This window comes from Rhodococcus sp. JG-3, assembly GCF_000482405.1.
GTDB lineage: Bacteria > Actinomycetota > Actinomycetes > Mycobacteriales > Mycobacteriaceae > Rhodococcoides > Rhodococcoides fascians.
The window spans coordinates 3,279,540-4,100,153 of sequence record NZ_KI519398.1 but is presented as its reverse complement, the minus strand read 5'-3'; the positions used below and the strand labels follow the sequence as shown (position 1 = coordinate 4,100,153).

The window sequence follows — 820,614 nt, the reverse complement described above, 5'->3', positions numbered from 1 at the left end:
GTGAAACATCTCAGTACCCACAGGAAGAGAAAACAATAGTGATTCCGTGAGTAGTGGCGAGCGAAAGCGGATGAGGCCAAACTTTGTGCGTGTGATACCCGGCAGGGGTTGCGTATGGAGGGTTGTGGGGTTTGCATTGTCGATTCTGCCGGATCGGCCGACAGTGAGAAATTGTGGTGTTAGTCGAAGTGGTCTGGAACGGCCTGTCGTAGAGGGTGAGAGTCCCGTAGACGAAAACATTGCAACTGTCGTTGTGGATACCCAAGTAGCAGCGGGCCCGTGAAATCTGCTGTGAATCTGTCGGGACCACCCGATAAGCCTGAATACTCCCTGGTGACCGATAGCGGACTAGTACCGTGAGGGAAAGGTGAAAAGTACCCCGGGAGGGGAGTGAAATAGTACCTGAAACCGTGCGCTTACAATCCGTCAAAGCCGTCGAACAGTTTACTGTTGGTGGTGATGGCGTGCCTTTTGAAGAATGAGCCTGCGAGTTAGTGGCATGTCGCGAGGTTAACCCGTGTGGGGTAGCCGTAGCGAAAGCGAGTCCGAATAGGGCGTATCCACCTTGTGTGGTGTAGTGGCGTGTTCTAGACCCGAAGCGGAGTGATCTACCCATGGCCAGGTTGAAGCGACGGTAAGACGTCGTGGAGGACCGAACCCACTTAGGTTGAAAACTGAGGGGATGAGTTGTGGGTAGGGGTGAAAGGCCAATCAAACTCCGTGATAGCTGGTTCTCCCCGAAATGCATTTAGGTGCAGCGTCACGTGTTTCTCACCGGAGGTAGAGCTACTGGATGGTCTAGGGGGCCTACAAGCTTACCGAAATCAGCCAAACTCCGAATGCCGGTGAGTGAGAGCGTGGCAGTGAGACTGCGGGCGATAAGGTTCGTAGTCGAGAGGGAAACAGCCCAGATCGCCAGCTAAGGTCCCTAAGCGTGTACTAAGTGGAAAAGGATGTGGGGTCGCGAAGACAACCAGGAGGTTGGCTTAGAAGCAGCCACCCTTGAAAGAGTGCGTAATAGCTCACTGGTCAAGTGATCCTGCGCCGACAATGTAGCGGGGCTCAAGTACACCACCGAAGCTGCGGCACTCACACAATAGCCCGCTTCATGTTTGCGGGTGTTTGTGCAGGTGTGTGGGTGGGTAGGGGAGCGTCGTGCAGCCATGGAAGCATCGGAGTGATCCAGGTGTGGAGGCTGCGCGAGTGAGAATGCAGGCATGAGTAGCGAAAGACGAGTGAGAAACTCGTCCGCCGAATGACCAAGGGTTCCTGGGCCAGGTTAATCCGCCCAGGGTGAGTCGGGACCTAAGACGAGGCCGACAGGCGTAGCCGATGGACAACGGGTTGATATTCCCGTACCCGTGTAACCGCGCCCATGGTGAATCAGTGACACTAACCACCCTGAATCCATATGACCGATCTCTTTCGAGAGTGAGGCGTGTGGTGGATGCGTGGGACCTGATCTGGTAGTAGCCAAGCGATGGGGTGACGCAGGAAGGTAGCTGGGCCAGTCAGTGGTTGTACTGGTGTAAGCCTGTAGGGCGAACGGTAGGCAAATCCGCCGTTCATCAAGCCTGAGAGGTGATGCGTAGCCGATTGAGGCGAATTCAGTGATCCTATGCTGCCGAGAAAAGCCTCTAGTGAGTTGTTACACGGCCCGTACCCCAAACCGACACAGGTGGTCAGGTAGAGAATACTAAGGCGATCGAGATAACTATGGTTAAGGAACTCGGCAAAATGCCCCCGTAACTTCGGGAGAAGGGGGGCCCCTGCCGGTGATCACTCTTGCAGTGTGAGCTGGTGTGGGCCGCAGAGACCAGTGAGAAGCGACTGTTTACTAAAAACACAGGTCCGTGCGAAGTCGTAAGACGATGTATACGGACTGACGCCTGCCCGGTGCTGGAAGGTTAAGAGGACCGGTTAGCCAGTAATGGCGAAGCTGAGAATTTAAGCCCCAGTAAACGGCGGTGGTAACTATAACCATCCTAAGGTAGCGAAATTCCTTGTCGGGTAAGTTCCGACCTGCACGAATGGCGTAACGACTTCTCAGCTGTCTCAACCATAGACTCGGCGAAATTGCATTACGAGTAAAGATGCTCGTTACGCGCGGCAGGACGAAAAGACCCCGGGACCTTCACTACAGCTTGGTATTGGTGTTCGGTTCGGTTTGTGTAGGATAGGTGGGAGACTGTGAAGCGGTGACGCCAGTTACTGTGGAGTCGTTGTTGAAATACCACTCTGATCGTATTGGATACCTCAACCTCGGACCATGATCTGGTTCAGGGACAGTGCCTGGTGGGTAGTTTAACTGGGGCGGTTGCCTCCTAAAATGTAACGGAGGCGCCCAAAGGTTCCCTCAGCCTGGTTGGCAATCAGGTGTTGAGTGCAAGTGCACAAGGGAGCTTGACTGTGAGACTGACAAGTCGAGCAGGGACGAAAGTCGGGACTAGTGATCCGGCACCGGCAAGTGGAAGCGGTGTCGCTCAACGGATAAAAGGTACCCCGGGGATAACAGGCTGATCTTCCCCAAGAGTCCATATCGACGGGATGGTTTGGCACCTCGATGTCGGCTCGTCGCATCCTGGGGCTGGAGTAGGTCCCAAGGGTTGGGCTGTTCGCCCATTAAAGCGGCACGCGAGCTGGGTTTAGAACGTCGTGAGACAGTTCGGTCTCTATCCGCCGCGCGCGTAAGAAACTTGAGGAAGGCTGTCCCTAGTACGAGAGGACCGGGACGGACGAACCTCTGGTGTGCCAGTTGTTCCACCAGGAGCACCGCTGGTTGGCTACGTTCGGAAGGGATAACCGCTGAAAGCATCTAAGCGGGAAGCCTGTTCCAAGATGAGGTTTCTCACCCCCTCGAGGGGGTAAGGCCCCCGGCAGACCACCGGGTTGATAGGCCAGAACTGGAAGTACAGCAATGTATGCAGGTGACTGGTACTAATAGGCCGAGGACTTACCACAAAGAAGCTACGCGTCCACTGTGCAATATCTGAAACAACACACGAGTAGTTGTTCAGTAACACAACCGAATACAGGTCCAAGAACGAAACACAACCCCCGACAGCATGTGGGGGAGATGTGTTCTCCGACTGAGACCGCTCGTGACACTGTTTCGCAGAGTTACGGCGGCCATAGCGGAGGGGAAACGCCCGGTCCCATTCCGAACCCGGAAGCTAAGCCCTCCAGCGCCGATGGTACTGCACTCGACAGGGTGTGGGAGAGTAGGACACCGCCGAACACAACATCCCAAAATGCCCCTGACCACCCGTGGTCAGGGGCATTTTGCATTCGAAACCAACACCAACGCAACAGTATTCGCCGCTTTCGTCGAACTGAACGCGCAGGCATCCACACGTGCACCCCAGTCCCATCACTCGCCATACGGACCCCCTTCCCCTCGCCCCCGGGGCGCGAACGCGCGCGCACTCGCCGGACGCGAGCAGAACAGTGACACCAGACTGCGCGCACCCGACAAACGCGTGCGCGTTTGTCGGGCCGTCGAACCGAACCCAACCCCAACAAACCAACTATTGCCCATCGAAGCTTGGCGATCGATCGTGGGCAAACTCCGATTCTGCAGACGCGCTCGCATTCGCGAGGCGCGCGCAGAATCGTCAGCGATGTCGTGAGCGTTCGACAAACGCGCGCGCATTCTCGAGGGGGACCGGGCACAGGACGGCCGAGTCGTCAGTGATGAAAACGGCAGGGGCACAGTGCACTACACGTACTGAGCCCAGTGATCGGGTGGATCAGACGTGAACGGATTCGGCCTCGTCTGCGGAAACCTTCACGTCCTTGGGGTTCGCCAGAACTGTCTCTGCGGATCGTCCGCGAAGGGTTACTCGATCACCGAATTCCCAGCGGTCCGCTTCGTTCTCGGCAGCACCGTCTACCGCTGTCTTGGAAGCGAGTATCGCACCGGGAGCGCTCTTGGCCAGTTCCGATAATCGCGCAGCCTCGTTGACCGGATCTCCGATGACGGTGTACTCGAATCGCGATTTTGCTCCGACATTGCCGGCAACGGCTCGGCCGGCAGCAACGCCGACGGCTGCGCTGCACTCGGGTACTTCGACCAGCAATCGGCGGGCAATGGCACGTGCGGCCGAGAGTGCCGATCCGCAGTGATCCGGAATGTCGTTCGGTGCTCCGAAGATGGCGAGCGCCGCGTCGCCCTCGAATTTGTTGATGAAGCCGCCGTGTTCGTCCACCTCGTCGACGACTACCGCGAAGAAGCGGTTGAGTAGATCCACCACCTCGGTGGGCGGTCGTGACGCGGCCAATTCGGTGGAGCCCACCAGGTCGATGAAGAACACTGCGATATCGCGCTCCTGGCCCCCGAGTTCACTCTCGGACTGCAGGGCCTTTTCGGCTACCTCGTGTCCGACGTGTCGTCCGAACAGGTCGCGGATCTTCTCTCGATCGCGCACACCGTCGGCCATGCGGTTGAAACCGCTCTGCAGTTCGCCGAGCTCGGTGCCGTCGTACACCGCGAGTCGGACATCCATGTTGCCCTTCTCGACTTCGGCCATGCCCGCCCGCACGTTGTTGATGGGGGAGGTGGTCGCGAAACCGCCCAGGACGGTCAGGGCGAATCCGAAGACGATGGTGATGCCGCCGAGCGCGAGGATGGACACAGCGAGCTGGTTTGCACTGGTCTCGGGTCGAAGGAAGCGGAACACCGCGATCATCATCAGTCCGGAGACCGGAACGCCGGTTCCCAGCAACCACGACAGGATGGAACGCCCCATGACACCGGCGATCCGGATGCGCCGTGGGTCGCCCGCTTGCAGGGCACGAGCCGCGATGGGCCGCAGAGCGAACTCGCTGAGCAGGTAGCTGAAGGCACATACGACTGTGCCGCCCGCGGCGATGGTGAACGCCACCTTCGGGATTGCCTGGGGGTCGATGATGCCGTCGATCGTGGTGAGCAGAATCAGTCCACCGGTCCACAGCGCAATCTGCATGCGCGTCAGGCGCCAGGGCATTGCCAGCGTCGCAACCTGCTCGGATCGGGTGGGTTCGCGATCCTCGATGCCCCACCGCAGACTGCTCAGCGCACGTGTGGTGCCCCAGACGACACCGACCAGGAATGCGAGAAAGACGTACACCGGGACGACGATGAAGTTCACCCACCAGTAGCGGTCCATGTCCAGAACGTCCGGGCCTGGAACGACGACACTGATGAGGACACCGACGATCACCGCACCGATCAGGTTGGACAGGACCAGGAACACCGTCAGCAACAGCTGGATTCGGATCCGGCGTCGGCGCGGCGATTCGGTGGTGTCTCCGAGGAGCCGGGAACCCAGCGGAGCGGCAGATCGTCTGAATTGGGGCATGGTGGTCACAGAGTAACGGCCGTGCTGCCTTATGGTGGTCGAGTGCGTTTAGTTATTGCTCGTTGCCAAGTGGACTACATCGGCCGCCTCACCGCACATCTCCCTTCCGCTCGACGCCTGCTGCTCGTCAAGTCCGACGGATCGGTCAGTGTGCACGCGGACGACAGGGCGTACAAGCCCCTCAACTGGATGTCTCCGCCCTGTTGGATGGTCGAGACCACCGAGGACGAGACCATCAAATGGGTCGTCACCAACAAGGCGGGCGAAGAACTTCGCATCACGATCGACGACGTCGAACTCGATTCCAGTCATGAATTGGGTATCGATCCAGGGTTGGTCAAAGACGGTGTCGAGGCTCATCTGCAGGAGTTGCTCGCAGAACACGTCAACACCCTCGGTGAGGGGTACACCCTGGTGCGGCGTGAATACATGACGGCAATCGGACCGGTGGATCTGTTGTGCCGCAACGCAGATGGTGGCACTGTCGCCGTCGAGATCAAGCGTCGCGGTGAAATCGACGGTGTGGAGCAGTTGACTCGGTACCTCGAACTGCTCAATCGTGACCCGTTGCTGGCACCGGTCAGCGGTGTGTTCGCCGCCCAGGTCATCAAGCCGCAGGCGAAGACTCTGGCCACCGATCGCGGTATACGTTGTCTGACACTCGACTACGACGTTCTCCGCGGCACCGACAGCACCGAGTTCCGGCTCTTCTGACGTCTGTCTGCCGAAGCGGCGCGATTCTCTACACTGGATGCGTGCCTCGTCGCAATCAGCCCCGCAAAGCGAGTCGGAGTGGTCCGAGCAGTCTCGGCCCGGCTACCGATTCCGTCCTGGGCGGCAATCGCGTCGAGGTGGGTCCTGACGGGGACACGTACACGACGCGGATGATTCCCGGTGCCAAGGCCGTCAAGACGTACCGTTGCCCAGGCTGCGATCACGAGGTGCGGCCAGGGGTCGCCCACATCGTGGCGTGGCCGTCGGACGACTTCGGGGGAGCCGACAACCGCAGACATTGGCACACGGGGTGTTGGAGCGGCAGAAACACGCGAGGCCTCACCCGTAGATGGTCCTAGCGGGGGAGGCCGAGCGTGTGCTGCGAAGTCAGGACGCCGAGTCGGCGGATTCCTTCTCTTCGTCGTTGTCCTTCTCGGCCTTCGCCGCAGCCTTCTCTTCTTCTTTCTTGAGGATGGCCGTCGGGTCGGGGTTGTCCAACAACTCGCTTTCGCGGTTGACCGAGGCCAGCATGGCCGGTACCGAATCGAGCTGGCCCCGGATACCCAGTAGCTGAGCGAGGACGCGACTTCGCAGCACGCGCAGCTCCTCGGCCAATTCCTTCGAGTGCGCGATGCGCCGCTCGGCTTGCTCGCTGGCGGACTGCAGCCGGCGTGCGGCCTCGGTCGTCGCCTCTTCGATACGGCGAGCAGCATCGGCCTTGCTCGACGCTTCCAGTTCTTCGAGCGCGGTGAGCACCTTGGTGCGGCGCTCGGCCATCGTGATCTCGAAGTCTTCCTGAACCTCGGCGCGCTTGGCCTCGGACTCCGCAGCCAGCTTGTCGCGCTCTGCCTGTGCGGCCTCGACGACGCGCGCAGCCTCGGTGCGTGCCTGCGCCATGGTCTGCTCGTGCTCGGTTTCGAGTGCCGTGCGGCGCTCCTCGAGTTCTGCGACCAACGATTCGTGACGGCTTCGCAGGCGAGTGCTCTCCTGCTGCGCAACCGAGATCATCTCCTCGGACTCCGCGTGCGCCTTCGCGCGAACCTCGGAAGCCTCGTCGGACGCCAGTCGCAACATGCGGGAGATGCGATCGCTCATGCCTTCCGCGGTGGTCGGCGGCACCGAGAGACGGTCGATGTCCTTGCGCAGTTCGTCGATCTCGTCGCGAGCGTCGTCGAGTTGCTTGGCCAGATCACGCGCCTGTGCCGCGGCGGCATCACGGTCGGCCGTCGTCAGCCGTAATTCGGCGTCGAATCGCTCGAAGTAGTTGGTGACTTCGTCGCGATCGAACCCCTTCCGAACGATGGAAAAGGGAAGTTGCACCGTGGAAGTGCGTTCATGATCGATGGCCATGGCCGTCAATTTACCGGTGAGTCAAGTGGAGAGCCATACGGCGTAATCACCGAGTTCGGTCAGTGCGCGTTGTGGTTCGGTTCGACCAGTTCGATCAGTACTCCGCCTGCGTCCTTGGGGTGGACGAAGTTGATACGCGAATCGGCAGTACCGCGGCGGGGAGCGTCGTAGAGCAACCGAACGCCGCGGGCGCGCAACTCGGAGGAGATCTCCTCGATGTCGGTGACCCGATACGCCAACTGTTGGAGTCCGGGGCCGTTTCGGTCGATGAACTTCGCGATGGTCGAGGATTCGTCGATGGGCGCGAGCAACTGCAGTGCTGCCGACTTTTCGCCTGCCCCGGGGAACGAGAGCATCGCCTCGCGCACGCCTTGTTCTTCGTTGACTTCCTCGTGCACCGCAACCATGCCCAGGTGGTCGGTGTACCAGGCGATTGCGGCATCGAGGTCGGGTACCGCGACACCGACGTGGTCGATAGCCGTCACCAGGTCGGAGCGGAGTGGGGCGCCCGTGTAAGACTGCGTGCTGGAGGTCATGGACAAGACGTTAGCGTCAGCTGCGTCACGGTGTTCCGCCAGGCTGGTATCGGTAGGGAGCCTGGCGAGCGTTGATCTCCACAAGGCCGTCTTCACACTTTCGGAGGAAATCGTGACCACAACAGTCATCGTCGCCGGTGCTCGTACGCCCGTCGGGCGCTTCTCGGGTGCGCTCAAGGACTTCTCGGGTTCCGACCTCGGCGGAATTGCCATCAAGGGCGCACTCGAGAAGGCCGGCGTCGCTCCGGATCAGGTCGACTACGTCATCATGGGCCAGGTCCTCACTGCGGGTGCCGGGCAGATCCCGGCCCGACAGGCCGCCGTCGCTGCAGGTATCCCGATGACCGTTCCGGCTCTGACCATCAACAAGGTGTGTCTCTCCGGCGTCGACGCCATCGCGCTCGCTGACCAGCTCATTCGCGCGGGGGAGTTCGAGATCGTCGTCGCCGGCGGCCAGGAATCGATGACCCAGGCACCGCACATGCTGGAGAAGTCGCGGGCGGGATTCAAGTACGGCGATGTCACCATGCGCGACCACCTCGCATACGACGGTCTGTACGACATCTTCACCGACCAGGCCATGGGCGCGCTCACCGAGCAGCGCAATCAGAGCTCCGAAGCCATCAGCCGTGAGGAGCAGGACACCTTCGCGGCCGGATCGCATCAGAAGGCTGCCGCGGCGTGGAAGAACGGGGTCTTCGACGACGAGGTAGTGCCCGTGTCGATTCCGCAGCGCAAGGGTGAGCCCATCCAGTTCACTGCCGACGAAGGAATCCGGGCCGACACCACGGTCGATTCCCTCGGCAAGCTTCGCCCCGCGTTCGACAAGGCGGGCACAGTCACTGCCGGATCCGCGTCGCAGATTTCCGACGGTGCCGCCGCCGTCGTCGTGATGAGCAAGGACAAGGCCGAGTCGCTCGGATTGACCTGGCTCGCCGAGATCGGCGCGCACGGTGTGGTGGCCGGCCCCGACTCCACCCTGCAGTCGCAGCCCGCTCGCGCCATCGCCAAGGCCTGCGCGAAGGAAGGCATCGACCCGAAGGACCTCGACGTCGTCGAGATCAACGAGGCGTTCGCAGCGGTCGGAATCGCGTCGACGCGTGAGCTCGGCATCGACCCGGAGATCGTCAACGTCAACGGCGGGGCGATTTCGATCGGTCATCCCCTCGGAATGTCGGGCGCTCGCATCGCACTGCACCTGGCTCTCGAGCTGCAGCGACGCGGTGGCGGAGTGGGCGCCGCAGCATTGTGCGGCGGCGGCGGACAGGGCGACGCGCTCATCGTTCGAGTCCCGAAGAGCTGAGTCGGTAGTGGCTCTGGTCCGATGAGACCAGAGCCACTACGTTCTGTCGTAGCAAACCGGGCACAATAGCGGGCATGACGAATTTCTTCGACCTGAGCAGCACGGCCAAACGCTTCCGTTTCATTGCCGTGCTCGAAGCGTTCACCTGGCTCGGACTACTGGTCGGCATGGCGTTCAAGTACCTGCCGGCCGACGGCAACGAGATCGGCGTGAAGATCTTCGGGCCCATCCACGGTGCGGTGTTCATCGTGTACCTTGCCGTTGCCGTTCTGACGGCCGTCAAGCTGAAGTGGGACGTCAAGGCCACGCTGCTGGCGCTGGTCGCGGCATTTCCGCCCTTCGGAACCGTGGTCTTCGAGATCTGGGCCGTGCGTACCGGACGCCTTGCCGAGCTGAGCAATGGCCGACCCGCAGCCGACGCGAAGGTTCTGTCCTGACCGCCCGCCAGTGGATGACGCATCGCGTTAGTGACAAACTGTAGGGCGTGACTCGACCCGGTTCCCGTCCTCCTGTCCGCCCGTCGGCCGCCGTCCCCGCATCCATTGCCGGTGCCGTCGACCTGTCCGTTCTCAAGGACCGTCCGGCACCTGCTCCCGCTGCCGAAGCCAGTGGCGATGCGGGAGGGTTGGCTCCGATCGTCGACGTGACCACGGCCAATTTCGAAGCCGAGGTTCTGCAGCGATCGATGCAGGTACCGGTCATCGTCGACCTGGGATCGGCTCGGTCGCCGCAGTCCCAGGCGTTGACGCGTCAGCTCGGGAAACTTGCCGTCGAGGCCGGCGGCACGTGGATACATGCCCGCGTCGATGTCGACTCCAATCCGCAGATCGCGCAGGCATTCGGCGTGCAGGCCATTCCCACGGTGGTTGCCGTCGCGGGTGGGCAGCCGCTCGCCGATTTCCAGGGCACGCAATCCGACGAGCAGTTGCGTCAGTGGCTGCAGGCCGTCGAGCAGGCAACCGCCGGAAAGCTGTCCGGTCCACCCGGGTCGGCTCCCGCCGCCGAGCCGGAACCCGAGGTCGAGGATCCGCGCATCGTCGCTGCGGAAGAGGCGATCGACGAGGGTGACTTCGACAAGGCAGCGGCGGCGTATCAGGCAATCATCGACGCCGAGCCGAAGAACACCGACGCCGTCGCCGCGTTGCGTCAGGTCAAGTTCCTGGCTCGGGTGCAGAACGTTGCACCCGATGCCGTCGAGGTGGCCGACGCCGATCCCAATAATGTCCAGGCCCGCATCGATGCGGCCGACGCGGAAATGGCGGGGCAGCAGCCGGAACAGGCTTTCGCACGGCTCATCGACGGAATCAAGATCAGTGCGGGCGACGACCGCACGGCCCTGCGTACCCGCCTACTGGAGCTGTTCGAGTTGTTCGACGCCGCCGATCCTCTGGTGGTCTCGGCGCGTCGCAAACTCGCGTCCGCTCTGTACTGAATCCCTCAGCTGTAACGCGAATCGCACAGGGGTTTGCCGCCGAGAACTCCCGAGCGGAACGCGTCGACTCGGGAGAAGCCGGACGGCAGCGTCGTTCCGTTGACGTCGCTGGCGGCCAATCCGTCGCTGAGTAGACCGGAGACGGCTTCGTCGAGATCGCCGGGAGAGAGCCGGATTTCGAGAGCGGCCTCGTTGGATTCGGCGCTCAACGCTGCGGTGATGACCCCGGACAGGCATGCGGATCGAAGTGCGGTCTGAGGGTCGTCGAGCGTCTGGCCCGCTTCCTTCTGTACTGCGAGGGTGTAGCGAGACGCGAACAATACGTACGCGCTGTAGTCACCGGATACGTTGAGTGGCAGGATGTCTCCGCGCTGAGGTGTCTCGGGTTGCCCTATTTCGGCCAGGTCCTCCACATCGACACCGATGGTGTTGGTCGACGGGCAGTACGACACCGGAGTGGTGGCCTCGGCGTCGGTGCACCCGGTGTCCGATCCTGAGTAGTCCACGGTCGGGGGATCGGCGACGGGAAGCGCCGTCTCGAACGATCGCGTGAATGCGCCCAGGGAGTCCTCGGTGACCGGTAGCTCGCCGGAGTCGTCGGCGCTGTCGAACTTCTGCGGCAACGACGCTCGGCGTGAATCGATTTCGGCCTCGTCGATGCGTGTGCAGGCAGCTGCACCGTCGGTGAACCCGATCTGCACGGCAGTCACTCGTTCGAATGCGGACCCGTGTACCGATTCGGGATCGTTGGGGTCCACGTCGCGCACCGCGACGGTCGCAGCAAGAACACCGTTGAGCCCATCCGAGGTGTTGATGGTGAAGTGCTGCGAATCGCCTTCTGCGACATGGCGGATGAATGCGCCGGCGAAACAGTCGGCTTGCTGCTCGGCCACGATGGTCGGGGTGTCGTCGCCGACGAGTCCCGACTGATGCTGGATCGCGTGGCCGTATTCGTGCGCGATCACCATGACCACCGACATCGGCCCGAACGCGTCGACCAACGCCGGAAGCAGAATGGTGCGGTCCCACCCGATCGAGTCGTCGCGGGTGCAGTACGCGGCATTGGGAACTCCACCGGTTCTGTCTCCACAGAACCGGATGCCGGATCCCTCGTCCTCCGACGCATCCCACGAGGTCAATGTCGAGACCGGCGTGAACGAGCCCTTGAACAGGGCCGGATACTGCTCGGCCCAGAACTGCTGGATGTCGTCGATCGCGTTGGTTGCCAAGATGTCCGAGTCGGTGCCTTCGGCGTTCTCGACGGCGATGGTCGAATCCGGTACTCCCGGACGCGGTCCGCTCGGTCCGCTGGTGACCGGAAGGCCGGCGACCGTGAACGGATTCTCGTAGATCGACACTGCATTACCGCCGACGGTGGCGGCGCACGATGTCAACAGTAGTAACCCTGCAGTGGCGGCCGCAGCCAGAAGTCGTGGTCTGCGGCCGCCGGTCATCTACTGCTCCAATTTGATCCAGATCGCCCCGTTGGCGGGAAGTGCAACCTGGCCTGATGCCGGTCGACCGTGCCACGAGTGCGATGTTGCCGTCACTTCACCCAGGTTGCCCATTCCGGAGCCGCCGTACTCCGTTGCATCGGTGTTGAGGATCTCGATCCAACGGCCTGGTTCCGGTAGTCCCACACGATAGCTGCCGTGCTCGGAACCGGAGAAGTTGAAAATACACGCGACAACCGAACCGTCGGAGCCGTACCTCAGAAAGCTGAGCACGTTGTTCTCGGTGTCGTTGGCGTCGATCCACGAGTAGCCACTGGGCGAGGTGTCCAGCGTCCACAGTGCCGGATGCGATCGGTACGTCGAGTTCAGATCTGCGACAAGCGATTTCACACCTCGGTGCAACGGCTCCTCGTCGATCTGGTACCAGTCCAGGCCTCGCTCCTCGGACCATTCGCGAGTCTGACCGAACTCCTGGCCCATGAACAGCAACTGCTTGCCCGGATGTGCCCACATGTAGGCGAGCATTCCGCGCAGCCCTGCGGCCTTGGCGTAGTCGTCCCCGGGCATGCGGGTCCACAGCGTGCCCTTGCCGTGCACCACCTCGTCGTGGCTGATGGGCAGCAGGTAGTTCTCGCTCCACGCGTAGACGAGCGAGAACGTGATCTCGTGGTGGTGGTAGCTGCGGTGGATGGGATCGCGCCCGACGAAGCCGAGGGTGTCGTGCATCCACCCCATGTTCCACTTCATGTTGAACCCGAGCCCGCCGACGTTCGTTGGGCGAGTGACGCCCGGCCAGGCGGTCGACTCCTCGGCGACGGTGACGACTCCGCGGTGCTTCTTGTGCACCGTGGCGTTCATCTCCTGCAGGAAGGACACCGCTTCGAGGTTTTCTCGGCCACCGTAGATGTTGGGCGACCAGCCACCCTCGGGACGCGAGTAGTCCAGGTACAGCATCGAGGCGACGGCGTCGACGCGCAGTCCGTCGATGTGGAATTCGTCGATCCAGTAGAGCGCGTTCGCGACCAGGAAGTTGCGAACCTCGCGTCGGCCGAAGTCGAAAACCAGTGTGCCCCAGTCGAGTTGCTCGCCTCGCTGCGGGTCTCCGTGCTCGTACAGCGGCCCACCGTCGAACCGGGCGAGGGCCCATTCGTCCTTGGGGAAGTGGGCGGGTACCCAGTCGACGATGACGCCGATGCCGGCGCTGTGCAGGTGGTCGACGAAGAAGCGGAAGTCGTCCGGAGTGCCGAACCTGGACGTCGGTGCGTAGTAGGACGTCACCTGGTAACCCCAGGATCCGCCGAACGGGTGCTCGGCGACCGGAAGCAACTCCACGTGAGTGAAGCCGGTCTCGATGATGTACTCGGCCAGTTGCTCGGCCAGCTCCCGGTAACCCAGGCCCGGTCGCCACGACGCCAGATGGATCTCGTAGACGCTCATCGGAGCCTGGGTGGGTTCGATGCCGGCTCGGGTGTCGAGCCACTTCTCGTCGTTCCAGGTGTACGTCGACGCGGTCACGACCGACGCGGTGGACGGCGGAACCTCGGTGGCGAAGGCCATCGGGTCGGCCTTGTCCTTCACCGAACCGTCGGAGCCGTGGACGCGGAACTTGTACAGGGCACCGGGTTCGATGTTCGGGACGAACAGCTCCCAGACTCCGGTGGAGCCGAGGACGCGCATCGGCCAACTACGGCCGGTCCACCCGTCGAAGTCGCCCACCAGCGTGACGCCCTGGGCGGCAGGGGCCCACACCGCGAACGAGGTGCCGGTGACGGGGCCGTCGGGAGTGGCGTACGACTGCTGGTGCGCTCCGAGGATGTCCCACAGACGCTCGTGGCGACCTTCGCCGAACAGATGCAGGTCGAGTTCACCGAGGGTCGGTAGGAACCGGTACCCGTCGGCAGATTCGGACACGTGCCCACCTGGCCAGGTGACCACGAGCCGGTAATCGATCAGGTCCTCGACCGGCACCAGCGCAGAGAAGAGGCCGTGGGCGACGTGGGTCAACTCGTGGTCGACGCCTCCGACGCGCGCGATCACTTTCTCTGCGTCGGGCTTCAGCGCACGAATTGCTGTTCCGCCCGGCACGGGGTGCGCGCCGAGCACGGAATGCGGGTTGTAGTGCCGACCAGCGGCGAGGAGATCGAGGTCGTTGTCGGACGGGGCTGCGACGGTGTCTTCGGGCGTCGTCGGATTCTTGGTCACGTTGAATCCACTCACTTTCGGTTGCCGCGGTAGGCCAGTTCGATTCGTGCCGGATAGGGAATGTGGGGGAGCGTGAATATGTGCGCCACCGAGGTCCAGGGCTCGAGTCGGACGAAGTTGGTGTGGCCCCAGTCGTAATGGATGCCGCTCACCTCGTCCTTGATCGTCAGGGTGTCCTGCCAGTCGTGGCCGAGCGCGGGCATGTCCAGATGGACGGTGCCCTCCTCGGCTCCGAACGGGTTGAGGTTGATGACCACCAACACCGAGTCGCCGGTCTGCGGATCGAACTTGGAGTATCCGATCAGCGCTTCGTTATCGATCGTGTGGAAATGGATGTTGCGCAGTTGCTGCAGGGCCGGATGCGCACGGCGGATGGAATTGAGGGTGGTGATCCACGGCTCCAGCGATTCGCCGCGGGCGAGCGCACCCTCGAAGTCGCGCGGTCGCAACTGGTACTTCTCGGAGTCCAGATACTCCTCGCTGCCCTCGCGCACGGCCTGATGTTCGTACAGCTCGTATCCGGAGTACACGCCCCACGTCGGAGCCAGGGTGGCGGCCAGAGCTGCTCGCAGAGCGAACATTCCGGGTCCACCGTGCTGCAGGCTCTCGTGCAGGATGTCCGGGGTGTTGACGAACAGGTTCGGCCGCGCGTCGTCGGCGCGTCGGGCATGCTCCTCGGCGAACTCGGTCAGCTCCCACTTCGCGGTACGCCACGTGAAGTACGTGTACGACTGCGTGAACCCACGTTGCGCGAGACCGTACATGCGTACCGGCCGGGTGAACGCCTCGGCCAGGAACAGCACGTCCGGATCGGTCTTCTTGACCTCGGCGATGAGCCACTCCCAGAAGTCCGGTGGCTTGGTGTGTGGATTGTCGACTCGGAAAATCTTGACGCCCAACGAGATCCAGTATCGGACCACGCGTAGCACTTCCTCGTAGATGCCACGACGGTCGTTGTCGAAATTGATCGGGTAGATGTCCTGGTACTTTTTCGGCGGATTCTCGGCGTACGCGATGGTGCCGTCCGGCAACACGGTGAACCACTCCGAATGTGTTGCGGCCCATGGATGATCCGGAGCGGCCTGCAGGGCCAGATCGAGCGCCACTTCGAGGCCGTGCTCTCGCGAGGCGTCGACGAACGCACGGAAGTCGTCCTCGGTTCCCAGCTCGGGATGGATCGCGTCGTGCCCGCCGTCCTTGGATCCGATCGCCCACGGCGAACCGACGTCCTCGGGGCCCGGAGTCAACGTGTTGTTCGGGCCCTTGCGGTTGATCGTGCCGATCGGGTGGATCGGAGGCAGGTAGACGATGTCGAAGCCCATGCGCGCGATGCGCGGTAACTGCTCGATGGATGTCGCGAACGTGCCGTGCCGCGGTGATCCGTCCTCGTTCCACCCTCCCGTGGAGCGCGGGAAGAACTCGTACCAGGCACCGTTGAGGGCCAGGTTTCGGTCGACCCACACGTTCACGGCCCGCGATCTGGTCACCAGCTCGCGCAGCGGGTGCTGGAACAGCAGCTCGGTGACCGACGATGCGAACGCCGAGGACACCCGCGCGGGCAGCGGGCGGTCGGTGTCGCGCAGGCCGGCGGCGACGTCGGCGAGCAGCTGCCTGCTCTCCGCAGGAACGCCGGTGGCAGCGCGGAGGAACAGGCGCGCCCCGATTTCGAGGTCGTTGGCGAGTTCGTGGGCGCTCTGGCCCACTCCGAGCTTCGCCTCGACGGCGTGGCGCCAGGTGCTGATCGGATCGCTCCACGCCTCGATACGGCAGATCCAGTAGCCGGGCCGGGAAGGGACGAACACCGCGTCGAACGTGTCCGGCTCGTGGCCGGGCGTCATCGGGATGCGTTCGAGCTTGCCTCCCGGTCCACGCACCGACAGCGTCGCGGCCACTGCGTCGTGACCCTCGCGCCAGACGTCGGCGGAAACTGGAAACGTCTCGCCCACCACCGCTTTCGCGGGGTATTTCCCGGTCGTCGTATCTGGAAGGACATTGTCGATACCAAGTCGACCTGTCACTTCACACTCCATTCTTCGTTAGAGGTATGGCTGCGCGGGCGCAACCTCTGATCGAACCGATATTTGGTGTGCTTCTACTCGTCAACCGTAGTGCAGCAGCGCAGATGGCGCGTGCGCCGACGCATACTGACCGCGACGGGCGCACGAGGAAATTTTCGCCGAGCGCCCCATCGACACAGGTATCCGTGGGTAGGGTTCGGCTCTGTGAAAGCCTTGCGTCGATTCACCGTCCGAGCCCACCTTCCCGCCCGTCTGAATGCCCTCGCCGAGCTGTCGACAAACCTCAGGTGGTCGTGGCATTCGGCCACGCAGGATCTTTTCGAGCACATCGATCCGCTGCTGTGGACCGAACTCGAACGCGATCCGGTGGCTGTGCTCGGTGCCGTCGCACCCGGACGGCTCGAAGAACTCGCCGAAGACGCATCGTTCCTGGCCGAACTGGACGCCGCCGAGGCGGATCTACACGACTACCTCGCCCGACCCCTCTGGTACCAGAACGAGCTCGCCGAGGGGCGAGCTCTGCCGTCGGGCATCGGTTATTTCTCGATGGAGTTCGGGGTCACCGAGGTACTGCCGAACTACTCGGGTGGGCTCGGCATTCTGGCCGGTGACCACCTCAAGGCGGCGTCGGATCTCGGGCTACCGCTGATCGGCGTCGGACTGCTCTACCGCTCGGGGTACTTCCGGCAATCGCTGACGGCCGACGGGTGGCAGGCCGAGCGTTACCCGTCCCTGGACCCGCACGGTCTGCCGCTACGACTGCTCACCGACGACAACGACTCACCGGTGTTGATACACGTGTCGATGCCGGGGTCGCGCGTGCTGCGGGCCCGCGTGTGGATCGCTCAGGTGGGACGCGTTCCGCTGCTGCTGCTCGATTCCGACATCGCCGACAACGATCCCGAGCTCAGAGGAGTCACCGACCGCCTGTACGGCGGCGATCAGGACCACCGCATCAAGCAGGAGATCCTCGCCGGTATCGGCGGAGTACGCGCGATCAGGGCCTACACGCGCGCGCACGGTCTGCCCGATCCCGAGGTGTTCCACATGAACGAGGGCCACGCCGGCTTCCTCGGGGTCGAACGCATCCGTGAACTCGTCACCGGTAGCGGGTTGGACTTCGATTCGGCGTTGGCCGCCGTCCGGGCGGGCACAGTGTTCACCACCCACACCCCGGTGCCTGCCGGCATCGACAGGTTCCCCGCCGATCTGGTGCGGCACTATTTCGTCGGTAGCGACGGTGCACCGGACTCGGCCCTGTTGCCGGGACTGCCGATGAGCCGAATTCTGGCGCTGGGCGGCGAGAGTGATCCGTCGGTGTTCAACATGGCGCACATGGGTCTTCGCTTGGGTCAGCGCGCCAACGGAGTATCGAAGCTGCACGGGATCGTCAGCCGCGAGATGTTCAACGGCCTGTGGCAAGGATTCGACGCGTCGGAGGTGCCGATCGGATCGGTGACCAACGGTGTCCACGCGCCGACGTGGGCGGCGCGGGAATGGGCCGAGGGGGAGGCCGAGGCCGACGGGCCGTTGTCCTCGGAGCAGGTGTGGTCCACTCGAAACGCGTTGCGCGCGCAGTTGGTGGACGAGGTGCGCCGAAGGGTGCGCCGTTCGGCTCTCGAGCGAGGGTCGACCGAGGCCGAAATAAGCTGGACTGCAAATGTTTTCGACCCCGACGTGTTGACCGTCGGCTTTGCTCGACGCGTACCGACGTACAAGCGTCTGACGCTCATGCTGCGCGAACCCGAGCGATTGCGGGCGATGTTGCTCGATCCCGTCCGCCCGGTTCAGCTGGTGGTAGCCGGAAAATCGCATCCGGCCGACGACGGTGGGAAGGCGCTCATTCAGCAGATCGTCAAGTTCGCCGACGAGGCCGATGTACGACACCGCATCGTGTTCCTGCCCGACTACGACATGTCCATGGCGCGCTTTCTGTACTGGGGTTGCGATGTGTGGCTGAACAATCCGCTGCGGCCTCTCGAGGCCTGCGGTACGTCCGGAATGAAGTCGGCGCTCAACGGCGGCCTCAACCTGTCGATTCGCGACGGATGGTGGGACGAGATGTACGACGGCGAAAACGGGTGGGCGATCCCGACGGCCGACGGCATCACCGACGACAATCGTCGCGACGATCTGGAAGCCGCTGCCCTCTACGAGTTGCTCGAGCAGGCGGTGCTGCCGAAATTCTACGATCGCGGGGAGGACGGTGTGCCGGCTCGCTGGATCGAGATGGTCCGACACACACTGGAACAGCTGGGACCGAAAGTGTTGGCATCGCGCATGGTTCAGGACTACACGCTCGGCTACTACGCGCCCGCTGCGCACTCCGCCCGGGCGGTGTCGGCCGACGGCTACCACGGCGCCAAGGATGTCGCGTCGTATCGCGGCCGCGTCGAGCAGGCGTGGCGCAACGTGAAGGTCACCCGAGTCGACAGCGAGGGGTTGCCGGACACCCCCGTCATCGGTGCCGAACTGTCGCTGCGCGCCATCGTCGACCTCGGCGGTATGGAACCGGGTGCCGTCGTGGTGCAGGCCGTGGTGGGACGCGTCGACGAGGGCGAGGACCTCAGCGACATTCGCACCACCGAGATGTCGCACGTGGGCAGTGAGGGCGGCGAGCACGTGTACGCGGGCGAGACGCGGCTACCGCACAGTGGAGCGGTGGGCTACACGGTGCGGGTATTGCCGCGGCACCACGGGCTTGCCTCCGATGCCGAGCTCGGTCTGGTGTCGACGCCGTAGGGAGCAGCTACTTTCCGGCCAGGCGGGTGAGGGCCTTGCGGACCACCTCCGGGTCGGAGGTCTCCCAGAACGGCGGTAAGGACGCGCGCAGATAGCCGCCGTACCGGGCGGTCGCCAGGCGCGAATCCAGCACGGCGACAACACCTTTGTCGTCGACGCTACGGAGCAGTCGACCGACGCCCTGCGCCAGCAGCAGGGCCGCGTGGTTGGCGGCGACGGCGAGAAAGCCGTTGCCGCCACGTGATTCGACGGCCTGCTGCCGAGCCACCAGTAGTGGATCGTCGGGCCGTGGGAACGGAATTCGATCCAGGATCACCAGGCTCAGCGACGGACCGGGCACGTCGACGCCCTGCCACAGCGACAGCGTCCCGAACAGTGAGGTGGGCTCGTCGTCGGCGAACTTCTGCACCAGTGCGCCGGTGGAATCGTCACCCTGGCAGAGGATCGGGGTGTCGAGTCGCTCGCGCATCTCCTCCGCCGCGGCCTTGGCGGCGCGCATCGACGAGAACAGCCCGAGCGTCCGACCACCGGCAGCCTCGACGAGCGATTCGATCTCGTCGAGCGAGGACTTGGACAGGCCGTCGCGTCCGGGCGGAGACAGATGTTTGGCGATGTACATGATGCCGGCGCGAGCGTGATCGAACGGCGAGCCGACGTCCAACGAATTCCAGCGAATGGATCCGTTGTCCGAGGGTGGTTCCACTCCCGACGCCATGGCGGTGTCACTGCGAGACGGCTTCTCTGCCGGCAGGCCCCAATTGACGGCCAGGCCGTCGAAGGATCCGCCGACGGTGAGCGTCGCCGAGGTCAGCACCACGGTGGATTCGGCGAACAACCGTGCCCGCAGCAGCCCGCCCACCGAGAGCGGAGCAATGCGAACGGTGCGTTTGACGTTTCCTCGGAAATCGTCGACGGCGTGCCAGACGACGTCCTTGCGCTTGGCCGGGTCGGGCTCGTCGAAGGCAGTGAGCACTCGTACGGCGCTGTCGTGCACCTCGTCGACTGCCACGAGTGCTGCGCTGCGGGCCGCGGCGGCCTCGGGATCACTGCCCGCCATGCCCTGTTTGTTCGGGCCGATCGCGGTGCGCACGGCCCAGGCGGCGTCGCGGACGGACGCCAGGGCCGGTCCGACGCCGTCGGGAAGGGACTGCCATCGACCGGGCGGTAGTTCGTCCAGAATCGCGGCCCAGTTCTCGGCAGCTCCTTCGAGCTGATCGACGGTCTCTTCCTCGATGAGCTTGGCGCTACGGCGTGCGGCCGCGGTGACGGTGGCGGCCGAAAGCTCCTCTGTGGCAACGCCGGTCACTCGGTCGACCAATTCGTGGGCCTCGTCGACGACCACGACGTCGTGCTCGGGCAGGATCTGAATTCCGGTGATCGCGTCGATGGCGAGCAGCGCGTGGTTGGTCACGACCACGTCGACCTGTGCGGCCTCGGTGCGGGCGCGCTCGGCGAAGCAGTCCTCGCCGACGGGGCACCGCGATTTCCCGAGGCACTCGCGAGCGGTGACGCTGACCTGACGCCACGCCTGGTCGCTCACGCCGGGCACCACGTCGTCGCGATCGCCCGTTTCGGTCTCCGAGGACCACTTGGTCAGCCGGACCACCTCGCGGCCCATCCGCGAGACGGCGAACGGGTCGAACAACTCCGCGTCCGGTGCCTCCTGCGCGGCACCGGTGTGAATCTTGTTCATACACAAGTAATTGTTGCGGCCCTTGAGGATCGCGAACTTCGGACGCCGACCCACAGCTTCGGTGAGTGCGTCGGACAGACGTGGAAGGTCGCGGTCGACCAACTGTCGCTGCAGCGCGATCGTGGCCGTCGAGACGATGACTGTCTTTCCCGATTCGACCGCATGCCTGATGCTGGGCACGAGATACGCGAGGGACTTGCCGGTGCCCGTGCCCGCCTGCACCGCGAGATGCTCGCCGGTGTCGATCGAATGCGCCACGGCAGAGGCCATCGTCAGCTGATTGCTGCGTTCCTTGCCACCGAGCGAGTGCACCGCAACCTGCAGGAGAGCGGGAACGGTGGGCAACTCGGTCTTCGACGGCACCGAAGCAGACTACTGCCGATCGCCCACCGGGTTCGGCACCGACACCGCCCCTAGCCCAGGGCGAACCGGGTCGGTATCGCCGGTTCGCCCTGGGACAGGGCGAGCCCCTCCCACGGCAGGCTGACCAGGCGTCGCGCGAGGAGGTCCCGGCCCTCGGCGAGAGTCGGTAGATCGGCGACGCGCCGGCCGCCACGCATCAGCGGCGTGGTCAACGTCTCCACCGTCAGACCGTCTTCGACCGTCGGGGCGGCGTCGAACGGGTGCACTATTTCCTCGACAGCCGTACCGGTCCCACGCGCGGTCCGCAGCGCTGCCTTGGTACCCCCGCGCGATTCCTTGTGACTGCTGCGCTTGGCGACGGGTATGCCGTCCACGGTGACCAGCTTGTAGACCATTCCTGCCGTCGGCGCGCCCGAACCGGTGACCAGCGACGTGCCGACGCCGTACGAATCGACGGGTTCGGCGCGCAGCGCGGCGATCGCGTACTCGTCGAGGTCTCCGGAGACGACGATCCGCGTGTTCGGCGCACCGAGAGCGTTCAATTGGGCGCGGACCTGACGGGCGAGGACACCGAGGTCGCCGGAGTCGATGCGGACACCACCGAGCTCCGGACCGGCCACCTCGATCGCGTTGGCCACGCCCTGCTTGATGTCGTAGGTATCGACCAGCAGTGTCGTTCCCACCCCGAGCGCTCGGACCTGAGCGGCAAAAGCGGCCTTCTCGTCGGGGCCGTCGGCGGTGGTGTGCAGCAGCGTGAACGAGTGGGCCGACGTGCCTGCTCCGGGGACGCCGTGGCGTCGGACTGCTTCGAGGTTGGAGGTCGCGGTGAAGCCGGCCAAGTAGGCCGCGCGCGATGCCGCGACCGCCGCCTCCTCGTGGGTGCGCCGCGATCCCATTTCGATGATCGGCCTGGCCTCGGCGGAGGCGACCATGCGCGCTGCCGCAGAGGCGATTGCGCTGTCGTGATTGAGAATCGACAGCACCACGGTTTCCAGGACCACGCACTCGGCGAACGTGCCGCGGACCGTCAGGACGGGGGAGCCGGGAAAGTACAGCTCGCCCTCGCGGTAACCGTCGATGTCGCCGGTGAAGCGGTAGTTGCGCAGCCACTCGATGGTGTCGGCGTCGAGAAACTTCGACACGACACGCAGCTCGTCCGGGCCGAATCGGAAGCGATCGACGGCGTCGAGAATGCGCTCGGTGCCGGCCACGACGCCGTATCGGCGGCCGCCGGGAAGCCTGCGGGCGAAGACCTCGAAACTGCACGGTCTGTCTGCATAGCCGCTGGCCAGGGCTGCGGACAGCATCGTGTACTCGTACTGGTCGGTCAGCAGTGCAGTGCTGGCTCCGTCGCTGGAAAGCGTGTGATCGGTGGTCGCGTCATTGCTCACCTCGATCACACTACGAGCGCAGGGGCGAACGTGTGGGGTCGGCCCGACACGCCGTACCCTGTTGCCATGCCTTGGTTGACGGTGGATGGATCGCTTCTGCCCGTGGACGGCTTCTCGGCACTCGAAGTCGCGGCGGCGTCGCCGCAGGCGGTGCCGGCCGAAACCGAGGCCGTTGCTGCCGACGAAGCGCACGACACTCCGTGGGTCACCATCGTGTGGGACGACCCGGTCAACTTGATGCACTACGTCACCTACGTGTTCCAGAAGCTCTTCGGCTACAGCAAGGCCAAGGCCACCGAGTTGATGATGCAGGTGCATTCCGAGGGCAAGGCGGTCGTGTCGAGCGGCGAGCGCGATGCGATGGAGAACGACGTCAAAAGGCTGCACGCGGCGGGCCTGTGGGCCACCATGCAGCAGGACAAGTAGTCAGCAGTTCGCCACCTCTACGTCAGAGAAGGACATCACCGACAGTGCGCACGTGGACGAGACGAAATTCGTTGTCCGGGGTCAAGATCAAGTCCGAGATCGACGCTCGTGAGGCGGCGGTGCTCAAGTCCCTGGTCGCATCCGTTCTCGGCCTGCTACGCGATCGTTCCGCCGCGGCACCCACCGACGAGCTCGCTGCGCTGACCGGGCTGCGTACCGGCCACAACAGCCCGCCGGACGATGCAGCGCTGGCTCGGCTGCTGCCGGACTTCCACCGCGCCGATCCCGAACACGACGATCAGGATCCGGCCGATCTGAACGGTGCCCTCCGCGGGTTGCACGAGCCCGAGATCATCGACGAGAAGTTGGCTGCCGGGGCAGTGATCCTCGCGACCCTGCCCGATTCCGGCGGAAAGATCGTGCTCACCCAGGAACAGGCCGACGCGTGGTTGACGGGTCTCAACGACGTGAGGCTGGCGCTCGGGACCACACTGGGCATCAGTGCGGACACTCCTGACGTACTCGACGAGGGCGATCCTCGTGCTCCCCATCTGGATGTGTACCACTGGTTGACCTGGATGCAGGATTCCCTCGTCCAGGTCCTCGTTCCCTAGGGTGCCGACGTGACCACAGCCTTCTCGAAACCCGGCCCCCGGGACTGCTTGACCGATGTGGCAGGTCTGTTGGTCGGCCATCATCACGAACTCGACGACGACGCCGCGATGGGGTCCGGTTCGGCCACCGGCTGCACTGTGGTGCGCGTTCTCGGTGGGGCGACGGCGGCCGTCGACGTGCGAGGCGGCGGACCGGGAACGCGCGAGACCGATCTGCTCGATCCGAGCCATTCCGTTCAGCAGGTCGACGCCATCCTGTTGACCGCGGGCAGTGCGTACGGGCTTGCGGCCGCCGACGGCGTCATGCGGTGGCTCGAAGAGCACGAACAAGGCATCCCGATGGGCAGTCCGGCTCACGTCGTGCCGATCGTGCCGGCTGCGGTGATCTTCGACCTTCCGGTCGGCGACTGGGCCGCGCGCCCGACCGCGGAGTTCGGCTACCGTGCTGCGGCCACGGCGGCGACCGAGTTCGCGACGGGATCGGTCGGGGCAGGAGTCGGTGCTCGCGCCGGCGTGCTCAAAGGTGGGGTGGGCACCGCGAGCACGGTGATCGAGGGCGGTCCGGCCGACGGAGTGACGGTCTCGGCGCTGATGGTCGTCAACCCTGTGGGCGCGGTGTTCGATCCGCGCACCGGGTTGTTGTGGGGCACCGGCACACTGGGGCCTGCGGAATTCGGCATGCGCAATCCCGACGTCGACGAGGTGCGGGCCGCGGCGGCGCTCGAACCCAAGGCCACTGCTCTGAACACCACGATCGGCGTGGTTGCGACGGATGCGCCGCTGTCGTCGGCGTCGTGCAAGCGGATAGCCGTCGCGGGTCACGACGGACTCGCTCGGGCCATCAGACCTGCGCACTCGCCACTCGACGGTGACACCGTCTTCGCCGTGTCCACGGGTACCAGGGCCGTCACCGCCGAGTCCTCTGTGCCCGCAGCATTCTCCCCGGAACTACCGGTACTGGCCGCGGTCACCGAAGCCGCGGCGATCGTCGTCGAGCGAGCCATCGTCCGGGCCCTGCTCGACGCCACCTCGGTGGCCGGCATCCCCACTTACCGCCAGATCTTCCCCTCCGCATTCACGGCATCGCGTCTCTGACCGGCAGGTAGCCGCTACCGGTACCGTGGAGAGACCGAGGTTGGAGGCGATCATGAGTGAGACCGGCAAGCTTCCCGGTGAGCGAGAGCGGCCCGCGTGGATGCAGGCAGCCGTCTTCGTCGGAGGATTCGTGGCGCTGCTGTGGATCATCGAGATCATCGACGTCGCGAGCGGATCACGGCTCGAGCAGAACGGTATCGAGCCTCGTTCCGCCGACGGCTTGTGGGGCATCCTGTTCGCGCCCGTGCTGCACGACGACTGGCAGCATCTGATCGCCAACACGGTTCCCCTGATCGTGCTCGGATTCCTGGTGTTGCTCTCGGGCATCGCGCGTGGTCTGGCTGCCACCGGGATCGTCTGGGTGATCGGCGGCGTCGGTACCTGGCTCACGGCCGGCACCTACAGCAACACGATCGGCGCGTCGATTCTGATCTTCGGCTTCATCACGTACCTGCTCGTTCGTGGATTCTTCACCCGCCACCTCGGCCAGCTCGCGATCGGGGTCGTGGTGTTCGTGCTGTACGGCAGCGCGCTGTGGGGCGTGCTGCCGAGCGATCCGAACATCTCCTGGCAGGGCCATCTGTTCGGCGCAGTGGGTGGGGTCGTCGCAGCTCGGCTGCTGTCCGCCGACGCTCGGGCCGACAGAGCGCGCGCCAGAGCACTCGATCGTCCCACTCCGTAGGCGGTAGGTAACCGCGAGCACAGCTGTGTTCGGGCGTGAAATTCGCCGACTCGCGCGGTCAATACTGCCCGAACGTTTCGAGTGACGCGCTCGGCGTGGCAGCATGGCTTACATGCGAATTACCGTCCTGGGATGTTCGGGCAGTGTGTCCGGACCCGATTCACCCGCGTCGGGTTACCTCCTGGAAGAAGAGGAGACCGCGCCGGTCGTTCTCGATTTCGGGCCCGGCGTCCTCGGGGCGTTGCAGCGTTATGTCGATCCGGGTGACGTGAGCGTTCTGCTTTCGCATCTGCACGCCGATCACTGCCTCGATGTTCCCGGTCTGCTCGTGTGGCGTCGCTACCATCCGAACCCGCCGGAAGGGCGCGCGATCGTCTACGGACCGAAGGACACTGCGTTTCGGCTCGGAGTGGCGTCGGCCGAGTGCGGCGGTCAGATCGACGACATGTCCGACACCATCGATCTACGCCGCTGGGTGGACGGCCGGACCATCGAATTCGGACAGCTGTCGATTCTGACCCGGCAGGTGTTCCATCCCCCGGAGTCGTACGGCATGCGGGTCACCACCGGCGGCGGAAAGACATTCGCGTACAGCGGCGACACCGGTATGTGCCAGGCGGTGCAGGATCTGGCTCAGGGTGCCGATGTCTTTCTCTGCGAGGCGTCGTGGACCGACAGCCCGGATCGGCCCGAGGGCGTCCACCTGTCCGGTATCGAGGCCGGTCGCATCGCTCGGGAAGCCGGAGTGGGGGAGCTGCTGCTCACCCACATTCCGCCCTGGACGTCTCGCGAGGATGTCATAGCCGAGGCCAAGGCAGAGTTCAGCGGACCGGTGCATGCCGTCGAGCCAGGGGACGCCTTCACCGTATGACGACGCGCTAGGCTTCGAGTCGTGTCCAGACGAGAAGACGGCAGAGCGGACGACGAGCTCCGCACCATCAAGATCACCCGCGGATTCACCACTCACCCGGCAGGGTCGGTGCTGGTCGAATTCGGCAACACCAGGGTGATGTGCACGGCCAGCGTCGAGGAGGGCGTACCGCGCTGGCGGAAGGGATCCGGTCTCGGCTGGCTCACCGCCGAGTACGCAATGCTTCCCGCAGCCACCCACACGCGTAACGGACGCGAGTCCGTCAAGGGCAAGGTCGGCGGCCGCACTCAGGAGATCTCCCGACTGGTCGGACGCTCACTGCGCGCGTGCATCGATCTGGCAGCGATCGGCGAGAACACGATCGCCCTCGACTGCGACGTCTTGCAGGCCGACGGCGGCACCCGTACTGCTGCCGTGACCGGAGCGTTCGTGGCTCTCAGTGACGCCGTCACCTACCTACGAGCAGCCGGACGCCTGGCCGACCCGCAGCCGATCTCGTGCATGATCGCCGCGGTCAGTGTCGGCGTCGTCGACGGCCGGGTGCGTCTCGACCTTCCGTACGAAGAGGATTCGCGAGCCGAGGTCGACATGAACGTCGTCGCGACCGATACCGGCACTCTGGTCGAGATTCAGGGAACCGGCGAGGGCGCGACCTTCCCGCGCACCACCCTCGACAAGCTCCTCGACTCGGCGTTCGTCGGCATCGACAAGCTGTTCGAGGTGCAGAGGGAGGCGCTGGCGTTGCCGTACCCGGGGGATCTGCCCGAGCCTGCCACCGCAGAAACGAAGAAGAAGTTCGGTGCCTGACACCAAGCTACTGGTAGCCAGTCGTAACGCCAAGAAGCTGCGAGAACTGCGACGGGTACTCGACGCCGCCGGCCTCGTGGGTATCGAGTTGGTCGGTCTCGACGAGGTGCCGCCGTTTCCCGAGGCACCCGAAACCGGAGCGACGTTCGAGGACAACGCGGCGGCCAAAGCGCGCGACGGTGCGGCGGCAACCGGATTGCCCTGCGTCGCCGATGATTCCGGGATCGAAATCGACGCACTGAACGGAATGCCCGGGGTGCTCTCCGCGCGCTGGTCCGGAACTCACGGGCAGGACGAGGCCAACACGGCGCTCGTGCTGGCGCAGCTGAGCGACACCCCCGACGAACGGCGCGGGGCGGCTTTCGTATCGGCGTGTGCGTTGGTGGTCCCGGGCGGAGCCGAGACCGTCGTTCGAGGTGAGTGGCGCGGCGTTGTAGCGCGAGAGCCGTTGGGGGAGAACGGATTCGGATACGATCCGATCTTCGTGCCGGAGGGAGGCGGTCGCAGTGCCGCGCAGTTGGCTCCGGACGAGAAGGACGCGGCCTCTCATCGCGGCCGCGCGCTGCGCAAGCTGGTTCCTGCTCTCGAAGCGTTGACGGGGCGATAGTCGTGGCGGCGCGGGCAGTGTTGACGAGAACCACGGTCGTGCTCGCTGCCGCTGCCCTGTGTTCGGTGGGCATCCCCGCTTCGGCAGCGCCGGTCGCGGGATCGTTCGCCGAGGCCTTGGTCTACTCGGTGGCTCATCCAGGTGCGACGCCGGCGGGCGCGAACGATTACTCGTGCGTTCCCAGCGCTCGACATCCCGAACCGGTCATCTTGGTGCACGGTTTTTTGGAGAACTCCTACGCGAACTGGTCGTCGCTGTCACCGGCCCTGGTCGACGCCGGATACTGCGTGTTCGCACTCGACTACGGCAACACCGGGCCGGTGCCTGCGTTGGGAGCGCTGGGAACGATTCCCGAGAGTGCCGCGGAGCTGTCCACGTTCGTCGATTCCGTCCTCGAGTCGACTGGCTCATCGAGGGTGTCGATCGTGGGTCACTCGAAGGGCGGGACGGTGCCGCGCTACTACGCCCGCTTCCTCGGCGGTGATCGCACCGTCTCGCGCATAGTGGCGCTGTCTCCGCCGAACTATCCGACCGCCGGTCCGCCGGTGCAGGACGACGTGCTCGAGCGGTTGAACGAGGGCAGCGACACAGTCGCGGGGATCGATTACACGACGATCGTGACTCGATACGACCAGGTTGTCGTTCCGTACACGGCGTCGCTCCTTACCGGAGCGGGAAATACGAACGTGGTGCTGCAGGACGTGTGCCCCGGCGATGTCGTCGAGCACACAGGAACCTCGTACGATCCGCTGGCGCAGCGGCTGGTGGAGAACGCGCTGGATCCGGAGAACGCACAGCCGATCACCTGCTGACGTCAGACGCCGAAGTCGGCCTTGACCTGCTTGGTGCGCTTGTGTTCGACGTAGAACGACAGGAACGGAACAGTTCCGGCGAGCAGCGTGCCGATGGTCCGACCGGCCGGCCACCGCACCTTGATGGCAAGGTCGATCGTCAGGATCAGGTATACGAGGTAGACCCAACCGTGCACTACCGCAATCCAGTTGGGCACATTCTCGACCTTGAAAATGTACTTCGCGACCATTTCGGTCACGAGGACGAGCAACCAGATACCGGTGACGTAGGCGAGCACGCGATAGCGCAGCAGCGCCGACGCGATCTTCCGAGTCTTGTTGGTGGACGCCTTGGTCTTGTCCGGTGCCGAACTCACGTGGTGCTCCTGTCGGTCCCGCGGGATTCGTTCAGCTCCGCGAGGTAGCTGTTGTACTCGAGAAGTTGCCTGGCCTCGGGGTCGTCCAGATCGCCGACGTCCGGGTCTGCCACGCGGCGCTGGGGGAGCAGATCGAGAGGGACCTCGGTCGGTCCGTCGGGCTGCCCGGCTTCGGGCTCGTCCTGGTCCTCGTCTTCGAGGCGGACGAACTTGCGGTAGGCGTAGACGACGAACGCCGCGAACAAGGGCCACTGGAACGCGTAGCCGAGGTTCTGGCCGTTGCCGCCGACCGCCTCGAAGCGTTCCCACTGCCACCAGCCGAGACCGAGACACACCGCCGCGGATACGATCACCAGCGCAATGAGCGCGGGTCGACGCTTCGGGCGGGATGAGGTCACCACTCGACGGTACCGGAGCGACTACTACCGAAGGTAGTCACATCGGGTGGTCGGCCGGTGATTCTCACCATGGACGAGCCGGGTGCGACTCACGACCGACGACGGTTCGCCCGTGCTTCGGCAAGTTGCTCGGCACCTGGGCCGGTGATGTCGGCGAGAGCGCTGCTGCGCCCCGTCAGCACCAACGCCAGGGTGCCCGCCGATCCTTCGACGACGGGGCCCTCGCCCCGACTCCAGTCCAGATCGGTTGCGCGCCACTGCAATCGAAGATCGGGTCCTTTGAACGGTGCCGCACCGCTTTCCGGCACCAGGAAGTCGAGCATCGTAACCATGCGGTGCTCGGGAACGTGGTGCTCGATTCCCAGCGGCCTGCACACATCGAGCCCGTGCACGATGACGTCGGACAACGGGGCCAGCGGACCGTGGCCCGGCGGGGTGAACTTCTTGTCTGCGTGAGCTGTCAGGAGCGCGGGTAATTCGTCGCCGTGCTTGCGCTTCATTCGCTGGGTGATCATCTGATTGGCCCGGTCGAAGTTCCCTCGAGTGCGCACCATGGCGAGTCCGAACTGCCAGAGCGGGACGATCAGGGGCACCACGAGATGGGCGGCGACGTCGCGGACCGTCCAGGCGTCGCACAGCGATGGGGTGTCCCACTGTTCGGGTGTCAGGGTGTCGAAAGTGCGTGCGAGAGAGCGTCGTTCGTCGGAAGTTTCGGCGAAGATCGCGTCGTCGTCGAGATCGCTGGACATACGAGCCACCTTCACACGTTGAAACCGGTAGATCTGGGAGTCTCGAGAAAAGCCGGGTCGAACGACCGTTGTGCGCGAGGGGGGACTTGAACCCCCACGTCCTGAGACACTGGAACCTAAATCCAGCGCGTCTGCCAATTCCGCCACTCGCGCGTGCCGGTGAAGTCTACAGCCGATGCTGCTGTGCGTGCGACGCGGTTCTTCGAGCCACGTCGACGTCCGATTAGGCTCGCCGGGTGGTGAAGAAGGAGAACTCGTTCGATCCGGCGCGCATCCTCGAACTGCTGTGGCGGGTCGACGCGAAACCGAGCCGAACCGGCCTGAGCGTCGACGCGATCGTCGACGCGGCCATCGAGATGGCCGATGCGAACGGGTTGGAGTCGGTGTCGATGCGCAATGTGGCCGAGCATCTCGGGGTCGGTGCGATGTCGCTGTACACCCACGTGCCGGGGCGTCAAGAGTTGACGGACCTGATGATCGATCGGTCTCTGGCAGATCTGTACGCACACGTCGACGAGCCGGCATCGGTTCCCGGTGGGTGGCGGTCCGCGTTGCGATTCGTTGCCGAGCGCAATTGGGAACTCTATCAACGACATTCGTGGCTGCTCGACGCCGTCGGTGCGCGTCCGGTGCTCGGTCCGCACACCAACGACAAGTACGAGGCAGAGCTGCGCACCCTCGTCGGTACCGGGCTCGGTGACGTCGAGATCGATTCGGTGTTGACACTGGTTCTCACTCACGTCTCGGGGACCGCGAGGGCCTCGGCCGCGGTCGATCGGGTGAAGAAGCAGTCGGGGATGTCCGACGCTCAGTGGTGGGCGGCTACTGCACCCGTCATCGAGCGGGTGATGACGCGGGAGCGTTTTCCGGTGTCGTCCCGCATCGGGACGGCCGCGGCGACGTCGTACGACGCCGCCAGCGACCCCGTGCATGCCTACCGTTTCGGTGTGGAGTGCATCCTCGATGGCGTCGAGGTGATGATCTCGCAGAGGTCATGATCTCGCAGAGTCAGCTCGCCGATCGGAGCGCAGCCTCGGAGTGACGCTGCGGCGGTCTGCGCAGCTTGTGCTGGAAACGCCAGAGCGCGTGCTCGAGCGAGGCGAGATCGACGTGGAGTGCGTCCGCTGCGGCGTCGAGAATCACGGGGGAGCGTTCCTCGGCGATGTCGGCGGCCAGGTCTCGATGGAGTGGTTCGAGAGCGTCGGCAACGAACGCGGTCAGATGTGCGGTCGCCTTGTCGGTGCGCACGCCCAGATGCATGAGCATGCACTCCCAGGTCGTCTCGCCGAGGCCAGGGATCGCGCGGAACGCATCGAAATGTTCCTTCGTGTGCTGCTCGAAATCGGTCGAACAGCTCAACCCCGACGCGATCAGCGTCTGCGCTGCCACAGCGGCTGCCGCCGCCTTGGTTCGGCTGTTTCCTGGAACGAGCTGACGGTTGGACAGGATCTGCACGAGCTGATCCGGATCCGAAGTCAGTTCTGCAAGGGTTGTCAAGTCGTCGAGTCGGTTATCGCCGCGGTGTGACCGCCACCGTCCGATGACCGCTCGCACCCCACTGGTCGGTCCTCCGTAAGGAGCGCGCGCGGAGAAGATCGCGTCGAGTAGCGCCGCCTCGGATTCGCCGCGCCACCCCGGTGTCCAGTGCGGCGAATTCGATTGCGAGGCAATTAATTCGATGTGCGACAGCATTGCTTCGAGCTCGCCCGTCGTGCAAGTGTCCGTAACCGATGAATACATGAATTCCCCCCGGAGTTCGTCGACCGCCCTATCGGATGCGGTTCGTAGGAGAAAGCTAGACGACCCCACCGACAGGTCACCGGACGCTCACGGAGTGCTCGAGATCACATCACAAAAAGATAACGAAAAATGCGAGGGTTCCCTCATGTTTCGCCGTCGCCGCCGAGTCTCCCGCCAGGGTGGATGCGGGTTACTCGCGAGTTGGGTAAACAAAAAGTAAAGGCGCTTGCGCGGACGTACTCGCTGGTAGCACTCGGACGTCCGAGCAAACCTGAGGATTTCCTCATGATTTTGTGTCAACCTGGAGCAGCGCGAAGGAGACCTGTCGACGAAGACAGGCTCACGCTTTGCCCTGTTGCCCACGACGCACCACGGCAGTCATCACAGCGAACGCCTCGACCCCCGAGACGTCCACGAGAGGAATCTTCAGCCTTGACGATCAACGAGAGCACACCATCACACGGACGCGGCTCGCGAAGCACAGGCAACGCAGGCAAAGCCCCTAGAAGCAGTGGCGGCTCTCGGACTCTGGCAGATCGATTCGCCGCGGGCGAGCCGTACGCCCTGGCGTTCGGTGGTCAGGGTGCGCCCTGGCTGAGTTCGCTCGAAGAGCTCGCGCGCGATTCCGCACTCGAGCCCGAACTGACCGATCTCGTCAACGAGGCCGCAGCAGTGCTCGCGCCCGTGTCCGACGAGCTGCTGGTCGTCCGCTCGGTCGGCTTCGACCCGATCGGTTGGATGCTCGAGCAGGACCTCGCCGACGACGACACCGCCGGCTCCTACGGGCCCTCCGAAGCGGCACTGACCTCGGCTGCGGTGTCTCTGCCGGGCGTCTTCCTCACTCAGGTCGCCGCGTTGCGCGCGCTGAAGCTGCAGGGCCTCGACCCCGCCCAGACCCCGCCGGTCAAGGTGGTCGGACACTCGCAGGGCCTCATCGCCGCCGAGTCCGTCGCCGCGGACGGCGCACAGGACGCCAACTTCCTGGCCATCGCGCAGTTGGTCGGCGCTGCTGCCGGACTCGTCGGACGTCGCCGCGGCATCATCGGTGCCGGTGACCGTGCTCCGATGGTCTCGGTCGGCAACGTCGAGCCCGAACGTCTGCAGGCAATAGTCGACGAGCTCGCGCTACCGGGAGCACCCGAGCGCTCCGCCGCTCTGGCCATCCGCAACGGTCGTCGCCGCGTCGTGCTGTCCGGCCCGCCGGCTCAGTTGGCTCGCGTGCAGGAGAAGTGCGAGCAGATCGCGGCTCGGGAAGAACGTGAGCGCGATGCCAAGAAGCGCGGCGGCGCGGTGTTCGCACCCGTCTTCGAGCAGCTCCCGGTCGAGATCGGCTTCCATCACCCCGCATTGAACGACGCCGTGGAGCTCGTCGACGCCTGGGCGCAGCGTTGCGGTCTCGACGCCGCCCTGGCCCGCGAACTGGCGCAGAAGATCCTCGTCGATTCCGTGGACTGGGTCGACGCCATCGACGGTGTCGTCGAGGCCGGCGCGGACTGGATCCTCGACCTCGGACCCGGTGACCTCCTCACCCGCATGACCACCCCGGCGCTGCGTGGACAGGGCGTCGGCATCATCGCGGCATCCTCACGCGGCGGCCACCGCAATCTGCTCACTCCAGGAGCCGCACCCGAGGTGCAGCCGGCATGGTCGGCATTCGCACCCAAGCCCGTGACGCTGCCCGACGGCCGTGTCGTCGTCGAGACGTCCTTCACCAAGATGACCGGACGTTCGCCTATCCTGCTCGCCGGCATGACGCCGACGACCGTCGACGCGAAGATCGTCGCGGCCGCAGCCAACGCAGGCCACTGGGCCGAGCTCGCCGGTGGCGGCCAGGTCACCGAAGACATCTTCACCGACCGCGTCGCCGAGCTCTCCACGTTGCTCGAGCCCGGCCGCGCCATCCAGTTCAACTCGCTCTTCCTCGACCCGTACCTGTGGAAGCTGCAGCTCGGCGGTCGCCGCATCGTGCAGCGGGCCCGTGCAGCGGGTGCGGCCATCGACGGCGTCGTCGTCACGGCAGGCATCCCCGAACTGGACGAGGCAGTGGCTCTCATCGAGGAGCTCTCCGAGGCCGGCATCAGCTACGTCTCGTTCAAGCCGGGAACCGTCGCGCAGATTCGTGCCGTGATCCGCATCGCCAACGAGGTTCCGACCTACCAGGTCAACGTCCATATCGAAGGTGGCCGCGCAGGCGGACACCACTCGTGGGAAGACCTCGATGACCTGCTGCTGACCACCTACGCCGAGCTCCGCTCGCGTCCCAACCTGGTGATCTGCGTCGGCGGCGGTATCGGAACACCCGAGCGGGCCGCGGACTACCTGACCGGAACCTGGTCTGCCGTGCACGGATACCCGAAGATGCCTCTCGACGGCATCCTCGTCGGTACCGCTGCGATGGCCACTCTGGAAGCCACGACCGCTCCCGAGGTCAAGCAGCTTCTCGTCGACACTCCGGGAACCCCCGACTGGGTCGGTGCCGGAACCGCCAACGGCGGAATGGCGTCGGGCCGCAGCCAGCTCGGTGCCGACATCCACGAGATCGACAACGCGGCATCACGTTGCGGTCGGCTGCTCGACGAGGTCGCCGGCAACGCCGACGCCGTTGCCGAGCGCCGCGACGAGATCATCGCCGCACTCGACGGCACCGCCAAGCCGTTCTTCGGCGACGTCGCCGAGATGACCTACCAGCAGTGGCTGAGCCGCTACCTGGATCTGGCCATCGGAACGGACTCGCGCAGCGAATTCGATTGCGGCGGTGAGTTCACCGATGCCGTGACCGAGGCCCGTGAATCGGTGTGGCTCGACGTCACCTGGCGCACCCGCTTCCTCGAAATGCTGCAGCGCGCCGAGGCACGTCTGCACCCGGTCGATCGTGGCCCCATCCCCACCCTGTTCGCCGACGCCGAGGTACTCGAGCGTCCGCGCGCAGCACTGAAGTCACTGCTCGCTCAGTTCCCCGACGCCGGTGACGTGGTGCTGCACCCTGCCGACATCACCTTCTTCACCTCGCTGTGCCGCATGCCCGGCAAGCCCGTCAACTTCGTTCCCGTCGTCGACGGTGACGTGCGCCGCTGGTGGCGCAGTGACTCGCTGTGGCAGGCACACGACGCTCGCTACTCGGCCGATCAGGTCTGCATCATCCCCGGAACCGTTGCCGTCGCCGGTATCACTCGCGTCGACGAGCCGGTGGGCGAACTGCTGAACCGCTTCGAGAAGGCCACCGCGGACCAGCTTCTCGCCGAGGGTGTCGAGCCGGCGGCCATCGCCAGCCGACGCCACGCCGAGATCGCACCGGGACTGCTGGGCATCGTGCTGGCAGCTCCCGACGTCACCTGGGCCTCGCGCATGACGCAGAACCCCGTTGCACGCCTGGGAGATCCGGCCGACTGGACCGTCGACTCCGATACGGTCGCCTCGCACCCACAGACCGGCTCCACGTTGACCGTGCTCGACACCGAGCACGTCGAACTGCTGGTCCCGCTCGCCCCGGGCAAGGAAGTACGCATCCGTCTGACGGTGCCCGCCTCCACCATCGACGGCGGCGCTCCGGTCGTCACCGCAGAAGATGCACAGCAGGCCATGTCGGCACTGCTCGGAGTTGCGGCAGGACAGGACCTTCCGACGGTCAAGAACGGTGTCGCGCGGCTGAACATCGCGTGGATCCCCGATCTGATCGCCGACCACGCCGGCGTCACCGGATCCGGACTGCCCGACACACTGACCGTCAGCGGCAAGGCCGTTCCCGACGTTCTCGTCGGTGCCTGCTGGCCCGCCGTCTTCGCCGTCCTCGGTGCGACCCGTAACGCCGAGGGCATCGACGTCATCGAAGGCATGCTCGACCTGGTGCACCTCGATCACAGCGTCAACCTCGTCGGTGAATTGCCGACCGACACTTCGATTCTCGTGGTCAAGGCCGCAGCAGGAGAGGTGCTCGACACCGACCTCGGTCGCGTCGTCGAGGTCACCGTCGAGATCGGTGCCATGCTCGGTGAGGGGCTCGACGCCCCGGCCGTCGCAACTCTGGTGGAGCGCTTCGCCATTCGTGGACGCACCGGCAAGGGCGAGTTGGTGGATCCGGCTCGCGCCGGCGGTTCGCTGAGCGCCGATGCCAAGGACACCCCGCGTCGTCGCCGTCGCCAGGCCACCATCGTGGCCCCGCGCAACATGGCCGCATTCGCGCAGGTCTCGGGCGACCACAACCCGATTCACACCTCTGATGCCGCGGCGTTGCTCGCCGGCCTCGGTAGCCCGATCGTGCACGGCATGTGGCTCTCGGCGGCGGCGCAGCAAACCGTCACCGCAGTCGACCACGAGGACACCAAGACTCCTCCGCGTCGTCTCACTGCCTGGACTGCTCGTTTCCTCGGGATGGTCCGCCCCGGAGCGGAAATAGACGTTCGCGTCGACCGCACCGGATTCGACCAGGGTGCCGAACTGGTCGAGGTGTCCTGCCGAGTCGGCGGTGAACTGGTCATGGTCGCCACCGCACGCACCGCCGCGCCGAAGACCGTCTACGCGTTCCCCGGCCAGGGCATCCAGCGCCCGGGTATGGGACTGGACGCACGCGCTCGCTCCAAGGCCGCGCGTGAGATCTGGGAGCGTGCCGACAAGCACACGCGCAGCGCGCTCGGCTTCTCGATTCTCGCTGTCGTGCGCGACAATCCGACGTCACTCAAGGCCCGCGGGGTCACGCACAAGCATCCCGACGGTGTGCTGCACCTGACGCAGTTCACCCAGGTTGCGATGGCCGTTCTCGGTGTCGCACAGGTTGCCGAACTGCGCGAATCCGGAGCATTCGTGGAGAATTCGATTCTCGCCGGCCACTCGGTGGGTGAGTACAACGCTCTGGCCGCTGTTGCCGGTGTGCTCCCGCTCGAGGCCGTTCTCGAGGTCGTCTTCCAGCGTGGCTCGGCCATGCACGCACTCGTTCCCCGTGACGAGAACGGCCGCAGTGACTACCGCATGGCTGCCATCCGCCCGTCCCAGATCGGCCTGGCCGACGAGGACGTGCAAGGCTTCGTCGCCGGTGTCGCAGAAGAGTCCGGTGAGTTCCTCGAAATCGTCAACCTCAACTTGCGTGGCTCGCAGTACGCCATTGCAGGCACCGTTGCCGGCCTCGGTGAACTCGAGAAGAAGATCGCCATCCGCCGGGCAGAGTTCGGCGGCAAGGCCGCCTACATCATGGTTCCGGGCATCGACGTGCCGTTCCACTCGACGGTGCTGCGCGGGGGAGTCGACGACTTCCGTAGCCGCCTCGAGACCCTGCTGCCCGAGCAGCTCGATCCCGCGATCCTGGTCGGTCGCTACATTCCGAACCTGGTGCCCAAGCCGTTCTCGCTCGACCGGGCCTTCGTTCAGGAGATCGCCGACCTCGTACCGTCCGAGCCGCTGAACACCGTTCTCGCAGAGTTCGATTCGTGGGCCGCACGGCCGAGCGATCTGTGCCGCGTGATTCTGACCGAATTGCTCGCATGGCAGTTCGCCAGCCCGGTCCGGTGGATCGAGACTCAGGATCTGCTCTTCGCAGACGAGTCCGACGGCGGTATGGGCGTCGAGCGTTTCGTCGAGATCGGGCTCGGTGCAACACCGACCGTGGCCAACCTCGCGTCGCAGACTCTCAAGCTGCCCGGCCGCTTCGGCCACCCGGTCGAGGTGCTGAACCTCGAGCGCGAAGCCGCGATCGTCTACGGCACCGATACCGACCCGGCTCCGGCCGACGAGGACGAGGCGACTCCCGCTCCCGAGGCCGCTGCTCCTGCAGCCGCTGCTCCTGCAGCCGCGGCTGCTCCGGCTGCAGCACCCGCTCCGGCAGCGGCTCCGTCGGGCGGACCGCGCCCCGACGACATCGCGTTCGTCGCCGCCGACGCGACGAAAATCCTCATCGGACTGTGGACCAAACTGCAGCTCGATCAGATCGGGCCCGCCGACACCATCGAGGCGCTGTGCGACGGCGTCTCCTCGCGTCGTAACCAGCTGCTCGTCGACCTCGGTTCCGAGCTCTCGCTCGGTGCCATCGACGGCGCAGCCGATGCCGACATGGGCGCGCTCTCGGGCACGGTCAACAAGCTGGCTCGTACCTACAAGCCGTTCGGCCCGGTGCTCAGCGACTCGATCAACGACCATCTCCGCAAGGTCTTCGGCCCCTCGGGACGACGCCCGGCGTCCATCGCCGACCGCGTCAAGAAGACCTGGGAACTGGGCGACGGCTGGGCGCACCACGTCACCGCCGAGGTCGCTCTCGGTACCCGTGACGGTGCCTCGGTTCGTGGTGGCGCACTCGGTGGCCTGGCCGACGGCGCTCTCGCCGACGGCACTGCTGTCGACAACGTCATCGACGCCGCGGTTGCTTCGGTTGCCGCTCGACGCGGAATCGCAGTGTCCATGCCGCAGGCAGGCGGTGGAGCCGGCGGAACCGTCGACGCCGCTGCGCTCGGTGAGTTCACCGAGCACATCACCGGTCGCGACGGCGTTCTCGCCTCCGCAGCCCGGTTGGTGCTCGAACAGCTCGGCCTGGCGGACGCACCCAACGCGCTGCTGGCCGAGAACCCCGATGCTGCTCTGGTGGAGCTGGTTTCGGCCGAGCTCGGATCGGACTGGCCTCGTCTCGTCGCTCCCGCGTTCGACGCCAAGCGCGCCGTGCTGATCGACGACCGGTGGGCCACCGCCCGTGAGGATCTGGCTCGGTTGTGGCTCGGTACCGCAGGTGATGTCGCTGTCGAGTCCTTCGCCGGCGCAGGCAATGCCGTTGCAGCACAGGCTCAGTGGTGGAAGGCCAAGGCCGACTACGAGAACAAGGCCGTGCTCGCCGAGACCTTCGGACGCATCGCAGACATCGCGGTCGCATCCGAGGACAAGGGACAGTGGGCCGACGACGTCGCAGTCGTCACCGGCGGCAGCAAAGGATCCATCGCCGCGGCAGTGACCGCTCAGTTGTTGGCCGGGGGCGCGACGGTCTTCGTCACCACCTCGCGGCTCGATGACGAGCGCCTGGGCTTCTACCGCTCGCTCTACCGCGACAACGCTCGCAACGGAGCGTCGCTCTGGGTGGTTCCGGCCAACATCGCGTCGTACACCGACGTCGATGCCCTCATCGAGTGGATCGGCAGCGACTACATCGACACTGCCGGTGGCGCAAAGACATTGGTCAAGGCAGCTGCCACTCCGACGATGCTGTTCCCGTTCGCAGCACCTCGGGTCATGGGCGAGATGTCCGACGCCGGAGCTCGCGCCGAGATGGAAATGCGCGTGCTGCTCTGGTCGGTCGAGCGTCTGATCACCGGACTGTCGAAGGTCGGCTACGACAACGACATCGACACTCATCTGCACGTGGTGCTCCCCGGATCGCCGAACCGCGGAATGTTCGGTGGCGACGGTGCCTACGGTGAGTCGAAGGCTGCACTCGATGCAGTCGTCGCGAAGTGGGGCTCGGAGAAGAACTGGGCCGAGCGGGTGTCCATCGCGCACGCTCACATCGGGTGGGTTCGCGGAACCGGCTTGATGGGCGGCAACGATCCCATCGTCGAGGCCGTGGAAGCCGAAGGTGTCCGTACCTGGTCGACCGAGGAGATGGCAACCGAGCTGCTGCGGCTGTGCACCCTCGACGCACGTCGTCGGGCCGCGCAGGAGCCTATCGTCGCCGATCTGACGGGTGGCTTGGCCAACACCAAGCTCAACCTCGTCGAGCTTGCTCGCGACGCGGCCGCTGCTGCGGCCGAGAAGACCGAAGAGGCCGTGGACAGTTCGGTCATCGCCGCGTTGCCCGCACCTCCGCGGCTCGCTCCGACGACCGCCCCGGCGTGGCCGACCCTCGATGTCGATCCGAAGGACCTGATCGTCATCGTCGGTGCAGGTGAGCTCGGACCTTATGGTTCGGCGCGCACTCGCTTCGAGATGGAGGTCGACGAGCAGCTCTCTGCCGCAGGCGTTCTCGAACTCGCGTGGAACACCGGCCTGATCGCCTGGGAGAACGATCCCAAGCCGGGCTGGTACGACATCGAGTCCGGTGACCTCGTTCCCGAGGAGGACATCGCCGACAAGTACCACGACATCGTGGTCGAGAAGTGCGGTATCCGCACGTACGGCGACGACGGCGCAATGGTCGGTAACACCGCTCCGCTGATGACCTCGATCTTCCTCGACAACGACCTCACGTTCGTCGTCGGAACCGAGATCGACGCACGGTCGTTCGCGGCTGCGGATCCCGAGCACACGCTGATCACACCGGTTCCCGAATCGAGCGACTGGCAGGTCACTCGCAAGGCGGGCACCGAGATTCGCGTTCCGCGCAAGATGAAGCTCACCCGTACCGTGGGTGGTCAGATTCCGACCGGATTCGATCCCACCAAGTGGGGCATCTCGCCCGACATGGCGAGTTCGGTAGATCGTGTTGCCCTGTGGAACATCGTCACCACGGTCGACGCCTTCATCTCCTCGGGCTTCAACCCGTCGGAACTGATGCGCTGGGTGCACCCGACGCTGGTCGCCAACACTCAGGGCACCGGCATGGGCGGCATGGAGTCCATGCGCTCGCTGTACATCGACACCCTGCTCGGCGATGCCCGTGCGAACGACATCCTGCAGGAGGCTCTGCCGAACGTCGTTGCTGCACACGTGGTTCAGTCGTACATCGGTAGCTACGGCGCGATGGTTCACCCCGTCGCCGCCTGCGCCACCGCGGCCGTCTCGGTCGAGGAGGGCGTCGACAAGATCAAGCTGGGCAAGGCGCAGCTCGTGGTCGCCGGCGGATTCGACGACCTGAGCACCGAAGGCATCATCGGCTTCGGCGACATGTCGGCCACGGCGGACTCGGCAGCGATGTCCGCCAAGGGAATCAGCGATCGACGCTTCTCCCGGGCAAACGACCGCAGGCGCGGAGGATTCGTCGAATCGCACGGCGGCGGAACGATTCTGCTCGCTCGCGGCGATCTGGCACTCGAGATGGGCCTGCCCGTCCTCGGAGTGGTGGCCTACGCACAGTCGTACGGCGACGGAGTGCACACGTCGATCCCGGCTCCGGGACTCGGCGCACTCAGCGCCGGTCGCGGCGGCAGAGATTCGGCACTGGCGCTCTCGCTCAACGCACTCGGCGTCAGCGCAGACGACGTGGCCGTGATCTCCAAGCACGACACGTCCACCGCAGCCAACGACCCGAACGAGGCCGAGTTGCACACGCGCCTCGCCAAGGCCATCGGCCGCTCGGACGGCGCTCCGCTGTTCGTCGTCTCGCAGAAGTCCCTCACCGGGCACTCGAAGGGCGGAGCGGCTGCCTGGCAGCTCATCGGCCTGTGCCAGGTGCTGGCCAACGGCGTCATCCCGCCGAACCGCAGCCTCGACTGCGTCGACGACAAGATGACCGGTTTCGAGCACTTGGTGTGGGCTCGCGAGCCGCTGCGCTTCGGTGACTCGGTTCCGCTGAAGGCGGGTCTGCTCACCTCGCTCGGCTTCGGGCACGTGTCCGGACTCATCGCGTTGGTGCACCCGCAAGCATTCCTCGAGGCCGTTCCGGCCGAGCGGCGTGCGGAGTACATCGCGAAGGCGAACGAACGTCGTATCGCCGGTCAGCGCAGGCTGATCTCCGCGATGGTGGGTGGCGACTCCCTCTACGAGCGGCCCGACGATCGACGACTGGGACATGACGGGACGCCGGCCAAGGCGTCACGCGAACTGGAGGCCAACGTGTTGCTCAACGAGTCCGCTCGCCTCGGCGAGGACGACGTCTACGCCTCCGGTCTGCCGGGTGTCATCTGATGGCAATCTTGGGAGTGGGTTTCGACCTGGTGACGGTGTCCGACTTCGCCGAGCAGATGGAGAAGGTCGGCACGACGATGATTCGCGACAGCTTCACCGCGGGTGAACGTCGGCACGCGGCGACCAAGAGCTCCGACCCGACGCGGCACTACGCAGCACGGTGGGCAGCCAAGGAAGCAGTTCTGAAAGCTTGGGCGACATCACGTTTCGCACGGCCGCCGCAGATCGGCGACAATCCGTACCCGTTGATCGAGGTCGTCAACGATGCGTGGGGCCGACCGTCCATCAAGCTGCACGGCATGGCGCAGGAGTTTCTGCCGACGGTCAAGATTCACCTGTCGCTGACGCACGACGGCGATATCGCCGCCGCGGTGGCGATCCTGGAGGAGTAACTCCGCGCTGAACGACGACGAAGGCCCGTCCGATCCACGAGATCGGGCGGGCCTTTCGTATGGGTGAAGCGGGCGGGTCAGGCTTCGTCGGTGTTGACCGACCCGCCGGAGCGCCTGCTCTCTTTCTCTGCGACGAGCAGATACGCCATCATGATTCGCTTGAGTTCGGCCACGGCATCTTCGTGGCTCTGGCCGTCCTGCACCGAGAAGTTCAGCATCGAGTAGACGATGTGTACCAACACCTGGGCCATCAGATTGCGACGGTGCCGCGGCGTGCGCGGCGTCAACGGTCCGAGCATGCGTGAGACCTGATCGGCGAACTCGCGCTCATGAATGACCCCGGTGGCTCGGGTGGACGGAGTCGACTGCATCGCGAGCCATACTTCGCGGCGCGACGGGTCCGTCATCCACATGCCGGCCATGTGGTCGACGAAATTGTTCAGGAACCGCACCCAGTCCAGGGACGGGACCTCGCCGTCGAACTCTGCCAATTCCTGTTGGACTCCCACGAGGTCCTGACGATTGAGTTCGCAGACGATGACGTACTTGTTGGCGAAGAACTGGTAAAGCGTGCCGATCGGCAGCTCTGCCCGTGACGCGACTTCTTCACACGTGAACGACTCGAAGCCCACGTCGCTGAGCAGTTCACGCGACGCCTGGAGCAACGCGTCGAATTTGCGTTGGCTGCGTTCCTGCGTGGGACGACGCCTCGGCATCAGCTCCTGAGTCTGCGCCGTCGACTCGAGCGCGGCGTCGAGACGGCGCGAGGACTGGGCACGAGCAGAGGATTCCACCCGGTCAGGCTATCCGTCGCGGGTGCACGGTATCCACTTCTGTCGTGCGGGTCGCATCGCCCACTCCGGATTCGGTCGTTCTTGTGGGGGACCGCTGTGTGCGACGACAGCTGTCGGGCCGTCTTGCTGTGACAATCCCCAAGTTCAATATGGGCCAGCCAAACGGGCAACCGGTATGGTTATAGGTATTGAATCAATTTCCGTGCAGGGTGGCCGTCGTTCGTGTCCGTAGGACGACGTTCATGGTCGGGAGCCTCACCCCGAGCACAGGGAGACTGCAGTGGCAACAATCGGTACAGCGATCGAATCCGGCTCGATGCAGACGGTCCTGCTCGAGCCGACCTCGGGGGAGGTGCTCGCGCACTCCACCACCTCGCTCGACCCCGACGTGACCGCCGTTCTACCGCGCGCGATCTCGGATATGCGTGCCGAGGCAGCAACGCTGAACGTGTCGGTCGACGCCGTCGCCGTCGTGCATCGGTCCGAGTCCGAGCGCGCCGAACTCGCCACGGCAGTGACCGACGAGTCGACGGTGTTCGTCTCTGCATCCCAGTCGTTCTTGTCCTGGTTGGCCCGTGCGAAGGACCTCGCCGACGCGAGCACGGTGCTGCTCTATTACATGGGCGAACACGGCGTATCCATCTCTCTCGCCGACGCAGCCGATGCCACACTCACGCCCGCCAAGAATGCTGCCCTGGACTCGATGTCCCCCGAACGAATCGGCAGCACGATTCCGCTGGCCTGGGAAGTGGTCGACGAATCCGGCAAGAAACCACAGGCGGTCGCGCTGTTCGGAGACAGATCGAGCAACCGGGACTTGATCGACATTCTCTCCCTCGGTCTCGGTGTGCCCGTCGTGCGAGTGGGTGCCGCTGATCGGGTCGCCGCCTGCGGGGCGGCCTGGCTCGCATCGGTTTCGGTCGAGGATCAGGCCGCTCTCGTGGAAACGGAGAGGGCCGACGACGCGGAAGAAGCCGCAGTGCCGGAGACGGTCCCTTCGGTGGTGCCGGCGTCCCCGGTGGCAGCAACGGGCAGGTCGAGTTCAGCGACCGGCGGCCGCAAACTGATCTTCGCTGCGGTGCTGCTCGCCGGGGTGGCCTCGGCCGGTGTCGCCGTTGCAGCCACGCTGCCGAGTAATGGGGATGCGACCGCCGGGCAGAGCGTCGACCGAAGCAATGACGGTGCCGATTTGGCCGGCGCAACGCGATACGTCGATCCGACGACTATTGCGCCTGCGCTGCCGGTCGACGCCCTGCCCAAGACGCTCCCGCCCACGGTGGAATCGGCCCTCGCGCCGACGACCACACCGCCGACTGCGACGACGCAGCAGTGGACTCCACAGCAAGGGACTCCTCAGCCGTGGACTCCGCCGTCCTGGGTACCGCCGGGCGCTGCGCCTGCAGGTACCCCGAAGCCCGCTGCGGCGACTGTGGATCCGCCGCAATTGACTGTGCCCACCGTCGTTCCCGAGCCGGGCAAATCCCAGGAGCAACTCGAGCAGGAAGCCTGGGATCGGCACTGGCAGCACACAGGTGAGTGGATCGCGCAGGAATTGGCCGGAGGCTGACGTGTCGCTTCGGTAGGTGCGAGCAAATGACAGACTGGCGAGAGCCCGTCTGTCATTTCTCGTCTGGAGGAACCATGCCGACCGATGTACGCCCCGCCGACATTCGATCCGCGATCGCGGAGTCGATGCCTCGCGCGAAATCGGAGCTGGCAGAACTGGTCCGGTTCCGATCTGTGCACGATCCTCGGCAGTTCCCGGTGGAGGAATGCGTCGGTGCAGCGCAGTGGGTGCAGCGGGCGTTCGTCGACGCCGGAATCCCCGACGTGCAGTTGATCGAGACCAACGACGGCTCACTGGCTGTCGTCGGTTCCCGGCCGGCACCGGCGGGGGCGCCGACCGTTCTGTTGTATTCGCACTACGACGTCCAGCCTCCCGGCGACAGAAGCTATTGGGACAGTGAGCCTTTCGAGCTGACCGAGCGTGACGGTCGGTGGTACGGCCGAGGTGCGGCCGACTGCAAGGGCAACGTCTTGATGCATCTGCTGGCGCTGCGCGCGGTGGGGGAGTCGCTCGACGTCGGCGTGCGCATCGTCTGCGAGGGTTCTGAAGAGATGGGCACGGGCGGGCTCGAAGCACTCGTCGACGAGCGGCCCGAGTTGTTCGCTGCCGATGTCGTGGTGATCGGGGACACCGGCAACACTGCAGTGGGTCTGCCGACGGTCACCACTACCCTGCGTGGGATAGCCAATGTCGTCGTACACGTGGAAACGCTTGCCGGAGAGGTGCATTCCGGAATGTACGGGGGACCGGCACCCGATGCGCTCGGCGCGCTGATCCAGGTGCTGGCAACTCTGCGTAACGAGCACGGTGACACCACGGTCGACGGTCTCGATGGCGCGCAGACCTGGGATGGGGTGCCGTACGACGCCGAGCAGTTCAGATCCGATGCCGGGGTGCTCGACGGAGTCGCACTGGCGGGTTCGGGCACCGTGGCCGACGCGGTATGGGCGCGCCCGGCGCTGACCGTTCTCGGAATCGACTGCCCACCCGTCGTGGGCTCGGCCGCTGCCATCTCCCCTCGAGCCACGGCACGGCTCAATTTGCGAGTTCCGCCAGGGATGGATCCCCTGCAGGCGCAGGACGCGTTGGTGGCGCATCTGGAGGCACGTACGCCGTGGAATGCGCGCGTCACCGTCGAGCGAGAAGCGATCGGTTCGCCGTTCCGGGCCAGAACGGACGGCCCGGGCTACGCGGCGTTGTCAGGTGCCTTGGAAGAGGCATTCGGACGTCCCATGGGGACGGCTGGGCAGGGCGGGTCCATTCCATTGTGCAACGCGTTGGCGGAGGCGTTGCCGGACGCCGAGATCGTGCTCATGGGCGTCGAAGAACCCCGATGCCGGATCCACGCCCCGAACGAGAGCGTGGACCCGACGGAAATCGAGAAGATGGCCGTCGCCGAGGCGCTGTTCCTGCAGCGGCTGGCCGGTTCAGACAGCTAGGTCGCGGCGGAGCTTGGCGACGTGGCCGGTGGCACGAACGTTGTATTGAGCCACCTCGATCTTGCCTTCCTCGTCGACCAGGAACGTCGAACGAATGACGCCCTCGTAGACCTTGCCGTAGTTCTTCTTCTCCCCGAACGCACCCCAGGCCTGCAACGTCGTCTTCTCCTCGTCGGAGAGCAGCGGGAATGTCAGCTCCTCCTTGTCGCGGAACTTGGCGAGCTTGGCCGGCTTGTCGGGGGAGATGCCGATGACCTCGAGGCCTTCGCCGTTGAGCTCGGCGAGACTGTCGCGGAAGTCGCAGGCCTGCTTGGTGCAGCCCGGGGTGCTCGCGGCGGGGTAGAAGTACACGATCACCTTCTTGCCGGCGTAGTCGGCGAGGGAGACGTCCTTGCCGTCGGCATCGGGCAGGGTGAACGCCGGAGCGGTGTCGCCCGGCTCGAGCTTGCTGTATTCGGTCACCGCACGAGAGTATCGAAATACCGCCGTGCTCTAGGCTCGAGTACGACCAAGACTATTTGCAGACAAGTTGGAGGACACGTGGCCAAGGACACCGACCGAATCGAGCGCGAGATCGAGGCCGCTCGCAATCAGCTGGCCAGCACGCTGGACGAGCTGAGCGTCCGTGCCAGCCCCAAGAACATCGTCGCCAACACCAAGCAGACGGTGGTGGCCAAGCTCAACGAGCCGGCCGTTAAGTTCACTCTGCTCGGAGTCGGCGCAGTGGTAGCAGTTCTCGTGGTTCGCAGGATCTTCAACTGACGCAACAGGTGCCTTGACCAGCCGATTTCACATCTGGCCGCATCTGCTGTTAATGTTTCTCCCGCACCGCAGAGAACACGCGGTGCGGATCGGCGCCATTAGCTCAGTTGGTTAGAGCAGCTGACTCTTAATCAGCGGGTCCGGGGTTCGAATCCCTGATGGCGCACAACGAGTGCCCCTGAACAGCATATTCGCTGGTCAGGGGCACTTTTTGTTGTCTGGGTATGTGTAGGCGACCGCAGTGTCGCAGAAATGAACAACTCTGTGACCTGCGGACTCACAAGCGGCGTAGCGCCTTTCGCAGACTTGACTCTTAATCGCAAATATTGGGAGTCGAGTTCGCGGCTTTTACCGCTGTGACCTGTGCAGACGGACACTGTGAACGTATCTCCGCGCTGTCATCGGACGGCTGCGGACCCATAACTCATCACTTACTCATCTTTTTGGCCGAAAAGAGATGGGTGCCGTTGAGTTCTTCGGGCAGTTCAGCGTGCCGTTCAGGGATCATGCTCTCGCTGGTGCCTGGGGTTGAGTTCGTGCCCGAAGCATTCGACGTGATCGACCTGGCGGCATGGATCAGGGGGAGAGTGAGTCTGGCGGTGACGAGGAGAAGCGCGGGTTCGGCGCGCCCAGAGGGCGCAGACCGTGACGGGCAATGGCTGTTCAAACCCCGCAGGATCAAGCCGCTCGTAGTCTCGGAAGAGAGACGTCGGCGAAGAGATACACCGAATAAATGATTCGCGGTGAGGACTGGGCCGAGAAGATCTGCTCGGCCGGGTAACGCTTAGACAGCTGCTTCATCCTTCACAAAGAACGAAGCGGCATCAAACGCGGGACGGTTCAGTCTTGGTGGACGGCGGATGCCTGGGGGATACCGAATCCACCTTTACCCGACTTTTGCCTGTGGGTGTTTCGGCGGACGGGTTTGTGCATACTGTGGGAGTCGGTTGGCGGCCATGTACAGGTCCTGTGACCTGGCCGGATGGGCTGTTGCGCTGGTTTTCTTTCGGCACGAACTGGCGCTACGACGGAACAAACCTGTCCGACGGTTAGTGCATGCTTAGCGCATGAATACGAGCGGACGAGCACGCACTACCCGCATCTATACTTCGAACGCGGCGGCGACTTCGAGGCTCGTTGCGAGAGCGCAACAGATGTTCGACGATGTGCCGGAGGGGATGACGTTCAACCGGTACCTCCAGGGCCGTCGTGAGGTTATCGCTGCGAAGGCCGAGGCCATGCAGCGCATCATGGCGCCGTTCGACGCATTCGATGTACTCGACCTTCTGCGGCAGCATGAGCTGCCCTTCCAGCTGGGTGGCCACCACGAGAGCGAATCAGAAGGATGGGCGTCGCTCATTGAAATCGTCGCAGCAGTTTTGCTTGCTCGCGGTCGACGTGAACCCGAGGACGGTGGTGAAACGCCCGGCAGCCCGAATCATGCCGTGGTCGAGTTGCAGCAACTAGCTAAAGACATGCTCGAGTTGGCGGTGTTCGGCATGTTGGCGGATGCCGAGGCCGACGAGTCGTCACCGCTGATCAAGCTGGCAACGGAGTACCGAGCTCATGAGCTTTCGGTCAGGAACAAGCGACACACGCACCTGGCTGATCGCTTCGACGAGGCATTGCTGGGAGAGCGGACCATCGAACCGCTGATTGCGAGCGCACTCGGATTTACCTATCAGCAATTCAAGACTGTGCGCGACGCGATCCGCGAGATCTACTCGGAGAGGGTGATGCTCGCACTCGATGAGTTGGGCGACGTGGCGTCGTCGCGGCACGAGCGCGGTGAGGACTCTGACGTTTCGGAGACGGATATTCAGCGTGGTCGTGATGCTGCAGCCTCGGTATTCTTCTTTCCCGGTCAGAGGGCGTCTCAGTCGCCGGCGGACATCGCGGCACGATCGGGTGTCCAAGTGGAGGTCGTCGAAGTTATCGTCGATACCTTCAGCATCGCGTTCGCTGAGCGCCGGGATTGTGCCGACGCGGTGTTAGAGCTGTTGGACGGCAGGAACCCGTTACGCGAGGCCGCCTTGATTTCAGACGGAGCAGGACGCTACCTCGGGCTGGGCGCGACATTAGGCAGTGATGCACTCATCGGTGTCGCCGAACGCGCACTGAAAGCCACAGGCAATTGGAATCGCTACGACAAACATCGAGCACGAGTGAGTGAGAGTCTTGCCGCCGAATACTTGTCGAAGTTACTCGATGTTGCGGCCACCTACGCTGGGCTCAAATACTTTCGCCCGAAGGAGGGCGTAGAAGGGTCAAGTTTACACTCAGCGGCAACCGACATCACTGCAATCGCAGACGAGACTGAGGCGGATGCGCTGTTTTTAGTGGGAGACGTCGCGATCTGCGTGGAAGTGAAGGGCCGCGCCGTATCGGAACCAGCACGACGCGGACAGGTCCGACACCTCGCTACCGACCTCAAGCGGACGATTGGAGACGCAACGAAGCAAGCGCTGCGCCTGCAGCAGCTCATCGAAGTGAACGCAGGCCTGTGGTTAGGGGACCGAACGTGGCTCGATCTCGGAGCCATACGTGAGATACGTTCCGTATGTGTGTTTTTGGATGATATCGGTCCACTCTCGATCGCCTTGGATGAACTTGTCCGGTCAGGCATCGTGAAGGACGAGACCTTTCCTTGGTTGGTCTCGTTGCACGACTTGGCCGTAATCTCGGAGGTGCTCGACCGTCCGGCGGAGTTCCTTTTGTACCTGCGTCGACGGACGGAATCGGCCGTGTCGCTTCTTTACAGAGCTGTCGACGAGCTGGATCTATTTATGCTGTTTCTTCAGGGCAATTTGTATGTGGAACCTGACCCAGATGCAGTGTTCGCCCGATATCCTGCATCCGGAACGCCCACGCGCGCTGCAAGACGTAACTTTACTCGTAACGCGGTAGCGACTCGTGTTCATACGCAAACTGATCCGCTGGATGCATGGATCTATTACCAACATGGCGAGAGCGATGTTGCCGTTCCTAAGCCTTCACTTTCGGGACACGAGCAGATTGAGAAGATAGTCGACTTCCTTCACGACGGGCACAAGCCTGGTTGGTTGCGCATCGGTGCAGACTTGACAAATCTCTCTACATCCTCACAGAAATGGCTCAGCCGGGGAGTGAAGGAAGTCCGCAACAATACGAACCGAGATAAGCAGCGGCATTCCGCCGTGCACGGCTTCGCCGGTGTTTGGGGCTACCCGCTAATCTTCGTCGCGTCGGTACCGAAAGACGGCGACGTGAAGTCCGAGTTTGAACGATTGGAGGTCTACTTGACCGCGAAAAAGCACCAGCAAGGCTCGGACCGCGCGTTAGGGATCCTGCTATTGAAGGGGGAGATTGTTGCAACAGTCTACGACAACTCGCCATGGGTTGACGATCCAGAGCTCGACGACGTAGGTCGTCAAATCGGGCTGAGGTCTGTTGGCGCTTCTGAGCCGTTGATTCGCACGCGCAACAGGAGAAAGCGGTCGAATAAGCGGAAGCGCCGGTGAGGGGCCTACAAGCGCGATTTAGGCTCCATCCGGCCTTAGGTTGGAACGGTCCAAATGGTGCAAAACCCATCGCTGAGCTTCCAGTGACGATTGAGGTGCGAGGCATGTCGACACATGATTGTGCGCAGGCGTATGACTGGAAGTGATAGAGGTGCTATGTCGTTGGCGGCCCGGTACTTGTCTGCCTACGGTCAATCGCAGAACGGTGCAAGTGGTCCAAGTCGGATGGGGTAGTCAGCCGACTACCCCATCCTCAAGACCTGAGAGCGAGCAGTAATGCTGCTCGCCGCACCTCACCCCGGCATGGGCGCCGGGCTCAGGAGTTGCGTGCATACTATGCTGGTTTGCGTACCCGATTGTCAAGGATGCTGCATGACCTCTCTGCTGTGCTGGGCCGGAGTCGATTCTCGCGGAGTGGCCTCGATCTATATCGCTTCGGACAGTCGTATCAGCTGGGGAGATACAGGGCAGGTATTTGACCAGGGCCACAAAGCTTTTGCCTGTAATCAGGCTCCATTTATTTTCGGGTATTGGGGTGACGTCCTGTTCCCAGCTCTAGTGCTGCCGGTCATCCAGGAGAAGGTTGATCGAGGATTTTTAGCCGCCAGGCCAGGGTCGCGCGCCCATGATTCGATCGTGCATGCGATTCGAACCCTTTGGGACGGTTACCCGGAACATCAGAAACGCGATTTCGGCATTCTTATCGGTAGTAGGTCGGGGTCCGGAATGACGGCGCGATTCCTTCTTACGAAATTAAATTACCTGGGTTCATCAAAAGTTTGGAGCCGACTGAGTGTTCCCATGCCTCTTGCCTCTGCGGTGCTTCGTTACGAGGGCAGTGGCTCCGACGCGGTTCGAAAGCAGCATCAGTTTTGGGATCTCTCGTCTGCGAAAGGGACAAGTCGCGCAGTCTTCAGTGGATTTTGCGATTCTTTGAACGCTGCCGAAGACTCGAAAAGTGGCGGTCCGCCACAGTTGGTCGGAATCCATCGAAAGGGGAATGCTCAGTCCTTCGGACTGATTTATAATAATCGCAGATTCCTCGGTGGGGCACGGGTGTTCAAGAATGAAAATTCGAGCAGTGTCTCTTGGTTTAATGGTCTATTTGAGCGAGTTCAGCCGGGTGGGACATCGAGAATTCGCGGTGCTCAACGGCACGGGAGAGGCTAAAATTTCGGGTTGGTTAGACATGAATAAGGACCTTGCTATGTTGGCACCATGACGATTGGATAACTTGCCTCGTAAAGAGCTCGTAAAAGTTTCAGCTCCTCAAAGATAGCAGCGTAAATCGTCACACGGGTCATTCGACGTTGATCTACTTGACAAGTGCACCAAGCACATCGATAACTCTCCAACACTTGGATACAAGCGCGCCAGTGACGAGATGATGCATGACTGGCTTGCGAAGAAGGGGCTCATCTCAGACCGCGGTTGAGAATTCTGCATTCATGAAGGTGTTCGCAGGAAAAGAAACAACCTGCTCGCACCGAAGCTTCGCGCCACCGAGCGCGGGCGGACCCGTAACCGTGGCGTGGCCCACCGAAACTCACATGTGCAAAGCGATTAGAGCGACTACGCGGGCAGGTCCTAGTGTGCCTGGATTCCGGCTTCACCCGCTTCTGGGGTTAAGCATGCGCGGTGCGCGCATTCAACGCCCGCACGGGTGAGACGGAAACTCCGCTCAATGCCAGACTCATAGCTGCCGTCGAGACCCTGCTGTTCTGGGACCGTGAGATCGGGGGCGGTGCTCAGCTAGGTAGATGCCGCGACCAATTGCATGTACCACCTCGCGACCTGACCGCCGCCGCCCTGAGTGAGGACTTCGTCGCAACCTATTGTCTGGCCCGCTACAGCGGGCCAGATAGTTTCCGGCCCGGCAGGCGTTCGCTCCCTTGTTCCCACTCTTGCACCTCACACGGTCACCCTGTCAGGTAGTGGCTAGATCGATCGAGAGGGGACACCATCTTCGAGAACACCATCGCTGCTGCACAGTCCATGGAGGCGGTGCGCGCGGCGAACCGTGAGGCGGTCGCGTCCGGTCCCAGATGCGGAGCACGCGGCGGCGCGGCAGGCGCTGATCGAGGGGTTCCACGGTCGCGCCCTGCGCGAGGACGAAGTGGCGTACTTGTAACGGTTCGCTCGATGGGAAGCCCCTGGCCGTCTGGCTGGGCGGTTCCCGCGTTGTAGGTGCGTGAGGCGCTGTACGGCAGAGGCTGTTGCGACGGCCCTGAGTTAGTCGATTTGTGGAGGTTTCGTGTGTGTCCCGCCGAGCCATCGTTGATGGAAGGCGTTGTTGTCCGGATGTGGTCTGAGGGTGTAGATGGTCATGTCGTCTTGGGTGGATTGGTCCGCGATTTGTGCGCGGCTGAAGATAATTTGGACGCTACCTAGGTCGAGAGTCTGGGTTCCGACTGCAAGTTTAAGGTCGATCTGGGCTTCGATCTGGCTGTTATCGAAGAGCTGAGGTGCGTTTGTGGGGAGACCGACAACCCATCGGTTCCAGGTTCCGGTGATGGTCTCCCCGTCAAGTAGTGCTGCGACCCGTTCTGCTTCGCGGATGCCTAGGTCGATCAGTTTGCTGTGGGGAGGAATTTTCAGAGTGGTTGTGGTGTGTTGTTGTATACGGCTGAGTGCTCGGGAGTAGCGCAGATAGGCTTTGTTTATTGAGATGGTATCCGGGTCTCGTTCATAGTTTGGTATGCGTTGTAAGACAGCTTGTTTAGGTCCTCGGATTGATTCAATTCGAAGTGTGTTTGGGTAATGGAAAGCGTCGACAAAGGCGAGTGGTTGTTCGATTTCGTCGGCGATGTGGCTCGTGACATCGCCGCGGTGGAATCGAATGTCAAAGCGGTCGGGATCTTTTGTGGAGACCATTGTTTCGAGGTGGAGTAGTCCGGAACGGTCAGTTCCGTAATTCCACTGTCCTGTGTTGTCATGATTGTGCAGGGGTGGGTGAAGCGTCGCCTCGATGGAGGCTAGTGGGCTGTCGTCGGGGGCCAGAATGGTGAGGCGGCGGTCGAAGGGTTCGCCGGTGTCGTAACCGTGTAGGCGGATCTGACTGGGGGTGTCGGATATGCCGAGGCCTCCAGGCATGTCGATCTGGGTGTTCGTTGCGGTAATGGGGATGGTGGGCACTCGTCCGTATCGGTGGAAGTCGGCGAGCTGTTGTCCTTCCGGGCTGTTGGGGTCGATGTCAACTGTGATTTTGATGGTGATAGGACGTTCGTTCAGGGATTCGGTACAGCGTGCGTAGACGTCGAAGGTGATGTAGTTGTCGTCGATCTCTCGGGTGGTGCGTGCAATGAGGGTGGTTGAGACGAAGATGCCGTGCTGCTCGGGTGGTTCTCCGGTTACGGAGAAGTCATAGGTGAAGTGTGGATCTGTTGCGTTGAGGCGATTTCGGAGCTGCCCGAGACCATTGATCGCGTCGGCTGGTTCAATTTCGGTGAATTGTTGGACGCTGACCGCGGTGTTCCCACCGGGTAGGATCCTGATTCCCGAGATAGCAACAAATTGTGCAAGTTGTTCGGTAAGACGTGTTTTGCCGTCTTCGAAATAGTAGTCGACGACATCGGGGTACTCGGCTGCCCAGCCGTCTATGTGGGTGAGTCCGCGCCAGGCGCAGGGGAACGATCGAGTGGTCTCGAGTTCGGTCAACCATGCGAGGTTTTCGGGGGTGGGGTCGAGGGGCATAGTAAGGTACCAGTTGTCGATGGTCCAATGTCGCTCATCTGCGTACTGAGCTACCCGGGCATGAGAGCTTGCGGCTTGCGTCTTCTGGTTTGTGGTGAGGTTCTTTGCGAACCGTTTGACTTGATAGATGTCGTAATGGTTGTCGCCCTTGGGGACGCAGACGTCGATTCCGTTGTCTCCGCGAGATGGCCGAACGCGATAGGCATCCGGGTTGATTCGGCACAGGAACATCGATACTGCTTCTTCGATATCGTCGGGACTGACTCTGTCCCAGGAGATGCGAGTCACTGATCTCTTCTTTCGTGTCGCGGTGCAGGGCATGGTGTGAACCTGCCGTGCGACGGCAGTGGGCCGGGGTGATTTGTCAGCGGAAGATCTCGGCTTGATAGTCGAGAAGTACCTGGTTGGGGATGTTGGCCCCGAATTGGCGGAGAATGCTCTGGGCGAGGTCCACACCGGTGCTTCTGGGGTCAGTAAGTAGCTTTGTGGTGGTGATCGTGTGCGAGGCTGGCACCTCGTTTGACGTGATGATCAGGTTGCTCGGTATTTCGCGTTTGCGGTCACCGGAAATGAGTTGGCGTCCGGAAACGTTCCTGAGCGCAATCTCGAAGGTCAAGCTGTCGCATTCAAGTGTGGTGGCCCATCGGGCACCGAATTCGGCGATCTCGACCATGTAAAGGAGAACGTCCCAGACCGCGACTGCGCCGGTTGCTTGCGGGTGTGTGGCGGCCAATATCGGATTGTCGGGATTGAGGTCAGTGGCTAGGGCTCGGCGGTGGAGGAATTGGGCGCTGGTGAACAGACGCCAGGCTTCTTCGTGTTCGACGATCTGCGCGGTGATGTCTTGAGCAATCCATGCGCTGTGGCGGTCGATCGGGTCGCGTTGGTCGACCATTGGGACCGGCCATCCACGCAGTCGCACGACATGGTCGATGAGGGTGGAGTCTAGGCGTTCAGGACTGAGTCTCTTGTTGTCGTAGTTTCCTGGTCGAAGGGCGATGTCGGTATAACCCGAAGACCCGAAGAACCCGCCGTTGGCGTCGGTGGTCGATCCACGGTGGGGGGTGTGTGGCGGCCAGGCCTGGGATCGTTCGTTTTCGTATGCAGCTTGGTCGGTGTCTTGCTTTAGCGGGGTGGGGCTCAGGGCGAGTCCCGCGGCGCCGGCGCGGCGGACGAACTCTCGCACACCTTTGTTGATGGCGATCTCCAGAAGATCCCGCATGTCCGAGGACGAGGGGACAGTGACAGACTCCGGCTTTCCCCGTGGTCGAACGTACGTGAAGCCGTTCTGCAGCACTTCGGGGAAGGTCTTTCTGCAAACGTGTGGAACGCGGTCGAATTCGGAGACGTCGAGGACAACGACGATGACGCCGTTTGAGAGCGTGTACTGATCCCTTTGGAATGTAACGGGTGGGTCGCTGTACTTCGCCAGTGCAGCGCTGACGTTGTCGTAATTGGACCAGTCTGCAGCTTGTGTGGGTTCGAGCCCGGGCATCATGTCGCGCATGCGGTTGTCGTCTATACCGAGGCAGACGACACCGCCGTCGGTGAGATTGCCCATTGCCATCGCTGCGCGAGCGATCTTCGCGACGTAGGACTTGTCGTTGAAGTCCCCGGGCCCTTTGACCTCGAACGCGCGAGTCTCGTGATTCAAGGCGAGCTGCTGCTCGACATCCCTCTGTTCGATCATTGTTGGGACAATAGGGATAAACAGCGCGAGGTGTGGCAGAACCGAGATATGGGGGCGGTGTCGGCAGGAGGCTACGTAACCGAACCGTTAGCTGGAACCCGTGCATAGAGGACGCGGGCATACGATCGTTTGAGTCGATCTGGCCGACGTGGTCCTCGGCTGGCTGGCCATTCGGAATTCTTGACCTGAGGAGACGAGATGTCCCCTCCTTTCTGTGTGGTTGGTTCTCCCACGGCGAAAGAACCGGTCGCGATCGGCGTCCTCCTATGACACGTGCAAGAGTGGAAACTGTGGAACGTCGAGTACTCGCAATAGCGAGGCGGGACTGGCCTTTGCCCAATTTGAAATGTTTGCGAATAGCCTGTGACTAGGTCATCACTCTCGATCGTGGTGGAGTCGAATGTCCAGGGCGGTCCATTTAGACGGTGTCGGTGCTTACGGGACCCAGGTGGACCGTGAGTAGGTCGCCGGTGGTCATCTTTTACTCATCACTTTGGGGCGCATCCGCATGGATCCACCCGTACATCGGTGGTCACTCGATTCGCCGAACACCCAGTTTAGCGGGCCGATAATGGACGTGAGTGCATCCACGTGAATTCTCATCTCTCGTACAGCGGGTCCTGGGTTCGAATCTCTGATGGCGCACAGCGAAATGCCCGTTCACCAGACGCTGGTGAACGGGCATTTCTGTTCGGTAGCCCGCGTCGTCAACCCACTCGACCATCTCCTCCGCTGAGTGCTCGGTTCCAGTCGAGCGGCAGGGAGAAACCGTCAGGAACTCGGCCGGCCACCACACCCCATTGAGTCGCTCTGCCCTCGACATCTCGCAACAGCCGGCTCTGCTCGGCTGAGCCTTCCGCTATTCGAGGGAGTCGCCGACCTGAAACTGTCCGCTGCGCAACAGCTCTTGCGTCAGATCGATTCCAGTGTGGTTGACGATCATTGCTATGTAGACCTCCAGTGTGTGAAACAGGCCGTCGGGCATCGGACCCTCGCCGTCGGGGTCATCGCCAGCTTCACGCATGCGATCTCGCCAGGGGCTGTCAGGTTCATCGAAACCCGGCCCGTCCTTCAGGAGCGCATCGAACATTGCCGTTCGGGCACCGTCGACCCACTGGGCGAAATTACTGTGGCCGACCTGAGTGGCGAACGTGAGGGCCTCGCCACCGATCGACAGCGGTGCCATCAGCTCATCGGCCAACCCTGCCACCGACGGTGCGACCGCCAGAACCCAATCACCCACCTGTGCAACGCCGACGACCTCGACGTCGGCGTTGACACCTTCCAGGCCGATCACGGAGCCGGCCCTCGACGTGGTCAGCGCATCGAGTACCGCTTCTGCATCGTCGTGACGGACGGTGAAAGACACACCGTCCGGTGCCCACGGGTAATGGTCGGGGATCCACGTGAACTCTTCCCAGGTTGCAGACATGGCCCAATCCTCACACGGTCGACCCAGCGATTTGCGCCTTCGTAGACGGTCCTTTCAACGTGACTAAACAGATTTCCTGCAAAGCTGTGCCCATGGCGTTCACCATCAGGCTCACGACTTCGATCGCGGCCAACCCCGCTGACGTGTTCGATCTGGAGTCGGATGCAATCGTTCACGCCGAGTCTCAGGGAGCGTACGGAGAGAGTGTGCGAGTCGATTCGAAGCGGAGTGCTCTTCGTTTGGGCGATGAAATCCATATTCGCTCCAGGCATCTCGGTGTGTGGTTCACCTTGACCAGCCGCATCACCGAGTACGAGCCCGCGAGATATTTCGTGGACGAGCAGGTCACCGGACCCTTTGCCTCGATGCGCCACGAGCATTTCTTTCTCGCACGCCGGGGTCAGACGCAGATGGTCGACATCATGTCGGTCGAATTCCGTGGCGGACGACTCGGCGCTGCGATCCTGGATATTCCAGGCAAGCTGTATCTCCGGCGCGTCCTGTGCGTTCGGAACGCATACATCAAGAAGCGCGCCGAAGCGAAGCGTTGAGCGACGGCCGGTAGGGATCTGCAAAATTGCACGGACACAACGGTTCTCGACCCTGTTTCTCGCCCCGTTCGGCTGCATTCGGTTCGAAAGATGCTGATCGGTATTTTTTGATGCAGACTGGCAACTCGGACATAGTTCACGCGAACCAGGAGGATTGCCATGCGATCGACCAGTCGGATTCTGATCGGAGCGCTACTTTGTGCGCCAGCACTAGCGGCGTTTCCAGCGACGGCATCAGCGGCGCAATCGACAGACGTGACGTATGCGTTCGAGGTCGACGGATCGACGGTGACCAACACGATCACCAACAACTCCGGTAGCGACCTGGCCTGCGGCACATCGTTGGCTCCGGCACCGGGCGGAGTGCTGCCTCCGGTGTGGGAGGTCGTCGGTAACGGCCAGTCGCTGTACTCGACCGACGACGGGGGCCAGATCGGAATCAGCACCCAACACGTCACCGATATCCCGGCCGGCACCTATGTCGCGCTCGCATCGTGCGTAACCGAAGGCGTCGATCCGACGACAGCGTGGGTCTCCGATTACCCCGGGCTGCCCGACGTCCTCGCGACTTTGCCGTGGAACTCGTTTACCGTGCAGCAGGCTTCTCCGATCGTGACGATCGAAGACTGAGCGCCTGCACTGGATTCGAGCCTCGGGAGCCGCAACCACCGAGGTGTCGCTGCCCCGTTCTTGTGGACGGTCAGCGGCCCTTGGATCGGAGGAAGTCCGCCACCGTGGTGACGGCGGCGGGGTTGCGTGGTCCTTCGACGAGCGCTGCGTAGGGGAGGGCAATGATGTTGTTCTCACGTACGGCGGTGGTGCCGGACATCAGTGGCTGTGCGCGGAGTTGCGCGATCTTGGCGTCCACCGAATTCGACGGTCCGGCACCGTAATCGACGATGACGATGAACTCGGGGTCGCGTTGGGCTGCGGCTTCCCAAGACGCGGTGGTCCAGGAATCGTCGAGGTCGTCGAAGATGTTGCTGCCACCGGCTTCTCGGATGATCTGCGACGGAGCTGCGGTGCGGCCGGAGGTGAAGGGCTCGGGATCGGCGCTGTCGAACAGGAACACCCGCGCCGGGTCTCGGCCGTCCTCAGCCCCGGCGTTCGCGGCACCGATCTGGTTCTCGTAGTCGGTGACGAGTCGGTCGGCCCGGTCACGAACTCCGAAGAGGTCGCCGAGGTTTCGTAGGTCGGTGTAGAGCGCGTCGAGGGGCTCCATGACTCCGCGTGCAGTACTGCCGGGTTGTCGGCATGCTTCGGTGAGTTGGTAGGGAACTGCGCCTATGCTGCGAATCCAATCGGGAGTCACACCGGTCGACTCCTTGTAGCCATAATTCCAGCCGGCGAAAACGAAGTCCGGGTTCGCCGACTGAATCACCTCACGGGTGAAGGCGTCGGCCAGTTCCGGTGCCGCGTCGAAGTCGCTCTTCCACGGCGAGGAGTCGATGTCTCGCTCCTTGCCCGGGTAGCTGGTGTATCCGACGAGGCGGTCGGCGAGGCCGAGGGCGAACATCATCTCGGTGATGCCGGTGTCGTTGGTCAGTACCCGCTGTGGGGTACCGGTCACGGTCAGCGGCTCGCCGCAGTTGGTGACCGTCACCTGATCGCCACCCTGCTCGGTGGCTGTGTCGACCTGGGCTCCGCACGAACTGACCAGTGCTGCAACAGCGGTCGCGGCAATGGCGATCGTGCGAGGCCGGCGAAAGAGGTGGGTCATCGAGTGTCCTTGTCGTCGAAGAGAACCTGGGGAACTCCCAGGCGTGGGTGGGTGACGATGTGTCCGCCGATCCCGAACCAGGTCGAGAGCACCTTCTCGGTCACGACTTCATCGGGTGAACCCGCACAGACGATGCGGCCGGCGTGAAGTACGACCAAGCGGTCGCAGAATTGGGCGGCGATGTTCAGATCGTGAAGCGCGGCGATCACGGTGATCTGCAGGCTCGCAGCGGCGCTCAGCACTGCGTATTGGTGTCGTATATCGAGGTGATTGGTGGGTTCGTCGAGCACGAGCACGTTCGGTTGCTGGGCGAAAGCCCGTGCGATCAGAACACGTTGGCGTTCGCCTCCGGACAATGACAGGAACGATCGGTCCAACAGATGTTCCACGTCGGCGACGGTCGAGGCACGAGCGCACGCGTCGTCGTCGCGGGTGCGGTTGCGTCCGAACGTGGAGTTGTGTGGAAGACGTCCGGTGGCGACGACCTCGCGTGCGGAGAAGTCGAAGTGCATCGAGGAGTCCTGGGTGAGTGCTGCAACCTGACGTGCGTTCTCTCGCATGGTGATTGCGGTGATGTCGCGGCCATCTACCTCGATGCGTCCGGTCGAGGGCTCGGTTGCTCGATACAGACACCGCAGCAGTGTCGACTTGCCGCTCCCGTTCGCGCCGACGATGCCGACGATGCTGCCGGCGTCCAGGCTCATGGTGATGTCGTCGATGATGCGGGTGCCGCCGATATCGACTGCGACGTCGTCGTAGTCGACGCGCATCAACGGTCGCCGATCATCGCGCCGCGGCGACGCATCAGCAGTACGAACGCCGGAACTCCGACTGCCGCGGTGATCGCCCCCAGGGGGAGCTCTTGCGGCGGTAGAACCGTTCGGGACACCAGATCCGCGGTGACGAGGAAAGCCGCACCCAGGACCGGGGTGATCACGACAAGCCTGCTGTGGTCGGCCCCGACCAGTAACCGTGCTAAGTGAGGGACGACCAGACCGACGAAGCCCACTGCGCCACAGATGGATACGTAGCACCCTGTCATCGCCGCGGATGTCACGAAGAGAGTCAGCCGTAGCCGTGCTGCGTTCAAGCCCAGTGCCGCGCTGACTTCGTCTCCCATCGACAGCGCGTTCAGTCTGCGGGCCGTCAGAGCTGTCGCGGCTACTCCGGCCACGGTGACTGTGGCGGCCAGCGGGACGCTGGCCCAGGTAGCACCGGCGAGGCTGCCGAGCAACCAGAACATCACGCTGCGAGCGCCGTCGCCCTGAGGTGCCAGGAAGATCAGCACGGTCGTCATTGCAGAGAACCCGTAACCCAACGCGGTACCTGTCAGGACCAGGCGCAGTGGCACCAGCCCTACCGGGGAGCGTGCCATCAGATACACCAGGGCGGTTGCGGCGAATGCGCCGAGGAACGCTGCACTCGAGAGGGCGTAGATGCCGAGGGCGCCGAACGTGCCGAACAGGACCACCGACGTCGCGCCTACCGATGCACCCGACGAGATTCCGAGAACGTAGGGGTCTGCGAGCGCGTTGCGCACCATCGCCTGCACCACCAGTCCGACCACTGCGAGACCTGCTCCGATGAGCGTCGCCAGCAACACCCGCGGCAGCCGAGAATCGACGACGATGCGGTAGTCGGGAACGTCACCGACGGCGATCGTGCCGCCGGACAGCTGGGCCCACAGATAGCCCATCGCGTCGGTTGCCGGGATGTGCGCGGCCCCGAACATCAGTGCCGACAGGGCTGACACTGCCCAGATCGCGGCGGCGAGCACAGTGAGGGGCAGGACCGATCTGGACTGCATGCGCAACTTTCTCCGCTGATCCCTGACCTGGCGACCTGCGAAAAGCACGGTATCCGAGGCGAATCCGCGCAGCGCGAACGACGACCTCGTCGACCGTGTCCCTCGGGATCGACAGGCGACCACGCCGGCGGCGCAGCCGCGGTGGCAGGTCTTCGGACTCGCGGACACGCCATCCGACGACGTTCTCGGACGACTCCTATTGGCGGTCGCTTCCCGGGACGAATCCCAGTGCTCGATGACCGCGGTCGTTTCCACTCACCGCTGCGGGGCAGTTCCGGATTCTCACCGGATTCCCTCTTACGATCCGATGACCAGCACGGCCATCGAAAACCAACGCCCACGCACGATAACAGCTCATGCGTGACGCGTTGTGTCGGTCGGCTTCGGTGCAAGTCAGCGGATGTACTTCGCGGCGGATGAGGCGAAGCGTTGGGGAGAGTAGTAGTTTTCTGCCCACCGTCCACTGGAATAATTGAACCTTCATCGACGCTGATGGGTTCGTCCATCCCGAATCGAGAGGTACCCAATGCACCTGGGCGTAGACAGCTTCGTCTCTTCCGTGACCGATCCGACCGACGGCCGCGTCATCGCGCCGGAGGAGAGGATGGGGCACCTACTCGAGGAGATCGCCCTCGCGGATCAGGTCGGTCTTTACTCGTTCGGCATCGGTGAGCACCATCGCAGCGAGTACTACGACTCCGCTCCGTCGATCATTCTGGCTGCAGCAGCCGCGCGCACCGAGAACATCCGGCTCGGCAGCGCGGTCAAGGTACTCAGTGCCGACGATCCGGTGCGAGTGTTCCAGGAGTTCGCCACTCTCGACCTGATCTCGAAGGGCCGGATCGATTTGGTGGTCGGCCGAGGCTCGTTCACCGAGTCTTTCCCACTGTTCGGACTCGACTTGGCCGATTACGACTCCTTGTTCGCCGAGAAGCTGGATCTCCTGCTGCAGATTCGCGACAACGAGGAGATCACGTGGTCCGGCCGGCACCGGCCGGCGCTGAACCGTCAGGGGATCTATCCTCGTCCGCTGCAGGATCCGCTACCCATCTGGGTCGGTGTCGGTGGAACCCCCGAATCGTTCGCTCGTGCAGGGCTTCTGGGCCTACCCCTCATGATCGCCATCATCGGTGGAGAACCGCGCCAGTTCGCGCCGCTCGTTGACCTGTATCGACGCGCGGGCGCGCAAGCGGGTCACCCGCCGGAGAAGCTGAAAGTCGGATTGCACGTGTTCGGATTCGTCGCCGACACCACCGAGGCGGCAGCCGACACCATCTACCCGGGCTGGAACGAGATGTTCACCAAGATCTCTCGCGAGCGCGGCTTCGCTCGACCGAGCCGACAGCAGTTCGACGCCACGTCGGGACCCAACGGCGCGTTCTTCATGGGAGACCCGAAAACCGTCGCCGACAAGATCGTTCGAGTGAGCGAACAACTCGGCGGTGTGGATCGACTGTCGCTGCAGATGACCAATCCGCGCCTCGCCCACGGTGATCTGTTGCGCGGCATCGAGCTACTCGGTACCGAGGTCGCTCCGCTGGTAGCCGACGCGTAAGCGGCAGCGAGCGAGAATCAGTTCGCGGCCCATTCCATTTCGTCCACACCGGCGACCGGGGTGTACAGCGAACGTATCTCGCTCGCGTACATCGTGCGCTTGATTTCGCCGAGGACGGGACCGCGGGTTCCGATCAAATCCGTTGCCCGCGAGAGTGCGTCGTCACGCAGCCGATCCTCGGTGGACACTGCGTCCACCAAGCCGAGGGCGGCTGCGTCCACTCCGCCGTAGCGTCGGCCCGTGGTCAGTGCTTCGTGGAACGTGTGCGGGGCGAGCTTGGCTCGGACCATGTCGACTGTTCCCGGGCTGTAGGTGGCACCGATGTTGACGCCAGGAAAGCACAGGAAGCCGCGATCGGAGCGCATCACGCGGTAGTCGTGTGCCATGACGAAAAATGCGGCACCCCCGTAGGTGTGCCCCTGCATGGCCGCCACCGTCTGCATCGGGAGGGTCAAGAACCGCACCAGCAGTTCCTGCACCGTTCCGATGAACCGGTTGATCTGGTCCAGGTTCTCGGCACCCCAGGACAAGTCGACTCCGGTGGAGAAGTACTTGCCGGTGGCCGTCGTGACCAGTGCAGTCGGGCCACTACTGGCTTCTACCTCGTCGAGCAGAGCGTTGACCTCGGCCACCCAATCCGGCCCCATCCGGTTCTCGGTGTCCTCCACGTCGCGAGTGCCGAGATTCAATACGAACACGTCCGCGACACGATCCAGGTATGGCATGTCCCGAAGGTACCCAGCTTTCGTTGTTCTACCCCACAGCACCAGAAGGCACGTGCGTTTGCCGCCAGGTACACCGGGTAGTTGTATCAGTACAAACGATCGAACGGAGGATCAGCATGCCCACCAACGATGACCAGCCCCAGCTCAAGGATCAGGATCTGTACGAGAAGCTCCGTGACGAAGGAAACTCGAAGGAGAAGTCGGCGCGTATCTCGAATGCCGCGGCCAACGAGGGCAGGAAGAACGTCGGCAAGAAGGGCGGCGAGTCCGGATCGTACGAGGACTGGACCGTCGACGAACTGACCGATCGAGCCAAAGAGATCGGCCTAGAGGGCTACTCCAAGCTGAACAAGAAGGAGCTGATCGAGGCGCTACGCAATCACTGACGTCATTCCGGCCGCAGAGACGAGTAGTACTCCTGCTGTGCGGGGTAGTAGTCGTCGAAGCTCGGGAGCGGTGCGGCGTCCCTGGATGCGATCAGCATGTCCAGGTAGTACTCCCAGCCCGGACCTATGTCGCCGATGCCGTCCGTGCTGTCGAGGCCGTGGGTCAACACGACGAGTGTGTCGCGGCCCTTCTCGGTGAGCCTGACCTCGAGCGGCCAGCCGCCCTCGTCCGACATACGGACGGCCAGTCGTTGGAGCGGCTCGCAGGCGTCGATCGCCATGTCGGCGACGGGTTCGCCGTCCTCGAAGATCATGGTGACGCGGATGCTGTCGTCCGTCACCCGTTCCCAGGGCCCGAACCACAACGCGGTCCGAGAGGATTCGGTGAGGCTGGCCCACACATCCTCTCGTGACGCGGCGACGGTTCGGCTCAGCTCGAGGGCGTAGCCGGTCTCGGTCTCGCGCAGCGTGCCCGTGGGTATCGGTGCCATCGGGTCATTATGCGTCGTGCGACGATCCACCGTCGAGCACAATCGTCCTGTCAATCGGTGAAATCGATCCGCACAGATATCGGGTCGGTCTGGAGGGCGCGAAAACCTGCGCCGATGAGCCGCCCGAACAGTGGGTTCGCGGAAAAGGAACGCGCTCGCGCACTGACGTTGTCCTGGGGCACGAACGTAGCTGTGCCCGCTCGCCAGCGATCGCCGACGCGAATCCTGATACGCGGCTCGTCGCCGATGTTGGCTCCCCAACCGGACCTGGTTCCGTGCTGGGAGATCACCCACGCTCCCGCCCGGTCGAACGATGCAGAGACCGGTACCTGTCGGTGCAGACCGGATCGACGGCCCACGGTCTCGATGTCGGTGACCAGCGATGTTCTGACTCCGACGGATGCCAGCCCGTTCACGAGCGGGTTGGCGACGTGCTTTCCGATCCACCGCTCCCGGCGGAACTTCGCAGCTGCCGCGGACGCTGTCGTGGTGCCCCCGGCGCGTCGACTACGAAACGCGTCCCAGCCGTTGCGCTGCACCATTGCTATCGCTGTTCGCCAGGCGGGGCGTCCCGAATCGGGTTGCCCTCCACCGCCGATGAGCTGCAGTTGGTCGGTGTGCCACTGCAAGTCCAGAGCGCCGTTGATCTGTTTGAAAGCAGCAGCTTTCGACGGAACTCGCAGGGCGACGAGCGGAATCTCGACCCGATCCAGTGAGCCGTCGACCAGTGAACGGGCTACTGCCGGGGCGAGAGCAGTCGGGCGACCGAGACCGACGACGTCGCACTCTCCCGATCGTACGGCCGCACTCATCACCGAGCGGGTGCGGAAACCACCGGTCACTGCAAGTGGAACGCTCCCGGCTGCGTCGCGCACCGAGTGGGCGTATTCCAGGAAGTAGGCTTCGCGATCGCGAGTGCTGGAGGTGCCCATCATCGCGGGTGATTCGTAACTGCCGCCACTGATTTCGATCAGATCGATCGCTTCCTCGACGAGATGCTCGACGGTGATGCGAGATTCCTCTTCGCTGAATCCGCCGCGCTGGAAGTCTGCGGAGTTCAGTTTGATTCCCACTGCAAAGCCGGGGGACACGGCCGCTCTGATGGCGCGCACGACGTGAAGAACGAATCGCATCCTGCCGTCGAGGTCTCCGCCCCACGCGTCCTCGCGTCGGTTCGACAGTGGTGAGAGAAACTGGGACACCAGGTATCCGTGGGCACCGTGGAGCTGCACTCCATCGAAGCCGGCCGCCTCCGCTACCGACGCGGCCAGGGCGAACCTGTCGATGATGTCTCGAATCTCGTTCTCGCTCAACGCACGCGGTGTCGGTAGCCCGGGTACGCCGGACGCGATGGCAGACGGGGCGACGGGCGTGGCACGGGTGACGATCGGATTGGCCTGCCTGCCAGGGTGATTGAGTTGTACCCAGATGGGGACGCCACCGTCGGAGGTCGATTTCGCCCAGCGCGCCAGCGCATCGTGGTCGCGGTCGTCTTCGATGACGACGTTGCCGGGTTCGCCCAGGTGAGATCGGTCGACCATCACGTTGCCGGTCACCACCAATCCGTAGCCACCCGCGCCCCAACGGCGGTACAGCGTTTCGAGCCGGGTATCGGGTGCGTGCTCGGCAGTCCCAAGGCCCTCGCTCAAAGCCGCTTTCATCACGCGGTTCGGAAGGGTCTGCCCGCAGGGAAGTGGGAGCGGGGTGCTCAGTTCGACGACGTCGGTCTCGGTGGGCATGGCGTGACTCCGGTTCAGCGATAGCGTGACGGGATATGATTGCCGTCATAGTCACACGCGACTGTAGATGTAACTCGGTGTCACGTCAATGATCGTGTTCGGAAAGGTGATGGATGGCGAATCGAAGCAGTGCTCGTGAGGACATGCTGCGCAGTGCGGCGCAGTTGTTTCGGCAGCGCGGAGTCGAAGCGACTTCGTTGGCCGACGTCATCGAGCACGCAGGTGCGCCGAGAGGCTCGATCTATCACCACTTTCCACGGGGCAAGCCTCAACTGGTCGAGGAGGCCACGCGAACGGCCGGCGCGGTGATGGGGGCCATGATCTCCGAGGGGTTGGCCCAGGTCGGGCCGGCGGCGACGGTGCGCGCGATCATCGAGGGCTTTCGCAGTGAACTGGCGAGCACCGATTTCGTGTCCGGTTGCCCCATTGCTCCTGCCGCACTCGAGGGGGCGAATTCCCCCGGTGCCGTCACCGCGGCCGGGGAGTCGTTCTCGTCGTGGGAAGACACGATCGCCGCATCGCTCTGGCAGCACGGGTTGACGAGAGAGCGGGCCCAGGCGCTCGCGACGTTCTCCATATCGGCGATCGAGGGTGCGCTGATCGTGGCGAAAGCGCAGCGATCGACCACCGCGCTGGATCGGACCGAGGGGGAGTTGTTGGCTCTGCTCGACGCGGTCCTGGACGCAGCGGGCGGGCAGAGTTACCGATAGCGACTATTGCTATAACGCCGAGTTACAGTTACTTTCCCTTCAGGAACTATGTCATCCGTCATAGCCGGAGGGGATCTCATGCCGTCACTCACCACTTCTCGACACCGCGTAGAGGGTACGAAGCTTCGCGGCCGATATCTGGCTCTACTCGTGATCTGCGCAGCGGAGCTGCTCGTCGTACTGGACAACACCGTCGTCAACGTCGCCCTGCCGTCGATGGGGCTACAGCTACGCGCCGACATCAGCGGCTTGCAGTGGGTGGTCGACGCCTACACGCTGACGTTCGCGGGATTGCTTCTCGCTTTCGGCCACCTCGGAGACCGATACGGGCGCAAGAAGGTGATGATCATCGGCCTGGCGGGCATTGCGCTGATGTCGGTGGGCGGCGCGGTCGCCGCCGACCTCGGGCAGGTCGTCGCCGCCCGCGCCGCGATGGGAGTCTGTGCGGCGGCGGTCTTTCCGGCCACGTTGGCTCTCATCATCAATATCTTCACCGACGCCAAAGAGCGAGCGCTGGCCATCGCAGCGTGGACGGCGATGGCAGGTTTCGCCATCGCCATCGGTCCGACAGCGGGCGGCTTTCTGCTGGAGCACTTCTCGTGGCATTCGGTGTTCTGGATCAATGTTCCGGTTGCCCTGCTCGTTCTGGTGGCCGCACTGGCCTGCGTTCCGGAGTCGAGGGCCGAACATGTGGGCAAGTACGACCCTGTCGGAATCGTGCTGTCCTTGACGGGCATCACGGTCGTGGTGTGGGCGATCATCGAAGCGCCGCACAACGGTTGGTTGTCACCGGCGAGCATCGGAGGCTACATCGCCGGATGCGTCGCGCTTGCTGCGTTCGTGTGGTGGGAGTTGCGAACACCGTCTCCGGTACTGGACCTGAATCTGTTCCGAATCAGACGATTCTCGCTGCCCGCCTTGGCCATTGCTGTGGGGTACTTCAGTATGTTCGGCTTCCTGTTCATGATCACCCAGTATTTTCAGGGTGTCATGGAGTTGACGCCGTTGCAGTTCGGCGTTCATTCACTGCCGTTCGCGGTATCCATCGCGGTCGGGGCACCACTGGCTACACTGATCGCGCAGCGAATAGGAACGACAGCCGTCATCGTCTTCGGACTCGTCGTGATGAGCATCGGCATGTTCATTGCGGGCCAGGTCGAGGTCGAAACGCCGTACCTGGGACCGGTCGTCGTCTCGATGATCTTGATGGGCCTCGGGTTGGCGATCGTGCAAGGCCCGGCCACCGAATCCATCATGTCGTCGGTGACGCTCGACGAAGCAGGTGCAGGCTCGGCGGTGAACGACACCACCCGTGAGGTGGGTGGAACTCTCGGCGTCGCGGTGCTGGGCTCGATCGTCGCGTCGATCTACACCACGAAAGTGGGCCCCCGAGTCGACGCCATTCCCGACGCAATCATGGAGCCCTACCAGAAGGCCTTTGCCCGGGAGACCGTCGTCAGCGTCATCGAAATTGTCAAAGCACCGACCAACCCGATCTTCGCGACACAGAAGGCGGAGCTCGTGTATGCGATGAAGGCCGCGTCACTGGAGGGATTTCAGCTCGCGTCGTTCGTCACCGTCGGGGCCGCCATGGCCTGCGCGATCGCTGTGGCGCTCTTCCTGCCATGGCGGCGACCCGAAGGAGACGGGGTTCTGTTGGCGTGGCGGGCGTCGAAGTCCGAAGACACCGAGATCAGTTGAACGGGGTGCCCCCGGTGACCGCAATGGTCTCGCCTGTGATGTAGCTGGACTCGTTCGAGGCCAGGAAGACGTAGGCCGGAGCCAACTCGGCGGGCTGGCCCGGGCGGCCCAACGGAACCGTTTCGCCGAACTCGCCGTACTTCTCGGCAGGCATGGTCGCGGGAATCAAGGGTGTCCAAATAGGTCCGGGCGCAACGGCGTTGACTCGAATGCCACGGCCGGCGAGGTCGCCGGCCAGGCCCTTGGTGAATGCGACGATGCCTGCCTTGGTGGTGGCGTAGTCCATCAACTCCGGCGACGGATTCGATGCCTGAATCGAGGTGGTGTTGATAATGGTGGAGCCCGCACCCATGACGGCGGCGGCGTGCTTCGAAATCCAGAACAAGGCATACAAGTTGGTCTTGAGCACACGGTCGAACTGGTCGGTGGTGATATCGGCGATGCCGCCCATCTGGGCCATCTGGAACGCGGCGTTGTTGACGACGATGTCGAGGCCTCCGAGAACCTCCACGGCAGTGTCGACCAACTTGGTGCACTGCGTTTCGTCGGTGAGGTCGCAGGCGATCGCTCGGCCCGACCGTCCAGCGGCTTCGATCAGGTCGACGGTCGCTTGGGCATCGGGGCCCTCGGATTCGAGATGAGCAATGACGACATCGGCACCTTCTCGCGCGAATGCCAGCGCCACCGCTCGTCCGATCCCGGAATCACCACCGGTGATCAACGCTTTTCGGCCGTGCAACCGATCCGAACCCCGGTACGACTTCTCGCCGTGATCCGGTGCGGTGACCATGTCGCGAGTCAATCCCGGATGCTCGAGCTCGGGCTGGTCGTCCCGATCGGGCATGGAGAAAGCAGTGGTGGGGTCGCTCTTGGTGAACTGGTCGGACATTGTCGATCCTTGCCTCGTGTGAAAAGGACCCATTGCGGCAAAACCAAAGCCGCCCCAGTTCTCGAGACGATTCACGGTCGTTACCGACTGGAGTCGCTGTCCACACGAGGTTTGCCGGTTGTACCGGCACGCAAACCTTGCGAATCAGCGCGCGGAGGGATCTTCCCCGATGAAGCTCGCACCCACCGCATCGAGCACCCGGCGCGCCGGCCGGGTAGGAGCGAAGACCTCGACGCGTCCGTCGGAACGTTCGACAGCATCGACGATCACGCTCGCGGCACCCGAGTACATGAAGTCCACCGCCGACAAGTCCAGCAGCACAACTGCATTGCCCCGTAGGGCACCGTCGAGGGCGTTCACCAAATCTGCTCGTGCACTCATGTCCAGCTCGCCGACGGCGCGAACAACGGTCAGATCGGGGGAGTAGGACTCGATACCGATCGAGTGGCGCCGGGCGGGGGCGGTGGAGCGAACATCGGTGAAATCGGAAACAGTCACGGTGCGAACCTCTCAGTTCGGGTGGCCTATCGAACCGGCGTGCTCGGTCTGGAACCCGAGGGCTGCAGGTTCCGGTGCACGCTGTCCCGTAATCCTGACAGCGCAACATCACCGAACCGAGCCTGCAACATCACGGATTCGTCGCTACTTGGTAACGGCAAGGTAACGCAGTTCGATGCCCGGCATCAGGGCAGTGTGTGACCCGCTGCGCGGAACAGGCCGTACCATTCCGCCCTGGTCAGGCGGATGTCCGACCCCGTAGCGGCCTCCTCTATCCGATCCGGCGTGGTGGTCCCCAGGACCACCTGAATGTCGGCCGGGTGGCGTGTTATCCACGCGACCGCTATCGCAGCCGGTGTCGTGTCGTATCGGGTGGCAATGTCGTCGAGCGCATCGTTGAGGGCCAGGTAGTTCGCGCGATCTCCGACGAACACACCCGACGAGGTCCCGCTCTGGAGTGGCGACCACGCTTGCACGGTGATGCCCCGTGCCCTCGCGTAGTCGAGCAACCCGTTGTCACGATCCACCGACTGGTCCAGCGCGCCGATGTTGGCGGTCAGGCCCGCAGCGATCAGCGGTGAATGGACGACGCTCAACTGCACTTGGTCGAACAGAAGTGGTTGTGTGACTGCTGTTTCGAGCAATTCGATCTGACCGGGAGTGTGATTGGAGACGCCGAAACCGAGCACTTTGCCCGACGTGTGCAGTGTGTCGAATGCCGCCGCGACCTCGTCGGGCTCGACCAGGCTGTCCGGTCGATGCAGCAGCAGGGTGTCGAGATGATCGACGCCGAGAGCCGAGAGCGAACCCTCGACGGTCGACACGATGTGGTCTTCCGAGAAGTCGAAATAGCCGTCGCGAATGCCGACCTTGCTCTGAATGCTGACGCGCTCACGCTGCGACGGAGTGAGTGTCACCGCTTGTCCGAAGCGCTCCTCGCACCCGTGGGGTCTGCCGCCGTAGATGTCGGCGTGATCGAAGACGGTCACTCCCACGTCCAGGGCGGTGTCGACCAACCTGCGAATCCTGTCGTCGTCCAGGTCGAGGATGCGCATGAACCCGAGGACGATGCTCGACACGGTTGTGCCGGTCTGGGGGTGCGTAAAGGTGCGCAAGGTGAGTCTCCCTCTGTGCGGACGTGGTCGCAGTCGAGTGTGTCAAACCGCGGACCCGGTACGCTCGGGCCTCTATTGCGCAAACCGTTGACAATATTGCGCAACTTCTGTCATCGTTGTGCTCGGCATCACAAAGAACTCAGGAGGTGAACCGTGGCACCCACGCTCACGCAGGTCGCACAACGAGCAGGTGTGTCGCTGTCGACGGCATCGCGCGCCTTCAGCAACCCGGATCGAATCGGGGCGGACACGTTGGCTCGGATCATCGCCGTCGCCGACCAGATCGGCTATGTCGCGGCCTCGGGGCGCTCCTCCGACACCCGCGTCTCGGCGACGACGGTCGCAGTCGTGGTACCCGACATCGGCCACACCGTCTTCGCCAGCTTCGTCAAGTCCGCGCAAGCACAGGGCTGGCATCGCAGACAGACCATCGTCCTCACCGACACCGACGGAAGCGCAGACCGTGAGCGTGAAGTGATCGGTGACCTGCAGGGCCGAGTCGACGCTCTGATCGTCTGTGCTCCACGACTACCGGCCGAGGACATCGTGCAGCTGGCGGGCGACACACCGCTGGTGCTGGTCAACCGATCCTCCAGCGAATGCGATTGTGTCGTGGCCGATTCCGAGGACGGTATCCGGCAGGCCGTCGATTACCTGGCAGCTCTCGGTCACACGCATCTCGCGTACGTCCAGGGATCACCGCAATCGTGGTCCAACGAGCGACGCGTCGACGCCGTCGAACAGTTCTGTGCGGCACGAGGAATCGTGCTCGATGTACTGGGGTGGCAGCAGGAAACCTTGGCCGGCGGCCATGCTGCGGCTGCCAGCGTCGTTGCCACGGGTGCGACCGCCGTCATGACCCACAACGACCCCATGGCCATCGGCGTCATGAACGGGGTCCGGTCGATGGGCCTGGCGGTACCGGAAGACCTCAGCGTCATCGGCATCGACGATTCGCCCCTGGCCGAACTCGCGCATCCCGCTCTGACGAGTATCAACGTTCCTATGGGCCGTGCAGGTCTGGTGTCCTCCGATCTGGTGTTCCAGCGGGCAGCCGAACCGGAGTCGTCGCCCAGAACCATCCATCTCCCTACCCAACTCGTGGTCCGCGGCTCATCGGGGCCCGCTCGGATTCGCACTCTCGCACCAGGAAAGGACGACTCGAAATGAAGGTCGTCATTGCAGATTCCAACCTCCTACCGCACCGTGGCCGCTTCGAGAGCCGAGTCGCTTCCGATATCGAGCTGTCGTGGCACGAGAAGTTCGACGTCGATGCACTCGTCGCGGACATCGCCGATGCGACCGTGTATGTCGGCGGAAAGTTCCCGGCCGTTCTGGCGGAGGCGGCACCCGATCTGCAGCTGGTGCACGTTGCGGGGGCAGGCACGGACGGCGTTTCCTTCGACGACCTGAGCGCTCGGACATTGGTGGCCAACACTTTTCACCACGAACGCTCGATTGCCGAATACGTCGTAGCCACCGCCGTCGTGCTCCGGCGCGGGTTTCTCGGCCAGGACCGCCTCATGCGGGAGGATCGGTGGGCGTCACCGGTGTACGACCGCACGCTTCGGCAGTCGACTTCGCTGGGTTCGGCAACGGTGGGATTCGTGGGCTTCGGTCATATCGGTGCGCAGTCGTGGCAGTTGCTGCGGGCCTTCGGTTGCCGGGGCATCGCGGTCACAGGAAGCGGATCGGTGAACGCTGCCGAGAACGGATTGGCCTGGGCCGCATCGACCGATCGTCTGTCCGACCTGACGACCGAAGCAGATGTCGTCGTGGTGTCCGCACCACTGAACGAGCGCACCACCGGCATGATCGGCGACACCGAACTCGCAGCTCTCGGACCGGACGGCGTGCTGATCAACGTCGGGCGCGGCCCCCTAGTGCAGCAGGATGCACTGTTCGACGCCCTGTCCGCCGGATCGCTCGGCAGCGCCGCCATCGACGTCTGGTACGACTACCCGTCGGCCGACGGCATCGGTTCCCCCTCTCGTCATCCGTTCCACACACTGCCCAACATCCTGATGACACCCCATTCGTCCGGCATCACACGCGAAACCTTCGAGGGTCGGGTCGACGACATCACCGCCAACATCGGTCGACTCGCCGCGCGCGAACCGTTGACCGATGTCGTTGCCGGAGAGAACTTCACGGAGAAAGCAGAGCACTCGTGACCGACAAGATCGTTGCTGCGGACGTCATCGTCTGCAGCCCTACTCGTAATTACGTCACGCTGAAAGTGACCACCGCAGACGGCGTCGTCGGCTACGGCGACGCGACCTTGAACGGCAGGGAACTCGCGGTGGCGTCGTACCTGCGAGATCATGTCGCGCCGCTTCTCATCGGCCGAGATCCCGCACGCATCGAGGACACCTGGCAGTACCTCTACCGCGGTGTCTACTGGCGCCGTGGGCCGGTGACGATGGCCGCGATCGGTGCCGTCGACCTCGCCTTGTGGGACATCAAGGGCAAATCCCTCGGGCAACCCGTCTACCAGCTGCTCGGTGGAGCCGTCCGCGACCGCATTCTTTCGTACACCCACGCCACCGGCTGGGACACGTCGGAATTGATCGATTCCGTCGATCGACGTCGAGCACAGGGTTTTCGCGCCGTGCGGGCCCAATCGGGTGTTCCCGGCCTGGAGTCCGTGTACGGAGTGCACCGAGGCGCGCAGGGATACGAACCCGCAGGCCGTGGTGCCGTTCCCGTCGAGGAGGTCTGGGATACCGATGCCTACCTCAATCACGTTCCCGGGGTGCTCGCAGAGGTGCGCGAACACGTGGGATCCGAGCTCAAGTTGCTGCACGACGCGCACCACCGACTGACACCGCAACAGGCTGCGCGACTGGGCAAGTCGCTCGAGGACGTCGATCTGTACTGGCTCGAGGACGTCACCACCGCCGAGGATCAGAGCGCCCTGCGGCTGGTGCGTCACCACACCACGACCCCGCTCGCGATCGGTGAAGTGTTCAACACCATCTGGGACTGCCAGCAATTGATCTCCGAGAAGCTGATCGATTTCATTCGGGTGGCCATCGCCCATGCCGGCGGTATCAGTCATGTCCGAAAGATCTTCTCGCTGGCCGAGGTACACCAGGTTCGTTGCGGACCGCACGGGCCCTCCGACGTCTCGCCGATCACCCTCGCCGCGAGCGTGCACCTCGGAATGGCCACCCCGAATTTCGGCATTCAGGAGTTCATGGGCTACGACCCACTGGTCGACGAGGTGTTCCCGCACGCATGGTCGTTCGCGGACGGCTACCTGACCCCCGGTGACGCCCCCGGCCTGGGCGTCGACATGGACGAGTCGTTGGCCGCGCGGTACCCGTACGAGCCCGCGTATCTCCCGGTCGCTCGCCGCCTCGACGGCTCGATGACGGACTGGTGACGAGATGAGCGAATCCAGACTGACTCGTTCGGCACTCGCTCGCTCGGGCGTCGTCCCGGCACGACCGGACGGCACCGGGATCGTCCATCTGGGGCTGGGCAACTTCCATCGCGCGCATCAGGCCGTGTACACCGCTGCGGCACTGGCGCAGGACGGCGGTTCGTGGGGGATTCTGGGCGTAGCGAACAGATCTCGCACGATTGTCGACGCCATGCTCGCTCAGGAACTGCTCTACGGCGTCGTCGAGATCTCGCCGTCGGGATCGAAGGTGAGCGTCCCCGGAGCACACACGGGAGCCATGGTCGCCGCCGACGACCCCGCCGCCGTCGTACGGGCCATTGCGGACGAGGACGTCCGAATCGTGACGATCACCGTCACCGAGTTGGGCTACACGCTGTCGTCCCGGACGGGCTCTCTCGACCTCGAATCGACTGCAGTGCAACAGGACTTGCAGCGGCCGGAAACGCCGACGACCACAGTGGGGCAGCTCGCGAGGGCTCTGGCGATGCGGGCGCGAACGCACGGGGCTCCGATCACCGTGGCCAGCTGTGACAACCTGCTGGGGAACGGTGATCGCACCGCTGCACTCGTGCGTCAGTTCTTGGACCGTTGCGGTGCGGACGATGTGCTCGAGTGGCTGGCCGCGGCAGTGACGTTCCCCAACTCCATGGTCGATCGCATCGTTCCGTCCAGCAGTGCGTTGTACGACGCCGAGTCCACCGCCGAGCTGGGCGCTGTGGACACCATTGCGGTGCCGGCGGAGCCGTTCACGATGTGGGTGATGGAGGACGAGTTCGCCGCAGGACGTCCCCGCTGGGAAGCCGGTGGTGCCGTGTTCACCGAGGATGTCGAACCGTACGAACTGATGAAGGTTCGACTGCTGAACGGAACCCACTCTCTCATTGCCTATCTCGGCGCACTCGACGGTCGCGCGATAATTCCGGACTCGATCGGTCGCCCGTTCGTGGAGGCCGCAGCTCGAGCGGTGTTGGTCGACGAATACCTCCCGACCGTGCCCGTTCCGGACGGGGTGGATATCGACGACTACATCGCCCAGCTGTTCGTGCGGTGGTCCAACTCCGCTCTGGGGCACAAGACCGCGCAGGTCGGTTCGGACGGCTCGGCGAAGCTCGCGCAGAGGATCCCGGACCCAGCGCTCCACCACCTACGAAACGGTGTTGTACCGCAACACCTTTCCCTGACCATCGCCGCCTATCTCTGCTGCGTGTGCCCGCCCGACGGTTTCGACCCGGGCCCGCATGCACATGCGATGGCCGACCCTGCACGTGCGCGTTTGGCAGGACTTGCCGCTTCGGCAGCGTCCAGTGAGGATTTCGTCCGCTCGGTTCTCGAACGCGGCGACATACTCCCCATCGAGTTGGCGCAGTTTCCTGAATTCATCACACGCACAGCGGAATTCATGGATACTGTTGTTCGTCACGGTCCGATGGCCGCAGCCGTCGAAGCGGCGAGTTCTTCGCTCCGCCCCGTCGTCACGGCATCTCCGACCGCACTCGACTGACCCATTCTCCTTCCTTCGTTCGGCCGAAGCCGAAACTCACCCGAGGACAACCATGGACACGACCACAGAACCGGCAGATTCTCCCAGAATAGCTCCGGCCCAACATGATCCGTCCGCCGTACGACGCGCAGCGTGGGCCGGTCTCATCGGAACCACACTCGAACAGTACGACTTCGTCATCTACGGCACAGCGTCCGCGCTGATCTTCAACAAGTTGTTCTTTCCCAACATCTCCCCGGCGGCCGGCATCATCGCCAGCTTCAGCGCGTACGCCGTCGGATTTCTCGCCCGGCCACTGGGTGGACTGTTCTTCTCACGCTACGGTGACCGGCTCGGGCGCAAGTGGGTTCTGGTCGCCACGCTGATGCTGATGGGCGGCGCGACCATGGCGATCGGTCTGCTGCCGACGTTCGAGCAGGTGGGACTTTTGGCACCGGTGTTGCTGGTCCTGTGCCGGTTCTTCCAGGGCTTCGGCGCTGGTGCCGAACAATCAGGTGGCGCAACGCTTCTGACGGAAACGGCCGCGATCGGAAAGCGTGGCAGATTGGCCGCTCTTGTCATGACCGGCGCGGCGCTCGGCACCGCTCTCGGAGCCATCGCCTGGATCCTCGCCCAGTTGCTCCCCGACGATCAGCTCATGTCCTGGGGCTGGCGGATGGTGTTTCTGAGCAGCATCCTGGTCACCGTGGCCGCGTTCATCATCAGGCGCAAGCTCAACGAGTCACCGGTGTTCCAGGAACTGAAGGCAGCACAGGAGCGGCCCAAGGCACCGGTGAAGGAAGTGTTCACCAACGGCAAGCGACCGCTGTTCATCGTCATGTTCATGACCGTCGGCATCAGCGCTCAGTCCTACACGTACCAGGTGTTCATGGCCTCCTACATGAAGAACGACATCGGCGTCGATCCCACGTTCATACCCAAGGTTCTGCTCATCGGCGCAATCTGCGGCGGCATCGCGGCCTGGGGCTTCGGATGGCTATCGGACAAGGTGGGTCGTAAGCCTGTGTACATCGGTATCGTCAGCCTGCTCGTTGTTCTTCCGGTTCCCACGTTCATGGCTCTCAGCACCGGTTCGCACGTACTGATCACCCTGGTGATGATCATCGGATTCATCCTGGCGTGCCAGGGGGCCGTCGGTGTCACGATGAGCTACTTTCCGGAGATCTTCGGGGCTCGATACCGGTACGCCGGAGTCACTCTCGGTCGCGAGTTCGCGTCCGTCTTCGGCGGCGGAATCGCTCCGTTGCTGTGTGCGGCACTGATCACCGCGTTCTCCGGATCCTGGGTGCCGGTCGCGGTCTACATGATGATCATGGCCGTCTCGGTGCTCGTCGCCGCAACCTTCGCACCGGAAACTCGGGATCGCGATCTGACCGATCCGGCCAACGCAACCGATCCGGTGCTCGACCGGGTCTGACCTGCCCACCTCGAACGGAACGGACGACACGATGACCACCGAACCGAATCCGGTGCCCGACAGAACGGTCGCCCTGATCGCGTACGGCACCGATGACATCCGCGTCGAAACAGTGGCGGTGGCCGACCCCTCGCCGGACGAGGCCATCGTCGCAATTGCCTACGGCGGAATCTGCGGATCCGATCTGCACTACTGGAAGCACGGGGCGGCAGGGCAATCGGTACTGAAGGCGCCGATGCGATTGGGACACGAGGCGTCGGGCACCGTGGTTCGGCGCGCAGCAGACGGCAGTGGCCCCGGTGAAGGCACCCCGGTCACCGTCCATCCGGCGACTCCCGCCGCCACCGGAGCGAAGTATCCGGTCGATCGTCCGAACCTGTCTCCCGGATGCCGCTACATGGGAAGCGCCGCGCAGGTACCGCACGACGACGGACTGTTCATCGGTCATGTTGCCGTCCCGACCCGAATGCTCAGAGTGTTGCCCGACGGTCTGGATCTGAGAATTGCTGCGTTGGCCGAGCCGGCGAGCGTCGCGTGGCATGCCGTCGAGCGCGCCGGGACGGTGTCCGGCAAGACGGTTCTCGTCGTCGGGACAGGTCCGATCGGTGCCCTCATCGTGGCGGTCGCTCGTCGAGCCGGTGCAGCGCGGATCGTCGCGGTCGACCTCGAGGACTACGCCCTGGAAGTGACGCGTCGACTCGGAGCGCATCGAACAGTCGACGCCCGAGACGGGGCGGAAGTCGCGGCGGTCGAGGCCGATGTGACGTTCGAGTGCTCGGGCAACCATCATGGTCTGGCGTCTGCAATTAACGGCACGGCTCGCGGCGGTCGTGTCGTCATGGTCGGGTTACCTGCGGCGGGGCCTCAGCCGGTGCCGCTGTCATTGGCGATCACCCGGGAGATCGACCTGATCGGCTCGTTCCGGTTCAACACCGAGATGGACGACGTGATCCAAGCTCTGGCCGACGGTTCACTCGATGTGGCACCGGTCGTCACTGCGGAGTATCCGGTGAGGGACGCCCTCGACGCGTTCGCACTCGCAGCCGATGCATCCCGGTCGAGCAAAGTCCTGTTGACGTTCTGACGGGCTACTACTCGAATTCGGTTCGTATCGACTGTGTCGTGAGCTGGAGCATCAGCACGAAGCCGGTCAGCGTCACCACGATCGGGGCCCACAGCACCACCGCCACGAAGGTGTCCACATCCCGTTCCAGCACTATGTACACCGCGACGATCGACGTTCCCAACAAGCACAGGGCGATGTGCGCAGCGAGTCGCCATTTGTCGAAGAAGAACCCGGCCAACATTCCCATCGGGATGAGGAAGGTGCATTTGCCGAGGGTGACTTCGGGCGCGAAATTCGCGGTGATGGTGGCTCCGAAGATCGACAGATCGGCGATGACGACGAAGGCGAAGGCTTGCCCGAGCGTCGGCCACGGTCCGAACCACCAGAACGCGCCCATGACGTACGCGGCGATCATGCACGTCCATTGCACGATCGCGGGGATAGGGGTGGTCGCGCCGTACCCGAACGCCAGCTCGAGGGTGACCACGACGGCCATGGCCAGGGCGGCGGCGGACACGATCCGCTTGACGAGGGTCGTGACAGCGAGCGACGTCATCACGCCCATGCCCCATTGGTAGTGCTCGTTGGACCTCGTCAGTGCGCGAGTCACAGTGCCCCCTCGTTCCAATCGGGAGTCGATTGAAACACAGTCGCACGGCTCGACGTTCGGCTTTCACCGAGTTCCGGCCGACGGCGCGGCACGATCAGCTGGTCAATTGGTGTAACAGCTCCGGCAGTGTCTCGCTGATGTCGTGCCGGCTGGCCACCCGATAGCGGGCGGCCTCACCGAGCAGCCGCCGTCGATCGGCGTCGTCGACCACCGCCGAGACGGCGGCAGCGAGAGCATCGGAGTTGCCGGGCTCGACCAGAATTCCAGCACCGTCGGCGAGGAATTCGTGCGTGCCACCGTGATCGGTTCCGATCACCGGCAATCCGTGCGACATCGCTTCCAAGACCGACAACGGACCTGCCTCGGGAGAAGTGCTGGCCGACACGACGACATCCCACCTGCGAAGAGCGGACTCGGCATCGGTGTGCCCGAGGAACTCGACACGTCCGGCAAGATCCGGTTCCGCGGCGCGCGCGCGGAGTTCGTCGACGTATTCGCGATCACCGGGGAAGCTTCCCCCGGCCAATTCGAGTCGGACGTCGGGGAGCATGGCGACGGCGTCGAGCAGCACACGGTGCCCTTTCCACGGCGTCAACAACGCCAGCATCCCGACCACCGGCGGAGAGTGCAGCGCACCGCCGAACCGCGGGACCGGCCACGGCACGCCGTTGTGTGACACCACCACGGGGAGGCCGGCCTTACGCAGAGGTTCTGCGGTGGCCTCGGACACCGATACCGCAACGCGAACGGCCGGCCGGGCGAACCGGACCACCACGCGCTGCTTCAGGGAGGTCATCGTGTCGTGGACGAGCCACGACGCCCCGCGAGCGGGCCGCGCAAACCGCGCCACCGGAAGCGCGAACAGCGAGTTGACGACCGTGGCGGTGCCCGGTGCGCGGGCGATCGTGCGCACGGCGCGCGCCGCCCCGACCCATCGTGCGACCATCCTGATCGCCGCGATACCGCGCTCGGCACCTCGTTGCCCACCCAGTCCGAGCTCGTCGATGCGGATGTGCCGCGTCGTGTCGGGTAGACGGTCTGCCAATGGGCCTGCGGGGCAGGCGATCACGGTGGCATGGCCGCGGCGCGTGGCCTCGTCGATCAAATCCAGCAGCACCTTCTCGGCACCGGACACCTGGCCGGTGTGCGCGAGGAAGAGAACTGTCGATTCGTCGGTCATGTATCGGCCCGTCTGTGCGGCGAAGGTGGTTCTGGCGGATCAGTACGCATCGCGGAGCAGTGCCACTGGGTCTTCACACATTCTGCGTAGCGCTGCATCCATGACGGCCACATCGACCATCTTGCTGCAGAACGAGGCCGTATAGGTTCGGCCACCGGCGATTTCGGCGATGAGCATCGTGCAGCCGTCCGGACCGTCCGGTTCGAGCGACGCGGCCATCTGCGGGGGCCTGCCGTCGTCGGCCCAGTCGAGGTGGTCGAACACCCGCACTTTCCCGAGGTCGCTCACGGCCAACCGCAAGGTCTCGGGTACCTCGACGACCGAATTCTTGTCCTGCGACGGTGCAGACGGCCGAATGCGTGACGCCACATCGCGGAGATGCGACATGCCCAGTACCGCGATGGGCCAGCCGGATTCGATCACCTCGCGCATCGATGCGGTGATTCGGACGGGCGTCGTGTCGGCAGGAAGATGCAGGGGGATACCGACGGCAAAATTCCCGTGCGCGCCCTGCTGGGCCGGATCGAGATAGCGGCGGCTGTTGAACAACACCATGATGTGATCGTCGACGTCGACGGATTCTGCTCGTAGCGCCGCGCTCCACAGGGCAATCGAGATCGACGCAGCGGTCGCTCCGGGCAGGTTCTCCGCAGTCCAGTTCTTCAGCTCGTCCACGTCGGCTTTGCTCATGTACCCGGCCCGGCTGACCTTTCCGGCTTCCCAGTTCTCGATCCGACGACGGGGACCGGACCCGCCGTCCGCTGCGCGCCGGTGTCGAGCACGCAGGGACCAGAAGTCCGCCAGCGTCTTCGGATGCCGAGAGTAGTGCCGCCACAGAGCTTTCCAGGTCGTGCTCGGTGGCAAGCCTGCGGCGAGGCCGGGAACCAGTGATCCGTCGGCATCGTCGCAGAATGCCGCCAACATCAGGACGCCGATCTGGCCGTCCCCGATTCCGTGCGAATAGTCGATGGCGAGGTGATCGTCGAACACGACCACCTCGAGTGGACCGCGAGCACCTTGTCGCGACCGAATGTCGGTGAGCATCTGCCCCAGGTCTTCGGTGCCGCCACTGCTCGTGGTGACATTGTCGCCGGCGATGTTGCTGCGGTAGCGCCACCGTCGAGCATCGGAGCGTGGTTCCAGCGCGATGTGCGGCTCCGCGTCGACGTGTTCGGCGGCGGTGAGCGTTCGACGCGTCCGCTCGATGTCGAGACCGCGGACGGGCCCGACCGCGGTGACTATCCGGGTGTCGGCAAAGACGCGATCCAGTGCAGTCGAGCGATAACTACGCTCAGCGGACGGCATCGACGACCTCCTGCATTCGACTGCGGAAGTTGGCCCGTGAGAAGCCTTCCGCCCATCTACGAATGGCGGCGCGATCATAGTCGGCCGGGTCGAACGAGCGCATGGCCTCGGCGAACCCGGCGATGACGGCCTCGTCGGAGCCCGGCCGTACATGCAAGCCGGTCTCACCGGGAATCACCGAGTCCACGGCCCCGCCGTCTCCCAGTGCGATGACCGGTGTTCCGGTGGCCATGGACTCGACCGGGACTATGCCGAAATCCTCCACTCCGGGCATCAGCAGGGCGCGCGTCGTGCGGTGCAGTTCGAGAAGCTTCTCGTGCGAAACCCGCCCTAAGAAGGTCGTTTTGGGTCCGGCCAGTTCCCGGCAGGCGTTCATTGCACGGCCGTCTCCCGCCACCACGAGGGGAACGTCGGCCTCGGCGGCGGCGCGAACCGCGATGTCAGGACGCTTGTAGGGGACCAGGCGGCCGGCAAGCAGGAAGAAGTTCTCACGCTCGATCGACGGATCCGGCGTGAAACCCTCGGTGTCGACCGGAGGATGGACCACCACGGCGTCGTCTCGGCCCCACCAGTCATCGATGCGCCGAGCGACCGCTGTCGAATTGGCCACCACGGTCGTCAGTTTCGGTGCGGCGGCGATCTCGCATCGACGGGCAACGGCCGACAGTGCCGTCAGTATCGCAGCTCCGGCTCTGCCGCCGCCTTCACCTGCGCGAAGTTCGGGGTCCCAGGCCCATCGTGCGGGACTGTGCACGTAGGCGATCACGGGGGAGTCGGTGGCGAACACGGCCTGAGTCGCGAAGGCATGGTGGCTCACCACGACGGCGTCGTAACCGCGCAGTGGCATCCGCCGAAAGGCCAACGGCATCATCGGAAGAACGGGTGCGTACGACCGTTGGCCCAATGCGTTGTACACCCGATTGAGGGCGGACGTGTGCGGCTCGCGGCTGATTCCCGAGGGAACCCCGGACGGCCGGGAGATGGGCGCGAACACTTCGGCCGCGGGCCAATGCAACGCCAATTGTTCGATGACGTGCTCGGATCCGGCGATCTCGGTGAATCTTTCGTGTACGACGGCAATTCTGTCAGCTGGCATGGCGTTGACCTTCCGGCGCGATCGTCTGCGCGGTCTGTTCTGCTCGTCGGGTCGAATTCTTGTTCTGCAGTACCAGGTGTACGGGAATGTCGAAGTCGTCGAGCCGTCGCAGCGCCGCAGTTGCTGCCTTCTTGTCCCGTCCACGCTTCGACACCAGCACAACGACGGTCTCGACGTCACCGACGTCGGTGTACTGCCACCACTGCTCCGACAGGCCGACTTCGGCGGTGGCTCGATGGTGGCCGGTGGTCGGTCCGTCGCCGTGCGTCGACTCGAAGACTGCACCTTCGCCGACCAGGACGAGAATCACGCTGTCGCCCTTCGGGGCTGCGTGTCGCGCACTTCTCGATGCCGGTCGGTCGCCACGCTCGAGGGCAGCGATTCGGGAAGCCACGACGGGCGGTACCGTGTCGCCGGTTGCCGGGTCGAAGTGTGCACCGTATTTTCGGGACACCCGACGAGCCCAGGAGCGAGAGGGCTTGCGGCCGAGTCTTCCTCGAAGCAACACGATCAGTTCGGCCGCGACGATGAGTGCAGCCAGAGCTGCGACGAGTGCCTCCGAGACCGGTTTCGGTGAGACCGGAGTTGTGCTCTGCTCTGGTTTCGACAACACGACCAGTCGATCTCCGCTGGCAGCTGCTTCGAGTTCGCTCTGCTGGGTGCGTAGTTGGGCCAGTTCGGACAGTGCCGCAGGTCGACTCGGATCGTCGGCAGGCAGGGCGTCCACCCGAGCCTGTTGCGCGTCGACGGTGGACTGTCCCTCGGCCGTTCGTTCCTGCGAGTCGCGGATCGCGTTGGCCGAGGACGTACTTGCCATCGTCGACACCATCGCCTCGGCCAGTTCCGCGGCGAGTTCGGGAGATCGGGTCGTCACGGTCACTGTCAGCAGCGCGGGTGAGGTGCCAGGAGACAGTTCGACGCTCGAGGCCAGTTGCGATGCGTCCATATCGGCGTCGACCTGTTCCAGGACCTGATCGAGAACGCCGCGGTCGGTGGCCAATTCGATGAACGGTGCGCGCATCTGCTCGATGAACGCGTCACCGGGAACGAGCGTTTGGGCAGGTTCGATCTCCGCGACGATCGACGCGGCGTACTGCTTGTCGGTGAGTTCGCTCCTGAGGTAGAACATGCCTGCGCCGACCAACACTGCAATGATCACGGCGGGCAGCAATGCCCGGCCTAGCTCACGCATGTGTCCTGCGAGGTCGATCGGTGGGGGCACGTCGCCCCGGTGTACGGCATCGTGGACGGACATCAACCGCGTACCCTTCCGTCTTCGATGCGAGCGGATGGACCGCTTCGGTGGTTCGTGGAGCCGACAGACTCGATGATAGCTGGGTGTGGACACAGTCCGCGTAGCCGTGCCGACTGCGAATGAAACTGCATCTCAACAACATTGGAATAGCGGGGGTGGTGGTCGGAAAAGATTGCGAAACCGAACTTCGACTCCGGATGCTGCCGCCGGAATCGGGAGATTCGTCTGTTGTGTGTCCGCTTCTCACTGCACGTGCGCACGGTGTCGTCCTTTCTCGGCTGATCCCGGCATCGGTGACTCGACGAGTCCGATGGCAACGAACGCTGCGAGCGAGGTCGCGACCAGTAATGCCGCGCCGACGGACACGAGCAGCCACAGGCCGGGGTAGTGCTGTACCAGGAACCAGCCGCCGACGGTGGCGGCCGCGGTGATCACGACGACAACTGAAAGGGACTGCACCGGAAGTAGTCTGGAGATGGGCATGCTTCGCGCTATCACGATCCAAAGCAGGACGAGGGTGGTTCCGATCGTCGCGACCGTGGAGATGGCAGCTCCGTCGTACGACATCCGTGGGATCAGCACGACGTTCAATCCGATGTTCAGGGCCAGGCCGACCAACGCAACCACGGGGTAGTGACGCTGCATCCCGGCCGAGGCCAGGAGAAAGATGCCCAGCATCACCAACGACATCAGTGCCGCGCCGATGACGAGCAGCCGGGCCGCGTGTGCTCCGTCCACAAATCTGTCGCCGTACAGGAGGCCGATCAACGGCTCGGCCGACGGTACGAATGCCGCCACGGCCATCGCACCGAAGACTGCGAACAGCAGTGCGGCCGAGCGGGTGCGCGCTCGAAATGCAGTGGTGTCGTGAGGCCACGACGCCACGAGCAGGGTGCTGATCGGTGCCACTGCCGCCAATACGAAGGTGTCGATCATGTCGGAGAATTTGTAGCCGATCGAGTACAGACCGACGGCCTCGAACGTGTCGAGGAGGCTGAGCATCAGCATGTCGATCTTGAGCATGGCAATGGTGAGGGCGAAGCCTATGGCGAGGGGCACGGCCTCCCTCAGGTACGGACCCCAGCGGCGCACCTCGATGCGCCTCGACGGTCGCAACCCCATGGAACGGTTGCCTATGCCGAACCCCTTGGTGATCAGTTTGAACACTTCGTTGACCACAGCCGGCAGTACGAAGATCAGCAGGGTGGGAGCGAGCACGGCCGCCAACACGGTCAAGGCCAACTGGATTGCCTGACCGGCACTTTCGGCCACCGCCACCAGGATCAGCCGGTGACGACTCTGGAAGAGGACGCTCAAGGCGTGGCCCGGTGTGGCGAACACGACCACCAGTCCACCCAGCACCGTCGCGAGGACCACCTCGCTCGGATACTGCAGCAGGAGAACGTATGCCACGGCGAGTACGTAACCCACGAGTCCGAGGGCAGTACGCAGGGCCAGAAACGACGACGCGGTTCGACCGATTTCCTCGGGATCGTCGTCCATCAATTTCGCCAGCACGACGCGTCCGACTCCCAGGTCGGTGACGACGGACATCAGGCCCAGCAGTGCGAAGACGAAACTGAACTGACCCCAGTCGTCCGCTCCGAGGGACCTCGCGACGACGACACTGCCGACCCAGCCCAGTGCCGCGATGATCACTCTGCTGATCAGAACGGCGATTGTCGCCTTGGCTGCGGCCTTCGGATCCGCTGCGATCGCGCGGTAGTCCGGGGGCTGCTCGGTGCCGTCGAGCGCGAGCTCGTCCGACATCAGACCACGCCCGCGGCTCGATACGCGTCGGCAGTGAGCTCAGCCGTTCGACGCCAACTGATCTCGCGAGAGGCGTCGGCTGCCGCGCCGACGAGGGCTGCGCGTGCATCCGCGTCGAAAGCGATGGGTTTCATCGCGTCTACCCAGTCGTCCACGTTCTCCGATGCGACGAGCACGGCACCGTCGCCGACGACGTCGGGGAGGGCACCGACTGCACTGGCGACGACCGCGCCGCCCGAGGCCATGGCCTCGACCGGTGGGAGCCCGTAGCCCTCGTACCGAGAGGCGTACGCGGTGACGGTCGCAGCTGCATAGAGGGCAGGCAGGTCCTCGACATCGACGTACCCGAGCCCGCGGGAATTGCGTGGAGCGTGGGGACCGGTCGAGCCGGCTCCGGCCAGCAGGCACGGGATACCCAGACTCTCCGCTGCGTCGGCCACCAGCTGAACGTTCTTGCGAGGCTCCACCGTTCCGACCTGCATGACGAAACGGTCCGGAAGGTCGTACTTGGACCGAACAGCGTCCACTCGGCTGTCGGTGGGGACTTCTGCCCACGCTGCGGGTGCCAGGCCGACGACGGTGGCGTCGCGGCCGCTGACGGCCTTGATCCGGTCGGCGGTGAATTGCGAGACAGCGATGAGCAGATCGGCACGGCGCAGAGCTCGCCGCACCAGTCTCTGTTCACCGAGCGCGCGAAATTTACTGGAGGCCGACGGCATGTCGATGACCGAAAGATCGTGCACCGTGGCGACTGTGAAGGCCTTGGTGACAAACGGAAGGTCGACGTCCAGGCCGTGTACGACATCGCACCGGCCGACGGGGAGTGCGCCGAGCACCGCCCGAGCCGCACCGCTGGTGACAGGCCGTTCCATCGCCCGAACCGAGGGCGGGAGCTCGCCGACGGCGTCGCGCTGCACCACCGCGGCGAGATCCGCGTCGGGTAGACGATCCGGTAGCTCGTTCAGGAGCTCGCGAATGTAGGTCTGTACTCCACTTCCGCCCGGCCTGAGGGCGAGCGCCCCGAAGACGATTCGTGTTGCGCTGCTGCGCATCCCACCACTCCTAACAAGAGCCAGAAATAAACATCGATCGGAAAGATCTCGAAATATGTGGACACGAGGCTGGCGAACATGGCGGCCACGATCGAAGCTCCGACGCCGAGGGCCAGCGCACCGTCGTTGCCCGGTAGTGCCCGGGACAGGCGTGTGCACCACAGCAACGACGTCACCAACAGCGCCACCACCGCCCAGAGGCCGATCGGCCCGAGCTCGAGCAGGGCCTTCACGTAGTAGTTGTCGGGTTGGTAATTCGTCGAGAGCCCCGATCGCGTGAACGCGGCACCCTCGGCGGTGGAAATGCGGTCTGCTGCAGACCCACTCGATCCCAGACCCGTGCCGAACGGATGAATCAGGATGCTGGCGATGATGTTGGCCCAACCGTCACCGCGTTGACCCAGACTACTGGACGAGAAGAAGACCGACGTGATCTTGGGTACGAAGGGGACCGTGACGGCGACGGCCAGTGCTGCCAGAGCAAACGGCGCGGCAAGGTATCGAAAACGCACGGCGATCAAGTAGATGACCCCGACCGCGAGTCCGAGAATCGCTCCACGCACGATCGAACTGGACATCGCGACCACCATCATCGGAGACGCGCACAGAAACAACAGGTTTCGCCGACGGCGCGGATCGGCCAAAGCGACCGCACCACCGACGAGCAGCGCCAACATCACGTACAGCCCGAATGGGAACGGCAGGTTGAACGTGCTGAACGTGCGCAGTAGCCCGCCCGATGTTCGGACCTGCGTGCCGTATTCGTAACCCAGCGATACCAGTGCGGCGGGCCCGGCCACCAGTTGAGCGATGCCAACGACAGACGTGAACACACCCATGCCCATCAGAACCGAGACGAGGTGGTCACGGTCCCTGGCGTCGAACGGCGCGAGCCACATGACCACAACCAGCAGAACGTAGAAGAAGGTGACCTTGATACCGAACAGACCGACTATTCCGAACGTGGCGAATGCAGACAGGCTGCCGAACACGACGAACACCGCAGCGGCCGGCCACCACGGCACGAACACCCGAGCAGGCGAGCCGGGAACTTGTCGTGGTCGGCGTAGCCACGCACACAGAACGGTGAAGACGACAAGGCCTTCCTTCCAGCCCGACACGACCCCGGGAAGGGGAACGAGAACCAGCAGTCCGTGCAGTGGAACCAATCCCGCCAACAGCAACACTCCACGTTGTGGGCGGCGGTAGATCGCCGATGCCACCGCGCAGCCGAGCGCGAGGACCAGCGCTGCGCCGAAAGCAAGCGCAACGTACGTGATCACGGGGTCACCCGAACGTGGCGGTGTTCGGCGTAGACCACGATCAGTCCTCGGCGCGTTTCAGAACGGCGAGCACGGTGAGAAACAGGATCTTGACATCGAGCCAGATGGACCAGTTCTCGATGTAGTAGTTGTCCCACTCCGCGCGGTCGGCAATGGACGTCTGGCCCCGAAGGCCGTGCACCTGAGCCCATCCCGTCACACCGGCCTTGACCCGGTGCCGTTCACCGTACCGACGGATCTGCATCTCGAACAGGTCCACGTACTCGGGCCGCTCCGGCCGGGGGCCGACCAAGCTCATGTCGCCACGAAGGACATTGAGCAGCTGTGGCAGCTCGTCCAACGAGGTCTGTCGCATGATTTTGCCGATACGCGTTCTCCGGTCGACACCCTCGACGCCACCTGGTGCGTCCCCGGCCTTCCGCTCGAACGCCGCGTCGGATGCCCGTGGAGGCCGCATGGACCGAAACTTCAGGCAGTCGAACGGCAGCCCATCGCGGCCGATTCGTTCCTGCGCGAAAAAGATCGGGCCGGGGGAGCTCAGGCGCACGAGCAGCATCAGCGTCAGGAAGACGGGGGAGAGCAGCAGGAGTCCGATTGCCGTCAGAACTCGATCGAGTACACCCTTCAGGGCGAACTGCCAACCCTTGGGGTTCACGTGCGGCAGCACCATCAGCGGCAGGCCGCCGATGTGCTCGACACGAGTGTTGACGCCGACGGCGTCGTACAGCCTGGGTACCACCCACACTCGCATTCCGAGCCGGTGCGCAGTCCTGATCGCGCCGACCAACACTTGGTCTTCGGTCGGAGCGAATGCCACTATCAGCTCCTCCGCACCGGTCCTGCGCGCAACTGCCTCCAAATCGCTGGGCAGTCCCAGGTGCGGCAGATCGGGCAGCTCGCCTCCCGATGAGACGTCGGCGACGGGGATTTCTCCTACGTAACCGACCGGAACAAGACCGTACTCAGGAAATTGTCTTGTGCGAGAGACGAGTTGATGCGCGATCGGGTCGTTGCCGAGCACGATGGTCGGTGCTGCCGATCCGAATTTGGTGCGAATCACGCGCTGGACGACGATGCGTACGAGCCGGACGATCGCAATCGTGAATGCGCTGAGCAGCCACAGTCGCAACACGACCGCGCTGGGCCGGTACTCGGTGTCGGCCAGGAACATCACGACCATCAACGCGAGCGCAGCGAATGCAACAGCCGTTTCGGCAGGCCCGATCTCGTCGAGAAAGTTGCGACGAAGGCTGCGCCTGTACATCGACTTGCCCGCCATGATTCCGATGAGCAGCGGGAGGAAGAGCCATGGCAGCCAGCCGGTGTCGACGAGACTGCCCGAATACCACAGCAGCGCTCCGGTAACTGCGACCGCGGCACCGAACACGTCGACCGCAACATTGACGGCGGTGTTCAGCGGATCGACCCGTAGTCGGTCCGCGAGTGTGCGACGGGCTACGACGACGTCGGGCTCGGCAGCCCGCGGGCGAGTGTGGGGTGATTCCAGTGTTTCGGGCACGGCTTCTTCCGGTGGTTAGTTTCGAATGAGGTCGGTCCTGAATATCCCAATTAATGTATACCGCCACGAAAGTGGACACCCGGTCGACTTCACGAAAAAAACTCGAAGTCGGTTGTAGGTCGAAAATGCTAATACTTGTCGGGGAAAGCGCCCCTTATTCGAAAACTCGCTCGCGAATAATCCAGGCCAAGTCCTGCAGTATCTGAACGTGGCCGGTGGTCCACTGCCGCGGCTGTCGATCCCACACGCACAGGGTTCCGACGGAATGGCCGTCATCGTCGGTGAGCGGAACTCCGAGGTAGGAAACAAACAGGTTGCTCTGGACCGACGGATGATCCTTGAGGGCGTCGTTGAGTCTCGCGTCTTCCACCACCAGCGGCTGGCCTAGATCGATCGCATAACGGCAGATGGACGCTTCGAGAGGAACCTCTTGCGCGCCACCGAGTTCCGACGGCAGTCCGAGTGCACTCTTGAAGTACTGACGCTTGTCGTCGAGAAGCGAGAATGCGGCAGACGGAGCGCTCAATGCATCGGCGACCATCGCGACGATCCGGTCGTAGCCGGAGTCGGATCCGGTGTCCATCAACCCTGTCCGAGTCACTGCTGCCAGCCTCTCGGGGTCGTCGATCGGCGTACCGAATGCCCGCGTCACCTCGGCCGGTTCGACGCCCTTCTCCGAAGCGGCCTGCAAAGCCCGGAGCAGAGCACCGACCTCGGAATCCTGATCGTCGGACAGTTCACGAACGAGTCGATCGACCACGGCCCGCCGAATGAATTCATCGGTCCCGAGGCCGGATTTCTCCGCCTGCCGGGCGAGTAACTCGTTGAGACGCTCGTCGAAACCGGGAAATCCTGTTGTCATTGGGCATATGGTAGTACAGGCAATGTCGTCCTACCGATGACTGCGGGGTCGAATTCTGCGTCAATCCGAATCGTTGCCGTAATTGCCACAAAGCGTATGACAATCCGTTTCGGCGAAGATCGCCTACCGGTGTTGCTATCGTCCCGCAGATGAAAGCAAATGCTCCTCTGCGGGTGATGGCCGTTCTTGCGGCTCTGGTGTTGCCGTTCGCTGCGACGCCGGCAGTGGGTGCATCTCCCGTCGTGCGGGCTCAGGCCGGTCCGGTGAACTGTGGCGGGCAGTCCGACGCCATCCGGATCGGAGTCTCGCCGGGCGCGTCGATAGGTAGCCTCTCCCCAGCAGATCTGGATCGCGAACTGACGCTTGCCAAAGCCGCGGGAGCCTTCGCGGTTCGTCTCGACATCGATTGGTCCGCAATCGAATCGACACGGGGCGCTTTCGATTGGAGTCGAACGGACCGAGTGATCGATGCCGTCGTGGCCCACGGGATGTGCCCGCACGGGATCATCGCCTACACCCCCAGATGGGCGCGAGTAGCTGCCGCGGTCAACGATTCTCACTCCCGTCCTGCAAACCCGTCCACTTACGCGGCTTTCGCCAAGACGGTGGTTCAGCGGTACCAGAACCGCATCAAGATCTGGGAAGTATGGAACGAGCCGAACATCGTGACGTTCTTCAAGCCCGTTCCCGACGTCACGGCGTACTCGGCGCTGCTTCGAGCGGCCTACACGGCGATCAAACAGGTGCAGCCCGGTTCGACCGTGCTCGTCGGTGGGATGGCACCGTCCGAGGACACGAACGGCAACATCGCGGGCACGTCGTTCCTGTCGAAGATGTACGCGCAAGGATCCAACAAGTACTTCGACGCCTTCAACGTGCATCCCTACACGTGGCCGTACCTACCCAACGACCCCAGCACAGCGTCATGGAACACCGCCATGAAGATGTGGTCGATGCGAGACACCATGGTTGCCGGCGGTGACAGTGGCAAACAGATCTGGATCACCGAATTCGGCGCACCGACCGGGACCAACCCCAACAGCGTCAGCGAGCAGGTGCAATCGGACAGCATCGGGATCGTTCTCGACGCCGTCCTCGGCAACGATTGGCTCGGACCGGCTTACGTCTACAGTCTCCGAGACGCCGGGTCCGACACCGCCGACACCGAACAGAACTTCGGCTTGGTTCGTAGAGACTGGACCCCCAAGATCGCCTACGGTCGCGTCGATGCCTACGCCGCGGAGCATTCGGCACCGTAGATCGACCGATTCCGCTGCCGGTGTTCGTGGGTTATGGTTCGCCCATGAATTCGCAGCCGGGGGGCGCGGTCCCTGATCGTAAGGACATTACGTTCGACTCGAACGGCGTCGACTGTGCGGCGTGGCTGTACCTGCCCGACAGCACCGAGCCGGCCCCGGTGGTCGTCATGGCGCACGGTCTCGGCGGAACCCGGGGAATGCGACTCGACGCCTACGCAGAACGATTTCGCGCCGAGGGCTACGCGTGCCTGGTGTTCGACTATCGGTACTTCGGAGACAGTGGCGGGCGACCGCGACAATTGCTCGATATCGAGTCCCAGTTGCAGGACTGGGCCGCAGCGATCGCGTGCGCCCGGGGTCGGCAGGACGTGGACGGTTCGCGAATCGTGTTGTGGGGCTCGTCGTTCGGCGGTGGCCACGTCATCGTCGCGGCAGCACGGGATCAGCGTGTCGCCGCGGTTGTCGCGCAGTGTCCGTTCACCGACGGCATCGCCTCCGGGCTCGCTTCGAACACATGGACCTCGGTCAAACTGTCCGTGCGGGCCGTGCGCGATCTGCTGGGATCGGTGATCGGGCGGCCGCCGGTGATGGTGGCGACCGCCGGACGACCGGGGACTACCGCATTGATGACGTCACCCGACAGTTACGACGGGTACCTCGCGCTCGCTCCGGACTCCGACGAGTCGTTCCACAATCGGGTTGCCGCCCGCTTCGCGCTGCAGATCGTGCGCCATCGGCCCGGACGTCGAGCGAAGGACGTCCGCTGCCCGATACTCTTCGTCGTCTGCAACACGGATTCTGTGGCGCCGGCGAAGGCCACCCTGCGATACGCCCGGACAGCCCCGCTCGGGGAGATCGAAACCTATGACGCAGGCCATTTCGACATCTATCTCGGTAATGACTTCGAGCAGGTGGTCGCGGACCAAATCGCCTTCCTCCTGCGCACTGTCCCGCCGCTGGTGGCTGCGGATCAGTAGACGTCGCGCACGTACCGCTTCTCCGCAGCGAGAGCCTTGACGTACGCCTCGGCACTGCTCGGGGCCAGTTTCCCGTGCTGTGCGACCACGCCTTTCAGGGCCGCATCCACGTCTTTGGCCATTCTCGACGCGTCGCCGCAGACATAGAAGTGGGCACCTCGGTGAATCCAGTTCCAGAGCTCGCTGCCGTGTTCGCGCATACGATCCTGCACGTAGACCTTGTCCTTCTGATCCCGGGAAAAGGCGACGTCGAGACGGTCGAGCGACCCGTCGCTCAGCATCGCGGTGAGTTCGTCGCGGTAGTAGAAGTCGGTGTCCGCGTGCTGTTCGCCGAAGAAGAGCCAGTTCGGGCCGGTGTGCCCGAGCGCGCGCCGCTCGTGCAGGAACGCCCGGAACGGTGCAACGCCGGTGCCGGGGCCGACCATGATCATCGGCGTGGCGGGATCCTCGGGCGGTTTGAAATGGGTCGATTTCTGAACGAATATCCCGATGTCATGGTTGGCGGCATGGTCGGCCAGATACGTCGAGCACACCCCGCGTCGAGCGACGCCGTGCACGTTGTATCGCACAGCCGAGACGGTCACCTGCACCTCCTCGGGATTCTCCTTCGGGCTCGAAGAGATGGAATACAGACGCGGCTGCAACGGCTTGAGAACGCCGAGCCAATCGTCCACCGACGCGCGAACCGGATGTGCGGCAAGTACATCGATCGATTGCCGTCCCCACATCCAGTCGGCGAGCGTGTGTCTGTTGTCCGGATGCAACATGGCCTCGAGGTCGTCGTTCGCGGTACGCCGGTGCACGAACTTCAACAGATCCGGTGTGGCACGGGCGATCTCGAGGTGCCGACCCAACGCCGTACGGAGCGGCATTTCACCGTGCTCGGCCAAGTCGACGACGGCGTCACCGTCGAGTCCGGTGGCACCGAGCCACTCCTGCACGTACTGGTCACTGTTGCGAGGCCAGACCCCGAGTGCGTCACCCACCTCGTATTCGAGGGTGCCCGCAGGAAGGTGGAATCCGAGTTGACGGACGTCCTTGAGCGATCCGCGTGCGGTGAGCACTCGATTCCGAACGAGAGTGGTCACGAGGGGCGACTTCTTGCTGTAGCGCGGTCCTACGTCAGCGGCCGCAGGCCGACGTGCGGGTGCCCCAGGCTCGGCCGGCGCGGTGGCGGGATCGGACGTTGGCGAGTCACCTGCCAGCAGCGCGCTCACCGAGTCGAGCCACTCGGCGGCCTCGTTCTCGTAGTCGGGCTCGAGGTCGACCCTGCCGAGTAGTCGCCGCGCACCGAGTTGCTCGAGGCGTTCGTCGATCTTGCGGCCGTGCCCGCAGAAGTCTGCGTAACTCGAGTCGCCGAACGCCAGCACGGCGTAACGGATTCCGTCCAGTGCGGGTACCGAATCGGTTGTCAGGCTCTCCCAGAAGGTTGCGCCGTTGTCGGGTGCTTCGCCGTCCCCGGTGGTACTGCTGACGATCAACACGTCGGCCTCGGCCGGTAGTCGGTCTGCGGTGAACGAGTCCATGGAGTGTTCGGTGACGGCAGACCCAGCAGCTCGCAGATGAGAAACACTGGACTGGGCGAACTCCTCGGCAGTTCCCGTCTGCGAGGCCCACAGCAGGAGCAGTGGTCTGCCCGCTGCCGACGAGGTGTCCGCGGCGGGTGCATCGGTGCCCGGCGAGGGAGTGCGCGAGAACAGGCCTGCGAGAACACCGTCGAGCCACGCGTGCGTCTCGGGAGTCAGCGGGGTCCGTTCGGGCAGCGTGGGGGTTCCCGGCGCAGAACGGGCGGCGTCGGTCCGAAGTCCCTCCAGCAGGCCTGCCATGTAACTTTGTTCGATGACGGTGAACGGTTCTGCGGGTCGGCTCGGGCGGCCGACCAACACGGCGAGAGCGTCGACCGGATCGTGCACGTCCTCGGACGTATCGGGCGAATCCGATTGAGCAGCAGATACTTTCGTCAGCGACACGGCGCAGGCCTTGAATTCGGGTTGCTGCGAGTAGGGATCGACGGCGTCATTGGTCACCGCGTTGATCGCCAGGGATTCGCCGAACTCGTCGCTCCAGTGGAACGGCGCGAAGCAGCCTCCGGGTAACACTCGGTCGGTAACGACAACGGGCAGTGCTGCACGGCCTCGACGCGACGACAGTTCGACGGTATCGCCGTCGGACAGATCGAGCCGGCCCGCATCGGTCGGGTGTATTTCCACGAACGGGCCGGGGTTCAGTTTGTTCAGCTTCGCGACTTTGCCGGTCTTGGTCATGGTGTGCCAGTGATGGGGGAGTCGCCCCGTGTTGAGCAGGAACGGATAGTCGTCGTCCGGCATTTCGGCCGGTGCCATGGCGGGTCGGGCGAGAAACTGCGCTCGACCGCTTGCGGTGGGGAACGACAGGGCAGGAATCGAGCCGTCCTCCGACACCCGCAGGGTTTGGCTGACTCCGTCGTTGAGGTACCGGATGGGGTGTCTGGTGGTAGTCGACTCGGGCGGGCACGGCCACTGAATCGAACCCTCGCGGAGCCCGTCGTAGGTGACGCCGCGAATGTCGTAACCGGTGGCGGGGTTCGAGAATCGCTTGATCTCCTCGAAGATCTCTTCGGCACTGGAGTACGTGAACGACTCGGAGTAGCCGAGGGCGCAGGCCATGTCGGCGATGATCTTCCAGTCGGGGAGTGCTCCGCCGGGTGCTTCGACAGCCGGCTGGAACAGCGTGAGGTTCCGCTCGGAGTTGACCATGACACCATGGGCCTCGGTCCACAGCGCAGCGGGCAGCATGACATCGGCGTATCGGTTGGTCTCGGTGTCGGCGAAGGCGTCTTGAGTGATCACCAGTTCGGCACGTTCGAGACCGTCGATCACGGTTGTTCGATTGGCGACGGACGCAACAGGATTGGTGCAGATTATCCAGCAAGCTTTGATGTCGCCCGCAGCCAACTTCGAGAACATCTCGATGGTTCCACCACCGACGTCGGTGCGCAGTGTTCCGGGCGGGATTTTCCAGGCCTGCTCGACGAAGGCGCGGTCGGTGTCGTTGGTGACCGCCCGTTGGCCCGGCAGTCCGGGGCCCATGTATCCCATTTCCCGGCCACCCATCGCGTTCGGCTGACCGGTCAACGAGAAGGGGCCGCTTCCGGTCCGGCAGATAGCACCCGTTGCCAGGTGGAGATTGCACAGTGCGTTGGTGTTCCAGGTGCCGTGGGTGGACTGATTGAGTCCCATCGTCCAACAGCTCATCCAGTTCTCTGCAGTCCCGATCATCTCCGCTGCGGCACGCAGATCTTCCTCGGCGAGACCGGTTGCAGCGCAGACCTTCTCAGGGGTGTAGTCGCGAAGAAACTCCGGCATCGCGTCCCAGCCGTCGGTGAACTGGGCGATGAAGTCAGGGTCTGTGTTTCCGCTGTCGACGATCAGAGCCAGCAGGCCGTTGAGCAGCGCCAGATCGGATCCCGGTTCGAGCATGAGGTGCAGGTGCGCCTTGTCGGCGGTGGCGGTGCGCCGCGGATCGACCACGATCAGTTTCGCACCGGCCTTGACCCGGTCCATCATTCGCAGAAACAGGATGGGGTGGCAGTCGGCCATGTTGGAGCCGATGACGAGGAACACGTCGGCGTTGTCGAAGTCTTCGTACGACCCCGGCGGACCGTCGGCTCCGAGTGACTGCTTGTAGCCGGTCCCCGCGCTGGCCATGCACAATCGTGAGTTGGATTCGATCTGATTGGTACCGATGAACCCTTTGGCCAGTTTGTTCGACAGGTACTGAGCCTCGATCGACATCTGCCCCGATACGTACAGCGCAACGGAATCGGGTCCGTGTTCGTCGAGGATCGTGCGGAGCCTGCGGGCAGTATCGGTGATGGCCACCGAGGTGTCCGTACTCTCCGGCCGGTCACCGCGCCGGTGGCGAATCCGAGCCTTGTCGAGGCGGCCCGGCGCGGCAAGCATGTCTGCGGTGGTGCTTCCCTTGGTGCACAGTCGGCCGAAGTTCGCCGGGTGGGTCTTGTCGCCGACCGACTTGGTGACCGTGGGCCCGATCGGCAGCGTCGACTGGGAGCTCGACTGGGACTTCGCCGCCGACGGCCCACCGACCTCGAGCACCATGCCGCATCCCACGCCGCAGTATGCGCAGAGCGTCTTCACCGTGGTGACCATGGCTTCCACAGTGCCCGGTGCAGTGTGCGCGGCCATTACACATCGGTTAGCCGGATATGACGTTGTCCTCACCGGGCGGCGAACTAGGCGGTGATGTGCGTTCGCGGCACCGCTCTGTGTGGCAGGGAGGTAACACCAACTTTCTGCAGGGCGATTGGTACTCGAACGTTATTCGTCGAACGGGCTGTCGAGTGGAATGTGTGGATTCTGCGCTGGCAGAATCGTCCGGGTCGGGCTCGAAGTGGGAAGTGGTGTGTTCATGAGGGTGTCTCGAGGATTCGTTCTCGCCGCGGTGGGAGTTGTCGCTTCGGTGGCGGTGCTGTCCGGGTGCAGCTCGCAGACGGACATCTCCGAACCCTCCGTTCCGATCGATTCCAATCCGATGACCGAACTGATGAAACCGAAGCTGACCGCGAGCGTGCTCGACGGAGCAGTCGGATTCTCACCGGCGGACCCGGTGACCGTCTCGGTTGCCGACGGCAAGTTGTCCTCGGTCACGATGCTCAACCCCGACGGCGAGCCGGTATCGGGAGCCATTGCTCCGGACGGGCTGTCGTGGACCAACACGGAACCCCTCGGCTACAACCGCGAGTATCGAGTGCAGGCCGATGCGTACGGACTCGGAGGATCGTCGAGCACGGTGTCGAGCTTCACCACCAGCCAGCCGGGCAATTTCACCAAGCCCTACGTTCTGCCGAACCCGGGCGACGTGGTGGGTATCGGGCAGCCCGTCGCGGTCCAGTTCGACGAGGCGATCACCGACAAGCTTGCTGCCCAGAATGCGATCACGGTCACCACGACGCCGGCCGTGGAAGGTGCGTTCTACTGGGTGAACAACAAAGAGGTTCGCTGGCGACCGCAGAACTACTGGGCACCGGGCACCAAGGTCGACGTGGCCGTCAACGTGTACGGGCGTGATCTCGGTGACGACATCTACGGCCAGGAGAATGCGACGACGTCGTTCACGATCGGCGACGCGGTCATTGCCACTGCGGACGACAACACCAAGCAGGTGACGTTCAACGTCAACGGCCAGGACGTCATCACGATGCCGACGTCGATGGGCAAGGACTCCACCCCGACGGACAACGGCGTCTACATCATCGGTGATCGATTCGAGCATCTCGTCATGGATTCGTCGACCTACGGTGTGCCGGTCAACTCGTCCACCGGGTACCGCACTCCGGTCGACTGGGCGACGCGTATGTCGTACAGCGGCATCTTCTTCCATTCCGCACCGTGGTCGGTGGGGCAGCAGGGCTACTCCAACGCCTCGCACGGGTGTCTGAACCTCAGTCCGACCAACGCCAAGTGGGTCTACGACAACACCAAGCGCGGTGACATCGTCGTGGTCAAGAACACCGTCGGTGGAACGTTGTCGGGCACCGATGGTCTCGGCGACTGGAACATTCCCTGGGACGAGTGGAAAGCGGGCAACGCCACCACGGTCTGATCGGTATCGATCGGGTGGATCAGCTTCGATCGCGGGTCTGGTAGAGCGAAGGATCGATCCCGAGTGTCTTCAGGTACGCGACCGGTTCGATGCTCGAGCCGTTGTTGCGGACCTCGAAGTGCAGATGCGGTCCCGTCGAATTGCCGGTGCTGCCGACCGCCCCGAGGACATCTCCCGGTGCCACCTCGTCACCGACGGACACAGCGAGGCTGGACTGATGGCCGTAGTAGGTCTCGGTGTTTCCGCTCTTGACCCGAACGAGCTTGCCGTAGCCGTCGCCCGCGTCTCCGGCCTGAACGACGGTTCCGCCGGTCACCGCATGGATCGGGGTTCCGCTGTCGGCAGCCAGGTCCACACCCTGGTGGTACTGCGCGCCGTTGCCGGTCGGGTTGTTGCGTCCGCCGTAACCCGAAGTGATGCGATATTTGCCTGCGTCGATCGGGAGCACGGCACCGCCGAGCCCCACCGTGGGCGGCGCACTCGGAAGTTCGATCTCGGGTACATCCGCGGGAGTTGCGGTATCCGGCACCGACAGCACGTCGCCGTCGAGAACGATCGCCGCGACCTGGTTGATGAGCACACCGGTGGCGTCGAGCACCGCGGCGAGTATTGCGGCCCGCTGCTGCGCATCGGGCTGGGGGATCGGGATCTGAGGTAATTCGATCGTGGGTTGAGCGGTGGCCACCGCTGGGCTGAGCAAGCCGGTTGTGCCGATGCACAGTGCTGCCGACAAGATCGAACCCGCTATGACTCTGTGCATTCTGCGACCCACGAAAAAGCCTCCTCGTCTCTGCCCGCCGTGCACCCGTCGGATGGGTGCGAGCTGGGCGTCGAGCATGTTCGGTGACGCTTCGGGGCACGCTGAACTCACGTAGCAGAAAACACATGAATCACGTTGGTACTTTTCTTCCCCAAAAGTGCCATTGGTAACCGTACGTCACAGAAACCCCATAAGAAACTCGAAAGGTGAATTACAACAACGTAATTCGAGGTCAGGGTGGGTACGCACCGTCCGCTCGAACACCCTGGCGAAGGGTGGAGTGAATGCACGAAAAAGGCCGGCCTCGCGAGGAGACCGGCCTTCTTCGTGTGGGGTGAGCGACGGGACTCGAACCCGCGACATCCAGGATCACAACCTGGTGCTCTACCAGCTGAACTACGCCCACCATTGCACGCGTCCGCAGAACCTTTTCGGGCTCTGCATCAGCAGCGTCGACAATACTAGCGGGTTGAATCCGAGGTTGCTAATCCGCCCCCGATTGCGTGTCGAGTTCGGCAACAACTGCTGCGATGTCGCTGGTAGAGGGCCCCGGCGGAGCCACGAAGGCCGTCCGGCGGTAGTACTGCAACTCTTTGATCGACTCCTTGATGTCCGCGAGGGCGCGGTGCGCAAGGCCCTTGGCCGGCTGCCCGTAGTAGATCCGTGGGTACCACCGTCGAGAAAGTTCCTTGATCGAGCTGACGTCGATCATTCGGTAGTGGAGGTAGGTGTCGAGCGCGGTCATGTCGCGAGAGATGAATCCACGATCGGTCCCGATCGAGTTTCCCGCGAGTGGAACCGTTCCGGCCACCGGGACGTGCTCCTTGATGTACGCGAGCACGCGCTGCTCGGCTTCCTCCAGGCTCACCGTCGACGCGCGCACCTCGTCGGTCAAGCCCGACTTGGCATGCATGTCGGTGACGACGGCCGGCATGTTCGCCAACGCATCGTCGTCGGCGTGGATGACGATGTCGACACCCTCCCCGAGGATGTTGAGCTCACTGTCGGTCACCAACGCCGCGATTTCGATCAGCTTGTCCTTGCTCAGGTCCAAGCCGGTCATTTCACAGTCGATCCACACGAGTTTGTCCTGCACTCGCTCCACAGTAGTGCGCGCACCACAGCCACTAGGGTTTGCGGTGGCGATCGACCCCGTTCACTTCAGCGCACGTTCACGAAAGGATGCGGACATGACAGGCGACCCGACGCAGCCGGCACCCACGCTCAGCCCTGCCGAGAAGGCGAAGGCGGCCAAAGCGGCGGCCGTGGAAGCCGCACGGGTGGCTGCCGAAGCTCTGGCTGCGGCCGACGCCGCCGAGGCCGAGGCGCGTGCCGCAGAGCAAGGGTCGGCAACGGCGGTGCACGGTAAAGCAAGCGAGATCGCCGCCGGATACACATCGGCAGGTGCGGCATTGGAACTGGGAACCGTCGTTCTGGACGGTGTCACCGACCCCGCTGCCCGCATTCGTATTCCGTTGGCGACGTTGAATAGGCACGGTCTCGTAGCCGGGGCCACCGGAACCGGTAAGACCAAGACCCTGCAGGGTATTGCCGAACAACTCTCTGCGGCAGGGGTTCCCGTCGTCATGGCCGATGTCAAAGGAGATCTCTCGGGCTTGTCCGCGCCGGGCGAAGACACCGGCAAGATCCGCAGCCGCGCTGCGGACACCGGCCTGACGGACTGGGCTCCAGCCGGACACCCGGTGGAATTTCTCTCGCTCGGCACCGAGGGAATCGGGGTGCCGGTGCGGGCCACGATCACCGCGTTCGGGCCGATTTTGCTCAGCAAAGTGTTGGGGCTGAACAACACTCAAGAGTCGACCCTGGGGCTGATCTTCCACTGGGCCGATTCCCAGGGACTTGCCTTGCTCGATCTCAAGGACCTGCGGTCGGTGATCATGCATCTGACGAGTGACGAAGGCAAAGCCGACCTGAAAGGCATCGGCGGTGTCTCGTCGGCGACCGCCGGAGTCATCCTGCGTGCCTTGGCCAATCTCGAGGCCGACGGCGGCGACACCTTCTTCGGCGAACCGGAACTCGAGACCGAGGACCTGCTCCGCGTCGGACCCGACGGACGAGGCGTCATCACCCTGTTCGAGCTCGGTGCTCAGGCGTCCCGCCCGGTGATGTTCTCCACCTTCCTGATGTGGGTACTGGCCGACCTGTTCCAGACGTTGCCCGAGGTGGGTGACGTCGACAAACCCAAGCTCGTGTTCATCTTCGACGAGGCGCATCTGCTCTTCGCCGACGCGTCGAAAGCCTTTCTGCAGCAGGTGGAACAGACCGTCAAGCTCATTCGCTCGAAGGGCGTCGGCGTCTTCTTCTGCACGCAGCTGCCCACCGACGTCCCCAACGACGTTCTCTCCCAACTGGGTGCGCGAATCCAGCATGCTCTGCGCGCCTTCACTCCCGACGACCAGAAAGCACTGAACAAGACGGTGCGCACGTACCCCAAGACCGACGCCTACGACCTCGAGAAGGCACTGACGTCGTTGGGGACCGGAGAAGCGATCGTGACGGTGCTCTCGGAGAAAGGCGCGCCGACACCGGTGGCATGGACGAAGATTCGCCCGCCCCGCTCCCTGATGGACACCATCGGCAACGACGCCATCGCGGCTGCCGCGTCGTCGAGCACCCTGTCCGCCAAGTACCGCGAGACGATCGATCGCGAGTCCGCCTACGAGCGGATGAACGCACGCGTCACGGACGTGGCTGTGCCGGCCGAGAAGTTCGATATCCCACCGCTGCCCGCCGATCTGCCGGATCTGCCTCCGAGCGAGCCGGACGGGCCGTCGGCCGCGGAGCGCATCATGAGCAACCCGGCGGTCAAGAGCTTCCTTCGATCGGCTGCCTCGGCCGCCGGGCGGGAAATCTCGCGCAGCATCTTCGGAACCGGTCGGCGTCGGCGGCGCTGAGCTTGCTCGGTCGGGAGTGGAGCCCGCGGAACGACCGGGATTCGGGTACTAGCTGCCGAGCTTCTTGTAGAAGCTGCCGATGATCGGCGCGGAGATGCTGCGCGGGCTGTACTGCCCGGCTACCGACATGCCCTTGCTGAGCAGTCCGGGAACGACGCGCATCTTGTTCTTCGCCAGGCCGTCCAGTGACAGCTTCGCGGTGTAGGCGCTGTCGATCCACAGGAAGTCGGGAACCATCTTGTCGACGATCGACGCATCGGCCGGGTCGGGTGTCTCGGTGCGGACCGGGCCTGGAGCGAGCAGGGTGACGTTGACGCCGGTGCCCGCGAGCTCACCGCGCAGTGACTCCGAGAACGTGTTGACGAAGGCCTTCGTCGCGGCGTAGGTCGCGTTGTTGGGGATGGCCATGTTGCCCGCCGCAGAACCGGTGATGAGGATGCCGCCTGCTCCGCGGCCGATCATGCCGGGCATGACCGCCAACGTGAGGTCGTGTACGGCAACGGCATTGAGCTCCACCTGATCGCGCTCGTACGCGGGATCGAGCCCGGCCACCGGTCCGAACGTCGCGATGCCTGCGTTGTTGCACAGGATCGAGATCTCACGCTCGGAGAGCTCGGTGACCAGCTCCTGGCGCTGCTCGCGGTTGGACAGATCCGACGCCCGCACCTCGACGGTGACGCCGTGCTCGGCGGTGAGCTTCGAGGCCAGCGCCTCGAGCAGTTCGCCGCGTCGGGCCACGACGATCAACGAGTGACCACGGGTGGCGAGTTCGGTGGCCAGGGCTTCACCGATACCGGAGGAGGCTCCGGTGACGACGGCGCGGGCATCGGGGCTGGGCTTGGGCAGGCTCACGGTGAGACAGGCTAGCGGACAGATCAGATCGTGGCCGCGAGCCGGGTGCCCTGCTCTATCGCCCGTTTCGCGTCCAACTCTGCCGCCACGTCCGCACCGCCGATAATGTGTGTGGTGGTGCCCGCGGCCTTCAGCTCGTCGACCAGATCGCGGACCGACTCCTGGCCCGCGCAGATCACGATGGTGTCGACCTCGAGCAAGCGTGGGCGTTCGTGCTTCTCGCCGAACGAGATGTGCAGGCCCGCACCGTCGATCTTCTCGTAGTTCACCCCCGAAAGCTGATGCACGCCTTTGGCTTTCAATGCTGCGCGGTGGACCCACCCGGTGGTCTTCGCGAGACCGGCCCCGATACGTCCCGGCTTGCGTTGCAGGAGGTAGACCTCCCGAGGAGATGCGGCAGGCACCGGGGTGGTCAACGCGCCCGGCGCGGCCTCGGGCTCGGTGACTCCCCACTCCTGCTTCCATTCCTTCAGATCCAGCGTGGGGGAGGCGTCGGTGGTGAGGAACTCGGAGATGTCGATGCCGATACCGCCGGCACCGATGACCGCGACCCGGTCGCCGACGGCCCTACCGTCGCGTACCAGTTCCGCGTACGAGAGCACGGACGGGTGATCGATACCTGGGATCTGCGGCATTCGGGGAGTGACACCGGTGGCCAGGACCACCTCGTCGAATTCGCCCGCGGTGAGTTCTGCGGCGGTGACCCGAGTATCGAGGTGTACCGCAACATCCGCGTCGCGCAGAGCGGTGGAGAAGTAGCGAATGGTCTCGGCGAACTCTTCCTTGCCGGGAATCAGACGGGCGATACCGAATTGGCCGCCGATCTCGCTCCTGGCCTCGAACAGGCTGACGGCGTGTCCGCGTTGCGCAAGAGTGAGCGCCGCAGACAGTCCGGCGGGCCCGGCCCCGACGACCGCCACCTTCTTGGTCTTCTTCGTCGGCAACAACTGCAGGTCGATCTCGCGACCGGCGCGAGGGTTGACCAGGCACGAGACCTTCTTGTGTACGAAGGCATGGTCGAGGCAGGCCTGATTGCAGGCGATGCAGGTGTTGATTCGATCCGCGGAATCGGAAGCAGCCTTCTCGACCCAGAACGGATCGGCGAGCATCGGCCTGGCCATCGCAATCAGCTGCGCGTCGCCGCGGGCGAGGATGTTCTCGGCGATCTCGGGCATGTTGATGCGGTTGGACGCGGCGACGGGGATGCTCACGTATTTTTCGAGCTTGCCGGTGATGTCGGCGAATGCTGCTCGCGGAACCGAGGTGACGATGGTCGGCACCCGCGATTCGTGCCAGCCGATGTCGGTGTTGATGATGTTCGCGCCTGCGGCCTCGACGTCCTCGGCGAGGGCAACGATGTCGTTCCAGCTCTGGCCCTCCTCGACGAGGTCGGCCATCGACAGCCGGAACACGATGAGGAAGTCGGATCCGACGGCGGCACGGATCTGCCGCACGATCTCGATTGCCATTCGGCGACGGTTCTCCGCGGAACCGCCCCATTCGTCGCGTCGCTTGTTGGTGCGCTCGGAGAGGAACTGGTTGATGAAGTAGCCTTCGCCGCCCATGATTTCGACGCCGTCGTAGCCGGCGCTCTGTGCGAGTCGGGCGCACCGCACGAAGTTTCTGATCTGCCAGCGAACGCCCCTCGAGGTCAATCGCCTGGGCCGAAAAGGATTGATGGGAGCTTTGATCGACGATGCCGACACACTCAGCGGCTGGTAGGAATAGCGTCCGGCATGGAGGATCTGGAGCGCGATCTTGCCGCCTTCGCGGTGCACGGCAGTGGTGATCCTGCGGTGCCGACGGGCCTCGATGCGGTTGGTCAGCTTGGCCCCGAACGGCAACAGCCACCCGGTGCGATTGGGGGCGTAACCCCCGGTGATGATGAGTGCGACTCCGCCGCGGGCACGCTCGGCGAAGTAGGCCGCCAGGCGGCCGGTGTCGCGGGCGCGATCTTCGAGGCCGGTGTGAATCGATCCCATGATCACGCGGTTCTTCAGCGTGGTTGCGCCGACGTCCAACGGCGACAACAGAATCGGGTACGGGCCAGTGGTCTGCTCGGTCTTCACAGTTTCTCCAATACCTCGGTGCACCATTCGGTGAATCCTTCTTCGACACGAATCCCGCCGCGGAGCACCAGGTATTGATGCAGCGCGGTACCGGTCAGGGCAGCGGGGGCCGGAAAGTCCTGCTTCTCGATCAGTCGATACACGTCGAGACGGGTGGCATGTACGTCGCGGTGGCGGGCGACTTCGACTTTCAACGCTTCGATGTCACCGTTGGCCGCTCCGCGAATCTTCACGGCGAGTTCTTCGCGAAGCTGCGAAGGATCGGTCGGTGCGGCGATCCACCGATCGAGCTCGGCTCGGCCCGCAGCGCTGACCGAATAGACCTTCTTGTCGGGTCGGCCGTCCTGCGCGACTGCCTCACCGGTGATCCAGCCCGCTCCATCCATCCGCGTCAGAGTGCGGTAGATCTGCTGGTGAGTTGCACTCCAGAAGAAGCCGATGGACTTGTCGAACCGTCGGGCGAGCTCGTACCCCGAGCCGCTCAGCTCGGTGAGGGAGACCAGAATCGCGTGTTCCAAAGCCACACCCGAGAGTATGTATGCAACGTGGTGACTATGCAACTAGGTGCACCCAAACATGGGCCCGTCGCGGGCTAGTGTTGGCAACCATGGGAACCCAGCCGGAGGCCGCTGTCGTCGGAGTCGCCACAACGCGTAAGCAGGTCACCGCCTGGGGGTTCTGGGACTGGGGATCGGCCGCGTTCAATGCCGTCATTCTCACGTTCGTGTTCTCGGTGTATCTCACCGATGCCGTAGGTGACGACCTACCCGGATCCATCTCGGCGACCACGTGGTTCAGCTGGTCCATCGCGCTGTCGAGCGTCGTCATCGCACTGCTGGCACCGGTGTGCGGGCAGTACTTCGACGCCCGAGGCAAGAGAAAATGGCTGCTGGGGCTATTGACCGCATTGACGGTCGTGGCCATGGCCGGCTTGTTCTTCGTACAGGACGACTACCACTATCTTTGGCTCGGGCTGCTGCTGCTCGGTCTCGGATCCATCATGTTCGAGCTGGCCAGTATTCCGTACAACTCGATGCTGCGGCAGGTCTCCACCCCGGCCAATATCGGACGCGTGTCCGGATTCGGTTGGGCGATGGGCTATTTCGGTGGAATCGTCCTACTGCTTCTGTGCTACCTCGGTTTCATCGTCGGGGACGGCGACACTCGGGGCCTGCTGGGGCTGAGCACCGACGGAGGGCTCAACATCAGGCTCGTCGCCGTGCTGGCGGCCGTCTGGTTCGCGGTCTCGGCCATCCCGGTGATGTTCGCAGTTCCCGAAGTACCCAGGGCCATCGCCGATCCCGAGGCGGCACAGGCCGGCTTCGCGGAGTCCTATCGCGTTCTCTTTCGCGATGTGCGCGAGTTGTGGAGCGCAGACCGGCGTGCCGTCTACTACCTGATCGCCAGCGCACTGTTCCGAGACGGGCTGGCGGGCGTGTTCACTTTCGGAGCCGTTCTCGCCGTCAGCGTCTACGGCATCGGCGCGGCGGACGTACTTCTGTTCGGCGTCGCCGCCAATGTCATCGCGGGCCTCGGTGCCATCGTCGCCGGGCGGTTCGACGACAGAATCGGACCCAAGAAGGTCATCGTCTTCTCGCTCACTTCCATGATCGCGGCCGGAACTATTCTGCTGTTCGTGTCGGGACCGACGATGTTCTGGATCTTCGGGCTGATCCTGTGCCTGTTCGTGGGGCCCGCGCAATCGTCTGCGCGTACCTTCCTGGCCCGACTGGCACCGCCCGGGCGCGAGGGTCAGTTCTTCGGACTGTTCGCGACGACGGGTCGGGCCGCGTCGTTCCTCGCGCCCTCGCTGTTCGGGCTGTTCGTGTGGATGTTCGACGCCGACCGCGCGGGTATCGCCGGGCTGATCATCGTTCTCGCCGCCGGGCTGCTGGCACTGCTCAAAGTTCGCGCCCCGGAACAGGTTTAGGCCGACCCGATACGATCCAAGATCTCGGCTGCGAGTCTGTCGGGGGCTTCCTCGGGGATCCAATGGGAGATGCCGTCGAGTTCGACGAATCGGTACGGCGCATCGACGAACTCGCCGCAGCGCTCCGCGCCGGCTCGACCGATGGCGGTGTCGCCGTTGCTCCACACGTAGGTGGTCGGCACCGTCACCGCAGGTAGGTTCGCGAACTCCCTCGTCATCGCGGCATACCAACTCGACGCAGCCGTCAGTGCTCCCGGCACCGTCAGATGGCGAACGTATTCGTCGTCGAGGCTCTCGGCTCCGAACATCGCGCGGAGCCGTTGCGCGTCGTTCTCGGTCAGTACTCGTTCGGCCTTCTCGGGTTCGCGAAGCAAACCGAAGTACTGCGACCGCTGTTGCTGGTCCGGGTCCTCGCGAATGGCCCAGTTGAACGCCGCGGAATGCGGAACGGATGCGGCAGTGAGGCTTCGGACGCGGTCGGGATACTCGGCAGCGACATGCCAGGCAACCACAGCGCCCCAGTCGTGCCCCACCAGGTGCGCCGAGTTCAGGTCGGAGGCGTCGAGCAGACCGAGGACATCCTCGGTGAGACGCTCGATGCGGTAGTGCTCGACGCCGATCGGGCGGGCACCGGGGGAGTAGCCCCGCTGGTTGGGGGCCAGGACGCGGCAGCCCGCGGCCGTCAATTCGGGGGTCACCCGCGACCACGACGCGTTGGTCTGTGGAAAGCCGTGCAGCGCAACGACGGGTGCGCCGTCGACGGGACCTGCCTGCGCCAGCTCGAACGTGTACTCGCCGATGTGTACCTCGGTGGTCATGATGCTCCTTCGCGGCTCGCGCTCGTGCCCGACGGTCAAGCCCGTCGCGGTTCCCATTTGCTCATCCCCAGCATGATCATCCGGATCTGCTTCTCGGTGCGTTCGATGAGGTCTTTCTCGTTCTGACTACCCGGTCGGTCGATTTCCAACAGACCGACCACCGCCGTCAGCATCGTCGAGACCAGGAGGTCGGCCGTCATCTCGAGATCGGAGACGTCCCATCGTTCGAGACCGGGCATGCGAGAGAGGTCGATGGTCAGCTCGCTGACGAACAGCCGGAGCTCGGTGGCGAACGCGCGACGTACCTCGGTGACTCCGCCGTAGCGCTCGCGACTGAGGAAGCGGAACTGATCCTCGTGGCTGCGGACCTGACGAACCAGGATGCCGAAGGATTCGGTGGCCGTCTTGGTACTCGGGTTGCGTCTGGCGTCGCGCAGCATCTGGCGCAGCATGCGCATGCTGTCCTCGACCAACGCGACCCCGAGGTCTTCCATGGACGCGAAGTGTCGATAGAACGCGGTGGGGACGATGCCGGCGGACCGCGCGACCTCACGCAGGCTCACGCTCGCGAACGACCGTTCGCGAAGCAGATCGAGTGTGCCGTCGATCAAGGCCTGCCGCGTGCGCTCCTTGCGCTCCGCGCGGGTACCCGGTTCTGTCACGGCGTCCAGTTTATGGGCGGGCACTCTGTGATCTCCCCTCCGGTTGCTTCCGCGGTCCCCGTGAACTTCACATGAGGTCTGTAATGGCGGTCACATAAACGTTGACAGGTACCGGTGTCGCTCTGTCACACTCATGTTAGTGCACAATCGTTCACTGAATGGGTCGTAGGGTTCGATCCGGTTAGGGAGGATGGAATGACGCTTCAAGAACGTCCGACGCGACCCACGGGTTCGCGCAAGTTCTCGCTTCTTTCCCTGTTCGAGGCCATGGCCACGCCCCACGCGCTCGATCGGTACCTGGAGCTGGTCGACCCCATGACGACCGTTCGTGATCTGCGCGGTGAAGTGACCGAGATACACCGGTCCACCGAAGATTCGCTCACGCTCACCATCCGCCCCACCCGACAGTGGAAGGGCTTTCAGGCCGGCCAGTTCGTTCAGGTCGGGGTGGTCATCGACGGCGTACGTCAGACTCGCTGCTACTCGCCGGCCTGTTCGCAGTACCGCAAGGACGGCCGAATCGAGCTGACGATCAAGGCGCACCCCGAGGGGCTGGTCTCGCAGTATCTGCACAAGAACGCGCACGTCGGCCTCGTCGTCAGCCTGTCGCAGGCGGACGGCACGTTCAAGCTTCCCCAGCCACGCCCGGCGCGCACGCTGCTGATCAGCGGCGGCAGCGGCATCACGCCCGTGCTGTCCATGCTCAGGTCGCTGCTGGACGAGGGGTACAGCAGCGACCTGACCTTCCTGCACTACGCGTACACCGAGAACGACGTCGCGTACAAGCAGGAGCTCGAGAAGATCGCCGCCGAGCACGACAATGTGAACCTCGTCTTCGCATACACCGAGCAGACGACCGGCGGGGACCTGCACGGGTTCTTCGGCAAAGAGCATCTCGACGCCGTGGCGCCGTGGTTCGCAGACGCGGACACCTTCCTGTGCGGTCCACCCGGGCTGATGAAGGGCGTGACGACGTTCTTCGACGACGCAGGGCTCGGCGACCGACTGCACCTCGAGGAATTCACACCGTCCTTCGCCACCGTGAGCGACGACGTCACGGGAACCACCACGTTCTCCGGAAGTGACGTCGCCGCCGAGAACGACGGTGCAACGTTGCTCGAACAAGCCGAGGGAGCCGGTCTGTCGCCGGCCAACGGGTGCCGAATGGGCATCTGCTTCACCTGCACCTCGGTGAAGAAGTCCGGCTGCACCAAGAACATCAAGACCGGTGAGACCGACACCGAATCCGACAAGAAGATCCAGCTCTGTGTGTCCGTTGCCGTCGGCGACGTCGACATCGACATCTAGTCCCGGAGCTCCCGCCCACCACCCGATCGAATTGGAGATCAGCAGATGCTCGGAACGATTCTCTCGATCCTGCCCACCGCCGTCATTCCCTTCCGACGCAACGAAACGCTGCCCGACGAGCCGACCGTACTGACGTACGAACAGGTCGAAGAGCTCGGCCGCGAACTCGACGACCTGCGGGCCCGCACCGTCGCCAAACTGGGCGACGAGGACCGCGAATACATCTACAAGATCATCAAGGCGCAGCGCGGGCTCGAGATCACCGGACGCGCACTGATGTACCTGCCTTTCGTCCCGCCGGCATGGCTCGCCGGTGTCGGCGCACTCGGCGTCGCGAAGATCCTCGACAACATGGAGATCGGCCACAACGTCATGCACGGCCAGTACGACTGGATGCGTGAGCCGGGTCTGAACTCCGAGGTGTTCGAGTGGGACACCGTCTGCCCGGCAGACCAGTGGAAGCACTCGCACAACTACATGCACCACACGTTCACCAACATCGTCGGCATGGACCGCGACATCGGGTACGGAATCCTGCGCATGGATCAGGACCAGAAGTGGAACCCGTACTACCTGGGCAACCCCGTCTACGCATTCCTGCTCATGACGTTCTTCGAGTGGGGCGTCATGCTGCACGACCTCGAGACCGAGAACATCGTCGCCGGCAAGAGGAAGTGGCACGACGTCAAGCCGTTGCTGCAGGGAATGTGGCGCAAGGCGGGCAAGCAGGCTCTCAAGGATTACGTCATCTTCCCCGCTCTGACCGGGCCGTTCTTCGCCTCGACCGTGGTCGGCAACGTTGCTGCGAATTTGATCCGCAACGTGTGGACGTACTCGATAATCTTCTGCGGCCACTTCCCGACGGGGGTGCAGACCTTCAGTCAGGAAGAGACCGCCGACGAGAGCCGGGGCGAATGGTACGTCCGTCAGATGCTCGGATCGGCCAACATCGAGGGTTCGCCGCTGTTCCACATCATGTCCGGCAACCTCTCGCACCAGATCGAGCACCACCTCTTCCCGGATCTTCCCGCGCACCGCTACCCGCAGATCGCACCCGAGGTCAAGGCTCTGTGCGAGAAGTACGACCTGCCGTACAACACCGGCGGCTTCTTCCACCAGATCGGCACCGTGTGGGGCAAGATCTTCAAGCTCGCTCTGCCCAACTCGCTCACCGGATCGGCTGCCCCGGCCAGTGTTATCGTCGAGCGTAAGAAGACCGACGCAGCGTGACGACTTCGAAGGGGGCGGTCCTGGTGGTGGGAAGGTTCGAGCGCAACAAGGACACCGTGCAGGATTTCACCGAGTCTGCGGCGACACACGTCGGCAGAATCGTGGTGATCATCGCCGGAGCGGTCCGTGACGTCACTCGCGAGATCGGTGATCTGATCACCGATGGAATCGAAATGCGTGAGGCCGCGAAGAAGGCCGAGCGTGATGCGCCGCTGGGCACCGTGATCAACGGGGAGTTCGAGACCCGCGACCGGCACTGACTCACCGCACGATCGACGAAGCCGCCCGAGCATTGCTCGGGCGGCTTTCTCGTGTCGGGCGTGGATGGCTAGCGGCGGCGCAGTCTCCACAGTGACGTGGTCTCGCGCGACCGAGCTTCGTGCAGAACATCGGAGGCGTCGGTCGCTCGAGAATGCGATGGCACGGTGTCCATCCGGTCGACGACGGTCAGGCCGGCCTTGTCGATCGACGCGAGAAGGTCTGTGCGCGTGACCAATCCGAGCAACTCGGCGAGGTCGGACAACACCAACCAGGCCTCGCCGTCGGGCGTCAGATGCCCGCCGAGGCGGCTGAGGAACGATTTGAGCATGCGAGAACCGGGATCGTAGACGGCATGCTCGATCCCCGACGTCGGCTTGGTGGGGATCCACGGCGGGTTGCAGACGATCAATCCCGCGCGGCCGCTCGGGAAGATGTCGGTCTGCACCACCTCGACCCGATCGCTGTACCCGAGTGCGTCGAGATTGGCGCGGGCGCACGCGACCGATCGGGGGTCCTTGTCGGTCGCCACCACCGCAGGTACGCCCCGGCGCGCGAGTACCGCAGCCAGCACACCCGAGCCCGTCCCGATGTCGAAAGCCCGGTCCGTGGCAGGTAGCGGTGCGTCGGCGACGAGCTGGATGTACTCACCGCGGACAGGCGAGAACACTCCGTAGTGGGGATGAACGGACGCGTCCAGCGCCGGCACGAACACTCCCTTGCGGCGCCACTCGTGTGCGCCGATGATCCCGAGCAGTTCCCGTAGTGACAGGACGCAGGCCGAGGCATCGGGACCCAGTGCTTCCGCTACGGCCGATCGCACCTCCGGCGCTCGGCCGAGATCGAGCCGTAGATCCGAATCGAGTTGCACCAGAAGCATTCCCAATACCCGTGCGCGCCGCGCCTGGTACTGACGATGCAGGTGGAACCGCTCGGCGGGCGACGCGTTCTCGGGCTGTGTGGCCGGTGGTACCCGCCGCGTCATGGCCGACAGGAGCTGGCGAGCGTTGTTGTAATCGCCACGCCACAGCAGAGACTCGCCGATCGTCGCCAGCTTGTAGGCCACGTCCGCCGTCGTCGCGTCGTCGACGATCCGCACCACCCGTGGTGGCGGCGCACCGTTCTCCGACTGCCATCGCGCGGACCGTTCGATGCCGTCCTCGACCCACGTGACGCTCATGCTGCAGTGTGCGGGTACTCCGCACTGCGATGTTGGAAGGCAAGGATATTGGGGTTGACGATGACACCCTCCCTGATTTCGATGGAACGCTCGATGGTGACGTCCTCGCTCCACGCTGCGGGCCCGTCGAGAACCACGCGAAGGTAAGGCAGCAACGATTCGCTGATCTCCCACGTCGCCGAATTCCACAGATAGGACGGGCTGTGGTCGACGGCGTAGTAGTGCACGTTGTCACCGACGGTGAACATCGGGTCGGCGAACGACGTGGGCCGAGCCCATTCGAATCCCATTCCCTCGTCACACGAGACGTCCACGACCAGGGTGCCCGGAGTCAATGTGGGCAGGTCCTCGTTCGTCAGGAACGTCAGTGGTGAGTTCGTATCCTGCAGTACGCAATTGACGATCACATCGTGGTCGGACAGAAACTGCGAGAGTGGGATTCGACCGTCGGGAGTCAGAGCTCGGCTCTGGCGGGGATCGGCGTCGTCGAGATCGAAATTGACGATGTTGGCCGAGTGGATCGGCGAACCCACCGCCGTGACCCCACGCTGAGTGAGGACATCGACGTCGTGAATCCCGTGTGCACTGAGCGCGGTGACCGCGCCGCGAGCCGTGGCTCCGAAACCGATGACAGCGGCCCGCAACCTGCGGCCGTAGTCCCCGGTGGAACCGATCAGCTGCAATGCGTGCAGCACCGAGCAGTACCCGGCCAATTCGTTGTTCTTGTGGAACACATGAAGATTGAACCAGCCGTCCTGCGTCCAGTGGTTCATGGCCTCGAAGGCGATCAGCGTGAGTTTGCGATCGACAGCGATCTGGGTGAGCCTTTCGTCCTGCACACAGTGCGGCCAACCCCAGAGCGTCTGGCCGGGTCGAAGAGACTCGAGATCTTCGGCCTGAGGCTTCGGCAGCAGAATCACGTCGCATAGAGCAATGAGCTCGGCGCGGGTGCCGATACCCGCGACCTGCGTGGCCAGGTGCTCGTCGGAGATTCCGAACGGTTCGCCGTAGCCGGATTCGAGGAACATTCGGCTTCGAATGTCGGCGTCGATGCGATCGAAATGAAGAGGATGAATCGGTAGTCGACGCTCATCGGGCTTGCGCGAACGTGAGAGGACTCCGAGAGTGAGCTGATGCACGTGTAACCCTTCGTTACGCGAAGTCAACCACAGTAACGCGAGTCGGCCAGCGTTCGCGCTGGTCAGAGGGTGCCCCCGGCAGGATTCGAACCTGCGACCAAGGGATTAGAAGGCCCTTGCTCTATCCCCTGAGCTACGGAGGCTGGCACGCGCGGACAGGCCCGCTCGAGCACGGTTGACGAGTGTACCTTTCCGCCTACGGCGATCACACCGGCATGGGTTGAGGGAGCAGTGCAGGGGGAAGCCTGTGATGTCGTAGACGTTCCGGCCGGCACCCGAAGGAGGTTCGATGCACGACATTCTGGACGAGCTGCTGCACGCCTGGCAGACCGGCGACGCGGCCGCGGTGGCAACGGTCGTGCAGACATTCGACTCCGCGCCGCGTCCTGTGGGTGCGTCGATGATGGTCGGCCAGGACGGTGCGGTCGCCGGTTCGGTGTCCGGCGGCTGCGTCGAGGGTGCCGTGTACGAGTCGGCGCAGGACGTGATGCAGTCCGGTACCCCGATACTCACTCGATACGGGGTGTCGGACGACGACGCATTCGCAGTCGGGCTCACGTGTGGGGGAACGCTGGATGTGTTCGTGCAGGCGGTGTCGAAGCACACCTTTCCCGAGTTCGGTGACGTCGTGGCGAACGTGCGCCGCAACGTCCCGGTTGCAGTGGCCACCGTGATCGCTCATGCCGACGCAACACGGGTCGGTCGGAGAGCAGTTCTGACGGAGTCGGGTATTCGCGGTTCCCTCGGCAGCTCGCGGGCGGACGCCGCCATTGCCGACGACGCGAAAGGGCTACTTGCAGCGGGACGTTCGACTGTTCTGACGTACGGAACCGACGGCCAGCGCCGCGGTCGGGGAATGCAGGTGTTCGTGTCCAGTCATGCGCCGTCGCCGAGAATGCTCGTGTTCGGTGCCATCGACTTCGCTGCGGCGGTTGCGCAGCAGGGTGCCTTTCTGGGCTACCGCGTCACCGTCTGCGACGCCCGATCCGTGTTTGCGACCCCGCAGCGCTTTCCCGCTGCCGAGCAGGTGGTGGTCGCGTGGCCGCACGACTACCTGAACCAACAGTGGGCGGCGGGGGAGTTGGACGAGAGGACCATGGTCTGTGTGTTGACTCACGACCCGAAGTTCGATGTGCCACTGCTCGAAGTGGCGTTGCGGATTCCGGCCCTGGCGTTCGTCGGAGCGATGGGCTCGCGGCGAACCCATGACGACCGCATCGCCCGGTTACGGGCGGCAGGAGTGACCGAGACCGAACTCGCGCGATTGTCGAGCCCGATCGGACTCGACCTGGGTGCACGCACGCCGCAGGAGACCGCGGTGTCCATTGCGGCGGAGATCATCGCCCAGAGATGGGGCGGGAGCGGCACGCCTCTCCGGCAGCAGCACGGACGCATCCACCACGACTCGCTGGACGCCGAGGACGGGGCAAAGTACGACGCTGTGTAGGACTCGCGTTTCGAGTACTGCCGAACACCTCTTACTCTGGTGGAATGGCCACACCGGATCTCGACAAGACCGACCCGTCGCACGCCGGGGACTCCACCGGCGATGTGCGGTCGGACGAGGGTGCGGGCAGTGCAGATCCCCGCTCGACAACCACGTCGGTGTTCGTCACTGCCGGCGTCATCGCCGGTGTCGTCGCTGCCCTGATCGTCATGCTGTCCGCGTCGGACGCGTTGGTCCTGCTCGGTATCCCTGATCCCGGCCCGGCCACCACCTACGGACTGCCCGCCCTGCGTGCGATCGGTGAGATCGCAGCGGTCATCGCTGTCGGCTCGTTCCTGCTGGCGGCGTTCCTGGTTCCGCCGCAGAAGAACGGCGTGCTCGACGTGGACGGCTACCGGGCGGTTCGCACCGGCTCGGTCGCATCCATCGTCTGGGCCGTATGTGCGCTTCTCCTCGTGCCGTTGACGCTGTCCGACACCTCCGGCCAGCCGTTCGCCGAGGCCGTGAAGCCGGCGAATCTGTGGATCGCGCTGGATCAGGTGGAGATCGCCAGTGCATGGCGTTGGACGGCCATCATGGCCGTCGTCGTCGCCATTGCATCGAGGACGGTACTGCGGTGGTCCTGGACGCCTGCGCTGCTCGGATTCTCGCTGGCCACCCTGCTGCCCATTGCGCTCAGTGGTCATTCCTCGGCGGGCGGATCGCACGACATCGCGACCAACTCGCTGATCCTGCACCTCGGTGCCGCGTCGTTGTGGGCGGGCGGGCTGTTCGCACTGCTTGCACATGTCCGCAGACGCGGAGCGCACACCGACGTCGCTGCTCGGCGGTTCTCCACGATCGCCGGCGTCTGCTTCGTCGTCATGGGCATCAGCGGAGTCATCAACGCCCTGGTTCGGGTGTCCCTCGCCGACCTGTTCACCACGACGTACGGCCTGCTGATCGTGGGCAAGATTCTCGCGTTGATCGTGCTCGGCGGATTCGGCTGGATGCAGCGGCGCCGCGCTCTGCCCGCACTGATCGCCGATCCCACCGCCCGTGGACCGCTGCTCCGGTTCGCCGGGGCCGAGGTGCTCGTTCTCGCCGCGACCGTCGGTCTGGCCGTCGGCCTCGGGCGAACACCACCGCCCGCCGAGATCGACCCGAACCTGACGCCGACCGAGGCCGCGCTCGGATACGACCTCAGCGGACCGCCGACGTTCGCCCGTATGGCTTTCGACTGGCGCTTCGACCTGATCTTCGGCACCGCCGCGATCGTCCTGGCCGTGGTGTATCTGATCGGGGTCCGTCGGCTGCGACTGCGCGGCGACGCGTGGCCCGTCGGTCGCACCGTCGCCTGGGTCCTGGGCTGCCTCACACTGCTGATCAGTACGTCTTCGGGCATCGGACGGTATTCCACGGCAGTGTTCAGCGTGCACATGACCGGACACATGATGCTGTCGATGCTCGCGCCGGTTCTGCTCGCGCTCGGCGGTGCACTGACGTTGGCGTTGCGTGTCCTGCCCGCAGCAGGCAAGGACGGCGTCCCGGGGATGCGCGAGTGGTTGCTGATGGGCCTGCACAGTCGACTGTCGCAGTTCGTCACCCACCCGCTCGTCGCGGCGCTGATCTTCGTGGGCGGCTTCTACGTGCTCTACCTCGGCGGAATCTTCGGGGCCGTACTGGACAGTCACGGAGCTCATCTGTTGATGAACCTGCACTTCGTGCTCAGCGGATACCTGTTCTACTGGACGGTCATCGGCGTCGATCCGTCTCCGCGCAAGATTGCTCCGGTCACCAAACTCGCCGTGGTGTTCGGCTCACTGCCGTTCCATGCGTTCTTCGGTGTGGCGCTGATGAGCATGAACACCGTCATGGGTGCCTGGTTCTACCGCACGCTCGGCCTCGACTGGAACTCCGACCTGCTGGGGGACCAGAAGCTCGGTGGCGGCATCGCGTGGGCAACCGGCGAGGTGCCTCTCGTGCTGGTCATGCTCGCACTGCTGATTCAGTGGTCCCGCAGCGACGATCGCGACGCCAGGCGCGGTGACAGAGCCGCCGAGCGTGACCACGACGCCGACTTGGCCGCGCACAACGCGATGTTCGCCGAGCTGGCCCGTCGTGATCGGGACGGCAGGCAGTAGCTTCTCGTCAGTCGCTGTCGGCGATCTTGTGCAGAAGCCGGTCGAGTTCGGTGCGTTCGGCCGGCTCGAGGCCGTCGAACATGTCCGCGGACACCTGACGTCGTGCCTCGTCGACGCGGTCGAGCAGGGCGCGGCCGGCGTCGGTCAGCTCGACCAGGACAGCGCGTCGATCACTCGGGTCCGGCGCTCGCGTCACCAGTTCTGCCGCTTCGAGCGAGTCGACGATGTCGGTGGCCGATCGCGCGACGATGCGGAGGTGCTCGGCCAGATCACGCAATCGGACCGATTCTCGTTCGCGCGCCAAGACGTGCATGGCCCTGCTCTGCGACGGGTTGAGTCCGAACGGTTCCAGCGCAGTCATGTGGCTTCGCCGAATTCTTCGGGCAACGGCCATGAACGAATCGCTCAGGTTGGGCGAGTGTCCGGTGTCCATACGACGGATCATAGCGAGGCTTGCTCACAACCTCATAGTGAGGTAACCTCTGCATATTACTTCAGCTACCACGGAGGTCTACTTGGAAAGCCGTCCCGAACGCGTACCACTCGCTTCCGATCCAGCGCCCGTCCGACGAGTCCTGGCTCTGTTCACGCCCTACCGGCGCAAGATCGCTGTCGTCAGCGCGATCATCGTGGCCAGCGCCATCATTGCGCTCGCCTCTCCTCTACTTCTTCGCGAACTCCTCGATCATGCAATTCCCGACCGCGACGTCACGCTCGTCAGCCTCATCGCGGTCGGCATGATCGCTGTTGCAGTCGCCACCAACACCCTCGGCGTGGTGCAGACCTGGATGTCCAACGGCGTCGGTCAGCAACTCATGCACGATCTGCGCGTGCAGGTCTATTCGCACCTGCAGAGACAGTCCCTCGGATTCTTCGCGCGAACGCGCACCGGTGAGGTGCAATCGCGTATCGCGAACGACATCGGCGGCATGCAATCCGTCGTCACCAACACCGCGACGTCCATCGCGCAGAACGCCACGACGGTCGCAGCGACCGTGGTCGCGCTCTTCCTGCTCGATTGGAAGCTCGCCACGTTCTCCCTGATCATCCTGCCGATCTTCGTGCGAGTCGCTCGCCGTATCGGCGACGAGCGTCGCAAGATCTCGACCAAGCGGCAGAAATTGCTCAGCGATCTGTCCGTCCAGATCGAGGAATCACTGTCCGTCAGTGGAATTCTTCTGGGCAAGACCACCGGTTCCGCCCAGGCGTTGACCGACAAATTCGCCGACCGATCGCACGAGGTGGCCGGTGTCGAACTGGCCGCGATGATGGCGGGCAAGTGGCGGATGGCGACTATTCAGATCAGCTTCGCCGTGATGCCCGCTCTGGTGTACTGGTTCGCCGGCATCACCATCGGTCAGGGGAGTGCGTTGACGATCGGCACCCTGGTCGCGTTCACCGCATTGCAGACCCAATTGTTCCGGCCCACCATGCAATTGCTCAACACCGGCGTCGAAGTACAGGCATCCTTGGCGTTGTTCGGCAGAGTCTTCGAGTATCTCGACCTGCCCATCGATGTCGCCGAACCCGAGCACCCGGTCACACTCTTGCGAGAGAGCGTGCGCGGCGATGTAGCTTTCCGCGGCGTCGACTTCACCTATGCCGCCGCAACTGTCCCGACGCTGTGCAACATCGATCTCGACGTACCGGCCGGGAGCACGCTCGCGCTCGTCGGCGCAACCGGATCGGGCAAGACCACGCTGGGATACCTCGTTGCCCGCCTGCATGATCCGACAGCCGGCTCGGTGACCATCGACGGTGTCGACTTGCGGCACCTGGCGTCGGAGAACATTGCCGACCTGGTGGGCGTCGTCTCTCAGGAGACCTACCTGTTCCACGCCACCATCAGGGAGAACCTGCGGTTCGCCAAACCTGACGCCACCGACGACGAGATCGTGGCTGCCGCTCGGACGGCCCAGATTCACGACTTCATCGACGGCCTCGACGACGGTTACGACACGATGGTCGGTGAGCGCGGCTACCGATTCTCCGGCGGTGAGAAGCAGCGCATCGCAATCGCCCGAACTGTCCTGCGCAACCCGCCGATTCTGGTGCTCGACGAGGCGACGAGCGCCCTGGACAATCGCACCGAACGCGCAGTGCAGACAGCGCTCGACGGTTTGATGCACGGGCGTACCACCATTCTGATCGCCCATCGCCTGTCCACCGTGCGAGCAGCAGACGCCATCGCGGTACTCGATCACGGCATCGTGCGCGAGGTCGGAAGCCACGAGGCTCTGCTCGCCGAAGACGGTATGTACGCCCAATTGGTCCGTGCCGCAGACGATGTCGTGGACAGCGTTGCTGCATGAGCGGGGTTGCTGCATGAGCAGGGTTGTTGCATGAGCTGGGCTGCCGCGTGAGCGAGCTTCGAACGATCGCCGGCCGGGTTGTGTGCGAGACCGAGGTCAAGAGATCGCGGTTCGTCACCGTGGTGGACAGGGCGAGCGCCGAGGCCGACGCTCGCGCGGTCATCGCAGCGGCGCGGAAAGCGGATCCGACTGCCGGACATCACTGTTCGGCATTCATCGTCGAATCCTCGGCTGCAGGCATCGTTGTCGTCCACGAAGACTTGACCCACCGCATCGAGCGATCCAACGACGACGGCGAACCCAGCGGCACGGCAGGAACGCCCATGCTCGAGGTGTTGCGCGGTCATGGGCTGACCAACGTGGTCGCGGTGGTCGGCAGATATTTCGGCGGCACCAAGCTCGGTACCGGCGGATTGGCCCGTGCGTACGGCGGTGCGGTCACCGAGGCACTTGCCCAGGCTCGGTTTCTCACCCGAGAGCGACGCGACGTGCTGACCCTCGAACTCGACCACGCCGAGGTGGGACGCGTCGAATCGGAGCTACGCGGACACGGGGCGTCGGTGCTCGATACCGCCTACGACGCTCGAGCCGTGCTCACCGTCGCCGTCGCAGACGCCGATTCGACTGCAGCGCTGGTGGCGTCGCTCACCGCCGGACGGGTGGTGCCGGCTCTCGGTGGGCACGTCTACGTAGAGACCGCCGAGTAGCACACCGGTCCGACACGAGTGGCGTCATGACCAGCCGACCCTGGACGTTCATCCACAGGCTCAGCGGTTGTCCACATTTCGCGAACACGTCCGTCACGGGCGGCTCCGGCGTAGCAGTGTCGATCTCGATCGCAATCACGCGACATCTATCGAGAGGAAGACACCATGTACGAAGCTCAGTGCGCTGTTGTGGGCACCGTCATCACCAATCCCGTCAAGCGCTCCACGCCCACCGGCGACGAGGTCCTCAGCTTCCGGATGGCGAGCAACGCCCGCCGGCAGGACCGCAACACCGGTGAATGGACCGACGGCGGCACCCTCTATCTCACGGTCACGTGCTGGCGTCGACTCGTGCGCGGCGTCGGCGCATCGTTGATGAAGGGCGATCCGATCATCGCCTACGGACAGCTGCGCACCAACGAATACACCAATCGCGACGGCGTCGAACGATCCGACCTCGAGATGCGGGCCAGCGCCGTCGGGCCGGACCTCGCGCGCTGCAACGTGGCAATCCAGCGGACCAGGACGGTCGCGCCCGAAGTACCTGCAGACGAGGCACTCACCGACGACGATCGGGGTGCCGCCGAACCACCGGAGGACGAGCCGGATCACGATCGAATCGGTGACGACGTCCGCGAGGCGGTACCCGCCTGACGGCCCGCCGACGTCCGTCGTCCCCGGTGGATGCAACCCGCGCACGACCGCGGACGACGGATGTGGGCTCGGCGCGGACTCGGTCGATGGTGTTCCGACGCGGCCGCACCGATAAGCTGGGCGGCATGGCTGAATTCATTTACACCATGAAGAAGGTGCGCAAGGCGCACGGCGACAAAGTCATCCTCGACGACGTGACGATGAGCTTCTACCCGGGAGCGAAGATCGGCGTCGTCGGCCCGAACGGCGCCGGTAAGTCGAGCATCCTCAAGATCATGGCGGGAATCGATCAGCCCGGAAACGGTGAGGCGTTCCTCGCTCCCGGTGCCTCGGTCGGCATTCTCATGCAGGAGCCGATTCTCGACGACACCAAGACCGTTCGCGAGAACGTCGAGGACGGCCTCGGCGAGACGATGGTCCAGCTCAAGCGCTACAACGAGATCGCCGAGCTGATGGCAACCGACTACTCCGACGAGCTCATGGAAGAGATGGGCGAGTTGCAGGAAAAGCTCGACCACGCCGACGCCTGGGAGATCGACTCGCAGCTCGAACAGGCGATGGACGCGCTGCGCTGCCCGCCGCCCGAGTCCCCGGTCACCAACCTCTCCGGTGGTGAGAAGCGTCGCGTCGCCCTGTGCAAGCTGCTGCTCAGCAAGCCCGACCTGTTGCTGCTCGACGAGCCGACCAACCACCTCGACGCCGAGAGTGTGCTGTGGCTCGAGCAGCACTTGGCCGCCTACGCCGGTGCCATTCTCGCCGTGACTCACGACCGGTACTTCCTCGACCACGTCGCGCAGTGGATCGCCGAGGTCGACCGCGGACATCTGTACCCGTACGAGGGCAACTACTCGACGTACCTGGAGAAGAAGGCCGAGCGCCTCGAGGTCTCGGGCAAGAAGGACCAGAAGCTGCAGAAGCGGCTCAAGGACGAACTCGCCTGGGTTCGCTCCGGCGCCAAGGCTCGCCAGGCCAAGAGCAAGTCTCGTCTGGCTCGCTACGACGAGATGGTGGCCGAGGCCGAGAAGACCAGGAAGCTCGACTTCGACGAGATCCAGATCCCCAACCCGCCGCGTCTGGGCGACGTCGTGGTCGAGGTCAAGAGCCTGGACAAGGGCTTCGACGGCCGCGTGCTGATCAAGGATCTGTCGTTCACGTTGCCGCGCAACGGAATCGTCGGCGTCATCGGACCCAACGGTGTCGGTAAGACGACACTGTTCAAGACCATCGTCGGACTCGAGGAGCCGGACGGCGGCGAGGTGAAGATCGGGCAGACCGTCAAGCTCAGCTACGTCGACCAGAACCGCTCGGGCATCGACTCGAAGAAGACGGTCTGGGAAACGGTCTCCGACGGCCTGGACTTCATCACCGTGGGCAACTCGGAATTCCCGTCGCGCGCGTACATCAGCTCGTTCGGATTCAAGGGCCACGATCAGCAGAAGCCCGCCGGAGTTCTCTCCGGCGGTGAGCGCAACCGTCTGAACCTGGCGATGACGCTCAAGCAGGGCGGTAACCTGATCCTGCTCGACGAGCCGACCAACGACCTCGACGTCGAGACACTCGGATCGCTCGAGAACGCGCTCGAGGAATTCCCCGGTTGCGCTGTGGTCATCTCGCACGACCGGTGGTTCCTGGACCGCACCTGCACCCACATCCTGGCGTGGGAAGGCGGCTTCGGAGACAACGAGGCTGCCTGGTACTGGTACGAGGGCAACTTCGAGGGCTACGAGGCCAACAAGGTCGAGCGGCTCGGCCCCGACGCGGCGCGTCCCCACCGCGTCACGCACCGGAAGCTGACCCGAGACTGACATGTCGGCACAGACCTTCACCTGCACACTTCAGGTGCGGTGGGGTGATTCCGACCGCCTCGGGCACGTCAACAACACCCGGTTCGTCGAGTACCTCCAGGAAGGTCGCGTTCAGTTTCTGAACGCGGTCCTGGGGGGCTCGAAAGGTCGCGGCGCGGTGGTGGTTCGTACGTTGACCACCAACTTCCTGCACCCGATCCTGGACGACTCCGGCCCGCTGGTGATCGAGCTGTGGATCACTCGTATCGGAACCACCTCGTACGGCGTCCGGCACGTCGTCACCGATCGAAACGGAACGGTGTGTGCAGACGCGGAGGCACTGATGGTGGCCTTCGACCTCGACACCTCCTCGTCCAGGCCGCTGCGCGAACACGAACGAACTGCACTGAGCGAGTATCTCCACAGCGATTCGTCGTGACTGCCGGATCGGCCTGACGCGCTGGTTCCCGAGATCTCTGCGGTTGCGGGGTCACCCGCACTAGGGTCGAGGGGTCATCGACGACCGGCGATCGGCGGGCGTCGGGAAATCCTCACGAGGGAGTACTCGAAAACAATGTCACGCTCGCTTGACCTGACCGACGACGACTGGGCCGACGGGCTCGACGACAGGCTTGTGGCCGAGTTGGCGACATTGCGTACGGAGTATTTCGAGCACACCGACGCCACTGCGGTCGCAGTGTCCGCGCATACCCCCGACATCACCACTTTTCGGCGGCACGTTCGGCTCGCCGCAGAGCGGCTGCCGGGGACGGCGAATGTGGCGGTCCACCGACCGAACGAGTCTGCAGCACAGCAGGTAGCGGGAAGCTACCTACAAATCGTCACCGACGACATGCCGTTGCTGGTCGAATCGATCATGTCGCTGCTCTCGCGTCTCGGCATCGAATACACCGACGTGGTTCATCCCATCCTCACCGTCGATCGGAACGCAGAAGGAGTGCTCGTCGGGCTGAGCTCGGCCGGCATCGCCGAATCCTGGATACACGTGCAGCTGCACCCGTCCACCTCCGACGATGCCGTCGCGCAGTTGGAAGAGGAGACGAGTCGAGTACTCGCCGATGTGCGTCAGGTCGTCGGCGACACCGACGAGATGCGTCGCGTGCAGGCTGCCGTGGCCGATCGGTTGGACGGTGTCGCCGCGACGTCCGGCGACACCGACTCCGAACCAGCCGTCGCACACCGGGATGCGGCTGCCTTGCTGCGTTGGCTGGGCGACGGCCATTACACCTTGCTGGGTTACCGCAGATACACGATCGACGGTAGCGACGGTGACCGAACCGCAACGGGTGTGGAATCGAGCAGCCTGGGTGTGCTGCGCGATGCCGGTCAACATGGAGACGGACCCGAACCGGTCGGTGAGCGCGACCTGGTTGCTCTGACGCAGGGTCCGAACCCCGCCACGGTTCATCGTGCTGTCTACCCCTATTTCGTCAGTGTGATCGACGCCGACGACTCCGCCGAGCATCGATTCGTCGGTGTCTTCACCGTCACCGCGCTGCACGAGAACGTCCTCGACATTCCGGTGATCGAGCGTCGAGTGCGGTCGGTGATCGCCAAGGCCGGCCATGATCTCGGGTCCTTCTCCGGCCAGGCCATGCTCGAGGTGCTGCAGTCGATGCCGCGGTCGGAACTGTTCGCGACCTCTGCTTCGTGGCTGTTCGAAACGGCGAGTGCTGTTCTGGCGCTGGGTCGCCGGCGCAAGGTCAAGCTGTTCGTGCGACCCGATGCGAGTGGGTCCTTCGTCAGTGCTCTGGTGTACCTGCCGCGAGATCGCTACACCACTCGCGTCCGACTCGCGATCCAGGACCGACTGCTCCGAGAGCTCGGTGGCACCTCGCTCGACTACACCGCACGCGTCACCGAATCGGATCTCGCGCTGCTGCACGTGACGGTGCGCCGCGCACCGGGCACCGTCTCTCCCCACCTGTCCGCCGACGACATCACCCGGATCGAAGCGGCGCTGACCGAGACCACCCGGACGTGGGAGGACTCGTTGGGTGACGCCGTGTCCCTCGACCGAGCCGTCGACCCGGCGCGCATTCAGCGCTACACCGAGGCTTTTCCCGAGGCGTACAAGCAGGACTTCAGTCCGGCCAGGGCCGTCACGGACATTGCCCGCCTCGAAGCACTCGGCGACGAAGCGATCGACATGCAGCTCTACCGAAACGAGCGTTCGGCCGTGGGGAGTTGGCGCTTCTCGCTGTACATCGGCGGTGCGGGCGTATCACTGTCCCAGGTGTTGCCCATTCTGCAGAGTCTCGGTGTGGAGGTCGACGACGAGCGGCCGTACCCGGTGGTGCGTCCGGACGGAATGTCTTGCTGGATCTACGATTTCGGTCTCTCTGCCTCGCGTGAGATGTTGCGCTCGGCCATCGACGGGGACCTCGACGCCGAGCTGTCCGAGGCAGGCACGGCCGATCGCGAGAGCCGGGTCCAGCACCGATTCACCGACGCATTCGCGGCGGTGTGGAGCGGCGCGGCAGAAGCGGATCGTTTCAACGAACTGGTGATGCGTGCAGGTCTGCACTGGCGGCAGGCCGTGGTGTTGCGTGCCTACGCGAAGTACCTGCGGCAGGCGGGTTTTCCCTACAGTCAGTTCAACATCGAGGGCGTCCTCCTGGCGCATCCGCGCACCGCTCGGCTGCTCGTCGGACTGTTCGAGGCGCAGTTCGACCCCGAGACCAGTGCCGAAGCGGACGCGCAGGCCATCGGAACTCAGCTCGGCGAGCTGATCGACGAGGTCGTCAGTCTCGATGCCGACCGCATTCTGCGCAGCATGTTCGAGCTCATTCGGGCGACGTTGCGCACCAACCACTTCGTGGTGGGATCCGACGGTGCACATCGCCCGTACCTCTCGCTCAAGTTCGACCCGCAATCCATCGCGGAGCTACCCAAACCGAAGCCCACGTTCGAGATCTTCGTGTACTCCCCGCGCGTCGAGGGGGTGCATCTGAGGTTCGGTGCGGTGGCCCGAGGCGGGTTGCGCTGGTCCGATCGACGGGAGGACTTCCGGACGGAGATTCTCGGGCTCGCCAAGGCTCAGATGGTCAAGAACGCAGTCATCGTGCCCGTCGGGGCCAAGGGAGGATTCGTCGTCAAGCGTCCTCCGGTGACCACCGGTGAAGCCGACCGAGATCGACAGGCGTACGCCGAGGAAGGCAAAGCCTGCTACCGACTGTTCATCGCCGGGTTGCTCGACATCACCGACAATCTCGACCGCGCCACCGGGTCGGTATCGGTACCTACCGGGGTGGTGCGCCGCGACGGAGACGACACCTACCTCGTCGTCGCGGCGGACAAGGGCACCGCGACCTTCTCCGACATGGCCAACGGCATCGCTGCCGAGTACGGATTCTGGCTCGGTGACGCGTTCGCGTCCGGTGGATCCGCCGGATACGACCACAAAGCCATGGGAATCACCGCCAAGGGTGCGTGGGAGAGCGTCAAGCGGCACTTCCGTGAGCTCGGGATCGACACTCAGAGCCAGGATTTCACGGTCGTCGGCGTCGGCGACATGAGCGGAGACGTATTCGGTAACGGCATGCTGCTGAGCCGACACATTCGCTTGCTCGCGGCGTTCGACCACCGGCACATCTTTCTCGACCCCGATCCCGATCGGGAGTCGTCGTTCGCCGAGCGGGAGCGCTTGTTCGCCCTGCCGCGGTCGTCGTGGGCGGACTACGACACCTCGCTCATCAGTGCCGGCGGAGGGGTGTGGGAGCGGACCCGCAAATCCGTACCCATCAGCGCCGCAGCACGTTCGGCCCTCGGGTTGGACGAATCGGTTGCTGCACTGTCACCACCCGAGTTGGTGAACGCGATCCTGAAGGCCCCCGCCGATCTGTTGTGGAACGGCGGAATCGGCACCTACATCAAGGCATCCAGTGAGAGCAACGCCGAAGTCGGCGACAAGGCCAACGATGCAGTGCGGGTCGACGGCGTGGATGTGCGGGCGGCCGTGGTGGGGGAGGGCGGAAACCTCGGTGCCACCGCACTGGGCAGGATCGAGTACGCCGCAGCCGGCGGCAAGATCAACACCGACGCCGTCGACAACTCGGCGGGCGTCGACTGCTCCGATCACGAAGTCAACATCAAGATCCTGCTCGAGACTGCCATCACCAACGGAAACCTGGCGCGCGAAGACCGCGATGAGCTGCTTGCGTCCATGACCGACGAGGTCGGGCGATTGGTGTTGTGGGACAACATCATGCAAAACGAGTTGCTCGGTACGTCCAGATTCGACGCACCACATCTGGTGACAGTGCACAGCCGGGTGATCGAGGATCTGGAGACGCGTCGAGGGCTCGACCGGGAGCTCGAGGCTCTGCCCACCGAGGCCGATCTCCGTCGTCGCAAGCAAGACGGGCGTGGACTGACGTCGCCGGAACTCGCGACGTTGATGGCGCACGTGAAATTGGCACTGGAAGCGGATTTGCTCGACAGCGAGCTTCCCGACAGCGACGTCTTCGCCCCCCGGCTACCCAAGTATTTCCCCGAGCCACTGCGGGATCCGTATGCAGATGCCATCAAGGCGCATCCGCTACGGCGTCAACTGGTGGCGACGACGCTCGCCAACGAGGCCATCGACTGTGGCGGAATCACCTACCCGTATCGGTTGACCGAGGACTCCGGTGCCGCAGGCACCGACGCCATCCGCGCATTCGCCGCGGCCACCGAAATCTTCGGCCTCGACGAGGTGTGGGATTCGATTCGCGCGGCAGACGTACCCACCGCAGTGTCGGCCGAGCTGCTGCTCGAATCGCGTCGCATGCTCGATCGAGTATCCCGGTGGCTGTTGGCCAATCGGCCGCAGCCGCTGGCGGTCGGGGCCGAGATCAGTCGCTATGCCGGGCAGGTTCGCGCTCTGCAGCCGCGGGTCGCGTCGTGGATCTCCGGTCACCAGGCGGTCGATTTGGACCGGCGTTCGGGGGCCGCGATGGAACGAGGTGCTCCGGGCGAGCTGGCACGTCGGATCTACGGCTTGCTCGACGTGTATTGCCTGCTCGACATCATCGATATCGCCGACATCGTCGACCGGGACGGGGCGGAGGTGGCCGAGCTCTACTTCGCGCTCGACGCGCACATCGGCATCGACTGGTTGCTCACCGCGGTCTCGAAGCTTGCCCGCGGCGATCGATGGCATTCGTTGGCGCGCTTGGCTCTTCGTGACGATCTGTACGCCTCCCTTCGCGGAATCACCAAGGCCGTGTTGGCCGCGGGCGAACCCGACGAGTCGGTCACGGAGAAGATCGCCGAATGGGAATCGACCAATTCGTCGCGGTTGGCCCGCTCGCGTGCAGCGCTCACCGAGATCGCCGAGACGGGGACGCTGGACCTGGCGACACTCTCGGTTGCCGCCCGGCAGGTGAGAAACATGGTTCCCTGACAGCATGGAACTTTCGTTCGATCGAGAAGAGGTAGTGACCGCGTGAGTGTGCCCGACGACCATCTGTCCGACAAACGACCCGCCACCGAGCGGGTGGGCTTTCACGCCGCTGTGGATGTGCGGTGGTCGGATATGGATGTGTATCAACACATCAACCACGCGCGAATGGTGACGTTGCTCGAAGAGGCGCGGATCCCGTGGCTGCTGGTGGACGGCAGGCCGACTGCGAATCTGCGTCACGGTGCCGTCATTGCCGATCTGCACGTGAAGTATCGCGGGCAGCTGCGACACGAGGACGGACCCCTCGACGTCTTCATGTGGATCGATGCGGTCCGCGCGGTGGACTTCGTCGTGGGGTACGAGGTGCGGGCACGCGGGGCGTCGCTGGATACGCCGGCAGCGGTGGTGGCGTCGACGCAGATCGCGGCGTTCGACATCGATGCGCAGCGACTGCGTCGGCTCACTCCCGCCGAGCGCGAGTTCCTGGTGAGTTGGCAGCGTGTATGAGCGCGTTCTGACCGTTCCCGATGCGGTCGAGCGGGAGAACCTCCAGACGTTCTGCAGCAGGGCATTGCGCTTGGACGAGGCTGCTGTCGTTCGGTTGCGCACTCGGGCCGGCGGGGGCGTGTCGTGTTGGGCGGCAACCGGGTTCGATGCGCTCGCCGCGCGCGTGATTGCGGGAACCATCGTGCCCGACGACACCAGTGCGGGTGCCGATGTGTTGGTGTCCGCTCTGCAGAACGCGGACGACGGCGTGATCGACCCGGGTTTCTCGATGGACTCCGCGTGGCGTGGCACCCTTCCTCCCGACAGCGGATTCGAGCATCTCGACGACGTCCCCGCGCGGGTGCTCATCGGACTCGCACAGCGCGGTGCCGCACTGGCGAAGGAACACGGCAGCAGTCACGGGCCGCCGAGCTCGTTGCTCGAACAGCAGGTGTTGCACGTGACCGGTGACGGCGACGACGTCTCGGTCACCATGCGCACCGTATTCGCCTTGACCGCAATGGGTTTCGTGCCGCACGACGGTAACGATCCGTTGACGATCGACGTCGACCCGGAGAGGATCGCCGCCGCAGAGGTGGTACGAGTACGCGCCACCAAGGTGTGGTTGCGCCTCGATGCCAGGTTCGGGTCGGTGTTCGTTCGCCGCCCGGGCCAACAGTTGTCGCTCACCGTCGAACGCTGAGCGTGGCCGGTCGGCCGGTTCGGACGAGCCGGCCGGCCGGCTCAGACGAGCCAGGCGGCCGCGTTCGCGGGAAGCATCCCGTCGACCAGCGGAGTGCTGGTCAGCAACACTTCGCCGGGTGGGAGTGGGATCGACTCGTCGGAGGCGTTGAGGGCGCAGATCAAGCCCCCGCGGCGCCGGAAGGCCAGGCACCCGGGAGGGGCACCGTACCAATCGATTCCGCCGCCGGTGAACTCCGGCCGCAGGGTGCGCAATTCGAACGCCGTGCGGTACAGGCTGAGCATCGAATCGACCTCTTCGAGCTGCGCCTCGGCGGTCAGCCCCTTCCACTCCGGCGGCATCGGCAACCAGGTGCGATCGGTGGTGGAGAACCCGAACGGAGGGGCATCACCCTCCCACGGCATGGGGACTCGGCAGCCGTCGCGTCCGCGCTCGGTGTGCCCGGACCGCTCCCACACCGGGTCCTGCAGGGCGCTGTCGGGCAGCTGCACGTTCGGTAGCCCGAGCTCGGCACCGTTGTAGACGAAAATTGTTCCAGGAAGGGCCAATTCGACGAGAATCATGGCCCGGGCCCGGTGGTAGCCCAGGTCTCCGTCGCCGTATCTGGTGACCTCGCGTTCGACGTCGTGGTTCGACAGTGTCCACGTCGGGGTGCCGCCGACCAGTTCGACGGCCGCGAGCGAGTTGGAGATCGCATCGCGGATGGTCTCGGCGTCGAAATCGACACTGGCCAAGCGGAAGTTGAAGCCCAGGTGCAGCTCGTCGGGGCGGATGTATTCGGAGAACCGGACGTTGTCCTGGACCCAGATCTCGCCGACCGTCACCGCGTGGGGGTATTCGTTCATGACGGCTCTGATGCGGCGGTGCAGTTCGTGGACTCGGGGGTTGTTGAACCGGGGATCGTCGTCGTCGTTCTTCATCAGTGCGTTGAACTCGAGGCTCATGTCGGCCAGCTCGGCAGGTTTTGCCATGCCGTGGGCGACGTCGAGTCGAAATCCGTCGACGCCTCGGTCCAGCCAGAACCGAAGTGTGCGCGCGAAGTCGTCGAAGACCTCGGGGTTGTCCCAGTTCAGATCCGGTTGTTCGGGCGCGAAGATGTGCAGGTACCACTGACCGGGGGAGCCGTCCTTCTCGTCGACTCGCGTCCAGGCGGGACCCCCGAAGATGCTCGGCCAGTTGTTCGGCGGCCGCGAACCGTCGTCGCCGAGCCCGTCTCGAAAGATGTAGCGCGCTCGCTCGGCGCTGCCACGAGGGGCGTTCAGAGCCGCCTGGAACCACCGGTGTTCGTTACTGGTGTGATTGGGCACCAGATCCATCGTGACCTTGATGTCGCGGGCGTGAGCGTCGTCGAGCAACGCGTCGAAGATCTCGAGACTGCCGAACATGGGGTCGATGTCGCGGGGGTCGGAAACGTCGTAGCCGTGATCGGCCATGGGCGACCGCGTGATCGGTCCGATCCAGATGGCGTCGATACCGAGCAATTCGAGGTAGCCGAGTTTGTCTCTGATGCCGTCGAGATCACCGATTCCGTCACCGTCCGCATCTGCGAACGACCGGGGATAGATCTGGTAGAAGACGGCGTCCTGCCACCACGACAACTCGGTGCTTTCGATCGGATCGGTCACAACTGGCAATAGTGCCAAACGAATGGGCTGCGAACGATTCGAGGGCGCTGGGGTGCACCCGGCACCCTGCACTGGCGGTCGATCGGAAGGTAAAGAATTGTGCTCATTCACATGACCGACACGTATCCCCACGTTTGGAAAGTGTTGTATGTTCTGCAACGTAAAACGTGCAGCGGCCGGTGCCGCGCCCGACGGTGAGGACGCGACGACACCATGAGAACCTCGACCATAGAAGCCGTGCGGCTGGAAGATGTTTCGCTCTCCGACAGTCCCATCGAACCCACGTGGATCCTCGAAGGAAACCCGCGGGCTCGCGTCGCGGAGTGGTCCAGGAGTACCGACGGCACCACGACCACCAATGTGTGGGATTGCACGGCCGGACGCTTTCGGTGGTACTTCGCGGTCGACGAGATCGTCCACATCATGGACGGGTCGGTCGTGGTGTCCAGCGAAGATCACGCGCCCCGGACTCTGGTCCCCGGCGACGCGGCGTTGTTCCGCGCCGGCACCTGGTCGGAATGGCGCGTCGACAACTACGTGCGTAAGCACGCCATCTTGCGGCAGCACCTGCCCGCGCCGCTGAGCTTCGTGCTCGGGGTAGCCGGCTCGCTCCGCCGACGGCTCGGCCGCCTCAGAGGTGGCGCAGCGGGCCCTCGGCGAGGCGCATCGCTGTAGTTCGTGACGCTGTAGTTCGTGACGCTGTAGTACGTGACGCTGTAGTACGTGACGCTGTAGTACGTGACGCCGTAGCTCTCAGATTGCCGAGTTCATCATCGAATTGGCGGCCATCTCCATGTAGTCGACGAGTTGCGTTCGGTGCGCAGAATCCAGGACGGCCGGGTCGATCGAGGCGATCGCGATGTGCATGCATCGAAGCCAGGCGTCACGTTCGAGCGGCCCGATCCGAAACGGGTTGTGACGCATCCGCAATCGTGGATGACCACGTTCGTCGGAGTACGTACGAGGCCCGCCCCAGTACTGCTCGAGGAACATTCGCATCCGCCGTTCGGCCGGTGCCAGGTCCTCCTCTGGATACAGGGGCCGCACGATCTCGTCCTTGGCCACTTCCTCGTAGAACTTCGCCGTGAGCAACCGGAACGTCTCCGCACCGCCGACCGCGTCGTAGAACGTCTGCTGCGGTTCGGTCATCACACTCTCTCTGTTCGTTCCTCGTCGGCGTCGGTCACGCTCATTGTCCCTCAGCTGCTGCTCTCGACTGCAACCCCACCCGGACGGCCCAGCGCATACGGGGCTTTGATACCGGCATCGTCGAACGACTGCAGGATGTCGCGGTGGAGGCGACGCTGCACCGCCCATTGGCGGCCGGGTCGGGTCTTGATCGTGATCCGGATGGTCACGGTATCGGCGCTGACGGCATTGACGCCGAGCATCTCCGGGGGTTCGAGGATGTCACTGTCGAAGTCGCCGGAGTCCACGACCTCGTTGGTGGTTCTCTCGGCCACCGCGCAGGCCTCGTCGATGTTGGCCGTGTGGGAGACGGGGAGGTCGAGGACAGCTACCGCGAACCCTTGGCTCATGTTGCCCACCCGCAGAACTTCACCGTTTCGGCAGTACCACACGGTGCCGTTGACATCTCTGATCGTGGTGACGCGCAATCCCACGCTTTCGACCGTGCCGATCGCCTCACCGAGATCGACGACGTCGCCGACCCCGTACTGATCCTCGAGAAGCATGAAGATTCCGGACAGGAAGTCGCGGACGAGGTTCTGCGCACCGAAACCGAGGGCGACACCGACGATCCCCGCCGACGCGATGAACGGGGCGACGTTCACACCCACGACATCGAGCACCGACAGCACGAACCAGGTCAGGATCATGACCGACACCGCAGATCGGAGTACCGAACCGATCGTGTTGGCCCGCTGTCTGCGCCGTTCGTTGAGTATCTCGCCCTTCACCGTTCCCGAGGACCGGTCGCGTAACGGCCGGAGAAGTGCAGGTGATCGGCCGGCGTCGTGTCGAGTGAAGCGGTCGATCATTCGGTGCAACACGAGCCTGAGCACGATCGCCAGAACCAGATAGCCGAGGATCTGCAACGGACGGTCGACCAGCCAGTCGCGTCCGGTGTCGGTCAGTTCGAATGCTCGGGTGTCGAGCTCTCGCAGCAGCGAAGGTTCGGGTAACGGCGATACGGACAGAAGGGTTGATACAGCCACCCGAAAAGTCTACGGAGACACAGAAATCTTGCCAGTCGCGCAGCGCATAGCGGTATCGATCCTCGAACTCGCCGATCGGAAACCGGAATGTTCACCGATCGGCAACAGAAAATGCGCAGAAAAAGGCTGTGCGCGGGCGGTGTATTCGTGTTCCACTGTGAACCGTGTTCCACGCAAGCCATGCGCGGGCGCCGACACTCCCTGGAGTAATGCATGAAGAACTCTCAACACCGCCACCGACAACTCCCGCCCACTGAGGGCCGCACCACGCACGACCAGCGTGAGACGGCCTCGGGGGCTTCTCCGCTGCGCGTGGTGCCGACGGCCCACAACGCCACGGGCGACGACGCCGTCCCGGCGTGGGTCAAGCGCCGTGTGCTGCTCCTCAACGCAACTTTCGAACCACTGACCGCGCTTCCGATGCGCCGGGCGGTGGTTCTTCTCGTTTGCGGCAAGGCCGACGTGATCCACGACGATCCGGAGGGGCCGTTCATCCGGTCGGCCGATTACTCCGTCCAGGTGCCGTCGGTGATTCGATTGCGGACGTTCGTCCGAGTTCCCTATCGAGCGCGGGTGCCGATGACGCGCGCGGCACTGATGCATCGCGACAGATTCCGCTGCGCCTATTGCGGCAGCAAGGCCGAGACCGTCGATCACGTCGTGCCTCGCAGCCGCGGCGGCGGCCACTCGTGGGAGAACTGCGTGGCGTGCTGCGCCTCCTGCAATCACCGCAAGGCGGACAAGCTGCTCAGTGAGATCGGGTGGACGTTGCGAGCCCAGCTCGTGCCGCCGAAGGGCCCGCACTGGCGTCTGCTGGCGACCACCAAGGAGTTGGACCCGAGCTGGTTGGCGTACCTCGGCGAAGGTGCTGCCTGACTGTCGGCCGTTGGCTCTTTTCGGTCACAACACCGGCCCCGACGTGGTCCGACGGGCAATTGTCGACTAACGTCACACCCCGTGAGCATTTTGGAGACCACGCTGATATTCGGGGTGATTCCGGTTGCGGTGATCGGAATCGTCGGCGCGCTGTCCTACTTGACCGACAAGCAGCCGGGGATGGACGTCGCTCCGTACCGGCTGACGGACGAGTGGACGCGCGAGCCATTGCTGTGGAGCGCTACGGACGAGGTGACTCCGTTCGGAGGCCACGGATCGCACGACGCGGACACAGCCGATTCGATCGGAGGTGCTGCAAGTGGCAAGTGGTGAGCTGGTACGTGGCGGTCACGTCCGAGAAGAGGACCTGCCGTTCGGGGCTGCGCTGACGGCGAGTGGTCGCGTATCGGTGGCACACGAGTTCGGCACGCCGAGCCCGGAGCACCTGCCTTTCGCGACGCAGGATCTGGTCGCGCTCGACGACGCACTGAGCGAGGCGACCCGGAAGACGAAGATTCGGTTCAACATCTACGTCGGTGACCTGGGAGTCGATCCGGCTGCGGGAGCGGATTCGGTCTTTCCCGGCACCCCCGATGCGATTCGTTCGGTTCTGATCGCTGTCGACCCCAACCGGCACGCGCTCGAGATCCGCACCGGAAAGCGGGTCTCGAACCGTGCTACCGATCGGGTTGCTCAGCTCGGCGTCACCGCTGCGCTCGGCCCGTTCCGCGACGGCAACCTCATCGACGGTCTCGTGACCTCGGTCCGCGTGATGGCGGCATCCATCCTCGCGCCGTAGCTCGTCGCGCTCCATCCCCGTAGTTCTCGGCCGGCGGTCCCGGCGACGACGAGGGCCGGTTGCATCTCACCTTCGCGGGTGAGTCGCAACCGGCCCTCGTCGTGTGTGTACCTGTGATCAGCCGGCGTCGTATGCCCGGGCCGCGAGTGCCCGAACGACTCCGGCGCGGCCTTCGATCACCAGTCGGCGCAGAGCGGGTGGAAGGTCGCCATCGAGGAACCTGTCTGCTGCGGCCAACGACTGCTCGCTGATCGACCACGAGGGGTAGAGGCCCACCACGACGGTCTGTGCGACTTCACTCGATCGACGAGCCCACACGCCGTCGATCGCCTCGAAGTAGCGGTCGACGTACGGCTCGAGCAGTTCGCCTTGGCCGGGGCCCGCGAAACCACCGATGATCGACCGCGCCGTGATGTTCGGAACCGCGTCGTCGTCGACGACGGTCGTCCATGCCCGCTCCTTCACCTCGGCACTGGGACGCGCAGCTCGTGCAGCGGCAGCCGACCGCGCTCCGGCGGCGGTGTTGTCCTTCTCGGCTTCGGCATCGATGACCGGCGAGTCGAGCCCGTCGGCATCGATGGCTCCAGCCGCTGCAAGAGCGGTGACGATGCGCCACCGCAGATCCGTATCGATGTCGAGTCCGGCCAAGGACTGCCCCTGGGCGTCACCGTCCAGGAGAGCGCGCAATACCTCGACATTGCGCTCGCTGAGTTCGGTACCGGTCAGAGCATTGACGAACGCCAACTGATGATCCGAGCCCGACTCGGCACCGCGGGCCAGCTCGAGCACTGCGTCGGCGAACTCCGGGACTCCGTGTTCTGCCGCCCACGCCGGATCGGCGTAGCTGGTGACAGCCGTCTGCGCCTGGAGCAGAAGACGTTGCACCACACCCACTTCGGTCTCGCTACCGATTCCGCGCTGGACCAGAGCCACGAAGTCGCGTGCCTTCATCTCGGCGGACCGAGTCATTTCCCATGCGGCCGACCAGGCGAGAGTGCGGGGGAGCGACTCGGCGATGTCGCCGATCCGATCGACGAGAACACCGAGCGAATCCGGATCGAGCCGCACTGCGCAATACGTCAGGTCGTCGTCGTTGACCAGCACGAGCTTGCCGCGCGATACACCTACGAGCGCTTCGACATTCGTCGATTCGGCAGCATCGAGGTCCAGCTCGACGCGGTCGGTACGCACCAACTTGCCGTCGACGTCGTCGTAGATGCCGATTGCGATGCGGTGTACGCGATGCTCGCCCGCGCCCGGTGCTGCGCCGGTCTGCGACACTGCGAACCGGGTGAACCTGCCCTCCGAGTCGACGTCGAAATCGGGGCTCAGAGTATTCAGGCCGGTGGTCCGCAGCCACTGCGCACCCCAATCGGAGAGATCGCGACCCGATGACTTCTCCAGTGCCGCAAGCAGATCCGAGAACGTTGCGTTGGCGAAGGCGTGATCGACGAAGTAGGCCCGCAACCCGGCCAGGAAGTCTTCCTTACCGACGTACGCAACCAGCTGCTTGAGCACGCTGGCACCCTTGGCGTACGTGATGCCGTCGAAGTTGACCTCCACGGCGGCCAGATCGGGGATGTCCGCGGCGATGGGGTGCGTCGAGGGCAGCTGGTCCTGTCGGTATGCCCAGGCCTTCTCGACGTTGGCGAACGTCGTCCACGCGTTGGTGTACTCGGTCGCCTCGGACTGGCACAACACGGAGGCGAACGTCGCGAACGACTCGTTGAGCCACAGGTCGTCCCACCACGTCATCGTCACCAGATCGCCGAACCACATGTGCGCCATCTCGTGCAGCACGGTCTCGGCGCGTCGCTCGTAGGAGTACCGCGTCACCTTGGACCGGAAGACGTAATCCTCGAGGAACGTGACGGCCCCGGCGTTCTCCATGGCTCCGGCGTTGAATTCGGGCACGAACAGCTGGTCGTACTTGCCGAACGCATACGGGGTGCCGAAGTTCTCGTGGTAGAAACCGAAACCCTGCTTCGTCTCGGTGAACAGTCGCTCGGCATCCATGTGTTCGGCAAGCGATGCGCGGCAGTAGATTCCGAGAGGGATGGTGCCGTGATCGTCGGTGTACGAATCGGTCCACTCGGCGTAGGGACCGGCGATCAGAGCAACCAGGTATGTGCTCATCAGCGGAGTCGTATCGAACACGTGCTCACCTGCGGCCGGCTCGGCGCCGTGCGCTGCGTTGGAGATGACGGTCCAGCTCTCGGGAGCGGTGACCTTCAGATCGAACGTGGCCTTGAGATCGGGTTGATCGAAGCACGCGAACATGCGCTTGGCGTCCGCAGTCTCGAACTGCGAGTACAGGTACACCGAACCGTCCGACGGATCGACGAAACGGTGCAGGCCTTCGCCGGTGTGCGAGTAGACGCAGTCGGCATCGACCACGAGCTCGTTGTGTTCGGCGAGATCGACCAGAGCCAGCCCCGTCGACTCGTCGTAGTTCGTCGTGTCGAGCGCTGTGCCGTTGAGCGTCGCCGACCGGATGGTGCCTGCGACGATGTCCACGAAAGTCGACGCTCCGGCGGTCGCGGCGAACGTGATGGTGGTGAGCGAGCGGAACGTCTTCTCGCCGGGATTGCCCTCGCCGTCGGTGAGATCGAGAACGATCGCGTACTTCGTTTCCCCGATGATCGCCGAGCGCTCGGAGGCTTGGTCACGCGTCAGGTTGGGAGCAACCACTTCAGTCGACACCTCTTCGTGTAGTTATGGGTAGTGCCGTCCATCCCATCACGTCCGCCGTGTCGCGCGCTGGCTGACGGGTCGCGTGGAATGTCCGCGCGGTGGCCGGGTGTTACGACATGAAGAGACAGCGACATCGACTTTCGAGGAGCAGACAGTGGCCGGTTCAGGACAGAAAGACACCGCTGATTTTTGGTTCGACCCGCTGTGCCCATGGTGCTGGATCACCTCACGTTGGATTCTCGAGGTCCAGCAGGTGCGCGACATAGACGTCAATTTCCACGTCATGAGCTTGGCCGTCCTCAACGAGGGCCGCGACCTGCCCGAGGAGTACGCCGCGATGATGAAGAAGGCGTGGGGTCCGGTGCGGGTGGCGATCGCCGCGGCGAAGAGCAACGGCGACCAGATCCTCGCGCCGCTGTACGCGGCCATGGGCACGCGAATCCACAACGAGGGCAACAAGGATTTCGACGTCGTCATCCGAGAGTCCTTGGCCGAACTCGACTTGCCCGCCGATCTCGCCTCGGCAGCCGAGAGCACCGATTACGACGAGGACCTGCGCACCAGCCACCACGCAGGAATGGACAAGGTCGGCCCCGATGTGGGCACTCCCACCATTCACGTCAACGGCGTGGCGTTCTTCGGCCCTGTGCTCTCGCGGATTCCACGCGGTGAAGAGGCAGGAAAGTTGTGGGACGCGTCGGTGATCTTCGCGGCGTACCCGCACTTCTACGAGCTCAAGCGCACCCGCAACGAGGACCCGCAGTTCGACTGATCGCGAGACCCTCGTGCGTGGAAACTCGTAGCAGGAGCCGAACTTTCACGCACGAGGGGCCAGTCCACGCACGAGGGGCTAGTTCGCGCACGGGGTCAGGCGACGATTCGATCCGAGCCGCTGTCGGTGCCGAACGTCAGATGCTCGCCGAAATGGAAGCGCCTGGCCGACCACGCCGCTGCGGCGGCATCGAGGACGTCGTCGACGAGCGGCCCGTTCGGCAGGTCGTCCAGATCGAGATCCCCGGTCCATCGGGTCAGTGCCGCCAACCGTTGCCCGACGCCTCGGCCGGTCTTCTTCGATGCGTAGACCGTGGTCGGTGACATCGCCCTGAACGAGCATTCGGGATGCACTTCGACGTACCGTTCCGGATCGAAGTCCGAATCTCGCCACGCCCGGACCTCGGGCAGGATGTGCCACGTTTGTTTACTGATCGCCTTGCCGGTCCTCGACCGCGAGATCGAGCACGCCTGTTCGTACGACACCGCGCCCAGAACATCCGCGACCGGAGTGTGGAAGATCGAACTGCGCGCCGTCCCCAGGAACTTCTTCGCCTCCAGTTCGCTGACGCGATAACCGTCCACAGGTAGCGACAGCGGCATGTCGACGCCCACTCGCGCGCAGTCTCGGGTGTGCTCCAACACGTCGGAGACGGAGGAGCAGGCCGTCCACGTCACTCTCGTGCCGTCGAACACTGCGACCACCCACGCACCCTTCGCGCCGTCGACACCGGCGAATTTCTCGGCTCGTGACATCACCTGTCAGACTCTAGGCATGCGCGTATACCTGGGTGCCGACCACGCCGGCCTCGAGTTCAAGAATCAGATCATCGACCACCTGACGGCAACCGGGCACGAGCCCGTCGACTGCGGTGCCTTCGACTACGACCCTGTCGACGACTACCCGGCCTTCTGCATCGACGCAGCACGTCGCGTCGTCGCCGATCCGGGCAGTCGCGGCCTTGTGCTCGGCGGATCCGGAAACGGCGAGCAGATCGCCGCAAACAAGGTGCCGGGCGCACGCTGTGCCCTCGCGTGGAGCGTCGAGACGGCGAAGTTGGCTCGCGAACACAACGATGCGCAGCTCATCGGCATCGGCGGCCGCATGCACACGTTGCCCGAAGCACTGGCCATCGTCGACGCGTTCCTCGGCACCCCGTTCTCGGGCGAGGAGCGCCACCAGCGTCGCATCGACATCCTGTCCGAGTACGAGCGCAGCGGCGAAGCACCCGAGGTTCCGGGAAAGTCCGAGTAAGTGCCCGAAGGGCATACCCTGCACCGACTCGCTCGGTTGCATCAACGTCGGTTCGGCGGGGCACCGGTGGAGGCGAGCAGTCCCCAGGGACGGTTCGTTTCCGGTGCCGCGCTGATCGACGGACTCGTGCTCGAGAAGGCAGAGGCGTGGGGCAAGCATCTGCTGCACCGCTACGAATCCGACCTGATCGTGCACATTCACCTCGGCCTGTACGGAAAGTTCACCGATCACGCTGTGCCACTGGACGATCCGGTGGGTGCGGTGCGTCTGCGCATCGTGGGGGAGAAGTACGGTGCCGACCTGCGCGGCCCGACGGCCTGCGAGATCTACACCGAGCAGCAGGTCGACGCCCTCCTGGCGCGTCTGGGGCCGGACCCGCTCCGCAAGGACGCCGACCCGGATGCGGCCTGGGCACGAATATCCAAGTCACGCACGGCCATCGGCACGTTGCTGATGGATCAGAAGGTGCTCGCCGGCGTCGGCAACGTCTACCGCGCCGAGATCCTCTTCCGGCACGAGATCAACCCGATGCGGCCCGGAAAGGACCTCGACCGAGCCGAGTGGGACGCCATCTGGCTGGATCTCGTGGACCTCATGGCCATCGGTGTCCGACGCGGTCGCATCATCACCATCCGGCCCGAGGACGATCACGGCGACACCTACGGTGCCCGCCGACCGCGTTCGTACGTCTACCGCAGGGAAGGCCTTCCGTGCCGCGTGTGCGGAGCCGAGATCCTGCACTCGACGATGCAGGCGCGAAACCTGTTCTGGTGCCCCGTCTGTCAGGCGACGTAAGGCGGGCGAGCTAGAACCCGCCGAAATCCCCTCCGCCTCCGCCGCCGTCGAAGAAGCCACCGCCGTCTCCGCTGTCGAAGAAGCCGCCGCCGTCACCGCCGTCGTTACCTGCTCCGGCGTCGCCACCGTCGTAATTGTCACCAGCACCCCCGTCGGAACCGTCCGCACCCAGGTCGCCACCCGCTGCGGTCTCGTCCGGAACCCCGGCCATGCCGGAGAACATCGCCGAGAACAGGAACATCGAGCCCATTCCCCATGCGCCGGCGACCAAGGCCGGACGCCACCACGGCTCGGAGTACCAGCCTGCGGGGACGGGTCGGCCCGCCACCCGTCCGCCGGGGTAGTAGTTCGGGGTCCGGTCCGACGGGTCCGGTGAGGCCGCGATCTCTCGTCCCTCGAAGTCGACCTTGCGTTCCTCGGTGACACGGCCTGCCTGCTGTTGGCCGTCGATGCCCTGCACCTCGGGGCCCGGGTCCATGCCCATCGCCAGGCGCGCTGCGCGAATGTAATAGAGCCCTTCCAACGCGGTCTGCTTGGCCAGCCTCGCCTGTTCGACGGTTGTCGCCTGGTCGATCTGCGAGCCTGCTGCGATATTGCGCTCGGATGCGTCGGCCAGGGCCTGCTTGGATGCGGTGTCGGAGCCGACGAGGTTGTAGACCTGGCCGCCGAGCCGCTCGATCGACTGGCGGGCGTCGGCCTTCGCATCGGCCAGTGCGGTGGCCGCGGCTGCGGCGGAGTTCTTCTTGCTGCGCAGCACCAGCAGTGCCACTACGGCCACGATGATGACGATCAGGACGATTTCCACTTCTGAGCCTTCCATCGGCGATACATGTCCAGTTCGTCCGATTCACTCGAACACTGTCGACGATACGCGGACACGAAAAAGCCCCGCACTCGTGAAGTGCGGGGCTTTCGATGGAGCCGATGACGAGAATCGAACTCGCGTAGCCTGTTTGGAAGACAGGGGCTCTACCATTGAGCTACATCGGCGTGCAAACAACAGTCGTGGGATCGCCAGTTCCGTCGCCTGCGTTTCAAGACTGTACCCAAAGCGGTTGCCGGATTCCAAACCGGCCCGTCGAGCCCGGTCTCACGGAACGTCATGGGTGGGGCGCCCATGAGGGGCTACTATCGGTTGCTGTTCAATGGTGTCCGTACGACGGGGTGTGGCGCAGCTTGGTAGCGCATCCGCTTTGGGAGCGGAGGGTCGCAGGTTCAATTCCTGTCACCCCGACAAATGAGAGCCGCGGGCACGGCTCACCGTGCTCGTGGCGAGCGGAAGACAGCAAGCCAGAACTGCCAGCAAGCAAGAATCACCACAAAGGAGCATGTCCCGTGAAGAGCACCGTCGAGCAGCTGAGCCCGACGCGAGTCCGTATCAACGTTGAGGTGCCCTTCGAGGAGCTCAAGCCTGATTTCGACCGCGCGTACAAGGCTTTGGCTCAGCAGATCCGCCTCCCCGGATTCCGTCCCGGCAAGGCTCCGGCCAAGTTGCTCGAGGCGCGAGTCGGCCGTGGTGCAGTACTCGAGCAGGTCGTCAACGACGCTCTTCCCTCTCGCTACTCCGAGGCCGTGACCAACGAGAAGGTCAAGGTCATCGGCCAGCCCGAGATCGAGATCACCAAGATCGAAGACGGCACCGAGCTCACGTTCACCGCCGAGGTCGACGTGCGTCCCGAGATCGAGCTGCCGGATTACTCGACCATCGGCGTCGTCGTCGATCCGCTCGAGATCAAGGACGAAGCCGTCGACGAGCAGCTGCAGTCGCTCCGTCAGCGTTTCGGAACCCTCACCGGTGTCGATCGCCCGGTTCAGTCCGGCGACTTCGTGTCCATCGATCTCTCGGCCACGGTCGACGGCGAGCACGTCGAAGAGGCCACCGCCAGCGGACTGTCCCACGAGGTCGGCTCCGGTCAGCTCATCGAGGGCCTCGACGACGCGATCATCGGCGTCTCGGCCGGCGAGTCGAAGGAGTTCACCTCCACGCTCGTTGCCGGTGAGTATGCGGGCAAGGAAGCCGTCGTCACGGTCAAGGTCGTCTCCGTCAAGGAGCGCGAGCTGCCCGAGGCCGACGACGAGTTCGCCCAGCTGGCCAGTGAGTTCGACACGTTCGATGAGCTACTCGCCGACCTGAAGACGCGCGTCGAGCGAGTCGCGAAGGTCGAGCAGGCCGGTCAGATCCGCGACAAGGTGCTCGAGACGCTGCTCGAGACCCTCGAGATTCCGGCTCCCGAGGCCGTCGTCAAGGCCGAGGTCGATTCCCAGGTGCACGAGGCCATCCACGGCCTCGATCACAACGAGGAAGCGCTCGCCGAGTTGCTCGAGTCGCAGGGTTCGAGCCGCGAGGAGTTCGACAAGGACGTCAAGGAGGGTGCCGAGAAGTCGGTGCGCACCCAGCTCCTCCTCGACGCCATCGCCGAGGCCGAGAACACTCAGGTCGGCCAGGACGAGCTGACCGAGCGGATCATCTTCCAGGCCCAGCGCTACGGCATGCCGCCCGAGCAGTTCATCCAGCAGGTCCAGCAGGCCAACCAGCTCGGTGCCGTGTTCGCCGACGTCAAGCGCGGCAAGGCGCTTGCCTCGGTCGTTGAGCGCGTCACCGTGACCGACACCAACGGAGCCAGCGTCGACACCGCCGAGCTGTTCGGCAGCCCTGCCGATGCTCCCGACGAGGTCGAAGCCGCTGATTCTTCCGAGGGCGAACAAGAGAAGTAACGCTCACAGCGAACGACGGCGGTTCCGGGACTCCGGAGCCGCCGTCTTTCGTTAGTGTCTGTGTCAGGAACCAACGATTTGTTATGGAAAAGGCAGGTACCGTGACTGTTCAGAATCCGGCGGCTTCGCACGAGCAGAGTCCCGTCATGACTTCGGCCGCAGCAGGGCTGAATCTCAGCGACTCCGTGTACGAGCGTCTGCTTCAAAACCGCATCATTTTCCTCGGTACCCAGGTCGACGACGACATCGCCAACAAGTTGTGCGCGCAGATCCTGCTCCTGTCGGCCGAGGATCCCACCCGCGACATCTCGCTGTACATCAACTCGCCCGGTGGCTCGGTCACCGCAGGTATGGCGATCTTCGACACCATGGAATTCGCCGAGTGCGATATCGCCACCTACGGGATGGGCCTGGCTGCCTCGATGGGCCAGTTCCTGCTCTCGGCCGGTGCGAAGGGCAAGCGGTACGCCCTTCCGCACGCGCGCATCATGATGCATCAGCCTTCGGCCGGTATCGGCGGCAGCGCTTCGGACATCGCGATCATGGCCGAGCAGTTCGCGCACACCAAGCGTGAGATGGCCGAGCTCATCGCTCAGCACACCGGCCAGACCGTCGAGCAGATCACCGAGGATTCCGACCGTGACCGGTGGTTCACGGCACAGGCGGCCAAGGAATACGGGTTCGTGGATCACGTCGTCAGCCGCGCGCGGCAGGCCGGCGGAGTCGGCGAGTAATTCGGCCGCTACCGGCGACCCTCGATCACTCACATCTTGGAGAAACGATGACAAACCTGTTCGATCCCAACCAGTTGCCGTCCTCGCGGTACATCCTTCCGTCCTTCGTCGAGCACTCGAGCTACGGCGTCAAGGAGTCGAACCCGTACAACAAGCTGTTCGAGGAGCGCATCATCTTCCTCGGCGTTCAGGTCGACGATGCGTCTGCCAACGACGTCATGGCACAGCTGCTGGTGCTCGAGGGCCTCGACCCCGACCGTGACATCACGATGTACATCAACTCGCCCGGTGGCTCGTTCACCTCGTTGATGGCCATCTACGACACGATGCAGTACGTCCGCGCCGACGTGGCGACAGTGTGCCTAGGCCAGGCGGCTTCGGCTGCCGCGGTACTGCTCGCAGCCGGTACCCCCGGCAAGCGCGCGGCTCTGCCGAACGCACGAGTACTGATTCACCAGCCCTCGAGCGGCGGAATCCAGGGCCAGGTCTCGGACCTCGAGATCCAGGCCGCCGAGATCGAACGTATGCGTCGACTCATGGAGACCACCCTCGGCCGCCACACCGGCAAGGATCCCGACGTGATCCGCAAGGACACCGATCGCGACAAGATCCTCACCGCCGAGCAGGCCAAGGACTACGGCATCATCGACACCGTGTTCGAGTACCGCAAGCTGTCGGCTCAGAAGTAGCACGCAAGTACCACCGGTCGGATCGCCTCGCGGTCCGGCAGACGATCGGACGCCGGGCACGAGTGGACAACTCGGCCCGGCTGTCTCGATTCACGCCCCGAATGCCGTGATTGGTGAAAACGGGCGGCGAATCACCGGAAACAACCCGCCCATGTTCGGCGAACACGGGTAGCGTCGCATCCAAGAACTCGGTCGGAGCATCTCGAACTCGGCATGCCATCGATCGAGAAGTAGCCCGTCCTTCCGCGTATGCGGTCGGCCGGGTCGTACGCGGACAAGGAAGTAGGAACCTCCGAATGGCACGCATCGGTGACGGTGGCGATCTGCTGAAGTGCTCGTTCTGCGGCAAGAGCCAAAAGCAGGTCAAGAAGCTCATTGCAGGACCAGGGGTGTACATCTGCGACGAGTGCATCGACCTGTGCAACGAGATCATCGAGGAGGAGTTGGCCGAATCGAGCGAAGTCAAGCTCGACGACCTGCCCAAGCCTTCCGAGATCAAGGACTTTCTCGAGAACTACGTGATCGGCCAGGACGCTGCGAAGCGCACGTTGGCCGTCGCTGTCTACAACCACTACAAGCGCATTCAGGCCGGCGACAAGGCGCGCGATGTGCGCGGCGAATCCGTCGAGCTGGCCAAATCGAACATCTTGATGCTCGGTCCCACCGGGTGCGGCAAGACGTATCTGGCCCAGACCCTCGCCAAGATGCTCAACGTGCCGTTCGCGATCGCCGACGCCACCGCACTGACCGAAGCCGGGTACGTGGGTGAGGATGTCGAGAACATCCTGCTCAAGCTCATCCAGGCCGCGGACTACGACGTCAAGCGGGCCGAGACCGGCATCATCTATATCGACGAGGTCGACAAGATCGCTCGCAAGAGCGAGAACCCGTCGATCACTCGCGATGTCTCGGGTGAAGGCGTACAGCAGGCACTGCTGAAGATCCTGGAAGGTACCCAGGCCAGCGTCCCGCCGCAGGGCGGACGTAAGCATCCGCACCAGGAGTTCATCCAGATCGACACCACCAACGTGCTCTTCATCGTCGCCGGTGCTTTCGCCGGTCTGGAGAAGATCGTGTCCGATCGCGTCGGCAAGCGCGGTCTCGGCTTCGGAGCCGAGGTGCGTTCCAAGGCCGAGATCGACACGCAGGATCACTTCGCCGAGGTGATGCCCGAGGATCTGATCAAGTTCGGTTTGATCCCCGAGTTCATCGGTCGTCTCCCGATGATCGCGTCGGTGACCAACCTGGACAAGGAATCACTGGTCACCATCCTGTCCGAACCGAAGAACGCGTTGGTCAAGCAGTACCGTCGACTCTTCGACATGGACGGCGTCGAGCTCGAGTTCACGTCCGAGGCACTCGAGGCAATTGCCGATCAGGCGATCCTGCGTGGCACCGGTGCTCGTGGGTTGCGCGCGATCATGGAAGAAGTGCTGCTTCCGGTGATGTACGACATCCCGAGCCGGGACGACGTGGAGAAGGTCGTGGTCACGGCAGAGACGGTCAACGACAACGTCCTGCCGACCATCGTTCCGCGCAAGCCCGAACGCCCGGAGCGTCGCGACAAGTCGGCCTGACCAGCTCCGGCACGACACCGAAACGAGCCCCGATCATCGAACGCGATGATCGGGGCTCGTTCTGTGTTGTGGAGGTTCTCGATCGAGGGTGTCAGCCGAGGACCGAGATGTGCGGGTGCAGGTCCGGGTCGACCGCGGCACACCGCTGCGCCACCAACGGGTCGTGGCCCGGCACGACATGCTCGGGGCTGTCGGCGAGTTCCTTGATCCGGTCGAACGCGCCGAACATGTCCGGCAGGCAGTGCAGAATCGCGAAGGGACTGTCGGATTCGATGTTCTCGTAGAAGTGACTCGCATCCGACGCCAGCACCAGGGTCCCGCGCTCGGTGTGCACGCTGACTACCTGCATGCCCGCGGTATGTCCGCCCACCGCATGCACCGAGAGTCCCGGTGCCAGTTCGCGGTCGCCGTCGACGATGTCGAGACGCGGACTTCCCGTGACGTGGTCGATGTCGGACCGCGAGTGCAACCAGCGTTCCTGCCCGACGCGGGTCGCCCACGGACCGTTCCAGTAGTCGAGCTCTTTCTGCTGGACGACGTAGCGGGCCGACGGCAGATCTGCGACGACTCCGGTGTGGTCGTAGTGCAGATGGGTCAGCACACATACGTCGATGTCACCGGGGGAGATTCCCAGCTCTCCGATGAGGTCCACGGGGGAGCCGACGTAGTCCAGTCCCTTCATCCGTGACGCCGTCGCCGGTGCGAGACCGGCGTCGACGAGGACGGTCTCGGTGTCCGACAGCGCGAGCCACACGTAGTACGCGGTGGGGTGCGGCTCGTGGCCGCGCTCGTCCGCATAGTGGAAGTGCGTGCTGCGCAGGGATGTTCGGCTCGCATAGCGCACGGCGTACACACGCCATTCACCGCTACGGTCCGGTCGCAGTCCGTCGATCATCGCGGGTCAGTTCGACGTCGTACGAGCGACCGACTCGCGCCGAGTCGTTCGAGTGGATCGCCCGAGCTCGTCGGTGGGCGTGCGATAGGTCTCCTTGGACGTGGACACGATCGCAACGTTGACGGCGCAGAACACGGCGGTGACGATGGCGACCGGCAACCACGCACCGATCTCGGCCCCGGCGATGGCACCGGCAATGGTGGGCGCGAATCCTGCTATGGCGAAACCGATCTGGGTACCCAGCGCAGTTCCGGTCAGACGGACCCGAGCCGGGAACATCTCGCCGTAGAACGAGGGCCACACACCGCCCGTCGCGCTGTGGACGAAACCGAACATGACGATGCCGAAGACGAAGATGAGCGCGTAGTTTCCGACCGAGATGGACCAGAGGTATCCGAACATGAGGATTGCGCAACCGATCGATCCGAACAGGAACACCGGCTTGCGACCGACACGATCGGACAGCGACCCGAAGAACGGGAGTGCAAACAGCGCGACGACGTTGGCGAGTACGCCGACCCACAGCATCGGAGTTCGTTCCAGGCCGACTGTGTTGACTGCGTACGACAGCGCATAGACGGTGAATATCGTACTGACCGAGGCGATCACGGCGGCAAACATGACTCGAAGAACGGCGGGCCAGTGCTCGGACAGCAGTTCGGTCAGCGGGAGACGCTGCGGCTCGGCGGACGCCACCTCTTCCTCGAAGACTGGGGTCTCGTCGAGCGAGCGCCGGATCAGGAATGCGGCGACAACGACGAATGCGCTGAGGAAGAACGGGATTCGCCAGCCCCAGCTGAGCAACTGGTCCTCGGGGAGCATGGCGACCGGGAGAAAGACTGCGGTGGCAAGGATCTGACCGCCCTGGGTGCCGCTGAGGGTGAAGCTGGTGAAGAATGCCCGTCGGTGGTCGGGTGCGTGCTCGAGGGTCATGGAGTTGGCACCCGCCTGCTCACCGCCCGCAGAGAAGCCCTGGGCCAGGCGCAGCAGGACCAGGATTATCGGGGCCGCGAGGCCGATGGATTCGTACGAGGGAAGGACGCCGACTCCGAGGGTGGCGACTCCCATCAGCAGGACGGTGGCAACCATGACCTTCTTGCGGCCGTAACGGTCACCGATGTGACCGAGCACCAATGCGCCCAGTGGGCGGGCCAGGTATCCGACCCCGAAAGTCGCCAGGGCCAACAACGTTCCGGTGGCGGGGTTGGAACCGGGAAAGAACACGCGGCCGAAGACCAGCGCAGCGGCGGTGCCGTAGATGAAGAAGTCGTAGTACTCGAGGGCGCTGCCCACCCAGGCCGCGGTTGCGGCTTTACGCGGGTTGGCTCCGGGGCGCAGGGGCGGGTGACCGGACGTGAGGGGATCCATCGGTGTCGTCTCTTTTCGTGTGACGGGAAGCCGGGCGCACAGTTCGACATCCACGACCCGATCGGCCGCTAATGTACGAAATAGTTAACTCCGGGCGCTCTTAGATATTGAACGTGATCCATGCCACGTGTCAACCCCCGATGCGATGCGGGTCGCTCGATCTCGGTGTCAGGCGTCGGTGGAGGTGAGGAACGCGATGATCATGTCGCCGAGCATGGCCCGCAGTCGTGTGCGGTGCGCCGGGTCGGTGAGGTCGCGCCCGAACAGTGCCTCGAACGTGTATCGGTTGGACAGCCGGAACACGCAGAAGCTGCTGATCGCCATATGGATGTCCAACGCGTCGACATCGGTTCGAAAGAGCCCGTCGGCCTGCCCGCGCGCAAGAATGTCGGCCAACAGCTCGGCGGCCGGATTGCCGAGATTGCTCAGCGCCTCGGAAGTGCCGATATGTTCGCCGCGCAGAATGTTCTCGGTCGATACCAGCCGGATGAAGTCCGGGTTCTGCTCGTGATGGTCGAACGTGACCGATGCGATGGCGCGGATCGCCTCGACCGGACCGAGTCCTTCGACGTCCACGGCTCGTTCGCGCTCGCGGATGCGGAGGTAGGACCGCTCCAGAACGGCCTTGTACAGGCCTTCCTTGTCGGTGAAGTAGTAGTACAGCATCCGCTTGGTCGTGTGTGTTCGTTCGGCGATCTCGTCGATGCGTGCGCCCGCGAAGCCCTTGTCCGCAAACTCCTCCGTGGCTACCTCGAGGATGTTGTGTCGGGTCAGATCGCTGTTGCGCCGACGTTTGACGGCCGGTCCGCTGTCGTCGGAGGTGTCGGTTGTACGCGGAGCCATGGGTCGACTCTATCGCCGCGAATTGCGGAGAAAGGGTGTGTGCGTGCCGTCACCGTAGTACCGTCGAGCTAACTCACCAATTAGTACATTAAAGCTCGAGGAGATCGACATGCCGGAATCCCTGCTCTGCGGGCTGATCGGGACGGGTATCGGCAAATCGCTCACGCCCGCGATGCACGAGCGAGAGGGTGCCGAGCACGGTCTGACCTACCTCTATCGGATCATCGATCTCGATCGGCGCGGGCTGACCGTGGACGACCTACCGCGGCTGGTGGCCACGGCAGCCGACCTCGGATTTCGCGGCCTCAACATCACCCACCCGTGCAAGCAACGGGTTCTTCACTGCCTCGACGATCTCTCGGAGGATGCCGCGCGTCTGGGTGCCGTCAACACCGTTGTGTTCTCCGACGGGCGCGCGATCGGTCACAACACCGACTGGTCCGGGTTCGACCGAAATTTCGGACGTGGCTTACCGGGAGCCGATCTGAGTGATGTGGTGCAACTCGGAGCCGGGGGAGCAGGTGCGGCCGTGGCATACGCGATGGCACGCCGGGGAGCCGCCAAGCTGACACTCGTCGATGCCGATCGTTCTCGGGCGCAGCAACTCCGAGACTCGCTGGCCTCGATGTTCCCCGAGTCCGAGATCTTCTCGACCGGACTCGATCGGCTCGGCGACGTGCTGAGCGCAGCGTCGGGGCTGGTGCACGCAACGCCGGTCGGAATGCTCGAGCACCCGGGATCTGCTGTGCCGCAGGAATTTCTGCGTCCGCAGATGTGGGTTTCGGAAGTCGTGTACAGGCCGGCCGAGACCGAATTGCTCATGCAGGCAGCGCGAGCGGGGTGCCGAACCCTGAGTGGCACCGGCATGGCCGTGTTCCAGGCAGCGGACGCCTTCGAGATATTCACCGGCCGAATTGCGAACGCAGATCGGATGATCGCGCACATGGGCACCCTCATCGACAGCGAAGATCGCGTCGCTGCCGCCGGGGCCTCCGCATGACGGCCATTGCCACGTCGGTGGCCACTGTCTCGCTCAGTGGGTCTCTCGACGAGAAGATGCGCGCCATCGCCGAAGCCGGGTTCGACGGCTTCGAGGTGTTCGAGCCGGATCTGATCAGCTCACCGGACCTGCCTGCAGACATTGCGAAGAAGGCTGCAGACCTGGGTCTGACCGTCGATCTCTACCAACCCTTCCGTGACGCCGACTCCGACGACCCGGACCAGTTCGCGCGCAACCTCGTTCGCGCCGAACGCAAATTCGACGTGATGGAACAGCTGGGATGCGACCTGCTGCTGGTCTGCTCGTCACCGTTGGCCGGTGCAGTGCGCGAGGACGACAAGTTGATCGAACAGATGGCAACTCTCGCCGAGCGTGCACATCGCCGCGGACTGCGGCTGGCCTACGAAGCGCTCGCCTGGGGTAGCCACGTCGACACCTACCGTCATGCCTGGGACATCGTCCGGCAGGTCGACCATCCAGCGCTCGGGACCTGTCTCGACAGCTTTCACATCCTCTCCCGCGGCGACGACCCATCCGGCATCCGCGAGATAACCGGCGAGAAGATCTTCTTCCTGCAGCTGGCCGACGCCCCGCACCTGGTGATGGACGTCCTGCAGTGGAGTCGCCATCACCGATGCTTCCCCGGTCAGGGGAACTTCGATCTGGCAACCTTCGGAGCCGACGTCGTGGCCTCGGGCTACACGGGCCCGTGGTCGCTCGAGATCTTCAACGACGTCTTCCGGCATTCGGACACCGGCCGAACGGCGTCGGACGCACACCGTTCGCTGCTCCACCTGCAGGAGCAGGTCCGCGGCGTCGACACCGTCGTGCCGAATCCCGATCTGTTCTCCCCGCCTCCGCCCGGCCCGATCGAGAACATCGTGTCCCTACGTATCGCCGCGGGCCCTGCCAAGGCCGCCCAGTTGGGTACCACCTTGCGTCACCTCGGCTTCGACCTCACCGCCGCGCACAGCGAACACGGACTGTCGCTGTTCACCCAGGGCCCACTCGCCGTCGCGGTCGACACGACCGTCGACACCCTGTGGACGGCACCGGGCGTCCCCGCCCACCTGCCCGCACTGGCCCAGATCGGGGTCCGCAGCGAGCGGCCCGATCTGTGGTTGACCAGAGCCCGCGCTCTGGGGGTCCCCGCCGCGACGGTCACCATGCCGGGCGTGGCCGACGCGACCGACGCGGTGGTGCGGCTCGCCGTCACCGGTGCAACCTCGCTCGACCTACGCACCCGAGACAGCGCCGGTGCCTGGCAGTCCGCATTCGACCTCGCTCCCAGAGTGCCTGTGCCGCAGGACAAGCCCCTGGTCTCGCACGTGGACCACATCGCCCTCGCGGTCCCGGCGGAAAGCTGGGACGGCGTGATGCTCTTGCTCCGCTCGGTGTTCGGCATGGTGCCCCGGGACGGTCAGGACGTCGTGGACGCGATCGGACTGGTGCGAAGCCAGGCCCTCACCCTGACGACCACGAACGGCACCATTCGCCTGTCGCTCAACATGGTTCCCGGTCGCCCGTCCGATGCCGACCCCCTGCCCGCCGCCCGCCGCGGAGGCGTCGGACATGTGGCGTTCGGATGCGAGGACATCTACGCCGCGGCCGAGGCAATGACCGAACGCGGTCTCACGCCGTTGCGCATCTCGCCCAATTACTATCGCGACCTGAACGCACGGTTCGGCCTCGGTCCGGACACCCTCGACGCGATGCAGCGGCTCGGCATCCTGTACGACGCCGACTCCGCAGGCGGCGAGTTCTTCCACTTCTTCACCGGCACCGTGGGCGACGACCTCTTCTTCGAGGTGGTGCAGCGGGTAGGCGGGTACGAAGGCTACGGGGAGACCAACTCGGCTGTGCGCCTGGCTGCGCAACTACAGCAGTGAGTAGCGATCAGGACAGTCGCTCGAACACCGCGGCCAAGCCCTGTCCGCCGCCGATGCACATCGTCTCGAGTCCGTAGCGGACTTCTCGGCGGTCCATTTCACGGAGCAGGGTGGCAAGGATTCGGGCACCGGTGGCCCCGACCGGGTGGCCGAGCGAGATGCCGGAACCGTGAGGATTCAACCGCGGGTCGTCCGACTCGATACCCCAGGACCGAGTCACGGCCAGCGCCTGGGCGGCGAAGGCCTCGTTGAGTTCGATGACGCCCATGTCGTCGAGAGTGAGCCCGAGGCGTCCGAGCGCTTTCTCGCTTGCGGGCACCGGGCCGATTCCCATGGTGCGCGGAGCGACTCCGGCAACGCCCCAGCTCGCGAGTCGCGCCAGTGGTCGGAGTCCCAGCGCCGCAGCCTTTTCGGGGGTGGTGACGATGGCGATCGCGGCACCGTCGTTCTGCCCGCTGGCATTGCCCGCGGTGACCGTCGATTCGGGATCGATCGATGCACGGATTGCCTTCAGCTTCGCCAACGACTCCACGGTGGTGTCGGCCCGTGGATGCTCGTCGGTCGAGACCAGAACAGGTTCCGACTTACGCTGGGGGACAGCCACACCCACGATCTCCTCGGCGAACACGCCGCTGTTCTGCGCGGCGACCGCCCGCCGATGCGACTGCACGGCCAGCGCGTCCTGATCGGCGCGGCTGATGGAGAACTCCTGGCGAAGATTCTCGGCGGTCTCGATCATGCCGCCGGGCACCGGAAAGTTCTTGCCACCCGCCGTCACTCGGGCCCGCGCAAGTCGGTCGGAGAGGGCGACCGCCTCGGCCTTGACGCCCCACCGCATGCCGGTGGCGTAGAACTCGGTCTGGCTCATACTTTCGACGCCGCCTGCCAGAACCAGGTCGTTGCCGCCGGACTGCACCTGCATGCACGCCTGCAGTACTGCTTGTAGGCCGGAGCCGCAGCGTCGGTCGATCTGCATGCCGGGCACGTCGATGCCGAGATCGGCGTCGAGGGCGGCGATTCGACCGATGGCCGGTGCATCACCGTTCGGTGACGCCTGACCCAGGATCACGTCGTCGATGTCCGCTCCGGAGATGCCCGTTCGCGCAACGAGTTCGGTGATGACCGTGGCCGCGAGGGCCTGGGCGGAAATGTCGCGGAACTGGCCACCGAAACGGCCGACGGGGGTACGCAGGGGCTCGCAGATCACGGCTTCAGGCATGGGTGTTTCCTCGCTTGTCGTTGGCTCCGGTACTCACCCGGAGCAGATCGGTCTCGATGGCGCGGGTGGCGTCGAGCAAGGCCGGGAGTAGTTCGGCGCGCACGGCGTCCGCAGAATGACGTGCAGCTTGGGTCGAGACGTTGGCTGCGGCGACAACCACGCCGGCGCTGTCGCGGATGGGTGCGGCGATCGAACGCAGGCCCTCTTCGAGTTCTTGGTCCACCAGGCAGAAGCCGTCGACCCGCACTCGTTCGAGTTCCCGCGCGAGCGAGGCCGCGGTGGTGATCGTCTTGCCCGTCAACGGCGTCAACCGCACTCGCTCCAGGTACGCATCCAGCTCGTCCTCGGGAAGACCGGCCAACAGCACCCGGCCCATCGAGGTCGCGAACGCCGGAAATCTGGTGCCGATGTTGATGCCGACGGTCATGATGCGGCTCACCGGAACCCGGGCGACGTACACCACATCGTCACCGTCGAGTATCGACACCGAGGACGATTCACGCACTCGTTCGGCGAGCGCCTCGAGATGGGGACCCGAGACCTCGGGGAGCGAAAGACTCGACAAGTAGCTGTACCCCAATTCGAGTACTCGCGGGGTGAGCCAGAACATCGAGCCGTCGGTACGCACGTATCCGAGTTCGACGAGTGTGAGCAGAAACCGCCGGGCGGTCGCGCGAGTCAGGTCGGTCGCTCGGGCCACGTCGGCCAGCGTTCGACGCGGATGCTCGCCGTCGAAGGCTCTGATCACTGCCAAGCCGCGTCCGAGAGACTGGACGTAATCCGAGGACGGCGGTGTGTCCGCGGCACTCACGAGGTTTCGCTCTCGGTGATGGCGGCCTGAGCCAATGCGAAAGCGTTGTTGCTGTTCGGTACTCCCGCGTAGACGGCGGTGTGCAAGAACACCTCGGCGAGTTCGTCGGGTGCGATACCGGCACGCAACGCCGCTCGGATGTGCATGTCGAGTTCGTGGTGGTTACCCAGGGCCGTCAGAACGGCCAGAGTCAGCAGTCGGCGGGTGTGGTGGTCGAGTCCGGGACGAGCCCAGACGTCGCCCCACGCAGTTCGGGTGATGAAATCCTGGAACGGGGACGTGAATTCGGTTCTCGATGCGATGCTGCGGTCGACGTGGGCGTCACCGAGCACACTGCGCCGTACGGCCATTCCGGTGTCGTGCGCCGCGGACCGTCCGGCGGAGTACGCATTCGCTCCGACGTGAGCGGCAATGGCCGCCGTGACGCGGCCGGCCTGTTCGACATTGGCCAGATGTGCGGCCGGGTCGAGTGTCACGAACGTCGATCCTGCAATGCCATCGGCGATGATGCGCAGATCGTCCGGAGTGGTCGACGGATCCTGTCGGCCCGCGATCACGAGGGTGGGAGCGGCGATCCTGGCGAGGTCCGCGCGAGAATCCCACTCGGACAATGCCTCGCAGCATGCCGCGTACCCCTCGTCGGAGGTCTCGGCGATCATGCGTCGACACCGTGCGACGAGATCGGTGTCGCGGGCGGCGAGTTCGGGCGTGAACCACCGTGCGAGTACGGCGTCTGCGAGTGCTGCTGTCCCCGAGGCGCGGACGGTCGCGGCTCGGTCGATCCACTGAGCGGGTTCACCGAACTTGGCGGACGTGCACAGCAGAGTCAGAGTGCGCACCCGCTCGGGGCGATGAATCGCAATCCATTGAGCGACGGCACCGCCGAGGGAGAGTCCGACGACGTGGACGCGTTCCAGAGCGAGTGAATCCAGCAGTGCAAGAACGTCATCGGCGAGATCGGCCACGGAATAGGGGCCGGGGGGTACCGGTGATCGACCGTGTCCCCGTAGATCGACCGTCAACACGTGGACAGAAGCCGAGAGTGCGCCCACCTGCGGGTCCCACATCGATCGGTCCGAGCCGAGCGAGCCGATCAGCACGACGGTATCCGCATCGGGGTGCGGCCCCTCGGTGCGGTGGTGAGCCAGAGTGACTGTCATCAGATGTCCTTCGAATCCGTGGGGCGTTCGGTGTCCGGTGCACATGCAGCGAGGATGTCGTCGACCAAGTCGGGTGCGTGACCCACATAGCCTGCTGGATCCAACATCTCGCGCACCGCCGCCGGCGTCAGGAAGGCGGTGATGGCGGGATCCGTGTCCAGTGGCGCACCTGCTGCGCATCGGTCGGTGACGATGTCGCGGGCGCGCTCGGTGTGCGGTGCCAGCGCCGCCGTGACCCGTTCGGCGAGAAGTGCACCACCCGTCGCTTCGAGGTTGCGCGCCATGGCATCTGGATGCACATGCAGACCGGTCAGGCTCATCGCTATACGATGCGCACCGCCGCCGGTGAGGCGTAGCAGATCGGTGACGGTCTCCCATTCGGCGTGCCACGGTCCAGCGGCGCGCTGCTGCTCGTGGTCCATGTTCGCCAGCACTGTCGCAACGGCTCCCGGCACCCGGCGGGCCGCAGCCCGCGCGGTGACGGCGGCGATCGGGTTGCGCTTGTGTGGCATTGCCGACGAACCTCCCGGCGCGTTCTCGGACACCTCGGCCAGTTCGGTGGCGGACATCGACACGATGTCCCCGGCGATCTTCGCAATGGAGCCCGCGGCAATACCCAACGCGCACGCCAGATCTGCGACGGTGACGCGGTCGGTGTGCCAAGGCGCAGTCTGTGGTGCCAGATCCAGGGCGTCCGCGAGCGCGGCGGCAATGGCCGGACCGTGCGGATGTACGGCGGCCATCGTTCCGGCGGCACCACCGTATTGCACACAGCACGACCGCCGAACCGCCGCGAGACGGTGACTCGAACGATGCAGCGCCCCAGCCCAATTGGCGGCCACCAGCCCGAAAGTAGTGGGTAACGCCTGCTGGCCGAGGGTGCGCGCGACCATAGGAGTGGTTCGGTGCGCCAGCGCCAGGCCTCGCGCCGCGGTGTGTGCATCACCGAGCGACGCCTCGACGACCGTGAGTGCGTCACGTGCGACGAGCATGGACGCGGTGTCCATGATGTCCTGGCTGGTCGCCCCGGGGTGCACTGCAGCAGCAGGAACTCCGCGCTCGGACACCGCGTTTCGCAGCACTTTCACCAGTGGTATCACCGGATTCCCACCGGCCGCTGCAGCCGCTCCGAGTGCTGTGATGTCCAGAGATTCACCCAGCTCTGCCGCGACCGCGGTGATGATGTCCGCATGCTTCGCGTCGACCACGCCGACAGAGGCAGCGGCCCGGGAGAGGGCTGCCTCGACGTCGAACATCGCCCGAACCCAGCCTCGGTCGCCGACGATCGGTGCGATGATCTCGCTGCCGAATGTCGGATCGAACAGTGCCCCTCTATCGGAAGCCATGGTCCTCTTTCACCGCGTCGTCGATCAGTTCGGGAGCGTGCATCACAGCGCGAAGAACGGGGTCTCGTCTCCGTCCGGATCGGTGTTCTGTAACACGATATCGAGGTGGTAGCCGCCGTCCACTGTGGTGGCGACGAGTCGGGCTCGCTTGTCGGCGGGCAAGGCGGACAGCACCGGATCGATTTCGTTGGCCTCGGCCTCGTCCGGGAAGTACATCCGCGTGACGACCCGCTCGAGCATTCCGCGGGCGAAGATTCCGACGTCGATGTGGGGTGCTTCGACGAGGTCGTTCTCGGCGGGCAACGGCCCTGGTTTGATGGTCGTGATCGTCATCGTTCCCCGTGCATCGGCAAATGCTCGACCGAAGCCGCGGAAACCTGCGACACGTGGTGCCACGGCACCCCGTGGATCGTCCGGATGGTCGAAGCGTCCGTCGGAGTCGGCCTGCCAGGTCTCGATCATGGCGTCGGACACCGGTTGACGAGCCCCGTCCACGAGGGTGAACGTCAGGGTGATCGCGTCGGCGGTGCCGGGAGGTACCACGTCCTGTCCGTCCGGCCACAGCAGACCGATGTGGACGTAGGGCCCGACCGTCTGAGAGGGCGTCTGACCGAACGGTGCGGTGGTGAAATCGGCACCGGTCACCACCGGGTACCGGGGAGCGAACTCGGGGTCAGTCATCGTGGTCGTCCTCCTCGAACGGGGTGGCGTTGCGTCCGCGCAGAACGATGTCGAACCTGAACCCGAGAGCCCAGTTCGGTTGTGTTGCTTCGTAATCGAAGGTGCTGATCATGCGAGCACGCGCGTCTTCGGGGGCTGCGTTGTAGATGGGATCCTGGAAGAACATGGGGTCGTCGGGGAAGTACATCTGCGTCACCAACCGCTGGGTGAATGCGTGACCGAACAGGGAGAAGTGAATGTGGGCAGGCCGCCATGCGTTGTGGTGGTTGCCCCAGGGGTACGCGCCCGGTTTGATCGTGGTGAACCGGTATCGGCCGTCGGCATCGGTGAGTACTCGGCCCACGCCGTCGAAATGTGGGTCGAGAGGTGCAGGCCAGCGATCACCCGAGTGTCGGTAACGCCCGCCCGCGTTGGCCTGCCATACCTCGACGAGGGTGTTCGGGATCGCTCTGCCGTCGCTGTCGAGCACTCGTCCGTGCACGATGATGCGTTGACCCTGAGCTTCACCACCTCGCGCGAGCGTCAGGTCGGCGTCGGAGTCGGTGACCCGTCCCTCGCCCAGAACCGGACCGGTGATCTCGGTCAATCGTTGGGGGAGAAGAGTCAGCGGCTGCGCCGGATGCCGCAGGGCAGTGGTCCGGTACTCGGCGAAGTCGCGTGGTGCATGGACACCCGTCTGGTCCCGGTACTCGGGCGGGAGATGAAGCATCGACAGCTCCTGACGATCGTGGTGATCAAGCGCACTCGCCACCGTATACATGTGTTCGCATGGTGGCAACCTGTTCACATAACGCACATTGTCGGGTACCGTCGCTGCCATGTTGGACAAAGTCGTGGCCAGTGCCACAGAAGCGGTAGCGGACATCCCCGACGGGTCGTCGATCGCCGTGGGCGGGTTCGGGTTGGTGGGAGTGCCGGAGATCCTGATCGCCGCGGTGCTCGAGCAGGGAGCTGCCGACCTCGAAACCATCAGCAACAACTGCGGGACCGACGGCTTCGGTCTGGGAGTGCTGCTGGCGCAGCACCGCATTCGGCGCACGATCAGCTCGTACGTGGGATCCAACAAGGAATTCGCACGGCAGTACCTCGGCGGCGAACTGGAGGTGGAGCTGACCCCGCAGGGCACCCTCGCCGAGCGGCTGCGAGCCGGTGGTGCCGGTATTCCGGCGTTCTTCACCCCTGCGGGTGTCGGGACGCAGGTGGCCGACGGCGGATTGCCGCTGCGCTACGACGGCAGCGGCGGCATCGCCGTGGCGAGTCCGCCGAAGGAGACCCGGGAATTCGACGGGGTCACCTATGTGATGGAGCGCGGCATCGTCGCGGACTACGCCTTGGTCCACGCCTGGAAGGGCGACAGGCACGGAAACCTGGTGTTCCATGCCAGCGCACGGAACTTCAATCCACCCGCCGCCGCGTCGGGTCGGATCACCGTGGCGCAGGTCGAGCACCTGGTCGAGCCGGGGGAGATCGGTCCGGACGAGGTGCACACCCCGGGCATCCATGTGCAGCGGGTCGTGCATGTCGGCCCGGTAGAGGTCGGCATCGAGCAGAGGACGGTACGAGCATGAGCGAGAAGATGTCCCGCGAACAGATGGCCGCCCGGGTGGCGCAGGAGCTCGGCGACGGGCAGTACGTCAACCTCGGAATCGGCATGCCGACCCTGGTGCCCAACTACATTCCGACCGACGTCTCGGTGATTCTGCATTCCGAGAACGGCGTGCTCGGCGTCGGCCCCTATCCCACCGAGGACGAACTCGATCCCGAGATCATCAACGCGGGCAAGGAAACCATCACGGTGCTTCCCGGCTCGTCCTACTTCGACTCGTCGCAGTCGTTCGGAATGATCCGCGGCGGCCAGGTCGACGTCGCCGTGCTGGGTGCGATGCAGGTCAGCGCCACCGGCGACCTCGCGAACTGGATGATCCCCGGGCACATGGTCAAGGGGATGGGTGGTGCCATGGATCTGGTGCACGGTGCCCGTCGCGTGATCGTCATGATGGAGCACGTCTCCCGGAAGGGTGAACCGAAGATTCTGCAGTCCTGCACTCTGCCGCTGACCGGGAAGGGCTGCGTGCACAGGATCATCTCGGACATGGCGGTTCTGGACGTCACCGACGACGGACTGCGCCTCGTCGAGACCGCGCCGGGAATCTCGGTGGACGACGTCAGGAACGCCACCGCAGCCGAGCTACTCGTCGATGTTGCTAGCGAGTGGAGCCTGCGGACCGACTCAGGAGATACCGTCTGACACAAGAACGCGGTCGGCGCGGGAGTAGATGTTCATCGACCGGCCGCGGAGAAAGCCGATCACCGTCAGTCCCGATTCGGTCGCGAGATCGACCGCGAGAGACGACGGTGCAGACACCGCAGCAAGTACGGGGATCCCGGCCATCACGGCTTTCTGTGCCAGCTCGAACGAGGCGCGGCCACTGACCATCAATATCGTGCCGCGCAGCGGAACTCGATCGTGCTCGGTGGCCCAGCCGACGACCTTGTCCACCGCGTTGTGGCGTCCGACGTCCTCGCGGAGGACGAGCATGTCGCCGTTCGCAGTGAACAGTGCCGCAGCGTGCAAGCCGCCCGTGGTGTCGAAGACCTTCTGCGCTGCGCGCAGGGTGTCCGGTAGCCCGGCGAGGGTATCGGACGTCACCACGACGTCGTCGTCAGCAGGAGAATGCTTGGTGCGCAACCGGATTGCGTCGAGTGATCCCTTGCCGCAGACCCCGCACGACGAGGTCGTGTAGAAATTGCGTTCCACCCCGGTCTCGGGGGCTGCCACGCCCGGTGCCAGTGTGACGTCCAGGACGTTGTAGGTATTCGCGCCCTCGTCGTCGACGCCGTCGCAGTACCGCGCCGCAGCGATATCGGCACGCGATGCAATGACGCCCTCGGTCAGCAGGAAACCGTGGGCCAGTTCGACGTCGTGGCCCGGCGTACGCATCGTGACGGCAAGGGCTCTGCCGTCGACGCGCAGTTCCATCGGTTCCTCCACCACCAAGGTGTCGGGACGGTCGACTCGGTGTTCGCCGCGTATTCGGACGACGGGTCTGCGAGCGGTGATCCGGCCCATCAGTGCCGACTCGATACGCGGCGACGTCGAAAGCTCATACCTCGATTGTGGACCCTCGTGTCATCGGTCCGACGACTCGGTTGCCATTGCCTGCACGAGCGACACCAATCGCGGGTGTTCGGCGAGGTCGTCGACCAGCACTGCCGAGCCGTCGGAGTCGGCGAGCGGGACCTTCCAGTTGCCGTACTGGGTCTCGTCCGTACCCGGTTGGTTCTGAATGCGATGTTCACCGACCGCGTCGACGAGAGCGACGCCGATCAGCAGTGACGGGCTGCGCTGGACCAACCGGTGCAACGCCTCGACGGTCTCGTGGTTGTCGGCATCGGCAGCGAGTAAACCACGGGTACGGGCCAGGTCCAGGACCGCCTCTCGCGCACGGGAATCCACTTCCTTTTCCGCATCGATGTCTCGCTCGAGCAGGCCGAGTCGGGACCGCAGTTCGATGTGCTCGCCCTCGAGGTATCCGGCGGTGGGAGGCAGGTCGTGCGTCGTCACCGACGTCAGGCACAGAGTCCGGTAGTCCTCGGGCGGGATGGGTCCGGAATCATCGGCCTCGAACCACAGGATGGAGGTACCGAAGATTCCGCGCTCGGTGAGGTATTCCTGCACCATCGGCTCGAACACCCCGAGGTCCTCGCCGACCACTACCGCACCCGCGCGCTCGGCTTCGAGGGCGAGGATGCCGATCAGCGCCTCGTGGTCGTATTCGACATACGTTCCGCCGCCGGCGTTCTCGGCCTCCTGCGGAATCCACCACAACCGGAACAGGCCCAGGATGTGGTCGACGCGGATGCCCCCGGCGTGACGCAGAATCGTGCGCAGCATGTCTCGGTACGGGACGTAGGCCATCTCGCGCAGTCGATCCGGATCCCAGGGCGGTTGATTCCAGTTCTGGCCCTGTTGGTTGAAGTTGTCCGGCGGCGCGCCCACGGTGACTCCGGACACCAGTACGTCGCCGAGCGTCCACGCATCGGCGCCGCCGCGGGCGACTCCCACCGCGAGGTCGTGCATGACGCCGATCTCCATCCCGGCGTCGAGCGCGGCTCGCTGGGCAGCGGCCAGCTGCTCGTCACAGATCCACTGCAGCCACATGTGAAAGTCGATGCGCCCGGCCAGCTTTGCGCGTTGTTCGAGGACGAAATCGGTGCGTGGGTGCGCTGCGCGATCGGTCCATGCGGGATCGTTCGGGCCGAACTTCTCCGCCAGCGCGCTCCACACCGCAAAATCCCGGAGCCCGGTGCCCTCGCGTTCGACGAACGCCCGGAACGCGGACTCGCGGGCCGGACTGCGCTCGACCTTGTGGACGCGTTCGAGGGCGCGGAGCTTGGCCTTGAACGTCGCGTCCCGGTTCAGCTTCTTGGTGCGAACGTTCGCCTTGTCGAATCGAGCCGCGGCATCCTGGATCTTGCCGAACTGCTTGGGCGAGAGCAGCGCCGTCTCCCGAATGTTCTCGACACGGATGTACAGCGGATTGAAGAAGCGTCGCGTGGTCGGTAGATACGGAGAGGCCTCCACGGGCGTCGTCGGCCGGTCGGCGTGCAGCGGATTGACCAGCAGATAGTCGAATCCATGCACGCGGCCGGCGATGTCGACCATGTCCTCGAGGTCGGCGAGATCACCGATGCCCCACGAACGCGTCGAGCGCACCGAATACAGCTGTGCCAGCAGACCGGTACGTTGCCTGTCGGCAAGTTCGGCATTGGGCGACAACGACTTCGGTGTGACCACGACGACCGTGTCCGAGGTTCGGACGGTGTTGTCCTCACCGATCGTCGTCGCAGTGAGGCTGTGCCATCCCAGCGGGGCATCGCCGGGCACCACGAACGTGGCACGTCCGATCAGCCGTCCGTCCACCTCGCGCGGATCGACCCAGACGTCGGCCTGCGGTACCTCGATGGCGTCGCCGTCCTCGGACACCATCGACACTTCCACCGGATTGCCGTGTGGCACATGCACCCACACCGTCGCGTCGGTGCCCTGGGTCGTGACGACCACGGGCGGAAGCAGGCGACGCCACGGTGCGTTCTCGATGTCCTCCAGTGCCCGATCGACATCCTCGGTGGTTTCGGTCGCGTAACCGCGTGCAGCCAATACCTGCCGCAGGGTCGCGTCGCTCACGTCGTGCTCGGTGTCGTCCCAGCCTCGGTACGACGTCGACGTACCGAGCCGCTGGGCGAGAGTCCGTAGGGCCTGCGAGTAATCCTCATCCGAATGTGCCACGGTGTCGATCGTGCCAGTTCGACGGGCGCACGTCACCCGCACCGGTCGGCCGTTCACCGCAGGTTCGTTCCGCGGTGCGTTCGGGGGCGACACTCGCGTACTGCGAGGGTTGAAAGCTTCCCCGCTGGGTAGTCTTGCTCGGCACACGAGAAACGAACTGCTTGGCGACGATGGGAAGTGCGGATGGCTGGGGTCAGCAAGATCGAAGAACTGGAGCGAGATTCCGGTGCACCGGTCGAGCTGAGGGTGCGCGCCGAAGCCGACCAATTGCCGGTGGTGCGGGCCGTCGCGGAGACTCTCGTGGTGCTCAGTGACTTCACTCTCGACGACATCGCCGACGTGAAACTCGTCGTAGACGAGGTGTGCTCCCAGCTCATCAAAGGTTCGGTCGCCGACGCGGAACTCTCGTGCAGGTTCTCCGTCAACGATGCCGGGATCCGAATCGTCGTGACGTCCACGCTGACTCCGACGTCGGTCCCGAAGCAGGACAGCTTCGGTTGGCACGTATTGCAAACTCTCGCAGACTCCATCGAACTCCGCGCCGACGACGCGATCGACGACGTTGCCGGCCGCACCGTCGCGATCGACGTGGTCAAGCGGAGGAGCAAGGTCTAGTGCCGGTGCCGCAGGAACGAAGCACACGGCGAGAGTCCGACGATTACAGCGACGTGGTCGCACTGATCCAGCAGATGCAGGCGCTGGACGAGAATTCACCGCAGCGTTCCGTGCTGCGTGACCGCATCATCACGCGCTGCCTTCCTCTCGCCGAACACATCGCGCGCCGATTCGGTGGGCGCGGTGAAGCGCACGAGGACCTCTTGCAGGTGTCCAGGCTGGGTCTGGTCAATGCAGTCGACCGGTTCGACATCGAGCGTGGGTCGGATTTCGTCTCGTTCGCCGTCCCCACCATCATGGGCGAAGCACGTCGCTACTTCCGCGACGCCGGCTGGTCGGTACGGGTACCGCGACGCATGAAAGAGCTGAACTCGATGATCTCGCAGGCGGTGGGATCGTTGTCGCAGAAGCTCGGTCGCGCCCCGACCGCGAGCGAAATCGCCGCCGAACTCGGGATCGACGTCAAGGAAGCATCGCAGGCACTGCTTGCCCGCAGCGCGTATCAGACCGTGTCGGTCGATTCGGTGGTGAGCGAGGATCGCCTCCCGCTGATGGACACGCTCGGTGCCGACGACCCGGAACTCGAGAAGATGGAAAGCTACCTCGCTGTGCGGCCCGCACTGGAGAAGCTGCCCGAGCGCGAGCGTCGCATCGTGGTGCTCCGGTTCTTCGGGTCGATGACGCAGACGCAGATCGCCGAGAAGGTCGGAATTTCGCAGATGCACGTATCGCGAATTCTGGCGCGCACGCTCGCTCAGTTGCGTGAGGATCTCGGCGAGGACTGAACCGGGCACAGCCGACGCGGAACGATCTGTTGCCACTACTGTCGTTCGCATGAGTGTCTACGACAACATCGACGAGTACATCGCGGCCCGACGTGTCACGGGGTTGGCGGTGGATCGCAGTGGTTCTCGTGCGGTCGTTGTCGTTGCTGCTCTGAGTGATTCGCGCACCGAGTACCGAACGTCGCTGTGGGAGATCGACGTGGACGGGCGTTCCCCGGCGCGGCGAATCACCCACGGCGAGCTGGGCGAGAGCGCGCCGGTGTTCACCGCGTCCGGGGATCTGATGTTCTCGCGCCGCTCCAGCGAGGAGGATCCGGCACAATTGTGGATACTGCCCGCCGCCGGCGGGGAGGCCCACGTGGTCGAGACCCGGTCGGCGGGAATCGGTGACGTGCGAGCGGCACGGTCCGTCGATCGGTTCGCCGGCTTCTCGCCGGTGTTCGGCTCGTCCACGACAGACGTGGACGACGACGGCCTGCGTACCGAGCGCAAGACGAACAAGGTGGATGCAATCCTGCACACCGGTGTGCCGGTGCGTTTCTGGGATCACGATCTCGGTCCCGCAACCCCGCATCTGTTCGCAGGCGAGACGGAAACCGACCTCGAGTCGGCACCACTGCGTGATCTGACGCGTGACGCGGCAGGCGCTCTGCAGGAAGCGGCCTTCGACATCAGCGCCGACGGCACTTTCGTCGTCTCCACGTGGTCGGTGCCCGGCCCGCTGGCAACCGTCCGCACGATACTGGTGCGCATCGACACCGGTACCGGAGAACGGACCACGATCGTCGACGACGCGGATGCCGATCTGGGTGCACCGGCCATCTCGCCCGACGGCCGTGCCGTCGCGTTCGTCCGTGAATCGATCTCGACTCCCGAACAAGCGCCACGAATGACGTTGCAGCAGTACGAGTTCGGTACGGACTCCGTCACCGATCTCGCTCCGGGCTGGGATCGATGGCCGATCGGTCCGGTCTGGCTGCCGGACGGGTCCGGCGTGTTGGTCACCGCGGACGACGACGGCCGGTCGCCGATCTTCGTGATCGAGGCGGGTGCGGAGCCGCGTCGTCTGACGCATACCGACGACGCGTACACCCACATCCATGTGTCGTCGGACGGAAAGCGCGTAGTCGCTGTGGCCGCCTCGTATCTGGCCGCCCCGCACCCGGTCTCGATCGACCTGTCCGACGGCACGGTGGTCGACCTCGACGCCGGAATCGACAACGGCCCGCTGCCCGGCACGTTGACCGAGATCGAGACCGTCGTCGAGGACGGCAGTCGAGTCCGAGGATGGCTGGCGCTGCCGCACGGTGTGTCGGACGATTCGCCCGCGCCGCTGCTGCTGTGGGTGCACGGCGGCCCACTGGGTTCGTGGAACACGTGGTCCTGGCGGTGGAACCCATGGCTGATGGTGGCGCGAGGGTACGCGGTGCTGCTCCCGGATCCGGCGTTGTCCACCGGCTACGGCCAGAACTTCGTGCAGCGTGGTTGGGGCGCGTGGGGCAGTGCCCCGTTCACCGATCTGATGGCGTTGACCGATGTGGCGGTTGCCCGAACCGATATCGACGACACGCGCACCGCCGCAATGGGTGGCTCGTTCGGCGGGTACATGGCCAACTGGATCGCCGGGCACACCGACCGATTCGACGCCATCGTCACCCACGCCAGTCTGTGGGCACTCGATCAGTTCGGACCGACGACCGACGCACCGTGGTACTGGGCGCGGGAGATGTCCCCCGAGATGGCGGTGGAGAACTCTCCGCACCTGTTCGTCGCGGACATCTCGACGCCGATGCTGGTCATCCACGGTGACAAGGACTATCGCGTGCCGATCGGCGAGGGCCTACGATTGTGGTACGAACTGCTCAGCGAATCGGGACTGCCCGCCGACGACGACGGTCAGACCGAGCACCGATTCCTGTACTTCCCCGGCGAGAACCACTGGATTCTGACGCCTCAACACGCCAAGGTCTGGTACGAGGTGGTACTGGCATTTCTGGCAGGGCATGTCCTGGGCGAGAGCGCGTCGATGCCGCGAATACTGGGCCACTAGAATCGACCGGTGACCAGTTCAGCGCCAGAGACCCCAGACAACCCAGCCGACCGTTTGCCCAAGAGCTGGGACCCCAGCGAGGTAGAGGCCGAGCTGTACCGGGGTTGGGTGGATGCCGGTTATTTCGAGGCCGATGCCACCAGCGACAAGCCGCCGTACTCCATCGTGCTGCCGCCGCCCAACGTCACGGGCAGCCTGCACATGGGCCACGCCCTCGACCACACGTTGATGGACGCGCTGAGTCGGCGCAAGCGCATGCTCGGGTACGAGGTGCTGTGGCTCCCGGGAATGGACCACGCGGGCATCGCCACGCAGTCGGTGGTGGAGAAGCAGCTCGCCGCCGACGGAAAGACCAAGGAAGAGTTCGGTCGCGAACTGTTCATCGACAAGGTGTGGGACTGGAAGCGCGAGTCGGGCGGCACGATCGGCGGCCAGATGCGTCGTATCGGCGACGGTGTCGACTGGAGCCGTGAGCGATTCACCATGGACGACGGCCTGTCCGAGGCCGTGCAGACCATGTTCAAGCGCATGTTCGACGACGGTCTGATCTACCGCGCCGAGCGGCTGGTCAACTGGTCGCCGGTGTTGCAGACGGCCATCTCCGACATCGAGGTGAAGTTCGAGGACGTCGAGGGTGAACTCGTCTCGCTTCGATACGGGTCGCTGGACGACTCCGAACCGCACGTCATCGTGGCCACCACTCGAGTGGAGACGATGCTCGGCGACACTGCTGTGGCGGTGCACCCCGACGACGAGCGCTACCGGGCTCTGGTGGGCACCACCCTCGAGCACCCGTTCACCGGACGAAGAATACCGATCATCGCCGACGACTACGTCGATCCCGAATTCGGTACCGGCGCAGTGAAAATCACTCCGGCGCACGACCCCAACGACTTCGAGATGGGCGTTCGGCACTCACTGCCGATGCCGTCGATCATGGACAAGGCCGGCCGCATCGCCGATACCGGAACACAGTTCGACGGTATGGACCGATTCGAGGCGCGTGTCAAGGTCCGTGAGGCCCTGGCCGAGCAAGGCCGAGTGGTCGCCGAGAAGCGCCCGTACCTGCACAGCGTCGGACACTCCGAGCGCAGCGGTGAGCCGATCGAGCCGCGTCTGTCGCTGCAGTGGTGGGTCAAGGTCGACACCCTGGCCAAGGCGGCCGGTGACGCAGTTCGCAACGGCGACACCGTCATTCATCCCAAGAGTCAAGAGCCGCGCTGGTTCGCCTGGGTCGACAACATGCACGATTGGTGCATCTCGCGTCAGCTGTGGTGGGGCCACCGAATTCCGATCTGGTACGGCCCCGACGGCGAGACGGTGTGCCTGGGACCGGGGGAGACCCCACCCGAGGGGTGGGAGCAGGACCCCGACGTCCTCGACACCTGGTTCTCTTCCGGCCTGTGGCCCTTCTCGACGATGGGCTGGCCGGAGGCCACCCCCGAACTGGAGAAGTTCTATCCGACCGGCGTACTCGTCACCGGCTACGACATTCTGTTCTTCTGGGTCGCCCGGATGATGATGTTCGGCACCTACGTCGGAGCCGACGACGCCATCACCGCAGGAAAGCAGGGCCCACAGGTTCCGTTCCGAGATGTCTTCCTGCACGGACTGATTCGCGATCAGTTCGGTAAGAAGATGTCCAAGTCTCGGGGCAACGGCATCGATCCGCTCGACTGGGTCGACCGCTTCGGCGCGGATGCACTGCGGTTCACGCTGGCCCGCGGTGCCAACCCGGGTGCCGACATGTCCGTCGGCGAGGATCATGCGCAATCCTCGCGCAACTTCGCCAACAAACTGTTCAACGCCACCAAGTTCGCCCTGATGAACGGCGCAGCGCCGGCCGAGCTGCCGTCGCGCGCCACACTCACCGACGCCGACCGTTGGATCCTCGACCGACTCGATCAGGTTCGAGCAGAGGTGGATTCGGCGTTCGATCGCTACGAGTTCAGCAAGGCGTGCGAGGCGCTCTACCACTTCACGTGGGACGAGGTCTGCGACTGGTACCTCGAAATTGCGAAGGTGCAGTTCGCCGACGAGAGCATCGCCGAATCCACCCGTGGAGTCCTGGGCAACGTTCTCGACGCGGTGCTGCGCCTGCTGCACCCGGTCGTCCCGTTCGTGACCGAGACCCTGTGGAAGGTGCTGACCGGGGGAGAGTCCCTGGTGGTCGCCACGTGGCCGACCCCTGCCGCCGATCCGGTCGATCCTGTTGCCGCGCAACGCATCGAGGACATGCAGCGGCTCATCACCGAAATTCGTCGGTTCCGCAGCGATCAGGGGCTCAAGCCCTCGCAGAAGGTCGCCGCTCGCATCGTCGGAGTGGGTGACGCCGACCTGGAGGGCCAGATCTCGGCAGTGACCTCGCTGGCCCGGTTGACCGAGCCGGGTGCGGACTTCGCGGCGACGGCATCGGTGGAGGTGCGTACGAGCAAGGCCACCGTCGTCGTCGAGCTCGACACCTCGGGCACGGTCGATCTGGTCGCCGAACGCGCGCGACTGGTGAAGGATCTCGCCGCTGCGGAGAAGGAGTTGGCCCAGACGACCGGCAAACTGGGCAACGAGGCATTTCTGGCCAAAGCCCCGGATGCGGTGGTGGACAAGATCAGAACTCGTCAGACGATCGCTCGCGAAGAGATCGCGCGCATCGGCGCGCGCCTCGAATCGATGGGAAGCTAAGTGACCGAGCCGGACGACGCCCTGCCGTCACCACCACCGACCCCGGTCGACCTGGCCGAGCTCGCACTCGTCGAGGCCGAGCTCGACAAGCGTTGGCCCGAAACGAAGATCGAGCCGTCCACCGCCCGAATCTCGGCGCTGATGGACCTGCTCGGTTCTCCGCAGAAGGCGTATCCGTCGATCCACGTGGCCGGAACCAACGGCAAGACGTCCGTCACCCGCATGATCGATGCGTTGCTGACCGCTTTCCATCGGCGTACCGGCCGCACCACCAGCCCGCATCTGCAGATGGCTACCGAGCGGATCAGTATCGACGGCCGTCCGGTGTCCCCGCGCACCTACGTGGACACCTACAACGAGATCGCACCGTTCGTCGAGATGATCGATGCACAGTCCGAGGCCGCCGGTGGACCGCGGATGAGCAAGTTCGAGGTCGTCACCGCCATGGCATTCGCGGCCTTCGCCGAGGCACCCGTCGAGGTCGCCGTCATCGAAACCGGGCTGGGCGGCCGCTGGGATGCCACCAACGTGGTCGACGGTGAGATCGCCGTCATCACCCCGATCGGTCTCGACCACGTCGAATTCCTCGGGGACGATCTGTCCACGATCGCGGGGGAGAAGGCCGGCATCATCAAGAAGGCACCGGAACTACTCGTGCCACGGGACACGGTGGCCATCCTCGCCAAGCAGGAACCCGAGGTGTCCGAGGTCCTGCTTAGTGCGGCGGTGCAGGCAGACGCTGCCGTGGCACGGGCCGGATCGGAGTTCACCGTTCTCGGTCGGCAGATAGCCGTGGGCGGACAACAGCTGGAGTTGCAGGGGCTGGGCGGTGTCTACACCGACATCTTCCTGCCGTTGCACGGAGAGCACCAGGCGCACAACGCCTCTCTCGCTCTCGCAGCAGTCGAGGCATTCTTCGGGGCGGGCCCGGACCGTCAACTCGACCAGGACACCGTGCGCGAAGCCTTTGCGACCGTGGTCAATCCCGGTCGTCTCGAGCGAGTACGCAACGCGCCCACGGTGTTTCTCGATGCCGCGCACAACCCGCACGGGGCCGCTGCACTGGCGGCCGCCCTGACCGACGAATTCGACTTCCGCAAACTCGTCGGAGTCGTCAGTGTCATGGCGGACAAGGATGTCGGCGCGATCCTCGAAGCATTGGAACCGGTGTTCGACGACATCGTCGTCACCCACAACGGGTCCGGTCGAGCGATGGATGTCGACGCGTTGGCCGACATAGCCGTGGCCAAGTTCGGCGACGAGCGGGTCGTGGTGGCGTCGACGCTGCCCGATGCGCTCGAGACGGCGATCGGGTTGGCCGAAGAAGTGGCCGAGCCCGGCGAAGCCGTGTCCGGTGCCGGGGTCGTCGTCACCGGCTCGGTGGTGACCGTGGGCGCAGCGCGCACGTTGTTCGGAAAGGATCCCGCGTGAGCGAAGCAGAGTTTCGACCACCGACAACCGACCCGTGGAAGGGGTTTCGCGGTGTGTCGGCGGGCACACTCGTACTGGAAGCGATCGTGACTCTGCTCGCTCTTCCGGTCGTGGCGACTCTCGGCGGCGGCGCAACGTGGTTCTCGACCACCTATATCGTGGCGCTCGCCGTGGTGATGATTCTGGCCGCGGGAAAACAGGGCGAACCCTGGGCGATGAAGCTCAACCTCGCGTTGCAGTTCTTCGTGATGGCCGGGGCCGTGTTCCATCTGTCCATCGGTGCCGTGGGTCTGATCTTCCTTGCCGTGTGGCTGTATCTGCTCTATCTGCGCCGGGACATCACCGAACGCATTCGACGCGGCATGCTGCCCGGGCAACGCGACTGACACCGGACCGGTCGGTTGGGGCCATGCGCCTCGCGACCGGGTGCCGGTGTCCATTACTGTCGTCGACGTGACCGATCGCACCCTAGTACTGATCAAGCCAGACGGAGTTGCCCGGCGTTACGTAGGAGAGATCCTCGGCCGCGTGGAGAAGAAGGGTCTGAGCATCGTCGCCCTCGAGCTCAAGACCGTCTCTCGCGACGTGGCCTCGGCTCACTACGCGGAGCACGAGAGCAAGCCGTTCTTCCCCGACCTTCTCGAGTTCATCACCTCCGGGCCCGTGGTGGCCGCGGTTCTCGAAGGCCCCCGTGCCATCGAAGCCTTCCGTCAGATCGCCGGCGGCACGGATCCGGTTGCCAAAGCAGTTCCCGGCACCATCCGAGGTGACCTGGCCCTCGATGGTCAGCAGAACCTGGTACACGGATCCGATTCGGTGGAATCCGCAGAGCGCGAGATCGCCCTGTGGTTCCCCGACCTGACCGCCTCCTAGAAGCCCGTCGCAGAGCACTTCCGCAGTCACGCCGCACCCGCTCGAAGTCCGATCGGTGCGGCGTGGCTCGTATGGATCATCGCGTGTGGGATACTCGACGGAGATCGACCCCACAGCACTTGTACGTTCACACGCTCCACCTCTGTTCAGCTCCACCGAAGTTCGCTAGAGAAAAAGTGCTCGTGGGATCGATCGGATGACTGTCGTCGACCCGCTGCCCGTCATCGCAGAGTCGCGAACGAGAGACAGGCTCGTTCGCGTTCATGCTTGATGATCAGGCGCTCGGATCGCCGAGACACCACCATCCAGCCAGGCACTGCACACGCCGTCGTCGGCCACCGAGATTCACGAGGTGGCTCAAACGATTTGTGGAGAGCGAGACCGAACAGCTGACGTCCAACCCGACGTGAGTACACAAGGATTGCCCTCGCGTGGCCGCGTCACACCCGATTTCGGATGAACGCGCCCGGGGGCCCGAGGAGACTACGTGGCCGATCAAAGCCCGCCCGAAGATGTACAGAGCACGAACGCAGGAAATCCGGAGGACACCGACGCGGTGTCGTCCGCGAAATCCGACGCGGTTTCCGTGCAACCCGACACCATCGAATTGCCGACCAGGCTGCGTGTGCATGCACTGGCGAAGATTCTGGGTGTGACCAGCAAGCAGTTGCTCGTCACTCTCGGTGAGCTCGGCATCGAAGCCCGCAGCGCGCAGTCGAGTCTGAGCCGAGACGTTGCCGAGTCGGTGCGCGATTCGGTGAACGGGCCGACCGCACCCGTCCTCGATGCCTCCGCAGCGGAGTCGCCGGCACCGGATGCGTCGACAGACCAGCAGCCCGAGCCCGCATCGGTAGAGGTGCCGGCCGAGACGGCTCCCTCGATAGAGGTCCCCGCTGCCGAGGCAACGCTGTTCACCAGCGCGCCCACGGCCGAGCCCGAGGCCGCCCAACCCACGGCCACGACCTTCGCGACGCCGGTGTTCCTGCAGCCGGCAGCGGCAGAGCCAGCAGCAGAATCGGCGGATGCGCCGTCCGAGGCCCCCGCACGGCGTCGACGTAGTCGCAAGGCCGCACCCAAGGACGAGGCACCGTCCGACAACAACGCTGCGTCCGACAACAAGGCCACGGAAAAGCCCGCAACCGGCGAGTCGCCCGTCGCCGAGAACGTCTCGACGGTCGCCTCCGACACCGCCGCGCAGGCCACCGCTGTGTCCGGTGCTCCCGTGTCCGAGTCCGGTGCATCGGATGCGTCGTCCGACGAGTCCGGGGCTTCCTCGGCAGCGGACGGCTCGGGAGACGACGACGACCAGTCTCAGCCCCGTCGCCGTCGGCGCGGTCGCCGCGGTCGTGGGCGTGGACGCGGAGAGCAGTCGTCCGACGACAACTCGACCGACGAGAACTCGACCGACGAGGATTCGGACGACACCGACTCCGAGACGGACAGCAGCACGTCCACCTCTTCGGCAGACGGCGAGTCCACCGGAGCGGACGCAACCGACGATTCCGATGCCGACGAGACCTCCGGCGACGACCAGCCCTCGAGTTCGGGACGGCGTTCACGTCGATCGCGGTCACGCGGCCGCGGGTCCGATCGGCAGAACTCCACGACCGACGCCACCGCCGACGGGTCGGACAACCAGGGCGAGGACAGTGACGACGAGTCCGAGTCCGGCGCTCAGGACAACTTCGGCGACTCCGACAACGGTGATTCCGACAACGGTGATTCGGACGGAGACGGCTCGAGCCGTCGTCGTCGGCGTCGCCGCCGTCGTAAGACCGGAGCCGAGGCCGCTGCGGAAGCAGCTGCCTCGTCCGAGGACGACCCGCCCAACACCGTCGTGCACGAACGCGAGCCGCGCAACAAGAGCCGCGCACCGCGCGACGAGGTGCAGGGCATCTCCGGTTCGACTCGGCTCGAGGCCAAGCGGCAGCGTCGCCGTGACGGCCGCGATGCCGGGCGACGTCGTCCGCCGATCCTCACCGAGTCCGAGTTCCTGGCGCGCCGCGAATCCGTGGACCGCGTCATGGTCGTGCGCGAGAAGGCGACACCGGATCACCCGCTGACCACACAGGTTGCCGTGCTCGAAGACGGCGTGTTGGTCGAGCATTTCGTCACCAGCAGTGCCACCGCGTCGATGGTCGGCAACGTCTACCTGGGCCGCGTTCAGAACGTGCTGCCCAGCATGGAAGCAGCGTTCATCGACATCGGTCGTGGTCGTAACGGTGTGCTGTACGCAGGCGAGGTCAACTGGGACGCCGCCGGTCTCGGCGGAAGCGCGCGCAAGATCGAGCAGGCCCTCAAGCCGGGCGATCAGGTTCTGGTGCAGGTCAGCAAGGACCCGGTGGGCCACAAGGGCGCCCGCTTGACGACTCAGCTGTCGTTGGCCGGACGCTTCCTCGTCTACGTTCCCGGTGGCAGTTCCACCGGAATCAGCCGCAAGCTGCCCGACACCGAGCGCAAGCGACTCAAGGAAATTCTGCGCGACATCGTTCCCCCCGAGGCCGGCGTCATCATCAGGACCGCGGCCGAGGGCGTCAGCGAGGAAGAACTCGCGCGCGACGTGACGCGGCTGCAGGCCCAGTGGGCCAGCATCGAAGAGCGGTCCGCGAACGCCGAAACAGGCAAGGGCGTGCAGCCGCAGACGCTGTACGAAGAGCCCGACATGTTGGTGAAGGTCATTCGCGACCTCTTCAACGAGGACTTCTCGAAGCTCGTCATCGAGGGCGACAAGGCGTGGACGACCACGTCGAACTACGTGGAAACCGTGGCTCCGGACATGATGGAGCGCCTGCAGCGATACGAGGCCAACGGCAGCTCCGTGGACGTGTTCGCAGCTCACCGCATCGACGAACAGCTGGCCAAGGCCCTCGATCGCAAGGTGTGGTTGCCCTCGGGCGGCACGCTGGTGATCGATCGCACCGAGGCGATGACGGTCGTCGACGTCAACACCGGAAAGTTCACCGGCTCCGGCGGCAACCTGGAAGAGACCGTCACCCGCAACAACATCGAGGCGGCCGAGGAAGTCGTTCGGCAGATGCGTCTGCGCGACATCGGCGGCATGATCGTCGTCGACTTCATCGACATGGTGCTGGAATCGAACCGCGATCTGGTGCTACGCCGCCTGACCGAGGCGTTGGGCCGTGATCGGACCCGTCATCAGGTGTCGGAGGTGACCTCGCTCGGTCTGGTGCAGATGACGCGCAAGAAGCTCGGCACGGGGTTGGTCGAGGCCTTCTCCACCACGTGCGAGCACTGCCAGGGTCGCGGAATCATCGTGCATCCGTTCCCGATCGACGCCAAGCCGGACTCCGACGGTGGACGCCCGAGCTCGTCACGTTCGGACTCGAACGGTTCGGGCAACGGCAGCAGGCGTCGACGCGGCAAGGACGCCAAGTCCGATGGAAACGATCGGTCCGACAACACCGAGCGGTCGACGCCGAACGGACAGTCGGGCACGACGGACGGGACCGACCACCCGGTGGTCGACCCGTCGATCAAGCGGGCACACCCCGTGGCTCTGGCGATGGCAGCGCATCACGACGACGTGGTGGCCGATGTCAGCCCCGCGGAGGTCTCGCAGGCATCGTCCGGCTCCGCCGGTGAACAGGACGAGTCGGTCACCGTGGTCTCGGCCGAGGACGTCGCTGTCGCCGCAGCGGCGAACGAGGACGCGGACGCCGCGCAGGCAACCGTGGACAGCGCGCAGGCTCACGAGCCGGCGCCGGCTGCAGAATCCGTCGGCGACGGCGGTTCCGCGGATACCGGGGCGACGCAGTCCTCCGACGACACCCCCGCTCAGCCGGAGCCGGTGGTGGCCACCCCACGACGGGGTCGACGGGTGGCGCGGAAGGCCGCCGCGCCGACCAGTGCTGCGCCGGATGCCGGTGTGCTGATGGTGGTTTCGGCCACGGCAGACGCCGACGATATTGCCGACGCAGGTTCGGTCGGCGGTGACACGGTGGCCGATTCAGCACCGCTGACAGCGGCGGCGGAGCAGCCTGTCGAGCAGGTGGACGTGCCGACCGCACGTCCGCGCAGGAGACGGGCAGCGGCACGTCCGGCAGGCCCGCCGGTGGACATCGATGTGTAGGGGTCGAGGCGGTTTGACCCTGGCCGTCTCTCTGCCGTAACCTTGATAAGTCGCTCCCGGTGACACTGTCTTGTTGTGCCTAGCGGTCCTGCAAGTGGAAACAGTTCTCGAGTGGTTCGGATGCAGTTCGGTCCGAATCGGCCGAATGGGAGCAAGCAAACACGTTTTACCAGACCAGTCGCGGTGCCATGCGCAACGCGAGCAAGTTCGAAAAAGCAAGGGGTAGCCCTCCGATGGCAACGTACGCGATCGTCAAGACCGGCGGAAAGCAGTACAAGGTCGCTGTTGGTGACCTCGTCAAGGTCGAGAAGATCGAGGGAGCGCCCGGCACTGCTGTCTCGCTTGCTCCGGTCCTCGTCGTAGACGGATCCGACCTGACCACAGATGCAGACAAGCTGGCAAAGATCTCGGTCGCCAGTGAGATCGTCGAGCACACCAAGGGCCCGAAGATCCGCATCCACAAGTTCAAGAACAAGACCGGATACCACAAGCGTCAGGGACACAGGCAGAAGCTGACTGTCCTCAAGGTCACCGGCATCAAGTAACCAGGTCTTACCGGACCCGAGTTCTTTTCAGCTGATTCACCCCGAGGAGGGTATGCAACATGGCACATAAGAAGGGTGCATCAAGCTCCCGTAACGGTCGCGACTCGAACGCACAGCGCCTCGGCGTCAAGCGTTTCGGCGGCCAGACCGTCGGCGCAGGCGAGATCCTGGTCCGCCAGCGCGGCACGCACTTCCACCCCGGCGTCAACGTCGGCCGTGGCGGCGACGACACCTTGTTCGCACTCGCTCCCGGCGCAGTCGAATTCGGTGCCAAGCGCGGACGCAAGACCGTGAACATCGTTCCGGTCACTGTAGAGGCCTAGTCCTTCTGCAGCTCGCGCTCACGATGACCGGCACGGCAGGCAACTGCCCGGGTCGGACGTCCACCGCGCACGTTCACAGCTCCCGATAGGGGCGGACCAGGGTCACGAGACCGGTCCGCCCCTATCGCTTTTTTCACCCCGTTTTTCTTCCAGAAAGGATCGAAGACAGCTATGTCACGATTCATCGACCGCGTGGTGCTGCACGTCAGCGCCGGCAAAGGTGGCAACGGCTGCTCTTCGGTTCACCGCGAGAAGTTCAAGCCTCTCGGCGGCCCGGACGGCGGCAACGGCGGTCAGGGTGGCGGAGTCATCTTCGTCGTCGACAGCAACGTCCACACATTGCTCGACTTCCACTTCTCCAGCCATGCGAAGGCCGGCAACGGAACTCAGGGCATGGGCGGAAACCGAGAAGGGGCCAACGGAGAGGACCTGATTCTCAAGGTCCCCGACGGCACCGTCGTGCTCGACAAGAAGGGCAACGTCCTCGCCGACATGATCGGTGAGGGAACGCGTTTCGACGCCGCTCCCGGCGGGCGCGGCGGGCTCGGCAACGCAGCACTGGCGTCCAAGGCTCGTCGAGCGCCCGGTTTCGCTCTGCTCGGCGAAGAGGGCATCGAACGCGAACTCGTCCTCGAACTCAAGTCCGTCGCCGACGTCGGCCTCGTCGGATTCCCGTCGGCCGGTAAGTCCTCGTTGGTTTCGGTTTTTTCCGCAGCGAAGCCGAAGATCGCCGACTACCCGTTCACCACACTGGTGCCCAACCTCGGTGTCGTCTCCAGTGGAGACACCACGTTCACCGTCGCCGACGTCCCCGGACTGATCCCCGGCGCGAGTCAGGGCCGCGGTCTCGGACTGGACTTTCTGCGTCACCTCGAGCGATGCGCTGTGCTCGCACACGTAGTCGATTGCGCGACACTGGATCCGGGCCGTGACCCGATCTCCGACGTCGACGCTCTCGAAGCGGAGCTGGCGGCCTACAAGCCGGCCCTGTCCGGTGATGCCAGCCTCGGTGATCTCGCCGACCGGCCCCGCATCGTCGTACTGAACAAGGCAGACATTCCCGAGGGTGCCGAGCTCGCCGAAATGGTCACCGCGGAATTCGAGTCTCGCGGCTGGCCGGTGTTCACCATCTCCGCAGTGACGCGCGCCGGTCTCAAGCCTCTGACGTTCGCGTTGGCGAAGCTCGTCGAGGATTACCGCACAGCGCACCCGGCACCGGAGCCGCGGCGTCAGGTGCTGCGTCCCGTCGCACGAAACGACGACAGCTTCAAGGTCGTCAAGGATCCGGACATCCCGGACGGCTTCATCGTGCGCGGTACCCGTCCGGAACGGTGGGTGCGCCAGACGCAGTTCACCAATGACGAGGCTGTCGGCTACCTCGCGGACCGCCTCGCGCGGCTCGGCGTCGAGGATGCACTGATCAAGGCGGGCGCTCAGCCGGGCGCGTCGGTCACCATCGGCGACGTGTCCTTCGATTGGGAACCGCAGACCCCGGCCGGTGTCGAGATCACGATGACCGGTCGCGGCACCGATGCTCGACTCGATCAGGTCGAGCGCATCGGTGCCTCCGAGCGCAAGCACGCCCGTCAGGTTCGCCGCGGGCTCGATACCGAACAGGAGTAGACGAGGTGTCGGTGCGTGAATCCGATTCGCCCGCAGAGGCTCTCACCGATACCCGTCGTACGATCGCCGACGCCAAGCGCATCGTGGTCAAGATCGGATCCTCGGCGCTCACCAGCCTCGATGCCGGTCTCGATCTGGCTCGACTGGACCTGTTGGCCGACGCCATCGAGTCGCGGATGCGTAGCGGCACCGACGTGGTCGTCGTCTCGTCGGGCGCGATCGGTGCAGGCATGGCACCACTCGGCCTCACCAGACGCCCGCGTGACCTCGCAACGAAGCAGGCTGCGGCGAGCGTAGGTCAGCTTGCTCTGGTCCACGCCTGGAGTTCGTCGTTCCACCGGTACGGCCGCACGGTCGGGCAGGTGTTGCTGACCGCCGAGGACATCGCGCGGCGAACCAATCACCGTAATGCGCAGCGCACCTTGGATCGGCTACGGTCGCTCGGCGCAGTAGCGATCGTCAACGAGAACGACACCGTGGCCACCGCCGAGATTCGGTTCGGTGACAACGATCGGTTGGCGGCACTCGTGGCACACCTCGTCGGTGCCGACGCGCTGTTCCTGCTCTCGGATGTGGACGGGCTGTACGACGGTGACCCGCGTAAGGGCTCGGCCACGTTGATCCCCGAGGTGACCAGCCCGGAGGATCTGGACGGCGTCGTCGCCGGGTCCGGGGGAGCGCTCGGTACCGGCGGTATGGCCTCCAAACTCTCTGCTGCGCGCCTGGCGGCCGACGCCGGGGTTCCGGTGCTGCTGGCCGCGGCATCCGATGCTGCTCACGCTCTGACGACATCCGCAGTGGGCACCGCCTTCGCGGCGCGCCCGACGCGGTTGTCGGCACGAAAGTTCTGGGTGCGGCATGCGGCCGACGCGGCAGGTGAGCTACACCTCGATGCCGGTGCCGTGCGAGCAGTCGTCGAGCGGCGCAGGTCGTTGTTGTCTGCGGGGATCACGGCCGTGTCCGGTTCTTTTCACGGCGGAGACGTCGTCTCTCTCGTCGATACCGACGGTGTACTGGTGGCCCGTGGGGTCGTCGCCTACGACTCCGGGGAGTTGTCCGGAATGCTCGGGCGGTCCACGGGGGAGTTGGCCGCGGAGCTACAGCGTCCGGTGGTTCACGCGGACGATCTCGTCCGCGCCTGATCGGACGCGTCGGCCAGCGCTGTCGCTGTTTCCGAACAGCCGGTATGCAGTGTGAGAGAGGCGAATTCGTCGCCACGGGTAGAACCCCGATTGACGATGACAACGGGCGTGCCGGTCTTGAACGCGTGTCTGACGAATCGCAGGCCCGACATCACGGTCAGCGAGGACCCCAGCACCAGCAGCGCGTCGCTGCGATCGACGAGGTCGAAGGCCTCGGCGACGCGCGGTTTGGGGACACTCTCGCCGAAATAGACGATGTCGGGTTTGAGTATGCCGGAACAGGATTCGCAATCGACCATCCGAAAATGCGCGGTGGACGAGATGATCGCGTCGGCGTCGGGTGCGATCTCGACGCCCTCGGCCGGAGCAACGGATTCGACGAAGCCGGGGTTGGCTCGATCCAAGCGTCTGGCCAACTCGAACCTCGACACCAACCGCTCGCAGTTCAGGCAGCGCACGCGGGCGTAGACACCGTGGAGATCGATGACGTTGCGGCTGCCGGCCTTGGTGTGCAGCATATCGACGTTCTGGGTGATGATGCCGGTGACGACTCCTGCGCGTTCGAGACGGGTCAGGGCTCGGTGGCCGTCGTTGGGCACTGCCGCGTCCATGTGTCGCCAACCCACGTGATTACGCGCCCAGTAGTGCCTTCTGAACTCGGCATCACCGATGAACTGCTGAAAAGTCATCGGATTGCGCGGTGGTGACTTCGGACCCCGATAGTCCGGAATTCCGGAGTCGGTCGACATGCCGGCACCGGTGAGCACTGCAACAGTTCTTCCGTCCAGCATCGAGAGCAATTGCCGATACGTTTCCGCGGGCGCGGTCGGAGCATTCACCTCGTCCAGGATAGCGAAGAGTCGTGTCACGCATCGACCGACAACGACGACACCGGGCCCGCACCGACGATGCGTCGGTGCGGGCCCGGTGTTGTGACGAAATGCGTTACGCAGGTACCTCGACGAGGGGGTACACGCCGTTTTCGTCGTGCGTCTCGTTGCCGACGACCGGCGGGTTGAACACACACAGCATGCGCATTGTCGTGCGCGGCTCCACGGTGTGACGCTCGTGCCCGTTGAGCAGGTACATCGACCCCGGTCCGAGCTCGTACGTCTGTCCGGTCTCGCGATCGGTCAGCGTTCCTTCACCCTCGATGAGCCACACCGCTTCGACGTGGTTCGCGTAGTGGAAGTTGTTCACCGTTCCGGGCTGGATGGTGGTCTCGTGGAACGAGAAGCCGACCTTGTCACCGCCCAGAATGATTCTCTTGCTGCGCCAGTTGCCGTCCTCGCTCGAGATGTCGCGGTCGGTTCCGGTGATTTCTTCGGTGGTGCGAACGATCATGCGATGTCTCCTTCGATGTCGGTGTGTGCTGGACGCTGCTAGGACAGAACTTTCGCCACTGCACTTTCGATGATGTCCAGGCCGCGGTCGAGCTCGTCGATCGTCGTGGTCAACGGGGGAAGAAGCTTGACGACCTCGTCCTTGGGGCCCGCGGTCTCGACGAGCAGACGCTCGTCGTAGCACAGCTGAGACACCTTGCCGGCCAACTCCGCGTCGTCGAACACCAGAGCCTGGACCATGCCGCGACCGCGAGTCGAGATGCCGTCGAACTTGGCGCACAACTTCATGAACCGATCCTGGATGTGCTCGCCCTTGGCGAGGGTTTCCTTCTCGAACTTGTCGTCGGACCAGTAGTGGTCGATGGCTGCCTTTGCCGTGACGAACGACGGGTTGAAGCCGCGGAAGGTGCCGTTGTGCTCACCCGGTGCCCAGACGTCCAGCTCGGGCTTGAACAGTGTCAGCGCCAGCGGCATGCCGTAGCCGCCGATGGACTTTGACAGGGTGACGATGTCCGGGGTGATGCCGGCTTCCTCGAACGAGAAGAACTGGCCGGTGCGGCCGCAGCCCATCTGCACGTCGTCGACGATCAGCAGAATTTCGCGTCGCGAGCACAGTTCGGCCAACGCGCGCAACCACTCCGGTCGTGCGACGTTGATTCCGCCCTCGCCCTGAATGGTCTCTACGATCACCGCGGCCGGTCGGTTGAATCCACTGCCCGAGTCGTCGAGAACGCGCTCGAACCACTGGAAGTCCTCGGTGACGCCGCCGAAGTAGTTGTCGTACGGCATCGGAGTGGTGTGCACCAATGGAATTCCGGCGCCAGCTCGCTTCATCGAGTTGCCGGTGACCGACAACGCGCCGAGTGTCATGCCGTGGAATGCGTTGGTGAAGTTGATGATCGCCTCGCGCCCGGTGACCTTGCGAGCGAGCTTGAGCGCTGCCTCGACGGTGTTGGTGCCCGTCGGACCGGGGAACTGAACCTTGTAGTCCAAGCCGCGGGGGTCGAGGATGTTCTTCTTGAACGACTCGAGGAACTCACGCTTGGCGACGGTGGACATGTCGAGTCCGTGCGTGATGCCATCGCTGGTGATGTAGTCCACCAACGCGCTCTTGATCATGTCGTTGTTGTGGCCGTAGTTGAGTGCGCCTGCGCCACCGAAGAAATCGAGGTAGTCGTTGCCGTTCTCGTCGGTGATGACCGAGTTCTTCGCTGTGGTGAACACGGCGGGCCACTGGCGACTGTAGCTACGCACGCCGGACTCGACGGTCTCGAATACGTCGGGCTTCTCTGTTGTCACTGTGTTCTTTTCGGTCATGTTCTGCTTGTTCCTTTCGTAATTCCGCGATGCGTCCGGGCCTACGGTGTAGAGCTCTTCTGCTTCGTGGCTATCAGGGAAATCGTTGGGCGCGAACAAATCCGACTTGACGATGTCGGTACCTCGCTTGCGTGCGAGGCTGGTGAAGGTTGCGATGGACGCTTCGTTGTCCGGGCTGATCGTGGTTTCGAGGTGCGTGATGCCCTGTGGCTCGAGGCGGTCGAGCAGCTCCATGAGCATGCGACCGGCAAGTCCCTTGCCGCGCTGGTCCGCATCCACGGCGACCTGCCACACGAACAGCGTTCGAGGGGCGTCCTGGCGGATGTATCCGGTGACGAAACCGACTGCGCGGCCGTCGATGTCGGATACGACGGTGGTGGCCGCGAAATCTCGGCACCACAACACGTACGAGTAGCTGGAGTTCAGATCCAGAACTCGTGAATCTCTTGCGATCTCCCAGAGCCGGACTCCGTCGGAGATCTGTGGCTTACGAAACTTCACTGCGTCCGGCGCAGTGAGCGGGGTACCTCTCAGCAATGCAGGCTTCATAGGAAATACGACCGTAACAAGGAGGCGGGAGCATATCGAGTGCGTCGGAGAATCGACGCCCGAATCGGACATGCTTTGCCTGGTTAACCGCCGATTGTGATGGTGCTCACATATTTCGGGATCGGCTGGCGGTACCCATCTGGCGCGTTTTCAAACTCGCATTCCGAGAAGGCCCTGGTTCGGCGATGCCAATGCGCCCTATTTGGGCGTTGCCAATGCGAAGGGGAGGATCGCATCCGCTCCCGCAGCCTGCAGTGCAGCGGTCGCACACGTGAACGTCCAACCGGTGTCGGTGAGCAGATCGACGAGCAGAATCGGCCCGTCTACGGACGATACGTCCGGAACGTCCCACGAGTCCACCAGGCCGGCAACTCGGAAGGCCGAATTCGCGGCCGATACCGGAGGATGTCCCGGTCTGACCTGCATCACTCCCAGGTTCTCCAGCTTCCCGACGGTTGCCAGGCGCTCGGCTACCGAGCGCACCAGCAGCGGGTGGGTGGGGGAGTCGAGGGCCAGCACGGCGGTCGGACGGTCGGCCCAGTCCCAGTTGGCCAGCACCGAGATGCAGGCCTTCTCCAGCGCGTCGGTGACGGGAGCGTCGGGTGCATCCAGCAGGGCTCGCAAGCGTCCACCCCACCCGAGGTCGGTGAGGCGGCCGAGAACGCGACCCGGTCGGTGCGGGGTGCCGATCTTGCCCGAGAGCGATACACCGAGCTTTTTCATCCCACTGGGCCACTGCTTTCTGGGCTGGAGATCGAGTCCGGGGCGATCGAGCCGGGCCCTCGCAGAGTCGACCGACGTGGCATCGACCGCGGACGAGAGATGCTCGCCCGTGCAGTTGTCGCATCGGCCGCAACGGTCGGACTCGGTGCCGGGTGCGCCGAGATCGGGGTCGTCGAGCTGCCGACGAAGAAATTCCATCCGGCACCCGTCGGTGCTCTGGTAGTCGAGCATCGCCTGCTGCTCACGGTCCCTGGCTTGCTCGAGGCGTTCGTAGCGGCTCGCGTCGTACGTCCACGACTCACCGGTGGCCATCCAACCGCCACGGACGCGTCTGACGGCCCCGTCGACGTCCAGGACCTTGAGCACCATCTCGAGCCTGCTGCGATTGAGCTCGACCAGTGGCTCGAGAGCTTGGGTCGACTGAGCCTTGTCGGTATCGAGTGCCTCGATGACCTGTCGCACGAGATGTTCCCGCGGGAATGCGACGGAGGCGAAATAGCTCCAGATCTGCCGGTCCTCGTGGCCGGGGAGGAGCACGACGTCGGCGCGTTCGGTGGCGCGGCCGGCGCGACCGACCTGCTGGTAATAGGAGATCGGCGAGGACGGTGCCCCCATGTGCACGACGAAGCCGAGGTCGGGTTTGTCGAACCCCATGCCGAGTGCGGAGGTCGCGACGAGCGCCTTGACCCGGTTTGCGAGTAGATCGGCTTCGAGTGATTCGCGTTCGGTGGGGTCGGTCTGGCCGGTGTACGACGCCACGACGTGGCCCTGGTCGGTGAGCAGCGCGGCGAGATCCCTGGCGGCCGACACCGTCAGCGTGTAGATGATTCCCGAGCCCGGCAGGGTCTTCAGGTGATCGCCGAGCCACGCTGCGCGCTCGGTGGCGTTCTCGATCCGCACCACCGACATCCGTAGTGAGTCTCGTGCGAGTCCGCCGCGTAGGACCAGGGTGTCTCCGCCGCCGACCCCGAGTTGGGCGGCGACGTCGTCGACCACCCGGTCGTTCGCGGTCGCGGTGGTGGCCAGCACGGGTATGCCGTCGCGCAGTTCGGCGATGAGGGTTCGGATCCGCCGGTAGTCGGGCCGGAAATCATGTCCCCAATCGGAGACACAGTGGGCCTCGTCGACCACGACCAGGCCGGCGTCACCGGCCAACGACGGCAGCACCTGGTCGCGGAAGTCGGGATTGTTCAGGCGCTCGGGGCTGACCAACAGCACGTCGAGCTCACCCGAGTTCACCTGTTGATGGATCTCGTCCCACTCGGTCATGTTGCCCGAGTTGATGGTCGCCGCCCGCACCCCGGCGCGCTGCGCAGAGGCGACCTGGTTTCGCATCAACGCCAGCAGCGGCGACACGATGACCGTCGGTCCCAGACCCTGGGCGCGCAGTAGTTTCGCGGCGATGAAGTAGACAGCCGACTTACCCCAACCGGTCCGCTGGACCACCAGCGCTCGCCGACGGTGCACGACCAGCGCCTCTATTGCCGTCCACTGGTCCTCGCGCAACACCGCATCGGGGCCGGCGAGCTCACGCAGCAGCCTTTCGGCGTCTTCGCGCAAGTTGCCTGCGGTCGCGTGCGTCGCTGTCGTCATACTGTTCATCGTGCAGCATCGGTACGACAGAGAGCAGAGCCGGCGGTGAGCGACCCAGCATCGCATCGCAACCTCGCGGCGTTGGCAACGGTGTTCGTCGGCGGCGCGGCAGGCACTGCTGCTCGCTACGCGATCGAGGAACGTCTCCCGCACACGACGTCGCAGTGGCCTCTCGCCACCTTCGGAATCAACATCGTCGGTGCGTTCGTGCTGGGGTTGCTGCTCGAGTCGCTGCTGCGCAGTGGTCCCGATACGGGTGGACGGCGTCGGCTCCGGTTGCTCGGCGGTTCGGGGTTCTGTGGCGCGTTCACCACGTACAGCACCTTCGCCCTCGAAACGGTCGAGGGTGTCCGGGGTGGGTTCACCGGACTGGCGTCGGCATACGCCGTCGTCAGTGTGGTGTTGGGAGTTGTGGCGGCCGGAGCCGGAATCATGTTCGCCAACAGAGTGACCCGATGATCGCGGCCCTGGTGATCCTGGCCGGCGCGCTCGGGTCGGTCGCGCGATTCTTCGTCGATGCGGAGGTGAAGTCACGGCTGAGCTCGCGCACGAGCTTCCCGTGGGCAACCGTCGGTATCAACATCTCGGGCTCGTTCTTGCTCGGGTTGCTGGCCGGCTGGGTGATGCTGCGCGCCGGCTCCACCGATGCGCAGGCAGTTCTCGGAACCGGGTTCTGTGGGGGCTACACCACCTTCAGTACCTCGACCGTGGACACCGTGCGGTTACTGCAGCAGGGCCGTCGGGTCGACGCCGCCGTCAACGCGATCGGCACGCTGGTGGCGTCCGTACTCGCGTGCGGTGGCGGTCTGGCGCTCGCCTCGGCTCTGTAGTCGAGGCGGGCGCCACACTTCAGGCTTGGCTGACGCGCACCATGTTTCCGGCCGGGTCACGGAACGCGGCATCGCGGGCACCCCAGGGCTGACTCGTCGGCTCCTGCAGTATCTCGCCCGTACCCGCCGCGCGGATCCGCTCGAACGCGGCGTCGAGGTCGTCGGCGCGGAACAGTAGTCCCGGCAACTCGCCCTTGGCCAGCAGCGCGGCGAGCTGATCGCCCAGTTCCCGAGAACGGCCTGCGTGCGGCTGCGACAGCACGACCTCGATTTCGGGTTGTTCGCTGGTGGACAGCGTGATCCAGCGGTAGCCGTCGTTGGCCACCTCGCTCTTGACCTCGAGTCCGAGAGCGTCCCGGTAGAACGCTACCGAGGCATCGGGGTCGTCGGTGTAGACGTGAACGTGGCTCAGTGAAAGTGTCATGGATGAAGGCTAGGACGCCCCGGCCGCAGATGCTTCTTCGATTCTGCTCGGCTCGGTCACCGCCGCCGTCGGGGATGTGGGCCCTCGCATCGGGCGTCCGAGAACCATCGCGGTGCAGCTGGGTACGGCGTGGCTGCCACGATGATCGCGGGCGCGGTAGGCGCTCGGTGTCTCGCCCACGATCTCGGTGAATCTCGAGCTGAACGACCCGAGACTGGTACAGCCGACGGCGAAGCATGCCTCGGTGACCGTGACGTCTCCGCGTCGCAGCAGCGCTTTGGCGCGCTCGATCCGTCGTGTCATCAGATGCGCGTACGGCGTCTCGCCGTAGGCCTCTCGAAACCGGCGACTGAAGTGTGCAGTGGACATCAGCGCGGTTCTGGCGAGTGAGGGGACGTCGAGCGGTTGCGCGAAATCGCGATCCATTCGATCGCGTGCGCGGCGCAGCAGGCGGAGCTCGGTCGGGTCGTACGCAGTCATCGCGCGTCCGCACCGCGGAGGGATTCGATCTGGGCCCTCGTTCCCGAGGACGAGCTCGCGCCGGCTCCCGTCGCAGCGAAAGCACCTGCGGCGACGGCCCATTGGATGGCAGCGCGGGGTCCGCTCGACCAGGATGCCGCGAGTGCTCCGGCGAATGCGTCACCCGCTCCGGTGGTGTCGACCGCCTCGACCTTCGGCGCGGGTACTTCGAACGATTCCGAGCCGCGATATCTCGCGCCTCGTGCGCCGAGCGTGGTGACCACATGTTCTATGTTCTTCGCTCGGCTCCCGATGCGCGCTTCCTCGGCCTCGTTGACCACCAGGACGTCGGTGGCGGCAACGAGAGCGTCGGGCAGATCCTGGACGGGGGACGGGTTGAGCATCGTCACGACGTCGTGGGAGTGTGCGTACTCGAACGCGGCGAGTACGGTCTCGAGGGGAATCTCCAACTGGCACAGCAGGATATCGGCCTCGTCGATGATTGCCAGGTCGTCGTCGGTGAGCTCGTGTACACCGCCGTTGGCTCCGGCGACGACCACGATGCTGTTCTCGGCTCGGTCGTCGACGGTGATGGCGGCGATACCGGACGCTCCCGCTGCGGTTCGCAGAGCATGGTCGTCGACGCCTGCGCTGGTGAGTGTGTGCCGCAGTGTCGGCCCGAATTCGTCGTCGCCGACCGCCCCGACGAAGCTCACGCGAGCTCCCGACTTCGACGCCGCGATCGCCTGGTTGGCACCTTTGCCGCCGGGTGCGGTGTCGAACGAGGTCCCCAACACGGTTTCGCCCGGTTCGGGCAGGGCGGGGGTCCGAGTGATCAGGTCCATGTTGATGCTGCCCAGTACGACGATGCGCGGGCTGCTCGAGCGGGGGTTCGATGCGGACACGACCGAACCCTATCGCTCTCGGCTCGACCGAACGGGTCGATCCCGCCCGGAATTCACAATTGCAGATTGTTGACAATCCGGAATCGGTGGGTGACGATGGCGTCCATGACAGCGTCGACTCGCACCCACCTCAGCCCCGCACTCAAGCAGGCGACCCCGATCGTCGTCGACCACGGAAAGGGCAGCTGGATCATCGGGACCGACGGGCGCAAGTACCTCGACTTCACGACCGGCATCGGCGTCACCAGCACCGGTCACTGCCATCCCCGCGTGGTCGAGGCAGCTCGCGAACAGGTGGGCAAGATCATCCACGCCCAGTACACGACCGTCATGCATCAGCCTCTGCTCGCGCTGACCGACAAGCTCGGAGAAGTGTTGCCTGCCGGGTTGGGCAGTGTGTTCTACGCGAACTCGGGATCCGAGGCAGTCGAGGCGTCGATCCGATTGGCGCGCATGGCAACCGGTCGACCGAACATCGTTGCATTCCACGGCGGCTTCCACGGGCGAACGGTGGCGGCTGCATCGCTCACCACGGCGGGAACCAAGTTCCGATCGGGATTCTCGCCGATCATGGGTGGGGTGCACATCGCACCGTTTCCGTATGCATTTCGGTACGGATGGGACATCGACACCGCAGTCGCCTTCGCGCTGAAGGAACTCGACTACCTGTTGATGACGATGTCCAGCCCCGCCGACACGGCTGCGTTCATCATCGAGCCGGTGCTGGGCGACGGCGGGTACCTGCCCACGCCCCCTGCATTCCTCGAGGGCTTGCGCGAACGCGCCGACACCCACGGCATCGTCCTGATCGTCGACGAGGTGCAGGCCGGAGTCGGACGCACCGGAACGTTCTGGGGCCATCAGCACTCGTCGATCACTCCCGACATCCTCATTACCGCAAAAGGACTCGCCAGCGGGTTCCCGATCTCGGCGATCGCCGCATCGGCAGAGCTGATGGGCAAGGCATGGCCGGGGTCGCAAGGCGGAACCTACGGCGGCAACGCCGTCGCTGCTGCGGCGGGAGTCGCTACCCTCGACGTCGTGCGCGAGGAAGGGCTGGTCGACAACGCGGCAGCGCAGGGCCGAGTTCTCCTCGACGGCCTTCTCGCGCTGAAGGAACAGCACCCGGCCATCGGTGATGCTCGGGGACTCGGATTGATGCAGGCGCTCGAATTCGTCGACAGCTCGGGCAATCCCGACGCCGCCGCTGCTCTGCGGGTGCAACAGGGTGCCATCGACGAAGGGCTGCTGTTGCTCACCTGCGGTGCGCTCGGCAACGTGGTTCGTATCATTCCAGCACTGATCGTGAGCGACGACGAGATGACGTTCGGACTCGACGCGTTGTCGCGGACATTGAAGAACGTGCTGTGACAGCAGCCCCTGTTCGTTCCGAGGTGCCCGCACTCGTACAGCGAGTGCGAAGACTGGGCATCGACGTCGACGATTCGTCCCGACGGTTGGCCGAATACTCCTACGACGCGTCGAACTACCGAGTCCCGCCGGCCGCTGTCGTCTTTCCGCGCAGCGCCGACGAAGTGGCTACGGTCGTGTCGCTGTGTGCCGCCGCCGACGTTGTCGTCATCGGGCGTGGCGGCGGTACCTCCATGGCGGGCAACGCAATCGGCCGTGGGATCGTCCTCGACTTCTCGCGCCACATGAACCGGGTGCTCTCGGTCGACACCGAGTCCAGGACTGCCGTCGTCGAGCCCGGAATCGTCATCTCGGAGTTGCAACGTCAGCTGGTGACGCGGACCGACGGTGCCTTCACCTTTGCGCCCGATCCGTCCAGCAAGACCCGCGCGACGGTGGGCGGAGCCGTCGGCAACGACGCGTGCGGTAACCACTCCGTGCGGTACGGACGCACCGCCGACCACACGGTGGCCATGGACGTGGTGACCGCCGACGGATACCTGCTGCGAGTCACCCGCAGTGGTGTGCAGGCGCTGCGAACCCAGGACTCGGCGGCTGTCGCTGCAGCCGAACGTATCTCGAACGAGCTGCGCTCGCTGGTGTCCGACAACCTGGCCCTCCTGCGGGTCGAGTTGGGTCGCATCCCGCGTCAGGTATCGGGATTCCACCTCTCGCATCTGTTGCCGGAGAACGGTTTCGACGTCGCCCGGGCTCTCGTCGGAAGCGAAGGTGCCTGCGCGGTGATCGTGTCGGTGACCGTCGCCGTCGTGCCCGTACCCCCAGCCGCACTGCTGCTGTGTCTCGGATACGACGACGTGGTGGCCGCCGCGGCGGACGTGACGACCATTCTCGAGTTCTCACCCGCCGCCGTCGAAGGAATCGACGACAACATCGCCGGCACGATGGAGTATCGCCGCGGACCGGACTCGGTACGGGGGCTCCCTGCAGGAAATGCCTGGTTGTACGTCGACCTCGACGGGGCCGATGCGACAGAAGTGCAGGACAAGGCATCTCGGTTGCTCGAGGCGCTCGGTCGGCTCGGGCGCGTCAAAGAGGGTCGTATCGTGACCGATGCGGCCGATCGCGCAGCGTTGTGGCGGGTGCGCGAGGACGGTGCCGGTTTGGCGACGCGCCTGGCGAGTGGAGTCGAGTCCTGGGGCGGTTGGGAAGACGCCGCCGTGGCACCGGAAAACCTGTCGGCGTATCTCGCGGACCTGAATTCGCTACTGGCCGAACACGACTTGACCGGAGTGATGTACGGCCACTTCGGTGCCGGCTGCATGCACGTACGGATCACCTTCGACCAACGCACCGACGCCGGACGACGAGTGATGTACGACTTCCTGCGCGCTGCCGCACGCGTCGTCGTCAAGCACGGCGGCAGTCTTTCGGGCGAGCACGGTGACGGCCGCGCGCGCTCGGAGTTGTTGCCGGTCATGTATTCCCCTCGCATGCTCGACGCCTTCTCCCGGTTCAAGCGCATCTGGGACCCCGCGGGAATCCTGAACCCAGGATCGATCACCGACCCCGAACCCCTGATGGACAACCTGATGCTTCAAGGCATTCCGGCCCGGGAGTGGAAGACCAGCTTCGATCTGCACCAGATAGGGTCGCGATCCGATCTGGACCCGTTCGTCCATGCCACCCAATCCTGTGTGGGCGTGGGGAAATGTCGAACGACAACCGGTGGCGTCATGTGCCCGAGCTACCGTGCGACGGGTGACGAGAAGGATTCGACGCGGGGCCGGGCGCGGGTGCTGCAGGAGATGGTGCGCAGTTCTCCGACGGTGGCCGACGGATGGGCATCGAAGGACGTTGCGGAGTCGCTCGATCTCTGCCTGTCGTGCAAGGCCTGCTCCTCGGACTGTCCCGTCGGCGTCGACATGGCCACGTACAAATCGGAGTTCCTCGACCATCACTACGCGAGGCGGCTGCGGCCGCTGTCGCACTACTCGCTCGGGTGGTTGCCTCGATGGCTCGCGGTGACGAAGCGAACGGCACCGCTGCTCAATCGTCTGCTGACACCCCGGGTGTCGGCAGTGGCGGCACGTCTGGGTGGGCTGACCACCGAACGCGCATTGCCTCGGTTCGCGTCGTCGAAGGAACTGGCCGATGCCGTCCGAGTCGGCGGTGGCCGCGACGCCGATGTGGTGCTCGTCGTCGACACGTTCACACAAGGTTTTCGCCCCGAGGTCGCGGGTGCGGCACAACGCGTTCTCGAAGACTCCGGACGCACCACCGAATGCCGAACGGATGTGTGTTGCGGTTTGACGTGGATTTCGACGGGTCAGCTGAAGTCCGCTCGCAAGCAGCTGACGAAGGCCGTTGCGGCGCTGGACGACGGTACCGACAGGCCGATCGTCGTGACCGAACCGAGCTGTGCGGCCGCGTTCCGTAAGGACATGCCCGAACTGGTCCCCACGGACGCGGCGAGGAGGGTCGCGGCACGCGTCCAGAGCTTCGCCGGAGCGGTGATCGATCAAGCAGGCGCGGGCTGGCAGCCCTCGGGCGGCATGCCGGCTGCGGTCACGGTGCAGACTCACTGCCACGAGTACGCCGTCTTCGGCGATGCAACACAGCGCCGAGCCCTCGCGGCGGTGGGCATCGAGTCGGTACGTGAGGCCACCGGATGTTGCGGCGTAGCAGGTAATTTCGGTTTCGAGAGTCGGCATTACGAGCTCAGCATGGATGTCGCCGAGCAGGCTCTCGCGCCCGCGTTGCGGGCCACCGAACCCGACACTCCTGTTCTGACCGACGGATTCAGCTGTCACATGCAGGTGCGCCAACTGACCGGTGACTCGGGCGACGATGCATCCGTACACCTGGCACAGATACTCGATCCACGTTCGACGAAAGGACCGCGGCCATGACCGCCAGCTCGACCACCAGCCTCACGCGTCCGCGCATCACCTCTCCCACAGACTGTTTCATCGGTGGTGAGTGGGTGCCGTCGGTATCGGACGCCCGATTCGATGTCGTGGACCCGGCCACGGGCGAGGTCATCGCCACGGTTGCGGACGGCGGTATCGCGGACGCAGAGAAAGCGCTCGCTGCAGCCGTCGACTCCGCGGCGGAGTGGGCGGCCACCGCACCGCGAGTGCGAAGCGACATACTGCGGACGGCATACGAGATGATCATGGCCCGCTCGGAGGAGCTCGCTGCGATCATCACCGCCGAGATGGGTAAACCGCTCGCCGACGCGCGCGGCGAGGTGGCGTACGGAGCCGAGTTCTTTCGCTGGTTCTCCGAGGAAGCGGTACGCATCTCGGGTGATCACACCCTGACCGGAGACGGGAAGAACCGCATCGTGGTCACCCGCGCGCCGGTCGGGCCCTGCATTCTCGTCACGCCGTGGAACTTCCCGCTGGCCATGGGAACTCGCAAGATCGGGCCTGCCCTTGCGGCAGGCTGCACCGTCGTGTTCAAGCCCGCCGAGCAGACGCCGCTGACGGCACTTGCGCTGGTGCAGATTCTCCACGAGGCGGGGGTGCCTGCGGGCGTCGTCAACATCGTGCCGACCACCGATGCGTCGGGTGTCGTGGGGTCGTGGATGAGCAGCGGCGCTGCCCGCAAGATCAGCTTCACCGGATCCACGGCGGTGGGCAAGATTCTGCTCGAACAGGCAGCGGCGACGGTGATGCGGACGTCGATGGAGCTGGGCGGGAATGCGCCCTTCGTCGTCATGGACGATGCAGACCTCGACCGCGCCGTCGACGGAGCCATGGTTGCCAAGATGCGCAACATGGGCGAAGCATGTACCGCAGCGAACCGGTTCTTCGTTCACCGCAGTGTGGCACAACGCTTTTCGGTTGCTTTGGCCGACCGAATGGGTGCGCTGAGGGTGGGCGCGGGCGCTTCTCACGGGACCGAGGTGGGGCCGCTGATCGACGACGCAGGCCGAGGCAAGGTCCAGGCTCTGGTCGACGATGCTCTTGCACGCGGTGCCCGCGCCGTCGTCGGAGGTGCGGCCCCGGACGGGCCGGGCTACTTCTACCCTCCGACCGTCCTGACCGATGTCGATACCGAATCGGATCTGATGTCCCAGGAAATATTCGGACCGGTGGCCGCCATCGTTCCCTTCGACACCGAGGACGAGGTCGTCACGCTGGCCAACGACACCGAATGGGGACTGGTCGGATACGTGTTCACCCAGGACATCGATCGGGCTCTGCGAATGGGGGAGCGCCTCGAGGTGGGCATGGTGGGGCTCAACACCGGGCTGGTGTCGAATCCGGCAGCCCCGTTCGGTGGTGTCAAACAATCGGGACTCGGCCGCGAGGGCGGGAAAGTCGGAATAGACGAGTTTCTGGAGTACAAATACTTCGCGATTCCCCGCAGCTGAGGAAGGTTCTGATCATGCCCGGTTCGAGACGCCTGACACCGATCGACGCACGCAACACGTCGATGGTGATCGCGGATCAGATTCGCGATCGCATCATCGACGGGTCCTACGCGCCCGGAGAACAGATCAACGAGGCGAATGTCGCGGCGGAGCTGGAGATTTCACGTGGCCCCGTGCGAGAGGCGTTGCAGCGTCTGAATCAGGAGGGACTGCTCGTCAGCTACCGCAACCGCGGTGTGTTCGTCGTCGAGCTCAGCAGCGGCGACGTCGCCGAGATCTACCAGTCGCGTGCAGCGATCGAGGTCGGTGCGGCATGGACTCTGGTACATGGCGATCGTGCCCAGCTGATCAAGACCGCGGACGAACTCTCGGCCATCGTGATGCAGATGCAGCCGTTCATCGATCGGGCGGATTGGCGTGGCCTCGCCGAACGCGACCTTGCCTTTCACACTGCCCTGGTAGCGGCCACGAGGAACAGTCGGATGTCTCGTATGTACGCCACGCTGGCGGCCGAGGCACGCATTTGCATGGCAAATCTCGAAACTGCTTACTACCGTCCCGAAGCCCTGGTCGAGGAACATCAGCTGATCGTCGATCTGCTGCTGGGATCGGATTGGGATGCGCTCGAGAAGGGCGTCCACGAACACATGGACACCGCCGTGCACGATCTGACGCGAGCCATGGTCGACGAGCAGGCCGAGCAATCCGTACTCGCCACACCCGGGTAGAGCCTTCGGGCGCAACACAGCTTTAACACGGCAGCCCTTGCTCCCCACCGGCACCTGCGGATAGCCTGATTGTCAACAATCTACTAAAAGACCTCCCGAAGGGGGTGCCCGTGAACGCCTCATCCGACGATGCCTACGTCACCGCAATCGGACCCGCGCAGACTCCAGGACGGGCTGCTCCCGGCCTGGCTCGCTACCCGGACGTACCGAACAGCACGCCCATCACGTTCACCGAGGAGGAATACGCCGACCGGCTCGCAGCCGTCCGTCAGCGCATGGCGTCGCAGAACCTGACTGCGCTGATCGTCACCGACCCCGCGAATCTCTACTATCTGCTGGGCTACAACGCACTCTCGTTCTATACCCCGCAGATGCTGTACGTGCCGCTGGACGGCGAGCTGTACTTCTTCGCTCGCGAGATGGATGCCAACGGTGCGTTCCGTACGTCGTGGTTGCCGCAGGACCACACCTTCGGATACCCGGAGACGTTCGTTCAGCGCAGAGACACCCACCCGTTCGTCTGGGTAGCCGCCAAGCTACGAGAGTTGGGGTTGGTCAACAACTTCGAGCACGGTCAAGTGGGACTGGAGATGGACTCGTACTACTTCAGCCCCAAGGCCTTCGAAGCGCTCGTCAAATCGCTACCCGAGTACCGATTCACCGACTCCTACGAGTTGGTCAATTGGATCCGCGTGGTCAAGTCGCCGGCCGAGATCGCGTTGATGCGCGGTGCGGCGACGGTGTGCGAGGCCGCGATGTCTGTTGCGCACCAAGCAATTTCGGTAGGGGAACGGCAGTGCGATGCCGCTGCCGCCATCATGAACGCACAGGTACGCGGCACTGCCGACTTCGGCGGCGATCACCCTGCCATCGTGCCGATGCTGCCGACCGGGGCCGGAGCGGACACTCCGCACCTGACGTGGTCGGATCAACGGTTCGTACGCGGCGAGACCACCGTCGTCGAACTGGCCGGCGTGTTCCGGCGGTACCACGTTCCGATGGCTCGGACGATCGTGCTCGGCAAGCCGAGTCCGCGTCTGAAATACCTCGCGGAATCCACCGGTGAAGCGCTGAACGAGGTACTGGCAACGGTCCGCCCCGGGGCCACCGCAACCGAGCTGGCTCAGGTATGGAACACCAGCCTGGCCAAGCACGGCCTCCACAAACCCTCGCGCATCGGCTACTCGATCGGCGTCGCGTACGCCCCCGACTGGGGCGAGCGCACGGTGAGCCTCCGCACCGACGACGAGACCGTTCTGGCCGAGAACATGACCTTTCACATCATCGGCGGAATGTGGATGGACGACTACGGATACGAGGTGTCCGAAGCAGTCCGAGTCACCGACACCGGCGTCGAAACATTCACCGCATACCCCCGAGAACTACTGACGAAGGAGTGAGACATGACCACCTCCACCGCAGGCTCCACTCCTGCTACTTCGGGTCGTTCCGCAGGCTCCACTCCTGCAGCTGCGGGTCGTTCCGCAGGCTCCACTCCCGCCCAGAAGGGTCGTTCCGCGGGCTCCACTCCTGCCATTCCCTGGGCCCTGCGCACCGACCAACTGGTGGGATCGGTGATCGACTCGTCGACATCGCTTCTCGCCGCCCAGAAACACGACATCGTCAGGTTCGCGATGGGATCTCCTGCGGCCGAGACGGTTCCGGCTGCGGCGTTCACCGAGATCGCCGGCAGTGTGCTCACAGCGGACGCCTTCGATTACGGTGCCACCGAGGGTGATCCGGGTCTGCTCGACGCGTTGTTGGCGTATCTCGAGTCCGTCGGCGAACCCACGTCCGAGGATCGGGTCGTCATCACCTCGGGCGGCATGCAGGGTCTCGACATCGCCTGCAAGCTGTTCGTCGATCCCGGTGATCTGGTCATTGTCGAAAGTCCCACGTACACCAACGGAACTGCCACCGTGTTGAGCTACGGCGGCGACATTCTCGAGGCACCGATGGACAGTGACGGTCTCATCGTCGAGGCGTTACCCGAACTCGTCGAGCGAGCCGGGCGTCTACCGAAGATGATCTACGTGATTCCCAACTTTCAGAATCCGTCCGGGGTCACGCTGTCACTCGAGCGTCGACTGTTGTTGATCGAGTTGGCACACCGATGGGGTTCGGTGATTCTCGACGACGATCCCTATGGCCTGCTGCGTTTCTCGGGGGACCCGATCCCGAGTTTCGGGGCGCTGAGTCCGAACGATCCGCTGATCTTCTCGGTGCGGACCTTCTCGAAGATGATCGCGCCCGGTCTGCGCGTGGGGTGGGTGGACGCGGCCCCCGAAGCGCGTCGGTTGATCGTCAACGCCAAGCAGGCGATGGACACCTGTACGAATCTTCCGGCCCAGAGGATGGTGGCCGAGTACATCCGGCGCGGGCTGCTCGAGGAGCACCTGCGGTCGCTGGCTGCGGTCTACCTACCGCGAAAGATGGCGATGCAGAACAGCATTGCGACACACTTCGGTGACGCGATGTCCACCACGGATCCCGACGGGGGCTTCTTTCTGTGGGCGACGTTGCGCGGAAACGATCACGATTTCTCGACGCAGGATCTGTTCGAAACCGCACTGGCCGAAGGAGTTGCCTACATTCCCGGACCGGCGTTGTCGGTGGGCGGCAAGTTTCACGATTCGCTACGGCTGTGCTTCGCCTCGTCGACACCCGAGCGCATCGAGGAAGGCATCAGGCGGTTGGCCGTCGCGGTGGAAAAATCGAAGCATCTGCTCGCCTCCGACCCCACGCGATGACCGTTCCGAGTGCCCAGCAGTCTCTGCTCGACTCCGTCGATGAGAACGAGATCGTTTCTCTCACAGCCGCGTTGATCGAGGCGGGCGGTGAAAATCCGGGCGACACCGAAGAAAAGTGCGCGAAAATACTCGCGGAGCGATGTCGCGCACTGGGATTCGACGTTCGCACGATCGAGGTCGCTCCCGGCAGACCGAACGTGATCGCCTCGATCGGACCCGATGACACCCCCGGGGTCCTGTTCGTCGGCCACTCCGACGTCGTTCCGGCGGGCACGGGCTGGACCACGGATCCGTTCACCGCGGTCGTGCGAGAGGGGCGCATGGTCGGACGGGGAGCATGCGACATGAAAGGGGGAGTGGCCGCAGTGGTGGCCGCTATGGATGCGGTGAACCGTGCCGGTCTTGCAGATCGCTTCCCGATGACGTTGGCGTGTCTGGTGGACGAGGAAGACGCGGGCTTGGGTATTCGAGCATTCGTCGCCGACCCGGGACCCCGTCGTTTCCAGTGTTGCGTGGTGGCTGAGCCGACGGACCTGGTGACCATCGTCGGTTGCCGAGGAGCCGCGAATATCGAGATCGACGTGCGCGGGCGTTCGGCTCATGCAGGTCGGCCGCGTAACGGTGCCAATGCGATATCCGCTGCCGCCCGCATCGTCGCCGTCATCGAGGACTGGCAGATCGAATTGGACGAGGATCCACACGCCGAACTCGGTCCCGCTACCTGGAACGTGGGCACCGTGACGGGAGGCACCGGTACGTCGATGGTTGCCGACCGGTGCGTGCTCACGGTCGACCGTCGGCTGCTACCCGATGAGAGCGCTGCGGAGGTGGTGGACGACCTGCGTTCGCGGATCGACGCGGCAGGTATCACCGGTTCGGGAATCGAGGTACATCTCGAGGTGTCGATGGAAATGCCGGGCTTTCTGACCGCTGCGGACGATGGATTGGTCACCACTGCAATGCAATCGGTTCGCGACATCGGATCTGCCGGTTTCACTGACATCTGGACTGCTTCGTGCGATGGTGGTTTCGTGGCACAGCAGATGGGTATCCGCACCGTCGTGCTCGGTCCCGGGGAGATCGAAAACCAGGCGCACCGGCCGGACGAGTCCGTCGCCGTGCAGCAATTGACCGACAGCGCAAAGGCGTACGCGTTGATCGCCACCAGAATCGCTGCGCCACCTGGTCTTTAGTTTTCCAAGAGGGGGTTGTTCGAGACGTGCGCCCGGCGTCGACGTAAAGTCGGACGCTGCGAAGTACCAAACCGACGCTCCACGTTGTCATAAAGCGAGAGGTATTGGACCGTGACCGAAACTTCAGGGTCGGCAGCTTCGCCGACCGGATATCCGCCGAGTACCGACACACTCAGCGCGAACGAAACGAAAATTCTGCATCGCGCGATCGGCGGGTCCGCACTGGGCAACGCCGTGGAGTGGTTCGACTACGCGGTGTACGGCTACCTCGCCGTCTACATTGCCGCCAATTTCTTTCCGTCGGACGACGGGGGAGCGAGTCTGCTCTCCACGTTCGCCGTGCTGGCCGCGTCGTTCATCATTCGCCCCATCGGCGGCATCGTGCTCGGCCCGCTCGGCGACCGCATCGGTCGTCAGAAGGTCCTCGTCCTGACCGTCTCGATGATGACGTTGGCCACGGCGGCGATCGGTGTGCTGCCGACGTTCGACACCATCGGTATCGCAGCACCGTTGCTGTTGCTCGTCTGCCGACTGGTGCAGGGCTTCTCCACCGGCGGTGAGTACGGCGGCGCAGCAGTGTTCATGGCCGAGTACGCGCCCGACAAGCGCCGCGGATTCTTCGGGTCGTTCCTCGAATTCGGCACCCTCGCAGGCACGGTGGGCGGGGCCACCCTGTGCACCCTGCTCAACGTCGGGCTCGGAGACGAGACCATGGAGGCCTGGGGCTGGCGAATCCCGTTCCTGGTGACGCTCCCGCTGGGCATCGTCGCGTTGTGGCTGCGGACCCGGCTCGAGGACTCTCCGGTGTTCGCCGAGGCCAAGGAAGACGGCGGCACGGTCGAAGAAGGTGCAGGTGGAGCAGTCACCTCCCTCAAGGCCACCCTGACGTACTGGCAGCGGATCCTGATTCTGATGGGATTCGTGCTGCTGCTCAACATCGCGTACTACACGGTGCTCACGTTCTTGCCCTCGTACCTCAGCGACACGTTGGGGCACAGCACGACTCAGTCCAACTTCACTCTCGTGGCCATCATGATCATCATGATGTTGATCATCAACCCCATCGGCGCTCTGTCCGACCGGGTGGGCCGAAAGCCGTTGCTGCTGGTCGCCTGTGTGGGGTACTTCGTCTTCAGCGTCCCGCTGTTTCTGTTGATCATCAACACCGGCCTGATCGGCCAGAGCATCGGCCTGCTCGGTCTCGGCGTGTTGCTGGTCATCATGTGCTCCTGCGTGTCGTCGACGCTGCCCGCTTTGTTTCCCACCCAGGTGCGCTACGGAGCGTTCGCCATCGGATACAACGTCTCGACGGCGCTCTTCGGCGGCACGGCACCGCTGATTCTGACGTTCCTGATCGACCGCACGGGTTCCAACCTGATCCCGGGGTGGTACATGATGATCGCAGCTGCCATCGCGTTCGTTCCGATCCTGTTGATGCCCGAAACCGCGGGCCGGTCGTTGCGCGGCACCCAGTGCCCCGGTGACAACGACGACGAGGTCGCTGCGTCCGGCGTCGAGCTCGTCGGATACAAGTCGAAGTAGTGCGTCCGGTCCTGGCCGTTCTGCATGCCGGCGACCTTCCCGACGGACTCGAGTCCGTCGCGGAGGTCGCCGACATCAGGTATGCCACCGCCGACACGCTCGCCGAGGCCGTCGACGGTGCCGATGCCCTGCTGCTGTGGGATTTCTTCTCGCCCGCAGTCGAATCCGCGTGGCCGCAGTGCGGTTCGCTGAAGTGGATCCATATCGCCGCTGCCGGCGTGGACTCGTTGTTGTTCGACGAACTGGTGGAATCCGATGTGGTCGTGACCAATTCGCGTGGAGTGTTCGACCGACCTATCGCGGAGTTCGTGCTGGCTCAGATCCTCGCGTTCGCCAAGGACTCCGAACGTTCGCGCACACTGCAGCATTCGAGCACCTGGCAGCACCGCGAGACCGAACGCATCGACGGTGCACACGTGATGATCGTGGGCACGGGAGCAATCGGACGAGCCATTGCCACTTTGTTGACGGCAGTGGGCATGTCGGTCTCCGGCGTGGGTCGAACAGCGCGAGGCGGCGACGGAGACTTCGGCACCGTGTACGCCAGTGATGATCTGGTGGACGAGGTAGGGCGGGCCGACTACCTGGTTCTGGTTGCCCCGCTGACCGAACAGACGAGGGGCCTGGTCGACGATTCCGTGTTGGCCGCGATGAAGCCCGGATCGAGGGTGATCAACGTCGGTCGCGGCGAGCTGCTCGACGCCGATGCACTGCTCACGCATCTCGCTTCCGGACACCTCGCCGGGGCTGCGCTCGACGTTTTCGAGACCGAGCCGCTCCCGGCAGATCACGCGCTGTGGGCGGCCGAGAACGTGGTCGTCACTCCGCACATGAGCGGGGACGCGTCGGGGTGGAAGAGTCGTCTCGCCGACGTCTTCGTCGACAACGCGCAGCGATACTTTCGCGGCGAACAGCTGCGCAATGTCGTCGACAAGAAGCTCGGTTTCGTGGTGTGACCGGTCTTGTGATGTGACTGTCAGTAGGCCCGCTCGTACTGCGGTGCCACTGCCGGTGTCATCTCCACTCCGAGTTCGCGGGCCGCGCGCCGTGGCCAGTACGGATCGCGCAGCAGCTCACGGGCGAGGAGCACTGCAGTCGCCTCGCCGAGCGAAACGATGTCCTCGGCCTGTTTCGGTTCGGTGATCATCCCCACCGCTGCGGCCGGCATCGTGGTCTCGTTCTGGATACGCCGTGCGAACGGCACCTGGTAGCCGGGTTCGACCGGAATCTCGGCGCGTACGTTCCCGCCGGTGGACGTATCGACGAGATCCACGCCGTGCTCGGTGAGTATCTGCGCCAGCGCGACAGTCTGATCAGAGGTCCAACTCGGAGCTTCTAAGTCGGCTGCAGCATCGGACTTCTCGGGTTCGTCGAGCCAGTCCGTTGCCGACAGACGGACGAACACCGGAAGCTCGGCCGGCCACACCTCACGGACCGCGTCGACCACCTCGATCAGCAGGCGAGTCCGCCCCGCGAAGTCGCCGCCGTAGGCGTCGGTGCGGGTGTTGCTGGCTGGCGAGAGGAATTGGTGCAGGAGGTATCCGTGTGCGCCGTGTATCTCGGCTACCTGGAACCCGGCCTTCAGTGCGCGCCGCGCAGCGTTACGAAAATCGTCGACGATCTTTGCGATGTCGTCGGCTGTCGCTTCCCGTGGTGTCGCGTAACGACCGAACGGTACGGCGCTCGGGCCCACGGTCTTCCAGCTCCGGGGATCCTCGGCGGGCAGTGATGTGCCACCGAGCCAGGGTGCCGCCGTCGAGCCCTTCCGGCCCGCATGCGCCAGCTGGATGCCCGGGACGGTACCGAAGGACGAGATCTCGGTGACGATCTCGGCCAGTGCGTCGGCCTGTGTGTCGTTCCAGATGCCCAGGTCCGACGGGCTGATTCGGCCCTCGGGGCTGACCGCTGTGGCCTCGGTGATGATCAGGCCGGCTCCGCCGATCGCGCGGCTCACCAGGTGGGTGCGATGCCAGTCGCCCGCGACGCCGACGTTCTCGCCCGTCTCGTCGGCCGAGTACTGGCACATCGGTGCCATCCATACCCGGTTGGGAAAGGTGAGCTCGCGCAATGTCAGGGGCTCGAACAGGGCACTCACAGGTGGTTCCTCCGGTCTGTCGGTCTCGACGTCGGTGACGTCGGCGATGTCCACGCTGTGCTGCAACGACGTGGAGATGCAGCTTCATTCCCCGGCCCTATTAGTGTGTAGTGCATGACTGCTTCCGTCTCGGCCGCTTCGGTGCCGTCCTCTGCCGACGAGCGCGAGAACGTGCACTCGGCTGCTCGCCGAGCCCGCGTCGCTTCACGTGCACTGGCGTTGCTGACCACTGCGGAGAAGGATTCGCTGCTGCATGCCGCGGCCGACGCCGTGCTGGCCGCAGCGGAGCCGGTGCTCGCAGCCAACGCCGCCGACATCGAGATCGCCCGCGCTGCGGGAACGGACGAGGGTCTGCTCGATCGGCTGCGGCTGACGGCACCGCGCATCGACGGTATTGCCGCCGGGCTGCGGCAGGTGGCGGGCCTACCCGATCCGATCGGCGAGGTCATCCGCGGATCGACGCTCCCCAACGGGCTCGAGATCAGGCAGATGCGGGTTCCGCTGGGCGTCGTGGGCATGGTCTACGAGGCGCGCCCCAACGTGACCGTCGACGCGTTCGGTCTGGCGTTCAAATCCGGGAACGCAGTGCTGCTGCGGGGATCCTCGTCCGCGGCGCAGTCGAACGCAGCCCTGGTCGAGGCGCTGCAGGGTGCGCTCACGAGCCACGGGCTGCCGGAATCGGCAGTACAACTGCTCGGTAGTGCTGATCGGTCGACGGTCACCCACCTCATTCAGGCCCGCGGGCTGGTGGATGTCGTGATCCCGCGTGGGGGAGCGGGTTTGATCGCCGCGGTCGTGCGTGATGCCACGGTTCCCACCATCGAGACCGGGGTGGGTAACTGCCACGTCTATCTGCATTCCTCCGCCGACGCGGAGACGGCCGAGAAGATCGTGCTCAACGCCAAGACCCGCCGGGTGAGCGTGTGCAACGCCGCCGAAACGGTGCTGGTCGATGCCGCGATCGCCGAGACCATGGTGCCGAGGTTGTTGCAGGCGTTCCAGATGCACAGTGTCACGGTGCACGGTGATCTGCCGGGGTTGGTTCCTGCAGGCGACGACGATTGGTCGCAGGAATACCTCTCGCTCGACATCGCGCTGAAGGTGGTCGACGGCATCGACGAGGCAATCGACCACATCGACCGATACGGCACCGGCCATACCGAGGCGATCGTCGCGTCGGACATCGGTGCTGCGCGCGAATTCACCCGACGAGTCGACGCGGCTGCCGTGATGGTCAACGCCTCCACTGCGTTCACCGACGGCGAGCAGTTCGGCTTCGGTGCCGAGATCGGCATCTCCACCCAGAAGCTGCACGCCCGCGGCCCCATGGGCCTGCCCGAGCTGACCTCGACCAAGTGGACGGTGTGGGGCGACGGGCACGTCAGACCCGTCTGACCGGCCTGCAGCCACTCGACCCGCCAGACCCGATCTTCCAGGAGTTGTGACGTGGACCGTGCCCTACCGACGACACCACCGTTGTTCGCGAGCGTGAACGATGTTCAGGCCCGTCTGGCCGAGACGGGGTATCTGGCCGACAAGGCCACGGCCACATCGGTTTTTCTCGCCGATCGCCTCGGCAAGCCGCTGTTGATCGAGGGTCCCGCCGGAGTCGGCAAGACCGAATTGGCGCGCGCGGTCGCGCAGTCGACCGGAGCCGAACTGGTGCGACTGCAGTGCTACGAGGGCGTCGACGAGGCGAGGGCTCTGTACGAGTGGAACCACGCCAAACAGATCCTGCGTATCCAATCCGGCTCGAGTGCCGACTGGGACTCGACGAAGCTCGACGTGTTCTCCGAGGAGTTTCTGCTGGCTCGGCCACTGCTGCAGGCCATTCGCCGAACCGAGCCGACCGTGCTCCTGATCGACGAGACCGACAAAGCAGATGTCGAGATCGAGGGCTTGCTGCTCGAGGTGCTCAGCGACTTCGCGATCACCATTCCCGAGCTGGGCACGATCACGGCGGAGCGCACCCCGTTCGTCGTGTTGACCTCCAATGCCACGCGCGAACTGTCGGAAGCTCTCAAGCGCCGCTGCCTGTTCCTGCACCTCGACTTCCCCGACGCGGACCTCGAGCGTCGAATCCTGGCCAGCCGCGTTCCCGAACTGCCCGAGGCGATCGCGGAGCAGATGATCAAGACCGTCCGCGTGCTCCGAGGGATGCAGCTCAAGAAGTTGCCGTCGGTGGCCGAGACGATCGACTGGGGTCGCACACTCCTGGCCCTCGGTATGGACACCCTCGACGACGACGCGGTCCGGTCGACGCTCGGAGTCGTGCTCAAGCATCAGTCGGATCAGGTGCGCGCCGCCGCCGAACTGCGGCTGAACTGACATGCTCGCCCCACACGGAATTCCCGGGCATCTCGTCGGTTTCGTCGAGGCGTTGCGTAAGCGTGGGATCTCGGTGGGGCCGTCGGAGACCGTGGATGCCGGACGCGTGCTGGCGGTGTTGGATCTGTTGGACCGAGAAGCGGTCCGCGAGGGGCTGGCCTGCGCGCTGCTGCGACGTCCGACGCACCGCGGGGTGTTCGACGCGTTGTTCGACCTGTGGTTTCCGGTGGCATCGGGTACCAGGGATTCGGGGCAGATCGACACCGCGCTGCCTCGCACCGAGACAGGCGAGGTCGATATCGATGCGTTGCGTGAACTGATCGTCGAACTGCTCTCGGACGACTCGGCGGAGGCGGCCGAACTGACCCAGATGCTGGCGGCCCAGATGGTCGAAGAGCTCGGTCAGTACAAGTCTTCGAACGGGCCGTCGTTCTCGGCCTATCAGGCGTTGCGTGATGTTGCTCCCGACACGCTGCTTCGCAAGATCCTCGACGGCCTGCTGGGCCGGAGTGACGACGTGCCGGATCGGCCCACCGACGACTACGAGTCGGAGGTGGCCAAACGTACTGCAGCGCAACGTATTGCCGACCTACGCAAGATGGTCGAGAGCGAGACGAGGCGACGGTCGGCCGAGAAACTGGGCCGCGACCGGGTAGCGAGCTACGGCGTGCCGAAACTGGCGGAGGAAGTCGATTTCCTGCGTGCCTCGGACGCGGAGATGGTTGCATTGCGGCGTAACGTCGCACCGCTGGCGCGGTTGCTGGCCTCGCGACTTGCGGTGCGCCGCAGTCGAAGCAGGCACGGCTCCATCGATCTGCGACGCACGCTGCGCAAATCCATGTCGACCGGCGGTATTCCCATCGATCTGGTGGAGCGTAAGCCGCGTCGTGCCCGGCCGGAACTGGTTGTGCTGTGCGATGTCTCGGGGTCGGTGGCCGGATTCAGCAACTTCACCCTGCTGCTGGTGCACGCTCTTCGTGAACAGTTCTCCCGGGTGCGAATCTTTGCGTTCGTCGACTCCACCGACGAGGTGACGCGGTTCTTCGATTCCGGGGCAGACCTCGGGGCAGCCATGAGCCGGATCGTGCGGGAAGCGGACCTCGTGACCTACGACGGTCATTCGGATTACGGGCATGCCCTGACGACGTTCGACGAGAAGTACGCGCAGGTCATCACCAGCCGCAGTTCGGTTCTCGTTCTGGGCGATGCCCGGACGAACTATCGCGAACCGAAGCTGCCGGCGTTGGCCCGAATCGTCTCGGTGGCCAAGCACGCCTACTGGCTCAACCCCGAGCCCAAATCTCAGTGGGGATCCGGTGATTCGGCGGCCAAGGTGTATGCGGACGTGATTGCGATGCACGAGTGTCGGTCGGCCCAACAGCTCGCGACGGTGGTCTCACGACTGTTGCCGGTATGAGGCGTGTAACCGGCGTCGCTGCCACGGACGTAGAATCGTCGGTTGTGCAGCACGAATCCGGCCCCGGTGAGGACACGAACACCACGCCGACTCTCCGGTTGGGGGTCATGGGCGGCACTTTCGACCCCATTCACCACGGTCACCTCGTGGCTGCGAGCGAGGTGGCGGCCACGTTCGGTCTGGACGAGGTCATCTTCGTTCCCACCGGGACCCCGTGGCAGAAGGAGGGCCGGTCGGTCAGCCCGGCCGAGGACCGCTACTTGATGACGGTCATCGCCACCGCGTCGAATCCTCGGTTCTCGGTGAGCCGGGTCGACGTCGACCGAGAAAAGTCGACCTACACCGTCGACACCCTGAGGGATCTTCGAGCGCAGCACCCCGATGCCGAGTTGTACTTCATCACCGGTGCCGATGCGCTCGAGTCCATCCTGACGTGGCAGAACTGGGAGGAGCTCTTCGAGCTCGCGAAGTTCGTCGGAGTGACGCGGCCGGGGTTCGAGCTCGGCGTCGATCATCTGGCCAACCATCTACGATCGTTGCCCGCCGACACTCTCACATTGATGGAAATCCCGGCACTCGCGATATCGTCGACGGACTGCCGACGTCGTGCCGGTGAAAATCGGCCGGTCTGGTACCTCGTCCCGGACGGCGTCGTGCAATACATCTCGAAGAGGAACCTCTATCGACCACGGGGCGCGCAGCGCCTCGACGGATCCGTCACCATGTCGGAACCGGCGCCACAGAAGAAGCAACCGGCCGGGTCGGTCACCAGCGCAGTGACCGCGAACCCGAGCCATACGAGTGGGAGTACACCGAAGTGACTGCAACAGCCGAAGCCGCCGAGATGGCGCGTATCGCCGCGCTCGCAGCCGACGACAAACTGGCCAGCGACGTGGTGATCCTCGACGTCTCCGACCAGCTCTACATCACCGATTGCTTCGTGATCGCCTCCGCGCCCAACGAGCGTCAGGTCAACTCGATCGTGGAGAACATCGAGGACCAGCTTCGTGAGGCCGGACACAAGCCGGTGCGTCGCGAGGGTACCCGAGAGGGCCGCTGGGCGCTGCTGGACTACTCCGACATCGTGGTGCACGTCCAGCACAACGAAGAGCGCAACTTCTATGCGCTCGAGCGACTGTGGAAGGACTGCCCGACGATCGAGGTTCCGGGCCTTGGTCAGCATCCGGCACCGGAACCGGAGCAATGATCCGGCGGCTCATCCTGCTTCGCCACGGTCAGACTGACTACAACGCCACCGACCGTATGCAGGGCCAGCTCGATACCGATCTGTCCGAGCTGGGCCGCAGTCAGGCGAAGACGGCCGCGGCCGAATTGGCTGTCCGCGCGCCCATCCGCATCGTCTCGTCCGATCTCAAGCGCGCTCTCGACACTGCGGAAGCTCTCGGGGACGCGGCTGGAGTCCCGGTGTCCACGGACGAGCGGCTGCGGGAGACACATCTCGGCGACTGGCAGGGACTCACCCACACCGAGGTGGACGACATCGCCCCCGGGGCGCGTCCGGCCTGGCGTGCCGACGCAACCGTCGCCCCGCCCGGTGGGGAAAGTCGCATCGACGTTGCGAACCGCAGCGTGCCGCTGGTGCGTGAGCTCCTCGGCGGCGTCCCCGAGTGGGGTGCCGACGGCGACCAGCGACCACTGGTGCTCGTGGCGCACGGAGGGTTGATCGCTGCCCTGACCGCAGCGTTGCTCGCACTGCCGACCGATCGCTGGCCGGTGCTCGGCGGCCTCGCCAACACCAGCTGGGTACAGCTCGGTGCGCACGGACCCGGTGACAACCCGTCCTGGCGGCTCGACGTCTGGAACGCCTCGGCGCGGGTGGCCAGTGACGTCCTCTGAGGAGGCCGCCGCGCGCCCCGTGCTGCTCGTGCTGGCGGACTCGCTGAGCTATTACGGACCCGAGGGCGGGCTGCCGGTCGACGATCCTCGGCTGTGGCCCAATATCGTTGCTGCAGAGCTGGATTGGGATGTCGAGCTGGTAGCCCGCATCGGCTGGACGAGCCGCGATGCGTGGTGGGCTCTGACCCAGGATCCGCGAGTGTGGGCGGTGATACCGCGGGCCGGTGCCGTCGTACTCGGAATCGGCGGCATGGACTCGTTGCCGTCGCCGCTACCGACCGCGTTGCGTGAGCAGATCCGCTACATCCGTCCGCCCGCACTTCGGCGGGTCGTTCGCGCGGGTTATCAAGCGGTGCAGCCGGTCCTGTCGCATCTGGGTTGGCCGGTGGCGCTTCCGCCGCGACTGAGTGTCGACTACCTCGAGCAGACCCGCGCCGCATTGGCCTACGTGCGGCCGGAATTGCCCGTCGTCGGTACCTATCCGTCGGTGCATCGGTGCGACGCCTACGGGCGGGTGCATTCGGGGCGCGAGCCCGCGGTACGAGCGCTGCGTGCCTGGAGCGACGAAAACGGTGTTCCGATGGTCGATCTCGCGGAGGCAGTTCGTCCGAACATCGAGTCCGAGAACGCCAACCCCGACGGAATCCACTGGGGTTGGGATGCACACGTGGCCGTGGCCGACGCAATGCTGACGGTGTTGCGACCGGTGGCAGCGGCGGCAGCGATCCGGCACCCATGACCGTCGCCGTCGTCACCGATTCGTCGTCCTGCCTGCCCGCGTCCATAGCCGCCGAGTGCGGTATCACGGTGGCACCGCTGCATGTGTTGGTGGACGGCGTCGACCATCGTGAGGGTATCGACGAGATTCCCGAACAATCGACCGACGGAAAGCCGGTGACGACCGCGGGGGCGTCTCCGGGCGAGCTGACCGAGGTCTATGCCGCAGCTCTCGAACGCAGTCGCGGGGCGGGCGTCGTCGCACTGCACATCTCCCGGGGCCTGTCGAGCACCTGGGAGGCTGCGCGGCAGGCCGCCGAGCAGATCGGATCGTTGGTGAAGGTTGTCGATTCCGGTTCTGCTGGAATGGGATTGGGCTACCCGGCGCTGGCAGCAGCGTATGCCGCAGCGGGTGGAGCCGGACTCGACGAGGTCTACGACAATGCTGTTCGCAGGTCTGCGTCGTCGAGATGTTTCATCGTCGTCGATCGATTGGATCACCTGCGCCGCGGCGGCCGTATCGGCACTGCCGCAGCCCTGCTCGGTACGGCCCTGGCGATGAAGCCGGTGCTGCACATCAGCGATGGTGCGCTGGTGTTGCGCGAGAAGACGCGAACCTCCTCGAAAGCACTGAGCAAGCTGGTGGACGCGGCAGCTGCCGCGGCGGCCGACATCGGTACGCAATCCGGGGTTGTCGTGGCTGTGCATCATATGCAGTGCGCCGAGCGAGCCGAGGACGTCTCAGCCATGCTGATGGCGCGTATCCCGGACCTGACCAGCGTCGACGTGCTGCCGTTCGGTGCGGTGCTCGGTGCACACGTCGGTCCCGGTGCCGTCGGCGTAGTCGTCGCTCCTGGTCATCGGTAGGGCGTATCGAGCCGGTCATCCACAGACTCTCGGTTGTGCACAGGGCAGTTCGCGACCACTGTTCGCCCCGGTCAGGTCCGTCCGGAGGGCGCTAGCGTCCTGAGACATGGGCGGCGACGACGATCGGGCACACACGGTGGCACGATTGAATTCCGTGCGGAGGCAGAGTGATTCCGCGCGCGCCGAGCCGCGCCGAGTCGACGAATTCGATGACCCCCAGGGCGAGCCGCCGATCGGGCAACCACAGGCCGGCGTCGTGCATCCCGATCCGGAGTGGCTGCTTCCTGCCGTGCAGCGTCCCGAATCACCATGGTCGTCGTTGCTACCGCAGCGGTGGCGATTCGCGCGGGTGGATCCCGGCCGACCCGGTGTGAAGGCGTTGGCGGCGGCGGGTGTGTTCGTGGTCCTCGTCGCCGGCTTCGCGGTGTTTCGAGATGCGCCGACGCCTGCGCCCGCACCACCACTGGCGGTGGTCTCCACCGACGCCGCCGATGCCCGCGCGCCGGACTCGGCGTTGTCCGAATCCGGATCGTCGAGCCGGCCGCCGGACAGAACGGCCGGCACGGCACCGGTTGCCGAAACAGAACTTGTCGTCAGTGTCGTCGGACTCGTCGCGCATCCCGGTCTCGTTCGGCTGCAACCGGGCTCGCGCATCGCCGACGCCTTGGCTGCAGCGGGAGGGGCCGTGGAGGGTGCCGATCTGTTGGCGCTGAACATGGCAGCTCGGGTGTCGGACGGCGATCAGATCGTCGTGGGGCTCGTGCCGGCTCCGGCGGCCCCTCCGGTCAGCGGCACCACGTCGGGTCAGGGCGCAGGGCCGGGCGGAGTTGCCGGTTCGACGACGGACCAGGCGGGCCCTGCCGCCGGCGGAGCAGTGGACCTCAATACGGCCACGGTCGCAGAATTGGATGCGCTGCCCGGTGTGGGACCGGTGACGGCAACGTCGATCGTGAGCTGGCGAGACACGAACGGCCGCTTCGTATCGGTCGATCAGCTCGCCGAGGTCGACGGTATCGGCCCGGGCCGGCTCACCAAGATTCGCGACCTGGTCCGAGTCTCGTGACCGGGGTGCCGTCGTCGACGGACTCCGAGGAACCAGTTCCTTTCGACATCCGCCTGATTCCGGCGGCAGCGGCGTCCTGGTCGATCACTGCGACCGGTATTCTCGCCGGTCCGAGCGCGGCGGTGAAGGCCACGGTGGTGACGTGCGCGATCGTGGTGCTGGGAGCCGTTGTGCTGCAGAGGATCTCGAAGGGTCGAGCGGACACCGCGAGACACGTGTGGTCCGGGGCGGCCGCGGTGATCGTCGTGGCGTTGTGTTTCGGCGGTGCGATCTGGCTCCAGATGCGCTCGGTGGCGGAGCATCCAGTGGCTGCGGCCGCGCAGAATCGGGCATGGATCACGGCAGTGGTCGACATCGAAGACCCGCGACGTCTGCCCGCGCCCGGGCCGCCGATGGTGATGTTGCAGGCGGAGATGACCCGCGTCGATGTCGGTGGCGAGGCGCTCTACGTCGGCGGCCGGGTATCGATCGTGGCGCCGGAGTCGACATGGTCGGCACTGCTTCCGGGCCAGCAGATCACGGTCCGGGGCCGGCTTGGGGTACCCACCAGGTCCGATATGACCGTGGCCGTCATCCGAACGACCGGTCCGCCGGTGGCAGTGGGTGAGCCCGGACCGGTCTCGTCGGCGGCGGGGTCGTTTCGCTCGAATCTGGCAGACGTGGCGCAGAATTCGCTCCCGTCGGACCGGGCAGGTCTACTGCCGGGCCTCGTCGTGGGCGATGTCTCACGATTGGACGAGCAGGTAGTCGAGAACTTCCGAGCCGCGGGCTTGACGCATCTGACGGCGGTGTCGGGTGCGAACTTCTCGATCCTGATCGGTGCCGTGCTGTTGGTGTTGCGCGGCATAGGGATAGGGCCTCGCGCGACCGTCACGATTGCCTTCGTCGCTCTGATCGCCTTCGTCGTCGTGGCCAGACCGTCCCCGAGCGTGTTGCGCGCCGCGGTGATGGGGTCGATCGGTTTGCTGGCCTTGGTGACCGGCAGACGGAAGCAAGCGGTCCCGGCCTTGTGCGGCGCGGTGTTGGCACTACTCGGGTGGTGGCCGCGGCTCGCCGTGGACGTCGGATTCGTGCTGTCGGTGTTCGCCACCGCGGGGCTGGTGCTGGTGGCACCGATCTGGGTGGACTGGCTGCGGGCCCGAGGATGGCCCCGGGCAGCTGCGGAGGTGGTGGCGGTCGCCGCGGCGGCCCACGTGGTGACGGCGCCCGTCGTCGCGGCAATGGCGGGAACGTTCAGCGTGGTGGGTGTGGTTGCGAACGTACTGGTCTCGCCGGTCGTCGCCCCCATCACCGTGGTGGGCATCGTGACGGCGGTGTTGGCTGTGGTCAGTACCTCGCTCGCCGACATGACGGTGCAACTGGCGTCGGCACCGTTGTGGTGGTTGATCACGGTGGCCGAGCGGGCGGCGTCGGTGCCGGCAGCATCGGTCGTCGTTCCGGAGGGTGTCCGAGGAATCGCGGCGGCGACCGTCGGCACTGTCGTGCTCCTGGGCGCGCTGCGATGGGCGTTGTTCCGCTGGGTGTCGGCCACGTTCGCGATTGCACTTCTGGCGCTGTGGACGGCCCACGTCGTGTGGTGAGTGACGGTCCGAAGCGGATGTCCGTGGTGTCGGCGGCGCATGGCACGATCATGGTCGTGACTTCGAGTGTGGCTCCTCTGCATCTGGTACTCGGCGACGAGGAACTACTGATGGATCGTGCGGTGGCCGCGATCGTGACGCAGGTGCGTGCGAATGCGGCGATCCCGGGGGAGGACCTCCCGGTCACCCGGCTGCGGACCGGTGACGCAAGTGCTCCCGAGCTCGCCGAACTGCTGAGTCCGTCGCTGTTCGCCGAGGACCGTGTCGTCGTACTCGAGGCGGCGGCCGAGGCCGGTAAGGATGCAGTCGCTCTGGTGCTCGACGCGGCTACCGATCCACCCGAGGGTGCCGTCGTGGTGGTCATGCATTCCGGCGGCGGCCGCGCCAAAGCGATGGTCGGTGCCCTCCAGAAATGCGGGGCTCAGGTCCACGAATGCGTCAAGCTCACCAAACCGGCCGAGCGGATCGATTTTGTCCGAGGCGAGTTTCGCGCGGCGGACGTCCGCGTCAGCGGCGAGGTGATCGAGGCTGTCGTCGAGTCCGTCGGTAACGAACTCCGCGAATTGGCCTCGGCGTGTTCACAGTTGGTCTCCGATACCGGAGGCAAAGTCGATCTGGCCGCCGTGCGTCGGTACTACTCGGGCAAAGCGGAGGTATCGGGATTCGACGTCGCGGACAAGGCCGTCATCGGTGATCGTGCCGGCGCTCTCGAAGCCTTGCGGTGGGCGATGCACCGGGGAGTGGCCCACGTTCTTCTCGCGGATGCGCTCGCCGATGCCGTGCGCACCATCGCGCTCGTCGGCTCGGCCGGTCGCGGTGACCCGTTCCGGATGGCAGGCGAACTGGGAATGCCGCCCTGGAAGATCAAGAAGGCGCAGGGCCAAGCGCGCGGCTGGAACGGCCGCTCGATAGCGCAGGCCCTGCGTGTGGTGGCGCAGCTGAACGCCGACGTCAAAGGTCAAGCAGCGGACGCGGACTACGCGGTGGAGCGAGCTGTCGCCGAGGTCGCCTCGTTGGGTGACCGCTAGCGGGGTGCCCGGCGCACGACAAAGCCCGCTGCGTCCTCGTCGGATGCAGCGGGCTCGGTCGAGCTCAGTACGAGATCAGAGCTTGTTGACTGCGAGAGCCAGTGCCGACTTCTTGTTAGCGGCCTGGTTCTTGTGGATGACGCCCTTGCTGGCGGCCTTGTCGAGCTTGCGGCCGGCATCGAGGAGAATCTCGGAAGCCTTGTCCTTGTCGCCCGCAGCCTGTGCCTCGCGGAACGAGCGGATGACGGTGCGAAGGGAGGACTTCACCGACTGGTTGCGTAGGCGTGCACGCTCGTTGGTGAGTATCCGCTTCTTCTGGGACTTGATATTGGCCACGCGTAAAATCCTTGTCGTCTTCGTCGGTATTCCGGTCAGGGCGATCCATGCTGGAATGCCCGAAGTCTGCTGCTGAGCGTTGAGCCCTGCGCCGAAGATCGAGAATACCAGCACAGGACGGCAGAACCCAATCCGGCGTCGCCCTCCACAGCCGTTTCAAGAATTTAACGCTTCTACCGCGCCTAACTCCTGTCTCTGTAGCAACATTGCCAGGATGAGTCCGCGATCGGCAACGCATGCCGCCTCCAAGGCCAAAGCGACCAGAACGAAGTCAGCGGATCGTGTCGAACCCGATGCAGACGGGGTGTTCGGGGGGTACTCCGACGTCGGAAAGTACAGCCTCGCCTTCGACGAGATGTTCGACTCGGACGGTCGTACTCGAACGCCGTACAAAGGAATCCACACGGCGCTCGCCCCGGCGAACGCCGTGGACCTGGACGCCAGATCGGATGCGCTCGGACGCGCGTTCGTCGACCAGGGCATCACGTTCTCGCTGTCCGGCCAAGAACGCCCGTTCCCGCTCGATCAGGTGCCCCGCGTCATCGCAGCAGGGGAGTGGTCGCGTCTCGAACGCGGCATCAAGCAGCGCGTCAAGGCTCTCGAGATGTTTCTCGCCGACATCTACGGAGACCAGGAAATCCTGCGGGACGGCGTCGTTCCGAAACGCCTGATCACGTCGTGCGAGCACTTCCACCGTGAGGCCGTCGGCATCACCCCGCCCAACGGCGTACGTATCCACGTTGCCGGAATCGACCTCGTGCGCGACGCGCAGGGCACGTTCCGTGTCCTCGAAGACAACCTGCGCTCACCCTCGGGCGTCTCCTACGTCATGGAGAACCGCCGGACCATGGCCCGGGTGTTCCCGGACCTGTTCGCCAGTCACCGCGTGCGTGCCGTCGGCGACTACGCCTCGCATCTGCTGCGGGCACTGCGCGCATCGGCCGCCCTCAACGAGGCCGACCCGACCGTGGTGGTTCTCACTCCGGGCGTGGCGAACTCGGCGTACTTCGAGCACTCGCTGCTCGCTCGGCTGATGGGCGTCGAGCTCGTCGAAGGTCGAGACCTGTTCTGCCGAGACAACATCGTCTACATGCGCACCACCGAGGGTGAGCGTCAGGTCGATGTCATCTACCGACGAATCGACGACGACTATCTCGACCCCATGCAGTTCCGTCCCGACTCGGTGCTGGGAGTAGCAGGTCTGGTCAACGCCGCCCGCGCAGGCAACGTCGTCATCTCGAGTGCCGTCGGAAACGGCGTCGGCGACGACAAGCTCGTCTACACCTACGTTCCCACCATCATCGACTACTACATGGGCGAGAAGCCGCTGCTGGCCAACGTCGACACGTTCCGGTGCTGGCTCGACGACGAGTGCGAGGAAGTCCTCGACCGCATCGACGAACTGGTGATCAAGCCGGTGGAAGGTTCTGGCGGCTACGGCATCGTCTTCGGACCCGACGCCTCGCCGAAGGAACTCGCCACCATCAGCAAGAAGGTCCGCGCGGATCCGCGCGGCTGGATCGCCCAGCCCGTCGTACAGCTCTCGACGGTGCCGACGAAGATCGGCGATCGCTTGGTACCCCGCCACGTCGACCTGCGGCCGTTCGCGGTCAACGACGGCGACGACGTCTGGGTGTTGCCCGGCGGACTGACCCGAGTGGCGTTGCCGGAGGGGTCCCTGGTGGTGAACTCCAGCCAGGGCGGTGGCAGCAAGGACACCTGGGTGCTCGCCACTCGGACCTCTCAGGAGGAGCAGGAACTTGCCGGCGACGAGATCGTCAGCGTTCCGCCGGAGTCACCGATGGCCGAACAAGGCCCGGAGCTGACGATGGACCAACAAATGAATCAGCAGCAGCAGCAGCAACAGCAGCAGGCAACGAACTCGGACTCGAACGGCGGTGGACAGTAAATGCTCGCGCGCAACGCAGAGTCGCTCTACTGGATCGGGCGGTATGTGGAGAGAGCGGATGACACGGCCCGCATTCTCGATGTCACCGTCCACCAACTTCTCGAAGACGCCACAGTCGATCCCGACCACACTTCGCGAGTGTTGTTGCGAGTGCTCGGTTTCCAGCACGAGCCGGACGTCTCGCTCGACGTGTGGTCGCTTACCGAGGTCGTCGCCTTCAGCCGCGACGGATTGGGTTCGATCGTGGACTCACTGTCGAGTGCGCGCGAGAACGCCCGAGGTGCGCGTGAAGTCACGTCCAGTGAGATGTGGGAGTGCTTGAACACCACGTACAACGGATTGAACGAGCGCATCAGGGCGTCCAAGCGCACCGGCCCGGCCGAGTTCTTCAGCTACATCGAGGAGCGCGCCGCGATGTTCGCCGGTCTCGCGGACTCCACCCTCAGCCACGACGACGGCTACCGCTTTCTCCTGCTCGGTCGCTCGGTCGAGCGCATCGACATGATCGTTCGGTTGTTGCTCTCGCGAGCCGGTGACCGGCCGTCGTCGCCGGCGTGGGTCACTGTGCTTCGCTCGGCCGGTGCCCACGACACCTACCTGCGCACCTACCGCGGCGCGCTCGATGCCCAGCGAGTACTGGAATTCATGTTGTTGGACAGGCTCTTTCCGCGATCGGTGTTCTACGCACTCAACGAGGCGGAACGATCACTCGATCAGCTCGACCATCAGCCCAACAGTCGAGTCGGTGCGCGCGCAGAGGCGCAGCGTCTACTCGGTCGCGCTCGCAGCGAACTCGAATTCCTGCGTCCCGGTGAAATTCTCGACGATCTGCAGGAGCGCCTGCTCTCCCTGCAGGAAACCTGCCGTGAGCTCGGTGATGCGATCTCCAAGCAGTATTTCCACGCCGCTCCGTGGGTGGCGTGGACGGACGCCGGCTCGGGAACATTCGAAGATCAATTGGAAGGTGAACTGTGAGCTGGCGTATGCGTGTCGTGCACACCACGGGCTATCAGTACGACGCACCGGTGACGTCGTCGTACAACGAGGCTCGACTGACGCCGCGAAGTGACAATCGGCAGAACGTGATTCTCAACCGAGTCGAGACCAACCCGGTGACGCGTTCCTACCGCTACACCGACTACTGGGGGACAGCGGTGACGGCGTTCGACCTGCACGCACCGCACACCGAGCTCGAGGTCACCGGATCGTCGGTGGTCGAGACCGATCCCTTCGTCTACCCGGATGAGAATGCCTCCTGGGAGGAACTCGCGAGCGACCAGGTGATCGACCGCTTCAACGAGGTCCTCGACAACACCGGATACGTGCCGAAGAACAGGCAACTCGCGTCGGTCGCGAAAAAGCTGTCGAAGGGTCTGCCGCCGCAGGAATCGGTCGTCGAGATCTCCAACTGGGTCAACCAGGAGATGTCGTACGTTCCCGGTACCACCGGTGTGCACACCTCGGCCGTGGAGGCCTGGTCGGAGAAGAAGGGTGTCTGTCAGGACTACGCCCACCTGACGCTGTTGATGCTGCGCAGCGTCGGCATCCCCAGTCGGTACGTCTCGGGCTACCTGCATCCGAAGAAGCAGGCCGCGATCGGTGCGACGGTCGAGGGCCAGTCTCACGCCTGGATCGAGGCCTGGACCGGTGCGTGGTGGGGCTACGACCCGACCAACGCCATCGCCGTCAACGAGCAGCACGTGTCGGTCGGACTCGGCCGTGATTACGCCGACGTCCCGCCGCTCAAGGGCATCTTCTCCGGCGGCGGTTCGACGGCTCTCGACGTGGTCGTGGAGATCACGCGGCTGGCCTAGCGTCGTGCGCGTTTTGCGTACCCAGGGATACGCAAAACGCGCACGAGGTCAGTTCCAGCCGTAGTCCCGACGCAACCGATCTGCCACGGACTCGAACTGAGCTCTACCGAGGATTGCGCCTTCGCGACGAATACCGTCCTCGGGCACGTCGAGAACTCGGTCCAGACGAATCCAGCTCGGTCGCCCCTCGGCGTCCCACGCACCGGATCCGATCGACTGCCAGTCGCGGTCGCCGTCGCGGCTGCTCTGGCTCGACAACATCAGGCCGAGCAGATCGTTGCCCTCACGCCCGATGACCAGCACCGGGCGGTCCTTGCCCTGAGTGGCGTCTTCCTCGTAGGTAACCCAGGTCCAGACGATCTCACCCGGATCGGCCTTGCCGTCCAGATCGGGGGAGTACTCGATGGTCCGCGCCCGTTGGGCGGTCGGCCTGGTCTGCGATGCCACCGGACGGCCGGGGCGAGGTGCCGGAGCCGGTGTGCGCGACGCGCTTCCGGAGATCGCGTCCTTGCCTTTCTGCAGCGCACCGGAGTTCTGTAGTTGACGCAGTAGCCTCGGGCCCTCGCGCAGTGCGATCTTGCCCAGTTCCTTGCCGAATCTGCTCCAGTTGCCAGCCATGCGGCGAGTGTAGCCACGGCGGCAGCGCTACAAACCGCCCTGACTCACCGGGCGACCAGCCACGACGGACAGCCGGGGACGGCGCACCGTTCCGCTCGTGGGACGATAGGGAAACCCGTTCGCTCATTTCGAACACGCCAGCCGAAGGATACGAGTGCCCAGCTTCGCCGACACGACGTTCACCGATCCGTCCAGGATCAGGAACTTCTGCATCATCGCCCACATCGACCACGGAAAGTCGACGCTGGCAGACCGGATGTTGCAGCTCACCGGCGTCGTCGACGACCGGTCGATGCGTGCGCAGTATCTGGACCGGATGGACATCGAGCGCGAACGCGGCATCACCATCAAGGCGCAGAACGTGCGTCTGCCCTGGGTCGTCGACGGCGAAGAATTCGTTCTGCACCTCATCGACACCCCCGGCCACGTCGACTTCACGTACGAGGTGTCCCGCGCGCTCGAAGCGTGTGAAGGTGCTGTCTTGCTCGTCGACGCTGCTCAGGGCATCGAGGCGCAGACGCTGGCGAACCTGTACCTGGCTCTCGACAAAGAGCTCACCATCATCCCTGTGCTCAACAAGATCGACCTGCCCGCTGCCGACCCGGATCGCTACGCCGCCGAAATCGCGCACATCATCGGATGCGAGGCCGACGACGTGCTGCGGGTGTCCGGCAAGACCGGAGTGGGCGTCGAGGAACTGCTCAACGAGGTCGTCAAGCTGGTGCCGGCTCCGGTCGGCAACCCGGACGGGCCTGCCCGCGCGATGATCTTCGACTCGGTCTACGACACCTACCGAGGCGTCGTCACCTACGTCCGAGTGGTCGACGGCGCACTCAACCCTCGTGAGAAGGTCACGATGATGTCGACCGGCTCGACGCACGAGTTGCTCGAAGTCGGCATCGTGTCGCCGGACCCGAAGGCCACGAAGGGCCTGGGCGTCGGCGAGGTGGGGTACCTGATCACCGGCGTCAAGGACGTCCGTCAGTCCAAGGTCGGCGATACCGTCACCACGTTCCGCAAGGGTGCTACCGAGCCGCTGACCGGTTACCGCGAGCCACGGCCGATGGTCTACTCGGGCCTTTACCCACTCGACGGCTCCGACTACCCGGATCTGCGCGACGCCCTCGAAAAGCTTCAGCTCAACGACGCGGCCCTGACCTACGAGCCGGAGACCTCCGTGGCTCTCGGATTCGGCTTCCGCTGCGGCTTCCTGGGGTTGCTGCACATGGAGATCACCCGCGAGCGGCTCGAGCGTGAATTCAACCTCGACTTGATCTCGACCTCGCCGAACGTCGTCTACCGCGTCGAGATGGAAGACGGTGCCGAGCACATCGTCACCAACCCGTCGTACTGGCCCGAGGGCAAGGCGCGGGAAGTGTTCGAGCCCATGGTCAAGTGCACCATCATTTCGCCGAGCGAGTTCATCGGCTCGATCATGGAGCTGTGTCAGGGGCGACGAGGCGAGCTCGGCGGTATGGACTACCTGTCGGAGACTCGTGTCGAACTGCGCTACACGATTCCGATGGCCGAGATCATCTTCGACTTCTTCGACATCCTGAAGTCACGTACTCGTGGATACGCCAGCCTCGACTACGAGGAGATCGGCGAGCAGAGCGGAGCGCTGGTGAAGGTCGACATCCTGCTGCAGGGCGAGGCCGTCGACGCCTTCAGCGCGATCGTCCACAAGGACGCCGCTGCGGCCTACGGCAACAAGATGACGACCAAGCTCAAGGAACTGATTCCGCGGCAGCAGTTCGAGGTGCCGATTCAGGCTGCTATCGGATCTCGCATCATCGCCCGCGAGAACATCCGCGCCATCCGCAAGGACGTGCTTGCCAAGTGCTACGGCGGCGACATCAGCCGTAAGCGCAAGCTGCTCGAGAAGCAGAAGGAAGGCAAGAAGCGAATGAAGACCATCGGACGGGTCGAAGTTCCGCAGGAAGCCTTCGTGGCGGCACTGTCCTCGGAGTCCTCGTCGGACAAGCCGAAGAAGTAGCCGGACGTAACCTCACACCCTTTTTGCCGACTGCGCGCCCCGGCTCGCTTCAGAACAGGGGCGCGCAGTCGGCAACAGGGGCGCGCGGCCCCCGCCCAACCCTCTCGCGAATGTCGGGCGAGTACATTTCGAATCTGTGACGACACCGATCCTGAAGAAATTGCGTGTTCCCGTTGTCGGTGCGCCCATGGCGGGCGGTCCGAGTACTCCCGAGCTCGCCCGGGCTGTGGCCGAGGCCGGCGGACTCGGAATGATCGCCGGCGCGTTGTTGACGCCGGATGCCTTTGCCGCGCAGGTGGATTCGATGCGGGGTCTGGTGTTCGGGGTCAATCTTTTCCTACCCGAGGAGCCGTCGGGCGCGGATGTCGACTCCTACGCCCAGCATCTGGCATCGTGGTTCGAGCGATTCGACGCCGAACCCGGCGTGCTCAAACGCCGCGATGATCACTACCCGGAGAAATTCGCCTGGCTGCTTGCCCATCCGGTGCCGGTGGTGTCGAGTACTTTCGCCACCTTCGATGCCGACGAGGTTGCCCAGCTGCATTCGGTGGGAACCGAAGTGTGGGCAACGGTGGCAACCGCCTCCGACGCGTCCATCGCCACCGCGAACGGTGTGGACGCGCTGGTGGTGCAGGGTCCCGAGGCGGGCGGACACCGAGGCACGTTCGACGGGTCGGCTCCGGAAGAGCCGTTGACGGAGTTGCTGGTCGCAGTGCGCGAGATATCGGATCTGCCCCGAATCGCGGCCGGCGGGCTCATGGACGGCAACGACATTGCGCCGCTGCTGGATTCGGGTGCTGCGCATGCAGCCCAGCTGGGTACCGCGTTTCTGAACACTCCCGAGGCAGGAACGAAGCCCGTGCACCGCGAGCAGCTGGCCAGTGCGTCGGGTACCGCCGTGACGAAGGCGTTTTCGGGCCGTCCTGCGCGGGGCTTGGTGAACGAGTTCATGCGCGAGAACTCCGAAGCCGCCCCGCTGGCGTATCCCGATCTGCACTATCTGACCGCGCCGATGCGCGCGAAGGCCGCAGCTGCGGGTGACCCGTCGGGACTGTCGATGTGGGCCGGGACCGGCTATCGCCGCGCTCAGGCGAAACCGGCGGCCGAGCTGGTCGCCGAATGGGCGAGGCAACTCGGCCGCTGAACCAGACAGTTCAGGGGTTGGCGTGGGCGGGCTGGAAGTGTCCCGATGCCTGCGCTTCCTCTGCTCGGATGACGTGCACCACGGCGTTGATCAACGCCAAGTGCGTGAATGCTTGCGGAAAGTTGCCGAGGTGACGGCCGGTGCGATGGTCGATCTCTTCGGCGTAGAGTTTGAGCGGGCTCGCGTAGGCAAGCAGGCGTTCGCACAGGTGCTTGGCGCGCGGGAGTTCGTCGATCTCCACCAGAGCGGACACGAGCCAGAACGAGCAGATCGTGAACGTGCCTTCCTCGCCGGACAAACCGTCGTCGGTGGTGTCGGTTCGATAGCGCAGAACCAAGCCGTCCTCGGTCAACTCGTCGGCGATGGCGAGCACTGTTGCACGAATGCGTTCGTCGTCGGCCGGCAGAAATCGCAGGAGGGGTGCGAGTAGCAACGACGCGTCCAGAGAGGGATCTCCGTACCGCTGCGTCAGCACGCCGCGCGAGTCCACGCCGTTGTCGAGGATGTCGGCCTTGATCTCGTCGGCGATTTCGTTCCACTTGGTCGAGTAGTCCTTCTCGCCGTGGATATCGGCAAGCTTCGCACCGCGATCGAGCGCAACCCAACACATCAGCTTCGAGGACGTGAAGTGCTGGGGCTCACCGCGTACCTCCCAGATGCCACGGTCGGGTTTGCGCCAGTTCGCGATCGCTTCCTCGACCTGCCGTTTGAGCAGAGGCCACAGGAACTCCGGGACGTGTTCACGCGACTTGACGTGCAGGTACACCGAGTCGAGCATGGTGCCCCAGATGTCGTGCTGCTCTTGGTCGTAGGCACCGTTGCCGATACGTACCGGTCGGGCGCCGTCGTACCCGGACAAGTGCGGTAGCTCGGCCTCGTCGAGGGTCTTCTCACCGCCGATGCCGTACATCACCTGGAGCGGGTTGACCTCCCCGTCTGCACTGGTGGCTACATCGGACATGAAGGCGAAGAAGTCGTTGGCCTCACGGTCGAGCCCGAGCGTGTACAGACCCCACAGAGCGAATGTGGAGTCGCGGACCCAGGTGTAGCGATAGTCCCAATTGCGTTCCCCACCAGGTGTTTCGGGTAGCGACGTGGTCGACGCGGCGAGCAGTGCTCCCGTGGGTGCGTAGGTCAGTCCTTTGAGGGTCAGAGCGCTGCGCTGGAGGTAGCCGCGCCACGGATGATCGGGGAATCGGCCGATCGTGATCCACTGCCGCCAGCATTCGGAGGTCTGCCACATCTTACTGGCCGCTTCCTCGAACGTTTGCGGTGCGGGAAGATCGGACCACGACAGCGCGACGAAGATGTTGTCGCCTTCCGTCATTCGGGTTCGCGCGCGTGCTTCGCGGCCCTCGATGCCGATCCGAAGATTGGTGGTCAATTTGAGGGTGGGCTGGTCGCCGTCGGCGCTCGCCTCGCAGGTCGCGGTGGTCTCCTCGTACACCTTGCCGGTGTACTCCCATGTCGCGGGTGCCCGATGGTAGTCGAAGGCGGGCTCGCAGCTCATCTCCAATTCGACTGTGCCGCTGACACATTTGATGGTCCGAAGCAAGATGTGCTCGGCATCCCAGTCGCTCGGTGCGCGCTTGTGAGTTCGAGAACGCTGGTCGGTGTTGTGCCAGGGGCCCATCACCAACGCGTCACGCACGATGAGCCACCCGGTCTCGGTCTGCCAGGTCGTCTCCACGATGAGGCCGCCGGGCAGGTATCGACGAGCGGCGGGTACCGACTGTCCGTACGGCCCGACGCGGAAGTGGCCCGCGCTTCGATCGAGGACGGCACCGAAAATACTGGGGGAGTCCGGCCGCGGTACACACATCCATTCGACGGAGCCGTTTCGGGCGATGAGGCACGTCGTCTCGCAGTCCGAGAGAAATGCGTAGTCGTCGATGGGCGGAAACGCGCTGCGGTAGGAGACCAACGTGGACACCGGCGCATCGGTGCTGCCCAACGCACCTTGGACTTCCGTTCCGCCCAGGCCTGGATGTCCTGAGCCCATGGCCGGCTCCTCGGCGACCGGGGGCACGGGCGAAACCTCATCGAATGCCGTCATGGCGTAATCATCGACCGATCCGTGGCAGCCGTCCACTGAGAGGCCGTACTCGGCGTGGCGCGGCTCAGGTGGAGCCCTGGTTTAAGCTGCGAGGATGGAATCGTTCGCGCGGTGGTGGGACGGCGTCGAGCTGTGGGTGACGGGCCTTCCGTTCGTTCCGCAGTCGGTGGTCGTCCTCGCAGTGCTCGTTCCGGTTGCGTTCGTCTCGGCTCGGGTGTTCGATCGCGTGCTGGCAGTGATCCTGCGCGTGTTGGGCCGTGACGCCAGCGCAGCACGCGAGGCCGAGCTCTCGGCCTCGACGTCTACGACGAAGGATGGACTGTAATGCCGCGGTCTCGGGTGACATGGGCTCTGATCGCGCTGCTGGCGTTGGTCGTCATCGCATGGTTGATCACTCGCTGACACGCGCCCGTCGTGCACATGCACGACTCCTCTGATTAGAGTCGGTCCGGAACCTCTGCTAGATTCCTGACCGTGTCTTCTGCCGCCGAGTACCGCGTCCGCCACCAGTTGGCGTTGATTGCTGTCGGCATGCTGGCAGTCGCCGATATCGACTGTTGTTGATTCTTTCCTTCGCGAATCGGTTTCGTCGATCCACTGTCGCCGCGTAGCGCAGTGTGTCCGCACGACGGACCGGAGTCCGTGCCGCCAGTTCGCTGCTTCGCCGGCCGGGTCCTGACTGCTACGGCGCTCAGCGCGAATCTCCTTGCGTGTCTTGTGTTCTTTCCTCATCGTCACACCACCATGAAAGGCCTTTCGCAATGAGGCATCGTTCTCGTTATCTGCTCACCACGTTCGCAGCTGTGGGAACTCTTCTGCTCACCGCCTGCGGCGGCGGTTCCAGCGATGTCGTCGGGGGCGGGTCGGACACTGCCAGTGGCCCGGCTCTGACACTCGTCGGCTACGCAGTGCCGAAGAACGGCTGGGACGCAATCGGTCCGGCGTTCGCAGCCACCGAGGATGGAGAGGGTACGGCGATCAACGCCGACTACGGCGCATCCGGAAACCAGTCGCGCAAGGTCGCCGACGGCGCGCCTGCGGACATCGTCAACTTCTCCGTCGAGCCGGATGTCACTCGACTTGTCAAGGCGGGCAAGGTCGACGAGGACTGGAACCAGAACGCGTACGGCGGGGTGCCGTTCGGCTCGGTGGTGACCATCGTCGTCCGCGAGGGCAATCCGAAGAACATCCAGACGTGGGACGACCTGATCAAGCCCGACGTTCAGGTCATCAGCCCGAGCCCCCTCAGCTCCGGATCGGCGAAGTGGAACCTGCTCGCGCCGTACGCCGCCAAGAGCAACGGTGGCCAGGACAAGCAGGCCGGTCTCGACTTCGTTCGTACGCTCGTCGCCGATCACTTCCCTGTGCAGCCCGAATCCGGCCGCGCCGCAACCGAAGCGTTCCTGCAGGGACAGGGCGACGCGCTACTGAGCTACGAGAACGAGGCACTGCTCATCGAAGAGCAGGGACAGAAGGTGGAGCACGTGGACGTCCCCGTCACCTTCCGCATCGACAACCCGGTGGCAGTGATCAACAGCAGTGCGAACCTCGAGCGTGCGAATGCTCTGAACGATTTCGTCTACTCCGACGAAGGCCAGAAGATCTGGGCCGAGGCGGGTTTCCGGCCGACCAACCCGGAGATCGCCTCCGAGTACTCGGACAAGTTCTTCACGCCCGAAAAGCTCTACACCATCGATGATCTCGGCGGCTGGACTCAGGTCGACGCCGACCTGTTCGGAGACAACGGCGCAATTGCGACGATCTACCAGGAAAGTACTCGGTAGATGTCGTCGTCGACCGGTGAACCCGCGGCCCCGGGTTCGATCGTCCCGCCCAGTGCGACACCTCGGTTTCGTGCTGGGCGGGAAGGCCGCAAGTTCCGGGGCCCCGGTTCGGTGGGTCCGCTGGGCCTCGGTGTCGCCGTTCTGTGGCTCAGTGTCATCGTGCTGCTGCCGTTGGCGGCGTTGACGGTTCAGTCGTTCGACGGCGGCCTCGGTGGTTTCTGGGATGCGGTCACCGAGACACGTGCCATCGCCACGTTCAAGGTGACTCTGCTGGTGTCCGTGGCCGCCGCCGTGATCAACCTCTTTCTCGGCACTCTGATCGCGTGGGTTCTGGTACGCGACGAGTTTCCCGGCAAGCGTTTCGTCAATGCCCTGATCGACCTGCCGTTCGCACTACCGACCATCGTGGCGAGCTTGGTGTTGCTGTCGCTGTACGGACCGTCGAGTCCGATCGGCATCGTCTTCAACGCCACCAAGCCTGCGGTCATCGTGGCGCTGCTGTTCGTCACGCTCCCGTTCGTGGTGCGTGCGGTGCAGCCGGTGCTGATAGAACTCGACAAGGATGTCGAAGAGGCGGCCGCATCGCTGGGTGCGAACAACTGGACCATCTTTCGGCGCATCGTGTTGCCGGTACTGCTTCCGGCTGTGCTCTCGGGCGGTGGGCTCGCGTTCGCCCGTGCCATCGGCGAATTCGGGTCGGTGGTGTTGATCGGCGGCAACATCCCCAACGACACGCAGGTTGCTTCGCAGTACATCCGTGAACTCATCGAGTACGACCGGCCGATCGACGCAGCCGCAATCTCCGTGGTGCTGTTGGCAATCGCCTTCGCTGTGCTGTTCGTGCTCCGCATCATCGGCAACAGGTTGGCCAGACGGGAAGAGCAGATCTCGTGAAAATCGGTCTCCCGATCAAACTGTCCCTGCGTGCCGTCGCACTGATCTATCTCGCTGTGCTCGTGCTGTTCCCCCTCGGTGCCATCCTGTTTCGCACGTTCGAGGACGGGGTGGTGGCGTTCTGGGAGCAGATCACCACTCCCGCCGCGCAATCCGCTCTCCAACTGTCGCTGTTGATCGTGGCGATCGTCGTTCCCATCAACGTCGTGTTCGGAATCGTCACAGCGTTGGCATTGGTACGCGGACGGTTCCGCGGCAAGGGGATACTCGAAGCGATCGTGGACCTGCCGTTCGCGGTGTCGCCGATCATCACCGGCGTCGCGCTCATCCTGCTGTGGGGTGCCAACGGATGGTTCGGTGGCATCGAAAGCCTCGGTTTCAAGGTCATCTTCGCGCTACCCGGCATGGTCATCGCGACGATATTCGTCACCTTGCCGTTCGTCGTTCGCGAAGTGGAACCGGTCCTGTACGAGATCGGTGAAGAGCAGGAAGAGGCTGCCTCGACTCTGGGTGCGAGTACCTGGCAGACGTTCTGGCGAATCACGTTGCCTGCCATCCGATGGGGACTGACCTACGGCGTGGTGCTCACCGTCGCACGTTCGCTCGGAGAATTCGGCGCGGTCATCATGGTCTCCACCAACCTGCCTGGCATTTCCCAGACGCTCACACTGCTGGTCAATTCACGGTACGAGGACTTCAATCAGCAGGGCGCATATGCGGCGTCCACGTTGCTCATGGCGATCGCCGTCATCGTGCTGCTGCTGATGACGGTTCTCGACAAGAAGAGGACGAAGTAATGACCGAGATATCTTCCGACATCGAGATCTCCGTGGTCGGCGCGAACAAGCGCTACGGCGATTTCGCCGCCCTCGACGACGTCAGCATCGACATCCCGAAGGGCTCGTTGACGGCGCTGCTCGGACCCAGCGGCTCGGGCAAGTCCACGCTGCTTCGATCCATCGCAGGCCTCGAGCAGCTCGATACGGGCCGAGTGGTGCTGGCCGGCCAGGACGTCACCTGGGTGAGCCCGCAGCGTCGCGAGATCGGGTTCGTGTTTCAGCACTACGCCGCGTTCAAACACCTGACGGTGCGCGACAACGTGGCGTTCGGCTTACAGATCCGCAAGCGGCCCAAGGCCGAAATTGCCAAGAAGGTCGACGAACTGCTCGAGATCGTCGGTCTGGCCGGTTTCCAAAGCCGCTACCCGGCGCAGCTGTCCGGAGGACAGCGTCAACGCATGGCGCTGGCACGTGCACTCGCCGTCGACCCGCAGGTTCTCCTCCTCGACGAGCCCTTCGGTGCCCTCGATGCCAAGGTGCGCGCAGATCTACGGACGTGGCTGCGCCGATTGCACGACGAGGTGCACGTCACCACCGTGTTGGTGACCCACGACCAGGAAGAAGCGCTCGACGTCGCCGACCGAATCGCGGTGCTGAACAAGGGCAGAATCGAACAGGTGGGCACCCCGGAGGATCTCTACGATCGCCCTGCCAACAACTTCGTGATGTCGTTCCTCGGTCAGGTGGCCAGGCTGAACGGACTTCTGGTGCGCCCGCACGACATTCGTGTCGGACGCGACCCGTCGTTGGCACAGGCGCAGGCAAGCGGCACGGCAGAATCTGCCGGGGTGACGCGGGCCGTCGTCGAACGGGTCGTACGCCTCGGCTTCGAGGTGAAGGTCGAGCTCAAGAACGCGGCCACCGGCGAGTTGTTCGCGGCGCAGATCACGCGCGGCGACAGCGAGGCGCTGGGGTTGCACGAGGGCGAAACCGTGTACGTCCGCGCGACTCGGGTTCCGACGATCACGGATACGACCGAATCGGCTCCGGTGCACTGATCGGACGAGCAGGGCTGTTCGTGCTATGCGATCGAGCGATCGTGCGCGAGAGCTGCGTCGTACCGCCTGGAGGCGAGCTCGGCCACTGCCGGATGAGGGCCCAGGACATCGGCGTACGTCACGTTCGGGACGCCGTCCAGCACCTGTGAGATGCGGTCGGTGAGCCTCCCGGGTGCCAGGAACCAGGGAGCCACCACGATCCGGGTGGCTCCCAGCGCGTGCAACTGCGCGACCGCATCCAGTGGAGACGGATCGACGGACGTGGCGAAACAGGTGACAACTCCCGCCCAGCCGGTGCCGGACACCACTTCGTTCGCCACTCCACGGCTACGGTCGTTCGCCGAGGAATCGCTCGATCCGACGGCAGCCAAGGCGACTCCGACTGTCGAATCGCCGAGCACCGCACCGGCGTCGACAACACGATCCCGAACGGCGTCGACGAGAAGTGGGTCGTCGCCCAGCACCTCGGACTGACCGATCGATACGCGCGGATGCCGGACCCGTGCTGCACCCAACAGCGCGGGCAGGTCCACTTTCGCGTGAAAAGCTTTGCCCAACAACAGTGGAACCGCGACGATGCGGGCATGTCCTGCATCGGCCAAATCGTCGAGTACCTGCTCGACGCTGGGCTCACTCAGGTCGAGAAACGCGACGCGCACATCGAGATCCGGACGCCGTCGACGCAGGACGTCGACGGCGCGGTGGATCGTCTCGCTCGAGCGGGGATCGCGGCTGCCGTGCGCTACCGCGAGCAGAGCCGTCACGCCGGAACTGCCGACCCCAGCTCGACGGCGGCCAGTGCGTTGCCCACCAGACCGGCTGCCAGTGTGTTGCCACCGGCCGGATCGATCAGCAAGAAGCTGCCGGTGTGCCTGTTGACGGCGTAGTCGTCGGCCACGATCGGCTCGGCAACGCGAACAGAAATGCGTCCGATCTCGTTGAGTTCCAACGATTCCGGGCCCTCGTGCGCAGTGAGGTCCTGCTCGTCGAATCGCTCGACGAGCGCCCCGACGATGGCCTGGGTGGTACGAGTGCCGTGCTTGAGCAGCAGACGAGCGCCCGGGCGAAGCGGCTTCTCGGCCAGCCAGCACACCGTGGCCTCGAAGTCGCCGATCGGTTCCGGTGCGTCCTGCGGGGAGGCGATGGTGTCGCCGCGCGAGACGTCGACATCGTCGGCGAGGACGAGGGTGACGCTACGGCCGGCATGCGCGGTACGCAGCTCGCCGTCCGCGGTGTCGATGCGCTCCACTGTCGTTCGGGTGCCCGAGGGCAGGATGACGACCTCGTCGCCGACGTCGACGGAGCCCGCTGCGACCTGGCCGGCATATCCGCGGTAGTCCGGGAATTCCGCTGTGCGCGGCCGGATCACGTACTGCACGGGGAATCGCAGACCGACCCGGTGAGGTTCGGCGTCCACCGGGACCGACTCGAGGTGCTCGATGAGGGTGGGCCCGTCGTAGTACGGGGTCTTGTCGGACTTGACCGCGACGTTGTCGCCGTGCAGCGCGGACACCGGAATTTCGATGACGTCCTCGGTGGACCAGCCGAGCGAGGAAGTCAGCGAATTGAACTCTGCCGAGATCTCGGCGAAGACGGTCGCAGGGTCCTCGACCAGATCGATCTTGTTGACGGCGAGCACCAGTCGCGGAACACCCAGCAGAGCCAGAACGGCTGCGTGCCTGCGGGTCTGGGTGATCACGCCTTTACGGGCATCGACGAGCAGGATGACCAGCTGAGCAGTCGACGCACCGGAGACGGTATTGCGGGTGTACTGAACGTGCCCGGGGGTATCGGCCAGCACGAACGAGCGGTGCGGCGTCGCGAAGTAACGATAGGCGACATCGATGGTGATGCCCTGTTCGCGTTCCGCGCGTAGGCCGTCGACGAGGAGGGACAGGTCCGGTGTGGCCAGACCCTTGTCCACGGACGCGCGCGTGACGGCATCGATCTGGTCTGCGAGAACGGATTTGGTATCGTACAACAGGCGTCCGACAAGAGTGGACTTGCCGTCGTCGACGCTGCCTGCGGTAGCGAGGCGAAGGAGTTGCGTACCCGTGCTGGTGCTGCTCATCAGAAGTATCCTTCTCGTTTGCGATCTTCCATGGCAGCCTCGGACACGCGGTCGTCGCCGCGAGTGGCTCCGCGTTCGGTCAGCCTGGACGCCGCGACCTCGGCGAGGATCGCTTGATTGTCGGCAGCCTCGGACAGGACGGCACCGGTGGTGGATCCGTCGCCGACAGTGCGGTAGCGCACCGACAGTGTCTGCAACTCTTCACCTTCGGCCGGTCCGCCCCAGACGCCCGGCGTCATCCACATGCCGTCGCGCTGATACACCGGGCGCTGGTGGGCGTAGTAGATGCTGGCCAACTCCACGTCGTCGCGAGCGATGTAGCGCCAGATGTCGAGTTCGGTGAAGTTGCTGAGCGGGAACACGCGCACCTGCTCGCCGGGGGAGTGCTTGCCGTTGTACAGGTTCCACAGTTCCGGACGCTGCTTCTTCGGCTCCCACTGCCCGAATGCGTTGCGCAGCGAGAAGATTCGCTCTTTGGCGCGGGCGCGTTCCTCGTCGCGTCGGGCACCGCCGAACACGGCGTCGAACCGGTTCTCGGAGATCGCGTCGAGGAGAGGAACGGTCTGCAGAGGGTTGCGGATGCCGTCGGGGCGCTCGGTGAGACGTCCGTCGGCGAGGTACTCCTCGACGCTGGCCACGTGCAGGCGCAGGTTGTACTTCGCAACCACGTGGTCGCGGAAATCCAGCACCTCCTGCAGGTTGTGCCCGGTGTCGACGTGCAGCAGTGCGAACGGCAGGGGAGCGGGCCAGAACGCCTTGATGGCCAGGTGCAGCAGAACGGTGGAGTCCTTGCCGCCCGAGAACAGGATGACGGGGCGCTCGAATTCGCCGGCCACCTCTCGGAAGATGTGGATGGCTTCGGATTCGAGTGCGTCGAGGGTGTCGAACCGATCTGCATCGAGATGGGTGCGTCCGACGGTCGCCGTCGTGAGGTCGAGTGTCATGAGGCGTGCAACCCACATTCGGTCTTGGCCTTGCCGGCCCAACGACCGCTGCGCGGGTCGGCTCCGGGGGCAGGTTTGACGGTGCACGGTGCGCACCCGATGGACGGATATCCCTCGTCGACGAGAGGGTTGACCAGGATCGAATGTTCGTCGATGTAGGCCTGCATCTCCTCGTCCGACCACGGTGCGATCGGGTTGATCTTCACCAGGCCGAACGCGTCGTCGAACGAGATCAACGGAGCGTTGGCGCGCGTCGGGGCCTCGACTCGCCGGATGCCGGTGACCCACGCGCTGTAGTTCGCCAGTTCCTTCTTCAGCGGCGCCACTTTGCGCATCGCGCAGCAGCGGTTCGGTTCGCGGGCGAACAGGTCCTTGCCGTCGCTCGCATCCTGTTCTGCGACAGTCTTCTCGGCGCGGGCGTTGACGACGTGCACGCCGTAGACGGCCTCGACGGCATCGCGCGTTCCGATGGTCTCGGCAAAGTGGTAGCCGGTGTCGAGGAACAGGACGTCCACTCCGGGGTGAACCTGTGCGGCGAGGTGAACGAGAACCCCGTCCTGCATGTTGGAGGCGACGATGAAATCGCTACCGAAGGTGTCCTCGGTCCATTGCAACAACTCGAGCGGGCTTGCGCCGTCGAGTTCGCGGGCACCGCGCTCGGCGATGTCCTTCAGTTGGTCGACCGTCAAATTCAGTCTGGTACTCATCGCAAATCCGCCTCGTCTGCTCGCACGGCCCATTGAGCGAACCGTTCGCCGTCTTCGCGGTGCTTGTCGAAATTGCGCACCACTCTGTCGATGTAATCTCCCAGCTCGGAGCTGTTGACCTTGTGCTGACGCAACTTTCGGCCGAACGCACTGTCCAGGCCGAGGCTGCCTCCGAGGTGAACCTGGAAACCCTCGATCTGATTCCCGTCCCCGTCGTCGACCAACTGTCCCTTGAACCCGATGTCGGCGATCTGCGACCGCGCGCACGAGTTGGGGCAACCGTTGATGTTGATCGTGATCGGAACGTCGAGTCGACTGTTGATGTCGGACAAGCGCTCTTCGAGCTCGGGGACGAGAACCTGTGAGCGCTTGCGGGTTTCGGCGAACGAGAGCTTGCAGAACTCGATGCCACTGCACGCCATCAGATTCTTGCGCCAGTGCGAGGGCCGGGCAGGGAGGCCCAGCGCATCGAGGTCCGAGATCAGCTGCTCGAGCGTCTCGTCCGGAACATCGAGGACGATCAGCTTCTGATACGGCGTGAATCGGACGCGATCCGACCCGGCCTTCTCGGCGGCGTCGGCGACGGCCGCGAGGATGGTGCCGGACACGCGACCCGCGATGGGCGCGACACCGACGGCGTTGAGCCCGTTCTTGAGCTTCTGGATCCCGACATGATCACGGGGCCGAGCGGGCTTCTCGGGAGCCGGTCCGTCGATGAGCTTGCGGTGCAGGTACTCGTCCTCGAGGACCTGGCGGAACTTCTCGATGCCCCAGTCCTTGATGAGGAACTTCAGGCGCGCCTTGGTGCGAAGCCGGCGGTAGCCGTAGTCACGGAAGATCGAGACGACGCCTTCCCACACATCGGGAACGTCCGCGAGCGGAACCCAGACTCCGACGCGCTGTGCGAGCATCGGGTTGGTGGACAGGCCGCCGCCGACCCACAGGTCGAGTCCTGGTCCGTACTCGGGGTGGTTCACGCCGATGAAGGCGACGTCGTTGATCTCGTGCACTACGTCCTGCAGACCCGAGATTGCGGTCTTGAACTTGCGTGGCAGGTTCGAGTACTCGGGCTTGCCGATGTACCGCTCGACGATCTCGTCGATGGCTGACGTCGGGTCCAGAATCTCGTCGACCGCTTCGCCCGCGAGTGGGGAACCGAGCACCACACGCGGGCAGTCTCCGCATGCCTCGGTCGTCTTCAGGCCGACTGCCTCGATTCGACGCCAGATCTCGGGGACGTTCTCGACCTCGATCCAGTGGAACTGGACGTTCTCGCGATCGGAGAGGTCCGCGGTGTCGCGGCCGAACTCCTTCGAGATCTGAGCCAGAGTGCGCAGCTGCTCCAGATTCAATGCACCGGCATCGCACCGGATGCGCATCATGAAGTACTTCGCCTCGAGCAGGTCGATGTTGTCGTCACCGGTGAAGGTGCCGTCGTAGCCCTGTTCACGCTGGGTGTAGAGACCCCACCAGCGGAACCGGCCGCGCAGATCGCCCTTGTCGATGCTGTCGAAACCCTGCTTCGAGTAGATGTTCTCGATGCGGGCGCGCACGTTGAGCGGGTTGTCGTCCTTCTTGGACTGCTCGTTGGCGTTGAGCGGCTCTCGATAGCCCAGAGCCCACTGGCCTTCGGCGCGACGCTTGGTCGGCCGCGGCGCTCGCTCTCGCGGTGTGGCGGAGGCAGCGTCGGTGGTCGCGTCGCTGGTCGACGACATGCAATGCTCCTGCATCTTCGGTGCGGGCCGGCTCCGATCGTTGCGCAGAAGAGCGCTCACGAGATGGTGCGGAACCGGTGGATCGAATGGACGTGCTCCAAGGAGGGCTGGGTCAGCAGCCGGTCGTGTGTCGACACGACGCGCTGCAGACGCGGCCGAGATCGACGTGGCGGCGCGCCACGAGTCGAATTCCTGAGTCGGTCACGGGTGCCATTGTGCCACGTCATCGACCGGGTGCCGACCGCGGCGGCCTATTTACCCCGAAATTCCGGTAAATAGGCTGGCAGGGTGCGAGTCGTGCGTGCACAGCGCCCTGGGCGGCGCGTGGATCGGGCCGCCGGTGAACTCTGGGACACTGGAGTCCGTGAATACCGTCGTCGATACCTCCTCAGTCTTCGAGCTGCCGTCCGGCGCATTCGACGGAGTGGGGGAACGTGCGTTCGGGATCTACGTGCATGTGCCCTTCTGCGCCACGCGATGCGGGTACTGCGACTTCAATACGTACACGGCCGGGGAGCTGGGCACATCGGCATCGCCGCAGTCCTGGTTGGAGGGCCTGCGCAGAGAACTCGACGCTGCGGCGAACCTGATCGGAACGGGCGCGGGTCGAGTACCGACGGCCGACACAGTCTTCGTCGGAGGTGGGACGCCGTCGTTGCTCGGGGGCGACGGCCTCGCGGACGTATTGGGCGCGGTCCGGTCGAGCTTCGGGCTGTCCGACGGGGCGGAAGTGACCACGGAGTCGAACCCGGAATCGACGTCGCCTGCATTCTTCGACCGGCTGCGCGACGCCGGGTTCACGCGGGTGTCTTTGGGCATGCAGTCCGCGGCGCCGCACGTTCTGGCGGTTCTGGATCGCACCCACACTCCGGGGCGAGCGGTGGCCGCAGCGAAGGAAGCGTCCGCAGCCGGCTTCGAGCACGTGAACCTCGACCTCATCTACGGAACGCCGGGCGAGCGAGACAGCGATCTCGACCAGTCCCTCGCTGCGGTGCTCGACGCGGGTGTCGACCATGTCTCCGCGTACGCACTGATCGTCGAGGACGGCACCGCCATGGCGCGAAAGGTGCGCCGAGGTGAGTTGCCCGCACCCGACGACGACGTGTTGGCGAGCCGATACGAGCGCATCGACACGGCCATGAACGCAGTAGGCCTGTCCTGGTACGAGGTATCGAACTGGGCCGCCGATTCCGATGCGCGTTGCCGGCACAACATCGGCTACTGGGACGGCGGCGATTGGTGGGGTGCCGGGCCGGGAGCGCACAGCCACATCGGCGGCACGCGATTCTGGAACGTCAAACACCCGGCCACCTACGCCGATCGGCTCGCCGCGGGCGATCTGCCGGTGCAGGGCAGTGAGCTGCTCACCGCGCAGGACCGTCATCTCGAAGAACTGATGCTGACCGTGCGTCTGCGCTCAGGAGTGCCGATGAGTCTGCTGGGGCCGACCGAGCTCGCAGCCGCCGAGCAGACCGTGGCGGACGGGTTGATGGTGCAGCGAGGCGATCACCTCGTGCTGACCGACCGCGGCCGGTTGCTCGCCGACGCCGTGGTGCGCACCATCGCCGCGGCCTGAGCGATCTGTTTCAGGCTGCAGTGTTCTCGGGCCTTCGAACCCTCAGGCTCCCAGGGCGTCGTAGTCGAACACTCTGGCGTGCAACACCGTTCGACTGCGCAGCGCCGCCCGGACAGCGCGGTGCAGGCCGTCCTCGAGGTAGATGACGCCTCGGAACTGCACAGCATGGGGGAACAGGTCGCCGTAGAAGGTGGAGTCCTCGGACAACAACCGGTCGAGTTCGAGCACCTTGGTGGTGGTGACGATCTCGTCCAAACGCAGTTGGCGTGGAGGAATTCTCGACCAGTCCCTGATGGACAGGCCGTGCTCCGGGTAGGGCTTTCCGTCTCGTACACCCTTGAAGATCATCGCGAGCCTCGAACCGCTGGACCGAATCGAAAGACAGTTTCCACTCGGACCACAGTAAGGCCTTGCACGAGCATGCGTTCCTCGGCTACTAGACTCGAGCGACGATTGGCAACGAGAACGGAGGTGGGCACCGATGTCGAGCACCGACGACAGGCGGTTCGAGGTTCTGCGAGCGATCGTGGCGGACTACGTGTCCACTCAGGAGCCCGTCGGATCGCGTGCTCTTGTCGAGCGTCACAACTTGGGTGTGTCGAGTGCGACCGTGCGCAACGACATGGCTGTCCTCGAGGCAGAGGGCTACATCGCCCAACCGCACACCAGCTCCGGGCGGGTGCCGACCGACAAGGGCTACCGCCAGTTCGTGGACCGGATCGCCGACGTCAAACCGTTGTCAGCGGCCGAGCGTCGCGCCATCCTGGAGTTTCTCGAGAACGGCGTCGACCTGGACGATGTGCTGCGCCGCGGTGTTCGACTGCTCGCTCAGCTGACCCGGCAGGTAGCCGTGGTTCAGTACCCGACGCTGTCGGCGTCCTCGGTTCGACATCTGGAGGTCGTCGCCCTCACACCGGCTCGACTGCTGTTGGTGCTCATCACCGACTCCGGCCGGGTCGATCAACGCATCGTCGAACTCGGCGACGTCATCGACGACGAGAACTTGGCCCAGTTGCGGCGGTTGCTCGGCGGCGCACTGGAAGGCAAGCGGCTGGCGGCGGCGTCCGCAGCCGTGGCCGAGCTGGCCGAAAATGCACCTCCCGCCCTGCGTGACGCGATGATTCGTTCGGCCACGGTGCTGGTGGAATCGCTCGTCGAACATCCCGAGGAGCGGCTGGTTCTCGGCGGAACGGCCAATCTGACGCGCAACGCTGCGGACTTCGCGGGCGACGCAGGGTTTCCGGGATCGCTCCGAGCGGTACTCGAAGCGCTGGAAGAGCAAGTGGTGGTACTCAAGCTGCTCGCCGTGACGCAGGACACCCGCACCGTCACCGTGCGTATCGGCGAGGAGACGCAGGTCGAGGAGATGCGCGGAACATCGGTGATTTCCACTGGATACGGCTCTGCTGGCATGGTCCTGGGAGGGATGGGCGTTCTCGGCCCCACCCGAATGGACTATCCAGGAACAATCGCGTCGGTCGCGGCGGTTGCCAGGTACATCGGCGAGGTCCTTGCCGAGCGCTGACACGAGCCGACGACCCATCGTCGGCCGCGGGGGCACAGCGGCCGCGACACAGCATCAACGAACGAGATTCATCTTCTAGGACGAAAGAGACGACGTGGCACGGGATTATTACGGGACTTTGGGCGTCGGCCAGCAGGCGACGGACCAGGAGATCAAACGCGCTTACCGCAAATTGGCGCGAGAGTTGCACCCGGACGTGAACCCGGACGAGGCCGCACAGGCCCGGTTCAAGGACATTTCCACCGCATACGAGGTGCTCTCCGATCCGGAGAAGCGTCGGATCGTCGACCTCGGCGGCGATCCTTTGCAGCAAGGCGGCGGCGGTGGTGGCGGCGGATTCGGCGGTGCCGGATTCGGCGGCGGCCTCGGCGACGTCTTCGAAGCGTTCTTCGGCGGTGGCGCAGGCGGTGGACAGCGCGGACCCAAGGGACGCGTACAACCCGGAGCCGATTCGCTGCTGCGAACCAAACTCACCCTCGACGAATGCGCCACCGGCGTCACCAAACACATCACCGTCGACACGGCGATCCTGTGCGACCTGTGCACCGGCTCGGGCACCAACGGCGATTCCAAGCCCGTTCGGTGCGAGACCTGTGGCGGTGCCGGCGAAGTGCAGTCGGTGCAGCGCTCGTTCCTCGGCCAGGTCATGACCAGCCGTCCGTGCCCCACCTGCCGCGGTGCGGGCGAGACCATCCCGGACCCCTGCCGCAAGTGCGGCGGCGACGGCCGGGTGCGTTCGCGTCGGGACATCTCGGTGAAGGTCCCGGTCGGCGTCAGCAACGGCATGCGCATCAGGTTGGCCTCGCAGGGCGAGGTCGGGCCGGGTGGCGGCCCCGCAGGCGATCTCTACGTGGAAATCGTGGAGCAGCAGCACGAGGTGTTCGTCCGTGACGGCGACGATCTGCACTGCACCGTTCGCGTCCCGATGGTCGACGCGGCACTCGGTACGTCGGTGACGGTCGACGCCATCATCGACGGCCCGACCGAGATCTCGATCGAGCAAGGGACACAACCGAACTCGACGACGGTGCTGCGCGGGCACGGGATGCCCAAGCTCCGTTCCGGTATCCGCGGTGACCTGCACGCCCACCTCGAGGTCATCGTGCCGACCAAGCTGGACAGCAAGCAGACCCACCTGCTCGAACAGCTCAAGACCATGCGCGACCGCGATTCGGCGGAGGTCGTCACCACCGGTTCGGCGCACAGCGGTGGCCTGTTCTCGCGGTTGCGGGAAGCCTTCAGCGGGCGCTGATTCATGGCCCCCACGGTCTTCTATCTCACGCCGCTGCCGGCCGTGGGAGAGCTCGCCGTGCTCGACGGCAAAGAAGGTCATCACGCCGCGACCGTGCGGCGGATCCGAGTCGGCGAGCGGCTGCTGCTCAGTGACGGTGTCGGCGGACTGGCCGACACGGTCGTCGTCGGTGCCGAGAAGAACCGACTCGAACTGACGGTGCAGTCGCGCACGGACATGCCGCGAGCCACTCCCACGGTGACGCTGGTTCAGGCGTTGCCGAAGGCGGACCGCTCCGAACTGGCGATCGAGCTGGCCACCGAGGCCGGGATCGACGCCGTGGTGCCGTGGCAGTCGGCGCGATGCGTCGCTCGCTGGGAAGGGCCCAAGGCGACCAAGGGGGTCGCGCGCTGGCGCAGCACCGCCGCCGAGGCGGCCAAGCAATCGCGTCGCGCATACATCCCCGAGGTCTCCGAGTTGCACGATTCACGCTCGGTGTACGCCCTCGTGAACCGGATCGTGGCGGGCGGCGGCATCGTCGCCGTGCTGCACGAAGCGGCCACCTCGGCATTTCGCGACCTGCCGTTCGATTCGGTGCCCGAGGTCGCGATCGTCGTCGGACCCGAGGGTGGCCTCGACGACAGAGAGATCGCGGCTCTGACCGAGGCGGGCGCGACCCCGGTGGTGCTGGGGCCGACGGTGCTGCGAACCTCGACGGCCGGAGCTGTTGCGTTGGGAGCCCTGGGCGTTCTGACGACGCGGTGGGCGCAACTTCCGCCCGATTTCCCGAACGCATGAGCGTTCGCATCAAGATCGCGTACGGCGAGCATCCGGAACAGTTCGGTCACCTCTATCTGCCGTCCGCGCCGGTCACACCCGCGACACCGGTGGTCGTGATCGTGCACGGTGGCTTCTGGAGTGGGCAGTACGCGTCGAATCTGGGCACCCAGTTCGCCCGAGCTGTTGCCGGAGCCGGTGCGGTGGCCTGGAACATCGAGTACCGACGCGTCGGTGCGGGCGGGCACTGGCCGGAGATGCAAGCCGACGTGCGCGCCGCACTCGACGCCGTGGCCGGGGTGGTACAGCACCACGCCCCGGTCGGTGTCGACGATGTCCGCGTCATCGGGCACTCGGCGGGCGGCCACCTGGCAGTGTGGCTCGGCGGCGAAACCGACACGACGGTCCGGCCGTCGCGCATCGTCTCGCAGGCGGGTGTCCTCGATCTGGAGCCGCGCGGGGCGTCGGTACGTACCAATCCGGCGGTCGAGGCCCTGCTGCAGGCCCGCTACGAAGACGAGCCCGAGCTGTACCGGTCGGCCTCACCTCTGGCCCGACTACCCATCGGCATCCCGACGATCTGTCTGCACGGATCCGATGACCTTCAGGTCCCGGCTTCGCAGAGCTCGAGGTACGTCGAGGCCGCACGAGCCGCGGGCGACGACGCGGAGCCGGCGATCGTGCCGGGCGAGGACCACTTCGCCTTCCTGAACCCGGATTCGCGGTGCTGGGCGCTCTCGCTCGAGGCCGTCCTGGGCGAGCGCCGTGGGTAATAGGAATGCGCATCGATCCTGCGGCGTTAAACTTGGTCCGAGCGCGACCTGACGGACGCGTTCGAAAACATCAGCGTCACCGGTCGAAACAAGAGAGCAGGCCATAGCCACCACGTGAGTGAACACAGCGAATTTCCCGCCGAGCGCGACGTTCGGTCCACCTTGGAGCTCGCCCCCGAAGCAGTGATGCCGCTGCTGGGACAGTCCGACGAGAACCTCCGGGCGCTCGAGCAGATGCTGACGGCCGACATCCACGTACGAGGAAACGCCGTGACGCTCACCGGGAAGGTGCCCGATGTGGCGTTGGCCGAGCGGGTGATCACCGAATTGGCGGCATTGGCCAAACGTGCTCAGCCACTGACTCCCGATGCAGTGCGCCGGTCGATCGCCATGCTCACCGAGGGGGTGTCGGATTCTCCCGCCGAGGTGCTGAGCCTGGACATTCTGTCGCGTCGAGGCAAGACCATTCGGCCCAAGACCTTGAACCAGAAGCGCTACGTCGACGCGATCGATGCCAACACGATCGTGTTCGGAATCGGTCCTGCCGGAACGGGCAAGACCTACCTGGCCATGGCCAAGGCAGTGCAGGCATTGCAGACCAAGCAGGTCAGCCGCATCATCCTGACGCGGCCTGCGGTGGAGGCAGGTGAGCGTCTGGGCTTTCTGCCCGGAACCTTGCACGAGAAGATCGACCCGTATCTGCGTCCACTGCACGACGCCTTGCACGACATGATGGACGACGAGGCCATTCCCAAGCTGATGCAGGCCGGCGTCATCGAGGTCGCGCCGCTCGCCTACATGCGTGGCCGTACTCTCAACGACGCGTTCATCATTCTCGACGAGGCGCAGAACACCACGGCCGAACAGATGAAGATGTTCCTCACGCGTCTCGGTTTCGGATCGAAGATCGTCGTCACCGGAGACGTGACGCAGGTCGACCTACCCGGCGGTGCCCGGTCGGGCCTTCGTGCGGCGTCGGAGATTCTCACCGACGTGGACGACATCCACTTCGCGCAACTGACCAGTAGTGACGTGGTGCGTCACCGGCTCGTCTCGGAAATCGTCGACGCCTACGAGCGCTTCGAGTCCGCATCGGAAGGCGTCATCGCGAACCGCGCGCAACGCCGTGCCGGTGGGCCGCGTTCGGCGAGAAGATGATTCAGGCGTACGGAAACGGTAATGCAGGCAACGAGAGCGTGGGTAGTGGCTAGATGAGTATCGAAGTGTCCAACGAGTCGGGGATGGACATCTCCGAGCCCGAACTGGTCTCGGTCGCACGGTTCGCGATCGCCGGCATGGACGTGCACCCCGCTGCGGAACTGTCCATGGTGCTGGTGGATTCGGCAACCATGGCAGATCTGCACATGCGCTGGATGGATCTGCCCGGCCCCACCGACGTGATGTCGTTTCCTATGGACGAGCTCGAACCGGGCGGTCGTCCCGATGCTCCCGAGCCCGGACCGGCGATGCTCGGAGACATCGTGCTGTGCCCGTCCTTCGCGGCGGATCAGGCCGCGGCAGCAGGACATTCGCTCGAACACGAGCTCGCGCTGCTGACCGTGCACGGCGTGCTGCACCTGCTCGGCTACGACCACGCCGAGCCGGACGAAGAGAAGGAAATGTTCGAGCTGCAGAACCGTCTGCTGGCCGACTGGTACGAGGACGCCCGGCGGGCGGAGCAGGCGGCCGAACAGGCCGTTCGAGACGCTCGGCTGCTCGGCAAGGCCGGCTTCGTCGACGGTCTCGACCGATGATGTGCGTGTTCGGACCAGCGGGAGTGCGGGGTCCTAGCGCGTGAGCAGTGCTGCCGCACTCATCGTCTTCGCCGTTCTGCTGGTTCCTCTCGGCGGCTTGTTCGCCGCAGTCGATTCGGCCCTGAACACCGTCTCGCGGGCGCGAATCGAAGACATGGTCAAGGACGAGCGACCGGGTGCCACCGGCCTCGTCGTCGTGGTTGCCGACCGCCCGCGGTACGTCAATCTCATGGTGCTGCTTCGTATTCTGTGCGAAATCGGCGGCACGGTGCTGCTCGCAGGTGGCCTGACCCAGTTGATCGACTCGACCACCGCGCTCGTGATCACCGCTGTGGCAATGGTATTGGTCAGCTACGTCGTGATCGGCGTCGGTCCGAGAACGCTGGGTAGGCAGAACGCGTACTCGATCGCGCTCGCCGCAGCGTTGCCGTTGCGCGCCCTCGGCTGGCTCCTCGGGCCGATCAGCAGGCTGCTCATTCTCATCGGTAACGCGATCACCCCGGGTAAGGGATTTCGCAACGGCCCGTTCGCATCCGAGATCGAGCTTCGTGAGCTGGTCGACATGGCGCGCGAGCGCGGAGTCGTGGCCGACGACGAACGCCGAATGATTCAATCGGTGTTCGAGCTGGGCGATACCTCGGCCCGCGAGGTCATGGTGCCGCGGCCCGAAATGGTGTGGATCGAATCCGACAAGTCGGCGGGGCAGGCGACGTCGCTGGCCGTGCGCAGTGGGCACTCTCGCATCCCGGTGATCGGCGAGAACGTGGACGATATCGTCGGCGTGGTGTACCTCAAAGACCTTGTGCAGCAGACGTATTACTCCACCGACGGTGGGCGAGGCGTACAGGTCTCCGAACTGATGCGTCCGGCGGTGTTCGTACCGGACTCCAAGCCGCTCGACAGTCTTCTCGCCGAGATGCAGCGAGACCGAAACCATATGGCGTTGTTGGTCGACGAGTACGGCGGCATCGCGGGCCTGGTGACCATCGAGGACGTCATCGAGGAGATCGTCGGGGAGATCGCCGACGAGTACGACTCGGACGAGGTAGCACCCATCGAGCAACTCGAAGACGGACGGTTCCGGGTGTCCTCGCGGGTACCGCTCGAGGATCTGGGCGAAATCTTCGGTATCGACATCGAATCCGAGGAGGTCGATACCGTCGGCGGACTCCTCGGCTACGAGCTCGGCCGAGTGCCGCTGCCCGGTTCCGAAGTGACCACTCACGGACTGTTGCTGCGCGGCGAGGGTGGAGCCGACCCCAAGGGCCGCGTCCGCATCACCACCGTGCTGGTCGAAAAGCTCGAACCCGACGAAGAATCCACCGAGGACGACGACTCGTCGGACGTCACTCACCAACACTGAAATCTGGAGGTGCTCGATGTCCGAGCAACACACCGAAGAGTTCCGATCCGGATTCGTCTGTTTCGTAGGCCGGCCCAACACCGGCAAGTCGACCCTGACCAACGCACTGGTGGGGTCGAAGATCGCCATCACGTCCTCGCGACCCCAGACCACGCGCCACACGATCCGCGGCATCGTGCACCGCGATCACGCGCAATTGATCCTCGTCGATACCCCGGGGCTCCACCGACCGAGAACGCTTCTGGGTCAACGCCTCAACGATCTGGTGCAGGACACCTACTCCGAGGTCGACGTCATCGGACTGTGCATCCCCGCCGACGAGAAGATCGGACCGGGCGACCGGTGGATCCTCGAACAAGTGCGGCACATCGCGCCGAAGACCACCCTGATCGGCATCGTGACCAAGATCGACAAGGTCAAGAAGGAACGCGTCGTACAGCAGTTGATGTCGTTGTCGAAGCTGTTGGGCGAGAATTCGCACGTGATCCCGGTATCGGCCGAATCCGGTGAGCAGATCGAGAAGCTCGTCGACCTCCTGGCCTCCGAATTGCCCCCGGGTCCCGCCTTCTATCCCGACGGGGAACTGACGGACGAGCCGGAGGAAATCCTCATGGCCGAGCTGATCCGCGAGGCAGCGCTCGAAGGTGTCCGCGACGAGCTCCCGCACTCGCTGGCAGTGGTCATCGAGGAGGTCGTGCCGCGCGAGGGCCACGACAACATGCTCGATGTGCACGCGATCCTGTACGTCGAACGGTCCAGCCAGAAGGCCATCATCATCGGCAAGGGCGGCTCGCGACTCAAAGAGGTCGGCACCGCGTCGCGACTGCAGATCGAGAAATTGCTCGGTACCCGCATCTACCTGGATCTGCACGTCAAGATCGCCAAGGACTGGCAGACCGACCCGAAACAGATGGGCAAGCTCGGTTTCTGATGCGGAGCGGCTTCCCATGTGAGTGAAACTTCGTAGCAGGCTACGAAGTTTCACTCACATGGGTCCACCACGGCTCGGGGCGTCGGCGATGCCACTGCAGTACGTTCTCGAGTTGAGCGGCCACCGAGACCAGCAGAGGCTCTGTGGATTCGTGGCCCATCAGCTGCAGACCGATCGGTAGACCGGCTTTCGTCAGTCCCGCGGGGACGTTGACGCTCGGCCAACCGAGGACGTTCCACGGCCATGTGTACGGGCAGTGCTCGGTGATCACGCGGTCGGTGTCGGCGTTGGAGATGCCGTCGATGGCGTCGACCCGCGGAGGCGGCGTGGCCGTCGTCGGGGCGAGCACGACGTCGTAGTCGTCGAAGAACTGGCCGATGCGGCGGGCTATCCGTGGCTCTGCCGCGCGGGCCGCCCGCAGTGGTGCGCCGGCGAGGGCTCGTCCGCTCCGGGCGTTGGCTCGGGTGCGGGGGTCGGCCAGAGACGGGTCGGGCAGGCGGTCGAGCCAGGCCGCGACTCCGGCCAACGACCGCGGTAAGAAGTTGAGCCCCAACAACATTCCGTACGCAGGATCGTCGACGACCACGCGGTGACCGAGCAACCGCAGCACGGCAGCCATCTCGTACGCCGCAGCCGTGATCTCGGGATCCAGTGCCGCGGGTGTCGGAATGAACGGCTTGCGCAGACTCAACGCGATGCGCAGCGAACCGGGGTCGCGGCCGACGGCGTCAGAGACGGTCAGCGGAGTCGGCCGGTGCAGATCGCCGTCGTGCCCACCGGAGACCACGTCGAGAAGCAGGGCTGCGTCGGCCACCGTTCGGGCGAGCGGACCGATGACGGTGATGCCGTTGAACGCCTCGGCATCGGGCCAGGTGGAAATTCGGCCGCGCTGCGGCTTGATGCCGACGAGGTTGGTCCACGACGCCGGGATGCGCACCGAGCCGGCACCGTCGGAACCCAGAGCGGCGGAAACCAATTCGGCTGCGACCGCGGCAGAACTGCCACCGGAGGAACCGCCCGGAGTCCGGTCTCGGTGCCACGGATTCCTCGTGTGGCCGAACGATCCGCCCGTGAACGGCCATTGCCCGAGTTCGGGACTGTTGGTCTTTCCCACGATGATCGCCCCTGCCGCACGCAGTCGGCGGACCACCTCGGAGTCCTCGGTGGCCAGCGGAAACCGGCCTGCGCAGCCGAATGCGGTCGGTTCGCCGACGATGTCGACGTCGTCCTTGACTGCGATCGGAACGCCGAGCAGGGGAGCGGACGAGCCCGCAGCAATCAGCCGATCGGCCTCGGCGGCTTCGGTGAGGGCGGCATCGCGTCGCACGATCCGGAACGCGTTGAGGGTGGGTTGACTGCGTTCTATGCGATCCAGTGCAGCGGTGACCACCTCGACCGAGGTGACGCGTCTCGACGCGAGTTCGGCAGCCTGAGCAACGAGTGTCGACCGATGGAAATCCACGTGTGCACAGTATCGACTCACCGTCAGCGCGGGAACGATCTTCGTCGACGCCCACGTGGGACACTGGAGAGCGTGAGGCCATACCGTGACAACGCAGTCGTCCTGCGCCAGCACAAGCTGGGTGAGGCCGATCGCATCGTCACGTTGCTGACCAGGGAGAACGGCATCGTCCGTGCGGTGGCCAAGGGGGTGCGCCGCACCAAGTCCAAGTTCGGCGCACGGCTGGAGCCGTTTGCGCACATCGACGTCCTGCTCTATCCCGGACGCAACCTCGACATCGTCACTCAGGTGCACACGGTGGACGCGTTCGGCGGGGACATCGTTGCCGATTACGGCCGGTACACCACCGGCTGCGCAGTCCTCGAAACCGCCGAGCGTCTGGCCGGCGAAGAACACGCCCCCGCGCAGCGCCTGCATCAGCTGACCGTCGGCGCGCTGCGTGCCCTTGCGCAGCACGTGCGGCCGCCCGAGTTGGTACTCGACGCGTATCTGCTGCGTGCGATGGGTTTCGCCGGATGGGCTCCCGCACTGACGGACTGCGCTCGATGCGCTGCGGTGGGGCCGCATCGTGCGTTCCACGTCGCCGCGGGTGGCGCTGTGTGCGTGCATTGCCGACCGCCGGGATCTGCGACGCCATCGACCGGTGTTCTGGATTTGATGGTGGCCCTCGAACGAGGGGAGTGGGACTACACCGTCACCACCTCCGATGCGGTCCGAAAGCAGGCCAGTGGCCTGGTGGCGGCTCATCTGCAGTGGCACCTCGAACGCCAGCTCCGCACACTTCCGCTCATCGAGCGCTCGCATCCACACCAGGTGCCGCTGGCCCAACCTGACTCCGTGTTCGCCGACACCGTCGGGCAGGATGGGGACCGTGATTCGACGACGCGAGCCGCAACACCGGCCTGACGAACGGCCGGCGGTTCGCCCGCCGGACCCGCACCCCTCGGGTGCGCGGCCGCCGATCTTGCAGCCGGAGCTGATTCCTCGTCACGTCGCTCTGGTCATGGACGGTAACGGCCGGTGGGCTCAGGATCGTGGATTGCCGCGAACCGCAGGGCACGAGCAGGGCGAAGCAGTACTGATGGATGCCGTCTGTGGCTGCATCGAAATCGGTGTGCAGTGGTTGTCTGCGTACGCTTTCTCGACGGAGAACTGGAAGCGCAGTCCCGACGAGGTCAAGTTCTTGATGGGTTTCAATCGCGACGTGATCCGGCGTCGACGAGACGAGATGAACGAGATGGGTGTGCGGGTGCGCTGGGCCGGTCGGCGACCGCGACTGTGGGGCAGCGTCATCAAAGAACTCGAAGTGGCCGAGGAGCTGACGAAGCACAACACGGTGATGACGCTGACCATGTGTGTCAACTACGGCGGGCGAGCCGAAATTGCCGACGCCACAAGGGAAATCGCGCGTCAGGTTGCCGCCGGAAAGATCAACCCGGAAAAGATCACCGAGGCGACCGTCGCGAAGTACCTCGACGAGGCGGACATGCCCGACGTCGACCTGTTCCTGCGTCCTTCGGGGGAGCAGAGAACCTCCAATTTCCTGCTGTGGCAGTCGGCCTACGCGGAGTTCGTTTTCCAGAAGAAACTGTTCCCCGATTTCGATCGTCGAGATCTGTGGGAGGCCTGCATCGAATTCGCGTCGCGGGACCGACGATTCGGTGGAGTGAAATATGAGTGACGATGTATCTGGCCTCACCTTGCAGACGCGGGCTCAGTTGGCGCTGGCGCAGTTCGCCACTGTCACTGTGGGTGAGGAAGGGTCTCTGGGGTTCGACTATGCAGGTGCGCTGTGCTCGCTACGCGCGGTGCAGCTCTCGCCGGAGCTCGAGGTGCTTTCGCTCACCGCGGTGCTGGCCTGGGATCGACCGCTCAAGCCCGCACTACACAAGAAGGTAGCCGACCGCAACGCCGATTCGCAGTTCGGCGCGATTTCGGTCAACACCCACGACAAGCTCGCAGATGTGTTGTTGCGCTACACCTTTCCGGCCAACGGGTTGGACGACGAAGCGATGTTGACGATGTTGATTCTGGTGCTCGCCGGGGTCGAGAAGGCCCGCGAGGGTTTGCTGCCCTGAACGGTCGTCTAAGGTAAGCCTTTACTAACTCACGTGAAGGCGGTTGCAATGGCGGTTCGAGTGTCCAGAATGCTGACGGCAGTGGTGGCGGTGATGGCCATCGGCGCGTCCGCAACTGCCTGCTCCACAGCAGAACCCGACGACAGCGCGGCCCAGTCTGCGGACGGTGTTTTCCCGGTGGTCATCGACCACATCTACGGCAGCACGACCGTTCCGGAGAAGCCCACCCGCATAGTCACGCTCGGGGTGTCCGACGCCGATGCCGTCATCGCGCTCGGAACCGTCCCGGTCGGAAACACCGGATACACCTTCTACGAGACCGGACTCGGTCCGTGGACCGACGAGTTGGTGGGCGACGCACCACTGACGCTGCTGGGCTCGGAGTCCGAACCGAACTTCGAGCTGATCGCTTCTCTGCAACCGGATCTGATCACCGGGCTGAACGCCGGCTTCGACGAGGCCACCTACGCGCAACTCAGTGACATCGCCCCGACCGTCGCTCGACCGGCCGGATCGGCGGCATACGCCGTCGATCGCGAGGTGGCAACCGACACCATCGCCCGCGCGATGGGCGAATCCGATCGTGGCAAGGAGCTGAACGCCCAGACCACGGCTGCACTCGAACAGGTTCGAGCCGGACATCCGGAGTTCGCGGGTAAGACTGCCGCCGTGGTACTTCCGTACGACGGTCAGTTCGGCGCATATCTGCCGGGGGACGCGCGGGGGACGTTCGTCACGTCATTGGGCTTCGGGATTCCGGACCCGATCCTGGCCGAGGACAACGGAACCAACTTCTTCGTTCCGGTCTCGGCCGAGAACATCTCGAAGCTCGACGCCGATGTGGTGCTCTATCTCGGCACCGGCGACGACATCGACGTCGTGGCGGAGAATCCGATCTTCGGAACACTGACAGCCGCCCGCAACGACGCCATCGTTCCGTTATCCATCGATCAGCGTGGGGCGATCACGTACAACTCGGTGCTGTCCATTCCGTTCGCCATCGATTCGGTGGTGCCTCGCCTGGCGGGTGCGGTGGGGTGAGAGCTGTTCAGTGACCGGCCGTGCTGCACTGACTGCAGGTGCCGAATATCTCGATGGTGTGGCTCACGTCGCTGAAGCCGTTGGACTCGGCGACACTCTGCGACCACTTCTCGACGGTGGGACCCTCGACCTCGACGGTGAATCCGCATGCTCGGCACACCAGGTGGTGATGATGGCCCGAGGAGCAACGCCGGTAGACCGACTCGCCGTTGTCGGTACGCAGAACGTCGACCGTTCCTGCGTCGGCAAGGGTCTGCAGTGTGCGGTACACGGTCGTCAGGCCGATCCCCTCACCGCGCTTGCGCAGCTCGTCGTGCAGATCCTGCGCGGACTTGAACTCCTCGATGGTGTCGAGCAGATCCGAGATCGCACTGCGTTGCTTCGTGGCTCGTACTCCGACTACGACGGGTCGTCTCGGAGTGGCGGTATCGGTCGTCTTCTCGGTCACAGGTTTCGGCCTTCCTCGGCGTGAGCCACGGCGTCGACGACGATGTGGGAGAGATGGTCGTCGACCAGTCGGTACAGGACCTCGCGGCCGTTACGTTCTCCGCGGACCACACCGGCCGCCTTGAGAACCCGCAGATGCTGGCTGATCAACGGCTGTGTCACACCGAGGGCGACGACGAGTTCGTGAACGCAGCGCTCGGATTCTCGGAGCTGCAGGACGATCGCAATCCGAACCGGTGCGGCCAGTGCACGCAGGATGTCGCCGGCCGCGGCCAAGGTCTCCTTCGGCGGAAGTAACGCCGGGGGAGTGGTGGCGAACGGGTCGTCGTGCACCGGGCGTTCCGGATCCTGCAGATGCGCCGCCGTCTCCATGGACGAGTCGGTTCTGTGGGTGTGCACCGTGGACATGGCTGCGGCTCCTTCGGTCACCGGTCGGTTGTCGAATTCTCCCTGCACGGTCGACGTCATGAACTCAGGCTAGTGCAGTCATCGTTATTGCAAATCATATTCATTGTGATATGCACAGGTGCGCATGTCAATTTCGGTGCCCGACCGCTGTTCGGAATCGATGACCGAGCCAGATAGTCTGATCAGGGCGAAAACCGCCCACGTCACCTCTTACACGATGTAACCGAAGATGGAGAGCTCCGCCAGTGGCACCCAAGTCCAAGGTCGAAACCGTCGCCAACCTCGCCAAGCGCAGAGGTCTCGTCTACCCGTGCGGCGAAATCTACGGCGGTACGAAGTCGGCCTGGGACTACGGTCCGCTCGGCGTCGAGCTCAAGGAGAACATCAAGAAGCAGTGGTGGCGCAACATGGTCACCAGCCGCGACGACACCGTCGGGCTCGACTCGTCGGTGATTTTGCCGCGCCAGGTGTGGGAGGCCTCCGGCCACGTCGAGACGTTTTCCGATCCGCTCGTCGAGTCGCTGCACACCCACAAGCGCTACCGTGCCGATCACCTCATCGAGGCCTACGAGGAGAAGCACGGCCACCCGCCCGAGAACGGACTCGCCGATATCCGCGACCCGGAGACCGGTGAGCCCGGTTCGTGGACCGAGCCGCGCGCATTCTCCGGCCTGCTCAAGACCTTCCTCGGCCCGGTCGACAACGAAGAGGGGCTGCATTACCTTCGCCCCGAGACCGCCCAAGGCATCTTCGTCAACTTCGCCAACGTGCTGACGACCTCACGCAAGAAGCCGCCGTTCGGCATCGGCCAGATCGGCAAGAGCTTCCGCAACGAGATCACACCGGGAAACTTCATCTTCCGCACTCGCGAGTTCGAGCAGATGGAGATGGAGTTCTTCGTCAAGCCCGGCGAGGACGACGAGTGGCATCAGTACTGGATCGACTACCGCATGAAGTGGTACACCGATCTCGGCATCGATCCGGAGAACCTGCGGCTGTACGAGCACGCCAAGGAAAAGCTGTCGCACTACTCCAAGCGCACCGTCGACATCGAGTACCGCTTCGGCTTCCAGGGCAGCGCCTGGGGTGAGCTCGAGGGCGTCGCGAACCGCACCGATTACGACCTGACGGTGCACTCGAAGGCGTCGGGCCAGGACCTGAGCTACTACGAGCAGGCCACCGACACCCGGTACACCCCGTACGTCATCGAGCCGGCCGCCGGCTTGACTCGGTCGCTGATGGCGTTCCTCGTCGACGCGTACACCGAGGACGAGGCACCCAACGCCAAGGGCGGCGTCGACAAGCGTGTCGTGCTCAAGCTCGATCGTCGTCTTGCCCCGGTGAAGGTCGCTGTGCTCCCGCTCTCGCGTAACGCAGACCTGACGCCGAAGGCGAAAGATCTTGCGCAGCAACTGCGTCAGTACTGGAACGTGGAATTCGACGATGCCGGAGCCATCGGCCGTCGCTACCGTCGTCAGGACGAGATCGGTACCCCGTTCTGCATCACCGTCGACTTCGACACCCTCGACGACCACGCCGTCACCATTCGTGAGCGCGACACGATGGCACAGGAGCGCGTGGCTCTCGATCAGGTCGAGGGTTACATCGCGTCCCGACTGATCGGCGCGTAGAGCTGTAGGCAATCGACAGGGCCCGATCTCTCGATGAGAGAGCGTGCCCTGTCGCATGTCTCGGTCGGATTCAGAAGCGGCCGCCGCCTCCGCCGAAGCCGCCGCCTCCGCCTCCGCCGAAGCCGCCGCCTCCGCCTCCACCGCCGCCGAAGCCCCCGCCACCACCGAAGCCGCCGCCGAATCCGCCTCCGCCACCGCGCAGCACGCTGTTGATCAGGATCCCGCCGAGTACGGCGCCTGCTACGTTGCCGCCGCTGCTACCGCCGCGTGGGCCGTGCCGATTTTCCCAGTTCTGTACATCGGATTGGGCGATCTGCGATGCGCGCGAAGCCAATTGACTGGCGGCATGCGCGTGCTTGAGAGCCTCGTCGGGATTTTCCGGTTCGAGCTGCCGAGCTGCACCGAGATGCCGTTCGGCTTCGGACAAACGCGTTCGAGCATCGGCACCCACTCCGCCGCGTCGGGTCGAGATGTAGTCCGCTGCAGCAGTGATCTGCGCCTGGGCAGCGGCAATATCGCGTTCCAGACGCGCCCGCAGCTGATCCTCGGCGGCCTTCTCCGCAGACGCTTCGTCGACGATCTTCTCGAGTTCGGAATCTGCTGCGGCAAGGGCGGTGTAACTACCGAGCGGATCGCTCGACTGTGCCGTCTCGGCGTTCTTCAATGCCGTCTGTGCCGCGGCCATCGCCGCCTGCAGTTCGGTACCGCCGTGTTCGGTCAGTCCGCGAGCCTGCTCGATGTCCCGGCGGACGTCCGCGATGGCGTCGGGCAGGGTGGCTATTGCGTGCCGTATGTCGTCGCGGGCGTGGTCGACTCCGTCGAGCAACGACTTCGCCTGATCGACGGCTCGTTCCGCGGTCCGAATCGCTGTGACGGCCGGGCCCTGCTTACCGGGCGGCAGTGCTGCGGCCTTGCGGCCGGCTTCGATGTTCTCCTCGGCCAGCGCAACTCGATCCTTGGCCATCATGACGTTGTCGGCAATCGATTTCAATGCGGTCTCGGAGAATTCCGAATGCAGTTGAGCGAGTACGGCTTCGGACTGCGGAATGCGCACCGTCAAGCCGATGACGGCTTGGGTGAGCTCGTCGAGATGCGAACCGGCGTTCATGACGAGGTCGCGGAATCCGTCGAATTCCTCGACCCGAGAGTCGAGTTCGCGATCTGCCTGGCCGCACGAGGAGATGATTTCGACGAGCATCGCCCGTCGCTGATCGGGGGTTTCGGGAATGGCGTCGTCGAGCCGCTGACGGATCTCGAAGGCAGAGGCCAGAGCTTTCTTTGCGTTGTCGTACGCCGTGATGAAGGGAGCGGCTGCCGAATCGCCGAATTCGCCTCGGGCCAAGGTCAATTCCTCCTCGCTGGCTCGCACGGCGTTGTCGGTCTCGATCAGAATTTCCTTGGCGCGGGTGTCGAGAACGTCGATCGGGAATTGGGCCAATGCTGCCGGGTCGCTCGGGTCGATCTTCGCCACCGCTTCCACCTCGGCGGCCACTCGAGCCTTCTTGCGCCGTGAGGAGTAGACAACAGCTCCGCCGCCTGCGACGGCCAACACCCCGACACCGATCAGCAGCGGTGCCGACGACCCACCTCCGCCGCTCGACGCATAGGCCTCGCCGAGAGCGCCGGCCGCAGCTATGGCCGCTCCCGACCAATCCTCTTCGCCCAGTGCAGGTTCGACGTCGTTGACGCGAATGTCGTCCTGCTCCGCCGTGGTGATCTGCGAGAGCCCGGTGTTGACGCCGAGGTAGTACGACCGATCGACGGTCGCCACTGCGAGCAGGACGTCACGCTGACCGAGATCGCTCCGTTGGTATGTCTGTTCGGCCCAGTTCGCCGCCGACATGTTGTCGAAATCCGCAACGTAGGTGACCCACAGCCTGACCTGGCTGCCGCCGTACAGGTCGTCGATGGACGTCTGTACCTCGGCCAGCGAGTCCGGATCGAGTGCCTGCACGTTGTCGGTGATCTGGGTGGCGAGGCGCGACGGTGCCTCGGCGGAGGCGACGCCGGGGGCGAGGAGAACCGCAGCGAACAAGGTCAGAGCACCTGTTGCGGTGAGGCGACGGAATCGATGGACCGACCTACGGACTGTGGCGCTGGAGTGCCGCCGGTGCTGGACTGCCATGCGCTGAAATCTACCGGCTGGGTCGTGTCCGAATCGAGCAGGTCGATCCATGACAGTTGTCATCGTGCAATCGTGACGCTCGGTCGAGGTGGTCGGGCTCGGATCGCAGCAGAGTAGCTGTCATGACCACAACGAAGGCAGTCGAACTGAGAGGCGTCACCAAGACATACGGATCGGTCCGTGCGGTGGACGGAATCGACCTGTCCATCGAGCCGGGCGAGGTAGTCGCTTTCCTCGGACCGAACGGTGCCGGCAAGACCACGACCATCGACATGATGCTCGGCCTGGCCACACCCACCACCGGGACGGTCTCGGTGTTCGGAGGAACGCCCGCCGACGCCATCGCTCAGGGGCGCATCTCGGCGGTGATGCAGACCGGCGGACTTCTTCGCGACCTGACCGTCCGCGAAACCGTCGAACTGACCGCGGCCCTGTTCGCCCGAACTCGGTCGGTGAAGGAAGTGCTGACTCGGGCCGGCATCGCCGACATCGGCGACAGGCGAGTGGCCAAGTGCTCCGGCGGCCAGCAACAGCGACTGCGATTCGCACTTGCACTGTTGCCCGACCCGGATCTGCTGGTGTTGGACGAGCCGACCACCGGCATGGACGTCGAGGGTCGTCGTGACTTCTGGAACGCCATTCGCCAGGACGCGAGCACCGGCAGAACGGTGCTGTTCGCAACGCACTACCTCGACGAGGCCGATGCCTACGCCGACCGGATCGTCCTGGTGCGGCACGGCAAGATCGTTGCCGACGGCAGCGCCGCCGAGGTCAAGAATCTCGCGGCGGGACGCACGGTCACCGCCACTCTGCCCGGTGTCGACCGGTCCACGTTGCTCGCTCTTCCCGGAGTCGACCGGGTCGAGACGCGCGGCGACCGGGTGATCGTGCACGGACGCGACTCCGACTGCGTTGCCCGCTACCTGCTCAACGACGCGCATGCGACCGATCTCGAAATCGTCTCGCGCAACCTCGAGGACGCCTTCCTCGCCCTGACCACCGATGCCGACACCGAACTCGCCGGGAGTATCCGATGACCACGACCTCGCCCCGCCCCACCGCTGCCAGAGCCGTTGCGTACGGCGGATTTTCGCCCACGTTCCTCGGACTCGAAATCCGTCGCCTGTTCCGGAACAAGCGCACGTTGGTCTTCACGTTGGTCATGCCCCCGGTGTTCTTCGTCATTTTCGGGACGCAGTCGGACTACCGGACCAACTACCCTTTCGCGCACGGCAACGTCACGGGCTACATCGCCATCAGCATGGCCGTCTACGGAGCGATGCTGGCCACCACGAGTGGGGGAGCGATGGTCTCCGTCGAACGCGCTCAGGGCTGGAGCAGGCAGCTGCGACTGACTCCGCTCAAACCTGTCGCTTACATCGTCACCAAGATGCTCGTCGCCATGACGATGGGTGCTGCAGCGATCGTCGTGGTGTTCGTCGTCGCGGCATTCTTCGGAGCCGACATGCCGATCTGGGTGTGGCTCGCGTGCGGAGTGATCGCGTGGCTCGGATCTGCGGTGTTCGCCGCATTCGGGTTGTTCATGGGGTACCTGCTGCCCTCGGAGAACGTCATGCAGATCCTCGGACCGGTACTGGCCTTCCTCGCCCTGGCCGGCGGATTGTTCGTCCCGCTCGGTGACAGCGGCTGGTTCCCGATGCTGGCGAAGTTCACCCCGTTGTACGGCCTGGCGACTGTGGCCCGGGCTCCGTTCACCTCGGCCGACGCAGGCATCCTCGCCGTCGCAGTGGTCAACCTGGTGGTGTGGGCGGTGGTGTTCATCGCAGGAGCGGCGCTGCTGTTCCGGAAAGACACCAAGCGTGCCTGACGCGGAAACCACCGATCGTGTCGCCCACGGAGATACCGTGGGCGACATGACCACGTTCACCGCCGACCTCCCCGAGGGCAGGGTTTGGCGGTACGGCTGGATTTTCGGAGCCATCTGGCTGATCTACTTGATCTATCCGTTGAACGAGATTCTGTCGTTGGAATCTGTGGCGGCACGGGTCCTCGGTATTGCCGCGATCGTCGGGTTCGGAGTCGTGTTCACGGCCACCTTCTGGCGCTTCCGCAACGGTCACCGCCGCGGACACCCGCTGCCGGTACGGCAGGCCTGGATCGCGCTCGCGGCAATGCTGGCCCTGACCGCGGCGATGAGCGCGCTGATCGGAACCACCGGATTCGGCGCAACGATCTACATCGCGGTGCTGGCGATCATGACGCTGCCGGTTCGGCAGGCGTGGACGTTGGTCGCGGTGATGGTGGTGGCCATCGAAGTGGCACCGCGGGTCATCCCGTCCTGGGAGCCCGACAACTTTTTCGCGTTTCAGTTGCTGATCAGCTCGGCCGCTGCGTGGGGTATCACTCAGGTCTTCCAGCGCAACCACGAATTGGCCGTGGCGAGGCAGCAATTGGCGGATCTGGCCATCGTCGCCGAACGTGAGCGGATGAGCCGAGACGTGCACGACATTCTCGGGCATTCCTTGACCGTCATCACTGTCAAGAGCGAACTGGCCGGCAGATTGCTCGAGATCGATGCTGCCCGAGCAGCTGTCGAGATCGCCGAGGTGGAAACCCTTGCAAGGCAAGCACTGGCCGACGTCCGAAGCACCGTCGGCGGCATGCGTCAAATCGACATCGGTACCGAACTGGCAAGCGCACGAACAGCTCTGGTGGCTGCAGCCATCGACGTCGAGCTGCCCGCGGATGCCGACGTCGTTCCACTGAGACACCGCGAACTGTTCGGCTGGGTTCTGCGTGAAGCGGTGACCAACGTGGTGCGACACTCCCACGCACGCCGCTGCCGGGTGATGCTGACGCCGTCGAGCATTTCCATCGTCGACGACGGATGCGGGCCGGCCGAGGAACACTGTGGAGGAAACGGGCTCCGCGGGTTGGGTGAACGCGTGAGCGCTGCCGGTGGTTCACTGACGGTCGCCCGGGTTCCGACCGGCGGATTCAAGGTGGAGGTCTCGGCACCATGAGTATCAGACTGTTGCTGGCCGACGACCAAGCGCTGGTGCGTGGTGCTCTCGCGGCATTGTTGGGACTCGAACACGACCTCGACATCGTCGCCGAGGTGGGACGAGGCGACGAAGTGGTGGCGGCGGTTCTCGAACATCGACCCGACGTCGTGCTGCTCGACGTGGAAATGCCGGGCAAGAACGGCATCGACGTCACCGCCGAGCTGGCTCAGGTGGTACCGGAGTCGAGAGTGCTGATCGTCACGACGTTCGGCCGGCCCGGATATCTGCGCCGTGCGATCGATGCCGGAGCCTCCGGATTCGTCGTCAAGGACACTCCAGCCAAACAGTTGGCCGATGCCGTGCGACGGGTCCACATGGGTCTGCGCGTCGTCGATCCCGCGCTCGCCACCGAGACGCTCACCGAGGGCGTATCGCCCCTGACCGCCCGTGAGCAGGAAGTTCTTCGCGCAGCGTCGAAGGGTGGAACGGCCGGTGCCATCGCGGCGCAGGTGCACCTGTCGGAGGGGACAGTGCGCAACCATCTCTCTTCGGCGATCGGAAAAACCGGCACCAGCACCCGGGCCGAAGCGGTCCGTGTCGCCGAGGACCGCGGGTGGCTCTGACCTTCCGAGGCGCGCCGTGACCGCCGAAGATGCGCGGGCCTGGCAAACTCGAGGGGTGAATCCAACTCTCGACCGAGATTCGTACGGCGACCCGTACGACGACCGGTATGCCCCGGACCCCGGTCCCGAGCGGCTGGGCTTCTTCGGAACGCTCGGACGCTGGACGGGTCGGTTGGTCGCGGGAGTGATACTGATGGCCCTCGTTCTGGTGGCAGGCACCGCGGTGCGCGTGTGGCAGGTGGCTCGGATCGACGACCATACTGCGGCGGACGCCATCGTCGTACTCGGTGCGGCGCAGTACAGCGGTACGCCCTCGACGGTGTTCGAGGCACGCTTGGCGCAGGCGGCCTCGTTGTACGAGCAGGGCATCGCTCCCGAGATCGTCACCGTCGGCGGCAAGCAAGAAGGTGACCTGTTCACCGAGGCGGCGTCGGGTCGCAATTACCTGATAGATCAGGGCGTGCCTGCCGACGCGATCGTGGCCGTCGAAACCGGATCGGACACCCTCGAAAGCATCGAAGCCGTCAGTGCCACGCTACGAGATCAGGGCAAGACATCGGTGGTGCTGGTCAGCGATCCGTGGCACTCGCTGCGCACCCGAACCATGGCGCGCGACGCCGATCTCGATGCGTGGACGTCGCCCACCCGCACCGGGCCTGCCGTCTACACCCGCGAGTCGCAGGCGCACGGAATAGCCAGGGAGACAGGCGCGCTGCTGTGGTACCAGTTGACGCACTTCACCGCTGATTTCTCCTACACGGCAGGCCAGTAGATGACCGGCACATACTCCGAGCACGACGTCGAACGATTCGTTCCCGAACCGCCCAAGACCGCTGGGCTTCGATCCGGGGCGGACAACGCCTCGCATCGGAGTGCGTTCGCGCGAGATCGAGCGCGGGTCTTGCACTGTGCTGCCCTGCGTCGTCTGGCGGACAAGACCCAGGTGACCGGGCCCCGCGACGGTGACACCCCGCGCACCCGGTTGACGCATTCGCTCGAGGTCGCGCAGATCGGGCGCAGCATCGCGGAGGGGCTCGGCAGCGACCCCGATCTGGTCGATCTGGCGGGCTTGGCACACGACATCGGTCATCCTCCCTACGGACACAACGGCGAGCGAGCCCTCGACGAGGTGGCCCAGGACTGCGGCGGATTCGAGGGCAACGCGCAGAACCTGCGCATCCTGACCGGCCTCGAGCCCAAGATCCTCGACTCCGACGGCAACAGCGCGGGGCTCAACCTCACCCGCGCCGCCCTCGACGCCGCGATGAAGTATCCGTGGACCAGGCCCGCGCCGGGCGCGAAATTCGGTGCCTACGACGACGACTCGGCCATTCTCGGCTGGGTACGCGACGGTGCACCGGACAAGCACAAGTGCCTCGAAGCGCAGACCATGGATTGGTCCGACGACGTCGCCTACTCGGTGCACGACGTCGAGGACGGCGTCATCGACGCCAGAATCGACCTGCGTGCACTATCCGATCCGATCGAGCAGCGGGCACTGGCCGAACTCGGTGTCTCGGAGTTCCGCGGACTCGACGTCGACGAGTTGATCGAGGCGGCGAGCCGGCTGTCCAAGATGGACGTCGTCGTCGCGGTCGGCAGATACGACGGCACCCTCACCGCATCCGTGGCGCTCAAGCACATGACGAGCGAGCTGGTCGGGCGATTCGCCACGGCTGCCATCGACGGAACCCGCCAGAAGTACGGCACGGCAGCGTTGACGCGATACGACGCCGACCTCGTGGTGCCGTCGATCGTCGCGTCCGAAGTGGCTCTGCTCAAGACGATGGCACTGCGGTACGTCATGTCCGACGCCGGGCACAAGATTCGGCAGGAACGTCAACGTGACCGGATCCATCGCGTCGCCGAGTGGTTGATGCGCTCGGCGCCGGGCGAACTCGATCCCATCCTGGTGCCCGCGTGGCAACGCGCGAACAGCGACGCCGAACGGACTCGCGTCGTCGTGGATCAGATCGCGTCGTACACCGAGAGTCGACTCGAACTGGTGGACAAGCGGTCGCTCGGGGCTCAGGCCAGCTGGGGTTGATCGACGGGTGTCGGGCGTCTTGTTCGACGCTAGACTCCAGTCGTGGCCGGCCGAATTCCTGAACGTGACATTGCCGCCATTCGCGAACGCACACGGATCGAAGACATAGTCGGCGACTACGTCTCGCTCAAGCGCGCGGGCGGCGACTCCATGAAGGGGTTGTGCCCCTTCCACGACGAGAAGTCCCCGTCGTTCCATGTTCGGCCCAATCACGGCCACTATCACTGCTTCGGCTGCGGCGAAGGTGGTGATGCCTACTCCTTCCTCCAGAAGATCGAGCACATTTCGTTCGTCGAGGCCGTCGAGCAACTCGCCGATCGGCTGAACTACTCGATCTCCTACGAGGGCGGAGGGCCATCGGTCCAACGTGACCGCGGGACCCGAGCGCGCTTGATCGCCGCGAACGCGGCGGCTCAGGAGTTCTACGCCGGTCGGCTCAGCGGGCCCGATGCCCAGGCCGCCCGGGACTACCTGACCGAACGCAACTTCGACGGCCACGCCGCGCTGGCCTACGGCTGTGGATACGCACCCGACGGCTGGGACACCCTCACCAAACATCTGCTGGGCAAGGGCTTCGAAGCCAAGGAGATAGTCGACGCCGGCCTGGCAACCCCGGGCAAGCGCGGCACACCCATCGACCGATTCCGGCGCCGGTTGGTGTGGCCGATTCGCAGTCAGAGCGGCGACGTCATCGGCTTCGGCGCACGCAAGCTGTTCGACGACGACACGATGCCCGGAAAGTACATCAACACCCCGGAAACCATGCTGTACAAGAAGTCTCAGGTGTTGTTCGGGCTGGATCTCGCGCGCAAGGAGATCGCGAAGTCGCATCAGGCCGTCATCGTCGAGGGGTACACCGACGTCATGGCAATGCACCTGGCCGGCGTCAAGACCGCGGTGGCGTCCTGTGGCACCGCGTTCGGCGAAGACCACCTCGCGATGCTGCGCCGACTGATGATGGACGACAGCTACTTTCGCGGTGAGGTGATCTACACCTTCGACGGTGACGACGCCGGCCAGGCCGCGGCCATGAAGGCGTTCGAGGGGGATCAGAAGATCGCCGGGCAGACCTTCGTCGCCGTCGCACCCGACGGAATGGACCCGTGCGACCTGCGCCTGAAATCCGGTGACAACGCGGTTCGCGATCTCGTGGCCCGGCGAACCCCGATGTTTGCCTTCGTCGTCAAATCGCTGCTACGAGAGCATGATCTGGACACGCCCGAGGGGCGCGTCGAAGCGCTCAAGCGCACTGTTCCGGTGGTCGCGCGAATCAAGGACGCCTCACTGCGGGACGAGTACGCCAGACAGCTCGCCGGGTGGACCGGCTGGGACGACACTGCGATGGTGCTCGCCCGCGTGCGCGACGAGGCGAAGAAGGGTGCGCGAGGCGACACGAGCGGTAAACGCGTGCCCTTCGAGAAGCGTCAGGCAGCGCCGACGGAAGCCCCGGCCGGGCCGCCGCGTCCGAACCCCACCGATCCGACGCTGTGGCCGCAACGAGAGGCCCTCAAAGCGGTGCTGCAGATGCCCGCGGTCGCCGGCACCGTCTTCGATTCGCTCCCGCCCGAGAGCTTTCACCATCCGGCGTACGCCGCGGTGCGTGATGCCGTGGCCGCGGCCGGCGGCACTGCCGCGGGCCTGGGCGGTGGGGAGTGGGTCGACGCGGTGGCCAAGCAGGCCAAGGACGCCGTGGTGGTGTCGTTGGTGACGGAGTTGGCCGTCGACCCGATGCGCGTGGCCGACGACGCTCTCACGCGCTACATCTCCGGTGTGCTCGCCCGGCTTCAAGAGGTGTGGGTGGGCCAACAGGTCGCCGAACTGAAGTCCAAGCTGCAGCGCATGTCGCCTGCGGAGAAGCCGGACGACTACAACGCCCTGTTCGGTGATCTCATCGCCCTCGAGCAGTACCGCCGCAGCCTGCTCGAACTCGCCGTGGGAAGCGTCGCCGAGGTCGGTTAGCGCCGCAGCTGATCGCGCGGGACGAAAACCTGGTCTTCGTCGTCGACCGGCTTCATCGGCTCGAGTCTCGGCTGCGTGTTCAGAGAGTCGGACAACTTCTGACGGCCGACCTCGATGGCCTTCTTGGTGGCCGGGCTCGACGCGACGGCGCTGGCCGTCTTGCGAATCTGCTCGTAGCGGCCCCGTCCGGCCTTGGCTCCCAGTACATATGCAGCTCCAGCCGCCAGTACCAAACGAATCATCAGTGGGTCCTTCCGTAGAGCGTGCGGCCGTTCTTCCATCTTGCCCGACGAACCTCGAGCAGGGCGATTCGGTACTCGGCGGACCCTCCTTCGGTGCTTGCGTGGGCCCGATTTGGTACTCACAAGGGGGTGTGCGCTATTGTTTCCAACGGCTCGCACGAGAGTGTGACGCCGCGAGGTAATCCCCCATAGCTCAATTGGCAGAGCATTCGACTGTTAATCGAAGGGTTCCTGGTTCGAGTCCAGGTGGGGGAGCGCAGTCCCCGTCCGGCTTGTCCGGACGGGGATTTTTGCTATCAGGGGTCGCTCGCCCGTGACGGGATCGGTCGGCGAGAACGTACCGCACATGTGGTACCGAGAGTCCCGGACAGCTATCAGATCGTGACCGAATCTTCTGTATATCGATCGAATGAATCAGGCCGACCGATGCCAGTTTTGTCGGTGTCTCGCGACATACTGTTCGTGCGGTCCGGGACGCTCGGAAGTGCTCGAAAAAAGCCGGATCGGTCGGGTTCTAAGGGGCATTGAAGTGAGTTTGAGTTACGCATCCACCGTTCCACGTCAGCTCGTGCATCGGCGCTCTCCGGCGGACGTGCTGTTGACCGACTACGAGACGGTCGACGGTACGCATCGTGCGGCAGTACAGCTGCCGACGTCGCATCGCATGTTCGTGCCGGTACGTCGCACCCACGATTCGTTGATGATCGCCGAGGCGCTACGGCAGGCGGTGAGCCTGTTCTGTCACGTCGAACACGACGTCCCGCTCGATCACGTGGTCTACATCGAGCACTTCCGGTTCGACATTCTCGACCTTCTGTCGGTCGACAACATCGACGATTCGCTTGTCGCCGAGTCGATCACGACCGACCGGACATTCGAGGACGAGTCGCTGGACAACCTGAAGCTGTCGGCTCGACTGCTCAACCGCGGTCAGGTCGTCGCCTCTGGAACGGCGTCCGTGCGTCCCATCGGACCGGACGTCTACTCCAAGGTCCGCAAGCCGACGATGGCCGACCCACACTTCCGGTACCTTCCCGCCGGAACCGAGGTGGTGGAACCGGCCGGAGTCGGCCGTCTCGACCCCTCCGATGTAGTACTGGCTCGTCATACGTCGGACGGGACGCTCGTGGTTGCTCCGGATCCGCGAAACCTGGCGATGTTCGATCATTCGGTGGAATACCTACCGGGCGTCACCATGCTCGAAGCCGCCCGTCAGGCGTTGCGTTTGGCCACCGGTTGCGTGGGACTGGATCTCACGTCCCTGGAGGTCAGGTTCTTGGGGTTCGCCGAATGGGCCAACCCGTGCACGGTCATCGTCGACAGCGACACGACCGACGGCATTCACCGCATTCAGTTCGAGCACGACGGGGTCGTGCTCTCGGCGATGTCCGTCACGGCGACACCCGAACCGTGGCTGCCGCTCAGCGATCGTTCCAGTCGATGAGCGGTGCGTCGGCGACCGCTCGAATCCGGGCCAGTCGCCGGCGAGGGGCGATCGACGGTAGCAACAGGTGCCACATCTCGGTCATCCGAAGCTGGAGGTCGGCGCGTCCGGTGAGCATCTCCGAGACGGTCTGAACTCCCGTGAACGATGCGACGATCATCCTGGCGAGTGCGGCCGTGTCCACGTCGTCGACGATGTCGCCTTCGGTCCGGGCGCGCTCGGTCAACTTCGCGATCATTCCGATCCAGTCGTCGAACGATTGCGCATTCGGATTCTGAGCCGTCGTCGATTCCAACGTCAACCGCATGCCGCCACGTGCGATGGGGTCGGTCTGCAGCTGACGCGCCAACTCCTTGGTGATCAGGATCAGGGCATCGATGGCCTTCGGTGTGCTTTCGATGATGGTGACGGTGGCAGCGGTGGCAAGAGCCATCTGTGCCTCGATCACGGCCTGCGCCAGATCTTCCTTCGACGAGAAGTGGAAGTACATCGCACCTTTGCTGACGCCGGCGTTGGCGATGATGGTGCTCAGACTGGCTGTGCCGTAGCCGAACTTGTCGAAGCTCGATGCGGCTCCCACGAGTACGGCCTGCCTGGTCGATTCTGCGCGCTCTTGCATCGGTAGACAATAGCTGGTACCCGCTTTCGCGGCACTCTCCGAGTCAAAAGACGGCAATTCACCGAAAATCGGTGTCGATGCCCAAGGGGCGAACCGTGCGGGCCTGCTCGAATGGTAATGCGGGATGACGGTGAGCAACCGAATTGATGGCACGCTCATCACATGGTCAACAAGAGCGCGGGCATTCTGCTGTTTCGTGTGAACGCCGACGTGGTGGAGGTCCTGATCGCCCATCCCGGCGGCCCGTTCTGGGTGCGGAAGGACGACGGTGCGTGGTCGATAGTGAAGGGGGAGTTCACCGAGGCCGAAGACCCGTGGGCGGCGGCTCAGCGTGAATTCCGAGAGGAAGTCGGCATCGAGGTGCCTGCGGGCAACCCCATCGAGCTCGGCACCGTCACACAGCGCGGCGGGAAGATCGTCACCGCGTTCGCGATCGAGTCCGACCTCGATGTCTCCACTGCGATGAGCAACACATTCGAGATCGAGTGGCCGCCGAAATCCGGGAAGATGCAATCGTTTCCCGAGGTAGACCGCATCGAATGGTTTCCGGTGCCACTGGCGAGGACAAAGCTGCTGGCCGCGCAGCACCCATTTCTCGACGCGGTGGAGGCCTTTGTGGAGTCGCGCTAGTTTCGGCGGCGAATCCAGGGGTATCCGGCGGCCGGAAACGACGGCCGCGGATGCAGGGTGGGAAGTGGAACATGACACCGATGGAGACGACCGACGCCGACACGGCTCGCGTGGAAACGGCTCTGCTGGAAGGTCAGTGGGCAGGTCGAATCGTGGCCTCGGGGTTCGTGGCTCTGGCCACCGGCCTGTCCTGGATGTTCGCCGCGTCCGCAATGATCGGCTAGCAATACCAGACCGTTCGGTCGATACTGCTCAGCGACTACTACGAAGGGCAGTGCAGTGACCGACGGTATTGCGTCAGCGACCCCACCGGCGATCGAGGTACCCAAGCGCGCCTGGCAAGCCCTGGTGGTTCTGTTGCTCGGCATGTTCATGGCCCTGCTCGACACCACCATCGTCAACGTCGCATTGCCGACGATCAGCACGACGCTGGAGGCATCGGAATCCGTTTTGTCGTGGATCATCTCGGGCTACGCGCTCGCGTTCGGTCTCGCCCTGATTCCGGCGGGCAAGGTCGGGGATCGGATCGGGCACAAGTGGGTGTTCTTCACCGGTCTCGCTCTGTTCACGGTGGCCAGCTTTGCCTGCGGACTCGCTCAGGACGATCTGCAGTTGGTGGTTGCCCGAGTGGTTCAGGGTCTGGCAGGCGGAATGTTCGTGCCCGCTGTCACAGCGTTCATTCAACTGCTGTTTCCAGGCCCTGTGCGCGGCAAGGCATTTGCGATCATGGGTGCGGTCATCGGAGTGTCGACTGCGTTGGGGCCGATCGTCGGCGGGTTGATCATCCAGGCATTCGGTGAGGAGAACGGCTGGCGGTTGGTCTTCTGGGTCAACCTGCCGATCGGAATCGTCGGTCTGATCGCGGCGGCGGTTCTGCTGCCGAAGAAGGATGAATCCGAGCCGACTGCAAGGCCGGGCATCGACTGGCTCGGGTTGGTGCTGATCTCCGCCGGCCTCATCGCGCTGCTCGTACCGCTGATCGAAGGCCAGGAGCTCGGGTGGCCGTTGTGGACCTACGTGACCATTGCTGCAGGCGTGGGCCTGATTGCAGTGTTCGGCTGGTGGGAGGTGATCCACAGCGGTCGTGGACACAATCCGCTCGTGCCGCCGCGACTGTTCACCCGACCGGCATTCACCGGCGGTGTGATTCTCGCGCTGGTGTACTTCGCAGCGTTCACCAGCATCTTCTTCACCATCTCGTTGTTGTGGCAGACCGGGCTCGGCAATACGGCCCTCTCGTCCGGGTTGGTCTCGATACCGTTCGCGATCGGCAGCATCATCGCGTCCTCGCAGAGCAACAAGCTCACGATCCGACTCGGCCGCACCGTACTGATCCTCGGCGCATCGCTGGTGTCGATCGGCTTGATCTGGCTGTGGATCATCTTGGCGACCAGTTCCGCCGACACCATCTCCCATTGGACTCTGCTGGTCCCGCTGTTCATCGCGGGCTTGGGCAACGGCGCGTTCATCGCTCCCAACGCGCAGTTCATCGTCGCAACCGTCGACCGCGACGACGCAGGGGCCGCGAGCGGCGTCATCTCGACGATGCAGCGCGTCGGCTCCGCAATCGGTATCGCAGTCATCGGTAGTGTGCTGTTCGGCTCACTCACCATCACCGGCCCCGATACCGTGGGATCCGGCTTCCTGCACGGTGCCGCAATGGCCATGGCCGTCAGTGCCGCGTTCAGCGTCGTTGCGTTGGCGTTGGTGTTCGCTCTACCGAAGAAGGTGCAGAGCGGTCACTGATCTCGGCTCGTTCAGCTCGACAGGCCCTTGCCGTGCCGCTGGACGACCGTCGATGCGAGATCGGCGATCTTGACATTGAGATCCTGCGACGATTTGCGGAGCAGTGCGAACGCTTCTTCGTCGGATACTTTGTGCAGCGCCATGATGAGGCCGATCGCCTTGCCGATCTCACGGTTACTCTCGAGGCCGTCGCGCAAGGTCGATGCCTCTTGGCCGTTCAGCATCGCCCCTACCGTCACAGAAGTGAATGCAGTCAGGATGACGGCTTTGTCGGCGGTGTCGGCATCGAAGGCACCTGCGGTGTCGGTGAACAGGTTGAGAGCACCCACCTTCTGCTCGTCGACCTTGAGGCGGAACCCCATCGCTCCCCGGACCGGCGTGCGGTTCAGGACACCCCGAGCCATTGCGGGCCACTGGGTGGGGCTGCTGAAATCCGGCTCGAGTTGGACGGCCTCGGTGGTCAGCGCATCCAAGCACGGTCCCTGACCTGTGGCGCGTTCGATGTCGTCGACGACGCGTGCCACGTCATCCGAGGCCGCGACGGTGACGGCCTTTCCGTGGCGCAACAACATGAGACTCGCGTGATCGCAGTGAGGGACAACCATCGTCGCGGCGTTGCAGATAGCGGTGTAGACCTCTTCTGCGCTACTGCCGCGATACACGATGTCGGCCAGAGCGGCGAATACAGTTGCCGGGTCGGTCGACGGAGCGTCGAACTGTTCGTCGTCGGTCATTGCTTCTCCCGTCGTGTGGCGCATGCCGGACAAACCGGTTGCGCAGCACATCAACCGTACCGCCCTGCGCCGGGGTCCCTGCACCAATGGGCTGGCAGTAGCCTCATGTCGTGAGCAATGCGCAGGAATCTACGGGGTTCGAGTACGGCCACGACGGCCCGAAGTCCATCGTGGTGGGCGTCGACGGCTCGGATTCGTCCTGGCGGGCCGCCGCATACGCCGGAGGACTGGCCCGTAGGCAACAATCGCTTCTGGTGCTGGTCTACGTGCAGCCCATCGCCACCGCGTCGTGGGGCCAGGCGGGGATCTCGATGGTGGAAACGGGCCGACAGATCGCCGACGAACTCCTCGACTACATCAGAACCTCAGTGGCCCGCTTCGGGGAGCGAGAGCAGGTTCGCTGGGAATTCCGCACTGCGCAAGGTGATCCTTATAACGGACTCGTCGCGGTTGCCGATGGACTCCGCACCGACGCCGTCGTGGTGGGGGCCTCCGAACGCGCCGGGCACCGATTGGCGGGATCTGTGGCAGTGCGACTGGTCAAGGCGGGCCGCTGGCCGGTCACAGTGGTGCCATGAAGGCTCGAATTCCAACCAGTCCGCGGTTTTCCCTGTAAAAATAGGCATTCACCTCGTCGGATGCGAGGCGCATGTGGTGCGGTTCTCGGATTCGGGGAGTTCCATGGCGGTCTGTCGCGTCGTCAATTCGTCACTCGGGTGGGCACCCTCGCCGCGGCATGGGGAATCGCACCGCAGGTTCTGGGCCACGTCCTTGTCGCTCGGGCGCAGCCGGCGTCAGGAGAGACCGATGTCGGGCGGAACGCTGGCGCAGACCATCCTGAGATCGTCGACCGGCCCCGGTCGGTACCGGGTGCTCGCTGCGGGGCCGGGGGAGCCCTACGTCCCTCGCCTCGACATCCTCGGGCGGGCACCCAGCGCGTCTCGGGTGCAGGCCAGACGCTCGTTGCTCTACTTGGGGCACCTGTCGGACATGCATGTCATCGATGCGCAATCGCCCGGCCGGATCGAGCCCATGATCGTCTCCGACCATGCAGCGTGGGGCTCGGCCTTCCATCCGCAGGATCCGCTGACCGTGCACGTCACCGCCGCGATGGTGAAGGCATTTGCGGATGCACGAATCAGTTCGGTCACCGGCGCTCCCATGGGAGCCGCGGTTGTCACCGGTGACAGCGCCGACATGCATTCTCATCTCGAATTTCGTTGGTACATAGACGTTCTCGACGGCGTCGCGGTCCGGCCTACGAGTGGCGCATCCGACGTCTTCGAGGGCGTGCAAGCGTGGCCCGAGGCGCAGTGGGCGTATCGGCCGAGCGATCCGTCGGGAGGGTCGTTCGGGGACTACGGATTTCCGACGCTTCCCGATCTGTTGACGCAGGCGATGTCGGGGACCGTCGAATCGGTGGGGCTACCCGTCCCGTGGTATTCCGTCTACGGCAATCACGACACGTTGTTGCTCGGCACGTTCGATCTCTCCTCTCAGCTGCATGCCCTCGCGGTCGGCGGACGCAAGGCATACACACTCGAAGCGACGGCCACCTCGGCATTGGCCGGGTACGCATCGACAGGTAGTCCGCTGCAGAGGATGGTCGATGCGCTCGGGGTCGGATCCGGTGCCCGGCCCGGGTTTCGAGCAGTGTCGGCAGATCCGGCTCGGTACCTCTTCGAGCAGCGTGAGTTCATGCAGGAGCACTTCGAGACGACTCCCACCCCAGGGCCGATCGGGCACGGTTTCACCCAGCACAACCTCGACTCGGGTGAAACCTGGTGGGCGGCGGACCCGACTCCGAACGTTCGCACGTTCGGACTCGACACCTGCAACGCCGTCGCCGGGCCCGACGGTGCGGTGCCCGAGGACCAGTTCGACTGGCTCACCCAGCAATTGGAGAAGGCGCAGGCCGAACGCAAGCTCGTCCTGATCTACACCCACCACAACAGCCTGACCCTGGAGAACCGTGCACAGCGGCCGGGACAGTCGGTGAAGCTGTACGGCGCAGACGAATTCATCGATCTGCTTCTGAAATATCCTGTGGTGATCGGTTGGCTCAACGGTCACACCCACCAGAATCAGATCCTGGCGCATTCGCGAGACGGACGAGGGTTCTGGGAGATCACCACCGCGTCGTGCATCGACTTTCCGCAGCAACAGCAGGTGGTGGAGATCGTCGACAACAGAGACGGGACATTGTCGCTGTTCACGACCGTGCTCGATCACGCGTCGCCGATCACGCCCGGGAACAGCGGCAGCTACCTGGACCTCGTCTCGCATAGTCGTGAGTTGGCTGCGAACGACTGGGCCGAGAATCCGCTGATGCGACGAGGTTCGCGCCTCGACCGCAACACCGAACTCCTCCTGCCCGCGCCGTTCGACCTGAGCGCCATCACCGACGCTGCTCTGGAACAGCAACACCTCGACGAGCACGCCAGACTGATTGCGTACGAGACGAGGCAGGGACGATGAACGGTGTTCGTAGACAGCTCTTCACGGTGGCGGCAGTGCTGGCCTGCGCGGGGTGCTCGCAGACCGCCGCGCTCGCGCCGGTCGGGGGAGCCGAACTCGGGAATCTCCGCTACGCGGTGAACGACGTTCTGTTCGAGCAAGGAATCGAGATCCTGGTTGCGCCCGTATGCTCGGGCACCGGGGCGGACATCGAATGTGCCGGGACGACAACCGGTAACGAGACGATTAACGGTACGGCCACGTCCGACGATGCCAGTACCGTCGAAGTGAAGGTCGGCGCAACCGTTCTCTACTCGGGTTCGGTGCAGGACGTACTCGACCGCAATTCGACGGTCGGTGCGCCGTGAAAGAGGTGCTGCTGCTCGCATCGGTGGCGATCGTCTCGGCTCTGATTCAGGCGCTGACCGTGGTGGGGGATCCGGCTCCGACGTCGTCCCTCGGATTCGCTGCGCTGGTCGTCGTTTCCGCCGCAACGGTGGTGTGTGCGCTGTGGTTCACCGCCTCGACGGCACTCGATGTGGTGGACGGCAACGCGTCGGGTGCACTGAGCCGGACGTGGCGACGACCGCGGGTACTGGCGTGGTGCGTGGTGCTGACCGGGGCGGCCGTTGCGCTCGCAAGTCTCTTCCCCCTGCTCCCGGCTGTCGTCATAGTCATTGCGCTGCTGATACTTCCAGCGGCAGTGGACGGTCGCCGAAACCCTCTGCGCGCTGCACTACACACCGTGAAGCAATCCCCGTGGCGCTGTACCGCCGCGGCGGTCACCACGATCCTCGCCTACCTACTCGGCTGGGTGGTGGCACTCGTGCTGGGATTCTTCGTCACCGGCGTGGTGGCGGCATTCCTGACGTGGCTGTGGTTCGGGGCCACTGCTGCTGCACTGCTGGTGTATTGGTCGGCTTTGTATCGCAAGGTGGTAGGGATTTGATCGGCGCTCGCGAAACGGCTCCAGTCAGCCGCGGGCACGTCGACCGATCGCGGCGTCGGCCACGATCTGATCTATTCGACCTGCACGAGTGTCGTCTCGAACGGCGCTGACAATCCACCACAGCATCTGTTTACGGGCGCTGGGAGGGAAGTCGTCCCAGTTGTTACGAGCGTCTGGGTCACGGTCGAGTGCCGTCTTCAACTCGAGCGGTTCTTCGAGGTTCTCGACCGGATCGGAGATTGTCCACCACCCGTTCGACTGCGCGGCAGCAATGGCGTGGCGACCTGCGTCGGTCATGAGGCCGCGTTCTTCCATATCGGCTGCGCGTTCTCGGTTGAGTTTGGTCCAGGGGCTCTTGGGTCTGCGCGGTGTGAACAGCTGCAGGCCGCGGGCCTCGTCGAGAATGCTGCTGGTGGAGTCGATCCAACCGAAACAGATGGCTTCCTCGACAGCCGCGGGATATGGGCAACGGGGTCGGTCGGTGCCGGTCCGCCATGAACAGAGCCAGACGCCTCGGGTCGAGCTGTGATTGTGCGACAACCAGGATCGCCACTGCGCCCGCGTTTCGGCATGGATGATCGGGTAGTCGAACTTCCACGTCGGGGGATGGGCTGACGCGGGCGACGGCGATTCCGACGCAGTCATGCGCTCGCGCGATCGACTCGACCCGGTAATGCCTCGCTCTGGTTCCACATCGCTTCAGTGTCCCCACAATCGAGGACAACCGCTGTCCTTGATGGCTCGCACATTTCGACAGCCGGCTCGTGGTGGGGCGGGCGGGGCTCGAACCCGCGACCAATGGACTAGCGGTAGTGGCGTCCCGTTAGCGCCTGAGAATTTCGATACGGCGTTGCAGCGCAATCGATATCGCGATCCCGTTTGCCCGGCGGATCCGAACGTATCCCGTTGGATCTGTCTCAATAACGATGAATATTCGATGAGTCATCGCGACTCGGCAGGCCACTTCGGTGCACCCCTATTGATCCAGTCCTGAACGTGCTCCTCGAGAAACATGTGCCGGCGTCCGCCGCGCGGGAGGGACTCGAGCGCACCACTGTTCGCGGCATCCCGAACCCAGTCGGCGGTGTGCGGAATTAGCTCCGCCACATCCTGGACGGTGAGGGGTTTTTCGATCACCGGTATCGCAGCCGACGCGGCTCGGGGGTGACGCGCTTGAGCTTCATCGGCGACTGCTCGGGGTTACTCCCCCGCATCCACGTGTCGAGATCGTCGCGATGAATCCGCCACGTTCCCTGCGGCCGCTTGCGCTGTGTGCCAACGAGTTCACCCGTGTGGAGCGCGCGGTACATCTGCTGCCGGCCGCAACGTGCGTAGGTGCGCGCCTCTTGAATCGTCATCCATGGTGTGTCCATCAAGCCAAGGTGCACTAGGTTGTCGGCGTCAGCAACCTGGCGGCTCGGCGCGCAGAATCGGGCGCGTGACAGACGTTGTGACCAAGTACGGTGTCCGCATGGGCGACGGGATGGAATTGCGCAACGGCACATGGACCAGTCAGACCAAGGCTCGCGATGTTGACGACATAGCGAGCCTGGCTCGACGGATCGTGGCGAAGTCCGACGATCAACAGATAAAGAACATGGCTCAGAGAATCATTCGTCTAGCGCGCGACCTGAACGACTGAGAGCCGATCTGGTCCGTACCCTTCTCACGGTTGACCGTGTAAAGGGTGGTGGCATCTTGAGATGGCCAACCCTGCTTTTTGTCGCCACGGGTTAGGCACGAACTGGGGGCTGACCAACCACTCTCGACCACTCAATGCCGTTGATGCTGTACCGAAAAGTGCATTCGCGACCGCCCAGCGTGCGCGCTCGAATGTCGTCAGCCGACATTTCGATCTTCACCCTGCGGCGCTTGTTCCATGGCGAGCCAGCACGAATCTGCACCGGGAGTTCACCGTCGGGCTCAAGCTCTACCCCATCGACCGTGTAGCTCTCCAGAACTACCCCTACAGCTGACACATTCTTCACAGTAAAATCGAGCTCACCGACAGTCGTCGCTGTGTTGCTCGCGGGGGTGCACGAGACCTCCACCTGACTGGCGAGGAGATCTTCTCGCTCCCTCTCTTTCTGTGCGGCCAACTGCGCACTTCCCTGTTGGTGGTTAAAGGTGTGGGCTGCGAACATGATCGCGCCGATTGTGCCAAGAGCGCCGAGCCAGGTGCCCGACGCCGATACCCACTCAGCGGTCCAATTGCCGTCGACCAACCAGCCGACGGAACAACCAGCGACGAAGATGATTACGAACGTCAGGATGCGTAGGCCCAAGCTCAAGTCGGAAAACCTGGGCACCGACCGAATTGATGGCATAGCGGAGATCATGTCAGAAGGACATCATCGCTCCGACCCGTTCTACCCTGTTCTGCATGGATCAACGGAGTCTCGACGTCATCGTGCCTACCAACCTCGACGCCAACCGCCGACACAACTACATCGTCACCAAAGTGCAGGAGAAATGCGCCGAGACCGGAGAGCACGCCATCCGAGTCGACGCCCGCACCGGCCACTACCACGCTCCCGGACAGCAGAAGTGGACAGCAACCTACGAGGTCGGAGACCCCGGAGTGTTCATCATCTGAGTACTCAGGTTGGCAAGGTCGGCACTGCGCACAGAAAGTCTGGTCACAGATCCGGCCCTGATTGTCGGGGTCATCGAGAAGCGAGAAATCTCGATGATCTGCCGGGAAATAGTCGGGGGGATTCCGGTTTAGCGGACGAAAAGCATGTCGGGGGGATATGGGAGGCATTGCCCTGAGTGCTACCGGTGCACCCTGGGAGGGGCACTGCCCCTGGGATTCATCGGGTGGGCCCCGTGACACCATGGCGCGATGCAAAACACACCTGATGGCGACTACCGCTACGTCCAGATGATGGCCCAGCTACGCGTTGACCAGGACGAGAAGAAGTCTTTCGACCATCGGGCACTCAACAAGTTCCATCGACAGATACTCGCCAAGCACGTGACCGCTGATCAGACTCGTGGGTCGGCCTGCGTCGAATGCGGTGAGCCGTGGCCGTGCGGCTTCATCGGCGCAATCTTCGCATTCGACTGACCCCCATGCGCCTGAGTGACGACGAGATGACGAATTAATCGATCAGCGTAGAGAGATCTCCCGACGTCACGGGTGGGTTTCCTTGCTCGGCAACCGTGGTGTCGAAGGCCATGCTTGCGCTGATTCCTCGACGGCATGCGTCGATCAGCCCATACCGCAGGGCGGTCGCCGCAGCACGGTCGGTAGTCGCGTCTGTGGACGAGAGTTGCAGCGCATCGCGGTCGTCAGTCCATAGCAATCCGAGGGTGTCGAGTACTGCCCACCTACCGGATCCGACCCGCTCGCCGCCATAGAACCGTTGGTCACCGATCACCGCTGCACCGACATCGGACGGATCCGAGAGACTTCCCATCACTTGACCTCTTTCACGGTTGCGTCCTGGGCGATCAGTCGGGCCAGCAGTACCCGGCGGTTACCGGCCTCGACCATCGCATCGTAGATCTCGTAGTCGATGCCACGGCCGACGATGAGCTCGTTCTCCTCGGGACCGTACGTCGCAAGACCGCGTTCGTTGCGTTTGCTCGACGACACGTACAGCGCTTTGGTCTCGGCCGGGAGGTCGAGTCGCAGTTCGACGAGATGTCGATCGAGGGGCAACGTCAGCTCTGATTGCAGCGCCGTCGACAGGTGCGCTTCGTCGCGGAAGCGTCGGCCAACCAGCGATGCCATATCCGTCGATCCGCCTCCGAGTCCGTAGACGGTGGCGTCGACATCGCGCGCAACGGTCATCGCGATCGGTGTTCGTGGTGCGTTTTCGATCGCAGTGTCGAGGCCTCGGATTGCATCGGCCGCGCGGAGAGTGCCAACCGTGGTGTCGCCGAACTCGATGCCGTTGCGTAGGCCGGCGTTCGTGGTCTGGAATCCCTGGGCGGTGTATACCCGGACAGGTTCGGCGGCGGCCTCGCCGAGCGAGCGTGCGTAGTCGTGCCAGACGTTGCGACCGAGATCGCGGCCGTCGTCCTCCGTGAGGCGTTGCATCGTCGCAGCCGGTGTCGGCGGTACGTAAGCCTTTTCGGCGGCCAGCCACGTCTGAACGTCGTTGTTGTACTTGGTTTCAGCGGCCAACCATGCCGCGGTGTCGTCGGCCTTCTTCGCGGCGGCTTTCGCTGCAGCAGCCTTGGCCGGTGCGTTTTCGAGCTCGTCCATCCTCGCGAGAACCGCGTTCAGGTCGATTGCGCCTCCGTTGGCGGTGTCTCGAACGGCCTGTTGGTACTGCTCCTCCCACTTCTCGGCGTGGGCGGGCGCGAGGTACGTCTGACCGGGTCGAACTGAGATCGCAGTGCATCGGCAGTGATCGTGATACTTGGATCCCATACTGCGAGTCCCGCGGGGTCCGCCCTTACGTCCGACGACGGTGGTGGCTGCGGCCTTGGATGAGTACACGTCAGCGCGAGTGGCGAGCATCCGGCAGAACGAGCAGGCACCGGGCGAGGCATGCCGGGCCCACGTCGCTCCGGGCTCGTTCTCTGCGTTTTCGACAGTGGTTCGTCGAGCCGAGTCGAAGATCGCGCGGGAGGTGAATCCCGCCATCCTTGTCAGAGCTGCATCACCGGTGGCGTGCAGGGCCCACGACGTCGACGCGGCCAGTTGCTCAGTGGGAGCCAAGGCCGCAGGCACGGCACGGTATGCGAGATCGGGTGCAGCATCTTCGTACCAGGTCGCGGCGAGATCACCAGCCGAGGCGGCGTAGGGGTCGATGATCTCGGGGACGCCATCGATCATGACCGTGCGGAACTGTGCCGAGCCGAGCTGCAGCATCGATGCGTCTCGCCAGTATTGGTTGATGTCATGCACGGCAAGCAGATTGAGGTCGTTGAGGATGGCGCGCTGTTCGTCGGGTGTCATGACAGCGTCTCGATTCGGTCATCGGTTGTGAGTCGCACTCGGTCATCGGGTTGGCCGGGCGGTCGGTAGTGGACTGGGATCTGCCAGCGGCTCAGCTCGACGGTGCCGCCGGCTTCGAGAGCCGTCAGGATTCGCGGCCATGGACTGACGTACTTCTCGCCGTCGACGACGCGCACCTGCATCATGCGACTCGATGAGAGGACTGCTCGTTCGACGAGTGCTGCTCGAATGCCGGGGTTGTGGCTGCGGGAGTTCTCACGGATCCGTGCCATCAGCTCGACACCTGCCAGCGCTTGGAATCGTCGGCGCGACTCCACCGAGCGTTCGCAGCGCGTTGGTGACGCGAGGACTTCGCCGCCCCTTCGCCGTACGGGTTTAGCTTGCCGATCAGATCGACGACGAGCCGGTCGAGGGCGCGCAACTCGGCCGAGAGCTTGACGTAGATCGCAGCGTTCGGCTCATCACGCCGCATCTCGGCGTCGAGCAGCTTTCGCACCCTTTCGGCCCGATCTACGGCTCCTCCGGCCCGCTCGAGCGCGACCGTTTCAGCCTCGGACCACACCAGTTCTTCGCCCGTCTGTTTCGATGTACGGGCAAGTGCCGCATTCTGATCGGCGATCAGCCGCTTACCGGCGGCCGTGCGAGGTTGTCTCACGAGCGTGGTCCTTTCGGTGGAATTCTGGTCGCAATGCACCGGGTGGGAGCTGCCATGACGTCCGTAGCTCCGCACCCCCGGGGGGAGGGGCGTCTCCCCACCCCTTCTGACCTGCAGGTATTCATGGCATCGTCCCCGCCACCGAGAGGTGGTCCTGACGTTCCTTGATCTTGACTCGACGGATCGCGTCTTCGGCGTCGGTGATTCCGTACATGTTGTAGACGACGCTCTTGCTGGGTGCGGTCTGCTGTGGTGTACCGAGCGCGAGATTCGCACCCGAGTTCATCGCCTGCAGGATCGACGGATTCGGACCCTTGACCGCGTCTCGACTGTTGACGACGAACTCTCTGGCGGTGAGCATGGCCGGCACGACGTCTTTGCCGCTCGGTCCCGTGACAGGACCACCAGTGAAGTAACCCTTGATCGCGTTCATGCGCAGTCCCGCAACGAGATTGGACAGTGGCAGTGTCGGGTCGTCGGGTAGCGCAGGGTCACGGTGCTGGCCGAATGCTTCGGCACTCAGGCCCAACAGGTTGGCTGGGTTTCCGCCCGACTTGGTTGCGATGGATTCGATCGTGCTGGCTACCGAGGACAGTGCAGCACCGGTGCGGGTGAGCGCTTCCTCGGCCACTGGTGCCCACTGCTCGGGCCCCTTCGCTGGGTCGTAGAGCACGGGAGAGTCAGCCATGATGTCCGAGCGTGAAGCGCTGCCTGGATCCGTGGCTGTGACTGCACCTTGCGTATCCCTCTGTCGCAGTGCGTCTCCGAGCATGAGAGCTGCCTTGGCTGCGCCGGGAAGTTCGTTGGGAATACCGAATACTCCGAGCGCATCCTCGAGTTGGCCCATGACGAAGTCCCGAGCGAAGTTGCCACCGAGCTCGGACCATGATCCGGGTAGGTCCGAGGCGGCCCCAGGGTCGGAGCCTGCCGTCTTGAGCTTCTCCTGTGCGGAGTACAGCTCTGCGTCTGCCTTCTGCTTCTCGAGGTCCGACGAGTCGGCATTGTCGTAGATCTCGTTCCGGCGCTCATTGGCAGACTCGACTGCGAGCTGGGCGTCGAGCCTGGCGATCTCGGAGTCGGTGAATGCCTTCGACAGTCCTGGTGCTTGCGGCGCGGGCCCGTCCTCGACGTATGCCGCGACCTCGTCCTTCTTGCCCTGCAGGTCCGTGACGCGCTGATTGGCACGCTCGACCTTCGAGTTCGCCTGGTCGAGATCGGCCTGCGACTTCTTGCCCTCGGCGAATGCGTTCTCGACCTTGGTGCGAGCCTCTTCGGCCTGGGTGACCGCGATGATGGCGGACTCCAGGTCGAGTTGCTGCTTGTCGGTCCACTCGGGCCGCTTGCGCGACGTCGAGCTACGGCCCGACGCGCTACCGGCCATCGAGCCACCGCCTGCGATCGGCAGGAACGCGTGATCGGTGAACTGCGCTGCGTTGGCACCGACAGTTCCGCCGACCATGCCGCCGCCGTAGCTGCCGCCCATCTCGACGTTCGTTCCGTCGGGAAGAGTGCCCGCGGTATGTCCGCCGCCCGGTCCGCCATTCATCCAGCCGAATCGAAGATCGCCTGGCCCGCCGAGGCCGGACAGGAACCCCATCGCGGACAGGGCCGCACCTTGTGTTGCAGTGGCGAATCGGTCGGCAAACGGTGCCAGTCCAACGGCGAATCGAGCAATCGCCGACATCGCGCCCGAGCAGTCGCCCCACTTGACCTTGCCCCAGTCGTACAGAGCACCCGTAAGTGGTTGCGACTGTGAGCCGTTGACGAAGTCGAGCAGATCCTTCGAGGTGACAGCGCCGACCTTGCCGCCCTCCTCGTAGCCCGGGAGCTTCGGGAAGGTGCCTGCGTTGATCTGCGCGAGCTCGCGGTCGTACTTCTCCGACGAGTTCCCGTTGATGACCCATTCGCCGGCGTCGACTCTGGCGATGGGAGCGCCATTGCCTGCGACGGCGAGGAAACCGTCGGTCATCTCGGTGCCCGGTCCTGACGTGGGAAGCCGCCCACCGGTGGCGAACTGACCGCGGTTGATGCGGCGTCCGGTGACGCGCTCGGCTTCGGCGACAGCGGCGGAGACTGCGCCGGGGTTCTCGATCGCGATGTTGACCGACACCTGCCGAGGCTTGGTGACGAAGGTCTGGATCTTGCCCTCGGCGTCGGTGGTGTCGGCAGTGACCTTGAACGAGCCGTCCGGCAGTTCTTCTACCTGGCGGCCGGTCTCGCGGATCTTCGTCTGGGCGTCCTCGGTCAGGCCCCGGACGATGATCTCCTTCTCGGAAGGAACCGACTCGATGGTCGCGCCGAGATCCCGGAAGAACTGAGCGCCCTGCTCGGTCAGTTGCACTGTGCCGTTGAGCGCCGTGTTCGTGCTCTGCAGTGCGGCCGCGCCGGCGTCGAGTGCCGCCCTCGTCGAGTTCACGTTCTGGGTCAGTGTGACGGCGGATTCGTTGACGTCCGAGAAGGTGTCGATCAGGCCTTGCGGGCCTTCGAGGCTGATACCCGTTTCGGCAAGCTTCTGGGCGTTGTTGTATGCGGTGATCTTCTCGGTGACCGTGTCCCACGCTTCACCCTTGGCGAGTATGGCGTTCTGCAGTTCCTGTTGCGACACACCGGCTTCGGCGTAGTTCGACTGCATAGTCGTGTAGTCGCGTGAGCCCTCGAGTCCCTGGCGGACGTTCTCGAGGCCGAGGCTCTGCACCCGTTGGTACGCCCGTGGGTCACCGGTACCGGTGGATGCGTCGACGACGTCGGAGGGTGCGAGGCCGTACCCGGTGGCGCGATCGAGGTCGCCGTTCTCCTGCGCCGTAGTCGCGATGTCCTTGCGCGTGGAGTCGGTGATCTTGCCGGTGTTCTCATCGAGCGTTCGGCCGAGTTCCTTCTCCTTCTCGTTCTGTGCCTCGGCGGCCGCGGCCGCTTCGTCGTGGCTGCCCTTGAGCATCGCGAGCCCGGTGAGCACGATTCCGCCCACTGCGAGCGCCGCACCGAACGGGCCCATCAGGAATGAGGTCAGGCCACCCGCCGCTGTACGAAGGGCCCCCACACCGCCTGCGCCCGCCGCGGCCGCGGATGCGCCTGCCGCTCGCCCGGCCGCTGCGGTCTGCTGATCGAGCGCCGTTCGGTAGAACCCCGACGTCGCTGTCGCGCCCTGCTGGGCGATCATTTGCGCGCGCATGCCGATGCTGTTCGCGGTCATCGATGCGGTGTGACGATCCATCGACCGTGTCAGCAACACCTGCGCCGCGATCTGTGCGGGCATCATGATCGTGCGAGCGATCATCGCGGCCTGGTAGCCGGTCTCGACCGCCTTCGCTGTGCCCATCGATGCGATGACACCGACCAGCAGTGGTGCCACGAGTTCGGTGTTGTCGGCGAGGAATCCCATCGCGGACGAGACTGCGCCGATGCCGGCTGCTGCGACGGTGGCGGAGTCGCCGCCGAGGTCGAGCAGAGATCCGCCTGCACTGCCGAGAGCGCTAGTCATGGTGGAGAAGAAACCGCCGACCTTGTCGGCGATGCTACCGACGCCGTCGAGTGAGGTAGCTGCGTCGCCACCCGCGGTGCTGATCGACGTCAGGGAGGACGAAACCTGTTGTCCCGCATCGCCTGAGAAGAACCGCGATATTGCTTGGTAGGCACCGATCGCACCTTCGCGGATCGAGAACAACACGTCGACAGCCTTCGAGTCTTCTTCGAGGCCGAACGTCATCTTCGCGCCGTCGAACTGACCCTTGGCAAGGATTGACCACACACCCTGAATGCCATCGGTGACGGTGCGCAGGGTCGCGCCGAATCGTTCGGCCCACGAGCTCGAGGAATCGATCTCGGATCCCGACGTCTTGAATGCGCCGACCATGTCCATCAGCCCGGTTGCCACACGGGTCGACATCGCTTCGACTTTCGGAGCCAGTGAGTCCGCGAGCCCGATCGTGCCGCCGAAGCTGTCCTTGGCGATCTGAGCAAACGGCTTGAGCGCGGACTCGCCGACGCGGCCGAGTGCGGCCTTCATGTTCTCGAACGAGCCGCGCAGAGTGTCGCCCGACTTGAGTGCCGCGCCGCCGATGTTCTCTTCGATGACCTTGCGGAAGGTGCCGGCGTCGACCTCGCCCTTCTTGACCATGTCGGACAGGCCGTCGGCGGTGACTCCGTACTCGTCCTGCAGCCACTGGAAGATCGGGATGCCACGGTCGGCGAGCTGGTTCAGATTGTCGGTGTACGCAGTGCCGGACGTAGTCACCTTGTTGATGACCGAGCCCATTTCCTCGAGCGAAGTTCCGGCGATCGTCGCCGCATCACCGGTCAGCGACAGATACTTGGTCAGCTCCTCGCCGGGCTTGATGCCTGCCGCGACTGCCGATGCTGCGATCGTGGCTGCATCGCCGAGACCGAAGGCCGTGCCCTTCACGGACGCAAGCGCCGAATCCATGATCGTCGCAATGCCTTCGGCGTCGTGCCCAAGACCGGCGAGCTTGCCCTTCGCATCGTCGATCGCGACGAGACGTCCCATGCCCTGCGACAGCGCAGTGCCGATTGCAACGCCCGCGACACCGCCCGCCGCGAGAGCGCCAACCTTCAGCGTGGATCCGAGACCGCCGGCAAGCTTCGAGCCGAGACCTCGCCCGGACTTGTCGGCTCCGGTTTGCGCACTGTCGAGCGCCTTGGTGATTCCGGGGCCTATTCGGCTTGTCTCAGGCGCGATCGTGAGGTAGCCAATTCCCAACTCTGTCAACTGATTACGCCTTCCAAAGGAACCTGCACCGGGCCTTGGAGGGTTGATCGAGAGGGTTGGGGATTATCGCGCGGTGGAACGTCTCCATAGTGCTGCGGTGTCGAGCTCGCCTCGTCGTCGCTGGGCAGTCTCGACGCGGCGCTGATGCCGTTGCTGGCGCTGCTCGAATGCGTCTTTCACCATCGACTCCGCGCGGGTGAACAGTTCGGCTTCGTTCAGCTCTGTCAGCTCGGCACCGAGTAGATCGGCGACCGCGCGTGCCGGGTTCGGCAGAAGCGGAAGTGTGGACACAGCATCGAGTTCGGCGTCGAGGGATCGACGGTCGTACACCTCGGCGACCGGGGTCCATCGCTGCTCGATCAGCCGTCGGTCTCCATCGTGCGGGTCGAGTGAGTTGACCGCGTTGCGCAATGTGGCGAGATGGACAGCATCGTCGAATGACACCTGTTCTGGATCCGCCGGCAGCCCGGATAGCCACGCGATGTCGGACGGTGACAGTGAACCGTTCTGCGGTGCCTTCTGACTCCCGAGCCGGCGGGACCGCGCGGCATCCCGTGGATGCGAAAAGGGCGGCGGCGGAGCGGAAGCGCTCAGCGTGGCAGTCAGATCACGCAGGTAGGCGTTGACCGATTCCGGTGCCCGACGGGAGCCATCACGACCCACGGCCCGCTCGACTAGCCGCGAGATGCGGCCGCGGTTGAGTCCGGTGTTCTCTTGCGTGATCGTGTTGATCAGGTCGCGACTGGTCAGTCCGTAGACGCTCATATCTTGTCTTCTTTCCTGGTCTTCGCAATTCGCTCGATCTCGGCGGTTGCGATCCGTTTGCTCTTGCCCACCAGCACGGTGTCGAGTTCGCCGGAAGCGATCATTCGTCCGACCGTCCGCTTCGAAAGGGCCAGTCGGCGAGCGGCTTCCGCGTACGTGACGAGAAGTGCCGGTGTCTCGTTCTCACTATGGACCGGGACCGGGGCCATCTCGTTTCTCGTCCGCGCCGGACTGTCGATGACGGTCGTTCTGCAGGCTTCGTGGAGCTCGAGGACATAGCCGGGCAGTTTCTGCCCTACGCGTTCGGCCCAATCGATCTCCTTCCTCAGAGCTCGCGCGAGGTAGTAGGAGAGCTCGGCGTCGAGGAGGTGGAACAGCAGAGTTCGTTCTGCGCCCGGGCGGTTCATCGCGCACTCCGCTCGGCTGCATCGACCAGTTGGTCGGCGAGGGCGACCGCCTCGTCAGCGTTGAACGCGAATTCGAGACCGGCGATGGTCATCACGACCGACCGCCGTTCGTCCGGTCGGTGTTCGACGACGGGCACGCCGTTCTGAATCCGAACCTTCATGCGACCTCACCTCGCGGAGTCAACCGGGTGGATTTCGGGATCACGCCAGCGAGCACACGTCCTCGAGGCTTCTCCGTCATCGCCCAGGTGCGGCACTCGTCTATCGCCGGGCACGCGAGGAGGCATTGCTTCTGTGCAGCCAGGTGGCGGTAGCCGACGTTGTCGGGGTGTTCGTTGTCCTCCGCAGGGTCGAATAACTCGGGCGAGCCGGCGCAGGCAGCCCCGGTGAGCCGTGGCCGGTTGGTCAGGATTTCTGCCAGGAGCAGTTCCCACGGTTGCCCCGGGCCATCCTTGCGCGGTCCTTGCCGTGTCGTCGGTTTGTTCATGATGCGGCGCTCGCGAGTTTGCACTCGGCGCACCGGCCGGTGTGGTTGGACTCGCTCAGCGCCATACCGCAGTCCCGACATGCAGAGATTGCCCGTAATCGACGCCCGCTATCCCCGCCTGACCCGTCTGTGCTGGTCAGGGCGTTTTCGTTGGCGGGTATTCCGAAATTCGGCGGGTTAGTGCCCTGAGTTGGCGGGTTAGTGGACCCCGTCGGCGGGTTAGCGGATTTCGACCTAGGTGTCGTTAACCCGCCACCTTGCACCCCGGGTGAGCTGGGATTTTGTCCGTTCGGCGGGGATGGCGGGGAAAGCGGGGGTTCATTGCGGGCAATCTCAGGACGAGGGGCCATCAGCCTCCATCGGACGGTCTTGTCCTTGTTCGCGGAGCCGAGATTTTCTACCGTCCATCCCGTCGAGCGCAGTGCCGGCGCAGACCGACGAAGGATTGAGGTCACCGACCGTGCACTGCGCGGCCACCCTCGTGGCGCTCTCCACCGATCAGAGATGGGCGTGGCCATCGCGAGGATCTCGGCGGCCGACCCCTCGAAGTCCGAGACCACCGAATCGGTGACCGCGGCGAGGAACGGGTCCGACGCGATCGTGTCAGCGGCCAAGGTCTCCGATTGCCCCGCGTACCGAGCGAGGCCGGACGTTCCCATGATCGTGTCGACGGCGGCGAGGATGCGCGCAAAGTCGGCCATCCGTGGTGACTCGGCGAGCACGATGGTCGGCAGTATCGAGTAGACCTGCGCAGCGAGGTCGAGCAGGCCGCCGAAGATCGTCGGGTACACCTCGGCCCAGGCGGCCGCGAGATCGGCCTCGGAGCGGCGTTGCCCGGGTGGGATCCGCTCGAGCGTGACGATCAGTGACCGCTCGGCGAGATCGCCTCGCATGGCACCCCAATCGATTCCGTTGACAACGATCACTCTGCGAAATGCCACGACGGACAGGCCGGAGTCGGTGTAGAGGGCTCGTTTGACGTCGCCTTCCCCTGTCGCAGCTCGGCACAGGGAGTCGGAGAACCAATGACCGATAGTGGAGATGTTGTCGATACCGACGACCCACGAACCGGCCGCGGCCGTGACCCAGGAGTCCATGTCGCGTGGTGGTTTGCGGACCGGTACCGATGACGGATCTGTTAGCGAAACAATGGTTTTCGTGGTCGTCGTCTTGGCGGTGCCTTGCTCTCCTGCGAGTGCGAGGACTGGGTGCGGGACATCGGGTGCGATGAGTGCGGCGACCATCGCGGCAAGCAACAGAGGTCGATCGGACTCGGCGACGTTCAGTGTCGACCAGAGTGCCTCGAGGTCGCTGTCACGTGACGGCTCAGGGAATGGCCCGGTGAGTACGGTGCGTCGGAACAGGACCGGGACGTCGAGGTTGCCGTACTCCCACCGGCCGGTGCGGTCGATCCGGATGACGGACTCGGCAACATCGCCCATGTCGAGGTACACGGCACCACCGGATTCGGCGACCCGCAGGTGCGTCGGAATCGGTTCCGCCTCGGCTGATTCACCTTCGAGGACCAGTAGCGCGTCGGCGAGTGCTTGTTGCGGCGCAGCCTTATCGTGCAGTCGGTAGTACTCACGGGAAAGCTCGGCCCGAAGACCTGTCTTGCCGCCGCGCAGGGATCGAGCGACATGGCCCCCCGACTTCGGGATTGCGTACGGATCACCCTCGGGAGTCGTGCCGAGAATGTAGCGGGCCAGTGCGAGTTGGACGAGTTGCGTTGCAGCGCTCTTCCGCTCGGCTTATCCTCGGCTGCCTCGGCGACCTGATCGGCGTTCGAAGCCGAACAGGTCTCGACATCAGGCGAGGGGGTGACAACGAGATCATCGGGACCGAGGCCTGCGGCGACATGGTCGGCGAGATCCTTCCCGACCTTAGGTTCGACGATCGATACTCCCGCTTTGCCGTCGAGCAGCCCGGCGACCTGTTCGGCGTGCTTGTGGCCCGGCTCGTCGCGATCGGCAACGATGACCACTGTCTTGCCGTGCAGTGGCGAGAGGTCGACCAGGTGCGCCTTCCCTGCACCCATTGGTGTGCACGTGGCGACGAGACCGATCGACTCGGCGGCGAGAACGTCCTTCTCACCCTCGACGACGTACACCGCGGTAGCGTCGGTTAGTCGGTCGGCGTGAAACAGGCTCGTGCCCCTGGTGTTACCCGACTGCCTGAACTTCTTCTCGGGACTGCGGTGCACCTGGCGGCCGTCCGGATAGTCGTAGCGGGCACCCCTGGGTTCGTCGAACAGATCCCGTGGTGCGATGTTCAGCGATTCGAGGACATCCGCCGTGGGGTCGGAATGCGAGTGCACGAGCACCTGCCCCGCGATAGCCGTGATGGTCACCGATCGGTCAGCGGGCGAATGCCCGGGTGCCTGTGCGGCGGCCCGGCCGTGGCCCTTGTCGTCGACAATCAATCCGGCATCGCGGAAAGTTTCGGTTACGCGGTCGAACGCGATCATGCGACACCCGCCTCGTTCTGGGCGTGGCGAGCGCAGACCGGGCCGAGATGCCGCTTCACCGAGGCCGGTGCGACGAGCCACGTACCGCAACGTTCGCACTGCACAGCGAGCCGAAAGCCACCCTGCGCGAGCGCGGCCATCAACAGCTTGTCGGCAGGGTCGCGAAGCAATTCGAGATGGTCGTCGAGCAGGGCATTAGGAGGGGTGTCGACGGTAGAATGGTTGTGCGTGATGGGCATTAGGTTTGCTCCTGGTGATGGTCGGCCGGCGAGGTTCTCGGACTTCGCCGGCCGACTGCGTTCGGAAGGATTCGTTTGCACCGGGCCCTTACGTGAACGCGATCAGCTTTCCCGGCACCACCGCCTGAAATCTGCTGCGAGCCAACACATCGACTGGCAGACAAGCATCAGCGACAAGGTGAACTCGGTCATCGTCACGACGCACGCTCCGCTGCTCTGCGGTCGCGTTCCTGCGCGAACAACTCGCGTGAACGATGTGCAGGATGCGCCTTCTCCTGAATGACCAGCAGAGGATCGACGATGCTCTTCGTCATCTGCGCCAGAGCGCAGACGACGAGCAGCCGTATCGCATCACGGTCCAACCGAGCGGACCAGTCGAGAAGGATGCGGTCGATCTCCTTCGGCGCGTCGGCCACCGCCAGCAGTTGGTACATCAACAGCAGCGCATCGTCAGTGATCTGATCGAGATCGACCATCCCGAGCGGCTCTCCCGCGAGATCGACGAGGAAATAAGAGTCGGTCATCGCAGTGCCTCGATCGTGTCGTCTCGGCACTTGGCAAGCGTGGCCCGGAAATCCAGGTCGGGAAGCAACTGGTCGAAGAGATCGAGCATCGGGGCGAGGACATTTCGAGTGAGTAGCGATAGCGCAGCAGCACTGGTGTAGCCCATCGCGTCGGGGTCGAGTCGGTTCACCCACTCCTCGGCAACGGCGTCGACAGCCTCGTCGTTACCGGCCGCCGCCGCGTACTGGTACATCAGAATCGTTGCGTCGGACTGAATCCGGCTGATGTCGGCAACACCGCGAGGTGTGCCGTCCTCGTTCATGATCATTGCGTGCGAGGGTGTTTCGGTCACTGGAGTGCCTCTCGAATGGTTGCGGCGCTGCGGATCTCGTCCTCATTGCGGCGTAGTTGAGCTTGTGACTGGTGGTCAGCTTGAGCGAGGACGTCGACAACAGCCGAGACCAGATCCACGGCCTCGCCGATGTCGAGGGTGAGCACCACGCTGGAGCTGTATGCGATTCGGATCCGGCCGACGTTGGTGAGCTCGGCGCGCACCGGTTCGTCGGTCATCTCGTCGAGTTGGGCGAACATCAGGCACCACCGGTCCTGTCTGCGGTTTCGGTTGCGAGGTCCACGAGCAGCAAGAGGCCGCGGGCGAAATTCGCGGCGTCGGCAAGGGTGAGGGTGTACCGGTTCTGGCCGTCAACGGGCTCGACTTTGCCGTTCACCACCTTGAACCCATGTCGCTCGAATGCGATCTGCGGCTCAGCGTCGGCCGTGTCCTGCCTGACATCCGCCATTATCGAAGCCGTCTTGAACGAGCCGTTTGGCTGCCAGCGGCCGTAATACCCATTGGTCAGCGGCATTACGATTGGACGACTTCGCCAGGACATCTCGTTGACCGCTGCGATCTCGTCGCCGACATTGAGGACGCTCTGGTCGGACTCTCGCTCCGCCCACCGCGGTCGCCTGTTCTCCAGGTACGGGATGGGAGCGCTCGGCTTGACCACCAACTGCGGATTCATGTCGCGTTGGAAGGCGTCCAGGTTGGACATCGCCGGCGACGGCTCGACGACCGTGGCGAGTTCCTCCTGTGCGGCCCGTGCGATCGCATGGGACTGCTCGATCTCGTCCGTGTACTTCACTCGAGCGACTCGCATCAGGCGCATCTTGGCCGGTCCGTCGACGGTCCTTCCGAACTTCTCGTACATGAAGTCGTCGAGCTTGACGTGCGTGTACTTGACCGGGGGAAGGTGGGACTGGTTCGTCTGGTTTACGATGGTCACAGCTGGTTCTCCTCAGATGGGTGCTGGTCGTTGCCCTCGATCGCGGTTGCCGCCGCGTCGGGGGCGTTTTCGTTCTCGTCGACCTCGTAGGGATCGGGCGTGTGGGGCATCAGGCGACGCTCTCGCCGCCAGTTGCCTGCGCGTCCTCCCAAGCCACAAGATCGCTCAGTCTGTATCGCGCGAATCGACCGATCTTCGCGAAGCGGGGGCCTCTGCCGAGGCTGGCCCAGTTGGAAAGAGTCTTGGGTGGGAGCTTCAGTCTCTCGGCGGCTTCAATTCTGGTGAGCCAGTAATCCGTTTCAGTGGTCACAATTCCTCCGTGATGAGATCGCATCAATTATTCCGGTCTGATCCGGGATGCCCATCAAGTTCTACCGCACTGTACAGATTCCCGCAAGCACCCCCTATGATTGCGGGTATGTCATCAAGAAGTTGGTCCGAGGATCAAGCGCGCGCGATCGGCGAGACGATTCGTGCTCTCAGGGGTGCCCGGTCTGCGCAGTGGTTGTCCGATCGGACGGAAGAGCTCGGCAACAAGGTGTCTCGAAGTACCATCTCCGAGATAGAAACTGCCCGCCGCAAGACTGTGACAACGGCCGAATTGATAGTTCTTGCAGCGGCTTTGAAAGTCCCCCCATTGCTTCTCCTGTTTCCGGGCCTCCCGACGGCTGCGGTTGAATACCTGCCGGGGGATGAGGTCGCAACCTGGCGAGCTCACCGCCGGTTTGCCGGGACGACGACTAATCCGTTGACCGCTGAAGACGGCGTTCAACTTATGGACCTGACTCGTTTGTACGGTGAGGAAAATGAGTGGTTCGTCCCCGTGAGCATCCGCCACGCGGCCAATCCTGATGATGGAGATTTGAAGGAATCTCTGGAGTTGATACGGAGCCGGCTGACCGAGATCGAAAGCAGGATTAAGGCAATTCGTTCGAAGTTGATGCTCGATGGCGGGTAGGCCACCCCTCCGAATTGGACAACGCGGCAAGGTCACTCGAAAAGATCTTGGTGGGGGAGTGTGGCTCGCGAAGTGTCGGTATCGCGACGACGACGGCGTGGTGCGCATCGTCGAGCGCCGGACGCCTGGGGGGGTTCGCGACCAACACGGCAAGCATGCAGAGCAAGAGCTGTTGACCGCCCTCGAGCTACGACATGCGCCGAGCGAGGAGGAGATCACGGGCTCGACGCTCGTGTCCGCACTCTGCAAGACCTACCTGCAACGCCTCGCCGACGAGGGCAGGTCGACCGCCACGACCGACACCTATGAGTTTGCGCTCGCCAAGCTGCAGACGTGGACCGCGGGCCTCCGGGTGTCCGAGGCGACACCGGGTCGGATGGATACCGTACTGCGGGCGATGAGCAAGACCCACGGCGCAACCATGGCCCGCCAGGCGAAGACGGTTCTACGCGGGGCGCTTGGTATGGCAGTTCTGGCCGGCGCACTGCAGACGAACCCGCTACGGGACGTCACCGCGATCAGAGGGAAAGCCGGCACCAAGGGCTCGCGAGCGTTCACCGCGGCCGAGTTGCGCAAGCTGTTCGCCGATCTCGGTGCGTCCGAGTACTGCCGCAAACACGACCTCGTCGACCCGGTCATCATGCTCATCGCTACAGGACTGCGACGATCTGAGTTGCTCGGCCTGTTGATCTCGGAGTTCGACGGCTCCAAGATCAAGGTCACCGGCAAGGTTGTTCGGGTCAAGGGCGTCGGGCTCATCCGAAGTCCAACGACGAAATCCGATGCGGGCGAGCGGACCATCCCGCTGCCTCGTTTTGCGATCGAGATGCTCGAGCGGCGCGCGGGGGAGCTGCATCCCACGATCGATGGCGTCATCTTCCCGTCGACGGCCGGAACGCTGCGTGATCCGAACAACTTCGGGAAGGAATGGCGCAACGCTCGCGAGCTACTCGGCGTACCGGACACCACTTCTCACAGTTTCCGGAAGGGGCTGGCCACGCTCATCGACGACGAGCGGCTACCGGCGAGGATGGGTGCCGATCATCTCGGGCACCGGAACGTGTCGATGACTCAGGACAAGTACATGACCCGAGGCCGGATCCATACCGAGGTCGCTGATCTGCTCGATCGGACCGTCGCCGTAAACGATGAATAAACGATGACCTTCTCGCGGTCAACCGTGAAAAGACGGTCTGACGTGGGGCGGGCGGGGCTCGAACCCGCGACCAATGGATTATGAGTCCACGGCTCTAACCGACTGAGCTACCGCCCCAATCCCGTACCAGGTACGAGCCAGCAGAATCGTACAGAATCACGCCGTCTCGTGGTTCCATCGGGGGCGCTACTTGGCCCTCACCTGCACCGGAACGCCGTTGAGAATCGCGTTCGCCGATACCGCGTCGACTCGGGCGGGGTCGGTGATGTCATTGACGCTCGGTCCGGTGACAGTGGTGGCGACCGAGAGCTGCACGCCGGGGCGCTGATGACCGAATCCGTGCGGCATGCTCACCACCCCGGGCATCATCTTTTCGGACGCCGCGACCTCGATGTCGACGGTACCGGCCGCGGAGGTGACCGACACCATCGAACCGTCCTCGATCCCGCGCTGGAAGAGATCGTTCGGGTGGGCCAGAAGCTGATGTCGCGCTTTGCCTTTGGTGAGTCGAGCGGTGTTGTGCATCCACGAGTTGTTGCTACGTAGATGTCGTCGACCGATCAGCAGGAGCTCGTCGTCCTTGGGAACCGCGCTCGAGTGCATCAGGTCCACCAAGGCAGGCAGTTCACCGACCACGACGTCCTGGATCAATTGAACGCGCTTGTCCTTGGTCTTCAGCTTCTGGGGAAAGCCCGGACGCAGCGGTCCCAGATCGATGCCGTGCGGGTTGGCTCGAAGCTTCCTCAGCGACAACCCTTTTCGTCGGCTACGGAGCAGGATATCCAGCGTGCGAGCAGGGGACAGGCGCAGACGGGCCTCGCCGATGACGCTCTTCGGAGTCAGTCGTGCCTTCAGGCGATCGACGGTGGAGCCTGCCATGCGGTTCTTGTAGCGCAGTGACAGGTCTCGGAAGATCTCCCAATCATGCTTGGCGTCAGCCTGTTTGGGTAGGACTGCGGGCATGTACTTGGCAGTGTTGTGTACCGCGAAAGAACTGAAGATCAGATCGTAGTGATCGCGTTCGAGGGACATCGTCGGCGGCAGAATTACGTGTGCGTGCCGCGAGGTCTCGTTGATGTAGAAGTCGAACGACACCATGAAATCGAGTCCCGCGAACGCGTCGTTCAGGGTAGTGCCGCCGGGCATCGACAGCACCGGATTGCCGGACAGGACGGCCATGGCACGAATCTGGTCCTTGCCCTCGGTGGTGATTTCGTCGACGAGCGTCGAACAGGGATACTCGCCGGCGAACTCGGGGAGATCGCGAACGCGGCTGCGCCACTTGTCGAAATGTCCGCGGCCGACGATGCCCTGCGAGATCAGATCGATCGCCGGATCGGTCACCATCGCACCGCCCGGGCGGTCGAGATTGCCCGTGATGATGTTGAGTACCTGGATCGCCCACTGGCACACCGTGCCGAACTGCTGCGTCGACACCCCCATCCTGCCGTACGCCACTGCAGACTCCGCCGCAGCGAAGTCCCGTGCGAGAGAGGAGATGTCGTCTGCCGACATGCCGACGATCGGTGCCACCGCCGTCGGCGTGAATTCGGCGACGAGATCGGCAAGTCGATCGGCACCATCGACGTAGTCGGCGACACGGACGGAGCCGGCGGCGACAATCGTGTGAATCATCGCCAGCAACAGCAGCGCGTCGCTGCCGGGACGAACGAAGAAGTGGGTGTCGGCAATATCCGCCGTTTCGGTCTTACGTGGATCGACCACGACCAGTCGGCCACCTCGCTTACGGAGTGCGCGTGCTCTTTTGGCGAAGTCGGGCACCGTCATCATGCTGCCGTTGGAGGCCATCGGATTGCCGCCGAGGACGAGGAAGAAATCGGTTCGATCGATATCCGGGATGGGCAGCAGGAGCTGGTGGCCGTAGAGCAGATGGTCGACGAGCTGGTGCGGCAACTGATCTAAGGACGTCGCCGAGTACCGATTGCGGGTGCGCAGCAGCGCCGTGAACGGAATGCCGTGGGTCATCGCACCCATCGAGTGCACGTTGGGATTGCCCTGATAGAGCCCGACAGCGTTGGATCCGTACTTCTTCCGCGTCGAGACGAGGCCGTCGACGACGAGGTCGTACGCCTCATCCCAGCCGATCTTCTCCCACTTCTCACCCACCCGCTTGACCGGTGTGGTGAGCCGATCGGTGTCGGCATGAAGGTCGATCAACGACAGAGCCTTCGGGCAGATGTGGCCCCGGGAGAGTGGGTCCTTCTCGTCGCCGCGGATCGAGACCACCGCGTTGTTCTCCACCGTGAATTCGAGACCACAGATCGCCTCGCACAGATTGCACGATCCATACACAACCGACATCGCATTTCTCCCATTCCTGTCGTCCGAGACTAGCCCGGCGGGGGACCGATCCACCGGCATCGACGGACAATTAGGCTTTGGGGTCGTGACTACCCTCGATCTCACTGCCTCGTGGCCCGTCGACCATGTCAGTGCTGCCGTCGTCACCGACGCCGGAGTGCGGGAGGAGGTGGGGGACACCGCGCGCGTCTTCGAGCTGGCGTCGGTCACCAAATTGCTCGCCGCCTACGCGGTGCTCGTTGCGGTCGAGGAAGGTGCCGTCGAGCTCGATCAGCCCGCAGGGCCGGAGGGGTCGACTGTGCGGCATCTGCTGGCGCATGCCTCGGGACTGGCGTTCGGCGAGCGGAAGGTGCAGGCTCCTGCCGGCACAAAGAGGATCTACTCGAGCGCGGGATTCGAGGTCTTGGCCGAGCTCATCGAAGCAGAGTCGGGAATTACCTTTCCCGACTACCTGGATGAGGCCGTCTGCGGTCCGCTCGGGATGGTCGACACGTCGCTGCCCGGGTCGGCCGGTCACGGTGCCCGTTCGTCCGTTGCAGACCTGACCAAGTTCGCCGCGGAGCTGTTGGAACCGACTCTCCTCGCGTCGCAGACACTGTCTTCGGCCGTCGACGTGCAGTTTCCCGGCCTGAACGGAATCGTGCCCGGGTACGGATCGCACAAGCCTTGCGATTGGGGTCTGGGGTTCGAGCTGCGCGATGACAAGACCCCGCACTGGACTGGGAGTAACAACTCGAGGGCTACGTTCGGCCACTTCGGACAGGCCGGGACGTTCCTGTGGGTGGACCCGTCGGTGAGGATCGCGTGTGTGGTGCTGACCGATCGGAACTTCGGAGATTGGGCCAAACCGCTCTGGCCCGAGCTCTCCGACGCCGTCCTGGCCGGGTGAAACACCACCGTTCACAGATTGCACTGGCGCAACAGGGGCAACTCGGGGCACACTAGTACACACACGCGTTGAATCGCTGCAACCAGTTCGAGCATGTCGAGGTCGTTGGGGAAGACGTCCCTCGTCGAAGCTGGAGGTAGTGCAATGCGTGGATCGAACCAATTCGCAGATGCGACGTCGGGTGTTGTGTACATCCACTCGTCGCCCGCTGCGCTGTGCCCGCATGTCGAATGGGCGTTGTCCGACGCCCTCGATTGCCGTGCCAATTTGAAGTGGTCCGCGCAGCCGGCATCCGACGGTCAGCTGCGCGCCACCACGGACTGGATCGGGCCCGTAGGCACCGGAGCGAAGCTCGCCGGCATCCTGCGCTCCTGGCAGATGCTGCGCTACGAGGTGACCGAAGACGCCAGCGAAGGCGTCGACGGCGAACGGTTCTCGCACGTACCCGGATTGGGTCTCTGGCGCGGATCGACGAGTGCCAACGGGGACGTGGTGCTCGGCGAGATGCGACTGCGCGCCCTGATGGAGAACAACCAAGGCAACCTCGCCGCCGCAGTGGAGCACGCGCTCGGCTCGGGTTGGGATGCCGCACTCGAGCCGTTCCGCACCGGAGGCGCAGGAGCAGAAGTGACCTGGCTCAGCCGCAACGTCGGCTAGCAGCGGTTGCCGGGGATTCGTCGCGGCGGTAGTTTCGCGTTCGTGCCTGGGGTAGGCATGTGGGAACGACCGTGGAGTGGTGAGTTCGATGTTGTCGACCGGAAAAGTGATTCGATTCGACGAGTTCAAGGGGTACGGATTCGTAGCGCCGGACGAGGGCGGCGAGGACGTGTTCATCCACGTCAACGATCTGGACTTCGACAAACGACTGTTGGCACCGGGAGTACGCGTCGAATACGTTGCCGTCGACGGTGACCGTGGTCTCAAGGCCACCGAGGTCCAGATCATCGACGGGCCGACGTCGAACGCACTGGTGACCCGGCACAAGCCTGACGTCCCGTTCCACAACACCGCACCCGTCAGTGGTCACCAGCGCCACGACGACGCAGGCGCGGACGTCCTGTCCGAGGCGGACTTCACCACCGAGCTGACCGAGCAACTACTGACGTCGAACGGCACGCTGACGGCTGCGCAGATACTCGACGTGCGATCGGCCGTCGTTCGACTGGCCCACGATCACCGATGGATCCAGGGCTGACCGACCTCGATTGGCCTCGTTTGCCCGTCCCCGATGTGAATCAATGTGGCTTTCTTGCACATGGAGTGCCTGAAAGGCGCATTGATCCCAACCGGGGTGGGTTCCCAACCGGGGTGGGTTCCCAACCGGGGTGGGGTCTTGAGTTGACCGACGACCGCAGTAGGTAGTGGTCGGGTCGATCAGAGCGGGATGTTCTTGTGATTTCCGCGAGCCGCAGGTGCTGCGGCGAGAGCCTTCGCAACCGTGCTTCGAGTCTTGCTCGGCTCGATGACCTCGTCGACGACGCCGATGGCAACGGCGCGATCGACACCGCCTGCGATGCTCTCGTGCTCGACGGTGAGGCGGTCGTGCAGTGCCTCACGCTCTTCCTCGGGTGCGGCGGCGAGCGCCTTCTTGTGCAGGATGCCGACGGCCGCCTTCGCGCCCATCACGGCGACCTCGGAGCCGGGCCAGGCGTAGACCGCGGTGGCACCAAGCGCGCGGGCGTTCATGGCTATGTACGCGCCGCCATAGATCTTGCGAGTGACCAGCGTGACGCGGGGAACGGTGGCCTCGGCGAACGCGTGCAGCAACTTCGCTCCGCGGCGAACGACGCCTTCCCATTCCATGCTGACGCCCGGCAGGTAGCCCGGAACATCGACGACCACGATGAGCGGAATACCGAAGGCATCGCACAGACGAACGAAACGCGCTGCCTTCTCGGCACTTTCGGAGTTCAGGCAGCCGCCGAGTCGGATGGGGTTGTTGGCGATCACGCCGACGGTGCGGCCGCTGATACGGCCGAGACCGATGACGATGCTGCGAGCCCAGCCGCCCTGGAACTCCTCGAACGTCGATTCACCTTCGACGTTGTCGAGCAATTCGTGAATGATCGGGTGCACGTCGTAGGCACGTCGGTTGGATTCGGGCATCAGCGCGCGAAGATCGGTGTCGCCGTGTTCTGCGGCGGCGATGTCGAACACGCCCTGCTCGCAGAACATCGACACCAGACGGCGGGCGCGGGTGAACGCGTCCATCTCGCTGTCGGCGACGATGTGGCAGACCCCGGACTTCTTGTGGTGCGTGTCGGGGCCGCCGAGCGACTCCATATCGACCTGTTCGCCGGTGACGCTGCGAACGACGTCGGGTCCGGTGACGAATACGCGTCCCTCGGGAGCCATGATGACGACGTCGGTCAAGGCGGGACCGTACGCTGCACCACCGGCTGCGAAACCGAGGACGACGGAAATCTGCGGGACGAGGCCGGACGCTCGAACCACGGCTTCGAACACGAGTCCGACGGCATGGAGAGCCTCGACGCCCTCGGCGAGGCGAGCACCACCCGAGTGCCAGACGCCGACGATCGGGGCGCGCTGTTCGATGGCGGTGTCGATTGCGGCAACGATGTGCTTGCAGCCGTCCACTCCCATGGCGCCGCCCATGACGGTGGCGTCGGAGCAGTAGGCGATGGTGTGGACGCCGTCGATTTCGCCCGATGCGGCCAGGATTCCCGACTTGTCCCGATCATGCAGGGGGACAGTGGTTCCGGCGTCGAAGAGCTTTTCGAGGCGGGTGAGGGGGTCGCGCGGATCGGTCGAGGTGCCGGATCGTGTGACAGGGGCCAGAATGGTCATCGCGTTGTCCTTCTTCAGGGCCCCTGGCGGGGGCGAGGCCCGAGCCGGGACCGTCCATCGAAAGAACGGCCCCAGCTCGGATCATGCACTGCGAGAGCGAGATTCGCTGAGTCGAGAAGTCGACTCAGTGGATCACGCCTTACCGAAGGCGAGCGCTACGTTGTGCCCACCGAATCCGAACGAGTTGTTGATCGCGTAGTCGATCTGTCCGACGCGGGGCTCGCCCTTGACGACATCGAGATCGATTTCGGGATCCTGGTTCTCCAAATTCAGTGTGGGAGGGATGATTCCCTCTCGCACTGCCAGCACCGTCAGTACCGACTCGAGGGCACCGACGGCACCGATCGAGTGGCCCAGAGCGGATTTCGGTGCGTACACCGCTGCGTGATTTCCGACTGCCTTGTTGATCGCCAGCGCTTCGGCGGTGTCTCCGATGGGAGTTGCCGTTGCGTGGGCGTTCACGTGGGTGATGTCGGACTTCTGCAGGCCTGCGGTCTCGATGGCGCGCTGCATCGCACGCGCGGCACCCTTGCCCTCGGGGTCGGGGGCCACGAGGTGGAACCCGTCCGAAGTGATTCCGGCACCGAGCAGGCGGGCATGAATCGTTGCGCCGCGTGCCTTGGCGTGCTCCTCGGTCTCGATGACCATGAGCGCACCCGCTTCACCGAAGACGAAGCCGTCACGATCCTTGTCGAACGGACGTGACGCACCCTTCGGGTTGTCGTTGTTGGTGCTCATCGCCCGCATCATGGAGAAGCTGGCGATCGGAACCGCGTCGATGTACCCCTCGACGCCACCGGTGACGACCATGTCCGCGTCGCCCATCACGATCATCCGCCATGCATGCGCAATGGCTTCCGATCCCGAGGAGCAGGCGGAGACGGGCGTGATGACGCCGGCTTGTGCTTTGAGCTCGAGCCCGACGACCGCTGCTGGGCCGTTCGGCATGACCATCTGAACGGCGAGCGGGGACACCTTGCGGTAGCCGCCGGCCTTCATCTTGTCGTTGGCGTCGATGAGAGAATCGCCGCCACCGAGTCCGGTACCGATCGACACGCCGAGGCGGAGGGGATCGACGTCGGGCGAGCCGGCGTTTTTCCAGACCTCACGACCGAGCACCGTGGACAACTGCTCCACGTAGCTCAGGCGACGGATCTCGACCCGCGAGAGCAGACTCTGCGGGTTCACCGCGAGGTGTCCGCCGATCCGCACGGGCAGGTCGTACTCGGTGACGAAATCGTCTTCCAGAGTGCCGATTCCGCTTTCGCCGTTCAGCAGACCCTTCCACGTGGCATCGACGTCACCCGCGAGTGACGTGGTCGCAGCAAGGCTGGTGACGACGACACTGGGGAAGCGTCCGTTGGCGGTGGATGGGTTGGTCATGGGTCGTGTCACTCGCTCGCGGAGTCGTCGAGCTTGGCCTTGATAGCTTCTGCGGCTTCGGGGTTCTCCGCTTCGAGCTTCTGGATGTAGTTGACGGCGTCGCCGACGGTGCGCAGACCTGCGAGGTCTTCGTCGGGGATCTTCACGCCGTACTTGTCCTCGGTCTGCACTGCGATCTCGACCATGGAGAGCGAGTCGATATCGAGGTCGTCCACGAAGGACTTCTCGATGGTCACCTCGGACGGTTCGATGCCCGTGACCTCCTCGATGATCTCTGCAAGTCCGGCGATGAGGTCTTCCTGGCTGGCCACTGTTGTGGCTCCCTTCTCTTCTGTGTCGAACGCCGAAGTCATGTGCTTCGAGACGCGGTTGTGCATTTCTGCCACTCGGGGAGTGGAAGTCGATCCGCAGTATCGAGACTGCGGTGTAAAGGAGACCGAGCTATCCGAGCTCGGCCAATGCGGAGATGTCCGCCGGTGTCTTCAGGCCAAGGTTGGGCACGCCGCGCAGTTCACGCTTGGCGATGCCGACCAGTGCGCCTGCCGGGGGCAGCTCCGCAAGTCCGGTGACCTGCGCGGAACGCAGGTATGCGCTGCACAGATCCCACCGCACGGGGCGGGTGACCTGGGCAGCAAGTTTGGTGAGCGCATCGGCACCCGATGCGACCGGCTGACCGTCCGAGTTGGACAGCAAGGTGTGCGTCGGCTCGGACGGGGTGATGGCGGCTGCGGCCGCGGCGACGGTGTCGCCTGCCGATGCCATGTACTTGGTGTGAAAGGCACCTGCGACCGGAAGTGCCCGGACCCGCGCCTTCTCGGGTGCGCTCTCGGCCAGTTCCGCCAGCTTCGTCAGCAGACCTGCAGCAACGATCTGACCGGCAGCGTTGACGTTGGCCGGGGCGAGATCGAGTTCTTCCAGCCGGGCCAGAACTGCGGCTTCGTCGCCGCCGAGCACGGCGGACATGCCGGTCGGTTCGAGGGCGCAGGCCTTGGCCATCGCAGCACCGCGCACCGCCGCCAGAGATACCGCGTCGTCGGAGGAGATCACGCCGGCAATGGCCGCGGCCGCCAGCTCGCCGACCGAGTGGCCGGCCACGATGGCGTCCTCGGGGAACAGTCCACGCGAGGCAATTTCCTCGAAAGCGAGTAGGGCCGACGCCACGACCAGTGGCTGAGTCACCGCAGTGTCGGTGATTTCCTCGGCGGTGGCGGTGGTGCCGAGTCGCACGAGATCCAGGCCGGAGGCCTTGGACCACAAGGCCAGTCGATCGGCCGCGCCCGGGATTTCGAGCCAAGGCAGCAGCATGCCGGGAGTCTGGGAGCCCTGACCGGGCGCAAGCAACGCAATCACAGGGTTAAGAGAACACTGTCGGGCCCTCGATCAGTGATGTCGCGCTCGATGAACTCTCGACAAGCAATTTGTGGGAACCCTACAAATTGCCTCGTGGAGACCCGCTATCGCCGGAAGGCGGTTCGGCGTTACGTGACCACTTCACCAAATGTGACTTGTGTGACATATGGGGCTGGATATGTCGGTTCGTGATGCGTTCGAGCCAACCTACCTACCGTTGCCGCGACCCGAAGGACGTACGCATCGCGCGGGTGAGTGGGATCACGACCGGTCACCTCGGCGATGCGCTTGAGCCGATACCGGACGGTATTTGGATGAACAAACAGCTGCCGAGCGCAGGTTTCCACGGCACCGCCGCAGTCGAGATACGCGTCGAGCGTGTCGGCCAACCCCGAACCTGCCGCGGCCAACGGCACCACGACATGATCGTTGAGAGCCGAGATGGCAGCCCCGTCGTTCAGCAACGCTCGTTCGGGGAGCAACTCGCCGGCGTGCACCGGACGCGGCGCGCCCCGCCAGCCCGCCACGGCCTGCATGCCGGCAAAGGCTTCCACCGCGCTCGAGTGCGCGGCGCCCAAGGTGCGGGTGGTGGGACCGATGACGACCGGGCCGTCGGAGAAGTTCTGCAACATGTCGTCGATGAACGCGTGATGCGCAGCGGTGTCGTCGAGCTGGCCACTGACCACCATCACCAATCGGGTCCCCTGGACCACCGCCAAAGCAGCTCGACCGTGCTTCTGAGCGACGGAGTGCACGGTGCCCACCACGGACACGCCGCGATCCTCCGGGGGAGTGCCCACCAACACCGTCGCAGGCGCAGTGGCGTCCCAATTCAACGTGGCAGCACGGGAGAGCATGTCCGATCCGGTATCGCCCCGGACGACGGCGTCGACGACGAGGGCTTCGAGGCGGGTGTCCCACGCCCCTCGTGACTCGGCCGCACTCGCGTACACGGACGCCGCTGCGAACCCCAGCTCGCGGCCGTACCGCAGCACGGCCTCGGTCAGCGCGACCAACTGCTGGTCGTTGCGCGCGAGCGCGGGGAGCCACTGCTCGAAGAACTCCATCGCCACCCGGACCATGTCGACGGTCTGACGCAGCGTGAGGCGTCGGGCAAGGTCTTGCGGGATCACCTGGAAGGCGTCGAGGCTGAATCGAATGTCGCTGTTCGGGTTCTTGAGCCATTCGAGAAAGTTGTCGACGGCCGTCTGGATCAGCAGCTGGACGCTGGCCCGCTGGGCGGCGTCGAGATCGCCGAAGAACGGCAACTGGCCCTGCATCGTGGTCACTGCCTCGGTCGAGAGGCGGCCGGAGAACTGTTTGACGCGTCGCAACAGGGCGTCGGGCAGAGGATCGCGCTTCTGGCGCGAGGGGGCCAACGAGTTGACCGGAAGGTGGACCTCGTTGTCGGTCGTGAGCGAATCACGGGTGGGGGAGTCACGGGCCGGGGAGTCACGAGCCAACGACTCACGCAACGCTTCACGGTAAGCGTCGCGCCGGGAGACATCACGCGCGGACGAGCTGTCCGGTGAATCGGGTTTGGCATCGGACATAAGGAGAACCTACGCCCGACCCCCGCCCACCTCGCGCTGGACTCTCGTCGCGAGGTGGAACGGGGGTCGGCCGATCACGGCGAAGACCTACGCCGAGCCGGTATCGGCGTACGACGTCGGAGCTGCGGTGACGTCGTCGATCTTGTACTTCTCGGCAGCCTCGACGGCCTTGGACTTGTCGATCTCGCCCGATGCCGCGAGAGCGGACAGTGTGGCGACGACGATGGACTCGGCATCGACGTTGAACACCCGTCGTGCAGCCGGGCGGGTGTCGGAGAAGCCGAAGCCGTCGGTTCCGAGGGTGACGTAATCGCCCGGAACCCACTGGCGGATCTGATCCGGCACGGCGCGCATCCAGTCGGAGGACGCGATGACCGGGCCGTTGGCATCGGCCAGAGCCGAGGTGACGAACGGAACGCGCTTGTCGGCACCCGGGTTACGCAGCGACTCCTTCTCGGCTTCGACGCCGTCGCGGCGCAGTTCGCCCCACGAGGTGACGGACCATACGGCCGAACGCACGCCCCACTCCTCGAACAGCAACTCACGTGCCTTACGTGCCGAGACGATGCCGACGCCCGACGCCAGCAACTGTGCCTCGGGTCCGTCGCCCTCCTGGGGTTCCGCGAACCGGTAGATGCCCTTGAGCAGCCCCTCGACATCGAGGTTCTCGGGCTCGGCCGGCTGTACGTACGGCTCGTTGTACAGGGTGATGTAGTAGAAGATGTTCTCCCCGCCGAAGCCCTCGACACCTTCGGTGCCGCCGTACATCCGTCGCAGACCGTCCTTGACGATGTGCGCGATCTCGTACGAGAACGCCGGGTCGTACGCCACCGCTGCCGGGTTGGTCGACGCCAGCAGCAGCGAGTGACCGTCGGCGTGCTGGAGACCCTCACCGGTTAGCGTGGTGCGACCTGCCGTTGCACCGAGCACGAACCCGCGGGCCATCTGATCCGCGGCAGCCCAGAGACCGTCGCCGGTGCGCTGGAAACCGAACATCGAGTAGAAGATGTACAGCGGGATCATGACCTCGCCGTGCGTCGCGTACGAGGTACCGACCGCGGTGAACGACGACGTGGAGCCTGCCTCGTTGATGCCCTCGTGCAGGATCTGACCGACCGAGCTCTCCTTGTAGGCGAGCATCAGTTCCGAGTCGACCGAGGTGTACAGCTGGCCGTTGCGGTTGTAGATCTTCAGCGACGGGAACCACGAGTCCATACCGAACGTGCGGGCCTCGTCGGGAATGATCGGCACGATTCGGTGGCCGATCTCCTTGTCTCGCAACAGCTCCTTCATGACGCGCACGAGCGCCATGGTGGTGGCGACCTCCTGCTTGCCCGAGCCCTTGCGGAGCGTCTTGTAGGTGTCGTCGCCGGGCTGCGGCAGTGGCTTGACGTCCACGCGGCGCTCGGGGACGAATCCGCCGAGCTTGCTGCGACGATCGAGCATGTACTGGATCTCGGGAGCGTCCGCACCGGGGTGGTAGTACGGCGGCATGTACGGATCCTTCTCGAGCTCCTCGTCCGAGATCGGGATGTGCTGGAGATCGCGAAACGTCTTGAGATCGTCGAGCGTCAGCTTCTTCATTTGGTGCGTGGCATTACGGCCCTCGAAGTGCTTGCCCAGGGTGTAGCCCTTGATGGTGTGCGCCAGGATGACCGTCGGCTGGCCCTTGTGCGACATCGCAGCTGCGTAGGCAGCGTGCACCTTGCGGTAGTCGTGGCCGCCGCGCTTGAGGTTCCAGATCTCGTCGTCCGAGAGATCCTTGACGAGCTCCTTCGTTCGCGGGTCGCGGCCGAAGAAGTGATCGCGGACGTAGCTGCCGTCGTTGGCCTTGTAGGTCTGAAAGTCGCCGTCGGGCGTGGTGTTCATGAGGTTCACCAGTGCGCCGTCGCGGTCCTTGTGCAGCAGCGAGTCCCACTCGCGGCCCCACACGACCTTGATGACGTTCCAGCCGGCACCGCGGAAGAACGACTCCAGTTCCTGGATGATCTTGCCGTTACCGCGCACCGGGCCGTCGAGACGCTGCAGGTTGCAGTTGACGACGAACGTGAGGTTGTCGAGGCCTTCGGTCGCAGCCACATGTGCGAGTCCACGCGATTCCGGCTCGTCCATCTCGCCGTCGCCGAGGTACGCCCAGACGTGCTGATCGGAGGTGTCCTTGATGCCGCGGTCGTTCAAGTAGTGGTTGAAGCGCGCCTGGTAGATGGCGTTCATCGGACCGAGGCCCATCGACACCGTCGGGAACTCCCAGAAGTCCTGCATCAAACGCGGGTGCGGGTAGGACGGCAGTCCGCCGCCCTCGTTCACATGGCTCGCTTCCTGACGGAAGCCGTCCATGCGCTCGGCCGGAATGCGGCCTTCGAGGAAGGCGCGGGCGTAGATGCCGGGGGAGGCGTGGCCCTGAATGAAGATGTGGTCGCCGCCGCCCGGGTGATCCTTGCCGCGGAAGAAGTGGTTGAAGCCGACCTCGTACAGCGCAGCCGACGACGCGTAGGTCGAGATGTGGCCACCGACGCCGACGCCCGGACGTTGTGCGCGGTGCACCATGATCGCGGCGTTCCAGCGGATCCAGGCTCGGTAGCGGCGTTCCATCGACTCGTCGCCGGGGAACCACGGCTCGTTCTCCGTGGGAATCGTGTTGACGTAGTCCGTCGATGTCAGCGACGGGAGCGCAACGCGGCGCTCACCGGCGCGCTCGAGCAACCTGAGCATCAGGTAGCGAGCGCGGTTGGGGCCGGACCTCTCCAGCAAGCCGTCGAACGACTCGATCCATTCGTTGGTCTCGTCGTTGTCGATATCGGGCAGGTATGACGCGACACCCTCACGGATGACGCGGACCCGGCCGTCCGAGCCCTTCTTGCCTGCAGACGATGTGTTCTGCCGTTCGCCGCTGTTCACTTCGGACAACGTGTGCACTCCTCAATGTGGCGGACGCTCGGTGTGGCGCCCGGTCCGGTAGCTCGCCCCTGTGACGGCGATCTACATTCCTCGTTCTCGTGATTCCTCCCCAATCCTGCCGCATCTCGTCGGTTCTGGTAGTACAGAGGTCCGATACCCACCAGTAGAAATTTATGTACGCAATTTCGGCGCGGTCAGCTTGCGCGAACGGCTTCGACCCTGTTCGCTTTGTCTACTGCACCCACAATTCAAGGAGGTCACCACCGTGGTCGCCGCGGCGGACGCTCAGAACTACGCTCAGAAACTTGGCATCACTCGCGACATGGTCGTTCAAGAGCTGGGCTGGGACGAGGACACCGACGATGATCTGCGCGCCGACGTAGAAGATGCGATCGGTGGCGAGACCCTCGACGAGGATTCCGACGAGGTGATCGATGTCGTACTGCTGTGGTGGCGCGACGGAGACGGTGACCTGGTCGATGCACTCATGGATGCCATCGGTCCGCTCTCGGACGATGGAATCGTGTGGGTCCTCAGCCCCAAGACCGGCATGTCCGGTCATGTGGAGCCCAGCGAGATTGCCGAGTCCGCTCCGACAGCCGGATTGACGCAGACCTCTGCGGCCAATCTCGGTGACTGGATCGGAAGTCGATTGGTTCAGCCCAAGACCCCTGCCAGCAAGCGGTAGGCCCATGCTCGACACAGGAAGACGGTTCTAGATGCCGATCGAGGTTGGCGCTGTTGCGCCCGACTTCACCCTCAAAGACCAGAACAACCAATTGGTCACGTTGTCGTCGTACCGGGACGTGAAGAACGTACTGCTCGTGTTCTATCCACTGGCCTTCACCGGAACGTGCCAGGGCGAGCTGTGCCGAGTGCGCGACGAGCTACCGACATTCGAGAACGACGACACCGCGATCCTGGCGATCTCGGTAGGTCCGCCTCCGACCCACAAGATCTGGGCAGCAGAGCAGGGTTACACCTTTCCGCTGCTGTCCGACTTCTGGCCACACGGTGAAGTGGCTCAGGCGTACGGCGTGTTCAACGACAGCGCAGGATTCGCCAATCGTGGAACCTTCGTGGTCGACAAGTCCGGAATCATCAGATTCGCCGAAATGAACGGTCCCGGGGAAGCCCGAGACAGTTCATCGTGGGCTGAGGCACTCGCACAGGTGAGCTGACCTGCGGAATTGTAGTTAGACAGCAGACACGATAAATTTCTCCAAGCGTGCCGGTGGCCCGGGGATGTCCCTAGGCCACCAGCACACGGGCGTATAGCTCAGCGGTAGAGCTCTGGTTTTACACACCAGCGGTCGGGGGTTCGAACCCCTCTGCGCCCACTCCATATTGCTGCAGGTCAGAGGTGTTATTTCACCTTCAAGTGTGTGTCGCCAGTTGTCACACAGTCCGCCAATTGTCACGACTTGTCACATGTCGCGCGAAACTCTGCGCCGCCTCAAATAAAGATCCAGGTTGAGCGTGTGCGTATATCCGCATGGTGAAACCCGCATCTACGTGGCCTAGCCATGCTGCAATGACCACAATTGGCACGCCCTGAAGGTGCATGAGGGTCGCGCATGTGTCGCCCATCGTGGAGACGAAGCACTGGAACCCCAGCGCGAGCACATCCGCGTTTCCAGACCTTCGTGATTCGATCGGGTGGGTGGGGAGCACCATGCTCATCGACCACCAGGTAACCGCTATCTGCGTAATTGTCACGGTATGTCGCGCGGTCGAGTGACTGGGCTGCTCGTGCGTGCAGCAATGCTGAGTACACCGGATCGGGGATTGGCAGCACCCGCGTCGAACGCGTCGTCTTCGTCGTCGAGTCGACCGCATGTCCATCAACAGTCACTCGCGTGTCTCTAATGATTAGTGTGTGTGCATCCATGTCGACCGCTGACCAACACAGTTCAGATCCTGTCTTCGAGCGCTTGGGTGAACCGACACATCTTCATGGCGCCCAATTGGAAGCACAAATATCCCGAGTTCTACAAACAGATCATGGCCTACCAGAAGAAGGGCAAGAACAAGCACGACGACGCCCCGGATGTGTTGGCCGCGATCTACGAGGGGTAGCGAACCCGAACAAGTCTGGTTTCCGTGTCCGTACCGCCTGACATACTGCGCTCATGTTCAACGTGGAGGTATGGGGGACCGTCGCAGCGTGGTTCGGGAGTCTTTCAAGTGGCATAGCCCTGATCACGGCAGCGACGTACTACATCGTGGACAGACGCCGGGAACACCGTCACCAGGCCGAGCGGGTGGTGTGCTGGATTCATCCGAACGAACACGGACCGTTCCTAGCCAAGATCAAGAACTTCTCCGAGCAGCCAGTGTTCGATCTATGGTACGAGGTGCTAGGTAGGCCAGATAAGGATGTGCGCAAGGAGCTGAAAGCTGAGGGGATCGGCTCCGACTACCCGCTGAAACAGAACCGGGTGCCAGACTTTGCGATGATCCAATGCCTGGTCGACTATCACGACCATGTGGACTTCTCACCGGGTCAGGAGCTGGAGAAAGAACCTAACATTCCAGTGGGCGGGTTGATTTACTACAACGTGTACTTCCGATTCAAGGATGCCAGCGGTCGCCACTGGAGACGAGATGCCAAGACCGGCAAGTTCGTCGGGTTCCGGCAAGGTCGAAGGATAGAAGCGCAGCTCAGGGCATACGATCCGTTCACGGATACCTAGCTTGAATTGTGTTTTTGTTCTAATATCAAAACAGAACTAAGTAGCGCTCACATCTTTATATGGCTAAAAAGAACACTCCACTTCGATTCAGACTCGCATCAGCATTACTAGGCCGGAACAAGGCCTTCATGCCGCACCTGCAGAACATGCTCGACGCGTTCGACGGTGGTGGTAACTCAATCAAGAACTATCGGTCCAAGGGTGAAGCAATAACAGCCACCTCGGATAGGAATTGTGGTTGAAGTTACCCACAGTTACGTCTTCTCTACGAGATGTCCTTCGAGGAGCGGGCTCGTCTGTGACTGTGTCTTAGTCAGGATGCGTACCGCTGTATTATGGATGACGCTTAGAATGGTCTCGTAGTTACTAATTTGTTCAGGTGTGAACGGCTGACCGTCCTTGATGACATACACGAGGTTCTGGAATGGACCCTGGTTCAAATGGTATTCGCGAATCCCGTGTATGTGCTGCGAGTTCAGGAACCGCTGGGCGATCTTCGATGTTTCGTCGGCAGCGCCCATCTGCCAACCGTTGTCAAATTCCATCTTCTCTTGACCAAAGGCGCGAGTCGATTGCAACAACTCGTCCACTTTCGACTCGATCGTGCGAGGCGGGGCAGACGGTTCTACCGTGAGAGCAGCATCAAGCTTCGTCTTCAGGTCATCCCACGACCCATCGAACCGACGCTGAACTGCGCTCTCGTTCTTTCCAAGGGACTCCGCGAGCGATTGTGCCGCCCGCCAGAGTCCGTCTCGATCCATTGGGACGGCCTGAAACTGACTCAGCGTTGTAGGGAGTTCTGTCGCACTTGTGAAGTCGACAGTAATTGGAACAACCCGTCCTCGTTCGTTTCCGACGAAGCGTTGACCGAGTGCTCCCGCCTCGAAGTTCAGCCACTCCTTGCCCTTGTTTTCCAGGGTGACCAGGACGATGCCGAATACAGCGGTGTCCAAACGAGCGTTGACCTGACCCAGCCAATGCATACCTGCTTGAATACTCACGGATGAAACCCAGGGATCTACGTCGTCCATCAGTGTCGGCAGCCACTCCTGCAGCACTTCTGCCACCCCTCGTGCCAGATCGCCTGACCAACTGATGAACACGGTCTTGTCGCTAGGCGCTGTCATGGCCAGAGGCTAACAGTCATCTACGACCAATCTCCTAGTTGTATGGCGTCTCTACCCACACACTGGCCCAGTCCTGAACCGGCCCGACATCTGGGACCGCCCCCTGCCATCCGGTGAGCGCAAGAAGCTCAACTACACCAATACGGCAGACAAGGGGACTGACTTTCTATGCTCTGTGGACTAAATCGAAGTAGATGGTGATGTCTAAGTGACTGACGTCGTGATGAGTGACGAGTTCATGGAGACGACCGAACCAGCCGTTGCGGCCGGTCCCTGCTCACGATAGCTGTAGTCGTCGTAGTCATTCTGGCGATGCTTCATCCGACTAACCTCGTCTGACAGATCGCTCGGTTAAGATTCAATCATCAAAATAGGGCGAACCGGGCAATACCAGGAGCGACAATGCACAGCCGATCGACAGTAGTGCGCCTAGCTTGTGCAGTCGCAGTCGCTGGCCTCGTGGTGGTGGGGTGCTCGAGCACCGTTCAGGGCAGCTCCCAAGCGGCTCCGGCGGCTGTCGAGCAGATTACTGCTCAGAAAGCTGAGCAGGACAAGGAAGACAAACTCGATGAGCGCTACCTTGCGGTGCTCGACGATCACAGTCTCTTCCCTGGGGTCTCTGACGAGCTGAAGATTGAACGTGGGCGCGCAATCTGCGAACGGGTACGTTCTGGCGAAGACCGACCGGACATGCTTAAGTCACTCATGAACCAGTATGGGATCTCTGAAGGCATCATGTTCATGAGCGATTCGATGGATGTTTATTGCCCAGAAGAGCTTGGCCCGAAGTAGACGGCAGACTGTTTGGGACTGCCCCCACTTCGGTTGACTCGTGGGGTTGAGTAATTCAGGCCGCGTGTGCGGTTCGGTTGATTGTCTCAAACTCGATGGCAGTGAGCTTGCCGAGGCGTCGTTGACGGCGTTTGCGGTGATAGGTCTTCTCGATCCATGTCACGATCGCGAGCCGTAGTTGCTCGCGGGTCGACCACCGCTGGCGGTCGAGGACGTTCTTTTGCACGAGTGCGAAGAACGACTCCATCGCGGCGTTGTCACCGCACGCCCCGGCCCTTCCCATGGAACCTCGTAACCCGTTGCGCAACAGAGCATGTACGAACTTCCTGGATCGGAACTGGCTACCGCGATCCGAGTGAACGATCGTCCCCACCGAGCCTCTTTGCGCCACAGCACTATCCAATGCGGACACCGCCAACGAGGCCCTCATCCTGGAGTCGATCGAGTAGCCGACGATCCTGTTCGACCACACGTCCTTGATCGCGCAGAGATACAGTTTGCCCTCGTCGGTGCGGTATTCGGTGATGTCGGTCAGCCACAGCTCGTCCGCGGCCTGTGCGGTGAACTGCCGATCCACAAGGTCATCGTGGACCGGCGGGCCGGCCTTCCTGTTCAGGCCTCGCTTCTTCGAGAACACCGACCAGATGCGTTCTTGTGAGCACAACCGAGCGACCCGGTTCTCGCTGGCGGTGATGCCGCGGTCGGGTAGCTCGTCTGCGATGAAGCGGTAGCCGAATGTGGGGTCGTCGGCGTGGATCTCACGAGCAATGTTGATCAGATGCGCATCATCCCAATCTCGTTGCGTGATTGGCTGTTTCTTCCATTTGTAGAACGCATGGGTGAAGAATCCGAGAACCCGGCAGGTTACTGTGACGGGGACTCCGTCGCCAGCAAGGTCGAGGACCAGCGGGTAGATGATTTTGGGTTGACGTCCCGGGACAAGTAGGCAACCGCGCGACGCATGACCTCGGCTCCTTGCTTGAGCAGCTTGATCCGTTTGCGGGCTTCTCGCAGCTCGGCGGACTCGTCGAGGCCCGCCTTCGCGGCGGTGCCGCGTTCGACGCCGTCGTCACGGTCGGCGATCTTGAGCCAGCGGTGCAGGCAACCTTCGGAGATTCCGAAATCCCACAAGACCAGCGGCAGCAACAAGCGGCTGCACGATGGCCGTCGAATTCGTCGCCGATCAGGTAGCTCCCAAGTACGGCATCACGGTTGCATTCCGCGGACTCGCCGACAGCAACACCATCAACCGCGCGGTGAGTGAGGGCGAGGTGGCCGCCACGGTGTACCAGCACAAGCTGTGGCTCGGACAGGTACTCGAATCCAACCCCGACTTCCAGGAAGAGGCCGCAACCCCGGTGTTCCGTTGGGGCTTCGGATTGTGGTCCGACAAGTACTCCGACCCAGCGCAACTGCCGGACGGCGCAACGGTCTCGCTCTACTCGGATCCCGCCAACGAAGCGCAGGGTCTGTGGGTACTCGAGCGAGCCGGTCTGATCACCCTCGACCCCGCGGTCGACAAGTCGACGGCCACGCAGAAGGACATCGTCGGAAACCCGAAGAACCTGAAGTTCACGTTGCTGGACTTCGCCGCGCAATCGCGGGCATTGCCGGATCTCGATGCAGCAGTGGGCTATACGGAGTACTACCTTGCGGCCGGAATTCCCGTCGAGAAGCAGATCTTCGCACCACCGGCACCGGACGAGTTCGCCGGCCAGCTCACGATCGGTAGCCGGTGGGCGGGCAGCGACAACATCAAGAACCTCGTCGCCGCGTTCAAGGACCCTGCGGTCCAGGAGTTCCTCGCCACCGACCCGCGGGTGAAAGACATCCTCCTGCCACTTCAGTAACGGCCTCGCGCCCGACGGTCCGACAGCGGACCGTCGGGCGTAGCGGTGGTGCTACGTTCGGTCGGAAGACGACACGATGTGAGGCGGACGACGTGACCCGGTACGAATCGTTGACAGGTCTACTCGACGAGCGGTACTCATGCCGGCAGTTCCTGCCGAAGCAGGTATCACGGGACGTGCTCGAACAGTTGTTGGCGGCCGCCCAGCGCACTGCATCGTGGTCGAACACCCAGTCGTGGCAAATAATCGTGACCGAGGGCGATGCCACGCGAAAGTTCTCCGAGGCATTGGTGGAACATGTGGCGTCCGGTGTGCCGCAACCGGATTTTCCGTTTCCGGCCAACTACAACGCCCTGCACCGGGCACGTCGTCGTGAGTGTGGCGGTGCGCTCTACGAGAGCATCGGCGTGGTCAAGTCCGACACCGAGGCGACGACGCGTCAGTTCATTCGCAATTTCGAGCTGTTCGACGCCCCGCACGCGGCAATCATCACCACCGATGCGGACCTGGGTGTCTACGGTGCCGTCGACTGCGGGCTGTATCTGCAGACGTTCCTGCTGGGCGCGCAGAGTCTCGGGCTCGGCGCGATAGCGCAGGCCGCGCTCGCCGCGTACTCGCCGTTCGTCCACGAATGGTTCGATATCCCGGATACCCGCAGGGTGGTAGCCGGCATCTCGTTCGGCTACCCCGACGAGAGCCACCCGATCAACGGATTCCGCACCAGCCGTGCACCGTTGAGTGAGACGGTGACCTTCATCAGCTGAGGTGTGACGGCGTCAGCTCTGGAGCCGACCAACCAGTTCCGTACCCAGATCCGTGCCCGATCGCCATGCGCTTTCCACCCTGGGCGCGCCGGATTCACACCATTGATCGCCTGCGAATCCGACGAGCCGCCCGTCCCGCAGCTCGAGCGTAAAGGTGGAATCATGTTGCGCCGCAGGCTTTGCGAACGTCCAGCGATGGGCGTGAGTCCAGTTGGGTGCCGTGGAGATTACCGACAGTTCGCGTAGCGCGTCGAGGACCGGGGCGATCACTGCGTCGGGATCGGCGAGGTGCTGCTGTGCCCGCTCGGGGGTCGTGTGAACCACCAGCACGGGCGCACCGTCACCCCGCCGGGCACCGTCGTCGACGATGAACGCGATATCGGGATGATCGTTGACGAAGGCCGCGTCGCGGAACGGCACATCCAACCCGTCGAATCCACATGCCACCGCGATGACCGGTTCGTAACCGACGGCGTCGGGGACTGTGGTCAGTCGAGTCGCTTGAGGATCGGGCATCGCAACCACGACGTGGCCGTCGGGGAGGCCGCTCAACTCGGAAGAGCCTTCGATATCGAAGTCTTCCAGCAAGTCTCGCACCAGAGAACGAAGCCCGTGTGGTGTGGCCCAACGGACCGGCCCGGTGGTGGTGCACGGCGTGGTATCGGGTTTGAGGATGCCGAAGGTGTTGGCCCACTGGCGCGCAAGGCCCCTCGACTCCCAGTCCGACACCACCGTAGCGAAATCCTGATCTCGGACGGTGAAGTAACCGGCACCCAAATCCACACGACGCCCGTGAAGCTCGGGGGAGGACATCCGTCCGCCCGGGGCACGTCCTCGATCGACGATGCGGAACGGGACGCCCGCCGCGCGCAGTACTCGGGCACAGGCGGCACCCGCGATACCCGCGCCGACAATGGTGATCGAGTCCGTGGTGCGCCCAACATCGACAGTCATATCGTCAGTATGCCCGGCGGACCAAGTAAGTAAGCCCGCCTTATGTACTACGCATTGTCTGGACAATTCGGTCACCCGCTGCGAAGGGCCCGACCTTGTGCTGAACTGTTGACATGGCAATTACGGATAAGCCAGATACCGGAGAGCACGGACTGGGAACCAGTCTCAAACCGCGGCACGTGACGATGATCTCGATAGCCGGAGTGATCGGTGCCGGACTGTTCGTCGGCTCCGCCAACGCCATCGCCACCGCAGGACCTGCGGTGTTGCTGGCCTACTTCTTCGCCGGACTCCTCGTCATCCTGGTGATGCGCATGCTCGGGGAAATGGCCACCGCCAACCCCGACACCGGTTCGTTCTCGACGTATGCGACCCGGGCACTGGGACATTGGGCCGGCTTCTCCGTCGGTTGGCTGTACTGGTGGTTCTGGGTATTGGTGATCCCCGTCGAGGCGACCGCCGCTGCCGCCATCCTCACCAACTGGCTGGGCGGTGCCCAATGGATGTGGGCCCTGATCATCGTCGTTGCGCTCACCGCGACCAACCTGATCAGCGTCGGCAATTACGGCGAGTTCGAGTTCTGGTTCGCGTTGGTCAAGGTAGTGGCCATCGTCGCGTTCATCGGTCTCGGCATCGCGGCCATCCTGGGCTGGCTGCCGAACTCCGAAGTCAGTGGCGTGGACCAATTGTGGGCCTCCGGCGGCTTCATGCCGCTCGGCTTCGGTGCGGTGATCGCAGCCATGCTGACGACGATGTTCTCGTTCATGGGATCCGAGATCGTCACCATCGCTGCAGCCGAATCCAAGGACCCCGCAAAGGGGATCACCCGCGCCACCAACTCGGTGATCTGGCGTATCTCGATCTTCTACTTCGGATCGATCTTCGTCATCGTCGCGCTCGTCCCCTGGAACGAATTGGACCCGGCAACCGGCTCCTACCAGTATGTGTTGTCCAAGATGGGAATTCCTCACGCGGAGACCATCATGGACATCGTCATTCTGACCGCCGTGGCGTCGTGCCTGAATTCGGCGCTCTACACCGCCTCCCGCATGCTCTACTCGCTCGGTGATCGCGGCGATGCGCCTCGCTCAGTCAAGAAGATCACCGCCAACGGAGTGCCGTGGGTTGCCGTCATCGCCTCGATGGTGCTCGGCTTCCTCGCCGTCGTCGGAAACTACATTCTTCCGGAAAAACTCTTCACCTACCTGCTCGCGACCACCGGTGCCGTAGCTCTGTTCGTCTACCTGGCTATCGCCAGCAGTCAACTCGTGCTGCGTCGCCAACTCGATCGCGACGGCGAACGCCCGGCCGTTCTGATGTGGCTCTACCCGTGGCTCACCTATTTGGCCATCGGATTCATCGTCTTCGTCCTCGTCATGATGGTCGTGCGACCCGAGCAGCGATCGTCCATCCTGCTCTCGGCCGTGCTGGCGGCAGTGACGGTGATCGGCGGAATCATCGTTCAACGCCGAAACACGCGGCGCGACAAGGTTGCCGCCCGCGTGTCCGGTGACTCGGCCTAGATCCCGGCATACACCTGGCGGTACAGATCGACGATCTGCTCCGCCGTCGGAACGACCGGATTGTTACCGGGGCTGCCGGACGCGAGAGCCTGCTCGGCCATCAGCGGCAACATGTCGTCCCACGTCGACTTGTCGATGCCGAACGTCTGCGGAGTGGGAACTTCGACCTCACGGCACAGCGTGACGATGGCGTCCTGCAACTTGCCTCCGGCAACCGCGTCCGAATCGGCTTCCGATGCCGCACCGAGGGCGCGGGCGCAGTCGGCGTAGCGGGACTGGGCTCCGCCGATGGAGAAGGCTGTGACGGCAGGCAAGAGCATCGCATTGGACAGTCCGTGTGCGACATGGAAATGCGCGCCGATCGGTCGACTCATCCCGTGTACCAGACAGACGCTGGCGTTGGAGAACGCCATTCCCGCCTGGGTGGACGCATGCATCATGTCCTCGCGTGCCTGCCGGTCTTCTCCGTCTCGATACGCCCGAAGCAGCGACGTTCCGATGGTGCGAATTGCGCTGAGCGCCAAGCCGTCGGAGATGGGGTTGGCCTTCTTGCTGACGTATGCCTCGATGGCGTGTGTCAGAGCGTCGACGCCGGTATCGGCGGTCAGACGCGCCGGCATCGACATCGTCAGTTCGAAGTCGATGATCGATGCTATCGGCAGAAAGGACAGCCCGGGGCACAGCATCTTCTCGTCCGAGGCCACGTCGGTGATGATGGTGAACTGCGTTGCCTCCGAACCACTTCCCGCGGTCGTCGGAATGGCGATGATCGGAAGCGCCGGACCGGTGGAGAGCACCGGGGCCTTGAAGTCCCGCATAGTCCCGCCCTGAACAGCGAGAATGGCCAACGCCTTGGCCGTGTCCATCGGACTGCCGCCGCCGAACCCGATGATCGAATCGGCCGAATGCTGCTGCACCGCTTCGAGACCGGCGACCAGAGAATCCGTCGTCGGATCGGGCACGGTGCCCGAGAACAGAGCAGGCGACTTACCGGCCTCGGTCATGATCGTCATCAGTCGATCGGCCGATCCGTTGCCTGCCATGAACGCATCGGTGACGAGTAGGGGACGAGATACGGCCAGGTCGGTCAGTACCGTACCCAGCTCCGCGACGGCACCGCCGCCGAGCTTCAGAAAGCGTGGAAAAGAGATGTTGGCAACCATGGAGTGCTCCTTCGCGGTATCTCCATGTGCGTGGAACTTCGTAGTGGGCTACGAGTTTCCACGCACATGGGCTTTGTAGAACTCAGTTGTTTTCGGGAAAGCCGAGATCGATACCGCCGTGGCTGGGATCGAGCCAGCGACTGGTGACGGCTTTGCCTCGCGTGAAGAAGTGCACTCCTTCGGTGCCATGAGCGTGGCTGTCGCCGAACAGACTGCTCTTCCAGCCGCCGAAACTGTAGTACGCCATGGGAACGGGGATCGGCACATTGACACCGACCATGCCGACCTCGACCTCGTTCTGGAAACGCCGCGCCGCCCCGCCGTCGTTGGTGAAGATCGCCGTGCCGTTGCCGTACGGATTGTCGTTGATCAGTGTCAGCGCTTCGTCGTAGGTGTCGACACGGACGACCGAGAGCACAGGACCGAAGATCTCGTCGGTGTAGATGCTCATGTCCGGTGTCACATGGTCGATGAGCGTGGGGCCGAGCCAGAATCCGTCCGCAGCCCCGTCGGGTTGGACGGTGCGGCCGTCGACGACGATCGTGGCACCGGACGCCTCGCCTGCGTCGACATAGGACGCAACCTTGTCGCGGTGTACCCGGGTGACGAGCGGGCCCATGTCGGCACCGCGGGTGCCGTCGCCGGTAACCAGTGGTGTGGTGCGTTCGGCGATCTTGGCGACGAGCTCGTCGGCGATCTTCCCGACGGCCACGAGAGCGGAGATGGCCATGCATCGCTCACCCGCCGAGCCGAAGCCGGCGTTGACCATGGCGTCCGCGGCCAGGTCGAGATCTGCATCGGGGAGGACGACGGCATGGTTCTTGGCACCGCCGAGGGCCTGGACGCGCTTGCCGTTGGCGGTACCGGTGGAGTAGACGTACTGGGCGATGGGCGTCGATCCGACGAAGGAGATCGACTTGATCTTCTTGTTCTCGAGCAGTTCGTCGACGGCGTCCTTGTCTCCCTGCAGCACGTTGAACACGCCGTCGGGCAGGCCTGCCTCGGCCCAGAGCCGCGCGAGCCAGATGCTGGCACTCGGGTCCTTCTCCGACGGCTTGAGCACGACGGTGTTACCGGCGGCGATGGCGATGGGGAAGAACCACATCGGCACCATGGCAGGGAAATTGAAGGGGGAGATGATGGCGACGGGTCCCAGCGGCTGACGAATCGAGTAGACGTCCACTCCGGTGGATGCATTCTCGGTGTAGCTGCCCTTCAGTAGATGGGCTATGCCACAGGCGAATTCGACTACTTCCTGACCGCGGGAAATCTCGCCGAGCGCGTCGGAGAGCACCTTGCCGTGCTCGGCCGTGATGATCTCGGCCAGCTCGTTCTTCTTGGCGTTGAGCAGTTCTCGAAAGGAGAAGAGGATCGAGGTGCGCTTGGCCAGGGAGGTGTCGCGCCACGCGGGAAAGGCAGCTGCGGCGGCATCGATGACGGCGCGGGCGTCACTCCGATCGGCGAGCGTGAGCGTGCCGGTGACCTCCCCGGTGGCGGGGTTGGTGACCGGTGACGTCCGATCGGAAGATCCGGAATAGGTCTTACCATCGAGCCAGTGTGAGATGACGTCGGTCAACGTTCGTTCCTTCCATCGGTGTGTCTCGAGTCTCATTTGAATCGATGCACATGTCAAAGGCCAAAATCGCAGATTGCCGTGCATGAATGCACAGGGGAATAGGCTGGGCGAGTGTTCAACCCAGACCACCTCCGCTATTTCCTCGAAGTGTCGAGAACGGGACGTCTGACCGATGCGTCGCGAACGCTCGGCGTGGACCACACCACGGTCGGTCGACGCATCACGGCCCTCGAGAAGTCCGCAGGGCAACGACTTTTCGACCGAACCCCGACGGGGTGGCGATTGACCGAGGCGGGGCGCAGGTTGGTCGGGTACGCCGAAACCGTCGAGTCCACGCTGATCGCCGCCTTCGAGGATCAGACATCCGATACCGGATCGCTGCGAGGGACGGTACGTATCGCTGCCCCGGACGGGTTCGGTGCCTTCGTTCTCACGCCGAAGTTGGGTGCGCTTCGCGACAAGCATCCCGATCTGGATATCGAACTCGTCACCGCCACCGAGCACAACTCGTTGGCCACCAGGGAATTCGACATTGCCATCACGTTGGAACGGCCGTCGCCCAGGTTGGTGGTTGCGCGGCAATTGGCGACCTACACCCTGGCGCTCTATGCCGCCGAGCGATACCTGGCTGCGCAGCCGACGATCGACTCGGTCGACGGTTTGCGTGGGCACACCCTGATCTCCTACGTGGATGCGCTGCTCGACGTTGCGCCGCTGCGCATCCTGGATTCGATTGTGCCCGACGGTCGGGCGCAGATTCAGACCAACAACATCACCGGCCAGTGGATCGCGGCGCGGTCCGGCGTGGGAATTGCGCCGTTGCCCAGCTACATCGGCGAACCGGACGACACGTTGATTCCGGTGCTGCCGGGCCTCGTCTCGGTCGAACGCACCTACTGGACGGTGATTCCGCGGGAGCTGACGGGGTTGGCGCGGGTGAAGGTGGTGGACGACTTCATCGGATCGGTCGTGGCCGAGGAGCCCCACATGCGTGCGGTGCCCGGCGGTCGATAGTCGCGGTCACTAAATGCACGAGATCGTCGGTGGCCGTTGAATTTTGGACGTTCGATGTGTCCGGCGTCTCGTGACGACAGACACACGTGACGCCGACCTCAAAGCGGTGGGAATCGCCCTACCGGCGGGTAACAATCTGTTACGGAACACGTCGGCCACGGCACCGCCGCGGCAGGCCCACAACGATTCTTGGGGGAATCATGACCATGTTCGTAGTAGCAGCAATCGGTTTCGTCGGTATGGCCATCGCCTTGCTCAACGACGGAAGCGACATCGACTTCAGGAGCCGTCAGCTCTCCGGCGCGTACAACCGGCGCTGGGCCTGACCCGTACCGATTCCGCACACCGGATGGCCGGTGGATAGATTCGTGCGATGTGGACACACCCCCGAGCGATCGGATTGCTGGTCGGATTCGGCCTGGATCGAGTGTTCACAGACCCACAGCGCTGGCATCCGGTAGCAGGATTCGGAACGGCTGCCCTTCGCGTCGAGGCTCGGCTCTACCGCGACAACAGGATTGCGGGTGTCATCCATACCGCCGTACTGGTCGGAGGCGTCACCGCACTCGGAATCGCGTCCACGCGAGCAGTGTCGCGTCTCGGCCCACCGGCCGAGGCCGCTCTGGTGGCTACCGCGACGTGGGCCGCGCTGGGCGGATCATCGCTGTCGGTAGTAGGTCGCTCGATGGCCGATCACCTCGACCGAGACGACCTGCCCGGCGCACGCGCATTGCTCCCGTCACTGTGCGGACGTGACCCGGCATTCCTCGACTCCGACGGGCTGGCACGCGCGGCACTCGAATCCATCGCCGAGAACACATCCGACGCAACAGTCGGTGTCGTGGTGTGGGGAGCCCTGGCCGGCGTACCGGGAATCCTGGCATACCGAGCCAGCAACACACTCGATGCAATGGTGGGATACCGGTCTCCGAAATACCTACGGTTCGGATGGGCCGCCGCACGCCTCGACGACGCGCTGAACCTGTTGCCGGCACGAGTCACGGGTGCGGCGACCGTTCTCGCTGCACCGCTGGTGCAGGGTTCTGCTGCCCACGCGCTACAGGTGTGGCGACGAGACGCATCCCGCCATCCCAGTCCCAATGCCGGGGTGCCGGAAGCCGCGTCGGCGGGTGCGCTCGGACTACAACTCGGTGGGCGCACTCAATACCGGCACGGCGTGGAGATCAGGCCCACACTCGGCGACGGGCGAGCGCCCACGGCACGGGACCTTCGGCGAGCAGTCGTGCTGTCGACGCGGGTGCAAGAGTTCGCGACGGCTGCGTCAGCGGTTCTTGCCGTATCGATCCGCCAGGCGAGGATCCGTCGGCGTTCTCGCCTGTGACGCCGCGCGGGCCCTGGCCCGCTTCTCGCGTCGGGTCGGAAGAGTGAATTCTTCTTCGTCGTCCGGCGCGGAATCGTCGTCGGACGTCGGGTCGGACTGATCGGACATCGCGTCGGCCATCTCGGTTCGAGACATGCGTCGCTCCCGCAGCTCGGCGCGGACGAAATAGGCAAGACCCAACGGTGCCATGATGCCGAACGCCAGCCACTGCAGCCCGTAGGACAGATAGGGGCCCGCGTCGGTCTGCGGTAGTTCGATGAGGCCGAGGCCACCGGGCTGACCGTCGTCGAGCTGCAGGTACCCGTCGATCGCGTCGACGCCGACCGCTGCGCCGATCTGCTCCGGGTTGATGTTGTACACCTGCAGGCGGCCGTCCTCCTGGATCGGCTCACGTGATGTTCCTTCGGCCTGACGAACGCGGGCGTCGAGAGTGACCGGGCCGGTCGGAGCTGCCGCGAACTCGGGCGGTCGCGTTCCCTCCACCGGGAGCACGTATCCGCGGTTGACGAGAACAGTAGGGCCACCGTCGATGACGAACGGAGTGATGACCTCGTACGCGGGCTGCTCACGAATGCTGCGCAGCCGCACCAGGGCGTCGGAATTCTCCACGTAACTACCCTGCGCGATCACCCGCCGCCATTCGTCGTCGGCCGCGAATCCGTTCCCGGTGAGAACGTCGGTGATCGGCACCGGATCTGCCCCGACCGATCGGGTGATCAAGTCGTTGCGCGCTGAAGTCGAGGTGTTCTTGCCCAGCTGCCACGGAGCGAGCACGCTGAAGCACAAGAATGCGAACGCCAGCGCGACCGCGGCCAGCACCAACCACTTCGGACGCAGCAAGAACCGTAACTTCTCCACCCCACCACGGTAGCCGGGTCAGGCGGTCAGCCGAGACCGCGCCCAATCGATCAAGCCGGGCACGGCGTCCTCGATCTGTTCTCGCACCTCGGTGAACGCAGACTCCGACGAGTAGTAGGGGTCTGCGACCGACGCATCGTCGGCGTCGGGATCGAACGAACGCAGCAGCTGCACCCGATCGGCCGGTGCACCCAACTGCAGTAGAGATCGAGCGTGGCCGGTGTCGAGAGCAACGATCAGATCGGCGGCGAGGTGGTCCGGTCCCACCTGGTTCGCTTCGTGCTCGCTCTCGTAGCCGTGCGCATCGAGTTCGGCGACCGTCCGCGGGTCTGCGCCGTCGCCGACATGCCACCCGTCGATTCCCGCGCTCGACACGCGGACGGCATCACTTAGGCCCGCCTCGCTCAGGTGCGCGGCGAACACCTTCTCGGCCATCGGTGATCGACAGATGTTTCCGGTGCACACGAACGTCACGTGCAGTGGCTCGCTCATCGTGACGCCTGCGTGTTCTGCTCGAGCACGGCGGCCAGTTCGTCCATGTCCGACGCGGTGAACGCCGCGTCGTCGCTCTCACCGTCGATGCCGTAGCCCCATTCCACGTAGACCGCCGGAATTCCGAACCGGGCCGCGCCGTGCACATCGTGATCGCGGTCGCCGATCATGATCACCCCTGCGGTGCCGCCGTCCGAGGATTCGACGGGATCGATGCCGAGATTGGTCAGCGAGTGCGCGATGACGTCGGACTTCGCTCGCCGCGACCCGTCGTTGCTGGCACCGCCGATGAAGTCGAAGTACCGGGACAAGCCGAAGTGGTCGAGAATCCGGACGGCGAAGCGCTCCGACTTGGACGTCGCCACGCCCAGCCGAACACCGCGATCCTGCAATCGCGTCAGCACTGTCTCGATGCCGTCGAACGCGGTGTTCTCGGCCCAACCCCGCTCGTCGTAGCGGTCGAAATAGGCGGCGAGCGCGCGCTGAGCTGCCTCCTCGTCCAGGCCCATCGAGCGCAGCGTGTCGATCAGCGGTGGACCGACGACGAGAGAGAGTTGCTGTTCGGTCGGCTCGGGAGCGCCGACCGAGGCCAGCGCGTGGCGAAATCCTGCGTGAATTCCCGGTGCGGAATCGGTCAACGTTCCGTCGAGATCGAACAGGACAACGGATGCGGGCAGAGCGGCAGACATGGCCTGAGCCTATCGGTGCACGTGACGGCTAGGCTCGTCGCGATGTCCGATACAGCGCCCGGCCCCGATGCACTTCTCCGTCATCATGGGGATCTCGAGGTCGGCTTAGGCCTCGTCGACTTCGCCGTCAACGTGCGCGGTGACGGACCGCCCCCGTGGCTTCGTGATCGGCTCGCTGCAGCCCTGAACTCGCTCGGGTCGTATCCATCGGGGGCAGCCGAGCGGGCGGCTCGGGAGCAGGTCGCCGCACACCACGGGCGCTCGCCGGACGAGGTACTGCTGCTCGGTGGCGGAGCCGAAGGATTCGCGATGCTGCCACGGCTCGAGCCGGCCCTCGTGGCAACCGTGCACCCGTCGTTCACCGAGCCCGACTGGGTGCTCGAGCAGGCCGGCATTCCCGTGCATCGGGTGTTACTCCCGCCGCCGTTTCTGCTCGATCCGGGCCTGGTGCCCGAGGCCGCCGACATGGTGATCGTCGGCAATCCCACCAATCCGACGTCGGTGCTGCATCCCCGAGAAGAAGTACTCGGTCTGCGTAGGCCCGGCCGCACGGTCGTGGTCGACGAAGCATTCGCCGACGCAGTGACGGGAGCAGGAGAGTCGGTCTCCTCGGACAGCGTCGCGGACGTGCTGGTACTCCGAAGCCTGACGAAGACGTGGGCATTGGCGGGGTTGCGGTGCGGCTACGCTCTGGCCCATCCCGACTTACTCGAACGAATGCAGCGGGGCCGTGCGCACTGGCCCCTGGGCACTCTGCAACTCGAAGCAATCCGTGCCTGTACCGAGCCGTTCGCGGTCGAGCAGGCCCGAGCCGAAGCGCTGCGTATCGACGCCGAACGTGCCGCCATGATCGCGAGACTGACCGCACTCGGTCTCGACATTGCCGGGCCGGCGCGAGCGCCGTTTCTTCTGGCGCGGGTCGATGACGCCGACGGGATCCGAGAACGTTTGCGCACGAAGGGAATTGCGGTTCGGCGCGGCGACACGTTTCCCGGACTCGATCGCAACTACCTACGCGTCGCCGTACGGGACTCGGCACACGTCGACATACTGGTGCATGCGTTGAACACCGTTCTGTGAGGAGAGCAATCGACATGGCAGTGACTCTGGCGAACGTCATCGAGGTTCTCGACAAGGCATACCCGCCTCGATTGGCCGAGAGCTGGGACTCGGTGGGATTGGTATGCGGAGATCCGGAATCCGAAGTGCGACAGGTGCTCCACGCCGTCGACGTCACCCCGGCCGTCGTGGACGAGGCCATTTCCTGGGGCGCCGACCTCATCGTCGCCCATCACCCTCTGCTGCTCAAAGGAGTCGATTCGGTTGCGGCCGACACCGCCAAAGGCTCGGTGATCCACCGCCTTATCAAGGCCGACTGCGCGCTGTTCACCGCCCATACCAACGCTGACTCGGCCGATCCCGGTGTCTCCGACGCACTCGCGTCGGCCCTCGGTGTGATCGACACCAGGCCACTCGATCCCATTCCTGCTCCGGCGCACGACAAATGGGTCGTATTCGTGCCGTCCGCCGACACTGCGGCGGTGCGCCAGGCGCTGTTCGACGCCGGAGCCGGTGAGATCGGCGACTACAGCGAAGCGAGTTGGCACACCGAGGGGCTCGGCCAATTCCGGCCGCAGCCCGGTGCTCATCCGGCGCTCGGTGTCGTCGGCGAAGTCCACACCGTGACCGAGGACCGAATCGAGGTGGTGGCATCTCGGGCCGACCGCGCGCGGATGCAGTCCGGGCTCAGACGTGCGCATCCGTACGAGGAGCCCGCGTTCGATGTCTTCGAGTCCGCGGCCCTACCGTCGTGCACCGGTCTGGGGCGGATCGGACGCTTGCCTGATCCGATGACCCTCGCCGAGTTCACCGATGTCGTCCGAGACGCTCTGCCGGCCACCAGCTGGGGAGTGCGAGCAGCGGGTGATCCGGACGCCACGGTGTCGATCGTCGCCCTGTGTGGGGGAGCAGGGGACTCGTTCCTCGCAACCGTCGCGCGGACCGACGCCGACGTCTATGTCACGTCCGATCTCAGACATCATCCCGTCGACGAGCACCTGAGGGCGGGTGGGCCCGCGGTGATCGACACAGCCCACTGGGCGTCGGAGTTCCCGTGGTGTGCTCAGGCGAGGGGCGTCGTGGACGCCGAATTCGGCGACACGGAGGGCTGGAGCAGCAGGGTCAGCGATGTCCGTACCGACCCGTGGACGCTGTGACCGACGAACCACGCGACCGGGGGACTGGACGGATCCGGCTCGGTACGTTCTGCGCAGCCGGTAGGGTAATCGGAATCAACTTCCATAGTCGCAGGAGTCATCAAGCGTGAACGTCGATCCCAAAGTCCAGGCCTCGCTACTCGAATTGGCCGGTGTGGATACCGAACTCTCGCAGATCGCCCATCGCCGAAAGACCCTCCCCGAGCAGCAGGAGGTCGACAAACTCGAGGCCGAGCGCATCACCCGCAAGGATGCTGCCGTCACGGTGCAGATCTCGATGGACGACCTCGATCGCGACATCCGCAAGCTCGAGGGCGAAGTCGATGCCGTTCGCCAGCGCGAGGCGCGCGACAAGAAGATGCTCGAGAGCGGCACGATTGCGCCCAAGCAGATGACCGAGCTGCAGCACGAGCTGGGCAGTCTCGAACGGCGGCAGAGCATCCTCGAGGAAGAACTGCTCGAAGTCATGGAACAGCGCGAGGCCAGCGAGCGCGATTACGAGCACGCCGGGGCGCAGTTGACGCAGATCGAGGACGAAATGGTCGACGCCGGTCGTCGCCGCGACGACGCTGTCGCAGACCTGGACGTCGCGGAGAAGCGGAGCGCCGAGCGTCGCGAGGCATTGATCTCGGGTATGCCGGCCGATCTGCTGGCGCTGTACGAGAAGCAACGCGCACTGACCGGTCGAGGCGCAGCATTGCTGCAGGCCCGCCGATGCGGCGCATGCCGAATCGAGCTCGATCGCAACGAAATTGCGAGCATCGCCAACAAACCTGCCGACGCTCTGGTTCGTTGCTCGGAATGCAACGCAATCCTGGTGCGCACCAAGGAGTCCGGAATTTGAGTGCCGAGCAACGGGTCGTCGTCGAAGCCGACGGCGGCTCCCGCGGCAACCCGGGTCCCGCCGGGTACGGAGCCGTGGTGTTCTCAGCAGATCGCAGCGAGGTGTTGGCCGAACGCCGGGAGGCGCTGGGGATCGCAACGAACAACGTAGCCGAGTACAGGGGCCTCATCGCTGCGTTGACGGCGGCTGCGGACGTCGGTGCCCGTGAGGTCGACGTTCGGATGGACTCCAAACTCGTCGTCGAACAGATGTCGGGACGCTGGAAGGTCAAGCATCCCGACATGATTCCGCTCAATCGCCGAGCGGCGGAGCTTGCTCGGACGTTCGATCACGTCACCTTCCAATGGATTCCGCGGGAGCAGAACTCACACGCCGACGGTCTGGCAAACGAGGCGATGGATGCCGCGGCCAAGGGGATCGACCTTCCTGATCTGCCCGATTCCGAACCGGCCGCGAAGCAACCCGCGGCGGCCCCCGGGTGGACCGGTGCAGTGGGCGACCCCACCCGAATGTTGTTGTTGCGCCACGGCCAGACCGCGCTGTCGGTCGACCGGCGATACTCGGGTCGCGGAAATCCGGAACTGACCGAGCTGGGGGTTCGACAGGCCACCGCTGCAGCGGCACGGCTCGGCCGACACGACGACATCGCAGCGATCGTCTCGTCCCCCCTCGGCCGCGCCCGACAGACTGCCGACGCCGCGGCAGGTGCACTCGGACTCGACGTGACCACCGTCGACGATCTGACCGAAACGGACTTCGGCGACTGGGAAGGTCTGACCTTCGCGGAGGCGAAAGACCGCTATCCCGAACAACATCGGGCCTGGCTGGGTGACACCTCGGTGGCCCCGCCCAACGGTGAGAGTTTCGACGCAGTGCGCACTCGAATCGAAGCGGCACGCGATCGATTGATCGGAGAGTACGCGGGCAAGACGATCGTCGTCGTGACACACGTGACGCCGATCAAAACACTGCTGCAACTGGCACTGGACGTCGGACCGTCACTGCTCTACCGAATGCACCTGGACCTCGCGTCGCTGAGCATCGCCGAGTTCTACCCCGACGGCGGGGCATCGGTGAAATTGGTCAACGACACGTCTCACCTGACCTGATCCTGCGGAGGTGCGGGTCTCAGATCTGCAGCGCCAGCCACAAGCCTGCCACTGCACCGACGATGGTCAACGGAGTCGTGATGACGCCGAGAATGGTGAACGTCCTCAGATCCGCCGGCTCGTCGTTGGCCGATGCGACGCGTCGCCACAACATGATCGCCAGTGAACCGACGTAGGTGAGGTTGGGGCCGAGATTGACCCCGATCACCATGGCCAGCAACAACGCCGGGGGAGCGTCCGCGCCGAAGGCCGCCAGGAGCAGCAACGTTGCGGGCAGGTTGTTGACGATGTTCGACGCCACCGCCGCAATGGCAGCCGCCGCCAGTAAGGACACAAAGGTGGTGTCGGACGGCAGAATTCGCGCCAGCCAGTCGCCGATCGGGCCCGTCGTCACGCCGAGCACGACGATGCCGAGAAGGAAGACGAAGCCACAGAACGGCAGATCGGCACCGCGCAGAATCGCGCGAGGTGTGGTGTGGCGAGCTCGAAGTGCTGGGATCGCCATAGCCACGGAGCCCACGGCAGCCACCCAGAACGGTTCGATATCGAACAGTCCTGCCACGGCGAAGCCGATCAATGTCGCGCCGAGGATGACGAGTGTGCTTCGCGGTGCTGCGACGTCGTCAGTGCTGTGTTCGGTCGCGGAGTCCGTCGGTGCCGCAGTGCGGGTCAGATCCTTGCGGAAGAAGATCAGGAACACCGCCAGTTCGATGGCGACCGCGAAAATCCACGGTAGCGCCATCAGTGCGGTGAAGTGCAGGAAGGTCAGGCCCGTCGCAGCGAAGGCCAGCAGGTTGGTCAGATTCGACACCGGCAGCAAGGTCGACGCCGAATTGGACAGGTGCGCAGTGGCGTAACTGTGTGGACGCGGCGACATCCCCAGGATCCGAGCGGCACCGATGATGGCCGGTGTCAGCAGAACAACGGTGGCGTCGAGGCTCAGTACGGCTGTGGTGGCAGCGGCAGCGGCGAACACGAGGGTCAGCAGTCTGCGGGGGCTGCCCTTGGATCCGCGGCGTAGCTTCGCAGCGATCCAGGTGAACACACCGAGGGCATCCGACAGATGCGCCAGGATCAGGATGAACGCCAGAAAGACGACGGTGGGTGCGAGTTCGAGTACCTGCTCACGGGCCGCGTCGAGGCTGACGAGGCCGACGAGAAGAACAACTGCGGCCGCTGGAAGTGCAGCAACGATCTCGGGAAGACCGCGCGGGCGAACGATGGCGAAGACGAGAACGGCGGCGACCAATGCCGCAGCGAGAACGGTCACGCGAGAATCTTCACGAGAGTGCGGACGTTCCGCGTGGTGGTCGTGGCCTTGTACTTCGCCTTCGCCGTGGCTTTTCCGAACGTACTGTCGGTGGTGTTGCCCTTGCGCACCTCCCAATAGAGCACGCTGTTCCCCTCGGCAATCCTCTCGAGATCGGGGTCGAGTTCCACTGCAAGAGCGGACAATTCGGTCAAATGGCTATCGTCGTTACCGAACACTACATAAGGATGCCAGCCCTCCCGTTCGGCGTCGAACGGGTAGGACTCCACTATCGCCCTCAGTGTCGGGACGTCGAGTACGACAACCCAGGCTCGGTAGCCGAACGCCTCGGCGAGCGTTCTCTCCACCTGTGCTTTCAGGGCGGCGGCCGCCAGCGGCGACTGCAGCAGTACGTTGCCGGTCGCCAGAATCGTGCGGACATTCGTGAAGCCGGCCGAGGCCAGAGCTGCGCGGAGGTCGACCATCTTGATGTTGATGCCGCCGACGTTGATGCCGCGCAGCAGCACAACCCATTCACTCATGGAAGGAACTGTAGTGAAGCGCACGAGAACAACCATTGAAGTCAGCAGTTAGTAACCAGTAACTTGGCGGTATGGCGCAGAGAGGACGGATGACAGGCCCGGAACGACGGCAGCAAATACTGCGGATAGCGGCAGACGAATTTGCATCGTCCGGACTGCACGGCGGTTCGACCGACAGGATCGCCCGCGAAGCAGGGATCACCCAGGCCTACATCTTTCGAATATTCGGAACCAAGAAGGCACTCTTCTCCGAGCTGGTGGTCGCGTCGTTCGACCGCGTGGCGGATGGGATGCGCGAGGCGGCAGGTACTGCCACCGGTCAGCAAGCCTTGGCCTCGATGGGGGAGTGCTATTACGCCATGCTCGAGGATCGAACCTCACTCTTGCTGCAGCTGCAGGGGATCGCCGCGTGTGGCGACGAAGAGGTGCGCGACGCCGTTCGAGAGGCGTTCGGCCGGATGTGGAACACCGTCGTAGAGGTCACCGGTCTCGATGCGGTGACCGTCAAAGCGTTTCTGGCGTTCGGCATGCTGCTCAACAGTGGCGCGGCCCTGCAGATTCATGACGTCGACCAACCCTGGGCGAACGGAGTGGGCACTCGTATCCACGCCGGATTGTTCGACCACATCACGAGCGAGACGAACCGTTGATCTCCGGCTCCGAGCACGACGAATCACGAATGTTCGTGCCTTCTCTGTTGTTCGTCGGAGTCGTCGTCGCCGCTGTCGGTAGCCTCGGTGCCCCGCTGATCACGAGCGTCGCAACCACTTTCGACGTTTCCCTCTCCAGTGCAGAATGGACGTTGACGTTGGCTTTGTTGACCGGTGCCGTCACGACACCGGTTCTGGGCCGCCTCGGATCGGGTCCGCATCGACGGGCAGCAATCCTCGGGACACTGGGCGTCGTCTCGGCCGGAGGCATTCTGACCGCACTGCCGCTGTCCTTCTCCTGGCTGCTCCTCGGCCGCGCAGCCCAGGGAGTGGGACTGGCCCTGACTTCGATGCTGATGGGTGTGGTGCGAGATCATCTGTCCGACAAACGGTCCGGATCGACCATCGCTTTGTTGTCGGTCGCGTCTACTGCGGGTGTCGGTGTGGGCTATCCCTTGTCGGGGTTTCTGGCCGAGCACGGCGGTCTCCGGCTCGCATACGGATTCGGTGCTGCGATGACGGTCATGGCGTTTGCCGTTGCTCTGCGAGTTGTTCCTGCCTCGACGCGCAAGCGTGCGACCCGGATCGACGTTCCGGGTGCGGTGCTGCTAGCGATCCCTCTCACGCTGGTGCTCGTTCTCGTCAGTGAGACCGCGCTGTGGAGGAGCCGCCCTTGGACGGCGGGGGTGCTGGCTGCAACCGCGGTCGTCGCTGCGGGCATATGGGTACGCGTCGAACTGAGAAGCTCGGCACCGCTCGTCGATCTTCGGTTGTTTCGTCACAGGGCTGTGGTCGGAGCGAACGGCGCAATGTTTCTCGGCGGCATCGGAATGTATCTGCTGCTCACCCTCGCTACGCGCTACGCGCAGACGCCTTCCGGTGCCGGATACGGTTTCGGCCTCGACGTGTTCGCGGCGGGCCTCGTCCTGGTTCCGTTCTCGGTGTTCGGATTTCTCGCCGGCAAGCTGGTACCCAGAGCGCTGCGTCGGGTGGGGGCAGCCAGCGCGCTGACGGTCAGCGCACTGATCGTTCTGGTGGCTCTCGCCTTGTTCGCCGGTACCCGCGCCGGCGTCGTTGAACTCTGTGCGGTGATGGCGATTCTGGGTTTCGGAGTCGGAAGCTTTTCGGCCGTGCTGCCGGCCGTCGTGCTGCCGGTGGTGCCCTCCGCGGAGACCTCGAGCGTCATGAGTATCAACCAGGTGGTGCGCAGTGTCGGATTCTCTTTCGGAAGCGCGGTCGGTGGTCTGGTACTCGCCGCCGGAACGAGTCCGGGCTCCACCTTCCCCGGAGAGGATGCCTACACGTCCGCCGCCTGGGTGGGGGTGGTCGTCACCGCTGCCGCGGCCATCGTGAGTGCCTCTGTTCTTCATGGCCGGGCAATCGCCGGGCATCCGACGTGAGGCGGGTAGAGTACGCAATCGCGAACGAGTTGGCTGGACGGCTGCGGCTCGAAGTACCGACGGACAGGTTCCGTTCCGCTTCGGGCCGAGGAAAGTCCGGACTCCACAGAGCAGGGCGGTTGTTAACGGCAACCCGAGGTGACTCGCGGGACAGTGCCACAGAAAACAGACCGCCTGCGGTTCGGTTCTTCGGAAACGAAACGCAGGTCAGGGTGAAACGGTGCGGTAAGAGCGCACCAGCATCCCAGGTGACTGGGGTGGCTAGGTAAACCCCGCCCGGAGCAAGGTCGAAGGCTGCACCGCGCAAGGGGTGCAGCTGCGCAGGTGCTCGAGGGCTGCTCGCCCGAGCCTGCGGGTGGACTGCTCGAGGTACCCGGCAACGGTGTGCCCAGATGGATGGTCGTCTATTCGATCTCGCGAGAGCGGATCGATGCACAGGATCCGGCTTACAGGCCGACTCGTTCGCACTCCAATTTCTCGCGCGGTACACCTGCGGCGTGGCTGTATGGGGCACACTGGAAGTCATGACCGACGACGACAGCTCCTGGTACTACGACATCAGCACCAAGCAGGTTGTGCAGGGCAAGGAGACCAATGCCCTCGACCGCATGGGTCCGTATCCGGACAAGGCCACCGCAGAGCAGGCGCTGAAGATCGCAGCCGCCCGCAACAAGGCCGCCGACTCCGACGACGACTGGAACAACTGACGGTGCTGCTCACCCGGCTGAGGGCTCCGAACTTCGATTTCGAGTCCATCAGATCCGAGTTCGGTCTGTCCGATGTCTTCGACGCAGACGTGATGCGCGAAGCGATCGAAGCCCGAGACCTGCACGCCGACAGCAGAATCGACCGCACCGACATTCCTTTCGTCACCATCGACCCACTCGGCTCGAAGGATCTCGATCAAGCGGTGCACATCGAGAAGACGGCCAACGGCTTGGTGGTGCACTACGCGATCGCCGACGTGGGTGCGCTGGTGATGCCGGGGGGAGCGCTCGACGTGGAAACCCGCCGACGCGGCCAGACGTACTATCTCCCCGACGGATCTGTTCCGTTGCACCCGCGTGAGTTGTCGGAGGGCTCGGGAAGCCTGTTGGAGGGACAGACTCGCTGCGCTGCGCTGTGGACCATCGAACTCGACGACGTCGGTGAAGCCGCGGCGTGGACCGTCACCCGGGCGCTCGTGCGTTCGACCGCGCGTCTCGATTACGCGGGAGTGCAAGCCGACTTCGACGCCGGCACACCGCACCCGTCGATCGCTGCCCTTGCCGAATTCGGACACCTACGGGCGGAGGCAGCGAGGCGTCGAGGAGCCATCGACATCACGCTCCCCGAGCAGGAAGTGGTTCCGGACGGCCATGGTTGGCGAATCGTTCTGCAACCGCGAACAGCAGTGGACGGCTGGAACGCCGAGGTGTCCTTGCTGACGGGCATGTGCGCAGCCAGAATCATGCTCGACGCCGGAATCGGCATCGTACGCACGCTTCCGCCCGCACCGCCCGAGGCCGTCGAGACCCTGAAGAAGACCGCGAACGCACTCGGAATCGAGTGGCCCGCCGGGGCGTCCGCCGGCGCGGTACTCGCCGGCCTGCCCACCGACGAACCGTCGACTCTGGCGATGATGACTCAGGCCACGGGATTGCTTCGGGGAGCCGACTATTCGGCGTTCGACAGTCGAACTCCGAACTCGACCATCGATGCACCCGGCACCGACGATTCCGTCGAACACTCGGGTATCGGAGCGCCGTACGCCCATGTGACGGCCCCGTTGCGACGGCTGTCGGATCGGTTCGCCACCGAGGTGTGTCTGGCCGTGGTCGCCGGTGTGCCCATCCCCGAGTGGGCGGCGCAGGCGCTACCGGAGCTACCGGCAATCATGCGTGGATCGGATTCTGCAGCATCGAAAGTGGACCGAGCCTGCATCGATCTGACCGAAGCGCACGTGCTCGAAGATCGCGTAGGTCATACGTTCGACGCAGTGGTGCTGCGCGGTGCCGAGGGCAAGCGCGACGCCGAGGTGCTCGTGTCCGAACCGATCGTCATGGGCAAGTGCGACGGCGAGCCGCCTGCGGGGGAGTCGGTGAAGGTCCGATTGACCCGGGCCGACACCGACTCGCGCACAGTCCGATTCGACTATCCGTCTGTCACGGCCTGAATCGGTCGGTCGCCTCGACGAGGTGGTGGACGATGCCCGGCTCGGCCGCAGAATGGCCGGCATCGTCGACGATCACCAGATCTGCACTCGGCCAGGCCTTGTGCAGTGCCCACGCGCTCGTGGCCGGGCACACCACGTCGTAGCGGCCCTGCACGATCACGCCAGGAATACCGTCGAGCAGGTGCGCGTCGCGTAGCAACTGGTTCTCTTCGAGGAAGCACCCGTGGCGGAAGTAATGGTTCTCGATTCCGGCGAAAGCGCGGGCGAAACGGCCATCCGAATTATGCTGTACGGCATCGGGTTTCGGGAGCAGGTAACTTGTCGCTGCCTCCCAGGACGACCACGCCACCGCCGCCCGGGTCGCGGCAGCGTCGTCCTCGGACATCAACTGTCGGTGATATGCCTCGACCAGATCCCCGTCTCGTTCGCCTTCCGGAATGGGGGCGAGAAACTCCTCCCACAGGTCCGGGAAGATGTGTCCGGCACCGCCGCGGTAGTACCAGTCGATCTCCGACGGCCGGACGAGGAAGATTCCTCGGAGCACGAGTCCCCGCACCCTGTCTCGATGCGTCTGTGCGTAGGCCAGCGACAACGTGGAGCCCCAGGATCCGCCGAACACCAACCAGGTGTCGATGTTCAGGTGCTCGCGGAGTTTCTCCATGTCGGAGATCAAGCGATCGGTGGTGTTGACCGTCAGATCTGCCCCGTCGGCAATATGTGGGGTCGACAGCCCGCAGCCTCGCTGATCGAACAACACGATGCGGTAGACCTGCGGATCGAAGTAGCGACGTTGTAGTGGATTGGTGGCACCGCCGGGACCGCCGTGCACGAACACCACCGGTTCGCCGTCGGGGTTGCCGGAGATCTCCCAGTAGATCCGCTGCCCTTCGCCGACCTCGAGGTGACCGGTCTCCACGGGCTCGATCTCCGGGTACAAGGTGCGCATCCTAGAAACCGACCAGACCGGAGGCCAGATCCGGGATGTCGAGGGAGCGGATGGCCTCGTCCCGCACGTCCGAGCACGTTTCCTTCGTGATGTCGTCGACGAGCGCGCGATTCTGCACCACCTGGAGATTGATGACGCCGCTCTGCGCAGCCCAGGTCTGCACCAGAATGTTCAGTCCGCCGCGACCGAGAGTGGGGCCTTGCACGCGCCAATTGGACAGCTGCGCTTCGAGATCGGTGCACAGCTGCTGCTTCTGGGCATCGGTGACAGCCGCTCCCGCAGGAGTCGTCGTCGCCACCGTCGTGCTCGGAGCGGTCGTCGTGGTCGACGACGAACCGGTATTGGTCGTGTCGGTGCTGCATGCCCCCACTACGGCGAGAAGCGCAGCCGCACCGACCAGTGCGACTGCGCTTCGTCCTGCAATGGACGTCGTACCCCGTCTGATTGTCATGGCCCGAGTGTGCCATCCGAACCGGGATCAGACGACGACGGTCAGTAGCTGTGTTCGGGTCCGGGGAAGACTCCCGAGCGCACCTCGGACATGTACGTGGTGGCTGCGGTGCGCAGCGAATCGCCCACGTCGGCGAACTTCTTGACGAACTTGGCGGTCTTGCCGTTGGTGTATCCGGCCATGTCCTGCCACACGAGGACCTGAGCGTCGCATTCGTTGCCCGCTCCGATGCCGACCGTCGGGATCGTGAGCTTGCGGGTGACCTGGCCGGCGATGTCGGCGGGGACCATCTCCATGACGACGGCGAAGGCACCTGCCTGCTGTACGGCGATGGCGTCGGCGACGAGTTGTTCGGACGCGTCACCGCGACCCTGAACGCGGAATCCGCCAAGGGTGTTGACGCTCTGCGGGGTGAATCCCACATGGGCCATGACGGGGATGCCGGCAGCGGTGATGGCGGCGATCTGCGGTGCGACCCGCTCGCCGCCCTCGAGCTTCACGGCGCCCGCGAGACCTTCCTTCATGAAACGAACAGCGGTTTCGAGGGCCTGCTGCGGTGAGGCTTCGTAGGTACCGAAGGGCAGATCTGCGACGACGAGCGCGTGCGGTGCGCCGCGTACCACTCCACGTACGAGAGGAAGCAACTCGTCCACGGTGATCGGCACGGTGGTGTCGTAGCCGTACACGACGTTGGCCGCGGAGTCACCGACGAGAAGCACAGGCACGCCGGCTTCCTCGAAGATGCGGGCACTGGAGTAGTCGTACGCCGTCAGCATTCCCCAACGCTCACCCTCTGCCTTCATCTGCAGCAGATGGTGGGTACGGGTCTTGCGGGTCAGCGCGGTCGCCGGAGATTCGGTGGACGAACCGCCGTACACAGCATTTTCGGACATCTTTGTCCCTTTCTGGTCCTCGAGGCCCGCGCGGCGGGTCCCCGGGATGGGGTGTGATGACGTCCCCAGTCTGCCACCGCCCTTCCGTCGCAGGAATGCTGGTAGGGAGTGCAATTTGTCACAGTCACGGCAACAGCTGATCGTCACATCGGGGGCTCGTACGCGTCCCTCCCGACCGTGATCGGCATCCGGCGATCGCGTCCGAACGCCCGCGAGGTGACCTTGGTGCCGATCGGATACTGCCGCCGCTTGTATTCCGCTGTGTCCACCTTGCGCACGATGTCCGCCACGACGGTCGCGTCGAAACCCGCCGCGACGATGTCTGCGACGCCCTGATCGTGGTCGACGTACCGAAACAGGATGGCGTCGAGGGTGTCGTAGTCGGGCAGTGAATCGGTGTCGAGCTGACCCGGCCGAAGCTCGGCCGAGGGCGGCTTGTCGATGCTCGATTCGGGGATCGGCGGGACGTCTCCGCGGTCGATCGCGGACTCGTTGCGCCAGCGCGCCAATTCCCAGACCAGCGTCTTGGGCACGTCCTTGATCGGTGCGAAGCCGCCGACCGCGTCGCCGTAGATCGTCGAATAACCCACCGCCAGTTCGGACTTGTTCCCGGTGGCAAGGACCAGATGACCGAAGGTGTTGGACAGCGCCATCAACACGATTCCCCGGCATCTCGCCTGGACGTTCTCCTCGGCCACGCCGGTCAGGTGCAGCTGGTCCACGAAGCCGGCGACCAGCTGGGAAATCGGTTCGGTTCGGAAGTGAATGCCGGTGCGCGCGGCGAGATCCTCGGCATCGATGCGTGAATGCTCCGAGGAGAACTCCGAGGGCATCGACACTGCGTACACCGCGTCAGCGCCGAGGGCATCGACGGCGATGGCGGCGACGACCGCCGAATCGATTCCACCGGACAGACCGAGGGTGACCGCACGAAAGCCGTTCTTGTGCACGTAATCTCGTAGCCCGGTCACCAACGCGCCCCACACCTGTTCCTCGGCGCCGAGGGGCTGAGCCAGGTACGGCTCGGTACGCTGCCAGCCGCTGATCGCCACGTCGGGCAGAGCGACGCGATCAATAATCCAGCCCGCCACCGCGGGGGAGTCCGCGACCAGATCCGTGGGGGCATCCACGTCGACGATCAGCAAGTGCTCGACGAATTGCGGAGCCCGGCCCCACGTCGAGCCGTCGGGACCGAGCACGAGACTTCCCCCGTCGAACACCAGCTCGTCCTGACCGCCGACCGCGTTCACGTACGCGATGGGGGTCCCGATCTCGGTGGCTCGGCGCTGGACGACAGAGTGGCGAATCGTGTCCTTCCCCTGCTCGAAGGGGCTCGCGTTGAGGCACAGCAGCAGATCGACTCCGGCCGAGGCGTAGGCGGCCACGGATCCGCCGGGTTGCCAGATGTCCTCGCACACAACGAGTCCGAGTCGCACGCCGTTGACCGTCACGATGCTCAACCGGGAGCCGGGCGCGAAATAACGTGCCTCGTCGAACACCCGGTAGGTGGGCAATGAATGCTTGTCGTACCGAGTTGCGACCCGGCCGTCGACGATCACCGCCGCGCTGTTTCTCGAGCCCTCGACATCGCGGTCGAGATACCCGACCACGACGATGCGGTCGCCGCACCCCGCTCGGTCCAGGGACTCCGCCAGCCCCGTCAGTGCCCGCGCCGATGCCGCGGCGAACGACGGATTCAGCGCCAGATCCTCGACCGGATACCCGGTCAGGGCCATCTCCGGAAACACGACCACGTTGGCACCGTCATGGGCGGCACGGACGGTCCATTCGACGATCGCCGCCGCATTCGCTTCGAGATCGCCGACGACGGGATTGATCTGGGCGAGGGCGAGTCTGAGGGCCTGCACCGTGTAGACGCTAGTGCTCGACGGCCGTCCCTGCCGGGCAGCGAGAATGGAGTGTGGCCGGAAAGACCTGGCACGATCGACTCATGAGAACGCGCACCACGACGTCGGTCGTGGCACTGTCCGCAGTCGCCCTCGTCCTCGCCGGCTGCTCCGCGCCCGGGCCCGGTGCCGACCCCGATCCGTCCACCGCGTCCGACTCCACGTTCTCGGCTCCCGCCGGTCCTGTTCCTGCGGGGCTCGAGGCGTTCTACACCCAGAATCTGCAGTGGGAATCGTGCGAGTCCTACAACACGGACGGGTCCGAAGTCGGCGATGCAGTCCAATGCGCCCGAGTGACCGTGCCACTCGACTACGCCGATCCGGGCGGCAAGACCATCGACATCGCGATCTCTCGCACTCAGGCGACGGGGGAGAAGATCGGGTCGATCCTGATGAACCCGGGCGGTCCGGGATCGTCGGGGCTCTATCTCGCCGAGCAAGCCGACGGCACCCCGATCGCCGACCGGTTCGACCGCATCGGATTCGACCCACGTGGGATCGGGGCCTCCGAACCCGAAGTGCGCTGCCTGACGTCCGAGGGAGTCGACGAAGAGCGTCGGGAACCGGACGTCGACGTCAGCCCGGAAGGGATCGCCGCCACCGAAGCCGATCATCGTGACTACGCGGCGCAATGTGTCGAACGCACCGGGGCCGACGTGCTCGAACACGTCGGCACCCGCGAAGTCGTCCGCGACATGGATGTCATCCGCGCAGTGCTCGGCGACGAGAAGCTCACGTACGTCGGGTACTCGTACGGGACACGCATCGGTACCGCCTACGCCGAGGCGTTCCCGTCGAACGTCCGGGCCATGGTGCTCGACGGAGCACTCGATCCCGACCAATCGCCCGTCGACGAGGCCGTCGCCCAGGGTGCGGCGTTCCAGACCGCGTTCGACCAGTTCGCTGCGGACTGCACGCAGACGGATACCTGTCCGCTCGGCACCGATCCGTCCCAGGCCGTGGCGCAGTTCCGGACATTGGTCGACCCGCTGGTCGATACGCCCGCCGACACCACCGATCCGCGCGGACTGAGCTACGACGACGCGATCACCGGAGCGCAACAGGCGCTGTACTCACCGCAGCTCTGGCGCTTGTTGCGAGCCGGCCTCAACGAACTGCGAGAGGGCAGGGGAGACACACTGCTGCGCCTCGCCGACACCTACTCCGGGCGACTCGAGGACGGTAGCTACACCAACATCGACGACGCGTTCAACGCCGTCCGATGCGTCGACGGCCCGCCGACCACCGACCGGGGAGAGGCCGACGAGGCCGACGCCAGGTTCCGAGCGGCAGCGCCGTACCTCGACGACGGCCGCTCCACCGGGAACGCGCCGCTGGATCTGTGTGCGTTCTGGCCGGTGCCGAACACCAGCGAGCCCCACATCGTTGAGGCGGAAGGGCTGCCCACGCTGGTGGTGGTCTCGACGACGAACGATCCGGCGACGCCCTACCAAGCGGGCGTGGAACTGGCCGACCAGCTGCGCGGCGACCTGGTCACCTACAACGGCACTCAACACACGGTGGCGTTCTCGGGAGTCGAGTGCATCGACGAGCCGCTGACGAACTACCTCGTGGACCTCGTCCCACCAGGCGAAGGGCTGGTCTGCTGACACCTACCTCACCGGGCGCGCGGTGAGCGGAGAGTTCCACGAAGTGAGACTGAATTCACGATGTAACACAGATTTAACTCCGTTTGCTTACTCTCGCGTTCATGGATCGTCAAAAGGAATTCGTGCTCCGGACTCTCGAAGAGCGCGACATTCGTTTCGTCCGCCTCTGGTTCACCGACGTCCTCGGGTACCTCAAATCGGTGGCCATCGCACCCGCTGAACTCGAAGGTGCATTCGACGAGGGAATCGGCTTCGACGGCAGCGCCATCGAAGGATTCGCCCGCGTCTCCGAGGCCGACACCGTCGCCAAGCCGGATCCGTCGACGTTCCAGATTCTGCCGTGGTCGACCAGCAAGGGTCACCAGCACTCTGCCCGCATGTTCTGCGACATCGCCATGCCCGACGGCTCGCCGTCCTGGGCCGATTCGCGCCACGTGCTGCGTCGCCAGCTGAGCAAGGCTGCCGACCTCGGATTCAGCTGCTACGTGCACCCCGAGATCGAATTCTTCTTGCTCAAAGACGCTCCCCAGGACGGCTCACCGCCGACCCCGGCAGACAACGGCGGCTACTTCGACCAGGCCGTGCACGACTCGGCTCCGAACTTCCGCAGGCATGCCATCGACGCGCTCGAGTCGATGGGCATCTCGGTCGAGTTCAGCCACCACGAGGCAGCGCCGGGCCAGCAGGAGATCGATCTGCGGTACGCGGACGCACTGTCCATGGCCGACAACATCATGACCTTCCGCTACGTGGTCAAGGAAGTCGCCATCGAAGAGGGCGTGCGCGCGACGTTCATGCCCAAACCGTTCAGCGACCAGGCCGGCTCGGCGATGCACACGCACATGAGTTTGTTCGAGGGCGACGCCAACGCCTTCCACAACCCGGACGATCCGATGCAGCTGTCCGAAACCGGCAAGTCCTTCATCGCCGGCATCCTCGAGCACGCCAACGAGATCAGTGCCGTGACCAACCAGTGGGTCAACTCGTACAAGCGTCTCGTGCGTGGTGGCGAAGCCCCGACCGCTGCATCCTGGGGACCGGCCAACCGGTCGGCATTGATTCGTGTGCCCATGTACACGCCGAACAAGGCGTCGTCGCGACGCGTCGAGATTCGTAGCCCCGATTCGGCCTGCAACCCGTATCTCGCGTTCGCGGTGCTGCTCGCGGCAGGCCTGCGCGGAATCGAGAAGGGGTACACCCTTCCTCCCGAGGCCGAGGAAGACGTGTGGGCATTGACCTCCGCGGAGCGTCGCGCCATGGGCTACAAGGAACTGCCGGGCAACCTCGACCAAGCGCTCAACGCGATGGAGGGTTCCGAGCTGGTCGCAGAAGCACTGGGCGAGCACGTGTTCGACTTCTTCTTGCGCAACAAGCGTCGCGAGTGGGAGGAATACCGCAGCCACGTCACGCCGTACGAGCTGAGGGCGTACCTCGGTTTGTAGAGCAGCGGGGTCTGTAACAACCCACCGCTGCCATGGGCTACGTTCTAGTCGATCCCGAATGTAGGTTCGATGCCGGCGTGGGCACCCTCGCGTCGCATTACTGACGACGAGGTATATCTGTGGCACCCCGAGGTGGATTCTGATGGTGCGTCCTCCCACTTCCAGGTCGGTCGTACCCGGACCTGGCCGCCTCGGTCTCGTCGAGGAGACTGCGCCGTCCGATCTGCGCACCCTGGGCTGGACGGGCGAAGAGAGTCTCGAGCTGCTGTGGTCGCTCTCGCGTGCCCCCAACGCCGATCTCGCACTGCGCACGCTGGTGCGCATGTACGAGATGCTCGGCAGTGGCTGGGCCGAATTCGACACCGCACTGCGTAACGACAAGGGATTCCGCGGCCGCCTCCTGGGACTCGTCGGCGCGTCCAGTGCACTCGCCGACCACCTCGTTGCCGACGACACCACCTGGCGGTTGTTACTGACCGCGGAAGGTCAGAGCAGCGGTGTGTCGGCGAAGATCCAGTTGCCCAGCAAGGCAACGCTGGTCGCGGAACTGCTCGAGGCCGTCGGGGCCGAGCCGGAGACCGGGCCCAATGCCGCACCCGATCTGTACCGCGCGTCCGTCACCGGCCCGCCCGCCGTGATCGCCCTGCGCAAGAAGTACCGCGACCAGATCATGGTGTTGGCCGCGTACGACCTTGCCGCGACCGTCGAGAACGAACCGGTTCTGCCGTACACGGTGGTGGGAGCTCAACTGTCCGACATGGCAGACGCGGCGCTCACTGCGGCTCTGTCGGTTGCGGTGGCGACCGTGTGTCCCGATGCCCCGTGTCCGACGCGGCTGGCCGTCATCGCCATGGGCAAATGTGGTGCGCGCGAACTCAATTACGTATCGGACGTCGATGTCGTGTTCGTCGCCGAGCCGGCGGACTCACAGGCGAGTCGGATCGCCGGCGAGATGATGCGCATCGGGTCCTCGGCGTTCTTCGAGGTCGACGCTGCGCTTCGCCCCGAAGGTAAGCGCGGCGAGCTGGTTCGCACGCTCGACTCGCACGTGGCCTACTACAAGCGCTGGGCCAAGACGTGGGAGTTCCAGGCCCTGCTCAAGGCTCGGCCGATGACCGGCGATATCGCCCTCGGCAACGATTACGTCGATGCCGTCAATCCGATGGTGTGGCTGGCCAGTCAGCGCGAGGACTTCGTGCCCGAGGTCCGCGCGATGCGGCGACGGGTCGAGGAGATGGTGCCGACCGAGCTGCGCGAACGGGAGATCAAACTCGGACGCGGCAGTCTACGCGACGTCGAATTTGCCGTCCAGCTCCTGCAATTGGTGCACGGCCGAACAGACGAGTCGTTGCGCGTACTGGGCACGACCGATGCCCTGACGGCTCTGACCGAGGGCGGGTACGTCGGCCGTGACGACGCCGCGAATCTGACCGCGTCCTACGAATTCTTGCGATTGATCGAGCACCGACTGCAGTTGCAGCGGATGCGTCGCACACACACCCTGCCTCCACCGGACGACGAGGAAGGTCTGCGGTGGCTCGCGCGTTCCGCGCACATGCGCCCCGACGGTAACCGTGATGCGCTCGGTGTGCTGAACGCCGAGATCAAGCGCAACGCGCAGCGCATCCGTCGGCTGCACGCGAAGCTCTTCTACCGGCCGTTGCTCGACTCGGTGGTCAAGTTCGACTCGGAGACAGTGCGTTTGACCCCCGACGCGGCGACGCGTCAGCTTGCCGCGCTGGGATATGCGACGCCGCAGAATGCGTTGGGCCACCTGCGAGCGCTGGTCGGTTCCGGTACTCGCCGCGGTCAAATTCAGGCCGTGCTGCTGCCGACCCTGCTCGAATGGCTCGCAGACACCCCCGACCCAGATGCGGGACTGCTCAATTACCGCCGGCTCTCGGAGTCGGCAGGGGAGCAGACGTGGTTCCTGCGGGTACTTCGCGACGAAGGCGCAGTGGCGCAACGGCTGATGATCGTGCTCGGATCCTCGGCCTATGTGCCGGATCTGCTGATCAAGGCCCCCGAGGTCATTCGCTTGTTCGCCGACGGCCCCACCGGCCCGCGTCTACTCGACGTCGAGCCGGAGGAGACCTACCGCGCCATCCTGTCGTCCTCGGCTCGGTACGAGGATCCGGTGCGAGCGATCAACGCGGCGAGGGCGCTGCGGCGTCACGAGCTGGCACGGGTGGCGTCGGCAGACATCCTCGGCATGCTCGACGTACCTCAGGTGTGTCGGGCGCTGTCGTCGGTGTGGGCCGCCGTGATCAATGCCGCTCTGGCCGCTGCCATCAGAGCCAGCGAAACCGAGCGCGGCGAACCGGCACCGGCAACCTTGGCCGTCATCGGTATGGGACGCCTCGGCGGCGGCGAACTCGGCTACGGAAGCGACGCCGACGTGCTGTTCGTCTGCGAACCGGTGGACGGCGTCGACGAGACCGTTGCGGTCAAGTGGGCCAACACCATTGCCGATCGCATCCGGAAACTGCTCGGAGCGCCGAGCACCGACCCGCCTCTCGAAGTCGACACCGGCCTCCGCCCGGAAGGTCGCAACGGCCCGGTGGTGCGCACGCTGTCGTCCTACGCCGCGTACTACGCCCAGTGGGCTCAGGCCTGGGAGGTACAGGCTCTGCTGCGTGCGCATCAGGTGGCGGGAGATCAGAACCTGGGCATCCGCTTCCTGCTGATGGCCGACAAGGTTCGCTACCCCGAGGGGGGAGTGTCCGCCGACGCCGTTCGTGAAATTCGGCGTATCAAGGCGCGGATCGACTCCGAGCGTCTCCCCAAGGGAGCCGACCCGGCCACCCACACCAAGCTCGGACGCGGGGGACTGGCGGACATCGAGTGGACCGTACAGCTCATCCAGCTCCGCTACGCACACAAGGTCGAATCACTGCACAACACCTCGACGCTACAAACTCTCGACGCGATCGGCGCAGCCGAGCTGATGAGTGAGACCGACATCGAGCTGCTGCGCGAAGCGTGGATCCTGGCGACCAAAGCGCGCAACGCGCTCGTCCTGGTTCGCGGTAAGCCGACCGACCAACTGCCGAGACCGGGTGCCGTCCTGTCCGCCGTCGCACAGGTGGCGGGGTGGGAGAACGGCGACGCCGGGGCATTCCTCGACAACTACCTGCGCGTCACGCGTCGGGCCAAGGCAGTCGTGGAGAGGACGTTCGGCGGGCTCTAGTCGCTGCCCGCGGTGACGAAGCCCTGCTCGACCATCCAGTCACGTGCGACGTCCGCGGGTTCGCGGCCGTCGATGTCGACCTGCTTGTTCAACTCCGAGATCGCTTCGTTGGTGAGCGCAGCGGAGATGGGAGCGGTGACCTCGGCTATCTCCGGATAGCGATCGGCGATCTCCTGCCGCACGACGACAGTCGCGTTGTACCGCGGGAAGAACGCCTTGTCGTCTTCGACCACGGTCAGGTTCAAGCCCTTGATTCGACCGTCGGTGGTGAACACCTCACCGAAGCGGCACTGCGAACCGTCCGCAGTTGCCTGATAGATGACGCCGGTCTGCAGGATTTGCACCGAGATGGCGTTGGCGTCGAAACCGTACGTGGCGGCGAGACCGGGGAGCCCGTCCTGGCGACTGTTGAACTCGGTCTCGACGCACAGCGACGCGGCGGCGGGATCTCGGTTCACCAGAGCGGCGTAGTCCGACAGCGTGCGCACACCGGTTTCCTGTGCGACCTGCTGATTCATGGCCAGCGCATAGGTGTTGTCCATCGGCGCGGGATTGACCCAGTCGATGCCGTTGGCCTTGTCGGCGTCGCGCACTGCCTCGAACTGTTCCGTGGCATCGGGAATGGGCTTCTCGTTGCCCAGGTAGTTGATCCACCCGGTTCCGGTGTACTCGTAGGCGAGGTCAACCTGGCCGTTCTGCATCGCGAGTCGAACGCTCTGCGAGCCCACGATGTTGGTGAGGTCTCGAACGTCGGCACCGGCTGCGCTCAGCGCGAATTCGAGGATGTAGCCGAGGATGATCTGCTCGGTGAAGTCCTTCGATCCGACGGTGAACTCGGCACCTTCGAGCCCCTCGAGCGGAGTGATGCTGCCGGCCTCGACCGACAACGGCATCGCGCCGCCGGACTGCAATCCGCACCCCGTCAGCGCGAGAACGGTGGTGGCGCACAGCGCTGCGAGTCGTCGGGTGGTGCGCCGCATCAGCGGAGTCCTTTCGGTCCGAGGTAGGCCTCGGCGAGTGCGCCCAGCCAATCCACCAACAGCGCGAGTGCTACCGCGAGAACGGCACCCACGACGAGAATGAGTGGTTGGTTGAGCTTGTAGCCGGTGTCGATCAGAACGCCGAGCCCGCCTGCTCCGACGAGAAAGCTCAGAGTTGCGGTGCCGACGGCGAGCACGAGCGAGGTGCGCAGACCCGCCAGGATGAACGGAACCGCGAGCGGAAATTCGATGCGGCGCAGAATGCCCATGTTCGACATGCCCTGTCCGCGAGCGGCATCGATGTAGTTCGGCTCGACTGTCTGAAAGCCCAACATGGTGTTGCGCAGAACGGGGAGCAACGAATAGAACGCGATCGGGAGAACGCCGGTCCAGAAACCCGTTGCGCCCGTCCACAGGAACAACAACACCAGCAAGCCGACGGCCGGTGCGGCCTGCCCGATGTTCGCGATACCGATGAACAGTGGTGCAGCTTTGCGATACCCGTTGCGAGTCAGCAGAATTCCCAGAGGCACGGCGATGACGAGCACCAACGCGGTGACGACGAAGGTGATCAGCACATGCTCGAGAACCCTGGTGGAGATCGTGCTGATGTTGATCGTCTCGGCCTGCGTCGCGGTGAGGTCTCTGGTCAACGCGTAGACCAACAGAATCGCCACGATCACCAGCACCAGGGCCGGCTGGATGAGAAGACGAATTCGCTCGGCGCGCTTGGCAGTACGCGCGGCGTCCTTGGTCTCGTCGCCGGTATCGGCGAGTGTCGTCACGACGGAGTCCCAGCAGCTTCGCGCGGCTCGTCGTGATCGTTCGCGTGTTGCGACCGCAACGACTTGATGGTGTCGATCAGCACGTCGATGGTCACGGTGCCGACGTACTCGCCGCGATTGCCGGTGACGGTCGCCGTCGCATTGCCCTCGGACAGTAGAGCTTCCAGAGCATCCTGCAGGGTCGACTGGGTCGACACCAGTTCTCCCATCGGCACCCCGACGTCACGGAGGCTCCCCACACCCGCGAGGTGGCGTCGATCCGTCCACCGAATCGGGCGTCTACGGGAATCGACGATGATTCCCCAGGCTTCGGGATCCGATCCCAGCGCGGAGTTCATCGACTCCACCGAGTCGTCCTCGCCGAACACCGGCACGTCGGACAGCTCGATGTCGCGTACTCGCATCAACGTCAGCTGCTTCAACGCGGCTCCGGCTCCGACGAACCCGGCCACGGTGTCGTCGGCCGGGTTGGCGAGCACCGCCTCGGGGGTGTCGTACTGGAGGATCGTGGACTGGTTACCGAGCACGGCGATGCGGTCACCGAGCTTGACCGCCTCGTCGAAATCGTGCGTGACGAAAACGATGGTCTTGCCCAATTCTGCTTGCAGACGCATCAATTCGTCCTGCAGCAACCCGCGGGTGATGGGGTCGACGGCACCGAACGGTTCGTCCATCAACAGCACCGGGGGATCGGCGGCAAGAGCGCGTGCGACTCCGACGCGTTGCTGCTGACCGCCGGAGAGCTGCCGCGGATAACGCTGGCGATAGACCGCCGGATCGAGGCCGACGAGGTCCAGCATCTCGTCCGTGCGGTCGTCGATTCGCTTCTTGTTCCACCCGATGAGACCCGGCACCATCCCGACGTTCTGCGCAATCGTCATGTGCGGGAACAGGCCTGCCTGCTGAATGGAATAACCGATGGTGCGGCGCAACTCGTTCGGATCGATCGACAGTGCGTCCTTGCCACCGATCGTGATGCGGCCCGATGTCGGCTCGATCAGACGGTTGATCATGCGCATCGTCGTCGTCTTGCCGCAACCGGACGGCCCGACGAGTACGACGACCTCGCCCGCGGGGATGGTCATCGACACGTTGTCGACGGCAGCGAGCTTCTGCCCCGGGTAGCTCTTGGTCACGTTCTCGAGCACGATTTCCGCGCCGGAGACATTCGATGTACGGGTCGAGTCACTCACGGATACCCCTCGAGGTGGTCAGTTTGCCGATCAACACGTAGATCCCATCGAGGATCAACGCCAGCAGGACGATCAGGACAGTGCCGGTCAGAGCCTGCGGTAGAGCTGTGGGGCTACCCACGCGGGCGAGGCCCGAGAAGAGGAGGTTGCCGAGTCCGGGACCCTTGGCGTACGCGGCGATGGCGAGAATGCCCATGGCCATCTGCGTACTGACGCGCATGCCGGTGAGGATCGACGGCCACGCGAGTGGGATCTCGATGCGGCGCAACACCAGAGCGCGGCTCATTCCGATTCCGCGAGCCGCGTCGGCAACGGCCGGATCGACGGCTGCCAAGCCCACCACGGTGTTGCGGATGATGGGGAGAAGCGAGTACAGAACGAGTGCTGTCACAGTGGGTTTGACGCCCAGACCCAGCACCGGAATGAGAACTCCGAGCAGTGCGAACGACGGGATGGTGAGAACCGTACTCGCCAGGGCCGTCGCGACTGCGGAGCCCGCAGGGCTTCGGTACACGAGCACACCGATCGCCACCCCGATGACGGTTGCAATGACGACACATTGAATGACGGCCGACACGTGGAGATACGAATCGATCGCCAACTGCCTTCGCCGCCCGACAATGAAGTCCCACAGAGCGTCCATGCAGTTGTAGTCCTCTGTTCGGCTGAGCGCGGATGCTTTTCTGCACCCCGTCGTTACCCATTCAAACGTCAGGTGAACCCTTTTGCAGCGAAACGACGAAATGGCTTCGGCGACAAGCCCATTCGAACCGCGAACGCCCGACCGGGTCAGCCCGGTCGGGCGTTCGTGGACTATCGACGGGTCACCGACGAAAGATGACCCGAGAACTCACACGTCGTAGTAGAGCGAGAACTCGTACGGGTGCGGACGCAGGTTGACCGGAGCGATCTCCTGCTCACGCTTGAGCGAGATCCACGTCTCGATGAGGTCGGTGGTGAAGACGCCACCCTCGGTGAGGTAGTCGTGGTCGGCCTCGAGACGGTCGATGACCGCGTTGAGCGAGGTGGGTGCCTGAGGAATGTTCTTGGCTTCCTCGGGCGGCAACTCGTAGAGGTCCTTGTCGACCGGAGCCATCGGCTCGATCTTGTTCTTGATTCCGTCCAGGCCCGCCATCATCTGAGCGGCGAAGTTCAGGTACGGGTTGCCCGAGGAGTCCGGCGCGCGGAACTCGAGGCGCTTGGCCTTCGGGTTGTTACCGGTGATCGGGATGCGCACTGCCGCAGAGCGGTTGCGCTGGCTGTAGACCAAGTTGATGGGGGCCTCGTAGCCCGGCACCAGGCGGTGGTACGAGTTGATCGTCGGGTTGGTGAAGGCCAACAGCGACGGAGCGTGGTGCAGAATGCCGCCGATGTAGTGACGTGCCAGATCGGACAGTCCGGCGTATCCGGCCTCGTCGTGGAAGAGGGGCTTGCCGTCTTTCCACAGCGACTGGTGCACGTGCATGCCCGAGCCGTTGTCTCCGAACAGGGGCTTCGGCATGAACGTCGCGGACTTGCCGTTCTTCCATGCGGTGTTCTTGACGATGTACTTGAAGAGCTGCAGATCGTCGGCCGCGCGGAGCAGCGTGTTGAACTTGTAGTTGATCTCCTGCTGACCGCCGGTGCCGACCTCGTGGTGGGCACGCTCGAGCTCGAAGCCTGCGTTCTGCAGGTTGGTCGAGATCTCGTCACGCAGGTCGACGTAGTGGTCGTACGGTGCGACGGGGAAGTAGCCACCCTTGTAGCGGACCTTGTAGCCAAGGTTCGGTCCGCCGTCGGCCTCGGTCTCGGCTCCGGTGTTCCACCAACCCGAGGACGAGTCGAGCTCGTAGAACGCGCCGTTGGCCTGCGAGTCGAAGCGCACGGAATCGAAGATGTAGAACTCGGCCTCGGCACCGAAGAACGCGGTGTCGGCGATGCCGGTGCTGGCCAAGTACTCCTCGGCCTTGCGCGCAACGTTGCGCGGGTCGCGGCTGTACGCCTCACGCGTGAACGGGTCGTGGACGAAGAAGTCCATGTTGAGGGTCTTCGCGTTGCGGAACGGGTCGATCTGAGCGGTGGCGTAGTCCGGCAGCAGAATCATGTCGGACTCGTGGATCGACTGGAAGCCGCGGACGGACGAGCCGTCGAACGCGAGGCCGTCTTCCAGTGTGTCGGCCGTGAACGCCTTGGCAGCGATGGAGAAGTGCTGCTGTGCACCCGGCAGATCCGTGAATCGGATGTCGACGTATTCGATTCCTTCATCTGCGATGAACTTGATGACCTCTTGGGCCGTGGAAAACGCCACGCTTTTGCTCCTTAGTTGAGAGTCCGTCGAACTGACGGTATGGACTCGGTGTTGCCCGCCCGTCAAGCTCGTGTTTCGCCCGTGTTACACGTCGTGGTTCACGGTTGGCACGAACAACAGTACGTCCACCCGTTTTTCCGCGCGCCCGACCGCGCCTATCCTGGGAATCATGGCACGAATGACAGGGTCCTGGTTGTCCGGACCGGCGGCCGCGAACCCACGACCGCCGCAGAACTTCCGTGGGGAACAACTCGGTCTGCCCGCACAGGGCATCGGCGCACTCGCCGGAACCGGTCGTAGAGTCCTGGCGTTGCTACTGGACTGGATGATGGCCACCGGTGTGGCGTCGCTGATTCTCGGCGGTTACACCACCAGCGGGCTGATCTCGACGATCGTGCTGGCCGTGTGGTTCGTCGTAGGAATCGCGAGCGTCTCGCTGTTCTCGTTCACCCCGGGGCAATTCATCGTGGGAGTACAGGTGGGACGCATCGACGCCCATGCGCGAGTCGGTTTCGTCCGGGCATTGGTGCGCCAGCTCATTCTGCTGTTCGTCGTCCCGGCCGTGATCACCGATATGGACGGCAGGGGAATGCACGACCGCGCAACGGGAACAGCCCTGCTGCGGACCCGCTGAGGGGTCGACGCACCAGGGCTGTCGGTCGAAATACGGGTCAGCGACGCTTCATGGTCCGCTGAACGCCCTTCATCTTGGCCCCGCCGGGAATCGGTCCCTTGGGCATTGCCGGGCCACCCTTGGTGCCCAACGCGGCCAGCCGTGACTCGATGGTGTCCATACGCTTGCCGTCGATGTTCTTCGGCAACTTCGACAGGTACTTCTGCAAACCCGACAGTGGAATCTGGTTCTCCCCGTTGCCGACGATGATGTCGTAGATCGGGGTGTCGCCCACCAGCCGGGCGGTCTTCTTCTTCTCCTGGGCCAGCAGAGTCTTCACACGCTGCGGGGCACCCTCGGCAACGAGGATCACTCCCGGCTTTCCGATCACCCGGTGCACGGCATCGAGATGAGTGGTGCCTGCGATCGCATTGGTGACACGCCACGATCCCTGAAGATTGTCCAGGGCCCACGCCGCGGCACCGGCTTGACCGTCGGCCTTCTTGTACACGGACTTCTGGACCCGCCGGCCGAAGATGATGAACGCGACCAGCACGCCCAACAGGAGACCGATGGGGAGAAGGAACCACTGGAAGCCGAAGGCCAGACCGATCAGGAAGCCGATCAGCCCGAGACCGACCACCGCTCCGATCATCAGCGGAAGGAGAGCCTTGTCGTCCTTACGCTGCATTTGGAACGCCTGCCACAACTGGCTGCGCCGTTCCTTCGATGCCTGCTTGCGGGCTGCCTTGGCAGCCGCCTTTGCTTCCTTGCTGGGCTTTGCCGCTTTGCCAGCTTTACTGCCGTTCGCCATACCTCACAGGATACGGCCTGTGCCGACGCTCACGTGCATCGCGCCGCGTCGAGTGGATCGATCAGCGAGGAGCCAGCCGAGCCATCAACGAACTGGCCTCCTGAGAAGCTTCACCGCCGTCGGTGAGGTGGCTCATGCTCTCGGGCAGTTCGCGACCGTGGTGCGCCATGGCCTGCGCATAGAGGCGTCCGGCGCGGTACGAGGAGCGGACCAACGGGCCGGCCAGCACTCCGGCGAACCCGACCTCGGTGGCGTAGTCGGAGTGCTCGACGAACTCCTCCGGCTTGACCCACCGCTCGACGGGGTGGTGCCGCGGTGACGGTCGTAGGTACTGGGTGATCGTCAGAATGTCGCAGCCCGCCTCGTGCAGGTCGCGAATCGCTTCCTGGACTTCCTCGGGAGTCTCGCCCATGCCGAGAATGAGATTCGACTTGGTGACCAGACCGTCGTCACGCGCTGCGGTGATGACGTCCATCGACCGCTGATACCGGAAAGCCGGACGGATGCGCTTGAAGATGCGCGGCACGGTCTCGACGTTGTGGGCCAACACCTCCGGGCGGGAGGAGAACACCTCGGCCAGCTGGTCGGGCTTGGCGTTGAAGTCGGGGATCAGCAGCTCGACGCCGGTGTTGGGGTTGAGCCGCTTGATGTACCGGACGGTCTCTGCGTACAGCCACGCACCACCGTCTTCGAGGTCGTCGCGGGCAACTCCGGTGATCGTGGAGTAGCGCAGGCCCATGGCCTGCACACTCTCCGCCACGCGGCGAGGCTCGTCGCGATCGAGATCCTCGGGCTTGCCGGTATCGATCTGGCAGAAATCGCATCGACGGGTGCATTGTTCGCCGCCGATGAGGAAGGTCGCCTCGCGATCTTCCCAGCATTCGTAGATATTCGGGCAGCCGGCTTCCTCGCACACCGTGTGCAGACCCTCACGCTTCACAAGACCTTTGAGCTCGGTGTATTCCGGGCCCATCTTGGCTTTGGTCTTGATCCAGCTGGGTTTGCGTTCGATGGGGGTCTCCGCGTTTCGGATCTCGAGGCGGAGCAGCTTGCGTCCTTCTGGGGCCACAGTCACGCCAGCAATGCTACGCGCCGAACCGAACCGTCGTGAATTGCGGGTTCACCGTCGCGGTGGTGATCTCCGGGTGCTCGAGCTCGTGCTCTCTGACCGGCATCGATCCGTCCAACGCGGCCAGAACTGCCGTCGTGACCGACTCGAGTACCTCGGCGACCGGGACGTCTCGCCCCAGCTCGAGCGACAACGACGTCACACCGGCGTCGGCGATTCCGCACGGCACGATCGCATCGAAACCCGTCATCGCCGAATTGCAGTTGAGGGAGAAGCCGTGCAGGGTGACGCCGCGCTGAACTCGCACGCCGATGGCCGCGATCTTGCGCTCGGGTAGAAGCACGCCGTCGCGAACCTCGGACGCGAGCCACACCCCGGACCTGCCGTCCACCCGCCCGCATGCGATGCCGTTATCGGACACCACGGAGATCAGCGCCTCTTCGACTCGGCGCACGTACTTGACGACATCGATGGGCTGCGCCAGCGCGACGATGGGGTAGCCGACCAGCTGACCCGGCCCGTGCCAAGTGATCTTGCCGCCGCGGTCCACCTCGACCACAGGGGTACCGTCGCGCGGCATGTCCTCTTCCGAGGTGCGCCGCCCGGCGGTGTACACGGAAGGGTGCTCGAGCAACAGCAACGTATCCGGGCCCCGATTGTCGGCGCGGGCGTCGGCCAGTTCCCGCTGGAGAGCCCACGCCTGGGTGTACTCGACGGTGCCCAGTTCTCGCACCACGACCGGTTCGCGGCTCGCCCGGGCCGAGTCGGTGCCGGTGGCCTGATTCGACGGGGCGTTCACGTCACTCATGAACCGAAACGCTACGCCGGGTCATGAGCCGACAGCCACCCGCAGTGCTTCGCCCACGGTGTTGTGCTCGAAGGTGTAGCCGGCGTCCTCGAGTGCCTTCGGAATGGCTCGCGGCCCGGTGAGGATCGCCTCCTCGGCAAACTCTCCGATGACCGCCTTCAGGGCGAACCCGGGCACCACCCATGGTGCCGGACGATGCACCGCTCGGGACATCGCACTGTTGAACTGGGCGTTGGTCACCGGCGTCGGCCCGACCATGTTGACCGGTCCGCGCAACGCATCGTTCTCGATACCGTGGACGATGGCACCGATTTCGTCTTCCAACGAGATCCATGGAAAGTATTGACGGCCACTGCCCAATCGACCACCGAGCGCGAACAGGTACAGCGGGCGAAGCTTGCCCAGCATTCCGCCGCGCTGTGACAACACCACACCGCTGCGCAACAGGATCGTACGAACTCCGGCCTCCGACGCCGCAGCCGTGGCGTTCTCCCAGTCTCGGCACACCTCGGCAAGAAATCCGTCTCCTACCGGAGCAGTCTCGTCGACCACGCGGTCGCCGGTGTCACCGTAGAAATTGACGCCGCTGGCATTGATCAGGGTGGGGACACCCGCGTCGGCCGCCGCCGACGCGATCACCTCGGTCGGCGCTATGCGACTGTCGCGTACCAGTTGTTTGTACGCACCGGACCATCTCTTGTCGCCGATGCCGACACCACACAGATTGACGACCGCATCGGCACCGGCCAGCACAGCGGGGTCGATACTGCCGTGCGACGGGTCCCACTGCGACTCGTCCGGTCCCGCCGGTGAGCGTCGGACCAGTCTGGTGACGTCGTGGCTGCGGCCGCGCAGAGCTGCAACGAGAGCTGTGCCGATCAAGCCTGATGAACCTGCAATGACTACGCGCATGTGAACGAAAGCCTCCTTGACGCACTCCGGGGCACCATTCGCGAACGAATGATGCCCCGGATGCTCTGTCCGTGCCCCTGGTGAACGAGACCCCGATGCGAATGTTTCGCGCTCCTACGAGAATACGTGGCGCGACACTCGCCGGTTGTCTACAGACCCAGATCGGCCTCGAACGATGCCACTTCGAGACGCTGCTTGATGGTCGTCAGGAAGCGTCCTGCGTCGGCTCCGTCCACCAACCGGTGGTCGTAGGTGAGCGGCAGGTAGCACATCGAGCGAACACCGATCGACTCGTTGCCCGAGTCGTCCTTGACGACGACGGGACGCTTGACGATCGCACCCGTACCCAGCATGGCCGCCTGCGGCGGAACCAGGATCGGGGTGTCGAACAGCGCGCCCTGGCTGCCGATGTTGGTGATCGTGAACGTGCCACCGGACAGCTCGTCGGGCTTGAGCCCACCCGAACGGGCGCGAGTGGCGATGTCGTTGATCGCGCGTGCCAGTCCGGCCAGCGACAGGTCGCCGGCATTGTGGATGACGGGGGAGAGCAGGCCCTGCTCGGTGTCCACCGCGATGCCCAGGTGGACATCGGCGTGGTACGTGATCTCCTTCGCGTCCTCGTTGATGCTGGCGTTGACGTTCGGGTGAGCCTTGAGTGCTTCCACGACCGCCTTCGCGAAGAACGGCAGGTACGTCAGGTTGACGCCCTCGTTCTCGGCGAACTTCGCCTTCGCCTTGGTACGCAGGCCGGCGATCTTCGTCACGTCGACCTCGAAGGTCTGCGTCAGCTGAGCAGAAGTCTGCAGCGACTCACGCGTCTTCTTCGCGGTGATCTGACGAATTCGGTTGATCTTCTGCGTGGTGCCGCGCAGGTGTGCGAGCTCGGGACGAACTCCCGCGGTCGCCGGTGCTGCGGGCTTCGACGCTGCGGTGGGTGCCGCGGCCTCAGCCGGAGCAGCGGGAGCCTTCTTGGCCTCGGCTGCAGCGAGAACGTCCTGCTTGCGGATGCGTCCACCCACGCCGGTGCCCTTGACGGACGACAGATCGACGTCGTTGTCCGACGCCAACTTGCGGACCAAGGGAGTCACGTACGGGCTCGAATCGCCCGACGGTGCCGATTCCTTCGCGGGAGCGGCCTTGGGGGCTTCCTGCTTCGGCTCAGGCTTCGGCTCGGCCTTGGGAGCTTCCTTCTTGGGGGCTTCCTGCTTCGGCTCGGGCTTCGGCTCTTCCTTGGGCTCTTCGGCCTTCGGAGCCTCGGGCTCCGGACTTGCCTCGGGCTCGGGGGCCTTCTCGGCGGGTGAGCCGGAACCGATGACTGCAAGCTGGCCGCCGACGGCCACGGTGTCGTCTTCCTCGGCGGAGATCTCGAGCAGGGTGCCTGCGACCGGAGACGGGATCTCGGTGTCGACCTTGTCGGTGGACACCTCGAGCAGCGGCTCGTCCACTGCAACCTCGTCGCCGACGGCCTTGAGCCAGCGCGTCACGGTGCCCTCGGTGACGGACTCACCCAACTCGGGCATCGTCACCGGGGTGCCGGATCCGGACGAGTCGGAGGAGCTGGAAGAGGCACTCGCTGCGGGAGCTTCCTGCTCGGCCTGCGGCTCGGGCTCGGCCGCGGGAGTGGGCTCCTCGGCAGGCTCTTCCGGTGCCGATTCCTCGGCGGGAGCGGCATCCTCGGCGGGTGCGTCGGACGAGGAGGACTCGTCCGCGTCACCGATCTGAGCGAGCTCGCCACCGATCTCGACGGTGTCGTCTTCCTGAGCGACGATCTTGGTGAGAACACCGGCAGCAGGCGACGGGATCTCGGTATCGACCTTGTCCGTGGAGACTTCGAGCAATGGCTCGTCGACTTCGACGGTGTCGCCTTCTTGTTTGAGCCACCTCGTGACAGTTCCCTCGGTGACACTCTCACCGAGAGCTGGCATCTGGACGGAGAAGGCCATGTCTGTTGACTCCTCGACAGTTGTATGCGGGTGATGTAGTTCTTACGACTTGTGGTCGCAGACCATTGTGCTGGCGGAACAGGGTTCATGGACGAGAGTTGGGTGATTCGGTTCGACGGAGGCACCGGTGCGATCGACACTCACCGAGCACGTTCGGCTCGATCCAGCGCCCACGTCGACACTCCCTCTCGGCAACTCACTTACTCACTTCACGAGCCTTGGTTCACAATCAAGAGAGCTGAACCCTCTAATGTCATCCTTCCATTGATGTCGCCTCGCCGTTCCCCTAGGGCGTGCAACACGCCTGTCGAACTGGTGGGTAACAAAGATCCGGCACCGAAACTCGGACTTCGCCGGCCGTACGAAAGAGGAGTTCGCGTGGGATTGTTCGATCGATTCAAGTCGAGCGGTGGGGGCGCGAAACGGGCACCCGAAGGCTCGGTTGCCCAGTACCTGGCCGATTGGACCTCGACACGAATCGGCGTCGAGGCCTACGTGGAACCCAAAACGACGGTCACGCCGCTCACGGTGGTTCTGGTCGCGAACGACGGTGAGTGGACGCGTCGACCGCTCGATGAAAAATATGTACGAAAGATCGGATCGGACCTGAAGATTCCGGTGTACGACGTCCGCAAGACGGGCTATCCGCAGCGGATGCGTGATCACGACGCTCGGCAGAAGCTGATTCGGCAGCGCGAACAACAGCAGCGCGACAGCTGACGCCGTCCGTGCGCGAGGGCATGGGGCCTCGCGCACGGACGGGAGACGATCAGCCGTTATCGGCGATGTCCTCGAGAACCGCGAACATGGTTCGGACCGGAACCCCGGTGCCGCCCTTGCCGGTGTAGCCGAACGGACCACCGGTGTTGTATGCCGGGCCCGCGACATCGATGTGAGCCCATTCCACGCCCTCGGCGACGAATTCCTTCAGGAACAGAGCGGCCGCGAGCATGCCACCTGCTCGACCGTTGGTGACGTTCGCGAGATCTGCGATCTTGGAGTCGAGTTCGCGGCGAATCTCCTTCGGCAACGGCATGGCCCATCCGTTCTCGCCGATCGCCTGCGAGATTGCTGCGACGCGGTCGCGGAAGTCGTCGGTACCCATCACGCCGGGAGTCCTGTTGCCGAGTGCGACGACCTGAGCGCCCGTCAGCGTCGCGGTGTCGATCAGGTAGTCCGGATCGTCCTCGCAGGCCCGCACGATCGCGTCGGCGAGTACCAAGCGGCCCTCGGCGTCGGTATTGATCACCTCGACGGTGATGCCGCCGTACTGGGTGAGCACATCGCCGGGGCGCTGAGCGGTGCCCGACGGCATGTTCTCCGCCATCGGGACGGTGGCGATGACGTCGAGCGGCAGACCGACCTTGGCGGCGAGCACCACCGTGGCGATGACCGCTGCCGCACCGCCCATGTCCGAGGTCATGTTCTCCATGCCGGCAGCAGGCTTGATGGAGATGCCGCCGGTGTCGAACGTGATTCCCTTACCGACGAGGGCAACCTTCTTCGCGCCGCGCTTGCCTCCCGAGTGCGTCAGGCGCACGAGCCGAGGCAGTCGGGACGATCCCTTGCCCACTCCGTGAATGCCGCCGTAGCCACCCTTCTCGAGGGCTTTGTCGTCGAGAATCTCGACCTCGAGGCCGGCCGCCTTGCCCAGCGCCTTGGCCTGAGCCGCGAACTCCTCCGGGTAGAGATGGCTGGGCGGAGTGTTGACGAAATCCCTTGCGACAGCCACTGATTCGGCTATCGCGATCGACCTCTCCAATTCGCGCTTGGCATCCTTGGAGCGAGTGTCGGGCACCAACAACTCGATGCGAGTCACCGGAAGCGCAGACGGCTTCGGTGCCGAGAGAGCCGACTTGAACTCGGCGAACTGGTACGCGCCGAGGAAGAAGCCCTCGGCAGCCGCACCCAGATCGAGCGCCGAGAGCGTCGTGGCCGCCGTCTCGACACCGGACAGCGCGCGAGCCGCGGTGCCGGCCGAGTGACGAATGCGTTCACTGTCGATGTCGGCGGCGTTGCCGAGGCCCACGGCCAACACACTCGCCACGGCCAGACCGGCCGGAGCCGGAATACGCACTACTTCGTCGGCCTTGCCGGTGGCACCGACGGCTTCGAACGCGTCGAGCAATTCGGTGGCGATCGCATCGTCGGAAATGTCGTCGGTGATGGAGAGTTCGAGGCCGTCGTCACTCGTGCTCAATGCGACGACGAGTACGTCGACTTTCTTACCGAGCTTGCCCGCGAGAACCAGGTCGGGTCCGAGAGTGCGGGTGAGCGTCGAGGGGGAAGGCACGTGGCTGCTCCTGTAGGGGTTGACGTGTATGTCCCTCGATCCTAATGACGGTCGGCGGCGTCGACGATCGAGGGACGTACCGGGGCGACCGACCTGAGACGCTCCGCAAGGTGAGCTAGCGTGGCCGCCATGACCGACACCGAGTTGATCGAAGGACCACTCCACGCCGTGCACACCGAACTCGGCGCGACGTTCGCACCGTTCGGTGGATGGACCATGCCGGTCTCGTACGCCGGCGTCGTCGTCGAGCACACGGCAGTGCGTGAAACGGTGGGTCTGTTCGACGTCGGCCACCTCGGCAAGGCGTCGGTGACCGGCCCCGGGGCCGCCGCATTCGTGAACTCCGTCCTCACCAACGACCTGGCCAGGATCGAACCGGGCAAAGCGCAATACACGCTGTGCTGCACCGAGTCCGGTGGCGTCGTCGACGACCTGATCGCCTACTTCGTCTCCGACGAGGACGTGTTTCTGGTACCCAATGCTGCGAACACGGCAGCTGTGGTCGACGCGATGGCTGCCGCTGCCCCCGCCGGGGTCTCGGTGGTGAACCGGCACCGCGAGTTCGGAGTGCTGGCCGTGCAGGGGCCCAAGGCGTCCGAGGTTCTGCAGGAACTGGGTCTACCGACCGATATGGACTACATGGCATTCGAGGACGCCACCTGGAACTCGCTGCCTGTCCGGGTCTGCCGCACGGGTTACACCGGCGAACAGGGCTACGAGCTGATCCCGTCTGCCGACGACGTGAAACCGTTGTTCCTGGCGCTGCTGGCTGCGGTGCGGTCTCGGGACGGTCAGGTGTGCGGGCTCGGAGCGCGCGACACGCTGCGCACCGAAATGGGGTACCCGCTGCACGGACACGAACTGGCGCAGGACATCTCGCCCCTCGAAGCACGATGCGGCTGGGCGATCGGGTGGAACAAGGACTCGTTCTGGGGCAAGGACGCATTGACCGCCCAGAAGGCAGACGGTCCGGCACGGATTCTGCGCGGGCTCAGAGCTCTCGATCGCGGCGTTCTACGCCCCGGTCTCACCGTGCGCGCGTCGGGACGCGATCTCGGAACGACGACCTCCGGCACTTTCTCGCCCACTCTCAAGGTCGGTATCGCCCTTGCACTCCTCGACGCGCAGGCCGCTCCCGCGGTGGGTTCGGAGGTCGAGGTCGACGTTCGAGGCCGCGCCCTGCGCTGCGAAGTGGTCGCACCGCCGTTCGTCGTCGCCAAGACCAGGTGACCGCGTGAGACCGCCACGAACCCCACGATAGGATTCCCGGCATGACAGGTGTTTCCGAATTCACGTATGTGCAGCATCCTTCGCCCGCAACCTCCGCGGCGCGTGACGCGGTACTTGCTGCGCCCGGATTCGGAAAGCACTTCACCGACCACATGGTCAGCATCGACTACACCCGCGACGGCGGCTGGCACGATGCGAGGATCACCCCGTACGGTCCGATCGAGCTCGACCCCGCGGCGATGGTCCTGCATTACGGCCAAGCGATCTTCGAGGGCCTGAAGGTCTACCGCCAGCCCAACGGCGATCTGTCCACGTTCCGGGTGCAGTCCAACGCCGAACGATTCCGTACCTCGGCCAAGCGGCTCGCCATGCCCGAGATGCCGGACGAGTTGTTCATCGGCTCTATCGAGAAGCTGCTCGAGCTCGATCACGAGTGGGTCCCGGCGGCGGGCGGCGAGGACGCGCTCTATCTACGGCCCTACATGTTCTCCACCGAAGCCGGTCTGGGCGTGCGCCCCGCCGACGCGTATCGCTACATGCTGATCGCCTCACCCGCAGGCGCGTACTTCCCACGTGGCGTCAAACCGGTGAGCGTGTGGTTGTCCACCGAATACGTCCGCGCAGCACCGGGCGGCACCGGTGCCGCGAAGTTCGCAGGCAACTACGCCGCCTCCCTCCTCGCGCAGGCGCAGGCCAGCGACGAGGGCTGCGATCAGGTGGTCTGGCTCGACGCCACCGAGCGCCGCTACGTCGAAGAGATGGGCGGCATGAACCTGTTCTTCGTCTTCGGCTCGGGTTCCGACGCCCGGTTGGTGACGCCCTCGCTGTCCGGATCGCTGCTTCCCGGAATCACGCGCGACTCGCTGTTGGCCTTGGCGACGGACTCCGGCATCCCCGTCGAAGAACGACGGATCTCCACCGACGAGTGGCGCAAGGGTGCCGAAGCGGGCGAGATCACCGAGGTGTTCGCTTGCGGCACAGCAGCTGTCATCACCCCGGTGGGCAGCGTCAAATCCACCGACGGTTCTTTCGAGATCGCAGGCGGAGAACCCGGTGAGATCACGCTCGCACTGCGAGACACCCTCACCGGCATCCAGCGCGGCACCTTCGCCGATACCCACGGCTGGATGACCAAGCTCCGCTGATCAGCTGCCGATCAACAGGCCCACCGCGGCCGACGCCGTAGTGGTCTCGATTGCGGCACCGAGAACATCGCCCGAGAGGCCACCGAAGCGTCGGACGCAGTGTCGAACGGCAAACACCGACAGTGTCAGGACCGCGACGACGACCAGCGGCCCTTGCCAGGGTCGATCGGGTTGCGCGAAGACCGACGCAGCTGCTGCCGCAATCACCCACAGCGTCAGGACGGCGTTGGACTGCGTTCCGGCCACGAGGGCGCCGAAGCCGCCCGACGTCGATGCGTCGATTCCCTTGCGGCAGGCCAGGACTGCCGCCACCCGGGCAGTCACCGCGACCACGACGACAGCCCACCACAGTCGCTCCTGCGCGAGTTGACCCAGACTCGCGGCCTGAATCGCCGACGTCAAAGCGATGGCCGCCACCCCGAACGGTCCGGCACTACCGGACTTCATGACCTCCCGCGCACGTTCGGGCGGGCCGTAACAGCCGAGCCCGTCGGCGGTGTCGGCCAACCCGTCGATATGCATCCCGCGCGTCAGCAGCGCGGCGGCGGCAACGGCGATGAGGCCGCACAGGATTGCCGACAGCCCGGCAACCGTCGTCGCCCACAGCAGTGCCGAACACACGCACCCGAGGACGAGACCGACCAGGGGAGCGTGCGCTATCGCGCGACCGGCGCGGATCCTGTCGACCTGCGACGGGCCACGCACGGGCAGCACCGTCAACCACGAGAACGCGAGCACCAGACCCTCGGCCCGCAGCCTCACGGTCAGCGGACTTCGGGGTCGCCGGTGCTGACGCCGGCGTCGGCGAACGTTGCCATCGAATTCAACGTGTCGACTCCCGCACGAACGAGCGGCAAGGCCGTCAACGCGCCGGAGCCTTCACCGAGTCGCATCGACAGCTCCACCAACGGCTCGAGTCGCAAGTGCCGCAAGGCAAGTGAATGGGCGGGCTCGGCCGAACGATGCCCGGCGACCCACCAGGCGCTGGCACCGGCCGCACCGTCCTCCGCCACCAGTGCTGCTGCTGTGACGACGAGACCGTCCAGGATCACCGGGGTACGCCGATGCGCCGCCTGCGCGAGGAAGCCGGCGAGGGCAGCGATGTCGGCACCACCGGCCACCCGCAGCAGGTCGGTGGGATTCTTGGCGACCGGCCGAGCCCGCCGCATCGCGTCCCGGATCGCAGCGGTCTTCCTGATCCACCCGGCGTCGTCGATTCCGGTGCCGCGGCCGACGGCAGCGACCGGTTCGGCATCGGTGAGGGTGGCGATCAATACGGTTGCGGGCGTGGTGTTTCCGATGCCCATGTCGCCTGCGACGAGAAGGTCCGCACCAGCGTCGACCTCCTCGTCCGCGATGGCAGCGCCGGCGGCGACGGCGGCGCGCACCTCGTCCTCGCTCAGTGCGTCCTCGCGGTCGATGGAACCACTCGAGCGCCGAATCTTGAAGGCCGACACCGACGGATCGGTGTCGGCGTCGACAGCGATGTCGACCACCCGAACAGTGGCCCCGGCGATGGTCGCGAGGACGTTGACCGCAGCACCGCCCGCGCGAATGTTCTCGACCATCTGCGCCGTGACCTCGGGCGGGTAGGCGGACACTCCATGAGCGGCGACGCCGTGGTCGCCGGCGAAGACGACGACACGGACGCGCTCGAAGGACGTCGGCGGACTGACGTCTTGGCAGGCGGCGATCCACTCGCCGAGCGTCTCGAGACGGCCGAGGCTACCGGCCGGCTTGGTCAACCGACCTTGCCGCTCGGCAGCTTCGTACCGCGCGGAATCGGACGGCGAAGGCACCGGTCGAAACGGTGAGGCTGCCGGGATCTCGTCCACAGGAGTTGTCACACTGGGCCTTTCGCGGTCAGGGAATCCGCCGGTGGTTCTTTGAGGGTCAGCGCGAGGCCCGCGACGACCAGCAGAACCCTGTCACACACGTGCGCGAGACGCGCATTGAGGACACCGAGCTCGTCACGGAACAGTCGACCCGAACGCGACTCGGGAACGACGGACATGCCGACCTCGGGGCTGACGATCACGAGAGTCGACCTGCAGTCCGAGACCGCCGCGATCAAGTCGTCCACGGCCGGAGCAATCGTCCCGCGAGGCAGGTCCCAGGCCGCTGCGTCGTCGAGCATTCCCGTCAGCCAGGTGCCCAGATCGTCGACCATCGTGGTGCCGCCCCAGGGCTGAGCCACCACCGCCGCCAGCCCGGTGACGGTTTCGACCGTGGTCCACTCGGGCGGACGCGACGCACGATGGAGTTCGATGCGCTGCTCCCAGTCTTCGTCGGACGCATCGCGCTGTCCGGTCGCGACGTAACGGACCGGGCGGGTCGTGACCAACGATTCTGCGTGCGCGGACTTACCGGATCTGGCTCCGCCGAGGACGAGCGTTCGAGACGGCACGGCCACCGACGTCAGACGGCCTCGCCGGCGCTCACTCGCGGCTTGGGGGCACGCATCTTCCGAATCTGCGACGCCCGTACGAAGGCGTACCAGCCGATTTTGAAGCCGCCGTCGGGAGTGTCGGGGAACCGGACGCGAATGCGGTTGTTGATCATCTTGCCGAGGTAGATGCCCTCGCCGACCATGAACAGCATCATCACGAACATGCCGAGAGTGACGTACTGCTGTACCTGCGGCTGCAGGAACAGCGCAAAGATGAGAATGAGAGCGAGCGGCATGAACAAGCCGACCAGATTGCGCCGCGCATCGACGATGTCGCGAACGTAGGCACGCACCGGGCCCTTGTCGCGAGGCAGCAGATACTTGTCGTCGCCCGCGAGCATGCGCGCCCGACGCTCCGCAGCTGCTGCACGCCGTTCGTTCGAGGCAGCCTTACGGTCTTCCTTGCTGCCCTTGTTCGCCTTGCGGCGCTCTCGTGCCTCTTTGCTCGTCAGGGGAGCCGGAGCGACCGGCCCGCGGCGGCGGGCCTCGGCGTCACGGCGCTTGGGGGTCGGTCGGCCTTTGCCGAGAGACACCGGCGAGGTCGCCTCGCCGGCGGACACAGTCGACTCGGGCTCGTTCGAGTCCTGTCCGTCCGAATTGTCAGAGTTTCCACGGCGTAGCAGCTTCACGCAACCAGAGTATGGGATGAGCGGAGGCACTCGAACACCGGCCAGGTCAGCGGCGCAGCACCGGATGCTGTTCGGGCACTGCGGTCCTACACTTCCGAGAATGCGAGTGATGATTGCGCCGGACTCCTTCGGGGACACCCTGACTGCCGCAGATGCAGCCGCCGCCATTGCCAGAGGATGGGCGGGCGTCCGGAGCGGTGACGAGCTGGAACTGGCACCCCAATCCGACGGTGGACCGGGGTTCGTCGAGGTACTGGCCTCGCGCATCGGCACAATCCACGTCGCCGACGTGGATGGACCGCTCGGGACGCCGGTGCAGGCCCGCTGGCTGCTCGACGGCACGGTGGCGTACATCGAATCGGCTCAGGCCTGCGGGCTGCACCTCGTCGACGGTCCGCTGACTCCGCAGTCGGCGCTGAAGGCGAACAGCTACGGCGTCGGCCAGCTGCTGAGCGAGGCGTTGAACAGTGGTGCCACGTCGATCGTCGTCGGACTCGGCGGGAGCAGTTGCACCGACGGCGGACGAGCGATGATCCGCGCACTCGGCGGGCTGGGGTCGGCAATCGAACGGTTCTCGGGAATCGACCTCGTCGCCGCGTCGGACGTGGAGAACCCCCTGCTCGGCGATGCCGGTGCTGCTCGGGTGTTCGGGCCGCAGAAGGGTGCCGATACCGAGACGGTCGAGCGACTCGAAGAACTGAACGCCGACTGGGCTGCCGTTCTGTCGGCTGCGGGCCACGACGTGGCAGACCGTCCCGGTGCGGGTGCCGCGGGCGGGATGGGGGCGGCCCTGTTCGCCCTCGGTGGCAGGCAGGTGCCGGGTGCTGCCGTGGTGGCGGAACGAACCGGTCAGCGGGAACTCCTGGACTCCGTCGACCTGGTGTTGACCGGGGAGGGAAAGTTCGATTCGCAGTCGCTGCGAGGCAAGTTGGTGACCAGAATCGCCGCTGCAGGCGGTGCCACCGGAATCGAGACCGTGGTGCTCGCCGGCCAGGTGACGTTGAGCAAGGACGACTTGGCGTCGGCCGGTATCTCGGCCGCTCATTCGATCAGCGAGTTCGCCGGGTCTGTGGAGGTGGCCATGACCGATGCGGCCAATCAGCTCGAAAAGCTGGCCGCGCACGTGGCGGGGAGTGCTGTTGCCGGGCCCTCGAACAGGGGCGGCGCGCGCAAGGAATAGAGCAACCCGGAGTACGGTTGAGTTTGTTCACGGGTTTGGTACGACTGATAGGGAGAGCCCATGACCGTTTCGAATGAGACCACAACGACCGAAACCACGGCGCACAAGGTCACCATGACGGAGACCGCTTCGGCCAAGGCCAAGGCGTTGCTGGATCAAGAGGGCCGCGACGACCTCGCGCTGCGCATCGCTGTACAGCCCGGTGGGTGTGCAGGACTGCGTTATCAGCTTTTCTTCGACGACCGAAGCCTCGACGGCGACCTCGCGGTCGACTTCGGCGGCGTCACCCTCGCAGTCGACCGGATGAGCGCTCCCTACGTGGAGGGTGCATCCATCGACTTCGTGGACACGATCGAGAAGCAGGGCTTCACGATCGACAACCCGAACGCGACCGGATCGTGCGCGTGCGGCGACTCGTTCAACTGAGCTGACTTGCTCTCGACTGTGACCGATACACGTATTCGTGTATCGGTCACAGTCGTGTCTGCTCGTCGGTCATCCAGAACTTCACTCCGAAAGGCTCTTCTTCGTGACTCTCGCGGTATCCGGCTCGATTGCAACCGACCATCTGATGCGATTCCCCGGTCGGTTCGCCGAGCAGATCGTCGCCGATCAGCTCGCGAACATTTCGCTGAGCTTCCTGGTGGACGACCTGGTCATCCGTAAAGGGGGAGTGGGCGGAAACATCGCCTACGCACTCGGGGTCCTCGGCGGCTCTCCGCTCCTCGTCGGAGCCGTGGGGCCGGACTTCGCCGAGTATCGGACCTGGCTCGAAGAGCACGGAGTCGACTGCAGTGGCGTCAGTGTGTCTGCCACCGCGCACACAGCACGCTTCGTCTGCACCACCGACGAGGACATGGCGCAGATCGCGTCGTTCTATCCCGGTGCCATGAGCGAAGCCCGCGACATCTCCATCGACGCGCTGGCCGCACAGCACAAGCTCGATCTCGTGCTGATCGGGGCCAACGATCCGGATGCGATGACCGCCCACACGGACCAGTGCCGCGCGGCAGGTGTTCCCTTTGCCGCCGACCCGTCCCAGCAACTCGCGCGACTCGACGCCGCACAGGCCACCGACCTGATCGACGGGGCGGCCTACCTGTTCACCAACGAATACGAATGGGCACTGCTCAAGCAGAAGACCGGGATGTCCGACGCCGATATCGCGGACAAGGTGGACCTGCGGGTCACCACGCTGGGCAAGCGGGGCGTAGATATCGTCGAAAAGGGCGGGAAGCATACCCACATCGGTGTCGTGCCCGAGACGAGCAAGGTCGATCCCACCGGAGTGGGCGACGGGTTCCGTGCCGGGTTCCTCACCGGCCACCTCGCCGGAGCGAGCATCGAACGAGCTGCTCAACTCGGTTCTCTGGTAGCCGTGCTGGTCCTCGAGACCACCGGAACGCAAGAATGGAGTCTCAACCGCGACGACGCGATCAAGCGCTTGAGCGCGGCGTACGGTGCCGAAGCCGGCGAGGAGATCGGCGCGCTGCTGCCCGCCTGAGATCGGCTCCCCCCCCAGCGGGATCAATGCGGCTTTGTTGCAATCTGAGCAACTGAAATCCACATTGATCCCGGGGAGACGGGTGTACCAGTCAGATGTTGACCGGGTACTCCGGTTCGGCGATCTGCGGCACGATGCGCTTCTCCACGAAGATCCCGTGCCACACCATGAAGATCAGCAGCGTCCACAGGCGACGGCTGTGATCCGATTTGCCTGCCCGATGGTCGTCGAGCATGGCGACGATGGCGGCCTTGTTCAGAAGGTGATCGGTCTGTGACTCGGCGATCTGCTGGTGAGCCCAGTCGAAGAGTTCGGTACCGCGCAGCCAGTGGCGCAGTGGCACCGGAAAACCGAGCTTGGCGCGGTGCAGAACATGACCGGGAACGATGCCTTCCAGCGCCTGGCGCAGCGCGTATTTGGTAGTGCTCTTGGTGATCTTCTGCTCCAGTGGCAACTTCTCTGCCACGCGATAGACCTCGGAATCGAGGAACGGGACGCGCAGCTCGAGCGAGTTCGCCATGGTGATCTTGTCGGCCTTGACCAGAATGTCGCCACGAAGCCAGGTGAACAGGTCCAAATGCTGCATACGAGCCACGGGATCCCACCCCTGCGACTGCGCGTAGATGGGCGCGGTGACGTCCTGATGCGTCCACTCCGAACGGAACTCACGCAGCACCGATCGCAACTGCGCGTCGTTGAAGCTGCGTGCGTTGCCGTAGTAGCGCTCCTCGAGGGTCATCGATCCTCGGTGCAGCAAGCTCTTGCCGCGCGTGCCTTCGGGAATGCGCTCGCTCAACGATCCGGCTGCGCGGCGTAGAAATGCGGGTAGAGACTCGAACGGCTTCAACGACAGCGGCTCGCGGTAGATGGTGTAGCCGCCGAACAGTTCGTCCGCACCCTCTCCGGACAGCACGACCTTGACGTGTTTGCGAGCTTCTTTGGCGACGAAGTAGAGCGGTACGAGCGCCGGATCGGCCACCGGGTCGTCCAGGTACCAGACGATCTCGGGAATGGACGCCGCGAACTCTTCCGGTCCGACCACTTTCACGATGTGCCGAGCACCTATCGCGGCTGCCGACTCCGCTGCAACGTCGACCTCGGAGTAACCCTCGCGCTCGAAGCCGGTCGTGAAGGTGATCAAGTTCGGATTGTGTCGAATCGCCAGTGCCGCGATGGCCGTGGAATCGATGCCGCCCGAGAGGAAGGAACCGACGGTCACGTCGGCTCGCATGTGCTTGGCGACCGAATCTTCGAGCGCCTCGGCAATCTCCTGGTAGCGAGCCTTCTCGCTGCCGGGAGCGAAAGGCTTCACCGGGAACGTCGGTGTGAAGTATCGGGTGATCTTCGGCGGCGTACCGGGGGAGAGGGTGGCGTAGCAACCCGACTCGAGCCGCCTGATCCCCGCGTGCAGCGTCTCCGGTTCCGGGACGTACTGAAGCACGGTGTAGTGCTCGATGGCCCGCGGGTCGAGGTCGAGATCGACGCCCAGCAGCTCCATCAGTTCGAGAACGCTCTTCTTCTCACTGCCGAACGCGGTTCCACCCGGGCCCGTGGCGTAGAACAACGGCTTGATGCCGAAGGGATCGCGCGCGATGAACATCTCGCGAGTCTCGGTGTCCCAGATGGCGAAGGCGAACATTCCTCGCAGACGTTGCACGGCGGAAGCGCCCCAGTAGTGAAATGCCGCGACGATCGACTCGCTGTCACCTTCGGTGGCGAATTCTGCACCGTGATCGCGCGCGAGCTCCGCACGCAACTCGAGGTAGTTGTAGATCTCGCCGTTGAACACCAACGCGTACCGGTCGGGTGAACCCGGAGGTCCCCACCGCATCGGCTGATGCGAGTGTTCGATGTCGATGAACGAGAGTCGATTGAAGCCGTATACGACGTCGTCGTCGTGCCAGGTGCCACCGGGCTCGTCCGGGCCTCGATGGCGCATGCAGTGAGTCGCCGAGCTCACCAGCTCGACGCCGGCGGCGGTCGTTCCGTGAGATGTCAGTACTCCGAGCAGTCCACACACAGCGTCTGCTACCTCTTCTCGCAGTTGGGGACAATGCCGGGGGCCGGATCTCCGCGTGTCGTCAGCGGGACGGTCGATCAGCAACCGAGTATGCCGCAGACACGCTCGAACCTAGGTAACGACCCAAGGGTGGCTCCGCGTCAGCTTTGGTCTACGCTGCGTAGTACTCGGGCATCTCCATGTGGAAGCCCTTATTCTTCAGTGGTGGGCAATCAGGAAGGCGTGAACGTGGCGCATAGTCGGATCCTTCGGCGAGCGGGGCTGACAGCATTTCTCGGTGTAGCCGCGTTGATGCTGTCGGGCTGTTCCATCAGCAGTGACAACGTACTCAATTTCGGTTTCGCCTCGGGCGTCACTCCGCAGGGACGACGCATCGGCGACCTGTGGACCTGGTCGGTCATCGCCGCCCTGGTCATGGGCATCGTCGTGTGGGTCTTGATCTTCTGGGTGGTGCTCTTCCACCGTAAGAAGAAGAGCTCCCCGGAGTTCCCGCGTCAGACCGCGTACAACGTTCCGCTAGAGCTGTTCTACACGGCGGTTCCGTTCGTGATCATCGCCGTGCTCTTCTACTTCACCGTCGTGGTGCAGAACTACGTCGACGAGAAGCAGGCAGATCCCGACGTCCAGGTCGACGTGACCGCATACCAGTGGAATTGGAAGTTCGGATACCGGACGATCGACCTCAAGGACGGTGCCGCCAAGTACGAGGGCACCGACGAAGAGGAGCAGGCCGCCGCAGAAGCCGCCGCAACTCCCGGCGAAGGCGCCGAGGGTAGCGAGGACGGCGAGTTCGTGCCCGGCGCGATCCACGGTGCCATTCCCCAGGATCTGTCCTACCTGCACTACAACAAGATCGAAACGGTCGGTTCCAGCGCCGAGATTCCGGTGCTCGTCCTTCCCACCGGAAAGCGCATCGAATTCGTGCTGGCATCCTCGGACGTCATCCACGGCTTCTGGGTTCCGGAGTTCTTGTTCAAGCGTGACGTTCTCCCCAACCCCGAGGAGAACCATTCCGACAACGTGTTCCAGATCAGCGAAATCGAGCGCGAAGGTTCGTTCGTCGGTCGATGCACGGAGATGTGCGGCACGTTCCACTCGATGATGAACTTCGAGGTTCGCGCCGTGTCCCCGGACAAGTTCGAGCAGTACATCGAGCTGCGCAAGCCGTTGTCCGAGGGTGGCGAAGCGCTGACCAACGCGCAGGCACTGGAAGCCATCGGCGAGAGCCCGCTCGCGACCAGCACCTCGCCGTTCGAGACCGATCGCACCGTCCGTACCGCCACCGTCGCCGAAGGCAACTGACCAAGGAAGCATGCTGATATGAAAATCGAAGCGAAGATCTTCGAGATCCTCACGGTCTTCTTCCTCCTGGTCGGCATCGTGTATGCGCTGTTCACAGGATTGAGCCGAACCGGCGTCGAGTGGGCAGGCGTCACGGCGATCTTCCTGTCGGTCGGCCTGACGCTGATCGTCGGAACGTACTTCCGATTCGTCGCGCGACGGCTCGACACTCGGCCCGAAGACTTCGACGACGCCGAGGTAAGTGACGGTGCAGGCGACCTGGGCTTCTTCAGCCCCGGCAGCTTCTGGCCGTTCGTGCTGGCCGTGGCGGCGTCGATCACCGCTCTGGGCTTTGCCTTCTTCCAGCCCTGGTTGATCGCCTTGGGCGTCGTGTGCGTCATCGCCTCGGCCGCTGGATTGGTCTTCGAGTACCACATCGGTGCCGAACGCCACTGACCTGTAGACACCCGAAAAGGGCCCCGATCGTTCACGAGAGCGATCGGGGCCCTTTTCTGTGCTAGGACGTGCACACCGGGGACATCGCTCGAGTGCAGGGGCATTCCGACCGGGTCAGCCGGCGGGGTCGAGTGCTTTTCGGCCAGAACTGTGGCGAGCTGACCGATGCGTTCGCGAGCTGCGGCTGGTGTGAGTGCTTCGATCAGGAGCCCTCCATGCCTGCACCGAACCTGTTCTTGATCGGCGTCCGGGAGACCCAGGCCGCCACCGCCTTCTACAGCGACCTGTTCGAGATCGAACCGACCTTCACGAGTCCCCACTATGTTGCTTTCGACGTTGCCCCCGGTGTGCTGCTCGCGTTGTGGACGGGCTACGCCGAGCACTCTGTACCGAGCACACCCTGCATGAGCGAGATCGGACTCATGGTGCCCGGCCCCTCGGAGGCAGTCGACGACATATTCACCGATTGGGTCGCGAAAGGAGTTGCCGTGGTGCAGAAGCCACACGAAGCCGTCTTCGGCCGCACTTTCGTGATCGCGGACCCCGACGGCAACCTCATCAGGGTCTCGCCGATCGACTGAGAAGCACCACGCCTACCTACTGCGGGTCGGTGAGAGACCGGCCGCACCCCAAGGGCCGGTCTTTCATCATGGACTGGAACGCATGAACGTCCCGGAAAACCACGGCGCGGATCCGAACCAGTCAGGACGCGTCTGGCTCCCGCAGGGTCGACGACGTATCCGCCGTGGATTCGAGCAGTGCATCGAGTGAGATCTCCAACGCAGTGCACAGTGCGGCGACGGTAAAGAATGCCGGGGTTGCGATACGCCCGGTCTCGATTTTTCTGAGTGTCTCGACGGAAATGCCTGCGGCGTCGGAAACCTCGGTCATGGTCCGGCTGCCCCGGAAACGGCGCAAAGCTGTGCCCAAGCGAGCACCACGCGCGAGTTCACCGGGACTGAGTGGGATACGGACCATACACCGATACTAATACCGGTCGAGACCGACCGGGCCGATGCTCGTCACCGATGGGTCTGCAGACTACCGGCAGGTGAGTGCCGACTCCGACTCGAGCATTACCGCGCTCTGAATCGGCAGTCCTCGGGCGGGGGAGGGGAGTGGAGCCTGTGAGAGTTGCGGCCTCCGTTCACAGGACTCCCGCGGACCGATGGAGATCCAGCCGGATCGTCTCCGGACATATGTCGAGCGGGTAGCACCGCCACCACACGAAGAAGGGCGGCACCGTTGCCGGTGCCGCCCTTCAGCGGAATGCGTTGTCAGGACTCAGTGATCGCGATCGCTGTCCTGACGACCCGAAGAAATCGAGGTGTCTTCGTGTCCGTTGGCATGGCCGTTGCCGTTGGCGTGGCCATTGGAATGACCGTTGCCGTTGGCGTGACCGTTGCCGTTCGTATGGCCGTTGCCGTTGGCGTGACCGTTGCCGTTCGAGTGGCCAGTGCCCAGAATGCCCGCCTGGTAGTTGCGAAGCATTGCCAACTGCTCGTGCTCGCCCTTGTGGAGTGCATCCTCGAGGGCCTTGCTCTGCGCAACGGGGTCCGGGGTGAACAGTGAACCCGAGCCGGGCTTACCGGCAGAACCGAGTTTGTTCATCTTCTTGGGGACCGCTGCACCCTGGTAATCGAGCGGGATCGGGTGACCGTGATCGTCGACCGGTCCGAGCGGCTGGTGGATTTCCACGTACTGGCCGTGCGGGAGTCGCTTGATGATTCCGGTTTCGATGCCGTGCTCGAGAACTGCCCGGTCGCTGCGCTGTAGGCCGATGCAGAACCGGTACGCGACGAAGTATGCGATCGGCGGAGCAATGAGCACTCCGATTCGACCGATCCACGTCATCGCATTGAGCGAGATGTCGAACTTGTACGCGATCAGGTCGTTGACGCACGAGAGCGTCAGAACGACGTAGAAGGCGATGGACATTGCGCCGATTGCAGTACGGACCGGCACGTCGCGGGGACGCTGCAGCAGGTTGTGGTGTGCGTTGTCTCCGGTGAGACGCTTCTCGATCCATGGGTAGGCAATCATCACAGTGAAGACGAGGCCCATGATCACGGCCACCCAGAAGACTGCAGGAATCGTGTAGCGACCAGCGATGTAGATGTCCCATGCCGGCCACAGACGCGCCAGGCCGTCGGTCCACATCATGTAGAAGTCGGGCTGCGAACCTGCGGAGACCTGAGACGGGTTGTACGGTCCGAGCGCCCAGATCGGGTTGATCTGCAGCAGTCCGCCCATGGCGGCGATCACGCCGAACGTCACGGCGAAGAACGCGCCCGACTTGACGGCGAAGACCGGGAGGATACGAACGCCGACGACGTTGGTTTCCGTACGACCGGGTCCGGGGAACTGCGTGTGCTTCTGGTACCAGACCAAAGCCAGGTGAGCTGCGATCAGCGCCAGGATGATGGCCGGTAGCAGCAGCACGTGCGCCACGTACAGGCGAGGAATGATGATCGTGCCGGGGAAGTCCCCGTCGAAGATCAACCAGTGCATCCAGGTGCCGACGATCGGGATGCTCATCGTGATTCCGGAGAACGCGGCGCGGAGGCCGGTGCCCGAGAGCAGATCGTCGGGGAGCGAGTATCCGAAGAAGCCCTCGAACATCGCCAGGATCAGCAGCAGGCAGCCGATGACCCAGTTGGCCTCACGGGGACGACGGAACGCACCGGTGAAGAAGATGCGCATCATGTGCACGATGATCGACGCGGCGAACATCAGTGCTGCCCAGTGGTGGATCTGGCGCATGAACAGGCCGCCGCGCACCTCGAACGAGATGTCGAGTGCTGTCGCGTAGGCACGCGACATGGTCACGCCGTTCAGCGGGGTGTACGCGCCCTGGTAGACGACTTCGCTGAGCGAAGGATCGAAGAACAGGGTGAGGAAGACGCCGGAGATCAGCAGGATCACGAAGCTGTACAGCGCGATCTCACCGAGCAGGAACGACCAGTGGGTGGGGAACACCTTGTTGATCTGGCGGCGCAAACCTGGTGCCAAGTGGTAACGACTGTCTACGTCGTCCGCCTGCTTGGCGGCGAGGGTTTGCAGTGAAGGACTCATGAATCACGCTCCGGTCGACGTTCCCAGAAGGCGGGACCCAGTGCTTCGTGGAAGTCGTGCTGTGCCACTAGGTAACCCTCCTCGTTGACTGTGATGGGAAGCTGAGGCAGCGCGCGCGCAGCCGGTCCGAAGATCGGCTTGCCGTACTCGAGCGCGTTGAACTGCGACTGATGGCAAGGGCAGAGAATGCGGTTGGTCTGCTGCTCGAACAACGATGTCGGGCAACCCAGGTGCGTGCAGATCTTGGAGTAGGCGTAGTAATCGCCGTAGTTGTAGCTCTCCTGGCCCTTGCGCTTGATGACCGTGCTTGCGTCGTCGGGACGCAAACGGATGAGCATGACTGCGTTACGGATACCGCGGAGTGACATGAGCAGGTCGTGCTCGCTCTCGCGGTCCGCCTCGCGGAACGGGAAGACAGTTTCCATGGCACCAGCGTCCAAGTCCTCGGGCCGTACGAGAACAACATCTTCCGGTCGCCCGGTGTCTCGTCGGAGGTAGATCGTCTCTCCATCGTAGCGAGGCGTCCAGCCGGATACCCACAACGGAGAATCTTCGCCCTTGGCCCACGGATTCTTGATGAGGCCGCCGAGGGGGAGCAGTGCCATGACGCCGAGAGCGCCGCCGCCGAACAGAAGCGAACGCTTGATGACCTTGCGTCGTCCGATGGTCGAGGTGTCGAGCGAATCGCCCAGCTCGGCGACCAGCGTCTTGCGGTCCGTTTCCGACGAGCTTCCGTCGTGGCGGTCCTGGATGGAGACCTCTTCGGGGATGAACTTCTTGGTGAACTGCACGGCACCGACGCCGACGGCGAGGATCGCAAGACCCATCGTTCCGCCGATCAGAGGCGTGTACAGCGAGTACAGGTTGTAGTTGTCGTCACCGATGCCCGCGTACTGCCAAGGCCAGAAGAGGTAGACGCCGATGAACGCGACTGCCGACAGGCCGGCGATGGCAAACCAGATCGCCACGCTGCGCTCTGCGCGCTTCTCGGCGCGAGTACCTTCCACAGCCCAGCGATTACGACGGAATGCGACATCCACACCGTCGAGATTGGTGCCGAGTTCGACCAACTCGTCCCGGCTGAGCGCTGCCAACTCCTCGTCGGTGTACTTCTTGTCGGGGTTCACACCCTCGGCATTGGTGCCGTCGGTGTTGTCGGCGTCCTTACGGCCGGAATCGCCGTCGCTCATGATCTAGCTCCGATCCACAATGTTGCGCCGACGACAGCGGCGATTCCGACAACCCACAGGGCGATCATCTCGGTACCGGGACCGAAGCCACCGAGACCCCAGCCGCCTGCGGCCTTGGTTTCCTGGGCCGACTTGACGTAGGCGATGATGTCCGACTTCTCCTCGATCGTCAGCTGACGGTCGGAGAACTTGGGCATGTTCTGCGGACCGGTCACCATCGCGGTGTAGATCTCCTGCTCGTTGGCAGGCCCGAGGTCCGGCGCGAACTTGCCCGACGACAGTGCGCCGCCCTGGCCGGTGAAGTTGTGGCAGGACGCGCAGTTCAAGCGGAACAGCTCGCTGCCTCGGGCGATGTCGTCGCCGCGAAGCGACTCCTGCGCCACCTCACCGTTCTCGTCGAGAATGACCGTCGGGCCGCCGCCGTTGGCCTGGATGTAAGCACCGAGCGCGTCGATCTGCTTGTCGTCGAACTTCGGCGGCTTGCGCAGTGCCTGTGCCTCGTTGCGAACAGCCGGCATACGGCCACTCGACACCTGGAAGTAGACGGCAGCTTCACCGACACCGATGAGACTCGGTCCGCGATCCTGAACACCCTGCAAATTGGCACCGTGGCACGTCACGCACGACGTGTCGTAGAGCTGCTTGCCTTCGCGGATCAGCGCCGCCGAATCGGTATCGGCTGTTGCAACCTGGGGTGTAGGCGTCAGGGCTGACGCGAGGAAACCCGCGCTCAGAAGGCCCATCATCAGAACGAGTGCACCGGTGACGCGTCGACGCGTCTTACGCTTGCGTCGCGCCTTCGAGGCCGAAGTGTCGTCGGTTGCTGCTGGGGGAGATGTACTCATCTTCTATCCCTTGTCGTGTCGGGACGGGCCGAACGTCGGGGGCTGAATCCGTTCGCTCGATATCTGTGGCTTGCTGACTGTCACTAGCGGATGAAGTAGATCGTCGCGAAGAGGGCAATCCAGACGATGTCGACGAAGTGCCAGTAATACGAAACGACGATGGCGGCGGTGGCCTGCGCGGGCGTGAACTTGCTGACCAGGGTTCTGGTGATCAGGAAGACGAAGGCGATGAGTCCGCCGATCACGTGCAAACCGTGGAAGCCGGTCGTGATGTAGAAGACCGAGCCGTACACGCTGCTCGAGAGCGTCGTGCCCTCGTGGACCAGGTGGTAGTACTCGTATCCCTGACCGGCGACGAAGAACGCGCCCATGGCCAGGGTGACGATGTACCACCGACGAAGCCCGAACACGTCGCCACGCTCGGCGGCGAACACGCCCAGCTGGCAGGTGAACGAAGAAGCGATCAGCACGGCCGTCACCGGAACAGCCAGCCCGAGGTTCAGCTCGGTCGGCTCCGGCGGCCAGTTTCCATTCGCCTGCGCGCGTGCGACGAAGTACATCGCAAACAGCCCGGCGAAGAACATGAGTTCACTCGACAGCCACACGATCGTGCCGACGCTGACCATATTGGGACGGTTCAGCGAGTGCACGCGTTGGGTGATTGCCGATCCTTGAGTCCCTACAGCGCTCGTCACAGAAAGAAGTATGACCCGTCGTAGTACGGAAGGCATATCCGGGTCCGGTCTTGGCGCGTCGCGGAGGGACGATTCCGAGCGCGCCCTTGTTCCCGCGCTGGTGGAAGGGCCTGTACGGGCCGGTAGGGTCCAGTCGTGCAAGGCTGGCCTCATGGCAAAGAGCAGTGCAGGTGGGTGGTTTCGGCGGTTGTTCTCGCGGTTGACCGCGGAACGTCTGGACCCCACGCGCGAAGATCTGGTGGTAGTGGCGAGCTGCTTCGACGACGCGCGGGCGTGCTCCGCCGTTCTCGACGAGGCGGCGAACACAGAGCCCACGTGGATCGAGTCCTCCGAGGTGCTGTTGCGGCATCACCTCGTGCTGCCCGCGCACGAAGTCGACGATGCGGCAGCCGTCGCGGCGCAGGATGCGTACGAGGTCGGTCCGCAGGTCGAACTACCGGACGACACCGGGTATCGGCCGCAAGTCGATGACGGTGTCGCTCTGGTCCTGCAGCGGGTACAGGTGCTCGACGCGTTGCACTGTTCGCAGGAGAGGTCTCGCATGGCGGGTCTCGCGCAACGGCGTGGGGGAGCGGTACTGGGGTGGGATGCGCTGCAGCCCGCCTCACCCGCCGACACGTCTGACTAAGCTTCCACCGCACCGCGCGCATCGACAGCAGAAGGGCACGGCACATCCACCATGACCGCAGGGACCAGTGACGAGCAGCCGCGAACGTGGCGTCGAATTCTCGGAGCGTTGACCACGCACGCCGACCTGTCGAGCGCCGATACCGGCTGGGTGATGGACGAGATCATGTCCGACAACGCCACAGCGGCTCAGATCGCTGCCTTCGGGGTGGCACTGAAGATGAAGGGCCCGACTCCCGCGGAACTGGAAGGCCTCGCCGACTCCATGCTCTCGCACGCATTTCTGGTCGAGACCGACCGTGACGCGGTGGACGTCGTCGGAACCGGCGGCGACGGTGCGGACACGGTGAACATCTCCACGATGGCCGCGATCGTCGTCGCTGCCAGCGGAGTACGCGTCGTCAAACACGGTAACCGTGCAGCGTCGTCCAAGAGTGGTACGACCGATGTGCTCGAGGCGCTGGGCGTGCGGGTCACCCTGGGTCCCGCCGGGGTGGCGTCGAGCGTCGAGCAGGTTGGGATCGGGTTCTGCTTCGCGCCGATCCACCACCCCGCACTTCGGTTCTCCGGTCCGGCGCGCAAAGAGATCGGCATTCCGACGATCTTCAATGTGCTGGGCCCCTTGACCAACCCGGGCCGCCCACGCGCCGGACTGATCGGCTGCGCATTCGAGAATCTGGTGCCCGTCGTCGCCGGCGTGTTCGCTCGACGCGGTAGTTCGGTTCTCGTCGTCCGTGGCGACGACGGGCTCGACGAAATAACCCTGTCCACCACGACCACCGTGCACGTGGTATCCGACGGGACCGTCACCGTCGACTCGATCGACCCGGCCGATTACGGAATCGCTCGGGCGCCCATCGAGGCCCTCCGAGGCGGGGACGCGAAATTCAATGCAGCAGTGGCACATCGCGTGTTCGCAGGCGAACTCGGACCCGTCCGTGACGCCGTGCTACTCAACGCCGCCGCGGCCATGGCCGCGCATCGAGGAGTCTCGGGAAACCTGCACGAGCAAATCGAAGCCGGATTGGCAACTGCGGCAACGGTTGTCGACAACGGTTCCGCGGCCCGCCTGCTTGCCGACTGGGCACGCTGCACCACAGCGCTGGCCGACTGAATCACACCGAACTACTCGCCGATCGAGAATCCTGCATCGACGTCGGCACTCGAATACGACTGAAACGCAATGTGAGTCGTCGTACTGCGAACACCACGAACACGATTGATGTGCTTGGTGATGACCTCGGCTATCGACGCATGATCACGCACCTTGACGATGGCAATCAGATCGACGTCGCCGGCGCACGAATACACCTCCGACACACCGTCCACATCGGCAACGGCCTGCGCCGCCTCCGGAATCAGATCGGCCTCGGCGTCGATCAAGACGATGGCATTGATCATCTGTGCTCCTCACGCATCTCCGGGCTCACACACGACGCGAGCTCGACCCAACCGAGACAACACTAGTTGCTCAACCGACTCCACTCTCGCTTCATCGGTCGTTCCGCGGGCTCCACTCCTGCCTCATCGGTCGTTCCGCGGGCTCCACTCCTGCCGCGTTGCTTCTCGGGCCGTTCGACACCACTCCTCCCACGAACCCGCAGACCGAGCAGGGCTGCAGTAGCCCCCGGTGGTGCGAACGATGCGCACTCCGTCCGTGTGGAGCCACGACGCGATCAGGCCCACCTCTTCCGGAGGCGCACCGCGAAGTGGCGTCGCATCGGGCATCACCGTCTCGGCCGACGCCGTGATCGCATCGACGACGGGCATCGGGTGCACTCCTCGCGGCGCGACGGCCGCCCCGGCCAAGCGGCCGAAGCGCACCACCATCAGCTCCCATCCACCGTCGGCCGTCCGCCTGGCCGCCACGAGCTCGGCGATGGCCGCAACGGCGGCCGCCCGGTGCATCCTGCGGAGCACGTTCACCGTCACCGCGATTCGATCGCGGAGACGCGCGGCTGTCTCGAACAGTTCACGGTCCGCGAGTTCGGCGACGCGGCGTCGCATCGCGAACAGCAGCTCGTCGTCGTGTCCACACACGAACGCCAGAAATTTCGCCGGGGCACCCGAGTACTCCTCGGCCGTCAGGGGCCCGGAGAACGCCGCTGGGCAGCCACCGACGTCCGTCGCGGTGCACTCGTCACCGTGTCGAACCGCGCGGCCCAACCGGCGGGTGCATGTACGAAGTCGACAGAATTCTGCGGCGAGGGCGGAGGCCTCCGCCGCGTCCGCCCGAACAGCGAACGGTCCGAGGCTGTTGGGTGCGGGAGTGCGCACGATCGACAGACGCGGAAACGCTTCGTCGGTGAGGGTGACCCACCACCCTTTGCGGGGAAACTTCGATCGGCGGTTGTAAGGCGGGACGTGAGCCGAGAGCAGCCGTAATTCGCGGACTCCTGCCTCGAGTGCGTGCGCACATTCGACGTGGTCCACGCGAGTGGCGAGCGAGACCATCTCCTTCATTCGCCCACGTGTCTCGGAACCGGTGAAGTAGTTGCGCACCCGACGCTTGAGGTTGTTCGAGGTGCCTACGTACAGGACCTCGTCCGACGGTCCTCGGAAGAGGTAGACGCCGGGTGTATCGGGCAGGTGTGCGGCCAGGCCGCGTTTGGCTCGTTGCCCCGCCGACACCGCAGGGAGGTAGTCGACCAGTTCCGCGTAGCTGTGTACGCCCTGGTTGCCCACTCGTTCGATCAGGCCGTGCAACACGTCCACCGTGGCACGCGCGTCGTCCAATGCTCGGTGAGTCGGCCGAGTGCTGGATCTGAACAACGTCGACAGGGCGGACAGTTTCACCGAGGGTGCCTCGTCGCGCGTGAGCACTCGCCGGGCGAGTTTGACCGTGCAGAGCACCTGGAAGCGGGGCCAGGCGATGTCGAGTCGACTCGCTGCGGCCTTGAGAAATCCCGTGTCGAACCCGGCGTTGTGTGCCACCAGTACCGATCCGCGAGCGAACTCGAGAAAGCCGGGGAGAACGCGTTCGATGCGGGGAGCCCCGATAAGCATCGCCGTCGTGATGCCGGTCAACTCGACGATGTAGGGCGGGATCGATCTGCCCGGGTCGACGAGGGTAGCGAATTCGCCGATGATCTCGCCGCCTCTGACCTTGACTGCCCCGATTTCGGTGATCGCCTCCGTGTCAGCGCTGCCACCAGTGGTTTCGAGGTCGACGACGACGAACGTGGTGGCGTGAAGCGGGGTGTCGAGTTCGTCGAACGTCAGCTGGATCGGCAGGCTCACTGCGACGACGTTAGGGCCGACCTCCGACAAGAACGCCGAACACGGCGTCGGAGGGCATCGTGTCGGTCGGTGCCGATTGTCGAGTCGCGGAACCTGTCGGTGGCTGGCGCTACCTTTCGTTCGATCGGCCGATTACACCGTCCGACGCGACAAAGAGACAAGGATCACAATGATCATCGACTGCAGTGACTGCCTGGTTCGTGACATCGCCTGCGCCGACTGCGTTGTGACGGTGCTTCTGGGGGCTCCCGGGATGCCCGCGAGATCGGATGGGCAATGGGTCGGTTCACCGTCTCGTATCACCCTCGAGCAGGAAGAACTCGGTGCCATGGGAGTGCTCGCCGAGGTCGGTATGGTGCCCGCACTCAAGCTCGTCGTGAACGACGACGGCACCGCGGATGTTCCCCTGTTGTCGACTCGTGACACACCGGGCGATCAACGCGCCGGGTAGCGAGAACACGGCCCAATTCGGTCCGTTCGGCGAGTTGGGGTCGACACAGGGGTATGCCATTTCGTAACCTTCCTGAGACCTTGCGGAGTCTTGCCAGTCCAAACCGGAGTGGCGTCGCAAGTCACCGCCTAATCGATCACTCGCGAGAGTGTTCGTACCGGGAACCCGATATTTACTGGGGTGAATCCCGCCGAGTCACCGATGGTGGCCGGTGGGTAGGGCTGCTCTTCCCAGCCCGAACCCGTCAGCTAACTCGGTCGGCGGACGAGTGGAAGAAACGGAGCACCATCTTTCGTGGCGTCACAACTTTCCAACCGAACATTGCGGCGAGCTCTCGTAGCCGGAGCGCTCACGGCAGGCGTGGTGATTCTCCCCGCTGCACCGGCAATGGCGGCCCCAGTCACCATCCCCGGCGTCGGAACCTTCGAGATTCCTGACATCCCGGGTCTCCCTCCCCTCAACATTCCGGGCATGCCCGCTCCGGGTGCGCCCCTTGCCCCGCAGGTCACCCCGGCTGCCAAGGCCGTCCAGGCGGCGGAGTCCAAGATCGGCGCTCCGTACGTGTACGGCGCATCGGGTCCGGATTCGTTCGACTGCTCGGGCCTGATCCAGTGGGCCTACAAGCAGGCCGGCGTCAGCCTGCCCCGTACGAGCTACGACCAGGCAGCCGCGGGCACCCCGGTCTCGCGTGACAGCCTGATGCCCGGCGACGTCGTCTCGTTCTACGGCGGCTCGCACTCGGGTATGTACATCGGCGACGGCAACGTCGTGCACGCATCCACGTCCGGCGTGCCGGTCAAGGTTGCTCCCGTGGACTCCATGCCGTTCGACGGTGCCCGACGCTACTGAGCCGAGCGCTCCGACCGGAGTTGTGTACCGACCGACAGGGTCGATCCGTTTCGACGGTTCGGCCCTGTTGTCGTTTCCAGGGACGGTTTCCGGGCGACACGCCGGTACGGTGGACAGCAGAGCGTCCAGTTCGTAATCTGATCGAGACCTCTCCGACGTTTGGTTTGTGATCTGTCACGTGCAGACTGCGTCGATTTCGGACCGTGTTTACGTCCGCGCCCAGCTGAGCATGGGTATCGTTCGGTTCCGGTCACTTTTTCCAACCGCCACTCCAGCTGGAATGGCATATGTCAGGACGGAGAGTCGCTTTCCGTGGCGATATCGAGAACCACCCGAGTTCTACGGCTAGTAGGTAGCTCGGTGACCACAGCCGTTGCGGCCGCGTGCATCATGGTGGTGCCGATCACGACGGCGACCGCCGATCCGGGCTTCGGCTCGGCTTCCGACGCGCAGGCGAAGCTGGCGGAGCTGTCCAGAGAGTCGGAACAGACCAACGAGTCGCTGCACAACGCGCAGATCGATCTCGACGCTCGGGCTCGCGAGCAGCTCGATGCGCAAACCGCCGTCGATGCCAGTCGGGCGGCCCTCGACGCCGCCCAGTCGCAGCTGGCGCAGCTCAAACCCGCCATGGACAAGGTGGCCAATGTCAACTACCAGGGCGCTCGCACCAACCGGTTGTTCGCGGTCATGGTCAGCGACTCCCCGCAACAGTTGCTCGACCAAATGTCGGCCCTCGATGTCATCTCCGCCGAGACAGCCGGCCAGGTAGCTCGGTTCCAGCAGGCCAGCGCGGATGCATCCGCGGCAGAGCAGGCCGCCGCGACCGCCGCAGAACAGGCCAGAGTCGCCGCCGAGCAGGCCAAAGCAGTCAGCGACGATCTGCAGGCGAAGCAGAGTGAACTTCAGGGCCAGATCGCCGAAGTCATGGCCGCGTACAGCGCGCTTTCCTCGTCCGAGCAGCTGGCCCTCGCGGGATCGGCGCTTCCTGAAGGTTTCGACCCCTCCACGATTCTGAAGAACTTGACGCCGGGCTCCGGTTCCAGCGCGTTGCAAGCCGGTCTCACACAGATCGGCAAGCCGTACGTCTGGGGAGCGACCGGCCCCGACGGTTTCGACTGCTCCGGGTTGGTCGTCTGGGCCTACAAGCAGGTCGGAAAGACGTTGCCGCGGTCGAGTCAGGCTCAGGCTGCCGGCGGAACTCCCGTCGATCAGAAGGATCTGCAGCCGGGAGACGTCGTTCTGTTCTACCCGGACGCATCACACGTCGGTATCTACGCCGGTAACGGCAACGTTCTGCATGCCTCCACCTTCGGGGTACCGGTGAAGGTCCAGTCGATGGCGTCGTTCCCGTTCTACGGGGCCCGTCGATACTGACTGTGCCGCGAACGACGACTGACGCCTGAATGAGCGGTACGGAACGGCCGTCCGTTGTCCACGCGCTCACCGCGTCGGGGCGGGCGCGATGGGCGGCAGTCCTGGTCGTTCTGGCAGTGGCGTCGACGCTGCTGTTGGTTCATCGTCACGACGGTCCTGCATCGGGAGCGGCGACATCGAGCGCATCGAGTTCGTCCGATCCGTCGGCCTCGCAGAATCCGCCGACGTACGACGAGCAGCGCCGCGCCGAAGTGACCGAGCTGCTCGAGCGCTGGGCGGCTGCCCTCCGTTCCGGCGACGAATCGGCGCTGCGTGGGTTGCTCGACCCCCTCGCGGATCCGACGTTCGTGGATGCGCAGGTTCGCCGGGCGACTGTCGTTCCGACGGTTCCTTTCTCGGACTTCGACTACGAGATCGGTGACGAACCCGAGACCCCCGTGCCGTCGTCGATTGCCGAGCAGCTGGATGCCACCGACGTGTGGGCTCCACCGGTGTACCTGCGGTATGCCGTGCAGGGCCCGGATGCCTCGCCGACCCGCCGGCCGGTTTCGCTGGTGGTCGCCGAACGCGACGGCCAGTGGCGACTGGTCGACGACGCCGACTTGCCGACCTACCGTCGCCACACCTGGCGCGGGCCGTGGGATTTCGGGCCCGTGACGGTGCGCTCGGTCGCCACTGCATCCGGCACGTCGGTGGTGTTGGGACATCCCGACCGTGAGCAGTTCGTGGCAGATGTGGCCGCCGAGCTGCCCGCGGCGACCGCTGCGGTCACCGACTTCTGGGGAGCCGACTGGGCCCGGAACGGACTGGTGTTCGTCAGTTCGACGGCCGAGGAGTTCGACGAATCGACGGGGTCCTCGCCGTCGACGGACGTGGCCGCAGTGACCGTGTCCGACGCCGTGGCCGGCGGGTCGCGTCCGACGGGTCAGCGCGTGGTGTTCGGCCCCGATGCCGCGTCGCGGCTGACTCCGTTCACTCTTCGTTCGGTGCTTCGGCACGAGTTGACGCATGTGGCGGCGCGGGCGAAGACGGCGGAAGGCACCGCGTTGTGGGTAGCGGAGGGTTTCGCCGACTACTCCGGGTATCGCAGTTCCGGTGCCGACTTCCGGCAGCTGGCACCTACTCTGGCATCGATCGTGGCTGCCGGTGGCCCGCCGACCGTGTTACCGAAAGACGAGGATTTCGGTGCAGGCGGCACCCGCTCCAACGTGGCCTACGAGTCCGCCTGGTCGGTCTTCGCGTTCGTGGCCGACCGGTACGGCGAGTCCACGTTGCGCAGGTTCTACGAGGCGCTGGCGTCCGGACCCGGGTCGGACGGAGTCGTCGACGCAGCGATCACCTCGGTCCTGAGTCCGAGCCGAACCCGGTTCGTCGTGGAGTGGGGCAACTGGGTGGCCGCCCGGTCACGCTGATGCGGACGTGCGCGTCGTCGACACGAGCTGTCCGATCGGGAGCGCTACGGTTGTCGTCATGCGTCGTACTCTTCTGGTGACAAACGACTTTCCGCCCCGGCCGGGCGGAATCCAGTCCTACTTGCACAGCTTCGCCTCGCAGTTGCCCGCCGACGAGCTCGTGGTCTACGCGCCGCGGTGGCGTGGTGATTCGCACGTGAAGTTCGATGCGAAACAACCCTTCGAGGTCATCAGGCATCCGACCACGTTGATGCTGCCGACTCCGTTGGTGGCTCGCCGCGCAGCACGCATCGTGAAGACCCGAGGGTGCGACTCGGTGTGGTTCGGTGCCGCGGCCCCGTTGGCGGTGATGTCGTCACACCTGCGCAAAGCCGGGGCGGATCGCATCGTGGCGAGCACACACGGCCACGAGGTGGGGTGGTCGATGGTGCCCGGTGGTCGCGCGACGCTGCGCACCATCGGGGAGAACACCGATGTGGTGACCTACGTGAGCAAGTACACGCGGAGCCGATTCAGCTCGGCGTTCGGGGCGTCGGCGGCACTCGAGCATCTGCCGCCGGGGGTCGACACCGATCGTTTCGTGCCCGACGATGCCGCGAGGACGGAGTTACGTGCTCGGTACGGCCTCGGTGACCGACCGACGGTTCTGTGTCTGTCGCGGCTGGTGCCGCGCAAGGGCCAGGACTTCCTGATCCGGGCGCTACCGGAGATCCGGCGCGCGGTGGACGGGGCGGTTCTGGTGATCGTCGGCGGCGGTCCGTACGAGAACACGTTGCGCGAACTGGTTCGCTCCACCGGGATGGAGCAGCACGTGGTGTTCACCGGGACAGTACCGTCGGCGGAACTGGCTGCCCATCACACGATTGCCGACGTGTTCGCGATGCCGAGCCGCACCCGAGGCGCGGGCCTCGACGTCGAGGGGCTCGGAATCGTCTACCTCGAGGCGTCGGCCTGTGGCGTTCCGGTGGTTGCCGGGATGTCTGGAGGCGCTCCGGAAGCTGTGCAGCACAACAAGACCGGGCTCGTCGTCGACGGGACTTCGGTGTCGTCCATCGCCGACGCGATCGTGACGATCCTGTCCGATCGAACACTGGCGACGCAGATGGGCAACGCCGGTCGGGCATGGGTCGACGCGGAATGGCGCTGGGACGTGCTGACGGAGAAACTGCGGTCGCTGATCTGACCGGGCGGTCCGCTCGCGCCACGGCTCAAGCCACGCGTGTCATCTCGCGTAGATCGCCTCGATCTCATCGGCGTACGCCTTGGTGATGACATTGCGCTTGAGCTTCATCGTCGGCGTCAGTTCGCCGCTCTCCTCCGAGAAGTCGTGGGGGAGCAGGCGGTACTTCTTGATGGATTCCGCGTGCGAGACCGACTTGTTGGCGTCGGCGACGGCGGCGTCGATCTCGGCGACGAGATCGGGGTCGGCCTGCAGATCCGCTGCGGTGGCGTCGGAGTCCTTGCCGTGTGCGGACTTCCACTTGTCGAACGCATCCGGATCGAGGGTGATGAGGGCACCGATGAAGGGCTTCTGGTCACCGACCACCACGGCCTGACTGATCAGTGCTCCGGCACGAAGGTGATCTTCGAGGCCCGCGGGGGAGACGTTCTTGCCGCCGGCGGTGACGATCAGTTCCTTCTTGCGGCCGGAGATCGTGATGTATCCCTCCTCGTCGACGGATCCGAGATCGCCGGTGCGGAACCACCCGTCGTCGAGGGATTCCGCGGTCGCCTTCTCGTTTCGCCAATATCCGTCGAACACAACGGGTCCGCGTAGTTGGATCTCACCGTCGCCGGCGATGCGGACGGTGTTCCCGGGTAGCGGGCGTCCGACGCTGCCCACACGTTGGAATCCGATGGTGTTCACCGCGAACGCCGCAGTGGTTTCGGTCAGGCCGTAGCCCTCGTAGATGGTCACGCCGATGCCGCGGTAGAAGTGGCCGAGTCTCGCGCCCAGTGGTGCGCCGCCCGAGATGGCGAGTTCGCACTTGCCACCGAGAGCGGTCCGCAGCTTCGAGTAGACCAGCTTGTCGAACACGAAATGCTTGGCGCGCAACACGATCGACGGGCCACCGGAATCCTGCGCCTGGCTCCACGCCACTGCGCACTCGGTCGCGAGATCGAAGATCTTGCCCTTGCCGTCGCTGTGTGCCTTCTGCTTCGCAGTGTTGAAGACCTTCTCGAACACGCGCGGCACGGACAGAATGAAGTCCGGTCGAAATGTCCCGAAGGTCGCGACCAGGTTGGGAATGTCGTTGGTGTGGCCGAGGGTGACTCCGGCATCGAACGACGCGATACTCACCGCGCGAGCGAGGACGTGCGCCATCGGAAGGAACATCAACGTACTGCGGCCCTGTGTCAGAAGAGCTTTCAACGACGTCTGGCGAATGCCGCGAGATTCCGCAAGGAGGTTCGCATGCGTCAATTGCACACCTTTGGGGCGGCCGGTAGTGCCCGAGGTGTAGATCAACGTGGCCGGATCGGACGAGCGAAGTGTCGAGACTCGTTCGTGCACAACGTCTTCGGAGACGTCCGCGCCGTTGTCGATCAGAGCCTGCACTGCGCCCGTGCCGGAAGCGTTGTCGATCACGAACGTTCGACGTACCGACGGCGCCGCAGCTACGACGGCTTCTGTCTCCCGTACGTGCGCGTCGTTCTCGAGGACCAACAGAACCGGCTCGGCGTCTTCGAGAATCCACTCGACCTGGCCCGCCGACGACGTCTCGTAGATCGGCACGGTCACTCCGCCCGCGGCCCAGATCGCGTAGTCGATGACCGACCACTCGAATCGCGTGGACGACATGAGCGCGACGCGATCGCCCTGCTCGATACCTGCCGCGACGAGGCCCCTGGCCACGTCGACGACCAGTCGCTCGAATTCTGCGGCACCGACATCGGTCCATCGGCCGTCGTCGAGCCGACGGAACACCACGGCATCCGGCGACGTCCGAGCGCGGGCGAAGACGCTGTCGACAGCCGAGTCGGTGTCCGCGATGTCGTACTCGGCGGAAACAGTGAACTCGCGCACGGGATTACCTCCGGATCGAACGGGTTGGAGAAAGTCGATAGCTCGGCTTCACAGATACTCTAGACCCGGGGCGCGCGGTCCCGAATGTGCCTCGGCGGTCCTGGTCTCGGACCCGATATGTGAAGCTCTGACGATGAGCAGTATTCAAGTTGCGGATCAGACATTCGTGGCAGCGCCCGGTGCGGCGGTGGCGCAGGCGTTCGTCTCGCCGGAGCGGTGGCGGCGGTGGTGGCCGGACCTGTCGCTGACCGTGACCGAGGATCGCGGCGAGAAGGGCATTCGGTGGTCGGTCCGCGGCGGCGTCGTCGGAACGATGGAGCTGTGGCTCGAGCCCGTACTCGACGGCGTGATCGTCCACTACTTCCTGCACGCCGAGCCGGCCTCACCAAGTGAGTCGGCCACCGAGCAGCATGCGCGTCGGGTGGCCGGCCGCGCCATGACCTTCGAGCTGAAGCGGGAGCTCGAGGCCGGGAGGTCAGCGGGCGAGGCACCCCACCACGTAGCGTCGAGTTCAGCTCCCGAATGAACCGCGCGGTACGGTCGGCCGGTTCGCGTTGTGCGTCGGCGGTTCGATCGTGTGAGATAGGCCTGCCGCGGGTTACACAGCAGGCAGCGAACGAAGCGGATCGAAGTACCCGAGAGGAAGCGGACCAGTAGTCATGGCGGAGAAAACCCAGAGGTCGATCGTCGTCGAAGCCCCACCGAGTCGGGTCATGGACGTCATCGCCGATTTCGACGCGTATCCCACGTGGGTGTCCGCCGCGAAGTCCGTCGAGGTCCTCGAAGTCGGTGCGGACGGACGGGGAAAGCGGGTCAAGTTCGTGCTCGACGCCGGAATGGTGAAAGACACGTACGAACTCGAGTACGACTGGGCCGCGGACGGCAATTCGGTGTCGTGGAATCTCGTCTCGGGCGAAATGCAGAAATCTCAGAACGGGTCGTACTCGCTGCGTGAGACCGGTAACGGCACCGACGTGACGTACGAGCTCACTGTCGATCTGAACATTCCGATGATCGGCCTGTTCAAGCGCAAAGCAGAGAAGGTCATCACCGACACTGCGCTCAAGGAATTGAAGAAGCGGGTCGAAGGCTGACCGACGCTCGCCCCGAACTCCGCACCACGGTATCGCTGTTCATCGGCAAAGGTGGCGCGGGGAAGACCACCCTGGCGTCTGCATCGGGTCTTGCGCTCGCGGCCACGGGCCAAGAGGTGCTGATCGCCTCCCTCGACCAGGCGCACTCGATCCGCGACGCCCTCGGCGCAGACGGTGACACCGACGAGGACTCGGGCATCGGAGCGGTCGCTCCGAACCTGGACGTCGTCGAGATCGATACCTCGCGGCTGCTCGAAGAGCGGTACCGCGGTCTGGGATCGATGCTGTCGGTGGCCTCGGCAGGCCACGAACACGGCGTGAGTTTCGGCGCGATCGAGCCGGAGGAGCTGATGGGGTTCCCGGGTATCGAGGAGCTGTTGGGATTGCACGAGGTGTCCCGGCTCGTCGACGAAGGTCGTTGGGACACAGTGATAGTCGATCTTCCGGCATCGGGGGATGCGCTGCGAACACTGCAGCTGCCCGGCACCGTCTCGTCCTATTTCGAGCGCGTGTGGCCGCGCCACGATCGCATGGTCGCCGGCACCGGAACCGACGTGCGGCTCACGCTCGTGGTGGCCATGATCGAGCGGATCCTCGGACAGATCGAATCGGTCCGGGCGCTGATCACCGATCCCGACCGGACCGGGGCAACCGTGGTCCTGACCCCCGAGCACCTGTCCATCGTCGACGCCGAACGCACGCTCTCCGCAGCGGCTCTGTTCGGCGTTCGCGTCGACCGACTGCTGGTGAACCGGATGCTCCCGGCCCTCAATTCCTCGTCGATCGGTCTGGTCGGAGCTCATCCTGCGGTGTTCTGGTTCGAGCGATGGCGGGCCGCGCAGCTCGACGCCGTGGCCGAACTCCGACGACGCGTCGGCTCGGTTCCGATCGTGGAGGTGGAGCACTGTGAAGTGGAACCGGTAGGGTTGGGCCCCTTGCAGGATGTGGCCGAGCACCTGGCACCGCACTCCCTCGAACGACGTGCGTCGAGCCCGGCCGGTCGACCGTCGGTCGAACTCGAGTCGGGGAGCGGACTCGAATCCGTGTACGCGATGAGAATGCTTCTGCCGGTAGTCGATTCGACCACCTTGGGTCTGGGGCGAGTGGAGGACGACTTGATAGTGAGTGCCGACGGTAGGCGGCGACGCGTCACGTTGGCGTCGGTGTTGCGTCGGTGTATCGCCGATTCTGCGGAACTCGACGGCCCGTTCCTGGTGGTGCGTTTCCGACCCGACCCCGATGTGTGGCCGCTGTGAGCGGCCGAGCCATGACCGGAAGAGCAATGACCGGAAGAGCTGTGAGCGGAGAGACGCTGTGACGGCCGGGCATTCGGAGTTGGGCGCGGACCTGCTGGCGTTGGCCGACACCGTCCTGACACGTCTCGAGCCCATCCTGCGCCGAGTTGCCGAGACACAGCAGGACCGCGATCAGCAGGGCTGCAGCTGGTGCCCGGTGTGTGCGCTCGCGGCGTTGGTGCGCGGTGAACGGCACGATCTCGTCGAACTCGTTGCCTCGGAAGGGGCCGTCGTCGTCGCACTGCTGCGTCAGTTGTTGATCGACCACACCGCGCCGGGCACCGAACACGCCGCTGGGGGTAGTAGCGAGTCCAGCACCGAGTCGACAGCGTCCGCTGCCGACCGGGTCGACGCCGCCGCGGACGTGTCGGAGGACACCTCTGCGCCGTCCGTTCGTCGACCGGCGTTCGTACCGATTACCGTTCGGGTCAAGGAGTGACCATCGCCGTGGGGGGACGGCCGAGGAAGGCATGAACGAATGAAGCGTCATCATCAGCGATTGACGGTCGGGATCGACGTGGGCGGCACGAGCCTGCGCGCCTCGGTTGTCGACGCGGACGGTCAGGTGCTCGACTCGACCGCAGCACCCACGCCCCACACTGCTCGTGCACTCGAGCGTGGTCTCGACCGCGCCGTGCAGGAGCTGGCCGGCCGACACGACATCGCTGCCGTCGGTCTGGCCGTGGCGGGTTTCATCGATTCCGACCGCACGACGGTCCGGTTCGCCCCGCACCTGCCGTGGGTCGACACGCCGGTCGCAACCGAGATGAGCGAACGCATCGGACTACCGGTGTTGCTCGAACACGACGCCAACTCCGCGGCGTGGGCGGAATACCGTTTCGGAGCGGCTTCGGGTGGCCGCAACGTGGTGATGGTGGCGATCGGTACGGGAATCGGTGCGGCGCTGCTGATCGACGGCCGAATCTATCGAGGGAGTCACGGGGTGGCTCCCGAACTCGGTCACATTCAGGTGGTGCCCGACGGACGAGCGTGTCCCTGCGGCAAACGCGGGTGCTGGGAACGGTATTGCAGCGGTACCGCACTGGTGGATACGGCGGTGGAGTTGTTGGCCGCAGACCCGTCGTCCTCGACGAGGTTGGCGCGCGAGGTCTTCCTCGATCCCGGCTCGTTGACCGGGCGTCGGATCGCGAGCGCCGCGCACGACGGCGACTCGATCGGCCGACGCACCATGGAGGATTTCGCACACTGGCTCGGCGTCGGACTCTCGATGGTCAGCGATGTGTACGACCCCGACCTGATCGTGTTGGCCGGCGGTGTGGCCACTTCGTCGAGCCAATTCCTCGCTCGTGCCACGGACAAGTACGCCGAGCTCGTCACCGGCGCGGGGCATCGCCCGCTGGCACGGATTCGCAGCACCGAACTGGGCGAGGCCGCGGGGATGATCGGTGCGGCCGAGCTCGCGCGAGCACAGTTCGTCACCACCGCACGATGACGGTCCGGACCGACGCCGTGTGATGTCGCACGACGACTCCTCGTCGATGTGGCTGGTGTCATAAACCCTGGGTACAGTTCACTACGCGGCACGGTTCGAGAACGCACGGCCGCAGTCGGTTCGCTCCGCGCGAGCCGGCACACCATCGATTGCCGACCATGATCAGGGAGCACGTCAATGTGGTACTGGCTGTTCAAATTCGTCATCGTGGGGCCCCTGCTCATTGCCCTGGGTCGGCCCACGATCGAGGGTGCGGAGAACATTCCGACGCACGGCCCGGTGATCCTGGCCAGCAACCACAAAGCGGTTCTCGATTCGTTCTATCTTCCGCTCAAGACCCCGCGGCGCATCACCTTCCTCGCCAAGAGTGAGTACTTCACCGGCTCGGGTCTCAAGGGTGCGTTCCAGAAGTGGTTCTTCACCGCGGTGGGTCAGGTGCCCATCGACCGCACCGGAGCCGACGCGGCGCAGGACGCACTGAACGCCGGTGCCCGCGTGATCGAAGCCGGCAAGGTGCTCGGTATCTACCCCGAAGGCACCCGGTCGCCCGACGGCCGGCTCTACAAGGGCAAGACCGGAATGGCGCGCCTGGCATTGCAGACCGGCGTTCAGGTGGTGCCGGTCGCCATGATCGGCACCGAGAAGATGAACCCGATCGGTTCGCGCGTCTGGCGTCCGGCAAAGGTCACCATTCGCGTCGGCAAGCCCATCGACTTCTCCCGGTTCGAGGGAATGGCAGGCAACCGATTCGTCGAGCGCGCCGTCACCGACGAGGTGATGTACGACCTGATGCTGCTCTCGGGTCAGGAGTACGTCGACGTGTACGCGGCCTCGCTGAAGAAGGTTGCGACATCCGAAGATTCGGCTCCGTCCGCGCGCCGTATCCCCGACTCGAAGGCCAGCTGACGACGGCGGTCAGTGAACCGCGGTGTCGCTTTCCTTCGGGGTGACCCGAGGCGAGAGTTTCACGGCCGCGACGGCGACCACAGAGGCCAGCGCCCACCACACGTAGGCGGATGCGGCGAACTGATCGACCAACGGCCAGTCGAGTCCACTCCATCGACCTTCACCGAGTTTCCAGTGCGGTGCGTACACCATGATCGCCAGTCCGACGGCAACCAGAGCGAGTAGCAGTGCGCTTCGACGGCGGTATCCGACGGCGGCCAGCACCATCGCGAACGGTATTGCCCACACCCAGTGGTGTGACCAGGAGACCGGCGAGACCAACAGGCCGAACATCGCGTTCACGGTCAGCGCCAGGGCGATCTCACCGGCGGCGAATGCTTTGCGCATCGCGATTCCCGCAACGAGCAGTACCCCTACCGACAGTGCGATCCACAGAATGGAACGGGGGAGCTCGTCCATTCCGAGGCGGGCCAGTACACCTGTGATGGACTGATTCGCCGGGTACGCCGGGCCGCCGATCCGATCGGAATCGATGATCGTCTCGGTCCAGTACTTCACGGAGTCCGACCACGTGAGCGCGAACCCGATCGCCGTGAACACCGCGAAGCTCAATGCCGATACCACTGCAGCGCGAAAGTCCTTGCGCAGCAAGAAGAACAAGACGAAAACTGCGGGAGTGAGTTTGACGGCCGCGACCAGACCGATCAGCACACCTCGAGGCCACGGAGTCTTCTTCGGCAAGCAGTCGAGCGCGACGAACATCATCAGAACGATGTTGATCTGCCCGTAGTTCAACGTGGACGTGACCGGCTCCAGTACGAGGACGGACACCGCGAACACCGCGCCAGCACCCCACCACACGAGCGTGCGAGGGCGAACCCCCAACGAGATCAGCGTGAGCACAACGGTCGCCAGCAACGCGAGCATGGACAACGACGTCACCGTCATCGACGCGGCGTACAGCGAGACCTTCGAGAGCGGGCTGAACAGAGCGGCAGCAATCGGGGGATACGTGAACGGCAACGTGGTACCGGTCGCGATGGGAGGAAGCTGGCCGTACAGATCCCCGCCCCGAGCGAACACCTCTCCGCCGAGCCGGTAGACGTCGAGATCCAGTCGATAATGCTCACCCAACGTTCGCAGCCCGGGAAACCCGTTGAGATGGAAGAGCACACCGACCGCCGCCGCGACGACAACGACGACCCTGCTCGACGCCACCGCCCAACGCGGCCACCGGCGTCGCGTCGGGCCGGCAGGCTCCGACGCTTCGGCGACCGGACGGTTGGTGTCGGACGAAGTCACAACGTTCCCTTTCAGGGCTTGTTCGGCTCGGTTCTGCGGTGTGTGGGGGACGTGCCGGGGCACGCGCTAGGGTGAGCCGCGTGCGCTACTTCTACGACACAGAGTTCATCGAGGATGGTCGCACAATCGAGTTGGTCTCGATCGGTGTGGTGTCGGAGGACGGTCGCGAGTTCTATGCGGTGTCCTCCGAGTTCGACCCCGAGCGGGCGGGCCGGTGGGTCCGGCGCAACGTCTTACCCAAGCTGCCACCGTACTCGTCGCCGTTGTGGATGAGCCGATCCCGAATTCGCGACGAACTGCTCGAATTTCTCGTTCCGCACTACGGTGCCGAGGTCGAATTGTGGGCATGGGTGGCGGCGTACGACCACGTGGCGCTCTGCCAGCTGTGGGGATCGATGACCGAGTTGCCGCGTTCCCTGCCTCGATTCACCCGTGAGCTCCGTCAGCACTGGGAGGATCGCGGCAGTCCCGAGCTTCCCTCTGTGCCCGACGACGCCCACGATGCCCTGGCCGACGCGCGCCACAATCTGGCCAAGTTCCAGGCGATCGAGGAGTACTCGTACCGCGGTTGAACACCCGTTGTCCTGCGGTGACGGCGGTACGAATATCCTGTAGCGGTGAACTGGACTGTCGACGTACCCATCGATCGCTTGCCCGACCTGCCGCCGCTGTCTCCGACACTGCGCACTCGATTGGACGACGCGTTGGCCAAGCCGGCTGCGCAGCAGCCGCAGTGGGATCCCGAGCAGGCCGGCGAGATGCGCAAGGTGCTCGAGAGCGTTCCGCCGATCACCGTCGCAGGTGAGGTCGAGGCGCTGTCGGACAAGCTCGCTGCCGTCGCCCGCGGCGAGGCGTTCCTGCTTCAGGGTGGCGACTGCGCCGAGACGTTCGTCGACAACACCGAACCGCACATCAAGGGCAACATTCGCACGCTGCTGCAGATGGCCGTCGTACTCACGTACGGGGCGAGCATGCCGGTGGTCAAGGTCGCGCGCATCGCCGGCCAGTACGCCAAGCCTCGCTCGTCGAACATCGATGCGCTCGGCCTGCAGTCCTACCGCGGCGACATGATCAACTCGCTGGTTGCCGACGAGAGCGTGCGCGGCCACGATCCGTCACGACTGGTGCGCGCTTACGCCAACGCGAGTGCGGCCATGAACCTGGTTCGGGCACTGACCGGAGCCGGGATGGCCGACCTGCACAAGGTGCACGACTGGAACCGTGAATTCGTCGCGCAGTCACCCGCCGGAGCCCGCTACGAGGCGCTGGCCGGGGAGATCGACCGCGGCCTGCGGTTCATGGATGCCTGTGGTGTCTCCGACCCCAATCTGCACACCGCCCAGATCTTCGCGAGCCACGAAGCACTCGTACTCGACTACGAGCGCGCGATGCTGCGGCTCGACAACACCGACGATCACCCCAAGCTCTACGATCTGTCGGCTCACTTCCTGTGGATCGGCGACCGCACTCGCCAGCTCGACGGCGCGCACATCGCGCTCGCCGAACTGATCTCGAACCCGATCGGGCTCAAGATCGGACCCACCACGACCCCCGAGATGGCCGTCGAATACGTCGAGCGCCTCGACCCGACCAACAAGCCGGGCCGCCTGACGCTGATTTCGCGCATGGGCAACGGCAAGGTTCGCGACATCTTGCCCGCCATCATCGAGAAGGTGCAGGCCACCGGACACCAGGTGATCTGGCAGTGCGACCCGATGCACGGCAACACGCACGAGGCGTCCACCGGATACAAGACACGGCATTTCGACCGCATCGTCGACGAGGTGCAGGGCTTCTTCGAGGTGCACAACGGCCTCGGCACCCATCCGGGCGGAATCCACGTCGAACTGACCGGTGACGACGTCACCGAATGCCTCGGCGGAGCCCAGGACATCTCCGATCTCGACCTCGCCGGGCGCTACGAAACTGCCTGCGACCCGAGACTGAACACTCAGCAGAGCATCGAGCTGGCATTCCTCGTCGCCGAGATGCTCCGCGGCTGATCGCCGGCACCGCCCTGGCAGGTTCAGGGCAGGGAGACGACCATGACCTCGGAGTCCGGTTCCACCCGTGAACCGGCTCCGGGGCTCTGGGAGATGACCAACGAGCCGTCCGTGTCGACCACCTGACGAACATCGATCGTCAGTCCCAGCGAATCCAGAGTCGTGCGTGCGGATCCCACCGAACGTCCGAGCAGCGACGGCACGGTGACCGCGGTCGACACGTCGAGGACGGCGGTGGTACCGGACTTGACGGTCTGGCCGGCCTTCGGATTCGTGCCGATCGCTTTTCCGCCGTCGGTGTCCTCGTCGAACGTTTCGCGGATCTCGTCGACGGTGATGCCGACCGATTCGAGAGTCGTCCGTGCCTGATCGACGCTCTGTCCGCGGACGTCGGGAACCTGCACCGGCGGTGCACCTTTGCTGCGCAGCACGGTGACTGCGGCACCGGTGTTCAACACCGTTCCCGGCGGGGGATCGAGCGCAGCGACGCCGCCGATCGGTGCGGTGGTGCTGAATGCCTCGCCGCCGTCGACCGGGGTGAAGGTTCTATCGCGCAATTGCTGCTGCATGTCTTCGACGGAGGCGTCGGAGTCGATGGAGGGGACGGTCGGGCTGCCCAGTGAGACGAGCAGGAACACGGTGTCGCCCTTGGCGATTCGGGAACCACCGACGGGGTCGGTGCCGATGAGCAGATCGGTCGAGACGGTGTCGGAGTACGTTCCCCGAACCGTCGCTTCCAAGCCCGACGCTTCGATCGCGCTCGTGGCACCGGTGGTGTCGAGACCGTCGACCATCGGAACTGCGGTGTATCGGCCCGAGCCCATCCACCAGCCGCCGAAACCGACCAACACTGCCAGCAGTGCAACGACCACCAACCAGACGACGATGGCCCGCCGGGACCGTTGGCGATCGGCGGCGAAATCGGGAAATTCGTAGTGTCGCCGGCCCAGGGGTGCCGCCGGCTGCGGGTCGTCCGGTTGCGGTTCGTACTCGATTTCGCGGGATGTCGGTGACGTGACCACTCGGGTGTGGTGCACGCCGTCGGGCGGCGGTACCGGGGGAGCGCTCTGCACCACCTGGGTGCGGGTGGGCGGCTGTCGATCGCCGGCGACTGTCGTCGGTGCGCCCGCAGCCGCCGAGCTCAGGTGCTGTGCCGAACGCTGGGGAGCGGGCACCCGGTACGCGGGAAGCGCCAGCGCCGACGCGGCGGTGCGCAGCGCGCGGGCCATGTCGTCGGCGTTGCGGTATCGGTGTTCCGGGTCGCGGACGGTGGCGTGTTGGACCACGTCGTCGAACTGTGGTGGCACGCCTGCGATGAGGGTCGACGGGAGCGGAACGTCGTTGTCGATGCGCTGGTAGGCGATGGACAGGGATGTGTCGCCGGTGAACGGGGTGCGTCCGGTGAGCAGCTCGAACAGTACGATTCCGACGCCGTAGACGTCGCTGCTCGCGGATGCGGAGCCGGTGGTGACCTGTTCGGGGGACAGATACGCGGCCGTGCCCAGAATCACACTGCTCGAGGTGACGGTGGATGCGGCGACGGCTCGGACCAGCCCGAAGTCGGCGATCTTGACGTCTCCGTCGTCGCTGATCAGGATGTTCTCCGGTTTGATGTCTCGGTGCACCAGACCGGCGCGGTGTGCGACGGCGAGAGCTTCGAGCACGGGGCGAACCACGGCGACTGCGGCGTGCGGCGGCATGGGCCCGCGCTCCCGCAGCAGCTCGCGCAGCGTTCCGCCCTCGACGAGCTCCATGACCAGGAATGCGTGATCGCCGTCCCGCCCGTGGTCGTACACGGCCACCAGGCCGGGGTGGCTCAGCCTGGCCACCGCGCGTGCCTCGAACTCGAATCGCTGAACGAACTGCGGGTCCTCGGCGAACTTCGGATCCATGATCTTCACCGCGACAGGTCGGTCGAGCCTGGTGTCGAGTCCGCGGTAGACCGTCGACATTCCGCCCCGTGCGATCGGTGCGTCTATTCGATATCGACGATCGAGCATCGAACCCGGTATCACCGAACCTCCCCTCGTCGTCCTCGATGTGTCCGCTCGAAATCCGGACGCCTGACGACGATGGTATCGGCGCCGTGGGAGCTCACCGACGATCGTGGTTCGTGTCTTCGGTCTCCGTGGCGGGCCGCGTCACTTTTGAAGTCTGGACGCCGGACCCGTTAACGTTACCCGCGTGAGTGCCATTCCCTACGCCGACGACGTGCTCGATCCGTCGGTTTCTCTGCTGCAGTTCGCCGACGTCGCCAAGATCCTGGACGTCCCCAAGACGCGCGTCGAGCAGCTCGTGCGGGATCGTCAGCTGTTGGCTCTCAAGCGTTCCCGCGTCCCCGGCGTGCCCGAGCAGTTCTTCGACACGACCAAGGGCGAAATCGTCAAGGGTCTGCCCGGCCTGCTGGCGGTGCTGCACGACGGCGGCTACGAGGACGAAGAAATTCTGCGGTGGTTGTTCGCCGAGGACGACAGTCTGCCCGGCACCCCGGTCGCAGCGTTGCACGGTGACCTGATGCGCGAAGTGATCAGACGCGCTCAGGCAATGGCCTTCTAGCAGCTGGAACAGCGGTCGTCAGCGGACCGTGGCGCGCTTCCAGCCGGTGACGGCGAACTGCGGTAGCGCGACGCGTGCGCGCGTCCACTGCGGCACGGTCGCGCGCTGGGAGAGCACCCGGTAGCCCTGCGCCTCGACCTCGTCGAGAATGCGGCCGTACAGAATGGACGCCGTTCGCATGGACGGACGCACTCGCGGATCCAACATGTCGATCCCGGCGTCCGACGTCCGGTAGATCGACCGGGTGACGGCGATCGAGTGGGCGAGGGCGCGGGTGACTCTGGCATCGACCGAGCCGGTGGTACGACACCACCGCAGCAGATCCTCGTCGACCCCGAAGGCCGCCAGTTCGTCGGTCGGGAGATAGATGCGGTCGCGGTCGAGGTCCTCACCCATGTCGCGGATGAAGTTGGTCAGCTGGAACGCCTCGCCCAACGCCGCAGCCGAGGGCTCGGCCTCGGCCCGCGGAACCACCGTTCCGAGGATCGGCAACATCTGCAGTCCGATGACTGCGGCCGATCCGTACATGTACTCGTTCAACTGCTCCATCGTTCGGTACCGCGAGACGAACATCGCGCTGCCCGGGATGTCCATGCGCATCGAATGCATGAACGCGAAAAAGTAATCGTGGGGAATCTCGTACCGAGCGACCGTGTCGCACAATGCGCTCAACACCTGATCGGATGTGCTGTCGGACAGAGGTTTTCCGGCCAAGGCGTCGCGCACCCGGGATTCGATGATGTCGAGTTCGACGATTCTGCGGGCGTTCAGTTCGTCCGAACCGACCGCGATGTCGGTGCCCTCGAGGTCGACGATGTCGTCGACCATCCGAGCGAAACCGTACAGAGCGTGCACGGCTGCGCGCTTGTCGACGGGCAACAGTCTGGTTGCCAGAAAATAGGTCTTGCCGTGCTGGGCGTTCAGTTCGCGGCAGATGCGATACGCCTCGTGCAGAGCAGGATCGATGTCGGTCAGTTCTCTCGATACGCGGGCACTCATGGCGCGGGACCTCACGGTGTGGCGTCGTCTTCGGTGGAGACGGGCGCGGTCTTGGGGGCGTTGGGTACGGCACGGTGTTCCCGGGAGCGGTCCGATCGCAAACGCAACGGGTCGACTCGGGTCAGCGCCAGCGCGGCAACGACTGCAGCGAAAACTGCGAGGGCCACGTGCACGAACGTGTACAGGCCGATGGATCCGTCGGGTTGGAACACCAGCATCAGCCAGGTCGACAGGCCGGTGAGAACCATCAGAGTTCGGCGGGACAACGCAAAGCCGGCCGCGATCGCCAACGGCCACGAGTAGTACCAGGGCAGCGCGGCGGGGGAGAGAACGACAGTGGCGACAAGAGCGATCAGGATGCCCTTGACAGCGTCCCGCTCGGATCGGCGGCCCAACCACCACGCCCCGGCCAGGATGACCACCAAGGCGATCGCGCACAGCAACCGGGTGACGTCGAGAACCGGTCCGAGACGCAGATCGAGGAACCACGAGGTGCTGACGGTCACCAGATGCGCGAGGATCGTCGGCAGCGACAGCCAGTTGATGATCTTCGCCGAGCCGGACAACGCCGTGAGCCAGCCGATGCCGACTCCGGCGATCACGGACGCGACGGCGAACACCGCGACGAAAACGGACGCTCCGATGCCCGCGGTCTTCGTGAACGCCAGAATCGGTGCAGGCGGTGTGCGGCCTTCCTCGCGCGCCTTGTCGCGGAGGTGCAGCATCCAGATCCACACCAGGAACGGCAGAGCGAGACCGGCAGTTGCCTTGATGGCCACAGCGATCGCCACCAGCGCGATGCCGGCCACGTGGCGACGCTCGAGCGCGAGCACGATGCCCGCGGTCATCAGGCCGACCATGAGCAACTCGTTGTGCACTCCGCCGATGAGGTGGATCAGCACCAGGGGATTGAGCACGGCGAGCCACACCGCCGTCGTGGCGCGCCCGCCCAGATGGGTGGCCAGTCGCGGGACGGCCCACATCATGAGAGCGAGCCCGGGGAGCATGGTCAGGCGAAGCAGCATGGTTCCGGCGATCACATTGTCACCGGTCAGGCTCGTGATGCCGCGACCGAGGAGTAGGAACAGTGGCCCGTACGGGGCAGTGGTCGTGGTCCACACGTTGCTGACGTTGTCGAGCAGGATTCCCGGATTGGCCACGGGCCCAACGGCATACGGGTCGAAGCCGTCCCGTAGCAACGCACCTTGAGCGAGGTACGAGTAAGCGTCGCGGCTGAACATCGGCACCGACAGCAGCAGCGGTGCCGTCCATGCGGGCACGATCCACCGGAGCTCGCCCACCGTGGTGCGGCCGTGCAGCGTGGCTCGGCCGAGCCTGACCCAGGCGGTGATCATCAACAACACACCGGCCCAGACGATGACGGTCGACAGCACGAAGCCGTGGCCGAATCGCAGCCACGACAGATGCATCTCTTCGAGCAGAGGGTCACGACGGCGCACGCTGCCCGCGCCGAATCCACCGAACATGATGCAGACCGCACCGAGAACCCCGAGGATCGCTGCTTTGCCCTCGGGGCTTCGCAGGAAGTTTCCGGTGGTCGTCAGTCTCGACGGATGCCGCGCAGGCATGGGTGCAGACCCGTCCGACGAGCGCCCTTCGGAGGTGGAGTGCGACGAAACCGAAGACATTGCCGCCTGCTCCTCCTCTGCTGCTGCGAGTCGTGTGTGTCGAGATGTGGCTCCGCGCCGACGCGTTCTCGCTGTCGGCCGAAGGATCATGGTCGCAGCAAAGATCGCGACCGGCAAACGATCGCGCTCAGCTTAGTTGGTCGACGCAGTCGATCGGACGAACCTACCGCCCTTGCGGCCCTGTCACCCGTTCTGCCGCCAGTTTGCCTGAGACCAAGACGGTCGGCACGCCCACACCCGGAGTGGTTCCGGAGCCGGCGAGAACCACGTTGTCGAGGCCGGCGACCATGTTCTTTCTCCGGAACGGCCCGGTCTGCCGGAAGACGTGCGCGGACGAGAACGGCGAGCCCGACAACATGCCTTTGTCCGCCCACGTCTGCGGTGTGTCGATGTGATCGAGCACGAAAGCGTCGGCGAGTCCGGTGTATCCGCGGCCCTCCAGCGTCGCCAGAATCTCTCGGAGGTACGGCTGAGCCAGTTCGGCCCAGGCGAGGGGAGCGCTGTCGAGGTTGGGGCACGGGGCAAGGATCGAGACCGGCTCGCTGCGGACCCCGTCGCGCACGACCTCGAGGCCCGAATCGCTCACCGACGGCCGCGTGATCAGCAGTGACGGATCGGCCATCAGAGATCCTTTGCCGGAGCGGGCGGTGATCCGGCGGAAGGTCTCGGCCCATTCGTCGCCGAAGTCGATGGTGTGGTGCGCCCGCGCAGGCCACGACGCCGTGAGTTCGACCGGAACCGTTCCGTGGGCCACGACGGCGGACGGCGACACGACGCCGTACCCGTTGCGCCTGCCTTTCTTCGACACCGAGGCGCGATCGAGCAGGCGATCGACGACGGGCAAGTCGGCGGTGAGAATCAATGCGTCGCAAGCGATTCGACGTCCATCGGCAGTGAGGACGGCATCGGCACGGCCGCGGTCGACGGTGATGTCGACGATGTCGGTGCCCAGTTCGAGCGTGCCGCCCGCCGTCACGAACGCGTCGGCCATGGCCCGCCCGATAGCCGCCATGCCTCCCTCGGGGAAGAACACCCCGAGGGAGGTGTCCATGTGTGCGATCGCACCGTAGACGGCCAGCGCCTTCTGCGGCGCCATGCCGGCGTAGAGGGCCTGGAACGTGAACACTCGGCGCAGACGGGTGTCCTTCAGGAAACGATCGACCCGTGGCCCGAGGCGACCGAAGCCGCCCAGCTTGGTCAGCGTTGCGGTATCGGTGATCGCGGCCTTGGATCCCACGAGGTCCAGCGGCGAATCGAAGTTCGAGTCGATGAAGCGGTCGAATTCGGCATCGAAGATGTCGGCGAGCCAGCGCCGGAGATCGCGGTAGCCCTGCGCCTCGGCCGTACCGCAGGTCCGCTCGACCTCGGCGGCCATTGCCTCCGGGTCCGAGTAGACGTCGATGGACGTGCCGTCGGCGTACCGCGTGTGGTACGACGGCGACAGGGACGTCAGCCGAATCGGCGGCGTCGTGGACTCGAAGTCGGCACCCACGGCGGCCAACGCTTCGAGCACCAGGTTCGGCATCGTGAGTACGCTCGCACCGTTGTCGATGTCGTAGAGATGCGTTCCGTCGGAGTCGGTCACCGGATACACCCCCACGCGGCCGCCCACGGTGTCGTCGCGCTCGACGATCGTGACCTTCTTGCCTGCGCCCAGCAGGTGGAGCCCCGCGGCCAGGCCGGCCAATCCAGCTCCCACGACGACGACCGAGTCGGTGCGGCCGGGAACGGTTCGGATCGTAGACATGACGCTCTCTTTCAGTACTGCCGTTGGATGGCGGCGGTGGCCATGGCACGAAGGTGTTCGGCGGCGATCGGATCGATGGAACTGTCGTCCAGCGCGGCAACGGCCCGGGTGCCCAGTTCGTCGATCTGCCGTTCGACGGCGTCGACGGCGCCCAGTTCGGTGAGTATCGATCGGATGTCGGCGACCTCGCTCTCGCTGAGCTCGGTACCGAGACTGGCTCGAATCTTCGCCGCGTGATCGGGACGGCTCGCATCCGCTTGCTGCAAGGCGACGGCGATGAGCACCGTGCGCTTGCCCTCGGTGATGTCGTCACCCGACGGTTTGCCGGTGATCTCCGGGTCGCCGAACACGCCGAGCAGGTCGTCGCGCAGCTGGAAGGCAATGCCGATGTCGGCCCCGAAGCTGCGGTACGCCGCAGTCAGCGGTTCGCCGGCCCCGGCAAGAACGGCCCCGAGGTGCAGCGGGCGTTCGACTGTGTAGGCGGCGGTCTTGTACCGGTTGACGCGCATGGCTGCCGCGACGCTCTCGTCGGTCCCGGCTTCGGCCTCGATGTCGAGGAGTTGACCGCCGAGCACCTCGGTACGCATCGCGGACCACACCGGCTGCGCCCGCCGCGCCGCGTCCGTGTCGATACCCGACTCGCGCAGCATGTCGTCGGCCCAGCACAGCGCCAGGTCGCCGACGAGAACGGCAGCGGAGACACCGAAGTGATCTGCCGAGCCCGACCACCCCGCATCGCGATGTCGCTGAGCGAAGCCGACATGCACGGTCGGAAAGCCTCGGCGGGTGCGGGACGAGTCGATGATGTCGTCGTGGATCAATGCGCAGGCCTGGATCAACTCGAGTGCCGAGCACGCACGCAGTACTGCGTCGGCGCGGTCCCCGGTGGGCTCACCGCCCGCGCCGAGCCACGCGGTCCACGCGAAGGCTGGGCGCATGCGCTTGCCGCCGCGTAGTACGAACGCCTCGAGGTCGGCCACTGCGGCCGGGTAGCCACCGCCGACGCTGTCGACGACCGCACGACGCGAGGCGAAGAACTCCGCGAGCTTCGCATCGACGGAATCCCGTAGCGACGTCGCATTCACGGACACAGAGTTGGTGGGCGCGGACAGGTCTCCGGACAGGACGATCCTCCAAGGTCTTCGTGGGAAAGACGCGTTACAGTCCCACAGTAATAGGCACCCGAACCCGGCACCGACGAGCAGCGAACTACGCCGTCGGGGGATGCCCAGCGGGCCGGCGGCGCAGCGCAACCTATGATCTTCGGGTGAGCGAAGATTCCGTCAGGGGGCGGTCGAGCCGAGGATTCGTGACGAGGACGCCGTCGATCGTCGACCGATTGCGGACCGAACCCGAAGCGAGGATCCCGTTCTCGGTGGAGTTCTCGCCCCCGCGCGACGAGGCTGCCGAGGCCAGGTTGTGGCGAGCAGTGCGAGAGTTCGAGCAACTCCAGCCCGCGTTCGTGTCGATGACGTACGGCGCAGGTGGTTCCACCCGCGATCGAACGGTGCGCGTCACCGGTCAGATCGCCGAGGAGACGACTCTGCTGCCAGTGGCGCATCTCACTGCCGTGTCGCACAGTGTCGCCGAGTTGCGCTCGATGGTCGGGTCGTACGCCGACCGCGGCATCACCAACATCCTCGTTCTTCGCGGTGACCCCCCGGGCGATCCACTCGGCGAGTGGGAGAAGCATCCCGAGGGAGTCGAGTACGCGGAAGAGCTGGTTCGCATGGTCCGCGAACTGGGCGACTTTCACGTCGGAGTGGCGTCGTTCCCGGAAGGCCATCACCGCGCCGACGATCTCGAGCAGGACACCAGGTGCCTCGTCGGGAAGCTGCGTGCGGGAGCGGAGTATTCGATCACGCAGATGTTCTTCGACGTGGACGACTACCTGCGGCTGCGTGATCGCGTCAGCGCATACGACCCCGAGCAGGGTGCCAAGCCGATCATCCCCGAGATCATGCCCATCACCTCGCTGCGTTCGGTGCGCCGGATGCTCGAGCTCTCGGGCACGACATTGCCGTCGCATCTGGACGAGAAGTTCACTCGCGCAGCAGGATCCGGAGCCGAGGAAGACAAGGCCGCGGTTCGAGAGGTGGGTATCGAGCTCGCCACGAACATCGGCGAGCGGCTCATCGCGGAAGGTGCGCCCGGGCTGCACTTCATCACGTTGAATTTCGCGCGCGCGACACGTGAGGTCCTGAGCAACCTGGGGCTGGCAGCCGCGCGCGTCTGACTTGCGATCGGCGTTACGACGTCGGCATCGGACGCGACTTCCAACTCAGCGCGCCGCGGCGTCGTCGCACGTGGGATTCCGCAACGAGCCCCACGAAGGCGAGAATCGACAGCGGGTGCACCGCGGCGTCGACGACGTCGCGAGCGCCGAATCGGGGTCCCGACTCGCGCCGACGAGATGCCACGCGCGAGATGGTCCCGGCGAGGTAACCGACGACACCCAGTCGCCGCGTCGAACCGGAACCGAAGACTGCCGCGACCGGCGGCAACAGGTAGACCGTACTCAGCGCAAGGGCAGCCGTGGCCGAACCGACGGGCCCACCGAACTCGTTCCACAGCCACCGGCTGTAACCCGCCCGAACATCGGCGGCCGAGCGGTACATCCGGCACCGTACGAACCCGGCACCGGAGGCAACCGACGTCGAGAACCCGCGTCGACGCAGGACACGCGCGATGTCCAGATCCTCGGCGGCACTCGACGCGACGCAGCTGTGGCCGCCGACGACGCGATACGCGGCGGCATCGAACGCCATGAACTGCCCACAGGCGACGGCCATCGACGGCAGCAGCGTCGCATTGCCGACCGGCACGGGCAGCGTCGACATCCACGACCACGCGAGCAGCGGTTGAACGAGGCGTTCGGCGAGACCACCCGCCACCTGCTCGGGCCAGGGGCACATCAGAGCGTCGCCGCGGCGGCGCAACCTCCTCGCCGCGGCGGCGAGGGCCTCGGGTTCGAGCCGGACATCCGCGTCGACGAACATGACGATCGTCGTATCCACGTCGACCGAGTCGGCCAGTTCGGCGCACGCGGCGGCTTTACCCGTCCATCCGGGCGGCGGCGACGCGTGGGAGGTCACGACGCGGAATCGCGGATCGCCGTTCGCCGCGGTGACGGCAGCGGCTGCCGTTCCGTCGGTCGAATCGTCGTCGAGGACGACGACCTGCAGGTCGGTGCAGAATCGTTGACGCGTGAGATCGCCGATCAACGCAGGCAGCGTGTCGACTTCGTTGCGCGCGGGGATGCACACTGCGACCCGTTCGGTGACGTCACGGCTCGGTCGACGCAAACCCGGCACGAACAGCGCATTGAACACCGCGACGGCAGCGGAGGTGGAGGCGAGAACGGCAGTCGCCCGAGTCGCCCGGGTCAGGACCGTCATCCGGCGAGATCTGTCGTGCGGGACGAGATGGGGGCGATCACACCGACGTTCGGTCGTTCGACTCGCCCGTCTCGGCAGCGCGCTTACGACGGTTGCCCAACGGTGGGTTCCGCGACACCCAGGCCATGGCACCGACGATAGCGGCCACTCCGACGGTCACGCCGCCCACGATGCCCGCCCAGCCGGCGAAGCTACGAGTGTTGGGGTCCGGGTAGTTGACCTCGGCACGCACCGAGGTGACTTCGCCTGCCGGCAGCTTCCACGAGATCGAGTTGTCGCTCTCGCGAGTGCCGTTGGTGGTCCCGATACGGGCGGGAAATGCAATAGTGAACTGCACGTCGGACCCCTGGACCGGTACCGACGACAGGTCGGCGTTACCGGCGAGCGTCACGGTGTCGCCCGAACGCTGCAGGGTCAGCTGAAACGATCCGGCCGCGTTCTGGAAGATCGAACCGAGTGTCTGAACATCACCGAACGAGAGGTCGTCGAAGATGGCCTGCGACCCGACGTACCCGTCCTGGTTGTACGGCTCGACGCGGACCTTGTCCTCGATCGAGGAGGGCACCACGAGTTCGGGGCCGGTGTCGGTGTCGGAGGTGGGGACCGTCGCCGCGACGATCTGACCCGCCACCCGGTCGTTGGCCGACACACCCATCGTGACCTGGACCCGCAAGCAGCCGGCCAGCATCGGCGCGACCAGCAGCGTCAGGGCGAGCACCGAGAGAACTCGGCGTCGGCGGGTACGAGCGGATGTTCGTGATGTCGACTGCACAGCGACATCGTGCCAGGGCGTCGCGTCGGTGTCAGTCGGCAGGGGTTGCCATCGGTGCGTGTCGGCTACGTAGAGATCCGCGACGACGTGCGATCCACAGCAACGGGATTCCGACACTACCCATGACGACGAATCCGTAGACGGCCGAGAATCGTAGTTCGGGGCCGTCGAGGAACACCGCGTGCGCGAGCGCCGAACCCAGCCACGTCCACAGGAACAGCCCGAGGGGAACGACGTCGTCGGACGCGCGCGGGGCCACCACGCGGTTCACCGCTTCCATGACTGCGGCCATCAATGTCGCCACCAACAGCCAACCCGCGTAGTTGGTCAACGGGATCGACGACACACCCGGCAGTCCGACGGCACCGGACGTCCAGGTCCACTGGCCGTCGGTGACCATCTGAGGATCGAGATACAGGTCCCAGCCCACCATCCCGACGGCGACTGCGGCGATTCGGAATGCAGACGCTCGGAGCCGTGTCGCACCGAGATGGCCGACGATGAACGTGACCGCGCACCAGATCGGATAGAACCCCGCCGTCCAGGCGAGTGGAACCACCACGGGGACCTCGAACAGGCTGGGGCCGAGTCGATTCTGCGCGTAGAAGTACTCGCCGAAGGGAAACCCGGTGGCCGTGCCGACGAGCTCGGACACGAATCCCGTTCCTGCAGTCAGGATCACGAGAGCCGCCGCCCACAGCTTTCCGCGGTACAGCACGGCGTGCGCGATCGACGCCAGCGCGAGTAGCGCGACCACCGCGATGGTCACCGCGTCCCGCGTCGAACCCGATACGAGCGGATAGCAGATCTGGGCGGCGACGGCACCGATCGCGAAGACCGTCGGGGCAATCTTCATGCTCGTCTCCTGCTGAAGAATGCGCGACGACGCCCCGCGCGTGCGTCCGCGAGTGCGATTCTCGCCGCCGAACGGCCGCTGGCCGCTGTGACGCCGCCTCCCGGGTGAGTCGACGCGCCGGTGAGATAGAGACCGTCTGCTCCGGGAACGCGGTGGCCGGCCAGTTGGGGATGAGGACGCCACATCATCATCTGGTCCAGTGACATGTCCAGGTGCATGATGTTGCCTCCGATCAGTCCGAGTTCCTGCTCGATGTCCGGCGGCGACTGTACGTACCGATCGAGGACCGACGCGGCGAATCCAGGGGCGTAGCGATCGAGCTCGGCGACGATTCGATCACCCTCGACCTCGGCCAAAGAACGTTGCCCCGGTACGTTCGAGCGCCACCGGCGGCCATCGGCGAGAGTGTGCGGATGCCACTGCGACCACAGGGAGATCTGATGCTGACCCGGCGGCGCGATCGTCGGATCGAGGGCGCTGAACGACATGCCGAGAACAGCGGGTTTCGGCGGCAGCTCCCCGGCGAGAGCGTGCCCGTGAGCCAACCGCAATTGCGCGCGGTCGCGGACGAGCAGCGCGAGACCGTGGGTACCGTCCTCGATGCAGTCGGCGCTCGGGTACTGCGGCAGCGCGTCGGTGGCCAACCGAACCGCGGTACCGATCCCCGGACCCACCCGAATGGTGGAGCGCCACCGGGCCAGCTGCGCCGCGTCGTGTCCGCCCTCCGCCAGCAGGTCGAGCGTGGTCAGGATGTGACACCCGGCCACGACGATCGTGCTGTCGATCTCCCGTCCCGACGCGGTCCTCGTCGTCCAGCCATGCGCGCGACGCGTCAGCGATACGGCGGCATCGCCGAGCGTCAGCGCTGCCCCGTCCCGGTGCAGCCGGGCGATCATCGCCTCGGTCAGTGCGCCGCTACCGCCGACGGCGCGGCCCGGTGGGAGCGTGTGCATCAGAGCCGCGAACCCGACCATCGGGGCGGTGCCGGGCTCGGACATCGGCGGGCCGGACTGCGCTCCGAACCATGCCAGCGCAGCCTTGAGTCGCTCGCTCGTGAACATTTCGTCCAGCAGGGAATCGCCGGTGGCAAGAAACTCGCGCGAGAGCGCGCTGCCGCCGTCGGGCGCACCGAGTCCCCAGAAGGATCGGAGCAGTTTGGACCCGGTGGGCGGCCCACCGAATGCGCGCATGGTGCGTTCGCTGCGCGGACCCCACACCGAGACGAAGGAACGGTAGGCGCGCGCATCGGCGGGCCCGCAGGCGGCAGCGATGGACTCGCACGTTCGATCGAGGCTGCGATGGAAGACGATGGCGCGTTCGGCGGTGTCGACGTCGCCCGGGGCGAATGCCCACGGATCGCAGTCGATGTAGCGCAGCCCGAACTCCTCGAGTCCGAGCTCTTCGACGATCCCGGTGTGCCTGATCATGATGTGCGCGGACGAGCCGCGGTCGACTCGATGGCCGGGGAAGCGCTCCACCGTCGACACCGCACCGCCCGCGACGGTGTCGCGTTCGACGATCTCCACCGACATTCCGGCATCGGTCAGGTAGCAGGCAGAAGTCAGGGCATTGTGGCCGGAGCCCACCACCACAGCATCGATCACACCTTCAGGCTACGGGCCCGTCGAGCGGCAACCGGCGGCCCAGCACCGCGAAGGGGCGCCGGTCGCCGGCGAACGTGAAGTGCCGCAGTACGTCCTCGAAGCCGAGCCGTCGATACAACCGCCAGGCGCGGTTGTCCTCCTGCGCGACCTCGGGTGTGGACAACATCACAGAGTGCGCTCGAACACCGTCGAGCAGCCTGCGACAGAGACGCCCGCCGAGTCCGTGTCCTTGCGCGCTCGGTAGTACGTGCAATTCGGTCAGTTCGAAGTAGTCGCCGAGGGTGGCGTCGACGTGCTGTGTCGAGTGTCCGGCGCGGCGCAATCCGTCGCGGACCTGCTGATGCCACCACTGATGGTGCGCGCCGTGATACCCGTACGCAACGGCGACCAGCGTGTCCGGCTGCGTCTTGTCGGGATTGGGCACCATGGCTCCCACCGCTCGCCAGCCCGGCCGGTGCAGATGCTCCGTCCACATCGGTGCGCGGCTGTGCTCGGTTCCGCGGGGATATCCCATGGCCTCGACGTAGATCGCCAGAGCTTCGAACAAGCGCCGACGGAATTCCTGGGGCGTCAGATCGACCACGTAGGGGGTTGTCTGCGCATCGGTGACGACGGTTCTCACCCTTTCTTCGGCAACTTGTCGGTGGGCACAGCTATATTGAATGTGTCGAACGGGTGTTCGATGATCGGGGCCGAGCGCGCCGGTGGATCACCTCGACGAACGAGGCGGATTCTCCCGGAGTTCGACTGTAAGGCTTCATCACGGTTCCAGGCGTGTCGGTAGCGCGCCCGGAGATTCGAACTGGAGGTGTTCGAGTATGACGATGACGAAGACATTCGATGTCGGCGTGCGGTCGCCGGTGTCGCGTCAGGCGCAGGTCCTGCTCGGTCGAGCCGATGCGTTGCTGTCCGAATCCATCGGTGAGCGCGATGCGGGGGACCGCTTCCTCGGAAGCTACATCGCCGCACTCAAGGGTGCTGCCGCAGTCCTGGCATCGCTGCCCAATTCGATCGGCTCGCGGCCACGTTCACGCAACGCCTGGGTTCTGATGGCGAAGGCTGCGCCGGATCTGGCGATCTGGTCCGAGTACTTCTCGTCCTTCTCCGCAACCCGCGCGGCAGTCGAGGCGGGTGCCTCGTCCGCTGTCGGAGACGTCGACGCCGACGACTTCTATCGACACGTCAGTCGTTTTCTGAACGCGGTCGAGGACCGGTTGGGCGGTCAGTCGAGGTTCCAGCCCGTCGATCCGATGGCGGCACCGCTGTCCGCATAGCCCGCCGCGTCGATTCCTCGAGTTCGAACGGACGTGAACGGCCACGTCACACGGTGTTCGACAAGTGTTTCCGAGACGTCCGTCTCGAAAACTTGGTCGTTTCTCAGGAACACATAGTGCGAGTAGGTGGTAAGCGGCCGATTCAGCTCGTATCATCGTCAGTAGGTAGCCGCCAAGGTCAGCTTCCCGTCGCTTCTGAACCGAAACGACTCTCATTATCTGTGCAGGGGGAGGTACCGTGCCACTCTCCGAGCACGAGCAGCGCATGCTCGATCAAATCGAGAGCGCTCTCTACGCCGAGGATCCCAAATTCGCGTCCCATGTGAGGGGCGGTCGCGTTCGCGCGGCGTCGAGCAAGAGGCGTTTTCAGGCTGCCGCGTTGTTCGTCGTGGGACTCGTGTTGCTCGTCGCCGGTGTAGCACTGTCGACGAACAGTCTGGGTTTTCTCGTCGTCAGCCTCATCGGCTTTCTCTTCATGTTCGGTGCCGGGGCACTGTTCTTGTTCGGCGGCTCCAAGAAGGGAGCTGCCGCGACCGGCGAAGAAGGTAGCGCAAGCGACCGAGCCGGCACGCAAGGTCGTAGTGCTCAGCCGAAATCGAGTGGTGGCCGCAAGGGCGGCAGCTTCACCTCTCGAATGGAAGACCGTTTTCGTAAGCGGTTCGATCAGGAGTGATATGACTCCGCCGTCCGGATCTCCCTGGGCCTGACGGTCACCCACCACAACTTCACCGATTCGACAGCAGCACCTCACCCTCGGGTGAGGTGCTGCTGTCGTTCCACGGCTCTTCGATACGGCGAGCATTCCGTAGCCCCTGTCGCGCGGCGTGCTCGATCAAGTGCGCCCCAGCGACGACGCGGGGCGATCGTTCCCGTGCGGTGGTTCCCGGGTGGTGGTTCCGGGGCGAACTCCCCACTTCCCCCCACAGCCGCCATTGTCCCCACTTCACCCCACCCAGTCCCCACTTTCAGGGTCCAGCTGCGCTTGTCAGGCGGGTTGTCGCACAAAGTGCCTGCTCGCGACGCCGCGCGCCCCGGGGGATTGCGTCGGCCAGATCAGGGCCGACGTCGAACGCGGCAACCTGAACGGGCAATCTTCTTGCGTCTGAGCTGCGGATATGTGGTTGTCCACAAAGTTTTCGGGCTGTGAATGGTTCGAAGTGGGGGAGAGTGGGGTAAAGTGGTCCGCAGCGGAGAGTCGAGGCTGGAGGTGGCGAGTGTTTCTCGGTACCTACACGCCGAAGCTCGACGACAAGGGTCGACTCACGTTGCCGGCCAAGTTTCGGGACGCGCTTGCGGGAGGTGTCATGGTGAGCAAGGGGCAGGATTTCAGCCTTGCTGTCTACACCGCGGCAGACTTCGCAGAGCGTTCTCGAAAGTTGACGGCGGCCTCTCGTGCCAACCCCAAAGCCCGTGCCTATGTGCGCCAGTTCTTTTCGGGAACCGACGAACAGCGGCCGGACGGACAGGGCCGTATCACCATCAGTCCCGAGCACCGTCGGTATGCGGGACTCGAACGCAACTGCGTGGTGATCGGATCGATGGACTTCATCGAGATCTGGAACGACGAAGCCTGGGCCCGCTACTCCGCCGAGAACGAGCAGGATTTCTCCGACGCGTTCGACGAATCCCTCGGAGGGATCTTGTAGACCACCGAGGCCGGCTGCGAGTGCAGCGAGGCCTCTGCCCGATCAGAACCCTGACGTTCTTCCCCAACGCCAGGTTTCGCAGATCAGGACCCTGACGTTCTTCCCCAACGCCAGGTTCCCTATCGGACAGGGACCTCGAAGCATTCGCACCGGCCGCAATGGACGACCCGCAGGGCCCGGACCCGGGCGAGAAGTACGTATACGCAACCGGGAGGGACCATGACGGAGGGAGCCGGGCCGGACGAGAACGACGCGTCCGCCGACCGCACTCACCGTCGCTCCGGCGGCCCGATCCACGTCCCCGTTCGACTCGAGCGTGCCGACGAGCTTCTCGGGCCCGCAGTGGAATCGGCGGACGACCCCGACACGACTCGGGTCATGATCGACGCCACGCTCGGACTCGGCGGTCACGCCGAACACTTTCTACGGAAGTATCCCGGTCTGCACCTCATCGGACTCGATCGCGATCCTGACGCGCTCGACAAGGCGGGTGCCAGACTGGCCCCGTTCTCGGATCGAACGACTCTGGTGCACACCACATACGAGGGCATTGCCGCCGCCCTAGACGAGGCCGGACTTCCCGCGACCTATTCCGTTCACGCCATCCTGTTCGACCTCGGAGTGTCGTCGATGCAGCTGGACGAGTCGGACCGCGGCTTCGCGTATTCCGTCGATGCACCGCTGGACATGCGGATGAATCCGACGCAGGGCATCACGGCAGCCGACGTGCTCAATACGTACTCGCACGGCGATATCGCTCGCGTGCTCAGCACCTACGGAGAAGAGCGGTTCGCAGGCAAGATCGCGTCCGCAATTCTGCGGCGACGTGAGCACACGCCGTTCACGACGAGCGGCCCGTTGGTCGAATTGCTGTATGCCGCAATACCGGCCGCGACTCGCCGCACCGGTGGGCATCCGGCAAAGCGAACTTTCCAGGCGCTGCGTATCGAGGTCAACGGGGAGCTCGATTCGCTCAAAGCCGCGGTGCCGGCCGGACTCGACGCCTTGGCCGTCGGCGGCCGCGTCGTCTTCATGTCGTATCAGTCGCTCGAAGATCGAGTTGTCAAGCAGGAGTTGGCCCCTCGGATCAAGTCTCGAAGTCCCGAGGGATTGCCGGTCGAACTTCCCGGGATGGGTCCGGAATTTCGACTGTTGACCAGAGGTGCGGAACGCGCCTCGGACGAGGAAATCGAAGTCAACCCACGCTCGGCCCCGGTGAGGTTGCGCGCCGCCGAACGGATTGCAAGGAGAGCGGAATGACGGTTCCAGGCACAACTGTTGGAACACAACGCAATCGGGTTCCGGCTACTCGACCCGAGCGGGCCGGCCGCGGTGGTCGGTCCGGAGCCGCATTGCGCGCCTACGAGCGCAGGCAGCAGCGTGCCTCGATACATACGTCGGATTCTGCTCGCGGTTCAGCGGCCTCACTTCGTCCGACGCTCAACGGCAGTGCCATTGCGGCTCGAATCCCGTTCGTAGCCTTGGTCATCGGTCTGCTTGCCCTCGGGCTCGGCTTGACGTTGTTGTTGACGACGCGCTCGGCGGGCGACTCCTACGACCTCAGTGCCGCCAAGGCCGTCAACGCCGAGCTCGCACAACAGCGTGCCTCCTTGCAGCGTGACGTCGAGCTCGCGGAATCTGCGCCCGAGCTCGCGCGCAAAGCCGCCGCGATCGGAATGGTCCCCGCCAAGAACCCCGCCCGCCTCGTCGTAGCCCCCGAGGGCGGTGTGCAGGTCGTCGGCACGCCCGCTCCCGCCGACGGTGCGCCGGTTGCACCCCTCGATCCGCCTCCCGCCACCGGCTCGGGGGAGGGCTCGGTTCCGAGTGCGTCGACACAGAATCCCGCACGACAGTCGGCGCAGTCGCAGACTCCGAGGAGTGCGTCGCAGCCCACCAGGCCGACGGGCGCAGGTGACACCCGTGCCGCCACGCCGAGTGCGCCCAATGGTGCCGGAACTGCCGCGCTTGCTGAACAATTGGTTCCCATGAGCACCCCCTCGGCTCCCGCCCCCGGCGAATCCTCCGGTGACGAGCAGTGACCAGGCCGTCGCCTGCGTCACGTCCCCGGCCCGCAGATCGAGCGCGGCCGGGACGAAAGCGTTTGGACTCGTCCACATTTCGTTTTCGGCACGGTACGGGCCGCATCTTGATGTACGTGGCTTTGGCGGTCGTCGCGGCACAGTTGCTCTGGATTCAAGGATTCGATGCGCCGACACTGTCGGCCGAGTCCGCCTCGCAGCGCACCACCACCCTCGTCGATCCGGCGATGCGCGGCTCGATCCTCGATCGCAACGGAAACCCGATCGCTTTCACCATGGAAGCGAAAGCGCTGACGTTCCAGCCGGTCCGGGTTCGTAGAGAACTCGACGAGGCACGCGCGAAGGATCCGACGAAGCCGGAAACCGACAAGTACCTCGACGACATCGCCGAGCGGATCCACAGCGATCTCGGTGACGTCGTCAGCAAGAAGGATCTGCTCGCGAAACTGAAGAGCAACGACGAATTCACCTATCTGGCACGGGGTGTCGACGCCACCGTGGCGTCGAACATCAGCAAGGAATTCAAGCAGGTCGGGCTCGAACGTCAGGACATCCGCGAGTACCCGGGTGGCTCGCTCGCCGCGAACATCGTCGGGGCCACCGGGTGGGACGGACACGGCCTGCTCGGGCTCGAGGATTCGCTCGACGCCACGCTCGCCGGTACCGACGGATCGCAGACCTACGATCGCGGCTCCGACGGGGCCGTCATTCCCGGCAGCTGGCGAGACAAGCAGCCCGCGGTCAACGGCTCGAACGTGGAACTGACCATCGACGCAGACCTGCAGTACTACGTACAGCAGCAGGTACAGCTGGCGAAGGATCTGTCCGGAGCCAAGAATGCGTCTGCCTACGTTCAGGATTCGCACACCGGCGAAGTGCTGGCCATGTCGAACGACAACACCTTCAACCCCGGAATCGGCGTCGGAAACAACGAACGGACCAAGGAGATGGGCAATCTGCCCGTCACGACGCCGTTCGAGCCCGGTTCGGTCAACAAGATCATCACTGCTGCAGCCGCTATCGAGTACGGGCTCACCACACCCGACGAGGTGCTGCAGGTACCGGGCAACATCTTCATGTCCGGTGTCTCGGTCCGGGACGCCTGGGAACACGGAGTTGCGCCGTACACCTCCACCGGAGTGTTCGGTAAGTCCTCCAACGTGGGGACTCTGATGCTGGCTCAACGTGTCGGCGAGGATCGGTATGCCGACATGCTGAACAAGTTCGGCCTGGGCCAGCGCAGCGACGTCGGCCTCCCCAATGAGAGCGCAGGCAGCGTGCCCAGCCGCGATCAGTGGTCGGGCGGTACCTTCGCCAACCTGCCGATCGGGCAGGGTCTGTCGATGACGCTCCTGCAGATGACCGGGATGTACCAGGCGATCGCCAACGACGGTGTGCGCATCCCGCCTCGGATCGTCGCGGCAACGGTGGACGCCAACGGCGAACGAACCGAGACACCGCGACCCGACGGGGTGTACGTGGTCAGTCCCGATACCGCGAAGACGGTCCGCAACATGTTCCGGTCGGTCACCCAGGACGACAACGGAAATCAGCGCGGTACCGGAGTCGCCGCTGGTGTCGAGGGCTACCAGATCAGTGGTAAGACCGGCACGGCCCAGCAGGTCGATCCCGAGTGCAAGTGCTACTCGAACTCGAAGTACTGGATCACGTTCGCGGGTATCGCTCCGGCCGACGATCCTCGCTACGTGATCGGGATCATGCTGGACGCGCCGTCCCGCAGTGCTGACGGCTCGGGAGGGCAGTCGGCCGCACCGCTGTTCCACAACATCGCCAGCTGGCTGTTGCAGCGCGACAGTGTTCCGATGTCCGCAGACCCGGGCCCCAAGTTGGTTCTTCAGGCCGACTGAGGCTCGAATCTGTCGGTCCGGGAATCGGGGCGGCAGCATGCCGATCGCGGTCGCCGGTAATCTGACACATCGGCTCGAGGCGTGTTCGTCGATCAGCCACCGCAGCGTGTTCGAGCTGACGCAGTGTGCGGTGGCAGTACAGAGGAAGGGAGCAGGAGTGACTGTGTCATCGGATTCACAACCCGCTCCGGGGTCTCGGCCGGCGAATCCGCCGCACACCGACGTATCCGACGTGGCGTCCGCTGTCGGTGCAACGATCGAGTGGGGACACCTCGACGGAGTGCAGGTCACCGGAATCGATCTGCGAGCGCAGTCCGTTCGTCCCGGCGATCTCTTCGCTGCGCTACCCGGATCCGCTCGGCACGGAGCCGAGTTCACCGCCGACGCGATCGAGCGGGGTGCAGCGGCGGTCTTCACCGACCCGTCCGGTGCCGACATCGTCCGCCGCGTCCTCGCCACCGCCGATCGCCAGGTTCCCGTCCTCGTGCACGACCGACCACGCCAGGTGCTCGGAACCGTGTCCGCCCTCGTGTACGGCAATCCGTCGTCGAAGATGACGGTCGTCGGAATCACCGGCACGTCGGGCAAGACGACGACCGCGTACCTCGTGGAGGCCGGCCTGACAACCGCCGGCCGCCGCTGCGGACTGATCGGCACGATCGAGACCCGCGTAGTGGGCCGGCACGTACCGAGCGCTCTCACCACCCCCGAGGCTCCGCAGTTGCATGCGCTCTTCGCCGTCATGGTCGAGGCCGGAGTCGACACCGTGGTGATGGAAGTGTCTTCCCATGCGTTGTCCCTCGGCCGAGTCGACGGCACCGACTTCGCGGTCGGCGCGTTCACCAATCTGTCCCAGGATCATCTCGACTTCCACGACTCGCTCGAGGACTACTTTCTGGCCAAGAGCCGGCTGTTCGGGGTCGATTCGCCGGTACGGGCAGACACAGCGGTCGTGTGCGTCGACGATGCCTGGGGCGTGCGGATGGCCGATATCGCCCGGTCGGCAGGATCCACGGTCGTCACGGTGTCCACCGGTGCCGACTCGCAGTGGACCGTCTCCGAGTGGGCCAAGCACGACGACGGAACGCAGTCGTTCACCGTTGCCGATCCGAACGGAACGTCGTTGCCGGTGTCGGTACGTCTGCCGGGTCGCTACAACGTCGCCAACGCCGTGCTCGCGCTCGCGACCTGCGAAGCGGCAGGCGTGGATGCCGCGACGGCGGCGCCCGGAATCGCGACCGTCGACGTGCCCGGTCGAGTGCAACGAATCGATCGTGGCCAGGACTTCCTCGCGGTGGTCGACTACGCCCACAAGCCCGCTGCGGTCGAAGCGGTGCTGGCGACTCTGCGAGAGTCGTCCCGTGGACGTATCGCCGTCGTGTTGGGTGCCGGCGGGGATCGAGACACCGCCAAGCGCCCTCTGATGGGTGCGGCCGGAGCGCGCGGTGCCGATCTGCTCGTGGTGACCGACGACAATCCGCGCAGTGAGGATCCGGCAGCGATACGGCATGCCGTCGAAGACGGTGCACTGTCGGTGCCCGACGACGCTCGTGGCGAAGTACGAAATGTCGAAGGCCGCGCAGCGGCGATAGAACAAGCCGTGGCGTGGGCACGTGAGGGGGACGTTGTGTTGATCGCAGGTAAAGGACACGAGACGGGCCAGGAGGTGGCGGGGGTGAAGTATCCGTTCGACGACCGAGTGGTACTCGCATCGGCCATCGATGCACGACTGGTCACCACGAGCGCAGGCGCACGGTGATACCGCTCTCGATCGCTCGCATCGCCGAGATCGTCGGCGGCGAACTGCACGACGTGGCGGACCCGACGGTGCTGGTCGCCGGGCCGGTGGAGTTCGACTCACGCAAGGTCACACCCGGCAGTGTCTTTCTCGCCCTGCCCGGTGCCAAGGTGGACGGCCACGAGCACGCGGCCGACGCCGTGGCCGCAGGCGCTGCTGTCGTTCTCGCGGCGCGTCCGGTGGGTGTCCCGGCAGTCGTCGTTCGGCCGGCACCGCACTCGAGCCGTGCGATGGCACTCGAACACGACCCGGAGGGGACCGGTGCTGCAGTGCTGACCGCGCTCGGTGCGTTGGCCCGGGAATCGGTGCTCGAACTGACTGCGCGCCACGATCTGACCGTGGTGGGCGTGACGGGGTCGTCGGGCAAGACGTCGACGAAAGATCTGATCTCGGCTGTGCTGCGTCCGCTCGGATCCGTGGTGGCCCCACCCGGATCGTTCAACAACGAACTCGGGCATCCATGGACTGCTCTGCGGGCCGACTCCGATACCGACTTCCTCGCCCTCGAGCTGTCCGCCCGGGGAATCGGCCACATCGCCGAACTCGCCAGGCTCGCGCCGCCCCGGATCGGGGTGGTTCTCAATGTCGGAACCGCGCACCTCGGCGAGTTCGGTTCACGTGCCGCCATCGCGCTGGCCAAGGGCGAACTGGTCGAGGCATTGCCCGCTGCTGCGGACGGCGGCGTGGCGATCCTCAACATCGACGATCGTCTGGTCGCCGAGATGGCGACACGCACGAAGGCGGCCGTCGTCACCGTCGGACTCAACGCGGACGCCGACGTCCGGGCTGTCGACGTCGTGGTCGACACCGATGCGCGGGCGTCGTTCACGCTCGTGTGTGCGGCAGGCTCGGCGCACATCACCCTGGCGGTGCACGGTGAACATCAGGTGGGCAACGCCCTGGCTGCCGCGGCCGTCGCGCTCGAGTGCGGGGCCGGCGTGGCCCAGGTTGCCGAAGCGCTCTCGACCGCGGTACCCACCTCGATCCGCCGGATGGATGTACGCACCCGCGCGGACGGCGTCACCGTCATCAACGACTCGTACAACGCGAATCCCGATTCGATGCGGGCCGCCCTCAAGGCGCTGGTGTCGATGTCGCGGCGTGATGACGGGCCGAAGCGGCGCAGTTGGGCGGTGCTGGGGGAGATGGGCGAGCTCGGCGGCGAATCGGTGGTGGAGCACGATGCGATCGGTCGGCTCGCCGTCCGCCTGGACGTCGATCGGTTGATCATCGTCGATTCGGGTCGGCCCACGCGTGCGCTGCATCAGGGCGCCGTCATGGAAGGGTCCTGGGGCGAGGAATCGATGCTCGTACCCGACCGCGAGACCGCCATCGCCGTGCTCGAGGACGAGGTTCGCGCCGGCGACATCGTTCTGGTCAAGGCCTCGCAGTCGGGCGCGATGTGGACCGTTGCCGACGCCCTGTTGGCCGAACCGTCGGCCGACGCCCTGTTGGCCGAACCGTCGGCCGACGCCCTGTTGGCCGAACCGTCGGAGGGCGAGCAGTGAGACAGATCCTGTTCGCCGGAGGGATCGCACTTGCAGTCGCAATTCTGCTGACTCCCGTGCTCATCAAGACCTTCTCGAAACAGGGCTTCGGCCAGGAGATCCGGGTCGAGGGCCCGGCGAGCCATCAGTCCAAGCGCGGTACTCCCACCATGGGCGGCGTGGCGATCCTGGTCGGGATCTGGGCCGGCTACTTGGGCTCGCACCTGATCGGCATCGGATACGACGCCGAGGGGCCGTCGGCCTCGGCTCTACTCGTACTCGGCCTGACCACCGTGCTCGGCCTCGTCGGCTTTCTCGACGACTTCATCAAGATTCGTAAACAGCGCAACCTCGGTCTGAACGCCACCGGCAAATACGTCGGCCAGATCACCGCGGCGGTGCTGTTCGCCATCCTGGTCCTGCAGTTTCGCAGTGACGACGGATTGACTCCGGGCAGCACTCAACTGTCGTATGTGCGCGACATCGCAACGTGGTCGATGTCGGCTGCTGTCTTCGTGTTCTTCGTCTGTCTGCTGGTGATCGCGTGGTCCAACTCGGTCAATCTCACCGACGGCCTCGACGGCCTGGCGGCCGGGTCCATGACATTGGTCCTCGGGGCGTACACCGTCATCACCTTCTGGCAGTACCGGCAGGCGTGTGCAGGACCGGCCGGTCCTGCGCCGGGTTGCTACGACGTACGCGACCCTCTCGACCTGGCCCTGGTGTGCGCGTCGGCGGCCGGTGCCTGCATCGGTTTCCTGTGGTGGAACGCCGCGCCCGCCAAGATCTTCATGGGCGATACCGGATCCCTCGCTCTGGGCGGCCTGATCGCAGGACTGTCCGTGGTCACCAAGACCGAACTGATCATGGTGGTCATCGGCGCGTTGTTCGTCGCCGAAGCAGCGTCGGTCGTCATCCAGGTCGCAGTGTTCCGGTCGAGTCGGCGACGCGTGTTCCGAATGGCCCCGTTCCATCACCACTTCGAGTTGGCCGGTTGGGCCGAGACGACGGTCATCATCAGGTTCTGGTTGCTCGCCGCGATCGCGTCGGCCGTCGGCTTGGCACTGTTCTACAGCGAATACCTCGCGGCTGTGGGCGGTTAGGCAATGACCGAAGCCTCGACCCATCTGTCCTGGTTGCGCGATAGTTCGGTGCTGGTCACCGGTGCGCGCATCTCCGGGCTGGCCGTCGTACGCCCACTGCTGGACCTCGGCGCACTCGTGACCGTCACCGACTCGAACCGAGCTGCGCTCGACGAGGCGTCGGCGCTCGGTGCTGCCGTGGTGGTTCAGGACGATCTGCTCGCCGATCCGGACGCGATCGCGGCCTTTGCGCTCGTCGTCACCAGTCCCGGGTTCCGGCCGGACTCTCCGGTGCTGGCTGCGGCCGCCGACCACGCCGTCCCGGTGTGGGGCGACGTGGAGTTCTCGTGGCATCTCGACCGCGCCGAGGTGTACGGCCCGCGCGCTCGTTGGCTGGTTGTCACCGGTACGAACGGTAAGACGACCACCACCTCGATGCTCGCGTCGATCCTCGACGCTGCCGGAATCGACTCCGTCGCCTGCGGAAACATCGGCCTCCCCATCGCCGACGCGTTGCGCGGTACCCCGCATCCGCGCGTACTCGCGGTCGAGCTGTCGTCCTTCCAGTTGTTCTGGGCACCGTCGGTTCGTCCCGCGGCGGGGGTGGTGCTCAACATCGCCGAGGACCATCTGGACTGGCACGGGGGCATGGACGGGTACGTCCAGGCCAAGGCGCGCGCGTTGAGCGGGGACGTCGGGGTCGTCGGACTCGACGACGCGGTGGCGGCCGGTCTGCGGGCGGGGGCACCGGCAGCGACGGTCGTCGGTTTCCGCCTGAACGAACCCGCCGCGGGCGAGCTGGGAGTGCGGGCGGGAATGCTCGTCGACCGTGCGTTCGGGGACAACGTCGAGTTGCTCCGGGCCGACGAGGTGGAACCGAGTGGCCCGTCCGGTGTGCTCGACGCGTTGGCCGCGGCTGCGTTGGCGCGATCGATCGGTGTCGACGCCGAGGCCGTCCGAAACGGATTGCGGACGTACCGGGTGGGACCGCATCGGGCCGCAGTGGTGCGTGAGCTCGGTGGGGTGACGTTCGTCGACGATTCCAAGGCGACGAATCCGCATGCCGCGCGCTCGTCGATCCTCGCGCACGATCGGGTCGTGTGGATCGCGGGCGGGTTGTTGAAGGGTGCGGTGATCGACGATCTGGTCGTCGAGATCGCCGATCGGCTCGTGGCTGCGGTGGTGTTGGGCCGCGATGGGATGCAGATCGCAGAGGCTTTGGCGCGACACGCCCCCGATGTTCCGGTCGTCAGGCTCCCTTCGGGAGACGATGCTGGTGTGACTCATGAGGCTGAAGATGCAGATGCGGTGATGCGAGCGGCCGTCGACCACGCTGCGGGGTTTGCCGCGGCCGGCGATACCGTCCTGCTGGCCCCCGCGGCTGCGTCGTTGGACATGTTCGTCGATTACGGCCACCGCGGCCGAAGCTTCGCCGAGTCCGTCGAGCGCCTCGACATCGCCGCCCTCGGATCGCCGCGATCGTGACCACCGCAGCTCGACCGGCGCGTCCACCTCGTCGCACCACCACGCCGCGCACCCGAATCGGACTGTGGTTCGGTCGGCCGCTGGCGTCGTTCCACCTCATCGTCACGATCGCGGTGCTGCTCACCGTGCTGGGACTGGTCATGGTGCTGTCCGCGTCGTCGGCCGAATCGTTCGCAGCCGACGAGTCCGGCTACGCGCTGTTCACGCAACAGCTGATCGGTGTCGCACTGGGTGTGGTCGCGTTTTATGCGGCGCTTCGGCTGCCGGTGCGATACCTGCGCAAATTGTCGTTCCCGCTCTTCCTGGTCTCGATCACGATGTTGATGCTGGTGTTGATCCCCGGTATCGGTGCCGAGCGTCAGGGCGCACGGCGTTGGTTCGACTTCGGTGTCGTCTCGTTCCAGCCGTCCGAGCTGGCGAAGGTCGCGTTGGTTCTGTGGGGAGCGCACCTGCTGGCCTCCCGTCGCAGCGAGCACGGCAACATCAAGTCGCTGCTGGTGCCGTTGCTGCCTGCGGGCCTGCTCATGTGTCTGCTCGTCGTGCTCCAGCCCAACCTCAGTACCGCGATCGCCCTGGGCATCATTCTCGTCGCACTACTGTGGTTCGCCGGCCTCAACGCCCGGCTGTTCGGAGCAGTCCTGGTGACCGGTTTGGCTCTGGCGACCGTGCTCGCGTTCACCGCCGGCTACCGCTCGAACCGCGTCAAGGCCTGGCTCAACCCGGGGGAGGACACCCAGGGTCTGTCGTATCAGTCCACCCAGGCCAAGTACTCCTTGGCCGACGGCGGACTCTTCGGTCGCGGATTGGGACAGAGTCGCGCGAAATGGAGCTACCTCCCCAACGCGCACAACGACTTCATCTTCGCGATCATCGGCGAGGAGCTCGGCATGATCGGCTGCCTTGCCGTCATCGGATTGTTCGGTCTCTTCGTCTACACCGGCCTACGCATCGCGATGCGGTCGGTCGATCCGTTCCTGCGTCTGTTGACTGCAGGCGCAACGTGCTGGGTGTTCGGTCAGGCCATGATCAACATCGGCTATGTGGTCGGGCTGCTGCCGGTGACCGGTCTGCAGCTGCCGCTGGTGTCCTACGGCGGTACGTCCACGGCCATCACGCTGTTGATGTTCGGGATCATCGCCAGTGCGGCCCGACACGAACCGGAAGCCATCGCCGCGCTGCACGCCGGGCAAGAGGGTCGTATCGCCCGAGCTCTGAGATTGCCGCTGCCTGCTGTCTTCTCACCGAAGCGGGCCGCGATGGCACGCTCCAAATCCACCCGTCCCACGTTGGCGGCGCAGGATCGCACACGTCTCGAGTCCCGCAAGAACAAGGACGGCCGCGGGGCACGGTCACCCGAGCCCGGACGTACCCGGGTGTCGAGTTCACGGGTGGACACGGCCGGCCCCAACGGGTCGGCCAGGAACGCACCCCGTGGCCACGCCCGCCGTGCCGAGCCCCAACGCCGAGACACCGGCAGCGGGTACGCCGCCGGACCACGGTCGCCGTATCGGCCGCGTCCGGAACCGCAACCCGGTCGTCCGCCGGTCCGCTCGGGTGAGCGAGGATATCGACGGTGAAGCAGACATCGAGGCCGATATCCGTGGTGGTGGCCGGAGGCGGAACCGCCGGACACATCGAGCCCGCGCTCGCCGTGGCCGACGCCCTGCGCGAGCTCGACCCCACCGTCACCGTCACCGCCCTCGGCAGCAGCCGGGGGCTCGAAACGACACTGGTACCCGCCCGCGGCTACGCGCTGGAACTGATACCGCCCGTGCCGCTGCCTCGCAAGCCCACTCTCGACCTGGTGAAGTTACCGGTTCGGGTCGCACGGTCGGTGCGTCGAACCCGGGAGATCTTCGCTGCGGTCGAGGCCGATGTACTGGTCGGCTTCGGCGGTTACGTCGCGCTTCCTGCGTATCTCGCTGCCCGCGGTCGACTTCTCGGTCGCGGCGGCCGTATTCCGGTGATCATTCACGAGGCCAATGCCCGCGCCGGCATCGCGAACAAGGTCGGTGCACGCAGCGCCGAACGAGTCCTTGCCGCCGTCGCCGGATCTGGTATCTCTGCACCGGGGTCCGAGGATGCAGAAGTGATCGGAATTCCGGTGCGGCCCACCATCACCGGTCTCGATCGCGCAGCGATGCGGTCGCAGGCTCGCGCTCATTTCGGTCTGCCCGAACACGGGCCGGTGCTGCTGGTGTTCGGCGGTTCACAGGGCGCGCGTTCACTCAACGACGCAGTGTCCGGTGCCTCGGCCGCCCTTGCCGCCGCCGGCATCTCGGTTCTGCACGCACACGGTCCCAAGAACACACTGGACGTGGAGCAGAGCAATCCGGATGCTCCGTACGTCGCAGTGCCCTACATCGACCGGATGGACCTGGCCTACGCGGCGGCCGATCTCGCGATCTGCCGGTCCGGTGCCATGACGGTCGCCGAAGTCTCCGCGACCGGGCTTCCTGCCGTGTACGTGCCTCTACCGCACGGCAACGGTGAGCAGGAGCTCAATGCCCGTCCCGTCGTCGACGCCGGAGGTGGCATCCTGGTAGCCGACGCGACGCTGAGCGCGCAGTACGTGACCGACACGGTCGTCGCTTTGGTGGCCGACACCGAGCGCATCGCCGCGATGTCCCGTGCTGCGGCAGGAGCCGGTCACAAGGGTGCTGCGGCTGCCGTTGCGCAGATCGTGCTCGATACCGCGCACGCGGCGCGGCGCTGAACCGGGCGGCGGCGAGAATGCCACAGAACGAGGGAGACGTCCGCGTGACAACTGAGGGTGCGGCGATGTCGGAGTTGCCGGCAGAGCTCGAACGGGTGCACATGGTGGGAATCGGCGGTGCCGGGATGTCCGGGATCGCACGCATTCTGCTGGCGCGCGGTGGTCAGGTGTCCGGATCGGATGCCAAGGAATCGCGCGGGGTGTTGGCGCTGCGAGCCCGCGGTGCGCTGGTGCGAATCGGGCACGATGCAAGCGCGCTGGACATGATCGACGGCGGCCCCACCGTGGTCGTGACGACCCACGCGGCCATACCCAAGACCAACCCCGAACTCGTCGAGGCTCGCGATCGCGGGATTCCGGTGGTGTTGCGGCCCGCCGTCCTCGCGTCGTTGATGGAGGGGTACCGCACCCTGCTGGTGTCGGGCACGCACGGCAAGACGTCGACCACATCGATGTTGGTCGTCGCACTGCAGCACTGTGGGTTCGACCCGTCGTTCGCCGTCGGCGGTGAGCTCAACGAGGCCGGAACCAACGCGCATCACGGCAGTGGCGACGTCTTCGTCGCCGAGGCGGACGAGAGTGACGGTTCGCTGTTGCAGTACTCCGCGAACGTGATCATCGTGACGAACATCGAGGCCGATCATCTCGATTTCTTCGGTACGACCGAGGCCTACGTGAAGGTGTTCGACGATTTCGCCGCGCTGCTGCACCCGGGCGGTGTGCTGGTGGCATGCATGGACGATCCGGGTTCGGCAGCTCTGGCCCGCCGCGTGGTCGAGAAGAATCTCCCCGGAGTGACGGTGCTCGGCTACGGGTCGTCCGACGTCGACGCCGGACCGGTCGAGATGGCCGTTCGCCTGTTGGCCTGGGAGCCCGAGGACATCGGCGGCGTCGCGCAGTTGCAGATCGCCGGTGAGGACTCTGCCCGCACGGTTCGGCTGGGAGTACCGGGACGGCACACCGCCCTCAACGCCCTGGCGGCGTTCGTGGCTGCCCGCCAGGTGGGCGCGGGGGTCGAGGAGTTGCTGGCCGGGCTGACCGGATTCGGGGGAGTGCACCGGCGGTTCCAGTTCACCGGACGCGAGCACGGAGTACGAGTGTTCGACGACTACGCCCATCACCCCACCGAGGTGCGGGCCGTGCTGACCGCTGCGCAGGCGTTGGTCGCGGGTCAAGCACTTCCGGGCGAGCGGGGGCGGGTCGTGGTGGTGTTCCAACCGCATCTGTACTCACGTACTGCGACGTTCGCCGAGGAATTCGGTACCGCACTGTCGTTGGCCGACGAGATCGTGGTGCTCGACGTCTACGGCGCTCGCGAGGAACCCCTGCCCGGTGTGACCGGGGCCTTGGTCGCAGCGTCGGTGACCAAACCGGTGAACTACCAACCGGATCTGTCGTTGGTCGCCAAGCAGGTGGCCAATCTCAGCCGTCCCGGCGACGTGGTGATCACGATGGGTGCGGGCGACGTGACCATGCTCGGCGGTCCCATTCTCGACGCCCTTCGTTCCAAAACCGATTTCGGTGCCACGACCGGCCGCGCGGTACCGAAGGATCGGCCGTCGACGTGACTCGTCGGTCCGATCGAGACCGCGCTTCCAGATCGGAACCCGTTGCCGGGCAGGGTGATTCGACGTCGTCGGTCACAGACAGGCAAGCTCGCGCGCAGGCCAGGGAAGAAGAGCGCGCTCGCGTGAAACGGTCACGCCGTCGCGCGGTGCTTGCCGTCGTGGCGGTTGTCGCAGTGATCGTCGGGTCGGCAGTACTGGTCTACTTCACGCCGCTGCTGTCGGTTCGGACGATCTCGGTCGTGGGAGCCTCGTCGGTGTCCGAACAGGAGATCCTCGACCGACTCGAGGTGCCGACCGGCCTGCCGCTGGTCCGTGTCGACGCCGCGGCCGCGGCCCAGCGTGTTGCGTCGATACCGGAGCTGGCATCGGTTCGGGTGCAACGGAAATACCCGTCCACCGTGCAGGTCACCGTCGAAGAACGTGTCCCGGTGGCGTTCGTCGATTCTCCCGACGGCACTCACTTGCTCGATGCGACCGGCGTGGACTTCGCCGTCGCACCGCCTCCGCCCGGGGTGGTCCGACTGGTGACCGACAATCCTGTCTTCGGCGATCCGGTGACGAAAGATGCACTGGCTGTGCTCGATTCGCTGCCGCCGCTGATTCGAGGTCAGGTCGGCGAAGTGCGCGCGAGCACGCTGTCCGACATCTCGATCCTGCTGTTGGACGGGCGTACCGTCGTGTGGGGGAACAAGGACAACTCCGAGCGCAAGGGGGCGGTGGCCATCGCGCTGCTGTCGCAACCGGGTCAGATTTTCGACGTGTCCAGTCCCGATCTTCCGACCACGAAATAGCAACGGGTCCGAAAGGCTCATATTTTCGGCGCGGCATCGGCGCGCCTAATGGCGATCGTGGCCGTCGGTGAATAGCGTTCCGATCAGTCGAGTACTTGACATAACTCTAAGCCTGTGGTTTAGGTTGAGGGTTTTCCACATTTTTCGAGCAACAATCCACGGAAGGCGAGAGCCCATGACGCCCCCGCACAACTACCTCGCCGTAATCAAGGTCGTCGGCATCGGCGGCGGCGGCGTGAACGCGGTCAACCGGATGATCGAACAGGGACTCAAGGGAGTCGAGTTCATCGCCGTCAACACCGACGCTCAGGCCTTGCTGATGAGTGACGCCGACGTCAAGCTCGACGTCGGCCGTGAGCTGACTCGCGGACTCGGTGCCGGTGCCGACCCCGAGGTGGGTCGCCGCGCAGCGGACGACCACAAGGACGAGATCGAAGAGGTCCTCAAGGGTGCCGACATGGTCTTCGTCACCGCAGGTGAGGGTGGCGGAACCGGTACCGGCGGTGCTCCCGTCGTCGCCAACATCGCGCGCAAGCTCGGCGCGCTGACCGTCGGCGTCGTGACGCGTCCGTTCTCCTTCGAGGGCAAGCGCCGTGGTGGCCAGGCCGACACCGGTATCCAGCAGCTGCGTGAATCCTGCGACACGCTCATCGTCATCCCCAACGATCGTCTGCTTCAGCTCGGCGACGCAGCCGTCAGCCTCATGGATGCGTTCCGCAGTGCCGACGAGGTCCTGCTCAACGGCGTTCAGGGCATCACCGATCTGATCACCACCCCCGGGCTGATCAACGTCGACTTCGCCGACGTCAAGGGCGTCATGTCCGGCGCAGGCAGTGCGCTGATGGGCATCGGTTCCTCCCGCGGTGAAGGCCGCGCGATCAAGGCCGCGGAATCCGCGATCAACTCGCCGCTGCTGGAAGCGTCCATGGAAGGTGCCCGCGGAGTGCTGCTCTCCATCGCGGGTGGCTCGGATCTCGGCCTGTTCGAGATCAACGAGGCCGCCTCGCTGGTCCAGGAAGCTGCGCACATCGACGCCAACATCATCTTCGGAACCGTCATCGACGACTCTCTCGGCGACGAGGTTCGTGTCACCGTCATCGCCGCCGGGTTCGACGGAGGAACGCCCACGCGTCGTCCGGTCGAGGCAGCGGCATCCACCCGCGGCCCGATCGGATCGGCGCGCTCGGGGGAGGTCTCCTCACGCTCGAACGACAGCTCCGAGGGCGCTGTGTTCCGCGACCCGGTCGGCGCACCCAGCGGATCGAGCCTGCCCCCGCTGAACTCGTCCAGTTCGTCGAACCGCGAATCGTCCAGCCGCGAGTCCGCAGCCGGTCACGGCCGGGATTCCGGCGGTCAAGGCCGCGAGTCGGTCGGATCCGGACGCCGCGTTCCCGTCGCCGAGGACGACGGCGAAGACGAGGTCGACGTACCGTCCTTCATGCGGCGGTGAGTGACTCCTTTCGGGTCAGGCGGGTGTCGACGACGCGAGCAGGCGGCGTGTCGGCCCCGCCGTTCGACACCTTCAATCTCGGTGACCACGTAGGCGACGACCCGGCTGCTGTCGAGGCCAACCGTCGACGCCTCGGTGACCGTTTGGGTATGGGCATCGAACGCATGGTGTTCATGGAGCAGGTCCACGGCCGCACCGTCACGGTGGTGGACGGGCCGGTGTCCGAGCCCGTTCCCATGACCGATGCGTTGGTGACGACGCAACGCGATCTCGCGCTCGTGGTGTTGACGGCCGACTGTGTTCCGGTGTTGCTGTCCGACGAAGAGGCGGGCGTGATCGCCGCGGTGCACGCCGGCCGTGTCGGTGCCCGCATCGGCATCATTCCTCGAGTACTCGCGTCGATGGTCGAGCTGGGCGCGGTCCCGGAGAGGATCGGGGCCTTCCTCGGCCCGGCGGCCAGTGGGCGTCAGTACGAGGTACCCGCCCACATGCGCGCCGACGTCGACAAGCATCTTCCCGGAAGCGCGACGACGACGGTTCGGAACACCCCCGGTCTCGATATCCCGGCCGGTGTGCGCGCGCAGCTGATTGCCGCCGGCCTGCACGGAGTGGCTCAGGATCCCCGGTGCACCATCGAGGATCGCACCCTGTTCAGCCATCGCCGGGAGGGTTCGACCGGCCGTATCGCGAGCGTCGTGTGGATGGATTCCGCATCCGCAGACGAGGTTCCCGACTCCGGCCAGGAGAGGATCTCGTGAGCGAGCCCACCGACCGAGCTGCCGAGATCGCCGCCGCGTTGGCGTCGGTACGCGAACGATTGGCGCGAGCATGTGCGGACGCAGGTCGAGAAGACTCGACCGTGACTCTGCTGCCGGTGACGAAGTTCTTCCCCGCGTCCGACGTTCGGATCCTGTACGAGCTGGGCTGCCGTGAGTTCGGCGAGTCCAGAGAGCAGGATGCGTCGCCCAAGGTGGCCGAGACCGCCGAGGACTTCCGCGGTGATCCGCCGCGGTGGCACATGATCGGGCATCTCCAACGAAACAAGGCGAAGTCCATCGCTGCGTGGGCGCACTCCATTCACTCGGTGGACAGTGCTCGATTGGTCACCGCGCTGTCCAAGGCCACCAAGACGGCACTCGACGACGGCGCTCGGACGACGCCGCTCGACGTCCTCGTTCAGATCAGTCTCGATGGCGATGTCCACCGCGGCGGCGTCGAACGCGGGGACCTGTACGAGTTGGCCGACGCGGTGTCGACCGCACCCGGCTTGCGTCTGGCGGGACTGATGGCCGTACCTCCGTTGGACGCCGACGCGGACGCTGCGTTCGGTGATCTCCAGGTGCTGCATCAGCGACTTCTGCGTGATCATCCCGATGCCCGCGAGTTGTCGGCCGGCATGACGGGGGACCTGGAAGCTGCTGTGCGACACGGATCGACGTGCGTGCGTGTCGGTACCGCAATACTCGGTGCGCGGCCGATAGCCTCCCAATAACAGTCCACGGATCACATCAGTCACAACAGACACTTGCGAACCTGGAGATGGACAGTAGACACGGCCACGGAAGGCAGAACGATGAGCACCCTGCACAAGTTCAAGGCGTACTTCGGCATGGTTCCGCTCGCGGACTACGAGGACGACTACCTCGACGATCCGGACACCCGCCGCAGTCCCCGTGGTGGCCGTGACGGTTACGACGACATCGACGATCGTGACTTCGTCAAGCCGTCGTTCGGTGGCTCGCGGCACGCGCAGGCCGACGACGACTACGACGATTACGAGGCCCCTCGCCCCGCTGCGACGCTCGCTCCGATCGGTGGACGCGCACGCGGCACAGCAGGACCGTCGACCCGAGGCGCTGCCACTCGTGGCGCGCTGGCCATGGACACCCGCATGGACGTGCGGGCCGAGACGCGACGCAGCCCGATCGTCGACGACGGCGGCCCACTCTCGAAGATCACCACCCTGCGCCCGAGGGACTACAGCGAGGCGCGCACCATCGGTGAGCGTTTCCGTGACGGCACTCCGGTCATCATGGATCTCGTCGAAATGAGCAACGCCGACGCCAAGCGACTCGTCGACTTCGCTGCCGGATTGGCCTTCGCGCTCCGTGGATCTTTCGACAAGGTGGCCACGAAGGTGTTCCTGCTTTCGCCGGCCGATGTCGATGTATCCCCGCAGGAGCGCAGGCGAATTGCGGAAACCGGCTTCTACAGCCAGCAGTGATCGTTTCTCCCCTTGGGGCGGCAAGTCGGAGCTGTGACCAGCGCACTTTGCTCAGCCCGGCGAAGTCAGGCAGAGTATAGCCGTGATCGTGTTCACGGTGATCAACATCGTATTGTTTCTTTTTTGGCTCCTTCTCATCGGTCGAATCATCGTCGAGTTCATCAGGACTTTCGCGAGAGATTGGCAACCGACCGGGCTGGTCGTCATCCTTCTGGAGGCGATCTTCACGGTCACCGACCCGCCCGTGAAGTTCCTGCGCAGGATAATTCCGCCGCTCAACCTCGGTGGTGTGCGACTGGACCTGTCGATCATGGTCTTGCTGTTCGTCGTGTTCATTCTGTGGAATGTGACCAGCAGCCTCGCGGCCTGAGGCCGAAGATGGAATGTTAGAACTCGGGACCCAGCGCAAGCTGCGTGTCCCGTGTGACAGAATGGACGCCAGTTACAGTTTGATTGTTCTGCACTCGCGCGGAATGGCATATAACTGAATGCTTGCTCTACCGCCCCAAGACGCGTGAAGGGATCCTTCCATGCCGCTGACTCCAGCTGATGTGCACAACGTTGCGTTCAGCAAGCCGCCCATCGGTAAGCGCGGTTACAACGAAGACGAGGTCGACGCATTTCTCGACCTTGTCGAGCAAGAGTTGTCCCGACTGATCGAAGAGAACGCCGACCTGCGCCAGCGCGTCGGTGAGCTCGACCAGGAGCTTGCGGACGCCAAGAACTCTGCGCGCCAGAGCCCACAGTCGGCTCCGGTCGCCGCACCGAAAGCCGAGCCGCAGCGGCCGGTCGATCCCCCCAAGCCGCCACCGGTGGTTCAGCAGCCCGCGCCGGTCGCTCCCGTGGCCGCAGCACCGCAGCAGAGCGGCGACTCCAACATGCAGGCCGCGAAGATTCTCGGTCTCGCGCAGGAGATGGCGGACCGCCTCACCGGCGATGCGAAGACCGAGTCCGAGCAGCTGCTCGGCAATGCGCGCACCAACGCCGAACGGCTGGTGTCGGATGCCCGCGCTCGCTCGGAGTCGATGATGTCCGAAGCGCGGCAGAAGTCCGAGTCGCTGCTCACCGATGCACAGACTCGCTCCGAGACCCAGCTTCGCCAGGCCAAGGAGAAGGCCGACGCATTGCAGGCCGACGCCGAGCGCAAGCACACCGAGATCATGGCGACGATCAACCAGCAGCGGTCGGTGCTGGAAGGTCGCATCGAGCAGCTCAAGACGTTCGAGCGCGAATACCGGGTGCGCCTCAAGTCGTACCTCGAATCGCAGCTCGAAGAGCTCGAGAACCGTTCGTCGGCGCTGCCGGTGGACAACGGCCAGGACAACTTCAACCAGGACAACCAGACGTCCGGCTACAGCCAGTCGTACGCCAAGGGCAACAACTGACGCGATCGTTCTCCGACGCTGCCTCTCGGGGCAGCGTCGGGCTCGGTTGTAGCGTCGAGTGGTGAGCGAGGAATCCTGTGCTGATTCTGACTCTCGGCGCGGCGGCTGTCGGGTTCGGGTTCCTGGTGTTGGCCCTGATGACCGGATCGGTCGTCTGGGCCTGGGCCTGCATCGTGATCTGCATAGTCGGGGCGGTGCTGCTCCTGGTCGGGGCCCTGCTCGGGCGACGGCCACCGCCCGAGATCGACAGGTAGCATCTACGCGGTAGTGCATCAGGCGGCAGTACATCAGGCGGTAGTGCATCAGTTCGACGGTTGTCAGACGAGAGAACAATCAGGCGTCGATCCGGCCATCACCGGGGAGCCTTCGGAAGAACGACAGTGACGATTCGGTCTGCAACGACCGAAATGGGCTGTTCAGTAGAACCGAACGGGTGAGCCCGTCACAGCTCGTGTGGAGAGGCTCGGTCCGACGGGTTCCATCGGTCCGAGCAAGCGGGGTGGTACCGCGGTACTCGGCGTCCCCATCGCCGAATGTCGTCCCCGTGCCAATCGATGTCGCGTCCTGTACGCGTCCGGCACGGAGGAGACAGATATGACAGATTCGAGCGCACGCACCGAGAACGCGTCGTACCCGCTGGTGGATCTGGCCGAAGGTCGATCGGGCAGCGTTCCGTTTCCCGATCTCGAGCGCATCGTGCTGCACGAATGGGCCGAGGACGGCACGTTCCGCGCCAGCATCGACAACCGCGCCGATGCCGAGGAATTCGTTTTCTACGACGGACCTCCGTTCGCCAACGGCTTGCCGCACTACGGCCATCTGCTCACCGGGTACGTCAAGGATCTCGTGCCCCGGTTCCAGACCATGCGCGGCAAGAAGGTCGAGCGTCGTTTCGGGTGGGACTGCCACGGCCTTCCCGCCGAATTGGAAGCGGAGAAGCAACTCGGCATCAAGGACAAGTCCGAGATCGACGAGATGGGCCTGGCGAAGTTCAACGCCTACTGCAAGCAATCGGTGTTGCAGTACACCGACGAGTGGCGGGATTACGTCACTCGGCAGGCGCGGTGGGTCGACTTCGACAACGACTACAAGACCCTCGACGTCGACTTCATGGAGTCCGTCATGTGGGCGTTCAAGACGCTCCACGACAAGGGCCTGATCTACCAGGGCTACCGAGTGCTGCCGTACAGCTGGTACGAGCAGACGCCGCTGTCCAACCAGGAGACCCGGCTCGACGACGCGTACAAGATGCGTCAGGATCCCGCGGTCACCGTCACCATGCCCCTGACGGCACCGGGCACACCCCTGGACGGCGCGAACGCACTGATCTGGACCACCACGCCGTGGACTCTGCCGTCGAACCTCGCGATCGCGGTGCATCCGGAGGTGCACTACGTTCAGGTCCGCGGTGCCGACGGTGAGCGTTACGTGCTTGCCTCTGCCCGACTCGCGCACTATGCGAAGGAACTGGGGGAGGAGCCGGAGGTGCTCTCGGAGCACACCGGCGCGGAGTTGGTCGGCCTCGCCTACGCACCGCCCTACGACTTCTTCCTCGGCCACGAGAATGCGCATCGCGTTCTTAAGGCCGATTACGTCACCACCGACTCCGGCACCGGAATCGTCCATCTCGCACCGGCATTCGGTGAGGAGGACATGGACGTCGCCACCGCGAACGGTATCGAGGTCGTGCAACCGCTCGATGCGGGCGGCAAATTCACGTCGTTGGTGCCGCCCTACGAGGGCCTGATGGTGTTCGACGCCAATCCGGTGATCATCAAGGATCTCAAGGCCTCGGGCCGCTTGCTGCGGCACGAGACCATCGAGCACTCGTACCCGCACAGTTGGCGTAGTGGTCAGCCGCTGATCTACATGGCGGTTCCGTCGTGGTTCGTCGCGGTCACCAAGTTCCGCGATCGGATGGTCGAGCTCAACCAGGAGATCACCTGGGTGCCCGAGCACATCAAGGACGGTCAGTTCGGCAAGTGGCTCGAAGGTGCCCGCGACTGGAACATCAGCCGAAACCGGTACTGGGGCAGCCCGATCCCGGCCTGGACGTCCGACGACCCCGCCTACCCTCGTCTCGACGTGTACGGCAGCCTGGACGAACTCGAGCGTGACTTCGGTGTGCGTCCGACCGATCTGCATCGGCCGTACATCGACGACCTGACGCGTCCCAACCCGGACGACCCGACCGGCAAGTCGACCATGCGTCGCGTTCCCGAGGTGCTGGACTGCTGGTTCGAATCGGGCTCGATGCCGTATGCACAGGTGCACTTCCCGTTCGAGAACGAGGAGTGGTTCCAGACGCACAACCCGGGCGACTTCATCGTCGAATACAACGGTCAGACGCGCGGCTGGTTCTACACCCTGCACGTGCTCGCGACTGCTTTGTTCGACCGGCCTGCCTTCAAAACCGTTGCTGCCCATGGCATCGTGCTCGGTGACGACGGTCTGAAGATGAGTAAGTCGAAGGGGAACTACCCGGACGTCAAGGAGGTCTTCGACCGCGACGGCTCGGATGCCATGCGGTGGTTCCTGATGTCGTCGCCGATCCTGCGCGGTGGCAACCTGATCGTCACCGAGCAGGGCATCCGCGAGGGAGTGCGGCAGGCGCTGTTGCCGATCTGGAACGCGTGGAGCTTTTTGCAGCTCTACGCGTCGACGCCGGGGCAGTGGCGGACCGATTCTCCGCACGTTCTCGATCGGTACGTGCTGGCCAAACTGTCCGCCACGCGGGATGCGATCACCGACGCGCTCGAAGGGAACGACATCGCCGGGGCGTGCGACGAACTGCGTACGTTCTGTGACGCACTGACCAATTGGTATGTGCGACGGTCACGTTCACGCTTCTGGGGCGAGGAGGCCGACGCGATCGACACCCTGCACACGGTGCTCGAAGTGCTCACCCGCATCGCCGCTCCGTTGTTGCCGTTGATCAGCGAGGTGGTCTGGCGCGGATTGACCGGTGGCCGATCGGTGCACCTCACGGATTGGCCGACCGCCGACGAGTTGCCGTCCGACCCGGAGCTGGTCGACAGCATGGACGAGGTTCGTACCGTGTGCTCCACGGTGCTCGGTCTGCGTAAGGCGCAGAATCTGCGCGTGCGGCTGCCGCTGCCCGAGGTGACCGTCGCGGCCGCCGACGCCGAGCGTCTGCGTCCGTTCCTCGACATCATCGCCGACGAGGTCAACGTCAAGAAGGTGGATCTGACCGAAGACGTTGCCGTGCACGGCAAATTCGAGCTCGTCGTGAACGCACGCGCTGCCGGGCCGCGAATCGGCAAGGATGTCCAGAAGGTCATCAAGGCAGTCAAGGCCGGTGACTGGTCCGAGGACGAAGGCGGCGTCGTGAGCGCCGCAGGCATCGCGTTGCTGCCCGAGGAGTACACCCGCAGACTCGTTGCCGCGGAGCCGGAATCGACGGCACCGCTGCCCGGGAACGCAGGACTCGTGGTGCTCGATTCGGCGGTCACCGAAGAGCTGGAGGCCGAGGGTTGGGCCAAGGACCGCATCCGTGAGCTGCAGGATGCGCGTCGTAGCCACGGACTCGATGTGTCCGACCGTATCGACATCGTCATCGAGGTACCCGAACATCGACGGGCGTGGCTGGACGCTCATCGGGATCTGATCGCGCGCGAGGTACTCGCGTTGTCGCTGGTCGACGGCTCGGTCGGCGACGACGGCAGCGATCTCGGTGAGGGAGTTCGGGCAGCGATCACGAAGTCGTCGTGACCGAGGGCATATGAGCGAGGGGCACCGGGTCGTCGTGACCGAGGAGGAGGTGGTCGATGCCGTCCACGAGCGTCTCTCCGAGGCTCGCGGCGGCGTCGTTCCCATCGCCGCCGCCGGCCATCCGGTGCTGCGTGCCCCGGCGCTGCGCTACACCGGTCAGCTCGGGCGTGATGTGTTGACGGAGTTGATCGAGGTGATGCGCGCGACGATGCACGATGCGCCCGGTGTCGGCCTTGCTGCACCGCAGATCGGAATTCCGTTGCAGATCGCGGTGATCGAGGATCTCTTCGATGTCGCGGTGGACGTCGCCCGGGTCCGGGAGCGCACCCCGTTGTCGTTCCGAGCGTTGATCAATCCTCGGTACACCCCGGTAGGGCGACGCACGGCCTCGTTCTACGAGGGCTGCCTCAGTGTGCCGGGGTATCAGGCCGTCGTGACCCGCGCCGCGGAAGTCCGGCTTCTGTGCACCGACGAGACCGGCCGAGAGATCGACGAGGTGGTGCGTGGCTGGCCCGCACGGATCGTGGCCCACGAGAGCGATCACCTCGCCGGCACGCTGTACATCGATCGTGCGCACACACGGTCGCTGACCACGACCGAGCAGTACTCCGCACGGTGGTCCGATCCCGGACCGGAGCGGGCCGCACGTGTGCTCGGCTTCGGTGCCGACGCCCCGTCCGAGCCGCCCGACGGCCGTCGTTGACCATGCCCGACAGTGTCGATCGGACTCTGCGCAGCCGGCGTTGGGTGTTGCATCTTGACATGGACGCGTTCTTCGCGTCCGCCGAGCAGCTGACGCGGCCGACGCTGCGGGGTCGGCCGGTGCTGGTCGGCGGTGCAGGCGGCAGAGGCGTGGTGGCCGGGTGCAGCTATCAGGCCCGGGCGTTCGGGGCTCGTTCGGCGATGCCGATGCATCAGGCCCGTCGACTCGTCGGTGCGAGCGCAGTGGTCCTGCCGCCGCGGTTCCCGCTGTACTCGGAGCTGAGCAGACGTGCGTTCGAGGCGCTTCGGGTGCGCATGCCCGTGCTGGAACAGCTCTCGATCGACGAGGCCTTCGGCGAGCCGCTCGAGCTGGCGGGCGCGACGGTGGCCGAGGTCGAGCGCTTCTGTGCCGATCTGCGGGCGCTGGTACTGGCAGAGACCGGGCTCGTCGCCTCCATCGGTGCCGGGTCCGGGAAACAGATCGCCAAGATCGCATCGGGTCTGGCCAAACCCGATGGAATCACGGTGGTAGCGCCCGGCATCCAGGCCGAGTTGATGGCCGATCTGCCGGTGCGCAAGTTGTGGGGGATCGGCCCTGTTGCCGGAGAACGGTTGCACCGCTTGGGGATCGACACCATCGGCAAGTTCGTGGCTACGCCCGAGTCGGAAGTGGCGTCGATTCTCGGTGCGACCATGGGCCCGAGCCTGCATCAGCTGGCGCGCGGCATCGACAACCGGGTGGTGGCCGAGCGGGCCGAGGCCAAGCAGGTCAGTGCCGAGACGACGTTCGCGAACGACCTGACGACTCTCGCTCAACTGCGCCCGGCGATCGAGTCCATCGTCGAGTCGACTCATCGCCGGTTGCTGAAGGACGGCCGGGGGGCCCGCACGGTCGTGCTCAAGTTGCGTAAGTCCGACATGAGCATCATCACCAGATCGGCGACATTGCCCTACGCGACGGTGGACAAGCAGACGATCGTGGCCACTGCTCAGCGGTTGGCGGTCGATCCGGTGGATGTCGGACCGATCCGGCTCGTCGGTGTAGGGCTCGCCGGTCTGTCCGCGGTTCGGCAAGGATCGTTGTTCCCCGAACTCGAATACGAGCCGGTTGCTCCGGTCCCGGACGAGCCGTTACCCGCGACGGAGGAGGCCGCGAATCTCGCCGTGGTCGAGGACGGTCCGCGGTGGCAACCGGGTATGGACGTTCGGCATGTTCGGTACGGTCACGGGTGGGTGCAGGGCGCGGGACACTCGGTGGTGACGGTCCGTTTCGAGACACGGACCACCGGTCCGGGAACGGCCCGCACCTTTGCAGAATCGGACACCGACCTGGTCGTGGCCGATGTTCTGGACAGCTTGGCGTGAGTTGTGGCGCGGCTGAGGAAACTCTGTGAGGTTTCACAGGTATGGCCTTCGCGTTGTGACTCGGGCGAGTCGAGCTGACATAGTGGACTCGGTCCGAGACGACCCCCATACAGACGACCGACGAGTCACAGAACGATCGATACGTGACTCAGAGTGAAAAGGACAAGCACTTGAAGCTTCGCAACACCCGACGGGCCATGGTTGCCGGTATCGCCATCGCCGGTGCACTGACGATGTCTGCCTGCAGCTCCGGTGGCGGCGACGAGCCGACCGCCACGACGACGACGGCTGCCACCACCACGGCCGCTGCTCCCGCAGGCGGGGACTACCCGCCCGTGCCCACCGTCGAGCAGCTCAACACCGAGCTCAACCGCGGACTCGATCCCAACGTGCCGGTCGAGGAGAAGGCTGCTCTGATCCAGGGTGCGTCCGAGGATCCGGGTCTGATCAACCAGGTTGCCGCCGCTGCTGTGGCCAACAACGCACAGATCGAGATCACCAGCATCGACGATCTGGGCACCGGTGAGCTCAACGCGGGTATCACCATCACTCTCAACGGCCAGGCCAACCCCGGCACGTTCAAGTTCGTCCCCGAGGACGGTGTGTGGAAGCTCTCCAAGGAGAACGCCTGCGGCATCGTTTCTCTCGCGCAGCTGACCAGCCCGGCGTGCCCCGCACCCTGAGTCCTGCCGATCGTCTCTGACCAACCGCGAACTGCCGGTGACACCCTCTTTCGAGAGGGAGTCACCGGCAGTTCGTCTTGTGTCGGGACGGCGGTCAGGCGCTGGGCACGGCCGATCTAATGCGATCCGCTGCAGACCCCGCGACGGCGGTGACGGTCTCCGGTTCGAGTCCGCTCTGGTCGGAGACGACGATCTGCACCACGGTCGAGTCCACCACCGCCACCACGACGTCGGAGACCAGCGTGAAGCCCTCGCTCGTGGTGGTCAGTCGAATCGATGCGGACGCGTCGCCGACGGTCGCTTGGTCACGCCCCGCCACCGAGTAGTCGACGTCGATACCGTCCGCGTCGGTTCCGGTGAACGTCGAGCACTCGGACCACGCGCGCTGGATGTTAGCGAAAGCCTCGGCGGCTCCCGGCACGGGATAGCTCGCCGCGTCCTCGTCGATCGACGAGAAATTCGGCCCGGAGAAGCGAACCACCGCGCTCGACGCGGCTCCGGCCTCCTGTTGCGATACCGGCGCGAGGACGGCGGCGCACTCGGCCGGGTCGGTGCTCGAGCGATCCGGTGAGTCGTACTCCGGTGCCGGATCCAATCCCAGATCGCGAACCGGATCGGGAATCGAGGAGAAGCCGTCCGGCAGGTCTGCGAGTCCCAGCATCGCGGCAGTCAGCGCGGCCGGATCGGTGATGGGCGGACCGCGCAGCGGGTCGGGAGCCGCGACGGTGGTGAGGGCAGGCGTGGGCGTTTCGGCAGGCTCGTCCGTGCTGCATCCGGTGGCAGCGATCCCGAGAATCGACAACGTCGCCAGTACCCGGGTGGCAGCGCGCGTCATCGGGCGGTCCAGGTGATCGAATCGCCGACGGTTTGCCGGAGCACCGTGGTGCTGTCGGGGTCGGTGTACATCTGCTCGCCGCCTGTGGTGATCGAACCTCCGACCGGAAGTGGTCGGGAGAGATCGACGTCGAGTGTTCCCGCGCCCGTGAAGGTGTAGGACGCGATGTTGAGCGTGCCCGCATTGTCGGGCAGATTCCACACCGACGATTCGGGCGTCTGGGTGATGGCCACGTCGAGGGTCGCGCGGTCGCCGTCGAGTGCACGCAAGGTGACCGTGGTGCGCTGGTTCAGTGTGATGCCACTGAGCACTTGCTGATCGACGGTCCAGACCGCGCCGACCCCCACTTCCGCGTCGGGAAAGTCGATGGATCGGTACACCGCCGCGTTCAAGGAGCGTTCGATCGCGGCGCGGGCGGTGTCGAGGGCATCGTCGGCCGGCGTGATGTGCAGAGCGGTGATCGCTCCGGAATCTGTCCTGGCCAATCGCGCAGTCGATCCCTCGGATGCGGAGAGTGCGTCGGTCAGTCCAGCGTCCGGTGATGTCGCGGCCCCGATGGTCAGCTCGACGGAGGTGGTGGCCCCGCTCGACGCGTCCTCGTCCGGGACGGTGTCGGACGCCGAGGCAGTCAGCGGCACGGTCAGTTCCGGACTGGAGAAGTCTTGCGGCGCAGCAGCATTGATCTGTTGCTGCACGGTCGAGGTGGTGGTGAGGTCGACGCTCTGGTTCTGCGCGTCCGTGTCGGAGCTGTCGAAGGTGAGCGCGCGCCGTGGCTCGCTACCGGAATCGACGACGGTGGTGGTCGTGGGCGTCACCGCGATCGTGACCTCGTTCGAAGACGGGGTCTGTTCGGGTGCGGGATCCGAATCACCGCTCGAGCATCCGGCCAGTAGAGCCACTGCGCAGGAGGCGGCCACGAAGCCGGAGCGGACGGTGCGGGTGCGATCGGTCGACTTCACGGGCACCAGGCTACTGATGACACCGGGTGCGCAGACCGCTACCACGCGGCTCGGATGCGGACCGACGGTTGTCGATGCGCCATGATGGACGGGTGAGTGACGACCGACCCGACGATCCGACCACCGAGACCAGTGCAACCCCCGACCCCCACGAGGGTGCAGACGAGCAGGTGTCCGGTGCCGACAGTGCTGCGGTTCGGCCCGCCGCACCTCTGCGGACCCGACTCCTGGTGGCGATCGCTGCAGTGATTCTGCTGTTCGACCTGATCACGAAGATCGTGGTGGTGCACTACGTGAAGCCTGGAAACCCGATCGAGATCATCGGCGACGTCGTGACTCTGCGGCTGGTGCGCAATCCCGGTGCGGCGTTCTCCATGGCCACCGGAATGACGTGGTTGTTGACGCTGGTCGCCGTGGCCGTGGTGATCGGGGTCGTGAAGATCGGTCGAACGCTGCGTTCGCCGTGGTGGGCCCTGGGTCTGGGTCTGGTTCTCGGCGGCGCTCTGGGGAACCTGATCGACCGGTTCTTCCGCGCACCGGGCCCGTTCCAGGGTCATGTGGTCGATTTCGTATCGGTGGGCTGGTGGCCGGTGTTCAATGTCGCCGACTCGTCCATCGTGTGCGGGGCCATCCTGCTCGTCGCGCTCAGCCTGTTCGGTTTCGAGCCCAACGGCGAACGGGTGACCAAGTCCACGTCCGATGCCCCGCAGAAGGCCGACTCGTGAGGGAATCGCGTTCCATGCCGGTGCCCGACGGCTTGGACGGCATGCGCGTCGACGCCGGCCTGGCGCGACTTCTCGGGCTCTCGCGCACGGTCGCCGCAGCCTTGGCCGAAGAGGGCTCGGTGCTGGTCGATCACAGTGCCGTCGGGAAGTCCGATCGCCTCTCGGGTGGGTCGTGGCTAGAAGTGACTCTGCCCGAACCTGCACGTGAGCTGACTATCGAGGCCGAACCGGTCGAAGGTATGGAGATTCTCTACGCCGACGACGACGTGGTGGCAGTCGACAAACCGGTGGGCGTCGCCGCGCACGCCAGTGTGGGCTGGACCGGGCCGACCGTCATCGGCGGCCTCGCGGCCGCCGGTTTCCGGATCTCCACGTCCGGCGCGCACGAGCGTCAGGGCATCGTGCACCGACTCGATGTGGGAACGTCCGGGGTGATGGTGGTCGCGACGTCGGAGCGGGCATACACCGTGCTCAAGCGGGCGTTCAAGGCTCGTACGATCGACAAGCGTTATCACGCCCTGGTGCAGGGCCATCCGGATCCGAGCAGTGGAACCATCGATGCTCCGATCGGACGGCACGGCAGCAACGACTGGAAGTTCGCTGTCCGCGCGGACGGCAAGCCCAGCGTCACCCACTACGACACGGTCGAGGCCTTCCAGGCCGCGAGCCTGCTGGACGTCCACCTGGAAACCGGACGCACGCACCAGATCCGCGTGCACTTCTCGGCGCTGCGGCACCCGTGTTGCGGCGACCTGACCTACGGGGCCGACCCGCGGTTGGCCGAACGGTTGGGCCTGGAACGTCAGTGGCTGCACGCGCGTTCGCTCGGCTTCGCGCACCCGTCCGACGGCCGCTGGGTCGAGATCGAGAGCAAGTACCCGGCAGACCTCGAACACGCTCTCGAGGTGCTCCGGAAGGCGTGATGCGCGGATTCTCGGGTGTGGTCGGTGTCGTCGTCACGATCGCTCTGGTGGTCGGTGGCTTGACCGTCGTCGGCCATCTGAACCCGCAACGGCAACTGCATGTGGGCACCGACCGGCTCGGCCCGGACAGCGGCGAGCAGGTGACCGACTATCTGGTTCGCGCCGAGGCGAGCCTGCTCGGCGACGATGCCGAGCCTCGCTGGGGATCGGTGTCGTTCGATCGTGAACTCACCGCCGAACAGGCCTACGCCGCCGCGAACGGCGTGCGCATCTCGATGGTGCTCTTTCGAGTACCGCTCGATCGCGTGCAAACTCCGATCCTCACGGTCGGTGTTCCCGGCAGTGAACGGTCGATACTGAATGCGACCGCGCGCGCTGCCGGCCAGATCCAGGAATCGTTCGGCGTGGAGGACCGGCAGGCTCAGATAGACGCTGTGTCGCAGCGCCGGTTGCTGAGCGGATGCGCATGCGTGGTGACGGTGGTCGTGCGGGGCACCGCGGCCGAGTTGAGCGAGGTGGCAGGCCGCGACGGGGTGCGGGCGGTGGAGGCACTTCCGCCCGACGCGGTGTCCGGGAAGTTCGCCGTCGAGCCGTTGCTTCCGGAGTACATCGACGTCGTCGGGCCGCTGCCGGACGACGGGCCGGTTCCCGCCGAATGAGGCAACTTCAGTCTCGTTCGTCACACCCGTCACGTCCTCCCAGGACACACCGTCGGCCTGAAAAATCTGTCGGTTCCACCGCCTAGAGTGGGTGCATTCGCGGCTCGTATTTTCGAAAACGCACGACCTTCAGGAGAGAACCTTCGTGGCCGATTCGTTCGTTCATCTGCACAACCACACCGAATATTCGATGCTCGACGGTGCCGCCAAGATCGGGGCCATGTTCGCCGAGGCGGCGCGGTTGGAGATGACGGCGGTCGGCATGACCGACCACGGCAACATGTACGGAGCCAGCGAGTTCTACAACGAGGCCAAGAAGGCCGGCATCAAGCCGATCATCGGCATCGAGGCCTACATCGCTCCCGAATCCCGATTCAACAAGAAGCGCGTCCTGTGGGGCGATCGAAGCCAGAAGTCCGACGACGTCTCCGGTAGCGGTGCGTACACGCACATGACGATGGTGGCGGAGAACGCGACCGGCGTACGCAATCTGTTCAAGCTGTCCTCGCTGGCGTCCATCGAGGGTCAGCTCGGCAAATGGGCCCGGATGGACGAGGAGATCATCGCTCAGCACGCCGAGGGCATCATCGCCACCACCGGATGCCCGTCCGGTGAGGTTCAGACGCGCCTACGTCTGGGCCAGGACCGCGAAGCCCTCGAGGCTGCGGCCAAGTGGCAGGAGATCTGGGGCCCGGACAACTTCTTCCTCGAGTTGATGGACCACGGTCTGTCCATCGAGCGGCGAGTCCGCGAAGGCCTGCTCGACATCGGCAAGAAGCTGTCCATTCCGCCGTTGGCCACCAACGACTGCCACTACGTCACCAAGGACGCCGCCGAGAACCACGAGGCTCTGCTGTGCATCCAGACCGGTAAGACGCTCAGCGATCCCACTCGTTTCAAGTTCGACGGCGACGGCTACTACCTCAAGTCCGCTGCCGAGATGCGTGCTCTCTGGGACGACGAGGTACCCGGTGCCTGCGACAGCACGCTCCTCATCGCCGAGCGAGTCCAGCCCTACGACGAGGTGTGGGCGCACCGCGACCGGATGCCCATCTTCCCGGTTCCCGAGGGATACACGCAGGGAACGTGGCTGCGGCACGAGGTCATGACCGGACTCGAACGTCGGTTCCCCGACGGTCCGGCCGAGGATTACCTCGCGCGAGCGGAGTACGAGATCAAGGTGATCCTGGAGATGGGCTTCCCGGCCTACTTCCTCGTGGTCGGCGACCTCATCAATCACGCGAAAGCGGTCGGCATCCGCGTCGGACCGGGCCGTGGTTCCGCCGCCGGATCCCTGGTTGCCTACGCCATGGGCATCACCAACATCGATCCGCTCCCGCACGGATTGCTCTTCGAGCGATTCCTCAACCCCGAGCGCGTCTCGATGCCCGATATCGATATCGACTTCGACGATCGTCGTCGCGGTGAGATGGTGCGCTACGCCACGGAGAAGTGGGGTAGCGACCGGGTTGCGCAGGTCATCACCTTCGGCACCATCAAGACCAAGGCTGCCATCAAGGACTCCGCACGTGTGCAGTTCGGCCAGCCCGGTTTCGGCATCGCCGATCAGATCACCAAGGCTCTGCCGCCACCCATCATGGCCAAGGACATCTCGGTGGCCGGCATCACCGATCCGTCGCACGAGCGCTACAAGGAGGCCGTCGAGGTCCGAGCGCTCATCGACTCCAACCCCGACGTGGCCACGATCTACAAGACGGCCAAGGGCCTCGAAGGCCTGATCCGCAACGCGGGCGTGCACGCCTGCGCGGTCATCATGTCCTCGGAGCCGCTCACCGACGCAATCCCGGTGTGGAAGCGGGCCCAGGACGGCGCGATCATCACCGGCTGGGACTACCCGTCGTGCGAGGCCATCGGCCTGCTGAAGATGGACTTCCTCGGTCTGCGAAACCTCACGGTCATCGGCGACGCGATCGACAACATCAAGGCCAACCGCGGCATCGACATCGATCTCGACGCGTTGCCGCTCGACGATCCGGCGACCTTCGAATTGCTTTCTCGCGGAGACACTCTCGGTGTTTTCCAGCTCGACGGCAGCGCGATGCGCGACCTGCTGCGCCGCATGCAGCCCACCGGTTTCGAGGACATCGTCGCCGTGCTGGCGCTGTACCGCCCGGGTCCGATGGGCATGAACTCGCACAACGACTACGCCGACCGCAAGAACGGGCGGCAGGAGGTCAAGCCGATTCACCCTGAGCTCGAAGAGCCGCTCAAGGTGATTCTCGGCGAGACGTACGGCCTGGTGGTCTACCAGGAGCAGATCATGCAGCTCGCGCAGAAGGTCGCCGGGTACACCCTGGGCCAGGCCGACCTGCTGCGTCGTGCCATGGGAAAGAAGAAGCTCTCCGAGCTGGAGAAGGCGTACGCCGGATTCCGTCAGGGCATGTTGGACAACGGCTTCTCCGAGGCCGCGATCAAGGCGCTGTGGGACACCGTGCTCCCGTTCGCCGGCTACGCGTTCAACAAGTCGCACTCGGCCGGATACGGCCTGGTCTCGTACTGGACGGCGTACCTCAAGGCCAACTATCCGGCCGAGTACATGGCCGGCCTGCTCACCAGTGTCGGTGACGACAAGGACAAGGCCGCGATCTACCTGGCCGACTGCCGCAAGCTCGGCATCACGGTGCTGCCACCGGACGTCAACGAATCCGAGCTCAACTTCGCATCGGTGGGCAAGGACATCCGGTTCGGTCTCGGCGCGGTGCGCAACGTCGGCACGAACGTGGTCGCATCGATCATCAGAGCGCGGTCGGAGAAGTCCAAATACACGGACTTCTCGGACTACCTGGGCAAGATCGACGCGATCGCGTGCAGCAAGAAGGTCACCGAATCTCTCATCAAGGCAGGCGCTTTCGACTCTCTCGATCATCCGCGCAAGGGTCTGATGTTGATCCATGCCGACGCGATCGATGCGGTGATGGGCACCAAGAAGGCCGAGGCGATCGGACAGTTCGATCTGTTCGGCGGTGAGGACGCCGACGAGTCCATCTCCTCGGTGTTCAACGTCCGCGTGCCGGACGAGGAGTGGGAGTCCAAGCACCGTCTGGCCCTCGAGCGCGAGATGCTCGGTCTCTACGTCTCCGGCCACCCGCTGCTCGGTGTCGAGCACATGTTGGCCGCGAAGTCCGACTGCAACATCCCGACGATCCTCGAAGGGGACATCAAGGACGGCACTCAGGTCACCGTCGGCGGAATTCTGGCCTCGGTGAACCGGCGGATCAACAAGAACGGTCTGACGTGGGCGTCGGCTCAGCTCGAGGACCTTGCCGGCGGCATCGAGGTGCTGTTCTTCCCACAGGCCTACTCGGTGTTCGGTGCCGACGTCACCGAGGACTCGGTGGTGCTCGTCAAGGGTCGCGTGTCGGTGCGTGACGACCGGGTGTCGTTGATTGCGAACGATCTTGCGGTGCCGGATCTTTCGGCGATCGGTATCGACAAGCCGCTCGCGGTGAGTTTGCCGACGCGACTGTGCACGGCAGACAAGGTCGGCGCGCTCAAGCGGGTGTTGATCAGCCACCCAGGGACCTCGGACGTCCATCTACGTTTGGTCAGTGGCGACAAGATCACCACGATGAAGCTCGACGACAGTTTGCGGGTGACGCCGACGTCGGCGCTGATGGGAGACCTGAAGGCGCTACTGGGGCCCGGCTGCCTGACGGGGTGAGCCGGTCCGGGCGGGGTGGACCTCGGTCAATCGGAGAGTCCACCACGCGGCGACTGCGACTGCCGCGCCGCCGAGGACGGCTGCCTGCAGTGATCCGACCAGCGCGAGGGTGGCGACGAATACGACGAGCCCGATCGCCAATGACTCGAGCTTGTACAGAGGCCAATCGACTCCGGCGACATCGACCGTGCGCAGGGCGGGGACAGTTCGACGGCTCACCTGGTTGCTCGTGTAGGTCATCGCGTCCTCCTCGGGTACGCCCGTCCGGTTCGATGATTCGGGTGTCCGGCGGGTGAAGTTCAGACTATACCCACGCAAAGATTCGGTCCACCGAACTCATGGTTCCGAGCTGCGACGATCGAGATTCGGTGGCGTCTCGGCGGCCGTGGGTGTTGACTGAAACCATGCCATTGACAGGAGAATACGAACCGAGTTCATCCGACTGGGCCCGAAAGCAGGCCGAGCTGTACGAGAACTCCGGCGGAACCGAAGGCACGACGATGAACGGGATGCCGGTCGTGCTGCTGACCACCAAGGGAAACAAGAGCGGAAAGCTGCGCAAGTCGCCGTTGATGCGGGTGGAACACGATGGGGAGTACGCCATCGTGGCCTCCCTCGGTGGTGCGCCGAAGCACCCCGTCTGGTACTTCAACGTCAAGGCCGAGCCGCTGGTGGAGCTGCAGGACGGACCCGAAAAGCATGATTACGTCGCTCGGGAGGTAACCGGCGACGAGAAAGCCGTGTGGTGGGAGCGCTCGGTCGCGGTCTACCCCGATTACGCGGATTACCAGAAGAAGACCGACCGGGAGATCCCGGTGTTCGTCCTCGCGCGCGCCTGAGCGCGATCGGCCTGCCCGTGGAACGGTCCCGAGTGGGTGACCGTTCCACGCTGGTGGCAGCATGTGCTGGTGTCTTCATCACCTGAGCTCGCCTCCCAGCACCCCTCGTCGGTAGCCGTCACCGCGGCCGACATCGATGCAGCTGCGATGCGAATTTCCTCGGTGGTCGCCGCGACACCCCTGCAGTTGTGCGAGCGCCTGTCGGCAGAGACCGGAGCGACGGTCTACCTCAAACGCGAAGACCTGCAGATCGTCCGCTCGTACAAGATTCGCGGCGCGTACAACCTGATGGATCAGTTGACCGAGGCCGAGCGCAGCGTCGGCGTGGTCACGGCGAGTGCCGGGAACCACGCGCAGGGTGTGGCATTCGCCTGTCGGTCCATGCAGGTGCGAGGTCGGATCTACGTGCCGGCCAACACCCCCAAGCAGAAGCGTGACCGAATCAGGGTGCACGGAGGCGACTTCGTGGAGCTCATTGTCATCGGCGACACGTTCGACGCCGCAGCTGCCGCGGCTGCCGCGGACGTGGCCCGTACCGGTGCCACCATGGTCCCGCCGTTCGACGATCCACGAACGGTGGCGGGCCAAGGGACGATCGCCAAGGAAATCGTCGATCAGCTCGGCGGCGCACCCGATGTGGTGGTGATGCCCGTCGGCGGGGGCGGCTGCATCGCGGGTATCTCCAGTTATCTGCGTGAGCGCGCTCCGCAGACATCGTTGGTCGGCGTCGAACCATCCGGTGCTGCGTCGATGACCGCTGCGTTGATTGCTGGTGGGCCGGTGACGCTGTCGGATATCGATCCGTTCGTCGACGGGGCGGCGGTCCGGCGTATCGGCGATGTTCCGTACTCGGCGCTGCAGTCGTTGGGCGCGACGGTGGTGTCCCATGCATCGTTGCCCCTGATCACCGCGCCGGTGTTCGAAAGCTCCGGCCCCGGTGCGTTCCTGATCACCCAGATCGACGAGGGCGCGGTCTGTACCGCAATGCTCGAGCTGTACCAGAACGAAGGGGTCATCGCCGAGCCCGCAGGCGCATTGGCGGTCGCCGCGCTCGAGCATCTCGACATCGCACCGGGAAGTACCGTCGTGTGCCTGGTGTCCGGGGGAAACAACGACGTCTCACGGTACGGCGAGATTCTCGAACGATCGCTCGTCCACCTCGGCCTCAAGCACTACTTCCTCGTGGACTTTCCGCAGGAGCCCGGCGCACTGCGTCGGTTTCTCGACGAGGTACTCGGGCCCGAGGACGACATCACCCTGTTCGAGTACGTCAAGCGAAACAACCGGGAGACCGGTGCCGCGCTCGTCGGCATCCAACTCGGTGCGGCGCACGGCCTTTCGGCCCTCCTCGAACGTATGCGGTCCTCGCACCTTCAGGTGGAGCAGCTGGAGCCGGGTTCGCCGGTCTACCGCTACTTGACCTGAGTCACCGACCCAGCAGGCGGTCGACCACCCGCTTGTGCAGTTCGGGGTCGACGGCGGGCAGATCGAGGACGGCTCCGAGGTATATCCCGTCGCCGACGAGTCGGATGATCTCGGCCTGCACCGGATCGTCGATCTCGGTACGTAAGCCCTCGTCCCACTGCTGCATCATGTCCGTGACGGCGTCCTGCACCTCGCCGGAGTTTCCGTCGACGCTGCGCAGTGCCGCCAGCGTGGAGCGGTAGAGCGCGATTTCCTTCTCCGAAATGCAATCGGGTGGTTGCAGATACCACTCCGCCACGGAGGTGCCACCTGCGCCGGCGTCGGCTCGCTGCTGATCGGCCTGAACGGCGAGCCGTCGGACCATGGCAGCGACCAGAGCGTCCTTGGTCTTGAAGTGGTACAGCAAGCCGCCCTTCGATACCCCGGCGGCGGCAGCGACGCTGTCCAGGGTCACTTTGGTCATGCCGTGTTCGAGAAGCAATGTCTCGAGCGAATCCAGAATTCGGTCGCGTGTGTCAGATGACATGAAACTCACTTTACCGGCTGGACGGTTCGAGGTAGTCTTCGGAGCTGTACCGGCTGGACGGTTGGTATCCAGAATGTGCCCGGTCGCGGACCGGGCGGGCGAAATGGAGTCATGGTGAGCGACGTGCGGACCGGTGCGGTGCACGAGATCGACGGCGGATCGGCCTCCAGAGCCACCGCGCGCGACTGGTTCGGGTTGGTGGTGCTCGCGTTTGCCGTCCTTCTCATCGCGGTCGATGGAACCGTGCTCGATCTCGCCCTGCCGTTCATCAGCGCCGATCTGGCACCGTCGAGCAATCAGCTGCTGTGGATCATCGACGTGTACTCGTTCGTACTGGCCGGCTTGCTCATCACGATGGGCACGCTCGGTGACCGGATCGGTCGGCGTCGCCTACTGCTGATCGGAGCAGCGGGCTTCGGAATCGCCTCTCTCGTTGCGGCTGTCTCGACCAGCCCGGAGATGCTCATCGCGGCGCGAGTTCTGCAGGGTATCTCCGGCGCGACCTTGATGCCCGCCACTCTCGGCTTGATTCGCACGATCTTCCTCGATCCGCGCCAACGGGTGACCGCTATCGGCGTCTGGGGCGCGATGGCGGGCGGCGGCGCGGCCGCCGGTCCGCTCGTGGGCGGGTGGTTGCTCGAGCACTTCTGGTGGGGCTCGGTGTTTCTCATCAACATTCCCGTCATGATCGCGCTGATCGCGCTGGGGCCGTTGGTCATTCCCGAGTCCAAGGATCCGAACCCGGGCCGTTTCGACCTACCCAGCTCGGCGTTGTCGATGCTCGCTATCGTTCCGATCGTGTTCGCGGTCAAGGAGATCGCAGCGCACGGCCTTCACCCGGCCTACGTGGTCTCCGCCGTCGTCGGCGTGATCGCCGGTGTGGTGTTCGTGCGGCGACAGCGGATTCTGGACGCCCCGATGATCGACATCCGGCTGTTCGCCAACCGTGCCTTCTCGACGGGTGTGGCGACGAACTTCCTGTCCGTGTTCGCACTCGCCGGCGTGCTGTTCTTCGGTTCGCAGTACCTGCAGCTCGTCCTGGGCAACAGCCCGCTCGAAGCCGGACTGCTGTTGCTGCCGGGCACGGCCGCCAGCATCGTGACCTCATTGCTCGCTGCGGTTCTGGTTCGGTACTTCACCGCAGGCACGGTCCTCGGCGCAGGCATGATCGCAGCTGCTGCGGGCGCGGGCATCCTGGTCGGTCTCGGTACCGACACCAGCCCGGCGTTGTTCATCGCCGGATTCGTCCTGGTGGGTGCAGGCGTCGGCTTCGCGCTCACTCTGACGTCCGACCTGGTGGTCAGCGCCGTCGAACCCGAGCGAGCCGGGGCTGCGTCCGCGGTGTCGGAAACCGCGTACGAGCTGGGCATCGCGCTGGGAGTGGCGATCCTCGGCACGGTCGTCATGGCCATCTTCCGACGCGGGATCGACACCTCGCAGCTCACACCCGAGCTCGGTGCCAGAGCAGCCGAAACGCTCGGCGGCGCAGACGCGGTGGCCCGTGAACTACCGGACTCGGTGGCGACGGTCCTCCTGGACTCCGCGCATGCCGCGTTCGTCTCGGGCATGCACGTTGCGGCCGTCGCCACCGCGGTGGTCCTTGCGGTCACCGCCGTGTTCGTGCTGGTGAACCTACGGGTTCGTCAGGATTCGAGCACCGCGAAGGAGTGACCGGGAACCGTGGTGGCAGACCCGGTGTCGTTCGAGGTCGTCGGCTCCCACTCGAGCAGTGTGGAGCCGCCGACCGGTACCGTCACCGCGGACTCGGACAGATTGCACACCACGCTGACGCGGCCGCGGCGAATCGCGATCCACTGGGCGTCCTCGTCGTACTCGACCTTCACGTGATCGAGCCACGGGTCGGTCAGTTCGGTCCGCTCGCGGCGCAGGGCCAGTAGGTCTCGATAGACAGCCAACAGTCGGGCATGGTCGCCGTCGCCCAGTTCCGACCAATTCAATTTCGATCGTGTGAACGTCTCGGGATCCTGTGGGTCGGGGATGTCGCTCTTGTCCCACCCGTGTTCGGCGAACTCGGCTTTGCGTCCTTCCGCCGTGGCCTTGCCGAGCTCGGGTTCGGGGTGCGAGGTGAAGAACTGGAACGGAGTCGACGCTCCCCATTCCTCGCCCATGAACAGCATCGGAGTGTAGGGCGAGGCGAGTACCAGAGCTGCCTTGATCGCGAGCTGTCCGGGGGAGAGGTAGAAGCCGGGGCGATCTCCGATCGCACGGTTGCCGACCTGATCATGGGTGGTCGTGTAGGCCACCAGAGAGCTGGCGGGAATGCGGCGGGTGTCCAGTGGTCGCCCGTGGATTCGGCCGCGGAAGCTGGAGTACGTTCCGGCATGAAAGAAGCCCTGCCGCACCGTGTTCGCCAGGCCCTGCAACGACCCGAAGTCGCCGTAGTAGCCCTGCCGTTCGCCGGAGACCGCAGCATGGATCGCGTGGTGAATGTCGTCGTCCCACTGTGCGTCGAGTCCGTAGCCGCCACCCGACCGTGCCGTGATCAGCGATGGATCGTTGAGGTCGCTCTCGGCGATCAGGGTCAGTGGACGGCCGAGATGCGCTGACAGGGCGCGCGTTTCGATCGAGAGCTGCTCGAGGAGATGCACAGCGGTGTGGTCGACGATGGCGTGCACCGCGTCGAGACGCAACGCGTCGATGTGGAACTCGGAGAACCAGCGCAACGCGTTGTCCAGGGCGTAGCGCCGCACCTCGCCCGAGTCTGCATCGGCATAGTTGATCGCCTGGCCCCAGCTGTTGGCCCCTTCGGTCATGTAGGGACCGAAGCGTTCCAGATAGTTGCCGGACGGGCCGAGATGGTTGTAGACGACGTCGAGAACCACACCGATCCCGTGGCCGTGGCATGCATCGACCAAGCGCTGCAACCCTTCCGGGCCACCGTAGGCCTCGTGCACGGTGTACCAGAGGACGCCGTCGTAGCCCCAGTTGTGCACGCCGTTGAATCCGTTGACCGGCATGATCTCGACGAAAGACACGCCGAGGTCGACGAGGTGATCGAGCTTGTCGATCGCCGCGTCGAACGTTCCCTCGCGAGTGAAGGTGCCGATGTGGAGTTCGTAGATCGACGATCCGGGGAGTTGACGACCGGTCCATGCGGAATCGGTCCACAACGACGGATCGACCTCGAACACCTGGGACATTTCGTGCACACCGTCGGGTTGCCGAGGCGAGCGTGGATCCGGCAGCGCCTTCTCGGCGTCGTCGAGGAGGAATCCGTAGCGACTGTCCGCGGCGGCGGCCACCTCTGCTCGCCACCAGCCGTCCGAGGATTGCTCCATGTCGTGGACCGAGTCGTCCAGTTGCAGCCGTACTCGTTCCGGGGTCGGTGCCCATACTGCGAATTCACGGGTCGTGGCCGAAGATGTCGTGGCCGAAGATGTCGTGGTCGAGGATGTCATCGTGCTGACTCTCCTTCGTTGTCGCGCACCAGAAGTGCAACCGGCAGGGAGGCGAACAGCTCGGCGACCGCAACGGTCCCGCTGTGTTCGACGTCGGTGATGCGGTCGCGCCACCGACCGTCGGGCAGCGTCACGGTCGTCTCGCCCCACCCTGTCTCGGCCACACCGAGGGACAGCCTCGTGGCCAGCGCAACCACATCGGAGTTGCCGGGCAACGGACCTCGGGCAAATCCGACGACATGCGCGGCCGCGGTCCCGTCCGCGACGATCGGCGTGTAACTACCGCCGACGAAGCTCGCAGGCCGTTCGCGTCGTACCGTCAGCGCGGAACGAACCACGGCCAGCTTCGCAGCACCGGTATCGACCGACGGCGCGGATCCGTTCAGTCCGGCCAGAACGGACCGGCGTACCGAGTAGTCGACGGGTCTGCGGTTGTCGGGGTCGACGAGCGAGTCCTCCCACAGCTCGGTGCCCTGATACACATCCGGGATTCCGGGACCGACGAGTGTGAGCAACTTCTGCCCGAGTGCATCGGAGTGTCCATGGGGCGAGAGCTTTTCGACGAGCATAGTCATCGAACGTGCCACCGGACCGTCGAGAATTGCGTCGAGCCAGTTGTGAACGGCAGTCTCGAACTCCTCGTCCGGATCGGTCCACGTGGTACGGAGAGCGGCCTCGCGAATGGCCTTCTCGGCGTAGGCGTGTAGCCGTTCCCGCAGGGTCGAGGTGATCACCCCGTCGACCGGCCAGACACCGAAGACGTTCTGCCACAAGAACATCCCCGTGGTGCCGTCGGGGCTCGGGGCCAGCTCCTCCCAATCGGCGATCGACCGGGCCCACAGCTCCGGCGTCTGCGAGAGCACGCCGATACGCGCCCGCACGTCCTCACCGCGTTTGGTGTCGTGTGTGGACAGTGTCGTCATCGCGGCGGGCCAGCGCTTCGCGCGGTCGGCGTTCTTCAGATGGAAGTACGCTGGGCTGCAACCGAACCGAGCGGGATCGCCGCCCACCTCCTGCAGCGAGATCAACCGGTTGGCGCGGTAGAACAGGCAGTCCTCGACGCCCTTGGCCGTGACGGCACCGCACACCTGATCGAAACGCACGGGGGATTCGGTACCGGCGATCAGGGCGGTTGTCAGAGCGTCGAGACCGCCGGCCAGTTCCGGCTGCTCTTCACCGATGGCGGCGACGACACCCGGAAGCACACCGGCCAGCGGCGCGTAGTCGGTGCGGTACACCGGAACTGCGGCAACAACGGCAACGATGGCGTCGATCACCGATTCGAGCTCGATGGAGGTACCCGATTCACGAACCACGGCGCGGGCGAGGCGTCGCACCTCGGGGGACAGGTCGCCGCGCGCGACAGCGGTCTTGAGATCGAGTTCTGTCTCGTGCAACGTCTCGTCGTCGTAGGCGATGCCGGAGCGCACCTGGGACAGTGCGGTCAGTGCCGGTGCCCCTTCCGCGTCGACGAATATCCCGCCCACGGCCGCCAACGCGTCGTACCCTGTCGTGCCGTCGACGGGCAGCGACTCGTCCAACGGTTCGCCGTCGGCCAAGATCTTCTCGATCACCAGCCAGCGGTCGGGACCGAGCAGCCCGCGTAGTTCGGTCAGATATCCGGCAGGATCGGCCAAGCCGTCGGGGTGGTCGACGCGTAACCCGTCGATCAGCCCGTCCTCGATCCAGCTCGCCACCTGGCGATGTGAGTCGGTGAAGACGTCGAGGTCTTCCTGCCGGACACCGGCCAGGCCGTTCACCGAGAAGAAGCGGCGGTAACCGATCAACCCGGCGGACCAACTGACGAGGCGGTAGGCCTGACGGTCGTGCACGGCCTGGGCGTCGTCGCCGTCGGTACCGTCGGCGATGGGGAAGCGGTGCTCGTAGAACGCCAGCAGAGGCTCGTCCTCGGAGCGGTCGACGGTGAGCTCGGCGACATCGCTCGCGCTGCCGAGCACGGGGATGGCGATCTTGCCGTCCACTCCGTTGTCGGCTGCGAAGTCGATGTCGAAGTAGGTGGCGAACTCCGAGTCACGACCGCGCCGCAGAACGTCCCACCACCACGCGTTCTGTCGTGGATCCTCCACCCCGACGTGGTTGGGAACGATGTCGACGATGATCCCCATGCCCACCTCGGCAGCCCGAGAGTGCAAGCGAGTCAATGCATCTCGCCCGCCGAGGGCGGCGGAGACGGTCGAGGTGTCGGTGACGTCGTACCCGTGCGTCGAACCGTCGGTCGCGGTCAGTATCGGCGAGAGATAGAGATGGCTCACTCCGAGGTCGTGCAGGTAGTCGACCACGTCCGAGGCGTCGGCCAGGGTGAAGGCATCGCCCCGCAGTTGTAACCGGTATGTGCTGGTGGGCAGCGGCATGAGTCAGGCAGTCTTTCGTAGAACGAGTAGGGATCGAGCGGTGACCTCCACCGGTGTACCCGCTTCGATCGATTTCTCACCCGCTCCCGTGCGCGCTGCCGTATCGAGGGCGACCGTCCATTCCTTGGCGTAGTTTCCGTCCGGAGTGACGAATTCGATCGTCTCGTGATGTGCGTTGAAGCACAACAGGAACGAGTCGTCGACCACCCGCTCCCCGCGCTGATTCGGCTCGGGAATGCCCTCACCGTTGAGGAACACGGTGAGCGATTTGCCGAAACCGCTGTCCCAGTCCTCGGGAGTCATCTCCTCGCCTGCGGGGGTGAGCCAGGCGATGTCACGTGCCTGTTCGCCCGATCGGATGGGCCTGCCCTCGAAGAATCGGCGACGGCGAAACACCGGGTGCTCGTTGCGCAGCGCAATTGCGTTGCGGGTGAACTCGATCAGGTCGGCGTTGGTCTCGGCCAGGGACCAATCCATCCACGCCAGTTCCGAATCCTGGCAGTAGACGTTGTTGTTGCCCTGCTGAGTTCGGCCGAGTTCGTCGCCGTGCGCGATCATCGGCGTGCCTTGGCTGAGCAGCAGCGTGGCCATGATGTTGCGAATCTGGCGGGCCCGCAGATCGAGGATCTCGGGATCGTCGGTCGGACCCTCGACGCCGCAGTTCCACGACCGGTTGTGGCTCTCGCCGTCGTTGTTGTCCTCGCCGTTGGCCTCGTTGTGCTTGTCGTTGTACGAGACCAGGTCGTTGAGGGTGAAGCCGTCGTGCGCGATGACGAAGTTGATGCTGGCACCGGGGCGACGGCCCGTCGCCTCGTAGAGATCCGACGATCCGGTCAGGCGCGACGCGAACTCGCCCAGCGTCGCGGGCTCACCGCGCCAGTAGTCGCGAACGGTGTCACGGTACTTGCCGTTCCACTCGGTCCACAGACCGGGGAAGTTGCCCACCTGGTATCCGCCCTCGCCGACATCCCACGGCTCGGCGATCAGCTTGACCTGGCTGACGACCGGGTCCTGTTGCACCAGATCGAAGAACGCGCTCAGCCGATCCACGTCGTGCAGTTCACGGGCCAGGGTGGATGCGAGGTCGAACCTGAATCCGTCGACGTGCATCTCGGTGACCCAGTAGCGCAGCGAGTCCATGATGAGCTGCAGCGTGTGCGGGTGTCGAGCATTGAGACTGTTGCCCGTCCCGGTGTAGTCCATATAGTGCTCGAGATCGCCGTCGACCAGTCGGTAGTAGGCCGCGTTGTCGATGCCGCGGAAGCTGATGGTGGGGCCCATGTGGTTTCCCTCGGCGGTGTGGTTGTAGACCACGTCGAGGATCACCTCGATGCCGGCGGCGTGGAACGAACGGACCATCGCCTTGAATTCGGTCACCGCGGCACCGGGCGACTGATGCGAGGAATACTCTGCATGAGGCGCGAGGAATCCGAAGGTGTTGTAGCCCCAGTAGTTTCGCAGTCCCTTGTCCAGGAGTACCTGGTCCTGCATGAACTGGTGCACCGGCATCAGTTCGATCGCGGTGACGCCCAGGTGCTGCAGATGCTCGATGATCACCGGATGTGCCAGACCGGCATAGGTGCCGCGCTCGGCCTCGGGGATGTCCGGATGGGTGATCGTCATGCCCTTGACGTGGGCCTCGTAGATCACCGTTTCGTGATACGGCCTCTTCGGTGCGCGGTCGGCCTGCCAGTCGAAGAAGGGGTTGATCACCACGGTGGTCATCGTGTGTCCCAGCGAATCGTGCTGAGGGAAATCGTTGTTCGGCTCGTCGTCGTGGGCGATCGGGGACTCGTCCACGATTTCGCCGTCCGGATCGGCGAGGTCGGTCGCGTCCTCGAACCGGACCTCGGCGTCGAGTGGATCCGCGGCTGCGGAGTCCGGGGACTCCACGGGCTCGGGTTCGGCGGCCGGGATGTCGATGTTGTAGGAGAAGAGCGATCGGTCTCCGTCGAACGACCCCTCGAATGCTTTTCCGTAAGGATCGACCAGCAACTTGCTGGGATCACAACGATGTCCGGCAGCCGGATCCCACGGCCCGTGGACGCGGTAGCCGTAGCGTTGTCCCGGCACCACCGTGGGCAGGTACGCGTGCCACACGTAGCCGTCGGACTCCTCGAAACGAATACGAGTTTCGGTACCGTCCTCGGCGATCAGGCACAGGTCCACGGCCTCGGCGACCTCGGAGAACAAGGCGAAATTGGTTCCTGCTCCGTCGTAGGTCGCTCCCAGTGGATAAGGGGATCCCGGCCATACGGCGATGGCGGGCGTGTCGTCGGAGGCGTCGTGCAGCATGGATCAACCCTACTGTGACCGGTGGGACCAGGCTTACCGAGCGCGAGCCGTTCCGCTCACGGTCCGGCCCACCAGCCGGTCGCAGATCCGAGCTGCCGGCCGAGCTCGGTGGTCAGGGTTCGCACGTAGGTGGCGGTCAGATGATGCTCGTCGCGATAGATCAGTACGTTCCCCTGCTCGACGCGACAGACGGTGTCGTCGCACACCGCGTCCGAGAGGTCGAGGGCGGAGAATCCGCTCAGCTGGAACGAGGACGCCAGAGCGGGGTTGACCGAGTCGAGCGCCTCGTCTCGCGGGATGCCGCACGAGGTGGCCGAGCCGCCGTCGGCCAGGCAGTCGATGGCTCGATACGCGAGCCACGGGGTGTCCCTGATGCCGAGGACGCCGACACCGTCAGCGATCAACTGCTGCCAGACCGAGACGTACCAGGGCGGGGTGAAGTCGCCGGGGAAGTCGTCGCGGGGTCGGGTGGCCGTGGTGAACACGTATTCCGGTTGCATCGATGCGACGTCGTCGAGCACGGTCCGGGTCCAGTCCAGACAATCCGGGTACTCGTTCTGCCCGAGCATCGGCATCGTGTCCAGGCTGAGCGGGCACCCCATCTTCACGAACGTGACCACCTTGAAGCCGTGCCGCCGCCCCAGAGTGTCGAGAGCGGTCACCCAGTGCTCGGCGTGTGAGCTCCCCGCCAGCACGATCGTTCGGGCCGCATCGACGTCGCCGTAGGTACAGGACAGCGCGTCGCGAGTCTCGAAATCCGCGATACAGCCCTCGAGGGTGGTGACGGGAAGATCCTCGGGAGCGGAGTACAGGGGAGGCGTCATCTCGGCCGGTTCGACGCGAATGCCGTCGGTCAGTTCCAGCGCCCCCGGGTGCGTGGCTTCGTCGACCGATTCGTCGGCCTGCACGGCCGAGATCGATCGTTCGATGTAGGCGTTCCAGCCGACCGAACCGGCTGTCACCGCAACGGCAGCAACGAGGGCGACGGCCGTGACTGCGATGCGGCCGGGAGTGAATGTGGTGGCCTGCGTGGGACGCTCCACGAAGCGGACGGTGAGCCACGCGAGTGCGACCGATGCACCGACGATGCCGAGTCCGCCGGGTATGTCCGCGTGGGTCCTGCCGGTGGCCGACAGGTAGAAGATCAACAGCGGCCAGTGCCATAGGTACAACGGAAACGCGATCGAGCCGACCCAGGCGAAGAACCGGTTGGACAACGTCGCGGCGACCACGGTGTTCGAGCCTGCGATGATCAGCGCCACAGTGGCCAGTACCGGAATCAGCGCCAGGGGACCGGGGAACGCGGTCACGCCGTCCACCACGAATCCACAGACGACGATGACGAACATCGCACCGGCGGCGAGCGCGCCCCGGGCGGTCGATCCCAGCCGACTCACGCGGGCATCGGCCCCGGTGTTTCTGCCGGCGAATGCCGCGAACGTGGCCGCGACCGCCGCACCGAGCATGATCTCCCAGAGTCGCGCGCCCGTGTCGTAGTAGTTCCACGCCTGATGGCGTCGAGCACCGTCCGCTGCATACACGAATGACAACACCGCGATGACGGCGAAGATCACGGCGAAGGTCTGTGGTCGCAGACTTCGCGGTCCCTCCGGTCGCATCGTGCGCAGAATCCACGCCAGACCGAACACGACGGCAATCGCGAGCAAATAGAACTGGAATTGCACCGCGACGGACCACAGGTGCTGGACCGGACTCACCGAGGGGTCGGCCGCCAGGTAGTCGTTGGCCGTCGTCGCCAACTGCCAGTTCACGAAGAAGAAGACGCCGGAGACGAGTTGGTCGCCCACGTCGGCCCAGCGGGTCCTCGGTAGCAGGAACACAGACGCGGCCGCTACCGCCAACAGGGTGAGCGCCAGAGGCGGTCCGAGTCTGCGGAGTACGCGAACGATGCGGGTGATCGGGTTCAGGCTCGCACCGGCCTCGGCCGATCGAAGCAACGACGCAGTGAAGAAGAAGCCGGACAGCGTGAGGAAGACATCGACTCCGCCCGACACCCGACCCATCCAGATGTGGAACACGACCACCAGAGCGATGGCGACACCACGCAGGCCGTTCAGATCCTGGCGCTGTGGCGGTCGCGGCACGACGGGAGCCGACACCGAACTCGGGGCCGCGGAATCGGTTGCCGATTCGTGATCGGTGCCGCTCGGGTGTACCTGCATGAAAGGGGAATGGCTCCGGCTGTCGATCGACCACTGGTCGGGCGGTCACGGTCGGTGGTGTTCGTCTCGGAAGCTGCTCGGCAGACGCCGAGGTTCGTCGCAAACAAGAAGACGTTCTGAGCAAACAATACGTGTACGCGCGGTGACGCACTCCTCGGAGTCCGTACTGCGGTGCCGGTCCCAGCTCGTCGCCGGTTTCTCACAGCGTGGTCTCACCGGTCCCGCAGCAGTTCGGGTTCACATCCCACCGTCGGCCGGAACCGAGGACAACGCGGCGACCAGGGCCACGGGATCGTCCACGTACACGCCGATGGACGTCGCGGTGCCCTCGACCCGCCACCGACGTAGGGGTGCGGGTACGACGACTGTGGTGCGGGTCGACAACGTGATGTCGACGTTCGTGCCGTCCTGGTTCGGTAACACGGCTCGGTCGTCGCGGACAGTGGGAGCCACCACGCCGAACCGGCGATGGAGTCGGGCCGAGACGATCGTCGATCTCTCCACCGTGGTGACGACCTCGCCGGAGGTGCGCAGGACGAGTGCTTCGGGTGTGAGGACATGGGGGTGCACCCGGCCGACGGCTGTGGCCGACGCCAGCAGAACGATCGATACGACCGAGAGCGCACCGAGCACGATATCGAGCCACAGCCACGGCACGAGGAGATGCACGACGACGATCTCGACGACAGAGGCCACACCGAACATCAACGGCATCGAACCCGTTCCGCGCACCGCGGTGAACTCGGCAGAGTCGGCCGCGATCGGTGCGTGGCGGCCGCGTGCCCACAACAGTAGTGCGTGCCATCTGCCGACCTGGGCACCCCGATCCGGGGTCACTGTGAGGTTCCTGCCGGATGCGCACCGTCGAGCAGACGAGCTGTGGTGCGGAGGACGACGGCGCGTTGGGCCGCGTCGGGAACGATGTCCTCGATGTCGAGCAGCCCGGTCGAGTCGCTCCCGAGCGCAGCGGACTCGGGCGCCTGAGCGAAGGACTCGACATCGAGTACGGACACCAACTCGTCGGCCAACGCGTCGATGTCGTCCTCGGATTCGGCGACGCTTCGGCCCTCGAGGGCACCGAAGCGTCGTAGCAACACCAGGTATCTCCGACGTAGGTCGTGATCGCCGAGCGCGGCGGACATCGTCTCGAAGAATGCCGCCGGGACGCGGCCCGAAATTGCCATCACTTCGAGTAGATCGCGTTCGCGGATCAGCGCGGGCCGGTCCCGTTCGTCCGCTGCATCGAGCAAGGACCCGAACGTTGCGGCAACATCTCGTGGGAGCGCGGTCAGAGGACGCCGTTCGACAGCGTCGTCGAGCAACGCCGACAAGCGACTGTGCTTGTGTGCCAATGCCGTCTGCTCGGTCTCGATGCCGGCCAGCAAGGCTCGCAGGTCCGCGACCACGTCGGGCTCGTCCGTCGCTTTTCCGTCGAGCACTGCCGCTATCGCGCCCAGCGGCATTCCGCACTCGGCCAACCATCGGATTCGCATCAGCCGAACGACGTCGTCGATCGTGTACTCGCGGTAGCCGTTGGACAGCCGCCGAGGCTCGGAGAGCAAGCCGAGTCGGTGGTAGTGGCGCACCGTCCGCGGGGTCGTTCCGGCGGCATCGGCGAGGGATCCGATTCTCATGCGTCCAGTGTGAACGTTGACGTAGCGTCAAGGTCAAGACCGATCGCTGGATACTGTTCGGGCCCCCACGACGGCGTATCGTCGGTGTGTCGTGTGAATCGATGTGGCTCGCACCGTTCGAGGAAGTGAACCGGACAATCATGGTCGACGCCGATGGCTGGTATCGGGAGATGTTCGAGGCCAGCACGGTGGGAATGGCACTCGCCGACGAACACGGGCTGCTGTTACTCGCGAACGAGGCGTATGCGGCCATCGTGGGGTGCCCCAGGGACCTACTGTGGGGCCGATCCTCCCGTGAATTCACCCACCCCGACGACCTGGGCCAACACGCGGCGATGGAACAGATGATGGACGACGCCGAGGCCCGTGGTGAATCCGTACACGTCGAGAAGCGATACCTGCATCCCGACGGCACAGTGCGGTGGGGTTGGGTGTCGGCCAGTGAGGTCCCCGGCCCGGACGGCCGACGATGGACCATGGCGGTGGTCCACGACGTCACCGACCGGCGGCGGTTGGAGGACGACCTACGGGAGGCTGCGCTGACCGATCCCTTGACCGGGCTGCTCAATCGGCGTGGATGGCGAGATCGGTTGTCTCAGTTGACGACTCCGCGCGGAGTCGAGGTGTCGCTGGCGATGGCGATGATCGATTTCGATCGCTTCAAGTCGTTCAACGACAAGTACGGACACGGCCGCGGCGATCGCCTGTTGGTCCAGTTCTCCACTGCCGCAATGCAATTGCTTGCAGGGCGAGCGTATGTCGCCAGGTGGGGCGGGGAGGAATTCGCCATCGCGATGCCCGATACCGGGTCGACGACGATGGCAACCGTGCTGACCGAACTCGCAGCCGTCGTCCCGGACGAGCAGACATTTTCCGCCGGTTACACGACATTGCGTCCGGGGGAATCGCTCTACGACTGTTTCGACCGAGCAGACCTGTTGCTGTACAAAGCGAAGAGAGACGGAGGGGCGCGATCACTCGGCGACCGTTCCAGCACCCCGTCGCAATGACGGCCCTCAGGATGCCAATCGGCCGAATCCGACTACACCCGAGTCGGATTCGTAATTCAGAGTGTGAATCCTGATCTTGCCGGCTTCGTTCCCGCCCACGGTGACGGCCTCGCTGCCGTCGACAGCCACGATGACGTTGGTGTGTTGGCCGACCCAACTGGAGTTGTCGTACAACACCACATCACCCACCGACGGCGTGTAGTTGCCGACGGTCTCGAACCGTCCCTGTTGCTGGTAGTACTCCTGCAGCGTGTAGACGCCGGGAATGCGCCACGAACCCGAGTTGGGATTCGACAACGGCAGGCCCGCTTCCTTCATGATCCAGCTGACGAAGTCGGCGCACCAGGCCTCGTCCACGCCCTCTGCATAGAAGGTTCCCGGACGCTGCTTCTCGTGCTCGACTCGCAGCAGGTCCACCACACGTGCCTGGTCGACGGTCAACTCGGCGCTGTTCACCTCGGGGAACGATTCGGTGTCCCACGGTAGATAGCGACTGGGGGCGAGCCACAGAACACCGACGGCCACCACCACGACCACAGCGGTGACCGCTGCGGTCCACAGGGGCCAGCGTCGCCGCGTGCGGGTATCGGTGTCGATGCTCATGCCCACACGGTAGCGCGTGAGCGAACACCGGTTGGCACAATAGCTGTGTGACCCATTTGCACGAGCAGACGGTCGACGCCGTTCCACAACCCATCGTGGACGCCGCACGAGCGGCGTCGCGCATCGTCGTTCTGACCGGGGCCGGCATGTCGGCCGAATCCGGAATTGCAACGTTTCGCGACGCCCGGACTGGTCTGTGGCAGGACTTCGATCCGAAGGACCTCGCCAGTCCCGAGGGCTGGCTCGCCGACAGCGACCTCGTGTGGGGTTGGTACCGGTGGCGTGCAGCATTGGTTCGTCGTTCCGAACCCAACGCCGGTCACCGCGCCGTCGCGCAATGGCAGCAGCAAGCGCAGGTGGACATCGCCACGCAGAACGTCGACGATCTGCACGAACGAGCCGGATCCACAGTGCTCGCACACGTACACGGAAGTCTCTTCGAGCCGTACTGCGAGTGTGGAGTGCGCGCGGAACTCGACGACACCGACATTCTGGACGACGGCATTCTGATCGACGCAGATCAGCGTGTTCCGCCGCCGGACTGTCCCCGGTGCGGCGGACTCATCCGTCCTGGGGCCGTGTGGTTCGGCGAATCGCTGCCCGAACAGGCGTGGGAAGCAGCCGAGAATTCTGTGCGCGCTGCAGATCTGGTGCTCGTGGTCGGTACGTCGGGCGTGGTGTACCCGTTCGCCGGACTGCCCGCCGTCGCACGCAGTGCGGGCGCAACCGTGGTCGAGATCAACCCGGTCGAGACCGAGGTATCCGACATGGCCGACCACCGATGGCGCACAACGGCCGCGGTGGGTCTGCCACTGCTGGTCGCACAATTGTGAACGGACGGGCGGCACGCGAACTACCCTGATCACACCATCGACTTCGAGGAGGCCGAGATGGCGGAGTACTGGTTGCTCGTGTGCGCCCTCGCGTGTTCGTCCGTCGGTGCGTGGTGGGCAACCTCGGATCCGACATCCCGACGCGTTCGCCGAATCGAATTTCTCGCCTGGATCCTCGGCATCGTCGGCGCGGTCACCCTGGCCGATCAGCTGGGGGTGTCCAGGCCGTGGTCCACTCCTGCACTCGTAGTCGGAATCATGGTTCTGGTCCTCGGCCTCCCCGCCCTCGTGGCCACTGTGATCAGGAATCGGAAACCGCTCGGGATTCCAGCGCAGAGGTAGCTGCGGCAGACCTGCCCTAGGGACGCAGCCTGCGCAGCAGCAGGAGTGACACGCCGCCGAGAAGCCCGGCAACCACCAACGACAACGCCGACTCGATCGCCTGGAACCGCCAGAACGATCTGTCCTCGTGATAGCGCGTCTCGTAGGCCTCGGCACCCTGATCCCGAATGCACTGGATCTCGATGTTGCGACGTTCCACGCTCTGGCGGTCGGAGTACTCCTCGTACTCGGCGACAGTCTCGAATTCGCTCAGATCCCTGTAGTTCTGGGTCCAATTGCAGTCCATCAAGTCGACGGACACCGGGCTGCCGTTGCTGTCGACGTAGTCCGCAGAGAATTCCCATCGCGGGAACAAGCTGATCGAGTCGCCTGGCCTGTAGTCCGGAGTACCGCCGTACATGTCGTCGACCTTCTGTTCCACCGATACTCGTTCGACCTGTGGAGTCGCATAGTGCTCGCGTAACTGCGTCGGCAGCAGCGCCAGGAATGCAGTCGACACGATGACCGTCGTGATCATCGCAGCGATCGTGTTCCGCATCGCGAGTGCGCATGCCGAACCGACCATCAATCCGACGGCCGTGTACGCGCCTGCGACGAATCCCGTGGCCCCGAACACGGGAAAGTCCAACCGCGATCCGCTCGACCCCGCGAACGACATCGCGAAGGAATCGGGTGCAGTGTTGTACTTGGCTGCGAACAACACGCAACCGAGCACCGTCATCGCCCCGACGATCGGTGCGAACACGACGAGAATGCGCACGCTGTACCACCGTCGTCGGCTCACGGATTGAGTCAGACCGAGTACATGGGTGCGACGTTCGAGATCGCGGGAGAAGACGGTCACCCCGACGAATGCCCCCAGGACGACGGGCAAGACGATCGCCGAAAGTATTGCTATCGTCTGCATGTTTCCGACGGCACAGTCGGACGAATCGAAGGATCGGCAACTCTGCAGATACGGTGACGGAATCACACCACCGCCGATCACCGTGACGGCAATGGTGATCGCAGCCAACAGAAGTGGCGTCAACACCCCGAACAGGATGGTCGCGCGAAATTGTCTCCAAGTCACCCAGATCATCAGGTGGTCTCCGTTCCGAGGTGGGCGAGTACGACGTCGTCGAGGGTGGCGTTCTCGACTGTCCACCCCGGTGGTGTCGTTGTCGGTTGTTTGCCCTGTACGACGAATGTTGTTGCCCCGGAACCGAACACCTCGGACACGATGGTGCCGTCCTCGACCGTCGGGTCGGCGTCGGAGCTGCCGGCGAGAAGGTAGTGGTCGGCGGTGATGGCGTCGAGGTCCCCGTCGAGTCGCATTCGCCCACCGCGTAGCAGCAACAGCCGGTCGGCGACGTCGACGAGCTCGGACAGCACGTGTGAGGACAGCACGATCGTCGTACCGTTCTCGGCTGCATCGCGCATCAGGGTGCGTGCCACCGCCCTGCGAGCGACCGGATCGAGATCGGCAAGCGGCTCGTCGAGCAGCAGTACTTCGGGTCGACGCCCGAGTGCCAGTGCGAGGGCAATCCGCGTGCGGTGGCCGGGGGAGAGGGACTTGACCCGAGCGGAGGTGGCGATTCCGGCGGCGTCGACGATTTCCTTCGCGTACGCATCGTCCCAGTGCGAGTTCGTGTTTCGGCCGAATCGCAGCAGTTCGGCGACGGTGAAGTGTGGGTAGAGGGGCTTGTGCTGCGCCAGATAGGACAGGCCGGGCGAGATTCCGCGTTGGGTAACGCCCTCACCCAGAACCCGAATGGTTCCGCTGTCCGGTGTCAGCAGGCCGACGGCCAGCGACAGCAGCGTCGACTTTCCGGCACCGTTGGAGCCGACCAACGCTGTGACGCTTCCTCTTTCGACTGCGAACGAGCATCCGTCGAGGACGGTCTTCCTGCGAAACGATTTGGCCACCTCGTCCATGGTGAGCACCGCGTCGGTCATGTTTCGTCTCTTTCGGTTCGGTCGAATTGCTTGTCGAGTGCGGCGGTGACGATGGCTTCGAGGTCAGGTCTGTCCAGTCCTGCGGCCGTGCAGTGTCGGATCCAGCGGTCGAGTTCCGTTTCGAGCGCCGATCGTTCGGCCATGCCAGGTTTTGCGAGCGAGGCGACGACGAACGTCCCGGAACCGGTCCGAGGTTGAACCAGCCCGTCGCGTTCGAGTTCTCGGTACGCCTTGAGGACTGTGTTGGGATTGATGGCCAGCGCCGTGACCACCTCTTTTGCTGTCGGCAGTCGGTCACCGACGGCGAGTGTTCCCAGTCGTAGGGCCTGTTTGGTCTGCAGTATCAGTTGGACATAGGTGGGAATGCCGGACTGACGATCGATACGGTAGGCGATCACCAGAAGCCTTTCACTAGTTGATTAGTGGAAGACGTTAATACGTACCCCTCGGTTTGTCCATGCTCTGTTCGGATCTCGATATTCGGAGTGGCGATCACCGCGTTGGCCGTGACGGCTGGGGGATGCGCCGCCATCTCCGACCCGCAGCAGACCCGAGACTTCTTCGCCCGGGGCCAGTCCTACTACCGCTCGCGCAGAATCGCAGTGGCTGTGCCGCTCGACATCGCAGTGACAACGCCGCTCGACGCGGGGTAGTGGGCAATCGGCACTCGGTACTGTGGGAAAGAAGATCACGTATTTTCTCGAGTAGGGATGACAGATGGCTGTGGGCTCCGACCGATTCTGGCGTGTACTCGGCCGCTCCGCGCAGAAGGCACAGAGTGCGTCGCGTCGGCGGGTCGAGCAGGCCGGAAACCATGTGAGCTGGGCATCGGCCCTGTCGGACGCCGAATTGGCCACCGAGGCCGCTGCGTTGCGGGCCCCGAGCGCGTCGAAACTCGACGTACCGCGGTACCTGGCATTGACGCGTGAGGCGAGCGACCGCACGCTCGGCATGCGACCGTTCGACGTACAACTTTTCGGAGCCGAGCGACTTCTCGCCGGTGACGTGGTGGAAATGGCGACCGGCGAAGGAAAGACGTTGTCCGGGGCCGTGGCGGCGGTGGGATACGTTCTGTCCGGTCGCAGGGTTCACGTCATCTCGGTCAACGACTTTCTCGCACAACGTGATGCGCGGTGGATGGCCCCACTGTTCGAGGCTCTGGGTATCACCGTCGGTTCCATCGCCGAGTCGTCCTCCGCGCAGGAACGTCGTGACGCCTATGCGTGCGATATCACCTACGCGTCGGTCAACGAGGTCGGATTCGATGTTCTCCGTGACCATTTGGTCGACGACCGTACCGATCTGGTGTCGCCCGTCCCTGATGTCGCGCTGATCGACGAGGCCGACTCGGTGTTGGTCGACGAAGCGTTGGTGCCGTTGGTGTTGGCGGGCTCGGTATCGGGTGATGTGTCGACCTCGACGGTGATGGACGCAGTCCGCCTGTTGGACAAGGGGATCGACTTCGATACCGATGCCGAGGGACGCAACGTGTTCCTCACCGACGAGGGCGCGCTTCGGCTCGAGAAGGAACTCGGCGGAATCGATCTCTACTCCGAACAGCACGTCGGATCGACCCTCGTTGCGGTCAACGTCGCGCTGCACGCCCAGGTGCTGGTGCAACGCGATGTCGACTACATCGTGCGTGACGGACGTGTTCAGCTGATCAACGCCTCCCGCGGCCGAGTGGCGGACCTGCAGCGTTGGCCGGACGGGTTACAGGCGGCCGTGGAGATCAAGGAGGGGCTCGAGCCCACCGAGACCGGTGAAATTCTCGACACGATCACGGTGCAGGCGCTGATCAACCGGTATGCCACCGTATGTGGAATGACCGGCACGGCAATGGCGGCGGGGGAGCAGCTGCGTACGTTCTACGGGCTCGGCGTCTCGGTCATCGAGCCGAACGTGCCGACGGTGCGGGTCGACGAGGTCGACCGGGTGTACGACACGGTCGAGCACAAGAATGCCGCAATTGCGCAGCAGGTCAAGGAAATTCACGAGACCGGGCAACCGATACTCGTCGGAACCCACGATGTTGCGGAGTCGGAGACGCTGGCGACGATCCTCGCGGAATCCGGTGTGGACGCCGTCGTACTCAACGCCAAGAACGACGCCGAGGAGGCCGCGGTCATCGCTGCCGCCGGAGTGCACGGCGCGGTCACCGTCTCGACGCAGATCGCCGGGCGCGGAACCGACATCAAGCTCGGGGGACCGGAGGGGACCGACCGCGCCCGCATCGCCGAGTTGGGTGGGCTGTTCGTCGTCGGTACCGGCCGCCACACCACCGAGCGGCTCGACAATCAATTGCGAGGACGTGCGGGCAGGCAGGGCGACCCGGGCCGTTCGGTGTTCTTCGGCAGTTGGGAGGACGACGTCGTCAAGAACAACATCGGTGACAAGGACGCGCCGAAAGGCGTCGACGACAGCGGCCTGTTCACCTCTGCCGCCGCAGCCGATCGAGTCGATCATGCCCAGCGCATCGCCGAAGGACAGATGCTCGAAATACACTCGCGTACCTGGCGCTACAACCAACTGACGGCGCAGCATCGGGAGATTCTGGACCGTCGTAGGGCAGCGTTGCTGGACACCGGAGAGGCGTTGGCTCTGCTTGAGGAGCAGTCGCCGACGCGATCGAAGGAACTTCGCGAGAACGTGTCGGAGGAGACCCTCGTGGTGGTCGCCCGCCGAATCGTTCTTCACCACCTCGACCGCGCGTGGTCGGACTACCTAGCGCACCTGGCCGACGTGCGCGAGAGCATCCACCTCCGTGCGCTGGGTCGCGAGAATCCACTCGACGAGTACCACCGAATTGCGGTCGAGGCCTTCAAGACTGTCTCCGCCAAGGCCATGGATCTGTCCCACGCGACATTCGAGTCGGCCGAGATCACCTCCGACGGAATCGATCTCGACAATGCCGGTATGCGCCGACCGACGTCGACGTGGACGTACATGGTGCACGACAACCCGTTTGCCTCCCGCGGAAATGCCGGTGCGGCCGGGCTGGGGCCGATCTTCGGTGGCTGACGCGCGCCGGGCACTGCTCGCTCTCGCCTGTGGCGTGAGCGTGTTGGCCTCGGGCTGCACCGATTCGTACGGGGAATTCCCGGCAGACAAGAATTACACCTCCGTCGATGCCGACGGTTCCTACACGCCGGTCTCGGGTACGACGATCCGGCTCGAGTTCGCCGACGACCGCATCTCGGCCGAAGCCGGATGCAACAGGTTGTTCGGCACCGTCGACACTTCGCTGGGGACGCTCACCGTCGATTCCCTGGGTACCACGCGGATGGGGTGCCCGGCCGAGCTCATGGAGCAGGATCGGTGGCTGTCGGAGTTTCTGTCCTCGAAGCCGAAATGGTCCAGAGAAGACGACACGATGACTCTGGACAACGGACGCGACCGAATCGTGTTCACCGAATCCTGACGGAGCGTGGTTCGGACGCGGCGTGGCGCACGCCGTCCAGAAAGAGCCGGAGACCGAAGTCGAATTTGCTGGTGGGATCGGGGCGCTCGAACATCGGGGACGCGTCGGCGGTCAGCGCCCCGGCCGAGTCCATCTGGAGCCGAGCCTGTTCGTCCACGGTATGGCCGAGCACGTAGTACAGCAACGTATCGGCGGTCAGTTCGGCGTCGACTCTGGGCAACCCGGCACGAATGCAGACCGCGGCGATGCGTTCACGGATGCGGTTGGTGGTGAGCCGCGAGGCGTAGGTCGAGGCGACCAGTTCGGCTCCGTCGCGCCGGGAGAGCAGCGCGTCGCGAAGTCGATGTGCGATCTGCGAGATCTGCGCGTCCCACAGTTCTTCCGTCGACGGTGCGTCGGCACCGGACAGTATGTGATCTGCGATCGCTCCCAGCAGCGTCTGCTTGTTGGGGAAGTGCCAGTACAGCGCTCCGGGTTGGACGTGCAGTGAGGTCGCCAGGCGGCGCATGGTCAGATCCGCGAGGCCGTACTCGTCGAGAATGGCTATTGCACCGTCCAGGACGTCCTGCCTGCGTAGCTGCACTTCCTACCCCTGCCGTTCGACGCGGTGTTTCGCTTTGACAGTAGCCGAGTGCGGTGCCTAACGTGAACGCCGTTCAACTTGAACGGTGTTCAATTCCGAGACCGTTCGACGACGAGGGGACCGGTATGGACATATTGCGTACGGCGCGCCGGCAGGTGCTCGACAACGGCATTGCGCTCGATCGATCCCAGGTGCTCGAGGTACTCGAGCTCGGAGAGGATCGTCTCGAAGAGACGATGCAACTGGCGCACGAGGTTCGGATGCGATGGTGCGGACCGGAAGTGGAGGTCGAGGGGATCGTCAGCCTCAAGACCGGAGGCTGCCCCGAGGACTGCCACTTCTGCTCGCAGTCGGGCCTGTTCGCCTCTCCGGTGCGGGCAGCCTGGCTCGATATTCCGTCGTTGGTCGAGGCGGCGAAACAGACCGCGAAGACCGGGGCCACGGAGTTCTGCATCGTGGCCGCAGTGCGGGGTCCGGACGCTCGACTGCTCGCGCAGGTCGCCGCGGGAATCGAAGCCATTCGCGGCGAGGTCGACATCGACATCGCTTGTTCGCTGGGCATGCTGGACCAGGATCAGGTCGACCAACTCGCGGCAATGGGTGTGCACCGCTACAACCACAACCTCGAGACCTCGCGGTCCTACTTCCCGAACGTGGTGACCACCCATACCTGGGAGGAACGCTGGAACACACTGCGGATGGTCCGCGAGGCCGGCATGGAGGTCTGTTGCGGAGGCATCCTCGGTATGGGCGAGACGCTGGAGCAGCGAGCCGAGTTCGCAGCCGATCTCGGCGCTCTCGAACCCGACGAGGTTCCCCTGAATTTCTTGAACCCACGTCCCGGAACGCCGTTCGGAGATCTGGACGTGCTGCCTGCATCGGATGCGTTGCGAGCCGTTGCCGCCTTCCGGCTGGCCCTGCCGCGGACGATTCTTCGATTCGCGGGCGGCCGCGAGATCACTCTCGGTGATCTCGGAGCTCAGCAGGGAATTCTGGGCGGCATCAACGCGATCATCGTCGGAAACTACTTGACGACGCTCGGTCGTCCCGCCGAGGAGGATCTCGATCTTCTCGGGGAACTGCAGATGCCGATCAAAGCGTTGAACTCGACGATCTGATGCGCGTATTAAGGTGGGTCGAATGACGAGCGAGAGCCGGTACGACCCGCACACCGGTCGGTCTGTCGAGGTCGGTACGGATGCGGGGGCACCGTCGTTCTCGGTTGCCGTCGGTCTCGGGCTGGAGCCGCCGAGGTACTGCGACCGGTGCGGTCGCAGGATGGTGGTGCAGATCGTGCCCGACGGATGGACGTCGGTGTGCTCGCGGCACGGCCTGATCGATTCCGCCGCGACGGGTAGGCGTTAGGTGACGACCTCGTCTGCCGTCGAGACTCCGGAGCGGCGTCGAACGCTTCGCTTTGTGGCTCTGGTCGGCGGTGTGACGATCGCGCTGTCCGCCGTCGGCGGTCTGCTGTGGGGATTCCTGGCACCGAGCCAGCAGTTGCTCGTCGTCGCGCAGGACAGAGGAGCAACACTGACCGGGGAGAGTCTGCATCGATTCGACGCTCTTGCCCTGTTCGTCCTCGTCTCGTTCGCTCTCGGCATTCTCGTGCCGATCGGGTGGTGGCTGTGGATTTCCCAGCGGGGTCCACGGCTGTTCGTGGCCGTGTTCGTCGGGTCGTTCGTCGGCTCGATCGCAGCAGTGCTGGTGGGCAACGGCGTTGCGGCGCTGCGATTCCCGAGGGCGGACGAGCCGGCCGTCGGATCGATCGTCCGGGTTGCACCGAGTATCGACACGCCGACGGCACTGATCGTGCAGGCGCTGACGGCGTCGTTGGTGATACTGCTGCTCGCGGCGATGAATCCCAACGACGATCTGCAGCACCCCGATTCCGATCCCGAGCTCGACGAGATCGAATTCGACGTCGCTCCGCCGCCGCCGTCGTTCGACTCGCGGGTGCCCGACTGACGGCGGATCTCGTTCATCCCTGTGGTGGCCGCAATGCCGCGAACTCGTCGGTGACGCGAATGCTGTTGTCGGCGAACCGGAACAATGCTGGAGGCCGTCCACCCGCTCGACCCGACGGTGCACGCCGTCCGGTGGGTTCGATGACGCCGCGGCGGCTCAGTACCCGTTGCAGATTGGTGGCGTCGACCTGATAGCCGAGGGCTGCGCCGTAGATTTCGCGAAGCGTCGAAATCGCGAATTCTGCAGGAGCGAGGGCGAATCCGATGTTGGTGTACGACAGTTTGGCGACCAGTCGATGCCGTGCGTGCTCGACGACCGTTCCGTGATCGAACGACATGGCGGGCAGCTCCGACACCGGGTACCAGGTCGTATCCGCGGGCAGGGTCGGCTCGGCCGCGATCGGTACGAGGCCCAGAAACGTCGACGCGATTCGGCGATCTCCCGGCACCCTGTCCGGCTCGCTGAAGATGGACAGCTGCTCGAGGTGTGCCACCTTGCGTACGTCGACCTTCTCGGCGAGCTGTCTCCGCGCGGACGTGGCCAGGTTCTCGTCGTCGCGCAGGGTGCCCCCGGGGAGTGACCAGGTGCCCGCCTCGGGGTCGAGTGCACGCTGCCACAACAGGACCGCCAGTTCAGGGGTGTCGGGGTCGGAAAAGACCCGAACTTGGAACACCGCAATGAGTACTTCGTGGACGGTGCTACGATGAATCATGTTTTCGATCATAAGTCGAAAACTCCCTCGGAGGAAATTCGGTCACCGACGACCGGATGATCGGTGAAGGAGAACCGTCATGACCAGCAGCGCTACCCAGGTGAACTTCCTGGACTCGGCATTCGCCGGAGTCCGCGACATCGTCGATGGAGCCGGTGGTTACGGGGGAGTCGACGCGTCGGCTGAATGGGCCGCGGAAGTGCGACGGCTCGCCGATCTGCGAGGTGCGACCCTGCTGGCGCACAACTACCAGCTGCCTGCGATTCAGGACGTTGCCGATCACGTCGGTGATTCGCTCGCGCTTTCGCGCATGGCCGCCGAGGTATCCGAGGACACCATCGTGTTCTGCGGCGTGCACTTCATGGCCGAGACCGCCAAGATCCTCAGCCCGCAGAAGACGATCCTGATCCCGGACCAGCGTGCGGGTTGCTCGCTCGCCGACTCGATCACTGCCGAGCAGTTGCGCGAGTGGAAAGCAGACTTCCCGGATGCCGTCGTCGTCTCCTACGTCAACACGACAGCCGAGATCAAGGCGCTCACCGACATCTGCTGCACCTCGTCCAACGCCGTCGAGGTCGTGCAATCGATCGATCCGAGCCGCGACATCCTCTTCCTGCCCGACCAGTTCCTCGGGGCTCATGTCAAGCGCGTGACCGGGCGCGAGAATCTGCACATCTGGGCCGGTGAATGCCACGTCCACGCAGGCATCAACGGCGACGAGCTCGCCGAGAAGTCTCGAACCCACCCCGATGCGGAGCTCTACGTGCATCCCGAATGCGGTTGCGCCACCTCGGCTCTCTACCTCGCCGGCGAAGGATTCGTGCCCGCCGACAAGGTCAAGATCCTCTCCACCGGCGGCATGCTCGACGCGGCCCGCGCCACCGAATCCAAGCAGGTTCTGGTCGCCACCGAGATCGGGATGCTGCATCAACTCCGCAGGGCTGCACCCGATGTCGACTTCTTGGCCGTCAACGACCGCGCGTCGTGCGGATACATGAAGATGATCACGCCCGCCGCGCTGTTGCGCTGCCTCGTCGAAGGGCGCGACGAGGTCCACGTCGACCTCGAAACGGCGAACATCGCCAGCAAGTCGGTGCAACGCATGATCGAGATCGGCACACCCGGCGGCGGCGAGTGAACCCGTCGGTCGCCTGGGAAACCGCGGCCGACCTCGTCGTCGTCGGCGGCGGAATCGCCGGACTGACCGCGGCTCGCACGGCCGCCGCTCGCGGCCTGCGCGTGCTGACGGTCAGCAAGGGCAGTTCGGTCGATACCGCGACCAAGTATGCGCAGGGCGGAATCGCAGTCGTCGGCACCGATCTCGGCGACTCGATCGATGCGCACGTGTCGGATACCTGCGCAGCAGGCGCGGGCCTGTGCGACGAGGATGCGGTGCGTTCCATCGTCTCCGGCGGCCGCGCGGCGATCGCGTCGCTCGAAGTCGCCGGCGCACATTTCGATCGTGCGCCCGACGGTTCGGTTTCCCGCACCCGAGAGGGTGGCCACAGTGTGCGCCGAATCATCCATTCCGGCGGCGATGCCACCGGAGCGGAGGTACAACGCACACTGGACTCCGCAGTGCCATCGGTGGAATTCGACACCACGGCGCTGCGTGTACTGACCACCGACGGCGCGGTGGCCGGACTCCTCGTGCGCGGGCCTCGCGGTGTCGGCGTCGTTCGCACTCCGACGGTGTTGCTCGCGACAGGCGGCCTGGGACAACTGTTCTCGTGCAGTACCAACCCGGCCGGTGCCACGGCCGACGGCATTGCACTGGCACTCGATGCGGGCGCACGGATCGCGGATCTGGAGTTCGTTCAGTTCCACCCGACCGTGCTGTTCGCCGCAGGGTCGACGGGCCGTCGCCCGCTGATCAGCGAAGCGGTGCGCGGAGAGGGTGCCCGCTTGGTCGATGCCACCGGCCGCGCATTCATGGACGGTGTTCACCCCATGGGCGACCTCGCACCACGCGACGTGGTCTCGCGTGCCATCGCCGAGTTGCTGTACCGCAGCGGCGACGACCACGTGTTGCTGGACGCCCGTCGCGTGGAGCACGTGCGTGAGCGTTTCCCGACCGTGACGGCATCGTGCCTGGACGCCGGAATCGATCCCGCAACGGATCTCATCCCCGTGGCACCCGCCGCGCACTACTCGTGCGGGGGAGTCGTGACCGACACGTTCGGACGGACGTCCGTCTCGGGATTGCTCGCTGCGGGTGAGGTGGCGCGCACCGGGCTGCACGGTGCCAACCGGTTGGCGTCGAACAGTCTGCTCGAGGGTCTGGTGGTCGGCGAACGCGCTGCGCTCGTCGCCGCGGAGCGGGTCGGAACCACCGTCGCCGTGTCCGATACCGCACTGCCTGTCTACCGGCGGATCGATCGCGCGGTACTGCAGCGAATCATGACCACGCACGTCGGTGTCGTCCGCGATGCGTCCGGTCTTGCGGCGGCACAGAATGTGCTGGCACACGGCGTGGTGTCGGAACCGCCGGTCGACGGCGTAGCGGTCGAGGATGCCGCCCTGACGGCAGCGGCAGACGTGATCGTGCTGGCTGCAACGCACCGCCGAGAGAGCCGAGGGTGTCACACCCGACGGGATTTCCCGGACAGCATGCCCGAGTACCGACGGAGCCTGTATGTCGAACGCGACGACGAGGGACGACTGACGATCGTGAACGATGACGTGATGACGGGAGCAAGCTGACATGACCGGTACTGCCGACGAAGTGAACCCGGGAGTCGACCGCGACGAGGTTCTCGCACTCATCCGCACCGCGCTCGACGAGGATCTCCGGTACGGGCCGGATATCACCACCGTGGCAACGGTTCCCGAGGACGCCGTGGCCACGGCGTCGGTGGTGTCTCGACAGTTCGGCACCCTCGCGGGCCTCGATGTAGGGCTGCTGGTTCTCGACGAGGTGATCGGTTCGGGCGCGTACTCGATCCGCCACAGGACCGCCGACGGATCGAATGTCGAACCCGGACAGGCTGTTCTGACGGTCGATGCTCCCACCCGTGGCTTGCTCACCGCCGAGCGCACCATGCTCAATATCGTCTGTCACCTGTCGGGTATCGCGACCGCCACGGCCGGCTGGGTCACCGAGGTCGCAGAGACCGAGTGTCGCATTCGAGACAGTCGAAAGACGTTGCCCGGGCTGCGATCGCTGCAGAAGTACGCGGTACGGGCGGGCGGCGGGGTCAACCATCGGATGGGTCTCGGTGACGCCGCGCTGATCAAGGACAACCACGTCGCGGCGGCCGGCTCCGTCGTCGCTGCCCTGCGAGCCGTACGTGCCGCTGCGCCGAACATCGCCTGCGAGGTAGAGGTCGACAGTCTCGAACAACTCGACGAGGTGCTCGCCGAGAACGTCGAACTCGTTCTGCTGGACAACTTCGCGCTGTGGCAGACACAGATGGCGGTGCAGCGCCGCGACAAGTTCGCGCCGGACACCAAGTTGGAATCCTCGGGTGGACTGACCGTCGACGTGGCTCGGGATTACGCGCGTACGGGGGTCGACTTCCTGGCGGTGGGCGGTCTGACACACTCGGTGACAGTGCTCGACCTCGGCCTGGACATGTAGCCGAGCCTCACGATTCGAGGAAGACGTTCGAAGATGGAATTGCAGAGTGCCCGTCTGGACAGCTGGATCTGGGCGGTGCGACTGTTCAAGACGCGGTCTGCCGCGGCCGCAGCCTGTCGCGGTGGGCATGTTCGCGTCAACGGCACCCCCGCGAAGCCCGGCCAACGCGTCGGGCCGGACGACGAGATCCGGCTGCGCGTGGAGGGTGTGGAGAAGATCGTCGTCGTCGTACGTGCCATCACCAAACGCGTCGGCGCGTCGGTCGTACCCGAGTGCATGATCGATCGCAGTCCGCCGCCGCCACCGAAAGAGGTTCTGGCCTCGGTTCCCCGACGTGACCGCGGAACGGGCCGTCCGACCAAGCGGGATCGACGTGACATCGATCGGCTCCGGCTGCGCCCCTCGTAGTCGTGAGCGTTGTGCGTACCTCCGGGGGCACACAACGCGCACGAGGGCGATGCCCGGCTAGCGTCTCTTTCCGCTGCGGCGTGCGTTCGTTTTGGTCTTGACGACCGGTCGAGCCGGTTTGGAGGGCTGCGCCTTCTTCTTCTTGACGGGCGCGTCGTCCGAAGATCCGCGTGAACTTCGCGTGGACCGGCCACGCACGATGCCGATGAATTCTTCGATGCGGTCGTCTTCCCGCTCCGCCACCCAGGCCAGTGCGATCTGTGTCTGCTCGACGTCGGTGACCGGGCGGTACACGAGATCTTTGCGAGCGTTGAATCTCGCAACCGAGTGCGGGACGATCGCCACGCCCAGCCCGGCGGCCACGTATTCGAAAGTCTCCGCAGTGCTGTTCATCGGTGGCAGAGCGGGACGATCGCCGGTGCTCAGTTCTGTTGCAACAGCAGCCCATTCGGGCACCGTGGTCGGGTCGGCGAGCAGGTGTTCGTCGGCGAGGTCGAGAGCGGTGACCGAGTCGAATGCTGCGACCGCATGGTCTTTGGGTACCACCACGACCTGGATTTCCTGGTACAGCCCGATGGCGTTCAGACCTTCACGATCGATCGGCGGCCTGACGAAGCCGACGTCGACCGTTCCATCACGCAGATGAGACACCTGTGTGTCCGGAGTCGTTGCCACGACGGACAAGGCGACATCGGGAAACCGATCGGCCCAGATTCGCGTCCACTTGGTCAGCGTCACGCCCTCGGCGTATCCGATGGTGAAACTGCTCGGCTCCCCGGCAGCAGCCTGTGCACGCTCCGAACGCCGATCGTCCTCGGCGATCTCGACCAACGCGCGTTCGAGCAGATCGCGTCCGTCGGCGGTGAGTTCGGTGGGGGAGGCACCCGGCACGAACAGGTCGACGCCCAGCAACTCTTCGAGTTCCACCACGGTCTTGCTGAGGCGGATTCGGGAGATTCCGAGCGACTGAGCAGCGCGGGCGAAATGCAGTTGTTGCGCCACTGCCGCATACCAGCGCAGTGTCTGCACATCGATGTTCACGGAGTCGAGCCTATGGGACGGTGCACGAAGCGCGGGACGGTGGCGTCGGGACCGCCGATTGCCGGATAAGCTGGTCCGGTGAGCCCGGAGAACAAACAGCAGACCATGAAGCCATTGACCGCGGCGAACAAGCTCGGCATCTATCTACCCGCAGCGCCGGAAGAGTTCCAGAACTCGATGATCAGCAGATCCGACCTGGACGCCCTGCGCAGCGATCCGCCGCAGTGGCTGACCGACTTGCAGACCGACGGACCCTTCCCCCGCGACGTGATCGCGAAGAAGCTCGACGTGTCCATCGCCGGATTGGCACGCGGCGGAGTCACCGAAGCGTTGACCAGTGTGGAGATCGAGGAACTGATCGCCAGCCCACCGCAGTGGCTGGTACGCGAGCGTCGGACTCAGATCCAGGTTCGCAAGGATGCCGAGCGCATCAAGGAGAAGCAGGAAGCGCGTCGCACCGCGGGCAATCGGCCCACGAAACTACGCAACCTCTAGGGAGCGACGACTCCGTCGAGGTAGCGCCACCGGCCGTCGACCCGGACGAAACGGCTGATCTCCGACATCGTGCCGGCACCGTCGGGATGCTTGTACCGTGCCTCGAACTGCACGGTGCCGGTCTCGTCGAAAAGTCCGCCTGCGTCGGCAGCGAGGACGTCGAGCCGATACCACCGTTGGTCGGGGTCCAACTCCAGCTCAGCCGGAGCGGTGTCGGGATGCCAGGACGTCCGCAGGTAGGCGACGTCGCCGACGGCAAACGCGGTGAAGCGCGAGCGCATCAGCTTCTCCGCCGTCGGTGCATCGACGGGGCCCGTCAGGTACGGCTCGCAACACGCATCGAACGTGTCGCCGCTCGAACACGGACACCGTCTACTCACTCGTCGACCTCCACTTCGACTGTGTACGTGCCGAGTTCGTGCTCGTCCCGCTTACCCACGTCCTGAATCCAGGTGTTGGCTTCGAGCAGAGTGTCGAACAGCCCCAACGGAATCGGATCTCCGCCGAGCGCATTCTTCATGATCACGCGGTATTTCCTCATGGGGTCACCCTTCGTACCGTGGCCAGAAATGTTGCGGCGGCAAAGAACAGGCCGGCGAACGTGCGGTTCATGGTCTTCTGCTGACGGTGGGACCGCATCATGCGGAGGACTCGCGATGCCAGAGAGGTGTAACCGGTCATCACCAGCATGTCGACGACGACCATGGTCGCCGCGATGGCGAGATACTGGGTGATCAGCGGCCGCGCTGGGTCGAGAAACTGGGGCAGCACAGCGACCATGAACACGACGGCTTTCGGGTTGCTCGCGTTGACGAGAAATCCTCGCGCGAGCATCGTCGTGCCTCGATCCGCCACCGCGGGGGCGTCCGCTACTTCGGACGGAGCCGACCGCCACTGGCGAATGCCGAGGTAGACCAGATAGGCGACACCGAACCACTTGATCGCGGTGAAGGCCAGGGCCGAATTGGCCAGGACAGCACCGAGTCCGACTGCGACGATGCCGATCTGGACCAGCAGGCCGATCTGCAGCCCGAAGATGTTCCAGTAGCCGCGGCGCAGGCCGTAGCGCAGACCTGTGGACATCGACGCGATGGCTCCGGCTCCGGGAGACAGACTGATGACGATGCTCGCGCCGAGGAAGGCGAGCCACACTGACCAGGACATGTGTTCATTGAACTACGCCCGTCAATGCGCATTCTGCGCGGTGGCCGGGTGTCGATACGGTCATTGCGGGGTAGACGCTGCAGATGGCAGACATCAGAACCATCGACAGCGGTCCCCAGCAGGTCACGAGACAGACCGAGGTTCGGGCACCGGCAGCCGAACTGTTCGACATCGTGGCCGATCCCACCCGGCACGGCGAGCTGGACGGATCCGGCACAGTCAAGGACACCGTCCGTGGACCCGAGAGGCTGAGCAGCGGCGCCAAATTCTCCGTCGGCATGAAGCAGTACGGCGTGCCGTACAAGATCACCAGCACCGTGACCGAATTCGTGGATGCGGATCGACACAAGATCATCGAGTGGCAGCACCCGATGGGCCACAGCTGGCGCTGGGAATTCGAGGAGAAGCAGCCGGGCCTGACCACTGTCACCGAGAGCTTCGTCTACGGCACCGCCAAGGTTCCGAAAATGCTCGAGTTGTTCAAGATGCCGCAGAAGAATGCGCAGGGCATCACGAGCACACTGCACAATCTGGCTGCTCGTTACGCCTGACCTCTCGGACAGCCCGTGGCGGTACGGGCCCTGCTCTACAGTGACCCGCATGCCGATCGAACCCGATACCAAGAACTGGACGTGGGTCCTCGACAGTGCCTGCCCCGACTGCGGGTTCGACTCGAGCTCCGTCGAATACGACGCCGTACCCGCGTTGATCCGCGCTGACGTGGATCGGTGGATCGCAGTGCTCCGTCGCGAGGACGCGGCAGTGCGTCCCGACGATTCGACATGGTCGGCGCTCGAATACAGCGCACATGTTCGGGATGCACACCGCATATTCCGCACTCGGTTGGCGCTGGTGCTGACCGAGGACGATCCCGAGTTCGACAACTGGGACCAGGACGCCACGGCCGTGGCCGAGAACTACAACGCGCAGAATCCGGCGACGGTGGCGTCGGAACTCGGGGAAGCGGCACATGCGTTGGCCGACGCCTTCTCGGCTGTGCCGCCGGAAGACCGTGATCGCAGAGGGCGACGCAGCGACGGTTCCCACTTCACCGTCGAAACTCTGGCGGCCTACTACATTCACGATCCCATCCACCATCTGTGGGACGTGCGGGGCTGAGCCGAATTCGGTGGAACTATCCTGGTGGTTCGGACAACACTGATTCGACCGAACCCCGGCACCGAACCGACTCCACGAAGGGGCCCACTATGCCTGCCCGCATCGAGCTCGCCCGCGTCGATCTACGCGGACGAACTCCATCCACTGCCGAACTACGCGGCGCTCTTCCCCGAGGCGGAGTGGATGTCGATTCGGTGCTGCACCAGGTTCGGCCCGTCGTCGACGCCGTCAAGGAACGTGGGGCCGACGCGGCCCTCGAGTTCAGCGAGAAGTTCGACGGAGTCCGACCGGACCGCGTTCGGGTTCCGCAGCAGGAATTGGTTCGAGCTCTCGACGAGCTGGACCCGGCCGTCCGGGCCGCCCTCGAGGTCGCGATCGAGCGAACCCGACTGGTGCACTCGGATCAACGCCGCACCGACCACACCACCCAGGTGGTGCCCGGCGGCACGGTGACCGAGCGCTGGATTCCGGTCGATCGCGTGGGTCTCTACGTGCCCGGTGGCAACGCTGTGTACCCGTCGTCGGTCGTGATGAACGTGGTGCCTGCGCAGATCGCTGGCGTCGGTTCGCTGGTGGTGGCGTCGCCGCCGCAGAAGAACTTCGGTGGATTACCCCACCCGACGATCCTGGCGGCCGCGCAGCTCCTCGGAGTCGACGAGGTCTGGGCCGTCGGCGGCGGTCAGGGCATCGCTCTGCTCACGTACGGCGGTGTCGACACCGACGGCGAAGAACTGGCACCGGTCGATCTGATTACCGGCCCGGGCAACATCTACGTCACGGCGGCCAAGCGACTGTGTCGTTCGCTCATCGGAATCGACTCCGAGGCAGGCCCTACCGAGATCGCGATTCTCGCCGACGCCACCGCAGACCCGATCCACGTGGCAGCAGACCTGATCAGTCAAGCCGAGCACGACGTGATGGCCGCCAGTGTGCTGGTGACCGACAGCCTCGAACTCGCCGATGCCGTCGACGAGGCTGTCAATGCGCAGATGGCGTCCACCCGGCACGCGGAACGCGTCACCACGGCGCTGAGCGGTAGCCAGTCCGGAATCGTTCTGGTCGACGACGTCACACAGGGCCTGGCCGTGGTCAACGCCTATGCGGCCGAACACCTGGAGATTCAGACGAAGGACGCGTCCGACGTCGCCGCTCGCGTGCGCAGCGCCGGCGCTGTATTCGTGGGGGCGTGGTCACCGGTCAGCTTGGGTGATTACTGCGCCGGGTCGAATCACGTACTGCCGACGGCCGGGTGCGCTCGGCATTCGTCCGGCCTGAGTGTGCAAACGTTCCTGCGGGGGATCCACGTGGTGGACTACAGTGAGGCCGCGCTGAAAGACGTTGCTGCGCACGTCATCGCGCTGGCCAACGCAGAAGATCTCCCGGCTCACGGTGAGGCCGTTCGGCTGCGTTTCGAGGGGTTGCGTACCGGTGGTGAATCATGAGTGATGCTCTGGGGCAAGCGATTTCGCTCGACGACCTGCCGTTGCGCGAGGCGCTGATCGGCAAGTCGCCGTACGGCGCGCCGCAGCTCACCGTGCCGGTTCAGTTGAACACCAACGAGAATCCACACCCGCCGACGCAGGCACTGATCGACGACGTCGCCGAATCGGTGCGTATCGCCGCGGCGCAGTTGCACCGGTATCCGGATCGCGACGCGGACGACTTGCGAGCTGACCTGGCGCGGTATCTCACCGGGCAGACCGGCTTTGCGGTCGACACTGCCAACGTGTGGGCGGCCAACGGCTCCAACGAGATTCTGCAGCAACTCCTGCAGGCCTTCGGTGGGCCGGACCGTACCGCGCTGGGTTTCGTGCCGTCGTACTCGATGCACCCGATCATTTCGTCGGGGACTCAGACCGAGTGGATTCCGGCGCAGCGTCGGGCGGATTTCTCTCTCGACGTCGACTACGCAGTGCAGGCGATCGAGGAGCGTAAGCCGGACGTCGTGTTCGTGACCAGCCCCAACAATCCGACCGGGCACAGCATCGACGAGGCAGATCTACGTCGAATCCTCGACGCCGCACCGGGAATCGTCGTGGTCGACGAGGCGTACGCCGAATTCTCCTCGGCGGCAAGCGCAATCGGATTGATCGAGAGCTACCCCAGCAAGATCGTCGTCAGTCGGACCATGAGCAAGGCGTTCGCGTTCGCCGGCGGACGGCTGGGATACCTCGTTGCGGCCCCGGCCGTGATCGACGCAATGCTGTTGGTGCGCTTGCCCTATCACCTCTCGGTGGTCACGCAAGCTGCCGCTCGGGCCGCGTTGCGGCACGCCGACGACACCCTGGCGAGCGTGGCCGCATTGTCGGCCGAACGCGATCGCGTTGCCGAAACGCTCGTCGCACAGGGGTACGACGTGGTGCCGTCCGACGCCAACTTCCTGCTCTTCGGCCGGTTCTCCGATGCGGCCGCCACCTGGCAGCGGTACCTGGACGACGGCGTGCTCATCCGGGACGTCGGAATTCCCGGGTATCTGCGTGTCACCATCGGACTCGCTCACGAGAACGACCGATTCCTTACCGTCAGCTCGGAACTCGCATCGACCGAAAGAGCAGAGGCACTGCAGTGACCACACCCGCTCCCCGCATCGCCAAGATCGAGCGCACTACCAAGGAATCCGACATCTCCGTCGAGCTGAACCTCGACGGCACCGGCATCGTCGACATCTCCACCGGCGTGCCGTTCTACGACCACATGCTCACTGCCCTCGGCACCCATGCCCGCTTCGATCTCACCGTGCGGGCCAAGGGCGACATCGAGATCGAGGCGCATCACACGGTCGAGGACACTGCGATCGTGCTCGGGCAAGCGCTGGGACAAGCCCTCGGCGACAAGTCCGGCATCACCCGCTTCGGCGACTCGTTCATTCCGATGGACGAGACACTCGTGCATGCGGCGGTCGACGTGTCCGGCCGTCCCTACTGCGTGCACACCGGCGAGCCGGACTACATGGTGCACTCGGTGATCGGCGGCTACCCGGGTGTTCCGTACTCCACCGTGATCAACAAGCATGTGTTCGAGACCTTGGCGTCCAACGCTCGGATCGCGTTGCATGTCCGCGTCATCTACGGCCGCGACCAGCACCACATCACCGAGGCGGAGTTCAAGGCCGTCGCTCGGGCGCTGCGTCAGGCCACCGAATACGACCCTCGGGTCACCGGAATTCTCTCCACCAAGGGCAGTCTGTGATCGGTCGAGCGGTGCTCGTGCGTTGAGTGGTCTGAGTTCGATTCGTGGCCTCCCGGCCGCGATGGCCATGGGTGCGGCCGCGTTCGGCGGCTGGGGCCTGCTGCTCCCGGTGGTTCCGCTGGCGGTGTCGCAATCGGGTTCGTCCGACGCGGTGGCGGCAGCCAGCACCGCGATCTTCATGGCCACCACGGTCATCACCCAACTGTTCGTTCCCTCGATGCTGGTTCGCGTCGGCCATCGGCCCGTGCTCGCGGCCGGTTGCCTGCTTCTGGGTGTTCCCGCGTTGCTGTTCATCGTGTCGGTGCAGGCCGTACCGGCACTCGCCGTGTCGGCGCTACGGGGTACGGGTTTCGGAATGTTGACGGTCGCCGGGGCCGCCATCGTCGCCGAGTTGGCACCGACCCACTTGCTCGGCCGCGCGACGGGAGCACAGGGAATCGCGGTCGCGTTGTCGCAGATGGTGACGTTGCCGCTGGGCCTGGTGATCTTCGCGGCCAGTCCGACGGCGGTGTTCGTCCTGGGGGCTCTGGTTCCCGCTGCGGGCTTGATCGGGGTGGCTCTGTTGCCGCCGACCCGGCCTGCACCGCAACCGGCTCGGGTCGACCGGGTCCGCCTCGACGCCAGGCGATTCCTGGTGCCGTGCCTCGTCGTTGCGTCGGTGTCGGCGTCGTACGGCGGCATCACCAGTCTGCTGCCGATCGCCGAATCCGAGCGAGCCGCGATGATCGGTGTGGCCCTCGCCGTGGTCAGTGCCGCGATGTTGGTCGGTCGATATGCCGCCGGCTCGGTTGCCGATCGCATCGGAATCGGCCGGTCGGTGGTGCCTGCGCTCATCTCCGCGGCCCTGGGCGTCGGCCTGTTCGCCGTTGCCGCCGCGGGTGCCATGCCTGCCGCACTGTTCTTCGTTGCCGCGGTGTTGTTCGGAATCGGTTACGGCGCATGCCAGAACGACAGTCTGGTGATGGCCTTCGATGCGGCGGGGCCCGCTCGCTACAGCAGCGCCAGCGCCGTGTGGAACATCAGCTTCGATGCCGGTACCGGCGCAGGGGCGCTCGCCCTCGGTGTGGTCGCGACGAGTGTGGGCTACACCGCCGGGTTCACTGCAGGTGCAACCACCGTTGCCGTTGTCGCGGCGGTGGCACTGATCGCGCGTCCACGTCCCCGATAGACTCGTTCCATGACTTCTGTGGTGTTGCTCGACTACGGCTCGGGCAATCTGCACTCGGCGAAAAGGGCGTTGGCCCGCGTCGGTGCCGACGTGACGGTGACCTCCGACTTCGACGAAGCCCTGAATGCAGAAGCGCTGGTGGTTCCCGGGGTCGGTGCATTTGCCGCCTGTATGGAGGGTCTGACGGCCGTTCGAGGTGAGCGCATCATCGGGCGTCGTCTCGCGGGTGGCCGCCCGGTACTGGGAATCTGCGTCGGCATGCAGATCCTCTTCGATCGCGGTGTCGAGTTCGGCGTCGAGGCGGACGGGTGCGGCGAATGGCCGGGCACTGTCGAACGCCTGCAGGCGGACGTGCTCCCGCACATGGGTTGGAACACCGTCGAGGCTCCGGAGAACAGCGTGTTGTTCGACGGCATCGACCGCGAGACACGGTTCTATTTCGTCCATTCCTACGCCGCGCAGCAGTGGGAGCTCGAACCGAGCGAGACCCTCGCCGCGCCGTTGCTCACGTGGGCCGATCACGGTGGCCGCTTCCTCGCTGCCGTGGAGAACGGCGCGCTCTCGGCCACACAGTTCCACCCGGAGAAGTCCGGCGACGCCGGTGCCGCGTTGCTCGAGAACTGGGTTCGATCGGTGTGAGCGAACGCGAGTTCTCGCTCGGCCGGTTGGCGTTTCGAGCGCTCGGGGCGGCAGTTGCGGTACTCGCCCTCGCGACCGTGTCGATCGCTGTGTGGCAGCCCACCGCCGGCGTTGCTCTGCTCATCGCGTTGGCCGGAGTTGTCGGGGCGATCACGGCCATGGGGGTCGTGTCCACGCGTATGACGCGAAAGGAACTCGGTCCCGACAGCTGACGGGCCGTCCCGGCGGCCTGCGGATCCAGGCAGTGCTGACCCGTTTTGAATTCGACGCGAGTCGGCCCGTAGCATAACCGCACGTGAGCCTGGTCTTATTGCCTGCTGTCGATGTCGCAGGCGGCGAAGCTGTCCGTCTCGTTCAAGGGGAAGCCGGTAGCGAAACGAAGTACGGTTCGCCCCGTGATGCCGCCCTGGCGTGGCAGAACGACGGTGCCGAGTGGGTCCATCTGGTGGATCTCGATGCCGCGTTCGGGCGCGGGTCCAACCGTGAACTGTTGGCCTCGGTGGTCGGTGAGCTCGATGTGAAGGTCGAGCTCTCGGGCGGAATTCGCGACGACGATTCCCTGCGCGCCGCCCTCGCAACCGGATGCGCACGCGTCAACCTGGGTACGGCGGCTCTGGAAGACCCCGAGTGGTGCGCTCGTGCGATCGGCGAATTCGGCGATCGTGTCGCGGTCGGCCTCGACGTGCTGATGGTGGACGGCGCGCCACGTCTGCGTGGCCGCGGTTGGGTCAGCGACGGCGGTGGCCTGTGGGAGGTACTCGAGCGGCTCGAACGCGACGGCTGCTCGCGGTACGTCGTCACCGACGTCACGAAGGACGGCACCCTGACCGGCCCGAACCTCGAACTTCTCGCAGACGTGTGCGACAGGACCGACAAGCCGGTCATCGCGTCCGGCGGCGTGTCGACGATCGCCGACCTCGAAGCGATCGCCGGACTGGTCGACCGTGGCGTGGAGGGATCCATCGTCGGAAAAGCCTTGTACGCCGGGCGTTTCACACTGCCCGATGCCCTCGCGGCAGTGTCTCGGTAACGACGAATGACCCTTCCCGAGGAACCGAGTCGTCTGCTCGAGATCGCCGGTGGTTTGCTCGACGGCATCCATGATCGGTTCCTCGCGGGCGTCGGCGCACCGAGTGCCGTGCAGAAGGGCCCCGACGACTTCGCCACCGCGGTGGATCTCGAACTCGAGCGTCGTCTGGGCGCGGAACTGTACGACGCCACCGGAATCGCCGTTCACGGTGAAGAGTTCGGCGGTCCCGATCTGAACTCCGGTCTCGTATGGGTACTCGACCCGATCGACGGCACATTCAACTACTCGTCCGGATTGCCTTCTGCCGGAACGTTGTTGGCGTTGCTCGACGACGGCGTGCCGGTCCTCGGGCTCACGTGGCTACCGCTGGTGAATCAGCGATTCTCTGCCGTGGCAGACGGCCCGTTGCTTCTGAACGGGGCACCGCTACCCGCACTGCAACCGAAGTCGTTGCGGGAGTCGATGATCGGGTTCGGTGCGTTCAACGTTGCCAGCCGTGGATCCATCCCCGGCCGCTTCCGGTTTCGCATTCTCGAAGAGTTGTCGATGCACTCCTCGCGGCTGCGCATGCACGGTGCCACCGGAGTCGATCTGGCGTACACCGCCAGCGGCGTACTGGGCGGTGCGGTGGTCTTCGGATACCGCGCCTGGGACAACGCTGCCGGGGCCCTGCTGGTTCGTGCTGCGGGCGGAATCGTCACCGATCTCGATGGCCGACCGTGGACCATCGATTCGAAGTCGGTGCTCGCGGCCGGCCCCGGAGTACACGGCGAACTGCTGAAGGTGATCACCGAACTCGGTGCACCCGGCGACTATCTGGAAGGACCGGTGCGATGAGCGTTGCGGTCAGAGTGATCCCGTGCCTCGACGTCGATGCCGGACGTGTCGTCAAGGGCGTCAACTTCGAAAACCTCCGCGACGCAGGCGATCCCGTCGAGCTCGCGGCAGCGTACGACGCACAGGGAGCCGACGAACTGACGTTCCTGGACGTCACGGCGTCCACATCCGATCGAGGAACCATGCTCGACGTCGTCAGCCGCACCGCCGAGCAGGTGTTCATTCCCCTGACCGTCGGTGGGGGAGTGCGCACTGTTGCCGACGTCGACCTACTGCTGCGGGCCGGTGCCGACAAGGTCAGCGTCAACACCGCGGCCATCGCTCGGCCGGAGTTGCTGCGCGAGCTCAGTGAGCGATTCGGGTCTCAGTGCATCGTCCTGTCGGTCGATGCACGGACCGTTCCGCAGGGACAGCAGGACACCCCGTCGGGCTGGGAAGTCACCACCCACGGCGGCAAGCGTGGAACCGGTATCGACGCCGTCGAATGGGCAGTACGCGGTGCCGAACTGGGAGTCGGTGAGATCCTTCTCAATTCGATGGATGCCGACGGCACGAAGGCCGGATTCGACCTGCCGATGATCGCGGCGGTCCGGTCCGCCGTGCACGTTCCCGTCATCGCCAGCGGAGGAGCAGGGCGCGTCGAACATTTCGCGCCGGCCGTCCACGCCGGAGCCGACGCCGTCCTCGCCGCAAGCGTGTTCCACTTCGGTGACCTCACCATCGGCCAGGTCAAAGAATCGATGCGCGCCGAGCGCATCGTCGTCCGCTAGCGAAGAGGTTTTCGATGACTCTCGACCCGACGCTGTCCGCCCGGCTCAAGCGAAACGAGGCCGGGCTGTTCAGTGCTGTGGTGCAGGAGCGCTCGACCGGCCAGGTACTGATGGTTGCCTGGATGGACGACGAAGCGTTGTCGCGCACGCTCGCGACGCGCAAGGGCACCTACTACTCCAGGTCCAGGCAGCAGTACTGGGTCAAGGGCGAGACCTCGGGGCACACGCAGTACGTGCACGAGGTGCGGCTCGATTGTGACGGGGACACAGTGCTGTTGGTCGTCGACCAGATCGGCGCGGCATGCCACACCGGCACCCACACCTGCTTCGACTCCGACGTGCTGTTGGGGCCCGCGGCTCAGGCGTGACCGGTTCCTGCGGCAATTCCCTTGTCCAGCTGAGTGAGTAGCGTCGTGCTCAGAGTCGACAGTCGACCCACCTCCGCGTCGGACAATCCGTCGAATATCAGAGCCTGCACTGTCTCGACGTGTCCTGGCGCCGATGCCACGACCTTTTCCATGCCGGCGTCGGTCAGCACCGCATAGGAACCGCGGCTCCCCGGAATACTCTCGCGGCGAACCCATCCCGCTTTCTCGAGCTTGGTGACCACGTGCGACAGACGTGACAGTGACGCGTTGGCGTACTCCGCGAGATCGCGCAGTTGAATTCGTCGCTGTGGATTCTCGCTGACGACCGCGAGGACGAAGTAATCGAAGTGGGTCAACTGCGAATCGCGTTGCAGCTGGGCGTCCAATGCTGCGGGCAGTCGGGTGACCAGGGCGACGAGCGCGCGCCACGCCTCTTGCTGGCTCTCGGTGAGCCAGCGGGGATCCACCGCATCATTCGGTGTCGCCGACGTGTCCATCGCGGGTACCTCTCGATCGAGACAGTTGTGTTCTGCACATGATGCCTCGAGCATCCCCGGGCCCGAGGCATCGCGTCGAACAATCGGCCTAGCTGCGGTGCGCGCGCAGGTATTCCAGCGCCTTGTCCGCGTGGGCCTCGAATCGCAGCTCACTGGAGAAACTCTCGAGGACCTTGCGGTCGGTACCGATGACGAACGTCGCGCGCTTGACCGGGGAGAGCTTGGCGAGCAGGCCGCGCTTGACCCCGAATGCGGTCGCGACGGCACCGTCCTCGTCGGAGAGCAACGGATAGTCGAACGATTTGGCGGCGGCGAACTCGGCCTGCTTGGCGACCGCGTCGGCGCTGATGCCGACCCGGGTGGCACCCACCTCGGCGAATTCGCCTGCGAGATCGCGGAAATGGCAGGCTTCGGCGGTGCATCCGGGGGTGAATGCAGCCGGGTAGAAGAACAGCACTATCGGACCGTCGGTCAGCAATTCGGTCAGCGTTCGCAGCTTTCCGGTCTGGTCCGGCAGGGAAAAATCGGGAACGAGCTCGCCTGGTTTCATGGTCGGCAGGTTACCGCGCGCGAGGGTGTCGCCGCCGAACCTGGGAGGATGGGGTCATGCACGGCGAGACGACTCCCCACACGAGCCCCACCGAGACCGCATCCATGGACGCCGCACCCATCGACGCCCAACCCACCGATGCCGCGGACTCGACCACGTCCCGGGAGGTGTTCCGCCAGCTCGCCGCCGAGCATCGAGTGGTGCCGGTGACGCGAAAGGTGCTCGCCGACTCCGAAACACCGTTGTCGGCGTACCGCAAGCTTGCCGCCGACCGACCCGGAACGTTCTTGCTCGAATCCGCGGAGAACGGGCGGTCGTGGTCGAGATGGTCGTTCATCGGTGCGGGTGCGCCTGCGGCGCTGACGGTGGTCGACGGCGAGGCGGCGTGGCGCGGCAACGTGCCCGCAGGTGTCCCGAGCGGCGGTGACCCCCTCGACGTGTTGGCTCGAACCTTGGAGCTACTCCATTCCGAGCGCGTGCCGGGCCTGCCGCCGTTGACCGGCGGAATGGTCGGATATCTCGGATACGACTCGGTGCGGCGCATCGAGAAGCTGCCCGAACATGCGCAGGACGACCTCGGCATCCCCGAGATGGTCATGTTGCTGGCCACCGATCTGGCGGCCGTGGACCATCACGAAGGATCGATCACCCTGATCGCGAACGCGGTCAACTGGAACGGCACCGACGAGCACGTCGACCGGGCCTACGACGACGCGGTGAGTCGCCTGGACCGGATGTGCGCGGATCTGTCCGAGCCTGCTGCGTCGACGGTGTCGGTCTTCTCCAAGTCCGCGCCCCGTTTCCGCAGGCAGCGGACATCGGAGGGATTCGGTGCCGATGTCGAGCGGCTGGTCGAGGAGATCGAGGCCGGTGAAGCGTTTCAGGTGGTGCTCTCGCAGCGCTTCGAGATGGACACCGAGGCGTCTCCTCTCGACGTCTATCGCATGCTGCGGGCCTCGAATCCCAGCCCGTACATGTATCTGATGCACGTGCCGGGGGAGAACGACGAGACGGCGTTCTCGATCGTCGGATCCAGCCCCGAAGCTCTCGTGACGGTCAAGGACGGTCTCGCGACCACGCACCCGATCGCCGGTACGCGCTGGCGCGGTGCCTCCGAGGAGGACGACGTGCTGCTCGAGAAGGATCTGCTGGCCGACGAGAAGGAGAACGCGGAGCATCTGATGCTCGTCGATCTCGGTCGCAACGATCTCGGCCGAGTGTGTGCTCCCGGGACGGTGCGCGTGGGCGACTACCGCCATATCGAGCGCTACAGCCACGTCATGCACCTGGTGTCGACGGTGACGGGACGTCTCGCCGAGGGAAAGCGGGCTCTGGACGCAGTCAAGGCGTGCTTCCCCGCGGGCACGCTGTCGGGTGCACCCAAGGTGCGGGCGATGGAACTGATCGACGAGCTCGAGCCGACGCGGCGTGGCATCTACGGCGGCATCGTCGGCTATCTCGACTTCGCCGGGGACGCCGATACCGCAATCTCGATTCGCACCGCGCTCATCAAGGACGGCACGGCGTACGTGCAGGCCGGTGCCGGAGTCGTGGCCGACTCGGTAGCGGAGTACGAGGACGACGAAGCGAGGAACAAGGCCATGGCCGTGCTGAGTGCCGTCGCAGCAGCCGAAACGCTGCGTGAGGTCGGTGGCCGATGACCGAACGCTCCGGCGGCCGCGGATCGGCCGTTCTGCCTGTCGTGCTGCTCGTGGTTGCGGCCGCATGCCTGTGGGGTGCGTCCAGAATGACGTGGGTGAGCGTGACGTCCTCCGACGGTCTCGGCGAGAGCCGGACCGACGATCTCGTCGGCAGTACCTGGGCCGCCGCCACGACTCCTCTCGCCTTGGTGCTTGTCGCTGCTGTGGCGGCCTCGTTCGCGGTGCGCGGGTGGGCATCTCGGGTTCTGGCATTGCTCATCGCGGTGGTTGCGATCGCTGCGGCGATTCCGGCCGTTCGGCTACTCGCCGCGGGGGCTTCGGACTCGGAGGCGGCTGCGCTCGCCGAGCTCCCGGCTCGTGCCGAGGTGACGATGACGACGGCATCGACACTGCCCGCGCTGATCACGCTCGCAGGGGCCCTGTGTGCGTTCGCGGCGGCTGCCCTGTCGATTCGGAAATCTTTTGGCCCACAGGTACTCTCGTCCAAGTACGCAGCTCCGGCTGTGCGGCGCGACGAAGTGGCTCGCCGGGCCGCTGGAACCACGTCCGCCGTGGGTGCACAGGACGAGGGTGAAGACCTGACCGAGCGCATGATGTGGGACGCGCTCGATGCCGGTGAAGACCCTACCGACGAGTCCGGTACCCGGCGTTCGTCGGATTGATTCGGCCCTCTACGCTAGGTTCCGACCTCGATGAGATTCCTCACATCGAATGTCGACGCTCAGAAAGGACTGGGGCACCATGACTGTTCTCGACTCGATTCTCGACGGTGTACGAGCCGACGTCGCCGCGCGCGAATCGGTGATCGATTTCGCTGCGGTGAAGGCAGCAGCGAAGCTGGCCCCGGCACCTCTCGACGCGGCGGCTGCCCTCCGCGAGGACGGCATCGGCGTCATTGCCGAGGTCAAGCGTGCGAGCCCGTCCAAGGGCGCGTTGGCCGACATCGGTGATCCTGCGGTGCTCGCGCGTGCCTACGAGCAGGGTGGCGCCCGCGTCATCAGCGTGTTGACCGAAGAGCGTCGATTCCGGGGATCGCTCGCCGATCTCGACGCGGTGCGAGCCGCAGTCTCGATCCCTGTGCTGCGCAAGGATTTCATCGTCGGTCCGTACCAGATCCACGAGGCCCGAGCCCACGGCGCGGACGTCATCCTGCTGATCGTCGCGGCCCTGGAGCAGGACGCACTCACGTCTCTTCTCGATCGCACGGAGTCACTCGGCATGACGGCACTCGTCGAGGTCCACACCGAGGCCGAGGCCGATCGCGCACTCGAGGCGGGTGCCAGCGTCATCGGTATCAACGCCCGCAACCTCAAGACCCTCGAGATCGATCGCGACAGTTTCGGCCGTATCGCGCCCGGTCTGCCCAGTGAGATCATTCGCGTTGCCGAGTCGGGAGTGCGGGGCACCGCCGACCTTCTCGCGTACGCCGGAGCCGGCGCCGACGCAGTGTTGGTCGGAGAAGGTCTGGTCACCGCGGGCGATCCGCGCACTGCGGTCTCGGACCTGGTGACGGCGGGCACGCACCCCTCGTGCCCGAAACCCGCACGCTGAACCGGCACCCCACCCGAACGCGGCGACGGTCCGCCGTTGGGGCACACTGGAGCGGTGAGCACCAGCCAAACTTCTTCCGCCGCGGACGCCCCTCAGGTAGTCCGCTTCAAGGGCGCTGATCTGCCGCAGAGCAGCATCGGCCTCACCGATCGCAGCGCGCACGAGCCCGATGTGGGCGGTCACTTCGGCGTGTACGGGGGCAGGTTCGTGCCCGAGGCGTTGATGGGTGTGATCGAGGAAGTCACCGCCGAGTACGAGAAAGTGCGCAGCGACAACGAGTTCCTCGGTGAGCTGGATCGGCTGCAGCGCGATTACACCGGTCGCCCATCTCCGGTGTTCGAGGCGACCCGGTTGTCCGAGCACGCCGGTGGCGCTCGGATCCTGCTCAAGCGAGAAGACCTGAATCACACCGGTTCTCACAAGATCAACAACGTGCTCGGGCAAGTTCTGCTCGCGAAGCGAATGGGCAAGACTCGTGTCATCGCAGAGACCGGTGCCGGTCAGCACGGCGTCGCGACCGCCACAGCCTGTGCCCTGATGGGTCTCGACTGCGTCGTCTACATGGGTGAGGTCGACACCGAGCGCCAGGCCCTCAACGTCGCCCGGATGCGTTTGCTCGGGTCGGAAGTCGTCGCAGTGAAGTCCGGTTCGCGCACTCTCAAGGATGCGATCAACGAGGCACTGCGAGACTGGGTCACCCACGCCGACAACACTTATTACTGCTTCGGAACCGTCGCGGGGCCGCATCCGTTCCCGGTGATGGTCCGCGATTTCCAGCGCATCATCGGCCTCGAAGCGCGGCAGCAGGTCCTCGCGTCCACCGGCCGCCTGCCCGATGCCATCGCGGCCTGCGTCGGCGGCGGGTCCAACGCCATCGGAATCTTCCACGCGTTCATCGACGACGCCGATGTCCGTCTCGTCGGGTTCGAGGCTGCCGGCGACGGAGTCGAGACCGGTCGTCACGCGGCGACCATCAGCGGTGGTACGCCTGGAGCCCTGCACGGTGCCTACTCGTACCTGCTGCAGAACGAGGACGGCCAGACCGTCGAATCCCATTCCATCTCAGCAGGATTGGACTATCCCGGGGTCGGACCCGAGCATTCGTACCTGCACGACATCGGGCGCGCCGAGTACCGCGGCGTGACGGACACCGAGGCGATGAACGCCTTCAAGCTGCTGTGCCGCACCGAGGGCATCATCCCGGCCATCGAATCGTCGCACGCCATCGCCGGCGCACTCACCCTCGGCAAGGAACTGGGTGAAGGTGCCATCATCCTGGTCAACCTGTCCGGTCGCGGCGACAAGGACGTCGACACCGCAGCCGAGTGGTTCGGTCTGATCGACGGAGACGGCGAAGCGAACGTGGACGACGAAGCAGGTATCAAGCCATGAGCAACAACGACTCTCGCCTCTCCGGGACGTTCGCCCAGTGCCGTGCCGAAGGGCGCGCTGCACTCGTCGGATACCTGCCCGCCGGCTTTCCGACCGTCCCCCGGTCGATCGAGGTCTTCAAGACCATGGTCGATGCCGGGTGCGACATCGTCGAGGTCGGCATCCCGTACTCCGATCCGGTGATGGACGGCCCCACGATCCAAGCTGCTGCAGACGTGGCGCTGCGAGCCGGAGCCCGGGTCAAGGACGTCTTCGCCGTCACCGAGCAGGTCGCAGCCGCGGGTGGCAAAGCGGTCGTCATGACCTACTGGAATCTGGTGCTCAAATACGGCATCGAGAATTTCGCCCGGAGTCTCGCCGATGCGGGTGGACTCGGAATCATCACTCCCGACCTGATCCCCGACGAGGCTCAGGAATGGATCGAGGTCTCGGATCGGTACGGACTCGACCGAATCTTCCTCGTCGCACCGTCGACGACGGAGGAGCGACTCGTCAGCACCGTCGAAGCCAGCAGCGGCTTCGTCTACGCCGCCTCGACGATGGGCGTGACCGGTGCCCGCGACGCGGTGTCCTCGATGGCACCGGCGTTGGCGGCGCGTATCCGCGAGCATTCCGACATTCCGATCGGCGTCGGTCTCGGCGTTCGGTCGGGCGCACAGGCTGCCGAGATCGCGAAGTATGCCGACGCGGTCATCGTCGGCTCGGCTTTGGTGACCGCTGTCGACAACGGTCTCGACGCGGTTCGTGACCTGACGACCGAACTCGCCGAGGGTGTCCGCTCCGCTAACGTAGCGTCGTGACTTCGACCGCCTTCCTGGCCTACATTCCCAGTCCCGCGCAGGGGGTGTGGCACGTCGGACCGCTCGCGCTCCGTGCCTACGCCCTGTTCATCATCATCGGCATCGTGGTGGCCGTGGTGTGGGGAGATCGCCGGTGGGTCGCTCGCGGCGGAACCAAGGGCACGGTCCTCGACGTCGCCGTGTGGGCCGTACCTTTCGGGCTTCTCGGTGGCCGGCTGTACCACGTGGCCACCGACTGGAAGACGTACTTCGGTGCCGGCGGTCGGCCGATCGAGGCGCTCTACGTGTGGAACGGCGGCCTCGGAATCTGGGGCGCGGTGTTCCTCGGCGGAGTCGGCGCGTGGATCGCGTGTCGTCGACGCGGCATCCCACTCCCGGCATTCGGTGACGCGGTAGGCCCGCCGATCCTGCTGGCCCAGGCAATCGGCCGCATCGGCAACTACTTCAACCAGGAGCTCTACGGTCGCGAAACCACGCAACCGTGGGGTCTCGAGATCTACGAGCGACTCGATGCGAACGGCCGGCTCGATCCTCTGAACGGCGTCTCCACCGGAATGGTCGAGAAGGTCGTCCACCCGACGTTCCTCTACGAACTGTTGTGGAGCGTCCTCGTCGTCGTCCTCCTGGTACTCGTCGATCGGAAGTACACGATCGGCCACGGTCGATTGTTCGCGCTCTACGTGGCCGGATACTGCGTCGGTCGGTTCTGGGTGGAACTCATGCGAGACGACTTCGCGACGAAGATCGCCGGCATTCGCGTGAACACTTTCACTTCGGCAATCATCTTCGTGCTCGCGGTCGCCTATTTCGTTCTCGCCACCAAGGGTCGCGAAGACCCGGCGGCATTGAAGTCGAACGACGACGACGGTCGTGACAGCGAAGACAAGACGGGTGGCGAGTCCGCCGACGGCGATCCGCAGGAAGGCACGGGCGAGACATCGTTCGAGAAGAAAGCCGAGGAAGAAGGCAGTACCCGTGGTTGATTTCGAGAAGAGGGCACACCCCGACCCTGCTGATTCGGGCGGCGGCACCGACAAGTCGGCCGGCTCTTTCGGTACACCGTTCGACTACGACGCAACGGCCGAGGCGTCGCTCTCCGAGCCGCCCGCGACATCCGAGTCCGCACCCTCGCACGGTCCCGCCGGTTCTACCGGACCGGGCTGGGACACCTATTCGGGTATCGGCAACGGGCCCGGCTGGTCCAGTACTCCCAGCTATCCGGCCCCCAGCCCGGACGGAAGTATCGACAATTCGATCGGTGGCCTTCCGCCGTCCGCCGGTTACCCGACACCGGGATCCGAGTACCAGGGATACGGTCAGCCGGGATACGGCCAACAGTCGCCCTACGGTCCACCACAGGGGTACGGCCAGACCGGGGGATACGGCCAACAGGGGTATGGCCAGCAGGGGTACGGCCAGCACTCGGGCTACGGCCAGCAGTCGGGCTACGGCCAGCAAGGGTACGGCCAGCAAGGGTACGGCCAGCAAGGGTACGGCCAGCAAGGGTACGGCCAGCAGGGTTACGGCCAGCAGGGCTATGGCCAGCAGAATTATGGCCAAGCACAGGGCTTTTCGGCCGGGCCCGGTTTCGGTGTCGGACCCGACGCGCCGTACGGGCGGGATCCGGTCACCGGTGAACCGTTGTCGGACAAATCGAAGATCGTCGGTGGACTACTTCAGCTGTTCCTCGGCTGGCTCGGCGTGGGTCGTTTCTACATCGGTAGCACCGGAATCGGCGTCGCGCAGTTGCTGCTGTTCTTCTTCGGCGTGCTGCTGACCGTGGTGTTCGGCCTCGGCCTGATTCTGTTGTTCGGACTGTTCGTGTGGCATGTCGTGGACGCCGTGCTGATTCTCGTCGGCAATGTTCCCGACAGTCGCGGGCTCAAGCTGCGAGACTGATCGACCTACCCGTAGCGCGTCGTCGAGGGAGTTCGTTGTGAGTGATTCAGGTACATCGTCATCGGACGGATCGACACCGGGCGGATCGGCGGGAGACGGCTCGGGTTCGGAGCCCACCATCTCGTTCGAGAAGAACGCGGCACCGGGTCCGGTGTACGGCGCACCCGACCCCAGCTACGGTCCGCCGAATTGGGTCAGTGATCCGTACGGCGCGTCCGGAGGTGACGACCGTAGCTCCGGTGCACCGGACGGCCCACCGCCCGGTGCGGGTTACCCGCCGCCCCCGTTTCCGGGCGGCGGTCCCCAATACGGAGGTCCCCAGTACGGAGGACCCCAGTACGGAGGACCCCACTACCCAGGCCCCCAGTACGCCGGTGCTCCCGGTTGGGTGGATCCGAGCGCTCCTTACGGACGGCATCCCGTCACCGGTGAACCGTTCTCGGACAAGCAGAAGCTCACTGCCGGGCTGCTGAACATCCTGCTGGGTGTTTTCGGCGCAGGACGCTTCTATTTGAATCAGCCGGGAATTGCGGTGGCGCAGATCGCGGTCACGTGGCTCACGTGCGGCATCGGCGGTATCTGGCCGCTGATCGACGGGATCATGATGCTCACGGGCAGCGTGCGCGATGAACACGGGCGCCCCCTGCGCGACTGAGCCCAGCGCCGTTCGCGATTGCATCGTTGCGATCGGCAACTGATACGATTCCGCCATCCGAGAGCGATCTCGGATTCTTTCGCGGGCCAGAGCTGTCCCGGTGAATTCCCGATAGGCATCGAATTCGGTCGATCCGGCACTTTATGTCGGTTCGGGCGACCAGCCGGCGGGGTAGCCGAGGCTCACAGTGCAGCGTGTCGACACTGCGCCATCCGAAGCACCTACCGGTCTACGTGGAGGTGATCGTGGTGTTGTTTTCTCGGATGCCTGCCGAGCAAGGACTGTACGACCCGAGCGCGGAGAAGGACTCCTGCGGTGTGGCGATGATCGCCGACATCGCCGGACGACGTTCGCACTCGATCGTGTCCGACGGTGTACTGGCACTGGAGAACCTGGAACATCGTGGTGCTGCCGGTGCCGAGCCCAACAGTGGTGACGGCGCGGGCATTCTGATCCAGCTGCCCGTCGAACTTCTCGATTCGTTGTCGTCGTTCGAGCTACCGTCCGCCAACGCCGACGGTGAGAACACCTTCGCCGCGGGTGTCTGCTTTCTGCCGCAGGGCATCCGTGAGCGCGGGTCGGCCGTGCAGCGTGTCGAATCCATTGCAGCCGAAGAGGGTCTCGAGGTGCTGGGTTGGGTTCCGGTCGAGGTCGATCCGGATCGCGCCGACGTCGGACTGACGGCGCTCGGATGCATGCCGTACATGAGCTATCTCTTCGTCGCGGCCCCCGAGGTCGACGGTTCACGTCCGGCCGGTCTCGAACTCGACCGATTGGTGTACGGGCTGCGTAAGCGGTCGGAGCGCGTCACCCCGGAGATCGAGGCAGAAGGCTCGGGCCTGTTCTTTCCTTCGCTGTCCGCACGCACCATCGTCTACAAGGGCATGCTCACCACCATGCAGCTGCCCCTGTTCTTCCCGGAGCTGCGTAACCCGTTGTGTACGAGTGCAATTGCCATCGTGCACAGTCGTTTTTCCACCAATACCTTCCCGTCGTGGCCGTTGGCGCACCCGCACCGCTACGTCGCGCACAACGGAGAGATCAACACGGTCAAGGGCAACAGGAACCGGATGCGCGCTCGGGAAGCAATGCTGTCCAGCGATCTCATCCCCGGTGATCTGGAGCGGCTCTTCCCCGTCTGCAATCCCGACGCCTCCGATTCGGTGTCGCTCGACGAGGTGCTCGAACTGCTGCATCTGGGCGGCCGGAGCGTTCCCCACGTCGTGATGATGATGGTGCCGGAGCCGTGGGAGAACCATCGCACGATGGATCCGCGGGTACGGGCGTTCTATCAATTCCACTCGTCGATGATGGAAGCGTGGGACGGTCCGGCCTGCGTCACGTTCACCGACGGTAGCTACGTCGGGGCCGTTCTCGATCGCAACGGTCTGCGCCCCGGTCGGTGGTGGCAGACGGCCGACGGTCGGGTGATCCTCGCCAGCGAGGCGGGTGTCCTGGACGTGCCGCAATCTCAGGTCGTCGCCAAGGGTCGCCTCGAGCCGGGCAAGATGTTTCTGGTCGACACCGTCGCCGGGCGTCTCGTTCCCGACGAGGAGATCAAACTGCAACTGGCGCAGGAACATCCGTACCAGGAATGGCTGCACGCCGGATTGCTGGAAATCAAGAGCCTGCCCGAGCGCGCCCACATTCAGTACAACCACGAGTCCGTGATTCGCAGACAGATCGCCTTCGGCTACACCGAGGAAGATCTCCGCGTCGTGCTCACCCCGATGGCCGCCTCCGGGGGCGAGCCACTGGGATCGATGGGGACCGACACCCCGTCCGCGGTGATGTCCCAGCGATCTCGTCAGCTGTACGACTACTTCATCGAACTGTTCGCGCAGGTCACGAACCCGCCACTCGACTCCATCCGAGAAGAGATCGTGACGTCGTTGTCGCGAGTGATGGGACCGGAGCAGAATCTGCTCGAGCCCACCGCCGCGTCGTGCAGGCAGATCGTGTTGCCGTGGCCGGTGCTCGACAACGACGAACTCAACAAGATCATCCACATCGACGACGACGGTGATCATCCCGGTCTGTCGGCGATCGTGCTGCGCGCACTGTACGAGGTCGAGCGTGGTGGGGAAGGTCTGGCCGAGGCCATCGAAGAACTGCGCATGCGGGCATCGGAAGCCATCGCTGCCGGCTACCGCACGCTGATCATCTCCGATCGCGATTCGGACCACACTCGGGCACCGATTCCGTCCCTGCTGGCCACCTCTGCTGTGCACCACCACTTGGTGCGCACCAAGGAACGCACCAAGGTCGCTCTCGTCGTCGAGTCCGGCGATGCACGAGAAGTGCACCACCTGGCCTTGCTGATCGGATTCGGTGCGGCGGCGGTCAACCCGTACCTGGCCATGGAGTCGATCGAGGACCTGGTCGGCGAAGGTGAGCTCACCGGGGTCGAACCCACTGTCGCGGTGCGCAACTACCTGTACGGGCTCGGCAAGGGCGTGCTCAAGGTCATGTCCAAGATGGGAATCTCGACCGTCGGGTCCTACACCGGCGCACAGGTTTTCGAGGCGGTCGGTCTCGATCGCGAGGTCGTGCGCGAGTACTTCAAGGGTACCGTCAGCAAGCTCGGCGGAGTCGGTCTCGACGTCCTCGCCGAAGAGGTCAAACTCCGTCACCGGAAGGCATACCCGGAGAATCCTACCGACCGTGTTCACCGCCGCCTCGAGATCGGCGGCGAGTACCAGTTCCGGCGTGAGGGCGAACTCCACCTGTTCACTCCCGAGACGGTGTTCCTGTTGCAGCACGCAACACGCACCGGTCGCTACGACGTGTTCCAGAAATACAGCGACGAAGTGAACCGGCTCGCCCGTGAGGGGGGCGCACTCCGGGGCCTGTTCGAGTTCAAAGACCATGTGCGCACGCCTGTTCCGCTCGACGAGGTGGAGCCGGTCGAGTCCATCGTCACTCGGTTCAACACCGGCGCGATGAGCTACGGATCCATCTCTGCCGAGGCGCACGAGACCATGGCCGTTGCGATGAACAATCTGGGTGGGCGCTCCAACTCCGGTGAGGGCGGAGAGGACGTCGATCGCCTCTACGATCCGAGCCGGCGCAGTGCCGTCAAGCAGGTCGCGAGTGGACGGTTCGGGGTGACCAGCGATTATCTGGTCAACGCCACCGACATTCAGATCAAGATGGCGCAGGGTGCCAAACCCGGTGAGGGCGGGCAGCTGCCCGGTTACAAGGTGTACCCGTGGGTGGCCAAGACTCGGCACTCGACGCCCGGGGTCGGCCTGATCTCCCCGCCTCCGCACCACGACATCTATTCCATCGAGGATCTCGCGCAGTTGATCCACGATCTCAAGAACGCCAACGAGAACGCGCGCGTCCACGTCAAACTCGTCAGCTCGGTAGGAGTGGGCACGGTGGCCACGGGAGTGAGCAAGGCGCACGCCGACGTCGTACTGATCTCGGGATACGACGGTGGCACGGGCGCGGCTCCGTTGACGTCTCTCAAGCATGCCGGTGCGCCCTGGGAAATCGGGCTGGCCGACGCCCAACAGACGTTGGTGCTCAACGGACTTCGCGATCGCATCACCGTCCAGTGCGACGGCGGAATGCGCACCGGCCGTGATGTGATCATCGCGGCGCTGCTCGGTGCCGAGGAATTCGGGTTCTCGACGGCACCTCTGATCGTCGCGGGATGCATCATGATGCGGGTCTGCCATCTCGACACCTGCCCAGTGGGTGTCGCGACTCAGAACCCCGAACTGCGCAAGCGGTTCACCGGCAAGCCCGAGTTCCTCGAGGACTTCTTCAGGTTCGTCGCCGAGGATGTGCGAAAGTACCTCGCGCAGCTCGGGTTCCGCAGCATCGACGAGGCCGTCGGCCACGCAGACGTGCTCGAGACCGCGGCCGGCGTCGCACATTGGAAGAGCAAGGGACTCGACCTCACACCCATCTTCGCGATGCCGGTGGATCGACACGGCGCGCCCATGACGCAGCGTCGACGCCTACGCGATCAGGACCACGGCCTCGATTTCGCGCTGGATCGCACGCTGATCCAGCTGGCCGAGGGGGCATTGGAGGACGCACATCCGGTCACGCTGGAGCTGCCCGTGCGCAACGTCAACCGCACGGTCGGAACACTTCTGGGGTCCGAGGTCACGCGACGCTACGGCGCGGCCGGGCTACCCGACGACACGATTCGCGTGTCGTTCACCGGCTCTGCCGGGCAATCGCTCGGTGCATTCCTGCCGCCCGGAATCACGATCGATCTCGTCGGCGACGCGAACGACTACGTGGGCAAGGGCCTGTCGGGAGGACGCATCGTCGTCCGACCGGCCGAGGACGCACCCTTCGTTGCCGAGGACAACGTCATTGCCGGAAACACGATTCTCTACGGAGCCACGTCGGGGGAGGTGTACCTGCGCGGTAAGGCGGGGGAGCGGTTCGCCGTGCGCAACTCCGGAGCCGTTGCGGTCAACGAGGGCGTGGGAGATCACGCCTTCGAGTACATGACGGGCGGACGGGTTGTCGTGCTCGGGCCGACCGGACGCAACATGGCGGCCGGCATGTCGGGCGGTATCGCCTTCGTTCTGGGTCTTGACCCCGCGGACGTGAACACGGCAATGGTCGAGTTGCAGGTTCCCGATCCGGACGATCTGGTGTGGCTGCGCGAGACGGTCGAGAACCACGAGCGCTGGACCGGCTCCACCGTCGCGGCATCGCTGCTCGCCGACTGGCCCCGCCGGTCCGCTCTGTTCACCAAAGTCATGCCCGTCGACTATCAGCGAGTGCTGGAGGCGACACGAATGGCGCGCGCCGAGGGGCGCGACGTCGACGCTGCGATCATGGAGGCTGCACGTGGCTGATCCACAGGGATTTCTGAAGGTCGTCAAGCGTGAGGCCGCCAAGCGTCCTATCGACGAACGGGTCAGGGACTGGAACGAGGTGTACTCGGATCAGCCCAGCAGCGAACGCGCAGCCGAGGTCTCGGAACAAGCGCGCCGCTGCATGGATTGCGGAATTCCGTTCTGCCACTCCGGAACTGCCGGATGCCCGCTGGGCAACCTGATTCCGGAATGGAACGATCTCGTGCGCCGCGATCGGTGGGACGCGGCCAGTGATCGGTTGCACGCCACCAACAACTTTCCGGAGTTCACCGGACGAGTGTGTCCGGCTCCGTGTGAATCTGCCTGTGTCCTGTCCATTTCCGAGGCCGCCACCGGCGGAAGTGTGACGATCAAGCGGGTCGAGCAGACCATCGCGGACCTGGCCTGGGAACAGGGCAGCGTCGTTCCCCAGCCTCCGACGATCACCACCGGTAAGCGAGTGGCCGTCGTGGGTTCGGGTCCGGCGGGGCTGGCTGCGGCGCAACAGCTCACCAGGGCCGGGCACGATGTCACCGTGTACGAGCGCGACGATCGGCTCGGTGGATTGCTTCGATACGGAATCCCCGAATTCAAGTTGGAGAAGTCGGTGCTCGATCAGCGGCTGATGCAGATGCGGGCCGAGGGCACGCATTTCGTCACCGAGTGCGAGGTCGGCATCGACTTCACCGTCGAGCAACTGCGCGCGAGCTTCGATGCGGTCGTGCTCGCCGTCGGCGCTCTGCGGGCTCGCGACAACACCGAGGTGATCGGCCGCGAACTCGACGGCATCCACCTGGCGATGGAGCATCTGGTGCCGTCGAACAAGGAATGCGAGGGCGACGGGCCGACGTCGATATCCGCTGCGGGCAAGCATGTGGTGATCATCGGCGGCGGAGACACCGGGGCCGATTGTCTCGGCACGGCTCACCGTCAGGGTGCCGCGTCGGTCACTCAGCTCGACTACAACCCTGCTCTTCCCGGTGCCCGTGACGACGGCCTTTCGCCATGGCCGTCGTGGCCGTTGGTGCTCCGGACATCGCCTGCTCATGCGGAGGGTGGCGTCGTGCGTCATCAGGTCGCGGTGCAGCGATTCCTCGGCGACGAGCGCGGACATGTGCGCGCCATGGTGCTCGCCGAGGTCGAGGTGCAACGCGACGCGGACGGGCGACGCATCGTGACGCCCATCGGTGAAGAGGTCGAATTGCCCTGTGATCTGGCATTGTTCGCCATCGGATTCGAGGGTGTCGAGCACGGACCGCTGCTAGACGACTACGGCCTGGCGCTGACGAAGCGCGGCGCGTTGTCGTGTGGTCCCGATTGGCAGACGACGGCCCCGGGTGTGTTCGTCTGTGGGGATGCCCACCGCGGTGCGTCGTTGGTCGTGTGGGCGATCGCCGAGGGGCGTTCGGCTGCCAACGGGGTCGACGCTTACCTCACCGGACACTCGGAATTGCCGTCCCCGGTACACCCCACGGCACTGCCTCTGGCGGTGGTGTGACACTCGTCTCTGTACCGGTACAGGTGCTTTCAGCAGCGGCCCGGCGAGGCTACCCGTCGGTAGTATTCGGCCGGGTTCCTCTGCGATAGAGAACAAGGCGTCCAGCGGCTACGCTCGCAACCGTGAGCCGACGTACGAAGATTGTCTGCACCCTTGGACCCGCAACCGCAACCACAGAGCGCATCCGCGAACTCGTCGAGAGTGGAATGGATGTCGCACGACTGAACTTCAGCCATGGCGATCACCCCGATCACCAGGCCAACTACGAGAGAGTTCGCGCCGCATCGGACGCCACCGGCAAAGCCGTGGGCATCCTGGCCGACCTGCAGGGACCGAAGATCCGACTCGGCCGATTCGCCGAGGGCTCCACCACCTGGGCCGCCGGTGAACTGATCCGCATCACCGTCGAGGAGTGCGAGGGCACCCACGATCGTGTGTCGACCACGTACAAGGAGCTGGCTCAGGACGCCAAGGAAGGCGACCGCCTGCTCGTCGACGACGGCAAGGTCGGCCTGGTCGTCACCGGCGTCGAAGGCAACGACGTGCTGTGTCGGGTCACCGAGGGTGGTCCGGTCAGTAACAACAAGGGCGTCTCCCTGCCCGGCATGGACGTCTCTGTTCCTGCCATGAGCGAGAAGGACATTGCGGACCTCGAGTTCGCCCTCGCGCTCGGATGCGATTTCATCGCGCTCTCGTTCGTGCGCTCTCCTGCCGATGTCGAACTCGTCCACGCAGTCATGGACCGCGTCGGCCGCCGAGTTCCGGTCATTGCCAAGCTCGAGAAGCCCGAGGCCGTCGACAATCTCGAAGCCATCGTGCTGGCGTTCGATGCGATCATGGTCGCCCGCGGTGACCTCGGCGTCGAATTGCCACTCGAGCAGGTGCCCCTGGTGCAGAAGCGCGCCATCCAGATCGCCCGCGCCAACGCCAAGCCCGTCATCGTTGCGACCCAGATGCTCGAATCGATGATCGAGAACTCCCGCCCGACCCGCGCCGAGGCATCCGACGTTGCCAACGCAGTGCTCGACGGTACCGACGCGGTCATGCTGTCCGGCGAGACCTCGGTCGGCAAGTACGTCATGGAGACGGTGCGGACGATGGCTCGGATCGTCGAGACCGTGGAAACCGAAGGCGACAGCGTTCCTCCTCTGACCCACGTTCCTCGCACCAAGCGCGGTGTCATTTCCTACGCCGCCCGCGATATCGGCGAGCGTCTGGACGCGAAGGCCCTCGTGGCCTTCACCCAGTCGGGCGACACCGTGCGACGGTTGGCACGCCTCCACACCAAACTGCCGTTGCTCGCATTCACCTCGATCTCCGAGGTCCGCAGTCAGCTGTCCCTGAGCTGGGGCACCGAGACGTTCCTGGTTCCCGATGTGGGCTCGACCGACGCGATGGTCAAAGAGGTCGACAAGGCGTTGCTCGAACTCGGTCGTTACAACCGAGGCGATCAGGTCGTGATCGTCGCCGGTGCCCCTCCCGGCACAGTAGGCTCGACCAACTTGATCCATGTGCACCGAATCGGAGAAGAGGACCGGTAAGTGGTCGAAGCGGGGGGAACCGGCGTCAGCGAGAGCGCGCCGAGCAGTACAGCAGTACGCGGAACCGATCTCGAAACCCTTCTTGGTCTCCTCGCCCTCGAGGAGACCGAGGAGGATGTGTTCATCGGACAGCATCCGGAGCAGGTGGGGAGCCGGACGTTCGGTGGGCAGCTCGTCGCTCAGGCGCTCATCGCCGCCGGCCGGACCGTATCCGGAACGTCCCGGGACGTTCATGCGATCAATGCGCACTTCATCCGCGGTGGTGACGTCAAGAAGCCCATTGAATACCGGGTGAGTCGTCAGCGCGACGGCCGGGCGTTCGCCAACCGGCAGGTCACTGCGCTGCAGGACTGTAACGAGCTGTTCGTCATGCTCGCTGCTTTCCAGGATTTCGGTAAGGGCCTCGAGCACAGCGTCGAGGTGCCCGAGGTTCCGTATCCCGATGCTCTGCCGCCTCTCGGCGACCACTTCGTGGGGTTCGAGGACCGACTGCAGATGTTCGTCGATGCACTCAAACCGATCGACATGCGGTACGCGAACGATCCGGCGTGGATCATGCACGGCACCGGTGAGAAGCTCAACCACAATCGGGTGTGGATGAAAGCGGACGGCGATCTGCCGGACGAGTCGATCTTTCACGCCGCGACCATGGGCTACGCGTCGGACACCACGGTGCTCGATTCGATCATCACCACCCATGGACTGTCCTGGGGACTCGACCGCATCGTGGCGGCGACGGTCAACCACTCCATCTGGTTTCACCGACCGTTCCGATTCGACGAGTGGGCTCTGTATGCGACCGAATCGCCGGTCGCGGCCGGATCGCGGGGACTCGCCACCGGCCGATTCTTCTCGATGGACGGTCAGTTGCTCGCAACCGTCGTGCAGGAGGGCCTCATTCGCCACTTCCCGAAACGCGTTCGCGCCTGAGTGCTGCCGACCACAGTCGAGTCTTGGCTTCGAGGGTGAGTGAGGCGTGCGCTGGACTGGTGGACGGCAGACGGATGCACTCGACGTCCTGCTGCACCGCGTTCGCGACGTATCTGCGATAGCTGTCGGCAGCTTTGGCTCCGTTGAACAGCACGGTGTCGATGCCGGGATGGCCGGCGATGAGGTTCGCGACATCGTTTGCCACGATGGATGATTCGACTATGGCCGAGTCCAGGCTTCCGGTCCGAGTACACAGCTTCAGTACGTCCCATACGGCAATCCCGCTGCGCGCCAGTCTCTCTGTTCGTGCCTCGTACGCAAATTCCGGCCCGGCACCGAACAACGTTCCCATGATCGGCCAGAAGGCATTTCGGGGATGGGCGTAATACTGCTGAGCAGCGAGCGACGCGACACCGGGCATCGAACCGAGTATCAGCGTATGAGCATGCTCGTCGACTATCGGTTCGAAGCTGTGCACGACGTTCATGTCGCGATTACAGCAAACAGCGCGCGCAGGCACTCGGGTGGGACCACAATGGAGAGATGTTGGATCCACGCGTACTCGACAACAACGAACTCGAAGCCGAACTCGCCGCCCTGCGCAGAGGACGCGACGCCGCGATGGACGAAGGCGCGCGCGACGTCTCGACCGCCGACACCGACCATCTCATCGCCCGCTTCGAGGACGAGATTCGCAGGCGTCACCAGGACGGTGAGTCCGATCAGCCCAGCGCGGATCTGCCCTGACCGAGGATCAGCACGGCGCACGCCGCCGTCGACGAGATGATCCGGACGGTGTTCCACCGTGTCCAGTTCGACGTGAACGACTGCCACATGTCGGCTCCCGACGGACTCGCCGGATCCACCGCTGCCAATGCATCGTTGAGTGGGACGTTGAACGCCACCGTGACCACGAAGCAGCCCACCACGTAGAGCCCTGCTCCCGCGCCGACCCAGGTCGATCGCCCACCCTCCGTGGTGATTGCGAGAACGGTTGCGAGAGAACAGGTCAACGCCGTACCGACGAACAGCGTCAGAAACAGTGGGTTGAGGATCGCGGCGTTCGATCTCTGCATCGCGGCGATCGCGTCGGGCACCGGTAACGACGCCAGGCCAGGAAGAACACTGACCGAGAACGCGAGCATGACGCCCGCGACGAGGCCGCATCCGACTGCTGCGACCAGGGTGGCGATCGAGGAGATCTTGTCGATCATCGGTTTTCCTTCCCGGGGATTCGTCGTGCGCTTCCGACCTTTCCGCGTCACGGGTGGATGGACAATGCGCGCGGGGCTCGAATTCATGTCCGATCGTCCCGGCCGTGGGGGACAATTGTCCGGTGCGTGGAGCCGACCCCTGGAAGTCACCCGATCCGCTCGGTGAGGCTTTGCATTTCCTCCGAATGACCGGGTCCTTCTACGTGCGTTCCGAGATGAGTGGCTCGTGGGGGCTGGCCCTGCCCGCGATGGACGACGCTGTGTGGTTCCACACCGTGGTCGACGGGTCGTGTGTGCTGTCGGTCCCCGGGGAGTCGACGCGTGAGCTCGTTCCCGGCGACTTCGCGTTGGTTCCCGACGGGCGTGGGCACGTATTGGCGGCCGACATCGAGTCTGTCGGCGACGCGACCAGCGTGTACGAGGTGCCACACGATTACGTCAGCGACCGGTACGCGGTGATCGACCAGTGCGATGCGAGCGGACCCGACACCGTGTTGGTCTGCGGGGCCGTCCGGATGGATCATCCTGCGGCGCAGCAGCTTCTTCGGCTGCTACCGGCGGTGATCGTGATCGACGCAGACAGCGAACCACGGCGCGCACGTATGCAGAACATCCTCGCCATGGTGGCCGACGAGGCACGATCGCTCGAACCCGGGGGAGAGGCAGTGATCACCAGGCTTTCCGACGTTCTGGTGATTCAGGCGTTGAGGTCATGGATTGTGGACACTCCGAGCGCGCAGTCCGGTTGGCTGGGAGCGTTGCAGGACGAGCGGATCGGAGGCGCGCTGGCTCGCATTCATCGAAATCCCGACGAGCGGTGGACCGTTGCGGCACTGGCGTCGAGTGCACACATGTCACGTTCGGCGTTCTCGGCTCGATTTACCGCATTGGTCGGCGATTCGGTGATGAGTTATCTGGCGACGTGGCGGATGCAGGTCGCGTACGACACATTGCGGTCCGAGGACGTGGTGCTGGCCGAATTGGCCAGGCGCAGTGGCTATTTGTCGGAGGCAGCATTCGGCAAAGCATTCAAACGGGCGATGGGAGTCTCTCCGGGGAGTGTGCGTCGTCGTCGGGACGTGGCGTTGGTGCCGGTTCAGTCGAGTAGATGACGGAGATACACGTTCGGATCGTCGAGATATCGCCGCCAGTGCTGGACCAATTCGAGTTCGTCCCAGGTGCTTCGGCGCAGACCGTGTTCACCCACTTCGACGATGTCCGCACCGGGTGTCGAAGCCAGGATCGGTGAATGCGTGGCACAGACGAGCTGTGCCCCCTCCTCGCCCAAGTGGGACATCAGCGCGACCAGGTTCAGGCACGCGGTGAACGACAGGGCCGACTCCGGTTCGTCCAGCACATAGAAGCCCGGTTCGGCCAACATCGCACCGAACATGGTGAGAAAGCCCTCACCGTGGCTCATTTCGGCGGTGTTCTCGTCCCAGAAGCCCGGCATGCCGCCGAGGTTCTCGGCCATCTCGAATGCAGTCTCGGCGCGCAGGAAGAATCCCCGCTTCTGCTCGCGCGGACCCCGCAGCATGCGCGCGCCTCGTGGCGTGGTCTCGAGTTCGAGCACCTCGCCGAGGACGCTCGTCACCTCGTCCAGTCGACGAGACTTCTGCGCTGCCCGACCCCCGCGGGCGTCGATGCCGAAACGCTCTGCGATTGCCTCTACGAGAGTCGACTTACCGGAACCGTTGTCGCCCAACAGAATTGTGACCGGTGCGAGAAACTCGAGTCCCTCGCGCGCGAGGTCGGCGACAGCGGGAACGGTGAAGGGCCACTCCGATCCCACATCGTCGGCGTGGACAAAGGCGCGCTCTACGAACATGATTCAGGCGGTGACCAGGCGGTCGACGTAACCGGTTTCGTGGGCGGAGTCGGCGCTGCAGGTGTAGTAGACCCACTGAGCGGACTGGTCCGCGGAATCTCCGAAACGGTGGTCGACCTTCTGCGCGCACAATTTGCCCGCGCTGGTGTCATGGCAACGAAGACTGCTGGGTATGTACATCACCCCACTGTAGGCGTGATCGGGAGTGGACCCGACCGCTGTCGCGGCCGGTCGATCGTGCTGTGGTGCCCTCGGTGAGACTCGAACTCACACTGGACGGGTTTTGAATCCGTTTCCTCTGCCAATTGGGATACGAGGGCTGGCGTCTTTCAAGCAACGATTGACGAGTGTAGAAGATGCGCTTTCGGCCCCGTGCACCGGTACCCTTCAGTTGCTCGATGCCCCCGAGCGGCGACGACTGTCGAAGGAGACCGGTACAGATGAATGCTCCTGATACGCACGGTACTGGCAAGCCTGCGCTGCGGGTGGTGGTCGCGGAAGACGAATCCCTGATTCGTCTCGACCTGGTGGAGATGCTCCGCGAAGAGGGATACGACGTGGTCGGTGAGGCCGCGGATGGTCAGCAGGCTGTGGAACTGGCTGTCGAACTTCGACCGGATCTGGTGATCATGGACGTGAAGATGCCGCGTCGTGACGGCATCGACGCGGCCTCCGAGATCGCGGAGAAGCGGATCGCGCCGGTGGTGATTCTCACAGCGTTCAGTCAGCGAGAGCTCGTGGAGAAGGCGCGCGATGCGGGTGCGATGGCCTATCTGGTCAAACCGTTCACCAAGGCCGATCTGATGCCTGCAGTCGAGTTGGCCGCGAGCCGATTCGGCGAGATCTCTGCGCTCGAATCGGAGATCGCCGATCTTCAGGACCGACTCGAGACCCGCAAGCTGATCGAGAAGGCCAAGGGCGTCCTGATGGAGTCGCAATCGCTGACGGAACCGCAGGCGTTCAAGTGGATTCAGCGTGCCGCGATGGACCGACGCACGACGATGAAGGCGGTAGCCGAGGTCGTGATCGAAACACTCGGTACTCCGGCGAACAACCCTGTGGCAGAGAGCTGATCGGCCCGCGGAAAGCTACGGCCACGTAAAACTTCGACCTCTTAGGTCACAGTCAGGTCACGAGCGTCGTTCTAGGCCTTGCGAACCGGTTTCGAGCATTAGCGTCTGGTTCACACGTGAGCCACATGTAACTCAGGTGAGCTTCAACGACGAGCAATTTCAAGGAGAACCTAGATGGCAATTCGGACCTATGTCCGCACGGCTGCAGTGCTGAGCGTCACCTCGCTCGCACTGTTCGGCTGTTCGTCGAGCGACGACTCGGGCTCGACCGACTCCACCAGTGCCAGCGGCGGCACGTCGGCCGCGGAAACGACCGTCTCCACCGACTGCACTCCTGAGCAGGCCACCGCCGGATCCACTCCCGACACGTCGCCGCTGGTGGTAGGAACCCTCCTTCCCGAGACCGGCACCCTGGCCTTCCTCGGACCACCCGAGGTCGCCGGTGTCCAGCTGGCCGTCAACGATGTCAACGGTGCGGGCGGCGTCCTCGACCAGCCCGTCACGCTCATCCCCGGTGACTCGGGCGACACCACCACCGACACCGCCAACACCACGGTCGACCGTCTGCTCGCCGGCGGCTCGAACGTCATCGTCGGTGCGGCGTCGTCCTCGGTGTCGCTCAAGGTCATCGACAAGATCGCCAGCGCGGGTGTCGTGCAGTTCTCGCCTGCCAACACCTCCGACCAGTTCGTCTGCTACCCGGACAAGGGCCAGTACTTCCGTACCGCGCCCACCGATGTGCTGCAGGCACAGGCACTTTCGCAGCTGATCGCCGAGGACGGCGCGCAGCGCGTCGCCATCCTGGCTCTCAACGACCCCTATGGAACGGGCCTGGCCAAGAACACCGCCGACAACCTCGAAGAGGCCGGCATCGCGGCAGACCAGATCCAGACCACGATCTACGACCCGAACGCACAGTCGTTCAACGCCGAGGTCGACGGCGTGAAGAACTTCAACCCGGATGCCGTCGCCATCATCGGCTTCGAGGAGTCCGCGAAGATCATCACCCGTATGCACGAGATCGGCATCGGACCGTCCGACGGCACGTTGGTCTACGGCGTCGACGGCAACATGGGCAACGCACTCGGTGAGTCGGTCGCTGCAGGCCTGCTCGACACGATGCGCGGCACCACCCCGCTGACCGACGTCGGCACCGCGTTCCAGGACCGACTCAAGGGCGTGGATCCGGCATTGGTCGACTTCAACTACGCCGGTGAGTCCTACGACGCGGTCGTCATCTCGGCGCTGGCAGCCGAGCAGGCGAAGTCGACGGCAGGCACCGACATCGCTGCCAACATCAACAGCATCACCAAGGACGGCACGAAGTGCACGAGCTACACCGAGTGCCTCCCGCTCGTCAAGGCCGGCACCGATATCGACTACGACGGAGTCACCGGCGCGCTGAACTTCAGTGACGCAGGCGAGCCCGCCACCGGTTCCTACGGCAACCTGGTCTTCGGACCGGACAACAAGCTGACGACGGACGGATACATCGTCGTCGGTGAGTGATCTGTAGCTGCTACACAGCCTCCGGGCCCGAGTCCTGACATCAGGACTCGGGCCCGGAGTCGTTCGAATACACCGCGTTGGGTACCTATGGCGCAGGTACGAGAAAGCCCCGACTCGAACTATGTCGAGTCGGGGCTTCCTGCCGAGAAGGTCAGGCCTTCTTTTCTTTGCTTCCCGCGAGAGTGCCGAGGTAAAGCTCGATCACCTTGGGATCGTTCATCAACGCCGGCCCGGTATCGGTGTAGGCGTTGCGACCTTGATCGAGAACATAGCCGCGGTCGCAGATCTGCAGGCAGCGGCGGGCATTCTGCTCGACCATGATGATCGAGACGCCCGCCGCGTTGATCTTCTTGCAGCGGATGAAGACCTCGTCCTGGAACATCGGCGACAAGCCTGCCGACGGTTCGTCGAGCAGCAGCACCGACGGTTCCATCATCAGGGCCCGCCCCATCGCCACCATCTGGCGCTCACCGCCGGACAATGCACCTGCCTTGACCTTCTTGCGTTCGCCGAGCAGTGGGAACAACTCGCTGACGAAGTCGAACCGCTCACCGAACTTCTTGGGCCGCAGATAGATTCCCATCTCGAGGTTTTCCTCGATCGTGAGCGATGGGAACACGTTCTGCGTCTGGGGCACGTATCCGACGCCCTTGGTCACCAGGACGTGCGCCTCGGCGGAAGTGATGTTGTCACCGCGCAGCTTCACACTGCCCTCGCGGACCGCCACGAGGCCGAACAACGTCTTGAGCAGAGTCGACTTGCCGGCACCGTTGGGTCCGATGATGCCGACGATCTCGCCGTCGTTCAGAAAGAAGTTGCACTCACTGAGGATGTTCACACCGGGGATGTACCCGGCAACCAGACCGTCGGCGCGCAGTAACGCTCCTTCGGCCAGACGCGCATGCTCGCCCGGCGTAGCCGCAAACTCGGCCGGCGTCAGAGTTTGTTCGCTCATCAGTTGTCCTCCTTGGCTCGGTGCGAGCCGCCCGCAGCAGTGTCGGTGGCTGCGGGGCTGACGAACTCCGGTTCCGAAAGATCGCCTCCTGCTTGCAGTTCCTCCACCTCGGCTTGCTTCAATGCCTCGGCCAGTTCGGCGGTGGCTCCGACGGGATTGCCGTCGGCGTCGAATTCGAGTGCTTGATCGTGATGGCTGCCGAGATAGGCATCGACGACGGCACCGTTGTTGGAGAGCTCTTCCGGGGTGGACTCGGCGATGATGCTGCCCTGAGCCATCACCACCACCCAGTCGCTGATGTCGCGGATGACATCCATGTCGTGTTCGACGAACACGACTGTCATGCCGTCGTCGCGCAGCGACTTGATGTGGCCCAGAAGCGATTGCGTCAGAGCGGGATTGACCCCGGCCATCGGCTCGTCGAGCATGACGACCGACGGATCGGTCATCAACGCTCGCGCCATCTCCAGGAGTTTGCGCTGGCCACCGGACAACGAGCCGGCCAGATCGTCGGCCTTGGCGTCGAGTTTGAAGCGCCCCAGCAGTTCGTAGGCACGTTCGGTGATCTGACGTTCCTGTGCCTTCCACGTCCACGGCATGAACGTGTTGATCATGCGCTCGCCGCGTTGGCCCGTCGCGCCCAGTCGAACGTTGTCCAGCACAGTCAGTTTCGACAGTGCCTTCGTCAACTGGAAGGTGCGCACGACGCCTTTGCGTGCCACCTGATGTGGATGCATCCGTCCGAGTTCCTGACCGTCCATCGACCACGTGCCGGTGTCGGGTCGGTCGAATCCGGTGAGCAGGTTGAACAGTGTGGTCTTACCCGCGCCGTTCGGTCCGATCAGACCGGTGATGCATCCGCGCTGGATCTCGAGGTGCGCCACGTCGACGGCCTTGAGGCCGCCGAAGGTACGCGAGACCCCGTCGACCACCAATGTCGCGTCGGGCTTGGCTGCCCCGGGCTCGTTGGCGACGCCGGCGAACAGACTGGCACGCTGATCGCTCGACAGTGCTTTGGCCGCACGTGCTTCGAGTGTGCTGGCTTTCTTGCTCGGTGTCGCATCTGCGGCGGCACCGGTGCTCGGGTCAGGCATTGAGTTGAACCTCTCGCTTGTTGCCGAGAATGCCCTGGGGTCTGAACACCATCAGCACGGCGATCAGGATTCCCAGGAGTACGAATCGGGTGGCACCGACCTGGGCACCGGTGAGGTTGAGCACCGGATCGTCGCCCGAGATCAGTTGCCGCAGAATCGCGTCGGGAATGGACAGCAGGAACCAGAACAGCATTGCGCCGATCACGGGGCCGAACACCGTTGCGGCACCGCCGAGAATGAGAGCGCCGAACGCGAAGAACGTCTGCGCGGTCGAATAGAAGTCGGGGTTGATCGACTGCGTCTGCAGTGCGTTGAACACCCCGCCCATACCGCCGATCACGCCGCCGAGAACGAGTGCCTGCATCTTGTAGACGAACACGTTCTTACCCAGCGACCGGGCAGCGTCCTCGTCTTCACGAACCGCCTTGAGAACGCGACCCCACGGGCTGTGTGTCAGCAGGTAGACGACCCCGCACAGCAGCAGTACCAACGTCCAGCCGACGAGCATGGCCCACAGGTCGTTACCCAGGAACCGAACGCCGATGAAGCTGTACGTCTTTCCACCCTCGAACGGGCTGAGGTTGGTGAACGGAGCTGCGAATCCGGTGATGCCGTTGGTGGACTTGGTCACCGAATCGGTTGCGGTGGAGCGGAATACCAGTCGCAGGATTTCCGATGCGGCGATCGTCACGATGGCGAGATAATCCGCTCGCAATCGCAGGGTCGGAATGCCGAGCACCAGAGCCAGCAGGCCGGCCGCAGCGAGACCGACCAGAATGCCGAGCCACAGTGGCTGCTCGTAGGTGATCGTGGTGATGCCGACGCCGTAGCCGCCGAGCAGGGCGAAGCCGATCTGGCCGAAGTTGAGCAGGCCGGCGTAGCCGAAGTGCAGGTTCAGGCCGATGGCGAGCAGTGCGTAGAAGATGGCCGACGGGCCGACCAGCTGAGCAAGAGAGATCTGAAGTGCGCCGATGATATCCATGTGCAGGTCACCCGATCCTTTGTCGCGAGCCGAGGATGCCCTGAGGACGGACGACGAGGATGAGAATCAAGACGAGCAACCCTCCGATGTATTTGAGGTCGGGATTGATGACCAACGTCGACCACTGCACGAGCAGACCCACGATGACGCAACCGAGGAATGCGCCGTAGGCCGTGCCGAGTCCTCCGAGCGTGATTCCGGCGAACATGAGCAGTAGGAGTTTGAAGCCCATCTCCCATTGCACGCGGCCGCCGAGTTCGGAGAGCCCGAACAGCACGCCGCCGAGGGCAGCCAGGCCGCCACCGAGGCACCAGACGAACGTCACGACGCGCTCGACGTTGATACCCGACGAGGCAGCCAGATCACGGTTGTCGGCCACCGCACGCATGGCTTTACCGATCTTGGTGCGCTGCAGCATCAGTGCGACGCCGATGAGGACGACGACGCTGATGACGATGCAGGCGAGGTTGACGTTGGTGATCGACAGTGGGCCCCAGTCGTTCTCGGTCTGAGCCTGGTAGTCGTCGAATGGCTCCGAGCGGTCGGAGAAGAAGATCAGGATGAGGTAGCGCAGCGCAATGGCGAGTCCGATCGTGACCACCAGCTGAGCGATCAGGCCGGTTCGACGTTTACGCAACGGCCGCCAGATCAGGGCGTTGTTGAGCCAGCCGATCGCGACTCCGACAATGATGGCCAGCACGGTGGCCGGGATCAGTTGTATCCCGAGGCTCACATTGAAGAACCACGCCGCGACGGCTCCGAGCGTCACGAGTTCGCCGTGTGCGAAGTTGGTCAAACCCGTCGTTCCGAAGATCAAGCTCAGACCGACCGCCGCGAGCGCGATGACCAGACCGAAGCGGAAGCCGTCGACCGTGGTGCGCACGAACTTCTCGTAGAACGGGGTGCTGGTCGCGGTCCTGGCCTCACCGAAGGAGAAGATGACGGTGTTCGAGCGACCGGCCTGCACGTCGCGCTCGACCTCGCCCTGCACGCTCACCCCGTCGGGGAGCGTTTCCTGGACCACCTGGAATGTGTATGTGCCAGGCGACAATTCGAGAGTCCAGCGTCCGCCGGTCTCGCTGGTGGTGCGGGCCACTTCGCTGCCCGACGCGTCGAGCGCCGCAACATCGACCCCTTCGAGGCGTTCTCCACCGTTGTTGAGCGATCCCGCGACGCTGACGGCGTCTGCGGGCGGTGCCTGTTCGGCACTGGTTCCCGGTGCCGCCGGGGGAGTGGGGGTAGGTTCCTGCGCCAACGCAGGCGCACTGAACAGCAGCGCCGCAATGGAACTCAGGATGGCGAGTAGGAGTGTTCGCTGGAATACGCGAACTGCAGATCTTGCGCGCAACCTCGGTGGTTGCACCTTTCTGGTCCATCGAACATTTGGAGCCACGCACGTCCTCCGGACGGTTGTCGTTGAGTCACGGGATGGGGATTTACTGCAATTGTCGGACTCTATCCGTTGAAACGACGCAAAATCGGCAACTGAGATTTCCGGAAAGTATCGGTTGTGTTTCGCGCTGCGGAAGATCGGTGCCGCGGCGATTGCGTCGCGGTGCCCGCATCCGGCTACGTGATGTCGGACCCGCTACCTAGACTGGTCAACCGTGAGCCCAGTAACCGACAAAAGTGCAGCACCCGCAGCCCGGACCGATGCGAAGTCAGCCGAAGAGCGTCCGACGCTGCTCCTCATCGACGGTCACTCGATGGCCTTCCGTGCCTTCTTCGCTTTGCCGGCGGACAATTTCAAGACCACGAGCGGTCAGTCCACCAATGCCGTGTACGGGTTCACCTCGATGCTGATCAACCTGTTGCGAGACGAGAAGCCGACGCACATCGCCGCCGCCTTCGACGTGTCACGGCAAACGTTCCGAGCCGAGCGGTTCCCCGAATACAAGGCGAATCGGAGCAAGACGCCGGACGAGTTCGCGGGCCAGGTGGACATCACCAAGGACGTGCTCGGTGCCATGGGCATTCCCGTGATGGCCGAGGCAGGATTCGAAGCCGACGACATCATCGCCACTCTGGTCACACAGGCCGAGGCACTGGGCTATCGCGTCCTCGTGGTCACCGGCGATCGTGACGCACTGCAGCTGGTCACCGACAACGTCACAGTGCTCTATCCCCGCAAGGGTGTCTCGGACCTGACGCGATTCACTCCGGACGAGGTCGCCAACAAATACGGTCTGACGCCCTCTCAGTACCCGGACTTCGCAGCTCTGCGCGGAGATCCGAGCGACAACCTTCCCGGCATCCCCGGCGTCGGAGAGAAGACGGCGACCAAGTGGATCATCGAATACGGGTCGCTCACCGCACTCGTCGACAACGTCGACAAGGTGAAGGGCAAGGTGGGCGACGCATTGCGGGCCAACTTGTCGAGTGTGGTGCTCAACCGCGAGCTCACCGAGATGGTGCGCGACGTGCCGTTGCCCTTCACACCTGATCAACTCGAGCTGGCCCCGTGGGATCGCGAGAAGATCCACGCCCTGTTCGACGATCTGGAGTTTCGCATCCTGCGGGATCGACTGTTCGAGACACTCGCCTCGGTCGAGCCCGAGGCAGAAGAAGGGTTCGACGTTCGGGGCGGCGTCGTCGCGCCCGGGGAGTTGGCGGCGTGGCTGGACGAGCATGCGTCCGACGGTCGGCGTAGCGGGGTATCCATCCTCGGACCACGCAGGCCGTACGACAGCGACGCGACCTCGGTGGCCATCGCGGCAGCAGACGGCGAAGGTGCCTTCGTCACCACGACGGCTCTCGACGAATCCGACGAACGCGCTCTGGCCGCGTGGTTCGCCGATGCGGATCGACCCAAAGCGCTGCACGAGGCGAAGTGGGCACTGCACGCTGTTCGTGGTCGAGGATGGACGCTCGGTGGGTTGACGACCGATACCGCGCTCGCGGCGTATCTCGTCCGGCCCGGTCAGCGGTCGTTCAACCTCGACGACTTGTCGCTGCGCTACCTCAAGCGCGAACTACGCGTCGAAGACGCGGGCGAGGGGCAGATGTCACTTCTCGACGCCGAGGACACCGCTGACGCGGCATTCGCCGAGGGCGAAATTCTCAAGGCGCGGGCGGTCATCGATTTGGCCGACGCCCTGGACGCGGAACTCGCGGCAATCGAGTCGACCACTCTGCTCTCGGAGATGGAACTGCCGCTGCTGACAGTGCTTGCCGATATCGAAGCCACGGGCATCGCAGTGGACGGCGATCACCTGCGCTCGCTGCAATCGGGTTTTGCTGCGCAGGTCGACGGGGCCGCGAATTCTGCGTACGGCGTGATCGACAAGCAGATTAATCTCGGATCGCCCAAACAGCTGCAGGTGGTGCTGTTCGAGGAACTCGACATGCCCAAGACCAAGAAGACCAAGACCGGGTACACCACCGACGCCGATGCTCTTCAGGGGCTGTTCGAAAAGACCGAGCATCCGTTCCTGAAGTTCCTGCTCGACCACCGTGATGCCACACGAATGAAGGTGACGGTGGACGGCCTGCTCAAGTCCGTCGCCGAGGACGGCCGCATTCACACCACGTTCAATCAGACCGTCGCGGCCACCGGACGACTGTCGTCGACGGAACCGAACCTGCAGAACATTCCGGTGCGGAACGAGGCGGGTCGCCACATCCGCGACGGCTTTGTGGTCGGTGCCGGCTACGACACTCTGCTCACCGCCGATTACAGCCAGATCGAGATGCGCATCATGGCGCACGTATCCGGTGACGAGGGGCTGATCGAAGCGTTCAACACCGGTGAGGACCTGCACAGCTTCGTCGGTTCGCGCGCGTTCGGCGTACCGATCGACGAGGTCACCCCGGAACTACGCCGTCGAGTCAAGGCCATGTCGTACGGCCTCGCCTACGGACTCAGCGCATTCGGCCTCGCCGCGCAGTTGAAGATCTCCACCGACGAAGCCAAGCAGCAGATGGAGGCGTACTTCGCTCGCTTCGGCGGCGTGCGCGACTACCTGCGCAACGCGGTCGAGGAAGCCCGAAAGGTGGGCTACACCTCGACGCTGTACGGCCGTCGTCGTTACCTGCCAGATCTCAACAGCGACAATCGTCAGCGTCGCGAGGTCGCCGAGCGCGCGGCACTCAACGCTCCGATCCAGGGCACTGCCGCAGACATCATCAAGGTAGCGATGATCGACGTGCACAAGTCTCTGGCGGAGTCGACCTTGAAGTCGCGCATGCTGTTGCAGGTGCACGACGAACTGGTACTCGAGGTCGTCGACTCCGAGCGCGAGGAAGTCGAGGCGTTGGTGCGCAACAAGATGTCATCGGCCATCGAATTGTCGGTGCCCCTCGAGGTGTCGGTCGGTACCGGCCGCAGTTGGGATGCCGCAGCTCACTGAGTCGGGGCCGGCTCATGCATGACGAAGGGCCGCTCACCGGATTGGCGGGTTCTAACGATCCCCGCAACACCCTCGATTTGAGGGAGTTGCGGGGATCGTGGCATGTGCTGGGTTGAAGGTGCGGTTTTTCGAGGCGTTGGACCGTGAGGACGGGAATGTCAGCGCGGCCGCACGCTGTGTCGGGGTGAACCGGAACACTGCCTTCGGGTGGGTTCGTCAGGCGGGTGTGCAAGGGCGCGGAAAGAGCGGCCGGGCCGAGCATTCGGGTCGGGGACGATACGAGGAACTCCGCTCGTCGGGAATCTCGCGGCGCGAGGCTGCTCGGGAGGTTGGGGTCCACCTCCGGACCGCGCAGGACTGGGACGGGGGCATCCGCAAGATCGGTGGTGCGCGCCTGCACCCGGATGGTCGACGTATCGACTACAAAACCGGTATGACAACGTTCGTCACCGCTGCTCAGAGGCCGTCGCTGGCCCGCATCGAGTCCACACTGCACCCTCGGTATCTGACGGTGACCGACCGTGAACACATCGCCGACCTGCGTCGAGCCGGGTGTTCGCTGCGTGAGATCGGACGCCGCCTCGGCCGGGCGGCCTCGACCGTCAAACGCGAGATCGACACCTACGGCATCGCCGACGAGTACCACCCGCACCGGGCACATCGGCTGTGGGCTATCTCGCGTGCCCGGCCGAAACCGGCGAAGCTGGCGGCACAGGGTTCGCTCCGGTCCTACGTCGCCGGCAAACTCGCCCTGCAGTGGTCGCCCGAGCAAATCTGCCACGCTCTAGTTGTCGACTTCCCCGATGACAAGGCGATGCGTGTGAGCACCGAAACGATCTACCAGGCCATCTACGTACAGTCGCGCGGCGGACTACGCCGAGAAGTTGCTGCCGCATTGCGCACCGGACGTACTCGCCGCGTACAGCACCGCTCACCCGAGCAGCGCACCTCACGATTCGTCGATGCGATGGTGATGATCTCCGAGCGGCCGGCGGAGGTCGCCGACCGCTCCGTGCCCGGGCACTGGGAGGGTGATCTGATCGTCGGTACTCGATCGGAGTCGGCGATCGTGACATTGGTCGAGCGTTCTACCCGGTACCTGCTTCTCGGTCACCTCCCCGGCGGGCACACTGCAGAGGAGGTCCGGGACGTTCTGGTTCCTCTGATCGGTTCTCTCCCAACGCATTTGCGCGGTTCACTGACGTGGGACCAAGGGTGCGAGATGGCAGCGCACAAGCAGTTCAGCGTCGCCACCGGGGTGCCGGTGTACTTCTGCGATCCACACTCACCATGGCAACGCGGATCGAACGAGAACACCAACGGCTTGCTACGCCAGTACTTCCCCAAAGGCACGGACCTGTCCGTGTACAGCGCCACCGACCTCGAGAACGTTGCCCACCGCCTCAACTCCCGTCCACGCAAAACGCTCGGCTGGAAAACTCCAGCCGAGCGTTTACGTGATCTACTGACAGGCATCTGACCATCAGGTGTTGCGAGGACCCCTAGAATCCGCCATTCGGTGAGCGGCCCTTCGTTTTGTGCTGTGAGGGAACTACTCCGCTGCGGGTGCCTGCTCGGCGATCTGCTGACGGACGACGTCCATGTCGAGTGCCTTGATCTGGCCGACGAGGTCTTCGAGCGCCGGAGCGGGCAATGCGCCGGGCTGGGCGTAGACCAGGATGCCCTCGCGGAAGGCCATGATCGTCGGGATCGACTGGATCTGCGCGGCAGCGGCCAAGCCCTGTTCGGCTTCGGTGTCGACCTTGGCGTGCACGATGTCCGGGTGCGCGTCGGAAGACTTCTCGAACGTCGGCGCGAACTGGCGGCACGGACCGCACCAGGAGGCCCAGAAGTCGACCAACACCACGTCGTTGCTGGTGACGATCTCGTCGAAATTCTGCTGAGTCAAAGTCTGAGTGGCCACGCGTACCCTTTCGATTGATTGCGCTTCTTTTTCGTCTCAACGCACAGGTTCTCCGGAATCTTCCCGGACCACTCCTCTCCGTGGTCCGTCACACGGGTTGCGGCGCGGCCCGGAATGTTCGGCGGTACGAGTTGGGCGTCGTGCAGCGAAGTCTGACGAAATGCTGGCGCAGGGCTGCGGCATTGCCGAAACCGACGACTTCGGCGATCGAATCCATCGGCAGGTCGGAGTTCTCGAGGAGCTGCTGCGCAGCCAGTACGCGTTGGTCGTTGAGCCACCGCGCGGGCGTCGTGCCGGTCTCGGCGGCGAACTTGCGGGCGAATGTACGAGCCGACATGTTCACCCGCGCAGCCAGTCGGCCGATCGTGAGTTCCGAATCGAGGTTCTCGGTCATCCAATCGAGCAACGGTGCCAACGTTTCGGTTCGGATCGCCGGTAGTGGACTGGTGACGAACTGCGCCTGGCCGCCGTCACGGTGTGGCGGAACGACCATTCTGCGCGCGATTCCGTTGGCCACGACACTGCCTTGGTATTTGCGGACGATGTGCAGGCACAGGTCGATACCGGCCGCGGTGCCCGCGCTGGTCAGTACATTCCCGTCGTCCACGTAGAGAACGTTCGGATCGACCTGCGCCAACGGGTATTTCGCGGCCAGGGAGGCCGAGTGTCGCCAATGGGTCGTACACCGCCTGCCGTCGAGCAGGCCCGCCGCGCCGAGTACGAACGCGCCGTTGCACAGGCTGGCGACCAGCGCGCCTCGGTCCACCGCCGCACGGAGTTTGTCGAGTAGTGGCTCGATCGAGGGGCTGTACGTACTGCCGCATACGTAGCTTCCGTCGTCGGCCGATTCGGTGCCGCCGGCCGGAACGATGATCAGATCGGCGCTGTCGAGCCGGTCGAGATCGTGGGGCACATCGATCGTGTAACCCACCCGGGTGCGAATCGTGTCGGGGACCCCGGCGATCAACGAGAAGTCGTAGGTGGGCAGTCCCTCGTCGGAGCGGTCGAATCCGAACACCTCGCAGGCCACGCCGAGCTCGAACTGCTCGGTCAACGGCAGCAGTACTGCGACCACCTTCTTCAGCATGACAGCAGTATGGCAGAAAATCGACGATACATGTCGTTACTGCCACTCGTGTTGAGTCGGTGCAGGTAGGACGCTGGTGGCATGACAATTGTACTGGTGGTTGTGTTGATGTTTCTCGCCCTCGATGCGTGGGTCGCTGTCGGCCGCACGCCGGATACACATGCGGAGGTGACCCAGTTCGGAGACTTCCGGTTCTGACAGGCCTGGCTGTCAGCCGATGCGCCATTCGCACTTGTTGTCGCCGTCCCACCGACGCAAGGCAACGGCAGAGCCGATCAGGTCGTCCAGGTGCGGGCACAGCAGGCGCGTCGCGGCACCGGCTTCGTCGGGTGTCAACCGCCGGGCCAGCGTCACGTGCGGCGTCCAGTGCCCGATGGCGACGTTGTCGAACGAGCCCGGGCCCACGGCGGCATGCATCCGGGCATGCAGGTCGAGCAGCTCGACGCTCGGCACGACCAGACGGGCCAGGGTGGCGGTCCGGCCACCGAATACGACGAGGCCGCCGAGACGAACATCGAACGGGTCGAAACGCACGGCCGTACCGGAATCGACGGACGCGGGCATGGACGACGCCACCGAGACGGTGATGTGCGGACGATTCGACTCGCCCCGATGACGGTTCTGGCTCGGCAGGCCGGCATCGGAGAGTGCCGCCCACTCGCGGCGAACCGCAGTATCGAGCCCCGAGTCGAGGAGGAGTTCGGCGGACTGCACCATGTAGTCATGATGGCGCAGACGGACGGACGAGATGCACCGACTTTACGAATTGGGGCCATGACCGGCGACGGCATCGGTCACGAGATCGTCCCTGCGACGATCCGGGTGGTGGACGCAGCTCTGGCCGCAGTGCACGGTCCCGTCGTCGATTGGCAGCACTTGCCGCTGGGGTTGGGTGCTCTCGACGAGCACGGAACGCCGATGCCCGAGCACACGTTGAACGAGCTCGGCAGGCTCGAGGCGTGGATTCTCGGGCCTCACGACAGCGCGTCGTACCCCGAGCCGTTCCGATCTCAGCTGACTCCGGGCGGACGAATTCGCAAGCATTTCGATCTGTTCGCCAACATTCGTCCGGCCAAGGCACTGCCTGGAGTGCGCGCGATGTCGCCGCAGATGGACCTGGTGGTAGTGCGGGAGAACACCGAGGGCTTCTACGCCGACCGCAACATGTTCGTCGGCAGTGGCGAGTTCATGCCCACGCCCGACATAGCGCTCGCGGTGGGAGTGTTCACCCGTTCGGCGTGCGAACGCATCGCTCGTGAGGCCTTCTCGCTCGCAGACCGGCGGCGGAAGAAAGTGACGATCGTGCACAAGACCAACGTGCTGTCGATGACGACGGGATTGTTTCGCGATGCCTGCCGGTCCGTCGGCGAGGAGTTTTCGCAGTTAGACGTCACCGAAGAGCACGTGGACGCCCTCGCGGCGCATCTGGTTCGACGCGGTGAGGACTACGACGTCATCGTGGCCGAGAACATGTTCGGGGACATCCTCTCCGACCTGACCGGAGAGCTGTCCGGGTCACTCGGTACGGCACCGTCGATCAACTCTTCGCGTACCCAGGCCATGGCGCAGGCCTCCCATGGATCCGCCCCGGATATCGCAGGCAAGAATCGCGCCAACCCGACGGCGCTGTTCCTGTCGGCCGCGATGCTGCTCGAGTGGCTCGCCGATCGGCACGGGGACGAACGGCTCACCGCCGCAGCCGGCCGGATTCGGCACGCCGTGGACGACACCGTCGAATCCGGGGTCGCGACAGCAGACCTCGGCGGGCAGGCGTCGACCAGCGCCTTCACCGAGACCGTCGAAGCCAGGGTGCACCGGCGCTGATCGACTACGGTCACCGCGGTTTTCGACTACTGAATATCGCGGTGCCGGGAAACAGCTGGCCGCGCAGTGGGCTCCACTGACCCCACTCGCGGTCGAGCCACTCCGGCCAATCCGGCTCGACGATGTCGCGAACCTCGAGACCTGCGGCGACCAGTTCACGCACGCGATCACCGATCGTGCGGTGATGCTCGACGTAGTTGGGGGTCCCGTCGGCGTCGTACTCGACGTACGGGGTTCGATCGAAGTACGGAATCGTCGCGGTCAGGCCGCCCACCCCGGGATCGTCGGGGAACACCCAGCGCATCGGATGATTGACGGCGAACACCCAGATGCCGCCCGGCCGCAGTACCCGCGCCACTTCCTTCATCACATTGGCGGAGTCCGCGACGAACGGAACCGCACCGAAGGCCGAGCACACGATGTCGAACCGCTCGTCGGCGAACGGTAGGGCCTCGGCACTGGCCTGCACCAGCGGAACCGTCGACCCGCCCGCGGTCATCGCGTCGACGCCGCGCTGCAACATGCCCATCGAGATGTCGAGGCCGATGGCGCGCGCCCCCTGAGTCCCGAGCCAGCGGGCGCAGGGTGCGCTGCCGCAGCCCACCTCGAGAATGTCCTTGCCTGCGACGTCACCCAGCAGATGCACGTCGCCCTCGTGCAGTCCCTCCGGGCACCAGACGAACTCTCCGGATTCGGTCGACGCGCCCAGAAACGCGCCGTGCGTACGGTGATAGTTGTCGGCATCCGAATCCCACCAGGTTCGACTCGCGCGGTCGCTCGCGACCGAATCGATTCGGCCGCGGCCGGGGGTGGACGACGGTGCGGAAGGATCGGTCACACGCCGACTCTAACCGGGTTTGTGCTGGTACTGCGGCATCGCGTACCCTGATCAACGCGAGTGTGTTCATGCTGCGCCCAGGTCGGGTTCTCCCGGCGTCGACGCGTGCGGAGCCGGAAACGGATCCGCGGAAGATGCTCGTGCTGCACACGTTTCACAAGTCCGACCGAACATCCATCAACCGATACCCAACCCGTCCGGAGCAACTCAACACATGCCCTCAACCACAACCTCACCGCAGGTAGCCGTCAACGATATCGGCTCCGCAGAGGATTTTCTCGCCGCCATCGACGCCACGATCAAGTACTTCAACGATGGTGACATCGTCGAGGGCACCATCGTCAAGGTCGATCGTGACGAGGTTCTACTCGACATCGGTTACAAGACCGAAGGCGTCATCCCTTCCCGCGAGCTCTCCATCAAGCACGATGTCGACCCCAACGAGGTCGTCTCCGTGGGAGATGAGATCGAAGCACTCGTCCTCACCAAGGAGGACAAGGAAGGCCGTCTGATCCTGTCCAAGAAGCGAGCTCAGTACGAGCGCGCTTGGGGCACGATCGAGGAGCTCAAGGAGAAGGACGAGGCCGTCAAGGGCACCGTCATCGAGGTCGTCAAGGGTGGACTCATCCTGGACATCGGTCTCCGTGGCTTCCTCCCCGCCTCGCTCGTCGAGATGCGTCGCGTCCGCGACCTCCAGCCGTACGTCGGCAAGGAGATCGAGGCCAAGATCATCGAGCTCGACAAGAACCGCAACAACGTGGTCCTGTCGCGTCGCGCATGGCTCGAGCAGACCCAGTCCGAGGTCCGCAGCGAGTTCCTGCACCAGCTGCAGAAGGGCCAGGTCCGCAAGGGCGTCGTGTCCTCCATCGTCAACTTCGGTGCCTTCGTGGACCTGGGTGGCGTCGACGGCTTGGTGCACGTCTCCGAGCTGTCCTGGAAGCACATCGATCACCCGTCCGAGGTTGTCGAGGTGGGCACCGAGGTCACCGTCGAGGTTCTCGACGTCGACCTGGACCGCGAGCGTGTGTCGCTGTCGCTCAAGGCAACGCAGGAAGATCCGTGGCGCCAGTTCGCTCGCACCCACGCGATCGGCCAGATCGTGCCCGGCAAGGTCACCAAGCTCGTTCCGTTCGGTGCGTTCGTTCGCGTCGAAGAGGGCATCGAGGGCCTCGTGCACATCTCCGAGTTGGCCGAGCGCCACGTGGAGGTTCCGGACCAGGTCGTGGGTGTCGGCGACGACGCACTCGTCAAGGTCATCGACATCGATCTCGAGCGTCGCCGGATTTCGTTGAGCCTCAAGCAGGCCAACGAGGACTACGCAGAAGAGTTCGATCCGTCCAAGTACGGCATGGCCGACTCGTACGACGAGGGTGGCAACTACATCTTCCCCGAGGGCTTCGACTCCGAGACCAACGAATGGCTCGAAGGTTACGAGAAGCAGCGTGAAGAGTGGGAAGGTCGCTACGCCGAGGCCGAGCGTCGCCACAAGATGCACACCGCTCAGATGGAGAAGACGGCCAAGGACGAAGCTGCCGAAGCCGCCAACACCAACTACTCCTCCGAGTCGGGTCAGGCTCCCGCCGATGCAGAAGGCGATGCTCCCGCAGCGTCGGCTCCGGCATCGACCGGTGGATCGCTGGCCAGCGATGCGCAGCTCGCTGCACTTCGCGAGAAGCTGTCGGGCAACGCCTGATAGAAGTAGTCCACCCGTGAGGGTGTGACCTCAGCCCCGGTTCTCCCTGTGAGAACCGGGGCTTTCTCGTTCGAATACGCATGTGCAACGGGAACGACAATGGACCCGGTTCTGGTGAACCGGGTCCAAGGTTGAGGGGGAGTGCGAACTACGCGGCGGTGGCTGGACTCCACTGGCCGACGCTCGCCGTGCGCTTACGCATCGTGGCGAAGCTGTGGCGGGCGGGGGTCAGGAGGTTGGTGAACCAGTTACGCCGATGGTCGGCCAGCGCCGAGGCAACTTCTGGAATGAGAATGCAGTGAACGCCTGCATCCATGCCGAGGCGGTGCCGACCCGGTTGGATCTGATTGCTTTGCATGGGTGTCCTTTTCGCTGGCGGTGGGTCGGCACATCGAGGTCGCGCTCGTCGAAGATAACCGACAGGCTCGCAAAACCGGTGCATTTGGGGCTGGTGGGCTTCGGCGTGTTCGAGTGTCAGACTGGACGCATGCTGAGACTGGGACTGACCGGCGGAATTGGTGCCGGCAAATCGACCGTGGCGAAAGTGCTGACCGAACTCGGGGGAGTGCTCGTCGACTCGGACGTTCTTGCCCGCGAAGTGGTGGAGCCGGGAACGCCTGGGCTGCAACAACTGACGGACACCTTCGGTACCGAGATACTGGCGCCCGACGGGTCACTCGATCGGCCGGCCTTGGCCGCCAAGGCTTTCGGCGACGAGGGGTCGCGAAAGAAGCTCAATGCCATCGTGCATCCATTGGTCGGACAGCGCACTACCGAGATCATCGAGGGTGCGGCTGCGGATGCCGTGGTGGTGCAAGATATTCCACTTCTCGTCGAAGGCTCGATGGCTCCGTTCTTCCATCTGGTCGTCGTCGTCTGGGTCGACGCCGAGGAACGAGTACGTCGGCTGACCGGCCAACGAAACATGCCCGAGGCCGATGCCCGCGCGCGCATCGCCGCGCAGGCGACCGACGATGCGCGCCGAGCTGCGGCAGATGTGTGGATAGACAACACGGGTGCGCCCGGCAGCGTCGACGATCAGGTACGAAACTTGTGGAACGAGCGCGTGATTCCCTTCGAGCGCAACCTCAGAGAGGGCATTGTCGCCCGGACGCATCCGGAACTCGTGACTGCAGACCCGGCCTGGGAATCCCAGGCGCGGCGAATGATCGCGCGCCTTGCTCTCGCGTGTGGGGACAAGGCTGTTCGGATCGACCACGTCGGATCGACGGCGGTACCCGGACTCGATGCCAAGGACGTGCTCGACATCCAGATCACGGTGCGCTCGCTGGCCGACGCAGATTCGGTCGGCGAACAGTTGCGCGTCGCCGGGTTCCCCGGCGTCGAGTCCAGTGACTTCGACGATCCGAAGCCCGCGTACGGAGTGGGTGGTGAGGCCGATCCGGCCGTGTGGGGCAAGCGTTTTCACGGCAACGCAGACCCCGGGCGACCGGCCAACGTCCATGTTCGAGTCGACGGTTGGCCGAACCAGACGTTCGCGTTGTTGTTCCGCGACTGGCTCCGGGCGGACGCGGCTGTCGCGACGGAATACGCCGCTATCAAGCGGCGTGCGTCAGAAGCCGCCGCCGGAATCGCCGAATATCAACCGGCGATCGATGCCTACGTAGACGCGAAGGCACCGTGGTTCGACGTGGCGTATCGGCGGGCGTGGCAGTGGGCGGAGGAGACGAACTGGACTGCCTGAGGCAGAGCTGCGCGGTTCAGGCCGGTTTGCCGTTCCATTCCGTCGGCATGCCGACGGACGCGAGCCAGGCGTTCAGGTCGTAATCGTGCCGCGTCAGTCCTTCGATGGCCGCGATCGATCGGGACAGCGCCCGCTCGGCCGTCGGGGTGTCCAGATGCTGCGCCACGCGCGCGTCGAACAGCTCGTCGACGTCCAGCAGGTCGTAGTCGCGGCCGGTGCGAACACTGAGGTCGAGATAGTGATCGACCGAGGTCCATCGGCTGGCCCCGGCCGTGTACTCGCCGATGTCGACGTAGTAGTCCTGGTCTCTGGCGTGCGCGGGCAGATAATGGAACACCGAGGCCCGGAGCCCGAGAGCAGGCAGTAGCCAGGACTCCAGGTAGTCGAAGTGGGCATGGTCGGATGGCCGGGCCATGTACAGCCCCCACGGCTCGACGCGGTATTCGTCGACCACGCGAACGAACCCTTTGGGGTCGACGTTGGTCTTCGCGACCAGGTCGAACGTTTCGTGTTTCGGGGCATGAACGACGGTGTGCGCACCGGCTGACGTGTGAGCGACCATGCCTGTAGAAGCTACCGGGAACAGACCTCCGAGGTCTCTCCGACGGAACTTGTCGGTGGTCGCGTCTACGCTTGTGTAATGGCGTTTGCATCCGAACATCCCGTTGTCGCGCACTCCGAACACCGTCCGGTGGGAGCGATCGAGCGCACCGGACCGGCGTTCGAGGTCGTCAGCGAACACGTTCCGGCCGGTGATCAGCCGACCGCCATCGCCGAACTCGAACGTCGGATCAAGGCGGACGAGAAGGACGTCGTGCTTCTCGGTGCCACCGGTACCGGTAAATCGGCCACCACCGCCTGGCTGATCGAGAAACTGCAGCGCCCCACCCTGGTGATGGCACCGAACAAGACTCTCGCAGCGCAGTTGGCGAACGAGCTACGAGACATGTTGCCCAACAACGCAGTCGAGTACTTCGTGTCGTACTACGACTACTACCAGCCCGAGGCGTACATCGCGCAGACCGATACTTATATCGAAAAGGACTCGTCCATCAACGACGACGTCGAGCGTCTGCGGCACTCGGCGACGGCATCCCTGCTCTCTCGCCGAGACGTGGTCGTGGTGGCGTCGGTGTCGTGCATCTACGGTCTCGGTACCCCGCAGTCGTACGTCGATCGGTCGATCGAGCTCGAGGTCAACGTCGAGGTCCAGCGTGATGCGCTGCTCCGGCTTCTGGTCGACGTGCAGTACACGCGCAACGACATGGCGTTCACCCGCGGATCGTTCCGAGTCCGCGGCGATACCGTGGAGATCATTCCGTCGTACGAGGAGCTCGCTATTCGCATCGAGTTCTTCGGAGACGAGATCGAGGCGCTGTACTACCTGCATCCGCTGACGGGCGACATCGTTCGCCAAGTCGATTCGGTACGCATCTTCCCGGCCACCCATTACGTCGCCGGACCGGAGCGCATGGAACGGGCGGTCAAGGACATCGAGGCCGAGCTCGAGGCGCGCCTGGCGGAGCTCGAAGGCAAGGGAAAGCTGCTCGAGGCGCAGCGGCTTCGGATGCGCACGCAATACGACCTGGAAATGATCAAGCAGGTCGGCTTCTGCTCCGGCATCGAGAACTACTCGCGGCACATAGACGGTCGCGGGGCCGGCACCGCACCCGCGACCCTGATCGACTACTTCCCCGAGGACTTCCTACTCGTCATCGACGAATCCCACGTCACCGTCCCACAGATCGGCGCGATGTACGAAGGCGACATGTCGCGCAAGCGGAACCTGGTCGATTTCGGGTTCCGGTTGCCGTCTGCGACGGACAACCGGCCGCTGACGTGGGAAGAGTTCACACAGAGGATCGGCCAGACCGTCTACCTGTCCGCTACTCCCGGCAAGTACGAACTGGGGCAGACCGGCGGCGAATTCGTCGAGCAGGTCATCCGTCCTACCGGCCTCGTCGATCCGAAGGTCGTCATCAAACCGACCAAGGGGCAGATCGACGACCTCGTGCACCAAATTCGCGAGCGTGCCGAGAAGGACGAACGAGTTCTCGTCACCACATTGACCAAGAAGATGTCGGAGGACCTGACCGACTATCTGCTCGAGCTGGGCATCCGCGTCCGGTACCTGCACTCCGACATCGATACGTTGCGCCGAGTCGAGCTGCTGCGGCAGCTTCGGCTGGGTGAGTACGACGTCCTGGTCGGCATCAACCTCCTCCGGGAGGGCCTCGACCTTCCCGAGGTGTCATTGGTCGCCATTCTCGACGCGGACAAGGAGGGATTCCTCCGCAGCGGCACCAGCCTCATTCAGACGATCGGCCGCGCCGCTCGAAACGTGTCCGGTGAAGTGCACATGTACGCCGACAAGATGACCGACTCCATGACGTACGCGATCGAGGAGACCGAACGTCGGCGCGAGAAGCAGATCGCCTACAACAAGGAGCGGGGAGTCGATCCGCAACCGCTGCGCAAGAAGATCGCCGACATTCTCGATCAGGTGTATCAGGAAGCAGAGGACACCGACACGGCCGTCGAAGTGGGTGGCTCGGGTCGGAACGCCAGCCGTGGTCGGCGAGCGCAGGGCGAAGCAGGCAGGTCGGTCAGCTCCGGCGTGTACGAGGGGCAGGATGTCTCGTCGATGCCGCGCGCCGAGTTGGCGGACCTGATCAAGAACATGACCGATCAGATGATGAACGCTGCCCGCGAGTTGAAGTTCGAGCTGGCCGGTCGACTGCGCGACGAGATCCAGGACCTGAAGAAGGAGCTCCGGGGCATGGACGCGGCCGGCCTCAAGTAGGTCGCGCGGGTGGTGCGAGTTGAGCCTGCGGAACGATCCGAAATGGTTCGGTTACGGTTCAGTGATGGACGCAACCACCGCCGGCCGCACCTCTCGTGCACTCGAACTGATCCACTCGATGACCTACTTCCTGCCGGAAACGCAGGACGCTCTCGTTGCTGCTGGGTTACCGCCACGGGCCTGCTATTTCGCCGGTCGTGCAGCACCTCTCGGGCCGGTCGGTGCAGGTGTCGTGACAGCCACGTTCTACAACTTCAACCGCGATCTGATCAGCCCGCTGATTCCGGCAGCCTGGGCCATCGCCTCTCCCGACGAGATCATGGCAATCCGTTACGCCACACTCGACACCGCATTCGAGCGTCTGTTGGGCTCCGAGACGTTGGCGTCCCCGGATATGGCCGAAGCTGCCGACCTCGCATCGATCGCTGCGCGTGGAATCCCAGGAGACGACGGTCGGCCGCTGTACGCCGCCTACGCCGAACTCGACTGGCCGCAAGCGCCGCACCTCGTGTTGTGGCACGCTCTCACCCTGATCCGCGAATACCGCGGCGACGGCCACATTGCCGCGCTGCAGACGGCGGGGTTGAACGGCCTGGACGCGCTGATCACCCACACCGCCACCGGGTACGGCTTCGAGAAGGAATTCGCGCGCAAGCGTCGTGGATGGTCGACCGAGCAGTGGAACGAAGCCGTGGCGTCCTTGGCCGATCGTGAATTGGTGACGGCCGACGGCGCTTTGACTCAGGACGGGAAAGATCTCCGCACGTTGGTCGAGGACATCACCAACGACCTCGCCGTCGCGCCGTGGGCCGCCCTCGGCGAGGATGGTGCAGCTCGGCTGGTTTCGCTCGCGACGCCGTGGCGTGAGTCGATCGTCGGCCAGGGCACCATTCCCGAGGGCGTCTTCGGGCCAGCGATCAAAAAGAAGTAGGCCGCCTCAGCTGGTGATGTCCTTGGTGGCGAATCGTCTCCACGCGATCAGCCCGAAGACCGCCGCGTAGGTGATGGCCGAGAACGATCCGACCACCATGTCGTTCCAGTCGATGTTCGTGCCGAAGGCGTCGATCCACGAGTTCGCGTAGTGCCCGGGCAGATAGTTGCGCAGCGACCCCAATGCCGTGATCTGATCGAGGATCTGCATCAGAATCGACGTCATCATCGCGCCGCCGACGGCCCCGAGAGGGGCGTCGGTGAGCACCGACAGCAACATCGCCAGACCTGCCACCCACAGCAGATTGACGCCGATGTAGGCGACCGCAATCAGTAGTCGCACCAGGGAAGTGCCGTACGACAGTCCCTCACCCAGCGGCGTGACCAATGATTCGGCACCGTACATCACCGTCCCGATCAGTAGGGACACTCCGACCAGCACCAGAATGGCGGCGCTGGACAGCGTGGCCGAGACGAGTGCCTTCTGGGTCAACAGTCGGCTTCGAGGAACTGGGATGGCGAGCAGGTAGCGCAGGCTCGACCACGAGGCCTCGCTCGCAACGGAGTCGCCGAAGAACAGCGCCACCACGACGATGAGCAGAAATCCGACGGACATGAACAGTGCGAAGACGGTGAAGTTCATGCCGCCTCGCGTGCCGAGCTCGATGAGCCCGCCGGCGTCGGAGTCGGCGCTGGAGCTGCCCACGGTGAAGGCGACGACAAGGATCACCGGTAGCAGGGCAAGGAAACCGATGGCGAGCTGAGTGCGTCGCCGGCCCAACTGTCGACGCAGTTCGGTACGAAACGGCAGGGTGCGGCCGCCGCTGTAGCCCGCTGCGCGGCCGTCTGCGTGCGTTGTACTCATGAGCGATCCTCGCTGGAGTCGGTCTCGTGAACGACTGTGCCTGGGGTATCTCGATGAACGAGGTCGAGGAACACGTCCTCGAGTCGGGTGGGCTGGGAGAAGCCGCGGACCGACACCCCCGCCGTGACGAGTTCTCTGATGACAACGGCGGAATCGGCGTCGGTCAGGTCGACGGTCACGGTGCCGTCGTCGACGATCACCGCGCCGTCATGGCCGGCGGCGTCGAGTACCGACTGGGCGCGGTCGGCGTCGTCGACCCTGATCTCGGTCTGCCCTCCGGCCGCTGTCAGCTCGCGGACGGTGCCCGAGCTGATCACGGAGCCACGGTTCATGACCACGACGTGCGTGCACGTCTGTTCCACTTCGGCGAGGAGGTGGCTCGAGACCAACACGGTGCGCCCCGTCTTCGCGTAGTTGATCAGCACGTCACGCATGGTTCGGATCTGTGGCGGGTCGAGGCCGTTGGTCGGTTCGTCCAACACCATGAGATCGGGTAGACCCAGCATGGCCTGTGCAATGGCGAGGCGCTGACGCATGCCTTGGCTGTAGGACTTGACCTTGCGTTCGATCGCTGCGCCGAGGTCTGCGATCTCGAGTGCCTCGTCGAGGTGAGCGTCTTCGATCGGTCGCCCTGTCGCCTCCCAGTACAGCCGCAGGTTCTGGGTGCCGGTCAGATGCGGAAGGAACCCGGAACCCTCGACGAAGGAGCCGAGCCGCGACAACACCGGGGCACCGGGTGTGACCTTGTGACCGAAGACTCGGATGTCGCCACCGGTGGGGGTGATCAGGCCCATCAGCATGCGCAACGTGGTGGTCTTTCCGGCACCGTTCGGTCCGAGCAGTCCGAGTACCTGCCCCTGTTTCACCTCGAAGCTGACGCCGTCCACGGCACGGAACCCGTTCGAGTATGTCTTGGCCAGGTCGGTGATCACCAGGGGAGTGTCGACCAGAGCCTCGTCGACCTCGGCCACCGTGCGGCGTCTGGTTCGCACGGTCGTCGCCACCACGATGCATCCGACGACCAGGGCGACCACGCCGATTCCGATCAGTGGAGCGACGGGTACCGTGCTGTTCGCGCTCGCCACCGCGGGAACCGTCGGCAACGCGACGGACGTGTTCGCCATGGTCACGCTGAACTGTGCGGGCTCCAGCGGGACGGCGTAGGCCTGATCGGTGGTGGAGACGCTCAGTTCGAGACGATGACCTTGCTGGACGGTATAGCTGATTCCAGGGAGGGCGACGGTGACGTCGACGGGATCGATGCTCCCGGTGTCGGGCAGTCGGATGGCCGACACTGCGCCGCCGGGAAGGGTCCGTGTGCCGTTCGGGGCGACGTCGTACAGTTTCGCGAACAGCACAGCCTGGCCGGGCCCGGCGAGGGACGCCACCCGGAGATCGACTCTCGGCGCGCCGGTGATGGTCAGTGACGAGTCGACGGGCTCGCTGGTGAAAATCGCGGACTGGCCCGGAAGGTCCGCAGTCAGCGCTGCACCTGCTCCGGTCGATCCGAGTGTCGACAACACCGAACCCAGACCGGGGACCGTCGAGATGGCGGACGGTGACGCGCCGGGCGGACGAATGATCGTCCCGTCGTCCGAGGCGGGGGTGAAGGTCACCGTATTCGTCTGTGTGGGTTCGGAGTTCGGGGTCAGGCCTGGGTAGTCGGGAGCCGTCATCCGACGATTGCGTTCTCCTCCTCGCTCATCGGCTGCGCGCTGCGTCGAATACACGAACGGCGCGCTCTCGGAGGTCGCGGGATCGGGGGTGCCGCGCAGAGTCCGGTCGAAGAAGTCCGCGACGGCTCGATCCGACGCTCCGTTCGTTCCACCGGCATCGTGCCCACCGTCGAACCACCGAACGGTCACGTCACCGCCTGCGGCTGCGATCTGCCGAGCCGTCGCGTCGGCCTGGTCGAGACCGAACAGAGTGTCCTGGGTGCCCTGTAGGAGAAGCGTCGGAGCCGTGATGTTCGACGCCACCGCGACGGGCGAGTGGGCAGTCAACAGATCGAGTAGTGGCTGGCTGGGAATGCCGGTCACTGCGGATTGTGCGTAGGCGTCGCAGAATTCCTGGGCGAATCTGCCGCACGCGGATGCGCCACCGCCACCGCCACGGTTACCGTCCCCGGCACTACCGGGCGCAGCGCTGGAGGCACCCGCTCCGAAGAAGACCCCGGCCCATCCACGTTTGAGGACGCCGGGTCCGCCGTATTCGGCACCGGCCGGGGAGTCGATGTTTCCGAGCGCTTCTCGACCTGCGGACGAGGTGACGCCGAAGTTGGGGAACAGGGCCTGGCCCAGGTCATTCCAGGTGATGGCAGCGGCCACCGAGTCCACGCGGGGGTCTGTTCCGCCTGCGCTGAGGGCCAGTGCCCCGCCGTACGATCCGCCTGCCACGCCGACGTGGGGATCACCAGGAGCGTCGAGCTGTACTTCGGGCTGTTCGGCCAGCCAGTCGATCAGGCCGCGGGCATCGGCGACCTCGCGATCGGGGTCGTTGATGGAGATCGAACCCGTGCTGTCACCGAAGCCGCGTGCGGTGTAGGCGAGAACCACGTATCCGCGCGCGGCGAGATCACGAGCTTCGCCGTCGACCGAGTCCTTGCTGCCGCCGAAGCCGTGCGCGAGCAACACAGCCGGAGCGGGGGTGGACTCGGGAATGTAGAGCCGGGTGTCGAGGTCGACGGTCTCCGTCGAACCGGGGCTGTCCGGTAGCGTGATGCGCGCGTCACGCGTAGCAGTGTCGGCTTCGCGTCCCTGGGGGAGGAATGCGAATGCGAGGGCGGCCACGATCACGATCGAGATCGCGACGGCACCGAGAGCGAGGGCCCGTCTCGACAACGGCGGGCGGGGGATCGGCATGCAAACCAATGTATGTGAGTGGCGCGGATCGTGTTGTTCCCCAAGTTCACGTGCCGATCGTCGACTTCCGGCTACTGTCAGCGCATCAGTACCCGGACCACGTCTTTCGGTCCTGTGACTTGCACCAATCCAGTTCGACCAGAAGTGTCACATCTGTGTGTGACCGACAAATGGAGGAATGAATGAGCGCCTACCGCACCGTCGTCGTCGGAACCGATGGCTCCGAATCGTCACTGCGGGCAGTGGAGAAGGCCGCGGCTCTGGCGGGAGATGCCGATGCCACCCTGGTGATCGCGTGTGCCTACTACCCGGCCGATCCGAAAGACACCTCTGCCGCCGCCGACGCACTCCGCGAGGACGCCTACCAGATCACCGGTTCGGCACCGACGCGCGAAATCCTGCGCACCGCCCGAGAGCACGCCACCAAGGCCGGCGCGAAGAACATCGAGGAGAAGCCGATCGTCGGAGCGCCCGTCGAGTCCCTCCTGGCACTCGTGGACGAGGTCAAGGGCGATCTACTCGTCGTCGGCAACCGTGGGCTCAACTCGCTGACCGGTCGGTTGCTCGGTTCGGTTCCGTCCGACGCGGCCCGCAAGTCGACCTGTGACGTCCTGATCGTCCATACCGTCCGCTGATCTTCTCGTAGTACGACAATCGGCCCGCCCCGTCGAAGATGACGGGGCGGGCCGATTGTTCTCGTCGGACTGTTCTCGTCAGGCCTCGGCGTCGAAGGGCTGCAGGGCCCCGAGCTCCTGGGGCAGAGGATCCACATGGACGACGCCGAGTCGCTGGGTTGCTCGGGTCAGGGCCACGTAGAGGTCGTTCATACCCTTGACGGACTCCGCAACGATCGCGCTCGGCTCGACGATGAGCACCGAGTCGAACTCGAGCCCTTTCGCGTCCTTGACCGTCGACACGGTCACCACATCCGACGCCAGGTGCTGCAGTTGGGCGACGAGTTCGGAGGGAACGAGCACTGCGCTCAGGCCGGGACGAGGGTGGTCGGCCACTCGCTTCTCGACCGTCGTCACCAGATCTGCTGCGGCTACGCGTTGAGCCCACGGCTCGACGCCGATGCTGCGAATGGATCGCGGTTCGGACTGCTCCGGATCGATCGCCGCGAGCACGTCGTGCGCCACGGTCATGATCTCCGACGGCGTTCGGTAGTTGACCGTCAGTTCGGTGAGCTTCCAGCGTTGAGCCACATAGGGTTCGAGCACCGATCCCCAGGACGAGGTTCCGGCCGGATCACCGGTCTGCGCGGTGTCACCCACCAGTGTCATCCACCGATTGGGGATGCGCCGCATCACCATTCGCCACGCCATCGCCGACAGCTCTTGTGCCTCGTCCACGATAACGTGCCCGTAGGTCCAGGTACGGTCGCCGGCGGCGCGTTCCGCGGTGGTGAGTCGCTGACCCGAATTCTGGCGTCGCGCAAGCTGGTCGGCGTCGATCAGGTCGTACGCCATCAGAATCTCCGGGTCCAGTTCGTCTTCGAGGTCCTGTGGTGCAGACCCGGTCAGGATGTCCAGCGCGCCCTGGGCATCGGCGATCTGGCCACGCCATTGACGCTGGGCCTGTTCACGTTCGGCAGCATCGTCGACGCCGAGCAGCTCGGCGAGCTCGTCGAGCAGCGGGGCATCCGCGGACGAGAAGCCGTGGCCGCGGCGCAGCAGCGACTCGCGCTCCGACTCGTCGAGCGCAGGTGCGGCCGATGCGATCTTCTCCGGCGATGCGAACAGGTCTCGAAGAACCTGCTGGGGTGACAGATCCGGCCACAACTCGTCTATCGCAGCCATCACGTCGTGGTCCTCGCGCATCTCGTCCCGCATGTCCGCGATGTCGTCGGCGCTGAGCAAGCTCGATCCGTCCACCACGTTCTGGCCGAGTTTCGCGGCCAGCTGATTGGCCAACTGGTCGATGACCGAGGACACGAACAGAGGTCGAGCCAAGTTGTGTGGTCGCCGGGAGGACCGGGCGCGGCCGCGGGCACGCGTGACTATCTTTCGATCGAGGGTGATGTCGTAGGTGTCGAACTTCAGCCGGCGCGGCTGTGCGGGCACCTCCTGGCGATCACGCACTGCCTGCGTCAGTACGTCGACCATCGACAGTCTGCCCTTGACCTCGGTGGCCAGAGCCGAATCCTCGCGCTGCGCACGGACTCCGGGGTACAGATCGCCGATCGTCGACAGCAATACCCCGGTTTCGCCCAGCGACGGCAGCACCTGGCCGATGTAGTCGAGGAACGTGGCGTTGGGCCCGATGATCAGGACACCGCTCTTGCCGAGTTGTTGACGGTACGTGTACAGCAGATACGCTGCTCGGTGCAGTGCCACGGCCGTCTTGCCGGTGCCCGGTCCGCCCTGCACCACCAGCACACTGCGATGCTGTGAGCGGATGATCGCGTCCTGCTCGCTCTGGATCGTCTCGACGATGTCGTTCATCTGACCGGTTCGCGCTGCATCGAGAGCGGACAGCAGCGCACCCTCGCTGGCGACGCCACCCGCAACAGCGGCATCGTTGGACGACTGCGCGGACTCGAGGTCCAGGAACTCGTCGGCGATGGCGGTCACCTTGCGTCCGCGGGTACGGATGTGCCTGCGGCGCAACACGTTTTCGGGAGCTGCCGGTGTCGCCAGATAGAACGGACGGGCCATGGGAGCTCGCCAGTCCAGCAGTAGTGTCTCGTAATCGTTCTTGTCGTCGAGGATTCCGACACGGCCGATGTAACGCTCGGGGCGGTCGTCGACTTTCGGATCGAGGGTGTCCGGGTCGAGGTCGATGCGTCCGAAGCAGAGCCCGTTCTCGGCTGCGTCGTACTTGGCGATGTCCTCGGTGTACATCTGGTTGAAGGATTCGCGCTCGCTTCGGGCCTGCGGTGTTCCGCCGGTCTCGAGCAGCACGGCGCGAAGTCGGTTTGCTGCATACTCGCGCAGCGAATCGAGCTGCGCGTACAAGCGCGTCAGGTGCGCCTGTTCGAGGTCTTCCTCGATGGGTGCACCGGGATCGTTCGATGGGTGGCCGTCGTCCGGCAAAGGTTCTCCTCGGGAGTTCGGCCGAGGCGACGATATCGCCTCGAAATCAGCCAGAGCAGTCTACGCCGCAGAACGGCCCTGCCGCAGAACCGCGAGTTCTGGGACAGGGCCGTGCGCGCGAACGACGCCGAGCGTCGTGGGTAGACCTACTTCGCGTACTGCTGGAGCTTCTTGTCCAAGTTCTTCTGCGCCTTGGCAACTCGCTTCTCGAGCTTGGCCCGAGCCTGCTCGGTTGCCTTCTCGAGTTCCTTGTTCTGCTTCTCGGCCCGCTTACGAGCGCGCTTGCCGAGGGTGTCGACCCGATCCGACGCGATGTCGGCCCACGTGGCACCGCGCTTCTGAGCCTCTTCGGCCAGAACGGATCCCTTCTCGGCAGCGAGATCGGCGAGCTTTGCTCCGCGCTTCTGCGCCACCTCGGCCAGTTCACTGCGACGGTCGGCAGCGACGTCGACCAACTTCGAGCCCCGCTTCTGAGCGAGTTCGGCCCAATCCGAGCTGCGGTGCGCGGCCTTGTCGGCGAGCTTCGAGCCACGCTTCTGGGCTTCTTCGGCCAGATCGCTTCCGCGGTCGGCGGCAAGCTCGGCGAGCTTCGAGCCCCGCTTCTGGGCTTCCTCTGCCAGCTCCGAACCCTTGTCGGCGGCGATGTGAGCCCACCGGTTCAGAGCGGGCTGCGCGACCTCTGCCAGCTCCGAGCCCTTCTCCCCGGCGATGTCGGCGAACTTGGCCAGCTTCGGCTGTGCGGCGTCGGCGAGCTTGGCCAGCTTCGGCTGTGCGGCGTCGGCCAAGTCGGCACCGCGGCTCGCTGCGATCGAGGCAATTTCCTTGACGCGTTCCCCGGTGTCGTGAGTGGTGTGACCGGGCAGCGCAGAGACCACAGATTCCTGTGCGCGGCGTGCCGCCCGCTTGCTGCGCCACGCGACGGAGGGCTTGCCCTCGGTGTCGACGGCCGCGATCAGCAGTCCGCCGAGGAGGCTGAGGTTCTTGAAGAAGTGGATGCGTTGCGCAGCCTTGGTCTCCGGGTCGGTTTCGTTCCAGAACGCGTGTCCGGCCAGTGTCGTCGGAACGAGGCTTCCGGCCAGAGCGAGCGATGCGATACGCGGTGCCTTGCCGGTGGCCAACAGAATGCCGCCGGCGACCTGGATACCGCCGTTGATCCGAACCAACGTCTCGGGATCGGTCGGCACGTTCGCGGTGACTTCGTTCGGCAGAGCATCCTTGCTCTGCTCGATCAGCGGAGCGGCTGCCTTCGCCCTGCCGGCGGGATTACGAAGTGCATCGACGCCCCCGGAGATGAAAATCGTAGACATCAGCGGACGGGCGATACGGCGGACCAGCATTGACAGCCTCCTGCGTAGTTTCTCGTGTCATGGCGGTTGTACGTGCGGACTCGCACCGAAAGTAGTTCGAAATCACCGGTGCGTGCACTTTTGTCACACTCTTCATACCCCGTGTTTCACGGTCTCAAGCACGTGCGGCGTCACCAGCCGCGTTCGCGCCATTCCGCCAGGTGCGGCCGCTCGTCACCGAGAGTGGTGTCCTTGCCGTGCCCGGGGTAGACGACGGTGTCGTCGGCGAAACGGTCGAACAATTTGGCGCTCACGTCGTCGAGCAGGTGGGTGAAGTCCTCGGGGCCGTTGGTTTTGCCGACGCCGCCGGGGAACAGGGAATCACCGGTGAAGAGGTGCGTCGTCTTGCCCTCGGTGTCGGTCAGCACGAGTGCTATCGAGCCCGGAGTGTGACCGGTCAGATGCACCACATCGAACGTGAGCTCGCCCACCGACACCGTGTCGTGGTCGGCAAGAAAACGGTCCGGAGCTACCGGCAGCGGTTCTGCATCCAGCTCGTGGGCCGCGGTGGGGGAGTCGGTGCCACCGGCGATATCGGCCAGCGCCTGCCAGTGGTCGGCATGCTGATGTGTGGTGACGATCAGAGACAGCGTCGGTGCGTTCTCGTCGAGAAGCAGTGAGATGCGGTCGGCCTCGTTGGCGGCGTCTATCAGCAGGGAATGTCCCGTTGCGGAACAGACGACCAGGTAGGTGTTGTTGTCCATGGGGCCGACCGACATCTTGGTGATCGTGGCTCCGGGGATCGTCCGCCGCTGCGGGGGTGAACCCTGTGCAACGACGCCGGTGTAATTGTCGTCGATGACCATGAGGTGCTCGTCCATTTCGAGGACGCTACCGTCGGCAGCAACGACGGGAGCGCCGGGGTCACGCTCGTGGAAAAGTGTGTCGGTACCTGGACCTACCATTGCTACGAGGTGAGGTTCGTCCCTCACCTCGACAGGTTTTCGACGTGGAGTCCTCGGCTACACGGCGTGTGATCGGTGCATCGGCACCACGCGTCATCATCGACTCGACGTCGGACAATGCTGCGTCGAGCAGCAACACGGCTCGACGTGCTCGTGAGAAAAGAAGGGAACACAGTGGCGGATCGCCTGATAGTGCGAGGTGCACGGGAGCACAACTTGAGGGGGGTCGATATCGACCTGCCCCGGGACGCGCTGATCGTGTTCACCGGTTTGTCCGGTTCGGGCAAGTCGTCTCTCGCCTTCGACACGATCTTCGCCGAAGGCCAGCGTCGCTACGTGGAGTCGCTGTCCGCATACGCACGGCAGTTCCTCGGGCAGATGGACAAGCCCGACGTCGACTTCATCGAAGGCCTGTCGCCCGCGGTCTCGATCGACCAGAAGTCGACCAACCGCAACCCACGCTCCACCGTGGGCACCATCACCGAGGTCTACGACTACCTACGGTTGCTCTACGCCAGGGCGGGCACTGCGCACTGCCCGGTGTGCGGCGAGCAGATCGCCAAGCAGACCCCACAGCAGATCGTCGATCAGGTTCTCGACATGGAGGAGGGCCTCAAATTCCAGGTCCTCGCGCCGGTGGTCCGAACCCGTAAGGGCGAGTTCGTCGACCTGTTCGACTCGCTCAACACCCAGGGCTACTCACGTGTGCGCGTCGACGGTGTCGTCCACCAGCTCAGCAGCCCGCCGGTCTTGAAGAAGCAGGAAAAACACGACATCGAGGTCGTTGTCGACCGACTCACCGTCAAGTCCAGCTCGAAGCAGCGGCTCACCGACTCGGTGGAGACCGCACTGCGGCTCGCGGACGGCATCGTGGTTCTCGACTTCGTCGACCGTGAGGAGAACGCCCCCGATCGGGAGCGTCGTTTCTCGGAGAAGCTCGCGTGCCCCAACGGCCACCCGCTGTCCATCGACGACCTCGAACCGCGATCGTTCTCGTTCAACTCGCCTTACGGTGCCTGCCCCGACTGTGTCGGGCTCGGCGTGCGCAAGGAGGTCGATCCCGAGCTGGTGGTGCCCGACGGTGATCTGAGTCTGGCCGACGGTGCCATCGCGCCCTGGTCGATGGGCCAGACGTCGGAGTACTTCGGTCGCTTGCTGTCCGGACTCGCCGACGCCATGGGCTTCGATCTGCACGCTCCGTGGAACAAGCTGCCGGCGAAGGTCAAGCGAGCTGTCCTGGAGGGCAGCGACCACCAGGTGCACGTGAAGTACAAGAACCGGTACGGCCGCACCCGGTCGTACTACGCCGAGTTCGAGGGCGTCATGCCCTTCCTGCACCGCCGCCTCGAGCAGACCGAATCCGAACAGATGAAGGAACGCTACGACGGCTACATGCGCGACGTTCCGTGTCCTACCTGCAACGGAGCCAGGCTGCGTCCGGAAATTCTGTCGGTCACCATCGCGGCAGGTGATTTCGGGCCGAAGTCGATCGCCGAGGTGTGTGAACTCTCCATCGCCGATACGGCCGACTTCCTCAACAGTCTCACTCTGGGGCGACGCGAGGAAGCGATTGCGGGCCAGGTCCTCAAGGAGGTTCAGGCTCGACTCGGCTTCCTGCTGGACGTGGGTCTCGAATACCTGTCGTTGGCGCGCACCGCGGGCTCGCTCTCCGGCGGCGAGGCCCAACGTATCCGGCTCGCCACGCAGATCGGCTCCGGCCTCGTCGGCGTGCTCTACGTACTGGACGAGCCGTCCATCGGACTGCATCAACGGGACAACCGCCGGCTCATCGACACCCTGACGCGACTGCGCGATCTCGGCAACACGTTGATCGTCGTCGAGCACGACGAGGACACCATCCGTACCTCGGACTGGGTCGTCGATATCGGACCGTTGGCCGGTGAGCACGGCGGACGCGTCGTGCACAGCGGCTCCTACGCGGACCTGCTGACCAACGACGAATCGCTCACGGGTGCATATCTGTCGGGTCGCATGGAGATCCCGTTGCCGGACACCCGCCGGGTGGTCGACAAGAAGCGACAGGTCACCGTCGTGGGTGCCCGTGAACACAACCTCCAGGGAATCGACGTCAGCTTCCCCCTCGGTGTTCTGACGTCGGTCACCGGTGTCTCCGGCTCGGGCAAGTCGACTCTGGTCAACGACATCCTGGCGACCGTGATGGCCAACAAGCTCAACGGTGCCCGGCAGGTTCCCGGTCGGCACACCCGGATCAACGGTCTCGACCAACTGGACAAGCTGGTTCGCGTCGACCAGTCACCGATCGGCCGCACGCCCCGGTCCAACGCCGCGACGTACACCGGGGTGTTCGACAAGATCCGTACGTTGTTCGCGGCCACCACCGAGGCCAAGGTTCGTGGGTATCAGCCCGGGCGATTCTCGTTCAACGTCAAGGGCGGTCGGTGCGAGGCATGCTCGGGAGACGGCACGTTGAAGATCGAGATGAACTTCCTGCCCGACGTCTACGTCCCCTGCGAGGTGTGCGAAGGCGCTCGCTACAACCGCGAGACGCTCGAAGTGCACTACAAGGGCAAGACCATCGCCGAGGTCCTGGACATGCCGATCGAGGAGGCTGCCGACTTCTTCGAGGCCATCACGTCTATTCACCGGTACCTCAAGACACTCGTCGAGGTCGGCCTCGGTTACGTCCGCCTGGGTCAACCGGCGACGACACTGTCCGGCGGCGAAGCTCAGCGTGTGAAACTCGCAGCCGAGTTGCAGAAGCGATCGACCGGCCGCACCGTCTACATTCTCGACGAGCCGACCACGGGCCTGCATTTCGAGGACATCCGGAAGTTGCTCGGCGTGGTGAACGGACTCGTCGACAAGGGGAACACCGTGATTGTCATCGAGCACAATCTCGATGTCATCAAGGTCTCCGACTGGGTCATCGACATGGGACCCGAAGGCGGTTCGGGCGGCGGAACGGTTGTGGCACAAGGTAATCCAGAATCCGTGGCAGCCGTACCCGAAAGCTACACTGGAAAATTCCTGCAGGAGGCACTCTCCCGCGAGGTAGTGGCGTCCACGCCGAAGGCGGCCCCGAAGAAGCGTCGGGCTCGTAAGGTCGCTGCGGTCTGACGCGAACACGTCGACGACGAAGCCGCATCCGGATTGCCGGATGCGGCTTCGTCGTCTGTGGGTTGGGTGGGGTGCGCTCGTTCAGTGCACCGGGCCGGTGTACTTCTCACCGGGGCCGAGTCCTGGCTCGTCCGGGTGTGCTGAGGCTTCCCGGAACGCGCGTTGCAGTGCCTGGAGGCCGTCGCGAATCGGTCCAGCGTGGGGACCGAGGTACTCGACCGACGCGGTGACCAAGCCGGCGAGTGCGGTGATGACGCGTCGGGCCTCGTCGAGATCGAGGTAGGGGCTCTCCGCGGGATCGGGCTCGGATAGACCCAGCTTCTCGGCCGCGGAACTCATCAGCATCACCGCTGCACGGCTGATGACCTCGACCGCGGGAACCTCGGCGAGTTCCCGGACTTCTTGCTCGATACCGGTGGGGTCGGTGCCTGCGGGATCGGCGGGCGTGGATGAACTGGTCATACCTACGAGAATCCCACGCCGCGGGTGCCGTCGGTCGGATCGGGTGTCGACTCGGCTTCATCGACCGGTGCGATTGTCGGTTTCGGCATTCTGCTGGTAGTCTGACTCGACGACCGTCTTCGGCGTGCGCTCCTCGATGGAGTTCACCGCATGGAGGCAGCAAGTGGAGCCCGACTCCCACCGGTATGTGATCCGAATGGATCGCTTCCGGTCCGGTCGCACGAAGGTATCCCAATCGGGATTCCACAGTGCTTCCTCCTCGTGAGGAGACTGTACGACGCGCTATGTCGTACGGATCGACCGGTCGACATCGGGCCCTGCTGTCGGTACTGACCGGCTGCAGGGTTTTTTCGTTTTCGGTGTTGGTTCGCCGAGCGTGATGTCGAGGTTCGAGGGCGACGGGCTGTGTAAGTGGCAGGCGGTCGGGTTACACACCACACCGCACTACCTAGGAGGCCCCATCAGCACTGAGACCCGCATCAACGATCGCATCCGAGTTCCCGAGGTCCGTCTTGTCGGACCAGGCGGTGAACAGGTGGGGATCGTGCGTGTTGAAGATGCACTCCGCTTGGCTCTCGAAGCCGACCTCGATCTTGTCGAAGTAGCTCCCGACGCACGTCCGCCGGTCTGCAAGATCATGGACTACGGGAAGTTCAAGTACGAGGCTGCGCAGAAGGCGCGCGAATCGCGCAAGAACCAGACGCTCACCGTCATCAAGGAGCAGAAGCTCCGCCCCAAGATCGACGCGCACGACTACGAGACCAAGAAGCGCAACGTGGTTCGCTTCCTCGAAGCCGGCTCGAAGGTCAAGGTCACCATCATGTTCCGTGGTCGCGAGCAGTCGCGCCCCGAGCTGGGTTTCCGTTTGTTGCAGCGCCTGGGAGCCGACGTCGCGGAACTCGGTTTCGTGGAAACGTCGGCCAAGCAGGACGGCCGCAACATGACCATGGTCCTGGCTCCGCACAAGGGTGCCAAGACCCGCGTGAAGGCTCAGGAAAGCGCTGCCGCGCCGCCTGCGCAACGCGCACCGGCCCCCGCGCCGGAACAGCCCGCCGCAGCAGCTCCGGCTGCCGAGGCACCGGCCGCAGCAGCTCCGGCTACTCCGGCTCAGACCAACTGAGCTTCGCGCTCTACCAGTAAGACAGTCCCGCACCCGCCTCGGTGCGCAGTCCGTTCCGAGGCGCTGCGTGGCTGTGCCATGCACCACCGAAGAGCTAATACAGAACAGAGGATTTCATGCCCAAGCAGAAGACGCACAGTGGTGCCAAGAAGCGATTCAAGGTGTCCGGCAGCGGCAAGATCCTGCGCCAGAAGGCCGGCCGTCGCCACCTGCTCGAGCACAAGCCCACCAAGGTGACTCGTCGCCTCGATGGTGTCGCCGTTGTCAAGAAGGCCGACGTGCCTCGGATCAAGCGCCTGCTCGGCATCTGATCCGGCTCGCCGCCGACTGATTTCGGTCGGCTTCATCCCATTACCATTCGGGGTTTCACACGCCCCCAGATCGACAGGATTCACCAGTGGCACGCGTAAAAAGGGCCGTCAACGCCCAGAAGAAGCGCCGTTCGATTCTCGAAGCGTCCAAGGGCTACCGCGGACAGCGCTCACGTCTGTACACCAAGGCCAAGGAGCAGCAGCTCCACTCGCTCACCTACGCGTACCGGGACCGCCGCGCGCGCAAGGGTGACTTCCGCAAGCTGTGGATCACGCGTATCAACGCTGCAGCGCGGGCCAACGACATCACCTACAACCGCTTCGTCCAGGGCCTGAAGGCCGCGGGCGTCGAGGTGGACCGCAAGATCCTCGCCGAGCTCGCTGTGTCCGATGCCGAGGCATTCGCCGGCTTGGTCGCCATCGCCAAGGCTGCATTGCCTGCCGATGTCAACGCTCCTGCTGGAGAAGCAGCCTGAGCGAGTCGCCGCACGACGATTCAACTCCGAAACGACCCGTGGATTCGCTGACCGAGCGAACTCCGCGGGTCGTTTCGGCCGTCAAGCTCGCTCGCGCTGCAGAGCGCAAGAAGACGGGACTGTTCCTTGCCGAGGGCTTCAACGCTGTGTCCGAGGCTGCTCGGTTCGGGTCGGTCCGCGAGCTGTTCTTCACCGCGGATGCCCTCGACCGACACGAGAGCCTCATCGCCTCCATCGAGGCCGGTGGCGCACGGGTGTTTCCGATCACCGATCGTGCCGCGAAGGCATTGTCGGACACCGTCACCCCGCAGGGTCTGATCGCAGTCACCGAGTTGGTCGACGTCCCGATCGACCGTGCGTTGGCAGGAACACCGCGGCTGGTGGCCGTTCCGGTGCAAATGGCCGAGCCTGGTAATGCCGGCACGATCATTCGTGTTGCCGATGCCGCCGGGGCCGATTCGGTGGTCCTGCTCGGCGACTCCGTCGACCCGCACAACGGCAAATGCGTGCGGGCCTCGGCCGGCAGCGTCTTCCATCTTCCCATTGCGCGGGAGCGCTCGATCGAAGACGGTATCGACGCACTGCGCCGTGCCGGCCTGACGGTCGTGGCGACTGCCGCCGACGGCGAAGTCGACTTGGACGACGCAGACGAGCTGCTCCAGCAGCCGACTGCGTGGTTGTTCGGCAACGAGGCCCACGGTTTGTCCCTCCCCGTTGCCCAAGCTGCCGATCACCGGATCAGAATTCCCATCCACGGTCGGGCGGAGAGTCTGAACCTGGCGACCGCCGCGGCACTGTGCCTCTACGCGAGCGCCCGTGTTCGACGACGGTCGGCGAACCCGTGAATACGGTCGCCTAGGATCGTTACCACTCTGCTTCGTGCAGACCGACCATTATTCGAGGAGTGCATCTGTCGTGGCGAAGAAAGAGTCCGGGCCCGAGCCGGTAGATCCGAGCGTTCTCGAAGAGTCCGCACTCGACGCTGCGGTGGACTCGGCCGAGCAGGCGTTCGCCGACGCGTCGGACCTCGATGCGCTCACGAAGGTCAAAATCGATCACGTGGGTGGAAAGGCGCCACTGGCGTTGGCTCAGCGCGCCCTCGGAGCTCTACCCGGTGACCAGAAGGCGGACGCGGGCAAGCGCGTCAAGGTGGCACGAGACCGGGTGCAGAAGTCCTTCGACGAGCGCCGCGCAGTGCTGTCGGCGGAGCGCGATGCAGCGATTCTCGTGGCCGAGACGATCGACGTGACGTTGCCGACCGACAGGGCACCCGTCGGAGCGCGCCATCCCATCACGATCATCTCGGAGCAGGTCGCCGATGTCTTCGTCGGTATGGGCTGGGAGGTCGAAGAAGGCCCCGAGGTGGAAACCGAGCACTTCAACTTCGACGCGTTGAACTTCCTGCCCGATCACCCGGCTCGCACGATGCAGGACACGTTCCACATCGCACCGGAGGGCTCGCGGCAGGTACTGCGTACACACACGTCGCCGGTGCAGGTGCGGTCGATGCTCTCCCGCGACGTACCGATCTACGTCGTCTGCCCTGGCCGAACGTTCCGTACCGACGAGCTCGATACGACGCACACTCCGGTCTTCCATCAGGTCGAGGGGCTCGCGATCGACAAGGGCCTGACGATGGCGCATCTGCGCGGAACGTTGGACGCGTTCGCGCAGGCTCTGTTCGGCAGCGATACGCGCACTCGGATGCGGCCCAACTACTTTCCGTTCACCGAGCCCTCCGCCGAGGTCGATGTGTGGTTCCCGAAGAAGAAGGGTGGAGCCGGTTGGGTCGAATGGGGTGGCTGCGGAATGGTCAACCCGAAGGTGTTGCAGGCCAGCGGCATCGACCCGGAGGTGTACACCGGTTTCGCGTTCGGCATGGGTCTCGAGCGAACTCTGCAGTTCCGCAACGACATCCCGGACATGCGGGACATCGTCGAGGGAGACATCAGGTTCACTCTGCCCTTCGGTGTTCAGGCCTGACGCGGCCACTCTCCAGCCCCACTTCATCTCGGATACAAGAAAGAGCTGAGCACACGTGCGAGTCCCACATTCCTGGTTGACCGAGGTCCTGCACGCGGGTACTCCCGACTGGTCCGTCTCGCCCGACGAGCTCGACGCGGGTTTCGTACGCGTCGGTTTCGAGGTCGAGGAGCTGGTCTCGTTGGACAACGTGACGGGGCCCCTCGTGGTGGGTCGGGTCGAGTCGATCGAGGAACTGACCGAATTCAAGAAGCCCATTCGGTTCTGCCTCGTGAACGTGGGGGCCGACGAGCCGCAGGAGATCGTCTGCGGTGCACGCAATTTCGCCGAGGGTGACCTGATCGTCGCGGCGCTGCCCGGCAGCGTTCTGCCCGGCGGGTTCGCCATCGCGTCGCGCAAGACCTACGGCCGCAACTCCAACGGGATGATCTGCTCGACGCTCGAGCTCGGTCTCGGCCGGGACCACTCCGGCATCATGGTGCTACCGGAAGGGACTGCGCAGCCCGGCGACGATGCCAAAGTCGTTCTGGGTCTCGATGATTCGGTGATCGAGCTGAACGTGACACCGGATCGCGGGTACGCCTTCTCGGTGCGCGGCCTGGCCCGTGAGTTGGCGTGCAGCTTCGATCTTCCGTATGTGGATCCGGCGCGCACGATGCCCACCGAGGTCACCGGTGACGCCTGGCCCGTGACGGTCGAGCCCGAGTCCGGTGCTTCTCGGTTCGCTCTGCGCAAGGTCGTGGGTATCGATCCCGCTGCCGTCACTCCCTGGTGGATGCAGCGGAGATTGCTGCTGGCCGGGGTGCGACCGATCTCGGCGGCGGTGGACGTGACCAACTACGTGCTCCACGAGCTCGGCCAGCCGTTGCATGCTTTCGACGCGAGCAAGCTCGACGGTGATCTCGTCGTGCGGCGCGCGAATGCTGGGGAGACGCTCACGACGCTCGACGGCGTCGAGCGGTCGCTCGATGCGGAAGACGTGGTCATCGCCGACGGAACGGGAGCCATCTCGTTGGCCGGCGTCATGGGCGGGGCGTCAACCGAGGTCGACGACTCGACCAGCGATGTCGTTCTCGAAGCAGCATCGTTCGATCCGCTCGCGGTGTTCCGAACCGGCCGTCGCCACAAGCTGTCGAGCGAGGCGAGCAAACGTTTCGAGCGGACTGTGGATTCGGCGCTCCCGGTTGCGGCGCTCGATCGGGCCGCACAGTTGCTCGTCGAGATCGCCGGTGGACGTATCGAACCGGTGCTGACCGACATCGGCGAGGCTGCCCGTTTCCCGTCGGTGACGATGGACTTCGACCTGCCCGATCGGATCGCGGGTGTGCAGTACCCCGACGGGACCGCTGCTCGACGGCTCACTCAGATCGGATGCACCGTCGAGGTGGATGTCGACGGTGGCGGCCACGGACAACTGGTCGTCGATCCTCCCTCGTGGCGACCCGACTTGGTGCAGCGCGCCGATCTGGTCGAAGAGGTGCTGCGGCTCGAAGGGCTCGAGAAGATCCCGTCGATTCTGCCGTCCGCTCCCGGTGGGCGCGGCCTCACCGCCGAGCAGAAGCGTCGGCGGGCAGTCGGCAAGGCCCTTGCGTTCGCCGGCTATGTCGAAGTTCTTCCGCCGGTGTTCCTGCCCAAGGGAATCTTCGACACGTGGGGCCTCGACGCGGACGACCCGCGCCGAGCGACGACGTCGGTGTTGAACCCGCTCGAGGCCGACCGCCCCGAGCTTGCGACGACTGTGCTTCCCGGTCTGCTCGAAATGCTGAGCAGGAACATCGCGCGCGGTCAGCGGGACGTGTCGTTGTTCGGAATCGCCCAGGTCGTTCTCCGGCACGACGCGACCGCTGCGGTGGACGCGTTGCCGGTCGATCGGCGACCGACCGACGATCAGATCGCGATGCTCCGTGGGTCCCTCCCCGCACAGCCGGTACACGTGGGCGTGGTGCTCGCCGGTCAGCGTGAGCCGTCCGGGCCCTGGGGACCGGGCCGAGCAGCCGAGGCCGCAGACGCGTTCGCCGCTGTGCGCACGGTTGCCGCGGCGTCCGGCGTGCACGTCGATCTTCGTGCAGCACACCACCTTCCCTGGCATCCGGGCCGGTGCGCCGAGGTTCTTCTCGGCGGTGAGGTCGTCGGGCACGCAGGCGAACTGCATCCGGCCGTGCTCGAGCGAGCCGGTTTGCCGCCGCGTACGTGTGCGGTGGAGCTGAGTTTGAGCGCTCTGCCCGTCGTCGAATCGCTTCCGGCCCCCGAGGTATCCCCATACCCGGCCGTGTTGCAGGACGTCGCTGTCGTGGTCGACGCGTCCGTGCCCGCTGCGTCCGTCGAGGCTGCGCTGACGATCGGCGGTGGAGAACTGCTCGAGTCCATCCGACTGTTCGACGTCTACGAGGGTGAGCAGGTCGGCGAGGGGCGTAAGTCGTTGGCGTTCGCCCTCCGGTTCCGCGGTTCGGACGGAACCCTGACCGAGGATCAGGCGACGGCGGCTCGCGACGCAGCCGTGGCGGCGGCATCCACAGCGGTCGGTGCCCAGCTGCGCAGCTGAACCGTCGACGGCGCGGCTAGTGTTGTGCGTAGCGTGGTGTCATGACGGGCACGACGACGGGAGCAGCCGATGAGTGAATCCGACACGCAGGCCACGGCCTCGGATCTGCAGTTGTTGAACGAGGTTCTCGCGGCGGTGGCCGGCCGACCTCGGTTGGCTCCGGTGGCAGCGGCGGCATCCGCTCTGGCGGCCGAGTTGGGGACGGCGGAACCCGAGCCCGCCGGTCCGGATCGCGGCGTCCCGCCGGGAACCGTTCCCGATGTGGATGTTCCGCAGGTGACGAAACCTCGTATCGACCAGCCGCTCGGCGATCCACCACCGGGAGCTCCGTTGGGCGGAACGGTGCCGGGCGTCATCGATGCGGAATTGGTCGACGACCTTCCCGTCGGCGGGGGTGGGGGTTATGTCGGCGGTGCGACTACGGGCGAGTTCACCGACTCCGGGGTGCCGACCTGGGATGGGGTGCGAGAGAAGGTGGAGCATCGCTCGGGTACGGCTGTCGGGGCGGAGGAGCTGGACCGGGAATCGAGAGCCGGTCAGGACCTGGACAAACAGTGGAACGATCGGCAGGAAGCCGGCCGAAAGAAGCTCGACGAAATTCGTAGATCGATGGGTAGCAGCTAGCGTTTCCGGCCCGCCGATGAATGAGCTTGCATGATGCTGCATAATAAACCGCATGACTATTTCGGAGGCAACGCCGAAGCGCATCGCGGTGGCGGGTGCCAGTGGCTACGCCGGTGGTGAGATCCTTCGCCTGCTGCTCGGCCACCCAGCTGTTCGCGACGGCTCGTTGGTCATCGGAGCGCTGACTGCGGGTGGCAATGCAGGCGCGACACTGGGTGAGTTCCATCCCCACCTGTTGCCGCTTGCCGACCGTGTGCTCGGCCCCACGACGGTCGACGAACTTGCCGGACACGACGTGATCTTCCTCGGGTTGCCGCACGGTAAATCCGCCGAACTCGCGCTCCAGTTGCCCGAATCCGTGGTGATCATCGACTGCGGTGCCGATTTCCGCCTCAACGACTCGGCAGCCTGGGAGAAGTACTACAAGTCCCCGCATGCGGGGACTTGGCCGTACGGGCTCCCGGAGCTACCGGGGCACCGCGAGCTCCTGGTCGGGGCCACGCGTATCGCCGTGCCCGGGTGCTATCCGACGGTGTCGAGCCTAGCCCTGGCCCCGGCAGTTGCCGCCGGAATCATCGAGCCACGGGTCAACATCGTTGCGGTCACCGGCACGTCCGGTGCGGGCCGGGCACCCAAGGCCGACCTGCTGGGCTCCGAGGTGATGGGCTCGGTTCGCGCATACGCGGTAGCAGGCGCGCACCGGCACACTCCCGAGATCGTGCAGAACCTGTCGGCTGTGGCCGGAACCGACGTGTCGGTGTCGTTCACTCCGGTACTCGCGCCGATGCCGCGTGGCATTCTGGCCACCTGTACGGCCGTGACCACCGCTACCGAGGCTCAGGCCGTCGAGGTGTACGAGAAGGCCTATGCCGCAGAGCCTTTCGTTCATGTTCTTCCGGCCGGGCGGCTGCCGCAGACCGGTTCGGTCATCGGATCGAACGCCGTGCAGATGAGTGTGTCCGTCGATGCAGACGCCGGCTTGCTGGTGGTCATCGCGGCCATCGACAACCTGGCCAAGGGAACAGCCGGTGCAGCAGTGCAATCGATGAATCTGGCGTTGGGAATCGACGAGACCGACGGTCTCTCTACCGTAGGAGTTGCTCCATGACCGGCCTGAAGAGCGAGACGGATACGGTCGCCTCGATCGCGGGGAAGCTCGTGCGTTCCCAGGGCGTGACGTCTCCCGCCGGATTCCGTGCGGCCGGGATTCCCGCGCGTATCAAGGCAAGTGGCAGGTCCGATCTGGCTCTGGTGTTCAACGAGGGCCCGGACTTCACGGCAGCGGGCGTCTTCACCCGCAACAAGGTCAAGGCCGCGCCGGTGCTGTGGTCGCAGCAGGTGCTCACCACCGGTCGGCTTCGCGCGGTGGTGTTGAACTCGGGCGGTGCCAACGCTTGTACCGGTGCACCCGGTTTCCAGGACGCGCATCGGACGGCCGAGGAGGTCGCGTCCGTGTTGAGCAACTGGGGTTCGGAAACAGGGGCCATCGAGGTTGCCGTGTGCTCGACAGGTCTCATCGGCGATCGGTTGCCGATGGACAAGCTGTTGCCGGGGGTGACCGAGGTGGTGCACGAACTGGCCGGCGGTATCTCCGGTGGCACCGATGCCGCTTACGCGATCATGACCACCGATACCGTTCCGAAGCAGGCCGCGATTCATCACGCAGACAAGTGGAATGTCGGTGGCATGGCCAAGGGCGCGGGCATGCTCGCACCCTCGCTGGCCACGATGCTCAGTGTCATCACCACCGACGCCGTCGCGACCGCGGAGCAGCTCGACACCGCGCTTCGTGCGGCCACCCGGTTGTCCTACGACCGACTCGACGTCGACGGCGCATCCTCCACGAACGACACGGTACTGCTGCTCTCCTCCGGGGCGAGCGGTGTGAGCCCGTCGCAGGAGGACCTCGACGCTGCTGTTCTGGCGGTATGCGACGACCTCGCCGATCAGATGATGGCCGATGCCGAGGGCGTCACGAAGCGAGTGAAGATCACCGTCTCCGGTGCAGTATCCGAGGACGAGGCTCTCGTCGGTGCGAGGACGGTCGCCAGGGACAGTCTCACCAAGACGGCCCTATTCGGTTCGGACCCCAACTGGGGCCGTGTACTCGCGGCGATCGGTATTGCTCCGATCGAACTCGATCCGGATCGGATTGCTGTGTCGTTCAACGGCAATCCGGTGTGCATCGACGGCGTCGGCGCTCCGGGTGCGCGCGAGGTCGACCTGTCGGGAGTCGATATCGCCGTGACCATCGACCTCGGACTCGGGTCCGGTACGGCCACGATCAGAACGACGGATCTCTCCCACGCCTACGTCGAAGAGAACTCGGCGTACTCGTCATGACTGCTGCTGCAACGCAATTGACGGCAGCGCAGAAGGCGTTCACGCTCGCCGAGGCGCTGCCCTGGCTCCAGCGCTTCTCGGGCAAGATCGTCGTAGTGAAGTACGGCGGGAACGCCATGATCGACGACGATCTCAAACGAGCGTTCGCCGCCGACATGGTGTTTCTACGCACCGTCGGAATTCACCCCGTCGTCGTGCACGGCGGAGGCCCGCAGATTTCGGCCATGCTCACCAGGCTGGGCCTGACGGGTGAGTTCCGCGGCGGATTTCGGGTCACCACACCGGAAGTCATGGACATCGTTCGGATGGTGCTGTTCGGGCAGGTCGGCCGTGAACTCGTCGGCTTGATCAACAGTCACGGGCCGTATGCCGTCGGAATCTCGGGGGAGGACGCACACCTGTTCACCGCGACGCGTCGTTCGGTCCTGGTCGACGGCGTCGATACCGATATCGGTCTGGTGGGCGACGTCACCTCGGTAGATCCGAAGGCGATCTTCGATCTGATTGCCGCAGGCCGCATTCCGGTGGTCTCCACCATCGCACCCGACAGTGACGGCGTGGTGCACAACATCAACGCCGATACCGCTGCTGCTGCTCTCGCCAGTGCGATCGGGGCAGAGAAGTTGGTCGTGCTCACCGATGTCGAGGGTCTCTACACGGCGTGGCCCGATCGCAGTTCCCTGACCTCTCGAATCGACGCGTCGGAACTCGACGCATTGCTGCCCACGCTCGATGCGGGAATGGTTCCGAAGATGGAAGCGTGCCTGCGGGCCGTTCGTGCCGGTGTGCCGTCGGCGCACGTCATCGACGGTCGCGTCGAACATTCGGTTCTGGTGGAGCTGTTCACCGGAGAGGGGATCGGCACCATGGTCACCCCCGATCACTCGTCTACGTCAGGAGTCACGTCATGACCGGCACGCAGTCCACGGTCGATCTACAGCAGCGGTGGTCCACGTCGCTGATGGACAACTACGGTGTGCCGCGCGTAGCGCTCGTCCGAGGCGAAGGCGCTGTGGTGACCGACGCCGACGGCAAGCAGTACCTCGACCTGCTGGCCGGTATCGCCGTCAATATCCTGGGCCACGCTCATCCTGCGGTGATCGAGGCGGTCACTGCTCAGCTCTCCACTCTGGGTCATACGTCGAATCTGTATGCGACGGAACCGGGTATCGAACTGGCCGAGCAATTGCTCGCACATCTGGGTGCGGGTGCGACGGGACGAGTGTTCTTCTGCAACTCGGGTACCGAGGCCAACGAGGCGGCGTTCAAGATCGCGCGTCTGACCGGTCGTCCCCACATCATTGCCGCCGAGAAGGCCTTTCACGGACGGACGATGGGTGCACTGGCGCTCACCGGACAAGCCGACAAGCGAATTCCGTTCGAACCCATGCCTGCCGGTGTCCAGCACGTGCCCTACGGAGACATCGCCGCGCTCGAGGCAGCCGTCGATTCCGACACCGCCGCAGTGTTTCTCGAACCCATCATGGGGGAGGGCGGCGTGGTCGTTCCTCCCGACGGGTATCTCGTTGCCGCACGTGAGATCACGGCGAAGCACGGCGCGCTGTTGGTCCTCGACGAGGTGCAGACCGGTATCGGCCGCACGGGCTGGTTCTACGCCCACCAGTCGGTCGGCATCGTGCCCGACGTGATCACCTTGGCCAAAGGACTGGGCGGGGGTCTGCCCATCGGAGCCTGCATCGGTATCGGGGCGGCGGGGGAGTTGTTGCATCCGGGCAAGCACGGCACCACCTTCGGCGGCAACCCGGTCTGCGCCGCTGCTGCGTTGGCTGTGTTGCGGACCATTGCCGCCGACGACCTCGTTTCGCACGCCGACAGTCTCGGCAAGACCATCGCTCATTCCATCGAGGCTCTCGAACACCCTCTCGTCAGCCATGTTCGGGGCTCCGGGCTTCTGCTCGGAGTGGTGCTCACGGCCGCAGTTGCGCCTGCGGCCGAGGCGGCGGCCCGTGACGCAGGCTTCCTGATCAATGCAGCGCAACCAGACGTATTGCGGCTCGCACCGCCGCTGATCATCACCGAAGAGCAGGCCGCGTCGTTCGTCTCGGCACTACCGGCAATTCTCGACGCAGCACAGGAGGCACACCAGCCATGACCGTTCAGCACTTCCTTCGCGACGACGACATCACCCCGCAGCAGCAGGGAGAAATCCTGGCGCTCGCGGCCGAGATCAAGCGGGCTCCGTTCTCCAAGCGGCCGCTCGAGGGGCCGAAGGGCGTCGGTGTGATCTTCGAGAAGAATTCCACCAGAACTCGGTTCTCGTTCGAGTTGGGCATTGCGCAGTTGGGCGGCCACGCCGTTGTGGTCACCGGAAGCGACACTCAACTGGGACGCGAGGAGACTCTGCAGGACACCGGCCGCGTGCTGTCCCGCTACGTCGAGGCGGTCGTCTGGCGTACGTTCGGCCAGAAGCGACTGGAGCAGATGGCAACGGGTGCAACGATTCCCATCGTCAATGCGCTGTCCAACGAATTCCATCCCTGCCAGGTCCTCGCCGATCTGCAGACGCTGATCGAGCACAAGGGAAACCTGACCGGGAGGACGCTGGCGTACTTCGGCGACGGTGCCAACAACATGGCACATTCGCTTCTCATCGGCGGAGTGACCGCGGGACTCGATGTCAGGATCGCCGCTCCGAAGGAATTCGCACCACTCGGTTACGTCCTCGATGCCGCACGTGCGCGCGCCGAGGAGACCGGAGCGTCCATCACGGTGACCGAAGACCCCGACGAGGCCGCCGACGGTGCCGACGTTCTCGTCACCGATACCTGGACATCGATGGGTCAGGAGAACGACGGACTCGATCGAGTCGCTCCGTTCCGGCCCTACCGCATCGACTCCGAGCTGCTGTCGAAGGCGAAATCCGATGCGGTCGTGCTGCATTGCCTTCCTGCCCACCGCGGCGAGGAAATCACCGACGAGGTGCTCGACGGTCCGCACAGTGTCGTCTGGGACGAGGCCGAGAACCGTCTGCACGCGCAGAAAGCACTACTGGTCTGGCTCCTCGAGCAGGCTCGGCGACCGTGAGTGACGACGTCACTGCGGTTCCGCTGACCGCGTCGACCCGCGCGGGCAGACAGGCGCGGATCATCGCGTTGCTGGCCACGCATCAGGTGCGCAGTCAACCGCAGCTGGCGTCGTTGCTCGCCGCCGAGGGGATCGACACCACCCAGGCGACGCTGTCGCGTGACCTCGAAGAGTTGGGTGCGGTGAAGTTGCGCGCTCCCGACGGCGGCGTCGGGGTGTACGTGGTCCCCGAGGACGGCAGCCCGGTGCGCGGGGTGTCGGGCGGAACCGACCGTCTCCTGCGGCTGTTGGGGGAGCTGTTGGTGTCCACCGATCACAGCGGAAACCAGGCAGTTCTGCGGACACCGCCCGGAGCTGCGCATTACCTGGCCAGCGCCCTCGATCGTGCTGCATTGCCGGAAGTCGTGGGAACGATCGCCGGGGACGACACGATCCTGCTCATCGCCCGTGAACCGACCACCGGCGGCGAGATCGCCGACAAGATAGAAAAGCTCGCTCGACGCGGAAACTGAGATCCGGTCACTCCGCACTGCACCACACGAACCACGAAGGAGCGTCATCACCATGGCCGAACGCGTCATCCTCGCCTACTCCGGCGGACTCGACACCTCTGTCGCCATCAGCTGGATCGGACGGGAGACCGGCAAGGAGGTCGTCGCTGTTGCCATCGACCTCGGCCAGGGCGGTGAGGACATGAATGTCGTCCGCCAGCGCGCATTGGACTGCGGCGCAGTCGAATCGGTCGTCGTCGACGCCAAGGACGAGTTCGCCGACGAGTACTGCCTGCCGACGGTGCAATCGAACGCGCTGTACATGGATCGGTATCCGTTGGTCTCGGCCATCAGCCGCCCGCTGATCGTCAAGCATCTGGTGGAGAACGCACGTGCGCACGGCGGAACCGTCGTCGCCCACGGGTGCACGGGCAAGGGCAACGATCAGGTCCGGTTCGAGGTCGGCTTCAACACGCTCGCTCCCGAGCTCGAAGTGCTGGCACCGGTACGCGATTACGCGTGGACCCGGGAGAAGGCGATCGCGTTCGCCGAGGAGAACGACATTCCGATCAACGTCACCACCAAGTCACCGTTCTCCATCGACCAGAACGTGTGGGGACGAGCAGTGGAGACCGGCTTCCTGGAAGATCTGTGGAACGCGCCGACGAAGGATGTGTACGACTACACCGAGGATCCGACGGTCAACTTCCAGGCACCCGACGAACTGATCCTCACGTTCGACAAGGGTCGCCCGGTCGCCATCGACGGCCGTCCGGTGTCGGTGCTCGGTGCGATTCAAGAACTCAACACCCGTGCGGGCGCTCAGGGTGTCGGCCGATTGGACGTCGTCGAGGATCGGCTCGTCGGCATCAAGAGCCGTGAAATCTACGAGGCTCCCGGTGCGATGGTCCTGATCCGTGCGCACGAAGAACTCGAGCACGTGACCCTCGAGCGCGAACTCGGCCGCTACAAGCGTCATACCGACCAGAAGTGGGCCGAGCTGGTCTACGACGGCCTGTGGTACTCGCCGCTCAAGGGTGCACTCGACACGTTCGTTCAGCACACGCAGGAACACGTCTCGGGCGACATCCGCTTGGTGCTGCACGCGGGCGGAATCATTGTCAACGGCCGTCGCAGCGGGGAGTCGTTGTACGACTTCAACCTCGCTACCTACGACGAGGGCGACACGTTCGACCAGTCCGCGGCCAAGGGATTCGTGCAGCTGCACGGGCTCTCCTCCAAGATCGCAGCGAAGCGGGACCTGGGCCTGTGACCACTTCGAGCAACGCACACGGAACCAACGAAGGCTCGCTGTGGGGCGGGCGCTTCGCCTCCGGCCCCGCGGCTGCCATGGCTGCCCTGAGCAAATCGACACACTTCGACTGGGTTCTCGCGCCCTACGACATCCGTGCGTCCATGGCGCACGCTCGGGTTCTGAACGGTGCCGGACTGCTGACCCCGCAGGACCTCGAGACCATGCTCGACGGTTTGCAGCGGCTGGCCGACGACGTGGCGTCCGGTGAGTTCGTCGCGGCCGAGTCGGACGAGGACGTGCACGGCGCCCTCGAACGCGGTTTGATCGACCGGGTCGGACCCGAGGTGGGTGGTCGCCTGCGCGCCGGCCGCTCACGCAACGATCAGGTCGCGACCCTGTTCCGGATGTGGTTGCGCGACGCCGTCCGTCGGGTGGCGGTCGGTGTTCTCGACGTCGTGGACGCATTGGCAACTCAGGCTGCGGCTCACCCCACCGCGGTCATGCCCGGCAAGACTCATTCACAGGCGGCGCAGCCGGTGTTGTTGGCGCATCATCTGCTCGCACATACCCATCCGCTGCTGCGTGATGTCCAGCGGTTCGCGGATTTCGACAGGCGAGCGGCGGTGTCGCCCTACGGTTCCGGCGCTCTGGCCGGCTCCTCGCTCGGTCTGAGCCCCGAGAAGATCGCCGCCGAACTCGGGTTCGATTCGTCCGCCGAGAACTCGATCGACGCCACGTCCTCGCGTGATTTCGCGGCGGAAGCCGCGTTCGTATTGGCGATGACGGCGGTGGACCTGTCTCGGTTCGCCGAGGAGGTCATCTCGTGGAGCACACCCGAATACGGTTACGTGACTCTTGCAGATGCATGGTCGACGGGCAGTTCGATCATGCCGCAGAAGAAGAATCCCGACGTCGCGGAGTTGACTCGTGGCAAGACGGGCCGCCTGATCGGAAATCTGACCGGCCTGTTGGCCACCCTCAAGGCACAACCCTTGGCGTACAACCGGGATCTTCAGGAAGACAAGGAGCCGGTCTTCGATTCGGTGGCTCAGCTGGAGTTGCTGCTCCCGGCACTCACCGGTTTGACGGCGACATTGGAGTTCCACACCGATCGCATGGCCGAACTCGCGCCGGCCGGGTTCACGCTCGCCACCGACATCGCCGAATGGATGGTGCGGCAAGGGATTGCGTTCCGGGTAGCTCACGAGGCAGCGGGAGCCTGCGTGCGCGCGGCGGAAGCGCGGGGCGTCGGGCTGGTGGATCTGACCGACGACGAGCTCGCGTCGATCGATCCGGCGCTCACTCCGGCGGTGCGCGAGGTGCTCACCGTGGAGGGCTCCATTTCCTCGCGTGATGCTCGCGGCGGCACCGCGGCGGTTCAGGTGGCGCACCAGCTCGGTGGTGTGCGGGCGACTGCGTCGACGTTGCGCGCGTGGGCCGAGGTGCCGGTGTTGCGGCACTAGTCGACATCCTCGCCGTATTCCACGAGTGTGATGTGAGAAGCTTTCGTCACGCGAAGACCGATGTCGGTCGTTCCGTCGGGGCCGAACGCAGGAGTGTATTTGTGGGACTGAATGCAGACGCGGTACGTGGTCCACTGCGGCGTGCTATCGCAACGGCCCAGAACGGCCTCGAGGTCATCCGGCTGGGTGGACTCGAGACCGAGGTCGATCCGTCGCCTTTCCGGGTGATGGACCGCGAGCCGATGTATCGGTTGCGGCGTTACTTCCCCGACGACGTTCCCGTGGACAGTCCTCCGGTGGTGCTGATTCCGCCGATGATGGTCTCCGCGGACGTGTACGACGTCACCACCGATCAAGGTGCGGCCGGCATTCTGCACGGCATGGGCATGGACCCGTGGGTGGTCGATTTCGGTTCGCCCGATACCGAAGAGGGCGGGTGGAGCCGTACTCTGGCCGATCACGTCGTCGCCATCAGCGAGGTCGTGGACAAGGTGCACGAGCACACCGGCCGCGACGTTCACCTCGGCGGGTATTCGCAGGGCGGCATGTTCTGCTACCAGGCTGCCGCCTATCGAGGTGGACGAAACCTGGCCAGCCTCATCACGTTCGGGGCTCCGGTCGACACCTTGGCCGGCTTGCCGTTGGGTATCCCGGCCGGTGTCGCTACTCGGGGCGCAGAGTTTCTCGCCGACCATGTATTCACGCGCTTGGCCGTGTCGGGGTGGATGGCGCGGACGGGATTTCAGCTACTCGACCCGGCGAAGACCGTGCGGTCTCGTTTGGATTTCCTGCGACAGTTGCACGATCGGGAAGCACTGTTGCCTCGGGAGCCGCAGCGCCGCTTCCTGGCGATGGACGGCTGGGTGGCGTGGTCCGGGCCCGCCGTGGCCGAGTTGCTCAAGCAGTTCGTCGTGCACAACCGCATGATGACCGGCGGCTTCGTCATCAAGGACAGGCTGTTGACGCTTGCCGAGTTGACGGTGCCGGTCTTGGCGTTCGTCGGCGAGGTGGACGACATCGGACAGCCGCTGGCGGTGCGCGGAATCCGGCGTGCCGCACCGCGTGCTCAGGTATTCGAAACGACCTTGCGTGCAGGACATTTCGGTCTCGTGGTGGGTAGCACGGCAGCTGCGCAGACATGGCCGACCACCGGAAACTGGATTCGGTGGCGCGAGAACCTCGGACCGAAGCCCGAGGCCGTGCGCGTCATGGAACACGAGGAGCACTCGGACAGCGACAGCGGAGTGTCGATCACCAACAGGCTCATTCACACCGCTGCCTCCATCGCCGAAGTGGGAGTCGGTGTAGGACGCGGACTGGCCTCGGCCGCGACCGGTGCCGTGCGCGGCACTCGTGAGATCTCGACCGAGGCCGTGCGCACCCTTCCGCGGCTGGCGCGGCTGGGGCAGATGCAGCCGCACAGTCGGGTCTCGTTGGGCCGCTTGATCGCTGAGCAGGGAAGAAAGTCCCCGCTCGGCGAGTGCTTCCTCTTCGACGACCGAGTGCACACCTACGATGCCGTCAACGTGCGTATCGACAACGTGGTTCGAGGTCTGATCAGTGTCGGTGTACGGCCGGCATCGCGCATCGGTGTGCTGATGGAGACCAGGCCGAGTGCCCTCGCCGCCATCGCAGCTCTCTCGCGCATCGGCGCTGTTCCGGTGTTGCTGCAGCCGGGTAGCGACCTCACTGCCGCGTTACGCACCGTGGACGTCGACACTGTGATCGCCGATCCGGAGAATGCCGCGGCGGCCGTTCCGGTCGCGCCCAACGTGCTGGTGCTCGGCGGCGGCGAGACGCGGCGGCTCGATGTTCCGGACGGCTACGAAGTGATCGACCTCGAAGCCATCGACCCCGACGCCGTCCGGCTACCGGCCTGGTTCGAGCCGGATCCCGGTCGCGCTCGCGAACTGGCGATGATTCTGTTCACCACCACCGACCGTGGTCTCGAACCGCGATACATCACCAACCATCGCTGGGCACTGTCCGCATTCGGTACCGCGACGACGGCTGCTCTCGGTCCCGGCGATACTGTGTATTGCCTTGCACCGCTCCATCATTCGGCGGGCATACTCGTGACTATCGGCGGCGCGCTTGCCGGCGGATCGAGGATCGCGCTCTCCCGTGGTCTCGATCCCGAGCGCTTCAGGGAAGAGGTGTACCGCTACGGCGTCACTGTCGTCAGCTACACCTGGACGATGATGCAGCAGATCGTCGACGACGGGCGCTTCCCGGTCGACACCGGTCACCCGGTTCGGCTGTTCATCGGCTCCGGTATGCCGGTGGGATTGTGGCGTCGCACCCTGGCGAAGTTCACCCCGGCGCGAGTGCTCGAGTTCTATGCCTCCACCGAGAACGACGTCATTCTGGCCAATGTCGCCGGGACGAAGATCGGCTCGAAGGGACGCCCTCTGCCCGGCAGTGCGCGAGTGGCTCTGGCGGCGTACGACCCGATCACCGGCCGACTCGAAGAGGACGACGACGGATTCGTGCGGCAGTGCCGCGACGACGAGATCGGGCTGCTCCTGGGCCGCCCGAGTGGTGACGGTGAAGCGACCAGCCATGTCATGCGTGGGGTCTTCGAGCCCACCGACGCGTGGATACCCACCGAGAACCTGTTCCGGCGTGATTCGGACGGCGATTACTGGCTCATCGATCGTAAGGACACCGTTGTTCGCTCGGCGCGGGGTCCGGTGTACACCCAGCCGATCGTCGACGCCGTCGGCGATCTCGATCAGGTCGGTTCGGCCGTGGTCTACGGGGTTCGTGTTGCCGTCGACGGGCCACGGTCGATCCGCATGGAAGCGTCGGCCACCGAGGTTGCCGTGTGTGCTGTCTCCCTGCAGCCGGAAGCGGTGATCACCGCTCGCGCTCTCACCGATGCCCTGGGAGTCCTGCTTCCGGACGAGCGCCCGGCGATCGTCCACGTTGTGTCCGACATCCCGGTCGGTCGCGCCTATCGACCCAACGCGTCTGCATTGAAACAGGCAGGAATTCCTACTCCGAGCGCACGATCGTGGTACTACGATCCGGAGTCGAACAGCTACCGACGACTGACGAAAGCTGTTGTGGCAGAACGCTTCGTGGGACGTCAGGCCACCGCCGAGAAGTCTTCCTGACATGAAGGAACGGCCGGCGGCCCCGACGACGGAAACAATCGGCGTTCGGTAGCGTGAACGAAGACCATCACTCCGACTCGGTCGGAGCAGACAGAAGGACACCTGTGGCAATCGACTCGACACTGCTCTCCATCCTCGCGTGCCCTGTGGACAAGGGCCCGCTCCTGCTCGTCGAGGACGAATTGCTCTACAACCCGCGACTGCGTCGCGCATATCCGATAGAGAACGGCATTCCGGTGTTGCTCGCCGACGATGCGCGCGATGTCGACGACGCCGAGCACGAGTCGATTCTGGCGCGCGCCACGTCCTAGACCACCTCGTTCATGGTGTCCGCCGACGCAATGTCGCTGCCGCACCGGTCAGCGCTGCCACGGTGAACATCACGACCACGGCGATGTCGGCCCCCATGCGCTTGGTTGCATCGGGGTGGACGGATATCTCCTGCAGGGCGTCCACCAGGTAGCTCAGCGGCAGAAGGTTGCTGACTGCACCGAGCCAACTCGGCATCTGATCGCGGGCCACCAGGAGCCCGCAGAGGAAGAGCTGCGGGATCACGACGACCGGCATGAACTGGACCGCTTGAAATTCGGTACGTGCGAAAGCGCTGCACAACAGCCCGATCGCCACTCCGAGCATCGCCCCGAGTACCGCGATCACCAGAACCCACCCGATCGAGCCTTCGATGTCGAGCCCGAGCAATCCGAATGCGAGTGCGCACGCGAGCAGCGCCTGCCCTACAGCGGCGAGCGAGAACGCCGAGCCGTAACTCGCAAGCAGGTCCATCTTGGACATCGGTGTGGTCAGCAGGCGTTCGAGTGTTCCCGTGCTGCGTTCACGCTGCATCGAGATCGACGTGAGCAGAAACATGACGACGAACGGCAGAATGCCGAGCATCGTGATCGCAATTCGATCGAACGACGATTGTTGGTTCGGCGGAGCCGGGACGTCTCGGTACAGGAAATACAGCAACACAATCAGTAGAGACGGCACGAGCAGGACCATGGCCACCGATCGGTGATCGGCTCTGAGCTGGCGCAGGATTCGACCCGTACCCGCTGCGTAGATTCGTGCGTTCACGATGTCTGTTCCGTGGATCTGATGAGCGAGAGGAATGCGCGGTCGAGGTTCGTTTCCTTCGTCCGCGCCAGTAGCGCTTCGGGGCTCGATCGGTCCAGGACGGCACCGTCGCGCATCAGTACGAGCTGGCTGCAGTGTTCTGCCTCCTCCATCACGTGGCTCGAGACCAGCACTGTCGTACCTACCGCTGCGATTGCGGCGAATCGTGACCACAGTTCCGAGCGAAGGACGGGATCCAACCCGACCGTCGGCTCGTCGAGGACGATGAGTTCGGGTTCGGCGACCAGCGCGCTGGCCAGGGAGACCCGGCTCAGTTGGCCACCGGAGAGCTCACCCGCCCGCGACGCCGCATGGTCGGTGAGTCCGACAGCCGCGATGGCGGACGCCACCTCGGAGTGGCGGCGACCGTAGAGCGACCCGAAGTACTGCACGTTCTCGCGAACGGTGAGGTCTCGGTACACGCTCGGTGCCTGCGTCACGTACCCGACGGTGCGGCGCAGGGAGGTGGAGCCGGCTGGGCATCCGAGCACTGTCACGGTTCCGCCGGCAACGATCTGCGTGCCGACGATGGCGCGCATCAACGTGGTCTTTCCGCAGCCCGATGGGCCGAGGAGGCCGGTGATGGCAGCCCGCGGAATCGTCAGGGACAGATTGTGCAGCACCGTTCGGTTGCCGCGGCGAACCGTCAACCCTGTGATCTCGACGGCATGTTGCCCGGTGAACGCCATGTCGGCCTCCAGACTTTCATCGATCGATGCAGTCATAGCCCCGTCGATGCCTCGAGGTCAAGGGTTCAGCATCATGGGACGGGTGAACGCTGCTGACTTGGAAATCGGAGAGCCGGACGACGCAGCCCGACGTGTCCTCGGGGCCACCGTCCATGCAGGCGCGGTGTCGGTACGCATCGTGGAGGTCGAGGCATACGGCGGTCCGGTCGACGGTCCGTGGCCCGATCCCGCTGCGCATTCTTTCCGTGGTCCGACACCCCGAAATGCCGTGATGTTCGGTCCGGCGGGTCGGCTGTACGTCTACCTGAGTTACGGCATGCACCTGTGCATGAACGTCAGTTGCGGGCCGGACGGGACGGCCGCTGCCGTCCTGCTTCGAGCCGGTCAGGTAGTTGCAGGTCACGACCTCGTCGACGGCAGGCGCGGTGGCGGAAAGTCGCGAACAGCGCGGGTCGAGGCCGGGTGGGCTCGAGGGCCCGGCAATCTCGGACGAGCACTCGGAGTGGGACTTGCCGACAACGGGACCGATCTGTTCGACGCGTCGTCACCGATCACCCTCGAGCTGCTCGAACATCCGCTGGGCGACGAGGCGTTGAAAGTCGGTCCACGCGTGGGTGTGAGCGTGGCAGCAGACAGACCGTGGCGTTTCTGGCTACCGGCCTCGCCTGCAGTGTCGAACTACCGGCGCAGTCCCCGCGCTCCCCAGCCCGGCTTGCGTGAGGGCTGAACGAGGCGGCGGCAAGTGCATGCGGGAAGATCGACGTCGTGAGCGAGAACATCATCGACGAATTGACCTGGCGCGGACTGATCGCGCAGTCCACCGACGTGGAAGCACTGAAGAAGGCCACCTCGGACGGGCCGATCACGTTGTACTCCGGTTTCGACCCGACCGGACCCTCGCTCCACGCCGGCCACCTCGTTCCGCTGCTCGCCTTGAAGCGGTTCCAGCGGGCCGGTCATCGGCCGATCATTCTGGCGGGCGGCGCAACCGGACTGATCGGTGATCCTCGCGATGTGGGGGAGCGGACCATGAACTCCCGTGAGGTGGTCACCGAATGGGCGTCGCGTATCCGGGGGCAGCTCGAACGGTTCGTAGACCTGGACGACGGCCCTACCGGTGGCGTGGTGGTCAACAACCTGTCCTGGACAGGGGAGCTGTCCACCATCGACTTCCTCCGAGACGTCGGCAAACACTTCTCGATCAACGTCATGCTCGCGCGGGAGACGGTCAAGACTCGGCTCGAGGGCGACGGCATGTCGTACACCGAGTTCAGCTACATGCTGTTGCAGGCCAACGACTACGTCCAGCTGCGCCGGGAGTACGGCTGCAGTCTGCAGATCGGTGGCTCGGATCAGTGGGGCAACATCATCGCCGGCGTGGAACTGAACCGTCGGCAGGACGCCGAACAGGTTCACGCGCTGACCGTTCCCCTGGTCACGTCGTCGGACGGCAAGAAGTTCGGTAAGTCCACCGGTGGTGGCAGTCTCTGGTTGGACCCCGAGATGACCAGCCCGTACGCCTGGTACCAGTACTTCGTGAACACCGGTGACGCCGATGTGGTCAAGTACCTGCGCTGGTTCACCTTCCTGTCCCAGGACGAACTGGCCGAATTGGAGACAGCAACCGAGGAGCGACCGCACGCGCGAGAAGCTCAGAAGCGACTGGCAGCAGAGATGACGACTCTGGTTCACGGCGAAGAGGCGACTCGCTCGGTCGAACTCGCCAGCCAAGCACTGTTCGGGCGGGCCGAGCTCACCGACCTCGACGAGAGCACTCTGGCAGCGGCGTTGCACGAGGCATCTGTGGCCGACATCGAGGTGGGTGCTCCGAACACGATCGTCGACCTCCTTGTCGCGACAGGGTTGAGCGAGAGCAAGGGTGCTGCGCGACGGGCGGTCAAAGAGGGCGGGGCAGCGGTGAACAACGTCAAGATCGCCGACGAGAACTGGACACCGTCGAGCGACGACCTCTTGCACGGACAATGGTTGGTGGTCCGGCGCGGGAAGCGGAACTTTGCGGGAGCACGCGTGGCTCGCTGAATCCAGGATCGGCCAGTGGCCGGAGTCACATTGATGTAATTTGGTTTGGACATCCGCTCGAGGGGCAATCCATCGAGCGCGACCAGGCTGTTCACACCGATTGTGTCCGAACGACCTGGGGATTTGACGCGTTGTTATCCGGGGCGTAACTTTGTCCAAGTCAGAGCGACACGGACGCCAGCCCAGACCGCAAGGCCTGAGCGAAGCGGACGCGCTCTACACAATCTGGTTCGGACACTACTTCAGTTGTGTCTTAACCGCGGATCGAAGGCCGGTTTGACTGAGCCTGAACATCCGATCTAAGCTGGAACGGTTGCCCCGGACACCGACGAGATCATCTCGGACGTGAATGGTGTGTGCGTGTTCTTTGAGAACTCAACAGTGTGTCGATGAATGTCAGTGCCGAATTTTATTTGGTGAAAGCATTCGATGTATCAGCCATCCGCTTGTGGTGGTTGTTGTCGGGTGTTGTTTGAAAATGCTAGTTGAGTTTTTTTGCTAGTGATTTGACTCTTTATGTTTATGACTGATTCGCAGTTTCGACTGTTGATCGAGAGTCTTTTACGGAGAGTTTGATCCTGGCTCAGGACGAACGCTGGCGGCGTGCTTAACACATGCAAGTCGAGCGGTAAGGCCTTTCGGGGTACACGAGCGGCGAACGGGTGAGTAACACGTGGGTGATCTGCCCTGCACTCTGGGATAAGCTTGGGAAACTGGGTCTAATACCGGATATGACCGCATGCTGCATGTTTTGTGGTGGAAAGATTTATCGGTGCAGGATGGGCCCGCGGCCTATCAGCTTGTTGGTGGGGTAATGGCCTACCAAGGCGACGACGGGTAGCCGACCTGAGAGGGTGACCGGCCACACTGGGACTGAGACACGGCCCAGACTCCTACGGGAGGCAGCAGTGGGGAATATTGCACAATGGGCGGAAGCCTGATGCAGCGACGCCGCGTGAGGGATGAAGGCCTTCGGGTTGTAAACCTCTTTCAGCAGGGACGAAGCGTGAGTGACGGTACCTGCAGAAGAAGCACCGGCTAACTACGTGCCAGCAGCCGCGGTAATACGTAGGGTGCGAGCGTTGTCCGGAATTACTGGGCGTAAAGAGTTCGTAGGCGGTTTGTCGCGTCGTTTGTGAAAACCCGGGGCTCAACTTCGGGCTTGCAGGCGATACGGGCAGACTTGAGTGTTTCAGGGGAGACTGGAATTCCTGGTGTAGCGGTGAAATGCGCAGATATCAGGAGGAACACCGGTGGCGAAGGCGGGTCTCTGGGAAACAACTGACGCTGAGGAACGAAAGCGTGGGTAGCAAACAGGATTAGATACCCTGGTAGTCCACGCCGTAAACGGTGGGCGCTAGGTGTGGGTTCCTTCCACGGGATCTGTGCCGTAGCTAACGCATTAAGCGCCCCGCCTGGGGAGTACGGCCGCAAGGCTAAAACTCAAAGGAATTGACGGGGGCCCGCACAAGCGGCGGAGCATGTGGATTAATTCGATGCAACGCGAAGAACCTTACCTGGGTTTGACATACACCGGAAAACCGTAGAGATACGGTCCCCCTTGTGGTCGGTGTACAGGTGGTGCATGGCTGTCGTCAGCTCGTGTCGTGAGATGTTGGGTTAAGTCCCGCAACGAGCGCAACCCTTGTCTTATGTTGCCAGCACGTAATGGTGGGGACTCGTAAGAGACTGCCGGGGTCAACTCGGAGGAAGGTGGGGACGACGTCAAGTCATCATGCCCCTTATGTCCAGGGCTTCACACATGCTACAATGGCCAGTACAGAGGGCTGCGAGACCGTGAGGTGGAGCGAATCCCTTAAAGCTGGTCTCAGTTCGGATCGGGGTCTGCAACTCGACCCCGTGAAGTCGGAGTCGCTAGTAATCGCAGATCAGCAACGCTGCGGTGAATACGTTCCCGGGCCTTGTACACACCGCCCGTCACGTCATGAAAGTCGGTAACACCCGAAGCCGGTGGCCTAACCCCTTACGGGGAGGGAGCCGTCGAAGGTGGGATCGGCGATTGGGACGAAGTCGTAACAAGGTAGCCGTACCGGAAGGTGCGGCTGGATCACCTCCTTTCTAAGGAGCCTCTTCGTGCGGATGCACTGCTGAACAGTCAGCAGACGATCCCACGACAGAAACCGTTTCGGATGCATACGTCATCCGGCGGTGCTCACGGGTGGAACACTGACAACCAGTTCCTGTAGAACGCGAAACCATGTTTCGCCGGCAGGGACTATATCGATGCACTGTTGGGTCCTGAGAGAACACGCGAAAGCATGTTTCTTTCTAGGCAAGACATATACAAGCGGGAGATTGCATTTACATCGCATGGTTCGGTTCTTTTCGGAGAGTCGGGCGGTGGCTGGTAGTGCAGTGAGTCTTCCGAGTGTGTGTTGTTTGAGAATTGCACAGTGGACGCGAGCATCTTTGTTGTAAGTAATGAAGAGCGTACGGTGGATGCCTTGGCACCAGGAGCCGATGAAGGACGTAGGAGGCTGCGATAAGCCTCGGGGAGCTGTCAACCGAGCTGTGATCCGAGGGTGTCCGAATGGGGAAACCCAGCACGAGTGATGTCGTGTTACCCGCATCTGAATATATAGGGTGTGTGGAGGGAACGTGGGGAAGTGAAACATCTCAGTACCCACAGGAAGAGAAAACAATAGTGATTCCGTGAGTAGTGGCGAGCGAAAGCGGATGAGGCCAAACTTTGTGCGTGTGATACCCGGCAGGGGTTGCGTATGGAGGGTTGTGGGGTTTGCATTGTCGATTCTGCCGGATCGGCCGACAGTGAGAAATTGTGGTGTTAGTCGAAGTGGTCTGGAACGGCCTGTCGTAGAGGGTGAGAGTCCCGTAGACGAAAACATTGCAACTGTCGTTGTGGATACCCAAGTAGCAGCGGGCCCGTGAAATCTGCTGTGAATCTGTCGGGACCACCCGATAAGCCTGAATACTCCCTGGTGACCGATAGCGGACTAGTACCGTGAGGGAAAGGTGAAAAGTACCCCGGGAGGGGAGTGAAATAGTACCTGAAACCGTGCGCTTACAATCCGTCAAAGCCGTCGAACAGTTTACTGTTGGTGGTGATGGCGTGCCTTTTGAAGAATGAGCCTGCGAGTTAGTGGCATGTCGCGAGGTTAACCCGTGTGGGGTAGCCGTAGCGAAAGCGAGTCCGAATAGGGCGTATCCACCTTGTGTGGTGTAGTGGCGTGTTCTAGACCCGAAGCGGAGTGATCTACCCATGGCCAGGTTGAAGCGACGGTAAGACGTCGTGGAGGACCGAACCCACTTAGGTTGAAAACTGAGGGGATGAGTTGTGGGTAGGGGTGAAAGGCCAATCAAACTCCGTGATAGCTGGTTCTCCCCGAAATGCATTTAGGTGCAGCGTCACGTGTTTCTCACCGGAGGTAGAGCTACTGGATGGTCTAGGGGGCCTACAAGCTTACCGAAATCAGCCAAACTCCGAATGCCGGTGAGTGAGAGCGTGGCAGTGAGACTGCGGGCGATAAGGTTCGTAGTCGAGAGGGAAACAGCCCAGATCGCCAGCTAAGGTCCCTAAGCGTGTACTAAGTGGAAAAGGATGTGGGGTCGCGAAGACAACCAGGAGGTTGGCTTAGAAGCAGCCACCCTTGAAAGAGTGCGTAATAGCTCACTGGTCAAGTGATCCTGCGCCGACAATGTAGCGGGGCTCAAGTACACCACCGAAGCTGCGGCACTCACACAATAGCCCGCTTCATGTTTGCGGGTGTTTGTGCAGGTGTGTGGGTGGGTAGGGGAGCGTCGTGCAGCCATGGAAGCATCGGAGTGATCCAGGTGTGGAGGCTGCGCGAGTGAGAATGCAGGCATGAGTAGCGAAAGACGAGTGAGAAACTCGTCCGCCGAATGACCAAGGGTTCCTGGGCCAGGTTAATCCGCCCAGGGTGAGTCGGGACCTAAGACGAGGCCGACAGGCGTAGCCGATGGACAACGGGTTGATATTCCCGTACCCGTGTAACCGCGCCCATGGTGAATCAGTGACACTAACCACCCTGAATCCATATGACCGATCTCTTTCGAGAGTGAGGCGTGTGGTGGATGCGTGGGACCTGATCTGGTAGTAGCCAAGCGATGGGGTGACGCAGGAAGGTAGCTGGGCCAGTCAGTGGTTGTACTGGTGTAAGCCTGTAGGGCGAACGGTAGGCAAATCCGCCGTTCATCAAGCCTGAGAGGTGATGCGTAGCCGATTGAGGCGAATTCAGTGATCCTATGCTGCCGAGAAAAGCCTCTAGTGAGTTGTTACACGGCCCGTACCCCAAACCGACACAGGTGGTCAGGTAGAGAATACTAAGGCGATCGAGATAACTATGGTTAAGGAACTCGGCAAAATGCCCCCGTAACTTCGGGAGAAGGGGGGCCCCTGCCGGTGATCACTCTTGCAGTGTGAGCTGGTGTGGGCCGCAGAGACCAGTGAGAAGCGACTGTTTACTAAAAACACAGGTCCGTGCGAAGTCGTAAGACGATGTATACGGACTGACGCCTGCCCGGTGCTGGAAGGTTAAGAGGACCGGTTAGCCAGTAATGGCGAAGCTGAGAATTTAAGCCCCAGTAAACGGCGGTGGTAACTATAACCATCCTAAGGTAGCGAAATTCCTTGTCGGGTAAGTTCCGACCTGCACGAATGGCGTAACGACTTCTCAGCTGTCTCAACCATAGACTCGGCGAAATTGCATTACGAGTAAAGATGCTCGTTACGCGCGGCAGGACGAAAAGACCCCGGGACCTTCACTACAGCTTGGTATTGGTGTTCGGTTCGGTTTGTGTAGGATAGGTGGGAGACTGTGAAGCGGTGACGCCAGTTACTGTGGAGTCGTTGTTGAAATACCACTCTGATCGTATTGGATACCTCAACCTCGGACCATGATCTGGTTCAGGGACAGTGCCTGGTGGGTAGTTTAACTGGGGCGGTTGCCTCCTAAAATGTAACGGAGGCGCCCAAAGGTTCCCTCAGCCTGGTTGGCAATCAGGTGTTGAGTGCAAGTGCACAAGGGAGCTTGACTGTGAGACTGACAAGTCGAGCAGGGACGAAAGTCGGGACTAGTGATCCGGCACCGGCAAGTGGAAGCGGTGTCGCTCAACGGATAAAAGGTACCCCGGGGATAACAGGCTGATCTTCCCCAAGAGTCCATATCGACGGGATGGTTTGGCACCTCGATGTCGGCTCGTCGCATCCTGGGGCTGGAGTAGGTCCCAAGGGTTGGGCTGTTCGCCCATTAAAGCGGCACGCGAGCTGGGTTTAGAACGTCGTGAGACAGTTCGGTCTCTATCCGCCGCGCGCGTAAGAAACTTGAGGAAGGCTGTCCCTAGTACGAGAGGACCGGGACGGACGAACCTCTGGTGTGCCAGTTGTTCCACCAGGAGCACCGCTGGTTGGCTACGTTCGGAAGGGATAACCGCTGAAAGCATCTAAGCGGGAAGCCTGTTCCAAGATGAGGTTTCTCACCCCCTCGAGGGGGTAAGGCCCCCGGCAGACCACCGGGTTGATAGGCCAGAACTGGAAGTACAGCAATGTATGCAGGTGACTGGTACTAATAGGCCGAGGACTTACCACAAAGAAGCTACGCGTCCACTGTGCAATATCTGAAACAACACACGAGTAGTTGTTCAGTAACACAACCGAATACAGGTCCAAGAACGAAACACCACCCCCGACAGTATGTGGGGGATGTGTTCTCCGACTGAGACCGCTCGTGACACTGTTTCGCAGAGTTACGGCGGCCATAGCGGAGGGGAAACGCCCGGTCCCATTCCGAACCCGGAAGCTAAGCCCTCCAGCGCCGATGGTACTGCACTCGACAGGGTGTGGGAGAGTAGGACACCGCCGAACACCCGTTGTAAGAAGGGGACCCACTTGGTGGGTCCCCTTTTTGCGTTTGTACCCGAAAATCCGAAAGGACGCCCGTGTCGGAAGACAACAACGATCGTCGCCCCTCCCGAGCAGACGGTGGCAATCGCCCCAACGAGTCCCGAGATCGCAACCCCCGCGCTCAGGACCGTCGCGCCGACCCGCGTCGTTCGGACGGTCCTCCCCGCAGGCGTGGTGGGGAAGGTGGGTTCTCCGGCGATCGCCGCGGAAACAGCGCATCGTCCGACCGTCGACCCCCGCGGCCAGACGAGCCGGATCTGCCCGACGAGGTCGAAGCCGGCCAGCTCGAGCCGGCAGTGCGCCGGGATCTGCTGAGCTTGGACAAGAACAATGCCACTGCTGTGGCGCGTCACCTCGTGATGACCAGCCGCCTGCTCGACGACGACCCGCAGTTGGCGCTGCTGCACGCGCGCGCTGCTCGTCAGCGGGCCGGCCGCATTGCCGTCGTACGCGAGACGGCCGGTATCGCGGCATATCACGCGGGTGAATGGGCGGAGGCTCTGTCGGAACTGCGGGCGGCACGTCGAATGGCCGGCGGCCCCGGCCTCATCGCGGTCATGGCCGACTGCGAACGCGGACTCGGGCGCCCCGAGCGGGCCATCGAACTCGGTCGCAGCGACGAAGCGCGGGAACTGACCGGTGAAGAGGCGTCGGAACTCCGGATCGTCGTCGCCGGCGCTCGTATGGATCTCAATCAGTACGACCAGGCCGTCGTCACCCTCCAGACTCCCGATCTCGACGCGTCCCGGTCGGGTACGGCTGCGGCTCGTCTGTTCTACGTCTACGCCGATGCGCTCGTTGCTGCCGGTCGCGTCGACGAAGGTGTGAAGTGGTTCCTCAACGCTGCCGCGGCGGATGTCGATGGAGAAACCGACGCAGAAGAGCGGGTCGAGGAGTTGTCCGGGGGCAGTCGGTGACATTACTGCGCGACGCCCACGACGTTCTGCTGCTCGACCTCGACGGCACCGTCTACGCCGGCAAGGAACCCATTCCGGGTGCAGTGGAGGCGCTTTCGGGTGGTTCCGAGAAGCAGTTCTTCGTCACCAACAATGCCAGTCGCGCACCGAGCGATGTCGCCGAACACCTCCGCGAACTCGGTTTCGACACCACAGCGGAATTTGTCGTCACCAGTTCCGAAGCAGCAGCCCGAGTACTCGCGGACAGACTCGATCCTGGCTCACGCGTCCTCGTCGTCGGTACCGACGCTTTGGCGACCGAGATCGAGAAGGTGGGATTGACGCCGGTGCGCTCTGCTGACGACCAGCCGGTTGCGGTGGTTCAGGGACATTCGGTCGATACAGGGTGGCCCATGTTGGCCGAGGCGGTACTGGCTGTGCGTGCGGGCGCGCTGTGGGTCGCGACCAACGTCGATGCGACTCTTCCGACCGAGCGCGGCCTCGTTCTCGGCAACGGTTCGATGGTGGCAGCAGTGCGCAATGCCACCGACGTCGAGCCCATCGTTGCAGGCAAGCCCGCGGCTCCCATCATGCGTGACGCCGTCGAGCGAAGTGGTGCCAAGTCGGCGCTCGTGGTCGGGGACCGGCTCGATACCGATATAGCAGGCGCGAACGAAGCTGCCCTCCCGTCGCTGTTGGTCCTGACGGGTGTCAGTACCGCTGCAGAGTTGCTTCGTGCTCCGAAGCACCTGCGTCCCACTCACATCGGTAGTGATCTCGGGGTTCTGAACAAGGACGAGTCGGCGTCGAGGGTAGCCGGTAAGGATGGCTGGACGGTCGGCATCGACGACGAGGTCCTGTCCGTGCGGTTCGAGGGTGCTGCCGAGATGGATGCCTTCGAGGGTCTGCTCGCCGTCCTCGATATTGCGTGGTCGGGTTCGGAATTCTCGGACGTTCGCTTCGACGGGGATGGACTCGCCGATCTGCGCTCGTTGTTGAGTTGTTGACACGGGTTCGTGCAGTCGGCCGCGAGCGGGCGTTGGTCGGACCCATCCGATAGCGTGAGAGGTGATGAGCGCGTCGATTCCACTTCCAGGACAACACCGGCCGAACGCGGCCGGCGAACAGTCGTCCGCAGATCCGGACAGCATCAGGGCCGAGGTGTCGTCGCTGCTCGCGCAGCTCACCATCGGGTCGGAGGCAGGCCTCGACTCGGAGGCCGTCGATTCCGACGCCCTGGCGCGTGATGCGAGTGTGCTGGACCGGGCCCACGAAGTGCTGGTTCGGGCCTTGACGACCGTCGACAAGACCTGACGTGGCCCGTCGCGCACGTGTCGACGCAGAACTGGTCCGTCGTGGATTGGCCAGATCTCGTGAACACGCCTCCGAACTCATCGAAGCAGGCCGGGTGAAGATTGCCGGAACCGTGGCTTCGAAGCCCGCTACCGCCGTCGAGCCGGGCACTCCGCTGTTGGTGGCCGAGGAAGACAACGAAATCAGCTGGGCGTCTCGCGGCGCGCACAAACTGCTCGGTGCCCTCGACGCGTTCGAGCCACTGGGTCTGACCGTCGAGAACGCGCGGTGTCTCGACGCCGGTGCCTCCACGGGAGGTTTCACCGACGTTCTGCTCAGTCGCGGTGTGCGTGAGGTCGTTGCGGTCGACGTGGGTTACGGCCAGCTCGTGTGGCGACTGCAATCCGACGAACGCGTGCACGTCATCGATCGCACAAATGTGCGTTCGATAGATGCCGACACGATCGGGGGCCCTGTCGACGTCATCGTGGCAGACCTGTCGTTCATCTCTTTGAAGCTCGTTCTTCCCGCTTTCGTAGCGTGCTCCACGTCGGGTACCGACATGGTGTTGATGGTCAAGCCTCAATTCGAGGTCGGCAAGGACCGCGTCGGTTCCGGCGGCGTCGTGCGTGACCCGGCGCTGCGGGCGGAGGCCGTCGAGGACGTCGCGAATGCCGCGCTTGCGTCGAACCTGCGAGTCGAGGCGGTCGCCGCAAGCCCACTGCCGGGCCCTTCGGGCAACGTCGAGTACTTTTTGTGGCTGAAGGCGGGCGCAGGTGACGGTTCGCCGCGTACCGATATGGACGTCACCGAGTTGGTCCGTCACGCGATCGAGGAAGGACCACAGTGACTCCGTCCCATGCAGCACCGACACAGGAGTCCGTTCGGGAGATTCTTCTCGTCGCACACCCCGGTCGGCCCGACATCGCCGAGACGGCGCGCCGAGTGGGCAAAGTGTTCGACGAAGCAGGCATCTGCCTGCGGGTTCTCGTCGACGAAGTGGAACCGTCCAAGATCGAGGCATCGGACACCGAGGAACACGACCATGTGTTCGTGGCGGACATGAGGCTCAACGTCGTCGAGTTCGGTCCCGATGCGGCCGCCGGGTGCGAGATGGTTCTGGTTCTCGGTGGTGACGGAACGTTCCTGCGAGCGGCCGAGCTCGCGCAGGCGGCCGACATCCCGGTTCTCGGTATCAACCTCGGCCACGTGGGGTTTCTCGCCGAGGCGGAGGCCGACCATCTCGAGGACGCGCTGGCGCGGGTGATGGCCGGCGACTATCGCATCGAACAGCGGATGACGTTGGACATTGCCATCCGTGTAGGCGACCAGGTCGTCGAGCGTGGGTGGGCCCTGAACGAGGCGAGCATCGAGAACGGTTCCAGGCTCGGGGTCCTCGAGGTCGTTCTCGAAGTGGACGGGCGTCCGGTCTCCGCGTTCGGCTGCGACGGAGTGCTCGTGTCGACACCCACGGGGTCGACGGCGTATGCGTTCTCTGCAGGCGGGCCGGTGGTGTGGCCGGAACTCGAAGCCATACTGGTCATTCCGAGCAACGCCCATGCCCTCTTCGCGCGTCCGCTCGTCACCAGCCCCGAGTCGATCATCGCCGTCGAGATCGATGCCGGCGGACACGATGGTTTCGTGTTCTGCGACGGCCGCCGCACATTGGGGTTGCCGGCGGGAGCACGCGTCGAGGTCGTACGGGGAGCATCGCCCATCAAGTGGGTTCGCCTGGATTCGGCACCGTTCGCCGATCGCATGGTCAAGAAATTCGAACTGCCCGTGACCGGGTGGCGGGGGAGAGCGAGGTAGGGATGCTCGAAGAGATTCGGATCGACAGCCTCGGAGTCATCTCCGGTGCGAGCGCACAATTTCACGAGGGGTTGACGGTTCTCACCGGCGAGACCGGGGCCGGCAAGACGATGGTGGTCACCAGCTTGCATCTGCTGTCGGGTGCACGCGCCGATGCAGGCCGGGTGCGGCTCGGTGCCCAAAGGGCCGTGGTCGAGGGTCGATTCAGCACCGACACCGCCTCGGAACAGGTGATCGAGGATGTCGAGAAGGTGCTCGAATCCTCGGGAGGTCAACGCGACGAAGACAATTCGATCATCGCCGTGCGAACGGTCAATTCGGACGGCCGCTCACGTGCACATCTGGGTGGACGAAGCGTCCCCGCATCGGTGCTGTCGAACTTCACCGATTCGCTTCTGACAGTGCACGGCCAGAACGATCAGTTGCGGCTGCTGCGCCCCGATCAGCAACTCGGTGCACTCGACAGATTCGCCGGTGATTCGGTTGCCTCTCTGGTGGCGAAGTATCGCGCCGCCCGTAAGACGTGGCTCGACGCACGCAACGAATTGATCGACCGCACCGAACGCAGCCGTGAATTGGCTCAGGAAGCGGACCGGCTGCAGTTCGGCCTGCAGGAGATCGACTCCCTGGCACCGGAGCCGGGTGAGGATCGCTCCGTGGCCGAGGATGTGCGCAGGCTCGGCGACCTCGATTCGCTGCGGGAAACGGCCGAGGGTGCCGCCGCAGCCCTCGTCGGGAGTACCGAGGAGGCGTCGGACACCACGTCTGCGCTGTATCTGTTGGGCGAGGCACGATCGCGTCTCGAACACGCCGACGATGCTGCTCTCACAGAACTGCTGCCCCGGTTGAACGACGCGATGGCCGTCGTCGGCGACATCGGTGCCGATCTGACCTCGTATCTGTCGGACCTCCCGTCGGATCCAGGAGCTCTCGACACGATCCTGAACCGGCAGGCCGAGCTGAAGTCTTTGACGCGCAAGTACGCCGCCGACGTCGACGGTGTCATCGCGTGGGCCGAGGACGCTCGGGAACGTCTGTCTCGCATCGATACCTCTGCCGACGCGCTCGCGGAGCTGAGTGCGCGTGTCGAGTCGGCTGCTGTCGACGTCGCGGCGGCCGCGTCCAAGCTGAGCGCTGCCCGGTCGAAAGCGGCGACGAAGCTGTCCAAAGCCGTCAGCGTCGAGCTGGCCGGACTGGCGATGGGAAAAGCCAAGCTGCAGATAGATGTTCGATCGCTGCCGGCCGGACCGTCGGACACGGCACCGATCGTCGTCGACGGTACCGAGTTGCATGCGGGTAGTACCGGGGTCGACGAGGTCGAGTTCCGGTTGTCCGCGCACGACGGAGCCCAGGCGTTGCCGATCAGCAAGAGCGCCTCGGGCGGTGAGCTGTCGCGGGTCATGTTAGCGCTCGAGGTGGTGCTGGCGGGCTCGGACAAGGGAGCGACAATGGTGTTCGACGAGGTCGACGCCGGAGTCGGTGGTCGGGCGGCGGTCGAGGTCGGTCGTCGGCTCGGTCGGCTGGCTCGTACTCATCAGGTCATCGTCGTCACCCACCTGCCGCAGGTGGCTGCGTTTGCGGACACGCATCTGGTGGTGGACAAGACCGACGTTAAGAAGGGGGCGGCGAACAGCGGAGTCCGGACGCTGTCGTCCTCGGAACGCGTCGTCGAACTCGCCCGGATGCTCGCTGGGCTCGACGACACCGAGACCGGTCGCGCACACGCCGAGGAGCTGTTGGCCACCGCAAACGCGGATCGAGCTGCCCTGTAACTTTTGGTGCTGATGTGATCAGTGTGGTAGTTGTTTCGGCGCGCCTCCATGGCCGGGCGTGTCGATCGGGTCATCATGGTGGGCATGAAGATGCCGGCACTGCTGTCACGTAGTCAGGATTCGCTGCCCGGAATCACCGGGATCGCGCGAGTCGATCGCAACACGGCCAAGCTGCTCAAGCGGGTCGGCCCCGGCGACATCGTCGTTCTGGACGAGCTCGATCTGGACCGGTTGACCGCAGATGCGCTCGTCGAGGCCGGGGTGCTCGCGGTCGTCAACGCGTCGCCGTCGATCTCCGGCCGCTATCCCAACCTCGGCCCCGAGGTCATCGTCGCCAACGGGATCACCTTGATCGACTCGGCCGGCACCGAGATCTTCAAGAAGATCAAGGACGGCACCAAGATCCGGCTCAACGACGGTGGCGTCTACACCGGCGATCGCCGCCTCGCCAAGGGTGAGGAGCAGAGCGAAGCCGAGATCTCGGACAAGATGATCGAGGCCAAGACCGGGCTGGTCGACCATCTGGAAGCGTTCTCGGGCAACACGATCGAGTTCATTCGGACCGAGAGTCCGTTGCTGATCGACGGCGTCGGGGTACCGGACATCGACATCGACCTCAAGGGTCGTCACGTCGTGATCGTTGCCGACGGGCCGGGGCACGCGGAGGACCTGAAGAATCTGAAGCCGTTCATCAAGGAGTACTCGCCCGTCATCATCGGCGTCGGTGCGGGCGCGGACACAGCGATGAAAGCGGGACACCGCCCGGATCTGATCGTCGGCGATCCTGAGGACGTCACGGCGCAGACACTCAAATGTGGTGCAGAAGTGGTACTTCCGGCCGATTCGGACGGACACGCGCAAGGTCTCGAACGCATCCAGGATCTCGGCATCGGTGCCATGACCTTCCCGGCGGCCGGTGCTGCTGCGGACCTCGCACTGCTGTTGGCCGACCACCACGGTGCGTCGCTGATCGTGTCGGTCGGTAGCCCGGCCAGCCTGGACGAATTCTTCGATCGCGGACGACGCAACACCAACCCGGCCGCGTTCATGACGCGTCTGAAGGTCGGTGCCAAGCTGGTCGACGCCAAGGCGGTGGCCACGCTGTACCGAAGCCGCGTGTCGGGCGGTGCAATTGCCCTGCTCATTCTCGCTGCGCTCGTTGCGGTGATCGTGGCGTTGGCCGTCTCCAACATCGGCGGCGAATCCTTGGATTGGGCGATCGATCTGTGGAACCGATTCGCACTGTGGTTCCAGGGGTTGCTTTCGTGATTTCGCTTCGCCAACATGCCATTTCGCTGGCTGCCGTGTTCGTTGCGTTGGCCATCGGCATCGTCCTCGGCTCGGGTCTGCTGTCCAGCGGACTGGTCTCGGGTCTGCGAGACGACAAGACGGGTCTCGAGAATCAGGTCGACGATCTGCAGTCGACCAACAATCAGCTCGGCGAGCAGCTGAACTCGGCCGACGGTTTCGATGCGGCGGTCTCGGGTCGAGTACTTCGGGACACCCTCGTCGATCGCAGTGTCGTGGTCATCACCACGCCCGATGCAGATCCCGGCGATGTCGACGGCGTCACGCGTTCGATCGGAGCGTCCGGTGCCACGGTCACGGGCCGGGTGTCGCTGACGGATTCGTTCGTGTCCGCGGCGAACGGCGACGATCTGCGCACCCGACTGACCAACGTCATTCCGGCCGGTGTGCAGTTGCGTACCGGGGCGGTCGACCAAGGAAGTCTGGCGGGCGACCTGCTGGGTTCGGTGTTGCTGCTCAATGCACAGACGGCGCAGCCGCAATCGACCCCCGAGGAGCTGTCTCTCGCGCTCGAGACGTTGCGTAGCGGCGGGTTCATCGCTTACGACAACGGTGCGGTCGCGCCGGCGCAGTTGGCCGTGGTGGTCACCGGTTCGGGTGCCTCGGATGTCGAGGACGGCAACCGCGGTGCCATCGTCGCTCGCTTCGCAGGAGTTCTCGATTCACGCGGAGCAGGTGCGGTACTGGCAGGTCGTTCCGGTGCGGCCGAGGGCAACGGCTCGATCGCGGTAGTGCGAGCCGACTCGGCGTTGTCGTCTGCGCTCAGCACGGTGGACAACGTGGATCGTGAAGCAGGCCGAATCACCACAGTTCTCGCCCTGGCGGAGCAACTGGACGGTGCGTCGGGCCGCTACGGCACCGGAGCGAACGCGAACGCCGTCACCGTGGGAGCGCCGGTGAGCTGATCGGCTCTCGCGTCGAATACGCGTGTCGTTGGCGGTGAGGTACGTACTGGTGTTACCGTGAAGTCCCGTGGGTAGCAGGCCCAATTTCCACGCTTTACCTCTCTTATCAGCCCCCTGATAGGAGCAAGCCCTGCAGACTCGTCACGGGAGCCTCATTGTCACGCCTTCAGTCGCGTTCCGACACCAAGCACATCTTCGTCAGCGGAGGCGTCGCGTCTTCGCTCGGAAAAGGTCTGACGGCGTCCAGCCTCGGCCAGCTACTGACCGCACGCGGCTTGCGCGTGACCATGCAGAAGCTCGATCCGTATCTCAACGTCGATCCCGGCACGATGAACCCGTTCCAGCACGGTGAAGTCTTCGTCACCGAGGACGGCTCGGAGACGGACCTCGACGTCGGCCATTACGAGCGCTTCCTCGACCGTGATCTGTCCGGATTCGCCAATGTGACCACCGGCCAGGTCTATTCGACGGTTATCGCCAAGGAGCGTCGCGGCGAGTACCTCGGCGACACCGTTCAGGTCATTCCGCACATCACCGACGAGATCAAACGTCGCATCCTGGCCATGAACGGTCCGGACTTGCAGGGCCATCAGCCGGACGTCGTCATCACCGAAATCGGCGGCACCGTCGGCGATATCGAATCGCAGCCGTTCCTCGAAGCGGCGCGGCAGGTCCGCCACGACGTCGGCCGCAACAACGTCTTCTTCCTGCACGTGTCGCTGGTTCCGTTCCTGGCACCGTCCGGTGAACTCAAGACCAAGCCCACCCAGCACTCCGTCGCAGCACTGCGCAGCATCGGCATTCAGCCCGACGCGTTGATCCTGCGGTGCGATCGCGACGTGCCGCCTGGGCTCAAGAACAAGATTGCGCTGATGTGCGACGTCGACGTCGACGGCTGCATCTCCACACCCGACGCCCCGTCGATCTACGACATCCCCAAGGTGCTGCACAAGGAAGGCCTCGACGCCTACGTCGTCCGGCAGCTCGGTCTGCCGTTCCGTGACGTCGACTGGACCATCTGGGGCGGACTGCTCGAGCGCGTCCACCAGCCCCGCGAAACCGTGCGCGTCGGCCTCGTCGGCAAGTACGTCGACCTGCCCGACGCCTACCTCTCGGTCACCGAGGCGCTGCGTGCCGGTGGATTCGCTCATCGCGCCAAGGTCGAGATCAAGTGGGTTCCGTCCGACGAGTGCTCGACGCCTGCGGGGGCTCAGGCTGCGTTGGGTGATGTCGATGCCGTGCTCATTCCCGGCGGATTCGGCATTCGCGGTATCGAGGGCAAGCTCGGTGCCATCGAGTTCGCTCGTACCCGCAAGATTCCACTGTTGGGGTTGTGCCTCGGTTTGCAGTGCGTCGTCATCGAGGCGGCTCGTTCGGTCGGCCTGACCGATGCCAATTCCGCCGAGTTCGATCCGGACACTAAGGACCCGGTGATCTCCACCATGGCCGATCAGGAAGACGCCGTCGCCGGTGACGCCGACCTCGGGGGCACGATGCGCCTCGGTGCCTATCCCGCGACACTGCAGAAGGGTTCGGTCGTCGCTGCGTCGTACGGCACCGAGAACGTCTCGGAGCGTCACCGTCACCGCTACGAGGTCAACAATGTCTACCGCGATCGAATTGCCAAGAGCGGCTTGGTCTTCAGCGGCACGTCCCCGGACGGTCATCTGGTCGAGTTCGTGGAGTTGCCGGCATCGGTGCACCCGTTCTTCGTTGCTACCCAGGCGCATCCGGAGCTCAAGAGCCGGCCGACCCGTCCGCATCCGCTGTTCGCATCGCTGATCAACGCGGCACTGAAGTACAAGGCTGCCGAGCGGCTGCCGGTCGACATTCACGGTGACACCGCTGCGGCCGAGAAGTCGGACGCCGAGGCCGAGACCGTCGGATGAGCGAGAACTCCAGACACGAATTCACGACGCTCGGTTCGGAGGTTCCGTACTCCGGCGCAATCCTCGCGCTGCGGCTCGATCAGGTGGCGATGCCGAACGGGCGTCGCGCCGAGCGAGAAGTGATCGAGCATCACGGCGCCGTCGGCATTCTTGCCGTCGACGATCAGGACCGCGTGGCGATGATCGAGCAGTACCGGCACCCCATCGGGCGTCGTCTCTGGGAGCTGCCCGCGGGCCTGCTCGACGAGCCGGGGGAGGAGCCCGTGCTGGCGGCGCAGCGCGAACTGGCCGAGGAGACCGGTCTCGCGGCCGGGAAGTGGTCGGTGTTGGTGGACGTGTTGGCCTCGCCCGGATTCACCGACGAAGCCGTACGCATTTTCCTCGCCGAGGATCTGCGTGAGGTCGATCGCCCGGAGGCACACGACGAGGAGGCAGACATCGAGCTGTCCTTCGTGCCGATGGACGAGGCCGTCCGTCGTGCGTTGGCCGGGGAGATCGTCAACGCCTCGGCCGTGTCGGGAGTGCTCGCGTTGGCGGCAGCTCGTGCCACCGGCACCGAGTTGCGTCCGGCCGACGCCCCGTGGGCGGATCGACCCACGGCATTCGAGTCTCGGAAGAGTTCACGAAAGTAGCCACCGTGATCGGCGATCAGATTGCGACGTATCTCGATCATCTGGTGGTCGAGCGCGGTTCGGCACCGAACACGGTGTCGTCGTACCGTCGCGATCTGGTGCGGTACGAGCGGTTTCTGAGTGGGTACGGAATTTCCGATCTGGCCAAGGTGACCGAGAACGACATCACCGAGTTCGTGCTGTACCTCCGGCGCGGCGACGACGAATTCCCGGCTCTTGCAGCCAGTTCGGCGGCCCGGACGCTGATCGCCGTGCGTGGTCTGCACCGCTTTGCCCTGGCAGAGGGCATGGTGGAGCGCAACGTCGCGAGCGAGGTGAAGCCGCCGCAGCCGGCCAAACGACTACCGAAGTCGCTGCCCGTCGACCAGGTCGTGGCGCTGCTGGAATCGGCGTCCATCGCCGGTCCCGATGCGCCGCGTGGGCTGCGAGATCGGGCACTGCTCGAACTGCTGTACTCCACCGGCGCGCGCATCTCCGAGGCCGTCGGTCTGGATGTGGACGACATCGACACCGAGGCTCGCTCGGTGCTCCTGCGCGGCAAAGGCGGGAAGCATCGAGTCGTCCCGGTGGGGAGGCCGGCCATCGAGGCGGTCGACGCATACCTCGTGCGCGGGCGGCCGGGGCTCGTCGCCCGCTCGAATCCGGCGCTGTTTCTCAATGTGCGCGGTGGTCGACTGTCGCGGCAGAGCGCCTGGCAAGTGCTGCAGGACTCCGCGCAGCGGGCCGGAATCACGGCCGGGGTTTCGCCGCACGTGCTCCGGCACTCGTTTGCGACGCACCTGCTCGACGGCGGTGCCGACGTCCGTGTCGTGCAAGAGTTGCTGGGCCACGCGTCGGTGACCACGACACAGATCTACACCCTCGTCACCGTCACGACGTTGCGTGAAGTGTGGGCGGGTGCGCACCCGCGAGCGCGCTAGCACGCGGTCGGCAATCGTGTGTCAGCGTGTCCGATGACAATGCCGTCGCGTCAAGCGGTAGCGTTTGCGTGAACTACTCGAAGACGAACGGGACAGGGGAGCGCTGGAACGTGTCGACACCGCAGCCGCCAGCGGCGGAGTCAGCCTCGGAACCGTCGTGGGGCGTGCAGCCCGCCGTCACCCCCGATACCGGCGAAACGCATCCGTCTCATCCGCACAGCGATGGCGCTCTTTTCCATACACGTCAACCGGAATCCAGTCGGGAGACACGCGACATCATTCCTGCTCCGAACGAGCTCGGGCCCACCGGTCGCAAGACGAGGCCGGTTCCCGATCCGCAGCCGCTGGCCAGTCACGGCCCGGCCAAGATCATCGCGATGTGCAACCAGAAGGGCGGCGTCGGCAAGACGACGTCGACCATCAATCTCGGTGCCTCGCTGGCCGGTTACGGCCGTCGCGTGCTGCTCGTCGACCTCGACCCGCAGGGCGCACTGTCCGCGGGCTTGGGCGTCGCACATCACGAACTCGATCTGACGGTCTACAACCTCCTCGTGGAGGCGAAGGTGTCGGCCGACGACATCATCATGCGGACTCGCGTCGACAATCTCGATCTGATGCCGAGCAACATCGATCTTTCTGCCGCCGAGATCCAGCTGGTCACCGAGGTGGGGCGTGAGCAAACGCTCGGACGGGTACTGCACCCCATTCTCGACCGCTACGACTACGTGCTCATCGACTGCCAGCCCTCGCTCGGCCTGCTGACGGTCAATGCGCTGACCTGTGCCGACGAGGTCCTCATTCCGATGGAGTGCGAGTACTTCAGTCTGCGCGGTCTGGCTCTCCTCAACGACACCGTCGAGAAGGTGCGCGATCGGCTGAACCCGCGACTGAAGTTGGCCGGCATTGTGGTGACGATGTTCGACGCCCGGACGCTGCACTCGCGCGAGGTGATGACGCGGGTGGTCGAGGTGTTCGGCGACGTCGTCTACGACACCGTGATCACTCGCACGGTCCGGTTCCCCGAGACCAGCGTTGCCGGTGAGCCGATCACCACCTGGGCTCCCAAATCCGGCGGCGCGCAGGCGTACCGCGCTCTTGCGCGCGAGGTGATCTACCGGTCGGGTCCGTGACGGTCGACGCTGCCGACGAGGCCCCGATCGAGGTTCCCGCCGACGCGGACCCCTCGAAATTTCGGGTTCGGTTGCTCAACTTCGAGGGCCCGTTCGATCTGCTGCTGTCGCTGATCAGTCAGCACCGCATGGATGTCACCGAGGTGGCGCTGCACACCGTCACCGACGATTTCATCTCGTTCACCAAGTCGCTCGGTGCCGATGTCGGACTCGATCAGACAACGGAGTTCCTCGTCGTCGCGGCGACGTTGCTCGATCTGAAGGCGGCTCGTCTGCTGCCGTCGGGTGATGTGGAGGACGCCGAGGATCTCGCGTTGCTCGAGGTGCGCGATCTCCTGTTCGCCCGGTTGCTGCAGTACCGCGCCTACAAGCAAGTCGCGCTGCTGTTCGGTGAGCTGGAAGCCGCTGCGCTGCGGCGTTATCCGCGCTCGGTGTCGGTGGAAGATCGATTCGCCGATCTGATTCCCGAGGTGTTGCTGGGGGTCGATCCGGCCAGGTTCGCAGACATCGCGGCAGCAGCGTTTCGGCCCAAGCCGATCCCGCAAGTGGGTCTGGACCACATTCACCAGCATGCGGTCTCGATTCCCGAGCAGGCAGAGTGGTTGCTCGAGAACCTGCAGCGCCGGGGACTCAACGAGTGGGCATCGTTCTCGGAGCTGGTCCAGGACTGCGAAGTGCAGGTCGAAATAATCGCGCGCTTCCTCGCGTTGCTGGAACTGTTCCGGCAACAGGTGATCGCCTTCGAACAACCCGAACCACTCGGCGATCTTCGAGTGAGCTGGACCGGCAAGGACGAAGGACCCATCGTGGTCACGGAAGAGGACTACGCATGAATGCCGACCCGGAACTCGAGCTCGAGGATGTCGACGAGTCGGGCGAACTCGACGACGTCACGCTCGCGGCGGCACTCGAGGCGGTTCTGCTCATCGTCGATACTCCCGCCTCCGACGAACAACTGGCATCGGCTGTGGGCTCGTCAGTGGCCCGCGTACGCGCCGCCCTGAACCGGATGGCCGCGGAACTGACCGAACGTCGCAGCGGAATCGACCTCCGCTACGCCGGCGACGGGTGGCGTTTCTACACCCGAACCGCCTATGCGCCGTACGTCGAACGGCTGCTTCTCGACGGTGCTCGGTCCAAGCTCACACGTGCAGCATTGGAAACCCTGGCCGTGATCGCCTATCGTCAACCGTTGACCCGCGCACGAGTCAGCGCCGTACGTGGAGTCAATGTCGATGGAGTGATGCGTACGTTGCTCGCCCGTGGACTGATCTCCGAAGCAGGAACGGACCCGGAGACGAACGGCACGATGTACTGCACCACCGAGCTGTTGCTCGAACGGCTCGGGCTCGCATCGCTCGGTGATCTACCCGAACTGGCACCGCTGTTGCCGGGAGTGGACCTGATCGACGAGATCAGTGACAGCATGGACACCGACCCCAGAACGACCCGCTCCACCAAGAACCGCGGATCGAAACCCGATCCGGCAGCCGAGCTCGACTCGGACGACTGATAGGTAAGACAAGTGAACAAGCCCGCTCGCCGTGATGGCACACCGGACCGTAACAAGAGACAAGACCCACGCAGGAAGCCCACCGCAGGTCGGTCGGACACCCCGCGTGACGCACGCCGCGGAGATCGCACCCGCGACGCCGCACCCCGGGACGGCGCTCCCCGTGCCGGTGCACCCCGAACCGGTGCCCCTCGCACCGGGGGACCCCGCGCAGGCGCTCCCCGCACCGGTGGCCGACCGGCCCCGCGCAGAGGCGTCGAGCAGGGGGAATCGTTCGAGAACAAGCCCGTCGAGACGGGCATCAACGATCGCAGCAACGACGCGGTACCCCGCAAGAAGCCGTCGCGCCCCAAGCCGCCGAAGCCGCAGAAGAAGCAGGCTCCGGCAACCACCATCAGCAACGCCAAGCCGGCGAAGCATCAGTACACCGATTCGTCCCCGCGCAAGCACGTGCCTGCCGGTGAGGGTGTTCGGTTGCAAAAGGTGCTCGCGCAGGCCGGTGTCGCGTCGCGTCGGGCCGCGGAAGAGCTGATCGCCGACGGTCGCGTCGAGGTGGACGGACGCATCGTCACCGAGCAGGGCATCCGCATCGATCCGAACATCGCCGTCGTTCGCGTCGACGGCACTCGTGTCGTCGTGAAGGAAGAACTGGTTCATCTCGCGATGAACAAGCCGCGCGGATGGCAGTGCACCATGTCGGACGATCTGGGTCGTCCGTGCGTCGGCGACATCGTCGCCGAGCGCGTGCAGGCGGGCCAGCGTCTGTTCCACGTCGGTCGGCTCGATGCCGACACCGAGGGACTGTTGTTGTTCACCAACGACGGTGACCTTGCTCACCGGCTGATGCACCCGTCGTACGAGGTGTCCAAGACCTATCTCGCGACGCTGTTCGGCACCATTCCCCGCACGCTCGGCAAGCAGCTGCGCGAAGGCGTCACCCTCGACGACGGCCCGGTGAAGGTCGACGGCTTCCAGCTGCTCGATATCTCGGACGGCAAGTCGCTCGTCAAGGTGACGCTGCACGAGGGCCGCAAGCACATCGTGCGTCGGTTGTTCGACAAGGTCGGATTCCCGGTGGGACGCCTCGTGCGTACCGACGTCGGCAACATCGTGCTCGGCGATCAGCGTCCCGGAACACTGCGTGTTCTCGGCCGCGGCGAGATCGGCAAGCTCTACGAATCCGTAGGCCTGTGATGAGTGCGCTCGTCGTGGCGATGGACGGGCCTTCGGGCACCGGTAAGTCGTCGGTATCGCGTCGGCTCGCATCGGCACTCGAAGCAAGCTACCTCGACACCGGTGCGATGTACCGCGTCGCAACGGTATGGGTGCTGCGTTCGGGCGTCGAGCCCACCGATGCAAACGCAGTCGCGAAAGTTGTTGCAGCCCTTCCCCTCGAGATCGGGAAGGATCCACTGTCGGAGACCGTCTTGCTCGACGGAGAGGACGTCAGCGGCGAAATCCGCGGCGACGCAGTGACCAAAGCCGTCTCGGCTGTGTCCGCGGTGCCTGCGGTGCGTGAGCTCTTGGTGCAGATGCAGCGCGACCTCGCCAGCTCGTCGACGCGAATTGTGGTGGAGGGTCGCGACATCGGCACCGTCGTGCTTCCCGACGCCGACGTGAAGGTGTTCCTGACGGCGTCACCGGAGGCGCGTGCGGAACGACGCAACAAACAGAACATCGAACAAGGTCGCGGCGACGACTACGAATCCGTGCTCGCGGATGTACAACGCCGCGATCATGCAGATTCGACGAGGGCAGTGTCACCGCTTCGTCCCGCTGAGGATTCGGTGATCGTCGATACCAGCGAGCTGGATCTCGACGGCGTGATCGAGCGTTTGCTGCTCGTGGTGAACGACAGAAGTGGAGCAGTCCAGTGAGTGAAGAATTCTTCTCCGGCGCAGCGGAAACCGCGGGCGACGGAACGTGGAGCGACGAGGGCGAGTGGGAGTACGTCGACCTCAACGAGGGTGAAGACGGTGAAGATGCCGTTGCCGTACCGACTCTCGCCGTGGTGGGCCGACCGAACGTCGGCAAGTCGACGCTCGTCAACCGCATCATCGGCCGCCGCGAAGCAGTGGTCGAGGACGTCCCGGGCGTCACTCGCGATCGTGTGTCGTACGAGGCGAACTGGAGTGGTCGACGCTTCCTGGTGCAGGACACCGGCGGTTGGGAGCCCGACGCCAAGGGACTGCAACAGTCCGTTGCGCGCCAGGCCGAGTTGGCGATGAACACCGCCGACGCGATCCTGTTGGTCGTCGATGCCCGCGTTGGTTCGACGACGACGGACGAGGCAGTGGCACGAGTGCTGCGCCGGTCGAAGACTCCGGTTCTGTTGGTAGCCAACAAGGTCGACGACGGTCGCACCGAGTCCGAGGTCGCCGCACTGTGGTCTCTGGGTCTGGGGGAGCCGCTGTCGGTCTCGGCCACCCACGGCCGCGGTACCGGTGATCTGCTCGACCGTGTTCTCGAGGCTCTGCCGGAGACTCCGCGCGAAGGTATCCCCGGTGGGGGACCGAGGCGTGTCGCTCTGGTCGGTAAGCCGAATGTCGGCAAGTCGTCGCTGATCAACAAGCTCTCGGGTGACGAGCGTTCGGTGGTGCACGATGTTGCAGGCACCACCGTCGACCCGGTCGACTCGTTGGTCGAATTGGGCGGCAAGACATGGCGATTCGTCGATACCGCCGGACTACGCAAGCGCGTCAGCCATGCCAGCGGTGCCGAGTTCTATGCGTCGTTGCGCACGAAGTCCGCGATCGAAGCAGCCGAGGTCGCAATTCTGCTCCTCGATGCCTCACAGGTGATCTCGGAGCAGGATCTGCGCGTGCTGAGCATGGTCTCCGATGCCGGCCGTGCATTGGTGTTGGCGTTCAACAAGTGGGATCTGGTGGACGACGATCGTCGTCAGCAGCTCGAGAAGGAAATCGACCGCGATCTCGCGCGCGTCCCGTGGGCCCAGCGGGTGAACATCTCGGCGCACACCGGCCGCGCCGTGCAGAAGCTAGTGCCTGCTCTCGAGACGGCTCTGGAGTCGTGGGACAAGCGTGTCCCCACCGGACGCCTCAACACGTGGCTCAAAGAGGTCGTGGCAGCCACCCCGCCGCCGATGCGTGGCGGACGCCTGCCTCGCATCATGTTCGCGACGCAGGCCAGCACACGCCCGCCGACGTTCGTGCTCTTCACCACCGGCTTCCTCGAGGCCGGCTACCGCCGATTCATCGAGCGGCGTCTGCGTGAGGAGTTCAACTTCGACGGCAGCCCCGTCCGCGTCTCGGTACGTATCCGCGAGAAGCGAGAACGGCCGGGCAAGGGCAACAACCGCTGACCTAGTCCGACCCCGCCCCTGAGCAGGCGATTTCCTCTCAGGGGTAGGGCTGGGGTAATCTCAGCAAGCGCCTTTCGAGGTGCGGCGGGCTGTGGCGCAGCTTGGTAGCGCACTTGACTGGGGGTCAAGTGGTCGCAGGTTCAAATCCTGTCAGCCCGACACGTAGATGCAGTTCAGAGGCGGTTTCGGAGAAATCCGAAGCCGTCTTTTTTGTGTGCGTGCCGCGAGGATGTCACTGCTCGTTTCGTGCAGGTACGCATATGGTGCTGAAACAATTTCCAGCTGCGTTCAATGGCGTCCCAAATCTGCCAGTGTTGAGCGAATGGACCTGAGTGGACGAAGCCACTTGACTCGGTTAGTTCACTGTCAAATAGCTACGGTGTCCATAGGGATCCGGGCTAAGTCGGAACCTGGGTGTTGTCCACCAGCGCGTTCAAGCCATTGCCGGTGACCCTGCATTTCAAGACTGGCCGTATAGCTCACCCGCTTGCACCGCCAGAAGCAGTTCGAAGATCTCGTACTTCCAAGGCTGGCGGAGCTCGCCTGCGATACTTGGTTTGCGGCTGCACGCCAATCGGGCCGACGGTGGAGGCGGGTATGGAGTGGGTAGAAGGCATCGATCCGGACGAGCCCGGAGTCCGGCGCGTCCCTTGGAGCAGCGTGGGTGAAAATCCACCCGAGGTGCGCGCACACATCGCTCGCAAGGAAGCGATCCGCGAGCGGAAGGCCAACCGGCGGGAGGTTCATCCCCGACGGAAGCCACCCCTCGAAGACGAGGGCCTACTGGTCGAACCCTCTGAGCGGTACCCGTTCTCGCTCGATGACGTACTTCTTGGCGGGGTCCAGATGAGGGTCGATCGGCTCCGCATCTTCCGAACGGGTCTTCAGTTCGACCTCTCTTCGACATCCTTACACGAGGGCGGTGGGTTGTTGGGTGACCGTCTCAATCTGACGCATCGCGTGCGTCCTACCGCGAAACACCGGATATACCTAGGCCTCGTGCTTCCCACAGGCAAGGTGGTGTCCAACAAGAAGAGCTTCGCCTGGGATGCCCCCGAGGACGACGACGCAACGACCCCATGGCTGTACGGGGGAGGAAGCTACAGCCGTCCGACAGAGACCGGTGCAACGTACTTTCTGAGTCCCCTCCCTGAATTCGGACCGATCACGTTTTCCATCGCGTACGAGGAACTCGGACTGAATACCGCCGCGAGCGTGTCGATCGACCTCGAACACCTTCTACAGCTCGAAAGACCAGACACTCGATAGCAAGCTCCTGACGAGGACGGAACTGACAGATGCTCGAAATGCGCGGAACGGTCACTGCCGTGTACAGGTCGATCTGCCTGGTAGACGACCCCGCGTCCGATGCAGCGTATCCCGACGTGGAAGTGGGGGCAGAAGATGTCGACGACTATCTCCCGCCCCCGGACCCGCCTGAAGGTTTCGACCTACTGACCGCTGCGCCAGGGGTCGTGACCGTCACGACCGGCGCGATACGTGGCCAAGTCGACCTTACGATTCGCGTGCTCGACGACGAACCTTCCGCGCTCGCACCAGGCATCTGGGACGCCGTCGAGGAAATCGGATTCCGCGCCCTCAGCGGGTATACGATGCCTGCGTCGGGCGAGTACTACCCCTTTTCCGCCGACGGCTCGGGCGTGTTCCCGTCGTCCGTCACAGCGAAAGGCCCTGGGTTCTATCGAGTGCGCGCCTACGAGCGCAATCGAAAGCTGACGATGGAGGTCAATCGCGAGGACAACGAACCCGCCGCGGTAGAAACATATCTGTTAGAGATATGGGCCACGGACGTCGAAGACGAAGATCGGCGACGGCTCCGAGGACCGCACCCGACTTTGCTGCGATAACCTATTGGTAGATCCCGCCTCGTGAGCCACGAAAACTGATGCGGCGCAGCATATTCAGAGCTCTACTGGTAACCCCATGGCGGCTGTCGCTGTCTGGGCATCATCGCCTCCGTGTGATGGGTGATCGCGGTGACGTACACCCGAACGGCGACTATCGCGATCACGGCCCCTTATCCCAGCGATGAGTCGAATGACCCCAACGCAGACATTCCCACGTTGAGAGGACGGGCCGGGGTACGTGAACCTAGACGTCCCGAGGCGGTCCACTGTTCGGGCGGTGTGGTCGATCGGTCGTGGGCGCGAAAAGGTACGCAAATAGGTAACTCGCCGCCGTTATCGCTGCCAGTGAGATCCACCAGGACGGGAATACATCTGTGTCAGTGAGGATTTCACTGCCAGCGACGACCAGCCAGCACAATGCGAGAGAGGTCGCCAGCGTGACCGCTGCTGCGGTGCACGCGGCGAATCGGTGTCGCCAGGTGTGGCGAGATCGTGCGGCCCACATCCGGTTCGACCACAAGGCGAAGCGTCCACCACCGACTGCGATCACACCGACCAACAGTCCGGCGACGGCACCGCAGAACGCAGGAAACACCAGCAGCGCCAACCGGAGCAAGGTCCCTTTGAGGGCCCAGGGGAGCATGACACCCACCGCTGTGCAGGTACCGGTAAGACCAGCGACCCTTAGTTCTTTCTCGACCCAGTCCACTGTTCCACTAGAACACGGCGGAAATGCGCTTCGGTCTCGAAGCCGCTGTCTGACCGCTCACGTTTACATGTGGACCCGTTGACGCCGGACGTGACGCTGCAAAAGCGTAGATCTGACGACTTGCGCTACTGCCGCTCAACCGCGCTCGCTAACTCCTCGTATGTCTCTTCGCTGATCGCAGCCAGCTATTCTCCGCGGCCCAGCAGTTCACAGCGCAATGAAGCCTCGAGATCTCCCCAGCAGCGCGCGATCTTGCCGTCGTCATCGAGCCGGTACATCGCTAGTTCTTGGATCTGCACATACCGGCCGGTCGCCGCGATCCCATCGAACTCACCGTGGTGGGTGCCGGTATCCGTCAGGCGAGCCGCCATCAACCGGCCCTCGACGACCAAGTCCTCCATGCACCAGCTGAAGTCGGGGAACGCGACTGTGATGTCTCGAAGGCCGTCGCGGTAGCCGTCGATGCCGCTGCGGACACCTTCGACATCGGTGGTGATGAATTCGTCGAGGTCGCCGAAACGCCGTTCGTTGCAGGCGGTGATGTAACGAGCGTAGGTACCGCGCGGATCGTCTGCGAAAATCGCCATACCATCCACGGTAAAGGCCCCGCGTAGTCCTGGCCAGGACGACAGCGGATCAGCTGCACGAACAGCATTTCACCGTCGTCACTGCCTAATGGCTGTTGTCAACGAGCCCGTTCGAGTCACCGTTACGGCGGACACCCCATGCCTGTATCGGTTACGTCTTGACCGGACTGTGCTCACGAGCAATTGTCGCCTGCGGCGGTCTACATAGCCAGTAGCGGAAAACTCGGTGCATGGACTGACCCGGTTCTCGGCCCTTGAGCGTAGTCGATCTTGCAGATTGAACGCGGGGCGAGGCGGAGCGAACCCCGAATATGCCAAATAGCTGGCGGGTCAACGTCCCCCGCCTACGGTCGGCATCTGACCGCTCAGAGAGCGTGGAGTCAGCCGCTTCTGGTCGGACCCGTCGGGGTTCATCGACGCAATCTCGGCCTGAGAGCCGGTAGCGACATCGGTCACCAGTTCACCCGTCTGTGTGACCGCTCGGTCGTAGAGGATGCGCGAGCCGTCGGGCGTGAACTTCGGATGTGCCGAGTAGGTATCGGTGAGAGGCGTGATCTCCCCTCCGGCGGAGGGCATTGTGTAGATCTCCGAGCCGTTGTTGCCGCCTCGGTTACTGGAGAAGACGAGCGTCGACCCGTCAGGCGAAAAGGCCGGGTCGGAGTTCCAGAACTGGTCGCGCAGAAGCACTGTCGATTCACCGCCGTCGGCAGGTACTTCGTTCAGGTAGCCGCCGGTGCCGTAGACAACCCGTGAGCTGTCGGGCGAGAATGTCGCTCCGAACGCCGACTCTTCTTGCGCGATGACGTGTGCGTCGGACCCGTCGACGTTCATGATGTTGATGCCGCCGTTCGCGGTGAACGCGATCTTGGATCCGTCGGGTGAGAAAGCCGGTTGGTAGCCACCTTCGAATACCGATTTCGATTCACCCGACTCGAGGTCGAGGATCTCGATGAATCGGCCTCGGGCGTACGCGAGATGCTCGCCATCGGGGGAGAGGGCAGCGCCGTTCCCATAGTTCGGGTCGCGGCTGTCTTCGCCCACGGTCGGGGTGACCTGACGCAAGCCGGAACCGTCGAGGTTCATGGCGAACAGTTGGCCCCATCCGTCGTCGAATGCCACGACCACCGGTGTCGGCTCGGGTGCGGGCTCGTCGGCGCATCCTGTGGCGAGCAGTGTCAGCGCGACGAGTGCGGAGATCAGCCGGATCTGGTGCATCGGGAAATCATCTCAGAACTGCCAACGTGCAGAACCCTTCTACGCGGCGTGGCCTCTTGTCGAGGTCGTGAAACTGTCGTTCGACTTGCCTCGTTTGTCGATTCTCAGGGCTGTGCCTATCCACGGCGGTGCCCGCGGACAGGGGTGTTGCGTCATGGAGTTCGACCGAAGATTTTCTGTCGGTGCTCTGTGCGACTCTGCACGGCATGGCGATCTGCATGGCGTGTGATCTGGAAATGCTCGATTCAGTGGGTTGCACGTGGCGGCCCAGTCGAATACCCAACGGCAGGAGCAAATGCCACGACTGCGGTGCCCCGCCGCGAACGCTTCACCACCCGGGGTGCGACGGCGAGCGGTGCAGATGTGGACAGATGCTGTCATGCGGCAGCGGATGCGCGGTGGATGAGTGCGAACGTGAAGACGGCCACGACTACATCGACGGGAGCTGCAGGTGGTGCAACGAACCGTCCGGACAGCTCCGCGTCGTCGGCGGCTCATGACCCTATCGTCGGGTATTGGGACTTCCGACAGGACCCTGTTGACCCCCGAACTGCGAGGGACAAACCCCGGCGCTGTCACGGAGTTGTAGACGGTCGGCGTGTCAGTACGTCGCGTCGCGGACCCCGAGACGGGGGCATCGTCGATTTCTTTCCGTCAGGTGTTGGTTCGAGAGCACACTGCACTAGGGCATCATGGGCCTATGAGTGATCTCGAGTACCTCGCCACTTTGCTCGCTGCGCTGGATGCGGAGATCGCGCGAGTTTCGGCCTCCGAGTCCGAGGAGCAGGCGTCGGCCATCGACGACGCAGTCGCCGCCGTCTTCCGGTTGCGTGAGAAGGTCAAGGCCGGTTACCCCGGCAAGAAGGCCTACTACCTTGCGGCGTCGACCGATCCCCAGGGGATCAGAGTCGAGGGAATTTCTGCCCTGCACGGCAAACGCGCCCATGAACTGGTCCAAGACGGTGGTTGGATGCACGCAGATTCCAGCACTGTTCTCGATGCTCTCGATGACGACCAAATCAGTCGGTATCACGCGATCGCAGGACGCGGTGTAGCGCAGACGCTTCGAGACTCACGCGAATACTTGGCGACGGCAACAGGTCTGGCCGAAAAGTAGACCCACGCATTGGTACGGCGAGTCGGCCCAGCCTTGGAATAAGGATTCCCGAAATCTGCTCGATTCCAATGACCAAGATGGCGCGCGATTGACTAATCGGATAGATGTCGAACGATGAGGGCTTATCCGTTCCATTGTGTATAGGCTCGACTGCAGAAGTCGGTTTTGTCCACTAGGGCGGACGGATGGGCGAGTACTCATGGCACTGGCAGATCTCGATACTGGCAACCCACATTGGCTCAACGCCGTCCTTTTTACTGTTGCCGCAGTCGTAGCGATTGTCCTCACTTGGTGGTTCTTCGGCAACGACAGTTAGCCGAGACGGACACGGCTGTGTAGCTCTTCAACACGAGCACGCGAACGGCGTGCTGATCATCTGCCACAGTGAGCCGACGCACCTCGGCCGTGATGCCTCCGGTCATCGAGTCCACGGCCGTCACACGTTCGCCGGGTTCGAGGTGTTCGAGAACCCAGGTGGCAGTGGAAGGAGCAAGATCGGTGGACATTCTCGTCATGCCTCCGTCCCGCTGCGCTGGGTGCCGCAATCCCGGTGTCGGCCGAGCATCTCACCAGGCAGCCTTCGCGGTCCACCTATTTTCGGCTGTATCCATGATTGAGGATCCGGCGTATTGGGCATCGTGCAGATATGACAGAGAACGCAAAGCTGACAGTGGAACGCACCATCGAAGCGCCCGTCGACGCAATTTTCGACGTCCTGTCCAACCCCGAGCGGCATCAGGCACTCGACGGCTCGGGATTCGTACGCGGCGTGGACCACGCAGACCGAATTCAGAAGGTCGGCGAGAAGTTCACGATGAACATGCAGGGCGATCACATGGGTGGGGAATACCAAACCGACAATGTCGTCACCGGGTACGCCAAAGACAAGCTACTGGCATGGAAGACCGCGCCGGCCGGCAACGAGCCTCCCGGATGGGAATGGTTGTGGGAACTGGAGTCTCAGGGACCCAACGAGACATTGGTGCGGCACACCTACGACTGGTCGAAGGTCACGGACAAGAAGCTTCTCCAGCAGATCGGGTTTCCCCTGGTCACCGAGGATCAGCTGAACGACACACTTGCACGCCTCGCTGTCGAGGCAACGTCCTGATCTTTCGGGCATACGTTCAGCCGTAGAACGCCGCTGCGTCGACGCTCTCGATGTGCATCCATCGAGCTGGAAAGTCCGTCGACGCAGCGGCTTCGGCGAGGTCCAGGCCACGTATAGCCAACGCCGTCGTGGGTGACTGGTCCACGATCAGACTGATCGCGTACGTTGCTGCGGTGACGTGAACGCAAGGATCAGTTCTGCTGGAACAGGTGCATGCCGTGTCGACGTCCATGGGAACCGGTGCCAGACCCCCCGATACCAGCTCCGCGTGAAGCGCGTCGGGCAGATCCCCGCTCCCTCTGCCGTGAGTCGGATGACTGGCGACGATGCGCAGAGCCGCCCTTTTGTGAGCCGCCGAATAGCGCGGCACCGTGAATGTCGCGGTCTCCATTTTCTTTCCTGCCGAGACCATGCAGCGAAGAGAACCGATCGTGTTGGTATCCACGATGGCCGACTCGCTACGAGCCAGGCTCCGCGCTCGAGGAAGCATGGGATTGGGTCGGGTAGCGGTAATTGGCTCGACTCGACGCAACCATTCCTTGCCCCATGGAGTCGCACCGAACGGCGGGGGCTGGGGAGTGGATGCCATCACCGTGCCACCGACAGCGACAACGTCTGTCTGAGTGTCGAATCATCCAGTGCGGCAAGCGCTGCCTCGTTGTTCCCCTCGGTCAACCCTGCAATTGCTTTCTTCCGGGCGTGCAGCGACGCAATGTACTCCTCCAATGTTCCTTCGGTGGTGAGCGCCATGACTGTCACAGGCGAGGTCTGTCCGATTCGATGTACCCGGTCGGTTGCCTGCGATTCCACCGCCGGATTCCACCACCGGTCGTAATGGATGACGGTGCTGGCCCGGGTGAGGTTCAACCCATAGCCGGCCGCTTTCAGGCTCAGCACCATCACGGGACAGCTACCGCCCTGAAACTCGTCCACCATTCTCTCGCGCTGGTCCACGTCGAGTCCGCCGTGGAAGAACGGTATGGCGGCTCCAGTGACACGCGCGAGATGGCCGGCGAGAAGCTCACCGGTCTTGCGGTACTGGGTGAAAACCAATGCTGTCTGCGACGATTCGGCGAGCTCCTCGATGATGTCGGTGAGCCTGTCGAGTTTCCCGGAACGGTCGGGCGACGAAGACATGTTGCCGTTCACGAGACCCGGGTGGTTGCAGATCAGTTTCAGAGAGGTCAGCAAAGCGAGCACCGCAGTCCCTCGGCGTTGTGTAGAACCGAAACCGGTGTCGAATGCAGCCTCGACCGTCGAGTTGTACAGCATCGCTTGCTCGTTCGTGATCGGGCACAGTACGTCTATCTGCTGTTTGGGTGGAAGGTCGGTCGCCACTTCGTCTTTCGTCCGTCGGAGGACGACCGGAGCTATGGAATGGGACAAGTGCGCAAGCGCAGCCGCCGAACCTGCGTTCTCGATGGGTGCGGAAAATCGCCGAGTGAAGCGTGCTCTGGTCCCGAGCAGACCCGGGTTGGTGAGGTCGATCAGGGCCCACAGTTCGTCCATGCGGTTCTCGACCGGGGTGCCGGTCAGTGCGATGCGAGTTGTCGAGCTCAGTCGTCGCGCGGCACGGGAAACCTGCGTGCGCGAGTTCTTCATGACGTGCGCTTCGTCGAAGAAGACCGTGTTCCAACTGATCTCGGCCAGACGGTCGGTGTCGGAGCGCAATGTCGGATATCCGGTCACGGTCACGCAGCCGACCTCGCCACATCCACCGAGCGAGCGGTTCGGTCCCCGGTAGACATTGACCGTCAGGTCGCCGGCGGAGAACTTCTCGATCTCACGTCGCCAATTGCTGATCAGGGATGTCGGGCACACCACCAGAAAATTGCCTTCACCGCGCGAGGCTCCCACAATCATGTGGGAAATGGCCTGCAGAGTCTTGCCCAACCCCATCTCGTCGGCGAGAATTCCTCCACCCCCGGCTTCTCCGACGGTCGGAATCCAGGACGCACCGTGCACCTGATACGGCCGCGGGGTGAAAGTGGACGCACTGTCGCCAAGACTGCCCTGCATGTGCAGGCTGGTGCGTAGGGCATCGACGGCACCGTGCGCGGTCGACACGCTGGACCCGCCCGTGTTGGGCACCGCGTACGCCGCCGGGGGGAGTGACTCCAGCAGCGATGCAGGAATCTCGGCGTAGTGGGGCCGGTGTTCCAGGTGGTCCAGAACCGCCAGCCACCCCCGGGCCGACGCGCTTTCCGGGAGGCCTGCCGATGGTGCCAGTGCCGCTTCGAGTTCGACGCGATGCGGCTCGACGAGCTGCGCTTCGACGGTCCGTACTGCCACGGAGCCACCCGTATTGGGAAGTGTCAGTTCGATCGGCGTCGTCGCTGTGGTAGCCGTCCTTGTGGAATCACGTTGCCAGACAGCGAAACAGTGTCGACGGGGCAGGTAGGTGACCTGCGGAGCGAGGCCCGTGTCGGTCGTCGAGAACATGCAACCTCCAGCCGAGTGAGCGCTTCGGTCGACCCGAAGCTGCCCACACGGTACGTGCCCGAACGGGATTTCGCCGCATTCAACAGCGTTTGACAATTCCGAAAAATGCTGTCCTACAGCGCTATCGAGCAGCACGCAGCGGCGCGGAACCGATCAGGATTGCTCGCGCGAACACCACCACGTGGTGCGGCCGCCCACCGTTCCGCGAGTCATCGGAGCACCGCATCGTGGGCACGCCGCGTCCGCCTTGCGGAACGGGATGATCTCACCGGTGTGCACGCCACCCTTCTTGATCGCTGACCTGATGGCGCGACGCAGAACAACGCGGAGCTCGTCGAGTTCCTCGGTGGTGAGGGTCTTTGCCCGTCTGGACGGGGATTGCTCGCTCTGCCACAGCACCTCGTCGGCCAACAGATTGCCGACGCCTGCGATTGCTGCTTGGTCCAGCAAACGTGCTTTCAGAGGTGCTCCGCTGGAACCGATTCGGTGCCGGAAGTCGTCGCGCGTGATCTCCGCAGCATCGGGCCCCAACGCATCGATATCGGGTTCGAGGCGCACTCGGCCGAGCCGGCGCTTGTCGAAGAGCCGGAGCTGACCCCCGTCTTCGAACGTCATGGCAAAGCGTGTCCACTCGGGCTTGTCGGTGTCGCGCTCGCCCACGTGCGGATCGCCGCCTCCGTACTGCGACGTGCGATCGCCGTCAGGAGCGGTGACAATGACGCGGCCGCCCATTCCGAGATGGATTCCCAGCGTCGGACCGCTGGACCCGTCGGCGGTGACGGTTTCGCACCACATCGCCTTGCCACGTCGACATGCCTCGGTGAGCTTGCCGCCCTTCAGGGCGTGAGCGATATCGCCCGGCATGTGTGGGCGGCACTCGAACGAGTCGGTGTCATCGATGTCGACGATGACGCGTCCGAGGGCTTTCTCGACGACCTGTCGAGCGTTTTCGACTTCGGGTAGTTCGGGCATGAAGCGGGTGTACCCAATTCGCCGGCTCTATGCGCGAGCCTGTGTCGTCAGGCGCGCTTCCTACCGGTGGCGAACTGTCTGAAGCCGATCAGGTTGCCGAACGGATCGAGAACCTGGCACAGACGTTCACCGGTGAACACCGATTTCGGCCCTCGATGCACGACGCCTCCGCGATCGACGCAGCCGGCGACCACTGCGTCCACGTCGTCGACGTTCCAGTACGAGACCGACCCTGCGGTCCCCGCGGGGCGGTTGTACGAATCGGTGACGTGGACGGTGAGCCGGGTTCCTGAGACGTCGAACGCGGCGAGTTGCTCGTGTACGTCGACGGGGTCGGTGCCCAGGAGCGTTCGGTACCAGTCGACGGCGGCGGCGAGGTCGTCTGCGAAGTAGAAGACATTCCCCACGCCCAAGAGTGTGTTGTCCATCATTGTCCGTTCGGGTTCGTTCGCACCGACAGTGCGATGTCATGGGTTTCGGTGTGCGTAGCACCGTCGACGGTGTGGGCCAGCGCTTTCTGCACCACGTCGTGGTCGGAGCCGGTCCACCGTTCTTCTCGCTGACGTCGGTACTGGCTCCACGACGGCACAGTGAACTGCTCGACCACGGTGTCCTCGACGTCCAGACTCCGGTACAGGTTCCAGGCGTACGCCCCCGTTCGCTTCCGCGCGATCCCGACCGGAGCCATCGACGTCAGAAACTGTTCGAGAGCGTCGTCGACGACTCGGTACGTAACGGTGATCCGTACCGGCCCGTCGTCCGGATCGGGCTCGAACATCACGGTCGGGGTCGGCCACGCCATGGACACCGCACGGTCGAGCACGCCGGTTTCGGGTCGCAGGGGGAGGACTGCGACACTCGCAGCGACCAATGCCAAGGCGGCTACCGCGACCGCGAGTGCGTCGACGATGCCGGTCTTCGACGCCAACCATCCCCACACGAGCGAGCCGATGGCCTGAGAACCCATGAAGACCAGGAGGTAGACCGACATCCCGCGCGCTCGAACCCAGGTGGCGAGCGAAAGCTGGATAGACGCATTCAGTGCGGTCAACGTCGTGATCCAGGCGATGCCGGACAACAGCAGCGCCGGGACCACCGCCCACAGCGGAAGCCACGCCAGCGCGGCCATTCCCACGCCGTACCCGACAGCAGAGCCGACGAGCAAGGTGTTTGCGCCGCAATGTTTTCGGAGCATCGGCGTCGCGGCAACGCCGATCACGGCTCCGACCCCGAGTACGCCCAACAACACGCCGTATCCCACCGAGCCCAGTTTCAGTACCGACGACGAAGCCGATGGCAGTAGCGCCCACAATGCAGATGCGGGGAAGGCGAACAGCGCCGAGCGCAGAATGATTCGTCGAACGATCGGGCCGGATCGGATGTAGCGGACCCCGGACAGGATCGACTCGGCAAGGCCTTCTCGATCCGTTTGTGGATGTTTCGGGCGCTTCCATGCAATCAGCACGCTCAACGTTGCTAGAAAGGAGGCGGCGTTGATGGCGAACACGAAGGTCGGCCCGGCCAATGCCACCAGTACACCGGCAAGCGCCGGTCCGACGGCCCGCGCCCCGTTGACGGTCACGCTGCCCAGCGCCGAGGCGGCCGGGATTTCTTCACGGCTCACCAGCTCGGGCTGAATCGCCTGCCAGGCGGGAGCGGACAGTGATGTCCAGCAACCCAATACGAATGTGCAGGCGAGCAATCCCCACGGAGACAAGGTGTCGGTCCATGCCAGTGCGGTCAACACAATTCCGGTCAGCATCGAACCGGCACCGACCGCGATGAGCAGAACGCGGCGATCGAGCGCGTCGGCGAGCGCGCCTGCCAGCAGAGCCAGCAACAGGGTGGGTAACAGACTTGCTGTCTGCACGGCGGCGATGATGGTGGTCGACGCCTCACGTTCGACGAGGAACCACTGCGCACCGACGGTCTGCATCCAGCCGCCGATGTTCGAGACCAGCTGTGCGACGAAGAGGCTGCGGTAGACGGTATTTCGGAGCGGCGACCACGCGGACGGTGCTGCCGGCGTGGTGGCGGTGGTGCTCACGCCAGTCCCGCCGACCATTGCGCGAATGTCTGCCATTCGACCTCGGGATAACGGGTGCGCAAGCCGTCGATGTCTGCGTCGTACCCGACGTCGGTCAAGAATTGGAACATCGCTCTCATGTCCTCGGAACCTATGTCCCGTGCCCGGCTCGAATAAGGCTGCACCGAGGTTCCGAGAACGTCGCCGAGAGTGTTCGCCATGGCCTCCAAGCTCGGATCGTCCGAAGCGAGATCGATTCGCATCTCGTGAAAGTGCGCGGGTTCGGTCAACACGAGGGTGACGAACCGCCCCAGATCCCGCCGCGACAGCTGCTGCAGTGGCGTGTGGAGCGGCAAGGGCAGATCGAGGCGGCCGGCCCTGACGTCGTCGAGTCCGCCGAGAAGGTTGTCGTAAAAGTAGGTGGGGCCGACGATCGTGTACGACAGCCCAGCTCGACGCAGCAGTGCCTCGGTTTCGGCCTTCGTCTCGAAATGCGGTATGCCGGTGCGGCGGTCAGCGCTCGCAACCGAGGAGAACACCACGTGCGGAACCTCCGCGGCGATCGCCGCATCGACGAGGGCTGCGCCCTGAGCCAATTCGGCCGCGGGACCGTCCTCGAACGGCGTCGTCATCACGAACGCACCGGCACTGTCTCTCAATGCAGCCGCGGACGATTCCCGATCGGTGATGTCCGCGACGACGATCTCGGCACCTCGCTCACGTAGCCGATCCGCGCGGGCCGAATGACGCCGCACCACTGCGCGCACCGGTAGCCCCTGCGCCAGCAGGGCATCCACCACCGCGCCGCCCTGCCCTCCGGTTGCTCCGACGACTGCGTACGGTCTGATCATCGTGTTGTCACCTTTGTTCCGGAGGGCGAGAGCGGGGCTGCTACTGGGCGATGAAGGCGAGAATGTCTGCGTCCAAGGCCTTCTGGTAATCGCCGTAGATTCCGTGCGGTGCACCGGGGTAGACCTTGAGGGTGCCGTGCTGGACGAGTTCTGCGGTTTTCAGTGCCGCCGCGGCGATCGGCACGATCTGGTCGTCGTCACCGTGGGCGATGAAGATCGGGACGGTCAGCGCTTTGAGATCCTCGGTGAAGTCGGTCTCGGAGAACGCCTTCACGCAGTCGTATGCAGCAGTCAGATTGACCAGCATCCCCTGTCGCCAGAAGTCGTCCTTGGCGCCCTGGGAGATGGCGGAGCCCTCACGGTTGGCACCGAAGAACGGCTCGGACAAGTCCTTGTAGAACTGCGATCGATCGTAGAGAACGCCGTTGCGGATGTCGTCGAGTGCTTCGATCGGCGTGCCCTCGGGGTTGGCCTCGGACTTCAGCATGACCGGGGGAACGGCACCGGCAGTGATCACCCGAGTGACGCGGCTGCCACCGTGCTGCGCGGCGTACCGCACGACCTCGCCGCCACCGGTCGAGTGTCCGATGAGGGTGAGTTCCTGCAAGTCGAGGGCCTCGACCAGTTCGGCCAGATCCTTGGCGTAGGTGTCCATGTCGTGGCCGACGGCAGTCTGCGAGGACCGGCCGTGGCCGCGGCGATCGTGTGCGATGGCGCGGTAGCCGGCGTCTGCGAGAAGCTTCAGTTCGAGCTGCCAGGCATCCGAGGACAGTGGCCAGCCGTGACTGAGCAGAACTGGCTTTCCGGTGCCCTGCTCGGTGTAGTAGATCTCGGTTCCGTCGGTGGTGGTGATGTACGGCATGGCCTGCTCCCTGGTTCGGTTCGATTGGGTACCGACAACATTCGTCCGTTCCCGGGTCGAAAGCGTCGCCGCTGCCATCCAACGCGGGGGAGGAGATTCCGGTGGCGCCGCTACCTGCTAGCCGGTAGACAGACCGATGTGGACCGACAGTGTCGTGCCACCCCCGGGTGGACTGACGATGGTCAGTTCGCCGCCGACTGCGGCCACCCGATCCTGTAGTCCGATCAAACCCGACCCTGTGCTCGGATCGGCACCTCCGCGGCCGTTGTCGGTCACGGTCAGTTCCAAGCTGTCCTCCGTCAGGTGCGCGGTGATGTCGACTTCGGTGGCCTCGGCATATTTGGCTGTGTTCGTCAGCGCCTCGGCGACCACGTAGTACGCCGCCACTTCCACCGATTCGTCCATCCGGGAGGAAATGTCGGCGGTGAGGGCAACGGGAATCGGACTGCGTCTGGCCAACGTCTTGAGGGCCGGTGCGAGTCCTCCGCGCGAGAGGATTGCGGGATGGATGCCGCGACTGAGTTCGCGGAGGTCGGTGTGCACCTGCGACAGCGTCTCGACGCTGCGGTCCAACATCGCGCGGAGCTCGGTCAGATTCTCCGGGGCAGCGGCTTGGGCGCCGCGCAATTCCATTCCGAGAGAGACGATTCGCTGTTGGGCACCGTCGTGCAGGTCACGCTCGATACCTCGGCGGGCTTGGTCGGCGGCGGCGACCACGCGGGACCGGGACCGCGTCAGCTGAACTCGTGTGTCGTGGTTGTAGACCGCAGTGGCAACGAGGTCGGCGAAGTCGGCCAGTCGATCTCGGGTCTCACCGCCGGCCGCATACTGCGTAGCTGTCGTGCCGATGATGACGGCACCCCAGGTATTGCCGTCGACAGTGATCGGTACACCTTCGACCCAGCGAATACCCCTGCCCTCCAGTCGCTCAGCGATACCGCCGGTCGCTTCGGTGAAGTCGACGGCAGCGGCGCGGCCGGTGTCGGCGACGATCGTGGCCACGTTCTGCCCACCGATCGGCAGTCGATCACCGGCTTGCACGCGCTCACCGGCGGAGTCGTCGCGGATCGCCAGAATCGTGTAATACCCGTCGCCGTAGCGGATCACCGAAACATGTTCGTTGTCCAACCCGACGGTGAGTTCGTGTGCGACTGCGAGGTACACGTCATCCGGATCGGCCCGCAGCGCCACCAATGTTGCGACCTTCCGAAGTGACGCTTGCTGGCGTGCCAGCGCGACGGTGCGGAGGTGCATGTCCTGACGGTCGCGGGCGGCGGCAAGAAGAGCCTCCAACGAAGGCACGACACGGCGGATACGGCGGGCATCGACGCTATCGAGATCGGCGGGAACCAGCAGCGACGCGGTGACGACGTCCCCGTCCCGAAGCAGGATTTTCTCCTGCCCCACGGACGCGTCGGCATTCCCTTGCTGCAACACCGCGAAGGGTAGGTCGAGGACCGCAGCCAGGCGGGTGCTGGCAACGTCGAGCATCGTCGGGGTGTGGTCCGAGCGCAAGATGGTCTTGGCGAACGCCGCCAACATATCTGCTTCTCGTCGACGTTGATCGGATTCGGTTGCGCGCAAACGTGATTGGCCAACCAGCACGTTGGTCAGAAGCGCCAGTGCCAGAAACACGATCAGTGCAGGGACGAGGCTCTCACTGCTTTCGAGTACATGGATGTAGGCGTACGCGCCGGCACTGGCCACCGATGTCGCGATCGACAGACGAAAGCCCCACCCCGCAGACACGATCAGCACTCCGAACAGGAATATCGCACCGAAAGCATTCTCGGGTGACACCCGTTTGAGCGTCAGCACAACGAGTATCTCGACGGCGATGGCGGCTGCGGCCGCTGCGATTCCGCAGGCGACCGGCGGCGCACTCGGCCGGAGTATCACAGTGACGAGCCGGTCGCGGAGGGCGGTGTCCGACGTCATCGGCACATCCGACTGCTCGAATTACCGCTAGCGGTAATGCCGACCCGAGCCGTCTCTGACACTCTCGACAGAGTGATGCCCTCCCGCCTGCAGTGCCTGATCGTCGACGACAGCGACGCTTTCTGTGTCGCTGCACGCCGACTGTTGGAATCGGCAGGGATGTCGGTGGTCGGCACCGCGACCTCACTCACCTCGGCGATCGATGCAGTGCTGTCCACCCACCCCGATCTCGTGCTGGTCGATATCGACTTGGGTGCCGACAGTGGATTCGACGTGGTCGAAGCGATCGACGCCCAGGATCTGACGCCTCCGCCTGCCGTCATTCTCGTGTCGACACACGACGAGGAGGACTTCGCAGATCTGGTGAACAACAGTTCTGCCCTGGGTTTCCTGTCGAAATTCGAGCTGTCGGCGAGCGCGATCGAAGCCCTGCTGGGCACCTGACGGCGGGTCACCCGACGGTGTCCAGATACAGGATCACCGCTCGCACGCGACGGTGATCGTCGGCCGTCTCAGACAGGTCCAACTTGGTCAGGATGCTTCGGACGTGCTTCTCGACGGTTCCTTCGGTGATCCACAAGCGTCTGCCTATGCCCGCGTTGGAGAGCCCTTCGGCCATCAAGGTCAAGACGTCCCGTTCGCGAGAACTCAACGCGCCGAGGGGATCACCTCGGCGCTTGGCCGCAACCAGTTCGTAGACAAGAGCAGGATCGATGACCGACGATCCTGCCGCGATCCGATCTATCGTCGAGACGAAGTCGGCGATGTCGGTCACGCGGCTCTTGAGCAGGTAACCCATACCCTTGGCGGTGTTGTTCGCGCTGTCGAGCAATTCGAGTGCGTGATCGACCTCGACGTGAGCAGGCAGGAGCAGCAGCGAGACGTCGGGGAAACGGTCGCGGATCTTCACGGCCGCGTCGAGCCCCTCGGCGGTGTAGGTCGGCGGCATCCTGATGTCGATGATCGCCAGGTCCGGTGGATCTTTCTCGAGCAACGCCAGTACCTCCTCGGCGTCACCGGCCCGGCCCACGACATCGAGGCCCGCCTGGGTGAGCAGACTGGCCAGGCCTTCTCGCAGCAACACGTCGTCATCGGCGATGACTACTCGTATCTGGGACATCACGCTCCTCGAACCCGTCGGGTTCGAAGTATCGGCTGCGGCGTCGTGAGCTGTCATCAGTCATTCGACTCTATTGCGCGCTTCGATTGTCGACTCGGTTGCTGGATTTTTCAGTCGCTCGATCGGTCGTCGTGGATTCCACGGTTCGGACTCGGCCCGGGGAAGAGGTCGTTCTCACGGGTTGCCTCGAAAAACAACTGCAGGAAGGACGACGACGCATCCCCGGGCTGGGCGGCGCGAGCCTGACGGGGTTCATCCGATGACCTCGACATCGCCATTCCGTCCCTTCCGTCCCTCACCCGCAGAACGGGTCTCGCTTCCTCCCAAATAGTCTCAGATTCTGAACAGTCAAACAACTGAGAGTTCTCTGGGTGGAGTCGGAAGCCGGGGTGGTGAGGAAGTCGACGTGCCGGCTTACATACCGGCGGCCGTGGGAGGTTCGATCAGCATCCTCTTGATCACTTTGCCGGTCGCGGTTCGGGGGAGTTCTTCGAGGAACGTGATGTCTCGCGGCACCGAGAACCGGCTCAGTCGATTTCGGATGTAGGCCCGCACCATATCTGCGTCCAGGCCTGCAGCACCCCGACCGACGACGAACGCCGCGAGGCGCTGACCGTACTCGTTGTCCGGTACACCGACCACCGCTACCTCGCCGACCTGAGGAAGGTTGGCGATGGCGTCCTCCACCGGCCCGGGAAACACGTTCTCGCCGCCGGAGATGATCATCTCGTCGTCCCGCCCGCACACGAAGAGCCGCCCGTTGCAATCGATGTACCCGAGGTCGCCGGTATCCATGAGTGCTGCACCGCGAGCCGAAGCAGTCGACGGAGGCTCGGCGTTCGTGTAGCCGTCGAAGAGCATGTCGTTACCTACGAATATCCGGCCCAGAGTGCCGGTCGGAACCACTGCGCCGTCGGCGTCGAGTACGGCGATCGTCGTGCCGAGCGGCGGCCGACCCGCGGTAGTGGGAGCTGCACGTAGATCCTGCGGTGTGGCGATGGTCGCCCACGAGACCTCGGTGGAACCGTAGAAGTTGTACAGAACATCTCCGAAGGCATCCATGAACCGCGAGACGGTCGACCCCGTCAACGCCGAACCGCTGCACGCGACGACTTTCAAGCTGGACGTGTCGTAGCGTGATCGCACGGACTCGGGTAGATCGAGTATGCGCTGCAACATGATCGGGACGGCGATCAGCGACGTGCACCGATGAGTCTGGATTGCCCGCAAGCACTCTTCCGGATCGAATCGATCCTGCAGAACCACTGTTGCCCGCAGCGGTGTACTGATCTGCAACGCCGCCAGCCCCCAACTGTGGAACATCGGCGCAGCGATCAGCATGCGCTCGTTCATACGAAGTGGCATGCGGGACAACATGGCCGCGACGGTCCCGAAGCCGCGTGGGGTCGGGCGAAGTGCACCTTTGGGAGACCCGCTGGTGCCCGAGGTCAGCACGACAACGGATCCGGGCCGTTGCGGTCTGTCGAACGTGGCGGACGGAGCCGCGACGAAATGCTCCAGAGTGCGACGGCCCGCGACGACGGTATGAGCCGACAAGCTGACGCGGAGGACGTCGCTGGGGAGGTAGCGAACCATCTTGTCGAATTCGTCGTCGACGAACAGCGCTTGCAACTGGTGACGACTCGAGATGGTCTCGATCTGGCGGGCCGCGAGGCCGGTGTTGAGAAGTACGACCTCGACACCGAGCATGCCGCAGGCGACGACGCATTCGATCATGGCAGTGTGATTGCGGGCCAGAACTCCTACCGTGCTTCCCGGGCGAATTCCGGATGCGGCGAACCCTGCTGCTATCCGATGCGATCGCAGGTGGATCTCTGCGAACGTGCGAGTACCGCGATCGTCGATCACGGCAATTTCGTCCGGTGACTTGGCGGCGGCGGCCGCGAAGCCACCGCCGAGGGTGAAGCCCCATTTCGCCAGCGAGTTCAGCTGCCGGTATGCGCGATCAGGACGCGCGGCACGAACGACGCCGGTACCGATCATCGTTTTGAGGACCGCAAGCTGTAGCGACCGGGAATCGCCGGCGTTGGACACGATCGATGTCGTTGCGCCGGAGAGGGACTCGGCCAACCTGTTCAGGCCACCCATGACCCAGTCGACCACTGCCCGATTGTGTTCGGGTTGCGGCGAGTAGGTTCCGGCCAGGCCGGCTCGGAAGATCGTCACATCGATCTTGGTCTCGCTCGGTGAACGCGCGCTGAGGGTGAATCTGATGAAACCGCCCGATTCGACGTGCTCGACGGTGATGATCGGCCGGTTACGTCTGTTCACCACGACTTCGAGTGCGTGCTCGACCCCACCGACGCCGCACGTGTAGCGGTTCGCCGACTCGCTGAGAAGGCAGTACCCGAGACCGGGGAAATATCGCGGGTACAGTTCGACCGCACTGAGCACCCCGCACACTTGCTCGACGTCGTGTGCGAAGACCGTGCTGCAGTCGATGACGTCGGAAACCATGGTCCACCCCTGTGCCTTGCCGTGTCGAACAGCGCCGCTGCCACATCGGCACCGACCAGAAGAATGGCAGCGCACATCGGTAACGGGTCATCCGCCTGGATGAAGTCGTCATAGTAATCCCGGTGCGCGGTTTCGGGAAGGAAACGCGAATCTCCGTCTAATTGGGACGAAGTTCGCCGCCGCCCCAGAGCTCGTCGAACGGAACCGTGCGGGCCAGGATTCGCTCCGCAGCTCGGTGTCCCGACAGGAATGCCGCGGTCACCGTCGACGGATCGTCCGTCCACGTTGCCTCGCCGGCCAGGTGTAGAACTCCGCCGACCGGGGTCGACAGATCGTCGTGGTCGCTCGGTCGCGAGCCGACCGCCGGGTACGAGTAAGCACCGCGGGAGAACGGGTCGTCCTGCCATCGCGTGACATGTACCCGCTGCGGGGAGATCACGCGTTCGCCGTAGAGGCCACGAAGCGCGTCGAGCACCGACTCGGCAATACGTGCGTCGGACCACTGCCGGATCGTCTGCGCACACGGCCCCGCCGCAAACGTGAGCAGCGTGGGCAACCCCTGCGGCACGGTGACGTCGTACCACGAGTGCCACCAACGCCCGGCCTCCCCCTGCTGCCGAATCGCGTAGACGTCCTCGTCCCAGAATGCATGCGGGAACTGTAGGAACACCTTCTCGAACGCGTTCATCTCGAGTCCGTCCAGCGCAGTCGACACCGGATGGGGAAGAGGCGGTTCGATAAGCAAGGTCGGTGACTTCAGGACGCCGATCGGAACCGTCACCACGATGTGGTCGGCCGAGAACGTCTCGGTGAGAGTCTCCACGGAGGAGCTGTTCGATCCCCACGCGATGCGTGTCACTTCATGGCCGAGTCGTACATCCAGCCCGTCGGCCAGACAGACCGCGAGCCGATCGTACCCCTCGGGGAAGACGACCTCGTCACCCTCGATCGCGTCGTCGTCCAACCCGTGCGCATCGAGCATCCCCTGGTCGACACCCAGCTGTTCCTCGGCCCGGTGACCCAGGAACTCCCGGACCCGTTCGATTCGATCAGGATCCCATGCGAGCCGTTTCACGGTGCTGTTCACGGCATCCCCGTACGACGTGCCCAGGGTCGATGTCGCTATGGTCGCCGCCAACAGCTCGTCGACGACGTGTACGTCCGACGCGAAGCTCGCAACCTCGTCCTCGCTCAGACGCCGTCCGTTCGGTGAGTAGTACGCGATGGGTCGTCCGTCCGGCTGAAAACTCCCCACCGTGAACTCACTGGTCAGAATGCCGAAAGCCTGTACTGCGTCGGCCAGCGGATTGTTGTCGATTCCATGAACCCAGGACGCACCGACATCGAGAATCTGTCCGTCCGTCCGCAGGGTGTCCACTCGTCCGCCGATGCGGTCGCGGGCTTCGAGAACGACCACACGGTGACCCGCACGGTGCAGAATGCGTGCTGCGGTGAGACCGGAAATGCCGGCTCCCACCACCACGGTGTCGACGTGCGTCATGCTCTGTCCGTTCCCTTGGTTGCCGACATGCTCAGTTCCCACGGCCGGGGTTGCCGTTGCCGGAGTTCCCGTTGCCTGAATTGCCGTTGCCGTTGCCGTTGCTGTTGCCTGGACTCCCGTTGCCGGAGTTGCCATTGCCCGCATTACCGTTGCCCGCATTACCGTTGCCGTTGTTCCCGTTTCGCGGTGGAGCCGCAGGTTGTGGCGGCTCGGCGGGCACCTGTTCGACGGCGGGGGCGGGAACGTCCTGGGGGAGGTTCGAGACAACCGGCATCGAGGACTCGGATGCGGTTGTCACGGGCGCCGGGCTGGTCGGAGCGGTGACCGATGTGGACGGCGATGTCTCGATCGGCTCGTCGCCTGTTCCGGTTGCCATCCAGGCAATTGCCGACGCGACGGCGACGAACAGTGCAGCCGCAGCCGCAGGGACAAGACCGCGACGCCGTGAACCCTCCGTTGGTCGACAGGCCGAATCCTGCTCGGCGACAACCGCTGTCGAATTCGCGACGGGCAGGACCGCAGTGGCCGGCGGTGGTGGCGGTTCGCTGGAGAGACTGTGTAAGGCGTCGGCCACGGTGTCCGCCGTCGGCCTGTTTTCGGGATGTCTGGCCGTCATCGTCGTCAGCAGCGAATGCCACTGGGGCCCGAGTTGCTCGGGTACCTCGGGGTCGCGGTGCAAGCGCGCCACGGCTGCGGCCACCGCGCTGCCGTCGAACACCATTGCGCCGGTAAGACATTCGATGAGAACCAATCCGAGGCTGTAGATATCGGTTGCAGGCCCCGCAGAGGTGCCCGTCGCCTGTTCCGGGCTGAGATAGTGAGCGGTGCCGACGGTGGTGCCGTGCTCGGTGAGGCGGTCGGCGTCGACGATGCGAGCGATACCGAAATCGGTGAGCTTGACGCAGTGTTCCGTGCTCGACGCCGGCTCTCGGGCGACCAGGATGTTGGCCGGTTTGATGTCGCGGTGGATCACGCCGCGGTGGTGGATATAGGAGAGGGCCCGAGCGATCTCGTGTCCCATCCGGGCGACGAGATCGCCCGGTAGTGCGCGGCCTGCGCGGTAGCCGTTCAGAGTGGGGCCGTCGACGAACTCCATCACCAGAAACGGCACTCGGATACCGCCGGTGTAGGGGGCGGTACCGGCGTCGTACAACGTCACCAGGCCAGGATGCGACAGCGACGCGAGCGTCCTGATCTCGGCATCGATCCGTGCATCGGTATGTGCGGGTTCACCCTGACGGAATATCTTCACGGCAACGGGCCTACCGAGGACGTCGTCGTCGGCTCGAACGACATCTGCCATTCCGCCGCGCCCCACGACGTTGCCCAGACGATATCTGCCCGCGAACAGGTGATCGTCGGAGTTCGCACCCACCATTGTTCACCGCCGATCCGAAGTCTTCCGAGCACCCTATAGCCCGTCGGCGAGGGAAGAGGGCGCGGCCGGCGACCATCGGGCATGATGGTTCCCCGGGTGGGGACCGTCGAGGGGTACCGAGGGAGGTCCGCCTGTGCATCGTGACGCCTCGCACGCGCAATTTTCGCCGATGACGATCGATATCACGTCGACCTACCAGCCGATCGTCGCGTTGGACGGCCGAGCTGTCGTGGGTTACGAAGCCCTGGTGCGGACCTGCGGCGACGCGCAAGCGATCTCGCCGCCGCAGCTGCTGCGCGAGGCGGCCGATCGAGGCGAGTCGGCCGAGTTCGACTGGCGGTGCAGACTCAGCGCCCTGAGCGGGGCTGTCGAGGCCGGTTTCCCCGAAGGACTCGCGTTGTTCGTCAACGCGGAACCCACCGCCCTGGACGCGCCACCTCCGAGAGAGTGCCTGCCATTGATGGCCGAGGCATCTCGGTTGTCGATCATCGTCGAGATCACCGAGCGAGATCTGATGGGTGACCCCGCCGGGCTGCTGCGTGCGGTAGAGCATGCCCGCGACCTGGGATGGCGGGTCGCGCTCGACGATGTGGGTGCAGACTCGTCGAGTCTGGCACTTATTCCGCTGCTCCGGCCCGACGTCATCAAGCTGGATATGTCTCTCGTGCAGGGCCGTTCGAGCTATGCCACGGCGTCCGTGGTGTCCGCGGTCGCCGCAGAGGCCGAACGCAGCGGTGCGCTGGTGCTCGCCGAGGGAATCGAAACGGAGCAGCACGAAGCGACTGCGCACGACATGGGTGCGGTTCTCGGCCAGGGCTACTTGTATGGCGCTCCGACTCATCTACCCACCTTCGGAGCCACCGGCGGTACGGCCGACACACTCGAGTTGGAGCCGGCAATAACCGTCCGGGCCCCTGTTGCCGTGACGCCGTACGGTCTGGTCCATCGATTCGGAACCCGTCGACGCGCTGACGCACGGCTTCTCGACGACATCGAGAACGGTCTGCTTCGCAGTGTCTACGGCACCGGTGCGTCGACCGTCGTATTGGCGACGACGAACGCGTCGGCCGGGTCGACCGCCGAGCGTGTCGCGTTGTTCGACGACCTCGCTGTGCGCACGGCTCTCCTGGCCGTCTTCGACTCGCGGCCGATGCCGGGTGAGCATCGGTTTCGGACCGTTGCGGTCGGTGAGGACGAACCACTGGCGTCGGAGCGCTCGGTTGTCATCGTGGCACCGATGTCCAGCGTTGCTCTCATCGCGGTGGAGAGCGGAGCTGCCCACGACGGAAGCGTGTTGTACGACTACTGCCTGACCTACGACCGACACATGGTCCTCGATGCGGCGACGCTTCTGTTGAGACGCATTCCGGCCAGGAGTTCTAAGTGAGTGTGCCGGTCGTACTCGGGCTCTGCTGAGCCATCTGCCTCCGAACGGGCAGCGTTCACCACGGCACCCCAGCCCGGAGTGGTCGGTACACTGACGCGCAGTCGGCAGGAGGTGAGGGCATGAAGACGGATTTCAAGAAGACCCTCGACTCGTATTCGGCACGGCGCAACGTGTTTCGAGTTCTGACCGTGCCACCGACGAAATACTTGATGATCGACGGACACGGGGATCCGAACACCGCGCCGGAATATGCCGATGCTGTATCCACGCTGTTCCCCGTTGCGTATCGGCTGAAATTCATCAGTAAGAACGACCTGGAGCGCGACTACGTCGTCCCTCCGCTCGAAGCCTTGTGGTGGGCGCCGGACATGGCGGCCTTCACCACGCGCCGGGACAAGTCGAACTGGCTCTGGACTGTGATGATCATGGCGCCCGACTGGATCGACCACACGATGTTCGAGCACGCCGTAGGGGTCGACGCATCCGAGATCCGTTCGGACCAACGTGCCGGAATGCGCCTCGACACCCTCGACGAGGGCCTGTGCGTGCAGACTCTGCACATCGGTTCCTACGACGACGAGGCCGCCGTGCTCGACGAGATGCACCACCACTACATCCCGCAGGCCGGGCTGACGATGACCGGCCGTCATCACGAGGTCTACCTCAGTGACCCACGACGGGTCGAACCGGCGAAGCTGCGCACCATTCTTCGGCAACCGGTGCGGTACTCGGCGGACGAGGCCTCGCTCTGACACGATGACCGGCATGACCAATGCGGTGCGTCCGGCGTCGTTCACCGTCGGCACCCTCACGTTGCTCGGGGCCCTGTACTTCGCTCAGGGGCTGCCGTTCGGCTTCTTCACGCAGGCCCTGCCCGTCGTCCTTCGAGAGTCGGGTTTCTCGTTGGTGAAAATCAGTGCAACCGGGGTGTTGTTTCTGCCGTGGGCGCTGAAATTTCTGTGGGCACCGTACGTCGATCGTTACGGGTCGAGGCGGCGGTGGCTTCTGTCCCTGCAGGTGTCCGCCGCGCTGGTGGCGCTCGCACTGTCGTTTCTCGATCTGTCGTCGACGTTGCGCTGGCTGTTCGTCGGAATCTTTGTCATCAACGCGCTGTCGGCCACCCAGGACATCGCAACGGATGGGGTAGCGGTCCGCACGTTGACGGTGTCGCAACGCGGCCTGGGTAACGGTCTGCAAGTGGGCGCGTACCGGGTAGGTATGGTGTGCGGCGGGGGAATGCTGTTGTGGCTGTTCAGCTTTGCCGGATGGCAGGTGCTCTTCGTTGCGATGGCGTTGCTGATCCTGTTGGCGACGGCCCCGGTCTGGTTCATGAACAAGCAACTGGCCGCGGCAGACGTGGACACCGACCGGCAGCCCGAGTCCGAGGGCACGGCGCGACTCGCTGTGGCCTGGTGGTCCCGATTGCGCAGGCCTGGCATGGTCGCGTTCATCCTTCTCATCGTCGGCTTCAAATTCGGAAACTCGATGGGCTCGGCGCTGGTCGGCCCGTTCCTTTCGGACAACGGACTGACCTTGACTCAGATCGCCCTGGTCGAGGGCGGCCTGTCGTCGGTGGCAGCACTTGGAGGTGCTGCGCTCGGCGCGTGGTTGTCCTTTCGCTTCGGACGTCGTCAGGCTCTGCTGGTCGGCGGAATCGCCCAAACCCTCAGTCTTGCGTTGTATGTAGTGGCATCGTTCGGCATCGGCGGGTTTCCGCTCCTGGTCGCGGCCAACGTCACCGAACACGTGCTGGGCGGCGCTGCAACCGTTGCCGTTTTCGCACTGATGATGGACGCATCGGAAAAACGTTATGCAGGAAGCGATTACACACTGATGGCCTGCGCAATCGTCTTTGCGCAGGGTGCGTCCGGACTGACGGCGGGCGTGATCGGCGACGTGTTCGGTTACACCGCGTTGTTCGGTTCCGCACTGGTGCTGTCCGCGGTCGGTTGCGTGGTACTGATCGTGGCGCTCGACAGGGGCTGGGGGCCCGTCGGGCTGCACGAGGTCATCTCAGTCGAATCGCGCACCCACTGAAGGCGCCCACTGCTCCTCCGTCGCTCAGCTTTCGGTGACCGAGCCGGAGATGTTCACCATCCACTGCACACCGAACTTGTCGGTGAGCATGCCGAATGTGTCACCCCACGGTGCTGCGTCGAGACCCATCGTGAATTGTGCGTCGACGGCCAGCGCGTTCCAGTAGCCCGTCAATTCCTCGTGCTCGGTACCGAAGAGCGAGACGCTCATCGTGTTTCCGGGTGTGTGTTCCATCGACGACGGGGTGTCGGCCCCCATCAGTGTGAATCCGCTGGGAGTTGTCAACTGGCCGTGCATGATCAGGTTCTTCTCGGATGGATCGTCGGTGGCCTGGCCCTCGCCGAACGTGGTCAGCGTGAGCTCTCCACCGAAGACCGTGCTGTAGAACTCCATAGCGGTGCGCGCATTGTCACGGAACGACAGGTACGGACTGAGTGTGGGCATGGCGGGGACTCCTTCTCGAATCGAACGACCGGTGCGGGCTGCATCGGCTTCATCCGTCGAAAAAGTAGACACGAAGCTGGGGGAGAACTCACCGCCCAGGCTCGGATGGGCTCGCCTCGGCCTCGGCGAGAATGGCGCGGAGGGCAGCCACATGGCGGCGGTAGGCGGTTTTACCCTCCCTCGTCAGCGACAGCCACATCCGCCGCGAGTCGGTGCGTGATCTCTGCTGGTCCACGTAGCCGGCGTCGACCAGGGCCGCCACCTGCTTGCTCAGCGCCGATGCGCTCAATCCACTGTGTTCCTTCACGACGGCGAGCTCGAGCGTCGTACCTGCCGCCAGCAGCGCGCAGATCCGCAGCCGGTTCGCCGGATGAATGATCGGATCCAGATCGTCCGTCATCGGTGTGTGCTCCGGTAGTGAGCGATCGAACCGAACGAGTAGGTCGCCGTCGCTGCTGTAGCGAGGAGCACCAGCGCCCAGCTCGGCAGGGATGGCTGCGCGAATGCCAGTGCCACCACCACGAAAGCAACGGACAGTGCGACCGACGCCAGAAATCCACGGCTGGTAGGCAGCGCCCACGGTGTGCCCATTCGGTACCCGGTAATCACGTTCGTTGCCACAATGGCCGCGGCCAGAATCAGCAGGGCGACAGTGCGGTGGGAGTCGGTGAGCAGCGGCGTGAGTGCCAACGCCCCGATGAGCACTGCGTTGACGGCGTACAACCAGACCGGCCACGGAGTGTCGCGCACGGCGCGTTGCACTCGGTCGATGTCGTCGAGGGTCGTTCGAGCTTCGGACGAGGTGGGCTTATCGATGCTTTCCATATCGGAAACCATATTGGATAGTTTCCGATATGGCAACGAATTGTGTGGTCAGTTCTCGAGATCGGTATCGGTCGGCCGTGGCACCTCGGCCTCCCAGCGAGTCCGTCGCTCGTCCGGGGACTGTTCCCACCACGGCGTACCTCGTTCTCCCAGAGCGACTTTGGCGGCCTGAACGCCCGCGCGAGACTCCGTGGCACCGGAGGTGCGTTTGACGTCTCTGCGCCACGCCATGAGGATCGAGCGCAATTCGGCGTTGCGATCCTCGGGAATGTCGGGATCGGTAGCGCGCCACCGTCGACCCTTGATGACGACATAGTGACCGTCTTCGGTGCGTTCCACTTGCTCGGCCATGAGACCACCTTGCCACCCGACACTGCCTGTCGTCGGTTCGACGCGTGGTTTACGATTCCGGCACCTGTTCCGCTTCTGCCTCAGACCGAACCGAGGATTGCCATGCGCACCGTGATCGTGACCGCGTTCGTTTCGCTCGACGGCGTCATGGAGGGGCCGGGTGGGGAAGTCGGCTACCGCAACGCGGGGTGGACGTTCAAGGACATCGAGTTCGATCCCGCGGCGTACGAGATCAAGGGTCGCGAGCAGGACGAGGCCACGGCCATGCTGCTGGGGCGTAGCTCCTACGAGGCGTTCGCTCCCGTGTGGCCCACGATGGACGATTTCGCCGGATACAACTCGATGCCCAGATACGTGGTGTCGACGACATTGGAGCGCAGCGACGACCGTTGGCCGGCAACCATTCTGCGCAGCATCGACGACGTCGCCGAACTCCGGGAGACCGAAGGCGGGCCGATCTCGGTGCACGGTAGCGCAACGCTGGGTCGCAGCCTCGCCGATGCCGGTCTCGTCGACCGCTACCACCTGTTGGTCTTCCCGATGCTGCTCGGCGCGGGCAAGCGGCTGTTCAGCTCCAGCGACAAGGCCACGACTCACCTGGATCTGGTGGAGCACGAGGTGTACGACAACGGCATCCAGAAGCAGGTGTTCGACGTCCGTCGATGACCGTAATTGTCGACCCGGATTCGTCGACAGCGCGCGATCAGATGTCGTCGCTCTTCAGGGTGCGCCGCCGAACGGCTACGAGGTGAAGCTCCGGTCGGGACGCCGCCATCCGCTCGACCCGGTCGAGGATGTCGGTCACGTGGTCGAGGTCGCCGGCTACCACCGACGCTCCGATTTCGGCCCGTCTGTGCAGGTCGCGATGGTCGGTTTCGGCGACCGACACCGCGAATTTTCGATGCAGCTCCGAGATCACGGGCCGAATCACCGAGCGCTTCTCCTTCAGGGAGTGCACGTCGCCCAACAAAAAATCCAGTTCTATCCATCCGATCCACATAGGCTTACGACTGTACCGCGGTAGTGGGCGGGGCTACCTGGTGCGAGCCGAAGGGCCCACACCAGGTAACGGTCAGCTCTTGGCCACCAGGCCGAGTGCTACCAGATCGGCCAGATACTTCTCGATCAGTTCTCGCCCGAGGTGTGGGATATCGCCGACAGCCGACGCGAATTCGTCTGCCGGCAGGATTGCTCCCGACGACGGGTGCTGGGGATGCGCGTAGGAGTGGATCAGCGGCAACAACGAGTGTGACCGTTGTTTCTCCGGTAGTTCCTGAACTGCCGCGCTGAACCTTTCGAACCATTCGTCGTAGTCGTCAACGATCTCGATGGTGCAGCCCGCGTCACGTAGCCAATCGACGAACGTATCAAGCGATATGTCGTCGTCGTGGGGGTTCAGGATGTCGAAGGTTCGGTAGCCTGCCACGTCGTCGCCCGCGATCGAGGTGATGGCCGCTGCACTGAAGTCCGCAGGCAATCCGTCGTAATGAGCCAGTGGCCTGCCCTGCTCGTCGGTGGGCGCTCCGGTGTCGGTGGCATAGAAGCTTCTCGGTGCCAGCCCGGTTGCGACCACCGACAGGATCAGTCGCGTGAATACGTCGGGCACGTTCAGCTGACCGGACCAGGTGCTGTGGGCGAGGATCATGTCGGACCGGAAGACCGAGACGGGAAGCGAGTATTCGTCGAAAGCGTTGCGCAACAACACTTCGCCTGCCCACTTGGAGTTTCCGTAACCGTTGGCGTACGACTCGTCGACTGCTCGTTGCGCACTGTCGACCCGAATGTCACCGTTCTCGTGGAAGTCGTCGACACCGACGGCAACCGCGACCGTCGACAGGTAGGTCACCGGCTTGATGTGGTCGGTCAAGGCCAACCGGATCACCTCGGCCGTTCCGACGACGTTCGGTCCGAAGAGGTGCTCGTACGGCAGCGCGTGATTGACCAGTGCTGCCGGGTGCACGACGCGGTCCACGCGGCGGGAAAGCTCTTCCCAGACATCGTCGGTCAACCCGAACCGGGGAGTGCCCAGATCGCCTGCAATCACGTCGAGTGCGGCGTCGGCCAAGGCGCGGTATCGATCGGACAACGTCGCGTCCCCGCTGTCGAAGGCGGCGTCGAGCCGAGCGCGGGCATCGGCATCGGAGCGTCCGCGCACCAGGCAGATGACTCTTCCGCCGGCGGCTGCCATCTTCTCGAGCCATTCGAGGCACAGAAACCTGCCCAGGTAGCCGTTCGCTCCCGTCAGCAGCACGGTGTTCGTTACCGGCCGAGGGCCTGGAATTCGATGAGCGGCATCGAGCAGGGAGGCGTCCAGAAATGCCGACAGGGTCAGATCCGATGCGTGCGCGACGGAAGCGTCGCGTCCGTGAACCGACGCGAATGTCGCTGTGTCGGAATCGTTGTCGATTGCGGACGTGATGTAGTCGGCAAGAGCCGCCAGGTCCATGGCGGGTCCGGTGATCACCCCGACCGGGACGTCGACGTCGTAGAAGTCGCGCAGCAATGTGGAAAACGTCAACGCCGACAACGAGTCACCACCGAGATCGGTGAAGTGGGCATCGGGTCGGATGTCCGCGCCCGAACAGCCGAGCAGAGCCTGGGCGGCGTCCCCGACCGTGGCGAGCACGGGTGCCTGGGCACCCGAGCGCCGGAGCTCACGCAGTCGATCGGTCTGCCCCGATTCGAGTTCTGCGTAGCGACGCTCGAGTTCGTCGCCGTACCGCTCGACGAGTTTGGGACGCAACTGCTTTCCGGCACCCGACAGCAGACCGTTGTCCTGAGTGAAGGGCTCGCGTTCGAGCACGACCTCGCGAGGTATCTCGTACGAATTCAACGACTCCGTGCGAGCGATCCGCTGTAACGACTCCATGATCGCGCCCGCAGTCGAGTTCGCGTGGGCAGGAACGACGATCGCCAACAGATACGACCGCTGGCTGTTGCCGTACAGGAAGATCTGGTCCACCAGCTCGCTCGTACCGAACACCGCTTCCAGGCGCGCCAACGCGACGAATTCGCCCTGGGCCAACTTCAATACGTTCTTGCGACGATCCACGTATGCGAGCCGGTCCGGTTCCAGCTCGGCCACGACATCGCCGGTGCGGTAGAACCCGTCCGAATCGAAGACGTCTGCGGTCACATCGGGCCGCTTGTAGTAACCGGGGATGATCGACGTCGTCTTGAGCAGGAGCTCACCACGTGGATGGGGAGTGTCGGTGGAGAAATAGGCGAGTTCGGGCACGTCGTCCAACTTGTATTCGAGAACCGGTGGCCGGGCGACGATCCCGTCGAGAAGTACCATTCCGGCTTCGGTCGAGCCGTAATTGTCGCGAACCCGAACGTCGAGCAAATCGGTCACGAAATCCTTGACCTCGGCGGCGATGGGTGCGGTGCCCACCATTGCAGCCAGGATTCGTCCACCGAACTGCTCGGACCGCACGCGCTCGAGCACGCCTCGCGAAATCTGCTCGTGTTCGCCCGCATCGGTACCGTCGACCGCACGATCGATTTCGGCGAGCACGGTGTGGCGAATCATCTCGCACACCCGCGGAATCAACAACGCCAGCGTGGGGCGCGCGAGAGCGAAGTCCTCGAACAACGTGGACAGGTCGCTGGAGCCGGCGAAATGAACCGTGCCGCCCGCCGCCAGAGTCGAGAAAACGAGCCCGCGGCCCGCAAGGTGGCTCATCGGTAGGTAGTCGAGAGTGATGACGGGAAAAGCCGGCTCGTCGACACCCTCGGACGAGGCACCCGTCCGATGCCAGGCCCCGGTCCACGCACCGGACACGATCTGCTCGGTATGCATCGCCCCTTTGGGAGTACCGGTGCTGCCGGAGGTGTAGATCAGTGCGGCGAGGCGCTCGGGATCCTCGACGTCGAACAGCGGCACCTGGGGGAGTCGGGAACCCTCGTCCACCAGTTCGGTGAGCGGTCGAACAGCAATGCCGGACCCGTGGACACCCTCGCGCGCGGACGTCAGCGCGCGGGTGTCGGCATCGATTCGGTCGTCGTAGTCGAGTACGACCACTGTGCGGATCGACCGGCAGTGACCGGCGACCTCCATCGCGACGGCGAGGTTGTCCACATCGGAGGCCAGGACCACCGGCTCGACCTCGTCGACGATGGCCCTCAGTTGACCCGCGGTGGCTCCGGCCTGAAGTGGAACTGCGACTGCGCCCACGCGGATGGTGGCCAGTTCGGTGATCACGTAGTCGATGCCGGCGAAACCGAGCGTGGCCACGAAGTCGCCCGCAGCGATGCCGTCGTCGTCGTGACCCAGGGCGGACGCCAAGGCTCCCGCGTCGGCCCAGGCCTGCCCGTAGGTCACCGTGTCGAATCGGGGGAGCAAGCGAGCGGTAGTGCTGCCGTCGGTGTCCTCGATCGTGCGCGCGCGGCGTCCCAGGGCGGGGCGATCGGCGTACCTGGTCATGATCTCGGCAACCACGCGAGCGAGGTTGGGTGCCAGTTCACGAGCCGCGTCGGCAACCGACCGGTCCGGCTCGGCGGCCCGGAACTCCGGATCGCTGTCGTGCAGATGCCGAAAACGGTCTCGCTGGCGGTTGTCTCGATCGTGTTCGCTGTCGACGGCCCCTGTGCTCTTCATGGCGACTGTTCGGGTCATGCTTCGCTCCCCTCCACGATGCACCGGCCGACGCCGGATCATCGTGCTCGTACGTCGAATATCGTTATCAAAGGTAAGTATATGCCCGTGGCCGATTAGGTAATCGTGACGCTTCTCATAGTCCAGTTGGCCGGAAATGTCTGCGTTTCAACCTTTCTCGCGTACTGCTACGCCGGGCAACCGTCGTGTATCCGGGCGGCGTAGGTACTCGATGTGGACGACCGAACTCGACTTGTATGGTGAGTTGCACGTCACGTGCGACGCGGTTGCCGCTCCCTCGTAGAGCTCACGCCGTCGGCTCACGCGTCACCCCTCTCGATCGGAGCAGCGAAATGTCGGACGTTCTCTCACGCCGCGACCTGGATTTTCTGTTGTACGAATGGCTCGATGTGGTTGCGTTGACGGAGCGGCCACGTTTTGCGGAACACTCGCGCGAAACGTTCGATGCGGTACTGGACCTGAGCGCAGACATCGCCCACAAGCATTTCGCCCCGCACAACAAGAAGGCCGATGCACACGAGCCCACCATGAACAGGGACGGTTCGGTGGAGCTGATCCCCGAGGTGAAGGCCGCTCTCGACGTGTACCGCGCCGCGGGGTTGATCGCCGGGCAGTTCGACGAATCGATCGGCGGTATGCAGTTGCCCGCCACCGTCTCTCGTGCTGCCATGGCGTTCTTCCAGGCTGCAAATGCTGGAACGTCCTCGTATCCGTTCCTGACGATGGCCAACGCCAATCTGATCGCCACCTACGGCACCCCGGAGCAGGTGCGCGACTACGTGCGGCCCATGATCGACGGGCGTTGGTTCGGCACCATGTGCTTGTCCGAACCGCAGGCCGGGTCGTCGCTGGCGGACATCACCACGAAGGCTGTGCCGCAGGACGACGGCAGCTACCGGCTCACCGGAACCAAGATGTGGATCTCCGGTGGAGATCACGAACTGACCGAGAACATCGTGCACCTGGTTCTGGCGAAGACGCCGGGTGGACCTCCCGGCGTCAAAGGGATCTCGCTGTTCATCGTTCCCAAGTTCCTGCCGAACGGTGAGGGCGGCATCGCCGAACGTAACGACATCGTGCTGACCGGGCTCAATCACAAGATGGGCAACCGCGGTACCACCAACACTCTGCTCGCGTTCGGCGACGGAACTCATTCTCCCGGTGGGAAAGCCGGGGCAGTCGGTTATCTCGTCGCGGAGGAGAACCGTGGTCTGTCGTACATGTTCCACATGATGAACGAGGCCCGGATCGGCGTCGGATTCCTGGCGATCGCACTCGGCTACGTCGGCTACCTGAAGTCCGTCGAGTACGCGAAGACGCGCACCCAGGGACGGCCACTGGGAGCCAAGGATCCGGCCGCGCCTCCGGTCGCATTGATCGAGCACGCCGACGTGCGCCGAATGTTGTTGGCGCAGAAGTCGTATGTCGAGGGGGCATTGGCGCTGGGGCTCTACTGCTCGCGTTTGGTGGACCACCAGGATTCGGCATCGGACGCCGCCGGCGCAGCTCGATCGACACTGTTGCTCGACGTACTGACACCGATCGCCAAGAGTTGGCCCTCGCAGTGGTGTCTCGAGGCCAACAGCCTTGCCATTCAGGTGCACGGGGGTTACGGCTACACCCGCGACTACGACGTGGAACAGCACTACCGCGACAACCGGCTCAACCCCATTCACGAAGGTACACACGGCATTCAGGGCTTGGACCTACTCGGCCGCAAGGTCGTCATGCAGAACGGTGCCGGGTTGGCGCTGCTCGCCGAGCGAATCGCCGAGACCGTGACGCGAGCATCGACTCACGGGGGAGCGGCCGAGCAGTACGGCACCGAGCTGAACAACAGGTTCTCGAGGATCGTCGAGGTCACCGCCGCAGTCTGGGGTACCGGTGACGCCGCCGTGGCGTTGGCGAATTCCACGGCCTACCTCGAGGCAATGGGCCACACGGTCATCGCGTGGATGTGGCTCGAGCAGCTGCTTGCCGTGGGAGACCGAATCGGAGACTTCTACGACGGAAAGCGCTCTGCTGCACGGTACTTCTTCGTCTACGAGCTACCGAAGGTCGATGCACAGCTCGATCTGCTGGCGCTTCTCGATCGAACGACCCTCGATATGTCACCCGCCTGGTTCTGAGCACGAGACACCCGATACAAGGAGATTTCAGAACATGTCGATCTTGGACAAATTCCGCCTCGACGGCCGCGTCGTCATCGTCACGGGCGCATCGTCCGGTTTGGGAGTGTCTTTCGCGAAAGCGGCGGCCGAGGCCGGAGCCGACGTGGTGCTGGCCGCCCGTCGCGTCGACAAGTTGGCACAGACTGCCGCACTGATCGACAGCGTCGGTGGGCGTTCGCTGAGCGTGGCAACCGATGTGGTCGATCCCGACCAGTGCACGGCCATGGTCGAGGCCGCCGTCGCCGAGTTCGGCAAGGTGGACGTGCTGATCAACAACGCCGGCGTCGGCACGGCGTACCCCGCCACCCGTGAGACTCCCGAGCAGTTCCGCTCTGTCATCGACATCAACCTGAACGGCTCCTACTGGGCCGCTCAGGCGTGTGGACGGGTGATGCAGCCCGGAAGCTCGATCGTGAACATATCCAGCATTCTGGGGCTCACCACCGCCGGTCTGCCTCAGGCTGCCTACAGTGCCAGCAAGGCGGCCATCGTCGGTCTCACTCGTGACCTCGCGCAACAGTGGGGCGCTCGAAAAGGCATCCGCGTCAACGCTATTGCGCCTGGTTTCTTCGAGAGCGAGATGACCGATTCCTACCAGCCGGGATACCTCGAGGCATTGGCTCCCCGAATGATCCTCGGACGCAAGGGCGACCCCGAAGAATTGGCCGCCACCGCGGTCTGGCTCGCCTCCGACGCGGGCGGATACGTGACGGGCCAGACCATCGCAGTGGACGGCGGCGTGACCATCACCTGATGGTCGGGCTCGCCATCACTCGATGGCGGTGACTGCGATGCCTTCGCGCACGAGCCTGCGACCGACCACGACAGCATCGTCGGTGTCGAGGCCGGGCAGAGAATCCAACCGGCACGGCGATCCTTCGAGCAACAATTCGAGGGCATCGGCGCACTGAGGCGGCATCGACACGGTTTTGTCGCGCAGCACGACAGCCGCGGACTCGGGGGTTCGCACCACTCGCGCGATCACCCCGGCCCTGAGCCGAATCGAGTCCTGACCTCGCAGCGCGCCCATCTGGGCAACACTGCGAACGGGGCGCACCGGTTCGGGTCGAACCAGCTCGTCGTACCGACTCGCAACACGCTCGGTGATCCGATGCAGCGCCTCGGGATCTCGATCCAACTCGTCGAGAGCTCGGCGCATGTCGCCGAGGACGCGGCGTACGTGGGGTAGAACGGACTCGGAATCGGTCGGGTCCCATCCGGCCGGCAACGGTGCGCGCAGTCCCTCGATTTCCTGTAGAGCACCGAGGGTGTGATGGGCGATGTCGTAATCGTTGAACGACGCGACGCCTATCGTCAGATGCACCGTCGTCTCGCCCAGGGCCTGCGCCGAATGGATCCAGCCGCGCGGGAGATACAGAACGTCACCGGGCTCGAGCACGATGTCCAACTCCGGGGAGTCGTCGGCGTGACGTTCCACTGCTGCTCGTCGGTCCGACCACGGCTGATTGTTCAGTGGATGGCGATGCACCGGCGAGTGAATCGTCCACCGCTTACTACCGGCGATCTGCACGACGAACACGTCGTGAACATCGTAATGCGGCGAAAAGCCCTGGGACGCAGCCGGAGTGACGTAGGAATTGACCTGTACCGGGTGGCCGAGCTCGCGAACGAGCTCGCCGGTGAAAGCAATCAAGGGCGGCCACAGGCGATGCAGGCCCTGCAGCACCAGAGTGTTGCCGGCCGCGAAGGCCGACAGAACCGCCGCGGAATCGACCTGGTCGGTGATCTCGGCGCCGAACCCTCCGGACCCCGTGAACTTGTTCTTCTCCAGCAGGCGGCCGTCCTTGGCCATCCGCACGAACGGGGTGCGTACGCCGCGCTCGGCGATCAACTCGTCGACCGCGTCGACCGTCATCAGATCCTCGAACGATCCGGACAGTTCGGCAGATCGGGTGAACTTGGGTGCTGTGCCCCAGTGACGCTCCGCGAAAGTGGCGGCGTCGATTCCGGTGAGACGACGAAGCGCGGACCGGTTGCCCGGTCCGCGCTCGTCGTTCGACTCGATGATCAAGCGGAACCGTCCGCACCGCCGTCGTGTCCGCCGGGGTTGGATCCGCCGTCGGCCGGGCCTTCTCCACCCGCTGGGCCGTCTGCTCCGCCGTCGTGTCCGTCAGGATTCGATCCGCCGTCAGCGGGTCCTTCGCCTGCTCCGGCCGGGCCGTCTGCTCCGCCGTCGTGTCCGCCGGGATTGGATCCGCCGTCAGCGGGTCCTTCGCCTGCAGATCCGCCTGAGGTGGTGATGTCGTCGTCGTTGATGCTCATCGAGGTCCTTCCGTTGATGGAGGTTCGTGCTCTCGCGCAGCGCGGGAACATCGGGGGTATTGACGCAATCTCTGTGATTCAAACAGCGACGGCACCGGGAAATATCACTCCTGATCGTCGGCGATCTCCGGGGCGTTCTCCCGTGTCGCCATCCCACCGCCGCCTCCGCCGTCCACCGGTCCGGGGCGGCCGCCCTTGGGGGAATCCGCCGTGTCGTGTTCGGTCGAGGTGCCGCCGTTTGTCTTGTCCTTGTCGTCCTGTCCCATGGTTCGACACTAGACCGGCCGTCCGTCCGTGGGAGCATGGAACGATGGATCGATCCCCTGCGCAGCACGTGGTGCTGCTCGACGACGAAGGCCCGCCGTCGGCACCCAGGACAAGACCACGGTGCACACCGAACAGACCCCGCTGCACCTGGCGTTCTCCAGCTACGTGGTGCGTGAGGACGGTGCCGTGTTGCTCACGCGACGGGCGTCGAGCAAGACGACATGGCCCGGCGTGTTGACGAACAGTTGTTGTGGACATCCAGCGCCCGGCGAGAACCTGGAGTCCGCAGTGCTCCGACGCATCGGGGAGGAGCTGGGTCTGCAGGCCCGGTCCGCGGAACTGGTGCTGCCGCATTTTCGGTACCGCGCTGTGATGGACAACGGGATAGTCGAGAACGAGATCTGCCCCGTCTACCGAGTGACGGTCGGCGACGACGCGACACTCGACCCGGATCCTGACGAGGTCGACGAAACGCGGTGGGTGTCCTGGGCCGAATTCTCGGCCGACGTGCTCGCAGACCGAATCGATGTATCGCCCTGGTGTCGAACACAAGTGGAGCAACTCGCCGGGTTGGCCGAGCATGCACTGGCCTGGCCCGCGTCCGCCGACGCACTCCTTCCTCCGGCAGCGCGTCTCGCGGATTCCGCATGACGGCAACCGAATCGGTGGGTACTCATGGCGGGTAGCGACGAATCGAGCGACTGCCTCGGCCGCGACTCGATGGAGCGCGCACTCGGCCACTTCGAGTTTTGGACAGCAGATGCCGACGGTCTGCGCCACGCAGCTGTTGCCCTTGCTGTCGGCGGGGAGCGCGGAGACCGTCGCCTGCTGTTGACCAGACGGCCGAGCCGATTGCGCGCTCACCCGGGTCAGTACGCGCTACCCGGTGGCGGAGTCGATCCGGGCGAAACCCCGGCACAGGCCTGCCTGCGTGAACTCCAGGAAGAGTTGGGCATTCGCACCGACCCCGGGGAGGTACTCGGGCGCCTCGACGATTACGTCACCCGTTCGGGATACGTCATCACGCCGTTCGTGGTGTGGGTGGGCGAGTATTCGTCGTCGCTGCAGCCCAGTGCCGACGAGGTGGCCGAAGTGTTCGAGGTGACCGAGGCCGAACTCGATGTCGATGCGGAATTCGTCACGATCCCCGAGTCGCCCCGACCCGTGATTCGGTGGCCGTTCCGAACCGGTGCCATCCATGCTCCCACGGGTGCGATCGTGCACCAGTTTCGTGAAGTGGTCCTTCGCGGTCGACACACCCGGGTCGCGGACTTCGAGCAGCCGGTGTTCGCGTGGCGCTAACGTGGCCTCGAACCGCCGGTGCGCTCGCGCCGGCTGCCACGACGCCCGAGGCGACAGGAGGTGAGCGGTGACGGACAAGAGCGAACTCGAGGTAACGGATCGGATCGCAACTGTTCCCAACCTGCTCAGTGCCGTGCGACTCGCCGGCGTTCCGCTGTTCTTGTTTCTTCTTCTCGGCCCCCAGGCAGACGGCTGGGCGCTGGTCATTCTGCTCGTCAGCGGCGGCACCGACTGGCTCGACGGAAAACTCGCGCGTTTGCTCGGGCAGTCGTCGCGGCTGGGGGCGATTCTCGACCCGCTCGTCGATCGCTTGTACGTCGTCAGCACGCTGGTCGCATTCGTGGTGCGCGGCATCATCCCGTGGTGGGTCGCTGCCATCCTGATCGGGCGAGACGCGGTTCTCGGCCTGACCATGTTCGTCTACCGACGTCGCTCCCTCCCGCCTCCGGACGTGATCTATCTCGGGAAGGCAGCCACGTTCGTGGTCATGGTCGCGCTGCCGGTGCTGTTGGTCTCCGTGGGCACCGGTTCCGTGGCCGACGCCGCTGGGCCCCTCGGTTACGCGCTCCTGATCTGGGGGACGGTGCTGTACACGTGGACCGGTGCGTTGTACCTCGGCAAGGCAGTGGCCGTCGCGCGAGCGATCGCGCCCACCTCCGCACCGGGCAGGTGACGGTGCAGCCACCAGCACGACCGAAGAGGAACCCGACTCCGTCACTGCTCACATCGCTGTTGACGGATCACCTCGATCCGGGTTACGCAGCCGCTGCCGTCGAACGGTCGGCGCACCACGTGCGTACCCCTAGGGTGCCGCCTGTCCTCTGGCTGATCACCGGTGCCGTCGCTGTCGGAGTGGTCTTCGGGGTCGCGATGTCGCAGCTGGCCTCGGACGCGGCGGAGATCGACCGGGCCAGCGCCGACGCCTCTGCTGCAGTGCGTGCTGCCCAGGAGCGTGAGGCCGAACTGGACGTCACGAGGGATGAACTCGCAGCCCAGGTATCGACCGAGCGTGATCGCGCGCTCCAGTCCGATGCCGCCGGGAGCGAGCTCCTGGACCGTCTCGATGCGGTCGAGTCGGCCGCCGGTATCGACTCGGTGACCGGTCCCGGCTTGTCGGTCGTGGTGACAGAACCTGCCGCAGGCGGTGCGTCCGACAGATCGGTCCGTACCGGTTCCGGCGCAACCGTTCTCGACCGCGACATCGCTGCTGTCGTCAACTCTTTGTGGGCCAGCGGTGCCGAAGCGGTGTCCGTCGACGGCAATCGAGTCGGGCCGAACGTGACGATCAGACAGGCAGGCGGCGCGATGCTGCTCGACAATCGCCCGATCACCTCGCCCTACGACATCGATGCGATCGGTCCACCGCAGCGGATTCAGGTGCAGTTCGCCGTCAGCGATGCGTACCTGCGCATGAGCACGGTCGCTCAGCTCTACGGTGTCGGTTTCTCGGTACGGCCTGCCACCGATCTCGAGTTCGGGCCGGCCGTCGCCAGAGAGTCGTTCGAGGCGAAGGAGGTGGCCCCACGATGACGGCGAGTGACGTCCCGGACGTCGAGGCATCCGACTCCGGCAGCCCCGGTCCCGAGGTGCCCGGCGGCACCGAGCCCGCCGCCACCGGCCGCGCCGGATTCGCGCTCGCAGCATTGGTCGCGCTCGTCGTCGGAGTCGTGATCGGTCTCGTCGCCGGGCCTCGAGTTCCAGCAGTCGTCGCCCCATACCTGCCGATCGCCGTCGTGGCCGCTATCGATGCAGTGTTCGGCGGCGTGCGCGCCTTTCTCGACGGCATTTTCGACGCCAAGGTGTTCGTCGTGTCCTTCGTCTTCAACGTCCTCGTCGCGGCGCTCATCGTGTGGCTCGGCGATCAGCTCGGAGTCGGAACGCAACTGTCCACCGCCATCGTCGTCGTGCTCGGAATACGTATCTTCGGCAACGCCGCTGCGTTGCGCCGACGGCTTTTCGGTGCCTGACCGATGAACGCAGGCCCCGGACGGCACGGTCGGCGCACCCGACGTGGACAGCGCACGTGGTTCGGCATTCTCGCTCTCGTGTTGATGTGTGCCCTCGGAATCGGAATCGCGACACAGGTGCGGGAAACGAGCACGTCGGGCAATCTGGAGAACTCGCGGCCCGAGGACCTTTTGGTGGTGTTGGACTCCCTGACGCGACGCGAGGCGTCGATCCGCGACGAGATCAGCGCGCTTCAAGGCACGCTCGCCACCCTCCGGCAGTCCGGTTCCGGGTCGGACGCCGCGGTGGCGGAAGCCCAGGAAAGATTGTCCGCGTTGTCCATTCAGATCGGCACCGTGGCGGCCCGAGGACCCGGCGTCACGTTGACGATCGACGACACCGACGCCGGCGTCGGAGCAGAGGTTCTGCTCGACGCGTTGCAGGAGCTGCGGGCCGCCGGTGCCGAGGCGTTGCAGATCGACGGTGGTGGGGTCGCCGTCCGCATCGGTGTGGATTCGTGGATGGCCGGACCGGCCGGCCGAGTCGTGGTGGACGGCCGAGAACTACGCGCTCCCTACACCTTCACTGCCATCGGAGATCCGGCGACTCTGGAAGCTGCACTGAACATTCCGGGAGGGGTGATCGACACGGTCGCCCGCAACGGGGCGAGCTCGCGAGTCGAGCGATCGGACCAGGTCACGGTCTCCGCCTTGCGGGATCCGCGCCCACGTCAATACGCTCAGCCCGGAAACTGATCGCCCGCTCGCCCCGGGCACGATGGAAGGGAATGCCGCGTTGAGCGACATCGACACACCAGCTGATCTGCTTTACACCCCCGAGCACGAGTGGGTGCAGCGGACGGGGCCTGCGACGGTTCGAATCGGTATCACCGACTACGCCCAGACTCAGTTGGGCGACGTCGTGTTCGTTCAGCTTCCGGCGATCGGTGACAGCGTCACCGCGGGCGAGTCTCTCGGTGAAGTGGAATCGACCAAGAGCGTGTCCGACGTGTTCAGTCCTCTCACGGCCAAAGTCGTTGCCGTGAACGAAGATCTGGATTCCGAACCCGAGAAGGTGAACTCCGGACCGTACACCGGCGGGTGGCTGATCGAGCTCGAGGTCGCATCCTCGGAGGCATTGGACGCGGCGCTGGCACCGATGCTCGATGCCGCCGGATATGCTCTCATCACAGCTGAGTGACGAAGGGCCGTACACACCGGCCAACCGACCACAGGTCCTCGGCGCGCAGGGTACGGTCGACACCGAGCGAACAGCCTGTCGGGGCGAAGGTCGCGCATGGTGAGTGGTCCGCCACGCACCGAGGAACCGAAACGCACCACCGAACGCCAGCAGAACCAGAAGTGAAGACCATGTACTGCGTTACCCGAGGTGATCGTTGCCCGGGTCAACGGACTGAGAAGGAGTAACGGTGAGCCAGAACGACAACGACAGCAACTACGGGGAGTCGCCGGCCGAGACCACCTCGGTCTTCCGCGCCGATTTCCTCCAGGAGCTGGACAACTCCGCTACCGCCCAGAGCACCGAAGCTCCGGTATCGGGTGTCGAGGGCTTGCCTGTCGGAGCTGCCCTGCTCGTCGTCAAGCGTGGTCCCAACGCCGGATCCCGATTCCTGCTCGACCAGCCGACCACGTCGGCCGGTCGTCACCCCGACAGCGACATCTTCCTCGACGACGTCACCGTGAGCCGTCGACATGCAGAGTTCCGCCAGGACGAGGACGACTTCCAGGTCGTCGACGTGGGCAGCCTCAACGGCACCTACGTCAACCGTGAGCCGGTCGACTCCGCCGTGCTCGCCAACGGTGACGAGGTGCAGATCGGCAAGTTCCGTCTGGTCTTCCTCACCGGGCCGCGTGGCGGCAATGGATCTGCAGTCGGCGAGTCGTCTGCGGGTGCAGGAAGCCAGTGACCGCCGTCGGGCAGCAGTCCAGCGGGGGGATGTCGATTGGCTCCGTCCTCGATCGACTCCGGCCCGACTTTCCCGACGTGACTATCTCGAAGATCAGATTCCTCGAAGCCGAGGGTCTGATCTCTCCGGAGCGCACTCCGTCGGGCTATCGGCGTTTCTCGATCGCGGACTGCGAACGGCTGCGGTTCGTGCTCACCGCTCAGCGTGATCAGTACCTGCCGCTGAAGGTGATCAAGGAACAACTCGAAGCGATCGACCACGGCGTTGCAACCGTCGAGAGAGCAGACGCCTCGGTCAAGCGCCCACGGTCGTTGACGATCGCGGCCGGTGAAGTCTCGCCGGAGGAGTTCCTGCCCGATCGCGAGGTCCGCATCAGCAAGGCAGATCTACTGGCTCAGGCCGGCATCGACGACGCCTTCCTGACCGAGTTGCTGCGCAGCGGTCTGATCACTCCCGGGCAGGCCGGGTTCTACGACGACGGTGCCGTCACGCTCGCTCGTACCGCGCACGCGATGTTGCAGTTCGGGCTCGAGGTTCGTCACCTCCGTGCGTTCAAGCTCGCGGCGGACCGCGAAGCGGGTCTCGTCGCTCAGATCGCCGGGCCGGTCGCCAAGGGGCGCGATGCCGGTGCACGTGATCGTGCCGAAGAGATGATCCGGGAATTGGCAGCTCTGTCGTTGACCTTGCATACGTGTCTGGTCAAAGCAGCGGTGCGTGGTGCGCTCGACCGGTGAGGATCGCTCGCGCCGGTTCGGATTCCAATAGACTCGGTTCTGGTGAGCTGGACCAGCGACGACCAGCGAAGATTTCTCGAGGTGTGAGGTGGACACGATGAGTGAAATGCGTGTGGTCGGTATTCGTGTCGAACAGCCGCAGAACCAGCCCGTGTTGCTGCTGCGTGAATCCGACGGAGATAGGTACCTCCCGATTTGGATCGGCCAAACCGAAGCTGCCGCAATAGCTTTGGAGCAGCAAGGTGTGCAGCCGGCTCGGCCGCTGACGCACGATCTGGTGAAGAACCTGATCTCTGCGTTGGGGCACGAGCTCAAGGAGGTGCGCATCGTGGACCTCCAGGAAGGCACCTTCTACGCCGATCTCGTATTCGACAAGGACATCCGCGTGTCGGCGAGGCCGTCGGATTCGGTTGCCATCGCGCTCCGTGCCGGAGTCCCGATCTATGCGGAGGAGCCTGTGCTCGCCGAGGCCGGCCTGCTGATGCCGGACGAGCGGGAGGACGAGGTGGAGAAGTTCAAGGAATTCCTCGAATCGGTGTCGCCGGACGACTTCAAGGCCACCGACGGGTAACGGAATAGTCTCAACCTCAACTTTAGGTTCAGGTTTACGGCGCGTTGCGTTGAATCTGGTCGATCGCCCCCATAACGTTCGTGCCAGTGAAGTTCATCGCCGGCGCAGTCCGGACCGACGCAGTTCACGCCTCTTCGGTTGCCGCCGAGGCGTAGTCTGGCCCTGGTACACGGTATGACTTCACGCGAGTACACCGAGGCGTTCAGGCGCGCTTCGGACGGATCCCAGTACTGACTGGATCCGAACGCAGTGAGACATCCGAGAGGGAGCAGTCAGTGGGAGATCAGCCGCAGCAGCATCACGGCAGTCGAGAATCCGACGCCGCAAGCCGGACAGAGGACGCGTCCGCAGCCGATGCTCGGGTCGAGACCCCCGACGAGGCGTCGAATCGCCCTGTCGCACAGTCGCAGGACATTCAACCCGGCCTGTTCCCCGACGATTCGGTGCCCGACGAACTCGTCGGATACCGCGTACCCAGCGCGTGCCAGATTGCCGGCATCACCTATCGGCAACTCGACTACTGGGCTCGTACGGGCCTGGTCGTACCGTCCATCCGAGGCGCAGCAGGTTCGGGCAGCCAGCGGCTGTACTCGTTCAAGGACATGCTGGTCCTCAAGATCGTCAAGCGCCTACTCGACACCGGAATCTCGTTGCAGAACATCCGCGTCGCGGTGGATCACCTGCGCCAGCGTGGCGTGGGCGACCTCGCCAACATCACCCTGTTCTCCGACGGCACCACCGTCTACGAGTGCACGTCGGCCGAGGAAGTAGTCGACCTGCTGCAGGGCGGGCAGGGCGTCTTCGGTATCGCCGTCAACGGCGCGATGCGCGAGCTCACCGGCACCATCGCCGACTTCCCGGCCGAGCGAGCAGACGGCGGAGAGAGCCAGCCGAGCCCCGAAGACGAACTGGCGTCCCGCCGCAAGAATCGCGCGAGTCGTAAGACCGGCTAGACTTCTCACCGTCGCGCCTGCGCGGGAGAGTTCCGAGGCATCCAGTCTCGGACGCCGAAGGAGCAATACCTCCCCGTCAATCTCTCAGGCACACGGACCGTGTGGGCTTCGACAACTCTGGAAAGTGGTGGGAGCACCCACCCGCCCAAGGGGAAAGGTGCCGGTGCGCGCACGTCAGCGCGCCGTGTTCTACCGAATCTCTCAGGCGCACGCGTCAGCGAGCACACGACAGAGGGGGAGGAGCGGTCGGCGCGTATGCCCCGGCCGTCCGACGCCTTGTCTTGGGACCCCTGGGAGTAGACCGTGACCGACCGAATGACTTCGACCGCATCGGCTTTCGTCGACAGACACATCGGCCCCGACACCACCGAACTGGCCCGCATTCTCGACGCAATCGGTGTCGACAGCCTCGACGAGCTGGCCCGCAAGGCTGTTCCCGAGTCCATTCTCGATACCGTCGTCGACGGGGTTCCCGATGGCCTGGCGACATTGCCGCCTGCTCTGAGCGAGCACGATGCGCTGGCCGCGCTGGCCGATCTCGCCGGCCGCAACACGGTGGCCACCTCGATGATCGGCCTGGGCTACTACGACACCCTGACGCCTCCGGTGCTCACGCGCGGCATCCTGGAGAATCCGGCCTGGTACACCGCCTACACCCCTTATCAGCCCGAGATCAGTCAAGGCCGACTCGAGGCACTGCTCAATTTCCAGACGATGGTGTCGGACCTGACCGGTATGGATGTCGCGAATGCCTCCATGCTCGACGAGTCCACTGCCGCAGCCGAATCCATGACGCTCATGCGTCGCGCCAACCGAGGCTCGAAGTCACCCCGCCTCGTCGTCGATTCGGATATTTTCCCGCAGACCAAAGCCGTGCTCGCTACGCGCGCCGAACCGCTCGGGATCGAGCTGGTGTACGCCGACCTCGCCGACGGCCTGCCCGAAGGCGACTTCTTCGGAGTGCTGGCGCAGCTGCCGGGAGCATCAGGCCGTCTGGTGGACCACACCGCCACGATCGAAGCAGCACACGAGCGCGGTGCGCTGGTTGCAGTCGGGGTCGATCTGCTGGCCGCCACCCTGGTGACCGCGCCCGGCGAAATCGGTGCCGACGTCTGCTTCGGAACCACCCAGCGCTTCGGGGTTCCGATGGGGTACGGCGGTCCGCATGCCGGTTATCTCGCAGTGCGCTCCGGGCACTCGCGCCAGCTGCCCGGGAGGTTGGTCGGAGTGTCCGTCGATGCAGACGGACATCGGGCCTACCGCTTGGCCCTGCAGACGCGCGAGCAGCACATTCGCCGTGAGAAGGCGACCTCCAACATCTGCACCGCCCAGGTGCTGTTGGCCATCGTGGCCGCGATGTACGCCAGCTACCACGGCGCGGATGGGCTGCGCGCGATCGCACTTCGCGTCAACACCCGTGCTCGAACCGTCGCAGCAGGGTTGCAGGCTGCGGGCATCGACGTGGTGCATGCCGAGTTCTTCGATACCGTGCTCGCCGCGGTCCCCGGCGCGGCCCACACCGTCGTCGATGCCGCCAAACAACGCGGTATCAACCTCCGACCGGTCGACGACGATCACGTCGCGATCGCCTGTGACGAGGCAACCACGGAGGCTCACATCGTCGATGTGCTCGCTGCATTCGGTGCCGAGCCCGCCGGACCGGGAGCCGAGTCCGTCCCGGCCGATTGGGCCCGCACGTCCGAGTACCTGACGCATCCCGCCTTCACGCGCTACCGCACCGAGACAGCCATGCTGCGCTACCTTCGCGCGCTGTCGGACAAGGACATCGCCCTCGACCGCAGCATGATCCCGCTGGGATCGTGCACGATGAAGTTGAACGCGACCGCTGAAATGGAGTCGATCACCTGGCCTCAGTTCGCGCGCCAACACCCGTTCGCGCCGTCGACCGACGTTCCCGGACTACTCCGGGTGATCGCCGACCTCGAACAGTGGCTCGTCGACATCACCGGCTACGACGCGGTCAGCCTGCAGCCCAATGCAGGAAGCCAGGGCGAGTACGCGGGACTACTTGCGATCCGCCGATACCACCAGGCCAACGGCGACACCGGTCGCACGGTCTGCTTGATCCCGTCGAGCGCACACGGCACCAACGCCGCCTCCGCGGTGATGGTCGGGATGCGCGTCGTCGTGGTGGCGTGCCGACCGAACGGAGACGTCGACGTCGACGACCTGCGGGCCAAGATCGCCGAGCACGCCGACACCCTCGCCGCCATCATGATCACCTACCCCTCCACCCACGGTGTGTACGAGCACGAGATATCCGATATCTGCGCCGCGGTGCACGACGCGGGTGGACAGGTGTACGTCGACGGTGCCAACCTCAACGCTCTGGTCGGGTTGGCTCGGCCGGGTCGTTTCGGCGGAGACGTCAGTCACCTGAACCTGCACAAGACCTTCTGCATCCCGCACGGCGGTGGCGGTCCCGGCGTCGGACCCATCGGCGTCCGTTCGCATCTGCAGCCGTACCTGCCCGGCCACCCGCTGGCACCGCAACTGGGCGACGGTCCGACCGTTGCGGGCGCACCGTACGGAAGCGCGTCGATCCTGACGATCACGTGGGCATACATCGCGATGATGGGCGCGGAGGGGCTGCGCCGGGCGACCTTGACCGCCATCGCGTCGGCCAACTACATCGCGCGCCGCCTCGACGAGTACTTCCCCGTGCTCTACACCGGCGACAACGGCATGGTGGCGCACGAGTGCATCCTCGATCTGCGAGGTCTGACGAAGGACACCGGCGTCACCGTCGACGACGTGGCGAAGAGACTGGCGGACTACGGCTTCCACGCGCCGACGATGAGCTTCCCGGTGCCGGGGACCCTGATGGTCGAGCCGACCGAGAGCGAGAATCTGGAGGAGATCGACGCATTCTGCGACGCGATGATCTCCATCCGCAGGGAAATCGACCGCGTCGGCTCCGGCGAGTGGACCGTAGAGGACAACCCGTTGCGCGGCGCTCCGCACACGGCGCAATGCCTCGTCGCCGACTGGAACCACCCGTACTCGCGGGAACTCGCGGCGTACCCCGCAGGCTACGACCGACCGAAGGTGTGGCCCGCGGTCCGGCGGATCGACGGCGCGCACGGCGACCGCAACCTGGTGTGTTCCTGCCCGCCGATCGAGGCGTTCGCCTGACCTGCTGTTCGCCCGATGGACGGGCAGATGGTCAGCCCCGCGTGAGTTCGAGCATCGCGATCTCGGGCGGGGCTGCCACGCGCACCGGCGGACCCCACGCGCCTGCACCGCGGGTGGTGTAGAGCGTGGTGTCACCGATCGTGTCCAGCCCCTCGACACTGGGCTGCTGGAGCGGCACCAGATAGCGGATCGGCCAGATCTGCCCGCCGTGAGTGTGTCCGGACACCTGCATGTCCACGCCCAGCTCGGAGGCCTCCACAGCCTGCTTGGGCTGATGAGCCATCAACAGCACGAAGCGATCCGGGTCGATGCCGTCGAGCGCAGCGCCGAGATTCGGTTCGTACGGTTCCGGGGCAGTGGCGTCGTTGATGCCGGCGATATCGATGGCAACGCCATCACGGGTGATCGTCGTGCGCTCGTTGCGCAACACGTCGATGTCGAGGGTCGACCAGAAGTCGAGCCACTCTCCGCCGTCGCCCGCGTAGAACTCGTGGTTGCCGCTGACAGCGAAGACCCCGAGAGGGGCTTCGAGGTCGCGCAGCGGCTCGAGGTCTTCTCCGACCAACTCCACTGTCCCGTCGATGAGATCGCCGTCGAGCAGCACGACATCAGGCTGCTGCGCGTTGACCGAATCCACGACCGTGCGCACGAAGCCCGCACCGCGAGACGGTCCGGCGTGAATATCGGACACCAATGCCACTCGCAGACCGTCGAATTCGGCCGGCAACCGGTCGAGCGCAACCTGGGTGCGTGTGACACGAGGCGAGGCGGCTTCGACGAGGCCGTACCCCACTGCGACGACGCTGACGAGAGCCACGACGACGGAGCCGACCCGCGATATGCGCAGCCGAACAGCAGTCGAATCACGATGCGACAGCGCGAACATCACCCGCACGACGGTGCAGACAAGAGCAACGAGGACCGTGCCGAGGAACAGATACAACACCACCGCCAACCAGGTCAGGCCGAGGAAAGCCGGGCCACGGGCCCAGGACGGATCGAACTCGACGCCGCTGCCGAAGCCGACCACCGCGCACAACCACAGAAGTATCAGCAACAGATCTGCAGGGCGTCCGACACGTGCCGGTGCCCTCGTTACGGAGAGAAACCGCCAGTGCAGGAAGAGCGTGACGAGGAGTAGGAAGACGCCGACAAAAAGTACACGAGACATGTTCTAGTACAGCAACTTTCCGAGTCGATCGAGGAGGTCTGGGGAATCCGATGTCGGGACCGTGTCCACGGTGCCGCCGGTGCGAGCTGCGATGTCGGTGAACACGGGGGCAGGGCTGCCGTCGCCGATGCGCACGACGTTCACCGCGACCGGCCGCGCCGGATCGGACGCCGATGTCAGTTCGGTGAGTAGCTCGTCCGCCGACAAGGGTGAGTCGTCCGGGCCGTCCGTGATCAGCACGACCGAATTGACGCGGCCGGGGACGTAACCGGCCACGGCGTCGAGATACGCGACGAGGACGGACGCGTACGTGAACGAGCCGGTTGCCGGCGTCAACGCCTCAGCGGTCGCATCGAGGGCGGAGCGCCTCGGAGTGGTCCCGACGGGAACTGTCATCGGTCCGGTCGGGACATCCACCCGGAAGGGCAGCGAGTTGTTCAGGTCTTCGCTGAAACTCCACAGACCGAGTTCGGTGGCGTCGGGGACTCGTCGGAACTGCTCGCTCAGTGCGCGAACAGTGTTCTGCAGCCGCGTCGCACCGCCTTCGGTGGTGCGCATCGACTCGGACACGTCGAGTAGAACAGTGGCACGGCGGGGCAGAACCGGATTGCGAAGCACAGCGAGCAGAGCGTCGGCAACCGGCCCCGATGGTGGGGCGACGATGCCCGCGTCCTGGGGCTCGTCCACGCTGAATCCCGCGTCCAGGAGTGTCTGCGTACCGTCGGGCTGACGAACGAAATCCACGAATGCCGCGGCTGCTCGGGTGGAGGTCTCGTCACCGGAGAGCACGACCGCCGGATGATCGGCGACAGGCGTTGCACCCTGTGGGCGAACGGCGGTCAGCGTCGAGGAATCGGTCGACGCGAGTTGCTGTTCGGTGACCGGGACCGCGTGGACGGCGGCGTCGGGGCCTGCGGCATTCTCGAGCGCCGCGAGGGCGTCGTACGTGGTGGAGGCCGAGGTTGCGGCAGCGCCGGTATCGGTCACCGCCAACTCCGACATCGCCGACACCAGTGGCGTCGAGGAGGCCTCATCGACGGTGAGTGCGGTGGTCGGGTCACCGCGTACGCCTGCCGCGATGGCCGTGACCGCAAGAGTGCTCGCGCCGGTGTCGGAGCCGGACGGCACGGCGAGTCGAAGCCCACCCCACTCGGGGAGTCCGAGAGCCTGCGGGTTGCGTTGCAGTCGTATCAGATCTGCCCAGCTAGAGCCTGCAGCGACGACGGCGTCGGCCACCGCGCTCGGTGCAGCGAGGACGATCGGACTCGATGCGACGGGCCGCGGCGTACCGTCGATGGCTCCACGGTCGACGACGGCCTCGACGTCTGCCGAGGACTGGGGTATCCACAGACCCGGACGAGCGCCGAGCGCACCGACATCCCAGTTGTCGGCGCCGGAGTTCAGTGCCGCCCGCACCGCATCGGACGCGATGGCTCGAACCTCTACTGTCACACAGTGATCGCGAATTACCGGGGCGGTCGCGTCGAATCGTGTTGCCAGCTGTTCGATCGCGGCGGAGATGTCGGGGTCGGCCGCCACGGTGAGGACGGCCGGTCCCTCCACGCAGGTGTCGGCTGCCTCGATCCCCTGATCCGAAATTCGATCACGCAGCGCAAACCATCCGAACACGGCTGCCACCAGGACCGCGATCGTCAGTACGACGATCACGGGCCCGGCGGCTATGGAACGTCCGCGCCCTGAGTTCCGGTGTTCACCCACGTGGTCGACAAGTCCGTCAGGCGTTGACGGCCTTGTACTCCCGTCGGCGACGATGCAGGATCGGCTCGGTGTACCCGTTGGGCTGGCTCGTGCCCTGGAAGATCAGATCACTCGCAGCCTGGAAGGCGATGTTGGTGTCGAAATCGGGTGCCAACGGCTTGTACGTCGGATCGGACGCGTTCTGCCGGTCGACCACCGGTGCCATTCGCTTCAGCGATTCGCGCACCTGCTCCTCGGTGACGATGCCGTGCCGCAACCAGTTCGCGATGAATTGGCTCGAAATGCGCAGCGTCGCACGGTCTTCCATCAGTGCGATGTCGTTGATGTCGGGCACCTTGGAGCATCCGACGCCGTGGTCGATCCAGCGCACGACGTATCCGAGGATGGACTGCGAATTGTTGTCGAGTTCGTTCTGCTTCTCCTCGTCGGTCCAGTCGGTGGACGGCGCGAGAGGGATCTCGAGGATCTCGTCGACGGTGGCGCGCTTGGCTTTCGCGATCTCGTGTTGACGGGCGAACACGTCGACCTTGTGATAGTGCAAGGCGTGCAGGGTCGCTGCGGTGGGGGAGGGAACCCACGCAGTGTTCGCGCCGGCCTTGGGGTGGCCGATCTTCTGCTCGAGCATGTCGTGCATCAGATCGGGCATGGCCCACATGCCCTTGCCGATCTGCGCCTTGCCCTGCAGGCCGGCCGCCAGGCCGGTGTCGACATTGAAGTCCTCGTAGGCGGCAATCCACTTCTCGCCCTTCATCGCTCCCTTACGAACGACGGGCCCTGCCTCCATCGACGTGTGAATCTCGTCGCCGGTGCGGTCGAGGAAGCCGGTGTTGATGAAGACGACCCGCTCGGACGCGGCCTGGATGCAGGCCTTGAGGTTGACTGTAGTGCGGCGCTCCTCGTCCATGATGCCGACCTTGAGCGTGTTGGTGGGCAGGCCGAGAACCTGCTCGACCCGGCCGAACAGTTCGGCGGTGAAGGCGACCTCGTCCGGTCCGTGCATCTTCGGCTTGACGATGTAGAGCGAGCCCGTGCGCGAGTTCGAGAGCACGTTGTCCGGAGTCAGCGAGTGCAGACCGGCGAGCGAGGTGAACAGTGCATCGAGGATGCCCTCGGGAACCTCGTTGCCCTCGGCGTCGAGGATCGCGTCGGAGGTCATCAGGTGGCCGACGTTGCGGACGAACAGCAGCGAACGGCCGTGCAGCGTCAACTCGGAACCGTCGACCGAGGTGTAGGTGCGGTCCTTGTTCATCGCACGAGTGAACGTCTTGCCGCCCTTGGAGACCTCCTCGGTGAGATCGCCCTTCATCAGGCCGAGCCAGTTGCGGTAGCCCAGAACCTTGTCGTCGGCATCGACTGCGGCGACCGAATCCTCGAAGTCCATGATCGTGGTGACAGCCGACTCGAGCAGCACGTCCTTGACGCCTGCTCCGTCGGTCTTGCCGATCGGGCTCTCGGGGTCGATCTGGATCTCGAAGTGCAAACCGTTGTGCACGAACAGGATGGCCGTCGGCGCATCGGGTGTGCCCTGGTATCCCAACAGCTGTGCCGGATCCTTCAGGCCCACGGTGCTGCCATCGGCCAACGTCACTGTCAGCGACGCGGCGTCGACGACGTATCCGGTGGTCCCGACGTGCGAGCCGGAGCTCAGCGGCAATGCCTCGTCGAGGAAGTCACGCGCGAACGCGATGACCTTGTCTCCGCGGACCTTGTTGTAGCTCGAGCCCTTCTCGGCTCCGTCGGTCTCGGGAATGGCGTCCGTTCCGTAGAGGGCGTCGTAGAGCGAGCCCCATCGTGCGTTGGAGGCATTGATCGCAAAGCGTGCATTGAGCACAGGAACCACCAGCTGCGGCCCGGCCGTGGTGGTGATCTCGGTGTCCACGCCGGAGGTGGTGATCTGGAAGTCGGCAGGCTCGTCGAGCAGGTAGCCGATCTCTTTCAGGAAGGTCTTGTACGCTGCGCGGTCGTAATCGGCACCGGCATGTTCGCCGTGCCACGCGTCGACCTTGCCCTGGATCTCGTCACGGACGGCAAGCAACGCTTTGTTCTTGGGAGCGAGATCGGCGATCACCGACGCGGCACCGGCCCAGAAGGCCTCCGAATCTACGTCGGTACCCGGCAGCGCCTCCTTCTCGACGAAATCGAATAGGACCTTGGCGACCTGAAGTCCACCAGCCTGCACACGATCGGTCATGAATTCCTCACTCTTTCCGGTCACGGACACCGGTGACGGTGTCCCCACGACAACGCTGTCGATGTTACTCGGCGGTAGGTCCGACGCCGAACCCGCCGCCGGTGAGCAGATTTCGACACCGATCCACCAGTGCCGAGCGTAGGGGAGCTGCCTTTTCCGACAGCTCTCCCTGTGCGCGAACGTACTCTGCCCGTCCAGCCGCAGTTTCGATTCGGATGGGATCGAGATGGTACTCGCTCAGGTCGTACGGACTTGCGCGCATATCGATCGTTCGAGCCTCCAACGCCAACTCGAAACAGTCGGTCACGAACTCGGAGTCGATCAACGGACCCAATTTGTAGCACCACTTGTACAGATCCATAGACGCGTGGATGCAACCGGGCTGCTCGGACCCCAGGCGCGACTCGGGGGACAACGCGAGGGCGTTACGCGGTACCGCGTCCTCGGTGAAGAAGCGGTAGGCGTCGTAGTGAGTGCACCGCAACGTCATCGAGTCGACCACGGCGTCGGTTCCCTCGTGACCTAGTCGCAATGGGACCTGGCTGTGCCGGACTGCCGAGTCGCCGCCGCGGTAGACCATCGCCCATTCGTGCAGACCGAAGCAGCCGAGCAGGGGCGCTCGCTCCCGCGTCGCCGACAGCAGACCCAGAACGAACTCGATGCTGGGCCGGCGTCGCTCGAGCAGATCCGACCGCACCCGGAATCCTGGACCGTCCGCAGTCTCGACCTGCTCGTACGAGGCGAACTCGGCGAAGTCACGCGCCCGATCGCCCGTCAGAACCGTGCCGTGGCCGGGATTCCATCGGCGCAACTGACCCGGGCGATGGCTGTAGTAGGTGAACAAGAAATCCACCACCGGATGCACATTGCCGTGTCCGCGATCGACCAGATAGCTGCCGACGAGACTCTCCACCCGCGCCGAGTGCGCGTCTCGCCGGGCAGTCCACTCCGCCTCGGTCAGCGTTGCCGATCCGCCCATTCAGACGTTCCGCGGGGTACCGGTAGGTGCGGACTGACCCGGTCGGGGACCGGCGACACGGTGAGTCCCGTCTCGAACCGTGCCCACGAACTCCTCCACCAGATCCTCCAGCGCGACGATGCCGACCGTGGCACCGGTCGCATCGTGCACCGCACCGAGGTGGCTGCTGGCGCGCCGCAGCTTCGTCAGCGCGTCGTCGAGCACGGTGTCTATGGACACCACGGGCAGAGCCCTGACGTCGCTGCGGGGAATGACGGTCTCCGGGCCGGCGGAATCGTCGGCCATGTCGTCGAGCACGTCCTTCAGGTGCAGATAGCCCACCAGGGAACCGCTCGCATCACGCACCGGGTACCGAGAGAACCCGGTTTCGATGACTGCGCGTTCCACCGAACCGAGGGTCGGACCGAAAGTGTGGTCCGGCCCGGACAGCTCGATACTCCGAACCTGATGCGAGGGAATCAGAACCTCGGCCACGGTTCGGCCCGAGGTCTCGAGAGCCTGGCGCAATCTGCGGTGTTCCTCGGCGTCGATCAGTCCCTCCGAGCGCGATTCGCCGATCATCTGCGACAGCTCCACCGCCGAGACGGACGAACTCAGTTCGTCCTTGGGCTCGATGCGAAGCATGCGCAGCGTCAGGTTGGCGCACAGGTTGTAGAACGAGATCAGGGGCAACGCCACCTTGATGAACATCAGGTGGATGGGCACGAGCACCATGGCGGTGCTCTCCGGGCCGGCGATGGCGATGTTCTTCGGGACCATCTCGCCGACGAGGATGTGCAGGACGACGACGAGTGTCAGCGCGATGGCGAAGGCGATCGGGTGCAGGAACGAGCCGGGGATGCCGACCAGCTCCAGGGGCACCTCGATCAAGTGCGCGACCGCGGGCTCGGCGACGCGGCCGAGCAGAATCGAGCAGATCGTGATGCCCAGTTGTGCCGCGGCGAGCATCTGCGACAGATTCTGACCGGCCTCGATGACGCTCTGCGCGCGCTTCTTGCCCTGCGCCAGCAATGCCTCGAGACGATCACGGCGAGCTGAGATCAGTGCGAACTCGGCACCGACGAAGAAGGCGTTTCCGGCCAGCAGCAGAACTGCCAGACCTACCCCGAGGAAGTCACCCATCGACCTCACCGTCCGATCGCAGACGCGCCACTGCTTCGGCGTCGACCGGCAGGATCAGCACACGATCGATACGGCGGCCGTCCATGCGGATCACGCGCGCCATCCACCCGCCGTCGCCGTCGGGGACGTCCTCCGTCGCCGGGGACGGTAGAAGCACCGCGTCTCCCTCTGATGGAATCCGGCCGAGTTGCATCAGTACCAGGCCCCCGATGGTTTCGTATTCGCCTTCCGGAGCCGAATAGCCCGTCGCCGACGCAACCTCGTCGATGCGAAGCAGCCCCGCGCAGTCCCAGCCGTCGCCCGAACGAGCGACGTCCAGTTCTGGCTCGTCGTGTTCGTCGCGCACGTCGCCGACGATCTCCTCGATCAGATCTTCCATCGTCACCATGCCTGCGGTGCCGCCGTACTCGTCCACCACGAGGGCTACCTGCATTCCGTCGGCTCGCACGCGTTCCATCACAGCGTCGCCGTCCAGGCTCGACGGAACGACCGGAACGTCGCGCGCCAGGGACTCGACAGTGGTGGACCGGCGGTCCGCTCCGGCCACCGTGAACGCATGCTTGATGTGTACGACACCGACGGTGTCGTCCAGGTCGCCGTCGACCACCGGGAACCGAGAGAAGCCCGTTCGCGCAGCGGTTTCGATCAGGTCGGCGACGGTCGCGTCGGTGGCGAGAGTCTCGATCTTGACCCGCGGAGTCATCAGTTCCTCGGCGGTGCGGTCGCCGAACTGCAACGACCGGTCGACCAGACGTGCGGTGTTCTCGTCGATCGAGCCCTGCTGGGCCGACGTCCGGACCAGTGAACCGAGCTCCTGCGGTGATCTCGCCGAACGCAGTTCCTCGGCCGGTTCGATGCCGAGCCGTCGCACGAGCCAGTTGGCCGAGCCGTTGAGTCCGTTGATCGCCCATTTGAAGATCAGGGAGAACCCGGCCATCGCTCCGGCTGTGACCCGCGCGGTCGACATCGGTTTCGCAATGGCGATGTTCTTGGGGACCAGTTCACCGAAAATCATCGAGAACGACGTGGCCAAGATCAGAGCCACCGCGAGGGAGATGCCCGACGCGAGAGAGTCCGAGGCACCCAGCGCGGTGGTCACCGGCCTGATGAATCCTGCCAGCACCGGCTCCGCGAGATAACCGGTGATGAGGGTGGTGATCGTGATGCCCAGCTGCGCGCCCGACAACTGAAAAGACAGCGTCTTGTGAGCATGCAGAACTTGGCGCGAGCGTAGGTCGCCGTTCTCGGCCTGAGACTCGACCGCACTGCGTTCGAGAGCAGTGAGGGAGAACTCTGCCGCGACGAAGAGGGCAGTACCTGCCGTCAGCGCCACGAAGCCGATCAGGCTGACGATGGTGACGAGAGTGGCCACAGGTCAACGCCGCCGAAGTTGAGAGAGCAGTACCGCTCCGCTCGTCTGCGGGGACCTGTCGAAATCGGTGTCGCCGGGTTTCTCTCCCGGCTCGATAGAGGATCCCTCCGATGTGGAACCGTCGTCGTGCTGCTCCGCAGTTGCCGAACCGGCAACCGAAATAGTGGGTGCCTCGGGCACCTGATTCCCTTCTGTCTGGTTCGCGTTGCGGCACACCGGTGGTGGCCGACGCGTCGTCGCACCGCGCCGAGTCGACGTTGTCTTCTCGGCGCGGGCAACGACAGCGAACGTCGTCGAACTCGTAGTGGGTGAGTCTAACCGTGTCGGTGCGTTACCACCCGGACGGCAGGGGGCGCCCTTCGGCAAATCCTGCGGCCGACTGGACTCCGAGGACGGCTCGTTCGGCCAATTCGGGCAGGGAACGGGCCCCGGCATAGGTGCATGTGCTGCGCACACCTGCGCAGATGTGATCGATGAGGTCTTCGACGCCGGGACGATCCGGATCCAGTCGCATCCGGGAACTGGAAATCCCTTCCTCGAACAACGCCTTGCGGGCGCGGTCGAAGGCCCCGTCGGTGGCAGTGCGCGCCGCGACGGCACGCTTGGACGCCATGCCGAAGCTTTCCTTGTATCGGTTGCCCGCCGCGTCGACGCGAAGGTCTCCGGGAGATTCGTAGGTGCCCGCGAACCAGGATCCGATCATGACGTTGGCGGCACCGGCCGCGAGCGCGAGCGCGACGTCGCGGGGATGGCGAACACCGCCGTCGGCCCAGACCGACGCACCGAGTTCGGCTGCGGCAGCCGAACAGTCGGCCACGGCGGAGAACTGCGGCCGACCCACGCCGGTCATCATGCGAGTGGTGCACATGGCCCCGGGGCCGACACCGACCTTGACGATGTCCGCACCCGCCGCCACCAGGTCACGGGTGCCCTGAGCGGAGACGACGTTGCCGGCGGCGAGCGGTACGCCGAGATCGAGCGAACGCACTTCGGCCAACGCTTCGAGCATCTTCTGTTGGTGCCCGTGGGCGGTATCCATCACCAGGACGTCGGCACCGGCCTCGACCAGTGCCGTCGCCTTCTTCGCCACGTCGCCGTTGATGCCGACCGCGGCAGCGATCCGCAGCCGTCCCGACGCGTCGACGGCAGGGGCGTAGATGCCGGTGCGGACGGCACCGGTGTTCGTCACCACACCGGCCAACGAACCGTCGTCCTCGACGACGATCGCGAGCTGGGCGTGGGCGGCCTCCATCAGCTCGAAGACCTCTTTGGGTGAGGCGTTGCGGGCCACCCGCACGAAGTCGGTCGCGGCCACCGAGCTGAGCCGAGCGAAGCGATCGACGTCCGCGCAGGCGCTCTCGGTGACGACACCGACGGGCTTGCCGTGCTCGACGATCACCACGGATCCATGAGCGCGCTTGTGCACCAGGGCGAGCGCATCGGAGACCGAGGCGTTGGGGCCGAGAACGACCGGTGTGTCGGCAACGAGATCTCTGCTCTTGACGAATGCGACCGTTTCGGCGACGGCCTCGGTGGGCAGGTCCTGCGGAATGACGGCAATGGCACCGCGTCGTGCGACGGTCTCGGCCATCCGCCGACCCGATACTGCGGTCATGTTCGACACCACGATCGGAATGGTCGTTCCCGACCCGTCGACCGTGCTGAGGTCCACGTCGAAACGAGAAGTGACATCGGTCCGGTTCGGGACGAGGAAGACGTCGTCGTAGGTGAGATCGTAGGGCGGCTGGTGACCATCGAGGAACTGCACGTTGATCGAGACTACCGGTCGGATGGACTTCCTGGGTTCGACGCCCCGTCCCGAGCGGTCGGTTCGGACGCGTTCGCAGCCTGCGTACGCGACACCAGGACCGTCGTGACGACCATGACGGCCACGGCCACGACGATGACCGTCAGGGCTGCGCCCTCGGTTCTGATTCGCTCGTTCAGGACAGTGACTCCGACGAACGCCGCGCCGAGTGGTTCACAGATCGTCACGGCCGGCATCGACGCCGACAGCGGACCCACCTGGAATGCACGCTGCTGCAGGTAGAAGCCGACGACGCCGGATCCGATCAGCGTGTAGGTCTGCCAGGCCGTCAGCGCCTCGACCGGGTTACCGTCGATGAGGTCGGTGACGTTCTTGGTCAGCGCAGCCGCCAGGCCGAACAGCAATCCTCCCGCTGCACCGAGGAGTAGTGCCCGAACTCCCGGCGAGGTGAGCAGCAATCCGCCCGCGGCGGCGCAGCCGACCACGACGGCCACCACGATCAGTGGAACGAGCCATTGCACGAAAGGGGCGTCGGTATTGCCCTCGCTCGGGTCGCCCACCACGATGAAGACGGCGAGTGCCGCGGCCATCGCCACGGCGAGCGCCCAGGTGGTGGCGGGCAGTGTTCTCCCGACCAGCTTTGCCGACATCGGGAGAGCGAACAGCAGTGCTGTCACCAGCAGAGGTTGGACGATCAGTACCGAGCCGACCCACAGCGCGGCGATCTGAACCGCATAGCCACCGCCGTCTCCGAGGACCCCTACCCACCACCGCGGGCTGCGCACCAGTGCCGAAACGAGGGATTCACCTTCGGGGACGGACGCGGCCGCGCTCTGTTGCGCGACCGACGCGCAGGCGAACAGGAACGCCGAAATCAGCGCGAGTACGACCGCCGGCCAGGACGCGGTCACCCGCGTCGTCCTCTGCTACCGCCACCCCGCCGGCTCCCGGTGCCATCGCTCCGCCCACGCCTGCCCGGCGTACCCGTCCGGCCCGCACCGCGCGCAGTTCGGGGGTCGGCCGCAGCACCGCTCGTCGTCGGTACCGAGGCCGGTAGCGGTCGACCGATCGGGGTGCGTGCGCCCGTCGGTCGACGCCACGCGGACTGGTCCAGATCGGTATCGATGATCGTGGCGGCAACGCCGGCCTCGTCGGCCATCGATCGGACGCGATACAACTGGTCGTCCGTTGCCAGCGTCACGACGGTTCCGCGGGCACCGGCACGTGCAGTACGTCCGGCGCGATGCAGGTAATCCTTGAAATCGACCGGGGGATCGACGTGAACCACGAGCGTCACGTCGTCGACGTGAACACCGCGGGCTGCCACGTCGGTTGCGATGAGAGCCACGGACGTGCCCTCGCCGAAGGCCGCGAGCGATCGGGTGCGGTGCGCCTGAGTCTTGTTGCCGTGCAACGACGATACCGGCACACCCAGCGCGAGGCACTCGTCGGTGAGTCGATCGACGGCATGGGTGGTCCGTAGGAACAGAAGTGTCTTTCCGTCGCGGTTGGCAAGTGCGGCAGCGACTTCGGTCTTTCGGGCCGCGTCGATTCGGAAGACGAAATGGGTCATGTCGGGTTCGCTGACGGCTGCCGCAGTGGAGTGCACAGCGGGGTCTTTCAGAAACTTCTCGACCAGCCCGTCGACCTCCCCGTCCAGCGTCGCGGAGAACAACATCCTCTGACCGTGTGCTGGGGTGGCAGCGAGCAGTGAATCGACCTGAGGCAGGAAACCCATGTCCACCATGCGATCTGCCTCGTCGATGACGGTGACCTCGACATGCTCGAGTGTGATCGAGCGTCGCTGGAGGAGATCGATCAGCCGGCCGGGAGTCGCGACCACGATGTCGACTCCGCGCTGAATATCTCGGACGTTGCGTTCGAGCGGAACACCTCCGACGACGCCGACGGTACGAAGTCCGAAGGTGGCACCGTGGATGTCGAGTACTTCACGAATCTGCAGTGCCAGTTCCCGCGTGGGGGCGAGAATCAACCCGCGCGGTGCCGCAGGTGCGCTTCGCTTGCCGGCGAGGTGGACGAGAATCGGCAGTGAGAACGCCAGGGTCTTACCCGAGCCCGTGGGTGCGCGCCCGAGGACGTCCCGTCCGGCAAGGGCATCGGGGATCGCCGCGACCTGAATGGGAAACGGGTCGCGAGCACCTGCATTCCTGAGGGAGTGCACCAGAACGACGGGGAGACCGAGGTCTGCGAACGATCGAGTGGATTGACCCGGCATGGAGCTGACCTTACCGCCGGATCGACGACGCGTTCGACCGTTGTTGTCGGTACCGCACGCAATACTTGTCCTAGAACGTGAGTTCGAATGGCGTTCGAGACGCAATCTCCGCAGGGGCGGTTGCACGGCGAAGGTGGGGGAGTCATGTGCAAGATGTGCCGAGGGTTCGGTGTCGACAATTACATCGATGACGTGAGGGCAACGATCGAGACATTCGGGTGGGCGCTGCAGTACGTGGAATCGGAGGTCGATCGAGACGGCATTCATCCCGCGTTCTGCTACACGGTCGGTCTCACCGACCTGGGTAGTCCCGAACTCGTCGTGACGGGACGCGGGCCACGTGAATCCTCGATGATCCTGAACGCGCTGGGGACTTCGGTGGCGTCGGGGATGTTGGAGATTGAATCCGGAATCGGTTGTGCAGCAGCAGGGTTCGATCTTCTGGCCATCGACGTACCGGATTGTGCGGACATCCTGTACGTCGCCTCCGACGTGTACGGCACGGGACGCTTCAGCGCCGTACAAGCCGTCTGGAGGGACCTCGAAGGTGCACTGCCGTGGGAGGGAATTCCGTCGACGGTGGTGCAACCGATACTCGGGCCGGTGCCCTTCTGAGCGAGCGAAGACCGATCACACCGGTGGCACCGCACGAAAGTACGCGCGGTGCCACCGGCGAGGGACCGATGTCAGGCTTCGATCTCGGAGCGATCTCCACTCCACAGAGTGTGGAACTTGCCCTCGGAATCGGTGCGCTCGTAGGTGTGCGCACCGAAGAAGTCGCGCTGTCCCTGTGTCAGGGCCGCAGGCAGACGCTCGGCGCGCAGCGCGTCGTAGTACGAGAGCGAGGATGCGAACGCAGGCACCGGGATGCCGAGCGACGCAGCCGTGATGACGACGCGCCGCCAACTGTCGATCGCGTTCTCGATGGCGTCACGGAAGTACGGTGCCAGGATGAGGCTCGGTAGTTCGGCGTTGTCGTCGTACGCGTCCTTGATGCGGTTCAGGAATCGCGCCCGAATGATGCAGCCACCACGCCAGATCGTGGCGAGATCGCCCGGATGCAGATTCCAATCGTATTCGGCGCTACCCGCCGCGATCTGATCGAAGCCCTGTGCGTAGGCGACGATCTTCGACGCGTACAGCGCCCGGCTGATGTCGTGGGTGAACTGCTCGGCATCGGTCGGCTTGTCGGCCAATGTTCCCGATGCGAGGCCGACAGCGGCCTTGCGCTGGGCCCGCGATCCCGACAGAGCCCGTGCGAACACTGCCTCGGCGATGCCGGTCACGGGCACTCCGAGATCGAGTGCCGCCTTGACGGTCCATCGACCGGTGCCCTTCTGCTCGGCAGCATCGACGATCACATCGACCAGCGGCTGCCCGGTCTTCGCGTCGACCTGGCGAAGGACCTCCGCAGTGATCTCGACGAGGTAGCTCTCCAGATCGCCCTTGTTCCACTCGGTGAAGACGTCTGCAACCTGCGCAGGCGAGTACCCGAGCGCGTCGCGAAAGAGGTTGTACGCCTCGCCGATGAGCTGCATATCGGCGTATTCGATGCCGTTGTGCACCATCTTGACGAAGTGGCCGGAGCCGTCGGGCCCGATGTGCGTGCAGCACGGCGTGCCGTCCACCTGCGCAGCGATGGACTCGAGCAACGGTCCCAGTGCCTTGTAGGACTCGGCCGGGCCACCCGGCATGATCGACGGGCCGTTGAGCGCGCCCTCTTCGCCGCCGGAAATACCGGCACCGACGAAGAGCAGACCGCGGTCCTTCATGGCCGCCTCGCGGCGGATCGTATCGGTGTAGAGCGCGTTGCCGCCGTCGATGATGATGTCGCCTTCCTCCATCACACCGGCGAGTTCCTCGATCACCGCATCTGTCGGGTCGCCTGCCTTCACCATGATGAGCACGCGCCGCGGCTTCGCCAGCGCGGCCACGAACTCCTCGATGGTCTCGGTACGGATGAAGTTGCCCTCGGTACCGTGCTCGGCGATCAACGCGTCGGTTTTCGCGATACTGCGGTTGTGCAACGCGACAGTGTGCCCGTGGTGGGCGAAGTTACGCGCGATGTTGGAGCCCATGACGGCGAGTCCGGTGACTCCGATCTGAGCCAGTTCTGTCTCTTTTGCTGCTGAGGTCATACAGACAGCTTTCCTTGCCGCGCGATTTCGCGCGAGCCAACCCCCTGGGTCCGGCCGACACGACGAAAAAGGTGCCGCATTCGCGAAGAATGCGGCACCTCGGGGTTCGAGCGGCGAAGCCCGTCGAATCAGGGCTTCGCCTCGAACGATCGATCAGTGGCTGCGTGCAGGCCCGTCGAAACCGTCGTACGAACGACGCTCGGTGCGGCTACGGAACCCACCCGACCGGTTCTCGTCCTGGCGCGGGGCGGATGCGGGACGACGGTTGTCCGAGCCACGGTTGTCCGAGCCGCGACCTTCGTAACCGCGACCCTCTGAGCCGCGGTACGAGCTCGAGTCGGAGCGACGCGGGCGGTCACCCTGGTAGCCGCCTTCGCTGCGCGGGTTGGATCCCTGGTAGCCGCCGGTGCGAGGGCTCGATCCCTGGTATCCCGTGCGGGGACGGTCACCCTGGTAGCCGCCTTCGCTGCGCGGGTTGGAACCCTGGTAGCCACCGCTGCGGGGGTTGGACCCCTGGTAGCCACCGGTGCGCGGGCGGCTGTTGCGATCACGCGGGGTGGATTCGGCACGCAACGGCTCACCGGTCGGCTTCTTGGCTCCGGTGATGCTGTTGAGTTCGGCCGAACCGGGGGAGACGTTGACCGCGGTGGCCTTGACGCCGGCCATCCCGGTCAAACGCAGAACCTGACGACGCTGATTGGGGAGCACGATCGCGACGACGGTGCCCTTTTCTCCAGCGCGTGCCGTGCGGCCGGCGCGGTGCAGGTAGTCCTTGTGGTCGGCGGGCGGATCGACGTGCACGACCAGGTCGATTCCGTCGACGTGAATTCCGCGGGCCGCGACGTCGGTGGCCACGAGCACAGGGGTGCGACCGTTCTTGAATCGCTCAAGCACTCGGGTGCGCTGGTTCTGTGCCTTGCCGCCGTGCAGCGACTCTGCAGCGATGCCGAGGGCGCGCAGGCGATCGGTGATGCCGTCGCAGCCCAGCTTGGTGCGCGCGAACATGATGGTGCGGCCGCCTTCACGGGCACCGATCTCCGAGAGCACCAGATCCTTCTGGCCGCGGTCGACCATGAGGACGTAGTGGTCCATGGTTCGGACGCTGGCCTTGCCGTCCTGGGTGGAGTGCTCGACGTGGTCGGGCAGGAACTGGCGAACCAATGACTGGACCTCGCGGTCGAGGGTGGCCGAGAACAGCATCCGCTGGCCGTCTGCGGGTGTATCGGCGAGTACGGCGCGCACCTCGGGCAGGAAGCCCATGTCGGCCATCTGATCGGCCTCGTCGAGCGCGGTGATCTCGATGGAGTCGAGGATGCAGGTGCCCTGACGCAGGTGATCTGCCAGTCGTCCCGGAGTGGCGACCAGTACGTCGACTCCGCGGCGAAGCTGCTCGACCTGCTTGTTGAACGGGGTGCCGCCGACGGCAGGCATGACCCGGAGGCCCTGTGCGTTGGCGTAGGGAGCGAGCGACTCGACTACCTGGAACGCGAGTTCGCGGGTGGGAACCAGTACGAGCGAACGCGGGCGCTTGGCGGCCGGTCGATCGGTGTGCAGCGACAGGCGCTGCAGGATCGGCAGGCCGAAGGCGAGGGTCTTGCCCGAACCTGTCTGCGCGCGACCGAGGACGTTCTTGCCGGCGATGGCGTCGGGAAGCGCCTTTTCCTGGATGGGGGACGGCACGGTGATCGAGTTACGAGCGAGAGCCGCGACGACTGCCTCGGGCAGACCGAGCTCGGCGAATGTGAACGCCGGTGCCGCTGCGGGCGTCGGTACGGCCGTCGAGTCGGACTCGGGGGAAACGGTGGTATTGGAAACAGCGTTGGTCACGCAGTAAAGCCTCTCCGGATTGCGGGCACGCCAATAAGCCCGAAGCTGAGAGACCCGACGAGAAGGGAAACACGAAAAACAGCCAGAACACATTGATACGAGCCAGGGCACTGTCACCTGGCCATCGGTACGCAGGTCGAACCTGCATAAAGTGGGGCTGTTTGTGCCATTTCGATTGCTTGGTCGCGATGGCGACCGAGTTCTACTGTACGGGACGTACCGCCATTTGTTCACCCGGATGGGTGTGACCTGCGTGACCCCTCGGTGTGGTGGCCTTCGATCAGCCGAGGAGCTTGCTCAGCTCTTCGAGCCACGGCATCGCGACGTAGATGGTCGGCAGCACGAGTATGACGACGGCGGCCAGATATGCCACAGCGGCGATCCGGACATCGCTGCCCGGCCCGCTCAACCGCTGGACGCGAATGAGTGTGTGCGGTCCGCCGGCTGCCATGGCACCCCGCGGTGCGGTGGATCCGGCGCACGTCACGAGTGCGCGCGCGAGAGGGGTGGGTCCGGTGACCTTGACCGCCGTGTCATCGGCCAGCAGTTCGACCAACAACTGAACGCTGCTCAGGGCGGACTTGCTACGAACAATTCTGGGGAACGCCTCGTTGACCGCGGTGAACGCTTCCAGCACGAGGTCATGACGGGATCGTAGGTGTGATCGCTCGTGACTGAGGATCGCGGTCACCTCCGCTTCGGAGAGGCTGGCAAGCGTTCCGCGGCTCAGCACCACCCGCTGCCGTAGTCCGGGCAGGCAATACGCAATCGGTTCCGCCGCGTCCAGAACCCGGATGTCTGCATCACGCAGGCTCCTGAACGGATTGTCGCTCTTGTCGGTCCGGTCGAGCAGATCGACCAACATGCGATGACGGGAGCGGCGACGGCGGGTACGCACCGCCACCTGAGCCACCGAGAACATCAGTTTCGCTCCGATGCCCAGAGTGATCGCGAGCACCACCACGTACAAGGTCCACAGAGGCAGGCCCAAGGCGTCGATCTCGTCGGTCGGAGCCGTGGTCGGACGGCCGTCGGGGCCCGGCACGAGCAGCAATCCGCCGATTGCCAGGCCGGAACTGAAGGCCGACAACACGGCCGCGAGGGCGATGGCCTGCCACAGCACCAGAGCAGCGCGAGGCGACCGGTACGGCCAGCTCGCACGGGCGAGCATCGCCGGCACAGGTCCAGCCAGGATCAGCGCGAGTATCGCGAATACCAGCGCAGTGGTGGAGTTCATGTCCTCACTTACTACGAGGAGCCTCAGTCCGTCGGACGGCCTTCTGCAGCAGAAGGTGACTCTGTCGTCGATTGTGCCACTTCCAGAGCCGCGAGTGCTTCACGGAGGGCGGCGGCCTCATCTGCTCCGACTTGCCCGACGAAGTGCACGAGGGCAGCTGCACGACCGCCGGAGGCGGGGGCCTGGGACAACGCGTCGACCATCAGGCTCGCGACCAACTCGTCGCGACCATGGACCGGGGCGTAGCGGTGAGCTCGGTCGTCGCGCTGCTGGACGACCAAACTTTTCTTCGCCAGACGCTGCAGGACCGTCATCACGGTCGTGTACGCGAGTTCACGATGAGTCGCAAGGGCCTCGTGTACCTGACGAACGGTCTGCGGCTCCGTCGCTTCCCACAGATGGTCCATTACTGCGCGTTCCAATTCACCAAGGCCAGCCATTCCTCCGAGTCTACGGCCAGTCCGACGCGGATGCGTACTACTCGTAGTAGTAACTACCGTCCGAGTGCTGTGGTCTCGGTCATAGCCGTGGTCGAGTGGCGTCGGCGGGTCGTGACCGTGAGCGGGTCCGTGGGCATACTCTGTCGAGAGTTGGTGCCGCTGGGCCCCAGTCGGAAAGATGAGTGGAGACCTCGCGTGAAGTGGTTCGATTCACTGTCGTTGCTCGATGGGCCACTGCCGGTGATCGTGTCCGTGCTCGGCGCCGCCGGCGGACTGTGGTTGCTGGTCTCGAGGTCGCGTCGGTACGCCAGGCGTGCGCTGCCGATCGCTGCCACCGCGGCGATCGTCGTCACGGCCATCGGTTACGTAGTGGTCGAAAAAGTATGGCGTCCGTTCCCCGATCCGATCGACATGTCGATCTACGTGTGGATCGGGGTGGGTGTGGCTGCCCTGTTCGCACTCGTACCACGGTCGATCGCTGCCCGCGGCGTGGTCGGCACAGTGGTGTCGGTGCTGGCGGCGGTACTCGTGGTGGCAACGTCTGCTCTGCACGTCAACCTCGAATTCGATGCGTATCCGACCGTGGGAAATGCGCTCGGTGTCGAGTCGGCCGAGCGCATAGCGTTCTCGGACGTGCCGCCTCCGGTCTCCGACACCGTCACCGGCACACCCCTGGAATCTGCCTGGTCCGCACCTGCCGACCTGCCTTCCGCCGGCCGCGTCACCTCCGCCACCATTCCTGCCACCGCGTCGAGCTTCACGGCGCGAGACGCCCAGATCTACCTACCGCCGGCCTATTTCGCCGATCCCCGTCCGCTTCTTCCTGTCCTCGTACTGCTCGCCGGCCAGCCCGGCGCACCCGAAGACTGGTTCAACGGGGGCAAGCTCGCCGAGACCATGGACAACTTCGCGCGTGATCATGCCGGTTTGGCACCGGTGGTGGTCGTGGCCGACGGCACCGGCTCGTCGATCGCCAATCCGCTCTGCGTGGATTCGACACTCGGCAACGCGGCCACCTACCTCGCACGTGACGTTCCCGATTGGATCGACAACTCCCTGCAGGTGGATCGAAACCGTGCTCATTGGGCGATCGGCGGATTGTCCTACGGCGGAACGTGCTCGATACAGATGGCCACCAATCATCCCGAGGTCTATCCCACGTTTCTCGACCTGTCGGGTCAGCGCGAGCCGACCCTCGGCGATCGAGATCGAACCGTGCAGCAGGCGTTCGGCGGCAACGCCGCAGCGTTCACCGCGATCAACCCTCTCGACCTGCTGAAATCGCGTCGATACCCGGACTCTGCCGGTATTTTCGTCGTGGGGTCCGAGGACAAGGATTACCAACCGGGCCAGCAGGAGATGTACGACGCGGCGAAGGCCGCTGGAATGGATGTGCAGTACGTGGAGGTACCAGGGGGACACAGCTTCGCGGTGTGGTCCGAAGGCTTACGTCGAGAACTGCCGTGGCTGGCTACGAGAACAGGACTGACGGCGTGAACACCGACGAGTCGGGGAGTTCGACGGAAGCGATCGATGCTGCGGCACCGACGTGGATGTCCGAGAAGGTGGCCGTCGTGAGATCCGCCGCCTCGGCGACGATGCGGCAGTCGCGGCGATTGTGGTCGCTGATCCTGTTCGGTGCGGTGGGTGCCCCGGTCAGCTTCACCCTGCTCGCCGTGGTCTGGCTTTCGGGGATATATGCCGTCGTGTCGGACGGCCATGGTCAGGTCGACAGGTACTTCGCGGTCGGCATCGTCCCGTTCGAGCACTGGCATCTCTGGACGCCGCTGACATCTGGTCTGGCAGCGCCGAATATCGCGGGCTGCGTGGTGGCGACCGTTGCGGTGCTCCTCGCTGCTGCCCCGATCGAACGCCGTATCGGTTCCCGTCGGTTCGCGGTAGCCGCATTCGTGACGCAGGTTGCGGGGTCGTTGTTCGGGCTGGGCCTGGCCGTGCTGGCGAAGACCGTCGACGAGGATTGGGGTTTCCGCCTCCACGTAGGTACGGCCGTGGGCCCGACGACATGGGTCTGCGGCGTGGTGCTGGTTGCCACGTCGCGGATGGACACGCTGTGGCGCAGGCGGATTCGCGTCGGACTTCTGACGCTTCTGGTGACCCTGGCCTTGTTCGGCGGCCATCTGCAGGACGTCGTTCGGTTGGCGGCAGCGGTGATCGGTCTGATCGTGGGCCCGTGGATCGTCGGCCGCTCGGCGCGCGGTCCGAGATTGGCGGGAACGCAGCGTGAAGGACGTGTGCTGGTCGCGCTGATCGTCGCCGCCAGTGCCCTGGGTCCGGTGCTGGCGGCCTTGAGCCCCAATGCCGTGGGGCCGTTCGCGGTGCTTCGCGACGTGGTTCGCGGTGTGCCGTACACAGCTGCCGAGGTTCGTGAGATCTGCGCCGATGCCACGACCGACCCGGTGGAATGCCGCCGCGGGCTGCTCGACCTCAGGCTGGGCGGAGTCGGACCGACGATCCTGAGCATCATGCCGTCGCTGTTCCTCTTGGTGGTCAGTGACGGTTTGCGCCGCGGTCGACGGTTCGCGTGGGCGATGGCAGTGATCTCGCAGGTGGTTCTGCTCGCGCTGTCGGTGGCGAACTACGCCATCCGATTCCTCGAAGCCGGTGACGACGAATCGTTGTTCTACGGGCTGGAATCTCCCACTGCCTACCGCACAGCCGTGCCCTTCCTTCTGCCCCTGATCGTCCTGCTGGTCCTGATCGTCACTCGGAAGTTCTTCGACGTGTCGGCACCGGCTGGCACGTACCGACGCTGGGCAGCGTCCCTCGTGGCCGCCGTAGTAGGACTCGGCCTGATCTACTCGATCGGCGGCTATCTCGGTCGCGGCGGTTTCGCCGACTCGCCGTCCTTCGGCGGACTGCTGATCGATTTCCCACAGAGGCTGGTCCCGCCGGTCTATCTGCAGTGGCTCGAGCCCGCCCTTCTACCCCAGAGCATCCCGACCACCTTGCTGTTCGAGTGGACCGGCGTCGTGTTCTGGGTCGTGGTGTGTGCGCTCACGATCAGCACCTTCCTCACACCGGTGTACGGCCCGGAGACCGATGCCACCGAACGGGCTCGCAGCGTGCTGATGTCGAGCAGCGGCTCGGCGCTGTCGTGGATGACGACCTGGCGCGGGAACAAGTACTGGTTCAGCGCCGACGGCCGCAGCTACGTGGCGTATCGCGTCATTTCCGGCGTGGCTTTGACCACCGGTGACCCCGTCGGGCCGCGAGAATCGTTGCGAGACAACGTCGTCGAGTTCGCCGAGTTCGCGTCGAAGAACGGGTGGATTCCGTGTTTCTACTCCGTCACCCCGGCCGTCCGGCGTATCACCGATTCTCTCGGGTGGGGCGGTATCCAGGTCGGTGAGGAGACCGTGCTCGATCTGGACGGGATCGCGTTCACCGGCAAGCGGTTCCAGGATGTTCGTACTGCGCTCAATCGAGCGAAGAAGGCAGGCGTCGTCGCGGAGTGGATTCGGTTTCCCACCGCTCCACTGGCCATCACCGATCAGATCACCGCGATCTCCGAGGAGTGGGTGGCAGACAAGGGGATGCCGGAGATGGGCTTCACCCTCGGCGGTCTCGAGGAGGTCGACGACGAGAACGTGCGATGCCTGATTGCCGTCGACGAACATCGAACCGTGCACGGGGTCACGTCGTGGATGCCCGTCTACGAGGACGGCGTCATCGTCGGGTGGACGCTCGATTTCATGCGGAGACGGTCGGAAGGCTTTCGGCCGACAATGGAGTTTCTCATCGCCTCTGCCGCCCTGCTCCTCGAGCAGGAGGGAGCCAGGTTCCTGAGCCTGTCCGGTGCACCTCTGGCCAAAGTCGACGAGAAGCAGCCCGAGCACGTGTCCAGCGCCGAGCAGTCGACGCTGTCCGGCTTGCTCGAACGGTTGCTCGATGTACTCGGGCGCACCCTCGAACCTGTCTACGGGTTCCGGTCTCTGCTGGCATTCAAATCCAAATTCCAGCCGCGCTACGAGCCGATGCACATGACGTTCGCCGATCCGGCCGCCCTGCCCAGTATCGGCAACGCAATCGGCCGGGCCTACCTGCCCGACGTGTCCATCGGTCAGGGCTTCAAGCTCGTCCGAACGATGATCGAGCGGTGACGCTCTGCGCTAGACGGCCCGCGAGTCCGGTGTCCCGGAACGCCTGTCCGATTTCACCGGACCACCGACCGACCCGTACACGTGGCGAGTTCCGATCGGAACAATGAGCGGGCGATCCGACATGGGATCGTCGATCACGGCTGCCTCGAGACCGAACACGTCGAGCAGTAGTTCCTCCGAGATGACGTCCTGAGGGCGACCGGACGTGACGATGGTTCCCTGCTTCATGACGATCAACTGGTCGCTGTATCGCAGTGCGAGGTTGAGATCGTGCAACACCATGACGATGGTGCGGCCGAGCTCCTCGTGCAGGCGATCGACGAGGTCGAGTACCTCGATGGAGTGGGCGAGGTCGAGGTAGGTGGTCGGCTCGTCCAACAGCAGGATGTCGGTGCCCTGCGCCAGTGCCATCGAAATCCAGGCGCGTTGCCGTTGACCACCGGACAGCTCGTCGACGGGACGGTCGGCGAGATCGCCGACGCCGGTGAGTTCGAGTGCGTTGGCCACTTCTGCCTCGTCGTCCGAGCTCCACTGCCTGATCCACGACTGATGGGGGTGACGACCGCGCGAGACCAGATCGGCGACGGTCAGTCCTTCCGGAGCAGTAGGTGCCTGCGGCAGCATGCCCAGGGTTCGGGCAACCTCTTTGGTCTTCATCGAAGAGATCGCCCGGCCGTCGAGCATCACGCTTCCGGCCTTGGGCTTGAGCAGGCGTCCGAGCGATCGCAACAGGGTCGACTTGCCGCAGCCGTTCGGGCCGATGACGGTGGTGATCACTCCGGTGTGAATCGCGAGGTCGAGGTGCTCGATGATGGTCCGGTCGCCGTAACCGAGGCTGAGATCGTCTGCGACCAAACGCGAGGCGTGGCTGATTGTCATACGGAAGCCTTTCGATTACTGCGCACGAGAAGGTACAGAAGGAACGGTCCACCGAGTGCCGAGGTGACGATGCCGACCGGCAGTTCCACCGGCAGGATCGTCCGCGCGATGAGATCACTCGCCACTACCAGCAGTCCGCCCAGCAATGCCGAGGCGATGATCGGCGGTCCCGGGGTTCGAAGGAGCCGTACCGCGATCTGCGGGGCTGCCAGTGCGACGAACGCGATCGGTCCGGCCGCAGCTGTGGCAACGGCAGCGAGTGCGACGGCGGCGAGCAACATCACGGCCTGGCTGTGCTGCAACCGCACTCCGAGCGATCGTGCATTGTCGTCACCCAGACGCAGTGCTCCCAGCGTGAACGTCGACACGATGGTTGCGCCCCCGACGATGACGACGGCGACTGCGACCGGCCACACCGTCGACCAGTTGGCTCCGTTGAGAGAACCGTTGAGCCAGACCTGCGCGCGCGACACGTCGTTGATGTCGGCGCTGATCAGCAACCACCCGATGACGGCCGTGAGCATGGCGTTGACGGCGATTCCCACCAGAATGAAGCGAAAGCCGTCGACGCCTTTCCGCCAGGCGAGTGAGTAGATCGCTATTGCGGTGAGTACTCCGCCGATCAGCGCTGCCAGTGGCAGCCCGAGGGTGGCGAGCAGACCGCTGAAGGTACCGCCGCCGCCCAGGACGATCAGCGCGACGGCTGCAGCACTGGCACCGGCGGTGATGCCGAGAATATCGGGACTGGCGAGTGCGTTTCGAGAGATGGATTGCGTGATCGCACCGGAAATTCCCAGGGCCGCTCCGACGAGCAAGCCCGTCAACGACCGGGGCAGGCGCAGGTCCATGACGATGAACCGTTCGATCCGCGTTCCGCCGCCGAGCAGGACGTCGAGCACCTGGGGGATCGACAGCGGAAAGTCGCCGCGGCCGATGTTGACACACATGACCAGAATCAAGGCGGCAGCCACGAGGACGGTGGTGACGACCATCAGTGGACGGCGGACAAGGGACACCCGCCCCAGGCGAACGGCGGGCCGTGCGGGCACGGTGCCGGGACCGGCCGTGGAGGGTTCGGGGGACCGGATCTCGGCGGTCACAGGCTCGCCAACTTTCTACGGCGTACCAGTGCGATGAAGAACGGCGCGCCGAAGAGTGCGAGGACGATGCCCACCTGCAACTCGCCCGGGCGCACCACGACGCGTCCGATGACGTCGGCGATCATCAGCATCACGCCGCCCATGAGGCCCGCGTAGGGCACGAGCCAGCGGTAGTCGGGTCCGGTCACCGCTCGGGCGATGTGCGGAACGACGAGGCCGACGAAGGCAATGGGCCCGCAAGCGGCCGTTGCCGCTCCGGTCAGCAGAGTGATGGCCAGGATTCCGACGGTTCGGGTGACCGCGATGTTGGTTCCGAGGGATCGCGCTACGTCCTCGCCCAGGCTCATGACGTTCAGGCCCGGGGTGCTGGCGAGTGCGATCAGCACACCGAGAATCAGGAAGGGGAGAACCTGCCACAGCACGTCGAGCCCCCGACCGGCGACCGATCCCACCACCCAGAAGCGGTAGCCGTCGAGGCTCGTTTGGTCGAGCAACACGACGGCATTCGTCATCGCGGAGAGGAAGAACGCGACACCCGCGCCCGCCAGGGCGAGGTTGATCGGACTCGATCTGCCCGACCCGATGGACGACAGACCGAACACCACGACGCTCGCCACTGCCGAACCCGCGAACGCGAACCACAGGTACTGGCTCGGAGAGGTGAACCGGAACAGGTAGATGGCCATGACGACGAAGAACGCAGCCCCGGAATTGAGGCCGAGCAAGCTGGCATCGGCCAGCGGGTTGCGCGTATGTCCCTGGATGAGGGCACCTGCGATACCGAGCGCGATGCCGACCACCAACGCCAGCACCGTTCGGGGGACCCGCAAGGTCCGCACGATGATGTCGGTGTCCGTGCCGCTCGAATCGATCAATGCATGGGCGATCTCGGCGAACGTCAGTGGTCGGGCACCGATGGCGATGCTCGCAAAGATGCCGGCGGCCAGAGCGACGACCAGCACTGCCAGGCCGAGCAATCTGCGTCGGCGAATGGCGGCAACCGAACCATCCTTGGGAATGGGCTCGAAATCATCCGCTGCAGCTGTCTTCTCGCGCACGACCTCCGAAGTGGACCGGCCGAGACCGAACTGGCGACGGAGAGCTCGACGGACACCGACCGGGCCGGTGGTGTCGGTGTCGCGGAGCGTCAGACTCATCCACCGTCTACCTGTGCTCTGCCCCTCGTTGCCATCGCGGTAGCCGCGGTTCCAGACGAACAAGGCGACGGCCACCGAGAGAGAAATGGCTCCGAACACGACACGGTCGGCCTGGCCACCGCCGTTGTCGTCGCGAAGGGCGTCGACGATCGACCACCCGATGAACAACGGCACGAGCACGATCAGCGCGTCGATCCCCGCGGCTGCGATGCGTGTACTCCACGGTGCGGGCCCGGTGGGCACGTCCTCGGTCCCGTATCGCTCGTCGGGCGAGCGACGCGAGCCGTGAGGGCCGAGTAGCGGAGCTGTGGTCACTGGGGTCGTGACTCCTCGCTGGATCGAAGGGACACGGTTTAGGTTACGGAACCCTTGCTCGCCGTGCGACACGAGGTAAGGGTAGCGGTGCCTGACTCGGCAGCCGTATCTGGTTAGGCTAACCTACATCCATTGGTCGACGGTGGGGCGAGTTCACCGATCACGAACAGAAGGAGCGTTCAGGTGTCAGTTGCAACTGCGGCATTCACGGGCTGGGCCGATGTGCACCGATTCTCGGACCGATCCGGTGGGCACGCGCTGTTGGCCGAGTCGTGTTCCACTCTGCGCGCGCTCAATCCCGACTATCCGAGGATGTACGCGGTGGCCGCCATGGCCGACGAGGGCAAGCGGCGTTGGTGGCAGCTGTCGGTCGGCCTCGACGACGGTCGCGTCGAGCAGATGTACCGCCGTTCGCTCGAGGATCTCGAAGTACCGCACGCTGCGGCGGTGCAGGTGGCGACTGCGCTGATTCATGCGGTGGTCGGGCGGGTTGCAGCACTGCTCGTGCTCGAAGCGCGTGCCTGGGATCCGGGCATCGAGAACTTGTGGATCCATATGGACAGCGACGGGGGAATCGATTGGGCGGGTGTTGCGTCGCCCATCTTGCGAGTGCTGCCGGAGGATCCGGCTGCGGGCGAGCCCGGAACCGTGACGTTGCCCTGCGAACAGGCTCTTCTCGTCTGGACCGCGCATCGGTGCCTGACGTCTCTCGGGTCTGTCTATCGCGCGATCAGTGAGCGGGCTCCTCTGGATGCTCGCGTTTTCTGGGCGCTGGTGGGTGACGCGATCCTCGGTGCGTCGACGTACGTCCCGATCTTGGCCGGGACCGGCCCCTCCGCCGGAACGCGGCGCGGCCAGTTACTGCTCGACGCGATGGTCGCTGCCGGCGCGCCCGTGCGATCGCGAGTCGGAGTCCCGGGCCGGCAGCGGCTACGCGCGTCATGAAGGTCTTGCGTCGGAACTGAGGTATGCCTATGCTAATTTCATACCAACGGACCGCGCCGGAGACCTGAGGGCTGCAGTGTCTCCCGGTCCTTGCCACGGTGGGCCTCTCGTTCGACTCGAACGAGAGGCCCACCGATTTTCTCGGGCGGAGTGTCGTGTATTTCTGGTCATGGGTCGACTGCAGTCGGCGAACATTCTCAGTACGCGACCGGAAGCGGAGCAATGACCGATTCGAACGGCACCACCGAAGCGAGCCCCTTCGAGACCCTCACCCCGGAACAGTTGACCGAACTCTGCGGACGCGGATTCGACGGCGTGGTCGGACTGACCTACCGAGAAGTGACCGGCGACGTCGTTCGCGCAGAGTGGGATGTCACCCCGCAACTGCACCAGCCGGCCGGGATCATGCACGGTGGTGTTCTGTGCGCCGTGGTGGAATCGGTTGCCAGCATCGGTGGATCGGCCTGGTTCGGTTCGCGCGGTCATGTCGTCGGGGTGAACAACAGCACGGACTTCCTGCGAGCAACGCGCTCGGGCTCTCTTGCCGCGCACGGACATCCGATCCATCGAGGCCGCACCCAACAACTCTGGCAGGTCGACATCTCCGACGAGGGCGGCCGCCTGGTGGCACAGGGCAAAGTGCGGCTGGCGAATATCGAAAACACAGCACGTCTGGGACAGTGAAGCCCATGACCGGACACGACGATGTCGTTCCCCCTTCCGCCGGCGGTGCGCTGAACGACGACGCGTTCGCCCGCATCGAAGCACTCTTCGAGCCCATCGATGCCGATCTGGCGCAGCACTATCCGGGAGACCGAATAGGCGGGCAGCCCTCCCACACTGTCTACGTCCCGGCCTCCGAGGCGTCCGAGAACATCCCGGCCGCATGGGGAACCGCAGCCCTCGGCCTGCTCGATGCGCATCCCGAGGTCTTCGCCGGCCTCGGCACCACCGATGCTCTACCGGTGGTACGGGACCGGCTGAACGCAGCACCGATCCAGGACCTCAGGTTCGATTTCGAGGACGGCTACGGGTGGCGCTCCGACGCCGTCGAGGATCGTCACGCCGCGGCAGCAGGTGCAGCGTTGGCTGCGCTGGCACGCGACACGGCGGGCCCGTCGTGGCTGGGCATCCGTGCGAAAGGCCTTGCCGCTCATGAGCGTCGGCGTGGCATTCGAACCCTGGAACTCGTCCTGGACGGGGCCGGGGGAGTGCCCGACGGGTTCGTGTTCACAGTGCCCAAACTCCGCGCGGTCGAGCAGGTTTCGGCCGTGGTCGCGTTGTGCGAAGAACTCGAGCGGGCTCACGGTCTTCCCGATCGGGCACTCCGTTTCGAGTTGCAGATCGAAAGCCCACAGGCCGTGATCGGTGCCGACGGTACGACGACGTTGGCGCGTGCGATAGCCCGCGCGGATGGTCGCTGCACGTCGCTCCACTACGGCACCTACGACTACAGCGCGGCGTGTGGAATCACGTCGGCGCAGCAATCTCTGGCTCATCCGGTGGCAGACCATGCCAAGAACGTCATGTTGGTTGCGGCAGCGCAGACAGGCGTGTGGGTGTGCGACGGGTCCACCCAGGTGGTTCCGACCGGTAGCTCCGAACAAGTGGCAGCGTCGGCGCGGCGCCACTTCGATCTGGTGACCAGATCCCTCGAGCGGGGCTTCTACCAGGGGTGGGACATGCACCCCGGTCATCTGGTGACGCGGTGGTTGGCCACGTTCGAGTTCTTTCGTCACGCGATGCCCGTCGCCGCAGCTCGGCTGGGCAACTACCTCGATCGTCGCGGCGGAGATGTGATGGACGAGCCGGCGACGGCGCAGGCTCTCGCGGGCGTACTGGTCCGCGGCCTGGACGCGGGCGCGTTCGGGGTCACCGAACTGCAGGACGTGGCCCCTTCTGTCGACCGAAATGTCCTGCGGGGTCTGCTCGATCGGTCGGTCACCGTGCCCTTGGGCTGACTGCGTGTCAGAATTGCCGAGCATCATCACCGATCGGACGGAGAACCTACATGCGGTTGTCTCCGCACGAGCAGGATCGACTGCTCGTCAGCTACGCCGCCGAACTCGCGCGGCGGCGCCGTGCTCGCGGCCTGAAACTCAATCACCCCGAGGCGATCGCGGTCATCACCGATCACCTCCTCGAGGGTGCTCGTGACGGAAAGTCCGTGGCCGAGCTGATGGCGTCGGGCCGGGAAGTGCTCACGGCCGACGACGTACTGAGTGGTGTGCCCGAACTGCTTCCCGAGGTGATGGTGGAAGCGACGTTTCCCGACGGAACGAAGCTGATCACTGTGCACGAGCCGATCTCGCCCGAGCGCGGAGACGGCCATCTGGTTCCGGGTGAGATCTTCACCGTCGCAGGAGATATCGAGATCAACGATGGCGCCGAATCGATCACCTTGACGGTGGTGAACGGCGGCGATCGACCGGTGCAGGTGGGAAGTCACGTGCATCTTCCTCAAGCGAACGCCGCCCTGCAGTTCGATCGCGATCGCGCCTACGGGTGTCGGCTCGACATTCCGGCCGGCACTGCCGTGCGCTTCGAGCCGGGCATCGAACAGACGGTGCAACTCGTGCCCCTCGGTGGGACCCGCGAGGTACACGGCTTGAGCATGACACCTCCAGGAAAGTTGGACAGCTGATGGCGCGTATGAGTCGCAGTCGATACGCCCAGTTGTTCGGCCCCACGACGGGTGATCGGATTCGGTTGGCCGACACCGACCTTCTGATCGAGATCACCGAGGACCGAAGTGGTGGTCCAGGCAAGGCCGGCGAGGAAGCGGTGTTCGGCGGCGGCAAAGTGATCCGTGAGTCGATGGGCCAGTCTCGCGCCACCCGGGCAGACGGTGCCCCGGATACCGTCATCACCGGCGTCGTCGTCGTCGATTACTGGGGAATCATCAAGGCAGACCTCGGTATTCGCGACGGTCGGATCGTTGCGCTCGGAAAGGCCGGCAATCCCGACACCATGACCGGCGTTCATCCGGATCTCGTGATCGGACCATCGACCGAGATCATCGCGGGCAACGGAAAGATCGTCACGGCCGGCGGCATCGATTGCCATGTGCACCTCATCTGCCCGCAGATCAAGGAAGAAGCCCTCGGCGGCGGCATCACCACGGTGATCGCGGGTGGTACCGGGCCCGCCGAAGGGAGCAAGGCAACCACCGTCACCCCGGGTGCGTGGCATCTGTCCAGGATGCTCGAATCGCTCGATGACTGGCCGATGAACATCGTGCTGCTCGGCAAAGGCAACACGGTCAATCCCGATTCGATGTGGGAGCAGTTGCGCGGCGGCGCTTCGGGATTCAAGTTGCACGAGGATTGGGGGTCGACTCCCGCCGCGATCGACGCGTGCCTGCGAGTGTGCGATGAGGCGGGAGTTCAAGCGGCTCTTCACTCAGACACCCTCAACGAGGCCGGATTCGTCGAGACCACCCTCGCTGCGATCAACGGCCGTGGAATACACGCTTATCACACCGAAGGTGCCGGCGGCGGGCACGCTCCCGACATCATCACCGTTGCCGCGCAAGCACACGTGCTGCCCAGCTCGACCAATCCGACGCGTCCGCACACCGTGAACACGTTGGACGAGCATCTCGACATGTTGATGGTGTGCCATCACCTCAGTCCGAGCATTCCGGAGGATCTGGCGTTCGCCGAGAGCCGCATTCGGCCGTCGACCATCGCGGCCGAGGACTTGCTGCACGACATGGGAGCGATCTCGATGATCGGCAGCGACGCTCAGGCCATGGGACGTATCGGTGAGGTGGTGCTGCGAACCTGGCAGACAGCTCACGTCATGAAGGCGCGGCGCGGATACCTGCCCGGGGACAACGGTGCCGACAACAATCGGGTCAGGCGATACGTCGCGAAGTACACGATCTGTCCGGCCGTGGCCCACGGTCTCGATGCGGAGATCGGGTCGATCGAAACGGGCAAGCTCGCCGATCTGGTGTTGTGGGATCCGGCCTTCTTCGGTGTGCGTCCGCACATGGTCATCAAGGGCGGCATGATCGCGTGGGCCGCGATGGGCGATGCCAATGCATCCATTCCTACGCCGCAACCCGAGCTGCCGCGGCCGATGTTCGGAGCGTCACCCAAGGCAGCCGCTGCGACGTCGCTGCATTTCGTTGCGCCACAAGCGATCGAGGACGGTCTGGCCGATCGCCTTGCGTGCGATCGCCGTCTCGTTCCGGTTGCGAACGTGCGCGGGATCAGGAAAGCCGATATGCCGCTGAACGATTCGCTTCCGGAGATCGAAGTCGATCCGGACACCTTCACCGTGCGTATCGACGGCGAGGTGTGGAAGGAACAACCGGCGTCCGAATTGCCGATGGCGCAACGGTATTTCCTCTTCTGATGGCCCTAGGATCCCTCTCGTCGACTGCGTCGTCGTACGCTGCACGTCGACAGGTCACAACCCTCCTCTCGCTTGCAGATTCGCGGCTTCCCACCGGTGGGCACGTCCATTCCGGGGGAGTCGAAGAAGCGATCGCATCAGGTTTCGTGCGCGACATCGATACCCTCGAGGCATTTCTGCGTCGGCGAATTCGGACGTCGGGAGCCACGGCGGCGTCCATCGCGGGTGCGGTTGTTCTCGGCTCGTTGGACACGGATGCGGCCGACGCCGAGTGCGATGCCCGGACGCCGTCGCCGGCAGTGCGAGCTGCGTCGCGAGCTCAGGGTCGGGGGTTGCTCAGATTGGCCAAATCAGCATGGCCGCATCACGATTGGCTGTCCATCGGCCGGCGGCCGCATCTGGCCGTCGCGGCGGGGCACGTGGGACTCGCAGCCGACCTGTCCGTCGCCGACACCGCGGCTGTGCAGGTGTACATCACCATGACCGGCTCGGCGATCGCGGCGCAACGTCTGCTTGCGCTCGACCCCGCCGAGGTTGCCTCGTGCACCATTCGGTTGGGGGACTTCTGCGACGAGGTGGCCGACGCCGCGTGCGCATCGCTCCCGGTTCTGATGGAGCTGTCCGATCCGCTGCTGGACATGTTCGCCGAAGCCCACGCCGTCCGCGATCGCCCATTGTTCGTATCCTGAACTCACGACCGCCGACACGGTTCTCGACCGCAGTACCGTTTTCTCGACCGAAGGAGATGTCATGCCCCCGCACCTGATCGACGGTGAGCCCCACGACCACGGGTTGGACCGACCCAAGCGCACACGGGTCGCAGGCGATGCTTTGCGTGTGGGAATCGGCGGACCCGTCGGGTCGGGCAAGACCGCCTTGGTGGCCGCCTTGTGCCGCCAGCTCCGCGACGAGCTGTCTCTGGCCGTGCTCACCAACGACATCTACACCACCGAGGATGCCGACTTCCTGCGGCGGCACGCAGTGTTGCCGGACGAGCGCATCACGGCCGTGCAGACCGGCGGCTGTCCGCATACCGCGATACGCGACGACATCACCGCCAATCTCGACGCGATCGACGACCTGATCGAGAACAACCCCCCTCTCGACCTGATTCTGGTGGAGTCCGGCGGCGACAATCTCACCGCCACGTTTTCTTCCGGTTTGATCGACGTCCAGATTTTTGTCGTCGACGTCGCGGGAGGAGACAAGGTGCCTCGTAAGGGTGGTCCCGGCGTGACGTTCTCCGACTTGCTCGTTGTCAACAAGACCGATCTCGCGCCGTACGTCGGTGCGGATCTGGGTGTCATGGAGCGCGACGCCGCGCAGGTGCGCGAGGGTCGTCCCACGGCCCTGATCTCTCTCACGGACGATCCCGCAGCAACGACGGTGCTCGGCTGGGTGCGTGAGCAATTGAAGGTCATCGCCGACGCCGACGCCGACGCACACGACCACGCGCACTGAACGATGCACACCGAGCTCCGCATCGACGCGAGTCGTCGACGCAGTCCCCGCATCACATCGGTCGGCGGACTCGCAGGTAGGCAAACGGGGCCCGACACCGTCCACCTGATCGGCACCGCGGCCACGCCTCTCGGCGGAGACACCATCAGCGTCAGGATCTCGGTGGCTGCCGGCGCTCGTCTGGATGTGCGCAGTGTGGCAGCGTCCTTGGCGATGCCCGGTGCAGCACAACGTCATTCGTCGGCGCACTGGCACGTCGAGTTGGGGGCGGGGGCGTCACTCGTTTTCGACCCCGAGCCGATGGTCGTCGTCTCCGATGCCTCTCATACGGTGCTCAATGTCATCGAACTGGAACAAGACTCGGATCTGTGGCTGCGTGAGCGCGTACAGATCGGCAGGCTCGACGAGGTGGCGGGACAGTGGGCGAGTTCGATGCACTGCGATGTGGGAGGCCGGCCGCTGTTGCGCCACCGGGTGGAACTGGGGGAGGGGACGGTGGCGCACGACGGCTTGTCGGCACCGATGTCGATGTCCAGCACGCTTCGCTATCCGGACAGTCGGGATTCCGAGGTCGATCTAGCGGGCGGCACCGTGCGCTTGGCCTTGGCCGGGGGTGGCTCGCTGAGTACCTCCGTCGGTCATCGCCTTCAGCCGACCCGATAGATCGGGCAGGGCAGAAAGAAAGGGCTCCGTCCGACGATGTGCGTCGGACGGAGCCCTTTCTGCTTCGCTTACCTTGCGGGTGCTGCGTGGATCAACCCGCTGCTTTTTCGCGTTCCTCTTCGACCTCGGCCGTCCGCTTGTTCACGTCGCCCGCTTTCTCGAGAGAGTTCAGTTGTTCGATGGCAAGCCGCGCGAACACCTGCTGCTCCGTCGATGCCATCTGAGCACGGCCTCTACCGAGGAACGTGACGAACCAGGAAATGACCGTGGTGATACGGCTGCGGTATCCCACCAGGTAGTACAGGTGCAGGGCGAGCCACATGAGCCATGCGATGAAGCCACCGAACTCCAGCTTACCGACCTTCGCCACCGCATTGAACCGCGACACCGTGGCCATGGAGCCCTTGTCGAAGTACTTGAAGGGTGCTCGCTGGGTGGGGTCGTCCTGCCCCTTGACCGATGCCTTGATCAGCTTGGCTGCGTAGGTGGCACCCTGGATCGCACCCTGTGCCATGCCGGGAACGTCCTTGACCGACATCAAGTCGCCGATGACGAAGACGTTCGGATGACCCTTGACAGTCAGATCCGGTTCCACCAGAACTCGGCCGGCGCGGTCCGTCTCCGAACCCGACTGGTCGGCCAGCTGCTTGCCGAGCGGGCTGCCCTGCACGCCCGCGGACCAGACCTTGCACTGAGCCTCGATACGACGCGTCGTTCCGTCTTTTTCCTTGACGGTCAGGCCGTCGTTGTCGACGTCGGTGACCATCGCGTTGAGCTGGATCTCAACACCGAGCTTCTCGAGCCGTTCGGCTGCCTTGCGGCCGAGTTTCTCGCCCATCGGGGGAAGGACGGCCGGTGCGGCGTCCAGCAGGATGACGCGCGCGTCGCGGGGATCGATGTTGCGGAACGCTCCGTCGAGGGTGCGGTCGGCGAGTTCTGCGATCTGCCCTGCGAGTTCGACACCCGTCGGACCTGCTCCGACGACGACGAACGTCATCAGGCGGTCCTTCTCCTCCTGGTCGTCGGAGAGTTCCGCCTGCTCGAAGGCTCCAAGGATGCGTCCGCGCAGTTCGAGTGCATCGTCGATTGTCTTCATGCCGGGCGCGAACTCGGCGAAATGGTCGTTACCGAAGTACGACTGCTGGGCACCGGCGGCCACGATCAGGCTGTCGAACGGGGTGACGGTGACGCGCTCAAGCAACTTGGACGTGACCGTCTTGGCCTCGAGGTCGATCTTCAGCACGTCGCCCAGCAACACCTCGGCGTTCTTCTGCTTGCGCAGGATGACGCGGGTAGTGGGAGCGATCTCACCGACGGACAGAATGCCTGTGGCCACCTGGTAGAGCAGCGGCTGGAATAGGTGGTGGGTCGTCTTTGCGACGAGGGTGATGTCGACGTCGGCCTTCTTGAGCGCCTTGACGCCGAACAGACCTCCGAACCCGGAACCGATGACGACGACACGGTGACGCTTCGATTCGACCGGTTGGATGCTCATTACCTGCTCCCTAGACGTTGCGATGTAGCCACAACGGTAGTCGCCCCGGGGCGGAGCGTCTCGCCAAGGGCCCAGCTACCGGTCGTCGGGCAGCTATCGCTGTCGCGGGGAACTACGGGGCAGTAGCCGACCTCTTGGCCAGTTCCACCGTTGCAGCGCGCAGCTCGTCCGCGGAATCGATGGGCTCGGCGTAACCGACTCTGGTGTAGGCCACACCGCGCGGTGTGTGGACGTTCAGATCGAGGCCGTATCGATCTGCGGCCGTACACGTCGCTGAGGTCGCGTCCGGGTAGCCCCCCAGCTTTCGGGCCATCGCCAACAGAGACGTCGAATGGTCCGCGTTGAGGTGCTCGACGGCATAGGCCGAGGACGGAGACACGGGATCCGGGGACGCCTCGGAGTACGCGTCGGCCGTCGCCGAATCCATTCGGCCGTACCCGCCGACCCATCGCACCCGATGCACTCGCATGACCCAAAGCGTGAAGTCGCTGTAATCCACGTAGTACTTGGCGGCCGGCACCGCGTCGAGATGCGCTTGTCGTGCGGCAGTGAGCTCGGCTCCTGCCGGTCGCTCGACCACCCCGGCCAGCGTGATGCGGCCCGAGGCCAGCGGGTCCGTCTGTGACTGGGGTGCAACGATCGACAGACTCGCTCGTGGATCACCGTCGAGATTTCGACCATGCTCCGCCATCCGCGACACGCACAGCACGGGTGCTCCGTCGAGCAAGCCGTATGTCACGAACGACGCCCATGGATCGCCGTCGGCGGTCAGGCTGGCCAGCGTCGCAATATTGGTGGACGCAGCGATCGTGCGCGCCTCCTCGGCCGCCGACGGACGACGGTCCGCGACCACCGGAGACAGGGGAGGGGGAACGGACGGGGCGTCGCCGGGATCGCCGTGATCGAGTGCCATGGGCGGCAGTCTACGTTCGTCCCGGAACGAGATGGTGTGCGTGCGTGACCGGGTTGCCGTCAGCACGAGTCGAACAGAGCAACAATAGGAGCGTCAGGCTAGCGGCCGACGAACGCGACGTCCTCGGTGGCGACGGCCGATGCGGTTCGACCGGGTGCGGTCTGGTTGTCCCAGTACATGTTCGTGTGCGCGATGACCTGCTGCGCTGTAGGCAGGGCGGGGTCCGGCAGGTTCTCCGTCGTGTGGGCGTCGCTGACCAAGGTCACGTCGTACCCACGAATCAGAGCTCCGTGCAGAGTCGATCGCACACAGAAGTCCGTTTGCGCGCCGGCAACCACCACACGACCGACGCTGGCACCGGCGAGCACCTCCTCCAAGGACGTGTCCTCGAAGGCGTCTCCATGCTTCTTGTGCACCAATGCGTCTCCGGCGTCGATCGGAAGTTCCTCCACGAGTTGCCAGCCCGGGCTGCCGGACACGAGCTCGTGGTCCGAGGAATGCTGCACCCAGATCACCGGTGTGTCGGTCTTTCGCGCTCGTGAGACCAGTCGCACCATGTTGTCGACGACGCGAGTGCGATCGTGGGCGGCGGCCATGACGTCGTTCTGGACGTCGACGATCAACAGTGCAGTTGCAGGGCGGTCGGGCAGGGTGGTCACGTCGTCTCCATCGAGTGTTCGGTTCTGGTCAGCTATCCGAAGTACGCGGCCAGGTGCTTCGCGGTCAGTGTGGATCCGTCCGCCACCAGATCTGCGGGGGTGCCCTCGAAGACCACGAGGCCGCCGTCGTGCCCGGCTCCTGGGCCGAGGTCGATGATCCAGTCGGCGTGGGCCATGACGGCCTGATGGTGCTCGATGACGATCACCGACTTACCCGAATCGACCAGGCGGTCGAGCAACCCGAGCAGTTTGTCCACATCGGCGAGGTGTAGCCCGGTGGTCGGCTCGTCGAGTACGTACACCCCACCCTTCTCGGCCATGTGTGTCGCGAGCTTGAGTCGTTGCCGTTCGCCGCCCGAGAGAGTCGTCAGCGGCTGGCCGATCTTCAGGTAGCCGAGTCCGACGTCATTCAGCGGTTGCAGAATCTTTTGTGCTGCAAGCAGTTTCGCCGGTCCGTCGGAGAAGAAATCCTCGGCCTCGGCCACCGACATGGACAGCACCTCGTCGATGTTTCGGCCGCCGAAATGGTACTCGAGTATCGAAGCTTGAAACCGTTTGCCCTCGCACACCTCACACGTCGTAGCAACGCCGGCCATCATGGCGAGGTCGCTGTAGATGACTCCCGCCCCATTGCACGTCGGGCAGGCACCCTCCGAATTGGAGCTGAACAGAGCGGGTTTGACCGCATTCTCCTTCGCGAAGGCTTTGCGGATGGGTTCGAGCAGACCCGTGTAGGTCGCGGGGTTGCTTCGCCTCGATCCGCGGATGGCACCTTGATCGACCGAGACCACATCGTCGGTGCCCGAAAGCGACCCGTGAATCAGCGAGCTCTTACCGGAGCCCGCCACTCCGGTGACAACGACCAGCACGCCGAGTGGAACGTCGACGTCCACGTCTCGCAGATTGTGCGAATCCGCCCCTCGAATCTCGAGCACCTCGGAGAACTCGCGAACCGAATCCTTGAGACTCGCGCGGTCGTCGAAATGGCGGCCGGTGACCGTATCGCTCTGCCTCAGTTGGTCGACGGTGCCCTCGAAGCAGACGTGCCCACCCGCACTGCCGGCACCGGGCCCCAGGTCGACGACATGGTCGGCGATGGCGATCGTTTCCGGCTTGTGCTCCACGACGAGAACGGTGTTTCCCTTGTCCCGCAACTGCAGAAGAAGGTTGTTCATCCGTTCGATGTCGTGGGGGTGAAGACCCGTCGTCGGCTCGTCGAACACGTAGGTGACGTCGGTCAACGACGAGCCGAGATGTCGAATCATCTTCGTGCGCTGCGCTTCTCCGCCCGACAGTGTGCCCGACGGCCGATTCAGGCTCAGGTAGCCGAGGCCGATCTCCACGAACGAGTCCAGGGTCTCGCTCAGCGTCGTCAGCAGCGGTGCGACCGACGGTTCCTTCAGGCCTGCGACCCACGTGGCCAGATCGCTGATCTGCATCGAGCAGGCGTCGGCGATGTTGATGCCCTTGATCTTCGACGATCGTGCACCCTCGTTGAGCCGCGTTCCGTCGCATTCGGGACACGTGGTGAACGTGATCGCACGCTCCACGAACGCCCGGATATGCGGCTGCATCGCGTCGACGTCCTTAGAGAGGAACGACTTCTGGATCTGAGGGATCAGGCCCGAATAGGTCAGATTGATGCCCTCGACCTTGATCTTCGTGGGCTCTCGATACAGCAGATCGTCGAGCTCTTTCTTCGTGTATTTCGCGATGGGTTTGTCGGGGTCGAAGTAACCGCAGCCGCGAAAGATTCTGCCGTACCAGCCTTCCATGCTGTAGCCGGGAATCGTGATGGCGCTCTCGTTGAGGGACTTGCTCGCGTCGTACAGGGCATTCAAGTCGAAGTCGCTGATCGAGCCGCGTCCCTCGCAGCGCGGGCACATTCCACCGGTGACGGAGAAGGACTTCTTTTCGGTGGTCTGACGACCTCCCTTGTCCACCTTGTAAGCACCTGCACCGGAGACCGATGCCACGTTGAACGAAAAAGCCTGTGCAGAGCCGATATACGGCTTCCCCACTCTGCTGAATAGAATGCGAAGCATGGCATAGGCGTCGGTGGCGGTTCCGACGGTGGAGTGGGGATTGGCACCCATTCGCTGTTGATCGACGATGATGGCCGTCGTGAGCCCGTCCATCACATCGACGTCGGGCCGCGCGAGAGTCGGCATGAAGCCCTGAACGAAGGCGCTGTAGGTCTCGTTGATCATGCGCTGGGATTCGGCCGCGATGGTGCTGAAGACGAGGGAGCTCTTTCCGGACCCGGAGACACCGGTGAACACCGTGAGGCGTCGCTTGGGAAGTTCGACGCTGATGTCGGCGAGATTGTTCTGCCGCGCGCCCTGTACTCGAATCAGATCGTGACTGTCGGCGGCGTGCGCTGCCGATTTCTGCGTGACCTTGGTCGTCGCCATGCTCGCGGTGTCTCCTGATCGTCACGGCAACCGAAACCGAGAAGGTCGATTGCACCGAGGTATGTGTGCGATCACGGTAGTCGTATCGGAACGCGCATGCTTCTCGATTCCTGATCGATTCCTGTCACCGCCAACGCGTGGGTCAGACGCTGCAGATCTGCGGCGGACGATTCGAGCAACGGTCGCCGCACCGTGGCGTCGACCAGCACACCGATGGCGACCAAGGCCGCCTTGGCCATGATCGCTCCCTGGGTGGTGCGCATGACGGCCTCGACGAGAGGTAGCAGCGATCGCTGTACCGCGTTCGCGCGAGTCAGATCTCCGGCACGGACCGCGTCGAAGAGGTCGGCGTAGCGGTCGGCGACGACATTGCCGACCACACTCACCGAACCCGTTGCACCGCAGCACAGATAGGGCAGGGTCAATTCGTCGATACCGCAGTAATAGGCCAGGTCGGTTTCAGCCATGACGTTCATCGCCTCGTACAGGTCGCCTTTCGCGTCCTTGACCGCCGTGATCGAGGTATGCCGCGAGAGGTCGACCAGCGTCGACGCGTCGATCGGCACACCGGTCCGAGCCGGCACGTCGTACACCATGACCGGGAGCGCTCCGGCGTCGGCGATGGCAACGATGTGATCGGCGATGCCGGCCTGCGTGGGGCGCGAATAGTAGGGGGCGGTGACGAGCAACGCGTCGGCCCCTGCATCGGCGGCACGTCGCGCCGACTCGATCCCGGCGGAGGTGTCGTTGGTGCCGACACCCGCGATCACGCGCAGGGCGTGGCCCGAGAATTCGCGCGTCGCCGTGATCAGATCGGCCTGCTCACGCGGCGTGAGAGTCGGTGCCTCCCCGGTGGTGCCGGCGACAACGACGCCGTCGCAACCGGTCGCGAGCAAGTGGGCCAGCAAGGCGTCGGTGCCGGTGCGGCTCACCTGCCCATCGGCGTTCATCGGTGTGCACATGGCAACCAGGTTGGTGCCGAACGTCGACGTGGCCGAAGAAGTGGACATGTTCATTGTCCGAGTGTGAGCCCCCATGATCGTCTCGGTCCAGCGATGTAATTTCGGCAGTATTGCGTACCGTTGCTTCATGATCGATGTCAATGCACTCCACGCGCTGCGTGCAGTTGCCGCCCTGGGCACGCTGACGAAAGCGGCCGACGAGCTCGGCTACACCGCGTCGGCCGTCTCCCAGCAGATCAAACGGCTCGAACGCCAGGTCGGAACGCCGGTACTTGCGCAGGCGGGCAGAGGTGTTGTCCTCACGCCGGCCGGACGGGCAGTGGTCGAATCCACGGACGAGGTGTTCCACGCTCTCGAGCGGTGTCTGGAGTCGGCGAGATCGGCAGACGAGGGTGCCGCGCGCGGGGTGGTACGAGTGGTCGGATTCTCCACTGCGATCCGCGGTCTGCTCGCCCCTGCACTCGCGACCCTGAGCGCTCGCCATCCCGACCTCACCGTGCAGATCGGGGAGGAGGACCCGGATAAGGCGCTGCACAGTGTGCATTCGGGGGCAGCCGACCTGGCGCTGGTGCACGACGCCGACGGAGTTCCCGCAGTGGCTCCCCGCTCGATCGTTCGGCGATCCATTCACGCCGACCACGGCGATGTCGTCATGAATCGAACCCACCCCCTCGCCGCAGGGAAGTCGCCCCTGACACCGGCAGGCCTCGCGACGTACCCGTGGGTGACGAGCCCGGCGGGCACGTTGTGCCACCAGTGGTTTCGTCGACTGTTCGCGGACACGTCGAGCGAGATCGACGTTCGGCACCTCGTCGACGACTTCTCCACTCAGCTTTCCCTGGTGGAGGCAGACGATGTGCTGGCACTGATTCCCCGTCTCGCAAGACCGCCTCTCGGCCCGGCGCTCGTGGCGGTCCCGCTGGCGCGCGCCCCCAAGCGAGAAGTGCATGCCGCGTGGAGGCGCAGCGCCGATGCGAGTCCGGCGATCCACGCCGTGCTGGATCTACTCGATTCGCTCGCGCTGCGACGAGGTCAAGATGACGAGTAGACCTGTGGCTCGTGTCATCGCCACATACGTGTCGACAGCACCTGCGACGCCGGAGCCGAACAAATCCGGGTCGATCAGAACGACCAGATCGAATTCCAGACCTTTGGCGAGCTGCGGTGTCAGCGAGCTGATTCGATCGGACTGCGGAAAAGTAGGATCACCGATCACGCATGCGGTTCCGCCGGTCGTCGAACCGAGCCAATCGGCGAGAACCGTCGAAAGCGATGCGACGTCACCGTATTCGACCGGCACGCCGGTACTGCGTATCGACGTGGGAACGTTGGCGTCGGGCAGCGCCGCCCGGATCACCGGCTCGGCCACGTCCATAATTTCCTGCGGCGTCCGGTAATTCACGCCGAGAGCGGCGACGGTCACCTCGTCGATACCTACTCGTTCGAGCCGATCCGGCCACGTCTCGGTGAAGCCCCGACGAGACTGCGCTCGGTCTCCGACGATGGTGAAACTCCCAGCAGGGCATCGCCGAATCACCATCTGCCACTGCGCATCGGTCAACTCCTGAGCCTCGTCGATCACGATGTGCGCGAAGGGACCCGCCAGCGGATCCGTCGGATGGTCCTCGAAGCCGGACGAATCGACGAGTGCATCCCGAATTATCTCCTGACGGAATTGCGCGGCCATCATCTCGTCGTCGTCGACCGCCATCAACTCGTCGACGACACTGTCCATTCGCGAGCGTTCGATCGCAGCAGCCAGTGATCGGCGTCGTTGTCGTAGAGCATGTTTCGGATCGCCGAGTCGCGCCCGTGCCGCGTCGAGCAGCGGTAGGTCGGCCACAGTCCAGTGTGTCGCATCAGCGCGTCGAAGTGCTCGAATGTCGTCCGCGTCGAGCCAGGGTGCGCATGTGCGCAGGTATGCCGGAACGGTCCACAGGTCCGCGACGAGGTCTGCGGCACCGACGATCGTCCACGAGCGTTCCAGGACGTCACGCAGATCCTCGTTCAGCTGCAGCGACTGCCGGAACTCTTCGTGCGATCCTGTTGCGGCACAGCGATCGGCCACGATGGTCGTCAGTAGATCCCAGATCTGGTCGCGAGCCTCGTTGTGCGGCGTACCGGGATCTGGCGCACCGAATGCCTCCACCCAGTCGTTCGGCGGCAATATAAAAGTGCCCCAGTCTGTTTCGACTGTGACGTCGTGGTTCGGTGGTTGTTCGTAGAAGGCAACAGCCGCCTCGATGACCGCGTCGACGTCGAGGTCTTCCTTGAGCCGCGCCGCAACAGGATCGGTGTCGTCGAGCGCATGTTTTCCCTCTGCGACGAGGTCTCGCAGGGTGCATGTTTGTACTCCCTCCTCGCCGAGACTGGGGAGTACGCCCGAGACGTACGCGAGGTAGGGCTGATGCGGACCGATGAACAGTACTCCGCCGCGGTTGTGTCCTATTCGTGAGTCTGCGTACAGCAGGTACGCGGTGCGGTGAAGGGCAACAACAGTTTTCCCGGTTCCCGGTCCGCCGTCGACCACCAGTGCCCCGTGCGCGTCGGCTCGAATGATCGCATCCTGATCCGCCTGGATCGTGCCCAGTACGTCACGCATCCGAGGTGAGCGCTCGGCACCCAGACTGGCGATGAATGCGGACTGATCGTCCAGCGCGGCGTTGTCGTCCAGAGACGTGGGATCGAACACCTCGTCCCAGTAGTCGGTGATGCTGCCGTTCGTCCACCGATAGCGGCGACGGCTTTTCAGCCCCATCGGGTTGGCATGGGTTGCACCGAAGAACGGCTCGGCGGCGGGGGAGCGCCAGTCGACGAGCAGTTGCTCGCCCGCATTGCCGAGCAAGCCGGTACGCCCTACGTACACCGGTTGGTCCGAGTCGATGGGGACGAACCTCCCCAAACACAGATCGGCACCGTAACGATTCAATTGGCGCAGCCGCCCGTTCAGTCGGTGAATCTCGAAATCACGTTCCACCACCTCCTGTCCCATCCGCCCGGATGACTTCTGGATGGCGTTCAATCGAGCGATCGTGTCGGAACGTGACTTCTCGATGCTGGCGGTGATCGCCGAAAAGTGCTGTCGGTCATGACCGATGAGCGTGGGTTGGCGCTTCGGTGCGAGCCTGTCGGGGAGGTCGAAGACATGAGGCGGCACTGATTTCACGGGACTCCGATCCGATGGTGCGGGTGTGCAGCGAGCCATTCTGAACCCTCGACGGGGTCTTGCCGCAAGACCCCGGGTGAGCTATACATTGAAAGTGGAAAGAGAGCGAATCTGCTTCTCCGCATCACGCCGCAGACGCCCGTTGCGTGTTCTGCGTGGATTACTTCCCTTGATCGGCACGGGCGTACTGGCCGGCGGAGCCGTTCAGCTCGGTTTTGTGACCGGCGTACGGGTCGACGGTCACGGCGGTGAGGTCGGCGCTGCTGTCGCTCTGATCGGCGTGACATGTTGCGTAGCGCTTCTCGCGTGGGGTTGGACCGGATTGTGTGCGTCCCCGAAGGCGCTCGCGGCGGCCATCTCGACCGGGGTCCTGGCGTTCCTCACCACGGCGCTGACCATTTTCTTCGTGGCAACGCCCTACGACGCGATCGTGTGCGGACACTCATCGGACTTCTGCGGACTGGGAGTGCTTCAGGTGGTTCCGACTGTCGGGGCGGTAGCGCCATGGACCGTCGCCGGAATTCCCGGCCTACTTCTCGTACTCACGGATCGGCGTGCACGACGCGTAACAAACGATCAGACGGTCAGCCCACCACCGCGGTGGAGCTCGAGTCGGTAGATGACGCCGCCGAACAGGGTTCGTTGTACTGCTTCGTCGGCGAAGTATCTGTCGATGTGCAGGGGTTCGAGATTGGGGTGCGTCGAGGTGTTCACGAATGACCGGTACGACAACATCGGGCGTGAGCACGAATCGCGCACCACCGAGGTCGGTGATGCTCGCTCGGCCGCAGCCGTCCCAATCGTGGACGTTGGACCAGTGGCGGATTCCGCAGCCCTCGATCGCTTCGATCAACAGTCGCTGCGCGTAGGGCAGCACGATGGTGCAGTTCGCGCGCACCGCCGCAAGGCCCTGCCGATACGTGACTCCGTGAGCCGCGGCGTAAGCCCGAGCTGCGTGCTTTTCGACGTGGTTCCTGGTCATGAGAGTTCCAATCGCATTGTGCACCAGCCCCGCGCGCCGTTGCACCGGTCGGAAATCATGAACACGGCGTGACGTAACTGAACATTCTTCATCGCAGATCCGGGCGGACCTTGCCCCTGAAGCGCTGTCGGAGGCGGCGCGGGTGCCTTCTGCAGCTGGGGTGGCTATGCGAGTAGCTCTGATTCGGCACGCTATCACGAAGCGAAGTGACGGGGGTTCACTCAGAAGAGAGCAGCAGATCGGTGATTGCTGCGGCGCTCATCGGACGTCCGAGCAGGAATCCCTGAGCTACGTCGCATCCTGTTGCGGCGAGTGCTTCGAGTTGTTCTTCGGTTTCGACGCCTTCGCCGACGACTGTGACGTCGAACGCGCGGGCGAGTGCAACGATCGCCGAGATTATTGCCCTGGCGCGGACGGCGGGCAACCGGGCCACGTATGACTTGTCGATCTTGAAGCTCTCGAACATCGGGTACCGGTCCAGATACGACATGGAACTGTGCCCTTTGCCCATATCGTCGAGGAGCAAGGACACGCCCATTGCGTGCAGCGCCGCAACGGTATTCGCCACTCGTTCGGTGTCTGCGACCCACACTGTTTCGGTCACTTCCAGACCCAATGCGTTCGGTGGTAGGCCGGTGTCAGCCAGGACAGTGGCGACCTGCGCCGGAAACTCGTGGTCTCGCAGTTGGAGCGCACTGACATTGACGCGCACCACGACGTCGGAGAATGCGCGCCACCGCACTGCGTCGCTGCACGCGACGCGGAGCGCCCATGCGCCCAATGGTGTTGCGAGACCTGTTCTTTCGGCGACTGCGACGAATTCGGTAGGCTCGACAGGCCCTAGATCATGATGATTCCAGCGGGCGAGCGCCTCGACTGCAACGACCTCACGCGTCGAGATGTCCACCAGAGGTTAGTATGCCATGGTGAGTTCGTTCGAGCTCAATGCCGCGCGCAGGTCGACCGACAGCGATCTGATCCGGTCGGCGTCGTACAGGTCTCCCGGGTCGAAAACTGCATGGCCACCGGTTCCGCTGTCCTTGGCGCGGTACATTGCCAGATCTGCCCGGTGAATCAGCTCATGCCTTGTCGAATTCGAGTCGGAGACAGCGACACCGATGCTGGCACTGAGGGGGATGGGGACGTCCTCGGCAGCGAATGGTTTCGCGATGGTGCGGGCGATGTGTCGCGCGATCTCCTCCGCTCGTTCCACAGTGCGCACCCCTTCGCAGATGATCAGGAATTCGTCCCCGCCGAGACGAGCAATGGTGTCGGTCGCGCTCGTTGCGGACACCAGTCGCTCCACGAATTTCACCAGCGCCCTGTCTCCGGCGTCGTGGCCCAGGCTGTCGTTGATGATTTTGAAGTCGTCGATATCCAGCAGAAGGAGGGCCAAAGTATCGGACTGAAAGCGTGCCCGAGCCAGAGCGGTGTCGAGGACGTCGTAGGCGAAAGTGCGATTGGGCAACCCGGTGAGTGCGTCGTGGGTGCTGCGCCGTCGGAGTTGGCTTTCCAGTTCCATTCGTCGAAGTGCCGCGGAGACGATACCCGCGACGGAGCTGAGGAACGAGACTTCCTGTTCGCGATACAGCCGTGCTTCCACACTGTGGATCGAGAGGACTCCCCAGGCGTCTCCAACCGCAGTCATGATCGGTACTGCCACACCGCTGCGCAGTCCGAGCTCCGCCATCGTGTCTGTACGAAACCGGCTTTCGTCGCCGCGGTTGCTGCAAATCACTGGCTGTTCGTGAGCGAGTGCGTACCCGGTCATGGAGCCGTCGCCGGAAGGAACGTCCCGACGAATACCGAGCGAACCGCTCGCGGCATCCATGGTCAAGTAAGGATCGGTGGAATTCTCGAGGTGCGCGATGGCGGAATTTCCCACACCCATCAACGTGGCGGCAGTGTCGGTGGCTGCAGTCAACAGCTCCGACAGCTCGGCGACGACTGCGAACCGACTGAGGTCGGCCAGGGCTTTTTGCTCCTGTGCGTGTCGGCTGGCGGTTACGGCATCGGCCGCCATCCGGGCACTACGTTGTTCGACGGTATGCCGATGCCGGATGATCGAGGCGACGACGTCAGGTCGGCCGTCCGGGGTGTGAACGACGTATGCCGAGACCACGACCGGAATACCTGCACCGGTCCCGTGATGGCGTAGTTCGCAGTAGCCGTCCCACCTTCCCTCGGAACGCAGCGCCGTACCGATCTCCTCGGCGCGCTCACGGCCGTCCGCAGTGAGAAAATCCAAAGCCGGCAGTGTCGATGCCTCGGCCCAGTCGGACACGCCGATGAGTTCCAAGCCTGCTGGGTTGATGTGGAGAACTGTGCCCGTCAGGTCGGCGAGTGCGACGAAGTCCGGCGATCGCTCCAGAAAATGCCGAAGCGACATCACATCGTCGGCAGCATCGAACATCGGCCCTCCGATCTGCGTCGCTCGGTGTTCGAGCGGCTCGGGCCAATGTTATTCGGCCACCGAGTTCGATGGGTTCGAACACGAGCGGGCAGTAACCCAATTGTCAGAAGCACGCCGCCTTCGGACAGTCGACAACGGTTGCGGTCAGAGACTTCTCCGCCACGGAGAACGCGAGCTTCGATGGGGCCGAAAAACAACTGGGCCAGCAATACATTTTCCGACTCGGACCCTCCCCGAGAATCACGTGCAAGCGAGTCGGATGTCTTCACCAATTGTCTCGGCAATTTTGCAGAAATTCGGAACGTAGAGAATGCCCGATGACCCGTCCGCACACAGCGCCGAAAAGGTCGGTTTCATTGCTAGCCTCGCCTTCATGGTCATGGACCGAGTGGCTGCTCGATTCGGATCCAGCGATTCGATGGCAGGTACTGCGCGATCTGCACGACGCGCCCCCTGCTGATGTGGCGAGTGAGCGCAATCGAATTGTGTACGAAGGCTGGGGCGCGCGTTTGCTTGCCGCGCGCGACCCGAACGGCCTGTGGGCCGGAGGTGCTTGCTTCCCATCGGGTTTCGACTGCGATTTCTCAGGAGGGCAGCCATGGACTTCGACGCTTCATTCGTTGACGTTGATGCGCGAGATGGGTGTCGACCCGTACGCCGGTGAAGTACGGACCGCCATCGAGGCGGTGCGCCGGAATTGCCGGTGGGAACACGCAGGCCAACGGTTCTTCGACGGTGAAGTCGAGCCCTGCATCAACGGGAGGACTGTCGCCGTGGGTGCATATTTCGGAGTCGACGTCGACGCGATCGTCACCAGATTGGTGAAAGATCAGCTCGCCGACGGTGGCTGGAACTGCGAGGCGGAGTACGGATCGACTCGCGGGTCTTTTCACTCGACGATCTGTGTGCTCGAAGGGTTGCTCGAGCACGAACGAGCCACGGGCGGCACTCCCGCGTCGAGTGCCGCACGCCACCGAGGCGAGGAGTACCTTCTGGAACGCCGGCTGGCCAGGAGGGTGAGCACGGGGGAGCTCGTCGAACCGAACTGGTTGCTTTTCTCCTTTCCGACCTGGTGGCATTACGACCTGCTTCGTGGAGTCGACTACTTCCGAACCGCTGGATCTTTCGTCGACCCGAGATTGACGGCGGCAATCGAACACATCCGGTCGAGACAGTGTGACGACGGCACTTGGCTGCTGGACAGAACTCACGCCGGTGCGGCCCACTTTCCGATCGAGAATGGCGATGGGCGTCCGAATAGGTGGAATACCCTGCGCGCCCTGCGAATCATAGAATGGTCCGGAGTGGAGACATCGTGACAATCCGCGTGTGAGCCGGCGACCGAGCGAGCAGCGAAAACCTCTGTGCGGAAATCGGTTCGGTGAACCGATGCCGAATTCGCCGAGCCTCAGGAATTCTCGAGCCAGAGGGTTCCCGGATCGGACCTGACTGGTTAGAATAGAGCGGTGTCGGGGATCGACCACAACCAGGTGGATCGAGCGGGTTCCGCAGGCGAACCGGCTTCGGTGTTATTGATCGCTGATCCCGGCAAACCCACTGCGCTCGCACACCGGGTGGCTGCGCACCTACCGCAACACTTACGAAGCAGAGACCACCGCGAACGCAGATGGACGTCGCGAGTACGCAGTAAGCCGTACCTCTCTGGAGAGCAAGCGGACTTGGCGGACGTTATCGACGCTGTCGATCCGTCTTCGGAAGACGCAGAAATCGTCGTGTACCTCACCGATCTGCCACGGCGAGAAGACACCATGCCGGTGGTGGCCGACGTCAGCGCCGAACGATTATTCGCACTCATCTCCGTTGCAGCGGTGAGTGGTGTGAGTATCGAGGACCGCGTCCGCACGGTGACCGAACTGGCAATCGCCTGTGCCGTGGGTGAACCGGAACTAGCCCCACCCGGCGCACAATCGCGGTTTCCCAGCGAGAACATCGAGGGCGGAACACGCTTCTTCGCACCGTCGGGACTTCGACGGTTGCGGCTGTTGTCGGGGATGGTGCGGGCGAACCGGCCGTGGCGGCTCGTGACAGGGCTGTCGAAAGTGCTGGTCGGAGCGTTTGCCACCGGAGCGTTCGCGCTGGCTACCAGCACGATTTGGTTGTTCGCCGACACAATGGGCCCATGGCGAATGTGCGCGGCGACGATTCTCTCCATTGCGGCGATGGTTCTGTGGCTGATTCTCGATCACGAATTGTGGGAGCGGCCGAAATCACCCGAAGAGCGAGACAGATCTGTGCTGTACAACGCAGCGACAGCCGTGACGTTGGTGATCGGCGTTGTCGTCCTCCACATAGCCCTGTTCTGCATGCTGCTGGGGACCGCGTGTCTCACACTTCCTCCGGGACTGCTGTCCAGCACCCTCGGACACGCGGTCGGCTTTTCCGATTACCTCAGTCTCGCTTGGCTACTCGCGTCCATTGCGACCATCGGTGGGGCGCTCGGTTCGGGCCTCGAAGACGATCGCGCAGTCACCGAAGCCGCATACGGTGTGCGGCAGAGGCAACGGATCGAAGAGACGCAGGCACGCTCGAACGACCCGGAATGACACTGCGACCGATAGAATCGTGGCCCTCTTCGGCGGCGGCACGGATTTCGTCGGCCGCCCACCGAGGACTGCCCGGGTTCGCAACGCGCACAGTCTTTTCGATACCGGGCGAAAGCGTCAATGGCATCCAAGATGGTTCGGGTGGTGCGCGTCGGGTTGCTCCATGGGATGAAGCGGTCACGGTTGTTCCGGTACCGATGGTCCGTAGTTTCGGTCTACCCTGTGGTCGGGCCGTGACTGGCGCTGTGGATGGATCACCATCGGGAAGCGGCCTCGTCTGTTGACGTCTGCCGCGCGCCTGGGCTCCCACCGAGCCGAGGAGAACCATGAGCCACACCCCACCGCGTGATACCGCCGATTCTGATGCACGTAAGACGGGTGGACTGGCGCCACCGATCACGGCAGGCGTGGTCTCGGCCTTGGTCGGGTTCACCAGTTCGTTCGTGGTAGTCCTGAGCGGCCTGACAGCGGTAGGAGCGAACCACGAGCAGGCCGCCAGCGGCCTGCTCGCTGTCACCGTCGTCATGGGTCTGGCCTGCATCGTCCTTTCCTGGCAGACTCGGCTGCCGATCACCGCCGCCTGGTCCACCCCCGGCGCGGCCCTGCTCGCGACCACCGGCACCGTCGATGGCGGTTGGCCCGCCGCGGTGGGGGCGTTCCTTGTCACGGGGGTGCTGATCGTCCTTACCGGTTTGGTACCCCAGCTCGCGGCGCTGGTCACCCGCATCCCCACCTCGCTTGCCCAAGCCATGCTCGCCGGGGTCCTCCTGCAGCTCTGTCTCGGCCCGGTCACCGGGTTGGCTGTGAACCCGATCGCTGTCGCCCCGGTTGTCCTGACTTGGCTTGTTGCACTTCGGTTCTCGCCCCGTTGGGCCGCGCCCCTAGCCTTTCTCGCTGCCGCAGTCGTCATCGGGATCACCGTGGCAGCCGGCGATACCACGGTGGGCCCGGCGGACCTGCTACCTCGGGTCCATTTCACGTCGCCGACGTTCACTGTCGCGGCTCTCGTCGGGATTGCACTTCCGCTGTACCTCGTGACCATGGCTTCACAGAACGTCCCGGGTGTAGCGGTCATGGCCGGTCTCGGCTACCAGGTTCCGTGGCGGCGATCGATGCTCGTGACCGGCGCAGGCACCCTGCTCGGCGCGACCGCCGGCGGGCATGCGATCAACCTGGCTGCAATCAGCGCCGCCCTGGCTGCCGGGCCGGACGCGGGTGTGGACCGCACTCGCCGATGGATTGCAAGTCTGACTGCGGGAATCGTCTTGATGTTGCTCGGCGTGGCGTCGGCGTCGTTCGGCACACTCGTTGCACTTGCCCCCGTCGGTGTCATTGCCGCGGTCGCCGGACTCGCCCTACTCGGGACACTCGCCGCGTCGTTGACCGCCGCGTTCGCTGATCCGGTAGAGCGAATCCCCGTCGTCATCACTTTTGTGACCGCCGCGTCCGGCACAGTCATCGTCGGTGTCAGCGCTGCCTTCTGGGCGCTCCTGGCCGGGCTGGCTGCACGCTTGCTGCTGGGCAAGCCACGGTCCGCCGCTTGACGTCCTCGGTAACAGCGTGAGTCGACGGGGAGCCGGGGCGAGTGCCGGGCACAGATACCGGTGTGCCGATTCGGTATTGACCTTCCCCCTGGGGGAGGCATCACCGTGGTGTCATGACCACAGAATGGGATGGACTCCCGGACAACGTGAAGAAGTTCATGACCGCACTCGATGTCCGACAGGGCGCTCGCGCGATCACCGTGTTCACCGCAGATGCCGTCGTGACCGACGAGGGCCACGACCACTCGGGCCGAGACGAGATCGAGGCCTGGCTGACCGCCTCGGTCAATGAGAGTGAGTACACCTACACATCGGAGTTCACGGGAGCGACCGCGACCGGCACGACCGTCGACGTCACGCAGCACCTGGAAGGCAATTTTCCCGGGGGAGTCGCCGACCTGCACTACCGTTTCACTCTGGACGGCGCGCTGATCAACCGGTTGGTGATCGAGCCATGAGCAAGCGATGGTTCATCACCGGTGGCACCCCAGGCGGCTTCGGCATGGCGTACGCCGAGGTGGCGCTGGAGGCGGGGGAGCGCGTGGTACTCACGGCGCGGCGTCCAGGGGAACTGGCGTCGTGGGCCGATCAGTACGGTGACCGCGTTCTCGTCGTGCCTGTGGATGTCACGGACGCGGCACAGGTACCGCAGGCGGTACGAACGGCCGAAGAGCATTTCGGCGGTATCGACGTGCTGGTCAATAACGCCGGTCGCGGCTGGTACGGATCGATCGAGGGAATGAACGAAGCCTCGATCCGGGCAATGTTCGAGCTGAATTTCTTTGCAGTACTGTCCGTTACGCGAGCCGTGCTACCAGGAATGCGTACTCGCAGAAGTGGGTGGATCGTCAACGTATCCTCAGTGGCCGGACTTCTGGCGGCGGCCGGATTCGGCTACTACAGCGCTACGAAATACGCGATCGAAGCCGTCACCGACGCTCTGCGCCAGGAGGTTGCAGAGCACGGCATCTCCGTGTTGGCGGTCGAACCAGGGGCTTTCCGCACCAACGCCTACGCTGGATTCGCCGACGAGCCTGTTGCGGAAGCGATTCCGGATTACCACGACATGCTGGAACAGGTTCGTGCCGATTTCGTCGACATGAACGGGGTGCAGCCGGGCGATCCGTATCGTGGTGCCCGTGCGGTGATCGAAGCGATGGCTCAGGACCCGCCGCCACGCCGACTGATCCTGGGCAACAGCGGGTACGACGCCGTGATCGGTGCGCTGGAACAAAACCTGGGCGACATCCGGTCGAACGAAAGGCTTTCTCGGAGCGCGGATTTTCCGGAGTAACCGAGTTGGTGGAGCTCGCTGATTCTGCCGCGGCTGCACGAGGGGGCCGGTGAGATCCAGCGGTTGATCGTCGGAGGCGGACTGATGAGAGCCGAACAGAAGCGCAATTCGTGAAACATGCCAGGCGTAGGCTCCTGGCATGTCGTTCAGAATCCTTCGCTCCGACCACGTCGGCTTCGCCGTCGGTTCCCTCGATGACGCCCTTCGATTCTGGATCGATGGTCTCGGCGCGGTCCTCGAACGCACCGGTGAGATGGGTGGAGAATTTCTGGGAGAGGTCACCGGAGCGCACGGGGCCACAGTCCGGATGGCGGTGGTATCCGTTGCGGGTCAGACGATCGAACTGCTGGAATATCGCAACGTCCAGGGAGAGCAGGGATCCTCTCGACCACACGATCCTGGTTTCGCGCACCTTGCCTTCGAGGTCGACAACATCGACGCGGTCCTGACGCGAATCGCGGACTTCGGGTGGACGGCGCAGGGAACTCCTCAACCTATTGCCGGCGGGGCAAAGGTGGGCACCCGCGTGATGTACGCGGTGGGTCCACACGGAGAGACGATCGAATTCATGGAGCCGCCGCAGTGACAACCGATTACCCAGGTCGATCGAACGTTCAGGACAGTACCTGACATAATGTTGATTATCGGCAAACTGGCGACCTGCAGTTCGCTGAGATCGACTCGTAGTTTGCTGCATCCCAACAACTTTCCTCGACACAGTCGATTCGGCTGAAGCTCTTCGTTGTCTGAAGTCTGCGTCGACGCGTCCCGGTGGTATCGAAATGCCTGCGGGGAAATGTGACGGGCTTCCGGTCGGCAGCTGTCGCAGCCGGCCCGCTGACTGCCCGCTGTCATGGGATCGGCGCACTGCGGACCGGACGGCACCCTCTCCCTCTCTGCTCTTCCTCGCCGTTGTTTCGTCACAGTGACGAAACAACGGCGAGGAAACCCGTTCTGGATATCCACTGCCGCGTCGGCCGAATTGGCTGGCTACCGCATACGAACTCTGGTTAGAGTTCGTTCGATGGACGCCTTTCTCGAGACATCCCGTCGTCGGAACTTGAACCGCCGAGTTGCTGCAGCCGTACTGATGGCCCTCATTGCATCGTTCGGCCTCGTTGGCTGCTCCGACGATCCGTCCGGCAAAGACGCCGGCTTCGAGGGTTTGACCTCGGGTCAGCGTGTCTACGACCGAACGGGTTTTTCCCTGAATCCGGCGCAGACCGCGGACATCCAACGTCAGTTGGAGAACTTGAAGTCCGACACCGGTGCGGACGTGATCGCGTACGTGCGTGAGCTCGACGCGGACCCCGACGACACGTTGGATCAAGTAGAAGACCTGCAGCAGAGATGGGTGTCCCTGACGGGCGTCGACCAGGACACTGCAGGCGCAATACTGATCAACCGGGAGCCTGGAAAGATCGACGAGGCTCGCGCGGGCATCTTCGTCGGTGCCACGTACGACGACGGTAACGTTCCCCGGGACGAACAAGAGGCCATCATCGAGGACGCACTGATTCCGCCGCTGCGAGATGGTGACGTCGCACGAAGCTTGACCGCGGGCATAGATCGCCTGGCGACCGACATTAGCACCGGTCCGCCGGTGACTGCCTTGAACAGATTCGCCGACGGTCCAGGCTCGACCTGGCTGCCGTGGGCCGGTTCGGTGATCGCGCTTCTCGGGCTGCTTCTGGTGGGAACGGTGTTTCGGGGACGAGCGAAACCGACTGTCTCCCAACAATATCCGACGACGGTTCGACCGGACCAGGCCACCGATGCAGCGTACGCGACCGCCCTGGTGCACCGCAGCGCGCAGCCCAGCGGCGTACCGGGGACCGTACTGGCGCTTGCCACCGCCGGTGCGCTCACCTTCGAGCAGGACAAGAAGCCGGGAAAGGTCGACAAAGGGACAGTCGAAATCAGGCTTGTCGACCGAACCCGTGCCCACGGCGAGGTTCAACAGGCGGTCTGGTCGATGCTCGCCGAACGAGCCGAGAACGATGTCGTACTCGGCGACGAGTTGAAGAAGATCGCTCGAGGCCCCGGTGCAACCAAAGAACTCGTGGAGAAAACACTGCGGGACAGCGGATTCGTTGCCGACGGCTCAGGTCGACGCCGGACAGCGTTGGCCGGTTTGGGCGTACTCGGCGGCGCTCTCGCGATCGGAGGAATTGCCGTGGCGACGTCGGGTGCACCGACGATGTGGCTCGCGGTGGTGTTGTCGGGCCTTCTCTTCGTTGCAGGACTGTGGACGGCGATCGCCTACTCACGCTTCTCGGTCGCGGGCCTGGACGCCTCTCGCCCCTGGGAGGCGTACCGCGACGGACTGAAGCAGGCCGCCAAGGACAACGACGAGTCGGTCGATCTGAACGTAGCTCTGCCGGACATCGTTGCGTTCGGCTTGGCCCCGTTCTTTCGGAAACGACTCGAGGCCGCAACCGACCCCGGGAGTGACACGCCGCTACGAGCCTTCACCTCACCCGCGGATGCCGACTATGCGGCGGGTGTCCCGGTGGTCCTCCCCTGGTCTGCGTTCTCCGGTGTGTTCGTCTCCAGCAGTAGCGGATCCGTTGCGTCCGGTGGAGGTGCAGGTGGAGGAGGCGGAGCGGCAGGCAGTACCTGACGACTCCGCCCCATTCGTTTCCGGCGAGCGCCTCCATCACTCGCACCGCCGGCCTATCCGGTGTTGTCCGGTGTACGCGGCTCGTCGGGCTCGGAGTCGGTGCGATCGTCGATGTATTCCGGGGTCGAATGCCCCACTTGGTCGGCCAGTTCCAATCCCGCGCCGGCGTAGACGTTGAAGGCGATGTCGACGCCCTGGTCTTTTGCCCACTGCACCTCGTCGTCGTACCGTGCGACCGCCGCCACTGTTCCGCCGAAGCCGGACTCTCGTAGACACGCCAGTGCAGTGACGTTCGCACCGTGCCGCGGCATGGCGAGCACCGCGATCCGGACGGAATCCGATCTGCGTAGTCGGTGCCAGAAGTCGAGGTCGGTGGCATCGCCCTCGATGACACGCAGTCCCTGCTCGGCCAGTCGACGGATGCGCGGGCCGTCGTAGTCGACTCCGACGACGTCCAATCGGTAGTGCTCGTTCAGTCGCTGGTAGGCCGCGAACCCCACACGCCCCATGCCGATGACGACGACCTCGGCGTCGCCGGCATCACCGGGGCGTTCCTCGGGGTGGAGGCTCTGCTCGTCCTGGACGGGCAGCCGGCTCGCCATCTTCTCGACCATCAGGTGGCCGCGGCCGTTGACCAGCGCGGACACCACAAAACTCAGAGCCACCGCGATCGACATTTCGACCAGCCACGTGGGTTCCAGCAGCCCGGTCGTCACTCCGACGGAGACGACGATCAGACCGAACTCCGAGTAGTTCATCAGACTCAGTCCTGCGAGCAGGGCCGTTCGATACCGAAGTTTCATCGCGGCGAACAGCGCTACGTAGAGCACGGATTTGAGCGGCAGAACGAGCATCATCAGCAGAGCGACAACGAGACTGGGCACATCGGGTAGTCCGGACAGGCCTATCGAGACGAAGAAGCCCACCAACAGAAGTTCCTTGAGGTGGAACAGAGACCGTGCGAGTTCGGACGACGCGGAATGCGAAGCCAACAGGACACCGATGATCAAGGCACCGAGGTCACCTTTGAGGCCGAGCGTGGAGAACAGTGCGTACCCCGGAACCAGAGCCATCACGATGCCGAACAACGACTGCATCTCGCCGTGCCCCAGCCCGCTCCAGACTCTCCGAAGAATTCGCGTCAGCGGCCACAGCAGGACGAGGGTGAAGGCCCATGGGCTGGGCAGAGTGCCGCTGGTGACCGTCAGGAAGACGACGGCAACGATGTCCTGCATGACGAGGACGCCGATGGCGACGCGGCCGTAGAGCGCATGCGACTCCCCCCGCTCCTCGAGTACCTTGACGACGAACACGGTGCTCGAGAACGACATGGCGAAGGCCAGGAGTGCGATGGTCGTCAGGCTTTGCCCGGACAGCATGGCCAGGCCGGCCACGGCGGCCAACCACAACACCGTGGTTCCGAGCGCGACGCTGATCGCGAGATGGACCGACGTGGTGAGCCAGACCTCGCGGCGCAACAGAATGCGGAGATCGAGCTTGAGGCCGATGGCGAACAACAGCAGCGTCACCCCCAAGTCGGCGAGCAGGTCCAGCTGCGGCACCTCACCGACATCGAGAGCGTTGATGACGAACCCAGCCGCCAGAAAGCCGACCAACGGAGGAAGTCGCACCGCCATCGCGAGTCCGCCGAGGCCGAATGCGATGACGAGATAAATCGCGGCAACAGTCATGCTCGGTCTCCTCGGTCACGGATCGATCGGTCCGCTGCCGCGTCGACGACGTCTGTGCACCCAGCCGGAACGAGCAAAGTAACCCGCGGAGTAGGAAATTGCAGGACAGATGGAATCCAGGGACGACAACGGCGACCGACGACGTCGAAGCGTCGTCGGTCGCCGCAGACCTCACACGGTCTCGATGCCCACGTCGGAGCGGGTCAGAGCTCGAACTCGGCCGGGTCGATTCCCACTGCGAAGCATGCGTTGCGAACGGCGGCCTTTTCGTGGTCGTCGAAATGCCCGTCGGCACCGCCGATGATGATGCCGATCTGGATCACGGCACGGGCCTGGTCCGGCTTGGACTTCAACTTGCCGATCGTCGCGGTGGCCTCGACCTTTCCGAAGTCGAAGTCACCCTGCAGCTTGTCGCAGTACCAGTCGAACTTCTGGCGGAGCTCATCGGACTCGAAGACGCGGAGGGCTTCGTTTCCGGCGATCAGCGCTGCCGTCTTCTGCCGCTCGGCCGGATCGATCGTGCCGTCCGCGGCGGCGATGAGAGCGCACATCGCCATGCTGCCGTTGGCGAACTCCTTGTTCTTGAACTGGCTGGTCTTGGTTTGCAGCTGCCCGTTCAATTCCTGTGCTTTGGACTTGAGTTGATCCCAGAACGCCATGGAGCTCCTCTGTGTGTCTTTGCGTCCGCGCAAGACGCGCGTGCGTCGCCCATTGTCCACGGAGTCGGTGAACAACGACGGGAGCGATGTCGTCGACCGTCGCGCCGCACGAAGGACGACCAGCGAGGAGCCCCGGAAATACTCAGCGCAGCCGCTCGGCATCGTGTGCTTTCGCCACGAGCTCGATGCACAGGCGCTGCAGTTCGTCGGCGGCGGCACCTTCTGCCACTGCGGTGCTGACGTCCTCGGCCGCGCAGCGCAGTTCGAATGCGCGATCCGCAACGGCCGATGCTTCTTCGGCGGTCAGCACGACGGCGTCGACGGGAATGGACGTCCCCTTGACGGCACTGCGCTGCTCGTACGCGCGTTGTCTGCACGATTGTCGGCAGTACCGTCGTTTGCGGCCGGTGCCGACATCGTCGATGGGACGTCCGCACCACTCGCACGTCTGGTTGCGACGGGTTTTCACGGACATGGTCGCTCAGCCTACTTTGCCGGCGAGGTAAGATGCCTTGATCTGCGCGGGCGAGCCGGGAACGAACGGACGCTCGACGACGTTGTAGACCAGTGGGTGGACGACGAAGCTCGGCCGCGCCGAAACCGGCCGGTGGAATCGGCGCACATACCTACTATCGATGGAGAGGACTTCACTATGGCAGATCGTGTACTTCGAGGTAGTCGACTGGGAGCCGTCAGCTACGAGACCGATCGTGATCACGATTTGGCACCCCGCCGCGTGGCTCGCTATCGCTGCGACAACGGTGAGGAATTCGACGTCCCGTTCGCCGACGACGCCGAGATTCCCGGTACGTGGGCGTGCCGTAACGGACTCGAGGGTTCTCTGATCGAGGGCACCGCGCCCGAGGCGAAGAAGGTCAAGCCTCCTCGTACCCACTGGGACATGCTCCTCGAGCGCCGTTCGGTGGATGAACTGGAAGAGTTGCTGAAGGAGCGCCTCGATCTACTGAAGGTCAAGCGACGCGGAGCCTGATCCCTTGAGCGATGCACCGCCCGATTGGAAACAATCCGGCGGTGCATTTTTTCGATGGGTTGGAAACTCGGAGATTTTTTTCGGGTGACTTGTGTGATTATTGTCGTTCAGCGTCCGTTTTCTTCGAGTTTGAGTGGCGCGAAAACGGCTCGAGATGACACCATCGAACATCGCATGTAGTCGGTTACCGAGTCTGTGATGATCGCGGTAACAAATGTCGGCTGCGACCGATAATCATCAGCACCGTAGTCGTCGAAAACAGGGGGCATCAACTCGTGAGCCAGGGTTCCGATCAGTGTCTGCACGACGATCCGCGGACGGCGGCGTCCGACTCGGAATCGGACGGACGCGTTGCGGTCGGCGAACAGAAGTTGGCGGAATTGCGCCGCGAATTGGACGGTATCGACGAGGTCTTGCGCGCAGCCGTACGCGACCGAATCGATGTGTGTGTACGGGTGGCCCACGTCAAACGCGAATTCGGTATTCCCATGATGCAGCCGGGCCGGGTGGGCGTGGTGACCGAACGGGCTCGTGAGTTCGCGTCCGCGAACGGATTGTCGCCCGACTTTCTCGAAGAGTTGTACAAGTCGATGATTGCCGAGGCGTGCCGCGTCGAGGATCTCATCATCGATTCTCCGGGGCCAGAATCTGGCTTCGAGGGCGAACGATAGAGGTACGTCGATGACGATCAGAACCCTCCTGGTGGACAATTACGACTCGTTCACCTACAACCTGTACAGCCTCCTCGCCGAGGTCAACGGCCGACCACCGACCGTGGTCAAGAACGACGTCGCGTGGTCTTCCCTCGACTTCGCCGCGTTCGACAACGTCGTGATCTCGCCCGGTCCCGGCCGCCCGGACGTCGAGCAGGACTTCGGTATCAGTGGTCGAGTGATAAGCGAATCCGGTCTCCCGATTCTGGGTGTCTGCCTCGGCCATCAGGGGATGTGCCACCTCTTCGGGGGCGAGGTCGATCTGGCCCCCGCACCGATGCACGGCCGCATCACCGACATCACGCACACCGGGGTGGATCTGTTCGAGGGGATTCCTTCGCCGTATTCCGTGGTGCGCTACCACTCTCTGGTCGTCACCCGGACTCCCGCCGACTTCGAGGAAGTAGCCTGGACCCCGGACGGTCTGGTGATGGCGGTTCGTCATCACAGCAAGCCGTTGTGGGGAGTGCAGTTCCACCCCGAGTCGATCAGCACCGAATACGGGCGTGAGCTGCTGGCGAATTTCCGCGATCTGACGCTAGCGCGGTCGAGCGCAGCGAACGCAGCGGGGACCCACGATTCGATGTTCACCATCGAAACCCGCACTATCGACGGCGATTTCGACTCCGAGCGCGTGTTCCAGACGCTGTTCGCGCACGACACCAAGAGTTTCTGGCTCGACGGAAGCGCCGCACTCGAGCCCGAGTGCCGATTCACCGTCATGGGCGATTGCTCCGGGCCGCACGCCGAATACGTGACGTACTCGGTAGCCGAGACGATGGTGACCGTCGAGGGCTCCGACGGCACGAGAGAACATATCCACTCGACGTTCTTCGACTACATCGACGCCCAACTACGTCGCCGAGCTACTCCCCCGCGGCACGATCTTCCCTTTGCATTCGGACTGGGCTACGTCGGCTACCTCGGGTACGAACTCAAGGCCGATACGGGCGGGCAGCTGGTGCACACCTCGGCGACCCCCGACGCCTCGATGGTGTTCTCCGATCGGGCATTGGTGTTCGACCACGAGGCCGGCACCCTGTACTTGATGGGGTTGGCCGATACCCCCGGGGATCCGGTCCTCGCGCAGTGGTTCGACTCGGTCACCGCAACGCTGAGTGGACTGTCCGAGAAGGCGCAGACCGTGAGCGCGCCCAGCGGGATACCTGCATCCGGTGCTCCGTTGCTCGGCGCAGAGCTGTCCCTCGAGCCACGGCTGAGGCACGATCGCACGCATTACCTCGACCTCATCTCTCAGTGCCTCGCCGAAATCCGTTCCGGTGAAACCTACGAGGTCTGCCTGACGAACACTGCCACCGTGGCCGGTTCCATCGACCCCGCAGCGACGTACTCCTACATGCGGGAAATCAATCCCACCCCGTACAGTGCCTTCTTGAATTTTCCCGACGTCTCGGTCCTGAGCGCCTCCCCCGAGCGATTCCTGCGTATCGACGCCGACCGCATCGTGGAGTCCAAGCCCATCAAGGGAACTCGGCCGCGCGGGGCCACCCTCGAAGAGGACAACGCGCTCAAGGCCGACCTCGTCGCGAACGAGAAGGACAAGGCCGAGAATCTGATGATCGTCGATTTGGTGCGCAACGACCTGGCTCAGGTGTGCGTTCCTGGTTCGGTACACGTGCCGAAGCTGTTCGACGTCGAAACCTATGCTCCCGTGCACCAATTGGTCTCCACGGTTCGTGGCCGGCTGCGTGACGACGCGTCGGCTGCCGACTGCATCAGGGCGGCGTTCCCCGGCGGCTCGATGACCGGCGCTCCGAAGATTCGCACGATGGCAATCATCGACAAGCTCGAAGATGGGCCGCGCGGAGTGTATTCCGGTGCCATCGGCTACTTCTCGATCACGGGTACGGCAGATTTCTCGATCGTCATTCGCACGATCGTGGCGACCGAGCACGAGGTCACGTACGGCGTTGGAGGCGCGATCGTCGCGCTCTCGGACCCCGACGAGGAGTTCGAGGAGACGATGGTCAAAGCGGTGTCGATGCGTCGAGCCCTCACTGGCCGGACAGCGAACAGCGGGTAGAGCGCACGCGCTCTACCCGCTGTTCCACATCCCTCGGCCAGTGGCCGTCGTGCTCTACGCGGTGGTGAAGTACTCGAACACCGCAGGCTGAGCTTCGGGGTTGGCGTTGTTGATTCCGATGACCGTGCCGGCGACCGTACCGATCACGGTTCCGATGATGCAGCCCGAGATGAAGTTCGGGAAGATCGAGACGCAGCCGATGGCGAAGCCGAGGCCTGCACCGATGGCCGTGCCGACGCCGCCGCCGTTGTTCCAACCGATGGCGAGCTGGTTGACCATGTTGTCGAAGGCCTGCTGCTTGGTCTTCGCGCCGGCGACCTCAGCGACAGGGACTGTCTGCGGGGTGAGAGTGAGTTCCCGGCCTTCGGCACCGATCAGGGGCGCAATGGAGTAGACGGTTCCGTTGATCGAGTACTCCAGCGGGATCGACGCCACCGTGAAGCCGGCCTGGTCGACGATCGACACCGTCTCGCTGGTCGCATCGACGCGGAAGAGACCGGCGTCGAGGATGGTCTTGACGGTTCCATCCGGGTTGACCGACGTCTGGTAGTTCATCGAGTCCGACGTCGGATCCGCTACGGCCTGGCCTGCGCCGGTGGCTACGGCTGCGGTCAACGCCACTGCGACCGTTGCTGTTCTGATCAGTTTCACTGTGTCCCCTGGTAGTAGTGATTCGCATTCGACCACTCGAGTATCGAAAGCCGATGGTATTCGAGCGAGTGCTCTTTCACGGAAGAACACTCGGAAACGTTATGGATATGTATTGCCCAGATGTGCGTCGACAACCGGACCGATCACCGAGACAGCATCGGGATTGGTCATTTCGTTATGGAAAACGTCGACGCCGTGGATGACGATATCTCCTGACACGTACGGTCGCCATTCCTGTGGTGACCGAACAATTCCGTCACTCGCGCCTTTCGTTGCAGAAAAGAACAAAACATTTCCGTCGAACACGTCCGGGATGAACTCGGCCATGATTCGCGTCGAGTTCTCGAATCCTGCATTGATTCTGCGCAAATGATCCGCCGTGACACCGGTGGTCTGCCCCAGGGATTCGTCGAGCAGTTCGACACCACGTTCGTAGGTCAACGGCTCGGACGACGCCTGAGCAGTCAGATCCAGCCCCAGACCCGCGAGCAGGTTCTCGACGCTCAGCTCACCGTCGGCCGTCTCGTCATGGCCGTCGACGTAGCTGTCCAGCAACGCGAGAGTCTGCACTTCGCTGCCGGTGCTGCGTAGTTCCACGGCGATCGCATGGGCGAGCGAACCACCGAGCGACCACCCGAGCAGGTGGTACGGACCGACCGGCTGGACAGCCCGAATCTCGTCGGCGTACCGGTGCGCGAGGTCTCGAATCGAGCCGAACGGCGTGCCTTCCACGATGCTGGGCAACTGCAGGCCGTACACGGGACGGTCGTCACCGATCTGGGACACCAGGCCCGCATATCCCCACGACAACCCGATTCCGGGATGGACGCAGAACAGCGGTTCCTTGGAACCTGTGCTGCGCAGTGGGATGACAACTCCGAACACCGAATCCAGTTGTGCACCGGACGAATCGACGTCCGACGCGACCCGAGCCGCGAGCCCTGCCGGGGTCGGATCGACGAACAACGCCTGCAGCGGGACGCGAACTCCGACCGCGTTCTCGATGGCCGGGCCGATCTTGGTTGCCACCAGCGACGTGCCTCCGAGCTCGAAGAAGTTGTCGTCCATACCGACTCGTTCGACACCCAACACCTCGGCGAACGCGTCGGCGATGGCTGCTTCGAGATCGGTACTCGGTGCCCGATACGGCGTCGTCGACACCGTCAGTTCCGGCACCGGGAGCGCGCGTCGATCCAGCTTGCCCACCGGAGTGAGTGGGATGTCGGCGAGTTCGATGATCGTCGACGGGACCATGTGGCGCGGAAGAACGGTCGCGACACTGTCGCGCAATGCCTCGACGTCCACCGATGCACCCTCTGCCGGCAGGACGTAGGACACGAGAACCGTGTCTCCCGACGCCGCATTGTGACCGATGGTCGCCGCGAAGCCGACCTCGTCGTGATCGGTGAGCGCGGAGTCGATCTCGCCGAGCTCGATACGGAATCCGCGGACCTTGACCTGGAAGTCGCTGCGTCCGACGAACTCGAGCACACCGGTACTCCCCCAGCGCACGACGTCACCGGTTCGGTACATCCGCTCACCGGCGGTACCGAACGGGTCTGCGACGAAGCGTTCGGACGTGAGCCCGAACCGTCGCAGGTAACCGCGTGCCGTACCGGGGCCTGCGATGTACAGCTCGCCCGACACCCCGGCCGGGACCGGCCGCAGACGTGCGTCGAGCACGAGGAACCGGAATCCGGTACCCGGCCGGCCGACGTCCACCGTGCCGCCTGGCATCAACGGACCGCCGACACTCGCTTGAATGGTCGTCTCGGTCGGACCGTAGCCGTTGAACATCTTGCGGCCCGGTGCCCACTTCGCCACCAGCTCCGGAGTGCAGGCCTCGCCGCCGACGGCGAGGACGCGGACCGTGCCCAAACGCGTCTCGTCGATCGAGGACAACGCCGCCGGAGTCAGGAACGCGTGTGTGACATGTTCCGATTCGAGCAGGTCGGCCAGTTCGCTGCCACCGAACGTTCCCGGCGGCACGATCACGACGGTGGCACCGACGCCGAACGCCATCGTGAGCTCGTACACGGAGGCGTCGAAACTAGGCGAGGCGATGTGCGACACCCGCGAATCTCGGGTGGGACGGAATCGATCGATCACCTCGGCCTGCAGGTTGGCCAGGCCCCGGTGCCGCACTGCGACGCCCTTCGGGCGACCGGTCGAACCCGAGGTGTAGATCAGGTACGCCGGGTGGTCGAGGTGCAGCGTCGCGGTGCGCTCGGCATCGGTGACTGCGGCCACGGGATAGCGAGAGAGCTCCGATGACGTCTCGGGATCGTCCAGGACGAGCCACGGCACGGTGTCGGGCAGTGACTGCCGACTGTCGACGTCGGTCAATCCCATTGCCGCACGCGAATCTTCGAGCATGTGCGCAATGCGGTCGGCCGGGTAGTTCGGGTCGACCGGCAGGAATGCCGCACCGGTCTTGGCGACCGCCCACACCGACAGAACCGACTCGATGGACCGAGGCAGTGCCAAGGCGACGAACGTTTCCGGTCCGACGCCGTAGTCGATGAGCATTCGCGCGATTCGGTTCGACCAACTGTCGAGGTCGGCGTAGGACAGGCTCACGCCCCGATACGTGACGGCGACCGCGTACGGGTCGAGCGCCACCGAGGCGGCGAGCATTTCCGGCCACGTTCGCAACGCGACGTCGGCGGACCCGCGAGCCGGTGCCAGAGCCTGCTTCTCGTCGGCACCGAGAATGTCGATATCCCCCACCGCGGTGAGTCGATCGGTACCGACGGCGTCGAGTACGCGAACCAGTCGCGCCGCGATCGCATCGACGGTGGACGCGTCGAACAGCGAGGTGGCGTAATCGAACGCTGCCTCGAATCCGGTCGGTCGCCCGTCGTCGTCGAAGGTCTCGGACACCAGGAGTTGCAGATCCTGCTTGGCCACGGGAACGTCGAAGTCGAAGCCCTCCACGCGCAGATCCGGTAGCTCGAGGGACGCCTTCTCGTTGTTCTGGAACGACAACGCCACCTGCGACAGCGGTGCATACGCCGTCGATCGCGTGGGATTGAGCACCTCGACGATGCGCTCGAACGGCATCTCGGTGTGATCGAAGGCGTCGAGGTCGTGTGCTTTCACCTGCGCGAGCAGATCCACGAACGAGGTGGAGTCGTCGATCCGGCTGCGCAACACCAAGGTGTTGACGAACATGCCGACGAGATCGTCCAGTGCCGCGTCGCCGCGCCCTGCCACCGGAGTGGTGATCGCGATGTCGTCGGTACCGCTCAGGCGCGCCAGCACCACCGCGAACGCGGCGTGCAACACCATGAACATACTGACGTTCTGCTCGCGGGTGATCTCGACGAGTGCCCGATGGATCTCGGCGTCGACGGTGAAGCGAACCCGGCCACCCCGGAAATCCTGCGTGGTGGGCCGCGGGCGATCGGTGGGCAACGGCAGCAGATCGGGTAGACCTGCGAGCGCCGTCGACCAGTACTCGAGCTGGGCCGCGGCCACGCTCGACTCGTCCTTCTCGTCGCCGAGCAACGAACGCTGCCACAGCGTGTAGTCGGCGTACTGCACCGGCAAGGGCTCCCAGCCCGGCGCTGCTCCCGTGGTGCGCGCCGAGTACGCGAGCACCACGTCTCGTGCCAGCGGTGCCATCGAGGCTCCGTCGGCCGCGATGTGATGCACCACCATCGCCAGCACGAAGACGGGCTCGGCATCGGTATTGGCACCCACGACGTGGAACAGCTCGACGTGCACCGGAATCTCGGTGGTCACGTCGAATCCACGTCCCGCCAGGTGCGCCACCCGGTCGGTCAGCACACCGGCATCGATCGATTCCGGCTCGACCACCGGAGCTACCTCGACGGCCGGATGTACGAGCTGGACCGGGAAGTCCGGTCCGTCCGGGAACGTCGTCCGCAGCGATTCGTGCCGCTCGAGGACGTCGACGACTGCCGCGGCGAGGGCCGCAGTATCGAGCTGCCCGGTCAACTTGACGACCAGTGGCACGTTGTACGCCGCCGAGGTGGTGTCGAACTGGTTGATGAACCACATGCGTTGCTGTGCGAGAGACAGCGGGATGTGATCAGGACGCTGTGTCGCAACGAGATTCGGACGCTGCGTCCGTGTGGACGTTGCGCCGACCGCGCTCGCCAATCCGGCGACAGTCGGCATCTCGAAGATCGTGCGCACGCCGATCGTAGTGCCGAGTTCGGCATTGACGCGAGCGATGACACGGGTGGCGCTGAGCGAGTCGCCACCGAGCTCGAAGAAGCTGTCGTCGGCACCGACCCGATCAACGTCGAGAATCTCGGCGAACACAGCGGCCACGGTGAGCTCGGCCGGCGTGCTCGGCTCGCGGTACGACGTCGCCGACCCGAACTCGGGCACCGGCAACGCGGACCGATCGAGTTTTCCGACCGGCGTGAGCGGAATGGCGTCGAGCACGACGATGGCTGCGGGAACCATGTGCGACGGCAGCATGCCGGCCAGGTGGTCACGCAGGACACCGGTATCGAACGCGTCCGCCGCGCCCTCGGTGGTTCGTACGTACGACACCAGAACGGTCGCTCCCGACGGACCCGGAGTGCCGAAGGTCGCGGCGAAGTCCACGGACGGATGCGATGCGAGCGCCGCGTCGATCTCGCCGAGTTCGATGCGGAAGCCGCGAACCTTGACCTGCGAATCACTTCGACCGACGTATTCGATCGTCAGATCCGGCGACCACCGCACCACGTCTCCGGTGCGGTACATCCGCGCGCCGGGTGCGCCGAACGGGTCGGCGACGAATCGCTCCGCCGTCAGGCCCAATCGATCGTGGTAACCGCGGGCGAGTCCGACACCCGCGAGATAGAGCTCACCTGCCACGCCGACAGGAACAGGCTGCAGCCGTGAATCGAGCACCACCTCGTACACGCCGCGAACAGGACCACCGATCGAGACGGTGTCACCTGCAGTCATCGGCGTGCTGATGTTGGACATGATCGTGGCCTCGGTCGGACCGTAACCGTTGTAGAGATTCCGGCCCGGTGCCCACTTCGCGACCAACTCGGCCGGTACGGCCTCGCCACCGACGACGACGTCGGCGAACGTGTCGAGCCCGCTCGGGTCGACCGACGCCAGAGCCGACGGGGTGATGAAGCCGTGGGTGACCGACTCCGCTGCCAACAGTGCCGCGAGTTCGTTGCCGCCGTACACGGTGGGCGGCACGATGATCATCGTCGCGCCGACGCCGAAGGCGAGTAGGTACTCGAGCACGGATGCATCGAAGCTCGGGGACGAGACGTGCAGTGTGCGTGAGTCTTTGGTGATTCGGTATCGCTCGCGCTGCTCGGTTGCGAAGTTGTCGAGACCGGAGTGCGTGACGACGACACCCTTGGGCACACCCGTCGAACCCGAGGTGTAGATGGTGTACGCCGCGCTGTCGAAGGCGATGCGTCCGTTCCGCTCGGTGGCGCCGATCGGCTCGTCGCTCACTGCGTTCGGGCCGTCCGTCGCCAGATCGTCGAGGACGATCCAGGGCACGGTCGACGGCAGGTCGTCGAGATGGGCGCGGGTGGTGACGCCGAACGTTGCTCCGGAGTCGGCCAACATGTGCTCGATGCGATCGGCCGGGTAGTTGGGATCCACCGGTACGAATGCCGCGCCGGATTTTGCGACGGCCCAGACCGTCAGCACCGATTCGATCGATCGTGCGATGCCGAGTGCCACGAAGGTCTCGGTGCGCACGCCGTGGCCCAGCAGAATTCGAGCGAGTCGGTTGGACCGACGGTCCAACTCCCGGTACGTCATTTCGCCGTCGGTGCTGCGCAGTGCGATGGCGTCCGGGTTCACCGCGGCAGCGTCGGAGAAGATCTCCGGCAGCAGCCGGGCCGAGCGTCCATCGGGTCCGAACACCGGTGCCAGCGAGGCGAACTCGGCGTCACCGAGGAGTCGCAGCCGTCCCAGTGGCTGCTGTTCGTCCTCGAGCACGGCGTCGAGGACACGCTCGACGCGATCGACGATGGCGTGCACGGAATCGACGTCGAACAGTTCCGGCAGGTACTTCGCCTTCAGGTTGAGGCGCTCGTCGACCGACGAAACCAGAGTCAGCGGGTAGTGCGCTGCGTCGGTTCCGAGAATGTCGGTGACCTGCATACCGGCGAAATCGGTTGCCGCAGAAGCGCCGGCCCGGTCGACGGGGTACGACTCGAACACCGTCAAGGTGTCGAAAGCCACGCCTGCACCCGCTGCGCGTTGGATATCGGTCAGGCCGAGGTAGTGGTGATCCAACAGCGATGCCTGCTCGGCCTGAACCCGATCGACCAGTGCACCCAGCGTTTCGCTCCGGTCGAGCGTGACCCGGACGGGCAGGGTGTTGATGAACAGCCCGATCATGCCCTCGATACCCGGAACCTCCGGCGGACGACCCGACACCGTCGCACCGAACACGACGTCCTCGCGTCCGGTGAGGGTGGCCAGCACGACGCCCCATGCGGTCTGGACGAGGGTGTTGAGGGTCGATCCACGGCGAGCAGCGAAGTCACGCAGTGCCGCGGTGGTCTCGACCGACAACGACCGCTCGGTCTCCTGCGACACGGAGGACAGTTGCCGGCCACGATCGTCGGTGACCAACAGCGTGGGTTCTTCCACGCCGGCCATGGCACTGACCCACTGCGCGGTGGAGATCGCCACGTCGCGTTGGCGCATCCAGGCCAGGTAGTCCCGGTAGGCAGGAATGCGCGGCAGCATCGAGTCGTCGGACTCGGTGACGTAGAGCGTGATGAGTTCCTTGACGACCAGCGGCGTCGACCATCCGTCCAACAGGATGTGGTGGTTGGTCAGCAGCAGACGCCAGTGATCGTCGGCCAGGGTGATGAGCGTGAACCGCAGCAGCGGTGCCCGGTCCATCTCGAAGCGCACCGCACGGTCGGCCTCGAGAACTGCCTCGAGGGCCACCTCGACATCGGGCTCCCCCCGAAGGTCGATCTCGGACCACGGAACAGTGACCGAACTCTGCACGATCTGCAGTGACTCGCCGTTGCTGTTGTGTACGAACGCTGCTCGCAGGTTGGGATGGCGAGAGACCAGTTTGTCGACGGCAGCATGCATCCGCGTCGCATCGACAGTCCCCCGGAGCTCGAGCCCCAGCTGAACCATGTACGCATCGACACCCGAACCGGCACTGCCGATCTCGCCGGCCAGGCGAGCGTGGAACAGCAAGCCGGCCTGCAGAGGCGACAACGACCACACGTCGTCGAGATTCGGGAACTGCTCTTCCAGAGCATCGATGGATGTCTGATCGATGTCGACCAGCTCGAGATCCGACGGCGTGAAGCCGCCCGCACCGTCGGCCGAGGCGTGCTCGGTGATCGAGGTGAGGGCCTGCGTCCACAGTTCGATCAACCTGCCGACCTCGTCGGTGTCGAGAACGCCCGCGGGGAAGGCGAACGTCGCGTCGAGCTGCGGGCCGTCGGGGGTCGAGGTGGTGACAGCGTTGATGTCCAGCGCCGCAGGCACCGGCATATCCGGATTCTGCGCGTCGCCGAGCTCTGCGTCGGCCACCGGGATCCAACCCACGTCGTCCATGCCTTCGGTGGATCCGGTGGAGAACCGGCCGAGGTAGTTGAAGCTGACCTGTGGTGCGGCGAAGCCGGACAGAGCCTCGGCTGCAGCGGAATCGAGGTACCGCAGCATGCCGTAGCCGATGCCGTGATCGGGGATCTCGAGCAGCTGTTCCTTGATGGTCTTGACCAGGGCACCGGCCGACGCGCCGCCTGCCAGAGCGTCGGCGACGTCGAGCGACCCGAGATCGAGACGCACGGGGAAGATGGTGGTGAACCAGCCGACGGTCCGACCGAGATCGGCACCGGGCACCACCGCGTCCTCGCGGCCGTGGCCCTCGAGAGTCACGAGAGCGTCCCGCACCGCATCGCCGCGTTCGCGACGCCACGCCGTCAGGGCCAGAGCCAAACCGGCCAGCAGGCCGTCGTTGACGCTGCCGCGGAACACGTCCGGGACAGTGGTCAACAGGCGCTCGGTGACCTCGACCGGCAGGGACGTGCGGACACGCTGCACGGTGGCGTCGACGTCGATTCTCTTGTCGAGCGGGCGAGAACCGATCGTCGGGTCGGCTCCGTCGAGGATCCGACGCCACAGTCCTAGCTCGTCGGTTCGGGCGGCCGTGACCTCGGTGAGTCCGGTGGACCACCGACGCATCGACGTACCGATCGGAGCCAGTTCAGGCTCCTGGCCGGAGACGATCCGACTCCATGCCGTGGCGAGGTCGGGAACCAGAATGCGCCAGGACACGCCGTCGATCACGAGGTGGTGGGCGACGACGAGCAGTCGACCCGAGCCATTGGGGCTCTGGAACCACACCATCTGCACCATGACGCCGTCGGCCGGAACCAGACGATCGGCAGCGGCGTCGAGCTCGGCCGCGGCGACGACGGAGAATTCGGGGCCGTCGACGGATTCGACCGAGACCGCGTGAAGGACGCTCGCAGCCGAGACTGTTCCGACCGGAGACACTTCCTCGTGCCACTCCCCGTCCGCGTCCTGGTAGAGGCGCGCACGCAGCATGTCGTGACGATCGAGCACCGCTGCCACCGTGCGTTCGAGCGTCTCGCGCTCGATGCCGACCGGAAGCTGAAGCAGCGCTGTTTGTGTGTAACGGCCGAATTCGGTGCTGCGGTCCAACATCCACCGCACGACCGGGGTGAGCGGCATCGGGCCGACTCCCCCACCGTCGAGTTCTTCGAGCACCACGGCGTCGCCGCCGAGAACAGCGACCTCGGCGAGAGCGGCCACGGTCTTGCGCTCGAAGATGTCGCGGGGAGCCAGCACCAGCCCGGCGGCCTTGGCGCGCGAGACCAACTGGATCGACATGATGCTGTCGCCGCCGAGTGCGAAGAACGAATCGTCGACGCCGACGGTATCGAGCCCGAGAACGTCCGCGAACAGACCGGCCAGGATCGACTCGACTTCGGTTGCGGGCAAACGACTTTCGGTGACGTTTGCCGAGAAGTCCGGTGCCGGGAGTGCACGGCGATCGAGTTTGCCGTTGGCGGTCAGCGGCAGCTCGTCCAGGACGATCAACGCTGCGGGCACCATGTACGAGGTCAACGAGTTGCCCACGAAGTCGAGAACGGCCGCATGGTCGAGCGCGCGACCGGCCTCGGCCACGACGTAGCCGATCAGGCGATCACCGAAACCGTCGTCGCGGACGGCGACCACGGAAGCCGCTACCCCATCGAATGCCAGTAGCGCGCTTTCGATTTCGCCCAGTTCGATACGGAAGCCGTGCAACTGGACCTGCATGTCGCTTCGACCCAGGTATTCGAGAGCCCCATCGCGATTCCACCTGGCGGTGTCACCGGTGCGGTACATACGCGCACCCGCATCGCCGGAGGGGTCGGCAACGAAACGCGTTGCGGACAGCCCTGCTCGGCCGAGGTAGCCGCGAGAGAGCTGTGCGCCGGAGACGTACATCTCCCCCACGACGCCGGGCGGAACAGGATTGAGACGGGTGTCGAGCACTGCGACACGCAGCGCCGGGATCGCCTGGCCGATGACGCTGGCCGAAGCGGACGCCGCGAACTGCTCGGTCAGAGCCAGATGGCTCACGTGGACCGTCGTCTCGGTGATGCCGTACATGTTGACCAGGGTGGGCGAGGTCTCCTCGTGCCGTGCGTACCAGCGACCGAGCTGCCCGAGATCGAGTGCTTCTCCACCGAAGATGACGTACCGCAGCGACAGTGCGTCCGATCCGTCGGCGGATCCACCGGCCGCGGTTGCCACACGATCGGCTTCGGCGAACTGGTAGAACGCCGTCGGCGTCTGGTTGAGAACCGTGACCTTCTCACGAATCAGCAACTCGCGAAACAGTTCCGGCGAGCGTGCGGTGTAGTAGTCGACGACCACGAGAGTGCCGCCGTGCAGCAGTGGTCCCCACAGTTCCCACACCGAGAAGTCGAACGCGTAGGAGTGGAACATGGTCCACACGTCGCGGTCGTCGAAGTGGAACAGATCCGTGGTGTTCGCGAACAGCGTCGCCACGTTACGGTGCGCGATCTGCACACCCTTGGGGCGTCCGGTACTACCCGAGGTGTAGATGACGTAGGCGATCGAATCGGCATCGGTGGTGCCGATGCGGTCGGCGTCGGTCAGCGGGGCTCCGGACACACTTGCCAGCTCGGCGACCGCTTCGGGTGCATCGAGCAGCAGCATCTCGACATCGGAAGCAGGCACCGATGCACTGTCGGCGACGGTGGAGATCACACAGACCGGTGACGCGTCGTCGAGCATGAAGGCGAGCCGGTCGGCCGGGTAGCCGACATCGATCGGGAGGTAGCCGCCGCCGGATTTGACGACCGCCAGCAGAGCAACGATCAGCTCCTCGGTGCGCGGCATCGCAACCGCCACCAGGGACTCCGCCGTCACGCCCCGCGACACGAGGACTCGTGCGAGTCGGTTCGAGCGGTCGTCCAGCTCGGCGTAGGTCAGCGAGCAATCGCCGAACACGACTGCCTGTGCTTCGGGGAACTGCGCAGCGGCAGCGGCGAAGCGGTCGGCCAGTGTCGCATCGGTCGCCGTGTGTCCGTCGTGGTTCCACTGCCGGGCCATGGCGTCGAGTTCACCCGGCAACAGGATGTCGATGTCGCCGACAGCACGATCGGGATCGGTGGTCACGCCGGCGAGGACGGCACCGAATCGAGTCGAGAACTCGTCCACGGAGATCTCGTCGAACAGGTCGACCGCATAGGTGATCGCAGCGGTCATACCTGCCGGAGCACCGGAGTCGTCGAACCGTTCCGCGACGGTCAGCTGGAGGTCGAACTTCGCGACGTGGGCGTCGATGTCGACTGCCTCGACGGTGAGTTCGGGTAGCTCCAGTGCCGCCGAGGTGTTGTTCTGGAATTCGAGCAGTACCTGGAACAACGGCGAGTGATCGGTGGAACGGGCCGGATCGAGGACGTCGACGAGACGCTCGAACGGCACGTCGGTGTTGTCGAACGCCGCCAGGTCCGCGGTACGGGTCCGGCGGAGCAGCTCGGTGAACGAGAGATCGGGCGCTACCTCGGTGCGCAGAACCAGAGTCCCGACGAACATGCCGACCAAATCGTCGAGCGCCGCGTCGCCACGCCCGGCGATGGGCGTGCCGACTGCGATGTCCACGGTCCCGCTGAGACGAGCCATGAGGATCGACCATGCTGCATGCATGGCCATGAAGACGGTCGCGTCGTTCGCGCGGGCGAGGTCCACCAGGCCGGCGTGGACGTCTGGCTCGATCTCGAACCGAACACTGTTGCCGCGCATCGACTGCCGTGCCGGGCGAGGATGGTCGAGCGGAAGCGGCAGCAGCTCGGGTAGATCCGCGAGAGTGGACTTCCAGAACTCCAGCTGCTGTGCTGCCACCGAGCTCGGGTCGGACTCGTCGCCGAGGACCGAGCGTTGCCACATCGCGAAATCGGCGTACTGAACGTCGAGCGGTGCCCACATCGGAGCTACTCCCGACACGCGAGATCCGTACGCCACCATGACGTCTCGGGCCAGCGGTGCCATGGACGCGCCGTCGGCGGCAATGTGATGCACGATGATCGACAGCACGAAATCCTCGGGTGCCGTCCGGTACAGAACGGCCCGGAAGGGCAGGTCCTTCGACACGTCGAATCCGCGGGCGGCAGCGGACGAGATCGCGGTGACGATCTCGTTGGCATCGACGTCGACGACGTGCAGATCGGTCGTCGCCGCGTCGGTGCCGAGAATGTGCTGCTCGGGGCGATCGCCGGGCGAGGGGAACACGGTGCGCAGCGACTCGTGCCGCGCCAGCACGTCACCGATCGCAGCGTTCATTGCCTCGATGTCGAGACGGCCTGTCAATCGAACCGCGAGCGGGATGTTGTAGGCGGCCGAGTCGACGTCGAACTGGTTGATGAACCACATTCTCTGCTGAGCCATCGACAATGGAATCGAGCTCGGGCGAGGCTTCGCAGTGAGCGCCGGACGGCGCGCGGCACCGGCCGGGTTGCTGTGCACTCGCACCGCCAACGACTCGACCGTGGGTGCCTCGAACAACGCACGAACGCTGACAGCGGTGTCGAGGGCTGCATTCACCCGAGCGGTGAGGCGGGTGGCGCTCAGCGAGTCTCCACCGAGATCGAAGAAGCTCGAGTCGATGCCGACGCTGCCCACGCCGAGAACCTCGCCGAAGATTTCGGCGATGATCCGCTCGGTCTCGTTGCGAGGAGCGCGCGAGTCGCTGCCGAGGTGCAGATCCGGGGCGGGCAGCGCCTGTCGATCGAGCTTGCCCGCGGGCGTGAGCGGGATCGACTCCAGGGCAACGAACGCCGTCGGAATCATGTGTGTCGGAAGCGAACTCGACGCCCGAGTGCGCAGCGTCGTCACATCGATTTCGTGGCCGGGCCGCGGAAGAACGTAGGCGACCAGGATCGTGTTTCCGGCAGGTCCGTCGACACCGATCGTCGTAGCGAATTCGACTGTCGGATCATCGGTCAGCACCGCGTCGATCTCGCCGAGCTCGATACGGAAACCGCGCACCTTGACCTGGAAGTCGCTGCGTCCGACGTACTCGAGGGTGCCCGACTCGGTCCACCGCACGACGTCGCCGGTTCGGTACATACGCTCGCCGGGCTCGCCGAACGGGTTCGCGACGAACCGCTCTGCCGTCAGACCGAATCGCGAATGGTAGCCACGCGCCAGGGCGGGGCCGGCGAGGTAGAGCTCTCCTGCGACACCGACCGGTACCGGATGCAGACGCGAATCCAGCACTACTTCGCCGAAACCGATTGTCGGCGAGCCGATATCGATGGGCGAGCCCACGTGCAGCTGGTCACTGACGGAGGAGAAGATGGTGGCCTCCGTGGGGCCGTACGCATTGAACATGCGCCGGCCCGGTGCCCACCGTGCGACGAGCTCGGGCGGACACACGTCGCCGCCGGTTGCAACGACGCTCAGTTCGGTCAGACCATCGGGGTCCACCGATGCGAGGGCCGCGGGAGTCACGAACGCATGCGTGACGTGCTGCTGCGCCAGGAGCTCGCCGAGCTCCACGCCGCCGTAGACGGAGGTGGGTGCGATCACCATCGTGGCGGCACCCGAGATCACCATGGCCAGCTCGAGAATGGATGCATCGAAGCTCGGTGACGCGAACGCGAGAACCCGAGCGTTCGGAGTCACCTCGAAACGAGACCGTTCTTCCTCGGCCAGGTTGGCCAGGCCGCGATGAGTGACGGTGACGCCCTTGGGAACTCCGGTGGAGCCGGAGGTGTAGATCAGGTACGCGACCTGATCGATGTGTACCGGTCGAGTGCGGTCGGAGTCGAGAACCGGTGCGGTCGAACGGTTCGCGAGATCGCGGCGAGTGTCGTCGTGGTCGAGGACGGACCACGCAGCCGAGCCCAGACCCTCGACGGCACCGACGTGCTCGGTCGACGTGACGCCGATGGACGCGCCGGAGTCGACCAGCATGTGCTCGACTCGATCACGGGGGTAACTCGGATCGATCGGCAGGAAGGCCGCACCGGTCTTGGCCACGGCCCAGATTGCGAGAACCGATTCGATGGAGCGCGGCAAAGCAAGTGCCACAACGGTTTCCGGACCTGCTCCGCGGGCGATCAACGCACGCGCGAGCGCGGACGACCGAGTGTCCAATTCGGTGTAGGTCAGTGTCCGACCTGCGCTCCACACTGACGTACCACCGGGGTTGCGGGCAGCAGCATCGGTGAGGATGTCCGGCAGGAGTCGTTCGGTCGTGGAAGCGGGACCACGTACCGGGGCCAGCCTGTTCGATTCCTCCGAGGACAGCAGCGACAGCGATGCGACCCGTTGGTCGGTGTCGGTCGCGATCGCCTCGAGAACACGCACGATTCGATCGACGGTGGCGACGACGACACTGTGCTCGAACAGCTCGGGCAGGTACTTGGCTTCGATGTGCAATCGGTCGTCGACCATCGCGACCAGGGTCAGCGGATACTGTGCGGTGTCGCTGCCGTCGTTTACGTCGTGCACCCGCATGCCGGCGAGATCGGTCTCGGCCGACAGACCCGCACGGTCCATCGGATACGACTCGAACACGGTGAGCGTGTCGAACGCGACCGCGGGACCGACGGCACGCTGGATATCGGTCAGGCCCAGGTAGTGGTGATCGAGCAGCGAAGCCTGTTCGGCCTGCACCCGATCGAGGTACTGGCCGAGTGTCTCGGCTGGATCCAGCACGATGCGCACCGGCAGCGTGTTGATGAACAGACCGACCATGGACTCGATATCCGAGACCTCCGGCGGACGTCCCGAGACGGTGGCACCGAACACGACGTCCGTGCGACCGGTCAACGTGCCCAGCACCATCGCCCACGAAGCCTGCACCATCGAGTTCATCGTGATGCCGCGTGCCCGGGCGAGACTGCGCAGGCGTTCGGTCTGCTCGGTGTCCAGGGAAACCAACGCGCGGCCGGCCAATGTCGACTCCTGGCGACGGCTCTCGACCGGCGTCAGCAGGGTGGGTTCGGCGAGACCCGCGAGGGCTTCCGTCCATGCCGCACGAGCTGCCGAGTGATCACGCCGCGACAACCACGACAGGTAGTCGCGGTACGCAGGTACGCGCGGAAGAACGGCGTCGTCGCCGTCCACGACGTAGAGCGTGAGCAGGTCCTTGAGGAGCAGCGGCGTCGACCATCCGTCGAGCAGGATGTGGTGGTTGGTCATCACCAGACGCCACTCGCCCGGGGCCAGCGTCACGAGCATGAAGCGCAACAACGGCGCCTGTGCCATGTTGAATCGCGTTGCGCGGTCGTCGTGTTCGATTCGCTCGAGCTCGGCTGCGCGATCGTCGACGCTCAGCGACGACAGATCGACCGAGGTCCACGGCACATCGACGTCGTGATGCACGATCTGGATGGATTCGCCGTCGTTGTTGTGCACGAACGCCGTGCGCAGGTTCGCGTGGCGCCGCAGTAGAGCCTGGGCAGCGCGGCGGAAGCGAGCCTCGTCGACGTCCCCGCGGAGGTCCAGCACCAGCTGGACGATGTAGGCATCGACGGACTGATCCGACAGTTCGGCATGGAAGAGCAAACCGGCCTGCAGAGGCGTCATCGACCAGATATCGTCGAGAGTCGGGTACACCCGCTCGAGATCGTCGATGGACTTCTGGTCGAGGCTCACCAGATCGAGATCGGACGGGGTGAACCCGCCGGTCCCCGGCCGCTGAGCGAGCTGCGTCAGCGCGGTGAGAGCCTGCTTCCACAACTGGGCGAGTTCGGTGACCTCGTCGGCATCGAGCACGCCCGTCGGGAATGCGAAGGTCGCCTCCAACCGAGGTCCGGTCGGTGTCGCCGTGGTGACCGCGTTGATGTCGAGCGCAGCGGCGACCGGCAGGTCCTCGTCCTGAGAATCGCCGACGCCGGAGTCGTCGACCGGCAGCCACCCGTGTCCGCGGAGCTCGTCCGGAACGTCGGTGCTGTATCGACCGAGGTAGTTGAAACTGACCTGGGGCGCCGGGAAGTCACGCAGTGTCGCACCGGCCTCCTCGTCCAGGTAGCGGAGCATGCCGTACCCGATGCCGTGATCGGCAACGGCGAGCAGCTGCTCCTTGACGGACTTGACCAGCGCTGCTGCCGCGTCCCCTCCGGCGAGAGCGTCGTCGAGGTCGATCCCGTCGAGGGTCAGTCGAAGTGGGTAGATGGTGGTGAACCAACCGATGGTGCGGCTGAGATCGGCTCCCGGAACCACATGGTCCTCACGGCCGTGGCCCTCGAGAGAGATCAGTGCGTCGGACACGACGACACCGCGGTTTCGTCGCCACACGGCGGTCGCCAGAGCCAGACCGGCCAGCAGACCGTCGTTGACGCTGCCGTGGAACGCCTCGGGCAGAGCCGTCAACAGGCCCTCGGTGACATCGGTCGACAGAGTGACCTCGACCTTGTCCACCGTTCGATAGACGTCGATCTCGCGGTCGAGTGCGCGTGAACCGATGAGCGGATCGGGATCGGCGAGCGCGTCGCGCCATACTGCGAGCTCGTCCGAACGCGTTGCGGTGACCTCCCGCAGGCCGTGCGCCCAACGACGCATCGAGGTACCGACCGGGGCCAGTTCCGGTGTGCTGCCGCCGATGATCTGAGCCCACGCCGACGCGAGGTCGGGCACGAGAATTCGCCACGAGACGCCGTCGATCACGAGGTGGTGCGCGACGACGAGCAGTCGGCTGCCTTCGGAGCCGGCGTCGAACCAGACCATCTGAATCATGACACCGGCATCGGGTGCCAGACGATCCACTGCTGCAGCGGCTTCCGACCTGGCCTGATCCGAGAACTCCGGTCCCCGAACACTGTTCGACTCCACCCGGCGGACGACGGACTGCGCCGTGACGGAACCGATCGGGAGCACCTCCATCGACGGCTCTCCGGTACGGTGCAGAACTGCACGGAGCATGTCGTGGTGATCGAGGACGGTCTGAACGGTTGCTTCGAGAACGTCGAGCTCGATATCGGACGGCAGTGTCAGCACGGCAGTCTGTGTGTGCTTGTCGAGTACCGACGTGCGGTCGAGCATCCAGTGCACGATCGGGGTGAGCGGGACGTCTCCGACGCCGCCGCCGGGCAGCTCGTCCAGCACGAGCGGAACGGTCCCGTCGCCGGCCGCGACGACCTCGGCCAGTGCGGCAACGGTCTTGTGCTCGAACACATCTCGCGGCGACAGAGCCAGCCCTGCCGCTTTCGCGCGGGAGACGAGCTGAATCGACATGATGCTGTCTCCGCCGAGCGCGAAGAAGGAGTCGTCGACTCCGACGCGATCGAGGCGGAGCACCTCGGCGAACAAACCGGCGAGCGTCTTCTCGACGGCATTGTCGGCGTCGCGTCCCGAGGTGACCTGAGCGGACCAGTCGGGTTCGGGGAGGGCTTTGCGGTCGAGTTTGCCGGCCGGAGTCAACGGGATCGACTCCAACATCACGAACGCCGAGGGCACCATGTGCGCAGGCAGCACCGACGCCGCATGATCACGCAGCACACCGGCATCGAACGACGCACCGGCCACCGGCAACACATACGACACCAACACCGTCGACCCCGCCGCGGACTCACGCCCGACAGTGACCACGAAATCGACACCCGACACAGCCGCCAACACCGAATCGATCTCACCCAACTCGATGCGGAAACCACGCACCTTCACCTGAAAATCGCTGCGCCCCACATACTCCAACGCACCCGAGGCATTCCACCGCACCACATCACCGGTGCGATACATCCGCGAACCCGCACCACCGAACGGATTGGCCACGAACCGCTCCGCCGACAACCCCGACCGCGCGTGATACCCACGAGCCAACGCCGGACCCGCCAGATACAACTCACCCACCACACCCACGGGCACCGGATTCAACCGCGCATCCAACACCACCTCCGCGAAACCGATCGTCGGCGAACCGATATCGACCGACTCCCCCACCACCAACGCCGACGAAATCGACGAGAAAATCGTCGCCTCCGTCGGACCGTACGCATTGAACATCCGCCGACCCGGCGCCCACCGCGCCACCAACTCCGGAGCACACACATCACCACCGGTGACCACGACCTCCACCGAATCCAACCCCACCGGATCCACCGACGCCAACGCCGCCGGAGTCACGAACGCATGCGTGACCCGCTCCTCGGCGAGCAACGACGCCAACTCCACCCCACCGAACACCATCGCCGGCGCAATCACCATCGTCGCCCCACCCGAGAACGCCAACACGAACTCGAGAATCGACGCATCGAAACTCGGCGACGCGAACGCCAACACCCGAGACGACGGCCCCACACCGAACCGAACCCGCTCCTCGGCAGCCAAGTTCCCCACACCACGATGAGTGACCACCACACCCTTGGGCACACCAGTGGACCCCGAGGTATAGATCAGATACGCCGCATCATCGAGACGCAACACACCCGAACGCTCGGCATCCAACACCGGAGCAGGCGAAGCGAACGCCAGATCCGCCACCACATCGGCATCGTCGAGCACCACCCACGACACCCCACCCACACCCGCAACCGCATCCAGATGCGCACCCAACGTCACACCCACCACAGCACCGGAATCGACCAACATGTGCTCGATCCGATCCACCGGATAATTCGGATCCACCGGCAAGAACGCACCACCGGCCTTCGCCACCGCCCACACCGCCACCACAGACTCCACCGACCGCGACAACGCCAACGCCACGAACGACCCCGGACCCACACCACACGACATCAACACCCGCGCCACACGCGACGATGCCGCATCCAACTCCCCATACGAGAGCACCCGCGAACCCGACACCACCGCAACACCACCGACACCAGCAACACCGACCGCACCAGCCAACAACTCCGGCAACACCACACCCGCAACAGAACGCGGACCACGAACCGGAGCCAACGCGGAGTACTCGTCGGTCGAGAGGATGTCGATGTCGCCGACGCGAACGGACGGCGTGGCCGTCACAGCGTCGAGGATCCGCACCAGACGATCGGACATGACACGCACGGTGTCGGCATCGAACAGTTCTGTGGCGTAACGGAAGCTGGCTTCGATGCCGACCGGGTTCCCGGAAGCGTCGAACTCCTCGGAGACCGTGAGCTGCAGGTCGAAGTTGGAGATGTCGTTGGGCAGTTCGATGCCCTCGATCGACAGCCCGGGCAAGGTCACCGTCGGGCGATCGGTGTGCTGGAACTCGAGCATCACCTGGAACAACGGGGCGTGAGCGGTGGACCTGGCGGGGTCGACGGCGTCGACGACCCGCTCGAACGGCACGTCCGCGTGGGTGAAGGCCGCCAGGTCGACGGTGCGCACATCCGCCAACAGATCCTCGAACGGAGTCGACCCGGGCACCTGCGTGCGGAGGACGAGCGTGTTGACGAACATGCCGACGAGCTCGTCGAGTGCGGCATCGCCTCGACCGGAGATCGGTGTGCCGACCGAAATGTCCTCGGTACCGGACAGCCGTGCCAGCAGCACGGCCAGAGCGGCGTGCACGATCATGAACGAGCTCGAATTGTGCTGCGCGGCAACGGCCACGAGCCGAGCATGTACTGCGGGATCGATCGCGAACGAGACGGTGTCGCCGCGCAAGGACGCCACTGCCGGACGCGGGCGATCGGTCGGCAACGGCAGCACTTCCGGGCTGCCCGCCAACGCGTCGACCCAGTACGTCACCTGCTTCGCCATCAGGGAGTCGGGATCGGATTCCTCGCCGAGGAAACGGCGCTGCCACAGCGCGTAGTCGGCGTACTGCACCGGCAACGGTTCCTGGCTCGGCGCATGACCTGCAGCTCGGGCGCTGTACGCCACCATCAGGTCGCGGGCGAGCGGCGCGCTGGAGAAGCCGTCGGACGAGATGTGATGGACCACCATGACGAGTACGTGTTCGTTCTCGTCCTGACGGATCAGGCGGACGCGCAACGGAACATCGGCCACGACGTCGAATCCGGCACCGGCGACGGCGCCGATGAGCTCGGCGACCTGCCGGTCGTCCTCTGCGGGAACCGGAGTCAGGTCCGGAACGGCCGATGCCACGTCGAGGACGGACTGCACGGGGCCGTCGTCGGTGAGCGGGAACATCGTTCGAAGAGACTCGTGGCGTGTGAGCACGTCCGCTATGGCCGAGCGCATCGCGTCGACGTCGAGGAGGCCGCTCAGGCGCATCGCGAACGCGACGTTGTAGGCAGCCGACTCGGTGTCGTACTGATTGATGAACCACATCCGCTGCTGTGCCAGCGACAGCGGCACCACCGCGGGTCGTTCCTGAGGCACCAACCGAGGCGTCGGTGCGGAGTCCTGTGCGCTGACGTCGATGCCCGCGGACAGCGATCGAACAGTCGGTGAATCGAACAGATCTCGGATGCCGATGTCGGTTCCGAGGGCGGCATTGACGCGTGCGACGAGGCGCATCGCGATCAGCGAGTTGCCGCCGATCTCGAAGAAGCTCGAGGTCGCGCTGACCTGTGCAACGCCGAGCAGATCCGCGAAGACGCCCGCGACGATCTCTTCGACCGGATTCTCCGGTCCGACGAATTCGGACGCAGCAACGGTGAACTCGGGGGCCGGCAGTGCCTTTCGGTCGAGCTTGCCGCTGGCATTGAGAGGAAGTGAGTCGAGTACGACCACATGCGAGGGCACCATGTACCCCGGCAGCCGACGTCCGGCTTCGGCGATTACCTCGGCCGAGTCGACCGCGTGACCGGATGCGGAGACCACGTAGGCCACCAACGTCTCGCCGGTGTTCGGATCCTTGTGCACCAGAGCGATTGCCTGGGCGACGGACTCCGAGCGCAGCAGCACCGCTTCGATCTCGGGAAGCTCGATACGCAGACCACGCAGCTTCACCTGGAAGTCGGTACGGCCGATGTACTCGAGTTCGCCGTCGGCGCGCCAACGAACCAGGTCGCCGGTGCGGTAGAGACGTTCACCCGGCTCGCCGAACGGATCGGCGACGAAGCGATCGGCGGTGAGATCGCCGCGGCCGACGTAGCCGCGAGCGAGCTGAACTCCGGCCAGGTACAGCTCGCCGGGAGCACCGATCGGGGCCGGTCGAAGCGACGCGTCGAGCACGTACAGACGGGTGTTCCAGACCGGCGAACCGATGGGAATGGACACGCCGTCGTGGCCGGTGACGTGGTAGTAGCTGACGTCGACGGCGGCCTCGGTAGGACCGTAGAGGTTGTGCAGCTCGGCCTGGGAGAACTGCGCGAACTGCGCGGCGGTGGCGGGCGGAAGTGCTTCGCCACTGCAGAAGACGAGCCGTAGTGACACACAGTCCGCAGCCCGAGCTCCGGCTGCGAACACCGCGAGCATCGACGGCACGAAGTGCGCGGTGGTGATGTGTTCGGCCGCGATGATCTTCGACAGGTACACCGGGTCGCGATGGCCGTCGGGCTCCGCCACGACGAGCTTGGCACCGACCTGTAGGGGCCAGAAGAACTCCCACACCGATACGTCGAACGTGGCCGGGGTCTTCTGCAACACCGTGTCGGCGGGCGCGAGGTGGTACTCGTCCTGCATCCACAGCAGTCGGTTCACGATGGCCGAGTGCGTGACGGCGACGCCCTTGGGTCGGCCGGTGGAGCCGGAGGTGTAGATCACGTAGGCGGTGTTGGCTCCGTGCAGGCTTCCGAGGCGGTCCTGGTCGGTGATCGAGGAGCGGTCGCGATCGGAGACGTCGAGAAGATCCACCGCGAGAACGGGAGTGGCGACCGCGATGTCGATCCAATCGCGGCTCGTGGTGAGAATGCACACCGGCTGAGCGCTCGACAGCACGTAGGACGATCGCTCGACCGGGTGATCGGGGTCGATCGGTACATAGGCACCGCCGGCCTTGACGATCGCGTACATGCCCACTAGCAGATCGATCGAACGTCGGATCGCGAGCCCGACGTGGGACTCGGGCCCCACGCCCAGTGAAATGAGATGCCGTGCAAGCTGATTGGCGCGCTCGTCCAGCTCCAGGTAGGTGATGTGCTCGTCCTCGAAGACGAGGGCGGTCGAGTACGGACTGCGCAGCACCTGACGGTCGAACAGACTGCTCAGAGTCATGTCGACGGCCCCGGTGTGGAGCTGCCGGTGGACCGGATCCTCGATGAGACGTGCAGTGTCGTTCCACTCGAACAGTACGAGTTCTCGTTCGGCCGGGGACAGAATGTCGATGTCGCCGGTACGAATGTCCGTCGAGCTGCCGATGGTCGCGACGATCCTCAGGAACCGGTCGACGAAACGGTCGATGGTCTCGGGATCGAACAGATCCGTTGCGTACGTGAACGACGCCGACAGGGCGCCGGACTCGTCGACCGGTTCCTGGTCGACGCGAAGCTGCAGATCGAATTTCGCAGTGTCGGTACCGATCTCCTCGAATTCGACGACGAGTTCGGGCAGCTCGAGCACGGCGGTGGCGTTGTTCTGGAATTCGAGGAGCACCTGGAACAGGGGTGAATGATCGGTCGACCTGGCGGGATCGAGTACGTCCACGAGCCGCTCGAACGGAATGTCGGTGTTGTCGAACGCCGCGAGGTCGGAGCTACGAGCGCCGGCGAGCAGTTCGGCGAAGCTGGCCTGTGGCTCGACCTGCGTGCGGAGAACGAGGGTTCCGACGAACATTCCGACGAGATCATCGAGTGCTGCGTCCCCTCGGCCGGCGATCGGGGTGCCGATGGCGATGTCCTGGGTACCGCTCAGGCGCGCGAGGAGCACGGCCAGAGCGGAGTGCACCACCATGAACAGAGTCGACTCGTGTTCGGCAGCAACCGAAGACAGGCGAGCTGCGACATCGGCCGGAATGGTGAACGGTGTGACGCTGCCGCGCATCGACTGACGGGTGGGGCGTGGTCGGTCGAGCGGCATCGGTAGTACGTCGGGAAGGTCGGTCAGCGCGGACTTCCAGAATTCGATCTGGCGTGCTGCCACGGACGTGGGGTCGTTCTCGTCGCCGAGCACGTCGTGCTGCCACAGCGCGAAGTCTGCATACTGCACCGTCAGTGGCGTCCACGCCGGCTGCGAACCCGCGGATCGAGCACTGTAGGCGACCATGACGTCGCGGGCGAGCGGTGCCATCGAGGCGCCGTCGGCAGCGATGTGATGGACCACGATCGAGAGCACGAAGCTCTCCGGGCCGGTGCGGTACAGAACCGCCCGGAAAGGCAGATCGACGGTGACGTCGAATCCCGTTGTGGCGGAGCTACGTACGAGCGCGTCGACGGCATCGGCAGCCACGTCGACGACGCGGAGCGGAAGGTTCGGTCCGGTGACGTTCTCGGGCGGAAGTATCACCTGATTCGGCAGGTCGCCCACTGTGGGGAACACCGTGCGCAGCGACTCGTGTCGAGTCAGCACGTCGCCGACGGCAGCGGACATCGCTTCGACGTCCAGCCGGCCCGACAGGCGAACGAGGAGAGGAATGTTGTACGCAGGCGAGGATGCATCGAACTGATTGATGAACCACATGCGTTGTTGCGCCAGCGACAGCGGAACGGACTCCGGCCGATCGGCGGGAACCAGTGCCGGGCGACGGTGCAGCGATGCGCCCGTCGACTCCGCACGGTCGGCGAGGGTGCGGACCGTCGATGCCTCGAACAGATCGAGAACCCGCAGATCCGTACCCAGAGCTGCGTTGACGCGGGCGATCAAACGTGTTGCGACAAGGGAGTTTCCGCCGAGATCGAAGAAGCTGTCGGTGACGCCGACACGATCGAGTTCCAGTACGTCGCAGAACACGGCAGCCACAGCCGCCTCGTACTCGGTTTCCGGCGACTCCGTGGTGCTCTGGGAACCGAGCTCGGGTTCGGGGAGGGCTTTGCGGTCGAGTTTGCCGGCCGGAGTCAACGGGATCGACTCCAACATCACGAACGCCGAGGGCACCATGTGCGCAGGCAGCACCGACGCCGCATGATCACGCAGCACACCGGCATCGAACGACGCACCGGCCACCGGCAACACATACGACACCAACACCGTCGACCCCGCCGCGGACTCACGCCCGACAGTGACCACGAAATCGACACCCGACACAGCCGCCAACACCGAATCGATCTCACCCAACTCGATGCGGAAACCACGCACCTTCACCTGAAAATCGCTGCGCCCCACATACTCCAACGCACCCGAGGCATTCCACCGCACCACATCACCGGTGCGATACATCCGCGAACCCGCACCACCGAACGGATTGGCCACGAACCGCTCCGCCGACAACCCCGACCGCGCGTGATACCCACGAGCCAACGCCGGACCCGCCAGATACAACTCACCCACCACACCCACGGGCACCGGATTCAACCGCGCATCCAACACCACCTCCGCGAAACCGATCGTCGGCGAACCGATATCGACCGACTCCCCCACCACCAACGCCGACGAAATCGACGAGAAAATCGTCGCCTCCGTCGGACCGTACGCATTGAACATCCGCCGACCCGGCGCCCACCGCGCCACCAACTCCGGAGCACACACATCACCACCGGTGACCACGACCTCCACCGAATCCAACCCCACCGGATCCACCGACGCCAACGCCGCCGGAGTCACGAACGCATGCGTGACCCGCTCCTCGGCGAGCAACGACGCCAACTCCACCCCACCGAACACCATCGCCGGCGCAATCACCATCGTCGCCCCACCCGAGAACGCCAACACGAACTCGAGAATCGACGCATCGAAACTCGGCGACGCGAACGCCAACACCCGAGACGACGGCCCCACACCGAACCGAACCCGCTCCTCGGCAGCCAAGTTCCCCACACCACGATGAGTGACCACCACACCCTTGGGCACACCAGTGGACCCCGAGGTATAGATCAGATACGCCGCATCATCGAGACGCAACACACCCGAACGCTCGGCATCCAACACCGGAGCAGGCGAAGCGAACGCCAGATCCGCCACCACATCGGCATCGTCGAGCACCACCCACGACACCCCACCCACACCCGCAACCGCATCCAGATGCGCACCCAACGTCACACCCACCACAGCACCGGAATCGACCAACATGTGCTCGATCCGATCCACCGGATAATTCGGATCCACCGGCAAGAACGCACCACCGGCCTTCGCCACCGCCCACACCGCCACCACAGACTCCACCGACCGCGACAACGCCAACGCCACGAACGACCCCGGACCCACACCACACGACATCAACACCCGCGCCACACGCGACGATGCCGCATCCAACTCCCCATACGAGAGCACCCGCGAACCCGACACCACCGCAACACCACCGACACCAGCAACACCGACCGCACCAGCCAACAACTCCGGCAACACCACACCCGCAACAGAACGCGGACCACGAACCGGAGCGAGACGCGCACGTTCGGCGGCGGAGAGCAACTCCACGTCACCGACGGCACGCTGTGGGTCACTCGTCAGTGCGTCGACGATGCGCACCAGACGACGACCGATCTGAGCAACACTGCCGGCATCGAACAGTTCTGTGGCGTAATCGATGACGACATGCGGAGATTCGGACTCGTGAACCGTGACGACGAGATCGAAATCTATTCCGTCGCGCGGAAGCGGAGACTCTCCGAAGCGGAGCGCGACCTGGGCGAGGGGGTTGTGCGAGCCGGTTTCGGCCGAGCCGAGTGCTCGGGCTATCTCGGCGAAGGTGGCATCGGCGTGGGCCGACGCATCGACGAACTCTGCCGCGGTGGTGCCGACGAAGTCCGAGAACGACTGACGGCCGTCGGGGCGGGTGCGCAGAACAACCGTCTCGCCGCGGCCGGAGGGCACTGCGATCGAGACGTCGTCCGTGGATGCGAGACGCGAAAGAAGAACGGCCACAGCGGATTCGAGCACGACGAACGGGGTGGTCGAGCTGTCGTCGGCGAGTCGGCTCACGGCATCCCACGCTGCGGACCCCAGGGCGACCTCGTGCGACGCGCGAACATGCCCGATGCGCGAAGGCCGGGGGCGGTCGGTCGGCAGCGCGAGCAGGTCCGGTGCATCGGCCAGTCGATCGACCCAGTGGGCTACGTGCGCCGCAGCGCGACGGCGGCGGCGACCTTCGAGGGCGCTGTCCGGATGAACTTGCAGGACGGGTACGTCCGGCCCGGAGGCGATGAATTCGGTGACCATGTCGACGAAACTGGAGTGATGCGTCGTCAGGTCGTTGTCGTCGTAGCGGTTGGGGTTTGCCCGGAAATCGACGAACGTTCTTGCAGGAGTACCACTCTGGTAAACGTTGACGAGGAGGTCCTCGACCGGGCCGGACGTGACGATGTTGAATTCGCCGACGATCGAGCCGAGCTGAATCTGCTGATGGAACAGCATCATGTTGACCATCGGGCCGGCGAGTTGTTTGTCGCTTCCCGTGGCTGCCAACTCGCGCCGGATGTCTTCGATGCTGAACCTCTGGTGCCGCAACGCGCCCATCAGCTCGAGCTGTACCTGCTGTACGAGTTCACCGACGGTGGCCTTCTCGGAGACGCGCATCGGAATGGGTGCGACGTTGACCAACATTCCGCCGGATCGACGGAGGAGGGCCGTGGTGCGCGCGGACACGGGGATATTGACCAGGACGTCTTCTCGCCCGGTCATGCGCGAGAGGTAACAGCCGAATGCAGCGATGAACACCGCGGCGGCCGTCCCGCCCTTCGTCGAGTCCGACGCTTCGAGTTCGGTGACGACGTCATCGGGCAGTGCGACACTGCGCAGCTTGCTGGCCGCGATGGTACGACCGGGTGTGTTGGACAGCGTGGCACCGTCGTGGATGCCCGCGGCCCTCGATGTCCAGTACTCCTTGTCCGTCTCGAAACGAGTGGACGTCCGGTACTCCTGATCGAGGTCGTACAGTCGCCGAAGTTCGGCTGCCTTGTTCGGCTCGGGTTCGACATTCTCGACCGCTGCGGTATAGAGCGCAGCGGTGCGCTGGACCAGTGTCATGGCACCGTAGCCGTCCAGGGCGACGTGGTGGATCTTGCTGTACCAGAGGTTGCGTTCGTCCTCGACCTGAAGGATCCAGCTGTCGACGAGCGGATCGTTCTCCATGTCGACCGGCTTGACGTAGTTCTCGTCTATCCACGCCAGCGCGGACGCCATCGGATCGTCTTCGCCGCGAAGATCCAGGTAATGCACCGATTGATCTATCCCGTGGTCGACCGTCTGAACCGGCTCCCCGTCGACCTGGGCCAGGCGCAGGTAGGCCGACTGGAACTCGTGCCCGGCGCGGGCCGACGCCTCCTGGAGAACCGCTATGTCGAGTGGTCCGCGCAGATCGACGTATTGGGCGATACAGACAGCGACGTCAGGCGCGAGTTGTTGCGCAAACCACATTCCGCGCTGCGCCGAGGACAGCGGGAAGGAATTGTCGAACCCTGTTCCGGTCGGCGGGACCTGAGAGCCACCGGTGGTCACTGCGCGCATTCACTTGCCTTTCGGCGGGACGGAGGCACCGGCAAAAGCCGACGTCGAACCCGTGGAATCGGAGCCTTCGGCCTGGTGAGAGATCTCCGGCCGCGGCGGCGTCTGCGCGCGATTGAGCAATTCTGGCGTCCGTTCTGGTCTGCGTTCGTATCGGTCCACACACACTCGATGGCGGTTGTGGGGCTGTTTGGATTCGTCGCCTGGAGCTTGTCGGATTGAAACAGGGAAGAACCCCGTTTTCACCGGGCGGGCTGCATCGCGGGAACCTCACGCGAAGTAGAGCCGATCGACGGTGTCCGTGAACTCATGAACACGGTTCCCCCTCCCTGTCAGGCGCTCGATCCGGACGCGGCATCGATGCCGATTGTTCGCTCCCCTGACATCGTGACCGAGGCGGCGTTCGGGGGTACGACGGTGGCCGCATCCTGGACCTCCAACACCTCCAGCGGCTTACAAAGATACAACATCGGCCAAGTTCTTTTGTGCGGTAGTCCTAGTGGGCATCGATTGTTCGGAGAAGCTTGTTACAGGATCGCTTGTGTGCGCCACCCGACCGCCGTTTTTACATCGAACGAATGATAGTGATTCGGACCGTCGATGCGCCGAATACCGACCCGAACGAACTTGACGACTGTTTCATTCCCGAAGCCGTCGACGTCGGACGTCGACGAGCGTCGCGATCAACCCCACTGCCGCGGCCAGAATCAGCGCCAGCTCCGCGCCGAAACCGATGCGCGTTGCCGGTGTGAGCGAGCTCCGCAGTTCGACCGTCGATACCAGTACATCCGGCTCGAACAGCGGGGTTTGTTGCAGGACGTTCCCCTCGGGTCCGACTACGGCACTGACGCCGCTCGTCGCCGCAACCACGACGGTGCGTCCGTGTTCGACGGCTCGCACGCGCGACATCGCCAGCTGTTGATACGTCATTTCCGTATCGCCGAACGTGGCGTTGTTGGTGGGGATCGCGATGAATTGCGCACCCGAACGAACGGACTCGTCGAGGGCTCGATCGAATGCGACTTCGTAGCACGTGGCTATTCCGGCCGCTATTCCTGCAGCGTGTACGACACCGTTTCCATTTCCAGGAACGAAATAACCCGCTCGATCGGCGTATTCCGAAAACAGCCGAAAGAAACTTCGGTACGGCAAGTATTCGCCGAAGGGCTGAATGATCTTCTTGTCGTGCCGCTCCCCTGGTCCGTCGGCACCGTTCCACGCGATGACGGAATTGGTGTTCGTGTTGTTCGCGTTGACCAGGACGGTGCCCACGAGAATCGGGGCACCGACGGCAACCGACGCCTGCGTGATGAGCGTCGCAGCGTCGGAGTTGCGCAGCGGGTCGATATCCGACGCGTTCTCCGGCCACACGACGAGATCCGGCGCGGGTTGTCTGCCCGCGTCGACATCGGCGGCCAACGCCATCGTTTCGCGCACATGGTTGTCCAGTACCGCGCGGCGCTGCGCGTTGAAGTCCAGCCCCAGGCGAGGAACACTGCCCTGAATGGCAGCGATCGTCGCCGTGCGATCGCCGTCCCCGGTGTCGTTCGTGTGCAGAGTCGGGATCAGCGACACCGCAGTGATCGATGCGATCGCCGTGGTCACGACCGGTCCGACGAGCGATCGGGCGGTGACGCGACGCGTGAGTGTCAGCACCAGCGCGGCCAGTCCGGTACCGGTGAGCGCGACCCCGAAACTGAGTAGCGGTGCGCCTCCGATGCTCGCCAACGGAAGCAACCAGCCCTCGGGTTGTCCGAACGCCAGCCGGCCCCATGGAAACCCTCCGAAAGGAACGCTCGACCGAAGCCACTCGGCGGCGCTCCACATCAGGGCCATCGACAGCGGCCACCACGCGCTCCGCGCAACCAGCACGGCCGTCAAACCGAACAGACCGAGGAATACCGATTCGGCTGCGGCCAGCGCGAGCCACGGCACCGGGCCGACGTAGACGCCGATCCACGGGAGCAGAGGAACGAAGAAGGCGAGGCCGGCCACGTAGCCGTATCCGAATCCGCCTTTCAGCGACACCGATCGGCGACCGCCGAACCCCGTCAGAACCAGTGCCAGTACTGCGATGCCGATGGGTGCCAGAAACCAGAGCGTTCGCGGCGGAAAACTGGCGAAGACGAGCGCGCCGGCAACGGCAGCCAGGACGGTCGACAGCGCGGGTCCGTACAGCCGGGTCAGTCGCGCGGTCGAGGGGTTCTCACTGCTCATGAACGACCCGTCCACGGTGCACCGTCATCGAGCAGCGGGGACCGACGGACGACGCCTCGAGGCTGGGCAGCGGTGCCACGCCCGCACGGGGGTCGGTCGACCACCGTTGAACGCTGTCCTTCGGTGCTCGCACGACGAGCTCGTCCACGTCCCACACCGCAAAGGACGCGGGGGCGCCCGGCACCAGTGTTCCGGCCAAACCGTCGCGCACTCCCCCCGCCCGCCATGCACCGCGCGTCGCAGCCGAGAACGCCGCACGCGGCGACACCGAGCTCCCCGGAGTGCGGTGGTTCGCCGCAGCCCGGACCGTCGCCCACGGATCGAGGGACGTCACCGGCGCATCGGAGCCGAACGCCAGCGAGACTCCCGCAGACGCCAGGCGCGCGAACGGGTGGAGTTCGGCAGCGCGCTCGGCACCCAGACGCGCGGCGTAGAGGCCGTCGGCTCCGCCCCACGCCGCGTCGAACGCCGGCTGCATGCTGGCGATGACGCCCCACGACGCCAACAGGTCGGCTTGCTGCGCGGACACCATCGCCACGTGCTCGAGCCGGTGTCCGCACGACGCGACGGCGGGTGTGCCCAGATCGGCGACCACCCGGCCGAATGCAGTGACGGCGGCCGACACCGCGGCGTCGCCGATGACGTGGAAGCCGGCCTGAGTTCCGGCCGTCGTGCAGGCGGCGATGTGTGCAGCTATCGCGTCGACATCTGCGTACGACACCCCGGTTCCGGGACCATCGGCGTACGGCGAGCTCAACCATGCGGTGTGCGACCCGAGGGATCCGTCGACGAAGATATCGCCTGCCAATCCGTGGGCACCGGTCTCTTCGAGCAATTCGCGGGCGCGTTCGGCGGTATCGGCCAGCTCGCCCCAGTAGCCGCGTACTTCGACGCCGTGCTCGGTGTTCATGAGTTCGCGGAAATCGACGATGCCCGACACCACCGGTCCTGCACATTCGTGGACCGCGACGATTCCGTGCGCCGCGGCGTCGTCCAGCGCAGCAGCCCTTGCTCGGCGTCGGGTGTCGGCGGTGAGCAGCGAGCGAGCGGTCTGCCGAGCACGATGGTGCGCGTCTGCGGTCAGTGGAGACTGTTCGGAGTAGCCGGAGGTGGCGTCGGCAGCGGACGCGGCGAACCGCAATCGGGTGGATACGGCGGCCGAGTGCGAGTCGACTCGGGTGAGGTACACCGCTCGTCCGGGAGCAGCCGCATCGAGTTCGGCGGTGGTGGGAGGACGTTGTTCGGACCAGGTGGACTCGTCCCAACCGTGACCCCAGATCAGGTCGTCTTCCGAGGATGCCGCATGTTCTCGCACCATGCGTACGCAGTCCTCGACCGACGTGGACCGGCTCAGGTCCAGGCCGATCAACGACAGTCCGAGGTCGGTCACGTGAACGTGCGTGTCCACGAAGGCCGGAGCGACGAAAGAACCGGCCAGATCGATGACGGGAACGCCGGGATGCAAGGCTCGTCCGGTGCGATCCTCACCGATCCAGCTGATGATTCCGTCGGTCACGGCCATGGCGGTGGCATCGGGAGCCGAAGGACTGTAGATCCGTCCGCCGCAGAACAATTCGGTGGTCACGAGCGACCAGTCTGCCCCTACCGGTGGGACTTGGGGAAATCCCCGGCAGCGGGATCGACGCGGCCCGGGTCGATCACCTCACCCTCGAGAACGAGCGACGGTCCGGTGGTTCGTGGTCCGCGATTCTCGCCGGCCGTACGGTCGTCGAGTACCTCACCGTCGATGACCGTGGGGCGCATGCGCCGAGTGGACGCCGCGACTCGGGGCAGCCACCGCGCGGCCGCCCACAGCACGGCAGGCCGGAGCAGCCAGCGAGTCGGTGGGATCAACAGCAACAGGCCTACCACCGTGGTCACCAGGCCGGGCACGAACATGGCCACCGACCCTGCAGCGAAGAGTGCGCCGTCGGCCACGGCTCCCTCGGCCGAGCGTTCACCCTGCGATGCGCGTCGCAGGCCGTCCAGTACCCGCCGGCCTTGCGAACGGACCAGCAACGAACCGATCAACGATCCAGCGATGAGCAGCACCACGGTCCACAGCACACCGAGTGCACTGCCCACAGCGACCAGGGCTGTGACCTCGACCACGACGTAGAGCACGAACAGAGCGAGCATGACGGTCCTTTCTTCGCTTGGTCCGTACAACGTCCGGCACAGTCGTTTTTCTCCCGATGCGTCCTGTTTGCCGGGAGATTCTCAGGATCCAGGTCTGACGAGGCCGGATTCGTAGGCGAGTACGACGGCTTGCACTCGGTCACGTACTCCCAGCTTGGTCAGTATTCGGCCGATGTGGGTCTTGATGGTCGCCTCGGACAGGTGCAACACCGTCGCGATCTCGGCATTGGACAGCCCGGTTGCCAGGTGCGCCATGACCTCTCGCTCACGCCCGGTCAGGCCGTCCAGTACCGATGGGTCGACGGCCGGCTCGGTGCGCTCGACGAACCGCGACAACAGCCTCTTCGTGACTTTCGGTGATACGACGGCGTCACCCGCAGCCACGCTCCGAATCGCGGATACCAGATCCTCGGGCGGTGTGTCCTTGAGCAGAAATCCACTGGCTCCTGCCCTGAGCGCACCGAGTACGTGCTCGTCGAGATCGAACGTCGTCATGACCAGAACCCTGGTGTCCGATCCCGATTCGGTGATCGCTCGAGTGGCGGAGACCCCGTCGATCCCGGGCATGCGGACGTCCATCAAGACCACGGCGGGCGCCAACCGTGCCACGGCTTCGATGGCACCGGAGCCGTCGGACGCTTCACCGATCACCTCGATGTCGTCCTGGGCTTCGAGCACCATGTTCAGGCCCATTCGCATCAGTTCCTGGTCGTCCACGACGACAACGGTGATCGGCACCGACACAACCTAACGCCTACTCGATCGGCAGTCTCGCCCGCACGAGCCAGGAGCCCTGGGGTGTTCGACCGACCTGCAACGTGCCCTGCAACACCGCGACTCGCTCCCGCATCCCCACCAGTCCGTGTCCTCCGCCACGGGTCGGTGGCGCCGCACTGCCGGTGCCGTTGTCGGAGATCTCGACGGTGACGGTGTCTGCTTCGCGTGCGACCCGCACGACGGCTCGTGGGGCATGGCCGGCGTGCCGAAGAACGTTCGTCAGCGATTCCTGGACGAGTCGGTGTACGCCGAGACTGATCGCCGGACTGATGTCGTCGAGATTGCCCGTCTGTTCCAACTCGACGTTCAGGCCCGCTCGACTCATCATTTCCACGACGCGGGCCAGACCGGCCGTGCCGTACTCGGGCATGTCGTCCGCGTCGGGGGTCGTTCGCAGCAGTGCGACCGTTCTACGCAGTTCGGCCAGCGCCTGCCGGCCCGTCGCCGAGATGTTGGCCACCGCCTGCTCGGCACGTTCGGGGTTGCGCCGGATGGCATACGACGCCCCGTCGGCCTGGACCACCATCACGCTCACCCCGTGGGCGACGACATCGTGCAGCTCGCGCGCGATGCGTGTTCTTTCCATGAGCACGGCCTCCTCGGCGCGGCGATCCCGGTCGTACTCGGCCACGATCAGTCGGGCTTCCATCGCCTCGTCGTATGCGCGTCGGGCACCGAGGAATTCGGCAGCGACCCACGACAGTGCGTACAGCAGAGCGCTGAACAGCAGCGTCGTGAACAACGGCTGGTGGAAGAGCAACAACGAGGACACCGAGTAGGCGGCCACACCGGCGGCGTAGACGGCCCCCTGCGCGCGGCCGACGTAGGCCACCAGGGTGTAGAGCATGATCGGCAACGCCAGTGCGGCCGGATGGCCGTTGGAGGTATCCCCGACCATGGCTCCCCACACGTCGGCGACGAACGTCGACACGAGCGCCGCGGCCGCCACGGACCTGGGGAACCGTCGCCGCCACGCGACGGGAACGGTCAGGACCACCGAGAAGGCCAGAAACAACGGCCCGTTCAGGCCGTCGGCCGAACTCACGAAAACGAGAATCTCGATGACGAAAAGCCCACCGGCGAGCAGTGCGTCGGCCACGAACGGTTGGCCACGGAGCCACAGGCTGAATCGACGCATGTGATTGAGTTTGCCGTATGACTGTCGCGGACTGGGGAATGTTGATGGCCGCCGCGACAGCAGCAGGATGGGTCGACGCCGTGGTCGGCGGAGGCGGTCTCATTCTGTTGCCTGCGATCTTGCTCGTGGCACCGCAACTGACACAGCAGGCAGCCCTCGCGACCAACAAGGCGACCGCAGTCTTCGGAACAGTCGCCGCCGTCGTCACGTTCGCCCGCAAGGTCTCGCTCGACTGGAAGGTGCTCGTTCCTGCCGGCGCGATCGCGGCGACGACCTCGGCGGCGGGCGCTGCCGCGGTGTCGTTGATCGACCGCGACCTCTTCGTGCCGATCATCATGGTCGTGCTGGTCGGCGTTGCGGTACTGGTGACCTGTCGACCGACCATCGGTCGTACCGCGGCACCGTCGCCCCCGACGCATCGCAAAGTTCTGATCGTCATCGGCCTCGCCGCAGCCGGCATCGGGTTCTACGACGGCATTCTCGGACCCGGCACCGGCACCTTCCTCATCATCGTCTTCGCGACGATGCTGGGCACCGAATTCGTCCGCAGCGCCGCGATGGCAAAAGTGATCAACGTCGGCTCCAATGTCGGTGCGCTGACCTACTTCGCATTCACCGGCAGTGTGTACTGGCAACTCGGTGCTGCGATGGCCGCCTGCAATGTCGTCGGTGCGATACTCGGTTCGAGGACGGCGGTCGCCAGGGGCGCAGGCTTCGTCAGGATCGTGTTGCTCGTCGTCGTGATCGGCATGGTCCTACGCCTCGGCTGGCAACAATTCGGCTAGCGTCACAGTCGTGACGACACCATCGGACCGGTCGGTCGACGCCGACTTCCTCGCCCTCCCCCTGCGAGAACTGGCCGACGCGGCCCTGAGCGCGGCGCGTACGGCCGGAGCCTCGCACGCGGACTTCCGGGTGCAGCGGCTGACGACTCAGTCGATTTCACTGCGCGACGGCTCGGTGCAATCCGCCGTCGACGCCGGGGAAATCGGGTTGGCGGTGCGGGTAGTCGTCGACGGCACCTGGGGTTTCGCCTCTCACGCCGAGCTGAGTACCGACGCGGCTGCCACCACGGCGCGGCGTGCGGCCAAGGTGGCGACGGCGTTACGCGTTCTCAACCGCGAACGGGTCGAACTCGCGCCCGAACCGGTGTACTCGGATGCGGTTTGGGTCTCGCAGTACGAGATCGACCCGTTCGACGTTCCCACCACCGACAAAGTGGCGCTGCTGGCCGAGTACTCGGCCAGGTTGTCCGCCTCGGACGGCGTCGACCACGTCACGGCGTCGGTGTTGCAGGTCAAGGAACAGTCGTTCTATGCCGATTCGGCGGGCAGCTCGATCACTCAGCAGCGGGTACGACTACACCCGCAGTTCGAGGCAACTGCCGTGGACCGAGCGGCCGGCGCGTTCGATTCGATGCGGACATTGGCACCGCCGGTCGGACGCGGCTGGGAGTACCTCGGCGAACACAGCACGTGGGACTGGGCGGACGAACTCGCGCGTATCCCGGAGTGGCTGGCCGAGAAGGTCAAGGCCCCGTCGGTGGTGGCAGGTCCGACGGATCTCGTCATCGATCCCTCCAACCTGTGGCTCACCATCCACGAATCCATCGGACACGCAACGGAATACGACCGAGCGATCGGGTACGAGGCCGCCTACGCCGGGACGTCCTTCGCCACACCCGATCAGCTCGGAACCTTGCGTTACGGCTCACCCATCATGCACGTCACCGCAGACCGGACCGAGGTGAACGGTCTCGCCAGTATCGGCTACGACGACGACGGCGTGGCCGCGCAGAAGTGGGATCTGGTTCGCGACGGAACACTCGTCGGCTACCAACTCGATCGGGTCTTCGCCCCGAGGCTCGGACTGGAACGGTCCAACGGGTGCTCCTACGCCGACTCCGCACATCACGTTCCGATCCAACGCATGGCGAACGTGTCGTTGCAGCCCGATCCCGACACCGACCGGTCGACCGAGGAGGTCATCGCCGCGGTCGAGGACGGTATATACGTGGTCGGCGACAAATCGTGGTCGATCGATATGCAGCGGTACAACTTCCAGTTCACCGGACAACGCTTCTACCGGATTCGAAACGGTGTGCTCGACGGCCAGGTGCGCGACGTCGCCTATCAGGCGACGACGACGGATTTCTGGGGTTCGATGGAACTGCTCGGAGGTCGCTCCACCTGGAAACTCGGTGGGGCATTCAACTGCGGCAAGGCCCAACCCGGTCAGGTCGCCGCGGTCAGTCACGGTTGCCCGGTCGCACTGTTCCGCGGGGTCAACGTCCTCAACACCCGATCGGAGGCAGGTCGATGATCGAGCCGCAGCAGGTGATCGAACGTGCGTTGGCGTGTGCGAACGTCGACGACACCGTCGTCCTCGTCACCGACTCCAGCGACGCGACGCTTCGGTGGGCGGGCAATTCGATGACCACGAACGGCGTCTCCACTTCGAGGCAGTGGGTGGTGGTGTCCATCGTCCGGAACGGGGACGTGGCGCGGGTGGGTTCGGTGTCGTCCACCAGTGTCGATCCGAGCGAGATCGCGGACGTCGTGCGTGCCAGTGAAGCAGCGGCCCGCGCCGCCGAGCCTGCGGACGACGCGATGCCGCTGCTGACCCCCGATTCCGAGCCGGACGGCTGGGATCGACACGCGCAGGCCACGTCGATCGACGTGTTCGGTTCGCTGGCAACGGAACTGAACGTCGGATTCGACGGCCGAGACACGTTGTACGGATTCGCCGAGCATCGCGTCGACAACGTGTGGCTCGGAACCTCGACCGGAGTGCGACGCACGTTCACACAGCCGACCGGGTCGATCGAGATCAACGGAAAGCGGTCCGGGGCGAGTGCCTGGGTGGGAAAAGGTACAGCCGATTTCCGCGACGTGTCGGCGGCATCGATGCTCGGAGAATTGTCCACCAGGCTGGGCTGGGCGCAGAACACCGTGGAGCGTCCCGCCGGTCGGTACGACACGGTGTTGCCGCCCTCCGCCGTGGCCGATCTGATGATCTACCTGATGTGGACCATGGAGGGGCGCGGGGCCCAGGAGGGGCGCACCGCACTCTCGCGGGCCGGTGGCACCCGAGTCGGCGAGAAGCTCACCGAGCTGCCGCTGACGCTGCACTCCGACCCGCGCGAGCCCGGTCTCGGGTACGCGCCGTTCGTCGCGGCGGGCTCCTCCAGTGATGCGGTGTCGGTGTTCGACAACGGTCTCGGCATCGACCGGGTCGATTGGATCCGGGACGGCGCGATCGCAGCACTGGCCTATACACGCGCCGGAGCCCGGAAGTTCGAGGTACCCGTTGCCGTCCCCGGGGAGAATCTGATCCTCACCGGCGGCAGCGACACCGGGATCGACGCGATGGTCGCGTCGACCGAGCGCGGGCTGTTACTGACGACACTGTGGTACATCCGAGAGGTCGATCCGACCTCGTTGCTGCTCACGGGTCTCACCCGCGACGGTGTCTACGCCATCGAGGACGGCCGGATCATCGGAGCCGTCAACAACTTCCGGTTCAACGAGAGTCCTCTGGATCTGTTGCGACGTGTCACCGAGGCCGGACGGACCGAGGCGACACTGCCGCGCGAGTGGAAGGACTGGTTCACTCGCACGGCAATGCCGCCGCTGCGCATTCCGGACTTTCACATGTCCTCGGTCAGCGCCGCGCAATAGGGTCTGCGGGGTCGTTCCCGCAGGCCCTGCGTCCGACCGTTACTTGTCGGGTCCGGACAACTCGAGAGCGATGTTGTCGGGGTCGCGGAACTCCACGATGGACAGTCCGGGCCCTGCGTCCTTGATGCCCTCGTGCGCGATGCCGAGCTCATCGAGCGTCTTGACTGCATCCTCGAGCGCGGCACGGGTATCGACGGTGAAGCTGAGGTGGTCCAGCCCACAACGATCTTCGGCGAAGGTGTCGTCGCTCGGCGCGACCGGGCGCAGACCGAGCAAACCCCCGCCGAACTTGTAGATCACGCCGCCGAAGAGGAACCACAGGGCTTTCTTGGTCTCCTCGTCCGCGTCGGGATCCCAGGCGTAGGCCACCTCGAAGCCGAACACCGAGTCGTAGAACGATCGGGATCGGTCGATGTCACTGACGGTGAGTCGGACATGGTTGTAATCGGTCACTGCAATAGGCACGTGGTGCTCCGTTCCGGCAGCAGGGGAAGCCGCCTCATGAAGCATTCGGAACTGCGCATACCAACGATGGTGTCGTCGTGCAGACCGGTTACGCGGGAGTGATCGCGAGCCCGACCGAGCCGCTCTTGCCCCTTCGAAGAACGCTGCCCTTCACGGTGAGCCAGCCCAGGATGCCGTACTTCGACACTATCGCCGCGCGCGCTTTCTCGGTGCCGGCTGCATCGAGGATCTCGGCTGTCGCGTCGACCGCGTCGCCCTGGGGTTTGCCACGCATGTCGCACGGTGCGAGCAGAACCTTCGAGTTACGGCGAATGCGCTTGACCTTCCACGAATCCGACACCGTCCACACGAGCAGACGATCACCGTCGAGCGCACCCCAGAGCGGGGTCGGTACGGCGGTGCCGTCCTTCTTGAACGTCGTCAGCAGTACGTACTTGCCCTTGGCAATGTCCTCGAAGGTGGCAGTCATACCGAGAAGGGTACGTCGCTACTCCCCCTCGAGCTCACCTTCGGTTTCCAGGTACACCTGGCGCAAGCCGTCGAGAACCTGCTTGTCCGGCTCGGCCCACATCTTGCGCTCCGCGGCCTCGAGCAGTCGTTCGGCGATACCGTGCAGTGCCCAGGGATTGGACTGTTGCATGAACTTCTGGTTCTGCTCGTCGAGCACATAGGTCTCGGCCAACTTCTCGTACATCCAGTCCTGCACCACATCGGTGGTGGCGTCGTAACCGAACAGGTAGTCCACGGTCGCCGCCATCTCGAACGCACCCTTGTAGCCGTGCCTGCGCATGGCTTCGAGCCACCGAGGGTTGACGACCCGAGCGCGGAAGACGCGGGCGGTTTCTTCCGAGAGTGTGCGCGTGCGAACCGATTCCGGCCGCGTGCTGTCACCGATGTATGCCTCGGGCGACTTTCCGGTCAGCGCGCGCACGGTCGCGACCATGCCGCCGTGGTACTGGAAGTAGTCGTCGGAATCGGCGATGTCGTGCTCACGTGTATCGGTGTTCTTGGCGGCCACGGCAATACGCTTGTACGCAGTGCGCATGTCGTCCGACGCGGGTACTCCGTCGAGTCCGCGGCCGTAGGCGAAGCCGCCCCAGGTGGTGTACACCTGAGCGAGGTCGTCGTCGCTGCGCCACGTCTTGCTGTCGATCAGCTGAAGCAACCCGGCACCGTACGTTCCTGGCTTCGAACCGAAAATGCGTGTCGTAGAACGTCGTTCGTCACCGTGTTCGGCCAGATCGGCCTGCGCGTGTGCACGGACGTAGTTCCGATCCGCAGGCTCGTCCAACGCAGCCACCATCCGAACCGCGTCGTCGAGAAGGGCGAGCACGTGCGGGAACGCGTCACGGAAGAATCCACTGATCCGTACCGTCACATCGATGCGAGGGCGGTCGAGCTCGTCGAGGTCGATCACCTCGAGGCGCGTCACCCGGCGCGAGGCCTCGTCCCACACCGGGGAGACTCCGAGCAGAGCGAACACCTCGGCGATGTCGTCGCCCGAAGTCCGCATGGCCGAGGTGCCCCACACCGAGAGACCGACCGACTTCGGCCACTCGCCGTGATCCTGGCGGTAGCGAGCGAGCAGGGATTCTGCCATCGCCTGACCGGTCTCCCACGCCAGTTTCGACGGCACGGCCTTCGGGTCGACCGAGTAGAAATTGCGGCCGGTAGGAAGCACGTTGATCAGGCCGCGCAGCGGTGAACCGCTCGGACCCGCCGCGATGAACCCGCCGTCGAGAGCGTGCAACACCTGCTCGATCTCGCGGGAAGTTCCGCGTAGACGCGGTACCACCTCGGCGGCGGCGAACCTCATAATCTCTGCGACCACGTCACCGTGTTCGCCCGCAACCCGCTCGGCCTCGGCCGGATTCCACTGCGTCGCTTGCATTGCCGCGACCAATCCGTGCGCGACGGCCTCGATGCTGTCGACGCGCGTGCGTTCCTCGTCGCCGTCCTCGCTGAGCCCGAGAGCTTCGCGTAGACCGGGCACCGTCTGCTCGCCGCCCCACATCTGCCGAGCGCGCAGCATCGCCAGCACCAACTCGACCTCGGCATCGCCTACGGGCTCCTGGCCCAGGATGTGCAGCCCGTCGCGGATCTGCACGTCCTTGATCTCGCACAGCCATCCGTCGACGTGCAGCAGCATGTCGTCGAACACTTCCTCGTCGGGACGCTCGTCGAGTCCGAGGTCCTTGTGCATCTGTGCCGCGGTCATCAGCGTCCAGATCTGCTGGCGAATGGCCGGCAGCTTGGCCGGATCGAGAGCCGAGATGTTCGCGTGTTCGTCCAGCAGCTGTTCGAGCCGAGAGATGTCTCCGTAGCTCTCCGCTCTCGCCATCGGCGGGATGAGGTGATCGACGAGAGTGGCGTGGGCTCGCCGCTTGGCCTGTGTGCCCTCCCCCGGATCGTTGACCAGGAAGGGATAGATCAGCGGCAAGTCGCCCAGCGCTGCGTCGGTGCCGCAGGAGGCGGACATGCCGAGGGTCTTGCCGGGGAGCCATTCCAGGTTTCCGTGCTTACCGAGATGAACCATCGCGTCGGCCCCGAAGCCGCCGTCCTCGCGGGCTGCAGAGATCCACCGGTAGGCGGCCAAATAGTGATGGCTCGGCGGCAGATCCGGGTCGTGATAGATCGCAACGGGCTTCTCACCGAATCCGCGCGGCGGCTGAACCATGATGACCACATTGCCGAATTGCATTGCTGCGATGACGATCTCACCGTCGGGATCAGCGGAACGATCGACGTAGAGATCACCCGGTGCCGGTCCCCAATGTTCGATCACACCCTCGCGAAGGTCGTCGGGAAGCTGCTCGAACCAGGTGCGGTACCGGGCCGCCGAAATGCGAATGGGATTGCCCTCGAGCTGGGCGTCGGTGAGCCAGTTGGGGTCCTGACCGCCACGGGCGATCAAGGCGTGGATCAGTGCGTCGCCGTCTCGGGCCGCCAGACCGGGCACCGAATCCGGGCCCTCGAGCGGTCCGAGGTCGTAACCGGCCTCACGCATGTCCGACATCAACGCGATCGCGCTGGCGGGAGTGTCGAGGCCGACGGCATTGCCGATGCGGGCATGTTTGGTGGGATACGCCGAGAACATCAGGGCGATTCGGCGGTCGGCGGCCGGGATGTGTCGGAGCCGCGCATGGCGGACGGCGATGCCGGCGACGCGTGCTGCTCGCTCGTGGTCCGGAACGTACGTGGTCAGGCCGTCGTCGTCGATCTCCTTGAACGAGAACGGAACCGTGATGAGGCGGCCGTCGAATTCCGGGACAGCGACCTGCGTGGCCACGTCGAGGGGCGAGAGTCCGTCGTCGTTCTCGGACCACGTCGCGCGGGAACTCGTCAGGCACAGACCCTGCAGGATCGGAACGTCGAGGGCGGCGAGCTCGGCGACATCCCAGGCTTCGTCGTCGCCGCCTGCCGAAGCGCCGGCGGGTTTGGTGCCGCCCGCAGCCAGCACGGTCACGATCAAGGCATCCGCCGACTTCAGCGTCTCCAGCAGGTCGGCTTCCGCCGTACGCAGTGACGCACAGTAGATGGGCAGTGCGTTCGCCCCGGCGTTCTCGACTGCGGCGGCGAGGGCATCGATGTAGGTGGTATTTCCGGCGAGATGCTGAGCGCGGTAGTACAGAATCGCCACCGTCGGGCCGTCGGAGTGCTGGTCGGAGTTCCGCTCGAGGTGGCCCCACGTCGGCAGGTGTCGAGGGGCATCGAAACCGTGACCGGTGAGGAGCACCGTGTCGGACAGAAAGTTGTACAGCTGCCGCAAATTGCCCGAGCCGCCCTCGGCCAGATAGTTGTGCGCTTGGGCGGCGACGTTGGCGGGCACCGTGGAGATCTCCATCAGATCCGCATCCGGGGCCTGTTCGCCGCCCAGCACGACCACGGGCAAACCGGTGGCCAGGACGGCCTCGATTCCCGACTCCCACGAGCGACGCGATCCGAGAATGCGGACGATGATCAGCTCGGCCGATTCGGCCATCGACGGGATGTCTTCCGCCAGCAGGCGGGACGGGTTGCCCCACGTGAAATCGGCCCCACTGGCGCGGGCACTGAGCAGATCGGTGTCCGATGTGGACAGCAACAGAAACACGGGTAACGCCCTCCTCGGGGTTTCGCGCCCCTGGATCGGTGAATCGTCCTAGCTCGTCGGTGAGAGGGTCCGACTCCCGCCCCGTCCCGAAGGCACGATCCTCGAGAACAGGTCCCGAGAACCATTCCCGACGAGCTGTTCTCGACGAACTACAGGGCGGTCACGGTGGCGCGACCGTACCGGGATTTCACCGGTTTCCTCTCGGCCGGAGCCGTGAACATCGAATGCTACCGGTGCCGGGACGAGATCGGGCCACCCGTCGCACTTGTAGCCTGGTGAACATGAGTTCGCCCAGTAGGTCCGTGCCCGACGGCTGCCCCGGAGCTCTGTCGACGCACCGCGCGGCGGACGGTCCGTTGGCCAGAATCCGGCTCCCGGGCGGCCTCGTGCTGCCGGAGCAGATGCAGGTCCTGGCCGAGGCCGCGGCCGAGCTCGGCGACGGCTCGCTCGAACTCACGTCGAGGGGCAACATTCAGGTTCGTGCGGTCTCGGACCCGGACGAGCTCGCGAACAGGTTGGCCGCCGCCGGGTTGCTGCCGTCTCCGACGCACGAGCGCGTGCGCAACATTCTCGCCTCGCCGCTGTCGGGCCGGGTCGGCGGACTCAACGACGTCCGCAGTCTCGTCGGCGAGCTCGACGCTGCCGTGTGCGCTCGCCCCGAGCTCGCCGGACTGCCAGGCCGGACATTGTTCGCCCTGGACGACGGCCGTGGGGATCTGTGCGGACTCGAACCCGACTTCGGGGTGTACGCCCAGGCCGACGGGTCGTTCGCAGTGCTGTTGGCAGGACGCGACAGCGGTGTACGCGTCGACCGCGAGCACGTGGTCTCGACTCTGCTCGACTGCGCGGATGCCTTCGTCCGGTTGCGCCACAAGGAATGGCGACTGGCGGAACTGGACGGCGGTGCCGCGCGCATCGTCGACGTGCTCGGGTTGCAGGCCGGACCGGTACTGGCCATGCCTGCGCCGGTCGAGGTGCCACCGATCGGCTGGCTCGATCAGGACGATGGCCACGTTGCCCTCGGCGCAGGTCTGGCCAACGGCGTCCTCGGCGCGCGGTTGGCCGAATTCCTCGCTGCCGTCGATCGTCCGCTGATCGTGACGCCGTGGCGATCGCTGATCGTGGGTGATCTGGACGAGGAACCGGCCGAACAGGTCGTTCGAGTTCTCGCACCCATGGGCCTGATCTTCGACGCCGCGTCACCGTGGATCCGAGTCAGTGCCTGCACCGGATCGCCCGGTTGCGAGAAGTCCCTCGCCGACGTCCGAGCCGACCTAGCGGCCGCGGTCGATGCGCGGATGACGCCACGGGACGAGCGGCAGCATTGGTCCGGTTGCGAGCGTCGATGCGGCCGACCCAAAGGCGAGGTGACCGACGTCATTGCGACGGGAATCGGCTACCAGGTGTCCTGAGCACCTGGAGACCGGCTTCCGGCTGAGGGGTCCCTCTCCCCTATCGTGACACGCATGCACGACTACATCCGTGACGGCGCGGAGATCTACCGCCAGTCTTTCGCAACCATCCGCGCCGAAGCGGATCTGTCTCGGTTCACCCCGGACGTCGCCCAGGTCGTCGTGCGCATGATTCACGCTGTCGGTGAGATCGACCTGACCGAGACGATCGGCTTCACGCCCGACGTGGTGGAGTCCGCCCGAACTGCCCTGCGCGCAGGGGCACCCGTGTTGTGCGACGCCAATATGGTTGCCGCCGGTATCACTCGTCGCCGTCTGCCGGCCGACAACGAGGTGCTGTGCACCCTGTCCGATCCTCGGGTGCCGGATTTGGCTCGGAGTATGGGCACCACGAGAACCGCTGCCGCGCTGGAGTTGTGGGGTGACAAGCTGGGCGGTGCCGTCGTCGCGATCGGAAACGCGCCGACCGCCCTGTTCCACCTCATGGAAATGCTCGCGGCCGGAGCTCCGAAGCCCGCAGCCATCGTCGGCGGCCCGGTCGGATTCATCGGCGCTGCGGAGTCGAAGGAAGACCTGATAGCCGCCGACCTCGGCGTGGAATATCTGGTCGTCCGGGGCAGACGCGGTGGCAGCCCCATCACCGTCGCCGCGGTCAATGCCATTGCGAGCGAACAAGAATGAGCTCCAGCGGAAAGTTGTGGGGAGTGGGCGTCGGCCCGGGCGACCCGGAGTTGTTGACCGTCAAGGCCGCTCGCGTGATCGGCGAGGCCGATGTCGTCGCGTTCCACAGTGCTCGGCACGGTCGCAGCATCTCGCGCGCCCTCGCGGCCGGTTACATGCGCGACGGGCAGATCGAGGAACACCTGGTGTATCCGGTGACCACCGAGGCGACGGCTCATCCCGGTGGGTATCAGGGGGCCATCGACGAGTTCTACGAGTCCGCTGCCGCACGGCTCGCCGCTCATCTCGACGCCGGCCGATCGGTTGTGCTTCTGGCCGAGGGCGATCCACTGTTCTACAGCTCGTACATGCACATGCACAAACGCCTGGCACACCGGTTCGAGGTCGAGGTGGTTCCCGGCGTGACCTCGGTGAGTGCTGCATCGGCCGCCCTGGCGACTCCATTGGTGGAGCGCGACGAGGTTTTCACCGTCCTCCCCGGCACCTTGCCGGTGAACGAACTCACTCGCCGACTCCGCGGCACCGACGCCGCGGTCATCATGAAACTCGGTCGAACCTATCCGACCGTGCTCGATGCATTGGAACGATCCGGCAGGCTCGACGAAGCGCGGTACGTCGAGCGGGCCAGTACAGCCGAGCAACGCGTCCTCGATGCAGCCGACGCGGACAACGTGCCGTACTTCTCGATGATCGTCGTGCCGAGTCCGTCGAATCGAACCGACATGCCCACCAGCACCGGCGAAGTGGTCGTCGTCGGTCTCGGTCCGGGCGACGACGTGTGGACGACGGACGAAGTGCGAGCCGAACTCGCGGCGGCGACCGATCTGGTCGGATACATCACTTACATCGATCGAGTTCCTCAGCGACCCGGCCAGATTCGGCATGCAAGCGACAACAAGGTCGAATCCGAGCGCGCGGCATTCGCCCTCGACCTCGCCAAACAGGGTCGCCGCGTCGCTGTGGTGTCCTCGGGTGATCCGGGCGTGTTCGCGATGGCGACAGCGGTCATCGAGGTTGCAGCAGAACAGCAGTGGAGTTCGGTACCGGTACGCGTGGTCCCGGGAATGACGGCAGCCAATGCTGTTGCCAGCCGCGTCGGCGCGCCGCTCGGACACGACTACGCCGTCATCTCCCTCTCCGATCGACTCAAGCCCTGGGACGTGGTGGCCCGACGACTCTCGGCAGTGGCCGAAGCCGACATGGCGATCGCGATCTACAACCCGGCGTCGAAGACCCGCACCTGGCAGGTCGCGGCCATGAAAGATGTTCTGCTCGAACATCGTTCATCGGAGACGCCGGTGGTGATCGGGCGGGCGGTAGGCAGTGCGCAGGAATCGGTGCGCACCGTGACCCTCGGCGAACTCGATCCCGAGTCGATCGACATGCGGTGCCTGCTCATCATCGGCTCCTCGATGACGATGGTGGTGGAGACCGGAAGCGGTCCGAAAGTGTTCACGTCGCGGCGCTACCCGTCAGGGAGTGACGCGTAGGCGTTCGATCAACCACCGAGCGGCGGCATCGACCTCGTCGACCGTCAATGCCGAGATGTCGACGGTGGGTCGCGAGATCATCAGAACGGGAATCGAGGCCGATCGCGCCGCGTCGAGCTTGGCGCGGGTCATCGTGCCGCCGCTGTTCTTGGTGATCAGCAGGTCTATTCGGTTGTCGGCGAGCATTGCCGACTCGTGCGCGAGGTCGAACGGCCCGCGGCCGAGCTCGAGGGTGGCGCGAGGGGGAACGGCACCGGTCGGTGGATCTATCGAACGAATCAGGAACCACGCATCGGCGACTCCGGCGAAATGGTGAACGCCTTGCCTGCCGATGGTGAGGAACACCCGACTACCCGGTTCTATCGATGCGGCCGCCTCGGGTAGGGATGCCACGGTGGTCCACTGGTCGTCCGCCGACGCGATCCACGGTGGCCGGGTCAGCACGAGATGAGCGACACCGGTTGTCCGAGCAGCGTAGTCGGCATGCGCGGTGATGGTGGCGGCAAACGGGTGCGTCGCGTCGACCAGTGCATCGACGGCGTTGTCTCGAATCCACCGTGCCAATGCGTCGGCACCGCCGAAACCGCCGATCCTGGTATGGCCCGACACCGGCGCCGGCTCGGCGACGCGCCCGGCCAGCGAGGTGATCAACTCGATCCCGGGCACGCCCGCCACGGCGGCGGCGAGTTGCCTGGATTCGGACGTGCCGCCCAGGAGTAGGACCTTCACTGCTCGTCCGCATCCGCCCCGTCGGGCGCACCCCAGGGTTTCGTCACGCACCACTGGGTGACCGGCAGTTGTGGTCGCCAGGTGGTGAAGGACCCCAACGGCTCACCCCGGTAGATCTGGAACCGGCGCAGCCTACCGCCGTATCGTGCAGCTGCCGAGAGCAGCAGTGAATCCGATTCTGCGGTCACCGAATTGGCGACCAATCGGCCACCGGGACGCACGGCCGCCCAGCACCGCTCGATCATGCCCGGCTCGGTCGCCCCGCCGCCGACGAACACCGCGTCCGGAACGCCTGCACTGCCGGGGACCTCTTCGAAAGCCCCGGGCGCAGTGCCGAGCACGGCCAGCCCGGGCACCCCGAGCCGTTGTGCGTTGGTCGTGATCTGGTGTCGACGATCCCCGGACGACTCGAATGTCACTGCGCGACACGATGGATCGGTGCGCATCCATTCGATGGCGATCGTCCCCGAGCCTCCGCCGACGTCCCACAGGACCTCGCCGGCTCCGGGCGCCAACGCGCACAGCGTCAGTGCGCGCACTTCCTGCTTGGTCATCTGACCGTCGCCGGTGTACTGCGAATCGGGCAGGCCCGGAACGCGAGTGAGTCTGGTGGCGCCGCGATCTCGAACGCATTCGAGCGCGACAACGTTGAGCGGGTCGGCGTCGGCGAACGTCGAGTCCGTCGCCGTCCCCCGGGTGACGCGTTCGGCCGGGCCGCCGAGTTGTTCGAGCACGCTCACCGTACTGGCACCGAAACCGTTGTCACGCAAGAGCGCACACACGTCACTCGGTGTCGAGCTGCCTCGGCTCAGTACGAGAAGTCGACGACCGTGGCCGAGTTCCGGGAGGACGGTCTCGACCGGGCTGTTCACCAGCGACACCGTCGTGGTGTGCGCGAGCGACCAGCCCAGACGCGCACAGGCAAGCGAAACCGACGACGGTGCGGGATACACCCTCAGACGTTCGGCGCCGAATTCGCGAGCCAGGCTCACACCGATACCGTGAAACATCGGGTCGCCACTGGCCAGCACACACACGGTCCGGCCGTCACAGGAGTCGATCATCGGCCGCAGGCTCGGCAGCAACGGACTGGGCCACGCCCGAGCGTCGGCGCACCTGTCCCCCACGCCGGCGAGCTGCCTCGCCGACCCGAAGACGACATCTGCCTGCTCGACCACGACACGTGCGACAGCAGACAGTCCGTCCCAACCGTCCGCGCCGATTCCCACCACTGCGATGGGATGATGGTTGGGCTCCGCCATCAGCGCGGCATCCTGCGCCACAGCCATTGCGGAAGCAGTCGCATCGCGAAGAACACCGGGCGAAGAGTGCCGGGGATCCACACCGTCGACTTCCGGCTGCGCAGCGCAGCCACCACCGCGGCAGCCACCTGATGGGGTGTGCTGGACATCGGTGCCGGGTCCATGCCCTCGGTCATCGAACCGATGACGAACCCTGGGCGCGCGAGCAACAGATGAACGCCGCTGCCGTGCAGGGAATCGCTCAGTCCGCTGGCGAAACCGTCCAGACCCGCTTTGGCCGAGCCGTAGACGTAGTTGGCCCGCCTGACCCGGACACCCGCGACGGACGAGAAGACCACCAGATCGCCGCTCTTCTGCGCCCGCAGTACCTTCGCGGCGTGGGTGAGGACGGAAGCCTGGGCCAGGAAGTCGGTCGTGATCACCTCCAGCGCATGCCCGGCGTCGTCCTCGGCGCGCGTCTGATCCCCCAGAATCCCGAACGCCAACACCACGATCCCGATGGGCCCGTGCCGTTCCACGACGGAGCGCAGGATTTCCTCGTGGGTGTCCATGGCGTTCGCGTCGAACTCGACCGCATAGACGGTCGTCGCGCCTGCCTGCAGCACACGTGACCTTTGCGTCGCCAGGTCGGAACTGCGTCGAGCGGCCAGTACGACCGTTCGTCCCGGTGCCAGCCGAGTGGCGACCTCGAGACCGATCTCGCTTCGGCCGCCGAGCAACAACAACGTTCCCGAGGCGGGTTCAGATCGTCTGCTCACGCCGAACAGTCTCTCCGATCGAGCCCCGCTCGTGGCAGTCGGGGCACGTCACTACAGTCGAGTCATGGCCGCTACCCCCGCTGACGCGACTGCCCTCACCGACGAGGCGATCGAATTCCTCACCGAACGGCACCTCGCCACGCTGACGACGTTGCGTCCGGACGGCACGCCCCATGTCGTCGCCGTCGGGTTCACCTACGACGCGGACGCGCACGTCGCCCGTGTCATCACCAACAACGTGTCGCAGAAGGCGATCAACGCCGGCCGCGGTGCCTACGCCGCCGTCACCCAGATCGACGGTGCCCGCTGGCTGACGTTGGAGGGTCCGGCCACCGTTCATGACGACCACGAGTCGGTCGCCGATGCGGAGAACCGCTATGCCCGACGCTATCGAGTGCCGCGGGAGAATCCGACCCGCGTCGTCGTCGAGATAGCGGTGCGGCGGGTACTGGGCAGCCGCTCGCTGCTGCGACGCTAGTCGTCCGTCGGCCAGGGTAGAACGGTCAGGTTCGGCCATTCGGTGGTCCACCGCGCGGCCTTCGCCTCGTAGACGTGCCGCATCGGCAATCGCGGATTCGGCCGGACGATCCCGGCGAACAGGTCGTCGAAGCCGTGTGGGGCATAAACGCGGTCCATACCGTGGGAGTCCACGGTGATCCCGAAACAGCACGTGGTCGACACGAAGTGGTCGATGGCATCCTCGGAGCTTCGGTACGGAGCCAACGTCGCTCCGAAATGCTGCTCGTACCACAGGTGTACACGCGCTTGATTACGCACTTCGACATCGACCCCGAGGTCGGCGAACACGTCGGCCGCGGTCTCGATCACGTCGTTCTCGGCGGCGTACGACAGATCCGTGTCGTCGAAGTAGAAGAAGTCGTAGTCGCGAATTCCGGCCCCGAGATCTCGGTCGGCGAGGTGATTCCACACGGTTTGGAACAGACCGCCCGCCGTCAGGTACCAATTCGAAAGCCCGAGCTGCGGCGCACGCCGAAGTACCTCGGCCACAATCGGATTCGTCCTGACGACGGAGACGAACTCGGCTCGGCGGCCGTCGGTCACACCGGCAGCACGGCGAGACCGTGGGGGCGGAGGTTGACCGATTCGCACCCGTCCGCCGTCACGACGACGATGTCCTCGATCCTGGCACCCCACTGCCCACGGAAATAGATGCCCGGTTCGATGCTGAACGCCATTCCCTCGGTGAGAGTGATGTCGTTGCCCGCCACGATGTACGGCTCCTCGTGCACCGACAGGCCGATACCGTGTCCGGTGCGGTGCAGGAACGCCTCTCCCAGACCTGCTTCGACCAACACCTCGCGTGCGGCTGCGTCGATGGACTCCGCGCTGACTCCCGGCGACACAGCGTCGACTGCTGCCTGCTGAGCTCGCTCCAGTACCGCGTACCGGGTAGCGACCTCGGCCGAAGGCTCGCCGAGACTGTAGGTGCGAGTGGAGTCCGAGTTGTATCCCGGCGCAACGGGTCCACCGATGTCGACGACGACCACGTCGCCGGCCTCGACGACACGATCGGAGACCTCGTGGTGCGGATCGGCACCGTGCGGACCGGAGCCGACGATGATGAATTCCGGTGCGGTATGGCCTTCCTCGACGATCGCCGTCGCGATGTCTGCCGCGATCTGGGCTTCGGTTCGGCCCACTCGGAGCCACTCGCCCATCCGGGCGTGAACCCGGTCGATGGCATGACCGGCTCGACGCAGAGCATCGATCTCGGCGTCGTCCTTGATCATCCGCAGCTGGCGCAGAACGTCTGTCGCCAGTACCGGCACGGTCCCGAAAATCATTGCCAGCGGCACGAAGTGCAGGGCGGGCATTACGTCGGCGACAGCGGTCTTGCTGCCGGCCGGCACGGCCGCAGCCACGAGCGCGTACGGATCGACGCCGTCCACCCAATCGACGAGCGTCAGTGACAGGTCCTCGGCGGCGGAGTCACCCAGCGCGGCGAGTTCGAGCCGCGGCACGACGATGCTGGGAGTGCTGCCGTCGGCCGGCACCACCAACGCGATGAGACGCTCGAACGAGCTGGCCGTGGACCCGATCAGATACTGCAGATCCGGGCCCGGAGTGATCAGCAGGGCGTCCAAGCCTGCGTCCGACGTCAGGCGGGCCGCGCGCGCGAGTCTGGAGGCGTAGACATCGCTGGGAAAACGAGAAGAATCGACACTCATACCTCCAGGCTAGTGCCGTACGGCAAGATGAGCCCCATGACCACCCCCGGAAAGTCGCCGTTGCTGCTCCTCGACGGCGCGAGCCTGTGGTTCAGGGCCTACTACGCTCTGCCCGAGTCGATTACGGCGCCCGACGGCCGTCCCGTCAATGCCGTGCGAGGTTTCCTCGACATGATCTCGGCCCTGATCACGCGAACCGAACCGAGCCGATTGGCTGTATGCCTCGACCTCGACTGGCGTCCACAGTTCCGAGTGGACCTCGTTCCCTCGTACAAGGCTCACCGGGTTGCCGACGCCGCGCCGGATGTGGCCGAGAGCGAAGAGGTTCCCGAGACCCTGACGCCACAGGTGGACATGATCATGGACGTTCTGGCGGCGTTGGGAATTGCCACCGCGGGGGCCGACGGCCTCGAGGCCGACGACGTGCTCGGAACCTTGGCTGCACAGGAACGACGCGATCCCGTCGTCGTGGTCAGCGGCGACCGAGATCTGTTGCAGGTGGCGGCGGACGAACCGAACGAGGTACGGGTGCTGTACGTGGGTCGAGGCTTGGCCAAGGCCGAACTCTTCGGCCCGGTCGAAGTGGCCGAGCGGTACGGCGTCCCGTTGCACCGCGCGGGAGCGGCCTACGCGGAATTGGCGCTTCTGCGCGGTGACGCGTCGGACGGGCTACCGGGTGTCAAGGGTGTCGGCGAGAAGACGGCCTCCACACTCATGCTGCAGTACGAGTCCGTCGCGGCCCTGCGTGCAGCGGCACTAGATCCGGAGTCGGACATGGCCAAGGGAATTCGGGCGAAGCTGGCCAACGCCAGCGACTACCTCGATGCGGCACTGCCGGTGGTGCGGGTCGTCACCGATGCCGACGTCGTTCTGTCGAGGTCGGACGAGATTCCGGCGGAACCGGCAGATCTCGAGGCACTCGACAAGCTCGCGGAGACCCTGGGAATCAGAAACGCCGTGGACCGCCTCGTCTCGGCGATGGCGGCCACGGCGTCGCAGAATTGACCGGGGCTATTTCGGGAGTGAGACCTCGTAGTCGGCGTCGTCGTTGAGGAACGTCAACGTCACCTTCTTGAACGCCCCGTCGACCGTCAGCGTGCAATCGACGCTGGTGCCGGCCTTGACTTCGATGTTCTGCGGGCACGACACCCCTGAGACGTTCGTGGCACCGTAGGACTCGGTCAACACCGTGCGAATACCGTCCTGAGCGGCCGTCGTATCGAGGGTGGTCGTGCGCCCGAACGCGAAGTACAGCACTGCCGCGACCACGGCCACGACGGCGATGACGGAGCCCGCGATGATCAGCGGCTTCTTGGACTGTGTGCCACTGCGACCGGGACCTGGCTGCTGGCCCGGGTACTGCCCGGGGTACTGGCCCGGATACTGCTGTCCGGGATAGTGCTGACCGGGATACTGCTGATTCGGATTCTGCCCGCCCGCGAAGGGAGGCTGCTGACCGTACTGGCCGGCACCGTACTGCCCACTGCCGCCGAATTGTTGTGGTGCGTAGGGGTTTTGGTAGGCGGCGTCACCGGCAGGCTGCTGTCCGGCCCCCGGATACGGTGCCCCGTACGGCTGTCCCGCCGGGTATTGCGCGGTCGGGTTCTGTGCGGTGGGATTCTGTGCGGTCGGATTCTGCGGGTTGTAGCCCTGCGGGTACTGCCCCTGCGGACCCTGAACCTGAGGATTCTGACCCTGCTGCGGGTAGGGCCCGGCCGGATACGCGCCCTGGGGGTATTGCCCCTGGGGAGTTTGCCCCTGGGGAGACTGGCCGTACGCGCCTCCGGAAGGTTCGCCGTACTGCGTGGTCGGGGTGCCGGTGGGCGGCGCGTACTGTCCCCACGCCGACGGAGTCGGAGTCTGCGATTCGGATGTCGCCGCAGCGTCGCCGGTGGAAGCTTCCTGCCCGTCCTTCGCGGCACCGTCCTGGTCCGGCGTTCGTGACCAACTGTTGTCGGGGTCGGTCGGACCGTATGGGCCGCTCATCTCGCCTCCACTGAAATCTCGAATCCGTCGGGGGTACAGTATCCCGCTTGTCGCTGCGTCCGCTGTACCGACCCGGCAGTCCGGTTTCGGCCCGTCACGCAGCATCGGTCACGCGGCATCGACGGCCACCACTCCTTGTCGCAGCGCGGCGACGGCACGGGCGGCGGTTCGCGACAGCTCGGGTTCGGGAGCGGCGAGCCGGACCTGGTCGAGCAGGTCGATGACCTGCCGACACCAACGGACGAAGTCGCCACCGGACAGCGCCTTGCCGTTGTCGCCTGCCGCGACCAGTGCGTCGACGAGCGAATGGTCGGAAGCCCACTTGTAGATCGCTTTGACGAAGCCCATGTCCGGCTCTCTGGTCGGTGGCAGTTTGTGCCGAACCTCGTCGGCCCGCAGCTCGTGCCACACCCGCACGGTCTCGGTCAACGCGTGCCTGATGGGTCCGGTCGGGCCGTGTGGGGTGATGTCTCCCTCGGAGCGGGACTCGTAGACCACGGCCGAGACCACTGCGGCCAACTCTGCGGCCGACAAGCCCTGCCACAGTCCGCCGCGGAGGCATTCCGCGACCAGAAGATCGGATTCGGAATAGATCCGGCTCAATCGCGCACCGTCGTCGGTCACCTTGGGATCCTTGCCCGGGGTCACGTAACCGCGGTCCGCCAGCAAAGCCAGAATGCGGTCGAACGTTCGGGCCAGCGAGTTCGTCGTGGCCGACACCTTCTGCCGCATCGACTCGGTCTCCCGGGCCAGCCGGTTGTAGCGTTCGCCGGTTCGAGAGAGTTCCTCGCGATCCGGCCGGCTGTGCACCGGATGCGAGCGGATGGCCCGCCGCAGGGTTGCCAACTCCTTGTCGTCGGCGGCGGTCGACTTTCGTCCCACTCGATCGGAGGGCTGGGATATGCCGCGGGTGACCAATGCCGCCGCCAGATCCCGACGGGTCTTGGCGGTGCGGTGATCGACGAACCGTGGCAATCGCATGGAGCCGAGAGGCGTTGCCGGCGTTGGGAAATCGGCAGCGGACAGACGGCCGGCCCATTTGTCCTCGGTCAGCACGAGCGGCCGCGGATCGCCGCGATCGTCGTCCGGTTCGAGTACCACTGCCAGTCCGCTGCGCCGTCCGGACGGCACCGAGATCACGTCGCCGCGGCGCAACGCACGCAACGAGTCGACGGCTTTGTCCCGCCGATCGGACCTGTTCTGACGCTCGAGGGTCTTCTCTCGATCCTTCAGACGCTCGCGCAGTCGCGCGTACTCGAAGTACTCCCCGTCGGGGCCACCGAGCGTTGCGCCGAGCGCCTCCAACGTCTTCATGTTCTTCTCGATACCGCGGACCATGCCGACGACGGACCGGTCGGCCTGGAACTGAGCGAAGGACCGTTCGAGCAACTGCCGTGAATCCGCTGCCCCGAACTGTTCGATCAGATTGATCGACATGTTGTAGGCGGGCGCGAAGGAGCTCCGGAGGGGAAACGTTCGCGTCGACGCGAGTCCGGCCACCTCGGTCGGTTCGGTACCGGGCTGCCACAGCACCACCGCGTGACCCTCGACGTCGATTCCGCGTCGCCCGGCCCGGCCGGTCAGCTGGGTGTACTCCCCCGGTGTCAGCTCCGCGTGCGTCTCACCGTTGAACTTGACCAGCTTTTCGAGCACCACGGTTCGGGCAGGCATATTGATTCCGAGAGCCAGAGTTTCGGTGGCGAACACCGCTCTGACCAATCCCTTGACGAACAGCTCCTCGACGGTGTGGCGGAAGACCGGCAGCATTCCGGCGTGGTGCGCGGCGAACCCGCGTTCGAGCGCATCTCGCCATTCCCAGAAGCCGAGCACTTCCAGATCCTCGCGCGGGAGTTCGGAGGTGTGCTTCTCGACGATGTACCTGATCTCCTCGGCCTGCTCAGGCGTCGTCAGAACCAGCCGCGAACGCATGCACTGAGTCAGGGCCCCGTCGCAGCCTGCACGACTGAAGATGAACGTGATGGCCGGGAGCAGACCTTCCTCGTCCAGCTTGGCGATCACGTCGGGACGAGCCAGCGGACGGTTGGCACCTCCGCCTCCCTGGTGGCCGCCGCGTCCGCCGCCCCCGCTTCGACCTCCGCGTCCTCGACTGTGCGGTGCGTGCCACCGATCCATGGAGTCCAGCGACTGACGCTGCTTGACGTGCCGCACCAGGTCTCGGTCCACGACGACCTTCTGGTGGCCGTCCGGTGACTGTGCTCGGGTGTCGAAGAGATCGAACAACCGACGGCCCACCATGATGTGCTGCGAGAGCGGAACGGGACGGTTCTCGTCCACGACGACCGAGGTGTCGCCGCGAACGGTACTCATCCACGCGCCGAACTCCTCGGCGTTGCTGACCGTTGCGGACAGGCTCACCAGACGCACGTCGTCGGACAGGTGCAGGATTACTTCTTCCCACACCGCACCTCGGAACCGATCCGCCAGGTAGTGCACCTCGTCCATCACCACGTGCGAGAGCCCGCGCAGTGCGTCGGAGGATGCGTAGAGCATGTTGCGGAGCACCTCGGTCGTCATGATGACGATGGGTGCATCCGGATTGATGGAGGAATCACCGGTCAACAGACCGACCGTCTCGCGTCCGTATCGCGCAGTCAACTCGGCGAACTTCTGGTTGCTGAGCGCCTTGATGGGGGTGGTGTAGAAGCATTTGCGACCGGCAGCGAGGGCCAGGTGCACCGCGAACTCGCCGATCACGGTCTTGCCCGCGCCGGTCGGGGCGCAGACCAACACCCCGTGACCGTTCTCCAATGCAGTGCACGCATCCACTTGGAAGCGGTCCAACGGAAAACTCAACTCCGCGGAAAACCGTTGCAGTTCCGTGGGTTCTGGCCTGGACCGGGTGTCGACAACAGCCTCGCTCATGGTCGCGCCCCGTCGCTGGGACTCACATCAGATCGTGTCGTCGTACTGTGCCTGTGTTCGGGTCGCAGTGCCGATACCGCCCACCGGCGGTGTCGGTGCGACAGCGTGTGGGGCCTGGATAGAACTTGCGCCTTCGATGCGTGTTGCTTCGTCATCTGACACATCACCCCATTCGTCTCTTCTCTTGCGCAACTTACGCTTGTCGTGAATCCGCGCAATCTGCACTGCCATCTCGAAGAGCACCGTCAGAGCCAACGCCAAGGCCAGCATCGAGAAGGGATCCTGTCCGGGCGTTGCGATCGCCGCGAACACGAACAGTCCGAAGATCAACCCGCGACGCCACGCCTTCAGGCGTTCGTAGGTGAGAACACCGACGAAGTTCAACCCGACGACCAGCAGCGGTATTTCGAAGCTGACACCGAAGATGATCAGAAGATTGATCAGAAAACCGAAGTACTGATCGCCGCTCAGTGCCGTGATCTGGACGTTGTCACCGATCGACAGCAGAAAGTGCAAGCCCTTGGCGACGACGAAGTACGCCAGAATCGCTCCGGTCACGAACAGCGCAGCGGCACCGGTGACGAAGGAGACTGCGTAACGGCGTTCGTTGGCGTACAGGCCGGGAGTGATGAACGCCCAGATCTGGTACAGCCAGATGGGGCAGGCGAGCACGACGCCTGCGGTGAACGCCACCTTGAACCGCAGCAGGAACTGGTCGAACGGGCCGGTGGCGAGCAGGCGGCACTGATCGTCGTTGCTCAGATCCGCACGCAGGCTCGGGTCCAGGGTGCAGTACGGGCCTCGGAGCAGATCGCCGAGGCTTTCGACGCCGAAGATCGTGTGTGAGTACCAGAAGAATCCGAATGCAGTGGTCACCGCGATGGCCAGCAGCGACCAGAGCAGCCGGGTTCGCAGCTCGTACAGGTGATCGACCAACGACATCGTGCCGTCGGGATTGACTCGACGCTTACTGCGCCGTGGATCGAACGGAATGCGCATGGTGTTCTACGGTCAGCCTTCTTCGGTCGGCAGGCGGCACGAGGCCGTCACCGACAGCAGTGAACCTTCGGTGCCGCGTCGGCACCGAAGGTGTGCTGAGCGGCGTCGCTCAGGCAGACTTCGCGTCGTGCTGGGGTGTGGTCTCGGTCTGCGCCACGGGTGCCGGCGATGGCAGCTGAGCGGGTGCGGCCGGCTGCTGTGCAGTCGCGGTATCGGTGTCGGATTTGCCGTCGTTCTGCATCTCCTTGACCTCGCTCTTGAAGATGCGCAACGAGCGTCCGAGTCCACGCGCAGCCTCGGGCAGCTTCTTGGAACCGAACAGAATGATGACGACCACCGCAACGATGGCCCAGTGCCAGGGACTGGTGAATCCCATGTGAACCTCCTGAGATCAGATGAATCGAGCGTACCCGACGGCGGGCGGTGCGCTCGGCAACGGAGCGCACCGCTTCACCTCACGTTCATGTTGCGAGGCCGCCATCGGTGTCGGTGGCGTCGAGCTCCGCGTAGGCATTCAGGGCGGACCGCGCACGATCGCGGACGGAATTCACCAAGGATTCAGGTCCCAGTACGGTGACGCCACCGCCGAACCCGAGGGTCAGCCGGGTCATCCACTGCAGCGTCGCGAAACGCATGGTCACCTCGATGGACCCGTCCGAATCGGCGGCTACCTGCGTCATCGGGTAGTAGTCCAGGATCCAGGTGAACGCAGGTGAGACGCGTAACCGCGCTTGGGACAGAGAGGGGTCGTCGTTGAATATTTCGAACGCGTCCTCGTCCTGCACCGACTCCGGCGGAGACGACGGTTCGTCGAGTTCGGTGGCCGAATCGATGCGATCGAATCTGAACAGCCGAACGCCCTCGGCGCCGCGACACCATGCCTGCAGATAGCTGTTGTCGTCGACCACCACGGTCCTGATCGGATCGACGATGCGCTCGGTGAGCACGTCTCGCGACGCCGAATAGTAGGTGAGTTCGAGTGCGTGCCGGGCTCGGAGCGCAGACCGTACGGTGCTCGACACCGGACCCTCCTCCGCGTCGGCCGTGTCGTGGTCGGACGAGAGCGGCACATTCGCCGCCGCCGACCCGGCCGCGGTCTCGATCTTCGCGATCGCTCGCTGAGCGGCCGACGGATCGACCATCCCCGGCATCGAGGTCAACGACCGAAGTGCGACCAACAGTGCGGTGGCCTCGGTGGACGTCAACCGCAGCGGCCGGTCGATCCCGGCGGAGAAGGTGACGTCGATGCTCTCCTCGGAGAACGACAGATCGATGAGGTCACCCGGTCCGTACCCGGGCAGACCGCACATCCAGAGCTGATTGAGATCGGCCATCAGCGTCGCGGTGGTCACGCCCAGTTCCCGAGCGGCCTCCTCGGCGCTCAACCCCGGATTGGCCATAAAGAAGGGCACCATGTTGAGCAGGCGGGCCAACCGCACCGACAGACGCGCGCTCATCGTTCGTTCTCCAGTTCGGCTGCAGTCTGCAATGTGGAGATGACATCGGCCCGCAGCTCTGCCGGGGCCAACACCATCGCGTCGGGACCGTGACCGGCGATGAGCCGCGAAATCCAATCCCAGGACCGTACCGGAACCTCGACGACCGTTCCGGTGCGCGACCCCACCGTCTGCTCCCCCACCACGGTGCCCATCCTCCGCAGCTCCGTCGCCCGACCGTCCTGGAGCCACACTCGCGCGGTACCCGACACCGAGGACGTGCCTGCGACGCGGCGGACGATGTCCTGAAGATCGATACCGTCTGGCTTGCGGACACTCTGAGGTGATCCGAAGGCTTTGACGTCGTCGCCGATCCGGGACAGTCGGAAGGTTCGGGTGTCGTCTCGGTCCACGTCGTGTCCCACGAGATACCACCGTCCCCGGAACGTCACAACGCCCCACGGCTGGACGGTTCGGGTGACGAACGGCTCGGTCAACGAGGGTCGATGCTCGAACCGCACCGACTTCCCCTCGTCGATCGCCGCGAGCAGGGCGCCCAGTGCGGGCTCGGACCCGCGGGTTCGGGCCGGAACGGCCGTGACGGCAGCCGCCGACTCGTTCTGGTCGACCTGAATACCTGCGGCGCGCAGTTTCAGCAGCGCACTCTGGGCCGCGGAGGTCAGTTCCGGTGATTCCCACAGTTTGACGGCCACCGCGACCGCAGCCGATTCCTCGCTGGTGAGATCGATGTCCGGCAGCTCGTAGGCATCTCGGTTGATGCGATAGCCCTCGACACCACCGAACCGCGTGGCGATGCCGGTCTCGAGGGGCACCCCGAGATCGCGCAGTTCGTTCTTGTCACGCTCGAACATCCTGCTGAACGCTTCGAGGCTCGTCGAGTCGTCGTACCCGGCAACGCTCTCGCGGATCCACTCCGCGGTCAGGAACTGACGCGTCGACAACAGACAGATGACCAGGTTCATCAGGCGTTCGACTTTGGTGGTGGCCACGACAGTCGAGCCTAGTTGTTCACCGCCCGCCGGAGCTGTAGCGACCCGAGTTGCCTGGACCGCTACCCGACCTCCAGCCGAGTCGGGTCCGGACTACATCGATGCGATGAGTCGCTCGACGCGCTCGTCGACCGAACGGAACGGGTCCTTGCACAACACCGTTCGCTGCGCCTGATCGTTGAGTTTCAGGTGTACCCAGTCGACGGTGAAGTCGCGTCCGGCTTCCTGGGCCGCGGTGATGAACTCACCGCGCAGCTTCGCGCGTGTCGTCTGCGGCGGCAGATTCACCGCTTCGTCGATCTGCTCGTCCTCGGTGACTCGCTTGACCAGACCCTTGCGCTGCAGCACGTCGAACACTCCCCGTCCACGCTTGATGTCGTGGTACGCAAGATCGAGCTGAGCGATCTTGGGATCGGAAAGTTCCATCGAGTAGCGGTCCTGATACCGCTCGAACAGCTTGCGTTTGATGACCCAGTCGATTTCGGTGTCGACCTTGGCGAAGTCCTGCGACTCGATGGCATCGAGTGTGCGTCCCCACAGGTCCACCACCTGTGTCACCTGAGCATTCGGCTCCCGCGTCTGGAGATGCTCGACGGCCCGGGAGTAGTACTCACGCTGGATTTCGAGTGCACTGGCCTGGCGGCCACCGGCGAGGCGGACCGGCCTGCGACCGGTCAGATCGTGGCTGACCTCGCGAATGGCCCGAATCGGATTGTCCAGCGCGAAGTCTCGGAAGGAGACACCTGCCTCGATCATCTCGAGTACGAGTGCGGCCGTCCCCACCTTGAGCATGGTCGAGGTCTCGGCCATGTTGGAATCGCCGACGATGACGTGGAGCCGGCGATACTTCTCGGCATCGGCGTGCGGTTCGTCGCGAGTGTTGATGATCGGCCGCGAACGAGTGGTGGCCGACGACACGCCTTCCCAGATGTGCTCGGCGCGCTGCGAGAGGCAGAACGTCGCGGCCTTGGGTGTCTGCAGCACCTTGCCTGCGCCACAGATCAATTGGCGGGTGACCAGGAAAGGTAGGAGCACATCCGAGATGCGCGAGAATTCGCCCGCTCGCTGGACGAGGAAATTCTCGTGGCAACCGTAGGAGTTGCCCGCCGAATCGGTGTTGTTCTTGAACAGGTAGATGTCTCCGCCGATGCCCTCCTCGGCGAGACGCTGTTCGGCGTCGATCAGCAAATCCTCGAGTACTCGCTCGCCAGCGCGATCATGGGTGACCAATTGCAGCAGGCTGTCGCATTCGGCAGTGGCGTACTCGGGATGCGAACCGACGTCGAGATAGAGGCGAGCGCCGTTGCGGAGGAACACATTCGAGCTGCGGCCCCACGAGACCACGCGACGGAAGAGGTAGCGGGCCACCTCGTCCGGACTCAGGCGTCGGTGTCCGTGAAAGGTACATGTGACACCGAACTCGGTCTCGATGCCCATAATTCGTCGCTGCACACTTCGACACTACAACGCAAGCCACCGATGGATGTGTCGGAGCGCCTCGATGGCGCACATGCCTAGGCTGGGCCCTATGACTTCCACGCCTACGTCTGTTGCGGCCTCGGTTCACGCGTGGGACCTGTCCCTCGTTGCGCGAAGCGCGGCATTGCGCTCGAGCAGGGCGGATGCAGGGCTCCGCGCGTTGAGCACGGCCGCCGATCACAGTCGCCTGTGGCTCGGAGCTGCCGCACTTCTCGGCGCGGCCGGTGGCTCGGCCCGACGCGGCGGCGTGCGGGGGCTGATCGCCGTGGCGGGTGCGAGCGCCGTGGCGAACGGTCTGCTCAAGCCGGTGTTCCCGAGGTCGAGGCCGGATACCGAGCTGGTTCCCGTACTCCGCCGGGTGCTCGCCCCGCCGGTGTCCTCGTCGTTTCCCTCCGGTCACTCGGCGTCCGCAGCCGCCTTCGTCACCGCGGTCGCCATCGAATCACCGAAGGCAGGATTGCTGTTGGCTCCGGTCGCCGCAGCAGTCTGCTATTCCCGGGTTCACGTCGGCGTCCACTGGCCCACCGATGTCGTCGCCGGAGCGGCGCTCGGTTCGGCGATCGCGCTGTCGACCCGCCGCTGGTGGGCCGTGCGTTCGGCGAAGCCCGCCGATCTCGGCTCGCCGGTCGAGGTCGAGGCACTGCCGGGCGGACGGGGACTGTTGGTGCTGGTCAATCCCGGATCCGGTGACGGTTCGGAGGCGGTACCGGACGCCATCCGTCGCGAGCTCCCCGACGCCGACCTCTTCGTACCCGATCCCGAGAGGGACTTCAACGAGCAACTGGAAGAGAGAATTCGGAACACGACGCCGCGTGCTCTCGGAGTGTGTGGAGGCGATGGCACGGTCGTCAGCGTCGCCGCCTCGGCCGCCCGTAACGGCCTGCCACTCGCCGCGTTTCCGGGTGGCACTCTCAACCACTTCGCTCGCGACACCGGTCTGACCGCAGTCGAGGACACCGCCGCCGCCGTCGAGGCGGGCACCGCCGAACTGGTCGACATCGCCGAGGTGGACGTCGACGGCCGCAGGGTGTCGTTCGTCAACACCGCGACGTTCGGGGGTTACCCCGACTCGGTGCGGTTACGGCAGAAGCTGCAGAAGCGAATCGGTAAGTGGCCGGCCGCTGCGGTTGCGATGACACGAGTGCTCGCGGCTGCAGAGCCACTGAACATTCGACTCGACGGGGTGCCGCACTCGGTGTGGATGCTCTTCGTCGGCAACGGTACCTACGATCCGATCGATCAAGTTCCCATGTCGCGCAGCAGCATTCATACCGGCACCCTCGATGTTCGCTTTCTCCCGTCGGAACCCAAGGCATCGAGAACACGACTGCTGTGGGCGACGATCACCGGAACGCTCGGCTCGTCGCCTGCCTACGTGCGCAGTGTGGCGCAACGCTTGACCGTCGAGGTGGACGGTGCCCCGGTTGCCCTCGCGGCCGACGGCGAGGTCGTCGGAGACAGCACGACATTCCAGTTCAGCAGTGACAAGAACGGCCTCGTGCTCTACCGGAAGCGATAGAGCACGAGGCCGTCGACCTCGATCCGAAGTGTGGGGACTACTGCGGAGTCTCCGGCTCCGAGGAGCCGTCGCCGGTCGCGGACGGTGCCGATGCGGGCAACATGTCCGCCAGAGCAGCTCCAGCGATACGCCGGAACGCTCGACGCGGTCGCCCCTGATCCAGGACGGCTACCTCTAGGGCCGACACCTCGAGAACCTTCTTCTCGGGCTCGGCACCGGCAGTCGCAGGCGAAGTCGGACCGGCGGTGAGCGCGTCGACGGCGATACGAACTGCGTCCGCCAACCCGAGGCCGGACCGGTACGTATCCTTCAGCGCGGCCACGATGGGCTCGGTGGTGCCGCCCATGACGACGAAATCCTGTTCGTCGACGATGGAGCCGTCGTACGTGATGCGGTAGAGCTGCGTGGCCATCGGCTCGTCCTGATGGGACACCTCGGCGACGCAGATCTCGACCTCGTACGGCTTGAGCTGCTCGGTGAAGATGGTGCCCAGTGCCTGGGCGTAGGTCTTCGCCAACGACCGGCCGGTGACATCGCGTCGATCGTAGGTGTATCCCTTGATGTCTGCGTGCTGGATGCCGGCCTTGCGTAGGTTCTCGAACTCGTTGTACTTGCCGACGGCAGCGAAACCGATGCGGTCGTAGAGCTCACTGACCTTGTGCAGCGCGGTCGAGCGATTCTCGGCGACGAACAGGACCCCGTCGGCATACGCCAGCACGATGACGCTGCGGCCGCGGCCGATTCCCTTGCGCGCCAATTCCGAACGATCGCGCATGATCTGTTCGGCAGATGCGTAATACGGCATCGTCATAGCGCGCTACCCCCTTCGCTGACTTCCTGGCCTGCTCGGGTGTGGTGGTCCGTGCCGCCGGTGTGTGCTGCGCTCTCGGTTCGTTCTGCCAGAACCGATCTGGCCGCAGCCGATATGCGATCGTGCGCGACGTCGTCCGCACCGACGCTCGTGATGGCAACCGCCGTCGGGTAGATGCCGCGGGTGACATCGGGACCACCGGTGGCCGAGTCGTCGTCGGCGGCGTCGTACAGCGACTCGACTGCAGCCCGAAGCGCCTCGTCCTCGGACATTCCGGGGCGATACAACTTCTTGAGCGCGGATTTGGCGAACAACGAGCCCGAACCCACCGCGTGATAGCCCGACCGCTCCTCGTAACGCCCGCCGACCACGTCGTACGACACGATGCGTCCGGCTCTGTCGGGATCGGAGATGTCGATGTCGAATCCGACCAGCAACGGCACCGCAGCCAGTCCCTGCATCGCCGCACCCAGATTGCTCCGAACCATCGACGACAACTTGTTGGCCTTGCCGTTGAAGGTGAGCGGCACGCCCTCGATCTTCTCGTAGTGCTCGAGTTCGACAGCGAACAGACGAACCAATTCGATTGCGATACCCGCAGTTCCGGCAATGCCCGCAGCGGAGTACTCGTCGGTGACGTAGACCTTCTGCATGTCCCGGTTGGCGATCAGATTGCCCTGAGTGGCGCGCCGATCACCGGCGATCAGCACCCCGCCCGCGTAGGTGAGGGCGACGATCGTCGTCCCGTGCGGAGCGATGCCGGACTTGTCGGTGGTGCCGTTGGCGGCGTGGGACGCCAGGTCCGCGGCGAGGCCGCTCTCCGGCAGCAGGTGCGGGGCGTGCTGCCGGAGGTAGTCGGAGAAGGACGAGCTACTGGACCCCAGCGGAATCGCCGGTCCGTCGCCTGCCGACCGTGGGTCCGAACGATCCACCGTCACTGGCCGCCCTTCTGAACGTAGGCGCGGACGAAGTCCTCGGCATTCTCCTCGAGTACGTCGTCGATCTCGTCGAGAAGATCGTCGGTCTCCTCGGCCAACTTCTCGCGCCGTTCCTGGCCACCGGCCCCCGTGTCGCCTGGGACCTCGTCGTCGCCGCCGCCGCCCGAGCGCCGTGTCTGCTCCTGAGCCATAGTCGCCGACCTCCTCCGTGTATCGAGAAAACAGATCTACTGCACGGTCGCCGGGTCATCCGAGGCGCACCGGCGTGGATGTGCAAGTGCTACCGAACGTTCCGCCGAAAGTGCACGGACCTTTACCCTACCGACAGTCCGACCTCGCCGGTTGGCAAGACACCGCCGAACGACCCATTCGAATGCCATGGACGATCAGGTGGTGAGCTGGTCGACCAGTTCCGCTGCACTGTCCACGGACTCCAGCAGGGCACCGACGTGGGATTTCGTTCCCCGCAACGGCTCGAGCGTCGGAATCCGTACCAACGAATCGCCACCGAGATCGAAGATGACCGAGTCCCAGCTCGCCGCGGCGATGTCGGCACCGAATTTGCGCAGGCATTCGCCGCGGAAGTAGGCCCTCGTGTCGTCGGGCGGTGTGCCGACCGCATCGAGAACCTGCTGCTCGGTGACGAGACGATCCATCGAACCGCGGGCGACCAACCTGTTGTATAGGCCCTTGTCGAGGCGGACATCGGAATACTGCAGGTCCACCAGGTGCAGCCGCGGAGCGGACCAGCCGAGGCCCTCACGCTGTCGGAAGCCTTCGAGCAGTCGCAGTTTCGCCGGCCAGTCCAGCAGATGCGCGCACTCCATGGGATCGCGCTCGAGCAGGTCCAGCACCATCGCCCACTTGTCGAGCACGTCCAGTGCTCGTGCGTCGTCGCTGCCCTCGGCGGCCACGAACTTCGCCGCCCGCTGGTGGTAGATCCGCTGCAGCGCAAGGCCCGTCAGTTCGCGGCCGTCGGCGAGTGCCACGGCTTTACGCAGGGTGGGATCGTGGCTGATCTGATGGACAGCCGTGACCGGCCTGGCCAGCTGCAGATCCGACAGGTCGACGCCCGCCTCGATGAGGTCGAGCACGAGGGCCGTGGTTCCCACCTTGAGGTAGGTCGACATCTCCGCCAGGTTGGCGTCGCCGATGATGCAGTGCAGACGTCGGTACTTGTCTGCGTCTGCGTGCGGTTCGTCCCGGGTGTTGATGATGCCGCGCTTGAGGGTGGTCTCCAGTCCGACCTCCACCTCGATGTAGTCCGCTCGCTGCGAGAGCTGGAACCCGGCCTCGTCGCCCGACTGGCCGATACCGACTCGACCGGAGCCGGTGATGACCTGCCTGGAGGCGAAGAACGGCGAGAGCCCCGCGATCACCGCCGAGAACGGCGTCTCGCGCGACATCAGGTAGTTCTCGTGCGTGCCGTACGACGCGCCCTTGCCGTCGACGTTGTTCTTGTACAGCTGCAGGCGCGGAGCCCCCGGGACGCTCGACGCGTGCCGTGCGGCCGCTTCCATGACGCGTTCGCCTGCCTTGTCCCAGATCACCGCGTCCAATGGGTCCCGCACCTCCGGGGCCGAGTACTCGGGGTGCGCGTGATCGACGTACAGGCGGGCACCGTTGGTGAGAATCATGTTCGCCGCACCGATCTCGTCGGCATCGATGACCGGAGCCGGTCCGCTGAACCGTCCGAGATCGAAGCCTCGTGCATCGCGCAGCGGTGATTCCACCTCGTAGTCCCAGCGGGTGCGCTTGGCGCGGGGCACTCCTGCGGCTGCCGCGTACGCCAACACCGCCTGGGTGGACGTCAGGATCGGGTTGGCGGTGGGTTCGGTCGGTGAAGAAATGCCGTACTCGACCTCGATACCGATGATGCGCTGCATAAGTCGAGCCTAGACGGCCGACAGATGCAGTTCGGGGCGCGCCCTGTGCGGACGCGCCCCGAAAACTGCCCAGCGGTGGATCTACAGGTACTGACCGGTATTGGCCTCGGTGTCGATCGCCCGGCTCGCGCTGGCGTTCTTACCGGTGACCAACGTGCGAATGTAGACGATTCGCTCGCCCTTCTTGCCCGAGATCCGAGCCCAGTCGTCCGGATTCGTGGTGTTCGGCAGATCTTCGTTCTCCGCGAACTCGTCGACGATGGAATCGAAAAGGTGCTGAATCCGCAGTCCGGCGTTTCCGGTTTCGAGAACCGACTTGATGGCGTACTTCTTTGCCCGGTCGACGATGTTCTGGATCATGGCCCCGGAGTTGAAGTCCTTGAAGTACAGAACTTCCTTGTCCCCGTTGGCGTAGGTGACCTCGAGGAACCGATTGTCGTCACTCTCGGCGTACATGCGCTCGACGACGCGATCGATCATGCCCCGGATGCACGCCGCGCGATCGCCGCCGAACTCGGCGACGTCGTCGGCGTTGACCGGAAGCGAATCGGTCAGGTACTTCGAGAAGATGTCCTGTGCCGATTCGGCGTCGGGACGCTCGATCTTGATCTTCACGTCGAGTCGGCCGGGTCGCAGGATCGCCGGGTCGATCATGTCCTCGCGATTGGACGCACCGATCACGATGACGTTCTCTAGACCTTCGACACCGTCGATCTCGGCGAGCAGCTGCGGAACGACCGTCGTCTCCACGTCGGACGAGACGCCGGAGCCGCGGGTACGGAAGATCGAGTCCATCTCGTCGAAGAACACGATGACCGGGGTGCCCTCGGACGCCTTCTCTCGTGCCCGCTGAAAGATCATGCGGATATGACGCTCGGTCTCACCGACGAACTTGTTGAGCAGCTCGGGGCCCTTGATGTTGAGGAAGAACGACTTCGCCTCCCGCGCATCCTGGCCACGTGCCTCGGCGATCTTCTTGGCCAACGAGTTGGCAACGGCCTTGGCGATCAACGTCTTTCCACACCCGGGAGGGCCGTACAGCAGCACGCCCTTCGGTGGCCGCAGTGAGTACTCCCGGAACAGGTCCTTGTGCAGGAACGGCAGCTCTACGGCGTCCCGAATCTGCTCGATCTGTCGACCGAGACCGCCGATGTCCTCGTATCCGACGTCCGGAACCTCCTCGAGAACGAGATCCTCCACCTCGGCCTTGGGAACGCGCTCGAACGCGTAGCCGGCCTTGGTGTCGACCAGCAGCGAATCCCCGGGACGGAGCTTCCGTGACGGCTCGTCCGGGTCGACCGGTCCGTCGTCGTTGACCATGTCGATCAACGGTTTGGCCAGCCAGACCACCCGTTCCTCGTCGGCATGTCCGACGACGAGGGCGCGCGATCCATCCCCCAGAAGCTCTCGGAGAGTGCTGATCTCGCCGACCTGATCGAAGGTGCACGCCTCGACGATGGTCAACGCCTCGTTCAACCGCACGGTCTGTCCCGGAGCGAGCGTGTCGGCCTCGATGTTGGGTGAGCACGTCAGTCGCATCTTCCGACCGGACGTGAACACGTCGACTGTGCCGTCATCGAACACGCTCAGCAGGACGCCGTATCCGCTCGGCGGTTGACCGAGACGGTCCACCTCCTCGCGCAGCGCGATGAGCTGTTGTCGGGCCTCCTTGAGAGTGTCGAGCAACTTCGTGTTGCGCAGCGACAAGGAATCGACCCGGCCCTCGAGCTCGCGTACCTGCTCGGGGGACTCCCCCAGTTGGCGCCGTAGCGACGCGACTTCGGCTCGCACGGCGTCCAGTTCGGCTCTGGCCGCGGCCACATCCGGATTGTCTGTTGAGCTCATGAGCGACTCCTCCCAGTGACGATCTATCAACGCTACCGGCAGCGGCGCGGAGATGCGGACCGACACCTCGAACGGGGTCGGCATCCACTCTGCTCGGCGGCCCCGAAAGGCCATCCCAGTTCATGTTAGCCTCACCTGACCAAACGATCGACAGACGACGGAATCAGGGGCCTCACCAGTGAAAATGCGTATTCTCTCGGCAAGCGTCGCAGTAGCCGCGGTGGCTCTGGTGGGTGCAGGATGCAGTTCGAGCGATGAATCCGATCACGCCGATCACAATTCCGCGTCGACCAGCGACTCCATGCCGACGACCACCGCCGGGCCGGCTGTCACAGCACCTACCGTCGCCGAGCTGCAGACCTCGCTGCAGCAGCTGGTCGCACCGGACGTGGACGCCGCGACCAAGGCTGCGGCAGTCGAGAACGGTCAGGCGCGCCTGACGAACCTGGAGACGATGACCGCCGCACTGGCGAACTACGGAGCGATCACCTTCGAGGTGTCGGAGCCGACCGTCGCCGGCGAGACGTCCACCGCGGACGTCGCCATCGCCACCCCACGCGGGACCGCGGCTCCGGCACCGCAGACCTGGGTGCTGATCGATGGCACCTGGAAGCTGTCGGACGCCAGCACGTGCCAGATCCTGGCCATGGGCCAGGCACCCTGCGTCTGAGTCGGCAGCCGAGCCTGCAGCGTCAGCCCTTACCGGAACGACGCTGCGGTTTCGGGGTCACGGTGCCCTCGGCGAGGCGTCGAACGCTGACGAGGAATGCCGTGTGACCCTGCATGCGGTGCTCGGGGCGAACCGCGAGACCCACCACGTGCCAGCCGCGAACCATCGACTCCCACGATCGAGGTTCGGTCCAGCACTCCTGTGCGCGTAGCGCCTCGACGACCTTGGACAGCTGCGTCACCGTGGCCACGTAGACCAGCAGCACCCCACCGGGGACGAGGGCCTTGGACACCGCGGGCAACGCGTCCCACGGCGCGAGCATGTCCAGGACCACCCGATCGACCTGCTCACCCGGACGATCGACACCGAACTGGTCGACGTCTGCCACGGTCAAGTGCCAGTTCGACGGGCGCTCGCCGAAGAACGTCTCGACGTTCTTCACGGCATAGTCGGCGTGGTCCTGCCGGATCTCGTAGGAGATGACCGTTCCTTCTGTACCGACTGCACGCAGCAGTGAGCACGTCAGAGCGCCGGATCCTGCACCGGCCTCGAGCACCCGTGCGCCGGGGAACATGTCACCCTCGTGCACGATCTGCGCCGCGTCCTTGGGGTAGATCACCTGGGCGCCGCGGGGCATCGAGAGCACGTAGTCGGTCAGCAGCGGCCGCAGCGCGAGGTAGGGGGTGCCGTTGACGGAGGTGACGACGCTGCCCTCGTCGGCACCGAGCAGTTTGTCGTGAGTGATGCCGCCGCGGTGAGTATGGAATTCCTTACCGGCTTCCAGTACCACCGTGTAGTGACGACCCTTGCCGTCGGTGAGCTGAACTCGATCGCCCACTCGAAACGGCCCACTGCGGGCGGGGCCGGTCTCCGCCGGTGCGTCGGCAGCTGTGCCGTCGGCAGCTGGAGTGGCCTCCGCGCCGGACGTGACATTCGGGTCGAGTTCGATCTCGTCGGTCGTGGCAGTGACCACGTCGTCCGCACTGGGCAGCGATGCGTCGGCCGTGGCGTCGGCCTCGAATCCGTCGGTCGACGCGGATGTGGAATCACCGGAGGACACAGCGGACCTGCTTTCGTTGCGATGTGACGCTCGGCCTCGATCGGCAGGCGTCGGGGGACGACTCGACGTGCCAGACTACGGCCTTCACCGAAGATGTCGGACCAGCGGCATAGTCTCGCAGTCGTGAGTATTTCCGTGTCGAGCCCCATCGACTTACCTCTTCTCGATGTCGGTGACAGCGCCGGCGTACCGCGTTCGAGGTCCGGCAACCGCAGTACCCCGGCTCTGTCTCCTTCTCGCGCAGGTGATTTCAAGCAGTGCCCACTGTTGTATCGCTTCCGTGCCGTGGACCGACTTCCCGAGGTCTCCACCGAAGCTCAGGTGAAGGGAACTGTGGTGCATGCCGCACTCGAGGCCCTGTACGCACTCCCTGCCCGCGATCGAGTGCCCACCACAGCCCGCGACCTGGTGGACCCGGCCTGGGATCGGGTCGTCGCCGAGTCACCCGACATCGCGTCGCTGGTTCCGGCGGACGACCGTCCGGCGTTTCTCGACCGGGCTCGTGCCCTGGTGGACGGGTACTACGAACTCGAAGATCCCACGCACTTCGACCCCGAGTCCTGCGAACAGCGCGTCGAGATCGCGTTGGACGACGGAACGCCGCTGCGCGGATTCATCGACCGGATCGACGTTGCACCCAACGGAATGATTCGCGTCGTCGATTACAAGACCGGACGTGCGCCGCGTGAGTTCACCGAATCCAAGGCTCTGTTCCAGATGAAGTTCTATGCGCTGATGATCATGCGCATGCGCGGAGTCGTTCCCGCGCAACTGAAGTTGATGTACCTCGCCGACAAGCAGGAGCTGACGTACGCCCCAGACGAGGGTGAGCTGCTGCGCTTCGAGCGCATGCTCTCGGCCATCTGGAAGGCGATTCTGGCGGCCGGTGAGACAGGCGACTTCCGCGCCAAGAAAGGCGCACTGTGCAAGTGGTGCGATCACCGGGCACTGTGCCCCGAGTTCGGCGGCACTCCCCCGCCGTACCCCGGTTGGCCGCAGGCGGCTGCGGAGCAGGAGGAGACGGAGCTGTGACGAGTCCGGACGCCTTCTTCGTTCCTGCCGGTGTCGACGACGACGGTTACGAGATCGTCACCGCCACCGAGCACACCGTCAGCCTGTGGGCACCGACGATGCAGCACGGCGCTCCGCCGTCCGCGTTGTTGGTCCGCGCACTCGAGCGGGTCGACGCCAGACCCGATACTCGAATCAGCCGGGTGGTCGTCGACATACTCGGACCTGTTCCGGTGTCGGACATCACGATTCGCGCATGGACGGCGCGGCCGGGCGCAAATGTCGAACTCGTCGTCGCCGAACTCTGGGCTCGAGGATCAGCGGGGCCGGCGCGAGCGGTGGCGCGGGGCAGCGCATGGCGTATGCGTACCGAGCCCACCGACGACGTCGTGCACGTGGGCGATCCGGTGATGCGACCGGTGAGCGCCGGCGTCGACAGCACCTTCGGCGGACTCTGGACCTCCGGATACCTCGACGCGGTCGAGTTCAAGTTCCTCACCGAGCTCGGCGCAGCGGGGCCCGGTGAAGTGTGGGCGAAGCCGACTCCTGTTCTGGTGCAGGGTGAGTCGATGACGCCACTCGAACGGCTGTTCTCGATTGCCGACATCGCCAACGGTGTGGGTGCGAAATTGCCGATCGAGCAGTGGACGTTCCTGAACACCGATCTGACGGTGCACGTCTTCCGTGAACCCCAGGGCGACTGGATCGGAGTATCGGCCGAGACGTCGACGGGTCCGGACGGCATCGCCATGTGCGCAGGCACCCTCAGTGACGAACTGGGGCCGGTCGGGCGCATCGCCCAAACTGTGCTGGTTCGCCGACGCGCGTGATCGTGGCGGAACGACGGGCGTTCCGCCACGCACTCAGAACGCTCGGCAGGACCTGATGTCGGAGGCGAGAATGGCTTTCGCGCCCAGTTCTGCGAGCTCGTCCATCACGTTGTTGTGGACCTTGCGAGAGACCATGGCGCGCACGGCAACCCAGTTGTCGTCGACCATCGGTGCGAGCGTAGGTGATTCGATGCCGGGGGTGATCTTGACGGCTTCGTCGAGGATCGACTTGGGGCAGTCGTAATCGAGCATCAGGTACTGCTGGGCGAAGACGACGCCCTGTACGCGGGCGATGAGTTGCTTGCGTGCGGAGTCGGTTCCCGGGGCGCCTGCGCGCTCGATGAGTACGCCCTCCGAATCGCAGAGCGATTCGCCGAACGCGACTAGATTGTTCTGACGCAGTGAGCGACCCGACTCGACCACGTCCGCGATGGCGTCGGCGACACCGAGTTGAATGGAGATCTCCACGGCCCCGTCGAGACGGATCACCGTGGCCTCCAAGCCGCGCTCGGCCAGGTCCTTACGCACCAGATTGGGGTACGAGGTGGCGATGCGCAGTCCGCCCAAGTCCTCGGGTGCCCATTCCTTGCCCGCGGGTGCCGCGTAGCGGAACGTCGACCGGCCGAATCCGAGCGCCAGGCGCTCTTCGACCGCTGCCCCGGAATCGAGAGCCAGGTCTCGTCCGGTGATGCCCAGATCGAGCTGGCCCGACCCGACGTAGATGGCAATGTCCTTGGGACGGAGAAAGAAGAATTCGACCCCGTTGGCCGGGTCGAGGACGGTCAGATCCTTGGAGTCGCTCCGACGCCGGTAGCCGGCCTCGCTGAGGATCTCGGCGGCGGATTCGGACAACGCGCCCTTGTTGGGTACGGCTACACGCAGCATGGAGTTTTCCTTCATCGGTGAGTTCACAGGAGACGTTCGGGCCTTGCCTCACAGATGTCGGTAGACGTCCTCGAGCTCGATTCCCCTACCCACCATCATGACCTGAACCCAGTACAGCAGCTGCGAAATTTCTTCGGCGAGTGCAGCGTCGCTCTCGTGTTCGGCGGCGATCCACACCTCGCCGGCCTCTTCGAGGACCTTCTTTCCCTGGAAATGAACACCTGCGTCCAACGCAGCGACGGTGCCCGAGCCCTCGGGGCGGGTCTTCGCGCGGTCGGTGAGCTCGGCGAACAGGGAATCGAAAGTCTTCACGGAGTCGTATTCTTTCACGTCGGTATCCAGCGGAATCAATTCGGTCGAGATTCGAGGAGTCAGGCCGCCCAGGCCCGCCGGACGTCGTCGGCGGTCAGTCCGACCAGACCGTCGCGGATGGTGTATCCCGGCGCTGCCGGAACCGCCACCTCAGACGGGACGACCAGTACCGGGCAGCCTGCAGTATGTGCGGATAGGGAGCCTGTCGGAGAATCCTCCACTGCAAGGCACGCACCGACGTCGACGCCGAGCAGTGCGGCACCCCGCAGGTACGGCGCCGGGTGCGGTTTCCCGAACTCGACTTCGTCGCCGCTGACGGTGATGTCGAAATAGTCGCGCCCGAGTGTCTCCAGTGCACGCTCGACGAGCCCGCGTTCGGTGTTGGTGACCAATCCGGTCGCCAGGCCCATGTCGCGTACGAGTGCAAGAGCATCCTTGGCACCGGGCCGCCACGGAATACCCTCGGCGAACATGTCGCCGACGCGCGTGGTCAACCACTCGCGGCCCTCGGCCAGGTTGTCGTCGCTGACCGCAACCGATGCATTGGCGAGCACTTTGCGCAAGGCGTCTCGCATCGAATTGCCGAGGGTGCTCTCGCGTACTTCCGCGCTGAGTTCGGTTCCCAGTGTGCGGGAGTACTCACCGATGGCCACGTCCCAGATCTTCTCCGAGTCGAGCAGGGTGCCGTCCATGTCCCACAGGACACCGTGCAGGTGGGTTCTAGACATTGAAGTACTTGGCCTCCGGGTGGTGAAGTACGAACGCATCGGTCGACTGTTCGGGGTGCAGCTGCAGTTCCTCGGAGAGCTTGACGCCGATTCGCTCGGGTTCGAGGAGTGCGGCGAGCTTGATCCGGTCCTCGAGATCGGGGCATGCCCCGTAGCCGAACGAGTAACGAGCTCCGCGGTATTCGAGTTTGAAGTACCCCTCGGCCTCGGTGGGATCCTCCGCGGCGACCGATTTGCCGTCGGACAGTTTCAGTTCCTCGCGCACTCGGCGATGCCAGTATTCGGCGAGAGCCTCGGTCAGCTGAACTCCGATCCCGTGCACCTCGAGGTAATCGCGGTACGCGTCGGCTGCGAACAATTCGTTCGCGAAGTCCGCGATGGGCTGCCCCATGGTGACCAGGTTCATCGGCAGCACGTCGACTTGCCCGGATTCCCTTGCGGCAGTGCGTGATCGGACGAAGTCCGCGATGCAGAGGAAGCGGTCGCGGTGCTGGCGGGGGAACGTGAACCGAAAGCGTTCGGGCGCATCGGGTTCGGGCTCGGTGAGCACGACGACGTCGTCGCCCTCCGAAACGGCCGGGAAGTATCCGTACACCAATGCGGCGTGCGCGAGAATGCCGTCCGTGCTCAGCCGATCCAGCCAATACCGCAGGCGCGGTTTACCTTCCGACTCCACCAGATCCTCGTAAGTGGCACCCTCACCCTTGCGGGCTCCTCGTAGGCCCCACTGCCCCAGGAACAGTGCACGTTCGTCGAGCAGCCCCGAATAATCGGCCAGGGATACGCCTCGGACGATGCGGGTGCCCCAGAACGGTGGTACCGGAATGTCGATGTCCGCAGCGACGTCGGATCGCTCGGGTACCACGACCGGAGCCTCGGCGGCCTTGCGCTTCTCCGCGATGCGCTTGGACCTCTCGTGACGTTCCTTGCGCTCGGCGGCCTTCGCCTTCGCTTCGAGTGCCTCCGGACTGTCGGGGGCCGGACCGCCACCGCGCTTGGTGGTCATGATGGTGTCCATCAAACGCAGGCCCTCGAACGCGTCCCGCGCATAGTGCACGTCGCCTTCGTACACGTCCTGCAGATCGTTCTCGACGTATGACCGCGTCAACGCAGCTCCGCCGAGAAGCACCGGAAATTGCTCCGCCACGCCGCGGGAGTTGAGCTCGATCAGGTTGTCCTTCATGACCACCGTCGACTTCACCAGTAGCCCGGACATGCCGATCACGTCTGCGCGTTTGTCCAACGCGGCTTCGAGAATGGTCGAAATCGGCTGCTTGATACCGAGATTGACAACTTCGTAGCCGTTGTTGCTCAGGATGATGTCGACGAGGTTCTTGCCGATGTCGTGCACGTCGCCCTTGACGGTGCCGAGCACGATGCGACCCTTGCCGTCGTCGTCCGTCGCTTCCATGTGTGGCTCCAAGTACGCCACGGCAGCCTTCATGACCTCGGCGGACGCCAGCACGAACGGCAACTGCATCTGGCCGGAACCGAACAGCTCGCCGACGGTCTTCATGCCCGACAGCAACGTCTCGTTGATGATCTCGAGAGGCGGCTTCTCGGCCATCGCGGCGTCGAGATCTGTGTCGAGGCCGTTGCGTTCGCCGTCGACGATGCGGCGTTCGAGCCGCTCGAACAACGGCAGCCGACCCAGTTCCTCGGCGCGCGATTCCCGGGCCGATGCTGCCGAGACGCCCTCGAACAGCTGCATGAGCTTCTGCAGCGGGTCGTAGCCTTCGCGGCGTCGGTCGTACACCAGATCCAGAGCGGTCTCGCGTTGCTCGTCGGGAATCTTGTTCATCGGCAGGATCTTCGACGCGTGCACGATGGCGGTGTCGAGGCCGGCCTGGGTGCACTCGTGCAGGAAGACCGAGTTCAGCACCTGCCGGGCAGCAGGGTTGAGGCCGAACGAGATGTTCGACAATCCGAGGGTGGTGTGCACCTTCGGATACTTCTCCTTGAGCTGCCGGATCGCCTCGATGGTCTCGATGCCGTCGCGTCGAACCTCTTCCTGGCCGGTGGAGATCGGGAAGGTGAGGGTGTCGACGATGATGTCCTCGTGGCGCAGGCCCCAGTTCTCGGTGATGTCGGTGATCAGGCGATCGGCGACACGCACCTTCCATTCGGCAGTACGCGCCTGCCCCTCCTCGTCGATGGTCAGAGCCACGACGGCGGCACCGTGTTCCTTGACCAGATGCATGATCTTCTGGAACCGCGAGTCGGGACCGTCGCCGTCCTCGTAGTTGACCGAGTTGACGGCGCTACGTCCACCGAGGTGCTCGAGGCCGGCTTCGAGCACGGCCGGTTCTGTGGAATCGAGCATGATCGGCAGCGTCGACGCAGTCGCCAATCTGCTGGCGAGTGCGGCCATGTCGGCGGCACCGTCGCGGCCGACGTAGTCGACGTTGAGGTCCAACATGTGCGCGCCGTCGCGGGTCTGATCCTTGGCGATGTCGAGGCACTTCTCGTAGTCCTCGGCGAGCATCGCGTCACGAAATGCCTTGGAGCCGTTGGAGTTGGTGCGCTCGCCGATCATCAGGATGCTGGCGTCCTGCTCGAACGGCACTGCGGTGTAGAGCGAGGAGACGCCTGGCTCCGGGGCCGGCTTCCGTTCCAGCTTCGTCGCCCCGTGCACCATGTCGGCAACCTGACGAATGTGCTCGGGGGTGGTGCCGCAGCATCCGCCGACGAGTGCCAGCCCGTACTCGCGGACGAAACCGCTCAGAGCGTCGGCCAATTCGGGGGCGGTCAGTGGGTATTCAGCACCCTTCGCGCCCAACGTGGGCAGTCCGGCATTGGGCATCACCGATACCGGAAGACGGGAATGCTTGGACAGGTGGCGCAGGTGTTCGCTCATCTCGGCGGGGCCGGTGGCGCAGTTCAGTCCGATCATGTCGATGCCCAGCGGTTCGAGCGCAGTGAGGGCTGCACCGATCTCGCTGCCGACCAGCATTGCGCCCGTCGTCTCGACCGTCACATGGGTGATGATCGGGATTCGGACGCCGAGCTTGTCCATGGCGTGCTGGCTACCGATGATCGCGGCCTTGACCTGCAGCAGGTCCTGGCACGTCTCGACCAGAATGGCGTCGGCACCGCCGTCGATCATTCCCAGAGCGGCTTCGGTGTACGCGTCGCGCAGCCGTGCGAACGGGGCGTGGCCGAGTGTGGGGAGCTTGGTTCCGGGGCCCATGGAACCCAGGACGTACCGATCCATCCCGTCGCGGCCGGGTCCCATTTCGTCCGCAGTCTCCCGGGCCAGCCGGGTGCCTTTCTCGGCCAACTCGCGGATTCGATCCTCGATGTCGTAGTCGGCCAAGTTGGGTAGGTTGCATCCGAACGTGTTCGTTTCCACGGCGTCTGCGCCGGCCGCGAAGTACTCGCGATGAATCTCGCGCAGCACGTCGGGCCTGGTGTGGTTCAGAATCTCGTTGCATCCCTCGAGGCCGAGAAAGTCGTCGAGAGTGAGGTCGGCGTCCTGGAGCATCGTGCCCATTGCTCCGTCGCCGATGACAACGCGACGTGAAATCGCATCGAGCAGACCGGGCTTGTGTTGATCGGGCATCACTACAGAGTAGTGGGCACCACGGTTACCTCGAGTCGTAGGCTGTCGTGGTGAGTCCCCGAAACCTCGATGATCAGTCCCCGCCCGACGACGGTACCGACAAAATGGACAAATCAGTTGCCGCCGCGGACATCCCCTTGGACGCCGCGCTGATCGAGGCCGTGCAGGATGCTGTGGCGAACGCCACAGACGCCGACGCCGATTACGACGAGGACCATCTGGACGACGACATTCCCGAGCTGCGCTCCCCCATACTGGTCGCCGCTTTCGAGGGCTGGAACGACGCAGGCGATGCGGCGAGCGGCGCGGTCGAACATCTGGAGCTGATCTGGGACGCCAGCCCGCTGGCCGAGCTGGACTCCGAGGACTACTACGACTACCAGGTCAATCGGCCGACCGTTCGTCAGGTCGACGGGGTCACCCGCGAGATCGAGTGGCCGTCGACTCGATTGTCGGTGTGTTCACCGCCCGGGAGCGACCGTGACGTGGTCCTGTTGCGCGGTATCGAGCCCAACATGCGGTGGCGCAGCTTCTGCGACGACCTGCTCGAGTTCGTCGAGCAGCTGGGCGTCGAAACCGTCGTCATTCTCGGCGCGCTGCTGGCGGACACCCCGCACACCAGGCCGGTTCCGGTCACCGGCACTGCCTACAGCACCGAGTCGGCCGAACAGTTCAACCTGGAGCAGACCCGCTACGAGGGGCCCACCGGTATCACCGGCGTTCTGCAGGACGAATGTGTCAAGGCAGGGGTGCCGGCCGTGTCGTTCTGGGCTGCTGTCCCCCATTACGTGTCGCAGCCACCGAATCCGAAGGCCACCGTGGCGTTGCTGCAGCGGGTCGAAGACGTACTCGACATCGAGGTGCCGCTCGGCGAGCTGCCCACGCAGGCCGAGGAGTGGGAGGAGGCGGTCAACGAGATGACCAAAGAGGACGAGGAGATCAGCGAGTACGTGCGCAGTCTCGAGGAGCGTGGTGACGCCGAGGTGGACATGTCCGATGCGATCGCCAAGATCGACGGTGACGCCATCGCCGCCGAGTTCGAGAAGTACCTCCGGCGGCGCGGCCCGGGCAACTTCGGGCTCTGACCCGAACGCACACGAGGAGCCGGGAGCCGGTGAGGTCTTTCTGATGCCGACGTAACGTCACCGCAGCGGTGGCGTCACCCCGACACCGGAGCCTCGTGGGTATGGCCAGCACACCGCGATTTCTGCAAGGCGTCTTCTCCTTCACCGGCAACGGTCTGGACAAGCCCGAGTTGATCGATCCCAGCCTGAGTTTCGTCGTCCCCGAGGGGGTGACGGCTCAGCCGCTGTACTTCCGGGGCGGTAATTCGAGCGATGAGCTGGTGGTCGTGACCTTGCTGCGCGACGGCAGCCCGATGCGTATGTTCCCGATGGGAGCGAAGAGCGGCGTCAACATTCCGTTGCGGGTCGTCGAGGACGTCGATCCCGATACCGTGCTCGAGCTGGTGATCGCGGCCCCTGCCGGAACCAGCGGAGAGGTCGTCGTCGACTTCGGTCTGGTGCTGGTCTGATGACTGCGGGAAAACAGCGATTGCTGGTGATCGGCAACGGAATGGCCGGTGCCCGGACGGTAGAACAGATCCTCGAGCGAGACGGCAGCTCGCTGTTCGACATCACGATGATCGGCGACGAACCGTACGGCAATTACAACCGCATCATGCTCTCCCACGTGCTGTCCGGTGAGGCCACCGTCGACGACGAGGATCTCGTTCTCAACCCCATGAGTTGGTACAGCGAGAACGGCGTGACGTTGCACGTGGGCGATCGAGCCGTGTCGCTCGACCGGTTCTCCAAAACGGTTGTCTGCGAAAGCGGTCGGTCCGTCGACTACGACGTACTGATCATCGCCACCGGTAGCAACACGTTCTTCCCGAACATGGACGGTCTGCGCGAGTCCGACGGCAGGCTGGCACGTGGGGTGTTCGGATTCCGCACGATCGCCGACACCAACGGCATGTTGCAGATGGCGCAGTCACGCGACGACGTGTCGGCGGTGGTGATCGGCGGCGGACTGCTCGGTCTCGAAGCAGCGTACGGACTGCGGACGCAGGGGCTGGACGTGAACGTGGTGCACTCCCCCGGGCACCTGATGAACCAGCAGCTCGACGAGCGCGGTGGACGAGTGTTGCGCAACAAGATCGAGTCGCTCGGCGTCGGTGTCCACACCTCGAAGAGGACCACCTCGGTGTTGCGGTCGGACGACGGTACCGTCATCGGCGTCGGTTTCAACGACGGCACCTCGCTGGACGCCGACATGGTCGTCGTGACCGCCGGAATTCGGCCCAGTGTCGATTTTGCCCGCGCCGGCGGCCTGGTCATCGAACGCGGAATCGTCGTCGACGACCAATTACGTTGCGAGGACGAGGGTTCCATCTATGCCGTCGGCGAATGCTGTCAGCACCGCGGTGAGGTGTACGGCCTCGTCGCGCCCCTCTGGGAGCAGGCCGCTGTCCTGGCCGATGTACTCACCGGTGCCGATCCCGCTGCCGCGTATCACGGTTCGCGTCTGACGACCAAGCTCAAGGTGGCCGGCGTCGACGTCGCGTCGATGGGGATCACCGCGCCTGAGCGCGACGACGACGAATTCGTTCAGTTCTACGAACCACGCAGTGGCACGTACAAATCGGTCATCGTGCGGAACAACAAGCTCGTCGGCGCCACTCTGCTGGGCGACATCTCCAAGGCCAACTTTCTCACCCAGGCGTTCGACGAGAAGGTGCCGCTGCCCGACGAGCGCATCAGCATGCTCTTCGACATGGGAACGCCCTCTGCGGCAACAGGAGCCGCCGAACTGGCAGACGACGTTCAGGTGTGCAACTGCAACGGCGTCACCAAGGGCGCCATCGTGGCCTGCGTGCACGCGGGCGCGAAGAATCTGAGCGACGTGACCGCGAAGACCCGAGCAGGCAAGGGATGTGGATCCTGCAAGGGGTTGGTGAAAGACATCATCGCGTGCGCATCCGGTGGCGCGGTCGAAGCGGACCCCACCGCAGACCGGTACGTGCCGTGTATCCCGATGACGAAGCCGGAACTGATCGAAGCGATCAGGTCGCGAGACCTCCGGGCAGTCTCGCAGGTGTTCACGGCGCTTGCGACCGATGGCGTCGAGGACGCCGCCGCCAAGATGCCGCTGGCGTCACTGCTGCGCACCGTCTGGGGTCCGGATTGGGTGGACGAGCGCGGCGCACTGTTCATCAACGACCGGGTGCACGCCAACATTCAGCGGGACGGCACGTTCTCGGTGGTACCGCAGATGAAGGGTGGCGTCACCACCCCGGATCAACTGCGCAAGATCGCCGACGTCGCCGACAAGTACCACGTCCCGCTGGTCAAGGTCACCGGCGGACAGCGCATCGACCTCCTCGGGATCAAGAAGGAAGACCTACCCAAGGTGTGGGGCGATCTGGATATGCCTTCCGGCTTCGCCTACGGCAAGAGCATGCGCACGGTGAAAACCTGTGTGGGCAGCGACTTCTGCCGCTTCGGTCTCGGCGACTCGACGGCTCTCGGCATCGCGCTCGAAGAGCGGTTCCAAGGGTTGGAGACTCCCGCGAAACTCAAACTCGCGGTCGCCGGCTGCCCGCGCAACTGCTCGGAGGCGCTGTGCAAGGACTTCGGCGTGGTCTCGGTCGGCGAGGACAGGTGGGAGATCTACGTCGGCGGCGCGGCCGGGGCTCACATCCGCAAGGGAGATCTGTTGGCCACCGTGACAGGAGCCGAGGAGGTGATGACAGTGGCAGGCAGATTCATCCAGCACTATCGGGAGAACGCGCAGTGGCTCGAACGGACGTACGCCTGGGTTCCGCGCATCGGCTTGGAGGAACTGCAGAGCGTTCTGATCGACGACCGTGACGGCATCGTCGCCGGACTCGACGAGCGACTGCAAACATCGGTCGACGGCTACGTGGACCCATGGCAGGACCGCACGGCACCCAAATCGCCCGCGCAGTTCGCACCCTCGCTGCCACTGCTCCCGCTGCCACAGGTGCCGGTCCGATGAGCGTGCCAGTGGGAGCGCTGGAAGATCTGACTCCGGGCGAGGGACGGGCCTACGTCGTGGACGGTCAGCAGGTCGCGGTGTTCCTGCTCGGTGACGGTTCGGTGCGCGCGATGGACGCCGTCTGCCCGCACCGGGGCGGGCCACTGGCCGACGGCCAGATCGACGGGTCCGTAGTCGTCTGCCCACTTCACCAATACGCCTTCTCCCTCGACGACGGCACCTGCCCGAGTGGAATCTCGTCGGTCCGCACCTACCCCGCGGCCGTGGTGAACGGAAAAGTGACCGTGGAGCTGTAACCGGCACGGTTGAACAACTGGCACTCCTACCCCCTACCCTGTTCCAGTGACCGAATCAGGCGAGGACGCACGGCTGGGTGCCGCGAATGCGTTCGTGGAGGAAGACCGTCTCGGTCTCTTCTCGTTCGCCGTCGCCGAGAAAAGATCCGAATACCTGGCAGTACTGCGGGCGTTCGACACCGCTCGCGCGAACTACGTGGTGTTGCTGCACTCGGGCGACGTCGCCGATCTCATCGCTCGTAGCCCCGGGCGTCACGACGCGCTGACCACACTGGACATCGCACCCCTGCTCGATCAACTCCACACCTGGGGTCTGCTCGAACGCAGCTACGACGGCACCCGCGCCGCGACCCTCGCCGAATACCGCAACCGGCACTTCGTCTACCAGTTCGGTCAGGCCGGCTACAAGGCCTACCGCGCGGTCGAGGACGTGCTCGGTGCGCGCCTGGACGACGCCTCGCTGTCCCGGCTGGTGCTGCCCGAGCTGCTGGCCGACATGCACGAGCTGGCCGAGGCGAACCGTCAGGCCGACGGCGACCGCATCTACCGCAAGCTCAGCAGACTCGATTCGACGTTGTCGGAGATGGCGACCCGCGCCGCCCACTTCTATCTGGTGCTGGGCGACCTGGTGCGCACCACCGAGATCACGCCCGAATCGTTCTTGGCGCACAAGGATGCACTGCTCACGCACATGCGTGAGTTCAGCTCCGATCTCACCCGCTATGCCCCCAAGTTGGCGGAAGCGATCGCACTCGTCGAGAGCACCGGCATCGAGGAACTCGTCGACCGTGCCGCGATCAGCGACGAACGAGTCTTTCTCTCCGTCGACGAACGGCGAGCGGACTGGACCGACCGATGGGCCGGGTTGTCGCACTGGTTCGTCGCGGCCGAATCCGAGCTCAGCGAATCCGAGCGCCTCCGCGAGGGCACGATGAGCGCGATCGCTGCTGTGCTGTCACTGCTGCGGCGCGTCACCGAAACTCGGAAGGGCGGTGTGAGTCGCGAGAGCCAACTGCGTCACCTCGCCGGCTGGTTCGCTGCTGCCCCCACCGAGGACAGCGCACATGCTCTGTTTCACGCCGTGTTCGGCCTCGGCCGACCCCGGCACCTGTCGATGGTCCATCCCGACGCCGACATCATCCCCATGTCCCGATCATGGTGGGAGGCACCGCCGGTCGAAATCTCGCGCACGCTGGCCGAGACAGGACGTACTCCGACCCCCGGCGTTCCAGGGCGGGTACAGCGCAACGACGGCGGCATCAGACGACTGCGCGAGCAGCAACTCGAGTCGCAGCGATCACGCAGTGCCGCGGCGCAGTCGCTCGCCTCGGCCGGAATCCACGACCGCATTCTGAACGAGCAGGAAACCGAAGTGTTGCTGAGCCTGCTCAACGCCGCGTTGACTGCCCGGGTACGCGTGAGCGGACGCACCTCGGACTCGTCCGGATCGGACAGTGGCGTGCGCCTGACGCTGAGCGACAGCGACCGTTCGACGATCGTGCGCACCAGCCGTGGCCGATTGCATCTGGACCGCCTCGCCCTCGACGTCAGTGAGGTGGCACGCCGGTGAGAGCACGTGAGATCTCCTCGCTCGCTCTGGATTCCTACCAGCGGGCTGCCCGAGTCGCATTGTCCAATCACCTGGTCACCGCGACGTACCCCGATCGAATCGCGTTACCGCTGCTGCGCAGGTGGGCAACCGAACTGCGTGAGGATCTCCTGGAGCTGTTCGGCTACCGCTTCGAGGTCACCGAGACGACCGCGCGTCTGTTCCCCGTGATCGATCGTCTCGACGACAGTCAACCCGCGCGAACGCCTTCCGAGCGGGTGTTCGACCGCCGCAGGTACGCGTATCTGGCGCTGGCGCTTGCCGCGCTCGGTCGGGCCGGAAACCAGATCACTCTGTCCGAACTCGCCGATCACGTGGCGACGGAGTCGAGTCAGGTGGACGGCGTCGAACTCACGACCGACCGCGCGAGCGACCGAGACGCATTCGTCGACGCGATCGGATGGCTGGCCACGCGTGGTGCGATCTCGCTGGCCGACGGCGACGCCACGGGCTGGGCTAACAATCCGACGGCCGGTGAGGCCCTGTACGACATCGACCGATCGGTGGTCGTCGCGATGTTTCGGCCGCCGCGTGCCGTGCAGCACCTGCGTTCGATTCGTGGCCTGCTGGCCGGCTCGGATGCCCCGATCGATCCCGAGGATTCCGATCTCGGACACATCGAGTCCGGGCGTGAGGCAGACCCGAAGGAAACGCTGCGTGCGGTACGCCGAGCGTTGGTCGAACACCCCGTCGTCTATCTCGACGATCTCGACGGGGACGCACGCACCGCCCTGACCGCCTCGAGGACCGTCGCCGACGTCGAGTTGCTCACCGGTCTCGTTGCCGAGCGTCGCGCCGAGGGCGTGGCCCTCATCGACACCTCGGGACGGTTGTCCGACCACCGCTTTCCCAGCACCGGAACGATCGCTCAGGTGGCGTTGCTCATCGCGGGAGAAATCTCCGATCGGGTCGTGGATCCCGACGCTCCGGCGCTCACAACGCATCCGCTACCTGCGAGCGACCTACTCGTCGAACAGTTGGACGACGCGATCCCCGGCGGCGGAATCTTCGGTGACCTGGCCGACTTCGGATTTCCCGCCGATCCGATGACGGTCGAGAACTCGGCGGAGCGCACACAGTATCCGTTGATCGAGGACAGTTGGCTGGTCTCGGTCGTCGACGATCTCGTGGACCGATTCGGTCGCACGTTCGCGGCGCAGTGGCAGACCGACCGGGACGGTCTACGCATCCGTGCGATTGCGCTGTTGCATCGACTTCGTTTGATACACAGCGTATCCGGCGGTGTGTTGGTGCTACCGGTGATCGCTCGGTACCGAGACGTGATGGTCAGCGTGCGCGACCGAGCCCCGCAGGACTCGCTCTTCGGCACCGAACAAGCCCCCAGTACCGATCCATCCGAAGTAGAGGCCTGAGTAGATGACCGCACACTCGAATCGCTTTCGGCCCACGCGCGCCGGAATCGTCAACCTGTGGGATTACCGCGATCAGGAGTTCTCTTTCGCCGACGGTCGATTGGTGCTGCGTGGTCCCAACGGATCCGGCAAGACCAAAGCGCTCGAAGTGCTGTTTCCCTTCGTCCTCGACGGCCGGATCGAGCCGCGCCGACTCAACCCGTTCGCCGGTGAAGAACGAACGATGAAGTCCAACCTGCTCTACCGAGGGCAGGAAAGCGCACATTCGTACGTGTGGATGGAGTTCGGCCGCGGCTCGCGCGAGGACCCCGAATCGGTGACCGTCGGAATCGGTATGCGGGCGAGCCGCCACAACGACAAGGTGACCCGCTGGTACTTCGTGGCCGACGGCCGAGTGGGCGTCGACTTCTCGTTGTTGGGCTCCGACGACCGGCCGCTGACGAAGAAGCAGTTGGCCGAACAACTCGGCAGCGATGCCCTGACCGATCGTCCGGTCGACTACCGCGCCGCGATCGATGCCCGAATGTTCGGGCTCGGCGCGCAACGGTACGACCAGTTGATCAATCTGATTCTGACACTTCGCCGTCCGCAGTTGGCCAAGAATCTCGATCCGAAAGGGTTGTCCCAGGCGCTGACCGACGGTCTGCGTCCCCTCGACGAGCAACTGGTGCTCGAGGCGGCACGTTCCTTCAGTGACATGGAGGAAGTAGGACGCGCGCTGGAGGGACTGGCCCAAGCCGATCAGGCGGCCAGGAACTTCGTGTCGGTCTACTCCAAATACCTTCGCGTACAAACCCGTTCGGACGTCGAACAAGTCTCGCGTCGGCTCGAAGCCGTGACGCACGCGACCACCGCACACTTCGCCGCCGCCGCCCTGCAGGACCGGCGTCTGCTGGAACGGGCGGCCGCAGAGACTCGATTCGACGAGGCCGAGCGTGCGCTCGATCAGGCCGTCGCAGACCGAGAAACCCTGCAGCGCTCGAGCGCGTACGAGGGCAAGCAGCAACTGGACGATCTCGCCGAATCCGCTGCGAAGCTGGAGGTCTCGACGGCGCAGCAGGCCGATCGCGCACGCAAAGCGCAAGCAGAACTGGAGCAGCGCACGGCCGAGGCTGCCCGGGCGGACGCCGCACTCCGGGACTCCGTTGCCGGGGTGACTCGCGCGGAGGACGAGCTGCAGACTGCGGCCGAGGATGCCGGCATCGTGTGGACCCCATTGCCCGGCACGGCGCGCAGTGATCAGATCAGTACCGCGCTTCGTGGGCACGCCGAGGAACGGGACGGCGACGTACGTGCAGTGCGTGAGGCGCTGGCCACCGTCGAGAAGGCGTCGACGGAACGCGCTCGCGCGGAGAAGGCCGCAACGAAGGCGCGCGAGTTGCTCGAAGCAGCCGCGGCTGCCGTCACCGAGGCCGAGGCGACGGTGGACCTGGAGAAGGCGCAGTTCGCTTCGGGCCTGCGGGCCTGGTGGTCGAGCAACTCGTCGCTCTACTCCTCCGCAGGCATCACCTCCGCTGTGTTCGAGGCCCTCGACGCAGCCCTGGCAGGCATCGGCGACGACGACGCCCCGAGCCTGGAATCGGTGCTCGCCGAGCAGACCTCGGACGGTATCGATGCGATTCGCGCCCGGCAGGCACAGGCACGCGTCGACGTGGCCGCGCGCGAGGCCGAGGTGAAGGCGCTGCGCGACGAACTGTCCCTGGTGCGAGCCGAACACGACGATGCCCCACCACCGTTCGCAGCGCGCACCGACAGCCGTGCCGATCTCTCGGGCGCACCACTGTGGCAACTGGTTCGGTTTGCCGATGCGGTCTCCTCTGCCGACGCGGCGGGGATCGAATCCGCACTGCAGGCCGCGAACCTGCTCGACGGGTGGATCCACCCGACCGCAGACTCCCCCGTCGACGCGACGTCGGAGCAATATCTGTCGCCGCTACCGGTGGCCGCGAGGCCGACCAGTTCGACGCTCGCGTCCGTGCTGGAACCCGAGCCCGGTACTGCCGTCCAGGAATCGCGAATTCTCGATGTACTGAATTCGATTGCATTGCAGCAGGATCGAAACGACCCCTTGGACAGTTCTGTCTCGATAGGCGTCGACGGTCGGTACTGGCAGGGAGTGCAGCAGGGTCGCCACGCAAAACCGGATGCCGAGTACATCGGTGCAACGGCGCGGGCGCGTCGGCGAGAGCAGCGCATCGCCGAGCTCGGTGCTGCGATCGATTCCGCGACAGCCGAACTCGCGACCGCGACCGCCGCCGAGCTGGCGGCACGCGAGCTGGTGCAGGCGTTGAACGCGGCCGCCAAGCAGCTCCCCCGAGTCTCGGCCATCGTCAAAGCGCAACGTGCCGTCACGGCAGCCGCAGGCGCGCTGCGCACCTCCAAAGATGCGTCTGCAGCGGCAGATCGAGAATTCGACCAAGCGATCGCCGACCTGTCCGCGAAAGAGAAACAACTGCGCTCCGTCGCCGTGGCCCATCGCACCCCGCACCTGGGCCGCGATGTCGATGCCCTCGCCGCAGCGATTCGCCATTTCGAGCATCAGGGCGCAGCGGTCATCCGTAAACGCAGCGACCACGCACGCGAGACCGAGCGGGCGCGCGAGGCCACCAACCGCCTCGAGGAGGCCACCGGACTGGCCGAGGAACTCGCCGAGGAAGCCGCGATAGCCGACGAGAGCTATCGGCAACAGCTGCAGCGTCTGGAATTGCTGAGCGAGAAACTCGGTGCTACGGCCGAACAGATCAACACCGACCTGGAAAACGCGCGCGATCGCATCGAGAAGTGCCGAGCCGAGCAGCGAGCAGCCCGAAAGGCGGACAAGGAAGCCGGTGAGGCGATCGGCAAGGCCGAGGGTGCATGCAACACGGCGCTCGAGAGCCTGCGCGCTGCCGTGACCGAGGCCCTGGGTGATGCTGTCCGACTGGCACCATACGCCCGCAAGGATCTGCTGCACATCCTCGGCGTGCACGAGACGTATACGTGGCCGGCCAGCGACTCGGCGTGGCTGACGGTCGAACAGATCCTGTATCGGGTTCAGCAGGCCGCCGGCCCCGACGACGACGTCCCGGTACTTCCATCGGTGGTGCTCGCGCTGCATTCGGCACTCGACACGGCGACGGCGTCGGTGAAAGTGACCGACTCGAGCCGGAAGTCGACACGAACGGCGCTGACGAGCGCACTGCAGGAGTTCGACTCGCAACTGGCCGCTTCCGGTCAGGACTACCGCCTGCAGTGGGACGCACCGGACGGGTTGACGGTGGTACGCGTGCAGGACGAGCAGGGTTATTCCTCGGTCGGAGACTTCGCCGACCGCATCGATGCCGCCCGGGCCGACCAGGAACTGCTGTTGACCGAGCAGGAACGCCGAATTCTCGAAGACGCGCTGCTGACCGGGTTGGCGCAGCAGATTCACGAGCGCACCGTCGATGCACGCGAGCTGATCGCCCAGATGTCCGCAGAGATGAAGCAACGCCGTATGTCCTCGGGCAACACGATCGGCGTGCACTGGGTGCTCGCGGACAACCTCGACGACGGGGCGCGGGCAGTGTCCAAGCTGCTCGACCGCGATGCCTCGGCGCTGAGCCAGGACGATCTGGCCGCGATGCGCGCACACTTCGCATCGGAGATCAGGATCGCTCGTGCGGCACATCCGGAACGGTCGTATCCCGAGATCCTGTCCGCGACACTGGACTATCGTCGCTGGCGGGTGTTCGCGTTCACGCTCATCAGCGGCGACGGCAACGAGGATCGCCTGACCGTAGCTCGTCACAGTGCGCTCTCGGGCGGTGAGCAATCGGTGTCGCTGCATTTGCCGCTGTTCGCCGCGGCGCACGTGATGCTCTCGTCCGCCGATCCGCATTCGCCGCGGTTGCTGGCGCTGGACGAGGCGTTCGCCGGTGTCGACGACAACGGTCGTAGCGAATTGCTCGGACTGAGTGTGCAATTCGACCTGGATCTGTTCATGACCGGTTACGACCTGTGGATCACCTACGCGGACGTCCCCGGTTGCGCACACTACGATTTGGCGCACTCGACCGCCGAGAACACCGTCAGCGCAGCACTTCTGGTGTGGGAGAACGGTGAATTGTTCGCCGAACACGACGGCACCGACCTCGCAGCAGCCCTCGGATCACCGTTGACCCGCCGGGTGCCGACCCGAACCGAAGGTGGGCTGGAGTTTGGCCGGTAACAGTGAGTGGCGAGGCAGCGTCGAATTGGCGGCGCTGTTGGACGCTGCGCGAAAGAAGTTGGAGTCCAACTGGCTTCGTGTCGGCGGTAACATCATCGTCGACCTGAGTGATGCGCCGGAACTGTGGCGTCTGTGCAGTGCCATCTCGAAGTCCAACTCCAGCTTGCACTCTCGGGCACGGAGCACCCGGCTCGATCTCGAGCGGTTCGACGCATGGCTGAGCCATCCGCTCAACGGCGGTATCGGTCTGATCGACACCCTCGCCGGGCAGGCACCGCTGCAGGACAAGAAGCGCATTGCGGCCGACAAGGCTCAGCTGCGCGCCGATGCGCTCGATCGGGCGCGTGCGGCGCTCGGCGGTGGTACCGATCGCGAGTGGATCGAGCACTGGATCGCGTCGTTGCTCAATCAGGACGGCACCCTCGGTGGCCGCGTCGCCGTCGACGCGCTCGGGGTCGCAACGCAAGTCCTGGCGCTGCTTCCGGTGGACGGGATGTCGCTCACCGAGCTGGCGGAACTGGCCACCGGTGATACCAAGGCCCTCACGGGCGGCGGTGCCGCGAAACTCGTCCTCGATGCATTGTCGTTGCGCGAGAACGTGCCTCGACCCGTCGATCCAGTGGGGATCAGAGCGCTGTGGGAAACGGCCGGAGTGTCGGTCGACGCCGTGTCGAGCCGGGTACTGGTTCTCGGCTACCGCGTCGTCGAGACCAACACGGTGGCTCGCTGGCTCAACGAAGCAGCCGACGAGGGCGTGCCCTTTCCCGTCACCGTGGACATGCTCGCGCGCGGCCCTCTCACCAACAGCTCGTCGACCGTGTTCGTGTGCGAGAACGTCGCTGTGCTCGCGGCCGCAGCCCGCTCTCTCGGCTCGAACTGTGCCAGCTTGATCTGCACCGACGGTCAGCCCTCGGCCGCAGTGCATCGGCTGCTGGCTGCGCGCGCCCCCGGCACCACGATCGAATGGCGTGCCGATTTCGACTGGGCCGGAATGCACATGGTGACCCGCGCACTCACCCGGTACGACGCGGTGCCGTGGCGAATGGACGTCGACTCGTACCGCCGCGCACTGGACGCGCGCAACTCGGAACCACTGAAGGGGCATCCCACGGACACTCCGTGGGACCCGGAACTGGCTGCTGCACTGCGTGATTCGGGACGAGCGGTCATGGAAGAACGCCTGATCCCGGATCTGCTGGCAGATCTACGCCTGGGGCCCGCGGACTAACGCAGCGGAACTCCGAGCAGCGCATCGACCGCATCGGCGAAAGTGCCGGGTGCGCTCGCATCCGATCCACCGCGCTCGACTGCGAAACTCGCCCACGCGTCGAGGGCGTCGAGAGCCTTGGGCGTGTCGAGGTCATCGGCCAGATGCTGACGCAGGCGGTTGACGACGTCGTCGGCCGACGCTGCGGACTCGAGCGCCGCTGCTCGACGCCACAGCGCGAGACGGGTGTGGGCTCGCTCGAGGACCTCGTCGGACCACGGCCGATCCTGCCGGTAGTGGCCCGCGAGCAGGCCCAGCCGCACCGCGGCCGGATCGACGTTCTCTGCGCGGAGCTTCGAGACGAACACCAGGTTGCCGCGGCTCTTGGACATCTTCTCGCCGTCGAGACCGATCATTCCCGTGTGCACGTAGTGCCGGGCGAACCGAGGGTCACCGGTTGCCGCCTCGGCGTGTGCCGCCGAGAACTCGTGGTGCGGGAAGATGAGATCGCTTCCGCCGCCCTGGATGTCGAAACCGGTTCCGATGCGATTGAGTGCAATGGCAGCGCATTCGATGTGCCAGCCCGGTCGGCCGGGGCCCCACGGCGACGGCCACGACGGTTCGCCGGGACGTACCGCGCGCCAGAGCAGCGCATCGAGTGAATCGCGCTTGCCCGCACGATCGGGATCTCCGCCGCGTTCGGCGAAGAACGTGTCCATGGTGGGACGGTCGTAGCCGGATTCGTAGCCGAACTGCTCGGTGGCGTCGGCACGGAAGTACACGTCGGGGTACTCGGCGTCGTCGACGACGTAGGCAGCGCCGGACGCCACCAGCTTCTCCACCAGTTCGACGACTTCCTCCACCGACTCGACGGCACCGATGTAGTCGTGCGGAGGCACGACCCGCAGAGCCTCCATGTCGGCGCGGAACAGCTCGATCTCGCGCGCACCGAGATCGCGCCAATCCTCACCGTCACGATTCGCGCGCTCGAACAGCGGATCGTCGACATCGGTGACGTTCTGCACGTAGTGCACGTCGATACCCGCATCACGCCACAAGCGGTTGATCAGATCGAACGTCAGATACGTTGCCGCATGTCCCAGATGGGTGGCGTCGTACGGGGTGATTCCGCAGACGTACATGCGAGCGGTCGAACCGGGGGTGACCGGACGGACCTGGCGATCTGCGGTATCGAACAACCGAAGCGCTGGACCCTGTCCTGGGATTGTCGGGATCTCCGGGCTGGACCAAGAATGCATGCAGCCGAGCCTATCCGAGCCCGTTCAGAAGGCGGGCCACGGTATCGGTCTGCTCGATCGAGGTTCCGGCATGACCGGGCGCGCGATCAGCTGCTGGGCCCGATCCAACACCGCAATGGTTTCGGCCAGCGTTATCTTGTCGACCAGCCGTGGAGCGATGACGGTGTCGAAGGTCTCGACGAACCGCACGACGTCGGCCATCAGAGCATCGTCGACCGCCTGGCCTGCCCACCCCCAGAGAACCGTGCGCAGCTTGTTCTCGGCGTGCAGGCAGATGCCGTGATCCACCCCGTAGACATATCCGTCGAGACCTTCGAGGGCATGCCCACCCTTGCGATCTGCATTGTTGAGAATGACGTCGAGAACCGCCATCCGCTGCAGGCGTGGATCGTCGGCATGGATCAGAGCGATCTCTTCGCCATCGCCGTCGTAGGCCTGCAACACCGGAATCCAGCCCGCCGGAACGAGATCGGGACGGCAGATGTCGACGAGGTCCACGCGGCCCTCGACCCGCTCCTCGGGAGTATCTATCCACTTCTGCACCATGCCGGGACCGAACGGACCGTCGCGCAGCACCGTGGGCGGAATCACGCCCCACCCGAGCGCCTCGGAGATCTCGTACGACGCCACCTCCCGCCCGGCGAGGGTGCCGTCGGGAAAGTCCCAGAGCGGCACCTCTCCGCGCACGGGTTTGTACACGCACCGCACTGCCGAGTCGCCGTCGCCCGCCTCGCACACGAGGGTGGCGTTGGACGCCGAAACCACCCGGCCGACGACAGTCAGCTCGCCGGTCTCCATGGTCTCGCGGCCCTCGAAGGGAGGTAGTTCGACGGTCAAGACTCGTCGACCTCTGTCACCGGACCGAAGGTGGCACCGCGGCGGTAGCCGTTCGTCCTGATGCAGACGTGTCCCTCGGGGGCGAGCGGCAGGCCGCACAGCGGGCACGGCGCTCGGCCGGCTGCCACGACCAGCTCGGACCGCGCTGCGAACTCGCGAGCCTGAACGGGTGTCAGAAACACTCGAACCGCGTCGGGGCCCTCGTCGGTGTCGTCGAGCACGACGGATTCGTCGACCTCGACCTCACTGACGGCCAACAACTCCACCACGACGGCATTGGCGTCGGCGTCCCAACCCAACCCCATCGTGCCGACCCTGAATTCGGTGTCGATCGGGGTCACCAACGGGCTGGTGTCGAGTGTCTCGGCCTCCTCGGTCGGCACATCGGTACCGAAGCGACGCTGCACCTCCTCGAGCAGCAGTCCCATTCGATCGGCCAGCACCTGTACCTGCTGCTTCTCCAACGCGACCGAGACCACTCGGGCATCGTGGACCGCCTGGAGAAAGAACGTTCGGTCACCCGGCTCACCTACGGTCCCGGCGACGAAACGATCAGGGGTGCGAAAAACGTGTATGGCGCGCGGCATTGCACCTCCTAACGACTCGAAAAGCTCCGCGAAACGAATCGCGAACTTCCATTATCGGCCACAGATCGACCGTGGACGGTATTGCTCGCCCTCCAGCCTGCCACCGATCGGGAGATCGGCGGCGAACCGGCATCTTTAGGTGCCCGCGCCGCCGCCCACCACTGCATCGGACGAGTCTGCAACGTCGGGTTTCGCGCCTGCTTCGTCGGACGTCGGCTCTTCCGCCTTCGGCACGAACACGCTCAAGTCGGATCCGGTGTCGTTGGTCCGCAACACGAACGGCCGAGTCGAGGTGTAGCGCACGACGCTGATCGACGCCGGATCGGCAACGATCCGCTGGAAAGAATCGAGATGGGCACCCATCGCATCGGACAGCACCGACTTGATCACATCCCCGTGAGAGCAGGCCACCCACAGCACATCCCGGCCGTGGTGGGCGGCCAGCCGCGCATCGTGCTCCCGTATCGCCTGGACCGCGCGTTGCTGCACCGTAGCCAAGCCTTCGCCTTCGGGGAACACCGCCGCGGACGGATGCTGCTGAACGACCTTCCACAGCGGCTCGGCCAGCAGCTCCTTGATGGTTCGACCGGTCCATTGTCCGTAGTCGACCTCGACGATCCTGTCCTCGACCATCGGAGTCAGCCCCAACCGAGTGGCCAGCGGTTCCACGGTCTGCTCGCACCGCAACAACGGAGAGCGCACGATCTCCACGACCGGGAGGACCCCCAGCCGTTCGGCAACCGCCTGTGCCTGCTCTCGGCCCCGGTCGTCGAGCTCCACCCCTTCGCTCCGACCTGCGAGCGTGCCCGCAGTGTTCGACGTCGAACGTCCATGGCGAAGCAAGATGACTGTCATTGCTCCGAGCCTAACGAGGAACGGTTCACGTAGCCGAGACAACCCCGCCGGCCAACAGACCCAGAACAACCACACCGAGCACGATGCGGTAACCGACGAACCAGTACAGCGAATGGTTCGCGACGAACTTGAGCAGCCAGGCGATCGAGGCATAACCCAGGCCGAACGCGATGATCGTGGCCACCAGCAGCTGTGGTCCCGACGCGGCGAGGCCGGAGCCGACCGGCTCGAAGGCGTCGGGCAGCGAGAACAAGCCGGACGCCGTGACGGCCGGGATGGCGAGCAGGAACGAAAAGCGCACTGCAGCTTCGCGTTCGAGTCCGAGGAACAGGCCGGCGCTGGTGGTGGCTCCGGAGCGGGACACTCCGGGAATCAGCGCCAGGCATTGAGCGAGGCCCATGACGATGCCGTCCCTGGTGGTGAGTTTCTCGATCGGCCGTTCCTTACGGCCCAGCTTCTCCGCGACGGCAATCACCACGGCGAAAGCGATCAGCATGAACGCGATGAGATACAGATTGCGCGCACCGGTGCGGATCTGATCCTTGAACAACAGACCCAGAATGCCGATCGGGATGGTGGCGATGATCACGTACCACCCCATGCGGTAATCGAGACCCCGTTCTTCTTTCCTGCGCAATCCGACGAACCAGGCCTTGATGATTCTGACGATGTCGCGCCAGAAGAACAGCAGGACAGCGGCTTCGGTACCCAGCTGCGTCACCGCGGTGAACGACGCGCCGGCGTCCTCGTTCCAGAACACCCCCGACACGATTCGCAGATGACCGGAAGAGGAAATGGGAAGGAATTCCGTCAGTCCCTGGACTGCGCCGAGGATGATCGCCTGCAGCCACGTCATGTCGATCATGCGGCGCCCCGTCCCAGCGTCGAAGCGGACGATTCGATTGTTGCCGGCGCGTGGGCGAGTGCCCGCCCCCTGGATTCGCGATTCACGGGGACGACCGTACCCGGCGCGGCACTTTCACACCGAGCACAGCGAAGCGGCGCGGCACATTCACACCGAGCGGCGCGGCGCACTACTGTGCACTGGCGGCAGGCCAGTACGAACCCGACGATCACAGGTAAAAGGACATTCGGCACATATGAAGCAGAGATCGGTCGGCACCAGCGGACTTCGGGTGTCGAGGCTCGGCCTCGGCACTCTCGGGTGGGGCAGCGGGACCGATGGGGACGACGCTGCGGCGCAGTTGTCGGCGTTCGCCGAGGCGGGCGGCACCTTGGTCGATACGTCTCCGGCGTACGGCGACGGTCGAGGTCAGCGAGTACTCGCGGAGTTGCTCGACGATGTGGTTCCTCGGCAGGACTTGGTGATCAGCAGTGCCGCGGGGGTCGGTTCGCGGTACGGCCGGTATCACGTCGATTGCTCGAGGCGCGGACTGCTCGGTCAGTTGGACGCAACGCTGCGTGAGCTCGGTACCGACTATCTCGACCTGTGGCAGGTGGCCACGTGGGATCCGATGACCCCGGTCGACGAGGTGGCGGCGACACTCGACTACGCCGTCTCGAGTGGACGGGTTCGCTACACCGGTGCCCGCGGGTATCTGGGCTGGCAATTGGCCACGGCTGCCGGTTCGGCCGGTATCGGACGGATCGTGTCTACGCAGGCGGAGTACTCACTGTTGGCCCGTGGGATCGAGGACGAACTGGTTCCCGCCGCCCTGCACCACGGCATCGGCATCCTCGCGGCGGTTCCCCTGGCGGGTGGTGTCCTGACGGGTAAGTACCGCAACGGGATTCCGGCCGATTCGCGCGGGGCCGACGAGCTTCACGCCGACGCGGTGAATGCGTATCTGACCGACTCGGCGGTAGGTGTCGTCGATGCGGCGGTCACGGCCGCCGATGGTCTTGCCACCTCTCCCCTGGTCGTCGCCCTTGCGTGGGCCCGTGATCGTCCCGGGGTGAGCAGCGCGATCGTCGGTGCCCGCGATCTGGCCCAGTTGATGGGTGCTCTGATGGCCGAGGAGCTCGAACTGCCGGCGGCTATCACGTCGGCCCTGGACGACGTCAGCGGTTGATCGCAGGTGCTGCTCGGCCTGGGTGAGGTCACCTGAAGGTCGGGCAGGCTAACCTATGGTCGTGATCGCCAAACGCCTCGCCGCCGCGCTGCTGACGGCCGGACTGCTGGTGTCGTGTTCGGTGAACAACTCCGCGGTCCCGGACTCCGGCACGATCGGCCCACGCACCGCCGTCGTCGACGACCCTGATCCGGAGCCCATCGCGGTCGATCCGGCTGCCGAACTACCGGTCACCGTCACCGGTTTCGACGGCGTGCCCGTCACGATTTCGGACAACAGCAGGATCGTGGCGGCCGACCAGTACGGCACCCTCGCCGAAACGGTGTTCGCGCTCGGACTCGGCGACAATCTCGTCGGGCGCGACACCTCGGCGTCGTTTCCCGCGGCAGCAGACGTACCCGACGTCACCCCTACCGGCCACTCGCTCAGTGCCGAAGGCATTCTCGCGCTGTCGCCGACGGTCGTCCTGACCGACACCAGTATCGGCCCGCGCGCTGTCCAGGATCAGATTCGGGCCGCGGGAATTCCGGTCGTCTACTTCGACCCCGCTCGAACTCTGGCCGGGGTAGCAGGACAGATCGACGCTGTTGCGGCGGCTCTCGGGGTTCCCGACGCCGGTTCCGCACTGGCGCAACGGGCAACCGAAGAGATTGCCGCCGCGACACAGAACGCGCCTCGATCCGCCGCGCCGCTGAAGGTTGCGTTCTTGTACATGCGTGGTCCGGCGATCAAGATGCTCGCCGGTCCGGGTTCCGGAGCGGACGCTCTCATCGAGGCGATCGGTGCTCGGGATGCAGGGGTCGAATCGGGTCTGACCGAACAGTTCGTCCCGGTGACCAGTGAGGCACTCATCGCTGCGGCACCCGACGTGATTCTCATGATGACGAAGGGGCTGCAATCGATCGGCGGGATCGACGGGCTCGAGCAGATACCCGGTATCGCGCAGACGCCCGCCGGCCAGCAGCGTCGGGTGGTCGACATGGACGACGGCACCGTTCTCAGTTTCGGTCCGAACACCGGAAAGGTGCTGGCTGCATTGTCGAAGGCCGTCTACGAACCTGCCTCATGAGCGACGTGTCGTCTGCACGGTGGCGGTCGGGTACGACGCGAGTGGTCTCGACGTTCGTCGCGCTGGCGGTCGTGCTGATGGTCCTGGCCTTGGTGTCGGCTGTCGTCGGGCAGGTACCGACGACTCCGGCGGAAGTGTTGGGGAGTTTGACGCATCGGGTGGGCCTCGACATCGGCCCGCTGCCCGCTCACCCCAGCGGCGAGGTGACCCTCTGGCAGGTCCGGTTTCCTCGGCTGACCCTCGCGATGCTCGTCGGTGCCTGTCTGGGATGCGCGGGTGCACTGCTCCAAGGTGTGTTCGCCAACCCTCTCGCCGAACCCGGTGTCGTCGGCGTGTCGTCGGGCGCGGCTGTCGGTGCGAGCTCGGTCTTCGTCCTGGGCGGCAGCTTTGCCGGGGTCTGGACCGTTGCGCTCGCAGCCTTCGTGGGCGGACTCGTCACCACGATTGCGGTCTACTTCCTGGCTCGCAATGCCGGCCGAACCGAGGTGGTGACCCTCATCCTCACCGGAGTCGCCGTCAATGCGTTCGCGGGCGGCGTGATCGCGTTCTTCACGTTCGTCGCCAGCCCGGCCGCTCGCGACCAGATCGTCTTCTGGCAGTTGGGATCCCTTGCCGGTGCCACGTGGCAGTCGGTCGCGGTGGTCGGTCCGCTGGCCTTGGTCGGGATCGGAGCGTCGTCGATGATCGCCCGCCGACTGGACCTGCTCGCACTCGGTGAGTACGTGGCGCGCCATCTCGGCGTGAACGTCGAGCGCCTGCGTCAGTTCGCCATCGTGGTCGTCGCAGTGCTCGTCGCGTCCGGAGTGGCGTTCACCGGGATTATCCTGTTCGTGGGTCTGGTGGTACCCCACGCCATGCGCATGGTGCTCGGTCCGGCGCACCGGGTACTCATCCCTGCCAGCGCACTCGCGGGAGGCGTGGTCCTCCTCGGGGCCGATCTCGTCACGCGGACGCTCGTGGCGAACGTCGACCTTCCGCTCGGGATGGTGACCTCGTTGGCGGGCGCACCGTTCTTCTTCTGGCTGCTGCGCCGCACCCGGGCTCGTCAGGGCGGCTGGGCATGATCGGGAAGTTCGGTGGACACCGTTCCGACATTCCTGCCGACCCGACACCGGGTTCACGCACCCTGGTCGCCGTGGGGGTCGGCGCACACCGCGGTGACCGGGCCGTTCTGAACGACGTGCATCTCGAGGTCGTCGTCGGAGAGATTCTGGCTCTCGTGGGCCCGAACGGGGCGGGTAAGTCCACGTTGCTGTCGGTCCTGTCCGGAGACACCGAGCCCAGTTCCGGATCGGTACTGCTCGGCGAGAGACCACTGTCCCGCTTCCGGCCGGTCGACCTCGCGCGACGACGCGCCGTGCTCCCGCAACAGCACGCGATCGGGTTCGCATTCACCGTCGAGCAGATCGTGCGGATGGGCCGAGCTCCGTGGACCGGAACGTCGGCGGTACGCGAGGACGACGCGCAGGTGGCCGCCGCCATGGCCGCCTGCGACGTGTCCGAATTCGCCGGACGTCCGTTCGGTTCCCTATCCGGCGGTGAGCAGTCCCGAGTCGCGTTGGCCCGTGTCATGGCACAGCGTACCGCCACGATCATGCTCGACGAACCCACCGCGGCGCTCGATGTGAGACACCAGGAGTCGGTGATGGCCGTGGTGCGTTCACTGGCCGCGTCCGGTCGTGCCGTGGTTGTCGTACTGCACGATCTGGGGCTTGCTGCGGCCTACGCCGATCGGGTCGCGATTCTCGACGCAGGCGAGCTGGTGGCTACGGGACCGCCCCGGGAGGTTCTCACCGCCGAGCGGCTCGGCCGGATCTACCGACACCCGGTCGATGTCTTCGACCACCCCGTCACCGGTGAGCAACTGGTGATCCCGAAGCGGGGTCAGGAGTGAAGCCTGCGGAACGACCAGGGTTCAGAAACCCTCGAGCGCAGAGTTGACGCGATTGAAGAAGGCCCGGACTGCCGTGTCTCGCAGTGACACATCCGACAGCTGCTGAGCGTGAGCGACTGCGTCACGAACCACCCCGATGATGCTGCGTTCGTCGGTCAGATCGATCTCGGTGACCGAGTGCTCGGCGACGGCGTCCACTTCGGTTCGATCCGGCACGGCCGACACGACATCGGCCCGATAGATCTTCACGTAGAGCGTGCTGCGCTGCACTCTGAACGCGAACGCGCGTCCGTCGTCGGTTCTGCCGAAGCCGTTGGCGTGCGTACCCGCATTCACTTCCTCGACCACGAAGTGCGTTCCTTCGGATCCCACATCCGCTCCCATGTCGTGCTCGTTCACGAATTCGATGCCGATCGAACACGCTACCGTCTCCGCGCCCCCGACGAACGGCACCGAGTCCCGGGCTGTCGATTTCGCCGAGGTCGACGCGCGCTGGTACAGATGTGGCAGCGCCTTACCAGGGGCAGTCACCACAGGAAGTAGGTTCGGTTCCATGCGAACACCGTCGGCACGTACGGCCAGGACGGCAGTGGCGTCCGCGCTCGCCGTCGTCACACTCGTCGGTTTGGGTGGTTGCTCGAGCGAGGACGAGAACGCCGACGAGATCTCCGTCGAGCCGCAGCCGCCGGCCTTGTCCCCCGCGACTGCAGTGGCTCCGGCCGGAGTCGTCCGCGCCTTCGCTCCCGTGGACGCACTGACTTTCGATTCTGCAACGCGCACTCTGGTTGCCCTGACCGACGCGTCGACCACCGTGAGCCTGGTGGACGGGGAGGCGTCGAGCGAGCCCCGCGTGGTGGATCTGGGCGGATCCGCTGCAGAGCTGGTCGCCGGGCGCGACTCGAGTGTCTTGGTTCCGATGGACGGAGTTCTCTCGAGGATCACCGTGGCAGACGCTCAGCGCACCGATACCCCCGTCGACGGCCGGACTCTGTCGGCTGCCGATCTACCCGACGGCACCACGGCGGTCGGTGACGCCACCGGGCGTATCCGCATTCTCGACGCCGCCGGACAGGTGACGAGCACGGTCTCAGGACCGGGCGTGACCTCGGCCGACGCGTTGGCCAGCACACCGGACGGTGTCTCGGTACTCGATCGCCGCCAGACCTCGATCACCGATCTGAACCTCGACGACGACACCCTCGGTGTGGCCCTGCGCGCGGGCGAAGGCGCCGCCGAGATGACCAGCGACGAGTACGGACGACTTCTGGTCACCGACTCGACCGGCACCGAGCTGCTGGTCTTCACCTCGCACGATCTGCTGATGCGGCAACGGTTTCCGGTCGGGTCCGCGCCCTGGGCGATCGCCTACGATGAACAATCCGGTATTGCATGGGTCACCTTGCCGGCTCGCAACGAGGTGGTCGGGTACACACTCGACACCGGAATTCCGGTCGAGGCGCAACGGTTGCCCACTGTGCGACAGCCGAACTCGGTTGCCGTCGACGCGGATACCGGCGATCTGTACGTGGGATCGGCGACCGGGGACGGGCTGCAGCGCATCCCCGCCGCGGGCCGTTGACCTGCTGAATCGGCAGGAGACGGTACCCGCAGGAACGACCCTCGAGAATGGTGGAGGCACGTGAACGCACACGAGAATACGATGCCGGGCCGAGCGAAGATGCCCGTCGGGTGGGAGGTGTCCCCGTCCGACGACTGGGAGTACGTCCCTCTCCGGTTGCCACCGGACGTCACTCGCGTGACCGCATCGATGCGGCTCGCGATTCAGGCCGAATTCGGCGGCTGGGAGCTGTCTCGGGTACGTCTGTACACCGACGGAAGTCGCCGCGTGTTGCTCAAGCGCAAGAAGACCGCACATCATGTGCCGGAGCCCGGAATCTGACCGGCTCGACGGCAGCACCGATCGACTCCGAACAACGACCCTGAAGTACCGACCGGAAAGAAGACCGTGGGAGACCGTCTGTACCGCGTCCTGTTGCGCCTGATGTTCCTCGTATCGCCGGAGAGGATTCATCACCTCGCGTTCGGTGTTCTCAGGGCTGTTGCGGCGCTTCCTCCGCTTCGTAAGCTGGCAAGTGCACTGTTCGTCGTCGACGATCCGCGGTTGCGTTCGACGGCATTCGGCATCGAGTTTCCGGCACCCCTCGGGCTTGCGGCCGGGTTCGACAAGAACGCCGATGGCATCGATGCGTGGGCCCCGCTGGGGTTCGGGTTCGCCGAGATCGGCACCGTGACTGCGCAGGGGCAACCCGGCAATCCGACGCCTCGTCTGTTCCGGCTGCCTCTCGACCGCGCGATCATCAATCGGATGGGCTTCAACAACCACGGTGCGGAGTACGCGGCCGCGAAACTGCGTTCGCGCAGAACGCGGATTCCCATCGGTGCGAACATCGGCAAGACGAAGATCGTCGAGCCGGCGGACGCCGCCGCCGATTACACCACCAGCGCCCGATTGCTCGGGCCTCTGGCAGATTTTGTCGTCGTCAATGTCAGCTCCCCCAACACGCCGGGTCTACGGGATCTGCAGGCCGTCGAATCGTTGCGGCCGATTCTGGTTGCCGTGCAGTCGGTGGTGTCGGTGCCGGTTCTAGTCAAGATTGCGCCGGACTTGTCCGACGAGGACATCGACGCCGTCGCTGATCTGGCTGTCGAACTCGGCCTCGACGGCATCGTGGCGACCAACACGACTGTCTCTCGCGACGGACTCCGTACCGACGCGGAGGCGGTCGCGGCCATCGGTGCAGGCGGGCTGTCCGGTGCTCCACTGCAGGCTCGCTCGCTGGACGTCATTCGGCACCTGTACCGCCGGGTCGGGACGCAGCTGACGCTGATCTCGGTGGGAGGAATCGAAACGGAAGAGCAGGCCTGGGAACGCATCGTTGCCGGTGCGTCCCTGGTGCAGGGATACACCGGGTTCATCTACGGCGGACCGCTGTGGATCAGGAACATCAACCGTGGTCTGCTGTCCCGACTCGAGCAGCACGGATTCGCTCGTCTGGCCGACGCAGTGGGTTCGGAGAACAAGCTCTGACCGCCCCTCGTCGTGCGCGTTTTGCGTACCCAGAGGTACGCACAACGCGCACGACGGGATCGCGATCAGGCCTCGTAGGTGCCCGTGATCACGGCACGTCCGATGGCGTGCGAGAACAGGTTGAACCCGAGGTACGCCGGGGTCGCCGTCTCGTCGACTTCGAGCCGATCGACGTCCACGGCGTGCACCGCGATGAAGTAGCGGTGTGGGCCGTGGCCTGCGGGTGGGGCAGCACCGATGTACCGGAACAGGCCCGCGTCGTTCTTCAGCGTCACGGCCGTACTGGGCACCCCGGTTCCACCGTCGTCGCCTGCTCCCGAGACCAGCGACGTCGTCTCGACCGGAATGTTCGCCACGGCCCAATGCCAGAAGCCCGAGGCCGTGGGTGCGTCGGGATCGTAGACCGTCACCGCGAAGCTCTTGGTGCCCTCGGGGAATCCGGACCAGGACAGCTGCGGGGAGTTGTCGTGTCCACCGGCTCCCATGATTCCGCTGACCTGCTGGGCCTTCAGGGGCTTGCCGTCCTGCACATCCTCGGACGTCAACTCGAAGGACGGTAGGTCCGGAAGCGAGTCGTATGGGTTGTACGCCACGATGGTTCCTTTCGTATCAGCTGTGCATCAAGAAGTGCTCGAGCACCTGTGTGCCGAACTCCAACGACTCCACGGGTACTCGTTCGTCGATGCCGTGAAACAACGCCGCGAAATCGAGTTCGGGCGGAAGCTTGAGCGGAGCGAACCCGAAGCAACGAATTCCGATGCGCGCGAACGCCTTTGCGTCGGTGCCGCCGGACAACATGTACGGCACGGTGCGGCCGTTGGGGTCGTGCGCGAGGACCGCGTCGTTCATCGCGTCGACGAGATCCCCGTCGAATGTGGTCTCGTACGGTTCGAGCTTGGTGATCCATTCCCGTTCGACATTCGGGCCGATCAGTTCGTCGACCTCCTTCTCGAAGGCGGCTTGGCGGCCGGGCAGCACGCGGCAATCCACCACGGCCGTCGCGGTCTGCGGGATCACGTTGGCCTTGTAGCCGGCCGAGAGCATCGTGGGGTTCGCCGTGTCGCGCAGTGTCGCGCCGACGATGCGGGCGATGCTGCCGAGTTTGAGCAGCGTGCCGTCGATGTCCGGTGACGTCGGATCGAAGTCGAGTCCGGATTCCTCGGAGACCGCCTGCAAGAACTGCGACACGGACTCGGTGAGCACCAGGGGGAATGTGTGATTGCCCAGTTTCGCGACGGCCTCGGCCAGGTAGGTCACGGCGTTGTCGTCGTGCAGGAACGATCCGTGTCCGGCCCGCGCCTTCGCGGTCAGCCGCATCCACGCCAGACTCTTCTCGGCGGTTTCGACCATGTACAGCCGCTTCTCGGTGCCGTCCGGTCGAGCGACCGTCAGAGAGAACCCGCCGACTTCGCCGACTGCCTCCGTGACGCCCTCGAACAGATCCGGTCGGTTGTCGACCAGCCAGTGCGATCCGTACTTGCCGCCTGCCTCCTCGTCGGCGAGGAACGCGAACAGGATGTCGCGGGGCGGAACCGTGCCGTTCGATTTGAACTGGCGGGCCAGCGCCAGTGCCATCCCGACCATGTCCTTCATGTCCACGGCACCTCGACCCCAGACGTAGCCGTCTTCGACGGCTCCGGAGAACGGGTGCACACTCCAGTCGGCCGGCTCGGCCGGGACGACGTCGAGGTGTCCGTGTACGAGCAGAGCTCCACGGGACGAGTCGGCACCGCGCAGCCAGGCGAAGACGTTGCCGCGTCCGGGGGCACCGGATTCGACGTACTCGGTCTCGTACCCCACCTCTTCGAGCTTGCTCGCCACCCATTCGGCGCATTCCTTCTCGCCGACCGTGGTGTCGAGTTCGCCGGTGTTCGAGGTGTCGAACCTGATCAGAGAGCTGACCAGCTCCACCACTTCGTCGAGAGCGACGGTGGGAGCGCGTTCTCCTCGGCTTCGGGCATTGCTCACTTCGGGATCGTTCGAATCGTTTGCCACATCGTCGTTCCTACCATCACCGAGGGGTCGGGGCACCACCGAAAACCGCTCGACGCATGAACTGACGTGGGGATTTGGGTTATCGGGAACCCGTCGGATAATCTTACGCAGCGCACAGCGACCAGCTGTGAGAGCAACAAGAGAATATGCGGCAACGGTCGCACATGTCCGAGTGGCGGAATGGCAGACGCGCTAGCTTGAGGTGCTAGTGTCCTATTAACGGACGTGGGGGTTCAAGTCCCCCCTCGGACACCGTCTGAATGTTGTTCACAGACAAAGATTTTCAAAGATCTGAGTTGAGACAGACGAAACTGACCCTGATTCTTCGGAATCGGGGTCTTTTTCGTTGTTCTCACGTCGACGGCTCGACCGGGCCGATGCTAGGAGACTGAAGATGGACTCGATCGACCCCACCGATCTCGACACGTGTCTGCGGGTGCTCGCACAAGCCGCCGAGCTGGACAAGAACCATCCGGATTCCATCGCCGTCCAGCGGGCGTCCGGTGCCATGTTCAAAGATCTCAAGCGTGCTCGACGCGTTGCCGCACGCAACGCCGTCAACGCAGCCGACCGGGCAGTCGTGGCGGCCACGGCGACCGGATCCCCGGATCGTATCGACGACGAGACCGCAGGTCTGTCCCTCACCTCGCGCGCCGAGGGTGAGATCGCGGGCACCTTGATCAGGGCGCGCCCGTGCTACATCTGCAAGCAGCGCTACACCGATGTCGATTCGTTCTACCACCAGCTGTGTCCCGAGTGCGCGGCGCTCAACCGCGGCAAACGCAACGCACGAACCGACCTGTCCGGCCGGCGAGCACTGCTGACCGGAGGTCGGGCGAAGATCGGCATGTACATCGCCCTCCGGCTGCTCCGCGACGGCGCACACACGACGATCACCACGCGTTTTCCCAACGATGCCGTGCGCCGGTTCGCTGCGATGGACGACAGCGATCAGTGGTTGCACCGCCTGCGCGTCGTCGGTATCGATCTACGAGACCCCGCTCAGGTTGTGGCACTTGCCGATTCGGTCGCCGCCGAGGGACCGCTCGACATCCTGATCAACAATGCTGCGCAGACGGTCAAGCGCTCCCCCGGCTCGTACAGCGCGCTGGCCGACGCCGAAGCGGAACCGTTGCCCGCGGCACTGACCGACGGTGCCGGGCCGGAACGGATCACGTTCGGCAAGACCAGCGACGCCCACCCTGCGTCGTTGGCCAGCTCGTTGCCGGCCACGGCGATCGGCGGTCAGCAGGTCTCGGCGACTTTGAGCGCAGACGACGTCGCGTCTCTGGCGATGGTGGCGGGTTCGGTGACAGCGGAGCGCATCGAGAACGGACTGGCGATCGACGCGGGCGGCCTGGTGCCCGACCTCGCCGAGACCAACAGCTGGATTCACACCGTCGAGCAGGTCGATCCGGTCGAGTTGCTCGAAGTGCAGCTGTGCAATTCCGTGGCACCGTTCATCCTCGTCTCACGCCTGCGCGCGTCGATGGAGGCGTCGCAGGCTCGACGCAAGTACGTGGTCAACGTTTCTGCCATGGAGGGTCAGTTCGGTCGGGCATACAAGGGCCCGGGGCATCCGCACACCAACATGGCCAAGGCGGCACTGAACATGCTGACTCGCACCAGTGCCAAGGAGATGGTGGAGAGCGGCATCCTGATGACCGCCGTCGACACCGGATGGATCACCGACGAGCGCCCGCACCCCACCAAGATGCGGCTGGCCGACGAGGGCTTCCACGCGCCGCTGGATCTGGTCGACGGTGCTGCGCGGGTGTACGACCCCATCGTGCAGGGCGAACTCGGAGTCGATCTGTACGGCTCGTTCCTCAAGGATTACCAGCCCTCGCCCTGGTGACGATCGGCCCCGGGGTCGTTCCTCCGGGCGATTCTGCACGTGGATGCCCCGGAGCAACCCCGGGCTGCGATACTCGGAAACGACGCCGTCTCGCGTGAGCGAACGGCACCGAGACACAGCGTTAGGCGGTCACCATGGGCGAGGATGTCGAACGCCGAAAGTTCACCAGACAGGACCGACACCAGTTTCGGCAGAAGGTTCAGGACTGTCTCGACGCGTTGGCCATCATGTTGGCCGACGAGACGTTCCAGGTCGGCGAACCCCAGATCGGCATGGAGATCGAGCTCAACCTCGTAGACGAGGACATGGCACCGTCGATGGCCAATGCCGAAGTACTCGACGCCATCGCCGATCCTGATTATCAGACCGAGCTGGGCCAGTTCAACATCGAGATCAACGTCGATCCTCGACCGCTGCGGGGCTCGTCGATCGCTGAGTTGGAGACGGATCTGCGGCGATCGCTGAATGCTGCCGACGAGCGGGCCCGTGGCTCGGGTAGTCGACTTGCCATGATCGGCATGCTCCCGACTTTGACGAAGGAACACTTCGAGCATCGGTGGCTGTCGGCGAATCCGCGATACGACCTACTGAACCAGCAGATCTTCGCCGCCCGTGGTGAGGACATCGAACTGAAGATCGCGGGCGTGCGTCTGCCCGGGTCTGCGGCCGCCGAGAACCTCGATATCGTGACCGACACGATTCTGCCCGAGGCGGCCTGCACGTCCGTCCAACTGCATCTGCAAGTCGCCCCTGACGAGTTCGCGTCGTATTGGAATGCCGCACAGGCGTTGTCGGGTGTTCAGGTCGCGCTCGCCGCGAACTCGCCGTTCCTCGCCGGGCGTGCACTGTGGCACGAGACCCGCATACCGTTGTTCGAGCAGGCCACCGATACGAGGCCGCAGGAGCTCAAGAACCAGGGAGTTCGCCCGCGAGTGTGGTTCGGGGAGCGATGGATCACCTCGATCTTCGACCTGTTCGAGGAGAACTCGCGCTACTTCCCCGCCCTGCTCCCGGTGTGCAGCGAAGAGGACCCCAAAGCCGCTCTGGCCCGAGGTGACACACCGTCGCTGTCGGAACTGCGGATGCACAACGGAACCGTGTACCGGTGGAACCGGCCGATTTACGATCGGTCCGGCGACGGGCACCACATCCGGCTCGAGAACCGCGTTCTGCCTGCCGGACCGACAGTCGTCGACACCCTCGCCGATGCCGCGTTCTACTACGGCACCGTACGGGCTCTCGCGGATGCCGATCGGCCCCTGTGGTCGCAGATGTCGTTCGATGCCGCCGAGGAGAACGTGCACTCCGCGGCGCGCGGCGGGTTCGATTCGATGCTCTACTGGCCCGAGGTCGGCTGGGTGAGTCCGCAGGAGCTGGTACTGCGCCGATTGCTTCCGATGGCCGAGGCCGGTCTCGCCGCGTACGGCGTCGACTCTGCCGTACGTGACCGCTATCTCGGCATTGTCGAAGCGCGGTGCCTGGCCAAGCAGTCGGGTTCGGGGTGGCAGCGAGCCGCCGTCGTCGCGCGCGAACGGGCCGGCGATACTCGGGAGCAGGCTCTCGCGGGGATGTTGGGAGATTACGTGGACAGGATGGACACGGGAGAACCCGTGCACACCTGGACCCACTAGCCGACGCTGCCGGCGGCGTCCGCGTTAGTGTCGTAACCATGACTACGTCCGACTCGGATTTCACCTCAGGCCCCGACCGCACCCACGACATCGTCGTCTACGGCGTCACCGGATTCGTAGGAAAGCTGACGGCGAAGTACCTCGCCGAACACGCGCCTGCCGACACCCGTATCGCGCTGGCAGGCAGGTCCACCGGACGCATCGAGGCAGCGCGAAAGGAACTGGGACCCACCGCCCAGAACTGGCCCGTCATCGAAGCCGACGCCGCCGACACCGCTGCGCTGCGATCCATGGTCGAATCGACCCGAGTCGTCATCACGACGGTCGGCCCGTATGCCAAGTACGGCATGCCACTGGCAACTGCGTGCGCCGAGGCCGGAACCGACTACGTCGACCTCACCGGCGAGGTGCTCTTCGCTCGCGAGAGCATCGACACCAACCACGAGATCGCACAACGTACCGGTGCCAGGATCGTCCACTCGTGCGGGTTCGACTCGGTTCCGTCCGACATCGGTGTCCACGCTCTGTACGAGGCCGTCACGGCCGACAATGCGGGCGAACTCACCGACACCACGCTCGTGGTCACCTCGATGTCGGGCGGGGTCAGTGGCGGTACCGTCGACTCGCTCCGTGGTCAGATCGAGGCCATGAAGAAGGACAAGCGGGCCCGACGCATCGCGGCCCGTCCGTATTCGCTGAGCCCCGATCGAAGCCTCGAGCCTCAGCTCGGCCGCCAACTCGATACCGTGCTCATCGACGGAAAGAAGATCGATCCGAGCCTGCGCGGGTGGAAGGCTCCGTTCGTGATGGCCTCGTACAACACACGAGTCGTGCGGCGTACCAATGCACTTCGAGACTGGGCCTACGGGAAGCAGTTCCGGTACAGCGAGGTGATGAGCGTCGGCTCGTCCGTCGTCAGCCCGGTGCTCGCCGGCGCATTGTCGGCCGGACTGTTCGTCGGAGTATCGGCCATGACGGTACTGCCGGGCAAGGTGCTCGATCGCATCCTGCCCAAGCCCGGTAGCGGCCCCAGTGAAAAGGCCCGAGAGAAGGGCCATTTCACGGTCGATCTATACACCCTGACGACGTCCGGGGCGCGATACCGGGCCCGGGTCAAGGCGTCCGGCGACCCCGGCTACAAGGCGACGGCGGTCATGCTCGCCGAGTCCGCACTCGCGCTGGTTCTCGGTGGAGACGCACTGCCGAAAGCCAGCGGAGTTCTCACTCCCGCGACGGCCATGGGCGACGTTCTGGTGGACCGTCTGAATGCGGCCGGCATGGAGATCTGGGCCAAGCGGAACTGATTGCGGTGCAGGGAACGTCGGGCACGACTGGATATCTCGCATCGACACTTCCGGTCGCGGCGCTCGCCGCCGAGTCGGTCGGTGCCCTCGGCACCGCCGTCGCCCAGTTGCAAAGCGCGCTGGGATCGGTGACGACGGATTCCGAGACGGTGACGCCGACAGCGTCCATGGCGCGTATCACCGCGTCGTTCATGGGCGACACCGTGTTGCGGATCGACGGCGAGCCGGTGCAGGGTTTCGCCGATCTGTCCGGCTTCTTCCCGGTGTCCGACGGTTGGGTGAGAACCCACGCCAACTACCCACACCACCGAGAGGCATTGCTCGGTGTGGTGGGCCTCGGTGGCGCCGGCTCGGCGGAGTCGATCGACGTGTTCGGCCATCGACTCCGTGGAATGTCCGGGTTCGAGCTCGAAGAGCTGTGCGCGGCGTCGGGCGCTCTGGCCGTGCGGGTCCGCACGGAAGAACAATGGTCCGCTCACCCCGCTGGTATTGCCGCGAGCTCCGGTCCGGTCGTTACACGAAGTGCGGCCGATCCGGCTGCCCGAGTGCGCATTCCGTCGTTCCGGCTGCTTTCGTCGCTTCGGCCACACGGTGCCGAATACCCGTTGGCGGGTATTCGGGTGCTCGATCTGACGCGGGTGATTGCCGGTCCTGTCGCTACGCGCGCTCTCGCACTTCTCGGTGCCGACGTGCTCCGTGTCGATTCGCCCCGGCACCCGGAGTTGCCCTGGCAGCATCTGGAGAACGGCCAGGGCAAGCGGTCGGCCCTGCTGGACCTGGACACGGCGGAGGGACTCGATCGGATGCTCGGGCTCCTCGACTCGGCCGACGTGCTCGTCACCGGGTATCGGCCGGGGGCCCTCGATCGTTTCGGCCTCGAACACCGGGCGGACCTCGTCCACGGGCGCATCAGCGCATGGGGCACAGAGGGTCCCTGGTCGCGGCGGCGGGGCTTCGACAGCCTCGTTCAGGCTGCGAGCGGTATCTCTGTTCTGGAAGGCCGTGACGGTCGGCCCGGTCGGCTTCCGGCTCAGGCGCTCGATCATGCGAGCGGTTATCTGCTGGCTGCCGGAATCGTCTCGGAACTGGCGGCGCGCGTAGAAGGGTCGGGCACTGCGGCACCGGTCGACGTAGCGCTCGCAGCAACGGCGGCGTGGCTGACCGGTCTTCCCGGGCGCGACCCCGAACACGGCCCCGCCGCGCTACCGCCACCCGAGTGCGTGGTCACGCACGGCTCGGTGACGGCAGCGCGACCGGTGTTCGACTGCTACTCCGACTACGCGTACCCGGCTCACGTCTGGGGTAGCGACGAGGCCGGTTGGTTACCGCGCTGACCGGTCTGCGGAGCTACTCCCGGTCAGCGCAGAAGCCTCGGTGTACAGATCCTTGGCCTCCTCGGTCGAATCCACCTGGGGCGGAGAACCATCGAGTGGCTGAGTAGCCGACTCGCGGAGGAAACCGACGGCGATCAGACCGATGACGCCGCTGATGATCAGGTAGTAGGCCGGGATCATGGTGCTGCCGGTGGAACTGACCAGGGCCGAGGTGACCAGCGGTGTGGTGCCGCCGAAGATCGACACCGACAGGTTGAATCCGATCGACAGTGCGGCGTAGCGCACGCGCGTCGGGAACAGTGCAGGCAAGGTGGAGGCGCTGGGTGCGGCGAAGCACGCCAACACCACTCCCAGCAGCAGGCACGCAATCAGAGGCCCGATCCATCCGCTGCGCTGAATCAGCAGGAAGCACGGGATGGCCAGGACTATCTGTCCGATGGCACCGAACACGAACACCGGCTTGCGGCCGATTCGGTCCGTCAGCCGACCGACGGCCACGATGATGGACACGACCACGACCATCGCGGACAGGACCAGCAGATCGGCGCTGAGCTGGCTGCGACCGACGACCTCGGTGAAGTACGTGGGCAGGTACGAGGTCACCATGTAGTTGGTGACGTTGTACAGCAACACGATTCCCATGCAGATGAGCAGTGCTTTCCAATGGACCGTGAAGATCTTTCCGATCGAGCTGCGTCCGGTCTCCTGCGCCTTGACCTTCGAGTCGTGCTCGTCGAGTTGCTTGCGGAACGCGGGGGTGTCCTCCAGCTTGAGGCGCAGGTACAAACCGATGATGCCCATCGGTCCGGCAATGAAGAACGGTATGCGCCAGCCCCATTCGATCATGGTGGCGTCGCCCAGAACCGCATTGAGAATCGTCACCAATCCGGACCCCATCGCGTATCCGACGAAAGTACCGAAGTCGAGCCAACTACCGAGGAAACCTCGTCTTTTGTCGGGTGAATATTCGGCGATGAAGGTCGTGGCACCGCCGTATTCACCACCGGTGGAGAATCCCTGAACCAGGCGGGCGACGAGCAGCAGGATGGGAGCCCAGATTCCGATGGAGTCGTAGCTGGGAATCAGGCCGACGGCCAACGTACCGATCGACATCATGATCATGGTGGCGGCCAGGACCTTCTGGCGTCCGATGCGGTCGCCGAGAGGGCCGAAGAAGAGTCCACCGAGTGGCCGTACTACGAACGCGGCCGCGAACGTGGCGAAGGTCGACAGCAACTGGACTGCGGGTGACGCGTCCGGGTAGAACACCTTGCCCAGTGTCGCGGCCAGATAGCCGTACACACCGAAGTCGAACCATTCCATCGTGTTGCCCAGTGCCGCAGCAGACACGGCCCGCTTGAGCATGGGCTGGTCCACGACCGTGATGCTTTCTTCCGACATCGCCGGCTTGCGACGCATACGTTTGAAGAATGCGTCACGCCGCAGACGCTGTACGTGGCGCTGGCCCCATTTCGGGATCTGGGGTGACGACTCGGGCGATTCTGGACCTTGCGCAACCGTCATTGCAGCAACGTTAGCGAGCGCAATGACCAGCATACAAACACCGAAACGGACATCGGCACGCACGAGCGTGCATTCCCCCAGGTAGAGGTCGGTCGATCGAATCTTGGCCACTACCTAGACAATTGGCGCATTGATCGCAATACGGACAGGACTCCCCAGCGTGCGTGACGACGGTGGACGGCGGCCTGGCACGATGGACCCATGCCCACCCATGACTACGCCCTGGCCGTGAGCTGGACCGGCAATCGCGGACACGGGACGGCGAATGCAGCCGCATACGACCGCGATCATTTGGTCACGGCACCCGGAAAACCCGATCTCTCGGCCAGTTCCGATCCGAGCTTTCGCGGCGATCCCGAGCGGTGGAATCCAGAGGAGCTACTCGTGGCGTCGCTGTCGAGCTGCCACATGCTGTGGTACCTCGGGTTGGCCGCCGCGTCGCACGTGACCGTCACCGACTACGTCGACTCCCCCACCGGGGTCATGACCGAGCAATCCGACGGCTCGGGACAGTTCGTCGAGGTGACCCTGGCTCCGATAGTGACGGTCGCCGATTCCTCGATGGTGACCCGTGCGGAGGAACTGCACGCCGAGGCCGCAGCCAAGTGCTTCATCGCCCGATCGGTCAACTTCCCGGTCCGCCACAACCCGACGACTCGGGTGAACGCATGACCGTACCGATGATCGTCGACGTCGACACCGGGATCGACGACTCGCTCGCACTGCTCTACCTGTTGGCCACCGACGAGGCCGAGATCCTCGGCATAGCGTCCACCGCCGGTAACGTGCCGGTGAACCAGGTCGCCGCGAACAACCTGGCCTGGCTCGACCTGTGCCGCGCGGCCGATATCGAAGTGTCGCTCGGTGCGCAGGTGCCGTTGGTGGCACCACTGATGACCACCGAGGACACTCACGGGCCGCAGGGCATCGGATATGCGGAGCTGCCGGTGTCGAGTCGGGACCTGTCCGCACGCGATGCCACCACGATGTGGATCGAGTTGGTTCGCTCGCGACCGGGTGAGATCACCGGTCTCGTCACCGGTCCGCTGACCAATCTCGCGCTGGCGGTTCGCCGAGACCCCGAGTTGCCTCGTCTGTTGAAGCGATTGGTGTTGATGGGTGGTGCTTTTCAGCATCAGGGCAACACGACGCCGACGAGCGAGTGGAACATCGCGGTGGACCCCGAGGCTGCAGCGGAGGTCTTCGCCGCTTTCTCCGGACTACCCGAGGACCGCCGCCCGATCGTCTGCGCACTCGACATCACCGAGACCATAGAGATGACACCCGAGCATATTCGCCTTCTCGGTGAACGCGCCGGAAGCGTTCCGGCCGAGCTGATCTCGTCGACCGATGCGCCGGGGGCGCGATCGACGGCCTCGAACCCGATCGTGCGTCATTTCTCGGACGCGGTCCGCTTCTACTTCGAATTCCATCGCGATCACGATCAGGGGTTCCTGGCCCACATGCACGATCCGTTCGCCGCAGCAGTGGCGGTGCAACCGGATATCGCCACTTATCGGCACGCGACCGTGGACGTGGAGCTGGTCGGATCCCTCACTCGCGGAACGACGGTGGCGGATTGGCGCGGAATGTGGGGCAGGCCTCCGAACGCAGCCATCGCCACCCACGCCGATCCTCAGGCGTTCTTCGATCAGCTCGTCGAACGCGTCGGCGAGCTGGCGGCGACTCTGTACCCCGCCCAGTAGGGACAGCAGGCGTCAGGAATCGAAGGCGTCGAGTAGCTCCTGAGCGGCCAACGCCGCCGTGAGCGACCCGTCGCGCACGCGAGATTCCACGTCGTCTCGAATTGCCTTCACCGACGGGCTCTGAGCCAACCGACGCAGTAGCTGATCGTTGACCATCGTCCACGTCCAGTCCACCTGCTGCTTGCGACGCTTCTCGGCGAACTCGCCTGCGTCACGGAGCACCTGCTGGTGGCGGAGCACCGTGTTCCAGTACTCGTCGAGGCCGGTGCCTTCGATGGCGCTCATCGTCAACACCGGGGGCTTCCAGATCGCATCGTGTGGATAGATCAGCCGCAGTGCACCCGCCAACTCTCGCGCCGCGTTCTTCGCGTCGGTCGCGTGCTTGCCGTCGGCTTTGTTGACAGCCACCAGATCGGCGAGTTCGAGAACGCCCTTCTTGATGCCCTGCAACTGATCCCCGGTACGCGCAAGCGTGAGGAACGTGAAGCAGTCGACCATGTTCGCGACCGTCACCTCGGACTGGCCCACGCCCACGGTCTCGACCAGGATCACGTCGAACCCTGCGGCTTCGAGCAAGACGATGGTCTCTCGAGTCGCGCGGGCCACTCCGCCCAACGTTCCCGAGGTCGGCGACGGCCTGATGTATGCGTTCTCCTGCACCGCCAAGCGCGACATACGGGTCTTGTCACCCAGGATGGAACCACCGGTCCGCGTCGACGACGGATCGACGGCCAGCACCGCGACCCGGTGGCCCTGTTCGATCAACCGCATTCCGAGCGCATCGATGAACGTCGACTTCCCGACCCCCGGAACCCCGGTGATGCCCACCCGGTGCGATCCGCCGGCGTCGGGCAGTACCCGGAGGAGCAACTGCTGCGCCAAGTCGCGATGGTCCGCGCGGGTCGACTCGACCAACGTGATCGCCCGCGCGAGGCCGGATCGTTCGTTCGCTCGGACCGACTCGGCCACCGCATCGATGTCGATGACGCGGCCCTTGTTCGGAGAGTTCATATTCAGGCGTTGGCCTCGCGTGGTGCATGCCCGAGCGCAACGGACAGCTTCTCCACCAGGCCGATCGCCGCGTCGGCGATGACGGTGCCCGGAGGGAAGATCGCCGCGGCACCCGCCGCGTAGAGCTCGTCGAAATCGCCCGGGGGGATGACGCCACCGACGACGATCATGATGTCCTCGCGCCCGACGTCGGCCAAGGCCTGTCGCAAGGCAGGCACCAGCGTCAGATGGCCCGCCGCCAGCGACGACACTCCGACGACATGGACGTCGTTGTCCGCCGCCTGCCGGGCCACCTCCTCGGGCGTCTGGAACAACGGACCGACGTCGACGTCGAAGCCGATGTCGGCGAACGCCGTGGCAATGACCTTCTGGCCTCGGTCGTGTCCGTCCTGCCCCATCTTGCACACCAGAACACGAGGACGACGGCCCTCGTCCTCGGCGAACTGTTCGACCAACGCGGTGGCACGGGTGATGTTCTCGGATTTGCCTGCCTCGTCGCGGTACACACCACTGATTGTCCGGATTTCGGCCTGGTGGCGCCCGTAGACCTTCTCCAAGGCGTCGGAAATCTCACCGACGGTGGCCATCTTGCGGGCGGCATCGATGGCGAGAGCCAGTAGATTGTTCTCCATGCCCGGCTGATCCGACGCTGCGGCCCGAGTCAGGTTCGCCAATGCCGCCTCGACCTCGGCGGTGTCCCGCTCGGCACGAAGACGCTCGAGCTTCTCGATCTGTTCTTTTCTCACCTTCGAGTTCTCGACCTTGAGCACCTCGATGGTGTCGGGCTCGTCGGGCACGTACTTGTTGACGCCCACCAGGGGCTGACGGCCGGAGTCGATGCGCGCCTGGGTACGAGCCGCCGCCTCCTCGATGCGCAACTTCGGAATGCCTTCGCCGATGGCCTGCGCCATGCCGCCCGCTTCCTCGACCTCGGCGATGTGTGCGCGAGCCCGATTCGCCAGCTGATGGGTGAGCCACTCGACGTAGTGCGACCCGCCCCACGGATCGATCGGCCGAACGGTGTTGGATTCCTGCGCGATGAGTAGCTGAGTGTTGCGGGCGATACGGGCCGAGAAGTCGGTCGGCAACGCCAGTGCCTCGTCGAGCGCGTTGGTGTGCAGGGACTGCGTATGGCCCTGGGTCGCGGCCATGGCTTCGACGCAGGTGCGGGCGACGTTGTTGAACACGTCCTGTGCGGTCAGCGACCAACCCGACGTCTGCGAATGAGTGCGCAGGGAACGGGATTTGGCACTCTTGGGCTCGAATTGTTGGACGAGCTCGGCCCACAGCAGCCGCCCGGCGCGGAGCTTGGCAACCTCCATGAAGAAGTTCATTCCGATGGCCCAGAAGAACGACAACCGCGGCGCGAACGTGTCGATGTCCATGCCGGCGTCCAGGCCGGCACGGATGTACTCGACACCGTCCGCGAGGGTGTAGGCGAGTTCGAGATCGGCTGTGGCACCGGCTTCTTGGATGTGGTATCCGGAGATGGAGATCGAGTTGTACTTCGGCATCTTCTCGCTGGTATACGCAAAGATATCCGAGATGATGCGCATCGACGGCTTCGGCGGATAGATGTAGGTGTTGCGCACCATGAACTCTTTGAGGATGTCGTTCTGGATGGTGCCTGCGAGCTTCTCCGGCCCGACGCCCTGCTCCTCCGCGGCGGCGACGTACAGCGCCAGAATCGGCAGCACCGCTCCGTTCATGGTCATCGACACCGAGACGCTACCGAGGTCGATGCCGTCGAACAGCTGACGCATGTCGTAAATGGAATCGATTGCCACCCCGGCCATTCCGACGTCACCCTGCACTCGCGGGTGATCGGAGTCGTAGCCCCGGTGCGTGGCCAGATCGAACGCCACCGACAGGCCTTTCTGCCCGGCCGCGAGGTTGCGGCGGTAGAAGGCGTTGGACTCGGCTGCGGTGGAGAATCCGGCGTACTGGCGAATGGTCCACGGTTGGTTGACGTACATCGTGGGATACGGCCCGCGGAGGAACGGCGGGGCACCCGGATAGCTGTGCAACGGGTAGCCCTCGGCCTCGGCGGCATCCCGGTCTGCCTCGGTGTACACCGGCTTGACGTCGATGCCCTCGGGAGTGGACCACACCACCTGCTCAGGGGTGTAGAAGTTGGCCTTGGCACCGTTCTGCACGTGTGTGGCCACGTCCTCCGCGGACGGCGGCGACGGCGTCGGCTCGTCGGGATCGACCAGCGGTACGTCGGCGAAACTGCCGATGGTGTGCGAGATTCGGTTCTCGTCGGTACTCACTTCGAGGCTCCCAGCGTGTCGAGAAGTTCGGTCAGCACGGCGACGGCGTCGACCTTTGCGGTCAGGAATCCATCGGGACGGGACGGGCCGTCGACGCCGGCGAAGATCTTTTCCGGGCCGGCGAGCAAGACCCGCGAGACCCCTGCTGCACGCAGAGCATCCACGGCAGTAGCGGCTTCGTCGCCGTAGCGCTTGTCGGTTCCGCACACCACGGCGATCGAGGCTCCCGACGCTTCGACAGCACCGGCGACAGCGTCGACGCCCAGGGGGCCGGGGTTGACAGCTTCGATTCCGCCCGACGCCAACAGATTGGACGCGAAGGTCGTCCGGACGTTGTGCTCGGCGACGGTCCCCAACGGGACCAGTAGCACCTGGGGTCGCGAATCATGCTGGGCCAGATAAGAATCGGATCGATCTCGGAGCGACTCGAATGCCCGGCCGTACCGATACACGGGTGCCGAGCCGGCAGGCTGCGTCTGCTCGGGAGTCAGGGGGGCCTCGGCCAGATTGGGAAACTCGTTGACACCGGTCAGCGGAGTGATGCGATGCGCGATGTCGGACTCGCGCTCTGCACGGGTCTTCTCGATGTCGGCGACCAGCGAACCGTCCGCGGTTGCTGCAGCGAATCCGCCCGACGCTTCGATGGTCTGGAAGAAGTCCCACGCCGTCGCGGCAACCGCAGCCGTGAGTTCCTCGATGTACCACGAGCCCGAACCCGGATCCAGAACCCGACCCAGATGGGCTTCCTCCAGCAGGAGCAACTGAGTGTTTCTCGCGATACGGGCAGCGAACGTCTTGGACACTCCGGCGGCGCCACCGTTCAGTGCCGCGTCGAACGGCAGCACCGTCACCGAATCCGCACCACCCACTCCGGCGCCGAACGACGCAAGAGTGGTACGCAGCATGTTCACCCATGGATCGCGCTGCGACATCATCGCTTCCGACGTCACCGCATGCTGAGGAGCATCACCGGCGTCGGGCGCACCGCACACCTGCGCAATCCGTGCCCACAGAATGCGAGCAGCGCGAAACTTGGCGATGGTCTGGAACTGGTCGTCGGTTGCTGCGAATCGAAACTCGATCTGGCGCAAAGCATCCGAGACGGCCACACCGTTCTCGGTCATCGATCGGACGTACTCGAGCCCGGCCGCGATCGACGCACCCAGTTCCTGCGCATCCGACGCACCGAGATTATGGAACACGGTGCCGTCGACGGTGATGGCACGCATCGACTCGGCGCGGTCGATGCACGCGCGGGCCAGGTCGAGCGCCTCGGCCATCTCTATGGATTCCGTGCCTGCCACTGCAGCAGTGAGAGTGTCCACTCCGAGTCTGACGTCGACGGCGGCGCGATCGTCGATCTCTGCCGCATCGAGAACGTCGAACAGTGCCGTCGCTGCCGCGCGAACATCCCTGCGGGCATCGATCGTCAACGGGGCCAGCTCGAGCAGCACACCACGGAGAGCCTCCGACAGATCCGACGGATCCAACCCACGCGACCCCACCGTCAACCAGAGCGCACTGGTGCCGTTGGCGAGCGAATCGAGGATCTGACCGTTCAGCGCGGGCACACCGTCACGAACGTCGGAACCGTGACGCGTGCACACCTTCCAGCCCGCGTTGACGTCCCGATGCGGATCACGCCCCCGCAGGTACGGAAACTGCCCCGGCAACGGACCCTCGGGGCGCTCGTCGAACGCGGTGTACAGCGGAGACACCGTGATCCCGTCGTACGTCGTGGAATCGAGAAGATGTTCGGGATCGGCAGGCAGATCGGCCACATCGACCCGGCGCGACTTGGCCAGGACCCCGGCCACCGCCTGCTGCCAGGCCGCGTGGGCACTGCGTGCGGCATCTTCGTGCGACGCGATGGACACGTGTGCTGCTCCCTCGGTTCGGCGGGCAGTCCTACACCCGACTTGAAGTGATGCTAACCCCACCTACATGCAGGCTATCGTGAGGATCACCTCACGTTCGGTGACCAACGCCGCAGGCTCCGCTCCCGAACCGTCTGGTCACTCCGCAGGCTCCGCTCCCGCCCCCTCTCGGTCACTCCGCAGGCTCCGCTCCCGAACCGTTCTGTCATCTCACGCCGGTACTCTTGCCTCTCGTGACACGGCACCTGCGCGACCTTCGTCTGATCGCGCTACTGGCGGTGATCGTCGTCCTGGCTGTCGTTGCGGTGTTCGCCCCGCATCCGAGTGTCGAGCAGATGCGCCAGTGGGGCACCTCGGTCGGTCCTGCGTTTCCGCTCGTGTTCTTCGCCGTCCATGCACTGGTGACCATTGCACCCATTCCCAGAACCCTGTTCACATTGAGCGCCGGAGTGCTGTTCGGGCCATTCACCGGTCTGGCGGTGACGATCGGCGCCTCTACGGTCAGCGCGGTCCTCGCCCTGCTGTTGGTTCGGGCGATCGGGCGAGAAGCCGTGGCGGCGCGAATGTCGCATTCAGCTCTCGACTCTGTCGACGAGAGCCTGCGCCGACGAGGGTGGCTCGCGGTCGGCTCTCTGCGATTGATCGCCCCGGTGCCTTTCTCTCTGGTGAACTACGCCTGCGGTGTGTCGGCGGTTCGGCTTGTCCCCTTCGCTCTGGCCACTGCCGCCGGCATGCTGCCCGGCACCCTCGGGATCGTGGTGATCGGTGGAGCAATCGGCGGGCAGACCCATCCGGTACTGCTGGTGCTGTCCGGGATCTGCATTGCGATCGGCGTGAGCGGGTTGTTCGTCGACTGGCGTTTGTCGCGGACTCGTGAGGCCGCATCGGCACCGGAGAACAGGCGTCAGGGCGAGAACCTTGATTCGGGACAATCAAGCCTGGAAGCTTGACTTGATCAAATCAACGCTCTAGCCTTGTCGCATGTTCGTGATGACCGTCGACCAGCGTCGCAGCAGACGTGACATCGATCGCGTGCCCGATCTACTGGACCGGTATCGCGATTTCGATCTGATCCGCCCGTTCGAACGCACCGCAGGCGACGAGGTCCAGGCCGTCTGTGAGGACGCAGCAACCGTCGTCGCGATCGCCCTCGACCTGGTGGCGACGCCACATTGGAGCGTGGGAATCGGCGTCGGTTCGGTCGAGCTTCCGTTACCCGACACGACGCGCGCCGGCCGGGGCCAGGCATTCGAGGCTGCCCGAGACGCCGTCACCAGAGCGAAGAATGCGCCTGCTGCGCTCGCCGTCACCGGACCCGAGCCGGAAGCGGCCGAGGACGCCGAAACCGCATCGACCTTGGTTGCCATACTCGTCGCTCGTCGCTCGGACCAGGGCCGAGAGGCGGTTGCGCTCATGGCAGAGGGAATGTCGCAGACCGACGCGGCCGAAAGGCTCGGTATCAGCAAACAGGCTATGTCGCAACGACTTTCCGTCGCCGGCTGGCACGTCGAAAATGCCGGCCGCACCCTTGCCGCGAGGTTGTTGAACGCGGCTGACGCGACAGGAAGTCACACGTCATGATCGTCGTCGCCCTCGTTCTTCTGGCTCTGACGGCAGGTGTCGCCCTCGTCCCGGCCGGCGACCGCATCAGGCTGTGGGTCCCCACTGTGGCTGCCTCGACTCTGCTCACCGCAGCCGCTGTGCTTGCCACGCTCGCCGGGCCGGCACACGGCGTCGGTCATGCAGTCGGAGTCGTCCTGAGCGTTGCCGTGGCCGCCGTCGGCGGCACTGCCGTGGTGCCGAGCGTCTTTCGCGTCGCCAGACGACAGAACGACTCGACCGACGACGAGCCGGTCGAGCCGCTGCGTGGAGGGTTGACGATAGGAATTCTCGAACGTGTAGCGGTTGCGGTATCCATTCTCACCGGCTGGCCCGAGGGAATCGCCATCGTACTGGCGGTCAAAGGACTTGCGCGCTACCCCGAACTGCGCGAATCCCACGCCTCCGAACAGTTCATCATCGGCACCTTCGCCAGCGTTCTGTGGGCACTGGCGGCAGCGGGCGTGGGATTCGCGATCAATTCGTGATCAGCGCGCTTCCGGTTCTGCCTCGGGAGATGCCGACAGGGCACCGATATCCATACCCTTGGACAGCTCCGGAGATGCGGCCAACGACGTGTCCACCGGCTTACGGGCCACCGCCTCGGCGGCCTTGACGGCTTCGGCGACAGCCGGATCGGTCTTGGTCTCGAACCACTCCGCAACCTCGTCCGAGTCGTCCTCGGGTTTCGGCTCGTTGCCCGCGGACTCGTTGGGCTCGTATCGGAACACCCCGTCCTCGCCTGGGGCTCCGAGGGTCTTGGCGAACCCTTTGAGAGCGTCGCCGAAATCGCTCGGGATCATCCACACCTTGTTCGCGTCGCCCTGCGCCATCTGAGGCAACGTCTGCATGTACTGGTAGGCCAACAGTTCTGGAGTGGGCTTACCCGCCTTGATGGCACCGAAGACCTTCTCGATGGCCTTCGCCTGCCCCTGCGCCTCGAGGTACTTCGCGGCGCGATCACCCTGAGCCCGCAGAATTCTGGACTGCCGCTCACCCTCGGCAGTGAGGATGGCCGCCTGCTTACCGCCTTCGGCAGCGAGGATTCGACTCTGCTTGTCGCCCTCGGCTGTCTTGATCGCCGATTCACGGTGCCCCTCGGCCGTGAGAATGGTCGCGCGCTTCTCGCGGTCGGCCTTCATCTGCTTCTCCATCGATTCCTGAATCGAGGGTGGCGGGTCGATGCTCTTGAGCTCGACGCGGGCGACTCGAAGACCCCACCGACCGGTGGCCTCGTCCAGCACCACTCGGAGCTGACCGTTGATCGAATCACGGGACGTCAGAGTCTCTTCCAACGTCATTCCGCCGACGACGTTACGCAGCGTGGTGGTGGTCAACTGCTCGACACCGACGATGTAGTTGTTGATCTCGTACACGGCCGACTGTGGATTGGTCACCTGAAAATAGACGACGGTGTCGATCGACACCGTCAGGTTGTCCTTGGTGATGACCGGCTGCGGCGGGAACGAGACGACCCGTTCTCGCAGATCGACTTTCGCACGGATGCGATCGACGAACGGGACGAGGAACGTGAGCTGACCGGACACGGTACGCGTGTACCGACCGAGTCTTTCGATCACTGCTGCCTCGGCTTGCGGGACGATCGAGATGGACTTGGCCATCAACACGGCGACGAACGCAACGATGACGGCCAGTGCTATGAGTGCTTCCACTGGCTTTACGGTCCCTTCCATACGACGGCGGTGGCACCGTCGATTTCCATCACGGTCACGGTGGTACCGGGGGCGTAGACCTCTGTCTCGTCCAACGGACGCGCGGTCCACACCTCGCCACCGAGTTTGATCTGGCCTTCGTGCGCAGTGACCTGTTCGAGCACGACTGCGCTCTTACCGGTGAGAGCCGCAACCCCCATCGGGGTGTCCGGCGGATGTGCGAAGCGCCGCAACAAGATCGGACGCAGACCCAGAACCAACGCCAACGACAACACGCCGAAAACGATTGCGTCTGCCCATACCGGGAAGTCGGTCAACGCCGACACCCCGGCGGTACCGAGCGCACCGCCGGCGATCATCAGTAGGAAGAAGTCCCCCGTCAGTGCTTCGGCACCGGCAAGCACAACCGCCGCTATGAGCCACAAGATCGCTGCCACAAGCTCCATCCTGGCACGAATCGGACATCCGCCGACGGATCAGCTGGTCGTAACAGCTACTCGGTGACGAAATCGACCAACTGTTCGACGGCACCGATCAGTGGAGCCTCCAGATCTCGGAAGCTCGACACCGACGAGTACACCCGCCGCCATCCTTCCTGCGGAGTTCCCCAGCCCAGCTCTCGACAGATTCCGGTCTTCCAGTCCTGACCGCGCGGAATCTTCGGCCACGCCGCAATGCCGACCGCCGACGGCTTGACGGCCTCCCACACGTCGATGAACGGATGGCCGGTGACGAGAACGTGTTCGCCCAACGATCTGGTCATCTTCGATTCCTTGGACCCGGTCACCAGGTGGTCGACCAGGACCCCGACGCGACGGCCCGGGCCGGGGCCGAACTCGGCCAACCGCTCCCCCAGATTGTCCAGGCCCTCGAGATGTTCGACGACCACGCCCTCCACTCGAAGGTCGTGTCCCCACACGCTTTCCACCAGGGCCGCGTCGTGCACACCCTCGACCCAGATACGGCTGGCACGAGCCGTCCGGGCTCGCAGGCCCTCGACCTTGGTGGATCCGGACGCCGATCTGGTCGGTTTGGCCGCGGTCGCGGGCTTCGGGCGGACCAGCGTCACCCGGCGGCCGTCGATCAGAAATGCGGCCTCGCGCAGGGCGAACAGTCGCGTCGTTCGGGCGCCGTCCTCGAGTCGGACGAAATCTCCGTCGTATGTGCGCTCGAAGCCGACCACAGCACCGCAATAACCCGAACCTGCGTCCTCGACCACCATGCCGCGCTCGGCCGGCACCTCCGGTGCCGGAACCTTCCGCATGCGACTGTGCCCTTTGAGAATGTCTCCGCCGTACATGTCGTTCACGGCGACCAACGCTAGCGATACCGGCGTCCCGAGCACGGTTCGCCACGCCGACCTATGCTCGTGAGTCGTGTGTTCTCCGAGTGCAAGTCTTGCCCTGTGGGCCGGTTCCTGGCTGGCCGGTGCCGGTTCGCCGGACGACGTCATCGACGCGATGTCCGAGTGGGCACCGATGCATCTGGTCGGTGCCGGTGACAACGAAGCAGCAACGACGTACGGGCTGCGCTTTCCGGGCTACGCGGAGGGCATCGCCGGGGCGCTCGCCGCGGTCCGAACCGCCGCGAACGCAGGACCCTCACCCGCAGCCGGGGAGGAACGGATACGTCTGGTGCTGCCCGCAGCGGGTGCGGTGGCCGAACTGCCGGCCCGGACAGAATTCTCTCGTGCAGCGATCGGTGCCGAGCAGGCGGTGATGATCGGTACCCCGGGCTCCGCCGGAATCGGGGTGGTACCCGTCGTCGAGGGCCCCGACGTGCTGCGCTGGACCGTGTATTCGATCGACGTTCCCTCTCACGCCCACCGAGATCGAGGTCTCGGTGAGGCCGAGTACGAGATGCGCGAGGCCGTGCGCGGCGCGGCGGATGCACTCGCACAGATGCAATCGCTCCCCACCCGCACTCTCGAGGCCGACCCGCGCACTCGCATCGCCGAGCTGATCGCCGACGCTGCACGGCACCGCTATCCCCCCGAGATGTCCGAACGCGCCTTCCGAGTGCTCGAATCGGCCGATCGGGTCGCGGCCATCCTCACCGTCGCCGCCGGATCGGCTCCCTCGGAGGCACCGACTGCCGCCGCAGCGGCCGCCCGAGAAGAACTCGTCCGGCCGCTGTGGGCCGCCGTGCGCACGGCCCGGACCATCGCCGTGGCGACGAGCATCGGTGCCTCGATGCAGTCGGCCCGATGACCGACAGGACCGACACGTAGCGGTCCTGTCGGGGCTGGGCCGCGAGACAGGCAAGAGGCCACCCGTCAGGCAGGAGCCGCCAGTCAGGCAGGTGCCGTCGCAGACCGCGATGGACGCGTCGGCTGCTCGCAACATCCGACGGCACATCGATTGCCGTCGAGGGTGGATCCGTAGCCGGGAACGCTGCCGAGTCCTCGGCACGTCCCGCCGACGCGATACTCGTCCACCAGCTCCCTGATCATCTTCGGGAATCGAGCATCGGAACCGGGCGTACCCGCGCGAGCGAAAGCCATCCCGAGTTCACGGGCCTTCTCCTCGGCTTCGGTGTCGAGATCCCACACCACTTCGAGGTGGTCGGACACGAAACCGATCGGGCACACGATCACCGCGTCGACGGACTTCTCGGACAGTGCTTCGAGATGATCGCAGATGTCGGGGTCGAGCCACGGAACCTGCGGTGGTCCGGAACGAGACTGCCACACCAGATCGTATTCGGTGCTGCCGGATGCGGCCGCGACCAGACGCGACGCCTCCGCAACCTGCCGGCTGTACAGGTGGCCACCATCCGCGGGTGGGCCTGCATTGGCGTCGGCTGCCGACGGAATGGAATGCGCGGTGAACACCAGCCGCGCTCCTGCCCGATGCTCCTCTGGCAGCGACCTGCGCGCGGCATCGACGGCCTCGGCGAACGCCTCGACCATCAACGGGTGGTCGTAATACTGACGGATCTTGAGCAAATGCGGGGCGTCGTCCCCCACGGACGCACGGGCCCTGGCGATGTCCTCGTGGTACTGCCTGCACCCGGAATACCCGCCCCACGCGGAAGTCGGAAAGACGAGCGCGGAGCGGACGCCGTCCGCCTTCATCGTCGCAACGGTGTCCTCGACCATCGGATGCCAATTGCGATTGCCGAAGTAGATCGGCAATTCGATTCCGGCCGAATCGAACTCGGCCTGCAGTGCGGCGATGATGTCGCGATTGAGTTCGTTGATCGGTGACACGCCACCGAAGTGCATGTAGTGCTCGACGACGGCGTCGAGACGCTCGGGCGGCACACCACGTCCGCGAGTGACGTTCTCGAGAAACGGGCGAACGTCGGCGGGCTTTTCCGGTCCGCCGAACGAGAGCACCAACAGTGCGTCGAAATCTCCAGGGGTGGTCATGAATCCATTGTGCCCCTGTCGCAGCAGGGCTGCGGCAGGGGCACAATCGGTCGACGAAACCTACGGTGAGCGAGCCCACGTCGGACTCCGCTCACCGACGTGTCACATGTTTTCGGGCAGGTACGTGTTGTGGCTCGCTCCGCCGTCGACGTACACGATCGACCCGGTGGTTCCGGGCAGCCAATCCGACAGCAACGCGACGATCGACTTGGCGACGACGGTCGGATCGTTGACGTCCCATCCGATGGGAGCGGCACCGTCCCAGTACACGTTCAGCTGGTCCATCTTGGCCGCATCGCCGGTCGCGGTGCCCGCAATCGCCTTGGCGGCAAGAGTCCTGATCGGTCCTGCTGCAACGAGATTGGAGCGGATACGCTTGGCTGCGCCCACTTCCCGTGCCACGTAACGATTCACCGACTCGAGAGCAGCCTTGGCCACGCCCATCCAGTTGTAGTACGGCATCGACGTCCGTGGATCGAAGTCCATTCCGACGATCGAGCCACCCTCGTTCATGACCGGGAGCACGGCACGCGCGAGAGACGCGTAGCTCCACGCAGAGATCTCGAATGCCCTCGCCGCGTCGGGGCCGGGGCCGTCGAGGAAGGGCTTGGCATCCGGGCCCATCAGGGTGCGAGGTGCGAATGCGATGGAGTGCAGAACGCCGTCGATACCCTCCGGCGCTACTTCACGAATTCGGTCCGCCAGCGCGGCGAGGTGCTCTTCATTGGTGGCGTCGAGCTCGATCGCCGGGGGCACCTCCTTGGGCAGGCGCTGCGCGATGCGGTCGATGAGCCGCAGCCGATCGAACCCGGTGATGATCACCTTGGCACCCTGCTCCTGCGCCATGGCCGCGGCGTGGAACGCGATCGACGCGTCGGTGATGATGCCGGTGATGAGAATGGTCTTGCCTTCGAGCAATCCGCCCATAATGCTGCGTCCTTAAATCGGAGGTGAATATCTATCGAAATCGTTGTGCGAGAGGGATTCTCAGTGCCCCATGCCCAGGCCGCCGTCGACTGGTATGACCGCGCCGGAGACATAAGCCGCATCGGGCGACGCCAGCCAACTCACGACGCCTGCCACTTCTTCTGCCTTGCCCTTGCGCGCCAGCGGAATTGCCTTGACGGCCATCTCCTGGATTTTTTCGTCCAGCACCTGAGTCATCTCGGTGTCGATAAAACCGGGTGCGACAACATTGGCGGTGATGGAACGGGATCCTAGTTCGCGTGTCAGAGAACGAGCCAAGCCAATAACGCCCGCTTTGGAGGAGGCGTAGTTCGCCTGACCGGCGGTACCGGTCATACCGACAACCGAACCGAGAAAAATGAATCGACCATAGCGGGCACGGAGCATCGAGCGACTTGCCCGCTTCGCCACCCTGAATGCACCCGTGAGGTTGGCATCGAGCACGTTCGAGAATTGTTCGTCAGTCATCCGCATGATGAGTGTGTCGTCGGTGGTGCCCGCGTTGGAGACAAGTACCTCGACAGGTCCCTGCTTCTCCTCGACCTCCTTGAAGGCCGCGTCGACCGAATCGGAGTCGGTGACGTCGCAGACGACCCCGAGCAATCCGTCGGGAGCCCCGGATCCGCGGTGGGTGACGGCCACCTTGTGTCCGTCGGCACTGAGCCGTTGGGCGATGGCCAGACCGATACCCCGGTTACCTCCGGTGACGAGTACCGATCGCGCGATGAAGTCAGGTGTGGACATGCCTAGCAACCTATCTGTTCGTCCTGGAATGACAAAGCGAAACTTACTGGTGAGTAATAACAGCGATCACGGCAATCGTTGCCGCATCACCAACGCCGAACCGAGCCCGGCGGATATGCACAGGACACCGAGGATCAACCAGGGTCGCGATGCGTCCCCGCGGGTGATCTCGAAGCCGATCTGCTCCTCCAGGGTGTCGTAGACGTCTCGGAGGCCCTCGAGCGAGGAGGCCGTGAAGAAACTTCCCCCGGACAGAGTCGCGATCTCGCGCAACGACGGGTCGTCGACCGGAACGGGCACGCGCTCGACCCCGCCTCCACCTTCGTCTTCGATCTCGACCGACCCGTAGCTGGTGCCGAACGAGATCGTCGAGATCGGCACTCCCTTGTCCTTGGCTGCGCGCGCTGCGGTGTAGCCGCCTCGTGGATCGTCGAGGTTCTGGGGAACGGTTTGCTTACCGTCGGAGAGCAGCACGATGCGGGCCGGCGGTGCCGCGTCGCCACCCCCGAGGATCGCGCCGAGAGTGTCGATCGACTGCAGCGAGGTGAAGATTGCTTCACCGGTGGCCGTCCGCTCGCTGAGCTGCAGTTTGTCGATTGCCGACTTGGTGGCGTCGCGGTTGGCCGTGGGTGAGACCAATACCGAGGCAGTCCCGGCGAACGCGACGAGACCGAGGTTGATGCCGGGCGTGAGGCCATCGGCGAACGACTTCGCTGCTTCTTGGGCCGCAGCCAGCCGAGTGGGTTCGACGTCCGTCGCTTCCATGGACAGCGACACATCGATGACGAGCATGACCGTCGCGCGGTTGCGTGGAACACGTTGATCGGCAGTGGGGCCGGCCAACGCGACGGTCAGGAACATCAGCCCGACCAGCACCAGTGCGGTCGGGAGATGACGCAGACGATTGGGCCGGTTCGGCGCGACCGACTCGAGCAACTCCATGTTGGAGAAACGCAGCACGTGCTTCTGCTTGCGGCGTTGAATCCAGACGTACCCCGCCGTCAGGGCGAGGACGACGACCAGAAACGCGAGCCACCACGGCGCTGAGAAATCGGTGAGGCTCATCGCGAACCTGCCCTCGCGGTATTGGTGAAACCGGAGCCGATGGTGTGCCTGCGAGCAGTGACGAAGCGGACGACATTGGCGATCCAGTCACCGTCGGTGCGCAGAGTCAAACGCGGTGCCCCGCATCGGCGCAACGCTTTCTCCACGTCGTCGCGGTGTGCTGCGGCTGCTCGCGCGAAGTCGGCGCGGAGCCGGGGCGTCGCGGCGAACTCCCGAGTGCGGCCGGACTCCGGGTCGTGCAGAACCACGTCTCCCACATCCGGAAGTTCGAGGTCTCGCGGATCGAGCACCTCGACGGCAAGTACGTCGTGTCTGGCAGAGATCGCCCGCAGTGATCGCTCCCAGTCGATCGGGCCGAGGAAGTCGCTGATCACCACGGCCAGACCGCGACGGCGTTCGGGATGCCGCAGCGCCTCGACGGCATCGCGAAGATCTCCGCGGACGCCGTCTGCGGCGGACGGTGTCGTAGCGATCGTCCGCAGCATCGACTGGCTGTGCACCCGCCCCCCGCGCGCTGGGATTCGCGTCGTCGTCGCGCCGGTGGCCACGACAGCTCCGATGCGATTACCACCGCCGCCGGTCAGGTGGGTGATGGCGGCCGAGGCCGCGACCGCGAGATCGCGCTTCTCGCACCCCGCGGTTCCGAAGTCGAGGCTGGCCGACAGATCGACGACAAGCCACGTTTCCAGTTCGCGATCGGCCACCGACTGCCGCACGTGTGGGTGTGTCGTCCGGGCAGTGACCGACCAGTCCATCTGCCGAACGTCGTCACCGGGCTGATACTCGCGCGCGTCCCCCGGTTCGGATCCCGGGCCGGGTATCAGGCCGAGGTGGTCGCCGTGCAGAACGCCGTCGAGACGCCTACGTACCGTTATCTCGAGCGTGCGCAGCGCAGCGGCCAGCTTCGGATCACGCAGTTCGCCGGACCGAAACGACGGCGGCCGTGAGACCGCACCTCGGCCGGCTCTGTCGGCTGCGCTCACTGACCCGGCGAACCGGTCGACGATGCATCACCCGACGGCTTGTGCAGCGACGGAGCGGGTTCGCCGGCCGGACCGCCCGGTGGGCGCTGCTCGGGTCCGGGCTGAAGTGCCGAGCCGGTCCCTTGCCCGGGGAACTGCGGCTGACCCGGGTACTGCCCCTGGGTCGGGCTCTGTCCCTGCCCCGGGTAATGCCCCTGGGTCGGATACGGTCCCTGAGCCGGATACTGCGGCCCCGCTCCCGGGAACTGCGGTGTGCCCTGTTGGCCACCGAAGGGCTGACCGGGTGCGGTGCCGTTGTCCTGCGACATCGGAACCGCCTGCGGCGACACCTGCGGTAGTCCGACGGTCTGCAGAATGCGGGAGATCACGGTCTCGGGCGTCACTTCGTCGGCGAGGGCATCGTAGGAAAGCACCAGCCGATGCCGGAGCACGTCGGGAATCACCTCGAGCACGTCCTGAGGAACGACGTAGTCGCGGCCTCGCAGCAGGGCGAGGGCGCGGGACGCAGCGATGATGCCGAGGGTCGCACGCGGGGAGGCCCCGTATGCGATCCAGCTGCCGACATCGTCCAACCCGAACTGTTCGGGCGTGCGGGTGGCGGCGATGACCCGAACCACGTAGTCGACGAGCGCGTGGTGCACGAACACCGAACTGGCCAGGTTCTGCAGACGGACCAACTCGACAGGGTCGAGTATCTGCTTGGGCTCGGGGGCCTTGATCCCCATGCGGTAGACGATCTCGCGTTCTTCTTCCACCGTCGGATAGTCGACGACGATCTTGAACAGGAAGCGGTCGCGCTGGGCTTCCGGGAGCGGGTACACGCCTTCGTTCTCGATGGGGTTCTGCGTCGCCATCACCAGGAACGGATCGGGCATGGGGAACGTCTTGCCACCGATGGTCACGTGCCGCTCGGCCATGACTTCGAGCAGCGCCGACTGGACCTTCGCCGGTGCTCGGTTGATCTCGTCGGCAAGGACGAAGTTCGCGACGACCGGGCCGAGTTCGGTGTCGAACTCTTCGCGGCCCTGACGGTAGATGCGGGTTCCGACCAGGTCGGTGGGTACCAGGTCCGGGGTGAACTGGACGCGGGAGAACGAGCCACCGACAACGCGGGCGAACGTCTCCACTGCGAGGGTCTTCGCCACGCCGGGAACGCCTTCCAGCAGCACGTGCCCACGGGCCAACAAGCCGACCAGAATGCGCTCGACCAGACGATCCTGACCGACGATCACCCTTTTGACCTCGTACACGGCCTTCTCGAGAAGCCGAACGTCGTCGGCGAGATCGGGACTGTCCACCCGCTCCGGCTCCCCACCCTGCGGATTCGGACTCGAAGACCCGATCTGTGTCGGCTCCTCGTCGTTCGAAATCCGGCCGTCACGTGATGTCACCAAGAATTCACCGCTTTCAGTCGATCATCGTCGGGCACGTTCCATACCGCCGAGATCAACTATTCCAGGTGATGCTCGCGCGCGCCGAAACCCACCCCTGACCCGCGCGCCGGAGTGGAGCCTGCGGAACGACGCAGAAGTACCGAACAGCGACATCGGGAGCGACAGCGAGCTCAGGACACCATGCGCACGGCGTACGGCGTCATACCGCTGTACCTGACGTCGGAGACCTTGACCACCGATCCGGATTGCGGGGCCTCGAGCATCTTCCCGTCGCCGAGGTAGAGCGCGACGTGCTGACTGGCGTTCGGTCCGTAGAAGATCATGTCGCCACGCTTCATCTGCGACGACGGAACCTGCTTGCCTGCCGTGTACTGGTAGCCGGTGTAGTGGGGCAGAGAGATACCCAGACCTGCGAATGCGTAGATCATCAGGCCGGAGCAGTCGAAGCCCACCTTGTTGTAGTCGCCGTAACTGTCTGCGACTCCGCCGTCTCGGATTCCCTTGGTCGGCCCGTTCTCGTCGCCGCCGCCCCAGGAATACGGAACACCGAGCTGGCTCATCCCGCGGTCGATCGCCAATTCCACGGCAGCACTGCCCGTCACCGACGGTGTGGTCGAGGGCTTGGGCTTGCTGGGAGTGGGCTTGCTGGGTGTGGGCTGGGTCGGAGTCGTCGTGGTTCCGCTCGAACTGTCGGAGTCGGTGGACGAACTCGAGTCGTCGTCGACGTCCACGTGCGAGCGCTGGCCCTCCGCGATCGCAGCGGCTCGTTGCTGCGCAGCCAGGTTGGCCGACACCCGGGCCGCCGCCTGAACCGCGGCCTCACGAGCGGCAGCCGCAGCCGCGGCTATTGCTGCATCCTCGGCCGCCTTCTGCGCTTCCCAGTCGCTGTACGCGGCTCGTTGACCCTGGAGGCCGGCCACGTTGCTCCGGGCTGCGTCGAGCTCGGTCTGAGCGGCGTCTCGCTGGGACTCGATAGCGGCTTTCTGATCGGCCTCGGCTTGCAACGCTGCCTGCGCTGCAGCGATGGCCTGCTCGGCCTCGGCTTTCTTCGATTCGGCTTCGGACGCTGCCGCATCCGCCTGCTGCTTGGATTCACGGGCGGCCGAGTCCCGGTTCGCCTGCTCGGTTCGGGCCCGCTGGAGGCCGTCGAGCACGGCATTCTGACTGTTGGACAGCACCTTGAGAACCTGGGCGCGGTCGAGAACGTCGTCCGGTCCGCTCGAACCGAGGAACGACGCCATCGAGGCGACGCCCGAGCCCTGGGTGTAGCTCGATTTGGCGAACTCGTCGAACTTGCGCTGGGCTGCCTGAATCTGTGTGCCTGCATCGGCGAGCGCCTGCTGCGCTGCTCCTACGACTGCTGCGGCCACGTCGGCGGCGTCCCGTGCGTTCTGCAGGTCGACCAGGGCTTTGTTGACGCCTTCTCGCTTCACGGCGACCTCGTCGTCGAGCTGTGCGAGTTGCTGGTTGGCGGATGCGATCGCGTCGATCAGCTGTCCGACCTGCCCCAGGCGTGAGTCGACGGCGCTGCCGGCCGCGGCGATGTCGGTATCGGACGGGTTGGGCGGGGGCGGCGGTACCGCTGCCGCGACTCCGGGCATGGTCGCGGTCAGCGCGAGAACCAGACCGGCACCAGCCAGTACGAATCGGGTACGGACGAGCGCTCTGCGGCGCGTGCCGCGAACTGGACGTCGGCTCACAAATGTCTCCCTCGGGTCCGGCATTCACTCGGGTCCCGACAGGACCGTCGTGCCGTCGAGGCGTTCCCCGTTCCCACCCCGATCGCAGGTGACGGTGAACATGTTCGCCGGGCGGGAAAGTAGCGCGCAGCGACACGACAGGTGCGAACCACGTCAGTCACACCCGAAGCAGTGGCCTCCCGAGTTCCCCACGGATGACACCTGCCTTCTGCGACACTCCTTCCCCAGCAGTGCCAATGGCACCGTACGACACTTCGCACACTAAAGAAACTCCAGTCACAAATGACACATTTGTAATTCCACCAGGCACAATGCCGTGAACTCGGTGTTTGCCCGAAACAATTTTTCGGACTTTTTCCGGACCGACGTCCGGTGGCGTAATCGCGCGTCGGTGTCGGTCGGTCGAATGACGAATGTGCGCGCTAAGTCAGCGCTCGACGGGCTGCGCTTCGTGCGGGTCGGCAGTGGCCGACCGCGCGCGGTATCGCCGGACCTTCACAGCGGCTGTCAACGCGGCCACCGCGGCGACGATCACCACCAACCCACCCGTCAGCAAGCCCCACGGAGTCTGGTCCTCGACGAGGGTGTCGACGAAGTTGTCGGCGGCGACGACGTGATTTCCGGTGTACGTGCGATCCTGCCCGGCTTCGAGTGTCACTCGGCTGATCGAGTCGCTGAACGTTCCGACCTGCCCCGGGCTCAGCACCAACACCGTTCCGCCCTCGCGGGCACCGACTGCAGTGGCGAGGTCGCGTAGCTGCGAATCGTGGCGCGGTTCGTCGGGGACGATCACGATGCTCAGATCGATTCCGTGGTCCTCGGCTCGGTTCACGGCGGCAGTCAGTCCGTCCTGCTCTGCCGCAGGAGCACTGACTCCTGACTCGCGGACCGTGGCGACGATGCTGTCGACGTCCAGACCTGCCGGGATATCGGTGGCAAGTGGGGAAACAGCGTGGATCGGCTCAGTCATCTCTCGTCCAGTCGGTAGGAACCAGTCGCGTGGAACCCTACGTCACGGTGCCGTCGATTCTCGGGAGGCAGGTATGGCCGACGCGGCAACTGAGGCCGCCCTTCATTGCGTCGCACGAAGCACTACGTGAGGATTGTGACGTGGGTCGTTCTCTCGGTGTCCACCGCGAATCGGACCCGCACGTTTTCACAGGACAAGCGTACTGTTAGACTTCCATCGAGACACTGCCCGAGGGTCCGCAAGCAATCCGCACGCCGGATGCCATGCCGAGACACACGGTCAGCGCCTCGCTTCAACCGTCGACACAGCCCCGTCGGCGGTGTGCCTCATAGACGAGTGGAGCTGAAGTGACCGCAAGTAACAATTCATTCGGTGCAAAGGGCACCCTCGAAGTCGGAGAGAACTCGTACGAGATCTTTCGGCTGTCGGCCTTGCCCGGTGCCGAGAAACTGCCCTATGCACTGAAGGTCCTCGCGGAGAACCTCCTTCGCACCGAGGACGGTGCCAACATCACCGCCGACCATATTCGCTCGATCGCGTCGTGGGATCCCTCGGCCGACCCGAGTATCGAAATCCAGTTCACCCCTGCGCGAGTCATCATGCAGGACTTCACCGGCGTTCCGTGTGTCGTGGACCTCGCCACCATGCGTGAGGCCGTGACCACCCTCGGCGGCGACCCCAACAAGGTCAACCCCCTCTCCCCCGCCGACATGGTCATCGACCACTCGGTCATCCTCGACGTGTTCGGCCGCGCCGATGCACTCGAGCGCAACGTCGACCTCGAGTACGAGCGCAACGGCGAGCGTTACCAGTTCCTGCGTTGGGGCCAGGGTGCCTTCGACGACTTCAAGGTCGTCCCGCCCGGCATGGGCATCGTGCACCAGGTCAACATCG

716 protein-coding genes, 12 tRNA genes, 5 rRNA genes, 1 other RNA gene, 4 pseudogenes and 5 riboswitches (2 of these 743 running past the window's edge) are annotated in these 820,614 nt (G+C 64.7%); of the genes and pseudogenes, 413 read left to right on the top strand and 325 right to left on the bottom strand.

Going from position 1 to position 820,614, the window contains the following annotated elements; genetic code table 11:
• Both K414_RS0120710 and rrf (K414_RS0120705) read left to right on the top strand, forming a co-directional pair.
• Window positions 1–2,961, top strand: a 23S ribosomal RNA gene (locus K414_RS0120710) (it extends 194 nt beyond the left edge of the window).
• Between the two features lie 160 nt (window positions 2,962–3,121).
• Window positions 3,122–3,238 (top strand): 5S ribosomal RNA (rrf, locus tag K414_RS0120705).
• Window positions 3,239–3,749: 511 nt separating this feature from the next.
• Here the strand turns inward: rrf (K414_RS0120705) and K414_RS0120700 are convergent.
• A complete protein-coding gene (locus K414_RS0120700) occupies window positions 3,750–5,339 on the bottom strand; it encodes an adenylate/guanylate cyclase domain-containing protein (RefSeq protein ID WP_027497683.1) in 1,590 nt (529 codons plus the stop codon).
• 42 nt (window positions 5,340–5,381) lie between these two features.
• Between K414_RS0120700 and nucS the strand changes: the two genes are divergently transcribed.
• On the top strand, window positions 5,382–6,053 hold the full coding sequence (nucS, locus tag K414_RS0120695) for an endonuclease NucS (protein WP_027497682.1): 672 nt from the start codon (window positions 5,382–5,384) through the stop codon (window positions 6,051–6,053).
• 41 nt (window positions 6,054–6,094) lie between these two features.
• Window positions 6,095–6,412: an ATP/GTP-binding protein gene (locus K414_RS29645; protein WP_072692233.1), complete on the top strand. Its 318-nt coding sequence runs from the start codon at window positions 6,095–6,097 to the stop codon at window positions 6,410–6,412.
• Between the two features lie 28 nt (window positions 6,413–6,440).
• Here the strand turns inward: K414_RS29645 and K414_RS0120690 are convergent, their stop codons facing one another.
• A complete protein-coding gene (locus K414_RS0120690; protein WP_027497681.1) occupies window positions 6,441–7,403 on the bottom strand; it encodes a hypothetical protein in 963 nt (320 codons plus the stop codon).
• 59 nt (window positions 7,404–7,462) lie between these two features.
• On the bottom strand, window positions 7,463–7,939 hold the full coding sequence (gene mce / locus K414_RS0120685; protein WP_027497680.1) for a methylmalonyl-CoA epimerase: 477 nt from the start codon (window positions 7,937–7,939) through the stop codon (window positions 7,463–7,465).
• 112 nt (window positions 7,940–8,051) lie between these two features.
• On the opposite strand from mce, the gene K414_RS0120680 reads away from it, so the two are divergent.
• The 3 genes from K414_RS0120680 to K414_RS0120670 all read left to right on the top strand — a co-directional run bounded on the left by K414_RS0120680 (window position 8,052) and on the right by K414_RS0120670 (window position 10,674).
• Window positions 8,052–9,242, top strand: a complete 1,191-nt coding sequence (locus K414_RS0120680; protein ID WP_027497679.1) for an acetyl-CoA C-acetyltransferase — start codon at window positions 8,052–8,054, stop codon at window positions 9,240–9,242.
• Between the two features lie 65 nt (window positions 9,243–9,307).
• Window positions 9,308–9,679, top strand: a complete 372-nt coding sequence (locus K414_RS0120675) for a DUF3817 domain-containing protein (RefSeq protein ID WP_027497678.1) — start codon at window positions 9,308–9,310, stop codon at window positions 9,677–9,679.
• Between the two features lie 47 nt (window positions 9,680–9,726).
• Window positions 9,727–10,674 carry a tetratricopeptide repeat protein gene (locus K414_RS0120670; protein ID WP_237606244.1) on the top strand — a complete coding sequence of 316 codons (948 nt, stop codon included), beginning with the start codon at window positions 9,727–9,729 and terminating at the stop codon, window positions 10,672–10,674.
• A gap of 5 nt (window positions 10,675–10,679) precedes the next feature.
• Here the strand turns inward: K414_RS0120670 and K414_RS0120665 are convergent, their stop codons facing one another.
• From K414_RS0120665 to K414_RS0120655, 3 genes are read right to left on the bottom strand one after another with little or no spacing between them, the layout of a single operon-like run.
• Entirely contained in the window at window positions 10,680–12,128 is a 1,449-nt protein-coding gene (locus K414_RS0120665; RefSeq protein ID WP_027497676.1) for a metallopeptidase, read from the bottom strand.
• On the bottom strand, window positions 12,129–14,330 hold the full coding sequence (glgB, locus tag K414_RS0120660; RefSeq protein ID WP_027497675.1) for a 1,4-alpha-glucan branching protein GlgB: 2,202 nt from the start codon (window positions 14,328–14,330) through the stop codon (window positions 12,129–12,131).
• Between the two features lie 11 nt (window positions 14,331–14,341).
• Complete coding sequence (locus K414_RS0120655) at window positions 14,342–16,348, bottom strand: maltotransferase domain-containing protein (protein ID WP_027497674.1); 2,007 nt, start codon at window positions 16,346–16,348, stop codon at window positions 14,342–14,344.
• A 204-nt stretch (window positions 16,349–16,552) separates the two neighbouring features.
• Here K414_RS0120655 and glgP point away from each other — a divergent pair, with 204 nt between their 5' ends.
• Entirely contained in the window at window positions 16,553–19,090 is a 2,538-nt protein-coding gene (glgP, locus tag K414_RS0120650; protein WP_027497673.1) for an alpha-glucan family phosphorylase, read from the top strand.
• A gap of 7 nt (window positions 19,091–19,097) precedes the next feature.
• Here the strand turns inward: glgP and K414_RS0120645 are convergent, their stop codons facing one another.
• Together K414_RS0120645 and K414_RS0120640 are read right to left on the bottom strand one after the other, a co-directional pair.
• A complete protein-coding gene (locus K414_RS0120645) occupies window positions 19,098–21,146 on the bottom strand; it encodes an ATP-dependent DNA helicase (protein WP_027497672.1) in 2,049 nt (682 codons plus the stop codon).
• A gap of 50 nt (window positions 21,147–21,196) precedes the next feature.
• The gene (locus K414_RS0120640) at window positions 21,197–22,453 is read right to left on the bottom strand and encodes a nicotinate phosphoribosyltransferase (protein ID WP_237606534.1); all 1,257 of its coding nucleotides are present in this window, start codon (window positions 22,451–22,453) and stop codon (window positions 21,197–21,199) included.
• A gap of 150 nt (window positions 22,454–22,603) precedes the next feature.
• Here K414_RS0120640 and clpS point away from each other — a divergent pair, with 150 nt between their 5' ends.
• The 8 genes from clpS to K414_RS0120600 all read left to right on the top strand — a co-directional run bounded on the left by clpS (window position 22,604) and on the right by K414_RS0120600 (window position 28,451).
• Complete coding sequence (gene clpS, locus K414_RS0120635) at window positions 22,604–22,963, top strand: ATP-dependent Clp protease adapter ClpS (RefSeq protein WP_228139244.1); 360 nt, start codon at window positions 22,604–22,606, stop codon at window positions 22,961–22,963.
• Window positions 22,964–23,007: 44 nt separating this feature from the next.
• On the top strand, window positions 23,008–23,577 hold the full coding sequence (locus K414_RS0120630) for a DUF2017 domain-containing protein (RefSeq protein WP_027497669.1): 570 nt from the start codon (window positions 23,008–23,010) through the stop codon (window positions 23,575–23,577).
• A gap of 9 nt (window positions 23,578–23,586) precedes the next feature.
• A complete protein-coding gene (locus tag K414_RS0120625; RefSeq protein WP_027497668.1) occupies window positions 23,587–24,672 on the top strand; it encodes a P1 family peptidase in 1,086 nt (361 codons plus the stop codon).
• 52 nt (window positions 24,673–24,724) lie between these two features.
• Window positions 24,725–25,354, top strand: coding sequence for a rhomboid family intramembrane serine protease (locus K414_RS0120620; RefSeq protein ID WP_027497667.1), 630 nt, complete (start codon window positions 24,725–24,727; stop codon window positions 25,352–25,354).
• A 112-nt stretch (window positions 25,355–25,466) separates the two neighbouring features.
• Window positions 25,467–26,225 (top strand): cyclic nucleotide-degrading phosphodiesterase, encoded by a 759-nt coding sequence (locus K414_RS0120615; RefSeq protein WP_027497666.1) that lies wholly within the window; start codon window positions 25,467–25,469, stop codon window positions 26,223–26,225.
• A gap of 21 nt (window positions 26,226–26,246) precedes the next feature.
• Window positions 26,247–27,032, top strand: coding sequence for a ribonuclease PH (rph, locus tag K414_RS0120610; protein ID WP_027497665.1), 786 nt, complete (start codon window positions 26,247–26,249; stop codon window positions 27,030–27,032).
• Window positions 27,025–27,639: an RdgB/HAM1 family non-canonical purine NTP pyrophosphatase gene (gene rdgB, locus K414_RS0120605; protein ID WP_027497664.1), complete on the top strand. Its 615-nt coding sequence runs from the start codon at window positions 27,025–27,027 to the stop codon at window positions 27,637–27,639. Before rph ends, rdgB begins: the two co-directional genes overlap by 8 nt.
• A gap of 2 nt (window positions 27,640–27,641) precedes the next feature.
• Window positions 27,642–28,451: an alpha/beta fold hydrolase gene (locus K414_RS0120600; RefSeq protein WP_037219432.1), complete on the top strand. Its 810-nt coding sequence runs from the start codon at window positions 27,642–27,644 to the stop codon at window positions 28,449–28,451.
• 2 nt (window positions 28,452–28,453) lie between these two features.
• Here K414_RS0120600 and K414_RS0120595 read toward each other — a convergent pair whose 3' ends face one another.
• The 4 genes from K414_RS0120595 to K414_RS0120580 all read right to left on the bottom strand — a co-directional run bounded on the left by K414_RS0120595 (window position 28,454) and on the right by K414_RS0120580 (window position 30,107).
• A complete protein-coding gene (locus K414_RS0120595; protein ID WP_027497662.1) occupies window positions 28,454–28,807 on the bottom strand; it encodes a DUF3817 domain-containing protein in 354 nt (117 codons plus the stop codon).
• On the bottom strand, window positions 28,804–29,205 hold the full coding sequence (locus K414_RS0120590) for a hypothetical protein (RefSeq protein WP_027497661.1): 402 nt from the start codon (window positions 29,203–29,205) through the stop codon (window positions 28,804–28,806). Before K414_RS0120590 ends, K414_RS0120595 begins: the two co-directional genes overlap by 4 nt.
• A gap of 89 nt (window positions 29,206–29,294) precedes the next feature.
• Entirely contained in the window at window positions 29,295–29,954 is a 660-nt protein-coding gene (locus K414_RS0120585; RefSeq protein WP_027497660.1) for a maleylpyruvate isomerase family mycothiol-dependent enzyme, read from the bottom strand.
• Between the two features lie 71 nt (window positions 29,955–30,025).
• Window positions 30,026–30,107: transfer RNA gene (locus K414_RS0120580), tRNA-Leu, on the bottom strand.
• A gap of 83 nt (window positions 30,108–30,190) precedes the next feature.
• Between K414_RS0120580 and K414_RS0120575 the strand changes: the two genes are divergently transcribed.
• On the top strand, window positions 30,191–30,952 hold the full coding sequence (locus K414_RS0120575) for a TetR/AcrR family transcriptional regulator (protein WP_027497659.1): 762 nt from the start codon (window positions 30,191–30,193) through the stop codon (window positions 30,950–30,952).
• A 10-nt stretch (window positions 30,953–30,962) separates the two neighbouring features.
• Here K414_RS0120575 and K414_RS27505 read toward each other — a convergent pair whose 3' ends face one another.
• Window positions 30,963–31,646: a hypothetical protein gene (locus tag K414_RS27505; RefSeq protein WP_051365193.1), complete on the bottom strand. Its 684-nt coding sequence runs from the start codon at window positions 31,644–31,646 to the stop codon at window positions 30,963–30,965.
• 480 nt (window positions 31,647–32,126) lie between these two features.
• On the opposite strand from K414_RS27505, the gene K414_RS0120565 reads away from it, so the two are divergent.
• Both K414_RS0120565 and K414_RS0120560 read left to right on the top strand, forming a co-directional pair.
• Window positions 32,127–41,441 (top strand): type I polyketide synthase, encoded by a 9,315-nt coding sequence (locus K414_RS0120565; RefSeq protein ID WP_027497658.1) that lies wholly within the window; start codon window positions 32,127–32,129, stop codon window positions 41,439–41,441.
• Window positions 41,441–41,833, top strand: coding sequence for a holo-ACP synthase (locus K414_RS0120560; RefSeq protein WP_008715184.1), 393 nt, complete (start codon window positions 41,441–41,443; stop codon window positions 41,831–41,833). The genes K414_RS0120565 and K414_RS0120560 overlap by 1 nt, the downstream gene beginning before the upstream one ends.
• A gap of 77 nt (window positions 41,834–41,910) precedes the next feature.
• Here K414_RS0120560 and K414_RS0120555 read toward each other — a convergent pair whose 3' ends face one another.
• Window positions 41,911–42,627 carry a TetR/AcrR family transcriptional regulator gene (locus K414_RS0120555; protein WP_027497657.1) on the bottom strand — a complete coding sequence of 239 codons (717 nt, stop codon included), beginning with the start codon at window positions 42,625–42,627 and terminating at the stop codon, window positions 41,911–41,913.
• Between the two features lie 280 nt (window positions 42,628–42,907).
• On the opposite strand from K414_RS0120555, the gene K414_RS0120550 reads away from it, so the two are divergent.
• On the top strand, window positions 42,908–44,194 hold the full coding sequence (locus K414_RS0120550) for a hypothetical protein (protein ID WP_051365192.1): 1,287 nt from the start codon (window positions 42,908–42,910) through the stop codon (window positions 44,192–44,194).
• Window positions 44,195–44,268: 74 nt separating this feature from the next.
• Entirely contained in the window at window positions 44,269–45,633 is a 1,365-nt protein-coding gene (locus K414_RS0120545; RefSeq protein WP_027497655.1) for a dipeptidase, read from the top strand.
• Here K414_RS0120545 and bcp read toward each other — a convergent pair.
• A complete protein-coding gene (bcp, locus tag K414_RS0120540; RefSeq protein ID WP_027497654.1) occupies window positions 45,622–46,095 on the bottom strand; it encodes a thioredoxin-dependent thiol peroxidase in 474 nt (157 codons plus the stop codon). The genes K414_RS0120545 and bcp overlap by 12 nt on opposite strands.
• A 78-nt stretch (window positions 46,096–46,173) precedes the next feature.
• Between bcp and K414_RS0120535 the strand changes: the two genes are divergently transcribed.
• On the top strand, window positions 46,174–46,395 hold the full coding sequence (locus K414_RS0120535; protein WP_027497653.1) for a DUF3618 domain-containing protein: 222 nt from the start codon (window positions 46,174–46,176) through the stop codon (window positions 46,393–46,395).
• A gap of 92 nt (window positions 46,396–46,487) precedes the next feature.
• Window positions 46,488–46,561: transfer RNA gene (locus K414_RS0120530), tRNA-Lys, on the top strand.
• Between the two features lie 512 nt (window positions 46,562–47,073).
• Here the strand turns inward: K414_RS0120530 and K414_RS29785 are convergent.
• Window positions 47,074–47,196 carry a hypothetical protein gene (locus K414_RS29785; RefSeq protein WP_272913802.1) on the bottom strand — a complete coding sequence of 41 codons (123 nt, stop codon included), beginning with the start codon at window positions 47,194–47,196 and terminating at the stop codon, window positions 47,074–47,076.
• Between the two features lie 353 nt (window positions 47,197–47,549).
• Here K414_RS29785 and K414_RS27500 point away from each other — a divergent pair, with 353 nt between their 5' ends.
• The gene (locus tag K414_RS27500) at window positions 47,550–49,895 is read left to right on the top strand and encodes a hypothetical protein (protein ID WP_051365191.1); all 2,346 of its coding nucleotides are present in this window, start codon (window positions 47,550–47,552) and stop codon (window positions 49,893–49,895) included.
• 372 nt (window positions 49,896–50,267) lie between these two features.
• Window positions 50,268–51,065, top strand: a complete 798-nt coding sequence (locus tag K414_RS28980) for a hypothetical protein (RefSeq protein WP_152530454.1) — start codon at window positions 50,268–50,270, stop codon at window positions 51,063–51,065.
• A gap of 1,062 nt (window positions 51,066–52,127) precedes the next feature.
• On the opposite strand, the gene K414_RS0120520 is transcribed toward K414_RS28980, so the two are convergent.
• The 3 genes from K414_RS0120520 to K414_RS0120510 all read right to left on the bottom strand — a co-directional run bounded on the left by K414_RS0120520 (window position 52,128) and on the right by K414_RS0120510 (window position 56,710).
• Window positions 52,128–53,876 (bottom strand): hypothetical protein, encoded by a 1,749-nt coding sequence (locus K414_RS0120520; RefSeq protein ID WP_152530453.1) that lies wholly within the window; start codon window positions 53,874–53,876, stop codon window positions 52,128–52,130.
• A 76-nt stretch (window positions 53,877–53,952) separates the two neighbouring features.
• On the bottom strand, window positions 53,953–55,278 hold the full coding sequence (locus tag K414_RS0120515) for an RNA-binding domain-containing protein (RefSeq protein WP_027497651.1): 1,326 nt from the start codon (window positions 55,276–55,278) through the stop codon (window positions 53,953–53,955).
• A gap of 859 nt (window positions 55,279–56,137) precedes the next feature.
• On the bottom strand, window positions 56,138–56,710 hold the full coding sequence (locus K414_RS0120510) for a DUF6461 domain-containing protein (protein WP_027497650.1): 573 nt from the start codon (window positions 56,708–56,710) through the stop codon (window positions 56,138–56,140).
• Between the two features lie 92 nt (window positions 56,711–56,802).
• Between K414_RS0120510 and K414_RS27495 the strand changes: the two genes are divergently transcribed.
• A complete protein-coding gene (locus tag K414_RS27495; RefSeq protein WP_051365190.1) occupies window positions 56,803–57,261 on the top strand; it encodes an SRPBCC family protein in 459 nt (152 codons plus the stop codon).
• Window positions 57,262–57,420: 159 nt separating this feature from the next.
• On the top strand, window positions 57,421–57,891 hold the full coding sequence (locus K414_RS0120500; protein ID WP_027497649.1) for a hypothetical protein: 471 nt from the start codon (window positions 57,421–57,423) through the stop codon (window positions 57,889–57,891).
• A 70-nt stretch (window positions 57,892–57,961) separates the two neighbouring features.
• On the opposite strand, the gene K414_RS0120495 is transcribed toward K414_RS0120500, so the two are convergent.
• The 3 genes from K414_RS0120495 to K414_RS0120485 are packed head-to-tail and all read right to left on the bottom strand — an operon-like array spanning window position 57,962 to window position 60,788.
• A complete protein-coding gene (locus K414_RS0120495) occupies window positions 57,962–58,981 on the bottom strand; it encodes an ABC transporter substrate-binding protein (protein WP_037219429.1) in 1,020 nt (339 codons plus the stop codon).
• Window positions 58,978–59,751 (bottom strand): ABC transporter ATP-binding protein, encoded by a 774-nt coding sequence (locus K414_RS0120490; protein ID WP_027497647.1) that lies wholly within the window; start codon window positions 59,749–59,751, stop codon window positions 58,978–58,980. Before K414_RS0120490 ends, K414_RS0120495 begins: the two co-directional genes overlap by 4 nt.
• Complete coding sequence (locus K414_RS0120485) at window positions 59,751–60,788, bottom strand: iron ABC transporter permease (protein WP_027497646.1); 1,038 nt, start codon at window positions 60,786–60,788, stop codon at window positions 59,751–59,753. Before K414_RS0120485 ends, K414_RS0120490 begins: the two co-directional genes overlap by 1 nt.
• Window positions 60,789–60,913: 125 nt before the next feature.
• A riboswitch (cobalamin riboswitch) is annotated at window positions 60,914–61,138 on the bottom strand.
• Window positions 61,139–61,314: 176 nt separating this feature from the next.
• Here K414_RS0120485 and K414_RS0120480 point away from each other — a divergent pair.
• Window positions 61,315–62,343 carry an LLM class flavin-dependent oxidoreductase gene (locus K414_RS0120480; protein ID WP_027497645.1) on the top strand — a complete coding sequence of 343 codons (1,029 nt, stop codon included), beginning with the start codon at window positions 61,315–61,317 and terminating at the stop codon, window positions 62,341–62,343.
• A 17-nt stretch (window positions 62,344–62,360) separates the two neighbouring features.
• On the opposite strand, the gene K414_RS0120475 is transcribed toward K414_RS0120480, so the two are convergent.
• Window positions 62,361–63,068: an enoyl-CoA hydratase-related protein gene (locus K414_RS0120475; protein WP_027497644.1), complete on the bottom strand. Its 708-nt coding sequence runs from the start codon at window positions 63,066–63,068 to the stop codon at window positions 62,361–62,363.
• Window positions 63,069–63,184: 116 nt separating this feature from the next.
• On the opposite strand from K414_RS0120475, the gene K414_RS0120470 reads away from it, so the two are divergent.
• Window positions 63,185–63,454 (top strand): Rho termination factor N-terminal domain-containing protein, encoded by a 270-nt coding sequence (locus tag K414_RS0120470; RefSeq protein WP_027497643.1) that lies wholly within the window; start codon window positions 63,185–63,187, stop codon window positions 63,452–63,454.
• Between the two features lie 2 nt (window positions 63,455–63,456).
• Here K414_RS0120470 and K414_RS0120465 read toward each other — a convergent pair whose 3' ends face one another.
• Together K414_RS0120465 and K414_RS0120460 are read right to left on the bottom strand one after the other, a co-directional pair.
• Window positions 63,457–63,945: an SRPBCC domain-containing protein gene (locus K414_RS0120465; protein WP_027497642.1), complete on the bottom strand. Its 489-nt coding sequence runs from the start codon at window positions 63,943–63,945 to the stop codon at window positions 63,457–63,459.
• Window positions 63,946–63,995: 50 nt separating this feature from the next.
• Window positions 63,996–65,684, bottom strand: coding sequence for a nitroreductase family deazaflavin-dependent oxidoreductase (locus tag K414_RS0120460; protein WP_027497641.1), 1,689 nt, complete (start codon window positions 65,682–65,684; stop codon window positions 63,996–63,998).
• Between the two features lie 113 nt (window positions 65,685–65,797).
• Between K414_RS0120460 and K414_RS0120455 the strand changes: the two genes are divergently transcribed.
• Window positions 65,798–66,394 (top strand): TetR/AcrR family transcriptional regulator, encoded by a 597-nt coding sequence (locus tag K414_RS0120455; RefSeq protein WP_027497640.1) that lies wholly within the window; start codon window positions 65,798–65,800, stop codon window positions 66,392–66,394.
• Between the two features lie 78 nt (window positions 66,395–66,472).
• The gene (locus tag K414_RS0120450; protein WP_027497639.1) at window positions 66,473–68,095 is read left to right on the top strand and encodes an MFS transporter; all 1,623 of its coding nucleotides are present in this window, start codon (window positions 66,473–66,475) and stop codon (window positions 68,093–68,095) included.
• On the opposite strand, the gene K414_RS0120445 is transcribed toward K414_RS0120450, so the two are convergent.
• The 3 genes from K414_RS0120445 to K414_RS0120435 form a co-directional block, all read right to left on the bottom strand.
• Window positions 68,088–68,984, bottom strand: a complete 897-nt coding sequence (locus K414_RS0120445; protein WP_027497638.1) for a glucose 1-dehydrogenase — start codon at window positions 68,982–68,984, stop codon at window positions 68,088–68,090. The genes K414_RS0120450 and K414_RS0120445 overlap by 8 nt on opposite strands.
• A 144-nt stretch (window positions 68,985–69,128) precedes the next feature.
• Entirely contained in the window at window positions 69,129–69,482 is a 354-nt protein-coding gene (locus tag K414_RS0120440; RefSeq protein WP_027497637.1) for an STAS domain-containing protein, read from the bottom strand.
• 185 nt (window positions 69,483–69,667) lie between these two features.
• Window positions 69,668–70,597, bottom strand: a complete 930-nt coding sequence (locus K414_RS0120435; protein ID WP_027497636.1) for an aldo/keto reductase — start codon at window positions 70,595–70,597, stop codon at window positions 69,668–69,670.
• A gap of 153 nt (window positions 70,598–70,750) precedes the next feature.
• On the opposite strand from K414_RS0120435, the gene K414_RS0120430 reads away from it, so the two are divergent.
• From K414_RS0120430 to K414_RS0120405, 6 genes are read left to right on the top strand one after another with little or no spacing between them, the layout of a single operon-like run.
• Complete coding sequence (locus K414_RS0120430) at window positions 70,751–71,767, top strand: LacI family DNA-binding transcriptional regulator (protein WP_027497635.1); 1,017 nt, start codon at window positions 70,751–70,753, stop codon at window positions 71,765–71,767.
• A complete protein-coding gene (locus K414_RS27490) occupies window positions 71,764–72,771 on the top strand; it encodes a 2-hydroxyacid dehydrogenase (protein WP_051365189.1) in 1,008 nt (335 codons plus the stop codon). The genes K414_RS0120430 and K414_RS27490 overlap by 4 nt, the downstream gene beginning before the upstream one ends.
• Entirely contained in the window at window positions 72,768–73,985 is a 1,218-nt protein-coding gene (gene manD, locus K414_RS0120420; protein WP_027497634.1) for a D-mannonate dehydratase ManD, read from the top strand. The genes K414_RS27490 and manD overlap by 4 nt, the downstream gene beginning before the upstream one ends.
• A gap of 4 nt (window positions 73,986–73,989) precedes the next feature.
• On the top strand, window positions 73,990–75,507 hold the full coding sequence (locus tag K414_RS0120415) for a mannitol dehydrogenase family protein (RefSeq protein ID WP_027497633.1): 1,518 nt from the start codon (window positions 73,990–73,992) through the stop codon (window positions 75,505–75,507).
• 52 nt (window positions 75,508–75,559) lie between these two features.
• Window positions 75,560–76,924, top strand: coding sequence for an MFS transporter (locus tag K414_RS0120410; RefSeq protein WP_027497632.1), 1,365 nt, complete (start codon window positions 75,560–75,562; stop codon window positions 76,922–76,924).
• 31 nt (window positions 76,925–76,955) lie between these two features.
• The gene (locus tag K414_RS0120405; RefSeq protein WP_037219425.1) at window positions 76,956–78,008 is read left to right on the top strand and encodes a zinc-binding dehydrogenase; all 1,053 of its coding nucleotides are present in this window, start codon (window positions 76,956–76,958) and stop codon (window positions 78,006–78,008) included.
• Between the two features lie 7 nt (window positions 78,009–78,015).
• Here K414_RS0120405 and K414_RS0120400 read toward each other — a convergent pair whose 3' ends face one another.
• The 10 genes from K414_RS0120400 to K414_RS0120355 all read right to left on the bottom strand — a co-directional run bounded on the left by K414_RS0120400 (window position 78,016) and on the right by K414_RS0120355 (window position 89,922).
• Entirely contained in the window at window positions 78,016–78,600 is a 585-nt protein-coding gene (locus K414_RS0120400; protein ID WP_027497630.1) for a hypothetical protein, read from the bottom strand.
• 94 nt (window positions 78,601–78,694) lie between these two features.
• Window positions 78,695–79,780 (bottom strand): glycosyltransferase family 4 protein, encoded by a 1,086-nt coding sequence (locus tag K414_RS0120395; RefSeq protein WP_027497629.1) that lies wholly within the window; start codon window positions 79,778–79,780, stop codon window positions 78,695–78,697.
• A gap of 39 nt (window positions 79,781–79,819) precedes the next feature.
• Window positions 79,820–81,085 carry a hypothetical protein gene (locus tag K414_RS0120390; protein ID WP_051365188.1) on the bottom strand — a complete coding sequence of 422 codons (1,266 nt, stop codon included), beginning with the start codon at window positions 81,083–81,085 and terminating at the stop codon, window positions 79,820–79,822.
• Entirely contained in the window at window positions 81,072–82,181 is a 1,110-nt protein-coding gene (locus tag K414_RS0120385; RefSeq protein WP_027497627.1) for a glycosyltransferase, read from the bottom strand. Before K414_RS0120385 ends, K414_RS0120390 begins: the two co-directional genes overlap by 14 nt.
• Window positions 82,171–83,436: a hypothetical protein gene (locus K414_RS27485; protein WP_237606242.1), complete on the bottom strand. Its 1,266-nt coding sequence runs from the start codon at window positions 83,434–83,436 to the stop codon at window positions 82,171–82,173. The genes K414_RS0120385 and K414_RS27485 overlap by 11 nt, the downstream gene beginning before the upstream one ends.
• Before the next feature lie 243 nt (window positions 83,437–83,679).
• Window positions 83,680–85,206, bottom strand: coding sequence for a flippase (locus tag K414_RS0120375; protein WP_027497626.1), 1,527 nt, complete (start codon window positions 85,204–85,206; stop codon window positions 83,680–83,682).
• Window positions 85,206–86,258, bottom strand: a complete 1,053-nt coding sequence (locus K414_RS0120370) for a glycosyltransferase family 1 protein (RefSeq protein ID WP_027497625.1) — start codon at window positions 86,256–86,258, stop codon at window positions 85,206–85,208. The genes K414_RS0120375 and K414_RS0120370 overlap by 1 nt, the downstream gene beginning before the upstream one ends.
• Complete coding sequence (locus tag K414_RS0120365; RefSeq protein WP_027497624.1) at window positions 86,168–87,541, bottom strand: O-antigen ligase family protein; 1,374 nt, start codon at window positions 87,539–87,541, stop codon at window positions 86,168–86,170. Before K414_RS0120365 ends, K414_RS0120370 begins: the two co-directional genes overlap by 91 nt.
• 40 nt (window positions 87,542–87,581) lie before the next feature.
• Entirely contained in the window at window positions 87,582–89,060 is a 1,479-nt protein-coding gene (locus tag K414_RS0120360; RefSeq protein WP_027497623.1) for a sugar transferase, read from the bottom strand.
• Window positions 89,061–89,214: 154 nt separating this feature from the next.
• A complete protein-coding gene (locus tag K414_RS0120355) occupies window positions 89,215–89,922 on the bottom strand; it encodes a GAF domain-containing protein (protein WP_027497622.1) in 708 nt (235 codons plus the stop codon).
• Window positions 89,923–90,071: 149 nt separating this feature from the next.
• Between K414_RS0120355 and K414_RS0120350 the strand changes: the two genes are divergently transcribed.
• Together K414_RS0120350 and K414_RS0120345 are read left to right on the top strand one after the other, a co-directional pair.
• Window positions 90,072–91,181 carry a cellulase family glycosylhydrolase gene (locus K414_RS0120350; protein WP_037219422.1) on the top strand — a complete coding sequence of 370 codons (1,110 nt, stop codon included), beginning with the start codon at window positions 90,072–90,074 and terminating at the stop codon, window positions 91,179–91,181.
• A gap of 44 nt (window positions 91,182–91,225) precedes the next feature.
• Entirely contained in the window at window positions 91,226–92,158 is a 933-nt protein-coding gene (locus tag K414_RS0120345; RefSeq protein ID WP_027497620.1) for an alpha/beta hydrolase, read from the top strand.
• Here the strand turns inward: K414_RS0120345 and K414_RS0120340 are convergent.
• Entirely contained in the window at window positions 92,152–96,342 is a 4,191-nt protein-coding gene (locus K414_RS0120340; RefSeq protein ID WP_051365187.1) for a bifunctional nitrate reductase/sulfite reductase flavoprotein subunit alpha, read from the bottom strand. The genes K414_RS0120345 and K414_RS0120340 overlap by 7 nt on opposite strands.
• A gap of 223 nt (window positions 96,343–96,565) precedes the next feature.
• Between K414_RS0120340 and K414_RS0120335 the strand changes: the two genes are divergently transcribed.
• Entirely contained in the window at window positions 96,566–97,759 is a 1,194-nt protein-coding gene (locus K414_RS0120335) for an Ig-like domain-containing protein (protein ID WP_032370364.1), read from the top strand.
• A 19-nt stretch (window positions 97,760–97,778) separates the two neighbouring features.
• On the opposite strand, the gene K414_RS0120330 is transcribed toward K414_RS0120335, so the two are convergent.
• The 3 genes from K414_RS0120330 to orn all read right to left on the bottom strand — a co-directional run bounded on the left by K414_RS0120330 (window position 97,779) and on the right by orn (window position 99,615).
• On the bottom strand, window positions 97,779–98,519 hold the full coding sequence (locus K414_RS0120330) for a M23 family metallopeptidase (protein ID WP_205912818.1): 741 nt from the start codon (window positions 98,517–98,519) through the stop codon (window positions 97,779–97,781).
• A gap of 330 nt (window positions 98,520–98,849) precedes the next feature.
• Window positions 98,850–98,925: transfer RNA gene (locus K414_RS0120325), tRNA-His, on the bottom strand.
• A 78-nt stretch (window positions 98,926–99,003) separates the two neighbouring features.
• Window positions 99,004–99,615, bottom strand: a complete 612-nt coding sequence (gene orn / locus K414_RS0120320; RefSeq protein WP_027497616.1) for an oligoribonuclease — start codon at window positions 99,613–99,615, stop codon at window positions 99,004–99,006.
• Window positions 99,616–99,709: 94 nt separating this feature from the next.
• On the opposite strand from orn, the gene K414_RS0120315 reads away from it, so the two are divergent.
• Window positions 99,710–101,434 carry a helicase HerA-like domain-containing protein gene (locus K414_RS0120315; RefSeq protein WP_027497615.1) on the top strand — a complete coding sequence of 575 codons (1,725 nt, stop codon included), beginning with the start codon at window positions 99,710–99,712 and terminating at the stop codon, window positions 101,432–101,434.
• A gap of 48 nt (window positions 101,435–101,482) precedes the next feature.
• On the opposite strand, the gene cmrA is transcribed toward K414_RS0120315, so the two are convergent.
• Genes cmrA through K414_RS0120300 form a run of 3 tightly spaced genes read right to left on the bottom strand, consistent with a single transcriptional unit; the run spans window position 101,483 to window position 104,879 of the window.
• Window positions 101,483–102,286, bottom strand: a complete 804-nt coding sequence (gene cmrA, locus K414_RS0120310; RefSeq protein ID WP_027497614.1) for a mycolate reductase — start codon at window positions 102,284–102,286, stop codon at window positions 101,483–101,485.
• A gap of 23 nt (window positions 102,287–102,309) precedes the next feature.
• Window positions 102,310–104,382 carry an NADPH-dependent 2,4-dienoyl-CoA reductase gene (locus K414_RS0120305; protein ID WP_051365186.1) on the bottom strand — a complete coding sequence of 691 codons (2,073 nt, stop codon included), beginning with the start codon at window positions 104,380–104,382 and terminating at the stop codon, window positions 102,310–102,312.
• Window positions 104,352–104,879: a PadR family transcriptional regulator gene (locus tag K414_RS0120300; RefSeq protein ID WP_027497612.1), complete on the bottom strand. Its 528-nt coding sequence runs from the start codon at window positions 104,877–104,879 to the stop codon at window positions 104,352–104,354. Before K414_RS0120300 ends, K414_RS0120305 begins: the two co-directional genes overlap by 31 nt.
• An 83-nt stretch (window positions 104,880–104,962) precedes the next feature.
• Between K414_RS0120300 and K414_RS0120295 the strand changes: the two genes are divergently transcribed.
• Window positions 104,963–106,285 (top strand): MFS transporter, encoded by a 1,323-nt coding sequence (locus tag K414_RS0120295; RefSeq protein ID WP_027497611.1) that lies wholly within the window; start codon window positions 104,963–104,965, stop codon window positions 106,283–106,285.
• On the opposite strand, the gene K414_RS0120290 is transcribed toward K414_RS0120295, so the two are convergent.
• Together K414_RS0120290 and K414_RS0120285 are read right to left on the bottom strand one after the other, a co-directional pair.
• Window positions 106,282–107,103, bottom strand: a complete 822-nt coding sequence (locus K414_RS0120290) for an alpha/beta hydrolase (protein WP_037220357.1) — start codon at window positions 107,101–107,103, stop codon at window positions 106,282–106,284. The two genes, K414_RS0120295 and K414_RS0120290, sit on opposite strands and share 4 nt — an antisense overlap.
• 35 nt (window positions 107,104–107,138) lie before the next feature.
• Window positions 107,139–107,765, bottom strand: a complete 627-nt coding sequence (locus K414_RS0120285; protein WP_027497609.1) for a TetR family transcriptional regulator — start codon at window positions 107,763–107,765, stop codon at window positions 107,139–107,141.
• 195 nt (window positions 107,766–107,960) lie between these two features.
• Between K414_RS0120285 and K414_RS0120280 the strand changes: the two genes are divergently transcribed.
• From K414_RS0120280 to K414_RS0120270, 3 genes are read left to right on the top strand one after another with little or no spacing between them, the layout of a single operon-like run.
• Window positions 107,961–109,073 (top strand): FAD-binding oxidoreductase, encoded by a 1,113-nt coding sequence (locus K414_RS0120280; RefSeq protein WP_027497608.1) that lies wholly within the window; start codon window positions 107,961–107,963, stop codon window positions 109,071–109,073.
• A gap of 45 nt (window positions 109,074–109,118) precedes the next feature.
• Window positions 109,119–110,303, top strand: a complete 1,185-nt coding sequence (locus tag K414_RS0120275; RefSeq protein WP_027497607.1) for an acyl-CoA desaturase — start codon at window positions 109,119–109,121, stop codon at window positions 110,301–110,303.
• 23 nt (window positions 110,304–110,326) lie between these two features.
• Window positions 110,327–110,563 (top strand): hypothetical protein, encoded by a 237-nt coding sequence (locus K414_RS0120270; RefSeq protein WP_027497606.1) that lies wholly within the window; start codon window positions 110,327–110,329, stop codon window positions 110,561–110,563.
• Between the two features lie 68 nt (window positions 110,564–110,631).
• Here the strand turns inward: K414_RS0120270 and K414_RS0120265 are convergent, their stop codons facing one another.
• The 3 genes from K414_RS0120265 to K414_RS0120255 form a co-directional block, all read right to left on the bottom strand.
• Entirely contained in the window at window positions 110,632–111,741 is a 1,110-nt protein-coding gene (locus tag K414_RS0120265; RefSeq protein WP_027497605.1) for a class I SAM-dependent methyltransferase, read from the bottom strand.
• The gene (locus K414_RS0120260) at window positions 111,738–112,880 is read right to left on the bottom strand and encodes a N(5)-(carboxyethyl)ornithine synthase (RefSeq protein ID WP_027497604.1); all 1,143 of its coding nucleotides are present in this window, start codon (window positions 112,878–112,880) and stop codon (window positions 111,738–111,740) included. Before K414_RS0120260 ends, K414_RS0120265 begins: the two co-directional genes overlap by 4 nt.
• Before the next feature lie 70 nt (window positions 112,881–112,950).
• Window positions 112,951–113,023 (bottom strand) — tRNA-Arg (locus tag K414_RS0120255).
• 146 nt (window positions 113,024–113,169) lie between these two features.
• Between K414_RS0120255 and K414_RS0120250 the strand changes: the two genes are divergently transcribed.
• Both K414_RS0120250 and K414_RS0120245 read left to right on the top strand, forming a co-directional pair.
• A complete protein-coding gene (locus K414_RS0120250; protein ID WP_027497603.1) occupies window positions 113,170–114,327 on the top strand; it encodes an XdhC family protein in 1,158 nt (385 codons plus the stop codon).
• A 44-nt stretch (window positions 114,328–114,371) separates the two neighbouring features.
• Window positions 114,372–116,450 (top strand): cytochrome c oxidase assembly protein, encoded by a 2,079-nt coding sequence (locus K414_RS0120245; protein ID WP_027497602.1) that lies wholly within the window; start codon window positions 114,372–114,374, stop codon window positions 116,448–116,450.
• Window positions 116,451–116,457: 7 nt separating this feature from the next.
• Here K414_RS0120245 and K414_RS0120240 read toward each other — a convergent pair whose 3' ends face one another.
• Window positions 116,458–116,883 carry a MarR family transcriptional regulator gene (locus tag K414_RS0120240; protein ID WP_027497601.1) on the bottom strand — a complete coding sequence of 142 codons (426 nt, stop codon included), beginning with the start codon at window positions 116,881–116,883 and terminating at the stop codon, window positions 116,458–116,460.
• Window positions 116,884–116,965: 82 nt separating this feature from the next.
• Here K414_RS0120240 and K414_RS0120235 point away from each other — a divergent pair, with 82 nt between their 5' ends.
• The 8 genes from K414_RS0120235 to K414_RS0120200 all read left to right on the top strand — a co-directional run bounded on the left by K414_RS0120235 (window position 116,966) and on the right by K414_RS0120200 (window position 128,503).
• Window positions 116,966–118,762, top strand: a complete 1,797-nt coding sequence (locus tag K414_RS0120235) for an ABC transporter ATP-binding protein (protein WP_051365185.1) — start codon at window positions 116,966–116,968, stop codon at window positions 118,760–118,762.
• Between the two features lie 47 nt (window positions 118,763–118,809).
• Entirely contained in the window at window positions 118,810–119,469 is a 660-nt protein-coding gene (locus tag K414_RS0120230; RefSeq protein WP_051365184.1) for a YigZ family protein, read from the top strand.
• 165 nt (window positions 119,470–119,634) lie between these two features.
• Complete coding sequence (gene ssb / locus K414_RS0120225; protein ID WP_027497598.1) at window positions 119,635–120,123, top strand: single-stranded DNA-binding protein; 489 nt, start codon at window positions 119,635–119,637, stop codon at window positions 120,121–120,123.
• A 125-nt stretch (window positions 120,124–120,248) separates the two neighbouring features.
• Entirely contained in the window at window positions 120,249–121,928 is a 1,680-nt protein-coding gene (gene ettA, locus K414_RS0120220) for an energy-dependent translational throttle protein EttA (protein ID WP_027497597.1), read from the top strand.
• A 1-nt stretch (window position 121,929) separates the two neighbouring features.
• A complete protein-coding gene (locus K414_RS0120215; RefSeq protein ID WP_027497596.1) occupies window positions 121,930–122,346 on the top strand; it encodes a thioesterase family protein in 417 nt (138 codons plus the stop codon).
• A gap of 135 nt (window positions 122,347–122,481) precedes the next feature.
• Window positions 122,482–127,314, top strand: coding sequence for an NAD-glutamate dehydrogenase (locus tag K414_RS0120210; protein ID WP_027497595.1), 4,833 nt, complete (start codon window positions 122,482–122,484; stop codon window positions 127,312–127,314).
• A 42-nt stretch (window positions 127,315–127,356) separates the two neighbouring features.
• A complete protein-coding gene (locus K414_RS0120205) occupies window positions 127,357–127,821 on the top strand; it encodes a thioesterase family protein (protein ID WP_045841282.1) in 465 nt (154 codons plus the stop codon).
• Window positions 127,814–128,503 carry a hypothetical protein gene (locus K414_RS0120200; protein ID WP_027497593.1) on the top strand — a complete coding sequence of 230 codons (690 nt, stop codon included), beginning with the start codon at window positions 127,814–127,816 and terminating at the stop codon, window positions 128,501–128,503. Before K414_RS0120205 ends, K414_RS0120200 begins: the two co-directional genes overlap by 8 nt.
• 41 nt (window positions 128,504–128,544) lie before the next feature.
• On the opposite strand, the gene K414_RS0120195 is transcribed toward K414_RS0120200, so the two are convergent.
• Window positions 128,545–130,128, bottom strand: coding sequence for a glycoside hydrolase family 13 protein (locus K414_RS0120195; protein ID WP_027497592.1), 1,584 nt, complete (start codon window positions 130,126–130,128; stop codon window positions 128,545–128,547).
• A gap of 213 nt (window positions 130,129–130,341) precedes the next feature.
• On the opposite strand from K414_RS0120195, the gene K414_RS0120190 reads away from it, so the two are divergent.
• The gene (locus tag K414_RS0120190; protein ID WP_027497591.1) at window positions 130,342–130,803 is read left to right on the top strand and encodes a cupin domain-containing protein; all 462 of its coding nucleotides are present in this window, start codon (window positions 130,342–130,344) and stop codon (window positions 130,801–130,803) included.
• A 78-nt stretch (window positions 130,804–130,881) separates the two neighbouring features.
• Here K414_RS0120190 and K414_RS0120185 read toward each other — a convergent pair whose 3' ends face one another.
• Together K414_RS0120185 and K414_RS0120180 are read right to left on the bottom strand one after the other, a co-directional pair.
• Complete coding sequence (locus K414_RS0120185) at window positions 130,882–131,277, bottom strand: globin (protein WP_027497590.1); 396 nt, start codon at window positions 131,275–131,277, stop codon at window positions 130,882–130,884.
• Window positions 131,278–131,327: 50 nt separating this feature from the next.
• The gene (locus K414_RS0120180) at window positions 131,328–132,287 is read right to left on the bottom strand and encodes a mechanosensitive ion channel family protein (RefSeq protein ID WP_045841372.1); all 960 of its coding nucleotides are present in this window, start codon (window positions 132,285–132,287) and stop codon (window positions 131,328–131,330) included.
• A 231-nt stretch (window positions 132,288–132,518) separates the two neighbouring features.
• Between K414_RS0120180 and K414_RS0120175 the strand changes: the two genes are divergently transcribed.
• The 3 genes from K414_RS0120175 to K414_RS0120165 all read left to right on the top strand — a co-directional run bounded on the left by K414_RS0120175 (window position 132,519) and on the right by K414_RS0120165 (window position 133,980).
• On the top strand, window positions 132,519–133,181 hold the full coding sequence (locus tag K414_RS0120175; RefSeq protein ID WP_174557300.1) for an HNH endonuclease: 663 nt from the start codon (window positions 132,519–132,521) through the stop codon (window positions 133,179–133,181).
• A gap of 81 nt (window positions 133,182–133,262) precedes the next feature.
• Window positions 133,263–133,514 carry a hypothetical protein gene (locus K414_RS0120170; RefSeq protein WP_027497587.1) on the top strand — a complete coding sequence of 84 codons (252 nt, stop codon included), beginning with the start codon at window positions 133,263–133,265 and terminating at the stop codon, window positions 133,512–133,514.
• Complete coding sequence (locus K414_RS0120165; protein ID WP_027497586.1) at window positions 133,501–133,980, top strand: DUF5130 family protein; 480 nt, start codon at window positions 133,501–133,503, stop codon at window positions 133,978–133,980. The genes K414_RS0120170 and K414_RS0120165 overlap by 14 nt, the downstream gene beginning before the upstream one ends.
• A gap of 117 nt (window positions 133,981–134,097) precedes the next feature.
• Here the strand turns inward: K414_RS0120165 and pepN are convergent, their stop codons facing one another.
• Window positions 134,098–136,671, bottom strand: a complete 2,574-nt coding sequence (gene pepN / locus K414_RS0120160; protein WP_027497585.1) for an aminopeptidase N — start codon at window positions 136,669–136,671, stop codon at window positions 134,098–134,100.
• A 157-nt stretch (window positions 136,672–136,828) separates the two neighbouring features.
• Between pepN and K414_RS0120155 the strand changes: the two genes are divergently transcribed.
• Window positions 136,829–137,446 carry a DsbA family protein gene (locus K414_RS0120155; protein ID WP_027497584.1) on the top strand — a complete coding sequence of 206 codons (618 nt, stop codon included), beginning with the start codon at window positions 136,829–136,831 and terminating at the stop codon, window positions 137,444–137,446.
• 95 nt (window positions 137,447–137,541) lie between these two features.
• Here the strand turns inward: K414_RS0120155 and K414_RS0120150 are convergent, their stop codons facing one another.
• Window positions 137,542–138,201, bottom strand: a complete 660-nt coding sequence (locus K414_RS0120150; protein ID WP_051365398.1) for a DUF429 domain-containing protein — start codon at window positions 138,199–138,201, stop codon at window positions 137,542–137,544.
• A gap of 19 nt (window positions 138,202–138,220) precedes the next feature.
• Here K414_RS0120150 and K414_RS0120145 point away from each other — a divergent pair, with 19 nt between their 5' ends.
• Complete coding sequence (locus K414_RS0120145) at window positions 138,221–138,700, top strand: ribose-5-phosphate isomerase (protein ID WP_027497582.1); 480 nt, start codon at window positions 138,221–138,223, stop codon at window positions 138,698–138,700.
• Window positions 138,701–139,495, top strand: coding sequence for a DNA-formamidopyrimidine glycosylase family protein (locus K414_RS0120140; protein ID WP_027497581.1), 795 nt, complete (start codon window positions 138,701–138,703; stop codon window positions 139,493–139,495).
• Between the two features lie 10 nt (window positions 139,496–139,505).
• On the opposite strand, the gene K414_RS0120135 is transcribed toward K414_RS0120140, so the two are convergent.
• Entirely contained in the window at window positions 139,506–140,300 is a 795-nt protein-coding gene (locus K414_RS0120135; protein ID WP_027497580.1) for a hypothetical protein, read from the bottom strand.
• Between the two features lie 111 nt (window positions 140,301–140,411).
• A tRNA-Gly gene (locus tag K414_RS0120130) sits at window positions 140,412–140,485 on the bottom strand.
• Window positions 140,486–140,655: 170 nt separating this feature from the next.
• On the opposite strand from K414_RS0120130, the gene K414_RS0120125 reads away from it, so the two are divergent.
• The 5 genes from K414_RS0120125 (at window position 140,656) to clpX (ending at window position 145,210) form a co-directional block, all read left to right on the top strand.
• Window positions 140,656–140,729: transfer RNA gene (locus K414_RS0120125), tRNA-Pro, on the top strand.
• Window positions 140,730–140,830: 101 nt separating this feature from the next.
• Complete coding sequence (gene tig, locus K414_RS0120120) at window positions 140,831–142,210, top strand: trigger factor (protein WP_027497579.1); 1,380 nt, start codon at window positions 140,831–140,833, stop codon at window positions 142,208–142,210.
• Between the two features lie 83 nt (window positions 142,211–142,293).
• A complete protein-coding gene (locus K414_RS0120115; protein WP_072692168.1) occupies window positions 142,294–142,944 on the top strand; it encodes an ATP-dependent Clp protease proteolytic subunit in 651 nt (216 codons plus the stop codon).
• A gap of 47 nt (window positions 142,945–142,991) precedes the next feature.
• Window positions 142,992–143,633 (top strand): ATP-dependent Clp protease proteolytic subunit, encoded by a 642-nt coding sequence (locus K414_RS0120110; RefSeq protein ID WP_008715342.1) that lies wholly within the window; start codon window positions 142,992–142,994, stop codon window positions 143,631–143,633.
• A 296-nt stretch (window positions 143,634–143,929) separates the two neighbouring features.
• A complete protein-coding gene (clpX, locus tag K414_RS0120105) occupies window positions 143,930–145,210 on the top strand; it encodes an ATP-dependent Clp protease ATP-binding subunit ClpX (protein ID WP_027497577.1) in 1,281 nt (426 codons plus the stop codon).
• 91 nt (window positions 145,211–145,301) lie between these two features.
• Here the strand turns inward: clpX and K414_RS27480 are convergent, their stop codons facing one another.
• From K414_RS27480 to K414_RS0120090, 3 genes are all read right to left on the bottom strand, one after another.
• Window positions 145,302–146,105: an N-acyl homoserine lactonase family protein gene (locus K414_RS27480; RefSeq protein WP_032406767.1), complete on the bottom strand. Its 804-nt coding sequence runs from the start codon at window positions 146,103–146,105 to the stop codon at window positions 145,302–145,304.
• 6 nt (window positions 146,106–146,111) lie between these two features.
• The gene (locus tag K414_RS0120095) at window positions 146,112–147,473 is read right to left on the bottom strand and encodes an MFS transporter (RefSeq protein ID WP_032368463.1); all 1,362 of its coding nucleotides are present in this window, start codon (window positions 147,471–147,473) and stop codon (window positions 146,112–146,114) included.
• 168 nt (window positions 147,474–147,641) lie between these two features.
• Window positions 147,642–148,316, bottom strand: a complete 675-nt coding sequence (locus K414_RS0120090) for a TetR/AcrR family transcriptional regulator (RefSeq protein ID WP_027497575.1) — start codon at window positions 148,314–148,316, stop codon at window positions 147,642–147,644.
• A gap of 109 nt (window positions 148,317–148,425) precedes the next feature.
• Between K414_RS0120090 and K414_RS0120085 the strand changes: the two genes are divergently transcribed.
• Window positions 148,426–149,316, top strand: coding sequence for a shikimate dehydrogenase (locus tag K414_RS0120085; protein ID WP_027497574.1), 891 nt, complete (start codon window positions 148,426–148,428; stop codon window positions 149,314–149,316).
• Window positions 149,313–151,205: a sugar phosphate isomerase/epimerase and 4-hydroxyphenylpyruvate domain-containing protein gene (locus K414_RS0120080; protein WP_027497573.1), complete on the top strand. Its 1,893-nt coding sequence runs from the start codon at window positions 149,313–149,315 to the stop codon at window positions 151,203–151,205. The genes K414_RS0120085 and K414_RS0120080 overlap by 4 nt, the downstream gene beginning before the upstream one ends.
• Before the next feature lie 7 nt (window positions 151,206–151,212).
• Here the strand turns inward: K414_RS0120080 and K414_RS0120075 are convergent, their stop codons facing one another.
• Genes K414_RS0120075 through pcaH form a run of 6 tightly spaced genes read right to left on the bottom strand, consistent with a single transcriptional unit; the run spans window position 151,213 to window position 157,131 of the window.
• Window positions 151,213–152,424, bottom strand: a complete 1,212-nt coding sequence (locus K414_RS0120075; RefSeq protein WP_027497572.1) for an acetyl-CoA C-acetyltransferase — start codon at window positions 152,422–152,424, stop codon at window positions 151,213–151,215.
• Window positions 152,417–153,235 (bottom strand): IclR family transcriptional regulator C-terminal domain-containing protein, encoded by an 819-nt coding sequence (locus K414_RS0120070; protein ID WP_027497571.1) that lies wholly within the window; start codon window positions 153,233–153,235, stop codon window positions 152,417–152,419. The genes K414_RS0120075 and K414_RS0120070 overlap by 8 nt, the downstream gene beginning before the upstream one ends.
• Entirely contained in the window at window positions 153,232–154,395 is a 1,164-nt protein-coding gene (gene pcaD, locus K414_RS0120065; protein ID WP_027497570.1) for a 3-oxoadipate enol-lactonase, read from the bottom strand. The genes K414_RS0120070 and pcaD overlap by 4 nt, the downstream gene beginning before the upstream one ends.
• Window positions 154,395–155,741, bottom strand: a complete 1,347-nt coding sequence (gene pcaB, locus K414_RS0120060; protein ID WP_027497569.1) for a 3-carboxy-cis,cis-muconate cycloisomerase — start codon at window positions 155,739–155,741, stop codon at window positions 154,395–154,397. The genes pcaD and pcaB overlap by 1 nt, the downstream gene beginning before the upstream one ends.
• Window positions 155,742–155,783: 42 nt before the next feature.
• A complete protein-coding gene (gene pcaG, locus K414_RS0120055) occupies window positions 155,784–156,422 on the bottom strand; it encodes a protocatechuate 3,4-dioxygenase subunit alpha (protein WP_027497568.1) in 639 nt (212 codons plus the stop codon).
• Window positions 156,415–157,131 carry a protocatechuate 3,4-dioxygenase subunit beta gene (pcaH, locus tag K414_RS0120050; RefSeq protein ID WP_027497567.1) on the bottom strand — a complete coding sequence of 239 codons (717 nt, stop codon included), beginning with the start codon at window positions 157,129–157,131 and terminating at the stop codon, window positions 156,415–156,417. The genes pcaG and pcaH overlap by 8 nt, the downstream gene beginning before the upstream one ends.
• Window positions 157,132–157,240: 109 nt before the next feature.
• Between pcaH and K414_RS0120045 the strand changes: the two genes are divergently transcribed.
• Together K414_RS0120045 and K414_RS27475 are read left to right on the top strand one after the other, a co-directional pair.
• Window positions 157,241–157,990 carry a CoA transferase subunit A gene (locus K414_RS0120045; protein ID WP_202595074.1) on the top strand — a complete coding sequence of 250 codons (750 nt, stop codon included), beginning with the start codon at window positions 157,241–157,243 and terminating at the stop codon, window positions 157,988–157,990.
• Window positions 157,987–158,670, top strand: coding sequence for a CoA transferase subunit B (locus tag K414_RS27475; protein WP_051365183.1), 684 nt, complete (start codon window positions 157,987–157,989; stop codon window positions 158,668–158,670). The genes K414_RS0120045 and K414_RS27475 overlap by 4 nt, the downstream gene beginning before the upstream one ends.
• On the opposite strand, the gene fdhD is transcribed toward K414_RS27475, so the two are convergent.
• Both fdhD and malQ read right to left on the bottom strand, forming a co-directional pair.
• Window positions 158,653–159,492, bottom strand: coding sequence for a formate dehydrogenase accessory sulfurtransferase FdhD (fdhD, locus tag K414_RS0120035; RefSeq protein ID WP_027497565.1), 840 nt, complete (start codon window positions 159,490–159,492; stop codon window positions 158,653–158,655). The genes K414_RS27475 and fdhD overlap by 18 nt on opposite strands.
• 60 nt (window positions 159,493–159,552) lie before the next feature.
• On the bottom strand, window positions 159,553–161,712 hold the full coding sequence (gene malQ / locus K414_RS0120030; protein ID WP_037220355.1) for a 4-alpha-glucanotransferase: 2,160 nt from the start codon (window positions 161,710–161,712) through the stop codon (window positions 159,553–159,555).
• Between the two features lie 183 nt (window positions 161,713–161,895).
• On the opposite strand from malQ, the gene K414_RS0120025 reads away from it, so the two are divergent.
• The 12 genes from K414_RS0120025 (at window position 161,896) to proB (ending at window position 177,868) form a co-directional block, all read left to right on the top strand.
• Window positions 161,896–162,327 (top strand): anti-sigma factor, encoded by a 432-nt coding sequence (locus K414_RS0120025; RefSeq protein ID WP_027497563.1) that lies wholly within the window; start codon window positions 161,896–161,898, stop codon window positions 162,325–162,327.
• A complete protein-coding gene (locus tag K414_RS0120020; protein ID WP_032368200.1) occupies window positions 162,327–163,112 on the top strand; it encodes a SigB/SigF/SigG family RNA polymerase sigma factor in 786 nt (261 codons plus the stop codon). Before K414_RS0120025 ends, K414_RS0120020 begins: the two co-directional genes overlap by 1 nt.
• Window positions 163,113–163,161: 49 nt before the next feature.
• A complete protein-coding gene (locus K414_RS0120015) occupies window positions 163,162–165,162 on the top strand; it encodes an alpha/beta fold hydrolase (RefSeq protein ID WP_027497561.1) in 2,001 nt (666 codons plus the stop codon).
• 9 nt (window positions 165,163–165,171) lie between these two features.
• Entirely contained in the window at window positions 165,172–167,841 is a 2,670-nt protein-coding gene (locus tag K414_RS0120010) for a valine--tRNA ligase (RefSeq protein WP_027497560.1), read from the top strand.
• Window positions 167,842–169,272: a folylpolyglutamate synthase/dihydrofolate synthase family protein gene (locus K414_RS0120005; protein WP_051365182.1), complete on the top strand. Its 1,431-nt coding sequence runs from the start codon at window positions 167,842–167,844 to the stop codon at window positions 169,270–169,272.
• The gene (locus K414_RS0120000; RefSeq protein WP_027497558.1) at window positions 169,269–169,658 is read left to right on the top strand and encodes a DUF4233 domain-containing protein; all 390 of its coding nucleotides are present in this window, start codon (window positions 169,269–169,271) and stop codon (window positions 169,656–169,658) included. Before K414_RS0120005 ends, K414_RS0120000 begins: the two co-directional genes overlap by 4 nt.
• A gap of 67 nt (window positions 169,659–169,725) precedes the next feature.
• Window positions 169,726–170,145 carry a nucleoside-diphosphate kinase gene (gene ndk / locus K414_RS0119995; RefSeq protein ID WP_027497557.1) on the top strand — a complete coding sequence of 140 codons (420 nt, stop codon included), beginning with the start codon at window positions 169,726–169,728 and terminating at the stop codon, window positions 170,143–170,145.
• A 487-nt stretch (window positions 170,146–170,632) separates the two neighbouring features.
• On the top strand, window positions 170,633–174,235 hold the full coding sequence (locus K414_RS0119990; protein ID WP_027497556.1) for a translation initiation factor IF-2 N-terminal domain-containing protein: 3,603 nt from the start codon (window positions 170,633–170,635) through the stop codon (window positions 174,233–174,235).
• Window positions 174,236–174,468: 233 nt separating this feature from the next.
• Window positions 174,469–174,780 carry a 50S ribosomal protein L21 gene (rplU, locus tag K414_RS0119985; RefSeq protein ID WP_027497555.1) on the top strand — a complete coding sequence of 104 codons (312 nt, stop codon included), beginning with the start codon at window positions 174,469–174,471 and terminating at the stop codon, window positions 174,778–174,780.
• A 59-nt stretch (window positions 174,781–174,839) separates the two neighbouring features.
• Window positions 174,840–175,103: a 50S ribosomal protein L27 gene (gene rpmA / locus K414_RS0119980; protein WP_027497554.1), complete on the top strand. Its 264-nt coding sequence runs from the start codon at window positions 174,840–174,842 to the stop codon at window positions 175,101–175,103.
• Between the two features lie 171 nt (window positions 175,104–175,274).
• Entirely contained in the window at window positions 175,275–176,726 is a 1,452-nt protein-coding gene (obgE, locus tag K414_RS0119975) for a GTPase ObgE (protein WP_027497553.1), read from the top strand.
• 11 nt (window positions 176,727–176,737) lie between these two features.
• Window positions 176,738–177,868, top strand: coding sequence for a glutamate 5-kinase (proB, locus tag K414_RS0119970; protein ID WP_027497552.1), 1,131 nt, complete (start codon window positions 176,738–176,740; stop codon window positions 177,866–177,868).
• Here proB and K414_RS0119965 read toward each other — a convergent pair.
• The 5 genes and pseudogenes from K414_RS0119965 to K414_RS0119950 all read right to left on the bottom strand — a co-directional run bounded on the left by K414_RS0119965 (window position 177,841) and on the right by K414_RS0119950 (window position 183,393).
• Complete coding sequence (locus K414_RS0119965; protein WP_032368456.1) at window positions 177,841–178,659, bottom strand: Sir2 family NAD-dependent protein deacetylase; 819 nt, start codon at window positions 178,657–178,659, stop codon at window positions 177,841–177,843. The genes proB and K414_RS0119965 overlap by 28 nt on opposite strands.
• A gap of 154 nt (window positions 178,660–178,813) precedes the next feature.
• Window positions 178,814–179,212, bottom strand: a complete 399-nt coding sequence (locus K414_RS0119960) for an ectoine synthase (protein WP_027497550.1) — start codon at window positions 179,210–179,212, stop codon at window positions 178,814–178,816.
• A 38-nt stretch (window positions 179,213–179,250) separates the two neighbouring features.
• On the bottom strand, window positions 179,251–180,528 hold the full coding sequence (ectB, locus tag K414_RS0119955; protein ID WP_045841368.1) for a diaminobutyrate--2-oxoglutarate transaminase: 1,278 nt from the start codon (window positions 180,526–180,528) through the stop codon (window positions 179,251–179,253).
• 48 nt (window positions 180,529–180,576) lie between these two features.
• A pseudogene (gene ectA, locus K414_RS29640) lies at window positions 180,577–181,077 on the bottom strand (diaminobutyrate acetyltransferase); the annotation flags it as partial.
• Window positions 181,078–181,275: 198 nt separating this feature from the next.
• Window positions 181,276–183,393 carry a RecQ family ATP-dependent DNA helicase gene (locus K414_RS0119950; RefSeq protein WP_027497548.1) on the bottom strand — a complete coding sequence of 706 codons (2,118 nt, stop codon included), beginning with the start codon at window positions 183,391–183,393 and terminating at the stop codon, window positions 181,276–181,278.
• A gap of 45 nt (window positions 183,394–183,438) precedes the next feature.
• Here K414_RS0119950 and K414_RS27470 point away from each other — a divergent pair, with 45 nt between their 5' ends.
• Window positions 183,439–183,852, top strand: coding sequence for a CrcB family protein (locus K414_RS27470; RefSeq protein ID WP_081701633.1), 414 nt, complete (start codon window positions 183,439–183,441; stop codon window positions 183,850–183,852).
• Complete coding sequence (gene crcB, locus K414_RS0119940; RefSeq protein WP_027497547.1) at window positions 183,849–184,223, top strand: fluoride efflux transporter CrcB; 375 nt, start codon at window positions 183,849–183,851, stop codon at window positions 184,221–184,223. The genes K414_RS27470 and crcB overlap by 4 nt, the downstream gene beginning before the upstream one ends.
• Before the next feature lie 19 nt (window positions 184,224–184,242).
• Here the strand turns inward: crcB and K414_RS0119935 are convergent, their stop codons facing one another.
• Genes K414_RS0119935 through K414_RS0119925 form a run of 3 tightly spaced genes read right to left on the bottom strand, consistent with a single transcriptional unit; the run spans window position 184,243 to window position 186,011 of the window.
• Window positions 184,243–184,647, bottom strand: coding sequence for a VOC family protein (locus K414_RS0119935; protein WP_027497546.1), 405 nt, complete (start codon window positions 184,645–184,647; stop codon window positions 184,243–184,245).
• 9 nt (window positions 184,648–184,656) lie between these two features.
• On the bottom strand, window positions 184,657–185,127 hold the full coding sequence (locus K414_RS0119930) for a helix-turn-helix transcriptional regulator (RefSeq protein ID WP_027497545.1): 471 nt from the start codon (window positions 185,125–185,127) through the stop codon (window positions 184,657–184,659).
• The gene (locus tag K414_RS0119925; RefSeq protein ID WP_027497544.1) at window positions 185,124–186,011 is read right to left on the bottom strand and encodes a ribokinase; all 888 of its coding nucleotides are present in this window, start codon (window positions 186,009–186,011) and stop codon (window positions 185,124–185,126) included. Before K414_RS0119925 ends, K414_RS0119930 begins: the two co-directional genes overlap by 4 nt.
• A gap of 105 nt (window positions 186,012–186,116) precedes the next feature.
• Between K414_RS0119925 and K414_RS0119920 the strand changes: the two genes are divergently transcribed.
• The 9 genes from K414_RS0119920 to K414_RS0119880 all read left to right on the top strand — a co-directional run bounded on the left by K414_RS0119920 (window position 186,117) and on the right by K414_RS0119880 (window position 198,932).
• Entirely contained in the window at window positions 186,117–187,382 is a 1,266-nt protein-coding gene (locus K414_RS0119920) for an aminotransferase class III-fold pyridoxal phosphate-dependent enzyme (protein ID WP_027497543.1), read from the top strand.
• A gap of 23 nt (window positions 187,383–187,405) precedes the next feature.
• Window positions 187,406–190,291, top strand: a complete 2,886-nt coding sequence (locus K414_RS0119915) for an FAD-binding and (Fe-S)-binding domain-containing protein (protein WP_027497542.1) — start codon at window positions 187,406–187,408, stop codon at window positions 190,289–190,291.
• Complete coding sequence (locus K414_RS0119910) at window positions 190,288–191,763, top strand: NAD-dependent succinate-semialdehyde dehydrogenase (protein WP_027497541.1); 1,476 nt, start codon at window positions 190,288–190,290, stop codon at window positions 191,761–191,763. Before K414_RS0119915 ends, K414_RS0119910 begins: the two co-directional genes overlap by 4 nt.
• A gap of 14 nt (window positions 191,764–191,777) precedes the next feature.
• On the top strand, window positions 191,778–192,491 hold the full coding sequence (locus tag K414_RS0119905; protein WP_027497540.1) for a GntR family transcriptional regulator: 714 nt from the start codon (window positions 191,778–191,780) through the stop codon (window positions 192,489–192,491).
• A 221-nt stretch (window positions 192,492–192,712) separates the two neighbouring features.
• Window positions 192,713–193,891 (top strand): Xaa-Pro peptidase family protein, encoded by a 1,179-nt coding sequence (locus K414_RS0119900; protein WP_027497539.1) that lies wholly within the window; start codon window positions 192,713–192,715, stop codon window positions 193,889–193,891.
• A 3-nt stretch (window positions 193,892–193,894) separates the two neighbouring features.
• Window positions 193,895–195,241: a PLP-dependent aminotransferase family protein gene (locus K414_RS0119895; RefSeq protein WP_027497538.1), complete on the top strand. Its 1,347-nt coding sequence runs from the start codon at window positions 193,895–193,897 to the stop codon at window positions 195,239–195,241.
• Window positions 195,238–196,434, top strand: coding sequence for a M20 family metallopeptidase (locus tag K414_RS0119890; RefSeq protein ID WP_027497537.1), 1,197 nt, complete (start codon window positions 195,238–195,240; stop codon window positions 196,432–196,434). The genes K414_RS0119895 and K414_RS0119890 overlap by 4 nt, the downstream gene beginning before the upstream one ends.
• 111 nt (window positions 196,435–196,545) lie before the next feature.
• Window positions 196,546–197,976, top strand: coding sequence for an MFS transporter (locus K414_RS0119885; protein WP_051365181.1), 1,431 nt, complete (start codon window positions 196,546–196,548; stop codon window positions 197,974–197,976).
• Window positions 197,976–198,932 carry a D-2-hydroxyacid dehydrogenase gene (locus K414_RS0119880; protein ID WP_081701631.1) on the top strand — a complete coding sequence of 319 codons (957 nt, stop codon included), beginning with the start codon at window positions 197,976–197,978 and terminating at the stop codon, window positions 198,930–198,932. The genes K414_RS0119885 and K414_RS0119880 overlap by 1 nt, the downstream gene beginning before the upstream one ends.
• 20 nt (window positions 198,933–198,952) lie before the next feature.
• Here the strand turns inward: K414_RS0119880 and K414_RS0119875 are convergent, their stop codons facing one another.
• Window positions 198,953–200,071, bottom strand: a complete 1,119-nt coding sequence (locus tag K414_RS0119875) for an NADH:flavin oxidoreductase/NADH oxidase (RefSeq protein WP_027497534.1) — start codon at window positions 200,069–200,071, stop codon at window positions 198,953–198,955.
• A gap of 114 nt (window positions 200,072–200,185) precedes the next feature.
• Between K414_RS0119875 and K414_RS0119870 the strand changes: the two genes are divergently transcribed.
• From K414_RS0119870 to holA, 11 genes are all read left to right on the top strand, one after another.
• The gene (locus K414_RS0119870; protein ID WP_027497533.1) at window positions 200,186–201,466 is read left to right on the top strand and encodes a glutamate-5-semialdehyde dehydrogenase; all 1,281 of its coding nucleotides are present in this window, start codon (window positions 200,186–200,188) and stop codon (window positions 201,464–201,466) included.
• A 51-nt stretch (window positions 201,467–201,517) separates the two neighbouring features.
• Window positions 201,518–202,399, top strand: coding sequence for a MoxR family ATPase (locus K414_RS0119865; RefSeq protein WP_027497532.1), 882 nt, complete (start codon window positions 201,518–201,520; stop codon window positions 202,397–202,399).
• Window position 202,400: 1 nt separating this feature from the next.
• On the top strand, window positions 202,401–203,816 hold the full coding sequence (locus K414_RS0119860) for a VWA domain-containing protein (RefSeq protein WP_027497531.1): 1,416 nt from the start codon (window positions 202,401–202,403) through the stop codon (window positions 203,814–203,816).
• Window positions 203,813–204,637: a nicotinate-nucleotide adenylyltransferase gene (gene nadD, locus K414_RS0119855; RefSeq protein WP_080729207.1), complete on the top strand. Its 825-nt coding sequence runs from the start codon at window positions 203,813–203,815 to the stop codon at window positions 204,635–204,637. The genes K414_RS0119860 and nadD overlap by 4 nt, the downstream gene beginning before the upstream one ends.
• Complete coding sequence (gene rsfS, locus K414_RS0119850; protein WP_027497529.1) at window positions 204,634–205,023, top strand: ribosome silencing factor; 390 nt, start codon at window positions 204,634–204,636, stop codon at window positions 205,021–205,023. Before nadD ends, rsfS begins: the two co-directional genes overlap by 4 nt.
• Window positions 205,020–205,673, top strand: a complete 654-nt coding sequence (locus K414_RS0119845) for a histidine phosphatase family protein (protein ID WP_027497528.1) — start codon at window positions 205,020–205,022, stop codon at window positions 205,671–205,673. Before rsfS ends, K414_RS0119845 begins: the two co-directional genes overlap by 4 nt.
• Entirely contained in the window at window positions 205,660–206,412 is a 753-nt protein-coding gene (gene octT, locus K414_RS0119840) for a diglucosylglycerate octanoyltransferase (RefSeq protein WP_027497527.1), read from the top strand. Before K414_RS0119845 ends, octT begins: the two co-directional genes overlap by 14 nt.
• A complete protein-coding gene (locus tag K414_RS0119835) occupies window positions 206,409–207,257 on the top strand; it encodes a DegV family protein (protein WP_027497526.1) in 849 nt (282 codons plus the stop codon). Before octT ends, K414_RS0119835 begins: the two co-directional genes overlap by 4 nt.
• A 106-nt stretch (window positions 207,258–207,363) precedes the next feature.
• Entirely contained in the window at window positions 207,364–208,320 is a 957-nt protein-coding gene (locus K414_RS27465; protein WP_081701630.1) for a ComEA family DNA-binding protein, read from the top strand.
• A complete protein-coding gene (locus K414_RS0119825; protein ID WP_152530451.1) occupies window positions 208,317–209,900 on the top strand; it encodes a ComEC/Rec2 family competence protein in 1,584 nt (527 codons plus the stop codon). The genes K414_RS27465 and K414_RS0119825 overlap by 4 nt, the downstream gene beginning before the upstream one ends.
• Before the next feature lie 50 nt (window positions 209,901–209,950).
• Window positions 209,951–210,928 (top strand): DNA polymerase III subunit delta, encoded by a 978-nt coding sequence (gene holA, locus K414_RS0119820; RefSeq protein WP_179273972.1) that lies wholly within the window; start codon window positions 209,951–209,953, stop codon window positions 210,926–210,928.
• 75 nt (window positions 210,929–211,003) lie between these two features.
• On the opposite strand, the gene rpsT is transcribed toward holA, so the two are convergent.
• Window positions 211,004–211,264 (bottom strand): 30S ribosomal protein S20, encoded by a 261-nt coding sequence (rpsT, locus tag K414_RS0119815; RefSeq protein ID WP_027497522.1) that lies wholly within the window; start codon window positions 211,262–211,264, stop codon window positions 211,004–211,006.
• Window positions 211,265–211,619: 355 nt separating this feature from the next.
• On the opposite strand from rpsT, the gene K414_RS0119810 reads away from it, so the two are divergent.
• From K414_RS0119810 to K414_RS0119800, 3 genes are read left to right on the top strand one after another with little or no spacing between them, the layout of a single operon-like run.
• Complete coding sequence (locus K414_RS0119810; RefSeq protein WP_230073984.1) at window positions 211,620–213,173, top strand: circularly permuted type 2 ATP-grasp protein; 1,554 nt, start codon at window positions 211,620–211,622, stop codon at window positions 213,171–213,173.
• A complete protein-coding gene (locus K414_RS0119805; protein ID WP_027497520.1) occupies window positions 213,174–214,148 on the top strand; it encodes an alpha-E domain-containing protein in 975 nt (324 codons plus the stop codon). It begins immediately after the preceding gene.
• An 8-nt stretch (window positions 214,149–214,156) separates the two neighbouring features.
• The gene (locus K414_RS0119800) at window positions 214,157–214,987 is read left to right on the top strand and encodes a transglutaminase family protein (RefSeq protein WP_027497519.1); all 831 of its coding nucleotides are present in this window, start codon (window positions 214,157–214,159) and stop codon (window positions 214,985–214,987) included.
• A 48-nt stretch (window positions 214,988–215,035) separates the two neighbouring features.
• Here K414_RS0119800 and K414_RS0119795 read toward each other — a convergent pair whose 3' ends face one another.
• The gene (locus tag K414_RS0119795) at window positions 215,036–215,605 is read right to left on the bottom strand and encodes a type II toxin-antitoxin system PemK/MazF family toxin (protein WP_027497518.1); all 570 of its coding nucleotides are present in this window, start codon (window positions 215,603–215,605) and stop codon (window positions 215,036–215,038) included.
• A gap of 154 nt (window positions 215,606–215,759) precedes the next feature.
• Here K414_RS0119795 and lepA point away from each other — a divergent pair, with 154 nt between their 5' ends.
• Both lepA and K414_RS0119785 read left to right on the top strand, forming a co-directional pair.
• The gene (gene lepA, locus K414_RS0119790) at window positions 215,760–217,601 is read left to right on the top strand and encodes a translation elongation factor 4 (RefSeq protein ID WP_027497517.1); all 1,842 of its coding nucleotides are present in this window, start codon (window positions 215,760–215,762) and stop codon (window positions 217,599–217,601) included.
• A gap of 136 nt (window positions 217,602–217,737) precedes the next feature.
• Window positions 217,738–218,745: a nitronate monooxygenase gene (locus K414_RS0119785; protein ID WP_027497516.1), complete on the top strand. Its 1,008-nt coding sequence runs from the start codon at window positions 217,738–217,740 to the stop codon at window positions 218,743–218,745.
• Window positions 218,746–218,755: 10 nt separating this feature from the next.
• Here the strand turns inward: K414_RS0119785 and K414_RS0119780 are convergent, their stop codons facing one another.
• Complete coding sequence (locus tag K414_RS0119780) at window positions 218,756–220,801, bottom strand: glycoside hydrolase family 15 protein (protein WP_027497515.1); 2,046 nt, start codon at window positions 220,799–220,801, stop codon at window positions 218,756–218,758.
• A 94-nt stretch (window positions 220,802–220,895) separates the two neighbouring features.
• Between K414_RS0119780 and K414_RS0119775 the strand changes: the two genes are divergently transcribed.
• The 6 genes from K414_RS0119775 (at window position 220,896) to K414_RS0119755 (ending at window position 225,316) form a co-directional block, all read left to right on the top strand.
• Entirely contained in the window at window positions 220,896–221,126 is a 231-nt protein-coding gene (locus tag K414_RS0119775) for a hypothetical protein (protein WP_027497514.1), read from the top strand.
• A gap of 149 nt (window positions 221,127–221,275) precedes the next feature.
• Complete coding sequence (locus K414_RS29820) at window positions 221,276–221,365, top strand: Ms4533A family Cys-rich leader peptide (protein WP_310180897.1); 90 nt, start codon at window positions 221,276–221,278, stop codon at window positions 221,363–221,365.
• Window positions 221,366–221,562: 197 nt separating this feature from the next.
• A complete protein-coding gene (locus K414_RS0119770) occupies window positions 221,563–222,585 on the top strand; it encodes a sulfate ABC transporter substrate-binding protein (protein WP_027497513.1) in 1,023 nt (340 codons plus the stop codon).
• Window positions 222,586–223,479, top strand: coding sequence for a sulfate ABC transporter permease subunit CysT (gene cysT / locus K414_RS0119765; protein ID WP_027497512.1), 894 nt, complete (start codon window positions 222,586–222,588; stop codon window positions 223,477–223,479).
• On the top strand, window positions 223,476–224,276 hold the full coding sequence (gene cysW, locus K414_RS0119760) for a sulfate ABC transporter permease subunit CysW (RefSeq protein ID WP_027497511.1): 801 nt from the start codon (window positions 223,476–223,478) through the stop codon (window positions 224,274–224,276). Before cysT ends, cysW begins: the two co-directional genes overlap by 4 nt.
• Window positions 224,276–225,316, top strand: coding sequence for a sulfate ABC transporter ATP-binding protein (locus tag K414_RS0119755; protein WP_027497510.1), 1,041 nt, complete (start codon window positions 224,276–224,278; stop codon window positions 225,314–225,316). The genes cysW and K414_RS0119755 overlap by 1 nt, the downstream gene beginning before the upstream one ends.
• Before the next feature lie 23 nt (window positions 225,317–225,339).
• On the opposite strand, the gene K414_RS0119750 is transcribed toward K414_RS0119755, so the two are convergent.
• Genes K414_RS0119750 through K414_RS0119730 form a run of 5 tightly spaced genes read right to left on the bottom strand, consistent with a single transcriptional unit; the run spans window position 225,340 to window position 230,753 of the window.
• Window positions 225,340–226,080 carry a sirohydrochlorin chelatase gene (locus tag K414_RS0119750; protein ID WP_027497509.1) on the bottom strand — a complete coding sequence of 247 codons (741 nt, stop codon included), beginning with the start codon at window positions 226,078–226,080 and terminating at the stop codon, window positions 225,340–225,342.
• Window positions 226,077–227,387, bottom strand: coding sequence for a GTP-binding protein (locus K414_RS0119745; RefSeq protein ID WP_027497508.1), 1,311 nt, complete (start codon window positions 227,385–227,387; stop codon window positions 226,077–226,079). Before K414_RS0119745 ends, K414_RS0119750 begins: the two co-directional genes overlap by 4 nt.
• Complete coding sequence (gene cysD / locus K414_RS0119740; protein ID WP_027497507.1) at window positions 227,387–228,331, bottom strand: sulfate adenylyltransferase subunit CysD; 945 nt, start codon at window positions 228,329–228,331, stop codon at window positions 227,387–227,389. Before cysD ends, K414_RS0119745 begins: the two co-directional genes overlap by 1 nt.
• A complete protein-coding gene (locus K414_RS0119735; RefSeq protein WP_027497506.1) occupies window positions 228,328–229,038 on the bottom strand; it encodes a phosphoadenylyl-sulfate reductase in 711 nt (236 codons plus the stop codon). Before K414_RS0119735 ends, cysD begins: the two co-directional genes overlap by 4 nt.
• Complete coding sequence (locus K414_RS0119730) at window positions 229,035–230,753, bottom strand: nitrite/sulfite reductase (protein WP_027497505.1); 1,719 nt, start codon at window positions 230,751–230,753, stop codon at window positions 229,035–229,037. Before K414_RS0119730 ends, K414_RS0119735 begins: the two co-directional genes overlap by 4 nt.
• A 364-nt stretch (window positions 230,754–231,117) precedes the next feature.
• Here K414_RS0119730 and hemW point away from each other — a divergent pair, with 364 nt between their 5' ends.
• Entirely contained in the window at window positions 231,118–232,329 is a 1,212-nt protein-coding gene (hemW, locus tag K414_RS0119720; protein WP_027497504.1) for a radical SAM family heme chaperone HemW, read from the top strand.
• A gap of 42 nt (window positions 232,330–232,371) precedes the next feature.
• On the opposite strand, the gene K414_RS0119715 is transcribed toward hemW, so the two are convergent.
• Window positions 232,372–232,677: a type II toxin-antitoxin system VapB family antitoxin gene (locus K414_RS0119715; RefSeq protein WP_027497503.1), complete on the bottom strand. Its 306-nt coding sequence runs from the start codon at window positions 232,675–232,677 to the stop codon at window positions 232,372–232,374.
• Between the two features lie 133 nt (window positions 232,678–232,810).
• Here K414_RS0119715 and hrcA point away from each other — a divergent pair, with 133 nt between their 5' ends.
• From hrcA to era, 8 genes are all read left to right on the top strand, one after another.
• Window positions 232,811–233,854 carry a heat-inducible transcriptional repressor HrcA gene (gene hrcA / locus K414_RS0119710; RefSeq protein WP_027497502.1) on the top strand — a complete coding sequence of 348 codons (1,044 nt, stop codon included), beginning with the start codon at window positions 232,811–232,813 and terminating at the stop codon, window positions 233,852–233,854.
• A 94-nt stretch (window positions 233,855–233,948) separates the two neighbouring features.
• Entirely contained in the window at window positions 233,949–235,106 is a 1,158-nt protein-coding gene (gene dnaJ, locus K414_RS0119705; protein WP_027497501.1) for a molecular chaperone DnaJ, read from the top strand.
• 3 nt (window positions 235,107–235,109) lie between these two features.
• The gene (locus K414_RS0119700) at window positions 235,110–235,883 is read left to right on the top strand and encodes a 16S rRNA (uracil(1498)-N(3))-methyltransferase (protein WP_027497500.1); all 774 of its coding nucleotides are present in this window, start codon (window positions 235,110–235,112) and stop codon (window positions 235,881–235,883) included.
• Window positions 235,880–236,635: a prolyl oligopeptidase family serine peptidase gene (locus tag K414_RS0119695; protein ID WP_027497499.1), complete on the top strand. Its 756-nt coding sequence runs from the start codon at window positions 235,880–235,882 to the stop codon at window positions 236,633–236,635. Before K414_RS0119700 ends, K414_RS0119695 begins: the two co-directional genes overlap by 4 nt.
• 114 nt (window positions 236,636–236,749) lie before the next feature.
• The gene (locus K414_RS0119690; protein ID WP_027497498.1) at window positions 236,750–237,793 is read left to right on the top strand and encodes a PhoH family protein; all 1,044 of its coding nucleotides are present in this window, start codon (window positions 236,750–236,752) and stop codon (window positions 237,791–237,793) included.
• 53 nt (window positions 237,794–237,846) lie between these two features.
• Window positions 237,847–238,389 carry an rRNA maturation RNase YbeY gene (gene ybeY / locus K414_RS0119685; RefSeq protein ID WP_027497497.1) on the top strand — a complete coding sequence of 181 codons (543 nt, stop codon included), beginning with the start codon at window positions 237,847–237,849 and terminating at the stop codon, window positions 238,387–238,389.
• A 40-nt stretch (window positions 238,390–238,429) separates the two neighbouring features.
• Window positions 238,430–239,752: a hemolysin family protein gene (locus K414_RS0119680; protein WP_027497496.1), complete on the top strand. Its 1,323-nt coding sequence runs from the start codon at window positions 238,430–238,432 to the stop codon at window positions 239,750–239,752.
• Between the two features lie 16 nt (window positions 239,753–239,768).
• On the top strand, window positions 239,769–240,683 hold the full coding sequence (era, locus tag K414_RS0119675) for a GTPase Era (RefSeq protein WP_027497495.1): 915 nt from the start codon (window positions 239,769–239,771) through the stop codon (window positions 240,681–240,683).
• A 40-nt stretch (window positions 240,684–240,723) separates the two neighbouring features.
• Here era and K414_RS0119670 read toward each other — a convergent pair whose 3' ends face one another.
• Entirely contained in the window at window positions 240,724–242,145 is a 1,422-nt protein-coding gene (locus K414_RS0119670; protein ID WP_027497494.1) for an amidase, read from the bottom strand.
• Window positions 242,146–242,217: 72 nt separating this feature from the next.
• Here K414_RS0119670 and recO point away from each other — a divergent pair, with 72 nt between their 5' ends.
• Genes recO through K414_RS0119650 form a run of 4 tightly spaced genes read left to right on the top strand, consistent with a single transcriptional unit; the run spans window position 242,218 to window position 245,264 of the window.
• Complete coding sequence (recO, locus tag K414_RS0119665; protein WP_008715506.1) at window positions 242,218–243,051, top strand: DNA repair protein RecO; 834 nt, start codon at window positions 242,218–242,220, stop codon at window positions 243,049–243,051.
• Window positions 243,008–243,826: an isoprenyl transferase gene (locus K414_RS0119660; protein ID WP_045841262.1), complete on the top strand. Its 819-nt coding sequence runs from the start codon at window positions 243,008–243,010 to the stop codon at window positions 243,824–243,826. The genes recO and K414_RS0119660 overlap by 44 nt, the downstream gene beginning before the upstream one ends.
• Window positions 243,819–244,223 (top strand): hypothetical protein, encoded by a 405-nt coding sequence (locus tag K414_RS0119655; RefSeq protein WP_027497492.1) that lies wholly within the window; start codon window positions 243,819–243,821, stop codon window positions 244,221–244,223. Before K414_RS0119660 ends, K414_RS0119655 begins: the two co-directional genes overlap by 8 nt.
• A gap of 33 nt (window positions 244,224–244,256) precedes the next feature.
• Entirely contained in the window at window positions 244,257–245,264 is a 1,008-nt protein-coding gene (locus K414_RS0119650; RefSeq protein WP_237606239.1) for an iron-siderophore ABC transporter substrate-binding protein, read from the top strand.
• 7 nt (window positions 245,265–245,271) lie between these two features.
• Here the strand turns inward: K414_RS0119650 and K414_RS0119645 are convergent, their stop codons facing one another.
• Together K414_RS0119645 and K414_RS0119640 are read right to left on the bottom strand one after the other, a co-directional pair.
• Window positions 245,272–245,712: a Fur family transcriptional regulator gene (locus K414_RS0119645; RefSeq protein ID WP_027497490.1), complete on the bottom strand. Its 441-nt coding sequence runs from the start codon at window positions 245,710–245,712 to the stop codon at window positions 245,272–245,274.
• On the bottom strand, window positions 245,709–246,083 hold the full coding sequence (locus tag K414_RS0119640) for a metalloregulator ArsR/SmtB family transcription factor (protein ID WP_051365396.1): 375 nt from the start codon (window positions 246,081–246,083) through the stop codon (window positions 245,709–245,711). The genes K414_RS0119645 and K414_RS0119640 overlap by 4 nt, the downstream gene beginning before the upstream one ends.
• Before the next feature lie 281 nt (window positions 246,084–246,364).
• On the opposite strand from K414_RS0119640, the gene K414_RS0119635 reads away from it, so the two are divergent.
• The gene (locus K414_RS0119635; RefSeq protein WP_027497488.1) at window positions 246,365–247,750 is read left to right on the top strand and encodes a glycine--tRNA ligase; all 1,386 of its coding nucleotides are present in this window, start codon (window positions 246,365–246,367) and stop codon (window positions 247,748–247,750) included.
• A 70-nt stretch (window positions 247,751–247,820) separates the two neighbouring features.
• On the opposite strand, the gene K414_RS29780 is transcribed toward K414_RS0119635, so the two are convergent.
• Window positions 247,821–249,875, bottom strand: a complete 2,055-nt coding sequence (locus tag K414_RS29780) for a TPM domain-containing protein (RefSeq protein WP_027497487.1) — start codon at window positions 249,873–249,875, stop codon at window positions 247,821–247,823.
• Window positions 249,876–249,997: 122 nt separating this feature from the next.
• Here K414_RS29780 and K414_RS0119625 point away from each other — a divergent pair, with 122 nt between their 5' ends.
• Genes K414_RS0119625 through dnaG form a run of 7 tightly spaced genes read left to right on the top strand, consistent with a single transcriptional unit; the run spans window position 249,998 to window position 257,470 of the window.
• Window positions 249,998–250,912, top strand: coding sequence for an ABC transporter ATP-binding protein (locus K414_RS0119625; protein ID WP_027497486.1), 915 nt, complete (start codon window positions 249,998–250,000; stop codon window positions 250,910–250,912).
• On the top strand, window positions 250,909–251,703 hold the full coding sequence (locus tag K414_RS0119620; protein WP_027497485.1) for an ABC transporter permease: 795 nt from the start codon (window positions 250,909–250,911) through the stop codon (window positions 251,701–251,703). Before K414_RS0119625 ends, K414_RS0119620 begins: the two co-directional genes overlap by 4 nt.
• A gap of 46 nt (window positions 251,704–251,749) precedes the next feature.
• Entirely contained in the window at window positions 251,750–252,859 is a 1,110-nt protein-coding gene (locus K414_RS0119615; protein WP_027497484.1) for a sensor histidine kinase, read from the top strand.
• The gene (locus K414_RS0119610; RefSeq protein WP_027497483.1) at window positions 252,856–253,464 is read left to right on the top strand and encodes a response regulator transcription factor; all 609 of its coding nucleotides are present in this window, start codon (window positions 252,856–252,858) and stop codon (window positions 253,462–253,464) included. The genes K414_RS0119615 and K414_RS0119610 overlap by 4 nt, the downstream gene beginning before the upstream one ends.
• 55 nt (window positions 253,465–253,519) lie before the next feature.
• Window positions 253,520–254,236 carry a YdcF family protein gene (locus tag K414_RS0119605; RefSeq protein ID WP_027497482.1) on the top strand — a complete coding sequence of 239 codons (717 nt, stop codon included), beginning with the start codon at window positions 253,520–253,522 and terminating at the stop codon, window positions 254,234–254,236.
• A complete protein-coding gene (locus K414_RS0119600; protein ID WP_027497481.1) occupies window positions 254,237–255,511 on the top strand; it encodes a deoxyguanosinetriphosphate triphosphohydrolase in 1,275 nt (424 codons plus the stop codon).
• A gap of 42 nt (window positions 255,512–255,553) precedes the next feature.
• Window positions 255,554–257,470, top strand: coding sequence for a DNA primase (gene dnaG / locus K414_RS0119595; protein WP_027497480.1), 1,917 nt, complete (start codon window positions 255,554–255,556; stop codon window positions 257,468–257,470).
• Here the strand turns inward: dnaG and K414_RS0119590 are convergent.
• Complete coding sequence (locus K414_RS0119590) at window positions 257,467–257,712, bottom strand: hypothetical protein (protein ID WP_027497479.1); 246 nt, start codon at window positions 257,710–257,712, stop codon at window positions 257,467–257,469. The genes dnaG and K414_RS0119590 overlap by 4 nt on opposite strands.
• Window positions 257,713–257,894: 182 nt before the next feature.
• Between K414_RS0119590 and K414_RS0119585 the strand changes: the two genes are divergently transcribed.
• Window positions 257,895–257,967, top strand: a tRNA-Asn gene (locus K414_RS0119585).
• 274 nt (window positions 257,968–258,241) lie between these two features.
• Window positions 258,242–259,156, top strand: coding sequence for an AfsA-related hotdog domain-containing protein (locus K414_RS0119580; protein ID WP_027497478.1), 915 nt, complete (start codon window positions 258,242–258,244; stop codon window positions 259,154–259,156).
• Here K414_RS0119580 and K414_RS0119575 read toward each other — a convergent pair.
• A complete protein-coding gene (locus K414_RS0119575) occupies window positions 259,134–259,775 on the bottom strand; it encodes a ScbR family autoregulator-binding transcription factor (protein ID WP_027497477.1) in 642 nt (213 codons plus the stop codon). The genes K414_RS0119580 and K414_RS0119575 overlap by 23 nt on opposite strands.
• Before the next feature lie 162 nt (window positions 259,776–259,937).
• On the opposite strand from K414_RS0119575, the gene K414_RS0119570 reads away from it, so the two are divergent.
• The 3 genes from K414_RS0119570 (at window position 259,938) to K414_RS0119560 (ending at window position 262,151) form a co-directional block, all read left to right on the top strand.
• Window positions 259,938–260,405, top strand: a complete 468-nt coding sequence (locus K414_RS0119570) for an NUDIX domain-containing protein (protein WP_027497476.1) — start codon at window positions 259,938–259,940, stop codon at window positions 260,403–260,405.
• 80 nt (window positions 260,406–260,485) lie between these two features.
• Window positions 260,486–260,629, top strand: a complete 144-nt coding sequence (locus K414_RS29195; protein ID WP_161631816.1) for a hypothetical protein — start codon at window positions 260,486–260,488, stop codon at window positions 260,627–260,629.
• 55 nt (window positions 260,630–260,684) lie between these two features.
• The gene (locus K414_RS0119560; RefSeq protein ID WP_027497475.1) at window positions 260,685–262,151 is read left to right on the top strand and encodes an MFS transporter; all 1,467 of its coding nucleotides are present in this window, start codon (window positions 260,685–260,687) and stop codon (window positions 262,149–262,151) included.
• A gap of 11 nt (window positions 262,152–262,162) precedes the next feature.
• On the opposite strand, the gene K414_RS0119555 is transcribed toward K414_RS0119560, so the two are convergent.
• Complete coding sequence (locus K414_RS0119555) at window positions 262,163–262,885, bottom strand: GAF and ANTAR domain-containing protein (protein WP_027497474.1); 723 nt, start codon at window positions 262,883–262,885, stop codon at window positions 262,163–262,165.
• A 110-nt stretch (window positions 262,886–262,995) separates the two neighbouring features.
• Between K414_RS0119555 and K414_RS0119550 the strand changes: the two genes are divergently transcribed.
• From K414_RS0119550 to K414_RS0119535, 4 genes are all read left to right on the top strand, one after another.
• Window positions 262,996–263,463, top strand: coding sequence for a universal stress protein (locus tag K414_RS0119550; protein WP_027497473.1), 468 nt, complete (start codon window positions 262,996–262,998; stop codon window positions 263,461–263,463).
• A 229-nt stretch (window positions 263,464–263,692) separates the two neighbouring features.
• Window positions 263,693–265,363, top strand: coding sequence for a TIGR03767 family metallophosphoesterase (locus tag K414_RS27460; RefSeq protein WP_051365180.1), 1,671 nt, complete (start codon window positions 263,693–263,695; stop codon window positions 265,361–265,363).
• The gene (locus K414_RS0119540) at window positions 265,360–265,710 is read left to right on the top strand and encodes a hypothetical protein (protein ID WP_027497472.1); all 351 of its coding nucleotides are present in this window, start codon (window positions 265,360–265,362) and stop codon (window positions 265,708–265,710) included. The genes K414_RS27460 and K414_RS0119540 overlap by 4 nt, the downstream gene beginning before the upstream one ends.
• Window positions 265,707–266,291, top strand: coding sequence for an EI24 domain-containing protein (locus K414_RS0119535; RefSeq protein ID WP_027497471.1), 585 nt, complete (start codon window positions 265,707–265,709; stop codon window positions 266,289–266,291). Before K414_RS0119540 ends, K414_RS0119535 begins: the two co-directional genes overlap by 4 nt.
• 24 nt (window positions 266,292–266,315) lie before the next feature.
• Here K414_RS0119535 and K414_RS0119530 read toward each other — a convergent pair whose 3' ends face one another.
• Window positions 266,316–266,936: a YdeI/OmpD-associated family protein gene (locus tag K414_RS0119530; RefSeq protein ID WP_027497470.1), complete on the bottom strand. Its 621-nt coding sequence runs from the start codon at window positions 266,934–266,936 to the stop codon at window positions 266,316–266,318.
• Window positions 266,937–267,424: 488 nt separating this feature from the next.
• Complete coding sequence (locus tag K414_RS27455; protein WP_237606230.1) at window positions 267,425–267,649, bottom strand: helix-turn-helix domain-containing protein; 225 nt, start codon at window positions 267,647–267,649, stop codon at window positions 267,425–267,427.
• A gap of 80 nt (window positions 267,650–267,729) precedes the next feature.
• Between K414_RS27455 and K414_RS0119515 the strand changes: the two genes are divergently transcribed.
• Window positions 267,730–267,933, top strand: coding sequence for a hypothetical protein (locus tag K414_RS0119515; RefSeq protein ID WP_027497468.1), 204 nt, complete (start codon window positions 267,730–267,732; stop codon window positions 267,931–267,933).
• 91 nt (window positions 267,934–268,024) lie between these two features.
• Here the strand turns inward: K414_RS0119515 and K414_RS0119510 are convergent, their stop codons facing one another.
• Window positions 268,025–268,630: a hypothetical protein gene (locus K414_RS0119510; protein WP_027497467.1), complete on the bottom strand. Its 606-nt coding sequence runs from the start codon at window positions 268,628–268,630 to the stop codon at window positions 268,025–268,027.
• Window positions 268,631–268,674: 44 nt separating this feature from the next.
• On the opposite strand from K414_RS0119510, the gene K414_RS0119505 reads away from it, so the two are divergent.
• Window positions 268,675–268,887: a hypothetical protein gene (locus K414_RS0119505; protein WP_027497466.1), complete on the top strand. Its 213-nt coding sequence runs from the start codon at window positions 268,675–268,677 to the stop codon at window positions 268,885–268,887.
• 249 nt (window positions 268,888–269,136) lie between these two features.
• Window positions 269,137–269,361: a hypothetical protein gene (locus K414_RS0119500; protein ID WP_027497465.1), complete on the top strand. Its 225-nt coding sequence runs from the start codon at window positions 269,137–269,139 to the stop codon at window positions 269,359–269,361.
• A 34-nt stretch (window positions 269,362–269,395) separates the two neighbouring features.
• On the opposite strand, the gene K414_RS0119495 is transcribed toward K414_RS0119500, so the two are convergent.
• The 17 genes and pseudogenes from K414_RS0119495 to K414_RS27415 form a co-directional block, all read right to left on the bottom strand.
• Window positions 269,396–269,713, bottom strand: coding sequence for a hypothetical protein (locus K414_RS0119495; protein WP_027497464.1), 318 nt, complete (start codon window positions 269,711–269,713; stop codon window positions 269,396–269,398).
• Window positions 269,713–271,206 (bottom strand): ADP-ribosyltransferase, encoded by a 1,494-nt coding sequence (locus tag K414_RS28315; protein WP_051365178.1) that lies wholly within the window; start codon window positions 271,204–271,206, stop codon window positions 269,713–269,715. Before K414_RS28315 ends, K414_RS0119495 begins: the two co-directional genes overlap by 1 nt.
• A complete protein-coding gene (locus tag K414_RS0119485; RefSeq protein WP_027497463.1) occupies window positions 271,203–271,478 on the bottom strand; it encodes a hypothetical protein in 276 nt (91 codons plus the stop codon). Before K414_RS0119485 ends, K414_RS28315 begins: the two co-directional genes overlap by 4 nt.
• Window positions 271,478–271,861, bottom strand: coding sequence for a hypothetical protein (locus K414_RS0119480; RefSeq protein WP_027497462.1), 384 nt, complete (start codon window positions 271,859–271,861; stop codon window positions 271,478–271,480). The genes K414_RS0119485 and K414_RS0119480 overlap by 1 nt, the downstream gene beginning before the upstream one ends.
• Window positions 271,862–271,982: 121 nt before the next feature.
• Window positions 271,983–276,584 carry a tape measure protein gene (locus K414_RS0119475; protein ID WP_152530450.1) on the bottom strand — a complete coding sequence of 1,534 codons (4,602 nt, stop codon included), beginning with the start codon at window positions 276,582–276,584 and terminating at the stop codon, window positions 271,983–271,985.
• A 63-nt stretch (window positions 276,585–276,647) separates the two neighbouring features.
• The gene (locus K414_RS0119470) at window positions 276,648–277,349 is read right to left on the bottom strand and encodes a hypothetical protein (protein ID WP_027497460.1); all 702 of its coding nucleotides are present in this window, start codon (window positions 277,347–277,349) and stop codon (window positions 276,648–276,650) included.
• Window positions 277,346–277,756: a helix-turn-helix domain-containing protein gene (locus tag K414_RS27445; protein WP_037219401.1), complete on the bottom strand. Its 411-nt coding sequence runs from the start codon at window positions 277,754–277,756 to the stop codon at window positions 277,346–277,348. The genes K414_RS0119470 and K414_RS27445 overlap by 4 nt, the downstream gene beginning before the upstream one ends.
• Window positions 277,753–277,917 (bottom strand): hypothetical protein, encoded by a 165-nt coding sequence (locus tag K414_RS29190; protein WP_161631814.1) that lies wholly within the window; start codon window positions 277,915–277,917, stop codon window positions 277,753–277,755. Before K414_RS29190 ends, K414_RS27445 begins: the two co-directional genes overlap by 4 nt.
• Entirely contained in the window at window positions 277,914–278,243 is a 330-nt protein-coding gene (locus tag K414_RS27440) for a WhiB family transcriptional regulator (protein WP_051365177.1), read from the bottom strand. Before K414_RS27440 ends, K414_RS29190 begins: the two co-directional genes overlap by 4 nt.
• On the bottom strand, window positions 278,240–279,697 hold the full coding sequence (locus tag K414_RS29460) for an ATP-binding protein (RefSeq protein WP_202595118.1): 1,458 nt from the start codon (window positions 279,695–279,697) through the stop codon (window positions 278,240–278,242). The genes K414_RS27440 and K414_RS29460 overlap by 4 nt, the downstream gene beginning before the upstream one ends.
• Before the next feature lie 461 nt (window positions 279,698–280,158).
• Window positions 280,159–280,710: pseudogene (locus K414_RS28635) on the bottom strand (toprim domain-containing protein); the annotation flags it as partial.
• On the bottom strand, window positions 280,707–280,949 hold the full coding sequence (locus K414_RS27425; RefSeq protein ID WP_037219398.1) for a DUF6011 domain-containing protein: 243 nt from the start codon (window positions 280,947–280,949) through the stop codon (window positions 280,707–280,709). The gene K414_RS27425 and the pseudogene K414_RS28635, both read right to left, overlap by 4 nt.
• A 194-nt stretch (window positions 280,950–281,143) precedes the next feature.
• A complete protein-coding gene (locus K414_RS0119435) occupies window positions 281,144–281,473 on the bottom strand; it encodes a hypothetical protein (RefSeq protein WP_027497458.1) in 330 nt (109 codons plus the stop codon).
• Window positions 281,470–281,781 (bottom strand): hypothetical protein, encoded by a 312-nt coding sequence (locus K414_RS28300; RefSeq protein WP_152530449.1) that lies wholly within the window; start codon window positions 281,779–281,781, stop codon window positions 281,470–281,472. The genes K414_RS0119435 and K414_RS28300 overlap by 4 nt, the downstream gene beginning before the upstream one ends.
• 20 nt (window positions 281,782–281,801) lie before the next feature.
• Window positions 281,802–282,044: a hypothetical protein gene (locus tag K414_RS0119425; protein ID WP_027497457.1), complete on the bottom strand. Its 243-nt coding sequence runs from the start codon at window positions 282,042–282,044 to the stop codon at window positions 281,802–281,804.
• Window positions 282,044–282,739: a hypothetical protein gene (locus K414_RS0119420; RefSeq protein ID WP_027497456.1), complete on the bottom strand. Its 696-nt coding sequence runs from the start codon at window positions 282,737–282,739 to the stop codon at window positions 282,044–282,046. The genes K414_RS0119425 and K414_RS0119420 overlap by 1 nt, the downstream gene beginning before the upstream one ends.
• Window positions 282,740–282,848: 109 nt before the next feature.
• Window positions 282,849–283,073: a helix-turn-helix domain-containing protein gene (locus tag K414_RS27415; RefSeq protein WP_051365174.1), complete on the bottom strand. Its 225-nt coding sequence runs from the start codon at window positions 283,071–283,073 to the stop codon at window positions 282,849–282,851.
• Between the two features lie 84 nt (window positions 283,074–283,157).
• Between K414_RS27415 and K414_RS28295 the strand changes: the two genes are divergently transcribed.
• Both K414_RS28295 and K414_RS0119405 read left to right on the top strand, forming a co-directional pair.
• Window positions 283,158–283,697 (top strand): helix-turn-helix domain-containing protein, encoded by a 540-nt coding sequence (locus K414_RS28295; protein WP_161631813.1) that lies wholly within the window; start codon window positions 283,158–283,160, stop codon window positions 283,695–283,697.
• Between the two features lie 58 nt (window positions 283,698–283,755).
• A complete protein-coding gene (locus tag K414_RS0119405; RefSeq protein WP_237606228.1) occupies window positions 283,756–284,853 on the top strand; it encodes a tyrosine-type recombinase/integrase in 1,098 nt (365 codons plus the stop codon).
• Window positions 284,854–284,896: 43 nt separating this feature from the next.
• Here the strand turns inward: K414_RS0119405 and K414_RS0119400 are convergent.
• Window positions 284,897–284,970 (bottom strand) — tRNA-Ile (locus K414_RS0119400).
• A gap of 69 nt (window positions 284,971–285,039) precedes the next feature.
• Window positions 285,040–287,175: a molybdopterin-dependent oxidoreductase gene (locus K414_RS0119395; protein WP_027497454.1), complete on the bottom strand. Its 2,136-nt coding sequence runs from the start codon at window positions 287,173–287,175 to the stop codon at window positions 285,040–285,042.
• Window positions 287,176–287,260: 85 nt separating this feature from the next.
• Here K414_RS0119395 and K414_RS0119390 point away from each other — a divergent pair, with 85 nt between their 5' ends.
• The 3 genes from K414_RS0119390 (at window position 287,261) to K414_RS0119380 (ending at window position 289,259) form a co-directional block, all read left to right on the top strand.
• On the top strand, window positions 287,261–288,064 hold the full coding sequence (locus tag K414_RS0119390) for a serine hydrolase domain-containing protein (RefSeq protein WP_027497453.1): 804 nt from the start codon (window positions 287,261–287,263) through the stop codon (window positions 288,062–288,064).
• A 144-nt stretch (window positions 288,065–288,208) separates the two neighbouring features.
• Window positions 288,209–288,721, top strand: a complete 513-nt coding sequence (locus K414_RS0119385) for a DUF3145 domain-containing protein (RefSeq protein ID WP_027497452.1) — start codon at window positions 288,209–288,211, stop codon at window positions 288,719–288,721.
• 88 nt (window positions 288,722–288,809) lie between these two features.
• Window positions 288,810–289,259 (top strand): cold shock domain-containing protein, encoded by a 450-nt coding sequence (locus K414_RS0119380; RefSeq protein WP_027497451.1) that lies wholly within the window; start codon window positions 288,810–288,812, stop codon window positions 289,257–289,259.
• 179 nt (window positions 289,260–289,438) lie between these two features.
• Here K414_RS0119380 and K414_RS0119375 read toward each other — a convergent pair whose 3' ends face one another.
• The 6 genes from K414_RS0119375 to aceE form a co-directional block, all read right to left on the bottom strand.
• Window positions 289,439–290,872: a carboxyl transferase domain-containing protein gene (locus K414_RS0119375; protein ID WP_027497450.1), complete on the bottom strand. Its 1,434-nt coding sequence runs from the start codon at window positions 290,870–290,872 to the stop codon at window positions 289,439–289,441.
• Window positions 290,873–291,004: 132 nt separating this feature from the next.
• Window positions 291,005–292,255 carry a KasA/KasB family beta-ketoacyl-ACP synthase gene (locus tag K414_RS0119370; RefSeq protein ID WP_027497449.1) on the bottom strand — a complete coding sequence of 417 codons (1,251 nt, stop codon included), beginning with the start codon at window positions 292,253–292,255 and terminating at the stop codon, window positions 291,005–291,007.
• Between the two features lie 8 nt (window positions 292,256–292,263).
• The gene (gene acpM, locus K414_RS0119365; RefSeq protein WP_045841363.1) at window positions 292,264–292,608 is read right to left on the bottom strand and encodes a meromycolate extension acyl carrier protein AcpM; all 345 of its coding nucleotides are present in this window, start codon (window positions 292,606–292,608) and stop codon (window positions 292,264–292,266) included.
• 88 nt (window positions 292,609–292,696) lie between these two features.
• On the bottom strand, window positions 292,697–293,605 hold the full coding sequence (locus tag K414_RS0119360; protein WP_027497447.1) for an ACP S-malonyltransferase: 909 nt from the start codon (window positions 293,603–293,605) through the stop codon (window positions 292,697–292,699).
• Between the two features lie 128 nt (window positions 293,606–293,733).
• Window positions 293,734–295,158, bottom strand: coding sequence for a helix-turn-helix domain-containing protein (locus K414_RS0119355; RefSeq protein WP_228139233.1), 1,425 nt, complete (start codon window positions 295,156–295,158; stop codon window positions 293,734–293,736).
• Window positions 295,159–295,245: 87 nt separating this feature from the next.
• Window positions 295,246–298,065 carry a pyruvate dehydrogenase (acetyl-transferring), homodimeric type gene (gene aceE / locus K414_RS0119350; protein ID WP_027497445.1) on the bottom strand — a complete coding sequence of 940 codons (2,820 nt, stop codon included), beginning with the start codon at window positions 298,063–298,065 and terminating at the stop codon, window positions 295,246–295,248.
• Window positions 298,066–298,321: 256 nt separating this feature from the next.
• On the opposite strand from aceE, the gene K414_RS0119345 reads away from it, so the two are divergent.
• From K414_RS0119345 to K414_RS0119320, 5 genes are all read left to right on the top strand, one after another.
• A complete protein-coding gene (locus K414_RS0119345; protein ID WP_027497444.1) occupies window positions 298,322–298,744 on the top strand; it encodes a DUF3052 domain-containing protein in 423 nt (140 codons plus the stop codon).
• A gap of 31 nt (window positions 298,745–298,775) precedes the next feature.
• Entirely contained in the window at window positions 298,776–299,237 is a 462-nt protein-coding gene (locus tag K414_RS0119340) for a peroxiredoxin (RefSeq protein WP_027497443.1), read from the top strand.
• An 87-nt stretch (window positions 299,238–299,324) separates the two neighbouring features.
• Window positions 299,325–299,396: transfer RNA gene (locus K414_RS0119335), tRNA-Val, on the top strand.
• Window positions 299,397–299,994: 598 nt separating this feature from the next.
• Window positions 299,995–300,135 (top strand): hypothetical protein, encoded by a 141-nt coding sequence (locus K414_RS29185; RefSeq protein ID WP_161631812.1) that lies wholly within the window; start codon window positions 299,995–299,997, stop codon window positions 300,133–300,135.
• Between the two features lie 53 nt (window positions 300,136–300,188).
• Window positions 300,189–300,752, top strand: coding sequence for a hypothetical protein (locus K414_RS0119320; protein ID WP_027497441.1), 564 nt, complete (start codon window positions 300,189–300,191; stop codon window positions 300,750–300,752).
• Window positions 300,753–301,006: 254 nt separating this feature from the next.
• Here the strand turns inward: K414_RS0119320 and K414_RS0119315 are convergent, their stop codons facing one another.
• Entirely contained in the window at window positions 301,007–301,879 is an 873-nt protein-coding gene (locus K414_RS0119315) for a toll/interleukin-1 receptor domain-containing protein (RefSeq protein ID WP_027497440.1), read from the bottom strand.
• Between the two features lie 402 nt (window positions 301,880–302,281).
• Between K414_RS0119315 and K414_RS0119305 the strand changes: the two genes are divergently transcribed.
• A complete protein-coding gene (locus K414_RS0119305) occupies window positions 302,282–302,671 on the top strand; it encodes a DUF732 domain-containing protein (RefSeq protein ID WP_080729942.1) in 390 nt (129 codons plus the stop codon).
• A gap of 55 nt (window positions 302,672–302,726) precedes the next feature.
• On the opposite strand, the pseudogene K414_RS0119300 reads toward K414_RS0119305, so the two are convergent.
• A pseudogene (locus tag K414_RS0119300) lies at window positions 302,727–303,796 on the bottom strand (IS3 family transposase); the annotation flags it as partial.
• A 41-nt stretch (window positions 303,797–303,837) separates the two neighbouring features.
• On the opposite strand from K414_RS0119300, the pseudogene K414_RS27395 reads away from it, so the two are divergent.
• A pseudogene (locus tag K414_RS27395) lies at window positions 303,838–304,521 on the top strand (MetQ/NlpA family ABC transporter substrate-binding protein); the annotation flags it as partial.
• A gap of 92 nt (window positions 304,522–304,613) precedes the next feature.
• Window positions 304,614–305,285 carry a nitroreductase gene (locus K414_RS0119285; RefSeq protein ID WP_027497437.1) on the top strand — a complete coding sequence of 224 codons (672 nt, stop codon included), beginning with the start codon at window positions 304,614–304,616 and terminating at the stop codon, window positions 305,283–305,285.
• Between the two features lie 12 nt (window positions 305,286–305,297).
• Here K414_RS0119285 and K414_RS0119280 read toward each other — a convergent pair whose 3' ends face one another.
• Window positions 305,298–306,239: an NAD(P)-binding protein gene (locus K414_RS0119280; protein ID WP_027497436.1), complete on the bottom strand. Its 942-nt coding sequence runs from the start codon at window positions 306,237–306,239 to the stop codon at window positions 305,298–305,300.
• Between the two features lie 113 nt (window positions 306,240–306,352).
• On the opposite strand from K414_RS0119280, the gene K414_RS0119275 reads away from it, so the two are divergent.
• On the top strand, window positions 306,353–307,762 hold the full coding sequence (locus tag K414_RS0119275) for an amino acid permease (RefSeq protein ID WP_027497435.1): 1,410 nt from the start codon (window positions 306,353–306,355) through the stop codon (window positions 307,760–307,762).
• Here K414_RS0119275 and K414_RS0119270 read toward each other — a convergent pair.
• Window positions 307,759–308,925, bottom strand: a complete 1,167-nt coding sequence (locus K414_RS0119270) for an iron-containing alcohol dehydrogenase (protein ID WP_027497434.1) — start codon at window positions 308,923–308,925, stop codon at window positions 307,759–307,761. The genes K414_RS0119275 and K414_RS0119270 overlap by 4 nt on opposite strands.
• A gap of 82 nt (window positions 308,926–309,007) precedes the next feature.
• A complete protein-coding gene (locus K414_RS0119265) occupies window positions 309,008–310,501 on the bottom strand; it encodes a CoA-acylating methylmalonate-semialdehyde dehydrogenase (protein WP_027497433.1) in 1,494 nt (497 codons plus the stop codon).
• A gap of 111 nt (window positions 310,502–310,612) precedes the next feature.
• On the opposite strand from K414_RS0119265, the gene K414_RS0119260 reads away from it, so the two are divergent.
• The 3 genes from K414_RS0119260 (at window position 310,613) to K414_RS0119250 (ending at window position 312,857) form a co-directional block, all read left to right on the top strand.
• On the top strand, window positions 310,613–311,515 hold the full coding sequence (locus tag K414_RS0119260; protein ID WP_027497432.1) for a LysR family transcriptional regulator: 903 nt from the start codon (window positions 310,613–310,615) through the stop codon (window positions 311,513–311,515).
• Between the two features lie 200 nt (window positions 311,516–311,715).
• Window positions 311,716–311,841, top strand: coding sequence for a hypothetical protein (locus K414_RS29775; RefSeq protein WP_255032530.1), 126 nt, complete (start codon window positions 311,716–311,718; stop codon window positions 311,839–311,841).
• A gap of 47 nt (window positions 311,842–311,888) precedes the next feature.
• A complete protein-coding gene (locus K414_RS0119250; RefSeq protein ID WP_027497431.1) occupies window positions 311,889–312,857 on the top strand; it encodes a cobalamin biosynthesis protein in 969 nt (322 codons plus the stop codon).
• Here the strand turns inward: K414_RS0119250 and K414_RS0119245 are convergent.
• Genes K414_RS0119245 through K414_RS0119235 form a run of 3 tightly spaced genes read right to left on the bottom strand, consistent with a single transcriptional unit; the run spans window position 312,798 to window position 314,896 of the window.
• Complete coding sequence (locus tag K414_RS0119245; RefSeq protein ID WP_027497430.1) at window positions 312,798–313,715, bottom strand: SURF1 family protein; 918 nt, start codon at window positions 313,713–313,715, stop codon at window positions 312,798–312,800. The two genes, K414_RS0119250 and K414_RS0119245, sit on opposite strands and share 60 nt — an antisense overlap.
• A gap of 18 nt (window positions 313,716–313,733) precedes the next feature.
• Window positions 313,734–314,207 (bottom strand): low molecular weight protein-tyrosine-phosphatase, encoded by a 474-nt coding sequence (locus tag K414_RS0119240; protein ID WP_027497429.1) that lies wholly within the window; start codon window positions 314,205–314,207, stop codon window positions 313,734–313,736.
• Window positions 314,204–314,896, bottom strand: coding sequence for an HAD-IA family hydrolase (locus tag K414_RS0119235; protein ID WP_027497428.1), 693 nt, complete (start codon window positions 314,894–314,896; stop codon window positions 314,204–314,206). The genes K414_RS0119240 and K414_RS0119235 overlap by 4 nt, the downstream gene beginning before the upstream one ends.
• Before the next feature lie 42 nt (window positions 314,897–314,938).
• Here K414_RS0119235 and cobC point away from each other — a divergent pair, with 42 nt between their 5' ends.
• The 4 genes from cobC (at window position 314,939) to K414_RS0119215 (ending at window position 319,065) form a co-directional block, all read left to right on the top strand.
• Complete coding sequence (gene cobC / locus K414_RS0119230) at window positions 314,939–315,976, top strand: Rv2231c family pyridoxal phosphate-dependent protein CobC (protein ID WP_027497427.1); 1,038 nt, start codon at window positions 314,939–314,941, stop codon at window positions 315,974–315,976.
• Window positions 315,977–315,990: 14 nt separating this feature from the next.
• A complete protein-coding gene (locus K414_RS0119225) occupies window positions 315,991–317,112 on the top strand; it encodes a Nif3-like dinuclear metal center hexameric protein (protein WP_037219391.1) in 1,122 nt (373 codons plus the stop codon).
• 106 nt (window positions 317,113–317,218) lie between these two features.
• Window positions 317,219–317,956 carry a C4-type zinc ribbon domain-containing protein gene (locus tag K414_RS0119220; RefSeq protein WP_027497425.1) on the top strand — a complete coding sequence of 246 codons (738 nt, stop codon included), beginning with the start codon at window positions 317,219–317,221 and terminating at the stop codon, window positions 317,954–317,956.
• Window positions 317,953–319,065 (top strand): bifunctional RNase H/acid phosphatase, encoded by a 1,113-nt coding sequence (locus K414_RS0119215; protein WP_027497424.1) that lies wholly within the window; start codon window positions 317,953–317,955, stop codon window positions 319,063–319,065. The genes K414_RS0119220 and K414_RS0119215 overlap by 4 nt, the downstream gene beginning before the upstream one ends.
• Window positions 319,066–319,084: 19 nt before the next feature.
• Here K414_RS0119215 and K414_RS0119210 read toward each other — a convergent pair whose 3' ends face one another.
• Together K414_RS0119210 and K414_RS0119205 are read right to left on the bottom strand one after the other, a co-directional pair.
• Window positions 319,085–320,335, bottom strand: coding sequence for an SLC13 family permease (locus tag K414_RS0119210; RefSeq protein WP_027497423.1), 1,251 nt, complete (start codon window positions 320,333–320,335; stop codon window positions 319,085–319,087).
• Window positions 320,332–320,856: a DUF1697 domain-containing protein gene (locus K414_RS0119205; RefSeq protein ID WP_027497422.1), complete on the bottom strand. Its 525-nt coding sequence runs from the start codon at window positions 320,854–320,856 to the stop codon at window positions 320,332–320,334. Before K414_RS0119205 ends, K414_RS0119210 begins: the two co-directional genes overlap by 4 nt.
• A gap of 71 nt (window positions 320,857–320,927) precedes the next feature.
• On the opposite strand from K414_RS0119205, the gene K414_RS0119200 reads away from it, so the two are divergent.
• From K414_RS0119200 to K414_RS0119185, 5 genes are all read left to right on the top strand, one after another.
• Window positions 320,928–321,506 (top strand): TetR/AcrR family transcriptional regulator, encoded by a 579-nt coding sequence (locus K414_RS0119200; RefSeq protein WP_230591473.1) that lies wholly within the window; start codon window positions 320,928–320,930, stop codon window positions 321,504–321,506.
• Between the two features lie 29 nt (window positions 321,507–321,535).
• The gene (locus tag K414_RS0119195) at window positions 321,536–322,906 is read left to right on the top strand and encodes an MFS transporter (protein WP_051365395.1); all 1,371 of its coding nucleotides are present in this window, start codon (window positions 321,536–321,538) and stop codon (window positions 322,904–322,906) included.
• A 25-nt stretch (window positions 322,907–322,931) separates the two neighbouring features.
• Window positions 322,932–323,371: RNase P RNA component class A (rnpB, locus tag K414_RS28385), an RNA gene on the top strand.
• 59 nt (window positions 323,372–323,430) lie between these two features.
• Window positions 323,431–323,613: a hypothetical protein gene (locus tag K414_RS0119190; RefSeq protein ID WP_027497419.1), complete on the top strand. Its 183-nt coding sequence runs from the start codon at window positions 323,431–323,433 to the stop codon at window positions 323,611–323,613.
• 2 nt (window positions 323,614–323,615) lie between these two features.
• A complete protein-coding gene (locus K414_RS0119185) occupies window positions 323,616–325,061 on the top strand; it encodes an RNB domain-containing ribonuclease (RefSeq protein WP_027497418.1) in 1,446 nt (481 codons plus the stop codon).
• On the opposite strand, the gene pip is transcribed toward K414_RS0119185, so the two are convergent.
• The 4 genes from pip to K414_RS0119165 all read right to left on the bottom strand — a co-directional run bounded on the left by pip (window position 325,051) and on the right by K414_RS0119165 (window position 329,219).
• Window positions 325,051–326,007 (bottom strand): prolyl aminopeptidase, encoded by a 957-nt coding sequence (gene pip / locus K414_RS0119180; RefSeq protein WP_027497417.1) that lies wholly within the window; start codon window positions 326,005–326,007, stop codon window positions 325,051–325,053. The genes K414_RS0119185 and pip overlap by 11 nt on opposite strands.
• A 1-nt stretch (window position 326,008) precedes the next feature.
• Window positions 326,009–326,458, bottom strand: a complete 450-nt coding sequence (locus K414_RS0119175; protein WP_045841259.1) for a hypothetical protein — start codon at window positions 326,456–326,458, stop codon at window positions 326,009–326,011.
• Between the two features lie 41 nt (window positions 326,459–326,499).
• Complete coding sequence (gene panB / locus K414_RS0119170; RefSeq protein WP_027497415.1) at window positions 326,500–327,351, bottom strand: 3-methyl-2-oxobutanoate hydroxymethyltransferase; 852 nt, start codon at window positions 327,349–327,351, stop codon at window positions 326,500–326,502.
• A gap of 143 nt (window positions 327,352–327,494) precedes the next feature.
• Window positions 327,495–329,219 carry an NAD+ synthase gene (locus tag K414_RS0119165; protein WP_027497414.1) on the bottom strand — a complete coding sequence of 575 codons (1,725 nt, stop codon included), beginning with the start codon at window positions 329,217–329,219 and terminating at the stop codon, window positions 327,495–327,497.
• A gap of 83 nt (window positions 329,220–329,302) precedes the next feature.
• On the opposite strand from K414_RS0119165, the gene K414_RS0119160 reads away from it, so the two are divergent.
• From K414_RS0119160 to K414_RS0119150, 3 genes are all read left to right on the top strand, one after another.
• Window positions 329,303–330,868 (top strand): alpha/beta hydrolase, encoded by a 1,566-nt coding sequence (locus K414_RS0119160; protein ID WP_037220331.1) that lies wholly within the window; start codon window positions 329,303–329,305, stop codon window positions 330,866–330,868.
• Window positions 330,869–330,969: 101 nt separating this feature from the next.
• A complete protein-coding gene (glnA, locus tag K414_RS0119155; protein ID WP_027497412.1) occupies window positions 330,970–332,310 on the top strand; it encodes a type I glutamate--ammonia ligase in 1,341 nt (446 codons plus the stop codon).
• Between the two features lie 142 nt (window positions 332,311–332,452).
• Window positions 332,453–335,500: a bifunctional [glutamine synthetase] adenylyltransferase/[glutamine synthetase]-adenylyl-L-tyrosine phosphorylase gene (locus K414_RS0119150; protein ID WP_027497411.1), complete on the top strand. Its 3,048-nt coding sequence runs from the start codon at window positions 332,453–332,455 to the stop codon at window positions 335,498–335,500.
• Here the strand turns inward: K414_RS0119150 and K414_RS0119145 are convergent.
• The 5 genes from K414_RS0119145 to glnA (K414_RS0119125) form a co-directional block, all read right to left on the bottom strand.
• A complete protein-coding gene (locus tag K414_RS0119145) occupies window positions 335,497–336,480 on the bottom strand; it encodes a glycine betaine ABC transporter substrate-binding protein (protein ID WP_027497410.1) in 984 nt (327 codons plus the stop codon). The two genes, K414_RS0119150 and K414_RS0119145, sit on opposite strands and share 4 nt — an antisense overlap.
• Window positions 336,480–337,265: an ABC transporter permease gene (locus K414_RS0119140; RefSeq protein WP_027497409.1), complete on the bottom strand. Its 786-nt coding sequence runs from the start codon at window positions 337,263–337,265 to the stop codon at window positions 336,480–336,482. Before K414_RS0119140 ends, K414_RS0119145 begins: the two co-directional genes overlap by 1 nt.
• Complete coding sequence (locus tag K414_RS0119135; protein ID WP_027497408.1) at window positions 337,262–338,458, bottom strand: ATP-binding cassette domain-containing protein; 1,197 nt, start codon at window positions 338,456–338,458, stop codon at window positions 337,262–337,264. The genes K414_RS0119140 and K414_RS0119135 overlap by 4 nt, the downstream gene beginning before the upstream one ends.
• Window positions 338,451–339,101: an ABC transporter permease gene (locus K414_RS0119130; protein ID WP_027497407.1), complete on the bottom strand. Its 651-nt coding sequence runs from the start codon at window positions 339,099–339,101 to the stop codon at window positions 338,451–338,453. Before K414_RS0119130 ends, K414_RS0119135 begins: the two co-directional genes overlap by 8 nt.
• A 207-nt stretch (window positions 339,102–339,308) precedes the next feature.
• Window positions 339,309–340,745 carry a type I glutamate--ammonia ligase gene (glnA, locus tag K414_RS0119125; RefSeq protein ID WP_027497406.1) on the bottom strand — a complete coding sequence of 479 codons (1,437 nt, stop codon included), beginning with the start codon at window positions 340,743–340,745 and terminating at the stop codon, window positions 339,309–339,311.
• A gap of 169 nt (window positions 340,746–340,914) precedes the next feature.
• Here glnA (K414_RS0119125) and K414_RS0119120 point away from each other — a divergent pair, with 169 nt between their 5' ends.
• The gene (locus K414_RS0119120; RefSeq protein WP_027497405.1) at window positions 340,915–341,379 is read left to right on the top strand and encodes an RDD family protein; all 465 of its coding nucleotides are present in this window, start codon (window positions 340,915–340,917) and stop codon (window positions 341,377–341,379) included.
• Window positions 341,380–341,416: 37 nt separating this feature from the next.
• Here K414_RS0119120 and K414_RS0119115 read toward each other — a convergent pair whose 3' ends face one another.
• The 5 genes from K414_RS0119115 to sucB all read right to left on the bottom strand — a co-directional run bounded on the left by K414_RS0119115 (window position 341,417) and on the right by sucB (window position 346,904).
• Complete coding sequence (locus K414_RS0119115; protein WP_027497404.1) at window positions 341,417–342,172, bottom strand: DUF4191 domain-containing protein; 756 nt, start codon at window positions 342,170–342,172, stop codon at window positions 341,417–341,419.
• A 61-nt stretch (window positions 342,173–342,233) separates the two neighbouring features.
• Window positions 342,234–343,247, bottom strand: a complete 1,014-nt coding sequence (lipA, locus tag K414_RS0119110) for a lipoyl synthase (RefSeq protein ID WP_027497403.1) — start codon at window positions 343,245–343,247, stop codon at window positions 342,234–342,236.
• Window positions 343,248–343,257: 10 nt separating this feature from the next.
• Window positions 343,258–344,049, bottom strand: coding sequence for a lipoyl(octanoyl) transferase LipB (gene lipB, locus K414_RS0119105; RefSeq protein WP_037219388.1), 792 nt, complete (start codon window positions 344,047–344,049; stop codon window positions 343,258–343,260).
• 21 nt (window positions 344,050–344,070) lie between these two features.
• On the bottom strand, window positions 344,071–344,961 hold the full coding sequence (locus K414_RS0119100) for a TIGR01777 family oxidoreductase (protein WP_027497401.1): 891 nt from the start codon (window positions 344,959–344,961) through the stop codon (window positions 344,071–344,073).
• 149 nt (window positions 344,962–345,110) lie between these two features.
• Window positions 345,111–346,904: a 2-oxoglutarate dehydrogenase, E2 component, dihydrolipoamide succinyltransferase gene (gene sucB, locus K414_RS0119095; protein WP_027497400.1), complete on the bottom strand. Its 1,794-nt coding sequence runs from the start codon at window positions 346,902–346,904 to the stop codon at window positions 345,111–345,113.
• Window positions 346,905–347,282: 378 nt separating this feature from the next.
• Between sucB and K414_RS0119090 the strand changes: the two genes are divergently transcribed.
• Complete coding sequence (locus tag K414_RS0119090; RefSeq protein WP_027497399.1) at window positions 347,283–347,624, top strand: hypothetical protein; 342 nt, start codon at window positions 347,283–347,285, stop codon at window positions 347,622–347,624.
• 49 nt (window positions 347,625–347,673) lie between these two features.
• On the opposite strand, the gene K414_RS0119085 is transcribed toward K414_RS0119090, so the two are convergent.
• Window positions 347,674–349,197 carry a leucyl aminopeptidase gene (locus K414_RS0119085; RefSeq protein WP_027497398.1) on the bottom strand — a complete coding sequence of 508 codons (1,524 nt, stop codon included), beginning with the start codon at window positions 349,195–349,197 and terminating at the stop codon, window positions 347,674–347,676.
• A gap of 129 nt (window positions 349,198–349,326) precedes the next feature.
• On the opposite strand from K414_RS0119085, the gene gcvT reads away from it, so the two are divergent.
• Complete coding sequence (gene gcvT, locus K414_RS0119080) at window positions 349,327–350,427, top strand: glycine cleavage system aminomethyltransferase GcvT (protein WP_027497397.1); 1,101 nt, start codon at window positions 349,327–349,329, stop codon at window positions 350,425–350,427.
• A 41-nt stretch (window positions 350,428–350,468) separates the two neighbouring features.
• Window positions 350,469–351,572 (top strand): branched-chain amino acid aminotransferase, encoded by a 1,104-nt coding sequence (locus tag K414_RS0119075; RefSeq protein ID WP_027497396.1) that lies wholly within the window; start codon window positions 350,469–350,471, stop codon window positions 351,570–351,572.
• On the opposite strand, the gene K414_RS0119070 is transcribed toward K414_RS0119075, so the two are convergent.
• From K414_RS0119070 to K414_RS0119055, 4 genes are read right to left on the bottom strand one after another with little or no spacing between them, the layout of a single operon-like run.
• On the bottom strand, window positions 351,573–352,334 hold the full coding sequence (locus K414_RS0119070) for an adenosylcobinamide-GDP ribazoletransferase (RefSeq protein WP_027497395.1): 762 nt from the start codon (window positions 352,332–352,334) through the stop codon (window positions 351,573–351,575).
• 2 nt (window positions 352,335–352,336) lie between these two features.
• On the bottom strand, window positions 352,337–353,371 hold the full coding sequence (cobT, locus tag K414_RS0119065) for a nicotinate-nucleotide--dimethylbenzimidazole phosphoribosyltransferase (RefSeq protein ID WP_230074370.1): 1,035 nt from the start codon (window positions 353,369–353,371) through the stop codon (window positions 352,337–352,339).
• A gap of 44 nt (window positions 353,372–353,415) precedes the next feature.
• Window positions 353,416–353,985 (bottom strand): bifunctional adenosylcobinamide kinase/adenosylcobinamide-phosphate guanylyltransferase, encoded by a 570-nt coding sequence (cobU, locus tag K414_RS0119060; protein ID WP_032368122.1) that lies wholly within the window; start codon window positions 353,983–353,985, stop codon window positions 353,416–353,418.
• A 5-nt stretch (window positions 353,986–353,990) separates the two neighbouring features.
• Window positions 353,991–354,650: a DUF3043 domain-containing protein gene (locus K414_RS0119055; protein WP_027497392.1), complete on the bottom strand. Its 660-nt coding sequence runs from the start codon at window positions 354,648–354,650 to the stop codon at window positions 353,991–353,993.
• 100 nt (window positions 354,651–354,750) lie between these two features.
• Between K414_RS0119055 and K414_RS0119050 the strand changes: the two genes are divergently transcribed.
• The 3 genes from K414_RS0119050 (at window position 354,751) to K414_RS0119040 (ending at window position 357,334) form a co-directional block, all read left to right on the top strand.
• Window positions 354,751–355,830 carry a glycerate kinase gene (locus K414_RS0119050; RefSeq protein ID WP_027497391.1) on the top strand — a complete coding sequence of 360 codons (1,080 nt, stop codon included), beginning with the start codon at window positions 354,751–354,753 and terminating at the stop codon, window positions 355,828–355,830.
• Between the two features lie 60 nt (window positions 355,831–355,890).
• The gene (locus K414_RS0119045) at window positions 355,891–356,256 is read left to right on the top strand and encodes an iron-sulfur cluster assembly accessory protein (RefSeq protein ID WP_027497390.1); all 366 of its coding nucleotides are present in this window, start codon (window positions 355,891–355,893) and stop codon (window positions 356,254–356,256) included.
• A gap of 103 nt (window positions 356,257–356,359) precedes the next feature.
• Entirely contained in the window at window positions 356,360–357,334 is a 975-nt protein-coding gene (locus K414_RS0119040; RefSeq protein ID WP_027497389.1) for a carbohydrate kinase family protein, read from the top strand.
• Between the two features lie 91 nt (window positions 357,335–357,425).
• On the opposite strand, the gene asnB is transcribed toward K414_RS0119040, so the two are convergent.
• A complete protein-coding gene (gene asnB, locus K414_RS0119035; protein ID WP_027497388.1) occupies window positions 357,426–359,354 on the bottom strand; it encodes an asparagine synthase (glutamine-hydrolyzing) in 1,929 nt (642 codons plus the stop codon).
• Window positions 359,355–359,576: 222 nt separating this feature from the next.
• Between asnB and K414_RS0119030 the strand changes: the two genes are divergently transcribed.
• The 3 genes from K414_RS0119030 to K414_RS0119020 all read left to right on the top strand — a co-directional run bounded on the left by K414_RS0119030 (window position 359,577) and on the right by K414_RS0119020 (window position 361,672).
• Complete coding sequence (locus K414_RS0119030; RefSeq protein ID WP_027497387.1) at window positions 359,577–360,656, top strand: cytochrome c oxidase subunit II; 1,080 nt, start codon at window positions 359,577–359,579, stop codon at window positions 360,654–360,656.
• 18 nt (window positions 360,657–360,674) lie between these two features.
• Complete coding sequence (locus tag K414_RS0119025; RefSeq protein WP_027497386.1) at window positions 360,675–361,091, top strand: cytochrome c oxidase subunit 4; 417 nt, start codon at window positions 360,675–360,677, stop codon at window positions 361,089–361,091.
• Window positions 361,092–361,306: 215 nt separating this feature from the next.
• Window positions 361,307–361,672: a VOC family protein gene (locus K414_RS0119020; protein WP_027497385.1), complete on the top strand. Its 366-nt coding sequence runs from the start codon at window positions 361,307–361,309 to the stop codon at window positions 361,670–361,672.
• Between the two features lie 121 nt (window positions 361,673–361,793).
• Here the strand turns inward: K414_RS0119020 and K414_RS0119015 are convergent, their stop codons facing one another.
• The 5 genes from K414_RS0119015 to K414_RS0118995 form a co-directional block, all read right to left on the bottom strand.
• Window positions 361,794–362,069 carry a helix-turn-helix transcriptional regulator gene (locus K414_RS0119015; RefSeq protein WP_027497384.1) on the bottom strand — a complete coding sequence of 92 codons (276 nt, stop codon included), beginning with the start codon at window positions 362,067–362,069 and terminating at the stop codon, window positions 361,794–361,796.
• Between the two features lie 306 nt (window positions 362,070–362,375).
• Window positions 362,376–364,166 carry a cytochrome bc complex cytochrome b subunit gene (locus tag K414_RS0119010; RefSeq protein WP_027497383.1) on the bottom strand — a complete coding sequence of 597 codons (1,791 nt, stop codon included), beginning with the start codon at window positions 364,164–364,166 and terminating at the stop codon, window positions 362,376–362,378.
• Window positions 364,163–365,356 carry a ubiquinol-cytochrome c reductase iron-sulfur subunit gene (locus K414_RS0119005; protein WP_230074373.1) on the bottom strand — a complete coding sequence of 398 codons (1,194 nt, stop codon included), beginning with the start codon at window positions 365,354–365,356 and terminating at the stop codon, window positions 364,163–364,165. The genes K414_RS0119010 and K414_RS0119005 overlap by 4 nt, the downstream gene beginning before the upstream one ends.
• Window positions 365,353–366,201, bottom strand: coding sequence for a cytochrome c (locus tag K414_RS0119000; RefSeq protein ID WP_027497381.1), 849 nt, complete (start codon window positions 366,199–366,201; stop codon window positions 365,353–365,355). Before K414_RS0119000 ends, K414_RS0119005 begins: the two co-directional genes overlap by 4 nt.
• 83 nt (window positions 366,202–366,284) lie before the next feature.
• Window positions 366,285–366,896 (bottom strand): heme-copper oxidase subunit III, encoded by a 612-nt coding sequence (locus K414_RS0118995; RefSeq protein ID WP_027497380.1) that lies wholly within the window; start codon window positions 366,894–366,896, stop codon window positions 366,285–366,287.
• Window positions 366,897–367,047: 151 nt separating this feature from the next.
• Here K414_RS0118995 and K414_RS0118990 point away from each other — a divergent pair, with 151 nt between their 5' ends.
• On the top strand, window positions 367,048–367,524 hold the full coding sequence (locus K414_RS0118990) for a hypothetical protein (RefSeq protein ID WP_027497379.1): 477 nt from the start codon (window positions 367,048–367,050) through the stop codon (window positions 367,522–367,524).
• A 51-nt stretch (window positions 367,525–367,575) separates the two neighbouring features.
• Window positions 367,576–368,637 carry an anthranilate phosphoribosyltransferase gene (gene trpD / locus K414_RS0118985; RefSeq protein ID WP_027497378.1) on the top strand — a complete coding sequence of 354 codons (1,062 nt, stop codon included), beginning with the start codon at window positions 367,576–367,578 and terminating at the stop codon, window positions 368,635–368,637.
• Between the two features lie 11 nt (window positions 368,638–368,648).
• On the opposite strand, the gene K414_RS0118980 is transcribed toward trpD, so the two are convergent.
• Together K414_RS0118980 and K414_RS27390 are read right to left on the bottom strand one after the other, a co-directional pair.
• Complete coding sequence (locus K414_RS0118980; RefSeq protein WP_027497377.1) at window positions 368,649–368,924, bottom strand: Lrp/AsnC ligand binding domain-containing protein; 276 nt, start codon at window positions 368,922–368,924, stop codon at window positions 368,649–368,651.
• A gap of 123 nt (window positions 368,925–369,047) precedes the next feature.
• Complete coding sequence (locus tag K414_RS27390; RefSeq protein ID WP_032391006.1) at window positions 369,048–370,763, bottom strand: DEDD exonuclease domain-containing protein; 1,716 nt, start codon at window positions 370,761–370,763, stop codon at window positions 369,048–369,050.
• Window positions 370,764–370,932: 169 nt separating this feature from the next.
• Here K414_RS27390 and K414_RS0118970 point away from each other — a divergent pair, with 169 nt between their 5' ends.
• From K414_RS0118970 to K414_RS0118950, 5 genes are all read left to right on the top strand, one after another.
• The gene (locus tag K414_RS0118970; RefSeq protein ID WP_027497376.1) at window positions 370,933–371,214 is read left to right on the top strand and encodes a hypothetical protein; all 282 of its coding nucleotides are present in this window, start codon (window positions 370,933–370,935) and stop codon (window positions 371,212–371,214) included.
• Between the two features lie 115 nt (window positions 371,215–371,329).
• Window positions 371,330–371,490: riboswitch (cyclic di-AMP (ydaO/yuaA leader) on the top strand.
• A gap of 18 nt (window positions 371,491–371,508) precedes the next feature.
• The gene (locus K414_RS0118965; protein ID WP_027497375.1) at window positions 371,509–372,063 is read left to right on the top strand and encodes a C40 family peptidase; all 555 of its coding nucleotides are present in this window, start codon (window positions 371,509–371,511) and stop codon (window positions 372,061–372,063) included.
• 390 nt (window positions 372,064–372,453) lie between these two features.
• Window positions 372,454–373,437 (top strand): NlpC/P60 family protein, encoded by a 984-nt coding sequence (locus K414_RS0118960; protein ID WP_080735560.1) that lies wholly within the window; start codon window positions 372,454–372,456, stop codon window positions 373,435–373,437.
• Window positions 373,438–373,466: 29 nt separating this feature from the next.
• Window positions 373,467–374,849, top strand: a complete 1,383-nt coding sequence (locus K414_RS27385; protein ID WP_051365169.1) for a hypothetical protein — start codon at window positions 373,467–373,469, stop codon at window positions 374,847–374,849.
• Between the two features lie 58 nt (window positions 374,850–374,907).
• Entirely contained in the window at window positions 374,908–376,032 is a 1,125-nt protein-coding gene (locus K414_RS0118950) for a glycosyltransferase family 4 protein (RefSeq protein ID WP_027497373.1), read from the top strand.
• A 39-nt stretch (window positions 376,033–376,071) separates the two neighbouring features.
• On the opposite strand, the gene K414_RS0118945 is transcribed toward K414_RS0118950, so the two are convergent.
• Window positions 376,072–377,877 (bottom strand): long-chain fatty acid--CoA ligase, encoded by a 1,806-nt coding sequence (locus K414_RS0118945; RefSeq protein ID WP_027497372.1) that lies wholly within the window; start codon window positions 377,875–377,877, stop codon window positions 376,072–376,074.
• 133 nt (window positions 377,878–378,010) lie between these two features.
• Here K414_RS0118945 and K414_RS0118940 point away from each other — a divergent pair, with 133 nt between their 5' ends.
• From K414_RS0118940 to K414_RS0118915, 6 genes are all read left to right on the top strand, one after another.
• The gene (locus K414_RS0118940; RefSeq protein WP_027497371.1) at window positions 378,011–378,403 is read left to right on the top strand and encodes a hypothetical protein; all 393 of its coding nucleotides are present in this window, start codon (window positions 378,011–378,013) and stop codon (window positions 378,401–378,403) included.
• 133 nt (window positions 378,404–378,536) lie between these two features.
• Entirely contained in the window at window positions 378,537–378,971 is a 435-nt protein-coding gene (locus K414_RS0118935) for an SRPBCC family protein (protein ID WP_027497370.1), read from the top strand.
• On the top strand, window positions 378,947–380,227 hold the full coding sequence (locus K414_RS0118930) for an ArsA family ATPase (RefSeq protein ID WP_306427556.1): 1,281 nt from the start codon (window positions 378,947–378,949) through the stop codon (window positions 380,225–380,227). Before K414_RS0118935 ends, K414_RS0118930 begins: the two co-directional genes overlap by 25 nt.
• Window positions 380,228–380,285: 58 nt before the next feature.
• The gene (locus K414_RS0118925) at window positions 380,286–380,705 is read left to right on the top strand and encodes a hypothetical protein (protein WP_027497368.1); all 420 of its coding nucleotides are present in this window, start codon (window positions 380,286–380,288) and stop codon (window positions 380,703–380,705) included.
• A gap of 39 nt (window positions 380,706–380,744) precedes the next feature.
• Window positions 380,745–381,719 (top strand): ROK family protein, encoded by a 975-nt coding sequence (locus K414_RS0118920; protein WP_027497367.1) that lies wholly within the window; start codon window positions 380,745–380,747, stop codon window positions 381,717–381,719.
• Between the two features lie 177 nt (window positions 381,720–381,896).
• Complete coding sequence (locus K414_RS0118915) at window positions 381,897–382,625, top strand: lysophospholipid acyltransferase family protein (RefSeq protein WP_027497366.1); 729 nt, start codon at window positions 381,897–381,899, stop codon at window positions 382,623–382,625.
• Window positions 382,626–382,634: 9 nt separating this feature from the next.
• Here K414_RS0118915 and K414_RS27380 read toward each other — a convergent pair whose 3' ends face one another.
• Window positions 382,635–383,843: a glycosyltransferase 87 family protein gene (locus K414_RS27380; protein WP_237606529.1), complete on the bottom strand. Its 1,209-nt coding sequence runs from the start codon at window positions 383,841–383,843 to the stop codon at window positions 382,635–382,637.
• Window positions 383,844–384,007: 164 nt separating this feature from the next.
• Between K414_RS27380 and K414_RS0118905 the strand changes: the two genes are divergently transcribed.
• Window positions 384,008–384,499: a polyadenylate-specific 3'-exoribonuclease AS gene (locus K414_RS0118905; RefSeq protein WP_027497365.1), complete on the top strand. Its 492-nt coding sequence runs from the start codon at window positions 384,008–384,010 to the stop codon at window positions 384,497–384,499.
• Between the two features lie 45 nt (window positions 384,500–384,544).
• Window positions 384,545–385,930 (top strand): 3-deoxy-7-phosphoheptulonate synthase class II, encoded by a 1,386-nt coding sequence (locus K414_RS0118900; RefSeq protein WP_027497364.1) that lies wholly within the window; start codon window positions 384,545–384,547, stop codon window positions 385,928–385,930.
• A 23-nt stretch (window positions 385,931–385,953) separates the two neighbouring features.
• Here the strand turns inward: K414_RS0118900 and pknB are convergent, their stop codons facing one another.
• On the bottom strand, window positions 385,954–387,930 hold the full coding sequence (gene pknB / locus K414_RS0118895; protein ID WP_051365393.1) for a Stk1 family PASTA domain-containing Ser/Thr kinase: 1,977 nt from the start codon (window positions 387,928–387,930) through the stop codon (window positions 385,954–385,956).
• A 184-nt stretch (window positions 387,931–388,114) separates the two neighbouring features.
• Here pknB and K414_RS0118890 point away from each other — a divergent pair, with 184 nt between their 5' ends.
• Window positions 388,115–388,486 (top strand): Rv2175c family DNA-binding protein, encoded by a 372-nt coding sequence (locus tag K414_RS0118890; protein ID WP_027497362.1) that lies wholly within the window; start codon window positions 388,115–388,117, stop codon window positions 388,484–388,486.
• An 18-nt stretch (window positions 388,487–388,504) separates the two neighbouring features.
• Here K414_RS0118890 and K414_RS0118885 read toward each other — a convergent pair whose 3' ends face one another.
• From K414_RS0118885 to K414_RS0118870, 4 genes are all read right to left on the bottom strand, one after another.
• Window positions 388,505–389,485 (bottom strand): phytoene/squalene synthase family protein, encoded by a 981-nt coding sequence (locus tag K414_RS0118885; protein WP_032368109.1) that lies wholly within the window; start codon window positions 389,483–389,485, stop codon window positions 388,505–388,507.
• A gap of 11 nt (window positions 389,486–389,496) precedes the next feature.
• Window positions 389,497–391,074: an alpha-(1->6)-mannopyranosyltransferase A gene (locus tag K414_RS27375; RefSeq protein ID WP_051365167.1), complete on the bottom strand. Its 1,578-nt coding sequence runs from the start codon at window positions 391,072–391,074 to the stop codon at window positions 389,497–389,499.
• A 223-nt stretch (window positions 391,075–391,297) separates the two neighbouring features.
• The gene (crtI, locus tag K414_RS0118875; RefSeq protein ID WP_176456728.1) at window positions 391,298–392,881 is read right to left on the bottom strand and encodes a phytoene desaturase family protein; all 1,584 of its coding nucleotides are present in this window, start codon (window positions 392,879–392,881) and stop codon (window positions 391,298–391,300) included.
• 11 nt (window positions 392,882–392,892) lie between these two features.
• Window positions 392,893–393,966 (bottom strand): polyprenyl synthetase family protein, encoded by a 1,074-nt coding sequence (locus tag K414_RS0118870; protein WP_228139229.1) that lies wholly within the window; start codon window positions 393,964–393,966, stop codon window positions 392,893–392,895.
• A 224-nt stretch (window positions 393,967–394,190) separates the two neighbouring features.
• Between K414_RS0118870 and metF the strand changes: the two genes are divergently transcribed.
• Window positions 394,191–395,117 carry a methylenetetrahydrofolate reductase [NAD(P)H] gene (gene metF, locus K414_RS0118865; protein WP_032368108.1) on the top strand — a complete coding sequence of 309 codons (927 nt, stop codon included), beginning with the start codon at window positions 394,191–394,193 and terminating at the stop codon, window positions 395,115–395,117.
• Window positions 395,118–395,130: 13 nt separating this feature from the next.
• Here metF and K414_RS0118860 read toward each other — a convergent pair whose 3' ends face one another.
• The 5 genes from K414_RS0118860 to K414_RS0118840 are packed head-to-tail and all read right to left on the bottom strand — an operon-like array spanning window position 395,131 to window position 400,133.
• A complete protein-coding gene (locus K414_RS0118860) occupies window positions 395,131–396,279 on the bottom strand; it encodes a glycosyltransferase family 2 protein (protein WP_027497357.1) in 1,149 nt (382 codons plus the stop codon).
• 37 nt (window positions 396,280–396,316) lie between these two features.
• Complete coding sequence (locus tag K414_RS27370; RefSeq protein WP_045841254.1) at window positions 396,317–397,051, bottom strand: DUF3153 domain-containing protein; 735 nt, start codon at window positions 397,049–397,051, stop codon at window positions 396,317–396,319.
• A gap of 31 nt (window positions 397,052–397,082) precedes the next feature.
• Window positions 397,083–397,907: a carotenoid biosynthesis protein gene (locus tag K414_RS27365; protein ID WP_032368106.1), complete on the bottom strand. Its 825-nt coding sequence runs from the start codon at window positions 397,905–397,907 to the stop codon at window positions 397,083–397,085.
• Window positions 397,904–399,511: an NAD(P)/FAD-dependent oxidoreductase gene (locus tag K414_RS0118845; RefSeq protein WP_027497356.1), complete on the bottom strand. Its 1,608-nt coding sequence runs from the start codon at window positions 399,509–399,511 to the stop codon at window positions 397,904–397,906. The genes K414_RS27365 and K414_RS0118845 overlap by 4 nt, the downstream gene beginning before the upstream one ends.
• 4 nt (window positions 399,512–399,515) lie before the next feature.
• Window positions 399,516–400,133, bottom strand: coding sequence for a GNAT family N-acetyltransferase (locus K414_RS0118840; protein WP_027497355.1), 618 nt, complete (start codon window positions 400,131–400,133; stop codon window positions 399,516–399,518).
• Window positions 400,134–400,335: 202 nt separating this feature from the next.
• Between K414_RS0118840 and K414_RS0118835 the strand changes: the two genes are divergently transcribed.
• The 25 genes from K414_RS0118835 to K414_RS0118710 all read left to right on the top strand — a co-directional run bounded on the left by K414_RS0118835 (window position 400,336) and on the right by K414_RS0118710 (window position 428,806).
• Complete coding sequence (locus K414_RS0118835; protein WP_230074380.1) at window positions 400,336–400,785, top strand: SAV_6107 family HEPN domain-containing protein; 450 nt, start codon at window positions 400,336–400,338, stop codon at window positions 400,783–400,785.
• A gap of 238 nt (window positions 400,786–401,023) precedes the next feature.
• The gene (locus K414_RS0118830) at window positions 401,024–401,458 is read left to right on the top strand and encodes a DUF3040 domain-containing protein (RefSeq protein ID WP_027497353.1); all 435 of its coding nucleotides are present in this window, start codon (window positions 401,024–401,026) and stop codon (window positions 401,456–401,458) included.
• Between the two features lie 541 nt (window positions 401,459–401,999).
• Window positions 402,000–402,431, top strand: a complete 432-nt coding sequence (mraZ, locus tag K414_RS0118825; protein WP_027497352.1) for a division/cell wall cluster transcriptional repressor MraZ — start codon at window positions 402,000–402,002, stop codon at window positions 402,429–402,431.
• A gap of 219 nt (window positions 402,432–402,650) precedes the next feature.
• On the top strand, window positions 402,651–403,691 hold the full coding sequence (rsmH, locus tag K414_RS0118820) for a 16S rRNA (cytosine(1402)-N(4))-methyltransferase RsmH (protein ID WP_027497351.1): 1,041 nt from the start codon (window positions 402,651–402,653) through the stop codon (window positions 403,689–403,691).
• On the top strand, window positions 403,688–404,470 hold the full coding sequence (locus K414_RS0118815; RefSeq protein ID WP_230074472.1) for a hypothetical protein: 783 nt from the start codon (window positions 403,688–403,690) through the stop codon (window positions 404,468–404,470). The genes rsmH and K414_RS0118815 overlap by 4 nt, the downstream gene beginning before the upstream one ends.
• A 62-nt stretch (window positions 404,471–404,532) precedes the next feature.
• A complete protein-coding gene (locus K414_RS0118810) occupies window positions 404,533–406,338 on the top strand; it encodes a penicillin-binding protein 2 (protein ID WP_094621152.1) in 1,806 nt (601 codons plus the stop codon).
• A 157-nt stretch (window positions 406,339–406,495) separates the two neighbouring features.
• Window positions 406,496–408,097 (top strand): UDP-N-acetylmuramoyl-L-alanyl-D-glutamate--2,6-diaminopimelate ligase, encoded by a 1,602-nt coding sequence (locus K414_RS0118805; RefSeq protein ID WP_027497348.1) that lies wholly within the window; start codon window positions 406,496–406,498, stop codon window positions 408,095–408,097.
• Window positions 408,094–409,644: a UDP-N-acetylmuramoyl-tripeptide--D-alanyl-D-alanine ligase gene (murF, locus tag K414_RS27360; RefSeq protein ID WP_051365165.1), complete on the top strand. Its 1,551-nt coding sequence runs from the start codon at window positions 408,094–408,096 to the stop codon at window positions 409,642–409,644. The genes K414_RS0118805 and murF overlap by 4 nt, the downstream gene beginning before the upstream one ends.
• The gene (gene mraY, locus K414_RS0118795) at window positions 409,641–410,726 is read left to right on the top strand and encodes a phospho-N-acetylmuramoyl-pentapeptide-transferase (RefSeq protein WP_027497347.1); all 1,086 of its coding nucleotides are present in this window, start codon (window positions 409,641–409,643) and stop codon (window positions 410,724–410,726) included. The genes murF and mraY overlap by 4 nt, the downstream gene beginning before the upstream one ends.
• Before the next feature lie 3 nt (window positions 410,727–410,729).
• Complete coding sequence (murD, locus tag K414_RS0118790) at window positions 410,730–412,190, top strand: UDP-N-acetylmuramoyl-L-alanine--D-glutamate ligase (protein WP_027497346.1); 1,461 nt, start codon at window positions 410,730–410,732, stop codon at window positions 412,188–412,190.
• Window positions 412,187–413,767: a putative lipid II flippase FtsW gene (gene ftsW, locus K414_RS0118785; RefSeq protein WP_027497345.1), complete on the top strand. Its 1,581-nt coding sequence runs from the start codon at window positions 412,187–412,189 to the stop codon at window positions 413,765–413,767. The genes murD and ftsW overlap by 4 nt, the downstream gene beginning before the upstream one ends.
• Window positions 413,764–414,906, top strand: coding sequence for an undecaprenyldiphospho-muramoylpentapeptide beta-N-acetylglucosaminyltransferase (gene murG, locus K414_RS0118780; protein ID WP_027497344.1), 1,143 nt, complete (start codon window positions 413,764–413,766; stop codon window positions 414,904–414,906). Before ftsW ends, murG begins: the two co-directional genes overlap by 4 nt.
• Before the next feature lie 65 nt (window positions 414,907–414,971).
• Window positions 414,972–416,474: a UDP-N-acetylmuramate--L-alanine ligase gene (gene murC / locus K414_RS0118775; RefSeq protein ID WP_045841252.1), complete on the top strand. Its 1,503-nt coding sequence runs from the start codon at window positions 414,972–414,974 to the stop codon at window positions 416,472–416,474.
• A gap of 122 nt (window positions 416,475–416,596) precedes the next feature.
• Window positions 416,597–417,265: an FtsQ-type POTRA domain-containing protein gene (locus K414_RS0118770; protein ID WP_230593424.1), complete on the top strand. Its 669-nt coding sequence runs from the start codon at window positions 416,597–416,599 to the stop codon at window positions 417,263–417,265.
• A 175-nt stretch (window positions 417,266–417,440) separates the two neighbouring features.
• Window positions 417,441–418,715, top strand: coding sequence for a cell division protein FtsZ (gene ftsZ, locus K414_RS0118765; RefSeq protein WP_027497341.1), 1,275 nt, complete (start codon window positions 417,441–417,443; stop codon window positions 418,713–418,715).
• Entirely contained in the window at window positions 418,712–419,473 is a 762-nt protein-coding gene (gene pgeF / locus K414_RS27355) for a peptidoglycan editing factor PgeF (protein ID WP_051365164.1), read from the top strand. The genes ftsZ and pgeF overlap by 4 nt, the downstream gene beginning before the upstream one ends.
• Window positions 419,470–420,207 (top strand): YggS family pyridoxal phosphate-dependent enzyme, encoded by a 738-nt coding sequence (locus K414_RS0118750; RefSeq protein WP_027497340.1) that lies wholly within the window; start codon window positions 419,470–419,472, stop codon window positions 420,205–420,207. The genes pgeF and K414_RS0118750 overlap by 4 nt, the downstream gene beginning before the upstream one ends.
• 81 nt (window positions 420,208–420,288) lie before the next feature.
• On the top strand, window positions 420,289–420,939 hold the full coding sequence (locus tag K414_RS0118745; protein ID WP_027497339.1) for a cell division protein SepF: 651 nt from the start codon (window positions 420,289–420,291) through the stop codon (window positions 420,937–420,939).
• Window positions 420,940–421,021: 82 nt separating this feature from the next.
• Window positions 421,022–421,309, top strand: coding sequence for a YggT family protein (locus K414_RS0118740; protein WP_027497338.1), 288 nt, complete (start codon window positions 421,022–421,024; stop codon window positions 421,307–421,309).
• Between the two features lie 160 nt (window positions 421,310–421,469).
• On the top strand, window positions 421,470–422,324 hold the full coding sequence (locus tag K414_RS0118735; protein ID WP_027497337.1) for a DivIVA domain-containing protein: 855 nt from the start codon (window positions 421,470–421,472) through the stop codon (window positions 422,322–422,324).
• A 77-nt stretch (window positions 422,325–422,401) separates the two neighbouring features.
• A complete protein-coding gene (locus tag K414_RS29455) occupies window positions 422,402–422,578 on the top strand; it encodes a hypothetical protein (protein ID WP_027497336.1) in 177 nt (58 codons plus the stop codon).
• A 340-nt stretch (window positions 422,579–422,918) separates the two neighbouring features.
• The gene (gene ileS, locus K414_RS0118725) at window positions 422,919–426,056 is read left to right on the top strand and encodes an isoleucine--tRNA ligase (RefSeq protein WP_027497335.1); all 3,138 of its coding nucleotides are present in this window, start codon (window positions 422,919–422,921) and stop codon (window positions 426,054–426,056) included.
• Between the two features lie 10 nt (window positions 426,057–426,066).
• Window positions 426,067–426,759, top strand: coding sequence for a peptide deformylase (locus tag K414_RS0118720; protein WP_081701625.1), 693 nt, complete (start codon window positions 426,067–426,069; stop codon window positions 426,757–426,759).
• 2 nt (window positions 426,760–426,761) lie between these two features.
• Window positions 426,762–428,123 carry a DNA polymerase IV gene (locus tag K414_RS0118715; RefSeq protein WP_051365163.1) on the top strand — a complete coding sequence of 454 codons (1,362 nt, stop codon included), beginning with the start codon at window positions 426,762–426,764 and terminating at the stop codon, window positions 428,121–428,123.
• Window positions 428,124–428,320: 197 nt separating this feature from the next.
• On the top strand, window positions 428,321–428,806 hold the full coding sequence (locus K414_RS0118710) for a hypothetical protein (RefSeq protein WP_202595107.1): 486 nt from the start codon (window positions 428,321–428,323) through the stop codon (window positions 428,804–428,806).
• A 94-nt stretch (window positions 428,807–428,900) separates the two neighbouring features.
• On the opposite strand, the gene K414_RS0118705 is transcribed toward K414_RS0118710, so the two are convergent.
• Both K414_RS0118705 and K414_RS0118700 read right to left on the bottom strand, forming a co-directional pair.
• A complete protein-coding gene (locus K414_RS0118705; protein ID WP_027497331.1) occupies window positions 428,901–429,641 on the bottom strand; it encodes a hypothetical protein in 741 nt (246 codons plus the stop codon).
• Window positions 429,638–430,600, bottom strand: coding sequence for a hypothetical protein (locus K414_RS0118700; RefSeq protein ID WP_237606225.1), 963 nt, complete (start codon window positions 430,598–430,600; stop codon window positions 429,638–429,640). The genes K414_RS0118705 and K414_RS0118700 overlap by 4 nt, the downstream gene beginning before the upstream one ends.
• A 92-nt stretch (window positions 430,601–430,692) precedes the next feature.
• Here K414_RS0118700 and lspA point away from each other — a divergent pair, with 92 nt between their 5' ends.
• The 4 genes from lspA to dnaE all read left to right on the top strand — a co-directional run bounded on the left by lspA (window position 430,693) and on the right by dnaE (window position 436,589).
• A complete protein-coding gene (lspA, locus tag K414_RS0118695) occupies window positions 430,693–431,325 on the top strand; it encodes a signal peptidase II (protein WP_027497329.1) in 633 nt (210 codons plus the stop codon).
• Window positions 431,322–432,248 carry an RluA family pseudouridine synthase gene (locus K414_RS0118690; RefSeq protein ID WP_027497328.1) on the top strand — a complete coding sequence of 309 codons (927 nt, stop codon included), beginning with the start codon at window positions 431,322–431,324 and terminating at the stop codon, window positions 432,246–432,248. Before lspA ends, K414_RS0118690 begins: the two co-directional genes overlap by 4 nt.
• Window positions 432,248–432,907, top strand: a complete 660-nt coding sequence (locus K414_RS0118685) for a hypothetical protein (RefSeq protein ID WP_037219380.1) — start codon at window positions 432,248–432,250, stop codon at window positions 432,905–432,907. Before K414_RS0118690 ends, K414_RS0118685 begins: the two co-directional genes overlap by 1 nt.
• A gap of 145 nt (window positions 432,908–433,052) precedes the next feature.
• On the top strand, window positions 433,053–436,589 hold the full coding sequence (gene dnaE / locus K414_RS0118680) for a DNA polymerase III subunit alpha (RefSeq protein WP_027497326.1): 3,537 nt from the start codon (window positions 433,053–433,055) through the stop codon (window positions 436,587–436,589).
• Here dnaE and K414_RS27350 read toward each other — a convergent pair.
• Window positions 436,560–436,829 (bottom strand): hypothetical protein, encoded by a 270-nt coding sequence (locus K414_RS27350; RefSeq protein ID WP_051365162.1) that lies wholly within the window; start codon window positions 436,827–436,829, stop codon window positions 436,560–436,562. The two genes, dnaE and K414_RS27350, sit on opposite strands and share 30 nt — an antisense overlap.
• A gap of 164 nt (window positions 436,830–436,993) precedes the next feature.
• Between K414_RS27350 and K414_RS0118670 the strand changes: the two genes are divergently transcribed.
• Window positions 436,994–437,428: a nitroreductase family deazaflavin-dependent oxidoreductase gene (locus K414_RS0118670; protein WP_027497325.1), complete on the top strand. Its 435-nt coding sequence runs from the start codon at window positions 436,994–436,996 to the stop codon at window positions 437,426–437,428.
• A gap of 69 nt (window positions 437,429–437,497) precedes the next feature.
• Complete coding sequence (gene ilvA, locus K414_RS0118665; RefSeq protein WP_027497324.1) at window positions 437,498–438,853, top strand: threonine ammonia-lyase IlvA; 1,356 nt, start codon at window positions 437,498–437,500, stop codon at window positions 438,851–438,853.
• A 1-nt stretch (window position 438,854) separates the two neighbouring features.
• Here the strand turns inward: ilvA and K414_RS0118660 are convergent, their stop codons facing one another.
• Complete coding sequence (locus K414_RS0118660; protein WP_027497323.1) at window positions 438,855–439,379, bottom strand: TetR/AcrR family transcriptional regulator; 525 nt, start codon at window positions 439,377–439,379, stop codon at window positions 438,855–438,857.
• Window positions 439,380–439,493: 114 nt separating this feature from the next.
• Between K414_RS0118660 and K414_RS0118655 the strand changes: the two genes are divergently transcribed.
• Window positions 439,494–441,050, top strand: a complete 1,557-nt coding sequence (locus K414_RS0118655; RefSeq protein ID WP_179274401.1) for an MFS transporter — start codon at window positions 439,494–439,496, stop codon at window positions 441,048–441,050.
• On the opposite strand, the gene treZ is transcribed toward K414_RS0118655, so the two are convergent.
• The 6 genes from treZ to K414_RS0118620 form a co-directional block, all read right to left on the bottom strand.
• Window positions 441,023–442,798, bottom strand: a complete 1,776-nt coding sequence (gene treZ / locus K414_RS0118650; RefSeq protein ID WP_081701624.1) for a malto-oligosyltrehalose trehalohydrolase — start codon at window positions 442,796–442,798, stop codon at window positions 441,023–441,025. The two genes, K414_RS0118655 and treZ, sit on opposite strands and share 28 nt — an antisense overlap.
• Window positions 442,795–445,170 (bottom strand): malto-oligosyltrehalose synthase, encoded by a 2,376-nt coding sequence (gene treY / locus K414_RS0118645; protein WP_027497320.1) that lies wholly within the window; start codon window positions 445,168–445,170, stop codon window positions 442,795–442,797. Before treY ends, treZ begins: the two co-directional genes overlap by 4 nt.
• A gap of 3 nt (window positions 445,171–445,173) precedes the next feature.
• Window positions 445,174–447,465 (bottom strand): glycogen debranching protein GlgX, encoded by a 2,292-nt coding sequence (gene glgX / locus K414_RS0118640; protein WP_027497319.1) that lies wholly within the window; start codon window positions 447,463–447,465, stop codon window positions 445,174–445,176.
• Between the two features lie 56 nt (window positions 447,466–447,521).
• Window positions 447,522–449,648 carry an acyltransferase family protein gene (locus K414_RS0118635; protein ID WP_027497318.1) on the bottom strand — a complete coding sequence of 709 codons (2,127 nt, stop codon included), beginning with the start codon at window positions 449,646–449,648 and terminating at the stop codon, window positions 447,522–447,524.
• Window positions 449,649–449,885: 237 nt separating this feature from the next.
• Window positions 449,886–450,485 carry a hypothetical protein gene (locus K414_RS27345; protein ID WP_051365160.1) on the bottom strand — a complete coding sequence of 200 codons (600 nt, stop codon included), beginning with the start codon at window positions 450,483–450,485 and terminating at the stop codon, window positions 449,886–449,888.
• The gene (locus K414_RS0118620) at window positions 450,482–451,282 is read right to left on the bottom strand and encodes a MerR family transcriptional regulator (protein ID WP_027497317.1); all 801 of its coding nucleotides are present in this window, start codon (window positions 451,280–451,282) and stop codon (window positions 450,482–450,484) included. The genes K414_RS27345 and K414_RS0118620 overlap by 4 nt, the downstream gene beginning before the upstream one ends.
• A gap of 125 nt (window positions 451,283–451,407) precedes the next feature.
• Here K414_RS0118620 and K414_RS0118615 point away from each other — a divergent pair, with 125 nt between their 5' ends.
• Window positions 451,408–452,292 carry a GGDEF domain-containing protein gene (locus tag K414_RS0118615; RefSeq protein WP_161631811.1) on the top strand — a complete coding sequence of 295 codons (885 nt, stop codon included), beginning with the start codon at window positions 451,408–451,410 and terminating at the stop codon, window positions 452,290–452,292.
• Between the two features lie 6 nt (window positions 452,293–452,298).
• Here the strand turns inward: K414_RS0118615 and K414_RS0118610 are convergent, their stop codons facing one another.
• Window positions 452,299–452,895 carry a CHAP domain-containing protein gene (locus K414_RS0118610; protein WP_027497315.1) on the bottom strand — a complete coding sequence of 199 codons (597 nt, stop codon included), beginning with the start codon at window positions 452,893–452,895 and terminating at the stop codon, window positions 452,299–452,301.
• A gap of 47 nt (window positions 452,896–452,942) precedes the next feature.
• Here K414_RS0118610 and K414_RS0118605 point away from each other — a divergent pair, with 47 nt between their 5' ends.
• Entirely contained in the window at window positions 452,943–453,728 is a 786-nt protein-coding gene (locus tag K414_RS0118605; RefSeq protein WP_272913801.1) for an NAD-dependent deacylase, read from the top strand.
• Between the two features lie 57 nt (window positions 453,729–453,785).
• Complete coding sequence (locus tag K414_RS0118600; RefSeq protein WP_027497313.1) at window positions 453,786–454,070, top strand: hypothetical protein; 285 nt, start codon at window positions 453,786–453,788, stop codon at window positions 454,068–454,070.
• 16 nt (window positions 454,071–454,086) lie between these two features.
• Here K414_RS0118600 and K414_RS27340 read toward each other — a convergent pair whose 3' ends face one another.
• From K414_RS27340 to K414_RS0118585, 3 genes are read right to left on the bottom strand one after another with little or no spacing between them, the layout of a single operon-like run.
• Window positions 454,087–455,151 carry an ABC transporter permease gene (locus K414_RS27340; protein WP_051365159.1) on the bottom strand — a complete coding sequence of 355 codons (1,065 nt, stop codon included), beginning with the start codon at window positions 455,149–455,151 and terminating at the stop codon, window positions 454,087–454,089.
• On the bottom strand, window positions 455,151–456,008 hold the full coding sequence (locus K414_RS0118590) for an ABC transporter ATP-binding protein (protein WP_027497312.1): 858 nt from the start codon (window positions 456,006–456,008) through the stop codon (window positions 455,151–455,153). The genes K414_RS27340 and K414_RS0118590 overlap by 1 nt, the downstream gene beginning before the upstream one ends.
• Window positions 456,005–456,406 (bottom strand): GntR family transcriptional regulator, encoded by a 402-nt coding sequence (locus K414_RS0118585; RefSeq protein WP_027497311.1) that lies wholly within the window; start codon window positions 456,404–456,406, stop codon window positions 456,005–456,007. The genes K414_RS0118590 and K414_RS0118585 overlap by 4 nt, the downstream gene beginning before the upstream one ends.
• 87 nt (window positions 456,407–456,493) lie before the next feature.
• Between K414_RS0118585 and K414_RS29180 the strand changes: the two genes are divergently transcribed.
• The 3 genes from K414_RS29180 to K414_RS28280 all read left to right on the top strand — a co-directional run bounded on the left by K414_RS29180 (window position 456,494) and on the right by K414_RS28280 (window position 459,429).
• Complete coding sequence (locus K414_RS29180) at window positions 456,494–456,661, top strand: hypothetical protein (RefSeq protein ID WP_155288449.1); 168 nt, start codon at window positions 456,494–456,496, stop codon at window positions 456,659–456,661.
• A gap of 64 nt (window positions 456,662–456,725) precedes the next feature.
• Window positions 456,726–459,029 (top strand): accessory Sec system translocase SecA2, encoded by a 2,304-nt coding sequence (secA2, locus tag K414_RS0118575; RefSeq protein WP_027497310.1) that lies wholly within the window; start codon window positions 456,726–456,728, stop codon window positions 459,027–459,029.
• Window positions 459,022–459,429, top strand: a complete 408-nt coding sequence (locus tag K414_RS28280) for an META domain-containing protein (protein WP_051365158.1) — start codon at window positions 459,022–459,024, stop codon at window positions 459,427–459,429. The genes secA2 and K414_RS28280 overlap by 8 nt, the downstream gene beginning before the upstream one ends.
• On the opposite strand, the gene K414_RS0118565 is transcribed toward K414_RS28280, so the two are convergent.
• On the bottom strand, window positions 459,416–460,012 hold the full coding sequence (locus tag K414_RS0118565) for a TetR/AcrR family transcriptional regulator C-terminal domain-containing protein (RefSeq protein ID WP_027497309.1): 597 nt from the start codon (window positions 460,010–460,012) through the stop codon (window positions 459,416–459,418). The two genes, K414_RS28280 and K414_RS0118565, sit on opposite strands and share 14 nt — an antisense overlap.
• A 125-nt stretch (window positions 460,013–460,137) precedes the next feature.
• On the opposite strand from K414_RS0118565, the gene bioB reads away from it, so the two are divergent.
• Genes bioB through K414_RS0118550 form a run of 3 tightly spaced genes read left to right on the top strand, consistent with a single transcriptional unit; the run spans window position 460,138 to window position 461,980 of the window.
• Window positions 460,138–461,130, top strand: a complete 993-nt coding sequence (gene bioB, locus K414_RS0118560) for a biotin synthase BioB (RefSeq protein ID WP_027497308.1) — start codon at window positions 460,138–460,140, stop codon at window positions 461,128–461,130.
• Window positions 461,131–461,152: 22 nt separating this feature from the next.
• Window positions 461,153–461,377: a hypothetical protein gene (locus tag K414_RS0118555; protein WP_027497307.1), complete on the top strand. Its 225-nt coding sequence runs from the start codon at window positions 461,153–461,155 to the stop codon at window positions 461,375–461,377.
• Entirely contained in the window at window positions 461,378–461,980 is a 603-nt protein-coding gene (locus tag K414_RS0118550; RefSeq protein WP_027497306.1) for a DUF2567 domain-containing protein, read from the top strand.
• Window positions 461,981–461,993: 13 nt separating this feature from the next.
• Here the strand turns inward: K414_RS0118550 and K414_RS0118545 are convergent, their stop codons facing one another.
• A complete protein-coding gene (locus K414_RS0118545; RefSeq protein ID WP_027497305.1) occupies window positions 461,994–462,692 on the bottom strand; it encodes an NUDIX domain-containing protein in 699 nt (232 codons plus the stop codon).
• A gap of 79 nt (window positions 462,693–462,771) precedes the next feature.
• Here K414_RS0118545 and nadA point away from each other — a divergent pair, with 79 nt between their 5' ends.
• Genes nadA through K414_RS0118525 form a run of 4 tightly spaced genes read left to right on the top strand, consistent with a single transcriptional unit; the run spans window position 462,772 to window position 466,680 of the window.
• Window positions 462,772–463,830: a quinolinate synthase NadA gene (gene nadA, locus K414_RS0118540; RefSeq protein WP_048318691.1), complete on the top strand. Its 1,059-nt coding sequence runs from the start codon at window positions 462,772–462,774 to the stop codon at window positions 463,828–463,830.
• Window positions 463,827–465,395 carry an L-aspartate oxidase gene (locus tag K414_RS0118535; RefSeq protein ID WP_027497303.1) on the top strand — a complete coding sequence of 523 codons (1,569 nt, stop codon included), beginning with the start codon at window positions 463,827–463,829 and terminating at the stop codon, window positions 465,393–465,395. The genes nadA and K414_RS0118535 overlap by 4 nt, the downstream gene beginning before the upstream one ends.
• A gap of 1 nt (window position 465,396) precedes the next feature.
• Window positions 465,397–466,272 (top strand): carboxylating nicotinate-nucleotide diphosphorylase, encoded by an 876-nt coding sequence (gene nadC, locus K414_RS0118530; RefSeq protein ID WP_027497302.1) that lies wholly within the window; start codon window positions 465,397–465,399, stop codon window positions 466,270–466,272.
• A gap of 33 nt (window positions 466,273–466,305) precedes the next feature.
• Window positions 466,306–466,680 carry an RNA-binding S4 domain-containing protein gene (locus K414_RS0118525; protein ID WP_027497301.1) on the top strand — a complete coding sequence of 125 codons (375 nt, stop codon included), beginning with the start codon at window positions 466,306–466,308 and terminating at the stop codon, window positions 466,678–466,680.
• A gap of 57 nt (window positions 466,681–466,737) precedes the next feature.
• Here the strand turns inward: K414_RS0118525 and K414_RS0118520 are convergent, their stop codons facing one another.
• Entirely contained in the window at window positions 466,738–467,721 is a 984-nt protein-coding gene (locus K414_RS0118520; RefSeq protein WP_027497300.1) for a LysR substrate-binding domain-containing protein, read from the bottom strand.
• A 78-nt stretch (window positions 467,722–467,799) separates the two neighbouring features.
• On the opposite strand from K414_RS0118520, the gene K414_RS0118515 reads away from it, so the two are divergent.
• Window positions 467,800–468,216, top strand: a complete 417-nt coding sequence (locus K414_RS0118515; protein ID WP_027497299.1) for a DUF5997 family protein — start codon at window positions 467,800–467,802, stop codon at window positions 468,214–468,216.
• Here the strand turns inward: K414_RS0118515 and K414_RS0118510 are convergent.
• The 3 genes from K414_RS0118510 to rhtB are packed head-to-tail and all read right to left on the bottom strand — an operon-like array spanning window position 468,213 to window position 469,380.
• Window positions 468,213–468,596 (bottom strand): YchJ family protein, encoded by a 384-nt coding sequence (locus K414_RS0118510; protein ID WP_027497298.1) that lies wholly within the window; start codon window positions 468,594–468,596, stop codon window positions 468,213–468,215. The two genes, K414_RS0118515 and K414_RS0118510, sit on opposite strands and share 4 nt — an antisense overlap.
• On the bottom strand, window positions 468,593–468,757 hold the full coding sequence (locus K414_RS29450) for a hypothetical protein (RefSeq protein ID WP_169879459.1): 165 nt from the start codon (window positions 468,755–468,757) through the stop codon (window positions 468,593–468,595). The genes K414_RS0118510 and K414_RS29450 overlap by 4 nt, the downstream gene beginning before the upstream one ends.
• Window positions 468,754–469,380, bottom strand: a complete 627-nt coding sequence (gene rhtB / locus K414_RS0118500) for a homoserine/homoserine lactone efflux protein (RefSeq protein ID WP_027497297.1) — start codon at window positions 469,378–469,380, stop codon at window positions 468,754–468,756. The genes K414_RS29450 and rhtB overlap by 4 nt, the downstream gene beginning before the upstream one ends.
• A gap of 83 nt (window positions 469,381–469,463) precedes the next feature.
• Between rhtB and K414_RS0118495 the strand changes: the two genes are divergently transcribed.
• The 12 genes from K414_RS0118495 to hisI all read left to right on the top strand — a co-directional run bounded on the left by K414_RS0118495 (window position 469,464) and on the right by hisI (window position 478,500).
• Window positions 469,464–469,931 (top strand): SRPBCC family protein, encoded by a 468-nt coding sequence (locus K414_RS0118495; protein ID WP_027497296.1) that lies wholly within the window; start codon window positions 469,464–469,466, stop codon window positions 469,929–469,931.
• Window positions 469,932–469,980: 49 nt separating this feature from the next.
• Window positions 469,981–470,499 (top strand): DinB family protein, encoded by a 519-nt coding sequence (locus tag K414_RS0118490; RefSeq protein ID WP_027497295.1) that lies wholly within the window; start codon window positions 469,981–469,983, stop codon window positions 470,497–470,499.
• A gap of 89 nt (window positions 470,500–470,588) precedes the next feature.
• Window positions 470,589–471,941, top strand: a complete 1,353-nt coding sequence (gene hisD / locus K414_RS0118485; RefSeq protein WP_027497294.1) for a histidinol dehydrogenase — start codon at window positions 470,589–470,591, stop codon at window positions 471,939–471,941.
• Window positions 471,938–473,068 (top strand): histidinol-phosphate transaminase, encoded by a 1,131-nt coding sequence (locus tag K414_RS0118480; RefSeq protein ID WP_027497293.1) that lies wholly within the window; start codon window positions 471,938–471,940, stop codon window positions 473,066–473,068. Before hisD ends, K414_RS0118480 begins: the two co-directional genes overlap by 4 nt.
• A complete protein-coding gene (gene hisB, locus K414_RS0118475) occupies window positions 473,065–473,688 on the top strand; it encodes an imidazoleglycerol-phosphate dehydratase HisB (protein WP_027497292.1) in 624 nt (207 codons plus the stop codon). The genes K414_RS0118480 and hisB overlap by 4 nt, the downstream gene beginning before the upstream one ends.
• 61 nt (window positions 473,689–473,749) lie before the next feature.
• A complete protein-coding gene (locus tag K414_RS0118470; protein WP_032386917.1) occupies window positions 473,750–474,856 on the top strand; it encodes an MFS transporter in 1,107 nt (368 codons plus the stop codon).
• 9 nt (window positions 474,857–474,865) lie between these two features.
• The gene (gene hisH, locus K414_RS0118465) at window positions 474,866–475,495 is read left to right on the top strand and encodes an imidazole glycerol phosphate synthase subunit HisH (protein ID WP_027497290.1); all 630 of its coding nucleotides are present in this window, start codon (window positions 474,866–474,868) and stop codon (window positions 475,493–475,495) included.
• Entirely contained in the window at window positions 475,492–475,707 is a 216-nt protein-coding gene (locus K414_RS0118460) for a hypothetical protein (RefSeq protein WP_027497289.1), read from the top strand. The genes hisH and K414_RS0118460 overlap by 4 nt, the downstream gene beginning before the upstream one ends.
• Window positions 475,708–475,790: 83 nt before the next feature.
• On the top strand, window positions 475,791–476,525 hold the full coding sequence (gene priA, locus K414_RS0118455; RefSeq protein ID WP_027497288.1) for a bifunctional 1-(5-phosphoribosyl)-5-((5-phosphoribosylamino)methylideneamino)imidazole-4-carboxamide isomerase/phosphoribosylanthranilate isomerase PriA: 735 nt from the start codon (window positions 475,791–475,793) through the stop codon (window positions 476,523–476,525).
• 6 nt (window positions 476,526–476,531) lie between these two features.
• Window positions 476,532–477,362, top strand: a complete 831-nt coding sequence (locus K414_RS0118450; protein WP_027497287.1) for an inositol monophosphatase family protein — start codon at window positions 476,532–476,534, stop codon at window positions 477,360–477,362.
• Entirely contained in the window at window positions 477,359–478,132 is a 774-nt protein-coding gene (hisF, locus tag K414_RS0118445) for an imidazole glycerol phosphate synthase subunit HisF (RefSeq protein WP_027497286.1), read from the top strand. The genes K414_RS0118450 and hisF overlap by 4 nt, the downstream gene beginning before the upstream one ends.
• A gap of 14 nt (window positions 478,133–478,146) precedes the next feature.
• Window positions 478,147–478,500 (top strand): phosphoribosyl-AMP cyclohydrolase, encoded by a 354-nt coding sequence (gene hisI, locus K414_RS0118440; protein WP_027497285.1) that lies wholly within the window; start codon window positions 478,147–478,149, stop codon window positions 478,498–478,500.
• Here the strand turns inward: hisI and K414_RS0118435 are convergent.
• Window positions 478,491–478,997 carry a MarR family transcriptional regulator gene (locus K414_RS0118435; protein WP_045841353.1) on the bottom strand — a complete coding sequence of 169 codons (507 nt, stop codon included), beginning with the start codon at window positions 478,995–478,997 and terminating at the stop codon, window positions 478,491–478,493. The genes hisI and K414_RS0118435 overlap by 10 nt on opposite strands.
• 88 nt (window positions 478,998–479,085) lie before the next feature.
• Window positions 479,086–479,547, bottom strand: a complete 462-nt coding sequence (locus tag K414_RS0118430) for a peroxiredoxin (protein ID WP_027497283.1) — start codon at window positions 479,545–479,547, stop codon at window positions 479,086–479,088.
• Window positions 479,548–479,651: 104 nt separating this feature from the next.
• On the opposite strand from K414_RS0118430, the gene K414_RS0118425 reads away from it, so the two are divergent.
• The 12 genes from K414_RS0118425 (at window position 479,652) to K414_RS0118370 (ending at window position 496,306) form a co-directional block, all read left to right on the top strand.
• Window positions 479,652–481,208 (top strand): anthranilate synthase component I, encoded by a 1,557-nt coding sequence (locus K414_RS0118425; protein WP_228139413.1) that lies wholly within the window; start codon window positions 479,652–479,654, stop codon window positions 481,206–481,208.
• Entirely contained in the window at window positions 481,205–481,870 is a 666-nt protein-coding gene (locus K414_RS0118420; RefSeq protein ID WP_027497281.1) for a TIGR02234 family membrane protein, read from the top strand. Before K414_RS0118425 ends, K414_RS0118420 begins: the two co-directional genes overlap by 4 nt.
• A gap of 79 nt (window positions 481,871–481,949) precedes the next feature.
• Entirely contained in the window at window positions 481,950–482,759 is an 810-nt protein-coding gene (trpC, locus tag K414_RS0118415; RefSeq protein ID WP_027497280.1) for an indole-3-glycerol phosphate synthase TrpC, read from the top strand.
• Window positions 482,760–482,879: 120 nt separating this feature from the next.
• Window positions 482,880–484,151, top strand: a complete 1,272-nt coding sequence (trpB, locus tag K414_RS0118410) for a tryptophan synthase subunit beta (RefSeq protein WP_045841352.1) — start codon at window positions 482,880–482,882, stop codon at window positions 484,149–484,151.
• Complete coding sequence (gene trpA / locus K414_RS0118405) at window positions 484,148–484,951, top strand: tryptophan synthase subunit alpha (RefSeq protein ID WP_027497278.1); 804 nt, start codon at window positions 484,148–484,150, stop codon at window positions 484,949–484,951. Before trpB ends, trpA begins: the two co-directional genes overlap by 4 nt.
• Entirely contained in the window at window positions 484,948–485,934 is a 987-nt protein-coding gene (gene lgt / locus K414_RS0118400; protein ID WP_027497277.1) for a prolipoprotein diacylglyceryl transferase, read from the top strand. The genes trpA and lgt overlap by 4 nt, the downstream gene beginning before the upstream one ends.
• Complete coding sequence (locus K414_RS27330) at window positions 485,927–486,850, top strand: TM2 domain-containing protein (protein WP_051365157.1); 924 nt, start codon at window positions 485,927–485,929, stop codon at window positions 486,848–486,850. The genes lgt and K414_RS27330 overlap by 8 nt, the downstream gene beginning before the upstream one ends.
• Window positions 486,851–486,887: 37 nt before the next feature.
• Window positions 486,888–487,505: a TM2 domain-containing protein gene (locus K414_RS29630; protein ID WP_051365156.1), complete on the top strand. Its 618-nt coding sequence runs from the start codon at window positions 486,888–486,890 to the stop codon at window positions 487,503–487,505.
• A 248-nt stretch (window positions 487,506–487,753) separates the two neighbouring features.
• On the top strand, window positions 487,754–492,337 hold the full coding sequence (gene gltB / locus K414_RS0118385; protein ID WP_027497276.1) for a glutamate synthase large subunit: 4,584 nt from the start codon (window positions 487,754–487,756) through the stop codon (window positions 492,335–492,337).
• Window positions 492,330–493,835: a glutamate synthase subunit beta gene (locus K414_RS0118380; RefSeq protein ID WP_027497275.1), complete on the top strand. Its 1,506-nt coding sequence runs from the start codon at window positions 492,330–492,332 to the stop codon at window positions 493,833–493,835. The genes gltB and K414_RS0118380 overlap by 8 nt, the downstream gene beginning before the upstream one ends.
• Before the next feature lie 122 nt (window positions 493,836–493,957).
• Window positions 493,958–495,376, top strand: coding sequence for a pyruvate kinase (gene pyk / locus K414_RS0118375; protein ID WP_027497274.1), 1,419 nt, complete (start codon window positions 493,958–493,960; stop codon window positions 495,374–495,376).
• Window positions 495,377–496,306 (top strand): acyl-CoA thioesterase II, encoded by a 930-nt coding sequence (locus tag K414_RS0118370; protein ID WP_027497273.1) that lies wholly within the window; start codon window positions 495,377–495,379, stop codon window positions 496,304–496,306.
• Here K414_RS0118370 and K414_RS0118365 read toward each other — a convergent pair.
• Complete coding sequence (locus tag K414_RS0118365) at window positions 496,272–496,793, bottom strand: DNA-deoxyinosine glycosylase (RefSeq protein ID WP_027497272.1); 522 nt, start codon at window positions 496,791–496,793, stop codon at window positions 496,272–496,274. The genes K414_RS0118370 and K414_RS0118365 overlap by 35 nt on opposite strands.
• 56 nt (window positions 496,794–496,849) lie before the next feature.
• On the opposite strand from K414_RS0118365, the gene K414_RS0118360 reads away from it, so the two are divergent.
• Window positions 496,850–497,053, top strand: coding sequence for a hypothetical protein (locus K414_RS0118360; protein WP_027497271.1), 204 nt, complete (start codon window positions 496,850–496,852; stop codon window positions 497,051–497,053).
• On the opposite strand, the gene K414_RS0118355 is transcribed toward K414_RS0118360, so the two are convergent.
• Entirely contained in the window at window positions 497,029–497,520 is a 492-nt protein-coding gene (locus K414_RS0118355) for an anthrone oxygenase family protein (RefSeq protein ID WP_027497270.1), read from the bottom strand. The two genes, K414_RS0118360 and K414_RS0118355, sit on opposite strands and share 25 nt — an antisense overlap.
• Window positions 497,521–497,642: 122 nt before the next feature.
• On the opposite strand from K414_RS0118355, the gene K414_RS0118350 reads away from it, so the two are divergent.
• A complete protein-coding gene (locus tag K414_RS0118350; RefSeq protein ID WP_027497269.1) occupies window positions 497,643–498,632 on the top strand; it encodes an AraC family transcriptional regulator in 990 nt (329 codons plus the stop codon).
• On the opposite strand, the gene K414_RS0118345 is transcribed toward K414_RS0118350, so the two are convergent.
• The 3 genes from K414_RS0118345 to K414_RS0118335 all read right to left on the bottom strand — a co-directional run bounded on the left by K414_RS0118345 (window position 498,617) and on the right by K414_RS0118335 (window position 499,668).
• On the bottom strand, window positions 498,617–499,348 hold the full coding sequence (locus K414_RS0118345) for an AAA family ATPase (protein ID WP_027497268.1): 732 nt from the start codon (window positions 499,346–499,348) through the stop codon (window positions 498,617–498,619). The two genes, K414_RS0118350 and K414_RS0118345, sit on opposite strands and share 16 nt — an antisense overlap.
• A 3-nt stretch (window positions 499,349–499,351) precedes the next feature.
• Window positions 499,352–499,528, bottom strand: a complete 177-nt coding sequence (locus K414_RS29440) for a hypothetical protein (RefSeq protein WP_165430221.1) — start codon at window positions 499,526–499,528, stop codon at window positions 499,352–499,354.
• A 63-nt stretch (window positions 499,529–499,591) separates the two neighbouring features.
• Window positions 499,592–499,668: transfer RNA gene (locus K414_RS0118335), tRNA-Leu, on the bottom strand.
• A gap of 120 nt (window positions 499,669–499,788) precedes the next feature.
• On the opposite strand from K414_RS0118335, the gene K414_RS0118330 reads away from it, so the two are divergent.
• Window positions 499,789–500,421: an ANTAR domain-containing response regulator gene (locus K414_RS0118330; protein ID WP_027497267.1), complete on the top strand. Its 633-nt coding sequence runs from the start codon at window positions 499,789–499,791 to the stop codon at window positions 500,419–500,421.
• A 174-nt stretch (window positions 500,422–500,595) separates the two neighbouring features.
• A complete protein-coding gene (locus tag K414_RS0118325; RefSeq protein WP_027497266.1) occupies window positions 500,596–501,930 on the top strand; it encodes an ABC transporter substrate-binding protein in 1,335 nt (444 codons plus the stop codon).
• A 151-nt stretch (window positions 501,931–502,081) separates the two neighbouring features.
• Here the strand turns inward: K414_RS0118325 and K414_RS0118320 are convergent, their stop codons facing one another.
• Genes K414_RS0118320 through K414_RS0118305 form a run of 4 tightly spaced genes read right to left on the bottom strand, consistent with a single transcriptional unit; the run spans window position 502,082 to window position 506,309 of the window.
• Window positions 502,082–502,885, bottom strand: coding sequence for an ABC transporter ATP-binding protein (locus K414_RS0118320; protein ID WP_027497265.1), 804 nt, complete (start codon window positions 502,883–502,885; stop codon window positions 502,082–502,084).
• Window positions 502,885–503,979, bottom strand: a complete 1,095-nt coding sequence (locus tag K414_RS0118315) for an ABC transporter ATP-binding protein (RefSeq protein ID WP_027497264.1) — start codon at window positions 503,977–503,979, stop codon at window positions 502,885–502,887. Before K414_RS0118315 ends, K414_RS0118320 begins: the two co-directional genes overlap by 1 nt.
• The gene (locus K414_RS0118310; RefSeq protein WP_027497263.1) at window positions 503,972–504,961 is read right to left on the bottom strand and encodes a branched-chain amino acid ABC transporter permease; all 990 of its coding nucleotides are present in this window, start codon (window positions 504,959–504,961) and stop codon (window positions 503,972–503,974) included. Before K414_RS0118310 ends, K414_RS0118315 begins: the two co-directional genes overlap by 8 nt.
• A 7-nt stretch (window positions 504,962–504,968) precedes the next feature.
• A complete protein-coding gene (locus K414_RS0118305; RefSeq protein WP_051365155.1) occupies window positions 504,969–506,309 on the bottom strand; it encodes a branched-chain amino acid ABC transporter permease in 1,341 nt (446 codons plus the stop codon).
• Window positions 506,310–506,568: 259 nt separating this feature from the next.
• On the opposite strand from K414_RS0118305, the gene polA reads away from it, so the two are divergent.
• Both polA and K414_RS0118295 read left to right on the top strand, forming a co-directional pair.
• Window positions 506,569–509,310, top strand: coding sequence for a DNA polymerase I (gene polA / locus K414_RS0118300; RefSeq protein ID WP_027497261.1), 2,742 nt, complete (start codon window positions 506,569–506,571; stop codon window positions 509,308–509,310).
• A gap of 301 nt (window positions 509,311–509,611) precedes the next feature.
• Complete coding sequence (locus K414_RS0118295; RefSeq protein WP_152530502.1) at window positions 509,612–510,790, top strand: IS30 family transposase; 1,179 nt, start codon at window positions 509,612–509,614, stop codon at window positions 510,788–510,790.
• A 72-nt stretch (window positions 510,791–510,862) separates the two neighbouring features.
• Here the strand turns inward: K414_RS0118295 and trxA are convergent, their stop codons facing one another.
• The 3 genes from trxA to K414_RS0118275 all read right to left on the bottom strand — a co-directional run bounded on the left by trxA (window position 510,863) and on the right by K414_RS0118275 (window position 513,038).
• On the bottom strand, window positions 510,863–511,234 hold the full coding sequence (trxA, locus tag K414_RS0118290) for a thioredoxin (protein WP_027497260.1): 372 nt from the start codon (window positions 511,232–511,234) through the stop codon (window positions 510,863–510,865).
• A gap of 88 nt (window positions 511,235–511,322) precedes the next feature.
• Window positions 511,323–512,321 (bottom strand): helix-turn-helix domain-containing protein, encoded by a 999-nt coding sequence (locus tag K414_RS0118285; RefSeq protein ID WP_027497259.1) that lies wholly within the window; start codon window positions 512,319–512,321, stop codon window positions 511,323–511,325.
• A gap of 210 nt (window positions 512,322–512,531) precedes the next feature.
• Window positions 512,532–513,038, bottom strand: a complete 507-nt coding sequence (locus tag K414_RS0118275) for a 2'-5' RNA ligase family protein (RefSeq protein ID WP_027497258.1) — start codon at window positions 513,036–513,038, stop codon at window positions 512,532–512,534.
• 9 nt (window positions 513,039–513,047) lie between these two features.
• On the opposite strand from K414_RS0118275, the gene K414_RS0118270 reads away from it, so the two are divergent.
• A complete protein-coding gene (locus tag K414_RS0118270) occupies window positions 513,048–514,145 on the top strand; it encodes an isocitrate/isopropylmalate dehydrogenase family protein (protein WP_027497257.1) in 1,098 nt (365 codons plus the stop codon).
• A 10-nt stretch (window positions 514,146–514,155) separates the two neighbouring features.
• On the opposite strand, the gene K414_RS0118265 is transcribed toward K414_RS0118270, so the two are convergent.
• Complete coding sequence (locus K414_RS0118265; protein ID WP_027497256.1) at window positions 514,156–514,983, bottom strand: class I SAM-dependent methyltransferase; 828 nt, start codon at window positions 514,981–514,983, stop codon at window positions 514,156–514,158.
• Between the two features lie 214 nt (window positions 514,984–515,197).
• Here K414_RS0118265 and rpsA point away from each other — a divergent pair, with 214 nt between their 5' ends.
• Window positions 515,198–516,676, top strand: coding sequence for a 30S ribosomal protein S1 (gene rpsA, locus K414_RS0118260; protein ID WP_027497255.1), 1,479 nt, complete (start codon window positions 515,198–515,200; stop codon window positions 516,674–516,676).
• A 148-nt stretch (window positions 516,677–516,824) separates the two neighbouring features.
• Here the strand turns inward: rpsA and K414_RS0118255 are convergent, their stop codons facing one another.
• On the bottom strand, window positions 516,825–517,034 hold the full coding sequence (locus tag K414_RS0118255; protein ID WP_027497254.1) for a hypothetical protein: 210 nt from the start codon (window positions 517,032–517,034) through the stop codon (window positions 516,825–516,827).
• A 129-nt stretch (window positions 517,035–517,163) separates the two neighbouring features.
• Here K414_RS0118255 and coaE point away from each other — a divergent pair, with 129 nt between their 5' ends.
• The gene (coaE, locus tag K414_RS0118250; RefSeq protein WP_027497253.1) at window positions 517,164–518,381 is read left to right on the top strand and encodes a dephospho-CoA kinase; all 1,218 of its coding nucleotides are present in this window, start codon (window positions 517,164–517,166) and stop codon (window positions 518,379–518,381) included.
• Window positions 518,382–518,397: 16 nt separating this feature from the next.
• Here coaE and K414_RS0118245 read toward each other — a convergent pair whose 3' ends face one another.
• Window positions 518,398–518,943, bottom strand: coding sequence for a DUF402 domain-containing protein (locus K414_RS0118245; RefSeq protein ID WP_032365527.1), 546 nt, complete (start codon window positions 518,941–518,943; stop codon window positions 518,398–518,400).
• A 78-nt stretch (window positions 518,944–519,021) separates the two neighbouring features.
• Here K414_RS0118245 and uvrB point away from each other — a divergent pair, with 78 nt between their 5' ends.
• Both uvrB and K414_RS0118235 read left to right on the top strand, forming a co-directional pair.
• Window positions 519,022–521,184 (top strand): excinuclease ABC subunit UvrB, encoded by a 2,163-nt coding sequence (uvrB, locus tag K414_RS0118240; protein WP_027497251.1) that lies wholly within the window; start codon window positions 519,022–519,024, stop codon window positions 521,182–521,184.
• Window positions 521,185–521,248: 64 nt separating this feature from the next.
• The gene (locus K414_RS0118235; RefSeq protein WP_027497250.1) at window positions 521,249–522,115 is read left to right on the top strand and encodes a hypothetical protein; all 867 of its coding nucleotides are present in this window, start codon (window positions 521,249–521,251) and stop codon (window positions 522,113–522,115) included.
• Between the two features lie 6 nt (window positions 522,116–522,121).
• Here the strand turns inward: K414_RS0118235 and K414_RS0118230 are convergent, their stop codons facing one another.
• Both K414_RS0118230 and K414_RS0118225 read right to left on the bottom strand, forming a co-directional pair.
• Entirely contained in the window at window positions 522,122–522,979 is an 858-nt protein-coding gene (locus K414_RS0118230) for an ABC transporter permease (RefSeq protein ID WP_027497249.1), read from the bottom strand.
• Complete coding sequence (locus K414_RS0118225) at window positions 522,976–525,840, bottom strand: alpha/beta fold hydrolase (protein WP_027497248.1); 2,865 nt, start codon at window positions 525,838–525,840, stop codon at window positions 522,976–522,978. Before K414_RS0118225 ends, K414_RS0118230 begins: the two co-directional genes overlap by 4 nt.
• Window positions 525,841–526,022: 182 nt before the next feature.
• Here K414_RS0118225 and K414_RS0118220 point away from each other — a divergent pair, with 182 nt between their 5' ends.
• Window positions 526,023–526,475, top strand: coding sequence for a universal stress protein (locus K414_RS0118220; RefSeq protein WP_008715916.1), 453 nt, complete (start codon window positions 526,023–526,025; stop codon window positions 526,473–526,475).
• A 78-nt stretch (window positions 526,476–526,553) separates the two neighbouring features.
• Here the strand turns inward: K414_RS0118220 and K414_RS0118215 are convergent, their stop codons facing one another.
• The 3 genes from K414_RS0118215 to K414_RS0118205 all read right to left on the bottom strand — a co-directional run bounded on the left by K414_RS0118215 (window position 526,554) and on the right by K414_RS0118205 (window position 531,042).
• Entirely contained in the window at window positions 526,554–528,875 is a 2,322-nt protein-coding gene (locus K414_RS0118215; protein ID WP_027497247.1) for an ATP-binding domain-containing protein, read from the bottom strand.
• 146 nt (window positions 528,876–529,021) lie between these two features.
• On the bottom strand, window positions 529,022–530,212 hold the full coding sequence (locus K414_RS0118210; RefSeq protein WP_027497246.1) for a DoxX family protein: 1,191 nt from the start codon (window positions 530,210–530,212) through the stop codon (window positions 529,022–529,024).
• Window positions 530,213–530,352: 140 nt separating this feature from the next.
• Window positions 530,353–531,042: an MBL fold metallo-hydrolase gene (locus K414_RS0118205; RefSeq protein WP_027497245.1), complete on the bottom strand. Its 690-nt coding sequence runs from the start codon at window positions 531,040–531,042 to the stop codon at window positions 530,353–530,355.
• A 258-nt stretch (window positions 531,043–531,300) separates the two neighbouring features.
• On the opposite strand from K414_RS0118205, the gene uvrA reads away from it, so the two are divergent.
• On the top strand, window positions 531,301–534,225 hold the full coding sequence (gene uvrA, locus K414_RS0118195; RefSeq protein WP_027497244.1) for an excinuclease ABC subunit UvrA: 2,925 nt from the start codon (window positions 531,301–531,303) through the stop codon (window positions 534,223–534,225).
• A gap of 81 nt (window positions 534,226–534,306) precedes the next feature.
• Here uvrA and K414_RS0118190 read toward each other — a convergent pair whose 3' ends face one another.
• Window positions 534,307–534,687 carry a DUF1844 domain-containing protein gene (locus tag K414_RS0118190; protein ID WP_027497243.1) on the bottom strand — a complete coding sequence of 127 codons (381 nt, stop codon included), beginning with the start codon at window positions 534,685–534,687 and terminating at the stop codon, window positions 534,307–534,309.
• A gap of 403 nt (window positions 534,688–535,090) precedes the next feature.
• Between K414_RS0118190 and infC the strand changes: the two genes are divergently transcribed.
• The 17 genes from infC (at window position 535,091) to K414_RS0118100 (ending at window position 553,770) form a co-directional block, all read left to right on the top strand.
• Window positions 535,091–535,807, top strand: coding sequence for a translation initiation factor IF-3 (gene infC / locus K414_RS0118180; RefSeq protein ID WP_032365534.1), 717 nt, complete (start codon window positions 535,091–535,093; stop codon window positions 535,805–535,807).
• Between the two features lie 116 nt (window positions 535,808–535,923).
• Window positions 535,924–536,118: a 50S ribosomal protein L35 gene (rpmI, locus tag K414_RS0118175; protein WP_008715923.1), complete on the top strand. Its 195-nt coding sequence runs from the start codon at window positions 535,924–535,926 to the stop codon at window positions 536,116–536,118.
• A gap of 86 nt (window positions 536,119–536,204) precedes the next feature.
• Entirely contained in the window at window positions 536,205–536,594 is a 390-nt protein-coding gene (gene rplT / locus K414_RS0118170) for a 50S ribosomal protein L20 (RefSeq protein WP_008715924.1), read from the top strand.
• Between the two features lie 38 nt (window positions 536,595–536,632).
• A complete protein-coding gene (locus K414_RS0118165; RefSeq protein ID WP_027497241.1) occupies window positions 536,633–537,439 on the top strand; it encodes an RNA methyltransferase in 807 nt (268 codons plus the stop codon).
• A gap of 70 nt (window positions 537,440–537,509) precedes the next feature.
• Complete coding sequence (pheS, locus tag K414_RS0118160) at window positions 537,510–538,577, top strand: phenylalanine--tRNA ligase subunit alpha (RefSeq protein WP_027497240.1); 1,068 nt, start codon at window positions 537,510–537,512, stop codon at window positions 538,575–538,577.
• 55 nt (window positions 538,578–538,632) lie between these two features.
• The gene (gene pheT / locus K414_RS0118155) at window positions 538,633–541,119 is read left to right on the top strand and encodes a phenylalanine--tRNA ligase subunit beta (protein ID WP_027497239.1); all 2,487 of its coding nucleotides are present in this window, start codon (window positions 538,633–538,635) and stop codon (window positions 541,117–541,119) included.
• Between the two features lie 69 nt (window positions 541,120–541,188).
• Entirely contained in the window at window positions 541,189–541,743 is a 555-nt protein-coding gene (locus tag K414_RS0118150; protein WP_027497238.1) for a hypothetical protein, read from the top strand.
• A 52-nt stretch (window positions 541,744–541,795) separates the two neighbouring features.
• Window positions 541,796–542,851 carry an N-acetyl-gamma-glutamyl-phosphate reductase gene (argC, locus tag K414_RS0118145; RefSeq protein ID WP_027497237.1) on the top strand — a complete coding sequence of 352 codons (1,056 nt, stop codon included), beginning with the start codon at window positions 541,796–541,798 and terminating at the stop codon, window positions 542,849–542,851.
• The gene (gene argJ / locus K414_RS0118140; RefSeq protein ID WP_051365154.1) at window positions 542,848–544,086 is read left to right on the top strand and encodes a bifunctional glutamate N-acetyltransferase/amino-acid acetyltransferase ArgJ; all 1,239 of its coding nucleotides are present in this window, start codon (window positions 542,848–542,850) and stop codon (window positions 544,084–544,086) included. The genes argC and argJ overlap by 4 nt, the downstream gene beginning before the upstream one ends.
• Window positions 544,083–544,997, top strand: coding sequence for an acetylglutamate kinase (gene argB, locus K414_RS0118135; protein WP_027497235.1), 915 nt, complete (start codon window positions 544,083–544,085; stop codon window positions 544,995–544,997). Before argJ ends, argB begins: the two co-directional genes overlap by 4 nt.
• Window positions 544,994–546,199: an acetylornithine transaminase gene (locus K414_RS0118130; protein WP_027497234.1), complete on the top strand. Its 1,206-nt coding sequence runs from the start codon at window positions 544,994–544,996 to the stop codon at window positions 546,197–546,199. The genes argB and K414_RS0118130 overlap by 4 nt, the downstream gene beginning before the upstream one ends.
• Window positions 546,196–547,131 carry an ornithine carbamoyltransferase gene (argF, locus tag K414_RS0118125; RefSeq protein WP_027497233.1) on the top strand — a complete coding sequence of 312 codons (936 nt, stop codon included), beginning with the start codon at window positions 546,196–546,198 and terminating at the stop codon, window positions 547,129–547,131. The genes K414_RS0118130 and argF overlap by 4 nt, the downstream gene beginning before the upstream one ends.
• A gap of 23 nt (window positions 547,132–547,154) precedes the next feature.
• Window positions 547,155–547,643, top strand: a complete 489-nt coding sequence (locus K414_RS0118120; RefSeq protein ID WP_027497232.1) for an arginine repressor — start codon at window positions 547,155–547,157, stop codon at window positions 547,641–547,643.
• A gap of 52 nt (window positions 547,644–547,695) precedes the next feature.
• Window positions 547,696–548,895, top strand: a complete 1,200-nt coding sequence (locus tag K414_RS0118115; RefSeq protein WP_027497231.1) for an argininosuccinate synthase — start codon at window positions 547,696–547,698, stop codon at window positions 548,893–548,895.
• Window positions 548,892–550,340 carry an argininosuccinate lyase gene (gene argH / locus K414_RS0118110; RefSeq protein WP_027497230.1) on the top strand — a complete coding sequence of 483 codons (1,449 nt, stop codon included), beginning with the start codon at window positions 548,892–548,894 and terminating at the stop codon, window positions 550,338–550,340. The genes K414_RS0118115 and argH overlap by 4 nt, the downstream gene beginning before the upstream one ends.
• A 101-nt stretch (window positions 550,341–550,441) precedes the next feature.
• Window positions 550,442–553,459 carry an AMP-binding protein gene (locus K414_RS0118105; RefSeq protein WP_027497229.1) on the top strand — a complete coding sequence of 1,006 codons (3,018 nt, stop codon included), beginning with the start codon at window positions 550,442–550,444 and terminating at the stop codon, window positions 553,457–553,459.
• A 104-nt stretch (window positions 553,460–553,563) separates the two neighbouring features.
• Window positions 553,564–553,770 (top strand): Trm112 family protein, encoded by a 207-nt coding sequence (locus K414_RS0118100; protein ID WP_027497228.1) that lies wholly within the window; start codon window positions 553,564–553,566, stop codon window positions 553,768–553,770.
• A gap of 10 nt (window positions 553,771–553,780) precedes the next feature.
• Here the strand turns inward: K414_RS0118100 and K414_RS0118095 are convergent, their stop codons facing one another.
• Both K414_RS0118095 and K414_RS0118090 read right to left on the bottom strand, forming a co-directional pair.
• A complete protein-coding gene (locus K414_RS0118095) occupies window positions 553,781–554,536 on the bottom strand; it encodes an ABC transporter permease (RefSeq protein ID WP_027497227.1) in 756 nt (251 codons plus the stop codon).
• Window positions 554,533–555,300 (bottom strand): ABC transporter ATP-binding protein, encoded by a 768-nt coding sequence (locus tag K414_RS0118090; protein ID WP_230591926.1) that lies wholly within the window; start codon window positions 555,298–555,300, stop codon window positions 554,533–554,535. The genes K414_RS0118095 and K414_RS0118090 overlap by 4 nt, the downstream gene beginning before the upstream one ends.
• 37 nt (window positions 555,301–555,337) lie before the next feature.
• On the opposite strand from K414_RS0118090, the gene K414_RS0118085 reads away from it, so the two are divergent.
• The 25 genes from K414_RS0118085 (at window position 555,338) to K414_RS0117965 (ending at window position 582,466) form a co-directional block, all read left to right on the top strand.
• Window positions 555,338–555,991: a DNA-3-methyladenine glycosylase gene (locus tag K414_RS0118085; RefSeq protein ID WP_032365509.1), complete on the top strand. Its 654-nt coding sequence runs from the start codon at window positions 555,338–555,340 to the stop codon at window positions 555,989–555,991.
• A 38-nt stretch (window positions 555,992–556,029) separates the two neighbouring features.
• Window positions 556,030–557,304 (top strand): tyrosine--tRNA ligase, encoded by a 1,275-nt coding sequence (tyrS, locus tag K414_RS0118080; RefSeq protein WP_027497224.1) that lies wholly within the window; start codon window positions 556,030–556,032, stop codon window positions 557,302–557,304.
• Window positions 557,305–557,864: 560 nt separating this feature from the next.
• Window positions 557,865–559,383: ribosomal RNA gene (locus K414_RS0118075) — 16S ribosomal RNA — on the top strand.
• A 354-nt stretch (window positions 559,384–559,737) separates the two neighbouring features.
• A 23S ribosomal RNA gene (locus K414_RS0118070) occupies window positions 559,738–562,892 on the top strand.
• Window positions 562,893–563,050: 158 nt separating this feature from the next.
• A 5S ribosomal RNA gene (gene rrf / locus K414_RS0118065) occupies window positions 563,051–563,167 on the top strand.
• Together the 16S, 23S and 5S rRNA genes form the textbook arrangement of a ribosomal RNA operon.
• Before the next feature lie 74 nt (window positions 563,168–563,241).
• Window positions 563,242–564,123 carry a hypothetical protein gene (locus K414_RS28630; RefSeq protein ID WP_080729252.1) on the top strand — a complete coding sequence of 294 codons (882 nt, stop codon included), beginning with the start codon at window positions 563,242–563,244 and terminating at the stop codon, window positions 564,121–564,123.
• On the top strand, window positions 564,120–565,109 hold the full coding sequence (locus K414_RS0118055) for an HAD-IIA family hydrolase (RefSeq protein WP_027497222.1): 990 nt from the start codon (window positions 564,120–564,122) through the stop codon (window positions 565,107–565,109). The genes K414_RS28630 and K414_RS0118055 overlap by 4 nt, the downstream gene beginning before the upstream one ends.
• Window positions 565,110–565,173: 64 nt before the next feature.
• Window positions 565,174–565,416 (top strand): hypothetical protein, encoded by a 243-nt coding sequence (locus tag K414_RS0118050; protein ID WP_027497221.1) that lies wholly within the window; start codon window positions 565,174–565,176, stop codon window positions 565,414–565,416.
• A 1-nt stretch (window position 565,417) separates the two neighbouring features.
• On the top strand, window positions 565,418–566,245 hold the full coding sequence (locus tag K414_RS0118045; protein WP_027497220.1) for a TlyA family RNA methyltransferase: 828 nt from the start codon (window positions 565,418–565,420) through the stop codon (window positions 566,243–566,245).
• Window positions 566,242–567,207, top strand: coding sequence for an NAD kinase (locus K414_RS0118040; RefSeq protein WP_027497219.1), 966 nt, complete (start codon window positions 566,242–566,244; stop codon window positions 567,205–567,207). The genes K414_RS0118045 and K414_RS0118040 overlap by 4 nt, the downstream gene beginning before the upstream one ends.
• Window positions 567,208–567,209: 2 nt before the next feature.
• Entirely contained in the window at window positions 567,210–568,979 is a 1,770-nt protein-coding gene (gene recN / locus K414_RS0118035; protein ID WP_027497218.1) for a DNA repair protein RecN, read from the top strand.
• Window positions 568,980–569,063: 84 nt separating this feature from the next.
• Window positions 569,064–570,248 (top strand): putative cytokinetic ring protein SteA, encoded by a 1,185-nt coding sequence (gene steA / locus K414_RS0118030; protein ID WP_027497217.1) that lies wholly within the window; start codon window positions 569,064–569,066, stop codon window positions 570,246–570,248.
• Window positions 570,245–571,192, top strand: a complete 948-nt coding sequence (locus K414_RS0118025; protein WP_027497216.1) for a copper transporter — start codon at window positions 570,245–570,247, stop codon at window positions 571,190–571,192. Before steA ends, K414_RS0118025 begins: the two co-directional genes overlap by 4 nt.
• Before the next feature lie 155 nt (window positions 571,193–571,347).
• Window positions 571,348–573,081, top strand: coding sequence for a CTP synthase (locus K414_RS0118020; RefSeq protein ID WP_027497215.1), 1,734 nt, complete (start codon window positions 571,348–571,350; stop codon window positions 573,079–573,081).
• Entirely contained in the window at window positions 573,078–573,713 is a 636-nt protein-coding gene (locus tag K414_RS0118015; protein ID WP_027497214.1) for an NUDIX hydrolase, read from the top strand. The genes K414_RS0118020 and K414_RS0118015 overlap by 4 nt, the downstream gene beginning before the upstream one ends.
• Before the next feature lie 5 nt (window positions 573,714–573,718).
• Window positions 573,719–574,633, top strand: a complete 915-nt coding sequence (gene xerD / locus K414_RS0118010; RefSeq protein WP_027497213.1) for a site-specific tyrosine recombinase XerD — start codon at window positions 573,719–573,721, stop codon at window positions 574,631–574,633.
• 110 nt (window positions 574,634–574,743) lie between these two features.
• A complete protein-coding gene (locus K414_RS0118005; RefSeq protein WP_027497212.1) occupies window positions 574,744–575,763 on the top strand; it encodes a ParA family protein in 1,020 nt (339 codons plus the stop codon).
• Window positions 575,760–576,596 (top strand): segregation/condensation protein A, encoded by an 837-nt coding sequence (locus K414_RS0118000; RefSeq protein WP_027497211.1) that lies wholly within the window; start codon window positions 575,760–575,762, stop codon window positions 576,594–576,596. Before K414_RS0118005 ends, K414_RS0118000 begins: the two co-directional genes overlap by 4 nt.
• Window positions 576,593–577,276: an SMC-Scp complex subunit ScpB gene (scpB, locus tag K414_RS0117995; protein WP_027497210.1), complete on the top strand. Its 684-nt coding sequence runs from the start codon at window positions 576,593–576,595 to the stop codon at window positions 577,274–577,276. The genes K414_RS0118000 and scpB overlap by 4 nt, the downstream gene beginning before the upstream one ends.
• Before the next feature lie 12 nt (window positions 577,277–577,288).
• Window positions 577,289–578,470, top strand: a complete 1,182-nt coding sequence (locus tag K414_RS28625; protein WP_080729250.1) for a pseudouridine synthase — start codon at window positions 577,289–577,291, stop codon at window positions 578,468–578,470.
• The gene (gene cmk, locus K414_RS0117985; protein ID WP_037219373.1) at window positions 578,470–579,153 is read left to right on the top strand and encodes a (d)CMP kinase; all 684 of its coding nucleotides are present in this window, start codon (window positions 578,470–578,472) and stop codon (window positions 579,151–579,153) included. The genes K414_RS28625 and cmk overlap by 1 nt, the downstream gene beginning before the upstream one ends.
• Window positions 579,150–580,598 (top strand): ribosome biogenesis GTPase Der, encoded by a 1,449-nt coding sequence (gene der / locus K414_RS0117980; RefSeq protein WP_027497207.1) that lies wholly within the window; start codon window positions 579,150–579,152, stop codon window positions 580,596–580,598. Before cmk ends, der begins: the two co-directional genes overlap by 4 nt.
• 85 nt (window positions 580,599–580,683) lie before the next feature.
• A tRNA-Pro gene (locus K414_RS0117975) sits at window positions 580,684–580,757 on the top strand.
• A gap of 438 nt (window positions 580,758–581,195) precedes the next feature.
• Window positions 581,196–581,867: a hypothetical protein gene (locus K414_RS0117970; RefSeq protein ID WP_027497206.1), complete on the top strand. Its 672-nt coding sequence runs from the start codon at window positions 581,196–581,198 to the stop codon at window positions 581,865–581,867.
• 29 nt (window positions 581,868–581,896) lie between these two features.
• Window positions 581,897–582,466 (top strand): hypothetical protein, encoded by a 570-nt coding sequence (locus K414_RS0117965; RefSeq protein WP_027497205.1) that lies wholly within the window; start codon window positions 581,897–581,899, stop codon window positions 582,464–582,466.
• Between the two features lie 244 nt (window positions 582,467–582,710).
• On the opposite strand, the gene K414_RS0117955 is transcribed toward K414_RS0117965, so the two are convergent.
• The 3 genes from K414_RS0117955 to K414_RS0117945 form a co-directional block, all read right to left on the bottom strand.
• Entirely contained in the window at window positions 582,711–583,109 is a 399-nt protein-coding gene (locus K414_RS0117955; RefSeq protein WP_152530447.1) for a hypothetical protein, read from the bottom strand.
• A gap of 251 nt (window positions 583,110–583,360) precedes the next feature.
• Window positions 583,361–583,762 carry an ester cyclase gene (locus K414_RS27315; RefSeq protein WP_032387525.1) on the bottom strand — a complete coding sequence of 134 codons (402 nt, stop codon included), beginning with the start codon at window positions 583,760–583,762 and terminating at the stop codon, window positions 583,361–583,363.
• A 330-nt stretch (window positions 583,763–584,092) separates the two neighbouring features.
• The gene (locus K414_RS0117945) at window positions 584,093–584,977 is read right to left on the bottom strand and encodes a PD40 domain-containing protein (RefSeq protein WP_027497203.1); all 885 of its coding nucleotides are present in this window, start codon (window positions 584,975–584,977) and stop codon (window positions 584,093–584,095) included.
• A gap of 700 nt (window positions 584,978–585,677) precedes the next feature.
• Here K414_RS0117945 and K414_RS0117940 point away from each other — a divergent pair.
• The gene (locus tag K414_RS0117940) at window positions 585,678–586,094 is read left to right on the top strand and encodes a hypothetical protein (RefSeq protein ID WP_027497202.1); all 417 of its coding nucleotides are present in this window, start codon (window positions 585,678–585,680) and stop codon (window positions 586,092–586,094) included.
• A 284-nt stretch (window positions 586,095–586,378) separates the two neighbouring features.
• Here K414_RS0117940 and K414_RS0117935 read toward each other — a convergent pair whose 3' ends face one another.
• Window positions 586,379–586,609 carry a hypothetical protein gene (locus K414_RS0117935; protein WP_141214527.1) on the bottom strand — a complete coding sequence of 77 codons (231 nt, stop codon included), beginning with the start codon at window positions 586,607–586,609 and terminating at the stop codon, window positions 586,379–586,381.
• A 131-nt stretch (window positions 586,610–586,740) separates the two neighbouring features.
• Between K414_RS0117935 and K414_RS0117930 the strand changes: the two genes are divergently transcribed.
• Window positions 586,741–587,205 (top strand): SRPBCC family protein, encoded by a 465-nt coding sequence (locus K414_RS0117930; RefSeq protein ID WP_027497200.1) that lies wholly within the window; start codon window positions 586,741–586,743, stop codon window positions 587,203–587,205.
• Window positions 587,206–587,221: 16 nt separating this feature from the next.
• Here K414_RS0117930 and K414_RS0117925 read toward each other — a convergent pair whose 3' ends face one another.
• The 8 genes from K414_RS0117925 to K414_RS0117885 all read right to left on the bottom strand — a co-directional run bounded on the left by K414_RS0117925 (window position 587,222) and on the right by K414_RS0117885 (window position 596,296).
• The gene (locus K414_RS0117925; RefSeq protein ID WP_143544808.1) at window positions 587,222–587,596 is read right to left on the bottom strand and encodes a hypothetical protein; all 375 of its coding nucleotides are present in this window, start codon (window positions 587,594–587,596) and stop codon (window positions 587,222–587,224) included.
• 197 nt (window positions 587,597–587,793) lie between these two features.
• Window positions 587,794–589,647, bottom strand: coding sequence for a DEAD/DEAH box helicase (locus tag K414_RS27310; RefSeq protein ID WP_051365153.1), 1,854 nt, complete (start codon window positions 589,645–589,647; stop codon window positions 587,794–587,796).
• Between the two features lie 153 nt (window positions 589,648–589,800).
• Complete coding sequence (locus tag K414_RS0117915; protein WP_027497198.1) at window positions 589,801–590,619, bottom strand: DNA-formamidopyrimidine glycosylase family protein; 819 nt, start codon at window positions 590,617–590,619, stop codon at window positions 589,801–589,803.
• Window positions 590,620–590,666: 47 nt separating this feature from the next.
• Entirely contained in the window at window positions 590,667–591,026 is a 360-nt protein-coding gene (locus tag K414_RS28275; protein WP_161631810.1) for a VOC family protein, read from the bottom strand.
• A 20-nt stretch (window positions 591,027–591,046) separates the two neighbouring features.
• On the bottom strand, window positions 591,047–592,702 hold the full coding sequence (locus tag K414_RS0117900) for an MFS transporter (protein WP_027497197.1): 1,656 nt from the start codon (window positions 592,700–592,702) through the stop codon (window positions 591,047–591,049).
• On the bottom strand, window positions 592,663–593,496 hold the full coding sequence (locus K414_RS0117895) for an NmrA family NAD(P)-binding protein (protein WP_027497196.1): 834 nt from the start codon (window positions 593,494–593,496) through the stop codon (window positions 592,663–592,665). The genes K414_RS0117900 and K414_RS0117895 overlap by 40 nt, the downstream gene beginning before the upstream one ends.
• Before the next feature lie 40 nt (window positions 593,497–593,536).
• Window positions 593,537–594,358 (bottom strand): alpha/beta hydrolase, encoded by an 822-nt coding sequence (locus tag K414_RS0117890; RefSeq protein WP_027497195.1) that lies wholly within the window; start codon window positions 594,356–594,358, stop codon window positions 593,537–593,539.
• Between the two features lie 117 nt (window positions 594,359–594,475).
• Window positions 594,476–596,296: an ATP-binding protein gene (locus K414_RS0117885; protein ID WP_037219369.1), complete on the bottom strand. Its 1,821-nt coding sequence runs from the start codon at window positions 596,294–596,296 to the stop codon at window positions 594,476–594,478.
• A 75-nt stretch (window positions 596,297–596,371) separates the two neighbouring features.
• Between K414_RS0117885 and K414_RS0117880 the strand changes: the two genes are divergently transcribed.
• Window positions 596,372–596,740 carry a response regulator gene (locus K414_RS0117880; protein WP_230591966.1) on the top strand — a complete coding sequence of 123 codons (369 nt, stop codon included), beginning with the start codon at window positions 596,372–596,374 and terminating at the stop codon, window positions 596,738–596,740.
• Between the two features lie 7 nt (window positions 596,741–596,747).
• Here the strand turns inward: K414_RS0117880 and K414_RS0117875 are convergent, their stop codons facing one another.
• The 4 genes from K414_RS0117875 to K414_RS0117860 form a co-directional block, all read right to left on the bottom strand.
• Window positions 596,748–597,416 carry a response regulator transcription factor gene (locus K414_RS0117875; protein WP_027497192.1) on the bottom strand — a complete coding sequence of 223 codons (669 nt, stop codon included), beginning with the start codon at window positions 597,414–597,416 and terminating at the stop codon, window positions 596,748–596,750.
• Between the two features lie 414 nt (window positions 597,417–597,830).
• Complete coding sequence (locus K414_RS0117870) at window positions 597,831–599,894, bottom strand: AMP-binding protein (RefSeq protein ID WP_027497191.1); 2,064 nt, start codon at window positions 599,892–599,894, stop codon at window positions 597,831–597,833.
• Window positions 599,895–600,051: 157 nt separating this feature from the next.
• Window positions 600,052–601,395, bottom strand: coding sequence for an NAD(P)/FAD-dependent oxidoreductase (locus K414_RS0117865; protein ID WP_027497190.1), 1,344 nt, complete (start codon window positions 601,393–601,395; stop codon window positions 600,052–600,054).
• Between the two features lie 31 nt (window positions 601,396–601,426).
• A complete protein-coding gene (locus K414_RS0117860) occupies window positions 601,427–602,773 on the bottom strand; it encodes a serine/threonine-protein kinase (RefSeq protein WP_027497189.1) in 1,347 nt (448 codons plus the stop codon).
• A gap of 169 nt (window positions 602,774–602,942) precedes the next feature.
• Here K414_RS0117860 and K414_RS0117855 point away from each other — a divergent pair, with 169 nt between their 5' ends.
• The 3 genes from K414_RS0117855 to K414_RS0117845 all read left to right on the top strand — a co-directional run bounded on the left by K414_RS0117855 (window position 602,943) and on the right by K414_RS0117845 (window position 606,197).
• Window positions 602,943–604,160 (top strand): EAL domain-containing protein, encoded by a 1,218-nt coding sequence (locus K414_RS0117855; RefSeq protein WP_051365152.1) that lies wholly within the window; start codon window positions 602,943–602,945, stop codon window positions 604,158–604,160.
• 119 nt (window positions 604,161–604,279) lie between these two features.
• Window positions 604,280–604,912: a GyrI-like domain-containing protein gene (locus K414_RS0117850; protein ID WP_027497187.1), complete on the top strand. Its 633-nt coding sequence runs from the start codon at window positions 604,280–604,282 to the stop codon at window positions 604,910–604,912.
• Window positions 604,913–604,925: 13 nt separating this feature from the next.
• A complete protein-coding gene (locus K414_RS0117845; RefSeq protein ID WP_027497186.1) occupies window positions 604,926–606,197 on the top strand; it encodes an MFS transporter in 1,272 nt (423 codons plus the stop codon).
• Window positions 606,198–606,221: 24 nt separating this feature from the next.
• On the opposite strand, the gene K414_RS0117840 is transcribed toward K414_RS0117845, so the two are convergent.
• The 4 genes from K414_RS0117840 to K414_RS0117825 all read right to left on the bottom strand — a co-directional run bounded on the left by K414_RS0117840 (window position 606,222) and on the right by K414_RS0117825 (window position 607,817).
• Window positions 606,222–606,641, bottom strand: a complete 420-nt coding sequence (locus tag K414_RS0117840) for a VOC family protein (RefSeq protein ID WP_027497185.1) — start codon at window positions 606,639–606,641, stop codon at window positions 606,222–606,224.
• 88 nt (window positions 606,642–606,729) lie between these two features.
• Window positions 606,730–607,041: a transcriptional regulator gene (locus tag K414_RS0117835; protein WP_027497184.1), complete on the bottom strand. Its 312-nt coding sequence runs from the start codon at window positions 607,039–607,041 to the stop codon at window positions 606,730–606,732.
• Complete coding sequence (locus K414_RS0117830; protein WP_027497183.1) at window positions 607,038–607,466, bottom strand: hypothetical protein; 429 nt, start codon at window positions 607,464–607,466, stop codon at window positions 607,038–607,040. Before K414_RS0117830 ends, K414_RS0117835 begins: the two co-directional genes overlap by 4 nt.
• 48 nt (window positions 607,467–607,514) lie before the next feature.
• On the bottom strand, window positions 607,515–607,817 hold the full coding sequence (locus K414_RS0117825; protein ID WP_027497182.1) for a hypothetical protein: 303 nt from the start codon (window positions 607,815–607,817) through the stop codon (window positions 607,515–607,517).
• Window positions 607,818–607,919: 102 nt separating this feature from the next.
• Between K414_RS0117825 and K414_RS0117820 the strand changes: the two genes are divergently transcribed.
• Window positions 607,920–608,483 carry a dihydrofolate reductase family protein gene (locus K414_RS0117820; RefSeq protein WP_027497181.1) on the top strand — a complete coding sequence of 188 codons (564 nt, stop codon included), beginning with the start codon at window positions 607,920–607,922 and terminating at the stop codon, window positions 608,481–608,483.
• A 37-nt stretch (window positions 608,484–608,520) separates the two neighbouring features.
• Here the strand turns inward: K414_RS0117820 and K414_RS0117815 are convergent, their stop codons facing one another.
• Entirely contained in the window at window positions 608,521–608,817 is a 297-nt protein-coding gene (locus tag K414_RS0117815) for a DUF503 domain-containing protein (RefSeq protein WP_027497180.1), read from the bottom strand.
• Window positions 608,818–608,889: 72 nt separating this feature from the next.
• On the bottom strand, window positions 608,890–612,435 hold the full coding sequence (gene car / locus K414_RS0117810; RefSeq protein WP_081701621.1) for a carboxylic acid reductase: 3,546 nt from the start codon (window positions 612,433–612,435) through the stop codon (window positions 608,890–608,892).
• 332 nt (window positions 612,436–612,767) lie between these two features.
• On the opposite strand from car, the gene K414_RS0117805 reads away from it, so the two are divergent.
• Entirely contained in the window at window positions 612,768–614,564 is a 1,797-nt protein-coding gene (locus K414_RS0117805; RefSeq protein WP_027497178.1) for an acyl-CoA dehydrogenase, read from the top strand.
• Between the two features lie 34 nt (window positions 614,565–614,598).
• On the top strand, window positions 614,599–615,360 hold the full coding sequence (locus tag K414_RS0117800) for a glucose 1-dehydrogenase (RefSeq protein ID WP_027497177.1): 762 nt from the start codon (window positions 614,599–614,601) through the stop codon (window positions 615,358–615,360).
• Between the two features lie 15 nt (window positions 615,361–615,375).
• On the opposite strand, the gene K414_RS0117795 is transcribed toward K414_RS0117800, so the two are convergent.
• The 3 genes from K414_RS0117795 to K414_RS29435 all read right to left on the bottom strand — a co-directional run bounded on the left by K414_RS0117795 (window position 615,376) and on the right by K414_RS29435 (window position 617,155).
• On the bottom strand, window positions 615,376–616,638 hold the full coding sequence (locus K414_RS0117795) for a cupin domain-containing protein (RefSeq protein ID WP_027497176.1): 1,263 nt from the start codon (window positions 616,636–616,638) through the stop codon (window positions 615,376–615,378).
• Window positions 616,635–616,889 (bottom strand): hypothetical protein, encoded by a 255-nt coding sequence (locus tag K414_RS0117790; protein ID WP_027497175.1) that lies wholly within the window; start codon window positions 616,887–616,889, stop codon window positions 616,635–616,637. Before K414_RS0117790 ends, K414_RS0117795 begins: the two co-directional genes overlap by 4 nt.
• Before the next feature lie 104 nt (window positions 616,890–616,993).
• Entirely contained in the window at window positions 616,994–617,155 is a 162-nt protein-coding gene (locus K414_RS29435; protein WP_179274192.1) for a hypothetical protein, read from the bottom strand.
• Window positions 617,156–617,276: 121 nt separating this feature from the next.
• On the opposite strand from K414_RS29435, the gene idi reads away from it, so the two are divergent.
• The 12 genes from idi to gcvP all read left to right on the top strand — a co-directional run bounded on the left by idi (window position 617,277) and on the right by gcvP (window position 627,746).
• Complete coding sequence (gene idi, locus K414_RS27295) at window positions 617,277–617,807, top strand: isopentenyl-diphosphate Delta-isomerase (protein ID WP_237606222.1); 531 nt, start codon at window positions 617,277–617,279, stop codon at window positions 617,805–617,807.
• A 69-nt stretch (window positions 617,808–617,876) separates the two neighbouring features.
• Window positions 617,877–618,458: a CoA pyrophosphatase gene (locus tag K414_RS0117775; RefSeq protein WP_081701710.1), complete on the top strand. Its 582-nt coding sequence runs from the start codon at window positions 617,877–617,879 to the stop codon at window positions 618,456–618,458.
• A 67-nt stretch (window positions 618,459–618,525) separates the two neighbouring features.
• Window positions 618,526–619,131, top strand: coding sequence for a CDP-alcohol phosphatidyltransferase family protein (locus K414_RS0117770; RefSeq protein ID WP_027497173.1), 606 nt, complete (start codon window positions 618,526–618,528; stop codon window positions 619,129–619,131).
• Window positions 619,132–619,133: 2 nt separating this feature from the next.
• Window positions 619,134–619,988: a DUF881 domain-containing protein gene (locus tag K414_RS0117765; protein ID WP_027497172.1), complete on the top strand. Its 855-nt coding sequence runs from the start codon at window positions 619,134–619,136 to the stop codon at window positions 619,986–619,988.
• Window positions 619,989–620,044: 56 nt separating this feature from the next.
• Window positions 620,045–620,425 (top strand): small basic family protein, encoded by a 381-nt coding sequence (locus K414_RS0117760; protein WP_027497171.1) that lies wholly within the window; start codon window positions 620,045–620,047, stop codon window positions 620,423–620,425.
• Between the two features lie 3 nt (window positions 620,426–620,428).
• Window positions 620,429–621,160, top strand: a complete 732-nt coding sequence (locus K414_RS0117755; RefSeq protein WP_027497170.1) for a DUF881 domain-containing protein — start codon at window positions 620,429–620,431, stop codon at window positions 621,158–621,160.
• Between the two features lie 40 nt (window positions 621,161–621,200).
• Window positions 621,201–621,605: a glycine cleavage system protein GcvH gene (gcvH, locus tag K414_RS0117750; RefSeq protein WP_027497169.1), complete on the top strand. Its 405-nt coding sequence runs from the start codon at window positions 621,201–621,203 to the stop codon at window positions 621,603–621,605.
• Between the two features lie 229 nt (window positions 621,606–621,834).
• Window positions 621,835–622,332 carry a glycogen accumulation regulator GarA gene (garA, locus tag K414_RS0117745; RefSeq protein ID WP_027497168.1) on the top strand — a complete coding sequence of 166 codons (498 nt, stop codon included), beginning with the start codon at window positions 621,835–621,837 and terminating at the stop codon, window positions 622,330–622,332.
• Entirely contained in the window at window positions 622,329–623,066 is a 738-nt protein-coding gene (locus tag K414_RS0117740) for a MerR family transcriptional regulator (RefSeq protein WP_027497167.1), read from the top strand. Before garA ends, K414_RS0117740 begins: the two co-directional genes overlap by 4 nt.
• Window positions 623,067–623,163: 97 nt before the next feature.
• On the top strand, window positions 623,164–623,637 hold the full coding sequence (locus K414_RS0117735; protein WP_027497166.1) for a bifunctional nuclease family protein: 474 nt from the start codon (window positions 623,164–623,166) through the stop codon (window positions 623,635–623,637).
• A gap of 413 nt (window positions 623,638–624,050) precedes the next feature.
• Window positions 624,051–624,590 carry a MerR family transcriptional regulator gene (locus K414_RS0117730; RefSeq protein ID WP_157226114.1) on the top strand — a complete coding sequence of 180 codons (540 nt, stop codon included), beginning with the start codon at window positions 624,051–624,053 and terminating at the stop codon, window positions 624,588–624,590.
• Between the two features lie 12 nt (window positions 624,591–624,602).
• A riboswitch (glycine riboswitch) is annotated at window positions 624,603–624,700 on the top strand.
• A gap of 205 nt (window positions 624,701–624,905) precedes the next feature.
• A complete protein-coding gene (gene gcvP, locus K414_RS0117725; protein WP_037220304.1) occupies window positions 624,906–627,746 on the top strand; it encodes an aminomethyl-transferring glycine dehydrogenase in 2,841 nt (946 codons plus the stop codon).
• Between the two features lie 31 nt (window positions 627,747–627,777).
• On the opposite strand, the gene K414_RS0117720 is transcribed toward gcvP, so the two are convergent.
• The 9 genes from K414_RS0117720 to K414_RS0117675 all read right to left on the bottom strand — a co-directional run bounded on the left by K414_RS0117720 (window position 627,778) and on the right by K414_RS0117675 (window position 640,304).
• A complete protein-coding gene (locus K414_RS0117720; RefSeq protein ID WP_027497163.1) occupies window positions 627,778–628,917 on the bottom strand; it encodes a metallophosphoesterase in 1,140 nt (379 codons plus the stop codon).
• A 3-nt stretch (window positions 628,918–628,920) separates the two neighbouring features.
• Window positions 628,921–630,585, bottom strand: coding sequence for a VWA domain-containing protein (locus K414_RS0117715; RefSeq protein ID WP_237606220.1), 1,665 nt, complete (start codon window positions 630,583–630,585; stop codon window positions 628,921–628,923).
• A gap of 67 nt (window positions 630,586–630,652) precedes the next feature.
• Window positions 630,653–632,827 (bottom strand): malate synthase G, encoded by a 2,175-nt coding sequence (locus K414_RS0117710; protein WP_027497161.1) that lies wholly within the window; start codon window positions 632,825–632,827, stop codon window positions 630,653–630,655.
• A 64-nt stretch (window positions 632,828–632,891) separates the two neighbouring features.
• Window positions 632,892–633,806 (bottom strand): hypothetical protein, encoded by a 915-nt coding sequence (locus K414_RS0117705; RefSeq protein ID WP_027497160.1) that lies wholly within the window; start codon window positions 633,804–633,806, stop codon window positions 632,892–632,894.
• Window positions 633,807–634,928, bottom strand: a complete 1,122-nt coding sequence (locus K414_RS0117700; RefSeq protein WP_027497159.1) for a hemolysin family protein — start codon at window positions 634,926–634,928, stop codon at window positions 633,807–633,809.
• Window positions 634,921–636,300, bottom strand: coding sequence for a hemolysin family protein (locus tag K414_RS0117695; protein WP_027497158.1), 1,380 nt, complete (start codon window positions 636,298–636,300; stop codon window positions 634,921–634,923). The genes K414_RS0117700 and K414_RS0117695 overlap by 8 nt, the downstream gene beginning before the upstream one ends.
• 331 nt (window positions 636,301–636,631) lie before the next feature.
• Window positions 636,632–638,068, bottom strand: coding sequence for a GuaB1 family IMP dehydrogenase-related protein (locus K414_RS0117685; RefSeq protein WP_027497156.1), 1,437 nt, complete (start codon window positions 638,066–638,068; stop codon window positions 636,632–636,634).
• An 11-nt stretch (window positions 638,069–638,079) separates the two neighbouring features.
• The gene (locus tag K414_RS0117680) at window positions 638,080–638,979 is read right to left on the bottom strand and encodes a DMT family transporter (RefSeq protein WP_027497155.1); all 900 of its coding nucleotides are present in this window, start codon (window positions 638,977–638,979) and stop codon (window positions 638,080–638,082) included.
• Window positions 638,976–640,304, bottom strand: a complete 1,329-nt coding sequence (locus K414_RS0117675; protein ID WP_027497154.1) for a DEAD/DEAH box helicase — start codon at window positions 640,302–640,304, stop codon at window positions 638,976–638,978. The genes K414_RS0117680 and K414_RS0117675 overlap by 4 nt, the downstream gene beginning before the upstream one ends.
• An 87-nt stretch (window positions 640,305–640,391) precedes the next feature.
• Between K414_RS0117675 and K414_RS0117670 the strand changes: the two genes are divergently transcribed.
• Window positions 640,392–640,919, top strand: a complete 528-nt coding sequence (locus K414_RS0117670) for a DUF4262 domain-containing protein (protein ID WP_051365151.1) — start codon at window positions 640,392–640,394, stop codon at window positions 640,917–640,919.
• A 71-nt stretch (window positions 640,920–640,990) separates the two neighbouring features.
• Here K414_RS0117670 and gndA read toward each other — a convergent pair whose 3' ends face one another.
• The 4 genes from gndA to K414_RS0117650 all read right to left on the bottom strand — a co-directional run bounded on the left by gndA (window position 640,991) and on the right by K414_RS0117650 (window position 645,946).
• Window positions 640,991–642,442 carry an NADP-dependent phosphogluconate dehydrogenase gene (gene gndA, locus K414_RS0117665; protein WP_027497152.1) on the bottom strand — a complete coding sequence of 484 codons (1,452 nt, stop codon included), beginning with the start codon at window positions 642,440–642,442 and terminating at the stop codon, window positions 640,991–640,993.
• 153 nt (window positions 642,443–642,595) lie between these two features.
• Complete coding sequence (locus K414_RS0117660) at window positions 642,596–644,167, bottom strand: DEAD/DEAH box helicase (protein WP_167328048.1); 1,572 nt, start codon at window positions 644,165–644,167, stop codon at window positions 642,596–642,598.
• 382 nt (window positions 644,168–644,549) lie between these two features.
• On the bottom strand, window positions 644,550–645,506 hold the full coding sequence (locus K414_RS0117655; protein ID WP_027497150.1) for a M56 family metallopeptidase: 957 nt from the start codon (window positions 645,504–645,506) through the stop codon (window positions 644,550–644,552).
• A gap of 23 nt (window positions 645,507–645,529) precedes the next feature.
• Window positions 645,530–645,946 (bottom strand): BlaI/MecI/CopY family transcriptional regulator, encoded by a 417-nt coding sequence (locus tag K414_RS0117650; protein WP_027497149.1) that lies wholly within the window; start codon window positions 645,944–645,946, stop codon window positions 645,530–645,532.
• A gap of 195 nt (window positions 645,947–646,141) precedes the next feature.
• Here K414_RS0117650 and K414_RS0117645 point away from each other — a divergent pair, with 195 nt between their 5' ends.
• Window positions 646,142–647,443 carry an alpha/beta hydrolase-fold protein gene (locus K414_RS0117645; protein WP_027497148.1) on the top strand — a complete coding sequence of 434 codons (1,302 nt, stop codon included), beginning with the start codon at window positions 646,142–646,144 and terminating at the stop codon, window positions 647,441–647,443.
• 101 nt (window positions 647,444–647,544) lie between these two features.
• On the top strand, window positions 647,545–650,067 hold the full coding sequence (locus tag K414_RS0117640) for a DUF2156 domain-containing protein (RefSeq protein WP_152530514.1): 2,523 nt from the start codon (window positions 647,545–647,547) through the stop codon (window positions 650,065–650,067).
• Window positions 650,068–650,076: 9 nt separating this feature from the next.
• Here the strand turns inward: K414_RS0117640 and K414_RS0117635 are convergent, their stop codons facing one another.
• Genes K414_RS0117635 through K414_RS0117625 form a run of 3 tightly spaced genes read right to left on the bottom strand, consistent with a single transcriptional unit; the run spans window position 650,077 to window position 653,518 of the window.
• Window positions 650,077–650,946: an ABC transporter ATP-binding protein gene (locus tag K414_RS0117635; protein WP_027497146.1), complete on the bottom strand. Its 870-nt coding sequence runs from the start codon at window positions 650,944–650,946 to the stop codon at window positions 650,077–650,079.
• On the bottom strand, window positions 650,943–652,046 hold the full coding sequence (locus tag K414_RS0117630) for an iron chelate uptake ABC transporter family permease subunit (RefSeq protein ID WP_045841749.1): 1,104 nt from the start codon (window positions 652,044–652,046) through the stop codon (window positions 650,943–650,945). The genes K414_RS0117635 and K414_RS0117630 overlap by 4 nt, the downstream gene beginning before the upstream one ends.
• On the bottom strand, window positions 652,043–653,518 hold the full coding sequence (locus K414_RS0117625) for an iron chelate uptake ABC transporter family permease subunit (protein WP_081701620.1): 1,476 nt from the start codon (window positions 653,516–653,518) through the stop codon (window positions 652,043–652,045). Before K414_RS0117625 ends, K414_RS0117630 begins: the two co-directional genes overlap by 4 nt.
• 222 nt (window positions 653,519–653,740) lie before the next feature.
• Here K414_RS0117625 and K414_RS0117620 point away from each other — a divergent pair, with 222 nt between their 5' ends.
• The 8 genes from K414_RS0117620 to K414_RS0117585 all read left to right on the top strand — a co-directional run bounded on the left by K414_RS0117620 (window position 653,741) and on the right by K414_RS0117585 (window position 660,952).
• Entirely contained in the window at window positions 653,741–654,463 is a 723-nt protein-coding gene (locus K414_RS0117620; protein ID WP_228139410.1) for a hypothetical protein, read from the top strand.
• A gap of 222 nt (window positions 654,464–654,685) precedes the next feature.
• Entirely contained in the window at window positions 654,686–655,147 is a 462-nt protein-coding gene (locus tag K414_RS0117615) for a PaaI family thioesterase (protein ID WP_027497142.1), read from the top strand.
• 5 nt (window positions 655,148–655,152) lie between these two features.
• Window positions 655,153–656,424: an aldolase/citrate lyase family protein gene (locus K414_RS0117610; protein ID WP_051365386.1), complete on the top strand. Its 1,272-nt coding sequence runs from the start codon at window positions 655,153–655,155 to the stop codon at window positions 656,422–656,424.
• Between the two features lie 50 nt (window positions 656,425–656,474).
• Window positions 656,475–657,107, top strand: a complete 633-nt coding sequence (locus K414_RS27290; RefSeq protein ID WP_051365150.1) for an urease subunit gamma — start codon at window positions 656,475–656,477, stop codon at window positions 657,105–657,107.
• On the top strand, window positions 657,107–658,828 hold the full coding sequence (locus K414_RS0117600) for an urease subunit alpha (protein WP_027497140.1): 1,722 nt from the start codon (window positions 657,107–657,109) through the stop codon (window positions 658,826–658,828). The genes K414_RS27290 and K414_RS0117600 overlap by 1 nt, the downstream gene beginning before the upstream one ends.
• Complete coding sequence (locus tag K414_RS27285) at window positions 658,828–659,517, top strand: urease accessory UreF family protein (RefSeq protein WP_048320346.1); 690 nt, start codon at window positions 658,828–658,830, stop codon at window positions 659,515–659,517. The genes K414_RS0117600 and K414_RS27285 overlap by 1 nt, the downstream gene beginning before the upstream one ends.
• 61 nt (window positions 659,518–659,578) lie before the next feature.
• Window positions 659,579–660,289: an urease accessory protein UreG gene (gene ureG / locus K414_RS0117590; RefSeq protein ID WP_027497139.1), complete on the top strand. Its 711-nt coding sequence runs from the start codon at window positions 659,579–659,581 to the stop codon at window positions 660,287–660,289.
• A gap of 3 nt (window positions 660,290–660,292) precedes the next feature.
• A complete protein-coding gene (locus K414_RS0117585) occupies window positions 660,293–660,952 on the top strand; it encodes an urease accessory protein UreD (protein WP_027497138.1) in 660 nt (219 codons plus the stop codon).
• Between the two features lie 91 nt (window positions 660,953–661,043).
• On the opposite strand, the gene K414_RS0117580 is transcribed toward K414_RS0117585, so the two are convergent.
• The 5 genes from K414_RS0117580 to dapA form a co-directional block, all read right to left on the bottom strand.
• Window positions 661,044–662,447, bottom strand: a complete 1,404-nt coding sequence (locus tag K414_RS0117580) for an NAD(P)/FAD-dependent oxidoreductase (RefSeq protein WP_027497137.1) — start codon at window positions 662,445–662,447, stop codon at window positions 661,044–661,046.
• 112 nt (window positions 662,448–662,559) lie between these two features.
• Window positions 662,560–663,360 carry a DUF2470 domain-containing protein gene (locus tag K414_RS0117575; protein WP_027497136.1) on the bottom strand — a complete coding sequence of 267 codons (801 nt, stop codon included), beginning with the start codon at window positions 663,358–663,360 and terminating at the stop codon, window positions 662,560–662,562.
• Window positions 663,361–663,458: 98 nt separating this feature from the next.
• Entirely contained in the window at window positions 663,459–664,019 is a 561-nt protein-coding gene (locus K414_RS0117570) for an isochorismatase family protein (protein ID WP_027497135.1), read from the bottom strand.
• A gap of 32 nt (window positions 664,020–664,051) precedes the next feature.
• Window positions 664,052–666,433, bottom strand: a complete 2,382-nt coding sequence (locus tag K414_RS0117565) for an excinuclease ABC subunit UvrA (RefSeq protein WP_027497134.1) — start codon at window positions 666,431–666,433, stop codon at window positions 664,052–664,054.
• Between the two features lie 71 nt (window positions 666,434–666,504).
• Window positions 666,505–667,443 carry a 4-hydroxy-tetrahydrodipicolinate synthase gene (dapA, locus tag K414_RS27280; RefSeq protein WP_237606218.1) on the bottom strand — a complete coding sequence of 313 codons (939 nt, stop codon included), beginning with the start codon at window positions 667,441–667,443 and terminating at the stop codon, window positions 666,505–666,507.
• Window positions 667,444–667,522: 79 nt separating this feature from the next.
• Between dapA and K414_RS0117555 the strand changes: the two genes are divergently transcribed.
• On the top strand, window positions 667,523–668,443 hold the full coding sequence (locus K414_RS0117555; protein ID WP_027497133.1) for a LysR family transcriptional regulator: 921 nt from the start codon (window positions 667,523–667,525) through the stop codon (window positions 668,441–668,443).
• Here K414_RS0117555 and helR read toward each other — a convergent pair.
• On the bottom strand, window positions 668,399–670,561 hold the full coding sequence (gene helR / locus K414_RS0117550; RefSeq protein ID WP_027497132.1) for an RNA polymerase recycling motor ATPase HelR: 2,163 nt from the start codon (window positions 670,559–670,561) through the stop codon (window positions 668,399–668,401). The two genes, K414_RS0117555 and helR, sit on opposite strands and share 45 nt — an antisense overlap.
• Before the next feature lie 94 nt (window positions 670,562–670,655).
• On the opposite strand from helR, the gene K414_RS28975 reads away from it, so the two are divergent.
• A complete protein-coding gene (locus K414_RS28975; protein WP_152530445.1) occupies window positions 670,656–671,180 on the top strand; it encodes a hypothetical protein in 525 nt (174 codons plus the stop codon).
• Between the two features lie 580 nt (window positions 671,181–671,760).
• On the opposite strand, the gene K414_RS29625 is transcribed toward K414_RS28975, so the two are convergent.
• Together K414_RS29625 and K414_RS27275 are read right to left on the bottom strand one after the other, a co-directional pair.
• Window positions 671,761–672,450, bottom strand: coding sequence for an EAL domain-containing protein (locus K414_RS29625; RefSeq protein WP_027497130.1), 690 nt, complete (start codon window positions 672,448–672,450; stop codon window positions 671,761–671,763).
• A 6-nt stretch (window positions 672,451–672,456) separates the two neighbouring features.
• Window positions 672,457–673,956 (bottom strand): sensor domain-containing diguanylate cyclase, encoded by a 1,500-nt coding sequence (locus tag K414_RS27275; protein ID WP_237606216.1) that lies wholly within the window; start codon window positions 673,954–673,956, stop codon window positions 672,457–672,459.
• Window positions 673,957–674,576: 620 nt separating this feature from the next.
• Between K414_RS27275 and K414_RS0117520 the strand changes: the two genes are divergently transcribed.
• From K414_RS0117520 to K414_RS0117490, 7 genes are all read left to right on the top strand, one after another.
• Window positions 674,577–675,275 carry a squalene cyclase gene (locus K414_RS0117520; protein WP_237606214.1) on the top strand — a complete coding sequence of 233 codons (699 nt, stop codon included), beginning with the start codon at window positions 674,577–674,579 and terminating at the stop codon, window positions 675,273–675,275.
• A gap of 147 nt (window positions 675,276–675,422) precedes the next feature.
• Window positions 675,423–676,520, top strand: coding sequence for a hypothetical protein (locus tag K414_RS0117515; protein ID WP_152530444.1), 1,098 nt, complete (start codon window positions 675,423–675,425; stop codon window positions 676,518–676,520).
• Window positions 676,521–676,743: 223 nt separating this feature from the next.
• Window positions 676,744–676,831: riboswitch (ZMP/ZTP riboswitch) on the top strand.
• A 15-nt stretch (window positions 676,832–676,846) separates the two neighbouring features.
• Entirely contained in the window at window positions 676,847–678,064 is a 1,218-nt protein-coding gene (locus tag K414_RS0117510; RefSeq protein WP_051365149.1) for a benzoate/H(+) symporter BenE family transporter, read from the top strand.
• A 113-nt stretch (window positions 678,065–678,177) separates the two neighbouring features.
• Complete coding sequence (locus K414_RS0117505; protein ID WP_027497126.1) at window positions 678,178–678,522, top strand: nuclear transport factor 2 family protein; 345 nt, start codon at window positions 678,178–678,180, stop codon at window positions 678,520–678,522.
• Window positions 678,519–679,358 (top strand): SDR family NAD(P)-dependent oxidoreductase, encoded by an 840-nt coding sequence (locus K414_RS0117500; RefSeq protein WP_027497125.1) that lies wholly within the window; start codon window positions 678,519–678,521, stop codon window positions 679,356–679,358. Before K414_RS0117505 ends, K414_RS0117500 begins: the two co-directional genes overlap by 4 nt.
• 139 nt (window positions 679,359–679,497) lie before the next feature.
• Window positions 679,498–679,944 carry a VOC family protein gene (locus K414_RS0117495; protein WP_027497124.1) on the top strand — a complete coding sequence of 149 codons (447 nt, stop codon included), beginning with the start codon at window positions 679,498–679,500 and terminating at the stop codon, window positions 679,942–679,944.
• A 438-nt stretch (window positions 679,945–680,382) separates the two neighbouring features.
• Complete coding sequence (locus K414_RS0117490) at window positions 680,383–681,981, top strand: TPM domain-containing protein (protein ID WP_027497123.1); 1,599 nt, start codon at window positions 680,383–680,385, stop codon at window positions 681,979–681,981.
• 53 nt (window positions 681,982–682,034) lie between these two features.
• Here K414_RS0117490 and K414_RS27270 read toward each other — a convergent pair whose 3' ends face one another.
• The 4 genes from K414_RS27270 to K414_RS29175 all read right to left on the bottom strand — a co-directional run bounded on the left by K414_RS27270 (window position 682,035) and on the right by K414_RS29175 (window position 684,953).
• Window positions 682,035–683,672 (bottom strand): cation:proton antiporter family protein, encoded by a 1,638-nt coding sequence (locus K414_RS27270; RefSeq protein ID WP_037219363.1) that lies wholly within the window; start codon window positions 683,670–683,672, stop codon window positions 682,035–682,037.
• Window positions 683,673–683,875: 203 nt separating this feature from the next.
• Entirely contained in the window at window positions 683,876–684,331 is a 456-nt protein-coding gene (locus K414_RS0117475) for a TerB family tellurite resistance protein (RefSeq protein WP_027497122.1), read from the bottom strand.
• A 142-nt stretch (window positions 684,332–684,473) separates the two neighbouring features.
• Complete coding sequence (locus tag K414_RS0117470; RefSeq protein WP_027497121.1) at window positions 684,474–684,806, bottom strand: hypothetical protein; 333 nt, start codon at window positions 684,804–684,806, stop codon at window positions 684,474–684,476.
• A 6-nt stretch (window positions 684,807–684,812) separates the two neighbouring features.
• Complete coding sequence (locus K414_RS29175; protein WP_161631809.1) at window positions 684,813–684,953, bottom strand: hypothetical protein; 141 nt, start codon at window positions 684,951–684,953, stop codon at window positions 684,813–684,815.
• 30 nt (window positions 684,954–684,983) lie between these two features.
• On the opposite strand from K414_RS29175, the gene K414_RS0117460 reads away from it, so the two are divergent.
• The 3 genes from K414_RS0117460 to pabB all read left to right on the top strand — a co-directional run bounded on the left by K414_RS0117460 (window position 684,984) and on the right by pabB (window position 688,079).
• Window positions 684,984–685,322 carry an RNA polymerase-binding protein RbpA gene (locus K414_RS0117460; RefSeq protein ID WP_027497120.1) on the top strand — a complete coding sequence of 113 codons (339 nt, stop codon included), beginning with the start codon at window positions 684,984–684,986 and terminating at the stop codon, window positions 685,320–685,322.
• 275 nt (window positions 685,323–685,597) lie between these two features.
• Window positions 685,598–685,993 (top strand): chorismate mutase family protein, encoded by a 396-nt coding sequence (locus K414_RS0117455; protein ID WP_027497119.1) that lies wholly within the window; start codon window positions 685,598–685,600, stop codon window positions 685,991–685,993.
• A 10-nt stretch (window positions 685,994–686,003) separates the two neighbouring features.
• Window positions 686,004–688,079: an aminodeoxychorismate synthase component I gene (gene pabB, locus K414_RS0117450; RefSeq protein WP_027497118.1), complete on the top strand. Its 2,076-nt coding sequence runs from the start codon at window positions 686,004–686,006 to the stop codon at window positions 688,077–688,079.
• Between the two features lie 54 nt (window positions 688,080–688,133).
• On the opposite strand, the gene K414_RS0117445 is transcribed toward pabB, so the two are convergent.
• The 8 genes from K414_RS0117445 to K414_RS0117410 form a co-directional block, all read right to left on the bottom strand.
• A complete protein-coding gene (locus tag K414_RS0117445; protein ID WP_027497117.1) occupies window positions 688,134–688,730 on the bottom strand; it encodes a hypothetical protein in 597 nt (198 codons plus the stop codon).
• A gap of 99 nt (window positions 688,731–688,829) precedes the next feature.
• Window positions 688,830–715,583, bottom strand: coding sequence for a non-ribosomal peptide synthase/polyketide synthase (locus tag K414_RS0117440; protein ID WP_202595071.1), 26,754 nt, complete (start codon window positions 715,581–715,583; stop codon window positions 688,830–688,832).
• Window positions 715,584–715,912: 329 nt separating this feature from the next.
• Entirely contained in the window at window positions 715,913–716,050 is a 138-nt protein-coding gene (locus tag K414_RS29170) for a hypothetical protein (RefSeq protein WP_161631808.1), read from the bottom strand.
• A 169-nt stretch (window positions 716,051–716,219) separates the two neighbouring features.
• Window positions 716,220–717,797 carry an apolipoprotein N-acyltransferase gene (gene lnt, locus K414_RS0117430; RefSeq protein WP_027497115.1) on the bottom strand — a complete coding sequence of 526 codons (1,578 nt, stop codon included), beginning with the start codon at window positions 717,795–717,797 and terminating at the stop codon, window positions 716,220–716,222.
• On the bottom strand, window positions 717,787–719,382 hold the full coding sequence (locus K414_RS0117425) for an amidohydrolase (RefSeq protein ID WP_027497114.1): 1,596 nt from the start codon (window positions 719,380–719,382) through the stop codon (window positions 717,787–717,789). Before K414_RS0117425 ends, lnt begins: the two co-directional genes overlap by 11 nt.
• Window positions 719,383–719,399: 17 nt before the next feature.
• Entirely contained in the window at window positions 719,400–719,936 is a 537-nt protein-coding gene (locus tag K414_RS27265) for an FxsA family protein (RefSeq protein ID WP_037219361.1), read from the bottom strand.
• A gap of 81 nt (window positions 719,937–720,017) precedes the next feature.
• On the bottom strand, window positions 720,018–720,674 hold the full coding sequence (locus tag K414_RS0117415) for a response regulator transcription factor (protein ID WP_027497113.1): 657 nt from the start codon (window positions 720,672–720,674) through the stop codon (window positions 720,018–720,020).
• 16 nt (window positions 720,675–720,690) lie between these two features.
• Window positions 720,691–721,851 carry a sensor histidine kinase gene (locus tag K414_RS0117410; RefSeq protein WP_027497112.1) on the bottom strand — a complete coding sequence of 387 codons (1,161 nt, stop codon included), beginning with the start codon at window positions 721,849–721,851 and terminating at the stop codon, window positions 720,691–720,693.
• 17 nt (window positions 721,852–721,868) lie between these two features.
• On the opposite strand from K414_RS0117410, the gene K414_RS0117405 reads away from it, so the two are divergent.
• The 3 genes from K414_RS0117405 to K414_RS0117395 are packed head-to-tail and all read left to right on the top strand — an operon-like array spanning window position 721,869 to window position 725,531.
• A complete protein-coding gene (locus K414_RS0117405; protein WP_027497111.1) occupies window positions 721,869–722,636 on the top strand; it encodes a TSUP family transporter in 768 nt (255 codons plus the stop codon).
• 10 nt (window positions 722,637–722,646) lie between these two features.
• Window positions 722,647–724,173: a TldD/PmbA family protein gene (locus K414_RS0117400; RefSeq protein WP_027497110.1), complete on the top strand. Its 1,527-nt coding sequence runs from the start codon at window positions 722,647–722,649 to the stop codon at window positions 724,171–724,173.
• On the top strand, window positions 724,170–725,531 hold the full coding sequence (locus K414_RS0117395) for a metallopeptidase TldD-related protein (RefSeq protein WP_027497109.1): 1,362 nt from the start codon (window positions 724,170–724,172) through the stop codon (window positions 725,529–725,531). Before K414_RS0117400 ends, K414_RS0117395 begins: the two co-directional genes overlap by 4 nt.
• A 39-nt stretch (window positions 725,532–725,570) precedes the next feature.
• On the opposite strand, the gene K414_RS0117390 is transcribed toward K414_RS0117395, so the two are convergent.
• From K414_RS0117390 to cobN, 3 genes are all read right to left on the bottom strand, one after another.
• Window positions 725,571–725,996, bottom strand: coding sequence for a VOC family protein (locus tag K414_RS0117390; protein WP_027497108.1), 426 nt, complete (start codon window positions 725,994–725,996; stop codon window positions 725,571–725,573).
• Between the two features lie 88 nt (window positions 725,997–726,084).
• A complete protein-coding gene (locus K414_RS0117385) occupies window positions 726,085–726,465 on the bottom strand; it encodes a PPOX class F420-dependent oxidoreductase (protein ID WP_027497107.1) in 381 nt (126 codons plus the stop codon).
• Window positions 726,466–726,483: 18 nt separating this feature from the next.
• The gene (gene cobN / locus K414_RS0117380) at window positions 726,484–730,089 is read right to left on the bottom strand and encodes a cobaltochelatase subunit CobN (protein ID WP_027497106.1); all 3,606 of its coding nucleotides are present in this window, start codon (window positions 730,087–730,089) and stop codon (window positions 726,484–726,486) included.
• A gap of 67 nt (window positions 730,090–730,156) precedes the next feature.
• A riboswitch (cobalamin riboswitch) is annotated at window positions 730,157–730,288 on the bottom strand.
• 82 nt (window positions 730,289–730,370) lie between these two features.
• On the opposite strand from cobN, the gene cobG reads away from it, so the two are divergent.
• From cobG to K414_RS0117365, 3 genes are read left to right on the top strand one after another with little or no spacing between them, the layout of a single operon-like run.
• Window positions 730,371–731,501: a precorrin-3B synthase gene (gene cobG / locus K414_RS0117375; protein WP_032365814.1), complete on the top strand. Its 1,131-nt coding sequence runs from the start codon at window positions 730,371–730,373 to the stop codon at window positions 731,499–731,501.
• A 54-nt stretch (window positions 731,502–731,555) separates the two neighbouring features.
• On the top strand, window positions 731,556–732,182 hold the full coding sequence (locus K414_RS0117370) for a precorrin-8X methylmutase (protein ID WP_027497104.1): 627 nt from the start codon (window positions 731,556–731,558) through the stop codon (window positions 732,180–732,182).
• On the top strand, window positions 732,179–733,672 hold the full coding sequence (locus tag K414_RS0117365) for a precorrin-2 C(20)-methyltransferase (RefSeq protein WP_027497103.1): 1,494 nt from the start codon (window positions 732,179–732,181) through the stop codon (window positions 733,670–733,672). Before K414_RS0117370 ends, K414_RS0117365 begins: the two co-directional genes overlap by 4 nt.
• On the opposite strand, the gene K414_RS0117360 is transcribed toward K414_RS0117365, so the two are convergent.
• Genes K414_RS0117360 through K414_RS0117350 form a run of 3 tightly spaced genes read right to left on the bottom strand, consistent with a single transcriptional unit; the run spans window position 733,655 to window position 736,421 of the window.
• Window positions 733,655–734,401 carry a cobalt-precorrin-6A reductase gene (locus K414_RS0117360; RefSeq protein WP_027497102.1) on the bottom strand — a complete coding sequence of 249 codons (747 nt, stop codon included), beginning with the start codon at window positions 734,399–734,401 and terminating at the stop codon, window positions 733,655–733,657. The genes K414_RS0117365 and K414_RS0117360 overlap by 18 nt on opposite strands.
• Window positions 734,398–735,690 carry a precorrin-6y C5,15-methyltransferase (decarboxylating) subunit CbiE gene (gene cbiE / locus K414_RS27260; protein WP_237606212.1) on the bottom strand — a complete coding sequence of 431 codons (1,293 nt, stop codon included), beginning with the start codon at window positions 735,688–735,690 and terminating at the stop codon, window positions 734,398–734,400. Before cbiE ends, K414_RS0117360 begins: the two co-directional genes overlap by 4 nt.
• The gene (locus K414_RS0117350; protein WP_027497101.1) at window positions 735,663–736,421 is read right to left on the bottom strand and encodes an SDR family NAD(P)-dependent oxidoreductase; all 759 of its coding nucleotides are present in this window, start codon (window positions 736,419–736,421) and stop codon (window positions 735,663–735,665) included. The genes cbiE and K414_RS0117350 overlap by 28 nt, the downstream gene beginning before the upstream one ends.
• 64 nt (window positions 736,422–736,485) lie before the next feature.
• On the opposite strand from K414_RS0117350, the gene K414_RS0117345 reads away from it, so the two are divergent.
• Window positions 736,486–736,899 carry a TIGR03618 family F420-dependent PPOX class oxidoreductase gene (locus K414_RS0117345; protein ID WP_027497100.1) on the top strand — a complete coding sequence of 138 codons (414 nt, stop codon included), beginning with the start codon at window positions 736,486–736,488 and terminating at the stop codon, window positions 736,897–736,899.
• Here the strand turns inward: K414_RS0117345 and K414_RS0117340 are convergent.
• Together K414_RS0117340 and K414_RS0117335 are read right to left on the bottom strand one after the other, a co-directional pair.
• Complete coding sequence (locus K414_RS0117340; RefSeq protein WP_027497099.1) at window positions 736,896–737,483, bottom strand: nucleotidyltransferase family protein; 588 nt, start codon at window positions 737,481–737,483, stop codon at window positions 736,896–736,898. The genes K414_RS0117345 and K414_RS0117340 overlap by 4 nt on opposite strands.
• The gene (locus K414_RS0117335) at window positions 737,480–738,610 is read right to left on the bottom strand and encodes a Xaa-Pro peptidase family protein (protein WP_027497098.1); all 1,131 of its coding nucleotides are present in this window, start codon (window positions 738,608–738,610) and stop codon (window positions 737,480–737,482) included. Before K414_RS0117335 ends, K414_RS0117340 begins: the two co-directional genes overlap by 4 nt.
• 27 nt (window positions 738,611–738,637) lie before the next feature.
• Between K414_RS0117335 and K414_RS0117330 the strand changes: the two genes are divergently transcribed.
• Window positions 738,638–739,615, top strand: a complete 978-nt coding sequence (locus tag K414_RS0117330; protein WP_027497097.1) for a 5'-3' exonuclease — start codon at window positions 738,638–738,640, stop codon at window positions 739,613–739,615.
• A 6-nt stretch (window positions 739,616–739,621) separates the two neighbouring features.
• On the opposite strand, the gene K414_RS0117325 is transcribed toward K414_RS0117330, so the two are convergent.
• From K414_RS0117325 to pafA, 7 genes are all read right to left on the bottom strand, one after another.
• Window positions 739,622–740,596 (bottom strand): DUF4333 domain-containing protein, encoded by a 975-nt coding sequence (locus tag K414_RS0117325; protein ID WP_027497096.1) that lies wholly within the window; start codon window positions 740,594–740,596, stop codon window positions 739,622–739,624.
• A gap of 108 nt (window positions 740,597–740,704) precedes the next feature.
• On the bottom strand, window positions 740,705–743,479 hold the full coding sequence (locus K414_RS0117320) for a DEAD/DEAH box helicase (RefSeq protein ID WP_051365148.1): 2,775 nt from the start codon (window positions 743,477–743,479) through the stop codon (window positions 740,705–740,707).
• A 27-nt stretch (window positions 743,480–743,506) separates the two neighbouring features.
• Entirely contained in the window at window positions 743,507–744,478 is a 972-nt protein-coding gene (tatC, locus tag K414_RS0117315; RefSeq protein WP_027497094.1) for a twin-arginine translocase subunit TatC, read from the bottom strand.
• 109 nt (window positions 744,479–744,587) lie between these two features.
• Window positions 744,588–744,854: a Sec-independent protein translocase subunit TatA gene (gene tatA / locus K414_RS0117310; protein WP_027497093.1), complete on the bottom strand. Its 267-nt coding sequence runs from the start codon at window positions 744,852–744,854 to the stop codon at window positions 744,588–744,590.
• Window positions 744,855–744,939: 85 nt separating this feature from the next.
• Window positions 744,940–745,935: a YafY family protein gene (locus tag K414_RS0117305; protein ID WP_027497092.1), complete on the bottom strand. Its 996-nt coding sequence runs from the start codon at window positions 745,933–745,935 to the stop codon at window positions 744,940–744,942.
• Window positions 745,932–746,924 carry a YafY family protein gene (locus tag K414_RS0117300; protein ID WP_027497091.1) on the bottom strand — a complete coding sequence of 331 codons (993 nt, stop codon included), beginning with the start codon at window positions 746,922–746,924 and terminating at the stop codon, window positions 745,932–745,934. Before K414_RS0117300 ends, K414_RS0117305 begins: the two co-directional genes overlap by 4 nt.
• Before the next feature lie 93 nt (window positions 746,925–747,017).
• Window positions 747,018–748,376: a Pup--protein ligase gene (gene pafA / locus K414_RS0117295; protein ID WP_174557245.1), complete on the bottom strand. Its 1,359-nt coding sequence runs from the start codon at window positions 748,374–748,376 to the stop codon at window positions 747,018–747,020.
• A 76-nt stretch (window positions 748,377–748,452) separates the two neighbouring features.
• On the opposite strand from pafA, the gene K414_RS0117290 reads away from it, so the two are divergent.
• On the top strand, window positions 748,453–749,922 hold the full coding sequence (locus K414_RS0117290) for a bifunctional phosphatase PAP2/diacylglycerol kinase family protein (RefSeq protein ID WP_027497089.1): 1,470 nt from the start codon (window positions 748,453–748,455) through the stop codon (window positions 749,920–749,922).
• A gap of 37 nt (window positions 749,923–749,959) precedes the next feature.
• On the opposite strand, the gene prcA is transcribed toward K414_RS0117290, so the two are convergent.
• From prcA to arc, 5 genes are all read right to left on the bottom strand, one after another.
• Window positions 749,960–750,733, bottom strand: a complete 774-nt coding sequence (gene prcA / locus K414_RS0117285) for a proteasome subunit alpha (protein WP_027497088.1) — start codon at window positions 750,731–750,733, stop codon at window positions 749,960–749,962.
• On the bottom strand, window positions 750,730–751,671 hold the full coding sequence (prcB, locus tag K414_RS0117280; RefSeq protein WP_027497087.1) for a proteasome subunit beta: 942 nt from the start codon (window positions 751,669–751,671) through the stop codon (window positions 750,730–750,732). The genes prcA and prcB overlap by 4 nt, the downstream gene beginning before the upstream one ends.
• Window positions 751,668–751,862: a ubiquitin-like protein Pup gene (locus tag K414_RS0117275; protein WP_027497086.1), complete on the bottom strand. Its 195-nt coding sequence runs from the start codon at window positions 751,860–751,862 to the stop codon at window positions 751,668–751,670. The genes prcB and K414_RS0117275 overlap by 4 nt, the downstream gene beginning before the upstream one ends.
• 195 nt (window positions 751,863–752,057) lie before the next feature.
• Window positions 752,058–753,557: a depupylase/deamidase Dop gene (gene dop, locus K414_RS0117270; protein ID WP_027497085.1), complete on the bottom strand. Its 1,500-nt coding sequence runs from the start codon at window positions 753,555–753,557 to the stop codon at window positions 752,058–752,060.
• Window positions 753,558–753,638: 81 nt separating this feature from the next.
• On the bottom strand, window positions 753,639–755,402 hold the full coding sequence (gene arc / locus K414_RS0117265; protein WP_027497084.1) for a proteasome ATPase: 1,764 nt from the start codon (window positions 755,400–755,402) through the stop codon (window positions 753,639–753,641).
• Window positions 755,403–755,586: 184 nt separating this feature from the next.
• Between arc and K414_RS0117260 the strand changes: the two genes are divergently transcribed.
• Entirely contained in the window at window positions 755,587–756,072 is a 486-nt protein-coding gene (locus K414_RS0117260) for a hypothetical protein (protein WP_032365805.1), read from the top strand.
• A gap of 22 nt (window positions 756,073–756,094) precedes the next feature.
• On the opposite strand, the gene K414_RS27255 is transcribed toward K414_RS0117260, so the two are convergent.
• Entirely contained in the window at window positions 756,095–757,132 is a 1,038-nt protein-coding gene (locus K414_RS27255) for a tRNA (adenine-N1)-methyltransferase (protein WP_268987853.1), read from the bottom strand.
• Between the two features lie 225 nt (window positions 757,133–757,357).
• Between K414_RS27255 and K414_RS27250 the strand changes: the two genes are divergently transcribed.
• Together K414_RS27250 and K414_RS0117245 are read left to right on the top strand one after the other, a co-directional pair.
• Window positions 757,358–758,164 carry a RecB family exonuclease gene (locus K414_RS27250; RefSeq protein ID WP_045841904.1) on the top strand — a complete coding sequence of 269 codons (807 nt, stop codon included), beginning with the start codon at window positions 757,358–757,360 and terminating at the stop codon, window positions 758,162–758,164.
• Window positions 758,165–758,217: 53 nt separating this feature from the next.
• On the top strand, window positions 758,218–758,973 hold the full coding sequence (locus K414_RS0117245; RefSeq protein ID WP_230073646.1) for a thioesterase family protein: 756 nt from the start codon (window positions 758,218–758,220) through the stop codon (window positions 758,971–758,973).
• A 33-nt stretch (window positions 758,974–759,006) separates the two neighbouring features.
• Here the strand turns inward: K414_RS0117245 and hisG are convergent, their stop codons facing one another.
• From hisG to metH, 4 genes are read right to left on the bottom strand one after another with little or no spacing between them, the layout of a single operon-like run.
• Complete coding sequence (gene hisG / locus K414_RS0117240) at window positions 759,007–759,858, bottom strand: ATP phosphoribosyltransferase (protein ID WP_027497081.1); 852 nt, start codon at window positions 759,856–759,858, stop codon at window positions 759,007–759,009.
• A gap of 48 nt (window positions 759,859–759,906) precedes the next feature.
• The gene (locus tag K414_RS0117235) at window positions 759,907–760,170 is read right to left on the bottom strand and encodes a phosphoribosyl-ATP diphosphatase (RefSeq protein ID WP_027497080.1); all 264 of its coding nucleotides are present in this window, start codon (window positions 760,168–760,170) and stop codon (window positions 759,907–759,909) included.
• A 59-nt stretch (window positions 760,171–760,229) separates the two neighbouring features.
• Window positions 760,230–760,898 (bottom strand): HAD family phosphatase, encoded by a 669-nt coding sequence (locus tag K414_RS0117230; RefSeq protein WP_037219356.1) that lies wholly within the window; start codon window positions 760,896–760,898, stop codon window positions 760,230–760,232.
• The gene (metH, locus tag K414_RS0117225; RefSeq protein WP_032388388.1) at window positions 760,891–764,460 is read right to left on the bottom strand and encodes a methionine synthase; all 3,570 of its coding nucleotides are present in this window, start codon (window positions 764,458–764,460) and stop codon (window positions 760,891–760,893) included. The genes K414_RS0117230 and metH overlap by 8 nt, the downstream gene beginning before the upstream one ends.
• Before the next feature lie 50 nt (window positions 764,461–764,510).
• Here metH and K414_RS0117220 point away from each other — a divergent pair, with 50 nt between their 5' ends.
• The 8 genes from K414_RS0117220 to K414_RS0117185 all read left to right on the top strand — a co-directional run bounded on the left by K414_RS0117220 (window position 764,511) and on the right by K414_RS0117185 (window position 777,178).
• Window positions 764,511–765,545 carry a PAC2 family protein gene (locus K414_RS0117220; RefSeq protein WP_237606210.1) on the top strand — a complete coding sequence of 345 codons (1,035 nt, stop codon included), beginning with the start codon at window positions 764,511–764,513 and terminating at the stop codon, window positions 765,543–765,545.
• A 101-nt stretch (window positions 765,546–765,646) separates the two neighbouring features.
• Complete coding sequence (locus K414_RS0117215; protein WP_027497076.1) at window positions 765,647–765,994, top strand: hypothetical protein; 348 nt, start codon at window positions 765,647–765,649, stop codon at window positions 765,992–765,994.
• On the top strand, window positions 765,994–768,483 hold the full coding sequence (gene nirB / locus K414_RS0117210) for a nitrite reductase large subunit NirB (protein WP_027497075.1): 2,490 nt from the start codon (window positions 765,994–765,996) through the stop codon (window positions 768,481–768,483). Before K414_RS0117215 ends, nirB begins: the two co-directional genes overlap by 1 nt.
• The gene (locus K414_RS0117205; protein WP_027497074.1) at window positions 768,480–768,779 is read left to right on the top strand and encodes a Rieske (2Fe-2S) protein; all 300 of its coding nucleotides are present in this window, start codon (window positions 768,480–768,482) and stop codon (window positions 768,777–768,779) included. The genes nirB and K414_RS0117205 overlap by 4 nt, the downstream gene beginning before the upstream one ends.
• 94 nt (window positions 768,780–768,873) lie before the next feature.
• Window positions 768,874–770,349, top strand: coding sequence for a TIGR02677 family protein (locus K414_RS0117200; RefSeq protein ID WP_027497073.1), 1,476 nt, complete (start codon window positions 768,874–768,876; stop codon window positions 770,347–770,349).
• Entirely contained in the window at window positions 770,346–771,761 is a 1,416-nt protein-coding gene (locus tag K414_RS0117195; protein ID WP_027497072.1) for a DUF2398 family protein, read from the top strand. The genes K414_RS0117200 and K414_RS0117195 overlap by 4 nt, the downstream gene beginning before the upstream one ends.
• 4 nt (window positions 771,762–771,765) lie before the next feature.
• A complete protein-coding gene (locus K414_RS0117190; protein WP_027497071.1) occupies window positions 771,766–775,950 on the top strand; it encodes a TIGR02680 family protein in 4,185 nt (1,394 codons plus the stop codon).
• Window positions 775,940–777,178: a DUF2399 domain-containing protein gene (locus K414_RS0117185; protein ID WP_176458610.1), complete on the top strand. Its 1,239-nt coding sequence runs from the start codon at window positions 775,940–775,942 to the stop codon at window positions 777,176–777,178. The genes K414_RS0117190 and K414_RS0117185 overlap by 11 nt, the downstream gene beginning before the upstream one ends.
• Here the strand turns inward: K414_RS0117185 and mshC are convergent.
• The 5 genes from mshC to K414_RS0117160 form a co-directional block, all read right to left on the bottom strand.
• A complete protein-coding gene (gene mshC / locus K414_RS0117180; protein WP_027497069.1) occupies window positions 777,175–778,416 on the bottom strand; it encodes a cysteine--1-D-myo-inosityl 2-amino-2-deoxy-alpha-D-glucopyranoside ligase in 1,242 nt (413 codons plus the stop codon). The genes K414_RS0117185 and mshC overlap by 4 nt on opposite strands.
• Window positions 778,417–778,440: 24 nt before the next feature.
• On the bottom strand, window positions 778,441–779,214 hold the full coding sequence (locus K414_RS0117175) for an SCO1664 family protein (RefSeq protein WP_167328042.1): 774 nt from the start codon (window positions 779,212–779,214) through the stop codon (window positions 778,441–778,443).
• A gap of 35 nt (window positions 779,215–779,249) precedes the next feature.
• On the bottom strand, window positions 779,250–779,840 hold the full coding sequence (locus K414_RS0117170) for a DUF3090 domain-containing protein (RefSeq protein WP_027497067.1): 591 nt from the start codon (window positions 779,838–779,840) through the stop codon (window positions 779,250–779,252).
• Between the two features lie 135 nt (window positions 779,841–779,975).
• Complete coding sequence (locus K414_RS0117165) at window positions 779,976–780,695, bottom strand: histidine phosphatase family protein (protein WP_027497066.1); 720 nt, start codon at window positions 780,693–780,695, stop codon at window positions 779,976–779,978.
• Window positions 780,696–780,720: 25 nt separating this feature from the next.
• The gene (locus tag K414_RS0117160; RefSeq protein ID WP_027497065.1) at window positions 780,721–781,560 is read right to left on the bottom strand and encodes an undecaprenyl-diphosphate phosphatase; all 840 of its coding nucleotides are present in this window, start codon (window positions 781,558–781,560) and stop codon (window positions 780,721–780,723) included.
• Window positions 781,561–781,795: 235 nt separating this feature from the next.
• Here K414_RS0117160 and K414_RS0117155 point away from each other — a divergent pair, with 235 nt between their 5' ends.
• Genes K414_RS0117155 through K414_RS0117140 form a run of 4 tightly spaced genes read left to right on the top strand, consistent with a single transcriptional unit; the run spans window position 781,796 to window position 785,691 of the window.
• The gene (locus tag K414_RS0117155; RefSeq protein ID WP_027497064.1) at window positions 781,796–782,728 is read left to right on the top strand and encodes an aldo/keto reductase; all 933 of its coding nucleotides are present in this window, start codon (window positions 781,796–781,798) and stop codon (window positions 782,726–782,728) included.
• A gap of 55 nt (window positions 782,729–782,783) precedes the next feature.
• On the top strand, window positions 782,784–783,797 hold the full coding sequence (locus K414_RS0117150; protein ID WP_037219351.1) for an ABC transporter substrate-binding protein: 1,014 nt from the start codon (window positions 782,784–782,786) through the stop codon (window positions 783,795–783,797).
• Window positions 783,794–784,861 carry an iron ABC transporter permease gene (locus tag K414_RS0117145; RefSeq protein WP_027497062.1) on the top strand — a complete coding sequence of 356 codons (1,068 nt, stop codon included), beginning with the start codon at window positions 783,794–783,796 and terminating at the stop codon, window positions 784,859–784,861. Before K414_RS0117150 ends, K414_RS0117145 begins: the two co-directional genes overlap by 4 nt.
• Window positions 784,858–785,691: a heme ABC transporter ATP-binding protein gene (locus K414_RS0117140; protein ID WP_027497061.1), complete on the top strand. Its 834-nt coding sequence runs from the start codon at window positions 784,858–784,860 to the stop codon at window positions 785,689–785,691. The genes K414_RS0117145 and K414_RS0117140 overlap by 4 nt, the downstream gene beginning before the upstream one ends.
• A 21-nt stretch (window positions 785,692–785,712) precedes the next feature.
• Here the strand turns inward: K414_RS0117140 and K414_RS27245 are convergent, their stop codons facing one another.
• Window positions 785,713–786,246: a hypothetical protein gene (locus K414_RS27245; protein WP_228139215.1), complete on the bottom strand. Its 534-nt coding sequence runs from the start codon at window positions 786,244–786,246 to the stop codon at window positions 785,713–785,715.
• Here K414_RS27245 and K414_RS0117130 point away from each other — a divergent pair.
• From K414_RS0117130 to K414_RS0117120, 3 genes are all read left to right on the top strand, one after another.
• Window positions 786,245–787,270 carry a hypothetical protein gene (locus K414_RS0117130; protein WP_027497060.1) on the top strand — a complete coding sequence of 342 codons (1,026 nt, stop codon included), beginning with the start codon at window positions 786,245–786,247 and terminating at the stop codon, window positions 787,268–787,270. The genes K414_RS27245 and K414_RS0117130 overlap by 2 nt on opposite strands.
• 81 nt (window positions 787,271–787,351) lie before the next feature.
• A complete protein-coding gene (locus K414_RS0117125; RefSeq protein WP_027497059.1) occupies window positions 787,352–787,591 on the top strand; it encodes a DUF5703 family protein in 240 nt (79 codons plus the stop codon).
• 78 nt (window positions 787,592–787,669) lie between these two features.
• Window positions 787,670–788,740 carry a quinone-dependent dihydroorotate dehydrogenase gene (locus K414_RS0117120; protein ID WP_027497058.1) on the top strand — a complete coding sequence of 357 codons (1,071 nt, stop codon included), beginning with the start codon at window positions 787,670–787,672 and terminating at the stop codon, window positions 788,738–788,740.
• Window positions 788,741–788,805: 65 nt separating this feature from the next.
• Here K414_RS0117120 and K414_RS0117115 read toward each other — a convergent pair whose 3' ends face one another.
• Together K414_RS0117115 and K414_RS0117110 are read right to left on the bottom strand one after the other, a co-directional pair.
• Window positions 788,806–789,333: a YbhB/YbcL family Raf kinase inhibitor-like protein gene (locus K414_RS0117115; RefSeq protein ID WP_027497057.1), complete on the bottom strand. Its 528-nt coding sequence runs from the start codon at window positions 789,331–789,333 to the stop codon at window positions 788,806–788,808.
• Between the two features lie 16 nt (window positions 789,334–789,349).
• Window positions 789,350–790,708, bottom strand: a complete 1,359-nt coding sequence (locus tag K414_RS0117110) for a M20/M25/M40 family metallo-hydrolase (RefSeq protein ID WP_080729261.1) — start codon at window positions 790,706–790,708, stop codon at window positions 789,350–789,352.
• A gap of 193 nt (window positions 790,709–790,901) precedes the next feature.
• On the opposite strand from K414_RS0117110, the gene K414_RS0117105 reads away from it, so the two are divergent.
• From K414_RS0117105 to K414_RS0117085, 5 genes are all read left to right on the top strand, one after another.
• Window positions 790,902–790,987: transfer RNA gene (locus tag K414_RS0117105), tRNA-Leu, on the top strand.
• 142 nt (window positions 790,988–791,129) lie between these two features.
• Window positions 791,130–792,593, top strand: coding sequence for an SDR family NAD(P)-dependent oxidoreductase (locus K414_RS0117100; protein ID WP_027497055.1), 1,464 nt, complete (start codon window positions 791,130–791,132; stop codon window positions 792,591–792,593).
• A 134-nt stretch (window positions 792,594–792,727) separates the two neighbouring features.
• Complete coding sequence (locus tag K414_RS0117095) at window positions 792,728–794,224, top strand: glutamate-cysteine ligase family protein (protein ID WP_027497054.1); 1,497 nt, start codon at window positions 792,728–792,730, stop codon at window positions 794,222–794,224.
• A gap of 38 nt (window positions 794,225–794,262) precedes the next feature.
• On the top strand, window positions 794,263–795,528 hold the full coding sequence (locus tag K414_RS0117090; RefSeq protein ID WP_037219349.1) for a saccharopine dehydrogenase NADP-binding domain-containing protein: 1,266 nt from the start codon (window positions 794,263–794,265) through the stop codon (window positions 795,526–795,528).
• 5 nt (window positions 795,529–795,533) lie between these two features.
• Window positions 795,534–796,862, top strand: coding sequence for a CoA transferase (locus K414_RS0117085; RefSeq protein ID WP_051365147.1), 1,329 nt, complete (start codon window positions 795,534–795,536; stop codon window positions 796,860–796,862).
• Here the strand turns inward: K414_RS0117085 and proP are convergent.
• Window positions 796,851–798,386, bottom strand: coding sequence for a glycine betaine/L-proline transporter ProP (proP, locus tag K414_RS0117080; protein WP_045841908.1), 1,536 nt, complete (start codon window positions 798,384–798,386; stop codon window positions 796,851–796,853). The two genes, K414_RS0117085 and proP, sit on opposite strands and share 12 nt — an antisense overlap.
• 201 nt (window positions 798,387–798,587) lie before the next feature.
• Between proP and K414_RS0117075 the strand changes: the two genes are divergently transcribed.
• Together K414_RS0117075 and K414_RS0117070 are read left to right on the top strand one after the other, a co-directional pair.
• On the top strand, window positions 798,588–799,058 hold the full coding sequence (locus K414_RS0117075) for an OsmC family protein (RefSeq protein WP_027497050.1): 471 nt from the start codon (window positions 798,588–798,590) through the stop codon (window positions 799,056–799,058).
• Window positions 799,055–800,092 (top strand): nucleoside hydrolase, encoded by a 1,038-nt coding sequence (locus tag K414_RS0117070; RefSeq protein WP_027497049.1) that lies wholly within the window; start codon window positions 799,055–799,057, stop codon window positions 800,090–800,092. The genes K414_RS0117075 and K414_RS0117070 overlap by 4 nt, the downstream gene beginning before the upstream one ends.
• A gap of 12 nt (window positions 800,093–800,104) precedes the next feature.
• On the opposite strand, the gene meaB is transcribed toward K414_RS0117070, so the two are convergent.
• The 3 genes from meaB to mutA are packed head-to-tail and all read right to left on the bottom strand — an operon-like array spanning window position 800,105 to window position 805,253.
• Complete coding sequence (gene meaB / locus K414_RS0117065; protein ID WP_027497048.1) at window positions 800,105–801,103, bottom strand: methylmalonyl Co-A mutase-associated GTPase MeaB; 999 nt, start codon at window positions 801,101–801,103, stop codon at window positions 800,105–800,107.
• Between the two features lie 2 nt (window positions 801,104–801,105).
• On the bottom strand, window positions 801,106–803,376 hold the full coding sequence (gene scpA, locus K414_RS0117060; protein WP_027497047.1) for a methylmalonyl-CoA mutase: 2,271 nt from the start codon (window positions 803,374–803,376) through the stop codon (window positions 801,106–801,108).
• Window positions 803,373–805,253, bottom strand: a complete 1,881-nt coding sequence (gene mutA / locus K414_RS0117055) for a methylmalonyl-CoA mutase small subunit (protein ID WP_027497046.1) — start codon at window positions 805,251–805,253, stop codon at window positions 803,373–803,375. The genes scpA and mutA overlap by 4 nt, the downstream gene beginning before the upstream one ends.
• A gap of 233 nt (window positions 805,254–805,486) precedes the next feature.
• Between mutA and K414_RS0117050 the strand changes: the two genes are divergently transcribed.
• The 3 genes from K414_RS0117050 to K414_RS0117040 are packed head-to-tail and all read left to right on the top strand — an operon-like array spanning window position 805,487 to window position 807,340.
• On the top strand, window positions 805,487–806,203 hold the full coding sequence (locus K414_RS0117050) for a TVP38/TMEM64 family protein (RefSeq protein ID WP_027497045.1): 717 nt from the start codon (window positions 805,487–805,489) through the stop codon (window positions 806,201–806,203).
• A 31-nt stretch (window positions 806,204–806,234) separates the two neighbouring features.
• The gene (locus K414_RS0117045) at window positions 806,235–806,834 is read left to right on the top strand and encodes a hypothetical protein (protein WP_027497044.1); all 600 of its coding nucleotides are present in this window, start codon (window positions 806,235–806,237) and stop codon (window positions 806,832–806,834) included.
• The gene (locus tag K414_RS0117040; RefSeq protein ID WP_027497043.1) at window positions 806,831–807,340 is read left to right on the top strand and encodes a hypothetical protein; all 510 of its coding nucleotides are present in this window, start codon (window positions 806,831–806,833) and stop codon (window positions 807,338–807,340) included. The genes K414_RS0117045 and K414_RS0117040 overlap by 4 nt, the downstream gene beginning before the upstream one ends.
• Here K414_RS0117040 and K414_RS0117035 read toward each other — a convergent pair whose 3' ends face one another.
• Genes K414_RS0117035 through K414_RS0117025 form a run of 3 tightly spaced genes read right to left on the bottom strand, consistent with a single transcriptional unit; the run spans window position 807,341 to window position 809,825 of the window.
• Window positions 807,341–808,525, bottom strand: a complete 1,185-nt coding sequence (locus K414_RS0117035) for an SPFH domain-containing protein (RefSeq protein ID WP_027497042.1) — start codon at window positions 808,523–808,525, stop codon at window positions 807,341–807,343. It abuts the gene before it with no gap.
• A 5-nt stretch (window positions 808,526–808,530) separates the two neighbouring features.
• A complete protein-coding gene (locus K414_RS0117030) occupies window positions 808,531–808,962 on the bottom strand; it encodes an NfeD family protein (RefSeq protein ID WP_027497041.1) in 432 nt (143 codons plus the stop codon).
• Window positions 808,963–809,018: 56 nt separating this feature from the next.
• The gene (locus K414_RS0117025) at window positions 809,019–809,825 is read right to left on the bottom strand and encodes a DUF3097 domain-containing protein (RefSeq protein ID WP_027497040.1); all 807 of its coding nucleotides are present in this window, start codon (window positions 809,823–809,825) and stop codon (window positions 809,019–809,021) included.
• Between the two features lie 76 nt (window positions 809,826–809,901).
• On the opposite strand from K414_RS0117025, the gene K414_RS0117020 reads away from it, so the two are divergent.
• Window positions 809,902–810,735: a hypothetical protein gene (locus K414_RS0117020; protein ID WP_027497039.1), complete on the top strand. Its 834-nt coding sequence runs from the start codon at window positions 809,902–809,904 to the stop codon at window positions 810,733–810,735.
• 83 nt (window positions 810,736–810,818) lie between these two features.
• Here the strand turns inward: K414_RS0117020 and K414_RS0117015 are convergent, their stop codons facing one another.
• The 8 genes from K414_RS0117015 to K414_RS27235 all read right to left on the bottom strand — a co-directional run bounded on the left by K414_RS0117015 (window position 810,819) and on the right by K414_RS27235 (window position 819,720).
• On the bottom strand, window positions 810,819–811,898 hold the full coding sequence (locus K414_RS0117015; RefSeq protein ID WP_027497038.1) for a ferrochelatase: 1,080 nt from the start codon (window positions 811,896–811,898) through the stop codon (window positions 810,819–810,821).
• Window positions 811,899–812,000: 102 nt separating this feature from the next.
• Window positions 812,001–812,825 carry an NADH-dependent enoyl-ACP reductase InhA gene (gene inhA, locus K414_RS0117010; protein ID WP_027497037.1) on the bottom strand — a complete coding sequence of 275 codons (825 nt, stop codon included), beginning with the start codon at window positions 812,823–812,825 and terminating at the stop codon, window positions 812,001–812,003.
• A gap of 60 nt (window positions 812,826–812,885) precedes the next feature.
• Entirely contained in the window at window positions 812,886–813,608 is a 723-nt protein-coding gene (gene fabG1 / locus K414_RS0117005; protein WP_027497036.1) for a 3-oxoacyl-ACP reductase FabG1, read from the bottom strand.
• A gap of 66 nt (window positions 813,609–813,674) precedes the next feature.
• Window positions 813,675–814,673, bottom strand: a complete 999-nt coding sequence (locus tag K414_RS0117000; RefSeq protein ID WP_027497035.1) for a VWA domain-containing protein — start codon at window positions 814,671–814,673, stop codon at window positions 813,675–813,677.
• Window positions 814,670–815,656 (bottom strand): DUF58 domain-containing protein, encoded by a 987-nt coding sequence (locus K414_RS0116995; RefSeq protein WP_027497034.1) that lies wholly within the window; start codon window positions 815,654–815,656, stop codon window positions 814,670–814,672. The genes K414_RS0117000 and K414_RS0116995 overlap by 4 nt, the downstream gene beginning before the upstream one ends.
• On the bottom strand, window positions 815,653–816,954 hold the full coding sequence (locus K414_RS27240; protein WP_037219345.1) for a MoxR family ATPase: 1,302 nt from the start codon (window positions 816,952–816,954) through the stop codon (window positions 815,653–815,655). Before K414_RS27240 ends, K414_RS0116995 begins: the two co-directional genes overlap by 4 nt.
• Window positions 816,955–817,220: 266 nt before the next feature.
• Window positions 817,221–818,651 (bottom strand): NlpC/P60 family protein, encoded by a 1,431-nt coding sequence (locus K414_RS0116985; RefSeq protein ID WP_230592988.1) that lies wholly within the window; start codon window positions 818,649–818,651, stop codon window positions 817,221–817,223.
• A gap of 526 nt (window positions 818,652–819,177) precedes the next feature.
• Window positions 819,178–819,720: a DUF6676 family protein gene (locus K414_RS27235; RefSeq protein WP_032372454.1), complete on the bottom strand. Its 543-nt coding sequence runs from the start codon at window positions 819,718–819,720 to the stop codon at window positions 819,178–819,180.
• 347 nt (window positions 819,721–820,067) lie between these two features.
• Here K414_RS27235 and K414_RS0116975 point away from each other — a divergent pair, with 347 nt between their 5' ends.
• Window positions 820,068–820,614, top strand: partial view of an aconitate hydratase gene (locus K414_RS0116975; RefSeq protein ID WP_027497032.1) — the beginning only. The gene runs 2,264 nt beyond the window's last position; the window shows 547 of its 2,811 coding nt (coding positions 1–547); its start codon is at window positions 820,068–820,070; its stop codon lies off the right edge, out of view.

Bases quoted from the DNA above. Each gene is read 5' to 3' on its own strand.
- K414_RS0117335 (WP_027497098.1), bottom strand. From the start codon at position 738,610: ATGAGTGTCGATTCTTCTCGTTTTCCCAGCGATGTCTACGCCTCCAGA.
- K414_RS0120415 (WP_027497633.1), top strand. From the start codon at position 73,990: ATGAGCGAATCCAGACTGACTCGTTCGGCACTCGCTCGCTCGGGCGTC.
- ybeY (WP_027497497.1), top strand. From the start codon at position 237,847: ATGAGTATCGAAGTGTCCAACGAGTCGGGGATGGACATCTCCGAGCCC.
- K414_RS0117040 (WP_027497043.1), top strand. From the start codon at position 806,831: ATGATCGTCGTCGCCCTCGTTCTTCTGGCTCTGACGGCAGGTGTCGCC.
- K414_RS0117410 (WP_027497112.1), bottom strand. From the start codon at position 721,851: ATGCGTCGATTCAGCCTGTGGCTCCGTGGCCAACCGTTCGTGGCCGAC.
- K414_RS27375 (WP_051365167.1), bottom strand. From the start codon at position 391,074: ATGCCTGCGCGGCATCCGTCGAGACTGACGACCACCGGAAACTTCCTG.
- K414_RS0120455 (WP_027497640.1), top strand. From the start codon at position 65,798: ATGGCGAATCGAAGCAGTGCTCGTGAGGACATGCTGCGCAGTGCGGCG.
- K414_RS0119435 (WP_027497458.1), bottom strand. From the start codon at position 281,473: ATGACCGACTCTTATTTCCTCGTCGATCTCGCGGGAGAGCCGCTCGGG.
- K414_RS0119930 (WP_027497545.1), bottom strand. From the start codon at position 185,127: ATGACTGCGTACGACCCGACCGAGCTCCGCCTGCTGCGCCGCGCACGC.
- K414_RS0120280 (WP_027497608.1), top strand. From the start codon at position 107,961: ATGACGCTTCAAGAACGTCCGACGCGACCCACGGGTTCGCGCAAGTTC.
- K414_RS0120480 (WP_027497645.1), top strand. From the start codon at position 61,315: ATGCACCTGGGCGTAGACAGCTTCGTCTCTTCCGTGACCGATCCGACC.
- K414_RS0117170 (WP_027497067.1), bottom strand. From the start codon at position 779,840: ATGCCGCGCGCCATACACGTTTTTCGCACCCCTGATCGTTTCGTCGCC.
- K414_RS0119495 (WP_027497464.1), bottom strand. From the start codon at position 269,713: ATGGGAAGTCTCTCGGATCCGTCCGATGTCGGTGCAGCGGTGATCGGT.
- K414_RS27235 (WP_032372454.1), bottom strand. From the start codon at position 819,720: ATGACTGAGCCGATCCACGCTGTTTCCCCACTTGCCACCGATATCCCG.
- K414_RS0118315 (WP_027497264.1), bottom strand. From the start codon at position 503,979: ATGCCTGACCCGAGCACCGGTGCCGCCGCAGATGCGACACCGAGCAAG.
- K414_RS0120620 (WP_027497667.1), top strand. From the start codon at position 24,725: ATGAGTGAGACCGGCAAGCTTCCCGGTGAGCGAGAGCGGCCCGCGTGG.
- K414_RS0117865 (WP_027497190.1), bottom strand. From the start codon at position 601,395: ATGACGCACGTCGACACCGTGGTGGTGGGAGCCGGCATTTCCGGTCTC.
- K414_RS0118545 (WP_027497305.1), bottom strand. From the start codon at position 462,692: ATGATTCATCGTAGCACCGTCCACGAAGTACTCATTGCGGTGTTCCAA.
- argB (WP_027497235.1), top strand. From the start codon at position 544,083: ATGACTGCTGCTGCAACGCAATTGACGGCAGCGCAGAAGGCGTTCACG.
- K414_RS0120470 (WP_027497643.1), top strand. From the start codon at position 63,185: ATGCCCACCAACGATGACCAGCCCCAGCTCAAGGATCAGGATCTGTAC.
- K414_RS27275 (WP_237606216.1), bottom strand. From the start codon at position 673,956: ATGTTCGATGCTGCCGACGATGTGATGTCGCTTCGGCATTTTCTGGAG.
- K414_RS0119810 (WP_230073984.1), top strand. From the start codon at position 211,620: ATGTTCGACTCGGACGGTCGTACTCGAACGCCGTACAAAGGAATCCAC.
- K414_RS0118325 (WP_027497266.1), top strand. From the start codon at position 500,596: ATGGCAATTCGGACCTATGTCCGCACGGCTGCAGTGCTGAGCGTCACC.
- K414_RS0118555 (WP_027497307.1), top strand. From the start codon at position 461,153: ATGACGAGCGAGAGCCGGTACGACCCGCACACCGGTCGGTCTGTCGAG.
- K414_RS0119500 (WP_027497465.1), top strand. From the start codon at position 269,137: ATGCAAAACACACCTGATGGCGACTACCGCTACGTCCAGATGATGGCC.
- K414_RS0117610 (WP_051365386.1), top strand. From the start codon at position 655,153: ATGACCGGACACGACGATGTCGTTCCCCCTTCCGCCGGCGGTGCGCTG.
- nadA (WP_048318691.1), top strand. From the start codon at position 462,772: ATGACCAGCAGCGCTACCCAGGTGAACTTCCTGGACTCGGCATTCGCC.
- K414_RS27445 (WP_037219401.1), bottom strand. From the start codon at position 277,756: ATGAACCGCCCGGGCGCAGAACGAACTCTGCTGTTCCACCTCCTCGAC.
- K414_RS0120090 (WP_027497575.1), bottom strand. From the start codon at position 148,316: ATGGCTCCGCGTACAACCGACACCTCCGACGACAGCGGACCGGCCGTC.
- K414_RS0120385 (WP_027497627.1), bottom strand. From the start codon at position 82,181: ATGCCAGCTGACAGAATTGCCGTCGTACACGAAAGATTCACCGAGATC.
- K414_RS0117190 (WP_027497071.1), top strand. From the start codon at position 771,766: ATGACCGCACACTCGAATCGCTTTCGGCCCACGCGCGCCGGAATCGTC.
- K414_RS0117215 (WP_027497076.1), top strand. From the start codon at position 765,647: ATGGCCAGCACACCGCGATTTCTGCAAGGCGTCTTCTCCTTCACCGGC.
- K414_RS29440 (WP_165430221.1), bottom strand. From the start codon at position 499,528: ATGTACATACCCAGCAGTCTTCGTTGCCATGACACCAGCGCGGGCAAA.
- K414_RS0120350 (WP_037219422.1), top strand. From the start codon at position 90,072: ATGAAAGCAAATGCTCCTCTGCGGGTGATGGCCGTTCTTGCGGCTCTG.
- glnA (WP_027497412.1), top strand. From the start codon at position 330,970: ATGGATCGTCAAAAGGAATTCGTGCTCCGGACTCTCGAAGAGCGCGAC.
- K414_RS0119625 (WP_027497486.1), top strand. From the start codon at position 249,998: ATGACCACAACGAAGGCAGTCGAACTGAGAGGCGTCACCAAGACATAC.
- K414_RS0117325 (WP_027497096.1), bottom strand. From the start codon at position 740,596: ATGAGCGGCCCATACGGTCCGACCGACCCCGACAACAGTTGGTCACGA.
- K414_RS0119025 (WP_027497386.1), top strand. From the start codon at position 360,675: ATGAAAATCGAAGCGAAGATCTTCGAGATCCTCACGGTCTTCTTCCTC.
- K414_RS0117600 (WP_027497140.1), top strand. From the start codon at position 657,107: ATGGCGCGTATGAGTCGCAGTCGATACGCCCAGTTGTTCGGCCCCACG.
- K414_RS0117675 (WP_027497154.1), bottom strand. From the start codon at position 640,304: ATGCCGGGTCAATCCACTCGATCGTTCGCAGACCTCGGTCTCCCCGTC.
- K414_RS0118225 (WP_027497248.1), bottom strand. From the start codon at position 525,840: ATGCCGATCCCCCGCCCGCCGTTGTCGAGACGGGCCCTCGCTCTCGGT.
- nadC (WP_027497302.1), top strand. From the start codon at position 465,397: ATGACCGGTACTGCCGACGAAGTGAACCCGGGAGTCGACCGCGACGAG.
- K414_RS0120275 (WP_027497607.1), top strand. From the start codon at position 109,119: ATGCTCGGAACGATTCTCTCGATCCTGCCCACCGCCGTCATTCCCTTC.
- ectB (WP_045841368.1), bottom strand. From the start codon at position 180,528: ATGACCGAAAAGAACACAGTGACAACAGAGAAGCCCGACGTATTCGAG.
- K414_RS0118130 (WP_027497234.1), top strand. From the start codon at position 544,994: ATGACCGGCACGCAGTCCACGGTCGATCTACAGCAGCGGTGGTCCACG.
- K414_RS0117615 (WP_027497142.1), top strand. From the start codon at position 654,686: ATGACCGATTCGAACGGCACCACCGAAGCGAGCCCCTTCGAGACCCTC.
- K414_RS0119770 (WP_027497513.1), top strand. From the start codon at position 221,563: ATGAGGCATCGTTCTCGTTATCTGCTCACCACGTTCGCAGCTGTGGGA.
- K414_RS0119485 (WP_027497463.1), bottom strand. From the start codon at position 271,478: ATGGCACGGATCCGTGAGAACTCCCGCAGCCACAACCCCGGCATTCGA.
- pcaB (WP_027497569.1), bottom strand. From the start codon at position 155,741: ATGGCTTCCGATAGAGGGGCACTGTTCGATCCGACATTCGGCAGCGAG.
- acpM (WP_045841363.1), bottom strand. From the start codon at position 292,608: ATGACTTCGGCGTTCGACACAGAAGAGAAGGGAGCCACAACAGTGGCC.
- K414_RS0119225 (WP_037219391.1), top strand. From the start codon at position 315,991: ATGGCAGTGACTCTGGCGAACGTCATCGAGGTTCTCGACAAGGCATAC.
- K414_RS0120315 (WP_027497615.1), top strand. From the start codon at position 99,710: ATGACAGGCGACCCGACGCAGCCGGCACCCACGCTCAGCCCTGCCGAG.
- K414_RS0120085 (WP_027497574.1), top strand. From the start codon at position 148,426: ATGCCGGAATCCCTGCTCTGCGGGCTGATCGGGACGGGTATCGGCAAA.
- K414_RS0117860 (WP_027497189.1), bottom strand. From the start codon at position 602,773: ATGGTGGGTGCGAACTCCGACGATCACCTGTTCGCGGGCAGATATCGT.
- hisF (WP_027497286.1), top strand. From the start codon at position 477,359: ATGAGCGTTGCGGTCAGAGTGATCCCGTGCCTCGACGTCGATGCCGGA.
- K414_RS0117155 (WP_027497064.1), top strand. From the start codon at position 781,796: ATGAAGCAGAGATCGGTCGGCACCAGCGGACTTCGGGTGTCGAGGCTC.
- K414_RS0118480 (WP_027497293.1), top strand. From the start codon at position 471,938: ATGAGTGATGCTCTGGGGCAAGCGATTTCGCTCGACGACCTGCCGTTG.
- K414_RS0117580 (WP_027497137.1), bottom strand. From the start codon at position 662,447: ATGAGCATCCAACCGGTCGAATCGAAGCGTCACCGTGTCGTCGTCATC.
- cbiE (WP_237606212.1), bottom strand. From the start codon at position 735,690: ATGGCTGTGGCGCAGGATGCCGCGCTGATGGCGGAGCCCAACCATCAT.
- ettA (WP_027497597.1), top strand. From the start codon at position 120,249: ATGGCTGAATTCATTTACACCATGAAGAAGGTGCGCAAGGCGCACGGC.
- K414_RS0118705 (WP_027497331.1), bottom strand. From the start codon at position 429,641: ATGACGCGCGCTGCCACCCGGGTACTGGCGACGTTGTCGATTCTCGGG.
- K414_RS0117935 (WP_141214527.1), bottom strand. From the start codon at position 586,609: ATGACGAGAATGTCCACCGATCTTGCTCCTTCCACTGCCACCTGGGTT.
- mce (WP_027497680.1), bottom strand. From the start codon at position 7,939: ATGACCTCCAGCACGCAGTCTTACACGGGCGCCCCACTCCGCTCCGAC.
- K414_RS0120515 (WP_027497651.1), bottom strand. From the start codon at position 55,278: ATGATCGAACAGAGGGATGTCGAGCAGCAGCTCGCCTTGAATCACGAG.
- K414_RS0119000 (WP_027497381.1), bottom strand. From the start codon at position 366,201: ATGAGTACATCTCCCCCAGCAGCAACCGACGACACTTCGGCCTCGAAG.
- K414_RS0119730 (WP_027497505.1), bottom strand. From the start codon at position 230,753: ATGTCGTCGACCAGCGACGCGACCACCGACGCTGCCTCCGCCACACCG.
- K414_RS0119005 (WP_230074373.1), bottom strand. From the start codon at position 365,356: ATGAGCGACGGCGATTCCGGCCGTAAGGACGCCGACAACACCGACGGC.
- K414_RS0120215 (WP_027497596.1), top strand. From the start codon at position 121,930: ATGTCGGCACAGACCTTCACCTGCACACTTCAGGTGCGGTGGGGTGAT.
- K414_RS0119020 (WP_027497385.1), top strand. From the start codon at position 361,307: ATGCCTGCACCGAACCTGTTCTTGATCGGCGTCCGGGAGACCCAGGCC.
- K414_RS29450 (WP_169879459.1), bottom strand. From the start codon at position 468,757: ATGAGGAAATACCGCGTGATCATGAAGAATGCGCTCGGCGGAGATCCG.
- K414_RS0117345 (WP_027497100.1), top strand. From the start codon at position 736,486: ATGGCCGCTACCCCCGCTGACGCGACTGCCCTCACCGACGAGGCGATC.
- K414_RS0120370 (WP_027497625.1), bottom strand. From the start codon at position 86,258: ATGCGCAGCAGCGCAACACGAATCGTCTTCGGGGCGCTCGCCCTCAGG.
- K414_RS0120665 (WP_027497676.1), bottom strand. From the start codon at position 12,128: ATGACCGGCGGCCGCAGACCACGACTTCTGGCTGCGGCCGCCACTGCA.
- K414_RS0117900 (WP_027497197.1), bottom strand. From the start codon at position 592,702: ATGGCAGACATTCGCGCAATGGTCGGCGGGACTGGCGTGAGCACCACC.
- K414_RS0117130 (WP_027497060.1), top strand. From the start codon at position 786,245: ATGCGAACACCGTCGGCACGTACGGCCAGGACGGCAGTGGCGTCCGCG.
- K414_RS0119370 (WP_027497449.1), bottom strand. From the start codon at position 292,255: ATGACCAACCCATCCACCGCCAACGGACGCTTCCCCAGTGTCGTCGTC.
- K414_RS0120190 (WP_027497591.1), top strand. From the start codon at position 130,342: ATGAGAACCTCGACCATAGAAGCCGTGCGGCTGGAAGATGTTTCGCTC.
- argJ (WP_051365154.1), top strand. From the start codon at position 542,848: ATGACCGGCCTGAAGAGCGAGACGGATACGGTCGCCTCGATCGCGGGG.
- K414_RS27315 (WP_032387525.1), bottom strand. From the start codon at position 583,762: ATGGCGATTTTCGCAGACGATCCGCGCGGTACCTACGCTCGTTACATC.
- K414_RS0117870 (WP_027497191.1), bottom strand. From the start codon at position 599,894: ATGGTTTCCGACGTCATCGACTGCAGCACGGTCTTCGCACACGACGTC.
- K414_RS0118230 (WP_027497249.1), bottom strand. From the start codon at position 522,979: ATGAGTACAACGCACGCAGACGGCCGCGCAGCGGGCTACAGCGGCGGC.
- K414_RS0119250 (WP_027497431.1), top strand. From the start codon at position 311,889: ATGTGGACACACCCCCGAGCGATCGGATTGCTGGTCGGATTCGGCCTG.
- K414_RS0118270 (WP_027497257.1), top strand. From the start codon at position 513,048: ATGGCGCAGACGGACGGACGAGATGCACCGACTTTACGAATTGGGGCC.
- K414_RS0119755 (WP_027497510.1), top strand. From the start codon at position 224,276: ATGACCGAGATATCTTCCGACATCGAGATCTCCGTGGTCGGCGCGAAC.
- K414_RS0119620 (WP_027497485.1), top strand. From the start codon at position 250,909: ATGACCACGACCTCGCCCCGCCCCACCGCTGCCAGAGCCGTTGCGTAC.
- K414_RS0118085 (WP_032365509.1), top strand. From the start codon at position 555,338: ATGGGACGGGTGAACGCTGCTGACTTGGAAATCGGAGAGCCGGACGAC.
- K414_RS0120390 (WP_051365188.1), bottom strand. From the start codon at position 81,085: ATGCCGTCCGCTGAGCGTAGTTATCGCTCGACTGCACTGGATCGCGTC.
- tatA (WP_027497093.1), bottom strand. From the start codon at position 744,854: ATGGGATTCACCAGTCCCTGGCACTGGGCCATCGTTGCGGTGGTCGTC.
- K414_RS0118745 (WP_027497339.1), top strand. From the start codon at position 420,289: ATGAGCACCCTGCACAAGTTCAAGGCGTACTTCGGCATGGTTCCGCTC.
- K414_RS0120340 (WP_051365187.1), bottom strand. From the start codon at position 96,342: ATGGCCGCGCACACTGCACCGGGCACTGTGGAAGCCATGGTCACCACG.
- pcaG (WP_027497568.1), bottom strand. From the start codon at position 156,422: ATGACTGACCCCGAGTTCGCTCCCCGGTACCCGGTGGTGACCGGTGCC.
- K414_RS0119505 (WP_027497466.1), top strand. From the start codon at position 268,675: ATGGATCAACGGAGTCTCGACGTCATCGTGCCTACCAACCTCGACGCC.
- holA (WP_179273972.1), top strand. From the start codon at position 209,951: ATGGTCGTGACTTCGAGTGTGGCTCCTCTGCATCTGGTACTCGGCGAC.
- K414_RS0117640 (WP_152530514.1), top strand. From the start codon at position 647,545: ATGCGGCAGTCGCGGCGATTGTGGTCGCTGATCCTGTTCGGTGCGGTG.
- K414_RS0120475 (WP_027497644.1), bottom strand. From the start codon at position 63,068: ATGCCATACCTGGATCGTGTCGCGGACGTGTTCGTATTGAATCTCGGC.
- K414_RS0117275 (WP_027497086.1), bottom strand. From the start codon at position 751,862: ATGGCTCAGGAGCAGACACGGCGCTCGGGCGGCGGCGGCGACGACGAG.
- K414_RS0120250 (WP_027497603.1), top strand. From the start codon at position 113,170: ATGCACGACATTCTGGACGAGCTGCTGCACGCCTGGCAGACCGGCGAC.
- K414_RS27310 (WP_051365153.1), bottom strand. From the start codon at position 589,647: ATGTTCTCGACGACCGACACGGGCCTCGCTCCGCAGGTCACCTACCTG.
- K414_RS0117140 (WP_027497061.1), top strand. From the start codon at position 784,858: ATGATCGGGAAGTTCGGTGGACACCGTTCCGACATTCCTGCCGACCCG.
- clpX (WP_027497577.1), top strand. From the start codon at position 143,930: ATGGCACGCATCGGTGACGGTGGCGATCTGCTGAAGTGCTCGTTCTGC.
- K414_RS0120335 (WP_032370364.1), top strand. From the start codon at position 96,566: ATGAGGGTGTCTCGAGGATTCGTTCTCGCCGCGGTGGGAGTTGTCGCT.
- K414_RS0120510 (WP_027497650.1), bottom strand. From the start codon at position 56,710: ATGTCTGCAACCTGGGAAGAGTTCACGTGGATCCCCGACCATTACCCG.
- K414_RS0117705 (WP_027497160.1), bottom strand. From the start codon at position 633,806: ATGGGCGGATCGGCAACGCTGACCGAGGCGGAGTGGACTGCCCGGCGA.
- K414_RS27340 (WP_051365159.1), bottom strand. From the start codon at position 455,151: ATGATCTGGGTGACTTGGAGACAATTTCGCGCGACCATCCTGTTCGGG.
- K414_RS0119530 (WP_027497470.1), bottom strand. From the start codon at position 266,936: ATGACTGCGTCGGAATCGCCGTCGCCCGCGTCAGCCCATCCCCCGACG.
- car (WP_081701621.1), bottom strand. From the start codon at position 612,435: ATGACCCGAACAGTCGCCATGAAGAGCACAGGGGCCGTCGACAGCGAA.
- K414_RS0117565 (WP_027497134.1), bottom strand. From the start codon at position 666,433: ATGGCGACGACCAAGGTCACGCAGAAATCGGCAGCGCACGCCGCCGAC.
- K414_RS0118245 (WP_032365527.1), bottom strand. From the start codon at position 518,943: ATGGTCGCTCACACGTCAGCCGGTGCGCACACCGTCGTTCATGCCCCG.
- K414_RS0120305 (WP_051365186.1), bottom strand. From the start codon at position 104,382: ATGGTGCACCGAGGTATTGGAGAAACTGTGAAGACCGAGCAGACCACT.
- K414_RS0119895 (WP_027497538.1), top strand. From the start codon at position 193,895: ATGACCACCTCCACCGCAGGCTCCACTCCTGCTACTTCGGGTCGTTCC.
- dop (WP_027497085.1), bottom strand. From the start codon at position 753,557: ATGCAGCGCATCATCGGTATCGAGGTCGAGTACGGCATTTCTTCACCG.
- K414_RS0120545 (WP_027497655.1), top strand. From the start codon at position 44,269: ATGCCGACCGATGTACGCCCCGCCGACATTCGATCCGCGATCGCGGAG.
- K414_RS0119845 (WP_027497528.1), top strand. From the start codon at position 205,020: ATGATCCGGCGGCTCATCCTGCTTCGCCACGGTCAGACTGACTACAAC.
- K414_RS27480 (WP_032406767.1), bottom strand. From the start codon at position 146,105: ATGATCGACGGACTGCGACCGGACCGTAGCGGTGAATGGCGTGTGTAC.
- K414_RS0119640 (WP_051365396.1), bottom strand. From the start codon at position 246,083: ATGGAGACGGCGGCGCATCTGCAGGATCCGGAACGCCCGGTGCACGAC.
- gcvP (WP_037220304.1), top strand. From the start codon at position 624,906: ATGACTTCGACCGCATCGGCTTTCGTCGACAGACACATCGGCCCCGAC.
- K414_RS0118430 (WP_027497283.1), bottom strand. From the start codon at position 479,547: ATGAAACCAGGCGAGCTCGTTCCCGATTTTTCCCTGCCGGACCAGACC.
- glgX (WP_027497319.1), bottom strand. From the start codon at position 447,465: ATGCTGCACGACGCCTCCGACGACACGCCCGCCATCGCCGTATGGCCG.
- K414_RS0117650 (WP_027497149.1), bottom strand. From the start codon at position 645,946: ATGGCTGGCCTTGGTGAATTGGAACGCGCAGTAATGGACCATCTGTGG.
- K414_RS0117015 (WP_027497038.1), bottom strand. From the start codon at position 811,898: ATGACCACCCCTGGAGATTTCGACGCACTGTTGGTGCTCTCGTTCGGC.
- argC (WP_027497237.1), top strand. From the start codon at position 541,796: ATGACTATTTCGGAGGCAACGCCGAAGCGCATCGCGGTGGCGGGTGCC.
- gcvT (WP_027497397.1), top strand. From the start codon at position 349,327: ATGACCGACACCGAGTTGATCGAAGGACCACTCCACGCCGTGCACACC.
- K414_RS0120560 (WP_008715184.1), top strand. From the start codon at position 41,441: ATGGCAATCTTGGGAGTGGGTTTCGACCTGGTGACGGTGTCCGACTTC.
- K414_RS0117320 (WP_051365148.1), bottom strand. From the start codon at position 743,479: ATGAGCGAGGCTGTTGTCGACACCCGGTCCAGGCCAGAACCCACGGAA.
- K414_RS0119150 (WP_027497411.1), top strand. From the start codon at position 332,453: ATGGTGCGTCCTCCCACTTCCAGGTCGGTCGTACCCGGACCTGGCCGC.
- K414_RS27500 (WP_051365191.1), top strand. From the start codon at position 47,550: ATGTTCGACGATGTGCCGGAGGGGATGACGTTCAACCGGTACCTCCAG.
- murC (WP_045841252.1), top strand. From the start codon at position 414,972: ATGTCGGAGTTGCCGGCAGAGCTCGAACGGGTGCACATGGTGGGAATC.
- K414_RS0117885 (WP_037219369.1), bottom strand. From the start codon at position 596,296: ATGACGTCGGACACCGCCCTCCGCGACCGGCTCGTCACTGTGATACTC.
- K414_RS0117800 (WP_027497177.1), top strand. From the start codon at position 614,599: ATGTCGATCTTGGACAAATTCCGCCTCGACGGCCGCGTCGTCATCGTC.
- K414_RS0117775 (WP_081701710.1), top strand. From the start codon at position 617,877: ATGGAGCGCGCACTCGGCCACTTCGAGTTTTGGACAGCAGATGCCGAC.
- rplU (WP_027497555.1), top strand. From the start codon at position 174,469: ATGGCAACGTACGCGATCGTCAAGACCGGCGGAAAGCAGTACAAGGTC.
- K414_RS0118590 (WP_027497312.1), bottom strand. From the start codon at position 456,008: ATGACCGACGCGGTGCTCACCATGGACGAGGTGGCCAAATCGTTTCGC.
- K414_RS0118050 (WP_027497221.1), top strand. From the start codon at position 565,174: ATGAGCGCGTCGATTCCACTTCCAGGACAACACCGGCCGAACGCGGCC.
- tatC (WP_027497094.1), bottom strand. From the start codon at position 744,478: ATGCGCATTCCGTTCGATCCACGGCGCAGTAAGCGTCGAGTCAATCCC.
- K414_RS0117260 (WP_032365805.1), top strand. From the start codon at position 755,587: ATGCGTATTCTCTCGGCAAGCGTCGCAGTAGCCGCGGTGGCTCTGGTG.
- K414_RS0117025 (WP_027497040.1), bottom strand. From the start codon at position 809,825: ATGTACGGCGGAGACATTCTCAAAGGGCACAGTCGCATGCGGAAGGTT.
- K414_RS0117045 (WP_027497044.1), top strand. From the start codon at position 806,235: ATGTTCGTGATGACCGTCGACCAGCGTCGCAGCAGACGTGACATCGAT.
- K414_RS0119775 (WP_027497514.1), top strand. From the start codon at position 220,896: ATGGAATCGTTCGCGCGGTGGTGGGACGGCGTCGAGCTGTGGGTGACG.
- K414_RS27440 (WP_051365177.1), bottom strand. From the start codon at position 278,243: ATGAACAAACCGACGACACGGCAAGGACCGCGCAAGGATGGCCCGGGG.
- K414_RS0120460 (WP_027497641.1), bottom strand. From the start codon at position 65,684: ATGCCCACCGAGACCGACGTCGTCGAACTGAGCACCCCGCTCCCACTT.
- K414_RS0118735 (WP_027497337.1), top strand. From the start codon at position 421,470: ATGCCGCTGACTCCAGCTGATGTGCACAACGTTGCGTTCAGCAAGCCG.
- K414_RS0119145 (WP_027497410.1), bottom strand. From the start codon at position 336,480: ATGCGGCGCACCACCCGACGACTCGCAGCGCTGTGCGCCACCACCGTT.
- K414_RS29170 (WP_161631808.1), bottom strand. From the start codon at position 716,050: ATGTTGTATCTTTGTAAGCCGCTGGAGGTGTTGGAGGTCCAGGATGCG.
- K414_RS0119905 (WP_027497540.1), top strand. From the start codon at position 191,778: ATGCCCGGTTCGAGACGCCTGACACCGATCGACGCACGCAACACGTCG.
- K414_RS0118620 (WP_027497317.1), bottom strand. From the start codon at position 451,282: ATGAGAATCGGATCCCTCGCCGATGCCGCCGGAACGACCCCGCGGACG.
- K414_RS0119965 (WP_032368456.1), bottom strand. From the start codon at position 178,659: ATGCTGGACGGAAGAACTGTTGCAGTGCTCACCGGTGCCGGCATGTCG.
- K414_RS0118470 (WP_032386917.1), top strand. From the start codon at position 473,750: ATGGCCATGGGTGCGGCCGCGTTCGGCGGCTGGGGCCTGCTGCTCCCG.
- K414_RS0120640 (WP_237606534.1), bottom strand. From the start codon at position 22,453: ATGCTGTCCGCAGCCCTGGCCAGCGGCTATGCAGACAGACCGTGCAGT.
- K414_RS0119425 (WP_027497457.1), bottom strand. From the start codon at position 282,044: ATGTTCGCCCAACTCGACGAGATGACCGACGAACCGGTGCGCGCCGAG.
- ftsZ (WP_027497341.1), top strand. From the start codon at position 417,441: ATGACGCCCCCGCACAACTACCTCGCCGTAATCAAGGTCGTCGGCATC.
- K414_RS0120175 (WP_174557300.1), top strand. From the start codon at position 132,519: ATGAAGAACTCTCAACACCGCCACCGACAACTCCCGCCCACTGAGGGC.
- K414_RS0117830 (WP_027497183.1), bottom strand. From the start codon at position 607,466: ATGGAAAGCATCGATAAGCCCACCTCGTCCGAAGCTCGAACGACCCTC.
- K414_RS0117230 (WP_037219356.1), bottom strand. From the start codon at position 760,898: ATGTCTAGAACCCACCTGCACGGTGTCCTGTGGGACATGGACGGCACC.
- K414_RS0119100 (WP_027497401.1), bottom strand. From the start codon at position 344,961: ATGCGCGTAGTCATTGCAGGTTCATCAGGCTTGATCGGCACAGCTCTC.
- argF (WP_027497233.1), top strand. From the start codon at position 546,196: ATGACCGTTCAGCACTTCCTTCGCGACGACGACATCACCCCGCAGCAG.
- K414_RS27425 (WP_037219398.1), bottom strand. From the start codon at position 280,949: ATGCCCATCACGCACAACCATTCTACCGTCGACACCCCTCCTAATGCC.
- K414_RS0119960 (WP_027497550.1), bottom strand. From the start codon at position 179,212: ATGATCGTTCGCACCACCGAAGAAATCACCGGAACCGACCGCGACATC.
- K414_RS0117505 (WP_027497126.1), top strand. From the start codon at position 678,178: ATGACCACAGAATGGGATGGACTCCCGGACAACGTGAAGAAGTTCATG.
- K414_RS0117160 (WP_027497065.1), bottom strand. From the start codon at position 781,560: ATGATCGACATGACGTGGCTGCAGGCGATCATCCTCGGCGCAGTCCAG.
- K414_RS0119355 (WP_228139233.1), bottom strand. From the start codon at position 295,158: ATGTCCGATGCCAAACCCGATTCACCGGACAGCTCGTCCGCGCGTGAT.
- K414_RS0117495 (WP_027497124.1), top strand. From the start codon at position 679,498: ATGTCGTTCAGAATCCTTCGCTCCGACCACGTCGGCTTCGCCGTCGGT.
- K414_RS0119045 (WP_027497390.1), top strand. From the start codon at position 355,891: ATGACCGTTTCGAATGAGACCACAACGACCGAAACCACGGCGCACAAG.
- trpC (WP_027497280.1), top strand. From the start codon at position 481,950: ATGACTGTTCTCGACTCGATTCTCGACGGTGTACGAGCCGACGTCGCC.
- ssb (WP_027497598.1), top strand. From the start codon at position 119,635: ATGTACGAAGCTCAGTGCGCTGTTGTGGGCACCGTCATCACCAATCCC.
- K414_RS0117330 (WP_027497097.1), top strand. From the start codon at position 738,638: ATGAGCCCCATGACCACCCCCGGAAAGTCGCCGTTGCTGCTCCTCGAC.
- K414_RS0118275 (WP_027497258.1), bottom strand. From the start codon at position 513,038: ATGGTGCAGTCCGCCGAACTCCTCCTCGACTCGGGGCTCGATACTGCG.
- K414_RS0117100 (WP_027497055.1), top strand. From the start codon at position 791,130: ATGGACTCGATCGACCCCACCGATCTCGACACGTGTCTGCGGGTGCTC.
- K414_RS0117370 (WP_027497104.1), top strand. From the start codon at position 731,556: ATGCACGACTACATCCGTGACGGCGCGGAGATCTACCGCCAGTCTTTC.
- K414_RS0118490 (WP_027497295.1), top strand. From the start codon at position 469,981: ATGCCGATCGAACCCGATACCAAGAACTGGACGTGGGTCCTCGACAGT.
- K414_RS0118355 (WP_027497270.1), bottom strand. From the start codon at position 497,520: ATGATCGACAAGATCTCCTCGATCGCCACCCTGGTCGCAGCAGTCGGA.
- clpS (WP_228139244.1), top strand. From the start codon at position 22,604: ATGCCTTGGTTGACGGTGGATGGATCGCTTCTGCCCGTGGACGGCTTC.
- K414_RS0117875 (WP_027497192.1), bottom strand. From the start codon at position 597,416: ATGTCCCAGATACGAGTAGTCATCGCCGATGACGACGTGTTGCTGCGA.
- lnt (WP_027497115.1), bottom strand. From the start codon at position 717,797: ATGAGCAGTGAGAACCCCTCGACCGCGCGACTGACCCGGCTGTACGGA.
- K414_RS29775 (WP_255032530.1), top strand. From the start codon at position 311,716: ATGACCATGTTCGTAGTAGCAGCAATCGGTTTCGTCGGTATGGCCATC.
- K414_RS0117175 (WP_167328042.1), bottom strand. From the start codon at position 779,214: ATGGAGACCGGCGAGCTGACTGTCGTCGGCCGGGTGGTTTCGGCGTCC.
- rpmI (WP_008715923.1), top strand. From the start codon at position 535,924: ATGCCCAAGCAGAAGACGCACAGTGGTGCCAAGAAGCGATTCAAGGTG.
- era (WP_027497495.1), top strand. From the start codon at position 239,769: ATGTCCGAGCAACACACCGAAGAGTTCCGATCCGGATTCGTCTGTTTC.
- K414_RS0119470 (WP_027497460.1), bottom strand. From the start codon at position 277,349: ATGAGCGTCTACGGACTGACCAGTCGCGACCTGATCAACACGATCACG.
- K414_RS0117890 (WP_027497195.1), bottom strand. From the start codon at position 594,358: ATGCCGTACATCACCACCACCGACGGAACCGAGATCTACTACACCGAG.
- coaE (WP_027497253.1), top strand. From the start codon at position 517,164: ATGCTGAGACTGGGACTGACCGGCGGAATTGGTGCCGGCAAATCGACC.
- nadD (WP_080729207.1), top strand. From the start codon at position 203,813: ATGAGGCGTGTAACCGGCGTCGCTGCCACGGACGTAGAATCGTCGGTT.
- K414_RS0119660 (WP_045841262.1), top strand. From the start codon at position 243,008: ATGGGGACCGTGATTCGACGACGCGAGCCGCAACACCGGCCTGACGAA.
- pcaH (WP_027497567.1), bottom strand. From the start codon at position 157,131: ATGCTTCATCTCCCGCCCGAGTACCGGGACCAGACGGGTGTCCATGCA.
- K414_RS0118990 (WP_027497379.1), top strand. From the start codon at position 367,048: ATGGCAAAGAGCAGTGCAGGTGGGTGGTTTCGGCGGTTGTTCTCGCGG.
- K414_RS0118610 (WP_027497315.1), bottom strand. From the start codon at position 452,895: ATGAGCATCGACACCGATACCCGCACGCGGCGACGCTGGCCCCTGTGG.
- K414_RS0118685 (WP_037219380.1), top strand. From the start codon at position 432,248: ATGCGCGGATTCTCGGGTGTGGTCGGTGTCGTCGTCACGATCGCTCTG.
- K414_RS0117405 (WP_027497111.1), top strand. From the start codon at position 721,869: ATGACTGTCGCGGACTGGGGAATGTTGATGGCCGCCGCGACAGCAGCA.
- K414_RS28300 (WP_152530449.1), bottom strand. From the start codon at position 281,781: ATGATCATGAACGAGGACGGCACACCTCGCGGTGTTGCCGACATCAGC.
- K414_RS28295 (WP_161631813.1), top strand. From the start codon at position 283,158: ATGTCATCAAGAAGTTGGTCCGAGGATCAAGCGCGCGCGATCGGCGAG.
- K414_RS0119320 (WP_027497441.1), top strand. From the start codon at position 300,189: ATGTTCAACGTGGAGGTATGGGGGACCGTCGCAGCGTGGTTCGGGAGT.
- K414_RS0120700 (WP_027497683.1), bottom strand. From the start codon at position 5,339: ATGCCCCAATTCAGACGATCTGCCGCTCCGCTGGGTTCCCGGCTCCTC.
- nirB (WP_027497075.1), top strand. From the start codon at position 765,994: ATGACTGCGGGAAAACAGCGATTGCTGGTGATCGGCAACGGAATGGCC.
- K414_RS27455 (WP_237606230.1), bottom strand. From the start codon at position 267,649: ATGACGATTCAAGAGGCGCGCACCTACGCACGTTGCGGCCGGCAGCAG.
- K414_RS27290 (WP_051365150.1), top strand. From the start codon at position 656,475: ATGCGGTTGTCTCCGCACGAGCAGGATCGACTGCTCGTCAGCTACGCC.
- K414_RS0118190 (WP_027497243.1), bottom strand. From the start codon at position 534,687: ATGACCAGTTCATCCACGCCCGCCGATCCCGCAGGCACCGACCCCACC.
- K414_RS0120405 (WP_037219425.1), top strand. From the start codon at position 76,956: ATGACCACCGAACCGAATCCGGTGCCCGACAGAACGGTCGCCCTGATC.
- K414_RS27385 (WP_051365169.1), top strand. From the start codon at position 373,467: ATGAGCGGTACGGAACGGCCGTCCGTTGTCCACGCGCTCACCGCGTCG.
- K414_RS0120585 (WP_027497660.1), bottom strand. From the start codon at position 29,954: ATGTCCAGCGATCTCGACGACGACGCGATCTTCGCCGAAACTTCCGAC.
- meaB (WP_027497048.1), bottom strand. From the start codon at position 801,103: ATGAACTCTCCGAACAAGGGCCGCGTCATCGACATCGATGCGGTGGCC.
- steA (WP_027497217.1), top strand. From the start codon at position 569,064: ATGAAGATGCCGGCACTGCTGTCACGTAGTCAGGATTCGCTGCCCGGA.
- K414_RS0117635 (WP_027497146.1), bottom strand. From the start codon at position 650,946: ATGACAATCAGCCACGCCTCGCGTTTGGTCGCAGACGATCTCAGCCTC.
- K414_RS0119835 (WP_027497526.1), top strand. From the start codon at position 206,409: ATGACCGTCGCCGTCGTCACCGATTCGTCGTCCTGCCTGCCCGCGTCC.
- K414_RS0119570 (WP_027497476.1), top strand. From the start codon at position 259,938: ATGGTCAACAAGAGCGCGGGCATTCTGCTGTTTCGTGTGAACGCCGAC.
- cysD (WP_027497507.1), bottom strand. From the start codon at position 228,331: ATGACACTCGACCTCACGACGGCGACCGTCGGACGCACCCATCTCGAT.
- recN (WP_027497218.1), top strand. From the start codon at position 567,210: ATGCTCGAAGAGATTCGGATCGACAGCCTCGGAGTCATCTCCGGTGCG.
- cobC (WP_027497427.1), top strand. From the start codon at position 314,939: ATGTCCGATACAGCGCCCGGCCCCGATGCACTTCTCCGTCATCATGGG.
- K414_RS0117510 (WP_051365149.1), top strand. From the start codon at position 676,847: ATGAGCCACACCCCACCGCGTGATACCGCCGATTCTGATGCACGTAAG.
- K414_RS0118960 (WP_080735560.1), top strand. From the start codon at position 372,454: ATGGTGGTGCCGATCACGACGGCGACCGCCGATCCGGGCTTCGGCTCG.
- K414_RS0117395 (WP_027497109.1), top strand. From the start codon at position 724,170: ATGATCGAGCCGCAGCAGGTGATCGAACGTGCGTTGGCGTGTGCGAAC.
- K414_RS29780 (WP_027497487.1), bottom strand. From the start codon at position 249,875: ATGGCAGTCCAGCACCGGCGGCACTCCAGCGCCACAGTCCGTAGGTCG.
- K414_RS0117165 (WP_027497066.1), bottom strand. From the start codon at position 780,695: ATGACAGTCATCTTGCTTCGCCATGGACGTTCGACGTCGAACACTGCG.
- K414_RS0118255 (WP_027497254.1), bottom strand. From the start codon at position 517,034: ATGCAAAGCAATCAGATCCAACCGGGTCGGCACCGCCTCGGCATGGAT.
- K414_RS0117290 (WP_027497089.1), top strand. From the start codon at position 748,453: ATGACTTCCACGCCTACGTCTGTTGCGGCCTCGGTTCACGCGTGGGAC.
- K414_RS0119910 (WP_027497541.1), top strand. From the start codon at position 190,288: ATGACCGCCAGCTCGACCACCAGCCTCACGCGTCCGCGCATCACCTCT.
- K414_RS0120450 (WP_027497639.1), top strand. From the start codon at position 66,473: ATGCCGTCACTCACCACTTCTCGACACCGCGTAGAGGGTACGAAGCTT.
- K414_RS0117735 (WP_027497166.1), top strand. From the start codon at position 623,164: ATGAGTGAAATGCGTGTGGTCGGTATTCGTGTCGAACAGCCGCAGAAC.
- cobG (WP_032365814.1), top strand. From the start codon at position 730,371: ATGAGTTCGCCCAGTAGGTCCGTGCCCGACGGCTGCCCCGGAGCTCTG.
- K414_RS0119700 (WP_027497500.1), top strand. From the start codon at position 235,110: ATGGCCCCCACGGTCTTCTATCTCACGCCGCTGCCGGCCGTGGGAGAG.
- pip (WP_027497417.1), bottom strand. From the start codon at position 326,007: ATGCGCACCTTGTACCCGGAGATCGAGCCCGTGGAGACCGGTCACCTC.
- K414_RS0118090 (WP_230591926.1), bottom strand. From the start codon at position 555,300: ATGACTGCATCGATCGATGAAAGTCTGGAGGCCGACATGGCGTTCACC.
- K414_RS0120290 (WP_037220357.1), bottom strand. From the start codon at position 107,103: ATGACCACCGAGGTACACATCGGCGAGTACACGTTCGAGCTGGCGCAG.
- K414_RS0117970 (WP_027497206.1), top strand. From the start codon at position 581,196: ATGGAGTGGGTAGAAGGCATCGATCCGGACGAGCCCGGAGTCCGGCGC.
- fdhD (WP_027497565.1), bottom strand. From the start codon at position 159,492: ATGGGCCGGATCACCGCTCGCAGACCCGTCGTCCGAATACGCGGCGAA.
- inhA (WP_027497037.1), bottom strand. From the start codon at position 812,825: ATGGGCGGATTGCTCGAAGGCAAGACCATTCTCATCACCGGCATCATC.
- K414_RS0117930 (WP_027497200.1), top strand. From the start codon at position 586,741: ATGACAGAGAACGCAAAGCTGACAGTGGAACGCACCATCGAAGCGCCC.
- K414_RS0119160 (WP_037220331.1), top strand. From the start codon at position 329,303: ATGAGAACGCGCACCACGACGTCGGTCGTGGCACTGTCCGCAGTCGCC.
- K414_RS0117470 (WP_027497121.1), bottom strand. From the start codon at position 684,806: ATGTCCGTGAAAACCCGTCGCAACCAGACGTGCGAGTGGTGCGGACGT.
- proP (WP_045841908.1), bottom strand. From the start codon at position 798,386: ATGACGGTTGCGCAAGGTCCAGAATCGCCCGAGTCGTCACCCCAGATC.
- K414_RS0117815 (WP_027497180.1), bottom strand. From the start codon at position 608,817: ATGTGGATCGGATGGATAGAACTGGATTTTTTGTTGGGCGACGTGCAC.
- K414_RS0119890 (WP_027497537.1), top strand. From the start codon at position 195,238: ATGACCGTTCCGAGTGCCCAGCAGTCTCTGCTCGACTCCGTCGATGAG.
- treZ (WP_081701624.1), bottom strand. From the start codon at position 442,798: ATGACATCCTCGACCACGACATCTTCGGCCACGACATCTTCGGCCACG.
- K414_RS0120330 (WP_205912818.1), bottom strand. From the start codon at position 98,519: ATGCACAGAGTCATAGCGGGTTCGATCTTGTCGGCAGCACTGTGCATC.
- K414_RS0119655 (WP_027497492.1), top strand. From the start codon at position 243,819: ATGAGTGACGATGTATCTGGCCTCACCTTGCAGACGCGGGCTCAGTTG.
- K414_RS0119175 (WP_045841259.1), bottom strand. From the start codon at position 326,458: ATGACAATCAGACGGGGTACGACGTCCATTGCAGGACGAAGCGCAGTC.
- K414_RS0120465 (WP_027497642.1), bottom strand. From the start codon at position 63,945: ATGGCACCGATACCCACGGGCACGCTGCGCGAGACCGAGACCGGCTAC.
- cmk (WP_037219373.1), top strand. From the start codon at position 578,470: ATGAGTGCGCTCGTCGTGGCGATGGACGGGCCTTCGGGCACCGGTAAG.
- K414_RS0117915 (WP_027497198.1), bottom strand. From the start codon at position 590,619: ATGCCCGAACTACCCGAAGTCGAAAACGCTCGACAGGTCGTCGAGAAA.
- K414_RS27245 (WP_228139215.1), bottom strand. From the start codon at position 786,246: ATGGAACCGAACCTACTTCCTGTGGTGACTGCCCCTGGTAAGGCGCTG.
- K414_RS27485 (WP_237606242.1), bottom strand. From the start codon at position 83,436: ATGTCCGTCCACGATGCCGTACACCGGGGCGACGTGCCCCCACCGATC.
- scpB (WP_027497210.1), top strand. From the start codon at position 576,593: ATGAATGCCGACCCGGAACTCGAGCTCGAGGATGTCGACGAGTCGGGC.
- K414_RS0119805 (WP_027497520.1), top strand. From the start codon at position 213,174: ATGCTCGCGCGCAACGCAGAGTCGCTCTACTGGATCGGGCGGTATGTG.
- K414_RS0119575 (WP_027497477.1), bottom strand. From the start codon at position 259,775: ATGCAAGAGCGCGCAGAATCGACCAGGCAGGCCGTACTCGTGGGAGCC.
- K414_RS0120115 (WP_072692168.1), top strand. From the start codon at position 142,294: ATGGAAAAGGCAGGTACCGTGACTGTTCAGAATCCGGCGGCTTCGCAC.
- K414_RS0118365 (WP_027497272.1), bottom strand. From the start codon at position 496,793: ATGAACGTCGTGCACAGCTTCGAACCGATAGTCGACGAGCATGCTCAT.
- K414_RS0117965 (WP_027497205.1), top strand. From the start codon at position 581,897: ATGCTCGAAATGCGCGGAACGGTCACTGCCGTGTACAGGTCGATCTGC.
- K414_RS27495 (WP_051365190.1), top strand. From the start codon at position 56,803: ATGGCGTTCACCATCAGGCTCACGACTTCGATCGCGGCCAACCCCGCT.
- K414_RS28980 (WP_152530454.1), top strand. From the start codon at position 50,268: ATGACCTCTCTGCTGTGCTGGGCCGGAGTCGATTCTCGCGGAGTGGCC.
- K414_RS0117895 (WP_027497196.1), bottom strand. From the start codon at position 593,496: ATGATCAGACCGTACGCAGTCGTCGGAGCAACCGGAGGGCAGGGCGGC.
- K414_RS0117835 (WP_027497184.1), bottom strand. From the start codon at position 607,041: ATGACGGACGATCTGGATCCGATCATTCATCCGGCGAACCGGCTGCGG.
- hisD (WP_027497294.1), top strand. From the start codon at position 470,589: ATGCCTGCCCGCATCGAGCTCGCCCGCGTCGATCTACGCGGACGAACT.
- K414_RS0119380 (WP_027497451.1), top strand. From the start codon at position 288,810: ATGTTGTCGACCGGAAAAGTGATTCGATTCGACGAGTTCAAGGGGTAC.
- K414_RS0119205 (WP_027497422.1), bottom strand. From the start codon at position 320,856: ATGAGTGAATGGGTTGTGCTGCTGCGCGGCATCAACGTCGGCGGCATC.
- K414_RS0117000 (WP_027497035.1), bottom strand. From the start codon at position 814,673: ATGAGCCTCACCGATTTCTCAGCGCCGTGGTGGCTCGCGTTTCTGGTC.
- K414_RS0118710 (WP_202595107.1), top strand. From the start codon at position 428,321: ATGGTTGCCGGTATCGCCATCGCCGGTGCACTGACGATGTCTGCCTGC.
- K414_RS0120110 (WP_008715342.1), top strand. From the start codon at position 142,992: ATGACAAACCTGTTCGATCCCAACCAGTTGCCGTCCTCGCGGTACATC.
- K414_RS0118915 (WP_027497366.1), top strand. From the start codon at position 381,897: ATGTGGTACTGGCTGTTCAAATTCGTCATCGTGGGGCCCCTGCTCATT.
- K414_RS0117385 (WP_027497107.1), bottom strand. From the start codon at position 726,465: ATGACTGCCACCTTCGAGGACATTGCCAAGGGCAAGTACGTACTGCTG.
- K414_RS0117475 (WP_027497122.1), bottom strand. From the start codon at position 684,331: ATGGCGTTCTGGGATCAACTCAAGTCCAAAGCACAGGAATTGAACGGG.
- K414_RS0118360 (WP_027497271.1), top strand. From the start codon at position 496,850: ATGTTGGATCCACGCGTACTCGACAACAACGAACTCGAAGCCGAACTC.
- rsmH (WP_027497351.1), top strand. From the start codon at position 402,651: ATGACGGAGGGAGCCGGGCCGGACGAGAACGACGCGTCCGCCGACCGC.
- crtI (WP_176456728.1), bottom strand. From the start codon at position 392,881: ATGTCTACGATCCGAACCGTTCCCGGCCGCACCGACTCGGTCGTCGTC.
- K414_RS29435 (WP_179274192.1), bottom strand. From the start codon at position 617,155: ATGGGACAGGACGACAAGGACAAGACAAACGGCGGCACCTCGACCGAA.
- K414_RS0119200 (WP_230591473.1), top strand. From the start codon at position 320,928: ATGGCGCAGAGAGGACGGATGACAGGCCCGGAACGACGGCAGCAAATA.
- secA2 (WP_027497310.1), top strand. From the start codon at position 456,726: ATGGCTGTGGGCTCCGACCGATTCTGGCGTGTACTCGGCCGCTCCGCG.
- panB (WP_027497415.1), bottom strand. From the start codon at position 327,351: ATGTCCGAAAATGCTGTGTACGGCGGTTCGTCCACCGAATCTCCGGCG.
- K414_RS0116985 (WP_230592988.1), bottom strand. From the start codon at position 818,651: ATGCCCGGAGTCGCGGCAGCGGTACCGCCGCCCCCGCCCAACCCGTCC.
- K414_RS0118150 (WP_027497238.1), top strand. From the start codon at position 541,189: ATGAGTGAATCCGACACGCAGGCCACGGCCTCGGATCTGCAGTTGTTG.
- K414_RS0119075 (WP_027497396.1), top strand. From the start codon at position 350,469: ATGACAGGTGTTTCCGAATTCACGTATGTGCAGCATCCTTCGCCCGCA.
- pknB (WP_051365393.1), bottom strand. From the start codon at position 387,930: ATGCTCGATCGTCGATATCGAATAGACGCACCGATCGCACGGGGCGGA.
- K414_RS0120095 (WP_032368463.1), bottom strand. From the start codon at position 147,473: ATGGATCCCCTCACGTCCGGTCACCCGCCCCTGCGCCCCGGAGCCAAC.
- K414_RS0120445 (WP_027497638.1), bottom strand. From the start codon at position 68,984: ATGTCCGACCAGTTCACCAAGAGCGACCCCACCACTGCTTTCTCCATG.
- K414_RS27490 (WP_051365189.1), top strand. From the start codon at position 71,764: ATGAAGGTCGTCATTGCAGATTCCAACCTCCTACCGCACCGTGGCCGC.
- K414_RS0117945 (WP_027497203.1), bottom strand. From the start codon at position 584,977: ATGCACCAGATCCGGCTGATCTCCGCACTCGTCGCGCTGACACTGCTC.
- K414_RS0119235 (WP_027497428.1), bottom strand. From the start codon at position 314,896: ATGTCTGCCGCTCTGCCCGCATCCGTTGTCCTGTTCGATCTCGACGGA.
- K414_RS0118720 (WP_081701625.1), top strand. From the start codon at position 426,067: ATGAGCGAGGGGCACCGGGTCGTCGTGACCGAGGAGGAGGTGGTCGAT.
- K414_RS0119590 (WP_027497479.1), bottom strand. From the start codon at position 257,712: ATGATTCGTTTGGTACTGGCGGCTGGAGCTGCATATGTACTGGGAGCC.
- K414_RS0118835 (WP_230074380.1), top strand. From the start codon at position 400,336: ATGACGAAGACATTCGATGTCGGCGTGCGGTCGCCGGTGTCGCGTCAG.
- K414_RS0120025 (WP_027497563.1), top strand. From the start codon at position 161,896: ATGGCTGGGGTCAGCAAGATCGAAGAACTGGAGCGAGATTCCGGTGCA.
- hrcA (WP_027497502.1), top strand. From the start codon at position 232,811: ATGTCGAGCACCGACGACAGGCGGTTCGAGGTTCTGCGAGCGATCGTG.
- K414_RS0118950 (WP_027497373.1), top strand. From the start codon at position 374,908: ATGCGTCGTACTCTTCTGGTGACAAACGACTTTCCGCCCCGGCCGGGC.
- K414_RS0120355 (WP_027497622.1), bottom strand. From the start codon at position 89,922: ATGACAACAGGATTTCCCGGTTTCGACGAGCGTCTCAACGAGTTACTC.
- K414_RS0119305 (WP_080729942.1), top strand. From the start codon at position 302,282: ATGCACAGCCGATCGACAGTAGTGCGCCTAGCTTGTGCAGTCGCAGTC.
- K414_RS0117305 (WP_027497092.1), bottom strand. From the start codon at position 745,935: ATGAGCGCGCGTCTGTCGGTGCGGTTGGCCCGCCTGCTCAACATGGTG.
- K414_RS0119050 (WP_027497391.1), top strand. From the start codon at position 354,751: ATGCGAGTGATGATTGCGCCGGACTCCTTCGGGGACACCCTGACTGCC.
- K414_RS0120145 (WP_027497582.1), top strand. From the start codon at position 138,221: ATGCGCGTATACCTGGGTGCCGACCACGCCGGCCTCGAGTTCAAGAAT.
- K414_RS27475 (WP_051365183.1), top strand. From the start codon at position 157,987: ATGAGCGAGAAGATGTCCCGCGAACAGATGGCCGCCCGGGTGGCGCAG.
- K414_RS0118935 (WP_027497370.1), top strand. From the start codon at position 378,537: ATGGCGGAGAAAACCCAGAGGTCGATCGTCGTCGAAGCCCCACCGAGT.
- arc (WP_027497084.1), bottom strand. From the start codon at position 755,402: ATGAGCTCAACAGACAATCCGGATGTGGCCGCGGCCAGAGCCGAACTG.
- K414_RS0120375 (WP_027497626.1), bottom strand. From the start codon at position 85,206: ATGTCGGACGAGCTCGCGCTCGACGGCACCGAGCAGCCCCCGGACTAC.
- bioB (WP_027497308.1), top strand. From the start codon at position 460,138: ATGGACATATTGCGTACGGCGCGCCGGCAGGTGCTCGACAACGGCATT.
- K414_RS0118670 (WP_027497325.1), top strand. From the start codon at position 436,994: ATGCCATTGACAGGAGAATACGAACCGAGTTCATCCGACTGGGCCCGA.
- K414_RS0118525 (WP_027497301.1), top strand. From the start codon at position 466,306: ATGGAATTGCAGAGTGCCCGTCTGGACAGCTGGATCTGGGCGGTGCGA.
- K414_RS0117710 (WP_027497161.1), bottom strand. From the start codon at position 632,827: ATGACCGATCGTGTGCAGGCTGGTGGACTTCAGGTCGCCAAGGTCCTA.
- K414_RS29190 (WP_161631814.1), bottom strand. From the start codon at position 277,917: ATGAAGGTTCGGATTCAGAACGGCGTGCCCGTCGTCGAACACCGACCG.
- K414_RS0120490 (WP_027497647.1), bottom strand. From the start codon at position 59,751: ATGCGCGTCGACTACGACGACGTCGCAGTCGATATCGGCGGCACCCGC.
- K414_RS0120500 (WP_027497649.1), top strand. From the start codon at position 57,421: ATGCGATCGACCAGTCGGATTCTGATCGGAGCGCTACTTTGTGCGCCA.
- K414_RS0117090 (WP_037219349.1), top strand. From the start codon at position 794,263: ATGACTACGTCCGACTCGGATTTCACCTCAGGCCCCGACCGCACCCAC.
- K414_RS0120015 (WP_027497561.1), top strand. From the start codon at position 163,162: ATGAGTGTCTACGACAACATCGACGAGTACATCGCGGCCCGACGTGTC.
- K414_RS27265 (WP_037219361.1), bottom strand. From the start codon at position 719,936: ATGCTCGCTCTGTTCGTGCTCTACGTCGTGGTCGAGGTCACAGCCCTG.
- K414_RS27505 (WP_051365193.1), bottom strand. From the start codon at position 31,646: ATGCTGTCGCACATCGAATTAATTGCCTCGCAATCGAATTCGCCGCAC.
- mshC (WP_027497069.1), bottom strand. From the start codon at position 778,416: ATGCATTCTTGGTCCAGCCCGGAGATCCCGACAATCCCAGGACAGGGT.
- K414_RS0119950 (WP_027497548.1), bottom strand. From the start codon at position 183,393: ATGACGACAGCGACGCACGCGACCGCAGGCAACTTGCGCGAAGACGCC.
- K414_RS0119695 (WP_027497499.1), top strand. From the start codon at position 235,880: ATGAGCGTTCGCATCAAGATCGCGTACGGCGAGCATCCGGAACAGTTC.
- K414_RS0117145 (WP_027497062.1), top strand. From the start codon at position 783,794: ATGAGCGACGTGTCGTCTGCACGGTGGCGGTCGGGTACGACGCGAGTG.
- K414_RS0120245 (WP_027497602.1), top strand. From the start codon at position 114,372: ATGGCCACACCGGATCTCGACAAGACCGACCCGTCGCACGCCGGGGAC.
- K414_RS29195 (WP_161631816.1), top strand. From the start codon at position 260,486: ATGGAGACGACCGACGCCGACACGGCTCGCGTGGAAACGGCTCTGCTG.
- K414_RS0120075 (WP_027497572.1), bottom strand. From the start codon at position 152,424: ATGCCTGAAGCCGTGATCTGCGAGCCCCTGCGTACCCCCGTCGGCCGT.
- K414_RS0117095 (WP_027497054.1), top strand. From the start codon at position 792,728: ATGGGCGAGGATGTCGAACGCCGAAAGTTCACCAGACAGGACCGACAC.
- K414_RS0120045 (WP_202595074.1), top strand. From the start codon at position 157,241: ATGTTGGACAAAGTCGTGGCCAGTGCCACAGAAGCGGTAGCGGACATC.
- K414_RS0117850 (WP_027497187.1), top strand. From the start codon at position 604,280: ATGAAGACGGATTTCAAGAAGACCCTCGACTCGTATTCGGCACGGCGC.
- K414_RS0120485 (WP_027497646.1), bottom strand. From the start codon at position 60,788: ATGCAGTCCAGATCGGTCCTGCCCCTCACTGTGCTCGCCGCCGCGATC.
- K414_RS0118885 (WP_032368109.1), bottom strand. From the start codon at position 389,485: ATGAGTGCCCGCGTATCGAGAGAACTGACCGACATCGATCCTGCTCTG.
- K414_RS0117855 (WP_051365152.1), top strand. From the start codon at position 602,943: ATGACGATCGATATCACGTCGACCTACCAGCCGATCGTCGCGTTGGAC.
- rpmA (WP_027497554.1), top strand. From the start codon at position 174,840: ATGGCACATAAGAAGGGTGCATCAAGCTCCCGTAACGGTCGCGACTCG.
- K414_RS0117125 (WP_027497059.1), top strand. From the start codon at position 787,352: ATGCCGGGCCGAGCGAAGATGCCCGTCGGGTGGGAGGTGTCCCCGTCC.
- K414_RS0117205 (WP_027497074.1), top strand. From the start codon at position 768,480: ATGAGCGTGCCAGTGGGAGCGCTGGAAGATCTGACTCCGGGCGAGGGA.
- K414_RS0118815 (WP_230074472.1), top strand. From the start codon at position 403,688: ATGACGGTTCCAGGCACAACTGTTGGAACACAACGCAATCGGGTTCCG.
- K414_RS0117655 (WP_027497150.1), bottom strand. From the start codon at position 645,506: ATGAACTCCACCACTGCGCTGGTATTCGCGATACTCGCGCTGATCCTG.
- hisG (WP_027497081.1), bottom strand. From the start codon at position 759,858: ATGCTGCGTGTAGCCGTACCCAACAAGGGCGCGTTGTCCGAATCCGCC.
- K414_RS0118635 (WP_027497318.1), bottom strand. From the start codon at position 449,648: ATGCAGGTACACCCGAGCGGCACCGATCACGAATCGGCAACCGATTCC.
- K414_RS29785 (WP_272913802.1), bottom strand. From the start codon at position 47,196: ATGAAGCAGCTGTCTAAGCGTTACCCGGCCGAGCAGATCTTCTCGGCC.
- K414_RS0119745 (WP_027497508.1), bottom strand. From the start codon at position 227,387: ATGAGCAGCACCAGCACGGGTACGCAACTCCTTCGCCTCGCTACCGCA.
- K414_RS0118205 (WP_027497245.1), bottom strand. From the start codon at position 531,042: ATGGACGAGCACCTCATGGTCATCGACGACAATTACACCGGCGTCGTT.
- K414_RS0117075 (WP_027497050.1), top strand. From the start codon at position 798,588: ATGCCCACCCATGACTACGCCCTGGCCGTGAGCTGGACCGGCAATCGC.
- K414_RS0118220 (WP_008715916.1), top strand. From the start codon at position 526,023: ATGAGCGCCTACCGCACCGTCGTCGTCGGAACCGATGGCTCCGAATCG.
- obgE (WP_027497553.1), top strand. From the start codon at position 175,275: ATGTCACGATTCATCGACCGCGTGGTGCTGCACGTCAGCGCCGGCAAA.
- pcaD (WP_027497570.1), bottom strand. From the start codon at position 154,395: ATGACAGTCACTCTGGCTCACCACCGCACCGAGGGGCCGCACCCCGAT.
- K414_RS0118285 (WP_027497259.1), bottom strand. From the start codon at position 512,321: ATGCTGAAGAAGGTGGTCGCAGTACTGCTGCCGTTGACCGAGCAGTTC.
- ureG (WP_027497139.1), top strand. From the start codon at position 659,579: ATGCCCCCGCACCTGATCGACGGTGAGCCCCACGACCACGGGTTGGAC.
- K414_RS0118345 (WP_027497268.1), bottom strand. From the start codon at position 499,348: ATGTTCGTAGAGCGCGCCTTTGTCCACGCCGACGATGTGGGATCGGAG.
- K414_RS0117880 (WP_230591966.1), top strand. From the start codon at position 596,372: ATGCCCTCCCGCCTGCAGTGCCTGATCGTCGACGACAGCGACGCTTTC.
- K414_RS27365 (WP_032368106.1), bottom strand. From the start codon at position 397,907: ATGAAGATTGCCCCGACGGTCTTCGCGATCGGTGCCGTCGCCGCCCAG.
- K414_RS0117845 (WP_027497186.1), top strand. From the start codon at position 604,926: ATGACCAATGCGGTGCGTCCGGCGTCGTTCACCGTCGGCACCCTCACG.
- K414_RS0120080 (WP_027497573.1), top strand. From the start codon at position 149,313: ATGACGGCCATTGCCACGTCGGTGGCCACTGTCTCGCTCAGTGGGTCT.
- K414_RS0117925 (WP_143544808.1), bottom strand. From the start codon at position 587,596: ATGGAGACCGCGACATTCACGGTGCCGCGCTATTCGGCGGCTCACAAA.
- crcB (WP_027497547.1), top strand. From the start codon at position 183,849: ATGATCGCGGCCCTGGTGATCCTGGCCGGCGCGCTCGGGTCGGTCGCG.
- K414_RS0119935 (WP_027497546.1), bottom strand. From the start codon at position 184,647: ATGACACTTTCACTGAGCCACGTTCACGTCTACACCGACGACCCCGAT.
- K414_RS0117150 (WP_037219351.1), top strand. From the start codon at position 782,784: ATGGTCGTGATCGCCAAACGCCTCGCCGCCGCGCTGCTGACGGCCGGA.
- K414_RS0120185 (WP_027497590.1), bottom strand. From the start codon at position 131,277: ATGACCGAACCGCAGCAGACGTTCTACGACGCGGTCGGCGGTGCGGAG.
- K414_RS0120495 (WP_037219429.1), bottom strand. From the start codon at position 58,981: ATGACCCACCTCTTTCGCCGGCCTCGCACGATCGCCATTGCCGCGACC.
- K414_RS0117460 (WP_027497120.1), top strand. From the start codon at position 684,984: ATGGCAGATCGTGTACTTCGAGGTAGTCGACTGGGAGCCGTCAGCTAC.
- K414_RS0119190 (WP_027497419.1), top strand. From the start codon at position 323,431: ATGACCGACGACGACAGCTCCTGGTACTACGACATCAGCACCAAGCAG.
- K414_RS0118495 (WP_027497296.1), top strand. From the start codon at position 469,464: ATGGCAGACATCAGAACCATCGACAGCGGTCCCCAGCAGGTCACGAGA.
- K414_RS0119120 (WP_027497405.1), top strand. From the start codon at position 340,915: ATGGCACGAATGACAGGGTCCTGGTTGTCCGGACCGGCGGCCGCGAAC.
- K414_RS27285 (WP_048320346.1), top strand. From the start codon at position 658,828: ATGGCCCTAGGATCCCTCTCGTCGACTGCGTCGTCGTACGCTGCACGT.
- K414_RS0117585 (WP_027497138.1), top strand. From the start codon at position 660,293: ATGCACACCGAGCTCCGCATCGACGCGAGTCGTCGACGCAGTCCCCGC.
- K414_RS0119735 (WP_027497506.1), bottom strand. From the start codon at position 229,038: ATGAGTACCAGACTGAATTTGACGGTCGACCAACTGAAGGACATCGCC.
- K414_RS0120295 (WP_027497611.1), top strand. From the start codon at position 104,963: ATGGGAACCCAGCCGGAGGCCGCTGTCGTCGGAGTCGCCACAACGCGT.
- K414_RS0120240 (WP_027497601.1), bottom strand. From the start codon at position 116,883: ATGGACACCGGACACTCGCCCAACCTGAGCGATTCGTTCATGGCCGTT.
- rpsA (WP_027497255.1), top strand. From the start codon at position 515,198: ATGCCCTCAACCACAACCTCACCGCAGGTAGCCGTCAACGATATCGGC.
- metH (WP_032388388.1), bottom strand. From the start codon at position 764,460: ATGCCCGATCAACACAAGCCCGGTCTGCTCGATGCGATTTCACGTCGC.
- K414_RS0119870 (WP_027497533.1), top strand. From the start codon at position 200,186: ATGACTGCTTCCGTCTCGGCCGCTTCGGTGCCGTCCTCTGCCGACGAG.
- K414_RS0117670 (WP_051365151.1), top strand. From the start codon at position 640,392: ATGGCGTTCGAGACGCAATCTCCGCAGGGGCGGTTGCACGGCGAAGGT.
- K414_RS0119615 (WP_027497484.1), top strand. From the start codon at position 251,750: ATGACCACGTTCACCGCCGACCTCCCCGAGGGCAGGGTTTGGCGGTAC.
- sucB (WP_027497400.1), bottom strand. From the start codon at position 346,904: ATGGCCTTCTCCGTCCAGATGCCAGCTCTCGGTGAGAGTGTCACCGAG.
- K414_RS0118425 (WP_228139413.1), top strand. From the start codon at position 479,652: ATGGACGCCGCACCCATCGACGCCCAACCCACCGATGCCGCGGACTCG.
- K414_RS0117820 (WP_027497181.1), top strand. From the start codon at position 607,920: ATGCGCACCGTGATCGTGACCGCGTTCGTTTCGCTCGACGGCGTCATG.
- K414_RS0119600 (WP_027497481.1), top strand. From the start codon at position 254,237: ATGACCGGCACATACTCCGAGCACGACGTCGAACGATTCGTTCCCGAA.
- K414_RS0119340 (WP_027497443.1), top strand. From the start codon at position 298,776: ATGCCGATCGAGGTTGGCGCTGTTGCGCCCGACTTCACCCTCAAAGAC.
- uvrB (WP_027497251.1), top strand. From the start codon at position 519,022: ATGGCGTTTGCATCCGAACATCCCGTTGTCGCGCACTCCGAACACCGT.
- K414_RS0120395 (WP_027497629.1), bottom strand. From the start codon at position 79,780: ATGACCGACGAATCGACAGTTCTCTTCCTCGCGCACACCGGCCAGGTG.
- K414_RS0117825 (WP_027497182.1), bottom strand. From the start codon at position 607,817: ATGGCCGAGCAAGTGGAACGCACCGAAGACGGTCACTATGTCGTCATC.
- trpD (WP_027497378.1), top strand. From the start codon at position 367,576: ATGACCGCAGGGACCAGTGACGAGCAGCCGCGAACGTGGCGTCGAATT.
- K414_RS0120690 (WP_027497681.1), bottom strand. From the start codon at position 7,403: ATGGCCATCGATCATGAACGCACTTCCACGGTGCAACTTCCCTTTTCC.
- K414_RS0118330 (WP_027497267.1), top strand. From the start codon at position 499,789: ATGAATGCTCCTGATACGCACGGTACTGGCAAGCCTGCGCTGCGGGTG.
- K414_RS0117755 (WP_027497170.1), top strand. From the start codon at position 620,429: ATGAACGCAGGCCCCGGACGGCACGGTCGGCGCACCCGACGTGGACAG.
- K414_RS0118970 (WP_027497376.1), top strand. From the start codon at position 370,933: ATGATCATCGACTGCAGTGACTGCCTGGTTCGTGACATCGCCTGCGCC.
- K414_RS0119795 (WP_027497518.1), bottom strand. From the start codon at position 215,605: ATGGCTGGCAACTGGAGCAGATTCGGCAAGGAACTGGGCAAGATCGCA.
- K414_RS27415 (WP_051365174.1), bottom strand. From the start codon at position 283,073: ATGCGATCTCATCACGGAGGAATTGTGACCACTGAAACGGATTACTGG.
- rhtB (WP_027497297.1), bottom strand. From the start codon at position 469,380: ATGTCCTGGTCAGTGTGGCTCGCCTTCCTCGGCGCGAGCATCGTCATC.
- K414_RS0118435 (WP_045841353.1), bottom strand. From the start codon at position 478,997: ATGGACACGTCGGCGACACCGAATGATGCGGTGGATCCCCGCTGGCTC.
- K414_RS0119375 (WP_027497450.1), bottom strand. From the start codon at position 290,872: ATGACCATTCTGGCCCCTGTCACACGATCCGGCACCTCGACCGATCCG.
- K414_RS0119010 (WP_027497383.1), bottom strand. From the start codon at position 364,166: ATGAGTCCTTCACTGCAAACCCTCGCCGCCAAGCAGGCGGACGACGTA.
- K414_RS0117575 (WP_027497136.1), bottom strand. From the start codon at position 663,360: ATGGCACTCGATCACGGCGATCCCGGCGACGCCCCGTCCGTTCCCCCT.
- K414_RS0120150 (WP_051365398.1), bottom strand. From the start codon at position 138,201: ATGTCACGAGCCGAGAAATTCGCCGGTGTCGACGGCGCGAAGGGTGCG.
- K414_RS0117940 (WP_027497202.1), top strand. From the start codon at position 585,678: ATGAGTGATCTCGAGTACCTCGCCACTTTGCTCGCTGCGCTGGATGCG.
- ileS (WP_027497335.1), top strand. From the start codon at position 422,919: ATGACAGATTCGAGCGCACGCACCGAGAACGCGTCGTACCCGCTGGTG.
- K414_RS0118600 (WP_027497313.1), top strand. From the start codon at position 453,786: ATGGCGGAGTACTGGTTGCTCGTGTGCGCCCTCGCGTGTTCGTCCGTC.
- K414_RS0119860 (WP_027497531.1), top strand. From the start codon at position 202,401: ATGCTCGCCCCACACGGAATTCCCGGGCATCTCGTCGGTTTCGTCGAG.
- K414_RS0118235 (WP_027497250.1), top strand. From the start codon at position 521,249: ATGGACGCAACCACCGCCGGCCGCACCTCTCGTGCACTCGAACTGATC.
- K414_RS0119510 (WP_027497467.1), bottom strand. From the start codon at position 268,630: ATGATCTCCGCTATGCCATCAATTCGGTCGGTGCCCAGGTTTTCCGAC.
- K414_RS0117805 (WP_027497178.1), top strand. From the start codon at position 612,768: ATGTCGGACGTTCTCTCACGCCGCGACCTGGATTTTCTGTTGTACGAA.
- pabB (WP_027497118.1), top strand. From the start codon at position 686,004: ATGACGATCAGAACCCTCCTGGTGGACAATTACGACTCGTTCACCTAC.
- K414_RS0119715 (WP_027497503.1), bottom strand. From the start codon at position 232,677: ATGATCTTCAAGGGTGTACGAGACGGAAAGCCCTACCCGGAGCACGGC.
- K414_RS0118420 (WP_027497281.1), top strand. From the start codon at position 481,205: ATGACCGAACGCTCCGGCGGCCGCGGATCGGCCGTTCTGCCTGTCGTG.
- K414_RS0119395 (WP_027497454.1), bottom strand. From the start codon at position 287,175: ATGTCGGTTGTGTATGGATCGTGCAATCTGTGCGAGGCGATCTGTGGT.
- K414_RS0119540 (WP_027497472.1), top strand. From the start codon at position 265,360: ATGAACGGTGTTCGTAGACAGCTCTTCACGGTGGCGGCAGTGCTGGCC.
- K414_RS0119015 (WP_027497384.1), bottom strand. From the start codon at position 362,069: ATGGTCCGTATCCCACTCAGTCCCGGTGAACTCGCGCGTGGTGCTCGC.
- dapA (WP_237606218.1), bottom strand. From the start codon at position 667,443: ATGTCCACTTCTTCGGCCACGTCGACGTTCGGCACCAACCTGGTTGCC.
- prcA (WP_027497088.1), bottom strand. From the start codon at position 750,733: ATGACGATGCCGTATTACGCATCTGCCGAACAGATCATGCGCGATCGT.
- K414_RS0118940 (WP_027497371.1), top strand. From the start codon at position 378,011: ATGAGCAGTATTCAAGTTGCGGATCAGACATTCGTGGCAGCGCCCGGT.
- K414_RS0117840 (WP_027497185.1), bottom strand. From the start codon at position 606,641: ATGCCCACACTCAGTCCGTACCTGTCGTTCCGTGACAATGCGCGCACC.
- K414_RS27465 (WP_081701630.1), top strand. From the start codon at position 207,364: ATGGGCGGCGACGACGATCGGGCACACACGGTGGCACGATTGAATTCC.
- gndA (WP_027497152.1), bottom strand. From the start codon at position 642,442: ATGACCTCAGCAGCAAAAGAGACAGAACTGGCTCAGATCGGAGTCACC.
- fabG1 (WP_027497036.1), bottom strand. From the start codon at position 813,608: ATGTCCACACCTGACTTCATCGCGCGATCGGTACTCGTCACCGGAGGT.
- hisI (WP_027497285.1), top strand. From the start codon at position 478,147: ATGACTCTCGACCCGACGCTGTCCGCCCGGCTCAAGCGAAACGAGGCC.
- K414_RS0118210 (WP_027497246.1), bottom strand. From the start codon at position 530,212: ATGCTGGTCCGCCGTATCGCCCGTCCGCTGATGTCTACGATTTTCATC.
- K414_RS0117790 (WP_027497175.1), bottom strand. From the start codon at position 616,889: ATGAGCATCAACGACGACGACATCACCACCTCAGGCGGATCTGCAGGC.
- K414_RS0118450 (WP_027497287.1), top strand. From the start codon at position 476,532: ATGACCCTTCCCGAGGAACCGAGTCGTCTGCTCGAGATCGCCGGTGGT.
- murD (WP_027497346.1), top strand. From the start codon at position 410,730: ATGACCGAAGCCTCGACCCATCTGTCCTGGTTGCGCGATAGTTCGGTG.
- K414_RS0119610 (WP_027497483.1), top strand. From the start codon at position 252,856: ATGAGTATCAGACTGTTGCTGGCCGACGACCAAGCGCTGGTGCGTGGT.
- K414_RS0119780 (WP_027497515.1), bottom strand. From the start codon at position 220,801: ATGACGGCATTCGATGAGGTTTCGCCCGTGCCCCCGGTCGCCGAGGAG.
- cysT (WP_027497512.1), top strand. From the start codon at position 222,586: ATGTCGTCGTCGACCGGTGAACCCGCGGCCCCGGGTTCGATCGTCCCG.
- K414_RS0117720 (WP_027497163.1), bottom strand. From the start codon at position 628,917: ATGTCTCGTGTACTTTTTGTCGGCGTCTTCCTACTCCTCGTCACGCTC.
- K414_RS0117365 (WP_027497103.1), top strand. From the start codon at position 732,179: ATGAGCTCCAGCGGAAAGTTGTGGGGAGTGGGCGTCGGCCCGGGCGAC.
- K414_RS27350 (WP_051365162.1), bottom strand. From the start codon at position 436,829: ATGACCTACACGAGCAACCAGGTGAGCCGTCGAACTGTCCCCGCCCTG.
- K414_RS27460 (WP_051365180.1), top strand. From the start codon at position 263,693: ATGTCGGGCGGAACGCTGGCGCAGACCATCCTGAGATCGTCGACCGGC.
- K414_RS0119240 (WP_027497429.1), bottom strand. From the start codon at position 314,207: ATGAGCGAGCCACTGCACGTGACGTTCGTGTGCACCGGAAACATCTGT.
- K414_RS0119275 (WP_027497435.1), top strand. From the start codon at position 306,353: ATGGCAATTACGGATAAGCCAGATACCGGAGAGCACGGACTGGGAACC.
- K414_RS0120615 (WP_027497666.1), top strand. From the start codon at position 25,467: ATGCGAATTACCGTCCTGGGATGTTCGGGCAGTGTGTCCGGACCCGAT.
- treY (WP_027497320.1), bottom strand. From the start codon at position 445,170: ATGCCGCTGCCCACCAGCACATACCGGTTACAACTGCGGGGCGATGCC.
- K414_RS0117955 (WP_152530447.1), bottom strand. From the start codon at position 583,109: ATGCTCCCCTGGGCCCTCAAAGGGACCTTGCTCCGGTTGGCGCTGCTG.
- trpA (WP_027497278.1), top strand. From the start codon at position 484,148: ATGAGCAACAACGACTCTCGCCTCTCCGGGACGTTCGCCCAGTGCCGT.
- K414_RS0119280 (WP_027497436.1), bottom strand. From the start codon at position 306,239: ATGACTGTCGATGTTGGGCGCACCACGGACTCGATCACCATTGTCGGC.
- K414_RS0119800 (WP_027497519.1), top strand. From the start codon at position 214,157: ATGCGTGTCGTGCACACCACGGGCTATCAGTACGACGCACCGGTGACG.
- K414_RS0118920 (WP_027497367.1), top strand. From the start codon at position 380,745: ATGAAGCGTCATCATCAGCGATTGACGGTCGGGATCGACGTGGGCGGC.
- K414_RS0118860 (WP_027497357.1), bottom strand. From the start codon at position 396,279: ATGACGGTCCTGACCCGGGCGACTCGGGCGACTGCCGTTCTCGCCTCC.
- K414_RS0118015 (WP_027497214.1), top strand. From the start codon at position 573,078: ATGAGCGAGAACTCCAGACACGAATTCACGACGCTCGGTTCGGAGGTT.
- K414_RS0119115 (WP_027497404.1), bottom strand. From the start codon at position 342,172: ATGGCGAACGGCAGTAAAGCTGGCAAAGCGGCAAAGCCCAGCAAGGAA.
- K414_RS0119385 (WP_027497452.1), top strand. From the start codon at position 288,209: ATGCGTGGATCGAACCAATTCGCAGATGCGACGTCGGGTGTTGTGTAC.
- hisH (WP_027497290.1), top strand. From the start codon at position 474,866: ATGACTTCTGTGGTGTTGCTCGACTACGGCTCGGGCAATCTGCACTCG.
- K414_RS0117070 (WP_027497049.1), top strand. From the start codon at position 799,055: ATGACCGTACCGATGATCGTCGACGTCGACACCGGGATCGACGACTCG.
- K414_RS0119270 (WP_027497434.1), bottom strand. From the start codon at position 308,925: ATGGTTGCCAACATCTCTTTTCCACGCTTTCTGAAGCTCGGCGGCGGT.
- K414_RS0118310 (WP_027497263.1), bottom strand. From the start codon at position 504,961: ATGGATATCATCGGCGCACTTCAGATCTCTCTTGCTCAGCTGGTCGGC.
- K414_RS0120265 (WP_027497605.1), bottom strand. From the start codon at position 111,741: ATGAGCGTCACGTGGGTCGAGGACGGCATCGAACGGTCCGCGCGATGG.
- K414_RS0117555 (WP_027497133.1), top strand. From the start codon at position 667,523: ATGATCGATGTCAATGCACTCCACGCGCTGCGTGCAGTTGCCGCCCTG.
- K414_RS0117700 (WP_027497159.1), bottom strand. From the start codon at position 634,928: ATGGGTGACTTCCTCGGGGTAGGTCTGGCAGTTCTGCTGCTGGCCGGA.
- K414_RS28315 (WP_051365178.1), bottom strand. From the start codon at position 271,206: ATGACACCCGACGAACAGCGCGCCATCCTCAACGACCTCAATCTGCTT.
- K414_RS0119555 (WP_027497474.1), bottom strand. From the start codon at position 262,885: ATGACCGACGACGAACAGTTCGACGCTCCGTCGACCGACCCGGCAACT.
- lipB (WP_037219388.1), bottom strand. From the start codon at position 344,049: ATGAGTGACGTGAACGCCCCGTCGAATCAGGCCACCGGCACCGACTCG.
- K414_RS0119195 (WP_051365395.1), top strand. From the start codon at position 321,536: ATGTTCGTGCCTTCTCTGTTGTTCGTCGGAGTCGTCGTCGCCGCTGTC.
- K414_RS0117490 (WP_027497123.1), top strand. From the start codon at position 680,383: ATGGACGCCTTTCTCGAGACATCCCGTCGTCGGAACTTGAACCGCCGA.
- K414_RS0119920 (WP_027497543.1), top strand. From the start codon at position 186,117: ATGACAGCGTCGACTCGCACCCACCTCAGCCCCGCACTCAAGCAGGCG.
- K414_RS0120410 (WP_027497632.1), top strand. From the start codon at position 75,560: ATGGACACGACCACAGAACCGGCAGATTCTCCCAGAATAGCTCCGGCC.
- K414_RS0120345 (WP_027497620.1), top strand. From the start codon at position 91,226: ATGAATTCGCAGCCGGGGGGCGCGGTCCCTGATCGTAAGGACATTACG.
- K414_RS0118115 (WP_027497231.1), top strand. From the start codon at position 547,696: ATGGCCGAACGCGTCATCCTCGCCTACTCCGGCGGACTCGACACCTCT.
- K414_RS0118660 (WP_027497323.1), bottom strand. From the start codon at position 439,379: ATGTCATCTGACACACGCGACCGAATTCTGGATTCGCTCGAGACATTG.
- K414_RS0117500 (WP_027497125.1), top strand. From the start codon at position 678,519: ATGAGCAAGCGATGGTTCATCACCGGTGGCACCCCAGGCGGCTTCGGC.
- K414_RS0120210 (WP_027497595.1), top strand. From the start codon at position 122,482: ATGTCACGCTCGCTTGACCTGACCGACGACGACTGGGCCGACGGGCTC.
- K414_RS27270 (WP_037219363.1), bottom strand. From the start codon at position 683,672: ATGACTGTTGCCGCGATTTATCTCGTCATCGCATTCGGCCTCGGCGGA.
- K414_RS0118715 (WP_051365163.1), top strand. From the start codon at position 426,762: ATGCCCGACAGTGTCGATCGGACTCTGCGCAGCCGGCGTTGGGTGTTG.
- K414_RS0119315 (WP_027497440.1), bottom strand. From the start codon at position 301,879: ATGACAGCGCCTAGCGACAAGACCGTGTTCATCAGTTGGTCAGGCGAT.
- K414_RS0118320 (WP_027497265.1), bottom strand. From the start codon at position 502,885: ATGAGCGAACAAACTCTGACGCCGGCCGAGTTTGCGGCTACGCCGGGC.
- K414_RS0118980 (WP_027497377.1), bottom strand. From the start codon at position 368,924: ATGATCAATGCCATCGTCTTGATCGACGCCGAGGCCGATCTGATTCCG.
- K414_RS0119130 (WP_027497407.1), bottom strand. From the start codon at position 339,101: ATGGACGCTCTGTGGGACTTCATTGTCGGGCGGCGAAGGCAGTTGGCG.
- K414_RS0117440 (WP_202595071.1), bottom strand. From the start codon at position 715,583: ATGCGCGCAGTGACCACCGGTGGCTCTCAGGTCCCGCCGACCGGAACA.